This is a genomic window from Thermocrispum municipale DSM 44069, assembly GCF_000427825.1.
Classification (GTDB): Bacteria; Actinomycetota; Actinomycetes; order Mycobacteriales; family Pseudonocardiaceae; genus Thermocrispum; species Thermocrispum municipale.
Map to the genome: position 1 here is coordinate 57,672 of NZ_KE386593.1, position 735,036 is coordinate 792,707.

Genomic DNA, 735,036 nt, shown 5'->3' on the forward strand with positions numbered 1-735,036 from the left:
ACCGGGGAAGTGGGTGTACAGGCGGCCGATCGTGCCGCGGAGGTGCTCGTTGGCTTCCGCGGTCAGGGCCGGGTCCGACGGCTTGTCGACCTCGGCGTCGGCCAACGCCGTTCCGCAGGCGAGAACCAGTGCCGAAGCCGCGGTCGTCGTCGCGGCACCCAATCGGCCGAAAATCGTGGCAGTGTTTCTGTTCTTGTTGTGCATGTCCCCGACACGAAAATAGTTCCGCATTCAGTTCATGCGAAAATCAATTGATCGACCCGACCACGCTGAATATGTCCCACTTTCGTCGGGATACCGCGACGATCAACAGTTTTCCCGGATAGCGATTTTTTGTCCGGTTCCCGCACAAAGTAGCTACTCGTCCGTGGCGCGGCCCGCTATCGTGCCACACCTTTGGGTCAACCACGTACGGGAGGGCGACAACCGTGCATTCTGCACCGAAGGACAACAACCAGACACCTCCGCTCGGCAGGCGAGCGTTCCTCGGCGCGATCGGCGGTGTCGCCGCTGCTGGGGCCGCTACGCTGATGATCCCGCCCACGGTGAGCGCGGTCGCGCGGTCGGCCGGGACCGAACTCCCGGAGGGCATGCGGGCGCCGAAGTCGGCCGCGATGGTGTCGTTCAGCGACATCGACGGCACCCCGGTCTATTACTGGCGGTCGAACCCGGGAAATCAGGACCCGGTGACGTGGCAATGTACGCAGGAATTCCTCGACACACTCGTGGTGTGGATTCGCGAGCTGCGGTCGATCGCCCAGGAAGCCGGTTACGGAAATGTGCAATATCTCGTTTCCGCCGGGTTTTACGTGAACAAGGAGGGGCAGCACGGCGCGGGCACCGCGATGGATCTGGACGTCGTGCAATGGGACAGCGGTCAGGTCAGTTCACCGCTCGACGGCGACCACACGTCGAGCGATGACGCCGTGGCCCGCCGGTACCTGGGCGTCGAAGCGACGCTGCGGCGGCAGTTCTGCTACGTTCTGGACGGGTGGTACCCGAACCACCACGACCACTTCCACGCCGATTTCGCGAGCATGCCGCCGCTGTTGAGCACCAGCGGCGAGTCGGCGACGAACTTCGTCCAAGCCACCTGCAACCGATTCCAGGGTTCCGGCTTGGACATCGACGGCATCTGGGGTCCGAACACCCAGCGCGAGTACGAGCGCATGCTCGGCACGCTCGGCGTCACCGGCGATCCGACCGCGGACATCGAGGTCTATCGCGACCTGCTGCACAAGATCGCGGTCCACGGCTTCGCCAACACCCCGTTCTGACACCGTCAGAGCGCCACGCTGTGGTAGGCCGCCAGCCCGTGGGCGGTCTCCGGTTCGTCGTGCCACACCGGGGTCCGCTCGTGCCAGTCCTGCAGGTGGGGCGCGGCGGCCATGGCGACCAGCACCAGCAGGGCGACGGCGACGGCGATCAGCTGCAGAACGATCATGATGTGCTCCTCGTCCGGTGGGCCCCTCCGGCCCGATTGACTCAAGAATGCGGCAAAACACCAGGTCAGCGGATCGGTCGAGCGGTCATGACCACCTGGTCCCCTCGGCCGGTCGTGCCTCGGCCGAATGGCCGAGGCGGGCCGGGTGGCGGTCCGCCACGTGACCGGGAGGCGTGGGCGGTCACCGAGGGCACGGGCGGAGGGATGTGGCCGGGTCATCTCGGGCGGAGCCGGAAATGATCATGGGCGCGCGTCGTGCCCGGACAGCGAGCAGTCCCACGTCGCTCCGGCCGCGCACGCCCACGGACCGCCCCTCGGCGCCCGATTCCCCCGTCATCCCGACAGCACACGCGGGCCGCCCCTCGGCGCCCGACTCCCCCGTCATCCCGACAGCACACGCGGGCCGCCCCTCGGCGCCCGATTCCCCCGACGCCATCCCGACCATCACGCCGGCAATCCCTCAGGCCCCCGCGCCACCCGCGGCCGCCACGCAGGCAATCCCTCAGCGCCCGATCTCCGACGTCACCCCCAAGCGCACACGTGCGTGGGCCGGCCCTCCCCCGAGAAGGCCGGCCCACGCCGCACAAGAACCGCTACTCGTCGCTGAGCGGCTCCTGTCGCACCCGTCGCAGCGCAGGACCGCACACCGAGGCGGCGAGCACGGCGACGATCACCCCGACCACCACAGGGGCGAGCAACCACGGGCTCAACACGAGCTCCAACGGACTGTCGATCAACCCGAGCAGCATCACGCCGACGAACACCCCGGCGAGCCCGGCGCCGAACGTGGCGATCACCGCGGGCAGGGACGCCTCCACCCGCAGCGTGCGGGCGAGCACCGACATCTGCGTGCCTGCAGCGATCATGGCGCCGAAGGTGCGGCGTCGATCCATCACCGATCCCGCCGTCGCGATGGCCGCACTGCACCCGGCCAGCAACCCGGCGATGACGATCCCGATCGCGGTGACCCGGCGCAGCTCGTCGAGGTGGTTGCTGCCGTTGAGCACCAGGTCCTGGTCCGACGTCACCTGATTGCCCGCCGAACCGGCCACCATCGCGGTACGGATCGGGTCGCGGTTGGCATCCGTCGTCGCCACCGCGACGATCGACGACACCGGCTGCACGCTCTCCGGCACCAGCTCGGGGTCGATCAGCGCGACCGGTCGCGGCAGGTCCGCGGTCGGCACGTTCGTGGGGAGCGCCTTGATCTGGTCCCCGGATTCCGCCGCGATCCCCTTCGGGCGGGTCGGCATGCCGTAGACGGCAGGCTCGTTCCGGCACATCTGCGGCGAGAGGCCGAGCACCGGGGCCGCCTCCGCGCACCTACCGACGACCGCTCCGTACTCGGCTCCGTCGCTGTCGGTCAGCACGACCTCGTCCAGCCGCACGGCCCGCTCCTGCTGGCCGTAGCGCTTCAGCCGGTCGTCGATCTGCTTGACGATGTCGTCCGCGTGCTCGGCGCTGGTGAACGTCCGCAGCGTCGACGCGGCGAACATCGGATCCCGCGGCGCCAGCTCGGCGCCCTCGATCGTCGGCAGCAGGGTCAACGCCATGGTGCCGACGAACACCGCCAACACGACCCCCGAGGACGACCGGTAGGCGGCTTTCGGATCGGTGTGCAGCCGCCGCCCGGCGAGCAGCCCGGCGGGACCCCGCCACGACTTCACCAGTCCGCGCCCGACCACCGCGGTCACCCACGGACCGATGACGGTCGCCGAACCGATCAGCGCGGCCAGCGCGATCAGCACCACCGCGAGGCTTTCTCCGGAGCGCGCGGCGAACCAGAAGGCGGCGAGCGCCGCAGGCAGCGCGAGCACCCGCCACGCGCCGAGCGGCTTGTTCGGCGTGCTTCGGACCGCGCCGAGCGGGGTGATCACCACCCGTCGCAGGCCCAGCACGGCCGCACCGAGCACCAACAACGGCAGCACGACGACCGCGACGACGACGAGCCAGGTCGGCGTCGCCAAGTCGGCGGGATACCACTCACTGCCGTCCCACGGAACGCCCGACGCCCACCACCGGACCAGCGGGTTCACCACCACGCCGAGCACCACGCCGACGACCGTCGGAATAGCCAGCTCGGCGACCACCATGGCCACTACCTGCCGCGGCGTCGCGCCCGCTAACCGGAACGCGGCCAACCGCTGCTCCCTGCGGGTCGCGGTGAGGCGAGCGGCCGAAGCGACCAGCACCAGGCTGGGCACCAGCAACACCACCAGGCCGACCCCGGCGAGCAGTTCCAGTTCGTCGTCGGCGAATCCGAACGGGGTGGCGAACTCGTTGATCGGGTTGGCGTCGCCGATGCCGGTCGGCGACTGCCCCACCAGGGCGAACAGCTGATTGTCGTGCCTGAGTCCGTCGGATCCGATGACCCCGACGACCTTGCCGAAGCGCTCCCCGACCACCGAGGCCGGTTGGTCGTCGATGAGCTCCGCCAGCGCCGGCGACACCAGCGACTCACCGGGCCCCGGGAACTTGTCCACGCCGGGTGGCGGCGGCAGTTCGCCGTGCTGAGTCAGCGCGATGTCCATCCGCTCGATGATTTCCCCGGCCGCGCGGTCCCGACTGGTCTTGATCAGCGCTTTTGCCTCCTCGGGCGCGACCTCGGAAGTGACCGCGCCCTGCTGCCATGCGGTGCGCGCCTCGCGGGCGTCGACCGCGTACGGCAGCCCGAGCAGAAGCAGCACCAACGATGTCGCCACCGTGACACCGACCGCGGTCAGCAGCGCCGACGTCCGGGTGCGGCGATCGACCCGCAGCACCCGCAGTGCGATCCGGAACGCGTTCATGCGGTCAACACCGCCGACTCGATCTGGCCGTCCCGGATGGCGACGGAACGGGTGGCGCGGGCGGCCAGCTCCCGGTCGTGCGTGACGACCAGGATCGCCGCCTGGGTCTCCGCACAGATCTCCAGCAGCACGTTCATGATCTCCGCGCCGGTGCGGCTGTCCAGCTGGCCGGTCGGCTCGTCGGCGAACACCACCGACGGCTGGTGCGCGAGCGCCCGCGCGATCGCCACCCGCTGAGCCTGCCCGCCGGACAGCTCCCCCGGGAAGCTGCCGTAGCGGCCGGCCAGGCCCAGCCGGTCCAGCCAGTGGCGGGCGGCCTGCAGCGCCTGCCCGCGATCGGAGCCGCCCAGCAGCATCGGCAGCGCCACGTTCTCCTCGGCGGTGAGCTCGGCGACCAGCATTCCCTGCTGGAACACGAAGCCGAACTCGCTGCGGCGCAACAGACTGCGGCGCGCCTCGGACAGGTTGTCGATGCGCGATCCGCCCAGGTGAACCTCGCCGTGGTCGGCCGCGACGATGCCCGCCAGCACATGCAGCAACGTCGACTTGCCCGACCCGGACGGGCCGACGATCGCGACCGCCTCACCGCGCCGCACATCGATGTCGACACCGGCCAGCGCGCGATGCGGGCCGTAGTTCTTCACCAGGCGCCTGCCGGAGATGGCCGGCGGCGCGAGCACGTTCTGCACCGTGGATGGTTCCTGACCGAGCACATGAGCCTCCAAGTCGAGTGGGCTTGTCGACTCCAGAGCCTCGCGGTCAGCCGGGTGCGGACACATCGGGCGATAGGCCGCATGCGTGTGGTGTTGCCTCGGCCGAGTGACCGAGGCGGAATCGGCCGCAGAGCTGAGGGCATCCCCTCCGCGGGTGGCCTAATGTCTCGTTGTGCAATCCGATTCCTCGACGACGACAGCGCACCGTCCGCCGTCGGACGAGCAGCCGCGCTGGGCCACGGTGCAGGCGGCGTGGCGCCGGTTGGGCCTGTTCGGCGCGTTGCTGGCAGCGGCGGTCATGGCGGACGTCGTCGTCGCCGTCACCGACCTGCTCACCGCGGACCACCAGAACTTCTACCCGTTCCAGGGTCGCTGGCACGCGCTGATGATGGTGCCGGGCAGCGTCGTGCTGGCCGCGTGCGCGGTGGTGGGGCGGAAGAATCCGATGCTCGGGGCCGGGCTCGGTTCACTGGCGCTCGTTCTCGTCTCACCGCTGGCGGAGATGCGCTCGGGCGGTTACACGTCGCTGCTCACCGGGATTTCGCTGGCGGAGACGGTCGCAGGCCTCCAGCTGGTCGTGCTGGCACACCGGATGCTGCCGACGCCACGGGCGGTCGCGGCCACCGCGATGCTGGTCGTCGGGTGCCTGGCCGCGGTGTCGATCCGCGGCAGCGGGCATCCGCACTCGGACACGCTGTTCGTCGGTTTCGTGCTGCTTGTGGCCGCGGTGGTCTTCGGCAGGCGCAAGACGACCGGCAAGCCCGCGTTTCCCGACGAGTCCAGCCGCTACGCGGTGTACCTGACGCAGTGGCCGCTCATCGGCGTCCTCGCCCTGTTCCTCTTCCTGGAGTTCGTCAACTCGTCCGGCTCGCTGTTCGGCATGGCCGTCGTGCTGTTGTCGCTGGCCGCGGCCGGGCTCGCGGTGCTGTCCGTGCAGCATCCGATCACCGCCGGTTTCGGGTTGGCCGGGGTGTTCCTGGTCAGTGGGATCCTCGGCGGAGCGTGGGACGTCGACTTCCCCGGTGTCGGAAATGCGCCACTGCCTGCCGTGCACGTGTTGGCCGGAATCGTCGTGTCGGTGAACCTGGTGCGCTACCGCAAACCGGAAGCGGCCACCGGGGTGATCGCGGTGATGTCGGTCGCGGTCGCCATCACCACCGCGTTGCGGACCACCGGAAGCGAGCTGCAACGACTCGCCATCACCGCCCTGCTGTTCCTCGGCTTGGCGGTCGCTCTCGGTTTGTACCTGCGGTCGCGAGACGCGGCACGCGCGCAATTGATGAGCGCAGCCGTCGCCGAGGCCAAATCGGCCGAACGCATGGCGTTGGCGCGCGAACTGCACGACGTCGTCGCGCACCACGTCACCGGCATCGTGGTGCAGGCGCAGGCCGCCAAGATGGTCGCGAAGAACGACCCGAAGCTCACCCAGGAGGCGTTCGACCGGATCGAAGCGGCCGGGATCGAGGCGATGACCGCGATGCGCCGGCTGGTCGCCAGCATCCGCTCCGGAGAGCCGAGCGACACCCCGACCGAGGACGCCACCATGGATCTGGCCGCCGACCTGCGCAAATTGGTCGACAACTCGACGCACGGCGTCCCGACCGTGCTGCAGACGGAGATCAGCGCGGACCTTCCGCCGGAGGTCGCCCGGTCCGCACTGCGCATCGTGCAGGAAGCGTTGACCAACATCGGCAAGCACGCCACCGACGCCACCGAGGTGCGCGTCGTGGTCGGGGTGGTCGAGCAGCAACTCGGCATCCGGGTCAGCGACAACGGTCGCGGTGGCGGCGAACCCAAGAAGCCGGCGAAGTCGGCCAAGAAGCCGTCGTGGCGGGACAGCGGCTACGGCCTGGTGGGGATGCGTGAACGCGTCGCGTTGCTGCACGGCAGACTGTCGGTCGGCCCGGCCCCGGACGGTGGCTGGGTCGTGGAAGCGTGGCTACCGCTCACTGTGGAGGACAACCGGAAATGACCATCCGTGTACTGATCGCCGACGACCAGGAAATGGTCCGGATGGGTTTTCGGATGATCCTCGACGCGCAACCGGACATCGAGGTCGTGGCCGACGTCGCAGACGGCGTCGAGGCGGTACGGAAAGCCAGGGAGCTGCGGCCGGACGTGTGCCTGCTGGACATCCGCATGCCCGGGCTCGACGGTCTGGAAGTCACCCGCCAGCTGGCCGGACCGGAGGTCAGCGATCCGCTGCGGGTCGTCGTGGTGACCACGTTCGACCTGGACGAATACGTGCACACGGCGTTGCAGAACGGCGCCAGCGGATTCCTGCTGAAGGACGCAGGCGCGTCGTTGTTGATCGAGGCGGTGCGCGCGGCCGAACGGGGCGACGCGCTGGTGTCGCCGCAGATCACCGTGCGGCTGCTGCAGCACTTCAACAAACCGGCACGCAGCACCGCCGCGGAGGACCAGCCGAGCGAGCCGCTCACGCCACGGGAGACCGATGTGGTGCGGGCCGTCGCACGCGGGTTGACCAACACCGAGATCGGTTCGGAGCTGTTCCTGTCGCTGTCGACGGTGAAGACGCACCTGGCATCGGCGCAGGCCAAGATCGGCGCCCGCAACCGGGTCGAGGTGGCCGCCTGGGCCTGGCGCACCGGGCTGATGGCGGACTGACGGCGCGGTCTCCGGACGCTCGACGCCGAAGCCGCGCCGCTGCTGTCAGCCCCGAATCTCAGGTCGAGGCGCCCCGGCGTGACGCGCCTCGAGCCGTGCGCAGGCCGCCACCCTCAGGCCACCACCCCGAGCCGTGCGCCGGCTGCCGCCCTCAGGCCACCGGCTCGAGCAGCACGACCGGGATCTTCCGGTCGGTCTTCTCCTGGTACTCGTCGTACTGCGGCCACACCTTGGTCATGGTCTTCCAAAGCTGCTCACGCTGCTCGTCGTCCTCGACGGTGCGGGCCCGTGCGGTGAACTTGTCCGCCTTCACCTGCACCGTGACCTCGGGGTTGGCCATCAGGTTCTTGTACCAGCCGGGGTGGTCGGGGTGACCGCCCTTCGACGCGATGATCACGTAGCCGTCGTCGACCTTCTGGTAGATCAGCGCCGACTTGTACTCCTTGCCGGTCTTGCGGCCCTTGGTCGTCAGGATCAGGCACGGTGCGCCGTTCACCCAGATGTGGCCGACCTCGCCGTTGGTCTCCTCGTACCGCTTGACGTGCTCGTCGCCGTAGAGCGTCGGGCGTCCTTCTGCCATTCGCTGTCCCTTCTTCGCCCCAGTTCTTGCCATGTTGTTCGTCAGCAACATCACACGCAACCGGAGAATTCCCGGCCCCGGACGGGCCACGTCCGGGGCCGGGATCGTTGCCGGTCAGTCCCAGCTCAGCGTGGAGCCGGTCTGGTACTCGGTCACTCGGGTCTCGAAGAAGTTCTTCTCCTTGGTCAGATCGATCGCCTCGGACATCCACGGGAACGGGTTGGTCTGCTCGCCGAACACCGGCTCGAGACCGAGCTGCTGCGCCCTCCGGTCGGTGATGAAGTGCAGGTACTGCTCGCATTGCGCCGCGGTAAGCCCGAGGATGCCGCGCGGCATGGTGTCGCGGGCGTAGGCGACCTCCAGCTCGCACGCCTCGACGAGCATCTGCCGCACCTCGCGCTGGAACTGTTCACCCCACAGGTGCGGGTTCTCCAGCTTGATCTGGTTGATGCAGTCGATGCCGAAGTTCAAGTGGATCGACTCGTCACGCAGGATGTACTGGTACTGCTCGGCGATGCCGACCATCTTGTTGCGCCTGCCGAGCGAGAGGATCTGGGCGAACCCGGTGTAGAACCACATGCCCTCGAACACCACGTAGAACGCGATCAGGTCGCGCAGGAAGTCCTGATCGGCCTCGGCCGATCCGGTGCCGAAGTTCGGGTCCTCCAGGTGCCGGGTGTACTGCAACGCCCACGCGTCCTTGTCCGCGATGGACGGGACCTCCCGGTAGGCGTTGAACAGCTCGCCCTCGTCGAGCCCCAGGCTGGTGCAGATGTACTGGAAGGTGTGCGTGTGCACGGCCTCCTCGAACGCCTGCCGCAGCAGGTACTGGCGGCATTCCGGGTTGGTGATGTGCCGGTAGACCGCCAGCACCAGGTTGTTGGCCACCAGCGACTCGGCGGTGGCGAAGAAGCCGAGGTTGCGCTTGACCATCAGCCGCTCGTCCGGGGTGAGCCCGTCCGGCGACTTCCACAGCGCGATGTCGGCCTGCATGGACACCTCGGTCGGCATCCAGTGGTTGGCGCATCCGGCCAGGTACTTCTCCCACGCCCAGTGGTACTTCAACGGCAGCAGCTGGTTGACGTCGGCGCGGGCGTTGATCATCGCCTTGTCCTCGACGTTCACCCGCGCGGCGCCGCGCTGGATCTCGCCGAGGCCGGTGGCGTCGGTGATGTCTTCGATGTTGGTCATCAGGTTCCTCACTGGCAGGCTTCGCAGTCGGGGTCGTCGATACGGCATGCGGCCGGCTCGGGGCTCGCGGCGGGGATGGGCGCGACGGGGACGGCGTTGAGCTTGCCGTCGGTGCCACGCAGCGTGCTCTTCTCCACGCTCGTGGCCGCGCGGGCACGCAGGTAGTACGTGGTCTTCAGGCCGCTACGCCATGCCAGCCGGTACAGCTCGTCGAGCTTGCGACCGCTCGGCTGGTCGATGTAGAGGTTCAGCGACTGGGCCTGGTCGATCCACTTCTGCCTGCGTGAGGCGGCCAGGACCAGCCACTTCGGGTCGATCTCGAACGCGGTGGCGTACCGGCGCTTGAGCTCGTCGGGCACCCGGTCGATGTGCCGCACACTGCCGTCGAAGTACTTCAGGTCGGAGACCATCACCTCGTCCCACAGCCCGAGTTCCTTCAGCTCGCGCACCAGGTGCGGGTTGATCACGGTGAAGTCGCCGGACATGTTCGACTTGACGAACAGGTTCTGGAACAACGGCTCGATCGACTGGCCGACGCCACAGATGTTGGCGATGGTCGCCGTCGGCGCGATGGCCATGACGTTCGAGTTGCGCATCCCGACCGTGCGCACCCGTTCGCGCAGCGCGTCCCAGTCCAGCGTGGTGGAGTAGTCGACGTCGAGGTCACCGTCGCGATGCTCGGCGAGGATCCGCAGCGAGTCGATCGGCAGGATGCCCTTGCTCCACAGCGAGCCGTCGAACGACTCGTACCGGCCACGCTCGGCGGCCAGCTCGCTCGACGCCGCGATGGCGTAGTACGACAGGTGCTCCATGCTGCGGTCGGCGAACTCCACCGCGTCGGGGCTGTCCACCGGCAGCTTGAGCACGCTCAGCGCGTCGGAGTACCCCATCAACCCGAGCCCGACCGGCCGGTGCCGCAGGTTCGACCGCTTGGCCTGCGGAATTGTGTAGAAGTTGATGTCGATGACGTTGTCGAGCATGCGCACGGCCGTGGTGACGGTCTTGCGCAGGCGCTCGGTGTCCAGGCCGTCCGGCGTGACGTGCCGCGCCAGGTTGACCGACCCGAGGTTGCACACCGCCACCTCGTCCGGGCTGGTGTTCAAGGTGATCTCGGTGCACAGGTTGGACGAGTGCACCACCCCGGCGTGCTGCTGCGGCGAGCGCAGGTTGCACGGGTCCTTGAACGTGATCCACGGGTGGCCGGTCTCGAACAGCATGGTGAGCATGCGCCGCCACAACTGCACCGCGGACACCCGGCGGAAGACGCGGATCTCGCCCCGGTCGGCCGCCTGCTCGTACTCGCGGTAGCGCTCGGCGAACTCCTTGCCGTAGAGGTCGTGCAGGTCCGGAACCTCGTCCGGGGAGAACAGCGTCCACTCCGCGTCGGCCTCGACCCGGCGCAAGAACTCGTCCGGGATCCAGTTCGCGGTGTTCATGTCGTGCGTGCGCCGCCGGTCGTCACCGGTGTTGCGCCGCAGGTCGAGGAACTCCTCGACGTCGATGTGCCACGTCTCCAGGTAGGCGCACGCCGCACCCTTGCGCTTGCCGCCCTGGTTGACCGCGACCGCGGTGTCGTTGGCGATCTTGAGGAACGGCACGACACCCTGCGACTGGCCGTTGGTGCCCCTGATGTGCGCGCCCATGCCGCGCACCGGTGTCCAGTCGTTGCCCAGCCCGCCGGAGTACTTCGCCAGCAGCGCGTTGTTCCGGTACGACTGGAAGATCGCGTCCAGGTCGTCCTCGACGGTCGTGAGGAAGCACGACGACAGCTGCGGGCGGGTGGTGCCCGCGTTGAACAGCGTCGGCGTCGAGGCCATGAAGTCGAAGCTGGACAGCAGGTCGTAGAACTCGACGGCGCGGGCCTCGCGGTCCTGCTCGCGCAGCGCCAGACCCATGGCCACCCGCATGAAGAACGCCTGCGGCAGCTCGTAGCGGGTGCCGTCGTGGTGCAGGAAGTAGCGGTCGTAGAGCGTCTGCAGACCGAGGAAACCGAACTCGAGGTCGCGTTCCGGCTCGATCGCCGCGGTGATCGCGGTCAGGTCGAATTCGCCCAGCTCGGGGTCGACCTGACCGAGTTCGATCGCCCTGGTCAGGTAGGTGCGGAAGTAGCCGGGGTAGTCCAGCTCGGCCTGGGTGGCCGCGCGCGGCTCGCCTGCCAGGTACGACAGCGCTTCCGCACGCAGGTTGTTCAGCAGCAGGCGCGCGGTGACCTGGGAATAGTTCGGCTCCCGTTCGACGAGCGTGCGGGCCGACATCACCATGGCCACACCCAGCTCGTCCTGGCTGATGCCGTCGTAGACGTTGCGGTCCAGCTCGGTCAGCACGGCCTGCGGGTCGGTGTCCGGCACACCGTCGACCGACTCGGCGACGACGGCGGCGATCCGCTCGCGGTCCAGCGGCTCGAGCGCGCCGTCCGGGCCCTTCACCCGGATCACCTCGGCGGGTTCGGACCGCTCGGCTTGTTGCTCCCGGGCCTTCGCCCGCTCCTCCCGGTACAACACGTACGCCCGGGCCACCGCGTGATGGCCACCGCGCATCAGGGCGAGTTCGACCTGGTCCTGGATCTGCTCGATGTGCAACGACCGGGCGCCGTAGCGGAGCAGCGAGTCCCGCACCTGCGCGGTCAGCTCCTCCACCAGGTGATGTACCCGGGACGACGAGGCGGCGTCGGTGCCTTCGACGGCCAGGAAGGCCTTCGTCATCGCCACCGAGATCTTGGCTTCGTCGAACGTCGACGTGGACCCGTCCCGCCGGATCACCGTCACCGCGGAAGGCGCTGTCGGTGTGTCCGGGTCGGTGCGGGCAGGGGTCGGTTCGGCAAGGGTCACGGCTCTCTCCTCGCGAGCTCGGCAACTCGAAGCCCGCGACCGCAAGCGCGCGCACAAACCCACCTCGGAGCCTGCGCGACCACCCTCGCGGTCTGCGGACAGCGCGCACCGGCGGTGCGCGCGCCGACGGCAGGTCTTCGGACTTGCGGGCAGGCCGGGCAGGCGCCCGGGGTTCCTACTGGCCGTCGCTTCCCAGGCGCTCGTACCCAGTGCTTGGTTGACGGCGGTCGTTCCCGCTCACCGCTGCGGGGCAGTTCCGGACTCGCACCGGATTCCCTCTTGCCCCACCGCTGTTCGCAGCGGCGGACCATCGGCAGGGCCGAACACTACATGTTGTGGTTCGTCTTGAGTGGAACCCCAGAAAATGTGGCGTGTCCCTTGCGCGGCTGATCTGCTGTGAGCGGATCAGCTAGCAAAGTCGGCGCCTCGGCAGGCACGATTTGCGGCTTGATCGGCGGGCGCGAGCGCGCGGCACCGGCCGCCAAGGGACGCCGGTGCGGCGACGCGGATGTGGCCCGCCACCCGTGCGGTGATCCTGTCCGGTAGTTCGGTTCGGATCCTGGCCCACCCGGGCGCGCGGGCGGGACCTGGTGGATGCGTGATCTTGACGCGACGGCCGGCGATGGCCACTCGCCGTGCGGTCAGCCGTCCCGCGTGCGTGCCTACTCGACGCCGAGCAGATCCCGCGTGCGTGCCTACTCGACGCCGAGCAGATCGACCACGAAGACGAGCGTCTCGTTGGGCCTGATGACCCCGCCTGCACCGGCCGAGCCGTACCCGAGGTGCGGCGGGATGGTGAGCCTGCGGCGGCCGCCGACCTTCATGCCCTTGACGCCCAGCTCCCAGCCCTTGATGACCTGACCGCCACCGAGCGTGAACGAGAACGGCTCGCCGCGGTTCCAGGACGCGTCGAACTCCGCGCCGGTGGACTGCGCGACGCCGACGTAGTGCACGGTGACCTCGGATCCGAGGGTGGCCTCGGCGCCGTCACCCACCTGCACGTCGTCGATCTCGAGCATGCCGGAAGGCGCGCCGGGGGTGATGGTGACTTCGGGCTTGGTCGGCGTCATGGTTTCTCCTTGCGTTGGCGGGAGTTCCCATCCAACACCACGGCGCCGCGGCGCGCGCCGCCAGGCGAAGTCGGCCCGGGCGCTCCGGGCGTTCCGCGAAGTCAGCCCTGCGGTCCCCAGTTGCCCTGCGGCGGGCCGGACGGCGGACCCCAACCGGCTGCTGCGGGTGCTGCTGTTGTGGGCCGTAGCCGGGCGCGGGGCCGTTGTTGGGCGGTGGGCCGAACGACTGCTGCGGACCGAATCCTTGCGCCGGCTGCGCGAAATTCTGCTGCGGTTGGGCAAATTGCTGCTGCAGCTGCGCGAAACCCTGCTGCAAATCCCGACGACCGTGAGGACGATCGCCTTGGTCCGCTTCTTCAGGAAAATCCCCTCGCCCGTGGAGCGAGAGCGCTTTGACAGATCATCCTTTCAGCGCGCCTTTTCAGGCCCGCTTTCCACCGTGTCGAGATCCTCGGGCCGGTCGATGTCGACCGGGTCACCGAGGCCGGTGCAATCGACCTCGACCACGTCGTCGGCGTGCTGACGCAGATAGCCGCGGGCGCCCGCATCGCCGTGCGCCAGTTCGGCGACGCCCGCCCAATGGTGGCGCCCCAACAAAACCGGGTGAGCGCGTCGGCCGTGATACGACGCCATCGCCAAGCGCGCGCCTTCGTCGAATACCTGCAGCATCCGACGCACCACGGCGACTCCGACCAGCGGCTGGTCGACCAAGGTGATGATGGCGGCTTCGGTGTCTGCCGGCAGCGCGGCGAGCCCCGCCTTGAGAGAAGACGCCAGCCCGGTCGACCAATCAGGGTTGTCGACCAGACGCGCAGGCGAATCCGCCAACGTTCGGCGTACTTCGTCAGCAGCCGCGCCGATCACGACCAGCACCGGGTCGCAGCCCGCCGCGGCCAACATCGCCGCACCACGGTGAGCCAGCGGCTGACCGGCGAATTCCACCAGCGCCTTGGGGCGGCCGAATCGCGTGCCTGCCCCGGCGGCCAGCAGCACTCCCGCGACCCCGGTCACTGCCGCAGGATATCGCCGTTGTTCCGGGCTAGCCTGCCTTCATGTCCAAGCCCTCCCGCGGATTCGACGGCCTGGTCATCAAGGCCTGGCGTGGCCGCGACTACCAGCTGACCGTGCGCGGCAGCCGGTTCGTCACCGACCACTACCTCCGCGTCTCGTTCGACACCGGCACCCTGCTCGACGACCTGCCGGTACACCCGACGATGTGGATCAGGCTGTGGATACCGAACGGGACCAAGCTGCAGCAGCGCGGCTTCACGCTGGTCGACCCGAACCCGCGGGCCCGCACCACGGACATCGAGTTCGCCCTGCACGACGGCTGCCCGGCGACCGAGTGGGCGAAAGCGGCGCGCCCCGGCGACACCATCGACGCGACCGTCCTCGGCACCAAGTTCACCTGGCCGAAGCCCGACCCGTCCGGCTACCTCGTCATCGGCGACACCGCGTCGCTGCCCGCGATCAACAGCCTGTTGACCGGCCTCGACGGGACACCCGCGCGGGTGTGGCTGGAGTGGCAGCACGAGGACGACCAGAAGCTTCCGGTGGCCGCAACACCGCACACCGAGGTCACCTGGGTACGGCGGACCGACGCCGGCGCGGGCCTGGTGCAGGCCGTGGCAGAGGCCGCGTTCGACGCCACAGGCCAGCACGCCTGGGTCGCGTGCGACACCAAAACCACCCGACGTCTGGTCGGCGTCCTGCGTGACCATTACCGATTGGACCGCAAAGCCATCACGGCGATGGGGTACTGGCGACCCTGAATCACCGCCCTGGCTGCACCCCGACTTGCCCGGTTTGCGACCATGACCTGCATGGATGAGCAGGGCCAGCCAGAGGTGAACGTCAAGCCACGTAGCCACGAAGTCACCAGCGGATACGAGCGGGCGCCCGCGCGCGCCATGCTCCGGGCCGTCGGCATGACCGACGAGGACTGGGACAAGCCGCAGGTAGGCGTGGCCTCGTCGTGGAACGAGATCACCCCGTGCAACCTGTCCCTGCAACGACTCGCGCAAGGCGTCAAGGAAGGCGTGCGCGATGCCGGCGGCTTCCCGCTGGAGTTCGGCACCATCTCGGTGTCCGACGGCATCTCCATGGGCCACGAGGGCATGCGGTCCTCGCTGGTCAGCCGGGAGATCATCGCCGACTCGGTGGAATGCGTGATGCACGCAGAACGGCTGGACGGCTCGGTGCTGCTCGCCGGCTGCGACAAGTCGCTGCCCGGCATGCTGATGGCCGCCGGACGGCTGAACCTGGCCTCGGTGTTCCTGTACGCCGGGTCGATCCTGCCCGGCAACCTCAACGGCAACGACATCACGATCCAGGACGCGTTCGAAGGGGTCGGCGCGTGCGCGCTCGGCCGGATCACGCCGAAGGAGCTGGAGGACATCGAGCGGCACGCGTGCCCGGGCGAGGGCGCGTGCGGCGGCATGTTCACCGCGAACACCATGGCCTCCGCGGCCGAGGCACTCGGCATGTCGCTGCCCGGCAGCGCTTCGCCGCCCGCGGTGGACCGTCGTCGTGACGACTACGCCAAGCGCTCCGGCGAGGCGGTCGTGGAGATGCTGCGCAAGGGCATCACCGCGCGGCAGATCATGACCCGCGAGGCGTTCGAGAACGCCATCACCGTGGTGACCGCGCTCGGCGGCTCGACCAACGCGGTGCTGCACCTGCTGGCCATCGCGCGCGAGGCCGAGGTCGACCTGTCCATCGACGACTTCAACCGGATCGGTGAGCGCACCCCGCTGCTGGCCGACGTCAAGCCGTTCGGCCGCTACGTGATGAGCGACATCGACAAGATCGGCGGCCTGCCGGTGGTGATGAAGGCGCTGCTGGACGCGGGCCTGCTGCACGGCGACACGCTGACCGTGACCGGCAAGACGATGGCGGAGAACCTGGCCGACATCAACCCGCCGGACCCGGACGGCAAGATCATCTCGGCGCTGTCGAAGCCGCTGGCCGGCACGGGTGGCCTGACCATCCTGCGCGGCTCGCTGGCTCCGGACGGCGCCGTGGTGAAGAGCGCGTCGCTGCCCGCGCGGGTCATGGAAGGCACCGCGCGCGTGTTCGACGACGAAGCCGACGTGATGCCGGCGCTCGAGGCGGGCCAGATCAAACCGGGCGACGCGGTGGTCATCCGCTACGAAGGCCCTGCGGGCGGCCCGGGCATGCGCGAGATGCTGGCGGTCACGGCGGCGATCAAGGGTGCGGGCCTGGGCTCGGACGTTCTGCTGATCACCGACGGCCGGTTCTCCGGTGCCACGCACGGCCCGTGCATCGGCCACGTGGCTCCGGAGGCGGCGCACGGCGGCCCGATCGCCCTGGTGCAGAACGGCGACCGGATCCGCCTCGACCTCGACAACCGCACGCTGGACGTGCTGGTCGACGAGGACGAGCTGGCCCGCCGCAAGCAGCAGTGGCAGCCGCGCAAGCCGCGCTACACCTCCGGCGTGCTGGCCAAGTACGCCAAGCTGGTGGGCTCCGCCGCCGACGGCGCGATCTGCGGCTGAGTTGCCGGGGTGAGCCGGGCGCCGGCTCGCATGCCGCGTCCGGCTTCCGGCTTCCGGCTTCCGGCTTCCGGCTTCCGGCTTCCGGCTTCCGGCTTCCGGCTTCCGGCTTCCGGCTTCCGGCTTCCGGCTTCCGGCTTCCGGCTTCCGGCTTCCGGCGCAGGTTTGCACGCCGGGTCCGGCTCGTCGCAACCGAGCACGAATTCGTCTGGCGCCCGTCGCGGGCCGGCCGGCTCCCATTGCGGCCGAGCGCGAGTACGTCCAGCGGTTTCGGCCCCGGCTGCCTACCTTCGTTGAGTGTCGTACCCCCGCCGGGGGCGCATTGCGGTACAAACCCGACGAAAGTAGGCAGCCGGAAGGACGCATCTGACGTCGACAGCCGTCGAACGTTCTTCCATCGTTCATCCTTCTGGGGGACGATCACGCCGTCATACCGCGCAGGACGAACAGGGGATCACCGTGACTCTCACCGGACGCAGGCGCGCACACCTTGTCGCGTTGTCCGCCGCCTCGCTGACCGCACTGACCGGGCTGGCCGTCCCGGCCACGGCGGCACCCGAGGCCCAGCAGGCCACGATCGCTCAGATCCAAGGCACCACCCGGCTCTCACCGTTCGACGGTCAGCAGGTCAGCGACGTCAAAGGCGTCGTGACCGCCATCCGGGCGTTCGGCTCGGCGCGCGGATTCTGGTTCCAGGACCCCCAGGGCGACGGTGACCCCCGCACCTCGGAGGGCCTGTTCGTGTACACCGGCAACACGACGCCCGACGTCAAGGTCGGCGACGCCGTGACGGTGTCCGGCACGGTCGACGAGTTCTATCCCACGAACCCGAGCGATTCGCCGTTCCAGTCGACCACCGAGCTGACCGACGCCACGTGGACCGTGACCTCGTCCGGCAACGACGTGCCCGAGGCGGAGAAGATCACGCCGGACACCGTGCCCGCGCAGCTCACCGCCAAGCCGGGCGGCAACATCGAGCCACTCCCACTGGAGCCCGAGGCCTACGCGCTGGACTTCTGGGAGAGCCGGGAAGGCATGCGGGTCCAGGTGACGGATGCACCGGTCGTCGGCCCGACCACCTCGTACAACGAACTGTTCGTCACCAGCAAGCCCGACGAGTACCCGAGTGCTCGGGGCGGCACCCTCTACACCGGCTACGACAACGACCCGACCGGTGTGCTGAAGATCGAGTCGCTCATCCCGTTCGCCGAGCGTCCGTTCCCCAAGGCCGACACCGGCGACACGCTCGCCGGGGTCACCGCCGGTGTGGTGGAGTACGACCAGTTCGGCGGGTACACCCTGATGGCCACCGAGCTCGGCGACGTCGTCCCCGGCGACCTGCAGCGGGAGACCACGCGTAAGCAGCGGCCGTACGAGCTGGCCGTGGCCACGTACAACGTGGAGAACCTCTCCCCGTCCGACGACCAGGCGAAGTTCGACGCGTTGGCGAAGGGCGTCGTGGAGAATCTCGCCTCGCCGGACATCGTGACGCTGGAAGAGGTACAGGACAACAACGGCGCACAGGAACCCGACGACGGTGTCGTCGCCGCCGACGAGACGTTGAACAAGTTCGTCGACGCGATCGTGGCGGCGGGTGGTCCGCGCTACGAGTGGCGGCAGATCGACCCGGAGGACCTGGCCGACGGCGGCGAGCCGGGCGGCAACATCCGGGTGGCGTTCCTGTTCAACCCGAAGCGGGTGTCGTTCGTCGATCGGCCCGGCGGGGACGCGACCACGCCGGTGAAGGTCCTCGGGTCGAAGAAGCCGCACCTGTCGATCTCGCCCGGCCGGATCGACCCGACCAACCAGGCGTTCACCGACAGCCGCAAGCCGCTGGCCGGGGAGTTCGTCTTCCGCGGCAAGACCGTGTTCGTGGTGGCCAACCACTTCGCGTCGAAAGGTGGCGACCAGCCGGTGCACGGGCGTTTCCAGCCGCCCGCCCGGGTATCCGAGGAACAGCGCGTCGAGCAGGCGAAGGCCGTGCGCGCGTTCGTCGACGAGATCCAGCGGCGGGACCGGTTCGCCAACATCGTCGTCGCGGGCGATCTGAACGATTTCTCGTTCTCGCCCACCCTGCGGGTGCTGACCGAGGACGGCGCGCTCACCGACCTGGTGGAGATCCTGCCGCCGAAGGAACAGTACGGCTACGTGTTCGACGGCAAGTCGCAGGTGCTCGACCACATCCTGACCTCGCGCGGGTTCAAGTCGGTCGCGTTCGACATCGTGCACATCAACGCCGAGTTCCACGACCAGAACAGCGACCATGACCCAGCCGTGGTGCGCGTCAAGCCCGGCGCCAAATAGCCGAGCTATTAGGGTGGCCGGGGTCGAGACGAAACTGGAGGGGATCTGATGAGCGACCAGCCGACCGGTCGCGAGCACATCGACTTGACTCGCGACCCGACGCCCGGCGTCCCGGACCACGCGCTGCCCGAAGGCGCCGAACCCAGCCCGTTGATCGACCTCAGCCGGGACCCGAACCCCGGCGTGGCCGACCACGCGCTGCCGGACGACGAGGAGTAACGAACTCCGCCAACGCCGGGGCCGCTGCTGCGGCCCCGGCGTTTTCGTGTCGGTGTGGGTGCTTGCTCCCGCTCTGCGTTCGGGCTGAACGACGAAAGAACGTGGTCGCGGGTGCCGAACGGGTGTTACCCCGGAAAGGTCCCGGTCCTCGTCCCACAAGGAGAGACCATGCTCGCTCGCACCGCTGTCCGCACCGCCATCGCCGGCATCACGCTGCTGCTGCCGCTGGTCGCGGTCGCGCCATCGGCCTCGGCCGCGACCGTCGCTCCGGCGCAAGTCACGATCACCTACGACGCCAGTCAGGCCTCCGAGTACGCCGACGCCATCGCGCAAGGCATCGCGATCTGGAACGAGCAGCTGGAGAACGTGCAGATCGACGAGGTCGAGCCGGGCGGAGATCCGGATGTCTCGTTCGTCGCCGACCCGGGGTGGCCGCGCGCCGAGATCGGGCCCGCGATGCCCGGCGACGACCTCACCGTGTGGTTCGGCAAGGAAGGCGTCGACGAGGGCTACGACCTGGTGCGGATCGCCGCGCACGAGTTCGGCCACAGCCTCGGGCTGTACGACAACAAGCCGGGGCCGTGCGAGAGCCTGATGTCCGGCAGCTCGGCCGGTGTCGAGTGCACCAACCCGGTCCCGAACGCCGAGGAGGTCGCCGCGGTCGAGGACATGTACGCCGGCGGCCTGGTTCGGCAGCACGCCGGTACCGGCAAGATCGTCGTCGAACAGGTCACCGGCAGCCCTGCCCCCAAGCGTTGGTCCGTGCCGCTTGACGAGGCGACAGCCTCGCCCTCGTGAGCGCCTGGCGCACGTGGCGCCGGTACGACGGAGTCAGCCTGCCTGCCCCCGGTTCAGCTGGTGGACCCGGTTCTTCCGACCACCTGCGACCTTCGAACCTGTGTGGCGTCACACCTCTCGCCTCGGGGGCGTGCTGGCGAGAGCCAAGACCGCTGCCAGCACCGCGAGTCCGGCGAGCACCAGGAACCCGGCGGAATAGCCGCCGAACAGGTCCGCGACGACCGCGCCGGCGAATGGGGCGAGCGCCATCGTTGCGGTGAGTGGGGCCGACAGCAACCCGGTCAAACGGCCGTAGTGGGTGGCGCCCCAGCGGTCGGTGACGGCTGTCGCCTGCAGCAAGGTGAACACGCCGCGAGCCATACCCGCCGCGACCGCCACCGCTGTCAACGCAGCAACCGAGCGGAGCACGCCGAGCAGCCCGGTCGTGACCCCGATGGCCAGCAAGATCAGCGACGTGCGCATGCGAGTGCTCGTGTTGCGCGACAGCCAGCCGTATCCGAGTCGCCCGAGCACCTGTCCGGCGCCACCGAGACCGAGGGCGACAGCCGCTGTTCCGGTGTCGATGCCGCGCTCGGCCAACAGCGGAACAAGGTTGACGACAGCCGCGAACGCTGCGAAGACGGTGAGCGACAACGCAACGCCCAGCGCGAGGAACGGACGGCTTCGCGCGATGGCTGCCGGATCGGCCGCGTGCCGAGCGGGATCGGGCGCCTCAGCGTCGGGCCACGGTCCCCGGAGACCCCAGAGGTGGCCGGGAACGGTGATCACGGCCAACACGCCCGCGAGCACGACATACGTGGTCCGCCAGTCACCGTCCCTGGCCAGGAACGCCGTCAACGGCGCGAACACCGTGCTGGCGAGACCTGCGACCAGCGTCAGGACCGTCAGTGCTCGAACCCGACGTGGTCCGTACCAGCGCGTGAGGGCGGCGAAAGCCGGCGGGTAGAGAACAGCTCCCATCGCCATGCCTGCGACGCTCCAACCGACGAAGAACCAAACGAGGTTCTGCGCGGACGCGATCAGCAGAACCGCAGGTACCGCCACGACTGATCCGGCGGTCATGATCCCGCGCGGACCTCTGCGATCGAGCAGGCGCCCGACGACGATGCCCACCAGCGCCGAGACCACTTGACTCACCGAGAACGCGGCCGTGATCTCCATGAGCGACCAGCCAGTCGAAGCGCTGATCGACGGGGCGAGTACAGGAAACGCGTAGTACAACACGCCCCAACTGGTGATCTCGGTGACGCACAGAACGACCAACACGCGGCGCAGGCCGGCACCGGTGAGCGCCTCAGCATGCGCCGTCGTGGTGGTCATCAGCGAACGGTCGGGCCGGGCAGCGAGACGGACTGCGGTTCGGCCGGTGCGCCGCAACATCCGCCGTCGGGCTGCGACTCGGCTCGGTCGAACAAGCCCGCGCCGCCGCACACACCCGTTTCGGGCAGCACCAGCTCGACCCGCTCGGCCGCCTCACGGTCGCCGGCCAGCTCGGCGACGATGCTGCGCACCTGCTCGTAGCCGGTCATGGCGAGGAAGGTCGGCGCCCGGCCATAACTTTTCATTCCGGCGAGGAACACGCCCGGTTCCGGATGGGAGAGTTCCTTGACGCCGTGCGGCGGCACGGTTCCGCAGGAGTGCACGTTCGGGTCGATCAGTGGTGCGAGCGCGACCGGGGCCTGCAACGTGGTGTCGAGCTCGAGACGGAGCTCCGACAGCCACGACAGGTCAGGGCGAAAGCCGGTGACCACGACGACCTCGTCGACGTCCTCGACACGCTGACCGTCGCCCGACAGGAGAGTGAGCCGACCGTTCGACGCGGCCTCCACGGCCGCCGTGCGGAAGCCGGTGACCACGCGCACCGCGCCGGCGTCGACGGCTTGCTGTGCGCGCACGCCAAGGGCGCCGCGCGCGGGAAGCTGATCGGCAGCGCCGCCGCCGAAGACGCCTCCGACCGTGCCCCGGCGCAGCACCCAGCTGATCCGGGTGGCGGGCGCAGCCTTCGCGAGCGCCACGAGGCTGACCAGCGCGGTGAGCGCGGAGTGTCCGCTACCGGCTACTACCACGTGCTTGCCCGCATAGCGAGCCCGCTCAGCGGGCTGCGACAGATCCGGTATGCGATAAGTGATGTGCTCGGCCGCAGCACGCTCGCCGAGCGCGGGCAGCCCGTCACCACCAAGCGGACTCGGCGAGCTCCAGGTGCCGGAGGAGTCGATCAGTGACCGCGCCGTGATGCGCTCCTCGCGACCATCAGCGGTGCGCACATGGACGATCAGCGGTTCGGTCTCCCGTCCCGCGTCCACGACGCGGTCGCGCCCGCGGCGGGCAACTCCTGTCACTTCGGCGCCGAAACGGACACGATCGCCGAGCGCCTCGGCCAGCGGCCGCAGATACCGCTCGACCCAGTCGCCGCCCGTCGGATAGGCCGCATCATCCGGCTTCTGCCACGTCGTCGACTCCAGCAGCCGGCCGGCCGCCGGCGCGATCAGCTCCGACCACGGCGAGAACATCCGCACGTGGGCCCACTCCGTGACACTCGCCCCCGCGGACTCCCCACGCTCCAACACCAGCGGGTTCAGTCCGCGCTCCAGCGCTTCCGCGGCAGCCGCCAACCCCACTGGACCCGCGCCGACCACGACAACCGGCACCTCGTCCATCATCGACCCCTTCATCGGTGTTCATCGATTGAATGTCGCTCAATGTATCGATGGAGATCGATTGACGCAACCATCGAGAGCCATCGATAATGTCGTTATGACGATCAGCGCTCCCGCCCCGCGGGTGTTGCCGGATGACGACGCGGCGAAGTATGCGGAGTGGTTCTCCTGCCTGGCCGACCCGACTCGTGTCCGGCTGTTGCACGTAGTGGCTACGACGCCCGGCGGGATGACGGTCGGAGCGCTGACGCAGCAGTTGGGCATCAGTCAGTCCACGTGCTCGCACCACATCCGCAAGCTCGCCGAGGTCGGCTTTCTTCGGCTGCACAAGGAAGGCACTGCGACCAGGGTGATGGTCAACGAGGCCTGCTGCACCGGCCTGCCGCACGCCGCCGACGTCGTCATGGGCACGCTCGCGCCGCGCCCGTGCTGTCCCGCCGACGCACCCGCGGACGTCCACGTTCGTGCTCTACGGCCCGAGGACTGGCCTGCCGTGCGCCGCATCTACGGCGAGGGCATAGCGACGGGGATCGCGACGTTCGAGACGACGGTGCCCAGTCGTGCCTCGCTCGACGCCCGGTGGCTGCCCGGGCACCGGTGGGTGGCCGAGATCGACGGCGTGGTCGTCGGCTGGACGGCCTTGAGCCCGGTGTCGGACCGCGAGTGCTATGCGGGCGTCGCCGAGAGCGCCATCTACGTCGACGAGGCTTACCGCGGCCGCGGTGTCGGCAAGGCGTTGATCCGGCAGCAGGTGGTCGAGGCGGACAGCGCCGGGCTGTGGACATTGCAAACGTCCATCTTTACGGAGAACCGGGCAAGCATCGGGCTCCATCACGCAGCCGGCTACCGCACTGTCGGCGTCCGAGAGCGCATCGCCCAGGTCAACGGCGTGTGGCACGACACCGTGTTGCTGGAACGTCGCTCCGACGCGGCCTACGACGTCTGCTGACGACGCCGGACGAGCTGGCCGACTACTTCGAGCTCGGTCGGCGAGCGGGCTCCCCTACTCAAAGCGAACGCCGGACCGCTCTGCTGAGCGATCCGGCGTTTGCGCTGGTCGTTGGCGGAGGATACGGGATTCGAACCCGTGAGGGCTTTCACACCCAACACGATTTCCAATCGTGCGCCTTAGGCCGCTCGGCCAATCCTCCGTGGAAGAGGGTACCGGACGCCGATTCGCGCTGGGGCCGGCGGGTCCGAGCAGCGCCGACGGTGCTCGGCCACCCGCTGTCCTGGCCGCCGACGGTGGGGACAACCCCTGCCTGCCGGGGGCGAGCCCGTGCGCATCGAGCGGGATGGCACGCGCAGCCGAAGGGCCAGCACGCCAGATTTCCCGAGCCGAATCCGGAACCGTTCTTGATGCGGAAACCATGCCGACAACGGCAACTTGTCCGGAGCGCACGATGCCACTACACGAGATCAGCAAACCAGTCAGCGGCCACGTCATCATCGACGGGACCCCACCGAATGCCGTCGAGGTTCAGCTCCGTTATTCGCGGAACGACCCGCACGCGGTGTGGATGATCTTCCCAGCGCAGGAATGGTGCTTCGACCGCGGCCTGCTGCTGGAGGCCCTCGCCGGGGTGCCGTCCGGCGAGGGCGACGCCCACATCCACTGCGACGACACCAACGTCTGCGTCCACCTCGGCTCCCCCGCCGACCGAGCACACGTCGTTCTGCCGCGCGAGGAGGTCGACGCCTTCGCCGAGGCCAGCACGAACCTGATCGCGCGCGGTGCCGAGTCCACCCATCTCGACCTGGACGGCCTGATTTCCCGCATCCTCGCCTCCACCGACGTCAGCTGACGTCGCCGGGTCGATCGCCGGGCGGACAGCCCGCACCGTGCCAGTGGACGGATGGGTTCCGACACGGAAAGCTGAGCGGATACGCCGCAGGCAACCCGAGGGGAACTCATGGATCAGAAGGCGATCGACGACGTACTCGCCCGCCCGTACAGCCAGGAGTTGCTGGCCCGTGACCTGGCCAGGCTGGCGTTCGTCGCCTTGGACGGAACACCCCGTGCCATCCCGATCGGCATCCATTGGAACGGCACGGAAATCGTCATGTGCACCTCGACGAACGCGCGCAAACTCGCCGCGTTGCGTCGCAATCCCGCGTCGCCTTGACGATCGACACCGAATCGCACCCGCCGAAGGTTCTGCTGCTGCGGGGCAATGCCGAGCTCGACGAGGTCGAAGGCATCCCGGACGAGTACATGCAGATGAACGGCACGTATGAGATGACGCCGGAACAGCGAGTGGAATGGGAGAAGAACGTCAAAGCGCTCTACGACCGCATGGTGCGGATCGTGGTGAAGCCGACCTGGGCGAAGTTGATCGACTTCGAGACCACGCTGCCGACCTCGATCGCCGAACTCATGCAGCAGAAGGCGGCGGAGGCGGCTCGATGACCGGCGACGGCGCCGCTGCGCGCCTGGACAACATCGCCATCGTCGTCGACGACCTGGAGAAGGCGAAGGCGTTCTTCGGCGCGCTGGGCATGGAACTGGAGGGAGAGGCGACGGTGGGAGGCGGCGAGGTCGACCGCCTCCTCGGGCTGGACGGCGTGCGAACCGCCCTCGCGATGATGCGCACCGCTGACGGGCACGGCCGGATCGAGCTGACCGAGTACCTCTCCCCACCCGCAGCCGACGACGGTTCCACGCCGGTGCACGCGTTGGGTGGCCACCGGGTCATGTTCGCCGTCGACGACGTCGACGCCGCCCTCGACCGGCTGCGGCCGCACGGCGCCGAACTCATCGGCGACATCGTGCGGTACGAGACCCACCAGCTCGCCTACGTCAGAGGCCCGGCGGGGATCACGGTCGCACTGGCCGCGGTCGTCGAGTAGGACTGTGCGGGGTGCCGGCAGCGACACGGCCGGCGTGGGGTGCTCCAGGCCGGCCGGCTGGGCACGTGTCGGTCGGCCCGTCACGACGGCCCGGCGATGTGAGCTCGATCCGTCACGACGGCCCGGCGATGTGAGCTCGACCAGCCCGGAGGACCCGGCCACTGAACTCGACCAGTCCCGACGGCCCGGCTGAGTTCGGCCGACGGTCCGCGGGCGCGACGATTCCCGACCGCCCAGCCCGTCGAACCCGACGATTCCGCGCGACGAGGCGGCGCACCGCCGTAGTTCCCGAGGCGTCGGCGCTAAGCCGCGGTCCACCCGCCATCGACCGTCAGCGTGCTTCCCGTGGTGTAGCTCGCCGCGTCCGACGCCAGGTACACCGCGGCGGCGCCGAGCTCGGGCGGAGCGGCCACCCGCTTCTGCGGGGTCCTGGCCACGATCCGTTCGCCCCACTTGCTGCTGACCAGGCCCTCGGACAGATCCGTGTGGAAGTAGCCCGGCGCGAGCACGTTGACCCGCACGCCGCGATCGGCCCACTCCACCGCCATCACCCGGCTGAGCGCCTCGACCCCGCCCTTGCTCGCCGCGTACGCCGCGATGCGTTCCATCCCGGCGGTGGCGTGCACGGACGACACGGTGATGATGCTGCCGCCGCCCTGCTGGAGCATCTGCCGCCCGGCGGCGCGGGCACAGTAATACGTGCCGGTCAGGTTCGTGTCGATGACCGCCGTCCAGTCCTCGTCGCGCGATTTCTCCGTCCGGTGGAACGTCGGGCTGATCCCAGCCGCCGTCACCGCCACGTCCAGCCTGCCGAACTGCTCGACGATCGCGGCGACCGCCTGATCGGCGAACCCGGGCTCCGCCACCGAGCCCGGCACGGCCAGCCCGCCACCGACCTCGGCCACGAAGTCCTCCAGGTCGGTCTTGGTGCGCGAGCTGACCGCCACGGTGGCGCCCGCCTCGGCGAGCGCCACCGCGATGGCGCGGCCCAACCCCTTGCCCGCACCGGTCACCCAGGCAACCTTGCCCTGGAGAGTTCCGCTCATGCCTTCGCCTCACGCAGCTGACGCTTGAGTACCTTGCCCGACGGGGTCCGCGGCAGCTCCTCCACGAACGTCACCGCCGCGGGCACCTTGAACTTGGCCAACCGCTCTCGGCAGAACGCCTGCAAGTCCTCGGCCGACGCGGTCGAGGACGGCTTCAGCACCACGAACGCCTGCGGCACCTCACCCCAGCGCGGATGCGCCATCCCGACGACCGCCGCCTCGACGACCTCCGGGTGCTCGTACAGCACCCGCTCCACCTCGGGCGTGGCGATGTTCTCCCCACCCGAGACGATCATGTCCTTCTTCCGGTCCTCGACATACAGGTAGCCGTCCTCGTCGAGGCGGCCGACGTCGCCGGTGAAGAACCAGCCGTCACGGAACGCGGCGGAGGTCGCCGTCGGGTCGCGCCAGTAGCCCGCGCTGACCTTCGGCCCACGCAGGGCGATCTCGCCCAGCTGACCGGTCGGCGCGTCGTTGCCGTCCGGATCGACGATGCGCACTTCGGTGTGCACCACCGGGCGGCCCACCGAGCCGGCCTTGGACAACGTGTGGTCGCGGTCGTTGAACGTGTCGCCGGAAACCGTCTCGGTCAGTCCGTACGCGTCGGAGAACCAGGCATTCGGGAACGCCTTCAAGATCCGTTCGATCAGCGGCTCCGGCATCTTCTCGCCACCACCGATGATGAACCGGATCGACGAGGTGTCCCGGTCGTGCAGGTCCGGCAGCTGCAGGATCGCGTTCATCAACGACGGCGCCAGCCACACGTTGGTCGGCCGCTCCCGCTCGATGATGTCGACGGCCTTGGCCGCTTCGAACTTCCGCATCACGGTCAGCGAGCCGCCGGCGTGCAGCGTTCCGACACCCGGCAGGTCGAAGCCACCGACGTGATACAGCGGACCGCACACCAGCGTGGTGTCGTCGGCGGTCAGGCCGAACTCCACGATGTGCCCGAGGTTCTTCCACGTCAGGTTGCCGTGCGTGATGCAGACACCCTTCGGCCGAGACGTCGTGCCCGAGGTGTACATCAGGCGCTGCAGGTCGTCCGGGCCGACCGGCTCGCACGGCACCTGGCGGCCGCGGTTCGCCTCGACCAGCGCGGTGTAGTCGAGCCAACCGTCCGGCGCCTGGTCCGCACCCAGCAACAGCCGGTGCCGCACCCCGTCCGGCAGCACCGGGTCGATCGAGCCCTGGAACTCCGGCTCGGTCAGCAAGGCCACCGCCCCGGCGTGCTCGAGGATGTAGCGCCACTCGTCCGGAGCCAGCCGGTAGTTCATCGGCAGGAAGGCCGCGCCCAGCCGGTTGACGGCGAACGTGGCCTCCAAGAATTCCAGGTGGTTGTACAGCAACAACCCGACGATGTCCCCGCGCCCGACGCCGAGGTCGCGCAACCCGGCGGCCAACGCGTTCACCCGCTCCAGCAGGTGGGCGTTGGTGAGCGTGCGATCGCCCTGCCGCAGCACGACCTTCTCGGGCGCGCGGGACGCGTGGTAGTCGAGGATCGCTGCGAAGTTGCTCATCGCTGCTCCTGGGAGTGGTAGCTGTGCAAACGCTCCCCCGCATCCCCCCAGTTGACCTGGCTGATCATTCCGCCGTCGGCGACCAGGTCCGCCCCGGTCACGTACCCGGCGTTCTCGCTGGCCAGGAAGGCCACCACGGATGCGATGTCCTCCGGCTGACCGATACGACCCAGCGGCGTGGCGCTCACCGTCGCGTCGTGGATGACCTGCGTGCTCAACGTGTCCCGGTTGATCCCGGTGTGCACCACGCCGGGGCTGACCGAGTTGATCCGGATATTGTCCGCGGCCAGCTCGCCGGCCAGCTGCTTGGTCATGGCCAGCACGCCGCCTTTGGCCGCGGTGTACGAGGTGAAGCCGTAGCCGATGTGCCCGGCGATCGAGGCGATCTGCACGATCGACCCGCCACCGGCTGCCGCCATCGCCGGGATGACGTTCTTCAACATCACGAAGTAGCCGGTGAGATTGACGTCGAGAACCCGCCGCCACTCGTCCAGCGTGGACTCCAGCAGTTTCTTGCGGACGATGATCCCGGCGGCGTTGACCAGCACGCGGGGTGCGCCGAGCTCCGCCGCCTGCGGCACCATCGCCGCGACCGCGTCCTCGTCGGTGACGTCCACCCCGAAGGCGGCTGCCCGGTGGCCGTCCTTGGTCAGTTCGTCGACGGTGGCTTTGGCCGCCTCCTCGTTGGCATCCACCGCAGCGATGGCCAACCCGTCGGCCGCCAGCCGCCGCGCACAGGCTCGGCCGATACCCGACCCGGCGCCCGTGACGATCGCGCACGCTCCGTCATACGACATTGCGACTCCTTCTCACCGCAGTTGTTGGGGGTTCGGCTGAACTCGCCGATGCGTCACGTCATGGCCAGGCCGCCATTGGCGTCGACCACCTCGCCGCTGACGTAGCTGGCAGCGGGCGAAGCGAGGAAGGCGGCGACCCGTGCGATTTCCTCGGGCGCGGCGAACCGGCCGAGCGGGTGGCCGTCCGGCCGGTAGCCCTTGCCGGTGATCATCGGGGTGTCCACCACGCCAGGGGCGACGCCGTTGGCCACGATCCCGTTGGCGGCTTCGGTCTTGGCGATCCACCGGACGAGGGCGTGCACCGCGCCTTTGCTGGCCACGTAGTGCGGGCCGGCCAGCACCCCGCCGATCTTTCCCGCCACCGAGCCGATGCAGACGATGCGTCCGCCCTGGTCCCGCATGTGCGGCAGGGCGCCGCCGACCGACCACATCGTGCCCTTGACGTTGACGTCCAGCACCGAGTCGAGGTCGGGTTCGGCCAACTCCTCGAGCGAGACGGCGTCGCCGTAGATCGCCGCACAGGTCACCAGGGCGTCGATGCGCCCGGCCGGGGCGGCCGCCGCGGACATCGCCGCGGCGACCGCACCCCGATCGGTGACGTCGACGATCTGCCCGACGGCCGAGCCGCCCGCCTCGGTGATCGCGGTGACCACCTCGTCGCACGGCCGGGCGTCGAGCACGGTCACCGCGGCGCCCGCCGCCGCGAGCTCCTTGGCGACCTCGGCACCGATCCCGCGCGCGGCACCGGTGACGACGGCGACCTGGCCGGTCATTCCCGCCGGGCCGTCCGGGTGCAGCATGCCCGCGGTCATGCCGACTTCTCGTGCGCCTCGAGTTCCTCCATCAGCACCGGCACGCCCATCGTGCAGGTGTGGATCCCGAGCACGCTGGTCAGCTCCAGCACCTCCATGATCTCTTCCTTGGTCGCGCCGTAGGAGAGCGCGTTGCGGATGTGCTGGCGCAGACCCGGTTCGTACAGGTGGGTGGTGGAGGCGTCGATCGCGACGTAGATCAGCTCCTTGATCTTCGGCTCCAGCACACCCGTGCGCCACGGCACCGCGGAGAAATTCAGGTACGCCTCGAAAAAGCTCGGGTCCAGGCTCAGCAGCCCCTCCCAGAAGGCGTTCCAGTAACCGCGTTCGGCGATGAACTTCTCGCGCAGCTCGTTCTGCCTGCGCACGGTCTCCTCGTCGGGCGCTGCGGGGTTGTCAGTCACGGTGATGCCTCCCTAGTTCGCGGCCGGCTGCTGGGCGCGCAGCTCCGCGCGCCTACGTTCGGTCGCCTCGTAATCGATCTGCAGGTTCTCCGGGTCGTTGTGCGGATCCCCCTTGATGACGACCCCGTAGTGCTCGTACGCGCCTTCGATGGAGACGTACTCGTCGCGCACGTCGCGGCAGACCCGCTCGGGCTCGCGGTCCAGCGGCGAACCCCAGCCGCCGCCCCCGTTGGTCAGGTAGCGGAACACCGCGTGCGGCTTGGTGTGCCACACCGGGTTACGGGCGAAGTAGAAGTACTCGCCGTTCGGGTCGACCGCTTTCGTCTTCGGGTCGAGCATCCCGGCGACCGGCGTCGAACCCTCGTAGACCTCGTCCGAGGTCGGGATGAGCTCCTTCTTCTGCGGCACGTTGTAGTAGTCCGGGTCGAACACCCAGGTGGCGCCCAGTGCGCCGGACTTGCCGCCGTAGACACCGATACCGCTGGCCTTCTTCACGTGCAGCGGGCTCGACCAGTGCTCGGCCTCGGTGAGGTAGAGCGTGTCCTTGAGCACCGCGGCACCACCGCGGTTGGTGCCCGCACCCGCGCTGTCGATGGCGTACTCCTTGCGCAGCACCACCGCGGGCACCTCGGACTCGATGGCCTCGGTCGCCGGGTCCAGGTTGTTCGCCTGGTACATGACCGAGTAGCTGTCCGCGTCGCCCGCCTCGGTCGCGCCCCACGGCCCGTGCTCGCCACCGCACTGCGCGGTGGTCACCCACGGGGTCCCGTCCGGCAGCACGCCGTTGGCGTTGTGGATGTTCAGCGAGCCGTAGTCACCGCCGACCGCGCGGCGACCCAGCGCCTTCTCCAGCGCACGGAACACCGCGAGCAGCACCGGCCCGGTGCTCTCCCAGTACAGGAAGACCGCGCCGTCCGGCGGGGTCGCGCTGATGAACGTGCCCGCCGGGATGACGATGTCGATCGGCCGGTAGGTCCCCGAGGTGAACGGCGACTCCGAGTCGATCAGGAACTTCAACGCCACGCCGACCGCGGTCTTGGTGTCCAGGATGCCCGCGTTGATCGACGTGCGCGCCTGCGGCGACGTTCCGCTGAAGTCCAGCTCCATGCGGTCGCCGACCTTGGTGATCTTCAGTTTGATGCGGTACTCGATGCTGTCGTCTATGCCGTCGCAGTCGATACCTTCCTCCGCCTCGTAGACCCCGTCCGGGATCTCGGCGATGGCGCGGCTCATCGACTCGGCCGACGTGTCGGTGGCGTAGCGCAATGCGCCCAGGTAGGCGTCCACGCCGTACCGGTCGATGCTCTCCAGGATCAGCTGCTCACCGAGCAGCAGGTTCTGGTAGATCGTCTTGATGTCCGGCAACAGCAGCTCGCAGAACCGCGCGTTGTCGAAGATCAAGTTGAACGACGACTTCACCGGCTTGTTGTCCCGGTACAGCAGCATCGGCGCGATGACCAGGCCGTTCTCGTAGACGTTGCGCTTGGTACCGCTGAAGCCGGCGGGCACCACACCGCCCATGTCCAGCTGGTGCGCGCGCAGGTTGACGAACGACACCAGCCGGTCGTTGTGGAACACCGGGCGGATGAAGCAGATGTCGTTGACGTGGTTGCCCGCGCGGTACGGGTCGTTGCAGATGATCACGTCGCCGGGACGCAGGTTCTCCGGCCCGTACTCCTCGATGGTGTTGCGCACCGCCTCGGACATCGTGCCGAGGAACATCGCCAGGCTGTTGCTCACCGAGGCCATCGGGTAGTTCTGCTCCGGCGGCCCGGAGATGGTGGCGGCGAAGTCGTACCAGTCACGCAGGATCAACGAGAACGCGTTGTTCAGCAGGCCGGTACACATGTGCTGGACGATGTACCGCATCCGGTTGGACAGCACCGACGCGGTGAACCGGTCCGATGCGTAGCGCGCCTCGAACGCGGCGTCGTCGAGGTCCTTCAGGGCTGTTGCTTCGGTCATGACTCAGGCCTTCCGGATACGCAGCTCGCCGTGGCGGCCGACGGTGGCAACCTGGCCGGGGACGAGGAAGGTGGTGGACAAGGGCTCGCGGATGACGGCGGGGCCGGGGACCTCGTCGCCCGCACGCAGGGCGTCCCGCTGGTACTCGCCCGCCTCGATCGGCTCGGACTCCAGGTACTTGATGGTCAGCATCCGGTCCGGGGTGAGCTCGTCACCTGCCGGACGCTCGGGCAGTTCCGGATAGCTGACCTTCTTGGACTTGATGACCGCCTGGACCCGGTAGGTCACGCCCTGCACCGGCAGCGCCTCGAAGCGGTTGCCGGAGCGCTCTTCGTAGGCGTCGTGGAAGTTGCGCACCATCTCGGCGATCTCGTCCGCCCCGATCTCGCCGCTGGGCACCGCGATGAACGGCGTCTCCCAGGTCTGCCCGGCGAGCCTGCCGTCGAAGCTGCGCACGAACTCGACCTGGTCCCGGTACTCCTCCGGCAGCCGTTCGGCCACCCGCCGCTCCATCGAGCGGTAGACCTTGTCCACCTGCTCGGCGGCTTCCGCGGTGAGCAGCGTGTAGGAGCTGCGGCTGTCCGCGTACACCAGGTCGGAGCTGACCAGGCCGAGCGCGGAGAACAGACCCGGGTGCGGGGGCACGATGACCTCGGCCGCGTGCACCAGGTCCAGCACCGCGGGCAGCAGCATCGGGCCCGCCGCGCCGTAGGCGACCAGGCTGTAGTCGCGCGGGTCGACACCGTGCTGGATGGCGATGTTGGTGACGCCTTCGGCGATGTTGTTGATGCCGATGTTGAACGCGTAGCTGACGCGCTGGTCGAACGACAGCGGGCTGTCCAGGTCCTCGAACGCCTGCTTGGCCAGGTCCGGGTTCAGCCGCATCCGGCCACCGGCGAAGCCGTCCGGGTCGATGATGCCCATCAGCAGGCAGGTGTCGGTGGTGGTCGGCTGCTTGCCGCCGAGGCCGTAGCACGCCGGGCCGGGGTCGGCGCCCGCGCTGCCCGGGCCGACCTTCAGCTCACCGGAGGCGTCGACGGTGACCAGGCTGCCGCCACCGGCGCCGATGCTGGAGATCTCGTTGGACAGCGCGTTGACGATCAGGTCGTGCTCGAGCTCGAACGTGGTGTTCACGAACGGCTCGCCGTCGGTGACCATGCTGATGTCGCACGACGTGCCGCCGACGTCCGCGCACAGCAGGTTCTTCACGCCGATGAGCTCGCCGAAGTGGGCGCTGGACACCGTGCCCGCGGCCGGGCCGGCGAACACGATCCGGAACGGGTGCTCCATCGCCTCGTCGGCGCGCACCAGCTGGGCGGCACAGTCGGCGAAGTTCAAATCCCCTGTGAAGCCGAGGTCCCGCAGGCCGGCGTCCAGCCGCTTGCAGTACTCGTCGTAGATCAGCCGCATGAAGACGTCGACCACGGTGGTCGACGCGCGGGCGAACTCCTTGGCCAGCGGGGAGACCTCGCTGGAGATGGAGACCGGCACGTCGTCGCCGAGCACCTCGTGCGCGAGCTGGCGCAGCCGCTCCTCGTGGTGGTTGTTCACGTACGCGTTGATCAGGCAGATCGCCACGCCCTGCACACCGCAGTTGCGCAGGATCTCCAGCTCTTGACGAGCCTGGTCCTCGTCCAGCGGGATGAGCACGCCGCCGTCGGCGGTCAACCGCTCCCGGATGCCCCTGCGCAGGTAGCGCGGGACCAGCGGGCGGTTGGCGTCCCCGTACGAGCGGCGCCACCGCGGGTTCATCAAGCCTTCGATGGGGCGCCAGGTCCGGCCGACGTCCAGGATGTCGCGGTGGCCGAACGTGGTCAGGAAGGCGATTTTGGGCAACCGCCGGGTGATCACCGCGTTCAGGCCGTGGGTGCTGGCGTGGTTGAACACCGCGGAGTCGGCGACGCCCACTTCCTCGGCGCCGCGCAGCACACCCTTCTCGGTGTCCTTCACATCGGTGGCCACTTTGACCGTCTTGATCTGCCCATCGGCAATGGCCACCACGTCCGTGAAGGTGCCGCCGACGTCTACGCCGATCATGAGATCCCTGCCTTTCCTGAGTTCGTTATTCGACGTCGAGGCCGTCGGAGGTCAGCTCGATGGGGCCGAGCAGCCGCCAGGGCTCCCGGCTGACGCAGCGCAGCGTCTTCTGGTGCTTGACGACGAGGTACCAACCGCCCTCCGACAGCACCGGGTAGCGGCGGAAGTCAGCGGCGGTCGAGCCGGGGAAGTCGCGGTCCAGATCGACGCCGAGTTCGGCCAGTTCTTCTTCGGTTACCGCCTCTCTCGGCACCGTGATCCCTTCGGGAACGGTCGAGCCAACTGCGCTCATGTGCCATCACACTCCGCTGTGTCGCGCCATCGATGAGTTTCGTGTACCAGTCGGTCTACTAAACTGTGATGGCAAGCACTGTAGGACCCAGTTGGCGCCCTGACAAGACCGAGCCGGGTGAGCGAAGGAGAAGTGGATGACCGAGTTGGTGCACACCAAGATCGCGGACGGCGTGGCCACGCTACGGCTGGACAACCCGCCGCTGAACGCATTCGACACCGCGATGCGTCATGCCCTCGCCCATGCCGCTGACCAGCTGGAACGGGACGCCGACGAGGGTCGGGTGCGCGCCGTCGTGCTGTGTGGCGAAGGCCGGTGTTTCGCCGCGGGAGCGGACCTGAAGCAGCTGTCGACGTTCGGTTTCGAAGAGGTCGTCGGGTGGAACAGGGCGCTGCAGAAGACCTTCACCCGGATCGCCGAACTCCCCCTTCCGGTTGTCGCCGCCCTGCACGGTTTCGCGCTCGGCGGCGGCCTCGAACTGGCCCTGGCGGCCGACTACCGGGTCGCCGCTCCGGACACCCAGGTCGGCCAGCCGGAGGTGCTGCTCGGCATCACGCCCGGCTCGGGAGGTACCCAGCGACTCGCGCGACAGGTCGGCCCGTCGCGGGCGAAGGAGCTGATGATGACGGGCAGAAAAGTCACCGCGGAGGAGGCGTTGCGCATCGGTCTGGTAGACCAGATAGCCGACGATCCACTGGCCGCGGCCACCACATACGCCCGGCAGCTGGCCGAAGGACCACGGTTGGCGCTGCAAGCGATCAAGGAGGCGGTCGACCACGGTCTGGACGCCTCGCTGGCCGCCGGGCTGAGCCTGGAACGCAGCCTGATCGCCGGGCTGTTCGCCACCGAGGACAAGGAGCGCGGGATGACCTCGTTCCTGCGCAACGGACCGGGCAAGGCGCGGTTCACCGGCGCGCCCGGTGACGGGTAGCGGCACGAGGGGGATGGCGCGGCCTAAGGTGAGCCTCGCCAGGCGACGGAGGACATATGCCGAGACCACCGGGACACGGGCCGGGATACGAGATCAAGCGACAGCAAATCATCGATCAGGCCGCCGATTTGTTCGCCAAGCAGGGATATGCCGCCACCGGAATTGCCGAGATCGGCAAGGTGGCGGGCTTGGCGAAAGGAGCGTTGTACTACTACATCGGCTCGAAGGAGAATCTGCTCGTCGAGATCCAGAACCGGGTGCTCGGGCCGCTGTTGGACGCGGCGCGCAATATCGCCGCACTGGACGAGGACCCCGTGCTGCGTCTGCGGCTGTTGTCGGAGACGCTGCTGGAGATCATCTTCGCCCGGCTCGACCACATCTGGGTCTACGAGCACGACTACCGGCACCTGACCGGGGAGAACCGGTCGCGGTTGATCGCCCAGCGGCACGAGTTCGAGCAGATCGTCACGGACCTGCTGACCGCGGCGATGGAGTCGGGCGCATTCCGGAAGATGGATCCCCGGCTGGCGATGCTGCAATTTCTGAACATGCACAACCACACGTATCAGTGGGTGCGGCCGGGTGGACCATGGAATGCCGCGTTCTTGTCGCAGCAGTACTGCGCGACGCTGATCTCCGGATTCCGTAGCCCGGATTACGACGCGAGCGATCTGGAAAAGCGCGTCGAGGAATTCCGGGCACGGCAGTCCGAGGAGAAGTAGCTGGGGACGCCACGGCGCCCCCAGCCGACCCTCAGGCCCGCACGGACTCCCGCACGGCCGCGGCAATCCGCTCCGGCGTCGGCATCCACGCCTGCTCCAACGACGGCGCGTACGGCGCAGGCGTCGACTGCGCACCGACCCGGATCACCGGCGCATCCAAGCTCCAGAAACCTTCCCGGGACGCGATGGCGGCCAGCTCGGCACCCACGCCGAACTCACCGACCGCCTGATGGGCGATGACCAGCCGGTTCGTCTTCTCCAGCGAGCGCAGCACCGTGTCGACGTCCAGCGGCGCGATCGTGCGCAGGTCGATCAGTTCCACGCTGATCCCCTCCGCGGCCAGTTCCTCGGCCACGGTCGCGCAGTCGTGCATCAGCCGCGAGTACGACACCAGCGTGACGTCCGTGCCCTCGCGTCGGACGGCCGCACGGCCGAGCGGCACCAGGTGGTCCTCCGGTGGCTTCGGGCCCTTCCGCCCGTACATCAGCCGGTTCTCCACGAACACCACCGGGTTGGGGTCGCGGATCGCGGCACGCAGCAGCCCGTAGGTGTCCGCCGGGGTCGACGGCATGACGACCGTGAGCCCGGGAATGTGCGCCAGCAGCGCCTCCAGACTCTGCGAGTGCTGACTGCCCGACGACTTGCCCGCGCCGAACTGGGTCCGCACCACCAGCGGCAGCTCGACCGCTCCGCCGGTCATGAACCGCAGCTTCGCCGCCTGGTTCATCAGCTGGTCCAGGCACACCCCGATGAAGTCGAAGTACATCAGCTCGACCACCGGCCGCATGCCTGCCATCGCCGCCCCGACCGCGGTGCCGATGATCGCGCTCTCCGAGATCGGGGTGTCCCGAACCCGCCCCGGATACGCCTCCGCCAGCCCGCGGGTCAGCCCGAACACGTTGCCGCCTTCGCCGACGTCGATCCCGGCCAGGAACACGCTGTCGTCGTGCCGGAGTTCGTAGTCGAGCGCCGTCCGCACCGCGTCCATGGTCCGGAAGATCTCGCCGTCGGCCTCCGGCGGCTCGGGCACCGGCTCGCGCGGCACGCCCACGAAGTGGTGCAGCGTCTCCGGCGCAGGCGGGCTGGCCGCGCGCGCCGCCTCCACCGCGGCGTCGATCCGGTTCTCGACCTCCTGGTCGATCGTCGCCACGTCCACCTTCAGGTCGCCGAGCCGCGCGGCGAGCCGGACCAGCGGGTCGCGCGCCTTCCATTCGGCGAGCTCCTGCTTGTCCCGGTAACGCTCCGGGTCGCCCTCGTAGTGCCCGTGCCAGCGGTAGGTGTCCGCCTCGATGAGCACCGGGCCGGCGCCGGCGCGCAGCTTGTTCGCCACGTCGTTGACCAGCGACGCCACCGCGACCACGTCGTTGCCGTCGACGTGGTGGAAGTCCACCGCGTAGCCGGGCGCGCGGTCGGCCAGCGAGGCGCGGGTCTGCGTGGCGATCGGCGAGAACTCCGCGTACTTGTTGTTCTCGCAGAAGAAGATCACCGGGAGGTTCCACACCGACGCCAGGTTGACCGCCTCGTGGAACATGCCCTGGGCGACCGCGCCGTCACCGAAGAACGCCAGCACCACGGCGCCCTCGCCACGCAACTGGGCCGCGGTCGCGGCGCCGGCGGCGATCGGCAGCCCGGCCGCGACGATGCCGTTGGCGCCGAACACCCCGTGCCGCGGGTCGGCGATGTGCATCGAACCGCCGCGGCCCCGGCAGGTCCCGGTCTCCTTGCCCATCAGCTCCGCGAACATGCCCTCGACGTCCATACCCTTGGCGATGCAGTGCCCGTGGCCGCGATGGGTGGACGTCACGACGTCCCGATCGCCGAGCGGCCAGCACGCGCCGACCGCCGACGCCTCCTGTCCGATCGACAGGTGCAGGAACCCGGGGATCTCGTTGTTCCGGTACAGCCGGGCGGCCCGGTCCTCGAACTGCCTGATCAACCGCATGCGCCGGTACATCTCGGTCAGCACATCGGTGTTCGTGTCGAGCGCCGTCGACAGCTCGGGTGCCCGAGTGGAAGTCATGTCGCCCCTCATCCTTTTCGTCACGCGTTCGGCTCGGCCCCTTGACAAGCGGCCGCGAACGACGATTCTTGTACCGACTGTTCGAAAAAACAACTGACCCGGCGCGAGAGGTGGTCGACGTGCGCGCACTGCGCTGGCACGGTCCGCAGGACCTGCGGCTCGACGAAGTGCCCCAGCCTGATCAACCAGGCCCCGGACAAGCCCTGGTCGAAGTGGCTTTTTGCGGTGTGTGCGGCACCGATCTGCACGAGGTGGCGCACGGCCCGAACCTGATCCGCACCCAGCCGCATCCGCTCACCGGCAAGCAGCCTCCGCTCACCATGGGGCACGAGTTCAGCGGCACCGTGGTCGCGCTCGGCAGCCCGGTCGCGGGCATCGAACCCGGCGCCCGGGTGGCGGTCGACCCGTGTCTGCGGTGCGGCGTGTGCCGATGGTGCCGCCACGGCGAGTACCACATCTGCGCCAAAGGCGGCTCGGTCGGACTGGCCACCGACGGGGCGTTCGCGTCGCATGTCCTCGTCCCGGTCGAAGGCCTCGTCCCGGTACCGGACGCGGTGTCCGACGAGCACGCCGCGTTGGCCGAGCCACTCGCGGTCGGATTGCATGCCATCCACCGTGCCGGAGTTCAAGCCGGGGACAACGTGCTGGTGCTCGGCGCCGGCCCGATCGGGTTGGCCGCCGTGCTCGCCGCGAAGCTGGCCGGTGCCGCCGGACTGTACGTGAGCGAACCCCAGGCCGGCCGCGCTCGTCGTGCCGTGGACGCGGGCGCGACCGAGGTCTACGACCCGACGCAAAGCGACGTGCGCCGCGAGGTTTTCCTGCGCACCGGCCGCGTCGGGCCGGACGTCGTGGTGGAGGCCACCGGACGCCCTGACCAGGTCGAACTCGCCATTCGTACCGCCCGCCGGGGTGGCCGCGTGGTGATGGCCGGGATCAGCGGGGAATCGGCCGCGCTGCCGATCACGCAGGTCGTACCGTTCGAGCGCACGATCACCGGAGCGCTCGGCTACAACTTCGACATTCCCCGGGTGCTGGACCTGATCGCCACCGGCCGGCTGGACCCGAGTCCGATGTTGACCGACGTCCGCCCCCTGACCGAGGCCGTCCGCACGTTCGACGAGCTCAACGGCGGCGGTGACCACATGAAGATTCTGCTGACCCCGAAGGAGCGGTGATGGACTTCGACCTGCCCGAGGAGACCAAGGCACTGCAGCGCCTCTGCCGGGACTTCGCCGCCAAGGAGATCGAACCGTACGCCGCCGAGTGGTCGGCGAACTCGTACTTCCCCGCCGAAGTGTTCACCAAGCTGGGCGAGCTGGGCCTGATGGGCATGCTCATCAGCGAGGAGTACGGCGGCTCGAACGCCGGATACGTCGCCTACGTCGCGGCCATGGAGGAGCTCGGCAGGGCCGACCAGTCGGTGGCGTCGGCGTGGAACGCGCACTCGACCATCGGCAGCCTGCCGATCGCCGTGTTCGGCACCCACGAGCAGAAGGAACGCTGGTTGCGTCCGCTGGCCACGGGTGAGGCCATCGGCGCGTTCGGGCTGACCGAGCCGACGGCCGGTTCGGACGCGGCAGGCATCCGCACCCGGGCCCGCAAGGTCGACGGCGGCTGGGTCATCGACGGCACCAAGATGTTCATCAGCAACGCCGGCACGTCGATCAGCGCCGGTGTCACCATCCTGGCCCTGACCGGCGAGGACGCCGACGGAACCAAGCGCTACGGCACGTTCTTCGTACCGGAGGGCACCCCCGGGTACAGCAAGGGTCAGCGGCTGCACAAGCTCGGCTGGCACGCGCTGGACACCCGCGAGCTGATCTTCACCGAGTGCTTCGTGCCGGACGAGAACCTCATCGGCGAGGAGGGCGCCGGGTTGCGGCAGTTCCTCGCGGTGCTCGACGCCGGCCGGATCAGCGTCGCGGCACTGTCGTTGTCACTGGCGAGCAAGGCGTTGACGCTGGCCGTGCGGCATGCCGGCGAACGCGAGCAGTTCGGCAGAAAGCTGCACAAGTTCCAGGCGATCAGTCACAAGATCGCCGACATCGCGACCGAGGTGGAGGCGGCCCGCGCGCTGGTGTACCGCGCCGCCTGGCTGGCCGACCACGGCCGCCCGTTCAGCACCGCGGCCGCGATGGCCAAGCTGTACGCCTCCGAGGTCGCCAACCGCGCGGCCGACCAGAGCCTGCAGATCCACGGCGGCTACGGCTACATCCTCGAGTCGGAGATCTCCCGCTTCTACGCCGACGCCAAGATCCTGGAGATCGGCGAGGGCACCAACGAGATCCAGCGCAACGTGATCGCCCGCGCGGTCATGGCGGAAGCGGCCCGGTAGACGGCGGCGCGGGGCAGACCCCTCGGCAGAAGCGGCGCGGCAAGCGACGGCGGCCCGCGGCAGGCTCCTCGGCAGAAGCGGCGCGGTAAGTGACGGCGGCTTGTGGCGGGCTCCTCGGCGAGCGGCGCGCGGCGGGCCCCTCGGCGAGAGCGGCCCGGCAGGCTCCTCGGCGAGCGGCGCGCCCACGTGCCCGGCCGAGACACCTGGATATTGCAGGGCTGATCCGCCGGCCCGATGCGGACCACAGAGCGTGTCCGCGGCGCTCAGCTGAGCCGGGCGGACAGCCGCTGTGTCACGTTGAGCAGCATCGGCGCGATTCGCTCGGCGTGCGCCGGGGTGAACCGCGACCGTGGCCCGCACACACTCACCGCCGCGATCGCCACCCCGCGCACGAACACCGGCGCGGCGACGGCACCGGCGTCCGGATTGCGCTCGCCACTCGAGGTGACGTAACCCCGTTCCCGCGCGTGCTCGAGGTCGCGCTTGAGCGCGGCGATCGCCTCTTCGCCGAGGTCGTACACCTCGGCTTCCTGGGCGATCGCCCGCTCCCGGAACTCCGGCTCGGCGAACGCCAGCAAGATCTTCCCGCTCGCACCGGCGTGCCACGGCCGGAACGCTCCCAGCTCCACCGTCATGCGCACGTGGTGCGGGCTCTCGAACTGCGCCACGTGCACTCGGCCACCGGCGACCGGACGCGTCAGCAAGGTCGTCTCCTGCGTCCGGTCGCGCAACTCCCGCAGCAGCGGCGCGGCGGCGTTCTCCAACTTCGACCGGCTCATCGCCTTCGCCCCCAGCGCGACCGCGGCCGGGCCGAGCAGATACCCCGACGAGCCGGGCGCCTGCTCGGCCAAATTGCGCGACACCAGCGACCGCAGGACGCGGTGCGCGACCGATTTCGCGATGCCCAACTCCGCGGCCACACCGGACACCCGGACCGGGCCGGGCGAGTCCATCAGCAGCAGGAGTACATCCGCCACCCGATCGGCCGCATCCGTCCCGCCCTGCGTTCCTCTGAGCGGAACCTTTTCCTGTATCGACACCGCTATTCCTTCGAATTTCTGCCGCAGGTATTGACCTAGTCAACGCCCAAGCCTACTGTACGCCCAGGTCAGACCTCCGCAAGCCTACTCCCCACGTTGTTCCTTTCACCGGAACGACGGCTCTATCTGAGGAGATTCGCAATGCTGCAATCGGTCAGGGTGCTCGATCTGACCTGGGTGCTCGGTGGCCCGTTCGGCGGCCAGCTCCTTGCTCAGCTCGGCGCCGAAGTGATCAAGGTCGAACCCCCCGAGGGTGACCCAGCCCGCGAAATCCCCCCGTACTACGTCGACGATCTCTCGTCCTTTTTCCTGTCGGTCAACCGCGGCAAGAAGTCGATCGTGCTCGACCTCAAATCCGACGACGGATTGGCCGCGTTCTACGACCTGGTGCGCGAGTCGCACGCGGTGATCTACGGCTTCGCTCCGGACGTCCCGGAGCGACTCGGCATCGACTACGAGAAGCTGCGCGAGATCAATCCGGCGATCGTGGTCGGCGAAATCATCGGTATTCACGACCAAGGGCCGTTCAAACGCGCTCCCGCCTACGACTTGGTGGTGCAAGCCATGGGCGGCGTCATGAGCATCACCGGCTCGGAGAACGGGGAACCGTCCCGGGTCGGCTACCAGATCGCCGACCTCGCCGGCGGCATGTATCTGGCGCTGGGCGTGGCAGGCGCGCTGTACTCCGCGGGCAAGACCGGCCAGGGCGAAAAAGTGCAGGTCTCGTTGCTGGACGCCCAGCTCGGCCTGCTGACCTGGCAGGCGCAGAACTACTTCATCTCCGGCATCACGCCCCGCGCGCACGGCTCGCGCAGCCCCAACATCGCGCCGAGCGAGGCTTTCCGCTGCGCCGACGGCCGCTACATCGCCGTCTCCCCGACCGGCGCGAGCTACTGGCGGGCGTTCTGCAAAGCCGTCGGCAAGCCGGAGCTGGCCGACGACCCACGCTTCGCCGACCGCTACAGCAGGCTCACCAACGTCGAGGAACTCGCCGAGATCCTGCGCCCGATCTTCGCCGGCCGCGACGCGGAAAGCTGGCGCCAACACTTCTTCGACCTGCGCATTCCCGCCTCCCCGGTACTGACCGTGCCGGAAGCGCTTGCGCAGGAAAGCGCGCTGGCTCGCGCCATGGTCGAGGACGTGCAGGACCCGGTGTCCGGGGAACGGGTCAAGGTCCTCGGCAACCCGATCAAGTACGCCGCCGCGCACGAACTGCGCTATCCGCCGCGGCACGGCGAGGACACCGCCGCCGTGCTCACCGAGCTGTGCGGCTACGCCCCCGAGCGCGTCGCCGGCTTCGTCGAACAGTTTTCCCCCCACACGAAAGAGGAGCAGTATGACCAGGCCAACTGAAGTCAAGCCGCGCGAAGACGAACAGCCGGGCACGAAATGGGAGGAATTCGAGGTCGGCGCGGAGCTGCCGCAGTTCTCCTTCACGATCAGCCCGGACATCGTCGCGGAGTACTCCCGCGCGATCGACGCCGACCCGCAGGGAATGGTCCTCGACGGCAAGCGTGTGGCCGTTCCGTCAATTCTGTCCGTCTACCTGATGGCCGTGCTGTACCGGAAATACCCTCCGGCACAGGGCGGAATCATGGCCAGCAACAAGTTCCGTTACTACGGCCCGATCAGCGCCGATTCCGACACCACCGTGGTCGCTTCCGGAAAAGTCCTGGAGAAGTACGAAAAGCGCGGCCGCCGGTACGTCCGCTATATGGCCCGGTTCACCAACGACAACGGTGACCCGATCGCCGAGGCGGAGAACATCAGCACGTTCCCCAACTGATCCGACGAGCGGAAAAGAGACCCGATGAAACGCGACTACTTCATCACCCAGGAAAAGATCGACCGATACGGCGAGATCAACGGCGACAACGACATCATTCACTACGACGTCGACTACGCGCGGGAACGCGGCTTCAAGGCGCCGCTGGCGCACGGCCTGATGGTCCAGGGGTACGCCAGCGCGATGGCCGCCGAGAAGTACGGCGCCGACTGGTTCACCCGGGGCGAGATCCACGTGAAGTTCGTCGGCCCGCTGTATCCGGACGAGACCATCACCGTCGAGATCGACGACGACGGCAAGTTGCACGTGGCGGCGGGCGATCGCACCTGCATCGTCGGCACCGCCAAGCTGCGCGACGCCGCCTGACCGGCCCGCGAGACCGCTCGCCTCGACCGCGTCCGTCGTGGTTAGCTCCGCGAGCGGTCTCGCCGAGCCGGCCGCCCCATCCCCCGTTCCACGCCCCGTCAGCCCGACCCATTCCCCATCCCATACGCCTGCGTGAGGCGATCAGGAGGCAACGACGCCATGGCACTCAACAGAAGGGCGTTTCTATCCGTTTCGGCATTGGCTTTGGCCACCACGGCGTGCAGCGCGATGGGGGGTGGTGCGAACACCGCGCAACCGGCGAAACGGGAAGGCCCGCTCTCGGACGCGGACTTCGACAAGCTGGTCGCGGACGCCAAGAAGGAAGGCAAGCTGACCTTCTACTGCGTGCCCGGTGAAGAGACCATGCGGGCCTGGGTGAAGCCGTTCGAGTCGCAGTACGGCATCACCGTCGAGATCTACCGCACGACGGTGAGCGACGTGTACCGCCGCTTCACCGAGGAGACGACCGCCGGTAAGCATCTGGCCGACGTGGTGTCGATGAGCGTGCCGTCCTACATCGAGGAGTGTGTCGACAACGGCTGGGCGGTGCAGTACCGCACCCGCTCCTACGACGACCTCGACCCGAAACTGATCACCGCGGAAGCCGGGCTGCCGATGTACTCGGTGATCACCTCGATCGCCTGGAACGAGAAGGAAGTCAGCCCCCAGCTGCAGAAACGCCTGCAAACCGGGGACTACCAAGCGTTGTTGGACGACGAGCTGAAAGGCCGGGTGGGCATCGTCTCGCCGACCGCGGGTGGCACCCAGCTCGGCACCCACATGGCGATCGTCAACGACGACAAGCTCGGTTGGCCGTTCTTGGAGAAGCTGGCCGCCAACGGTGCCGCGACGTTCGAGAGCGCGGTGCCGTTCGTCGCCAACGACCTGTCCGCGGGCGAGTACGCCGTCGGCATCGGTGTCCCGGACGCGGTGGCCATCCCGCGGATCTACGACGGCGCCCCGGTGCGCATCGCTTACCCCGAGCCGGCCCCGGCGTCGATGCACCAGTTCTTCGTCAGCGCGAACGCGCCGCATCGGGCCGCGGCCCGGCTGTTCCTGGAGTGGGGCACCTCGCTGAAGGCGCAGGACGCGCTCGCCGGTGAGTCCGGCGGCCTGGTCGGCCACACCGAGTGGGAAGACCGCAGGCCGATCAACAAGAAGTCCTGGTACCAGCCTCCTGCCAAGGGCATCGACGTCGCGTGGCAGGACGGCCTGAGCCAGGACGAGAGTGACAAGTTCATCGAGGAGTGGCTGAAGCGCCTCGGCTAGCGCCACCCGACGCGCGAAAGGAACACATCGTGGACAAGACAATGGAGTCTGACGTCACGACCGCGGCACCGGCGACGTCGGACGACGCGATCGCGCTGCAGGCCGAGGACGTCACCATCAATTACGGCGAGGTCACGGCGGTGGACCGACTGTCGCTCACCGTCAAGCGCGGCGAGTTCGTCGCGCTGCTCGGCCCGTCCGGGTGCGGCAAGACGACCATGCTGCGGGCCATCGCCGGACTCAACCAGCTCACCTCGGGCAGGCTGACCATCGCGGGCCGCACGATGGCCGACGAGCGCGTGCACGTCCCGCCGGAGAAGCGGCCGCTGAACATGGTCTTCCAGTCGTATGCGATCTGGCCGCACATGTCCGTGCGGGACAACGTCGGCTACGGCGTGCGTGGCCAGGGCGTTCGCGGCAAGAAGCTGAGAGAGCGGGTCGACGAGACGCTCGCCGCGGTCGGCCTGCTGCACTACGCCGACCGGTACGGCACCGAGCTCAGCGGTGGCCAGCAGCAACGGGTCGCGGTCGCCCGGGCGCTGGCCACCCGGCCGTACCTGATGCTGTACGACGAGCCGCTGAGCAATCTCGACGCGGGCCTGCGGGAGAAGATCCGGGAACAGATCGTCGACCTGCACCACCGGTTCGACACCACCACCATCTACGTCACGCACGACCAGGCCGAAGCGCTGTCCATGGCCGACCGCGTGGTGTTGATGAACGGTGGCCGCATCGAGCAGCAGTCCGACCCCCGGTCGCTGTATCACGAGCCGGAGTCGGAGTTCGCCGCACGCTTCGTCGGCTCGATCAACGCGTTCCCAGCGAACGTCGTCGCCGCCGGTCCGGGGTTCGCCGAGGTCGAGCTGCTCGGCCAGCCGGGCCGAACGCTCCGGCTCGCCGGGGCGTCCCAGATTCCGCAGCGCCGTGGTGTGACCGGGCAGGCGGTCATCCGGCCCGAGTACTTCGAGGTGTCGCTCGGTCCGTCCGCCGACGAGCAGAACGTGTTCGTCGGCGAGGTGACCCGGGCGGCCTTCCTCGGCTCGCGGATCCAGTGCGTGGTCGCGGCCGGCGCGGTCGACCTCGAGGTGGAGGTCAGCGGGCTGCGGGAGATCCGGGAGGGCGACATCGTGTCGCTGCGGGTCGATCCGGCGAAGGTGATCTGGTTGGACGAGGAGCCGTGACATGGCCGCCCCCACGCTGATTCACCGCACGGCCACCGCCGCGCGGACCGGCCGGTCGCCGTGGCGGCTGCGGTCGGTGCTGCTCGCCGTCGCGCTCGGGCTGTTCGTCGGCTCGCCGATCCTGGCCATGTTCTACGGCGCGATGCGTCCGGACTCGCTCGCGCCACCACTCGAGCTGTCGTTGGACACGATCGCCGAGGTCTACCTCTCCGGCGAGGTGTGGCTGTCGCTGGTCGGCACCGTGGGCATCTCGCTCACGGTCGCCCTCCTGGCGACGTTCACCGGCGGCGTGCTGGCGTGGCTCACCGCGCGCACGGACGTGCCCGGCAAGAAGGTCATCGAGATCCTGGTGCTCGCGCCGCTGTTCACGTCACCGTTCGTGGCGGCCATCGCCTGGTACGCGTTGGCGGCTCCGCGATCCGGGCTGATCAACCTGGTCTTCGCGGAGATCTTCGGGCCCGGGTTCGTCCTGAACGTCACGTCGACGGTCGGCATCGTCTGGGTTCTGACGCTGGTGTCCATGCCGTACGCGTACGTGTTCCTGTCGAGCTCGTTGCGCAACATGGACCCGTCGCTCGAAGAGGCGTCCTACGCCAACGGTGTCGGCACCCTGGCCACGATCAGGCGGGTGACGCTGCCGTTGACCACACCGGCGATCGGCTCGTCGATCATGTTCATCACGATCTTCGCGGCCGGGATCTTCTCGGTGCCCGGCGTGCTGGGCAGGCAGCTGGGCTTCGACCCGCTGCCGGTGCTGATCTACCGGGCGGTCTCTCAGTTCCGTGCGGACTTCGCCAAGGCGGCGGCGCTCGCGTCACTGTTGTTCCTGCTCAGCGCGGTTTTCCTGTATCTGTACCGGCGGTTGACGCGGCTGGAGAAGCGCTTCGTGACCGTCTCCGGCAAGGGGTTTCGGCCGCGGCTGCTTCCGTTGGGGCGGCTCAAGCCGTGGGTGGTCGTCGGTATGGTCACCTACGCCGTGGTGTGCGTCGGGTTGCCGCTGCTCGCGCTGGTGATTGCCGCGTTGTCGCCGTTCGCGTCGCGGGATTTCGACAGCTTGCAGTTGAGCCTGTCGAGCCTCACCGGGCTGCTGTCCGACTCGGCCGTGCACGCGGCCGCGATCAACACGCTCATCGCCGTGGTGGTGTCCGCGCTCGCGTGCGTGATCGTGTCGCTGATCTGTGTCTACGTGGCTCGGATCCGCGGCAAGAGCGCCACGTCGGCCGCGCTCGACTACATCAACAGCTTCCCGCTCGCGGTGCCCGGCATCGTGCTCGCCTCCGGCCTGGTGTGGGTCTACCTCGGCTCGCCGATCTACGCGACGCTCACGTTGATGATCATCGCGTACGTGATCTCGCACCTGCCGCACTCGTACCGGCTGATCAACAACGGCGCGATGCAGGTGTCCCGCGAGCTCGAGGAGGCTTCGGCGGTGAACGGGGTCGGCCGGGCGCTCACCGCGTGGCGGATCACCACGCCGCTGTTGATGCCGTCGATCTACGCGTCGGTCGTGCTGGTGACGATCTTCGTCATCCGCGAGGTGAACTCGGTGATCCTGCTCTACACCCCGGGCACGCGCGTGCTGTCGGTGCTGACGTGGGACTACATCACCGACGGAAACCTGGCGCGGGCGGCCAGCCTCGGGTTGCTGCAGACGCTGTTCATGGTGGTGATCCTGGTGCTGGCGCGGCTGGTGTTCCGGGTCAACCTGACCAGCGCGGTCAAGTGAGCTTGAGCCCGATCACGCAGCCGATGAGGCCGACCAGGAACACGATCCGCAGCCAGTTGATGCTCTCGGTGCCGGTGATCATGCCGAACGCCACGGTGAGCGCGGCGCCGATGGCGACCCAGACGGCGTAAGCGGTGCCGGTCGGGATCGAGCGCATCGCGTAGGCCAGCCCCGCCATGCTGGCCGCCAGCGCGACGAAGAAGACAACCGACGGAACCAGCCTGCTGAAGCCTTCGGACTTGCCGAGGGCGACCGCCCAGACCGACTCCAACGCGCCGGACAGCACGAGAACCAACCACGCCACGACTGCTCCCCATCGGCCGTCTTGTCGCTCTCCGGGTACGGCTCCCTCGTCCGGCGGCCACGGTGTGGCCGTGGTTCAACGGTAGCTTCTGCGCCACGCGGCACGACCAAGCACTGCTCGTCGCCGCTCCGCAGAGCTGCCGAGACCCGAGGACGAGGAGCTCCCGCGAACAAGCGCGGGCACGGCGGACCAGCGTGCCCCGGGGCAGGGCTGTGGACGTGGCAATCCCACCGCTGTGTGGGCACTCGAGCGTCGAGGCCCCGCGGCTAGCCGGTGAGCCGGCAGCGCAGGTGCAGGAAGAACGGCCTGCGCGTGGCGATCGCCAACTCCGGCGCGCGTTCCAGCGCGGCGGCGTCCGGGCATGGTTCGAGCAGCTGCTCGATGACGAAGCCCGCGTCGCACAGGGCTCCGGTGTAGGCCTCCAACGGCCGGTCGAGCCCGACGAAGGTCATACGCAAGCCACGCCGCTCCACTTCCTCGTCGACCCGATGCTCGGTGAAGTAGTCGTCGAGGTTCGCCGCCGGCCGATTGAGCGGGTGGACGATCGCGACAGCGAACGGTGACCCCGGCTGAAGCACCCGCGCCACCTCGCGAATCGCCTGCTGCATCCGCGGCATGTCGTGCAGCGTCATGAACGCCACTGCGGCGTCGAACTCGTTGTCAGGCCAAGGCAGCGCGGCCGCATCGCCGCACACCACTTCGTCGTAACCGCCCGCCTCGCGCGCACTCTCGGCGAGCGTCGGAGAGCTGTCGATCCCGGCAACGGTGTGTCCCTGCTCGGCCAGCCACCGTCCGACCCGTCCCTCGCCGCAGCCGAGGTCCAACGTGCGCTTGCCCGGTGGCGGCACGATCCGCGCGAACGCGGGCAGGTTGAAATGCCAGTAGAACCGGTCCTGGTCAGGGGTACGCGCCCACTCGAGCCAGTCGTGCGCGTTGTCCTCCCACGCCGCGGACACGCCTGCGATCTGCCGCGAGTCAGTCATCAGCCCGTCAGCTTCTTCAGCGCCGATTCGACCAGTTGCACCGCATCCGGGGAGGTCGACGCGTGCGCGGACAACCGAACCCGCGAATCGCGCAGCGTCACCGTCACGTCCTCCGCCGCCAGCGCCTCGACCACTGCGGACGCCGGCCGGTCGGGCAGCACGAACGCGAGGATCCCCGCGCGCCGGTCGCGCACCGACACGATCTCGGCGCCCGCGGAATCGAGCACCTGCTCGAACTCCTGCAGACGCTGTTCGATCCGGTCGGCGATGGCCCGGATGCCGGCCAGCTCGACCAGTTCCACGGCGGTGGCCAGCATGCCCGCGGATGCCGGGCTGAGGTGAGTCAACGACCACGCCTGCGCGGTCGGCAGCGGCGCGTGCACCCGGCCGTCGAACTCGTCGGCGTCGCGCGCACCCGTCCACCCCGACAACACCGGCTGCATCCGTTCCAGCGCCCGGTCGGACAACACCGCGAACCCGGTGCCGTGACCGGCGCGCAGCCACTTCTGCCCGCCGCTGACCAGGACGTCAGCCGCTTCCCACGGCTCGTCCACGACGCCGAAACCCTGGATGCCGTCGACCACCAGGAGCCGGTCGCCCGCCACTTCGCGCAGAGCGGCCAGATCGGCTCGGTAGCCGGTGCGGAAGTCCACCGCGCTGACCGACACCACCGACGTCTCCGGTGTCAGGGCGGCTGCCACCCGGTCCGGCGTCATCGGGCCGGGCGGCAGCCACCGGACGCTGACGAGTCCGAGCGCCTCCGCGCTGTGCCACGGGTAGATGTTCGACGGAAACTCACCGGTGGAAACTAGCACCTCACCCCGGGCGGTGTTGAAGGCCGCCTGGAACAGTGCGGTGCTCGTGTTGGGCTCGAGCACGACGTGGTCCGCATCGGTGCCGCAGACGCGCGCCACGGCGTCCTTGGCGCGGGCGAACTCACGCTGCTGGACCTGGGACACGGTCGTCGGCCCTGGGCAGGCCAGCTCGTGCAGCACGGTGGACGACGTCCGCAGAACCGCGTGCGACGGCGGCCCGACCCGCGCGAAGTCCAGGTAGCCGAGGGGTTCGGTGAACTGGTTCAGATACTCCGGTGAGATCGGCACTCCGCCACCTTATGCGGAGCGGCGCTACGCCAGCTTCGCCAATTCGTTCATGAAGAACTGCACCGCGGCCTGCCGGTCGACACCGAGCTCGGACAACACACCCGAGCCGTCCTCGTGCTCGAGCAGCGCCAGCAGGATGTGCTCGGTGCCGATGTAGTTGTGCCCGAGCCGCAGCGCTTCCCGGAACGTCAGTTCCAGCACCTTCTTGGCCTCCGCGGAGAACGGGATCAGCTCCGGCGGATCCGATTCCTCGCGCGGCGGCAGCGCGTTCTCGGCGGCCTCGCGGACGGCGTCGAGCTGAATGCCCTGATCGACGATCGCGAGCGCGGCCAGGCCCTTCGGATCCTCCAGCAGCCCGAGCACCAGGTGGGCGACGCCGATCTGGTGGTTGCCCGCCTGGCGAGCGGTGCTCTGACTGGCCAGGACCACGTTGCGGGCCCGCGGGGTGAACCGGGCGAAGCCGGCTTGCGGATCCATCAGCGCCTCGTCGATGGCGGACTGCTTCGACACGAAGCGCTTCTGCGCGGCCTGCTTGGACACGCCCATGCTCTTGCCGATCTCGGTCCAGGAGGCTCCGGCGCGCCGCGCCTGATCGACGAAGTGGCCGATCAGGTGATCGGCGACCTCGCCGAGATGATCTGCCGCGATGACGGCATCGGACAGCTGCTCGAGCGGGTCGTCGTGCGCCTTCTTGATCGCGGTGATGAGGTCATCGAGCTTGACCGGGACGTCCTGCTGACGGGGACGAACTTCATCTGTCATGCGTCAACCATAAGTTGACGCGCGCCCACCGTCAACCTTTGGTTGACGTCATTGTCACCCACACGGGTACAACTGCCGCTCCAGATATTCCACTCTTCGAATATCTAGATCTAGAGTATCGCGATCAATGTGGCGACAGCCACATGACGACCCACAGAGAGGACCCCGATGTGAGCTCGAGGACGAGGTTGAGGCAGCGGATTCTGGCCAAGCCACGTCGGAGCGTGCTCGCGCTGGCCGCAGTCGGCGCCATCACCGTGGCGGTCATGCCCGCCGCCGGGGCAGCGCCCGAGGCCGACGAGAACCCGATCGTGGAATACGGGCCGGTGCCCTCCAGCCTGCCGATCGGTGGTGTGTGCGAGGTGGAGTACCACGACGGCAAGTTGTGGATCGAGCAGTATCTCAGCAGCGAGATCACCTCCTACGACCTCAAGACCGGCGAGTACGAGTCCTTCCCGACACCGCAGCCGCTGTCGGTTCCGGGCGGAATGGACATCGACGACAAGGGCAACTACTGGATGCCCGGTGTCACCAACAACAGCTTGATCAGGTTCAGCACCGACACCGGCAAGTACAAGCAGTTCCCGTTGCCGTGGAACAACGTGTTCAGCACGACGCTGGGCAAGACGCCGCTGAACGTCGGCCATGTGCTGTCCAACGACGTGGCCATCGGCCCGGACGGCGCCGTGTGGTTCACCGCGGGCGGGCTGAACTCCATCGGCCGCTTCGACCCGGAGAGCGAGACGTTCTCCCGGTACAAGGTCCCCGGCGAGATCGGTGGCCAGGTGCACTCGCTGTTCGGCATCATCAAGCCCGGCCCGGGCCGCACCGTGGTGTTCAACATGCCGCAGATGAACAAGGTCGGCACCATCGACGTGGACACCAAGGAGATCAAGCAGTACACGATGCCGACCCCGATGTCCTGGCCGACCGGCATCCGGACCGCTCGGGACGGCACGATCTGGGTCGGCGAAGGCCTCGGCATGAAGCTGGCCCAGGTGTTCCCGGAGACCGGCAAGGTCAAGGAGTACCCGCTGCTCGGCGTGGACGGGCTGCTCACCAGCGTGCTCGACAGCCTGGAAATCGGCAGCATCGGCAATCCGCTGCCGCAGCTCGGCCCGGTCGTCGAGGGCCGCGACGGCAACATCTACGCGATGCTGGCCTTCGCCAGTCCGGCGCTGCTGGGCAACCAGGTGTTGAAGTTCAACCCGAAGACCAAGGAAGCCACCATGTGGCCGACACCGAGCCCGGCTTCGTATCCGTGCGACATCAACCCGGACGAGAACGGCACGTTGTGGTTCGGCGAACTCGTCGCGCAGAAGTTCGGACGGATCGACGTGCCCGCTCCGTCCGGCACCGAATAGCCTGCCCGCCCCCGGAAACCGACTGGGCCCACGCACCACAAGTGCGTCGGCCCAGCGCTGTCCGGGGCTTCGCCGCGCCCGTCGGGTCTACTTCGCCTGCGGCAACCTGACCTTCCGCCGAGCGGGCCGCGACGGCGGCGGCACGACCGGACCGATGTCGCCGTCCGGCGCCTCGTCGAGATCCACCATCACCAGCGCGTGGTCGCTCGGGCCGGTGCCTTTCCGCGCCTGTCTGTCCACCCATGCCGCCCGCACGCGCTCGGCCACCGGGGTCCCTGCCAGCACCAGGTCGATCCGCATGCCGCAGTCCTGGTGGAACATGCCGGCGCGGTAGTCCCAGTAGGTGAAGATGCGCTCGTTCGGCCAGCGCTCCCGGACCACGTCGTGCAGGCCGAGCTCGTGCAGCGCGGCCAGCGCCGCCCGCTCCGGCTCGGTCACGTGGGTGTGTCCGACGTAGGCATCCGGGTCGAACACGTCGTCGTCCGTCGGCGCGATGTTCATGTCGCCGCACACGACGACCGACTCCGGCCCCTTGGCGACCACCTCACGCAACGCGGCCAGCCACTCCAGCTTGTAGCGGTAGTGGTCCGAGTCGGGCTGTCTGCCGTTCGGCACGTACAAGTTGTGAATGCGCACGCCGTCACAGGTCGCGGCGATGGCCCGCGCCTCGGGATCCGGAAAGCCCGGCGCACCGTCGATGCCGAGCACGACGTCCTCCAGCCCGACGCGGGACAGGATCGCCACGCCGTTCCAGCGGCCCTGGCCGTAGTGCGCGAACTCGTAGCCGCGCTCGGCCAGCGGCCCGCTGAGCAACTCGACGAACGCCTCGTCGGTGAGCTTCGTCTCCTGCAGGCAGACCACGTCCGGACTGCGCTGGTCCAGCCACGGGAGCAGGCGCGGCATCCGCTGCTTGACCGAGTTCACGTTCCACGTCGCGACACGCACTCATCCACGGTAGCCGTGGGCGCCGACAGCCCGGCAGAGCGGCCGCGCGGGAAGGTAACCGGCGGGGTCGCAGGCCGGTGGCTAGCCGGGCGCGGGCCGGCGGCTAGCCGGGCCGAGACAGGCGGCCGACCGGGTCGCGGGCCAGTGGCCGACAGGGCGTGGGCCAGTGGCTGGCCGGACGCGGGCCAGTGGCCGGCCGCGCCGAGACAGGCGGCCGGCCGGGCCGAGACAGGCGGCCGGCCGGGCCGAGGCAGGCGGCCGGCCGAAAACCCGTCCGGCGCCGACGCACGCGCGCCCTTCGCCCGCCGGCCTGTCCACCTCGCATCCCCGCAGGTGGTCACCCACCTGTCCGGTGGACATCCGTTTCCCCGGCAACGATGATGATCGGCGCCGGGCGCAACAGCCGGTGGCCCTGGCGTGACCACCAAGCCCGAAGGGAGCTGTGCATGTTCGACTGGCTCCCCTTGGTGCAACTCGAGCCGGGCTCGACCACCCGCTTCTGGGTCCACCTGATCTCGATTCCGCTGTTCACCGGCATCATCGGCTACATCACCAACTGGACCGGCGTGGTGATGTTGTTCCACCCGCTGAAGTTCTACGGCATCCGCATCCCCGGGCTGCGCGTGCTGTTCCCGCTCATGCCGCGCCGGGTGCAGGTGCTCCCGCTGCTGCAGTACGACGGCCGGGTCGGCTGGCAAGGCATCGTGCCGTCCCGCGCCGACAAGATGGCCAGCATCGCCGTCGACAAGGGCCTGGCCAAACTCGGCGGGATCAGCGACTTCTATCGCGAACTCGAGCCGGACCGGATCGCCGAACACCTCACCGCCATCGCGCAGGCGCAGATCCGTGACGTGGTCGAGGAGATCATGCTGCGCGAGGACCCGCAGCTGTGGAACGACCTGCCGCCGCAGGTGAAGGAGATCGTCTTCGCCAGGGTCGAGCAGCAGCTGCCGTCGGTGGTCAAGAGCCTGACCGACAAGATCGGCGACAACATCGACCAGCTGATCGACGCCAAGCTGATGGTCATCCGCTATCTGACCGAGAACCCGACCAAGCTGAACAGCATCTTCCAGGACATCGGCCGCAAAGAGCTGCGGTTCATGCAGAACTTCGGCTTCTACTTCGGCCTGCCGATGGGCCTGGTGCTGTTCGGTGTGCTGCACTTCTGGCCGGACTGGTTCGGCGTCGAGGCGCCGTGGTACGTGCTGCCGGTCGGCGGCGCGGTGATCGGCTGGGTGGTGAACTGGCTCGGCATCGAGATGATCTTCGAGCCGGTGCAGCCCAAGTGGTGGATCCCGTGGCGGCAGGGCCTGTTCATCAAACGCAAGGACGAAGTCACCGAGGGATACGCGCGGCTGATCGCCGAGCACATCATCACGCTGCAGAACGTCGGCGACGAGCTGCTGCACGGTCCACGCTCGGATCGCACCCACCGCATGCTGTTGGACAGCCTCAAACCCGCGGTGGACCGCGCCGTCGGGTTCGCCCGTACGGCCGTCCGGGTAGCCATCGGCACACGGGAGTACGAGAACATCAGATCGTCGGTGGCGCGCAAGGCCAGTTCGTTCGCGCCGGCGGCCTTCGCCGACGCGGAGTTCAACAAGCGGCAGGGAGCCAAGATCGAGAACTTCATCGCCAGTCAGATGCGTCGGATGAGCGAAGCGGATTTCGTGCAGATGCTGCGTTCGGCGATCAAGCAGGACGAGTGGCTGCTGTTCGTGCACGGCGGCGCGCTCGGCATCTTCGCCGGCCTGGTTCACCTGGCGATCTTCGGGGTGTGAGATGAGCGAACTGCAAAAGCGACCGGCCAAGCGCGTGGTCCCCGTAGTGGGGAACACGGACCTGGTGCAGGGCATCAGCGGACTGCTGCGGGTCGCCGCGACCACGTCGTGGCGCACGGTGAATCGCACCCTGGGAGCAACCGTGCGCGCGGGCCGCACCGCGGTGGAACGCACGCTGGACGGCGAACGCCCGGTGGAGGTGCTCCAGGAAACGACCGCCGAGCTGCGCGAGTTCGCGTGGCGCACGCTCGGGCTCGACGAGCTGAACACCTCGTCGAGCAAGCAACCGCGCGGCGGCACGATGACCGGGCTGCTCGGCTCGTTCGGGGCGTTCGGGCCACCTGCCCAGACCAACGGCGACGAGGTGCCGACAGCGGCGACCCTGCGTGCTCGAGGGCAGGAGTTGTTGAACCGGTCCGCCGACGTCGACGTGGACGAAGAAGGGCACCCCGCATACGCCAGGATCCTCTCCGAGATCACCCCGGACGAGGCCCGCATCCTGCGTTTCCTCTACCGGGAGGGCCCGCAACCGGCCATCGACGTGCGCACCAATCGCCCGTTCGGCATCGGCTCGGAACTCGTCGCCAGCGGGCTGAACATGATCGGTGAGCACGCCGGCCTGCGGCACCTGGACCGGATCCAGCCGTACCTGATCAACCTGTCCCGGCTCGGGCTGATCGAGTTCTCCAAGGAGACCGTGCGCAATCCGAACCGCTACCAGGTGGTGGAGGCCCAGCCGCGCGTGCTCGAGGCGATGAAGCAGGCCGGGCGGGCGCCGAAGATCGTGCGCCGCAGCGTCTTGCTGAACGCGTTCGGCCGGGAGTTCTGCAAGGTGTGTCTGTTCGGCGACGAGCAGCCGACGACCATCGGCTGAGAGTCACGTCTCCCGATCCCCGCACAGCGCCCACCGAAACCACGCGGTCCTAGTAGGCTCGCCACCATGGCAACTCACTTCGACGTGGTCGTGCTCGGGGCCGGGCCCGGTGGGTACGTCGCCGCGATCAGGGCAGCACAGCTGGGTCTTTCCACCGCGATCGTCGAGGAAAAGTATTGGGGTGGGGTCTGTCTCAACGTGGGCTGCATCCCCTCCAAGGCGTTGCTGCGCAACGCCGAGTTGGTGCACCTGTTCACCAACGAGAAGGACACCTTCGGCATCAGCGGTGACGTGACCTTCGACTTCGGTGCGGCCTTCAAACGCAGCAGGGACGTCGCGGAAGGCCGCGTCAAGGGCGTGCACTACCTGATGAAGAAGAACAAGATCACCCAGTTCCCCGGGTGGGGCACGTTCACCGACCCGAACACGCTGCGCGTCCAGCTGGTCGACGGTGGCGAGGAAACCATCACGTTCGACAACGCCATCATCGCCGCGGGCGCCACCACCAAGCTGCTGCCGGGCACGTCGCTGTCCGAGCGCGTGGTGACCTACGAGCAGCAGATCCTCAGCGAGCAGCTGCCGGAGTCGATCGTCATCGCGGGCGCGGGCGCGATCGGCGTCGAGTTCGCCTACGTGCTGCACAACTACGGCGTCAAGGTCACCATCGTCGAGTTCCTGGACCGGATGGTCCCGACCGAGGACGCCGACGTGTCCAAGGAGCTGCTCAAGCGCTACAAGCGGCTCGGTATCGAGGTGCGCACCGGCACCCGGGTGGACGCCATCGACGACAGCGGCGACAAGGTCAAGGTCACCGTCACCAAGGGCGACCAGCAGGAGGTGCTGGAGACCGACAAGGTGCTGCAGGCCATCGGCTTCCAGCCGCGCGTGGAGGGCTACGGCCTGGAGAACACCGGCGTCGCGCTGACCGAGCGCGGGGCGATCGACGTGGACGGCTTCTGCCGCACCAACGTCGACCACATCTTCGCCATCGGTGACGTCACCGCGAAGCTGATGCTCGCGCACACCGCGGAGGCGATGGGTGTCATCGCGGCGGAGACCATCGCGGGCGCGGAGACCATGGAGCTCGACTACGCGATGATCCCGCGGGCGACCTACTGCCAGCCGCAGATCGCGTCGTTCGGCTACACCGAGGAGCAGGCGCGCGACCTGGGCTACGACGTGAAGGTGGCCAAGTTCCCGTTCACCGCCAACGGCAAGGCGCACGGACTGGGCGACGCCCAGGGCTTCGTGAAGCTGATCTCCGACGCCACCTACGGCGAGCTGATCGGCGGGCACCTGATCGGCCCGGACGTCACCGAGCTGCTGCCGGAGCTGACGCTGGCGCAGCAGTGGGATCTCACGGTTTACGAGGTCGCCCGCAACGTGCACGCGCACCCGACGCTGAACGAGGCGGTCAAGGAGGCCATCCACGGACTGGCCGGCCACATGATCAACATGTAGCTCGACTCGCATGCGAACAGGGTCGCGGCCTTTCTCGGTCGCGGCCCTGTCTTACTTGGGCCACCCGATTGATCATGCGGGACAACCGCCGCGACCGCGGGCATGATGGCGACGTGACGAAAGCCCTGTTCGTCGGTCTGACGACCATCGACATCGCCTACCTGGTCGACAACTATCCGAAAGAAGACAGCAAGACCCAGGCGTCGGATCAGTTCCTCGCCGCGGGCGGTCCCGCGGCCAATGCGGCCGTGGCGTACTCGTTCCTGGCCGGGACCGAGACCACACTGGTGACCGCGTTGGGGTCGCACCCACTCACCGGGATCGCCCGGAACGATCTCACCAACGCCGAGGTGCGGATTGTCGACGTCCTCGACGGCGGGGAGCAACCACCACCGATCTCGTCGATCGTCGTCGCGCGTCACGGCCGCACACGCACACTGGTCTCGCTGGACGGCAGCCGGATCGCGGCGCCCGCCGTCGACCTGTCGACCGAGCTGAAGGACGCCTCGTTCTTGCTGGTCGACGGGCACTACCCGCAGCTCTGTCTGGAGGCCGCTCAGCAGGCCCGCGAGCTCGGTGTCATGGTCGTGGTGGACGCGGGCCGCTGGAAGGACGTGTACCACGAACTGTTGCCGCTGGCCGACATCGCGATCTGCTCATCGGCGTTCCAGCCACCGGACGTCAGCTACAAGCCCCGGGCGATCCTGCAGTACCTGGAGGACCGGGACGTCTCCGCGGCGATCACCGACGGAGGCGAACCCATCATCTACAACTCGACCGAAGGCAGCGGTGTCTTGCCGGTCGCGGCTGAACCCGTGATCGACACCCTCGGTGCGGGCGACATCCTGCACGGCGCGTTCTGCCACTTCTTCGGGCGGCTCCCGTTCCCGGAAGCGTTGGCTGCGGCCGCCGAGGTGGCGACGTTCTCCTGCCGTTACTTCGGCACCCGGGAGTGGATGCGTCACTGGCCGTCGTAGGGCTTGCGGAGGCGGTAGGTCCTGCCCTCGTCGACCAGCACCAGGTCCGCGCGGTCGATGCTGGACGCGACGATCTCCGCGTTCGCCAGGTCGCTGATTTCGACCTTCTGCCGAGCCACGTCCGGGGTCTTGCCACCGTCGACGTGCCGGGCGTACAGCCGTTGCGCCAGCAGGGCCCGATCGGCGTCCAGAAACCATGCCTCGTCCAGACACGACCGGATGTCGGACCAGCCGTACACGTCGAGCAGCAGGTAATTGCCTTCGGTGATCACGATGGTCGTGTTCGCGCTGAATCGCGCGCCGTCGAGCCTGGGTTCGTGCCGCGTTCGGTCGTAAACCGGCACGGCGACGTCCTCGCCGGACCGACGCAGCGCTCGCAGGATCTCGACGTAACCGTCGACGTCGAACGTGTGCGGTTCGCCCTTCTGGTGGGTCCAGCCGCGGAGTGCGAGTTCGGCATTGGGCAAGTGGAAGCCGTCCATCGGCGCTATCTCCACAGCGTCTTTGCCCGCGATCGCTCGAATGCCGTCCCGAAGGCGTTCGGCCAGCGTCGATTTCCCTGCACCCGGCGGCCCGGCTATTCCCAGCACGTACCGCGCCGACGAGCGCGCTTTCGCACGCTCCAGAACCTGTCGAGCCAGCTCATCGATGGCGATCGTCCGGCCGGCTTCCACACCGCCGATGCTACTGCCGCAACGAGGTCACTCCCGGTCGAAGTGGGCCAGCCGAACGCAGATGGCGCCCATCGCGTACCCGGTGACGATCCCGCCGAGGAACGGCACCCAGGTGTAGTAGGTCAAGTACTCGCCGATGATGCCGAAGGTCTGCACGAACCAGCTGCCGCCGAGCGACCGTGCGGAGGCCAGCATCTCGGCCATGGTGGTGTCGTCGATGCCGAGACCGGCCGCATACGTCACTCCCACGGCTCCGAGAACGCCGAAAGCGGCGATCTCGAACGCGTGCAGCCGTTGCGTCGACGCCAGCCACATCAGGCCTGCGACCAGCACGGACAGCGGGAAAGTCAGGATGAAAGCGCCGGGGAACGTCAACGATGAACCGAGCGCCGCGGAGATTTTCGCCACCACGGCCATTCCGGCGACGGCGGCCGACAACAGGGCGTTGCCGAGGATCAGCGTGGCCACGGCCAGCATGATTCGCCCGGCGATCGCGGAGCGCTCGGGGCGAGTCGTGGGCGGGCCCGCGGCGCCGTCCCGGCGCATCGCGCGCGGCAGCAACTCGCCCAGCTCGAGCTCGTTAGCCGCCTCGGCCGCATGGTGTTCCATGCCTTGGACTCGCAGAAGTACGCGAAATCGTTACCTCATGTAACCGTGCATCCCCCTGCCGGGCTAGCACGGTGAACCGTCCGCGACCGCGCGACGTCCGAACGGGTCCCTCTCACCACCGGAAACGTTCCCCCACATGGACCTGGACCGGTCCCCGGCAGGGATCACCGAGAGTAGGGATCGCCGTCGTCGATCGAGGGGCTCACATACGGCTCGGTGCCCATCGAGGTGTCGATCTGACCGGGCATCGGCGACACCGGCGGTTCGCCGATCTCGGCACCACCGACTTCGCGCCGCTGCTGCCGTGTCAGGCGCCGTGAGCGTGCGCTCTCCCGGTCCCGCATCGAGGACAGCGCCGTGGTCGCCGCCCAGTGTGCGACGGCGAGGAACAGCAACAGCAGGCCCAGCCGCGCCACCACGCCGGTCAGCGTGTTCCATTCCCCGATCGTCGAGGCCAGCGCGAGGACGCCGAACGAAACCAGGTGGAACAGCACCACGACCAGCTTCGTCTGGGATTCGGCCGAGCCCGCGTCGGAGGCGGACTGACGCAGCATCTTGCGGCCGCTGCGGTAGATGACCTGGCCGTCGATCACCACCAGCAGGGCACCGATCAGCAGGAACATGAGGTACGAGTTCGTGTCCACGGGGGCGGGGTACCCCGCGCAAGGGGTGTTGACACTACTCAGAGTCGGCCTGGCGCCACCATCCGTCGATCGGCCTAGCGGGGACGGTCGGATGAGGGGCACCGGCTCCCGCGGTGGTGCGGGCGCCGGTCGCGCAGTCCCGACGAGTGCAGGCCTCGCAGTCTGGGCGGGCGCCGCTCGCGCAGTCCCGATGAGCAAGCGCCGACCCCGCAGTCCCGACGAGAAAGCGCCGACCCCGCGGTGTCGCGGAGCCGGCGCCCTGGCTCGCCCGAAGCATCTCCCGCGGTGAGCGCCCCGGCTTCAGCGGAAGCGGCGCAACCGCAGGCTGTTGAGCACCACCGACACCGAGCTGAACGCCATCGCAGCCCCGGCGATCATCGGATTCAGCAGCCCGGCCGCCGCCAGCGGCAACGCCGCCAGGTTGTAGCCGAACGCCCATCCCAGGTTGCTCTTGATGACGCCCAGCGTGCGACGGCTCAGCCGGATGGCGTCGGCGGCCAGCCGGAGGTCACCGCGCACCAGTGTCAGATCGCTGGCCTCGATCGCGACGTCCGTGCCGGTCCCCATGGCCAGGCCGAGGTCCGCCTGCGCGAGCGCGGCCGCGTCGTTGACGCCGTCGCCGACCATCGCGACGACCTTGCCCTCGTCCTGCAGCCGCTTGACGACGTCGACCTTGTCGGCGGGCATCACTTCGGCGATCACCTGGTCGGCGTCGATCCCGACCTCCTCGGCAACGGCGGCCGCCACGCGCCCGTTGTCCCCGGTCAACAACACCGGGGTCAGCCCGAGCGCGCGCAACTGTCGCACCGCCTCGGCCGACGTCGGCTTCACGGTGTCGGCCACCGAGATCAGCCCGCGCGCCTTGCCGTCCCACCCGACCGCGACCACGGTGTGGCCGTCGGCCTCCGCCGAGCGCTGCCACCGGGCGAGGTCCTCGTCCAGCGGCATCGACCACTGCTCGAGCAACGCCGGGCGGCCCACCACGACGGCGTGACCGTCCACCACGCCCTGCACCCCGAGGCCTTCGACGCTGGCGAACTCGCTGACAGACGGCAGCTCGCCAAGTTTGTCCCGCGCCGCCGAAGCGATCGCCCGGGCGACGGGGTGCTCGGAAGCGTTCTCCAGCGCCCCGGCGATCCGCAGCACGTCCTCGTCGCCGTGCCAGTCGATCATCGACAGCTCACCGGTGGTCACCGTGCCCGTCTTGTCCAGCACGACGGTGTCCACCCGCCGGGTCGACTCCAACACCTCCGGGCCCTTCATGAGGATGCCCAGCTGGGCACCACGCCCGGAGCCGACCAGCAACGCCGTGGGTGTCGCCAGGCCGAGCGCGCACGGGCAGGCGATGATCAGCACCGCGACCGCGGCGGTGATCGCGGCGGTCGCCGGCGAGCCGGTGCCGAGCCAGAAGCCCAGCGTGCCGGCGGCCAGCAGGATGACGCCGGGCACGAACACGCCGGAGATCCGGTCGGCCAGGCGCTGCACTTCCGCCTTGCCCGCCTGGGCCTGCTCGACCAGCTTGGCCAGCTGAGCCAGCTGGGTGTCCGCCCCGACGCGGGTGGCGCGCACGACCAGCCTGCCGCCTGCGTTGACCGTCGCACCGACCACCCGCGAGCCCTCGGCGACCTCGACCGGCACGGACTCTCCGGTGAGCATGCTCTCGTCGACCGCGGAACTGCCCTCGATGACCACGCCGTCGGTGGCGACCTTCTCGCCCGGCCGCACGACGAACGTGTCACCGACCGCCAGTTGCTCGACGGGGACGCGGATTTCCTTGCCGTCCCGCAACACGGCGACGTCCTTCGCGCCGAGCTCCAGCAGCGCCCGCAGCGCCGAGCCCGCCCGGCGCTTGGCACGCAGCTCGAAATACCGCCCGATCAGGATGAACGCGGTGACGCCCGCGGCCACCTCCAGGTACATCGCCGGGCCCGCCCCGGCTTCCACAGTGAACCGGAACGGGTGCTTCATGCCCGGCATGCCCGCGCCACCCCAGAACAGCGCGTACAACGACCACCCGAAGGCGGCGGCCACCCCGAGGGAGATCAGCGTGTCCATGGTCGCCGTGCCGTGCCGGGCGTTGCGCGCGGCGGCCACGTGGAACGGCCAGGCACCCCAGATCGCCACCGGCGCCGCCAGCGCCAGTGACGCCCACTGCCAGTAGGTGAATTGCAGCGGGGTGATCATGGCCATCGCGATCACCGGGATGGCCAGCACGGTGCTGATCAGCGCCCGGTCGCGCAGCGACCGCAGCTGCGGATCCTCGTCGGTGGCTTCGTCGGACTCCTCCACCGCGGGCAACGCGGCCGAGTAGCCTGCCTGCTCCACGGTGGCGATCAGGTCCTCGGGTGCGATGTTCTCCGGGTGGCTGACCGTCGCCTTCTCGGTGGCGTAGTTGACCGTCGCCTCGACGCCGTCGAGCTTGTTCAGCTTGCGCTCGATGCGGTTGGCGCACGAGGCACAGGTCATGCCGCTGATGGCCAGCTCGACGGTCCGGCGGGTCGCTTGATCAGCCATGATGCCCCTCCGACGGCACCGTGAACTCCGCGGTGCGGACCTTGCCACGGTGCTGGAAATCCAAATACATCCGGTACGTGCCCGCGGACGGGACCTCCGCCTTGAAGCGGATCTCCGGCCCGCGCGCGTCGGGGTCGACCGGATGGACGTGCAGGTACGCCAGGTCACCTTGGCGGAGAGCGACCAGGTGTCCGGCCGCGCCCAGGTAGGGCTGCAGATCGGTCACCGGCTTGCCGCCGCGCGTGACCGTCAACGTCAGGTCCGACGTCTTGCCCGGCTCGAGCGTGCCGTCCAGTCGCACCTGATAGCCGTCGACCGTCGCCTGCTTGGACGGCTCGAAGGTCTCCGGGGCGAACGACCCCGGCACGGCGATGTCGACGCCCAGTGTCAACGCTTCGCCGCCGGTCGGTTTGAAGTCCGCGAACGCGCGGTAGCTGCCCGGTTTGGCGAGCCGCAGCGGCACGGACCACGTGCCGTCCGCCGCCATCGTCGGGTGCAGGTGCTGGAAACCTGCGGAATCACGCCGGACGACGATCAGGTGCAGCCGCTTGTCGTGCTCGACGTCGAACCGGGTGACGGCGTGTTCGTCCGGCCCCAGGATCCGGAACCGGAACTGCTCGGTGCGGTCCGCGCGCACCGTCGGGGTCAACGGCTGGAAGGTGTAGCCGTCCTGCGACGCGCTCAAACCACCAGGCAGGCCCGCCACGTGGGTGTTCTCCGCGTGCCCGCCGTCGCCGTGGCCCCCGGTCGTCGCCTTGTGCGCGCTGGGGGCAGGCTGGTCCTGCGGGCCTGCCGCGGCACCGATGGCCCAGCCGCCACCCACGGCCACGGCGACCGCGGCGGCGAACACGGCGAGTTTGGCGGTGGTGTTCATGCCAACGCGTACCCGGCTTCCTCGACCGCTGCCCGCACGTCCGCGACGTTCAGGTCCGACTCGCTCACCACAGTGACCTTCCCGGTGGCCAGGTCGACGGACACGTCGCGCACGCCGGAAATGGCGCCGATCTCCTCGGAGACCGAGCTGGCGCAGTGGCCGCAGGTCATGCCGGTAACGGTGTAGGTGTTCTCGGTCATGCGGTTCCTCCTCTGTGCTTCTGCCGCGACTATACCCCCTGAGGGTATGTGCCGCTATCGGGTACCCCGGTTTTCCGCGGGCGGTGATCGACGTCGGCGGCCGAGCCGGGCGAGTTGGACTATCGTCGCGGGTAGACGACGCCGGTCCGCTGCCGACGAGAGATGGGAGGCGTCCAGGATGCCTGAGCGCACACCGAAGCAGTCCCAGGAAACCGTCGACGACCTGGAGCGCAAGGTCTTCGGCCACACCCAGGATCAGCAGCGGGACTCCGACGAAGGCGCCGAGGCCAATCAGCCGATCGACCCGTCGGAGACGACCGCGGACGAGGGCGGCCACACCGGCGAGGAACCGCCCGCCTGACGCACGCCGAAAATGACGGTGCCGTTGGCCACAATGCCTTCGTGGCGGTCGACAGCAGCTTCTTCCATCGAATCATCGACGCGCTGCCCGAGGTGACCCGCGGGCACGGCAGCGACTACGACTCCTACAGCGTGCGCGGCAAGCGGTTCGGCTACTACTGGCCGCGCACCCAGACGGTGGGGCTCAAGCAGCTGCTGCACGAACAGCAGGCGCTGGTCGCCGAGCGGCCGGACGTGTTCGAGGTGCAGTTCACCGCGGGCAGCTTCGGCTGGGTGGTGGTCCACTTGGCCGGCATCGACGGCGACGAGCTGGGCGAACTGGTCTACGAGGCGTGGCGGCTGTCGGCGCCGGACGACTTGATCGCGGTGCAGCCCGAGCCGCCGACCCTCACCGGACGCGTGTGATCGGCGCGCCCGCCTGCACGAAAGACGAGCGGGCCGCGGCGGCTGAACGCGGGCGCCGGACGGGCAGCGGCCCGACTGCACACAGACCGCATGGGTCCGCGCCCGATGTCACCGCCACCTGGCGGCTCATCGGACAAGCCGCACACCGCACTCCGTTGACCAGTCGCGCCTGACGGATACGGTCGGGGAATGACCGAGCTGATCACGTCGATGCCCCTGCGAGTGCGCTATCACGAATGCGACGGCCAGGGCATCGTGTTCAACGCGCACTACCTCGCCTACGCGGACATGGCTTGCTTCGAGGTGGTGCGGGAGCTGTACGGCTCGTATGACGCGCTACGCGAACACGGCGTGGACTTCGTCCTTGCCGAGGCGAACGTGCGCTTCCGTGCGCCGTGCCGCTACGACGACGAGCTGCACGTCGACGCCTATGTGGAACGCCTCGGGAACACGTCGGTGGTCCTCCGGTTCGACATGATGCGCGGCGAGGACCACGTCACCGAAGTGACCAATCGCTACGTGTGGGTCGACACCGAGACGCTGCGACCCGCACAGCCGCCTGCCGAGGTGCGCAAGGCCCTCCAGCCGTACGCGCCTTAACCACGGAGTTCGCGGTACGCGTCGGCGGCGCCGGGATGGAGCGAGACGTTGCCGGTGGCGATCAACGAGCGGAGCTCGAGGTACTGCGTGCCGAGCGCGGAAGCCGGCACCAACCGAGGCGCCTGCTGGACCAGCACACGGGCAACGGCTGCGGCCGTTTCCGCTGGTAGATCACGGCTGGCCAGCAGCAGGTTCGGCACACCGATGGTCGGCACGGGCCGCGGGTTGCCGTACGTCCTCGCCGGGATGACGACGCGGTGGTAGGCCGCAGCGTGCGCGTCGAGCAGTGTCGGCAGAGCCTCGGTCAGGTCGATCAGCCGGATCTCGTGCGAGCCGCTGAGCGCCGTCAACGCGGGCGTCGGCACCGCACCTGACCACAACAAGGCTTCGATCTTCCCCGCGGCGAGTTGTCGCGTCGCGTCGGAGAGTTCGTGGTGACTGACGCGCGCTCGCACCCCGGCCGCCTTCAGCAGCCGGTCCCCGAAAATGGCTGCGCCGGAGCCTTCGGCGCCGAGGGAAATTCGTCGCCCGGCGAGGTCGTCCACGGAGCGGATGGGGCTGTCCGCCGCGACGACCAGCTGCATGTAGTTCTCGTAGACACGGCCGATGGCGCGCAGGTGGAGCGGCCGGTCGAACGGTGCGTCCCCGGCCACGGCCGCCTCCGCGACATCCGAAAGGCTCAGTCCGAGCGTTGCCCTGCCGGAGTTGACGGCGGTGATGTTCTGGTGCGAGCCGGTGGTGTTGAGGACCCTGGCGTCGAGCGTTCTGGCCAGCAGTCGCGCGAACTCGACGTAGAAGCCGCCCGGCTCGCCTGCGGCGATGCGCATACCCCGTGGGGGTTCCTCGGCGCTGCTGCACGCGGCCAGTCCCAGCGCCAGCGCCAGCACGGTTCGCCGCTTCATGTCGGCACCGCCGGGAGCCGCATCCGCACGCCGAGGCCGTGGGGTCGCACGCGGTAGAGCTCGAACGTGCCACCACGGGCGGTGACCAGGCGCTCGGCGATGGCGAGCCCGAGGCCGGAGCCCGGCGCGGCGCCCGCGCGCCAGAAGCGTTCGGTCAGCCGCGGCAGATCCTTCTCGGCGACGCCCGGCCCGTTGTCACGGATGTCCAGGGTCACGTGGTCTCCGGGCGAACTCGACCACGTCACCGTCGCACCTCGGCCTGCGTACTTGATGGCGTTGTCCAGCACGACGTCGAGTACCTGCGCCAGTTCACTGTCCGAGCAGCGCACCGGTAGCGGTGGCAGCGGCTGACCGGCGAGCTGCACGCCCGCCGCGGACGCCGCGTCGTGCCAGGACTCGACGCGTTCGGCCAGGACCGTGGCTGCGTCGCACTGCGCCTCGGTCTCGGCGGCGGCCAGATCGGTCGCGGTGCTGTCCGCCGACGCGAGCGCCATCATGCCGTCGAGCAGGTCCTCCAGGCGTTCCAGTTCGACCTGCATCTGCCGGACGTCGTGTTCGTCCTCCTGCCGGTCCGCCAGGCCGTCGAGACGCAGGCGCAGCGCTGCCATCGGATTGCGCAACTGATGTGAGACGTCGGCGACCAGCGCGCGCTGCCGCTCCGCCGACTCGGCCAATGCGTCGGACATCTCGTTGAACTCGTCGGCCAGGCCACGCAGCTCCGGTGGCCCGGACACCACTTCGACGTGGGTGTCTCCCCGCCCCTGGGTCATTCGGTGCATCCCGGCGGCCAGCTGGTCGATCGGCCGCAGCACCCACCGCGTGATGCGCAGAACCAGGACCGCGGCGGCGAGCAGCGCGACGATCGCGCCGAGCAGGATGCCCGCCCACGACACGCGGATGTCCGCCACCGCAGGCTCGACCGAGGTTCGCAGCACCACCGCGCCGTTCACCCGGACACCGGTGCCGACCGCCTGGCTGACCAGTACGTCTCCCGAAGACCACGGCCGCAGGTCGTCCGGCCGTGGCTCGATCTGATTGCGCAGAGCCGCTTCCGCCGCGGTGAGCGCGACCGGGTCGTCCGGCGACAAGCCCTCGGCCACGATGACGTTGCGGCGTGCGTCGACCACCAGGACGCCGTCGCCGAACAGCTTGCTGTGGGCCGCCACCTCGGCCCGGAGCTGATCGGTGCTGCCTTCGGCCAGTGCGGTCTGTGCCAGGGCAGCGAACCTCGCCGCATCGGTCGTGCGGGACAGGACGAACTCGTTGGTGCGGCTTTCCGCCGTGCTGAGCAACAGCGGCACCGCGAACCCGGCGACCGCCACGACCGCGAAGGCGAGCAGCACGAGGAGCAACCGGCGGCGCATCAGTCCGCCCGCCTCGTGCTGCTCGCCGTCACGATGAGCAGGCTAGGACAGCCTGCCGGCGATGTCGGTGATCAGCAGCGTCAGGAACAGCAAGGAACACAGCGTCAGCATCACATTGGACAACCAGCCCGACCGGCCCTCCTGGCTGACCCGGCGCGAGTTGAGCAGCAGCATCAGCGAGATGGCCAGGAACGGCATGAACGCCGAACCGAGCACGCCGTAGGCCAACGTCACGCCGAACGGTTTGTCCAGGAACAGCAGCAGCATCGGCGGGAAGGTCAGCCACAGCAGGTAGCCACGGAACGCCCACGACTTCTCGGCCGTCGCCGCCTTGTAGGCCACCGGTTCGGCACCCTCCTCTTGTTCGCCGACCGCGGCCTCGGCCATCGCGGCCTCGGCCTTCTTGCCGTGCGGCAGCCGGATGCTGCGGGTCCAGTCGGTGAACAGCAGGCTCACACCGTTCCACACCCCGAGCAGCGACGTGGACGAGACCGCGAAGAAGCCGATCAGGAACACGATGCGCGCCCACTGGCCGTACTGCTCGCCCAGCTCGTCGCCGAGGAAGAGCAGGCCGGTGTCGTCCTCGGTCAATTGCCGGCCGAGCAGCAGCGTCGAGCCGACGATGAGCATCGCGATCACGAAGATGCCGGTCATGATGTAGCCGACCGCGTTGTCCAGCCGCATCATCGACAGCCACTGCGGACCCTTCCAGCCCTTGGCGAACGCCCAGTAGCCGTAGGCGGCCATGGTGATCGTGCCGCCGACCCCGCCGATCAGCCCGAGGACGTAGACCACCGAACCGTCGGGCAGCCGGGGCACGATGCCGCTGAACACCTCACCGAGGTTGGGCGAGACCAGGATGGCGATCAGCACCACGGACACGAACGCGATCAGGACCAGAGCGGTCATGACCTTCTCGAACGCCCGGTAACGCTGCAGCCAGATCATGATGAGTCCGACGACACCGCAGATCATCGCCCAGTACCGCACGGAGAGCCCGTCGAACAGGGCGTTCAGCGGCAGCGCGGTCGCCGACATCGCGGTCGCGCCGTAGACGAAACCCCAGATGACGATGTAGACGCCGAAGAAGCCGGTGGCCCAATAGCCTAGGCGGCGCCAGCCGTCCAGCAGCGTGGTGCCGGAGGCCACGTGCCAGCGGCCGACTCCCTCGCCGAGCGCGAGTTTCAGCGCCGTTCCCACTACTGCCGCCCACAGCAGGACCGTGCCGTACTGCGCGCCTGCCACCATCGTGGCGACCAGGTCACCCGCGCCGACACCGGTCGCCGCGGCCACCAGTCCTGGTCCGAGCCAACGGATTTTGGCCTTTCCCGTCGGCACCTCGGTGGATGCCGCGTTCGTGCTGGAGGGATCGCTGCTCATGGCCTCCTGCCCTTCGTTGCGCCGGAGAATGTCGGCGAGCACGATACGACCTCGGCTGCCGGTGCACAGGCGCAACTTGACGGGTTCTTAAGAACAAACTTGATAACGACTCAGTCGCCGAGCCGGAAGCCGAAGCCGCGTACGGTGGCCAGCAGGCCAGGGCGGTTGATCTTGGCGCGCAGCGCTGCCAGGTGGACGTCGAGCGACCGGGAGACCGACTTGTCGGCGCGGCCCCACACCTGCAGCAGAAGCTCCTGTCGGCTCACCGCGACGCCCGGGCGGCGGGCCAGCGCCGCGAGGATGTCGTACTCCTTGCCGGTCAACTGCAGTTCTGCGGCACCGACCGTGACCCGCCGGGCGGCGAGGTCGACGCGCAGGTCGCCGATCTCCGCGACCTGGTCGGCGCTGTGGGCTCTGGCGCGGCGCACCACGGCGTCCACCCGAGCCATCAGTTCCTTGAGCCGTACCGGTTTGACCAGGTAGTCGTCGGCCCCGAGGTGCAGGGCGGTGACGACGTCACGTTCGGCGGACCGTGCGGTGATGACCAGGACCGGAACCTGGGAGGCCTTGCGGATGGTGCGCAGGACTTCGAAACCGTCGCCGTCCGGGAGGCCGAGGTCGAGCAACACCAGTTCGGCATCCGGCAGCAGCGCGGGGACCTCCGCCGCCGTCGCGGCGCGGAAAGCCCCGTGGCCCCGGCCGCGCAGCGCGTCCAGCACCGCGGCGGCGACGCCGTCGTCGTCCTCAACCACCAAGATGCGCATCGGCAGACATCATGCCGTGCGCGGATGTCGATAGCCGAACGCCGCAGCCACCAGCACGATGGCGGCGGTGAGCAAGTACGCGTTGCCGAGCAGCCATTGGCCGGTCGTCCAGTGGTACTCGTGCCCGTCGTTCGTGGGGACCAGCCAGTGCGGGGCCAGGAAGAAGACCGCGGCCACCGCGACTGCGGGGAGCAGCACCCGCCACGACATGAGCTCGAGCGCGGCGGCCAGCGCAGGCAACACCCAGACCCAGTGGTGGCTCCACGAGATCGGGGAAACCATCACGCCGATGACGCCACAGACGGCCACGGCGGTGAGGTCCGAGCCGCGGCGGAGCGCCCGGTGCATGACCACGGCACCGACGGCGGCCAGTGCGAGGCCGGCAAGCAACCAGAGCACGATCAACCCGCCCTCGTCGAACTCGGCCCTGGACAGCAGGCCGTAGATGGACTGGTTGCCTGCGTATTCGTTGCCGACTCGGTCGGCGGTGTCGAACAGCACGTCGGTCCAATAGGTCACCGACGCCTTCGGGGCGGCGAGGAAACCCAGCGCCATGCAGGCGGCGAAGGAGGCGACCGTGACCAGGGCCGCCCGCGTGTCTTTCCGCAGCAGGAAGTACAGCAGGAACACCAACGGCGTCAGCTTGATGGCGGCGGCGATGCCGACCAGTACCCCGCGCGGCAGCCACCGGGCGTCGACCAGGCAGTCGACGACGACCAACGCGAGCAGGATCAGGTTGATCTGGCCGAAGCCGAACGTGTGCTGCAACGGTTCGAGCTGGAGGCAGAGCGCGACCATCACCGCGGCGACCAACGGCCACGGTCCGAGCCGCTCGGGAAGCCTGCGGGCGAGCACGACGGCGGCCGCCACCAGGGCGAGGAAGGACACAACGGTGACCACGACACCCGCGGTTTGCGCGGTCAGTCCGGTCAACGAGCTGAACAGCACCGCGGCGAGTGGCGGGTAGAGGAAGGGCAGATCGATCCGCAGGCCGGTGGTGGCGTAGACGTCCTGACCGTCGAGCCACAGTTGCCCGCCTTGCCGGTAGACCTCGACGTCGAGAAGTTCGCCGCCCCACGACTGCACGGCGTCGTAGCCGATCGCTCCGATGAGCGCGATCGCGACCAGCGCCACCGCAGGTTCGACCCGCCAGGCACGGTGCGACGCCACAGCAGCAGGCTCCCCCGTGGCGATATTCATTGCTGCGGACCCCCAATCGTCAACCCCGGCGAGGGTAGCGATTCCCTCGGACGGATCACCAACCGCTTGTGCGCACCTCAACCGCGATACCGTGCATTCGACGCAGAAACGGGGAAATTCGGCATGGGCCTGACCGACCACAAACCACGCGGAATCCTTCGGCTGTTGTTGCGCGCGCCGATCTGGCTGTATCGGGCGGGTTTGGGGTGGCTGTTCGGCCGTCGGTTGTTGTATGTGGCGCATCGCGGCCGCCGCACCGGGGCCCGCCGGGAAGTCGTCGTGGAAGTTGTCGACTACCGCCCGGATGTCCCCGAGGTGGTCGTGGTGGCCGCGTGGGGGAAGAACCCTGACTGGTATCGGAATTTGCAGGCTTCTCCCGCATTGGAAATCCGTCTCGGCAGGCAGCGTTGGACATCGCCGGAGCATCGACGGCTCGAGCCCGCAGAGGTGCTGGAAGTCCTGCACAACTACCAGCGCAAGCATCCGCGCGCCTGGAAGCGGCTGGCCCCGCTGCTCGGCTTCCCCACCGACCCGGACGACCCTCGGTGGCCGGACGTGGCCGCCGGCGTGCGCTCATTGGCGTTCCGCCCGAATCAGCCGGGCAGCCGGTCGTAAACGAGCTTGGCGACCTTCTGCACGCCTTCACACGGCGGCTCCGGCGCGTTGAAAATCCCGATCCGCACGTGGAAGCCGGTGTCGTCCACGCCGGGCTTGAGCCGCACATCGAGCGCACAGTTCTCTCGTTGCCCGCCGTTGAACAACCGCGCATCCAGGTTCTCGAACGAAATACGCGTCGCCTCGGACGTGATACCCGGGCCTCGCATCACCGACACGTAGGCTTCCTGCCCCTTGTCCCGCAGCACGTAGTGACAGGTGTCGTCGTCGGGATAACTGGCGCGCGTCCACCGTTTCAGCTGCAGTGCACGCGCCACGTGTTCTTCCGTCACCTTGCGACAGAAGTTGGTTTTCGGCAGCGACTTCGACGACTCGACGGGCTCCAGTTCCTCGTCCGGCAAAGCCTCGTAGGCACGTTCGGCCAGCTTCTTCGCCTGTTCGCACAGTTTCGGGTTCTCACCGGCCGTGTCCGCCGCAGAAACACTGAGCACCGAGTCGTCGCCTGGTTTGAGCCAGATGTCGATGTCGCACGACGCATCGTCCGAACCGGGCCTTGGCCCAAGCCTGGCTTTCAGCCCGTGGAACTCCACATCCTCGCCGCCGTCCGCGGCTTGAGGGCTCCCGTACCTGATGGAGAACGTCAGCTCGTCCGACTTGCCGCTGCGAAAGTTGTATGTGCAGCCTGCCATTCCGCCGGGCCCAGGCTCCGACTCGGAAGCCTCGAGGTCGAACATCTCCGTGATCTCCTGCTCGGCGACGAGCAGGCACAGGTCGCCATCCGGAGGAACCTTGTCCGACACAGGCGCGTCCTCCGCTTCCCCCGACGCCGCCACAGACTTCGCCGACTCCGCCGTACCCGACGCGTCGGGGTCACAGGCCACCAGGCTCAAGCTCAGGACGGCCACGGACAGGATGGTGACAACCCGCATCACGAACGCCCACTCAGCCCGGCAGCTCGTCGTAGATCAGCTTGGCTACCTTCTGCACCTCGTCACACGGCGGCTGGCTGGAATCCCAGTACGAGATCGACGTGGTGAAGGCTGACTTGTCCTTGTCCGGCTCGAGCCGCACGGTGAGCTCGCAATTCTCCCGACTACCTCCGTTGAACAGGCGTGCGTCCAGGCCCTCGAATGGGATTCGCGTTGCCTCGTCGCTGACACCGGTGCCCCGCTTCGCGGTAATCTGCACTTTTCGGTCTTCAGAATCCGACAGAGTGTAGTAGCAGCTGTCTTCGCCGATATATTTCGCCGGATTCCGTACCTTCATGTTCAAAACTCGCGCTACGTCGTCACTGGTCACCGTTCGACAGAAGCTCGATTCCGGCAAGGACTTCGACGATGCGGCCGCCTCAGGCTGCTTCTCCGGCAGGGCTGCATAAGCCCGCTCGGTGAGCTGACGGGTATGATCGCACAATTTTGGATTCTTGCCGAAATCCGACCCACGCACACTCAGGACCGACTCGTCGTCCGACCTAATCCACACGTCGATCACACACGAGAACGCGTCGGTGACTTCGGGCTCGGCACCTCGTTGCGCCTTCAAACCATGAAAGTCAATCTTTTCCGGTCGCTCGGCGCGTGGCTTACCGAAGTGGATGGAAAACTCCAGAGAGTCGGAGTTCTCACTTCGAAAGTTGTACGAGCAGCCGGTCATCCCGCCGGGGCCTGGCTCCGACTCACCCGGCCGTACCCCGAACATCTCGACGATCTCCTGCTCCGGGACGAGCAGACACAGGTCGCCGTCCGGCGGCAATTTGGCGGGCTCAGGCTTCGAGTCGGCCGAACTGGAATCGCACCCCACGGAGACCAGGCCCACGAGCATGACGCCGAGCAGACAATGCATGCCGCGCTTCATCATCGCAAGAACTTCCCTGAGCTGAAGTACTCCACGTCGTCGTCGAACATGTCGCTCTCTGGTTGATATCTGTCGACCTCTGCCGTCCTGCTCTGCTCCGCGTCTGCCGCCTTCTCGAACGTAGCCTTCAAGGCAGCCATGACATCGTCATCCTGCCCCGCTTCCCCTGACATGACACTGCGCCACGTCAACTCGCCGCAGGCAACACGTTCGGCCACCCTTCGCCACTCGTCGGAGGCCGGCGAGGACAAGCAAGCGTCCCGAAACCTCGCGACATCTTCGTCGGTCAGCGCACTCGCGTCACCATCCAGACCTTCGAGCGTCTGATATGACCGCTCGATAGCGGCACTCATCGCGTACGCCGCCTCGTCCACCGCAGCCTCGGCACGTAAAAGTTCGTCCGTCATCCATTCCGGAATTTCTGGAAGCATCAGATATCCACCTCAAACAAAGGTCAGCCTCAACGCGGTCGACGCCCCCCTCGATGTCTATCTATCTTCGCAACGAGGTCCTTATATTCGTTCTTCAGCTTCTTCATCGCACGGGTGTGCTCACTGTCCGTAAAGACGACTCGGCCGTCGTCGTCACGCACCCAATTGCCATGCTTGTCCTTTGCAGGCTTTCCGGTGTACGCAATGACGCCATCTGCCGACTTCTTGGTGTTTTGCGCGATTGTTTTGAGGTCCGCATACGACGGCCCAACCGTCTCATCCACGTCTTGAATGCTGTCAACAATTTTCTTCAATGCATTGAAGGCGGCCTTGTATTTTTCGACGACGGCGGCGACACCCTTGAGCGCATCGATGATGCCCCGCGCTGACTCGATCGCTGACACGATGTGTTCAACGTGGCGATAGTACGGAAGTTCCCAGCTGAGCAATGCTTTGGCGATCTCGGAAACCTGCCCTACTCCTGGAATGGCTTTCAGGAGTGCATTCCTGATGAGGTTGATGACCTTTGGAATGGCAACCTCGGCGAGGTGCATGACCCCTTTCACTGCTGCGTCGGCAACCTTCGAGAATCCCTTGGCAATCACCTTCGCAACCCCGGCCCACGCCATCAAGCCGACGGCCAACCCATTGACCACTCCGGTCTTGAACGCATCGGCCGCGGCGCCACGCCAGTATTTCATCGTGAGCAGGCGGGCGTTGTATTCGAGGTTGCCGGCCAACGCCATCAACGACGAGGCGGTCTGTCGCCATGCCTGGGCGTTCGCCTTAAGCCGATAGAAGTCTCCAGCTACGGGTCGCAACAGCTCGTCGTAGAGACTGACCCCCCTGATCTCCTTATACAAATAATTGATCTTGTCGGTCAGCCAGTCCGGCGCACGATCCTTCATCAGTTCGTCGATCGAGAATTTCTGAACGTCGACGATCGGCGGCTTGATGTCTTGTTCATTCGCGTATGGCGCGTACGATTTTGCCATCACAGTCTCCCCCTCAGTACGGCGTTATCTCCCCTTGCCGATGACGCCCCAGCCGCGCATCCTCGTTCCCCTGTTCGATTCGCTGCTCCCTACGGAACTCCTCTTCGTTCTCCGTGTCGATGTCGCCGTATTTCTGACTGGCATTCTTGAGAGCGTTGGCTAAGTTCTCCAGGCGCCTGTGCAGCTCGTGACATACCTCCTCGAGCTGAACATTGAAGTCATCCATGATCTCGGCTACAGGTTCGAGAACGCCACTGAAACCTTCGGTATTCAGTCCCTCTTGCGCCGCCCCGACTTTGATCGTGTCAAGATCATCAAGGACCTGGTCGAGGATGTAGTTGGCGAACTTGTTGATCTCGTTCGCCTCGACGTCGAAACCCATGTCTGAACTGCCCCCCATCAGTCACTCACGAACCGCACAGTCCAGGCCACTCTAATGGAGATCATGCACCCATGGTGTTCATCCGCTCTCAAACGGTGACGATCCAGGGGTAGGCGCCGGACACCCCTCCTGCCACAACGCAGCGCCGCCGTCGCTGGTCCCGCGGTCGCGTGAGCACGCCAGGAGTGCGCTTGCCCTACCAGGTGCAGCGGAGGACAACTGCCGTTTCGTACCGGCTGCTTGTCGGATGGAACGGGTCGAGCCTTGGCCAGCTCGACCCATCCCGTCTGGCGGAGGCGGAGGGATTTGAACCCCCGGTCGGTTTCCCGACGGTCGCTTTCAAGGCGACTGCATTCGGCCGCTCTGCCACGCCTCCTCGCAGCCACAGGGTAGCGGGACCTCCCCCACACGGAGCGACCGGGAAAGGTGAACCGACTTGTCTCCCCCGACCAACAAGCGCATGCTGGATGCACGGATGGTTACGACCCATGTCGTACCGCATGAACTGCGGCGGGGCCGGCCTTCCCGGGAAGGGCAGGTGGTGCAGTGTCGAATGATTCCTCGCGGTTGGTCGCCGGCTGTATCCCTTCGCCTGGAGCGGGATGACCCGAGTCCGGTGAGGACGCGAGCAGTCGACCACGTGGGCTTCGCACGGTGCGCGCACTAGCGCACCATCGACGGTGTTCCAGCCTGCCTCGGCCTGGTGTCCGCACCGGCCAGCAGAGCTAGCCGCCGGCCCGCGGTGCGGCCAATCGCCGTCAACAACCTCTCATCCTGGGCGCGGCGCTCCGACGGACAGCACGGGCGGCCGCGCCCAGGCATGTCTGCCGCTGTTTTAGGCTGCTGACGCCGGCTCGGCGCATGGTGAGGAGTGCGACGTGGACTTCAACGAAGGTGCGAACCTCGACCCGGGTCAGATCCGCGACCTTCGCGGCGTCTCCGGAGGCATCGGCGGCCGTGTCGTGGCAGGTGGCGGCGGGCTCGGTGTCGTCGGCTTCATCATCTACTTCCTGCTCTCCCAACTCGGCGGCGTCGGCGGCCTCGGCGGCAGCGTTCCGCTGAACGGCGGCCTGTCCGGCTTGGGGGCCGGTCAGCAGGTCACCGCGAACGACCTGAGCTCCGAGTGCCGCACCGGCGCCGACGCCAACGCCAACCACGACTGCGCGATCGTGGCGATCGTCAACTCGATCCAGGACTACTGGAGCAACGCGTTCAGCCGTTCCGGCACCACGTACCGGGAAGCCACCACGACGTTCTTCAGCGACAGCGTCAACACCGGCTGCGGTGTGGCCGACGCCGGCATCGGGCCGTTCTACTGCCCCGCCGACGAGGGCGTCTACCTCAACCTGAACTTCTTCTCCGACGTGCTGCAACGACAGTTCGGCGCTCGAGGCGGGTTGTTCACCGAGGCGTACGTGCTCGCCCACGAGTACGGCCACCACGTGCAGAACCTGCTCGGTCGCTCGGACCGGGTGAACCACAACGACACCGGGCCGACCTCCGGCCTGGTCCGCCTCGAGCTACAGGCCGATTGCTACGCGGGCGTCTGGGCGCACAACGCGACCACGACGCCGACGGAGAGCGGCGAGCCGCTGATCAGCAACATCACCCAGGACGACATCGCAGCCGCACTGGACGCCGCGCAGCACATCGGCGACGACTACCTGCAGCGCGAGATCGGCGGCGGCCGCGTGGACGAGTCGCAGTTCAGCCACGGCACGTCGGCCCAGCGGGAGAAATGGCTGACCACCGGGCTGCAGACCGGCGACCCGGCCGCCTGCGACACGTTCAACACCAACGACCTCGGCTGACCACGAGGCTGCGCGCCGCGAACCACCGCCCGACCGCGAACTGCGCGGACAACGCGCCGGCCGGGCGCCGAAGCGCGCGACGGCCGTGGGCCGATCGGAAGAACCGGCCGATGAATGAGGCCGGGCCGCGCGCCGGGGCAGGCCGGCCGACGTGGCGAATCAGGAAGAAGTCGGCGGGGCACCGCAGCGAACGAGCAGCCACGGCTGCGCTGAGCGGAACCCCGCAAACGCCGACGCGGGCGGCCCCACCAAGGACCACACACGACAACGCGGGCGGCCCCACCAAGGACCACACACAGCAACGCGGGCGGCCCCACCAAGGACCACACACGACAACGCGGGCGGCCCCACCAAGGACCACACACGACAACGCGGACGGCCCCGCCAAGGGACCGCCCGCGTCTGCGAGCAAATGCCTGCTACGGCTTACTTGACCGCAGCGTGGTCGTGCGCGTTCTCGTTGGCCACCATCGGCAGGCTGCGCGCCGTGTTGGCCCGCTGCTTGGCGATCGCGGCCTTCGACTTCGCCGCGTTCGGCTTGACGCCGTTGACACTCTTGGTGCTCAACGCGTACTTGCCGATCACCCAGGCCATCGCGTCACTGTTGACGTTCAGCGCCTTGCGGTTGATGTTGCCCAGGTTGTCGCACTTGGCGTGGTAGCACGGGTCGTAGGCGACACCGGCCTCGCCACCCCAGTTCTCGGCCTGCTCCTCGGTCTTGATGCCCTCGGCACCGGTGAACAGACCACCGGACGGGATGCCGACCTCGATGAACGGACCGTAGTCGGACCGGCCGTCGAAGTCGGTGCCCTCGACCTGGATGCCGCGCTTGTTCTCGATGAAGTTGACGAACTTCTTCTCGATGTCCGCGGAACCGTACGGGCCCTCGGGAGCCCCCTCACCGTCCGAGTCGTCGCCGTCGTAGGCGAAGTAGGCGGCGTTCGGCGAGGCGATCATGTCGAAGTTCAGGTACAGCGCGATGTCGAACTGCTCGGCCTCGGACAGCTGCGACACGTAGTGCTCGGCACCGACCAGGCCCAGCTCCTCGGCGCTCCACCAGGCGAACCGCACCGCGTTGTTCACCTTCGGCGAGCCACCCAGTTCGAGCGCCGTGGTCAGCAGCGCGGCGGAGCCGGAGCCGTTGTCGTTGATGCCCGGGCCTGCGGCGACACCGTCCAGGTGCGCACCGGCCATCACCACGTTGTCGTGGCGACCGGTCTTGGTCTCCGCGATGACGTTGACGCTGGTGCGGTCCTCGGTGATGCCCTGCAGATCCAGGGTCGCTTCCTGACCGGCGGCCTCGACCAGCTTCGCGCCGTCCTCCTGCGTGACACCGGCGGTCGGCACCGCGGCGATCTCCGGGTCGCCCAGCGTCCCGTTCAGCGCGCCCTCGGTGTTGTTGTAGATGATCGCGGCGGCCGCTCCGGCCTCACCAGCGGCGGCCTGCTTCTCACCGAATGTGCACACACCGCGCTGGATCAGCACGATCTTGCCCTCGGCCTCCGCCGGGAAGTCGCTGGCCTCGCAGCCCGGGGTGTCGTCGACCGGGATCGCGAACAGCTCGGCGGTCACCCCACCCTCAGGAGTGTTCGGGCTGTAGGACATGCGGATGGCGTCAATCTCCTCGCCACCCAGCGTGAGCGATTCCGCGGTCGTCTCGTCGTAGACGAACGGGAATTCCTGCCTCGTGACATTGAAGCCTGCGGCTTCCAGTTTCGAGGCAACGTATTCGGCGGACTTGGCGTGTCCTTCCGTTCCGGCGGCCCGGTGCCCCTCGTTCTGGTCGGCGTAACGCTGGAATGCGATCAGATGCTTTTGCACCTTGTCCGGATTGACTGCCTGGACCAGCTTCTTCGGTAGATTGTTGTCCGCTTGTGGCGCCGCGACCGCGCCTGGTGTGCTCAGCACCAGCGCCGCGCCCGCAGCTACCGCGGTTGCGGCGGCGAGCTTCCTTCTAACCGATGGCATACCGATCTCCCGGTTTCGTGGAAAGGGTCCACCGTGGCGCAGGCCGCCCCGCCGGCCGTTAGCGCCGCGATTCATGCGCCAAGACCCTATGCGAAATGCCCGATACGTCAAGGTTCCTTCGGCGGAATGTGGCCAGTGGCGAGAAAGGGCACGGATGCTTCCGCGCCTTGCGTATGCAGTGTCCACTCAGGACGGACGAAATTCGCTTTCTCCAGCAGAAACCGTTCCTCCACGACGCGCTTGTCGCGCACGACGTGCAACTGCGTGCCGTCCGGGCGGTAGCCGAGCTTGAGGCTGACGCCCCGGGACGCGGCGTTGTCGGTGAACGCCGAGGATCGCGCGGTCAGCGCGCCCAGGTGGTCGAACGCGAACATCAGCACGGCGGCCCGCATCTCGGTGCCGTAGCCCTGCCTTTGATAGGCCATGCCGAGCCAGGACCCACTGGCCACCTCTCGGGTCACCGGGAAGTTCTCCGCGGTCAGTCCCTGGACTCCGATCACCTTGCCGTCCAGCCGGACCAGGAACTGCAACCCGAAGTTGCCGTCCGCGATCGCGGCGCGCTGCTGCCAGTGATGCCGCACCGTGTTCGGCCCGAGGTCTTCCGGGCTGGCATCGGTCCACGGGTGCGCGAACGGCATCGTCCGGTCCGGGTGCACACCCTGCCGGGCGAGTGCGACCAGTTCGAGCAGACCTTCGTCGTCATCCGGGCGCAGCTCCAGCCGTGGCGTGCGGAGCACCAGGTGACGAAGGGGCCACGGGTCATACATGGCCCACATCGTCCGCCATTCCGCTGCACCACCGCCACCGGTTATACGGTGGGCACATGCGTGCGGTAACGATCAGCGAACCAGGTGGACCGGAAAAGCTGCAGTGGACCGAGGTGCCTGATCCGCAGCCAGGACCGGGTGAAGTTCTGATCGACATCGCCGCTTCCGCGGTCAACCGGGCGGACGTGTTGCAGCGCCGGGGCTTCTACCCGCCACCACCCGGGGCGCCGGAGTACCCGGGTTTGGAGTGTTCCGGGCGCATCGCCGAGCTCGGCGAGGGTGTCGAGGGCTGGTCGGTCGGGGACGAGGTGTGCGCGCTGCTCGCCGGCGGTGGCTACGCCGAGCGCGTGGCTGTTCCCGCCGCGCAGCTGTTGCCGGTGCCTGCGGATGTCGACCTCGAGGAGGCCGCCGGGTTGCCCGAGGTCGCGTGCACGGTGTGGTCCAACGTGGTCATGGTCGGCCGGCTGCAAGCCGACGAGCTGCTCCTGGTGCACGGTGGCGCGGGCGGCATCGGCACGCATGCGATCCAGGTCGGCAAGGCGCTCGGCGCACGGGTCGCGGTCACCGCGGGCACCCAGGAGCGCGTGGACAAGTGCCGGGAGCTCGGCGCCGACATCGCCATCAACTACCGCGAGGAAGACTTCGTCGAGATCGTCAAGGCCGAAGGCGGCGCGGACGTCATCCTCGACGTGATGGGCGCGAAGTACCTCGACCGCAACATCGACGCGCTGGCGTTCGACGGGCGCCTGGTGATCATCGGCATGCAGGGCGGCACGAAGGGCGAGCTCAACATCGGCAAGTTGCTCAGCAAGCGCTGCTCGGTGGCCGCGACCAACCTGCGCGCCCGGCCGGTGGACAACAAGGCCACCATCATCGCCGCCGTGCGCGAGCACCTCTGGCCGTTGATCGAGCAGGGGGCCGTGCGGCCGATCATCGGCCGGAGGGTGCCCATGTCGAACGCGGCGGAAGCGCACCGCGCGCTGGAGGACAGCCAGGTGTTCGGCAAGCTCCTGCTCACCGTCGGCTGATTCACGCGGCGGCGATCATCACGGTCGCCGCCATCGCCGCGACCAATCCGACGCCCTGAACGCGGCTGAGCCGCTCGCGCAGCACGGTCACGCTCAGGATCACGGGCACCACTGGGTACAGCGACGCCACCACGACCGCGACGGTGACCAGCTCGGACCGGGTGGCGTAGAGGAAGCAGACCAGCGCCAGCCCAGCGAGCGCCCCGGCCAGCAGTCCGCCGTAGGTGGCGCGCCGCGACCCGTCCTCGGCGACCTCGGTGTGCTTGTCCGGCACGATGACCCGGAGCACGAGCACGGTGGCGATCGAGGTGACGCGCCCGGCGACGACGGCCCACACGCCGGAGTCCGGTCCGGCCTGCGCCAACGCCAGGTACTGCAGCGCGATGCCGACACTCGCGACAAGGCCGTCGAGCACGGCGGTTCTTGCGGCATGCCCGTCGCCACCGTTGCCGCGCGAGATCACCCAGAGCGCGGGGACGGTCAGCGCGATGCCCAACCACGCGAGCAGCTCGGGACGTTCGCCGAGCACCGCCACCCCGACCAGGATCGGCAGCGCCACACCACCGACAGCGCTGGTCGGCACCACGATGGACACCGCTCCGCGACCCATGCCGCGGAACAGGAACGTCATGCCGATGGCGGTACCGACACCGGACAGACCGCCCCACGCGAGGTCGGCCCACGGCGGCATCGTCGGCGAGACGAACGGCGCGGCCAGACCGACGACCACGAAGGCACCGATCTGGCCCAGCATGGCGATGCGTAAGAACGACGCGCGCCGCGACGCAACCCCGCCGACGTAATCCGACAAGCCGTAGTTGACCGCGGAGCCCAGCGCCAGAAGTACACCCACGCCCTCACCCGATTCCGACCGCCACTAGCGACCGATCATGCCCCAGCGGTCAAGGCGCGGCGGCCAGGGAGTTCGTCGCGAGGCGGGATCCGAGCGCGGTCAAGGCACGACGGGCCAAGCGCAGCTCATAGCGGGGCTGGATCGGGCGCCGTCAAGGCGAGCGCGCCGGCGCACGCTGACCAAGTGCCCTCGAGGCGCAGCGGCGAGCATGCGGGAGCGGGAGTCGAACACGGTCAAGTGCGGCTCAGAAGCCCGGACCGTCCGCCGTCGAGGCGCAGCTCAGGCAAGCTCGTAGAGCGCCCGCACGAGCTGGTTGACCTCGAACCTGTTGGTGTAGTGCGCCAACCCGATGCGCACGGCGCCGCCGACCTCACCGACACCGAGCGCGGCGAACAGCCCGGTCGTTCCCTCGTCGGCGAACGCGCAGATTCCGCGGGACGCCAGGTGCTCGACCACCTCCGATGCCTTGCGATCGACCACGGTGAACGCCAGCGCGGGAATGCGGCGCATGGCATCGCCGATCAGCATCACGTGGCGCATCGCCCGCAGCTCGGACGTCAGCGTCGCCAGCAGGTCGGACGTGTGGTGGCGGGCCGCAGCGATCGACGCCAGCAACCGTTCCCGGCGCGACCCGGACGCCGTGTCGTCCAGCCCGGCGAGGAAGTCGATCGACGCCACCATGCCCGCCAGCAACGGATACGGATGCGCGCCCAGCTCGAGCCGAGCCGGGCCACGGGCCGCCTGGTCCAACGCCACCGAGTGGATGCGGTTCAGCAACCCAGGGTCCTTGAACACCAGCGCGCCCACCGCCGGTCCACCCCACGACAACGCGGAGACCACCATGACGTCGGCGCCGGAAGCATGGACGTCCAGCGGAACGAACGGCGTGGCATACGAGGCGTCGACGACCATCAGCGCGCCGACCCGCTGGGCGAACTCCGCCACCGTGGCGACATCCGGACGCGTGCCCACCGTGCCGGACGCCGCGGTCAACGCGACGAGCTTCGTCCGCGGCGTCACCAGCGTCTCGTACTGCCACGCGGGCAGTTCACACGTCTCGATGTCCACCTCGCCCCAACGGACCACGCCGCCGACCCGCCGGGCGGCCTCCACCCACGGAATCTGGTTCGTGGGCTCGTCCAGCCGGGACACGACGACTTCGTCGCCGAGCGTCCACACATCGCCCAGCGCCAAGGCCAACCGCCGCAACAGCACTGCCCCGCTGGGCCCCAACACCACGCCCTCAGGGTCGGCCCCGGTCAGATCGGCCACCGCACGCCGCGCGGCGTTGACGATGCTGTCCGCGCGCTGCGAAGCCGGGAAGACGCCACCGGGACTGGACACCGGAGCGCGCATGGCCGTGGCCACCGCGGAGGCCACCTGCTCCGGAACGAGCATGCCCGCGGAACCCTCGAGGTGCACCCAGCCGTCGCCGAGGGCAGGCATCAGGCCACGGATGCGGGCGATGTCGAATGGCATCCTCACCTCCGCGAATCGGCCAGGCTACCCATGAGAACACCGTACGGATGCGGCAGAGGGTTCGGCGTCCGGGGTGCCCTCTGCAACGGCGATTTCCCTGGTTACGACTACGCTCGAGAGTGGGACACCGCGGCCGGCGCGGCCGCGTTCACAGTCGACCACACGGATGGAGCACATGTCCGAGCCGAACACGCCAGAATCCGGCACGACAGGTAACGCCGAGCAGGACTCGTCACACCACGTGGTGGTTGTCGGCCCCGACGGCTCACCGGTCGGCGCCGCCAAGATCCCCGCCGAGTCCGCCGAGGAGGAGTCGGGCAACGTCGGCGACCTGGTCGAAGAACCCGCGAAGGTGATGCGGATCGGCACCATGATCAAGCAGCTGCTGGAGGAAGTGCGGGCCGCTCCGCTCGACGACGCCAGCCGCAACCGGTTGCGGGAGATCCACGAGACCTCGATCAAGGAGCTGGAAGAGGCGCTGGCGCCGGAGCTGCGCGAGGAGATGGAGCGGCTGATGGCGCCGTTCACCGAGGCCACCACGCCGTCCGACGCCGAACTGCGAGTGGCGCAGGCTCAGCTCGTCGGCTGGCTCGAGGGCCTGTTCCACGGCATTCAGACGGCGCTGTTCGCCCAGCAGATGGCCGCGCGGGTGCAGCTGGAGCAGATGCGCCGGGGCCTGCCGACCGGAGGACACGGCCACGGTCACGGCGCTGGGCACAGCGACAGCTCAGGCATCACCGGCACCGGCCAGTACCTCTGACCGGTGCCATACCGACCGGGCGGCTAGTGCAGCTTGGGTCCGTATCCGCCGTGGTTGTAGGCGAGCCGCGCGATCGAATGCATCGCGTCGTCGTCGTTGTGGTCGATCAACCGCAGCTGGGACGCCACCCGCGCTGCCGCCCGGTCGCAGAACGACCGCGCGATGAAGTTCTCCTGCCCGGAAGCCTCGACGCCCTGGTCCTCGAACAGGGCGCTCGTCCTGGCCAGCGTCGCCACCTGGGCGTAGATGTCCGTGGCGGCGTCGGCCAGCCGTTTCTGGTGCCGCTGCCGCGAGCGCACGTCCTTGCCGTAGCGGCGCAACAGTGACTCCACCGACGCGCGCAATTTCTTGGCCTGACCGGACACCGCGTCCGCCTGTTCGGTCAATGCCGGGTGCACGGACTCCAGGGCGGCGGGGCGCAGCCGCCTGCTCAGCTGGCCGCGGACGAACTCGGCGATCGTGCCGATGGACTTGATCGGGTCGGACAGGTTGATGCCGCGGAGGTCGTCGAACTCCTCGGCAACCACCTTCAGCCCGTTGAGCGCGATGAACGCGCGCAGCACGTCGTTGGCGCCCTCGAAGATCGGGAAGATCCGGGTGTCCCGCAGCGACTTGGCGATCGGTGAGTCGGCCATGAACGCCTGCCCGCCCAGCAGCTGGAAGACCCGGTTGACCGCGTACCAGTTGAACTCGGTGGCGGCGACCTTCGACATCGCCGACTCCAGCGAGTAGTCCGCCACCCCGGCGTCCACCAGCCCGGTGGTCAGATACGCCAGCGATTCCAACCCGTACAGGTAGCTGACCATCCAGGCGATCTTGTCCTCGACCAGCTCGAAATCGGCCAGTGGGACGCCGAACTGCTCGCGCTCGCTCGTGTGCTCGATGGCCTGTCTGAGCAGCGCCTTCGTGCCGCCGACCACGCCGGTGCCCAGCGACATGCGGCCGTTGTTGAGCGTGGCCATGGCGATCCGGAAACCGTCGCCCGGCTCGCCGAGCACGTTCTCCTTCGGCACCCGCACGTCGTTGAACGTCAGCTTGCGCAGGTCGTTGCCGCGCAGACCGAGGGTGTCGAAGCGGTGCGGTGCCTCGAACCCGTCCATGCCCTTCTCCAGGATGAGCGCCACGTGCCCGTTGTCGCACCGGGCGAAGACGCACACGACGTCCTTGGCGCCGTTGCCGATCCACCGCTTCTCCCCGTTGAGCACGAACGAGCCGTCCGCCTGCTTCTCGGCGTAGGACTCCACGTGGTAGGCGTCCGACCCGGCGTTGGGTTCGGTCAATCCGAACCCGGCGAGCTTGCGTCCGGCCGCCAGATCGGGCAGGAAGCGGGCCTTCTGCTCGTCGGTGCCGAACATGTGGATGGGCTTCATCCCGATGGACTGGTGCACGCCCATCACCACCGACAGCGTGGCGTCGATCCCGCCGAACTCCTCCATCACCCGGCAGTAGCCGGTCTGGGACAGCCCCTGGCCGCCGTACTCCGGCGAGACGTACAGCCCGAGGAGGCCGCGCTCGCCGAGACCACGGATGATCTCGTCGCCGACCCAGCGCTCCTGCTCCACCCGCCACGGGTCGTAGTGCTCGCCGAGGAACTCCTGCGCGGTGCCGACCAGCTCGTGCACCTTCTTGGACTCGTCGCGGCTCAGCCGGGGATACGGGAACACCAGCTCATCGGGCAGTTCCCCGGCGAACATCGCCTTGGTGAACGACGACGCGCTCTCGTGAGTTGGCTTGGTGGGTTCGGTCATCAGCCCATTGAACCGCCGACCACCCCGTTTCGCTGGCTGAAGCATCCGGGTGAGCTACGTCCCCGGTCGGGTCAGTCGCCGATCGTCACCCAGGTACGCTCGTCCACCGTGCAGGCGACAATCCCAGCTCAACCGGACCCACCGGTGGCGCCACGGCGCAGCTGGGCCCGGGCGATCGCGGACATCCGCGACGGCCTGCGTGACCGCGAGCTGTGGAGCCACCTGGCCTGGCAGGACATCAAGCAGCGGTACCGCCGCTCGGTGCTCGGGCCGCTGTGGATCACGCTGTCCATGGGCGTGACCGCCATCGGCCTCGGGTTGTTGTACTCGCAGCTGTTCGGCGCGGAGATCGGCACGTTCCTGCCGTATCTGACCGTCGGCTTCATCGTCTGGAACTTCGTCATCGGCTGCATGACCGAAGGCGCGGAGACGTTCATCCACAACGAGGGTCTGATCAAGCATCTGCCCGCACCGCTGTCGGTGTACGCGCTGCGCACCGTGTACCGGCTGACGATCATGTTCGCGCACAACCTGATCGTCTACGCGTTCATCGTGGTCATCTTCTTCGGCGACCTGTCGCAGCCGTACCAGATCATCGAGGCCCAGCCGGGCGACTTCGAGTGGTGGCATCCGGGACTGAGCTGGTCGGCGTTGCTGGCCATCCCCGCGTTCGTGATGCTGGTGGTCAACGGCGCTTGGGTGACCCTGTTGTTCGGCATCGTCTCCACCCGTTTCCGGGACATCCCGCAACTGATCGCCGCGCTGTCCAGCTTGCTGTTCTTCATGACGCCGATCGTGTGGTCGGCCGACATCCTGTACCAGAAGTTCGGCAACGTGGCGGGCTGGCGAGCCCTGGTCACCGACCTCAACCCGCTCTACCACTTCGTCGAGCTGCTGCGCGCGCCGATGATCGGCAACCAGCAGTCGTGGACGCACTGGGTGGTGGTCGGGCTGATCACCGTCGTCGGCTGGTCCCTGACGCTGCTGGCGCTGCGCAACTACCGATCCCGCGTCTCGTACTGGGTGTGAGCGACAGATGGTGAGCATCGAACTCAACCGGGCCTACGTCGACTTCCCGATCTTCGACGCGAAGTCCCGCTCGCTGAAGAAGCGGGTGCTCGGCAAGGTCGGCGGGCGGATCGGCACGGAAGCCAAGGTGCCGGTCATCGAGGCGCTGCAGGACATCACGCTGTCGCTGTCCGAAGGCGACCGGGTGGGACTGGTCGGACACAACGGCGCGGGCAAGTCGACCCTGTTGCGGCTGCTGGCCGGGATCTACGAGCCGACCAGGGGAACCTCGCGCATCGAGGGCAAGGTGGCTCCGGTGTTCGACCTCGGCGTCGGCATGGACCCGGAGATCTCCGGGTACGAGAACATCATCATCCGCGGGCTGTTCCTGGGCATGTCCCGGCGGCAGATGGAGAAGCGGGTGGACGACATCGCCGAGTTCACCGAGCTCGGCGACTATCTGCAGATGCCGTTGCGCACGTACTCGACGGGTATGCGGGTGCGGTTGGCGCTGGGCGTGGTGACGTCGATCGACCCGGAGATCCTGCTGCTGGACGAGGGCATCGGCGCTGTGGACGCGGCGTTTCTGAACAAGGCGCGCGACCGGCTGGTCGACCTGGTCCGGCGGTCCGGTCTGCTGGTGTTCGCCTCCCACCAGGACGACCTGCTGCTCGAGCTGTGCACCTCGGCGGTGTGGATGGACGAGGGTCACTTGAAGATGCAGGGCCCGCTGCGTGAGGTCATCACCGCCTACAAGGGCAACGACCCGTTCGAGAACATTTCCGGCGAGACGGCCGAACGGCTCGGCGTGCGGTAGCACTCCGCGGGGTGAAACCAAACTCGGCGCATCACCGAAGGCAATAGTTGCCCGCTGAATTCACGGTGCGCAGGCCATCGGTGGTGATCAACACGAACGAGCGCGCGGACGACTCGCACGGCGTGGAACGCATCGTCGCCCTGTCCGACGGTGTCTTCGCCATCGCCCTCACACTGCTCGCGTTGCCGCTGGTGGATGCGGAGATCCAGCCCGACGACGTGGCGGGCAGCCTGCTCGAACTCGTCCCGCAGCTGGTGGCGTTCGCGCTGAGCTTCGTGGTCATCGGCCGCTACTGGCGCGTGCATCACCGCATGTTCGAGCGCATCGAGCGGGCCGACGGCACCGTGGTCGGGCTGAGCCTGTTGTTCCTGTTCTGGGTGGCGCTGCTGCCGTTCCCCACGGCGGTGCTGGGTGACCACGGCGACACCCCGGCTGGCGTGATCCTCTACGCCGCCACGATCATCCTGACCGGACTCAGCTCGACCGTGTTGTGGTGGTACGCGGCGGTGGGCAGGCCCCGGCTGCGCGACGGCGCCCGCCCGCTGATTCGCCAGGACCTCGACCCCGACATCATTCAGCGGAGCCTGGCCGGAGGCACCGCGGTCGTCACCGGGTTCATCCCGTCGATCCCGCTGGCGTTCGTCGATCCGGCCGCGGCGGAGTTGTCGTGGCTGCTGGTGATTCCGATGGGGCACCTGCTCGATCGGGCCGCCCAGCGGCGCGCGGCCCGCGCCGGCTGACGCTCGGACCCCACCCCGGGCTGACGCTCGGGTCCCGCCGGCCGAGGCGCTCGGGTCCCCCCGCCAACTCCCGCGGCGGCTTTCCCGTGGCCACATGGCCGGCCCGCGCTGCGCGAGAACGCGTCGGCTCGAGCCCGCGGACCTCGTGTCTCAGTCGTCGTCCCGGCCCCGCATGAGCGCCTCGAGCCCAGCGATGATCGTCTGCAGGCCGAACTCGAAATCCTCGTCCGTGGAGTCGGTGTCCTCGTCGTCGAAGACCCCTTCCTGCAAGGCCCGGTGCAGCGCCGGGTGGTCGTCGGCCGTGGTCAGCTCGCGCAGGAAGGCGCCGTAGTTGGCCAGCACCATGGCCCGGTCGGTGTTCGCTTCGGCCGCCCTGATGTCCGCGTTCAGCTGGACGTCGCTGCGCACGTGCGTGCTGACCAGCAGCACCGCTCCGACCTTCTCCCCCTCGGCGAGTGCCGTGCCCGCCAGGGCCTCGAGTCCGGCTTCGAACCATGCCACGTTGTTCGGCGTGATCGGCGGTCCACCGATCGGCACCCGCACCATCCACGGATAGCGCTGGAACACCTCGCGGTGCGCCCACGCCCACGCCCGCAGCCGCTCGCGCCAGTCGTCGCTGGTGAACCGCGGCGGACTCTCCAGCGGCAGGTCCGTCATGAGCATCAACAGCTCGTCCTTGGAGGACACATGCCGGTACAGCGCCATCGGTGACGATCCGAGCTCGGTGGCCACCCGGTTCATCGAGACCGCGTCCAGCCCCTCCTTGTTCGCCACTCGGACGGCGGCGTCCACGATCCGTTCGACGTTCAGCGTGGGACGCGGTCCCCGTCCGGATGACGCGCGTCTGCCCCAGGCGAGCTCGACGCTCGAGGGAAGTTCCGGCCGTTGCTCGTCCGCCATGTGTCTCCGACCCGTCGCAGTTGACTCCTCATCCTAAAACTGCGTATGGTTTACGCAAAAGCGTATGGTATACGCAGTTAGGAGCATCCCGTGACGAGAAGACCGGCCGTAGTGGCCCACGGACTGAAGAAGTCGTACGGCGACGTGCGCGTGCTGCGCGGCGTCGACCTCGAAGTCGAACAAGGCAGCGTCTTCGCCCTGCTCGGCCCGAACGGTGCGGGCAAGACCACGACGGTGAAGATCCTGTCGACGCTGCTGCCACCCGACGCCGGAAGAGCGTGGGTGGCGGGCTTCGACATCCTGCGCGAACGCACCCGGGTCCGCCGCAGCATCAGCCTCACCGGGCAGTACGCCGCGGTCGACGAGGAACAGACCGGCGCGGAGAATCTGCAGATGATGGCCCGGTTGCGGGGCTATGCACGGCGCGCGGCGCGGGCCCGTGCCACGACCCTGCTGCAGCAGTTCGACCTGACCGAGGCGGCCGAGCGGCGGGTGCGCACCTACTCAGGAGGCATGCGGCGTCGCCTGGACCTGGCCGCCAGCCTGGTCACCGAACCGTCCGTGCTGTTTCTGGACGAGCCGACCACCGGCCTCGACCCACGCAGCCGCCTCGCCCTGTGGCGCGTGATCAAGGACCTGGTGGCGCGCGGCGTGACCGTCGTGCTGACCACCCAGTACCTCGAGGAAGCCGACGAGCTGGCCGACCGCATCGCGGTGATCGACCACGGCACGATCGTCGCCTCGGGCACCGCCGACGAGCTCAAACGCCAGGTGGCCGAAACCCGCCTGGACGTCACGTTCGCCGATCCGGCGAGCTATGCGGCGGCCGTCGGGAAACTCGCCGGCCTTGTGGTCTCCACCGAACCGGACGAGCTGCGGCTGGTCACCGCCACCGACGGCAGCGCCGCGCACATTCGCTCGCTGCTGGACGAAGTCGACCCGAGCGGCACGGCCATCGCCCATTTCCGCACGCGCACCGCCACGCTCGACGACGTCTTCCTCGCGCTCACCGGTCGGCCCGCTCAACCGCACGACACGAAGGAACCCGCCCATGTCTGAACTCACCGCACCAGCCCCGTCCCGGATCGCCGACTGGTCCACCATGGCGGCCAGGAGCATGCGCCTGACCAGCAGAAACTCCGAGGCGATCCTGACATCGCTGATGTTGCCGGTCATGTTGATGCTGCTGTTCGTCTACCTGTTCGGCGGCGCCATCAACACCGGCACGGCCTACGTGACCTACGTGGTGCCCGGCGTGCTGCTGCTCTGCGCGGGCTTCGGCGCGTCGATGACGGCGCAGACCGTCAGCCACGACATGTCGTCGGGGGCCATCGACCGGTTCCGCTCGATGGACGTCTCGGGTGCCGCCGTGCTGGCCGGCCACGTGGTCGCCAGCGTGGCCCGCAACATCCTCTCCACGGCGCTGGTCCTGGCGGTGGCTTTCGTCATCGGTTTCCGACCGCACGCCGACGCCCAGGACTGGGTACTGGCGGCCGGCGTGCTGCTCATGTTCATCCTCGCCATGTCCGCGGTGGCGGCGATGGTCGGTCTGCTGACCCGTACCCCGGAAGGCGCCAGCGGATTCAGCTTCTTCATGACCTTCCTGCCCTACCCGAGCAGCGCGTTCGTGCCGGTCGACACCATGCCGGGCTGGGTGCAGGGCTTCGCCGAGAATCAGCCCGTCACGCCCATCATCGAGACGCTGCGAGCACTGCTGCTCGGCACGCCTGCCGGGTCGAACCCGCTGTTGGCGGCCGCCTGGTGCGGCGGGATCTTCGTGGTCTCGGTGCTACTTGCCCGGGTGCTGTTCCGGCGTCGCGTGAGCTGACCTCACGCGCTCTGGGGGACCTCCTGCTCGGCGAAGGCCACAAGCTGTTCGACGTAAAGATCCAGCACGGCGAGGGTCGCGCTGGTGTCCCGGTCGACGATCCACGCAAGCGTCACGCCGTCGACGGCGCTCTGCACCTTGCGGGCCAGGACGTCGAGCGGGACGGTCCAGCGGACACCGGCTGCCTGGGCCACGGCGGCCAAGAAAGCTCGCGCGTACTCCAGATGTAGCTCGTACTGTCGACGCGCAACGCCCGCCAACGCCGGATTTCGCAACGCGTACTGGGTCAGTTCGTAGGTCAGCTGATGCTCCGCGGGGAACTGCTCGACGCGGGCCCAGTACTCGCGCAGCGCGGCGCGCACCATCTCCTCGAACCCGAGCTGCGGATCCACCGAGTCCAACACCGCCCGCAGATGCCGCTCGTGCAGCGTCTCGATGACCCGCAGCAGCATGTCTTCCTTGGACTTGAAGCAGTAGTGGAACAGGCCGAGGTGGACGCCCGCTTCGGTGACGATGGCCCGGGTGGTCGCCTTGGCGATGCCGTCCCGGGCCATCACGGTGATGGCCGCGTCGACGAGCTCTCGACGCCGCACGTCGACCGGCACCCTGGACATGCGCACTACGCTACGCAGCCGCTCGACCGAGTCAAGCGTCCAAGACGCCGTCAGGCCAGCTGCCGTTGGAAGGCCAACTCGGCGTGCTGGGCCGACGGGTCGACGGTGTAGACGCGCAGGCCGACCGAGCTGCTGGTGATGTCCAGCAGCATGAAGCCGAGGGTGTCGAACCGCTGGAAGTACGCCTCGTTGGTGCCACCGCCGTGGCTCGAGGTCTTGCCCGCCGCGCCGCTGACGACCTGGATCGTGCCCTTGGTGGCGGGCGTCGGCTTGAGCACCTGCAGCGTGTGGTCGTGGCCGGCCAGCATGAACTGCGCGCGGCCGAGCACGACGTCGTCGAAGAACTTCTTCACATAGGCGCCGTTGGCGTGCGGCAGCAGTGCGGGCACACCGTCGTAGGCGCCGGCGTTGCCGTGCGAACCGTTGCTCAGATACGGGTAGTGGTTGCAGACGAACTTCCATTTGGCCCGCGAGTTGGCCAGGCCGTTCTCCAGCCACTCTCGCTGTTTACGCATGTAGGGGCCGTAGGGCGCCCAGTAGAGCAGTTTCGGCAGGTACGCGGTGAGCGGGTTGAGGTCGAGCACGAAGAACTCCGCGACCGGATCGTCCTCGGGCAGCGCCACCGAGTAGTACCGCGACGGCATCCACCAGCGCGGCGAGCGTTCGTGATAGCCGACCTCGTTGTTGCCGCGCAACAGCCAGCTGCCGTCGCCGGGGATCAGCAGGCTGTTGTCGTGGTTGCCCAGCGCCATGAGCCACGGCACGTCCAGCCCGGCGTTGGGTCGCTCGAACTTCTCGGCGAATTCGTCGTCGTCCGGGGTCTCCGGGCCGTTTTCGTAGATGTTGTCGCCCAGGCCCAGCGCCAGGGAGAGCCGTTCCTCGGCGAGCACTCGACGAGCAGCTTCGGTGACCGCGTACTGCGAAGCCGATCCGGTTCCGGCGTCCCCGGTGACCAGCACGGTCAGTTCCGATGTGGTCGGGAACGGGAATTTGGTGACCGTGTCGGCGCGCGCCACGCCGGGCACCAGCAGAGCCCCCGCGGCGGCGGCACCGACGAGCGCGCTGCGCCTGCTGAACTCAGTCATCACAGACCTCCGGTGGACGATGGCGGAATCTTGCTATGCGCAGCGGCCCCGGTCCAGTACCCGCCGCGTTGACTTGGTCAGTTGTCCGAGTCAAGATGGACCTCCCGTCACCAGGGAGGTCTCATGTCGCTCACGGCATCCCACGCCACCGAGGTACTGGAATCGTTCAACCCGGCCACGGGCGAGGTCGTCGGCACATATCCGGTGCACGACGAGCAGGCGGTGCAGGATGCCGTTGCGCGGGCGCGCGAGGCGGCGCGCTGGTGGTCCGGGCTCGGCTACGACGAGCGGAAGAACAGACTGCTGGCGTGGAAGCGCGTCATCGTGCGACGCATCGACGAGCTGGCCCGGCTGATGCACTCCGAGACGGGCAAGCCTGCCGATGACGCGCGCCTGGAGACCATCGGCGCGATCGAGCACATCGACTGGGCGGCCAAGAACGCGCGCAAGGTGCTGGGTCCGCGCAAGGTGCGGCCCGGGGCGTTGGCGATGAACCTCGCCGCCAGCGTGCAGTACCAGCCGCTGGGCGTGGTGGGCGTGATCGGCCCGTGGAACTACCCGATCCTCACCCCGGTCGGCTCGATCGCGTACGCCCTGGCTGCCGGGAACACCGTGGTGTTCAAGCCGAGCGAGCACTCGCCGGGTGTGGGCACGTGGATCGCCGACACGTTCGCCGAGGCGGTGCCGGAGCAGCCTGTGCTGCAAGTGATCACCGGGTTCGGGCCGACCGGTGCGGCGCTGTGCCGCAGCGGCGTGGACAAGCTGGCGTTCACCGGGTCGACGGCGACCGGCAAGAAGGTCATGGCCGCGTGTGCGGAGACGCTGACCCCGGTGATCGTCGAAGCAGGCGGCAAGGACGCGGTCATCGTGGCCGACGACGCCGACATCGAGGCGGCCGCGGAGGCTGTGGCGTTCGGCGCCATGGGCAACGCCGGGCAGACGTGTGTGGGCATCGAGCGTGCCTACGTCACCGAGCGGGTCTTTGACGCGTTCGTGGACCGGGTCGCCAAGATCGCCGCGGAGATCAAGGTGGGCGCGCAGGAGGACGCGCAGCTCGGCCCGATCACCATGCCGAGCCAGGTGGAGGTCATCCGCAAGCACATCACCGATGCGGTCGAACGCGGCGGCAAGGCCGTGGTCGGCGGGCCGGAGTCGGTGCGGCCGCCGTTCGTGCACCCGGTGGTGCTGACCGACGTGCCGGAGGACTCCGAGTCGATGACCGAGGAGACGTTCGGTCCGACCATCACCATCAACCGGGTCCGTGATCTCGACGAGGCGGTGGAGAAGGCCAACGCCACCCGCTACGGCCTGGGCTCGGCGGTCTACACCGGGTCGAAGGAGAAGGCCATGGACATCGCCGCGCGGCTGCGCAGCGGCATGACCTCGATCAACTCGGTGCAGACGTTCGCGATGGTCGGCGCGCTGCCGTTCGGCGGGCGCGGCGACTCCGGCTTCGGGCGGATTCACGGCCCCGACGGCCTGCGGGAGTTCGCCGCGGCCAAGTCGATCGCGCGGCAGAAGTACCGCATGCCGCTGCCGCTGCTGTCGTTCGCGCGCAGGCCGCGACACATGAAGCTGGTCATGCGCCTGGTGCGGCTGCTGCACGGCCGGTGAGTCAGCGGCCCTGCGCCCGTTCCCACATCTGCAGGTAGGCCTCGGCGCCGTTGACCATGTCGGCGACGAACTCCTCGGCGTCCTCGCCTGCTTCCAGCCGCACGGCCTCCAGCCAGTCCGGCGTGAGGCCTTCGTGGGCGAGACCGTCGGCGTTGAAGTCCCAGGTCTTGTCGCCCCAGACCTGCTTGTCCAGCTTGGCCTTGCCGTCGTAGGAGGTGAACGGGTACTCGATCTGCGGGCTTTCCCCCGCCTTGGGCAGGCTCAGGTGCAGGCCGTTCTGGTCGAGCCCGAAGCCGAAGCCGAACTGGTAGCGCTCGTCGGCGGCGGCCTTGACCTTGCGCCAGATGTCGACGGTGTGGCCGTGCGGCTCGACGATCGGCGTGATCATGCCGCCGAGCTTGGTCACGCGCTCGTAGTAGCCCTGGTCCGTCCAGTCGTGCGCGGAGATGACCGCGCTGTAGTTGTTCTCCTCGAGCACCTTCAGCGTCTCGTCGGCGGCCTTGACGCTCTGGTGGTCCAGCTCGACGATCATGCCGCGCTCCATCATCCCTTCCAGGGCGTGTTTGCCCAGGTCGGTCAGGCCGAGTTTGTTGCAGTGCGGCGCTTTCGGGTAGATCGGCAGCGTGACCGGGTCGACCACGCCGGCGAGTTTGCTCCACAGCAGTGCGAGCACGCCGGCGTCGGCGGGCGGGATGGTGTTGTCGTGGTGCGGGCCCGTGCAGGTCTCGGCTTGCCAGAACTGGCCGGTGGTCACGAAGTTGCCGAGGTTCACCACCAGGCCGTTGGTGCCGGAGTCGAACCGGACACCGCACAGCGCGTTGTCGTACTTGTGGCAGAGGAACATGCTGCGCACGCCGAGGTCGTAGACCTCGTCCAGCCCGCGGTCGATGTCTTCCTCGGTGCACTGGGGCTTGCCGAGGTAGCGCGAGCAACCGAACGGCTCGGAGGTCTCGATACCCAGGACGACGGCCATCTTGCCCTGCGCGATGACCTCGCGGGCGTGCTGCGGGCTGTCGACGATGCGGTACCAGCCCTTGCCGGGGCCGCCTGACTTCTCGTCGACGTAGGCCTCGAAGGCGCGGGCTTCCTCGGCTTGGGCGCGGATGGCATCCATCTCGTCGCACGAGGCGCGGCGCGGCGTGTAGATCAGGCAGAGGCCGCGGTTGGTGACCAGGTGGTCGACGTAAAGCCGAACGCCGGCACGCCAGGCGCGTTCGATGCCCTTGTAGTAGGTGGCGTTGTGGGTGGCCGAGTCGGGCCGCGGCCAGTCCTGGAACGTTGGCCAGCCGGTCGTGCTGTGCGGGGTCAACAGCGCTTGGCCGCTGGCCAGCTGCTCGAACCACGCCGGGATGCCCGCGGGCGAGTGCTCCGGGCAGTCGACCATCGCCTTGGTGATGCCCTCGACGTCGAACGTCTTGCCGCAGAACGGTCCTTGCCCGAAGCCCTTGTACGACCAGTGGTGGTTGTGCGACTGGAACAGCCCGCGTACCGGCTTGCCCGCCTCGTTGTCGTCGAACGCGAAGCCTTCGACGTTGACCTCGGCCTCGGGCTGATCGCTCGCGGTCGCCGTCGGCTGGGTCGCCGGGCTGAGGTTCAGGGCACCGACGACCGCAGCGGTGAAGGTGAGCGCGGCGGCGATACGAATGCGGGCGGTCAGACGTACGGACACGGGGCACCTCGCAGCTCCGGCAGCCGAACAGGGAAACGTGAGATTAGTTCACGATTTCTCCGGCCGCCAGGGCTGCGGAAGAAGAACCCACCTTTCGTCGTATTGCCGGAGTCAGGCCACCGCGGAGAAGTGCGCGGCATCGCCGATGCGCGGCGTACTGCGGACGCCGTCGACACTCACCGGGACGTCGCCGGCGATCGTGACCCGGTGCAGGCGGCGCGGCTCGTCGTAGTCCGCGACGCCGTAGTGCTGCGTCGAGCGGTTGTCCCAGACCGCGACGTCTCCCGGTTGCCAGGTCCAGCGCACGGTGTTTTCGAGCTGAGCCACGCGGGCCTGCAGCAGCTCGAAGATCGCCGAGGACTCGGCGGTGGTCAGGCCGACCAGGCGCTTGACGAAGCAGCCCAGCAGAAGGGCGCGCTCGCCCGTTTCGGGATGCACGCGGACCACGGGGTGTTCGGTTTCGTAGACGTCCTGGCGGAATTCCTCGGTGTAGGCCTGCTCCTTGACGTCGATGCCACCGATGCGGATCTGGTCGACGTGCGAGACGTAGTCGTAGCGGTTGGTGTGCACCGCCCAGAGCTTGTCGGCGAGCGCTTTCAGCGACGGCGGCAGGTTGTTGTAGGCGGTGACGGTGTTGGCCCACGTGGTGTTGCCGCCGTAGCTGGGCAGCGTGACCGGGCGCAGGACGCTGATCGCCGGGATGCGGTCGACGAACGTGACATCGGTATGCCAGGCGTTCGCTTTCCCGTGCTCGGCGTCGATCGCCAGCACGTGGCCTTGCCCCGCGCTGCGGACCGTCGGATGCGGTCGAGTCAGCGGCCCGAGCAGGCGGGCGAAGGCCTGCTGGCCGGCGTCGTCGAGGTGGTGCTGGTCGCGGAAGAAGATGACCTTGCGCTCGAGCAGCGTCTGGCGGATGAACGCGACGGTGTCCGGATCGAGGTCGCCGCCAAGACGCACGCCCTCGATCCGGGCACCGATGTTCGCGCCCAGCTTGTGCGCGGTGATTGCGGTCGCTGCTGTGGGCGCGGCCATCGAGACTCCTCCCAGCGGTCGGCACGTGCGCCCAACGCTAGACATCTCACCGCGCTATGGAAGTGGTATCCATATTGTGGAATGCTCTGGCGTCAGCCCAGGTGTCGTTTCGCCGCGCCGAAGATCTCGTTGAACGTGCGGGCGAAGGTCCCCTTGGTCAACTGGGCCACGAACTTCCCACCGGCGCTGGGTGGCAGGTCGAACGCGCACTCCCACCGCGCCCGCGATCCGTCCTCCGTCGGCGTCACCGTGATCAGGCCGCCCAGGTGCTGCATCGGCGGGAACGAACGGACGATCTGATACCCGTAGCGGTACGGCCGCTCGCACTCGACGATGTCCTCACGGAACCACGCACCGAGCGCCAGGACCTCGCGCCGCGCACCCTTGCCCCACACATAGTCCTCGCCGTCGCGGGTCCGCCGCACACGCAACACAGCTTTCGCGTACATGAGGTTGTTGCCGTCGGTGACCCAGTCGAAAACTGCCTCCGGCGAGGCCTTGAAGTCCCGCTCGACAGACAGCGCAACCATGGGATCTGCAGCGCTCATCGAATCCCCCTCTCGAATCGAGACCCCAGGCCGGGAGCGTACGCGCCCAGCATGAAGATCGCACCCCAACAGCCGGTACGCTCACAACACGCGCGGCCGGCACCGGTACGCTGAGCGGCGAGGGTCGTTAGCTCAATTGGTAGAGCTGCGGACTTTTAATCCGTAGGTTCCGGGTTCGAGCCCCGGGCGACCCACCAAAACCCCAGGTCAGAGACCTACGACTCCCCGTCGGTCTCGTCAACTGCACCTTTACTGCCCCTAAATTCGCCACACCATAGGTGCGGTGACAGCATCGGTACCCAGCCCTTCGGTTGCCGCCCCACCCGTTCTTCCTCGCGGCGTGCGCGAACGGCAGCCTTGGTTACGCTGAGCCGACTGGGAGCGCGCAGACGAAGGGTGGCCCGATGCAACCGCAACCCGGCTGGTACCCGGACCCGACGGGCAGGAACCAGCTCCGCTACTGGGACGGCGGGCAGTGGACGACGAGCATCGCCAACAACGGCGTAGTGGGCGACGAAACTCAGCCAAACCAAAGCCATCCGATGGCCGGCAACATGCCCGCGCAGCAGCAAGCACCGGCACAGGCCGGCTATACCTACCAGGCTCAGCAGCAAGCACCCACGCAACCCGGTAACCCATACGCCCAGCAACAACCGTCGCAGCAGGGGCCGGGCGGCCAACACACACCGCACCCCTCGGCGGGCGGCCAACACACACCGCATCCCTCGGCGAGTAGTCAGCACGCCCAACAACCTGCGCCCGGCGGTCAATACACGCCTCAGCCGCAGCCCACCTCGGGCGGCCAATACCCGCAGCAGCAACCACCCGGCCAGCACGCCCCACACCAACCAGCGCCGGGCCCGTACACACCCCAACCACAGCAGCCGTCGACCGGCAACCAACACACAACCCAGCCGCCGCAGCCGTCGACGGGGAACCAAACCGCACCACAGCAGCCAGAAGCGCCGGGCAACGCCTACGCCCCGCAACAGCAGCAGGGCAGCGCCTTCGCGCGGCAGTCTGACGCAGCGCCCCCACGGCAGGCCACCGTCGGTCCGCACGAGAATGCCCCGCACGGGCCGATCGTCCAGCTCTCGCAGCCCATCCAGAACATCACGCAGCAGCCGATCGACCAAAACGCTCTGCACGGAATCTTGGCCGAGGCAGGCGTTCAGCCCCGTTCGGGAGACGGCACGCGCACCGGCGAACCGGTCCTCGTGGTGGAGCAAACGTCCATGGACGCCACCTCCGGCTACCGGTACGACATCTACTCCTCCAGCGGCCAGCTGCTCGGCATCTGCGTCGAGGACGTCACCCCGATCTCGACCGACGCCTCATGGGGCGCGATGGTGCAGCACAACGCTGCCGATCGCATGGAAATCTGCGATCCACAGGGCAATGTCGCGGAGCAGTTCACTCACCGCAAAGAGAAGGGCAAGAGCGCCGTCAGTCTGAACGAACTGACCGGGACCGTCTTCGGCGAGGTCAAGCAGGAGAACGTCCTCGGCAAACTCCGCCTGTCGCTCACCGGGAGAACCGGCCCCGCTCCCGACCTCCACCCACTGGGCCAACTGCAGGCAACAGACATGAAGGCGTCCCGGTTCGCCATCAACGACGCCGCCGGCACCCAGATCGGCCAGATGATCAAGATCGGCAGATACGCCAAGTGGCGCCCGCTCATTCGCGATGCCAAAGCGCACGGCCTTTACGTCGTCGAGCTGACAGCACAGCAGCCCTACGTGCTGGCCAGCATGATCTCCGTCCTGCCGGTCGTCGTGGACCTCGTCCTCAACCCGAATCCAGCCGGCTACCGGTCGTTGGGGCGCTAGGTCTCTGTCTCACCGACCCGCTGCGCTGCCCAGCCAGCTCTCCAGCCCGCACCCGCACCAACTGCTGGACGATCAACGCCGCGCGCGACGGCTGACTGTCCGCACGCTGCGTCAAACACAGCCGCACCGGCTCCGCCGCCCGTAACGGAATCCAGCGCAAATCGGGAATGTCGGCCGACGTGTCGAAATGCGCGAGGACACCGACTCCCGCGCCATGCCCGACCATGACCTTCACCGTGCGCGCCGACATCGCCTGCACCACCACGTTCGGGCTCGCCACGTTGCGATGCAGCATCTCCCACAGCACCGTGCCCGCGCGCATCGTCACGACGGGTCGACCCTCCAGGTCGTCCCACGACACCGAATCCTTCTCCGCCAGCGGGTGGTCGACCCGCGCGCACACCCCGAGTGGGCTCGACACCAGCGGGATCCGCCGCAACCCCGGCGAGCTGCGTCAGGGCCTGGAGTGGATCCGTCAACTCCTGGCGGGCGACCCGAACACGGCGAGCCCACTGCTGGTCGCCGCACTGCCCGACACCGCGTCGGTGCGACGCAAGCTGGTGGCATTGCGCGACGAGGCCCGCAAGGAACTCTGATCGGACCCACCGAACGGGTGCACTATTTAGACACTTTGTCTGTTTTGGTAATAATCCGTTCGGCGGCCACGACTACGCGGCCGTGAGAAAGATCCGCGCACTGAGCGTCGTCACCTGCAGCCTGCTCGTCCTCGGCTCGGCGCCCGCGCAGCCGGCCATGGCCGACTACGCCACCGAGGCTCACGACAAGTTCGCCGGGCGGTCACGCACCTACCTGGCGTACAAGGACGACACCGGCTCGATCTTCGAAGTCCGGTTCACCGCATCGCAGCCCGGCGAGCAGCGACGGCTGCGCGGCCAGCTCGAACTCATCGCCCCGAAATCCATCTCCGACGACATGGTGGTCGCCCGGCACGCGATCAAGTGCGGGCCGGCGCAGGTCAACGTCGAGGAGTACGAGCAGGTCTACGGCGTCCGCAACATCCTGCGCGGACAGACCTACATCCAGAAACCGCGCTGGACGTACACGGCACCGGAGCCGGGCGAGTACCGCTGCTTCCTGTGGCTGGGCACCGGGCGTCCCCGCCCGTCGGGCAAGAAGACCTCGTCGAACATCCTCAAAGTCGGCTGGAAGTCCCACCTGGAAGCCACCGAGCCGCTGAACCCGGCGTCGGCCCAGTCCTTCGACCCGAACGTTCCCTCGCGCCGGCTGATCAAAGGCAAGGCCGCCGACGAGAACGTGCTCACTTGGACCGCACCCGCATCGGTCACCAGCTTCAGCGCCTCCGGTGACACTTACCTCACCACCTGCACGGCCGTCTCCGGCAGCACCGACCCGGTCACCGGCAAACGCTTGTGCGAGGGCTACGCGAAGCTGTACGGCAGCGACATCAACACCCGGCTCGTGGTCGGCCAGCTCCGCTCGGACGGCTCCGGCTACTGCGCGCTGCATTACTCCCCGAGCAAGAGCGGGCGAAAGACCCACATCAACCGGGACATCCACCATGTCGTGCTGAACCACTCGAAGGCGATCCCGGTGAAGACCGGGAGCGGCTGCGGACGAACATTCCGGATCAAGGTCCTGGTCAAGAACGTCGCCGGCGCCGCAATCGTCGTGCACCGGCAAGGCACGCTCACGTCGGCCATCCCACCGAAGTAGCAGGCTGGACCGACTCGCAAGCAGCGCTCCAGCAGGTCGACGTAGCCGCCGGCGGCATCGTGCGCACGAACCCCTCGGCTATTCCGCCGAACGAGCGGGCTCCTCGTGCTTCTCCCGGAACACCACCAGCTTGAGCATCACGAAGTTGATGGTGGTGGCCGCACCCTGGGAGATCACCCAGGCCAGCGTGCTCTGCCAGGCGGCCTCCGGCAGCACCAGCAGCATCAGCCGGTTCACGCCGACGGCGATGAAGAACGTGGTGCCGTACAGCAGGATGAAGCTGCTCACCTGCCGCAAGCCACCGGTCGCGTTGAACGTGAAGCGCTTGTTGAGCACGTACGCGGTGGTGGTGCCGATGACGAAGCTGATCGCCCGCGCCAAGTCGACCCACCCCGGACCGTCCATCCCGATGGCCCGCAGCAGCTGGTACGAGCCGTAGTCGAGCAGCGCGCAGAAGCCACCGACCAGCACGAACCGGAGCAACTGACCCCTCAGTCGCTCTTTGCCCGGAACCGCCAGTGCCACGTCGTGCAGTCTAGGCCGCGCCGCTTCACTACCCTTGGCGGGCGTGGAGTCCACACAACGCACGCCGCTGAAAGGCTGGGCGCGCACCGCACCGACGGTGGCCCAGGTCGTCCCCGCGGAGAACCCGGACGTGGTGATCGAAGCGGTCAAGCAAGCCGGCCCGCGCGGCGTCATCGCCCGTGGCCTCGGCCGCAGCTACGGCGACCCGGCGCAGAACGCGGGCGGCGTCGTGGTGGACATGAGCAGGCTCAACCGCATCCACTCCATCGACGCCGGCTCCGGTCACGTCGTGCTGGATGCCGGCGTCAGCCTGGACACGTTGATGCGCACCGCGCTGCCGTTCGGCCTGTGGGTCCCGGTGCTGCCCGGCACCCGGCAGGTGACCATCGGCGGCGCCATCGCGTCGGACATCCACGGCAAGAACCACCACTCGGCGGGCAGCTTCGGCAACCACGTGGTGTCGATGGAGCTGCTCACTGCGGACGGCACGGTCCGCACGCTCACCCCGGACGGCCCGGACGCCGACCTGTTCTGGGCGACCGTCGGCGGCATGGGCCTGACCGGGATCATCCTGCAGGCCACCGTAGCCATGACGCACACCGAGACCGCCTACTTCATCGCCGACACCGACCGCACCGAGAACCTGGACGAGACGATCGCGCTGTTCTCCGACGGTTCGGACGACACCTACGACTACTCGTCGGCGTGGTTCGACTCGATGTCGACCGACCACCGGCTCGGCCGTGCCGCGTTCGGCCGCGGATCCCTGGCCACGCTCGACCAGCTGCCCAAGAAGCTGCGCCGAGACCCGTTGAAGTTCGACGCGCCACAACTGTTCACATTGCCGGACATCTTCCCGCCCGGGCTGGCCAACAAGCTGACGTTCAGCGCGATCGGTGAGCTGTACTACCGCAAGACCCCGAAGCGCGGGCGCGGCCTGATCCAGAACTTGACGCAGTTCTACCACCCGCTGGATCTGTTCGGGGAGTGGAACCGCGCCTACGGCCCGCACGGCTTCCTGCAGTACCAGTTCATCGTGCCGTTCGGCCAGGAGGACGAGCTGCGCGCGATCGTGCGGACCATCGCCGAGTCCGGCCACGTGTCGTTCCTCAACGTGTTCAAACGCTTCGGCGAGGGCAACCGAGCGCCGCTGTCGTTCCCGATGCCGGGCTGGACGATCACCGTCGACTTCCCGATCAAGGACGGGCTGGACCGGCTGTGCGCCGAGCTGGACGAGCGGGTGCTGGGCATGGGTGGCAGGCTCTATTTGGCCAAGGACTCCCGCCTGTCGCCGGAGACGTTCGCCAAGATGTATCCGCGGCTCGAGCAGTGGCGCAAGGTCCGCAACGCCGTGGACCCGGACGGCGTGTTCATGTCCGACCAGGCCCGCAGGCTCGGCCTGTAAGACCCACCATTCGAACGGAAGGACCACCGTGATCGACGCCGTTGGCAACCCCCAGTCCCTGCTGCTGCTCGGCGGCACGTCGGACATCGCGCTGGCGATCGCGGAGCAGTACGCCTCGCGGCGGCCGTTGCGCATCGTGCTGGCCGCCCGCCCGACCGACCGGCGCACCGCCGCGGCCAAGCGCCTGTCCGAAGCGGGCAACGACGTCGTCGAGCTGGACTTCGACGCCAACGACACCGACTCGCATCCGGACGTCATTGCGCGCGCCTTCGCCGACGGCGACATCGACGTGACCGTGGTGGCCTTCGGCCTGCTCGGTGACGCGGAGAGGGCCTGGCAGGACCACGCCACCGCGGTGCAGCTCGCCCATGTCAACTACACCGCTGCGGTGTCCGTCGGTGTCGCGTTGGCCGAGAAGCTCACCAAGCAAGGGCACGGGCGGATCATCGCGTTGTCCTCGGTGGCCGGGGAGCGCGTGCGGCGGTCGAACTTCGTCTACGGCTCCACCAAGGCCGGCTTCGACGGCTTCTACCTCGGGCTCGGTGAAGCGCTGCGGCCGTACGGCGCCCGGGTCACCGTGGTCCGGCCCGGTTTCGTGCGCACCAAGATGACCGAGGGTATGGACGAGGCACCGCTGGCGGTCACCGCCGAGCAGGTCGCCGAGATCGCCGTCGCCGCCGCCCGCAAGGGCAAGGATCTGGTGTGGGCGCCGCCGCAGTTCCGGTTCGTGATGTCGGCGCTGCGGCACGTGCCGCGGCCGATCTTCCGCAAGCTGCCGATCTGAGCTACAGGTACACGGCGGCGAACAGCGAGCCTGCCCACGCCAGGCCGAGGATCTGCAGCGCCCGGTCGCGTAGCGCGATCTCCTCGGGTTCGCCCGCGTTGCCCTGGTCCACGTCGACCGCGTAGCGCAGCACGGCGACCACGAACGGCACGATGGACACCACGGTCCACACCGAGTTGTCCAGTCCCGGCCGGGTGTCCCACGCCCACAACGCGTAGGACATGATCATCACACCGGCCGAGGTGGCCCAGACGAACCGCAGGTAGCTGGCGGAGTACTTCTTCAGCGACGAGCGGATCTGCGCGCCGGTGCGCTCGAACAGCATGATCTCCGCGTACCGCTTGCCCGCCACCATGAACAGCGAGCCGAACCCGGTGACCAGCAAGAACCACTGGGACAGCGGGATGCCGGTACCGGCGCCACCGGCGATCGCCCGCAGCAGGAACCCCGAGGCGACGATGCACAGGTCGATCACCGGCTGGTGCTTCCAGCCGAGGCAGTAGCCGAGCTGCACGCACCAGTACACGCCGAGCACGACCAGCAGCTGCCAGCTCGCCGCCCAGCCGACGGCAACACCGCCGAGCAGAAACACCGCAGCGGCGACGTAGGCAACCGGAACGGGCACGATGCCCGCGGCGATCGGCCGGTTCCGCTTGGTCGGGTGGGCGCGGTCGGCCTCGACGTCGATCGCGTCGTTGATCAGATATACCGAGGACGCGACCAGCGAGAAGGCGATGAACGCGAGCGCGGCGTCGAGCAGGACCTGGGTGTCCGCCAGTTTGCTCGCGGTGAACGGCGCGGCCAGCACCAGGACGTTCTTCACCCACTGCTTGGGCCGCGCGGCGCGCACCACCCCGCCCAGCAGTCCGCCGCGCGGTTGGCGTTGCGGCTCGGTGCTCACGTCTTCAGCCTGCTCGGTCACTCCTGCTCCTTACCTTGCGGCGCACCAGAGCACCGATGACACCGCCCAGCGCGGCCCCGGCCAGCACGTCGCTGGGGTAGTGCACGCCGAGCACCAACCGGGACGCCAGCATCGGCGGCACCAGCACCGGCTCCAGCCTGCGGCCGGTCAACTCCGAGTACACCACCGCCGCGGCCGTCGTGGAGGCGGCGTGTGACGACGGGAAGCTCAGCTTGCTCGGCGTCCCGACCAGCACCTGCACGCTCGGGTCGTCCGGACGCGGCCGCCGGACGACCCGTTTGACCACGGTAGACGCCGCGTGCGCACCCACCACGCCGACAGCGGACGTCAGCCACTCCTTGCGGCGCTTGCGATCCACCGCCGCGCCGATGACACCGGCCGCGAACCAGCCTGCGCTGTGCTCGCCGAAATGCGACAGCCCACGCGCGGCCTTCACCACGCTCGGCTTGTTCAACGCGCGCTGGACACCGGCCAGCAGCTCCAGCTCACGCGGCCGACGGCCACGACGTCGTTCCAGCATGTCTGACACCTCTCAGGCGGGTCGCACCGCAGGTCGGAGCGGCTGGCCTCGCGGGCCGCGCTGGTGAGCTCGGCACTCGCGCTGACCTCGCACGCTGCGATCACTCGGGGCCGCCGAACTCGCCGTCAGTATCCTGTGGCAAGTTCGTCAGCGAGCTCACGGGCGCCCAGGGTACCGGGTGCGACGTGCTCAACCGGGCTCGGCCGCCAGACACACGGGGCCCGACGGCCGGGGCCGGAAAGAGCGACCACCTCGAGGAATTGACACAACCGATGCCCACTGACTCGATTTGGCTGTTCACAGCCTCCGTAGTCGCCTACTTCGTCGTCCTGCTGGTCCCCGGTCTGGCCGTCGGCCTGGCGGCCGGTCTGCGCGGCTGGACGCTGGCCGGGCTGGCACCGCTGTTCGGCTACACGGTGCACGGGCTCACCGGGCCGTGGCTGTCCGGGCTGGGCTTCGCGTACACGCTGTGGTCGGCGCTCATCGCCACGGCGCTGTTCGCCGCGGTGGTCTACGCAATCCGCCGCTACGTCGAGAACCGCTGGCCGGAGCGAGAACGTCCCCAACAGGGCCTGCTGCCGAACTGGGGGCGTAACGCGCACCTCGGCGTCATCCTGTGCATCGGGATCGCGTTCGTCGTCTCCTCCGTCGTGTTGATCGCCGCCGCCGAAGGCGAGCTGGACGCGATCCCGCAGCGGTGGGACCCGGTCTTCCACGCCAACGGCATCCGCTACATCGCCGAGACGGGCGACGGCGGCCTGTACGGCGTCAGCAGCGTCAACCGCTACGGGCCGGAGGGCTCGCAGTTCTACCCCAACGCCTATCACCTGGCGGGCTCACTGGTGTACATGATCACCGGCGCGACCGTACCGACGGTGATCAACGCGATGACGCTGCCGATCGCCGGACTGTTCGGGCTGAGCATGGCCGCGCTGGTGCGCGAGTGCGGCGGCCGCTCGGTGCTCGCCGGGGCGGCTGCGCTGACCGCTGCAGCGGTCAACAGCGGCGTCTACGAGTCGATCTCCAACGGGCTGGTGCCGTTCGCGTTGTCCACGGCGTTCACTCCGCTGGCGCCGATGATCATGCACCGATATCTGGTCCGGCCGAACGTCACCAACGGAATGGTGTTGGTGCTGGCCGCCGCCGGGTTGCTGGTGGTGCACTCGTCGGCGCTGTTCGCCGGCCTGCTGTTCGCGGTGCCGATGCTGATCCACCGGTGGTGGACGGAAAGCTCCACGATCGGCAAGGACATCAAGCACCTGCTGCCGATCGCCGTCGCCGGGGGCGCGCTGACGATCCTGCAGCTGCTCGGCGCGCTGGACCAGGCCGCGGGCGCCTACGGTTACCGCCCGTGGAACTCGGCCAAACCGATCCGCGAGGCGCTGTGGCATCTGTTCATGTTCCAGCACACCGCGCCGTACCCGCAGTACGTGCTGGTGGCGTTCCTGGTGATCGGTGTGCTGACCTACCGGCGGTTGAACGGTTTGCGGTGGATGACCGGCGCCGCCCTCATCTTCGGCACGTTCTGGATGCTGGTCGCCTGCTGGGGCGGGCTGAGCTGGGTGATCGTGTTGTCCCGGCCGTGGTGGAACGACCACTTCCGGATGATCGCGCTGGCGATGATCCCGTTCAGCCTGCTGGTCGCGCACGGCATGGCGGAGACCCAACGCTGGCTGGCCAAGGTGGCCACCGAGCGGCTCCCGGGCTTCACCAAGCGCCGCAGCGCGGTCCGGGTCGGGTCGGCGGCCGCCGTGGTGGTGGTCATCGGGGTGGCCAGCCTCGGTTTCTACGCGCCGCTGAACAAGGAGGTCGTGGCGCACGCCTATCACAAGAGCAAGCGTGACCGGGCGGGCGAGATGGGCCAGATCGCCGTCACGCCGCTGGAGGAGAAGGCCATGTACAAGATGGCCGAGATCGCCGAGCCCGGCGAGCGGGTGATGAACGACCGTAACGACGGCTCGGTGTGGCTGTACGCGCTCACCGGGGTGAAGTCGGTCGCCGCGCACTACGACGACAACGTGCCGCCGAAGGATGCCGCGCTGCTGGCCGATCACTTCCGCGAGTACCCGACGAATCCGGAGGTGCGCGCGGCGGTGAAGCGGCTGAACATCAAGCACGTGTTCGTCGGCGACGGGTCCCGGTATCCGCTGGTCAAGCCGGATCTCGGGCTTGTCGGGTTGGATAAGGCCGATTGGGTGCGGGTGGTCTACCGCAACCCGGACGCCACCATCTACGAGATCGACCCGAAGAAGTTGCCGTCGGACTGATGCCTGCAGAACCCGTCTGGCTCAGTGCCGCCGCGGTGGTGACCTACCTCGCCGTGTTGGCCGTGCCGGGCGCGGCGATCGGCCTGGTGTGCCGGCTGCGCGGCTGGATTCTGGTGGCCGTCTCACCGCTGCTCGGCTATGCCGTGCTCGGCGTGGCGGGGCCCTGGCTGCATTTGATCGGGCTGCCGTTCACCCTGCTCACCGCCCTCGCATCCGCCGTCGTGGCCGTGGGCCTGACCGCTGTCGTGGTCAGACTGTCCGGCCGCCCGGGCCCGGTTGAGGAACCACGGTGGAGCAGACGCGGCACTGTGGCGGTGGCCTGGTGCGTGGGCCTGGCGTTCGTGTTGTCGATCGTCGTGGTGGTGCTGGCCACGCGCGGCGAGCTGAACGCGGTGCTGCAGCGGTGGGATCCGGTCTTCCACGCCAACGGCATCCGCTACATCGCCGAGACCGGCGACGGCGGCCTCTACGGCGTCAGCAGCGTCAACCGCTACGGGCCGGAAGGCTCGCAGTTCTACCCCAACGCCTATCACCTGGCGGGCTCACTGGTGTACCTGATCACCGGCGGCTCGGTGCCGTTGGTCATGACCGCGATGGTCATGCCGCTGGGCGGGATCTTCGCATTGAGCATGGCCGCGCTGGTGCGCGAGTGCGGTGGTCGGGCGGTGCTGGCCGGGAGCACCGCCGTCGTGTCCGCGGTCGCCGCCAGCGGCGTCTACGAGTCGATCTCCAACGGCCTGCTGCCGTTCGCCCTGTCGGTCGCGCTGACACCGCTGGGGCCGCTCGCCGTGCTGCGTTTCGTCAACCGACCCGGTGCGGACACCGGTGTCGTCCTCGGCCTGGTGTGCGCGGGCATGCTGGCGGTGCACTCCAGTGCCCTGTTCGCCATCGTGCTGCTGTCTTTGCCGCTGTTGGTGCACCGTTGGTGGAAGCAGCGCGGCACCGCGTGGCCGGACATCAAGCGGCTGCTGATCGTGGCCGTCCCGACGATTCTGCTCACCGCCCCGCACCTGCTCGGCGCGCTCGACCAAGCATCCGGCTCGTACGGTTACCGGCCGTGGGCGTCGGCGCAGCCGGTGTGGGGCGCGCTGTACAACCTGCTGGCCTTCCAGCACGCGCGGCCCGAGCCGCAGCTGGCGCTCACCGTGCTGGTGGTTCTCGGGTTGATCGGCTACCGCCGGTTGGGGGCGCTGCGGTGGATCGGCGGCGCCGCGCTGCTGTTCGGGGTGTTCTGGCTGCTGGTGGCCAGCTTCGGCGGGGTCGACTGGGTCGCGGCCATCTCCCGCCCGTGGTGGAACGACCGGCCACGGATGATCGCGCTCGCCGTGCTGCCGCTGTGCATCATCGCCGGACACGGGCTCACGGTGGTCTACGACTGGTTCCGGCAACGGCTGTCTACGCGCCACTCGGTCGTCGTCGTGGCGGCCCTGTTCGCGGCGGCCAGCCTCGCGCTCGGCGTCCCCGGCAACGCGGCGACAGCCGGGCGCCTGTACAACAACGGCCCTGGCGACACTCGGGCCACGCTGGCGGTCAGCGACGGTGAGGTCGAGGCCATGCGGGTGCTGGCGAAACTGGCCCGGCCGGACGAACGCGTGATGAACGACCGCAACGACGGGTCGGTGTGGCTGTACGCGCTGACCGGCGTGAAATCGGTGGCGGCGCACTACGACGAGAACGTGCCGCCGAAGGACGCGGCCTACCTCGAGCAACACTTCCCGGAGTACCGCACCGACCCCGAAGTGCGCGCGGCCGTCAAGCGTCTGAACATCCGGCACGTCTTCGTCGGCGACGGCTCGCGGTTCCCGCGCGTGCTGCCCGATCCGGGCACGAAGGGCCTGGAGAACGCGGACTTCGTGCGCCCGGTCTACCGCAACCAGGACGCGGTCATTTACGAGCTGACGCCGTAACGCTCAGACGACGCGCAAGTGGCCGATGACGGCCGTGGCGAAGTCGTCCGGATGCGTCATGTGCGCGGCGTGGCCCGCGCCGGGAAGCCGGACCGTACGGAGGAACGGCAGCCGCTCGGCCAGCTCGTCGGCGACCATCTGGTGCAGTTGCTGGCTTTCCTCGCCGACCAGCTGGGTCAGCGGGAAACGCGCCCACGCCAGCGTGGTGATGTCCACGCCGTAGCTGCCCGGGTCGTGGTGCTGGTCCAGCCACACCGTGGCGTTGGAGATCATCGTGGCCCGGCGCTCCCGGTCGAACAGTTGGTGCCACGCGCCCTTGCCGTAGCCGATCTTCTCCGCGTACACCCGGGCGCCGCCCGCGAAGTCCCCGCCACGGATCAGGCCCGCGGCGTGCCCGAGCCATACCGAGTACTCCGCGAACAGCACCTTGGCGATCGGGTTGTCGTGCAACAGCTCGAACAACGGGGGCTCGTGCACCGCGAGGCTGCGTACCGCCTCCCGGCGCATGGTGGCGGCGAGCATGGCGACCGAGCCGCCGTAGCCGTGTCCGACCAGGTGCACCGGCCCGCCGGCCACCTTGTCGATCAGCGCGAGCAGGTCCTCGGCGTCGGCCTGCACCCCGACCCTGCCCCGCGGGCTGGTGCTCAGACTGTGGCCGCGGCGGTCGTAACTGATGACATCGGCATGCTGGGTGAGCATGGGCAGGACGGGTGTCCATCCGTTGTGGTCGTCGAACGAGCCGTGCACCAGCACCAGCGGCTCGCCGCGACCGCTGCGCCACCAGCGCAGCACGGCGCCGTCGGTCCGTTCCAGCGTGCCGGACACCTGGGCCCGCAGCCGGTTGTCGTGCATCCTGCTCTCCCGCGCCGTGCTCATGTTGTTCACAACTGCTTGACCTCCGCCAATGCCACATCCGCGACGCGCTCCAGCACGGCCTCAGAACCGGCGTAGGGCTCTTCGGCACGTGGCCAGTGCACGACGATGTCGGTGAACCCCAGCTTGCTTGCGCGGCGCGCCGCCTCGGTGAACGTCTCGACCGACGACAGCGCAGAGGTCGGGCCACTGTCCAGCATCAACAAGCGCGCGGCCGCGTCCGGTTCCCGGCCTGCCGCCGCGAGCGCCTCGGTGAACTGTTCGGACAGTGTGGCGACACCGCGCCACCACGACTCTTGGTCATCTCCCCCCTTGCCGGTGGTGATCCAGCCCTGGCCGAACCGGGCGGCCAGCGCCAGCGATCGCGGGCCGTTGGCCGCCAGCGCGAACGGCACCCGCGGGTGTTGCACGCTGCCCGGCCGGTTCCGGGCCGCGTTCACTGTGTAGTACTTCCCCCGGTAGTCGAACTTGTCCGTGGTGAGAAGCCCGTCCAAAACTTCGACGAACTCTGCGTATTGCGTGGCCATGTCGGCCTTGCTGCGTTCCGGTTCGCCGATGGTGTCCCGGTCACGCAGGCCCCCGCTGTCCACCCCGGCGCCGAGGCCGGCGATCAACCGGCCGTCGGAAATGTCGTCCAGGGTGATCAGCTCGCGCATGAACGGCACCGGATGCCGGTAGCTCGGCGCGGCGACCATCGTGCCCAACTTGATCGTGCTGGTGACCATGGCGGCCGCGGTCAACGTCGGGATCGCCGAGAACCACGGGCCGTCCGCCAGATTGCGCCACGCCAGGTGGTCGTAGGTCCACGCATGGTCGAATCCGAGCTCTTCCGCGTGCCGCCATTTGGGCTCGCCGGACCACCACCGGTCCTCGGTCAAGATCACGATGCCGACACGCACGCGAAGCACCGTATCGCCTTAACCCCGCAGGGTGATAGGCCCCATACTGATTGGTAACGAATTACTGCACCCGGCCTACAACCAACGTGCCCATGAAGGCGTAGCACACTGGGTGCGTGGACAAACCGCACTTGATTGCCTCCGATGTGGACGGCACGCTGCTCACCCCGATGGAACGCATGAGCGCGCGGACCGCCTCCGTGATCCGCCGCGCCGTGGACGACGACGTGCCGTTCGTACTGGTCACCGGACGCCCTCCGCGATGGATCCCGCCGGTGGCCAGGATGGCCGAGCTCACCGGGTACGCGGTGTGCGCCAACGGTGCGGTGATCTACGACGTGGGTACCGGCCAGGTGGTGTCGGCGCACGGCCTCGAGCCGGTGCAGCTGCACGACCTGGCGGACGCGATGTCGCAGGCGCTGCCGGGCGCGCGGCTGGCGTCCGAGCGCGTGGCGACCGGGGACGGCGACGGGCCGCCGCAGTACGTCTGTGAGTCGGAGTTCCGCAATCCGTGGGGTGACGGCGACGCGTTGCATGCCACCCGCGCCGAGGTACTGGGCAGGCCGGCGATCAAGCTGCTGGTGAGTGATCCGCGGATGACGTCGGACGAGATGGCCGCGGCGGCCAACGAACTGATCGGGGACCAGTTCGCGGTGACCTACTCGAGCAACTCCGGTCTGATCGAGATCGCGGCCAAGACGGTGACGAAGGCGACCGGACTGGCCGAGGTCGCCGAGCGCCTGGACGTGGCCCAGGAGAAGGTGATCGCGTTCGGGGACATGCCCAACGACGTGGAGATGCTGGACTGGGCGGGCACCGGGGTGGCCATGGCGAACGCACACCCCGAGGTGCTGAAGGTGGCCGACGAAGTGACGGCCAGCAACGCCGAGGACGGCGTTGCGCAGGTCCTCGAGCGCTGGTTCTGAAGGCGGGACGGAGTCACCGGATCCGTCCCTTGACCGCGGGCGGAGCGCCACCGGACTCGATGCCGGCGCGCAGGCCTGCCCTGGGCCGGAGAGCGGCCGGACCCGTGTCCGGCACGCAGACTGGCCGGTGTGGCGCTACCGAACTGTCGCCGGCGCGAACGCCTCTCGGGCGGCGCAGCGCTGCCCGCCCCCGGCGCGAAGCGCCCGCCGACCGGTCCTGACCGCCCGTTACTTCCGCTTCTTGTCCAACTCCGCCGCCTCCTCCGGCGTGGGCGCCGTGCCACCCAGGTGCGCGGGCAGCCACCACGGATCCTCACCGGGCGCGGGCTGGTCCGGGTAGTCGGCCTGCGCCTTGTCCAGCAGTGCCTGCATCCGAACCCGCAGATCCTGGGTCAGGCTCTGGTAGTCGTCATCCTCGCGCGGGTGCAGCGGTGCGCCGGCCAGGATGGTGATCGGCACCCGGCGCTGGAACAGCTTCTTCGGCCTGCCCTTGGTCCACAACCGCTGCGAACCCCACACCGCCATCGGAATCACCGGCACGCCCGCCTCGGCGGCCATCCGCACCGCACCGGTCTTGAGTTCCTTCACGGTGAACGACCGGCTGATCGTGGCCTCCGGGAACACCCCGACCAGTTCGCCGTCGTGCAGCGCCCGCACCGCTTCCCGATACGAGCCCGCGCCCGCGGCCCGGTCGACCGAGATGTGCCGCATGCCGCGCATCAACGGCCCGGAGATGCGATGGTCGAACACCTCACGCTTGGCCATGAATCGCACCAGGCGCTTGACCGGCTGCGCGCCGAACCCGCAGAAGATGAAGTCGAGATAGCTGACGTGCGTGCAGGCGATGACCGCGCCCCCGGTGGCCGGGATGTGCTCGGTTCCCCGGATGTCGAACTTGAGCCCGAGGGCTTTGAACGCTGCCTTGGCGGCCATGACCACCGGTGGGTAGACGAGTTCTGCCATGTACGCAGGTTACGGCACCGTAGGTTGTGCGTGGGGTATCCGCGACAAGGACCACCCCGACGCCCGAACATCGTGCCGCGAGTCCGCGGTCACGCGGCCGACGGCACCGCCACGAACTGCGACCGCACGGCGGGCGCGTAGCCGTCCCGGTGCCCGGCCACATTCGGGTGGTAGGACTCGAGAATCGGGTTCGACAGCCCGTTCACCCATTCCACGTCGTCGCACACCGCGTGACCGGTCCACGAACCGCGCACGTCGACGAACGTGAATCCGTGTGCCGATGCTCGGCCGCCGATCGTGCCCGCCAGCAAATCCGCGGTCTCGTTCAGCCGCTGCTGTTCCTCCGGGCTGATCCGTGCCAGCGCATTGCATTCCTCGCCGTTGAACAGCCGCGGATAACCGACCACGATCACCTTCGCATTCGGCGCCCGGTTCCGAATATCGGTGTACAAGCCGTCCAGCCGTCCCGGCAGCTCGTCGCGAATGATGCGGTTCGCCTCGTCGATGTCGCCCCAGCAGGTCCACGGCCACGGCCGCGCACAGGACGTGATCACGTCGGCGAAACCGGCGTCGTTGCCGCCGACCTGCACCGTCACCATCGTGGTCGACGAGCTGAGCCCGCCCAGCTGGCTTCCCCGCACGTCGGCGACCCGAGCTCCGGAGCACGAGGCGAACGTCAGCTGTGCGCCGGTCGACGCCGCGACGAGCACCGGATACGCCTTCGGCGACCGGTAACACTCGCCGCTGTCCGAGTAATACTCGCGCGTCCCGACGCCGGAACTGTAGGAATCGCCCAACGCCACATAAGCGCCTGCCGCGTGCGCAGAACCAACGCCGACAAAGGCAGCTGCCGCGGCGAACAGAACCACCACAACCGCACGGATCGATCTCCCGGCCATTCCCACCAGCTCCCTCGCCCGCGAGGAGCCGGTCAGCAGGAAACCGGGCTCCCCGTGCTGTTGTTCACTTGTCCGCGGACGAGAATCGCGCACCGCCCACCCGGCCGACAAGGTCCGAAATGGTGGTCATCCGGACCGGTGATTGCCAGATAGAAGGCATACGGCACACTGGTGATCATCTGGTCCCGGCGCCGCAAACCGCGCCGATCGTGCTCTGGGAAAACACGGCGCCATGCCCACACCTTTGGATTTCGTGACCGCGGCTGCCACGCTGCTCACCATGGCCGCGGCGATATTCCTGCCCGGCTTGGCCATCGGCGCGGCAGCCGGCTTGCGCGGCTGGATTCTCGCGGGGAGTGCCCCCGTTCTGAGCTACGCGGCGGTGGGCGTCGCCGGCCCGTGGTTCGCTCTTGCCGGAGTGCCGTTCACGCTGACCACGGTCGCCTTGTTCGTCGTCGCTCTTGCGGCTCTTGCGGCACTGCTCCGCCGCCGTTGGCCCTCGCGTCAGCCGGCGAGAAGGACGCCGTGGTCGCGGCACGCGCACCAGGGTGTGGTGGTTTTCCTGCTGCTGGGCGCGCTCATCGGTGGCTTCACCGTGCTGTGGGGCATGGGCGGTCTGCACGCCATCCCACAGGGCTTCGACACCCCGCTGCACGCCAACGGCATCCGCTACATCGCCGAAACCGGCGACGGCAGTTTGCACGGGATGAACAGCGTGCATCGCTGGGGCGACACCGAGAAGCTGTTCTACCCGAACGCCTACCACCTGCTCGGCGCACTCGTCTACCAGATCATCGGGGCGCCGATCCCGGCGATACTGAACGCGAATTCCGTGCTGACGCCGGGGCTGCTCGCGTTGTCCCTGGTGACCATGGTGCGGGTGTTCCGCGGGCGCGCGGTGTTCGCCGGCGCCGTCGCGGTGCTTGCCGTCGTCCCCGCGACCCTGCTCTACGCCATGCTGGCCGGGCCGCTGCTGCCGTTCATGCTGGCCATGGCGCTCCTGCCGGTGCTTCCCGCACTGTTGGCCCACTACCTCGAGCGGCCCGCGAGCGACACCGGATTCGTCCTGGTTGCAGGGGCCGTCGGAGCGCTCTCGGTGCACAGCTCGACGGCGTTCTCCTGCCTGCTGTTCGTGATCCCGCTGCTGGTCTACCGGTGGCGACGGAACCTGCCGCGGCTCCGCCGCGATGCCGTCGCGCTGCTCTGCGCGGGTGTGGCGGCTGCCGTCGTCGCGGCGCCGCACCTGGTGGGCGCGGTGGGGCGCGCCGCGAGCCCGTATCCGTACAGCGGCTGGCCGTCGCATCGCAGCATTCCCGAAGCACTGGCCCAGTTGTTCAGCTTCCGGTCCTCCGGCGGCATCAGCCACATCGCACTGCTCGTGGTCACCGTCGTCGGCATCCTGACCTGTCGCAGGCTGGGGCGATTGCGGTGGATGGGCGCGACCGCGGTCATCGCCGGGACGCTGTGGGTGTTGGTCGCCGCGTTCGACGACGAGTTCGTGGTGACCCTGGCCAGGCCGTGGTGGGACGACCCGATGCGCCTGATGGCCCTGGCCGCGATGCCGTTGACCGTGCTGGCCGCGCACGGCATCTCGGAGATCCAGCGCTGGTTGCGCAACGCCTTGGACGCCCGCGTCTTCCACCCGCGCGACCTGCATCCGTCCGCCAGGGCAGCGACCACGGCTGCCGTGGCGGTGGCTCTGTTCTGCCTGGCCAGCGGCGGCTTCTACGTCCGGTCCAACGCCGAACTCGTCGGCGCACACATCGGGCACGGCCGCGTGGTCACCCCCGGCGAAGCCCAGGCCATGATCGAGCTAGGCAAGATCGCCGCGCCCGGTGAGTGGGTGATGAACGACCGCTACGACGGCACGGTGTGGACCTACGCGCTCAGCGGTGTGCGGACGGTGGCCGGGCATTTCGGCGGCGCGCTGCTCCCGTCGGACGCCAAGCTGCTGGCCAGGAAGTTCAACGAGTACTCGGACAACACCGACGTGCGCGCAGCGGTGAAGCGGCGCAACGTGAAATGGGTGATCGTCGGTCGCAAGGGCTTCCTGCCGCATTTCCGGCGCCAGCCGGGGATGACCGGCCTGGAGAAGGCGCCCTTCCTGCGCGAGGTCTATCGCAACGACGACGCGGTGATCTACCGAATCCTCGGAACACCGAGTACGACCGAAGGCGCCATCAAACAGGTCGCCGACCGGTGACCTTACTTGGCCGGTGTCTCGTCGGCCCGCTTGTCCGCACCGGCCGCGTCGCCCCGCAACTTCATCTTGGCCGCCGCGATAGCCCCGCCCGCGGTGATCAGGTCGGCCATCAGGAACATCGCCCGGGACACCACGGCGAACGCCCCTGCCTGCACCGGGTCGATACCCGACGCGACCAGCAACGCGACGATGACCACCTCACGGGCACCCACGCCCGCGGGAAGGATGAACGCCACCGTGCCCGCGGTCATGGCCAACGCCATGGCGCCGATGCACAGCAGCAGCCCGGTCCAGCCCGGCGCGCCGACCGAGTTGGCCAGCAGCCACAGGTGCAGGCCGTGGAAGAGCTTGGCCACCGACGAGGCGCCCAGCACCTTGCCGATCATGCCCCAGCGCAGCTGGTGGTCCAGCGGCTGCCGACGCAGAATGCGCAGCGCCAGCGAGGTCAGCCAGGTGAGCACCTTCGGGTGCAGGGTGATCAGGCCGACCGGCAGCACCAGCAGCATCCAGCGGGCGTTCGGGCTGGTGGCGAAGATCTCCGGCAGCGCGATCAGGCCGAAGAACATGGCCGAGACCATGATGATGCCCAGGTGCACCAGCGTCGCGACGAACACCCGGGCGCGGGCCAGGCCCGCCTGCTTGCCGAGCTCCATCTGCAGCAGGTAGCCCCACACCGACCCGGGCACGTACTTGCCGAGCTGGCCGACCAGGTAGATCTGCGCGCCGGTGCGGTAGCCGATCGGCGGGCCCAGGTCGTCGACGATGACCTGCCAGCCGTACACCGTCGCCGCCATCGACGCGACCACCGCGGCCAGCGACAACACCGACGACTGCCACGGGATGTCCCGCAAGGTGTCCCAGAACTCGCCCCAATTGGCCCACAGCTGGTAGGCGGCGAAACCGACCACCACGACGACGGCCAGCCAGCGCAGCGCATTGATGATCTGGGTGCGCCGGGAGGACTTGGTCAGCACCGCGGGCGACGCTTCGGCGACGCCGTCAGCGCCTTTGTCGGCCGCAGGCTCCTCCTGCACGGCCGTGTCAATGTTCTCCACGGTGTCCTTCCCGAGCCCACTTCGTCAGCAGCTTCGCCAGTTCCGCCGGCAGCTCGGGCAGCTCACCGGCACCTTGCAACACGTAGGACTCGAGCTGCGCGATCGCCTCGGCAGAGACTCCCCGACGGCTCAACCCCACCACGTTCATGCCGGATACCCGGGCAGGAACGCCTCTACTGATGGTGAAGGGTGGCAATTCACGGGTGACAGCCGCCCCCATGCCAACCATTGCGCCGGGACCGATCCGGCCGCGCTGATGCACCACCACACCGAGCCCGAGGTTGGCCAGCGACCACACCTCGCTGTGTCCACCGATCACCACGTTCGATCCCAGTGTGACACCGTCGCCGATCTGGCAGTCGTGCGCGACATGCGCGCTGCGCAGGAAATACCCGTCGCTGCCGATGCTGGTAGGCCGTTTGGTCCCCTGATGGACGCTGCAGTATTCGCGGATGCGGTTGCCGTCGCCGACGCGCACGCCGAACCCGTCCCGCTCGGGATCACCCGACGGGGGGTCCTCCCACGCCGCCGGGTGGGGCGCACCACGGTCCGAGGCCGGAGTGCCGATGACGCAGTGCGGGCCGATCCAGTTGTTCGAGCCGATGACCGTCGGGCCGACGATCACTGCATAGGGTCCGATGTCGTTGCCGTCGCCCAGTTCGACGCCATCGCCGATGACCGCCGTCGGGTGGATCCGGTTCGCCACGTCTCGTCCGTTCGGTCTGCGCCGCACTCTCGCCGCCCGCGCCATCGGGGCGCGGCCCGGGTGCGGATCCGCACGCACCGTCCCGGTAGCCTGGCCGGGGCTCGCGCCGCCTGGTTACGGGCGGCAGCCACCCTACCCGACCCGGTCACCCGCACCGGCTAGCAGGCAACCAGCATGTTGGGGAGCGCAGTGTCATGATCCCGATCACCGTCGTCGACGTCGCCGACGCCGAGCCACTCGTGGCGGAGGTGTTGCGGTCCGGGGTCATCGCCCAAGGGCCGATGGTCAAACGGTTCGAAGGGCTCTTCGCCGAAGTGGCAGGCACCAAGCACGCGGTGGCGGTGAACAGCGGCACCACGGCGCTGGTGGCCAGCGTGCAGGCGCTGGGCCTGCGACCGGGCGACGAGGTCATCACGTCGCCGTTCACGTTCGTCGCGACGCTCAACGCCGTGCTGGAAGCGGGCGCCACGGTCCGGTTCGCCGACATCCGCGCGGACGACTTCAACCTCGACCCGGATGCCGTGGCGGACGCGATCACCGAGCGCACCAAGGCGATCATGCCGGTCCACCTGTACGGGCAGACCGCGGACATGGGTGCGCTGATGCCGCTGGCCGACGAGCGCGGGCTGCACGTGATCGAGGATGCCGCGCAGGCCGTCGGCGCGAAGTTCGACGGCAAGCCCGCGGGCTCGTTCGGCGTCGGGTGTTTCTCGCTGTACGCGACGAAGAACGTGACCACGGCCGAAGGCGGCGTGGTCACCACCAGCGACGACGACCTGGCGGACCGGCTGCGAGTGCTGCGTAACCAGGGCATGCGCGCCCGCTACCAGTACGAGATGGCCGGCCACAACTACCGGATGACCGACGTGCACGCGGCGATCGGCATCCCGCAGATGGAGCGGATCGCCGAGCTGACCGCCAAGCGTCAGCGCAACGCGCAGCGGCTGACCGAAGGGCTGACGGGCACACCAGGGTTGAAGCTGCCGCAGGTGCTGCCCGGCCGCGAACACGTCTGGCACCAGTACACCGTCCAGGTGCTGCCGGACGCCGCGATGTCCCGCGACGAGCTGGCGGCGGCGCTGACCGAGCGGGGCGTCGGCAACGGCATCTACTACCCGAAGCTGGTCTTCGACTACGACTGCTACCGCGGCCACCCACAGGTTCCCCAGGTCAAGGTGGCGGACTTCCCGACCGCGGCCGCGGCGGCCGAGCAGGTCCTGTCGCTGCCGGTGCACGCCGCGCTGACCGACGAGGAACTGACCACGATCATCACCACCGTGCGAGAGGTTCTCGGCGCATGAGCACACGCAAGCTGGCCCTGATCGGTACCGGAATGATGGGCAAGCTGCATGCCAGGGTCATCGGCCAGAGCATGCAGGCCGAGCTGGTGCGGGTCGTCGACCCGAACGAGGAAGCGGCCCGGCCGGTCGTCGAGCAACACGGAGCCGAGTGGACGCCGGAGATCGGCAGCCTGACCGGTGTGGACGGCGTCATCGTCGCCTCGGCCACCGAGACGCACCACAAGCTCGCGCTCGAGGTCATCGACCTGGGCAAGCCGGTGCTGGTGGAAAAGCCGCTGTGCGGCAGCCTGGCGGAGACCAAGGAGGTCCTGGCCACCGCCGAGCGCCAGGGTGTCCCGCTCATGTGCGGCCTGCTCGAGCGGTACAACCCCGCGGTGCTGACGGCCAAGGCGCTGCTCGAGGAGCCGATCCACGTCATCGCGCAGCGGCACAGCCCGTACGCGCCGCGGATCAAGACGGGCGTGGCCTGGGACCTGTTGGTGCACGACGTCGACCTGGCGATCCAGATGTTCGGCGGCGCCACCCCGGTGCACACGATCGCGGAAGCAGGCTACTTCCACCCGGGGTCGGTGGAGGGCGCCGAGGACACCGTGGACGCGGTGCTGAAGTTCGAGCGTGGGCTGGCCACGGTGTCGGCGTCACGGGTCGGTCAGCGCAAGGTCCGCTCGATGGTGATCTCCGAACTGGAGCGGCTGATCGAGCTCGACCTGCTGCGCCGCGACGTGACCATCTACAAGCACATCTCGCACGAAGGCCCGACCACCGGCGCGCCCGCGTACAAGCAGCAGACGGTCATCGAGATCCCGCAGCTGACCACGATCGCCGAGCCACTGGCCACGCAGCTGGACCGGTTCCTCGAGCTGATCGACGGCAAGATCGACATCGACGGCGAGCGGAAGTCGATCCTGCCGTCGCACGAGGTCGTCGCCGACGTGCTGGAGCAGACTCACTAAGAGCGCGGACAACAGCGACCGCGGGCCACGAAGAGCGCCCGCCCACCAGCCGCCGGCGGGTTACTACGAGGAACGCGCACAGCAGCGGCCGCCGGGCCACGAGCGCCGGCGGCCACCACCGTCAGCGGCGCTGCGCGGCCAGCTGCTGCAGCGTCTCCAGGTACTTCTCGGTCACCGCGGTCATGGAGAAGTGCTGGTCCACGATGGCCATGCCGTTGCGGGCCATCCGGCGCGCCTCCTCCGGGTTCTTCAGCACTTCGATCAACCGCTCGGCAACCGCCTTGGCGTCGCCGACCGGCACCAGGTGCATGTGCTCCCGGTCGATGATCTTGATGTCGCCGAAGTGATCCTCGGTGATGGCCGCGACCTGCGGCGTCCCGGCGGCCAGCGTCTCGAGACAAGCCGTGCCGAAGCCGATGCCTTGCAGGCTGTGGCACTCCACGTCGGCGGTGGCCAGGTAGTCCGGCACGTCCGCCTTCGGCGCCGCACCGGTGGTGATGATGGCGTCCCGAACGCCGAGCTCGTCGGCCCGCTTGAGGAACGCGTCGTAGTAGATCCCGCCGACCACGACCAGCTTGGCGTCCGGAATCTCCTTCAACACCGCAGGCATGGCCTCGGTCAGCGTGACCCGGTCCCGCAGTGGGATGACGTGGCCGAGTGACAAGATCATCGGGGCGTCGCCGATGCCCAGCTCGTCGCGCATCCGGTTCGGGTTGCCGCTGCGCGCCCACGTGGGGTCGAGGCCGACCGGGATGTCGACCGTGCCGGAGATCGCGCCCTTGTACTTCTTGTGGATGTAGTCGTTCATCAGCCGGTCCATCACCACGTGCATCGGCTTGTAGCGCCGCAGGATGGGGGCGACCAGCAGCTTGTCCAGCGTGGAGAACACCGCCTGATACATCGGCTTCGGGCTCTCCAGCCGGGTGTGCACCGACAGCAGCACCGGCACGTCGTTCTTGCGCGCCCACATGCCGGTTGCCCACGTCAGGTCGAAGAACTGGCCGTGCTGGTGGATCACGTCCGGCTGGAACTCGCCGAGCAGCCTGCGCAGGGCCTTCGGCAGCGACGGCCGGGTGGCGAACGTGATGTCGAAGTTCACCGCCAGCTTGGTCTTGGGCAGCCGGAAGGCGGGCAGGCGCACGATGCGCACGCCGTCCACCGTCTCCTCGGCAGGCGCGTTCGGGTACTCGGCGGTGATGACCAGGACTTCATGGCCGCGCGCCACATAGCCCTTGGCAAGCGACTCGGCCATGTGCGCGCTGCCGCCGACCCTGGGCGGGTAGAAGTTGTTCACGACGGCGATCCGCATTGGGCACTCCTCGTACTGCACGACAAGGGGGCACCTTATGCGTCGTGGCCGCACGGTGAACACTCGGGGTGACCACGACCGGTTGACCGCCACAGGAGGGACACGTGCGCACGGACGGCCGAAAGGTTCTCGTCATCGGGGGTGGCATCGTCGGACTGGCGGTGGCCCGCGCCCTGCAGGCGCGCGGGAAAGACGTCACTGTGTGCGAGAAGGAAGGACACTGGGCGGCCCATCAAAGCGGCCACAACTCCGGTGTCGCACACGCCGGCCTCTACTACCCGCCCGGCTCCCACAAGGCGCGGATGGCCGTTGCCGGATGCCGCTCTGTCGTCGACTACGCCAAGGCCCACGGTGTCCGAGCGGAAGTGTGCGGAAAGCTCGTCGTGGCGACGTCGTCGGAGGAAGTGCCGCGGTTGCACGCGCTGGCCGATCGCGCGAAGGCCAACGGCGTGCCCGCCCGGCTGATCGGCTCCGCCGAGGCACGGGAATTCGAACCACATGTGTCCTGCATCGAGGCGCTCAGGGTCGAGTCCACAGCCGTGGTGGACTTCCCCGGCGTCTGCGCGGCGCTCGCCCGCGAGCTCGCCGACGGCGGCGCACAGCTGCGGCTGAACACTCCCGTGCTGGCGATCCGTCCCCGCGGCAGCCGCGTGGCCGTCGAGACGCCACACGAGACGCTGTTTGCGGACCAGCTCGTCAACTGCGCCGGCCTGCACGCCGACCGCGTCGCGCGGCTGGCCGGCGTGACTCCACCAGTGCGGATCGTGCCGTTCCGCGGTGAGTACTACTCGCTGAAGCCCTCCGCCGAACACCTGGTCCGCGGCCTGATCTACCCGGTGCCGGACCCCTCGTTGCCGTTTCTCGGCGTGCACCTGACCCGGCTGATCGACGGCTCCGTGCACGCCGGCCCGAACGCGGTCATCGCATTCGATCGCGAGGGTTACCGGTGGCGAGACTTCTCCGTTGCCGAAGCCGTGCGACTGGCCGGCTTCCCCGGGCTCCGGCGGCTGGCCCGCCGGTACCCGCGGACCGCGGTCGGCGAGGTGCTGCGGTCACTGTCCCCGCGCCGGTTCGCGCGCGACCTGCAACGCCTCGTGCCCGAATTGACCAGTGCGGACATCGAACGGCACGGCGCGGGTGTGCGGGCCCAAGCCATGCGCGCCGACGGCACCCTGGTGGACGACTTTCTCATCGTTCGTGCAGCGCACGGCGTTCATGTGCTCAACGCGCCCTCTCCCGCGGCGACTTCGTCGTTGGAGATTGCCGAGCACGTCGCGCTCGAACTTGACCGGCGCTAAATATTTCCCTTAACGAATCTCCAGGTAAACGCCGGCTTTCAGGTATTAGCGGAAGCCGGTCGCGCCCCTATTCTCAATTCAAACACCTCCCGTTCGGGGCGGTGTCTTCACCGTCGGAGCCCCCGGCTCCACAAGCAGGATGAGGAGGGGCGATGCAGCCGCAAATCGGTGTCGGAGTGATCAATCCCGCGGACCTGGGGCTCGACCGCGAGCTGTGGCGCTGGGTCCCCGACTCGGTCACTCTGCATATGACGCGCCTGGTCCATCGTCCCGGCGACATCGACCTGACCCGGGCGAACGAGCTGTCCGACCCGCAGCCGGTCAAGGAGGCCACCCACCGGGTACTCCCGCCCGAGCCCGCGGTGGTCGCCTACGCGTGCAGCATGGCCAGCTTCATCGGTGGCGCGGCCGGGGAGCGCGCGCTGGTGAACGCCATGCTGGAGGCCGGTGCGCCCGCCGCGACCACCAGCTCCGGCGCCATGGTCAGCGAGTTCATCCACCATGGCTACCAGCGGGTCGCGCTGCTCACCCCGTACGGCCCGGAGATCACCGAGCGGTTGTGCAAGTTCCTCGACGAGTTCGAGATCGGCGTGACCAACAGCTTGTACATGGGCTTGCGCGGCAGGATCTGGACGCTCAACTACGAGCAGGTGGCCGACGCCGCACGCCAGATCGACACCCGCGGCGCGGACGCCCTGTACATCGCCTGCACCAATGTGTTGACGTACGACCTGATCAAGCCGTTGCAGAAGGAGCTCGGTCTGCCGGTGCTGAGTGCCAACCAGACCACGATCGCGGCTGCACTGCGGCTGGCCGGCGTCGAGCCGACCGAGCACACCCAGCTGCCGACCCCGCCCGCGGTGGTCCCGCTGCAGGAGGAGCGGGCGCCGGGCGGCACGCAGGACTGGGACTTCCCAGAGAAGCTGGCCCGGCCCGAGTCCGTCTGAGACCCACGAAAAAGTGCGGCCACCCCATGCCTGGGGCGGCCGCACTCGCGCGCTGATCAGACCGGCTTGAGGACTTCCTTGCCCACGAAGGGCTGCAGCGCCTTCGGAACGCGCACCGAGCCGTCGGCCTGCTGGTGGTTCTCCAGGATCGCCACCAGCCAGCGGGTGGTCGCCAGCGTGCCGTTGAGCGTCGCGGCGATCTGCGGCTTGCCGTTCTCGTCCCGGTAGCGCACGGACAACCGGCGCGCCTGATACGTGGTGCAGTTCGACGTCGAGGTCAGCTCCCGGTAGGTGCCCTGGGTGGGGATCCACGCCTCGCAGTCGTACTTGCGCGCGGCCGAGGCGCCCAGGTCACCGCCGGCGGTGTCGATCACCCGGTACGGCACCTCGATCTTGGCCAGCATCTGCTCTTCCCACTGCAGCAGCCGCTCGTGCTCCGCCTCGGCCTCCTCCGGCCTGCAGTAGCTGAACATCTCGACCTTGTCGAACTGGTGCACCCGGATGATGCCGCGGGTGTCCTTGCCGTAGGAGCCCGCTTCCCGGCGGAAGCACGACGACCAGCCCGCGTAACGCAGCGGCCCGCCGGACAAGTCCAGGATCTCGTCGGCGTGGTAGCCGGCCAGCGACACCTCGGACGTGCCGACCAGGTACAGGTCGTCGGCCTCCAGCCGGTACACCTCCGACGAGTGCGCCCCCAGGAAACCGGTGCCCTGCATGATCTCCGGCCGCACCAGCACCGGGGTGATCATCGGAGTGAAGCCGGTCTCCACCGCTTGGGCGATGGCCATGTTCAACAGCCCGAGCTGCAGCTGGGCACCGACGCCGGTGAGGAAGTAGAACCGGGCGCCGGACGTCTTCGCGCCACGCTCGGTGTCGATCGCGCCGAGCAGCTCGCCCAGTTCGAGGTGATCGCGCGGGGTGAAGTCGAACTCACGCGGCTGCCCCACGTGCTTGAGCACGACGTAGTCCTGCTCACCACCGGAGGGCGCCTCCGGGTGCACCAGGTTGGGGATCACCGCGTGCAGCGCGCTGAACTCCTCGGACGCCTCGGACTGCTCGGCCTCGGCAGCCTTCACCTCCGCCGCCAGCTCCTTGGCGTGGGCCAGCAGCGACTCACGCTCGTCGGCGGAGGCCTTGCCGATCTGCTTGCCGAGCGACTTCTGCTCGGCACGCAGGGCATCGGCGCGGGCGATGGCCGATCGGCGGCGCTGATCCAGCTCGATCAGCCGGTCCACCACACTCGGGTCCTCCCCGCGCTTGCGCAGCGACGCACGCACGGCGTCCGGGTCTTCACGCAGGATCCTGGGGTCGATCACGAATGACGAGGGTAGTCCCCGTCACCTGCTTGGATGCGCGCGGGCGAACTCCACGACGGCTTGCCCCAGCTGGTGCCCGGCGTCCTCCTGCAGGAAATGACCCGCGCCGGCGATCACCGGATGCTCGACACCGGCCGCGCCACGCATGGCCCGCTGCAGGATCGGGCCCATCGGGCCGGTGATGGGGTCGCTGTCGGAGAAGGCGCACAGCCACGGGATGTCCAGCGTGGTGAGCTTCTGCCAGGCCTGCCGGTTCGGCTCGGACTCCACGTTGTCCGGGGTCGCGGGCACCAGGCCGGGCATGGCACGCGGACCCGACTTGTAGCGCTCGTCGGGGAACGGCGCGTCGTAGGCGGCCCGTACCTCGTCGGAGAGCGTGGTGCGGCAGCCGGACTGCACAAACCGGGCAATGTCCAACCGCTCGGCCTTGGCCACCGCGTTCTTGAACGCCCACCACGCGTCGGGCATCCCGTGGTCGCCGGTCGGCAGGCCGGTGTTGGCCGCGACGACGCGAGCGAACCGATCCGGCTCGGCGGCCACCAGCCGCAGACCGATCAGGCCACCCCAGTCCTGGCCGACCAGCGTCATGCCGTGCAGATCGAGCGCGTCGAACAGCAGCTTGCCGGTCCAGTCGATGTGCCGGGCGTAGGAGTGATCGGTCACCTCTGCGGGCTTGTCCGACCGGCCGAACCCGATCAGGTCCGGCGCGATGGCCCGGTAGCCCGCCTCGACGAGTTCGGCGATGACGTGCCGGTACAGGAACGACCACGACGGCTCGCCGTGCAGCAGCACGATCGGCTCTCCGTCGGCGGGCCCGGCTTCGACATACGCCATCCGCAAACCGCCCTCGATCTCGGCGTAGCGCGCCGGATAGTCGAAGTCCGGCAGTCCGGCGAAACGGTCTTCGGGGGTGCGCAGAACGTCCATGCGCCTAGTAGATCGCGAAAGCCACCACCATGCCTAGCGCGACATGGGCCGCGGCCACCACGACCGACGCCGGGGCGAACGTCTCGGCCGTGATCGTCTCGCCGACGTTGATCCGGGCGACCCACTCCAGCATGCGCACGGCCAGCACCTGCACCACGATCCCCACGAAGCCGAACACCAGCGCCGTGATGACCCCGGCGAGCAGGTCGAATCCCGCGTTGGAGATCGCCACCACGACGATCAACGCCATCGAGACCAGCCCGGCTGCGGTGATGATGACCGCGTTCGGCCGCCCGGCCTGCACCAGCTGGGACAGCTTGCCCGGCGTGGTGAAGTCAATGGCGTAGAAGCCGACCAGCATCAGCAGCAGGCCGATCACCGCGTACAGCAGGATCGCGCCGATTCCTTGCAGCAGCGTGCCGCCGAAATCAGCGGGCAACGCCAGCGTGGACATCGTCGTCGCGGAAGCAGCAGTCACGGCGACTCCCCTGGTCGAAATGGTCAACTTCGCGTGCCAACACAGTAGAGCGGCCCACCGAGCGCCACGACACCGCCACGCTGGGTGCGTCCCGGCTGATCAGCGGGGCGAGGACGGGAGGGCACGCGGGGCGCGGCCACCCGATTGAGGCATCATGGTCGGTGATGTCGGGACTACTGCAGCGGCTGCGGATCAACACCTCAACCGCCGGCTCCCGCCCTTTCCTGGCGGGCGCCGTACTCGGCGCGCTCGTCACACTGCTCGTCACCATGCTGGCGGCAGCGCCCCAGAGCGGCGCGGGTGGTAGCGCCAGTGGCGCGAGCCCGCTCGGCGGCGGACCCGCCTCGCCGGACGCCAAGGACGGCCTGCAGTACGCGTTCGCTGCCAAGGTCGGCACCTGCCTGATGTGGCAGCGCGACGACGCCGCCGACATGAAGCCGGTGAACTGCGAGGAACCACACGTCTTCGAGGTCACGCAGGTCACCGACATTTCCTCCAAGTACCCCGCGGGCGCGCCGCTGCCGGACACCGAGACGTGGCGCCGGCTCGCCAAGCAGCGCTGCACCAAGGGTGCGGAGCGCTACCTGGACAACAAGCTCGACCCGGACGGCAAGCTGCAGGTGTCCGCGCTGCGCCCGAACGAGCGCGACTGGAAGCTGGGCAACCGGGATCTGCGCTGCGGACTGTGGCGCATCGGTCCTGGAGGTTCGCTGCAGGCGACCGTGGGCCCGGCCGTCGAGCAGGATCAGTCCGACGTGTGGGCCACCGGCACGTGCCTCGGCCTGGTCGACGGGACGGTCGGCGATCCGGTGAAGTGCTCCGAGAAGCACTCGTACGAGATGATCTCGATCGTCAACCTGGGCAAGAAGTTCGACAGCTACCCGTCGACCAACAAGCAGAACGCGTACCTGGACAAGGTGTGCAACAAGGACGCGCGCACCTACTCCGGCGGGAAGAACCTGGAGAAGCTCAAGCTGATCGTTGCGTGGGACACCAGGACCAAGGCCAGTTGGCGGGCCGGATCACGCCTGGTGAACTGCAAGGTCGGCGCGCTGCTGAAGGACAAGTCCGGCCTCGCCCCGGTGGAAGGCAGCATCGCCGCCACCGAGGAGGAACGCAAGAAGCTGGACGAGAAAAAGAAGAAGTCCAAGCCGAGCACGTCGTCGTCCCCCAAGTCCAGCACCAAGCCGTCGTCCGAACCGAAGCAGGAGTCCGACGGCGAGGCCGACAATCCGGTCGACGATGTGCCGCCGGAGGACGAACCCACGCAAGACCCGCCCGAGTAGGTCGCCGATGGCCGTGGAGATGTCTCCGCAACGCTTCGAGGAACTGGTCGCCGAAGCGTTGGACCAGGTGCCGCCGAAATTCGCCGCGGCGATGGACAACGTCGTGGTGCTGGTCGAGCCGCGCAACGAGGAAGAGCCGGACATCCTCGGCCTGTATCACGGCATCGCGTTGACCGAGCGCACCACGGCCTACGGCGGTGAACTGCCGGATCGGATCTCGATCTACCGCGAGCCCATCCTGGCGATGTGCAACACCGAGGACGAAGTGGTGGAGGAAGTGCTGATCACCGTGATGCACGAGATCGGACACCACTTCGGCATCGACGACGCCCGGCTGCACGAACTCGGCTGGGGCTGACTCACGCGGCCGCGTAGGACCGCACGCGTAGCAGCTGTGGGTGGTAGTAACCCTGCCACCCGGTGACCGGATCGGTGACCAGCTCGACCAGGCCGGTCGCGGGCAGCGGCGCGCCGGTGTCGGTCCGTCCGCGCATGGCATGGCTGAGCTCGCGTTCGATCTGCACCAGTCGCCGGTACCGGGCCAGCGGGCGATAGACGGACAACCAGGATGCCGCCACCAGGCAAAGGACCCAGTCCATGAACAGCAGCGTGACATCGAGTGTCTCGGTGCGCGGCCCGAACAGGACGGTCGTCGTGATCAAGGCCATCAGCAGGATGACCAGCGGGACGAACGCGGCCAGGCCGATCCAGCCGCCGACCGGTAGCCAGCCGAGCGGCCGCCTGCGGTCGTGCGCGATCTCGGCGCGAGCGGCCCACAGTTTGCGCAGGGCTTCGTCCGGCGGAACGCCGACGGCAGGCATCGGGCGCGGGCGGTTCCGCGGCCGGTTCGGCACCAGGTCGGGCAGTTCGCGCCACATCTGCTGGGACAACCACTGCGGGCCGGTCGGCATCCAGCCGATGCTGGGTGGCGTCGGGCGCCGGTTGGCACTACGCAGCAGCGCCCACGCGGCGAAGAACATGGCGGCCGGGACGAACCCGAGGACGACCATCATGATCGTGACGGCTTCGCGGATCGGGTCGTCCGGCCGGTAGTCCTGGACGACGTCGATCATCGCGACGACGACAACGCTGCCCATCCCGATCAGGACAGTCGCAAGCACCTTCCGCCACATGGGCGGATTATCGCAACGCCTGTTCGGTTGCCGTCACATCCCGGCGCCCGGCCGGATGGTCTGCACCTTCAGCTGGTAGCCGTTGATGTCGGCGTTGGCGCAGCCGGTGCCCTTCTGCTCCAAGAACATCGATGCGGTCTCCTGCGGCGGGTAGACGCGCAGCCCGCGCACCGCGGTCGGCTTGCACTCCGCCGCCGGGAAGTTGTGGATCTGGGTGAAGCCCACCGGCGCATGAGCCGTTTCGCCCGGCTGCAACGTGATCGCGGGCCCCTTCTTGCCGTCGCGGTAGGCAGCGGCACCGACCTGGTGTCCGTCATCGCCGGCGACGAAGGAAACTCCTGGGAAACCCTGGATCACACACGGCGAGTCCCCGGCGTTGGTGAAACGCAGGGGACGCCAGTGGGTCCCTGCGCCTGCGTCACCCCTGCCGAGGGACAGCCGCAGGTCCGCGGACTTGCACAACCGTTGCTTGTCCTTCGGCGGACGCGGCTTGGTGGCCTTCGCCTCGCTCGACTGCGCGGGCTCGGTCTTCTCCTCGGTGGTCGGCTCCGGCGAGGGCGAGGACTCCACGGTCGACTCCTGCGGAGCTTGGTCCTGCGCCGGGCCCGCCTGCTGTTCCGCGCCCCCGCAGCCGGTGAGCACGACCGCGGCGGCGATCCCGGCGGCCAGCCCTGCGGCACGAAAACCACTCTTCGACAAGCCGGTTCGGTTTTGCCGCACCATGTCGTCCCTCCCTGAAGTAGACGCCACGTTGTCTACTCCCCAGCAGACGTGTGAGGGGGTGACGAGGTTGCGTCGGCGGCGGTGAGGGGCTGTCAGGCGGACTCCCCGCGGCGAATGGACTCCACCCATTCCGCGGCGTGCACGAAGACGTCGTTCGACGCTGCTGCGGACGGGCTGGCGGCGCCGTCGTCCGCCCGCGGGTGGGAGCCCAGGAAGCGCACGTCGCACCTCCTGCGCAGGGCAGCGAGGGCGTCGCCGACCCGAGGTTCGGCGACGTGGCCTTCGAAGTCGAAGTAGAAGCGGTAGCGGCCGAACGATCCGCGGATGGGCCGAGCGTCCAGCCGGGTCAGGTTGATGCCCCGAATGGCCAGCTCGGTGAGCAATTCGGAGAGTGCTCCGGTCCGGTTCTCCGCCGCCGCGACGACCGACGTCCGATCGTGCCCGGTGGGCTCGGGCAGCGCGCCGGGGCGGCGCAGCAGCAGGAATCTGGTACGCGCGTCCGGCACGTCGGCGACGTCGGTGGCGATGACCTTGAGCGGGTAATGTTCAGCGGCCACCGGTGCCGTGACGGCGGCGTCGTACTGGCCTTGTGTGACACCCACCGCCGCGGCCGCCGTCGACGATGCGGCGATGTGTTCGGCATCCGGGAAATGGTGCTCCAGCCAGCGCTGCACCTGAGCCAGGGCATGTGGGTGACTGGCGACCGTCCGCAGCGCGCCTGGGTCGGTGTCGGGGTGAGCGAGCATGCTGAACCTGATGGGCAGCAACGCCTCGGCGACGGCGACCAGCGGGTCGTCCTCGGCCAGGCCGTCCAGTGTCGCGGAGACCGGGCCCTCCACGGAGTTCTCCACCGGCACGCAGGCCGCATCCGTATCGCCTTTACGCACTGCCGTCATCGCCGCGCGGATGGTCTCGCACGGCATCAACTCGGCGGTCGCGTGCAGCTGCCGCGCAGCCTGTTCGGTGAACGTGCCTTGCGGTCCGAAATAGGCGATCCGCCGCAGTGCCCTCGGTGCCGTGGGGTCCATTTCTGCAGATTACTGCGCGTTGCTGCGAAGGGCGTCACGACGTTCGTCGTAGCGCATACGGCCGGTGCGCCGTTCGGCGAAATCACTCAGTTGCCAGATCTGCAACATGCAGATGGTTGGCTACGGTCTGCCTGGGTTTGCCAGACTTGAGGTACCCACCGGCGTCCGTGAGGAGCTTCGTGACCATCGACTCGCACACCACAGAAAGCCGCCGGAAGGCACGATCCGCACGCAACGTCCCAGCCCTGGTCCTGTGCGCGATCGACGACGCGATGGCGCAGGCGTGGCGCACGTTGCTGAGCACCCGCCGGCCGCGCGTGCAGGTCCATCGCGGCTCGGTGCTGGACATCGAGGCGCAGGCCGTGGTCAGCCCGGCCAACTCCTACGGATGGATGCGCGGCGGCATCGACGCGGTGTACGCGCGGGCGTTCCCCGGGATCGAGGAACGGGTGCGCAAGGCCATCCTGAACACGCACGGCGGTGAACTGCCGGTCGGCGAAGCGCTCGCGGTGCCCACCGGGGAGACCATGCCTGCGTGGCTGATCAGCGCCCCGACGATGCGGGAGCCGGGCGAACTGCTGGCCGAGGACACCGTGCATCCGTACTTGGCCGCTCGCGCGGTGTTCGAGTTGTGGCGGGACCGCGAGGTGGACCCGGGCAGACCCGCCGCCGAGGCCATCGACGTGATCGCCATGCCGGGGCTGGGCACCGGCGTGGGGGGTGTGGACCCGCAGAACTGCGCTCGGCAGGTGGCCGTGGCGTGGGACGAGGTGTTCGGCGGCTGAGCCGCGCACCCAGCAGCGTCGTCCAGTGAACGATGCGTCGGCTTGCCGGCATGTCCGGCGGGCCGCCCCGGCGTGTGCCGCTCCAGCGCCCGGCATGCCCGGCCAGTGTCGCTTCAGCGTGTCCGGCAAGTCCGGCCGGTGCCGCCCCTGCGCGTCCGGCAAGCCCGGCCGGTGCCGCCCCAGCGCGCCCGGCAAGCCCGGCCGGCGCCACCCAGCAGCCCTGCATGTCCCCCACATAGCCGAACGGCCGCCGGGCTCACGTGCTCCGACGGCCGTCCGTTTCTCACGTGGTCTTACTTCGACTCGGGCTCCGTGGCCCCTTCGACCTCGCGGACTTCCTCACCCGAGGGGAGCTGTTCCGCCTCGGCGACGCCACGCACGGTGATCTTGCGCGGCTCCGGCTTCGGCTTGGCCACGTTGCGCACGCGCACCGTCAGCAAGCCGTCCCGGTACTCGGCGTCGACGTCGTCCGCGGTGATGTGCTTCGGCAGCGCGAATTCCCGACGGAACTCACCGGAACGGATCTCCCGCACCAGCACACCGTCGTCCTCCCTGGTCTCGTCGCTGCCGCGGCGGCCGCTGATGCGCAGCCGGTTCTCCACGACCTCGACGTCCAGGTTGTCGGCGCCCGGAACCTCGGCGGTCACCACGACGTCCGTGCCATCCCTACGCAGGTCGACGGCGGGCACGAAGCCGGTGGTCGGCGCGCGGTCGGGGCCGAACGCACGGCGCATCAACTCGTCGAAGTCGCTGTCGAACTGGCGGGCCAGGATGTTGAACGGGTCCCACGAAGAGCCTCGGCGAACAACCAGCGTCATCGTTGACATCCCTCCCTGTCGTGTCAAACGACCAGACTGAGGATTAGCACTCAGCCTTCGTGAGTGCTAACGCTGACAGGGTTCCGGATGTTCCCGCCGAACCGGTCGAAATTGTCGGTGGTTCGCGCGAACATATGGAGGAACGACGAAGAGGGGGTTGATATGCCAGACCTTGCCGAGCAGGCCGCCGTGAAGTACTTCGCCGGATGGCGGGCCAAGGACTTCGAGACCGTGCGCTCGGTGCTGGCCGACGAGGTCACGTTCCACGGGCCGCTGGCTCAGCTCGAAGGCGCCGATGCGTGCGTGGACGGGCTGCGCAAGATGTCGGAGATCGTCACCGACATCGAGATCCGCAAGCGGTTCGTGGACGGCGAGGACGTACTGACGTGGTTCAACTTGCACACGTCGGTGGCGCCGCCGATCCCGACCGCGAACTGGAGCACGGTTCGGGACGGGCGGATAGTCGCCATTCGGGTGGCGTTCGATCCGCGCCCGTTGTTCGGCCCGTCCGAGTGATCCTTATAGCACGATTCGCCCGGTCGACGTCACAGCCTCCCAGCTTGCCGGAACTGCGCAGGGCAACGGACACTGGTACCAGGTGCCATTTGTCACAGCACCTATCGATTCCGCCGCGCCAGCTGTTTTGATCGTGCCCAATGCAGTGACGGCAGGAGTCGGGGAGCCAAGGGAGGCTTCGATGGCGAGGGTTCGTGAGCTGACCCCGTACGTCGAACTGGATCGCGAGCAGTGGCGCGAGCTACGTCGGTCGACCCCGCTGCCGTTGACCGCCGAAGAGCTGGCCAAGCTGCGCGGCCTCGGCGAGCAGGTGGATCTGCAAGAGGTCGCCGACGTGTACCTCCCGTTGTCTCGGCTGATCAACCTGCAGGTCGCGGCGCGGCAGCGACTGTACGAGGCCACCACCACGTTCCTGGGTGAGGACACCCGCGGCACCAAGGTGCCGTTCGTCATCGGGATCGCGGGCAGCGTCGCGGTCGGCAAGTCCACCACGGCGCGCATCCTGCACGCGCTGCTGGCCCGCTGGCCGGATCACCCGCGGGTCGACCTGGTCACCACCGACGGCTTCCTGTACCCGCGGGCCGAGCTGATGCGCCGCGGCATCATGCACCGCAAGGGCTTCCCGGAGTCCTACGACCGCAGGGCGCTGCTGCGCTTCGTCACCGACGTCAAGTCGGGCGCGGAGGCGGTCAGCGCCCCGGTGTACTCGCACAAGGCGTACGACATCCTGCCCGGGGTCGAGCACGTCGTGCGACGGCCGGACATCCTCATCCTGGAGGGGCTGAACGTCCTGCAGCCCCACCCGCGGCTTGCGGTGTCCGACCTGTTCGACTTCTCGATCTACGTCGACGCGCACACCGAGGACATCAAGCGGTGGTACATCGAGCGGTTCCTCAAGCTGCGGGACACCGCGTTCGCCGACCCCGAGTCGCACTTCCACCACTTCGCCGGGCTGTCCGACGAGGACGCCAGGGCGGAGGGTGAGCACCTCTGGACGACGATCAACGAGCCGAACCTGCTGCAGAACATCTTGCCCACGCGGGCCCGCGCGACGCTGGTGCTGCGCAAGGACAGCGACCACTCGATCACACGGGTGCGCCTGCGCAAGCTGTGAACGAGCGGCCGCGCCGGTAGGCCGCGGACGACGTGCGTCGCGCTGTACCAGAGACGCGGAGGTTCAGGGCCCAGGTCCGCGCGCGTCGATCACCACCGCCCGAGCGCGCGTCGCAGCCTGCAAGCCCACGCCCGCCCACCCACCACCGAACCCACCCAGCGCAGCCGCAGCGCGCGCACTCTGCCTGGGTAAGAGCAGCCCGCGAGCCCACGCCACCCACCACTGGACCCGACGGCGGGCGTCGCTACACCGTCCGCGCCCGGCCCGCGGGCGTCGCTACACCGTCCGCGCCCAACCGCCGGGCCCGGCCCGCGAGCGCCGTGCGTTTCCGGCCGGCCCGTGACCTGCGCCGGCAGCCCTCGAGCCAGCACCAACCGCGCATCCGGCCGTCGTTGCCAGGTCGGCGGACCCTCACATGGGCGCATTTCCCGGCGCGAGCGGGCGAATTGCCCCGAACACCATCCCTTTGGCCTATATCCCAGGCACCGTTGTCGACCGACCCTGAAAACAAGCGAAATGTCACGCTGACCTGGAGGTCGTCGATGTTCGCCACCATCGCGACGTGGACCGTGGCCGCGCTCGGTATGGCGGTTCTGCTGGTGATGGCCTTCGGAGCGCTCGCGATCGATTTCGACACTCCGCCGATGCGTCGCCGCCGCAAGCCCGCCGAATGACGCGCGGTCCGTGCGCGCCGCCACGGCGAAAGTGGGTAACCCCATGCGCAGTGATAGGTCTAGGCCATGATCAACGGTCGACCCCCGTGGAAAACCTGAGGGCAACCTGTGAAGTATGCACAGTCGGGCATCTTTCCCGCTCGACGTACGTTCATCGGTTGAGAGCACCCCTCGAGAAAGAGGACGCAAGATGACCACCGCATTCGTTCAGAACCCGTCGCCGGGGAACATGCCGTCCCCGCCGCGCGGCTGGCCGATCGGGTCGTACGAGACGTACGAGGAAGCCCAGCGCGCCGTCGACTATCTGGCGGACAAGGATTTCCCGGTGGCCGACGTGACGATCGTCGGGGTGGAGCCGATGCTCGTCGAGCGGGTGGCCGCCCGCCTGACCTGGGGTGGCGTGCTCGGTCGTGGCGCCGCGTCCGGCGCGTGGTTCGGCCTGTTCGTGGGATTGTTGTTGGCAATCTTCTCGCCGGGTGCGGGATTCGGTCCGATCCTGATCGGTCTGCTGTCCGGTATCGCTTTCGGGATGGTGTTCGCCGCCGTCGGTTACGCGTCGACCCGCGGCCAGCGCGACTTCATCTCCACCAGCCAACTGGTCGCACAGCGTTACGACGTACTGAGCCTGCCGCGCAACGCCGAACGGGGTCGGGAGCTGCTCGCCGAGCTGGCCGCTAAACAGTTCTGATCGGCTCGCGACCCGCAACGGTTTCGCCCGGTGCTCGGCTCCGAAACCGATCGATCCGCGCCCTGCACCAACTCCGACCGCTCCGCGAACGCGGCACTGGCGTCGACTGACACGACGGTCCATGCTCTGACCGGTGCTCGGCCGCACGCCCATCCTGATCGGGCAAGCGCCGGGACGCGTTCCAGGCAAGCGCCTGGTGTCGTCGCGTTCACCCGCGGAATTCGGACCAGCCGAGCACGTCGTCAACCACTTCGTCGAGCGCACCGTCGACCCGCCTCACCAGCTTTTCGGTTTGCGGTCGGCGCTGCGTCGGGTGCGCTTCGTATCGCATGCCGTGCGCCCGGTCGTGCCCTTCGATCAGGATCACGTCGATCCACTCCCCAACCGCCCGCTCTGCCAGCACACTGTCGGGCTCCGCACTGTGCTGCGCAACCGTCGTCCTGAACGTCCAGCCGAGCGTCACCAGCTGTTCCAGCGCGGCGAGCGCGGCCTGCCACTCGGGGTCTTCCTGCGTCACCTGCTCAGCTTGACGTGGCCGAGACCGCGCTGCGTACGTCCGCATGCCGAAGCTACGTCGAACTAGCGCCGAAAACGTCGGCCGTCACCGCTACCGTGGGCACGTCTGAAGTCGCGTGCACTACGCGCACGCGCGCAAGGAAGCCCTGTAGGGCCCGTCGCCGGGCAGACCGAACTCCTGCCGACCTCTTGCCGAACTAGCGCCGAACTTGCCGGTGCGTCGTCTCGTTCACCGCCGATGACCGCCGCGACCTGGTGCTTTACTTCGGCTCAGCACGCAACGTCATCGAACGACTACTGGCTGGACAGGACTGGCGAGGGGGTTATGAGAACGGTTCGACACTGGACCGGACGGGAAGTCCGCGCATTGCGCGCGGCCAGGCGGATGAGCATTCGCGAGTTCGCCGCGCATCTGGGGGTCAGCGACCGGATGGTGTCCAAATGGGAGGCGGCCGGGGAGCAGATCAGCCCACGCCCGGTCAACCAGGCGGCGCTGGACACGTCGCTGCGGCGCTCGTCGCCCGAGGTGCGGGAGCGGTTCGCGGAGTTCCTGTCCACGCCACCGCTGCTGGACGGTGCCGCCGAAGCGGAGAGCCCGATCATCCGGCATCCCGTGGACGGCAAGCGCATGGCGCTGGTGCCAGGCGGCCCGTTCCGGGAAGGGCTCACCTCCGAGCCCGCGTGGCTGCCCGCGTTCTACATCGACATCCACCCGACCACCAACGCCGAGTACGGCCGCTTCGTGGCGGCCACCGGCCATCGACCACCCGCCCATTGGACCGACGAGGGCTGCCCGCCGGAGCGCGCCAGCCACCCGGTGGTGCTGGTGAGCTGGCACGACGCGCAGGCGTACGCGGAGTGGGCCGGCAAGTCGCTGCCGACCGGTGAGCAGTGGGAGAAGGCAGCACGCGGGCAGTTCGGTGATCAGTTCCCGTGGGGCGACCAACCGCTGCCGGACCGGTGCAACGTCTGGGAGACCGGCATCGGCGGCACGGCACCGGTCGGCCGGTACATCCGAGGTGCGTCGCCGTACGGGGTGTACGACATGTGCGGCAACGTGTGGGAGTGGTGCGCCACCGAGCGGGTGCCGGGCCGCTACGAGCGCCGGGGCGGATCGTTCGCGACGCCGCTGAGCCAGTGCCTGCCTGCGTTGAGTGCGGATGGTCCCGCCGGGCTGCGCGCCGATAACACCGGGTTCCGGTGCGTGATGGGTTAGGGGCGAAAACGGGTGGCAGCGCCCGTCCGATGCGGGCAGGTGCACCTGTCCGATACGGGCGGGAGCGCCGGTCCGATACGGACGGGAGCGCCCGGTCCGATGCGGCCGAGCGCCCTCGCCACCGGCGTGACTACCGGCGGCGCACCTTCTCGGTGGTCCCGACGTGATCGAGCGCCCACTCGTTGAGCCCACGCAGCTCCTGCCAAGCCGTACGCACACGGGTCAGCGTCGTCCGCTCGTGCAGGGCGTCGTCCGGCTCGAAGGTCTTGCCGACCCACAGCGTCTTGTGCCGCAGCAGGTCGATTCGCGGATGGTCCTCGTCGAACCCACGCGGCTTGGTCTTCAACTGCTCGCCGCGCAACTCCCAGCCGCTGGAGACCAGCTTGTCCAGAATCGCCACCAGGGCTGGCCCGTGGTTGTCGTCGGCGACCGACTGGCGGAAACGCGCCAACTGGTCGGATTCCAGGTGGTACATGCCACCGCCGACCCGCAGCCCACGTGGTGAGAGCTCGACGTAGTAGGCACCCGCGCCGCGACCGGGTTCGATCACCGCGCCGCAATGCGTCTTGTACGGCGTCTTGTCGCGCGAGAACCGCACGTCCCGGTAAGGCCGGAAGACTTTCGCGGAGCCGAAACCGGGGGCGAACTCGGGCTCGAGCTCGGCAAGCAGCGCTTCCATCGGCGCGCGCACGTCCCGCCGGTAGATCTCGACGTTGTCCTCCCAGTACGCCCTGGAATTGTCCGCGACCAGGCCGTCGTAGAAGTCGATAGCGTGTTCGCCAAATCCGGTGAAGGTCACAGCCCCAGCGTAGAAGCGAACCGACGCAAGCAGAACGGGGCGACCCACCCGGCTACTGCCGCGCCGTCGACCTCGGACGAACGCCGGCGAGCACCGGCGCGCCTATCCGCCCATGCGCTCGAGCAGTTCGTCGAGATCGGCCCGCTGGAAAGGACCGGCGATCGCCAGCGTTCTGCCGGTGACGGGTTGCTGCACGGCCGGAGCCACCAGCAGCTCCCGCTCACCGAACACGACGGCGACGCGGTTGCGCAGATCCTGCTCCTGCGCTGCGCGAGCAGTCAGCTGCCGGAACTCCGCCGCGTCGTCGGCCGTCAGCCTCAGCTGGAGCTGCCACTGCCCGTTCACCTGCACCGTACGAGCCCTGTCCACGGTGTCGACCACGAAAGCCGCGGGTTTCAGCACCAGACAGCTCCCGCCCTCCTTGTCCTCGACGGCCAGCTTGTCCGCGGGGTCGCACGCGCCGTGCTGCACCTCGCGCACCTCGTGGAACGACAGTGGTTCGGCCAGCGGGCCGCCGCCCCACTGGTCCCCGGTGCTCGGCGCCTTGCCCATGTCCGGGATCGGCAACTGCGGGATCTCCGGCACGTCTGCCTCATCGTCGGAGCAGGCAGTCAAAGCAAGCAACGCCGTCAACAACACCAGCAACCCGCGCATGACGCGAGCTTGGCACAACCCGATCCTCGTTGGATATTCGTTGTCCGATATCGACCGCGAACCGACCAACAAGCCCGGGACTGAGCAAACAGAGCCTTTCGACCCTTGCAGTCTCGTGAGAATCACGCAGCATCAGCAGCACGCGGTGACTCCGCTGATGTCCCCCACGGAGGTCTTGTGAATTTGGGCCCGCCACCGACGTTTCGTACCCAGCACACCCCCTTGGCCGACCCCCGGTGATCGACGACCGTACGGCTCGAATCTGGACTGCGATACGAGCACAAGCCGCGCACGACGCACGCCCGCCCTCGCTCGGTGACGTCTGCGCTGTCTGCGCCGCAGAGCTTGACGCCTCGGTCGGCCTGCTCATGACCGACGGCGAGGGCGGCCTGGTCCAACCGGTCGAAGCTTCCGACGACATCGCCGCCGACCTCGACGAGCGTCAAGTCACGTTGGGCGAGGGCCCGGCGAGCGATGTGATCGCGGGTCATCAGGCGGTGCGCATCCCGGATCTGGCCACCGCCGGGCCCGCGCAACGATGGCCGATGTTCGCCAGCTACGCGCAGGGTGGCAGCGTGCGCGCGTGCTTCGCCATCCCGCTACGAGCAGGCGTGGTCGAGCTAGGCGTGCTGACCGTTTATCGCACTCGCCCCGGCTACCTCAGCTCGGCTGAACTCCTTGACGCATTCGCCTATGCCGACGCCGCGCTCGCCCTCGCGTTGGAGCGCTACATCGAGCTACCGCTGCACCGGTTGAAGTCGCTGGACGAGCTGTTCGCACCACCCCGCTCGGTCATCCACCAAGCGAGCGGAATGGTCAGCGTCCAGCTCGGTGTCAGCTTGGCCGCCGCGCTCGCTCGGCTGCGCGCTTACGCCTACGCGAACGATCATTCGCTGGCGGACGTCGCCAAAGACGTCGTTGCGCGTCGCCTCCGCTTCGACAACGGCCGCTCGTGACGTCGCCGACCAGCGCCATCCGCGAGAGACTGATGACATGGACTTCGATGCGGTGGCCGACGAGCTGTACGCCGGGCCGCGCGACGACTTCATCCCCACCAGGAATCAGCGGGTCGCCGAGGCCAAGAAGGCCGGCGACAAGGAGTTGGCTCAACGCATCGGAGCCTTGCGCAAGCCGTCGCTGGCCGCCTCGCTGGTCAACCAGCTCGCTCACGACCATCCGGACGAGCTGCGCAAGCTGATCGAGCTGGGCGACGAGATGCGCGCGGCGCACGCCGACCTGGACGGCACGAAGCTGCGGGAGTTGTCCCACCGCAAGCGGACCGAGGTGGAGAAGGTGACCGAGCGGGTGTGCAGCCTCGGCTCGGATCCGACCCAGGCCGTTATGGATCAGGTCAGCGACACGCTGGAGGCGGCGATCGCCAATCCGGACGCCGCTGCCGAGGTCGTCGCCGGACGGCTCGAAGCCGCGCTGGCGCCGTCCGGCTTCGACCAATGGATGATCGCGTCGGTCGACACTCACCGGCGGTCCGAGCCGAAGAAGCCGGGCAACGACGACGAGAAGCCGGCGGACCCGAAACAGCGCGAGAAGCAGGAAAAGATCGCCGCGGCCCGCGACCGGCTCTCCACCGCGCAGGACGAGCAGTCCAAGGCCGAGGACGCCCTGGCCAAGGCCAACGATGCGGCCACGGAAGCCGAGCAGCAGGTGGAGGACCTCAAGGCCCAGCTCGCCGAAGCCGAGCGCGACCTACGCAAGACGCGCGACGCGGCCAGGGAGGCCCAGCGCGAGTACGACGCCGCGGTCCGCGCCGTCAAGGACGCCGAGAAGGCGCTCAACCGGCTCGAGCCGTCCTGACCGGCGCCGGATGGTGTGCCGACGACGTTCCGGCTGCCCGGGCCGCTTGCCCTTCCTCATGCCCACCGCGGCGCTCCGCTGCAGAGATGTCGAACTGCCACTCCCGCACTCGCCGCCGACGGTCAGCTCCGCACCGAGTCGCTCAAAGCGCCCAGTCCGCGCAGCGGTCAACTCCGCACCGAGTCGCTCAAAGCGCCCAGTCCGCGCAGCGATCAACCCCGCACCGAGCCGCTCAGGCGCCGAGTCCGCGCTCCACCGCGGCGATCAACTCCGGACGCAACCGGTCCGCCCGAATGATCCGGTCGACCGACCCCACTTCGACGGCCCGCTCGATGCTGTGGATGGCGTCGAACTCCGCGGCCACCTCGCTCAGCTTCTCCGCCCGCACCGAGGCCCGCAGATCCGCCAGCTCGCTGGACAGCGCGGCCCGCTCCGCACCGGTCGCCTCCGCCACCCGGGCTTCCAGATCCTTGACCCGGGCATCCGCCGCCGTCCGCTTGTTGACCTCGCCCGGGAACACCACGGCCGCCGCGGGCGCACCGCCGATCACCGACGCGAACGATCCTTCGACCGCCAGCACCTGCATGTTCGGGTTCAGCGCCTTCGAGAACACCACGAACGCGCCGCCGTGGTAACGGGAGATCACGCAGAACACGATCGGCCCGTCGAAGTTGACGATCGCCCGGCCGATCTCCGCGCCGTACTCCAGCTGCAGCTTGCGCATCGACTCCGGCGACCCGTCGAACCCACTGAGGTTGGCCAGCACCACCAGCGGCCGGTTCCCGCTCGCCGCGTTGATCGCACGCGCGACCTTCTTCGACGACTGCGGGAACAGCGTGCCCGCGGTGTAGGTGTCCGGGCCGTCGGTCGGCGGGAAACCGCGGCGCGGCACCGACCGCGACTCGATACCGATCAGGCACACCGGATACCCGCCGAGATGCGTGTCGGTCACGACCGCGGTCTCCGCGTCGGCCATGCCCGCCCAGCGTTCCAGCAGCGGGTGATCCTGGTCGGCCACCGCGCGCATCAGCGTGCGGATGTCGAACGGCTTCTTCCGGTCGGGGTTCGTCTCCGCCGAGAAGATGTCACCGACCGTGCGGAAGTCGCTGTCGGCCACCTCGTGCGGGTACGACGAGATATCCCGGTCCAGCGGGTCCGACGTCTCCGCCCGCCGCGGCCCGCGCTCACCGGGCACGACGTAGGTGTGGTCGTAGTGCTCCATCAGCACGTCCCGCGCGGCGGGCAGGCTCCGCGCCCAGTACTGCGCCTGACCGTTCGGGCCCATCACCCGGTCGTAGCCGCCGATGCCGAAGTTGTCCTCGGCGGAGACACCGCCGGAGAAGTCCAGCGACTGCTTGCCGGTCAGCACCATCGCCGAGTCCGGCGTCATCACCAGCACGCCCTTGGTGTGCATGAGCATGGTCGCCTCGGCATTCCAGTACGGCTGCGCACCGACGTTGATGCCTGCCACCACGACATTGATCTCGCCGCCCGCCTGGGTGAACCGGACGATGCGGTTCAACGCGCGGCCGACCCAGTCGAGATTCTCCGTGCCCGAGTCCATCGAGATCTTCGCGCCCGCCGACAGCGCGAACCACTCCAGCGGGACCTGCATCTTCTCCGCGAGGTCCAGCGCGGCGATGACCCGCGCACATTCCGGCTCGCTGAGCGCGCCGAGCGCCTTGGTCGGGTCACCGAGCAGCACGACCCGGGTCACGCCCTCGGGGTAGCGCTCGGTCGGGGTGCTGACCACACCGGCGACGATCGCGGCCTTGTTGCCGCCCGGCGCCCGGTCCACCGGAACCAGCTCGCCGCGGTCGTCGAGGTCGTACTCGACGAACGAACCGTGCGGGCCCGCCAGCATGCCGGTCAGCTCGTACGGATACGTGGTGCCACGTCGACGAGCCCGCAGCACCCGCTGCGCGTAGTCGTCCAGCGGGGTGATCGGCTCGGTCGGGGGGTCGATGATGTCGATGAGCAGACCCTCGCCCGGCTTGCTGGAGATCCGCAACGCCGCGTCGGTCAGCTCGCCGGTCTCCGGGTTGCGCTGCTGCCCGACGAACATCACCTCACGGATGCCCGCGCCCGAGGTCGACGGCGCCGCGCGGTGCACGATGCCGCGCAGCTCGTCGAGGCTCAGATCGCTCGGCGGCCAGCAGTAGATCAGCACGCGGTTGGTGTCCAGCCTGCTCTTCGCCGACCGCTCGGCCTGGTGGCTGCGGATGGCCGCCAGACACGCGGCCAGCGCGCCCTCGGCCGCCGGAAGCGTGATCAACCGGCCGTCGCTGTCCCGCAACGGTGTCAGGTCACGCACCTGGGCCATCGCGATCAACCGCTCGTCGGCCGGGTTCTGCTTGGCCACGCAGCGGAACAGGTAGACGTCCTCGTCCGCGGACGGCAGCCGGGTGAGGTCGAAATTCGCCAGCCGTTGTAGTTGCAGCCGGCGCGCCACCATCGGATGCATCCCGCGGATCAGCGTGTCCTCGACGAGCTCGCCGCCCTCGCCGGGCTGGAACGTGAACTGGTGGTGGTGCACGTCGCCCGCGCGGCCCGCGACCGACACGGTGATCCGCTCGACCCGGCGCAACCACTCCACCTGGGACAACTCCGCGCGCAGCGCGGACGCCACATCGTCCTGATCCTCGGGCTGCTCCGGCCACGCCAGGTAGATGTCGACGGCGAGATCCTGGTCGGCCTGCGCCGCCACCGCCGCCAGCGCACCAGGCAGTGCAGCATGGTCAGTCGCGGTGGCGACCATCCGCCGGGCCTGGCCGTCCAGCCGATACGAGCCGTGCACGACCGGGAACCCGTCGACGACCTCGACGCGCACGTCGTCCAGCTCGACCTCGCGGTAGTAGCGACGGGTCATCACCTCGAGCAGCGGCCGGACATCACTGCCGGGCCGGGCGATGCGCTGCCCCAGCAGCCGCACCAACGGCTCCGGACACGCCACCATGGCGGCGATCCGCTCGGCCCGGTCCTGCGCGTCCGGGTTCGCGTCGAGATACCGCAAGTGCGCGCGCACCCCTGCGTAGATCTCCGCCCGCTTGCGGCGCAACAGCGGCTGGGCGAACCACCGGAACACCACGCTCCTGGCCAGGTCCCCGACCACCGGGAAGCGTAGCTGGGTGGCCTCGACCAGGTGCTCGAGCGCTTCGCCCGCGGCGTACTTGAGGTCCTCGCCCGGCGGCGGTTCGACCAGCCAGCGTCGCAGGATCCTGGTCACGATCGCCACGTCGGACGCCGCGCGCTGCTGCGCGAGGAAGATGCGGAACACCGCCTCTTCCAGCGCCTCGGTGCGCTCGAAGCTGTGCACGCCGTAGTGCTCGAGCACCTTGGCCAGCCGGTCGGTGAACCACTCCGGCACCCCGGCCCGCTCGGTGTCCAAGCTCTGCAGATAGCGGTGGAAGAACTCGCGCGGGCTGTGCACGCGGGTCTCCGGCATGCTCGGATCCCGCACTTCCGGCATGTCGGTCGCGCCCGGCCGGTTGCGGCTCAGCTCCGACAGATCCGCGAACAGGTTGAGCAGCTCGATCTCCTCGGCCAACAGGTCGGCCGGGCCGAGCTCGGCGCGGTCGCGCGCGTAGACGTTGAGCAGATTGCCCGCATCCGCCGGGTCGACGTCGAAGCCCAGCAACGTGCTGCGCAGGTCGGTGAGCGCACGCTCGGCCCGCTCCCGCAGCTGCAGCTCGGGCGCGGGCGGGAACTCCAGCGCTGCCGACGGGCCCGAGTCGGCGTGCGCACCGCCGTCACCGATCGGCTCCAGGCGCAGCAGCGGCGCACCGGTCTCCACCTGCGCACCGACCGAGACCAGCGCCTCGGTGACCTTCGCGGCGAACGGCGCCCGCAGCACCGTCTCCATCTTCATCGACTCGAGCACGATCACCGGGGCGCCCGCCTCGACCTCGGCGCCCGCCGCCACCGGAGTGGCGACCACCAGCGCGGGCGCCGGGGAACGCACCACGCCGCCCTCGTCGCGGCTGATCCGGTGCGTGACTCCGTCGACCTCCACCAAGTGGATCGGCCCGTGCGTGCCGGTCACCACCCGGAAGCTGCGACCATTGACGGTCAGCCTGCCGGTGCTGTTGTCGTACCGCTCGACGGCGACGTCCACCGACTGCTCACCGCTACCGGACTCCACCACCACGCGATACCGCTGCGCGTTGACCTGGGCGACCCGCAACCGGTAGGAGTTGCCGCGCAGTTTCAGGTCGATGGCCTGGCCGACCTCGTGCCGCACCTGCGGACGGCCACCGTGCGCGGTCGACAGCAGCCGCTGCCGCTCGGTGCGCTCAGCCTCCTCGTACGCCTCGATCGCCGCGGCCGCGAGCGCCACCCCGGCATGCCGGTCGGCCACCAGGCCGCCCTCGGCGCGTACCCGGTCGATCCAGCCGGTGTCGCAGCTGGCGTGCACGACCGGCTCCTGGTCGAGCAGGTCGAGCAGGAAGCTCTTGTTGGTGACCCCGCCCTCGATGAGCACCGTGGTCTCCGCGAGCGCCCGGCGCAGCCGGGCCAGCGCGATCTCCCTGGTCGGTCCGTAGCCGATGATCTTGGCGATCATCGAGTCGAAGTCGGCCGGGATGACGTCCCCTTCGGAGAACCCGGTGTCGACCCGGATACCCGGGCCGGCAGGCAGGGCCAGGCGAAGCACCCGGCCCGGAGCGGGGGCGAACTCCCGGTCGGGGTCCTCGGCGTTGAGCCGGGCTTCGACGGCGTGACCGGACTCGTTCGGCGGCTCACCGGTCAGCGGTTCACCCGCTGCGATCCGCAACTGCGCCCGGACCAGGTCGAATCCGGTGGTGACCTCGGTGATCGGGTGCTCGACCTGCAACCGGGTGTTGACTTCGAGGAACGCGAACAGTCGCTCGGTGGGCTGGTAGAGGAACTCGACCGTGGCCGCGCCCCGGTAGCCGACCGCCACCGCCAGCCGCTCGGCGGAAGCCTTCAACTCCGCGATCTGCTCCGGCTCCAACAGCGGGCAGGCCGACTCCTCGATCACCTTCTGGTTGCGTCGCTGCACCGAGCAGTCCCGCACCCCGACCGCCCACGCCGTGCTGCCGTCCGAGATGACCTGCACCTCGACGTGCCGCGCGCCGGTCACCAGACGCTCCAGGAAGACCACGCCCGAACCGAAGGCTCGCTGCGCCTCCGCCGATGTGCGCTCGAACGCGTCAGCGAGCTCGGCGTCGTCGTGCACCACGCGGATGCCCCGGCCTCCGCCACCCGCGGTCGCCTTCAGCATCAACGGGTAGCCGATGCGACCGGCGGCTTGGGTGGCGGCTTCGAGGCTGTCCACCGGACCGCCGCTCCACGGGGCGACCGGGACGCCGACGCGCTCGGCGAGCTGTTTGGCGCCGATCTTGTCCCCCAGCGTGCGCATCGCCTCGGCGCTCGGGCCGATGAACGTCACGCCGAGCTTGTCGCACAGCTCCGCGAACGCCGGGTCCTCGGCCACAAAGCCCCAGCCGACCCACGCGGCGTCCGCCTGCGTCTCCACCAGCGCGCGTTCCAGCACGGCGAGATCCAGATACGGGCGGTTGGCCGCCGGACCGAGCGCATACGTGTGGTCGGCCTCGCGCACGAACGTGGCCGCGCTCTCCGCGTCGGTGTAGAGGGCAATCGTCTCGATGCCCGCCCCGGTCTCCGCGTTCAGTTCGCGGACCGCGTGGATCAGTCGCATCGCGGCTTCCCCCCGGTTGACGATTGCGACTCGACGGAACACCGGGGCAGCCTCCTGGATGGCACTCGATGCGGACGAATTTGGCGAACGGATACTACGACCGTTCTACTCCTACCGAAGCCAGCAGGCATCGCTGCTGGCCCACCGACTTGCCAGCATGCTGGTTACCGGCAGGTAGACCTATGGGGAGCATATGCACGCTCGGTAGCGAGATTTTGGAGGGTTCCTCCAAACAGCAACCCGACGTTCTCAACGCCGAAACTCGGCCTGCCAGCGGCGCGTCGGCGGCGCTTCCTCGCTGGGCCGATCCTGCACGCGAACCTCGGTGAGCCCGCTTGTGGTGAACGAGTCCAACTCTGCCCTGGTCAGCGGCCACGGCCCGAAGTCGCCGTCGGTGAACGGCTCCTCTTGTTTGTTGTTGATCACCAGCAGTCGGCCGTCCGGCGCGACGAAGCCACCGATGGCGTCGATGACCTGACGGCGCAACGAGCGCGGCAGCGCCTGCACCGTGACGATCTCCACAACCAGATCGAATGCCTGCGACCACTCGGCGGGCGGCTCGAGCACGTTCGCCACGGTGTAGTGCACCGGCGAATCCGGGTGCTGGCGCTTGGCCAGCTCGATGGCCGTCGGCGAGATGTCGAAGGCGGTCGTCTCGTAGCCGAGGCTCGCCACGAACTCGGCGTCGGCGCCGTAGCCGCAGCCGACCACCACGGCCTTCTTGCCGGTGCCGTCCAATTGCTGCTCGGCGGCCCACTCGCGCAGCCATTCGTGCCGCTCGGCCACCTCGGCCCACGGGACCTCGCCTTCGCCCCGTGCGACGGCCGCGTAGACCTTTTCGTACAGCTCGACGTAGGACCCCTCGTGCTGTGAGGCGATGTCCGCCATCCACTCCTTGGGGTCGCTCATCGTCCCACTCCTGGTTCCCAGCCGTTGAGCCGCACCTGCTGCGCCGACTGCTCGCGTTTGGCCAGCTCCGCGTGCAGCTCGCGCAGCAGCTCCCGGTCCCGCTCACTCAACCGCGGGTTGTCCAGGTCCTTCGGCGGAAACGCCACCGCGGGCTCGTTCACCCTGGTCGGAGCGTTCACCCCGTCCGGGGTGATCGTGGTCTGTTCGGAGTCCGAGGCCTGCTCCGCCGGCTTGTCCGCGGCGATGGCGGCGCGCAACGCTTCCTGCTCGGCGGCGGACATCTCGGTGGTCTGCTCGGCCGGGGTCTCCGGGGGCACCGTCTCGTCGGTCGATCCGGACGAGGGTTCCGCGGTCGCGGTCTGGCTCGCCGACTTCTTCGCGGACGCCTCGGCCTGCGGCCAGAACAGCTCGCCGGGCTCGAGATCGCTGTCGCCGGTGGACTCGACGACGTCGACCTGCGGCATTTGCGTGGTCCACGGGCGGTCGACGTACTGGCCGGTCGACTCGGACTGTTCCGACGAGCTCGCCGACGACTGCGGCCAACTCGTTTCCTCGGTGGGCTGGGCGGGCGGTTCGGGAGTCTGCGCGGCGGGTTCCTCACTCGGCTGCTCGGGCTCCGGCGGCGCGGGCCACTCCGCGGTCTCGGTTCGCGCTTCCGGCTCGGGCTCCGCCGGCACGCTCGACTCGTACGACGGCTCGGTGGCCGCTTCGTACGACGCCGGCTCGGCGGCCGACTCGCGCGACGCCGACTCGAATGACTCACGGGGCGACCGGTAATCGACCCCCTCGCGCTCCGCGCCGTAGGCCGACTCACCAGCCGGCTCGTAGCTGGGCCGCTCGAAGGAAGGGGTATCCGACTTCTCGTAGGAGGACGTCACCGCGGCCGGGTCCTCGGCAGTGCTCGATCCACCCGTCACGCGCACCGCCGACCGCAGCGCCAGCCGGTGGTAGGCCGGCCAGTCCGCCCCGGTCTCCAGCACCTCGACGGCCGCGCGGATCCCTGCCCGCCGCAACGCGGTGTCCATCCGATACGCGGTGGCCAGCGCGCTGCCTTCCGGTCCCACCTCGGCCAGCACCACCCGCTGCGGCATCGGACCGGGTGTCGTACCTGCCACGGTGTTCCGCCAGACCGCATGCACGCTGCGCACGTCGGGCAGCCGGTGCACCACGAGATCGAGCGCCTCCGCCACGCCGTCGCTCGCCGTCTCCGTGCCGCTGAACCGGTGCTCGCCCGCGTCGGTAGCGTCGTCGACCCGCAAGTTCGTGGCGAACCATTCCTCCGCGCCGGAGGCGGTGAGCACCGCGGCGAGTTCGGCCTGCTCGGCCGACCGGACCGGGATGTCGCCGGCGATCAACGCGCCCCCGACCAGCTCGGCGGCTTCACCCGTGCGCGCCCGCGCGGCGAGCCGCCGCGCCTGGCTCAACGCCGTGTCGTCGAGTCGGCCGGCGAGCGCGAGCAGTACGCGGTGCAGCCGCAGCGACAGCGCTGCCGGCTCGTTGCCCTCGACCATGCCTGTCCTCCCTCCGGCCAACGGGTGGCGCTCCCGTCGTTCCTGCCACCCGCCGACCTCCCCGAAGGCCGTTGCGCTCGGCACCGCACTATGCGGCACCGACCGGATGCTTGGTGTCCTCCGCGCCGATGCTCACCCGCTGCGAGCGTGCCAGCGCGGCCCGGTGATAGTCCGGCAGCTCCCAATCGGGCGGCAGCACTTCGATGCAGGGCACCTCTTCACCGAGGATGCGCACCACCCGCTGCAGCTCGCCGGTCAACCTTGGCCACCCCGCCAGTGCGGTGACCAGTACTACCCGCTTGGTGTCGTGATCGCCGGGCGTCGTGCGGTACCGCCAGGTCTGACGAACCTCGCCGACCTCCGGCCGCTTCCGCAGCGCCGCACCGATCACCGCCGACACCGAGTCCACGGCGTTCCACCGATCAGGTGCAGTTTCTGTGAATGTGTACCGCCCTTCGGGTGTGTCATCCACCCCAAGTGCCGAACTGACCAGATGCGGATCGGCACCGTGCGGCAGCAGGGCGGTACGCAGCAGCCGGTGATCGTCCGGCTCGAGATCGATGTCATGCCTGAGCAGCGCCTTCGGCAACGTTCGGGCCAGCACGCCCATGGCACCTTCGGCGAGCCAATCGCGGTAGCGCCACAGCTCCTCGTCCGGCAGCCTGCCGGCCAGGCGCAGCAGGAGTTCATGGCAGGCGAGCTGGTCTTCGTCCTCCACTGGCCCTCCAACCGTGTGACGCTTCACCCGTTCGGCAGCATGCCACAGTCCGGTGACGGCGATTACATCGGTGGGGGATTCCTGCCGCGAGGCCCGGTTACTCCACTACCGGGCGAACCGGAGTACCCAGCTCGACGGTGCGGCTGACGGTGCACCAGCGGTCGTGCGACTTGGTCACCATGGCGGGCAGCATCTCCCGTGCCGCGTCACCCTCCGGCCCCTCCGGGAAACGCACCCGGAAGACCACCTCGAGGTTCTCCATGCGGTTGCCGTCGTCGTCCTTGATCTTGTCTCCGCTGGCGACGAGCTCGAACTGCTCGGGCTCGGCCCGACGGGACGTCACGGTGTCGACGTCGATCGCCGTGCAGCCCGCGATCGCGGTGAGCAGGAGCTCGACGGGCGTGAACGCGTCCGACTCCTTGCCGGTGCCGAACTCCAGCTTGCCGCCCCGGCTGTTGGTCGCGACGTACTTGCCAAGCTCGGTTCGGGTGATCGACACCGATCGTTTGCTGCTCGCACTCATGCCCGCATCATGTCAGGGCAGTGGCTGTGGCGCGACGTCGACGTCGTAGGTCGCTTGATCGCCCTGCACATCCTTGATCACCACGGTGACCTCGTAGCGCTTGCCGTCCGCGGCCATCGTGCACTTGACCGACTCGGCGATCTGCGCGCGCACGCTGTCCGGACACTGCACGTCGTCGTGTTGCTTGCCTGCGCTGGTCAGCGCTTCGGACACCCCGCGTGAGAGCTCTCCCGGTTCGATGACCCGCTCGGACTCCGTGCCGCAGCCGACGAGCGCCAGCAGCACCGCGAGGACAGCTACGCGACCGATCACGGGGCCAAACTTACCGCCGTTCGCCACCTGCTGCCCTTCGGCCCGATCGCGCCCAGCCGCCGGCGGAACCGGCAGTACCGTACCGATCGGTCGGGTCCGAAATTGGCGAAAAAATGTTCTGCGTCACCCGTGACGCCGACCACGAACTGTTGGTCGACACACCTGCCACGACAGACAAGAGATCTGTTCATCGTGGGCAGCGCAGGCCGCTGACCAGCACAAACTAGCACGGTTGCGGGAAAATTGATTTTTCGGTTCACCGAACAAAATGGTGGTCGGCGCCGAATATTCGATCACCATACGCCGTAGCGAACAATTCGCGAGCGCGATCAGTGGCAATGCCCCGGAATTGTCGATAACGTCGTTTTCCGGAGAGGGGTGTACCACGAGTTGTCCGCTGAAATTCTTGCGTTCGCCACGGCGTTCGCCCTGGTCTTCGCCGTTGAGCTGCCGGACAAGACGCTCGTTGCGACGTTGGTGCTGACCACCCGCTATCCGGCGCGCGCGGTGTTGACCGGCGCGAGCGCGGCGTTCGCGATCCACGTCGTGGTCGCCGCCCTGTTCGGCCAAGCGTTGAGCTTGCTCCCGGAGAACATCGTGGCCGCGGTGGTCGCGGCAATCTTCGCCATCGGCTCGTACCTGCTGCTGCGGGAAAGCTTCGCCAAGCCGGAGGACGAGTCGATCGACGCCAGCCGCACCGGACCGGTGACGACCATGACCCGGGCCATCGCCACGTCGTTCGGTGTGCTGTTCGCCGCCGAGCTCGGCGACGCCTCCCAGCTGGCGACCGCGGGCCTGACCGCCCGCTTCGGCGAGCCGGTCGCCGTCGCTCTCGGCGCGTTCTGCGCCCTGGTCGCGGTCGCGGCGATCGCGGTCTTCCTCGGCCGCAAGATCCGGGCCCGTATCCGGCCGAAGCTGCTGCAGCGCATCGCCGGCTGCGCCTTCGCCGCGTTCGCCGTGCTGGCCACCGTGCAGGCCTTCAGCTGACCCAGGTCACCGGGCAGTCGTCCCCAGTGCCGGCCACCGTGCAGGCCTTCAGCTGACCCAGGTCACCGGGCAGTCGTCCCCAGTGCCGGCCACCGTGCAGGCCTCAGCTGACGCGGGTCACCGGGCAGTCGTCCCCAGTGCCGGCCGCCGTGCGGGCTCCGCTGACGGCGGCCACCGGGCAGTCGTTCGCCGTGCCGTCAGCTGACGTTCTGATCCCGGGCACCGCCGCCGAGAGCCGCGGCGAGCTCGGTGGCCGCCTGCATCACCCGTGGCCCGACCTCCTGGCCGTCCAATGCGTGCAGGGACACCACACCGACACTGGCCCGCAAACCCGGGACGCCGCGCACCGGAGCGGCGATGCCGTGTGCTCCCGCCTCCAGCTCACCGACGCTGGACACCCAGCCCTTACCGCCCGGGCGGAGCGCGGACAACGTGAGAGCCTTGCCTGCCGCACCGCGGCCGATCGGGTGCGTCGACCCGACCCGGTAGCCGACGTGATAGCTGGTCCACGTCGGCTCCACGACGGCCACCGCACGGACCGTGTCGTTGTCCGCCACGGACAGATGGGCGGTCGCGCCGAGATCCTCGGCCAACTGCCGCAACACCGGGATGGCCAGCTCGCGCATCTGCGGGACGACCCGACCCGCGAGCCGCAACAATCCGACACCCAGCCGCACGCGGGAGCCGTCCCGGTACAACAGGCCGCGATCGCACAGCGGGCCGAGTAGCCGGTACACCGCGGCCCTGCTGACCCCGATGTGCGCGGCGAGCTGGGCAACCGTGCAAGCCTCACCCTCGGCGTCCGCCACCGCCTCCAGCAGTGCCAGACCCCGGTCCAGCGTCAGCGACGCCGGAGGTTGGCTCACAGCAACCCCAGCTCCTCGAAGTCGGTGACCGTCTCGCCGAACGTGGCCGAGCCGTAGCAGGCGAACAGCTCACGCACGGCCTTGGCCGCTTGGTCCGACAGCCCCTTGGCTTCCGCGGTCAGCGCATCGGCGTCGGTCGAGGACAGTGCATCCCGGACGTCGCCACCGGCCAGGCACCGCGCCGAAGCCACCAGCAGGTTCAGCGAGCCGTGGTGGGTGATGCCGGTGTCGGGGTCGGTGTGCCGGACGGCCCGATGCAGGCTGTTGGTCGCCTTGAACGAGGCACCCGTGACACCCGCGACCACGGCAAGGAAGTCGGCCACCTCGTCCACGCTGGGGAAGTTCTCCGGCGACTGGCCACCGCAGCGGATCTTCGGCCAGCTGCCGTGCTCGATCACGTTGCGCACGCCGTCCAGCCAGCCTTTGCCGCGCCGCGGCTCGACCACCCGCACGACGTCCTCGGGCACGAACTCCGACACGCGCTCCAGCCAGACGTCGTCGACGTCCGACGGGGCGGGCATCTCGACCATGTGCAGGTTCAGCAACTCGGCGCGCGACTCCACGATGGAGATCGCCTTCGGCACCCCGCCGAGACCGGTGTCGATGACCAACGACAACGGCAACGGGGTGGACGGGCGGATCTTGATCAACTCGGTGATCAGCTCCGGCAACCGCGACGCCGGGCACAAGAACAACCCCAGGACACCCGAGTGCGGCCCGGTCCGCGCGTCCAGGTAACTGTGCAGCGCTTCCGCCATGCTCGCCGTGCCGGGTGGGAACAACGCGGAGTCGTCTACCAGCTTGCTGAACAGGGGCGGAGTGGGGCGAGGTCCTTGAGGCATGACTTCCGCTGGGCTCGACACGGTTGACACGCTAGTATCGTACTTTATTCGGACAACTTGCCCGATTATCGAACACCTTCGGCGCAACCGGTGCGCCGCTCCGCCCGGTCGAAGGCGAGGTGTCGCCTGCCCGGGAAGGTCCGGCGATCCTCCCCGGCACGATCACCGCCGCCCGACCGGCCGCAGCACCATCACCACCTCCGGCCGACGTGATCAGTCCAGCGCCAATCGCGCCACGCGCCCGTCCTGGCCGGACGCCCAGCAGGCCCCGTCGGACGCGCAGTCCACGGTGTCGAAGCTGCCGTCGTCGAACTGCCGCCAGGTCACCCCGCCGTTCAGGCTGACATCGCTGCCCGTCGGACCGACGGCCAGCGCCACGTTGCCGAACCACGGGTGGTAGGCCACCGCCGACCGGTACCCCCGCGGCGCATTGTGCGGCTCACGCCAGCTCTTGCCACCGTTCCGGGTCAACGCCAGGGCGTCGGCGCCGTTCGTCGGCTCCACGTAGTCGCCACCGATCGCGATCCCGATGCGCGGGTTCCGGAACGCCACCGCGAAGACACCCGCGCTCTCGCTGCTGGCCAGCGGCGTGGTGGACACCGTCCAGGTGTGCCCGCGATCGGCGGAGTGGAAGACCCGAGCCTCGTCACCACCGCCGCTGGCGATCCACGCGTCCCGCTTACCCGCAACGGCCAGGCACTGTCCGCTGGCGGAGAAGCCGTACTCGTTCGGCAGCGCGGGCGGCATACCGTCGGACGGCACGATGCTCCACGTCTTGCCGCCGTCGTGGGTCTCGATGAGCCGGAACTTGCCGTCGACCGGGTCGCTGACCGCGAGCCCGTTCTTGCGGTCGAAGAACGACACGCAGTTGTAGAAGGCCGTCGGCTCGGCGTTGGTGAAGACGTTGTCCCACGTCTTGCCGCCGTCGGTGGTGCGGTAGATGCGCGAGTCGCCACCCTCACCGATGCTCAGGATGACCGCGGTCCTGGCGTCGAAGGCTTCGATGTCCCGGAAGTCCAGGTCTTCGGCTCCCTCGGGCCCGACGGACTCGAACGTCTGCCCTCCGTCGGTCGTCCGCAGCACAGTGCCGCCCTGGCCGCTGGTCCACACCACGTCGTTGCTCACCACCGACAGCCCACGGAATTGCGCGGTCGTCCCGGTTTCCTTCAACTCCCAGCGCAGGTCCACGCTCGATGCCGCGGTTGCGGTCGGCGCGACGAGCACGGTGGTGGCGGCGACGCCGGCAAGTACGGCAGCACGCAGGGTCTTCATGGTCCTGACTCCCTCGTCCGATGGCCCGGATGTGACGGCCAGCGAGCAACCTAGCCGAACGCGTGCCCGACGCCCAGATCTGAAGGTTTGATCTACCGCCTGGCCGGGTAGAACTCACGCACTATGACCACAGGAGAAGATGATTTCGCCGATCGCGAAGAAGAGATCGTCGAGCAACCCGACGGCCGGATCCGTGTGGTGCGGACCCTCAACACGGTGATCCGGTTCGTCACCGGGCTGTTCGCGCTGGTGCTGGTGCTGCACATCGTGCTGGTGGCCGCCGGAGCGAACTTCGGCAACGCGTTCGCCTCGTTCGTGCGTTCGTTCGCCAACGCCGTCTCGCTGGGGCTGAACAACCTGTTCACCTTCGACAACGCCACGCTCGAACTGGCCGCCAACCAAGGGCTCGCCGCCGTCCTGTGGTTGATCATCGGTGCCGCCCTGACCGCGTTGATCGCGGGCATTTTCCTGCCCGGCGCCACACGGATCGTCCGGCGACGCCGACGCGGCTGACCTCGATCGCGCCGCTAGTGTGGGCGCGTGGCGTCCACCCTGCGTGCGTGGCTGAATCCGGCCCGGCCGGAGTTCCCCGCGATGCTGACCGAGGAGCGGGATCGGCGCGCGGTTCGCATCGAGCTACTGATCGTCTTCGCGATCACGCTCGGGCTGTCCGGCGCGAGCAGCCTGCTGTCCTACCTGGACGGCCTGCTGCAACAGGCAGCGCTCGCCGACCAGAAGGTGGCGCTCAACGTCACCACGACCGACATCCAGCTGATCGACTTCTTGCGCCAGTTGCTCGGTGTCGTGCGGCTGGTCGGGTGGGGCGCGCTGGGCGCGTACCTGCTGTGGCGTTCCGGCATCGAGCTGCGCCGCATCGGTTTCGGTCGCACGGACAAGAAGGACTGGCTCGGCGGTGTCGGCCTCGCCGCGTTGATCGGCATCCCCGGGCTGGCGCTCTATCTGATCGCCTGGCAGCTGGGTCTCAACCGCGCGGTGCTGCCGTCGGCCATGGACGAGACGTGGTGGCGGCCGATCGCCCTCACGCTGTCCGCCATCGGCAACGCGCTCGCCGAAGAACTGCTGGTCGTCTCCCTGCTGCTCACCCGGCTACGACAACTGGGCGTCAGCGAGAACCGCAGCCTGCTCATCTCGTCGGTGCTGCGCGGCAGCTACCACTTCTATCAGGGCCTCGGCGGGTTCGTCGGCAACGTGGTGATGGGCCTGATCTTCGGTCGCGTGTGGCAGAAGACCAACCGGCTGTGGCCGCTGATCATCGCCCATGCCCTGCTCGACATCGTCGCGTTCGTCGGCTACTCGCTGTTGCGCGGGGTTTCCTGGCTGCCGGGATAGCGCCGTGGATCCACACGCTTACGCTCGCCAGGTCGTCCGCACACTGCGGGAGCACTTGCTGCCCGGATCGCTGCTCGGCGCCTGGCTGATCGGTTCGATCGCGTGGGACGACTACCGACCCGGCAGCAGCGACGTCGACATCCTCGCCGTGGCCGAGACCCAACCGGAGCCCGTACGTCGCGCGTTGGCCGACGCCCTGATCGCCTTGCCTTGTCCGGCCAGACAACTGGAGTTCGTTCTGTACCCGCCGGGGCCGGATCAGCCGTCGCGCTGGCAGCTGAACGTGAACACCGACCCGGTGCGCGTGTCGACCGACCCGGCGACCGAACCGGCGCACTGGTTCGTGCTGGACATCGCGATGGCCAGGGAACGCGCCATTCCGCTGTACGGGCCGCCCGCCCACGAGTTGCTTGCTCCGGTGCCGCCGGAGGTCGTCCACCGGGCACTGAACGACTCGCTGGACTGGCACGACGCCAATGAGCGCACCCAGCCCAATGCGGTGCTCAACGCCTGTCGTGCCTGGCACTACGCGGAAACCGGGAGGTGGGCGTCGAAGACCGCGGCGGCGCTGTGGGCTCGAGAGCGGGTGGCGGACCCCAGCAAGATCGACGCCGCTTTGGCGCGACGAAGCGGCGTCGAGAACCCTAAACTCAGCGGGTGAGCCAGACACCCAAAGCCACCCCGCACGTCGACAGTGAAGTAGGCCCGCTGCGCTCGGTGCTGTTGCACCGCCCGGGAGACGAGCTCAAGAGGCTCACCCCGCGCAACAACGATTCGCTGCTGTTCGACTCGATCCCGTGGGTGACCCGCGCGCAGGAAGAACACGACCAGTTCGCCGAGCTGCTGCGCTCGCGCGGCGTGGAAGTGCTGCTCCTCAACGACCTGCTCACCACGGCATTGACCGACGAGCGGGCGCACGCCGCTGGGGTGGACATCGCGGTCGACCCGCGCCGCCTGGGCCCGAGCCTGACCGATGTGCTGCGCAGCTACCTGTCCTCCGTCGACGCGCAGACGCTTGCCCGGGTGCTGATCTGCGGGATGACGTTCGAGGAGCTGCCCGCCCACGAAGGCGCCTCGCTGGTGCGCAAGATGAACCATCCGCACACGTTCGCCATCGACCCGCTGCCGAACCTGCTGTTCACTCGCGACTCGTCGGTGTGGATCGCCGACCGGGTGGCGGTGGCGTCGTTGGCGATGCCCGCCCGCGCCAGGGAGACCGCACTGCTCGACGTCATCTACGCCTACCACCCACGCTTCTCCACCGCAGGCCGCGCGTACGGCTCGCACCACGCTCCCGTCGAAGGCGGCGACGTCCTGTTGCTCGCCCCCGGTGTGGTGGCGGTCGGTGTGGGTGAGCGGACCACGGCCGCCGGCGTCGAAGCGTTGGCGCGGTCGCTGTTCTCCGACCAGGCGGCGCACACCGTGCTGGCCGTGCCGATCACCCAGACCCGCGCGACCATGCACCTGGACACCGTCTGCACGATGGTTCACGCCGACGCTGTGGTCATGTACCCGCCGACGCGAGACTCCCTGGAAGCGTTCACGCTACGGTCGGCGGACTCCGACGGTGGACAGCTGCAGATCGAGGGGCCGGAGCCGTTCCTGGCCGCAGCCGCCGATGCGATGGGCATCGACAAACTGCGGGTCATCGACACCGGGCTCGACCCGGTGACCGCCGAGCGTGAGCAGTGGGACGACGGCAACAACACGCTGGCGGTGGCGCCCGGCGTGGTGATCGGTTACGAGCGCAACGTGGAAACCAATGCCCGGCTGGAACAGGCCGGGATCGAGGTGCTGGCGATCGCCGGATCCGAGCTGGGATCGGGGCGTGGTGGTCCGCGTTGTATGTCGTGCCCGATTATTCGGGAACAATTTTAGGCGAGGCTTACCAAAGTTAGATCCCCCTCGCCGATGTTAGGCTTGCCTGGGTGGAAAGGCGCAGGTCAGGGCACGTATGGTCGGAGTATGCCACTCACCAAGAAAAATCCTCGATCCAAATTTTTCGAGCTGCTCCAGGACCAAATTCAAAACGAGTTTCACGCGTCCCAGCAGTACATTGCGTTGGCGGTGTGGTTCGACAACGAAGATTTGCCGCAACTGGCCAAGCATTTTTACCGCCAGGCGGTGGAAGAACGTAACCACGCGCTCGCCATGGTGCAGTACATGCTGGACACCGACCATCACGTGGAGATCCCCGGTGTGCCGGAGGTGCGCAACGAGTTCACCGCGCCGATCGAGCTGATCCAGCTCGCGCTCGACCAGGAGAAGCAGGTCGCCAGGGACATCGAGTCGTTGGTGCGGGCGGCCAGGGACGCCGACGACTACACCAGCGAGCAGTTCATGCACTGGTTCCTCGCCGAGCAGGTGGAGGAGATCTCGCAGATGAGCACGCTGCTCACGGTCGCCAAACGCGCCGGGGACGACGTGTTCGAGATCGAGCGCTTCCTGCACCGGGAGACGGTCGGCGACGGCGGCGATGCCGCCGACATGCCGCCGGTGGCCGGAGGGGCGCTGTAAGGGCCGTCGTAACGGGTTTGGGCGACAGCGCGCGGGTGTCTCTGCGTGGGCCGGCGTACGGTCGGGAACGCCGGGAGCCCGCTCACCGCAAGCCGCGGGGTCGGGCGTGCCGGAGAGGCGGCTCCAGACCAGCATCCGGTCGATGCATGCCGGGTGTCCCGCGGGCCAGGGTCGTCGGGCGTCTCGCCAGGCCCGGCCGGCTGCGGCCCCTACCTCAACAGGTCCCGTCGGTCAGCGCGAACCCGCTGACCTCGTCCCCGTCGGGCACCGCGAACTCGTACGTCGTCCCCGCCCCGGTGTCCGCTCGATACACGCCGTCGGACTCCGTGCCGTCCGGGTAGGTGTTGCGCAGCTCTTCCTTCGAAGTGCCCGAACCAACCCCCTCCGGCGTGCGGCCGTTGTTCCCGGCCGAGATGCGTCCGACACCGGACTCGGAGATCGTGAGGGCGCTGACCTGATCGTCGCGGGTGGACAGCACATACGTCGTGCAGCCCTGCGGCGGCGCGGTGTTCTCACCGAGATAGCCGGCTTTCCGCACCTCCTCGTACGACATCCCCAGCTCGATCGGCCCCCACCCGCTCGGACCGATCGGCCCACTGGCGTACAGCGGCACATTCGGCACGTCCGGTGAGCTGTCCTGCGAGGTCTTCGACGGCGGTGGTGGCTCGCTGCGTGGCTCCGACTCCGGCGCTTCCTTCGTGTCGCTCTGCGTCGGCACCCGCTCCACCTGCGGTTCGCGTGACGGAGGCGCCACCGACGAGCTCTCCGCCGTCGACAGCGTCGGCCCTGTACCCGACGCGGCCACCGTGCCCTGCTGATCGCCATTGGGCGGCATCGCCATCACGGCGACGCCCACCGCGGCGACCGCGACCACCGCGAGGCCGCTGCCCACGACGGCCATCTCCCGGCGCCTGCGCACCCGACGGGCCCCGGAGACCACCGCGTCCCGCGCGCCCGGCGCGACGTGAACGGTCAGCCGCTCGTCGTCGAACAACCTGCGCAGGTCCGACACCACGTCGTGATCGGAACGCTCACTCACGGCTGACCTCCCTCCTTCGCTGCTCCGGCCAGCTTCTTGCGCAGTGAAGTGATGGCCTTGCTCGCCTGGCTCTTCACCGTTCCCGGGCTCACGCCCAGGCTGTGCGCTATCTCCGCTTCGGACAGTCCTTCGTAGTAACGCAGAACTATCACCGCACGTTGCCTCGGCGGCAGTTCGCGTAGCGCCTGCCACAGCGGTTCGTGCTCGAACGGGTCCGGATGCTGGTAGGTGTCGCGATTCTCCGGCAGCTCGGCGACCAGCTGCTCCCGCCGCCGCTTGCGCCACCGGGAGATGTGCGCGTTGGCCATGGAACGCCGCACGTAGGCGACCGGGTCGTCGGTCTTGCGCGAGATGCTGTTCCAGCGCGAACCGATCTTCTCCAGCACCGTCTGCACCAGGTCGGCGCCGTCGTGCGGGTTGCCGGTCAAGGCGTAGCCGTAGCGCAGCAGCCCAGGCAGCTGGGCATCGACGAACTCGCCGAAATCCCCCAGCTCGCGCGCCACGGCCCCGCCCCCCATCACCGCAAGGTCAGTTGCCGTCCGAGAATGCCGTCCCGAGCCCGCCGCTCCTCACCGGTCAACGGCTCGGCGGACAAGCTGGCCAGCGCCTGCTCCAGCCGCTCGCCGAACCGCTCGACCGGCTCGGCCCACTCGCGGGCATGCGCCTCACGGTCGACGTCCCACACCGGAACCAGCAGGCCGTGCGCGCGGAACGAGCCCGCATAGCGGGAATCCTCCCCGAGGTCCAGTTCGCCGCGTGCAGACAATCGCGCCAAGGCTTTGAGCACGTCGTTCTCCGGCTCCGGCCGGACCCACCGGATGTGCGCCTTCTCGCCGGTGTCCACCCAGTACACGGCCGGACCGATACGGTGCGTCGGCAGGATCGCCTCGTTGGCTCGCTCCAGCGACAGCTGCACCTCTTTGCTGGTCGAGTCCTGATCCTCGGGCAGCCACCAGGAGAAGTCGTCGTGCAGCTCCGGCACCAGCTCGGCGTCGGTCTTCACCAGATCCTGCAGTCGCTCGCCCTCCTCGGGCGGGCTCGTGGTGTCCGGCGCGGCGAGCACCTCGCCCTCCTCGGCCGCCAGCACCCAACGCAGGCTGCGCCCGATGTCCCGGCTGACATCACCCGAGCGGGTCTGCACCTGCATGGCCACGAACCGCTTGCCGTCCGCCCGCACCATCGCAGCGGCCGCCCCTGGCAGCACGGTCGCCAGCGTGACCTCGCCACCGTCGGCCAACGGCAGCTGCACGGTCGCCGACGGCACGAACTCACGCATCGCGATCAGCTCGGTCTCCGCGGCCAGGCCCTCGAACGGCTGAGCCACGAAGACGTCGCGGACCTTCTGCTTCTTCCTCTCCTCGGCCCGGCGTGCGGTACGCGCGCGGCGGGAACGCTTGGCCACGTGAAAACCTCCTCGCTGCGGGTTGTCGCCCCGGTTGGTTGAAACTACCCGGTGGCTAGCGGCGCGCCCCGGCCGGGCGGACCGCCCGCAGCGGGGGTGCCGCGGCGTCGGACCGCACGGCGACGACCTGCAGCCGCTTGCCGCCCAACGGCCGCTCCGGGGAGAGCAGCATCCCGATGCGTCGGATGACCAACACGGTGATGACGGCCAGCGCGGCCGCGGCCCAGTGGGTGATGCCGGTCAGCAGCACGGCGTCCGCCATGGCCTGCACGCCCTCGCCCATTCGCCGCCACAGCGTCACGGCCACCAGGACCGCGTTCAGCACGCACGCCGCCCACCACACCACGACCAGCCGCGACGGCCTCGGCCGGGAATCCGCAGGCTTGCCCATCGCCAAGTGCTCGAGCTCGGCGACCACCGGCCCGGCGAGCACCAGGGCGGCGAACGCCACCACGGCGACCAGCACCGGCGCGGCGATCACCACGACCAGCTGCGGCAACTCCACGCGGTACTCCACCGCCGCCACGACAGCGAGCAGGACCCACAGGCCGACCAGCCGGATTCCGGCAGCCACCGGACCGTAAGCGGGCTCGACGTCGGTAAGCCGGGACGCCTCGGCACGGGCCAGGTTCAGCCACCACAGCCCGAGCACCAGCGCGGCGAACAGCAGGATCGGGATCGGGTACCAGAACCCGGTCACCAGCCCGTCGGACAACCGCACGGACACCGTGCTGAGCGGTTCGTCCCGGCTGATCACCAGCAGCGCGTAGCGCCAGAACTCGGCGGCGCCCGCCAGCACCGCGAACACCGCGATCGCCACCAGCACGCCGACCGTCCACGTCCCCACCGGCCGAATCAGCTCGTCGGGCCGGGCGCGTGCGCTGCGGGTGCCCGGCACCGAGGTCGGCTGACGCCAGATCAGGTTCGGAAAGCCCCAGCGCGGTGGCGCCGGATACTTCGGCGGGCCGGTGTAGGGCGGCTCCGGCGACCGGCGACGCGGCGCAGCGCCGGGCGGCGGGCTCGCCGTCCAGCGGACCGAGAAGCCACGAGCCGGATCCAGCGTCATCGCAGCTACAGCACCGTCGGTTCGACGTTCGGGTCCTCGGCCACCACCGGCCTGCCCTCGGTCAGCCACGACTTCATGCCGCCCGCGACGTTGCACGCCTCGAACCCGTTGGCGTTGAGGAAAGCGGTGGCCTGCTCGGAGCGGCCGCCGGTGCGGCACACCACGTAGATCGGCTGATCGTCACCGAATTCGGCCAGCTCGGCCATCCTGGCGGGCAAGTCGCGCAACGGGATGTGCCGCGCGGTCGGCGCGTGACCGGCGCGCCACTCGTCGTCCTCGCGGACGTCGAGCAGTGGGAACTCGCCGTCGGGCAGGTCAGCCACCCGGGTGGTCGGTACGTCTTCGGCAAACATTGGCACGGTGCCGATGGTGCCACGATCGCCGTAGGGTTGGCGTCAATCGGGCCGGTTCCGGTGCTTACCCGGCGTGAGCCGGACGCGTTCCTCGGCCTGTCCGTACCGCGGAATGTCCTTGTCCCGCAGGAAGCCGNGCGGGNCGGGCGCGTGCATGCGCAGCATGAGGTCGTCGACGTCGGCGGACACGCGCTTGCGCGAAGCTTTGCTGACCACGATGGCCACCAGGAACGCCAGCGGCACGGACAGCAACGCCGGGTGGTCGACGAGCACCGGCGTCTCACCGCCGCGCAGGACGCCTGCCACCTTGAGGCCGACCGCGGCCAGGACCACCCCGCCGCCGAACACCATCGCGATCGCAGCGCCCTTGGCCTTGAGCCCGCGCCACCAGATGCCCAGCACCAGCACCGGGCAGAACGTCGAGGCAGCCAGCGCGAACGCGTACTCCACGGCGTGCGCCAACTCCAGGCGCGGCGCCACCAAGGCCACCCCCAGCGCGGCACCGGCGATGAGCACCGCACCGAGGCGGTAGTTGCGCAGCCGCTCGGGCAACAGGCCGGTGGAGATCACGCCCGCGACGCTGAACACCAGTCCGGACGAGGCCGCCAGGACCGCGGAGAACACGCCGGCGACCAGCACCGCGGTGAGGATCTCCCCGGGGAGGCCGTGAAGCACCGCCGAAGGCAGCAGGAGCACGGCCGTGTCGGTCTCCCCGGTCACCAGCAGACGCGGCACGTACAGCCGGGACAGCACCGCGAGCATGATCGGGAAGACCGCGAACAACCCGACGAACAGCAGCACGTGCAGCGTGGTCCGGCGCGCGGAGACGCCGTCCGGGTTGGTGTAGAAGCGCACCAGGATGTGCGGCAGGCCCATCGTGCCCAGCAGCAACGCCAGCAGGAGTGAGTACGTGCCGACCAGCTGCCAGGCGTCTCCGCCGCCCGGGTCCAGCCAGTCGGTGTTACCTGCGGGTTGGCCGGACACCACCGGCACCGGGGTTCCCGGCTGGAACGACAGCGTGGTGCCCGCGCCGACGTGCAGCGGGCCGCGCTGCGGCGACCACGTCGTGGTGCCGTCGGTCGGCTCGCCGTCGATCTCGCCCTTGGCCTCGAACTCGATCGGAGCGTCGACATTCAAGGTCACCGGCTGCTGCATGCGCACCGTGGTGGGCTCGTTGAACACCGGCGGCGAGGGCGACGTGATACCACGCGGCGACCCGTCCGGGCCGGCGCTGACGAACACCGCGAGCAGCACCAGGGTCGGCGCGATGATGGCGAACATCTTCAGCCAGTACTGGAACGCCAGGGTGACGGTGATGGCGCGCATGCCACCGCCGAGCACGGTGATCAGCACCAGCACGGTCAACGCCACCGGGCCCGCCCACTCCGGCCCACCGAACAGCGTGCGAGCGGCCAGCTCGGCGCCGTGCAGCTGCGGGATCAGGTAGAGCACTCCGATCAGTGCCGCGATCAGCGACGACAGCCCGCGCATGCCCCGGCCGGGAACTCTGGCGTCGATGAAGTCCGGCATCGTGTACGCGCCGGAACGCCGCAGCGGCGCGGCCACGAAGATCAGCAGCGCGACGAAGCCCGCGGCGAAACCGATCGGGTACCACAACCCGTCCGCGCCCTGGGAGAGCACGGCACCGGTGATGCCGATGAACAGCGCCGCACACAGGTACTCGCCGGACATCGCGGCGGCATTGCGCCGGGAACGCACGGTCCGCCTGGCGAAATCGAAACTCTGGCCGCTTCTGGTCGAGCGCCTGCCGAGTGCGTACGTCACCACCGCAACCACCGACAGGGCCACCACAGCGGCAATCTGCAGATCGGTCATCCGCGATGCTCGATCATGTCCACGAACGCCCGCTCATGGCGTTCGGTCACCCGGATGTACAGCAGCCCGATGCCACCGAGCACGGGGAACGGCGCCACCCCCAGCAACAGCCAGGCCAACGGCACGCCGACGACCTCGAGTCGCGCGAAGCCGGGCGCCAGCCACATGGCGAGCGGCAGGCCGACCACCAGCACCAGCACCGCCAGGGCGAACAGGATCCCGATCACCAGCAGGCCGCGGATCTGGTCGGCGATCAGCGTGGCGCCCCAGCTGGTCTTCTCGGCCAGCTCGGCCCGCGAGTGCAGATGCGGCCGGACCGGGGCGACCGGGCCGTCGTTGAGCACCACGCGCTGGCGCTTCGGTTTGGTCGGCGGGTCGATGTCCGCCTTCGCATGCGCGGGCGACCCCGGCACCCGCTCGACCGGGATCGGCTTCATCTCCGGACGAGAGCGTCCCAGCGTGGGGTCGGGCGTGCGTACCCGCGGCCACCGCGGCGACGAGGTCCGAGTGGCGTCGTCCATGGTCAACTTCTCAGATTGCCGGTGAGCCGATCCTTCAACTCACGTGTGTGCCTTCTGCTGACCGGTAGCAGTTTCTCCTCGTTGCCGATCACCACCTGGTAGCCGCCCTGCCCCATCCGCAGCTCGGTGATCAGCCGCAGCGCCACCAGGTACGACCGGTGGATCCGCACGAAGCCTGCCTTGCCCCAGCGCTCCTCCAGCTGCGCCAGCGGGATGCGTACCAGATGCGACGAGCCGTCGGTGGTGAACAGCCGGGCGTAGTCGCCCTGCGCCTCCACCCAGCGGACCTGCGAGCGCGGGATCAGCTTCGTGGTGCCCGCCAGCTCCACCGGGATGACCTCGTCGTCGTTCGGTGCCGCGCGGTCCTCCTGCGGCGCGCCGTAGCGCTCCCGCAGCTTGGCCCGCACCCGGTCGATCGCCTTGTCGATCCGCGGCTGCTCGTACGGCTTGAGCACGTAGTCCACCGCGCCGAGGTCGAACGCGTTCACCGCCTCGTCGCCGTGGCCGCTGACGAACACCAGCAGCGGTGCCGGGTTCAGCGCGGCGAACACGCGAGCCATCTCCATGCCGGTCAGGCCGGGCATGTTGATGTCCGCGAACACCACGTCCACCGCGGGCAGGCCCGCGTTGCGCCGCTTGGTCAGCAGCGGGTGCTCGGCCGAGATGATGCGCAGTGCCTCAGACGCGTCGACCGCCTCGAAGATGTGGCCGATGTACCGGTTGGACTCAAGCCGGTGCTTGAGCATCTCCATACCGGGCTTCTCGTCGTCCACGGCGATGGCGACCAGGCGCCGTGTGTCGTCATGAGTACTCACAGTGACAAGCATCCTGCCTAGTGCAGGTACAGATGTCTAGGTCGGAACGAGCGTTGTTGGTGTCTGCCTGCAGCGTTCACCAGACGCTAAGTTCCTGTCACGCAACGCTGTTGTCGCAGGGAGATCATAAACCGAAGCGCGACCACGCCGCTCGGTGCTCCACCGCGGTCAACAGCGCGTCGATGCCGGCGGCCGCCGGGCCGCCCAGCCCGAGCCGGGCCAGCAACGGCTTCTTCGGCTCGGCCACGGTGATCTCGGCCTCCGGGTAGCGCTGTTTGACGACCTCGCGCAGCGTGCCGATGCCGTCGATCAGGCCGAGCTCGTGCGAGCGCGGGCCGAGCCACACGTCACCGGTGAACAACTCCGGGTCGTCCTTGAGCCGCTCACCCCGACGCTGCTTGACCCAGTCGACGAACAGCTGATGCAGCTGGTCGTGCATGTTGCGCAGCCACTCGACGTCCTCCGGCTTCTCCGGCTCGAACGGGTCGAGCCTGCGCTTGTTCTCGCCCGCGGTGTACAGCCTGCGCTCGATGCCGAAGCGGTCGATGAGGCCGGTGAAGCCGAACCCGCCGGAGACCACGCCGATCGAACCGACCAGCGACGTGCGGTGCGCGTAAATCTCGTCGGCCGCGCAGGCCAGCCAGTACCCGCCGGACGCGGCGACGTCCTCGCAGAACGCGAGCACCGGGACTTTCTTCTCGTCGGCCAGCTCGCGGATGCGCTCGGCGATCAGCCCCGACTGGGTGGGGGCGCCGCCGGGCGAGTTGACCAGCAGCGCGACCGCCTTGAGCCGGTCGTGCTCGAACGCGCGGGTGAGCGCCGACTCGACGGTGTTGACGTTGAGCACGCCGCGACTGAACGGCGACGCCTGAGGAGTGATCACCCCGTGCAGCTTGACCACGGAGACGACGTCGGTCTTGTCCCCGCGGTCGGCGATCTTGGGCAACCGGGCGGTCAGCTTCTCGGCAACGCTCATGAGCCCCAGGGTAGCGAGAAAAGGCGACCCCCTGGGCTTCTCGCCGGCTGGACTACGGCCGGCGCCCAGGGGGTCGGGTAACTGCCTGGTATTCGCTGCTGACGGACAGCCACCTCACAAGTGATATCCGCTGCTAGCGGACAGCCACCTCACGAGTCCAGTAAGCCTTCACTGTTTGGACCACCTCCTCTCCCGTGTGCCGTCAACGGTAGGTAGCCCCTTGCTGTGGTGGCAACTGCATTTCCTGCGCGGTCCGCCTGCCCCGGCGACGTCGTGGCTGTTTCCACTCCTCGGTCGGCGGGTCCTGGCCGTGTCCGGTCCGCGTCGGCAGTCTGCGCGGCCGCGGACGCTGTACGGGCTTCTGTTGTTGCGGCGGCAGCAGCGGAGAACGGCCGGAGTCGCGTTCTTCCTTCGCCGCTTCGTATCCGGGGATGTCCGGCCGCACGCCCGGCGCGAACTTCGGCACCCGCAGCGTGATCTTCATGCCCGCACCCACCGCGGTCTCCACGATCACCGGGTACTCCGGGCCGAACAGCTGCCGCATCCGCTGGCTGATGTTGCCGAGGCCGACGTGTTCGCCGGTGCGGTGTGCCGAGGACAGCTCCTTGAGCTTGGCCGGGTCCATGCCGACGCCGTCGTCCTCCACGATGATGACCGCGTCGTTGCCCGCGTCCTCGGCGATCACGGTGACCGTGCCACCGCCAGGTTTGCCGGACAACCCGTGCTTGACCGCGTTCTCCACCAGCGGCTGCACGATGAGGAACGGCACCACCACGCCGAGCACCTCCGGCGCGATCTTCAGCCGGACGTTGAGCCGATCACCGAAGCGCGCGGACTCGATGGTCAAGTAGCGGTCGACGTTGCGTAGCTCCTCGGCCAGCGTGGTGAACATGCCGGAGCTGCGGAAGCTGTAGCGGGTGAAGTCGGCGAACTCCAGCAGCAGCTCGTTGGCTTCCTCCGGGTCGGTGCGGATCAGCGACGAGATGGTGTTCAGCGCGTTGTAGACGAAGTGCGGGGAGATCTGCGCCCGCAGCGCCTTGATCTCCGCCTGCTGCAGCGCCGACTTCGACTCCTCCAGCCGCGCCAGCTCGAACTGGGTGCGCACGAACTGCGCCACCGCGTCGGCCATCTCGATCAGTCTGCGGCTGCGGCTGCGGCCGACGACGATGAGGACCGCGTCGGTGCGGCCTTCGACGATCAGCGGCACGATCACCGCCGACCGCATCCGGCACGAGCTGCGGTGCGTGCAGGGCAGCTTCTCGTGCGGGACCAGTTCCCTGCGGTGTCCTTCCCGGGCGGACGCGATCGCCGGCTCGAGGTCGACGTAGTGGTCGGTGGCCTCGCCGTCCCAGCTGTGCAGCACTCCTGCGCCGTCGGTGATGCCGACCGCCACACAGTTCAGCAGTTGGCGTAGGTGGCGCGTGATGCGGTCGGCGGCTTCCTGGTTGAGGCCCTCACGAAGGTCCGGCGCGGCCAACGCCAGCCGGTGCACGGCGTGCAGTACGGCGTCCTCGGTCGCCTTGCCCGGTCGACGCGAGCGGAGCCACACCACCAGCGCGATGACGATCGCGACAGCGGCAACCGCCCACCCGAGCAGCTGCGATAGCGGAACGTTCGGCACCTGTCAATGTTCCGGTTTCGCCGCGCGTGAGACAAGTGCACTGCGTAATCTTGCCGTTCGCGTCGGTGAAATCACTTGAGTAGACGATCCATCCTGCGGTCCGACAGCGGCTTGCCCTTGGTCTGGCAGGTCGGGCAGTACTGGAACGACTTGTCGGCGAACGACACTTCGCGGATCTTGTCCCCGCACACCGGGCAGGGCAGCCCGGTCCGCCCGTGAACCCGCAGGCCGGAGCGCTTTTCTCCCTTCAAGCGGGCGGCCTCCTGGCCCACCGAGCGGTCCACCGCGTCTCGCAACACGGTGACCATCGCCTCGTGCAGCCTGTCGAGCGCGTCGTCGTCGAGGCGGCCCGCCGTGGCGTACGGGGAGAGCCGGGCCGTGTGCAGGATCTCGTCGGAGTACGCGTTGCCGATTCCGGCGATGAGGCGCTGGTCGGTGATCGCGTTCTTCAGCCGTTCGGTACGGCCGGCCAGCAGTTCGGCCAGGTCGTCACGACTCAACGTGGCGGCGTCCGAGCCGAGCGTGGCGACGCTGGCGACGTCGTTCGGGTCTCGCACCAACCAGACCGCCATGCCCTTCTTCGTGCCCGCTTCGGTGAGGTCGAAGCCAGGGCCGCCGAGGTGTACGCGCAGCGCGATCGGGCCTTTGCCCGGCCGCAGCGGCTTCGGCGACAGTTCGTCCGACCAGCGCAGCCAGCCCGCACGGGCCAGGTGCATCACCAGGTGCAGGTCGCCGAGGCTGACGTCGAGGTGCTTGCCGTGCCTGCCCACATCGGTGACCTCGCGCCCGTGCGCCGCGGTGATCGGCGGGTCGAACGTCTTCAGCACCGACAGCGAGGCCACGTCGATGCGGGCAACCACCCGGCCGACCGCGTGCTCGCGGAGGAAGTGGGCGAGCGCTTCGACCTCGGGCAGTTCGGGCATCGGGTTCGCCTACTCGACCGGCCGTAGCGGCCCGTTGATGTCCGGCAGCGAGTGCGACTCGATATCGTGCTGCACCCGCCGGAGCTCGGTGTTGACCTTGAACATGCCGCGGACGGTGCCGACCCAGCGTTCCGGCTGTGGGTCCTCACCGTCACCTTCGGCTTCCGCCACCACCCGCCACGGACGGCGCAGCACCCAGCGCACCGGGAAGAAGAGGATGACCAGCGCTATCAGCAGCGCCACCCACGTGGGCACGACAACCGAATCCGGCATCCACAGCAGCAGGGTGGCGGCGAACACCACGACGAGCACGACCATGACTGCGGCTGAAACCTGGCCACCCGTGACGTCGTGCTCGAAGTCGTCTGCGGTGGCTGGTGTACGCCACTCCAGTTGACTACGCAGAGTCCATTCCCGGCCGTCGGCTCCCGTGACCGACCGCTCGGCCATTCCGTCTCCTCTCGGATCGCCGTCTGTCGCACACCATTGTGGCGCAATCCGGCGACACCGAGAGACGGCAATCGGGCGGCATTCCGTCGGCGTGGTTACTCAGCGCAACAACTCGTCGGGAGCAGCTGGGTGCGGTCACGTGATCGCCCGGTCTGGCCCGCTCAGGGCGCCCGTCGACAGTGGCCGCTCGAGCAGCGCTGTGCCCGTCGAGCCGCGGTCAACACTCGTCGTGCCAGTAGTAGGTGTAGGAGGTCTCCTCACCGCTGTCGTAGCGGTAGATCGTCCGCTCGTAGCCCTCGCCGTCCCGGTAGGAGTACTCGTAGGTTTCAGTGCGGCCTTTCGACTGGTTGTAGACCTCGTAGTATTCGTAGTCGTCGACGCAGTCGTGCGCCACGTCGTCGTAGGAGGTGCGTGGCGGTTCTTCCGGCGCGAGTGCCGGCTTGTTGACCGGTTCCTCCGGCTGGTCGCCCGGGGTGGATTCGGGGATCTGGCTCGGCGGGCCGCCGGACGGCTTCTCGGCGCTCGGGTCGGGAAGGTCGCGGATGGCTTCGACGTCCTTGCGCTGCGTACCGGGCGTCAGCGGGACTTCGGCCTCGGCGGTACCGGAGAGCTTGCCCGTGGCTTCGGTGGCTTGGGTTTCCGGTGAGCCACCCGTGGAACGCTCCGCGCGGTAGGGGTCGTGCTGCGGCGTCCGGTTGGTTTGGTGCGGTGCCCGCTTCGTCGTCCTGCGGCTGATCGAGGACACGTCCTCGCCGGATCCGCGCTGCATCGTGGGCTCGAGGTGGTTGTAGCCCTGCTGCCCCTGCAGGCCCAGGACGTCGACGGCGGAGTCGTTGATCACCGGGCCCGCACTCAGACCCAGTACCCCGACCACCGCCGTCGACGCCACCGCCGCGCCTATTTTGATTTTGGCTCCGGTGAATGCGCTCTTCAGCGCGGCGACCTTGCCCGGGGCCGCAGCCGTGCCGGTGCCCGCGGCAAGGGCGCCCGCGCCGGTGATGGCGGGCAGGGCGACCGCGATGGCTCCGGCGTGCGAGCGCAGGGAATGACAGACGTCGCGAAGTTCGTCATGGGTGGAGCGGCAGCCCGAGCAGTTGCCGAGGTGGGCAGCGATGCGTGCCGCTTCTGCCGGGGTGACCGCGCCTGCGGTGTAGCTGCCGAGCTTGTCCAGGACCGAGCGGCAGCTCGTGTTGCTCTTGTGGGTGCTCAAGTGCGCCTGGAGATAGGCGGCGCGCAGGCCCTGCCGGGCGCGACGGGCCAGGGCTGCCGTGGCGTTGGGACTGAGGCCGAAGTGCGGCGCCACCACCGCAGGCTGGGCACCCTCGACCTCGGTCCGCCAGAGGACGGTGCGCCAGCGCTCGGGCAGGCTGGTGAACGCGCGGGTGATGAGCGTGTATTCGGCCGAGCGGGCGCCTGCTGGTTCGGTAGCGCCGGCGCGGCTGGTCAGCTCGTCGTCGGTGACGGGGACGTCTTGCGCGGCGCCCTTCCACTCCCATGCGACCCGGCGAGCCACCGTGAGGAGGTATCCGCGGACGTTGTCGTGCGGGCCGTTGCCGCGTTTGATCGCGCGCAGCACGCGGAAGAAGGTCTCGGCGGTGATGTCCTCGGCTTCGCTGGCGTCATTGGCCAGGCTTCTCGCCAACCGGCGCACCGCCGGCGCGTGCTGTTCGAACAGCTCGCCGAACGCCTCGTCCTGCCCCCCACGCAGACGAGTGAGCAGCTCCAGCTCATCCGTCCCCTGCGTCATCCGGCCAGGTCCCTCCTCGCCGATACGTGATCGGCAGCCCCGAAAGGGCTACGTCGTACGACTCCGGGTCGCGAATCAGTGTGACCGCATGGACGACAGAGAGTGACGCCTTTGCGCCACAGGCGCCGATGCGCCACGGCAACGAGGTACCGAAGGACCATGGCGGATGGCCCTCGAGTGCGACGGTTCTACCAGGTCAGCTACCTCAGGCGGGCGCGTCGACCGATCGCCGGCCACCTCGCCGACGGCTACTCATTTCCCGGCCGCTGGACGTGGTGCGAGTGTGCGCAGGGTGGTCGCAGGCGCTGGAGCAGGACGGTATAAACTTCGTGCAGTCGTTGCGGACGTAGCGCAGTTGGTAGCGCATCACCTTGCCAAGGTGAGGGTCGCGGGTTCGAGTCCCGTCGTCCGCTCCAGTTCTCCCGTAGCGCGTCGTCGACGCTACGGGATTTTTTGTGCGCGGATCACCCCTCCGGGGCGCCGCCCGGCGAGTCCGCACGGCCGGTCGATACCCCGCAGCCGTCGCGTTCGAGCTATTCGCCGATGACGGAGGGCACGACTGTCATCCCGGTGGTCTCGTCGACGATCTTTTCGCCGTGCTCGTCGTACTCGACCTGCAGCATCTCGTGCGGACTTCCCATGTTGTGGGTACTCGATATGCCCGAGATTTCGAAGCTCAACATTCCCACCAGCGCGTTAGCAGCTGCGACATGCCCCTCACGTTCATAAGCCCAACAGTATAGTCGAGCAATTCGGGGAAACCGCCCTTCTCATCCATCTACCGTTCCGCGCTAGCTAGGGTTCGGTTTCGGAGCCTTTGGTGCGACTATCGCCGACAGATCATCAGCCAGGCTGCATGCCGCCTTCGTGTTCTTCGCCGCAACGTTGATGTCAATACGCCCCTGAGCCGCAGCAAAGGTAACGACACATGAGTCCTCCCCGGCAACCTGCTTCGCAGTCCGCCCATCCACGTCTCCGTCGGCCACCTCATCCTCGGACAGCGGTACATAATTCTCAACCGTTTCATTCGGCCGAACAGCGAGAAGGAAGCTGAACACTTCACCCGAATCTGGAAGCTCGAACTCGCAGGTATCGCTGCTTCCACCAAAGGGCCCCTTTGGTGTAATCTTCAGATTTTTTGCCACCTGTTCTCTTTCGTCGGGCGAAAGCAGGTCGCAAGCAACAATTTGTTCTAGCGAACTTCCGGTCGAGTCCGCCGAAGGCGGAGGACTGCTAGCTTGCGAGGAAGCCGGACCAATATTGTCGCCAGCAATTGAGCGACCATCTTCCGAATCGCATGCCGCGCAAACCATTAGCCCAGCGAATACTATCACAAAGGAAGTCGCCCGCCGTGCAAGCAGATGCGTCACAGGTTCCCCCAAGAAGACTCGCTGCTGAACCGTCCAACATCCAGTAGTTCTTGATCGCCGCCTCGAACCCGCTGTCTAGTACCGAAAAGTCTCCGCGCTCGCTTCGCCTGAATCTGCTGCGGACACCACGGCGTACTTCTAAGACTTACAGCGACGCCTTTCCGCGAACGGACTTTCTCAAGAGAGGCTGGCAGCCTGAGTTCACGGACGTACGATTCCGCCTGACGCACGTGTCGCTGTGCCTCGTCGAGTTCCCCTATCGTGACTCCCACACAGTCTCGGTAGTTAGGAAGGCGCCGTTCTTCGTCACCCGATCGCCTCGGCAGGGCTCCGCTTCGGGGGACGTCATGGCTGGTGGGGGAGAGCTGCGCGGACAGCGGCCATCGGACTCTCCTCCACATTGCCCAGCGCTCGACTATCGGGTCATTCGCCGATGACGGAGGGCACGACGGTCCTCCCGGTGGTCTCGTCGACGATCTTTTCGCCGTGCTCGTCGTACTCGACCTGCAGGCCGGGGTCCATCTCCTGCTTGATGTAGTACTGGTCCTGGTGCTCCTTGTCCTCGGCACCCTGGCCGCGGCCCGCACCGGCACCGCCCATCATGCCGCCCATGCCGCGGCCCATACCGGCACCTGGACCGGCCTTCGCCGCAGCGGCTCCGCCGGCGCCCGACCCGCCGCCGAACGGAACAGCACCGGAGCCCTTCCCCGGACCGAAGCCGCCCGCACCAGCTGCTGCACCACCACCAACTGGACCGAAGCCCGTGGCAGCACCGCCCCCGGCGCCCGGGCCTCCAACACCGCCAGGCGAACCGTACGAAGTGCTTCCGCCGAGACCACCGCCGCTACCGGGCCCGAAGCCCGTGCTGCTCCCGGAATCCAAACCAGCGGCCCTCGTGTTGCCCGGTGGAATCACGCGACCGTCCGGCAGGATCCGCGTGCCATCGGGAAGGATCTTCGTGCCGTCCGGTAGCACCCTGGTGCCGTCCGGCTTGACGATCGTGCCGTCCGGGAGGCGAGTCGATCCATCGGGGAGTCGAGTCGAGCCGTCCGGCAGCCGCACGCCACCCGTATTGCTCGAGCCACCGTCGTTCGGCCTGTTCGCCCCGGTCTTCGGCGGGTCGATCCGCCCCGAAGGCGACCCGGAACGGTCACGCGAACTGCTGCTCGGGCCGGTACGCGGACTCCCGGTCCCGGTGTGCCCGTTCCCGATGTTGGACACCGACTTGCCAGAGTCTCCGCCGCCGCCCCTGTCGCTGCCACCGCCGTCACCGCTCGCGTCGAACTTCGGCGGCTCGGCAAACACCGGCGCCTTGGAGACCGTGGTGTAGGTCGACTTCTCGAAATTGGCGGCCACCTGCGCGGCCTGCTCGTGCGCCTGCCGGCTCTTCTCCTGCTTCTCTATCGCGTCGGACACGATCTTGATGGCTTCGAACGGGTTGCCCTCCGACCGCGCCCGCGCCATCTCGTTCTCCCAGGAGAACGGAATCGGCTCCGGCATCGCGTTCTTGAAGCTCTCCGAGGTGTCCGCCTGGGCCGCGACTACCTCCGCTGCCAGCTTCGCGTTATTTGCCGACGCCTCGCTGTATTTCGCCAGCTGGTCACCGTACGAAGCCGCAGCCTCGCCCGCGTCACCCTCCCACGAACCGCGCAGCACAGACACAGCACGCGAGATCGCTTCACTCGAATCGCTGTACGCCCTACTCACCTGGGTGTAATGGGCCGAGATCTGACCGACGGTCCCAGGGTCGTTGTTGTCAACCGACCACTTCTTAAGCTCTTCGTGCGGGATGCCCAGGTAGTTGGCATTCGGAATGCCGGAAACCTTGACGAACTCGACGTCCTCCGAACTTGCGTCCGCGATGGCTTGTTCCGAGAGTCGCTCAGCTCGCTCCCCCGCACGCCACCGCCCCAGAACGTCGTCGAGCAGCTCCGCGATGAAATTGTCTTCCTCGGCCGCAACCTCCTGGAGGTCGCGGATGAACTGTTCACGCTCATGCGGCGGAACATTCTCGATGAGGTACCTGTCCTGTTCCGCCTCCGGCATCGACGCCAAACGTTCCAGTTCAGCGCGTCGTCTGTCACTGACCATGTTGCATCCCCCTCAGCTACGTGGTCGGTTCCGGAACCCTCGACTCGACGATTTCCGTCAGGTGGTCGGCGATGTCACAGGAATCCTTGACCGACCGCGTCGCCACTGAGACATCCACCCGGCCACGCTCAGCAGCGAACGTCACAATGCATGTGCCTCCACTATTGGTGATCTGCTTGGCCGGTCTACCGGCGACTTCACTGTCAGTGATCTTGTCGGTCGATGCCGCCACATAGTCCTCGATGACCTGCTCCGGTCGGATACTGATACTTATGGTGACGCCGCCATCAGGCCCGTACTCAGACTGCTGGGTGCAGCTGTCGGCGCTCCCGCCGATCGGGCCCCGATTAATGACCTTGAAATTTGTGGCGATCTGATCGCGCTCTTCAGTCGTGATCAAATCACAAGCTACGACATCTCTCAGCGCGCCAACCGAGTCGCCGGGACCTTTTGAGGACACCGACGAAGATGGCGGCGAATTGTGGTCCCCACCAACAGCTTGCCCTGCTTCCGTGGAGCACGACGCTGCACTTGTCGCAAGTAGCCCCGCCGCAACCGTCGTCACGAGCACGTGCCGTGTCCGGACAGAATTCACCATCAAGCTTTACTCCCGAACGAGCTAGCCGCATCGTCGTCAAGCTGCCGGTAGTTCTTCATCGCGGCTTCGATACCTTCTCGGTAGTACCCGAGCACCTTTTTGGTCGCTTCGACAGCGTCAGCGGCGGATCGTCCTGCTTCCGCGTATGACGGGCCTGCGGTGACTGAAGCAAACGGGCTGCCCCCGACCGGCGGGGCTTGGCCTAGTTCGCGAGCGACCAGAAGGGCACTGTCCACGCATGCTTCAGCATTGTAAAGCTCCGTCAAAGCTTTCTCTGCCTGATCAGGATCGACGGCGAACTTGCCCCCCTTTGCCGCGTCACGGAAAGCCTTTGCCCCCTTGAGAGCCGCAGAGTTCTTCTCAGCGGAGCCGAACAGTTCGTTCCAGCTGATCGCCTCACGAGTCGGGCCGGTGGGCACGAGAGCCATGCGTACTATCCCCCTCACGCTGCGTGTGCGGCACTAGTTTAGCCGGATCCGGTGACCGAAAAGGGTGCTTTGGTTGGACCTCGCCCGTCGGTGGCCGGAACCTCGACGACCGATCCAGCCGCGCGTGCCCTGGCCAAGCGGTGCGGCGTTTGCCTTTGCCACTTGGATGTCCCGAATCCGGCGTTCGTTCCACCACTCACTCCAGATGGGGAGCGAGCGCACGTTGCACGAAGGAGGCGATCCGGCGGCTGTCGCCCGGGTGCAAGGTGACCTGCGGGGGATCGCCGTCGATGGTGGTGAACCATCGCCCGGGCCCGGCGCCGTACTCCTGGTCGAAATCCCACCACGTCAGCTGGCAGGCCCGCTCCCAGCGCGGCACCCCGCCCGGCACCGGTTTCCGCACGTGAGCGGTGATGGCGCCGAAGCCGAGACGGGGCCGGGAGAACAGGCGCATCACGCCGCTGCCTTCGCGGGCGCGGGTCGATACCGCGCGGGCGGCGGCCATCGGGTTGTACTCGTCCTCGTCCACCACGGGTTCGGCCGCCGGGGTCGGCATGGCCATGCGCTCCTCGGTCCCCTCACCAGCGGCGATGTTGGGCAGCAACGACAACAACTCCGGGACGACCGCGACCGGCCGCACCGACCGCACGATCAACGCGTTGCCTTCCTGATGAGCGACAACGGCGTCCTGGCCGTCCGAGCACGCCCGCGCCAGGAGGATCGCGCCCTCGACATCGCCACTCAACGACACCGTGACGGGTGCCTTCGCTAGCACCACCAGCAGGGCCTCGATCTGCGGGTTCACCCGCCCGCCGTCCATGACCCCGCTGCGTTCCAGCACTCGGTACGTGGCCTCGCGCAACCGCTGACGTTCATCCATCGTCTCGCCGACCGAGGGCACGTCGAACGGCTGCGGCGGCCGCCCCAGCTTCAGGTCCTCGAACAAAAAGTCGACGGCGGGCAATGACAGACGAGCCGAAACCACCCGGTCCTCCCCCAGAACTCCTCATTCCCGGCGAAAACCCTAACGCAGCCCGACCCGCTCCGAGCTGCGAACACCACACTTCACCCGATCAACCCGACGATCGGCCGTCGAGATCGGGCCGACCGGGGCGATGAGCGTCGGCTGACCAGGAGCCAAGTCGACCGGTTGACGAGACGGTGAGCGACAGGCTGACCAGGCGCCCCGAACTCACGACCGCGGCCTGCGCCGATACTCCTCCATCTCCGCCTCGTTCAGCGGCCGCCCCAGCCTCTTGACCTCGGGCTTCAAATGACACCCGGCGTCGACGCGCAACACCACCCTGTCCTGTGGATTCACCATGAGTCGCACGGTGGCGCCCCGCCCGTCGGACAACTGCACCACGGGATTCGCCTGGCGGTCGACCTCGAGTGAGACCTCGCGGAACCCGTACCGCTCAGCGACCTCGCGCAGCACGTCCTTGGCCACGCTCCACTGGTCCGGATCGAGCGGCCCCTTCGTCGACCACAACGGCAAGCCGAACGTCGCCGTGTTGAACGGATGCACGTCGGGGAAATCGCCGCACGGAGCCTCACTGGCCGTTGCCGGATCCGTCTCCCACTCCGGTAACGCGAGCCGCTCGGACAGGGCGCCGCGAATCTCGGCCTGCATGTCCTCGTACCGCTGCTTGGCCTGCTCCACGTCGGGCCGTTGCAGCAGCTCGGCGAACTGTTCTTCCGGGGTCATACCGCTCTCATCTGGGTCGTCGGCCGGACAAGCCGGATGTCATCTGCTGTCAGCGTGCTCGCGTTCGATCAACAGATCGTCCCGACCTGTGATGACCGCCGCCGTGTTGTACTCGCTGGTCGACTGACGCCGGTCCGCCTCGGTGTACCCGCTGTGGCCCTCCGAGCCGGCGAGCCGCTCGCCATCAGCCGTCACCGCGTCGTCGGTTTCGAGTTGTCGCACGCCGTCGTAATTCTCCGGACTGCCGCCGTACCAACCGGAGCCGGCGATCAAGTCGCCATCCGTGCGCAGGTTGTACAGCTCGCCGGCAGGCACCTTCAGGCCGTCGTCACCGTTCCAGCCCGGCGAACCCTGCGAGACGAACGCGTCCGCCGCGTCACTCTCCCGCAGCGCCAACGCGGTGGTCAGCGATCCGTACGAGTGCCCGATGGCCGTGATCCGCTCAGGTGGGTCGTCCATCCGGCTGGCCTCGAGGCCCTCCAGCTCGGCGGCGAGCCGCTTCGCCCCGTCCTCCGCACGATCGTCGAAGATGCCTTCCACGATCTCGTCCACGCTGGTCTTCGGCGGCTCGTAGTCCATCCACACCACCGTCGCGACCGTCTCACCGGTGCCCGCCAGCATGTCCTGCGCGTACTGGTTGACCTCACGCAGCTCGTCGACGTACCGGTTCATGTTGTCCTCGACCGCGGAATTCATCCCCGGGGTGTACACCGCCACGTAGTCGGCGTTGTCGACATCGCCGATCGCGACCGCGGCCCGGACCCGATCGCCCGAAGTGTCCAACGAGACGATCGAGTTGTCCTCGGCCTGCCGCTCCAGCACATCGAGCGCCTTGAGCTTCTCGTCGATGCCCCGCAGGTCGGAGATCGTCTTGCCGATACCGACCTCCTTGGCGCGCTCCAGCACGAACGTCCAGTCCTTGAGGTTCTCGCGGAGCTCGCGCAGCTTCTCCCGCTCGAGCGCGATCCGGTTGACGTTGGCTTCGTGCCTGGCCTGGTACGGGATGCCCTTCCGGTTCCCGATCAACTCCGGCCGCTGCGCGATCAGCCACTTCCGCTCGTCGTCCGACAGCGTGTCCCACCACGCCTTGTTCTGCGCAGGCGTGGCGTCCTTCGGTGGATCCAGCAACGTGGACTGGCCGGACTCGGCACCGGCGGCCGCCGCCTTGGTCATCGTCGACGCGTCGCTGTGGCCTTTGCCGTCGAGCACCGACCGCATCACCGTCGTCAGGTCCGCGTCGATGTCCAACCCGGTACGGACGATCTGCTGCACCTGCGCCTCCAGGTGTGCACGCACATCCGGATCCGGGTTCGCGGGAGCACCGGGTCGCGGCCGCACCACACCGCCGGCGATCTCGAAATCGTGCGCGCGGGCGAACTCGGCGGCGCCGTGCATCGCCCCGTGCAGCCGCTCGAGACGCTCCGCCGCGTCGTCCACCGCGGCCCGCAGCATCGCGAACTCCTCGACCCGATGCAGCAGGCCACGCTCGATCTCGGCCAACGAGCGCTTCGCCGCTTCGGCGGCTTCGCCCTCCCACTCGGCGGGCGTGGTCGCGTCCCGCAGCTCGGCCTCGGTTCCGCGTAAGCGCTTCAGCTCCGCGGCCAGGTCGTCACCGACCGCTTTCAGCTCCGCCGGACTCCAGCCGGCGATCGTGTCCCAGTCGCCCACGGCTCACGTCTCCGCCGGGGTCAAGCCGCTGAAGTCCGCCTCGCCCGCGCGCTCACCGCCGTCGTAGGTGTCGGCGGCCTCGGCCAGCTTCGTCGCGCGATCCTCCAACGACGACACGTTCTCGGAGAGCCGTGTCTGCCAGAAGTCACCGACCTGCGCGGCATGCTTCGCGGCGCCGGAGCCCGGCATCGCCCGCGCAATCGGGTCCGCCACCCGCGGGTCGACCGTCCGCAGCTCGTCGGCCAGCTCCCGCGTGCCTTTCGCCGCGGCTCGCAGCGACCGCGGCGCGACGCCGATGTCCGGCATATCCGCACCCCCTGCGTCAGTTCGCGCACAGGATGGCACAAGCCGGACCGCTACACGGCGACTTTGCGCAAAGCCGGTTTACTCGCCGGAGCTCGGCACACCGGTACCGATCTGGCAGGCCACCCCGGTGCCGCCGATGCCGCAGTAACCCATCGGGTTCTTGTGCAGGTACTGCTGGTGGTAGGTCTCGGCGTAGTAGAACGGGCCCGCCTGCGCGATCTCCGTCGTCACCGAACCCATGCCGGCATCACGCAGCGCGGCCTCGTAGTTCTTCGCCGACGTCTCGGCGGCTTCCCGCTGTTCCTCGTCGGCCCAGTAGATGGCCGAGCGGTACTGCGTGCCGACGTCGTTGCCCTGCCGCATGCCCTGCGTCGGGTCGTGGTTCTCCCAGAACACCTTCAGCAGCTGTTCGTAGGTGATCCGCTGCGGGTCGTAGACCACCAGCACGACCTCGGCGTGCCCGGTGCGCCCGGTGCAGACCTCCTCGTACGTCGGGTTCGGCGTGAACCCACCGGCGTAGCCCGCCGCGGTCGCCAACACGCCGTCCAGCTGCCAGAAAAGGCGTTCCGCGCCCCAGAAGCAGCCCATGCCGAACACCGCGGTCTTGCTGCCCTCCGGGAACGGGGGCGTGATCTTGGACCCCAGCACGGCGTGCTGCTCGTCGACCTGCAGCGGTTCGCTGCGGCCCGGCAGCGCCTCATCGGCGGTGATCATCGCGGTCTTGTCACGGGAAAGCCACATGACACCAGCATGCCACCGTATCGGATTGAACGGCTCCGACGACGTGGTACGTGTTCACTCGGACGGGTTTTTCCGGCATCGTATGCTGCGCACACGGCGGGGGAAGGACTGGGAGATGAGCTGGCAAGAGGAGCTGCGCAAACTCGACGCTGACCTCGCGGCTGGCAAGCTGACCAAGGCGCAGTACGTGTCCCGGCGGGAAGAACTGCTCGCGGAGGCCTCGTCCGCCCCGGCGCGGCCCCGGCAGTCCACGGACGCGCCGACCGAGAAGGAGCGGATCACGCCGGGCAAGCCACCGGTGTCCGCGCAGGACCTGCTGGCCACCGACCGGCCCACCACCGCACCGAGCCCGGCCGACGAACAGCCGACCGACTCGATCCCCTACCCGGCGAAGCCACCGGCACAGGAGACGAAGCCGTACGAGCGGCCCGCCGCGCCGCCCCCGCCGGTACCACCCCAGCAGACTCCGCCCCGCGCCATGCCGAACCGGATCGGCACGCAAGACCAGGCGCTGCCCGCGGCGCCGGAGGAGGCCTCGACGGGCAAGGGCAAGGTCCTCGTCGCGGTCGGCATCGTGGTCGCGGTGCTGATCGGCGGCACCGTGTGGTGGTTCAGCTCCACCGAGAACACCGACACCCCGCCGAGCGCCGCTCCGCCGCAGAAGACGACCACGCAGGCATCGCCCGCCCCGCGCGCCGGCTCCTCCGGTCCCGGGTCCGTCTCCGGCCTGGTCGACGAGCTCCCCCAGCTGCCCGGTGTGCTCAACCGCAACAGCGGCACCTACACGCCCGCCGAGGCCGCCCAACGCAAGCTGTTCGGTGTCGACGAGGCCGCGCTGCTGGACACCACCGACGTGGAGCGCGTGACCTGGAAGGGGTCCAGCCGCCGCGTCGGCAAGGCGGAGCTGGCTTACGTCGTGCTGGTCGCGGAGAACTCCTCGCGAGCCAAGACGGAAGCGACCGCGAAGGCGATGCGCAAACTCAGCGCCAGCCGTGTGCCCAAGTCCGACGGTCTGCCCGGGCATGCGAAACTGCCGACCTACCGCAAGTTGTCCGACGACGTCAGCGTGTACCGGGTCATCTACACCTCCGGCACCAAGACCATCCGGCTCGGCATCGTGGCCACACCGGGCGGCGACAACCAGCTGCTGAAGAAGGAAATGACCGTCCTGCTCGACGACATCACCAGGACGCTGCCGCCCAACGAGAGGTGAGCGTGGGAGTCGAACGCAACCGCGCGACGTGGGAACGCCTCGGCAACGACGACCCGCTGTGGGCGATCATGCCGTACCCGGCCGAGAAGAGCGCCGACTGGGACCTCGACGAGTTCATGGCCACCGGGGTGGCCGACATCGACCTGGTCGTCAAGCACCTGGCGGAGCACTCGCTGCGGTTGCGCGGCCGGGTGCTCGACTTCGGCTGCGGGGTGGGCAGGCTCAGCAACGCCATCGCCGCACTGCCGGACGTCACCTCGGTCGTCGGGGTGGACATCGCGTCGTCGATGGTCGAGCGCGCCCGCCAGTACAACCGGCACCCGGGAAGCCTCGAGTTCCAGGCCTACGACGGCACCCTGCTGCCGTTCGCCGACGGCGAGTTCGACTCCGTGGTGAGCCTGGTGGTCGTCCAGCACGCGCCGCCGCTGGCCCAGTTGCGCTACCTGGTCGAACTGAACCGGGTGCTCGCGCCCGGCGGCGTGCTGGTGCTGCAGATCGTCACCGAGCCACGACTACCACAACCGCTGCCGCCCGAAGCCCTGCGCGCACGGTTCGAACCGCTCGAGCCGCCGGCGACTCTCCGCCCGAGTGAGTCGGCACGGCTGACGGTGCGGCTGCGCAACGAGAGCACCCAGACCTGGCCTGCCGGCGTCCAGCTGCGTCTGGGCAACCATTGGCGCCGCGGTGACGAGATGGTCGTGCAGGACGACGGCCGGGCCGATCTGCCGCACGACGTGCCCGCGGGCGGCACGGTCGACCTGCCGCTGACCGTCACCGCCCCGCCCGAGCCCGGCGACTACCAGCTCGAATTCGACATGGTGCAGGAATTGATCACGTGGTGGTCGCAAGCGGGCAACCCCGTGCACCGGGTCGGCGTCAACGTCATGGGCGAGCCGATGCCAGCCCCGGCCGAACGACCCGACGACGCCACTCGGGGCGTCGAGATGCATGCGGTGCCGGACCACTTGTTGCGCGACATCGTGCAGCATTGCGGCAATCAGGTCATCTCACGCGTCGAGGACCATTACTCCGACGGGTATTGGGACAGCTACACGTACCTCATCCGGGCCGCTGATTAGGTCACGACTTGGTAGGTGCCTGCGTCAACGGTTCACCGGCCGGGGACAATGTGCCAGTCTCGCGCTGTCAGCGCCGTACGACTTGAGCCCGGAAGGGGGTGCCAGGGGTGTCCTGGCAGGAAGAGCTGCGCAAGCTCGACGAGGACTTCTCGGCAGGCAACATCACTGCCGACGAGTATCGGGTCCGTCGTGATCAGGTGCTGTCTTCGGCCGTCGCGCCACCGGGTGAGGAAGCCGGCACGAGTGCCGAGGCGACGCAGATCGTCAGCCCCGCGCAGCAGCCCCAGCAGCCCGGCGACGCCGACTCCACCCAGTTGGTGTCGAATGCCGGGCAGTCGGACAACCCCGATGCCACGCAGGTCGTCCGCACGCCGCCTGCCGACCCGACGCCGAAGTACTCTCCCGACGCCGACGCCACGCAGGCCGTCCCGCAGTGGGAGACCCAGCAGCCGCCGTACCCGCCGCCCTACCAGCAGCCGTCGTCGGGTGGCTTCCCGCAGCAGCCGATGTCGCCGCCCGGCGGTTTCCAGCAGCCGGGCTACCCGCCGCAGCAGCCCGGTTGGCAGGGCGCGCCGCAACAGGAGGAAGCCCCGGTGTGGGGTGGCGACGAGTTCCCGCCGATCGCCCCGCCGACCGAGCCGGACTGGGTGACGCAAGGCCCGGAGTTCGGTGAGGAGGACGAGGAGAAGGGCCGCGCGGGCAAGATCATCGGTGTGGTGCTCGCTGTGTTGTTGCTGGCGGGCATCGGTGTCGGCGCCTGGCTGCTGTGGGGCCAGGACTCCGGCCAGCCGACCGCGGGCCCCGGAGACAAGACGTCTCAGCAGGCTCCGCCGAGCGGACAGACCAGCGCGCCCCCGACCTCCCCGAGCGAGGAGCCGGACCCGCTGCCGCTCGCCGACCTGCCGGGTGACGCCGAGGCGCACCCCGAGGTCAGCACGTTCGACGACATGCCGGACAAGAACTACTTCAACAAGAAGGAGCTGGACGCCTACCGCAAGGCGGGTGCCGGCGACACCAAGTTCCACGTCCAGCACCTCGGCGAAGCAGGCAACGTCACGATCGTGCTCGCCGCGACCGACTCGGCGAAGACCGGTGCGACCGCGGTCAAGCAGCTGCGCAAGATCCAGATCGACAACAACGCCAAGCCGATGAAGGGCGCGCCGGACGCGGTGGAGGTCACCGAGATCAACACCGACAACGGCTCGGAGATCCGCGCGCACTACTTGAGCGGCAACGTGATCGTCCGGATCGAGCTGCGCAGCGACAAGAAGCTCGACGAAGCCCGGAGCGAGTTCGAGAACGTGCTGAACGCGCAGCTGGAGGAGCTGCCTGCCGATGGCAGCTGAGGACCACGACACGACCGTGCAGGTGACCGCCTGCACGGTCGTCGCACGAAACTACGTCCCCGCGGCCCGCGTGCTGGCCAGGTCCTACCGCCGCCAGCACCCGGACCACGAGTTCGTCATCGCGGTGATCGACGCCGACGTCGCCGGGGCCGGCCCGGACCTGACCGAGGTCACCGAGGCGAACATCATCGGCCCGTCCGAGTTCGGCATCGCCGAGCAGGACTACCTACGGATGGCGACGGCCTACGACGTTACCGAGCTGGCAACCGCGGTCAAGCCGTATGTGCTGCGCGAGCTGCGCCGCAAGGGCCGCGACGTGGTCATCTACCTGGACCCGGACATCACCGTCTACCGGCCGATGCCCGAGGTCGCCGAGCTGGCCCGCGAACACCAGCTGGTGCTGACGCCACACTTCACCGAACCGCTGCCGCGGGACGGGCTGGAGCCGGGCGAAGCGGTGATCATGGGCACGGGGGTGTTCAACCTCGGCTTCCTGGCCACCGGTCCCGGTTCGGAGGAGTTCCTGGACTTCTGGGCCGAGCGGCTGCGGCACGACGCGATCGTGGCGCCCGAGGAGCAGCTGTTCACCGACCAGCGCTGGGTGGACCAGGTGCCCGCGCTGTTCGAGCACACCGTGCTGCGCGACCCCGGCTTCAACGTCGCCTACTGGAACCTGCACGAGCGGCCGCTGACCAAGACGGCCGACGGCACGGTGACCGCGGGCGGCTCGCCGCTGCGGTTCTTCCACTTCAGCGGCTACCGGCCGGAGCGGCCGTGGCTGCTGACGTTGCACTGTGCCCGCAAGCCGCGCGTGCTGCTGTCGGAGCACCCGGTGTTGCGCGAGCTGTGCGATGCCTACGGCGCCGCGCTGCGCGAGGCGGGCTACGCCGAGACGCTGGAATCCATTCCGTACGGCTTCAACAAGTTCCCGGACGGCACGCCGTTGACCAAGAGCATGCGCCGCGTCTTCCGGGCCGGTTGGGTCGCGGCGGAAGGCCCGGACGTCAATCTCCCGTCGCCGCGGCTCCGGCCGGAGATCCCGCCGCACGCGTTCGGCCCGGACGGCGGCAGCGCACTGCGGGAATGGCTGACGTCGCCGGAAGACCAGGCGCAAGCGGCCGCTGGTCTGCATCGCTTGGCGATGGCCGCCTGGCACAGCCGGGTCGACCTGCAGCTGGCGTTCCCCAAGCCGACCGGGCAGGACGCCGAGGCGTTCCGGCATTGGTGCGCAGGCTCCGGCGTGTCCGAAGGCCTGTTGCCGGAGTGGGCCGTGCCGGGCGAGCCGGGGCCGAAGACCTCGCCCGAGGACACCTTCGGCGTGAACCTGGCCGGCTACCTCACGGCCGAGCTCGGCCTCGGCGAGATGGGCCGGATCGTGCACAAGGCGATCGCGCAGGCGGGCATCGACGTGGTGTCCGTGGTCGAGGAGCGGTCGCTGTCCAACCGCACCGGCGTGCAGCACGACGGCACCGTCGGCCGCCCCCGCTTCCCGGTGACCGTGCTGGCGGTCAACGCCGACCAGACCCCGGTGATCCTGGCCAATTACCCGGAGCTGGCGCACGAGCGCTACACCATCGGGCTGTGGGCGTGGGAGCTGGAGGACTTTCCCGCGTGGCAGCACAACGCGTTCGACCTGGTCGACGAGGTGTGGACGGTCAGCGACTTCTGCCGGGAAGCCATCGCGGCCGCCGCGACCGTTCCGGTGAAGACCATCCCGGTTCCGGTGCGCGACCCGGGCGAGCCCGCGCGCCGCGAGCGCCGAGCGGGCGATGTCGTCCGGTTCCTGTTCGCGTTCGACTTCAACTCCGTCGGGGAGCGGAAGAACCCGTGGGGCCTGGTGAAGGCGTTCCAGCGGGCGTTCCCCGGCCGGGACGACGTGCGGCTGACGATCAAAGCGATCAACGGCGACAAGAATCCGCACAACGCGGAGCGGTTGCGGGTGCTGGCCGCAGGCGACGAGCGGATCGAGCTGGTCGAGCGTTACCTGAGCGTGGCGGAGCTCGACGAGTTGTACCGCAGCGCCGACTGCTACGTGTCGCTGCACCGCTCGGAGGGTTTCGGGCTGACCGTGGCCGAGGCGATGGCCCGCGCGCTGCCGGTGATCAGCACCGATTACTCCTCCACCACGGAGTTCTTCGACGAGACCACCGGGTGGCCGATTCCGTACCGGCTCGTCCCGGTCGGCGAGGGGAATTTCCCGTACCACGCGGACGCGGTGTGGGCGGACCCCGACCTGGAGGCCGCCGCGGCGGCGATGCGCGAAGTGGCGGACAACCCCGAGGAAGCCGCGCGACGGGGACGAGCCGCCCGCGAACACATCCTGCGCACCCGCACGATGAAGGCCGCGTCGGAGTGGATGGCCACCCAACTGCGCCAGGCCTACGACAAGTGGCAGGCCCGGCGCGCGGCCGCTGCCGCGCAGGCCGCGCCGGTCGATCCGCTCGACCCGCTGCGGGCCGCCCGCGGCAAGGTGGACCAGGCTCCGAACCCGAACACGCCGTCCCGACTGCCGGGTGCGCCCGCCATGCGCAAGGCGGTGCTGCGGGCGCTCGACCACTACGACGTGCACCAGCGCGGTGTGCACGCGGCCCTGGCCGAGGGTGTCGAGCAGTCGAACGCACTGCTGCTGGCCCGGATCGAGAGCCTGGAAGCGCGGCTGGCGGCGCAGGACGCGATGCTGGCCGAGAAGGTCCGGATCGAGGTCGACCGAGTCGCGAGTCCGGCAGCGAAACGGGCGTCGCACGCCATTCGCGAGGTCAACGCCGTCGCCGACAAGCTGGCGGAGCTGCGCGCGGCTCTTGCCCACACTCCGACGTCTTCCGACCTGGACAAACTCAGCGACCGGATCCAGCGCTACGAGAGCTGGACACACGAGATGTTCGCCACGCGCGACGCACGGGCGGACAACGACGAGCACGAGATCCAGCGGCTGCGGCGTGAGGTCGACGCGGTCCAGGAAGCCGCACGGGTGCTGCACACGCCGGTCCCCGACGGCATGGACGTGGTGCTCTGCGACGCGGGCGCGCTGCTCATGCCGCAGGACGCCGTCGTGCGGGACTGGATCGTCTATCACCGCTCGTGGGAGCCGGCCGAAGCCGCCCTGCTGCACCGGTTGATGACCGAGCGGCCCGGCGCGTTCCTCGACGTCGGCGCGCACGTCGGCTACCACACGCTGCGCCTGCTGCGGTCCTGCCCGCAGGTCGAGAAGGCTATCGCGGTCGAGGTGCATCCGACCAATTTCGAGTGCCTCGAACGCAACGTCACGGTGAACCTGCCTGAGTCGGTGGCCTCCCGCGTGCACCTGTTGCCGGTGGCCGCGTGGGACAACGACGGCGTGGTCGAGCTGATCAACCCGGACGACGACAACAGCGGCGACCATCGCGTCCGCGCCAGCCGGTCCGCGGACGAGAAGTCGGAGATGCCCGCGGTGCGGCTGGATCACGTGCCCGAAGTCCGGTCCGCGACGGTCACCGTGGTGAAGGTGGACCTGCAGGGCAGGGACCACCGCGCGCTGGCCGGGTTGACCGAGGTGCTGAACCGGGACAAGCCCGACGTGGTGTGCGAGTTCTGCCCGGAGGCCATCGAGGAACTGGGCGACGATCCGCTCTCCGCACTGGACCTGTACCGGCAGCTGGGCTACGACGTGGTGATGGTGGGCACAGACCGCCCGAAGGAGGGTTCCGTCGACGACGCCGACCTCGTACGGTTGGCGCGCGCCGAGAAGACGGGATTCCTCACGTTGTGGCTGCATCCACGCTGATCCGGCGCTTCGGGGGTTGGCGATGAGGTCGAGCAGAGCGGGTCGGATCGTCACGACCGTCGTCGCCGCCATCGTGATCGTCACGCTGGGCGTCACCGGTTGGCTGGCGTGGGGTCAGCATCTGCCGCTCAAGCACGCCCGCGGTGCCCCGCCGATCGGCGAGTCGGGCCGCTCCCCGGTCGACCCGATGGCCGTCGCCGAGATCGGTGGCGCCAAGGAGAACTACGCGACGGTGGACTCGCTGGCCGCGGTGGCCGGCCAGCGGATGTTGACTCGCGAGGAACTGCTGGCCCTCCACGAGAACGGCGCGGACCGGGTGCGGCTGGCGGTCAGCAAGTTCGACAGTGGCCGGGCCATCGTGTTGCTGGTGCAGATGCCGAGCAGGCACCGGGCGCGCCTGGCCACCGAGGAACTCGCCGCCCTGCAACGGGACTACGGCTTCGAGCGGGCGGACAAGCCGACTCCGCCGGGTGTCCACGCGGGCGTGATCGGGATGGACAACCCGGCGGAACCAGGCGGGCGGGCGCACTACCAGCACGGCGACATCGTGGTGCGGGTGGAGTTTCGCGGACCGCGTCGCGCATCGGCCGAGGCGAAGTTCTTCCAGGTCCTCACCGCGCAGATCCAGGCGGTCGAGCCGGATGACTGACACGACACGGCTGCGACCGGAACCGGATCGGCCGCCGGTCCCACAGGCCTGGCAACCGGCAGGAGCCGACCCGTGGGCGGAAGCAGCGAACTGGACCACCCAGCCCATCCCGGTGGTCCAGGACGAACCCGAACCTCCGCGGCCCGCGGGCATGTACGTCACGGCGGCGGTGGGTGCGGTGCTGGTGCTGTACAGCTACCTGGTCGCGCTCTGGCCGGTGCGCCACGGCTTCACTCCCGACCTGGTGCTGGCCGTCCGGGAGTGGGTGACGTTCCCGCTCGGGATCGGCGCCGACTTCGGGCTGTTCGGTGTCGGGCTGCTGCTGGCCGCGGGCGGGTTCTGGGCGTGCAGCCGCCTCGCCGAGCCCGGTGGTCGCGGCCGGTTGCTCTGGCGGGTCGTGGCGCTCGGGTACCTGCCGTACCTGCTGGCCGGCCTGATCAGCTTCGTGCTGCTGTTCGGTGACGCCGAGCCGCTGACCGAGCCGCGGCGGGCCGATCCGGACGGCATGACGTTGCCGATGAATCTGCTGCTGGTCGACCGGGTGACCGGGCAGGACGCGCTGATCGGGCTGGGGTGGGGCGTCACCGCCGCCGCGTTCATCGCGGTGTTGATCGCAGTCACGGCGCCGATGCTGACCCGTGGCCGGTGGCTCGCGCTCGGCGGGCTTGCGCTCCAGTTGGTCGTGATCGGGCTGATCGCGTTGACCGGAACCGATGCGGGCGGCTGGTACCACGAGTTCGGGCAGCTGGTGACGTGGTGCTTGTTCGGGCTCGTCGGGCAGCTCGCGTGGATCGTCCGCAGGCACCCGGGATCGGGCTGGGCGGCCGCCCCGCTGGGCGTCGGCTGCCTGGTGGTCATCGTCGCGGCCGAGCGTGGGTATGCCGCACAGGCCGCGCAGTGGCTGCCGCTGACGTTCACATTCGTGGCGCTGGTGACGTTGCTGGCCGTGCGAGCTTGCGCCCACGGTGGTCGAGTGGACCGCGCTCGTCTCGTCCGTTGGCTGGGGTCGCGCGCGTACCCGGCGGCGCTGCTGGCTTGTGCCATCGGCTATCCGCTGCTTGGCGTGCTCTACCACGCCAAGCTGCCGTTCGGGCTCGCCGTCGTCATCGCACTGGCGGTGACGTTGGCACTGGCAGAGGCCGTCCATCGGCTGGGTGCGGTGATCGCGCGATGACGGCGCCGGCCGGCGGGAAGACCCGCTACTACGGTCTCGACCTGTTGCGGGTGCTGGCGTCGTTGCTGGTCGTCTACACCCACATCGCCGGCTGGTACTCGACGCGCGGACACGAGTGGTGGGCGTCGGCCTGGGTCGACCAGGACGTGATCGCCCCACTGCACCTGAACCCGAACCTGTCGTTCGTCGGCGTCTCCACGTTTCTGGTGGTCAGCGGCCTGGTCGTGACGCACGTGGCCAGCAGGGAGACGGCGCCGCAATTCCTCCGCCGACGGCTGGTGCGGATCTTCCCGCTGTTGCTGCTGGTGTCGCTGGCCGCGTGGATCTTGATCAACATCGGCGTCTACACGTCGGAAAGCAAGCAGAAGTCGATGGACGTGCTCGACTTGCTGACCGGCTCGACCCTGCTCGGGTTCTTCACCGACCCGGAAGTGATCATCATCGGCCCGGCGTGGACGCTGCTGGTGCAGATCTTCTTCTACGCCTACGTCGCCGCGACCATCCCGCTGCTGCGCCGCCAGGCGTGGATCCCGCCCGCGCTGGCCGCCGCGCTGGTGATCATCGTCCTCGGCGTCACCAGCCACGGGGAGGACGTGGCCACCCGGCGGTTCGGCATCATCGCCGCGTACTTCCCGGTGCTGATCATCGGCATGCTGGTTTCGCTGGTGCGTTCCGGCAAGGTTCCGATGGCCGCGGGTGTCGGTATCGGCTCGGTGCATTTCCTGCTGTTCGTGTGGGCCGACCGGATCGGTGGGCACTTCCACACCGGCACCGAGCACCCCCGCACGCTCGCGCTGGTCTTCTGCGTGGTCGTGCTGGCCATGGCGTCGTCGGACCGGGTCAGCCGAGCGAAGCTGACGAAAGCGTGGTCAGCCCGCACGTACGCGATCTACCTGCTGCACCCGCTGTGCCTGTACCCGATGCTCGACGGCCTTTCGCCCACGTTGGGCACGGACCTCACGCTCGTGCTGGCCTTGCTGCTGCTGGCAGCGGTCACCGAGATCGCCCATCGGTTCTTCGAAGCGCCGATCAACCGATGGGTGCGCGCCCGGGAGAAGCGGGCCGATGCGCGCCCTCGGGTTCCCGCGCGGTGACGCGGCGCTGAGCACGGATGAGGACCAGGGCGAGCAGCGCGCCACCCAGCAGCTGCGCCAGGGCGCCGACGACCTCCATCGTGTCCGCCCGGGCCACCACGGTGGCCCCACCCAGCACGGTGAGCACTCCCCACGCGCCCCACGCGACCAGTGAGGACGCTCCGAACCACCCGGCAAGCATGGGCGGGGCGAACCGGCGGCCGCCGTACGGATAGAAGCCCACCACGCCGACGACGGCCGCCAACGCGAACAGCGTCCGCACCACGGCCACGGCCGCGGCGGACGACTGAACCTCACTCGGCTGGAACGCATCGACGAGCAGCAACACCGCGGCGGTCAACGCCAACGGCGAACCCACCGCGGTCAGCGACCACTCCGTGCCGGACAGCTTCGGTGTGCGCGCGGTGAAGACCTGCGGCCAGCGCGAACGCGCATAGAACCAGAAGGCCGCCACGAGGAAGATCCCCAGCAGCATGAACCCGCCGTACACCAAGGGGTACACCCATCCGGCCAGTGGTAACGCGGCCTGCGGCGGTGGGGCGTCGACCAGCGCGGTCGCGACGACGGCCACCGGTATACCGACCACGATCGGCCCGAGCAGTCCACAACCGACGAAAACCGGCAGCAACACCAGCCACGCGGGCACCCGCTGACCCCACGGGTAGGTGAACGCGAGCACCAGAGCGATCGCGGCCGCGTCCATCGCGAGCGTGAGCACGTTGAGCACCAGCAGCGAGCCGTCGTCGCCGAATTGTGGGTCGGTGATGCCCACCCGCGACCCGGTCACCCAGAGCACCTTGAGCACCAGATACGGCACCGCGCTGACGATCGCCGCGTAGCAGAGAGCCCGCCGGGTGAGGCTCGGCCGCTCCGCCTCGGCCGTCCCGGGTTCGCTGATCACCTCGGCCAGAGTAGAGCGCGAGGCGGACGCTTACGTGGCATTTGTGCACGCGTCGCCGGATCGGCGGAGCCAGAGGCGGCTGTCCCCGGCATACCGGTGTGGCTGCCGTGTCGTGCTGCTGTCCCCTGGCATACCGGTGTGGCTGCCGTGCCGGGCGCCCGTCCCCGGTCAGACCGGTGTGGCCGCCAGGGCCCGCACGGTGACCCGCTGCCCGGACAGCGCCGCCGTCCCGGTCAGCTCGTCCACACAGGAGTCGTCGGTGACGTCGTTGATGCTGACGCCCGGGTTCTTGGTCGCCACGGACAGCCGCACCCCTCGCCTGCCGTGTCCCCAACCGTGCGGCAGGCTCACCACGCCCGGCATGACCTCGTCGCTGACCTCGACCGGCACCCGGACCTCGCCCACCGCCGAGGACAGCAACGCCTCTTCGCCGTCGGCCAGTCCGAGCCGCTGCGCGTCCGAAGGGTGAACGAGCAGCGTGCACCGCGGCTTGCCCTTGACCAGCCGCTGGGAGTTGTGCATCCACGAGTTGTTGCTGCGCAGCTGCCGCCGTCCGATGAGCACCAGCTCCCCCGGCTCCCAGGCTTCCATCCGCCGGCGGAGCCGAGGCAGGTCGTCCAGGTACTCCCGCGGCGCCAGATGGATCTTCTTGCCCTTGGTGGCCAGCCGCTCGGGGAACCGCCGCTCCAGCGGGCCGAGGTCCACGCCGTGCGGCCGTTTCCGCAGTTTGCGCAGCGACAGCCCACCGCGAAGAGTGCCGTGCGGGCCGGCCCGCAGGCCGAGGTCGACGATGCCTTCCGGCCCGAGCTTGCGCAGCATCGAGACGCTCAGCCGCCCTGCTTGGCGCAGCAGGAGGAAGTCCGGTCCGAGGATGCGCGCGGCCAGCTCGAGGCAGATCTCCCAGTCGTGCCGCTGGTGCTCGCCTCGTCCGAACATCGCCGGGCTGTACTTCGCCCAGTTCCGCGCCGACACCAGCGTGAGCAGCAGCTCGTAGTGGGACCGCTCCAACGGCCCGGTGGGCGGCAGGATGACGTCGGCGTGCCGCGTCGTCTCGTTGATGTAGGGGTCGATGCTGACCATGAACTCCAGGTCGTCCAGCGCCGCGTCCAGTTGCCGACCGTTCGGCGTGGACAGCACCGGATTCCCCGCTGCGGTGATCAACGCGCGCAGCTGCCCCTGGCCCGGTGTGGTGATCTCCTCCGCCAGCGTGGCCACCGGCAGCTCGCCACCGAACTCCGGCAACCCGCGGACCCGGCTGCGGTACCTGCCGAAGCTTCCGGCGTGACCGGTCATCGTCGCCAGTGGCACGGGGTCGATCGCCGGGGTGCTCAACATGTACCCGCCGGGCTCGTCCAGATGCCCGGTCAGGGCATTGACCACGACCACCAGCCACGTGGCGAGGCCGCCGAACTCCTGGGTGCAGACCCCGACCCGGCCGTAGAGCACCGCCCGCTGGGTGGTCGCCAGTGCGCGAGCCAGTTCCCGGACCCGCTCGGCGGAAACGCCCGTCACGGGAGCAGTTCGCTCCGGTGGGAACTCCTCGGCGGCGGCGCGCAGCTCACCCAGTCCGGTCATCCGGTCGGCGAGCCGTCCCGGCCGCACCAGATCTTCCGCGAAAAGCACGTTGACCACCGACAACAGCATCAGCGCGTCGGTGCCGGGCCGGATGAAGATGTGCTCGGCCGAGTTCGCGGACTCCGTCCGCCGCGGGTCGATGACGACGACCCGGCCGCGGTCACGGACGGCCCGCAGCCGCTTACGCATGTTCGGCGCGGTCATGACGCTGCCGTTGGAGACCAGCGGGTTGGCACCGAGACACACGAACAGGTCGGTGCGGTCGATGTCCGGCACCGGCAACAACGCCTGATGCCCGAACATCAGCAGCGCGGCCAGCATGTGCGGCAGCTGATCCACCGACGTGGCCGAGTAGACGTGCCGGCTCCCCAACGAGCGGAACAGGGGCAGCCCGAACAACAGCAGGCCGAGATTGTGCGCGGTCGGGTTGCCGTAGTAGACGCCGAGCGCTTCCTTGCCGTGGCGGCTGCGGACCGCCCGCAGCCGCTCGCCCACCAGATCGAACGCCTCGTCCCAGTCGACCTCGACGAACTCGCCGTCCCGCTTGACCACCGGACGCTTGAGCCGGTCCGGGTCGTGGTGCAGGTCCGCGAGCGCGGTCGCCTTCGGGCAGATGTAGCCCTGGGAGATCGGGTCGCGTTCGTCGCCACGGATGTCGACGACCCGGTCGCCGTCGGTGGTGACGGTGATGCCGCAGGTGGCCTCGCACAGCGTGCAGCTGGCGTGGTGGATCTCGACCATCGCACCGCTCCGTCCTCGGGATGAACCCAAGGCTACGGCCGGCGGCCGAAGCTGGACAAACGTCTGAAGTGAACGTCAGTTAATCTCCGCAGCATGGAACTTGCATCGACTTCGGCCATCGTGACGGGTGGCGCTTCCGGGCTCGGTGGCGCTACCGCCGCCGCACTCGCCGCCAAGGGCGCGACCGTCTTCGCGCTGGATCTCGCCCCGGCGATCGACAAGGCGCCCCACCCCGACGGCGTGACCTACGTCGAAGCCGACGTGACCAACCCCGAGCAAGTACAGGCCGCCGTGGACAAGGCCGCGAACGCGGGCGTGCCGCTGCGGGTGGCGGTCAACTGCGCCGGTGTCGGCTGGGCGGGTCGCGTGCTGTCCAAGAAGGGGCCGCACGATCTGGACCTGTTCCGCAAGGTGCTGGAGGTCAACCTGCTCGGCACCTTCAACGTCATGCGGCTGGCCGCCGAGGCGATGGCCAAGACCGAACCGTTGGCCGACGACCAGCGTGGCGTGGTGATCAACACCGCGTCGATCGCCGCGTTCGAGGGGCAGATCGGCCAGATCGCCTACGCCGCGTCCAAGGCGGGCGTGGCGGGCATGACGCTGCCCGCCGCCCGTGACCTGGCCTCGCAGGGCATCCGGGTGCTCACCATCGCGCCGGGCATCGTGGACACGCCGATGCTGGCCGGCGTGACCGACGAGTTCCGGGCAGGTCTGGCCGCCGGGGTGCCGTTCCCGAAGCGGCTCGGCAGGCCGGAGGAGTACGCGAAGCTGGCCGTCAACCTGATCGAGCACGACTACCTCAACGGCGAGGTCGTCCGGATGGACGGCGCGCTGCGGATGGCCCCGCGCTGATCGACGAATCCTGACCAGGACGAGCCGGCCCGATGACCTCGTCGGGCCGGCTCACAAGTCTCCGACGTAAGGAATCTCGGTGTTGGCCGTGCTGGTCATCCACTCGCGCAGCACGAACGTGGCCCGCACGTCGTCCTCGTTGTACCGCAGCAACCGAGCCCGCTGAGCCGGATCGGCTTCGCCTTCGCCGAGCCCGACCGCCTCCCGGTACCAACGCATGGACGCCTCGCCACCGGCATCCGGGTCGTGCCACTCGTAGCCGGCCACCCGGGCGATGACCTTCAGCCCCTTGCCGTGCGCGCACAGGAAGCTGTCGACCACGCAGACGAACATGTCGACCCACTCGTCGGAGTCGATGAACTCCTGAACCTCCGCCACGCTCGGGATGCCCGGCATGCCCGCGAACCGCTCGGCCGACCCCAGCAGCCAGCGGTTCTCCGCCCACGCGTTGTAGCAGTAGGCACGGAACGTCAGGCCACGCGCGGCCGCCCGCGACCGCACATCGGTGAACCATGCCCAGAACTCGGCGAACGAGCGGGCCTCGTCCTCGGTCGGCAGCGGCTCCCACGTGCCGAATGCTCGGTAGGTCTGCGGCAGGCCGATGTCGGCACCGCTGAGCAACGTGCCCCACAAATACGCGCCGTGGTCGACGTAGCTCTCCATGTCGACGTCCACCTCGACGTCGCCGCGCGGGACCTCGATCCGCGGCACCAGGCGCACGACGGACAGGCCCGCCTGCCACGCCCGCGCCAGCGCCACGGCGTTCTCGAACGTCGTGCCGGTGAACGCGATAGGTGGCTCGGCCTTGGGATCGGCGGCAGCCAGCGACGCCACGGTCTCGAAACCCGCCTCGCGCAGCGCGACCGCGTCATCGCCGCGGACGACCAGGCTCACGTCCTGCTTGTCGTGCAGCATCTTCTCGCACACCGGCCACCACGGGCAGTGCCTGCAGGCCAGGATGCGCGACGGCTGCGCCAGCGGCTCGGCACCGCTGGCAGCGGCGGCGGCCACGGCCAGCCGGTCGGCGAAGCGCTCGGCGTACTCCTGCATCGTCGACTTCTCACCGGGGAAGCTGGGGGCGAGCAGGTCGTGCCACAACACCACGTCGGCATCGAGCCCGATGACGCCGCCGACCACGCGATCCGGGTCGGCGTACCCGGCGGCACGCAGCAGCTCGACGACGTGCGCCAGGCGGAACTGGTCTCGTGGATGCGACCGGACCTTGCGCTCGGGGTCCTCCCGCGCGTTGTCCGGGTTCAGGTCGGTCAATGCCGTGGTCAGCGCGCCCTCGCCGGGGTCGGTGATGCGGTGCCGCACGACGATCACCGGGACGTAGCCGCCGGGCGTGCGGACCAGCAGCTCGGCACCGCCGCGCCGGCCCGCCTCGACATCGACCGGCAACAACCCGCCGGAGATGACCGAGACGCCCTGCTGCAGCGCGGCGACGGTGGCGGCGATGCGCTCCTCCGGCTCGGCGTCGGTCGGCACCTCCACCCAGCCCGAACCCCGGAACTCCTCGGCAAGCAGCTTGGCGATCGCGGCCCGGTGCGCCTGCGCGTCGGCCTTCCGCTGCTCGACCGCCGGGTTCTCGGGCAACGGGTCGAGCTGCGGCGCCGCCGGATCGTGCTCCCAGTGCACGCGCCGCCTGCACCGCGTGACCACTCCGGCGTCCAGCACCACGTTCGCCAAGCTCATCACCACGCGTTCACCATAGGCGGCACCACTGACGGTGTCGGTCGTGCCAACCGGCCCGGTGCGGGTTAGGTTGATGACATGGCGGCGAGCGAGTCGAACCTCGACGATCCGGGCATGCTGGCCGAAGTGGTTTCCTCGATCGAGCGCGCCGGGCACTCCAAGACGGCCCGGAAGGCCGCGAAGAAGGAGGCCAAGCGGCTCAAGCGCGCCGCCAAGAAGGAACGCAAGGCCACCAAGGCGGCCGCGAAGCAGGCGGCGAAGGCCACGCGCAAGGCGATAGAAGAGGGCACCGAGGCACCAGGAGTGACGGTCGTGGCGAAGGCGAAGGAGCCGAAGATCACCGCGGGCAAAGTGCGCAACGCGATCGCGCTCGGCAAGGCGGTGGCGCCGACGGTGCTGCCCGTCGTGGTGCCGTACCTGGTGCGGGCCGCCGGTGCGGGCCGAGAGGCCTACGAGCGCTACCGGGCGCGCAAGCTGGGCGTCAGTGTGGACGCGCTCGCCGAATACCGCGGGTACGGCGCCGCGCTGCACGCGCGCATCGCAGGCATCAGCGAAGGACTGCGGGAGCTGCGGGCCAGCGGCGACGAGGAGAAGGTGCAGTTCGCCGACCAGGCCGAGGACACCGTGCGCCAGCTGAGCGCGGCGGTGCGGGCCGCCGAGCGCATGCCTTCGTCGCGCCGCAAGCAGGCCCATCGCGCGGTCGCCGGCGAGCTGGACGGCCTGGAGACGCGGTTGCTGCGCCACCTCGGGGTCTGACGGGCAGGTACTCGGAGGGAACGCGCACGGGCCGGCGCCACCGACCGGCCGAGCGCGCGCCATGCACCGCCGCCCTAACTGGTTCTTCTGCGCACCGACCGAGCACCGCCACGGGCCGGCCGCCAGCAACCGACCGAGCGCCCGCCGCGCACCACCGCCCAGCTTGGCCGCTCGCGAACCGACCGAGCACCGATCGAGCGGCCCGCGCCCGGAACGACCGAGCGCACACCCACGCACCCGCGCCCGAAGTGGCACGCCCTCCGACCGCATGGCGAGACGAGGGCGAACCCCCGGATACCCTGATGGTGTGAGCAGCCGTTCCCGCGTACACCCGGACATCCGGATCGCGCGCGGCTGCCTGCTTGCCGCCACCTCAGCGGTGCTGTCCATCACTGCGCACGCCGTCGCGAACGGTGCGCTTCCACCGTTGTCGCTGGCCCTGGTGATCGCCGGACTCACCGGCTGGATCTCCACCGCGCTCGTCGGCCGGGCGCACGGAACCCGCAGCGGTGGGCTGGTCGGCATCCTGATCGCGTTGGCCGGCTCGCAGCTGCTCACCCACTTCACGTTGACGTGGCTCAGCCACCCGGCGGCGGCGACGTCCGAGGTGAGCACGTGGGGGATGGTGGCCACGCACGCGTGCGCCACCGTGGCGATGGCCGCGCTGATCACCAGCGCCGAACGCGGCCTGCTGGCCGTCATCGCCGGGCTGTGCCGCGTGTTGCCGGTCGTCCTCCTGGCCGGGCCGCCGCGAGCCGAGGTCGCCAGAACGCCGGTCGACCCGGTCGTCCCCGCGACCTACACCGAGGTCCTGCTGCGCCGAGTGCACACCAGGCGCGGACCACCGCATCGCTCCTGATCACACCACAGCCATGGGTGAACACCGCCCATGGTCATCCCGTTGCACGGCTAGATTCAGGAGCAATTCACGCATGTCCAAGACTCGTCAACTCACCCGCGCGGCCGCCGTCCTGGCCGCCACGGCGGCCCTCGGCCTCTCGTCGACCGCGGTCGCATCCGCCCACGTCACCGCCCAGGTCTACGGTGCCCAGCCGGAGCAGGGCGGGCACGCGGCCATCACACTGCGGGTGCCCAACGAAGAGGAGAAGGCGGGCACCGACAAGGTCACCGTGCACTTCGACGAGGAGTACGCGCTGGCCAACGCACGCACCAAGCCGGTGCCCGGGTGGACCGCCAAGATCACCAAGACCAAGCTGGACGAGCCCGTCACCACCGATGACGGCGCCGAGCTGACCGAAGTGGTCACGTCGATCACCTGGACCGCGGAGAAGGGCAGCGAGATCCCCGCGGGCGAGCAGTCCTACCAGGAGTTCTCGTTCTCCACCGGTCCGCTGCCCAAGGTCGACAGGCTGATCCTGCCCGCCGACCAGCACTACACCAACGGCACCACGGTCAGCTGGGCGGACGAGGACCCGGAGGCCGACAAGCCCGCGCCTGCGGTCGAGTTGGCGCCGCCGTCCGGAGACGGCCACCACGGCGGAGCAGCCGCCGCCTCGCACGACAACGGTGACGACAGTGCGAACGCCGCGGCCGACGAGGACGCCACCGACACCACGGCTCGTTGGCTCGGCGGCATCGGCCTGGCGCTGGGTGCGCTCGGCGCGGGTGCCGGGATCGGTGCGGTCCTGCGGAGCCGGAAGAAGGCCTCGTCATGAAACGCCTGATCGCTGTCGTCGTCACCGCGCTGTTGACCGCACTCGGCGTCGGCGCGGTGGCGCAGCCTGCGTGGGCGCACAACGTGCTGATCTCGTCCGACCCGGCCAAGGGCGCCAAGATCGCCGAGGCACCGAGCGAGATCACGCTGACGTTCAACGCCAACGTGCAGGCCGGGCCGGGCAACCAGATCGTGGTCAACGGCCCGGACGGCAAGCAGTACACCGACCCCGAGGGCGAGGTGACGGTCGACGGGCCCGAGGCGAGTGTCGCGCTGGAGGGGCTCGGTCCGGCCGGTGAGTACACCATTGGCTATCGGATCCTGTCCGCCGACGGTCACGTGGTGCAGAACAAGCTGACGTTCACGCTGACCAAGGACGACCCGGCCAACGCGGGACGCGAGCCCTCCGACGGTGGCTCGCAGTCCTCGGCCGACACCGCCGCGCAGGCCGAGGAGTCCGACGGCCTGCCGCTGTGGGTGTGGATCGGCGGCGCCGTCGTGCTGGTCGGCGTCGGTCTGGTGTTCGCGCTGCGCGTGGGCAAGGACCAGTCGTGACGGGGCGGCGAGGCTGACGATGGCGGAAGCGACCAGGACCCCGGCACCCGCGCGCTACCCGGCACTGATCACCGGCGTGACCGGTGCGGTGCTGGGCACGCTCATCGGCCTGTCGGTGGTCAGCCTGACTCCGATCCCCGGGCTGGCCGATCCGGGTCCGGTGGTCCTGGTCGCCATCCCGCTGGTGCGCACCCTGCTCAACATCGCCGCGGTGGCCACCATCGGGCTGTCCCTGTTGCCGGTGCTGCTCGGCTACGACCGTCCGGATCTCACCGAACCCGTGCTGCGCCCGGCGCGCCGGGCGGCGTTCGCGGCGGCACTCGTCTGGTCGGCCGGCGCGCTGGTGCTGCTCCTGCTGCAGACGGCCGAGTACCGCGGATCGGCCGAGACCATCGACATGGCCGACGTGTCGGACTACGTCACCACGGTCGGAGCGGGCAAAGCGCTGCTGATCGTCGCCGGGCTCGCGTTCCTGCACTGCGTCCTCGGCGTACTGGCCGTACGTCGCGGCGAACGCGTCCCGGCGGAGGCCCGCATCGGGCTTGCCTTGTTCGCGCTGCTGCCGCTGCCGATCACCGGTCATTCGTCGACGTGGGAGTACCACGACTACACGACCATTTCGATCGAGCTGCACGTCATGGCCGCGGCCGCGTGGGTGGGCGGACTCGCCACGCTCGCCGTGCTGTTGGCCGGCAACCGCGGGCTCTTGGCCACCGCCCTGCCGCGGTTCTCCAAGCTGGCGGGCGTCAGCCTGTTCGTGGTCGCGGGCACCGGGTTGTTCAACGCGATCGTCGAGCTGCTCGCCCAACCCGCGATGCCGTTCCTCGAGGCCGCGTTCGGCACGCCGTACGGCTGGCTGGTCATCGGCAAGATGGTGTGCCTTGCCGCGATCGCGGTGTTCGGCGCCCGCATGCGATGGCGGCTGCTGCCCGCGATCGCCGCCCACAAGAAGTCCGCTTTCGTCACCTGGGCGGCCGCCGAGGTCGCGGTGATGGGTGCGGCATTCGGTCTCGCGGTGGTTCTCGCCCGCTCCCCGGTGTCCTGAACGGGTGACTAGCCGGACCGAACTTTCACCTCGTCGAGCGACTTCGCGCGGCAAGCGGTGAACGGCGGAAATCCATCGGTGAATGAACCCGTTCGGAGTACTGCCCGGACAGCGGTCGTGCTACCGGTATCGCGTCCAGACCGTCTCCGATCTACCCGCGCGCAGGTCCGCCAGCCTTCTGCGCAGCTCGGGGCGCACCTGTGGGTTGCTCCGTAGCGTGGGCAGCACACTGGTGGTGAGCTTCAGTTCCCGAACCGCACGCAGCACTGGATAACCGGACCACTGCAAGACGTCGAAACCGTAGGCGTCCGCCAACGCCTGGTAGACCGAGGCCGGCTCGCCGAACCGTTGTCCGCCGACGGCCACCGGCACCAGATCCCAGATCCGCGGGCCGTACCCGGACGAATCGAAGTCGCACAGCACCGGCCCGTCCGGCCCGACGAGCACGTTGCCCAGGTGGGCATCTCCGTGCACGACGGCGGACCCGAGCGGGAACTCCAGCCGCTGCAACTCGTCCTGCACCCGACGGCATGCGGCCAGCAGGAACGCCCGGTCGTCCGGGTCCAGCTCCTCCGCGTCCTGCAGCCTGGCCTGCACGTCGGCCAGCGGCTCCCACGGCCCGATGTGCTCGGGCTTCGGCACCGCGTGCAGGCGTTTCAGCAGCTCGGCCAACTCTTCCGGGGTGGCGGTCCGGCCGGCAGGCTCCACCCAGCGCCACACGGTCGCGGTGAACACCGGGTTGTCGCCGTACACCGGCTGCGCAATCCCTGGATACAGCCGCACCGCGGGCACGTCGTGCTGCTCGAGGTGCCGGGCGAGCCGCACCACTTTGGCCGCCCGGTGCATCAACTTCCGCGACCCGACGATGCGCACGACGGCGGGGATCGACTTCAGGGCGTACACCGCGTTGTTGGTGAACCGCAGCAGCCGAGCACCCTCGTGGTCCACGCCGAGCCGCTTGCACACCACCTGCAGGGCGGCCTGCAGCTTGTCCGGTGTGAAACGCGGTTCCCGCAGCATCCCGCCCCTCTCGTTGGGGATGCCGAGCCCCTAAGCCGCGTAGAAGGCGTTGATGCGCTCGGCGAGTTCGCGTGCGTCCGGGTTGTTCACGCGCCGCTCCGCCTCGCGCTTCAGCGGCTTCATCCGGTCCTTGATCCGGGCGGACTTGATGCTCTCGGCACACTCCAGTGCGGACCGGCCGACCTTGGCGCCGTGGTCGATGTCGCCCTCCAACAGGTGGTTGGTGGCCAGCGCGCTCAAGTTGAACGCCTTGCTGCGCGCCATGTCATCGCCGTAGCCGTCGATCGCCCTGGTCAGCGCGGGAATCGCGTACTTGGTGTGCTCGGTCAGTCCCGGCTGCTGGGCGAGCACGGTGTGCACCGTGCCGATCATCGCGTGCACGTCGGTCTGGTTGAAGAACTGCGCCCACGCGGGGACCTCTTCACCTTCTGCCCTGGCGAAGGTGTCCCTGGTCATGCCGAGCAGCCGCAGCGCCTGCTCCTCGTTGCCCATCATCGCGTAGGCCCACGCCTCGTTCGCGGTGAGCACCGCCACCGACAGCTGCGAGCCGGATTCCTGCGCGGCGATCTGGCCGAGCTGGAACATCTTCAACGCGTCGTCGGGCGACTCGTAGTGCAGGTACACCCGGCCCATGCGGTAGAGGATGTTGGCCACCAGCGGGTGGCTTCCGCCCTCCTTGGCCAGCTCGAGCGCCTTGGCGAAGTGCCCGCGGGCGGAGTCCACCAGGCCGGTGTCGAACGACGTCCAGCCCGCCACGTTGTGCAGGTCCGCCAATGCCACGTACAGCCGCGATTTCACCTGCTCGGTGGCGCTCGAGTTGAGCATCTGCTGACCCCAGCCGAGCTGGGCGATCACCGCATCCCGGCAGAACCCGCCGCCGTACTGGTAGTCCAGCGCGCGAAGCGCTCTCGTCGCTGCTTCGACCTGCCGTACGTCGGCCATCCCGATACGGTTCGGGGCCGGAGTCACCGCCGGTCGGGGCGCAGTCCACGACCCGGAGTCCGCAGCGAACACCGTGGCACCCATGGTGACCTGTGCGGCGTGCGCGAGAAACCTCCGTCGTTTCACCGCCTCGTCCTCCTCAGCCTGCTGCTCGTCGGCCGCACCGACGACCGTGATCTGGGTGGCCTCGTCGTAGGCCAGCCCCATGTAGCCCCTGGGGATGCCCAGACCCTGGGCGATGCGCACGAGCACGTCGTAGGCCATGACCTGACGGCCCTTGAGGATTTCCGACACCTCGGACTGCGACTGACCGGTCGCTGCGGCGATCTGCCGTTGGGAAATGCCTTCCTTCCGCAGCAGCAGGTACACCTTGCTGATGTCGCGTGCCGCTAGCGCTTCCCGCATGTCCTTGGTCTCCCAGACCTTCTCGGAGACCAGGTGAGCGACCTTTTCCTCGCTGGCATCCATCGGCAGGCATCCTCATCCGTGGGACTGACAAGCAGCGTAAGCAGGTCCATTCGACCACGCGAACACCGCAATTTGAAGCCTGATCGGACGAGCTGAACTCGATCGACCGTTCATCGGCGCGGTGATACCGCCCAGCGCTGTCGCCCGCCCGGAACGCAATTTGCACCGCAGTCTTGAGTTCGGGCCCCAGTGAACGGCCGAACACCGTGAGCAACTGTCACGGGCCGGGACCGGGGCCGCAGAGCGAACCGAACCAGGCGGTAGCGACAGCGAGCGGAGTGACACCAGTGGAGTTGGTCGGCGGCACGACAACCCGGCGGATGAGCCCCGTTGGTCCCCGGCCCAGCCGGGTGCACCCCCTGCCCCGCACCACCAACCCGCGCCCCGCCGCGGCCCGCCGTCCGGTGCGCCCCGTCCCCAACGGCTCGCAGGTGGTCTCCAGCGACGTGGTGCGCGAAGTGGAGAACGGTCAGGTCGTGTGGCGCATCCGGTGCGGCGACATGATCGGCCGGGATCGCTGCGTGACGGTCTTCGTCGACGACGGCGAAGTCGTCGTCAGCGGGCCGCCGGGCGAGACGGCACGGATGACGGTCAGCCAGATCGGTCAGCTCACGGCGGTGCTGCACGAAGCTGCCAAACTCGCGGAAAGGTGACACAAGCAGTGGACGAGATCCTGGGGCAGGTTCTCCGCAACGCCGTCTGGGAGCGGCTGGACATGCTCTCCGATCTGGCCGAGCGCGCCGACGCCCCTTCCTTGCTGTCCGTCGCCCGCTCCGAACTGCCCCGGCTGGCCGAGGCGTGGCGGTCGATGCTGAAGCTGCACGAGCCGGACGACCGCGGCGACTGCCCGACCTGCTCGACGCGGTGGCACCGCAGCAAGGCGCCGTGCTCGGTGTGGCAAGCAGCCCACGAGCACCTGGTCGCGGGTGGGCTGGCCCCGCAGCAGCCGCCGCGCCAGCGGGGCCGTAAGGCGGAATCGCACTCCGCGGTGCACCCCCGCCGCCACGCATTGCGCAGCGGCGTCTCGACCGCAGGCCTGCGCTCCGGTTGACCAAGACCTCGCCGGCGGCGACACCCCCGCGGCGGACGAGCAGTGCGCACCTCCCGCGCGTGCTGCCCCGCTGATCGCCGCCGGCCTTCCCTCCCCTCCCCGCCCTCCCCGACTCCACGGGCCGGTGCCGTAATTCCTCTCCCCCGACCGGTACCGGCCCGTGGACCCGTGTTGTCCCCGATGGTGTGCCCGTCGACGGACCGACCGATACGTCGACGTCGCTGCTCTAGAGTTGTTCGCAGGCGGAAAACCCGAGATGGGGAGTGGAACCACGTGGTGGTAGGTGAGCAGCTCACATCGCTCCGACGGAAGCCGGTACAGCAGCGCAGCGCGCTCCGCGTGGCGCGCATGCTGGACGCGGCCGCCGAGCTGCTGGACGAAGTCGGCTACGAGCGCCTGACCACCACGGCCATCGCCAAACGCGCCGGCGTGGCGGTCGGCTCGCTGTACCAGTTCTTCCCGGACAAGCGGGCCGTGGTGCAGGCACTGACCCAGCGCAACCTGGAGCGGTTCATGTCGCTGGCCGCCGAGCGACTGGCCACGGTCGACCACCAGCACTGGTGGGCCGTGGTGGATGCGCTGCTGGACATCTACCTCCAGATGCACCACGAGACGCCGGGCTTCGCCCGTGTTCACTTCGGTGACGCCGTGGACCCACGCCTGCTGGACGGCAGCCGTACCAACAACGACGTGGTCGCCGAGGGCATGACCGAGCTGCTCATCGGCCGGGTCGACCTGCCGCCCGAGCAGCTGGTGACGCCGATCAAGGTGGCGGTCGAGATCGCCGACGCCCTGCTGAAGTTCGCCTTCCGCACGGACCCGAAGGGGGACCCGGTGGTCATCGACGAGACCAAGCACGTCATCAAGCTGTACCTGGAGAGCCGGTTCGGCCGCTGAGCGCCGGGATCCGGGGTTGACCCGAACCGGTCGGAGGCCACGGTGTTGCCCGGCGCGTTGACCTAGTTCGGCTCCGGGTCCGTCGCCAGCCGCGCGTGCCGCTCCACGTCGTAGCGGACGCCCTCGTACTCAAGCCGCGACCGCTCGATGCCTTCGGGTGCGTAGCCCGCCGCCACCGCGACTCGGCACGACGCGACGTTCTCCACTCGATGACCGAGCTCGAGCCGGAACAAGCCCAGCTCGTCGAACGCCCACCGGGACACCGCTCGCACGCTGCGCGCGGCCAATCCCTTCCCCCTTCCCCGCGGGAGCAGCCAGTACGCCACCCAGCCGGTGGAATGGCGCGGTTCGATGTGCGACACGGTCACCAGGCCGATCGCTTCGTCGTCCTCGTCGGTGATCGCCCACGCGTGCGCGGTGCCTTCGGCGCTGTCCGCGCCGCGGGCCTGGATCCACTCGCGGGCTTCGTCCAACGTGGCGACGGGTCGAACGAATTGCTCCTGCAGCGACGGTTCGTTCGCCGCGGCCAGCAGGGCCGGTGCGTCCTCGAGCCGCCATGCCCGGAGCCACTTCTCGGCAGGCTTACGCATACTGCCGACCCTTACCCACGAGAGACTGGACTTTCAACGCAAATTCCGCGCCACTGTCAGCCGAAGTTCACGCCCTCGCCGCGGTAGGTCGGCACGGTCTCCTCGAGCTTGTCGCCGACCACCACGTGGTAGCGGTCGAACCGCTCGGCGAGCTCACCGGCCTTGGCGTGCCGCAGCCACACCCGGTCCCCGATCGCCAGCTGCCGCGCTGCCCTCCCGACCACGGGTGTCTGCACCTCGCCTGCGCCTTCCAGCGCGGTGAGCTTGAGCCCCGAGGGCAGGTAAGGCGACGGTTGCCGCGACGGCCCGGTCGGTCCGGAGGCGATGTAGCCACCGGCGAACAGGGTGGCCGTGCTCGGTGCGGGCTTGCGTACCACGGGCAGCGCGAACAACACCGCGGGCCGGGGCCGGAAGCGGGAGTACGCGTCGAACAACGTCGGCCCGATGAGCCCGGACCCGGCGGTCACCTCGGTCACCGACGGGTCTTCGGTGGTGGTCTCCAAGCTGCCGGTGCCGCCGCCGTTGACGAACTCCAGGTCGGCGATCGCCCGGACCGCGCGGACCGCGGCCGTCCGGCGCTCGGTCAGCTCGGCCGCCGACCGGCGTTGAATCCACCGCATCACCGCGGATTTCACGGCGTTGCCGTCGTTGTCCCCGACGCCGGCGATCTGTCCCTCGTAACCCATCAGCCCGACCAGCCGGAAGCCGTCCCGTGCGACGACCGCGCGCGCCAGGGTCGCCGCTTCCCGCGGAGTGAACACCGGCGATCGCCGCGGTCCGATGTGCACGCGCGGCAGCGGGCGCCACGACACATCCAGCTCGATACACACGCGCAACGGCGGATGGCCCGGACCAAGAACCTTGTCGATGAGGTCGAGGTGATCCACCGAGTCGACCATCACCGTGATGACCGCGCACGCCTTGGCGTCGGCGGCCAGTTCACGCAGCGCGGCCGCGTCGACCGTCGGGTAAGCGACCAGGATGTCGTCGGAGACCTGGTTGCGGTACAGCCACAACGCCTCGGGCAGCGAGTAGGCCATCACGCCCGCCGTCGCGGGATGGGACAGCGCCCGGTCGAGCAGGTACCGGCAACGGATCGACTTGCTGGCGACCCGGATCGGCCGACCGTTCGCCCGAGCGGCCAGCATCTCCAGGTTGTCATCGAAGGCCTGCAGGTCGACGATGGCCAGCGGGGCTTCGAGGCCGGCCGTGGCGGTGTCGTAAGCCCTGCGCAGGGCACTCCGGTCGGATGCGTCGAATGCGGAGCGTCCTGGGCTGGTCGACGGGCTCACCATGGCGACGAGACTACCCGCAAAACCGGCGTACATGAAACTGTTTCGCGTATGATCCGGCTGTGCGCACCGACACCGAAGGCAGGCGGGCAAGCATGATGCAGTGGTCGAACTGGGCGGGGACCGCGGTGGCGGCACCCAAGGTCATCCATCGGCCGACCGACCTGGACGGCATCGTCGCCGCCGTCCGCGCGGCCGCCGATGCGGGACGCCGCATTCGCCCGCTGGGCAGCGGCCACTCGTTCACCCCGATCGCCGCGACCGACGAGCACGCGGTGGACCTCAGCGGCTACACCGGGGTCGTCGACGTGAACATGGCCGCTCGCCAGGTGACCGTCCGCGCGGGCACGACGTTGCGCGAGCTCAACCGCATCCTCGACGCGCTGGGCCTGGCCCTGGAGAACATGGGCGACATCGACAAGCAGACCATCTCCGGGGCCATCTCCACCGGCACCCACGGCACCGGCGCGACGTTCGGCGGCCTGGCCACCCAGGTCGCCGCGCTCGAACTCGTCACGGCCGACGGCTCGGTGGTGCGCTGCTCGCCGCACGAACGTCCGGACCTTTTCGCCGCCGCCCGCGTGGGACTCGGCGCGCTCGGCATCCTCAGCACGGTCACGATCAACTGCGTGCCGTCGTTCGTGCTGGCCGCGCAGGAGGCCCCGGACCGGCTGGACGCGGTGCTGGCGCGGTTCGACGACGAGGCCGAGGGCAACGACCACTTCGAGTTCTACTGGTTCCCGCACAGCGACAAGACGCTGATCAAGCGGAACAACCGGGTGCCTGCCGGAGAGCCGCCGCGGCCGTTGAGCAAGGCCAGGCAGTACGTGGAGTACGGGCTGATCGAGAACCAGCTGTTCGGCGCGGTGTGCCGCATGCTGCGCGCGGCACCGCGGCTGACCAAACCCACCCAACGGGTCATGACCAACGTGCTGTCCGAGCGCCGGTACAGCGACGTTTCCCATCGCGTCTTCGTGACCAGCCGCGACGTGCGGTTCGTCGAGTCGGAGTACGCCGTGCCGCGCGGCGAGGTGGTCAATGTCCTGCAGGAACTACGGGCAGCCGCGGCCAAGCTCTCGTACCCGGTGGCGTTCCCGATCGAGATCCGCGTCGCCGCGCCGGACGACATCTGGCTGTCCACCGGATACCAGCGCGCCAACGGCTACATCGCCGTGCACCAGTTCCAGGGCATGCGCTACGACGAGTACTTCGCCGCCTTCGAGTCGATCGTGAACAACGTCGGCGGCCGCCCGCATTGGGGCAAGATGCATACGCTGGGGGCCGAGACGCTGCGTGGCCGCTACCCGAAGTTCGACGAGTTCCTGGCGGTGCGCAAGACCGTCGACCCGGACGGCCTGTTCACCAACGACTATCTCGACCGCGTGCTCGGTCAGCCCTGAACCACGGCGGCGACGGCGTCGGCGATGGGCGTCTGGCCACCGACGGTCTCCAGCGTCCGCCCCGCGGTACGCGGCTCGTCCAGCAGCGCCAGCACCACCGCAGCGACGTCGGCACGCGGAATCTGCCCGTAGCTGACCGACTCGGCCAGCTGCACCACACCGGTCGGCTCGTCGTCGGTGAGCCTGCCCGGCCGCAGGATGGTCCAGTCCAGGTCACGCGCCCGCAGGTCGTCCTCGGCGGCTGCCTTGGCCTTCAGGTAGGCGGCGAACACCTCGCCGACCTTCTCCGGCTCGTTCTGCCGCTCCAGGCCCATGGCGCTGATCTGCACATGCCTGCGCACGCCCGCGCGTTCGCTCGCCTCGGCGAACAACACCGCCGCTGCGCGGTCCACGGTGTCCTTGCGCGCGGCTCCGCTTCCGGGCCCTGCGCCCGCGGCGAACACGGCGGCATCGGCACCGGTCAGCACCTCGGCGACGTCGTCCACCGAGGCCGACTCCAGGTCCAGGACCGCAGGCTCGGCGCCCGACAGATCGTCGGCGTGGTCGGGGTTGCGGATGATGCCCACCGCCTCGTCGCCGCGAGCGATGAGCAGGCCGGAGAGTTTGCGGGCGATCTTGCCGTGCCCGCCTGCAATGACTACGCGCACTACTCCACGCAAGCAGAGACGTCGGCCGTGGTCAACAACTGGTCGTAGGCGACCTCTTCGATCCACCGGCTGTTCGCGTCGTCGGCGGGGATGACCCGGCCCGCGTCGCCGGACAGGTCACGGCTCACGGCAGCTGCCTCGTCGACCGACAGCACCGCGATGCCGTACGCGCGGGCGCGCGGCAGGCAGTTGTTCACGTAGTCGTGCGTCATCATCGCGGCCGACGGCAGCACGACGGCGGCCGGGAAGTAGCGGGTGAAGGGCACCGCGTTGGCCAGCGCCGTCCGCCAGTGCCTGGCCACCGCCACCGCCCCGACGACGTCGACGGCGGCCGCGGGCGCGGTGTGCTCCAGCTCGGGCCAGGTCCAGGTCGCCACGGTGGCCTTGTCGGTGACCGGGCCCGCTCCGGTGGCGATCCGCTCGGCGTGCACGTCGGTACGCGGCCGGGCGACGAGATGCACGCGGCGGCCGAACAACGTGGTCTCCGGCAGCACCACACCGGTCCAGTCCAGCTGCCGGGCGGCGGCAGCGGCGAGCTCCACGCCCTCGGTCGGCAGCGGCCCAGGGGGAATGACCGGCGCCGGTCGGCGGCGCGTGCGCGCACCGACTGCTTGCGACGGGTCCGAACTGGTGCGTCCCTGGGGAACCTGCACGTGGCCACCTCTCTGTACGAACGTGCCCTCCCGGCGCGCCGACGCCGGCCCCGGGGTGCGTGTCACTCCCGGTGATGTTCGTGGGTGCCGCCGCGGAAAGCGGCCCATGACTTGGGTACCAAGCTCGCCCACGCTCGTCTCTAGCTAGCGCGCTCGGATGCGATTGGCGGCCGTTAAACGTCGGTGACCGGTCGATGGGCGGTCGAACGGCTTCGGTCCGACGGTGCGGCCGGATGGGTGAGCACCACGATGAACTGCCGGGATGCCGCCACGCTGCGTCACCGGCGTGCGGCACGATCCGGGACTTGCCCGTCAACTCCGGGGTGATTTCCCCGCCCGTCAATCCCGGTGTGATCTTGTCGACGCACTACGAGGCGTTTGTCACCCCTGGCCGCCGAACGCATTGTGCCCGGCCAGGTCGGATTTATGGTGGTCACGCCCGGCCCGGCCGGCGATGCCACAGACATGGAGGTCGTATGCGTTCGCCGAAAGACTTCTTCGCGCCCTTGGCGATCGGGGCGCCCGAACCGGTGCGGGAGATTCCGTTCCGGCCGTCTCGCATGATCCACTTCTTCGACCCGAGCAACGAGAAGATGCGGGCCAAGGTCCCGGACATCGCGCCCAAGGTGGACGTGTTGCTCGGCAACCTCGAGGACGCGGTGGCGGCGGACCGCAAGGAGGCCGCACGGGCCGGGCTGGTCGAGGTGGCCAAGTCGACCGACTTCGGGCAGACCCAGCTGTGGACGCGGGTCAACAGCCTCGACTCGCCGTGGGTGCTGGACGACCTGATCACGCTGGTCACCGAGATCGGCGACAAGCTCGACGTGATCATGGTCCCGAAGGTGGAGGGCGCGCAGGACATCCACTACGTGGACCGGCTGCTCGCCCAGCTGGAGGCCCGCGCCGGACTGACCAGGCCGCTGCTGGTGCACGCCATCCTGGAGACCGCCAGCGGGGTGGCCAACGTCGAGGAGATCGCCGGCGCCAGCCCGCGCATGCAGGGCATCTCGCTCGGCCCGGCCGACCTGGCGGCCAGTCGTCGGATGAAGACCACCCGGGTCGGCGGCGGCCACCCCGGCTATCTGGTGCGCACCGACCCGGTGTCGGACGACCTGCACGAGGGCCGCACCACCGCGCAGCAGGACCTGTGGCACTACACCGTGGCGCGGATGGTCGACGCGTGCGCGGCGCACGGGATCCTGCCCTACTACGGCCCGTACGGCGACATCAAGGACGTCGTGGGCTGCGAGGACCAGTTCCGCAACGCGTTCCTGCTCGGCTGCGTCGGTGCGTGGAGCCTGCACCCGGTGCAGATCGACATCGCCAAGAAGGTGTTCTCGCCCGCACCGGAGGACGTGGCGTGGGCCCGCCGGGTCATCGCGGCCATGGGCGACGGCACCGGCGCGGTGATGATCGACGGCAAGATGCAGGACGACGCCACGTTCAAGCAGTGCAAGGTGGTGGCGGACCTGGCCGACGAGCTGGCCGCCCGCGATCCGGAACTCAAGGCCGCTTATGACGCGGCCACCAAGGAGGCACTCGGGCAGTGACCACGCAGAACTCGACGCTCCGCCCGCGCCGCTCGGTGCTCTACATGCCGGGCGCCAACGAGCGCGCGCTGGAGAAGGCCAAGACCCTGCCCGCCGACGCGCTGATCCTCGACCTGGAGGACGCGGTCGCCCCGGATGCCAAGGAGGAGGCGCGGGAGCGGGTGTGCGCCGCCGCGGCCTCCGGCGAGTACGGCTCGCGTGAGGTGACCATCCGGGTCAACGGGCTGGACACCGAGTGGCACGAGGCGGACCTGCGGCAGGCGGCCAAGGCCGGGCCGCACGGCATCGTGGTGCCGAAGATCAACTCGGCCGCCGAGGTGCACAACATCGAGCGGGCGCTCGAGCTGCACGGTGCGCCGGAGCACACCGCGATCTGGGCGATGCTGGAGACCCCGGTCGCGATGATGCACGCCGAGGAGATCGCCGCGGCCTCGCGGCGGCTGACCGTCTTGGTGATGGGCACCAATGATCTGGCCAAGGAGCTGCACGCGGAGTTCGTGCCGGGCCGCACGCCGCTGCTCGGCGGGCTGTCGCTGGCTCTGCTGGCCGCGCGCGCCACGGGCAAGGTGATCCTGGACGGCGTCTACAACGACGTGAAGGACGCCGAAGGCTTCGCCGAGGAGTGCCGCCAGGGCAGGCAGATGGGCTTCGACGGCAAGACGCTCATCCACCCGTCGCAGATCGAGCCGTGCAACCAGGCGTTCGCGCCGTCGGCGGACGAGGTCGAGCACGCACGGAAGGTCATCGACGCGTTCGAGGCCGCGCAGGCCGAGGGCAAGGGCGTGGTGACCGTCGACGGGCGGATGATCGAGAACCTGCACGTGGACAACGCGCGCCGTATTCTTGCGCTGCACGAGGCCATCAGCGAGCGGGCCGACTGACCGAGTCGGTCGCTTCGCGGCGGGCGGCATCATCGCGTGGTGACCGGCGCCGGTGATGGTGCTGGGTGCGCAAGGGAGCTTCCATGACGAGGTACCTGCTGCTCAAGCACTACGCCGAGATCGAGGGCGTGCCGCCGTTGTTCACGTGGCCGAAGGCCGACTTCGACGCGCACGTGCAGTACATGAACGACGTGAGCAGGCAGCTGCAGGACAGCGGCGAGTGGGTCACCGAGCTGGCACTGATCGACGAGGCCGCCGTGGTCCGCAGTGACGGCGGCGGACAGCCGTCGGTCACCAGCGGCCCGTTCGCGTCATCGGGCCAGATGCTCGCGGGCTACATGGAAATCGACGTGGCGTCCGAGCAACGGGCCTTCGAGATCGCCGCGCTGTTGTCGGCCGCGCCCGGGCCGGGTGGCAAGCCGATCGCCGAACGCATCGAGGTTCGCCGCGTGATGGACGGCAACCCGGCCGTGGAGTGAGCTGCGGTCTCCTGGGCCCGGAGCGTCCCACAGCCGCGTGACGAGCCCTGTGAGATAACGCACTTCGGCCACAAAGAGAACGACCTCCCTCTCGCATCCGGAGAGGGAGGTCGTTTCTGGTGGGCGAGGAGGGAGTTGAACCCTCACGTCCTTTCGGACACACGGACCTGAACCGTGCGCGTCTGCCATTCCGCCACTCGCCCCTGGGCATCAGCGGCTCGCATAGCTTAACGCGTGCCGTTTCGGCGCCTCGCACTGGGGGATGGTTATCCGGTTCGACGGACTCGAGCACCGTTCGCTCACGGCGGACGCCGGAGGCCGTCAACTGCGCTTTCGTGCGGGGCGCCGGTCACTGGAGGCGTGAAGTTTTCCCACGTCGGGTGCCGTTGCTCCGGCAGACGGATACCATCGAGTAACGGAATACAGGGTGTGTAAGGAGGACCAGTCGGTGGGCCGCGTCGAGCGCTTTGACCGGCGTCTGGAGCGCCTCGTTGGCAACACCTTCGCTCGACTGTTCGGCGGAAGGGTCGTCACCGACGAGGTTGCCCACGCACTCGAGCGGGAAGCCGAGGACAACATCCGCCAACTCGCCGGCGGTCGACAACTCGCGCCGAATCATTACATTGTGTCCCTAGGCCCCTCCGATCACGACCAGATGGCAGGTGATGAGCAGCGTGCCACCACCGCGCTAGCCGATGCCGTGGCGGAGCATCTCGCGGAGCACGGTTGGGACACTTATGGTGAGGTCGTAGTCTCGCTAGAGCGCGACGACGCGCTGCACACCGGTCAGTTCCGGACGCGTTCCTCCGTGGACCCCGACGTGCAGAGGCAAAACGAGGGACAGTCAGCACAGTCAGCAACACCCGGCAACGCAGGAGACCGAGTAATGAGTCAGCCCCCCGGCTACGGCCAATACGACCCGGCCGACCCGTACGGCCAGCAAGGCCAGTACGGCTACGGACAGAGCCAGCCTGGCTATGACCAGGGCGGCTACGGGCAGCCCGGCTATGACCAGGGCGGCTACTCCCAGCCCGGGTACGACCAGGGGTACCAGCAGGGCGGCTACGGGCAGCCCGGCTACGACCAGGGCGGGTACGGCCAGCCCGGGTACGACCAGGGCGGGTACGGCCAGCCCGGCTATGACCAGGGTGGTGGTTACGACCAGGGCGGGTACGGCCAGCCCGGCTATGACCAGGGTGGTGGTTACGACCAGGGCGGGTACGGCCAGCCCGGCTATGACCAGGGCGGGTACGGGCAGCCCGGCTACGACCAAGGCGGTGGCTACGACCAGGGCGGGTACTCGCCGCCCGCGGTGCAGCCGAACCGCCAGTTGACCGCCATCCTGCAGCTGGAGGACGGCTCGAACCGTACGTACAGCCTCAAGCAGGGAGGCAACGTGATCGGCCGTGGCCAGGACGCCGACTTCCGGCTGCCGGACACCGGTGTCTCGCGCCGCCACCTGGAAATCACCTGGGACGGCCAGAGCGCGACGCTCGCCGACATCGGTTCCACGAACGGCACGACGGTCAACGGCACCCCGGTGCAGACGTGGCAGCTGGCGGACGGCGACGTCATCCGCGTCGGCCACTCGTCGCTGACCTTCCGCACGCAGGGCTGAGCCTGCCCCTGGTTGGACAAGCTGGCCGGCGCACCGCAGCGGCTGGTTCCCCACGCCGTGGTCGCTGTCCAGGCGGCCGTGGTGTGCCCGAACAGGCCCGTTTCGGACCGTCGGTGCACAACCGCCCGTGGGGCATGGGCATACTCGTGACTACACCCCTACCGGCCCGGAAGTGGAAGCGGACCAATTGCGATGCCAGAGCTCGTCGTGCAGCTGACCAGAGCGGGCTTCCTCGCCCTGCTCTGGTTGTTCGTTCTTGCTGCGTTGCGGGTGGTCCGGTCCGACCTGTACGCGGCGTCCGGCCTGCGGGTCGAGATGCCGCAGCGGCGGGACAAGAAGAGCAAGAAGCCCTCCGGTGGCGGCAAGACCGCGCGCAAGCTGATCGTCACCCACGGCGCGCTTGCCGGGACCCGCATCGCGCTGGACGGCCGTCCCATCCTGATCGGCCGTGCGGACGACTCCACATTGGTGCTGGATGACGACTACGCTTCCACCCGGCACGCCCGCTTGTCACTGCGAGGAAATGATTGGTACGTGGAAGATTTGGGTTCGACCAACGGCACGTACCTCGACCGGGCTAAGGTCACAGCACCACTCCGAGTGCCACTTGGGGTACCCATCCGGATCGGCAAGACGGTGATCGAGCTTCGCCCATGACCCTTGTTCTTCGCTACGCGGCCCGCAGTGACCGAGGCCTGGTCCGTTCGAACAACCAGGACTCGGTGTACGCCGGACCACGCCTGCTCGCCGTCGCGGACGGCATGGGCGGGCACGCGGCCGGTGAGGTGGCCAGCAAGGTGGTCATTGCCGCGCTGGCTCCGCTGGACGACGACGAGCCGGGAGACGACCTGCTCTCGCAGCTGCGGGAGTCCGTGGCCGGTGGCAACAGCGCCATCGCCGAGCTGGTGGAGAACGACGCCGAGCTCGAGGGCATGGGCACCACGCTGACCGCGATCCTGTTCTCCGGCAACCGGCTCGGCCTGCTGCACATCGGCGACTCCCGCGCCTACCTGTGGCGCGACAACAAGCTGACCCAGATCACCCACGACGACTCGTTCGTGCAGAAGCTGCAGGACGAGGGCCGCATCACCGAAGAGGAAGCGGAGTCCCACCCGCAGAAGTCGCTGCTGCTGAAGGCGTTGACCGGGCACGAGGTCGAGCCGAGCCTGACGATCAGGGAAGCGCGCGCCGGCGACCGCTATCTGCTCTGTTCGGACGGCCTGTCCGGCATGGTCTCGAAGGAGACGCTGGAAGAGGCCATCCAGATCGCCGACCCGCAGGAGTGCGCCGATCGCATGATCGAGCTGGCGCTCAAGGGCGGCGGCACGGACAACGTCACCGTCATCATCGCCGACGTGGTCGACGTCGACTACGGCGAGGACGCACCGATCGTCGGCGGCGCCGCGGGGGACGGGTCCGACGAAGCTCCACCGCTCGATTCACCCGCCGCGCGGGCCCGCGCGCTGACGTCCCCGCCACCACCTCCGCCACCGCAGCCCATGCAGCTGGAGGAGCAGCCGGATCCGCGCGCCAAGCGCAGGAAGCGGTTACGCATGCTGATCGGCTTCGCGGTCGTGCTCCTCGTGCTGGCCGCAGGTGCGATCACCACGCGGTACTTCGTCATGCAGCAGTACTACGTGGGCGTGCACGACGGTGAGGTGTCGATTTTTCGCGGCATCCAAGGCGACATCCTCGGCATCGAACTGAGCAGCCTGGAACAAGGTTCGTGCAGCGAGGCCGACGGGCAAGCGTGTGAGCCGCTGATGGCGGCCGACCTGGTGGAGAACGTCCAGGACCTGCTGCGCAACGGTGTGAAGCGGCAAAGCCTGGAGGACGCCCGCACCTACATCCACACGCTGCGGACCAAGTTCATGAAGGACTGCGCACAGTCGGGCAGTGGCAGCAGCCTGGTGCCGCCCGCACCGTCGCAGGCATGTCCCGATGACGGCGGCGGTGGCTGATGAGCCGGCCGGTCGGGTTGGCGGGTGGAAAGAGCGACGGGTCAGCCACCAACCCCGGTATCGGCCCGTTCGGTAAGCCCGCTACGCGTCGCGGCACCGAAGCATGGATGCTCGGGTTCGCCGCCGTCATCATGACCGCCGCCCTGGTGCTGGTGGAGGCCAATCAGGAGCAGGAACTCACGCTGGCCATCGTCTGGTACGGCCTGGCCTACTTCGGCGTCTTCCTCATCGCGCACCTGGCCGTGCGCCGCTGGGCGCCCTACGCAGACCCGTTGATCCTGCCGTGCGTCGCGGTACTCAACGGCATCGGGCTGGTGATGGTCTACCGCATCGACCTCGCCCTGGCCGCCAAGGCCGAGCAGGCAGGCCACACCTACACCGGCGACGCGCCGAAGCAGGTGATGTGGACGGCGATCGCGCTCGCGCTGTTCCTCGCCGTGCTGATCCTGATCAAGGACCACCGCACCCTCACCCGCTACGGCTACACGTGCGGCTTGATCGGGCTGGTCGCACTGGCCCTGCCCGCCGTGCTGCCGCGCTCGTTGTCCGAGGTCAACGGCGCGAAGGTGTGGATCAAGTTCGGCTTCTTCAGCATCCAGCCCGGTGAGTTCGCGAAGATCCTGCTGATGATCTTCTTCGCGGCGTTTTTGGTCTCCAAGCGGGACCTGTTCATGTCCGCGGGCAAGCGGGTGCTCGGCATGGAGCTGCCCAGGGCGCGTGACATGGGCCCGATCGTCATCGCCGCGGGTGTCTGCCTGGCCATCTTCGTGCTGCAGAAGGACCTCGGTCCGGCGCTGCTGTTCTTCGGCGTCGTGCTGGTGCTGCTGTACGTGGCCACCGAGCGGTTCATCTGGGTGCTGGTCGGGCTGACCATGTTCGGCGTCGGTTGCGTGGTGGCGTATTCGCTGTTCGCGCACGTGCAGCAGCGGGTGGCCAACTGGATCGACCCGCTGGCCACCTACGACGACCCCGGCGGCGGCTACCAGATCGCGCAGGGCCTGTTCGGCCTCGGCACGGGTGGTGTGTTCGGCACCGGGCTGGGTTCCGGTCGGCCGGAGACCGTCCCGTCGGCCAACACCGACTTCATCACCGCGGCGGTCGGCGAGGAGCTGGGTTTCGTCGGGCTCGCCGCGGTGCTGATGATCTACCTGCTGCTGTCCATGCGCGGCATGCGCGGGGCGCTCGCGGTGCGCGACACGTTCGGCAAACTGCTCGGCGGCGGCCTGGCCTTCGCCATCGCGCTGCAGGTGTTCATCATCGTCGGCGGCGTCACCAAGCTGATCCCGATGACGGGTATCACCACGCCGTTCTTGTCCTACGGCGGTTCGTCGCTGCTGGCGAACTACATCCTGGTGGCGTTGCTGCTGCGCATCTCCGACGCCGCCCGGCGGCCACGCAAGCCCACCCAGCCGCGTCAGCAGCAGCCGGCGATCGCCGAGCAGCACACCGTCATGGTGCAAGCGCCGGAAAGCCCGGGTGGTAAGTCATGAACACCCCGCTGCGCCGCGTCGGGCTCGCCATGCTGGCCATGATGGCCCTGCTGCTGGCCAACGCGACCTACATCCAGGTGGTCGACGCCGACGACTACCGGGACGACCCGCGCAACCAGCGGGTGCTGCTGGAGGAGTACTCGCGGGAGCGCGGCCAGATCATCTCGCAGGACGGCAAGATCCTGGCCCACTCGAAGAAGACCGGCGGCCGGTACGAGTTCCAGCGCCGCTACCCCAACGGCGAGATGTACGCCCCGGTGACCGGCTACTACTCGCTGCGCTACGGCTCCGGAGGCCTGGAGCACGCGGAGAACGAGGTGCTGGCGGGCAACGACCCCCGGCTGCTGGTGCGGCGGCTGTCGGACATGTTCACCGGCCGCGACCCGCGCGGCGGTCATGTCCGGCTGACCATCGACCCGAAGGTGCAGGAAGCCGCCTACGAGGCGATGAAGGAGCGCGGCCACCGCGGCGCCGTGGTGGCGTTGCGGCCGGACACCGGCGAGATCCTGGCCATGGTGTCCCTGCCGAGTTACGACCCGAACCAGCTCGCCTCGCACGACGGTCGCAAGCAGGAGCGGGCGTGGTTCCGGTGGAACTGCGACCCGGACGGCGACAAGGGCTGCAAAGAGCACAACAACCCGATGCGTAACCGGGCGATCCAGGAGTTCTACCCGCCCGGGTCGACGTTCAAGCTGGTGACCACCGCCGCCGCGCTGGAGAACGGCGCCACCAAGGACACCCGCGTCGAGTCGGCGGCCAGCGTGATCCTGCCCGGCACCCGCACGCCGCTGGCGAACTTCGGTGGTGCGCCGTGCCCGGGGTCGACGCTTCAGGACGCGCTCGCCCACTCGTGCAACACGGCGTTCGCCAAGCTCGCCGGCCAGCTGGGCGCGGACAAGCTGCGGGAGACGGCGAAGAACTTCGGCATCGGGATGGACGACCTGGAGATCCCGATGAGCGTGACGCCGTCCGGGCTCGGGGAGCTGGGCTCGGAGGCCGAGCTGTACCAGGCGGGCATCGGGCAGCGTGACGTTCGCCTGACGCCCTTGCAGGACGCGATGCTCTCGGCGACCATCGCCAACCATGGCATGGCGATGCGGCCGCACCTGGTCAAGGAACTGCTGGCACCCGCACTGTCCGTCCTGGAACCCGTCGAACCGGAGGAGCTGACCGGCGAGCCCGCGTTGAGCCGGCACAACGCCGAGGTACTGCGCGACATGATGATCAAGTCCGAGCAGAACACGCTGGGCGCCGGTCCGTACTCCCACCTGAAGATCGCCTCGAAGACCGGGACCGCCGAGCACGGCGCGAACCCGAAACAGACGCCGCCGCACGCGTGGTACACCGCGTTCGCGCCGTACGACGACCCGAAGGTGGCCGTCGCGGTGATCGTGGAGAGCGGTGGGAAGCACGGCGACCTGGCCGCCACCGGTGGTGCGCTGGCCTCCGAGATCGGTCGCCTCACGATGAAGGCGGCATTGGAGGAGGGCCAGTGACGCTCTCCGCAGGCCTGCTGCTCGCCGACCGATACCGCCTGGACACGCGCATCGCGGTCGGCGGTATGGGTGAGGTGTGGCAGGCCTCGGACACCCGGCTGGACCGGACGGTGGCGGTGAAGATCCTCAAGGCCGAGCTGTCCGGGGACGCCGAGTTCCTGCACCGGTTCCGCACCGAGGCACGCACCACGGCCTCGCTCAACCACCCGGGCATCGCCGCGGTGCACGACTACGGCGAGGCGTCCTCCGGCGTGCCGAACGCCGAGGGCGGCAACGATCTCGCCTACCTGGTGATGGAGATGGTCAGCGGGGAGCCGCTCGCCGGGATCCTCGCCCGGGAAGGCCGGATCAAGCCGGAACGGCTGCTGCCCATCCTGGAACAGGCGGGTCGCGCGCTGAACGCCGCGCACGAGCGCGGGCTGGTGCACCGCGACGTCAAGCCGGGCAACATCCTGGTGGTTCGGGAGGCCGACGGCAGCGAGTCGGTCAAGATCACCGACTTCGGGATCGCCAAGGCCGCCGACGCCGCGCCGGTGACCCGCAACGGCATGGTGATGGGCACGGCGCACTACATCGCGCCGGAGCAGGCCACCGGCCAAGAAGCGACCCCGGCCAGCGACGTGTACTCACTGGCGGTGTGTGGCTACGAATGCCTGGCCGGGCGCAGGCCGTTCGTGTCGGAGAACGCGGTGACCGTCGCGATGATGCACATCCGCGACACCCCGCCCGCGTTGCCGCCGGACGTGCCGCCGACGGTGCGCGCCCTCATCGAATCGACGTTGGTCAAGGACCCGGCGCAGCGCTACGCCAACGGCGGCGAGTTCGCCGACGCCGTCGCCATGGTCCGGGCCGGTCATCCACCACCCGCTCCGGTGGGTGTCACGCACACCCCGCCGAGCGGAATCCCGGTCGCGGCGGGCCCGGTCGGCCCCGGATCGCATCCCGCGATGATGCCGGTTCCCCCTCCCGGTCCGGCCACTCCGGCGCCCGGCGCCCCGCCGTATCCGCCGCAGCAGGCCAAACGCCCGGTGTGGCCTTGGGTGGTTCTGGCCGTGGTAGGGGTCACACTGGTGGTCATGGCAGCGGTGCTGCTTCCCATGGTGCTGTCGGACGACTCCGACGGCGAACCGGACCCCGGCGGGGGCGGCACCCCACCGTCGAGCGAACAACTGCCGCAGCAGCCGGCCCCGGAGATGCCGTCTGACCAGCAACAACAGCCGCCGCCGGGACAGCAACTACCGTCTGTTCCCGCCGGGCCGGATGCCGATGAACCGAATCAGGACGACAATGAGCTGCCGCAGGAGCAACCAAGCCGGCAACCCGCCGACAACGAGCAACCGCCCACGGCGACGTACCACGATCCGGATTCGCCCGGCTTCGGGGCCAACCTGGGCAGTGACCGAACGCGTCAACCCGTCGAGGGGTGGTAGGCGCCTGATGAAGAGGACGACACTGCAATGAGTGCCGCTAACCTGCTCTCCAACCGCTACGAGCTGGGCGAGACGCTTGGCTATGGCGGGATGTCCGAGGTGCACCACGGGCATGACGTGCGGCTTGGCCGCGAGGTGGCGGTCAAGATCCTGCGTGCCGACCTGGCCAGGGACGCGGTTTTCCAGGAGCGCTTCCGCCGCGAGGCGCAGAACTCGGCGGCGCTGAACCACCCCGCGATCGTGGCCGTCTACGACACCGGCGAGACGCAGTCCGAGTACGGCCCGCTGCCCTACATCGTCATGGAGTACGTCGAGGGCAGGACGCTGCGCGACATCATCAAGACCGAAGGTCCGATGGACCAGAAGCGGGCCATGGAGATCATGGCCGACGTCTGCGCGGCGCTGGACTTCTCGCACCGGCACGGCATCATCCACCGCGACGTCAAGCCGGCGAACGTGATGATCTCCCGCACCGGTGCGGTCAAGGTAATGGACTTCGGCATCGCCCGGGCCATCCACGACGGCCAGGCGGCGATGACGCAGACCGCCGCGGTGATCGGGACCGCCCAGTACCTGTCGCCGGAGCAGGCGCGTGGCGAGTCGGTGGATGCCCGTTCGGACGTCTACGCGGCGGGTTGTGTGCTGTTCGAGCTGCTCACCGGCGAGCCGCCGTTCACCGGTGACTCCCCGGTCTCGGTGGCCTACCAGCACGTCCGGGAGGACCCGGTCGCGCCGTCGACGATCAACCCTGCGGTGTCTCCCGAGCTGGACGCCGTGGTGCTCAAGGCGTTGACCAAGGGCCCGGCGAACCGGTACCAGTCGGCCGCCGAGATGCGGTCCGACCTGGTGCGGGTGCTGTCCAACCAGCGGCCCGCCGCGCCGATGGTGATGTCGGACGAGGAGCGCACCCAGGTCATGTCGTCCACCGGGCGGCATGCGGTGGACCGGTACGAGGACGACTACCCCGACGAAGAGGCCGACCGGAAGAGCAACCGCCGCAAGCTGATGGTGGCGCTGGCCGCGCTGGGCGTCATCGGTGTCTTCCTCGCCTTGTGGCTGGGCGGCTTGTTCGACAGCGGTGACGAGCGCGCCCCGGTGCCGAACATCATCGGTCAGCAGAAGCAGGCCGCGCAGATGGCCCTGCGCGAGGCGGGCTTCACCAACGTCAAGTGGCAGCCGGTGAAGTGCATCGCGACCGAGTGGGGCGCGGACCCCGCGTGCGACAAGGACCAGGACAACCTGAAGGTGCTGTCCACCGATCCGCGGCACGGCGTGCAGATCGCCAAGACCGACGAGTTGTCCGTGCGCTACGGCGTGCTGCCCGACCAGGTCACCATGCCCACGGTCACCGACCGCACGAAGGAAGACGCGATCAAGCGGCTGCAGGAGAAGAAGCTGCTGGTCAACCCGGAGATGGAGGAAGTGCCCAACGACGATCCGGACAAGGCGGGCCGGATCGCCGAGCAGAACCCCGCTGCGGGTTCCAAGGTGCTCGAGGGTGACGAGGTCACGCTGAAGGTCTACGCCAAGCCGGAGATGGTGACCGTCACCGACTTCACCGGTCAGATGTTCGAGGAGGCCAAGGCGGGCCTGGAGGGCGCGGGTCTGAAGGTGGAGCGCAAGGACGTCGACTCGTCCGATCCGGAAGGCACCGTGGTCAGCCAGGACCCGAACAGCGGCCAGGTGGTCAAGGGGTCGGTCGTCACGCTCGAGGTGTCCAACGGCGCGAACGCCGAGATCGAGATGCCGTACCTGGTCGGCCTGACGCTCGAGGAAGCCAAGGCCAAGCTGAAGGAAGCGGGCCACAAGGGCGAGGTCAAGGTGGTCGAGGAGCAGACCGACGACCAGAACCAGAACGGCCGCGTCGCGTCCACCGAGCCCGGGGAACGCCAGAAGTTGCAGGCCTCGGATGCCGTCGTGCTGCACGTCTACCGGTTCGAAGGTGACGGCAACGGCGGTGGCGGCGGAGGCGACGACGATCCGGGTGGCGGCGATCCGCCGTGTGGCGGCCCGCTCGAGCCGCCCTGCCCGCCCGGGCGGTAGCTGATCTCAGCTGAGCGGCAGTGACCGTGGAACCGAGGTTTCGTGGTTGCTGCCGCTCAGTGCTGTCCGGGCCTCGGCGCGATGCCTCGTAGCGCTGCGGCGCCGCAGGCCGCCGCAGTGGCCGCCGAGCCGCGTGGCCGAGTGCTGAGGTTTGGCCAAGGCCACGGGAACGGGCGGCCGAGCGCAGAATTGTCCGACGCGGCGTGGACTCGCGGCCAGCGCTGGGTTTGCCCGGACGGCGTCGACTCGCGGCGAGCGCCCGATTGACCAGGCCTCGGGAACGGACAGCCGAGCGCCGGATCGCCCGGACTGCGGGAACTCGTGGCCAGCGCTGGGTTGCCCGCCTTACCGGGCAGCCTGCTGCAGGGCCCGCGTCGCGCTCTCCAGCTCCTCGACTTTCTCGTCGGCGACCGGGTGCCCGGCGATCGCCAGCCAGTTGGCCAACATGCGGTGCCCGTACTCGGTCAGCACCGACTCCGGGTGGAACTGCACGCCCTCGAGCGGCAGCTCCCGATGCCGCAGGCCCATGATCACCCCGGATTCGGTGCGCGCGGTCACCTCGAAACCCTCCGGCACGGTGTCCGGCAGCACCGTCAGCGAGTGATACCGGGTCGCGGTGAACGGGCTCGGCAGCCCGGCGAGCACACCCGCTCCTTCGTGGTGCACCTGCGAGGTCTTGCCGTGCAGCAGCTCAGGCGCCCGGTCCACCGTGCCGCCGTAGGCCACGGCCATCGCCTGGTGGCCGAGGCACACGCCGAGCATCGGCTGCTGCGCTTGCGCACAACGCCGGATGACGTCGATGCTGCTGCCTGCCCGCTCCGGTGTACCAGGGCCCGGAGAGACGAGCACGCCGTCGAATCGCTCCAGCGCGTCCAGGTCGACCTCGTCGTTGCGCTGCACCGTGCAGTCGGCGCCGAGCTGCGCCAGGTACTGCACGAGGTTGTAGACGAAGCTGTCGTAGTTGTCGACGACCAGGACACGCATGGCACAAGGCTATCCGGCATCCCACGATGCACGCTTCCGGCGCCGGACAACCCGGGCCCACTCGGCGTCGACTCACCACATACCGGCGGTAGGCGAATGCGTCTACAGTGGGCCCCATGGCTGAGCGACGGTTCGACATCGTGCTGTTCGGGGCCACCGGATTCACCGGTGGCCTGACCGCGGAGTACCTGGCTCGCAACGTCCCTGCGCAGGCTCGCTGGGCGCTGGCCGGCCGGAACCGGGCGAAGCTCGAAGCCGTCCGGGAACGCCTGGCCGCGATCAATCCGTCGTGCGCCGACCTCGAGCTGCTCACCGCCGACGTGTCCCAACCCGAGACGCTGAAGTCCGTCGCGGAGTCGACCCGGGTGGTGATCACGACCGTCGGCCCGTACCTCGCCTACGGCGAGCCGCTGGTCGCCGCATGCGCCGCCGCGGGCACGGACTACGTCGATCTGACCGGCGAGCCCGAGTTCGTCGACAAGATGTACTTGCGCTACCACCAGAAGGCGAAGGAGTCCGGCGCCCGGCTGGTGCACGCGTGCGGGTTCGACTCCATCCCGTACGACCTCGGGGTGTACTTCACCGTCAAGCAGCTGCCCAGCGACCAGCCGATCCACGTCGACGGCTTCATCCGGGCGGGCGGACGACCCTCCGGCGGGACGCTGGCGTCCGCGCTCGGCGCGATGGGCAGGCTGCGGCAAGCGCAAGCGGTGGCCAAGGCCCGCCGCAGGGCCGAGGAGAAGCCGCGGGACCGCTCGGTTCGCCCGGTGGCCGGCAAGCCGCACCGGAGCTCCGTCGCACAGGCGTGGGTTCTGCCTATGCCGACGATCGACCCGCAGATCGTGACGCGCTCGGCCGCGGCACTCGACGAGTACGGCCCACGTTTCACCTACAGCCACTATGCGGCGATGAAGCGGCTTCCGACGGCGGTCGGCACGGTCGCCGGGGTGGCCGTGGTCGGCACGTTGGCCCAGGTCCCACAGATACGGAAGCTGCTCGGCAACCTGCAGAAGCCGGGCGAGGGACCGGATCCGCAGACGCGGGCGAAGGGGTGGTTCACCGCTCGCTTCCACGGCACGTCGGCGGGCCGCAGCGTGATCACCGAAGTGTCGTCGGACGGGGACCCCGGCTACGACGAGACGGCCAAGATGCTCAGCGAGTCGGCGATGTGTCTGGCGTTCGACGAACTGCCGTCCACGGCCGGCCAGGTCACCACGGCCGTCGCCATGGGCGACGCACTGATCGAGCGGCTGCGCAAGGCCGGAATCAGCTTCACCATGCTGGAGAAGCCGCCGACGTACCCGCCGTCCCGGCCGCGCCGCTGAGCACGGCGCCGACCGCCACGTCGTTGAACGGCAGCATCGGTTCCAGCCACGGGAAGACCACCAGCATCAGCAGGGCGACGACGGCGGCGATCAGCAGGACGGCCAGCAGGACCCGCACGGCGAGCGGGCCGGGCAGGTGGCGCCAGATCCAGCCGTACATTCACCGCCCTCCGATCTGCCGCAACAACGTCGGGTAGCCCGCCTTGCCGCGCTTGCCGACCTGGTCGGTCAGCACCGCGTGGATGATCATCCGCTGGCTGTTGCCGTACTCGGGGTGGCTGGTCGTCAAGGTCAACAACGCGTTCTGCTGGGCGATCGGCAGTGCCGATTTCGGCTGGTACGGCACCGCGGCCACAGCGTCGGCGCGGTCCGGCTCCACGATCTTGCGTCCGACGACCTGCCGGTACTCACCGCTCAGCACCGGGACACGGGCGCATCGTGGGTCCTTACGTTGATGAGCCTCCCAGGTGGCGCGTTCGTCGGCCATCGGCAGCACGCGGTAGACCAGGAAATCGCTGTTGGTCTCCACCACGATCGCGTCGCACGAGCGCAGTTCGTCCACCCTCCGGAACGGTGCGCCCTTGCCGACCCGGTGACCGGCCACCGCGAAGTTGCCCGGCTCCCCTGGCCGCGCCGAGTGCGGGTAGTGTCCCGGCCCGGTCGCGAGCTGCTCCCGGTCGACGCCTTCGACAACGGCGAACTGGTAGTCCTGGCCGAAAGCGGGGACATACAGCCGCGCGAACGGCTTCCCGACGGTCAGTTGCGGGCGCCGGCGTTCCATCGGAGAGGCGGAAAACGCCTGGTCAAGCTCGTTATTGGCGCTGCGCTGGCGGTTCGCTGCGGTCAGGTCGGTGACGTAGAGCGCGTACCCCACGAAGAGCAGTACGACGATGCCTGCGGTGACCAGCAGCTCGCCGACGGTGCGCAGGACGACGTAGGCCGTCCCGGCCGAAGGCTTGCCCACCTGGCACCCCCGGGATCCGGTTCATCATCAGCAGTCGTTACGTTAACGTGGGGATAGACGGCAAGTGACGGCTGCGGCCTGCACGGATGCCGATCCGAGACCAGCGACAGCGCATGTGGTGAGAGGGTCCCAACCATGCCGAAATCTAAGGTGCGCAAGAAGACCGCGTACACGCCGCCGAAGAACCGGACCACCCCGGTCAAGGTCAAGGCGCAGGGGCCGTCCCACCCGCTGTACAAGGCCGTCATGTTCGGCCTGATGCTGCTGGGCCTCGCCTGGCTGGTGGTGAACTACCTGGCGGGCGACAAGATCTCGTTCATGGCCGAGCTCGGCAACTGGAACTTCGCCATCGGCTTCGCCCTGCTGGTCGCCGGGCTGTTGATGACCATGCGCTGGCGGTGACCGGACGCCGGAATTACACCCTTGTAACCGATCCCCATTGGGGATAACTGTTGTGGATAACCTGTCAACGAATGGCCAGCCTGTGGACAACCTGGGGATGACCTGGGGTCCGCGACGGGCGGTCATCGCCGCGACAGGAGTGCTCGCGATCGCCGGCGCGGTCGGCGCGACACTCTACGGACGCGAGGGCGACAGGATCGGCGCGCTGCTGCTGTGGCTAGTTGCTCTGCTGTTCGTCGCGCTCACCGCCTACGCTTCGCTGCTCAACCCGCGGTTGTTCGCCAACCAGTACGGCGTAGCCGTCCGCACGCTCAAGGGCACGCGGGAAGTCGACTGGCAGTACGTGGAAGTCCGGGTCAAGACGACCCGGCGGCTCGGCAGGGACACCCGCACGCTCGAGCTCGAACTGGCATCGCAGGACGGCGGCGCGGCGGACAGCGAGCTGGTGGTGCTCGGTCAGTTCGAACTCGGCGCCGAGCCGGACGACGTGCTCGAGGACCTCAACCGGCTGCGGGGGTGAGCGCCCACCCGCGAATCAGACCGGAATGCCGAACTGCTCGATCAACTGCGCGTCACGCACCAGAAACATCGCGATGAGCGCCGCCACCACCAGCGCGATCGTGCCGACCTGCACCGGGGTGCGGATCCGCGCGGGGGCGTAGACCAGCGCGACCGTCACCAGCGTGCCGACGGCGAAGCCGCCGAGGTGGCCGAGCCATGAGATGCCCTCGACCCGGAAGCTGATCACCAGGTTGATCCCGATGATCACCACGATGAACGTCAGGTCCAGCCGCAACCGGATCGCGGCGACCAGGATCGCGCCGAGCAGGCCGTAGATCGCGCCGGACGCGCCCGCCGTCCAGCGCTGGACGTCCTCGAACAGGTACACCGCCACGCCGCCACCGAGCAGCGAGACCCCGTACAGCGCGAGGAAGCGGGCTTTGCCGAGCAGCTGCTCGAGATCCCTGCCGAGGAACCACAGCGCGAGCATGTTCATCAGCAGGTGGAACGGCCCGATGTGCAAGAACGCCGACGTGATCAGCCGCCACCACTCGCCGGCAGCGACCAGTGGCGACCACAGCGCGCCCTGCAGGAAAAGCGTGGACGACTGGTTGTCCATCACGCTGCCCGCTTCGGCCGCGGTGGCGACGAAGATCAGCCCGTTGAGCACGATGAGCAGCGGCGTGACGACGACCTGATCGGTGACCCGGGCCCCGGCCACCGTGCGCGCCCCGAAGCCTCGGCCGCGCGTCACCGCTGAGCGCGCCTTCTCCTCGCGCCGGGCCGCCGCCACGCAGTCGATGCACTGATAGCCGACGGCCGCTTCGCGGAGGCAGTCCGGGCACGCCCAGCGCTCACACCGGGTGCAACGCAAGCCCGTCTGCCGGTCCGGGTGCCACCAGCAGGTCGTGGGCGCCTGCTGCGGCTCGGGTTGCGCTTCGCTCACCACATTCCCTCTTGGCGGGCTCTCACTCCACCGTGACCCGCTCGATGACCACGTCTTCGATCGGCCGGTCGGCGGGCGGACGGGTCGGCACAGCACCGATCTTGTCCACGACTTCGCGGGACTCGGCGTCGGCGACCTCGCCGAAGATGGTGTGCCTGCGGTTCAGGTGAGGCTGCGGGCCGAGCGTGATGAAGAACTGCGAGCCGTTGGTGTTCGGGCCCGCGTTGGCCATACCGACCAGGTACGGCCGGTTGTAGTTGTTCTCCACGTGGATCTCGTCCGGGAACTCGTAGCCCGGGCCGCCGCGACCGGTGCCGGTGGGGTCCCCGCCCTGGATCATGAAGCCGTTGATGACCCGGTGGAACAGCGAGCCGTCGTAGAACGGTCCGGACACCGAGCCCTTGGCGTTCGGCCGGGTGTACTGCTTGGTTCCTTGGGCGAGTCCGACGAAGTTGGCCACCGTCTTCGGGGCCAGGTTCGGCCACAGCGTGATCCGAATGTCCCCGAAGTTGGTGTGCAAGGTCGCACTCGAGGGGGTACTTATGCTGTCAGTCACCCGATACATCGTGCCATCACGAGCGAAGTAGATAAGCAAGGGGCAGGATGGGTGATGAGAGCCCACGCAACGCGAGCTATCGAAATGACGAGGTGAAGGCCATGACGACGGCCACAGACAAACTGGCCGACACGCTCTCCAGCGGCGCAGAGGAAGTTGCCAAGCGCGGCAAGCGCGCCAGGAAGAAGGCCGAACGCAGTGCCAAGAAGGCACGCAAGGACATCGCCCGCGGTGCCAAGGCAGGCCGGAAGGCAGCCAAGAAGGAAGTGGCTCGTCGTCGGGAGGAATTCCGCAACACGGTGGCGCAGACCAGGGAACAGCTGAACACCATGGAAGCCGGGCGCAAAGAGCGCAAGGCGGCCAAGAAGGAAGCCAAGGACACCATCCGCCAGGCCGCCGAGGAGTTCAAGTCGGCCGCCAAGGCCTCCAAGAAGGCGAAGAGCGCCGCGAAGTCGGCGGGCAAGGAGACCAAGGCGGCGGCCCGCGCAGCGGCGCCGGACAAGAAGAAGAAGCGTCGTTGGCCGAAGCTGCTGGGCATCGGCATGATCGTCGGCGCGGTGGCTTACGCGATGCGGTCCAAGCAGGAGCAGTCCGCGTCGGCCACCACGCCACCGCCGCCGCCCGCGCCCAAGCCGACCACGCAGGCCAAGCCGGCGGAGAGCGCGAAGCCTGCGGAGAACGCGAAGCCTGCGGAGAACGCGAAGGCGGACACCGACAAGGCGGCGGACGCCGCACAGGACGCTCCGCCGACCGCGGAGCCGTCCGGGTCCACCGGTGGCAAGGACACCAGCGGGTCCTCCGGTGGCAAGGACACCAGCGGGTCCTCGAGCAGTAACTCCGCCAAGTCCAAGTCCGGCTCGGGCAAGGACGCAGGCAAGCAGGCCGGCTCCTCCGGCACGTGATGGGCACAGCGAAACGGCCCGTCGAGCACATCGCTCGGCGGGCCGTTTGCTATGCCGTCAAGGCCTGATCAGCCGGTGTACTTCTGGAGCACACCGCCCAGCGCGGGCAGCGCCTCCTCCACGTTCTTCTTCCCTTGCGGGCGCAGCTTGTTGTACACCTTCTTGATCGTCTCGCGCTGCGAGCGCTCGGCCCGCTCGTCGGTCACCGCGAGCATCGCGTCGGACACCTCGTCGGACCGGCCGGCCAGGTAGTCACCGAACGAGCCACCACCCGACTGCGCGAAGTCGGCGTAGAACGGCTCGAGCCGCTGCACGAAGTCGTCCAGCAGGGAGTCGATGGCGGCTTCGATGATGCCCGGCTTGATCTTCTTGACCAGCCCGTAACCGCTCTTGACGGCGATGCCCTTCTTGCTGACCTCGGCGTCGACCAGCTCGTTCAGGTCGGACACCACGGACGGGCGAGCGGAGGAGTCAAGCAGTGCGGACTTCAAAGACGTCACAGGTACTTGCCTTTCACGAAGAGTGCTTGGGGGTGATCAAGACGCGCAAAACGGTAATGCACGCTCGGTGAGCCTTGAGTTCGGGGTTGTAACCGTGCCACGCCCTCATCGCATGAAGCATCAGACCAGGCGGCGGCCGTCGACCAACTCGGTGTAGTCCGCCGCCATCGGCAGCTCACCCACGTGCTGCTGCGCGGCCAGCAGGTCCTCCAGCGGCAGGTTCCCGCTCAGCGAGCCGGTGTGCGGCAGGTTGGGCACACCCGCGCCCTGGAAGGCACCCACGACTTCCTCGACACCGGGCAGCATGCCGAACTCGGTGGTCGGCAGGTCCCGGTCCATCGGAGCGGTCACCGTGTCGAGCTGCGGCACCTGCAGGTTGTCCCGGAACGCCTCGGCGGCGTCGGTGACACCCGGGATGCGGTCGAACTCGGTGGTCGGCAGGTCGCGCTCCATCGGGACCGCGGACAGCTGTGCGGCCTCGACGGGAACCTCCGGCAGCTGCGCGTGGGCCTGGACCGCCTCGACCGCGTCACTCAGTCCCGGGATCCGGTGGAGTTCCGTGGTGGGCAGGTCGGCCTCCGGCAGACCGGCTTCGGGCAGCTCAGCTTCCGGCAAGGACGCGAGATCCAGCTGCCCGACGCTGGGCAGCATCACGGTGTCCTGCAGCAGGTCGAGCTCCGGCATGTCCGACCGCGGAGCCACCGTCGGGAAGGTGTTCGCGGTGGGCAGGGCGGGCACCGCGGTGGCGGGCAGCAAGTGCTCGGAGGCGTCCAGCGCCAGCGGCTCGATGTCCTCGGGTGCGACGGCGTTGCCCGCGGAGAGCAGCGCGTCCAGCGGCCCGACGAACGGGATGATGTGGTTGTCGGCGCTCCGCGGGGCGGCCTGGGCGAGGTGCTCGGTGGCCCGGGTGACCCGGCCGGCCGCTTGCTCCAGGTGCTCACGCGCGGGCAGCTGGTCGGCCACGGCCGACGGGTCCAGCTCCGGAAGGTCCGGCAGCCCGGCTTCCGCGAGATCCTTGGGTGGTTCGAGGCCGTCCGAAAGCTCGCGCGGAAGGGTGGCTTTCACGTCTGTGTCCTCGCTGTCGGTCAACGTCGGGAGTGTGGCTTCGTCCACGGCGGAGGACGCCAGGTCGTCGACGGCCGGCAGCGTCACGTCCGGCTCCTCGGCCGACGCAAGGCCGGTACCCAGCATCCACAGACCACCGGTGACGAGCGCGGCCTGCACGCCGCGCTGAGCCCACTGCTGCATGGTGATGTTGCTCCTTAGATCAAAAAGATACGAACTGACGGGAAGTGACATGCACAGGCCAACGGCCCACCGTCCGCGGCATGGGCATGCCGGGATGCGGACGCGTGGGCCGGAGACGTGCTAGTCGGGAGAAGTGCCGGGCTGATCGCCCGTGCTGACGGGACGGCCGACGAAGGCGACCGTCACCGCCGGTCCCCGGCCGCCGTCGGCAACGGCGGACTGCGGGAAGACGCCGACGAAGGCAGGCATCAGCGAGGATCCGGCCGAGCAGCCGCTCGCGGCGGCCGCCGGACAGGTGGGTGCGGGTGCGGACGCGGGGTCATGCGCGCCTGGCGCATCGTCCGCACTGCCGGCTGACCCGTCGGAACCGGATGTGGTTCGTAACGACCACGCGTCGGATTCCTCTTCCGAAGCGTCCTGCGTGGTCGTCGCGACCTCGGCACTGTCGTTGAGGTCGGCACGTGTGCGTGGGGCACGATCCGGCTGCCGATCACTCGCCTGCTGGCGATCATCGGCCTGCTGCCGGGGTTGGGGTGCCTGCGGCTCGACCGGTGAGACCTTGACGGGCTGCTGAGCCGCTCGCACCTCCTCCTCGACGGCCTGGTGCGCCTCGGTCAAGCCGCGGTTGGTGCGGCTGGCCGCAGCGGTCACGACGTCGCGTCCGGCCTCGACCACTTCGTTGACCGCATCGGACACCCGCAACGGAGTTCGATCCAGCTGCTCGTCGGCGGACGCGGAACCGGACGCGATCGCCCAGGCCACCGCCGAGGTGGCGATCGTGCCCCCGAGCACGGCGCAGGCGCGGGCCAGCGTGCGGCGCCAACCGCCGCTGCTGTCCGCAGAACGCCGAGCTTCGGGTCTCACAGCGCCGGATACTGCCGGTAGGGCCAGGGGCGTGGAAACGTCCGACACGAGGAGTTGACCTGGAAGTGTGACGCCGGCGCCCGCTCATCGACGGAGACCGACCGTTGATCGCAACGGCCCGCGGTGACCCGGTGAGGAGTCTGCATGGTGCATCGGCGCGCAGCGACACCATCTGGAGGTCGCATGGCGGCGCGTGGCGACATCAGCGGACCTTTGTTCGGTGAGCCGGCACCCCGGCATCACCATCGGACCTGCGCATGGTGCGCCGGCACGCGGCAACACGACCGGACCTGCGCATGGTGCGCCGGCGCGCAGCAACACGACCGGACCTGCGCATGGTGGGCGGCACCCGGCGACACCATCCGACGTCCGCGTGTGCCTCGCGTCCGGCGGGCGGGCCGTTCCCCGGCGCGCCGCGCGCCCGGCGGGCTCCCGCAGCGCTGCGCGGGCCCTCGCCCCAGCCCGGCTGTGCCGTCGCGGCGGCACTTAGAGTCGACAACGCTCGGAGATGACGAGGTGGACATCGAATGAGGGTTTTCTCACCGGCGGGACCGGAGCGATCGGCAGGCACTTGGTGCCGAAGCTGGTCGCCGAGGGACACAAGGTCACGGCGCTGGTTCGCAGCGCGGAGAAGGCGGCGCAGGTGGAGCGGCAAGGCGCCGTGCCGGCCGAGGTGTCGCTGTTCGACGCGGACGGGCTCGCTACCGCCTTCGAGGGTCATGACGCCGTGATCAACCTGGCCACGGCCATCCCGTCGACGTCACGCTACTTCTTGCCCGGCGCGTGGAAGTCGAACTTCCGAATCCGCACGGAAGGCTCCGCTGCGGTGGCGAAAGCCGCCCGGTCGGCGGGCGTGGGCCGGCTTCTTCAGGAGTCGGTCGTGTTTGTGTACCCGGACAGCGGTGACAAGTGGATCGACGAATCCGCGGAGCTCGACGTGGTTCCGAGCTCGGAGCCGAACGTGGCGGCGGAGGAGAACGCGCGCCGGTTCGCCGAGCAGGGCGGCGTGGGTGTCGTGCTGCGATTCGGCTACTTCTACGGGCCGGGGGGGGCGATCCACACCGAGGAGATCCTGAAGTTCGCGCGGCTGCGGTTCGCGATGCAGCTGGGCGGCCGGAACGCCTACCAGGCGGCGATACACCTCGAGGACGCCGCGTCCGCCGTCGTGGCTGCGTTGGAGATCCCGTCCGGCACGTACAACGTGTGCGACGACGAGCCGCTGACCGCACGGGAGTTCACCGACGCCATGATTGCCGCGGTCGGACGGCGTCCGCTGCTGCGCGGGCCCGGCAGATTGTTGGCCCTGGGCGGTAACAAGACTGCGGCTCTGACCAGATCGCAGCGGGTCTCCAACCAACGGTTCAAGGACGCCGCCAACTGGTCGCCGCACTACCCGAGCGCTCGTGAGGGGTGGGCCGCCACCGTGGCGGCTGGGTGAGCCCGGACGATCACTCGTCGGGCGACTGCCATACCGTGACGACATGTCGTCGATCCCGGGGCGTCTCCCACACGGCAGGCACGGCCTGACGCGCGAGGAGGTCGAGCGGTCACAGCGGGACCGGCTGCTGCTCGCCGCGGCGGCCGCGATGTCCGAGAAGGGCTACGCGCGCACCGTCGTCGAGGACATCGTCAAGCGCGCCGGTGTTTCCCGTGAAACCTTCTACCGGCTGTTCGGCTCGAAGCTGGACTGCTTCATGGCCGCGTTCCAGCGCGCCGGTGAGCTGCTGATCAGCCACATCACGGCAAGCGGGGACAGTGAACGGGCGAGCACCGACCCGGTGGAGCGGTTCGCGGTGTTCTTCCAGTCGTACTTGGAGGGCCTGGCCGCCAACCCCACGTTCGCGCGTCTGTTCCTGGTGGAAGTGCACGCCGCCGGGCCGGAAGCCATCGAAGCGCGGCTGACGCAGCAAACGTGGTTCGTCAACGCCGTCGCGGACCTGTTCGGCGTGCAGACCGAACAGGGCCGGTTCGCCTGCCAGATGGTGGTGGCAGCGACCAGCGCGATGTTGACCGGCCCCCTGGTGTCGGAGGACATGGAGGCGCTCCGGGCGCTCGGCCCGCGGATCACCAATCACGTCCGGGAGCTGTACCGGGCCGGGCTGCTCACCTGACCGCGCGGCACAACCGCGATGACGCGCGCTGCACCAGGCGCGAACCCTGGCCGGATTGCGTGGCACCCTCACTCACTCAGTGCCGCAGTCGCCTCGCGTCCTGCCTCGGACATCCGGCGGAGGAAGCCTGCGATCAATTCGAGCTCGTCGGCGGTGTAGTCGGCACACAGCTGGTCCATCGCTGCATTCAATCCGCCAAGCACGTCGACAAGCTCCCGGTTCCGTGTCGGCAGCGCGGTCACCACGACGCCACGACGGTCCTTGCCGTCCCGCTTCCGGGCCACCCACCCACCGCGTTCCAGGCGATCGAGAATGCCGGTCACCGTGGCCGGGTGCAGGCCGGCGCGGCGGGCGAGGCCACCGGGGCTGATCGGACCGGTCCTGCTGATGAGGTCGAGACAGTCCACGTCGAGGCTCTTGAGCCCGACTCTGCCCGCCATGCGATGGGTGAACAACGACAGTTGGTTGGCCAGCTCGCGCAGGGCACGTTTGACCGCTACCGTCTGCCTCCGGCGAGATATTTTGTGATTCATATGATATCTTCCCCGTAATATTGAGCGCATCCTACCCTGGGAGGGCCCATGCGCCCGACATCTCGCAGTCGCACCGGCACCCGCTGCACCCCGGGTACACGCGTCCCGGCACTGGAGCTGACCACCATCCGCGCCGACCGGCTGCGAGTTCCCGACCCGGACCGGCTCACCCACCTGGTCTTTCGCCGCTTCGCCGCCTGTCCGATCTGCAACGTCCATCTGCACTCGGTGGCGCGCAGACACAGCGAGATCGTGGCCGCTGGGGTACGGGAGATCGTCGTCTTTCACTCATCGGTGGACGCGATGGTGCCGCACCAGGGGTCGCTTCCCTTCGATGCGGTCGCCGACCCGGACCGACAGCTGTATCGCCAGTTCGGTGTGGAGTCCTCGATGAGGTCGGTGCTCGATCCGCGCGCATGGACCGCGTGGATCAAACCGGAGGCGTGGCGCGTCGGTCTGCGGGAACTGCGGAGTGGGGCCAGGCAGCGCCTTCGGGACACCAACGTCTTGGGCATGCCCGCCGAGCTACTCATCGCGCCGAGCGGCACGGTGCTGGCCGCCAAGTACGGTTCGCACGCCAACGACCAGTGGAGCGTCGACGAACTCTTGCGCCTTGCCGCGACATGCCGGCGATGAGGCGCGCGCTCTGCTGGCAGCACCCCCGTGGCAGCGCCGCTCAGGAGAAGCTGCCGTGCCTGCCGTGCCCGGCGGTGAACCTGGCAGCGCCCTCGGCCGCGTCGGTGTGCAGCGACTGGATCCCGATGCTGGTTTCGAACTGCAGCGCCTGCTGTTCCGACAACCCCTCCTGCTGGTAGACCGACCACCGGTCGTTACGCATGCAGGTTTGCGGGAAGGCACTGAGCTGGCGCGCCAGCTCCTCGGCCTCTACCCGGGCCGTCCCCGGGTCGACCACCCGGTTGGCCAGGCCGAACGACAGTGCTTCGGTCGCTCCCACCGGCCGCCCGGTGAGGATCATGTCCAGCGCCCGGCTCATCCCGATCAGCCTGGGCAACCGCACCGTCCCGCCGTCGATGAGCGGCACACCCCACCGCCGGCAGAACACGCCGAACGTCGCGTCGGACGCCGCCACCCGCAGGTCGCACCACAGGGCCAGCTCCAGGCCGCCGGCCACCGCATAACCCTCCACGGCCGCGATCACCGGTTTGCTCAGCATCAGGCGAGTCGGTCCCATCGGGCCGTCACCGCTCTGCGCCACCGTGTTGCCGCGCTCGGTCCCGATCGCCTTCAGATCGGCGCCCGCGCAGAACGTGCCGCCGTCGCCCCACAACACGGCGACGTCCGAACCGTCGTCGGCGTCGAACGCGCGGAAGGCCTCGGCCAGCTCGCGGGCCATCGGGCCGTCCACCGCGTTGCGTCGCTCCGGCCGGTCAAGGATGACGGTGGTCACGCGATCGCTCTTCTCCACCCGGATCGACTCGTACTGGTCTGCCATTCGTCCCTCTCTCCCCGGTCCACGCCCCGGTTCAACGATTGGCGCGAAACCAGGGTGACACAGCGGAGGACCGGGCCTGGCGGAATCATGACGCCAGGCCCGGTCCGAAATCGTGATAGTGAATCCCGCCTAACTGCCCACGTGCCGATCGGCGAAATCGATCATCCGGTCGTAGGCCTTCGGCGCCGTCTTTTCCAGGTTGATGTCGTGCCCACCGTCGGGAATCACCATGGCCTCGACCTTCGCCTTGGGTCCGTAGAACGGGCGCTCGAATTCGGCCAGTGCTTCGTCCGACGAGCAGTCCGCCGCCAACGTGCCGCAGAAGAACGTGTCCGCATCACCGTTGACCGTCAACACCGGGATATTCGTCGTCTTCGACACGTTGTTCAGCAGGTACACCGCCGCGGTCGGGATCTCCAACACGCCTGCCGTCTGCTTGAGCTTCTCGTCGACCTCGATGACCTTCGGGTCCGCGTTGTCGGTGTTGTAGAACAGGCCGCGCGCACCCTTCCGCGTCGTGACGTAGAGCGGGTCGTAGCCGGACTTGGCGAATTTCGGGTCGAGCACCGCAGGCGGCGACTGGGCGACCAGCCGGGCGGTGAGATCGGCCAGGTTCACCCGGTGTGCGATGCCGGTGACGATCATCGCGTCGACGTCGTGGTAGCGCCCGGCCACCAGGTAACTGGTCACCGATCCGTAGCTGTGCCCCACCAGGATGACCTTGTCGAACGACTGGCCGAGGCTGCCGTCGCGCAGCGCTGTCACGACTTGCTGCACCGTCCGCGCCGCCGTGTCCCAGGTCAGCGTGGCGCCCGGCGGGTGGGTCGACTCACCGTCGCCGATCCGGTCGATGGCCAGCGTGGCGTATCCGGCTTCGTTTGCGCGGCGCGCGTACGAATACGTTTCCGGTTCGTACGGGAAATCCCAGTAATAGCGCGCGTAACTGTAGCCGTGCACCAGCAGCTGCACCGTTTTGGCGCCGGGCGGGACACACAGCGTTCCGGCAATGTGGCCCGACCCACCGGTGAATTTCACCGGCGTGCGCACGTCCCGGCATTCCGTCTTGCCACCGGCTGGTTCTGCCGCACCCGCCGGTGCAGCCACGGACAGTCCCAGGGCAACCACAGCCAAGCCGGTGGCCACTCGGCGCACCAGTGACCGAGTCCGCTTCTTTGCGGAATGTGTCAATGAAATTGTCACCTTTCCCACAATGGATCGCGCAGTTTTCGCCGCAGAATCTTTCCGACCGGGGATTTCGGAATCGAATCCACCAGCACGACTTTTTTCGGCACCTTGTAACCGGCCAACCGGCCACGTACGAATTCCCGCAGTTCGTCGGTGTGCACGGTGGCGTCGGGACGGACGACGACGAAGGCCGTCACCGCTTCGACCCACTTCGGATCAGGGGCGCCGACCACCGCACACTCGGCCACCGACGGGTGCGCGAGCAGGGCATCCTCGACTTCTCGCGGATAGACGTTGTATCCGCCGGTGATGATCATGTCGCTGGCCCGGTCGACCAGGTACAGGTAACCGCGCTCGTCGGCACGCGCCATGTCCCTGGTGCGCACCCACCCGTCGGCGGTCATGGTCTTGGCGTTGAGCTCGTCCGCGTTGAAGTAGCCGGCCATGGTGAACGGCGCGCGCACCCGGATCTCGCCGATCTCGCCCTGCTCGACCGGGTTGCCGTCCTCGTCGGTGAGCGCGATCTCCGCGTCCACCGACGGGAAGCCGCACGAACCCAGCAGGTCACCGCCTTCGGCGTGGTCCTCCTTGGTGAGCACCGTCTGACACAGCGGAGCCTCGGTCTGTCCGTAGTACTGAACGAACTTGTTGCCGAACGTCGCCATGCCCTGTTCCAGCAGCGGACGTGGCATCGGGCTGGCGCCGTAGATGATCGTGTCCAAGCTGCTGGTGTCGGCGCGCTGCACCGCGTCGCCGGCCAGCAACATGCCGAGCATGGTCGGCACCAGGTTGATGGCGGTGGCGCGCTCCCGCTCGATGGTGGCCAGGAATTGCTCCGGGTCGAAACCGGGCAGGATGATCGAGCGGGCGCCGGCGAGCCAGTACGGCAACACGAACGTCCCACTGGCGTGAATGAGCGAGGCGGCGTGCACCATCGCGTCATCGCGCTTGGGCGAGATCAGGTTGGTGAGGATGTTGCGCGCGATCGCCGCCCAGCTGGCTTGCGTGTGCTGCGCGGCCTTGAGTGTGCCCGTGGTGCCCGACGTGTAGAGCACGAGCATGACGTCGTCCGGCTCGACCGGCACGAGTGGGTCCGTCGGACGCGCACGCTCCGCCTCGGTGAACAGATTGCGGTCTTGTGCGCGCTGCGGTTCCCCAAGGCCGAGCAGGGTCAACCCGTCGAGCTCATCGGCCAGCGCCAATGCGCGTTCGGTCAAGTCAGCGCCGTGAATGAGCAGCCGGACACCGGTCTCCGTCAGCATCTTGGCCTGTTCGGCCTGGGAGAGCCGGGAGTTCAACGGCACCCGCGCCACACCCGACTTCAAACACGCGAAGTCGATCGGCAACGACCAGATCTCGTTGTTGAGCAACAGCCCGATGCGGGAGCCACGGCTGTAGCCCATGCCCACCAGCACGTTGGCAATTCGATTGGCCATGACGTCGACCTCGCGGTACGTCATGGACTGCTCACCCGCTACGACAGCGATCCTGTCGCGGTGCCGCCGTGCACCGCGTCGCACCAAATCCACGCCACGCATGGCAGGCACATTTTCACAGACCGTCTGGACTGTCAATATGTGTGGCGGTGCTTCCCCACGGACCGATTAGGCTGGTCCCGTGCCACCCACGACCAGACAGCAGCAACGCGACCAGACGAGAAAGCATCTGCTCGACACCACCGTCGCCTGTCTCGTCGAGTACGGCTACGCAGGCACCACGACGCAGCGCATCCAAGATCACGCCGGGGTCTCCCGCGGGGCGTTACTGCACCATTTCGGGTCGAAAGAGCAGCTGTTCGTCGCCGCGATCGGGCACATCGCCGAGCTGCACCTGGAACAGATCAAGGCCGCGGCGAAGCAGATGACGCCGGGCAAGCACGCCGTGCCCGGGATGGTCGAGGCGCTGCGTAAGGCCATGTCGGGGTCGAATTTCCTGGCCGGGTTGGAACTGTGGATGGCGGCCAGGACGGATTCTGCGGTGCGGTCGGCGCTGGCGCCCTCCGAACGACAGCTCGGCAAGGAGTTGTGGACGGTTTTCAGTCAGACGCTGGGCACGGACAGCCCGCGGGTACGGATGGCGTACGAAGCGCTGCTGATCACGCTGCGCGGGCTCGCGCTGACCGGCCTGCTGCGGGAGAACGATCAGCGAGCCGACGAGATCATCCGGGCCCGCCTGCACGAGTTGCTCACCGCGGTGGACGACGCCGAATCGTCGTAAATGATCTACCTTGACGCGGACGGACAGGCTAATGTGCGTTCACATGAGCTTGCCGACCGACAACCTCGCCCAGCTGGTGGCGACCATGCCGTTCGCGACGAAGTTGGGCATCGCAATCACTGAAGCGTCACCGGCCGAGGTTCGCGCGAAGCTCGCGTGGGACGACCAGAACTGCACCCTGGGCGGCATCCTGCACGGCGGCGCGCTGATGGGTTTCGCGGACACCGTTGGCGCGGTTTGTGCGTTCTTGAACCTGCCCGAGGGTGCCTCGACCGCCACCCTGGAGTCGAAGACGAATCTGTTCCGCGCAGTGAAGAACTCGGCGGTGCTGGCGGTCAGCAAGCCGCTGCACGTGGGTAAGACGACCATCGTGACCCAGACCGACCTGTTCGACGAGCAGGAGCGGCGAGTGGCGCAGGTGACGCAGACGCAGGCCGTTCTACCTCCGCGCTGACTGGCGCGTTCCGATCACGACGGTCGAGTCTCCGTCGGTGACGGATCTGGCTCGCAGGCCGCCGGAGGCGAGGACCGAGACAGCTGTGGCGGCTTGATGTTCGGCGACTTCGGACAACATGCTGCCGCCGTCGGTCAGCCACGCCGACGCTTCCCCGGCCACCCGGCGGAGCCGGTCCAGGCCGTCGCTGCCGCCATCCAGTGCGAAGCGCGGTTCATGCCGACGCGCCTCGACCGGCATCAGGTCGAGTTCGTCCGAGGGCACATAGGGAACGTTGACCGTCAGCACGTGAACCCTGCCGCGCAGGTTTGCCGGCAGCGGCCGGAACAGGTCCCCCTGGTAGACCTGACCGCGGTCGCCGAGGTTGACACGCGCGCACCGAACCGCCGTCAAGTCGACGTCCGCCGCGTGCACCTCGGCATTCGGCAAGCGGTATGCCAGGACGGCGCCGATGGCACCGGACCCGCAGCACAGGTCGACGATGACCGCGGATTCCGGCGCCAGGACGAGCGCTTGTGCCACCAGGAACTCCGTGCGCCGCCGCGGCACGAAAACCCCGGGTGCCACGGTGATCCGCCGCTCGCAGAACTGCGCCCAGCCGACGACGTGCTCCAACGGTTCACCGGCCACCCGGCGGGCGACCATGGCCTCCAGCTCCTGGGGGCCGGCGGCCGACTCGTGCAGGATGTGCGCCTCTTCCTCGGCGAACACGCAGCCCGCGGCGCGCAGTCGCTCGGTGATGTCAGGCATCGCGGGCCGCTCGCTGGGTCACGTGGCGATGGTAGATCCAGGGCAGGCCGCCCGACAGGAGTTGGCCGGACGTGCACCAGTTGGCCGCCCACGGCGACTACCCGGCCGACGGTTACCCGGACCCACGGGGACTACCCGCGCCGGCGGCAGCTACCCGACCCCGCGGCACCTACCCGGCCGGGCAATCCTTCAACCGGTCGCCGGTGTACCCGATCCGCGCGCAGTACTCGGCCTTCGTTTCGCCGTTGACGTCGCGGGTGTCCGAGCTCGGAGGTTCCTGCGTCTGCGGCGAATCGGCGCACCGTTGCCGGTCGATGTCCCATGTTCTGCCGTTCGCCAGGCAGTTCACGTACTCCCGGTGAGAGCGCTCCTTGGCCGCGTTGATCTCCGGGCAGTCCTTGTTGGTGATGATGTGCGGGCTGTTCGGGTCGTCGAACTTCGCGGGAGCGTCGGGCTCACACGAGTACCGGGGCTGTTCGGGCGTTTGCTTCACCGGCTCCACCATCGACGCCTCGGCTGAGCCTGTCGCCGTCTTCGTCGGTTTCGCGGTGGTCGTCGTCGGCGCAGCGGGCGTGGTGGTGGGCGCGCTCGTAGCTTGCTTGGTCGGTTCTTGCGGTGGCGGCGACGTGGTGCACGCGGCCAACACGAGGACGACCAGCAACACCGGCACGAACAGGATCGTTCTCATCGCCGAGTAGTCGCCACCCAGCTCCGTGCGTTACGCGTTGTCGCGTCACGGCACCCAACGACTGATCGCGAACCGGCTCCCGTCGCGCCGGATCTCCACCGCCCCTGGGCCAGCGAAGTGCGCGGGAACGACCAGCTCCTTGTTGTCAGCGGCGCGTTCCAACAGGCGCTGACGTGTTTCCGCAGCCTGCTGCGGATGCTCGCAGAAGCAGCTGTTGTAGTGCGGTTCGAGGATTTGCACCGGGCTGTGCAGAACATCGCCGACGAAGACGGCGCGGTCCTGACCGGACTCGAGGCGAACGACCGACGAACCGGGTGTGTGGCCGGGCGCAGGCTCCAGGCTGAGGTTGCCGTCGATGCGGTAGCTGTCCTCCCACAGCACGGCACGCCCGAGTACCGGCGCGACGCTGTCGGCGTACATGAGGTTGCTGCCTTCCCGCCGCAGCTGCGGCACGGGACGACGATGCGCATTGCGCGGGTCGAAGTACACCTGGTCGGGGCGCGGGATCAGGTACGTGGCGTTCGGGAACGTCGGGATCCACTCGCCGTTGCCGGACCGAGTGTTCCAGCCGACGTGGTCGTTGTGGATGTGGGTGTTGACGACGATGTCCACGTCCTCCGGTCGGACGCCTGCCTGAGCGAGCCGGTCCAGGAAGTCCGTGTGCAGGTGATCGAACAACGGCATGTGCGGCCGCTCGCGGTCGTTACCGACGCCGGTGTCGATGAGGATGGTCTTGCCCTCGCTGCGCAGCACCCAGGTCTGGATGGCGGCGAGGCAGCCGTCGCTGTCCGGATGCCAGTGGTCCGGGACGAGCCACGAGGCGTTGTCGCGCCAGATCTCCGGTGTGCTGTCCGGGATGGCCACTCGCGCGGGCGCGAATTCGCCCTGCCACTCGACCACCTTCGTCACTTCGACGTCACCGAGTTTGAAACTGTCCACACGTCCACGCTATGGCGCATTCTTGAGCGTTCCAATACCTGAAGAGCTCATATTCATATGTGATCGTCTCGTACTATGAGCCTGTGGACGTGCTGAGTGACGCGATCGCCGCGATGCGCACCGGGCGGCCGTCGTCCAATCGGCTGCGCGTGAGGTCGCCGTGGTGCTACCGGTTCGACCCGTACGACGGCGCCGGCTTCCACGTGCTGGTGCGCGGCACGGGCTGGGTCATCCCGGAGCGCGGCGAGGCGATCCCTCTGGCGAGCGGTGATGTGGTGCTGCTGCCGCGGGGAAGCGCACACATCTTGTCCGATTCGCCGCGCGCGAACCACGCGGTTCCGTTCGACACCTCGATCAAGGACGATCCGGACGGCCAGGTCGACGTGCTGTGCGGCAAGTACCGGGTGGACCGTACGCGCATGCATCCCGTCCTCGCGGAGCTGCCCGACATCGTCCACCTGCCTGCCAGGGTCGGGCACCATCGCGAGCTGCGTTCGGCCATCGACTTGCTCGCCACCGAGGTGACCGGCGAGCGACCAGGGCGGGAAGCCGTGATCAGCGGTCTGCTCGACCTGCTGCTGACCTACTTCGTCCGTGCGTGGCTTGCGGAGAACGACCGGGCCGGGTGGCCCCGGGCGCTGCGCGATCGAGAAGTCGCCGCCGCACTGGAAGCACTGCACGCCGAACCGGCCGCGCCCTGGCGGGTCGAGGACCTGGCCGCTCAGGTCGGACTCTCCCGCGCCACGTTGGCCCGGCGATTCACCGCTCTCACCGGGCACCCACCGATGGCGTATTTGACCTGGTGGCGAATGACGATCGCGGCGCAATTGCTCCGGACGACGGATCAACCCCTGCCGGCCATCGCCCGACAAGTCGGGTACGGCTCACCGTTCGCGTTCTCACATGCCTTCAAGCGCCAGTTCGGTGTGACGCCTGGCCGTTATCGCGCACAAGAAGACGCTCACGCGTCAGCCGGATGATCCGAAGAGGCGGTCGACGTGGTATCGCAGTACGGCCTCCGCTTCCTCCGCGGTGCGCTGCCCGACCAGTACTGATGTACCGATGCCGTGGTTGATCGCGATCAACCGGGCCGCTTCACGTGAAACGTCCAGCTCGACAGGGAGGTCCCCTTCGGCCTGAGCCGCGCGCAGGGCGTCGGCCAACTGGGACTCGAGGTGGTTCAATCCTGCGACGAAAGGCTGCTCGGCGAGGTCCGGATCGGTCATGGCCAAGACGGCGTACGACGCCCCCAGCAGGTGGAATGCCCGGCTGACCTCGTCACTGGGCAAGGCCTCGGCCAGGAAGGCCTCCACCACAGCGCGGCCCGAGTATGGGCGCGGCAGCTCGGCCAAGCGAGCCGACCACCGTTCCCGGCTTTGCTGTTCCAGGTGACGCAGCGTCCCGTGCAGGAGCTCGGCTTTGCTCCGGAAGTAGTACTGCACCTGCCGCAGGGAGACGTCCGCTTCGGCCGCCACCGACCGCATCGTCACGGCATGCAGGCCGTCGCGGGCGGCAACCCGCACTACGGCATCGGCGAGCTGAGCGCGACGCACCTCGTGGTCCACCGTCTTCGGCACCGGCACCTCCCGTGCAGGCTCCTCGTTTATGATACAAGTGTATCTGATACAGGTGTATCACAATCGCCGCCCGCGACCGCCGGGCGACGGAGATCCGCCAGGAGCAAGCATGGGCCGTTCGACCCGCGAGCAGCCGGTTCACCCGGAGCGCTCCGGGGCACCGACGTTGATCTTGGCCTTGGCCTGTGCGGCCCAGCTGATGGTCGTGCTGGACGTGTCCGTCATCAATGTCGCCTTGCCTGCCATCCACACCGACCTGACCGTCACCCCGGAGAGCGTGCAGTGGGTCTCGGTCGCCTACCTGCTGTCGTTCGGCGGGTTTCTGCTGTTGGGCGGTCGCCTGGCCGACGTCTACGGACAACGGTCGGTCTTCCTGGCCGGCCTGGTGGTATTCGTCCTGGCCAGCCTCACCGGGGGTTCGGCGACGAATCTGGTTTGGCTGATCGCCGCACGCTTCGGCCAAGGATTCGGTGCCGCGATCCTCGCTCCGACCACGCTGACCCTCCTGACCACGACGTTCGACGAAGGACCGCGGCGCACCCGGGCACTAGCTGCGTGGACCGCGGTCAGCGTGGCAGGCGGCGCGGTCGGCAATCTGCTCGGTGGAGCGCTGACCGAGTACCTGTCCTGGCGTGCGACGCTGCTGATCAACGTGCCGATCGGTGGTGCCGCGATGTGGGTGGCTTGGCTCGCGCTGGCGCGAGACGATGCCGAGCGACGAGGTCGGCTCGACATCCCCGGCGGCGTGTTGGCCACACTCGGCCTGGCCGCGGTGACGTACGCGATCAGCCGCGTCGAGTTCGATGGTTGGAAGGGTTCGACCGTCGTCCCGCTTGCCGCCGGAGTGGTCCTTCTCGCGGCGTTCATCCTGGTAGAACGCCGGACATCTACTCGTGCACTTCTTCCGCTGGGGCTGTTCCGGATTCGCAACGTCGCCGTGGGCAACGCGGTCATGCTGCTGATTGGAGCCTGTTTCCAAGCGCCGATGTGGTACTTCCTGACCTTCTACATGCAGGACGTCCTGGAGTACGGCGCTGCGCAAACGGGTCTCGGATTCCTACCGCACACCCTGACCACGGTCGCGGTCGGATGGTGGATGACGCCCTGGCTCATGCGCCACGCGCCGGCCAGAGTTCTGGTCATCACGGGCGCGCTCGTAGCCGCGGGCGGATTCGTGTGGCAGAGCACCATCACACCGAACAGCAGCTATCTGATCGGCATCGTCGGCCCCGGTCTCGTCTTCTCGTTCGGCGTCGGAGTGCTCAACACCCCACTGACCACGATCGTCACGTCCGGGATCCCCGCACACGAGGCCGGTGCCGCTTCCGGGCTGATGAACACGACAAAGCAAGTCGGAGGAGCGCTCGGCCTCTCCGCGCTCGTCACGGTCGCGTCGGGTGGGCCGGAGGGCTTCGACTACCGCACCGCTTTTCTGGTCACCGCTGCGATACTGCTCGTCGCCGCGGCAGCCGCAACGCTGCTCCCGCGAGGCGCTCGGGAACGGTGAGGATTACGAGCCGACGAGAGTCGTTGGCACCGAGGACCTGCATACATGGCGGCGGTCAAAAGGCCGCCCGACGAAGTTGATGACCCGCGTTTCCGCTGGTCAGTGTGGTGGAGCCGAGGGGAATCGAACCCCTGACCTCTGCCTTGCAAATGCGCCGTAGTCGATCAGCTCGGCCGCATACCGCAGGTCAGCGTGTTCACTCCGCTGCCTGGACTGGCTGTCATGTATCCGGATTACTGCGTTTCGCACCCACCGTGGGTCCCATTTCAGCACCCAGGTATACGCCGCCCCGCACTACGACAAGCACATGCCAGCGGCCCGGTAAGCCTGAAAGGGCGTGACGCACGTGACCCCAATGGCCTGGCAAGCGTCGGGGATCTTAACCTTCTTCGTCGATCGGGGCGCTGCAACTTCACGAGGTGCAACCGCAGCACCAATAGCCTTTGCGAGTGCGATGAGTCGCAGGTCCGCCGACCGGAGGAACTCTTCAACGGCTGCGTCAGTGTACGGGCGGCCGTCCTCGCGTGCCCACATCACAAGATCAGTCATGTGCTGCACCGACTCCGCGCTATCGTCGAACCAGAAAGACCCTGGCAACCGTTTTGCCCAGTCAACAAGATCGCCCTCGCCAGCAAGAATCTCGTGGCAAGTCCGGCCGTATGAGTGCCTGGGCACGTGTCTACAGTGCAGCAGGGCGGGGCCAGCTAGCTCCTGGCCCCGCCCCAGCGTCGCTACATTCCGCACTTGCAGCACACCCACTTGCCGGTGGCCTTGTCGTAGTGCTTGTAGCAGCCCTCGGGGCACATGGCGTTCACCTCCCTTCGTCCGGTTGCTGGTGACTTCGGTCAGTCCTCGCCGCGCCGTACTCGGGGTCGTCGATCACCGCGTCGTCGTCGCCTCCGGTCCGCCGCTCCGCGCCCGGCCGGAACCAGGACGCGTACTGCAAGGCGGCCGCCTCGGCCTTGGCCAACTCGTGCAGCGCTCGCGCCAGACGAACCCGCACCGACTACTCGGCCTGCTCGGCCAACGCTTGCTCAGCCCACACGTTCATTCCCGTGCTCCTCACTGCTCGGCGGCCGGCCGACGGTCGGCCCGCAGGTCTTGCCGTGTCCACAGCTCGGCCTGGTCCTTGCAGCGCCAGGTCTTCAACTTCGCGTCGACGCCCGGCTCGCTGCGCTGCCCGCGCGTCAAGGCGTTCCGGGCCTGCTGCCGGTCTTTCGCGCTCACTTCGTTCTTCTCGGCCATTCCGGTCACCTCCGATGTGGACGGTGTGAGAGACCGGCGGTCCGGCCGGCCCCGTCTCCGTGGGTGGCGGGCTCCCCCGCCACCGCATGAGCGCCGCTGCACGGCTGTGGAGGCTCGCCGTCAAGGGGCCTTGAGGCCGAAAAGTTTTGGACCGAGCGCAGCGGTCCGAAGGACGGGCCAATAGTTTTCGGCCGTACCCTTGACGGTGAGTCGGCCGTGCCAAGCTCAGGGGCCGGCGGGACCGCGCCGCCGGAGGCGGCTCCACCTATTCCCTTGGCCCGCGCGGCCTTGAGCGCAGACCTGTCACCGCTGGAACCGGCAGTCGCGAGCGCAAGCTCTAGAAACTGTCGGTCCGGCGTGTCACCCTCGATTCCATGCAGGTCACCGCGGCGGCCGTCGCCCGGCTCCCGCGTCAGAACGTGCGGGTTCCGGCGGACGAGTTCGCCCACGTGTGGGCCGACGCCGAACGTCTCGCCGAGCGTGACTGGTACGCCGCAGGCGTCGCCATGACCTGCCGTTGGCTCGCCGCTGCTGTCGTCGACTGGCCCGACGGCCATCGTGAGACGGCGCGTGCGCCGGTCAGTCAACGAGCCGGCAAGGCGTATCCGGAGCTGATCCAGGCCGAGTACGCGGCCGCCGAGCGGCTGGACATGCAGCGTCCCCGGCCGTCCTGGCTGGACGCCCGGCCCGGCTGGAGCGAGGCGGTGTGCGCCACCTTCCGGTGGGCGTGGCGCCGCACCGGTCCCGCTCCCCTCTTGCGGCCGGACGTCCGGCCTTAGTCGCGCGGTCATCACGCACCTGCCGAGTCGAACTCGAGCGCGTCGGCGCGTTCTGCGGCTTCCTCGGCAGCCACATCCTCGGCGTGCCACCGGGCGAGTTGCGCGGCTCGGGCCTCCTCGGCCTCGCGGGCTGCGTCCGCCGCTGCGCGCTGGGCGATCTCGGCGAGTGCCCGCTGCGCGCACTGCACTGCCTCGGCGGTCTCGTCCGCCGTCGGCACGCGCACGCCTTCGGTGACCTCGGTCGACTCCTCTTCGGCCGTGACCTCGCGAATGTCGGGCACGTTCGTCTCGGGTGCCTCGTCGATGTCGGGCTCGCCGGTGACCGCCTCGACGTCGGCGGCGCGCTCGCGGGCCACGTCGTCGAGCTCGTGCTCGGCGGTGATCTCGCGGTGCGGGTCCTCGGCCGCGTCCGCCTCGCGGTGCGCGGCGAGCCACTCCTCGGCGGTGACCGTCTCCTCGGCTGCCGGGTCCTCGTCGGCGTGCCGGGCAGTGAGCTCGGCGAGCGCCCGGTCGGCCGCCGCACGGGTGGCCGCGGTGTGCGCGAGCCATTCGCCGCGCGCCTGGTCGACGGCGCGTAGCTCCTCGGCGCGGGCCTCGAGCGTCTCGGCCAATGCGACCGACTCGGCGGCTTCCTGCTCCAGCCGCTGCCGCGCCTCGACGTCACTCGCCGCCGCTGCCTCGGCCGCGCGCAGCGTCGCGGCGCGACGGTGCTTCTCGGCGGCCTGAATCGTGCCGGCCAACTCGTCAGCGACGTACGGCGGTGCCCATGCGGCCTCGCGTTCCGCCGCGCGGACGCGGACGCGAAGCTGACCGTCGCTCATCTCGAGCTCGTCGCGGTGCGCCTCAGGCCTACCGAGCGCACGCCACGCGGTCAGCCACGACGCGTACGCCTCGACCTGCCCCGGCTTCGGTGCCGGTCCGAGCGGCTCGGTCGCGTCGTCGTAGCCGATCAGTTCGCGGTGTGCCGCGACCGCACCGGCTCGGCGGCACCATTCGACGATCGCATCCGGCTCCGCCGGCACCGGGCCGAAAGCCTCGATCGCCCACGGCGGCGGCTCCTCGGCGAGCTGCTGACCGAGCTCGTGCCGACGGGTGTCGGCCGACTCGGCGAGGCCGTTCAGGTACCGCTGCCACTCGGGGTCCCCGACCTGCGGCACCCGATCGGCGTAGCTGTCGCCCGTCGGGTCAAGGCGGTAGCTATTGGTGATGCGGTGGTAGATGACGTTGGTCAGCTGGCGTGCGCCACTGAGCGGCCGCTCGGTGATCGCGTCGGCGAGCACCTGCCGCGGGTCGTGCCCGGCGAGCTCGGCTCGCCGGAGAATGCGGGACAGCGTGGCGCCGCCGTCCTCGGCGGCGATCCGGGCACGCTGGTCAGCGGTGAGATCACCGGCGTCGACCAGTTCGTCGAGCCACCTCGACGTGCGGCCGGCCGTGGCGAGCTCGACCGCGTCGGCGAGTAGCTCGGCAGGGGTGCGGATCGACTCCATCTCCTCGGCCGACTGGGTGGCCGTGGCGAGAGCGGAACGGGTGGGGTCCGCTCCCTCCAGGGCGTTCGCCAGGACGGCGGCCGGGTCACGGTGGACGGCCTCGGCGACTGTGCCGGTCGGCGCGTCCTCCGGGACCGCGAGCGTGGTGACGTGCGCGGTGTTGTTGTCGCGGCCGCGGGTCATGCCGACGTACAGCGCCTCGGCGCCGGTGTGCGGCGTGACGACGGTGTGGCTGGTGTCCACGGTCAGGCCCTGGGCGGCGTGCACGGTGGTCGCGTAGCCGAGCGTCACGTGTTTGGCCACGTAGGACGCTGGCAGGGTCATCCGGTCGCCGAGCTGCTCGCCGTTCGGCGTGCGGCCCACGATCGGCGCGACGACCAGGCTGCCGTCCTCGCCGGTGGCGAGGACTCGGTACTGCTCGCGGTTGATCGGTCCGCGCCGGTTGCCCTGGTAACCGGCGAGGTTCCAGCCGTTCAACCGCGCCTGCACGAGATCGCCGACGCCGGCGTAGGTGCCCTGCCTGCCGAGCGCGACGCCGTGCTCGGCGACCTTGCCGAGCCTGACCAGCTCGGCGCGTAGCTGCGCGGACAGGCGAGCGGCCTGCTCGTTGGTGTCCACCAGGAGCAGCGAACGCCGCCCGGCGAGCACGTCGCCGAGCCAGGCGCGCACGGCCGACTCCTCGGCCTGCTCGCGAGCGCCGCCGTCAAGAACGCGGCCGTTCTTGTGGTACTCGCCGAGCACGGTCTCGTCTCCGGCACGCAGGCGCAGCGACGCGGCGCGCTCCCACTCGTGGGTGAACCGCCGTGCCTCGGCGAGTTCGTAGCTGGCGCCGGTCTCGGCGAGCATCTCCATCGCGCCGCCCGCGCCGACGGCCGCCAACTGCCGGTGGTCACCGACCAGGAGCAACTTCGCACCGGCGTCCCGTACATGCTCGTGAATCGCGGCGAGGTCGGCGGTGTCGGTCATCGCGGACTCGTCGACGACCACCAAGTCGCCCGCGCGTAGCGACCACTCCCGGTCCTCGTCGACGGCTCGGCCGTCGGCAAGGCGCTGCTGGGTCGCCAACCAGCGGGCGACGTTGCGCGCGTTCAGCCCTTCCCCAGCGAGCACCTCGGTCGCGATCTGGCTGGTCGCCAGGCCGAATACCTTGCGGCGCTCGCCGTCCCACAGGTCCGGGTCCTGCCACGCCTTGGCGAGCGCGCCGACCACAAAGGACTTTCCGGTACCAGCGGGTCCAACGAGGGACTCGATCCGGGCGCCGGACGTGAGCACGCCGCGTACGGCGGCGGCCTGGTCGGCGCCGAGCTCGATCCCGCCCTCGGCGAGCTGCTCGAGGAACTCGGCCGCGCGTACCGACGGCATCGCCGCGGCGCCGCCCTGGACGGTGCTCGACGTAAGCGCGCGCTCGGTCCGCACGTGGTCCGGCGTCGCGTACAAGCGTCCGCCGGGTGCCTCGTACGCGGACCGTCCATTCGCGACACGCAAGTCGTCCGGAAGGTCGGCGTCGCCAGGCCGGTCGGCGTCGAGCGGCACGGCAAGCTCGAGCGCGGTGTCGGTGAGCGTGTCGAGCAGGCGCGCCATCTGTGCGCCGTCGGCAACGCCGACGTGATCCGGCAGTGCGTCGCTGATCGCGCGCGTGAGGTCCGGCCGCGTCCAGGCGGCCTTGCGCGACTGGACGTCCGCGAGCGCAGTCTCGATCACCGCACGCGGCGACCACTCCGCGGCGGCCGGCTCTTGGCCGGCCAACTCCAGCACGCAGCGAGCGACGCCCGCCAGGCCGTCAGCCACCTCGGCGCGTAGCTCGCGGTCCCACCGTTCGAGGCGCTGCTCGACGGTCTCGCCGTCGTGGCTCTTGGCGCGGCGGGTGGCGAACGTCGCCTGGCGCTGCAGCCGGTCCAGCTCCAGCGAGTTCGGCTCGCGGCCGAACTTCGTCTCGAACGCGGCGACCAGTTCCCGCGTCCGCTTGGTGATCGCGCGGCGTCGCGAGCTGAACAGCTCCATGACCTCGGGCGGCACGCCGACGACTTCGCGCGCCTTGCCGTCCGGCCTGGTCGCGAACCGCACGCCGAGCGCGCGGGTGAGATGCTCCTCCATCGTGCGCTCGCCGACCGCGGCGGCCGCGCCGCGGAACTTGTGGATCGCGCGTGAGTCCAGCGTGCGCCACTGCCCGTCCTCGCCCTGAACGCGATTCAAGATCGCGTTGTGGATGTGCAACTGCGGGTCGTGGTCGCGGTTGTCGTGCTGGAAGAAACTTGCGACGGTCCAGTCGTGCGCGTCGGTGTAGCGGCCGGCGGCGCCGCCGTGGTGACCGACGCGCGAGTACCCGGCGTGCTCGGCAAGGTAGTCGATAGCCGCACGGTTCCCTGCCCAGATGGCGTCCTCGACGGCCTGGCGGTGCGCCGCCCACGCGGCGGCCGCCTCCTCGTCGCCGGCGTTCCGGGCGCGGACCTCCTGTGCCTCGAACGCGGTGTGCAGGACGGTGACCGACTTCTGGACGCTGAACGTCGCGTCCAGGAATGCGACGTTGCGGCGGGCACGCTTCCCGGCGTCCAACCGGAGCTCGGCGCGACGCTCCGGTGAGGCGTCCGGCTCAGCCTTCAGCGCGGCCTCGTACAACTCCTGTTCAGTCAGGTAGCGCCGTCCGGTGTGGCCGAGAGTGGACGCCTCGGCCCACTTGGACGGGTCCCTAAACGCCGGGTCGCGCGGATCGACGTAGTGCTCGTAGAGCGCCGTCATGTCCTGCGCGTCGACCAGCCCGCTCAGCCCGAGCGCCTCGGCGCCCCGGCCATACCACCGGCCCGGCGGCTCGCCGGCCGCCACGGCGCCGGTGTAGTAGTTCTCCCGGCCCGTAGCGACGGCGTTGATCAGGTAGTCGGCGCCGTGTCCCGTGGAGATCGTCAGCATCCCGACCACCGGCCGGAGCTCAGCGACCGGCGGCCGGTGGTCGCGAACGCGGCCACCGGAACCGACCGCAAGATCGTGATGCCTAGGTGTGTCCTTCCTTCATTGATCTCAAGCTGTTGGGATCGGTAGCTGAGAGTGGTGCTGGTGATGCTGGATGCGGGGTAGCTGAGGCTGGTCATGGCTGCGCCTTGGGCTGGTCGTGATCAGAGACGAGGTGTAGCGGGGTGGGCTGGCTGCGCAGGGCCTTGAGCACTTCTCCTGCGGTGCCTCGGGACACGTCGGCAAGGGACATGAGCTGGCTGACGGTCGGCAGGCTGCTGTGCTGGGCGGCGTACTTCCTGGCGGCACGGTCGGCGCGGTCACGCGCCGGGGACTCCACCTGCCGAGCGGACGGCAACGCCGGTCGCTGCTGAACACGCGCCGCTGAACGCTGCCCGGCCTCCTCTGCCGGACGTGCCTCCGGCTGTACGGGCGCGGGCTGTTCAGCAGGACGCTGTACAGGCTCGCGCTGAACGGCGTCGGACGGCTGAACAGTCGCGGACGGCTGGACGTCCGGACGGCCGGTGCTCGGCTCCGCCGGTGGCTGGTCGGCCGCGATCAGGTAGAGCAGGTGCGCCACGATGGCGGCCGCCAGCGCGGGCCACGCCCCGATCCCGAACCGCAACCAGGGCGGCGCGGACGCCATACCCTCGGCGAGGTAACTCGCCTGCGCGAGCCCGGACAGACCGGCGGCGAGCACCACCACTGCCCAGGCGTAGCGCCGAGCACTGCCAGTGAGCCGGGCCGTGGCCGCGTAGGCCACCAGGGCGAGGCCGTCGGTGATCAGCGGGTAGAGCGCGGCGATCACGGACGGCACGGCGGCCGCGCGGGCGACCTCGTACAGGCCGTGCGCGGTGGCGACTGCCGCGCCGACGGCCACCAGCAGGCCGGGTAGCCAGAGTGCGCGGCGAGACGCCTGCGGCCGCTCGCCGGACGTGGGAGACGGACGGTGCATCATCACGCGACCTCCCCTCGCTGGTCACGCAAGCGACCGGCGGGCGTGGCGGCTGCGATGCGGCTGAGCCGGTGCCCGAACGTGTCGTTGACCTGCTTGAACCCGTCGAGGTCGAGCAGCAGCACACCGACGGAGGCACGCCAGCAGGCGCGGCGGGCTCGAGCCTCGAGCAGCTCACGACCCGGCAGGCCGGTGAGGCGGTCGTGCGATGCGCGCCACCACCAGTACCGAGCCGTGGCGCTGGCGGCGGGCCATGCGATGGCGAGGGTGATCGTGAGGACCGTGGTCATCGCCGGACACCACCCAGGCGACGGCGCGGCGTCGCGGCCGCGAACTGCTCATCGGTGGGCTCCGGGGCCGGGGCCTCACGGTCGCCCGCCCACCACGCGACGATGGGGTCAACGCTGTCCGCCAGTGGCACCGTGGTCGCCGCCCGCGGCGGGGTGTGGTTCTCCAGCGAGCAGTTACCCGCGCTGGCCTTGATCCGCCGGACCACGCCGGGCCGGTACCGGTCGTGCCAGTCACCGACCAGCGCGGCCGACGCGGCCTCGCCCTGGTAGGCGACGAGCCACGCCTCCATCAGCCAGAGCAGTTCCTCGATCACGTCGGGGTGCCATGCCCAGCAGTCCGGGAGGGCGGCGGCCGCGTCGGCGTACCGGAGAAAGATCGCGTCCATCCAGGCGACGAGCTCGTCCAGCACGCCCCGGACGTGCTCGGCGTCCTTCGGCGCCTGCAGCCAGGACGGCACGGCGGGCGTGTCCGGGTTCTTCCGCAGGTTGGCGAGTTCCTCGGCCAACGTGGCGACCTGACCGGCCAACTTGGCCAGTTGACCGGGCACCTTGTGCACCGGCTCGATCCGGCGGCGGAGCGCATCGACCTCGGCGGCGAGCCCGGCCACCGCTGCGACGGTCGCGTACGTCTCCTTCTCGTCGTGGCTCATCGGGTGGCCTCCTCAGCGGTGCGGGTGCGGCGCACGGCCGCGTGGGCCGCGCGGACCTGCGCGGGCAGGGATGCGAACCGCGGGTGTGCCTCGGCGAGACGGTCGGCGGCGCGCTCGACCAGGCGGTGCCGGGTGCGCTGCCAGCGCTCGAGGCGCTCGGCCCACCGGCGGGCGCGCGCCAGTGCGCGGACGTCCCGGCGCTTCCAGGCCATCTGCACGCGGCCGACGGCGGCAGGCATGTTGCGGCGGATGATCAGCACCCGGCGGGGTGGCAGCTGCGCGATCTGCGCGGGCGTCAGGACGGGCACGCGGTGCGTGCTGACCGAGTGCAGGTCGCCGTCCTCATCCCAGGTCGGCACCTCCTCGTACCGCTCGCCGGTCAGCGAGGAGTACGCGGCGAGGTCGTCCGGGTCGCGCGTGGCGCCGAAGATCATCAGCGTCGCGGCGTTGTTCAGGATCGTCCCGACGCCGGTGTCGCCCCAACGCTGCTTTAGCTGCGAGCGCGACTGCGCGGCGATGTGGATGGTCACGCCCCGGCCGCCCATGTCGGAGGTCCAGTTGTCCAGCGGGACCGGGCAGATCAGCGCGGCCTCGTCGAGCGCGAGGGTCAAGGGCGGGTCCAACCGGCCGCCGGGCATGTGCGCGGCGAGCCTGCGCGCCTCGCGGGCGATGTGGCCAGTTAGCGCGGTCACCAGCGGCGCGACCTGCGAGTCCTCGGCGCCGAGCATGTAGACGGTGCCGCGGCGCTCGATCAGCTCCTCGACGTCGAACGTGCCACCTGTCGCGGCCGCTGCGGCCGTCGAGTCGGTGAGCCAGCCGAGCGCGGGCATGATCGTCGCGCAGATCGACGAGCGGGTCCGCTCGTTGGTGTTCAGGAACTGCAAGGCGTCCTGCTCGTACGCCGGTTCGGCCGACCGGCGCAAGAACCGCTGCACCTCGGCGGCCGCACCGTCCGGGTCGGCAACCCACGCCAGCACGTCACGCATCGAGCCCTCGCCGAGCGCGGCGGCGTGCAGCAGCGACGCGAGCACGCGCCGGGCCTGCCCCGACCAGAACTCCATGTCGCCGCCCTTGCCGGGCGCGGATACCCCGGACAGCAGGTCGGCGGCACGCGCGGCGGCGGTCGCGGGCTCCGTGCAACCCGACAGCGGGTCGAACGTCACGGTCGAGTCGATCCCGCCGAGCCCGCTCGGGTTGAACACCCCGACCGGTCCCCGCTCGGCGCGGCACGGCCCGGTGAGCTCGAGCAGGTCGGTACGCGTGCTGGTGGCGATCACCGCACCGGGGGCGTCCAGGATGCGGCCCGCGAGTTCGCCGGTCTTGCCGGTGCGCGGTCCACCGATGCGCAGGGTCACGTCCTCGACCGGCGACCAGATGCGGAACAGGCCGACGCGGGCGAGTGGGGTCGCGAGCTCGCGGATCGGCACGCGCAGCCGCTGCCACCACGGCAGGTCACGCACGCTCGGCCGCAGCACGGCGGCCTTTCGGCGCACCGCCAGGCCGGATGCGACACGCAGGATCGTCCACTGTGACGCGACGCCGTCGTTCCGGCGAACGCGGCGCGACCAGCGGTTCACCGTGCCTGCCGAGCCGGTGCGGCGACGCGCGACGGCAAGCAGCGGACCGACGACCAGCAGGACGCCCACGATCATCAGCCAGGGCCAGTACACCCGGCCCGGCGTCTCCGCTGGCATCCGGTGCATCAACCAGCCGAGCCCGGCAACGCCGAGACCGACGAGCACGGTCTTGCGCACAACGCGCGACTTCTTGTTCCGGGAGGTGTTCATGCCGCACCCCCGGACAGCGCGGCCCGCTCGGTCCACTCGGCGAGGTCGAGGCTGTTCGCCGCGGCCGCGGCATCGTCGAGTAGCCGCTCGACCACCTTCGCGGGCACGACGTACCGGCCCTGCGCGCGACCGATCCGCATACGGACGGCCGGGAACGAGTCGGCCTGGATTAGCCGGTAGAGGTACTCCTGCGAGATGCTCAGCAGCGCGGCCGCCTCGGGCACCGTGTAGGTCGGCACTCCCTCGGCACGCTTCCGGATCGCGTTCCGCAGCGCGGCGTCACGCATGATCTCGCGGGTCTGCCGGCCTCCGACGCGAGCCGAGCGCTCGGCGTCCACTTCGGCCGGTTCGGTGATGTTGGTACGCATCTGGGACTCCACTCCGCAATCTGTTGCGCGCCAAGGGATGCAGCCCTTACCGCGCATCGGTCAGGTCAACCGTGGTGCGGACGTCGTGTCCTTTTCAGACAGTCAGTCCGTGGCTGACAACTCCAAGACTCCAGCCAGCGGAGGCACTGTCGGGGGACAATCCGTCACACCCACACAATACAAAGTGAGTTTGTATTGTGCCAGTCGCTGGCGAAGTGTCGAGGTGAGGAGTTGTCAGCGCCAGTAGCCGCTACCGGGCCTGCGCTCGTGCCACGCGATGATGGTCTGCGGCCGCCACAGCTGCGTTCGGCCGATCTTGTGGTCGGGTGCCGGCATCTGACCGCGGTTGCGGTACGCGCTGATCGTCGCGACACGAACTCCCAGGTAGGCCGCTACGTCGGACGTCGTCCACCACTCGGCGTCGGGGCTGGGCTTCGTCGCGGTCATGCTCGCTCCAGCGCCGACCAGGCGTCCGCGACTATCTGCTCTAGCGACGAGCGGGTCGGCTTCCAGCCGAGTTCCGCGATCGCGCGAGACGGGTCGGCAATCAGCGCGGGGGGTTCGGCCGCGGCCGGCCGGTGCTCGACCTCGATGTGACGTCCTGTCACACGCTCGGCGGCGGCCACGACGTCGAGCACGCTGGAGCCTCGGCCGCTGCCGACGTTGAACCGCCTCCACGTGCCCGGCGGTGGGGTGTGCGCGCAGGCGGCCGCGAACGCGGCGGCGGCATCGTCCACATGCAGGAGATCACGGACGGCGGACCCGTCGCCGTTGACCGGGAAGCGCGGCGCCTGTCCAGCCGCGGCGGCAAGTGCGCGCGGGACCATCCGGGTCTCGTCGGGGTCGTGGCCGCCTGCCACGTTGAACAGGCGGATGATGGCCGCGCCGATCTTCCCCGCGTCGGCGTGCGACTCGATGGCGAGCTCGGCCGCCCTCTTGCTCGCTGCGTACGGGTGCGGGATGTCGTCGGGCAGGTCCTCGTGCATCGGCTGCTCGGGCGGCGAGCCGTAGATCGCGCCCGTCGACGCGAACACGATGCGGCGGACGTCGGCGCGGAGCATGGCGGCGAGGAGGTTCAGCGTGCCGCAGACGTTGACCTGGAAGTACCGCTCCAGCTGCTCCCACGACTCGCGAGCGCGGGTCAGCCCGGCAAGGTGACACACGACGTCGATGCCGCGCAGCGGCTCGGCGAGTGTCGCGGGCTCGGTGAGGTCGCCGACGTACGTCGCGGTGTCCTCGAGCTCGGCTGCCTGGCTGTGCAGCAGGGCCACCGGCGTGTGCCCGGCGGCGCGCAGGGCGGCGACCGTCGCGCGGCCGAGATAGCCGCCGGCACCGGTGACGAGAACATTCACGACCGTCGCTCCTACTCACCCGAGAATGAGATCGCGGTACTTCCACGTGAGTGCGATACACGCGGCCGCCGCGCTGGCGAGCGGCTCCTCGGTCTGAGCCTTGCGCACGTTGCGTGCATTCCACGCGATGCCGACCGAACCGTCCTCGGACGGGTACAGGTCGCCCTCGGCGTTGCGGGCCACCATGCGGCCGAAAGCCGCGTCGAACACGTCGGCGTCGATCACGTTGACCGTAAGAATCTCACCGGCCGGAACGAGCGGGTCGATCCCGACCCCGAGACACCACGGGCGCACTTTGCCGTGGCGGCGGCCCTCGTTGAGGGTGCGGAACGGCTCCTCGGTGCCGTAGTCGATCGGCGCGCCGCTGCTGCCGTCGTGCTCCGGGTTCCCGAGCATCTCCTCGGAGTACTCGCGCAGGATGCTCCGCCAGAGGTCGAAGTCGCCGGCCATGTTCCACGGCGCGATGCCGGACGGCTGGAACACGCCGGCCGGGATGACGTGCGAGGTTCCGCCCGCGACGGCGACGTGGGCCTTGCCTCGCCGGTGCAGGAAGAACGAATCGCCTTCCGGGCCGCGGCGGATGGTCAGCGTGTTGATGCTGGGCAGCACGGTCCGGCGTGCGAGGTTGAACAGGTCGCCGACGTGCTGGCGGAACGGTAGGTCGTCGAGCGTCACCTTGTCGCCGTCGGCGTTCATCCACGCGTCGGCGAGCTCGTGCGCCATCACCTCGCACACGTCGATCATGTCGAAGTACGTGGTGTAGCCGAACCGCATTCGGCCGCCGGCCGAGTCCCACTGCAGGTCAAGTAGGCGGTAGGAGCCGCGGTTGTCGAACAGCGTCGGCCGCGCGAGCGCCCGGATCGCCTGGCTGTAGCGGTTGTACGGCCGCCCGTCGACGGCCTGGCCGCGGTAGGGCGCCGCCTCCGGGTCGGTCGCGGTGATCGGCGGCGGTGCGGTCTCGCCCGCCCAAGAGAGCTCGATCGCGCTCAGGTCGACCGGCTCGGCCGGCATCCACTCCGGCACGGTGATGCAGGTAGTGCCCTCGATACGGATGGGGTCCCAGTACAGGTCCGCGGCGACCTTCGACAGGGCGTGCCGATTCTTGTTCAGCGTCTGCCGGACGGCCTTCCAGCGCTCGTTCTTTTCGCTCGACGCGCCTTCGTCGGCCGCGGCCTCGTCGGGCTCGTCCATGAGGCCGAACCGCGAGGGCGGCACGTCCATCGCCGCGGCGAACCGCCGCAGCTGCGTGACGTCGTGGCACCGGCGAGCGCCAGAGATGTACTTCGACACGAGCGTCCGGTCGATACCCAGGATCGACGCCATCTCGGCGTGCGTGGACACACCGTGCGCGCGCATATAGGTCTGGATCACGCTGCCCAGGTTCGAACCGTCCCGCGGACGCTCAGTGGCCATGCGCTCCTCCCGTGTCGATCAGCTACGAGGGTACGGGGACGGCCACACTCAGGGCGACCAGTGCGCCCGGTCCGTCGGCGGCATACGCTGAGATCGCATCTGGGACTCCACCTGATGCACCCGCCCAGGACGGGGATGCAGCCCCGTCCTGGGCCACTTCACCCGAAGAGGAAAAACCTACGGTCATCCCTCGACGCTGGACAACGACGTCAGAGTCGTTCTTGCGGTCGGGGTTTTGTCACTAACCTGAGATGTTCCTCAATCAATGTGTCTTCCTGACATGCCCCAGCTGTGATCATCCGTCCGTGTTAGCACTCGTCGCTCACTGCCCTCGGAGGCCGCTGCATGCGGCTGCCGAGGATGTCGGCGGCGCGGCGGTCGGCTTCGCCGACCCAGGCGGCGTAGACGCGGAGAGTGGTGGCGCCTCCGCCGGCGTGGCCGAGACGGCCGGCCACCGTGCGGAGGTCGACGCCGGCGGTGAGCAGCTCGGTCGCGGCGTAGTGCCGTAAGGCGTGTAGGTGGGTGTCGATGCCCAGCTCGGCGCACATACGGGCGTAGCGGTGTGTGACACCACTTGGATCACACGGCCGGTCGTACGTCGGCTGGTAGGAGAACATAAACGCCTCGTCGCTCGGCTCAACGCCGAGCTGCTGCACCGCGTCCTCGTATCGCGCGCGGTGCTCCTGCAGAACCTCGACGGTCGCCGGGTCGAGCGACACTCGGCGCATACGGTGCGTCTTGGTGTCCTTCTCGAACGATCGACCGGCGGCGCGAACATAGTTGCGGCGCACGGTGATGTACCCGGCGGCGAGGTCCACGTCGCTCCAGCGCAGCGCGAGCACCTCGGCGCGCCTCATGCCGGTCACCATGACCAGCCAAACCAGCGTTCCCCACGCCTCGTCCTGACCCCACGCCGCGTCGATGATCCGGGCTGCCTGCTCGACTGTCGGCGGGGTCGGCTGCGGCGCTGGCTGCCGCGGCTTGCGCGCTACCTCGGCCGGGTTCGAATCGATCCACTCCCACCGGACCGCGGCCGCGAACGTGCCGCTGAGCATGAAGTGAATCTTCGAGATCGTCGCGTTGCCCAGTGGCCTGCACTCGTGCGGACGGCACTCCAAGACCTTGCAGCCGGCCTCGGCACAGTCGTGCGGCGGATAGCCACCAGCGGGCGGTCGGCCTGGCGGTCGGCGGTGCCGGACCTCGCGGCACTCGTGCTCGCCGTCGACGCGGTGCTCGATGAACGGCCTACCGTCGCACCGCGCCCGGCACCGGCGAAGCTCGGCGTAGAACTGCTCGAGCACGCGGGCTGAGACCTTGCCCACCCGCTCCTTGCCGAGCGCTGGCTTGATGTACCGGCGGGCGTACATCTCGTACGCCTCGCGGGTCGACTCCTCGACCTCCAGCGTCCTGAGCCACTCATCTACGGCGACGCTCAGCGTCGCGTTCGTCTTGGCGTGCCGCTCGGCGTCCACCTGCGCGAGCAGCCGCGTGAGGATGCGCTCGGCCTCCTTCTCGTCGGTCGTCGACTCGCGGAGGTACAGCCTCTTACCGGTCAGCGGATCGGTGCCGGCGTAGACCTTCACGCGCAGGGAGTTGCCACGGCGCTCGATCGTGCCGCGGTTACGGGACCGTCCCTGGGTGCGTCTTGCCACGGCTAACAGGATACCCGCACCCACCGTGGGTCCCATCACGTCGAGCCTGGGGACTCGTGCACCAGCATTTGCGCTGGTCAGAACTTGTGGAGCCGAGGGGAATCGAACCCCTGACCTCTGCCTTGCAAAAGCAGCGCTCTACCAATTGAGCTACGGCCCCGAAACGCGGGCTCGAGACCCGCGTGGAAGTCAGTTCTGGCTGGCCGAACCGTGCCGGGTCGTCGCGGCCGGCGTCGAGCCGTTGGAGCTGTTCGCCCCGGGGGTGGTGGACGGCGCGGTGGCCTCACGCCACAGGTCTGCGTCGGCCTTGGCGTCCTTGCTCCGCTTGATAGCGAACAACACGCCAACCACGGCGGCGATGGCCAAAAGCTTCTTCATCCCCGTTTGCCTCCTCAACGCCTCACCAACGTGACGATGCTACCTGTACCGCGAACGGCGTCGGGCAACAACCCCGTTTGCTGTGCGTGAACCGCGTCGGGCCATGCGACCGGCACTGCCGAGTCGCACGAAGAAACCCCCTGACACCACTCGTCAGGGGGTTCGTCGTCTCGGGGTGGGCCTACCTGGACTTGAACCAGGGACCTCTTCGTTATCAGCGAAGCGCTCTAACCGCCTGAGCTATAGGCCCTTGCGACATTTGTGAGAGTACCGCACCGGCTGAGGCCGCCCGCGCCCGGGGGCCCGCTCACGCCCGCCGCTCACTCACGCTCGGACAGGGTGATCTCCAAGCCGCCGGCCAGGTCGGCCGACACGTTGTAGATGAACGCCGACACCGTGGCCAACGCCGACAGCAACACGATGTTCACCATGCCGATGATGGCGGCGACACCGAACACCCGGCCCGCGCTGATCAGCGGCTCGGCCACCGCGTCCGCACTCTCGCCGGACACCAGTGAGGTGTAGGTGCCGTTCAGCTTGTCCCACACGCCCATGCCGTCCAGCACGATGTAGAGCAGGCCGACCGCGGCCATCCACACCAGGAACATGGCCACGCCGAGCACCAGGCTCAACTTCAACACCGACCACGGGTCGATGCGCTTGACCATCAGGCTGGCGCGCCGCGGCCCGCGCCCCGGCCTTCGCAGTGCCGACGGGGCCGAACGCCCCTTGGTGCCCAGGCTGACCGCCTCCACCTTGCGTGGCCCCTTCTCTGTGTTCGGCTGCTCCAAGTAGTCCGTGCGCTGGTCGGCGTTGGCAACCGTCGCGCCGTCGAACATGCCTTGGGCCGCCGGCCCGTTCACGGTCGGTATCTCCCCAGTGTGCGTCGTGACGTCGCCGGCGTCATATCCGGACGACCCACCATCCCGGGAAACCCGCTGCCACGGGGGAGCACCGGGCCCGTTGCCCGCGGCCCCGTCACCGCCGGCAGGTGTCTCCGATTGGTGGGTGGGAGCTCCTCCGCTGGGATTCTCCGGGCCTGTCATGCTTCTCCGTTAGTCGCGTCCGTCGCTTCCGCGGGTTCGCCCTGCCCATTGGGCTCGTCAGCGTTGCGAGCCACTGCCAGCAGTGTCGTTCCCTCGTCGAGGTTCATCAACCGCACGCCCTTGGTCTGCCTGCCCGCCTTGCGGACCTGCTTGGCGGCCGTGCGGATGACACCGCCGCTGGACGTGATGGCGAACAACTCGTCCTCGGCGTCCACGATAAGCGCTGCGACCAGCTTTCCGCGACGCTCGTCGTACTGCAACGTGAGCACGCCCTTGCCGCCGCGGCCCTGCACCGGGTAATCCTCGATCGCGGTCCGCTTCGCGTAGCCGCCTGCGGTGGCCACCAACAGATAGGTGCCAGGCCGCACCACGGTCATGGACAACAGCTCGTCGCCGTCGTTGAACCGCATGCCCAGCACACCGGACGTTGCCCGGCCCATCGGGCGCAACACCTCGTCGTTGGCGTGGAACCGGATCGACTGACCGTTGGCCGACACCAACAGCAGGTCGTCCTCCGCGGAGGCCAGCTGCGCGCCCACCAGTTCGTCGCCCTCGCGCAGGTTGATGGCGATCAGGCCACCGGAGCGGTTGGAGTCGAAGTCGCTCAGCCGGGACTTCTTCACCAGGCCGCCCTTGGTCGCCAGCACCAGATACGGCGCGACCTCGTAATTCGGGATCTGGATGACCTGGGCGATCTCCTCGTCCGGCTGGAACGCCAGCAGGTTCGCCACATGCTGGCCGCGTGCCGCGCGATTGGCTTCCGGCAGCTCGTAGGCCTTCGCCCGGTAGACCCGGCCCTTGTTGGTGAAGAACAGGATCCAGTCGTGCGTCGAGCAGACGAAGAAGTGCTGGACGATGTCGTCCTGCTTCAACGCCGCGCCCTGCACGCCCTTGCCGCCACGCTTCTGCGCCCGGTACAGGTCGGTCTTGGTGCGCTTGGCGTATCCGGTGCGGGTGATGGTGACGACCACGTCCTCGACGGCGATCAGGTCCTCGATCGACACGTCGCCGTCGAACGGGATGATCTGCGACCGGCGGTCGTCGCCGTGCTTGTCGACGATCTCCCGCAGCTCGTCACCGACGATGGAGCGCTGCCGCTCCGGCCGGGCCAGGATGTCCTCGAGGTCAGCGATGGTGCGCTCGATCTCGGCCAGCTCGTCGATGATCTTCTGCCGCTCCAACGCCGACAGCCTGCGCAGCTGCATGTCCAGGATCGCGGTCGCCTGGATCTCGTCGACATCCAGCAACGCCATCAGGCCGGACCGCGCCTCTTCGGTGTTCGGCGAGCGCCGGATCAGCGCGATGACCTCGTCCAGCATGTCCAGCGCCTTGACCAGACCACGCAGGATGTGCGCCCGCTCCTCGGCCTTGCGCAACCGGTAGCGGGTGCGCCGGACGATGACGTCGACCTGGTGCTTGACGTAATGCCGGATGATCTGGTCCAGCCGCAGGGTGCGGGGCACGCCGTCGACGATCGCCAGCATGTTGACGCCGAAGTTGTGCTGCAGCTGGGTGTGCTTGTACAGGTTGTTCAGCACGACCTTCGGCACCGCGTCGCGCTTGAGCGTGATCACGATGCGCATGCCGCTGCGCTTGTTCGACTCGTCGGCGATGTCGGCGATGCCGCTGATCTTGCCTTCGCGCACCAGCGTCGCGATGTTCTCGATGAGGTTGTCCGGGTTGACCTGGTACGGCAGCTCGGAGACCACCAGGGCGACGCGGCCCTTGGAGTCCTCCTCCACCTCGACGACCGCCCGCATCCGGATCGAGCCGCGGCCGGTGCGGTAGGCGTCCTCGATGCCCGACGTGCCGAGGATCAACGCCTTGGTCGGGAAGTCCGGCCCCTTGATGCGCTGCATCACCGCGGCCAGCGTCTCGTCCTCCGAGGCCTCCCAGTTGTCCAGCGCCCAGTAGACCGCCTCGGCGACCTCGCGCAGGTTGTGCGGCGGGATGTTGGTCGCCATCCCCACCGCGATGCCGGAACCGCCGTTGACCAGCAGGTTCGGGATCCGCGACGGGAGCACGGTGGGCTCGAGGGTCTTGCCGTCGTAGTTGTCGACGAAGTCGACGGTGTCTTCCTCGATGTCCCGCAGCATCTCCATGGCCAGCGGGGTGAGCTTGGCCTCGGTGTACCGCATGGCGGCCGCGGGGTCGTTGCCCGGCGAACCGAAGTTGCCCTGCCCGTCGACCAGCGGGTACCGCATCGACCACGGCTGCGCGAGCCGGACCAACGTGTCGTAGATCGCCGAGTCGCCGTGCGGGTGGTAGTTACCCATGACGTCGCCGACGATGCGTGAGCACTTGGTGTAGCTGCGCTCCGGCCGCAGGCCGCTGTCGTACATCGAGTACAGCACCCGGCGGTGGACCGGCTTGAGGCCGTCGCGGACATCCGGCAGAGCTCGCGACACGATGACACTCATCGCGTAGTTGATGTAGGAGCTCTGCATCTCCTGCTGGATGTCAACAGGTTCGATGCGGCTGCGTTCCGGCGTCTCAGTCACGAAAGCGTTCCTTTATATCCAGTGATGCGCACGTTCCAGGCGGCGGATCAGATGTCGAGCATTCCGGCTTCGCGGGCGTTGCGGGTGATGAAGTCACGACGGGACTCCACGTCATCACCCATCAGCACGCTGAACAGCTCGTCAGCGGTCGCTGCGTCGTCCAAGGTCACCTGCAGCAGCAGCCGGTTGTCCGGGTCCATCGTGGTCTCCCACAGCTCGTCGGCGTTCATCTCGCCGAGACCCTTGTACCGCTGGACGCCGTCGTCCTTGTTGATCTTCTTGCCGGCCGCCAGGCCCCGCTCCAGCAGACCGTCGCGCTCGCGGTCGGAGTAGGCGTACTCCGGCTCGGCCCGCTGCCACTTGATCTTGTACAGCGGCGGCTGCGCCAGGTAGACGTGCCCGTGCTCGATCAGCGGTGTCATGAACCGGAACAGCAGCGTGAGCAGCAGCGTGGTGATGTGCTTACCGTCCACGTCCGCGTCGGCCATCAGCACGATCTTGTGGTACCGCAGCTTGGTGATGTCGAACTCTTCGTGGATGCCGGTGCCCAACGCGGTGATCAGCGACTGCACCTCGTTGTTCTTCAGCACCTTGTCGATGCGGGCCTTCTCGACGTTGATGATCTTGCCGCGGATCGGCAGGATCGCCTGGTACATCGAGTCCCGGCCTTCTTTCGCCGAACCACCCGCGGAGTCACCCTCCACGATGTAGAGCTCGCACTCCTCCGGCTTGGTCGACCGGCAGTCCTTCAGCTTGCCCGGCAGGCCGCCGATGTCCAGCGCGCCCTTGCGGCGGACCAGCTCGCGCGCCTTCCGGGCGGCCAGCCGGGCCTGGGCGCTCGACACCGCCTTGGAGATGATCAGCTTCGCCTCGGACGGGTTGCGCTCGAACCAGTCGGACAGCCACTCGTTGGTGGTGGTCTGGACGAACGACTTGGCTTCCGAGTTGCCCAGCTTGGTCTTGGTCTGGCCCTCGAACTGCGGCTCGGCCAGCTTGATCGACACGATCGCCGCCAGGCCCTCCCGGACGTCGTCACCGGTGAGGTTGGCGTCCTTCTCCTTGAGCAGCTTCTTGTCCCGCGCGTAGGCGTTGACCACCCTGGTCAGCGCCGCACGGAAGCCTTCCTCGTGCGTGCCGCCCTCGTGCGTGTTGATCGTGTTGGCGAACGTGTACACCGACGGCGTGTAGCCGGTGTTCCACTGCATGGCCACCTCGACCTGCAGGCCGTCACCCTTGGCCTCGAACGAGATGACCTTGTCGTGCACGGTGTCCCGGCTGGCGTTGATGTGCTTGACGAAATCCTCCAGGCCGCCCGGGTAGTAGTAGGTGCGCTCCTTCAGCGCGGCCTGCTGCCCCTCGGCGTCCTCGGCCTCCTCGGGCTGGCGTTCGTCGCGCAGCACCATGGTCAGGCCCTTGTTGAGGAACGCCATCTCCTGCAGCCGGCGGGCCACCGTCTCGGTGTTGAAGTAGGTCGTCTCGAAAATGTTCTCGTCCGGCCAGAACGACAAGATCGTCCCGGTGCGGTCGGTGGTGCCTTCCTTCTGCAACGGCCCCGGCTCGGAGTTGACGTACTTCTGCGTCCAGATGACCCCGCCGCGGTGGATCTCCACCTCGAGGCGCTTCGACAGCGCGTTGACCACCGAGACACCGACACCGTGCAGACCACCGGAGACGGCGTACGACTTGCTGTCGAACTTTCCGCCGGCGTGCAGCACCGTGAGAGCGACCTCGACGCCCGGCTTCTTCATCGTCGGATGCTCGTCCACGGGGAAGCCACGGCCGTCGTCCTCGACCCGCACTCCGCCGTCGGCAAGCAACGTGACCTCGACGCGCGTGGCGTGCCCGGCCATCGCCTCGTCGACCGCGTTGTCGACGACTTCCCAGATCAAGTGGTGCAGGCCGCGTTCACCGGTAGAGCCGATGTACATGCCGGGCCGCTTGCGTACGGCCTCCAGGCCTTCCAAGACGGTGATGGACGATGCGCTGTACTCGTTCTTTTTGGCTGCCACCTGCTCCGGTGTCTCCCTGGGTCGTCGCCGCAGCGGTCACGCGGCGAGATGTTCACGGGCGCGGGTCATGTCCGGTCAGCGCCCGACGCACTACCTCAAGTCTACTTGCCCACCTTTGCGAACGGGCGGCAAGGACACCCCTAACAGCGCCACAGAGCGCCGAATTCGACCAAGCACGGTAGGGAACCCGCACCCCTGGCTCCACTCGCGGCACACGAGGCGCTGGCCGACGTTCGGTGATCGTCGCCCGAAGGACACTCCCCGGTAATACAACGAACGGCGCGGGACCATTCGTTCCTTTTATCCGTACGTGTCGCGCGGGCCACGCCCGGCGATGTGCCGGGGACCGTGCCGCCAGCTCGGCCGGGTGGGTCCGTTGATCTTGATGCGCTTCACCACGCCCGGTCCGATCCCGGCGGCGATCTTGTTGATGAGCTGGCCCTGGAGCAGCCGCAGCTGAGTGGCCCACGCCGTCGAGTCGGCCTGCACGGTGAGCTCGCCGTTCTTCAGTGCGACGGGCTGGGCGTGTTCGGCGACCTCGGCGCCGACCAACTGGGCCCATTCCCCGAAGACCGACCCGTTCGCCAGGTGTGCTCGCCATTTGCGCTCACGGGTGAGCCGCTCCAGCACGCGACCCACCGGCTGTGGATCGCGGTCGTCCGGGCCGGGACCGGACCACCGGCGTCGACGACTGCGCAATTCGCGGGGACTCACACCCTTGAATCCGCGATTGGTCCGCTGGTTGCGCCGCTGTGTGGATGCCTCCCGGGCGGCCTGCAGCGCGGCGAACGCGAGATCGCGCCCGGACCCGTCCTCCGAAGGGCGTTCTACCTTGGGTTTTCCTGCGGTGGCCGGTTCACCCTCGGTGGGGTGATGCGGTGGCCCTTCGTGTCCGTGATTCGCCGACGGTGACGACTCATACCCTGGGTTATCCACACTATCCACAGCTTTATCCCCAGCCGGGTGACCCGCGGGCTCGGAGGATGTCACCCGCGGTAGACCTGTCTGTCTCGGTGATCGGTCCCGCTCATGTTTCACGCGAAACATTCCCTTCGCTGACTCGGTAGCGGGTGCCGGTCAGTTCACTCGGCACATCCTCGTCGACCGCGGCGGTGACGAGCACCTGTTCCGCGTCGGCAGCGACCTCTGCGAGCCGGGCACGACGGTCGCGGTCGAGTTCAGCGAAGACGTCGTCGAGCATCAGCACGGGGTCGCCCGCATCGTCCCGCAGCAGCTCGTACGACCCGAGCCGCAGGGCCAGTGCGAACGACCACGACTCACCGTGGCTGGCGTACCCGCGCGCCGGCGATTCACCGAGCCGCAAGTCCAGCTCGTCGCGGTGGGGACCAACGGTACTGACTCCGCGTTCCAGGTCCGTGTCGCGCGCCCGCTGGAGCGCCGACAGGAGCACGTCTCGCAGTTCGGCCACTCCTTCCTCGGCCCGCTTGCCGTCCGGAACGCCGTATCCCTCAGGCAGCGCATCACCCAGGCTGGATCGGTAGGTCAACGACGCCTCGCGTCCCACCGCGGCCGACCCCGCTACACCGGAATACGCGGCCGCGGCATGCGGGGTGAGGTCGGCGACGAGGTCCAACCGGCCGGCGAGCAGCTGCGCCCCCGCCTCCGCGAGCTGGCCGTCCCACACGTCCAGGGTGCTCAGCGCGTACGGATCGTCCCGGCCGCTGCGCCCGCGCTTGCCCGCCGTCTTCAGCAGCGCATTTCGTTGCCGTAGCGCCTTGTCGTAGTCCGCTCGCACACCGGCGTACCTGGGCGCGCGCTGCACCAGGAGATCGTCGAGGAACCTGCGGCGCTCCGCCGGGTCGCCTTTGACCAGGGCCAGGTCCTCGGGTGCGAACAACACCGTGCGCAGAATGCCCAGCACCGATCGCGGCGGACCGGGCTGGCCGCGGTTGACTCGCGCGCGGTTGGCTCGTCCGGCGTTGATCTCCAGCTCGACGGTCAGCTCGCGATCGCCGTTGACGACCGCGGCGCGCACGATCGCGCGGTCGCAGCCGTGCCTGATCAGCGGAGCGTCCGTGGCCACCCGGTGCGAGCCCAACGTGGCCAGGTAGCCGACCGCTTCCAGCAGGTTGGTCTTGCCGCGACCGTTGAGTCCGACCAGCACCGTGGCGCCCGGCTCGAGGGCCAGGTCGGCGTGTTTCCAGGACCGGAAGTCCTCGACCTGCAGGTGTCTCAGATACATCGGCTCAGCAGGTTCCGTGCACCGCGGGTGGCGTCACTCTCCTGCTTTGCTGACGGCGTGTCCGCCGAACTGGTTACGCAGCGCGGCGACCGCCTTCATGGCCGGGGAGTCCTCCTGCCGCGAGGCGAACCGGGCGAACAGCGCGGCCGAGATGACCGGCGCCGGCACCGCGTGGTTGATCGCTTCCTCGACCGTCCAGCGGCCCTCGCCGGAGTCGTTGACGTAACCGCGGAGCTGGCTCAGTTCCGGGTCCTCCTCCAGCGCCCTGACCAGCAGGTCCAGCAGCCACGAGCGCACGACCGTGCCGCGCGTCCACGCCTTGAGCACCGCGGGCACGTCGGTGACCTGCTCGGACGCGGCCAACAACTCGTAGCCCTCGGCGTAAGCCTGCATCAGCCCGTACTCGATGCCGTTGTGCACCATCTTGGCGAAGTGCCCGGCGCCGACACCTCCCGCGTGCGCGAACCCTTCCTCGCGCGGGCCTTCCGGGCGGAGCGCGTCGAAGATCGGCATCGCGCGTTCCACGTCCTCGGGCAGGCCGCCGACCATGAGGCCGAAGCCGTTGTCCTTGCCCCAGACGCCACCGGAGACGCCTGCGTCGATGTACCCGACGCCCTTCGTGGCGAGCTTCTCGGCGTTGGCCGCGTCGTCGGTGAAGCGGGAGTTGCCGCCTTCGATGACCAGGTCGCCTTCGTCGAGCAAGTCGGCCAGCTCGGCGATCGTCTGCCGGGTCGCGTCACCGGCGGGCACCATGACCCAGACCATGCGTGGGCGGTCCAGCGACGCCACCAGGTCTGCCAGCGACGAGGTGTCGGAGACGTCCTGATTGCGGTCGAAGCCCACCACCTGGTGGCCGGCGGCTTCCAGCCGCGCGCGCATTCCCGAACCCATCTTGCCGAGGCCGATCAAGCCCAGCTGCACCATGTGAACCCTCCGTTCGTGGCCGGTCAGCCCCGACACTAATGCGGCCGCGGTGGGCGGCGATCAGCCCGGCAGGCGAACCGGCATCAACAGGTAGAGATACCCGGCCGCCACCTTGCCCTCGTCGTCGAGGGGCTTGATCAACGCGGGCCGGTTCGGCGTGGTGAAGGTCAGCTCGGCCCGGTCGCTCGGCAGCGCGGAGAGCCCGTCGAGCAGGTAGCCGGGGTTGAACGCGATGATCACCGGCTCACCTTCGTAAGCCACCGGCAGCTCTTCCTCGGCCGAGCCTTCGTCGTCCCCGCCCGCGGCCAGCTTCAGCGACCCTTCGGAGAACTCCAGCCTGACCTGCGTACCGCGCTCGGCGACCAGCGAGACGCGCTTGATCGCCTCGGTCAGCGCCGGCACCTCCAGTTCGGCGCGGGAGGTGTACTGGGAGGGAAGCAGCTTGCGGTACGGCGGGAACTCCGCGTCGAGCAACCGGGTCGTGGTGTGCCGGTCCGCCCTGGCAAGGCCGAGCATCCCTTCGCCGCTGGACAGCCCGAGGCGCACGGTCGTGCCGGCGGAGCCCAGCGAGCGGGCCGCCTCGGAGAGCGTTTTGGCAGGCACCAGCACGGCGGCGTCGGTGACACCGTCGGCCGGCTTCCAGGTGAACTCCTTCATGGCCAACCGGAACCGGTCGGTGGCCACCATGGTCAGCGTCTCGCCGGAGATCTCCAGCCGCATGCCGGTCAGCATCGGCAGGGTGTCGTCCTTGCCGGACGCGACGGCGACTTGCGAGACCGCTTCGCCGAATGCCTGGCCGTCCAGCTCGCCGACGAACTGGGGTTGGGCGGGCAGCTGTGGGTAGTCCTCGACCGGCATGGTCGGCAGGCTGAACCGCGCGCTGCCGCAGCTGATCCCGACACGGGATCCGTCCACCGCGATGTCCACCGGCTGGGCGGGTAACGCTTTGGTGATGTCGGCCAGTAATCGGCCGGAGACCAGCACTTTTCCTTCTTCGGCGATCGTGGCCGCGACGCTGACCGTCGCGGAGACTTCGTAGTCGAAACCGGAGACGGTCAGGGCGTCGTCCCCACCAGCGTCGAGCAACACTCCGCCAAGCACCGGCACGGATGGTCGAGCGGGCAGGCTCTTGGCGACCCAGGCAACGGCATCGGCGAGGTTGTCACGCTCGACGCGGATCTTCATGCGTCACCCTTTCCCGACAGCCGAGGCATCTCGGCGCAGCAGACGTCTTGCACGACAGGTGGCTCCCCAGCGATCGACCCACCTTCCGTGCGGACTTCCAACGGTAGAACGTCCGGTGCCGTGCCGTCATCTCGGCCCTGGCGGTCGGTGGGCGGGGTTGGCGGCGAGTTGTCCCCAGAAAAGCGCGAACGTTGCCGAATTTGGGATTTTTTGTGAATGAGAAAGAAATACCGCCGTAGTAGTAGGGGGTGTGAGTTCTGTGGAGAACTACCCCTTGGCGCACGTGAGAGCGTGTCGGCGGCTGTGCATAGGTAGCCGAACGGTTGGGTGGACAGCGCGCCGCGGCGGTGGAGAACTCGCCGGCGGTCGGAGATGTCCACCGTCGGTCCACCGGTTCTCCACAGTTATCCACAGAGTTGTCCCCAGTTGTGGGGTACTGGCCTGTTGACGGCGGCGGGTCAAGGGACGAGATGGAAATCCCCCTCTCAGGTGATGTTGGCGTTCTTTCGGCGTGTCGACTTGATCACGGGCCGCTGAGCGCTTCCAAAACGCCGTGTTTTCCCTGCTCCAGAGGCGTGTCGGCGCCTGCAGGCGTTGGGTATGCGGCGCGGTGTGGCTCGCGATGGGTTTCCCAACGGCGTCGGGCCGCGGCGTGATCGGGTTCGCGTGGCAGTCGCTGTGGATGAACCGACCCTGCGGGGTGTGCTGAGCCGTCCGGACGGGTTGATTCCGGCGGCCCTCAGGAGCGGAGCCGCGGTCTCCGCGTCCCGTGCGCACCGCCGAGCGAGCGCACTGCGGGTGGCTGTTGCTGAATCTCGTGCGGGTCGCATCCGCGTTGGCCAAGGTTCCGGTGACGATCCGTCGACCGAGCCCCGCCGGTCTGAAGCCGCGCTTGGCGAGTAGCCCGCGAGCCGGCTCGGGGTGACCACTGGGGCGGTGGCCGCGAATTCGTCGTTCCGGATCGTCCGGGCCGCGAGCTTGCGGAGCGGGAATTCCTCGACCTGCACCGCCCCGCTCGGAAGCACGCGAGTTGAACGTCCCCGGCTCGGCACCTCCCGGCGGGACACCGCTCCGGTCACCGTCGGCTTGGCACGGCCCAGCCGGCCGCCGCGTCCGAGGTGAACTTGCCGCCCGGCATCTCCCTGGCGGCCGCCGCGTCGGACGTGGATCTCCCGGCCGGTGTCTTGCTGCCGGATGTCGCAACAGGGGTGAATGTCCCGCCCGGCATCGCTTGCCCCGCCACCGCACCGGTCGGGACGTTCCCGTCCCGCTGCGCGGTCGCCTGTCCTCCCGTGTTCCCACTCCCCGTCCCGAGCCGTCCGTGGGCGGCGAACTCGCTCGCGACGGCTGACCGCACCTACACTCCTCGCGTAACTGGTTAAACCGGTGTCAGAAACCGAATATAGTGGTTACATGAATGCCGGCACAAGGATGGTCACCGGTGCGGATGGCCAGCGGTGGCTGTTCGATCCCGGCAGCTTGTGTTTGGAGCTGTTGTTGACCGGCGGCCCGGCTGAGTCCGGTCGGCCGGAGCTGCTGCGCACCCCCGCGGATCTCGTCGGATGGCTGACCGAGTCGCGGCTGGCGCGGACCGCGGAGGTTCACCGGCGCCAGGTCGATGTGCGGCCGTCGGAGCTACGGCGGATCAAGGAGCTGCGAGACATCGCGTGGCGCGTCATGACGACGCTCGCGCGTGGCGGCGACCCGGCGCCGGAGCAGCTGGAGGCGATCAACGACTACGCACAGGACTCGATTCACCCCGAACTCGAGCCGTCGACCCGAACGGTGCGATGGGCGCCGATGACCGGTGAGCAAGTGCTCGGCACCATCGCGCGCGATGCGATCGACGTGATCGGCGGAAGCGTGAGCCGGCTTCGGGAGTGTGCGGGTGAGGATTGTTCGCTGTTGTTCCTCGACACCTCGCGGCCGGGCAATCGGCGATGGTGCTCGATGCGGCGGTGTGGCAACAGAGAGAAGGTGCGAGCTTTCCGCTCGCGTACGCGGAATGACGATCCGCGTTGACAGTATCTATATAGGGGTTCCGTACGAGCCCTATATAGATACTGTCAGGCGTACGTCGGTGACAGTACTTATATAGGGGTGTCTGCGACGCGAACTCGACGTCTACTGGCGCGCGCGTTGCTTGATGCGACTGGTGAGTTCCTGGACCTGGTCGTAGATCCGGCGCCGCTCGGCCATCTCCTTACGGATCTTCTTGTCCGCGTACATGACCGTGGTGTGGTCGCGGCCGCCGAAAGCCTGACCGATCCGCGGCAGCGACATGTCGGTCAGCTCGCGGCACAGGTACATGGAGATCTGCCGGGCGGTGGCCAGTGCCTTGGTCTTGCCCGGGCCGCACAGGTCGTCGATGCTGACGTCGAAGTACTCCGCGGTGACGCCCATGATCGTCGACGCGGTGATCTCCGGCGCTTGCGAATCCGGGATCAGATCGCGCAGCACGATCTCCGCCAGGCCGACGTCGACCGGCTGCTGGTTCAGCGACGCGAACGCGGTCACCCTGATCAGCGCACCCTCGAGCTCACGAATATTGGCTTCGATGCGGGCGGCGATGAACTCCAGCACCTCGCCGGGCACGTCCAACCGATCCTGTGCGGCCTTCTTGCGCAGGATGGCGATCCGGGTCTCCAGCTCCGGCGGCTGAATGTCGGTGATCAGACCCCACTCGAACCGGGTGCGCAGCCGGTCCTCCAGGGTCTCCAACCGCTTCGGCGGCCGGTCGGAGGAGACCACGATCTGCTTGTTCGCGTTGTGCAGCGTGTTGAAGGTGTGGAAGAACTCCTCCTGGGTACCTTCCTTGCCCTCCAGGAATTGAATGTCGTCGACCAGCAGGATGTCGATGTCGCGGTAGCGGCGTTGGAACGCGACCTTGCGGTCGTCCCGCAGCGAGTTGATGAAGTCGTTGGTGAATTCCTCGGTCGACACGTACCGCACCCGCATTCCCGGGAACAGTCGCTGTGCGTAGTGCCCGACCGCGTGCAGCAGGTGCGTCTTGCCGAGACCGGACTCACCCCACACGAACAACGGGTTGTAGGCCCGCGACGGCGCTTCGGCCACCGCCACCGCCGCCGCGTGCGCGAACCGGTTCGACGCGCCGATGACGAAGGTGTCGAACGTGTACTTCTCGTTCAGCCGAGTCTTGGAGGTCTGTGGCTGCGCCGGAGCGGTGTAGGGCTGACCGGCCACCGGGCGACCGGAGAACGTCGGCCACATCTCGTGCACCGCGGCGAGTGCCTCGCCTTCTTCGTCGACCTCGGCTCCGTCGCCGTCGGCGTCCGACTCGGCAGGCACGGCACCGACCGCATCGGCCGCCGGGTCACGGTAGGCGCGCGCACCGTTCCCGGGCGCCTGCGCCTCGGACACCGTGGACATGGCGGGAAGCCCCTCCCCGGCTTCCACCGTGTCGACCTTCACCGCAAGAGAGACCGGCCTGCCCAGCCTGCGCGACAGTGCGTCGGTGATCGGTTCGCGCAAGGCGCGCTCGATGGCTTCCTTGGCGAATTCGCTCGGTGCGGCGAGCAACGCGGTCCCATCGAGGAGACCGATCGGCCGGGTCACCCGCATCCACGCGCGCTGCTGTGGGGACAGCGTCCCGGCGGACAGCTCCCGAACGACCTGCTCCCAGACGACGCCCAGGTTGACCTGGTGCTCCGACACCTGTTCCGCTCCCATCCCCCGCCACGGCCGCATCGCGTGACCACGCTGCGGTCGGCTACGCTCTCCGCCGTGCTTCCACCCGATGGGCGGGTATCCACACGGTTATCCACATCTGTGCACTAACGTACGACGGCCCGCAGCAGGCCGTGCCGCCGCCCCGACCTCAGCGTGTCCCGCGAAACGCTGCCCCGGGCGGTCCCCCGTTTCGAGCGCTAGGAGGGGCACGCTAACAAGGTCGAGCCGATGCCACAAGGCTCCCATAGGGGCAAGGATTTCATCCTATTCGGCGTGTCGCGATTTGACTTCGGAACGTTGCACCTGGAGCGGTTAAGTGGGGGCGGTTGGCTGCACCGACAAGGCACTGCCGTACCCTCGTAACGTCTCCCGTCGGCATCGGGCGGTGTTCGCGTGCCCGGTTTACCGCCACAGAAGCGGTTCGCGTCGCCGGTTGGAGACAACACAGACTGACGACGATGCGGGAGAGACTGTCGTGGCCAAGGGTAAGCGCACCTTCCAGCCGAACAACCGTCGGCGCGCACGTAAGCACGGGTTCCGCCTGCGGATGCGCACGCGCGCGGGTCGGGCCATTATTTCCGCCCGTCGCCGCAAGGGTCGCGAGCGGCTGACGGCCTGACGGCCGCCGGCATGCCGTGCTACCCCGGTCAGCGCGGGTCCGGCGCAGCGCGGACTTTCGGATGATCCTGCGCCGCGGCAGCAAGGCCGGACGGCGACGGCTTGTGGTGCACGCCGTGACGGACCTGCCGGACGAGCAGCCCAGGGCGGGTTTCGTGGTCAGCAAAGCGGTGGGCAACTCGGTGGTGCGACACCGGGTGGTCCGCCGCTTGCGGCATATCGTCGCGGCGCGCCTGGGAACGTTGCCGCCCGGTTGCGCGTTGGTCGTGCGAGCACTGCCCCCAGCTTCCTCGGCCACGAGTGCCGAACTGGCGTCGGATTTCGACGCCGCTTTGCGCAAGCTTCGCCTGGTTCAGGGCGAGCGGAGATGACGGCGACGATGCAGGAATCGGATGTGGCGACCACTGAGCGTTCGCCATTGCCACGTCCGGGTCCGCTGGCGTTCGTCCTGTTGTTACCGATCCACCTGTACCGCAAGACAATCGGTCCGCTTCTGCCGCCGAGCTGCCGCTTCTACCCAACATGCAGCACCTATGCGGTGGAGGCCATCACGCGTCATGGCGCGTTCGGCGGCTTGTACCTGACGGTGCGCAGGCTGCTTCGCTGCGGCCCATGGCATCCGGGCGGGATCGACGAAGTCCCGGAGCGGTTCCGGTGGCGGGCACCTCGACCTGACAGTGATAGGCCTGGAGAGTCAGCCGAGCCTGGCCGACCACTCCGCCGCGACCGTACGACCCAGGAGTAACCGCAGTGTTCGACTATCTCCTTTATTACCCGGTCACCTTCATCCTGTTCATCTGGCACAAGGTGTTCGGGATGATCTTCGGCGAGGCCCAGGCAATCTCCTGGGTGCTGGGCATCGTCTTCCTGACGTTCACCGTGCGGGCCATCCTGTACAAGCCCTTCGTCAGCCAGGTGCGGTCGATGAAGAAGATGCAGGAGTTCGCGCCGGAGATCAAGAAGATCCAGAAGCGCTACGCCAACGATCGCCAGCGTCAGGCCATGGCGATGCAGAAGCTGCAGCGCGAACACGGCGTCAACCCGCTCGGCGGCTGCCTGCCGATCCTGCTGCAGGTGCCGGTCTTCATCGGTCTGAACCACGTGCTGCGTGCGTTCGCGGTGCACGCGGAGAAGGGCTGGGGCAACTACACGTTCGGTCCCGAGGCCACGCAGCAGTACATGGATGCGAACCTGTTCGGTTCGAACCTTGGCCAGGCGATCTACAACACCGGCGTGATGGGGGTCAGTGGCGACGGGTTCCACTCGCCGGCCGTCCCGGTCGCGATCCCGTTGATGATCCTGGCGAGTGCGTTGACGCACTTGACGGCGCGGCACTCGGTCGCCCGGCAGAACCCGGCCAACTCCACGCAGCAGACGGCGATCATGAACAAGCTGTCGTTGTACGTGTTCCCGATCGGCCTGCTGGCCTTCGGTGCGTTCATTCCGATCGGCTTGCTCATCTACTTCCTGTCGAACAACGCGTGGACGCTGATGCAGCAGCGCGTGGTGTACCGCCGCATCGACCGTGAGGAAGAAGAGAAGAAGAAGGCGGCGGTGGAGAAGCGCAGCGCGCTCGCGCCGAAGCCGGGTCAGCGGCCTGCCCAGTCGAAGAAGAAGCCTGCGGGCCAGGCGAACCGCAAGAGCGGTCAGACCAGTGGCACGCAGAGCCCGGCGAACAAGACTCCGAAGCCGGGACAGAAGCCCGCGCAGAAACCCAAGTCGAGTGGGCAAGGCGGATCCGCGAACGGCAAGGCAACGCCGAACAAGACGCCTGCCGCCTCTGGTGGCGCGGCCGCGCCGGGCAAGAAGAAGTCCGGTCGCAAGAAGCGTTGATCCGCACCCCAGGCATCGGCGCGCGTTGAGCGCGCAGGCAACAGAAGGAGACTCACATGTCTGAGACGGCGCAGCACCCCGTGGGTTCGCAAGAGGCGTCACCGGCCGACACCGGGTACGACACGACGGAAGCGGTGGACGAGGAGTACGAGATCGACGCCGAGGACCCGTTGGTGCGCGAGGGCGACATCGCGGGTGACTACCTGGAGCGGCTCCTCGATCTGTTGGACTACGACGGCGACATCGACTTGGACGTGGAAGCCGGCCGGGCGGTCGTCAGCATCGACGGCGGAAAGGATCTCGGGAAGCTGGTGGGCTCCCGCGGTCAGGTGCTCGAGGCGTTGCAGGAACTGACCCGCTTGGCGGTCCAGCAGGAGACCGGGGTGCGCAGCCGGCTGATGCTGGACATCGCGGGATGGCGCGCGAACCGGCGCCGCGAATTGCGAGAGCTGGGGACGTCGGCGGCGGAGCGCGTGGCCAAGTCCGGCAAGCCGGTGCGGCTGCAACCGATGACGCCGTTCGAGCGCAAGGTGGTGCACGACGCGGTCGCGGCCATCGAAGGTGTGACGAGCGAGAGCGAGGGCGAGGAGCCACGTCGCCGGGTCGTGGTGATCCCCGAGGAGTGAACAACACCGAGGCATCGGAAGGGTGCGATCGCGATAGGCGCGGTCGCACCCTTCTTGTTTGTCGGTGTCGTTTCACGTGAAACGACACGCGGGTCGCTCGGCGAATCCGATGGGTTGGGCAGCCCACGTACAGGACGCGCGCAAGCACCGCGAGAGTGCGAACCTTGGCCGGGCCGTTCGATCAGAGCGACACCTGGCCGCTTCGGGCCCACTCGGTCCAAGGCTCAGCGATAGCCGGTCTCGAGAGAACAAGCTCGGTGTTGGCATGGAAGGTGAATTCGCCGTAGCCGATCCGACATCTCATTGCACCGCGTTGTGAGGAGGGAGCCGCGGGGCCGAGAGCTGGTAGGTCGTCGACCCACGGGACGCGAGCGCGCCGGAGGGGCCGCGACAACGACGGATCGGCGAACTGCCGCGGACTCAGACTCTGGTGCGCCACGCGGTCTCGTTGTGGCGACCGCTGGCGTCGGCGCGGTTGGCGTGGTGCGTCGCCGGCCGCCGGTGGCCGGTTGTCGGATCCTGGCGTCGACGGATGTCCTGACCCGCCTGCACTCCGGTGTGTTCCGGTAGTGGGTGCCCCCTCGCCGCGGGGTTGCCGGCCTCATCAACGTCAGTTCGTTCGTGCCGAGAAGACCTCGTGCGCCGATTGCCAAGGCTCCGGCAGCATGTCCGGCGCTGCATGAAACAGTGGTGACTGAGCTTGTGCCTTTCCAGGTTTCACGTGAAACGAGCGTGGACGCGCGGATCGCCGTCGGCGTCCTTGGCCACCGCCCAGGCGGGGCCGACCCTCGGCGGGGTTTCACGTGAAACCGAGGGGTGGTGCGGGCGAAAGGACGGATGCGTGATGCGAGGAGTCGTTCGTGACGGATGGAGCTACTGAGCCCGGTGTCGTGCCACCCGAGGCGCAGCAACTCTTCGGCGAGAACACCGAGTCGGCTGCTCGGTTCGTTGATCTGCTCGCGGAGCGCGGCGTCGAGCGGGGTGTGATCGGCCCGCGCGAGATCGACCGCCTGTGGGGCCGACACGTGCTCAACTCCGCAGTCCTTGCCGAGCTGATTCCGGCCGAGGCGATAGTCGTCGACGTTGGTTCGGGCGGTGGCTTTCCCGGTGTGCCGCTCGCATTGGCGCGACCCGACATCGAGGTGACCCTCCTGGAGCCCATGGCTCGGCGCATCCAGTGGCTGACGGAGGTAGTTGACGAGCTCGGCCTGACGAATGTCGTCGTTGTGCGCGGGCGTGCCGAGGAGAAGGCGATCCGGACCCGGCTCGGCGAGGCGGACATCGTGACTGCCCGAGCCGTTGCCCCGCTCGCTCGGCTTGCCGAGTGGTGCCTGCCTCTGGTGCGGGCCGGCGGACTGTTGTTGGCATTGAAGGGGGCCAGCGCAGCTGAAGAGGTTCAGCGCGATGCCTCCACGGTCAGGAAAGTCGGTGGAGAGAGCATCGACGTGGTGCAGTGCGGGGTTGACGTCGTCGAGACGCCAACCACGGTTGTAGTGATCGAAGCGGGGCCCAAGCCGAAGCGGACGCGGAGTCGTCGGCGCCGCCGCTAGAAGTCGCCAGGCACTCCCGTGTCGTGGTGAGCGCTGGGCGATGGTTGCTCGAGGACCGAACCGGTGGTAACCGGGCCGTCGAGGGCCGAATCCATTTGCGGCCTAAGCGTTGCTCGAGACCAATCGAAGCCGATTGGGCCTCCTGCAAGTCGTGGCCCGTCCGGCGACAACTCATATCCGGGGGTGACGAGTGGTGACGCGAGCGGCGCCGTTAGTGTCGTAATTCCCACCGTTCCCTGGGGATTCTCGTGCACACGAGGGTCAGACCGGAGCGCCGCTCAAAAATCGGCCACCTCCCATGCGACTATTGATTGCGATGGACGAGGAGCTGGGTCGAGGGAGCGATGGTGTGCCTACCCGTGACGAAGTGAGGGATGTTCCACGTGAAACCGTGCACGTACGCAGTGCGGCCGCGGTCCCGGTCCAGTCGGAGAGCCAAACCAATACAGCGAGCGCGGGAGCTATTGGTGCCGGGGAGGTGCTGCGCCCGGTGAATGGCACATTCGCCGACCACAGCGGAGACTCCCCCGCGTGGACTCCAATCGCCGAGGAAGCGTTCACCGCAGCGCGCGTGCTGCACCCTCAAGAAGCGCTCCCTCGGCCGAGCCGCCGTCGCATCATGACGGTTGCCAACCAGAAAGGTGGCGTCGGGAAGACCACCAGCACGGTCAACCTCGCCGCTGCGCTCGCCCTGCACGGGTTGAAGGTTCTGGTCATCGATCTGGACCCGCAGGGCAATGCGAGCACCGCGCTCGGTGTCGAGCACCGGTCCGGAACTCCGTCCGTCTACGAGGTCTTGATCGGTGAGATGTCCATCCTCGACGCCACGAAGACCTCCGACCAGTCCCCCAATCTGCTCTGTGTGCCGGCGACCATCGACCTGGCCGGTGCGGAAATCGAGCTTGTCAGCATGGTGGCGCGCGAGTCTCGGCTCAAGGAAGCCCTGACCGACGAGGTGCTGAACGAACTGGGCGTCGACTACGTCTTCATCGACTGCCCCCCTTCGCTGGGTCTGCTCACGGTCAACGCTCTCGTGGGCGCGCACGAGGTGTTGATCCCGATCCAGTGCGAGTACTACGCCCTCGAAGGGCTCGGGCAGCTGCTGAGCAACATCGAGCTCGTCCAGGCACACCTCAACCCGACCCTGTCGCTGACCACGATCTTGCTGACGATGTACGACGGCCGAACCAAACTGGCCGACCAGGTGGCCGAGGAGGTGCGGCAGCACTTTGGTGAGGTGGTTTTGCGTACGATCATCCCGCGCAGTGTCAAAGTGTCCGAAGCGCCTGGCTTCGGTCAGACGGTGCTGACGTATGACCCGGGCTCGCGTGGCTCGATGAGTTACCTCGATGCGGCTCGTGAACTGGCCGAGCGGGGTGCGAAGGAGAGTCGATGAGCGCGGAACGCAAGGGTGGTCTGGGACGCGGCCTAGCGGCCCTCATTCCCACCGGCCCGACAGACTCGGCGAAAGACGGAGCCGCCGCGGCCAAGATCAAGCGGGACGCGGACTGGTTCAGTGCCAACGGTGCGGTGCAAGCCAAGGCCGGTGTAGCGGGCGGTGAGGTCGCCGGCGCGGTCTACCGCGAGGTACCGGTCGAGTCGGTGACCCCGAACCCGCGCCAGCCGCGGCAGGTGTTCGACGAAACAGCGCTGGCGGAGCTGGAGCATTCCATTCGCGAGTTCGGCTTGATGCAGCCGATCGTGGTGCGCCAGCTTCCCGACGACAAGTTCGAGCTCGTCATGGGCGAACGCCGGCTGCGGGCCGCACAGCGTGCGGGCCTGGAGAAGATCCCGGCGATCGTGCGGCAGACGTCCGACGACGCGATGCTGCGGGATGCGTTGCTGGAGAACATTCACCGGGTGCAGCTGAATCCCCTCGAGGAAGCTGCCGCCTACCAGCAGCTGCTCGAAGAATTCAACGTCACGCACGACGAGCTCGCCAATCGGCTCGGTCGCAGCCGTCCGGTCATCACCAACACCATCCGGCTCCTGCGCCTTCCCTTGCCTGTGCAGCGCCGGGTCGCGGCCGGTGTGCTTTCCGCGGGCCACGCCCGTGCCCTACTGGCGCTGGATGACCCGGCGAAGCAGGAGGACTTGGCGGCGCGCATCGTGGCCGAGGGTCTCTCGGTGCGGGCGACCGAGGAAGCGGTGACGTTGGCCCGCAGCGAGAAGCCGGCGAAGCCGAAGGCCAAGCCGCGCAAGCCACTGCATGCGCCGGGGTTGCAGGAGCTCGCTGAACGCATGTCGGACAAGTTCGACACGCGCGTGAAAGTGGATCTCGGCAAGCGCAAGGGCCGCATCGTCGTCGAGTTCGGGTCGATCGACGACCTCGAACGCATCGTCGGACTGATGAATCTCAAGGACGAATGACACGCGTGTCATTTCGTCACGTGACGGTCGAAAATCATACCTCGTTCCGGCGCTTGACGGCTCGCTCGATCAGTTCTGCGTAGATCTGACCGAGCGAGCTTCCGGCCGCCTCCACTGCCATGGGAACGGTGGACGTCTCGGTGAGGCCGGGCGAGAGGTTCACTTCGAGGAACTGCACCGTGCCGTCCTCTTGCACGACGGCATCAGTACGCGAGACGTCTCGGAGCCCGAGCCGTTGGTGGGCCGCTACGGCGAGTTCGCCGACGGCCGCGGCCGTCTCCGGGCTGAGCCGCGCGGGCGTGAAGAAGTCGGTCAGGCCTGCCGTGTAGCGGGCGGTGTAGTCGTAGATGCTGTGCTCCGGAACGATCTCCACTGCGGGTAGGGCCTCAGGCTTTCCCTCGTGCTCCACGACGGTGACCGCCACTTCGGTGCCTTCGATGTAGCGTTCCGCCAGCACGGTCTCGCCGTAGGCGAAGCACCCGACCATCGCGGCGGGAAGCTCGGAGGCGTCGCGGACCACCTGGGCGCCGAGGGCGGAACCTCCCTGGTCCGGTTTGATGATCAAGGGCAGGCCGAGCCGGTCCACGATGGCGTCGAGTACGGCTTGCGCCCCGAGTTCGCGGAAGGTGCTGTGCGGCAGCACGACCCAGTCCGGTGTGTGATAGCCGGCCTGGCGCAGCTCTGCTTTGGCGATCGGCTTGTCCCAGGCACGTCGGCAGGCTTGTGCTGTGGTTCCTACGTAAGGCACATCGAGCAGTTCCAGAACGGCTTGTACTGACCCGTTCTCCCCTTCTCCGCCGTGCAGGGCGACGACGACAGCGTCCGGGCGTTGTTCACGCAGACGAGAGATGAGTTCCGCGTCGGTGTCCCACTCCTCGACGTGGATGCCTTCGGCCTTCAGCGCGGCCGACAGTCGCCTGCCCGACCTGAGCGAGACGTCTCGCTCGTGCGAGAGACCCCCGGCGAGCACGGCCACAGTACGGTCAGCCATCAGGCCAACTCCCCTCTCGTCGCAAAATGTCCACAGTGGACCAAAGATCGGTGAAGCAGCAGGTCAGGCGGTGTCCGGTCCGGGTGTTTGGGGTCCGGACACGGGCCGCCGCTGCACTGTGCCGAAGGTCCGGAGGAGGTCCATCTCGGACTCGAGCACTGCGGCAAGCCTACGCACGCCTTCCTTGATGCGTTCCGGGGTCGGGTAGCAGTACGACAAGCGCATCTGCCGCGACCCGAGGCCGTCGGAGTAGAAGCCGGTGCCGGAGGCGTAGGCGACGCGGGCGGTCACCGCGCGCGGCAGCATGGCTTTCGTGTCGATCCCTTCCGGCACGGTCACCCACACGTAGAAGCCGCCGTCCGGCATGGTCCACGTGCACCCCGGCGGCATGTGCTGCTTCAGCGCCGTCAGGATCGCGTCACGGCGTTCGCGATAGCTTTCCCGGAACTTCTTGATCTGGCCCTTCCAGTCGTGCGTGGCGAGGTAGCGGCTGACGATCAGCTGGTTCAGTGTCGGCGGGCACAGCGTGGCCGACTCGGCGGCCAGTACCAGCTTTTCGCGGATCGCGTGGGGAGCCAGGACCCAGCCGACGCGCAGTCCCGAGGCGAAAGTCTTGGAGAACGAGCCGAGATAGACCACGTTGTCCGGGTCGAGCGACCGCAGTGCCGGGTAGGTCTGGCCGTCGAAGCCGAGCAGGCCGTACGGGTTGTCCTCGACGATCAGGACGCCGTGTTTGCGGCAGATCTCGACGATCCGGGATCTGCGCTCGTTCGACAGGGTCACGCCGGCGGGGTTGTGGAAGTTCGGGATCGTGTACAGCAGCTTGGCCGGTCGTCCTTGCGAGGCCACGGACGTCAGGGCTTCTTCCAGCAGTTCGGGCACGAGGCCGTCGTCGTCCATCGCGACGTGTACGACTCGCGCCTGGTATGCGGAGAAGGAGCCGAGCGCGCCGACGTATGACGGTCCCTCGGCGATGACCGTGTCACCGGGGTCGCAGAACAGGCGCGTGATCATGTCCAGGCCCATCTGGGAGCCGACCGTCACGACGACGTCGTCCGGGTGAGCCTTGATGCCCTCGAGGGCCATGACTTCGCAGATCTGCTCGCGCAGTTGCGGCACGCCGTGCGCCGAGCCGTACTGCAGGGCGACCAGTCCGTCCTCGGCGATCAGTTCCTGTACCTGCTTGGCCAGCGAGTCCAGCGGAAGCGCCGCGAGGTTGGGCATGCCGCCGGCGAGCGAGACCACTTCGGGTCGGCTGGCTACCGCGAACAACGCTCGAATCTCCGAGGCGGTCATGCCTTCGGTGCGCGCGGCGTACCGCGTCAGGTGCGGGTCGAGGTTGTGGCGGGCTGGATCGCCGGCCCCGGGCGGTTGCAGTGCCATGGTCTGTCGAGTGTAAACGCCGACTTCGCAGAGCCATGACCGTTACGTCCCATGTCACATCACGGTGCGCGGGCTACCCCGGGGTGGTCAGGCTGCTCGTGGTGCGCCTATCCTCGATGTCGTTGGGCCATTCGAGCGATCTGCCCCGAGTCGGTCCGTTCTTTGCGTGGGGGTCGCACACCGTATTGGGAGGTCACGTGTCGCGGCAGGTCGTAGGCGTCACGCTCGACAACCTGGAAGACCTTCCCCGGCATTGTCGGAAGTGCGTGTACTGGGAGGTCGCTCCCCACCTCCGCGGCCAGGTCGAGGAGTTCGGCGAGACCGAGCTCGAGAAGGAAGCGTGGGTGTCCAGCGTCTTGCTCGAGTGGGGGTCGTGTGGCCGGTTGCTGTACAGCAACAAGCTGCCCGTCGGGTTTGTTCTGTATGCTCCGCCGACTGTCGTGCCACGAGCCGGCGCGTTTCCTACGTCGCCGGCAAGTCCTGACGCAGTGCTGCTGACCGCGTTTCACGTGCAACCAGAGTTCCGCGGTGGCGGTATCGGCCGGGCGTTGGTGCAAGAGGTGGCGAAGGATCTCACGCGGCGTGGGGTGCGGGCCATCGAGGCGTTCGGTGATGCGCAGCCTGAGTCGCGGGCGGAAGGTGAGCATCACTGTGTTGTTCCGGCGGGGTTCTTGACGCGGGTCGGGTTCAAGACGGTGCGGCCGCATCCGCGGTGGCCGCGGCTTCGATTGGAGCTGCGGGCGGGGATCCTGTGGAAAGAAGATGTGGAATCCGCGTTGGAGCAGTTGCTCGGTCAGGTGTCGGTTTCCACGGCCGGGTCCAGCGGTTTTGCTCGATCTTGAGATCTGCATCACAGCAGCTCAGCGGCTTGGACGGCGGTCCGATTCCTGAGTTATCCACAGCTTGGGGAGTTATCCACAGATTGGTGGACTGGCCGTTTGAGGGCCATTTTCCGCGTTAGGCTCGAGACGGGGTCGCCCCCCCAGGGAGGGTGGGGGCTGCGTTGGGGGCTGCGTTGGGGGATGCACGCTGAAGTGCGCGCGTTACTGCTTGGTGAGCTCGTGCGCGAGTACGTCCGCGAAGGTGAACGTGCCGGTGGGCTGGTCGTTCTCCCCGAGCAAGTACAGCCGCTTCACGGCCACGAGAATGCCCTCGGCGACGATGTCCCGGAACGCAGGGTCGGACAGGCGCAGCCGATCCCTCTCGTTCGTCAGGTAGCCGATTTCGACGCGCACCGCCGGGCAGCGCGTCAGCCGCAGAATCTCCCACGTCTTCGGGTGCGCTCGGCAATCCTTGAACCCCGTGCGGGCCACCAGTTCACGCTGGATGTAGCCCGCCAGCAGCTCGCCGACCGTGGACGTCGTGCCGTTGCCGGTCCCGAAGTGGAACGTCGCCACTCCCTGGGCCTCCGGTGAGCTGTTCTTGTCGCTGTGCAACGACAGGAACAGGTCCGCCCCAGCGTCGTTGGCGAAGCGGGCGCGCTCGGCCTCCGTCGGGCTGTGGTGCGGGCCGCGAGAGATCAATGCCTCCATGCCCGTCGCCTTCATCCGGCCCTCGAGCCGACGCGCCAGATCCCACGCGATGTCGGCCTCTCGGACGCCTGCTACCTCGACGCCGGGGTCGTCGCCGCCGTGGCCGGGGTCGATGACGATGCGCTTGCCCCGCAGCCGTGGGCCGGATTGGCGCACCTTCTCCTGCTCGCGTAGCAGAACGGGACGGCCACCCCGCGCCCGCGGAGACAGCTGACTCAACGCGCGCACCGTGGCCGCGCCGCAGATGCCGTCGGGCACCAGGCCGTAGTCGCGCTGGAAGTTCCGCAGCGCCCGCTCGGTCACCTGGCCGAAGATGCCGTCCGGGCGGCCTGCGTCGTAGCCGAGCTCGGTCAGCCGCTCCTGCAGGGTGAACACGTCGTCGCCGTGTACCGGGGCCGACATCAAGTACGCCAGCGGCCTGCTGCCGAGGTGATAGCTCGCGCCGCGGAGGGTTCGATACGTCGCCGGGCCCACCACGCCGTCGGTGATCAGCCCACGTTGCTGCTGGAACGTGCGCACCGCGTGCTCGACGGCATGATCGAAAACATCGTTCGCCGCGCCATCGTCGGCGAGCAGACCCTGCATCGACAGCAGCGATCTGACCTCAGCGACATCCGGCCCGCGATCACCGCGGCGGAGTACTCGCATGCACTCCTCGCACTTGTCTCGTACTTGACTCAACCGCCAGCATCACCCGGCGCAGGAATCCCCGGGTGTTGATGCCCCGGGGATTCCATTGTGCCTTGTGAACTGTCAGTAGGCGCGGAGGGTGGGTGGAGTCGGCTCGACCTGCCGTCCTCCGCTCGGGGACTCGCAACACGCAGTGACATGGGCGAGTCCCGGTGAATCAGCCGATGACGTCGGAGAGGTCCTGCAGCAGTGCCGGCTTCGGCTTCGCGCCCACGATCTGCTTCACCGGCTGCCCATCCTTGAACAGGATCAGCGTCGGGATCGACATGACCTGGTAGTCACGCGCCGTCGACGGGTTGGCGTCGGTGTCCAGCTTCGCGATCGTCAGCTTGTCGGAGTGCTCTGCGGCGATCTCCTCCAGCACGGGCGCGATCATCTTGCACGGACCGCACCAGTCGGCCCAGAAGTCCACCAGCACGGGCTTGTCGCTGCCCAGCACCTTGTCCTTGAACGTCGCGTCGGTCACCTCGACGGTCGATCCGGCCATCTCATCTCCTTGATTGTTTTACGTGAAACGTTGCGGCTTTGTCGGAGCGGTCAGGAAGTGGAGCCGTACCCACCACCGACCAGTTCCGCGGCCTGTTGTGCCGCGGCCTCCCCGTGCTCGGCCAGCCACCGCTCGGCGTCGATGGCTGCGGTGCAGCCCGACCCGGCGGCCGTGATCGCCTGCCGATACGTGTGGTCGACGAGGTCACCACACGCGAACACGCCATCGAGATTGGTGTAGCTGCTCCGACCCTTGGTCACCACGTAGCCCTGGTCGTCCAGGTCGACCTGACCGCGGACCAGCTCGCTGCGCGGGTCATGACCGATCGCGACGAAGAAGCCGGACACGTCCAGCTTCGACTCCTCGCCGGTGACCGTGTCCTTCAGCTTCAGCCCGGACACCTTGCCGTCACCCAACACCTCGGTGACCTGGGCGTTCGTCTTCCACTTGATCTTGTCGTTCGCGCGCGCCCGCTCGAGCATGATCTTCGAGGCGCGGAACTCGTCACGGCGGTGCACGACGGTCACGCTGCGGGCGAACTTGGTGAGGAACGTCGCCTCCTCCATCGCCGAGTCGCCACCGCCGACGACCGCGATGTCCTGGTCCCGGAAGAAGAAGCCGTCACAGGTGGCACACGACGAGACGCCGCGGCCGAGCAGCTCCTGCTCACCCGGCACGTACAGATACCGCGGAGCAGCACCCATCGCGAGAATGATCGCCTTGGCGGCGTAACGCTCGCCGTTCACCGTCGCGTACTTGATGTCGCCGGTGAGTTCGAGCTCCTCGACGTCCTCGGCCCGCAGCTCGGCACCGAACCGCTCGGCCTGCGCACGCATCTGCTGCATCAGGTCCGGACCCATGATGCCGTCGCTGAAGCCTGGGTAGTTCTCGACGTCGGTGGTGGTCATCAGGGCACCGCCGAACTGCGAACCCTCGAACACCAGGGGCTCGAGCTGCGCCCGCGCCGCGTACAAGGCGGCGGTGTACCCAGCGGGCCCCGAACCCACGATGATCAGGTTGCGAACCTGTTCCGATGCCACACGAACCTCCGCTCGACCGCTCGCCGTCACGCCAGCCGGCCTGTCGTTACCTATCCACCTCAACACGATCGTAGGCGGCGGTGTTCCCGCGCCGAGGGCGGCGCGCGCCACACCCACGCCAAAGCCTCCCGTTCGCGTGGCCGGCGCGGCCACTGGTGCAAGGCGGAGTGGGAAAGCATAGTGGGGCCGCGCAGCACGAGGGCAGGGCACACGGCACGGGGAACACCTGGCGCGCAGCTGGGCGACGCAGTCTGAAGACCAGGCCGGAAACGTGGCCGGGTCGGCGCCGCACGCGGAGATACCTGGTGCGGAGCCGGCGACTCCGGGAAGACCTGGTGTGGACCACGCGGACGTGGCGGCACGAACAGCGGAAGTGGCCGGGGAGGGATCGGGCACAACCGCACCGAAGGTGCAGACACCGACGGGGACGCAACGCACGCGGCGTCAGGGCCCGGACTGGCAGGAGCAGACCGCGATCAGCGGCCGAACTCCTTGTCCAGATAGACCGTCCCCGGGTTGTCCCCGCTGCAGTCGGGCGAGACAGCCACGATCCGGTACCGCGCGAGCTCCCCGGTGGTCAGCACGACGATGACCGCATCGTTGCCCTCGACCTTGCCCGGTTTGACCCCCACGGGTTGCCCCTGCACAGGGATGTCGTTCGCCTGCAGGCACGCTTCGAGACGCTCGCGGTCCCCGAGCGGGCCGTAATCCTGCACGCCCTGGATATCACCGAACGCGGCGGCCGGATTGCCCGGATCGACCACCACACCGGGGGGCGCGGCGTCGCCGGGGGCCTCCTGTGCGGGAGGCTGCGCACCCTGGTCGGCCAGCGGCGTGCCAGGTGTCGTGGTGCCAGGACTGAGCAACGCGACCGCCGCCACCGCTGCCGCCGCGGTCAGCAAGCCGGCACTCCAGCCCATGACCCTGTTGCGTCGCCGCCGCGCCGCCGCCAGGTCCAACACCGGCGCGACGTGTTCCTGCGAGGTCGCTTCACTGCTCTGCTGAGCCCCGCCCGCACGGGCCGCTTCGGCCGACAACGCCGCGTCGATGCGGGCGGCAACCTCGGCGGGCATCGGCGGCGCGGGAGCCTGCGCCAGGCCGGCCAAGTCCTCCTTCGTCCGGTCCAGCGCGGCCAACACGGCCATCGCCTCCGGGTCCTGGCGGACTTGTGGCCACAGCTGCTCGGCCTGCGCTTCGTCGACGGCGCCAGCGTGCAGGTCGGCTAGCAGATCGACAGACCACGGCGGACCCATCGGCCCCCCTGGCTTGCCCATCTCGGTCATCGTCCCTCCCTATCGCGTGGCGCGTCTGCTCGTCCGCCACGTGCAGTGCCGGACGTGGCACCGCGATTGCTATCGGAAATTGGGACGTTCGCATTTGCATCGGGGTTCCGCAGATGCCCGAGAACCTTTGCCAGTTTCGCGCGACCTCGAGCACACCTGCTCTTCACCGTGCCTTCGGCGATACCGAGCATCGAAGCCGTCTCCGACACCGAGTAGCCCTCCACGTCGACCAACACGATCGGCGCCCGCTGCTCGTCGGGGAGCTGGCGCAGGGCTTCGTCGATCAACATCCGGGTCTCGCGCTGACCCATCGAGTCACCTGGCGCGGCAGGCTCGCGATACTCGTCCGTCTCCGGCAACGGCACGGTAGGGCGGGCCTGACGCTTGCGGATGCGGTCCAGGCACGCGTTCACCACGATGCGGTGCAACCACGTGCTGACCTGCGACTCCGCTCGGAACTTGGCCGCCGCCCGGTAAGCCGAGATGAACGCATCCTGCAATGCGTCCGCGGCTTCTTCCTGATCGCGCATCGTGCGCAAGGCGACCGCCCACATCCGGTCCCGATGGCGCCGGACGATCTCGCTGAACGCGTGCGGATCCCCTGCCGCATGCGCGCGAATGAGGTCCTCATCCGTAGGTGCTGCTGCGGTCACCCGGGTGAGCCTACCGGGCCGCCTCTACTCCGTGTACGCATCGTCCGGCCGGGCAAGCCGCGCGAATTGTGGCTTCCACCAGGGCCGTGCGACGCATCGGCCGGCCACGGCGGCGCGGGAACACAAGGTCGAATGCACCAGCCACGGCCGGCAGGACCTCAAGGCCGACGGCGTCGGCCACGACGAGAAGGCACGTTCGGCCCCGAGGCCAGCTTGAACACCAGGCGGTGCGGAGCCAGCCGCCGGTCAGAGGCGAGTTCGCGGGCCTAAGGCTGCGCGGCCGGGTAGAACTTCAGCTCCCCGATGCTGGTGGCGAACTCGCCCTCCGTGCCGCCGAGCTGCGTGATCCACACGATCACGTGCTGCGCCTTCGTCGGCTTCGGCAGCGTCAACTCGACCTTGTCGCCGGTCAACTCGGTCTCCTTGACCACCACCCGGGCATCGTCGAGGAACGGATTCGGGCTGTCCGCCACCCGGACCTCGACCTTCGTGCCCTCGGTCGCGCCGTGCACCGTCACCTTCGCCAGGTCGATCGGCTTGTCGAACGACGCCGACAACCCCACACCGGACTTCAGTGCGGGCAGCTGCTGTTTGTAGACATCCGTCTTCCACAACGTCGACGGATCACCGTCGATCGCCTTCGGCGCCCGGTCGACCGAGTCCCCGGTGCCCTCCGGGTTGTACACCTGGATCTGCGCAGGTGTGACCGCGTCGTTGGTCGTGCTCGCCGGTTTCTTCTTCCCTGGTTGCTTCGCTCCCTCGGCCACGTTCACCTCGGGCCCGGTGGCGCCTTCGTCGGTCTCGAAGAAGCTGATCAGTGACAACCCGACCCACGCGAGGATCGCCACGGTGGCCACCACCAGCAGCGTGACGCCGAGCGCGACCTTCTTCCGCTGCGACGGGTCGTTGGTCGGACGCTGCGTGGTCCAGATCGCGCCGTCCGGGTCCTGGTTGGCGTCCGGGGGAAGCTGGCCGCTCTGGATCAACTCCTCCCGCTCGGCCGCCTCCGCCGCCTGCCGCAGCACCCGCAGGAACGCGGCACTGGTGCGAATGCCGCCCTCACCACCGTCGGCCAACGTGTGCGAGGCCAACGCGGACAACTCCTGCGGCACCCACGGGCTGATCGACCGCGGCGGCACGATGCGGCCGTTCGGCCCCTGCGGCGCGGGCTGCATCACGCCCGGCCCGCCCGGCAACGGCCACCGGCCGGTCAGCAACAGATACAGCAGCCCGCCGAGAGCCTTGACGTCGTCCCGCAGCGTGGCGTTCGGCAACGGTCCGGGGAACGCCAGCCGCAGCACCCCGTCCTGCGACACCCGGATGCGCTGCGGATGATCGATACCCAGCACCAGCCCGTGGTTGTGCGCCTGCTCGACCGCGTCCACCAGCGGCTCCAGCATGCGACACGCGGCCGCCGGGGTCACCGGGCCGTCGGCGATCACGTCGATCAGATCGGTGCCCTTGCTCCACTCCGACACCACGATGCCCAGCAGCCCCTCACCGGCGGAGATCCCGCTGCCGAGGCTGAGCACGTCCAGCACCCGGGCCACCGACGGGTGGTTGAACTGTGCGGCGTGCGCGGCTCGCTCGAGCGTGCGCCGCGCCGCGCGGGCGGCCTCCGGATCGGCCGCGTCACCGACCAGCAGGGTCAGCGCGACGTCGCGGCGGAGCTGACCATCGCGGGCCCGCCACAGGTGGGCACCCGAGCGCTGGTCGACGCCAAGCTGGGCAAGAAGGCGGTAACGGCCGTCACCGACGACACCCCCGGGCGCCAGCGAGCCGCCCCGGGTCCGAATGCTCGTCACCGGCGCTGCCTCCGCCTGCTCGGTCCGCCTGTTCACCCTCGCCGCCTACCTCCCACAAGCCTGCCAACATTCATTTTCCATCGACATTACCCAGAACGCGACGGTCTTCAGTCGGTAGACGCGTGACGGCGGTCCCGGGGTTGTCCGCCCGTGCTCGCGGCTACATCACTTCAGCAGCTTGTTGCGCAACGCGTTGAGCCGCGTCGTGATCGGCTTCAACTCGTCCACCTTCAACACGGCGAGCATGGCGATGGTCACGCCGAAGCCGACGATCGACTGCACGATCAGCTTCAGCCACGCGCCGAGCGCCGGAGGCAGTGAATCCGGGATCAGCCACCCGACCCCCACCGCGGCCAGCGCCCCGATGGCACTGGCGAACAGCGTGAACAGGATGACGCCCAGCACGCGCTTGCTGCGCAGATTGCCCAGCCGCACCCACAACCACACCTGGCCGAGCACGGCGCCGACCAGGAAGGTCAGCGAGTTGACCAGCATCGCGCCGAGCACGATCTGATGGCTGTCCAGCAACACCGGGCACAGGTACAGCAGCGGCACCTTCACCGCGGTCATCACCAGCATGATCAGCGTCGGGGTGCGCGCGTCCTTCATCGCGTAGAACACCCGCAGCTGCAGCATGACCAGCGCGTACGGCAGCAGGCCGAACGCGCCGATGCCCAGTGCCTCACCGAGCCGCTCGGCCCCGCTACCTGCGCCGCCCTTGCCGAGCGAGAACAGCGCGACACCGATCGAGCTGCCCACGACCGTCATCACCGCGGCGATCGGCAGCAGCGCCACCGTCGAGATCCGCGACGCGTACGACAGGTCGCTGATCAACTTCTTGGTGTTCCCGTCGGCGGCCGCGCGCGACATCCGCGGCATGATCGCCGTCAGTAGCGAGACACCGATGACGCCGTACGGCAGTTGGAACAGCAGCCACGCGTTGTAGTACGCGGTCATGCCACCCGCGTCACCGGCAGTCAGCACGCGCGTGGTGACCACATACCCGACCTGGCTCACCGCGACGTAGGCGACGATCCACATCGCCAGCCCACCGAACTCGCGCATCCGGTGGTCGATGCCCCAGTTCCACTTCGGCCGGAACCCGGTACGCAGCAGCGGCGGCACCAGCATCGCCGCCTGCGCCACGATGCCCAGCGTCACGCCGACGCCCAGCACCAGCAGCTTGATGTCGCCCATCCGGACCGGATCGAGCGAGATCTCCCCCGGCACGACGGCGAACACCAGGATCGTGGCCATCACCACGAGGTTGTTCACCACCGGGGCCCACGCCGGCGGCCCGAAGATCTGTTTGGCGTTCAGCACCGCCATGAGCAGCGCGAACACGCCGTAGAACAGGATCTGCGGCAGCAGCAGGTAGGCGAACGCGGTGGTCAGCTCCGGGTTGGCCTGATTGGTCGAGCTGTCCACGTACAACGACGTGAACAGCGGTGCGGCCAGTACCGCGACCACGGTGGCGCCACCGAGCAGAGTCAGCGCCACCGTCAGCAAGCGCTGGGTATAAGCTTCCCCGCCATCCGGGTCGTCCTGCGCGCGCACCAGCAACGGGACGACGATGCTGGCGAGCACGCCACCGAGCAACAGCTCGTAGACGATGTTCGGCAGCGTGTTGGCCACGTTGAACGAGTCGTTGACCACGCCGATGCCGACCACCCAGACCAGCATGATCTTCCACAGGAACCCGGTGATGCGGCTGATCAGCGACGCGATCGCGATCTTGCCGGTGGACCGGGCGAGCGACGGCTCCTTGTCGACCGCCGCGATCAGGCCGGTCTCCGGGCCCGCGTCGACCGAGCGGATGAAGCCGGTCTGGCTGGCCGCACTGATGCGCGGCAGCATCGTGGTCAGCTCTTCGAACGGCCGCAGCTGATCCGGATCGGCCGTCGGCCAGCTCGGGCCCGCGGCCATGCGTTGCGTCCGCTGGGCCTGCGGCTGCTGGCGGGGACGACCCCCCGGTGGCACGGGCGCGCCGCGCCGAACCGGACGTCGGGGCGGCGGCTGACCGGGCGGAGGCTGCCTGCGAGGTTCTGGCCGACCGCCACGCGGCGGAAGCTGCCCGGACATCGGCGGGTTGACCGGTGGTGGACCGCCCCTCGGCTCACGCCGCGGCGGTTGCTGTCCACCACGCACCCGGGGCGGTGGTTCGCCCTGGCCGGGACGTGGTGCGACCGGCCTGCCGTCCCGCCTGGTCACCGGTGGTGGCGGCGGTTCTGCGGAACGCCGGTAGCGCGGCTCACGCGGTTCGCGCGGCGGCTGCTGACGCGGCGGTTGACCACCTGGTGGCGGCCGCGAGTGCCGGGGCGGCGGTGGATTCACTCGATCGACTCGTCCTCGTTCGGGTATGTCGTCTACCCGCGGGCCGCGCCGTTGGAACGCAGCCGCCGGTAGATGCGGCGACCAGCCAACAACAGTAGCGCGCCGGCCGCCGTCGCGGTCACGATAACCGTGATGACACCGTATTCGGTGGACGTCAGTTCGTACCGTGCCGGTTCACCGAGCTGGGTGCCACCTGGCGTCGACAACGACACATCCACGGTAAAACGTCCGGCCCGCAGCACCTCGGCGGGGATCTTCAGATTGCGCGACCGGCCGGCGGGCACCTCCACCGGAGAAGGCTGTGACAAGCGCAAACCCGAGCTCGCGGTGAGCTGCACGCGCACTGTGACCTGGACCGGCAGCCGGTTGGTCACCGACACCGGGATCGGCGAGGCCCCCGAGGCCAGCGCGATCGTCCGCCCGGGATCGGAGATGCGCACCCCGTGCTGCACGCTCTGCAGCTGGAACTGGGCGGCCTTCAACGCCCTGGTGCGACCGCCCGCGATCCCGCGGAAGTCCACCGAAGCCGCGCGCAGCAACCCCTCACGCAGCGGCGCGAGGATCGCCTGCGGGTCGACCTGGCTGGTCGGGTCCTCCTCCATCGCGCGCGCCAGGTCGGTGATCTCGCCGTCCAGCCTGCCGATGCCACTGATGATGCGGGACGGGACGTGGCCCCCCACCGCCTCCAGGCGCAACCGGGCTTCGCCGCTCGGGTCGGCTTCGCCGAGCGTGGCCAGGCTGATCGGCTGAACGACCTCGCTGTCGGCGAGCTCGTTCAACGTCTGCAGCGTCCATTCGAACTCGTCCGGGGTGGCGTTCCAGTCCCGTGGTGGCGCGAGCAGCAGCGGTCCGCCCTGGCCCTGCGCGGCTTTGAACAACACGGTGGCCACCGCGTTCTGCGCAGCGATCGTGCGGTCGTCCGCGGCGACGGTGGCCGGGTAGCCGAGGCTCGTGCTGGCCGATTCCGGCGTGAGTGACAGGGCGGCGGTCGAGTCGTACGGCAACACCCGCAGCTCACTGTCGGGCACCCTGCGGGGCAGGGCGGGCGCCTCGCGGTCGTCCAGCCCGTTCGCGTTGCCGACGACCAGCTGCTGGTCCGCCTCGGTCAGCACCTCGGCGGCTTGATCGTCCAGGTCGCCGGTCGTCCACAGCGCTCCGGGCAGCGGGTCCACGTTCAGCACCTCGGACAACACCGAGCTGCGGTTCACCGCCGCGGTGGCCAGCCGCGGCGAGCGACCGGCCAACGCAGCCAGGTCCGCGCCGGCGAACGGCGTCGCCACCACGCACTCGTCGGCAACCAGTTCCCGCAGTGCGGACAACCACGCCTTGGCGTCCTCGGCGCCTTCCCCGCGTGCCGTGCCGTCCTCGGTGCGGACCCGGTAGCCCTCGGTCATGGCCTGCACGGTCGCGATCAGATCAGGGTCGATGCCGTAACACACCCCGTCGCCGATGCCTTGCGTCTTCGCCTGCTGCGCCGCGGCCACCAGGGAATGCAACCGGCCGCCCGGGCGCAGCTCGCCACGCAACGCGTCGTCGATCAACACCAGCGAGCGGTCGAACTGGTGAGAAGCAACGCGCGGACGGGCGGCGATCGGCCACACCACGCTTAGTTGCAGCGGTTGATCCGGCACCGACGACGACTGGCCGCCGGGTGCCGACCGCACCGGGAGCAGTATGTTCACCGCGGCCAACCGGGCCTCGGCGCCGCCGTCCGGCGTGCCGTTGATGTTCACCAGCAGCGGATAGACACCGGGCTCGAGGAACACCACACCGTTCGGCACACCCGGTTGCAGGGGCGCGACCAGCGTGAACTCTTTCGACTCCCCCGGCTGCAAGTCGTCGCTGATCGGCTGGAACGGGGTCGACTGAGCGTCCACCGGAGCGATGCCGCGCAACGCCTTGCGCAACTGCTGTTCGGTCTCCTGGCGGGTACCGAACTGCAGCCGCGCGGCCAAACCGCGCACCGGGACCTTGGCGATGTTGCGCACCCGCACGGTGATGGCCAACGTGGTGTCGGACTCGGTCACGATCCGCGGGCTCATCGCCTTCACGTCCACCCGCAGCATCGGCTGCTGCGCGGGCAGTTGCTGTTGCTGGGCCGCGGCCGGGAAGCCGCACAGCGTGCTCAGCAGGACGAACAACGCGGCGACGGCGGCGGCTGCTGCTCTCACGCGTTCAGTCACCGGCTTCATCGGACGAACCTGGGGACAAGCGGGCCCGGGCGGCATCGATCAGGTCCAACGCCTTGCCTGCGAGTTCGCGCTCGTCGGCGTAGGCGAGCTTGCGCTGCAGATCGCCGAACGGAACCCACGCGACCTCGGTCACCTCGACGTCGTCGTCGCACAGCTCACCGCCGACCGCGGCCAGCAGGAAGTGGTGCACCGTCTTGTGCACGCGCTTGCGCTCGGCGACGAACCAGTAGTCGATGGTGCCGAGTGGCATGAGCACCTCAGCGGAAATGCCGGTCTCCTCCTTCACCTCACGCACGGCCGTCTGCTCCGGCGTCTCGCCGTCCTCGATGTGGCCCTTGGGCAGTGACCACAGCAGTGTGCCGGACCGGTCCAGGCGGCCGATCAGGACCGCACATTCTCGCTCCGGATCGATCGCGAGACCGCCTGCCGAGGTCTCGTTGACCGTGGTGAGTTTGCTGCCGCGGCGCCGCCTGCGGGTACGACCGGCCGCGCGTCGACGCCGGCGTCCCTTCCGGCCTTGGGGACGGCCTTGTGGTGCGTCGCCATCAGGGTTGCTGCCGGCCGACGAAGGCATATCGCGATGCTAGCCGTAACGCGCGTCCCGGTAGGCTCGTCCTCTGTGTCCGATGCCGCCAAGCGCAACGCCGTCGCCGAGCTGATGCGCATCTCCCCGGTCGCCGACGAGCTGGCCGCGCGATTCGCCGCGGGCGGCCACCAGTTGTTCTTGGTCGGCGGCAGTGTGCGGGACGCCCTGCTCGGCAGGTTGTCGACCGACCTGGACTTCACCACCGACGCGCGGCCGCAGAAGGTGCTCGAGCTGGTCGCGGGCTGGGCCGACGCGGTGTGGGACACCGGCATCGACTTCGGCACGGTGGGGATCCGGCGCGGCGACAAGCAGTTGGAAATCACCACGTTCCGGTCCGACACCTACGACCGCGTCAGCCGCAACCCGCAGGTCGAGTTCGGCTCGACCATCGAGGGCGATCTGCTGCGCCGCGACTTCACCGTCAACGCGATGGCCATCGACCTGACCTCGAAGCGGTTCGTCGACCCGTTCGACGGGATGGCCGCGCTGCAGGCGAAGGTGCTGGACACCCCCGCGCCGCCGGAGGAGTCCTTCGCCGACGACCCGCTGCGCATGCTGCGTGCGGCCCGGTTCACCTCCCAGCTGGGCTTCCAGGCGTCGCCGCGCGTGGTGGAGGCGATGACCGCGATGGCCGGTGAGCTGGAGCGCATCACCGCCGAGCGAGTGCAGGCCGAGCTGAGCAAGCTGCTGCTGGGCCGTGACCCGCGCGCGGGCATCGAGCTGATGGTGGAGACCGGGCTGGCCGACGTAGTGCTGCCGGAGGTGCCCGGCATGCAGCTGGCCATCGACGAGCACCACCAGCACAAGGACGTCTACCGGCACTCGTTGACCGTGCTGGAGCAGGCCATCGAGCTGGAGACCAAGCACGAGCCGACGTTCGAGCCGGACCTGGTGCTGCGGCTGGCCGCGCTGTTGCACGACATCGGCAAGCCGGCCACCCGCCGGTTCGAGCCGGGCGGCGGGGTGTCGTTCCACCACCACGAGGTGGTCGGCGCGAAGATGACCCGCAAGCGGCTGCGCGCGCTGAAATACCCGAAGGACGTGGTGGAGGACGTCTCCCGGCTGGTGTACCTGCACCTGCGGTTCCACGGCTACGGCAAGGGCCAGTGGACGGACTCGGCCGTGCGGCGCTACGTCAACGACGCGGGCCACCTGCTGACTCGGCTGCACAAGCTGGTGCGGGCCGACTGTACGACGCGCAACAAGCGCAAGGCGGTCGCGCTGCAGCGCAGCTACGACGACCTGGAGCGGCGCATCGCGCGGATCGCCGCCGAGGAGGACCTGGCCCGCATCCGGCCCGACCTGGACGGCAACGAGATCATGCAGATCCTGGGCATCCCGCCCGGGCCGCTGGTGGGCAAGGCGTGGCGGTACCTGAAGGAGCTGCGCCTGGAGCGCGGGCCGCTGGAGCACGACGAGGCCGTGGCCGAGCTGCGCAAGTGGGCGCAGGAGCAGGGCATCGAGGCGTCGAACTAGCGGAGTGCGACGCGCAGACGTGACCGGCCTGCGCACCGAGGAGAGGCCGTTCCACGTGCTCAGCCCGCGCTCGGCTGGTCCAGCTTCTCCAGCGCCCCGGTCTGCACGTGGTAGCCGACCGCCCGCGGCAGCAGGTAGGCCAGTGCGCCGCCGGGCATGCCGCCGAACGGCAGCGCCACTCCGGTGAGCACCCGCAACGGCCGGGCCACGCGGTAGAAGGCCTGGAACTGCTCGCGATCCGGCAGCAGCGCGGCCTCCCGGAACGTCGACCCGGCCGCGTGCGTGAGATTGCCGTTCTCGCCGCCCCAGCGGACCAGCTCGGTGCCCACGGGCAGCACGACCATCCGCTTGCCGCGCAGCAGGTGCAACGGCGGCTCGCCCCGCAGCGGCTGGATCGGCCAGTCGGTGGGGTGCTCCGCCGGGTCCGGCTTGGCCAGCGCCCGCGTCGGGTGGAAGGCCAGCATGCCGAGTAAGTACGCCGCGGCGTTGCTGACGTCGTCGAACCGCTGATGCCGCAACACGCGGCCGCCGGTGTGCAGGCCGACCTCCCACCCGGGCGGCGTGCCTTCCTCCAGGTCGGCGTCCCGCCGGTACAGGCACCACGCGTCGTCGGCGATCTCCCCGATCCGGTAGACCTGCGGGGAAACACCCAGCTCACCGAGCCGCTTGTCCAACAGCAGCAGCACTTCGGACGCGCTGAGCACCGGGCGCGACGAGTCGTCCCGCTCGACTTCGGTCACCGCATCCGGCTCGTCCAGGTCCTCCGCCGACTGCGGCGGGTACGGCTCACCGAGCAGTGCCGCCCGCGCGGTCTCCCGCAGCTTGGCGCTGACGAACGGCGGCCGGTAGGAGTTCTTGCGGATCCGCTCCAGCAGCTCGGGCTCGGGCGACACACCGTGCATCCGCAGGTAGTGCGGCACGGCCGCGGGCCAGATCCACTCGCCGTCGGTGTGGTAGGCGTTCGGCACGCTCGGCGCGGTCTGCGGCGCGAAGATGTCCGGCTGGGGGCCCGGTGGGTTGTTGCCGACCAGCACGACCGGCGCGGAGTACAGGTAATGCAGCACGCCGCGGACTTCCTGCTGCGGCACCGGCGGCCGGTTGACCACGGGCCGCTGGCCGGGCGTGTGCGCGTCGACCACCTGCGCGTGCCGGAACTGCACGTCCAGCGGAAGCCCGGCGCGGGCGGACAACCACGGCGGAATGTTCTGCTGCTCGCGCGGGAAGCGGGCCAGCTCGTGGGCGAACGCCCTGGCCGTCGGCCTGCCGTCGGCGTCCGGCGGCCGCCGCCACTGCGGCTGGGACGAGGTGTCGTAGTCGAAGTCGAACTTGTCGTCCGGGGTCAGCGAGAACGTGCCGGTGAACCACGAGCCCTTGCCCGGCTCGTACATCGCCGCGCGCAGCTCGTTGAACAGCTGGCCCAGCTCGGGCGGGGCGGCGAGCGAGTAGGTCACCTCGTCGATCGCGGTGCGCACCTCGAGCTCGCTGTACCCGCCGACCTGCCGGAACTGGGCCGCGATCGCGCCTGCCCCCTCCGGCCGCAAGCGGCGCAGCGCGAAGCCGATGTTGCGCAACAGCTGGTTCGTCTCGAACTCGGTGGTGACCGGGCCGGTGCGTTCGGAGAAGTCCAGCCGCTCCTGCCAGGACGCCTCCACGTGCTCCGGTCGCGCGATGGTGCCGAACGCGGTCCCGGCGGGGGTCTGGTCCGACATCAAGCTCAGCCGGCGGGCGGTCCACTCGTCCGTTCCGGTCCACTGCAGCGTCAGTTCACCGGTCTCGGCCTGGGCGGCCAGCACGAAGATCTCGTCGCAGTACCGGAAGTGGCTGTGGATGACGAACGTGTCCGGCACTTCCTCGGCTGGCACGACCTTGGCGGGCGCGCCCTCGAACTCCCGGTCGAAGCCCTCCGGTGGATCCCCGTCCCGTGGCGCGATGAGCAGCACCGTGCCATCCGACGTCGATCGCTGGGCCCGGAACGGCCTGCCGTCCCAGATCGCGTAGTACGCGTCGGGGTGCGTCGCGGGATAGACCTGATGGTGCACGCGGGATCCCTCCAGTTCTCGCTTGCCCAACTTATCCTTGCGCTCCCACCGAGCGCGTGCAGGTACTTCGCCGAAATCGATCACGGTCGGGTCGCGAAGCGGCATCGGGCTCAGGCGTTGTCGGCCCGGCTGTCGGTGCCTGGTGGCATGATTCCTTCGTGCGAGATGTCGACGCCGTAGAACCGGGGTCCCTACTGATCGCCGACCCAAGCATGTCCGACCCGAATTTCCGGCGCACCGTGGTGCTCGTGTTGCATCACGGGCCGCAAGGAACGCTTGGCGTGGTGCTCAACCGGCCGAGTGAAATTCCGGTCGCCTCGGTGTTACCGGATTGGGCCGATCACGTCGCCGCTCCCGCGTCGGTGTTCGTCGGCGGGCCGGTCGAGCGGGACACCCCGTTGGGAGTGGCAACGCTGCGGACCGGCGAGGTGGCCGGGATGGTGCCGGGCACCATCGGGGTCCGCGGGCCGGTTGCGTTGGTGGTGCTGGACTCCGACCCGGAGCCGCTGGTGCCCAGGTTGCGCGGCATGCGGGTGTTCGCCGGTTACGCGGGGTGGGATGCCGGGCAGCTGGCGGGTGAGCTGGAGCGGGGTGACTGGATCGTCGCGCCCGCGTTGCCGAGCGACGTGGTGGCCGCGCCGAGCACCGACTTGTGGGGTGCGGTGCTGCGCAGGCAGGGGCTGCCGCTGGCGTTGCTGGCGACGCACCCGGGGGATCTGCAGCGCAACTAGCGGTCGGGGGCGACCGGGAGGCTGCGCAGCCGGAGCGTCGACGGCGGGGGTAGCGGGGTGATCGCCGCGTCGGCGCGGAACGACCGAAGCAGGTGGGCCACCAAACGCCGGGATGCCGCTTCGTCGTCGGGGAGCACACCGACCAGGGCACCGTGGGCGGTGATCGCCATGGCCAGGTCGGAGGGGTGGAAGTCGGCCCGCAGCGCGCCCGCATCCTTGGCGCGTCGCACCAGCAGCTCCAGCTCCGGATCGGCCTGCCCTGCCGTGTTCTCCGGCACGCTCACCAGCAGCGACGTCGGGAGGCCGTGCTCCTGCCGTTGCAGCGCGCAGATCGTTTCGACCAGGTGCCGGATGCCGTGCCACGGGTCGGGCGCCGCCAGGGCCTCCGCGATCGCCCGTGTGCACGCCTGCATCTGCGGTGCGAACGCGCTTCGGACGAGGGCGTCCCGGGTGGGGAAAAGCCGGTAGAGCGTGGCCAGCCCGACGCCTGCGCGTCGGGCTACGGTCGCCGTGGCGGCGTCCGGTCCGCGGTCGGCGAAGACGTCGCGGGCCGCGGCCAGGATGCGTTCCCGATTGCGCTGGGCATCCGCTCGGAGCTCGGCGATCGGAGAGGTCTCCGCTTTCACTGTCTCTCACTTCCGGCCTGGACAGCCCGATGCGCCGCAGACGGGGCGATCGACGGCCCGGACGCCTGCGGCCGGCGGTTCCCAAGCATCAGGTGGACTTCACCGATGAGTCGCCGTGGCGGGGCGAGGGGTTACCGGACGGCGCCGTGACCGTCGGCACATCCGCGCGTGCGTCGTCACGGCCGGCTGACGAGCTCCTTGAGTTCGTGCTTGCGGATCTTGCCGATCGAGGTGCGTGGCAACTGATCGACGAACCGGAACTCGCTCGGCACCTTGAACCGCGCGAGCCGGTCCGCGCACCACGCGGCCAGCTCCTCGCTGGTCGGCGGATCGTCCGCCTCGACCACGGCCACCAGGCGTTCGCCGAGGATGCGGTCGGGTAGGCCGATCACGGCGCAGTCCCGCACGCCGGGCGCTTTCTTCACCACCCGCTCGACCTCGCCCGCCGCGACGTTCTCACCCTTGACCTTGATGACGTCCTTCTTGCGGTCTTCGAAGAAGACATAGCCCTGCTCGTCCACCCGGACCAGGTCGCCGGTGTAGAACCAGCCGTCGACCAGGGCTTTCGCGGTGGCATCGGGGTCACGGAAGTAGCCGGACATCAGGCCGGGCCCGCGCACGGCCGCCTCGCCCACCTCGCCGAGCGGCAGCTCGTTCCGGTCGTCGTCGGTCACCTTCAGCTCCCAGCCGGAGTTGACCATCCCGATCGACTGCCAGGTGTGCCGCGGTTCGATGAGCGTCGGGGTCCGGGTGCCGCAGGCCAGCGTCTCGGTGAGGCCCCAGCCCATCGACATCTCGGCGCCGAACCGCTCGCGGAACGCGGCGATCTCCTGTTCTTCCAGCGGCAACGCGTAACACATCAGCCGCATCCGGTGTTCGCGATCGAGCGGATCCGGTTCGGCGTCCAGCAGCAGCCGGACCGGGCCGTTGGTCAGATTCCCCACGGTGACGCCGTGCTCGCGGATCACTCGCCAGTACGCCCGAACGCTGAACACCGGTGACAGGACCATGCTGCTACCCGACATCAGGCACGGAAGCAGCTGGAACGCCATCGCGTTGACGTGGAACAACGGGAGCACGCAGTAGAGCACGTCGTCCGGCCGGAGGCGGAGTGCTGCCGCGTTGTCGTAGCCCGCGGACAGGCAGGCCCGATGCGAGAGCATGACGCCCTTCGGGTCGGCTGTCGTCCCGGACGTGTACATCATCATCGCGGTGCGGTCGCCGGGCCGATGGCCGCTTGGCAGGTGCTCGCGCAGGTCGACGGGCTCTTCACCGTCCGCGACCTTGGCGCCGCCGTTGACCACCACGGGTCGTCGGTCCAGCTCCTGCAGCGCGCGCAGGACCACGTCCTGGTGCGGGTCGTCGGTGACGACCACCCGCGCTCCGCAGTGCCCGATGACGTAGGCCAATTCCGGCGGCGAGTACTGGATGATCGTCGGCACCGCGATCGCGTCCAGCTGCTGCACCGCCAACAGCGTCACGATCATCTCGACCGTGTTCCGCATGTGGATGACCACGCGATCGTCGGCCCGTACGCCGCACTCAGTCAGCAGTGCGGCCTGCGCGTCCACCAGGCCGGCCGTGTCGGCATAGGTCAGGGCCCGGTTCGTGTCCGGCTCGGCCGGGTCCACGAAGTCCAGGAACGGAGCGTCAGCCGACAGCCGGACGCGGTCCTGCCACAGTGCGCCGAGCGTGAGCTGTTCGAACATTGCTCACCGGGAGACGTCGTGCCGGAGCCACCGCGCGTACACCACGGCGTACAGCAAGCCGGAGAACACGGTGACGAACGGCCAGATCACGTAGTAGACGACCCCTACCCCGCTCTGCAGGCCGCCGAACCGCCCGGAGTCGAACAGGACGAGACCGGCCCAGACGAACAGGCTGGTCAGCACGACCCCGAAGATCAACACTGGCGGGAGGGACGCTCCCCAACGGCCGTAGCGGTCCAGACAGCCCAGCGCGATCATCACCACGCTGAGGATCGGGATCGGCAGCCACGCCAGCTGCCAGATGTCGAACGTCATCCCGATGGTCAACAGGGCGAACAAGCCGCCGATGGTCAGCACGAGTGCGTCGGTGCGGTCGTGTTTCATGGGTGCTCCTGCGTTCGACGTTCTGCGTTCGCTCACCGGTCCACCGCCGCGGTCGCGGGCTGCGCAACGGCCATGGACTGGTCGGGTTCGTACAGCTGTGCGAGCTTGTCCGCGTCGGCCGGCTTGGCGGTGACGTAGGACAGCGCGATGAACAGGACTGTGCTGAACGCGATGACGACACCGCCGAGGTAGAAGTAGTCCGGCAGGGTCAGCCAGCCCTGGCTGGTGGCGACCGTGATGACCAGGTTGCCGAGCAGCGAGACGACGATCGTCACCGTGGTCGCGACCGCGGTGGCCCGCCGCCAGAACAGGCCGAGCGCCAGCGGTCCGAGGATCGCCGCGCCGAACGCGGCCCAGCCGATCGCGCCGAGCAGGAAGATGACCTGCGACAGGTACAACGCGAACAGCAACGCGGCGAGCACGACGCCGACGCTGGCCACCCGGTTCCACAGCAGTTCCCGGCGCACCACGCGGCCGAGCGAGCCGGTCAGGTCACGCACCGCGGATGCGGCGCCGATGGTGATGAAGCTGCTGGCGCTGGACATGATCGCGGCGAGCAGGCCGACCAGCGCGATGCCGGCGACCACGGGATGGGTGAAGGCGTCCAGGAAGACCGTCGCGGTGTTGTCGATGTTGTCCAGCGGCTCCGCCCGACCCTGGATCGTCATGGCCCGCATGCTCAGGCCGACACCGAGGGAGAACAGCGTGGTCACCGCATAGGAAATCCCGGCGACGGCCGCGCCCCACTTGAGTTCCTTCTCGTCCTTGAGCATCAGGAACTTGGTCACCAGCTGGGGCTGACCGGCGGCGCCGAACAGGATCATCACCGCGAAGCCGACGATGAACACCGCGGGCATCGAGCCGTCCGCGCTGAGCAGCGTCGGGTCCTCCTGCCAGATGCTGTCCAGCATGTTGCGCCAGCCGCCTGCTTCGTTGACGGCGTAGAAGAACAGCCCGACCGAGATGACGATCATCAGCAGGCCCTGGATGAGGTCGGTCCACACCGCGGCGAGCATGCCGCCGGCCACCGTGTACGCGGCCACGATCGCCGAACCGATCCACGCGCCGGTGGCGGGAGACGTCCCGGTCAGCAGGCTGATGATCACGCCGGTGGCGGTGACCTGTGCGGTCATGTAGGAGATCGAGCCGATCAGCATCGCCACCGACATCGTCACGTGCGCGGATTTCGACTGGTAGCGCGCCTTGATCAGGTCGGGCACCGAGTAGATCTGGTGTTTGCGCGCCGCGCGGTGCAGTCGGGTGCCGAGCAGGAACCACGCGACCGCGAAACCGAGCGGGATGAACAGCGCCGAGCCGATCAGCGCCTGCGGGCCCCAGTCGTAGGTCGTGCCGGTGGAGCCGACCATGCCCCAGCCGGACTGGATCGAGGAGAACGACGCGATCGCCATGACCAGAAAGCCCAGCGTCTGGCCTGCGACCAGGAACTCCTTCGCGGACGAGGTTTTTCGCTTCGCCCACCAGCCGATCGCCACCATGAGGGCGAAGTAGCCGATGATGATCGCGATGACCAAAGGTTCCATCTCGATCTCCTCCTGGAGATGACGGGGTGACGGTGTGCGATCAGGACGTGCTGTCCTGGTCCCCCTCGTAGGCAGGCCCCGCACCGAGCGGGGCGTAGTTCATCTGGGCGGTGAAGCCGCCGTCCACGGGCAGCACGACACCAGTGACGTGTCGGGCCAGCGGGCCGGCGAGGTAGAGCACGGCGTCCGCCACGTCGGCGGCGGATCCGTCGAAACCGAGCGGCACCATGGCCTCGGCTTGGCGTAGGAAGGTCTGGTCGGCGTAGTAGCCCTCGGTCATCGGGGTGCGGATCGTTCCCGGCGCCACCGCGTTGACGCGGATCTTGTCCGGGCCGAGGTCGTGCGCCAGGTTCCTGGTCAACCCGACCAGGCCGTGCTTGGACGCCGTGTAGGCCGGGCGGTTGGCCATGCCGGTCAGTCCGGCGATGGACGCGATGTTCACCACCGCCGCGCCCTGGGCTGCACGCAGCAGCGGCAACGCGGCCTGGATGCACAGAAACGGTCCGGTCAGGTTCACCGCGAGTACCCGCTGCCAGGTCTCCGGTGCGAGCGTCGCCAGCGGTTCGATCTCCCGGATCCCCGCGGTGTTGACCAGGATGTCGAGCTTCGGCACCCGGCCGGCGAGCTCGTCGAACGCTGCGCGCACCGAGTCGGCGTCGGAGACGTCCACCGCGATGGTGTGCTCGCCCTCCCCGCGGAGGTCCATGCCGACCACCGAGGCGCCGGCAGCTTCCAGCGCCGCGGTGATCGCGGTACCGAACCCGCCGTCAGCGCCGACCACGACGGCATGACGGCCGTGCAGCGACAGCGCCTCCACAGGGGCCCTCATTGGCTTACCTCCGTACCGGTTCGCGCCGTTTGGTATGCCAAACAGCGGCAAGTGCCGGTAGAGATTAGGCGAAAGTTGCCGTTTTGTATACCGTCAAGGTTTATGAGATGTTGATACCTGCCGCGAGCGGGAGGGAGCACCGGGGATGACCGAGGTCCAGGCCTCGTCGGAGGTCTACCGGCAATTGCGGGACCGGATCGTGCGGTGGCAGTACCCGCCGGGCACTCCCCTGCGCGAAGCGCACCTCGCGGAGGACCTCGGTGTCAGTCGCACGCCGGTGCGCGAGGCCTTGCAGCGGTTACGCCTCGAGGGCTTGGTGGTGGCGCGCGGCGCACGCGGCGTGGAGGTGCCGCGCTGGACGCCCGAGGAGCTGGAGGAGACCTACCGGCTGCGGGCACACGTGGAGTCGTGGGCAGGCGCACTGGCCGCTCGCCGGGCAGACCGCCTGGACCTGCCGAAACTGCACGACCTCGCCGACAAGATGACCGAGCTCTGGGAGAGCGGGAACGCCGATCCGGACGAACTGGCGGCGCTCAACCTGGAGTTCCACAACACCGTGCTGGTGAACGTGGGCAGCGAGCGACTGCTGCGCATGATGTCCAACGTCGTCATCCTGCCGCTGCTGTACCGGGTCTTCCACGTCATGACCGAGACGGAGATCGACTCGACGCTGCGCGAACACCACACGCTGCTACTGGCGTTCGAGGAGCGCGACCCCGAGTGGGCGGCATCCGTGACCAGGTCGCATGTCCTTGGTGCGCTGGCCGCGCTGTCCGGCAGCGGGGTCGCCGACGAGACGCCGAAACGGAAACGGTCGTCCCGTGCACGGCCGGAGGCCGGCGGGCCGTTCCCGGTGCCGTACGACCCCGCCGCGCAAGGCTGACGGTTCAGTCCCAGGTCAACGCGATCTTCCCCGCCGTGCGGCCCCGTTCGGCCACCGCGTGCGCCTGTTGGACTCGGCTCATCGGGTAGACGTCGGCGAGCTCGACCCGCAGCCGGCCCGCGGTGTACAGCTCGGTGATGCTGCGCAGCGCGGCGTGATCCGGTTCGACCAGCATCGCCGCAGGTCGGACGCCTCGCTCGCGGGCTCGCGGCACGAAGTCCGGATGCACGTCGGAGACGACCAGAGTGACGATCGTGCCGCCCGGCCGCATGGTGGAGACGCTGCGCGGGCCGTGTTCACCTCCGATCGTGTCCAGCACGATGTCGATGTCGGTCGCCTTCTCGGTGAAGTCCTCCGAGGTGTAGTCGATCATCTCGTCGGCGCCCAGCGAGCGGACGAAGTCGTGCTTGGCGGCGCTGGCCGTGCCGATGACGTAGGCACCCTTGGCCTTGGCGATCTGGACGGCCATGTGCCCGACACCGCCGGCGGCGGCATGCACGAGTACTCGGTCGCCCTCCGACACGTTGCCGATGTCGACCAACGCCTGCCACGCGGTCAACGACACCAACGGCAGCGCACCCGCGTGCGGCACATCGATCTCCGCAGGACGCCGGACGAAACGCCGCGGCGCGCTGACGACGTATTCGGCGTAAGCGCCGGCTCGACCGGGGTACGGCAGCATCCCCAGCACCGGATCACCCGGCTGGAACAGCGCCACGCCGAGCCCGACCTCCTCGACCACTCCTGCGACGTCCCAGCCGAGGGTGAACGGGGGCCGGCCCAGGAAGCCGCCGTTGGCGCGGTGCTTGAAGTCCGTCGGGTTCACGCTGGTCGCTTCCACGCGGACCAGCATCTCGGCCGGCCCGGGGGACGGACGGGGAAGTTCGACCTGCTCGAGAACCTCGGGCCCGCCGAGCTTCTGCTGGCTGACCGCACGCATCGTCGGCTGTGTCATGCCGACCCACGCTAGTGCAGAATTCGCCGTCAATCGGCGTCGGCGCAGCGGGATTCGCGGTCAGTTGGCGTTGGCGGCCGCGCAACCCCCGCCGCCACAGGCACAGCCACCGCACCCGCGGGCGGGCTCGGGTTCGGGAACCGCAGCGGCCGCCCTGCTGCCCAGCACGCCACCGCCGTAGACCAGCCCGAGAACGGCCACCACGCCGATGACCGTCGCGATGACCGCGCCGGTCACGGTCGGCATCGCCAACGCAGCCAGCCCGGAAGCCACGCCGAGTGCGCCTGCGCCCATCGTGGGCAGCGCGGCGACGCGGTTGCCCACCGCGAAGGCTTCGTCGCTGCGCAGGGTGGCCGCCGTGCGCAAGCCCGCCCCGGTGTCCCGGGACAACTTGCCGCGCCAGCCGAGAAACCCGCCGATGCCGACGAGCACACCGGCGACGAGCGGGATCAATGCCAGTACCAGCTGCACAGGTCGAGGATACGCACACCAGGCCGAAGGCCGTGCGCTCGCGGGTGCGCGCGATGAGGCGCGTCACCTCCGCACACCGCGGCAACGGCGGCCCGCGCGATATTTCTGCTGACAGGACCGATACGATGGGGACATGAGCACGGCTCACCTGCTTCTTAGCCGGCCGCGCTGACCGCAGTAGTGGTCCAGCGCGGCGAACCCCTCATGCCTGAAGGCTGAGGGGTTGTCTCGTCTTTAGGCGCGTACGCAGGTGATCGCAGGCAGAAAGGCATGAGTCGATGAGTGAAGCGACCGGTGAGCAGACGCAGGACGTCCCGCCCTTCCGCTACACGGCCGAGCTGGCGAACGAGATCGAACGTCGCTGGCAGGACCGGTGGGAGCAGGAAGGCACGTACCACGCGCCCAACCCGGTCGGAGATCTTGCCGACGGCGAGGTGCCGAAGGACAAGCTGTTCGTGCAGGACATGTTCCCCTACCCGTCCGGCAAGGGCCTGCACGTCGGGCACCCGCTGGGCTATCTGGGCAGCGACACGTTCGCGCGCTTCCAGCGCATGCTGGGCCGCAACGTGCTGCACGCGCTGGGCTTCGACGCGTTCGGCCTGCCTGCCGAGCAGTACGCGGTACAGACCGGCACCCACCCGCGGGTGACCACCGAGCAGAACATCGCGATCATGAAGCGCCAGCTGCGGGCCCTGGGCCTGGGGCACGACCCGCGGCGGTCGTTCGCCACCACGGACCCGGAGTACTACCGCTGGACCCAGTGGATCTTCCTGCAGATCTACAACGCCTGGTACGACAAGTCCGTCGAGCGTGCCCGGCCGATCTCGGAGCTGATCGAACAGTTCCGCTCCGGTGAGCGCAGCACGCCGGACGGCCGCCCGTGGGACGAGCTGAGCCGTGCCGAGCAGCAGGAGATCCTGGCCGACTACCGGCTGGTGTACCAGAGCGAGGCGCCGGTGAACTGGTGCCCCGGCCTGGGCACCGTGGTGGCCAACGAGGAGGTCACCCCGGACGGCCGCAGCGACCGCGGCAACTTCCCGGTGTTCCGCAAGAACCTGAAGCAGTGGATGATGCGGATCACCGCGTACGCCGACCGCCTGATCGACGACCTGGACCGGCTGGACTGGCCGGAGAAGGTCAAGACGATGCAGCGCAACTGGATCGGCCGGTCGCACGGCGCGAACGTGCACTTCCGCGCGGGTGAGCACACCATCGAGGTGTTCACCACCCGGCCGGACACGCTGTTCGGTGCCACCTACATGGCGCTGGCCCCGGAGCACCCGCTGGTCGACGAGCTGACCGCGGACGAGTGGCCGGAAGGCACCGACGAGCGCTGGACCGGTGGCGCGGAGACCCCGGCCAAGGCCGTCGCCGAGTACCGGTTGCGCACGTCGCAGCGTTCCGAGCTGGACCGGCAGGAGGCCAAGGAGAAGACCGGTGTGTTCACCGGCGCCTACGCCACCAACCCGGTCAACGGCGAGCAGATCCCGGTCTTCATCGCCGACTACGTGCTGATGGGCTACGGCACCGGCGCGATCATGGCGGTGCCCGGTCAGGACACCCGTGACTGGGAGTTCGCGGAGAAGTTCGGCCTGCCCATCATCCGCACCGTGCAGCCGCCGAGCGACGACTTCGAGGGCCCGTTCCTGGACGACGGCCCGGCCATCAACTCGGCCAACGACAGCGGCCTGGACATCAACGGCCTGGGTGTGGAAGAGGCCAAGAAGGCGGTCATCGCGTGGCTGGAGAGCAACGGCCACGGCGAGGGCACGGTGCAGTACAAGCTGCGCGACTGGCTGTTCGCCCGGCAGCGGTACTGGGGTGAGCCGTTCCCGATCGTCTACGACGTGGAAGGCATCGCCTACCCGCTGCCGGAGAGCATGCTGCCGGTCGAGCTGCCCGAGGTGGACGAGTACTCGCCGACCACGTTCGACCCGGAGGACGCCGACTCCGAGCCGTCGCCGCCGCTGGCGAAGGCGACCGATTGGGTCGAGGTCGAGTTGGACCTGGGTGACGGCCCGCGGCCGTACCGGCGCGACACCAACGTCATGCCGCAGTGGGCGGGTTCATGCTGGTACCAGCTGCGCTACGTGGACCCGACCAACGACAAACAGCTGGTCGACCCGGAGAACGAGCGGTACTGGATGGGCCCGCGGCCGGAGATCCACGGCCCGCACGATCCGGGCGGTCTGGACCTGTACATCGGCGGTGTCGAGCATGCGGTGCTGCACCTGCTGTACGCCCGCTTCTGGCACAAGGTGCTGTACGACCTGGGCCACGTCAGCTCGGAGGAGCCGTACCGCAGGCTGTTCAACCAGGGCTACATCCAGGCCTACGCCTACCGTGACGCGCGCGGTTCGGTCGTCCCCGCCGACGAGGTCGAGGAGCGTGACGGGAAGTTCTTCTACAACGGCGAAGAGGTCTTCCAGGAATACGGGAAGATGGGCAAGAGCCTGAAGAACATCGTCACGCCGGACGAGATGTTCGAGCGGTTCGGCGCCGACACCTTCCGGTTCTACGAGATGTCCATGGGCCCGTTCGCCGACTCGCGGCCGTGGTCGACCAAGGACGTGGTCGGGGCGCACCGCTTCCTGCAGCGGCTGTGGCGGCTGATCGTCGACGAGTCGACCGGCGAGGTGCGGGTCACCGAGGACGAGCCGACCACGGAAGACCTGCGTGCACTGCACAAGGCGATCGCCGGTGTCCGGGAGGACTACGACGGGCTGCGGTTCAACACCGCGGGCGCGAAGCTGATCGAGCTGTGCAACTACCTGACCAAGCACTACGGCGCCAAGGGCACGCCGCGCGCGCTGGCCGAACCGTTGGTGCTGATGCTGGCGCCGCTGTGCCCGCACATCTGTGAGGAGCTGTGGAGCAAGCTGGGCCACGACACTTCGCTGGTGCACGGCCCGTTCCCGGAGGCCGACGAGCAGTACCTAGTCGATGACACGGTCGACTACCCGATCCAGGTCAACGGCAAGGTGCGCTCGCGGATGACCGTGCCGGCGGATGCGTCGGAGGATCAGCTGAAGGAAGCGGCGCTGGCCGACGAGAAGATCGCCGCGCTGCTGGAGGGCCAGGAGCCGCGCAAGGTGATCGTGGTTCCGGGCAGGTTGGTCAACGTCGTGAAGTAGGAGGCCGAGGCGCCACCGGCGCCGGTCGCTCGGGGGGCTGTGCGACCGACGCCGGCGACTCGGCCTGGGCCCGTGGGCCCAGTCAATGCGGACGTGTCCGGCACGCCCGCAAGCCTGCGATGGCTTCGACGGACCAGGATGGTAGACCGTTCCTCGCCCGATCGTGTGATCTCACGCAACCTGTCGGACTGCTGCTGTGCATTGTTGCACTTGTTGCGTGATTCGTGCCGAATGAACGTCGGCACGGGCCGGAGGTATTCCCGGTCGCGAACGCGCGAGCGGGACGGTCGTCGCGGTGCGGGCCGGCGCCGGCTCGTGCGTTTCGCGGGCACTCGCCGCGCTGGGGCGGCCTCGGCTCGTCCTGCTCCACGGGCGCTTACCCGTGCCGGCCTGCGCTCGACACGCCGGGCTCAGCGGGCGCTGTGCCAAGGTGTGAGGTATGCGCAATGGCCTGGTTGTGGTGGGTTCGGCGAACGTCGACCTGATCGTTCCGGTCGACCGTCATCCGCGTCCCGGAGAAACCGTCCTGGGTGGTGACACAGTCATCGCGCCGGGCGGAAAAGGCGCCAACACCGCGGTCGCTGCCGCCCGCGCGGGCGTCGCTGGTGTGCCGGTCGCGCTGCTCGGAGCGGTGGGGTCGGACGCCAATGGCGACCTGCTGCTCAGGTCGCTGACCGACGCAGGAGTGGACACGTCGTGGGTGGCGCGCACGGACGGCCCGAGCGGCGCCGCCTACATCGCGGTGAACCGGGAGGGCGAGAACTCGATCGTGGTGTCGCCGGGCGCCAATGCCCGGGTGGACATCGCGATGGTCGACCGCGCGGCTGACGCCATTCGCGCTGCCGCGGTTTTGTTCGCCGTGCTCGAGGTTCCGCTTTCGACGGTCGAGCACGCCGTGCGGCTCGCGGCCGATACGGGCGTCAGGGTCGTGGTCAATGCGTCGCCGGTCGCCGACTTGTCCGAGTCGACGCTACGGGCCCTCGACCCGCTCATCGTCAACCAGCACGAGGCGGCCGCACTGTTGTCCGATCAGCACACTCACCTGCAGGGTCCGGAACTCGCCAAGGCGCTCAGGGAGCTCGGGCCGCGGTCCGTGGTGGTGACGCTCGGCGCGGACGGTGCCGTGGTGGCCGACGCTGACGGTGTCACGACGATCCCCGCGCCCAAGGTCGAGGTTGTGGACACGACGGGTGCCGGCGACGCTTTCGCAGGGACGCTGTGCAGCCACCTGGCGGCCGGCTGGTCGCTACGGGGAGCCACCGGCGAGGCCGTAATCAGGGCGGCGGAGGTCGTCACCCGGCAAGGCGCTCAGCCCTAGCTCGGGCGCCCCTCGGATCCCGCACGGTACTCCGCAGACGCCGACCTGAAGTCGCGTGCCGTCCGCCGTTGACAACGCAGACCTGTCAGCAGCGCCGACCTTAAGACGCCCAGGCGGTCCTCAGCACCGCCACCCGCGCATGTGCCCGCGCGGTGAGTCGAACCAACCACGCTTGGGGAACCGGATCACCAGCTGTCCGCCGTGCACCCGCCCGGTCACGATGATGCGCGGGTTGCCCGGCCGTCCGGTGGTGTGCGTGCGGTCCTCGATCGAACCGAACTTCACCTCGGTGATCCCGTTGGTGTCCACCGCACCGCTCTCGGGAATGGTCAGCATGACGTTGCCCCACTTGCAGTCCAGCTCGAGGTGGACCACGTCCGACTCGAACTCCGCCTCGGAGAAGTCCAGCCGGGTGTTGCCGTACTTGTTGCGGGCCAGCACGTACTGCGGCACGAACCACGGGCCCACCCGCGTCAGGTTCGCGTAGCTGCCGACCAACTCCAGCCGCTCGGACGGCCGCACCTGCTGGCCGGGGTTCGCCACCCCGGGGCGCGCGCCGGGCATCGGGGCTGCAGGGTGAGTCAGGCCGGGCAGGTCGGACAGGACCACGTTGAGCTGCCCTCTGGTGGTCGCCGAGTACGCGATGTCGGTGCGCTCGGTGAACTCGTCCAGGTCGATCAACCCGCGGCCGATGGCCTTCTGCAGCAGCTGGACCACGTGCTCGCGTTCTTCGTCGGACACCCGGTAGTCGCGCGGGTGAACAGTCGTGCCGTCAGCGCTCATACTCCCGAGGCTAGGCCTCGGCGGGCTCCGGCGAATCCGGGGAATTCCCGGATTCTCGCTGGTCCTTGATCATCGACTTCGCCCCGGCGTTGAGCACCGCGAGCAACGGGACGGCCAGCAACGCGCCTGCGATCCCGGAGACGATCAGGCCACCGGTGATGGCCAGGATGACCGCGAGCGGGTGCAGCTTCACCGCGCGCCCGAGCAGGATCGGCTGCAGCACGTGGCCCTCCAGCTGCATCACCGCGGTGACGATGGCCAGCAGGACGAGCGCCTTGATCCAGCCGACCGACACCAGCGCGATGAGCACGGCCACACCGCCCGCCACCACGGCACCGATGATCGGGATGAACGCGCCGATGAAGACCAAGGTGGCCAGCGGGACGACCAGCGGCACGCCCAGGATCCACAGCCCGATACCGACCGCGACCCCGTCGACCACGGCAACGATCATGGTCGCCCGCACGTAGCTGATCAGCGATGCGAACCCTTCCTGGCCGGCGTTGTCCACCAGCTGGCGGGCCGGCTTGGGCACCGCGCGGAGCACGAACGCCCAGATGTGTTCGCCGTGCACCAGGAAGAAGATCAGGATGAACACCGTCAGCAGGAAGCCGGTGAGGAACTCGCCGACCGCGGTCGCCGTGGTCAGCGCGCTCGTGGTGATCGAGGCCTGGTTCTCCTCGATCAAGGTGAACATCTGGTCGATGAACTTGCTGATGTCGGTCGAGCGCAGGTGCAGCGGTCCCTCGACCAACCAGCGGCGAGCTTCGTCCAGGCTCCGGCTCAACTGCTGCTGCAGAGCGGGCAGGCCGTCGGAGAACTGGATGATCACGAACGTCATCAGTCCGCCGAGCACGGCGAGCCCGGCGACCACCGTGATGGCCGTGGCGACGCCGCGCGGCAGCCGGGCCTTGTGCGTGAGCAGGTTGACCGGCGGAATCATCAACGCGGACAACAGCAGGCCGATGGCCAACGTGGTCGCCAGCACGGAGAATTCGCCGATCAGCCAGATCACCACGCCGAGCGCGCCCGCGATGACCAACAGCCGCCACGAGTAGGCGGCAGCGATGCGCACGCCGACGGGCACGTACGGCGTCACGTCCTCCGGAGGCGGGGAAAGGTTCTCCGGAGGCACGACCTTGGTGCCGGGCTTGGTGCGCCCTTCTGGCTTCTCGCCGGGGCTGTCCGGATCTTGCTGCACGGACTCCTCGGAGTTGGTCACCGCCTCACCGTATCCGGTTCCACCGACGGTAGGAACGTTAGCCTCAACGCGTGCCCGGCCGGGTCGCCTTGAGTCCTCGCCGGAGTGAATGTGCCGAAAACCGACAGTCAATTTTTCGAAATAATCAGCACGAACGTGTGATCATGCTCGGTATCGTCGGCAAAATTGCCCCGAGAAATATCCGCGCCCCGCCCTCGGTATTAGCCAGGCGAGATGTCCCGAGTTGTCCGAAATGGACTCACGTTGATCGACTAACAGGCGCTCTTCCAGCGCAAACATCACTCGGACGGGCATTCCCCAACAGTGTGATCTCGGCTGGACCCGCGCGTCGTGCCGTGTTTAGGTTGCCGCTGTTCGAACAGAATCAGCGCGGAAACCGCGACTGCTTCGAACTGGTTTCCGAGCAATAAGCACCTGCGATTTCCGTCGTCCGGCGGGTAGGGAGTACGACCAATGCGCAAGAACCTGATTCGTCTCGGTGCCGCCTTCGGCATTGCGGCCGGCATGGCCGCCACCAGCTCCGCGATCGCGAGCGCGGCGGAGGCCGACGTGCCCCCGTTCCCGAGCGTGACCGAGCAGCAGGAGATCTTCATCGAGGGTGGCAAGAACCTGGGCACGGGCGCCGCTCAGCTGGTGTCCGGCGCCTACCTGGGCGTGCCGGCCTCGGTGATCGACGCTGTCGAGGAGGCAGGCAACTACCTGGGCGGCTGAGGCGGCCTGGCAATGAGTGCACGCACGGGCGGGATCGAGGCTTCGGTCCCGCCCTTGCGGTGTCTCGACGGTCTTGCGCGCTCGAGCTGGCGCGATCACACACGGTCATATCCCATTGCACAGAGTGTTTGTCACACGATCGGGGACAGTGCGCGTGGCTGGCGTGCCAACCAGCGGCCCACTTGAGAGGCTCGAGATAGCGCAACTTATAGTGTTCGAACAGACACGCAGGGCAACCAAATCGGCATCCCCGGTAGCGGGGCCCGAGCGCGCCCCGTCCCCGACCGAACCCCGACAAGCCCCGATCCGATCGAAGGTAGTGACGCTGCACCGTGGCTGATTCCGGCTCGCAGACTCCCCAGCGCAAGCGGCGCTGGTGGGTACGTGCTGCCGTCGTGGCCGGCGGTGTGCTTGCCGGAAGCCTCACGGCCTGGGCGTTGGCGGCGGGNGGCGCCCAAGCCGCTCCCGTCGACGACGAGCCGCTGAGCAAGGCCCAGCAGGCGGGCGAACACTTCCGTGCCGAGGTGCACAAGGCGGCGAAGAAGCTGTCCCAGCTGCCGCGCAAGGCCGCCGAGTCGGTGCACGAAGCGGTGCAGCGCACCGCCGAGGAGGCGGAGAAGGTGCTGCGCGGCGCTCACCGCGCCGACGAGAAGCAGGCCGAGCAGCAGCCCGAGCGCAGCGAGCAGCCTGCCGTCGAGCAGAAGGATTCCGAGCGGTCGGCGCACCCCAAGCTGCCGTCGTTCGGTGACCTGCCCGCGCTGAGTGACCTGCCGTCGCCGGACGACCTGCCCGGGTTGCTTGCGGGCGTGCTGCACGGCGGCCACCACGGCAAGCCGCAGCGGCCGGAGATGCCGTCGATGCCGGGGTGCGCGGAGCGCTTCCGGCTGTGGTGCGAGCACTTCCCGCAATGGTTCGGCCACTCCGAGCCGGATCAGCTCGTGCCGGTGCCCGAGCTGCCGGGTGAGCAGGAGCTCCCGCTGGTGCCGACCGGCCCCGCCGCGGTCGTGCCGTCGGTGACGACGGCGGCCGCGTCCGAGGACGAGGCCGTTCCCACCCTGACCTACGTGGCCGAGCAGGAGCAGCGCTCGACCACCCAGGCCGACAGCGCCGAGCGCGTCGGCGAAGGACTCGTCGCGCACGACGAGTCCGCTGACCAAGACTTCCCGGGCGACGACGAGGACCGCACCCCACTGGGGGCGCCCGGGCAGCCCGCCGCGACGGCACCGGGTAACGGTTCCGCGCAGGCGGGGCACGCGGACGGATCGCCGATGGCGATCACCGCACCTGTGGCGGCGGTTGCCGCCAGTGGCGTCACGCAGACGCTGCGTCGTTTCATCCCGGGTTCGAACCGCCCCGGCGGTCAGCCCGGTGTCACCCCTGACTGAGGTTTTCCCGCGGCCGTACGGCGCCGTGCGGACGATCGCTGTGCCCTGACAGCTCGCCCGCGCCGTGACGGCCTCTTCCCTGCTGCCCGTGTGGCGGCACCTCCCTGCGGCCCGGCAGCACCCCGATGTGCCGGCCGCATCCAGGACAACCTCACACCACCAAGGAGAAGGATCATCACCATGCAGAACTGGGCGAAGCGTGGCCTACAGACCGCGCTGGTCACCGGCGGGCTGCTGATGCTGGGTACCGGCATCGCGTCGGCCGAGGAGAACGTCAACCCGGACAAGCCGGCCAGCCCGCTGGACGTCTCGCTGACCGTGCCGGTCAAGGTCGGCAACAACGCGGTCGGCACGCCGTTCGGGCAGAAGAACCTCCCCGAGATCGACAAGACCATCAGCACCAAGCCGATCACCGACAAGCTCAAGGGCGCAGCGGCCAAGCTGAACGGTGCCAAGCTCCCCGGCGCCGAGCGCGTGCAGAAGGCGACCGAGAAGGCCACCAAGGCGGCCGAAGCGGTGCAGCAGAAGGCGTCCGACGCTGCGCCTGCCGAGGCGAAGAAGGCTGCCTCGGAAGCGAAGAAGGCCACCGGCAGCAAGGCGGCCGCCGAGGGTGAGGTGTTCCGCGGTAACCGCGGCAGCCTCGACATCGTCGTGCCGATCCAGATCGCCAACAACGCGATCGCGCTGCTCGGCGACGCCGAGGTGACCGGCGGCGACAGCCAGCAGTCCTACGAGGGCGGCGAGGGCGTCGTCACCAACGGTTCCGGCGGCGCGCTGGCGGGCAACGTGGTCGACGTCGACTACGTGCTGCCGATCCAGATCGCCAACAACGCCGGCGGCATCGGCGGCAACGCCACCTCCACCGGCAACAGCGCCACGCAGGACGTCAAGACCGGTGGCGACTCGGCCACCGACGGCTCCGGCGGTGCGCTGTCCGGCAACATCATCGCCCCGCAGGGCGCCACGCCGATCCAGATCAACAACAACGCGGCGGTGCTCGGCGGCATCGGCAAGACCAGCGACAACACCAGCGAGGTCAAGGCGCACAGCGGCGGTTCGCTGCTGTCCAACGGCGCCGACGGTGTGCTGGCGGGCAACGTGGCCGGTGTCCCGGTCGCGCTCCCGGTCGAGGTGAACAACTCGGCGCTGTCCGGCCTGGGCATCGCCGACAGCACGGGCAACGCCAACACCGCAGAGGCACAGGGCGGCGACACCCGGCACGGCAGCCGCACCATGAAGACCTACGCGGAGACCAACGGTGACGGTGGCGTGGCTTCCGGCACCCTGATTCAGCCGCAGGTGGCCAGCGACGCCAACGTGAACGGCCTGGCCGGTGCGCTGGGCGGCATCTCGGCCGCGGGCGTCGGCGAGGCGCGTAGCACCACGTCCAACAGCAGCACCACGTCGTCGCAGGCCGGTGGCTACTCGAACACCTCGGCCGTGGGTGGCGTGCTGAGCGGCACGGTCGCGGACGCTCCGGTGGCGTTCCCGGTCGAGGCCTACTGCGCTGCGGCGGGCGCGATCGGCAAGGCCGCGGCCGACTGCGAGAACGAGACCACGGCCAACGCGGGCCGCGAGACGTTCACCGACGGTACCGACTCGGTGCTGGGTGGCAACACCGCGACCGCTCCGCTCGGCGGCACGATCGAGGCGTTCGGCCTGTCCGCTTCGGCCGTCGGGACCGCGGACTCCACGGCCACCGAGGACAAGGAGATCAAGGCGGGCGGCTACAACGGCTCGCGCGGTGACGGCTCCACCGGTGGCGGCAACATCATCCAGACCCCGGTCGCCACGCCGATCGAGGTCTTCGGCGGCGCCGCTTCGCTGGCGGGCAACAGCACCGCCGAGGCGGAGGAGACCAAGACGGTCAGCTCCGGTGGCGACGGCAACACCGAGGACGACGACGCGGTCCTGGCTTCCAACGTGGTCGCGACCCCGATCGCCCAGCCGCTGCAGGCGTTCGGCATCGGTGCGGCAGGCATCGGCCAGGCGCACGGCCAGGCGACCGCGGAGACCGACACCACGGCCGGTGGCGACTACACCGGCTCGGGCAAGGGCGCGGTCGGCTCGGGCAACATCGTGCAGGTGGCCAGCTCGGCCCCGGCCCAGCTGTTCGGCCTGTCCGCCGCGGGCGGTGGCATCAGCACCGGTGCGGCCGACAACACCAGCTCGTCGGCTGCGGGTGGCACCAACACCACCAGCGGTGCCGAGGGTGTCGCGTCCGGCAACGTCGGCGCGGTGACCAACTCGCTGCCCGCGCAGGTGCACGGGCTGGCCGGTGCGCTGGTCGGTGACGCCGACGCGATGTCGATGAACGTGACCGACTCGATGGCTGGTGGCGACACCACCGCCGACGGCACGGGCAGCTCGCTCGGCGGCAACGTGGTCAACGCTCCGATCGGCGGCGCGGCCGGTGTGTTCGGCTCCGCGGCTTCGGTGATCGGGTTCGCCGACGGCGGCTCGGTCAACGACGTGGTGAGCGGCAGCGGCGGCAACGTCGACACCAGCGGTGCCGGTGGCTCGCTGGCGGGCAACGTGCTGTCGGCGCAGGCTCTGCCGGTGGCCGAGGTGTTCGGCACCGCGGCCACCGTGGGCGGCTTCGCCACCGGTGCGGGCGAGAACACCACGGATGTCGTCTCCGGTGGGGACATCGCCACCTCCGGCACCGAAGGTCACCTGAGCGGCAACATCTTCGACGTTCCCGCCGCGGCGATCGCCGAGGTGTTCGGCAGCGCGGTCGCGGTGGGCGGCGAGGCCGTCGGTGCGGGTGACAACGTCACCGTCGGCTCGGTCGGCGGCACGATCGACACCGACGCGATCGGCCACCAGCTGCCGGTCGGCGTGCTGGTCCAGGTGTACAACTTCGGCGCCGACCTGCTCGGCCAGGCGACCGGTGTGGCCACCAACGTGACCGACGTCGAGGTCGGTGACAACGGCACGCTGCACCAGCTGGTGCTGGACGGCTCCGAGCTGCCTGCCACCGAGCTGCCGAGCCTGAACGGCCTGCCGATCCCGGCTGCCGCGCAGCAGCGTTCGGACGTTCCGGACGTCACCCAGGTGCTGCCGAAGGTCACCGACATCACCGAGCTGCCCGAGGCCACCGAGCTGCCGGACGCCGACGCCCTGCCGGTGCAGGTCGGCCTGCCCGAGGTGGCGGCTCCGCTGCCTGCTCCCGCGGTTCCGGCCATGCCCAAGGCTGAGCCCGTGGCTGCCAAGCAGACCGGTCTGCGTGGCCTGTGGGCCAAGCTGTCCGGTGCGCTGTCCGGTCAGAACATGACCATCCAGGGCTGATCCAGCCCGATCCTTCTCACGGCCCCTCCTCGCGGCGAACGCGAGGAGGGGCCGCTGCGTGTATGGATCGATGGGTACTGATGACACGGATGCTTCTGCTGGGTGGTTCACGTGTGCGCCGGCCGCGCAGCGCTGTCCGTGCGGATATCGTGATCGCAGTCGCGATCCGGGGAGGGAAGCATGACGAACGTCGACGCCGAGAGCGCGGTCGAACGAACCCTCGGTCACCTGCGACAGGTGGATGCTCCCCCGGAGCCGCGCGGAGACGGGCCGCTGACGCTGGCCGATCTGTACCAAACGCATCGGATGCGGCTGGTCCGGCTGGCCATCCTGCTGGTGGACGAGCCGGCCACCGCGGAGGACGTGGTGCAGGAAGCGTTCGCCGGGCTGCATCGCAACTGGGGGAAGCTACGGGATGCCGCGGCGGCCGTCGGCTATCTGCGGACCGCTGTGGTCAACGGCTCCCGCAGCGTCCTGCGGCGGCGCAAGACGGCCCGGGAGTACGTGCCGCCGCATGCGGTCAATGCGCGTTCCGCCGAGTCGCTGGCGATGCTGTCGACCGAGCATCAAGCGGTGGTGGAGGCACTCGGCAAGCTGCCACCGCGGCAGCGGGAGGTGCTGGTGCTGCGGTACTACGGCGGGCTCAGCGAGCAGGAGATCGCCGAGGCGGCGGGGATCTCCAAGGGAACGGTGAAGTCCACCGCGAGCCGGGGCTTGGAAGCCTTGCAGCGCGCGATGCAGCAGCTGGAGCGGGCGAAACGGTGACTGCTGGGGTGCGGTACGTCGGCGCAACGAGTGGCCGCAGCGCTGCTCGACGGCGAAGCGCGATGACCGCACGGGTGCGGCACGTCGGCAATACGCCTGCGGACCGGCTTGGATGGGCGGGATGCGCTGACGACACGGCGACTGCTCGGCAGCCTGCGGAAGCGGGACGTGGCGACCGATCGGCACCGAGCGCGGATGGGACCCGATGACGGAACGTGACAGCGAGCGACTGATCGCGGACGCGCTGAAAGCAAAAGCTGGTCAAACCGGCGGTAACCGCTTTGCCTCCGCATCGTCGGACGACGCGACCGATCGACTACCCACCGTGACAGGCGGTGAATCACAGAGCGTGCATAACCCTTACGGGGTAGACGGCGGGGGAAACGTCGACGCAAGGTGGATCTTGCTGCTAGCGGCCGCGCTCGGGCTTGCGACCGGCGCTGTGGTGGGACTACTCACCGTGCTGTAGTATCTCCGTCGAGGATTGAGAAATCCCTCGAATGTACTAATCGTAACGAACGACTTCGTTCGCTAAGATGGCGGTGCATTCACTCTTGTGTGTTACACGACCCTAGTCCCCGGTCACTTTCAGTAACACTTTTCTGTCGTCCTGGACCCCGGCGACGCCCTGTTTGACTTAGTGCTCGTAAGGGGTTCAGATGTCCAGTTCCATCGCGGCGTCCCCGCTGTTCGGCATGCACCAGGGTCTGCTGGCGGGCCGGGGTGAACGGCAAGAGGTTGCCACCAAGACCGATCCGTACGCGGAGCTGGTCGAGGCGGCCAAGGCCGGTGACGAATGGGCGATCGAGCGATTGATCGCGCAGCTCAGGCCACTGATCGTGCGGTACTGCCGAGCGCGCATCGGCCGGGCGGTGAGCACGTTCGCCTCCGCCGACGACGTCGCGCAGGACGTGTGTATCGCCGTGTTGACCTCGCTCAACTCGTATCGGTCGACCGGTGCCAGCTTCCTGGGGTTCGTCTACGGCATCGCCACGCACAAGATCATGGACTTCCATCGCAAGTACGCCAGGGAGCGGTCGACTCCGGTCGCCGACATCCCGGACGTGGTGACCACGGCGGCGGAGCCGGAACGCAGGCTCCTGCACAACGAGCTGGGCGAGCAAGTGGGCGCGCTGCTGGCCGAACTGTCCGACACGCAACGAGACGTCCTGACCCTGCGCCTCGTTGTCGGCCTGTCGGTGGCGGAGACCGCGGAGGCCACGTCGATGTCGCTCGGTGCGGTTCGTGTCTGCCAGCATCGCGCGCTGGCCAAGCTGCGCAAGATGCTCGCCGAACGCCAGGTGTCCGTGCAGTTGTGAGCGCCTCGGCGCGGGTCGACCGTGCTGAATGACCTGCGGCCGTCTCGGGTAGCGTGAAGCCCCGTGGACCTCGCGTTGCCTGTCGTCAATGGTGCTGCCAAAGCGTCACTGCTGCCGGAGTGGCTGGACCCGGAGAAGCTGCTCCAGGGTTTGACGCCGACCGTCATCGCCGTGTTGTGCGCGATCCTGTTCGCCGAGAGCAGCATCTTCCCCGTCCTGCCCGGCGACTCGCTGCTGTTCACCGCGGGACTGTTCGTGGCGACCGGGGCGATCGACGCGCCGTTGTGGCTGGTCTGCACGCTGGCCACGGTCGCGGCGATCGTCGGCAACGTGGTCGGGTTCAGCATCGGCTGGAAGGTCGGCCCTGCGCTGTTCAAGCCCGACTCGCGGTTCTTCAAGCCGCAGTACGTGGACAAGACGCATGCGTTCCTGGACAAGCACGGCGCGAAGGCCGTCGTGCTGGCGCGCTTCGTGCCGTTCGTGCGGACGTTCATCACGTGGATCGCCGGCGTCGGCCGGATGAGCCCGCGCAAGTACTTCACCTACACCGTGCTGGGCGGCATCCTGTGGGCCGCCGGGTTGATCGTGCTCGGTTACCTGCTCGGTGACATCTCGTTCATCCGGGACAACATCGACGCGATGGCGATCCTGATCGTGCTGGTCTCGGTGCTGCCGATCGCCATCGAGTACCTGCGGTCCCGCCGCAAGAAGAAGCTTGCCGCCGGGCAGGAAGCCGACGAGCAGGCCGACGAGCCGGTCACACCGCAGGCCGACGGCTGACGAAGCCCTGCTTCGCCGCATCGAGCGAGTGCCCAGATGCCCGTGAATGGGGCGGATGAGCTCCCGGTGGCTGGGCGAGGGTGATCTACGCCGAACGGACCTCTGGCCGCCGGCGTTCGGGTGTGCCTGCTCACACATCAGTTAATTGACTTGCTCAACTAACTTCCGGGGTGGATAGTTGCATGCGGAAATTAGTTGGTTGATGCAAGCAAATCTGTGAGGCGCGCAACTATGACCGGCACAGCCACGCAAGCGGACCGGACGGCAACCACCGACTCGGCGGCGTCGGCCGAGCAGTCGACGCAGCCGCCTGCCCGAAATGCGAAGGCCGAACAGCTGGGTGATGTGTTCAGCCGGTTGATGCGCGTCCTCACCAAGGCCAAGTCGCGCATGTCGCAGTTGGCGCCTGGGGTCGAGCCGAGCGCCTATCCCACGCTCGCCCTGCTCACCCGCGAAGGACCGATCCGCGCCTCGGGGATCGCGGAGCGGCTGCACGCCGACATCTCGACGATCAGCAGGCAGACATCGGCGCTGGTACAGGCCGGCCTGATCGAGCGGCAGGCCGATCCGAACGACGGGCGGGCCTGCCTGCTGGCCCTCACCGACGCCGGCCACGAGGCGCACGAGCACGTACGCGCCGTGCGTAACGAGTGGCTGGCGAAGACCTTGGCGAACTGGTCCGACGAAGACATCGACCAGCTCGTCACATTGCTCGGCCGGCTCAGCGACGACGTCGTGCACCAGCTCGCCGTCGTCGACGCCGCCCACCCAACACAGTACGAACCCGAGGAAACTGCATGAGCACGAGTTCCACCGAAGCGCCGCCACCAGCGACGCAACCGTCAGCGGACGACCACCCGCTGTTGACCCACAAGCAGATCGTCACGATCTTGTCCGGCCTGATGATGGGCATGCTGCTGGCAGCGCTGGACCAGACGATCGTCAGCACCGCGATCCGCACCATCGCCGATGACTTGAACGGTCTGAGCCTGCAGGCGTGGGCGACCACGGCGTACCTGATCACCGCGACGATCACCACACCGATCTACGGCAAGCTTTCCGACATCTACGGGCGTAAGCCGCTGTATCTGACGGCCATCACGCTGTTCTTGATCGGATCCCTGGCCTGTACGTTCGCCACCTCCATGTACGAGCTGGCGATCTACCGGGCCGTGCAAGGGCTCGGTGCCGGTGGCCTGATGTCCCTGGCCATGACGATCGTCGGCGACATCATCCCGCCGCGGCGGCGCGCCAAGTATTCCGGCTACATGATGAGCGTCTGGGGCGTCTCCAGCATCCTCGGTCCGGTGCTCGGCGGCCTGTTCGCCGGCATGGACACCTTCGTCGGGCTGGACGGCTGGCGCTGGGTGTTCCTGGTGAACCTGCCGGTCGGCATCGTCGCCATGGTCGTGGTGACCAAGGTGCTCAACGTGCCGCACCAACCGCGCAAGCAGCGCATCGACTGGTGGGGTGCGGCGACCCTGACCGTGTTCCTGGTGCCGTTGCTGATCCTGGCGGAGCAGGGACGGGAGTGGGGCTGGACGTCGACCACGGCGCTGACCTGCATCGCCGTGGGGCTGGCCAGCTTGGTCGCGTTCATCCTGGTCCAACGGCGGATGGGCGATGCGGGCCTGATCCCGCTGCGGCTGTTCCGCAACAAGACGTTCACCGTCGCGCTGATCGCCGGGGCGATCCTCGGTGTGGCGATGTTCGGCTCGATCATGCTGATCCCGCAGTACCTGCAGATCGTGCAGGGCTACACGCCGACCGAGGCCGGTCTGCTGTCGCTGCCCATGATGCTCGGCATGATGACGTCGACGCTGGTGGTCGGGCGTCTCACCCAGAAGACCGGGCGGTACAAGATCTTCCCGATCCTGGGCACCGCGCTGGTCGGCCTTGCCGGCCTGCTGTTCGCCCAGATCGAGTGGAACAGCCCGCTCTGGCACGCGCTGGTGCTGATGGCGATGGTCGGCCTCGGCCTCGGTTCGTGCATGCAGACGCTGATGATCGCGGTGCAGAACGCGGGTCCGCGGTCCGACATGGGAGTGTCGACCGCGTCGGCGACCCTGTTCCGGCAGGTCGGCGGCACCCTCGGTGTCGCGGTGTTCCTGTCGATCCTGTTCAGCACGTTGACCGACAACATCCGGCAGGCGTTCGTCTCGCTCGGGGTCTCGCCGTCGGCGATGCCCAAGGGCGTCAACGTGATGGCGGACTCGTCGTTCTTGCAGGAGATCCCGTTGGAGCAGGCCAAACCGTTCCTGATCGGTTTCACCGAGTCGATCAACACGGTGTTCTACGTCGCCTCCGGTGTCGCGTTGCTGGCGACCGTGGTGCTGCTGTTCCTGAAGGAGATCCCACTGGCGGACGGCAAGCCGCAGGCGGACGACAAACAAGCCGAGCTGGCCGCGGCGGCCGCGGGGTGACGCTCGAGGTAACGCAGAGCCGTACGCCACTGACTCTTCGGATGAAGGCCAGTGGCGTACGGCACTGTGTGCCCCTGGCCTCTTCCACCCTCACCCGATCGACGTAGGCTGACCCATCGTGCAGGAATTGAGCTGGCTGGCGCAGGCAGGACCGACCCTGGTGTGGGTCGTCGTGCTGTCTTTCGTCTTCGTGGAATGCGCCTTGATCGTCGGACTGTTCCTGCCCGGGGACACTCTGCTGTTCGCCGCCGGGGTGATCCTTGCCGAGCACGACGCGGTGGAGAGCGCCTGGTGGTTGTCCCTGGTGGCGCTGGGCGTGGCCATCGTGGCCAACCATGTCGGGTATCTCATCGGGCACAAGGTGGGCACCAGGTTCGTCGCCCGGCGCGGCGGAAAGATCCTGAACCGGCAGAACCTGGACCGGGCGCGCGACTTCCTCAACCGGCGCGGATTGTTCGCCATCATCCTGGCCAGGTGGCTGCCGTGGGTGCGCACGCTGGCGCCGTTGATCGCCGGGGCGGCGTCCATGGACCGGCGACGTTTTCTGCTCGCCACCAGCATCGGCGCCGTGCTGTGGGTGCCGACGCTGGTGCTGGTCGGCTACTACGGCTCCGGCCTGTTGGACGACGTGCCGTGGCTGCAGGACCTGGTGCTGTGGGGCATGGTCGTCTGCGTGACGGCGGGCACCGTGTGGGGCCTGTGGAAGTACCGGCAGGAGATCTCCAAACCCGTGGAGGACGAGCGCACCGCGGCCTGAGGTGTCAGGCTGCGTCCAGTCGCGCCGCTGCCTCCACGGCCATCCAACCGCTCAGCTGTACCGACAGGTCACGGCAAGCGTCCGACGGCGGTGTGCTCACGGGCTTTGCCCAGTCCGGTCCGAACAGCGGGCCGCCGCGCATGTGAGCGGCGTTCTTCCAGCAGGCTTCCGCCGACGCTCGGACCAGCTCCGCGGCCTCGGCGTTCGGCAGGCGGAGGGCGGCGTCGGCCAGGTAGCGGACCAAAATGCCGGAGAACAGGCCGCCGTCGCCACCGCCGTGACCGCGCAGCACACCCCCTGGCGCCAGGTGCCTGGCCACGGCTTCGATGGTTCGCTGCGCGTTCTCGCGCCAACCCAGTTCGACGCAAGCGCCGAGGTAGACGCCCTGACAGTAGGTGTAGATCCGCCGGGAGAGCATCGGTTCGCGGCCGTCGCGGTAAACGGCGAGGCCGTCGAACACCAGGCCGGTCGCGGGATCGACGAGGTGTTCGGTCATCCACTCGGTGATCGCTTCGGCACGGTCTCGCTCCCCGAGCCTGGCGTGCAGGATGGCCGCCGGGCCGTTGGCCGGAGCGTTCTTGTACTCGCTGCCGCGGCGCCAGCGGATCCCTCCCCCGACGGTGTCGGACCAGGCGTCCCACAGTTGGGCGGAGAGCCGCTGCAGGGCACGGCGGGTGTTCATACCGGTGACCGTGCCTGCTCGGTGCAACGCCAGGGCGAGCCAGGCCATGTCGTCGTAGTAGTTGTTCACCCAGCGCAGGCGGTTGCGCAGCCACACACCGCGGGCCAGTTGCCGGACGGCTCGGGCTCGGTGGGGAGTCGGGTCGCGTAGCTGGGCGTCGACGAGGCAATCCAGCAGGTGTGCTTGCCACCAGTAGTTCCAACGGTGGTGCAACCGGTGCCGGAGCGTCGGCGGCCAGGCGTCGAGGCCCAAGCGGGTGCCGGGCAGCAGCCAGAGCGGCCGCACATGCCTGCGGAGGACCGCCGCTTCGGCTTCGGCTGCCTGCTCGACCACGTTTCGCAGGCTAATGCGGGTTGGTGAGTTCCGCGCTTCGCAGCGCTGGTGCGGGGTCGGCGAGTTCTGCCTACCCGGGCCGGCGCGGGTCGGTGAGTTTCTGCGCTCCGCGGGTTGGTGAGTTCCGCGCTCCGCGGGTTGGTTCAGGTCGATGGGGTCCGCGCTTCGCAGGCTGGTGAATTTCGCCTGGTCACCAGGCTTTGCTCAGGTCGGCGTGCTGGCGGATCCAGGTGTGCATGACGATGCCTGCCGCTACCCCGGCGTTGATCGAGCGCGTCGACCCGAACTGCGCGATGGAGATGTGCATCCCGGCCGCCTGCTGCGCTTCCCGCGACAGCCCGGGGCCCTCTTGCCCGAACAGCAGCAGCGCGTGGCGAGGAAGTTCGCACTCCTCCAGGCGCTCGGCGCCAGGGGTGTTGTCCACCGCGACCACGGTCAGTCCGTGTTCGTCGGCGAACGACCGCAGCGCGGCGATGTCCGGGTGGTGCTGCAGGTGCTGGTACCGGTCGGTCACCATCGCGCCGCGCCTGTTCCACCGGCGGCGGCCGACGATGTGCACCGCTTGCGCGGCGAAGGCGTTGGCGGTGCGGACCACCGTGCCGATGTTGTGGTCGTGCTGGAAGTTCTCGATGGCCACGTGGAACGGATGCCGACGGCGATCCAGGTCGGCCACGATGGCTTCGCGCTTCCAGTACCGGTACTTCTCGACCACGTTGCGCCGGTCACCGTGCTCGAGGAGCTCCGGGTCGTAGTGTTCCTCGGTCGGCCACGGACCCTCCCACGGCCCGACGCCGACCTCGCCGCGGGCCGTCCACTCGGTGGGTCCGGGCTCGTCGGTCACGCCAGTCCCAAGTCGCCGAGGCCGAGCAGCGAGCGATACTCCAATCCGCGGGCCTCGATGGCTTCGCGCGCCCCGGTGTCCCGGTCCACGATGGTCGCGACGCCGACCACGGTGGCGGAGGCTTCCTCCAGCGCGTCGACCGCGGTGAGGACGCTGCCGCCGGTGGTGGAGGTGTCTTCGACGGCGAGCACGCGCTGCCCGGCGACATCGATGCCTTCGATGCGGCGTTGCAGGCCGTGCTGCTTGCTCTCCTTACGCACCACGAACGCGTCGAGCACGACGCCGTCGGCCGCGGCGGAGTGCAGCATCGCGGTGGCCACCGGGTCCGCGCCCAGGGTCAGGCCGCCCGCGGCGACGTAATCCCAGTCGGCGGTCAGCTGGCGCATGAGCTTGCCGATCAGCGGGGCGGCGGCGTGGTGCAGCGTCGCGCGGCGCAGGTCGACGTAGTAGTCGGCTTCCTTGCCCGAGGCCAGCGTGACCTTGCCGTGGACGACGGCGAGTTCGGTGATCAGCCGGGCCAGCCGGGCGCGCTCGGTGCTGTCGACGGGAGGTGTGGTTGAGCGGGAAGACGTCACGGATCTGAGCCTACGAGCCCGCACGCCGAACGCGGTGTGGCGGGGCCGATGGGAGTGGCGAGGACCGCGTCCTCACACGGTGCATGCGCGCGGCCAGTAAAGGTGGGGCGGCCCTGTGTGCGGGCGGCCGGTGAACGTGGGGCGCGGCCGGTAGAGCCCTTCGTGCGGCGTCGTGGGCGGGCTGCACTCACGTACGGCCGCGCTGGGCCGCCACCTTCGCCCCCACCCAGCGCCGCGCGGGTGGCGGGAGCAGCCGGACCAGCCCCAGCAACGCCTTCCAGCGCTTGCCCGGCACCGACACCCCCTTGCCTCGGTCGAGGTCCGCCAGGCACTCTCGCACGACCCGTTCGGCGGTGAGCCACATCATGCGCGGGCCGCGGTCGGCGCTGTCGCCCGCGCGGTCGTGGAACTCGGTGTGCGTGAAGCCCGGGGCCAGCGCGAGCACCCGCACGCCGCGCCCTGCCACGGACGCCGCAAGGCCTTCCGAGAACGCCGTCACCCACGCCTTGGTCGCGCCGTAGGCCGCCCCGGAGGCCGGGAAGAACCCCGCGAAGCTCGACACGTTGATGATCGAACCGGAACCCCGCTCGAGCATCCCGGGCAGCGCGGCGCGCGTCAGCCGCAGCACGGCGGTGACGTTGACTTCGAGCTGCTCGGTGAGGCGCTCGGCGGAGACTTCGGTGAACGAGCCGTTGAGGCCGAACCCCGCGTTGTTCACCAGCAGGTCGACCGGGTTCTCCTGCAGCCACTGCTCGACTTCGCGGCGCTGGTCCGCATCCCCGAGGTCCGCGGGCAGGACGTGGGCCGCTACGCCATGTGCTCCGCGCAGCTGCGCGGCAACGGCCTCCAGACGCTCACGGGTACGGGCGACCAGAACGACGTCGTAGCCGCGGGCGGCGAGTTGCTTGGCGAACTCGGCGCCGAGTCCGGCGCTGGCACCGGTGATCAAGGCGGTCGGCATGGCGTCAGCTTAACCGGCAAGATCACCGCAGGCCGGGCTTCGCGGAGCACCGGCCGCGATCATGCATCCGGCCCCGCTCGATCATCGCCGGCAGCGCGGCCGGAGCCCGACCTCCCGCAGCGACCTGCGTACTCGGTCGGCGGCGGGAACGTCCCGACGCCCGGCTCGGCGTCACGGCCTCACAGCGGTCCGTGCGGCTTCTCGTGCAGCGGGTCCACGTGCCGGACACCTTCCGGCGGGTCCTGCCACACGTGCTTGCCCATCGCCGTGCCGTCCTCACCGGGGTCGACGATGTCGGCGATGTCGCCGAGGTCGCGCAACAATCGCTCCAACCGCGTCGGCCCGGCGTTCGGCGAGACCGCCGCCAGCACCCAGTCCTTCTCCAGCCACAGCACGCTCACGTCGCCACCGAGCTCGTCGGCGTGCGCGATGAGCTCCTGCGACAGGTGCTCCTTGGCCTGCTCCACGTTGTCGGTGAAGGCATACCGCTGGCCGGCGGGGCCGAGCAGCTCCGGCATCTCCACCCGCTGGAACGGCACCGACGCCAACCACAGCTCGAGCAGCACCGGGAACGGCTCGCCGCAGCGCACGGCAACCACCGTCGCCGGGATCTGCCGATCCGCCTCGATGTCGAACACGTACACCGTGCGGCGGCCTTCGCTGGTGAACGTCGAACCGGCCACCACGTTGACCGCCGCTTCGGCGCCGTAGTACCCCATCGCGCCCTCGGTCCAGTGGCTGACCATCCGGGCGTCCTCGTCGGCGAACTTCCAGCCGCGCAGGTCTGCCCAGCGCAGCCGCTCACGATGCCGGGAGCCTTCCCGCGACTTGTCGATCGCAAGCAGGCTCAGGCCGGCGACCAGGGCGATGAACGCGATCAGGAACCAAACCCAGGCAGGCACGTCAGCAGCCTATCGCCACTTCGAGGTCAACTCGCCCGAGTGACGACGAGCGTGTCGGCCGCCGGATCGTCCGAAACGTCGACTCGCACGGTGTCACCGTCGCGGATGTCCCCGGACAGCAGAGCCTTGGCCAACTGATCGCCGATCGCCGATTGCACCAAACGGCGCAACGGCCGTGCCCCGTAGATCGGGTCGTAGCCGCTGACCGCCAGCCACTCGCGCGCCGCGGGCGTGACGTCCAGCGTCAGCCGCCGCTGCGCCAGCCGCTCGCTCAGCCGCTCGACCTGGATGTCCACGATGGACCCGAGCTGCTCGGTGTCCAGCGAGTGGAACACCACGATGTCGTCCAGCCGGTTGAGGAACTCCGGCTTGAAGTGCTGCCGCACCACGGACATCACGGCGTCCTTGCGGCCCCGGTCGTCCAGCGTCGGGTCGGCGATGGCCTGCGAGCCCAGGTTCGACGTCAGCACCACGATGGTGTTGCGGAAGTCGACCGTGCGGCCTTGACCGTCGGTCAGCCTGCCGTCGTCGAGTACCTGCAGCAGGACGTCGAAGACATCCGGGTGTGCCTTCTCCACCTCGTCGAGCAGCACCACGGAGTACGGACGCCGCCGCACCGTCTCGGTGAGCTGACCGCCCTGGTCGTAGCCGACGTAGCCGGGCGGGGCACCGACCAGCCGCGCGACCGAGTGCTTCTCCGAGTACTCGCTCATGTCGATGCGGGTGAGCGCGCGCTCGTCGTCGAACAGGAACTCGGCGAGCGCCTTGGCCAGCTCGGTCTTGCCGACACCGGTCGGGCCGAGGAACAAGAACGAGCCGGTGGGCCGGTCCGGGTCGGACACCCCGGCACGCGAGCGCCGGACGGCGTCCGAGACCGCTTGCACGGCCTCGTGCTGGCCGATGACCCGCTTGCCGAGCTCGGCCTCCATCCGCAGCAGCTTGCCGGTCTCGCCCTCCAGCAGCCTGCCCGCCGGGATGCCGGTCCACGCCGACACCACGTCCGCCACGTCGTCCGGGCCGACCTCCTCCTTGAGCATCACCGGCTGCTTGTCCCCGCTCGCCTCGGAGGCCGCTGCCAGCTCCTTCTCCAGCGCCGGGATCTTGCCGTAGCGCAGCTCGGCGGCCCGGCCGAGATCGGCGTCGCGCTCCGCCCGGTCGGCTTCCCCGCGCAGCTGCTCCAGCTGCTCCTTCAAGTCGCGGATCCGGTCGATCGAGGCCTTCTCGTTCTGCCAGCGGGTGGTCAGCGCGGACAGCTCCTCACGCTTCTCCGCCAGCTCGGCACGCAACGCGGCCAGGCGCTCGCGGGAGGCCTCGTCCTCCTCCTTCTCCAGCGCCATCTCCTCGATCTCCAGCCGGCGCACGGCCCGCTCGACCTCGTCGACCTCCACCGGCCGGGAGTCGATCTCCATCCGCAGCCTGCTGGCCGCCTCGTCGACCAGGTCGATCGCCTTGTCCGGCAGGAAGCGGGCGGAGATGTACCGGTCGGACAGCGTCGCCGCGGCCACCAGCGCCCCGTCGGTGATGCGCACACCGTGGTGCACCTCGTAGCGCTCCTTGAGGCCGCGCAGGATGCCGACGGTGTCCTCCACCGACGGCTCGCCGACCAGCACCTGCTGGAAGCGGCGCTCCAACGCGGCGTCCTTCTCAATGTGGTCGCGGTACTCGTCCAGCGTGGTGGCGCCGACCATGCGCAGCTCGCCGCGCGCCAGCATCGGCTTGATCATGTTGCCCGCGTCCATCGAGCTCTCGCCCGTGGTGCCCGCACCGACGATGGTGTGCAGCTCGTCGATGAACGTGATGACCTGGCCCGCCGACTCGGTGATCTCCTTCAGTACCGCCTTGAGCCGCTCCTCGAACTCACCGCGGTACTTCGCGCCTGCGACCATCGAGCCGACGTCCAGTGCGACGACCCGCTTGCCGCGCAGCGACTCCGGCACGTCGCCGGCCACGATGCGCTGTGCGAGGCCTTCCACGATGGCCGTCTTGCCGACGCCCGGCTCACCGATCAGCACCGGGTTGTTCTTGGTGCGGCGGGACAGCACCTGCACCACGCGGCGGATCTCCGCGTCACGCCCGATCACCGGGTCGAGCTCGCCCTTGCGGGCCCGCTCGGTCAGATCGACGCCGTACTTCTCCAACGCCTGGTAAGTGCCCTCCGGGTCGGGCGAGGTGACCCGCGCCGACCCGCGCACCTTGGTGAAGGCGTCCCGCAGCGCTTCCGGCGTCGCGTTGTGTCGTTTGAGCAGGTCCGCCACCTGGCCGCCCTCGGAGGCCAGTCCGACCAGCAGGTGCTCGGTGGAGACGTACTCGTCGCCCAGCTCGGTGGCCAGCTGTTGAGCCTTGGTCAGCGACTTCACCGCGTAGCTGTCGAACGACGGGGCCGACACGGTCGCCCCGGTGGCCGTGGGCAGCGAGCGCGTGATCGGCTCCAGCTCGGCGTGCACCTGCTTCGGATCCGCGCCCACCGCGGTCAGCAGCGGGCCCGCCAGCCCGTCCCCCTGCGCCAGCAGCGCGCCGAGCAGGTGCGCGGGCGTGATGTCCGGATTGCCCGCGACCGTCGCCGCCTGGGCCGCCGACGAGATCGCCTGCTGCGTCTTCGTTGTCGGGTTGAACGCGTCCATCCCTGCCTTCTCTTGTGCGTTCTGGTCAAGTCCTTGTCGGCGCTGCTCCGAGCAGCGCTCTCAACTGCTCAACGTCGGCAAAGTTGAGTGAGTTCCACTCAACTTTCGTAGCGGTAGGCTCGGTGCATGGCAACAGCGATCATCACAGGTGCGGCCTCGGGCATCGGGGAGGCTCTGGCCGACAAGCTGGTTGCCCGCGGCGACACCGTCTACGTCGCCGACATCGACGCCGAGGGGGCCGCCGAGGTCGCCGACCGCCTCGGCTCCAGGGCGATCGCCCGCAAGCTCGACGTCACCGACGCGGCAGCCGTGCAGGCGCTGGTCGACGAGGTCGACGCCGAGCACGGGCTGGACCTGATGGTGAACAACGCGGGCATCGCGGTGGGCGGCGAATTCACCGAGTTCGGGCTCGAGCACTGGAATCGCACCATCGACGTGAACCTGCGCGGCGTCATCCACGGTGTGCACGCCGCCTACCCCAAGATGAAGGCCCGCGGTCGAGGTCAGATCCTCAACACCGCGTCGCTCGCCGGTCTGGTGTCCAGTCCGCTCAGTGGGCCGTACTCGGCGACGAAGCACGCTGTTGTCGCGCTGAGCCTGTCCTTGCGTCCTGAGGCCGCCCTGCACGGCGTGCGGGTGAGCGTGCTGTGTCCCGGGGTCATCGACACTCCGATCTTCGAGCGGGCCAACGACGGGCTGCCGCAAACCGCCGCGGGAGCCAACGCCCGGTCCTTGTTCCATCAGATGGCGACGTTGCTTCAGGGTGGGAAGTTCTACCCGCCGGAGCGGCTGGCGGCCGACGCGGTGCGCGGGCTGGAGACCAACGCGCCGGTGATCGTCGCCCCGCTCGGCGCTCGCCTGCTGTGGTGGCTGGATCGGACCTCCCCGTCGCGCGTGCGGGACATCATCAGCCGGTTGGGATTCCGGCGAATCAAGCAGCGGCTCGGGGTGTGAGTTCGGCAAGCCTTCCGGGGCGAAATACACCCGATCGAGTGCATGCTCCGGGGTGGCTCGGTCACGATGCACACTCAACTGATCACACGCCGGAACAGCGTGATCATCTGATTACTCTCGTGGATGCGCCAGTCGGGTCTTTCCGCTGCTAGATGGGAGTTTTTCGGTACGCCACCGGCTACTGTGCTTGCCAAGGTGGACGCACCTTCCCCGCCGTCTGCGACCGCCTCGCGCCGAGCGCGGTGAGACCCATCCCCGGAGATTGATGAGCACCGACGATGTGAGCCCTGTGCCGCGGACCGCCGCGCCGCGGGAAGCACCGCCGGCGGTCACCGCGATGGTGCGGCTCATTTCCGACACCTGGCGGCAAGCTGCGCCGTACCTGCCGGAGATGTCGAAGACGTTCTACGGCTTGTTGTTCACCTTGGCGCCGGACGTGCGCGAGATGTTCCCGGTCAACGTCGAGGTCCGGCGGGGCAAGCTGATGCGCGCCATCGCTCGGGTGGTGCAGATGGTCGACCGGCCGGGCGACCTCGTGCCGTTCCTCACCCAACTCGGCCGCGACTACCGCAAGTACGACGTGGAGAGCAGGCATTACGAGGCGATCGGCACGGCCATGCTGGCCGCGCTGCGGGAGCAGCTGGGCCCGGCGTGGACGCCCGAGGTGGAGCGTGCGTGGGCCGAGGGGTACACGATCGTCGCGCGCTCGATGCAGGAAGCCGCGGCGTCCGACCCGAGCCCGGCGCGGCTGTCCGCCACGGTGACCGATCACCGCAGGCTGAGCTGGGACCTCGCGATGGTGCGGGTGGAGCCGGAAGCGCGGCTGCCCTACCGCGCGGGGCAGTACGTCAGCATCGAGATTCCGCAGCGACCCCGGCTGTGGCGCTACTACTCCCCGGCCAACGCGCCACGCCCGGACGGGTCGCTGGAGTTCCACGTGCGGGCGGTCGACGGTGGCTGGGTGAGCAGGGCGATCGTCAGCCACACACAGCCGGGCGACGTGTGGCAGATCGGCCCCCCGTTGGGCCGGTTGAGCGTGGACCGCGAGTCGGGCCGAGACGTGCTGATGATCGCCGGCGGCACCGGGCTGGCTCCGCTACGCGCGTTGCTGGACGAGTTGGCGCGCTGGGGCAAGAACCCGAACGTCACGCTGTTCTTCGGCGGGCGGACGGTCGACGACTTGTATGTGCTGGACGACCTGCACCGGCTGGCGTCGTCGAATCCGTGGCTGCGCATCGTGCCGGTCGTCGAGCACGGCGAGGTGGCGGGCGCGGAGAAGGGCACGCTGGCCGAAGCGGTGACCCGCAGGGGTGCGTGGCCGAACCACGACATCCTGGTGTCCGGCTCGCCGCAGATGATCCGGACCACCGTGTCGCGGATGCTGGTTGCCGGGACGTCGTTGGATCAGATCGCCTACGACCCGTTCACCTTGGACTGACAAGCGGCCACGGGCGACGTGGTGTTGGCCTGCTTGCCCCGGCGCTCGGCCCGCACGCCGAAGTAGTCGCCACCCTTGCGCTTGACGTCGTCGGTTCCCCAGGCCTGGTCGGCGGCCACCGGTTGCATCGCGGGGATGTGCTTGCGGCAGTGGATGTAGGCCTCGTCGACCTCGACCAGCACCCAGCGCTCGGCCCGCCTGCCCCGGTTCTGCTCGACCGGAAGGTTCGGGAACTCGGCGCGCATGGCGTCGTCCTCGACGATCATGGCGCGGCCGTTGATGTGCAGGCCGATGCGATCCCGCACGAAGTCGATCAACAAGATCCCGACGTGCGGGTTCTCGCTGATGTTGCCCAGGCTGGCCAGCACGCCGTTGCCGCGGTACTCCGGGTAGGCCACGTGCTTGTCGTCCAGGACCTGGATGAAGCCGGGCGGGCCCGCGCGGAATGAGCAGTCCGCTTCGCCGCGGGAATCGGCGGTGGCGATGAACGCCATGTCCATCCGGCGGACGAACTCGATCATCGTCTCGTTCAGCCGGTCGGTCATCTGGTCGGAGTAGAACCGCTCGGCCCGGTCGCGGGTGTCGTAGGCGAGCTGCAGCAGGTGCTCGCCCGCCGAGCCGGGGAGGTCCTCGGGCTTGCCGCCGAGAGGGTCCTCCGGCGGCGGGACGTTGGCGAACGCGGGCGGCCGGACGACGGGGAGTTGCTCGGTGGGGACTTCGTCGGCCGGGGGTTGATGGCGCGGGGGTTGGTCGGGCGGGGAGGCGGCGTCGGGGGCGGGCCGTGGGGTGTCGGCCGAAGTCGGGGTTTCGGCCGAGTCGGCGTGCGGACCTGCGGTGGCCGGAGCGCTGGTCGGAGCGGAGCGGCGGACACCGTTGGCCGGGGTCGGGGTCCCGGTGGGGGTCGCGTGCGGGGTGCCGTTGGCGGGGGTCGGGGTGCTGGGCGAGCTCGTGTTGTGGGTGCCGTCGGCGGGGACCGACGTGCTGGGCGAGCTCGTGTTGTGGGTGCCGTCGGCGGGGACCGACGTGCTGGGCGAGCTCGCGTCGGGACTGCCGTTGCCGGGGGTCGGAGTGCTGGGCGGGCTTGCGTTGGGACTGCTGTTGGCCGGGGTCGGGGTCCCGTTGGCGGGGACCGGCGTGCCGTTGACCGCGGCCGGACCGGACTCGGCCTGCTCGGTCGGCGCCGTGGCCCCGGCTGCTTCATCGACCGGCGGACCTGTTCGGCCACCGGGCGACCCGGGCGGGGTAGGCGCAGACGACGCCTCGCCGGGTGGCTGAGTCTGCCGCTCGCGGGGATTCGGGGTCAGGTCCATCCGCGCCATACGGGCGAGCCGGAGCGAGTGTTTCACCGTCTGGTCCATGTGGGTCGGGGTCACAGGTCGGGGGCCCGGCTACTCTGACACGACCGGGCGACGGATCTCACGCGATCGTGAGGAAATTGCGCCATCTTCCGCAGTGTTGACACTCTCTGTCACGTCGCCTGCACGTGCGGCAGTTGCGCCAGTTGGCCCAAGAAACCCGCAGATATTTAGGCCAGAATCGATAATGCAACGACTTCAGCAGGCCCCCGCCCGCCACCCCGTGGAGTGATCCCGTCTTCCATGACTGCTAACGCTGTGCTCAACGAGTCCGCCTACCCGCCGGAGCAACATCTGGTCGACCCCGCGGGCGAACGCTTGGTCAAGATCATCAAATCCAGCTTCGCTCCGGTCGAACGCAAGGCCGACGAGATGGCGCAGCACTTCTACGCCGTGCTGTTCTCCGTCGCTCCGGATACCAGGGATCTGTTCCCGGTCAACATGCAGACCCAGCGCAGCAGGCTGTTCCGCGCGCTGGTGCACCTGGTGCAGATGGTCGACCGACCGCAAGAGCTGACACCGTTTCTGCGTCAGCTCGGCAAGGATCACCGCAAGTTCGGCGTACGTGACGAGCACTTCGACGCCCTCGGCGTGGCCCTGCGTGCCGCGGTGCGCAAGTTCACCACCGTCGAGTGGACCGACGAGGTCGACCAGGCCTGGGTGCAGGCCTACGAGATCATGGCCCGCACCATGCAGGAAGGCGCCGCGGACGACGACGCGCCCGCTTGGTGGGCCGGTCACGTGGTCGACCACGAGCGGATCGACTGGGACACCGCGATCATCCGGGTCCAGCCGGAGCCGCAGATGCAGTACGTCCCCGGCCAGTACGTCAGCATCGAGTCGCCGCACCGGCCGCGCTTGTGGCGGTACCTCTCCCCGGCGAACGCGCCGCGCGAGGACGGGCTGGTGGAGTTCCACGTGCGCGTCGTCCCGGACGGCTGGGTGAGCCGCGCGCTGGTCCGGCGGACCGCCCCCGGTGAGGTGTGGCGCCTCGGCGCGCCGATGGGCAACCTCTGGGTCAACCGCAACGCGCAGCGCGACATCGTCATGATCGCCGGCGGCACCGGGGTGGCCCCGATGTGCTCGGTGATCGACGACCTCGCGCAGCGTGACCGCCAACCGTCCGTGACGCTGTTCTTCGGCGGCCGCAACGCCGACTCGCTCTACTTCTTGCCGCGATTACGGCAATGGGAGGCCGACCACCCGTGGCTGACGGTCGTCCCGGTCACCGAGGACGGCAGTGTCGAGGGCGGCAAGACGGGCACGCTCGCCGAAATCGTCCCCGCCTACGGCGGTGCTTGGCACAACCACGACGTGCTGGTCGCGGGTTCGCCGGGAATGATCCGGGCGACGGTGTCGCGCATGCTGGTCGCCGGAACCGCCTACGACCAGATCTCCTACGACTCGTTCACCACCGAGTAGACATCAGGTGAGCTGAGAGCGGCGTAGGCGAACGTGGAGGAACGTTCAGCCTCCCACTGAGAAGCTGAACGTCGCTGGTCGTGTCGGGCTACTGCGGCCCGCGCACAGCGTCGCAGCGGGGCACCCGCCGCTCAAAGGATTCGAGCCACGGCGAATCCAGCCGGCCCACGACAGCGCAGAGGCGCCGGAACAGTACGTCCCGGCGCCTGTGTGCGCAGAATGTCAGCGCCTCCGATGCCGAGGCTTCCAGATGACCAGTGCGGTCTCCTGGCGCATCGGCACCAGCTCCCTGCGGTAGCTCGCGTGCACCGCGGCCGCAGCCTGCTCGGCCGCCGCGTACGCCTGGGACAGCTCCTCGGTCAACGCCTTGACCTGGGCCTTCAGCTCGTCGATCTGGCCTTCCAGCTCGATGATCCGCTTGATGCCTGCGAGGTTGACGCCTTCTTCCTGGGACAGCCGCTGCACCTCGCGCAGCAACTCGATGTCCCGCGCGGAATACCGCCTGCCGCCGCCCGGAGTGCGCATCGGCGACACCAAGCCCTGCCGGTCGTACGCCCGCAACGTCTGCGCGTGCAGGCCGGCCAGCTCGGCTGCCACCGAGATCACGTACGTCTTCTCCTCACGCCCGCTCATGCTCGCTCCCGCAGCAACCTGGTGATCTCCGGACGCGGATCGTGCTTCGCGACCGCTTCGGCGTACTCCTCGAGCGCCTTCTTCGCCTTGCCGTTCAACGACGATGGCACGGCGACCTGCAGCGTCACCAGCAAGTCACCCGTCTGGCCGGATCGCTTGGTGATGCCCTTGCCGCGCACCCGCAGCACGCGACCGCTGTTGGTGCCCGGCGGCACCTTCACCGACACCTTGCCGTCCAGGGTCGGCACCGTGATGGTGGTGCCGAGGGCGAGCTCGGCGAAGTCCACCGGGACCGTGATGGTGAGGTTGTTGCCCGACCGGCCGAAGACCGGGTGCGGGGTGACGTGCACCTTCACGTACAGATCGCCCGCGGGTGCGCCACCGCGGCCCGGCTCGCCCTGCCCGGCCAGCCGGATGCGTTGCTCGTTGTCCACCCCCGGTGGGATGCGCACGGTCAGCGTGCGCGTCCGGGTGCTGACGCCTTCGCCTGCGCATTCCGGGCACGGGGTGTCGATGATCGCGCCCCGGCCACGGCAGTCCCGGCACGGTTCGGAGAACGCGAACGCGCCCTGGCTGGTGTTGATCAGGCCGGCGCCGCCACACGTCGGGCACATGCGCGGGTGGGTGCCGGGCGCGGCGCCCGTGCCTGCGCACGTGCCACACTTCGCCGGGGCGGACAGCCGCAACGGCACCGTCGCGCCGCGGACCGCTTCGACGAAATCGATGCGGATCTCCGTCTCCACGTCCGCCCCCCGCTGCGAGGCGGTCGCCGTGGACGGACCGCGCCGGTTGAACAGGTTGCCGAGCATGTCCCCGAGCCCGCCGAGGCCACTGCTGCCTCCGGCCCTGGCGGCGCCGAACAGGTCGCCGAAGTCGAAGCCGCCCGCTCCGCCGCCGGGGAAGTTGAAGCTGCCTCCGCCGCCGGAGCCGAACAGCGCCCGAGCCTCGTCGTACTCCTTGCGCTTCTTCGGGTCCGACAGCACGCCGTAGGCCTCGGAGACGGCCTTGAACCGCTGCTCGGCCTTGGCGTCACCGGGGTTGGCGTCGGGGTGGTACTCCCGCGCCAACTTGCGGTACGCGCGTTTGATCTCTTCTTGCGATGCGTCGGAGGAGACGCCCAGTTCGCGGTAGAAGTCCTTACCGATCCACTCCCGTGCACTCACCGGACGTCCCCTCCTTCCGCTCGTGTTGTCAGTTCTCCGTCGATGGTGGTTGTTCCGTCTGCTCGCCGCCGGCCTCCGGCTGCGCGGCGGATGGTTCCTCCTGCGGCGCCGGTTCGTGGTCGGTCACCGCGACCATGGCGTGCCGGAGCACCCGGTCGCCGAACCGGTAGCCGCGCCGCAGCACCGTCGTCACCGTCGGCTCCGTGACGTCCGGCGACGTCGAGTGCTGCACCGCTTCGTGGACCATCGGGTCGAACGTGTCGCCCTCGCTGCCGAACGACTCCAGGCCGACGCTCTGCAGCGTGCCGTGCAGCTTGTCGGCGACCGCCTTGAACGGACCGGTGAGGTCGCCGTGCGCCTCGGCCCGCTCCAGGTCGTCCAACAGCGGCAGCAGCTCGTTCAACACCGAGGCCTTGGCCGCGGCGACCACCGCGGCCCGGTCCCGCTCGACCCGCTTGCGGTAATTGGCGAAGTCGGCCGTGACCCGCTGCAGGTCGGCGGTGCGCTCCTCCAGCTGCTTCTGCAGATCGGCAGCGCCGCCGCCCTCGTCCGCCGGAGCGGAGGCCGGTGCGGAGCCTTCCGGCCGGCCGGCCTGCTGGTTCTGTTCACCAGCGGGCCGGGCCTCTTCGGCGGCTTCCCGCCGGACCTCGCCGGTTTCCGGGTCGATCTTGCGACGATCACGCACTATTACCCGTGGCTCCTCACCGTTGCCGTCGTTGTGCAGTTCGGTCACTTCTTCTCGTCCTCGTCGACGATCTCGGCGTCCACCACGTTGTCGTCACCGGCGTTCGCGGAGCCGGACGCGCCGGCACCGTCACCGGCCGCACCGGCACCCGCGGCGCCCGCAGCGGCCTGGGCGGCGTCAGTGTTGGCGTACAACGCCGTGCCCATCGCCTGCGACTCCTGGGACAGCTTCTCCATGGCCGTGCGGATGGCCGAGACGTCGCTGCCCTTGAGCGCCTCGTTGACCTCCTTGATGGCGTCGTTGACCTTGGTCTTGACGTCGTCCGGGAGCTTGTCCTCGTTCTCCTTGACGAACTTCTCGGTCTGGTACACCAGCGACTCGGCCTGGTTGCGGGTCTCGGCCTCCTCGCGCCGCCTGCGGTCTTCCTCCGCGTGCGCCTCGGCGTCCTTGATCATCCGGTCGATGTCCTCCTTCGGCAGGGCGGACCCACCGGTGATGGTCATCGACTGCTCCTTGTTGGTGCCCAGGTCCTTCGCCGTGACGTGCACGATGCCGTTGGCGTCGATGTCGAACGTGACCTCGATCTGCGGCACGCCACGCGGAGCGGGCGGGATGCCGGTCAGCTCGAACATGCCGAGCTTCTTGTTGTGCGCGGCGATCTCACGCTCACCCTGGAACACCTGGATCTGCACCGACGGCTGGTTGTCCTCGGCCGTGGAGAAGATCTCCGAGCGCTTGGTCGGGATCGTGGTGTTGCGCTCGATGAGCTTGGTGAACACGCCGCCCTTGGTCTCGATGCCCAGCGACAGCGGGGTGACGTCCAGCAGCAGGACGTCCTTCACCTCGCCCTTGAGCACACCGGCCTGCAGCGCCGCACCGACCGCGACGACCTCGTCCGGGTTCACGCCCTTGTTCGGCTCCTTGCCGCCGGTCAGCTCCTTGACCAGGTCGGCGACCGCAGGCATACGGGTGGAACCACCGACCAGCACGACGTGGTCGATGTCGCCGACCGAGATGCCCGCGTCCCGCAGCACGTTGTTGAACGGCTGGCGGGTGCGCTCCAGCAGGTCCGCGGTGATCTTCTGGAACTCGGCGCGGGACAGCGTCTCGTCCAGGAACAGCGGGTTCTTGTCCGCGTCCACGGTGATGTAGGGCAGGTTGATGTTGGCCGTGGACGAGCTGGACAGCTCGATCTTGGCCTTCTCCGCGGCTTCCCTGATGCGCTGCAGGGCCATCCGGTCCTTGGTCAGGTCGATGCCGTGCGAGGCCTTGAACTTGTCCACCAGCCAGTCGACGATCCGCTGGTCCCAGTCGTCACCACCCAGGTGGTTGTCACCGGAGGTGGCGCGCACCTCGACCACGCCGTCGCCCAGCTCCAGCAGCGAGACGTCGAACGTACCGCCACCGAGGTCGAAGACCAGGATGGTCTGTTCCTTCTCGCCCTTGTCCAGGCCGTAGGCCAGCGCGGCCGACGTCGGCTCGTTGATGATGCGCAGGACGTTCAGCCCGGCGATCTGGCCCGCCTCCTTGGTGGCCTGCCGCTGGGCGTCGGAGAAGTACGCGGGCACAGTGATGACCGCGTCGGTGACGTCCTCGCCCAGGTAGGCCTCGGCGTCCCGCTTCAGCTTCATCAGCACGCGGGCGGAGATCTCCTGCGGCGTGTACGCCTTGCCGTCGATCTCCTTCTTCCAGTCCTCGCCCATGTGCCGCTTGACCGACCGGATCGTGCGGTCGACGTTGGTGACCGCCTGGTTCTTGGCCGGCTGACCGGTGAGCACTTCGCCGTTCTTGGCGAACGCGACGATGGACGGGGTGGTGCGGGAACCTTCGGAGTTGGCGATGACCGTCGGCTCGCCACCCTCCAGGACAGCGACGACCGAGTTGGTCGTGCCGAGGTCGATGCCGACCGCTCGCGCCATGGGGTGTTCCTCCTGTGTGTCGTTCGTGGGTCTGTGGGGGTGTGACTTTCACCCTGAGCCCGACCGGCTCAAGTTTTCCGCGCCGCCGGTTTGTCGGCTCGGCGCAGACTTGAGTCTGCCACACTCAACCTTGCCGCCCGGACAACGAGTGGGACGTGCCGTGTGTTCCCGGCCCGGGCAGGCGATGTGACTCAGCTCGCGGGACGAACGACCACGTCGCCGGAATCGGTGGTCAGCTCGAGGCGATGGTCGGCGCCGGAGTTGTTGCCGATGCGGATGTCGCGGTTGCCGGAGTCGGTGTCGGCCTCCACTTGGTACTCGCCCGGCGGCACGACCACGTCGATGTTGCCGCTGTCGACGTCGGCGGTGACGTTGGCGGGTGCGGTGAGCACCACCGTGATGTCGCCGGAATTCGCGGTCAGGGTCAGGTCGGCGCCGAGTCCCGCACCGGTGATGTCGCCGGAGTTCGAGTCCACCGACAGCGGGCCCGCGATGTCCCGCAGCTTGGTGTCGCCGTTGTTGAGCTGGACCTCGCCGCCTGCGACGCCGATCAGCTCCAGGTTGCCGGAGTCCAGTTCACCCATCACCTTGGTGTCGCGCGGCACGATCACTTCGTAGTCGACCTCGCACCACCAGCCGCAGCCGTCCAGCTTCAGGATGCTGCCGTCGACCGAGTACGCCTGCGTGTCCGGGGCGTCGAACCGGTAGCGGAACCGCTCCTTGATCTGCACTGTCGACACGTCGTCGGCACGCACCATCACGTCACCCGAGTCGTTGTCGATCTCGACGGTGTCGATGCGGGCGGTGACCCGCTCGGTCGCCTCCGTCTGCGAAGTCCAGAACCAACCGGTGGCAAGTCCGACCGCCACGGCGATCAGTGCGATCCCGACGGCGAACTTGACGGTGCGTGACATGAATTGATCCCCTCGTGTGTCCTTACCTGGATCACGGTATGCCGCTTTCGCCGGTGCGGCATCGGGGAGAACCCCCAGGTTCGACCCTGGTTCCACTAACCTCGCAGACGCATGTGATGCGAATCGGATGGAGGAGTCCGTGACTGAGCAAACCCCTGCGCCACCGAATCCCTACGACTTCCTGCCCCAGGTTCCCACGTTCACCGTGACCAGCAACGACATCGCCGACGGCGAGACGCTTCCGACGCCGCACCTGTCCGGCAAGATGGGCGCGGGCGGCGAGGACCGGTCCCCGCACCTGCGGTGGGAAGGCTTCCCCGCGGAGACCAAGAGCTTCGCGGTGACCTGCTTCGACCCGGACGCCCCGACCGCGTCCGGATTCTGGCACTGGGCGGTGTTCAACATCCCGGCGTCGGTGACCGAGCTGCCGTCGGGCGCCGGTGACGAGAACGGCTCGGATCTGCCCGAGGGGGCGATCCAGCTGGCCGGTGACAGCGGGCACGTCGGTTACGTCGGTGCCGCTCCGCCGCCGAAGCACCGTCCGCACCGCTACATGTTCGTGGTGCACGCGGTGGACGTGGACAAGCTCGACGTCCCGGCCGAGGCCAAGCCGGCGTTCCTCGGGTTCAACCTGTTCTTCCACACGCTGGCCCGCGCCTACATCACCCCGGTCTACGAGAACAAGGGCTGATGCCGCGCGCCGACGTGCTCAGCGTTCCTGCCGAGCACGTCGGCGGCGTTCGGTGGGGTTGAGCAGGTACTCCACCACCGGACGAAGTTCTTCCGCGCTGGGCGGCTCGTCGTCGATCAGGCCTTGGATCAGCAGGCCGTCGATCCCGGCGAGGAACACCCGAAAAGCGACTTCGTCGTCGTGCTTGACCATCGAGGTCAGCACGTCCAACCAGCGGCGGGCGGCGGGTCGCAGCGAGGGACGCCGAGCGGCCAGCAGATAGAGCTCGTACTCGGCCATGGTGCGGCCGCGCCGTGGGCCGAGCGCCTCGGCCAGCAGTGCCGAGACTTCGTCGGCCGCGCTCGGGCCGCTGTCCGGTGAGCCGCTCGAGCGCCGTAGGCCTTCGCGTGAGCGTGCGCGGTCGATCATCCAGTACACCTCGGTGGCCATGTCCCTGGCGCACGCGATCAGCGTCGCGATGAGCAGGTCGTCGAGCGTGGCGAAGTGATACGTGGTCGACGCCGTGGGGATGCCCGCCTCGCGTGCCACGCTGCGGTGCGTCACGCCTGCGACGCCGTCGCGTTCGATCACACGCAGGGTGGCCTCGATGATCTCCTGGCGCCGCTTCTCGCCGCGGACCTTGCGGCCGTCCCGTCGCATCGTCATGCCGTCGCCCTGCCGATCTCGACGAGCACCACGCCGGCGATCACCAGGGCAAGGCCCGCGAGCATGGTGGCGTTGAGCTGTTCGTGCAGGAAGACCACGCCGACGAGGGCGATCAGCGCGATGCCGAACGCCGCCCAGATCGCATACGCGACGCCGACCGGGACGCCTGCCTTGAGCACCAACGACAACAGGTAGAAGGCCAGGCCGTAGCCCGCCGCCACCACGAGCGACGGGCCCAGCTTGCTGAAACCCTCGGAGAACTTCAGCGCGACGGTGCCGCTCACCTCGGCGGCGATGGCCAGGGCCAGGAGCACGTAGGCGTACATCGCTCCAGACTACCTGAACAAATGTCCAGAAAGTCCGCCGCGCGCTCAGCGGCTGGTGTCGGTGCGGTGGAAGTTGAGGTAGGCGCGCGACGGTGTCGGGCCGCGCTGGCCCTGGTAGCGCGAACCGGCCTCCTTCGTCCCGTACGGGTACTCCGCGGAGCTCGACAGCCGGAACAGGCACAGCTGACCGATCTTCATCCCCGGCCACAGCGTGATCGGCAGGTTGGCCACGTTGGACAGCTCGAGCGTGATGTGCCCGGAGAAGCCGGGGTCGATGAAGCCTGCGGTGGAGTGCGTCAGCAACCCGAGCCTGCCCAGCGACGACTTGCCCTCCAGCCGTCCGGCCAGATCGTCGGGCAGCGTGACCATCTCGAACGTCGATCCCAGTACGAACTCGCCCGGGTGCAGCACGAACGGGTCGTCACCGGTCTGCTCGACCAACGAAGTCAGCTCGTCCTGCTGCTGGGACGGGTCGATGTGGGTGTACTTGGTGTTGTCGAACACCCGGAAGTACCGGTCCAGTCGCACGTCGATGCTCGACGGCTGGAGCATCTTCGGGTCGTACGGGTCCACGCCCAGCCGACCGGATTCCAGTTCCTTGCGCAGGTCGCGGTCACTCAGCAGCACGCGCTCACCCTAGCCCGCGCGGTCGGCGGGAGCACGGAACGTGCGCCGGTAGGCCAGCGGACTCACCCCGATGCTGGACCGCAGATGCTGCCGCAAGGACGCCGCCGTACCAAGCCCTGCCGCCGCCGCGACCTCGTCCACGCTCAGGTCCGTCGTCTCCAGCAGGTGTCTGGCGTGGTCGATGCGCTGCTGGGTGAGCCAAGCGCCGGGCGACATCCCCGTCTCGGCCCGGAACTTGCGGGAGAACGTGCGCACGCTCATGTGTGCGTGGGCGGCCATGCTTGCCAGGTCGAGTGGTTCGGCCAGGCGCTGGAGTGCCCAGGCACGGGTCGGCGCGGTGCTCGTGGCGTCGCCATCAGGCACGTGGCGCTCGATGAACTGTGACTGGCCGCCCTCGCGCCACGGTGGGACGACGCAGTAGCGGGCCGCGCGGTTGGCGACCTCGCTGCCGTGGTCGGAGCGGACGACGTGCAGGCAAAGGTCGACCCCGGCTGACAGGCCGGCGGACGTCGACACGTCTCCGTCGTCGACGAACAGCACGGTCTCGTCGAGCTTCACGCGCGGGTAGAGGGCGCGGAACGTCTCCACGTGTGCCCAATGAGTGGTCGCCGGCCGATCGTCGAGCATGCCCGTCGCGGCGAGCACGAACGCACCGGTGCAGATCGACATGAATCGCGCATGCGACGGCACGGTCTCCAGCGCGCGAGCCAGCTCGTCCGGCAGTACCCCGTCGTGACGGGGTCCCTCCAGCTGGGTGCCGGGGACGATCACGCTGTCCGCTTCCCGCAGTGCTTCCGGCCCGTCGTCGGGAAGGATCGAGTAGCCGGCGTTCGTCCGCAGCGGCCCCTCGTCGAGTCCGCAGATGCGCACGTCGTAAAGCCGGCTTCCGTCCGGGTCCCTGGCCGAGTTGAACACCATGGGTGGGATGGCCAGGTCATAGCCGATCACCGGGTTGAGGGCAAGGACCACGATGCGATGGGGCTGCATGGCCAGATCCTTGCACATATTGGCAATCAGGTCACTGTTGGTGATCTCCTCAGCCGTCAAGACTGATCATGTGATTCAGCGAGAAGGTGTGGCCCTGCGGATCCACTGGGCGTGGGTGATTGCCGCCGTCGCGTTCGTGACGTTGATCGGTGCCGCGGGTTTCCGCGCCGTGCCGAGCGTGCTGATCGATCCGTTGCACGAGGAGTTCGGCTGGTCCCACGGCACGATCGGTTCGGCCGTGTCGATCAACCTGGTGTTGTTCGGGGTGATTTCTCCGTTCGCCGCGGCGTTGATGGACCGGTTGGGGATCCGCCGGGTGGTGGCCTGCGCGCTCGTACTGGTCGCCGCGGGTGCCGGGCTGACGGTGTTCATGACCGAGCCGTGGCAGTTGTTGTTGTGCTGGGGGGTGCTCGTCGGTGTCGGCACCGGCTCGATGTCGATGCCGTTCGTCGCCACGATCACCGGCCGCTGGTTCGTCAAACGCCGAGGCTTGGTCAGCGGTGTGCTGACCGCGGCGGGCGCGGCCGGGCAGCTCGTCTTCCTGCCGTTGGTGGCGGCGCTGGTCACCGAATACGACTGGCGCGTCCCGTCGATCACGGTGGCCTGCGCGGCCCTGGCCGTCGTGCCGCTGGTCGTGCTGCTGATGCGCGACTACCCGAGCGACGTCGGCACCACCGCGTACGGCGCTACCGAGGACGACGAAGCCGCTCGTCCGGTGTCGGGAAGCAGCGTGCTGCGGAGCCTGCGCATGCTGCGAGAAGCGGCAAGGACCAGGACGTTCTGGCTGCTCGCGGGCGGGTTCGCCATCTGCGGCGCGACCACCAACGGCCTGGTGGGGACGCACTTCGTCACCGCTGCCCACGACCACGGGATGCCGTCCACGACCGCCGCCGGCTTGCTGGCACTGGTTGGGATCTTCGACGTCGCAGGCACGATTCTGTCCGGCTGGCTGGTCGACCGGTTCGACCCGCGCTACCTGCTGGTCGGTTACTACACGCTGCGCGGGATGTCGCTGCTGATCCTGCCGTCGTTGCTGCAGCCGCACGTCGAGCCGAGCCTGTGGGTGTTCGTGATCTTCTACGGGCTCGACTGGATCGCCACCGTTCCGCCGACCGTGGCGTTGTGCCGTGAGCGGTTCGGCATGAACGGGCCGATCGTGTTCGGCTGGGTGTTCGCCTCGCACCAGGTCGGCGCCGCGATCGCCGCCTACGGCGCGGGCGCAATCCGGGACGTCAACGGCAGCTACGACCTCGCGTGGTACGTCGCGGGCGGCCTGTGCGCGTTCGCCGCGCTCATGTCGGGCCGGATCCGGCGGCACGTAACGCGTCCGCCAGCCGGCTCGCCGCCACCGGAGCCAAGTCTGCAGCGAGTCCACCGAAGCTGAGCCGCAGGTATTGGCCGGTGGGTTCGGCGGCGAACCACGGGCGGCCGGGGTAGACCACGAGTTCGCGGGCCATGGCCTCGGCCGTGATCGTCGGCTCGTCCGAGCCGTCCGGGAGGCGGAGCCACAGGTGCAGGCCGCCGCTGGGGACCGTGACGTCGAGCCACGGGATATGGGTCCGCAGCGCTTCGACCAGGGCGTCGCGCCGTTGCCGGAGGCCGGTGCGTAGGGAGCGCAGGTGGCGGGGCCAGGCGGGCGAGGTGAGGAATTCGACCGCCGCGTGCTGGAGCGGGCCGGCCACGAAGAGGTCCTCCAGCAGCCGCGCGGTGCGCAGCCGGGCCGCCGCCACCCCGCGGGCGCCGATGGCCGACAGTCGCATCCCCGGTGCGACCACCTTGGTCAACGAGCGCACGTAGATGACGTGGCCGTCGTTGTCGTCGACCGACAGCGGAGGCGGGGCGCAACCGTCCAGGGTCAGACCGCGCGCGTAGTCGTCCTCGATGAGGAAGGCTTTCGCTTCCGCGACGACGTCCAGGACAGCGGCTCGCCGCTCGGCGGACAACACCGCCCCATGGGGGTTGGCGTGCAGCGGCTGACAGTAGAAGAGTCGCGCGCCGGTGGTGCGGAATGCCGCCGCCAGCAGATCCGGGCGGACGCCGTGTTCGTCGGTCGGCACGCCCACCACGCGAAGACCCGCGTCGCGTGCCGCCGCCATCGCGCCGAGGTAGGTGGGCGCCTCGACAAGCACCACCTCGCCCGGCCTGCCCAGACCACGAAAGGCGGCCGCAAGAGCCGGTTGCCCGCCGGAGCAGATGGTGAAGTCGGCCGCGCGGAGGCCGCCGCCGACCTCGTTGGCAAACCATTCCCGCAGGTCGGGGAGCCCTTCGGTGGGTTGCCTGCCCCACGCCGCCGGTTTGCGGGCGGCCCTGGCCATCGCCGCGCCCAGGGCGCCGAGAGGTTGGAGTTGCTGGTCGAAGTACCCGCAGCTGAGCGGTAGCGCTTCCGGGCGGTGGGTGGCCAGCAGCGCGGCCAGCTCGTCCTCACCCGGGCGTCCGTCGGCGAGCACCACGCTCTGCCAGGACAGATCGGGCGGTGTGGCCGCGGCTGGTTGCCGTTGAGCGGCGATGAAGGTGCCGCGACCCGGGCGCACTTCGACCAGCCCGCGGGCGGCGAGTTGTTGCACCGCGGTCTGCACCGTGACCGGCGAAGCGCGGTGCCGCGCCATGAGTTCGCGGACCGAGGGCAGCTTGTCGCCCGGGTTGCCCGCGTCGACGACCGCCAGCAGCTCTTCAGTAACACGAGCCGCAGCGTTATCATGGATCATGAGAGACAATGATAACGTTACCCGCCCGCCACGGATAACGGTCGGCTTGGGTCTCGCGGCCGTCGCCGTCGTGTGCTTCAGTCTCTCCCTTCCGGCGACCCGAGTCGCGGTCGGCGCGCTGGATCCGATCTTCGTCGGGCCGGGGCGCTGTGCGGCCGCGGGCCTGCTGGCGATCGTCTACTTGGTGGTGACCCGTACGCCGTGGCCCGGTTGGCGGCTGGTGCCCCGGTTGGTGGTCGTCGCCGCCGGGGTCGGGATCGGGTTTCCGTTGCTGTCGTCGATGGCGCTGGTCGACGAGAGTTCCGCGCACGGCGCCGTGGTCATCGCGTGCTTGCCGTTGGCCACCGCGACGTTCGCCGTGCTGCGCGCCAAGGAGCGCCCGCACACCGAGTTTTGGCTGGCCAGCGCGGTGGGAATGACCACGGTGCTGGTGTTCGTCGCGGTCAGCGGCGGTCTCGACGGGGGCTTCTCGCTGTCCGACGTGTATCTGCTCGGCGCGGTGGTACTCGGCGGCTGGGGTTACGCCGAGGGCGGCATGCTGGCCGGCGAGATCGGCGGGGCCCAGACGATTTCGTGGGCCGTGGTGCTGGTGCTGCCGGTGACGCTGCCCGTGGCGATCATGACCTCCGACGGTCTCGGTGAGGTGTCGTGGGCGCAGGGAATCTCGTTCGTCTACCTGGCGACGTGCACGATGTATCTCGGCTTCTTCGCGTGGTATGCCGCCATGGCGCGCGACGGCATCGCCCGGGTCGGCCAGGTGCAGTTGATGCAGCCGGTGTTGACGCTGGCGTGGTCGGCGGTGTTACTCCACGAGCGTGTGACGCTGCTGTCGGTGCTGGTCGCCGTCGCGGTGCTGGCCAGTGTGGTGTGGACGCAGCGGGCGCGGGTGTCGCGTCAGGCGGCGGGTGAGCCCGCGGCCTTGCCGGAGGCCGTGCGGACCGGGCGAGAGTAGGTGCGGTCCAGCTCGAGCGCGCGGGTGACCTGCTTGAGGTACCAGCGGCGGGAGCGGTATCCGAGCAGCCGTTGCAGCGTGGTGGCGCCCGGCAGCGCCTGGCGTGCCGTCTCCGCGAGGAGGTTGGCCGCCGCGAAGGTCAGCACGGCCGCTGACGACATGCGGGCGGCGGGGAGCCCGAGGTAGTCGGCGTTACCGTCGCCCAGCAGCATGCGGCTGACGGCGGCGTGCAGGTTGACCGCCGCCCGGCCGATGACGCCGTTGAGCGGGCCGAACCGCTGCCCGACCACGGCGTGCTGCTCGAGCAGGACGCGGGCAAGGCGCCGGGAGTCCTCGTCAGGGATGAATTCGGTGGCGGCTAGCAGCCACAGCAGACGCCACGAGTCGTCCTCGTCCGCGGGCAGGAGAGCGTCGTCGACGCCGAGAAGCCAGCCGACGTAGCGCCACAAGTGCAGCACGTCTTCCCGCTCGCGCTGCGTGTAGCGGACGCCGAGCATGCGCGTTCCGAGCAGGAAGACCTGGGAGAAGAGCAGCAGTGTCCCCGCCGTCTGGACCTGGTTGACCGGGTGGTCCCACTCGTCGTAGTTCCAGTCGTGGCGACGATTCATCGCGGCGCGTACGTGGGCGTGCAGCAGGCGTACGCGTAACGCGGCCGCATAGCCGTCGCCGCCGTGCTTGAGCGCTCCTGGCGTCGTGACGTCGATCCACCAGGCGGCTGTCTCGGCAAGTCTGCGGGCGGCTTCGTACTCGAGGTCACCGGTGCCGACGAGGGTTTTCACCGCGCGAGAGGCCAGGTAGCCGCCCATGAGCGACATGTCACCGAGCGGGATGAGGCCGATGACGCCGGTGCGGACGATCGAGCGTGCGCCGCGGTCGATGCGGTCGTGGTCGACCCAGTACGGGGTGCGCTCCACCTCGTGGAAGAACTCGAAGAGCTCCTCGGGGGCGGAGTCCAGGCTGTCGACACCGTGCTTGAGGGCATGCTCGAACAGGTCCCGAGCACGCGGGTCGCGTTGCAGCACGGCGGCGAGGCGGTCGGCGAGCGGGTCGGCTTCCTGCGCGAACGAGCGGAGGCGGTCGACCTGGGCCTGGTCGGCACGCAGGTTACCGGGGCCGAACAGGCGGGCGGCCAACTTGAGCGATCCTCGTGCGAACAGCTCGGGCTCCGGCAGCTCGGTGGTCGCCGTTCGAGCTGCTTTCGCTGTGGGCTCCTCGGGCATCGCGCTCTCCCTGTTGTGTCGCGCCGGTACCGCGGGGGCGTCCGGGCATCGCCAGCGACAACAAGTGTTGTCACTTTGTCGGCGGGCGTCAAGCGGTCGGCCTGCTCCGGGGGTGGGGAGCAGGCGGGCGCGTGGGTGTGGGTGGTCGTGCGCGCAGGGGAGCGGTCGTTGCGCAGGGCGAGGGTGGTCGTGCGCGCAGGGTGTGAGGCAGGGCGAAGGGGCCTTGATCGGCTCGCGATTCTGCGGTAAATCAAGAAGTGAGCGTGGGCGCCGACCCAGGGGCTCGGTGCATCGCGCGGACGGCCGCTGTGTATCCTGAGCGGCGATGCGGATGTAGTTCAATGGTAGAACATCAGCTTCCCAAGCTGAGAACGCGGGTTCGATTCCCGTCATCCGCTCCACACGCAAAGGCCCAGGTCAGAAGCCATCCACTTCGGACCTGGGCCTTCGTCGTGCGTGGGGGTTGACCGCTCACGTGCCCTCTACGTGCCCTCCGGCGTCGGCCGTGTCCGGTCATGCCCGCGTCCACGGTGCTCGTCGACGAGCTTCGACAGGCTGTCGGCGATCCGTGCATCGGCGTCACTCGTGGCGCGCTGATAAATCAGTGCCGCTCGCATGTCGTCGTGACCCATACGAGCCATGAGGTCCTTGGTCGACATGCCCGCTTTAGACGCCCAGATGTTTCCGGCGTGGCGGAGATCGTGAAAGCGCACCCCCGCCAGTCCTAGATCAGCCACGACCTTCCCCCAGCGTGAGCGCTGGTTGAAGTTCGGGCGCCGAACAGGGTTGCCGGACTTTTCGCCTGTGAACAGGAGCGCAGTTGGTTCGGGGTCGACGTACCGCTGGATGTGGTCGACAAGATCCGCTCGGATCGCGGCAGGGATGGTCACCGTTCGAACACCGCCCCTCGGGCGAGCGGTATGGGTCACCGGCCGATGAGGACCAGCCGCAGAACGCCGACGTTGCCTACGTCGCACGTCTTCGAACCGATGAGCGTGTGGTCGTCCACATTGCGGGAATCCATGCCATCGGGTCGCTCGGTGCGGTGCACTACCTGACGGCGAATCTCGCCAACCTGTACGGAGAGACCGACGACAAGTCGTTCTCCCTGGCCGTCCGGTCGACCTACGACGGTCTGGACATCACCGGCAGCGAACTCGCTGCCGGTCCATTCGTGTGGTGATCGCATGCGCATCGAGTACGCCGAGCTAGCAGGGCGAGGCGACAGCGACGACCGGACCTTCCTCACGCCCAACGCCGTGATCATGCTTGACGGAGCATCGGCGTTCGTACCGGTTCCGGTCCCGGCAGCACAGTACGCCGAGGTGCTCGGTCAACACATCCGCGATGCGCTTCTCAGCGATCCGGAAGGAGACCTCACGGAGATTGTTCGAGCTGCCATCGCGGCCACCCGCGCGCAGCTGGGCCTGACCCCAGGGGAGTCTCCGAGCAGTACTGTTGCCATCGCTCGAGCCGCACGGTCGAGCCTTGACCTCTTCGTTCTCGGTGACACCGAAATCATCATGCCGTCCGAGGTACTGCGCGATAACCGGATGGATGAACTCGACATACCGGCTCGGCGGAAGTATCGACAGCGTCTTGCCAACGGCAGTGGATACGACCAGGAGCACCGCGCGTTGCTACGCGAGCTCCAGACTGAGCAGGCCCGTCGGCGGAACCAACCCGACGGATACTGGATTGCCGAGGCAGATCCCAGCGCTGCTGACCACGCCGTGCAGGCTTCGCGTGCGCTTTCGGAGGTGCCGTGGGTCGTCCTCGCCACCGACGGTGCCTACGAGACCATGCGGCACCTCCAGCTCGACCGGTGGACCGAGATTGCGGCGTCCAGCGGCGACGACTTAGCAGCCCTGCTCGCTCGGTGTCAGGAATGGGAAGCGATGGAGGACCCTGACGGTCGGCAGCACCCACGTTCAAAACGCCACGACGACAAGAGTCTGGCCGTCATGCGATTCAGCGATGAAAGCGCGGCCTCCACGAAATAACCGGTGCATTGCCGAGTTGTCCTCTACAGGATCAAGGAGCGGCGCTGACGCGCCGCCCCCGCGCGGCTCCCGACCGGCACGGCTCTCGCTCCGCTGCCGCCGCGCCGGCGTCGCCGCGCGGGACGAACGCACAGGCGGCGCACTTGCCCTGTGAATCCGCCTGGCATATGCGCGCTACTCGGGAAGTCCCCTTCTCGCCTGGTGATCGTCTAACGCCGAGTCGCTGCCATCAAGGGCGCCTACGGCGTCGCGATGCGATGGGCTACGCCCACCCTTGACGCCAGCGCCACGACGCTAGGAACGGCAGGGGCGAAGGGGGCGGGGTCGCGAGGTCAGTGCCAAGACCAATGATCAACGAATAACTCATGACTTTCGTCCAGGCGCTCTCGCCAAGCCGGAACACGTGGCCCGGCGCGTCGGAACGCAACTGACTACACACTAAAGCTCGCAGTCGCGTGCCCTCTGCGTGCCCTGCATGGGGGTCAACGGGGGCCACAGTGGGCAACTCTCGCCGGAGCGTCACTGCAGCTCACCCCCGTCTTCCGGGTGGCACCGATTGATTCCCAAGCTGAGAACGCGGGTTCGATTCCCGTCATCCGCTCCACACGCAAAGGCCCAGGTCAGAAGCCATCCACTTCGGACCTGGGCCTTCGTCGTGCGTGGGGNCGGGGCCACCTGCGGGCCATGAGCGCGCGGGCCACACCACTCCCGAGCTGCCAGTCCTCATCCGTCGAGGGTGCCGCGCACGGCCCACACCGGCCCCGTCTCGTATTTCGGGTAGTTGGACAGCACCGGGTGGATCCGGTCGTTGACGATCATGTAGTCCTCCCCCACGACATGGGGCAGGCGCGTCTCGCGGTCGCCTTCCCACGTGATCCGCCCGGTGTTCCCGTCGGCGACGACCGCCTTGTCGGTGATGCCGGGAACCACGCCGACGACTTTGCCGTCGTCGCTGATGGTCAGCGCCCGGACGGCTTCCGCCAGTTGGTGCGCTTCCCCGGTCTCCACATTAACCGCCGCCGCGGCCGAGCTGGTGCCGACGAACAGCCACTTTTCGTTCGGTGACGGCAGTACGGTGGCGTCGAACGTGGCCCGGTCGTCGAAATCGGTTTGCGCGATGACGCCCCCCGTTTTGTCGTGGACGGAGACGACGGTCTTCGGGCCACCCTCCGGCGGCCGGACGACGGACAGCACCACTACGTAGTCGCGGTAGGAGCCGATCAGCAGCCGGTAGTCCACGCCGTGGCCCGGCGAGATGGATTCGTCACCGTCCGGGTCCCACAGTTCCGCGCCGCCGACGTCACGCACTACGAACGAAAAATCCGTTCCTTCGGCGAACCAGCCGTCGCCGACCGCCTCGATGCGCCGATACTCGGTGACCGGAAGGTCGATCGCCGCACCGCTCTCCGGATCGATCTGCCTGCCCTCCGACCTCATGCTGTCGTAGAAGACCACCGCGTCGTCCTTGGAGCTCTCGTAGAGGATTTCGTCCGCTTCCCAGACGACCGGCTCGGTGGTGCCGTTCGCATCCATGGGCATGAACGCGGCAGCCGACCCCTTCTCGGTGGTGTAGGTCAACGCGGCGTAGGGCTTGCCGTCGTGATGAATGACGCGCAACCACCTGGCTGCGTCTCCGGTCTGCGGGGTGTAGGGCGCTTCCACCAGTCCGGGCAGCGGACCGGTCGACCACAGCTGCTTGCCTGTCTTCCCGTCGACCGCTCGCATCTCGAAGTTCTCGCCGTCGTGTCCGACGAGGACGACTTTGTCCTGGTAGGCGACCATTTGCTCGGCCGTGGATTGCCACTGGCAGCTTTCCCGGGCGACGCCGGGCAGTACGTTCTCCGGCGGCGACGTCGCGCAGCCGGTCGCCGGAGCGGCTTCGCGCCCCGCCCCTGCGGCCGGACGTGCTTCCTCGCCGAGGGTGTTCACGACCACCACGCCGCCAGCGACCACCGCAGCGATGGCGAGCGCTGCGGCGATGAGCTTCGCCGCGGTGCCGGCCAGCAGGCCACCGGCAGCCGCGCCTCCGAGGCCCGCAGCACCAGCCAAGGCTGGTTTCCCGACCGGGCCGGTGGTGGCGGGGCTTGCGTGGGCGCCTGTGTCGATCGGGCCTGGGCTTGCGTGGGCTCCTGAATCGACCGGGCCGGGGCTCACGCCCGGTCCGGCTGGGTCTGCGGCGCCGAGATCCGTGGCTCCAGCGCTGACACCGGTGGAGTCCGGGACGGTACCGGGATTGGCAGCGCCTGCGGGATCGGTGCCAGTGGCTGGTCCGGCGCTCGTCGTTTCGCCGCTCGGTGTTCCGGGGTTGCCATGGGTCGTGCCGGGGCCCGGCCCGGTCGAGCCGGTACTGGTGCTGGTCGAGGTGGTGCCGCCGGGAGAGCTGGTACTTGCGCCGGTCGAGCCGGTACTGGAGCCCGTAGTGCTGGATCCCGTGGAGCCGGTTCCGGCGCCGGTGGTTCCCGCGCTCTCCGCCGAGCTCCCCGCGCCGGACCCGGTCGTGGCGCCGCTGGGTGCCCCTGATCCAGCGCCGCCCCCGCCCGCCGCGTTCGTGCCCGCCGAGCCGGCCCCGGATGTACTTCCTCCCGCACTCGCCGAACCGGTGCTTGCCGTGCTCGCTCCCGACGAGCTCGTACCGGCTGTGCCCCCTGCACCCGCCCCTGTACCGCTGGTGCCCGTGCCTGCCGAGGTAGCGCTGCCTGCCGATCCGCCGGCGGTCGCGCTGCTGGAACCGGCCGAGCCCGCGGAGACCGCTGAGCCCGACGTGCCGGTTCCGGCCGAGCTGACGCCGGCCCCTGTGGAGCCGCTGCCGGCCCCGGCGCTGCTCACGGTGCTGGAGGCGGAGCCGACGCTGGTGCCCCCGGCGCCTGCTGACTCCGCCACGGCCGCCGCAGAGCCGCTGACCGTGGTGGTTCCAGCCGTGTTGCCGGCGGCCCCTAAAGCGGAAAGCCCACTGGTGGCGGACCCGGCGACGGTCGTGGTGGTAGTGCCGGCCAGGGCAGCGAGCGGCGTAAGGGCGACCAACGTGCCGGCTGCGGTGGCCAGAGCTTGCCAGGCGCGGCGCTCCCAGTCAGGGCCGTGGGCCGCTGCCGCGACGCGCTCCAGCTCGGTGACGAACACCTCGGCGTTGGTGGGCCGGGCGTGCGGGCTCTTGGCCATCCCGGCCGCGACGAGCCCGCGGACGTGCTCAGGTACTCGGGACAGGTCCGGAGCCGCCGCTTCGTGCAGCCTTCTCAGCTCGTCGTTCGTTTCGGCGACGAAAGGCTTGTCGCCGGTGACGCACTGATAGAACACGCAGGTCGCGGCGTACACGTCGGTTGCGGGAGTGCCGGGTTGGCCGGCCCATTGCTCGGGCGCCATGTACGACGGTGACCCTGCGGTGAGACCCTGCCTGCCGTCCAACACCGCCAGGCCGAAGTCCACCAGCTTCGACACCCCTTGATCGGTGACCAGCACGTTGTCGGGCTTGTAGTCGCGGTGCACCACGCCGACCTGGTGAGCGGCGGCGAGCCCCAAGAGCGAGCCCTTCAGCACCGACAGCGCTGCCTCGACCATCAAGACGCGCTCGGCATTGAGCATCTCCCGCAGCGAGACCCCGGGAACGGCTTCCATCACCAACGCAGCGACATCCGCCGTGACCTGGAAGTCGAACAAGCGCACCACGTACGGCGACTGGACCGACGCCATCAGCGTCGCCTCGCGGCGAAAGCCCTCCAGTACCGCGTCGTCGGTGAGATAGCGCTGGTGGAGGTACTTGATCGCCACCACCGTGCCCGAAGCGTCATGCCGAGCGAGCACCACTCGGCCGAAGCCTCCGGTGCCGAGCGTCTGCAACTCGGTGTAGCCAGCCAGCCGTCCCACAACCGCACCTCTGACAACCCAAAATCCGTCGATCTCCCGTACGCGATCTTGGACGTGGCGTGATCACTGTCGGTGCCCAGTCAGTCACAAGTTGATCGGAATGTGAGGTTGTGGGCGTGCCCGCCGGGAAGGCCGGTGCCAACCGCCCGGGCTTCAGCGGCGTTCGAGTTCGGCACCACCGTTCGGCATGGTGTAGTTCAGCCCGTCGTCGGTGCGCTCGAGGGTGATGTCGACCGGCGTCAGGCAGGTGTCCTCGGGATCGTCGGTGATGTCTTCGGTGATCTCCACCCGCTCCGGCGTCGCGCTCTCCAGCCGCCAGGTTCCCGAGCAGTCCAGGCCCGGGTAGCTGACCGTGCCGACGATGTCGCCGACCTTGCCCGTGCGGATCTCGACCTCCAACCGGTACGTCGTGTCGACGTTCGGCTGATCGACATCGCCGACCGACTGCCACGTGCCGACGAAATAGTCGTCAAGCGTTGATTCCGGCGGTGCGGACGTCGCGGGCCCGTCCGGCTCGATCGTCCCGCGCAGCGCCCAGACGGTCCGGTTGGCAGGCGGTTCGGCGTCGGGCAGTGCCGGGTGGATCCAGTCGCCGAGCACCACGTAGTCGGCGGTCGCCACGACCGGGATCCGCGTCGCGCGGTCCCCCGACCACGTGATCTGCCCGGTTTTCCCGTCGGCGACGACGGCGAGGTCGCGAGCTCCGGTGACCACGCCCGCAACCTGGCCGACATCGGTGATCGCGAGCGGTTTGACCAGGTCATCGAGTTGCCGTGCTGCACCGGACGCGAGATGGATCGCCGCGGCCGCGCCGTCGGTGGTGACGGCGAGCCACTTCTGGTTCGGCGATGCCACCACCGTCAGGTCGTGGACGTCGAAAGAGGCGCCGAAGTCGGTATCGGCGACCACATTCCCCTCACGGTCGTGCACGGACAAGACCATGTCGGTTCCCGCGTCGGTCGGCACCAGCGGTGCCAGCATGACCAGGTACTCGCCGTGGGCCGCCAGTGCCTTGTAGTGCACCGGCCAGCGGATGCGGTCGGGGCGTTTGTCGTCGGGGTTCCACAGTTCGTCACCCTCGAAATTCCGGACGACGAAGGTGGTGTCATCGCCTTCGGCGTACCAGCCGTCACCGACGGCCAACACCCGTTTGGACGCATCCGCCGGGAGTTCCGCGGCTTGGCCCGTGGTCGGGTCGATCACCTGCGGGGTTTGATCGAGTTCGTCGTAGAAGACCATGGCGTCGTCCGCTTCGGCGTGAATGCGGACGGTCTCGTTCGACTCCCACGTGACGGGTTCGGCGTCGGCGTCGGCGTCCAACGGCATGAAGGCCGCGGCCGACCCGCTCTCGGTCGTGTAGTTGAACGCGGCGTACGGCTTGCCCTCGTGCCGGACGACCTGCAGCGAGCGAGGTGCGTCGCCGTCCGTTCGTCCGGCAAGCGGTCCGGTCGACCACAGCTGCTTGCCGGTCGCGCCGTCGACCGCACGCATCTCGAACTTCGAGTCCTTCTGCGAGATCAGCACGACTCGATCGCCGTAACCCACGATCTGTTCGGCCGAGGTTTGCCAGCGGCAGTCCGTGCGGTCCGAGCCAGGCACCAGGTTCTGCGGTGCCGCGTCCGTGCAGCCCTGTTGTGCGGATTGCGTCGGCTCGTCCCCACCGACGGCTTGTACGACCACCACGCCGCCGACGACGAGGGCCGCGGCGGTGATGCCGGCCGCGACGAACTTGGCTGTGGCGGTGGCCAGCAGTCCGGTGCTTGCGGCTGCTCCGGCTCCGGCCGAGGTGGCCACGGCGGTAGCGCCTGCACCGGCGGCGCCTGCTGTGGCGCCCGCACCCGCGCCTACTGACGTGGCCCCGGCGGCGACGCCGGCTGCTCCGCTGCCGACTCCCGCGCCGGTTCCCGTCGCTCCGGTGCCGACTCCCGCGCCTGTTCCCGCTGCAGCGGTGCCTGCTCCCGTCCCGACTCCTGCGCCGGCCCCGGCTGCGGTTCCACTGACACCGCTTCCGACGCCGGCGCCGGTGCCCGCGGTGGTGCCCACGGCTCCCGCGGATCCGGCCCCGGTGGCGACTCCCGCGATCGGTGTGCCGGTCGCCGTCGCGGCCAGCAACGCCAGCGGCGAAAGGGCTACCAGGGCGCCGGCTCCGGCGGCGAGAGCTTGCCAGCCGCGGCTCTCCCACTCCGGCCCGTGGACCGCGGTGGCCACCCGTTCCAACTCGGCGACGAACGCTTCCGCGGTGGGGGGCCGGTGTTGCGGGTGTTTGGCCATGCCTGCGGCGATGAGGCCGCGCAGGTGTTCGGGCACCAGCTCCAGGTTGGGCGCGGCGGTTTCGTGCATCACCTTCAGCTCGGCCGACGTCTCAGCGGCGAAGGGCTTCTGTCCGGTGATGCACTGGTAGAACACGCAGGTCGCCGAGTACACATCGGTGGCAGGCGTCCCCGGCTGGCCAGCCCACTGTTCGGGCGCCATGTACGAGGGAGAACCGGCTGTGAGGCCTTGGTGGCCGTCGAGCACCGCCAACCCGAAATCGACCAGCTTCGACACGCCGCGGTCGGAGACCAGCACGTTGTCCGGCTTGTAGTCGCGGTGCACGACACCCACCTGGTGCGCGGCGGCGAGCCCCAAGAGCGAGCCCTTCAGCACCGACAGCGCGGACTCCGGCGCCAGGGCGCGTTCGGCGGCAAGGATCGAGCGCAACGACACCCCGGGCACGGCTTCCATCACGATGGCCGCGGTGTCGCTGAGCACCTGGAAGTCGTACAGCCGCACCACATAGGGCGAGTTCACCGACGCCAGCAGCGCGGCTTCGCGGCGAAAACCCTCGAGTACCTGCTGATTGGTCAGATACCGCTCGTGCAGGTACTTGATCGCCACGAACGTTCCGGACGCTTCGTGCTTGGCCAACACGACCCGGCCGAAGCCACCACTGCCCAACGTCTCGATCTCGGCGTAGCCCGCCAGTTTTCCCACCGCGCACCCCTTGCACCAGGCGTCTCCACACCTTCAGACGCGAGACAAGGGTGACCGGTGCCCCGACTGTGGCGTGAAGTTCGCAAAATACTCACCACGTCACCGGATCGTGGCGTTTTCGGTCAGACTGGTGGCATGGATCCGGCACGAGTCGAGGACATGCGGCCGCAGTGGCGCGGCACAGGTGACGCGAAGTTCCCCGCGGCCGCACGGGTCGCCGACAGCTGGTGGGTGCTGCGGGGCAACCCGTTCCCGGATCACCCGGCCTGGACGTTGTTCATCGACGGCGAGGCCAGTTTCGACCTCGACGACTTGCCGGACGGCTGGGGTAAGCCACGGCAGGCACGACAACGCCTTTCCGACGCCGACGTGCGCGAGGCACTGGAGCCGGTGCGCGCCTTCGCGGTGTACGGCAGCGAGGTCGGGCGCCCGTGCGACGACCCGTTCTGCTGCGGACCCGAGACGAGCGGCCAGGTCTAGGGCCGCTGGGCGTCGCCGCGGTGGCGACGCAGCGGTCGACCTTCGGGACGGCTGCCGGCTGAGGTGCCAGGGTGATCTTGACCGACGCCGGTCGATCAGACGTCGAAGACGTGCCAGCAGATGTCGTTACGGAGCCTCTGGTCGTCCAGCACCAACTCGCGGATCTGTGGCGGGAGCTGGTCGCGCTGCCAGTGACACTCGCGTCGGCCGGCGGCTTCCGCTTCATCGGCCGGGACCGACGCGCGAACGGCTTTGATCGCGTAGGCCGCTGCACCCAGCTCGTGTGCTGCTACGTGCGCGACGACCGCGGCTTGCCCGGCTGCGTAAGCGGCGAAGCGGGCGGCGCCGGTGAGGTCGCGGGCGGCCCCCATGGCGTGGCCGCCCGCAGCGCGCGCCTGCATCATCCTGACTTCGCCACGGATCCAGGCCCGTGCGTGCTCGATCGCCGCGCGCGGACGCGGATCGTCCGGGCGGACTGCTTCGAACAAGGGAAGCACGTGTTCGGCGCATGTGGCCGCCCACTCGGCGAGCAAGCGGTGGTTCTCGTCGGTCAGCGTTCCACCGCGACGGATCGTCACGAATCGCATGTCGCGCACCTTGGGAAGAATCACCGGCACTCCTTCCTGGTGGCGGCGTTCGCAGCCTAGCCCGGCGGTTGTCCCGAACCGGCACAGCGTCGGCCGTCATGTCGTCGGCGCGCGGTGTCTGGGGCGGAAACAACTCACTGTCCGCACACGAACGGTTTGTGGGCGGTGATGGTCCCGGGAGGGGGGGCGACAAATGAGATGGACGATCGTCGTGGCGGCGGCCGGGCTGCTGCTGACAGCCTGCGGCGGATCCTCCAGCGACGAGCCAGGTCGGAACGAGAATCTGGCGGCGACGACGTCGCGATCGCCGTTGCGGGTCTCCGAGGAAGCGGCCTGTGACTTGTTCTTCGAAACGGACGATGCGCCAGGTCCGCGCGCCAACGCGATCATCATGACCGCTGCCGAGGACCCGACCTTGAGCGACATCGACTCCAGCCAGGTGCACGAGGTCATCGAGGATCTGGACTTGCTCCCCGGGATTGGGAACCGATCATCGCCGCGCTGCAGGGTCCGTTGCGAGAGATCGAGGACGCCCTGATCGAAGGCAGCGACGCGAGCATCGACCTGCAGGACTACCGCGCCGCCGGATTCGAGATCGCCGCCCGGTGCGAGGAATGACCGATCAGCGCCAGGGCAGGTGGATCCCCACCATTGCCGCCGCCTGTAGAACATCGCGCGACGGACGCCCGCGCAGAGGTTCGGTCTCGGCCACCACAACCGTGGTGTGGCTGCGGCGTGAGTCGTAGTTGCGGCCGGTGAACGTCACCCCGAACTGGCGCTGCCACATCCTCATCGCGACCGGCTTGATGTCGCCGGTGCCATGGATGTCGATCAGCCGTTTGAACTCACGCGCCGTTCGTTTGGTGGGCATGCGCACCCACGAGACGGCGAGAAGCATGCTGTTGCCGCGGCCGTCGCTGAGCGGCAGCACCAGGCGGCGGAGCGAGCGACACGGATGCTCGACGAAGTACGCCTGCACCTTGCCGTAGGAGTTCACCACGCACGATGCGTTCGGAATCCGGCGCATCGTGCCCTTGCGCAGCCCGAGTTGGCGCCACGCGCGCGTCGGCTTGGCACGGATCGTCTTCTTCGCCTTGACGACCTTGGCCCGCATGGCCGAACTCAAGCCGCTGGTCAACCCGGACCCGGCGCCACCGACGGTTCCGATACCGCCGAGGCTCGGGCCTGCCGCGATCAACGTCGCCGCCGCGCCTGTTGCGACCATCGTGCGCGCTTTGGACTTCTTGCCGGTGAGCGGATAGACCGTGCCGTCCGGTCGCGTTCTGAACTCGGTCATGCTTTCCCCCCAAGGCGCCACGAGGATGATGTCATCGCAGGTCAGCGCCCTGGAGGCAGTTGGCAACAAGTTCACGCGCACAGAGCAACGCCCGCCGCGGAAGGCGCGCGGCGGGCGTTGGGCTGCCCTCAGGCTCCGACGTACTCGGCGAGATGTCGGCCGGTCAGCGTGGACCGGTCGGCGATCAGCTTGGCCGGTGTCCCCTCGAACACGATCCGGCCGCCGTCGTGGCCCGCGCCCGGGCCGAGGTCGATGATCCAGTCGGCGTGCGCCATGACCGCTTGGTGATGTTCGATCACCAGCACCGACTTGCCCGAGTCCACCAGCTTGTCCAGCAACCCGAGCAGCTGCTCGACGTCGGCCAGGTGCAGACCGGTGGTGGGCTCGTCCAGGATGTAGATCCCACCCTTCTGCCCCATGTGCGTGGCCAGCTTCAGCCGCTGCCGCTCACCACCGGAGAGCGTGGTCAACGGCTGTCCGAGGCTCAGATAACCCAAGCCGACGTCGGACAGGTGCTCGAGAATCTTGTGCGCCGCCGGCAGCTTGGCCTCGCCGTCGGCGAAGAACTCCGTCGCGTCGGCTACCGACATCTCGAGGACTTCGCTGATGTTGCGGCCGCCGAAGGTGTACTCCAGCACCTCCGCCTGGAACCGCCTGCCCTCGCACACCTCGCACGGGTGGGACACCGTGGCCATCATCCCGAGGTCGGTGTACACCACACCCGCGCCGTTGCAGTTCTGGCACGCGCCTTCGGAGTTGGCACTGAACAGGGCGGGCTTGACCCCGTTGGCCTTGGCGAACGCCTTGCGGATCGGGTCGAGCAGACCGGTGTAGGTCGCCGGGTTGCTGCGCCGCGAACCGCTGATCGCCGTCTGGTCCACGGTGATGACGTCCTCGCTGGGTTTGATCGAGTGGTGAATCAGCGAGCTCTTACCGGACCCGGCCACACCGGTGATCACACACAGCACGCCCAGCGGGATGTCGACATCGACGTTCTGCAGGTTGTTCGCGTCGGCCCCGCGGATCTGAAGCTTGCCGGTCGGCTCCCGCACGGTGTCTTTCACCGACACGCGGTCGTCCAGGTGCCGCCCGGTGATGGTGTCGCTGGTGCGCAGGCCCTCGACCGGACCCTCGTAGCACACCTGGCCACCCGCGCTGCCCGCGCCGGGGCCGAGGTCGACGACGTGGTCGGCGATCGCGATGGTCTCCGGCTTGTGCTCGACGACCAGCACCGTGTTGCCCTTGTCCCGCAGCCGGGTCAGCAGGTTGTTCATCCGCTGGATGTCGTGCGGGTGCAGGCCGATGGTGGGCTCGTCGAACACGTAGGTGACGTCGGTGAGCGCCGAGCCGAGGTGGCGGACCATCTTCACCCGCTGCGCCTCGCCCCCGGAGAGCGTGCCCGACGGCCGGTTCAGCGACAGGTATCCCAGCCCGATCTCGATCATCGAGTCGACCAGGTGGCGCAAACCTGCCACCAGTGGCGCCACGCCCGGGTCGTCGATCTTGCCGAGCCATTCGGGCAGGTCGTCGATCTGCATGGCGCAGACGTCGGCGATGCTCAGCCCGTGGATCTTGGACTTCCTGGCGTGCTCGGCCAGCCGCGTACCGTCACAGTCCGGGCAGGTCTTGAACGTCACGACCCGGTCGACGAAGGCCCGGATGTGCGGCTGCATCGCCTCCCGGTCCTTGTTCAGATAGGACTTCTGGATCTGCGGGATCAGGCCCATGTAGGTCAGGTTGGTCCCGTCGATCTTGATCCGCGTCGCTTCCTTGTACAGCAGGTCGTGCAGCTGCTTCTTGGTGAACTTCTTGATCGGCTTGTCCGGGTCGAAGAACCCGCAGCCGCGGTAGATCCGCCCGTACCAGCCCGACATGCTGTAGCCGGGGACCTCGACGGCGCCTTCGTTGAGCGACTTGTTCTCGTCGTACAGCTCGGCGAGGTCGAAGTCGGTCGCCGACCCCTTGCCTTCACACGTCGGGCACATGCCACCGAGGCGGTTGAACGTCGCCTTCTCCGCGATCGTCTTGTTGCCGCGCTCGATCTTGATGGCGCCGCTGGCCGACACCGACGGGACGTTGAACGAGAACGCCGCGGGCGGGCCGACGTGCGGATCGCCGATCCTGCTGAACAGGATGCGCAGCATGGCGTTGGCGTCGGTGACCGTGCCGACGGTGGAGCGGGCGTCCGCGCCGAGTCGCTCCTGGTCGACGATGATCGCGGTGGTCAGCCCTTCCAACATGTCGACGTCGGGCCTGGCCAGCGACGGCATGAAGCCCTGCAGGAACGCGCTGTAGGTCTCGTTGATCATCCGCTGGGATTCGGCCGCGATCGTGCTGAACACCAGCGAGCTCTTCCCTGAACCGGACACGCCGGTGAACACCGTGAGCCTGCGCTTGGGAATCTCCACGCTGATGTCGCGCAGGTTGTTCTCTCGCGCTCCCTGCACCCGGATCACGTCGTGCGTGTCCGCGGGATGCTGGCCGACCGTGGTGGTTCCGTCCTGACTGGCGGTGCTCATCGCTCTCCTTCGTTGCGGCCGACGATCGGCAGGTATCCGCTCGTCGCCGGTTATCGGTTGCCGTGGCCGGTGGCGTTACCGCCGGTCAGACCAGCCACTGTCCGTCTTGCATCAGCAACCGGCCGGATATCTCGTTCGCTTCGCGCCACGCCTGGATGCGGCGCGGGGTCAGTACGAACCAGCTGTACGGTTCGGAGGTTCGTCGCGGGTCGAAGCCGGCGCGTCGCACGAAGCTGTCCGCGCGCTCGTCGGGGATGTGGTCGGGTACCTCGACCGTCGCGTCGATCATCACGACGTCCCGGAACTCGCCCAGCGCCACCCGAGCCTGCTTCGCGGCGGCCAGATTGCGCCCCGTGACGCTGTCGGTCGCGGTGGCCAGCAGCAGCGTCCGGCCGTCCCAGTCGAACGACAGCGGCACCAAATACGGCGCACCGTCCGGTGACGCACTGCTGACCCATGCGTCGATGTCGTTGTTCAGGCGATGCTCGGTGTCGCGGCGGCGCTGGTGGCGAGTTCGGGGTCGCGGCACTGTGGCGGTCATGCTTCCTGGTTGAGACGAATCATGGTGCCTGCCGGGTCGCGGAACGCGCAGTCGCGCACGCCCCACGGCTGGTCGGTGGGCTCCTGAACGACCTCCACGTTGTCCGCGGCCTGGATCTTCTCGAACGCGGCGTCGACGTCCTTGGTCGACAGCACCACCATCGTGTAGGTGCCCTTGGCCATCATCTCCTTGACCACCCGCTTCTCGTCCTCGGTGATGCCGGGGTCGGCGAACGGCGGGTGCAGCACGATGGAGGTGTCGGGCTGGCTGGGCGGGCCGACGGTGATCCACTGCATGTCACCGTGCCCGACGACGTTGCGGACCTCGAATCCGAGGGCGTCGCGGTAGAACTTCAGCGACTCTTCCGGATCGGTGTGGGGAATGAATGTGTGCGCAATTTTGATGTCCATGCCGATGACGCTAGACGCGGCGTGACGGCATTGCTTCTCGATTCCTGATCGGTCTGGCCACGTGCTTACTCACGCAGGTCGGCAGGCCCGCGAGCTCTTCGGCGCACTCCCGCTTGTAAACGCTCGGCGACATCCCGACCAGCTCGGTGAAACGGGTACTGAACGTGCCCAGCGAGGAAAAGCCCACCGTGAAGCACACTTCGGTGACACTGAGGTCTCCTCGGCGTAGCAGCGCTTTCGCCCGCTCGATCCGTCGCGTCATCAGGTAGCCGTACGGGGATTCGCCGTAGGCGGCGCGAAACCTGCGGCTGAGGTGGCCCGCCGACATGTTGACGCCGCGCGCCAGCGCCTCGACGTTCAGCGGCTTGTCGTACTCGCGGTCGATGCGATCCCGCACGCGCCGCATGAGTACCAGCTCGCGGAGGCGTTCCTCCTCGGCGGACCGTGCCATAAGGAGATCGTGCCACGGTCCACCGACCAGAACCCAGGTTTTCAGTCGAGCAGTTCGACCAGCCGGTCCATCAGCACGGATTGGGCTTTCACGACCTTGCTGCGGGCCGTGGCGATGTCGAACCACGCGACGCGGTCGAGTTCGGGGAATTCCTGCCGTCGACCGGAGCGAGGCGGCCACTCCATCTCGAACGTTCCCGGCTGAAATGTCGACAAATCGACGTCGCCGAGCAGTGCCCACGCGGTGACGACCTTGCCGCCGGACTGCCGGATCTCGCCCAACGGTCGAAGGTCCCCAGGCGGTAGCGCTATGCCGAGCTCCTCGACGAACTCGCGGCGGGCGGCTTCCTGCGGTGTCTCGTCGTCGGTGTACTCGCCCTTCGGGATGGTCCATGCGCCGTCGTCCTTGCGGCTGAAGAAAGGGCCACCCATGTGGCCGAGCAGGACTTCCGGCCGGTGCGGATTGCGGTACAGGAGGATCCCGGCGCTGCGCTTGGCTGTCACGCCGTCAATCCTGCCGCGGTCAGCGGCGATGCACCCGGATGCGGGTCCCGCGGGCCGGGGTCAGCGTGATGTGCCGTGCGCGGGTGCGTTCGCGTGCGGCACGTTCCGGTTCGAGGCGGTAGCGGGACAGGATTTCCTTCAAGATGATCGTGCCCTCGAGCTGGGCGAAGCCGGCGCCCAGGCAGCGCCGTACGCCACCGCCGAAGGGCAGCCAGGTCGCGGGCGTCGCGCTGCCGTCGAGGAACCGCTCGGGTCGGAACGCCTGCGGGTCGGGGTGATGCGCCGGGTCGCCGTGGATGACCCCGATGCCTGGCAGGACCGTGTGTCCCTTGGGGATGCGGTAGCCGTTGAGTTCGATGTCCTCGGTGAGTGTGCGGGCCACGTTGTAGATGACCGGGTGCAGCCGCATCGCCTCCTTGAGCACCGCTTCCAGGTACTTCTCGTCGTCCTCGTCGGCGGCTTGAATGGCGCGGTTCTGCAGTTGCGGGTCGCGGGCCAGGTCGTGCAGCGCCCAGGCCAGCGCGGTCGCGGTGGTCTCGTGGCCGGCCAGCAGCAACGTGACCATCTGGTCGCGCAGTTCGGCGTCGGAGAGTTCGTCGCCGTCGATGCGCACGCTGAGCAGCTGGGACAGCACGTCGGTGCGGTTGTCGAGGTCGGTGACCTTGCGGCGTTCGGCGATCTCGGCGTAGAGCAGGTCGTCGACGTGGTGGACCAGCTCGCGGAAGCGTCGCCACGGGCCGTACTTCCGCAACGACGGCACGAACTCGCCGATGTAGATCGGCATCGGCTGGGTGACGAGCTTGGTGATCGAGCGGCGCAGGTCGTCCAGCCGCGGGCCTTCCACCACGCCGAACACCACGCGCAGGATGATCTCCAGGGTCAGCTGGTTCATGCGCTGGTGTGCGGAGAAGACCGTGCCCGGGCGCCAGGATTCCGCTTCGGCGACGGCCAGCTCGGTCATGGTCTCGCGGTAGCCGCGCAGTGCCGCGCCGTGGAAGGGGGGCATGAGCAGCTTGCGCATCCTGCGGTGCTCGTCCTCGTCGAGGATGAGCACGGAGTGTTTGCCCATGATCTGGCGCAGCACCCGGTTGCCCTCGCCCGCGTGGAAGACCTCGGGAGAGCCGGAGAAGACGATCTTGTTGAGCTCGGGGGTGTACAGCAGGACGGACGGGCGGCCGAGCAGTTCGATGGCGACGACGTCGCCGTAGCGCTTGCGCAGGCGCGGCATCACCAGGTGTCGATAGGGAAACAGGAACGTCTGCAGGGCGCCGGGCAGCTTGGGGCCTGGGGGTGTCGGCAGGTGCTGGATGCGCGCCTCGGTGGTCGTCATCGCCCTCCCTTCGACATCCCTGATTTATACGCTTGTCTATGAGGGGTGTCCAGGTGGCCTTTTGCGGTCAGCGGGGCCGGTGGTGGGGCGGGACCACTGACGATGACGGTGTGAGACGGATTGCCGCGGTGTGTGCTGTCGCGCTGGTAGGCGGGATGGTGGTGACGCCGAGTGCCGTCGCCAAGCCGCCGGCCGGCGCGTGCAACAGCGCTGATCCCGGGATGCAGACCGTGTCCACGATGCCGTGGGCGCAGCGGACGTTCGATCCTCGTCGGGCCGTGTGGCCGCACAGCACCGGGAGGGGTGTCGTCGTGGCGGTCGTCGGGTCCGGCGTGGACGCGGATCATCCGCAGCTGCGGGGTGCGGTTCTTCGTGGGACGGATTTTCATTTCGAGGGCAGCTTGCCGGGGAACTTCGACTGCGACTCGCAGGGAACGGCTGTCGCGAGCCTGATCGCCGCTCGTCCACGGGCAGGCGTGGGGTTTGCCGGGCTCGCGCCCGGTGCCGAGGTCCTACCGGTGCGGGTGAGCGACCGGAGCGCGACGGCCTTCGGACCCGGCGAGCAGGTGACTTCGCGACATGTGGCGAGCGGCATTCGATATGCCGCTGAGCAAGGGGCGGACGTCATCGCGGTGACCCTGGCGTCCTCGCACAGCATTGCGCGCGTGCGGGACGCCGTGGAGTACGCGCGCAAAAGGGACGCCGTCGTCGTCGCGGCTGTAGGTGGTGCAGATGACGAGGGTGCCGGGGCAAGTTATCCGGCCGGTTACCCCGGGGTGTTGGGCGTCGCGGCGGTGAACTACCGGGGCACGCTGGACCAGTCGCGGGTGAGCCCGCACACCGATGTGGTGGCGCCAGGCGCGGATGTGCTGGCTGCGGCGCGCGAGCGCGGGCACAACTACTACAGCGGTTCGGAGTTCGCCGCGGGGTTCGTGGCGGCTACGGCTGCCTTGGTCCGGGCGCAGCATCCCACGATGAAGGCCGGCAAGGTGGTGCAGCGGATCCTGGCCACGGCCGATCCTTCGCGTGGGCTCGGCTACGGCAAGGGCATGGTGAACCCGCATCGGGCGCTGACCGACAAGCTGGTCGACGACGACCCCGTGCCGCTCGCGGCGATGAAGCCCCGCACCGTGGATCCGGCCTACGAGGCGGCGGTGTCGTGGTGGCGGCGGGCCGGCTCGATCGCCATGGCCGTCACCGGGCTGCTGGTGCTCGGCGCCGTGCTCGGGCTCGTGCTCGTTCCTTCTGTGCGGCGGGCGCGGCGTCGTCGCTGGTTGCCCAGCCGGGCTGCTCCCGTGTCGACCGAGCGCGTGGTGGAAGCGCCGCCTGACGAAGTGTTTCTGTTCCCGAAGCCGCCGGCTGAGCAGTAGACGCGCCACGACCCAGTCGCGTGAGGACGGAACACTGAGACGAGGTCCCGGGCGCCGTACGCAGGGCCGTCCGGACGCCGGGAGTCAGGCACCCCACGGGGCGCCGGGCCCGCCGCTGTCGCCCGTCGTGAGCAATCACATTCCCGCCCTCCCAGGAAGGGCGACTCCAAACCCCCGTGCTACGCGGGGCAGAGGCGTGATTGAACTGGGTGAACCAAACCTGTGGATAGGCATCCACAGGCTGTGGACAACTATCCACAGGAAGTTCCGCAGTGTAAGCGAGGTCCACTCGAAGGCACGGCTGCCGTGCGCCGGTTGTATGAAAGCTCGGTACACAACAGAGTCGCCGGGCGCGCACCGCACGCCCGGCGACCGGTCGGTTCGAAGGAAGTACGTGGGTCACATCCGAGGGGGTCGATTCCGGTGCAGGTTCTCCGCGAACTTCACCGTGGCAATCGAGTCGTCCACGGTCAGGGCGTCTTGCTGGGCGGCGGCGTCCAGCACGTCGACGTCAGCCATTTCGTAGTTGTGAAACTCCACGCCCTTGTCGAGCACCGCCGCGCCGGCGGAATCATTAGCGCCGTGCTCGACAAGAGCTTGTTTGATGTGCAGGCCACGGGTGGACAGATCAGCCCGTTCTTCGGCCATTGCGGCACGAATGGTCGACTCACCTAATAGGGCGTCAAAATCAACTCTTCGAATATTAGCCATAATTTTCCCCTGTGTCAGACTTGGGCGATCGCGCCGAAGATGTTCGAGTAGCGAACTTGGGCGTTGTCGTCGTTCTCGGCGTAGGCTGCGAGATGGGCACGGCCGTCGATGGCGGCTTGCCGAGCCGATTCCGCGGCCGGCAAGCAGCTCTTGGTGTTCATCAATTCGCTGCCGAGCAGCGATGCGTTGGCTGCATTACCCATGTACAGACCGCCGGAGCAAATCCCTTCCGTGGACCGCACCACGTCGTTGCCGATCTTCTCCAGCTCTGGTGCTGTCACGGTCTCTTCGTGCGTGATGTATGCCAGAAATTCGTCTTCGACGAGATCTAGCCGGTGTCCTGTCATGTTGTCAGTCCTCCTCGGGCCGGCCGCGCTTCATTCCGCGCGAACCACGTTCCTACTTCCAGGGCGAAAAATTGATGGGATTCGAATCACCTGCCTGACATGTTGCTGCCAGTCGTGAACGCTGACGAATACAAGGTCAGGACGTCGGCGCACGGCAGGAGAGTGTTCAGAATTCGACGACTACAGCCGCGCGATTGCGCGCTGAACGCACTGGGCGGAATTTTCGACGAGGGTACGGTGCGCGTTCGCCAGATCCTCCAAAACCTGAGAGTCGTGCAGCTCGGCCGTAGTCATCTTCTGCCCATAGCCGTTGGCGATGGCATCCCCGGCCGGGTCATGGGCGTACAGCTCGGCCAGTACTTCCCGCTTTCTCTGCGTCGTTACGGCACAATCGGCGCGCTCTTTGCTTCCCGCCGACATCGAGTCCGCGAGCCCGTTCACCGCTTCGAAGTCGACCCTAATTCGATCTCCGGTCATGATCCCTCCCCTTCCCTTCCGGGTGGATGACCTGGGACAACGGTAGGCCGGTAAAGCGGGCGCCTGAGAGGAATCGGCACCTTGCTGCCAGGTGGCAGCCGGGGGCTCGGTGGTGCGTGAATCTGACCGCTGTACGCCCAGCGAGGAGGAGTGCGGTGGCCACAGTCGTCGTGAAACGCCCGTCCCGGCGGCCGTCCCCTGAGCTGCCATCCGGGGAGCTGCTGCTGGACGCGCCGCCCGAGATCCCGGCACCGACCGGTCGTCAGATGACGCCGGTGATGTACATGGTGCCGATGTTTCTCATGCTCACGATGATGATGTTGATGTTTTCCCGGACCATGAGCGGGCCGCTGCGCTACGCCATTTTCGCGCTGTTCGGGGCCTTCTTCGTCGTCATGATCATCCTCATCGTGATCATGTCCGGCGCGGCGAACAAGAAAGAAATGGGCTACGCGCGCAGGCAATACCTGCGCAAGCTGGCCCAGAACCGAGTACGGCTGCAGCGCACCATCGTCAAACAGCGCGAGGCGATGGAGTACCTGCACCCGGCACCGCAGTCCCTCTGGGCTCTCATCCCCAGCTACCGGTTGTGGGAACGACGCGTGGAAGACCCCGACTTCCTCGTCACGCGAGTCGGCGTCGGGCGGCAAAGCCCCTCCACCCGGCCCATTCCCCCGGAAACCAAGCCGCTCGAGCAGTTGGAACCCCTGTCGGCACTTGCGCTGCGCCGCTTCCTCAAGACCTACACCGCGGTGCCGGACATGCCGCTGGCCCTGGCCCTCAACGGTTTTGCCCGCATCTACCTGCGCGGCGACCGCGACCGCACCCTCGGCCTGGCCCGCGCGATGATCGCCCAGCTGGCGTGCCTGCAGGCGCCGGACGATGTGCGAATCGCGGTGTGCAGCGACGAAGATGCCGCGCAGTCCGACTGGGAATGGGTGAAGTGGCTGCCGCACGCGCAGCACCCGGAGCGCACCGACGCAGCCGGCCCCGTCAGGCTGGTCGCCACTTCGGTGGCGGGCATCGAAGCGATGCTCGACGACATGCTGGCCAACCGGCCACGGTTCGACCCGAACGCGCGTCGCAGCGACGGGGCGCACGTTGTGGTCGTGATCGACGGCGGCACGGTTGCGGGCTCGGACCACCTCATGTCCGGACCCCGCCTGGAGGGCGTGACGATCATCGATCTGACGTCCGCCCCACCGCGAGCGCTGGACCGTTCGGCGCTCGTCCTCGACATCGGTCAGGACGGCAGGCTGACCGCCAACTCCTACGACGGTGAAACGGAGCTGGGCACAGCCGACCAGCTCGACGTCGTCACCGCAGAAGGCATCGCACGGCAGCTCGCCCCACTACGACTGACTGGCGTCGGCCGCGGCGAGGGCGCGCTGAGCGCCTCCCTCGACCTGGCGGAATTGCTCGACATCGGCGACCCCTACACGTTCGATCCGGCCAAGACCTGGGTGCAGCGGCCCAACCGGGAGAAGCTGCGCGTGATGTTCGGGGTGCAGTCCGACGGCACCCCGATCGAACTCGACCTCAAGGAGTCCGCCCAGGACGGCATGGGGCCGCACGGCGTGCTGATCGGCGCCACCGGCTCAGGTAAGTCCGAACTGCTGCGCACCCTGGTGCTCGCCCTGGCCGTCACCCATCCGCCCAACTCGCTCAACTTCGCCCTCATCGACTTCAAAGGTGGCGCGACCTTCACCCGGCTCGACCGGCTGCCGCACACCAGCGCGGTGATCACCAACCTCGAGGAAGAACTGCACTTGGTAGACCGGATGACCGACGCGATCAACGGCGAACTGGTTCGCCGCCAAGAGCTGCTGCGCGCGGCAGGCAAGTTCTCCTCGTTGCGTGACTACGAGAAGGCCCGCGCCGCAGGAGCGCCGCTGGAAGAAGTCCCGGTCCTGCTCGTCGTCATCGACGAGTTCTCCGAGCTGCTGTCCGCCAAGCCCGACTTCATCGACACGTTCGTGCAGATCGGCCGGGTAGGGCGCTCGTTGGGCGTGCACCTGTTGCTGGCGTCTCAGCGTCTGGATGAAGGCCGCCTGCGCGGACTTGAGGCACACCTGTCCTACCGCATCGGCCTGCGAACGTTCTCCGCCATGGACTCGCGGGCTGTGCTCGGCGTAACGGACGCTTACGAACTACCTCGCGCACCCGGCCACGGGTTCCTGCAGTTCGGCGTCGAACCGATGACCCGATTTCGTTCTGCCTACGTCTCGGGCGTCTACCGACGGACCGACCAAACCACCGGCAACGTCAGCGAAAAGCCGGAGCTGGATCTGCTGGATTACACAACGCACTACCAGCAACCCAGCGCCGAGGAGGACGACGAGCCTGCAGAGGACATCCCCGACGACGATGCGGTCGGCGAAAGTTTGCTGGACATCCTCACCCAGCGCCTGGAAGGCAAAGGCAAGCCAGCGCATCAGGTGTGGCTACCGCCGTTGGAGGAGTCGCCGACGCTGGATCAGCTACTGCAGCCGCTGGCCGAAACACCCGAGCGGGGCTTGTGCACCATCAACCCGCACTACGCGGGCCAGCTGCGCCCGGTGGTCGGCATCGTCGACCGGCCTTTCGAGCAGCGACGCGACCCACAGGTCCTCGATCTCACCGGCGCCGGCGGCCATGTGCTGGTGCTCGGTGGTCCGCACAGCGGGAAGAGCACCGCACTGCGAACCTTGATGGCCAGCCTCGCACTCAGTCACACACCTCGCGAAGTACAGATGTACGCCATCGACTTCGGCGGCGGCACGCTCAGCGTGATGCGGGGACTGCCGCACGTCGGCGGCGTCGCGGGTCGGCAGAACCCCGGCGCAGTGCGACGGACGATCGCCGAGGTCCTTGCTGTGCTCGACGAGCGCGAGAAGCTGTTCGCGGAACACGAGATCGACGGCATGGCCAGCTTCCGCGCGGCGCGCGCACGCGGCGAGTTCGCTGATCACGCCTTCGGTGACGTCTTCTTGATCATCGACGGCTGGGGCGCTTTCGCGAAAGAACACGACGCAGGCGTCGAGCAGGTGCAAGACCTGGTGGCGCGGGGACTGTCCTACGGCATCCATGTCGTGCTCTCAGTGGCTCGATCGTTCGAGCTCCGCATGCAGATGCGCGACATGTTCGGCAGCCTGATCGAGCTGAAGCTGGGCGACCCCATCGACAGTATGATCGACCGTGTGGCGGCACTTTCGGTGCCCGACGACAGCCCAGGCCGAGGCGTTTCGATGACGAAGCATCAGATGCTCGTCGGTTTGCCACGGGTCGACGGCGTGACCTCCGACCAGGATCTGCAGGCGGCCACCATGTCGATGACGCAGCTTGTCGCGAACTCGTGGCAGCACGATCCCGCGCCCTCCGTGCGCGTGCTGCCCGGTCAGGTCGACAACGCCACGCTGCCCGCTGACGAGCCGTCCGACGGGTCGCTGCCACTCACCGTCGGACTGGCTGAACGCGACCTCGGCCCCGTTCAATTGGACTTCCTCGATGTTCCGCACTGCCTGCTGCTCGGTGACACGAAAGCGGGCAAGACGAACTTCATCCGCACCGTCGCGCGCCGCATCGTGGACACCTACAGCCCGAAACAGGCGCGCATCGTGCTGCTCGACTATCGGCGCGGCCTGCTCGGCGAGGTCCCGGACAGTCATCTGGTCGGCTACGGCAGCGACTTCGCATCCGCACGCAGCATGGCGATGGAGATAGCCGAAGGACTGGCCACGCGGCGCCCTGGCCCGGACGTCACACCGGAGCAACTGCGCAACCGCAATTGGTGGTCCGGCCCGGAGTTGTTCCTGCTCATCGACGACTACGACCTCGTGGTGCCGAGCCTGAAGTCGGAAAACCCGCTGGCCCCGCTGCTCGACTATTTGCCGCAAGGTCGAGAGCTCGGCTTCCACGTGGTGCTGGCCAGACGCTCGGGTGGTGCGGGCCGTGCGATGTTCGAGATGTTCCTGGCTCGCCTGGTCGACATCGGATCAACGGGCTTCCTGATGTCCGCCCAGCGCACCGAAGGGCCGTTGCTAGGCGTGACCCGTCCCGAGACGCTGCCGCCCGGCCGGGCCAGGATCATCCGCCGCGGCGAGGACCCGGAGCTGATGCAGCTGTCGGTCACACCGAGCGTGCTCGAGGAAGGATGACGGTCGGCGCGTCCACGCGCGAGTCGACGATTTGCAGACCGGCGATGATGCCGGACAGCCCGCGGTGCCCACGCGGCCGGAACGCCGTGATCGCGCTGACCAGCAACAACAGTGACGACACGTCGTCGAAGTGCTTGTCGATCAGCAGGGACAACCCCTGCAGCAGGAAGTAGCCGCCCGAGCCGACCAGGAACCGCACGGTCATCCGCCACACCGCAGGCTTGCCGCCATCAGGGCCGACCGGGCGCAGCAGCACCACCCGCTGCCCGAACGTGGCGCCGTTGCCGAACAGCGGCACCACATACAGCAGCACGAGCGCAGGCACGTAGTTGCCGAGCAGCACCGACTCGACAGGTGACACGTTGTTCAGGCCGACGAGCAGCGCGTACGGGATGCCGATGAGGGAACCCAGCAGCATCACCGACAGCAGGTCGACGGCCATGCCCAACAGCCGACGGCGGGCAGTGACCGGGCGGGGTTCGCTCGGCGGCGCACTGATCCGCTGACCCGGGACCAGTCGCAGCACCGGAGCGGCCACGACGCCGAGCGCGGTACCGACCGTGTTGGTGATCAGGTCATCGACGTCGAACAGGCGATACGGGCACTCGAACAGGTACCAGACACCGGTCAGCTGCGTGCACTCGATGAACAGCGACACCGCGAACCCGACCACCACGGTCAGCAGCCACCCACGGCGGAACAGGTGCCGTAAGAACATGCCCAGCGGCACGAACAACGCCACGTTGAACACCGCTTGCTGAACCGCCGGATTGTGCAGCAGCGTCCCGGTCGACGTGGCCTGCTCGCGCCGGATGTCGCTGATGAACTGCAGCGGCCGCGTCTGCATCGCATTCGCAGCATGCTCGGCGCACCAGGCCGGCGTGGCGTCCGGGAACGGCAGCAGCGTGTAGGTCCACAGCGCCATGCAGTAGACGAGGAACGCCAGTGCCAGCAGCGCATGCCCCGCACCGAGCTCGCCACGCCTGCGGTAGCTGACCGCGATGTAGGGCACCGCCAGCAGCAAGGCCAGCGCCAAGCCCGCGACAAAAGCAGCAATGGCAGACGTGGTGGGGTCGTTCACGCGCGCATGCTAGCGACCTCGGTCCGCGCCACCGAGAGCAATTCCGCTGGTCACGCCACAGATACCGCACGACCACACGATCGGGTTGGCACGTTCAGGCAGCGCAGTGCCGCTCAGCTGCCCTTGTTCGTCGGCCGCTCGGCGGGCTGCAACGCGGCGGCTTGGCTCAGGCTCGGACCGAGCGGAATCCGGGCGACGATCTCACTGGACATCCGCAACGGCCGAACCGACCCATAGCCCAAGATCTTCAGCGTCTCGGCCTCATCCAGCGGATACGCCCGCCCGCGATCGGTCACCACCAGCACCGTCCCGGCCAACGAGCCTTCTTCGTCGGACATCATTCCGGCGGTGGGGACGACCTCCACGATCGACACCCAGCCCGGCGGCACATACACCTCGTCGGCCAGCGGCAACCCGAGCCGGGAGATCCCCGGCGACGGCGCCATCATGCGCGTGGGCGGGAGCTGTGGATTGACCTGCACACGGGGGCTCGCCTGCCCGGAGTCGTAGGTGGCGCACACCGATGGCCGTCCGCGGCCGGGGTCGACGAACTCCGGTCGCGTGCTCGGCGGCGCGGCTTCTGACGGTGGCTTCGTCTCGATGATGTCCGCGTCGTTCACGTCGAACGCACTCACCTCGGCCGGCTTCGGTTCCGTGTTCCGGTACGCCTTCCGCGTGGTTTGCTCGTCGGCCAGCTGGATCTCGGCCTGCAACGGGGTGATCGGCCGCAGCGCCTTCCGGTGCGCCAGGTAGTACTGGTAGCCGCCACTTCGCGTGCTGGCCCGCAGCACTTCACCGGTGCGCAGGTAGTCCCGGCTGGCCACCGCGGACGACTTCTTGCCGAGGCCCGGGACCTTCAACGGCGCGATGGTCTCTCCCGTCGGCAGCGTGTCCAGCAGTTCCTTGCTGACATATCGCGGCGGCTGCCCCAGCAGCGCCAGCGCGCCCAGCACCGCCGCCTGGTTCTTGATCAGGTGCTTGTTGCCCTGCCACACCAGGTACGTGGTCTTCGTACCGGACTCGGTGAGCACCATGGCCTTGTCGCCCAGCGCCAGACCGCCTACCGGCTCGTGGCCGACCAGCAGTGTGGACTTCTCCGCGTCGCCACCCGACTCGTCGGTGATCGGCACCGAGCAGAGCGTCCAGCCCTTCAGCAGCACGCGATCGGCCGACGGCAACGAGTTCGGCGCGTTCGGGATACCGATCTCCGGCCCGCGCGGCACCCCGGCCAACGAGGCCTGCGACACCGACGTGGTCTCGGCGTAGTCGCCGAGCGCCAGCACCGCCGACGCGTAGTTGAGCACCGGGACGAGCTTGCCGCCCACGTAGATGTACTGGGTGCCGGTCTCCTTCTCCACCACCACGGATTTGCCGTCCCGCCAGGTGTTGTTGCCGCCGGGCACCAGCAACCCGAAGATCCACACCGCACCCAGCGACACGAACGCCAACAGGATGCTGAAGATCGCCACCATCGTCGGGCGGCGGAACGGCGGCGTCTCCGGATCCGATTCGCGCGTGATGATCGCCGACAGCACGCGCTGCACCATGAACTGATACGCGTGGAGCTGATCCCGCTTGCTGGCCACGACTCAGCCTCCGAGTCCGCGAACCCAGCCGAACAGACCGAGCACGCTGCACGCCACCGGCACCGCGAACAGCACGATCATCACTTCCAGCAGCTCGGCGTACCGGCCGACGTAGGCGCCTGGCGGTTTGCGGCTGTAGGTCATCCCGAGCGTCATCGCCACCGCCGCGGCGAGCAGCATGAGCGGTACCGCGACAGTCAGCAGCCTGCTTTCGTCGGCCATCAGCGGAATGAGCGCCGCGCCGGCGGCACCGGCCAGCCCGGCAATCATGATCGGCACCCGCTGGCGGATCGCCGGATACAGCCGTGCCCGGATCAGGAACCCGATGGTCAGCAGGAACAGCAGGATGATCGCCGACGTGCTGGCGTCCACCGCCAGCCAGATCTGGCAGCCGGCCGCCACCAGGCAGCTTCCCCAGATCATGCCGGTGAGCAGGCCGTCCGACCGCAGCACCGCGGCGTAGACCGCCGAGCGGGGCGGCTGCGGGTCGTCCCGCACCAGATCGGCCGACGTCTTGGGCAACACCGGCATCGGCAGCCTGCCCATCCTGATCGCCAACGGCCCGATCAGCGGGGAGAAGATCAGAACCGCCGCGCCGAGCAGGGCCGCCGACTCGACCGTGCTCACCCAGCCGATCACTTCCAGCAGCGCCCACAGACCGCCGAGCGCACCGAACGTCGCGGCGCCGACGAACACCGCGGCACCGTCGGCCACGGCGACGTAGCCCAGGATCGCGGTCAACAACAAGGCGGCGCAGCCGGTCAACGCGTGCGGGGTGGAGAACTCGCTCAACTGCGCCGAACCGCCCAGGGCCAGTGCGCCGCCGCAGGCCGCGGGCACCATCGCCAGAGCAGCGAGGACGGCACCGGCAGCGGCGTCACCGAAAGCTCGCGCGAGCAGCGTGCCCGCGCCGAGCAACAACGCCGCCAAGGTCAACGCGGTCCAGGTCGCGTCTTCCCAACTCGGTCCGGCACGCAGGATCGCAACCACGGCCAGCAGCACGGCGAACGCGGCCACTGCGAGCCCGGCGCGGCGGGTCTGCTGCGGACTCCAGAGCCGACCGGTCTTGCCCGCTCCGGAGGCGATGGCGTCGACCAGATCGTCGTACTCCAGCTCCGGCCAGTCCTCGATCCGGGGCACCAGATACAACACTTCCCCGTCGTGGACCTGGTAGGCGCCCAGCGCCCGGGAACTTTCGATCACCGTCCCGTCCGCGCGGCGCAGCACCCAGCCGCCGGTGAGGACCCCGTCGTCGGCCAGGCTCTCCCCGGCGCGACGCAACAGCGTCGGCAGGAGCTCTGCCATCGGAGCTCGCTCCGGTAGTGCCATGTCCATCCGACGGTGCGGCGTGACGATGGTCACCCGGACAAGTCCTACGGTCGTCATCGCTGATCCATCCGTCCCCGTTCACCCCGCTCGCTGCAGCAAGCTGCAACGGCGATCGGCTCATCGCTTCCGCTGCTCATCATGTGGTCGAGGTCGTGCCGGAAGACCGGCGCGGCAGCTAGCGGACAGCAGCCAGTGGGACGGAGTGCGCAGCATGGTCCGGCGGAAGCGCGCGCAGGGAGGCACGAAACCGGTTTCGGTGTCGGACCTGCGGCCGGGTGACCTCGTGCCGCTGGCTGACGGGCCGGCCGCGAACGTGCTTGCCGGTGTCGATCCGGTGACCGGCGAGACGTACGCGTTGAAGGTTTACCCGACTACGCTCGAGCCGCGCGTGCGGGAGGATGTCACCGTCGAGCTGGACCGGTTGGCGCGGGCGCGGGCGATGGCGCCGGTGCTGGTGGCAGACCGCGTCGTTCAGCACGAGGGACGCGCGGCGCTGCGGATGGAGTTGTGCGAACAGTCGCTGCCGCAGCTCGTTGCCAGCCGTGGACCCCTGTCGGTGTCCGATGCGTTAGCTCTGGGGGAAGCGGTCGCTGCCGCGGTTGCTGCCGTGCACCACGTCGACGTTGTGCACTGCGGCGTCACGCCAAGCAACGTGCTTTTTCGTGCGTCCGGGGAAGCGGTGTTGTCCGACGGTGGGACGGCGCTGCGCACGGCGTCTCCGTACGGACCGCACCGGGACACGACGTGTCTGCCGCCGGAGACGCTGCGGGACGAGGTGACGAGCCGAGCGGCCGACATCTATGGCATAGGTGCGGTCGTCTACTTCGCGCTCGCCGGGCGGCCGCCGCATGCCGGGCGTGGCATGTCGCGGATCGTCGACGTGACTCCGCAGCCGTTGACTCGCACGGATGTGCCCAGGCAGTTGGCCGAGTTGCTCACCACCCTGCTGCACCACGATCCAGGCGCCCGGCCGCCGGACGCCGCCGAGATCGCCGGGTGGTTCGCTCGCGCGGTCGACACGGGAACGGCGCCGGCCGTCGCTCTTGCTCCAGTCGCGCCACCCGAACCGGCCGTGCCGACCGGGCCGACGGGATTCGATGTGACCGTGCCGGGCGGGCCGACAGAGTTCGACGATTTCGCTGCGGTACCTCCGCCGGTCAGGGGCCGACCCGAGGTTTTCGACGACTTCAGCCGGCCGCCCGGCAATCCGGGGCGGCCTCCGGGGCGGCAGCTGGTCGCCGTGGTCGGCGCGCAGGCTCCTCGGCGCACGACGCTCGCGACACCGATCGCCGCCGTTCTCGGCTTGTGTCTGCTGGTGGTGGCAGCGGTGGTCATGTTGGCGAACGATCCGTACACCCCAGGGGCCCCGGCCGCCCCTCCGATCGTCGCGTCGGAGACGCCTGCGGCCCCGGTCGGGCAGGACGATGTCGACGTGGTGCTGCATCCGCCTCGGGACGAGGGCGAGTTCGTGACCCTGCGCTGGACGAGCTCGGCGCCCCTGGATTTCGCCGTCGTGGTGACCGACTATCGCGGCATCAGCCGGGCCGAAGTCGCCTACCGGAACAATTCGGCGCGCGTGAAGGTCAACCCGCAGCGCCCGTATTGCTTCGTGGTGCGCGGCAGCAATGCCGAACACACCTACGAAAGCGAACCGCGGGGTATCCGCGGCGCTCTGTGTCGCTGAGGGTGGTGGGGGTTGTGGCGCAGCGTCGTAGGCGCCTCGTCATCGGGCACGATCCGGCCGCGATCCTCGCGCGCCACCAGGCTCCGGCACCTCGTCGGTGATGCGCAGGGCGTCAGGCCCGGACGCTTTCCTCGTTGCCGGTGAACATGTCACGAATCTTCATGGTCCACCGGTTCGGTGGTACCTCGTCGGCGATCGTGGTCAGGCCGGCCTGCTTCAGCAGCTTGACCAGGGATTCCGTGTCGACCGGTACACGCTGGCGGTCCACGGACTTGTATGCGCGCAGAACGTGGACGGAGGTGCCGGGTGTCGCTTGCGTGGGCGTCCGCTTGACGTGGTCCTCCAGGACGCGATGCGGCCTACGGCCGGTTCTGGCCGATTCGGCCCAAGCGGCGCGCACGTCGGTGCCGGAGTTCAGCGCCGTCATGAGCAGCTGCGCGCCCATGGCGCCGAGCATCATCAGCAAAGCCGCCGCCATCAGCAGATCGTCCGGCAGGTTGCCGTGGGGCGCGTTGCCGTTGGGGGACCCGTTGGCCGGCGGGCCGCTGGGCGTGCCGAGCTGCGCGGGCGGTTCGAACAGTTCCGTGCGGCCGTCGCCGAGCCCGACCTCGACGCCGACTCCGTTGGCCGCCATGAGTTCGGCGATCCGGCCCAGGAGCTGGGGGTCGAGGATGCGCAGCAGCTGGTGGAGCAGCCGCTTCAGCTTCTCGAGGATGTCGTCGAGGTCCGGAAGGTCGGGCGCCGGTGTTTCGTCCGCGGGCGGCTGCTGGTCCGGTGGGTTGTCCTCCCCAGGGGTTCCCTCCGGCGGACGCGGTTCTTCCGGAGCCTCTTCGGGTGGGCAAGGCTGCTCGGGCTGGTCGTCTTCGGGCGGGCAAGGCTGCTCGGGCCGCTCGTCGTCCTCGGGTGGGCCAGGCTGCTCGGGTGTCCGATCGTCCTCGGACGAGTCGCTGTCGGTTGGGCGGTCCTCGCTGTCGTCGGCCGGTGGGCAGTCGGCCTTCGGTTCTGGGCGTGGCACGTGCGGACGTCGCGACTGCGGCCGCTCGGGCCGTGTCTCGGGTCGCTCGTCGGAGTCCTTCGGCGGGACGGGCAACTCCAGGTCGGGTAGTTCGGTCGGTTCGGCCGGGGGCTCCTCCTCTTCCTCCGGGGGGTCGAAGTAGATAGGGAACGGCCACGGCCTGCGACGCGGCCGGAGGAAGTCCACGCGCCGTCCGCGGCGGCGGCCGGTGGGAGTGTCGGGCCGGGAGGTCCGGCTGGTGTCCGGTCGATCGGGTTGCGAGCCGTCCGGGCGGGGGTCCACGGCCGGGTCGGAGTCGTCGTCGGCGCGGGGGGCCGTGGTCGGGTCGGCGGTGTGGTCGGCCCGGGGGTCCGTGGTCGGGTCGGCGTGGTCGGCGCGGGTGTCCGGGGCGGTGTCGGGCTGCCTGGCGTCGGGGCGGGACTCTGTGTCCGGGTTGGGCTGGCGGGCATCCGGGCGGGAGTCCTCGGCCGGCTCGGAGGCGTCGTCGGTGCGAGTATCCGCCGCGTCGTCGGCGTGCGGCTGGGTGCCGACCTTGTCGTCCCGGCGACGCTGAGCGTCCGGGTCCGGTCCGGCATCGGCATGCGGGTTCGCGTGGTCGGCGCCTTCTTGCCGGCCGGGGCGGTGGGCCTGCGGCTCGTCCGGGTGCGGCTCGCGGCTGATGAGCACGGTCGGGTTTTCGTCCATCGGGCTGGGCGCGATGAACTGGCCGGGACGCGGGGCCGGGACCGGCCGGTCGGCCGCGTCGTCGCGGGTCTGCGACTGAGCGTCTTCGGCCGGTGCGGTGTCCACCTGCTCGGCGGTTTCCGAGGGTGACGTCTCCGGTTCCGCCTCAGGACCGGCGGCCTGGGCGCTGTCGGACTCCTGGCCGGGCCGGGTGGTGTCAGGCTTCTGGCCGGGCTGGGTGTCGTTGGGTGCTTGGTCAGGCCGGCTGTCGACGGAGTCCCGGTCGGGCTGGATGCTGTCGGACTCCTCGCCGGACGGACCGTCCTCCTGTCCCTCGTCCCGCCGGGTGTCGTCCTGCCGAGTCGGTTGCGTGTCCTCGGTCGCCCGGTCCTGCTGAGCACCGTCGCGCGCCTGGTCGGCCTGAGTGACCTCGGGCTCCTGTTCGGGTTGGGCGGCGTCGCCGGGTGCGGCGCGGTCGATGACTACAGTGGATCGGTCGTCCATCGGGCTCGGCGCGGTGAACTTCCCGACGACACTCTCCTCCTTGTGGTCGGGTGTCGTCTCCTGGGGTGCGGGCTTGGTGACAAACGCGTCCGAGGGCACCGTCACCCGGGGACTACTGAGCACCGGCATGTAGTGCGGGTTGTTCACCGGTCCGGTCCGCAGCAGCGTCACCGTGTGCTCGGCATCTGCCGGGCCGTGGTCCTCGACGGCGCCGTCCGGCGCCACCACGGTCACCCGCACACCGGATGTCGCCGCGATGAGGCGTGGCAGCTGCCGGGCGAGCCGCCGGTCGATCTGGTCGGACTCGAGCGACTTGATAGCGCGCGTGCGGGCGTCGTGGCTGTGAAACTCCGGCAGGCTGTTCCACAGCGGCGTGTTCTCCGGTGCGTTGTTCTCCGACAGTTCCGCGGTCAGCTGCGACGACAGCGACTGGAGGTGGTCCTCGCCGGTGACGGCCTGCGCGGCGGCGAAGATGCTGCGCGGTCCGGGCGCCACCCACGACACCCGGCTTCCCTGCTCGCCGAGCGCGCGATACTGCTCGGGGCTCGGCGTGTTCGGGTCGCCGGTCACCAGCAGGAAGTTGTCGTCCAGCGCGCCCCGGTAGCGAGCGCCCGGCAGCGCCGCCGCCGCGCGCGCCGCGTTCGGCGCCCCACCGTTGATCAAGGCTTCCGCCACTGTGGCGATGTCCGCGGGCGCAGGGGGTTTGCCCGCGCCATGCACCTCGCCGGGCGCCAGCCCGTGGTAGTAGCGGTTGATGATCCGCTGCAGGATGCGTCTGAACTCGTCGGACGTGACCGCTTGCGGCGCCCGATCGGATTCGGACGACACGATGTCGTCCAGCGGACTCGAGCCCGGCAGCATGCTGTCGGCCTGCCCGGCGAACCACGACGGCCCCGTCTCCAGCGCCACCCGACGTTGGGCAGGCGTCAGCCCGTAGCGGAAGGCGAGCTGCCCGGCCAGATTGACGATCGCCTCGGTCCGAGGAGCCCCGGCAGAGTCCAGCAGGCCGGCGCGCCGCAACCGGTCGGTGAACTGCTGCGATTCGGTCTGCGCATCGAACCCGAACAGCGACGCAAGAACCTCGGGCGAGGGCGCGGGCGCGTCGACGGCGAATGCCTGCTCACGCAGTTCCCGCAACGCAGACACCAGGTCTTCCGGCGTCCCGCTCTCGTCCATGGCCAGGGTGAAGATGTCGCTGATACCGAGGTCGTTGGGACCGCGGTTCAGCTCGTGCACCAGCACCCGGTAGGTCAACTCGGACGGCGAACCGGTGCCGAATCCCGCGTCCGTCATCGCCTGCCGCACCGCCTCGGCGGCCCGATCCTTCGCCGGTATCGCCGATTCCAACAACTCGGACAGGCGGTCTTGCAGGGTCGGGGGTACCCGCACCAGCTCGGGGTCCGGCGCCCGGTTCTCCATCGCCGCGGCGAGCTGCTCGGCGAGCACTTCCTCCGCGGCACGCTCGGCCTGCGCCATCACGTCTTGCACCGGCAAGCCGTAGCGGGCGGCCAGTGCGGAGACGTCGTCGTACAGCCGTTGCACGGCGTCCGCCAGCGACATCCCGGTGCGGTGGGCGACGAAGTAGGCGGCGGTCGGGTCGACCCCGCGGGTCCGCAGCTCCGTCATCAGATCCGCGCTGATGTACTCCATGAACGGCCGGGTGAACGTGCCGTCCGGGTTGGCGCGGATGACGTCCAGCGAGCCGTCCACACCGGTCTCGTGCAGCACGACCGGCCGTCCCGAGCGGATGGCCAGCTGACGGGCCTCCGCCCGCGGCGACCGGGCCAGGTTCTGCCACTCCGAGTCGAATTTCGTCAGGTCGCCGGGATGCTGGGCGTTGTGCTGCTCCACCGCACGGTTGGCCGCGTCGATCATGTCGTTCGCCGCCTGCACCATGGCGGTCTTCTGCGCTTCGGCGGCCCGCATCGCGGCCTTGCGCTGGGCAGCGTGGGCCTCGTCGAACGTCCGCGACAACGACCGGTCGCCGTTGGCGTCCCGCATTTCCTGCAGCGCCCTGGCCGATTCGACGACCTCGTTCGCGGCGCGCAGTGCTCGTGACGCGTGCGAGTCACCGAACGCGTCGATGTTGGGATTGGCGGCGCGAACGCGGTTCATCGCCTCCTGCACGACTGCCGCGCGCTCGGTCATCTCCGCGATGAGCCCGGCGTTCGGGTCGCTGACCGCTACCGGTGGCGTGGCGGAGCGCGCGAGCGACTGCTGCATCTCCGCTTGCGTGACCGGATCGGCGAGCGTGTAGCCGTCGAGGTCGAACGAGGGCGAGCTGGGGGTGGTCGGGATGCTGTGGTCCCCGGCGAGCGAGCCACCGTCCTCGGTGAGGTACAGCTCGGCGCGTGCCTGTGCCAGGTCTGCCAGGGACTCCAGCTGCTGCTGCAAGGCGGGCAGATCTGCCTCATAAACGATGAACGTCGCCTGACCGAGCTCGGGGAACCGGTAGCGGCCGTGCTGCCCCTCGAACTGGAGCAGCTGCCGCTCGGCATTGATCGGCCCATTGTTCAGCGTGATGTCGAAATCGGCGGTCACCTGAGCCTGTACCAGCACACGGGGGCCCTTCTCCTTGCCCGCGTGCTCGATCCGGTACCCCGCCGAGGTCTTGCCGTCCGCGCCCGAGCCGAAGGTGGCGCCGTGCTGCGGGATCCCGATCCTCGCCAGCATCTGGCGGATGACACCGAACGGGTTCTCGGCCTTCGGACTCCATTCGACGTCCCGGCCCGTGGTGTGCGAGAGCGACTCTTGCTTGCGGTTGATACTGCCGAGGCCGCCGTCGTCGGTCAGTCGGGTGACCTGCACGTTCGAGAAGCTCAGCTTGGTGGTGACCGTGACGGTGTCGCCCGGGTGGTTCGGCAGGTCGATCGTGGCGGTGTGCCCGTCGCGGCTGGCCATCGCCGGCAGGTTGACCTTGGTGGACTCGGCGGTCAGCAGTTGGCGGGTGATTCGGTCCGCCGCGGAGTAGTCCCGGTCCACGAAACCGCTGCCCCGCTCGCCCGGTCCGAAGTCGGACTCGGTGTCGGTCAAGCCTTGCAACAACACCTCGCGCAGGGCATTCTGCAGCGCCTCGACCGGGACGTGGTTGCCCGCTGCCCGGTTCGGCAGCTCCCGCACCTCGCCCACCGGCAACTCGGTCAGCGTCTCGGACATCGCGTCCGCCGGGTCGGTGGCCAGGTCGGCCGCCACGTTCAGCTCGATGGTGCCCGCGAAGTGCAGCGGAGGGTCCTGCTTCGCCTCGGTCGCCTCGGTCGGCTCGGACTTGATCGGTGTCCGCCGTACGTCGACCACCATCTGCATCGGGGATTCCACCTGGTAGGTGCCCGAGTGGTGGCTGATGTTGATGTTGATGTGCTCGGTGGTGATTCCGGAACTGGACGAACCCGGGTTGTTGCGGCCGGTCTCGCCGCTGGGCGACTCCTGCTCGTTCTCGGGACTGAGGTTGGCGCCGGCTTCGAACGCGCGACCGTGGGTGGTCGCCTCCTTCGTCGTGCGGAACGAGTAGGACTGGTCCTGGATGAAGCCGTTCCGGTCGTATCCGGTGATCCTCGGTTCGCCGACCGGTTCGAACCGGACGAACACCTCCAGCTGCTCGCGGTTGTTGATCGGCTGGGCCATCACTCGATGGTCGACACCGGTACCTTCCCGCACGAGCTTGCGCATTCGCGACGGCGTGAACTCCTGCGCCAGCGCTTTGCCGAGCATGCTCGCGCGGTGATCGTCGCCCAGCACCTTGTGGACGCGCTGTATCACCTCCTCGGCGGGCGAACCTTTCGCGAAACGGACCTCTTCCACAGCCGCCAGTGCGCCGATGCCCCACAAACTGGACAGGAACTCCGGCAGGGACCGGGTCTTGTCGACCGGCAGGAACGACCCGAGGCGATCCAGCTTCTGAAGGTGCTCGGCGTTGTCGTCCTTGCCCGCCAGGTCGTCACGCAGTCGCTGGGCGGCCCGTTCCGCCACGTCCGGGGGCGTGCGATTGTCGCCGTCCCGAGCGCGTTGCAACGCTTCCAGCACCGCCTCCGGCGGCAGGTTCAGCTTCCTGCCGGCGTAGAAGCGCAGTGCATCGGATTCGGCGAGGGTCCAGGTGATCTCGCCGGGGACCGTCTCGGACGCCTGCTGCTGGACAGCGCTCGGATCGGCCGTGGACGTGACGATCAACGACGGCCGCGTGCGGAAGATGAACCGCTGTTCGTTGCTGACGTTGATGTCCTCGGTCCCGGTCATCCTGCTGTAGTCGCGACCGCGGTTGACCGAGGTGCCGCGCGTCGCCGAACCGCCGACCGACATGTCGGCGGGGTCGATGTCGGCCTCGCCAGGGGCGATGCTGCGGTTCCCGCCCCTGCCGGTGACCAAGGAGGTGAGCCAGCCGAACATGTTGAGCGAGATGCGGCCGTGCACGGCCTTTTTCTCTTTGCCCAGGTACGTGGTGTCGCCCAGGACGTTGCCGTGTTCGTCGGTGGCGACCTTCACCTCGACGGATTGCCTGAAGCCGACCTTGTCGGGCAGCCCGTACTCGATGCCCGTCCGCCCCTCGACCATCGGCTTGAAGTAGTCGCGGATGGTTGTCGAGTCGGTGAGCGAGGCGAGGGCGGCGCGACCCACCGGACCGTCGAAACCGTCGTCCGACCGCGCCATTCGGAAAATGGGGTCGGCCGACTCGACGGCCTCCCCGGTCACCTTGGTGGCTGCGTCGTGCAGGCCTTTGACCGAGGCGTCGACGATCGCGGCGCCCGCGCTGGTCAGCACGTCGCTCGACGTGGTGCCCTCGCTGGCGACGAAGTCCTGCTCCGGCTGCACGAACGCGTCCGGCATGAGCAGTTCCGTGCTGACGCCGAAGTGATCGGTTCCGTTCTCGTCGGTGATGCGAGCCGTGTGTTTGCCTTCCCGCAGCTCGACGAACATCTTCTGCTTGACGCGCCACGCGTGGGACGGGCTGCCTGCTTGCTGCTCCAGCAGCGACACCAGGTTCGACCGCTGGGACGTGTCGTTGCGTGCCGAGATCGAACCGGACTTTCCGCGGCGATACCACCAGATCTTTCTGCCGACGTTGCCGTCGACGCTGCCTGAGACGCCGTCGGTGGACGTGCTCTGTCCGATGTCCAGGTGCACCTGGACCCGGTCGGTGGTGGAGCCGAGGTATTCGGAGTTGGTGACCTCGTCGAGGCGCAGGTGGATCTCCACGAACTTGTTCCGGCCGAACACGGCGGGCTTCTGCAGCCACAGCCGGATGCCGTCCTGGCTGAGCTGGTCGTAGCGGGTCTCCAGGCCCTCCGGGTCCAGCTGCTGGGTGAGCACGGCGAGATTGCGCTGCTGCACCTCGGCGGTGCGTTTGGAGACCCGCCTGCCCCCTTTCGGTAGGTAGCCGCGCTCCTTCAGCTCCTTGAACAGCCGATCGCGCATCGCGGCCACGTGGTGGTCGTTCTCCGGCGCGGGGGCGTCGGTCTGCCGCATCCCGCGGGCGATCCCGACGCCGATCCGCGGGCGCCCGTGGGCGTCCAGCGGCAGGTTCGGCGTCGGTTTGTCGGCCTTCTTCGTCGGGACGCCGCGGAGTTTGCCGTTTTTCGGATCCCCGTCGAACGCCTCCTTGCCGACCGGCAGGCCGTATTCGTACGCCTCGGGTGCGCGCATGCGAGCCAGCACGGTGTCGTCGACGGTGATCTTGTCGCTCGTCGTCCGGTCGTCGAATTCGACCTCGACGGTGTGGGTGGCCGGAATCTGGTACTGGTAGCTCGGGCCGGCCCAGCGGTCGACGAACACCCGGATGCCGAGGATGCTCGCTGCGGCGTTGTGTGCCCAGGAGCGGTTTACCGCTCCGGACAGTTCGAACACGCGCAGCGCCTCGGCGACGTTGTGCACCCATGGAGGAATCACGCCCTCCGGAAGCTCGATGCCGAGCATGTCCAGCAGGTCCAGTTTGGCCGAGGCGCTGCCTTCCCAGGTGACGGTCCGAGCGGCGTTGGTTCCGGCGAAAGTGAACGCGACCCGAACCTGTTCCAGGAACAGGTCCTTCTTCCACCCGCCGGTCATTTCGGCGTTCTCCGGCGCCAGCGCGGTGCGGACCTTGACGGTGGCGATGTGCTTGCCGTGCACCTGGATCGGCAAGGTCAGCCGGGAACGCAGGGCGTCGGGGAAGCGGGTCTGCAGGTCGGCGAGCCTGATGCGGACGTGATCACGGACCACCGGGTCGTCGGCGTACTCCGGTGCCTTCTTGGCGATCGCTTTCATGACGCGGTCGACGATCTTGTCGATGTGCGCCAACGCGTTGGCCGCCATGAAGTCCGGCGGCGGGGTGTTCTTCTCGACTTGCTTGGAGTACTGCTCGTTCTTGGGCGGGACGTTCCACGCCGCGTCACCGACGGAAACCCAGGTGGTCTTGCCGGAGAAGGTCACCGTGTTGGCGGTGTCGCGTCGGCCGGTTTCGTCGATCGGCGTGACGATCATTTCGGCCTTGACGTGGTAGTCGCGCGCGTCGCCGCGGTTGATCACCGCCGCGACGCTGGCTTCGGAGCGCGTGCTGGCTTCGAGGGACGCCTCGTGCGATGTGCTCCGCTTCCCACCGGCTACAACGACCCCCGCGGCGTGGTAGGTGCCGTGCTTGTGCGACTCGGCCACCTCCGGGCCGCCGCCCGGCTGCAGGGTGTTGAGGATGCCCTCCGTCGGCGTGCTGCCGAGGTAGGCCTGTTTCGGTTCGGTGAGCGCGAGTTTGACGTGGAATTTGCGGTTGCCGATCGTGATGATGGCCCCGTCGACGTCGGTGATCTTCTCGCCGGGGCCGGGTGGCGCGAGGAGGCGGTTCCAGTCGTTGAGCAGCTCTTGTTCGACCGTGGTGGTGTTGGCGTCGCCGCGCTCGGCCTCGGGCACCAGGTCGAGCAGCTCCTCGACGTAGGGCATCCGGCCCCTGGGGTGACCGCTGTGGATGGCCGCCGCCACGACGCGCTCGTTGTTGGTCGGTGGGTCCAGCGCCTTGTCCAGATCGCTCTGCGGTACGTCGTCGGGGGACGGTGTGGTGGTTTCGGACTGGTCGGCAGGCGGTGATGCGTTGTCGTCGGTCGTCTCGGACGTGCCGGGCTCGGTGTCCTGCCCGGATTCGGTCGCTTCGGGCGCGGAGTCGCGTCCGGGCGTATCGGTGGTGTCCTGCTCGCTCGTGCCGGGTGGGGAGTCTGGCGCCTTGTCGCTTGCCGGCTCGGGGGTCTCGGTCAGGAAGCGGCGGGCTATCTGCGCGATGTTGTTGTAGCTGTCGAAGTTGATGCGCACCCAGCGCAGCGACTTGCGGGCGGCGATGAGGTTGTTCAGCTGGTCGATCTGTTGCGGCGTGAACTGACCGACATTGATCGTGACGCTCAGCGGTCGTTGCCGGCGTTTGCCGCCTGCGGCCTTCTCCCGGGGACCGTTGACCAGCTCGTCGACCTGGTTGACCACGTCTTCCGGGGTTTGGCCCGGCCGCGGCACGACCAGCGCACTCATCGAACGGCCGGAACCGATCAGTTTGACGCCGTCCGGTCCGATCCGGCGGTTGATTTCGTCTTCGATGAGCTGTGCCGGGCCGTCCGGCGGCAGCTCGGGCTTCTTCGACGGTGGCGTGGTCAGGTCGGCCGGGGACAACTTGCCGCTCGCGTCGATGACGAGCACGCGGTCGCTGAGCCTGCCGAATTGCGCTCGCAGCTGGTTCACCGCATCCGCGCCCAGCCCGGTGACCACGAGCGGTACGAACGGCAGGTGCTGCTGGCCGAGGGTCTTGCGGACCAGGTCGGCCAGTTCGATGCGCCGTTGTATGGAGAAGAAGTCGTCCGGCGTCACCGGGATCGCGTCGAAGTACTTGCCGCTGTTGGCGTCCCGCCAGGAGCCGATGCGGCCGGGCACGTCTTCAAGCGCCAGCTGTGGAATCTCGCCGCGCTTGGCGCCGTTACGGACCTCTTGCTCGATGAGCTCTTTGATCGGCGCGAGCTTCTTCCTGGCCGCGGCCGCAGGGTCGGTGTCCTCGGCCTTGGCGTGCTCGGGGTTGGGCTCGGCGGCGTGGGACTCGACCCGGCTGGTGTCTTCGGGCTTGGCCTGATCGGTGTTGGTGTCGCGCCCGGTCTGTTCGGCTCCAGCTTGCTCCGTACCGGCGTCGCGCTCGGCTTGCTCGGCGTCGTGTTCGGTCTTTTCGGACTTCGCTTCGGGCGCAGTCTGGTCGTCCTCGGCTACGCGGTCCGGTGCTTTGTCCGCTACGCGGTTCTGCTCGTTGGCGCGCTGAGTCCTGGCGTCGTTGGCGGAGGTGGTGTGTGACGGGCCGCCGGTATCGACCGGCGCGATCACGACCGGACCGCTTGCGCCGTCCTCCGCCGTGGGGGTCGTGCCGTCCTGCGTGTTCGAGTCACCCGGGGTGGATTGGCCGGCGCTGTCCTGCGAGTCGGTCGGCCGGCCGTCGAGGTTGGTGTCCTGCGTGGCCGACTGGTTCTCGGCGACCTGACCGTCGGTGGGGCCGTTCTGCTCGGTCGTCCCCTGCGATGCGTCGTCGGTCGCAGTGGCGGCGTCTTGCTCGGTGCGGTTGTCCGAAGTCTGATCTTGCCCGGTCTGGTCGCTACCGGGCTGGGAGTCAGCAGCCTGATCGTTCTGCGCGGCCTGATCAACGACCGTGGTGTCCACCGCTGAGTCGGTCGTGTCGTTCTGACCTGCGTCGGCCTGCCCCGACGTGACATCGCCAGCGGCTTCGTCCTGCTGCTGCTCGACCGCCGTGTCGTCGGGCGAGCCGTCGTGGTGCGTGTCGGTCCCGTGCGTCGTCGCCGAGGTCGGTGCCGCGCCGGACCCGACACCGCTCCCGCCGCCACTGCCTAGGCCCGCCGTACCTGCGCCTGCGCCGCGGGGCGGGACACCGCTGCTGTTGTCGTGGTTCTGCGTCGCTCCGGAGTCGGGCGCCGACGGCTGCGCGTCGGTCTGCCCGGGGCCGCTTGCCGCTTGTTGTGCCGCCGGACCCTGACTGGTGGATGCTTCTTGAGAGGTGCCTGCTGGCGGCTGCGAGCTGGTGGCGTCGGTGCCGCCTTGACTGGCTGCTCCGGTGGTGCTGTCGACGGACGTCTCGGCCGCCGCGGGCGCTGCCCCGGTGGCCTGGTCGCCTGGGGTAGTGACACTCGGCGCCGCGCCGGTGGCTTGGTCGCCGGACGTGTTGGCGTTCGGCTGACCGACGGCCGCCTGATCTCCGGTGGGCGCGGTCCCTGCGGAGCCTGCGGTGTCGGGGGCGGTCGCGCCGTCGAGTCCGTGCTGGTAGCTCTCCCACGGTGAGGACGCCGGAGGGGCGTTCGTGGCTCCGTTTCCCAGATTGGCGCCGTCGACCGCGGTGGAGTTCGGCGGCGGTGGTCCGTCCGGTGGGAGGACCCGGTTAGCGACCTCGTGGATCGTGCCGTGTATCGCGCCGATCGATCCTGACCGGCCGCCGTCCTTGAGGATCGCTTCGCCGTACTGCTTCAGGTTCCACCACTGCTTCGGCTCCTGGCCCTCCGGCGTCTCCTCCGTGACGCTGGCGACGAAGTGCGACGAGGTCGGGGACGCGACTGCGTTGCCCGTTGTGCTGCCGATCACGTTCGCTGCCGTCTTGTTGGGCACGACCTTGTTGACCGCGGCGCGGGTGGCGTTCGACGGCACCACGCTGACGGTGCCCGCGAAACCGGACTGGGCAACCTGGTCGGTCTTGAACCCGCGCCCGGCCTTGTCCGCCCCGAACGTCATGGCCGCCAGCTGTCCGCCGGTGTCGACGGCGGCTTCCTGGGCGCCTTCCTTGATGCCTTCCTTGACGCCGTGCTTGAGCGCGTTGGTGACCAGATCTCCCCCCAGCGGAGCTAGACGTCCCGGTGGTCGTCTGAGCATCGCGGCAGCCGCACGGGCGCCGAACTGGGCGATCTTGTTGGCGATGAAGCTGGCCAGGTGCTTGGCGACCAATTTGCCGAAGAAACGGCCGAGGAACGTGCCCGCTCCACCAAGCCCGACGAAGCCGGCCGTGTTCGCCAGCACCTCGATGACGATCTGTGCCTTCGTCTCGAACAGCTCGCGCGCATAGTCATAGGCCAAGTTGGCCAGCTGGACCATGGCGGCGTGGACGCCCCACAGCGACTCGATGAAGGTACGGGTCCGCTGCACATACATTTGACCGGCGGCGTCGGGCCATGCCGTAGCGATGGCCGATGCGGCCGCACCGGCCTGCTGGATCAAGGCTTCCACCGCGTTGGCCGCGTCCATCCACGCGTCGCCGAGCGCGTTGGCATCGCTGTGGCTGTCCTGCGGCCAGGGGTTGATCCAGTTCAGGATGTATTCCCACAGCGGCCCTCCGGGCGGGCCCAGGTCGCCGAACAGCCCTTCGAAGTCACCGGTCGACACGTGTTCCGCGCCGACCCGCTCCCCACCTCCCGGTGGCGCCTTGCCGACCTCCGGCGGCTGGGCAGCTTCCGCAGGCGGGCCGCCACCGTCGGCCACCGGCGGCGGGGCGGGGGCACGCCCGGGCGGAGTGCTCCCAACTGGGCTGGTATCGCCCCCGTCGGGTGGGGCCGGGGCCGTCACGGATCTACTCCGCTTCCGCCAGACCGGACACGGCTTTGTCGATGTTGGCCGCGTCTTGCGCGTTGGTCGTCGTGTAATCGTCGACGCTGGCGACCCCCGCGTCGCGGGCAGCCATCAACCGCGGCCCGATTTGATCGGCGTCCTCGCGCGTCGGCACGGCCAGCGGCAGATAGTTGTCCATGAAGGCCGCGCCGAGGTGTGGCTTGCCGAGCTGGCCTTCCAACCGGATCGTGGCCTCCCGCGCCGCAGCCCATGCTTGCGTGAACGTCGTCGCCGCATCGGCGAGCTGCTGGAACGCTTGATGCGCCGCCGACGGCTGCATGTCCTGCATGCCATTCATCAGCGCCTCCCACCCAGCAAACGGTCGATGGCCTTGCCGGAAGCGACCTGTTCGATCTCGTGCAGAGCGGGATCCACGGTGACGTCGAGCGGACCTTCGAGCAGGTCCTCGCCGAGCACGTCGGTCAGCTGCCTGGCCGCTTCCTGATTCGCTTTGCCGGTAGCGGTCCGGATCGTGTCGAGAATCGTCTCGGCGAGACCATCCGAATCCGGCTGCCGGTAAATGCGCGGATCCAGCACGAGATCGGTCAATTCGCCCGCCGCGGTCACGGTCACCGTGACCAGACCGTCGTCGGATTCCTCGGTCACCCGGATGTCGAGAACGGTGTCCCGGGTTTTCCGGATGAGCTCGGCATGTTCCTGGGCGTGCAACATCACGTCGTTGAGTACGCGCGACGAGAGCTCCACAGCGCACCTCCATGACCCTGGCGCCTACAGCGTCGCCGCTGGAAGCGGTGCGTGCGGCCAGGTGACCGCTTGCGGCCAGCCACGCCGATGGCCGGTTGCTGTCGCCGCGGGGTCCGTTGGCAGGCGGTCGTGCTTTGCTGTGCTCGCCAAGCTTGCCTGAAGTGGAGGACCACCATGGCCGGGAACCAGCAGCATGGTGTCTTTGAAGGCATCGAACGGTTGGGCAGAACCATCCACGACTCGATCAACAATGCGTTCGACAACAACCTGATCGATCAGAGCGCGACGGCGTCGGAGGAAAAGTGCGGCAAACCCACGATCGGTGGTGGCTGCACGGCGGTGCTGTCGGTCATGAAGTCCATCGTGGCCGTGCAGAAGCAGTTCGCCACGAAAGCGCTGCAGGGCGCCGTGAAGTATCACAACGTCGCCAGCGAAACCGCGCGGGACTACGCGTCCACCAATGAGATGGATGCCGCGCGAATCAAAGCGATCGCGAACGAGATCGACGAAGCCGTGTCGGTGTGAGCTTTTCGCGAACGCTGCTGAGCCGAAGGACGTGCCGTGACCGAGCCGATGTCCACCGCGCAGGTGGTCGCTGGGCAGATCGAGCAGTTGCGCTCGCAGCTGACGGAGATCCAGACAGAGATCGTCGCGCAGCTGAGTCACCGTGGTCCGTTCAATTCTTTCGGCGCCAGTCAGGCCGGGCTGGCGAAGCAGGTGGCCACGAGCGCAAATCGCATACGGAATGTTCGCAACCAAGTACATGAAGTATGGGACGACGCCGCCGGCGAAACATACGGCACAGCTGTCGATCGCAGCAGCCGGTCGATGGAAGCGTTCGCGAGCGCCATCCAGGGGGCGAACCCCGCGCTGATCATGCAGAGCGCGGTGGAAAGAATCACCCAGGACGACACCAGCATCGCTGAGCTGGTGCGCAGCTTCGAACAGCAGGCGGCCCAGCTCTTGGCACAAGCCAAGCAGCCAGGAGCACAGATCAATCTCGCTCCGCTGGTGGAGATCGTGCGAGACGCGGAAAACATCCGCCAGGGCTTGGACACGTTCCTGCACCAGGTGGCCGGCGACCTGAACAAAATCGCTGCCGACATGCCGGAGTGGGCAGGCCCGGAGGGCGGCGGAAACCCGGCCACCTCCACCCGGGTGAACGGACCGTCGACAACCAGCGCCCCGAGCGGACCAACCAGCGCCAACCCCACGGACATCACTGGCATCAGTCAGACGCCGCAGCAAACCGACAGCCATCTCGTGCAGCAGCAAACGGTCCCCATCGACGGGCAAACGGCCAAAGTCGAGGGCACCACGGCCCCCATCGACGGGGGTGTTCCGAATGGTGTGACCGACGGGATGGGCGCGGTCGACACCTTCGGTGCGGGCATGGATCCGGCCCTTGCCACTGGAGCGGACGGCCTCGGCTCCGATGGGCTCGGCGGTGTGGACGGCGCCGAGAACGGTGCGCTCATGCCGGTCCGCCCGGTGCCGGGCGCCATCCCCGGGCTCGGCAACAACAGGAGCATCACCCCTGGTGTCGGGCGCAACCCGTTTCCCGGCACCTTGCCAGACATCGCACGGAGCCTCGGCGATCGCAACGACATCGGCGGCATGGGGGTGCCACCCGCACTCAGGGGTGCGGACGGCGGTGGCGGAGGTATCGGCGGGATCGGCGATGTCCCGGGCGTGCACGGGCCACCGACACTGCAAGCCGCGGACGTCCCAGCCGACCCGGAGCTGCCCGGCGTCGCGCAACTGGCCGGTGGCAGCGAGTCCCCGCATGACCCGTCCGGTGTCTTCGGTGCACCGGGCGATGCCGGCCCGCCGGACCAGCAGGCGATGCCGCCGATGATCCCGCCGATGGGCGGCATGGGCGGCGCGGGTGCGATGGGTTCCGCGCTTGCCGGCAACGGTGCGGGGCAACCGGGCGACGGTACCGGCGAGGGCAGCCCCCACCGCAGACGTCCGGTGAAGAACGTGCCGGGTGTACCGCAACGGCTCCGCGGTCGCGCCGGGATGCTGGACTCCACGCCGGCGTTTCTGGCGTCGTCGGCGCGCAAGGCCGGCGAAGAGCCCGCGACGTCTGCCGCCGAGTTGCTCGACGAGGAGCTCTGGCGGGTCGAGGACAAACCCGCCGCGCCCAAACGCAGGTTCGGCACCGGCTGAGGCTCACCCCGTGCGATGACCCGTCACTCGCTGTGGTCGCGTGTCATCGAATCCTCATGAACCTCCCGCGACAGTGAATCTCGGCAACCGAGCACGGCGCGAGGAGGTGAAGCGGATGAACAGCGAGCCCGCGAAGACCGCGGTGGCCGAAGCGGCCGGACGAAGCACGGCCACCGGCGCCGCACCGCAAGCCCGACGTCCGCTCGCCACGGTTTCGGCGGCCGCCACAGCGACCGCGTCGGTTTCGGCCGCACGCCCGGCAGCCGAGTCACAAGCCACGTCGATGCCTGCGCTGCGCAGGCCGCCGGTCGTGGTCGCCGCCGCGCAAGCGATCCCGGCCGCCGACGCCCAGCCGCCCGCGGAGACCACCCAGCCTGAGCGCGTCACGCCCGTGCCACTGCTGCGCATGGTGATGGGGGAGATCGCGCTGATGATCGGGCTGCTGGCCATCGGCCGTGAGTGGTGGCAGGTCGCCATCATCTGCGCCGGTGCGGCGCTGCTGCTGGCCATGGCGGCCGTGCGGATTCGCGGGCAGTGGTTGTCCACGCTGGCCGGCCGGTGGACCGCGCTCGCGCTGCGCCGCCGCAGGCACGACCTCAGTTCGGACCACGACGGCAGCGAACTACTCGACCTGCTGGCGCCCGGAGCCCGCGTGACCACCGCCGAGCTCGCCGGTGCCCCGAGCACCGTCATCACCAAGCCGGAAGAACTGCTGACCGTGCTGCGGCCGGTGGATGCCGGTGTCCGCGACCTTGCCGATGCGGTGCTGAGCGACGCGCTGCGGCCCGAATCCGACCCGGAGAGCCCGGAGTCCGGCCTGCACCTGGTGCTGCATCGTGGCCCCTGCCGGGGCGGCTTCACTCAACCGCGAGTCTGGCTGGCCGTTCGCGTTCGCCGCGACGTCGACGTCCTGGTCGATGACGACCTGCGTGTCGGACTGTCGAACTTGCTGCGCAAGACGCAGAAGAAGCTCAGCAAGGCCGGGGTGTCGGTGGCGCCGCTGAACGCCAAGGACATCACCGCGACGTTCGCCGCTCTGGCCCACGTCGGTCCGGGCCGGGAAACGCTGCGCGAGCAGTGGAAGCACTTCTGTGCCGGACCGGTCGTGCAGGTCGGGGTCCGGGTCACCGGGCTGTCCGAACTCCCGGCGAGCCAGCGCATGACGGCCGTCGAACGTTTGCTGGCAACCGTGCCCGGGGTCGCGGCCACGGTTGCCGTCGTCCTCGGCAGCGACCCAGCCGACGACGTCGCCGTCCTGCGGCTGGCCGCGCCCGCCCCCACTGCGGTGGAGGCCGCCATCGACCACTTGACCACCGTCGCCCCGCACTTGCGACTTCAGCTGAAACGCCTGGACGGCCTGCATTTGCGGGCCATCGCGGCGTCCTTGCCTATCGGAGGAGTGTCGCTATGACGATCGAGATGCCCGTTCGCCCCGTCCGCCGTCCGGCCAGCCCGGCAACGCGCGCCGCGGTCGACGCCAATGTCGCGGCCGCCAAGCGGGAGGTCCTCGTCGGGTGCTCCGCGGTCGTCCCCGGTGCGCCGCTGGCCATCCCGCGCCCGTACGACTTCGAGAACCTGCGCCGTGGCGTCCGCTACCGCATGCTCTACCCGGATCGCGTCCGCACGATGCCCGCGCTCGCCCGGCAGCTCGGCAAGCTCGTCGCGGCCGGGGCCGAAGTCCGCACTTCGTCGTCGGTGCCGGTCGACGCCCTGGTGGTGGACTCCGCGCTGGTCGTCCTGCCACGCGAAGCGCGCGTCCAGGGGCCGTGTGAGCTGGCGCTGTTCCAGCTGCCCAGCGTCATCACCACCACGGTCGAGCTGTTCGACCGCGTGTGGGCGACCGCCGTGCCGTGGGGGTCGACCGGAATGCCGTCCGAACGCGGGCTGACCGAGCGCGAGAAAGAGCTGCTCACACTGCTGTCGGCGGGCTGCACCGACCTCACCGTTGCCGCTCGCCTGGGTGTGTCCGTCCGCACCGTGCGGCGCATGATGTCCGACGTCATGCACCGGCTGGGCGCCCGCAGCCGGTTCCAGGCGGGCGTCAAGGCGGCCGATCGCGGCTGGCTCCAGCCGGAGGCAGTGTGATGACCGTGACCACCCACCATGACGTGTCGCGGCCACGAACCGTGCTGGTCGACCCGCAGCGCAACGGCGCCTGCCCCACGATCGGGGCGGCGGTCAGCGAAGCTCCGGACGGCGCGATCGTGACCATCGCGGCAGGCACCTACGCGGAAACCCTCGAACTGATCAACCGGCGGCTCACCCTGCGCGCGGCGGCGGACGCCGACGTGACGATCGACGCCACCGGGGGCGATGTGCCCGCGATCAAGACCAGCGGCGGCAAGCTCGCCATCCACGGCGTGACGATCAAGGCAGGCGCCGCCGCCGCGGTGCAGGCCGACGACGCCGAGCTGACCATCAAAGACTGCACGGTCAACGCCGGTCCCGGCCCGGGGATCGTGGTCCGGGGTCCCGGGCCGTCCTCGATCGTCGACGTCACTATCGCCGGGGCCGAGCACGGACTGGTCGTCGAAGGTGGCTCGGGCACCATCGACAACGTCACGATCGACGACGTCAGCGGTGACGGCGTGATCATCGGACGCGGCGCCGACCCACGCCTGCAGTCCTGCGCGATCTCCGGCTGCGCCCAGCGCGGGATCTACATCTACCAGCACTCCCGGCCGCTGCTGGAGGGCTGCCGGGTCAGCCACACCGGCCAGTCGGGCATCGTCGTCGCCCACCGCAGCGCGCCGACCATCCGCGACTGCGCGGTGCGCGACACCCGGGGCGTCGGCATCGAGGTCGGCGCGGGCTGCGGCGGGTCGTTGGAGTCGTGCACCACGGAGAACACTTCCGACCCGGGCATCGACATCGATCCGGCCGCGACCACCGAGATCGTCACGGCCGCCGTCACGGGTGGCGCACGCGGCGGCGGAAGGCTTGACGAACTGTTGTCCGAGCTGGACGCGATGGTCGGCCTGAACGGGGTCAAGGCCGACGTGCACGCGCTGGTCGACGAGATCCAGGTCAACCGGTGGCGCGCGGGCGCGGGCCTGTCGGTCGGTGCGATCAGCCAGCACCTGGTCTTCGCGGGCGCTCCCGGTACCGGTAAGACGACGGTCGCCCGCACCTACGGCAAGCTGCTCAAGGAGCTGGGCATCCTTCCGCGTGGCGAGTTCCGCGAGGTGTCCCGCCGCGACCTGGTCGGCCAGTACATCGGTCACACCGCGGAGAAGACGGCCAGCGTGTTCGAGGAAGCGCTCGGCGGGGTGCTGTTCATCGACGAGGCGTACACGCTCTCCCGGCTGGCCGGCGCCGGTGGTGGCGACTTCGGCCAGGAGGCGATCGACACGCTGGTGAAGATGATGGAGGACCACCGCGACGAGATCGCCGTCATCGTGGCCGGCTACACGCACGAGATGACCGAGTTCATGGCGGCCAACCCCGGTCTGGCGTCCCGGTTCTCCAAGACCATCGAGTTCGAGAACTACTCGTCGGTCGAGCTGGTGGAGATCGTGCACCGGATGGCCACGGCGAACGACTACCAGCTGGACGACGCGGTCGACGAGGTCATCGAGGAGTTCTTCGACAACGCCCGCAGCGACCCGAACTTCGGCAACGCCCGCGACGCGCGCAAGCTTTTCGAGAACATGCGCAAGGCGCAGGCGCAACGATTGCGGCTGCTCGGCCGGGTTCCGGACATCGCCGATCTGCAGCGGTTGGTGGTGGACGACGCGCTGGCCGCGCTGAAGTAGCGCGGTCGGCCAGTGCCCTGCTGGTCACCTGCGCATCCCGATCGCTCTGACTTCGTCGGCGCCCCGATAGCTCAGCCGATGCCGAGCTGCTTGCTCGCCACTACGGCGGACCGGCGGCGAGCCTTTGGGTGTCCTCGACGACGTCGCCGCACGTCGGGATCACCGTCGGCGATGTGCTGCGGCTGGCGGACGTGGTGGTCGCCGGCTCGCTGCTCAGTGGCGCTGTCGCCACTGAGGCCGGTGTGCGTCCTTGTCGCCTCACGTGATTCGGGTGAAACGTGGAGTCAGCGGGAGCACGTGGCTCCGCGAATGCCGCGCGGCTTGCTCTCGTAGACACGGTCGCCATCGGTGCCCTGGACGGCGAAACAGTACGCCCGCTTCGGGTGCACGTTGACCCGGACACTGGTGTTCTCGCCGGCGATGACGACATTGGTCTCTTCGCCTTCGCCCGCGACCACAACCGCGTAGCGCAGCGGAGTCGTGCTGTGCCAGCGCATCTGGACGTACTTGCCGCGATCGATCGGCGCCTCCAACGTCAGCTTCACAGCTTGCGGACGCTCACTGCTCGAAGGTGGTGCGGACGGTGAGGCGGTTTCCGAGAGCGGCGGTGTCCGGCTGCTGTGCAGGGACGCGGCCCGGACGGTGTCCTCGGGTGACTCGGCGACCAGCGCGACCACCGCGACGATCGCCAACACGAGCACCGCGGCCACGGCGGAGAGCACCCCGGCCACGGGCGAAACCGGTCGGCGGGCTTCCGGCGTGCGGAACACGAGGACGGGTTGACCGGTCGGGGCAGGTGGGGCGAACTGCCGGCGATCGGCGGCCTGCACGGTCGAGCGCGAGACGACCACGGTTGCGTCGGAGATGTCAGAGCGCGGGATCGACTGCGTGCGATCAGGGTCGGCCTGCGGTGGCCCGGGCAGCTGCGCCGGGGGCTCAAGCTGGTCGGCGGACGACGCCTTCGGCGCGTCGGACGCTTCAGGCTGACGAGCCGACGGCGACTCGGGCTTGTCCGCGGACGGTGACTCGGTCTCGGTCTGGTGGGTGGTCGATGACTCGGTCTGGTGGGTGGCTGAGGCCCCGGAACTGCTCGCGGACGGCGCCTCCACCTCGGACGTCCCCGTGGGCTCGGCCACCCCGGCGGTCGGCTCGGGTCTCGCCACGGTCGGCTGAGGTTCGGCCTGTGGGGACGCCACCGGCCCTGAGTCGCCCTCGCCCGTTACCCGTGTGAGTGACACGGGTGCTGCGGAGGGCTGCGCCTCAGGCGTCGGTGCGGGCGCGGCCTGGGTGGCAGGCGTTGGCTCGGGCTTGGGCGCGGGAGCGCCTTGAGCGGTGCGCTGTGCCTCGGGCCTGGGCGCCGGAGCGGCTTGGATGGCGGGTCTTCCGCCGAGTGTCGCGGTGGACGCGTGTTGAGCGGCGGGTGTCGGTGTGGACCCCGGCTGAGCGGCGGGCGTGGGTGCGGGCGCGGCTGGTGCCGCCTCGGCCCGCTGGGCACCGCCCGGCGGTAGACCGGGCGCCGCGACAGCGGGTCGACCGTCGGCCTGCGGGTGAGCCGGCCCCGTCGGCGCCGGAGCTCGCGGAGGCACGGCGGCGGGCCCGACCACGGGCACCGGCTCCTCCCAGTCCATCGGCATCCACGCGGGCACACGCGGTTGCAGATCCTGCGCGAAGTCGTCGAACGCAGGCGCCTTCGCCCGCGGCTTCTTCACAGCAGTCGCGGTGGCCGTCCCCGGGGGCGCTCCCTGCTCCGGGCACAGCTCCCGCATCTGCCTAAGTTGAGCCGCGATGTCCGTCAGATCCGTCGGGCGGTCGCCGGGATTCTTCGCCAGCAGCTCCCCGAGCAGCCGCGGGAACGTCGACGGAAGGTCGTGCCGGTTCAGCGGCGGCGGAGGCGAGTCCAGCACTCGCAGCATGTGCGCCCCGGCGTGCTCGCCGAGCTGCAGCACGTATGGCGGCCGACCCGCCAGCGCCAGATACAAGATCGCGCCGATGCCGTAGATGTCGGTCAGTTCGCTGGTGGTGCCGTCTCGCACCGTTTCCGGCGCCCGGAAACCCACTTCCGCGGAGTTGTTCGGGAACGCGCTCCGCAGCGCCCGCCCGAAGTCCGACAGCACGGCTTCCCCGGAAGGCCGGAACAGCACATTGCCCGGTGTCACGCCGCCGTGCACCACACCGACGGCGTGCGCGGCTGCGAGCGCAGTCGCCAGCGACTCACCGAGCGCCAGCGCGTCCACCGCCGACAGCGGCCCGAACGACTCGATCAGATCCGGCAGCGACTGCGCGGCAAGCTCCATCCGCACCGCACATCGGCCCTCGTGCGTCATCACCCGGTCCGCGACCAGCACCGGTGCGGCCGCCCGCAACGGGATGAGCTTGCCGAACTCCGCTTCCAGTTCGGTGCGCACCGAGCGCTCGATCTTGTCCGGATACACCTTCAGCGCGAAGGCTTCCCCGGTGACGTGGTCGACGCCGGCCAGCACGCTCGCGACCGGTCCGTCCGCGAGCGGCACCAGTTCCCCGTCGGAAAGGCCGGAGTCAGCCACGCTCACCGTGTCGCGGCGCTTCCGGCGTGCCATCCACGTACCCCCTGCTAGTCGATCTCCGCCTCATCGTAGGAACGGCAGCGCGCGATGGGCCGCGACGGCAGCTTGCTGCAGCGGAAACTCAACGCAGGGCGTAACCGACCCCGCGGACGGTCAACACGACCTGCGGTTGACCGAGCTTGCGGCGCAGCTGAGCGACCACCACATCCAGCACGTTCGACGCCGGGGGCACCAGCTCGTCCCACGCCGCGGCGATCAGATCCTGGCGCCGGACCGGCGCGCCACCAGCGGCGATCAACTGGTGCAGCACCGCGAACTCCTTCGCGGTCAGCGTCAACTGGCGCTGGCCCCGCCACGCCTCGTGCTTGGCCACGTCCATCACCAGGTCGCCGTGTCGGAGCACCGAGTTCGTCACCACACCCGCGTCGGACCGCCGGCACACGCTGCGCACCCGGGCCAGCAGCTCGTCCATCGCGAACGGCTTCAGCAAGTAGTCGTCCGCGATCGCCAGCCCCGCGATGCGATCCGCCACGGCGTCCCGCGCGGTCAGGAACAGCACGGGCACCGGCCACCCGGCGCGCCGCCGTTGATGCACGTACGCCAGCGCGTCACCGCTCGGCAGCATGCGGTCGAAGACGACGCAGTCGTAGGCGTTCACCGCCAGCGCCTCGTCCGCCTGCGGCAGATCGATCGCCACGTCCACCGCGAACCCCGCGCCGCGCAGCGCTGCTTCGACGGCCGTCCGCAAGTCTTCGTCGTCCTCGGTGACCAGCACGCGCACATACCGAAGGTAGCCGAAAAGATCACTGCACGGCGCGGTTCGGATCGACCAGCCGGTAGCCCAGCCCCCGGACCGTGTGGATCAGGTTCGGTTCGCGCAACTTGCGGCGCAGTCGCAGCACCACGACGTCCACCACGTTCGACATCGGGTCGGCGTCCGCACCCCAGCAGTGTTCGATCAGTTCCGCGCGCGGCACCGCCTGATCCGGCCGCGCCATCAAGTACTCGAGGATGGCGAATTCCTTGCTGGTCAACGACAGCAGCACGCCGGCCCGCCGCACTTCCCGCCGCGCGCTGTCCAGTTCGAGGTCCGCATGGCGCAGCACGGACGGTCGCGCGGCGCCTGCTCGACGACACAGCGCCATCACCCGCGCGGTCATCTCCCCGACCGCGAACGGCTTCACCAGGTAGTCGTCCCCGCCGTGCTCGAATCCGGCGAGCCGGTCGGCGAGCTGATCGCGCGCGGTCAGGAACAACACCGGGACCGCCCAGCCCTGCTGCCGCCTGCGATGCACATAGGTGATCGCGTCGCCGTCCGGCAGCATCCGGTCGAAGACCGCGCAGTGATACTCGGCGGACTCCAGCGCCCGGTGAGCCTGCGCGATGTCGCCCGCCTCGTCCACCTCCAGCCCGGCCGCGCTGAGGTCGGTGGCGACGGCATGCCGCAGATCCTCGTCGTCCTCGATCACCAGAACTCGCATGGCGCCTTGCGTCCTCGTCGTGGGGTTCGCCTCGACAGTAGCCAGACAGTTGATCACCCCGCCAACGTGCGGGTCGTTCGGTCGGTCGGGGGAAGCCCGTTGCCAATCAAGTGAACTCACGCTAGATTAAGTGAATTGCTGCTAGATAGGGAGGCGACATGGCGCGAGCGGTAGTCGCTGGGGTGGGCATGGTGCCCTTCGCGACGCCCAGCCGAAGTGACACCTACGACGTCCTCGCGGAGGGCGCGATCAAGTCGGCATTGGCGGACGCAGGGGTCGATCTGGAGCACGTGCAGCAGGCGTACGCCGGCTATGTGTACGGCGACTCCACCAGCGGGCAGAACGCCCTGTACCGGGTCGGCATGACCGGGATCCCGATCATCAACGTGAACAACAACTGCTCGACCGGGTCGTCGGCGCTGTACCTGGCCAGGCAGGCGGTGGTGTCCGGGATGGCCGACTGCGTGCTGGCACTGGGATTCGAGCAGATGCAGCGGGGCGCCCTCTCCGCGCACTTCGACGACCGGCCGAGCCCGTTCGACCGGTTCGACAAGGTGCTCGACGCGCCCGCGGACGACGGCGTGCCGATGGCCCCGCGCTACTTCGGCGCCGCCGGAGCCACATACGCCGAGCGCTACGGCATGAGCGAGGACGTCTTCGCCCAGGTTTCGGTGAAGGCCCGCAAGCATGCGGCCAACAACCCGTACGCGGTGTTCCGCGACCCGGTCACGGTCGACGAGGTGCTGTCGTCACCCCGCATCTACGGTCCGCTGACCCGCCTGCAGTGCTGTCCGCCGACCTGCGGTGCGGCCGCGGCGATCGTGGTTTCCGAGGAGTTCGCCCGCAAGCGCGGCCTGCGTGCGGACGTGGTGATCGAGGCGCAGGCCATGACCACCGACCGGCCGTCGAGCTTCGAGGGTGACGCGATGAAGCTGGTCGGCTACGACATGGCCAAGGAAGCGGCGCGCCAGGTCTACGAGCAGTCCGGCATCGGGCCGGAGGACATCCGGGTGGTCGAGCTGCACGACTGCTTCACCACCAACGAGGTGATCAGCTACGAGGCACTCGGCCTGACCCCGGAAGGCACCGCGGAGAAGTTCATCGCCGACGGCGACAACACCTACGGCGGCCGCGTGGTCACCAACCCGTCCGGCGGACTGTTGTCCAAGGGTCACCCGCTGGGCGCGACCGGTCTTGCCCAGTGCGCGGAGCTGGTGTGGCAGCTGCGTGGTGAAGCCGGCCCGCGCCAGGTCGACGACGTCCAGGTGGCGCTGCAGCACAACATCGGCCTGGGCGGAGCGGCCATCGTCGCGCTCTACCGGAAGGTGGGCTGAGGTGCCGATCGACGCAGCTCAGGCCATGGCGCAGGAGATTCCGCCGCTGACCGTCGCGGTGGAGCGCGGGCGGCTGGCGTTCTTCGCGAAAGCTACCGGGCAGGACGACCCGATCTACTCGGACGTGGCCGCGGCCAAGGCGGCCGGCCATCCGGACCTCCCGGTTCCGCCGACGTTCTTCTTCAGCCTGGAACTGGAGCAGTCCGACCCGTTCGCGTGGATCACGTCGCTCGGCGTCGACCTGCGCACCATCCTGCACGGCGAGCAGAGCTTCACCTATCACGCGATGGCCTACGCGGGCGACGAACTGGTGCTGCAGCCGCGCATCGTCGACGTGACCAGCAAGAAGGGCGGCGCGCTCGAGTTGGTCACGAAGAAGACCACCATCACGCGCGGGGACGACCTGATCGCCGAGGCCCGGACGGTGCTGATCGCCCAGAACAAGGGGGTGTCATGACCGCGCTGACCAACGTGGAAGTCGGCACCGAACTGCCGCCGCTGGTACTGGAGCCGATCACCCGCACCACGCTGGCCCTGTTCGCCGGTGCGTCCGGTGACCACAACCCGATCCACATCGACCTCGACGTGGCGCGGTCGGCCGGGCTGGACGACGTGTTCGCCCACGGCATGTTGTCGATGGCCTATCTGGCCCGGCTGGTCACCAACTGGGTCCCGCAGGAGCGGATCCGCTCGCTCAAGACCCGCTTCGTCGCGATCACGCCGGTCAACGCGAAGCCGACCTGCACGGGCAAGGTCGTCGCGGTCGACGGCGACGAAGCGACGGTCGAACTCGCGGTCACTCTCCAGGACGGCACCACCACGCTCACCGGCGAAGCCGTCGTAGCGCTCGTTTGAGGAGGAGGAATACATGGGGAAGTTGGACGGCAAGGTCGCCATCGTCAGCGGATCCGGGCGCGGCATCGGTGCCGAGATCGCCCGCAAGCTGGCCGGTGACGGCGCCGCGGTCGTGGTCAACGACCTGGACGAGGGACCGGCCAAGGAGACCGTTGCCGCCATCACCGAAGCCGGTGGCAAGGCCGTCGCGTGTGTCGGCAGTGTCACCGAGGACGGCTTCGCCGAGCGGTTCGTCAACACCGCGGTCGAGGAGTTCGGCGGACTGGACATCGTCGTCAACAACGCCGGCTACACGTGGGACTCGGTCGTGCAGAAGATGACCGACGAGCAGTGGGACGCCATCCTGGACGTGCACCTCAAGGCGCCGTTCCGGATCCTGCGGGCCGCGCAACCGGTGATCTCCGCGGCGGTGAAGCAGGCGAAGGCCGACGGGGAGCCGGTGCCCTGCCGCAAGGTCGTCAACATCTCGTCGATCGCCGGATTGGGTGGCAACCCCGGGCAGGCCAACTACGCCGCCGCGAAGGCGGGCGTGACCGGCCTGACCAAGACCCTGTCCAAGGAGTGGGGCCGCTACAACGTCACGGTCAACACGGTGGCGTTCGGCCTGATCAGGACCAGATTGACCGAAGCTCCCGCGGACGCCGACGCCAAGATCGACATCGAGGGCAAGGAGATCAAGGTCGGCGTCAACCCGGACTTGCTGGCCATGATGGAGCGCTCGGTGCCGCTCGGCCGCGCGGGCACGCCCGCGGAGGCCGCCGGTGCGGTCTATCTGCTGTGCATCCCGGAGTCGGACTACGTCAGCGGCCAGACGCTGATTTGCGGAGGAGGTTTTTCGATCTGATGCTGGGGGCCGGCCGGTTGCGCCCGGCCGGCCCGCTCTCTACGCGCGAGGAGGCCGGCAATGCCCACAATCGCAGGATCGTTACGGATGACGGCGCGTCGCGTCCCGACCGCCGAAGCGCTCGTTTTCGGGGAGCGGCGCTACACCTATGCGGAGCTGGATGCCGCAGTCGACAGAGTCGCCGGGGTCCTTGCCGGTCTCGGCTTGAGCAAGGGGGACCGGTTCGCGTTGATGGCCGGGAACTCCGACCGGTTCGTGCTGGCCTTCTACGCGGCTGCGCGGCTCGGCGCGATCATCGTGCCGGTCAACCCGGCATCGGCTGCTCCCGAGCTGCACTACCTGCTGGAGGACTCCGGCGCCCGGATCTTGGCTTTTGACCCGGCGACCGAGAAGGCCGTCCGCGCCGCGGTGGACGACGGCCTCCCGGCGACCACACAGCATGTGCTGTCGCTGGGCGGGGTGGACGGCTTCCCCGACCTGATCGCGCAGTCGGCCGATGTCGATGCGGAGCCGCTGCCGGAGGTCGTCACCGAGCAGGACGATTCGCTGATCCTCTACACCTCCGGCACCACGGGTAGACCGAAAGGCGCGCTGTTCGACCACCACCGCACCATGTGGGTGGCGTTCAACTGCGTCGCGACCTGCGGGATGAAGGTGGGTGACCGGTTCCTGCACGTCGCGCCGCTGTATCACGCGGCTGAACTGTGCATCATGCTGATCCCCGGCACGATGCTCGGCGTCAAGCACGTGGTGCTGCCGGCGTTCGACCCGGACAAGGTGCTGCAGACCATGGAGTCCGAGCGGATCACCATGTTCTTCGGCGTGCCGACCATGTTCCAGTTCCTGCTGCGCATGCCGGGCGCCGACAAGCGGGACCTGTCGGCGTGGCGCACCGGCCTGTTCGGTGCGGCCCCCATGCCCGCCAGCGCGGTCGACAAGCTGCTGGCCATGTGGCCGGAGGTCAACTTCATCCAGCTGTGCGGACAGACCGAGGCAGGTCCCGGCGGCATCTACGCCGACGTCGACCAGGTGAAGCAGCGGCCGGACGCCAGCGGCGCGCAAGCCATCCCGAACACCGAGTACCGCATCGTGGATGCCGACGGCAACGACGTCGGGCCGGGCGGGGTCGGCGAGCTGCTGCTGCGCGGCGAGACGATCATGAAGGGCTACTGGAACAAGCCCGAGGAAACCGCCGAGACGCTGCGCGACGGCTGGCTGCACACCGGCGACGTGGCCAAGATCGACGCCGACGGCTACGTCACGCTGGTCGACCGGCTCAAGGACGTGATCATCACCGGTGGGCGGAACGTCTACTCGGTCGAGGTGGAGCGGGTGCTCGCCGGCCATCCGGACATCGCCGACGTCGCCGTTGTGGCGCGTCCGCACGAGGTCTACGGCGAAAGCATCGTCGCGGTGATCAGCCCGCGCGAAGGCGCGCGGGTGACGCTGGAGGACGTGAAGAAGTTCTGCGACGGGAAGATCTCGGCGTACAAGGTGCCGCACGATGTGGTGCTCGGTGACATCCCGCGCAACGCGTCCGGCAAGATTCTCAAGCACCGGCTGCGCGACAAGGTAGGCGCGCAGAGCGGGTGATGGCGCTGCGATGTCGTTGCTGAGGTGAGGTTGATGAGCACCGAGTGGGCGCGCCCGGTTGCGCCGCCGCCACGGGGGACGCGTCCGCGTAATCGGCGCCAGCTCATCATCACCGCGGCGGCTGATCTGTTCGTCACGAAGGGCTACGCCCAGGTGTCGATGGCCGACGTCGCCGAAGCGGTGGCCGTCGGCCCATCGGCGCTGTACCGGCACTTCCGCAGCAAGGACGACTTGCTGTTCGAGGTCGTCCGGGCCGCCTTGCACGCCATCGCGGAGACGGTGCGTGAGCTGCGCGGTCCGGCCGACCTCGCCGCCGCCGCCCTGACGCACCGTCGGCTCGGTGTGCTGTGGCAGCGGGAGTCGCGCAGGTTGCCGTCCGAGCGGCGCGAAGTGTTGCGGGCCGAACTGGTGGAGATCTCCCGTTCGGTGTGCAAGTTCGTCGCCTCACGTCGGCCGGACCTGCCGGAGGACGACGTGGAAGTGATCGCCTGGGCGATCCTGGCCGCGGTCACCAGCCTGTCGTTCCAACGCATCGAGCTCGAGACGGACGAGTACCGCGAACTGCTGACCGCGATCGTCGAGGACGTCATCCGCGTGCGGCTGGACGAGCCGTTGCCCGCGCTGGCTCCGCCACCGATGGGCACTCCCGACGACCGGCGTGCGGAACTGATCGATGCGGCCGGGAAGCTGTTCGCCGAGCGCGGGTATCACACCGTCGGTGTCGACGACGTCGGCGCGGCGGTGGGGATCGCCGGTCCCAGCATCTACCACCACTTCGCCACCAAGCTCGACCTGATGATGGCGGTGATGCACAACGGGACCGAGACGCTCCTCGCCGCCACCGATGGCGCGGTGACCGACGCCGCCGACGATCGAGCCCGGCTGGAAGGCCTGGCGCGTTCGTACGCGGGATTCTGCTTCGCGCACAGCGAGATCGTGGACGTGCTCGTCACCGAAACAGCAGGCCTGCCTCAGGAAAGCCGGGACGAGATGCTGCGGGCCCAGCGCGCCTACCGGGACCGCTGGCTTCAGCCGCTGGCCAGGCTGTATCCGGACCGGCCGAAAGCCCACTCCCGGGTGCGGTTGCAGGCCGCGCTCAATCTGATCAACGACATCGCGCGGACACCGCACCTGCGTGCCCGGAGCCGCACGGCCGACCTCGTCGCCACCATCGGCCTGGCCGTCGTCGCCGGCTGAGCCGCACCAGCTCACCAACGCACCACTTTCGGGTGACATCCCTGCCGGACTAAGTGAAATCTCACTAGATTAAGTAAATCTTCATTAGGTTGACGGATCGAGCCGTCGCCTCCGCCCTGCTTCGTGATCGACTGCGAGGAACCCGACGATGTGTTCTTTCCGCCTTGTCCCCGGCCGTCGCACCCGTGCCTTCCTGGTTTCCGGGGTACTGGCCGCCGCCAGCGTCTTCTTCGGAGCCGATGCGCTCGCTGACTCCGCCGAGTCCCCGGCCACCACTTGTCGCAACGTGGCCGTTCCGGTGCGTGCCGGGACGCAGACGGGCCCGCTGTCCGGAACCTTGTGCGTGCCCCCGCGAGCCACCACCGTCCAGCTGCTCGTGCCGGGATGGACGTACAACCGCAACTACTGGCAGACGCCGTATCGGCCAGGAGCCGACAGTTACCAGCAGGCCGCGAACCGGGCGGGCTACGCGACCCTGGCCATCGACCGGCTCGGTACGGGTGCCTCGCTGCGGCCGCTGAGCGTCTTCGACACGATGCAGAACGACCTCGCGTCGCTGGATTCGGTGGTGCGGGCGCTGCGTGCGGGCGAGCTCGGCCCGCGCTTTTCCCGGGTGATCGGTGTCGGGCACAGCTACGGGTCGATCCTGGTCGACACCACTGCCCGCGAGTACGGCGGCTTCGACGCCTTGATCACCACGGGCTTCAGTCACGTGCTCAACTACGGCAATGCCGTCGCCGAGATCATCGGGCATGCGTATCTGGCGTCCGGGGACGAGAAGTTCGCCGGACTCGGTCTGGATCCGCTCTACGTGACCAGCCAGCCCGGCACGCGGGACATCTTCTACCACGCGCCGAACGTGCATCCGTCGGTGAAGAAGATCGACGAGAAGGACATGAAGGACACCGACTCGGTGATCAACGCGGCCACGCTGCTCAACTACAGCGTCCCCAATCGTGACCCGAGGCTGAACGTCCCGGTGCTGAACGTGACCGGTGACCACGATCAGTTCTTCTGCGGTGTGCTCAGCGCCGACTGTGTCAGCAGCGCCGCACTGCGTGAGTACGAACGGCAGTGGTATGCGCCGGGGACCGAGGTGGAAGCGTTCCTGGTGCCCGACACCGGACACAACGCCACGCTCGAGCTGACCGCGCCGCAGTCGTTCCGGCGCATGCTGGACTTCGCCGACCGGCACGTCGGCCGGGGCTCGGGCGTGACCGGCTCACCGGCGGGCACGCTGCCCGAGCAGCCCGCACCGCACCGCGGGAAGCCGGACGTGGCCGCGCGGTTGGCCAACGAAGCGCTGCTGCGCGCGGTGAAACCGGTCGTCGACACCTACCCGCAACTGGTGGCAGGCGTGCCTGGCCTGGGCACGACGCGGAATCCCTCGCCGGAGCTCGCCACGCTGCTCGCGCGGCTGTCCAACGCGCTGGGTTCGGTGACCTCGCGCTAGCCGCGGGTCGCTCAGAACTGGGCGCTAGCCGCGGGCCGCACAGACCAGGGCGCTGGCCGCGGGCCGCAAAGAACTGGGCGCTGGCCGCGGGCCGCACAGACCAGGGCGCTGGCCGCGGGCCGCACAGACCAGGGCGCTGGCCGCGGGCCGTTCAGAACAGCGCCTGCTGGGCGGAGGCGCGCAAGCTGGCCCGTTCCACACCGGACTCGGTGCCCGCGTCGACCGGCTCGATCGGCCACCCGGCGAGCAGCCGCGCGTCGATGACCACCGGCCCGTTCGCGTTGTCCAGCACGAGGTTGCTGCCGACCACCGAGCACAGCCTGCCCGCCGCGACCGCCCCTGGCTGCAGCGCCTCTGCCCGGTCGAGGCCGAGCGGGAGGTCGGCCAGTCCGTACAGGTGGGTGTGGTCGACCACCAGGCACGGCGCCAGGTCCACCCCCTCCGGCCAGTCCGGGATGGCCTGCGCCCGCTGGTGGGCGGCGCTCAGCTCGTTGTGCCGCCGCTCGGGCGTGGAATACGCCCACCACGCGCTGACCTTCTTGTCGTGGCGGTACCGCTCGACCGCGATCCCCGCCTCGGCGATCGCCCGCTCCATCCGCCGGATCGGGCCGTGCTCGCCACTGGCGAGCCACGTCGAGGCCAGCGCGCCCTGTTCGTGCAGCCTGCTCAGCCCGCGGTGCACCGCGCAGATCCCGACCTTCACCAAGCCGGGCCCGAACCAGGCGAGATACAGGTGGTAGCGGCGGTTGTCCAGCACGGTGTCCCGGGCGACGGCTTTGCCCGGGTCCGCCGCTGCGCACGGCCGGCACTGCGGACTGGTGGCTTCCGGATCGATCCGGTGACCGAACGGGCACGGCCGCCGTCCGTCGCGATGCCACGTGCCGATGCATCGGCGCTCGTCGCCCAGCTGGACGGCGAACGGAGTGCCGAGGTCGAGCGGAAGGTCTTCACCACCGGTGACGATCAACCGTGGTTTGCCCAGGCGCCAGCCAATGCCAACGCATCGCCGCGCGGCATCCACTGCATCTGCTGTCGAACCGTCCGAGCCCGCGGGGGCAATCCCGCTCTCCAAGCACTGCAACCGCACCGTCACGACCTCCCTGGTACCTCCACAGATACCCGGTCGGCCCGACAGTCCTGACACCAGGTCGCCACGTGCGGACGTCGATCACTTCGAGCAGCGTCGCAGGTAGGGGTGATCGCCACAGGTCGGGGGTGGAATCGCGGGCGCTGGGCGAGCGTGGGAAAGCCACCCGATCGGGTTAGTTCGGGGTGAGACGGGTCGGTCGACATGCCGCGGCCCGCCGCCGGTTGCGGGCTCGGTGATCGAGCGGACCGGTGCTGCCGGGGCGGGTTGTGAGCGGCCGGTGCTGCCGGGGACGGGTTGTCAGCGGCCGGCGCTGCCGGGGCGGGGAGTGAGCGAGATGCACGCACCCCGGGGCGAGGCCGCCGATTTGGGTCGGCCGCCCGCTGCTGCCGTGCCCAGGGTTGGAGTTCCCGCGCGCCGGTTTGCCAACGCCGCGGAAACGTCCCGCCGCCGGACGCCACCCCAGCCGGCGCACCTATTCCGCGCTGTTGTCCCCGCCGCCCAGCACGAGGTCCTTCATCTGCTTCTTGGTGGAGAAACCCCGCACCTCGGTCATCGCCTTCTTCCAGACCTCGAGGTCTTCCGGTGTGAGCTTCGTGGTGAACTCCGGCACCTTGACGAATTTCTCGAACTTCTTGTCCACCCCGGTCTTGGCCATCAACAGCGTGACCGCGTCCTGGGGATGCTCCTTCATCCAGGCCGACGCATCGTCCAGCGCGGCCTTGAACCGGCCGATGACCTCCCGGTTGTTCTCCGCCCATTCGCGGTGTGAGCCCCAGAACGACATCTGCACCCGGTCCCCGAGTGCCGTCACCGGCTCGGCGATCTTCACCCCTTGCGACGCCATCAGCCCGCCGTACGGGATCACGCCCTCGACGGCGTCCACCTGGCCGGTTTCCAGCAGGTCCGGCATGTTCGGTACCCCGGCGGCGACGACCTTCACGGAGTCGACGTCCACGCCTTCGGATGCCAGCCAGTACATCGTGGCGGTGTTGACGTTGCCGTTGATGCTCGGTGCGGCGATCCGTTTGCCGACCAGGTCCTTGGCCGACGTGATCCCCGGAGCCCTTCCGCGCCACCACCAGCACGCCGTCGTCGCCCCGCTGGTTGACGTAGCCCGCGGACACGGCGACGACGTCGATCCCACCGTCGGCCGCGGTGATCATGTCCGAGGGAGTCATCTGCGCGATGTCGTACTGCTTGCCCAGCAGTGACGGCACCTGCGCGGCCACGGTGGTGGAGATCTCCTTCGTCTCCACCGTCACCTTGTGCTTGTCGAAGTAGCCCTGCTCCTGGGCGACCCACACCCCCCAGCGCCGGGATCGACTTGGTCATCGCGACCCGTACCGGGCCGCCGTCGGACGACGGGGTGTCCGAACCGCCGAAGCACGCCGAGATCAGCGCTCCGACGGCCAGTAGGGAGATCGAAGTGCGGATCCTCCGCCGCCTGACTGTGCTCATCACGGGCACTCCTCTACCGAAAGGGCAGCATCGCCGGCGGGCAGTGTCTTACTTGAGTGAATTGAAAATGTATATTACTCAAGTAATGTATGCAAGTCGCACGTGTTGCCCTGCGGTCAAGGAGTTCGATTCCCCTCAGCGGGTGGAGTTGATGCGCTCCGCCTCCGAGCGAATGGCGTTGCCGATCGGTGATTCCTTCGCCACGCCGACGTAGAAGGCGAAGATCGACAAGGCCGCCAGCCGTTGCCGCTCGCTGATCTGCCGCTGGAAGTAGGCCACCTCGTGGTGCACCTCGTCGTCGATCTGCCGCAGCAGCTCGACTCCCTCGTCGGTCGCGAAGACGTGTGTGACGCGCCGGTCCTTGGTCGACGACTCCCGTCGAACGAGACCTTTCTGCTCCAGCTGGCCGACCAGGCGCGAGGCGAACGCGGCCGGGACGTCCAGGCGCTCGGCGAGCTTGCTGACCGTGAGTTGTTCGTTCTCGCCGACGCCGTAGATCTGCAACAGTGCCTGATGCAGCAGGGCGTCCAGGTCGTGCTTCTTCGCGCGCTCGTTGGCGATTCGGGTGACTCGACGCATCACGTAGCGGGCCTCGGCGATGTTGTACGCGTAGGCCTGGAAGTCACTGGCGCGTTGCTCTTCGCGGATGTCCACCCAGCGTTCGTACGCGAGTCTTGCCTCGTCCATCGGACACCTCCCGGCTCATTCTCTGCGTACGGTACTCGGGTTAGTTATTGCCAGTGATGTCACCCCAACGGTGAGTGATGTCCTCCATGACGTGCGCGGGCACGCCGACTCGCTGCCTGGCCTCGGCCGGCGCGTCGACCGGCAGTGTCGCGTCGATCCCGACCTTGGTGATGGTGCGATCGACCGACATCGGATCGACCGGGTTCGACTTCATCCCGGGCAGCACGACCAGGTCCTCGTGGCCGCGGGTCCGGGTGGCGACGGCCCACTCGACGTCGGTCGGGTTGTCCAGGTCGATGTCGTCGTCCACGACCACCACGTGCTTGATCAGGTCCTGATTGGCGAACGCCGTGACGATGGTCAGACGACCCTCGCCGGGGAACCGCTTCGCGATCGACACCACGGCATGGAAGCGGCACGTCCCGCCCTCGGTGAGCAGTACGCGACGCACGCCGGGAACCACCGAGCGGATGGCGTTGAACAGGCCTGCTTCGCGGGCGATCGCTCCGGTGGCCAAGTGCTCCGGGTGCCGGCCGCCGACGATCATCTGGAAGATCGGCCGCTCGCGGGTGGACACGGCGGTCAACCGGATCACCGGATTCTTGCGCTGCGGAGCGTACGTGCCGGGGAACTCGCCGAACGGACCCTCGGTCTCCTCCTCTGCGGGATCGATCACGCCTTCCAGCACGATCTCCGCGCCGGTGGGTACCTCGACGTCGACCGTGCGCGCGCGGGCGAGGGGGACGGGCTGTTGGAAGATCCCGCCTGCCACGTGGGTCTCGTCGAGCGGGGTCAGCAGCTGCGAAGCGACCAGTAGCCCGGGGTGCAGACCGATGGCCACGGCGACGTCCATCTTCGTGCCGCGAGCCCGGTGCGTCTGAAGGAAACCGCGCGAGTGGGTCGGCGCCAGGTAGACGCCGATCTGTCCTGGCCCCTGCACCTGCATGCGGCAGATCGCCATGTTGCGCCTACCGGTCTCCGGATCCTTGCAGATCAGCACGCCTGCGGAGATGTAGCGGCCGGCGTCCCGCTCGCTGATCACGGGAATCGGCAGGATGTCGGTCAGGTCGACGTCGCCGGGGTGCTGCACGTCGAGCCACGGTGCTTCGTCGACGACGGTCGGCTCGATCGGGTTGTTCAGCGCGTGTACGACCCGCGGTTGTACCTCGTCGGGGCCGATGTCCAGGGCGATGGCGAGCTTGTCGCGGGTGTTCAGCAGATTGCCGACGACGGGGGTGTCATAGCCGTCCACGTTCTCGAACAGCACCGTCGGACCGTGCTGGAGCTTCCAGAGCACGGCAGCCAGCTCGTACTGCCAGAAACCGTGTCTCGGCCACGTGTTTCTCCGTCCGCGATAGCGCACTAAAGTAAGTTAGTAGAGTACTGGATTTTCCTGGCGACGGCTACCACGGCCGGCCAGCACGCTGGAGACCAGCGCGCACACCACGAAGAAGCCGACGGAGATCATGCCGTTGCGGAACGCCAGCGAGTGCTGTGTCCGGCCATCGGTGGCGGCCCCGGCGGCCAGCGTCAGGTGGTAGATGCTCATGGCGATGGCGACCCCGGCGGTGGCACCCATGCGCTGCATCAGCTGGACCAGCGCGCCGGCGACTCCGCTCTGCGGTGCGGGCACGTGTCGCAGCACGAGCGTGAGGTTCGGTGCGATCACCAAACCGCTGAACACGCCCATGACCAGCAGCGGGATGACCAACCCGGGGATCCCGTAGCGGTCGGGCAGCGCGGTCGCCGCGGCGACGAGCCCGGTGCAGACCAGCACCCCGGTGAGTCCGATGGTCACCACGCGGGTTCCGTGGGTATGCACGAGCCGGCCGCTGCGCAGGGAGCTGAGCGCGCTGCCCAGTGTGAACGCCATGACGGTCAGACCGGCGGCCACCGGTGTGCGGTGCAGGCCCTGCTGGAGGTACAGCAGCAACATCAACAACGCGGCCTGGAACGCGCCGAAGTACGCGCCGCCGACGAAGATCCCGTGACGGAACGGCGGCGACCGCAACAGGGTCATGTTCAGCACCACCGGCAGTCCGCGTGCGGTGGCGCGCAGTTCCCACCGGACGAACGCGGCCCCGGCAGCTGCCGCCAGCGCGAGCCACAACCAGTGCCAGCCGCCTGGGCCGAACGTGGAGGTGAGGACGAACGGCAGCATCAGCCCGAGCGTGGCCAGGCCCAGCAACGCCAACCCGACCAGATCGAAGCCTCCCCGCGCTGTGGGTCGACGGCGTGCCGGGAGCAGCGCCGTGGCGGGGATTGCCAGGGCGTACGGCGGCACATTGATCCAGAAGATCCAGCGCCAAGCAGACTCCGGCGGCCCGAGTGTCATCAGTGCCCCGGTGGCCAGCGGGAGGATCGCGTTGGTGATGCCGATCCCCGCCGCGTAGATGCCCAGCGCATGACCGCGAGCCCGGCCGCGATACAGCAGCTGGATGAAGCTCATGGTCTGGGCGATGACCACCCCGGCGGCCGCACCCATCACCAGCCGCCCGATGTCCAGCACCAGCGGTGACCAGGCGAGAGCGCACAGCACGCTGCCTGCGGTCGACGCGGCGATACCGATGACGAACATCGCCTTGTGCGACCAGAGGTCACCCAGCCGTCCGGCCACGGCCAGGGACAACGCGAACGCCAGCAAGTAGCCGCTGAGCACGATCTGCACGTCGACCTGGTCGGCGCAGGTACTGCTCGATGCCCGGAACGGCCAGCCCGATCTTGGCGAAATCGGCCGTGATCAGAGTGGCGCTGGATGCCACCACCACGAACGGCAGGTGGCGGGTGATCCGGGCTCGGAGGGGCATGGCGACTTCGCTCGAACTAGGTTCGCTGGGTGACGCGGTAAGCCACGCTCAGTGGCTGTTGATGGGGCATCGCCAGCGTCATTTCCCACTCGTGCCCGGCGACGAACTGACCGTCGAGCAGCGGAAGCGTGCCGCAGAACAGCACGACGTCGCCGTCGGCCGGGAAACGCTCGAGAGTCTCCACCGGCGGGAGCAGCTCGGTCAGGCGTCCCTCCTGGTAACGGTGCCCGTCGCACCGCGATGCGAGCTCGATGGAGTCCCAGTCGACGTCCGGCGACAGCGGCACGACCACCCGCGACACCGGCTTCGCGCAGGCCGCCTTCGCCTCGAACAGGCTGGTGCGCTGCAGGTCGCGATCGGTGTGGTCGGACCCGACCGTCAGATACAGCCGTCCGTCGTGTCGGATGAGCACCGGCTCGGCCTCGCCGGAGGTTCGCGCGCCGGCCACGGTGATCTCGGCCGAGTGGGTGAGCAGACCCGCTGGGATCGGGCAGAAGCTCGGCACCGACTCGGGTTCCGGGATACCGATCGCGGCCAGTTCCTTGACGTGGGCGCGCAAGGCGTCCTGGTCGCGTGCGGTGTAGCCGGCGATGACCAGCTGAAAGTCGGACAGGGTGACGGCAGGGCCGCCGATCACGTCGAACACCACGCCGGTCATGGAGGAACGCCTTTCGCAGTCCGGACAGCGACGAGCAGGGCGGGCGGACCTTACTCCTGCCGGGACCACAGCGGCGCGAACTGGGTCGCCACGGCTTGCTCGTACGACGGTCGGTGATCGAGCAGGCCGATGTCCGAGGCGAAAGCGTGCAGCGCGGTGACTTCGTCGTTGCTGATCGCCGGGAGGTAGAAAGTCCGATCACGCGCGATGAGGTCCGCGATCAGCGAGTTCTCCATCTCGGGGAACAGATCCTTGCCGGCCTGCGTGGCCAGCGACGGGTCGCGCCGCAACGCTTCTTGTGCCGCGACCAGGCCGCGCACCACGGCTGCCACCGTTTCCGGTTCGGAGTCGATCAAGTGCTCGGTCGTCGACAGCGCGGGAAATGTCTGCTGGGCCCCTGGGCCGCCGTCTCGCCGAGCATCCACCACCACGGTTCCGGCACCGGTGCGCACCGCCACTTCGGCGCCCATGCCGTTCGCCCAGAACGCGTCGATCGTGCCTGCCCGCAGCGCTTCCGCGGCGGTCACGCCGAACGACACCCCGGCCCCGCTGGTGCCCGGTACCGGCGCGATGGTGATCCCGGCCGTGTCCGGGTCGATGCCGTTGAGCCGGAACAGCCGACCCAGCGCTTCGCCGACTCCCGGGGCGGCCCCGATGCGCAGTCCGGACAGGGCTGACAGGTCGCCGCGACCCACGCCGAGATCCGACCGCACCACCAGGAACCAGTACGTGTTGTGGGACAGGGCGGCGACCAGCTTCGCGCCGTCCCAGCCCGGGAAACCGTACAGCGGCGCGTGCGCCGCGCCGGCGAGAAAGTCGATCCGCCGCTCGCGCAGCGCCACCGCGGCGTCGGTGACCGGGAAGATCAGCTCGATCTCGGCGTCGATCCCTTCCTGTTCGAGGAAGCCGAGTTGCACGGCCGCGATCGCCGGGAAGTAGGAGTTGGACACCAGGTCTGGCAGGCCGATGCGCATCCGGGCTCCTCGCTACGCGTCGACGGTCTCGGCGGCTTCGACCTTCTCGACCTGGCCGTCGAGACGGCCGTCGGTCGGGCCGTTGCGGTCGTAGCCCGACATGAGGCTGTCCAGCAGGCCGCCCGCGCGTCGGAAGTCGTAGACCTGGGCCATCCGGGAGCGGACCAAGAACGGCGCGCCCGCGTAGAACATCTCGTACTGCTCGTGCCTGCCCGCGAACTCCGAACCGATCAGGTCCCACGCCAGCTTGAGGAGCTTGACGCGCTGCTCGCTCTCCCAGCCGGGCGACTGGACGTACCGGCGCAAGTCCGCTCCCGCCTCCGGGTGGTCGTAGTCCCGTGCCGACGACGGGAGCTGGATGAGCCCGCCACCGCACAGATCACGCAGCAGTTGCAGCAGTTTCGGGTAGAACTGCGACTGCAGCGTTTGCACCGCGAAGCACTCCGCGCGACCGGGCCAGGCGACGCCGAAGTCGTCGATCTCGCAGTTCTGTTCCTGCGCGGCGACCAGCCCGGACACCATCGCGGCGTGGGCGGCGATCTCGCCGAGCGTGCCGCGCACCGGGGGGAACTTCGCGGACCCGTTCATCTCCGCGATCCGCATGGCCAGCCCGGCAAGCAGGTCGAGCTTGACCGAGAACCGGACCTGCGCCTGGTTGTTACCGAGCAGGTGGGCCGGTGTCTTGTTCCATTGGTCGGCGGTGACCTGCCGGTTGCGGTAGATGAACACCCGCTCCCACGGCACGAAAACGTCGTCGAAGACGATCAGCGAATCGGTCTCGTCGAATCGGGTGGCCAGCGGGTAGTCGAACATGCTGGACGCGGCCGCCGCGTAACTCCGGCGTGAGTAGACCTTCAACCCCGGCGCGTTCAGCGGCACGGCGACAGAGATTGCGTAGTCGTCGTCGCCCTCCTGCAGCGGCACGATGCACGACAGCACCAGGTAGTCCGACACGGCCGCACCGGTGCCGAGCATCTGCGCGCCCTTGATGACGATGCCGTCCGCGCGCTCCTCTTTCACCCCGGCGTACAGATGCGGGTCTTCCTGCTGGTGCGCGGGCTTACTGCGGTCGATCTGCGGCGGAACGATGGTGTAGGTGCAATACAGATCGTTGTCCCGCACGTACTCGTAGAACCGGGTGATGCGTTCGCCGAACTCCTCTCCCGCGGCGGCGAAGACGTCAGGCCGGGCAGCCCATCCGCTGAGAAAGCCGGCCACGTGCTCGGGACCGCGGCCGATCAAGCCGCCGGTCACTTCGGCGAGTTTGCGCAGCGCGATCCGGCGGCGCCGCAAGTCGTCCTCGCTGCGGGGGATCAGGAACGACATGTTGACCGGCTCGCCGGTGGTGGGCGAAGGAAACGTCATCACGTCCCGGTTGGCCTCGTCATGCGCCATGTCGTAGACGCGTGCGATCGAACGCACCGCCCCGGCGAATGCCGGATGCGTGGTCACGTCCGACACGTATTCCCCGTCGACGAAGACACGTCGATCATTGCGAAGGCCGCGAATGTATTCCTTGCCTGACCGTGTCATCTCAATCCTCTGGCGTCCGACGAACGGCGGCCCGCTCGGCCGCCGTGGTGCCGCTTGTCCGCTCGCGCGGCTCCGCGTTCGCCGCTGGTCGCACCGAGACGCGGCGCCGGTCCCCGCTCCACGCCCGGGGCGACGGCCTCACTTACCTTACTCAGAAACCTACCTTAAGTTAATCATAAGGCACAAGCTTCTACCAGGGTCAGTGCTCGAAGGGGTGGACGGCGGGCACCGGCTCTCGGGCACGGCGAGGTCCGGTGACGCCCGCTGTCAGCGCCGTCGATGCCGGAACAGGCGCTCGTCGATCAGCCCGATCGCGATGTTCACCCCGAGCGCGACGACGGTGGTGATCACGATCAGGCCGTATGCGAGCGACGTCTGGTAGTACTGCTGCGCCAGCGAGAGCGAGCCGCCGAGGCCGGGGACCTGAGTGAGGATCTCCACGATCAACGTCACGATCAGCACTACCGGGGTCGCGATGCGCACGCCGGTGAGGATCGAGGAGAACAGCGAAGGCACGACGATCTTCCTGATCCGGTCGTAGCGACTCAGGTGCAACGTCCTGGCCACGTCGAGCAGCACCGGATTCATCTCGCGCATGCCGGAACGGGTGCTGAGCAGCACCGGGAACATCGCGGTGAGCACCACGACGGTGAGCTTCATCGACTCGGTGAAGCCCAGGATGAGCACGAAGATCGGCACCTGTGCCGACGACGGCATGGCTCGGACGAATTCCAGGAACGGGTTCAGCATGCGGTCGACGAACCTGACGCTGCCCACCACCACACCGAGGACGACACCGATGGCCGTGGCCAGCAGCAGGCCCACCGTGAACGTGACCGCGGTGCCGGCAAGAGCGGTGGCCAGTTCACCTGACTCGGCGAACTCGACGACCGCGGGGAGCCAGGTCGACGGTCGCGGGAAGAAGGTCGAGTCGTCCGTGCCGAACAACTGCCAGAGAACGAGCAGGGCGACGAACGGCAGCAGGCCGCGCAGGGGCGGTCGGGAGCCGATCTGCGGACCATCCGGTCCGACGGCCCGGTTTGCCCTGGTCGCGGGGCGGAACGCGGTCGTGGTCATGAGCCGGCCTCCGCGAAGCGCAGGTGGTGGCCGGGGGCGATCAGCCGGGCGAGGAAGACGAAGGCGGCGTTGAGCAGCACGCCGAGCAGCCCGATGGAGAGGAAGTAGAAGAACATCTGGTCGGCCTGCAACGCTTCCTGGGCCTCGACCAGCGCGTTGCCCATGCCCGCCGGGTTGCCGAGCATCTCCGCGGCGACGGTCAGGATCAGCGACAGTGCCAGCGAGAGCCGAAGGCCCACGAGGACCTTGGGCAGCGCGGCCGGGAGGATGATCTTGCGTGCGGTCTCCAGCCTGCCGAGCCGCAGTGTGGTGGCGGTGTCGCGGAGGCCTTGCGGGACCAGGCGGACCCCGTCGACGGCGCTGACCATGACCGGCCACTGCGCGGAGACGATGACCAGCACCAGCTCCATCTGCACGGAGAAGCCGAAGACCAGCACGGCGATCGGCAACAGCACGACGGATGGCAGTGCGCGGAAGAGCTCGATGGTGGACATGGAGTAGACCCACACCCGGCGCGACATGCCGAGTGCGAAGCCGATCATCAGGCCCGAGCAGCTGGCGATCGCCCAGCCGGTCAGGGTCACGCTGACCGTGTGCCCGACGGTGGGTAGGAATGCGTTCTGCGCGATGAGCGTGGCGCCCGCGGAGAGGATCTCCGATGGTCGCGGCAGGAACATCAGATCGATGAGGCCCGCCCGGTCGGCGGCCTCCCACACCGCGAACAGCACGATCAGGAACGTCACGCCAGGTAGGTTGATCTTGGCGAGCAGACGCGGGCCGAGCGGTCTGGCGCGCTGCGCTTGCGTGGTCATCGCCGGCTTCCTCAGGAGTTCACGTGGTCGCTGACCGCGTCGTAGATCTCGTGGCGTAGCCGCAGGTACTCGGGGTGTTCCTTGGTGGTGACCTGGTTGCGCGGCGAAGGCAGGTCGACGTCACGTTCCAGCAGGATCCGGCCCGGCGAGCCGCTGAGCACGATGACGCGGCTGCTCACATAAACCGCTTCCTCGATGTCGTGCGTGATGAACACGACCGTGGTACCGGTCCGGCGCTGAATCCGCAGCAGCTCGTCCTGCAGGTTCGCCTTGGTCATCGCGTCGAGGGCGCCGAACGGCTCGTCCATCAGCAGGACGCGCGGTCGCATGGCGAGGGCCCTGGCGAGTTGCAGGCGCTGCTGCATGCCGCCGGAGAGCTGAGCCGGGTAGTCGTCGATGCGATCGCCGAGGCCGACCATGTCCAGCACCTCGCGGGTGCGCTGAGCGACTTCGGCCTTGGACAGCGAGTTCTCGATGCCGAGGGCGACGTTGCGGCCGACGGTGCGCCAGGTGAGCAGCGACGAGGCGTAGTCCTGGAACACCATGATCACGCCCCGCGGTGGGCCGTCGATCGGTGCGCCGTCGAAGTGGATCTGGGTGCCTTCGCTCGGCGCGAGCAGCCCACCGAGGATGCGGAGCAAGGTGGTCTTGCCGACGCCGGATGTGCCGAGGAGGGCCAGGAACTCGCCCTGGTGGACGTCGAAGTTGACGTCCTGAAGGATGCGGCGCCGATGCGCGCCGTGGCCGAACTCGATCGCGAGGTTGCGGCAGGAGAAGATCGCGTCCGTCGCCGGGGTCACCGGGTCGACCGTGATTTCCGACAATCCGAAACCTCTTCCGTGTCGTCAGCCGCGGTGCGACAGCGGCCGCGCCTGGGTGCCTGTCGCGGTCTCCGGGCGGCCGGCGTCGGGCAATTGATTAACTTAACTACCTGACTTGACAATCTCTTGAATGTAGCCCGGGCCTGCAGCAAGGTCAATAACCTGGGTGAACCAGTCGGTCCGTCAGAAAGGTGCGGTTGACCATGACGCTTCCCGTCGAAGTGAACGCGGCGCTCCAGGGGTGGCCAGAGGCGGATACGCAGGAGCAGGCGTTCGTGTTCCTTACCGTCGACGAGCACGATTTCCCGCATGTTGCGCTGCTGTCACGAGCGGAGATCCATCCGGCGGATGACAAGGTTCTGGTCGCCGTTTCCGGCACGACGACGCGGGCGAACCTGCGGTGCGCGGGCCAGGCCACGCTGGTGGTCTTCGTGGCGGACACCGCGCACTACCTGAAGCTGCGCGCCGTCGACAGTCGAGAGGGCGAGGGGTTCACCGTGGTGGCGTTCCGGGTGGCGCACCACAAGGCCGATTCGGTCGGGATCCCGCTGCGGCCCGTGTCGTTCCGCACCTCGTCGGACCTAGCCCGCTTCGAACACTGGGAACGGCATCGGGAAGCCCTGCTGGAGTTCGCTCGGCGGCGCTGAACTGTTGCACGCCCATGACCTGGCGCGCACGGGGCGATGAACCTGGTCGGCCACAGTGTGCGGCATGAGAACTCGATCTGTCATCGTCGTCGTTGCCGCAGCGATGACGGCCGGCGCACTTTTCGCCCCGTCCGCGGCCGCGATTCAGGGCGGAGCGCCGGCTGAGGAGCCGTATTCGTTCATGGGCTCGCTCCAGCGGCCGACGTACCTTCCCGCGCCGCCCGGGCCGGACGGTCACGCGTGCGGCGCGATGGTGGTCGCACCGCAGTGGGTCCTGACCGCCTCGCACTGTGCGCGCAACCCGACCGGCGCGGCGGTCGGCACACCGCGCGAGATGTACGTCCGCATCGGTTCGCTGGACAACACCCGGGGCGGCCAGTTCGTCGAGGTCGACAAGTTCTACCGCCGTGGGGTGGAAGGCGACATGTGGGGCAAGGACATCGCCTTGCTGCACCTGAAGACGCCGGTCGACGGCGAGCCGGTGGAGCTGGCCGACAAGGCACCCGAGGTCGGCACCACGGCACGCGTGCTCGGTTGGGGCTCGACGTGCAGCGACGGCGAGAACACGCCGGACTGCTACCCGACGAAGCTGCGCGAGATCGACCTCGAAGTGCAGCCGATCGAGGCGTGCTCGCCTGCGGTCGACGGTGAGCTCTGCATCGGTGTCCGCGACGGCAGCATCGGCCCGCGCAACGCCGACTCGGGCGGCCCGGCGCTGATTCGCGACGACGGCAAGTGGAAGCTGGCCGGCGTCGTCAGTGGCTCGGGGAGCAACGAGCCCACCTTGTTCACCGACGTCACCCGGCATCGGGACTGGATCAACGGCATCGTCAGCGGCACCGACGTTCCGCCGGAGGAACCGATGCCGTCGGTAGCGGGCTCGGTGAACCTCGGCACCTGTGTCGGCTCCGTGGTGCGCACGTCCACCGCAAGGCCGGACGACCCTGCGTTGCTGCTCACCAACGGCCACTGCGTGGAGGGAAAGCCGCCTGCTCCTGGGTCCGCGCTGGTCGATCGACCCGCTGACCGAGACGTGCGGATCGCGGACGACGAGGGCTACCCGAAGGCCACGGCCACCGCTGTCCGCCTGGTGTACGCGACGATGACCGGCACGGACATCGCGCTCTACCGGCTGGACAAGACGTACGCGGAGCTCGAGCACGCAGGCGCGAGAATCTTCCGGCTCACCGACGAGCCGCCGAACGTCGGCGACCAGGTCGACGTACTGACCACCAGCACCCGCAAGAGCTGCGAGATCGAGGCGGTCGTGCCGCACGTTCGCGAAGACGGCTACCAGCTGGACCACTCGCTGCGCTACGCGGCAGCCGAAAGCTGCTTGCCCATGAAGGGGGATTCCGGCTCTCCGGTGCTGTCCGGCGAGACCGTGGTCGCCATCCACAGCTCCACGAACATCAGCGGGGAGAAGTGCACGACGGACAACCCGTGTGAGGTGGCCGAAGACGGCACGGTCACGGCGGAGAAGGGCAGGAGCTATGCGCAGCAGGTGGGTGGCATCCCGCCGTGCCTGACCAAGGACTCGCGGATCGACCTGCATCGGCCCGGTTGCGCTCTGACTCGGCCGTAAGACTTCGCCGTGTGTCGGACCGCCGTCCTAAAGTGGCGCAATGCAGGTCGTCGAGGAGTTGGCAGCGCTGCGCAAGCCGCTCACCGGTTACTGCTATCGCATGCTGGCCTCGGCCGCCGACACCGACGACGCCGTTCAGGAAACCCTGGTGCGCGCCGCGACCCGCATCGAGCAATTCGATCCGGCGCGCGGAAGCCTCACCGCGTGGGTGTATCGCATCGCCACCAACGTGTGCCTCGACATGCTGCGTACGGCGAAACGCCGCGAATTGCTGGTCAAGCCGGCCTCCGCGCTCGCAGACGGTGAACTGGGAGCGCCGCTGCCGCCGGAGACGTGGGTGGAGCCGATGCCCGATTCCCGCCTGCTCAGTTCGGCCCCCGAGGAGCGGGCGGAGGCGCGGGAGTCGGTGCGACTGGCCTTCGTCGCCGCGTTGCAGCGGCTGACTCCGCGGCAGCGTGCGGTCCTGGTGCTGCGCGATGTGTTGTCCTTCTCGGCACGGGAGACCGCGGAAATCCTCGAGACGTCGCCCGCTTCGGTCACCAGTGCGCTGCAGCGTGCGCGTGATGCGCTCCGGGCTGAGCACTACGACCCGACCAAGCTAGCCGAACCCCGAGCCGGCGACCAGCGAAGGCTGCTGGAGCGATACGTCGCCGCCTTCGAGGCGCACGACGTCGCAGCGTTGACCAAGTTGCTCAAGGACGACGCCATCGCCTCCATGCCGCCGTTCGCCTGGAGTCTGCAGGGTGGCGTCCGCATCGCGCAGCTTGTCGCGTCGAACGATGCGTGCGTCGATGACCGGCTCGTCCCGTGCGGGTTCAACGGCGGGTTCGGGTTCGGCCAGTACCGACCCGACGACTCCGGCAGATTGGCCCCGTTTGCGCTGGTAGCGGTCGAGGTCGAGGACGGCCTGATCTCGCGCATCGTGACGTTCCTCGGCACCGGTGACCGGTTCGCGGAGTTCGGATTGCCTGCCCTGGTCGCCGCGGCCGATTAATTCCGCCCTCCGGCGTCGTATCAACCCGCGTAAGCGTCGACGACGTCGAAAGGAGTCAGCTCATGACGACCGAGCTGATCACGCACACGCAAGCCGAGCGGCAGCGTCTCGCAGGCCTGCTCGACCACCTCACGCCGCAGCAGTGGCATCACCCGTCGCTGTGTGCAGGCTGGCGGGTGTGCGAGGTGGTGGCACACATGACGATGCCGTTCCGCACCAAGCCATGGCGGTTGCTGACCGGTCTGCTCTCGGCCGGATTTCGGTTCAACAAGTTCGCCGACCGCGACGCCCGCGCGACCGCCGCGGCCATGGATCAGCGTGAGCTGGTGCAGATGCTGAAGGACAACATCACGCATCCGTGGAGGCCGCCGGGCGGAGGTGCGGCGGGCGCGCTGAGCCACGATGTCATCCACGGACTGGACATCACCGAGCCGCTCGGCTTGCCCGCGCCGCCAACCGAACGGATCGCCATGGTCCTGGCATCGGGTGACGACCGTCAGCTCCGGTATTTCGGCGTCGATCTCGGTGGGCACACGCTGGTCGCCACGGACGCCGACATTCGCGTCGGGAAGGGCGCCAACCAGATCGAGGTGTCCGCGAAGGACCTGCTTCTGGTCGTCACCGGCCGTCTGCCGCTGGAGCGCGTCGCAGGGTGAGGTCAGGCGGTCGCGGTCGCAGGCGTCTGCGGCGAGGGCGTGGCCGGCGTGCGGCGTTGGGTGAGAGCCCGGTACGCCGGTCGTTCGACCAGCACGTGCAACAGGTATCCGGCGAGGCCGACGGCGGCCAGCACGGCGATGAGTCGCGGCCAAGCAGGCAGGCCGGCGTCGCTGAGGACACGCGCCAGCACGTAGCCGAGTTGCTGGTGCACCAGGTAGACGCAGTAGGTGAGCCCGGCCAGCCACGCAAGCGGGCGACGAACCGGCTGCAGGAACGCCCAATCCGTGCCGCGCGCGGCGGCCGCGATCGCCGCCAGCATGGCCGCGAACGCCAGGCCGGCCGCGATCTCCCAGTGCACCGACCCGAAGTGGATCATCGTGCCGACCGCGCACAACAGCGTCAGCTCGCCGGTCGCCACGTGCCCGCGTGACCACAGCCAGATCGCGACGCCGAGCCCGAACAGGTAGGCGTTCCACACCCCGAGGCCGGTCAGCAGGCTGTAGGCCGGGCCATCCATCACGCTGGGCATCAGCTTCAGCGGGCTGGCCGCGACGCTGAGCGCCACCAATCCCCTGGCCAGGTTTCGGATGTGCGTGATGTTCGGCCGTCGGCTGAAGACCAGCGCCGCGGCGATGAAGGCCAGCACCTGCAGTGGAAGCGTCCAGTACGAGTAGTCCAGGGGAACCCAGCCGCGGTGCCACGCCGGTACGAGCAGCACGTTGGCGACGAGGTCGGCGACGTCCGGTAGGTACCACGGCGCGGGCGCACCTGGGCCAGGGTCGGTCACCTGCGGCTCGCCGAACAGCCGGCCGAACAGCCCCGAGGCCTCCCAGCCGTTGAACGACAGCACCGCGATCCGGCTGACCACGTAGACGATCAGCACGGCGGCCAAGTAGGCAGGGAGAAGTCGGGCGAGACGGCGGGCCAACCACCGACCGGGCGTGCCTCGGCGGAGCGTGACACAGGCGAAATAGGCCGACAGCACCAGCAGCGTGCTCGCCCCCATGCGGACTTCCAGGCCAATGGGGTACTCGTCGACGCCGGGCATGATCCGCGGCCCGAGGAAGGTGACGTGCCCGATCACGACGCCCAGCACGGCGACGATCCGGATGAAGTCCCAGTTGGCCTGCCTGGCCGCCGCGCTCGCCATGCCTCTCCCGGTCGCGAAGATCGTCGGACGACCGTACTGAGTTGCCGGGGTGGTGAATGGTTCCCAGCGGGAGCGCTCTGTGCGTCAGGTCATACCTTCCGTCCCGAGGAGCTCGCGCCGCGGCGAAGCGATGAGTTTTTCGTGCGGGTCCGGTCGGACCTGGTGACCGCCACCAAGCCAGGAGGCCCGCAATGTCCGAGGTCACCAGCGACCCCACTCGCACCTTCCGCCGCGTACTGGCCAACACCCTGCTGGCCGGGGTGACGACCACGTTCCTGTGGTTCGCGCTGACCTTCTGGGTGTACCTGGAGACGAGGTCCGTGCTGGCCGCCTCGCTCATCTCCGGCCTGTACATGCTGGTCTCGGCCGCCGCCGGGTCGTTCTTCGGTGCGATCGTGGACGCACACCGCAAGAAGACCTCGATGGTGCTGTCCAGCACCAGCACCCTGCTGGTCTATCTCGTAGCCGGACTGATCTACCTGACCGTGCCGGTGGCGCGGCTGGTCGACTTCACCGACGCGTTCTTCTGGCTGTTCAACGGGCTGGTCCTGATCGGTGGCGTGATGGGGTCGCTGCGGTCGATCGCGCTGTCCACCACGGTGACCCTGCTGGTGCCCGCGGACCGGCGGGACAAGGCGAACGGCATGGTCGGCACCGTCAACGGACTGGCGCACATGGCCACCAGCGTCTTCAGTGGGCTGGCCATCGGCTTCTTGGGCATGGGCGGCACCATCGTCGTGTCGATCGTGCTCACCGCCGCCGCGCTGCTGCACCTGGCGACGATCCGCATCGACGAACCGCACGTCGAGCGGAGCGAACGTTCGCGCATGGATGTTCGCGGCACGTGGCGAACCATTCGTGCGGTGCCGGGGCTGTGGGCGCTGATCTTGTTCGCCGCGTTCAACAACCTGGTCATGGGCGTGTTCATGGCACTCACCGACCCGTACGGCCTGACGCTGTTCTCCGTCGAGACCTGGGGCATCGTGCTCGGCGTGGTCGGCATCGGCTTCATCGCCGGCGGGGCGTGTGTCGCCCGGTTCGGCCTCGGCCGATCACCGCTGCGGACGTTGCTGCTGGTGAACATGCTGCTCGCGGTCGTCGGGGTGGCGACGGCCATCCGGGGGGTGGCAGCTGTTGCTGGTGCTCGGGATGTTCGGATTCATGTTCCTCATCCCGGTCGCCGAGGCCGCCGAGCAGACGATCCTGCAGCGCGTGGTGCCGTTCGAGCGGCAGGGGCGGGTGTTCGGGCTGGCGCAAAGTGTGGAGAGCGCGGCCGCACCGGTGTCGTCGTTCGTGATCGGACCGCTTGCCCAGCTGGTCATCATCCCGTTCATGGCCACCGACGCCGGCCGCACCACGTTCGGCTGGCTGCTCGGCGACGGCCCGGCCCGCGGGATCGCGCTGGCGTTCGTGGCGGCAAGCCTGATCATGCTGGTCACCGTGCTGGCGGCGTTCTTCAGCGCCGCGTACCGCAGGCTGAACCGGGCGTGCGCCGAAACTGAGGCAACAATCGCGCCAGTCGTGACACCTTCTCCGGTGCCCGTGGCGGCCTGACTCCCAGGTGGACAGGGGTTTTCTGCGTCAAATTGGCCACTGGGCCGAACGGTTGATTGCAACTGTGCAACCGCGTTCGCCGTGAGTGGGGATATACCGTCGACTGTGTGCTCGCGCAGGTGCGAGCCCTTGGGGGAACTGGGGGCGATACATGTCTGTACGAAATCGTCGAATCGGTCGTGCTGCCCGGGTGCTCGGCCCCGCGTCACGGGTGATGGCTCGCTCGCTTCGCGGGCACGGTCACGGGTGACGGGCCGCTCGGCCCCGTGGCCGCAGGTGCCGCTCGGCCCCGTGGCCGCGGGTGCCGCTCGCCTCCGCGGTCACAGGTGAGGGGTCACTCGCCTCCGCGGCCACGCGTAACGGGCCGCTCGGTCCCGTGTCCGACCAGCAGGATACGCGCCGATCGACAGCCTCGCACCAGGCCCGCTGAGGCCGCCGCGCCGCCCGACAGCCTCGCGCCAGGCCCCTGAGGCCGCTGCGCACCAACTAGCCGATCACCGGTCGTTGGTGCGCAGCCGCAGGTACTCCAGGTGCCGTTCGTACTGGTCGAGCACGTCCCCGATGAGCTGCTCCTTGCCGTACCCGAGGACGTCGTAGCCCTGCCCGCCCTCGGTAAGGAACACCTCGAACCGGACGTAGGTGTCGGCCCCGCTGACGCGGTGCAGCGCGTACGTCGGTGTCGGCGCCACCCGCGGCCAGAGTCGGTAGACGAAGTCGTCCTCACCGTCGACCGGCACGGACAACTCGACGTAGTCGATCCCGGCGTCGTCCGCGGGCGCCTCGGTGACCGTCGCCGGTACGCCGCGATCGCAGAGCTCTTCGCACACGTCGTCCAGCGCCGGGCGAGCCACGTCGGCGACGAACCTCCGCGCGTCGTCCGGATCGGGATAGGAGACCACGCGAGCAAGCCGCTGCCGCCAACTTCGGTGCACTCCGCGCGGCTCGATACCCACGCGTTCGGACAGCGACGCCGGAAGGCTGCTGATCATGGCGTCCTCCCGGATGCCTTCGCGTTTGAGCGCCCGGTAGAGGCCCCACATGATCACGAACATCACGAACGAGAACGGCAGGCCCATCACGATGGTGGCGCTGGTGAGCGCGTCCACCCCGCCGGCGAGCAGCATGCCGAGCGTCAGCAGACCGGTCGCGGTGGCCCAGAAGATCCGCAGCCACGGGGCACCGTCGGTCAACGGCGTGCGCAGATGAGAGCTGAGGTTGGACATCACCAGGGCCGCCGAGTCCGCCGACGTGACGTAGAGGAACAGGCCGACGACCACGGTGAGGCCTGCGCTGAACGTCAATCCGGGGTACTCGGCGAGCAGGGCGAAGAACCCTTGCTCCGGCGCCGACGCGGCCAGCTCGCCGAACTCCTCGTTGCCGTCGCGGATGACACGCAGCGCGGCGTTGCCGAACACCGACAGGAACGCCAGCGTGAACAACAGCGGGATGATCAGCGTGGCGGCGATGAACTGCCGGATGGTGCGCCCGCGCGAGATGCGCGCGAGGAACACGCCCACGAACGGAGCCCAGGCGATCCACCACGCCCAGAAGAACAGCGTCCAGTCGTTCAGCCAGTCGACCGGAGGGTCGAAGGCGAACGTGTTCATGGTCATCGACGGGAACCGGCTCACGTAGTCGCCGATGTTCATGACCAAGCTGTTCAGCACCCGGACCGGGCTCTCGTAGATCGAGACGTAGACCATCAGCGCGATGGCCAGCACCACGTTCAGCATCGAGATGAGGCGGATGCCCTTGTCCACACCGGAGACGGCGGAGAACGTCGCGATGCCCACGGCGATGGCGATCAGCGCGATCTGCACGGCGACGTTCTCCGGCAGATCGAAGATCAGCCGCAGCCCGTAGTTCAGCTGCACGACGCCGATACCCAGCGACACCGCGACGCCGAAGATGGTGCCGAGCATGGCGGCGCCGTCCACCGCGTCGCCCGCGGCCCCGTGGATCCGCTTGCCGATCAGCGGGTACAACGCCGACCGGACGGCGAGCGGCAGGCGGTGCCGGAACGAGAAATACGCCAGCGCCATACCCATCAGCGCGTACATCGCCCAGCCCGTGATGCCGTAGTGGAACAGGGTCCACACCACCCCTTGCCGGGCTGCCTCGATCGTCTCCGGGGTGCCTTCCGGCGGTTTCAAGTAGTGCGTCACCGGCCCGGCCACGGAGAAGAAGATCAGGTCCACACCGATGCCCGCGGCGAAGAACATCGACGCCCAGGCGAACATGCCGTAGTCCGGTGTGGAGTGCTGCGGCCCGAGCTTGATCTTGCCGTAACGCGACAGGGCCACGTACACCACGAAGACCAAGAACAACGTCGCGGCCAGGAAGTAGTACCAGCCGAAGCCCTGGGAGATCCACCCGACCACGGTGCCGATGGCCGCGCCCGCGCCGCTCGGCGAGATGATCGCCCAGCCGGCGATCAGCAGGATGATGACCGCCGACCCGATGAACACCCGGGTCTTGACGGCACGGTCCTTGCCCTCGGGCAGCAGTGCCGAGACCTCGGCGTTCGGCGGAGCGGCAGCCTCGTGATCTTTCGGCGGGGACGACATCGCTCAGCCCTCCTGGTCTCGGTGGCGGTAGAACGGGACGTCGGCGGGCGGCAGCGGAGTGTTGCCGCGGATGAGGTCGGCGGCCTTCTCGGCGAGCATCATCACCGGCGCGTAGATGTTGCCGTTGGTGATGTACGGCATGGCCGACGCGTCGACCACGCGCAGCCCCTCGACGCCGTGCACCCGCATGGATTTCGGGTCCACCACGTCATTCGGCCCGATCCCCATGCGGGCGGTGCAGCTCGGGTGGTAGGCCGTCTCGGCGTCCTTGGCCACCCAGTCGAGGATCTCCTCGTCCGACTGCACCGACGGCCCGGGCGAGAGCTCACCCGCGTCGAACGGTTCGAACGCGGGCTGGCCGAGGATGTCCCGCGCCACGTGGATCGCCTCGATCCACTCCTTGCGGTCGTTGGGCGTGGACAGATAGTTGAACCGCAGCGCCGGATGTTCCTTCGGGTTGGCGGACTTGATCGTCACCGACCCGCGCACGTCGGAGTACATCGGGCCGATGTGCACCTGGTAGCCGTGCTTCGCGCCGACCGGTGTGCCGTCGTAGCGGACCGCGATCGGCAGGAAGTGGAACATCAGGTTCGGGTACTTGACCTCGTCGTTGCCGCGGACGAAGCCGCCTGCCTCGAAGTGGTTCGTCGCCGCCGGGCCCTTCTTGCCGAGCAGCCACTGCAGCCCGATCTTCGGGCGGTTGTACAGCTTGAGCGCGGGGTTGAAGCTGATCGGCTGCTTGCAGGCGTGCTGGATGTAGACCTCGAGGTGGTCCTGCAGGTTCTGCCCGACGCCGGGCAGCGCGTGCACCACCTTGATGCCGAGCGGTTCGAGCAACTCCGGGTCCCCGACGCCGGACAGCTGAAGCAGCTGCGGGGTGTTGATGGCGCCGCCGGACAGGATGACCTCGCCCGCGTCGACGCGCCGGACCCGGCGGCTGCCGAAACGCGTGTACTCGACGCCGACCGCGCGCGTGCCGTCGAAGACGACCCGGTGCACGTGGTGCAACGTCTTGACCGTCAGGTTCGGCCGGTCCATCACCGGGTGCAGGTAGGCGCGCGCGGCCGACCAACGCCGACCGTTCTTGATGTTGCGGTCGAAGCGCGCGAAGCCTTCCTGCCGGAAGCCGTTGACGTCGTCGGTGAGCGAGTACCCGGCCTGCGTCGCGGCTTCCAGGAATGCGTCGAACAGTGGGTTCTTCGCCTGGCCGCGCTCCAGCCACAGCGGGCCGTCGCCACCACGCCAGTCGTCGGCGCCCGCGGTGCACGTCTCCATCTTCTTGAAGTACGGCAGGCAGTGCGCGTAGTCCCACGTCTCCATGCCCGGGTCGGACGCCCAGCGCTCGAGGTCCATCGGGTTGCCGCGCTGAAAGATCATGCCGTTGATGGAGCTGGAGCCGCCGAGCAGTTTGCCGCGGCCGTGGCTGACCCGGCGGCCACCCATGTACGGCTCGGGCTCGGATTCGTAGCGCCAGTCGTACAACGGGTTGCCGATCACCATGGTCAACGCCGCGGGCATGTGCGTGAAGATGTCCCACGCCCAGTCGGAACGACCGGCTTCCAGGACCAGCACGCGCGTGCCCGGGTCCTCGGTGAGCCGGTTCGCCAGGCAGCACCCAGCAGAGCCACCCCCGACAATGACGTAGTCGTACCGTTCGGTCATGCGGTCCTCCGCGTTGCGCATGCTGTACCGGTCTGCGTCACTAGGCTGGAGTTGACAGTAGACAGTCCGGCGAGATCGGGAAACCGCAAGCCGTTGGCCGCGGAGGATTCGTGATGGCGATGTTGTTCATTGCGGGACAGTGGGTGGAGCCGGCCGAGGGCGGAACCCGCGACGTGATCAACCCGTTCGACGGCTCGGTGATCACCACTGTCGCGGAGGCTTCGCCTGCCGATGCCGAGGCCGCGGTGCAGGCCGCGCGCACGGCGTTCGACGAGGGCGAGTGGTCCTCGTGGAGTCCCGGCAAGCGCGGCGAACTGCTGTTGCGGATGGCGGACCTGCTGCAGCGTGACCGGGCCGAGATCGCTCGCCTGGAGACACTGGACACCGGGAAAACGCTGGTCGAGAGCGGGATCGACGTCGACGACGTGACCGCGGTGTTCCGGTACTACGGCGAGCTCGCGGACAAGGACCCGACGCGGGTGGTGGACGCCGGAAGCGAGTCGGTGCACAGCCGGGTGGTCTACGAGCCGGTGGGGGTGTGCGCCCTGATCACGCCGTGGAACTACCCGCTGCTGCAGGCTTCGTGGAAGGTCGCTCCGGCGCTGGCCGCGGGCAACACGATGGTGATCAAGCCGAGCGAGGTCACGCCGCTGACCACGGTGAAGATGGTCGAGCTTCTGGTCGAAGCGGGCGTGCCCGCCGGAGTGGTGAACCTGCTACTCGGTTCGGGCCCGGCCGCCGGGGCTCCGATGGTGGAAAGCCCGTTGGTCGATTTGGTGTCCTTCACCGGCGGGCTGCGCACCGGTCAGGCGATCATGAAGGCCGCCGCGGGCACGGTGAAGAAGGTCGCGCTGGAACTGGGCGGCAAGAACCCGAACATCGTCTTCGCCGACGCGGACTTCGAGGCCGCGGTCGACTACGCGCTGATGGCCGTCTTCCTGCACGCGGGACAGGTCTGCTCGGCGGGCACCCGGCTGATCGTGCAGGACGAGCTGCACGACGACTTCGTCGCGGCGGTCGTCGAACGCGCGAAGCGGATCAAGCTGGGCAACGGCTTGGACGAGGGCACCGAGAGTGGTCCGCTGGTGTCGGAGGAGCATCGCGCGAAGGTGGAGTCCTATGTGGAGCTGGGTCTGCAAGAGGGGGCACGGCTGCTGACCGGCGGCAATCGCCCGGACGACCCCGAGCTGCAGAACGGCTTCTTCTACCTGCCGACGGTGTTCGACGACTGCCGGCGCGACATGCGCCTGGTCCAGGAGGAGACGTTCGGCCCGATCATGACCGTGGAACGCTTCCGGACCGAGGACGAGGCCATCGCGCTGGGCAACGACACCGACTACGGATTGGCCGGGGCGGTGTGGACCGGTGACACCGAGCGAGGCGAGCGAGTGGCCGCGAAGCTGCGGCACGGCACCGTGTGGATCAACGACTTCGGGCCGTACCTGCCACAGGCGGAGTGGGGCGGATTCAAGCGGTCAGGCATCGGCCGCGAGCTCGGCCACGACGGTCTTGCCGAGTACCGGGAGGCGAAGCACATCTACCGGAACCTGGCGCCTGCCCCGCAGCGGTGGTTCGGCGGCTAGGAGCCCGCGCGGGGGTCGCTCCCCGCCGCCGGCCGAAACTGCGCTGATGCACCACGTCTTTCGCCGTCGTCGCTGGTGACGGTGATCGACCCGGCGTCGGAGCCCTCGGCGGCTTGCCGCCACGTCCTTCGTGCGTGAAGGCCAGCGGGGAGACGGAACCGGCGTCCTTGCGCATATCAGCCCTGCGGCCGCCTCGCGCGGTGCCGATCGTGCGGACGAGGGCGCGAAACCACCGGGTTAATCTTGCGCGGTGTCAGCGATCGCGTCCCGGGTTCTCCGCCCTGCGCAGCGCCGGTGGCGCCGTCTCGATGGGTTGAGCAAGGACTCCTTGCTGGCTGCGGTGCTGCTGGCGCTGGCATTCGTGCCGCAGTTCGCAGCGGTGGCGGCGATGATCGGTGACCTGCCGCGACGGCCGCTGGATGCGTTGGGCGTGATCCTGATACTCGCGCAATGCCTGCCTTTGGCGATACGGACGCGGTGGCCGGCTGCGTGCCTGGCGGTTGTCGGTTGTGGGTTCGCCCTTCACCAGGTGCTGGCTTATCCGGCGACGTTCGGCAGCATCGGCCTGTACGTGGCGCTGTACTCGGCCGGCGCGCATCAGCAGCGTCTGCGCACTGTGGTCGCGGTGGTCGCGGTGGTGGGATACGGCGTGCTGGCGCTGACCCTGAACGCTCTCGGCTCGCCCACTCGAGGACTTGATTTCGTTCTGTTCTTCGCGGCCCTGGCGGTGATCTGGTTCGCGGGTGCCGGGGTTCGCCGATGGCGGCGCGAAGAGGCCGAGCGGCGGCGCCTCAGCGCAGAGATGGCTACCGCCGCCGAGCGAGCGCGGATCGCCCGTGAACTGCACGACGTGGTCACCCACCACGTGACCGCCATGGTGGTGCAAGCCGACGCGGCGCAGCTCGTGCTCGACACCGCACCCGATCGCGCGGGCGAGAGCCTGTCCGCGATCAGTGTCACGGGCCGTCGGGCGTTGACGGAGCTTCGTAGTCTGCTCGGGGTCCTGGAGGCGAGCGGCGAGACACCGCCCGCCGAGCGAACCCCGAGTCTGGGCAAAGTCGCCGATCTGGTGGAGCAAGCACGCCATGCCGGTCAGCCCGTCGAATTCCTCGAAGAAGGAGAGCAGCGGCCCCGGACGGTCGACGTGGAGCTGACTGCCTACCGCGTGGTGCAGGAGAGCCTGACCAATGCGCTCAAGTACGCGGCGGGACGACCGACCACGGTGCGGCTCCGGCACGACCCGGAGGAGATCGAGATCGAGGTGATCACTAAAGGCCCGGCCACCTCACCGGGCGGTTCGTCAGGAGGTCGAGGGTTGACCGGATTGTCCGAGCGGGTGCGGCTGCTGGGCGGTGAACTACAGGCCGGACCGCGCGCCGACGGCGGCTTCGGTGTGCGTGCGCTCATCCCGTGCGGAAGGAACGAACCGTGACCGACGCCCCGATCCGGGTACTGATCTGCGAGGACCAGGCATTGGTTCGCGCCGGGTACGCCACCATCTTCTCCGCGCAACCGGACATGGAAGTCGTCGGCGAGGCGGCAGACGGCCGGGAGGCGGTGCAGGCGGCGCGGCAGCTGAGTCCGGACGTGGTCGTCATGGACATCCGCATGCCTGTGGTGGACGGTATCGAGGCGACCAAGCAACTTGCCGGTCCAGACGTGGCCACACCCGCGAAGGTGCTGGTCGTCACCACCTTCAACGTGGACGAGTACGTCTACGAAGCGCTCAAGGCAGGCGCGAGCGGTTTCCTGCTCAAGGACGCGCCCCCGGCCGAACTGGTCAATGGCGTGCGCACCGTCGCCCGAGGCGATGCGTTACTCGCTCCCGCGGTCACCCGCGAGCTCATCGGCCATTTCGCTGCTCGGCTCCGGCCCGCCGAAGGACCTCGTCCCGCGCGGGACGCGATCGTGCGTGCTCTGACGCGGCGGGAACTGGAAGTCCTGGAACACATCGCGGCCGGGCTGTCCAACGCGGAGATCGCCGAGGCGTTGTTCATCACCGCCGAGACCGTGAAGACCTACGTCTCACGGATCCTGACCAAGCTCGATCTGCGCGACCGAGTGCAAGCCGTCGTCCTTGCCTATCGGGCCGGGCTGGTGTCAGCCACCGACTGAGCCGGACCGGTCGCACCCGGCCATCCCCCGTGAGAGCTACCGCGATTGCTCATTCTCGTGGGATGTTTCGACGTGCTCGGCTTCCTAGCCTTCGTGGTGTCGCAAGCGTTGACCCCCAGAAAGGGAAGAGAGCAGACGTCATGGCACGCACGGAGACCTTGAACGGCTCAGCCCGGGCCGAGAAGATCGGGAACGGCTCAGCCCAAGCCGAACCATCCACCCGCCGACGTCGGCTGCGCGCGTTCCGGCTCCCCGTGCTCGTGCTGGTGCTGCTCGGTGCGACCGCGCTGTTCGCCGCCATCAACCAACTCGTCGCTCCGATCCCGATGCTGGCGCTGCCGGTCGGCATCGGTCTCGCTGTCGCCTGCGTGGCCGGTTACCGGCGACTGTCGCAGGTCGTTGAGCTCCGGGCCGACGTGCCGGAAGTCATGCCGGACGGCGCCAGGTCAGCGTTGTTCCGCGGAGCGGTGCTCGGAAGCTGCTTGTTCACCACGGTGATGGTGTTCATTGCGATCTTCGGTGGCTGGCAAAGCCTGACCTGGGGCTCGATCGGTGGACTGACCGCCAGCGCCGGTGCGATGGTCGCCGTCGCAACGATCGAAGAAGTGTTGTTCCGCGGCGTCGTGTTCCGCATCGTGGAGGAGCGTGCGGGCACCGTGCTCGCGCTGGTGATGTCCACGGTGCTGTTCGGCCTGCTCCACCTGGTCAACCCGCACGCCTCGTTGCTCGGCGCCCTCGCCATCAGCCTGACCGGCGGCCTCCTCACCGCGGCCGCCTATGTGGCGACCCGCTCGCTGTGGCTGCCGATCGGCGTGCACTTCGCGTGGAACACCGTCTCCGGCGGCGTCTTCGGCGTCGTGGTCTCCGGCGCGGAGACCACGCCAAGCAGCCTGCTTCACACGACACTCTCCGGCCCCTCGCTGATCACCGGGGGCACGTTCGGCCCCGAGGCCAGCTTGTTCACCCTGCTGGTCTGCCTCGCTCCCATCGTGGTGCTGCTCCGACGGGCGGCTCGCACCGGCCAGATCCGCCGTCGCCCCGGTCGGGCCGCGGCCTGACCTCCCCACCGTGATGTCCCGAGGCTTCTGTGGCCTCGGGACATCTTTCGTGAACCGCTACGACACGTGTCCGTTGCCGGCGCAGCGGCGGCCGAACGGCATGACTCACGCTTGGGTGCGCGGCAACGAGGCGTCTTGCAGGTCGCAGTACATCGCCGGCGTGACCCGAACGGAGGTCGCCAACCGCCTGAGCGGCTTCTGTGGTGGTCACAAGGCGTGCCCGCAGGGGGCCGATGGCAACCCGAACTGCAAACCTGGACCGCGAAAAACGGCCCCCGCCGAACTTGGCGAGGGCCGTTTTCGCTGGTCCTGCGTGGTGGCCAGGGCCGGGATCGAACCGGCGACCTTCCGCTTTTCAGGCGGACGCTCGTACCAACTGAGCTACCTGGCCGGGATGGGGAAGAGCATAGAGCATGCCGTGCGGGCCGACGTCGTCGGGCCCTGGTGGCGTGCGCAGTACGCCCGACACAAAACAATGGGCCCGCTGCGAGAGCGGACCCATTGTCCTGAGCGACCCTGACGGGACTTGAACCCGCGACCTTCGCCGTGACAGGGCGACGCGCTAACCAACTGCGCCACAGGGCCATGTTCGGTTGTGATCATACCGCGTGCTCCCAACGGGATTCGAACCCGCGTTGCCGCCTTGAAAGGGCGGAGTCCTAGGCCGCTAGACGATGGGAGCCAGCTGTTCCGTTGGGAGCCGCGACAAGCATACGACACCGCGAACCAGGGTTCGTAGGGAGGGTCGTTTTCCTGCCGTCGACCACCGAACTTCAGGGTACTGGATCCGCTCGTAGCCGGACCGGGGGTCTGGGCGCGAGCGGACATCCGCCGCTGCGCTCGCCGACACCGGATCGTCCGCGGGCGATCTCGTTCGGGTGCCGTCGCGGTCGCGGCCGGCTGGAAACGAGACCTCAGCGCTGTACCGGAGCCACTCCGTCCGCGCCGGGCAGCAGTCCCAGCATGTCGAGCAGCTCCGCGCAGTCCGCGGCGTCGAGCGCGCTGCTGGCTACCGCGAGCCGGGCGCGCCGGACCTGGTCGTCGGTGATCCGGTTGGGGTCGTTGGTGCCGCCTGCGCCGTTGCGCTGGGCGGGCAATGCACCCGGGGATGCCGTGCCGGACTCACCCTCATACCGCATGAGGAACTGTCGGACTTCGAGTGATCCACTCATGGTTCCTCCGCGTGCCTCCTCGGCGGCCCGAACAACGGCATGGCGCGAGGCTAGTCACATCTGCCGCCTCCGGGCAGCCCCCCGCTGGGTGAACTGACCCTCTTGCCCGGTCGCTTCGTTTCGCCACCCTCGGTAGTTACTCCAGGTCGCTCGGCCTACCGGATGCTGAGTCGATTCCGCCAAACGGTGGCCGGGGTACCACCGCCAAGTGAACGACAACGTGACGGCTTCAAGGCCAGCAGATGGCGGGTTTCGGGCAAAACCCAACATCGCACCTCGCTCGGTGCCCCCTTTTCGTGTCACAATCGACGTGCTGACACACCCCCGGTCAGCGCCTGTGGAGATCCCCTCCGGCCCCCGCGTTCCTCCCCCTGGCGCGGGGGCTCTCCCCTGTCTGGGCAACGTTGCACGGTGTCGATCCGATGCCACGCTGGCGACGCCGAGACCCTTTCGTTATGGTTGCCCGCGTGCCCTTCCCCCGATTCAGCACAAAAGGCAACACCAAAGCACGCAGTGCCAAGCCCGCGCCCGCGCAGGCAGGCAGGCATCGTGACTCGGTGAACCCGGAGCACGTGGCCGACGACGAGGAGCTGGAAAGCTACCTGGCCGCGTTGGCCCCGGAGACCGCGCCGGAGACGACCGACACCGGGCGCCGCTTCGGTGACGCGCAGGTGCTGCAGCTGCGGTTCAACCTGATCGCCCTCGACGAACTCAAGCAGCACGCGCTGGCGCGCGGCATCTCGCCGCAGGCGCTGGCCCAGGAGTGGATCCTGGAGCGGCTGTCCTGGGAGGCTCAGGCGGCCAGCCAGCGCAGGCAGCAGGCCCGGCGGTACTGACCGGCGTCGCGGAGCCGGCCGAGGGTGAACGTGCCGGTAACCGCCCGGACCGGCAAGGCTTGGCGCCTGCGGCGTGGCGACCGGCCGATGCCGCCATCTCGCAATGGTTTTTCGACGCGTGCGCAAGCAACCGGGCCGGTAGACCATCGCTGTGCGGCTGCACTGGCGCAGCCCGGCCACTTCCTCGCGAGGTTTCGAGCACCCGGTTCCTTCATGGTTGTCGCGGCTGCTGGGCCGCGGTTTGGTGGCCAGACGTGTACGTCGACAGCTCCGACATGCCGAAGCCCCCGGTGGATCGCTCCACCGGGGGCTTCGGTCGGTTAGCCGAGCTTGTCAGATGGCCCGGACCTGCTGGGCCTGCGGGCCCTTCTGGCCTTGACCGATCTCGAACTCCACTCGCTGGTTCTCCTCGAGGGTCCGGAATCCCTTGCCCACGATCTCCGAGTAGTGAACGAACACGTCACCCTCGCCGCCGTCCTGGGCGATGAAGCCGAAGCCCTTTTCGGCGTTGAACCACTTCACAGTGCCTTGCGCCACCGCTTTAACTCCTCGTTTCTCCGCTTCGAGCACCCATACGGGTCCTCGCGACCGTCCCGGGCGGTTCCAACGAGAAAGCAGGTGCGCGAACGCCACAGCTCACGTCAGAAGTTCCGCGAGTGTGAAGCCACGAACACGCAAAACGACGGCCTCCCGGTAGCGTACCCGGAACTCGGCGTTTCGAAAGACCGGTTTCCATCTCGCCCCGACCGGACTATGCACAACGCGTACCGTTACGTGCACACTCCGCGAACGGCAGTGTTTAATGGGCATGCTTCGCCCCATCGTGGTGAGGCGGACGAAGCCGCGTCACGCAGTGTGTGATGTTCGGCGCCCGGTGCACTCCAGCGCGGCGAGAGGGCTTAACAGTGCGGAACTCCTCCGTGGCAGTCACGGTGCTGGCTGCCGTCCTGGTGATCGGCGCGGCCACGGGCTGCGCGGGTGGGTCTTCGGCCACCGAGCGTGCCCGGCACCTGCCCGCCACGTCCGAGCGGCCGGAGTTTCGGGTGCTTCCCGACCCGGCGTTCGGCGCGAAGAACGTCGCGCCGCGCAGGCCGGCGAGCATTTCCGTCACGGCGGGGACCTTGCGCTCGGTGGAGCTCATCGACGACGCGGGCACCGCGGTCGAGGGCAAGCTCTCCGGCGACAAGACGGTGTGGGAGTCGACCGCCAAGCTCGACTTCGCGACGAAGTACAAGTGGCGCGGGGAAGCGGTCGACACCAGCGGAAAGCGCTACCCGATCTCCGGCTCGTTCCGCACCGTCGAACCCGAGCAGGAAGTCACCGCGACGACCAACGTGGTCGAAGGCGGCGTCTATCCGCAGGACCTGCGTATCGCCCTCACCTTCAACACGCCGGTGGAGAAGCGTGAGCTCGTCGAGCGTGAGCTGCGCATCGAGACGTCGCCGCGCATGTCCGGATCGTGGGAGTGGTCCGAGGACGGGACCGTCGTCACCTGGGAGCCACGAGGTCGATGGAAGCCGGGCACGAAGGTCGAGCTGACCGCCCAGCTGTACGGGGTGATGATCGCCCCAGGGCACTATGGCGCAGACGACAAGTACTTAGGCTTCCGTATTACCGGTGGGGTAGCGTGAGCGAGGTGAGTCAGAAAGTGCGTTCCTGGCCGCCGGTCGAGACCGAGCCGCCCACGATCCATGAGTACGCGCCCGCCGCCGGAGAGCAGCTTCCTCCGCACTTCGACGAGTGCTTCGCGTGCGGCCCCGAGCAGCCCGGCGGGCTGCGGATCAAGACGGAGGTCGCCGAGAACCACGTGGTGCGTGCCCGCTTCGAGGTCACCAAGAACCACCAGGGCGCGCCCGGCCTGGCCCATGGCGGGCTGCTCTCGTGTGCCTTCGACGAGGCGCTGGGCGCCGTCGTCGGCCAGATGCTGCGCAAGCCTTCGGTGACCGGGAAGCTGGAGACGGACTTCCGTCGGCCGGTGCCGGTCGGGTCGGTCCTGCACATCGCCGCCAAGGTCGACGGGGTCGCCGGGCGCAAGGTCTACGCCAGCGCGGAAGGACGGCTCGACGCCGAGGACGGGCCGCTCGCGGTGGAGGCACGGGCCTTGTTCATCACCGTGGGGCTCGAGCACTTCCTCCAGCACGGCGACGTCGAGGGCTGGCGCAAGATCGGCGAGAAGATGTCCAAGGAAGAGCGCGAGCGCTGGGACGTCAACCCGTAGCTGGAGCCACCGGGCGACGCGGAACCGGGCCGCCTGGGCAGCGGGCTGCCCAGTGGAGCACGGCTGCCGGCACACCAGTCTGTGGCTGGTGGCGGGGCGCCGCCGCCCGCAGATCGGTAGCGGCCGGCCCAGTGGAGCACGGCTGCCGTCCCGTTGCGGACGGCCACCCACATGGAGCACGGCGGCCGCGGGCCAGGCTGTAGCGGGCGGCGGGCAGCCGTCGCGGCACGCCCGTCCGTAGTGGCAGGAGCGTCCTGCCGTCCGTAGCCTGCGCGCGGGCGGAAGCCGCTCGGGCCTGGCGCCGGTGACCGAAGACTTGCGATGCTCGACCGGCGGGCCAGGCGGTGACCGTCAGGTCATCGTCCGCGGGCGAATGCTGTTGGCCTTGTCGACCAGCGCGATCCGTTTGTCCGACGTCTCGGCCAGCCGAGCCAGCGCGCGATAGCAACGCTCCAACCCGAAGCGGACCTCGCGGTCGTTCAGCTTGCAGCCGAGCACCGATGCGTTCGACGGCTGCCCGTTGCGCCGCTGCACCAGCGTGTGTGCCGCCTCCAACACCTCGGCCGACAGCCGCGCGTGCCGCTCGGCGTCCAGCGACAACCGCTCCAGCCGCTTGGCCGCATCGACCAGATCGCGCTCTTCGAGCGAGCCGGTGCCGTCCGCGCCGCCGCGCATCTTGATCTTGATGGCGGCGACCTGAGCGGCGGTGTGGTGCGTCGACGTCTGCGGGATCGACTCGAGTGCCTGGATGGCGCCCTCGCGCGCACCCTGGGCCAGGTAGACGCGCGCCAGCCCGAAGGCGGCGCTCACATACGACCGGTCGGTGCGCCACACCTGCTCGTACCCGCGCGCCGCGGTGAAGTAGTCACCGATCAGTTCCGCCGCCACCGCGCGGGCGAGCTTCGGCGCGATCTCGCCCGGCAACTCGTCGTACACGGCGTCGAAGGCCGCGTGCGCCAGCTTGGCTCGCCCGGCGACCAGTTCGATCAGCCCGCGGTACCACTCCAACCGCCAGTCGTGCGGGAATCCGGACTTGACCGCGATGTACTGGGCCGCCTGCAGCTGCCGGTGCGCCTCGGCCAGCTCGCCGAGCGCGACCCGAGCCCGCACCACGCGCAGCCGCACCTCGATCGAGTCGTGCGGGGCGTGCGCCAGCGCTTCGATGACCGCTCGTGGCTCGGCTGCGGTCGTCGTGGCCAGCAACGCGGCCGCCGGGTCGTCGGTGTCCACCATCGGCACCGGCAAGCCGGCCACCACGTCCTGCGGATCCGGCCTCGGCGGGGCGCCGCTGCCCTCCTCCGGCACCACCGCTTCGACGCCGAACGTGTGCGTCTCCGGGCTGAACACGGTCGACGTGCCGGGTCGCGGCTCGCCGGTGCCCAGCGCCATGACCTCGCGCAGCACGCCCTTGAGCTGATCGGCCATCTCCGCCGCGGAGACGAACCGCCGCTCGGGGTCGGCGTGCGTTGCCCGCTTGAGGAAGCGGTAGTAGCTGTCGAACAGCATGAACAGCGGGACTTCTTCCCGCGGCGGCAGAGTCGTCTTGTACTTCGACGAGTAGCCGGCGAACTCGAACGACAGCACGGCGAGGGTGCGGCCCACGGTGAACAGGTCGGACTGCACGCTGGCGCCGTGCGTGGCCAGCTCGGGCGCGCTGTATCCGGAGGTGAAGAACAGCGGGCTGGTGTAGTCGTCCATGCGCCGGACCGCACCCATGTCGATCAGCTTCAGCTGCTCGTTGGTCTGGATGACGTTGTCCGGCTTCAGGTCGCAGTAGAGCAGGCCCTGGCTGTGCAGGTAGCCGAGCGCCGGGAGGATCTCCAGGCCGTAGGCGATCACCTGGCCGATCGGCAGGCCCTCCGCGCGTCCGGTGCGCTTGTGGTGGGCCAGCGCCAGCTGCCGCAGCGACTGCCCGCCCACGTACTCCATGACGATGTAGCCGACCGTGGCGCCGGTCTGCGGGTCCGGGTGCTCGACGAAGTTGTAGATCTTGACGATGTTCGGGTGCTCGACCTCGGCCAGATAGCGGGTCTCGCTGCGAGCCGCCTGGATCGCGTTCTCGTCGCCGGTGTCGATCAGGCCTTTGAGCACCACCCAGCGGTCGGCCACGTTGTGGTCCTGCGCCAGGTAGATCCAGCCGAGGCCGCCGTAGGCCAGCGCGCCGAGCACCTCGTACTGGCCACCGACCAGCTCGCCGGGCTGCAGCTTCGGCTTGAAGTAGAACGCGGTGCCGCACTTCGGGCACTCGCCCTCGGTGGGGCCGGGCTGCCCTTTGCTGCCCCTGCCGACCTTCGCGCCGCAGTTGCTGCAGAAACGCTTGTGCTCCGCGACCACCGGATCCTGCATCACCGCGGACGACGGCTCGCGGTAGGGCACCGGCGGCACGTCGACCAGGCCGGCGCCCAAGCCGCCGCGACGGCTCGAAGTGCGCTGGGTGGACGTACGGCGGCGGGTCATCGGCCTGCTTCCGGTGCCCGTGCCGCGCGAGCCGGTCCAGCCCGTGCCGCGGGAACCGGTGCCTTGGGAGCCGGTCACCTGGGAACCGGTGCCTTGGGAGCCGGTGCTTTGCGAGCCGGTCCGTTGGGAACCGGTGCGCGGGCCCGTGCCCTGGGACCCGGACGGCTCGCCGTTGATCGGGCGGAGACTGCCCGTGCTCGGCACCGGCATCTCCGGTTGCGGCGCCGGCTGTGCGCGCGTCGGCGGGGGCGTGATCGCACGCGTCTCCGGGGTCTCCACCTGCAGCACGCTGGTGACCTCCGGCGCATTCTCCGGTGGTGGCTGCCACTGCTGGGTGGCATCGGGCTGGATCGACACGTGCTGGGTGGCGTCGCCGCCCTCGTCCGGCAAGGTCACCGGTTGCATCGTGGGCTTGGTCGGCCCCTCGGCCGGACGAGCGTGCCGGGCCTGCCGCGGCCCGCCCTGGGGTGGCCGGCCCGCCGCAGGACGGCCCGGCGAAGCCTGCTTCTGCGGCGGCAGTTGCGCGCCGGTGCCCGGCCACATCGGCTGGGACGAGGTCTGCCGCTGGTGCGACTGGGCAGCCGAGTACGGCCGGCGCGCGGCAGGCGGGGTCGCGGGACCGTTCTCCCCGGCCGACTGCGCGGGTTCGCCCTGCCCACGACCGGTGTTGATGGGATCCTCCGGTGACGTCATCGGCTGACTCCCCCTAGCGGTACTTCGGCTTCGGCGGCGAATCCGAGCCGAGCACGGGTTTGAGCCATTTGTTGTAGCTCTTCTGCCACTCCCCGCCACGAATCTCGTCCAGCACGGCGTTGACGTAGCGGACCATGTCCTTGTTTTCCTTCGGGATCCCGATGCCGTAGGGCTCCTCGGTGAACCGCTCACCGACGACCTTCAGCGTGGGATCCTGCTGGGCCATTCCGGCCAGGATCGTGTCGTCGGTCGAGATGGCTTCCACCTGTCCCTGCTGCATCATCACCAGACAATCCGACCAATTGTCCACCGCGACCGGGATCGGCTTGGCGGGCGACTGGGCGATGTTGCGCAGCGACGTCGATCCGCTGGTCGCGCACACCCGCTTGCCGCCCAGATCCTTCAGGCTGTCATAGTCCGAGGTCTTTTTCACCAGCACCCGCTGGCCGGCGACGTAGTACACGCTGGAGAACTCGATGTCCTTGCGGCGCTCGCAGTTGATGGTCATCGTGCGGACCACGATGTCCACCTTCCCGTTCTTGAGCGCGTCGATGCGCTGCTGCGACGTAATGGCCCGGAACTGGGCGGCCGACGGGTGCCCGAGCAGCTTCACCGCGATCGCCTTGGCGATGTCGATGTCGAAGCCCTCCAGCTGACCGGTGGTCGGGTTGCGGAAGCCGAACAGGAACGTGTTCTGGTCGACGCCGACGACGAGCTTCTTGCGCTTGCGGATCTTGTCCATCGTCGAGCCGGGCGGGATCGCCGTGCCCTGCGGCTTCAGGCTCACGGTCGGATCGCCGCAATCGTCCTCTCCACCGCCCGGCGCCTCGATCTTCGGGTTGATCGTCGCGTTGGCGGGCATCGGTGGCTCGGCCGTGACCATCGGCGAGAGATCACGCGGCTCGCCCGCGGCGCAGCCGGTGAGCACCGCCGACGCGACCAGCAGGGCGGCAACCTTGGCCGCGGTCAGCTTTCTCATCGGTACTCCCTCAGCCGCTCGTACATGCCGACCGCGACTCCTCCGGCGGCGATCAACCCCAATGCCACCCAGCCCCACGGCAACAGCGTGAGCGCGGCGCCGGCATCGGACGCGTTGTCGAAGAAACTCTGCCTGCCGTGCAGGATCGCGGTGCGCAGGTCGACGTCGAGCTGATTGAACGCCCGCGCGCTGCTGTCCTCACGGGTGTCGTCGATGGCCACACTGGCCGCTTCCAGGTACTCGCCTTCGCCGTCCAGCTTGCGGACCTTGTCGTGCGCCTTCAGCCACGCCGTTGCGCTGGCCTGGGCCTTGTCCAGCGTCTCCGCCAGCTCGTCCTGCTCGTCGGCCGCGGCACGGGCCTCGGCGAGCAGGCCGCCGTTGCCGTCCTTGCCCGCCATTTCCTGCGCTTCCTTGGCGAACTCCTTGGCGTACTGCTCGCCCTCGCCGCGCGAGACCAGCAGCAGCGTCTCGTCGACCCGCGCCTTGAGGCCGGCGATGCGGGCCCGCACCAGTCGGTCCACCTGCTCGGAGCCTTGGCTCTCGCTGCTGCCGATCAACACGCTCTGGGTGATCAAGGCGGCAGAACTCCACAGCAGGCCGACCACGATCGCCCCGGTCGCCACCACCAGTCCGATGTTGAACACACGATTGGTGCGCCGCTTCAGGTACAGCTGCGTGGCGATCAGGGCGGCCAGCAGCCCGATCACGAGCACCGCGGTCAGCCACGGGACCGAGCGGGCCTCGGCCTGCCGCTCGGCCAGCGCCTTGGTGTCGGCCTCGTACAGCGCCTCGGCCGCGGGCAGGATCGTCGACTGCATCAGCTCGGAGGCTTCCCGCAGGTAGGCCGCGCCCGCCGGGAATCCCTGCCGGTTGTTGGCGCGCGCGGTGCCGACCAGCTCGGCGTAGACCGGCACGTACTTGCCGATGATGTCGATCTGCCGGGAGACCTCCGGGCCCGCGTCGGGATCGGAGGCGGCGCGGGCCAGGAAGACCCCGGCCTGCGCAATGTCGTTCTCGAACCGGGCGCGGAGCGCGGGCGGCTCCTCGCCGGTGGACAGGAAGGAGCTGGACGCCGTCGCGTCCGCGTCCGACAGCGCGCGGTAGACCTGCTGCGCCGCGGCGGCCAGTGGCTCGCGCCGATCGGTCAGCTCGCTGACGGCGTCCGTCTTCTGTTGCGTCATCACCGCCGCGGTGAGCCCGGTGATCAGCGTCAGCAGCACCAGGCCGGTGGCGATGAGCGCGAGCCGCCCCGGCGTCGTGGTCCACGAGCGCAGCACCGTGCGCATGGCTTCACCGGCCAACCCCACGACACCGCGCAGACCGGACTTGCCACGGCTGTCGCCTTGCGGGTGCCCCGGCGGTGGCAATTGTCCGGGCGGGTGGGGTTGGGCCGCAGTGCTGATCGGCAAATCATCCTCCGCGCCAATGCCTACGTACCCCTGTGCGAGCGCGCGCGGCCCCCAGACCGGCGAGATGCGCCCCCGCCTGTGCAACGTAGTCCAAATAGCCGCGTCCGGCGGTATCAATCGGGATAACCATGGCGTGATTCGTCAACTTTGGTGTGTCGTTCGGCGCGAGTGGCGCGCAAGGTGCGGTGGTGATCGCGCTGGGTCACCAATCGGCCGGCGGCTAGGCCGGTCGAGTGGGTGCGAGTCGGGCGAGGGCCGGGTTCGCGGCTGGTGCCGGTCGGTGCGCAGCGCTCGTGGTGAGAGACGGCCGCGCAATCCGGGCGGACACAGTGGGGAGCGCCGGCGGGGTGGCCAAACGAGCCCGCTCGTTGGAACCGGAGGGCATGGCACCGTGTGCTGGCGAGCGGGTGCGCTGAGCGTGGCAGCCAGGGCTCGCGGGGCCGGCGTGGTGGACGACCTGGCGCGGATGGGCCGGTTGCGCGCGGGAGCTGGCGCGGTGAGCGAGCCTGGCGCAGACGTGGCCGGTTGCGCGCGCTGCCATGGCGACGGAACCGCGGCGTAACACCTCCGCCGCGCGCAGGCAGCGGACGCCGACAGCCGTTGCTACGACTTGACCAGCCGCGCGATCGCCGCGCTCGCCTCGGCCACTTTGGCGTCCGCGTCCGCGCCACCGCCGGCGATCGCGCCGGCCACGCAGTGCTTCAAGTGCTCGTCGAGCAAGCCGAGGGAGACCGCCTGCAACGCCTTGGTGACCGCGGAGACCTGGGTCAGCACGTCGATGCAGTACTCGTCGTTCTCCACCATGCGCGCGATGCCGCGGACCTGACCCTCGATGCGCCGCAGTCGCTTCAGGTAGCGGTCCTTGTCCTCGGTGTATCCATGCATAACCCCAGGATACCGGGTGGGGGTATAGCGTGCTGGGATTCGTTGTGCCTGGTCGTAGCCATAACGTTTCTTGACACCGTGATCTGGCCCATGCTTGACTCCCGGCGCGTCGAGAGGATTGACATGGCTCAGGGCACCGTGAAGTGGTTCAACTCGGAAAAGGGCTTCGGGTTCATCGCGCCCGATGACGGGGATCGCGACGTGTTCGTGCACTACTCCGAGATTCAGGGCACCGGATTCCGCACCCTCGAGGAGAACCAGCGGGTCGAGTTCGAGATCGGTCAGGGGGCGAAGGGTCCCCAGGCGACGAGCGTCCGCGTGGTCTGACGCTCGGCCGGACCGCAGGCACGACCGGTTCACCGACCCGCGTCAGCTGGGCCGGGTTTCTTCCGTGATCCACTCCAGGTAAGGTGCGCTGCCGTCCTGAATCGGGGTGGCGATGACTTCGGGCACGTCGTAGTCGTGCGCTGCCGTGATGTGGTCGATGAGCGCGGAGACGCGGTCGGCGGCGGTCTTGATCTCCACGCGCCATTCCGGCTCGGTCTGCACCGCCCCTTCCCAGCGGTAGACGCTGGTGATCGGGCCGACCACTTGCGCGCACGCGCCCAGGCGTGCGTCCACCGCGCTCGCGGCCAGTGCTCGGGCGGCTTCCTCGGAAGCGGTCGTCGTCGTCACGATCATCGCTCGCATGCCGGTCACGGTAGCGCGCTGCGTCCTGCGTGTCGGCGGTTGCGCGGCTCGAATCAACGGGTTTCGGTCGACCCGCCGAAGCCGGTACGGTGCCCCGCGTGTCTCACCCCCCCTTCCAACACCGCCGCCCGCCCGGACGCAGGTATCCGCCAGGCCGGGGTCCGGTGAACTCCGGCCCGCCGCCCGGTCGCTACCCCCAGCACGCTGCGCCTCCGGTGCGGGACCAGTACCCGCCCCAACCCGACCCGTATCCGGCCCAGCAGCCGTACGCGCCGCGCGATGGGTACGAGTCCCAGCAGCGGTACGCGCCGCGCGATGGGTACGAGTCCCAGGAGCCGTACGCGCCGCGCGATCGGTACGAGTCCCACCAGCGGTACGCGCCGCAGCGCGACCGGTACGAGCCGGAGCGTGAGCCATCCTCCGAGTCCTATTCCGGTGCTTCCTACGACGAGCCGTCGTTCCGGCTGCGCCTTCCCGGGCTCGGGCTGCTGTTCGCCATCGCGGGCCTGGCCGTCCAAGCCGTCAGCTTGTTCCTGCTGCCCTGGATCACCGCGGGCCAGCAGTCGCTGTCGGCCGGTGATCTCTGGGAGGCCGCGTCCAACGCAGGCGCCCACGGCGTCGGTGGCTGGTATCTGTTCCTGTTCAGCTACCCGCTGGCCGCGCTCAGCGTCGTGCTCACCCTGGCCGCGCTGTTCGAATCCGCCGCGATGAAGGTCGTCTGGTTGGGGCTGACCCTGCTCGGGTGCGGCTACCTGGCCATCCGACACGGGGTCGGGCCACTCGTGGACACCGTGGGCGAGGGCGGCGAGCTGAGCCGTCCGGACATCGTGATCGGGCTCGTCGCGGTGGCCGTCATCGTCTTCGTGGCGTTCCTGTTCAAGATCGCCGTGTCGACGTTCCGCCGGATCGCGGCACTGATCCTGCTGGTCCTGGCCGGCGTGCACCTGTACGCGGTGACGGACCTGACCGGGACGTCGGACGTCGCGGAGCTGAGCTTCGGCGCGTTCGGTCCGGCGCTCGGCTACGGCCTCTGTGCGCTCGCTGCGCTGCTGCCCAAGCGGCTACCGGGCATCTGAACGTTCGAACTCCGCCCGCACACCCAGCAACCGAATCGGACGATCCCGCTCGAACCCACGGAGGACGTCAAGTGCGGCCTTCTCCAGCTCGGCGGGATCGGACGTCGGCGTAAGCAGCTTCGCGCTGCGTGTGCGCGTGAAGAACGGAGCGAACCGTACTTTGACGGCGATCCGCACGGCCGGACGTCCCTCGGCGGCGACGTCCTCGCTGACCCGCCGCGCGAGCTCCGCCGTGGCCTGTTCGACGTCCGCCCACTCGGTCAGGTTCTGCTGGTACGTGGTTTCCCTGCTCCGCGAGCGGGCCACGTACGGGGTCGCGGCGACCTCGGTCTCGCCTCGCCCGTGCGCGAGGTGCCAGTACCACGGGCCCATCACCGGCCCGAAGCGCGCGGCGAGGGCGTTCCGGTCGGCCGAGGCGAGCTGGTTGACCGTGTGGATGCCGAGTGCGGCCAGCTTCGCACGAGTTTTGCTGCCGACGCCGTGCAAGGCATCCGTCGGCCGCTCACCCATCACCTCGAACCAGTTCGACGCGGTCAGCCGGAAGACCCCCGCGGGCTTGCCGAACTCCGTGGCGATCTTGGCGCGCAGCCGGTTGTCGCCGATGCCGACCGTACACTCCAGCTGGGTCTCCGCCCGCACGCGCTCCTGGACACGCCGCGCGAACGACTCCGGATCGTCGCTGGTCACCCCGAGGAAAGCTTCGTCCCACCCGAGCACTTCCACCGGCACCTCGAACGACCGCAGCACGTCCATGACGTGTGCCGACGCCTCGTTGTAGGTGTCCGGGTCGGTAGGCAGGAAGATCGCATCGGGACACTTCTTGGCGGCCGTGCGCATCGGCATGCCGGACCGGACACCGAACTCCCGCGCCGGGTAGGACGCCGTGGCCACCACCGCCCGCTCCGTCGGGTCCCCGCGTCCGCCGACGATGACCGGTTTCCCGCGCAGCTCGGGCCGGCGCAGCATCTCGACCGCGGCGAGGAATTGATCGAGATCGACGTGCAGAACCCAGCGCATAGGCCCAGTCTGCCCCGCTAGGTTGTCCATGTGGATCAGCTGAGCGAGGTCGAGCGGGTCGAGACGTGGTTTCGGCAGCGCGGTCTGCCCCTGGTCGTGCGGCGGCGCGTGCGCGGGGTCGACCTGTTGCCCAGGGCGACGCCGTCGATCGTGTTCTTCCTGCTGATCGAGCCGATCTTGCAGATCCTGGCCTACGTCGTCGCCAAGGTCACCGAGCTGTGGCCGGGCGAGGGCGACGAGTCGACCGGCTTCGCCCTGGTGGTGCTGGGCCTGACCGTCGGCGCTCTGGTCATCCCGCCGTTGGGTGGCTGGCTGGTGTCGCGCCTGATGCGGCGCGTAGGCGAGCGCGGCGAGTGGCCCATCGCCATCGCGGTGCTCGTGCTGGGCGTCGTCGTGCTGATCGTCGAGCAGTCGACCGGTTTGCACGAGCAGGCGTTCTGGGTGTCGGCGACGGTCACCGTGGCGGCCGTGCTTCTGTTGTTGTTGCTGACCTACCTGGGCGCGGGCTCGATCCTGGCGTGGGCGGCCAAGGTCGCGGTCAAGCAGGTCAACGCCGTGGGCACGCTGGCATCCAAGGCGCTGCCCCTGCTGATGATCGTGATCCTGTTGTCCTTCATCGCGGCCGAGGTGTGGCAGCTGGTCGATCCCCGCTACATGGACCGCGGACGCCTGTGGGGCTCGGTCGGGTTCCTCATCCTGCTCGGCGGCCTGTTCCTGCGCTCGGTGGTGTCCGACGAGATGCGCGAGCTCGAGGAGGAACAGTCGGACAGTACGGCCGAGCTGTTGCGCAGACGCCTGCGGGGCACACCGCTTGCCCCTTACGTGCGCGACGACTACGACGGCGGCGTCAAGCCGCTGTCGCGTCCCGAGCGGTTCAACATCGCGCTGGTCTTCTTCCTCGCCCAGGCGGTGCAGATCGTGTTCTTCGCGCTGCTGGTGTTCGCGTTCTTCGTGGTGTTCGGCACCATCGCGGTCACCGACGAGCTGATGGAGGCCTGGCTGATGCATCCGCCGGACCCGGAGGGCGGCCGGCTGTTCGGGGTGTCCATCCCGGTGCCCAACGAGCTCATCCAGGTGTCGATCTTCCTCGCGGCCTTCTCCGCGCTGTACTTCGCCGGCGCCGCGGCCACCGACCCGGTGTACCGGGACAAGTTCTTCGACCCACTGGTAGCGGACATCCGGGTCAGCCTGGCGGCCCGGGAGGCGTACCTCGACCGCTGGGGCGCTCAGCGCGCGTGACGCGTCAGATCCGCACGCTGCCGGACGCGACCTCGCCGGGGTACTCGGGATAGAACTCGACGTAGGAGTCGCGGTTCGGTAGCACGTACAGCGGATCGGAGACCTTGCCCGGGTCGAACCCTTCGGCGCGCAGATCCACCTTGCGACTCTTGAACGTCGACGTCTGCTCGACCTCGTCGATGATCCGGATGAACAGCGGCACCGCGTAGGACGGCAGCCGCTGCACCAGGTGTGCCGCCGTGCCTTGCGGGTCGAACTTCGCGCCGTCGGCCAGCTTCACCGCGGCCATGCCCGCCTTGCCGTCCGTGCCAGGGACCGACACCCCGAACACCACGGCCTGCTCGATGTCCGGGTGCGCGGACAGCACGGCCTCCACCTCGGTGGTGGCGACGTTCTCGCCCTTCCACCGGAACGTGTCGCCGAGCCGGTCGGCGAACGCCACGTGATTCCAGCCCTGCTTGCGAACCAGGTCGCCGGTGTTGAACCAGGCGTCGCCCTTCTTGAAGGCGTCCCGCACCACCTTCTGCTCGGTGGCGTCCGGGTCGGTGTAGCCGTCGAACGGGGAGCGCTTGGTGATCTTGGTCAGCAGCAGGCCGACCTCGCCGGTCTTGACCTTGCGCAGCCTGCCGGACGGCGTGCGCTCGGGCCGCTCGGTCACCGGGTCGTAGGCGACCACGGCGAACGGCAGCGGCGTGATGCCCGCGGTGCGCTCCAGGTTCAGCGCGTTGATGAAGGCCAGATTGCACTCGCTCGCGCCGTAGAACTCCGCGACCCGGCGGATGCCGAACCGCTTGGTGAACTCCGACCAGATCTCCGGTCGCAGACCGTTGCCGACCACCACACGGACCTGGTGCTCGCGCTCGGCCGGCTTCTCCGGCGCATTGAGCAAATAGCGGCACAGCTCGCCGATGTAGACGAACGCCGTCGCCTTGGTCCGCACCACCTCGGACCAGAAACGGCTCACCGAGAACGACCGGCCCAACGCCAGCGTCGCCCCGGCGGACAGCACCGACGACAGCGACACCGTCAACGCGTTGTTGTGATACAGCGGCAAACAGCAGTACAGCGTGTCCGACGGACGCAGCCGCACGCCGAGGCCACCGATCCCGGACATCGACTTCAGCCAGCGCAGGTGCGACATGGTGCTGGCCTTCGGCAACCCGGTGGTGCCGGAGGTGAAGATGTAGAACGCCTTCTCGCCCGCGCGCACCTGGGCGCATTGCGGCGGGTCGTCCGAGCCCGCGTACCTGGCCAGCTCGGCCAGGCTCGGGTAGTCGGTCAGCGCGGACGACTGCTTGCCTTCCTCGGGCAGCCGGAGAACCGAGCCGCGCAGATCCTCCACCGGCACACTGTCGAACGCCTCGGCACACTCGGTGCCGACGACCAGCACCCGGCTGTCCAGCAGCTTCTGGCTGTGGTTGAGCACGTCGCCGCGTTGGTGATGGTTGAGCATGCCCGCGATGCCGCCCAGCTTGACCGTGGCCAGCGCGACCAGCAGCGTCTCCGGACGGTTGGCGGCGAGGATGCCGACCACGTCGCCCTCGCCGACGCCGTGCGCCGACAGCACCGAGGCGTACTTGTTGACCAGCTCGTTGGCGTCGCCGTAGGTCAGCTCGCGGACCTCGCCGCCGGGGTCGGCACAGCGCAGGAACACCCGCTCCGGGTGCTTGCGCGCGGCTTTCTGGAAGACCAGGCCGACCGAGGCCACGGAGCTGGACTTCACCGTGAGCAGCCCGATGGCGCTGGTGGCCATGCGCACCGTGTCCGGGGCCATGGCGGGCATGGCCTTGAGCAGGTCGATGAACCGCACCCGTCGATCGCGTTGCTGCGTGGGGGTTGCCTTCTCCGCCACGTCGACCGAGTCGCTCATGCAGCTCACCGCCTCCCTCGCTGACCCAGCAGCGGCGACCCTACTTGTCAGTAGGGTGGGTTGCGCAACCCCAAGAGGCACCGAATGTGGCGCGACACGCACCGATTGTGGCGCGATGCACCGCGCGGCCGGGTCGGCTGGAGTGTGTAAGGGGTGTTCTCCTGCGCTGGTGGTGGAGGGCTCAGGGCTGACTCATCGGCGCCGCGCGCCGGCGGGTGGTGGAGGGCCTGCGCGCCGGCAAGCTGCGCAGCGAGTGGCGGAGGGCTCGGAGGTCGTCGTGCGACACGAGCTGCGCGATCGGCCGAGGCCGCGGTGTCACTCGTCGCGCAGCGCCGTAGTGAGCATGCGTCCGGCGACGGCACGCGGCTCCGGGTCGGCCTCGATCAACGCGTTCACCACCGCGCCGTCGACCAGCGCGATGTAGCGCTCCAGCTGCTCCTCGGTGACCGGCCTGCCCGACCGGGCGAACACCTCCGCCAGCAGTTCTCGCAGCTCGCGGCCGAGTTCGCGCATCAACGGCCGCAAGTACGGTCGCCGGCCGGTGGCGACCAGCCGCTCATAGCGCAGCAGCACGTACTCGGCGTCGGCCTCCGGCGTGGCCTGCCGCGGGCCGAGCAGGTTGTCCAGCATCAGCTCCACGATGGTGGCCGCGCCGCGCTGCCTGGTGGCCAACTCGGTCAGCTTGCGCCAGCCACGCTCCAGTTCCTTGCGCGAGTGGTGCTCGACCACCGCGGTGACCAGGTCGTCCAACGAGGAGAAGTAGTACGTCGTGGACGCCAGCGGCAGCCCGGCACGCTCGGCCACCGCGCGGTGCCGCACGGCGTCGAAGCCGCTCTCCACCAACAGCTCGGCGCCCGCTTCCACCAGCGCGGCTCGGCGGCGTTCCCCTTTCGGCGTGCTGGCTGTGGTCACGGCTGCGTATCCTGCCACTCCCCGTTCGCCCGCTTCACCACGCGGCTGCCACGCCCTCGGCGATCCGGAGCAAATCGGACGCATACGGCGCTGCGCCGCCGTCAGCGCGAGACGCTACCACGAAGACCGAACCGTCGCTGGCCGTCGCGCTGGCATCCGGCAGATCGTCCGGGTTGAGCGAGTCGGCCGTCCGGGCCATCCGGGCGGGCACCCGCGCTATCGAGATCACACCTCGGTTCGCGCCGTCCTGCACCTGGTAGGCCGCGGCCGTCACCCCGGAAGGGCAGGCCAGATCGGCGCCGACCGGCTCGGAGGACGGATCAACCGGAAGCTCGCCAGCGAGGGCAGTGGCGAGCTTCCGGTCGACCACGGTGCACCTTGCGGTGCGAGTGGCGCTCCGTTCGGGCACTGCTTGGGCATCGCCCCCCTGCTTGGACGATTCCCGGCCCGGTGGAGGGCCACCGTCTGATGGACGCTCGTCCCTGGCGGAAGGTTGCTTGTCGCCTTGCGAGCGCATGTGCGGTGCCTCGGCAGCTATGTCGCTGTCCGAGTTGCCGGAGTTACCTCCGCTGAAGTTTGTCCCAATTGTCGCAAAAATGCCACCCCCGGCGAGCACCAGGACAGCGGCCGCGGAGGCCATCGCGATCTGCACTCGCCGCCGAGCCGTGGCGCGGCGGGAAGCGGCCTGCACGTCCTCGAGCCCGAAGCTCGGCGGGGGCGCGTCACCGGGCGCCTGCTGGAACAGTTGCCGCAGGTCACGATCGTCCATGCGTGCTCACCTCCGCCCCCAACGCTGCACGCAGCGCGGCCAGGCCGCGGGCCGTCTGGCTCTTCACGTTGCCCTCGGAGCACTTGAGTGCTTCCGCCGTCGCGGCCACGTCCAACCCCTCGAAATAGCGCAGCACCAGCACCGCCCGCTGGCGCGGTGGCACCTGGCGTAGGCCTTCCAACAGGGTCTCGCGGGTCACGACGAGGTCATCGAGTCCTTTCTGCGGCTGCGCGGCCGCCGGCGGTTCCGGTATGTCGTCCACGGAGCGCTCGCGCCGCCACGGCCGACGCGACTCGTCGATCACCGCCCGCACCAACGTCCGGCGGACGTAGGCGTCGAGCGCCGCCCGGTCGCGAATCTTGCGCCACCGCCGATGCAGCGCGACGAACGCGATCTGGGCGAGATCGTCGGCCCGGTGCCAGTCGCCACACAGCAAGTACGCGGTACTTCGCACGGCATCCAGTCGCCGTGCGAAGTACTCCGCGAACTCCTGCTCATCGCGCTGATCCACGCGCCAGACACTCCGCTTCTGTCCAAGGACGGAACCAATGACGCACAGGGTTGCACGCCGGGTGTGCGGTCGGTGCGAAAAAGCGGTTCACCCACCCCGGTTTCCGCAGCCGGCGCGCGTGTGATGTGATCGAACCGTGACCTTCACGGCAGCTGATCCCGTCGACCTGCGGTCGGACACGGTGACCCGGCCGGACGACAGAATGCGCGCGGCGATGGCCTCGGCGAAGGTCGGCGACAACGTGCTCGAGCATGACCCGACCATGCGTGAGCTGGAGGAACGGGTAGCCGAGCTGTTGGGCAAGCCGGCCGCGTTGTGGACCCCGTCGGGGACCATGGCCAACGTCATCGCGCTGTCGCTGCATCTGCAACGCGGCGATCGCTACCTGGCCACGGACGGCGCGCACGTGCTGACCGACGAACAGGGCTCCGGGGCGTGGCTGGCAGGGGGCATGCCGCACGCGCTGCCGTGGGACGCCGGGCCGGGCAGGCCGTCGGTGGCGACGTTGACCCGTGCCGTCGAGGGCGCGGGGGACGTGCCGTACTACGGATTACGCACCCGCTTGCTGTGCCTGGAGAACACGCACACCAACGCGGGCGGCGCGGTCGTGCCCCCGCACGAACATGCTCAGTTGGTCGCGGTGGCGCAGGAAGCCGGGCTTGCCGTGCATCTCGACGGAGCCCGCGTGTGGAACGCCTCCGTGGCGCTCGGGGTTCCGCCCGCCGCGTTGACCGTGGGCACGGACACCGTGACGGCGTGCTTGTCGAAGGGGCTCGGCGCCCCGGTCGGTTCGGTCGTCGCCGGGTCCGAGGAGTTCGTCAAGCGAGCCCGCCGCATGCGGCAGATGCTCGGCGGTGGCGTGCGCCAAGGCGGGGTGCTGGCCGCGGCCGCACTGTGCGCGCTGGACAACATCGACGCGCTGGCGATGGATCACGCCAACGCCCGGCGGCTCGCCACCGGCCTGGCCGAACTGGGCTGGGAGGTCGACGAGCCGCAGACCAACATCGTGCTCGCCCGGGTGTCGGACGTGCCGAACACCATGAAGGTGCTCACCGAGCTGGGCATCCTGGCGCTCAGCGGTGGCGGCCGGATCCGCTTCGTGACCCACCGGGACGTGTCGGAGTCCGACATCGACACGGTGCTGGAGCGGCTGGCGGATGCCTCACACCGGCGAGTGCTTCACCCGCCGCACACCGCGCAAGCGGGCTGACGAGCGGGTAGGCGGCCCGGTCGCGCCGGTCGGCCCGGTCTGGTCGACCACCGTGACCGGCCGAGCGGTGCACCCTGCCCGAGTCACTCACACGCCCTCGAGGGGTCGAGGTGATCGGAAATTCCCAGTCTGACGCCCACGTGTGCCCGCGCCCGTCCCGCGTCAGGAACGAATGTGCCGGTTGGCCCCGCCCTTGATGGCGGCGTAAGCGGCGGTGCCCAGGAACAACACGACGCCGATCACAGCCAGCCAGAGCAGGCCCTTGACCAGGAACCCGATCACGCTGAACGCCAGCCAGATGATGAGCAACGCGCCGGCGACCTTGAGGATCATGTCCATATCTCCGTCCTTCACCAGTTCACCGAGGCCGCACCGGTGGTGCCGCAGCACCTCGATGACTCCAGCGTGCCAGCGCTCGGCTCGGCGTGCGACGTTGTGCGGCCGGAGATCAGGGAGTTCTCGGGGTTTCCCTGAGCCACCGTCCCATCCGGTCCAGGCACGCGTCGATGTCCGAGGCCGGACCCGCGAAGCTGAACCGCACGAAGCGGCCACCGTCCACCGGGTCGAAGTCGATCCCCGGCGTGATCGCCACCCCGGTGTCCGACAACAACCGCTGACACCAGCTCAAACTGTCGTCGGTGTACTCCGAGACGTCCGCGTAGACGTAGAACGCGCCGTCGATCGGAGCGATCTTGTCGATGCCGATGCTGGGCAGGCCCGCCAGTAGGGTGTCCCGGTTCTTCCGGTAGTGCCGGACGTGCCCGTCGAGCTCGGCGTAGGACTCCTCGGTGAATGCCGCGACCGCGGCGCGCTGCGACAGGGTCGGCGGGCAGATGGTGAAGTTGCCGGTGAGCACGTCGACGGCCCGGTGCAGCCGCTGCGGCACCAGCATCCAGCCCAGTCGCCACCCGGTCATCGCGAAGTACTTCGAGAACGACCCGAGCACGATCGACTCCGAGCTGGTCTGCCACGCGGTCGCGGCCTCGCCGGTGTAGCAGATGCCGTGGTAGATCTCGTCGCTGATCAGCTGGACCCCGTGCGACGAGCACCAACCCGCGATGGCCGCCAGTTCACCCGGCGGCAGCATCGTCCCGGTCGGGTTGCTCGGGCTGGCCACGATCACGCCGTCCAGGGGCTGTTCGCGGTGCAGCTCGTCCAGCATCGTCACGGTCGGCTGGAAGCGGGTGTCCGCACCGGTGGTGAACTCCACCACCTGGCAGCCCAGCGCGGACAACAGGTTCCGGTACGCCGGGTAGCCGGGACGGGCCATGGCCACCCGCGCGCCCGCCTCGAACGCGGACAGGAACGCCAGCAGGAAGCCGCCCGACGAGCCGGTGGTGACGATGACGTCGTCCGGACTGACCTGGACGCCGTAGCTGCGGTCGTAGTGGCCGGCGATCGCCTCCCGCAGCTCGGGTATCCCCAACTGCACGGTGTAGCCGATGTCGCCGGAGGCCAGCACCTCGGACGCTGCGGCAAGCACGGGTTTCGGTGCGCCCGCCGTCGGCTGGCCTGCGCACATCGAGACGACGTCGCCATGGGTTCGCTGCCGGGCGGCCGCGGCCGACAGCACTTCCATCACATGGAAGGGTGCGACGTCGGCGCGGGACGCCGGGCCGGGAAATGCTCCAGACACGCCGCCAGGCTAATCAGTAGCCCTGGTACGCCCCGCCACTGGCCATCGACTTCAAGCCCGGGTGCCCCTCGAAGCCGCCGTAGCGGTCGAAGATGTAGCGCACGCCCGCGATGATGTTGTCCACCGGGTTGTAGATGTCGTCGTGGCCCGGCAGTTTGTAGGCGTTGAACGTCGGGTCGATGCACTGCATCAACCCCTTCGACGGGGTGCCGCGCTCCCAGTTGGAGTCCCACTTGTTGATCGCGTGCGGATTCCCGCCGGACTCCTTCTCGATGATCGTCCAGATCTCGTCGATGTTGTCCTCGGTGACCGGGACGCCGTGCTCCCGGAGGATCTTGATCGCCTCCCGGATCCACTGCTCGACGTTGCCCGGTGGCGGACCGCTGCTCGGCGGAGGGCCGGAAGGCCCGAAGCCGCCGCCACCGCCGCCACCACCACCTCCGCCGTCACCGGTGGAAGTGCCGCTGTAGCCGCCGTAGCCGTTGCTGCCCACGTCCGGCCCGCTCTTCGACGGCTGCTTGACCGGGTCGTGCGAGCCGCTCGGGCCGGTGCCCGACTCGCCCGGCTTGCCGACGCTGCTGTACCCGCCGTCGACTTCGTCAAGCGCCTTCATCGCGTCGGAGATCGCCGAATCGGCCTCGTTGAGCTTGCGCTGGATGTCCTCGGCGGCATCCTTGGCCGTCTTCTCGTTCTCCTTGATCGCGTTGGCCTTGATCATCTCGTCGGTCTGGTACGGGCCCGCGACCTCGCCGCGTTCGAAGCGGTCGTTGGCCTGCATGGCCTTCTCCGCCTCGGCGTTGGTCTGCGCGATCTTCTTCTCCGCCGCCTTGCGGATCTCGGCGACGTCCTTCTTGGTGGTCTCCAGCACGTCGGCCAGCGAGCTGAGCGCCTTGGCCGCCTTCTCCAGCTGCCCGTTGACCTTGGCGCCCGCCGAGCTGAGCTTGTTCAGATGGCCGGTCAACGCGTCGGCGTCCGAACCCTTCGGCCACGCCTCGCGCAGCTCGCCGGCCAGCCGCTTGAAGTCGCTGCTCTGGTCGTCGGCGCTCTTCGCCGCCTTCGTCAACTGGGACTCGACCGCGCGCACCGCGCCCGGGTCCGCGTCGGCGATCTTGGCTTCCCGCTCGGTCACCTCGCCCCAGTTGGGCGGCATTCCGATGCCCATGTCCTGCTCGTCCCCCGCGTCAGTCCACCCGTTGTCCCGAGAAGGTGCGCACGCCCTCCTCCTCGTCGGCATCCATCTGTCCGGCGATCTTCCGCAACGACGAGCCGGTGCTGCTCGCCTGCTCGGCCCCCTTGGCGAACTCCGTGCGCATGCCGGAGGTGAACTTGGTCAGCGCCGCGGCCATCGAGCCGGAACTGGGCAGCTTGCCGAACACACCCTCGCCCTTCGCATCGGTCAGGCCGTCGCCCGCCTCGCTGATCTTCTTGCTCAGCTGGCTGACCTTGCTCGCGACGGTGCGAATCTCGTCCGGGTTGTATTCGCGACCCACGGATCGACCCCTCTCGTACCTGCCCCGTGCAGCGTTGAGACGCGCCCGCTGCGGCGGCGGTTCCGGGACAACTGTAGGAGGTGGATGCGGCGCGCGGCCGCGCTTCGGTGGATTTCACCCGGGCTTACACGCGCTCGAGTTGCTCCCACACGCGTTGGGCGAGCAGCGAGTTGTCCGCCGGCGTGACTGTGCACCACTCCTCGCCGTCCGGGTTGCGCTCCACCTGCATCAAGTAGCGGCCCGCGTCGGTGTCGTGGAAGGCCACGACGTGCTCGGCTCGCCTGGTCACGCCGTCCCGGCCGCGGCGTTGCACACCGAACTGGCCGCGCGCCATCTGCCCGAGCAGCATGCCGGCCAGCTCCTGCGCGGTGTACAGCGGGACGCCGCGGTCCTGCAGCGCGGTGACCAGGGCGTGCGCGTCACCGCGGGCGTGGGCGGCGGCGTCGATCAGCACGGGGTGTGGGATCGACACCGTTTGGCCGACGCCGGGCCCGAGTTCGCCGATGACCGACACCGCGGACTCCGCCAGCGTCGACGGCCGCGCGGGCACCAGCCACACCTCCTCGCCCTCGACCACGCCGAGCACCGCATAGTTGCCCGTGCTGACCGCCAGGCCGGAGATCTGCGGCTGTCCAGGCGCCCACACCCAGACGTCGATGCCGACTTCCGGGGAGGCGAGCATGCCCATCAGGTCCAGCAGCTCGTTGTCCGCGCGGTTGCCGCGCGCCAGCCCGCGCTCGGCCAAGGATGCCCACGCCTTGTCGACGATCTCGGCGCGTTCGGCATACGTCACACCAGGGCTGGGCGTCTCCAACGCGACGTGCCGGGTGCCGAGCCGTTCCGCCTCCCACAGCACGTCGAACTCGACGGTGGAGAGCACCACCGTCTGCTCGGTCACCGGTCTTCTCCTCGCTCCGCACGCTCGTCACCGATCACTTCGGGGGCGACCATGCGCTGGTCGGCGAACAAGTCCACGTCGTCGACGCCGTGGCTGCGCACTCGTGTCTCGTCGGTGACGCCCTCGGGCATCGCGGCCTGCTCCAGGTAGCGCGGCTGCTGCCCCGCCTGCTCCGGCTCCACCTTCTCCGCGGCCACGGCCTCCTGCTCGTTCGGCAGCTCGCCTGCGTCGAAGTCGTACAGCTGCTTGCCGTCGACCACGGTGTCCTTGCCGAGCTGCTGGGCCCGACGCTGCTTGTCCTCCTCCGCGCCCGCCGCGCCGACCGCACCACTGGCCGCCAGCGCTGCGGCACCTCCGGCCGCGTTGGCCGCTGCGGTGGGCGAAACCCCGGACGGAGTCCCACCGACGACCGAAGCCGACCCCGGAGCGCCCGGCGCTCCGGGCGGCGTCACACCGCTGATCCGGCCGTTGGCCAGTTTCTCCGGGGGGAGGTTGGAGCCGAAGCCGCGGCCGAGCGAGCCTTCGCCGAAGAACCCGCGCCCACCGGGAGCACCCGCGGACGCCTTGCCGCCCGGTCCGCCGGTGGCCGCGGCGAACCCGCCGCCGCCGCTCTGCTGGGCGCCGCCGCGCGGCTGCGGGCTCTGCGTGCCGGACGACTCGCCCTTGCTGGCGCCCGGACCGGTGTTGGGCGTGCCGGTGCTGGTCGAACTGCTCGACCCCGAACCGCCGGAGTCACCCGAGCCACCAGGGGCGGCCTGGCCGACCGGCGCGGCGGGCCGCCTGCCGTCGGACTGCCAGCCGACCGGCGGAACCATGCCCACGGCCCCGACCACGTTGGGCCCCGCGGGCGCGCTGCTCGCCGTCGTCGACGAACCCGGATGCGAGGCAGGCGCGTTCGACGACGGATTGGTCGTCGGCGGTGGCGCGCTGGGGCGCGGGCTCGGGCTGTCGTGGTAGGAAGCCTGGCTGTCCCGCGGCGGCCGGGGAGCGTTGTCCGGAACCGAGCCGGGCCCGACCGTTCCGCGGCCCTGGTTCGGGTATTCGCTCGGGTCCTTCGGCGGTGCGCCCGCCGCCGCGGTGCTGGCCGTGCCCGGGTCCTGCACGACCGGCGGCGTTCCCACGTTCCCCATGGCCACCGTCGCCGTCGTACCCACGTCGCCGACCAGCAGATCCTGACCGCTGCCGTCGTCCAGGTAGAGGTGCTGCGGCGAGTCGAGCGGCTTGATGCCCTTCAACTCGTTTGCCGCGGTGGTCTGGAACTCCTTGATCGCGTCGACCGCCTGATCCCTGGCCGCGCGGGCGGCGCGCACCTGCTCGGCGTGGTCGGTCTCGTGCCCGATCAGGCTGGCCAGCACGTCCCCGAGCTCCAGCCCGCCGTCGCCCGCGCGCAACGTCTCCGGGTTCGGCAGCTTGTTGACCATGCTGGTGAACGCCTCGCTGATGACGAAGGCGGACTGCGCGGCGTCGTCCATCTTCGTCTTCGCGTCGCCCGCGAACTCGGCGCTCCGGCTGATCAGCTCGGTGGCCCGCTCGGCCGCGGTGCTTTCCCACGAGACGCCGATCTTGCGCAGGCCGTCCCGCAGCGCGTCGTCGGCCTCGGAGAGCGCATTGCCGACCGACTTCAGCGCGTCGACCGCCTCCGCGATGGTGCCGGAGCCGGGGCCTGTGGTGAACAGCTCCACTTCGATGGCAAGCATCCCCGGGGTGTACCCCTCGAAGCGGTGGCCGGTGATCTTGGTGATCTTGTCCGCGTCCATCCCCTGTTACCCCTTTTCGCGTAGCGCAGCCAGCGCGGTGGCCGCTGCCTGCTCGGCGATCTCGCATGCTTTCGGCTGCTCGGCATCCGGCTGGAAGGCGCTGAACCGGACGTGCAGCGACTGCCCGTCCGCGACGCCGACCGCCACTTCGCACTCGCCCGCCGACCGGCCCTCGGTGGTGATCTGTACGGCGGGGAAACCCGAGATCTCGGCCGGGCGGGCCTGCGCCGCTCCTGGGCGGGCCATCCGCCCGGAGATCCAGGACTCGACCCCGGCGTCCGGGTAGGCCGTCACCAGCAGGTCGTACATCGGGTCTTTGTCCTGATGCAGCGCACAGTTGCGCAGACCGTCGGCCGTGCCGGGTTGCGGTTTGCGGGTGATCGACAGGCTGCGCAAGGCGTCCTCGGTGAACAGCAGGCACGGATCGAGCTCGTCGACCGGCAACTCGTCCGGCCGGTTCGGCAGCTGCGCGATCGCCGAGGCTTCCGCGCCGCCGCTGGGCTCCTCCGGCGGGGGCTCGGTGGCATCGGTCGACGTGCACGCCGCGGCGGCGCAGGCCAGCATGACCAGCGCGGGCACGGCGGTCGTGGTGCGCCTAGTCGGCCTGATCGGCACGTCGTTCACCAAACGTCTCGGCGATCTCGTCGTCGTCGAGCTGGTAGCGCTCGGCTGCCTGACGGAGCTGCTGCTGCAGCTGACGCAGCGTGTACAGGTACTCCTTGGCGCGGGCCAGGTGGGAATCCTCGCCGTCGACCACCGCGTCGTTCCACGCCTCGGCCACCGCTTTGCTGATGGCGTTCTGCGACGGGGCACCCACCCGCATCAACGGGCCGTGCCGCAGCAATGCCTCGCTCAACGCGTCCGCCTGCTCCACGACGACCTTCGCCGCCTGCAGGATCTGATCCGGCTCGATCCGGACGCGTACCCCGCCCGCGACGTCGACGGCGACGGAGAACGAGTCGTCACCGATGCTGGACACGCCACCCGCGGCATCGTTCTGTGAGCTCGCTGAGCTGGCCATCGCTGCTCGCACCCCCGCGCTTACGGTCCGTGTCACTGTTGCCTCAGCGCAGGCTACCAACTATCGGCAGGTCAGCGGTCCGGTTTGGCAAGGAGGACGGGAACTACCCCGATGTCATTGCCCGGGTCTGTTCGCTGCCCGGAACCGCCACCTCGCCCCTGGCCGCGGCGAGTGCGATGTCCCGCCGGTGGTGGCCGCCGGGCAGGTGCACCGAGCGAAGCACGTCGTACGCCTTGGACCGGGCGGCTTCCAGGTCGTCGCCGGTGCCGACCACCGACAACACCCGTCCACCGGAGGACCGCACGGAACCGTCCTCGGCCCGCCGGGTGCCTGCGTGCAGCACGCCTTCGCCGTCCGCTCCGGTGATCAGGTCGTCGACGCGGGGCCTGCCCGGGTAGCCCTCGGCGGCGAGCACGACGGTCACCGCGGCACCGGGCGCCCACTGCAACGGTGGGTGCTCGGCCAGCTTGCCGGTCGCGACCGCGTGCAACAGGGTCGCCAGCGGCGTCTCCAGCAGCCCGAGCACCGCCTGCGTCTCCGGGTCACCGAACCGGCAGTTGAACTCGATGACGTGCGGGCCGTCGGAGGTCAGCGCCAGGCCGGCGTACAGCAAGCCGCTGAACGAGGTGCCGCGCTCGGCCAGCTCGTCCACCGTGGGCTGCACGATCCGCGCGACGATGTCGTCGACCAGGCCTTCCGGCGCCCAGGGCAGCGGCGCGTAGGCACCCATGCCGCCGGTGTTCGGGCCGACGTCGCCGTCGCCGACCCGCTTGAAGTCCTGCGCAGGCAGCAGCGGGCGCACCGTGGTGCCGTCGACCAGGCAGAACAGTGACGCTTCCGGACCGTCCAGGTACGACTCCAGCAGCACCGGGTGGCCGCCGTCGAGCAGCGTCACCGCGTGCGCGCGGGCCTTGTCGTAGTCGTCGGTCACCACCACGCCTTTACCTGCGGCCAGACCGTCGTCCTTGACCACCCAGGTCGGGCCGAAGCGGTCCAGCGCGGCGTCCAGGCGAGCCGGGTTGTCCACCACCTCGCTGCGCGCGGTCGGCACGCCCGCGGCCTGCATGACCTCTTTGGCAAACGCCTTCGACCCCTCGATGCGGGCGGCCGCGGCGCTCGGGCCGAAACACGGGATGCCTGCCGCACGGACCGCGTCCGCGACACCGTTGACCAACGGGGCTTCCGGGCCGACCACCACGAGGTCGGCGCCCCACTCGCGCGCCAGTGCGGTGACCGCTTCCGGCTTGTTCGCCTCGACCGGGTGCTGCTCGGCGATCGATGCCGTGCCGGCATTGCCGGGGGCGCAGGCCAGCGCCGTGACGGCGGGGTCGTGCGAGGCGGCTAGCACCAACGCGTGTTCGCGGGCTCCGGAGCCGATAACCAAAACGCGCACGTCGTGCAGCGTAGCGGGACGGCACGCCGATTCCAGCGGCGGCGTCGTTACCGCCAGGTATGCCGCTCGTCACGAATCACCCCAAGTGGGACGAGGGGGCATGTTTCACTGGAGGGCGTGTCTGATTCAAGGCGAAGGACCGGACAGGCGGTAGGCCTCGCCCTCGTGGCGGGAGTCGCCGGCCTGCTCACCGCGTGCAGCGCGGCGGAGCAGCCGGAAGGTGCGCAGTCCGCGGCCGACCCAGCGGAGGCATCGGAGCCTGCCAAACCGGTCGACAAACCGGCCAAGCACACACAGCAACCCCGTGACGAGGACAAGGTCGTCACGGTCATCAACAGCTTCCACAAGGCGGTGGACCGCGGCGACGCCAAGCGTGCGTGCTCGCTGCTGACCAAGACGCTGCAAGGCGTCTACGCCATGAACCCCGGCGCCGCCAACTGCGTCGAGGGCGTCAAGTACACGCACGACCACCTGGACGGCGCCAAGATGTCGGCGCTGAAGGTGGCCCCGGAGGATGTGAAGGTGAAGGGGCGCGAGGCGATCGTCAGCCACAAACTGATCGCCAAGCGCAACGACACCAAGGCGCAAGCCACCGACTCCTACAACCTCGTCCGCAGCGGCAAGACCTGGAAGATCGACTACATCGGCTGACGCCGACCCACGACGTGACAAGGCCCCTCGGCGCTCGTGCACCGAGGGGCCTCGTCGGTGGTCAGCGGCCGCGCGGTTTGCCGATGCTGCCGTCGGGGTTGTAGACGAGCACCACGGCGGGCCGCGGCTGGGAGTCCCCGCCGTCCGGCCAGTGCGACGCGGGATTGTCCGCGCTGTGCCCGTCGACCTCGCCGGGGTGCTGCACGGAGACCAGCACGGTGTCCTTGGTGATGACCGGACCGCAGGTCTCCGCGCCCGGTGGCACGGTGAGGAACTGCTTGACGTGCCCGCGTTCGGCGCCTTCCAGCGGCACGGCGAACAGGCCGTCGTTGCTGCCCAGCGCGTTGCCGTCGGTGGTCACCCACAGGTTGCCGTAGTCGTCGAACGCCACGTTGTCCGGACACGAGATCGGGCTGACCTGCGACTTGTCGTAGCCGGCGAAGTACGTGTTCGGGTCGTTCGGGTCACCGCACACCAGCAGCAGCCGCCAGGTGAACGTCGTCGACGTGTTGTCGGAGTTGTCCTCCTCCAACTCGAGCACCTGGCCGTGCTTGTTGTTCACCCGCGGAGCGACCTCGGTGGCGCCTTCCTTGCCTTCCTCGCCGCGTTCGGTGTTGTTGGTCAGCGCGGCGTAGACACGGCCGGTCCGCAGGTTCGGTTGCACGTCTTCGGGACGGTCCATCTTGGTGGCCCCGACCGCGTCCGCGGCCATGCGGGTGAAGACGTAGACCTCTTCGGCGGTGAAGCCCGGCACGTACGACTTGTCGTTGTGGGCCAGCAGGATCCACTCGCCGGTGCCGTCGAACTCGCCGTCGGAGGGCAGCTTGCCGGAGCCGTCGATCTCCTCGGCCGGGCTGTCGCCGGTGAACTTGGCGACGTAGAGCTTGCCGGAGTTCAGCAGCTTCTTGTTGTGTTCGCGGGCCCGCTTGCTCATCCCGGGCTTCATCCGGCCGTCCGAGACGAACTTGTACATGTACTCGAACCGCTCGTCGTCGCCCATGTAGGCCACCACGCGGCCGTCCTTGGCCACGATGATGTTGGCGCCTTCGTGCTTGAACCGGCCGAGCGCGGTGTGCTTGACCGGCGTCGAATCCGGCTCGAGCGGGTCGATCTCGACGATGTAGCCGAACCGGTTGGGCTCGTTCGGCTCCTCGGTCAGGTCGAACCGCGGGTCGTAGCGCTCCCACTTGCGCTGGCTGGCGCCGCCGGTGATGCCGTAGCGGTCGTAGCGGGCCTTGGCCTCCGGGTCGGTGATCTGGTCGGCGTGCGCGAAGTACTGGTGGATGTTCTCCTCGCCGGACAGGATCGTGCCCCACGGCGTGTGGCCGCCCGAGCAGTTGTTGAGCGTGCCGAGCACCTCGAAGCCGCTCGGGTCGGCGTTGGTGCGCAGGTACTTCGACCCGCGCGCCGGACCTTGGACGGTGAACGGCGTGCGCATCGTGATGCGGCGGTTGTAGCGCTTGGCCTTGGGTGAGGAGACCGGGGCCTGCCGGAGGGTGCCCGAGCGCGTGTCGGTGTCCAGCAGCACGACGGACATGCCGTGCGCGGCCCAGCCGACCCGGACCTGCTCGAGCGTGGGGTTCTCCGGGTCGTAGCCGCGGAACATGAACTCTTCCGTCGTGTACTCGTGGTTGTTGACCATCAACCACGAGCCCTCGTCACCGGGCACCGGCACCAGCGTGCAGTAGTCGCAGTTGAAGCCGAACTGCTTGGCCTGCGCGGCGCCGGTCTGGTTGTCGAAGTCCCATTCGGGGGCGTCGGCCAGCACCGGGTCGCCCCAACGGATGATGATCTGCTGGCGGTAGCCCTTGGGCACCACGACCTCGTCGAGCGTGTTCGGCTCCACCGGCTCGAAGTCGGTGCCCGGAGCCGGCTTGTTCGGCTTGCCCGGCTTGTCCGGCCGGGCGGGGGCCGCGACGGCGGTGCCGGACAGCAGGGCCGCTCCGGTGCCCGCGGCCGCCACGACCGCTCCGGAGCGCAGCGCGCCGCGCCGGGACAGCACTTTGTTCAGCACTTCGCCGAAGTACTCGTTGTCGCTGGTGTTCGGCGCGGGGTGGGAACACTGGTCGCCGCACCGGTACTTGCAGGTCACCGCCTGCCGTCCGAGGGGGCGGGTGGTCAGCAGGGGCAGTAGGCGCCGCTGTGGTCGGGTGAACATCCGGGCCTCCTGGCTGGTCATTCGGGAACGACGTGACGCTACGCAATCGCCGTGGTCACCAGGCCACGACTGAGTGAATACCGGGCGAACAGTTAACCCTCCACCGACTGCCGCGGCAACCGGCGAACGTATGACGAAGTTCGTCCCTTTTGGTGACTGCGTCGGGAGTCCGGACACGGCCCGCTGCGTCCAACGACCTCCGCCGAAGACACCGGTGGGCGGGCCGTCACCGACCCGCCCACGGGAGTTCGTGCGCTCAGGTGCTCAGACACCGGTGGGCGGGCCGTCACCGACCCGCCCACGGGGAGTTCGTGCACTCAGGTGCTTGCCGGAGATCCGCTCGTCATACCCGACGGCGACCTTCCCACCGGCTCACCAATCGTCGTCGTCGTTGAAGAACCGGCCGCCGAATCCGCCGCCGGCGTCGGCAGGCTGCTCGGGCTCGGGCTCCGGCTCCTCCGGCTCGGCTTCCGCCTTCTCCGGTGCGAACCGGTCGAACCCGATCTCGTTGAGCTGTTCCGGGGTGGCGGGCGGCACGTCTCTCAGCGACGTCAGCGCCCGCGCGGTCTCCCGGTCCAGGTTGCCCGACGCGAAGTCCTCGACGATCTTGCGCCAGGTCAGCTCGCCGCGTTCCAGGCGCTCGAACACCGGCTGCCACGCATCGGTACGCGCGTGCCCGGTGATGTAGAGACGGAACCGCTCGACATCCTCGTCGGTGATCGGCTCGTCCTTCTCGTCCCGCTCGAGGTCCTCGAGCGCTCCACGCAGGTCGTGCGCGGACAACAGGGCATGATCGATCCGCGCTTCGAGCTCCCGCTGGGCCGCTTCCATGCCAGGGGTGAGGTCCACGTAGCTGTTGGAAAAACTGGTCATCGTCCCGCCTACCCGGTCGCTTCCTCGACCGTCTGGTCGATCTCCTCAAGGGTCTTGTCGGCCTCGGTCGCAGCTTTGTCGATCTCCTTGAGCTGCTTCTCCATCTCCGTGCCCTTGTCCTTGATCGTCTCGTAGGTGCTCACCGCGTCTTCCAGGCTGCCGATCTCCGGGATCTTCTTGACCGCGTCGGTGAGCTCCTGCGCGTTGTTGAAGTAGTCCTCCATCGTGGTGACGATCGTTTCGATGTTCTCGTACAGGTTGAACACCTTCTGGGCGAGATCGATGATCTGCATGATGTTCTCGTGCAGGGCGTCCACGTCGATGCCCAGCAACCATGCGCCGTACTCGATCGCCGTCCACGCCCAGCCGACGATCGGGATGAACTTCGACCCGATCTTGGCGGCCAGCTTGATGATCTTGTTGATGGCGTCCACGGCCAGCTGCGCCAGCTGCTTGGAGGCGTCGGCGATCTTCTCGAAGCCGAGTGCGATGAACTCGCCGACCTTCTGACCGGCCCACGCCGCCCCGCGCGTCCAGAACACGTCGATGAACTGCTTGAACGCCTCGGCCGCGTCGCCTTGCCACGAGTTGGCGGCCAGGGTGGTGGCATTGGTGCCCATGTTGCCGACCAGCTCGCCGAACTGTTCGCCGACCTTCTTCCACGCCTCACCGTTGGCGTTGATGCTGTTGTAGTTGCCCGCCAGGGGCGAGATGATCGAGTCGGTGAACCCCTTGCCGCCGTCGACGTTGAACTCCGACCAGATCCAGTCCAGCACGCTCAGCACCGGGCCGACGTCGATGTCGTCGGTGTACTTGGTGTCCGGTCGATCGATCGAGACGTCGGACAGTTCGGTGGTGCGGAACTGCGAATAGCTGCCCCGGCGCGGCTTGTCGAAGTCCTGGTCGGAGGCGTTCGGGTCGTAGCGGTATTCGTACCGGCCGAACGTGACCTCTTTGCCCGGATTGTCGTCCAGGCCGAAGCGTTCCAGCGTCGACTTGTTGGTCTCTTCGGTGTAGCCGTACGACTTGGCTGCGGCGATCACCCCGTCGGCCAGGTCGCACATCTTCGTCTGCATGAGACTGAAGCCCTCGCCGACCAGCTCCGACGCCGGCCCGTTCACCGCTTTGCCCAGCGGCTCCAGCAGGCCGAGGAAGCCGTGGTCGCTCATGCCCTCGTCGCGCGCCAGCCGCTCGATCTTCGGCAGCGTCTGGCTGGCTTCCGCCCCTAGGTATCCGCCGAAATCGGCGACTTGCTCCTCATCAACTTCGAACCCCATCGATCACTCCTGTAGAGACGTCCCCGGACATCTGTTCGGTCCCCCATTGGCCGCAAGCATGACAGCTGGGGCGGAAGCTGTGGTGCGGTTTGCTCAGATGGAGCGGAATGATCACGATCGCAAACAGCACGCCGCCCGGCGTGCGCGGCGGCACACCGGGCGGCGTCTGCGGTGTCGAGCTGCTTACCGCTCGAGCTCACCGGCGATGAACTTCTCCACGGCCGCACGGGCCTCGTCGTCGCTGTACTGGACCGGCGGCGACTTCATGAAGTAGGAGGAGGCGGACAGGATCGGGCCGCCGATACCGCGGTCCTTGGCGATCTTGGCCGACCGCACGGCGTCGATGATGATGCCCGCCGAGTTCGGCGAGTCCCACACCTCGAGCTTGTACTCCAGGTTCAACGGCACGTCACCGAACGCACGGCCCTCCAGCCGGACGTAGGCCCACTTGCGGTCGTCCAGCCACGGCACGTAGTCCGACGGGCCGATGTGCACGTCGGCCTTGGCCATCTCGTGCGGCACCTGCGAGGTGACCGACTGCGTCTTGGAGATCTTCTTCGACTGCAACCGGGACCGCTCCAGCATGTTCTGGAAGTCCATGTTGCCGCCGAAGTTCAGCTGGTAGGTGCGCTGCAGCTCGACGCCGCGGTCCTCGAACAGCTTGGCCAGCACGCGGTGCGTGATGGTCGCGCCGACCTGCGACTTGATGTCGTCGCCGACGATCGGCACCCCGGCGTCGGTGAACTTCTTGGCCCACTCCGGGTCGGAGGCGATGAACACCGGCAGCGCGTTGACGAACGCCACCCCGGCGTCGATGGCGCACTGCGCGTAGAAGCGGTCGGCGTCCTCCGAACCGACCGGCAGGTAGGAGACCAGCACGTCGGCCTCGGCCTCCTTGAGCGCCTTGACCACGTCGACCGGCCCCTCGTCGGACTCGGCGATGGTCTCCCGGTAGTACTCGCCGAGGCCGTCGAGGGTGTGACCGCGCTGCACCGAGACGCCGAGCGGCGGTACGTCGGTGATCTTGATGGTGTTGTTCTCGCTCGCGACGATCGCCTCGGACAGGTCGCGACCCACCTTCTTGGCGTCGACGTCGAACGCAGCGACGAACTCGATGTCGCCGACGTGGTAGCCACCAAAGTCCACGTGCATCAGGCCCGGGACTCGGGTCTCCGGGTCAGCATCGCGGTAGTAGTGCACGCCCTGGACCAGGGACGCAGCACAGTTGCCAACGCCCACGATCGCCACGCGCACGCTTCGGTTGTTGCCCATGCCGGTATCTCCTTATGACTTTCGGGTGAGCGATTGGGATTCGACAGTTGAGTCAGTCGCTGTCGCGCTGCTCGGCTTGTTCGTGCGCTATCAGCTCGTTCAGCCAGCGCACCTCTCGTTCACTGCTCTCCAGGCCGAGCCGGTGCAGCTCTCTGGTGTAGCGGTCTATTCGCTCCTCGGCTCGGCTGAGAGCGGCTCGCAATCCCTCACGCCGTTCCTCGACCCGGCGGCGCCGGCCTTCGAGGATCCGCATACGCACATCGGCGGGCGTACGCGAGAAGAACGCCAGGTGAACGCCGAACCCCTCGTCATCCCAGGTTTGTGGGCCGGCGTCGGCCAGCAGATCGGCGAAGCGTTCCTTGCCTTCCGCGGTGAGTTTGTACACCCGGCGTGCTCGGCGTCCCCACGTGCGGCTTTCCGTGTCCGCCGACTCCGCGTCCTCTTCGACGATCCAGCCGGCCCGTTGCAATCTGCGCAGCGTGGGGTAGAGCGAGCCATAGGAGAAGGTGCGAAACATGCCCAGGGTCTCGTGCAGGCGCTTGCGCAGCACGTACCCGTGCATCGGTGCCTCGTGCAACAGCCCGAGGATCGCGAACTCGAGCACGACGCACCTCCTCGCGGAACAAACACGACGCCGTATCAGTTCTTCGGACGTCTCGACCTTATGTACCGGCTCAGTATATCGGCGCGATACATCGTGCGCACCCATCGAAGTACGTGATCTCGGTCGGCGGGTGGGTCGGTGAACGCCGGCGAGGAGTCGGGGCTGTGACCGGAGCGAGACTTTCTTCTACGCTGGTTGCAATTGCCCGACGAAGGAGGACGGTGCTGAACCAGCGCCAGATAGTCGATTACGAGCTGCAGCGACGCTCCGTCCTGCGGCGGTACCGCGCTGGGTTCCTCTCTCGCGAGGAGGTGTGCGACGCCGGCCCGTATTTGCACCGGGCGGCTCGCTACCACGGCGAGCAGACCGAGCACATGTGTCCGGTGTGCTTCAAATCGCAGATCGTCCTGGTCGCCTGGGTGTATGGTGACGAGCTTGGAATGGCCTCTGGTTCGGCCCGAAAACCTGCCGAACTCGAGCGGATGGCCAACCTGTTCGCCGAGTTCACCGTCTACGTGGTGGAGGTGTGCCACGCGTGCGGGTGGAACCATTTGGCGATGTCCTACGTTTTGGGCACGGGCGAGCCCGGCACCCGGGCACCCCGGTCCCGTCCCCGATCACGAAAGTCCGCCACCCAGTGACACTGTCCGCCCGAATCGCGCAGGGTTGGCTCACCCGCGATGACGTCTGCGCCCGGGAGGTCGAGCTGTGAGCGACCATCGACGGCCCGAGTGGCCATCATCCGGACAACAGCCCCGATGGCCGGTCGCCGACCGCGATCCGCAGTGGCCGCAAGCCGACGAGCCGCGTCAGCGGCCGCAAGCTCGTCAGTCCGGAGCCTCCGGCGCCCGCCGGCAGCCGTCCGGTCAGCAACCGCGCACGCAGCAGCCAGGACAGCGGCGCCGTCCCGCCCAGCGGCAGGCACCGGCGGCCGGTGGTCGCGCCGGTCAGCAGGATGCTCGCCGTGCTCGTGACCCGCAGCGCGGAAGCACGCCGCGGGACCCGCAGGCAACGCGCCGGCCGGCCGCGAGCGGTGCCCCGCAGGCAACGCGCCGGTCCGCCGCGCCCGGTGATCCGAAGGCCGGGCGCGCCGCCGCCTCCCGAGACCCGCGCGCAGCGCGCCGCCGCCCCGCGGAGCCGAGCGGAGCCCGGGCGGAGCGGCCGCGTGACCCGAACGCCGCCCGGCGCCGTCCGCCGCGCCGACCGGAGGGCGCGCGTGGCCCGCAGGGTGCCAAGCCACGTCAGGCAGGTGCCGCGGCCGCCGGTGCAGGTGCGGCCGCCGCCGGTTTCGCCGCGACCGGACGGCACGCGAACCCCGCCGATCCGGACGGCCCGACCGAGACGCTGCCGCCCATCGACGCGGCGGACTACCAGATCGCGCCGCCGCGTGAGCCGGAGCTGCTCACGCACCGGTATCACGACAACGGTGGCGAAGAACACGATCCGGCCGCCGAGGATCGGATCAACGCGCTGATCGCCGAGTCGGACAGCGGTGAACCGGAGCCGGCGGGCAGGCGGAACGGCAAGCCGCCGCTGACCCGCAAGCAGCGCCGGTGGCGGCTGGTGCGCCGGTTGGCCTACGGCTTCGTCGGCGTGTTCGTCATCCTGCCGATCCTCGGGTTCACCATCGCCTACTTCCTGGTGGACTTCCCGAAGCCGGCGGAGATCGTCGCGGCGCAGTCCAAGACGGTCAACTACTACTTCTCCGACGGCTCGACCCTGCTCGGCCGCGACTCGCAGGACGGCAACCGCGTCATCCTCAAGCCGGAGCAGATCCCGGACGTGGTCAAGCACGCGGTGTACGCGGCGGAGGACGAGACGTTCGAGACCAACTCGGGCTTCGACATCATGGGCATCCTGCGCGCCGTGCGTAACCAGCTCACCGGCGGCGTCGGCGGCGGGTCGACCATCACCCAGCAGTACATCAAGCAGGCCACCGGTGACGACGAAATCTCCCTGGTGCGTAAGGGCCTGGAGATCGTCAAGGCCTTCAAGATGAGCAACGAGCTGGAGAAGTCCGAGATCATCACCGCGTACCTGAACACGATCTACTTCGGTCGGGGCGCGTACGGCATCCAGGCGGCTTCGCAGGCGTACTTCAACAAGGACGTCGACAAGCTCAACCCGTCCCAGGCGGCCTACCTGGCGGGCATCATCCAGGCGCCCAGCCGCGGCGACAACCGGGAGTACGCCGAGCGGCGGTGGAACTACGTCATCGGCCAGATGAAGGAGAACGGCTGGTTGACCCAGGAGGAAGCGGCCGAGGCCAAGTTCCCGCAGATCGAGTCCGGTGAGCGCAAGCTGCAAGGCTTCACCGGTCCGCGCTACTTCATCAAGGAGCGCATCCGGCAGGAGCTGAACTCGCTGGGCTTCACCGAGGACAAGGTGCGCCTGCAGGGTTACAAGATCTACACCACGATCAACAAGAAGGCGCAGAGCCTGGCGGAGAAGACCGTCCGCGAGGTGATGAAGGGCCAGCCGAAGAACCTGCGCGAGGCGTTGGTCGCGGTCGACCCGAACACCGGCGGCGTGAAGGCCTACTACGGCGGCGAGAACGACGAGTACGACCAGGTGGACTGGGCCAACACGCCACGGAACCCGGGTTCGTCGATCAAACCGTTCGATTTCGTCGCGCTGCTCAAGCAGGGCAAGGGGCCGTACGCCGCGTACGACGGCAGCTCGCCGCGGACGTTCCCCGGTGACGGTGTGCCCATCTCCAACTCCGAGAACGTGCAGTGCCCGATGCCGTGCACGGTCATGGAGGCGATGGAGAAGTCGATCAACACCGTCTTCTACGACATGGTCGTCAACGAGGTGAAGCCGTCCGGCGTCGTCGAGGCGCTGAAGGAAGCCGGGGTGAAGAACACCTCCCAGCTGAGCAGCGAGCTGAACAACATCGCCATCGGTGGTGGCGACAACAAGATCAGCCCGCGGGACATGGCGGCCGCGTACGCGACGTTCGCCGCGCAGGGCGTCCAGCGCGATGCACACTTCGTCTCCAAGATCACCACGCCGGACGGCGAAGTGGTCTACCAGGCGCACGACAAGACGCGTGGCAAGCCGGCGTTCGACCCGGACGAGGAGAAGAGCAAGCAGATCGCCGGCAACGTCACCAAGACGCTGGAGCCGGTGCTGCCCTACTCCGGCTTGGTGTGTGACAACGGCAGGGCGTGCGCGGGCAAGACCGGTACGCACGAGGCCAGGGAGCCGTATTCCGACCAGAACTCGCAGGCCTGGATGGTCGGCTACACCCGTCAGTTGTCCACCGCGGTCTGGGTTGGTGACTCGGCGTTGAACCCGATCAAGAACGCCGAGGGCGGCGTCGTCTACGGCAAGGGTCTGCCAGGGCAGATCTGGCTGAAGTTCATGAACGAGTACCACAAGGACATGGACAACCTGCCGTTCGACGAGGTCGAGCTGATCGGTGACGAGGCGCCGCCGCCACCTCCGCCGAAGAACACGCCGGAGAAGGAGGACGACGACGGCCGGGACGAGGACGAGGAGAAGCCGGAGAACAAGCCGGATCGGCCGTCCAAGCCGGACAACCCGCCGAAGCCTCCGGAGGATCCGACGACCGACCCGGACGACCCGAGCACGGACCCGACTCCGCCGTGCCAGCGGCCGCTGTGCCCTCCACCGAACGACGGCCAGGAGGGCCCCGGCAACACCGACCCGAGCGGAGCCTGACGCCGGCTCGGTCACGGCGCCTCCGACCGCGGCCCGGGTTCGCGGCGGTGCGGAACTGAGCGCTGATTGACCTCGACGCGCCCCACGCCGAGCGACCCCGCCCGACATGGGGTTGACGAGGGATTCATTCCGCAGGTTTTAGGGTGCGGGAGTGCACGAGGAGTCGGGGCTCGGCGATCGGTGGCGCAGGCGTGCCCGCAACAGGGCGGCCGGGTTGCCGTCGGATCGCCCGCGTCAGGTGTCGCTGGAAGGCACTCAGCGCGTCATCCCGACCTGGACCGATCCGCTGGCGGCCCGGGCGAGCAAGCCGATCGGCGGTCCGCTCGGCAGGCACGCCGCGGTCGGCACGCACTGGTTCTTCAGCCCGCTGAGGGTCGCGCTGCTGCTGGCCGTCATCGCGTTGATGTTCGGCTGGTTCGGCAAGGCCGCGTGTATCCAGCAGTGGGAGAACGAGGACGGCGCGCTGGGGCTGGACTGGCGGTCCGGCAGGCCGTACGTGGCCATGTGCTACTCGGACGTCGTGCCGCTGTACGGGGCGGAGCGGCTGGACCGGGACGACTTCTTCGTCTACCGCGACGGCTGGCTGGAGCTGACCACGCCGGGCGGCGGCGACACCAGCGTGACGCTGCTGGCCACCGGGGAGGATTTCCGTGTCGCGGGCATCAGTGATCCGATCACCGCGGAAGCCGCCGACGGCGAGCAGTTCCAGCTCGCGCCCGGTGATCGCGTTCGCCCGCTGGACGGTGGTCAGCTGCGCTTGCCGGACGGGCGGACGGTGAGCCTGGGCGCGAGCGACGAGCTGCGGTTCATGGAGTATCCGCCGCTGACCGGCCTGTTCCAGTGGGTCAACGCCAAGCTCACCGACCTGTGGTTGACGGGAGTCGATGCCGGGCTGCTGCCCGGCGCCATCCCGGTCGCGGTGTATTTCAACATCACCGCGTTGTTCCTCGCCTTCGCCTGGTTGACCACGGTGTGGGCGGTGGCGCAGACGGCCCGGCGCCGTCCGTGGGACGCCGTGCTGGTGGCGATCTCGCCGCTGGTGTTGGTGCACGCGTTCACCAACTTCGACACGTTGGCCACGGCTGCCTGCGCGGCGGCGATCCTGGCGTGGTCACGGCGCCGCCCGGTGCTCGCCGGGGTGCTGATCGGCGTCGGCGGGGCGCTCAAGCTGTACCCGCTGTTCCTGCTCGGTCCGTTGCTGGTGCTGTGCATCCGCGCGGGCAAGATGCGGTCGTGGCGGGCGACGGGGTTCGCGTCCCTGGTCACGCTGCTGGTGATCAACCTTCCGCTGGCCTTGCTGTTCCCGCACGGCTGGCGCGAGTTCCTGCGGCTGAACGCCGAGCGCGGCATGGATCCCGACTCGATCTACAACGTGATCAGCACCTTCACCGGATGGAGCGGGTTCGACGGGCAGCTGGCACACAACGAGACGCCGGTCGGCCTCAACCTCTTCACCGGCGTCGTGTTCCTGCTGTGCTGTGCGGCGATCGCGTACGTGGCGTTGTCCGCGCCGCGGCGGCCGCGACTGGCCCAGCTCGCCTTCCTGGTGGTGGCGGCGTTCCTGCTCACCAACAAGGTGTGGAGCCCCCAGTTCTCGCTGTGGCTGGTGCCGCTCGCCGTGCTGGCGTTGCCGCACTGGCGGCTGTTGCTCGGGTGGATGGCGATCGACGCGCTGGTCTGGGTGCCGCGCATGTTCTTCTATCTCGGCCCGGACCAGAAGGGCCTGCCCGAAGAATGGTTCCTCGGCACCGTGGTGGTCCGGGACCTGGCGGTGCTCGGGTTGTGTGCGTTGGTCATCCGGCAGATCTATCGCCCGAGCAAGGACCTCGTGCGCAGTACCGGCGAGGACGACCCGGCGGGCGGGGTGCTCGATCGCGCGCGGGACGCGCGGGTACTGCCCTCGCCGCGTCAGCGCAGGGATTCGCGCAAGAACGCGATGTCGTCGGCCTGACCCTCGGACGGGGTCTCGACCACGACCGGGGCGCCCGCCGCCTTGGCCACGCCCGCCAGCACCTCGGGGTCGATCGTGCCGTCGCCGCCGACCACATTGGCGTGCCGGTCGCGGCCGGAGCCGAACTCGTCGCGCGAGTTGTTCAAATGCACCAGGTCGATGCGCCCGGTGATGGACATGACCTTCTCCACCGCGGTGTCCAGGTCCCAGCCCGCGGCGTAGGCGTGGCAGGTGTCCAGGCAGAACCCGGCGCCGAACTCGCCGATGGCGTCCCACAGCCGGGCCAGCATGTCGAAGTCCTTGGCCAGTGCGCCGTCGCCACCCGCGGTGTTCTCCACCAGGATCGGCACCTCGAACGGGGAGTCGACCGCGCGCTCGAACAGCTTGCGCCAGTTGTCGATGCCGACCTGCGGGTCCTCGCCCCTGCGGACGTGGCCGCCATGCACGACCAGGCCGAACGCGCCGAGTTCCGCGGCCATCTTGGCGTCCTGCGCGACGAGCTTGCGGGACGGGATGCGGATGCGGTTGTTGGTCGAGGCGACGTTGACCAGGTAGCGCGAGTGGATGACCACGTCGGCGTCGCTGGCGCGCAGCTCGTCCGCCTGCGGGTGCGGCTTCGGGGCCGCCCAGCCCTGCGGGTCGGCGAGGAAGAACTGCACCACTTCGGCCCCGCGGTCGCGGATCGCGTTCAGCGGGTTGTCGTCCTTGGCGTGAGCACCGATGCGCATGGGTGCAGGCTAGCCCGCGGCCACCACCGGTCGGGAGCTGCCCGCGGCGGTCCGCGACGAACACGCTCGGGTGAATCCCGCTGGGGTCTGCCTGCCTTGGCGCGGAGTGGTCGTCCGGTCACCGTAGGTTGTCCAGCGCAACGTAGGCGTGCGGAGACCCACAGCGAGGAAGGGTATGCGGAGAAGGCTTCTCGGTCTGGTCGTCGTGCTGGTGGCCGCCGGTTTCGTGCTGAGCGGCACGGCGTCGGCGGATGCGCCGTGGCAGAACGTCGACGTGGTGCACGGCAGTTGTGCCGCCACGGTGCTCAACGGGCGCGGTGAGCCGCTGGTGGTCGATGCGGACGCGCTGCTGGTCGACGAGGGCCTGCCCGGTGTCCGCCTTGGGTCGTCCACGGACCGCAAGGCCGAGAAGGAGGCCGTGCATCTGCCGGTCGGGGACGCGGTCGAGCTGCTCCGCCTGAATGACGTTCCGGTCGTGGGTGACCTGGCGGGGAACGTGTGCGCGGTGGTCGACGACGCCGGTGGGGTGGTGAACGCGGTCGGCCGCGCCGTGCGGGTGAACCGCTGAGTCAGTGGTTGAGAACGTATTGCCGCAGAAACTGCCGGACCGTAGCGTCACATTCACCGAACTGGTTCGTTGTCACAGGTGAAGGCAGCACGGCGAGCAGGGGCGAGACGAATGCGGGTCTGGCGGAGGACGGCGGCGCTCGGCGCGGCGACGGCCATAGCGACGGCTACGGCCGCGTTCGGGATACCGGGGGTCGCCGCGGCGGAGACGGTCAGCACCAAGTGCGGTGGTTCGGTGACCGCCCAGGTCGGCGACACGGTCAAGGCGAGCACGTCGATTCTCGGCCTCGACCTCGGCGCGGTCGACCTCGGCGTGGTCAAGGAAGGCACCACGGTGCTGAGCAAGACGGTCGGGGTGGTGCAGCGGCTGCTGTGCAAGGTGACCGTCACCGTGACCGGGACCGCCGACGAGGTCGTCAAGAACGTCGACAAGGCCGCACCGGAACCGCTCAAGCGGGTCACCAAGCCGGTGGCGGGCGCCGTGACCGGCACGACGGAGACGTTGCGGAAGGCATCCGGTGCGACGCCGGAGCCTGCGGAAGCGCCCACGGTGCCGCAGCGTCCGCCGCAGCAGAACATCTCCGGCGGTGAATCCAGCGGCACGAAGCACACGCCGACCGTCACGGTGCAGACGGTGCGGCCGTCGGAGCACAGCAGCCCGGCGGTCGGGGGAAGCCTTCCGGGGGCTGCGCTTCCCTACACCAGCCCGATGGACTTCTTCGGCGGCGACTCGTCGTTGTTCGACGCCGCGCCAGGGCTGCGCTACGGCGATACGCCGGGCTACGCTCCGCAGTTCGGAGCCCTCGGTGAAGGCGGCATCGACGACGTGAGCGGTCAGGAGATCCGCAATGCCGGCAGCGCGCGGGCGCTGGAGCGGACGCAGAACGAGATCGGCGTGCCGACGCTGATCGCGGTGCTGGTCCTGGCCGGTGTGAGCGCGGGTCTGGTCCGGACCTGGGTCGTTCGGTCCGCGACCGCGGGAAACTGACGAACGATCGCGTACCCTTTCGGGTGGCGAGTCGTTACTACCGAGTAGCCTCGCTCTACTCAGGTGAAGGAGACGTTGGTGGGTAGGTGGACTGCGCGCAGGACGGTCGCGGTACTCGCGGTCGGCGGGGTGCTGGCCGCAGGCACGTTCCTGCTCGGTACGAGTGGCGCCACCGCGACCACAGCCGCCGACACGTGCGGCGGCACCGTGAGCGGCAAGATGGGCGAGACCATCACGTTGAAGTCCTCGGCGGTGCAGGACGCAGCGGTCAAGGCGGTTCGTGGTGGGTTCGACTTCCCGCTGCTGCCCATCACCAAGAGCAACAAGACCAAACTGCGCGAGCTGTTCGAAGCGGGCAAGTTCGATCCGATCAAGCTGACCAAGGTGCCGCACGCCGCGGCGGGCGTGTTCAACGACGAGAAGATCGCTCAGGCCGTGGTGCGCACGATCGAGGCGGACAAGTACGGCAAGCGCATCCTGGCCAAGCACGGCAACCGCGACGCGGTGCTGGAGGCGGTGGAGGGGCACTGCTCCGACTTGACCGTCAAGGCCTCGAACTACGTCGCGCCGAAACAGCAGACTCAACAGCAGTCCGAGGCCGCGGGTGGCTCGTCGGCGCGCGCGCCGCGCGATGCCTCGCGTACCCGCGGCACGGCGCCCGAGGTGGCCGGTGACGAGCGGGTCGACTCGGACGCCAAGCTGCCGGAGATGGGCACCGGGTCGGCGCGTGCTCCGCAGCGTGACTACGGCAGCGTTCCGTACCAGCTGCCCGGGATCGACGCCGATGACGTGCCTGACGCGACGCCGTACGGGTCCACACCGGGCGCTGAGGACATCGGCATTCTCGGTGCCGACGACGGGCAGCCACAGGTGAGCAACGCGGGCAACGCGGAGCAGATCCAGGCGGCCGAGGGGCACGACCGTGCGCTGCAGCTGCCGATGTTGCTGGCCGTGGTCTCGCTGGCGTGTGTGGCCGCGGCCCTGGTCCGCACCTGGGTGCTGCGTCGCGTGTGACTGATCGGTGGCGTTCCGGCCGCGCCGCGTCTGGCTGATCGGTGGCGCAGCGGCCTGCGCCGCGTCTGATTGGTCTGTGGTGCAGCGGTCCGTCGCGTCTGATTGATGATCCGTGGCGTACCGGGTTGCGCCGCGATCGACGGTCGGCGGCGCACCGGTCTGCACGGCGTCTGACTCATCGGCGGTGCAGTGGTCCACGCCGCGCTCGAGGGTCGGCGGACGCCGGGCCGGCGCCGCTCACCGGCCTAAGCCCATGGTTCGACTGCGCGTCGGCCAGTGTCGCGATCGATCGGAGCGCCGCGTGCCCGTTGACTGCATTTGACGAGGTTGCCGAGGGGTGGGCCCGAGTTCGTCGGGGTCGCCAGGTAGCCTTGGGAAGCTGACAAACCCTCCTGCCACGGATGGTCCGTGGCCGTTCGAGCCCATAGGAGGTGAGTGGTTGTGTCACGCCATTACGAGGTAATGATCATCCTCGACCCCCGGCTGGACGAGCGCACCGTCGCCCCGACGCTGGAGAACTTCCTCAAGGTCATCCGCGATTCCGGTGGCACGGTGGAGAACGTCGACATCTGGGGTCGGCGTCGGCTGGCCTACGAGATCGCCAAGCACAGCGAGGGGATCTACGCGGTGCTGGAGCTCTTCGCCGAGCCGGAGGCCGTCAAGGAGCTGGACCGCCAGCTGTCCCTGCAGGAGAGCGTGCTGCGCACCAAGGTGCTGCGGCGCGACCCGAAGGCCGTCGCATCCGCATCGGCAAAGGCGTGATGCCCGATGGCCGGTGACACCATCATCACCGTGGTCGGCAACCTGACCGCCGACCCGGAGCTGCGATTCACCCCGTCCGGTGCCGCAGTAGCCAACTTCACCGTCGCGTCCACGCCGCGCGTGTTCGACCGGCAGACCGGCGAGTGGAAGGACGGCGAGGCGCTGTTCCTGCGCTGCAACATCTGGCGCCAGGCGGCGGAGAACGTCGCAGAGTCGCTGACCCGTGGCACCCGCGTGGTCGTGCAGGGGCGGCTGAAGCAGCGCTCCTTCGAGACCAAGGAAGGCGAGAAGCGCACGGTCTTCGAGCTCGAGGTCGACGAGATCGGGCCGTCGTTGCGGTACGCCACCGCGAAGGTGAACAAGGTCAGCCGCGGCTCTGGCGGCGGCGGCTTCGGCGGTGCACCGGCAGGGCCTCCTGCGGACGACCCGTGGGGTTCCGCGCCGCCGGCCGGCGGCGGTGGGTACTCCGACGAGCCCCCGTTCTAAGACCCCATTCCCCTCGATACCGGTTGACTTTCTCGAGACACCAGGAGATTCATCGTGGCCAAGCCACCCGTTCGCAAACCGAAGAAGAAGGTCTGCGTGTTCTGCAAGGCGGAGAAGAAGGGCCGCCCGGAGCCGATCGACTACAAGGACACCGCCCTGCTGCGCAAGTTCATCTCCGACCGGGGCAAGATCCGCGCCCGCCGCGTCACCGGCAACTGCAGCCAGCACCAGCGTGACGTGGCCACCGCGGTGAAGAACTCCCGCGAGATGGCCCTGCTGCCCTACACCTCCACCGCCCGCTAAGGAGAGACGTCATGGCCAAGGTAATCCTGACCACCGACGTGGCGAACCTGGGCGGCCCCGGCGACATCGTCGAGGTCAAGGACGGCTACGCCCGCAACTACCTGCTGCCGCGCGGGTATGCCATCCGCTCCACCAAGGGCGCGGAGAAGAACATCGCCACGATCCGCCGCTCGCAGGAGCAGCGCCGCATCCGCGACCTCGACCACGCCAAGGAGGTCAAGCAGACGCTGGAGAACATCGGCACCGTCACGCTGACCGCCAAGGCGGCCGAGGGCTCGAAGAAGCTGTTCGGCTCGGTCAAGGCGGCTGACGTGGCCACCGCGATCAAGTCGGCGGGCGGCCCGATGCTGGACAAGCGCACCATCGACCTCGGCGGCCACATCAAGACGGTCGGCAAGCACCCGATCGCGATCCGGCTGCACCCCGAGGTCACCGCGAACATCAAGCTCGAGGTCACCGCGCAGCCGCAGTAACCACGAGTTCGACGGCGAGGCCCTCTCCTTCGGGAGGGGGCCTTTGTCGTTGGCCGCGCGGAAGGTGTCGTAGCGGGTATCGGCCACCCCAGGTCTTCGGGCGTGGAAGCTGGCCGCGGATACCGGGCATCGCGATCCAGGGCGCAAGCGTGGAAGCTGGCCGCGGATACCGGGCATCGCGATCCAGGGCGCAAGCGTGAAGCTGGCCGCGGATACCGGGCATCGCCCCCCAGGGCCCCGGGCGTGGAGGTTGGCCGCGCGGACCCGGTCCATGCCGCGGGCACGTGTCACCCAGGTCTGGGAGTATCGGAGCAGAGCGAAGAGGCGGGAGCCCGACGCGTGCGCGTGCTGGTCACGGGAGCGAGCGGTTTCGTAGGCCGGGCGGTCACGGCTGCCCTGTCCAGGGCGGGGCACGACGTCGTTCCGCTGTCACGGCGTCCGAAGCAAGCAGCAGGCCCGGTCGCCGACATCCGCGACCAGGCAGCGGTGCACACCGAGGTGGCGGATGTCGATGCCGTTTGCCATCTCGCTGCGGTGACCCGACCGCGCATGTCGGCGTCCAACCCGGCGGAATACTGGACGGTCAACACGGGCGGAACCTTCAACGTCGTATCCGCCCTGCTCGCCACCGCGAAGCGCACCCGGCCCAAGCGGTTGGTGCTCGCGTCGACGGCTGCCATGTACGCAGCCGATGCGCCGCAACCCCTGACCGAGGAGTCGCCGATCGTTCCGGCGAATCCGTACGGCGCGAGCAAGGTGGCCGCGGACCACCTCGCCGCCGCGTGCACCGCAGGCAGAACCATCGGCGCCATCTCGCTCCGGGCCTTCAACATCGCGGGTGCCGCGAACGGAACGCCCGACCTCGACACGACTCGCCTCGTGCCGAAGATCGCCGCGATGCAAGCGGGCAAGGAACCGCGGCTGACCATCAACGGCGACGGGTCCGTCGTCCGGGATTTCGTTCATGCCACGGACATGGCAGAAGCATTCGTGCTGGCGCTGGAAGCATGCACACCCGGTGAGTGGCGGCCGTACAACGTCGGCAGCGGTTGCGGGACCTCGCTCAGCGAGATGGTGCACATCGCGGAGCGGGTCAACGGGCGCCCGGTCGCTGTGACGCACGGCCCCGCGGCCGACGAGCCACCGGTCCTTCTCGCCGACAGCTCACGCATCCAGCGCGAGCTGGGCTGGCGACCGCAGCATTCCGATCCGGCCACCATCGTTGCGGACGCTTGGCAAGCACTGACGGCGCAGTAGATGTCGCGCAGCGGGCGAGGCCGGGCGCTCTGTCTGTGGGCCGCTGCACCGCGTCCCTACTGCACGAGCGCGACACGCCGAAGAAGCGATTTGCCGCGACACGCCGATCGGCTGATCACAATCTTATCCACAACTTGTCCACAGCCTCTGACCTGCGGAAATTCCCAGAAGGGGGATACTTGTCCCCAAGCTTTCCACAGGCTTGTGGCCGCCTGTGGGCGAGTCGGGCCAATTGCCCCCAGGTAGTCCACAGAACCGTCCCCAGGCCGACTTGGCAGTGGCGTGCGGGCGGGTTTAGCGTGCCAACGTCCGCGCCGTGGGCAGCTACGGCAGCAGACCCGTCAACCCGAAGGACAGCGAGCGTCGACCTGCGCACGACCGGTCGGCGTTCGCCACGCGGTGTGTCCCGGTTCGGGCGGACGGATCGCCGCGAGTTGCCCCGACACGGCTGCCGCCTGCCCGCGGTGGGGGTATCCATGCGGCATACTGGGTATCGAACTTTTGTTCGAGACGAGGGAGGTTCAGCGGCGGTGGCATTGACCGACGACCGCAGCCCGGCGCTGGCCGGGCAGGCACCCACTTCGAGCTCCACGGGTGGCGGGTTCGACCGGCAACCACCGCAGGACATCGCGGCCGAGCAGTCGGTGCTCGGCGGCATGCTGTTGTCCAAGGACGCGATCGCCGACGTGCTCGAGGTGCTGCGTCCGTCCGATTTCTACCGGCCGGCGCATCAGGCGATCTACGACGCGATCCTCGACCTGTACAGCCGTGGTGAGCCGGCCGACCCGATCACCATCTCGGCCGAGCTGGAGCGGCGGGGCGAGCTGGCCAGGGTCGGCGGTGCCCCGTATCTGCACACGCTCATCGCCACCGTGCCTACGGCGGCGAACGCGGCCTATTACGCGCAGATCGTGGCCGAGAAGGCGGTGTTGCGCAGGCTGGTGGAGGCGGGCACCCGCATCGTGCAGTACGGCTACGGCGCGGCCGATGCGCAAGGTGATGCGGTCGACGAGGTGGTCGACCGGGCGCAGGCGGCGATCTTCGAGGTCACCGAGCGGCGCACCAGCGAGGACTACGTGGCGCTGGAGGAACTGCTTCAGCCGACCATGGACGAGATCGACGCGATCGCCTCCGACGGTGGCATCTCGCGCGGCGTGCCGACCGGTTTCACCGACCTGGACGAGGTCACCAACGGCCTGCACCCCGGCCAGATGATCATCGTGGCGGCCCGTCCCGGTATCGGTAAGTCCACGCTCGGCCTGGACTTCTGCCGGTCCGCGTCGATCAAGCACGGCATGACCAGTGTGATCTTCTCGCTGGAGATGAGCCGCACCGAAATCGTCATGCGCATGCTGTCCGCCGAGGCGCGGATCCGCCTGCAGGACATGCGCAGCGGTCGGATGTCCGACGACGACTGGACCCGGCTGGCCCGCCGGATGTCGGAGATCTCCCAGGCGCCGTTGTTCATCGACGACTCGCCGAACATGACGATGATGGAGATCAGGGCCAAGGCCCGGCGCCTGAAGCAGCGGCACGACCTGAAGCTGATCGTGCTCGACTACATGCAGCTGATGACCTCGGGCAAGAAGGTCGAGTCCCGGCAGCAGGAAGTGTCGGAGTTCTCCCGCCAGCTCAAGCTGCTGGCCAAGGAGCTCGAGGTGCCGCTGGTGGCGATCAGCCAGCTGAACCGTGGTCCCGAGCAGCGCACCGACAAGCGGCCGATGCTGGCCGACCTGCGTGAGTCCGGGGCTCTGGAGCAGGACGCCGACATCGTGCTGTTGATCAACCGGCCGGACGCCACCGAGCGGGACGACCCACGAGCAGGCGAGGCCGACCTGATCCTGGCCAAGCACCGCGCGGGCCCGACTACCACGGTCACCGTCGCCCACCAGCTGCACTACTCACGCTTCGCCGACCTCGCCCGCGGCTAGTCGCCGACGCTTCGCCGACCCTTCGCCGACCTCGCCCGCGGCTGGTCGCCGACCCGGTGCAGCACCCACACGTTCGGCTCCACGTAGGTCGCGTAGCCGTGCTCCGGCTCGCACAGCACCGGCACCAGCGCGTCCGGTACCTCGATCGGCCCCCGGGTGTCGAACGGCAGCCCGGTCCACTCCCGCCACTGCTCGAGCGTGCCGGAGATGTGCATCGACAGCGGTGCGACGTTCACGATGGTGCCTCCGGCGCGCACATGGACCCGGAGCCACGGATCATCGGGCAGCCCGTCCGTGGTGCGCTTGAGATACGACTCCATGGATTCGTCCGGATACGCCGGCTTTCCGTTGGGGCGGACGGGCGCGACGAGTTCGGAGAATCCCAGCGCGGCCACATTGCTCCGCATGGCGTCGAGCATCAGCCGCGAGAGTCCCTTGCCGCGCTGGTCGACCTGCACCGTGATCTCCAGGGCGGAGACCAGCGTCGGCTCGTCGCCGGTGAGACGCGTCTGGACACCCTGCCGGATCGCCCAGTCCCAGCCCTCCGCGGGAAGCCCGCTCGCCGGGTCTCCGTCCCACGCCAACGGCACACAGAACGATCGCGCGACCGCTCGGTCACCGTCCAACGCGAGCATCACGAACTCGGGAAAGAGCCGGACGCAGGTGTCGTAGTACAGGTCCGAGGTCCGGTCCTGCAGCATGAACGTGCTCCACGTGCCCGGGAACTTCCACAGCTTGTCGACGAGCTCCGGGCGCTCGGCGAGGGTGACCGTCTCCATGCCGCGGACCTTAGCCAGGAATACTCCGAGGCCAAACCGGGTTTTCTGCGGTATGAGCGCAGCGATGCCGGTCATCTACCTCAGCCACGGGGCGCCACCGTTGGCGGATGACCCGGTCTGGCCGACCGAGCTCGCCGCGTGGGCGCGGCAACTGCCCAAGCCGCGCGCCGTCCTGGTCATCTCGGCGCACTGGGAAGCCGCTCCGATGACCATTGGGGCAACCACGACCCAGCCGTTGGTGTACGACTTCTGGGGTTTTCCGCAGCGGTATTACCAGGTTCGATACCCAGCGCCCGGCGCGCCGGAGCTTGCCGCCGAGGTGCGCGGACTGCTGTCCGGCGCGGGCTACGGTACGGCTGACGACCCTGGTCGGGGGCTCGATCACGGCGCCTACGTTCCGCTGATGGAGATGTACCCGGAGGCGGACGTGCCGGTGCTGCAAGTGTCGATGCCGACGCTTGATCCCCGCGAGCTGTACGCGATCGGCCGACGGCTCGCGCCGCTGAGGCAGGCCGGGGTGCTGATCGTGGGCAGCGGCTTCTTCACTCACAACCTGCGCGAGATGAATCCGATGTCCGGGCCCACCGACGCCCCACCGCCGTCCTGGTCGGTGGAGTTCGACCAGTGGGGCAACGAGGTGCTCTCCACCGGAGACATCGACGCCGTGCTGGACTTTCAGAGCAAAGCCCCAGCCCCCGGGCGTGCGCATCCGCGCATCGAACACTTCGCGCCGCTGTTCGTCAGCCTCGGTGCGGGTGAGGAGGCGGGCGTGCCGCGCACGACCGTCCAAGGCTTCTGGTACGGGCTGGCCAAGCGGTCGATCCAGCTCGGTTAGGGCGGCGGTCCGCCTCGGGCCAAGCGGTCGAGCCGGCTCGGTCAAGTCACCGGTCCGCCCTTGGCCAAGCGGTCGAGCCGGCTCGGTCAAGTCACCGGTCCGCCCTTGGCCAAGCGGTCGAGCCGGCTCGGTCAGGCCGGCCGCCGGTGTGCCCTGGTGAAAGCGGTCGAGCCGGCTCGGGCTAGTCCTGCTCGATGGCCGCGCGCCCGCCGTGGCCGACCACCGCGGACTCCCGCGCGCCGCGCGCCTCGATGTCGCGCAACGCTTCCGCGTCGGCCTGCGCCAACCCAAGCCGCTTGGCGCCCAGCTCGACGAACGGCGGCAGGAACGAGCGCAGCAGCTTCAGCCCACCCACCCAGCGCGGGACGTGGATGGTGCGGGCCCGGCGCAGCGTGCCGCGCTCGATGTCGTCGAGCGCGGTCTCCAGCGGGTAGGTCTTGCCGAGTATCCCGGGCATCGAGCCACGCAGCTTCCCGAACACCGGGTGCGCATCTGCGCTGGTCACAAGGTCGGTCCTGATCCAGGTCGGGTGCGCGACGCCGACCTGCACGCCGTGATGCCGCAGCTCGGCGCGCAGACTGTTGCAGAAGGCCTCGACGCCCGCCTTCGCGGCCGCGTAGTTGGCCATCCCCGGCGCGTGTGCGATCGCCGCCAGCGACGAGATGGCCAGTAAATAGCCCTTGCGCTCGATGACGTGCGGAATCGTGACCCGGAACGTGCGCCACACGCCCAGCAGGTCGACCTCGATGACCTTCTCGAACGCCTTCGGATCGACCGACCGGACAAATCCCGTGCTGGCGATGCCCGCGTTGGCCACCACGACGTCGATGCCGCCCCACTTCTCGACGACCTCGGCGACCGCGGTCTCCAGGTCCGGCCAGCTGGTCACGTCGGCCTTCCAGGACGCGGCGTTCGGCCCAATTCGCTCGGCCACCCGGGTTTGTTCCTCCGGTTCGAGGCCGAGCAGCGCGACCTTGGCGCCGCGCGCCGCGAAGCGCTCGGCCAGCCCGGCACCGATGCCCCGCGCGGCCCCCGTGACCAGCACAACCTTGCCCTTGAGCGACATCCTGCCGAGCACGGAACCTCCTCGAATCGGCCCACCGGCGAGTAAGTCGGACCGAGAGTAACAGGCAATTTCCGGGGGTGCACCCGGCGTTGGTGCTCTGCGGCGCTCCGTTCGTAGGATGGGCTTCGACCAGGCTGGATACCGCAAGCACAAGGAGCGCCGATGCCCATCGCAACCCCGGAGACCTACGCCGCGATGCTGGACCGCGCGAAGGAAGGGGGATTCGCCTACCCGGCGATCAACGTGACGTCCTCGGAGACCCTGAACGCGGCACTGCGTGGGTTCGCCGAGGCGGAGTCGGACGGCATCATCCAGATCTCCACCGGAGGCGCCGAATTCGCTTCGGGTCAGAAGGTCAAGGACATGGTGACCGGTGCCGTCGCGCTGGCCGAGTTCGCGCACGTGGTCGCGGAGAAGTACCCGATCACCGTCGCGCTGCACACCGACCACTGCCCGAAGGAGAAGCTCGACGGGTTCGTCCGGCCGCTGATCGACATCTCCCAGGAGCGAGTCAACCGCGGCGAGAACCCACTGTTCCAGTCGCACATGTGGGACGGTTCGGCGATCGATCTGGAGGAGAACCTGCAGATCGCCGCGGAGCTGCTGGACAAGGCGGCCGCGGCCAAGATCATCCTCGAGGTCGAGATCGGTGTGGTCGGCGGTGAGGAGGACGGTATCTCGGCGGCCATCGACGAGAAGCTGTACACCGCCGAGGGCGACTTCGTCCGGACGGTCGAGACGCTCGGCGCGGGCGAGAAGGGTCGCTACCTGCTGGCCGCCACGTTCGGCAACGTGCACGGCGTGTACAAGCCGGGCAACGTCAAGCTGCGTCCCGAGGTGCTCAAGCGGGGCCAGGCGGTCGCCGCGCAGAAGCTGGGCCTGCCGGAGGGGTCGAAGCCGTTCGAGCTGGTCTTCCACGGCGGCTCGGGCTCGTCGCTGGAGGAGATCCACGAGGCGGTCTCCTACGGCGTGGTGAAGATGAACATCGACACCGACACCCAGTACGCGTTCAGCAGGCAGATCGCCGACCACTTCTTCAAGAACTACGACGGCGTGCTGAAGGTCGACGGCGAGGTCGGCAACAAGAAGGTCTACGACCCGCGGTCCTACCTCAAGGCGGCCGAAGCCGGCATGGCCGCACGCATCGTGCAGGCGGCGGAGCACCTGATGTCCGCGGGCAAGAAGATGAGCTGACGCGCGAGATTCGCGTTGGCGGAGCCGGCCGGGCTCGTTCCGGCCGGCTCTTCGCATGCCTGGGTTCTCCGGCGGGTGGGGCTGCCGTGACGCGCTTCAGAGGCGCGGGCTGAATCCTCAAGGGTTGTCGTGTCGCATTTCTGCGGGCGCGGGCTGCGATCCGCAAGGGGTTGTCGGTCCGGATGTCGGGGAACGTGCAGGCTCGCCAGCGGCTGTGGCCCGCAAGGGCGCTCGCGACGGCTGGGCTCGCCGACGGGGCCCAGGAGTCCCAGGTGCGCCGGTCTGCCATCTCGCACATCGGCGCGCTGCGCACGATGGACGGTCCCCCTGTGCCGCTCGGCTGACCCGGTGCGGCCGTTCAGCGCCCTGTCGCGCCCGCTCACATCAGCCCGTTTGTTCCTCCCCCGAGCGGCCGACCATCATGGATGGTGATGATGTCGAAACGTGTCGTAGCCGTGGTCATGGTGTTCCTGCTGGTCGTCGCCGGTGGCAGCGCGATACTCAGCCTGGTTCTCTGACCTGGCACCATGACGCCATGAGCAACCTCCTCCAACCTGAGCCGACCGCACTGCCCGGCAATCCTGCCGCCGAAGCTGCGCTCGACGCGGGCACCCCGGCGGCCGAGGTCGCCGCCGAACATCCGCAGTTCAGCGAAGCATGGGCGAAGTTGGCCGACGACGCGCTCGCCGGCGGCGACACCGTGGCCGCCTATGCCTACGCCCGCACCGGCTACCACCGCGGCCTGGACCAGCTACGGCGCGCGGGCTGGAAAGGGCACGGCCCGATCCCGTGGGACCACCGCCCGAATCAGGGTTTCCTGCGCTCGCTGGCCGCATTGGCGAAAGCGGCGGAACGGATCGGGGAGACCGACGAGTACGAGCGCTGCAAGCAGTTCCTCGTCGACTCCGACCCTGCGGCGGCCGAAGCCACCGGGCTCGAATAACGCGGCTCAACGGAAAGCGCTCGCACCCCGGCAGCGGGTGCGAGCCCTTTCCGTTCCGTCCGAACCTCAGCACGTGGCGAGCATGTCGTTCAGCGCCGCTTTCTCGTCAGAGGACGTGGTGAGTCCGTATTCGTACTTCACCCCGATCCACATACGCGAGTAGGTGCACCAGTAGGCCTGTGACGGCGGCTTCCACTCCTCCGGGCCTTTGTCGCCCTTGGACTGGTTCACGTTGTCGGTGACGGCGATCAACTGCGGGCTGTTCAGGTCGTTGGCGAACGCCTCCCGCTGAGACTGGGTCCAGCTCGACGCGCCGGTGCGCCAGGCTTCCGCGAGCGGTACGACGTGATCGATGTCGACGTCGGCCGGGTCGCTCCAGGTGGCGCCGTCGTACGGGCTGTACCAACTGCCGGAGGTCGGGTAGCAGTCGTTGCCGACCTGCACACCGGAGCCGTCTCGCTTGAGGACTTCCTCGCGGGTGTTGCAGTTGTCCCCTTGGTTGCTCCAGTGCGGGAACTTGTCGCGGTCGTAGCCGTCTTGCGAGCCGTCCGGCTGCACCGTCAGCTGACTCAGCATCGAGGCGGCGGTGGACGGACTCGGGATGTTGGGTGGCTCCGCCATCGCCGTCCCGCTCGAGGCGGCCGAGACCCCGGTGGTGAGCAGGACGGTGGAGCCAAGAACGGTCAGTGCGCGGCGAAACGCGAAGGCCATGACGTTCCCCTTCTGCCGTGTGCCAGACAGGGGGACGGTGACGCTTCGCGGGTTACCGGCGCTACCGAAAAGAGTGGCGAATTCGCCAATTGGTGATGACTACACCCGCTTGGCCGCGTACAGAACGTACATATCGCCCGAAAAGCTACCGCTGAACGAGCAACAAATCCTCGGTGTGCCGGTAAACCGTCCACCGCCGCAGCGGCCGCTCGCGCCGAATCCCGTCGACGACCGGATGGATCGGCACGGTGCCGCCGTACTGAAAAGCCCGCCCACGAAAGGCCGCTGTCCTCCGCCGGAAACGCCCTCGCGTGACGCGCACTGCGACACCAACCGGATCCGGACGCACCTCCACCCGCCGCGCACTGCCGCGCAGAGCAAGTTCGTCGTCGCAGTAGGCCTCGCCGTCGACCGCCTCGAGCACCCCGAGCCCGAGCAGTACGCCACCGGTGTCATCGCGCACCAGCGTCATCGGACTCGGTTCCCCGGACGTGGCGACCCGCAACGCTTCGGCCGGGTCCCCGGGCAGCCCCCACACCGCGGCGGCCTCCGACGGTCCGCTCGGGACATAGCCCACGGCGACGGAGCCCAACACCTCACGGCGCATCATCCGCACGACCACGGCGGCGAGATCCGCGTCGTCGCCGACGACGATCACCCGCTTGTTGTCGAGCAGAACATCGTCGATGTCCTTCTTGCCCGGGCGGGCCGGGACCCGCACGACGTTCGCCGCGCCGGGTGGGTCGGCTAGATCACCGCAAACCAACGTTGTGCCGCACACCTGGCCATCCTCCGATACCCTCGCACCGGCGGTTCACGCGCACTACCTGCGCAGTCCGCAGGACATGTCACCGCGATACCAGGAGTGTCACATGCCGGCCATCGTGCTGATCGGTGCCCAGTGGGGCGACGAAGGCAAGGGCAAAGCCACCGATCTGCTTGGCGACCGCGTGCAGTGGGTGGTCCGCTACCAGGGCGGCAACAACGCGGGCCACACCGTGGTACTGCCGGACGGGCAGAACTTCGCACTGCACCTGATCCCGTCGGGCATCCTGACCCCGGGCGTGACCAACGTGATCGGCAACGGTGTGGTGGTCGACCCGCGGGTGCTGCTGGACGAGCTGGCCGGGCTCGAGGAACGCGGCGTGGACACCGGCAAGCTGTTGATCTCCGCCGACGCGCACCTGATCATGCCGTACCACGTGGCGATCGACAAAGTCACCGAGCGCTACCTCGGCTCGCGCAAGATCGGCACCACCGGCCGCGGCATCGGCCCGTGCTACCAGGACAAGGTCGCCAGGGTCGGGGTGCGCGTGCAGGACCTGCTGGACGAGAAGATCTTCCGGCAGAAGGTCGAGGCCGCGCTCGAGGTGAAGAACCAGATCCTGGTCAAGGTCTACAACCGCAAGGCGCTCGAGGTCGACGAGGTGGTCGAGGAGGTGCTGTCGATCGGTGAGCAGTTCGCGCACCGTATCGCGGACACCCGGCTGCAGCTGAACAAGGCGCTCGAGGCGGGCGAGAACGTGCTGCTGGAAGGCTCGCAGGGGACGTTGCTGGACGTTGACCACGGCACGTATCCGTTCGTCACGTCGTCCAACCCGACCGCGGGCGGCGCGTGCGCGGGTGCGGGCATCGGTCCCGGCAGGATCACCACCGTGCTGGGCATCCTCAAGGCCTACACCACGCGCGTCGGCTCCGGCCCGTTCCCCACCGAGCTCACCGACGAAATGGGCGACTTTTTGCGCAAAGCCGGTGGTGAGTTCGGGGTGACCACCGGGCGGGAGCGCCGCACCGGCTGGTTCGACGCGGTCATCGCGCGCTACGCCACCCGCGTCAACGGCATCACCGACTTCTTCCTGACCAAGCTCGACGTGCTGACCGGGCTGGAGCGGATCCCGGTCTGCGTGGCGTACGAGGTGGACGGATTCCGCACCGAGGACATGCCGATGACGCAGACCGACGTGCACCATGCGGTGCCGATCTACGAGGAGATGCCCGGCTGGCAGGAGGACATCTCGGGCTGCCGCACGTTCGAGGATCTGCCGGCCAACGCGCAGCGCTACGTGGAGCGGATCGAGGAGCTGTCCATGGCCAGGGTGTCGGCCATCGGGGTCGGTCCCGGTCGCGAGCAGACCATCGTGCGACACGAGTTCGTCTGAGGCCGCGGCGGTTCGCCGGGGGTTGCGACCGAGCCCGCCCGTGAAGGCCCGAGGCCGTGCGTGCGCTCGCCCTGCTCGGCACCGCGCGAGCATTCAGCTGTCCGCTGCAGGGCGCCGTAGACCCAGAAAAAGCGTTTCCCCGGCGCCGACCAGGCGCCGGGGAAACGCGGCGGAAGGAAGAAGCCGGGGACGTCAGATGTCGACGGCCACCCGGTACACCTTGGGTTCGTCGGTTTCCACGACCGCTTCGCCCTTGCCCTTGGCGTGCAGGGCCCGCACGGTCCACTTGCCGGACGCGGCGTAGAACCGGAACTCACCCTGTCCGGACGCCTGCACCTCGCCGACGAACTCGCCGTCGCGGTCGAGCAGCCGCACGTAGGCATTACTCACCGGTTCGCTGCCTGCGGTCACCGTGCCCGCGATGACGACCTGGCCCTTGGTGTCGAAGTCCTCCGGGGTCGCCTCCTGGGCCGGGGCGGCGCAGCCGCTGTCGACCTGCACGCTCACGCGTCGGCCCCCGTCTCGATCGGCACACCGACCAGCGAGCCGTACTCGGTCCAGGACCCGTCGTAGTTCTTCACGTCCTGCAGGCCGAGCAGCTCGTGCAGCGCGAACCAGGTGTGGCTGGAGCGCTCACCGATGCGGCAGTAGGCGATGGTCGGCTTGTCCAGGTCCAGGCCCGCCTCGGTGTAGATCTGCTTGAGCTCCTCGTTCGACTTGAACGTGCCGTCCTCGTTGGCCGCCTTGGCCCACGGCACGTTCACCGCCGACGGGACGTGGCCGGGCCGCTGCGCGGACTCCTGCGGCAGGTGCGCGGGGGCGAGCAGCTTGCCCGCGAACTCGTCCGGCGAGCGCACGTCGATGAGGTTCTTGGTGTTGATCGCCTCGACGACCTCGTCGCGGAACGCGCGCAGGGACAGGTCCTGCTCCTTGGCGACGTAGCTGGTCTGCTGCCGCTGCGGCACGTCCTTGACCAGCTCGCGGCCCTCCAGCTCCCACTTCTTGCGGCCGCCGTCGATCAGCTTGACGTTCTCGTGGCCGTACAGCTTGAAGTACCAGTACGCGTACGCGGCGAACCAGTTGTTGTTGCCGCCGTAGAGCACGACCGTGTCGTCGTTGGAGATGCCCTTCTCGCTCAGCAGCTTCTCGAACCCGGCCTTGTCCACGAAGTCACGCCGGACCGGGTCCTGCAGTTCGTTCTGCCAGTCGATCTTGACGGCGTTGCGGAGGTGTCCGTTGTCGTAGGCGGAGGTGTCCTCGTCGACCTCCACGAACACGATGCCGGGGGTGTCCAGGTTCTCCTCCGCCCACGCGGTGGACACCAGGACGTCTTCGCGGCTCATACCTAGCTCCCTTTCTGGGGTTGCGAATCAGGTGGTTTGACTGCTGGCCGACGGGCCGAGGCGCTTCAACAGCAAGTAGGCCTCGCAACCGAGGCAGAAGTTGAATGCCACGTTGAGAAAGGCCGCCAACAGTGCGGCTGCCGTGGCAACGATCCCCAGTGTGGTCGACCCGGAGGCGTATCCGAGCACCCCGACCACGGCGAAGACCAGGCCGACCGCTTGCGCGAACCGCGGCGGAGCCTCGTCCTCACGCTCGGCGGGCGGGCCGAGGCGTGGCTGCACCGCCACCCGGTACAGCGTGCCGTAGGGCGAGAACCGGAGCCCGAACAACGCGCCCGCGGCGAACACCACCGCTTGCGCGGCCAGCAACGGCCACCAGCTGGTGATCAGCACGACGGCGAGCACCACGGTGGTGATCCCGGCGGCGAACCGAGGTCCGCGGGGATCGATCTGCTGGCTGGTGGACATAACCCGAAGCTACGGCGTTTTCCCTGCTGGTGGGAGTGGCGTCCACCATGTGGACGTCCGGTCAGTGCTCCGACAGATGCGGTTGCAGGGCCGTCAGCAGGCGGTTCGTCTCCGGCAGGCCGGACACCCGGAGGATCTCGTCACCCGCGGAGGTGTAGGCGATGGTTGTCGGGGTGCGCAGGACGCCGAGCGTCTCGGCGATCTCCGGCTGATTCGTGACGTCGATGTCGACGTGGCTCAGGTCGGCACGCTTGTCGGCCAACGCGCTCAGCCGCGCGCGGGTATGCCGGCACGGCGCGCAGAACGTGGTGGAGATCTGCACCAAGGTCACCCCGGGCCCGAGCGCCTCGGCCACCCGGGCAGGCAGCTCGCCTCGCTGCTGACCGCTGCGCACCGCACCCTCCCGCCCGCGGAGGACGAATCCGATCACCGTGCCTGCGGCGAGCACACCGACGACCACCAGCAGGCCCGTCATCCGTCCTCCCGCTCAGCCGGTGAACTGCAGATCCTGGTCGAACCGCACGTCCTTGGCCTTCCCTTGCACCAGCAGCGCACCGCGCTCGACGGCCACGCCGCCCGGCTGGACACCGAACGGCAGGCTGCCCGGCTGGATGGTCCGGTCGAACCGGGGCAGGAACGCCTCCCGCACCTGGTCCGGGATCTCGATCACCTCGTCGTCCTGCCGGAACTCCAGCCGCTCCGGGCGGATCCGCACGGACGTGCTGCTCAGTTCGATGATGCCCAACACCACGATCTGCGTCTCACGTCCTGAGATGCGGGTGGTGGCCGACAGCTTGATCCCGGCCTTCGTCGGGAACTCGTCCATCGCTTCGCGCTGCTCGTCGAGGTCCTCGATGCTGACCTCGTCCTCTTCGTCGCCGGTCTCCACGTAGCGCAACGCGGCGGGCTCGATGCTCAGGTCCGGCAGCCTGGTCAACCTGCCGAGGTCGGCCTGCTTGATCTTGACGATGCCTTCCAGGTCGCCGACCACCATCGAGTCGGTGCGGCCGTCGATCAGGTCGGACAGCGGCGCGGTGACCTCGCGCAGCTCCGCCTTCAGCGTCAGGTCGCGCAGCGTGTTGCGTAGGTTGATGCCCTGCGCCTCGACCGTGATCTGCTCATACTTGCCCGACAGCGCCTGCGTGGTGAACGGGAAGCCGTGGATGTTCACCGACGGGTCGTCGCGCAGCCCGAACTTCTCCCGCGCCTTCTGCGACACCGTGTGCTCGGCGAAGGCCGCCAGCCCGAAGTCGGCGCCGATCAGCAGGCCGAGCAGCACCACCAGCGTGATGAGCACAATGCGCCCACGCCTGCGTGGTTTGCGCTTGCGCCCGGCAGGGCTGGTGCGCGCTGCGCGTCGGACTCCGTCGGTCACGCTCGCTCCATTCTCACCGTGTTAACGGCATGTGACAGACACGTTTTTCCGAGGTAAGCAACTGTGATGCCCACGTCAGGAGGCTGTTGAGCAGCCGTTCAGCCGTTATTCTCGGATATCACCAGCCGTAACCGGCCTGGCCCTGGTGTCCGGCCGGCACGAACTCGAGGCGGTGCGAGGCGATGAGCCTGAACCTGCTAGTCCTCACAACCGAATCGTCGGTCAACGCGGTGCTGCCCGCGCTCGGCCTGCTTCCACACACTGTTCGGGTTCGCACGCCCGAGGTTACCGCTTTGCTCGATGCCGGTCACCGAGACGTGATCCTGGTCGACGCGCGGCAGGACCTGGCCTCCGCGAAGAGCCTGTGCCGGCTGCTCGCCAGGGCGACGGAGGACGACGCGGTGCCGGTCATCGCCGTGGTCGGCGAGGGCGGCCTGGTCGCGGTGAACGGCCAGTGGCGGGTGGACGACGTCATCCTGCCGTCGGCGGGTCCGGCGGAGGTGGACGCCCGGCTGCGGCTGGCCACCACCAAGGAGGGCGTGTCGTCGCAGGCGGAGTCCGAGCTGCGCGTCGGTGACCTGGTGATCGACGAGGCCACCTACACCGCCCGGCTGCGCCGCCGCACCCTCGAGCTGACCTACAAGGAATTCGAGCTGCTGAAGTTCCTCGCCCAGCACGCCGGCCGCGTGTTCACCCGCGCCCAGTTGCTGCAGGAGGTCTGGGGTTACGACTTCTTCGGCGGCACCCGCACGGTGGACGTGCACGTCCGGCGGCTGCGCGCCAAGCTCGGTCCCGAGCACGAGCAGATGATCGGCACCGTGCGCAACGTCGGCTACAAGTTCGAGCGTCCGTCCAAGTCGGTGGACACGCAGCAGGACGTGGTCGCGGAAACCGAGGACGCGCTGGACGCCGAGCTGCGTTCGCTGACCAAGTAGTGCGACGCCGCCGACGTGGTGGCGATCTTCGGCTACCGTCGGCGGGGTGGACACTCGCTGGGTCGATGACCTCTCCGACAACGAGCAGGCCGTACGTGACCTGCTGGACGCCGCGGGCCGCGTCGACGGCTGGCCGCGGCTGGCACCGCAAGAGCCTCTTCCGTCCGAGTTGTCCGGCGGGCCGTACCTGCTGGCCTGGGACGACGGCCTGGTGGCGGTCGCGCGGCTGAACACCGAAGGTGACGCGTTCGGCCGCCAGGTCGCCGAGCTGATCGTGCATCCCGAGCGGCGTGGCCGCGGGTACGGAGGTGCGCTGCTGGAACAAATCCGCGCCCGGGCGACGAAAACACTACGGGTGTGGTCCCACGCGGACGATCCGGCGGCTGCGGCCTTGGCTCGCAAGCAGGGTTTTGCGCGTGTGCGGGAACTGCTGCGCATGGGCATGCCGCTCACCCAGGATCTGCCTGCCGTGGAACTGCCGGAGGGCGTCACCATGCGGACTTTCCGGCCCGGGCTCGACGAGCAGCCGTTGGTCGAGGTCAACGCCAGGGCGTTCTCCTGGCACCCGGAGCAAGGCGCGCTGACCGTCGCCGACGTCGAGGCGGCCGAGCGCGAGGAGTGGTTCGACCCCGCAGGGCTGTTCGTGGTGGAACGTGAGCAACGTCTCGTCGGATTCCACTGGACCAAGGTGCATCCGGCCGCCGATGGCGAGGACCCGGTCGGCGAGGTGTACGTGGTGGGCGTCGACCCGGATGCCCACGGTGGCGGTCTCGGCCGTGCCCTCACCGCTGCTGGCCTTGTCTACCTGCGGGAACGCGGCCTCAAGCGCGTGATTCTGTATGTGGAAGGGGACAATGCGCCCGCGCTGGCGGTGTACCGGAAGCTCGGATTCTCCGTCGAAGCGACCGCCGTGCAGTACGAACGCAGCGTGACCGAGTAGCGCCGGGACGTGACCAGCCCGCGGGCAATCCGGACACTCCCGGCGAATCGGCGCCAGCGGTGCTCGTCACACCTTCAGGTGGTGTCACCTTCCGTTCACCTTCGACTCCTACCGTCGGACCCGATCAGGCCACAGGGTTGCCTGAGGCGGAGAACCACAAGGAGTCGGAGTCGATGCGCAACTGGCGGGCGAAGGCCGTTGCCGCACTGGCCGTCCCGGTGCTCGGGGTGACCGCGTGTGGGCAGGCCGGCAGCGGGGGCGGCCTGGCGATCAAGGTGGACGGCTCCAGCACCGTCGGCCCGTTGACGCAAGCCGCCGCCGAGTTGTTCTCCGACGAGAACCCGGACATGCGGGTCGGCGTGGCCACGTCGGGTACCGGTGGCGGGTTCGAGAAGTTCTGCAACGGCGAGATCGACATCGTCGACGCCTCCCGCACGATCACCGACGAAGAGGCGAAGATGTGCCGCGCGAGCGGCGTGACCTACCGCGAGCTGCAGGTGGCCAACGACGCCATCACCGTCCTGGTGAACAAGGACAACCCGGTCGACTGCCTGACGGTCGACCAGCTCCGGCAGATCTGGGCGCCCGGTTCGACGGTGTCCAACTGGAACCAGGTCGACGGTGTGCGGTTCAGCGCCGAGCTGACGCTGTACGGCCCGGGCACCGATTCGGGCACGTTCGAGTTCTTCGCCGAGGAGATCAACGGCGACAAGGAGGAACAACGCGCCGACTACCAGGACATCGGCGAGGACGACAACACCGGCATCGCGGGCGTCATGGAGGACGAAGGCGCCATGTTCTACGTCGGCTACGAGTACTACGCGGCCAACAAGGACAAGGTGAAGGCGCTGAAGATCGACGGCGGTGACGGCTGCGTCGGCCCGACCCCGGAGGCGGTGCAGAGCGGCGAGTACCAGCCGCTGAGCCGTCCGCTCTACATCTATCCTTCGCGCGAGTCGATGAAAAAGCAGCACGTCGAAGACTTCGTCGACTACTTTGTCGACAACTCCGCCGAGATCGCCAGGCTGGCGGGGTACATCCCGATGACCGACGAGCAGACCGCGAAGACCAAGCAGGCGCTGCGCGGCTGACCCCCAGGACACGAGGACCGATCACAGTGGTAATCGCATGACCACACGTGTGAACGAAGCCGGCGACGTATCCCGGCCGTCGCTGAAGGCTTCCAGCCCCCGCTACGGCGAGAAGCTGATCAAGGCGTTTCTGTTCGTGTGTGCCGGGCTGTCGGTGCTGGTGACGACGGCGATCGTCATCTCGCTGCTGGTGCCGACCGTGGATTTCTTCACCGAGGTGTCGATCACCGAGTTCCTGTTCGGCACCGAGTGGCGCCCGGGCCGGGGCACCCAGACCAGCTACGGCGTGCTGCCGATCGTGGTCGGCACGCTGAACATCACGCTGATCGCGCTGGTGGTGGCCATTCCGGTCGGACTGCTGTCGGCGTTCTACCTGTCCGAGTACGCCAACCCGCGGCTGCGCAAGATCGTCAAGCCGGTGCTCGAGGTGCTGGCGGGCATCCCGACGGTCGCCATCGGTCTGTTCGCGCTGTACTTCCTCAAGCCGTTCTTCGCCGACCTGCTGCCGTGGGTCGACCTGGACGGACTGTTCTCGCAGGGCGTCGCGGGTATCGCCGTCGGCTTGATGATCGTGCCGCTGGTCGCCTCGGTTGCCGAGGACGCCATGCGGGCGGTCCCGCCCGGCCTGCGCGAAGGCGCCTACGCGCTGGGTGCGACCAAGTTGCGGGTGTCGCTGAAGGTGGTGTTCCCCGCGGCCATCTCGGGCATCGTCGCCGCGTGCGTGCTGGCCGCCTCCCGGGCGATCGGCGAGACGATGGTGGTGCTCATCGCCGCGGGCGCCAGCCCGAAACTGATCGGGCCGTGGGAGTTCGGCGAGTCGGTGCTGACCATGACCGCCTACATCGGCCGCACCGCGACCGGTGACATCGCCACCGGAACCATCACCTACAAGACGATCTTCGCGGTCGGTGCGCTGCTGTTCGTCATGACGCTGATCATGAACCTGATCTCGATCCGGTTGGTCCGCCGCTTCCGCGAGGTGTACGAGTGATGGTCGACCAGGACACCCCACCCCGGCGCGCCCGGCTGGCCAGCACGGGAGCTCGGGCTGCCGTCGAGACGGTGTTCGGCGAGCAGCCGCGCGGGGACAAGGTCAGTGGGCTGGTCTTCCGCTCGCTGATGATGCTGGCGCTGGCCATGGCGCTGGTCATGCTGGTCAGCCTGATCATCTACTCGGCGTGGCGCGGGTGGGGTCGGCTGGACCTGGACATGATCACCGAGAAGCCGTCCCGGATCCGGCCGGAGCGGGCCGGCTACGGTCCTGCGCTTCTCGGCAGCCTCTACATGATCCTCGGGGTGATCGTGCTGGTCGTCCCCATCGGGGTCGGCGCGGCCGTCTACCTGGAGGAATACGCCAAGCGGGACCGTTGGTACAACCGGCTGATCGAGCTGAACATCCAGAACCTGGCCGGTGTCCCGTCGATCGTGTTCGGCATCCTCGGCCTGGCGTTCATCGCGCGCGGGCCGATCGGGCTCGGGCTGGTGGTGGCCACCGGTTCGATCACGTTGACGCTGCTGGTGTTGCCGACAGTGATCATCGCGGCGCGGGAGGCGATCCGGGCGGTGCCGCCGTCGATCCGGGAAGGGTCGCTGGCCCTCGGTGCCACGCAGTGGCAGACCATCAGCAGGCAGGTGCTGCCTGCCGCGGCGCCGGGCATCCTGACCGGCGTGATCCTGGCGGTGGCCAGGGCGATGGGTGAGGCGGCTCCGCTGCTGTTGGTGGGCGCGGCAGGGTTCACGCCGTTCCTGCCGTTGCTGTTCGACGGGCAGTACTCGGCGCTGCCGGTGCAGATCTACCGGAACGCGGTCGAGCCGCGCGAGGAGTTCCAGACGCTGGCGTTCGCGGGCGTGATCCTGATGCTGGTGGTGCTGCTGGCGATGAACTCGTTCGCCGTCTGGCTGCGCAACCGCTACGAGCGACGGTGGTAGGAGCGGTGATGCGACCACAACAGGTGACCATGGAGCGGAAGGACGCCGAGCGCGAAGCGGTGTTCGAGCTGCGCAACGTCTCGGTGTTCTACGGCAGCCAGAAGGCCGTCAACGACGTCAGCATGGACATCTACCGCAACACGATCACGGCGCTGATCGGCCCGTCCGGCTGCGGGAAGTCCACCCTGCTGCGCAGCCTGAACCGGATGAACGACCTGATCCCCGACGCGCGGGTGGAAGGCGAGGTGCTCTACCAGGGCGCCGACATGTACAGCCCACGGGTCAACCCGGTGCAGGTCCGCAAGAAGATCGGCATGGTCTTCCAGCGACCCAACCCGTTCCCCAAGTCGATCTACGACAACGTCGCGTTCGGCCCGCGCACGCTGGGCATGACCGGCGACATGGACGAGATCGTCGAGCGGGCGCTGCGCGGCGCGGCGTTGTGGGACGACGTCAAGGACCGGCTCAAGGACAACGCCTACGGCATGTCCGGTGGCCAGCAGCAGCGGTTGTGCATCGCGCGGGCAATCGCCACCGAACCGGAAGTGATCCTGATGGACGAGCCGTGCTCGGCGCTGGACCCGGTCTCCACCGGCCGGATCGAGGACCTGATGCTGGAGCTGAAGGAGCGCTTCACCATTGTCGTGGTCACGCACAACATGCAGCAGGCCGCGCGGGTGTCGGACATGACGGCGTTCCTGATGGTGCAGATGGGCGCCGACGAGCACAGTCGGTGGGGCGAGCTGGTGGAGTACGACGAGACCAACAGGATCTTCACCAACCCGGCCGACGAGCGCACCGACAACTACGTCTCCGGCCGCATCGGCTGACTGATCGGAGGAGTCGCATGACAGCGGAGAGCCGCAACCCGGCTCGTGGGCTGGACCTGGCGTCCACCCCGGCAAGCGACCTCAAGCTGCCCGGGCCGGGGAGCCCGGTGCTCAGCTGCCGGGACGTCAGCGTCTACTACGGCAAGTTCCGGGCGGTCACCGACGTGAACCTGTCGTTCGGCGCCAACGAGATCACCGCGATGATCGGCCCGTCCGGCTGCGGCAAGTCGACGGTGTTGCGCAGCCTCAACCGGATGAACGATCTGGTGCCGGGCGCCCGCGTGGAGGGGCTGATCGGCTACCACGGGGTCGATCTGTACGGCAAGGACGTCGACGTCATCGAGGTGCGGCGGCGCATCGGCATGGTGTTCCAGAAGCCGAACCCGTTCCCGTCGTCGATCTACAACAACATCGCCTACGGTCCGCGGGTCACCGGCATGCACGTCGACGACATGGACGACCTGGTGGAGCAGGCGCTGACCCGCGCGGCACTGTGGGACGAGGTGAAGAACAAGCTGCACAAGTCGGCTTTCGCGCTCTCCGGCGGCCAGCAGCAGCGGTTGTGCATCGCGCGGGCGCTGGCGACCAATCCCGAGGTCATCCTGATGGACGAGCCGTGCTCGGCGCTCGACCCGATCGCCACGCAGAAGATCGAAGACCTGATGTTGGATCTGGCGCGCGAGTTCACCATCGTGATCGTCACGCACAACATGCAGCAGGCGGCGCGGGTGTCGCAGCGGACGGCGTTCTTCACCACGGTGGCCGACGAGCACGGCGAGCGCACCGGCAGGCTGGTGGAGTTCGACACCACGGAGAAGATCTTCAGCACCCCGTCGGACGAGCGGACCGAGGCCTACATCACCGGTCGCTTCGGCTGATCGTCAGTCCTCGTCGCGGGTGCGTGTCCCGGCGATGACGAACGGCACCGACGCGATGCCCCACAGCACGGCCCATGCCACCCTGCTCGGGCGCTCGATCAGGCACGATTGCTCGTCGGCGTCCCCTGCGCGGCCGCTGTCGGACGCCGCCACCCACAGCGGCGAACCGCATTCGGCCTTGTTGCCGGCCTGGTGCGGGCCGAGCAACAGCATCAGGCTGACCCCGAGGCACACCGTTGCAGCGACGTGTTGCCAAGGCACGGCATGTCCGCGGCTTTGTCTGACGCCCAGCCAGATCGGCAGGATCGCGATCACCGCGTAGGCCACTCCTCGTTCGGCGGCGGCGTCACGCAACTGAGCGCATTCCGCCCTTTCGGGCGCGTCACCCTGCCGTGTTTCGGTGTCCCCGACCACCGTGGCGTCCGCGGTATAGGTGTAGCCACAGTCCAGCGTGGTCGTGCCGGAGATCCAGTCGGTGGTGACCGGCATCAAGAACAATCGGGCGACCGCGAGGCCGAGCAGCAGAGCGGCCACCCACCAGAAATGCGACCAGACGAATCGTTTTCCGAACAGCTCCCAGCTGCGCCGGTCCTCGTCGCTCTTCGCGCCCCGCGTCATGCCCAGCTCCTTTGTCGTGGTGGGTGAACGGTAGCCGGGAGCGGGGCAGGTGGCGCGCTACAGCCGATGGTCCGACGCTCACCGCAGCCTGGTAAGGATCCGCGGCGGTCGCGAGCTAGCCGGCGCCACTGCGAAGGATCTTCGGCGCGGCCTCCGTGGCATCCGGTTGTGGCCGGCCGCACCGCCGGCGCGCAGGTCTGTCCGGCGCGGACTCCACGGCATCCTGCGCCTCTCAGCCGCACGCCGGCGCGCGTGCCTACGCCCACCGCAGACCGGCGCGCCGATCATTGCCGTGCCTTCTTGCCCGGCGCGCACGACGCGTCATCTGGTCCGGCTACCTGCGCATCTGCGGCACGCGCGGGCCGATCGCGGCGCCTGCAACGGACAACGCCGCACCTACGACCATCACCCACGGGCCGGGGCCGAGGTCGTCGAGGTGTTCCCCGCTGTCGGTCATCATCAGCAAGCTGATCACGTGGTAGAGCAGGGCCGCGGCGGCGATGCCGGTGAGCAGGGCCCTGGTCGGACCGGTGCGGCCTTCCAGGAGGCTGCGCTTCATGATGCCGCCGCCGCGCCGGATGCTCCGTTCGTCGCGAAAGACGCCGAAGGACCAGGGGATCGGCGCGACGGCGGCCAGCGTCGCCGCGATGATGACGCCCTTGCCGATGTAGAACTTGACCAGTACCTGCTCGCCGTTCAGGTCGTCGCCGGAGACGTTACGCATCGCATCGGCGAGCTCGAACCAGGTGACGTCACCGCTCCACTTCAGGGCGAACAGCCCGAGAACCCCGAGCACCGCTCCCAGCACCGCCGGGATGGCGCCCCAGCCCGGCCGGGTCAGTGGGATCGGCGCGCCCGGACCTTGCTGCCACTGCCGGCCGGGTGCCCAGCCCTGGTGGCCCGGCGCTTGCTGCCACTGCGGCCCGGCCGCAGGCTGCGCGTAGTGGCCGGGTGGCTGAGCTCCTGGCGCCCAGCCCTGGACCTGCTGGACCTGCTGGGCCTGCGGTTGCGGGCCTGGAGCCTGCGGTGGGTGCGTCTGCTGGGCACTGTGCATCGGGTGCGGGCCTGACGGCTGGGGTTGCGGGGCCACCGGATGCGTGCCCGGCGTCTGCTGCGAGACGGAAGGCTGAGCTCCCGACGGATTCGCAGGCGGCACTTGCTGCGAACCGGCAAGCTGCGCTCCCGCCGCTTGCTGAGGCTGCGGCCCGCCCGGCTGCGCTCCCGAAACCTGTTGGGGACCCGCGGGCGGTGCTCCGGCGGATTGTTGGGGACCCGCGGGCGGTGTTCCGGGGAATGGCTGAGGCTGGCCACCGGACGACTGTGCGCCCGGCGCCCAGCCCTGGGCCTGCTGCGCCGGTGGCTGCGGACCCGGCTGTGCCCCCTGCTGGGGCTGCCCCGGCGGCCCCGGCTGGTTCGGAAAATCCGTCATGATCGACAACCTAGCCCTGGAGCGACCGATCGGTCGAAAGCACTCCGGTGGAGACGAACCGATCGGCGATACGGCGGTGTGCCGCGGTGTCCGGATGCAACCCGTCCGGCAGGGGCAGCTCGTCGTAGTCCGCCGGCCCGTACAGGTGCAGACCGTCCACATAGGACAGATGTGGATCGGAGCGCTGTTCGACGATGCGGGCCAACTCGTCGCGGATGACCCGCAGCGTCAACTTCCCCGCGGCGACTTCGTCCGGGTCACCGGTGGCGATGAACTGCACGTCGCCGCGGGCCAGCGCCTCGGTGTCCATCGCGACCGGGCCTGGCGTGTCCTCCTGGATCGGGCAGTACAGCGGCGACACGAGCACCAGCGGCGTGTCCGGTCGCCCCTCGCGGAAGGTGTCCAGGAACCCGTGCACCGCGGGAGTGAAGGCGCGCAGGCGCATCAGGTCGCCGTTGGTCAGGTTGATGCCGATCTTCATGCTGATCACGTCTGCCGGGGTGTCCCGCAGCGTGCGCGCCACGAACGGATCCAACAGCGCGTTGCCGCTGAAGCCGAGGTTGATCAGGTCGACTCCGGCGGCGCGGGCCGCCACCGCAGGCCACGTCGTGGTCGGTCCGTCGGCGTTGGAGCCGTGGCTGATCGAACTGCCGTGGTGCAGCCACACCGGGCGTTCCGCCCGCACTGGTTCGACCGGCGCGTCGGTCCGCAGCGCGAGCAGCTCGGTCTGCTCGTTGTGCGGCAGCCAGATCTCGACGGTCTTGGCGCCGGCAGGCAGCTCGGGGAAGCGCGCAACGCCGGGCGAACCCGGACGCAGTTCGGTTTCGACCGTCACCGGGTCGACCAGCAGGGTGTTCCCACCGGGAACGCTCGTGTGCGCGAGTACCCGGCCGTCGACCACGAGGGTGAAGGTCCCCAGCGGCTGCTCCGGCGCACCCACATAGACCCGTTTCGTCTGCAGCGTGTCCAGCTCGAGCGTGGTGGCGTCGGTACGAAACACCAGCCGCATCCCGGCAGGCTGCGCCTCGGCAATGGTCAGTCGCACGTCAGGTATCTGCGCTCGGGCCCACGCGGGCAACCGGTGTGGCAGCAGGCCACGGCCGGTGTCCTCCAGCTCGATCGCTCCGCGCACCAGCTCTGCGGTGATCTTGGTCGTGATCCAGTCAGTCATCCCTACTCCGGTTCGCTGCGGCGGACGAGACGATCAGGCCGCTTTCGTACGCGGCCACGACGGCCTGCGCCCGGCTGGTCAGCCCTAGGTTCGCCATCAGCCTCGTCACATGTGTTTCACCGCTGCCTCGCTCAGCAGGCGTCGCCGAGCGATGTCGGTGTCCGGCAGGCCGTTGCCGGCCAGCCGCATTTCCGTTACTCGTGCCGTCAGGTCCGCAAGGCATCCCGCTCCCGCCGCACGGCGGCCTGCACGGTGGTGAGCCCGGTCAGTAGGTAGCCGCCGAACCCGTCGAGCCGTTCGCCGCGACATCGCTCATGCCCACGCTCAACGCCGTCAGTACGCCGGCCGGCGCTGTCCGAACCGGCAGGCTTGAGCCCCACCAGCACTCGTTCACGCTACCGATGGCCGCCAACAGATTTCGTCACTCGTGACGGGTACGTCGAATCACCCGGCAGTGCGACTGCCCGGCGGGCCGACAGCGCGTGGGTGAATGACCAGCGACGTGGGTCAATGCGGCAGGCGCGCGGCGCTGCGGCACGACCGCGCGGGGTGCGAGTTCCGTGCAGGCACGGCCGCCGAGGCCAACGCCTCAGACCCGGCGCGTGGTGGACCGGTCGGCGACGGCCTGCCCGATCTCCTGGACGGCCGACCGGATGGTGTCGCCATAGGGACCGTCCGGAAGCGCGGAGAGGTGCCGCTTGGCGTGATCGATGTGCTCGGCGGCGGCGCGGAATGCGCCCAGGCGGCGGAAGTTGTCGGCAAGATTCAGGTGCAGGCTCGGGTAGAAGCCGGCGACCTGCAGGTTCGCGTGGTGCCGCTGCGCGCGTTCGTCGGTGAGCGCATCGGCGGCGTCGAGGGCGCGGACGTCCCACACGAGCGACTCGGCGGGGTCGTCGTAGAGATCGGCCAAGTAGTGCGCCACTGTGCAGCGATGCAACGGATCGCCGAGCACTCCGATCCGCCGCCAGATGGCCAGCAGGTCGCGCCGAGCCGTTTCGACGTCGCCTTGGTGCCCGAGCGTCACGGCGGCACCGATCTCTTCCATCGTGGGGTCGGCTGCGGTGGTCATGATTTCGTCCTCTCGGGGGCGCGGCGGGGCATGACGAGGGTGGTGAGGTCGCCGTCGTCGGCCGACCTGACGGTGGCAGGCTGCTCGGGACCGCGCAGATCGAGCAGCACGTCGCTGCCGATCGCATGGCCGACGGCCGGATACAACGTGGTCAGGTCGAACCAGACGGTCACATCCGAGCCCGTTGCCGTGCCGTCGAGCGCCACGTCGTCGTCGCCGATCAGCAAGCTCGGTCGGTTCCCGGCCACCCGCACGCCGACCAGTTCCGGTGCCCGCTGCTCCAGCACCCGCACGACCTGGTGCTTTCCGACCGTCACGCGATGAGTCACCGATGGGAGCGCATCGAGCATCAGCCGATGGTCCGGGAAGGTCTCGGTCCGCAGGCGACAAGGCAGGACGGTGCCGTCGGTCAGCTGGAAGCCGACCGACCGTTCACCGGCTTCGATCGTCACGGTCGTGCTGCGGCGCATCCGGGCGCTCATGGCAAGCAGGTCGTCGCCGTCGAGGGTGCCCGCCCAGGAGTCCGACGGCCGGCTGACGGGCACCAGCGTCCGGGTGGCGAGCCGGTATCGATCGGTCGCGGTCAGCGCGACCGATTCGCCATCGGCTTCCAGGCGCACGCCGTTCAGGACGGGCATGTCGGGATGGTGGATCGTGGCCGCCATGACCTGGTCCACGGCTTCTGCCAGGACGGGACCGGCCAGCGCGCAGATCGGGTGACGACGATCCGGGTCCAGCGAGGCCTTGAGCCGCGCAGCGGCCCGCCGTACCTCGGCGGCCTGGGCGGTCACCTTCGCCACCTGTTCGTCGATCAGCCGCACGGCCTCGTCGGAGTCCGCGGCGAAGAACGTCCCGATGACCGACAGCGGCATCCCGATCTCACGCAGCCTGCGCAACCGGTCGGCGCGAGCCACCTGCGCTTCGCTGTAGCGCCGGTAGCCCGTCACCGGATCGACTCGGTCCGGCCGCAGCAGTCCGGCGTCGTCGTAGAACCGCAAAGCGCTTGCGGTCATGCCTGCGCGCTCGGCGAACGCGCCGATCGACATCAACTCGGGGTCGGTCACCCCGCCATCATCGGGCTTCGACCAACGTGAAGGTCAACCAGCGCGGCTCGCTGGCTACAGGTCGGCGTCCGCGTCGGTGTTGTAGCCGGGCATCTTGCCGGTGACGACGAAGATCACCCGGTTGGCCACCGACACCGCGTGGTCGGCGAACCGCTCGTAGAACCGGCCGAGCAGCGTGGTGTCCACCGCGGCGGCCACCCCGTACTCCCAGTCCTTGTCCATGATCACCGAGAACAAGTGCCGATGGATGTCGTCGACCTTGTCGTCGATGCGCTCCAACTCCTTGGCCTTGGAGATGTCCCGCTCGCGGATCACCTGCTCGGCCAGCCTGCCCAGGTTCACCGCCACCTCACCCATCTCGGCGAAGTAGTGCTCCACCGGCTTGGGCAGCACGTGCTCGGGGTGCCTGCGGCGCGCGGCGCGGGCCACGTGCAACGCCAGGTCGCCCATGCGCTCCAGGCTCTCCGCCGCGTGAATGGTGGCCAGCACGGTGCGCAGGTCGGTGGCGACCGGGGCTTGCAGCGCGATCAGCTGGTAGGCCTGTTCCTCACATGCCGAGCGTGCGTCGTCGATCTTCTGGTCGTCGCTGATCACCTGCTCCGCCAGGGCCAGGTCCGCTTCGAGCAGAGCCCGCGTCGCCTTCTCCATCGCGGTCGCGGCCATGCCGGACATGTCGGCAAGCTGCTCGGCGAGCCGGTCAAGCTCGACGTGGTATGCCTCGCGCATCACTCAACTCCTTCGAATGCCGGCGGCAAGTCGAACCGGCATAGCGCCACTCTACGTTCGCGCCCGGTGGCACGCCGTAGCGTGGAGGTGAACCTCGGGTGAATCGCGGACGAAGGATCGCCTACCGCGTCGGTCAGGGGGTACCTGCCGGTTCGACCTGCTGGCTCTGGGCGGATGTGTCGCCTTCGCCGTCGGACGCGCGCTCGTCGGGTTTGTCCTGCGACGCATCCTTGTCGTCGTCGAGCCCGGGGGATCGGCTTGTCGTGGATGATAGCCGAGAACAACTCCGCCGCTTCGTCCTCCAGCATGACCTCGTTGCCGCGCTCGTTGGCGTAGCCGGTGGTGGGCACGGTGAGGAACGAGACCGAGTCGGTGTCCATGCCCTTCAGCGACTGCGCGAGATCGAGCAGCTCGTCGACGCCGATGTTGTCGCCGAACGTGGCGGCGGCGAACGCGTTGACGAACGAGGTCAGCTTCTGCGGGTCGAGCAGCACGTCCCGGGACATGGTCTTGGTCAGCAACGCGGCGATGAACTGCTGCTGGCGTTTGATGCGGCCGTAGTCGGACGTGGGGTCGCCTTCGACGTGCCGGGCTCGGACGAAGCTCAGCGCCCGGTCACCGGTCAGCGTGGTCACCCCGGGCTTGTCCACCACGGTGCCGAGGATCGAGTCGACGATCGGGGTGTCGACCTTGATCTGCACCCCGCCGACCGCGTCGACCATTTCCTTGAACCCGGCGAAGTCGATGCCCACGAACCGGGTCATCTTCATGCCGGTGGTCTTCTGCACCCACTTGATCACGCACCGCGGGCCACCTTCCGCGTACGCGGTGTTCAGCTTGACCTGGGGTGTTTCCGGGATCTTCTCGTTGCTGTACTCGCCGGTCTTGTAGTTCCAGCGGTAGCACTCGGGCCGGGTGATCTCCAGGTCGCGCGGGAAGGACACCAAGATCGCGCGGCTGCGGTCCTTCGGCAGGTGGGCGATCATCAACGTGTCGGAACGGGCACCCTTGATCGTCTTCTCGGTGCCGATGCCCGCGCCCTTGGGCGCGCCGACGCGCGAGTCCGAGCCGAGGATGAGGAAGTTCTCGTCGCCGACCTGAGCGGCCTTGTGCTTGATGTCCTTCGATTCCTCGTCGAGCGCGGCGACCTCGGTGAACTTGGAGTCGTACCACTCCTTCATGCCCCACGCGCCGCCCGCCGCGAGGAAGATCAACGCGGCCAGTGTGGCCACCGCGGCCTTGCCCGCCACCAGTGCGCGCCGGTCCTTGCGCTCCCGCTTCTGTTGCAGTCGGGTGTTCGGCGCGGGCTCGCTCGGCTTGGGAGGCGGCTGATCCTTGTCGCTGATCGCGGGGATCAGGACGGTGGGCTCGTTGCGCCACAGGCGCTGCATCACCGTCGTCTGTGCGGCGGTCGGCTTGGCGGGCCGCTTGCGCGTGAGCGGTTTGGGCTCGGCGGGCTTCGCCTCACCGTCCGGCTCGGTGACCGGAGTCAGGAGGTACGTGGCCGCGCCGACGCCGTCGGCTCGGCGGTTCGGACCGTCGGACTCGGTGTCCTTGGGGACCTCGAGCGCCTTGACCGTAGGTGGATCTTGCGGCTTGTCCGTGCGCCGTGCGGGGTCGGATTCCCGGTCCTTGAGCGATGCGGGATCCGCTGGGGGCGCGGGCCGCCGTGGCTCGCGCCGGCCCGGCGGGCGCCCGGCCTCGTCATGGCGAGGCTCGCCTGGCTTGGGTGCGGCTTCGTGCCGGGGGCGCAGGCTGCCTGGCTTGGGGGCGTCCCCGTCGTGCCTGGAGCGGAGGCCGCGTGGTCTGGGGGCTTCCTCCTCGTCGCGGGGGCGGACGCTGCCCGGCTTGCGGGCGTCGTCGTCACGGGGGTGCAGGCTGCCTGGTTCGAGGACGTTATCTTCATGCCGAGGGCGAAGGCTTCCCGGTTTGCGCGCCCCGTTGCCACGGCGGATCGGGGGCCGGACCTTGGTGGGCTCGTCCGCGGCATTCCGTGCGGCTTCGCCGCGCCGGGGCGGGACCGGAGGCCGGATCTTGGTGGGTTCCTCGGCGCGTACCGCGTCGGGCTCGGCGGGTGGCGCCGTGAACGGCCTACGGCGCCGCTCGGGCGTCGGCTTGCTCAGTGCGGCACGCGAGCCGGGCGGCTCCCGACGCCCCGCATCCAGCGTGCTCTGATCGGGCCGCTTCGTGTCCGGCGTGCCCCGCTCGGGCCGCTTCGTGTCCGGCGTGCCCCGCTCGGCCCGTGACTCGGGCAGGCCGCCGCCGGCGCGTGGGTTTGCCCGCTCCACGCCTGACTCGGGAAGGCCGCGCCTGCCGGCGCCACCCCTCCGCTCAGCCCGCGGCTCCGGTCGGCCGCGCCGACGAGGGGCTCCGGTGTTTTCGTGCCGTGCGGGGTCCGGATCGGCGTGCGTGGCATCGGGCTCGCCCTGAGCGGCCGGTGGCTCGGCGACGGCACGTCGACGTCGTGGCGGCTCCGGCTCGTGCCGGACCATCCGGGTGCGTTCCCCGACCTGTCCCGGTCGCCGTCGGCGCGGCTCGGCATGCCGGGACGGCTCGGCCCCGGGCGCGGGACGCCGTGGAATCGGACGCTTGGCTTGCCGGTCGGATCGGGAACGCTGAGCGCCATGGTCGTTCTGCACCCAGTGCTCCCCTCTGTGGTCTCGTCATTGGATACACGGCGAAGCCTCACCGACGGTTGCCTGCGGGTTACACGCCGTCGGTGTTCGAGTTCGTTATCGTACGGATATACCGCACGCGGGGGAACACATTGGTGCCAATGGTCGCGGTGGGAAGAAACGCTCAGTGCTCGCTGTCGTCCGTACCGGCGAACCTGATCGTGTTGGCAACCCGGTAGCTCACCGCGTTGCGGCCGGCCCGTTTGGCGGCGTAGAGAGCCTCGTCGGCCAGCCCGAGGCACAGCTCGATGTCCGTGGGGCACTCGCCGCCCGCCACGTGCATCAGCCCGGCGCTGATCGTCACACGCAGGTTCGGTGCGAGCAGCGACCATGAGTGCGCGGCCACCCGCCTGCGCACCCGCTCCACGATGCCGACAGCGGCCGCGGCCGACATGTCCGGAAGCACGAGCACGAACTCCTCGCCGCCGTAGCGCGCGCAGAATCCGGTGCTCGGCAGCTCCGCTTGCATCAAGCGGACGACCTGCCGCAATACCTGATCGCCCACCAGGTGCCCGTGTGCGTCGTTGACCGACTTGAACAGATCCAGGTCCACCAGCGCGACCGCGATGCCCGGGCTGCGCGGGTCGGCGGTGTTCTCCGCGAGCAGTTCGGCCAGCCGCTGGTCCAGGTAGCGACGGTTGTAAGCGGCGGTCAACGAGTCGCGCAGGCTGGCGTGCACTGCCGCGGCGTGTGCGCGGTGCAGCTCGGCCACCTGCATGCGGAATTGCTCGGGGATGGCCGGCGCAGACCGCTCGGCCTCCCTGGCCAGCCGGAGCGCGGCGTGCAGGTGCGAGTAGGCCCGCTTCCAGTTGCCCTGGACCGCCAGCAGCCGGGCGATGGATTCGTGCAACGAGACCAGATCGTCCGGCGACGAGCCGACGGTGTTGACGCCCAGCTGTGTCTGCGCGGCTGCCGAGGACAGACCAGAAGCGGTGGCCATGCTGCCCGCTTCAGGTCCGTACATCCGCCGCGCCGCCTTCCTGACGTTCGTAATGTTTTTCGACGGATTCGCGGGCGTGCTTGAGTCGGCTTCCCCCGCGCCAGCGAAAACATCACTCGATCGGCGGCCAACCTGTGCGAGGTCGTGAAGATGATCGGCGAACATTCACGTTCACCGAAGTCGGGTCGCCACCAGGCGTTCCACCAGCCCGTGCCGGAAGCGCTCGGCCTGCACGATCGTGTACCCGCGAGCGCGCACCAACGGCAGCTGGCGGCGCAGGAAATGCTCCCCGGCCAGGGGCACCGTGATGCGTTCGACCAGCCACTGACCTGCGCGAATGAACCGGCTGGTGGACACGACGTGATCGACGAGGATCAGCAGTCCGTCTGGTCGCAGCACCCGCGTGATCTCGTCGAGAGCCGCCTCGTTGTCCGGGATGGCGCAAAGTCCGAACGTGCACACGACGGTGTCGAAGCTGTTGTCCGCCAGCGGGAGACGTTGCGCATCCGCGCGCAGCAGCCGGATCGCGCGGTTGAGTGATGCTGCTCGTTCGGCTGCGAGGTCCAGCATCTTCGTGCTGAAGTCGACCCCGGTGAGCTGCACGTCCGGCGGGTAGTGCGGCAGGTTCAGTCCGCTGCCGACGGCCACCTCCAACACCTCGCCCCGCGCCTTCGAGCACGCCCATGGCCGGGAGTCGCCGAACAGTCGCTGGTCCCACCGCATCATCTCGGCGTCGTAGCGGTCCGACTTGCGATCCCAGTACCGGGCCCAGCGTGCGCGGTTCATCGCCTGCTCACCCGTTCTGCCAGGTCGGGAAGGTTCTGCGCGGAGGTCAGCAGGAACTCGTGGCACAGGTCGATCAGCCCGTCCCGGTCGAGATCCAGCCCGCCGTCCAGCCAGACCAGGATCATTTCGGCCACCCCGCCGGTGAACAACAGCGCGAACGCCTGCCGCACCGTCTCGCTGTCCGGCGGCATGTCGAGCAGGGTGGCGGCCTGCTCGGCGACCACGTCGGAAATGGTGCGCATGGCCCGGAAGCGCAGCCGCATGAGCGTCTCGCTGGCGTGCGCCTCGGCGAACACGAAGCGGGCCCGGCGCGGGTCCTCGGTGAACGCCGTGATGATCGTGGCCACCCCCGCGCGCGATTTCGCGGCCAGGTCGTCCGGTGCCTCGGCGACCGCGCGCAGCGTCCGCTGCAGCGCCTCGTCGACCAGCTCGGCGTGCACGGCGGCAGCGAGTTCGTCCAGGTCGGCGAAGCTTTCGTAGAAGAATCGCGGGCCCACCCGTGCCTGTTCGCACACGCCGCGCAGGGTGGTGTTCGCCCAGCCCTGAGTGCCGATGATCTCCAGCGCCGCATCCATCAGGCGGCGTCTGCGTTGCGCCCGCCGTTCCTCGGCGGTTGCGCCGCGATACATCCCCGTCGCCGCTCTGGTCACTTCGCCGAGTCTGCCACACGGGCGATATTAGGAAACGCGTGTTTACGGAAACATCGTTTTCCGCTATGGTCCTGATCACGCCTGGTGTGGGAGGGCCGATGACATCCATGCTCACGTCCACGGTGAAGTCGACGGTGGTGCGGCGGTTCCAGACGACGGTCGCCGCGGCCGCTCAGCGGGTGCCCGCTCCGGTGCGGCCGCTGGCCACGCCGCCACCCGGCAGCGGGCTGGAGCCCGTGCTCGGTGACTACGGTCCGCCGATCCTGGGACATTCGCTGACGGTGACCACCGACTTACTGGGGTTCGCCCGCGAGCGGTACCGGCGGTACGGGCCGGTGCAGTGGGCAGGCGGGTTCGGCACCCGGATGGTGATCGTGCTGGGCCCCGAATCGATCGGTCGGGTGTTGGTCAACCGGGACAAGGCGTTCGCCAACGGCCCGGGGTGGGAGTACTTCATCGGACCGTTCTTCCACCGTGGCGTCATGCTGCTGGACTTCGAGGAGCACCACCAGCACCGGCGCATCCTGCAGGAGGCCTTCACGCGCGACCGGCTGCTCGGCTACCTGGCGGCGATGAACCCGGCGATCCGCCGTGGCCTGGCGCGCTGGCGGCCGCGTGGCCGGTTCGGCGTGTACGACGCGCTCAAGCAGCTCACCCTGGACATCGCCACCGAGGTCTTCGTGGGTGATCACCTCGGTCCGGAGGCGGACCGGCTGAACGAGGCGTTCGTGGACACCGTGCGGGCCGGGCAGGCATTGGTGCGCGCCGACGTCCCCGGCGGGATCTGGCGGCGCGGACTGCGTGGTCGGCGGGAGTTGGAGCGGTACTTCGCCGAGCGCATCCCGGCCAAGCGCGCGGGCGACGGGCAGGACCTGTTCAGCGTGCTGTGCCGGGCCGAGACGGACGACGGGCAGCGGTTCACCGACGTCGACGTGGTCAACCACATGATCTTCGTGTTGATGGCGGCACACGACACCAGCACGATCACCGCCGCGATGATGGCCTACTACCTGGGCAAGTACCCCGAATGGCAGGAGCGGGCCAGGGCCGAGTCGATGGCGCTGGGCACCGACGAGATCAGCTATGCCGATCTGGACCGGCTGCCCGCGCTGGACCTGGTGATGAAGGAATCGTTGCGGATGTCCGCGCCGGTCGGTGTGCTGATGCGCCGGGCGATCCGGGACACCGAGCTGGAGGGCCGCTACATCCCGGCAGGCGCCCGCGTGGTGCTGGGCGTGTACCCGACGCAGCGGATGGAGCCGTGGTGGTCCGACCCGGACGTGTTCGACCCGGAGCGGTTCGCCGAGCACCGGCGGGAGGACAAGTCGCACCGGTTCGCGTGGATGCCGTTCGGCGGCGGCGTGCACAAGTGCATCGGCATGCACTTCGGGATCATGGAGGTCAAGGCGATCATGCACCAGATGCTGCTGCGGTTCGCCTGGTCGGTTCCCGAGGGCTACGAGCCACCGTTGACCTACGGCACCGGACCGATCCCGGCGGACGGGCTGCCGCTGCGGGTGCGGCCGATCCGAGCCACCACGTAGTCAGCGCACGGCCGCGCATCGGCGAACAGCCGCTCCGGCCATCGCTCGTCGGCGTAACTGGTGGTGCGGTACAGCTCCACCGCGTGCCGCATGACGGGTCGGAGTTCCTTGGGCAGCTGCGAGAGCGCCCATTCGGCGGCCTCGTCCTTGGCCAGCAGGCGCCCGGTGGCGACGGTTGCCCAGATGCGGGCCAGGGTGAGCAGCACGTTGCGGGTGTCGGATTCCAGCTCGTCGAGCAGCTCGGGGATGCCGCCCACACTCGCGGCGATCAGGTCACGTTGCGGGACCGCGGGCAGCACGTCGGTGGGCGGCGGGCCGAAGACGGCTCGGCCCGCACGCGCCTGAGCGATCTGCACGGCGAGGTCCGGCCACGGGTGCGGAGGCAGTGGGCCTTGCTGCTCGAGTTGCTCGCGCAGCCACTCGCCGTAGACGAAGTCCACCGTCGGCGGGTAGTGCCAACCGGCCCGGACGACGACCGCGAGGTCGACCGGGCGCAGGCCGCTGTCGAGGCCGGAGATCCGCAGCAGGCCGTCGAGCAGCTGCTGGCGTTGTGGCCGGTGCAGGCTGTGTTCGGCCAGCAGGAGCAGGTCGATGTCGCTGGCGGGACGCAGGCTCGACGCCGTGGCCGAGCCGTGCAGGTAGAGGCCGACGGCGTCGTCGCCGACGGTCGTGGTGATCAGTCGTGTGAGCGCGTCGAGCTGGTCATCCACCGGAGTGCATCATATCCGCGCCCTCGGGCACGCTCGCATCGTCCGGGTCGTCCAGCCATCCGTGCGGGAGCGTGACCTTGCCCGGGGAACCCTGGCGACCGCGCGGACCGGTCGCCGCTTCCGGGAACGGCGCGTCGTGGTCCAGCTGGGCGAGGAGCTCTTCCAGCTCCGCCAGGCTGCTGATCATCGCGAACTTGCGGCGCAGCTCGGAGCCGACCGGGAAGCCCATGAAGTACCAGGCCATGTGTTTGCGCAGGTCCCGCATGGCCTTGTCGTGGCCGTCGTGCTCGACGAGCAGCTCGGCGTGCCTGCGCAGCACCTTGGCGACCTCGCCCAGATTCGGTCCCGGCGGGATCGGGCGGCCGGCGAACGCGGCCTCCAGCTCACCGAACAGCCACGGCCTGCCGAGGCAGCCCCGGCCGACCACCACACCGTCGCATCCGGTCTGCTCGACCATGCGCAGCGCGTCGTCCGCGGTGAAGATGTCGCCGTTGCCCAGCACCGGGATGGTGGTGACCGCTTCCTTCAGCTCCGCGATGCGCGACCAGTCGGCCTGGCCGGAGTAGCGCTGGGCCGCCGTGCGCGCGTGCAGGGCGACGGCAGCAGCGCCTTCCTGCTCGGCGATCCGGCCCGCGTCCAGGAACGTGTGGTGGTCATCGTCGATGCCGACGCGGAACTTGACGGTGAACGGGGCGCCGTACGGTTCGGCCGCGGCGACGGAAGCGGCCACGATCTGGCCGAACAGTTTGCGCTTGTACGGCAACGCCGCGCCGCCGCCCTTGCGGGTCACCTTCGCCACCGGGCAGCCGAAGTTCGCGTCGATGTGGTCGGCAAGACCCTCGCCCAGCACGATCTTGACCGCTTCCGCCATGGTGGCCGGGTCGACGCCGTAGAGCTGCATCGACCGCGGGTACTCCCCCGGAGCGAAGCTCATCATGTGCAGCGTGCCGGGGTGGCGTTCCACGACCGCGCGGGCAGTGATCATCTCGCAGACGTACAGGCCCGCACCGTACTCGCGGCACAGCTGCCGGAACGCCCGGTTGGTGATGCCCGCCATCGGGGCGAGCACGACCGGCGGATCGACGGTGAACTTGCCGATCCGCAGCGGCTGGGCTGATGCAGGCACATCCTCCAGGTTAACCGGGCTGATGTGCGGGCTCGTCGCCCACTGCGACGGCGGCCACGCGGGCGCGTGCCGGCAGCGGCAGCCATGCGGGCGCGTGTCGGCGACAGGGGCGGCCTGTCGGGCACTTGTCGGCAGGGACAGCCACACGGGCCCGTGTCGGCAGGGCGGCCACGCGGGCGCGTGCCGGAAGGCGCAAGCCGGGATTCCGCGTACGGCCGACATCCATGCCGCTCGGCTGTGCCGCCACGGACGGCCGCACGGCACCGGCGGCGGTGAGCCCGAGCCGGCAGCGGGTCGCCGCGCGGCTGCCCGGGGCCGGAGGTGTCCGACCGCGACCGCGCACCGCCGCTGCCTGCGCCGTCCGCGCCAGGTTTTGCACTAGCACGAACAGGTGAATCATGGAGGCATGACGGAGCAGCGGGAAACCGAGCAACAGCGGCTGACCCGCAACGTCAACGAACTGCTGGCCGAACTGCGGGTCGCCCAGGCGGGCGTGCAGATCCTGTTCGGCTTCCTGCTCGCCGTGGTGTTCACCCCGATGTTCGCCGAGGCAGAACTCCTGGTGAAAGTGCTGCACCTGGCCGCGGTCCTGCTCGCGGTGCTCGCCACCGCGCTGCTGTCCGCCCCGGCCGCGTGGCACCGCATGCTGTTCCGCGAAGGACTGCGCCGGCAGATCCTGGCCGACGGCAACCGCGTGGTGTTGGCCGGCCTGGTCTGCCTCGCGCTCGCGGTGACCGTCACCGTGGCGTTGATCGGCTTCGTGGTGTTCGGCGTAGTGGCACTGGGTGTGCTCGCCGCGCTCACCGCGGCCTGCTTCGGCTACCTGTGGTTCGTCGCGCCGCGCAGGCTGCGCCGGATCAAGCAGGATCCTCCAGCCGGAAGCCGACCTTGAGCCCGACCTGGTAGTGGCCGACCTCGCCGTCGACGATGTGTCCGCGGATCTCGGTGACCTCGAACCAGTCGAGCCCGCGCAGTGTCTGGGAGGCGCGGCGGACCGCACCGTTGATGGCGTCGCTGACGCTCTCGGTCGAGCTGCCGACGATCTCGGTGACGCGGTACGTGCGGTTGGTCATCACGACTCCTTCACTCGACGGGACTGCCCCGATTCTTCCCCGCCGTGGCGGGCGCCGCACTCGCACCCGGGGGCACGCGGCCGCCGCCGTAGGCTGTATGCGTGACTGACAAGCCGCAGATCCCGAACGTCCTCGCCAGCCGGTACGCGTCCGCTGAGCTGGCGGAACTGTGGTCGCCGGAGCACAAGGTCCGACTCGAGCGGGAGCTGTGGCTCGCCGTGCTGCGCGCCCAGGCCGAGCTCGGCGTGTCGGTCCCCGAGCAGGTGATCGCGGACTACCAGCGGGTCCTCGATCGGGTCGACCTGGAGTCCATCGCCGCCCGTGAGCGGGTGACCAGGCACGACGTCAAGGCGCGCATCGAGGAGTTCAACGCGCTCGCCGGGCACGAGCACGTGCACAAGGGCATGACCTCGCGCGACCTCACCGAGAACGTCGAGCAACTGCAACAGCGGCGGTCGCTCGAGCTACTGCGGGACCGCACGGTTGCCGTGCTGGCGCGGTTGGCGCAGCTGGCCGCCGAGCACGCCACGCTGGTGATGGCCGGGCGCTCGCACAACGTCGCGGCGCAGGCCACCACGCTGGGCAAGCGTTTCGCGTCGGCCGCTGACGAGCTGCTGGTCGCCTTCGAACGCCTGGAAGGCCTGCTGCAGCGCTACCCGCTGCGCGGCATCAAAGGCCCGGTCGGCACCGCACAGGACATGCTCGACCTGCTCGGCTCCCAGGAAGCGGTCGAGCGACTCGAGCAGGTCGTCGCCCAGCACCTCGGGTTCGAGCGCGTGCTGACCTCGGTCGGGCAGGTCTACCCCCGCTCACTGGACTACGACGTCGTCACGACCGTGGTGCAGCTGGCCGCCGGCCCGTCCAGCCTGGCCACCACGATCCGGCTGATGGCGGGCAACGAGCTGGTCACCGAAGGCTTCCAGCCCGGACAGGTGGGCTCGAGCGCGATGCCGCACAAGATGAACACCCGCTCGTGCGAGCGCATCAACGGGCTGGCCGTCGTGTTGCGCGGCTACGCCTCCATGGCCGGAGAGCTGGCCGGCCAGCAGTGGAACGAGGGCGACGTGTCCGACTCGGTCGTCCGCCGGGTCGCGTTGCCCGACACGTTCTTCGCCGCCGACGGCCTGCTGGAGACGTTCTTGACCGTGCTGGCGGAGTTCGGTGCCTTCCCCGCGGTCGTCGAGCGGGAGCTGAACCGGTACCTGCCGTTCCTGGCCACCACCAAGGTGCTGATGGCCGCCGTGCGGGCCGGGGTCGGCCGGGAGGCCGCGCACGAGGCGATCAAGAAGCATGCGGTGGCCGCCGCGCTGGCCATGCGCGAGCAGGGCGTCGCAGAGAACGATTTGCTCGACCGGCTCGCGGCCGACGAGACGCTGCCGCTGGACCGAGCCGACCTGGAGTCCTTGCTGGCAGAGCCACTGTCATTCACCGGACTGGCTTCCGCGCAGGTGGACGCGGTCGTGCAGCGCGTGGACGAGATCGTGAAGCGGTACCCGGAAGCAGCGGGGTACACGCCTGCGCCGATTCTGTAGTGGCTTTAGAGTCCCCGCATGCCCGTCCCGGTCGTCGCTTCGCTGCACTGCTACCCGGTCAAGTCGTGCCGCGGGATCACCCTGTCCGCCGCGGAGCTGCTGCCCGCCGGCGTGCGGCACGATCGCACGTTCGCGCTGGTGGACGAGCACGGCCGGGTCTTGACCCAGCGCGAGTACCCGGCGTTGGCCGCGGTCGCGGTGAGCTTGCCGGACGAGGTGCTGGAGGTGAGCACGCCGCAGCACGGGTCGTTGAAGATCGACATCCAGCTGGACGGCAAACGTCATCCCATCGCGGTGTTCCGGTACAGCGGCGAGGGTGTGGACCAAGGTGACGACGCCGCGACGTGGTTCAGCGACTACCTGAGCACCCCGTGTCGCCTGGTGCGCGTCACGCCGGAGCACGAGCGCGTGGCCACCGGGGAGACCCCGGGGACGGCAGGGTTCGCCGACGGACAGGCGTTGGCCGTGGCCTCCACGACGTCGTTGGGCGACCTCAACGCGCGCATCGTGGCACGCGGCGGAGAACCGGTGCCGATGGACCGCTTCCGGCCGAACATCGTGGTGGATTCGTGGCCGGAGCCGTTCTGCGAGGACCGCGTGCGGAGGATGACGGTCGGCGGTGCGGAGCTCGGTTACGCCAAGCGGGACACCCGGTGTGCGATCACGCTGGTCGATCAGGCGACCGGGATTCGGCGCGGGTCCGAGCCGATCCGGACGTTGTCCAGCTACCGGCGCGATCCGGAGAACGGCCGGGTGGCCTTCGCGGTGAAGTTCAACGTCGTGCAGCCCGGAAGCATCGCGGTCGGGGATCGCGTGGACGTGCTCACCTGGGGGCCGGGGCTCACTCCGAGCTGATCGTCACCTGCTCGTCACCGGTCAAGCCCAGGCGTTGGGCGGCCGACCCGCCGTTGACCGCGATGGCCGCCAGCCCTGCCGAGTCGCTCAGCACCACCAGCTCGTCCTCGTCGACATCGGCGAACGTCCGGCCGACCACTCCGGTGAACTGCCGCTGCACGACGACCGTCATGCCCTGCGTCAGCCCGGCTTCCCGCAGGCTCGAAGCGGGCGCGGTCAACTGCACGTTGCCGAAATGGTCGATGGTGGCCACGCTCGCGACGACCTCCCCGGGGCGCACGGACGGGGCGGGCGTCGGCAGTCGATGAAGCTGTTCGATCGGGATGGACGGGCCGAACTCGGTGGGGTCGACGCCTGCGGCCAGGTGGGCGGCGGCCGGGGCGAAGACGTCCCGCCCGTGGAACGTCGCGGACACCGGATGCAGCTGGAGCTCCGGTGAAGACAGCTCGACGGCGTGCTGGGCGCCGCCCAGTGCCTCGGCCGCGGGCAGCAGAAGCCCGTTGTCCGGCCCGATGAGAACCCCGGAGGCCGCGAAGAGTGCGATGCCGCGCCGGGCAGTGCCGACGCCGGGGTCGACCACCGCGAGATGCACCGCAGGCGGCAGGTATCCGACCGACTGGGCCAGGACGAAGGCTCCGTGCCGGATGTTGCCGGGCGGTACGCCGTGCGTGATGTCGATGACGCGGCAGCGCGGGGCGATGCGGGCGATCACCCCGTGGCACACCCCGACGAAGGGGTCACGCAAGCCGTAGTCGGAGGTGAACGAGATCCACTCGTACATGGCCGCTCCGTCGTTCGTTCAACATGTGGGAAGCGTTTCCAAATCGTGGCCCGCCGCTCACGATCGTAGGCGACTTGTCACGCAAGCGAGTGAACGCCGAGGAGTCGTCGTCATGCAGATGTTGTTGTTGTTCGGATTGGCGGGACTCCTCGCCCAACTCGTCGACGGGTCGCTCGGTATGGCCTTCGGCGTCACCGCGACCACGACGTTGTTGGCGATCGGTGTCGCGCCCGCGGTGGCTTCGGCGTCCATTCACCTCGCCGAAGTGGGCACGACGCTGGTGTCCGGGTTCTCGCACTGGCGCTTCAACAACGTCGACTGGCGCACGGTGGGTTTGCTGGCGCTGCCGGGCGCCATCGGTGCTGCGCTCGGAGCCTACGCGCTGTCGTCGATCTCCACCGACTTCGCCGGGGTGTGGATCGCCGCGCTGCTGACCGTGCTCGGCCTCTACGTGCTGGTGCGGTTCGCTTTCCTGAAGCTGGGCGCGCTGGTGGCAGGCAGGCGACCTGGGGCGAAGTTCTTGGCCCCGCTGGGCCTGGTCGCCGGGTTCGTCGACGCATCCGGAGGTGGTGGTTGGGGTCCGATCGCCACGTCCACGCTGTTGTCCAGCGGCCGGCTGCACCCGCGCAAGGTGATCGGATCGGTGAGCGCGTCGGAGTTCATCGTCGCGCTGTCGGCGAGCATCAGCTTCTTCTTCGCCCTGACCGGGTCCGGCGTGAACTTCACCATCGTGCTCGGCCTGCTGATCGGTGGTGTGATCGCGGCGCCGCTGGCCGCGTGGCTGGTGCGCTTCCTGCCGCCGCGCGTGCTCGGCGCCGCCGCGGGTGGGTTGATCGTGCTGACCAACGCCGGGTCGCTGTTGGAAGCCGCCAGCGTGCCGCGCAACCTGAACATCGCCATCCACGTCGCCCTGGTCGCGTTGTGGGCCGCCGGTGTGGTGGCCGCGGTGCGTGCGACCCGCGCCGAGCGGGCCGAGCGGGCCAAGGCCGAGGAGGAGGCCGAGCCCGCGCTCGCCGGCGAGTAGCGCTCGCAGGAATGTCACGTGCCAGTAGCGCCGGGGACATCTCGAACTGGCTGACTGAATACCGTGACTTCCCGACTACTGGTATCCGTATCCGGCGCAAGCGCGGCGACCTTGCCGGTGCTGACCGAAGTCACCACCGAGTTGGATCGTCGCGCGGTGCCGGTCTCGCTGTTCCTTCGTCCCCGGGCCGTGCCTGCGTCCCGTGCGTTGGCCCGCTGGGTCAGGTCGCGCCTGGCCGACGGTGACGATGTGCTGATCCACGGCTACGGCGACCCGCCGACGCGGAGCCTGCTGGGCCGGCGGCCGGAGTTCGCCGGTCTGCCCGCTCACGAAGCAGGCCTGCGGATCAGCGCTGCGATCGCCGCCTTGGAACGGGCCGGACTGAGGGTTCCGGACATCGCGGGTTTCGCTCCGCCGGGATGGATCGCCTCGGACGGCACACTCGACGCGCTGCGGACGTGCGGGTCTGCTGTTGTGTGCAGACGGCGCGCGGATTCACGACCTGCGCACGGGCACCGTGCACAAGGCGAAGGTCCACGCACTGGGTGGTGGCGGCTCGGACCGCGCCGAAACCGTGCGGTGCTTCGCCGTGCTGCTGGCCGTCGCGCGGGCGGCCAATCGCGGTGCGATCATCCGGCTGCACATCGACGCGACCCAGGCGGGCAGGTCCGGACCACGCCAGGCGCTGCTGGACGCGGTCGACGTGGCCTTGGAAGCCGGGGCTGTTCCGCAGACGTATCGGCAGCTGGACGTGGCACGGATCGGAAGGGCCCGAGGACTGGTTCAGCCCGGGCGCGCCGAGCCCGCGGCCTGAGTCCTGGGACCGCCGGGCCCGCGGTCTGAGTCTGGGCGCGCCCGGGTCGCGGCCTGAGGTCGGCGCGGCGGGAGAACCGGCACATCGCGGGCCGCCGAGTCCACCGGGCCGCGGCCTGAGGTCGGCGCGAGCCTGCACGAAATCCCGGCACGGGCGCTGGGCAGGACGCGGCACATCCCGCACCGCTGAACTCGCGGGCGAGGTCGGCCTGAGCCGCGCAGTGCGGCGCGCCCAGGTGAGCGGCGTCCGCGGCCCGATTTTCGGCCGGAGCCTCCACAACCCCAGGTCAGACCCGCTGCGCCTCCAGGGCCTCGCCCTTGCTGAGCACCCGCACCTCGGTGCCCTCCGGTGCGAGATTGGTGAACAACCCGTAGTGCATGGCCGGGTTGACCAGCACCGCCTCGTGGATCGGCACCGCGATGCGCGGCTTGACGGCGCGCAGGAAATCCACCGCCTCGGACGCCTTCAGCCACGGCGCGGCGGTCGGCAGACCGAGGACGTCGATCCGGTGCTGCGGCACGCTGAACGAATCCCCCGGGTGGTAGAAGGCGCCGTTGTCGAACACGTACCCCACGTTGGCCACCGTCGGGATGTCCTGGTGGATCACCGCGTGCTCGCCACCGACCACGTGCACCGGCGTCTCACCCAGCTGCAGCGACTGGCCGGGGTAAGCCGTCTCGCTCTCCAAGCCGAGCTTGCTGACCAGCTCCTGCGTGCCAGGGTCGGTGATCAGCCGCGCCGACGGATTGGCCTGCAGCAGGCCCGGCAGCTTCTCCGCGTCGATGTGGTCGAAGTGCTGGTGGGTGATCATGACCGCGTCCAGCTCACGCAACTGCTCGAACCCCGAGGAAAACGCCCCTGGGTCGATCAGCACGCGCGCCGTCTCGGTCTCCACCAGAACGCAGGAGTGTCCGTAGTGAACGATGCGCATCAGGCCGTCCTCGCTGGCCGGGGACAAAGCTGGCAGGCCTCCAGGCTAACGGCGCGCACCCGCAGTGGCGAGCCCGCCAAACGCGTGGCAATGAGCGTCACCCCGGGTGCGTGGCTCCGCCGGGGTCAGCCCACCGCTTCGGCGGCGTCCACCTGCCCTTCGCCGTAGAACGAGTTGACCGCGTCGCCTCCGGTGCACCGGTCGTCCTCCGGGCACGGCAGGTCCTGCGCCTGCTTGCGCAGCAGCGCCGTCAGCTTGGCCGGCGAGGCGTCCGGGTGAACGCTGGCCAGCAGCGCGGCCACCCCCGCGACGTGCGGCGAAGCCATCGACGTACCCGCCTTGTAGCCGAACTTGCCGCCCGGCACGGTGGAGTAGACGCCCTGGTCCTGGTTGCCCGGGTCGCCGCCGGGAGCGGCCACGTCGATCTTGCCCGCGCCGTAGTTCGAGTACGACGACTTCAGGTCGGAATCACCGGTGGCCGCGACCGTCACCACGCCGGGCAGTTCGGTCGGAATGTCCAGGCAGGCGTTGGTGATCGGCCGGTCGGTGATCGGCGTCGAGTCGTTCGGGCTGGAGCTGTCCGTGGTCTTGTGTGCCAGGTCGTAGTTCGAGTTGCCCGCCGCGGCCACGCTCAGCACGCCCTGATTGCGCGCGTACTGCACCGCACGCTTCACGCCTTCCAGGATGGCGGCCTGATCCTCGTCGTCCGGGCAGGTGAACTGCCACGGGTCGACGTAGTAGCTGTTGTTGGTGACGTCGAACTTCTTGTCACCGGCGAACATGAACGCGCAGACGGTGTTCTCCGGGAAGAACAGGCCGGTGGGTTCCTCGGCGATGCGCACCGACGCGATCTTCACCCCCGGCGCCACACCGACGACACCCTTGCCGTTCTTGGCCGCCGCGATCGTGCCCGCCACGTGCGTGCCGTGCGAGCCGGTGTCCCGCCACGAGCCCTCGCGGTCGTCCAGCTTGCCGTAGGCGCACGAGGCGGACTTGCTCGCGTCGAAGTTGTCCTTCAGCTCCGCGTGCTGGTCGTCCACGCCGGTGTCCAGCACGCCGACCGTGACGTCCGGCGAACCGGTGGTGACCTCCCACGCCTCGTCCGCGCGGATTTGTTCCATGTCCCACTGCACCGTCTCGTCCTCGCTGGGCTCCTGCTGCGTGGGAGCCTGCGGGATCTGCGGGTCGTAGGCCTCCTTGGGGACATCCGAGGTGCGCGTGGCGCCGACGGCCTGCACCCCGGCGGCCCCGCGTACGGCGTCGGCGAACTTCTCGCCCTTGGCGTGCGCGACGACCACGCCGATCTTGTCGTACGCGGCGAACACCGTGCCGCCGTTGTCGACCACCGCCTTCTTCGCCGCTTCGACATCGGCCGGGTCTGTCAGCACGAAGTACGACCGCAAGCCCTCTTCCCAATCCGCGGGTGTCACCTGCGCGACCGGCGTGTGGGACACCTGGTGGGCGGCCACCGGCGCGGTCGCTGCGGTGCTGGGCAGGCTGGCGGCTGCGCTCAACGCGGCGGTCACGGCGGCGACGACGGCAACTGACCCGACGCGACGCGCGCGGCTCGAAGCTGGCATGGGTAGTCCTCCAGAAATGGTCACGGTCGGCTCACGCCGGTGCGCGGACGGTGCTCACCCTATGTCGAGCGCGGTGCCCGGGGGACCCGACTTTCGTCAGAGATCCGCTATTTCCCCACGATCGAGATCACCGCGGTTTCGTCCTCGGGTGACAAGCCCGCGAGCCGCTCACGATCCACGCCGAGCGCCCGCTCGTGCTCCAGTGCCGCGCGCGCCGCGTCGGCGAGTGATCGGTGGCGCAGCCCTGCCGCGACGGCGGGCTCGGCATCGTGGGCGAGCATGCCGTACATGTCCGCGGGCGCCCACAGCGGAAGCGAGCGCGGGCCCGACCACGGCTTGACCTCGGCCTCGTGCAGTTTCTCGACCGGGGCGGGCACGAGCTCCCCGTCGAATCCGACGGCCTCGGCGATCTCGGCGAGCACGTCGGGCAGTGGCGCGGGCGGGGTGATCGCGTCGAACACCCCGCCGATCCGCTGCTCGGCGGCGTCGACGATCCAGGCTGCGAGGTCGCGCACATCGACGTACTGCGCGGGCTGTTCCGGAACGTCCGGCACCACGACCTGGCCGCCGCGGGCGAAGCGCATCGGCCAGTATCCGAACCGGTCGGTGTGATCTCCGGGACCGCTGATCAGACCGGGCCGCACCACGAACGCGTCGGGGAAGGCGGCCAGCACCGCGTTCTCGCCGGCGACCTTGATCGCCCCGTACAGCTGGGGGTCGACCCCGCCGTCGGTGACGGTGGCGTGCTCGGCGCGGGGGGCGAGGACCGGGGCACCAGGGCGCTGCCCGCGCTGCTGGTGATCCGCGTAGACGTTGACCGAGGAGACGAACATCCAGTGCCGCGCCGACCCGCCCAGCACGCGCAGCGCGTCGGCCGTCCACGTGTGCGACAACAAGGACGTGTCGAGCACCGAGTCGTACTGCTCGCCGGACAACTGCTCGAGCGTCGACGGGTCGTCACGATCGACGCGCACCAGGCGGGCGCCCTCGGGAACCGAGCCGGACTTGCCGCGCGCGGCGCACACCACGTCGTGCCCTCGCCGGACCGCTTCGGCCGCCACGGCACGGCTCAGCAGGACCGTGCCTCCGAAGATCAGCAGTCGCATACCTCGAAGCTTGCCGCGCCCGGGGCGCCGATGGCGAGCGAACTCGCTGGCAGCAGAACCGGCTGGACACGCTCCGCAGCGGTAACACTACACTGCGATGTCTCGATGATCCGGTCACGTTGATCACGGCCGTCGGCGGACAGGGAGGCCTGCGATGAGCCCGGTGAGAAGCCTCGTGCGCAAGGGGGCGGCGCTGCTGGCCGCGCTGCTGGTCAGCTTCGCGACGGTGCTCGTGCTGACGCCGGCGGCGTCCGCAGCGTCCGGCGGATACGGCAGCTGGCCGTGCAGCAAGACATGGGCGTCGCGGGCCTGTGTCGACCTCAGCGCCAAGCGCGCATGGCTGAAGTACAAGGGCTCGAGCACGATCTACGGCCCGGTGCGCATCGCGTCCGGCAAGCCGGGCTACCGCACGCCGACCGGCACGTTCACCGTGAAGTACAAGCGGAAGAACTACTGGAGCCAGCAGTACGACGGGCCGATGCCGTACTCGGTGTTCTTCACCTGGCAGGGCCACGCGTTCCACTACGGCAGCGTGCAGTCGGGCTCGCACGGGTGCGTTCGCCTGACCAAGACCCCGGCGCGCAAGTTCTTCTTCCACCTTCAGGTCGGCGACAAGATCCAGATCGTGCCCTGAGCGCAGCGGGCAGCGGCGCGCCTCACACCAGCGGGAACCGAGCTCGAGAACGACGGCCGAGGTCGGCTACGCTCGGCTTGTCCCCTTCCCCGCCATTTTCGGGAGTTCGTGTGGCTCGGGTCGTCGTCGACGTCATCCCCAAACCGGAGATCCTCGACCCTCAGGGTCAAGCCATCGTCAAAGCGCTGCCGCGCCTCGGGTTCACCGGGGTGAAAGACGTGCGGCAAGGCAAGCACTTCGAGTTGGAAGTGGATGACGAGGTGGATGACGCCACCCTGGCGAAGATCGCCGAGAGTTTTCTGTCCAATCCCGTCATCGAGGACTACGTGGTGCGGCGGGTGGAGTCGTGAAGATCGGCGTCATCACGTTCCCCGGCACGCTGGACGACGTCGACGCAGCCCGCGCGGCCCGTGCGGTCGGCGCGGAGGCCGTGTCGCTGTGGCACGCCGACGACGACCTGCGGGGTGTGGACGCCGTGGTCGTGCCTGGCGGCTTTTCCTACGGTGACTACCTGCGCGCCGGCGCGATCGCACGCTTCGCGCCAGTCATGCAGTCCGTGGTGGACGCGGCCCGTGGCGGGATGCCGGTGCTCGGTATCTGCAACGGCTTCCAGATCCTGTGCGAAGCGGGACTGCTGCCCGGCGTGATGTTGCGCAACGTCGGCCTGCACTTCGTGTGCAAGGACCAGTGGTTGCGGGTGGAGAACACCGAGACGGCCTGGACCACGCGGTTCGACACCGGCGCCGACATCCTCATCCCGGTGAAGAACATCGACGGCCGCTACACCGCCTCCGCCGAGACGGTCCGTGAGCTGGAGGCGGAGGGTCGTGTGGTGTTCCGCTACGTCGACGGCAACCCGAACGGCTCGATCAACGACATCGCGGGCATCTGCAGCGCGAACCGCCGGGTGGTCGGCCTGATGCCGCACCCGGAGCACGCCATCGACGCACTCACCGGCCCGTCCGACGACGGCCTCGGCGTCTTCTACTCGGTGCTGGACGCGACTCGCTCCCTGGTGACGGCATGACCGAGATCGACACCGTCGAGAAGGCGGCCACCGACCCGGAACGCCCGCAGCCGTACGCCGAACTCGGGCTGAAGGACGACGAGTACGCCCACATCCGCGAGATCCTCGGCCGCAGGCCGACCGAGGCCGAGCTGGCCATGTACTCGGTGATGTGGAGCGAGCACTGCAGTTACAAGTCGTCGAAGGTGCACTGGAAGCACTGGAAGGCGAACACCACCCCGGAGATGCAGGCCAAGATGCTGGCGGGCGTCGGGGAGAACGCGGGCGTGGTGGACATCGGCGACGGCTGGGCGGTCTCGTTCAAGGTCGAGTCGCACAACCACCCGTCGTACGTCGAGCCGTATCAGGGCGCGGCCACCGGCGTCGGTGGCATCGTGCGCGACATCATCGCCATGGGCGCGCGGCCGCTGGCGGTGATGGACCCGCTGCGGTTCGGCGCGGCCGACCACCCGGACACCAAGCGCGTGCTGCCCGGTGTGGTCGCGGGCATCGGTGGCTACGGCAACTGCCTCGGCCTGCCCAACATCGGCGGTGAGGTCGTCTTCGACCCGTCGTACCAGGGCAACCCGCTGGTCAACGCCATGTGCATCGGTGCGATGCGCACCGAGGACCTGCACGTGGCGAAGGCCTCCGGCGTGGGCAACAAGGTCATCCTGTTCGGCGCCCGCACCGGCCTGGACGGTATCGGCGGCGTGTCCGTGCTGGCGTCGGAGACCTTCTCCGACGACGAGGACGCGGCGAGCCGCAAGAAGTTGCCGTCGGTGCAGGTCGGCGACCCGTTCACGGAGAAGGTGCTGATCGAGTGCTGCATGGAGCTGTTCGCCCAGCGGCTGGTGGTCGGCATCCAGGACCTCGGCGGCGCCGGGCTGTCGTGCGCCACGTCGGAGCTGGCCTCCGCCGGTGACGGCGGCATGCACGTCGAGCTGGACAAGGTGCCGCTGCGCGCCGGCGGGATGACGCCTGCCGAGATCCTCTCGTCGGAGTCGCAGGAGCGCATGTGCGCGGTCGTCCGGCCTGAGGACGTCGAGGCCTTCATGGCGGTCTGCAAGAAGTGGGACGTGCTGGCCACCGAGATCGGCGAGGTCACCGACACCGGCAGGCTGGTCATCACCTGGCACGGCGAGACCGTCGTGGACGTCCCGCCGCGGACCGTGGCGCACGAGGGCCCGGAGTACCACCGGCCGATCGCGCGCCCCGCGGACCAGGACGAGCTGCAGGCGGACGACCCGGCGAACCTGCCACGGCCGTCGACGCCGGAAGAGCTGCGCGAGACGCTGCTGCAACTCATCTCGTCGCCGAACCTGGCGTCGAAGGAATGGGTGACGTCGCAGTACGACCGCTACGTGCGGGGCAACACCGTGCTGGCGCAGCCGTCGGACGGCGGCATGATCCGCATTGACGAGGAGACCGGGCGCGGCGTGGCGGCGTCCACCGACTGCAACGGCCGGTACGTGAAGCTCGACCCGTACGTCGGCACGCAGCTGGCGCTGGCCGAGGCCTATCGGAACGTGGCCACCACGGGCGCGACCCCGCTGGCGGTGACCAACTGCCTGAACTTCGGTTCGCCGGAGGACCCGGGCGTGATGTGGCAGTTCGAGCAGGCGGTCAAGGGCCTCGCCGAAGGCTGCCGGGAGCTGGGCATCCCGGTGACCGGAGGCAACGTCAGCTTCTACAACCAGACCGGCTCGACCGCGATCCTGCCGACCCCGGTCGTCGGCGTGCTCGGCGTGATCGACGACGTCCGCCGCCGTATCCCGACCGGTATCGGCGCGGAGGCGGGCGAGACCCTGATCCTGCTCGGTGAGACTCGTGACGAGTTCGGCGGCTCGGAGTGGGCGCACGTCGTGCACGGGCACCTCGGCGGCAGGCCGCCGCAGGTCGACCTGGCCAGGGAGAAGCTGCTGGCGGAGATCCTGGTCGCGGGTTCGCGCGACGGGTTGCTGTCCGCCGCCCACGACCTGTCCGAGGGCGGGCTGGCCCAGGCGCTGGTGGAGACCGTGCTGATCGGGCAGACCGGCGCGCGCATCATCCTGGACGAGGACCAGGACCCGTTCGTCCAGCTGTTCTCCGAGTCGGCTGGCCGGGTACTGGTCGCGGTGCCGCGCACCGAGGAGCTGCGGTTCACCGAGATGTGTACCGCGCGCGGGCTGCCGTGGCGGCGTACCGGTGTGGTGGACCCGGAGTCGGGCGAGCTGGAGATCCAGGACGTGGCGACCTTCCCGCTGGAAGAGCTGCGGCAAGCCTGGGAAGGCACGCTGCCCGCGCTGTTCGACTGACGCGAAGGCACAACGAAACTCGGCGGCCCGGCCGCGGGGCTCAGCCTCGTGGCCGGGTGTCGTGTGGCGGCTTGCAGGCGCTCCAGCTCCAGGGCCAGCATCGAGCGGTCATGTGTCGGAATCGTGTTCACCTCTGAGGCCCAGCCTCTCGTTACGCCCTCTGGCGTGACGTACCAGCGATGCCGTGTCCTCCAGCAGCACAGCCAGTTCTGCGGCGCGGTCGGCCGTCAGACTCCCCACGTCACGGGCCACGCTGTCCAACGCCCACTGCAGCTGACGGAGCACGACGGCCAGCACCACGTCTTCGTCGCTCACGGAGCATGCTCCTGGTGAACGCCAGTGCCCGGCCACAATCCGCATCTGGCACACACATACTGCGGATGCCAGTACTCGTACGCATGACGAGTCCGCATCCACTCTTCGCGGCTCGACGGCCAGTCCTCACGAACCTTCGACGTTTTCTCGGCTGAGCCGCGCAATCGTTCTGTCGTCATCCCGCGGAAGTCCTTCTTCAAGCATCTTGTCTAGCTTACCTAGATAACGCTACCTACCTAGCTTGGCTAGTCAAGCTGCATTAGTCAGCCGAGGGAAAGCAGGAAGTCGCCTAGACTTCGCCACGTGGACGCACTCGACCCGGATGACCCCCGACCGCCTTACCTGCAAGTAGCGAACGCACTACGCGCGGCGATCCTGACACGCAAACTAGAACCGGGTGAGAAGCTTCCTTCAGGCCCTCAGCTAGCCAAGCGCTACGGAGTCGCCCGCATGACGATCCAGCAAGCGATCCGAGTCCTCCGCGACGAAGGTTTGGTCATCTCGCGGCAGGGAAGCGGCGTGTTCGTACGAGCGCGAACGGAGCGGCCTGTCGGCCTGCGCCCTCATCTTGAACGAGCGTTCACGGAGCCACACGTCTCAATCGATTTCGTGGGCTTTTCCGGAGAGACACTACACGGAGCGATCGCCGAACCTCTGGACAAAATCCGCGCTGGGGCCCTCATGCCCGAATCGATAACTCTGCGCATCCTGGTCCCCGACCCGGCTCGCCCCTGGAGTCTGCCATCACGTGTCGAGGACATGGCCGATAGCCCTGCTTTCCGTACGCGCGCTCGAAGGATCATGGAGCGCCACACTGAAGCCGTTGTCGACGCGGTCGATGAGCTCGGCAAGCTTGGCCTCGTCAAAGAAGCGCACGCCGAGGTCCGGGTCTGTCCGACCGTGCCACTCTTCAAGCTTTACTTGATCAACGACACGGAGGTGTTCTTCGGCTTCTATCCCGTGCGCGAACATACGGTCGAACTGGCTGGTGAACCTACTCCCATGTGGGACTTGATGGGCAAAGACGCCCTGCTGTCGCACCTCGCCATCCACCCCGATGACGACGACGTCGGGTCACAGTTCGTCAAGCAGTCGCGCACCTGGTTCGACAGTATGTGGAACACCGTTGCACGGGGGCTGTCCGAATGACCGCCGCGGCTCGACTGATCAGGTCGGCCAACTGCGTTCTGCTCGACTTCGACGGTCCGGTGTGCTCGGTTTTCAGCAGCATACCGGCTCCCGATGTCGCACGCCGACTGCGTGCCGAGCTGACCGGCCCGCTGCCGCCCGCCGTGACGGAGGCGTCTGATCCGTTCGTCGTCCTTCGATACGCGGCCACCCAGGGGCGAGCCGACGACATCGACGCCTTGCTCACCTCGCTTGAGGTGCGATCGGTACAGGCGGCCAAACCGACCGACGGCATTGCTCATCTGCTTTCCGCACTCGCGACCGTGGGTGTCCCCGTCTGCCTCGTGACGAACAATTCCACGGCAGCGGCTCGGACCTTTCTGGACAAGCACGATCTCGGTCGTCATGTCGACACTGTGGTCGGGCGGGTGCCCGGCCGGCCCGATCTGCTGAAGCCGCATCCACACCTGGTGCGTACCGCGATGGCACGCCACGGAATGTGGCCCGGACAATGCGTGCTGGTGGGCGACTCCGTCAGCGACGTCCAGGCCGCTCGAAACGCCGGAACACGGGTGATCGCCTACATCAACAAACCACACAAACGCACTCGGCTACATGCCGCAGGCCCGGACGCGACCGTGGCGTCCATCGCCGATCTGACCCGAAGTCTGTCCACTCTGACCTAGGTTCCAGCGCGGCCCGCGCGCGGCAACGTCCTGCCCGGCGAAGCCGGCCGAGCATGCGGCGACTCAAATACCCAGCACCGCTCGGGCGATCAGGAAGTAGATGATCAGGCCGGTGGCGTCCACCAGCGTGGTCACCAGCGGCGCGGACACCACCGCGGGGTCGATCCCGACCCGCTTGGCCAGCAGCGGCATGGTCCCGCCGATCATCGCTGCCCACACGCAGATCACGATGAGGGACAGTGCCACCGCCGTGGCGATGGATGTGTTCGCGACCAGGGACGCGAAGATGAACGCGACGGTGGCGAGCGCGATGCCGACCAGCAGTCCGACGCGCGACTCCCGCAGCGCCACGCGGAGGACGTCTCTGCCGCGTAGTTCACCGACGGCCAGCGCGCGCACGGCCGCGGTCGCTGCTTGCGCACCGCTGTTGCCGCCGGTGCCGACCAGCAGCGGGATGAACGCCGCCAGCTGCACGACCTTGGACAACGTCGACTCGAACGCCTCGAGCACACCGACGGTCAGCGTCGCGGCCACGATCAGCAACAGCAGCCAGACCACGCGCGAGCGGGCGAGCGCGAGCACGCTGACCGCCATGTAGTGGCCGGCCCATGGCTCCGCACCCGACTGACGGGCGACGTCCTCGGTGTCCGCCGCTTCGATTACGTCGAACGCGTCGTCGATGGTCAGCACACCGACCACCCGGTCCTCGCTGTCCACCACGGTCAGCGCGAGGACGTTCAGGTCCTGCAGCAAGCGGGCGGCTTCCTCGGCGTCGTCGGTGGTGTGCGCGCCGGGCTGGTCTTCGTGGGCCAGCTCACGGACCGTCTGGTTCGGATCGGCCAGCACCAGCTCCCGCAGCGTCACGTAGCCCAGGTAGCGCCTGCTGTTGTTCACGACCGGCAGGGTGTAGATCGTTTCGGCGTCCGGCCCGCGGCGACGGACGAGTTCGAGGGCTTGCCGCACGGTGAGCTCCTCGCGCAGGACCAGCGCCTCGGGGCTCATGATCCGGCCGACCGTGCCGTCCTCGTAGCCCAGCAGCGCAGCGGTCATCTCCCGCTCGCGGGGCGACAGGCCGGCCAGCACGCGCCGGGTGAACTTGGCGGGCGCTTCACCGAGCAGGATCGCCCGGTCGTCCGGGTCCATCGCCTCGACGAGTTCGCGGAAGGCCTTGTCCCGCAGCCCTTCGAGGATCTTCTGCTGGTCGACCGGATCCAGCTCCTCGAACACCGCGAGCGCCTTGTTCTTGTCCAGCAAGCGGAACAGCAGCACCGCTTGGATCGCGTCCCGCCGCGCCAGCTCGTCGGCGACGACGTGCGGCGGATGCTCTTCCAGCCACCGCTGCATGCCCGCCACGTCGTTGTCGCCCACCAGCTGCTGCAGCTCGTCCACGCCCATGGAACCTCCGGTACCTCGCCGTGACGACCTTACGGCGGTGTTCCCCATCCTGCGCCGCAGCCGACCCGCACTCGACGAGGGAATGCCCGCACGACCGGTTGGCCGTGCGGGCATCACGTGCGCTGGTGTTCGTCAGTAGAAGTGGAACCCGTCCACGCACCACGTGCCCTTGCTGAGGTCCCACGAGTCTTCGGGCAGATCGAACGTCACCGAGACGAACCCCTTGGCGTTCGGCTCGTCGGACCTCGATCCGATGAGATCGGTCGACGCTTTCATGCCGGAATCGGCGGTCGTCTCCCCCATGACGATCTTGGGCTGCCATTTCATGATGGTCTCGACCAACCTGTTGTCCCCGTCGCAGAACAGCGCGCGGGTGCCCGCCGCGACCCCATTGTTGATCTTGTCGACGAGCTGCTTCGCCAGCTTCCTGCCCGCTTCGAGCGCGTCGGCCTCGGTGGGCATGCCGGATATCTCGGGGGTGGACGGACGCTCGGCTTTCACATCGGACTCCTGCGCCGGAACGATCGTCATCCCGCCCCAGCACCATTCCCCGTCCAGCTTGGCCAGCCTGGCGTAGGCGCTGAACGGGGCGCCGGACATGGTCAGGGTCATGTCGAACTTGGCCTCGTCCTCGTTGACCTGACGGATCTCGCCGACCAGGTCCACCGAGTCCGCATCGGTTTCGCCGACCACGCCCTTGAGCTTCTCCTTGGCGTCCGGGCACATCAGGTTTTCCAGCGCGCCGACGTCGCCTTCCTTCAAGGCCATGATGATGCGGTCGGCCACGATCTCCGGGCTGGAGGCGTCCTCGCTCGGTTCCTCCGGCGGGGCTGCCCTGGTACGGGTAGCCCTGCCCCTGGTGATACGGGTCGTACGGATTCGTCATCGTTCCAATCGGTTCAGGGCTTCGTCACGAGAAGTAGAAGATGCCGACACACCATCTCGAGTCGTCCTGCCGCGCCGCCACCAGGCCTGTCGCGGAAGAGTTGGTCGACGTCGAGCCGGTCACCCGCATCGTCACGTAGGTCGGGCTGCCCGTCGCCTCGCCGAGAATCATGCGCGGGTTCTTGGACAGCGTGCTGTCGACGAGGCTGCCGAGCGGCTCCGAACAGAGCAGCGCCTTGGCGCCACCGGCGTCCTTGCTGTTGATCTTGTTGACGAAGTCGTTGATGACTTGCTTGGCCGCTTCCGGCGGCACGTTCGACTGTCCCGGATCGGGGAGGGAGGAGATGTCGGGCGGGTTCGGCCCGTTCGGTGGCGGGACGTCGATGTCGCCGCCGCCACCACCGCCTGTGCCCATGCTGACCCCTTGCCAGCACCAGCCGTCGTCCTTCTTGAGCATCGTGCCGGTGGCGGTCATCGTGGTGCCGCGGGCGGTGATGGAAACCTGCGCGCTGGCTTGGTTGTCCATCTGCTGGACGTCGCCCGCCAGCTTGGCGGAGTCGACCTGCGGAACCATGTTGATCGCGCTGGTGACGGTGGGTTCGGCGGTCGCACACTTGAGTGCGTTGAGGCCTTCGGCGTTCTTGTTGTTCAGTTCCGCGACGATCTTGTCCGCCAACGCCTGCGGGCTCGACTTCGGGTCGTCGCCGCCACCGCCGCCGCTGTCGGACTTCTCGTCGTCGGAGAGGAAGAACCCGGGGGCGACGAATCCGGTGATGCCGAGCGTGCCCAGCACCAGGACGACGACCGCGACGATGGCGACGATCATTCCGGTGTTGGACTTCTTCGGCGGCTGAGGCGGATAACCGCCGCCGGTCGGATATCCACCCGTGGGCGGGTAATCACCACCGGCAGGAAAGCCGCCGGTGTTCGGATAGCCGCCACCAGCTGGGAAGCCGCCGGTGGACGGGTACTGCTGCTGGTCGTAATAGCCGCCCTGCTGCTGGTATCCCTGCCCTCCCGGGTAGGGATTCTGCTGATAACCCTGGTTGTAGGGGTCGTGCGGATTCGTCATGGCGTTCCGATCGGTTCGAGAAGTGGCGGAGTGACGTCTCCGTCGACGCCCTTTCCCGAAATCGTCGTGCCAGGGCAGGACGAATCGGAGCCGTGGGGCCGCCGGCCTCGGCCGGCTCTCGGCGAAAGGGAATCGGACATCGGGCCTCCCCGCGCTGCTTGCGAGCTCCGACGCCGCGAGTGACGTGACGGTTCCCCGTGCCGTCCGGTGCTCGACAGAATCTTGCCTGGTGACGCCCGGTGACGTGCAGTGGGTACGAAAAGGTACGACAAGCGTCGGCCCGCCGGACGTTTTTGCCGCCCGGCGGGCCGAGGGGGTGGTCGGAAAAGTCAGCCGTTGTTGGCCAGCACCCGCAGTCGTTCGATCGAACCGTTCCACCGGTTCTGGTCGATCGGGCTCGAGGTGTACTGCCAGAACGACCACACGCTCCAGCCGGACGGCAACGTGCCGACCGAGTCGTTGTACCGCGCGACCCACAGCGGCACCGTGTTCTGCAGGCCGTGGCCGCTACCCACGCACTGGTTCCACCAGCTGGTCGAGGTGTAGATCACCGGCCAGCGACCGGTCCGCGCGTGGTAGGTGTCGTGGAAATCTTTGATCCACGCCTGCATCTGCGACTTGGTCAAGCCGTAACAGGTCGGGCCGTACGGGTTGTATTCCATGTCCAACGCCGCCGGAAGCGTTTGATTGTCCGCCGACCATGCGCCACCATTGTCCGCCAGGAAGTTCGCCTGCGCCTTTCCGCTGGAACGGTCCGGCAATGCGAAGTGATAAGCGCCGCGGATGAATCCCTTGTTGAACGAGCCGACGTACTGCTGCGCGAAGTACGGGTTCTTGTAGCCGGTGCCCTCGGTGGCCTTGACGTACGCGAACCGCTTGCCCTGGTTCCACCAGTAGTTCCAGTCCACGTTTCCTTGGTGGCCGCTGACGTCGATGCCCGCGACGGTCGCGGCCGCGGAGACGTCGGACGGCGCCGCCTGCGCTGTGCTCTGCCCGCCCTCGTGCTTGCGGATCTGCGAGCCCATCGGGTGGTCGTATTCGGCCACGTAACGGTCGATGTCGGACGGCGTCGCCTCCGCTGCGGTCGCCGGGCCGCTGAATGTCAACGCGCTCGCCACGCATGCCGCGGCGACGGCGGCGGCACGCAGCCGCCGCGATGAGATTGTCCTCATGGGAGTGTCCTCCGTGCCCTCGTCTTGTGGCGGTTTGCAGGGTCCGCCGGGGAAGATTCTCGACGATAATCACGCGCTTGTCACGAGATCACGCAAATTTCTACAGTCCGATGTCCAAGTGGCAAAAAAATCATGAGGAAATCCGATTTCGTACACTCGGACGGAGTAGTTTTGCGTGCGCTGCGTGATGGCCGGAAGTGATTCACCCGCGAGCGAGTTTGCGCAGCTTGTCCATCGAGCCGTAGAAGTAGTTCTGATCGCCGGGCAGCGACCCGGAGTCGGAGAACTGCCAGATGGTGTGCCTGCTCCAGCCCTTGGGCAGCGCGCCGATGTAGGAGTTGTAGCGCGCTATCCACAATGGACTCTTGCGGAACGCGCCGGAGTTGCCGGTGCACAGCTTCCACCAGCTGGTCGAGGTGTAGATGACCGGCAGGCGGCCGGTGAGGTCGGCATACGTGCGCACGAATGCGTTGATCCAGGAGCGCATTTGCCGCTTGCTCAACCCGTAGCACTTGTCCTTGCCGTACGGGTTGTATTCCATGTCCAGCGCGCCGGGCAGGGTGCGGCCGTCATTGCGCCAATTGCCGCCGTGTCGCACGAAGTACTTGGCTTGGGTACCGCCGCCGCTCACGTCCGGGCGAGCGAAGTGGTAGGCGCCGCGGATCAGGCCCACCCTGGCGGCACCGTTGTATTGCTGCGCGAAATGCTTGTTGCGGTATCCGGTGCCCTCGGTGGCCTTGATGTAGCTGAATTTCGCCCGCTTCTTCTTCACCAGATACCAGTTGACCTCGCCCTGCCAGCGGCTGACGTCGTTGCCGAGTGGGCGGTGGCGTTTCGGCGGACTGCCGCGCAGCCTGCCTTCGTGCTTGGCGATCTGGGAACCCGCGTGGTGCTCGTCGGCGTGCGCGTACGGATCCGACGGCTGCGCGGCGGACAACGTATCGGTGGCGGTCGACGGGTGTGCGTGGGCGATCGGGGTGAGCACGGTGGCGGCCAGCGAGGCGCTCGCCGCCGCCGCAACCGCACGTCGGATGGAAAGCGGCACGGGCCCTCCCTGGTCGTAGCGATCGGTGGTGAACATTTCTCACGATGACCGGGGTGATCGATTTCAGCGACTCGAGTGGTCACCTGATGGGCTGACGGTCGGTGTCGCCAGGCATGCTTGAGCCATGGCAGTGACGTCGGATCCAGTGCGGTTGCGGCAGGCCATGCAGGCCGTGGTGGAGTGGCTGGACGGCGAGCCGGACGCCGCCGAGCCGTCCCGTGCTCAGCTGGCCGAAGCCGTGCGGTTGAGCTTGCACGCGTTGGCGGCGGACGCGCCGGGGCGGACGGTCGAGGTGCGGGTCCCGCCGTTCGCCGCGGTGCAGTGCATCGAGGGGCCCCGGCACACCAGGGGGACGCCGCCGAACGTGGTGGAGATGCAGCCGCGGACGTGGCTCGAGTTGGCGCTGGGCAGGCGCGACTGGCAGAGCGCAGTCGACAGTGGCGCGGTCAGCGCGTCGGGCACACGCGCCGATCTGAGTGGCTTGTTGCCGCTCGTGCGCCTGTGACAAGAAAGCGGCCGGTCGCACCATGCGGTGCCACCGGCCGCCGAGCGTCTGGTCGCAAGCTGACTACGGCTTACGGCCGACGGCCCCCGCGATGCAGTGCTGGGTGCCGATCAGCGGCTTGACCCGCGGCCCGTCCGGCCACCAGTCCACGCAGCGCACCCAGCCCGGCTCGACCAGCTCCAAGCCCTCGGTCAGCTGCTCGAGTTCGCGCATCGGACGGAACGCGCCGGCGCCCAGCGGGCTGTTCACCATGACCTGCTCGATCCGCCGCGCGGTCTCGGAGTGCTCGTTCTCCGGGTCGAGGAAGTGTGTGATGCCGACGTAGGAGCCCGACGGCAGTGCGTCGATGTACTCCTTCATGATCCCGGCAGGCACGTCGATGTCGGCGTTGATGTGGTGCATCGTGCCGAAGTGCAGCAGCGCCAGCGGCTTGGAGAAGTCGATGTGCTTGCGCACGACCTCGTTCTGCAGCACTTCCTGGGGCTTGAAGATGTCCGCGCCGACCAGGTGGGTGAGGTCGTTGTCTTCCAGCATGGCCCTGCCGTGCGCGAGCACCACCGGGTCGTTGTCGATGTAGACCACGGTGGCGTGCGGGTTGATCCGCTGCACCACCTCGTGCACGTTCTCCGCCGCGGGCAGGCCGGAGCCGCAGTCGAGGAACTGGTCGATGCCGGTCTGCTCGGCCAGGAAGCGGCAGGCCCGGATGAGGAACCCACGGTTCTCGAACGCCACGTGCGCCGCTTCCGGGGCGACCTGCAGGATCTTCTCCTTCAGCGCGCGGTCCACCGCGTAGTTGTCCTTGCCGTTCAAGAAGGCGTTGTAGACCCTGGCGATGCTGGGCTTGGTCGGGTCGACGCCCACGGGGACTTGGGCCGGTTGCAGGGAATCGGTCATCGCTTTACCTCACGAGCGGGATTCGAAGGTCGACCGACGGCAGCGGGCGGCCGCCGGCGGTGCGCTTTGTGCGGTCGCTACTGAGCCGCGGTCGCCCGCCTTGCTTGCCGTCATGCTCACGGTGGTGCTGCGGTCCGACCACTGGGTCGGACGGGTGACAGCGGACATCACGGCCTCACGGGATCAGTAGTGTGGGTCACACGAAGCGTATCGGTCATGCTCACCGGGTGATTAGCGGCTTTCCCTTGACCGATTTGCCCGCTGAGGTACGCTCGGTTATCGGTCAACCGCATGCTGCGACGGAAGGATGGCCATGCCACCGCAGCCCGCACGTGAGACCGAGTCGGCTCAAGGCGGGCCGACGGTCCGACGCATGGTGCTCGGTGCTCAGTTGCGCCGACTGCGCGAAGCCGCCGGGATCACCAGGGCGCAAGCGGGCTACGCCATCCGCGGTTCCGAGTCCAAGATGAGCAGGCTCGAGCTGGGCCGCGTCGGCTTCAAGAAGCGGGACGTCGCGGACCTGCTGACCATGTACGGCGTTCACGACGAGCGGGAACGCGCCCAGCTGCTGGCGATGGCCGAAGAGGCCAACAAGCCCGGCTGGTGGTACCGCTACAACGACCTGTTGCCGTCGTGGTTCACCGACTACGTCGGCCTGGAGGAATCCGCCTCCCGTATTCAGACGCTCGAGCTGCAGTTCGTGCCGGGCCTGTTGNAGACCGAGGAGTACGCGCGTGAGGTGGCCAGCCACGGCCGCAAGGAGTGGGTGACCGAGGAGGTCGAGCGCCGCATCGCGTTGCGCATGCAGCGGCAGCGCATTCTCACCAGGCCGAATCCGCCCAAGCTGTGGGCGTTCCTCGACGAGTCGGTGCTGCACCGGCCGATCGGCGGGCCTGCGGTGATGAAGAGGCAGCTGGAGGCGCTGCTCGAGTGGACGAGGATGCCGCACGTCACGCTGCAGGTGCTGCCGTACGAGCGTGGTGGTCACGCCGCCGAGGGTGCGTTTGCGCTGCTCCGGTTCGCCGAGGCGGAGTTGCCGGACGTCGTGTACATCGAGCACCTCAACGGCGCGCTGTATCTGGACAAGCCGGAGGAGCGCGAGCCGTACAGCCGGGCGATTGACCGGTTGGCGGTGGACTCCGAGACGCCTGCGCAGAGCCGCGCGATGATCGAGAAGGCGCTCGCCGCGCTGTAACCTGCGCGTTCTTCGCGATGTCCCGGGTGCGGGCCGCGCTGCAGTGGACGAATCCTTGACGCCCGCAGTCCGCGCTGTCTCTCCAACAACGGTGCTGCGTCGAGATCGCCGCCAGATCGCCCGCAGGCTGCCTTCGCAGCGTCGAACAGGGTTCTGCTGGCCGGTCTCGGGACTGCGCGCGATACAGGGGCGCTCAGCCGCTCCGCTCGTCCCGCGAGCCCGGTGAAGGATTGTCGACGGCAGCCGGCGCGCGAGCAACGCGGGATCGGTGCTGACCCGCCGCGGCGCACGCCGAGCGGCCGCGTTCCCGGGGGGTCACGCTCGCGCTCGTCGACCACGCTGAGCGCCGTGAGTGGGTCAGTGGTCCGGCGGGTGCGGAGAGCTGGTCAACGGTCCGGCGGGTGCGGAGAGTGGATCAGTGGTCCGGCGGCGGGTCCGCCGGGTTGGGGACCGCCGCCGCCATGCCGTACTTCGCGCGCCGGACGTGGTCGACTCGCTGGCGCTTCCACACCAAGTAGACGAGCCAGACGAGTACCGGGATCAGTGCGGCGCCGACCCACCACAGCGGTTCGTCGCTGTCGGAGAGCACCATGAGCGTCGGCACGACGAACGCCAGCATCATCACCCCGGACAAGGCCCTGACGGCGACGATGTTGGTCGCCGCGACCGCCGGGTCGTCGCTCAGCATGGCGTCGCGGAACAGGGCCGTCGGATTGCGCACCGCGTTGACCGGCCACACCACGAACACACTGATCACGAGGGCCGCGATCAGCGAGAACGCGAACCCGCCGAGCAAGGACATGAAGATCGTCTCGGCCAGCGATCCGTCGATGACGTTGATGGCGCCGCTCTCGCCGGAGAACCAGTAGTGCCGCAGGTAGGCGTCCGGGCGCTGGTGCGCCAGGACGCGATCGTGCAGCACCGGGATCCGAGTGAGGATGACGTGCACGATCGTCAACGGCGGGACGGTCACCGCGGGCACGAGTACCCCGCGAAGCAAGGTGGCGAGCATGTATCCGGCCCGCTCGTCCGGACGCCAGGTCGTCTGCAGCGCGGCCCACGCGGTGACCGGAACCCCGGGGAAGATGAACAGGAACCCGATCAGTCCCAACTCTCCGGCCGGGTCCGCGGCGAGGATCCGGAACGCCGGCACGGCGATCAGCACGCTGAGGGCGAAAACCACCCAGGTCGACGGTGACATCAGCCGACGCCAGAACCCGTCGGACACGCGCGTCACCGGTACCAGGCCGCGATCACGCTCCGGTTTGCCCGCGACCGCCTGTACGGCGGATGCCGCACTGCGACCGACGTCCTGCAGGCCTGCTCGTACGCGACGTCTGGCGAGGACCACGATCAGGCCGACGGCGGCCAGCACGACTCCGATCGCAGCCGTCGACGCAGCGAGATACGCGAAGTCGATGGCGAACGGGATCCCGTTGAGTACCCGGGGCAGTGCGCTCCCGGCGATGCCCGCGTCGTCAGCCATCAGGGACACCATGAGGAAGGAGGCCACGCCCCCGACGGCGGTGACGGCGGCCAGTACGTAGCCGCGGCGCCCGCCTCGATCTCCGGAGCGCAGCCAATGGCGCGCGCGCTTCACGACGGTGACGAGCAGCAGCACGAGCAGGATCAGCGTCAGCGCGAATGCCACCGGTGACCTGCGCGGGAATGCCGTACCGAACAGGGGTGCCAGCACAGCCGCGATCACCAGGCCGCACGTCAGCGCCGTGTAGTGACGCGATCCGGCCTGCTTGTTCGCCGACTGCGACCCGTCCGGGGTCGCCGTATCCATTGGTGCACCCCTTCGTGACGGCGACCGGCCCACGGACCGTCCGTGCACACCTTTACGCAGCCGCGCGGGGCGACGCTATCACCGACGCGCAGGGGTCACCGGTTGTGCGACCGGGGGAGCCTGTGTCCCGCATCGGTGGTCTGCGGGCTGAGGCGCTGGTGGAACCGGGGTGCGACGAAATGGGGTCAGGTTCGTCACCGGGCGCCGCGCCGACCGGTCGGAAAGCCCACGAAGCAGCCCGATTTGTCCTGTTCGCACACGGTCGTACTCGTTGGTCCGATCAGCCCAACGACCGCTCGAGGTCCTCTGGTCAACCGTTTATCGAAAAGTGGCCAAAGCCGGACGCATAACGTCTGTTGCGCTCCGCGGTGATCATGTTACTGTGCGCTCGCACGCTCAGATGCACGTGCATCTGCAGGCCGCGAATGAAAAGTCGGGAAGGTAGGGATCATGGCGAACATGGTCTACAACGGCATGCCGGCCACTGAGCTCGACGTGCAGTGGCGCAAGAGCAGCCGGAGTGGCGCGCTCGGCAACTGTGTCGAGGTGGCGCGTCTGGCCGACGGCGCGATCGCCGTCCGCAACTCTCGCTTTCCGGAGGGTCCCGCGCTGATCTACACCCCGGCTGAGATCGCTGCGTTCGTCGAAGGCGCCAAGGATGGCGAGTTCGATGACTTCGCGCGCTGACGAACCCATCTACTCCCGGCAGCTGCGCCTGCTGGTCGAGCGCGGCTTTCGGTTCGTGCATCCCACCGACGCCTCCGGTGAGCTGGCCGCGGTGGTGGGGGTCCGCATCCACCACGACGTGATCGACGTGGTGAAGCTGCGCAGCGAGACCGACGTGAGCGCGATGCGGATGCCCGCGGACGAACCCGATGTGATGGCGCCGCGCCGGGTGCTGTGGCAGTCCTCCGGCGCCGTGACCCGCGTGCTCGACGAGGTCCTCTCGCTCCCGGACAACACCGGTGAGCAGGCCGAAGCCGCTCGTGGATGCTGGCTTCCGGTCGACCACCGGACGTCCAAGTGGGTGCCGGCCAGCGCGTGATATGCACGACTGACGCCGCTCGAAGCGCTCCTGCGCGGACGGAACGCCCGTACACTGGCCTGGACCGGTTGCCTCCGTTCGCGCAGGAGCAGTGAGAGTGTCCACCACAGACGCCCAGCTTCCGGAGCAGGAGCCGCGTGAGGAATGCGGCGTGTTCGGGGTTTGGGCGCGAGGTGAAGAAGTCGCCAAGCTCGCCTACTACGGCCTCTACGCCTTGCAGCACCGCGGCCAGGAAGCCGCTGGTATCGCGGTGTCCGACGGCTCGCAGATCGTCGTCTTCAAAGACCTCGGGCTGGTGTCCCAGGTCTTCGACGAGCAGGTGCTCTCGTCGTTGGAGGGTCATATCGCCGTCGGCCATTGCCGCTACTCCACCACCGGGGGCGGCCGCTGGGAGAACGCCCAGCCGTCGTTCCAGACCACCGAGGCGGGCAGCAGCATCGCCCTCGGCCACAACGGCAACCTGGTCAACACCGCCGAGCTGGCCGACCGCGTCCGCCGGCTCGGCCTCGATTCCCGCACCGCAGCCACCACCGACTCCGACGTCCTGACCACGTTGCTGGCCGCCGAGGCCACCGACAAGGGGGTCGAAGCCGCTGCACTGGACCTGCTTCCGAAGGTGCGCGGCGCGTTCTGCCTGGTTTTCTCGGACGAATCGACGCTGTACGCCGCGCGTGACCCGTACGGCATCCGGCCGCTGGTGCTCGGCCGCCTCGAGCGCGGATGGGTCGTCGCGTCGGAGACCGCGGCGCTGGACATCGTGGGCGCCTCGTTCGTCCGCGAGGTCGAGCCCGGTGAGCTGCTGGCCATCGACTCCGACGGCCTGCGTTCCAGCCGGTTCGCCAACCCGAATCCCAAAGGCTGCCTGTTCGAGTACGTCTATCTGGCACGCCCGGACACCACCATCGCGGGCCGCGGCGTGCACGCCACCCGGGTGGAGATCGGCCGCAAGCTCGCGGTCGAAGCGCCCGCCGAGGCGGATCTGGTCATCCCGGTCCCGGAGTCCGGCACCCCGGCGGCCATCGGCTACGCGCAGGCCAGCGGCATTCCTTATGGCCAAGGCCTGGTGAAGAACGGCTACGTGGGCCGCACGTTCATCCAACCGTCGCAGACCATTCGCCAGCTGGGCATCAGGCTCAAGCTCAACCCGCTGCGGGACGTCATCCGAGGCAAACGGCTGGTCGTGGTGGACGACTCCATCGTGCGCGGCAACACCCAGCGCGCGCTGGTCCGGATGCTGCGCGAGGCGGGCGCCGTCGAGGTGCACGTCCGGATCGCCGCGCCGCCGGTGCGCTGGCCTTGTTTCTACGGCATCGACTTCGCCTCCCGGGCCGAGCTGATCGCCAACGGCACGGACCTGGAGGGCATTCGGCGTTCGATCGGCGCGGACACGCTGGGCTATGTGTCCCTGGAGGGCCTGGTGGCCGCCAGTGAGCAGCCACGCAGCAGGCTGTGCGCCGCATGCTTCGACGGTGAGTACCCGATCCCGCTGCCCGACGAGGCCAAGATCGGCAAGCACCTGCTGGAGGACATCCAGAAGGGCGTGGAAGGGGCGAACGGCATCTCGTCCCCGGTGGTTGCGAACGGATACGGTGCCGAGGACGCGTTGCAGCGTCCCTGACACCCAGATGATGTCCCGAGACGGAAGGCAATCGGTGAGTACACCGACCGACACCCCACGATCCAGCTACGCGGCCGCAGGCGTCGACATCGCCGCGGGGGAAGAAGCCGTTGAACGCATCAAGCCGTACGCGCAAGCGGCGCAGCGGCCCGAGGTACTCGGTGGTATCGGCGGCTTCGCCGGGTTGTTCCAGCTGAAACTGGACCGGTGGACCGAGCCGGTGCTGGCCTCCTCCACCGACGGCGTGGGCACCAAGATCGCGGTCGCGCAGGCGATGGACGTGCACGACACGGTCGGCATCGACCTGGTCGCGATGGTGGTCGACGACCTGGTCGTGTGTGGCGCCGAGCCGTTGTTCCTGCAGGACTACATCGCGATCGGCAAAGTCGTGCCGGAGAAGGTCGCGGCGCTGGTGAAAGGCATCGCGGAAGGCTGTCGGCAGTCCGGAGCCGCGCTGCTCGGTGGCGAGACGGCCGAGCATCCGGGCGTGATGGAGCCGCACGCCTATGACCTGTCCGCGACCGGTGTCGGCGTCGTGGAGGCGGCCGACGTGCTGGGGCCGGAGCGGGTGCGGCCGGGCGACGTGGTGATCGGCATGGGCTCCAGCGGCCTGCACTCCAACGGCTACTCGCTGGCCCGCAAAGTGCTGCTGGACGACGCCCGCATGCCGCTGAGCGGTCATGTCGAGGAGTTCGGCCGGACGCTGGGTGAAGAACTGCTCGAGCCGACCAGGATCTACGCCAAGGACTGCCTGGCGCTGGTCGCCGAGGCGCAGATCCGGACGTTCGCGCACGTCACCGGAGGCGGGCTGGTGGCCAACCTGGAGCGGGTCATGCCGCGCGGGCTCACCGCGGTGTTGGAGCGCGCCACCTGGACCCCGCAGCCGGTGTTCAAGATGATCGCGCAGCGCGGCAAGGTCGAGACCGCCGAGATGGAGAAGACGTTCAACATGGGCGTCGGCATGGTCGCGGTGGTGGACCCGGACGACGCGGAGCGGGCCCTTGCCGTACTGACTGCCCGCCATGTGCCCGCCTGGATCCTCGGGCAGGTGCACCCCGCGGAGGACCCGGACGGGCCCCGCGCGGAGCTGCGCGGAGCCCATCCGCGCTACTGATCGACGTTCTTCCGCAGCAGAGCAGACGTGGGACGGGCCGTCGCGCGCCGACCAGGCGCACGACGGCCCATCCACGGGCCCCGTTTCAACCCACGGTCGTCATCCGCGGTGATGCCTGCGCGCGCGCCCTTCGCGTGCGACGAAGGGCGCCATCTCGCGACCGGCTACCCGACACGCTCTGGTAGCCGGTCCACGAGTGGCGCACGCTGTTGCACCACTTCCCGTCAGCGGCGGTACTCGTCCTCGTAGTCGTAGTCGTAGTCGTAGTCGTACTCCGACTCACGACCGCTGTCGGTGTCCTTGGATGACGATTTCCCGGAAAGCTCCCGCTTAAGGGCCTCCAGGTCCGTGGGGGGAGTGCTGTACTTGAGCTTCCGGGCCACCTTTGTCTGCTTGGCCTTGGCACGGCCGCGCCCCATGGCTCGACCCCCTCACACAGGGGCGGGGCGGCCGGGGGAGTCGGCGGCCCCGCATCGTCTCAACATTTTCCTACCCCCACCGTACCGTGTCCCACCTGTCGGATGCGACGCGGCTCGGCGGGTAAATCGTCACATGTGACGAAATGACTGTCCGCGGCGCCAGGCATCGCCGCGTTCCGGTGGGTCCATGACACGATGAACACGTGCTCCGCCCTTATGCCGCGTACCTGCGAGTCTATGAGCCCCTGGAGGCCTTCGGCGACCCTACCGACCCCCAACTGCTCGCGGCGGTGCGGTCGTCCCGGCTGACCAGGTCCTCCGCCGGCGACCGCGAGCGCGCGCTGTGGTTCGCGTCACAGATGAGTGCGCCGCCGAAATTGCTGCCCGGCAGCGAGCGCGCCAAGAAGTTCTCGGACGTGCTGGTGCTGTCGCCGGACGACGTGCCTGCCGGTCGCGGAGTGCAGGTGGGCCCCGGTCCGTTGGTGTGTCCGCTGGAGCTGCGGGCCAGGTCCGCCGCCGCGCTGGTCACGTTCCTGTCCGAGGCGCACCCGGTGGTCCGCACGCATGTGCTGCAGGCGAGCGGATTCGACATGGAGACCGCTCGTGCCCGGGCCACCTCGGTGCTTCGGGAGGTCCGTCAGACCGCGCTGCACGTGCTGTCGGCGACCTGGAGCATTCCGCTGCCCTGGTTCACCATGGTCGACCCGACGCACCGCAAGCTGGTGCTCGGCGAAGGGCAGCACGACCCGAAGCGGGAGGTTTCCTGGCGGGTGGCCATGGCCGACGCGCGCAAGCGGGTCGCCGAGGCGCGGGAGCTCGCCGAATCGGTGATCGGTGACGACGGCCCCACCCGGGTGTTGATCGACACCGACCGGTGGCTGGCGAACTTCCACCCGAACTCGGCGGTGGAGCTGGACTACGGCGGGCTGGTGCAGCTGATCCCGGACGAGGAACTCGCCGCGGACACCACGGCGGAGAAGGTGCACGCCGTGCTGGCCGCGCTGCACGACGGCGACGTCGAGAAGCTGGCCGAGCTGTTCGCGGGGCTGCAGGACTACTGGGGTGAGCTGGCGGCGCGGGAGCGGTTCAACTAGTCGCGCTCGGGGGTGAGCCGGCCGAGGGGAACTGGTCGCGCACGCGAGTCGGGTGTGCCGCCCGCCCGAGGAGAACTGGTCGCACGAGGCTCGGGTGAACCGTCCGCGTCCGAGGTGTTCGGCCGGCCCGCACACCGGGGTGAGCCGTCCGCGCCGGAGGAGCTAGTCGCGCTCGCGCTGCTCGGCCAGCAGCTGGTCCACCGAGGCGGTGCCCTGCGCGTAGCGAGCCGCGATCTCGGCGTTGATCGAGTCGACCACCTTCTGCACCTCGCGGCGGAACTGCGAGACGGTGGCCTCCTGCTCGGTGTAGCGGCGCAGGTTCTCGTCGAGCTCTTCATCGCTCAACGCGCCGACGTCGGTCAGGCCCGCGTCGGAGACCAATGCGTCGATCTGCCGCCTGCTGCGCTCGGTCGTCCTGGACGGCTCGAGCGGCTGGCACCGGCCCCGCTGGCCGACCGAGTCGTCGGCCAAGATGTTCTTGAGCTGGTCGATGAGGCTGCTCTCGTCGCCGGTGCGGCGCCGCCGCTGCTCGGCCTTGACGATGTCGATCCGTGCGTGCAGCAAGCGCCGAAGGTAGGACAGATCGGTCTCCTCCTGCGCCGCTTCGTCCCTGCGCTGCCGCAGATCGGCCAGCGGCAGCCGGTCCAGGTCGGTGGCGAAGTCCGGGCCGAGCACCCGGTCGATCCGCCGCCTCCCTCCGATACGCACTTCGATCACGGCGCCATCTTGCTCCAGTGGTTGCCTCGGTGCCAAGGCGGATGGTCCGGTGTCACGCGGATGGCCGCAGGATCACCTACTTTTGAACCGTTCGAGTGTCTCCCGGCCCGCGCCGACGTGCTCGGGCGGCTCGGAATCCGGGTCGATGGCGGCCTGCACCACGCGGTCCTCGACGCCGGTGAGCAACTCGGCTTCGGTCGGCACCGACCGTTTGACCAGCGCCAACGCGATCGGACCGAGTTCGTGGTGCTGGATCACCGTGCCGACCCGGCCCACCGTGCGGCCACCGAGTTCGACCGGGTCGCCGGTCTCCGGCAGGACCTCAGGGGAGCCGTCCAGGTGCAGCAGCACCATCCGGCGCGGCGGCCTGCCGACGTTGAAGACCTTCGACACGGTCTCCTGGCCGCGATAGCAGCCCTTGGCCACGTGGGCCGCCGAACCGATCCAGTTGACCTCGTGCGGGATCGCCCGCTCGTCGGTGTCCACCCTCACCCGCGGGCGCAGCGACTCCACGCGGAGCGCGTCGAACGCCCAGCTGCCCGCGGGACGCGCGCCCGCGTCGGCCAGCCGCTGGAACCAGTCGGCGACCTCGGCGCGGGGCACCAGCAGGTCGTACGAGCCCTTCCCCGGCCACGGCATGCGCCGGACCACGACATCACCCGACAGCGTCGAGGCGTACGGATCGCTTCCGGCTGCCAGGCCGGCAGAAGCGAGGACCTCACCGGCGTCCGGGCCCAGAACGCTCAGCACGGCCCGTTCGGCGGTCTCGTCGGTGACCGTGACCGCTGACCAGAACCGCATCGCGTCGAGGTACTCCAGCAGCGATTGCGGGCCACCCTTGGGCAATGCGCTGGTCACCTGCACACCGGGGTCGGCGTCCAGCCACACCGTCGGCTCTTCGGCCTCCGGGTAGGCCAGCGTCATGTGCGCCTCGATGCGTCCGTGCGCGTCCAGGATCAACGCCTCGGTCCCGCTGCCCACCGGCAACTCGCTCACGTGCTGGGAAATCACCAGGTGCAGCCAGGACAGCCGGTCGGCGCCACGGACGGCCAGCACCTGCCGGTGCGAGCGGTCCACCACCGCCGCACCGCGGGCCGCCGCGCGCTGTTCGGCGAACGGATCGCCGAAGTGCCACGGCACGCCGGCTTCCGGGTGGTCGTCCGGGGGTGCCACGGCGCGCGGCCGGGCAAGGTTCGGGGAGTTCACAAGCCTCCTAGTGCCGGATACCTCTACCCTGACGATTATGCGCTCGCTGGTATTCCTCGATGGCCGCACCGCAGATCCGGACGCCCCGCAGATCAGGGTGGACGACCAAGTCGTGCAGCGCGGCGACGGCGTGTTCGAGACGATCCTGGTGCGTCACGGCAAGGCCAGGGAGCTCGGGCCGCACCTGAAGCGGCTGGCCCGCTCCGCCGAGATGCTGGACCTGCCGGAGCCGGACCTGGCGGCGTGGGAGCGAGTCAGCCAGGCGGTCATCGACAACTACCGCGGCGGTCCCGAGATGGCGCTCAAGCTCGTCTACACCCGCGGCGTGGACGGCGTGCCCACCGGCTTCGGGCTCGGCTCGCCGATCGAGGAGAAGGTCGTGCGGCAGCGCGCGGAAGGCGTTGCCGTGGCGACGCTGGAGCGCGGGCTGGATCCGTCGCTGACGGAGACCGCGCCGTGGTTGCTGATCGGCGCCAAGACGCTGTCATACGGCGTGAACATGGCCGCGGTGCGGGAAGCGCAGCGCAGGGGCGCGGACGACGCGGTGTTCGTCTTCGGCGAGCAGATTCTGGAGGGCCCCACGTCGTCGGTCGTCATCGCCAAGGACCGCACGCTGTACACGCCGCCGCCGTCCATGGGCATCCTGCCTGGGACGACGCAAGCCGCCGTGTTCCGCGCCGCGGAGCGCGCCGGCTGGGGCACGAAGGTCGAGCAGTTGCGGGTGGCCGACCTGCTGGCCGCCGATGCGGTGTTCCTGACCTCGTCGGTGCGGCTGATCACGCGGGTGCACACCCTCAACGGGCAGCAGCTGCCGGACGCGGCCGAGCTGCACCGCGAACTGAACGCGCTGTACGAGGCGGAGTACGCCTAGCCGACGACGCGCTCCAGACGTGCGGACGTGTGCGGCTGGAGCGACTGGCCCGCCATGGCGCGCTCCTCGACGTAGCCGAGGTCGCCGTCGCCGATGATCCCGTAGAGCCGCTTGGCAGCGGTGACTTCTTTCGCGGAGACCGTCCGGACCACCGCGTCCGTGCCCATCTCCCAGGACGTCTGGGTGCGCGGCTTGCCGTAGAACACCTCGAGGATCCCCGTGTTGTGCGCCAGCAGCAGCTCGAACGACCCGTCGGGCTGCGGCCGCCACCAGCCGGTCTCCCGCGCTGCCATGCGCAGCACGTTGCCCTCGGCGTCGAGCAGCCAGGAGCGCGCCTCGTGGTAGAGGAACGGCCGTCCGTCGTGGGCGATGGTGACCTGCTGGGCGAACGTGCGCGGGCCCTCCATGGTCGGGTAGTCGACCTGGCCCTCGCCACGCCAGACACCGATCAACGGCAGCAGCGGCAGGCACGCGTCGTGCAGGTTCGGGCCCTCCCGCAGGTTGGCCGTGTCGCCGTCGATCGGCAGGCCGTCCAGCTGCGGGATGTTGCGCCACCGGGTGAGCTTGGCTCGTTCGGCGGCAGCCTCGATCGCTTCGTTGCCGTCGGTCATCGGTTGCGGATCAGCCGTTGTAGAGCCGGTACACGACGTAGCCGGCGAACCACGTGACGGCCACGATGGCCAGGATCAGCAGTGAGGTGAACAGGATCTCCACGGACTCGATCCTAGGTGAGGGATCCACCCGGCGCGCCGACGGCCGTCCCGAGTTTGTCCGATCCCACATCCGACCGTGGGATCAGACGCGCACGCGGGCCGTCGCCGCCGCGACGTCGGCCTGGGCCCGCCTGCGGTCCACCTTGGTCGGTTCGCCGTCCGCGACGACCTGCTCACCGGCGACCCACACCTCCCGGACGGGCCGCGATCCTGCCGCCCACACCAGGTTGGCCACCAGCTGCTCGTCGGGCACGTCGATGCCCGCGGCGAACGCCGGGTCGTCCGGGTTGACGTGCACCAGGTCGGCCCAGCGGCCGGTCTCGACCACGCCGATGTCGTCCCGGCCGAGCGCGGCCGCGCCACCCCGGGTGGCCAGCAGAAGCGCGGCTTCGGCAGGCAGCGACGTGGAGTCCTCGGTGGCGAGCCGGGACAGGAACGCGGCCAACTGCATCTCGTGCCACAGGTCGAGGTCGTCGTTCGACGCCGGGCCGTCGGTGCCCAGGCTGACGCGAACGCCCGCCTTGCGCATGTCGGCCAGCCGGGCGATGCCGGAAGCGAGTTTGGCGTTGGAGCCGGGACAGTGCGCGACGCCGGTGCCTTTCGTGGCGAACAACGCGATGTCGTCATCGTCGAGGTGGACGCAGTGCGCGGCCAGCGTCCGGCCGTCGAGCAAGCCGATCTTGTCCAGCAGGCGGGGCACCGAACCGTGCTGGGCGCGCTGCTCGGTGTCCTCGTTGCGGGCTTCGGCCACGTGGATCTGCACCAGGGCGTCACGCTGTCGCGCCGAGTCGTTGACCTGGCGTAGTGCCTCTTCCGGCAGCAGGTAGGCCGAGTGCGCACCGTAGCTCAGCTCGATGCGGTCGCCAGGGCCGAAACGCAGGCCGTCGGTGTCGATCCACTTGTCGACCTTGTCCACCACCGGGCGCCAGTCCAGCCCGGGCAGGTCGATGATCGACACCCCGAGCACGGTGCGGCCGCCGGTGGCCAGCACGGCCTCGGCGATCTGCTCGGCGTGGAAGTACATCTCGGCGCTGGTCGTCACGCCGTGCCGGAGCATCTCCACCGAGCCGAGGACCATGCCCGCACGCACGTCGGCCGGGGACATCTTCGCCTCGGCCGGGAAGATCACCTCGTGCAGCCAGCGCAGCAGCGGCAGGTCGCCGCCCATGCCGCGCAGCACGGTCATCGGGCTGTGCGCGTGCGCGTTGATCAGGCCGGGCAGCAGGATGCCGGACAGCCGGGTGACCGGCACGTCGGAGTCGATCTGCGGCGCCGCGGAAGCCGGACCGGAGTAGCCGATGCGGCCTTCTGCGGTGATATCGACGACGGCGTCCCGCACCACCGAGCACTCTGGGTCGCAGGGCAGGAGCACGGGAGCGGTGAGACGACGAGCAACCATGCACGCGATCCTAGGCTGCCCGCGTAGCGGGGTGGTCGGCGCGCGGTGCTGTCCGGGTGTGCGGTGGGATGGCCAGCGCGGTGCTGTCCGGGTGCGCGGTGGGATGGCCAGCGCGGTGCTGTCCGGGTGCGCGGTGGAGTGGTCGGCGCGAGGCGTTGGCGAGGATGTCGGGGTGGTCGGCGCGACGTGCTGCCGGCGTGTCCGGCGATTCAGGTCGAAGCCGCGTGCTCGGTGCGCCGCCGGACCGTGTCCCCGGTCAGTCGCCGGCAGGCCCGTCGGCGACCTTCTCGAAGATGAGGTCGCGGCACTCCCGGCCTTCCCGTTGCGCCCGCGCCTCGAACTTGGTCACCGGCCGCCACTCCGGACGCGGCGCCCACCCGGTCTCCGGGTACCGGTTCCGCAGCAGCGGCTCGTCGGAGCAGACCTGCAGCATCTGTTCCGCGTAGTGCTCCCAGTCGGTGGCCATGTGCAGCGTGCCGCCGGGCTCCAGCCGCTCGGCCACCAGCCGGACGAACGGTGGCTGGATGAGCCGCCGCTTGTGGTGCCGCTTCTTCGGCCACGGGTCCGGGAAGAAGATCCGCACCCCGTGCAGCGAATTCGGCGCGACGTGATTGGTCAGCAGCACGACCGCGTCGCCGTGCAGCAGCCGCAAGTTCGTCAGCTCCAACCGGTCGGCGCGCAGCATGAGCTGGCCGAGGCCGGCCTCGTACACCTCGACGGCGACATAGTTCAGTTCCGGTGCGGCGTGCGCCAGCTGCGAGGTCGTCTCCCCCATGCCGGAGCCGATCTCGAGCATGACCGGGGCTTGCCTGCCGAACCAGTCGGCGAAGTCGATCGGGCCCTCGGGCAGCTCGGCGATCTTGCGGCCGTAGGCCGGCCACCGCTGTTGCCAGGCACGCTGCTGGCCGACCGTCATCCGGCCGCCGCGCTGCACATAGCTCACCACGCTGCGCATGCGGGGTTGCTGCTCACTACGCACGGATCGACCCTACTGAGCGTCCGAACACGCGCCCGAGGGGAGTGTGGTCAGCGCAGCGCTTCGATGTTGCCCAGCTGGGCTCGCAGGCCGGCCAGGCCGTCGACCGCGATCGGCTCCGGGGTCGGGCCGGTGTGCGCGGGCAAGATGTCGATCCAGCCGTTGTGCCGGTCGGTCAGCAACAGGGTCGTCGGCACGCGGTACCCGGACGGGCCGTGCTCGGACGGGACGAACTCCCAGTACCCGGACTCACCGTCGGCCGCCCACGGCACGAACTCCCAGCCGGTGCGCGGCTCGAGCAGCTGCGCCACCCGGTCCTCGATGCGGAAGGCGGTGACGCGGGAGTCGATCTCGCCGCGGTGCAGCGCGCGCAGCCACCACGGGGCGGGCACGCTCGACGCGTTGCCCGTGGCCAGGCACGCCTGCCGGTAGAGGGCAAGGACCTGGGACTGCGGTGCGCGGTGCAGGAACGCGCGACGGATACCGGCGGGGGTCGTCGCACTGGCCGCGCTACGGGGTACTTCGACTGCCTGTAGCCACTGCAGCGCCGCGGTGGGCTCCACGTGCAATCGGGGATCGGGGAAGGCTTTGCTGTCAGTGTCGGCAGCAGGCAAGTGGTACACCTCCAGCGGGCTCACAAACACGCCCGTAGGTCCATTTGACCTGGTCAGGGGCGTATTAGCCGCAGTTCGTGAGGGGTATCACAGGCGCTTTACGCAGTCTTAACACCGCGGTCGCTTCGCGTGCACCCCTACTGCTGTCGTGCTTACCCGTTAAGCCGTTACCGACACACATGGCATGCTGCTTCCTTGGCACCGCCAGCCATGGTCCGAACGGATGGGGGACACCACAGGTGATGGAGCAGGGCACCCTCGCAGGGCCGCTGTCGACGTCGGTGGCGAACCTGTGCCGGCGACTGCAACCTCAGGTCGGCCCGCGGATGGCCGCAGGTTTCGCCGAGGTGTTGCGCAGGCTGGGGGCTCCGCTGCAGGTCGCGGTCGCCGGACGCATCAAGTCCGGCAAGTCGACGCTGGTCAATGCGTTGATCGGGCGCCGGGTCGCGCCGACAGACGTCGGTGAGTGCACGCGCTTGGTGACACGATTCCAGTACGGCACGGTCGACCGCATCGAGGTCGTGATGCGCGACGGGAACAAGGAAGTGCTCCCGTTCGCCCCCGACGGCATGATCCCGTCGACCCTGGGCATCGACATCGGCAAGGTCTCGCACATCGAGGCCTACCTGACCAACGCGGTGCTGCAGGACATGACGGTCATCGACACCCCCGGCCTCGGCTCGCTCGACGCCGCGTCGGTGCGCAGGACCGAGAACTTGCTGGGCAACACCGGCAAGCACCGCAAGCCGGACGACGACGATGACGAGCTGGACGGCGCGGAGCTGGACGACGTGTCCAAGCACGCGGTCGCGGGCGCGGAAGCGGTGCTGTACGTGGTGACGCAGAGCGTGCGCGCCGACGATCAGCAGGCGTTGGCCGCGTTCACGGCGGCGACTGCCTCCCGGGACGCCGGACCGGTCAACGCCATCGCCGTGCTGAACAAGGCCGACACGATCCCCGCGGAGTCCGTCCAAGGCGCCGACGGGGACGTGTGGAAGGCGGCGTCGATCCTGGCCGAGCGGCAGGCCGCCACGCTCAAGCCCAAGGTGGCGGACGTCCTGCCGGTGATCGGGCTGCTCGCGGAGTCGGCGGAGACCGGTGCGTTCACCTCCGCGGACGCCGAGGGCCTGCGGCAGCTGTCCGAACTCGAGGACGACGTGCTGGAGACCATGCTGCTGTCCGCGGACGTCTTCACGTCGTGGGAGTGCGACGTTCCCGCGAGCACGCGCATGCGTCTGCTGGAACGGCTGGACCTGTTCGGGATCCGCGCCGGGGTGCAGGCGATCCGCTCGGATCCGTCGATCACCGCGGGTGGGTTGCGCCGCACGATCCTGGACGCGTCCGGCCTCGAAGCGGTCCGGGCCCGGCTGAACACGGTGTTCGCCGCGCGGGCCGACGGCATCAAGGCGGCCGCCGCGCTGGCGTCGATCGCCGCGCTGGCGCACGCCGCCGAAGATCCGGCCGAGCGGAACAGGGTGCGGGACGCGATCGAGGTGTTGCTGGCCAAGCCCGAGGCCCACCAGCTGCGCGTGCTCGAAGCATTGACGCTGATCACCAGCGGAGCCGTCGACCTGCCACCGGATCTGACCGAAGAAGTGCTGCGGGTCGGCAGCAACGCGGACGTCCGGGTGCAGCTCGACATGCCGGATGCCGACCGTGCCGCGCTCGCCGAGCGTGCGCTGGAGCGCGCCGGCTGGTGGCGGTCGTTCGCTTCGTTCGGGGCCACCCCGGCGCAGAGCCGGGTGGCCCATGTGGTGCATCGGGCGTATTTCCTGATCTGGCAGCAGCTGCGCGAGGGGAAGTGAGGACAAGCAGTGGCCTGGTTCGGTAGGAAGAGCGACTCCACCAAGCACGACGTCGACAGCAACGGTGAGGCCGAGGTGGACGAGCATGCCGCGCGGGTGGCCGAGCCCGGCGTGGCGCACGACGTCGCAGCGGATGACAGCCCGACCGGCCAGATCGCCGCGCAAGTGATCGCCGACAACGACATCAAGCCGGCCGACGACGAGCTCACCCGGCTGCGTGCGGAGCGGGCCACGCTCATCAAGCTCTGCCTGTACGCGCTGGACCGGGCGCGCAGCGGCGGCGTCGTCGAGCGCCTGGAAGAGGGGTTGGCCGGCGTCGGCGTGCAGGCCCTGCGGCCGGACGGCGAGAAGTTCGACCCGTCGCTGCACGAGGCGGGAGGCACGGTGGCGACCACCGATCCGGAGCTGGACGGCACGGTCGCCGAGACCGAGCTGGTGGGCTTCCGCGACGGCGACGAGCTGCTGCGTGCCCCGATCGTCACGGTGTACTCCTGCAAGTCGGGGGACGCTGGATGACGGTTCCGAATTTCTTCGCCGCCAAGGTCGCCGACGCGCTGCCGGATGTGCTGCGCAAGACCACCGACAGCCTGCTCGGCACGCTCAAGGAGGTCGACCCCGAAGCGGCGGGCTGGGTCACCGACGCGCGGCGCAGGCAGGAGACCAAGCCGTCGGTCGTGGTGGTCGGGGAGACCAAGCGCGGCAAGAGTTCGCTGATCAACGCGCTGCTCGCGTCGCCGGGGCTGTCTCCGGTGGATGCGGACGTGGCGACCGCGACGTACCTGGTGTTCGACCACGCCGAGCAGTGGCGGGCCCAGGCCTGCTACCCGGGGCGGCAGCCGGTGCCGTTCGAGGTTTCCGAGCTGCCGATGTGGACCTCGGCCGCGCACGAGCTGCCCGCGGGCCAGGTGCCGCCGCGGTACGTCGAGGTCGCCGGGCCGTGCCCGTTGCTGGAGCGCATCTGTGTGGTGGACACCCCGGGCGTCGGCGGGCTGGATTCGCAGCACGGGGAGTTGGCGTTGGAGGCGGCTGCCTCGGCCACCGCGTTGTTGTTCGTCGTGGACGCGTCTGCGCCGCTGACCTCCAGCGAGCTGCACTTCCTCGACAAGATGAGTGACAGCGTGGAGACCGTGTTGTTCGCGCTGTCGAAGGTGGACGTCTTCCGTGGGTGGGAGCAGATCCGGGACGCCAACCGGGAACTGCTGGCCGAACACGCGCCGCGTTTCGCCGACGCCGAATTCCACCCGGTGTCGGCCCGCTTGTTCGAGATGGCGAGCAAGGCGCCCAACGAGCAGGCCGCGGCGATGCTGCGGGAGAAGTCCGGGGTCATCGCACTGCAGACGGTGATCCAGCAGCAGCTGATCGGCAAGGCCGAGCTGCTCAGCGGTGCGAACACCATGCGCACCCTGATCACCGCGTTCGACGAGCAGGAAGCCAAGCTGCAGGCCGAGCGCCGGACGCTGAACTCGTCCGAGTCCGAGGCCGACGCGCTGCGCGCCCGCCGCGACGAGCTGAACGCCGAACGCAAGTCGTCCACCCGCGGGTGGGTGTTGAAGCTGCGCAGCGAGGTGCAGCACGCCCGGGTCGACCTCAACCACGAGGTCGCGCGGCAGATGCGGGACGTGCAGACGTGGTTCCGTCACCAGATCGACGCCGCCGACAAGGACCAGCTGGAACAGCTGCCCGCCGAGGTCGACTCGGCGCTGCAGGTGGTGTCGTCCCGGTTGACCGCGTTGCTGTCGCAGCGGCTGAACGAAGTGGCGGACAACGCGCTCGCCGAGTTGTTCAACCCGGAGGAGCTGCAGCAGTTCCGGGCGCAGCTCGCGCGCACCGGTCAGCCGCACGTCATCATCCGGCCGCCGGATCGCAAGCCGTCCACCGCCGAGGACAAGCTGATGATCGGCATGGGCGCTTACATGGGTATCGGCGCCAGCAGCATGGGGTTGACGTTGGCCACCGGCGGGGCGATGACGCTGGCCACCGCGGGCCTGGTCGCCGCGCCCGTGTTGGCCGTCGGGCTCGGCGCCGGGTGGTGGATCGGCCGCACGCGCAAGCACGCGGCGAACAAGCAACACGTCAAGACGTGGCTCACCGACGCCATCGCCGACGCTCGTTCCACGATGGATCAGCTGGTGCAGGAGCAGCTGATCGAGGCCGAGCACCAGCTGCACATGGCGTTGGAGGAGGCGCTGACCAAACGGGTCGAGGCCATCGAGACCGAGCTGCAGAAGGTCGACGAAACGTTGAAAATGACCGCGGTGGAGAAGTCCAAGAAGCTGGGCGCGGTCGGTAAGAAATTGGCCACGGTGGACCAGGCACGCGCGCAGGCCGAGGAGATGTTGACGAAGGTGCGGGCCCGCCTGGGTGGCGGAAGCCGGTTGTGACCGGGAACCGAACCGGCCTAACGTGAGTCACATCTGGCGTTGACACCGAGCGGGCGGACTGTGCCGGTACCAAAGGGGATGGAGAGCTATGTACGTCGATGAGACTGGCGGCAGCGAACCGACCGTGACCAGCAACGAGGAGCTTTCGGTCACCGTCGACGGCACGGAGTACTCCACCGAGATGAACGTCGACCTCGACCAGGACGGGGTCACCGACGCCTCGGTCGTCAACAACGCCGACGGCACCAAGAGCATCTACGCCGACACCGACGGGGACAAGGTCGCCGACGAGTACGCGGAGATCAGCGAGACCGGTGAGATCGTCGCCGAGGCGAGGTTCGACCAGGCGAGCGGCGAATGGGTGGCGGTCGACCCGTCCCTGCCGCCGGGTGACGAGCCGGGCGGCGGCGACCCGGCGCCGGCCCCGGAGCCCACGCCGACGGACACGTCCACGGCGGGCGGCGGCGTCATGAAGGCCGAGCTGCCCAGCGGCGAGGTCGAGGTGGGCGCGCCGACGCTGGACACGAACTCCGACGGGGTCAACGACACCGCGGTGAGCGAGGACCAGGACGGCAACACGTACTACTTCACCGACGTGAACAACGACGGCGAGGCGGACTACGTGGTGGTCGTCGGCCCGGACGGCAGCACGCAAGCGCTGGAGCACCAGGGCGACGGGCAGTGGAAGCAGGTCGAAGGTGTGGAGAGCGCACCGGGCGGGGCGCCCGCAGGCGCCGACTCGGGCAGCAGCTTCACCGAGGGTGTGGTGAAGATCGACGCCAGCACCGGCTTGTGGGTGAACATGAACTGACGCAACGAGCGTGCGCAGGCCCGGCACGGTCCGACCGTGCCGGGCTTTGTCGTGCGTGGGGGTGCGGCTGATCGCCCGCCGCCGATGGGGCGTGCGGCTGGCTGGATTCGTTGCTGGGGCGTGCGGCTGGTCGGATTCGTTGATGGGCCGCGCGGCCGGCCGGATTCGTTGATGGGCCGCGCGGCCGGCCGGATTCGTTGATGGCCGTGCGGCTGGCTGGATTCGTTGAGCGGCCGTGCGGCCGGTCGCACTCGTTGAGCGGCCACGCGGTGGCCGCAGTCGCTGATCGGCCGCGCGGCTCGCCGCACTCGCTGGGCCGCGCCGCCCCGGCAGCCCGTACCCGCTGCACCCCGCCGACGCCAACCCGCGAACCCGCATCGCCCGCCCGAACCCGCTCCGGCGCCCGCGCGAGCGCCGGTCTCCTTGCCCGGATTCGGGTACGACGGCACCGAAAATCCTCCACGAATGGAGGCCTTTCGACCTAACTGAATCGATTCCCTGATCGTTCTTGTGAGAGAACCGACAGGTCAGCCCTCTCGTCTGCGCGCGACGCGCGGTTACTCTCGAAGCAACCCCACTTCGAAGCCGCTGGCGGCAGCGTCGCCGTCAGCGGTTTGAGTTTTTCGGTCACCGGCAAACGCGAGCCCACGCCGAGGGGTCCGCGCTTCGTGCGCCGGTCGCCTCGGTCGGAGTCAGGAGTAACGAACAGATGACCGCTGTAGCCATCCCTGGACTGGACGCCGCACCGACGACGCACAGCAAGGTGCTTGCGTGGGTGCGGGAAGTCGCTGAGCTGACCACGCCGGACCGAGTGGTGTGGGTCGACGGTTCCGAAGAGGAGTCGGCGCGCATCAACCAGAAACTCGTCGACGCAGGCACGTTCGTGCCGTTGAAGTCCAAGCCCAACTCCTACTGGGCGGCCTCCGATCCCAACGACGTCGCTCGGGTCGAGGAACGCACGTTCATCTGCTCGCAGCGCGAAGAGGACGCCGGGCCCACCAACAACTGGATGCACCCGGACGAGATGAAGGCGACCCTGACCGAGCTGTTCCGGGGCTCGATGCGGGGCCGCACGATGTACGTCATCCCGTTCTGCATGGGTCCGCTCGGCTCGGACGACCCGAAGCTCGGCATCGAGATCACCGACTCCGAGTACGTGGTGGCCTCGATGCGCATCATGACCCGGATGGGCCAGGCCGCGCTGGACAAGTTCATCGCCCCTGACGGCACCGAGCGCGAGTTCGTGCCCGCGCTGCACTCCGTCGGCGCGCCGCTGGAGCCCGGCCAGAAGGACGTGCCGTGGCCGTGCAACGAGACCAAGTACATCGTGCACTTCCCCGAGGAGCGGGCGATCTGGAGCTACGGCTCCGGCTACGGCGGCAACGCGCTGCTCGGCAAGAAGTGCTACTCGCTGCGCATCGCCTCGGTGATCGCCCGCGACGAGGGTTGGCTGGCCGAGCACATGCTGATCCTCAAGCTGATCAGCCCGGAGGACAAGGTCTACTACATCGCCGCGGCGTTCCCGAGCGCGTGCGGCAAGACGAACCTGGCGATGCTGCGGCCCACCATCCCGGGATGGCGAGTGCAGACGCTGGGTGACGACATCGCGTGGATGCGCTTCGGTGAGGACGGCCGGCTGTACGCGGTCAACCCGGAGGCCGGCTTCTTCGGCGTGGCGCCGGGCACCAACCGCAAGACCAACCCGCACGCGATGGACACCATCGACAAGGGCAACTCGGTGTTCACCAACGTCGCGCTGACCGACGACGGCGACGTGTGGTGGGAAGGCATGGAGAACGAGCCCGCGCACGCCACGTCGTGGAAGGGCGAGGACTGGACGCCCGACTCGGACGAGCCCGCCGCGCACCCGAACTCGCGGTACTGCACCCCGATGTCGCAGTGCCCGATCCTGGCGCCGGAGTGGGACGACCCGAAGGGTGTGCCGATCTCGGCGATCTTCTTCGGCGGGCGGCGGAAGACCACCGTTCCGCTGGTCACCGAGGCGCGCGACTGGCAGCACGGCACCTTCCTGGGCGCCACGCTGTCGTCGGAGAAGACCGCCGCGGCGGCGGGCAAGGTCGGCGAGGTGCGGCGCGACCCGATGGCCATGCTGCCGTTCCTCGGCTACCACGTCGGTGACTACTTCCAGCACTGGTTGGACACCGGTAAGAAGGCGGACGCGAGCAAGCTGCCGCGGATCTTCTACGTGAACTGGTTCCGTCGCGGTGAGGACGGCCGCTTCCTGTGGCCGGGCTTCGGCGAGAACTCGCGCGTGCTGAAGTGGGCGATCGAGCGGATCGAGGGCAAGGCGGCCGCGAACGAGACCCCGATCGGTTGGGTGCCCAGCGCGGACGACCTGGACCTCGAGGGCCTGGACGAGCCGCGTGAGGACATCGAGGCGGCGTTGAAGGTCGACCCCGAGGAGTGGAAGGCCGAGATCCCGCTGATCGAGGAGTGGTTCGCCAAGATCGGCGACAAGCTGCCCTCGTCGCTGCGGGACGAGCTGGCGGCGCTCAAGCAGCGGCTCGGCTGACACCGGCAACGCAAAGGCCCGGGAGTGTAAGTCGCTCCCGGGCCTTTTGCTGTGTGAGGAAAGCACCCACGGTTGTGCGCAGGTCGCGGATAGTTACCCCCAGATGTGGATGGGCTTGTGGATAACCTGTGGAGTCAATGCTCCGTTCGGTGGATTACTGCCGCCAGTTACCAGATCATGCCGGATCGATTGCAACCGGTGCACCGTTTGCCTCGTCGAAATGTGTGACCGGCAACACTGCCGGGTGGATCCGCAGAAAGAAGGTGAGGCGAGATGCTTGCGCACATGGCGATGTTGGCGCTCGCCCTCCTTGTCCTCGTCGTCGTACTCCTCGTCGAGTTCGGGGATGGTGACACCGGGGGTTCGGGCCCGGACGGCTCCGCGGACGACGACCGGATCGACCAGACGTATGCGACGAGCGGCCCGCGAAGCGACGGCTGACTCGTCGTCGGCGCCGATGGTTGGGGGTAGGCGTCCGGACTGACGAAAAACCGGGGCCGCAGGCGTCCCGCCTGCGGCCCCGGGGCTTGAAAGAGGCATTGGAAAACCCCGTGGTGCTGCCAGGTCGGGGGTCCGCCAGCATCACGGGGTCACCTGGGCTATCGATGCCCACGTTCAGCGTGTTACACATTTGCCGGAGTGTGGTCTGAATCACTCAACCTAGCGTATTGGCGTGCCCGAATAATGCCATTTTGTCCAATTTTTCCTGTTAATGGCCCGTGCGGGGCTGAACGCAGGCGCAATCAGTCATCCGGCCGGTTCAGCAGGTACTGGCCGAAATGCGGCACGGTGAACGCGATTCGGCCGCGCTCGGCGGAGTAGACGAGTCCCTTTTTCATCAGGCTGTCCCTGGCGGGCGACAGCGAGGAGGGTTTGCGGCCGAGGAAGACCGCGACATCGGCGCTGCGCGCGGCCTCGTCGCGGCCGTTGGTCAGCTCCGCCATCGCCAGCAGGTACTCCCGCTCTGCCGGGGTTGCTCGCTCGTAGCGTGAACCGAAGAATCCGACGGCCAGCTCGGCCTCCGCCTCCGGGGCGGAGACCCGGACGTCCTCGGCCGCGATCGGGTCGGTCGGCGCGGCATCCCATGCCGCCTTCGCGTAGGCCTGGATGAAGTACGGGTAGCCACCCGAGGCCTCGAACAGTGCGTCCAGGGCCTCCGGCTTGATGCCCGCGTCCTCGCGCTCGATCGGTGCCAGCACCGCACGGTCGGCGTCGCCGCGTTCCAAGCGGTCGATGCGGGTGTAGCGGAACAGCCGCTCGGAGTACGACTTCGACGCGGACAACACGGTCGGCAGATGCGGCAGGCCGGCGCCCACGACGACGAGCGGCGCGCCGGACTGCGACAGCTCGTGGCAGGCTGCGCACAAGGCGGAGACGTCCTGTGGCTGCAGGTCCTGCATCTCGTCGATGAGCAGGGCGACGCCGGTCCCGACGTCCGCGGCAAGCTCGGCGACGTCGGTGAACAATTCCACCAGGTCGATCTCGATGTCCCCGGAATCCGCTCGGCCGCTCGCCGCGGGCACGTCGATGCCCGGCTGCCAGCGGTCACGGAGTTTGGCGTCGGGCTTGCTGGCGCGCAGCGCGAATGCCTTGAGCACGCCGAGCACTTCGTCGACGCGGTCCGGCGCGCGGTGTCGTACGGCGAGATCGCGGATCGCGCGGTGCAGGGCGGCCGACAGGGGTCTGCGCAATTCCGACTCCGGGCGGGCCTCGATCTTGCCGGTGCCCCAGCCGCGACGCATCGCCATCGAACGCAGTTCGCCGAGCAGCACGGTCTTGCCGACGCCGCGCAGGCCGGTGAGTACCAGGCTGCGTTCCGGGCGGCCGCGCGCCACGCGTTCCAGCACGACCTCGAAGGCCTGCAGCTCACGTTCCCGGCCGGCGAGCTCCGGGGGTCGTTGTCCGGCGCCGGGGGCGAACGGATTGCGTACCGGGTCCATGCCATAGAACGGTATCCGGATCTCTAGCCCAGGTTCGATATTGCGGCATACGACGCTAGGCGTGTCGGGTGAAATGAGGTGGGGGTGGTCGCGGTGTCGGCGCGGATCGCGGGTTGCTGCGCGACGGCGGGTGGATCGCGCGATCCGGATTGCGGTCTCTGGCCTCGTCTAACGAAATCTTGGGTTCGCCGAATGATCCGCAATAGAAGCGGAGACGCAGAGGTCGAGAGGCGGTGCGCGAACGTCCGTTGGAAGCGACGGGGTGAAGGTGTGCTGGGCGCGAACGTCCACTGGATTGTGACGAGGTGAAGGTGTGCTGGGCGCGAACGTCCGCCGGGTAGCGACGGAATAGCCACGCTGGGCGCGCAAACGTCCGCTGGAAACCGACGGGGCCAGGGCATGCTGTGCGTGCGGAGCGGCCGCCGAATGGCGATGGGAGAAGGCGTGCTGCGGGGACTTGTTGCGAATTATTGGGCTCTCTAGCGCGCGGACGATAGAGCGCTATGTGTCGGGAGAATCCGGGTTGTGTCGGCCCTTATGGGGCCGTCTAGCTCGCCGCCAATAGTCCGGAAGAGTCCGCTACGAACAGGCATAAGCCCGTGGCCGGGTCTGCAGCCCCGGCCCCGGACTCATGCCAGGTTCGCCTCGGCGTAGGCCTTCATCGCGTCCCGGATGAACGCGGCCGTGCCATCGCCGTGCTTGTCGTAGTTCTGCGTGAAGCGAGGGTCGTCGACGTACATCTGACCCAGGCCGGCGAACTGTTCCGCTGATGGCCTCTTGTCGCCCCACGCGGTCGTGATCCACTCGTAGTGCCGCTGCGTGATCGCCTGCGCCACCTCGCCCGCCGGGTCCTCCCCGGCCTGGTAGGCGCGAGCGTAGTCGACCGCGATGGATTCCTGGGTCCGCATGAACTCGCGCTTGCCCGCGTCGTCGAGCGAACGCCACCACCGGTCACTTCGTTCGTATGACTCCTTGCCCCATCGTTCGATGACTTCGTCCTTGTACTGCGTGTGGTCGAAGCCGTCGAACGCTTCGTTCGCCATGATGGGCTCCCCTTTCTCCAGTGCGTCGAGGGTTCGGCTGACCGACGCGATTTGCCTGGCCAGGCGGGCCTGCTCGGCTTTCAGCCAGTCCAGGTGTGCCCGCAACGCGGTACGCGAGTCCGCTTCGCCGTCCAGTACCTCGGCGATGGCGTCCAATCCGAGGCCGAGGTCGCGCAGCAGCAGGATGCGCTGCAATCGCACCAACGACTCCTGGTCGTAGTACCGGTAGCCGTTGCTGCCCACCCGGCTCGGCTTCAACAGTTCGCGCTCGTCGTAGTGGCGAAGCGCGCGGCTGGTGGTGCCCGCCGCCTTGGCGATCTGGTGGATCGACCATTCGGACTTGGCTCGCGCGACGGTCATCGATCCCTCCTTTCGTTACGACAACCACGGTAGAAGTTGACGTAACGTCAAGGTCAAGCCCAATGTTCGAGTGATCCGCCGTAGTCATCACGAAATCTGGCCCTCTCTAGCGAAATCACTAGAGAGGGCCAGATTGACCTACCGTCACCTACTTCGCGGCGACCTTGCGGTACTTGCTCACCGCCAGCGGCATGAACACCGCGATCAGCACCACACAGCTGATCAACGCGTACAGCGTCGGGTTCTGCTGTGGCCACGCGTCCGTCGGAGGCAACAGTTGGTGGTTGCCGAACAGCGACCGCACCGAGTCGGACAGCGCGCTGATCGGGTTCCACTCCGCGAACACCTGCAGCGGGCCGGGCAACCGGTCGGCCGCCACGAACACCGTCGAGATGAACGTCACCGGGAAGATCCAGATGAAGCCCGCGCTCTGTGCCACCTCGACGCTGCCGGAGATCAGCGCGATCAGCGAGCCGACCCAAGCCATGGCGAACGCGAACAGCAACAGCATCAGATACGCCAGTACTGCGTCAGTGACGCTGCCGCGGATGCGCCAGCCGATGAGCAAGCCGCACAACGACATCACCAGGAGGCCGAGCGTCGTCACCGCCAGGTCGGACAGCGTGCGACCGAGCAGCACGGCCGAATTGGACATGGGCAGCGAACGGAACCGGTCGATGATGCCCTTCTGCAGGTCGTTGGCCATCCCGATGACCGTGAACGCGGAGTTGAACGCCACGGTCTGGACGAAGATGCCGCCCATCAGGAAGTCCCGGTACGCCACCGGATCGTCGCCGATGCTGCCGCCGAAGACGTAGGCGAACAGCAGCACGAACATGATCGGCTGCACCGTGGCGCTCAGCAGCAGCTCGGGGTTCCGGCGGATGTTCATCAAGTTCCGCCACGTGATCGTGCCGCCGTCGCTGAGCGTACGAGCCAGCGCTCCGCCGAAGCCGCCTTGCGGAGCCGTTGCCAGCGTCGTCATGCCTTCACCTTCTTCTTGCTCTTCGAGCTCTCCTGGGCGGGCTCCTCGGCCGCGCGCCCGGTGAGCGCCAGGAACACGTCGTCGAGAGTCGGCCGGTGCAGCGCCACGTCGTTGACCACGACGCTGTGCTGGTCCAGCCTGCGCAGCGCCTCGATCAGCGCCTTCGTGCCGGTGTCCACCAGCACCTCGGCGCGGCGCGTGTGGGTGTCGATCTGCGGTTCGCCGGAGCCGACGTCGGCCAGCACCTGCTGTGCCAGCGGCAGGTCGGTCGGCTCGGCCAGCACCAACTCGAGTCGCTCGCCGCCGACCTGGGCCTTCAGCTGATCGGCGGTGCCACGGGCGATCACCTTGCCGTGGTCGATCACCATGATGGTGTCCGCCAGCTGGTCGGCCTCCTCCAGGTACTGCGTGGTCAACAGCACCGTCGTGCCGTCCTCGACCAGCTCGCCGATGACCTCCCACATGTCCATCCGGCTGCGCGGGTCGAGCCCGGTGGTGGGTTCGTCGAGCGCCACGACCGCGGGCTTGGCGACCAGTGCCCCGGCCAGGTCCAGCCTGCGGCGCATACCGCCCGAGTAACCCTTCGCCGGACGGTCGCTGTCGTCGGTCAGCCGGAACCGGGCCAGCAGCTCACGGGCGCGTGCCCGCGCGTCCGCCCGGCTCATGCCGTACAGCCTGCCGACCATGTAGAGGTTTTCCGCGCCGGTGAGGTGTTCGTCGACCGCCGCGTACTGACCGGAGAGGCTGATCGACCGGCGGACCTCCGCCGGCTGTCCGAGCACGTCGTGGCCCGCGACGTACGCCCGGCCGGCGTCGGGTCGCAGCAATGTCGTCAGGATGCGGACGGTCGTGGTCTTGCCTGCCCCGTTCGGACCGAGCAGGCCGAGCACTTGGCCCCTCGGGATCTCCAGGTCGACGCCGTCGAGCGCCTTCGTTGATCCGAAAGACTTGACCAGGCCTTCCGCCCGTACCGCAATTTCGGATTCGCCAGTAGCCATGCGAGAGAAAGTACGGACCGAGATGTCCCTTGTCGTCCGGTTTTCTCCCTGAACTACAGCCGTGCAACCCTGAGATTTCTCAGTGACGAGCATCGGCGGCGCGAACGGGCCTGTTCGCGCCGCCGATCACCCGGGGGATGGGGTCTGGGGAACTACCTTTCCAGGATGGCCGTCACTCCTTGGCCGCCCGCCGCGCAGATCGAGATCAGGCCGCGGCCGGAACCCCGCTCGGCGAGCGCCTTGGCCAGCGTGCCGACGATCCGGCCGCCGGTGGCCGCGAACGGGTGCCCCGCGGCCAGCGATCCGCCGTTGACGTTCAGCTTGCTGCGGTCGATGCTGCCCAGCGGCTCGTCCAGGCCGAGCTTCTCCTTGGCGAAGCCGGGGTCCTCCCACGCCTTGAGCGTGGCCAGTACCTGGGAGGCGAACGCCTCGTGGATCTCGTAGAAGTCGAAGTCCTGCAGGCTGAGCCCGGCCCGGGCCAGCATCCGCGGCACCGCGTACGCGGGCGCCATCAGCAGGCCCTCGTCCCCGTGCACGTAGTCGACCGCGGCCGTCTCGCAGAACGTCAGGTACGCCAGTACCGGCAGCCTGCGCTCCTTCGCCCACTCCGGCGTGGCCAGCAGGACCACCGACGCGCCGTCGCTCAGCGGCGTGGAGTTGCCCGCGGTCATCGTGCCGTCCTCGCCGCCGAAGACCGGCTTGAGCTTGGCCAGCTTCTCCACCGACGAGTCCGGACGCAGATTCTGGTCGCGGGTCAGCTTCAAGAACGGCGTGAGCAGATCGTCGTAGAAGCCGCGCTCGTAGGCGGCCGCCAGGTTGCGGTGCGAGGCCACCGTGAGCTCGTCCTGCTCTTCGCGTGTGATGCCCCACGCCTTCGCGGTCAGCGCGGCGTGCTCGCCCATGGACAGGCCGGTGCGCGGCTCGGCGTTACGCGGAATGTCCGGCACGATGTGCCCCGGCCGCAGCTTGGCCAGCAGCTTCAGCCGCTGCGCGGGCGTCTTGGCCGAGTTCAGCTGGATCAGCAGCCTGCGCAGGTCGTCGTTGACCGCCAGCGGGGCGTCCGACGTGGTGTCCACGCCGCCCGCGATGGCCGAGTCGATCTGGCCGAGCGCGATCTTGTTCGCCACGTTGATGATGGCCTGCAGCCCGGTGCCGCACGCCATCTGCACGTCCGATGCCGGCGTCTCCGGAGACAACGCGCTGCCCAGCACGGTCTCGCGGGCCAGGTTGAAGTCCCTGGAGTGCTTCAGCACCGCGCCGGCGGCGAACTCGCCGATCCGCTCGCCCGCCAGCCCGAACCGGCCGACCAAGCCGTTCAGCGCGGCGGTGAGCATGTCCTGGTTGGACGCCGTCGCGTACGGGCCGTTGGAGCGGGCGAACGGGATCCGGTTCGCGCCGACGACGGCGACCTTGCGGATCGTCCTGCGGCTGGCGCCGGAGCCGCCGGTCTTGCTTGACGCCTTGCTCGATGTGGCCATTGTCGCTCCCTGCGTCTCGTCCTCGTGGTAGCGATCGTAACCTACCCGCGAGTAGGTTAGGCTGTGCGATACGGCACGCCAGTCGGGAAACCACCCAGGAGGCAGCACGTCATGGCTGACAAATATCAGCGGTTCACCCAATCCCCGGTGGGCAAGTGGCTCGCCCCTCGGCTCGGGCTCCCCCAGCCTGCTCCGTTGCGGCGCTACCAGCCCGGGCAACCTCCCCTCACCGGTCCCGCAGTTGTCGGCAGCGCGCCGGGTGGCCGGCTGGCCAAGGTGGTCACCGAGCAGATCGCCGCGGCGGGCATCGACGTGCGCGACGAGGCGGACCGCGCCGAGGGCACCAAGTACGGCGCGCTGGTCTTCGACGCCTCCGGCATCACCGACCCGGCCCAGCTGCGCGAGGTGTACGCGTTCTTCAAGGCGCGCCTGCGTTCGCTGGGGGCATGCGGCCGCACCGTGGTTCTCGGCACCCCGCCCGAGCTGGTGTCGGGCCGCGAGCGCATCGCGCAACGCGCGTTGGAAGGCTTCACCCGCTCGCTGGGCAAGGAGCTGATCAAGGGCTCGACCTCGCAGCTGGTGTACGTCGCACCGGGCAGCGAGCACGCCACCGAGTCGACCATCCGCTTCCTGCTCAGCGCCAAGTCGGCGTTCGTCGACGGCCAGGTGATCCGGATCGGCGCGGCGGGCACGGAGAACGCGAAGGTGACCGCCCCGGCCGACTGGGACAAGCCGCTGGACGGCAAGGTCGCCCTGGTCACCGGCGCTTCGCGCGGCATCGGCGCGGCGATCGCCGAGACGCTGGCCAGGGACGGCGCCCAGGTGGTGGTGCTGGACATCCCGGCGCAGGGGGCCGACCTGTCCGCGGTGGCCAACAAGATCGGCGGTAGCGCGCTGCAGTTGGACGTCACCGCCGACGACGCGGGCAAGGTGCTGGTCGACCACTTCACCGAGCGCTTCGGCAAGCTCGACATCGTGGTGCACAACGCGGGCATCACGCGGGACAAGAAGCTGGTCAACATGGACGAGTCCCGATGGGACTCGGTGCTGTCGGTCAACCTGCTGTCCCAGCTGGCGATCAACGACGCGCTGCTGGCCTCCGACGTGCTCGGTGAGGGCGCGCGGTTCGTCGGTGTCTCCTCGGTGGCGGGCATCGCGGGCAACCTCGGCCAGACCAACTACGGCACATCCAAGGCGGGCGTCATCGGGATGGTCGACGACACCGCGCCGCAGCTGGCCGAGCGTGGGCACACGTTCAACGCGGTGGCGCCGGGCTTCATCGAGACGCAGATGACGGCCGCGATCCCGGTGATGATCCGCGAGCCTGCGCGCCGCCTGGCCAGCCTGGCCCAGGGCGGTCAGCCGATCGACGTCGCCGAGACCATCGCGTACTTCGCCAACCCCGCGTCCGCCGCCGTGAACGGCAACATCGTGCGGGTGTGCGGCCAAGCGCTGATTGGAGCCTGACCATGGTTGGCGACACCGTGCGAGTCGACACCCCGCCGAAGCTGTCGGCGATGCTCACCAAGTCGGTGGTCTCCAGCGTGCTGCCCGGCCAGGGCAAGCCGCGCGGCACGACGCTGCCGGGCACCGTGCTCGAGCGGCCGGAGGTGGTCGTCGACCCCGGCCACCTGGCGGCCTACAACGAGGTGTGCGGCTTCCGGCTGAGCAACGAGCTGCCCGCCACCTACCCGCACATCCTCGCGTTCCCGCTGCAGGTCCAGCTGATGACGGACCCGGCGTTCCCGTTCCCGTTGGTCGGGCTGGTGCACCTGCGCAACGTGATCACCCAGCGCAGGCCGGTGCGGGTCGACGAGGCGTTCGCGCTGCGGGTGTGGGTGGAGAACCTGCGCCCGCACGACAAGGGGCAGCAGTTCGACTTCATCTCCGAGGTCGTCGTGCACGGCGAGGACGAACCGGTGTGGCGGGACGTGTCGACGTACCTGCGGCGCAGCGGCAAGAAGTCGGACGGCAAGAAGGAGACCCAGCTGGCGCCGCCCGCGCCGAAGGCGATCTGGCGCATCCCGGCCGACATCGGCCGCCGCTACGCCGCGGTCTCCGGGGACCGGAACCCGATCCACCTGTACCCGGCCACGGCCAAGCTGCTCGGCTTCCCGAAGGCGATCGCGCACGGCATGTGGACCAAGGCGCACAGCCTGGCGGCGTTCGAAGGCAGGCTGCCCGACGCGTTCGAGCTCGACGTGCGGTTCAAGCTGCCGGTGCTGCTCCCGGCGAAGGCGGCGTTCACGTCGTGGCAGGTCGAGGACGGGTTCGCCTTCGAGCTGTGGGACGCCCGCAAGCCCAAGCCGTACCTGCAGGGCAGGATCACCGCGCGGTAGTCAGGCAGGACAGGATCACCGCGCGGTAGCCAGGCAGGATCACGGCGCTGTAGCCAGGCAGGACAGGATCACCGTGCGGTAGCCAGAGGGCAGGATCACCGCGCGGTGGTCAGGCGGGCGGGGTCAGGTCCTTCGGGGACCAGGCCTCGCCCTCCACCAGGTCGCCGAAGCCGAGCCAGACCAGGTTCATCAGCCAGGACGCCAGCACGTCGTCGCTGATGTCCGGGTGGTCCAGCCACCAGTCGGCCAGTGATTCGGCAGCGCCGACCAGGGCGGCGGCCAGGGCTTCACCGGACTTCTCCGCCTGGGCCCCGACGCCCTTGCGGGTGCCGGACGCCACCACCAGTGCGGCGACCAGCTCGATGGAGCGAGCACGCATCTGCGAGATCTCCTCGGCGAATTCGCCGCCGACGGACAACGCCTGCCGGTGCAACACCGTCCACGAGCTGCGGTTCTGGCCCACGAAGTGGAAGAACGAGCGCAGTCCGGTCCACAGCTGCATGTCCGGTTCGACGTCGCCGCGAACGCCTTCGGCGATCGCCTGCAGCAGCCGCTGCGCCTCGCGCTGGATGCACGCGGCGAACAGCTCCTCCTTCGAGCCGAGGTAGGCGTACACCATCGGCTTGGACACGCCTGCGACCTCGGCGACCTCGTCCATCGACGCGTTGTGGAAGCCGTGCCGAGAGAACACCTCCACCGCGGCGTCGGTGATCTGGCGCTCTCGCACCTCGCGGGGGAGGCGGCGCACGCGTCGCTTGCGCTCGTTCTCGGTCACTGGCACCTCCGTGCGGGCGCGGCTTGCCCGCCAATCTACTCGCGAGTAGGTTAGTCTGGCGAGTCGCATGTCGAGCAACGAGGAGGTGGCCGTGGACCACCACGACGGGCTGGAGTTGGCCGAGCGTGTCGCCGGTACCGACCTGACCGATGTCGACGCGAGCACGCTGGTCGGCATGGTCAACTCCGCGCCGCGTGAGCAGCTCGATGCGGCATTCGCCGACGAAACCCTACGTGAGCGACTGCTGGCGGAGATCTTCCGCCGCATGAGCTCACATGTGCGGGCGGACAAAGTTCGCGACCTGCACGCGGTGGTCCGCTGGCGGCTCACCGGCGGCCGCGGCGAAGGCGGATACGACCGGTACGAGTGCACGCTGGCGGACGGCAAGTGCACCGTGTCGCGACAGATGAGCGATCGCCCGCGGGTGACGATCACGGTGTCGCCCGCGGATTTCGTACGGCTGATCAGCAGGCAGACGACGCCCGCGGAGCTGTACGTCACTGGCAAGATCAAGGTCAAGGGTGACCTGGGGTTCGCCGCCGGGCTCATCGGCTACTTCGATCTGCCGAAGTGAACGTCCTGCGGCGGTGGTGGGCCGCGTTGCTGCGGCGTTGGCGTCGACGCCTGCGGGCTGACGTCGAGCGGGAGACCGGTGAGGTCGCGTCCGGCAGAGAACTCGACGCGTTGGCCACCGCGCTCGAGGTGTCCAGGCTCACCGACGAGCAGTTCGTACAGGTGCTGGACACGGTGCGCATGCTCGACGAGTCGGGCGCGGGCGTCAGCGTGTCCGGAATGAGCACGCAGTCGCTGGTCGACCTCATCGCCCGCGCGTCGCGCGAGCAGCTCCGCGCGCTGGCGGACCACGCCGAGCTGCGGGAGTTCCTGCTGTCCGAACTGTTCGACCGGATGGCGCAACACCTGGTGGTGGACAAGACGCGGCATGTCGACGCGGTGATCGATTGGACGTTGACCAGCGGCGACGGCGAGCCGTCGCGCTATCAGACGCACATCGTCGAAGGTTCCTGCGAGACGGCCCAGGACCTGGGGCTTTCGCCGGACGTGTCGATCACGACGACGGTCGACGACTTCCTGCGAATGGCGACATCCGGCAACTCGCGGGCGCTGTCGTTGCTGGTCACCGGGCGCGTGAAGGTGCGAGGTGACTACGCCGTCGCGGCGCGATTCCTGGGCTACTTCGACATTCCGAAGCCGGGCGTCAGCCCTCGATGATGCGGGGCTGGTCGTCCGGTTCGGTGCGTGGCCGCGGCTGCGACGGCTCGACGACCTCGCCGTCGATCACCACGGTTCGATGGCTGCGCACGTGCACTTTCCGCTCCAGTCGCCGCAGCCAGGCCTTGCGGATCACCGTGCGGGTCGGCGGCACCATCACCAGCAGGCCGAGGACGTCGGTGACGAAGCCGGGCAGGAAGATCAGCACTCCGCCGAGCGCGACCAGCATGCCGTCGGTGACTTCCTGATGCCCGGAGCGGCCGTCGCGCGCCGCCGCCATGACCGCGCGCATGGCCTTGCCGCCCTCGCGCCGGGCCAGCCACGAGCCCAGGAGGGCGCCGCCGACGAGCAGGACGATCGTCCACAGCGCGCCGACGAGTGAGGCGACCGCCCAGATGGCGGCCACTTCGACGACGAGGTACAGCAGGATTCCTACGGCCATATCCCGAACAACGTAGTCGAGTCGGCTTGCGTTCCCAAGGGGACAGTCGGGACCGGCTCGTGGCCTTCAAGTCGCCGAGTGGATCTGTCCGCAGCCGGGCGTCCGGTCGCCCCGTCGGGCGACAGCGGAAATGCCGGCCAGAGAGGCGATGGTGCCGCCGACGCAGCTCGGCCGGCCGACGCAACAACGGCCTCCCGCCGGTCGCGAAGACCGCACGGGAGGCCGCCGACTGAAAAACCGCTGATCAGAACGTCATGGCCATCGCCGGGTCACTGAGCAGCGCGCCGACGTCGGCCAGGAACTGCGAGCCCTGCTGGCCGTCGACGATGCGGTGGTCGAAGCTCAGCGCCAGCTGGCACACCTGGCGAACGGCGAGCTCGCCGTCCACCACCCACGGCATCTCGCGGATCGCGCCGAACGCGAGGATGGCCGACTCGCCGGGGTTGATGATCGGGGTGCCGGTGTCCACCCCGAACACGCCGACGTTGGTGATGGTGATGGTGCCGTTGACCATGTCCTCCGGCGGGGTCTTGCCGTCCCGCGCGGTGGTGGTCAGCTCTTCCAGCGCCTTCGCCAGCTCCACCAGCGACATCGAGTCCGCGTCGCGGATCTTCGGGACCACCAGCCCCCGCGGCGTCGCCGCGGCGACCCCGAGGTGCACGTAGTCCTTGTAGACGATCTCGCCCGCTTCCTCGTCCCACGTGGCGTTGACGTCCGGCGTGCGCTTGACCGCCATGCACATCGCCTTCGCGGCGAAAGCCAGCGGGGTCAGCTTCACGCCGGCGAACGACGGGTGCTTCTTCAGCCGCTCGCGCAGCTGCATCATCGGCGTGACGTCGACCGTGAGGAACTCGGTGACGTGCGGCGCGGTGAACGCCGACGACACCATGGCCTCCGCGGTCATCCGTCGCACGCCCTTGATCGGTACCCGCCGCTCGCGCGCACCGACCGACACCGGGGTGCCGTTCACGCCGGCCGGAGCCTCGGCCGTCTTCGCCCCGGCGGCCGCCCGCTGGACGTCGTCGCGGGTGATGACGTCACCGCTGCTCGGCACGATCGTGCGCAGATCGATGCCCAGGTCCTTGGCCAGCTTGCGAACCGGTGGCTTGGCCAGCGGCACGTACTGCGCCTGCGGAACCGGCAGGGTGCCGCTCGCGGAGGCCGCAGCCGGAGCCGCTGTCGTCGCCTCCTGGGGGCGCGAAGGAGCAGCGTCCGTCGCGGTAGCCGCAGCGTCCGTCGCGGTGGTTGCGCCGGCGCCTGCGGTCTTCTTGCGCCGCCTGCGCTTGCTGCTGGTTTCCTTGGCGCCGGAACCCACCAGCGGCTTCATCTCTTCTTCCGCCGCCTGCTGGCTCGACCCGTTGGCCGATGCCTCGGCGGCCGCGCCGGAGCCGGTGCCCGCCGGGTCGACGTCGATGGTGAGCAGGTTGGTGCCGACCTCGACCACCTGTCCCGGCTCGACGTGCAGCTCGGTGATCACACCCGACCACGGGATCGGCAGCTCGACGGCCGCTTTCGCGGTCTCGACCTCCACCACGATCTGGTTGACCTGGACCTCGTCACCCGGCTTGACCTTCCAGTCGAGGATCTCCGCCTCGGTCAGGCCTTCCGCGGTGTCGGCAAGCGGGAACTGCTTGTACTCAGGCATCGGCGCTCACCACTCCAGCGAACGGTCGACGGCGTCCAGCACCCGGTCCAGGTCCGGCAGGTAGTGCTCCTCCAGCTTGGACGGCGGGTACGGGGTGTCGAACGCGGTCACCCGCAGCACCGGCGCCTCCAGCGAGTAGAAGCACTCCTGCTGCACCCTGGCCGCGATCTCGGACGTCAGCGACGCCTCCGACGGCGCCTCGCTGACCGCGATCAGCCTGCCCGTCTTGCGCACCGACTCGAACACCGGGTCCAGGTCCATCGGGGACAACGCGCGCAGGTCGATGACCTCCAGCTCGTTGCCCTCCTCGGCGGCGGCCTCGGCCACCTCGAGGCACAGCTTCACCGTCGGGCCGTAGCCGACCAGCGTGGCCGCCGTGCCGGTGCGCAGCACCTTCGACGCGAACAACGGCATCGGCTCGGCCGCGGTGTCGACCGGGGCCTTGAGCGTGCCCATGTGGTAGAGCTTCTTCGGCTCGAACACCAGGATCGGGTCGTCCGAGAAGATCGCCTGCTGGATCATCCAGTACGCGTCGACCGGGTTCGACGGGGTCACCGCCTTCACGCCGGCCAGGTGCGCGAAGTAGGACTCCGGGGACTCGGAGTGGTGCTCCACCGCGCCGATCCCGCCGCCGTAGGGCACCCGGATGACCATCGGGACCTTGATCCGGCCCTGGGTCCGCGCGTGCAACTTGGCGACCTGGCTGTTGATCTGGTCGAAGCCGGGGAAGATGAACCCCTCGAACTGGATCTCGCACACCGGGCGGAAGCCGCGCACGGCCAGGCCGACCGCGGTGCCGATGATCCCGGACTCGGCCAGCGGAGTGTCCAGCACGCGCTGCTCACCGAAGTCCTTCTGCAACCCGTCGGTGATACGGAAGACGCCGCCGAGCTTGCCGACGTCCTCGCCCATCACGACGACCTTGCTGTCCTTCTCCATGGCGGCCCGCAGGCCGAGGTTGATGGCCTTGCCGATGGTGAGGTTCTGCACCGTCGACGAGGCGGGTACGTCCACGTTGGGCTGGGTGGTTGCCGACATCAGTGCACGCCTCCTTCGAAGCCGCCGAGGTAGGCGAGGAACTCCTCGCGCTGCTTGTCCAGCGCCGCCGATGGCTCGGCGTAGACGTTGTCGAAGATCCGCTCCGGCGGCGGGTCCTCCATGGTGAAGACGAATTCGCGCAGGTCGGCGGCGAACTCGTCGGCCTCTGCCTCGACTTGTTCGAAGAACGACGCGTCCGCTCCCCCGTTGCGGGTGAGGTAGACCCGGACCCGCTCGATCGGGTCCTTCAGCTTCCACGTCTCCACCTCGTCCGACAGCCGGTAGCGGGTCGGGTCGTCGGTGGTGGTGTGCGCGTCCATGCGGTAGGTGAAGGCCTCGATCAGCACCGGCCCGTTGCCGTGCCGGCACGCCTCCAGCGCCCAGCGGGTGACCGCCAGGCAGCCGAGCACGTCGTTGCCGTCCACCCGGATGCCGGGGAAGCCGTAGCCGCGCGCCCGCTGGTACAGCGGCAGACGCGACTGGCGCTCGGTCGGCTCGGAGATGGCCCACTGGTTGTTCTGGCAGAAGAAGACCACCGGGGCGTCGTAGACCGCCGCCCACACGAAGCCTTCGTGCACGTCACCCTGGCTGGTCGCGCCGTCGCCGAAGTACACGATGGTGGCTTCGCCGTCGTCGTCGCCCACCTTGCCGTCGAACTTCTGGCCCATCGCGTAACCGGTGGCGTTGAGCACCTGGTTGCCGATCACGATGGTGTACGGGTGGAAGCCGTGGGCCTGGTAGTCCCACTCACCCATCGACGTGCAGCGGAACAGCCCGAGCATTTCCTTGAAGCTGACGCCGCGGGCGTAGCCGACGCCGTGCTCGCGGTAGCTGGGGAAGGCCATGTCGTTGGGCCGCAGCGCGCGACCGGAACCGATCTGCGCCGCTTCCTGGCCGAGCAGCGGGACCCAGATGCCCAGCTGGCCCTGGCGCTGCATCGCGTTCGCTTCCCGGTCCGCGCGGCGCACGATGACCATGTCCTTGTACAGGCCACGCAGCGCTTCGAAATCGATGTCGGCCACGTACGGGTCGAAGATCTGGGACGGGACGCGCTCGCCTTCGGGCGTCAGCAGCTGCGTGAGGTCCGCGCCGCCTTCCGATGTTGCCCGCAACCCGGCGATCACTTGGTCCTTGGTCGGCTTCGCCGCCGTTGCGGGTGGCAGATCGCCCTCTTCGGGGTGTGTCCACTGTTCGGCGGACGACATGTCGGACATGTCGGCTTCTCCTTTTGCGCTTCCTCGCGCTCGCTTGTGACGGGCGCGACGACGTTGTTCAACGGCGAGCAGGCTTCCGGTTCGGAGTCTCAACTGCCGTCGGCGTTGACGGGTATGCCAGACATCCTGGCATGAACCGGGGCCGATGTGGCAGTCCTTATGTCGGGACGTGCTCGCCACGGGCGTCCGATGGCAGGATCATGGCCGTGGACATCAACGCTGTGCAATCGGCCGTTCGGCGGCAGTGGAACGACGACATCCTCGAAAACCTGTCCGGTTTGGTGGAGATACCCGCGTTGTCCCCCGCGTTCGACGAGAACTGGGAGAAGACGGGGTATCTCGACGCCGCGGTGAACCATGTGCGGCAGTGGCTGGACGCGCAGGGGCTCGGGAAGACCCAGGTGGTGCGGCTGCCCGGGCGCACGCCGGTGCTGTTGCTGGATGTCCCGGCCACCGCGGGTGCGGCCGATCGCGGCACGGTGCTGCTCTACGGCCACTTGGACAAGCAGCCGCCGGTCGGCGGGTGGTCCGAGGGCCTGGGGCCGTGGACCCCGGTGGTGCGGGACGGCAAGCTCTACGGCCGCGGCGCGGCGGACGACGGCTACTCCGGGTATGCGGCTGCTGCGGCGCTGCGGGCCGTTCGGGAGTCCGGCGGCGAGCACGCACGAGCGGTGTTGCTGCTGGAGACGGGCGAGGAGTCCGGCAGCCCGGACCTGCCCGCGTACCTGGAGCACCTGTCCGACTTCCTGGGCGATGTCAGCTTCGTGGTGTGCCTGGACTCCGGGGGCAACGACTACCAGCGGCTGTGGCTGACCACCAGCCTGCGCGGGTTGGCGCAGGTGCGGGTCACCGTGCGAGTGCTCGACGTGGCCCAGCACAGCGGGATGGCCAGCGGTGCGGTGCCGTCGTCGTTCCGCGTGCTGCGTCAGCTGCTCGACCGCATCGAGAACGCGCAGACCGGCGAGGTCCTGCTGCCGGAGTTCCACGTGGACATCCCGGCCAACCGGGAGCAGGAGGCGCGCCAGGCCGCGGCCGCAACGCCTGCCGGAGCGATCCGGTCGTCGTTCCCGTTCGCCGACGGTGTGCAACCGGTGACCGACGACGAGGCCGAGCTGCTGCTCAACGTGGCGTGGCGGCCGACGTTGTCGGTGATCGGGGCGTCCGGGTTCCCGGAGCCGGAGAACGCGGGCAACGTGCTGCGGGAGTCGAGCACGCTGGCGTTGAGTTTCCGGCTGCCGCCGACGGCGGACTCGAAGGCCGCGCTGGAGGCGGTGCAGCGGGCGCTGACCACCGACGTGCCGTACGGCGCGCAGGTCACGTTGTCCGGTGTCGAGCACGCCGACGGATGGAACGCGCCGGACCTGGCGCCGTGGCTGGACCGCGGGCTGCAGCGGGTCGGTGACGAGATCTTCGGTGCGCCCTACGGTGCGGTCGGCCTGGGCGGCTCGATCCCGTTCATGGGGCTGCTCGGCGAGAAGTACCCGCAGGCCCAGTTCCTGGTCACCGGCGCACTCGGACCGGACTCCAACGCACACGTGCCGGACGAGTGGCTGAACCTGGCGCAAGCCGAGCGGGTCACGGCCGCGGTCGCCGCGCTGCTGGACGCGCACGCCCGCGGCTGACCCGGGTGACTCGCACCGGCGGCGGCTTGGCCGCCGGGGCGGGGCCTGTTCCGGCTGGTCACTTGAGGCGTGGCTGCCGGCCGGGCCTGTTCGGGCGGGTCACCTGCGGCGCGGTCGCCGGGGCGAGGCCTGTTCCCTGGTCATCCGGGGTGTGGTTGCCGGCGCGGGCCTGTTCCGGCGGGTCACCTGCGGCGCGGTCGCCGATGTCCCCGGTGCGGGTGGTTCGCTCCGGTGACGACTCCAGGCAAGCCCACGGTCGGTCAAGGTTGGTCCATGACCGATGCCGACATCACCCCCGAGGCCGCGCTGGTGCGCTTCGTCGAGGGCCTCGGCCTGGTGATCACCGCGACCGGCACACGGGGCGAGTACGTCGTCGGGGAAACTCCCGACGAGTTGGCGTCTGCGGGAATGCGGGTCTGCCTGGACAACGAGCTGCTGGTGGAATATCTGCGTCGCCTGGATGAGACGCCGGATGCGACGGCGGGGTTGAGCCCGCTCGCGATGGTGGAGATCCATCTCGAAGAAGCGCTGTTGGTGGACTCGGTCGAGAACCCGACCGAGGCGGTCGGCGTGCGGCGGGCGGACAACGGTCGGGTCGAATGGTTCTGGCAGCGGCGGCGGTCGACGACTCCGCGGCGATCGCCGTATCCGGGAGTGGACCCGGCTCCCCTCGAGTGGCGGGCCGAGCCCCCGGAATGAAGATCCGGCCGGCTGTTGGTGCGCGGTATGCGCCGGTTCACGGAGGTTGTGTCATCGGCAGCCGGCGCTGCGGCCGCTCGCGTCGCCGGCCTACCGCTCGCGCAGAGTGACTCGCGAAGGGGCCGCCATTCCCGGAGCGGGTGGCTCGTCCGCCTGTCGAATCACGTCGTCGCGGCATGCCGACGGCGGCGAGGTGAAGGGTTCACAAGGCCGACACATGGCCGACAATCTCGGCCACTAGCTGGGCAAATTCGCCGAACATGCCACGAAAGGCATCTCGGAGAGGTCACGGTTGGGTGCGCCGTGCTGTTGCTTACCCCGGCTGGGTCTTCTCGCGGCGTACCTTCAAATGGCAGGATGCGATCACTCGATCGGACCACCTACAAGGAGTGACATCGTGGCGCGTCGAACCAAGCTCACCTGGCTTGCCGTGGTGCCCGCGCTGGCGTTGGTCGCGGCCATGAGCGCCTGCGGCTCGGACGAAGCCGGCTCCGGCGGAAACGGAGACGGGCAGAACATCGAGCTGGTCCACGAGGGTCAGCTGACCACGTGCACCGGTTTGCCCTACAAGCCGTTCCAGTACGAGGAGAACGGCAAGGTCGTCGGCTTCGATGTCGACCTGGTCGACCTGGTCGCCGAGAAGCTGAACGTCAAGCAGGTCATCGTGGACACCCCGTTCGACTCGATCCAGTCGGGCGCGGACCTGAACTCCGGCAAGTGCGACCTGGCCGCGGCCGGGATGACCATCACCGAGGTCCGGGAGAAGAACCTGGACTTCTCCGAGCCGTACTTCGATGCGACGCAGGCCCTGGTGGCCAAGAAGGGCTCGGGCATCGAGGACCTGTCCGATCTGCAGGGCAAGAAGCTGGGCGTGCAGAACGGCACGACCGGCTACGACTACGCGCAGAAGAACGCCAAGGGTGCCGAGCTGGTCAACTTCGAAGACCTCGGTCTGCTGCTCAACGCGGTGGAGACCAGCCGGGTCGACGCAGGCATCAACGACAACGGCGTGCTCTACGACTGGGTCAAGGAGAAGACCGACTTCGAGGTCGTCACCGAGTTCGACACCGGTGAGCAGTACGGCATCGGCGTCCGCACCGGCAACAAGGCGCTGCTGGACCTGATCAACGAGACGCTCGACGAAGCCAAGAAGAGCGGCGAGTACGACAAGATCTACGAGAAGTGGTTCGGCAAGAAGCCCGAGGAGGGTTCGGGTAACTCGAACTGATCCGGGTAGCCGTGGGGCCGGCGGGTCACTCCGCCGGCCCCCGCCCATGTCAACTGCTGGTGCGGTAAGGAATGGCTCATGGCTATGTCACCACGTAAACGTGCGCGGCTGATCCGCGCCATCCAGTACGCGGTCCTCGTTGCGGCGATCGCGCTACTGGTGGTGCTGGCGGACTGGGACAAGATCCAGCAGGCCTTCTTCCAGCTGGACGTGGCGCGCGCGATGTTCCCCGACGTCATCACCGTGGCGCTGGTCAACACGCTCATCTACACCGGACTGGGCTTCGTGTTCGGTCTGGCGCTGGCCGTTCCGCTGGCGTTGATGCGGTTGTCCAGCGTTGCGCCCTATCGGTGGATCGCCGGCGCGTACGTCGAGTTCTTCCGCGGGTTGCCCGCCCTGCTGGTCATCCTGTCCGTCGGTGTCGGCGTGCCGCTGGCCTTCGGCGTGATCCTGGACAAGTACGTCTCGCTGATGATCGCGCTGGGCATCGTGGCCTCGGCCTACATGGCGGAGACGCTGCGCGCGGGCATTCAGGCGGTGCCTAAGGGACAGGTGGAGGCGGCGCGGTCGCTGGGCATGTCGTCGGCCAAGACCACGGTGTCGGTGGTCATCCCGCAGGCCTTCAAGATCATCCTGCCGCCGTTGACCAACGAGCTGATCCTGCTGACAAAGGACTCGTCGCTCGCGCTGTTCCTCGGCGCCTCGATCGCCGAGTACGAGCTGACCCAGTTCGGCCGGGTCGCGCTGAACCAATACCAGAGCCTCACCCCCGTGCTGGTGGCAGGCCTGTGCTACCTGATCATCACCATCCCGCTGTCCTACCTGTCGCGGTACTTGGAACGCCGCACCGGCGGTAGGAAGATCAAGACACCCGAATCGACCGAATTGGGGGCGGCGGCATGACCACCACGGACGCGGCCACGAACACCAGCGACGCCGCACTGGCCGTGGAAGTGCGCGACTTGCACAAGTCGTTCGGCAGGCTCGAGGTGCTCAAGGGCATCGACATGCAGGTCGACCACGGCAAGGTGGTGTGCATCATCGGACCGTCCGGCTCGGGCAAGTCCACCCTGTTGCGCTGCGTGAACCTGCTGGAGCAGCCGAACTCGGGCTCGGTGAAGGTCAACGGCATCGAGCTGAACGACCCGGACTGCGACATCGACACGGTGCGGGCCTCGATCGGCATGGTCTTCCAGTCGTTCAACCTGTTCGCGCACAAGACCGTGCTGAACAACCTGACGCTGGCGCAGCGCAAGGTGCTCAAGCGCAGCCGCGCCGAGGCGGAGCGGATCGCGCAGGAGAACCTGGAGCGCGTCGGCCTGGCCGACAAGATCAACGCGATGCCGTCGCAGCTGTCCGGTGGGCAGCAGCAGCGGGTGGCGATCGCCCGCGCGCTGAGCATGAACCCCAAGGTGATGCTGTTCGACGAGCCGACATCGGCGCTCGACCCGGAGCTGGTCGGCGACGTGCTCGGCGTCATGCGTTCACTTGCCGACGAGGGTATGACGATGCTGGTTGTCACCCATGAGATGCAGTTCGCCCGGGAAGTCGCCGACGAGGTGCTGTTCATGGACGGCGGCGTGGTCGTCGAGCAGGGCCCGCCGAACCGGGTGATCGGTGATCCGCAGCAGACCAGGACGCGCGAGTTCCTGCACCGTGTGCTGAATCCGGTGCACGCCAACGAGTAGGCAATGGCGGACGAGGGCAGCACACCGCCTTATGACCCGCGCAGGGGCCCTGACCTGCGCTACGAGCGCAGAGCCGCCGACATCGTCCGGGATCTCACGTCGCCGGACAGCTGGTGGCGGAGGCGTTCGGCAGCGGACCGCTCGCCGACCTACGTGGTGGCCGACTGCTACGTCACCGGAGAGTTGAGCCTGCGCGGGGCCGAGCTGGACACGCTGCTGCATTTCGAGCGGTGCCGGTTCGAACGCCCGCCGGACGTGCGGGAGGCCCGGCTGCTCGGGTTGACGTTCGACGACTGTGTGCTGCCTGGCCTGCGTGCCCGCAACCTGCACTGCCGCAACGACCTGCGGCTGCACTCCACCGACGTCGAGTTGGCCGCCGCGGAACATCTCGCCGACTGGGAGCCGGGCGTACCGGACGCCGCGGTGGTGCTCACCGACGCGGTGGTGGACGGCTCGGTGGTGTTGACCAGGAGCAAGGTCCGGCATCCGCACGGCAAGGCGTTGCAAGCCGACCGGTTGCGGGTCGCGGGCGCGGTCACCGCGTATCACATGGCCGGCGACGGCGAAGTGCGGTTCGCCGGGATGCGCACCGGTGGCAACGTCAATTTCTCCGGCTCCCAGCTGAACAACCCGGAAGGCATCGCGCTCAACGTCACGGGCGTGCAGGTCCACGGAAACCTGCTGTGCGAGAGCGACCCCGGCGTGAACGGGTACGAGGAGCCGCGCCCGTTCACCGCCAACGGCATGGTCTTCGTGCCGGGCGCCAGCGTGGACGGCGACTTCCGGTTGGCCAACGCGCTGCTGTCCGGTCAGCGGCCCGGCACGGTCGACGACATCGCCATCCCGGCGTGGCGGGAAGCCGCCCGGTCCAACAACCCCTCCGTCGACCCCTGGCCCGCCGTGGTGGGCGACCGGCTGCGGGTGCAGGGCAACGTGGTGTTCGACTGGATGAGCGCCGAGGGCACCATCCGGTTGGTCAACGTCGCGGTCGGCGGATCGTTCCGGATGAACGACGCCTCGATCGACGCGCCCGGGCGGCACGAAGAGCCGCACTACGACCGAGCCCTGCATCTGGACGGCAGTGAGATCAGCGGCGACCTGCAGGTGGCGCGGTTGCAGGCGCAGGGACAACTTCGGCTCGCCGACGTGCGGATCGGCGGCAACCTGCGGGCCCGCGAAGTCGGCCTGCACCATCGGCAGCGCGACGTCTTCTCGGCGCGACGCGCCATGGTGTCCGGCAACGTCGAGATGAACAACGCCGAGATCATGGGCACCGTGCAGTTCCAGGGCGCCCAGGTCGGCGGGTCCGTCGACTTCTCCGGGGCGAGCCTGACCGACTACAACCCCGCCGCGTACTCGATGGGCATGCGGGCCGCCACCGTGGGCCGGGACCTGGTGCTGGCCAGCTCGGTGTCCGAGGAAGTCGACGTCGACGGCACAGTCGAACGTACGAGGAAACCGTTCGTCGCGCGGGGTGGACTGAACCTCGACGGCGTGCAGGTCGCCCGCACGCTCAATCTCGACGGTGCGTCACTCGGCGACCTGAAGGCCAACGTGGCGCTCGACGCCAGCGATGCGATGGCCGACGAGTTCCGGCTCACCGTGGGTGAGCAGCCGCAGGGCCGGGTGATCCTGCGCCGGGCGCAATGCGGCTCGCTGGCCGACAACGAGACGCTGTGGGCGGCCTCCGGCGAGGTCGACGTGGAGGACTTCCGCTACGACGCGCTGGACCCTCCCATCGACCCCACCGAGGACGACGCCAGGGAAGAGGTCCGCAAGCGGGTCAACTGGCTGCGCAAGGCCATGCGGGGCTATCGCCCCGGACCGTACGACCAGCTCGCCGAGGTGCTGCGGTCGAGCGGAAACGAGGAGCACGCGGCGACCGTGCTCATGCTCAAGCAGCGGGACCGCTACGAGGCGATGGCGGACGGGTCGAAACCGCTGGTCGCGTTCGGGCTCCGGCTGTGGAGCGGGGTGCAACGGGTGGTCGTCGGCTACGGCTACAAGCCGATGCGCGCGCTCGGCTGGCTGGTGTTGCTGCTGATCCTCGGCAGCCTGTGGTTCTGGCTGGTGCCGGACTCGTGCGTGCACAACCCGCGGTTCACCGTCAGCGGGCCGCGGTGCCTGGTCAATGCCGACGACACCGGCCTGGAGTGGAACCCGGTGCTGCACACCGCGGATCTGTTGATCCCCATCGTCGATCTGGGCAACAAGGGCCGCTGGCACATGAGCGGCGTGGACAAGTGGGTGGCGACCGGGTTCATCGCGGCGGGCTGGATCCTGGCCACGACGGTGGCCGCGGGCATCACGCGCATGCTGAATCGAAGCTGAGCCCACTAGCAGAACGCGCAGCGCGGCACAAGTACCATGCTTGAGTGCCATTGTCACCTGACGACGATCACAAACTGGAGATTCAGCTTCTGCACGACCGCCTGCTGGTGAAGCAGCCGGGCGAAGAAGGGGAGCGACGTTCCAGCGGCGGCATCGTTATACCAGCGACGGCCCAGGTCGGCCACCGTCTCGCGTGGGGCGACGTCCTGGGCGTGGGCAACAATGTCCGCAGTGTGAAGGTTGGTGACCGGGTGCTGTTCAATCCGGCCGACCAGCTCGAGGTGGAGATACAGGGACAGACGTATCTGGTCATGCGGGAACGTGACGTCCATGCGATCGCCAGCGAGCGCACGGAGCACGGGACCGGGCTGTACCTGTAGGGCATACGGAGGCAAACAACGTGGCCGACGACCAGCAGAACTGGCCGGCGTGGGATTCCGACGCCGGTAGCCCTCCGTCCGGCGACGACGATCGCGAGCGCATGTCCGGCAGCCTCGAGGATGCGTTGTCCGGGGAGCTGGATCTGTCCTCCGGAGCGCTCTCCGGCAGCATCGACGAACCCGCGGCAGGCGGGGCGTCCGCGGGGCGCGGCCAGGAGGACGACGCCACGCAGGTGTATCGCGCGGTGCCGTCGGCCTACTCGGACCAGGACTGGTCGAGCGAAGCCACGCAGGTGCATCCGGCGGTGTCCATGCCGCGCGGCGTGCCCGAGGACGCCACGCAAGCCTTCCCGCAGGTGGAGTCCGAGTCCGGCTTGGGGGTCTTCGAGGAGCCGACCGTGCGTCACGAGGCGGCCGCGCCGGGCGTCTACCGCGCCGACGACGAGCCGAGCGGGCCGCGCCGGAAGCTGCGCAGCGGCCTGGGCAGGGCGATGATGGTCACCGGCGCGGCGCTGGGTGTGCTGGTGCTCGCCTACGCGGTGGACATGGTGGTCAGCTGGGGTGACGTGCCGCGCGGCGTGACGGTCGCGGGCGTCGACGTCGGCGGCATGAGCCGCACCGAGGCCGAGCAGAAGCTTCGTCAGGAGCTGCAGCCGCGGTTCGACCAGCCGGTGAAGGTCACCGCGGGCGACGTGCAAGCCACCCTCGACCCCGCCGAATCCGGCCTCGGCGTCGACTGGCAGGCCACGCTGGAGCAGGCCGGGCAGCAGCCGTGGAACCCGATCACCCGGCTCACCTCGTTCTGGGAGGAGCGCGAGGTCGGCATCGTCGGCAAGTCCGACCGGCCGACGCTGCGCAAAGCCGTCGAGCGGCTGGCCGATGACGAGATCAACCATCGCAAGCGCGAAGGCGACATCAAGTTCAAAGAGGTCGACGGCACCGATGCGGTCGAGCCGGTCGCCGTGCAGCCGCGCCAAGGTCAGCAGCTGACCGCGATCGACAAGGCCGTCGACACGATCGAGGACAACTGGGTGCATCTCGGCGGCGTTCACCTGGACGTCGACGTGCAACCGGTGAAGGCGACGCCGGAAGGGGTGCGGGCCACGCTGGAGAAGCTGGCCAAGCCCGCGGTGGCCGCCCCGATCGAGGTGCAGGGCGACGGCGTGCAGGCGTCGTTGACCCCGAAGCAGATCGGTGCCGCGTTCGAGTTCAAGCCGGCCGGTGACGGGTCGCTGAAGGCCACCGTGGACCGGGAAGTGCTCAAGGACGCGCTGGCGCCTGCGTTGAAGCCGTCCGAGCAGGAAGGCCGGGACGCGCAGATCGAGTTCTCCGGTGGCAAGCCGAGCATCAAGCCGGCCAAGAACGGCCGCAAGGTCGACTGGAAGAAGACGTTCGAGCCGTACCTGGACGTGATCACCAAGACCGACGACCGGGTGCTCAAGGTCAGCTACACCAAGAAGAAGCCGGACATCACCACGGCAGAGGCGAAGAAGCTGGGCATCAAGGAGGTCATCGGCGAATTCACCACCGGTGGCTTCGCGCCGGACTCCGGCATCAACATCCGGACGGTCGCCGAGCAGGTCAACGGGGCGATCGTCAAGCCGGGCGAGACGTTCAGCCTGAACGAGTACACCGGCCCGCGGACCGCGGACAAGGGGTACGTCGAGGCGGGCATCATCGAGAACGGCGTCCCCGGCCGTGCGGTCGGCGGCGGCATCTCCCAGTTCGCCACGACGTTGTACAACGCGGCGTACTTCGCCGGCTTGAAGGACGCCGGGCACAAGGAGCACAGCTACTACATCAGCCGCTACCCGGTCGCGCGCGAGGCCACGGTGTTCCAGGCGCCCGGCGGTGGCGGCATCGACATGGCGTTCACCAACGACTCGAAGACCGGTGTCGCGATCCAGACGTCCTGGACCCCGAACAGCATCACGGTCAAGATCTGGGGCACCAAGCGCTACCGGGTCGAGTCGAAGACCGGTCCGAAGACCAACATTCAGAAGCCGGACACCAGGCGGCTGAACGACAGCAAGTGCGAGCCGTCGGAAGGAATCCCGGGCTTCACCGCGACGGACACCCGGATCCTGTACGACATCAACACGGGTCAGGAAGTGCGTCGGGAGACCAGGACGGTCAAGTACAACCCGAAGCCGAAGATCGTCTGCGGCAAGCGGGACGAGGACTAGCTTGCCGCCGCCTGCCCGGAACGACCCGGGCAGGCGGCGTGCTGATCAAGGACTGACTAAGCAGCCGCGCGTCCGCGCGACTTCGGGTAGACCGCCGCGGCGATCAGCACCACGACGATGGCGCCGGCCAGCTGCAGCCCGTGCCGCAGCCAGTCGAAGCCTGCGGTGTCCGAGCCGCCGAAGAGTGCGTAGACGATGTTGCCCAGGCCGCCGCCGAGGATGCCGCAGATGATGGTCAGCCACAGCGGGATGCCCTGGTCTCCGGGGATCAGCAGCTTGGCGAGCAGGCCAAGCACGATGCCGGTCACGATAAAGCCCAGGATGCCCCACCCGTCGAACGCTTTGCTGAGCGCCTCGCTGAAGCTGGCAGCGAGCGTAACGGTGTCTGCCATGAGTTCTCCTCGCCTGAGTGTGAACGAGCTGGTGTCAAGAACTGTCCCACTACCGGCGCCATCCCGCGATTTGAGAATGCTCCAGGCGGGCGCAAATGCGGGATGGCGGTCAACTCGTCAACTTGCATGGCCCCAATTCGTTGCTTTGCCGGCGCGTGCCGACGCAAGGCCCCGGCGCAGCGTGCGGCGAACTCGTCGGCCAGGCGCAACAACACGACGGCGGCGACCCCGGGTCGGGGCCGCCGCCGTCGTGTTCACGCCGCGGGAACGGCTTTGGATCAGAAGGCTGCTTCGTCCAGCTCCATCAGCGCGTTGTCCGCCGACTCGACGATCTTGCGGCGCGCGGACAACTCGGGCAGCACGGTGGTGGCGAAGAACGACGCCGCCGCGATCTTGCCCTGGTAGAACGGCTTGTCCTTCTCCGAGGCACCGTTGTCCAGCGCGTTGATGGCCACCTCGGCCTGGCGCTGCAGCTGCCAGCCGACCAGCAGGTCGGTGGCCGACAGCAGCAGCCGCACGGTGTGCTGGCCGACCTTGTACAGGTTCTTCGGGTCCTGCTGGGCCTCGGTCAGGTAGCCGAACATGGCGCCGAGCATGCCCTGCACGTCCTCCAGCGCCTGCTTGAGCGCGGCCCGCTCCTGCTTGAGCCTGCCGTTGCCCGACTCGGCCTCGATGAACTTGGTGATCTCACCGGCGATGTAGGTCAGCGCCTTGCCCTTGTCGCGGACGATCTTGCGGAAGAAGAAGTCCAGCGACTGGATCGCCGTCGTGCCCTCGTACAGGGTGTCGATCTTGGCGTCCCGGACGTACTGCTCGATCGGGTAGTCCTGCAGGAAGCCGGAGCCGCCCAGGGTCTGCAGCGCCTCGGTCCCCAGCAGCGTCCAGGCGCGCTCGGAACCGCCGCCCTTGACGATCGGCAGCAGCAGGTCGTTGACCCGCTCCTCCAGCGACACGTCCTCGCCGTTGGCTTCGCCGAGCTGGATCTTGTCCTGGAACGACGCGGTGTACAGGTACAGCGCGCGCAGGCCCTCGGAGTACGCCTTCAGTGTCATCAGCGCGCGACGGACGTCCGGGTGACGGGTGATCGGCACGCGCGGCGCCGTCTTGTCCGTCATCTGCGTCATGTCCGCGCCCTGCACGCGCTCCTTGGCGTACTCCAGCGCGTTCAGGTACGCGGTGGACAGCGTGGAGATGGCCTTGGTGCCGACCATCATGCGCGCGTGCTCGATGACCTTGAACATCTGCGCGATGCCGTCGACCTTGTCGCCGACCAGCCAGCCGACGGCGGGCTTGCCGTGCTGCCCGAAGGTCAGTTCGCACGTGGTGGAGCCCTTGATGCCCATCTTGTGCTCGACACCGGTGACGAACACGCCGTTGCGCTCGCCGGTCAGCTCACCCGTCTCCGGGTCGTGGTGCCACATCGGCACGTAGAACAGACCGAGTCCCTTGGTGCCCGGCTTGGGCTCGATACCCTCGCCTTCCGGCCGAGCCAGCACCAGGTGGTAGATGTTCTCGGTCATGTCGTCCTGGGCGGCACCGGTGATGAAGCGCTTGACGCCCTCGATGTGCCAGGTGCCGTCCGGCTGCTTGATGGCCTTCGCGCGCCCCGCGCCCACGTCGGAGCCGGCGTCCGGCTCGGTGAGCACCATGGTGGCGCCCCAGTTGCGCTCGATGGCGATCTCCGCCCAGCGCTTCTGCTGCTCGTTGCCGATCTGGTGCAGGATGTTGGCGAACGTCTTGCCCGCCATGTAGAAGAACAGCGCCGGGTTCGAGCCGGTGTACATCTCCGCGACCGACCAGCCGACGGTGGGCGGGATGCCGAAGCCGCCGAGTTCGGACGGCAGGCTGATCCGGTCCCAGCCCGCTTCGATGGTGGCCTGGTAGGCCTTCTTCATCGACTCGGGCATGGTCACGTCGAACTTGTCCGGGTGGTACACCGGCGGGTTGCGGTCGGAGTCGACCGCCGCCTGGGCGATGACGTCGGACGACACCAGCTTGTCGACCTCGGTCAGCACCGCGCGGGCGGTGTCGGAGTCAGCTTCGGCGAAGGGACCCTTGCCCAGGTACTCCTGAATCCTCAGCAGCTCGAACAGGTTGAACTCGAGGTCGCGGACGTTGCTCTTGTAGTGGCCCATGTCGTGACTCCGGATTCCCCTCGGGCGCGCTTGGCGCCGCGGTGGCGCGCTATTACTTGCCGGTAACTACAACGATATTACCTGTGGGTAACTACGGCAAGGGGTTCGGTGCGCAACAGTGCGCCCGAACAGGCGAATCGGCTGCAAGAAGGGTGCGGACGGGCATTGCTGCGGCCGGCGGCGGGCGGGCGAGTTTTGTCACCTTCTCCCCTGCCTGCCCTCGGTTACGCCATCATGAGCGGCGCTTTCATCAAAAATTCCACGCTCGAGCCCCAACCTGGGGCCGGGCTGACGGGTGTGGGTAGGTGGGACCGGAACGTGACAAGGCAGGTTCTTCTGCCTGACTCACCGAGTGATTGGACGGCCATGGAGAATCCTCCGAGCGACCCACACCAGCAGGGGCCGGGGCAGCCGCAGGAACAAGATCTTCAGCAGGAGCCCGTCTCGCACGACGAGCCACTTCCGCCGACGGACGCCTTTCCCGCAGCGGGCGGGTACCAGTTCGAACAGGCCAAGAAGTCGGACACCACGATGATCGTCAGCATCGTCGCGGTCGTCGCTGTCCTGCTCGGCGTCCTCGGTGTCACCGGGTTCGTCGCACCCGGGTTCTTCCTGTCGGGCGACGAGGGTGACGAGGCCGGCGACAGTGGCGGTGGCGGACCCGTTGCGGTGACGACGACGTCCACGCCCGAACAGAAGTCGCCTGCGGTGGTCCTGATCGAACGGATCGTCGCAGACCTCAACAGCCAGGACGGCCAGGCGCTCAAATACGCAATGTGCAGTCACCGTCCGCCGACGGTGGAACGCACGATCGCCGTCGTGCCGCAGGTCCGCTCGGCCGAACTGCGGGAGATCCGGGAGCACGGTAGGGCAGGGGCCGAGGCATCGGTGGAGCTTTCCACGCGGCAAGGCCAGACCGTGCTCGAGGTCGTCGTCGGGGAATTCCTGGGCGATCGCATGTGCTGGGTCTCGGCGGAGTTCGACGGCCCCCACCATCGAGCCGCCCGAGCCGAGTAGGACCAGGACCGCCAAGCCGGACAGAACGACCGCGAAGCCCCCTCCGCCGTCCCGCGGCACCCCGCACGCCGCCGACCGGGTCATGAAAGAGCTCGTCAAGAAGATCAACAGCGGCGACCGTGGCGCGAGCGAGCTGGGGTGCATCCCCGGCGCGCAGCGGAAGATCATCGCAGCCGTCGACGACGGTGCGACGCTCTCCCTCGGTGAGCGGGTCGACAGTGACCCGAACCACGCATCGCGTTTGCTGCAGGGGTCGCTCGGCGGCAAGGCGGCGAACGGCTGGGTGACGGTCAGCCGCTTGTCCGCAAGCGGCGAGACGTGGTGGTGCGTTTCCGAACTTGTCTTCAGCTAGTCACCGGCGGTCCCGCGTTACCCGCCCGCCGCCAGACGCGCCTGACGGCGGGCGGGTTCGTGCATGGCGAGCAGCGTGCCGCTCGACACGGAGCTGGGCAGGCGAGCCGATGCTGCAGCACACGTCGCCCGGACCCCCAGGATCCCGGGCGACTCGGCTTGTGGATCAGCGCTTCACCGGACGCGTCGGTGTCGTCGGCATCGCCAGGTCGTCGCTCCTGGCTTCCGGGTTGACCGACAGCATGCCGGTGCGGAAAGCGATCGACACCGCGTGCGTGCGATCGCGCGCCGACAGCTTGCGCAGGATGCTCTTCACGTGCGTGCGCACGGTCTCGACCGAGAGGAACAGCTCTTTGGCGATCGCCGCGTTCTCCTGGCCCTCGGCGATGAGCTGCATGACCTGGTACTCGCGCCGGGAGAGCGGAACACGAGGCCGCGGCGCGCTGTCCCCGTCATTGCCACTCCGCGGCGACGGCGGATGCGCCTCGGGATGCGTGACCAGCGACGCCAGTGCCGGGTCGAGGTAGCGGTGCGCGCACGCAGCCTGCCGGATCGCTTCCAGTACGCGCTGCGGTTCAGCGGTTCGAGGCACCGCGCCGTGCGCGCCCGCGCGCATGCAGGCGGCCAGGTAGCGCGGGTTGCGATCGGCGTCCCGCACCAGGACGACCACTCTGGCGTGGTGCTTGTTGGCGGTGAGCAGCTCGACCAGATGGCCGCTCGGCGCCAAGCCGGAATCGAGCAGGACGATGTCCGGCATCAGTTGCTCGGTCATCAGCAGAGCGCCCTGCTGACTGGCGGAGTGCGCTGCGATCTGCGCCCATGGTGTGCGCTCGAGCAGCGCTGCGATGCCGTCGCGATACAGCGGAACGGTTTCCACTACCCCCACAGCGACCGTCCGCTTGGCCGTCAGCGTGGCGTTGGCATGCCCGTTGGTGGCTCCGAGTGTGCGGCTCAACTGGCCGTTGGGCCTGGTGTCTTTGACCGTCATTGTCCCTCTTCCCGTCGCAGCCGCCGGCGCGGCTTCGCCGAGGCCGGCAGTCAAGCGACACCCCTCACAGTGGTCGTATGACGCCCTTTCTCAGCACGAATTTCTCGCGCTGTCGAACCGAGCGAACAATTCTGTCTACCTCGCCGAGCGGAGTTTTGCCAGTGGAACGGCGTGGAAAACCGCTGATCTCACGCGTTTGTGGCCTTGTCCGAGCACGCTCGGGGGTGGTAATCAACTCTGAGTTGATCTTGGGTGCGCTGCCCACCCGGCGCGCAGCTTCGCGGGCGCCTTGCACAGCCAGGCCTGCTCGACGAACTCCCACAACTCGTCTAGTTCGATGCGTTCGAGGTCGACCAAGATCGCGCCGTAGCCGTCGTAGTGCGGGGTGGTGGTCACCGCGGGATGGCCGCCCGCCAGCAAGGCTTCCTTCTCCTCCAGCGGGCACATCAACACCAGCAGGCCGTCGGACTCGGTGCGCAGCCGGGCGAAGCCCTTGTCGCGGACCTTGAGCGAAGGGGTGCGGAACCAGGTCGACACGGTCACCTCGGGCAGTCGTTTCCCGAGGCGCACCACGTCGTCCCATGTCGGCATGCCGCCTATTGTGCGCCCGCGCCGACCGGGTGTCTTGGACGAAACGGTGGTCAGCCGGTGCGGTTCAGCAGCCAGCCGCGGTCGGCGGCCTTGACCCCGGCTTGGAATCGGCTGCGGGCCCCCAGTCGATCCATGATGTCGGCGACCATGCGTCGGACCGTGCGGACGGAAACCCCCAGCTGGGCGGCCGCCGACTCGTCGGTGTTGCCCGCGGAGAGCAACGTGAGCAGTTCGCGCTCGCGGGTGGTCAGCTCGGGTGGCGGTTGCGCGGCGGCCAGCGGTGCGGCCGTCGGCCAGATTCGTTCGAACAGGTCGGTGATCGTGGTGACCAGCCCGCCGACCCGGAACGCGGCCAGCCCGGTCGGGCTCTGCTCGGCCGGGAGCAATGCCACCACGGCGTCGACCACCAGCGCATTGGTCGGTACTTCCGGGGCGGTGCGTACCGCGGCACGTGTTGTGCCGAGCTCGATGAGCCGCTCGGACACCTCGGGGCGCAGCCGTGTCCGGTCCGGCACGATGACGCGGCAGCGCACGCCCCGGCGCAGCGGTGTCGCTTCGATCGCGCGCAGGTCGGCGATCGGATCGGACGCGTAGGGGTCGGCGAGCACGAGGACCTCCCGGCGCGCCTCGGCCAGGATGGCGGTGAGCGCGTCCTGGGCGGACGGCGCCTCGGTGATCCGCTGAACCGGCAGCGACGGGCCCGCCGGGTTCACCGAACCATCCATCAAGCCACCTGCCAGGCCGACGGACCGTGCACGCGCCGCTGCAAGCAGGCCAACACGCGCTTCACCGAGGCCACGTCGACACCCGAGGCCGCGGCGAGCTCGTACGGGTCCGGTTCGGCCGAAACCTCACGCGCAGCAGCGAGTTCGGGCCCCGGCTCGACGCCGAGTTCGGCCAGCAACGTCGAGCGGGCGCGTCGGTAGGTGGCCTCGGCCTCCCCGCGGCGACCCGCGTGGTGCAACGACCGCACCAGCAGCGCCCAGGCGTGTTCGCGCAGCGGATCCCGTGCGGTCACCTCCCGTAGGAGCACGGCTGCCTGTGCAGGCCTGCCCGCCCGCACCAGGGCCTCGGCCTGGTCGGTCCGCACCGTCAGATAGAGCTCACGCAGCCGGTCGGCTTCCAGGCTCGCCTCCGGATCGGCGACCAACTCCTGGTACGGCGTCCCCCGCCACAGCCGGCCTGCTGCCTCGAGATGAGCCAGCTCGCCGTCGACATCGCCCGCGGAACGGGCCCGCTGCGCGGCCGCGGCGTGCTCCTCCAGCTGGTGTGCGTCGAGCTCGCCGGGCTCGATCCGCATGCGGTAGGCGCCTCGCCTGCCCTCGATCCGGTCGGTGCCGAGCAGTTTGCGCATTTGCCATACGTAGGTGCTGATGTTGCGGGCCGCCGATGCCGGAGCGGCCGTTTGCTGCCACGTCACCGCGATCAACTGTTCTAAGCTCACCCACGCGTTAGCGTTGAGGAGCAAGGCGGACAGCATGGTCACGGGTTTGCCCGCACCGAGATCGATCGCGTCACGGCCGTCGCGGACCTCGAGCGGGCCGAGCACACCGAACAGCACTGCACACCTCCGTCCAACGTCAACGGGGTAAGCATCCGCCGGGCGACATGAGGATCCGATGACAACGAAGCGGACGGTATGAGCAGCGCAGCCGATCGCCTGCGGCGTCTACGCTGGCTGCTCACCGCCTTGTTCACGGTGATGAACGCGGTTGCGGTCATCGTGCTTGCGGTGCTGCTGATCCAGGCAGACGCCGACGACGGCCGCCAGCGACTGGACGCCGAGCTGACCAGAGTGACCACTGCGGTGCTGCGCGCGCTGGGGTTCGTCGAGGACAACCTGATGAACGAGCGGGTGCTCAACGACCCGCTGAACACCAGGTGCCCGCAGTTCGCCGTGGTGCCTGCCGACGAGTCGACGTTCGAGCGCTACGACAGCTCGCGCACGTGCGTCGAGGTTCCGCCGGAGCTGTTGACCGACATCGCGCGGCAGGCGGTGAATTCCGACGGCATGCAGGTCGGCTACGCCACCACACCACAGGACCGGACGGTGCGGTTCGCCGCGGAGCGGTTCCGTGCCGAGGTGGACGGGCCGTACGTGGGTGCCGTGGTGTCGGTGGCCGACGCCGAGCCGGAAGCGGCCAGGCACGACCGGGTGGTGCTGTTGATCATCGGCGGCTGTGTGCTGTTGATCGGTGTGGTGGGCATCGCCGGATATCTGCTGGCAGGCAGGGCCATCCGGCCCGCGGCCGCGGCGTTGGAGCAGCAGGAAACCCTGCTCGCCGAGACCGCGCACGACCTGCGCACGCCGGTGGCGGCGCTGCGGGCGCTGGCGGAAACGGCCGAACGCAACCCGGAGAAGCGGGAAGAGCTGCTGTCCCGGACGGTTCGGCTGGCCGGGCGCATGGGCGGCATCATCGACGGACTGCTGGTGCGGGCCCGCCTGGCCGCGGGGGTCGAGCAGCTGGCGATTCAACCGGTGTGGCTCGACCAGCTGGTGACCAGCGTGGTGGAGGAGACGCCGGCCGACGGGGCCCAGCTGACGGTCACGGCGGCGCCGAGCATGGTCAACGGCGATCCGGTGCTGCTGCAGCGGGCGGTGGCGAATCTGCTGGACAACGCGTTGCGGTACGGGCGGTTGCCGGGTCAGCAGGCGATCGTGCACGTGGCGGTGGCGAACGGCCGGGTGACGATCGCCGACAGCGGCCCGGGCATCGACGCCGCGGTGGCGCAGTCGGCGTTCGATCGCTTCGCCACCAGTGGTGGGTCCGGGCTCGGGTTGTCCATCGTGCGGTGGGTGGCACTGGCCCACGGCGGCACGTTGAGCGTGTACAACGCCGAGGAAGGCGGCGCCATTTTCGAATTGGCGTTGCCGCCGGTGACTCGTTAACAGGTTGAATTCATTGCCCGTTCGCGGCTGGACCGTTTCTGTATCGAATGACTTACCCTGTGCGAGTGCATTCAGGGGAGGCTGTCGCACGTCCGCACGGCTGGCGCAGCAGGGTGCCGGTCGTGCTGCTCGTCCTGGCCTGCGTCGCGGCCGTGGTCGTCGCGGTCAGCGGCGCAGCGAAACCGCTGAGCGGTCTGCATTTCTTTTCTTCCGGCCATTGGGTTTACAACGACTCCGCGCAGACGGCGTATCACGTCGACGGGGCCAGCCGGTCGATCGACGCCGAGGTGCCGTTGCCCGGCAAGGCCGATCCCGGCAGCGTGGTCGTCCAGGGCGACCGCAGTGGCTACGTGGTCGGCAAGGAGCGGGTCGTCGAGTTCGGCAAGTCCGACCTGCAGGTCACCGGCAGGCACCCGTCCCCCTCGCGCGAAGAAGCGTTCACGCTGGAAACCAACGGCGGACCGTACGGGGTCTACCGGCAGGCAGGCACGATCGTGCGGTACTCCGACCCGAACCCCGACCCGATCAACGTCGGCGGTCCGCTGGGCGACCCGGTGGCGACCAGCAACGGCACGGTCTGGCTGCATCGCATCGAGGACGGACGCCTGTGTCGGCTGGCCAAGGACACCCGGTTCACCAGCTGCCCGATCACGTTGCCGGAAGGCACCAAGGGCATGCTGACCGTGGTCGCGGACCGCGCGGTCTTCGTCAACACCTCGACCGACAGCCTCCATTTGCTCGACCCGAACGGCCTGGGGGACGGCGTGCCGATGGGTGTCGACCTCCCGGAGGACGTGCGCGTCGCGCCGCGGGACGTCGAAGGCCGGGTCGCGGTGCTGGACAAGCGGGAGAAGCGGCTGCTGCTGATCGACGCCAAGCCGTTGACGCAGAGCCGAATGCCCGAGGAGCCGCGCTCGGTTCCGTTGACCGACGCCGACTACGACGGCCCGGCCTCCACCGGCAACGCCGTCGCCGTGGTGAACCGGCAGGACAACACGGTGGAGACCTACGGGCCCGACGGATCGCCGATCGCCAAGCGGAAGCTGAACGGCAAGCCCACCGAGCGCACGCTGCGGACCGGCGAGGACGGCCGCGTCTACGCCGACGACAAGCGCGGCGACAACGTGCTGGTCGTCGACCACAACGGCGAGGTCGAGGACGTCGACGTCATCGGGGACGACGGCGACGGCGATGCCGAGGAAGGCAAGGACACCAAGCGCAAGGTGGACAAGCCGCGCAAGCGCGAGCGGGATCGCGCGGACCGCCGGGACCGTCGGGATCGGGTGCCGCAGCAGCGTGAGCAGGAGCGGCGGCCTCCGCAGGCGACGGACGAGTCGGTCAACTCCACGCAACAGGAACCTCCGCCGGTGCAGCTGAACCGGCCGAAACCGGACCCGAAGCCCGATCCTAAGCCGGATCCGAAGCCCGCGACGCCGCCCGGTGCGCCGCGCTCGGTCTCGGCCGAAGCGGGCAACAAGTCGGCCGAGGTGTCGTGGTCGCCGCCGCGCTCGAACGGTGGCGCGGCCGTCACCGGCTACCGGATCACGTGGTCCGGCGGCTCCAAGAACGTCTCCGGCAGTACGACCAGCACGCGGATCACCGGGCTGACCAACGGCAGGCGGTACGTGTTCACCGTCGCCGCCCGTAACTCCTCGGGCCAAGGCACCGGGGCGAGCTCGAACGCGGTGACGCCCAAGACCGTCCCGACGGTGGACGTCACATCGGCCGAGCAGACCGGCGACGGCCAGGTGACGCTGACCGTGCGGGTCGACGGTGGCGGCGATCCGAATGTGACGTGCTCGGTCACCTGGGGCAGCAACAGCCGTGAGATGGCGTGCAACGGCAGCTCCAGCGGTACCGCGACCCGGCAGCTGGTCATCGACAACGTGCGTAACGGTACCTACACGTTCTACGCGCGGGGCAAGAACTCGGCGGGCCAGGGTCCGCGGGGCCAGGGCGCGACGGTCGAGGTCAGCACCCCGGAGATCGTCCTGTCCAAAGGCAGACCCGCCGACAAGTACTGCACCGAGTACCCGGATTGCGCGTGGATGCACCTCGAGCTGAGCGGCTTCGAGCCGGGCTCCATGGTCCACGTGGAGCCGCACTCGACCAACCCGGACTACAGCAACGTGGGAGCCGATCTCATCATCGGCGCGGACGGCACGTATTCGACCGACCGGTTCGCCTACGCGGGGACGGGCGAAACCGTGTACGTCACCGCGATCCTGCCGGACGGCTCCGAGGTCGAGTCCAACAGGATCGTGTGGTGATCATGCGCTCGAGCACCAGTAGGGTCGGGGCACGCTGGAAGGCTGGGGAGTGACGAGTGAGCGCAGGTGAGGTCTACCGGCTGGTCTCCGAGAACGTGCAGCGCGTGGTGCGCGGCAAGCCGGACGTGGTCCGGTTGGCGATCGCCACCCTGCTCGCCGAGGGGCACCTGCTGATCGAGGACGTGCCCGGTCTGGGCAAGACGACGCTGGCCCGCTGCCTGGCGCGCAGCATCGGCGGCACGTGGAACCGCATCCAGTTCACCCCGGACCTGCTGCCGGGCGACATCACCGGCGTGATGGTCTACCACCAGAACGCGGAGAAGTTCGAGTTCCATCCCGGCGGGATCTTCGCCAACGTGGTGCTCGCCGACGAGATCAACCGCGGCACGCCGAAGACACAGTCCGCGCTGCTCGAAGTGATGGCCGAGCGCCGGGCGACGGTGGACGCCACAGCGCACCCGATGCCCGAGCCGTTCATGGTCATCGCCACGCAGAACCCGATCGAGATGGAAGGCACCTATCGGCTGCCCGAGGCGCAGCTGGACCGGTTCCTGATGCGGGTGTCGGTCGGCTATCCGGATCACGAAGCCGAGGTGCGCGTGGTGATGGGTGATACCGCGCGGGTGGATCCGGACGAGCTGCCGTCCGTGGTGGACCTCAACACGCTGCGACAGGCGATCGTGCAGGTGCGGCAGGCGTATCTGGATCCCGCGATCGTGTCGTACGCGGTGCGGTTGGCGGCGGCCACGCGCGAGCACGCCGCGGTGCGCTACGGCGCCAGCCCGCGTGGCTCGATCGCGCTGGTGCGCGCCGCGCAGGCGATGGCGGCCACCGAGGGCCGGGCGTTCGTGACCCCGGACGACGTGAAGAACGTGGCGCAACCGGTGCTGGCGCATCGGCTGGTGCTCACCGCCGACGCGGAGCTGAACCAGCGCCTGCCGTCGGAAGTGGTGGACGAGGTGCTGGCGGCGACCCCGGCGCCCGCGGTCAACCAGGTCTAGCCCTATGTGGTTGCGGGCCTTGCGCCTCACCAGGCGTGGCGTCGCCGTGCTGATCGCCGCCGTCGTGCTCTACGTCGTCGGCGAGCTTGCTGGGTGGCCCGTCCTGCGCGGCATGGCGGGGGCCGCGGTCGGCGCCTTGCTCGCGGGCGCCGCGTCGACCGCCCGGCGGCCGCAGGTCGAGGTGCGGCGCGAGGTGTACCCGGACCGGGTGGAGAGCGGGCAGCCCGCGTTGGCGACGTTGCGGGTCACCAACCCGACACGTCGACGGCAGTCGGCGTTCATGGCGCGGGACGCCATCGAACACGGTGGAGAACACAGCGTTCTGGTGCAGTCGTTGCCCCCGGGTGGCACGGCGACGTTCCACTACGAGCTGCCTACCGAGCACCGGGGCCGGGTCACGGTCGGTCCGCTGAGCATGGCGCGCGTCGATCCGCTCGGCTTGGTGCGACGACCACTGTCGGCCGGTCAGACCGCGACCTTGCGGGTCTATCCGAAGATGCATCCGGCGCGGGAACTGGTCGGCGGCTATCTGCGCCACCACCACGAGGGCCGGGCGATCGACGAGCCGCTGCACGGGTCGTCGGACCTGCGGGACGTGCGCGAGTACGTGATCGGCGACGAAGTGCGGCACCTGCACTGGAAGGCGACGGCGCGTACCGGTCAGCTGATGGTCCGCGACTACATCGACCCCGATCAGCCGCGGTTCAGCGTGCTGCTGGACACCCGTAAGCGGGTGCTGCGGCCCGACGAGTTCGAGCAGGCGGTGCAGGTCGCCGCCTCGCTGGTCAAACCGGCCGCGCTGGCCGGCCACCGCTGTCGGCTGATCACATCGGGTGGCCTGGACCTGGCGACGCCCGGTGGGCCCGCCGCGCTGCGGCAGATCCTCGACGTGCTGTGCGATGTCGCCCAAGGTGACGGACCGGAGGACGGCGACGTGATCGTGCCGAAGGTCCTGGCCGGGTCGGGCGCGGGCGGCGGTGGATGCCTGGTCACGGTCACGGGCCGGATCGACCAACGCGACCTGCGCGGGCTGTCCACGGTGCGCGGCCGATACTCGCGCATGTTCCTCATCGGGGTCGCCAAGCACGGCCTCGGCTGGGACGGCATCGGTGTGCACGGCCTTTCCGGGTTGCCGTCCGCGCGAGCGATATCCGCCGTGGACGCCGAGCACGCCGTGCGTGAGTGGAACGCGGTGATCGCATGACCGCCCCACAGGCTCCGGTCGTGCTGCGTCGGCGTCTTGCGGTCGTCTGTGTCCTCGGAGCGGCCGCGCTGGGCGGCATGCTGTTCGCCCCCGTCTTCTCCGCGCAGTCGCTGCTGTTGCCGGTTTTCGCGGTCGTGGCGCTGGTTTTCCTGGCCGACGAGGCGTGCCGCCACTGGCGTTGGCTCACCGCGGTGCGGCCGTTGCTGCTGCTCGTGGCCGGCCTGCTCGGCGTGATCTGGACCGTGCTGGGCGCGACGACCGTGGTCGGGCTGCCGTCGGCCCGGACGCTGCAGTTGCTGGGCGCCGGACTGACCGAGTCGTGGCAGCTGACGTTGCAGTCCACGTGGCCCGCGCGTGCCGACCCGCAGCTGGTGACGTTCGTGCCGCTGGCGGTGGTGTTGGCGGCGGTGCTCGGCGTGGAGTTGCTGCACCGGGTTCGGCCGCCGCTGGTGTCGCTGCTGCCGAGCCTCGCGGTGGTCGCGCTGAGCCAGGCGTTCGCCGTGCTCACCGGCGGGCCGGCCGTGGTGGCCGGGCTCTGCTTCGCGGTGTTGGCCGCGGTGCTGTTGACGGTCACCCGGGAAACCGCCGGTCCGCGTCGGTGGGTGCTCGCCGGGCTCGCGGTACCGGTGTTGGTGCTGGCGGTCGTCGGGTCGTTGCTGTTGGCGACGACCACGCCGCTGGATCGGTCACCGGTGACGGTCCGGGACTCGATCACCGCTCCGGTGGCGCAGCGTTCCGTGGCGAAACCGCTGGACGACCTGGCGACGCGGCTACAGGAGTCGGAGGCCACGGCGTTCACCTACACCGCCGACGTGCCGGTCGACCGGTGGACGGTGGCGGTGCTGGACGGCTTCGACGGCGTGAACTGGACGTCGAACTGGAAGTTCCGGCGGCTCGGCAAGTCGCTGCGGCTGGATCCGTCGATCACCGCACCGACCACAACCCGGACTGCCCAGGTCACGCACATGGACCCGTCACTCATGCCGTGGTTGCCGAGTCAGCCGCTGGTGGCCTGGGTGGACGGCGCCGCGCCGCTGGTCGACGAGGCCAGCGGGACGCTGTTGAGCCGGGACGGCACATTCGACATCTATCGGATCACCTGGCGCGAGCCACGCACCGACGCGGAGAGCCTCGGCAACGCGGCGGTGGACGCCCGGGTACTGGACGACCTCGGTTCGCTCGGCTATGTCCCGCCCGAGCTGGACGAGCTCGCCGACGAGGCGACGAAGGGTCTGCGGGCGACGTTCCGCGCGGCACTGGTGCTGGCGAACTACATGCGGGACAACTACCGCGTGGCCGTCGGTGACCATCTGCCGACCGGGCACAGCCTGGTCCACCTGCGGCGATTCCTGCTCGAGGACAAACGCGGAACCAGTGAGCAGTTCGCCGCCGCGTACGTGCTGCTGGCCCGCATCCGAGGGATCCCCGCCCGGCTCGCGGTCGGATTCCGCGGGCCGCGCCAGGCCGCCGAGAACGGCCAGTTCGTGGTCCGCAACGAGCATGCGACGGCGTGGCCGGAGGTCGCGGTCGAGGGCCTGGGCTGGGTCCCGCTCGACCCGCTGGGCGCCGCTTCCGCCGGTGGCGGCCCGATGCCCACCGGACTGGCTGGGGTCACCGAGCAGGCGCGGGCCGAGCTGCCGAAGGACGACAAGGAGCTGAAGGACCCACCGGTCGCACCGCCGCCCGGCGACTCGGGGCAGCAGGCGGACGAGGGCTGGCCGTGGTACCTGGTGGTCGCCATGGCGCTCGGGATTTCGCTCGCGCTGGTGCTGTTGACGTGGCTGATCGTGCCGATCGCCCGCTGGGGCCGGGCGATCCGCCGGCGCCGGACGATCCCGCCTCGGTCGGTGGTCGGCGCGTGGGCCGAGGCGCGGGACAGGCTGCGCGCGCACGGCGTCCGGGTCAGCCCGGGCATGACGGTGCGGGATCTCATGCCGGACGCGGCGCGGATCGCCGGCCCCGCCACGCTCGAAGGTCTCCAGCGGTTGGCCCAGGCGGTCGACTTCGCGCTGTGGTCGGGGACGGCCGTGACGAAGCCGATGGCAGATCAGGCCTGGGCGTCGGTGCGGATGGTCCGACGAGGGCTGGCTGCGCGGCCGCTGGCGGCTCGGATCCGGGCGGCGCTGGACCCGCGGAGCTTGCTGCCGCCACGGTGATGCGGACTGGCGCTGGACCGGTGGAGCTTGCTGCCGCCACGGTGATGCGGCCCGGTGGCCTGCCTCCGCGCGGAGTCCGCGTCGGTGGCGCCGACGTGGTCTCGTCCCGGCCGTGCCGTCGCACCGGCGCCGCGGCTACTCGCAGGGCGACCCGCCCAGGGTCAGCTGCCTGCTGGAGTGCTTCCCGTCGACGTTGGAGCCGTCCACGCGGAAGCAGTAGTCCCTGCCTCGTTCGATCGGCAACCGCATGTTCTGCCGCTGGCCGGCGACCCGGTGCTCCCAGGTCGTCCGGCCCTCTTCCCGGAACCACACGACGTAGTCCAGACCCGGCGGACCGTGCCAGCTCAGCTCCACCACGGTGCCGGACACCTTCGGCTTGTCCAGCCGCACCACCGTCGGATTCGCCGACGTCGACGGCGTGGTGGGTTCACTGCTGGGCGACGGCGGCGTCTGCGCAGCGGGCGGGTCGTCGTCGCTGATCAGCAAGGCTGTGGCGACCGCGCCGACCGCGAGGACGACGCCCACGAAGGCAGCGATCTGACCGGCGGTGATGCGTCGGCGCCGCGGTCGCTCCGGCTTGAAGACCACCACCGGCGCACCCGCGGGGCGACGCGGATGGTCCGCTCGATACACCGGGCTGCCCGGCCTTCCGCCCGCCAGCAGCACGGTCAGCCTGTTCGCCACCGCGGAGGCCGAATCCGGCCGTTGCTGCGGGTCGGTCGTCAGCAACTCCGTCACCAGCTCCTGCACCGGCTCGGGCACGTCGTCGCGCTCGAGCGACGGCGGATCGGCACTGAGCATGCGCAGGATTCGCTGAGCCTCTGGCTCCCCGGCCACCGCGGGATAGGGCGCTTTGCCGGTCAACGCGAAGTACAGCACGACCCCGATCCCGTACACGTCGGAGCGCTGGTCACGGGTCCCGTCACGCACCGTCTCCGGTGCGGCGAATCCGAGGTGCTCCCCGCTGGGCGTGCCGTACGTCCGGCGCGCGGCAAGACCGAAGTCGGACAGCACCGCCTCCGGGGCGGCTTGCGTCGGTGCGGTGAGCAGCACGTTGTGCGGGTGCACACCGCCGTGCACCAGTCCGGCGCGGTGTGCGGCCGCCAGCGCCAGCGCCGTGATTTCCGCGATGGCCACCGCTTCGTCGACGGGGATCGGTCCACCCACGTGCACGCGCTGCGCCAACGACTGCGGGCAACGCGGCATGCGGATCGCCGTGCGCCCGTCGGGAAGGACCTCGCTCGTCGTCGGCAGGATCGAGCGGACGTGCCGTAGCCCGGCCAGGGTCGCCTGCTCCTGCTCGAGCTCGGCGCGGGTCTGCGGGTCGAACGGGCGGTGGAAGACCTTCACCATCAGCGGCGCCCCGGTACCCGGATCCACTTGCGGATACACCGCGGCGGCGGGACCGGGGAGCGGCGCGGTCATGCGACCGGCTTGGCCAGACCCGAGATCACCTCGGCGCCCGGCAGCGCGGCCAGCTGCGATCCGGTCACCAGCAGCTTCGACCCGCGGATCCCGCTGCCGACGATCAATTCCTCGGCCTCGGCGACCCGCTCGTCGATCAGGATCGGCCACTCGGGTGGCAGCCCGATCGGCGTGATGCCACCCGACTCCATGCCGGTCAACTCCACCGCGTCCGCCATCGGCGCGAACGAGGCCTTCCGCACGTCGAGGCGCTTGCGGATCACCGAGTTGACGTCGGCGCGGGTGGTGGCCAGCACGAGCGCGGCCGCGTAGCGCACCTCACCACCGCGCTTGCCCGCCACGACGACGCAGTTCGCCGATGCCTCCAGCGGCGAGGAGTACGCGGCGCAGAAGTCCGCGGTGTCCGCCAACGCGGGGTCGATGGCCGCGACCCCGATCCGCTGCGCGTCAGTGACTTCGGGCAGCGCTTTCGCCACGGGTGGCGCGAGCAGCTCGGTGTGGTCCACAGCAGGCAGGACGTCCAGCGTCCCGGCAATCGTCCACGTCATGATTGGAGGTTTACCATCGCCCGCCGCGCTGGACTTCGATGAGCTTCGGTCGCACGTCCACCATGTAGACCAGCACGGCGACCAAGCCTGCGATCCAGAACATCAAACCGGGGCCGGAGCCGCTGAGCGCGCCGAAGAGGATCATCGCCGCGGTGCCGCCGCCGGTGATCCCCATCCACGCCGATTTCGTCAGGCGGTCCGCCGCCGCGTAGGCATCCGGCCGTTGCAGCGCCGCGTGCACGAACGCGAAGACGCCGACCGGGATGCCGGCCAACTGGATGAAGTAGAGGATGTCCAACGAAAGCGGTGCCACGTGACCAGTGTCCTGTAATCGCAGAGCCATGGCTAGCTCGGTGAGCGCTGCCACCTCAACGAATAGCACCGAACCCCGGCGCATGCCAGTCGCGCCGGGGTTCGAATGCGTGGTGACTCAGTGCCTCACTCGGCGGTCTTGCGCGTCGTGGTGCGACGAGCCGTGCCGGTCGACTTCCGCGTGGTGGTCTTCCGGGTCGTGGTCGTCTTCGGCGCGTTGGCCTTCACCTTCTTCGCCGTGGCGGAGTTCTCCGCGGCGACGGCGTTGGCCGACTTGCCGGCCGAGGTGCGGCGGGTGGTGTCGGCGGTCTTCGCAGCGCTCGCGGCCTCCGCGGCGGCGGTGTTGACCGTCTTCTCCGCGGTCGCCGTGGCCTGCCGGGTGCGGCCGGTGGCCTTGTTGACCTTGGCCAGCACGTCCTCGACCCGCTCACGGGCCTCGGCGGTGAACTCCTCGAGCCGCTCCTGCGCCTTCTCCAGCGCGTCCTGCAGCTGCTCGAGCGCGTTCTTCACCTGTGGCTGGGCCACCAGCTGGTCCCACGCCTCCTCGCCGGACTCGGCGAGCTTGTCGTACAGCTTGCGGGCCGACTCGGTGTACTCGTCGACCAGCTTGCGCAGCTCGTCGGCGTTCAGCTTCTCGCGCAGCTCGGTCAACTCGGCCGCCGGACGCAGGTCCTCGGCTGCCTTCTTGGCCTCGTCGATCGTCTTGCGCAGGCCCTCGTTGGCCTCGTCGATGGTCTTGCGAACGCCCTCGCGGCCCTCGCCTGCCCGCTCGCGCGCCTTGTGCACGGCGTCCACGACGGCCTTGGTGGCAAGGTTGCCCGCGCCCAGCGCGGCCAGCAGCGGCGTGCGGACCTGCTCGAAGGCGGTGTTGACCTGCTCACGCACCTTGGTGACGTCTTCCTTGGTCGGACGGGTCATGCTGAGATCACTCCTCGTTGTCGACGGACTCAGCACGGTGCTGGTCCTGCTTCGCCGCGTTCTCCCGGCGAAATGACTCGTAGACGTCGAGCAGCACCTGCTTCTGCCGCTCGGACAGCTCGGTGTCGGCGCGAATCGCGTCCGGTACCGGGCCGCCGAGGGGTTTGTCCAGGATTCCGGCCTGCACATACAGCGCTTCCGCCGAGATGCGCAGCCCCTTGGCGATCTGCTGCAAGATCTCCGCGCTCGGTTTGCGCGCGCCACGCTCGATCTGGCTCAAGTACGGGTTGGAAACCCCGGCGAGCTTGGCCAGCTGGCGCAGCGAGATCTTCGCGTTCGTTCGCTGTTGCCGGATGTACTGCCCGATGTCCCGGCCGATGTCTCGGCCGATGTCGGCGACTTTGCCGATCGGTTTGCCGGAAGAGGGCTCGTGCGTGCCGGCATCGCCGGCCGCCGCGGTTCGGGTACCCGAATCCTCGTTGGTCGAATCAGGCATCCCGCCCACCTCCTTGCGACAACACCCACGTTACGCAGGGGTGCTAGCAATTGCAAGCACTTTGCTTGCAGCCGTGGGTGTTAGCTCCGCCACGATGCGAGCGCAGGGCGGCAGCGCCTCGCCGACGAGGAGCGGTCGACAGGTTCGAGGAGTTCGCGCGCGGCGGCAGGCCACTCGGCGGCAACGAGTGCTCGGTACGTTCGAGGAGGTCACCTACGGCGGGAGGTCACTCGGCGGTAAGGAGTACTTGGCACGTTCGAGGAGGTCACCTACGGCGGCGGGAGGTCACTCGGCGGTAAGGAGTACTTGGCGCGTTCGAGGAGGTCACCCGAGACGGCAGGCTCCTCGCCGACGAGGGGCGCTCGGCACGTTCGAGGAGGTCACGTGCGCCGACAGGCCGCGCCTGGGTCGCCGCCTGCCGGGCCGCTCGCCCCTCACCCGGCCTGTTCGCGCAGCGTCCAACCCCAGCACAAGCAGAACGGATGCCCAGCGGGGTCGGCGTAGACCCGGAACGTGTCCGGCTCGTCGTTCAACACCCGCGCTCCCAGCTTCAGCGCCCGCTCATGATGGTCGTCGATGTTGCGCACGTCGAAGTCCAGATGCAGCATCTGCGGGCGCTCGTCGGAGGGCCACGTGGGCGGCTGGTACTCCGGATCCTGCTGGAAGCAGATCTCGACGCCGCCGTCCGGTGGCTCCACCGTCACCCAGTCGGCCCCCGGCTCGTCCTCCTCGGCGATGGACCAGCCGAGCAGCTCGGAATAGAACTGCGCCAGCGCGTACGGATCGGGACAGTCGAGCACGACGCAACCGAACTTGATCTCGGGCACGGACATGGATTCCTCCCCGTGTGTCGGTTGCCACATAGTGCCCGCGGCCACCGACAATCCGCGCCCGAATTTCAGAACAGCAGCTGCCCGACGGTGTAGATCGCCAGGCCGGCGAGCGCGCCCACCACGGTGCCGTTGATCCTGATGAACTGCAGGTCCCGCCCGACCTGCAGTTCGACCTTGCGGGCGGTCTCCTCGGCGTCCCACCGCTCCACGGTGTCGGTGATCAACGTGGTGAGGTCGTCCGCGTAGTTGCTCACCACGTAGGCGGCGACGTCCTCGGCCCACTTGTCCACCTTGCCGCGCAGCGGATCGTCGCCGGACAGGCGCCCGCCGAGCCGGGTCAAACTCTGCTGCAGCCGCACGCGCAGCTCGCTGGAGGGATCCTCGGCGGCGGTCAGCAGCATCTCCTTCGCCGTGGCCCACGCCGAGCCGATCAGCTCCTGCACCTGCGGGTGCTCGACGATCTGCGTCTTGACCTGCTCGGCCCGGTCGATCGTCTCGGGGTCGGACTGCAGGTCACGGGCGAACTCGCCGAGGAACCGGTCCAGCGCCTGCCGCATCGGGTGGTTCACGTCCACCTTCACCGCCCAGGCGAACGACAGCACCTCGCCGTATACCTTGTCCGCCAGCAGCTCGTCGACGAACTTCGGCGACCAGGACGGCGCCCGGTCGGTCACCACCCGCAGCACCGTCTGGTGGTTGTCGCGCACCCACTCGTACGCCCGGTCGCACATCAGGTCGACCAGCTTGTGGTGAGAGCCGTCCTCGACCACCTTGCCCAGGATCTTGCCGAGCGGTGGACCCCACTGCTTGTCGATCACCCGGCGCGCGACGGCCTGCTCCATGACCGCTTGCACGTCCTCGTCCCGCAGCACGGTCACCGCCCCGCGCACCACGGTGGCGATCTCGGCGGTGACCCGCGCGGAGTTCTCCGGCTTCGCCAACCACTGCCCGAGCCGCTGCGCCAGGTCCGTGTTGCGGATCTTTTCCCGCACCACCTGCTCGGCCAGGAAGTTGTTGCTGACGAACTCACCGAGGCTCGAGCCGAGCTGATCCTTCTTGTTCGGGATGATCGCGGTGTGCGGGATCCGGATGCCCAGCGGGTACCGGAACAACGCGGTCACCGCGAACCAGTCGGCCAGCGCGCCGACCATGCCCGCTTCCGCGGCGGCTCGTACGTAGCCCAGCCACGCGCCTCCGCCCGCCGACAACGCCCAACTGCTCACCAGGAACACCGCGGCGGCGCCGAGCAGGAAACCCAGCGCCACCGTCTTCATCCGGCGCAGCCCCTGTCGCTTCTCCTCCTCGGCCAGCTGCGTTCGGCGCAATGCCATCGACACGGTGCCGGCCTGTTCCGCTTGCGTCACGGTGGCTCCCTCGTTGCTGCTGGCGTGAACGTCGAAATGGTCAACGTCCGGCGGCCGTCATTCTCGCCCGATGCCCCCAGCGGGCGCCCGCTGTGCCCGTGAGCGCCCGCGATCTGCGAGGATCAATCGTCATGCGCGACCCGGTATTGGTTCCCCGGCTTCGGCCGTTCGCAAGCACCGTGTTCGCCGAGATGACCGCGCTGGCCACCAGGACCGGCTCGGTCAACCTCGGCCAGGGCTTCCCGGACACCGACGGTCCGGCAGGCATGCTCGCCGCCGCTCAGCGGGCCATCGCCGACGGGGTGAACCAGTATCCGCCGGGCCCCGGCAGGCCCGAGCTGCGGGAAGCGATCGCCGAGCACCGCACGCGCTACGGCACGGAATTCGACCCGGAGTCCGAGGTGCTGGTCACCGCGGGCGCCACCGAGGCGATCACGGCCGCGCTGCTCGGGCTCACCGACGCCGAGGACGAAGTCATCGTCCTGGCGCCGTACTACGACTCGTACGCCGCGGCAGTGGCCATGGCCGGCGCGCGCCGGGTCGTCGTCCCGCTTGCCCGGACCAACGGCACCTTCCGGCTGGACCTGGATGCCATCCGGGCCGCCATCGGCCCGCGGACCAGGGCCATCGTGGTCAACTCCCCGCACAACCCGACCGGAACGGTGTTCGGCAGGGACGAGCTCGCCAGGCTGGCGGCGCTGTGCGTGGAACACGACCTGATCGCCATCACCGACGAGGTCTACGAACACCTGGTGTTCAGCGAGCCCGCCGGCCGGGAGCACATCCCGCTCGGCACGTTCCCCGGTATGGCCGAGCGCACCGTGACCATCTCCAGCGCGGGCAAGACGTTCAGCTGCACCGGCTGGAAGATCGGCTGGGCGTGCGGGACGCCGGACGTGGTCGCGGCCGTCCGGGCGGCCAAGCAGTTCCTCACGTTCGTCTCCGGCGGGCCGTTCCAGGTCGCCGTGGCGCACGCGCTGCGCAACGAGTTGCCGTGGGTGGAGCAGCAGCGACAAGCCCTGCAGAGCAAGCGCGACCGACTGTCCGAAGGCCTGGCCGACGCGGGATTCGGTGTGTTGGAGTCCGCGGGAACCTACTTCGTGTGCGCCGACGTTCGCCCGCTCGGCATCGAGAACGCGACCGAACTGGCGTGGCAGTTGCCGGAACGGATCGGGGTGGCCGCGGTCCCGGTGAGCTCGTTCAGCGAAGGGCCGGAGTACGACCATCTGCTGCGGTTCGCCTTCTGCAAACAGGACCACGTGCTCGACGAGGCCGTCAGACGCCTGCGCACGCTGTGACCTGATGCCGGATTAGCCTGCGCTGCGCAGCGCTTACGCCCGTTTGTCGTAACCCGGTTTGCCGGACCGGAAAATTCGTTCCGCGGCTGCGGAACGGGCGATCGGGAGCGGCCGTTCGGGGTGCTTGCGTGCGCGAGTGCAAACGATCCCCAGGTCACGGGCACCATGACCGGCCCGAAACCCCTTCGCATTAGCGTCGTAGCAGGTCACAGGCGTAGTCGGCGGTCCCAACGGGCTACGGACGAACCACCCAAATGGCACATCGGGGACTGGATCAAAGGGGTGCAGGATGCAACACTCGTGCACGTGCACGTGACTGCGGGGACCCCGGTGGCGCGCCGAGGTGGCGCGCGTGAAGTCGCCGTGCGCGCGCTTCGTTTGGTCGCGCGCGCCGCGGTCACCGTGGGTGTTGCCGCTGCCGGCTGGCTGCTGATGCTGACCATCAGCGCCACCGCGTCCGCCGCAGAGCAGCCGAGCTCCCCGCAGGGCACGCAGACCGCCGAAGCGGAGTCGACGGACACCTCGACCGAAGCCACCACCGAGTCCGCGCAAGATCAGCAGAAAGCGGGCGAGGGCAAGCGGTCCGGTCTGCTGGGTGGCGTCGTCGGAGGCCTTGCCGACACCACGTCGAACCTGACCAAGGCGGCCGTGGACACCGTGAAGACCACGACCGAAACCGTCACCAAGACCGTGCGGCACACCGTGAAGACGGTCTCCGACACGGTCAAGACGGTGACCGGGGGACTGCGCGACACGGTGGGCAATGTGACCAAGCCGGCGGACGGGATCGACGGCATCGACGACGTCGTCTCGACGAAGCCGACGGTGCAGCCGGTCGCGACGGTGCCGCAGCAGACGACCGCCGAGCAAGCGAAACCGTCCGCCACTCGCACCGCAGTGAAGGCGAAGGCGAAGACGGAGACGAAGCCGGCGCAGCCGACGAAGCGCGCGCCGCAACGCCACGAGCCGACCAGCACCGACAAGTCCGTGACGCGGACGGCCGAGCTGCCGGAGAGCAAGGCGGCGGCGAAGCACTCGGCAACGTCCAACGACGGCACGACCAGCCCGGTCGATCAGCAGCTGCCGTCCACCCCGTGCGGCGCCTCGTCGCCGAGTGCGGCGCATGCCGACGCCCCCAGCAAGAAGCTGGTCGCCGTCACCGCCGGTGTCGCAGGCGGCAGCCCGCTGCAGCGGACCGGCGTCGCCACCGCCGCGCCGGTGGCTCACGCGATCACCGCGGCGGCGCTGCCGTGCACCTCTCCTGATTGACCCAGCCCCTGCACGTGGGGACAGCTGCGTCTTCTGCGGGCCTACCCCACACGGCCTAGTCAGCTGATCCATCCGTTGGTTTCGGCGTACCGACGTTCGTTGGCGAAATCGCCCGCGTCGGTGGCCACCACGACAAGGGGCATTTCCCATGACCGACCGCATCGTTGCTCCTAGCAGCGCTGGGCGAGGGCCTGCGCGAGCAGCCGAGTGCGGTCCCCGGAAGCTTCCCGATGGGCCGACCGCGCCCGGCCTCTCGGGGTCCTGCTCCGGCGCCGCGATGCCCCCGCGGCGCCGGAGCCCACACCACGGCGCGACACCGACGTCGGGCCTGGCCCGCGTGCTCCACGTCTGCACGCGTGCCCCTGGCCGCCCCAGCTTCGGGGTCAAGCCAGGCCCGATGCGGCGTGTTGCTCACCGATGGGTTTCACCGCGCCGAAACCCCATCACCGCCCAGCGACGCGCCTGACCGCGGTGGCTTTCCGGCATGACGAGGGGCTGTGCCGGGAAGCCACCGCGGAAAATACCTCGAATTCGACCATGGCGAATCCGCCGAACTGTCAGAATGCGCGATGAACCCGTAGCGGAGGATCGCGTCGTGACCAGTGCTCTGCCCGTGCCCATCGAGTTCGAGCTGCCGGAGAGGTGGCGCCCCGCCGAGCCCGACGGCGTCGGCGCGCCGAGCGCGGCCTATGTGGCCCTGCGGCCCGAGCCTGCCGGTGACTTCGTCGCCAACATCACCGTGAGCGGTGAGCAGCTCGGCACGGGTCGCACGGTGACCGCCTACGCCGACGAGGCGCTGCAGCGGCTACGGGAGACCGCGCCGGACGCGGAGCTGACCAAGCGCACCGAGGCCGGTTCGCAGACCGCGCCCGGGCTGACCCAGGTCGTCTCCCTCACCACCGACGTCAACGGCCACCCGCGCCGAGTACTGCAGGTTCAGGTGTTCCTCGCGGTGCCGGATCCGCAGGACGCCGAACGGCAAGCGGTGATCGAGCTGGTGCTCAGCGCGGTGCCGGAGGAGATCGACCAGGTGGTCGGCGACTTCCGCACGTTCGTGGACAGCGTGTCGCCGCACGCCGAGCCGAGCGAGTAGCTCAGAAGACCACGGTCCGGCCGGCGTGCACGAGCACCCGGTTCTCCAGATGCCAGCGCAGCCCGCGGGCCAGGACGACCTTCTCGATGTCCCGGCCCTTGCGCACCAGGTCGCTGACCGCGTCCTCGTGGCCGACGCGGATGACGTCCTGCTCGATGATCGGCCCGGCGTCCAGCTCGGCCGTGACGTAGTGGCACGTCGCGCCGATCAGCTTCACGCCCCGCTGGTAGGCCTGGTGGTACGGGCGCGCGCCGACGAACGACGGCAGGAAGCTGTGGTGAATGTTCAGCGCCCGGCCCGCCCAGCGCTCGCACAAGTGCGCGGGCAGGATCTGCATGAAGCGCGCGAGCACGATCGCGTGCGGGTCGTGCTCCGACACCAGCGAGTCGATGCGCTCGAACGCGGCGGCCTTCGCCTGGTCGTCCGGCTTGGTCGGGAACGGCACGTGGTGGAACGGGATGCCGTGCGCGCGGGTGATGTCGCCGAGCACGTCGTGGTTGCCGATGACGGCCCGCACGTCCACGTCGAGCTCACCGGCCGCGACCCGGCCCAGCAGGTCGTACAGGCAATGGCCTTCCTTGGACACCAGGATGACGACGCGCCGCTTCTCCCCCGTGTCGTCGATGCGCCATTGCGCTTGTTCACCGCCGAGTTTCTGGGCCACCGGCTCGAACCGGGCGCGCAGTTCGTCGACGTCGTACGGAAGCGAGTCGGCCCGTACTTCCTGCCGGGTGAAGAACCAGTTGGTGTCCGGGTCGGTGTGGTACGCGGCCTCGACGATCCAACCGCCCGCCTCCGCCAGGAACGTGGCGATGCCCGCCACGATGCCGGTGCGGTCCGGGCAGCCGAAAGTGATCACGTAACGGCGTTCTGACACTCCGCAACTGTAGGCCGGGCGCCGAATCGGTCGGAACGCGGCGTTAGGTGGCCCACGTGTTTCGGTCACGCGGACTGTCAAGGCGTGCGGGCTGTTACGGGGCGCACGTGCCCTGCTGCGCGGCCGCCTCGGGCTCGAGCGGCTGGGTCTTCTCGGCGTCCGCACTCTTGCCGTGCGAGCGAGCCCAGATGCGGCGTCCGACCTCGATCAGGCCCACCGTGGTCAGCGCGATCGCGAACGCCAGCAGCAGCGCCTTGCCCGGGTTGTCGGCGAAGTACGAGCCACCCACGTACCCGATCAGCACGCTGTAGGACGCCCAGATCGTGGTGCCGATCAGGTCGAACGTCAGGAACTTGCGCCACGGGTACCGGATGCCACCGGTGGCGACGCCGGTCGCGAACCGCCCCCCGGGCAGGTAGCGGGCGACCAGCAGCAGGAGCACGGCATGCTGATGCACCTTGGCGCGCGCCCACTCGATACGCTCCCGGCCCTTCTCCCCGCGGGAGAACCGGGCGATCAGGCTCGGCCCGGCGAACCGGCCCATCGCGTGGCTGGCGCAGTCACCGACGAAGGCCCCGAGCGCGGACACCGCGATGGCCAGCAGCAGCAGCTCGAAATGCGGGCTGACCAGAACGGCCACCGTCACGACGGTCGTCTCGCTCGGCGAGAACGGGATGACGGCGTCGAGCATCGTGATCAGGAACAGCAGCACCCACAGCCACGGCGAGTCGACCGTGGTCCGCAGTAGCGTGACGAACTGATCAAGAAGCTCGAACATGCTTCGATGGTGTCGCGGATCGGCACCGCGTACCGCCGAAATGGAGCAATATCCGGGTGAACCCTGAGTGATCTCACCCGGTCTCGGCGCCGGCCAGCTGCTGCGCGACGAACTCGTCCTCGCGCCGCAACAGCTTCACCACCTGCTCGGCGATGGTCTGCTCGAGCTTGCCGCCGATGAGCGGAATCGACACCTCGACTTTGCCGTTGACCTGCAGTTTCGCCCCGTCGCCCCGTGGCGTGAGCGCGGTCGTGACGGTGATCGAACCGGGCACACCGGACACGGTCGCGCCGCCGGTGCCGGTGACCGTGCCGTCGCCGCCGATCACCCATTCCTGCTCGCGCTTAACAATCAGGTCACCTGAATGGATCTTGCGCACGATGGAGGGAAGCTTGTCGGCCGGAATGCCCTGCCGCAGGGTGTAGCGGTAGCCGTTCTGCCGCTTCTGGTGGCTGAGGAGCTCGGCCTCGTGCCCGCCGATCGCGTCCAGGCGGGCGCGGATCGCGGCGTCCTCCGCGATGGTGGCGAGGATCTTGTCGACCGGGTAGGAGAACTCGGTGCTGTGCTGCAGGGGGCGTGCCATGGGCGGCAGATTACCCTGCTGGTCATGCCCGCATCCCTGGCTGATCACACGACACTGCGGCTCGGCGGCCCGGCGAAATCCATGCTCGAGGCCAAGACCGACGACGAACTCGTCGCCGCGGTGGCCGAGCGGGACGCCGCCGGTGAGCCGGTGCTGCTGCTCGGTGGCGGCTCGAACCTGGTGATCTCCGACAGCGGGTTCGACGGCACCGCCATCCGGATCTGCACGGAGGGCCAGCGGATCGAGCGGACGCAGGTCGACGGTGTCGAGCGGGTGCGCGTCGAGGTTGCCGCGGGCGAGGACTGGGACGCGTTCGTGGCCCGGACCGTCGAGGCCGGCTTCGGTGGGCTCGAATGCATGTCGGGCATCCCCGGCCGCGTCGGGGCGACGCCGATCCAGAACGTCGGCGCGTACGGCTGGGAGGTCGCCGACTTCCTGCACTCGGTGCGGGTCTACCACCGCGGCAGCGGCGAGCGAGAGACGATGGTGCCGCAGCAGCTGGCGTTGGGGTATCGCACCAGCCGGTTCAAGGGTACCGACGAGGCGGTGGTGCTCGCCGTCACGTTCGATCTGCACGCCGACGGGCTCAGCCAACCGATCCGCTACGCCGAGCTGGCCCGTACCCTCGGAGTCGAGCCTGGCGAACGCGTGCCTGCGGCCGATGTCCGCGAAGCGGTCCTGCTGTTGCGGCGTGACAAGGGCATGGTTCTGGACCCGGACGACCACGACACCTGGAGTGCGGGATCGTTCTTCACCAACCCCGTCCTGCCTGCCGCCGAGGCCGCCGACGCGCGGCAGCGGATCGCCGACATCGTGGGCCCTGACGTGCGGATTCCCACCTACCCGGCGCCTGGTGACGCGGTCAAGTTCTCCGCCGCGTGGCTGATCGAGCGGGCCGGGTTCGGCAAGGGCCATCAGGGCCCCGGCGGCCGGGTGTCACTGTCGACCAAACACACGCTCGCGCTGACCAACCGCGGCTCGGCAACCACCGACGATCTGCTGGCGCTGGCTCGCGAGGTGCGTGACGGCGTGGCCGCCAAGTTCGGGATCACGCTCCACCCGGAGCCGTTGCTCATCGGTTGCGCGTTGTGAACCGATCGACGACCCTCTGCTGCCGACGAACAACACGGGCCGTGGCATTCTTGATGGGGTCTGGGGGTTTGTCCACTGCGGCGCACCGCCGCTGTGAGGAGGGGAGTACCCGTGATAACACGGCGCACTGTGGTCCACGCGGCCGTGGCGGGATCGACCATAGGGCTGCTGGCCGCCTGCACCAGAGGTGAGGACGGCCAGGCCACCGCGGATCCGGATCGGCCGCCGATCGCCACGATCACCGCGGATCCGGAGGACGGCGCCACCGACGTCGGTGTGACCGACGGCGTCGAGCTGACGGTCAGCAAGGGCAAGCTCACCGAGGTGACGCTGACCAACCCGGCAGGCAAGCAGGTCAAGGGCACCATCGCCGAGGACGGCAAGAGCTGGCGGGTGGACGAGCCGCTCGGCTACGGCAAGAAGTACACCTACACCGCCAAGGCGATGGGGGACGACGACAAGCCGGTCGAGCTGACCGGGAGCTTCACCACGGTCAAGCCCAAGTCCCTGGTGCGGGCGACGCTCAACCCGATCGACGACGCCGTGGTCGGTGTCGGCATGCCGATCAGCGTCCGGTTCGACTCCCCGGTGAAGAACCGCAAGGCGGCGGAGAAGGCGCTCAAGGTCTCCACCTCGCCCGAGGTGGAGGGCTCGTGGGGCTGGCTGCACGACCAGCAGGTCGACTGGCGGCCGAAGGAGTACTGGCCGGCCGACACCGAGGTGGAGGTCACCGCCAAGCTCTACGGCGTGCACTACGGCGGCGGCGCCTACGGCAAGGCGGACGTCACCACCAAGTTCCGGATCGGCCGCAACCAGGTGGTCAAGGTGCACACCCCGGACCACCAGATGAAGGTCTACCGGGACGGCAAGCTGTACAAGACCTACCCGTGCAGCAACGGCGAGGACGCCAACCCGGATCTGAACACCCCCAACGGCACGGTCATCGTGATGACCAAGGAGCCGACGTCGATCTTCGACAACGAGCGCTACGGCTACACCGACGTCAAGAAGAAGTGGTGTTGCCGGATCTCCAACCACGGCGAGTACATCCACGAGAACGAGGAGAACCGCGCCAACATCGGCAAGCGGAACACCTCGCACGGCTGCATCAACCTCTTCGAGGCCGACGCCAAGGACTACTTCGACTCGGCGATGATCGGTGACCCGGTGGAGATCACCGGCTCGAAGGCGGACTTCCCGAAGACCTCCGACGTGTGGGACTGGCTGCTGGACTGGGACTCCTGGCGGGGCCTTTCGGCGCTGTAGCGAACCCCCTCCGGACGTGGGCGCGGGGCGAGCCGGACGTGCGCAAGGCCACACTCGCGCGTGCAGATGTGAGGCCAACCACCCATTATCCGCCACAGTTGGTGGGAAGATCTTCGCCGTCCCAGGTGTTGGACGCCGAGAGAACCCGTGCCCGCGACGCGAGGGGGTTACCCGATGACGTCCCGCACCACCGTGTCCTCCGACGTCTTCTCCCGGACCGTCGGATGGATGCCGCGCCGGGTAGCCGTGCTGTCGGTGCACACATCGCCGCTGGAGCAGCCGGGCACCGGGGACGCGGGCGGGATGAACGTCTACATCACGCAAACCGCCAAGGAGATGGCGCGCCGGGGGATCGCCGTCGAGGTGTTCACCCGCGCCACGTCGTCCGACCAGCCCCCGATCGTGGAAATGACGCCGGGCGTCCAGGTGCGGCACGTGCCCGCGGGCCCGTTCGAGCCGCTGGACCGCTCCGAACTTCCCGGGCAGCTGTGCGCGTTCACCGCGGGCGTTCTGCGCACCGAGGCGTTCCACCCACCGGGCTATTACGACCTGATCCACTCGCACTACTGGCTGTCCGGGCAGGTGGGATGGTTGGCCGCCGAGCGGTGGCGGGTGCCGCTGGTGCACACCGCGCACACGCTGGCCCGGGTGAAGAACGCGGCGCTGGCCGAGGGCGACAAGCCCGAGCCACGCGGTCGGGAGATCGGTGAGCAGCAGGTGGTGGACGCCGCCGACCGGTTGGTGGCCAACACCGCCGTCGAGTCCGCGCAACTGGTGGAGCTCTACGGCGCGGACCCGGCCGCGGTGAGCACCGTGCTTCCCGGCGTGGATCTGGAACGCTTCACCCCCGGCTCGCAGGTCGTGGCGCGGGCCGAGCTGGGCTTGCCGTCGGATGCGATCGTGCTGGCGTTCGCCGGCCGGATTCAGCCGCTGAAAGCCCCGGACGTACTCCTGCGCGCGGCCGCCGTGCTGCTGGAGCGTCACCCGCAGGTGCGTGACCGGCTGGTGGTGCTCATCGTCGGCGGTCCGTCCGGCACGGGACTGGATCAGCCGACCGCGCTGCGCGAGCTGGCCCACCAGCTGGGGATCGAGGACGTCACGCGCTTCATCCCGCCGCAGCCCGCCGACCGTCTTGTGCAGGTCTACCGCGCGGCGGACGTCGTCGCCGTGCCCAGCCACAACGAATCGTTCGGCCTGGTGGCGCTGGAAGCCCAAGCGTGCGGGACGCCCGTAGTGGCCGCCGAGGTCGGTGGCTTGCCGGTCGCGGTCCGGCACGGTGTCTCGGGGCTGCTGGTGCCGACGCATCGCTCGGCCGACTGGGCGGATGCGTTGGGCGCCGTCGCGCTCCGTCCGGGCGAGCGCGCGCGGTTGTCCGCGGGCGCTTACGCTCATGCCGCAGACTTCTCGTGGCGTGCGACGACCGACAAGCTGTTGGCCGCGTACGCGGCGGGTGCGGCCGCCGGCCGGCCGCGAGCCGCGCAGGCCGCCGTCTAGGGACCACAACCCGGGAGGCGCGATGTCCGACCTCGAACTGGTCGTCCGGTCCACGCTGGACGCGATGGAGGTCAAGTATGTCGAGCACGGGCCGGGCAAGTTCTTCGTCACGCTGCCTGGCACCAAGAAGCTGCAGACCAACTGCTGGCTGATCATCGGGGACAACTCGTTCGGCGTCGAGGCGTTCGTGTGCCGCCGCCCGGACGAGAACCACGAGCAGGTCTACCGCTACCTGCTGCGCCGCAACACCCGGCTGTACGGCGTGCACTACGCCATCGACGACACCGGCGACATCTACCTGGTCGGCAGGCTCGCGCACGAGTCGGTCACCGAGGAAGAGCTGGACCGCCTGCTCGGGCAGGTTCTGCAGGCCGCCGACGGTGACTTCAACACGCTGCTGGAGCTCGGGTTCGCCGAGTCGATCCGGCGGGAATGGGATTGGCGGGTCTCGCGTGGCGAGTCGCTGGCCAACTTGCGCGCTTTCGAGCACTTGATCGAGCCTTCCGCCCAGCACGAACCGGGCAGCTTGTCCGATTCGTGACCTTTTCGGTGCAACGGCACCGAGCCTCCCCTCCGTCCCGGGTGCGCCACACAGAAGACGCAAAGGGGACACGCATGCGCAGGGGTTTACGAATGCTGGGGGTGCTCGCGCTGGCCGGATGGCTGGTCGTCGGGTGCACGTCGGAAGGTGCCAGGCAGGCCGGATCGCCGATGCGCGACTCGGCCGGAGGCTCGGCGGAAGCGCCGAACCGGTCCGTGCCGGACCCCCAGGAGTCCGCACCAGGTTCCGGCTCGGACAACAGCAGGCGTGAGAACGTCAGCGGTAAGGACCTCGTTCAGCACGACCGCAAGCTCGCGCGCACCGCGAGCGCCACACTGCGTGCGCGAGACGTCGAAGCAGCGGCAGGACAAGCTCGCGACATCGCCACCGACCTGGGCGGCTACGTCGGGTCGGAGCGCACGTCCGACGATTCGGCCAGGCTCACGCTGAACGTTCCCGGCGAGAAGCTGGACCAGGCGCTTGATCGGCTCGCCAAGATCGGCACGCTGACCTCTCGCGAAGTCAGCGTCGAGGACGTCACCGACTCCGTGGTGGACGTCGACAGCCGTATCACGTCGCAGCGCAAGAGCGTGGCCCGTGCCCGCGCGCTGCTGGACAAAGCGGAGAGCATCAGCGAGATCGTGACGGTCGAGGAGGAGCTGGCCTCCCGGGAAGCCGAACTGGAGTCGCTGCTGGCTCGACAGCAGTCGCTGGCAGGCCAGGCCGCCATGGCGCCGGTGCATGTCACGATCCTGCAGCGCAGCGCGCCGCCGGCCGACAGCGACGACGACACGGGCTTTCTGGCCGGGCTCACCGGCGGATGGGATGCCTTCACCAGCGTGCTGGCAGGCATCGCGACCGGTATCGGGGCCGCCGTGCCGTTCCTGCTCACGCTGGGCGTGCCCGCCCTCGTCGCGGTGCTCTGGCTGCTCCGGCGCCGCAAGCGCAAGCCAGCCACACAGAGTTGATTTCCACTGACGCTGGGTAACGACTGGCGGAACGGCTCGAGGGAGGGGGAGTCGCGAAGCTCGAGCCGTTCCGCCAGATCCGCCGAAGTCCGACCGTGACGGGAGCCAACGGGCGGCGGCGATTCCCGATCCACGCCGGGGAGTGCGTGGAGGCCGGCGCGGACGGGGTCGCATGCCAACTTGTCAGAAGTCCCCGGCACTTCTCAAGTACCGCCACTCATCCATCCGGGCGGATTCTGACAATCACATCCACTTGGGGCAGTGCCGGTGCGTCCGCTCGGGGGAAAAATTCACCGAACGTGGCCGGGTGGGACAACGAGGTTTCGCGTTCGTTCTACGTTCGGTAGCGCGTGCTTTACCCGTCACCCCACACCGCAGGCACACCGAATAGCCTGAACGCATGGCTGACAACGCGATGGGAACCTTGGTCCTGCTCCGCCACGGGCAGAGCACCTGGAACGCGGAGAACTTGTTCACCGGGTGGGTCGACGTCCCCCTCTCCGAGCAGGGTGAACAGGAGGCCAAGCGAGGGGGTGAGTTGCTGCGCGAGCGCGGCCTGCTGCCGGACGTGGTGCACACGTCGTTGCTGCGTCGCGCGATCGTGACGGCCAACATCGCGCTGGACGCCGCGGACCGGCTGTGGATCCCGGTGCGCAGGGACTGGCGGCTCAACGAGCGGCACTACGGGGCGCTGCAGGGCAAGAACAAGAAGCAGACGCTCGAGCAGTTCGGTGAGGAGCAGTTCATGCTGTGGCGTCGCTCGTACGACACGCCGCCGCCGCCGATCGAGCCGGGCAGCGAGTTCAGTCAGGACGGCGACCCGCGGTACGCGGGCGTCGACATGCCGCGCACCGAGTGCCTCAAGGACGTGCTGCAGCGCGTGCTGCCGTACTGGGAGTCGGCCGTGGTGCCGGATCTGCGGGCGGGCAAGACGGTGTTGCTCGCCGCGCACGGCAACTCACTGCGCGCGCTGGTCAAGCACCTGGACGACATCTCCGACTCCGACATCGTCGGCCTGAACATCCCGACCGGGATCCCGTTGCGGTACGACCTGGACGCCGATCTCAAGCCGATCAAGCGCGGCGGCGAGTACCTGGACCCGGACGCGGCGAAGGCCGCCGCCGAAGCGGTGGCCAAGCAGGGCCGCTGATCCGCCACGGGTCGCGAGCTGTCGCAGGGATCGTTCCCGTCGCAGGGTGCCGACGCGACTTCCGCCGATCCCCGCACGACCACGAATGCCCCGGCGAACGTCCTCGCCGGGGCATTTTCGTGCGGTGAAACGGCGACCACGATCGGGTGAACAACAGTTGTCCGGACGGGAAATATTCGACCGTCGGATGTCATCGCAGTCACGAATTCGCCGTCCGAGGCTAGGACAACCGGCTACCTGCATGTTTACGATTCGCCCGTGAGTGTGGTCGCGACCGTCGCTGTCGCCGTCGGCTCGTTGCTGGCCGGCGTGCTGCTGGGGTATTTCCTCCGGCGCTCGGCGCGGGGCCAGCGCAACGGCCGACCGGAAGGCCCGACGGTGGCCGAATTGCTGCTGCGGCTGCTCGATTCCTCCCGCAGCGCGGTCGCCGTGATCAACAAATTCGGCGACACCGTGCTGCACAATCCGCGCGCGGTCGAACTCGGCGTGGTGCGCGACAACCGCATCGATCCCCGCGCCAGGGTGGCCGCGGAAAAGGCGGAGAAGACCGGGGAGAAGGTGTCCATCGACCTCTCCCCGCTGCAGGCCCGCGGCAGGCAGCCGGAGGCGGTCGTCGGCGAAGCCACGGCACTGGGGGACGGGTTCACCGTCATCGAGGCGGTCGATCACTCCGAGGCGGTGCGGCTGGAAGCCACCCGGCGCGACTTCGTGGCCAACGTCAGCCACGAGCTGAAGACCCCGGTCGGTGCGATGGCGCTGCTGGCCGAGGCGGTGCTGGACGCGGCCGAGTACCCGATCGATCCACACGAGGTACGCCGGTTCGGCAAGAAGATCCTCAACGAGGCCAACCGCATGGGCACGCTGGTCTCCGAGCTGATCGCGCTGTCCCGGTTGCAAGGCGCGGAACGGCTACCGGATCTGGTCGAGGTGCGCATCGACGACGTGGTGGCCGAGGCGCTCGACCGCGTGCAGCTGCCCGAGGACGACGACGGCAGGCGGTTCACCACCGACGCGGACAGCGGGCTGGTGGTGGAAGGCGACCGCACGCTGCTGGTCACCGCGCTGACCAACCTGCTGAACAACGCGGTGGCCTACTCGCCGCCGGGCAGCCCGGTCTCGGTGTCCCGGAAGCTGGTCGACGGGATGGTGGAGATCTCGGTCACCGACCGCGGCATCGGCATCGCGCCCGAGGAACAGCAGCGCGTGTTCGAACGGTTCTACCGGGTGGACAAGGCACGGTCCAGGGAGACCGGCGGCACCGGCCTCGGACTGGCCATCGTCAAGCACGTCGCCGCCAATCACGGCGGCTCGGTGCGGTTGTGGAGCGTGCCGGGAACCGGCTCGACGTTCACCTTGTGCATCCCCGCACGACAGGACGTCAAGACCACTGCGACGAACGGCGAGCGCCGACCCAGGCTCGTCGGGACCGACCACGGAGGACAGCTGTGACCAGGGTGCTGATCGTCGAAGACGAGGAGTCGTTCGCCGACCCGCTGGCGTTCCTGTTGCGCAAGGAGGGCTTCACCACGGCGATCGCCACCGACGGCCCGCAGGCGCTGGAGGAGTTCGACCGCAACGGCGCCGACATCGTGCTGCTCGACCTGATGCTGCCGGGCATGAGCGGCACGGACGTGTGCAAGAAGCTGCGGCAACGCACGTCGGTTCCGGTGATCATGGTGACCGCGCGGGACAGCGAGATCGACAAGGTGGTCGGGCTGGAGCTGGGCGCGGACGACTACGTCACCAAGCCGTACTCGGCCCGCGAACTCGTCGCCCGGATCCGCGCAGTGCTGCGGCGCGGCGGGGAGTCGAAGGACAACGACTCGTCGTCCGTGCTCACCGCGGGGCCGGTGCGGATGGACGTCGAGCGGCACGTCGTCACGGTCGACGGCGAAGAGGTCTCGCTGCCGCTGAAGGAGTTCGACCTGTTGGAGTACCTGATGCGCAATGTCGGCCGGGTGCTCACGCGCGGGCAGTTGATCGACCGGGTGTGGGGCGCGGATTACGTCGGCGACACCAAGACGCTGGACGTCCACGTCAAACGCCTGCGCTCGAAGATCGAGCCGGACCCCGGGGCGCCGCGTTACCTGGTGACCGTGCGCGGTCTCGGCTACAAGCTCGAGGCGTGAGCGGCCATGCGGCTCGGGGTGCTTGACGTCGGTTCGAACACGACGCATCTGCTGGTGGTCGATGCCCACCGGGGCGGCCACCCGACCCCGACGCATTCGGAGAAGAACACGCTGCGGCTGGCCGAGCGGATCAACCCGGACGGCGAGCTGACCGAGGACGGCGCCGAGGCCCTGGTACGTGCCGTCACCGAAGCGCGCGACGCGGCGATCCGGCTGGAGTGTGGCGAGCTGATGGCGTTCGCGACGTCCGCGGTGCGCGAGGCGACCAACGCCACCGAGGTGCTGCGCGAAGTACACGAACGGACCGGCGTCGACCTCGAGGTGCTGTCCGGCCCGGACGAGGCGCGCCTGACATTCCTGGCGGTCCGCCGCTGGTTCGGCTGGTCCGCCGGCCGGCTGCTGGTGCTCGACATCGGTGGCGGGTCGCTCGAGGTGGCCATCGGTGTGGACGAGGACCCGGACGTCGCGATCTCGCTTCCGGTGGGTGCCGGGCGGTTGACCCGCACCAGGTTCAGCAGCGATCCGCCCACTCGTGCGGAGCTGGTGGACACCCGGGCGTGGCTGGACGACCAGTTGGCCGGCCTGCGCGAGCAGGTACTGGCCGACGGTGCGCCGGACCGCGTGGTGGCCACGTCCAAGACCTTCCGGTCGCTGGCCAGGCTCACCGGTGCCGCTCCGTCCGCCGCAGGGCCACGGGTTCGCCGCACGCTCACCGAGAACGCGCTGAACCAGTTGATCGCGTTCATCTCCCGGATCACCTCGTCGGATCTGGCCGAGGTGGACGGGGTCAGCCCGCGGCGCGCGCACCAGCTCGTCGGCGGTGCGCTGGTCGCCCAAGCAACGATGCGAGCACTCGGTGTGAGCGAACTGACGCTGTGCCCGTGGGCGCTGCGCGAAGGGGTCATTCTGCGCAGGCTGGACCACACGGACCTGGACGTACACGGCGAGGTGTGGTCGCAGCAAGTGGGTCCGGCCGGGGTCGGCCCTGCACACCGGCGCGCGTGATTCAGTACCGTGTAACGCTGTGTGCCAGGAAAGTCGAGGCCGGTTGTGTCTAGGCTGCTGGCAAAGTCGTTACGCGAAGTTGATGCACGGATCGGCGATCAGGCACGGTGAGAGGGATGAGTCGACAGAACGGTGAACAGCCCACGCGGCGGCTCACTGTCGCCGAGCTGTTAGCCCAGCACGGCAAGGCCGACCTCGGCAGCAGTGCCGGTCGTCGCCGCCGCAGGCGGGCAGCGGACGACCAGGAGGAATCGGCCGAGTCCGAGCTGACGACGACCGCGCCGCACGAGATCATCGCGCGCATCCGGTCCGAGCAGGATGTCGACTTCAAGCCCAGGGAGCGCAACGGGCACTCGCTCGGCGAGCTGGACACCGAGACCGAGGTCGCGCGCCCGGAAACGCCGAAGAAGACCCCCGCGCCCGAACCGGCGCAGGACGCGGTCGATTCGGCGACCACCCGGACGGACATCAAGCCCGCCGGACCGAAGGACGGCTCGTCCTCCGACGACGTGCCTTCGCTGCGGCAGCCAGGGCCGGGCAACCGGACCGGACGGGGTTTCGCCCCCGTGCCGCCGCCCGGGGACAAGACCGGCACGGGCTTCGCGCCTGCGCAACCTCCTGGTGAGCGCACCGGCAAGGGTTTCCCGCCCGCGCCTGGTAAGCGCCCGGGGCAAGGCTTCCCGCCCGCGCCGCCCGGTGAACGCACCGGCAAGGGCTTCGCGCCCGCGCCGCCTCCCGGTGAGCGCACCGGTGCTGCCTTCTCGCCTGCACCTGGCGAACGCATCCGCAAGGATTTCCCGCCCGCGCCCAAGTCCGGCACCGGCTTCGCCCCGGTTCCGCCGGGCGAGCGCACCGGCAAGGGCTTCGCGCCCGCGCCGCCTCCCGGTGAGCGCAACGGCTCGCCGGTCGGGGAGAAGTCCGCGTCCGGGTTTGCGCCCGTCACGCCGCCCGGTTCGATCGACGACCGGCTCAACGGCGCGGACGCTCCGGCGCCACCGCGGCCGGGCCAGCCGCCGCAGCAGGGGCCCGGCGGTCAGCCGCCGTTCCCGCCTCCGCCGCGCAGGCCGATGCAGCAAGCCGAGGCGACCGAGCAGTTCCAGGCCGTCGACGAGGACGAAGACGACGCGCTGGCCGACGACGACTACGCCTACGGCGACGAGCTCGACTACGTCGAGGACGAAGAACTCGACGACTACGTCGACGATGACTACGACGACTACGACGACTACGACGACTACGACGACGGCTACGCTGAGGACGACTACGCCGAGGACGATTACGTCGACGACGGGGCGTACGAGGACTATGACGACGCCGACGAGCAGGCGGACGACTTCGCAGCGGTCGAGGACGAAGAGCCCGAGCTGCTGAGCGGCCGCCAGGAGGACGTCGACGAGGTCGCCGACGAGGACGAGGAGTCCGAGGACTCGCCTGCCAAGCAGTGGCTGATCGTCGGAGTGCAGCTGGCCCTCGGCGTGGTCGGCGGTGCCGCCGTGTGGCTGCTGTTCAACTGGCTGTGGAATCAGCTGCCGGTCGTCGCGCTGGCCACCGCGCTGGTGGTCACCGCAGGCCTGGTGTGGATCGTGCGCAAGATCCGTAAGGCCGAGGACATGCAGACGACGCTGCTTGCGGTGCTGGTCGGCCTGGTGGTCACGGTGTCACCTGCGATGTTGCTGCTGTTGTCCAGATGAGTGGTCCGGCGTCGATCCCGGTTGGGCTGTCGACCGCGTCGGTATGGCCGCTGCGGGCCAACGCTGGGTTCGAACTGGCCGCCGAGCTGGGCTACGACGGCGTCGAGGTGATGGTCTGGGTCGACTCCATCAGCCAGGACGTCACCGCGCTGAAGTGGCTGTCCGACAGCACCGGAGTCCCCGTTCTGTCCGTGCACTCGCCGTCGCTGCTGATCACCCAGCGGGTGTGGTCGTCGGACCCGGAGGTGCGGCTGCGTCGAAGCGTGGATGCCGCGCTCGAGCTGGGCGCTCGGACCGTCGTGGTGCATCCGCCGTTCCGATGGCAGCGCCGCTATGCCGACGGCTTCGCCGACCTGGTCGCCGAGCTGGAGGAGGCCAGCGGGGTCGACATCGCGGTGGAGAACATGTTCAAGGTGCGGCCGCCGATCGGCGATCGCCGACGCCGGGTGTCGGCCTTCCACCCCTCCATCGACCCCACGGACGTCGGGTACCGGCACTACACGCTGGACCTGTCGCACACGGCTGCCGCCGAGATGGACGCGTTCGCGCTCGCCGACCGGATGGGTGACGGCTTGACGCACGTTCACCTGGCCGACGGGACCGGCAAGCCGGTCGACGAGCACCTGATGCCGGGCAAGGGCAACCAGCCGTGCGCCGAGTTCCTGGAGAAGCTGGCGACGAGCAACTTCTCCGGCCAGGTCATCCTGGAGATCAACACTCGCAGCATGCGCAAGCCCGCCGACCGGGTGCGGGCACTGAGCGAGGCGTTGCTGTTCACGCGGCTGCACCTCGGACAGTGATGCGAGCGGTCGCCCGGCACCGCGCCGAGGCGGTGCTGTTCACGCGGCTGCACCTCGGGCAGCGCCCCGCCTGCACCGCGCCGCCTGTCGGCTTCACCGAAAGCGCCCGATGCGGACCGTGCCCTCGCGCGCACGGCATGGTGTCCCCTCTGTCCCCGGTGCGCCGCGGCGAAGTACCCCCGTACAGCGACGACGGCAGCACACAGCGTGGCGCTCACCAGACGCGAACGGCGACGCGAACGCCGCGCACCCAGCGAAATACCGGATTCCGGTTAGTCTCGTGATGTGAACCCGTTGCGCTCGCTCATCCTGGCCGCGGCCGACAACGAGTCGATCCGCAAGGTGGTCAAGACCGCGCCGGTGACCCGCAGCGTGGTGGAGCGCTTCGTGGCCGGGGAGACCACCGAGGACGCGGTCGCCGTGGTGGCCCGGCTGGCCGAGGACGGCCTGCACGCCACGCTGGACTACCTGGGCGAGGACGTCACCGACAAGGCGCAGGCCGAAGTCACCGTGCAGGCCTACCTGCGGCTGCTGGACCAGTTGCACGCCGAGAAACTGACGCCGACCGCGGAGGTCAGCGTCAAACTCAGCGCACTCGGGCTCAAGCTTGACGAGCGGCTGGCGCTGGACAACGCGTTCCGCGTCTGCGCGGCCGCCGAGCAGTGCCGAACGAGCGTGACCATCGACATGGAGGACCACACCACCACGGACGCCACGCTGCGCATCGTCCGCTCCCTGCGCGAGACGTGGCCGGAAGTGGGCGCAGTGGTCCAGTCGTACTTGCGGCGGACCGAGGACGACCTGGCCGACCTCGCCGTGCCGGGGTCACGGGTCCGGCTGGTGAAGGGCGCCTACGCCGAGCCACCGGAGGTGGCGTTCGAGGAGCAACACGAAGTCGATCTCGCCTTCGTGCGGTGTGCCAACCAGCTGTTGGCCGGTGGCGGATACCCGATGTTCGCCACGCACGACCCCCGGCTGATCGACGTGCTCCAGGACCGCATCGAGGCGTACGGGCTCGCCCCTGGTGAGTACGAGTTCCAGTTCCTTTACGGCGTCCGGCCGGACGAGCAACGACGTTTGGCCACCGCAGGGGATACCGTTCGGATCTATGTTCCCTACGGCGATCAGTGGTATGGGTACCTCATGCGCAGGCTTGCCGAGAGACCCGCGAACACAGCGTTCTTCCTGCGCGCACTGGTGAGTAAGACATGAATCGACACACCGCCCATGCCCCGACCGTTGCCGAGATGACGCCATGACCGCCACCGCACCCGAACAGCCGGTGCCGTTCGCAGCGGCCAGCCAACCGCGTCCACTGGGCGACGGGACGTTCACCACGGCCTTGCGCTCAGAATGGTCCATCAACGGTCACCCCCACGGGGGGTTCGTGACGGCGTTGATCGCGCGGACCGCGATGCTGGTGGCCGCCGAGCACGAAGGTGTCAACGGCGACCCGATCGCGGTCAGCACGGAGTTCCTGCACGCCACCAGCCTCGGGCCGGTGCTGCTGCGCACGGATGTCCGCAAGGTCGGCAGGCAGACGTCGGTGATCGCGGTGACCCTCGAGCAGCGCGGCCGAAGCTGTGTGGAGTCGAGGGTGGTGATCGGCCGCCTGCCCGCGCAGCGACCGGGGTGGGTGGATCTGCCGGTGATGCCCGCAGAGCCGCCGGCGAACGCGCTCCCGCTGGGGGAGGAGATGCCCGGCGTCGGGCCATCGGTCTTCCGGCTCGCCCAGGGATGCGACGTGCGGATGGATTCCAGCGCGGCGGCCCTGCTCGCCCGCAGGCCGGTGCGGCCGGCACCCGGTGCACGGGATCGACAGCGGCCACCTCGGATGCGGCTGTGGGTGCGCCCGCGCAACGCGGAGGCCGACGTGTACTTCGCGCTGCTGGCCGGCGACATCAACCCGCCGATGCCGTTCCTGATCGGTCGGCCGGGGTGGGCGCCGACGGTGCAGTTGACCGCGTTCGTGCGGGCCCGGCCGTTGCCCGGCTGGCTGCGGGTTCACGTGGAGAGCCGCGCGGTCGGCGGGAGCTGGTTCGACTCCGACGCCACGGTGCTGGACACCAGCGGGCAGCTGGTGTGTCAGACCCGTCAGCTGGCGCTCACGCCTGGTCCGTGAACGCACGCCGTGCGGTGCGCCCGCCTGGGTCGTGAACGCACACCGTGCGGTGCTCACGCCCGGGCGGTGAACGCATCCTTGCGGTGCGCCCGCCTGGGTCGTGAAGATGGGCGTTGTGCTGCCCGGCCGGGCCGTGAACGCACACCGGTGGCGCTGATGCCGGGTCTGTGAACGCCCGCCGTACGGTGCTCCGTCTGGGGCAGTGAAAGCACGCTCTCCGATGCGCACGTTCGGTCCGCGAGCGCACCGGTCGCGGGGCGCTTCTACAGTGTGGGCATGAGCAATCCCGTCATCGCGGTCATCGGAGCGGGCAAGATCGGGGAGGCCCTGCTGTCCGGCTTGCTGGCAGGCGGTCACCAGCCGGACGAGCTGCTGTTCACCGAACGCCACCCCGAGCGGTCCGCTCAGCTCACCGAGCAGTACGGCATCCGCGGCGTCACCCTCGAGGACGCGGCCAAGACCGCCGACGTTCTGGTGGTGTCGGTCAAGCCGCAGGACATCGAACCGTTGTTGGCCGATCTTGCTCCGTTGGTCACCGCGCGGACGTTGATTGTCTCGCTGTGCGCAGGCCTGCCGACGACGCTGTTCGAGCAGCGGTTGGGCGAGGTCCCGGTCGTACGCGTCATGCCGAACACGCCGATGCTGGTCGGCGAGGCGATGAGCGTGGCTTCACCAGGCAAGTACGCCAACCCCGACCACGTGGCAATGGTCGAAAAGATGTTGTCGCACGTCGGCAAGGTCATCGAGCTGCCGGAGAGCCAGCAGGACGCGGTCACCGCGCTGTCCGGGTCCGGTCCCGCGTACTTCTACTACCTGGTGGAAGCCATGATCGACGCGGGCATCCTGCTGGGGCTGCCGCGCTCGGTGGCGGAGCAGTTGATCATCCAGTCCGCGGTGGGTGCGGCGAAGATGCTGGCGAGCTCCGACGAACACCCGGTGTTGCTGCGCGAGGCGGTGACGTCGCCCGCGGGCACCACGATCAACGCGATCCGGGAGCTGGAGAAGCACGGCGTGCGGGCCGCGCTGTTGGATGCCATCGAGGCGGCCAGGGATCGGTCGGTCGAGCTCGGCAAAGCGCACGAAGGCTGAGCGGGCGCTCGGGCCTTGGCCGGGGGTCCAGAACGCCCGCCGGGTATCACCGGCCCGCAGCGGGTCTCGTGACCGCCGACCCGCGCCGTTTCCTCGGGATCACCGGCCGGGCTGTCTCGTGGGGACCACCTGCCCGTAGCGGTCCTCGGGATCACCGGCCGGGCCGTCTCATCGGGACCACCTGCCCGTAGCGGTCGTCGGAGCGACCGGTCGCGCCGCCTCGTGGGGACCACCGGCTTGCGCCATTCTGTCGGGGCCACCAGCTGATGTCGCCCCGTCCGGACCACCGGCCGACCACCGCCCTTCACCCGTGTGGTGTACTTCTCCCCGGCTGCTCGTATGCCGCCGGGTCCGCCCGGGAGGAGCAGCAAATATCACACGGATGGCCCTTGGCGCGGCAACGACACGCCGAATCAGGTTGCGAGTTCGCGGCAAAACGGACGCTCATGTCGCAAGAGTCACAGCGGTCCCGCTAGGCTCACAGGTAGCACGCACGTGTCGACACCGCCGGTGGGGAAGCCGAGCGGCGCGAGGCGTGTCCCAGGAGTCTGACTATGCCGCAGAAGAAGGGCCCCGAGTCGGTTACGCCGGGCGAGGTGCAGTTTCTCACCGTCGCCGAGGTCGCCGCGATGATGCGGGTGTCCAAAATGACCGTGTACCGCCTGGTGCACTCGGGCGAGCTGCCCGCGGTGCGGGTGGGCAAGTCGTTCCGAGTGCCGGAGAAGGCCGTGCACTCCTATCTGGAGAGCGCGTATTACGACGTCGGGTGACGTCGCCGCGGACGGTGCGATGGCGAACGGGTACTGCCCAGCTCGCTGGAGCCGGCGTGGGTTGATGGAGCAGGACAAAGCCCGGCGGGCGGCGCTTGATAATCTCGCCAAGCTGGTTCTAGTCGTTCAAAGAGGAGTGCCCTGTGGGCTCGGTGATCAAGAAGCGTCGTAAGCGCATGTCCAAGAAGAAGCACCGCAAGCTGTTGCGGCGTACTCGAGTTCAGCGTCGTAAGCAGGGCAAGTAAGAGTTTCACTGCCGTTTCGGCAGAAGTCGTTCGCGCCTACTCGGCCGGCTGGCGCCGATGTCCGTCTGCGGTCGAGGTTGTTAACAGCGCGTTATCGCCCTAGGGATGGCCGCACACGCGGAGTAGCATCGCAAGTGCGCCGCGCCGGATTCGTGGCGGGCGCACCTGTTGTTCGTCGATGTCCTCGCGTTTCATCCCGGGAGCCGTATGCCGTCCAACATCGTGCTGGTCACTGGGGTCGGCGGCGAACTGGGCGGAAAACTGCTCGTCAGGCTGGGCAGCAACCCGGACTTCGAGCGGGTGATCGGCGTGGACACGGTCCCTCCGCCGCCGCGGGTTGCCGCCCGGCTCGGGCGCGCCGAGTTCGTGCGTGCGGACATCCGTAACCCGCTCATCGCCAAGATCATTTCCACGGCCCGGGTGGACACGGTGGTGCACGCATCGACCACCGCGCACCCGGCAGGCCCTGCCCGGCGGGGTGCGATCAAGGAAATGAACGTCATCGGCACGATGCGGCTGCTCGCGGCGTGCCAACGGTCGCTGTTGGTGCGCAAGCTGGTCGTCAAATCGACGGCCGCGGTGTACGGCACGGGTTCGCGTTCGCCCGCGGTGTTCGACGAGGAAGCGCCGCTGCGGCCGCCGTCGCCCACCGGTTACGTCGCCGACGCGGTCGAGGTCGAGGGTTACGTGCGTGGGCTGCAGCGCAGGCGGCCGGACATCGAGGTGACGGTCGCCCGCTTCACCAACCTGATCGGCCCGCAGGTGGACACGGTGACGACGCGGTACTTCGCGCTGCCGGTCGTGCCGACGATCTTGGGTTACGACGCCCGCATTCAGCTGGTGCATTCCGCGGACGCGCTCAGCGTGCTGGAGCTGGCCACCGTGGCCGACAAGCCCGGCGTGTTCAACGTCGGTGGCGACGGCGTGCTGACGTTGTCGCAGGCGATCCGGCGCGCGGGCCGCGTCGAGCTGCCGCTGCCGAAGGGCCTGCTGCCGTCGATCGGCAAGGTGCTGCGGGGCGCGAAAGTGGTCGATTTCTCCCACGACCGGCTGCAGATGCTGCAACACGGCCTGGTGGTGGACACGACGAGATTGAAGCGAGAGTTCGGTTACGTACCTCGCTGGTCGACGCTCGAAGCGTTCGACGACTACGTGCAGGGTCGGGGGCTGCGTCCGGTGGTCGACGGCGGCGCGGTGTCGGAGTCACTGAGCAGGGTGGCACTGGCCGCGGCGCGTCGCAGATGATCCGCACAACCTGGAGTAGTGATGGTGGATAGAGATCCCGCACCGGACTTCGTTCGAGCCGGCGGCACGGGGGCCGACGTCCTCGGTGCAGGGTCTGCCCAGGTGATCCCGCTGCCCGGGCGTGAGCGGCAGAGCAGGTCGGTCGCCGAACCGCATGACGCCGAGGTGCTCGCGATGCCTGCCGTGCGCAAGGCACGCATCGAGCCCGAGCCGGATCCGTTGACGCGGGCGCTCGAGTTCGTGCACAACAGGCTGACCGGGAACTACGACGTCGACGAGTTCGGCTTCGACGAGGAACTGACCGAGTCGCTCGTGCTGCCCGTGCTGCGCGTGCTGTACGACAAGTGGTTCCGGGTGACCACGTACGGCGACGAGAATCTGCCCGCCGACGGCGGTGCGCTGTTGGTCTTCAACCACTCGGGCACGATCCCGCTCGACGCGCTGATGGCGTCGGTGGCGGTGCACGAGGCGTCCGGCAGGCATGCCCGGCATCTGGCCGCCGACCTGGTCTTCAAGCTCCCGTTCGTCGGGCCGTTCGCGCGCAAGGTCGGGCACACGCTGGCATGCAACGCCGACGCCGAGCGTCTACTGAACGACGGCGAGCTGGTCGGCGTCTTTCCCGAGGGCTTCAAAGGGATCGGCAAACCGTTCTCGTCGCGGTACAAGCTGCAGCGGTTCGGCCGGGGCGGCTTCGTCGCGGCCGCGCTGCGCAGCGGCGTGCCGATCGTGCCGTGCGCCATCGTCGGCGCCGAGGAGATTTACCCGAAGATCGGCGACATCAAGCCGCTCGCGCGGTTGCTCGGCCTGCCGTACTTCCCGGTCACACCGTTGTTCCCACTGCTCGGTCCGCTCGGCGCGATCCCGCTGCCGACGAAGTGGCACATCGAGTTCGGCGACCCGGTGCGCACCGACGCGATGCAGGTGGACGTGGACGACCCGATGGCGGTGTTCACGGTCGCCGACCAGGTGCGCGAGACGATCCAGCGGATGCTGTACGCGCGGCTGGCCGAGCGGGGCGGCGTCTTCCGGTGAGGTGGACTGGTCGCGGTCGGCGCCGGCATCCAGCCGACTCGGTGCGGTAGCTCTCGCCTGGGACCCGGCAACGAGCGTGCCGCCTGACCGAAGCCGGCGGCGAGCCGGACCGGGTGCCGTTTCACCAGGCCCTGCGGCGAGCCGGATCGGGTGCTGGTTCACCAGGCCCTGCGGCAAGCCGGACCGGTTGCCATTTCACCAGGCCCTGCGGCGAGCCGTGCCGGTCGCGGGCGGGCTGCCTGGCCGGGCTCGCGGCGCCAACTCTGAGCCTGCCGCCTGACTAGCGCTTCCGGTAAGCCAAACCGGCGGCCAGCACACCCGCCAACGCCCCGGCGCCCAGCACCGACGGCACGCCGATCTTGGCCGCCTTACGGCCGGTCCGCCAATCGCGGATCTCCCACTGCCGTTCGCGCGCGACGTCCCGCAGCCCGGTGTCCGGGTTGATCGCCACGGCCGTGCCCACCACCGACAGCATCGGCACGTCGTTGAGCGAGTCCGAGTACGCCGTGCAGCGCTTGAGGTTCAAGCCCTCCTTCGCCGCCAACGCGCGGACGGCGTGCGCCTTCGCGCGGCCGTGCAGCAGGTCGCCGACCAGCCTGCCGGTGTAGACGCCGTCCTTCTGCTCGGCGACCGTGCCCAGCGCGCCGGTCAACCCGAGTTTGCGCGCGATCATGTTGGCGATCTCCACCGGCGTCGCGGTCACCAGCCACACCCGCTGGCCTGCGTCCAGGTGCAGCTGGGCCAGCGCCTGGGTGCCGGACCAGATCTTGTCCGCCATCAGCTCGTCGTAGATCTCCTCACCGACGGCGTTCAGCTCGGCGACGCTGCGCCCGGCCACGAACGACAGCGCCCGCTCGCGCGGCGAGTTCACGTCGCCCTCTTTGCCGCCGATGCGGAACTTCAGCTGCTGCCACGCGAACCCCGCGAGGTCGGCGGTGGTGAAGTACTTCCTGGCGGCCAACCCGCGGGCCAGGTGGAACAACGACGAGCCCATCATCATCGTGTTGTCCACGTCGAAGAACGCGGCCGCGGTCAGATCCGGCGTGACCGGTTTGGAGTCCTTCGCGGGCTCGGCTTGCTTGCTGTCCTTCTCCAGCGAGACGGCGGCCTCCGCGGAGGCTTCCCCGGCTTCTGCGGCCCGCTTCTCGACGTCGCGCGGCGATTCCCTGCTCCACCACAACGACACGCGCACCGCCTCCCAGCAAGCATCTCGTCCTGCTACTTACAGACTATCCAGCTGCGCCAACCACGTCTGGTTCGTCCCGTGATCATGCACCGGCCGTGTCGAGCTGCGGTGAACAGGCTCGGCGCGGGATGTGTGCTCCCGGTGAACGGTTCGGACACCTGACCGAAATCCCAGGTGAGCGGCCGGTCGGCTACTTGAGCCGCAAGCCGAGGTCGAGCTTGGTGAGGTCTTCCAGCAACGGGATGAGGGGAAGTTCCGGTGGCCGCTTGGTGGGCTGCTCCGGTGCGGGTTCGCTCGATTCGCGATCCGGCAGCGGCGGCAGCTCGATCGTCGGCGGATCGGTGTCATTGCCGGAGCCACCGTCGGAGCTGTCCGGCTCTTTCGACGACTTGTCGCCGGACTCACCACCGGACGGAGCGCCGGCGGTCTTCTCCGCCGACGGTGTGCGGCTTTCCTTGCCCTCCGCGGGTGCGCGGCTGGCACGCGGGCTCACGGCCGTCCGCGGCGAGTCCTCGGGCGGCTGGCACACCATGTCGGCGGGCAACGCTCCGAGTGCGTCCTCGTGCCCGGAGGTGATCTGGTCGCACGACCAGCGGTCCAGCAGGGCGCTCGCCCGCTGCTGCACTCGATCGAGCAGTTCGATGCTGCCGTCGAACTGGCCGACGGCGCCGGCAGGTACGGCCGATCGCATGTCGGCCAGCCGCGTGGAGTTCCTCGACGCCCAGTCGCGCAGCGTGCGGAGGTCTCCGCCGTTGGTTTGCGGCGCGTAGCTGGTGATGGCCCGGGAGGCCGAGGCGACGGTCCGGTTCAGGTCGGCGATCAATGTGCGATAGCCGGCCAGTTCCTCCGCGGTGGCGCCGCCGTCCGATCGGTCGCGCTCGCTCAGCGCGGCCAGCTCGGCGATCCGGATCTCAGCCAGCTCGAGCTGCTTGAGCGCCTTGCCGCTGGGCGAGAACGTCAGGTCCAGCGAGATCGACTCGGTGGTGCGCTTGACGTCGTAGAGCCATTCGCCGGGCAGCGCGCTCTGGGCCAACTCGATGCCGAAGGCGCCCAGCGCGACGATCCCGGCCGCGGTCGCCGCGGCCCACAGACCCGCCTTGCGGCGCTGCTTGTGCGTCGGCCGGATCGGGTGAACCTCCGGCTCCTCGTCGGCCTGCTGGATCGTGGCGGCTTCGGCCAGTACGGCCGCCTTCATCCGCTCCCGCGCCGAGGCCTCCAGGACGGGTTCCGAGCCCAGCTCACGCAGCATCTCCACGACCGCAAGCTCATCGTCGAACTCCTCGGCCGCTGTGTGCCCAGGACGATCGACGGCCTCGGCGAAGCGATCACTGGCTTCGCGCGGCCGTCGGAACCATACGGGCTCGTTCACGCTGCAATCCTGACTAGGAGGTCTCTCGTGATGACCCAACGACCAGCGGGATGCGCGGTTACGCCGGCCCACCCGGCAGAACCGTGCCGCCTCGCGGCCGTTGTCACGGTCATCTCGTCCCCCGTGGCAGAAGCTGCGCCAGGCGGCGCACCGCGCGGTGCTGCAATGCCTTCACCGCGCCCTCGTTGCGGCGCATGATCACCGCGGTCTCGGCGACCGACAGCCCCTGCAGGAACCGCAACACGATGCATTCTCGCTGGTCATCGCCCAGTTCGGCGATGCAGCGGAGCAGCTGCTCCTTCGTCGCCATGGCCATGACCTTCTGCTCCGGGCCGTCGTTGGCCCGGTGCTCGGCCAGGTAAGGCACCGGCCCGGCGTCGGCGATCTCACCCGTGGTGATCTCTCGCCGGTACTGGCTGGACTTGACGTGGTCGAGGACCAGGTTGCGGGCGATGGTGATGAACCACGCGCCAACATCCCTGCCTTGGTACGTGACCGAGCGGATCCGCCGCAGCGCGCGCAGGAACGTCTCGCTGGTGACGTCCTCGGCGACTTCCCGGTCCCCCAGCCGGAACAGCACGTAACGGAAGACGGTGTCGACGTAGCGGTCGTACAACGCGGCGAACGCCTGCTGATCGCCGGCTTGCGCGGCCCGTACCAGCCGCCAGCCCTCAGCGGTCTCGGCACCCGCGTCCGCGCCACCGGTCTCGGTGGCGGGGCGGGTCCCTGGCACGGGCTGCCGGCGAGTGGTCGTCATGGCCGTGGTCGCTCCGGGGCGCGCCGCGGACACATGCCGAAGACCAGCCATGGTGTTGGACACATGGTCTCCTCGCTCTGTGCGTCGTCGAACCTGGCAAGCGTCACGCTCGGTGACAGCAACCCCACGAGCGTGCGAAGCATACGTTGTCGGAACACTTGTTTGGTAGTGCTCGGAGTGACTGATTCAGCGACGATCGTCCGAATGTCGTATGACGTCACAACCCGATAGCGGTTCGGTTCCGAGTAGCTAGCCACCGGGCTCATCGGTCAAGATGGCTGCCAACCTCGACATCCCCGAGCGCGAAGGAGGGCCGTGCCGAACACGTCCGAACTGGCGAGCACGGCGGCCGCTCGCGACCCGCACGGCGTCGCGCTGGTCGATGCGGCCGCGGGACGGAGCCTGACCTGGGCGGAGTTCGACGCGGCGATCAACGCGGAGGCGACGCGCCTGCTCGCGGCCGGTCTCTCGCCTGGCGACCGGGTGGTCGTCCGGCTGCCTTCCACGATCGCGTTCGCGGTCACGCTGCTGGCGGTGATGCGGGCGGGCGGCATCGCGGTACCTGCCTCCCCACAGGCGCCCGACGACGACGTGCGGCAACTGCTGGAGCACAGCGGGGCTCGGCTCCTGGTCGGTGCCGCCGGGCCCGACGTAACGGTGGAGCGCTCCCTCGAGCCGCCGACGGAGAAACCGGAGTCGGCGCAGGAAGTGACGCCGATCGGGGCCGACGAGGACATCGCGCTGCTCTGCTACACGACAGCCGCGCGCGGTCAGGCCCGCGGCGTCATGCTGTCCCACCGCGCCCTGCTCGCCAACGTCGAGCAGCTGGCGTCCATCGAGCCCGCCCCGGTCACGGCCGCCGACCGGATGCTGGTGGCCGCGCCGCTGTTCCACATCTACGGGCTGGGGCCCGGCCTGCTGCAATGCCTCAACGCGACGGCCACCGCCGTGCTCGCCGACCGGGTCGACGCCCGCAGCGCGCTGGCCGCGTGCCAACAGCACCGCATCACCATCGTGCTGGGCGTTCCGTCGCTGTACGCCGAACTGGCGTCGCTGGACACCGACCAACTCGCCGGCGGCCTTGCCGACGCCCGGCTGCTGATCTCCGGCGCCGCGGCCCTCCGGCCGAGCGTGGCGACCGCGGTCGAGCGGGCCACCGGGCTCGGCGTCTACGAGGGCTACGGCTTGACGGAGGCCGCGCCCGTGCTGACCTCGACGATGGTCACCGGCCGTCCGAAGCCCGGGTCGGTCGGCAGGCCGATCCCCGGTGTCGAGCTGGAACTGGTCGAGGACGACAAGCCGGGCGAGGACGACGACGAGGTGCTGGCCGACCTCACCGACGAGGACGGTGACACCGGGCTGGTCGCGGTGCGCGGGCCGAACCTGTTCTCCGGTTACTGGCCTGACGGGGTCGGCGGCCCGGACGACGACGGCTGGTTCCGCACCGCCGACATCGGCTACCTGGACGCCGACGGCGACCTGCACCTGGTCGACCGGGTCAACGACACGATCGTGGTCAGCGGTTTCCCTGTCTATCCACACGAGGTCGAGGACGTCATCTCCCAGCTGCCGGAGGTCGACGAGGTCGCCGTCGTCGGGGTCCTGGACGACGACACCGGAGAGACGGTCAAGGCCGTGGTGGTCCCGGCCGCCGGGGTGACGCTCAGCGAGCAGCAGGTGATCAGCCACTGCGCGGAGAACCTTCCCAAGTACAAGGTGCCGACCACGGTGGAGTTCTCCGGCGCGCTCCCGCACACCGTCACCGGCAAGCTGTACCGCACCAAGCTGCGTTGACCGCGTCCGGCTCGGGCATGATGTGGCTATGCCCGAGGTCACCGTCGTCAGCCGCGCGAACTGTCACCTGTGCGAGGTCGCCGAGCAAGAGGTCGACCGCATCTGTGGCGAGCTCGAGGTGCCGTGGCGGACCGTCGACGTGGACAGCGACCCCGAGCTGCGGGCCGAGTACGGCGACCTGGTCCCGGTGATCCTCATCGACGGCGTGCAGCACGGCTATTGGCGGGTGGAGGAGGAAAGGTTCCGCGCCGCGTTGGCCGCCGCGAAGTAAGTCCACTGCGCGGGTGAGTCGGTGGGAAATTTTCGAGATGCCGGCACGGCCGTCGAGGCATGATTGACTTCATGACGACTGCCGCCAAGCCACGATCCCCGGTCGTCCGCGCCGCTCTGATCGGCATTCCCGCATTGGCCGCCGCGCTGGCCGCAGGGCACTTCACCGCCGCGTTCGTCGCGCCGGGCGCCTCGCCGTACCTCGCGGTGGCCAACAGCGTCATCGATCTGTCGCCCGCGTGGTTGGTCGAATTCGCCAAGAACACGTTCTGGACCGCCGACAAGGTCGTGCTGTTCGCCGGCATCGCGTTGGTGTTGATCGGGCTGGCGGTGTTCGCCGGATGGCTCGCGCGCAACCGGCTCGGCCCCGGCCAGATGGTGATCGGCGTTCTCGGTGTCGTCGGGCTCGCTGCCGCGCTGAGCAGGCCGGACGTCGGCCCGCTCGCCGTGCTCCCGCCCGTTGTCAGCGTGCTGGTCGGCGGAATCGTGTTCGCCTGGCTGCATTCCCGCGCCGCGGCAGCACAGGCTGCGCAGCCACCCCGCGAGGAGGCGCAGGAAGAGCCCGCCGAGCTCGAACCGGCGCCGGAATCGGGCGTCGGGCGGCGCAGCCTGCTGGTCGGCTCGGCGGGTGCGCTGGTCGGCGCGGGCCTGACGGGAGCGGCCGGGCAGTGGCTGGCCGGGCCGGACGCCGAGGCCTCCCGGCGCGCGGTCGCCATGTTCACCGGGGTCAAGCGCGCCCCGAAGCCGCCGAGCGGCGCGGACTTCGCCGACTGGGGAACGCCGACGATCATCACGCCGAACAAGGACTTCTACACCATCCACACGGCGTTCGTGCCGCCGCGGCTGAGGGCGGAGGACTGGCAGCTGCGAATCCACGGCATGGTCGATCGTCCGCTCACGTTGACCTACGACCAGCTGCGCAAACGGCCGCTGGTCGAGCGCACGATGACCATGGCGTGCGTGTCCAACCCGGTCGGCGGCGATCTGATCTCCACGGCGAACTTCATCGGTGTCGACCTCGCCGAGCTGCTTGCCGAGGTCGGCATCCACCAGGGCGCCGAGCAGCTGTTCAGCACCAGCCACGACGGCTTCACCGCGGGCACGCCGATCGAGGTCGTGCAGGAGCCGGAGCGGGCGATGCTGGCCATCGGCATGAACGGCGAGCCGCTGCCCATCGAGCACGGTTTCCCGGTGCGCATGGTGGTGGCCGGGCTGTACGGTTTCGTCTCCGCGACCAAGTGGCTGGTCGACCTGGAGGTCACCACGTGGCAGGCCCGCACGCCGTACTGGGTGCCGCGGGGCTGGTCGCGCAAGGGGCCGGTGAAGACGCATTCGCGTGTCGACAACGTGATGGTCGACGGGTCGAAGGCCCGGGTGGCGGGCACGGCGTGGGCGCCGTACACCGGCATCGACAAGGTCGAGGTGCAGATCGACGACGGGCCGTGGCAGCAGGCGGAGCTGGCGGGCGAGGTCAACAAGAACACGTGGCGGATGTGGCGCCTGGAGACCAAGGTGGGGCCGGGCCGGCACAAGGTCCGCTGCCGGGCCACCGATCGCAGCGGCTACACGCAGACCTCGGAGGTCGCGCCGGTGGCGCCGGACGGGGCGACCGGGTGGCACGAGGTGGAGTTCTCCGTCTAGCGAACGGGCCGCGTGCAGCAGGCCGGTACGCCCGTGGTGGAGTCCTCGCTCGCGACGGCGGGCCACCTGTGCCGGCCGGTGCGGGCCTGGCGCAGCTTGGTCGACGGCGAGCCGCGAGGTGCGGCCGGTACGCCCGCCGTGGAGTTCTCCGTCCAGCCGGCGGGCCGCGTGCGGCAGGCCGGTACGCCCGCCGTGGAGTTCTCTGTCCAGCCGACGGTGGGGCAGGCAGGCTCTCACGTGGTGGGCGGCGGGTGCCGCCGGACGGGTAGCGGCCGTCACGGGGCCACCGCCAGACCGATCAACGCGCCCGAATAAGCCCAGAACATGGCGCTGCTCACCCGAACAACCAGCCGATTTTGTGCACACGTTCACAAGCGTTACCGTTAAGGCATCCCACCTTCTTTCCCCCGGCGCTTTGTTGCCAACAGCGCCAGGGCACGCTTTTTGTGAGGGGCGCACGTGGCACGGTCAGGCAATGGAGTCGAACCTCCCCAGCCTCCCGGTGACGGTGCGCCGACCGCAGAACTGCCGAAGGTCACCGATCGCGCGGTCGGCAGGGCGCGGGCCATCCCGGAAGCCGCCGTCGCCCGCCTGGCGGTCTACCTGCGGGTGCTGTCCGCCATGGCCGACCAGGGGGCGGTCACCGTCTCCAGCGAGGAGCTCGCGTCCGCGGCGGGCGTGAACTCGGCGAAGCTGCGCAAGGATTTGTCCTACCTCGGCTCGTACGGCACCCGAGGGGTCGGCTACGAGGTCGAGGTGCTGGTCAGCGAGATCGAGCGCACCCTGGGGCTGACCCGCAAGCAAACCGTCGCCGTGGTGGGAATCGGTAACCTGGGCCACGCGCTGGCCAACTACGCCGGGTTCCCGGGCAGGGGCTTCCCGGTGGAAGCGCTGTTCGACGTGGACCCGGATCTGATCGGGGTGCCGGTCGGCGGGCTGCCGGTGCAGCACATCGACGACATCCCCAAGGTGTGTGCGCAGAAGCGCATCGCCATCGGCATCATCGCGACCCCGCCCGCGGCGGCTCAGGGCGTGTGCGACCGGCTGGTGGCAGGCGGCGTGCAGTGCATCCTGAACTTCGCCCCGGTGGTGTTGCAGGTGCCGTCGCACGTCGAGGTCCGCAAGGTGGACCTGGCCGTCGAGCTGCAGATCCTGTCCTTCCATGTCGCGCGCAAGGCCGAACAGCGGCACGCTGGGCGGTCGGCGGCGAAGCGCGCCGAACGCAACGGACGCGCGCCGGCCAACAGGGCCGGACAGCGCAACGGAGGGCGCGCCACCGCGCGCCGGACACCATCGAACGGTGAGGTGGTCTGAATGAGCGTGCTCGCCGTCGGCCTGTCGCACCGCACCGCCGAGCTGACCATGCTGGAGCGGGTTGCGGTCACCGCGACCGAGCTGCCGAAACTGCTGCACGAGCTGCAGCAGGCACCGGACATCACCGAGGTGATGGTGCTGTCCACGTGCAACCGGACCGAGGTGTACGCGGTCGTGGAGACCTTCCACGGCGGTCTCACCGCGGTGTCCGAGGCGCTGGCGCGCAAAGCCGACGTTCCGGTTCCGACGCTGTACGAGAGCTTGTACGTCCACTACTCCGGCGCCGCCGTGGAGCACGTGTTCTCCGTCGCGTCGGGCCTGGACTCGATGGTCGTCGGGGAGACGCAGATCCTCGGCCAGGTGCGCGCCGCCTACGCCACCGCGCGCGAGGCGGGCACGGTCGGCAGCACGCTGCACGGGCTGGTGCAGCACACGCTGCGGGTCGGCAAGCGCGTGCACAGCGAAACCGAACTCGGCTCGCTCGGCGCGTCGGTGGTATCCGAGGCGCTGGCCGCCGCCGGTGATCTGCGGGGCCGCACGGCGCTGGTCGTCGGCGCGGGGTCGATGGGAGCGCTCGCCGCGTCCCAGCTGGCCAAGGCAGGCGTGCGCCGCATCGTGGTGGCCAACCGCACGTTCGCGACCGCCGAGCGGCTGGTGCAGAACATCACCTCGACCGGTCTCGACGCCGCCGCGATCGAGCTGGCCGACGTGCCGCAGGCGCTGCTCGATGCCGACGTGGCCGTGTCGTGCACCGGCGCGAAGGGCGTGATGATCGCGCCGGAGCACGTGCACCCGCGCGAGAAGAACCTGGTGATCTGCGACCTCGGCATGCCGCGCGACGTCGACACGGCCGTCGAGCGGGTGCCGGGCGTACGCATCGTGGACCTGGAGACGGTCCGCGAACGCATGGACCGCGCCGGCGGCTCCAGTACCGCCAAGCACACCGCGCAGGCGTCCGGCATCGTGCTGGACGAGGTGCGCGACTATCTCGCCGAACAGCGCACCGCCGCGGTCACCCCGACGGTGACGGCGTTGCGTGCGCAAGCGGCCGAGGTGGTCGACGCCGAGCTGCTGCGGTTGGACCGCCGCCTGCCGGATCTGGATGCGAACACGCGCGAAGAAGTGGCGCGCACGGTGCGCCGGGTGGTGGACAAGCTGCTGCACACGCCGACGGTGCGGGTCAAGCAGCTGGCCGCCGGTGGCGTGCGCACCGATTACGCCGAGGCACTGCGTGAGCTGTTCGGGTTGAACCCGGAGGCTCCCGCGGTGGTGTCCCGGCCCGGCGACCGCGACCGGGCGCAGAAGTAGCCGAAGTAGCTGACCGTACGAACCGACAACCGGAAGTCATCCGTGACCAAGACCCTCAGGGTCGGCACCAGGGCGAGTGTCCTGGCTGTCGCCCAGACCGAAACCGTTGCCGACGCGCTGCGCGCCGCGGGCCACGACGTGGAACTGGTGCGCATCACCACGCCGGGCGATCAGTCGACCAAGCCGATCGCCCAGATCGGCGTCGGCGTGTTCACCTCCGCGCTGCGGGAGGCGCTGCGCAACGGCGAGATCGATCTGGCGGTGCACTCCTACAAGGACCTGCCGACCGCGCCGGAGCCCGGCTTGGTGATCGCGGCCGTGCCGCGGCGGGCCGACCCGAGGGACGCCCTGGTGGCCAGGGACGGATTGACGTTGGGCGAGCTGCCGCCGGGATCGGTGGTGGGCACCGGCTCCCCGCGCCGGGTCGCCCAGCTGCGCGCGCTCGGCCTCGGCCTCGAGGTGCGGGGCATCCGCGGCAACATCGACACCCGGATGGGCAAGATCGACTCCGGTGAGGTCGACGCGGTCGTGCTGGCCCGCGCCGGGCTGGACCGGGCGGGCCGCTCGCACAAGATCACCGAGACGCTGGACCCGATCCAGATGCTGCCCGCGCCCGCGCAGGGCGCGCTGGCGGTGGAGTGCCGGTCCGCCGACGTCGAGCTGGAGCAGCTGCTGCACGACGCGCTGGACGACGCGCACACGCGCGCGGCCGTCACCGCGGAGCGCAGCATGCTGTGCGCGCTGGAGGCCGGGTGCAGCGCCCCGGTCGGCGCGCTGGCCGACGTGGTGGAAGACCTGGCGGATGACGGTTCGGTGGTGACCCGGTTGTCCCTGCGCGGGGTCGCCGCGGTCGACGCCGAGTCGGACAACCCGCACCTGCTGCGTGCCTCGATCACCGGTGCGCTGGCCGAAGCGGAGTCGATGGGCAAGGCGCTGGCCGCCGAGCTGCTCGACCTCGGGGCCGCCCCGCACTGATCGGCAGCACCGGACGAACCAAGACCAGAACCTCCTCGAACACGACAAGGAGAAGTGCACGAGATGACCCCCGCACGCAAGTCCGCCGGGCGCGTCGCCTTCGTCGGCTCAGGCCCGGGCGATCCCGGCTTGATCACGGCGAACGCGCAGGAGCTGCTCGCCAAGGCGGACCTCATCGTCACCGACCCGGACGTGCCGTCCGGCGTGCTGGCGCTGGCGGCCGACGGCGCCGAGGTGCGGCCTGCGGTCGGCGAGTCCGCCGAGGTGGCCAAGGACCTGGCCGCCGAGGCCAAGGCCGGGCGCCTGGTGCTGCGGCTGGTGTCGGGTGACCCGTTCACCCGCTCGGCCGTGATCGCCGAGGTCAAGGAGGTGTCGCGGACCGACGCCGTGTTCGACGTGCTGCCAGGTGTCGCGCCCGCGCTCGCCGTGCCCGCATACGCGGGGATCGCGCTGGGCAGCGAGCAGACCACGGTGAACCTGATCGACGCGCGCGGCGAGGCGGACTGGGCCGCGCTGGCCGCGGCCCCGGGGGCCCTGGTGTTGATCGCCACGTCGGCGCACCTCGGGCAGGCCGCCGCCGAGCTGATCGAGCACGGTCGCAAGCCGGACACCCCGGTCGCGGTGACCACCAACGGCACGCTCAACCTGCAGCGCACGGTGGAGACCACGCTGGGTTCGATGGCCGACGCGGTCGGCGAGACGGTCGGCACGCTGACCGTGACCATCGGCGACGTGGTTTCCGAGCGGACCAAGCTGTCGTGGTGGGAGTCGAGGGCGCTGTACGGCTGGAAGGTGCTGGTCCCGCGCACCAAGGAGCAGGCGGGCGAGATGACCGAGCGGCTGCGCAGCCACGGCGCCACCTCGCACGAGGTGCCGACCATCTCGGTCGAGCCGCCGCGCAGCCCCGCGCAGATGGAGCGGGCGGTCAAGGGCCTGGTGGACGGCCGCTACCAGTGGGTCATCTTCACCTCGGCCAACGCGGTCAAGGCGGTGTGGGAGAAGTTCCAGGAGTTCGGCCTGGACGCCCGCGCCTTCTCCGGGGTCAAGATCGGCTGCATCGGTGAGGCCACCGCCGACCGGGTGCGGGCGTTCGGCATCACGCCGGAGATGATCCCGCAGGGCGAGCAGTCCAGCGAGGGCATGCTCAAGGAGTTCCCGCCGTACGACGACGTGCTCGACCCGGTCAACCGCATCCTGTTGCCGCGGGCCGACATCGCCACCGAGACGCTGTCCGCCGGGCTGACCGAGCGTGGCTGGGAGGTCGACGACGTGACCGCGTACCGCACGGTGCGCGCCGCTCCGCCGCCTGCCGAGACCCGCGAGATGATCAAGACCGGTGGGTTCGACGCGGTGTGCTTCACCTCGGCGTCGACCGTGCGGAACCTGGTCGGTATCGCGGGCAAGCCGCACGCGCGCACGCTGGTGGCCTGCATCGGGCCGAAGACCGCGGAGACCGCGCAGGAGTTCGGGCTGCGGGTCGACGTGCTGGCCAGCGAGCCGCGGGTGACCGTGCTGGTCGACGAGCTGGCCGCGCACGCCGCGAAACTGCGCGCCGAGGGTGCCCTGCCGCCACCGCGGAAGGCCAAGCGTCGGCGGTCGACGAAGACGTCCTCGTCGTAGTCGCCGAGTCGTCCAGTGCGCGAGCCCGCCTCAGGTGGGCTCGCGCACTGGTGTTTCGGGGGTGAGAAGCCTCCGCGGGCGCGCGGAGTACCGTTTGACGAATGTTTCCCGAGCATCGACCCCGTAGGTTGCGCGGCACCGCCGCGATGCGGCGGCTGGTCCGCGAGACGGAGGTGCGGCCGCGTCAGCTGATTCTGCCCATGTTCGTGGCCGAAGGGCTGAGCGAGCCGCGGCCGATCGCGAGCATGCCCGGCGTGCTGCATCACACCCGTGAGTCGCTGCGGAAAGCCGCGGTGGACGCGGTGTCCGCCGGGGTGGGTGGCCTGATGCTGTTCGGCGTGCCCGCCAACCACGATGCGATCGGCTCGGCGGCCAGCAGCCCGGACGGCATCCTGAACGTCGCGTTGCGCGATCTGCGCGACGAACTGGGCGACGACACCGTGCTGATGGCCGACACGTGTCTGGACGAGTTCACCGATCACGGCCACTGCGGTGTGCTGGACGAGCACGGCAACGTGGACAACGACGCGACGCTGCAGCGCTATGCCGAGATGGCGGTGTCGCAGGCGGAAGCGGGCGCACACGTGCTCGGCCCGAGCGGCATGATGGACGGCCAGGTCGGAGTCATCCGTTCCGCGCTGGACGAGGCCGGATTCACCGATGTGAGCATCCTGGCCTACTCGGCCAAGTACGCCAGCGCGTTCTACGGGCCGTTCCGCGAGGCGGTGAACTCGCAGCTGCGCGGCGATCGCAAGACCTACCAGCAGGACCCGGCCAACGCGCGCGAGGCGCTGCGGGAGATCGAGCTGGATCTCGCCGAGGGCGCCGACATGGTCATGGTCAAGCCGGCGCTGCCCTACCTGGACGTGGTCGGCATGGCCGCGGAGCTGTCGAACGTGCCGGTCGCGGCGTATCTGGTGTCCGGTGAGTACGCGATGATCGAGGCGGCCGCCGAGCGTGGCTGGATCGAGCGAGAGCGCGCCGTCATGGAGGTGCTGACCTCGATCACCAGGGCGGGCGCCGACATGGTGCTGACGTACTGGGCGGCGGAGGCCGCGACCTGGCTGTCCCGATGAGTGATCGGCCCGCTTCGCCGCACGGGGACGAGGTGCGCGACGGCGACGACTTGTCGGATCGGCCCGCTTCGCCGCACAGGGACGGCGTACGCGACGGCGACGGCGCGTCGGACGGTGACGCGCGGCCAGGCGGCATCCTGGACTGGGACGCTCCGGATCTCCCGGAGGAGCCCGCCGCCGGACCCGACTACTCGGACCCGGTCGACCACCTGGAGCGGGAAGCCGCCGGGCTCCCGCCGCTGGAGTCGCGCGAACGCCCCGCAGGCCCACCACCGCGCGAGGTCACCCTGTCCGTCGTGCTCTGGCTCGCCGCCGCGGCGGCCACCGCGTTGGCGTTCATCCTGATGATCGTCGACGTCGACGAGATCGCCGCGGCGAATGTGGCCGCCTACGAGCGCGCGATCCGCGCGGGCGACCCGATCATGCGCACCGACGTCACCGCGGAGGACGTCGAGGCCGGTGCTTCCGGATTGGCGTGGCTGCTGGGCAGTGGCGGCGTCATGCTGGCGATACTCGTGGTGACGTTCGCCTACCGGGTGCGCGAGGGGACCCGCTCAGCGCGGACGGTGTTGTCCGCGCTGACGCTGGTCATCGCGGCTTTCTGTGCCTTCTTGCCGGTCGAGTACGTCAACCTCGCGCACTGGATCGGACTTGCGCTGAGCGTGGTCGCGGCGGTTCTGCTTTTCCTGCCCGCGGCGAGCGCCTACCTTCCGAAGCTGCCGGTGGCGAAGCGTCGGTGGCGAGGTGGTCGGTGAGCGACAGCGAAGTGCTCTACGACGACCCAGGGGGCAGCTGGGCGGCGTTGGCCTTCCCCATCGTGCTGGTCGCGGTGGGCATCGGGGTGGAGGCGATGACCGGCCCGGTGTTCTGGACCTTGTGGGTGCTCGCCGGCGGAGTGCTGCTGCTGTTCACCGTGCTGTGGGTCTACGCGCGGCGCCGGTTCTGCCGCGTGCGGGTCACCGCCACCGAGTTGACCCAGGGGTCCGAGGTGCTTGCCATCGACAAGATCGCCAAGGTGTTCCCCGCGTCGCCGCGCGACGAGCAGGTGCGCGAGTTGCGGATCCTCGGTGGCGGGCACACCGTGCCGCGCAAGTACCAGCCGGTGCGCTTGCAGCTGACCGACGACACCAGGGTGCTGGCGTGGGCGCGGGACGCCGAAGCGCTGCGCACCGCGCTGCGATCGGCCATCGGCACATGAGAAGCTGACGACGTGAGCATGACCAGAACATCGGGCGACGGGAGCACGCGGGCCGAGGAAGCGGCCCCAGCGGCCGGGCCGCAGGCGAGCGAGGCCGCTGCCGATCGTCCGGGACGGCTGCACCAGCCGTGGCGGGCGATCGTCGCCCTGGTCGAGCTGATCGTGGCGGCCGTGGCGGTGTGGCTGGCGTTCCGGCTGTGGAGCAACGGCATCACGCAGGTGCCCACGCCCGACGGGTCGGTGCAGCTCACCCACTACCACGGCGACGCCATCAGCGGCGCGATCGGCGTGGGCCTGGTGGCCGTCCTGCTCGTGCTGGACGCCGTGCGCCAGGTGCTGCTCGCGGTGCGCGCGCGCCCGCGGCGCAAGAAGGGTGACGCCGAGCCGTGGCCGCCGTTCGACGAGGACGTCCGAGGAACCGGAGGACCATGACCTTCCAGGAGTCGCAAGCACTGTTCGACCGGGCCGCGACGCTCACCCCGGGTGGGGTGAACTCGCCGGTGCGTGCCTTCAAGGCGGTGGGCGGCACGCCGCGGTTCATGGTGTCGGGTTCCGGTGCCTACCTGCGGGACGCGGACGGCAACGAGTACGTCGACCTGGTGTCCTCCTGGGGGCCGATGATCCTCGGCCACGCGCACCCGGACGTCGTGCAGGCGGTGCAGGAGGCCGCGGCCTCCGGGCTGTCGTTCGGCACACCGACCAAGGGCGAGCTGGACCTGGCGGAGGAGATCATCAACCGGGTCGGCCCGGTGGAGCGGGTCCGGTTGGTCAACTCGGGCACGGAAGCCACCATGAGCGCGGTGCGCCTGGCGCGGGGCTTCACCGGCCGCAGCAAGATCATCAAGTTCGCCGGGTGCTACCACGGGCACGTCGACGCGCTGCTGGCACAAGCCGGGTCCGGTGTGGCCACGCTCGGCCTGCCGACGTCGCCCGGGGTGACGGGTGCGTCCGCGGCGGACACGCTCGTGCTGCCGTACAACGACCTCGACGCCGTCAAGCGGGCGTTCGCGGACAACGACGGTGAGATCGCGTGCGTGATCACCGAGGCCGCGGCGGGCAACATGGGCGCGGTCCCGCCCCGCGACGGCTTCAACGCCGGGCTGCGCGAGCTGTGCGACCAGCACGGTGCGTTGCTGATCATGGACGAGGTGATGACCGGCTTCCGGGTGTCGCAGGCCGGGTGGTACGGGCTGGAGCAGATCGCCGGGGACCTGTACACGTTCGGCAAGGTCATGTCCGGTGGGCTTCCCGCGGCGGCGTTCGGTGGCCGCGCGGACGTGATGGAGCACCTCGCGCCCAGCGGCCCGGTCTACCAGGCGGGCACGCTGTCCGGTAACCCGGTGGCGGTCGCCGCCGGCCTGGCGACGCTGCGTGCCGCGGACGCCGAGGTCTACCGCGCGCTGGACCGCAACTCGCAGCAGCTCGGCGCGCTGCTGACCAACGCGCTGACCGCGGCTGGGGTGCCGCACACCGTGCAATACGCGGGCAACCTGCTCTCCGTCTTCTTCACCGACCAGCCGGTGCACGACTATGCAGGCGCGCAAGCCTCGGAGACGTTCCGCTTCGCGCCGTTCTTCCACGCGCTGCTGGAAGGCGGTGTCTACGCGCCGCCGAGCGCGTTCGAGGCGTGGTTCGTCAACGCGGCGATGGACGACGAGACGTTCGAGCGGATCGAGGCGGCGCTGCCCGCGGCAGCGGAAGCCGCGGCACGCGCCCAGGCGTGACGCGACGGTCGTGGTGTGGCTCATGAAGGGCCGTGCCCACCAGCGAGTACGTTCACACCGATGTGGCAAGCTGGACTCGTGACGGCGCACGAGCGGAGGCGTTCATGACGGCGACGAAGGCCGTGGTGCATTTCGTACGGCACGGCGAGGTGCACAACCCCGAGGGTGTGCTGTACGGCAGGTTGCCCGGCTACAAGCTGTCGGCGACCGGTAACCAGCAGGCCCTCGCCGTCGCCGAATACCTCGCGAAGAACGACGTGACGTACGTGGTGGCCTCGCCCCTGCAGCGCGCGCAGGAGACCGCGGCACCGATCGCGGCCGCGCACCGCCTGGAGGTCGACACCGACGAGCAGCTGATCGAGTCGGAGAACTACTTCCAGGGCCTGCGGGTCTCGGTCGGTGACGGTGCGCTGCGGGAGCCGCGGCACTGGCACAAGCTGATCAACCCGTTGCGGCCGTCGTGGGGCGAGCCGTACCTGCAGATCGCCCGCCGCATGATCGGTGCCGCCTACGCGGCACGGGAGGCGGCGGAGGGCCACGAGGCGGTGTGCGTGTCGCACCAGCTGCCGATCTGGACGTTGCGGCGATTCGTGGAGGGCAAGCGGCTGTGGCACGACCCGCGCAAGCGGGAGTGCTCACTGGCGTCGCTGACCAGCTTCGAGTTCACCGGGCACACCATCACCGCGATCCGGTACGCCGAGCCTGCCGGGCACACCGACCCGCGGGTGACCGGGGCATGAGGCGAGCGCTGGCCCTGGTGGCCGGTCTGGTCCTGGCCCTCGCCGGATGCAGTACCGGCGACGACGCCGTGGTCAGCGGCTCGCAGTTCACGTTCGTCGCGCCGGGCGGCAAGACGCGCATCGAGTACTCGCCCGACGAGCGGCAACAGCTGACCGTCACCGGCGAAGACCTGATGAAGCCGGGCAAGCAGCTGTCCACCAAGGACTTCGCGGGCAAGGTCGTGGTGCTGAACGTGTGGGGCCAGTGGTGCCCACCGTGCCGGGTCGAAGCGCCCGAGCTGCAGCAGATCCACGACCCGGACGGCGGCGTGGTGGTGCTGGGCATCGACGTGCGGGACCCGGTGCGCGAGACGGCACAGGACTTCCTGCGGGACCGCAAGCTCACCTACCCGTCGCTGTACGACCCGTCGGGGCGGGTGATGTTGCAGCTGAGGGGCCTGCCGCGCAACGTCGTACCGCTGACCCTGGTGCTGGACGAACAGCACCGGGTGGCCAACGTCTTCCTCGAACCGGTGCTGGCGTCGGACCTGAAACCGATCCTGCAGCGACTCACCGCCGAGTGATGCCGGACACGGCCTAGGCTAGGTGCCCGATGGAACTCACCGAGCTGGCGATGTCAGGACCGCTGCTGTTGGCGGCCCTGCTGTCGCTGGCGGCCGGTGCGGTGTCGTTCGCGTCCCCGTGCGTCGTTCCGCTGGTCCCCGGATACCTGGCGTATCTGGCGGCCCTGGTCGGCGCTGACGCCCCGGCGGTCTCGACGGACGAGGGGCCCAAGCGCGGCCGGTACCGCGTGGTCGGCGCCGCCGCGTTGTTCGTGCTCGGGTTCACCGTGGTCTTCGCGGCGGGGGTCGGCAGCCTGGTGTGGCTGGCCGACGCGCTGCTGGCGAACCAGGACCTGCTGCAGCGCGTGGGCGGCGTGATCACCATCGTCATGGCGCTGGTGTTCCTCGGCCTGGTGCCGATGCTGCAGCATGACGTCCGGCCGCGGTTCGTGCCGCGGATGGGCCTGTGGGGAGCGCCCGTCCTCGGTGGTGTGTTCGCGCTGGGCTGGACCCCGTGCCTCGGGCCGACCCTCGCCGGCGTGCTCGCCATCGCCTCCGCGACCGGTGACAGCGCGATCCGCGGGTACTTCCTGGTGGTCGTCTACTGCATCGGGCTCGGTGTGCCGTTCCTGCTCATCGCGCTGGGTGCGGGTTGGGCCGTGCGTGCGGCGGGCTGGCTGCGCCGCCGGGTCCGCGCGGTCCAGATCACCGGCGGTGTGCTGCTGTTGGCCGTGGGACTGCTGCTGGTCAGCGGCCTGTGGGCGGACATCGTGGCGTGGCTGCGGGACGGCTTCATCTCCGACACGGAGCTGCCGCTGTGACCACTGGATACGTCAACACGCCCGCGCGCAGAGCGCTCGCCTTCGCGCGCAACACGTGGCGCGGCCTCACCTCGATGCGGACCGCGCTGATCCTGCTGTTCCTGCTCGCGCTGGCCGCGCTGCCCGGCGCGATGCTGCCGCAGTACTCGCTGAACACCCCGAAGGTCGAGCAGTACATCGCCGAGCACGGTTGGTGGGGCGAACTGCTGGATGCGCTCGGCTTCTTCGAGGTGTACTCCAGCGTCTGGTTCTCGGCGATCTACCTGCTGCTGATGGTGTCGATCATCGGCTGCTTGTTGCCCAGGTGCCTGGAGTACCTGCGAGCATTGCGGGCCGAGCCGGTGCTCACCCCGCGCAACCTGTCCCGGCTGCCGCATTTCCGCGAGGCCCACGTCGACGCCACACCGGACGAGGTGCTGGACCGGGCGAAGCAGCGCCTGCGTGGCTGGCGGATGACCGAGCGCACCGAGGGTGCCGGTGCCAGCATCAGCGCGGAGCGCGGTTATGTGCGCGAAGCAGGCAACCTGGTCTTCCACTTCGCCTTGCTCGGGCTGATCGTGTGCGTGGCGCTCGGCAAGCTGTTCGGCTACGAGGGCCAGGTCATCGTGCACGCCGGAGGTGGCCCGGACTCGGAGTTCTGCAACTCGGGCATCTACGCCTACGACTCGTTCGAGCCCGGGCTGCAGGTGGACGGCACGGAGTTGACGCCGTTCTGTATCCGGGTCACCGACTACCAGCCGGAGTTCCTGCCGAACGGCCAGCCCGCGTCGTTCCGTGCCGAGCTCGAGTACTCCGCGGGCGAGGATCTGGCAGCGGACCGCTGGAAGTCGCACCAGCTGGAGGTGAACAATCCGCTGCGGACCGAGGGGGACCGTGTCTACCTGCTCGGCCACGGTTTCGCTCCGGAGTTCACCGTCACCTTCCCGGACGGCACCAAGCGAGTGCAGGCCACGCAGTGGCGCCCGGCCGACCAGACCACGTTCCTGTCCGACGGCGCCACGAAGTTCGACCCGCCGGGCGTCACCGACCCCCGTGAGCGGCGCAAACAACAGCTGGCCGTCACCGGACTGTTCGCCCCGACCGCGGCATTTCACGGCAAGGTGCTGACGTCGGCGGGCCCGCAGCTGAAAGATCCCGCGGTGGCCGTCGACGTGCTGCGTGGTGACCTCGGTCTGGAGAGCGGTCGCAGCCAGTCGATCTTCTCGGTGGACCAGGAGATGATCGAGCAGAAGCGGCTCAAGCGGGTGGCCAGGGAGAACCTTCGGCCCGGCGAATCCGTGGTACTCGATGACGGTACGAAAGTCGAGTTCTCCGGGGTGAAACGCTGGGTGTCCCTGCAGGTGTCGCACGATCCCGCCCAAGAGGCGGTGCTCGGCTTCGCGGTCGCCATGATGGTCGGCCTGCTGCTGTCGTTGCTGATCAAGCGACGGCGAATCTGGATCCGCGTCACCCCACCGGGCGATTCGACGACCGAAAGACGTACTGTTGTGCAGGTCGGGGGCTTGGCTAGGACCGATCAAGCCGGGTACGGCGAGGAGTTCACCGCCATCGCCGACGAACTGCTGCGGGCAAAGGAGCAGGCGCGATGACCGCGTATTCGCAATTCAGCGATTGGTCGTACACCACCGCTGCGGCCATTTACGTGCTGGCCATGGTGTTCGTGCTGGTCGAGCAGGCGTTCGGCCGCGTGGCCAAACAGCGGGTCGCCCAGCGTGACCAGGCCAAACAGCGCGCCCTGGTGGGTGCGGGAGCATCCGTGCCCGAGTCGGGACCGCCTGCCGAGCCTCCGGTCAGCAGGCCCTCGGCGGGGCGGCCCGAGCGGTTCGGCCGGATGGGTGTGTCGCTCATCGTGCTCGGCGGGCTGCTGCACCTGGCGGCGTTGGTGCTGCGCGGGTTCGCGGCCGGGCGTGCGCCGTGGGGCAACATGTACGAGTACCTCATGGCGCTGTCGTTCGTCGCCGTGGTGACCTGGCTGGTGGTGCTGCGCAGGTATCCGCTGCGCCACCTGTCGGCGTTCGTGCTGCTGCCCGTGGCCGTGTTGATGTTCGTCGGCGGCACGCTCTACACCGAAGCCGGGCCGTTGGTGCCCGCCCTGCAGTCGTACTGGCTGGTCATCCACGTGGCGGCAGCGATCATCGCCTCCGGCATGTTCCTGGTTCCCGGGGTGGCCAGCGTGCTGTTCCTGATGCGGCTCGCCAACGAGGGCAACCCGAAGCGGTTCGCCCGCCTCTCCCAGCGGCTGCCCGCCAAGGAGGTGCTGGACCGGATCGCCTACCGCACCAGCGTGCTGGCGTTCCCGATCTACACGTTCGGCGTGTTCTGTGGCGCGATCTGGGCCGAGTCGGCCTGGGGCCGGTTCTGGGACTGGGACCCCAAGGAGACCGTGTCGTTCATCGCGTGGGTCGTCTACGCGGCCTACCTGCACGCCAGGGCGACGGCCGGATGGCGGGGCAAGCCCGCAGCGTGGATCAACACCGCGGGATTCGCCTGTATCGTGTTCAACTTCTTCTTCGTCAACTTGGTCACCACCGGCTTGCACTCGTACGCAGGCGTCTGAGCGGCCGGCCGCGGTTGCCGAAGTGTCGAAACTCCGCGTAGTGGGGACTACCGTTGCGCGTGATCGGTAAAGCACTGGTCGGGTGAGTGGAGGACGTCGAGTGAGTGAGCCACACCAGGAAGCGGGCCACCCAGCCTCCGGCAGTGCGCCCGAGGCAAGCGGTGTCGAGGAACAGTCGCAAACCCAGGTGGCGCAGGAGAACGAGGACACCACGACCAGGGCGGCCGGTACCGGGAAATCCGTAAGCACTGACGGTGCGACGGACGCGGAGGCGGACACCGACTCGCACGCGCACCCCGGCACGCCCCGGCACGCGGCGTCCAAGACGCAGACGGTCCGGCAGGAGGAAGTTCCGCCGGTCGTGCCGGACATGTACGCGCGGCCGTCCGAGCAGTCCGCCGATCACCACCCGGCTCCGGCCTACGGCCAGTATCCGGCGAACCAGCCGACGTCCGGTCCGATGCCCGTACAGCCGGTGTATCAGCACCTGGCGGCCGACCAGCAGCCGGGCTACCAGGCGATGCCGCAGGGCGCGCAGCCGGCTCAGCAGATGCCTCCGCAGCAGGCACCGATGGGCGCGCCGCCCCAGGCGCAACCGATGCCCGGCCAGCAGCCGCCGCCTCCGCAGGCGCAGCAGCGCAAACAGGGCAGGCACGCCCGCACGGGCGGGGACGACCTGGCGTCCGCGCAGCTCATCAAGCCGGTCAAGCGGCGTCCGCAGTCCGGCTGGCGCAAGGCCGTGTACGTCGCCACCGGTCACCTGATCAACCCCGGCGAGAGCCCGAAGGACAAGCTGAAGCGTGAGCTGATCGCGCGGATCAACCAGCCGCTGCGCGGGTGCTACAAGATCGCGATGCTCAGCCTCAAGGGCGGCGTCGGCAAGACCACGACGACCGCGACGCTGGGCGCGACGTTCGCGTCGCTGCGAGGCGACCGGGTCATCGCGGTGGACGCGAACCCGGACCGCGGGACGCTGTCGCAGAAGATCCCGATGGAGACGACGGCGACCGTGCGGCACCTGCTGCGGGACGCCGACAGAATCACCCGCTACAGCGACATCCGGGCGTACACGTCACAGGGTTCGAGCAGGCTGGAGATCTTGGCCAGCGAGCAGGACCCCGCGGTGTCCGAGGCGTTCTCCGAGCGCGACTACCGGCGCACGGTCGACCTGCTCGAGCACTTCTACAACATCGTGCTCACCGACTGCGGGACCGGGTTGATGCACAGCGCCATGAAGGGCGTGCTGGACCTGGCGGACTCGCTGGTGGTGGTGTCGTCGGGCTCGGTCGACGGGGCGCGGAGCGCGTCGGCCACGCTCGACTGGCTGGACGCGCACGGCTACGGCGATCTGGTCAAGCGGTCGGTCGCGGTGATCAACTCGGTGCGGCCGAAGATGAGCTCGGTGGATCTGGACAAGCTGGAGGCGCACTTCGGTGCGCGGACCAGGGTGGTCTGCCGGATCCCGTTCGACCCGCACCTGGAGGAAGGTGCGGAGATCGAGCTGGATCGGCTGCAGGAGGACACTCGGCTGGCCCTGCTGCGGTTGGCCGCCTCGGTGGCCGACGCCTTCCCCGCGCAGTAGAGCGCACGCAGGAGTGGCCGCCTCACGCAGCGGCAGCAGAGGGCTCGCCGGATTGGCCGCTTTCCCGGCGGCAGGAGAGCGCCGCAGGAGATGCTGGACCCTCCGAGCAATCCCGGAGCGGGCTCGCCGTGTGGCCGATCCAGGGGCCGTGGCCGGGCACTCTCCTAAGCCTTGATTCAGCACGCAGCAGAGCTCACGCCGGAATGACCGCTTCACGCAGCAGAACGTCCGCTGCCAGGCCATCCTGCGCGGTCGAAGCGACGTCGCCGTGCACAGTGCGCCCGCGCGAGATGCGCGCGAGGGAACCTCGGAGCGCAGCTTTAGTGCGGTGGAGGTCGTCCGCATGCCGCCGCCCACCGTTCGCGCGGGCTGCCGCGTGCGGCTCAGTGCCAGCCGTCAACAGCCCGGGACACGACGAAGCCGCGGACCCGTGCAGCCCGCGGCTTCGATCGGCGCTATACGTTCGGCGCTACTTGTCCTTGTCCTCTGGCAGGTTCTTGCGCGTCTGCTCGGCAAGCTTGCGCAAGAACTCCGGATCGTCGTCCGGCGCCACGGGCCGAGCTGGCCTGCGCTTGCGCTCGTCAGCCGGCGGCACGCCGACCCGTTCGGCGGTGTACATACGCCAGAGGAGCACGGCGACGGCCAGTGCTCCGATCGCCACCAGCAGGTACTGCATGCCGCTCCTTCCGCGCCGGGGATTCTCCTTCGAGGTTAACCCGCCGGGCGGGGGCAGTGCACACGAGTGGTGCCGCCGCCGTCGTGATTGGTCTACTCGACGTAGTCGGTTGCCTCGGTGGTCAGTTTCGCCAACAGCTCGTTGACCTCCGACTCCCGGAACCTGCGGTGTCCACCCGGGGTGCGGATCGAACCGATCCGTCCGGCCGCGGCCCACCGGGTCACGGTCTTGGGGTCAACGCGGAAAAGTGATGCCACTTCGCCCGGGGTGAGCAATCGTCCCCCCGACTGAGGCACTGACTGAGTCATCCGTTTCGCCTCCTTACGACTTTCGCTGCTGTCCCCGCGCGATGACCGAGCGGATCATGTCGATCACCACCGACGGGCGGTTTACGTCCCAATCGTGTCATCGTACGCATTGAGTACTCGAACGGTTGGGTGAGAGTAAAGGGGAGATAAAGGCAGGAATCGGGCGCGCTGTCTCATTCGATTGTCGTACTTCACCGGGGCATTCGGCGTAGCCGCTCGCAGAGCGTACCGCTTTGCTCGCGCAGCGCAGTCGCGCCTCTGCTGTCGTGATACCTGCTCTACGTCCGAATGTCCACCCGGTGAACGTCTTGTTCTTTACCTTCAGCTTGCCGGGTACGGGCGGTGCGCCATCCTGCCTTATCGCCGTCGCGGGCCCGTGACGGGGGTCGGTGAGTCGTGCGGGCGCGGGGATACGCTTGACCCGCAGACGCGGTGAAGGAGAAGACTTCCTGGTGAACGACGCACGGAAGAATCGGCTCGCGGTCGACTTGACGTTGTACATGCTCGCCCGCTTCGCGCTGGTCGCGGTCGTCGCGGTGGTTCTGGTCCTGGTGAACGTCCCCGCGCTGGTGGCTGTGATCATCGCCATGGTCGTCGGCTTCCCGCTCGGTCTGCTGTTGTTCCGGTCACTGGCCGCCCGGGTGACCGCGGGGCTGGCCGAACGCGGGGAACGCCGCCGCGCGGAGCGAGCGAAACTGCGCGCCCAACTGCGTGGCGACGTCGACGACGAAGCGGGCGGTGACTCGTCGGAGTCCGGGGCGGCCGGGGACGAGCCGGGCGAAGCGGGTCGGTCGTGAGTGCACCGGACCGCGACTGGGTCGCCGAGGCGATCCGGGTCATCGACGCGGACGCCAACCGCAGCGCGGACACTCATCTGCATGTCTTCCCGTTGCCCGAGGACTGGGGCATCGATCTCTACCTGAAGGACGAGTCGGTTCATCCGACCGGTTCACTCAAGCATCGGTTGGCCCGATCGCTTTTCCTCTACGGGCTGGTCAACGGGCAGATCGGGCCATCAACCGTGTTGGTGGAAGCCTCGAGCGGGTCGACGGCGGTGTCGGAGGCCTACTTCGCCCGCATGCTCGGGCTGGACTTCGTCACCGTGGTGCCGCGGACCACCAGCAAGCAGAAGGTCGAGCTGATCGAGTTCTACGGCGGGCGGTGTCACTTCGTCGACCGTCCCCCGGAGATGTACGCGGAGGCAGAGCGGCTGGCGGCGGAGTGCGGCGGCTACTACCTGGACCAGTTCACCTATGCCGAGCGGGCGACCGACTGGCGCGGCAACAACAACATCGCCGAGTCGATCTTCACGCAGATGAGCCTGGAGCGGCACCCGATCCCACGCTGGATCGTGGTCGGCGCGGGCACCGGCGGCACCAGCGCCACCATCGGCCGCTACGTCCGATACCGGCGCTACCGGACCCAGATCGCGGTGGTCGACCCGGAGAACTCCTCGTTCTACTGGGCGTGGAAGACCGGGGCGATGGACTACACCACCGGCATGCCGTCCCGTATCGAAGGGATCGGCAGGCCGCGCGTGGAGCCGTCGTTCGTGCCCACGGCGATCGACGAGATGATCCAGGTGCCGGATGCCGCGTCCCTGGCCGCGATCCGGCTGCTGCGCAGGCGCACCGGCCACTGGGCGGGCGGCTCCACCGGCACCAACCTCTACGGCGCGTTCCAGCTCATCGCCAGGATGCTGCAGGCGGGCGAGCAGGGCAGCGTCGTCACATTGCTCTGCGACGGCGGTGAGCGGTACGCGCAGACGTACTACGACGACAACTGGGTGGCGGAGAAGGGCCTGAACCTCGAGCCGTACACCGAGACCATGGAGAACTTTTTGCGTACCGGCCGCTGGGTGGAGTGATCAGCCGAACGCCAGCGCGGCGGCGGCCACCGCGGACCACAGCAGCATGGCCAGGCCGGTGTCCCGGAGCACCGGGATGAGGTCGCGCCCGGTCGCGCCGCTGAGCACCGTGCGCGCCGGACCGATCGCGAGGAGCACCGCGAGCACGGCGAACAGTACGGGCGGGAACCACCATCCGATGATCAGCGTGATCAGGAACGGCGACGCCAGCAGCGTCAGATACAGCCGCCGCGTGCCGCGGTCGCCGAGCTTCACCGCCAGCGTCCGCTTACCCGCTTCGGTGTCGGTGGGGATGTCGCGCAGGTTGTTCGCCAGCAGCACGGCGGAGGAGAACGCGCCGACCGCCACCGAGCAGCCGACGGCCGTCCAGCTGACCGTGTCGGCCTGCACGTAGACGGTGCCCAGCACGGCGACGGGCCCGAAGAACACGAACACCGCGAGCTCGCCGAAGCCGGCGTAGCCGTACGGCCGCTTTCCCCCGGTGTAGAACCACGCGCCCGCGATGCACACCGCGCCGACGGCCAGCAACCACCAGTGCTTGCTCAGCAGCACGACCGCGAGCCCGGCGAACGCGGCGAACAGCAGCGCGCTGATCGCGGCGGCCAGCACCTCGGGCGGTTTCGCCGCACCGGAGCCGACCAGTCGCAGCGGGCCGACCCGGTCGTCGTCGGTGCCCCGGACGCCGTCGGAGTAGTCGTTGGCGTAGTTCACGCCGATGATCAACCCGAGGCTGACCAACATCGCCAGCGTGGCCATGACCCAGTCGAAGCTGTCCAGCGCGGCCGCGGCGCCGATGCCTGCCAGCACCGGGGCGATCGCGTTGGGCAGGGTCCGGGGGCGGGCGCCTTCGATCCACTGTGCGACGGTGGCCATGCGGGCATTCTGGCGCACGCGCCCCCGGCCGGTTGACCGAGAACCCGATTGCGGTGATCAGCAGGCGGGTGGTGCCTCGCCGATCTGCACGTACGCCGCGGAGACGTACTTACCGGAATTCAGCCGCAGCCACTGGTCGTTGCCTTCCACCACTTCGCCGGTGACGGCGCACTCGATCCGCACCTGTGCGTGCCGGGCGGCCAGGCCCACCACGGGCGCGCCGGTGCTCGGTTCGGAACGCACATTGAGCACCGGTCCCGCGGTCACCGTCCCCCACGGGCCGCCGACGGTCCACTCGTAGGTGACGATCACCCAGCTGTTGTCCTGCAGGCCGAGGCCGTCCCAGAACGTGCCGTCGGCCAGGTCGATGCCCGCCGGGTTGGCCACGGCGCGGCCGAACTCGTCCTTGCCGCCGTTGTATCCGTCCTGGTAGGCCGCCTGGGCTTCCGGCGTGCCCTGCGGCAGGTCCTGCCACATCTCCCGGTCGGCGTTCCAGTAGTCGTCCTTGGTGTTCCACGGGCCGACGTCCCACACCGGCGCCCACTCGCAGCGCGCGCCGTCCTCGGTGCACACCTGGACGGTGTAGTTGCCGCTGTTGTTGTCGGCCAGCCCGCGGCGGGACGGCAGCGCGACGAAGTGGTCCCGCTCGACGATCACGTGCCCGTTCGCGGTGGTGCCGCCGACCAGTCCCTCGCGGGTGGCGAACACCCGGTAGCCGTCGGCCGGTCCGAGCTGGGCGGTCGGCTTGGCCGAGGCGTCGTAGCTTGCGCTGAGTTCGATGCTGTCGACTGTAGGGCTGCTGGCGCCGCGCGGCCCGCTGAGCACCAGGCGCGGCTGGATCGTCGTGGTCCGGTTCGGCAGCACGGCAGGGGCGTCGGGGCGGATCTCGGTCCACTCCGACCAGGTGCCGTCCGGACGCTTGCCGCGCACGTCGACCGCCACCTCGGATCCCTCCGGAATGGACGCCTCGACCTGCGCGGAGATCCGGTTGACCGCGGAGTCCAGCGTCTTGGCCGGGAAGGTCAGCGTGCCGGTCGTCCGCTCGGCGCTCTGCCTGCCGAGCCTGCCGGACAACGACCAGGAGTCGGCGGTTTCCACGATGGTGCGGTTGTCCGGGTCGCTGTTGGCAGGGGTCAGTGACCAGCTACCCGGTTGCGCGGCCTGGCTGGGTGCGGCGGCCAGCGCGATGGTCGTTCCAGTTGCCAGTGCGGCGGACAGCGCCGCAGTCAAGAGTTGTCGCCCTCGCATGTGATCCCTCACTCGGTTTGGTGACCGTGCGCTAAGCCAAAAGGGCTACCGGTGGGCTGTCAACTCGACGGCGGCTCAACTGGTGAAACCCTCACCCGGGTGCAGCAATTCGCTCACCGTTGCAGGGCCGTGCGCACCGCGTGGCGGTCGATCTTGCCCGGCCCACGCAGCGGCAGCTCGGTGGCGAACCGGACCACCTTGGGTGCGGCCGCCCGCCCTGCCTCGGCGCGAACGCGTTCCTGCAGGTCGGCCATGGCGGGCGGGTTGTCCGGATCGGCGGGGACCACCAGCGCGGAGACGATCTCGCCCCACTCGGGGTCCGGCAGGCCGATCACCGCACACGCGCGCACGTCCGGGTGCGCGCGCAATGCCTGTTCGACGGCCGGGGCGGAGATCTTCACCCCGCCGCTGTTGATCATGTCGTCGGCGCGGCCGAGGATCTCCAGCACACCATCGGTGATCCGGCCCAGGTCCTCGGTGCGAAACCAGCCGTCGTGCAACTGCCACGACGACGGGTCGCGGTAGCCCGAGGCCAACACGTCGCCGGACAGCTCGACCCTGCCGGTGGGCCCGATGCGTACGTGGACACCGTCCAGTGGCCGGCCGTCGTAGACACAACCGCCGCAGGTCTCCGTCATTCCGTAGGAGCTGATGGCGTGTACCCCGGCGTCGCGGGCGTGCGCGCGGACTTCCGGTGGCAACGCAGCGCCGCCGACCACGATGGCGTCGAAGGCCCCGGCGGCCGCCAGTCCGGGCCCGCCGGCCTCGAGCAGCCGGACGAGCTGGGTCGGGACGAGCGCCGTGTAGTGCGGTCCTGGCTCGCTCAGCACCGGCTCGGCGGCGGCCGCGAAATCGTCCGGACGGAAGCGCGCCGACAGATCGAGCACACCTGGTTCGTGCCCGCTGAGCAACGACCGGACCAGCACCTGCAGGCCGCCGATGTACTGCGCGGGGGTGGCGAGCAACCAGCGTCCCGGACCGCCCAGCCGGGTGTGCGTGGCCGTGGCCGATGCGGTGAGTGCTGCGGCGGACAGCAGCACACCCTTCGGGCGGCCCGTGGATCCCGAGGTGGCGATCAGCACAGCGGTCGACGGCGGCACCGGGTCGTCCGGACGCATGGCGGCGATGATGTCGGCCGTACTTGGCGAGTGGGCGTCGACCGGCAGCACCGGAGCTCCACTGTCCAGCGCATCCGACAACGCGTCGATCAACGCTCGGATGGACTGTTCGGTTCCGTCGACCTGCACCACGCGCACGCCGCCATTCTGCCTCCAGGCCCATAGCGGCCGAGATCTTGCCCGAATTCGGGCAGGAATTTGGCCAAAGTGGCCTCCGGGTGCCAGTGTGGAGGCGTGCGTGCTGTTGCTGAGCTTCCCGCCGAGCTCGTTCACCACGTCGCGGCCAGCACCGGGCTGCCCCCGGCGACCGCGGCCCGGCTCGTCGCCGATGTCATCGCCTACTTCGGCGAAACCGTCGAGCAGTACGTGCGCCGCCGCCATGCGGAGCTGCGCAGGCGGGGACACCGCAACGCGGAGATCTGGCGTCTGCTGGCCGCCGAACTGCCCACCCGGCGGTTCCGTGCGGACGAGCTGAGCGAACGCCAGCTGCGTCGGATCGTCTACGGCTGACCGCCGCCCCCATCGCGAGACCTGAGAGGCAAAACCTATGTGTGGAATCGTCGGCTACATCGGCGCGCGCCCGGCGTCGGACATCTTGATCGAGGGCCTGCATCGGTTGGAGTACCGCGGATACGACTCCGCCGGCGTGGCGTTGGTGCATCGCGGACGGCTCAAGGTCACCAAGGCGGCCGTGCGCGTGGCGGAGCTGCGTGAGCGGCTGGACGGTGGTGTTCCCGCGACCGTCGGCATCGGTCACACCCGCTGGGCGACCCACGGCGAGCCGACCGACGCCAACGCGCACCCCCAGGTCGATGCCGCCAACCGCATCGCGGTGGTGCACAACGGCATGCTGGAGAACGCCGACCAGCTGCGCGCGGAACTGACCGAGTCGGGGGTGCAGCTGCGATCGGACACCGACACCGAGGCGATCGCCCACCTGGTCGCCCGGGCGCTGGACGACGGTGCGAAGACGCTGCAGGAAGCCGTGCGAACCGCGCTGACCAAGGTCGACGGTGCCTACGGGCTGGTGGTGCTGGACGCCCGGAACCCCGGCGAGCTGGTCGTCGCGCGCAACGGCAGCCCGATCGTCGTCGGCATCGGGGACGGCGAGATGTTCGTCGCGTCGGATGTGGCCGCGCTCGTCCGGCACACGCAGCGTGTGGTCTACCTCGACGACGGCGAGCTGGCCACATTGACCGCGGACGGTTTCACCACCAGCGCGGGTGCCAAGACGCCGACGACGGTCGACCTGGACGACGTCGACTACCAGCTGGGCGGCTACCCCGACTTCATGCGTAAGGAGATCGACGAGCAGCCGGACGCCGTGCGGCGCGCGCTGCTCGGCCGGCTCGACGAGCGCTTCGCTACCGCGCGGTTGGGCGGCATCCGCATGGACCCGCGCGAACTGCGCGGGGTGAGCAGGGTGAAGTTCCTCGGCTGCGGCTCGGCCTACTACGCGGGCCAGATCGGCGCGAACCTCGTGGAGGAGCTGGCTCGGATCCCGGCGGACGCCGAGCCCGCGTCGGAGTTCCGCTACCGCAACCCGGTCATCGAGCAGGACACGCTGTACGTCGCGGTCAGCCAGAGCGGCGAGACCGCGGACACGCTGGCCGCCGTGCGCGAACTCAAGCGCAAGGGCGGCCAGGTCATCGGGGTCGTCAACGCGGTCGGCAGTGCGATCGCGCGCGAGTGCGGCAGCGGTGTCTTCCTGCACGCCGGCCCGGAGGTGTCGGTGGCCTCCACCAAGGCGGTCACCAATATGAGCGTGTGCTTCGCGATGCTGGGCTTGCTGCTCGGGCGCGTGCGCGACCTGTCGGTGGCGCACGGTCAGCGGTTGGTGCAAGGGTTGGCCGCCCTGCCGGACCAGATCGCGGAGATCGTCAAGCACGAGGAGACCATCGCCGAGACCGCGCTGCGCTTCGTCGACGCCAAGCGCATGTTCTTCATCGGCCGGGTGCGGTGCTGGCCCGCCGCGCGGGAAGGCGCGCAGAAATTGAAGGAGATCTCCTACCTGCACGCCGAGGCGTACCAGGCGGCCGAGCTCAAGCACGGGCCGTTGGCGCTGATCGACCAGGAGATGCCGTCGGTGGTGCTGGCGCCGGATGACGAGCTGCTGACCCGCAACATCGCGACCATGGAGCAGATCAAGGCGCGTGGGGGCCCGGTCATCGCGGTGACCAACGCCGACCTGCCGGAGGGACTGGCCGACGCGGTGCTGCGCATCCCGAGCAACGAGCCCGAGCTCGACCCGATCCTGGCGATGATCCCGCTGCAGTTGTTCGCCTACCACCTGGCGCGGGCGCTGGGCCGGGACATCGACAAGCCGCGCAACCTGGCCAAGAGCGTCACCGTGGAGTAGTACCCCGTGGTCTGAACGGGTTCACCCGCCAGGGGCCGGCCCGAGCTCGCCGCTAACCGGGAACGCCGAGGTCGCGAAGGTCCTCTCGGGGGGAATGAGGCGAGAGAGGACCACACGATGAGGCGCTCACGCACACTCGTCCTGCTCAGCGCGGCCGGTCTGGCCGCTGGACTGCTGGGTGCGGCGCCGGTCGCGGCCGGGCACCGAGGGGGTGGTGCGCCGCAAGTCGTGGCGAAGGGCTTGGACAACCCGCGGGGGCTGGCGTTCGGTCCGCACGGTGTGCTGTACGTGACCGAAGCCGGCTCCGGCGGGGACGGGCCCTGCTTCGCCGGGCCGGAGGGTGACGAGGTCTGCTGGGGTGCCAGCGGAGCGATCACCGCGGTCCGCGGTCACCACAAGAAGCGGGTGGTGACCAAGATCGGGTCGCTCGCGGCACCGGACGGCTCGCAGGCGATCGGGCCGTCGGACATCTCGTTCAGCCGCGGCAAGGCGTACTTCACGGTCGGGCTCGGTGCCGACCCGCGGATGCGCGCTCAGCTCCCCCGGCTCGGGCAGAAGACCAACGGTTGGCTGCTGAAGAAGAGCTGGCATCGGCCGAAGGGCGTGGCGGACGTCGCGCGCTTCGAGTTGGCCAAGGATCCGGACAAGGCCGGGCCGGACAGCAACCCGAACTCGGTGCTCGCCGGGCGGCACGGCCAGGTCGTGGTCGACTCGGGTGGCAACACGCTGTTGCAGGTGGCCCACGGCAAGATCCGCGTGCTGGCGAAGTTCCCGGCGCGCGAGGTCCCGGCACCGGACTTCCTCGGGCTGCCCCCGGGATCCAAGATCCCGATGCAGTCGGTGCCGACGTCCGTGGTCAAGGGGCCGGACGGCGCCTACTACGTGGGTGAGCTGACCGGATTCCCGTTCCCGCAGGGCAAGGCGCGGGTGTACAAGGTCAAGCCGGGGCACAAGCCGAAGGTGGTGGCCTCCGGGTTCACCAATGTCATCGACATCGGCTTCCATCACGGCAAGCTCTACGTCCTGGAGATCGCGCACGCCGGACTGCTCAACGTCGAGCAAGACCCACGCGGCGCGCTGTACCGGGTCGGCCACCACGGCAGCAAGAAGCTGATCAAGCACGACGGTCTCGTGGTGCCGGGCGGCCTGGCGCTGCGCGGCGGCAAGGCCTACATCTCCAACTGCAGCACCTGCCCGGCTGACGGCAGCTCGCCGTTGGGCACGGGACACCTGCTGCGCGTCCCGCTCAGGTAAGCGGTACTCCCCGACGGCCGAGGTTGCCGCCACGGCACCTCGGCCGTCGGCCTGCGTGGTGCGGGGGCGCCGCTCCCCGGCTGCTCGATGCGAGCTCGACTCGCTCGGGCAGGCGTGACGTGGCAGACGTCTCGCTGCTCGGACGGCGCAGCCGCGCCTACTCTGGGCCTCGGTAGGGCAGAACTCCCAGGCGCGACCGAACGTGCGCCTGCAGGTGGGACGCCCAGTGACCGTCGCGAAGGAGCGGGCGTACCGTGCGCTGACCCAGCGGCGGCCCTGCCCGGCGATCGCGGCCATCGGGTGCGCCGTGGTCCGGCCTGAAACAATGCAGGGACGTGATCGGAAAGGGAGCGGCCGGTGAACCCGTCAACCGCGCAGGCCCGGGTGATCGTCGACGAGCTGGTCCGCAACACGGTCAGCCACGTCGTCCTGTCCCCCGGCTCACGCAATGCGCCGTTGTCGCTCGCCCTGTACGACGCCGCCGCGGCCGGTCAGATCAACCTGCACGTGCGCATCGACGAACGGTCTGCCGCTTTCCTGGCTTTGGGTATCGCCGCCCGCACCGGCCGCCCGGCGGCCGTGGTGTGTACGTCCGGTACGGCCGCAGCGAATTTTCATCCCGCGGTTCTGGAAGCTGACCGGGCGGGCGTCCCCCTGATCGTGCTGACCGCCGACCGGCCGCCGGAGCTGCGGGCGGCGGGCGCCAATCAGGTCATCGAGCAGAACAGGCTGTACGGGGACGCCGTGCGCTACTTCGCCGAGCTCGCGGTGGCCGGTGAACACGCGGGCCAGAACGCGTACTGGCGTAGCCAGGTCTGCCGAGCCTGGAGTGCCGCGTACGGCGAGTGGCGCTCGGGCCCGGTGCACCTCAACATCCCGTTCCGCGAGCCGCTCGTGCCGGACGGCGACGACGAGTGGACCGAGCCGCTGGAGGGCCGCCCGAACGGCCAGCGCTGGACGGAACTGCCGGATCATGGCGCGGCGCCTGCGTTCGTGGTGCCGTCGACCCGGACCGGTCTGGTGATCACGTGCGAGTCGGGTACGTCGGCGATCAGCGAATGGGCGGCGGAACACTCGTGGCCGGTCATGGCCGAGACCGGGCCCGCCGGGCTGTCCGGCGACTGCGCGGTGACCAGCGGACCGTGGTTGCTCGGCGTGCCGGAGTTCGTCGCCGCGCATCGCCCCGAGCAGGTGTTGTGCATCGGTCGGCCGACGGTGTTCCGTCAGGTGCAGGCGTTGCTGGCCGATTCCGATGTGGAGGTCTTGTTGGTGCGGCCGGACACCGATTGGCCGACGCCCGCGCACAACGTCCGTCAGGTCGGTCAGTGGTTCGCCGAGCCGAGCAAACCCGCGGACGTGCAGTGGCTGCAGAAATGGCAGCGCGCCGACCAGCTGGCCAGGGAAGCCGTGGCGCGGACCTTGGCGGCCGAGCCGTGGCCGAGTGGTCCGGCCATTGCGGCGGACGTGCTCGCCACCGTGCCGGACGGCTCGCTGCTGGTCGTCGGGTCGTCGAACCCCACGCGGGACATCGCGCTGGCGGGCGGGCCTGCCCGCCCGGAGATTTTGGTGCACCGCAATCGTGGTGTCGCGGGCATCGACGGAACGATCTCGACAGCGGTCGGCGCCGCGTTGGCGCACAGCGCGCACGGTCGGCAGGCTTATGCGCTGGTCGGCGACTTGACGTTCCTGCACGACATCAACGGCCTGCTGCTCGGGCCGAGCGAGCAGCGCCCGGACCTGACCATCGTGGTGGTCAACGACGACGGCGGCGGGATCTTCTCGCTGCTCGAGCAGGCCGAGGATGCCGAGGCGCAGCGCTTCGAGCGCGTCTTCGGGACCCCGCACGGCGCGAATCTCGGGGAACTGTGTGCCGGGTACGGGGTGCCGCATCGACTGGTCGCCACGCGCGAGGAGTTCACCGAGGCGCTGCGCCCGGCGCCCGGCTTGCGGGTGGTCGAGGTGCGGATCGACCGGTCGGCGCGGCCCGGGTTGCACGAGCGGTTGCAGGCTGCGGTGGCCGACGCGGTCGCGACCCTCGACTAGCTGAGGCGTCACGGCCGGCGGTCGCGACATCGCCATCCGACGCCACGGAAATCACGGTTGACCGAGGCCCGCGGAACAGCACGGCTGACGCCTGCGGAAATCACGGCAGACGCCCGCGGACACTGTGACTAGCCGTCGTCGGTCATGCCGGCGAGGCACAGGTACATGTCCGCCACTTCACCTGCCAACGCCGCGAGCCGGGCGGGCTCGGCCGCGGCGAGCTCGGCGAAGCGGGCAACCAGCCCGGTGACCGCAGCGGAGATCGCTTCCGGCGGCACGACCGGCTTCGCCGCACCCTGCTCCGTCATGCGCTCGAGGAACCGGGTGTTGCGGCGCTCGACGCGGGCGAAAACCTCCCGCCTGACCTCGTAGAACTCGTCATCGCTGAGGGCCTGGTGCGCCAGCACCGTGAGCAGCTTCCGGTGCCGCACATACGCCGCGAGGTACTGCGCGACGATCTGCCGGACCATGGCTGCCGGCGGTTCGGTCAGCGGTGGCTGCTCCTGCAGGCGCAGAAACTCCTTGCGCACGCGGTCGGCGAGGGCACGGAACACCTCGTCCTTCGAGCTGAAATACGCATAGACCGTCGGACGCGTGACGCCGGCCGCCTTGGCCAGCTCCGCCATCGTGGTGCCTGCGTAGCCGAGCGTGCCGAAGACCTGCTCGGCCACGTCGAGCAGCAGCTCACGCTTGTCATCCGCAGTCACCGTGCGCCCGCCGAGACCACTGCTATTTGACACTCTTGTAAAGTAACAGACTTTACACCGTTGTAAAGCAACGTCCGTGTCCAGTACGCTCCCGCCTTGACACGCGTGTAAAGCAACTCCGAGGGCGTGAATGCGAGGTTCGATGAGGAACTTGCCGGAGGTGTCAAAGCGGACCCTGCGAGCCGCCTACGACCGCGCGTTGACAGGCGCGCCTGACAAGGTCGCGCAGATCGGCCGCGACGGCCAGTACACATTCGCGGAAAGTCACGACCGTTCGCTGCGCATCGCGACCGGCCTGGCCGGGCTCGGCGTCGGGCGGCAGCAGCCGGTGGCCTTGCTGCTGGACAACTCCCTCGACGCCATCCACGCGTGGTCGGGTGTCAGCCTCGGCGGCATGATCGAGGTCCCGGTCAACACCGCCTACAAAGGCACGTTCCTCACGCACATCCTCAACGACTCGGGCGCGCAGACTCTGATCGTCGAGGACGGCTACCTCGAGCGGATCGCGCGCGTGTCCGACGAACTCACGTCGCTGCGCACCCTGGTCGTGCGAGGTGACATCTCCGCCGCGGACGAGCTACGCCACCGCTTCCAAATCGTTCAGTTCGGCGAACTGACCGCGGCAGCGCCCGCCTCACCGCAGCCGTTGGACGCCGCCGACCTGATCGGCTACATGTACACGTCCGGCACCACCGGGCCGTCGAAGGGCGTACTGGTTTCGCACGCGCACGCCTACACCTACGCGTCACGGGAAGATCAGGGCCGTCCCAGCTCGGACGATCGCATCCTGGTCACGCTCCCGCTGTTCCACCTCGCCGGGCAGTGGTACGGCGTCTACCAGGCGCTGATCCATCAAGCCACGTGCGTGCTCGAACCGTCGTTCTCGGTGAGCAAGTTCTGGCCGACCGTCCGGGAACACGGCATCACGGTGACGCTGATGCTCGGGGCGATGGCGGAGTTGCTGCAGCAGGCCGACCCCACCCCGCAGGACGCCGACAATCCTCTCGAGCTGGCCATCATGGCCCCGCTGGCCAGCGACGTCGAAGGCTTCCGCGCCCGGTTCGGCGTCGACGTCGCCGCGGTTTACGGGATGAGCGAGATCGGCGCCGTCCTCTACGGCCCGCCGGACACGGTCGTCGGCGGTGAATGCGGCTTCCCACGCGCCGGCTACGAGTTGAAACTCGTCGACGACAACGGCAAGGAGGTGCCCACCGGAACCGTCGGCGAGCTGTGGGTTCGCCCCGAGCACCCGCTGATGGTCATGCGCGGCTACCACAACCTGCCGGAGAAGACGGCCGAGACGATCGTGGACGGCTGGATCCACACCGGCGACGCGTTCCGCACCGACACCGACGGCCGGTTCTACTTCACCGACCGGATGAAGGACGCCCTGCGCAGGCGCGGCGAGAACATCTCCAGCTTCGAGGTCGAGCGGGTGATCAACGAGTACCCCGACGTCTACGAAAGTGCCGTGGTGGCCGTCCCGTCGGAGTTCACCGAGGACGAGATCAAGGCCGTGGTGGTGCCCAAGGACGGCCGCGAGATCGACCCGGTCGAACTGACCCACTTCCTCGTCGACCGCCTGCCGTACTTCATGGTCCCGCGCTACTTGGAATTCGCCGACGAGCTGCCGAAGACGCCGACCCAGAAGGTGCACAAACACCTGCTGCGGGAGCGCGGTGCCGGGCCCGGCGTCTGGGATCGCGAAGCGGCCGGCATCGTCCTGCGGAGGAGCAGCCAGTGACGAGCAAGCTGCTGGTCGCCAACCGCGGCGAGATCGCCGTGCGCATCATGGCCACCGCTGCGGCGCTCGGTGTTCCGACCGTGGCCGTTCATCCCGAGGACGACGCAGCCTGCGCGCATCGTGTACGCGCCGACGAAGCCGTGCAATTGCCGGGCACCGGGGCGGCTGCCTACCTCGACGTCGCGCAGATCGTCGCGGCCGCTGTGCGCACCGGATGCGACGCGCTGCACCCCGGTTACGGCTTCCTTGCCGAGAACCCCGCGCTGGCCCGCGCCTGTGCCGAGCACGGCATCACGTTCGTCGGGCCCTCACCCGAGGCGCTCGAGCTGTACGGCGACAAGGTCGCCGCACGACGTCGCGCGCAGGAGCTAGGCATACCCGTCCTCGCCGCTACCGACGGGCCCACGACCCCGGACCGCGCGCACGAGTTCCTCGACGGGCTGGGCCCGGGCGGCGCCGTCATGGTCAAGGCACTGGCCGGCGGTGGTGGACGCGGCATGCGTCCGGTGACCCGGCGCGAAGACCTCGCCGACGCCCTCCAGCGCTGCGCATCCGAAGCTCGCGCCGCCTTCGGTGACGACTCCGTCTATGTCGAACAGTTCCTGCCACGCGCCCGTCATGTCGAGGTCCAGCTGGCCGGGGACGGCGAGACCACCGTCGTCGTGGGCGACCGGGACTGTTCCACGCAACGGCGACGGCAGAAGCTCGTGGAGATCGCCCCCGCACCTGCGCTGCCCGACACGGTGCGCAAGCGGCTGCACGACGCCGCGACCAAACTGGTCACCGACTACACCGGTCTCGCCACCGTGGAGTTCCTGGTTGCCGGCGACGAGATCGCGTTCCTCGAGGTCAACCCGCGTATCCAGGTCGAACACACGGTCACCGAGGAGACCACCGGCCTCGACCTGGTCGAGCTCGGCTTGCGCATCGCCAGCGGTGCCCGCCTCGCCGACCTGGGTCTCGAGCGGACACCCATCCCACGCGGTGCGGCCGTGCAGGTCCGGGTGAACACCGAGACCATCGCCGACGACGGCACCGTCCACCCCGGCGGCGGCACTCTCACCCGATTCCAGCCACCGGCCGGGCGCGGCATTCGAGTCGACACACACGGCTACGCCGGCTACCAGGTCAGCCCGCGATACGACTCCCTGCTGGCCAAAGTGATCACTACCGGTGCGGACACGGCCGGCGCCGCCGCCCTCGCGTACCGCGCGCTCGCGGAGTTCGACGTCGCCGGCCCGCCGACCAACATCGCGCTGTTGCAGGGCGTGCTCGCGCGCCCCGAACTCGCCGACGGCACCCTGCACACCACGTTCGTCGACGACCACATCGCCGACCTGGCGGCCACACCACGACATGCTTCGCTGCCGGTCGCTCCGGAATCGGCCGCCGAGCCCGAGTCCGTTGTGGACACCCCGGACGGGACCGACGCCGTGCGCAGCCCGCAACAGGGCGTGGTGGTCGCGGTGTCCGTGGACGAAGGCCAGACCGTGGCATCCGGCGCCGAGCTCGTCGTCCTCGAGTCGATGAAGATGGAACACGTCGTCCGAGCCGACGGGCCGGGCCAGGTACACAGCGTCGCGGTCAAGGTCGGTGACGTGGTCGAAGTCGGAGCGCCGCTGGTTTTCGTCACACCAGCAGACGTGGACGACGCAGCGCAGGCCGAGGTGGAGACGGTCGACCTCGACCACATCCGGCCCGACCTCGCCGAGACCGTCGAGCGACACCGCATCGGGTTGGACGAAGGCAGACCCGAGGTCACCGAGCGGAGGCACGCGGCGGGCAGACGCACGGCCCGCGAGAACATCGCCGACCTGCTCGATCCCGACAGCTTCGTCGAATACGGCGCGCTCACCATCGCCGCCCAACGCCGCAGGCGCAGCCTCGACGACCTCATCGCTCGCACCCCGGCCGACGGCCTGATCACCGGCACGGGAACGGTCGGCGGGCTGCCGGTCGCCGTGATGTCCTACGACTACACCGTCCTCGCGGGCACGCAGGGCGTGCACAACCACGCCAAGACCGACCGGCTGTTCCAGCTGGCGGCCAGGGAGAACCTGCCGGTGGTGATCTTCGCCGAGGGCGGTGGCGGGCGGCCCGGCGACACCGACACCTCCGCGATCGCCCAGCTCGACGTGCCCACGTTCCGCCTGCTGGCCCAGCTACGCGGCAAGGTGCCCACGCTCGCCGTGGTGTCCGGCTACTGCTTCGCGGGCAACGCCGCCTTGGCAGGCAGCTGCGACACGATCATCGCCACCGAGGGCAGCAGCCTCGGCATGGGCGGCCCGGCCATGATCGAAGGCGGCGGGCTCGGCGTCGTCGCGCCCGAGGAGGTCGGGCCGATGGACGTGCAGTGGGAGAACGGCGTCGTGGACATCCTGGTCGGCGACGACACCGCTGCCGTCGCCGCCGCGCGCCGGTACCTGTCCTACTTCGGCGCCGGCGACCGCACCGAGGTCGAGCACGTCGACCAGCGCCACCTGCGCCATCTGGTGCCGGAGAACCGGCTGCGTGTCTACCCGATCCGGCCCGTGATCGACGCACTGTTCGACACCGGCAGCGTGCTGGAGCTGCGCGGCGGGTTCGGCGCAGGCATCGTCACCGCACTGGCCAGGCTCGACGGACAACCCGTCGGTGTGCTCGCCAACAACCCCGAACACCTCGGCGGCGCCATCGACGGCGACGCGGCCGACAAGGCCACGGCGTTCCTGGAGTTGTGCCAGGCGCATCGTCTTCCCGTCGTGTCGCTGTGCGACACGCCAGGCTTCATGGTCGGCCCGGACGCGGAGCGAACTGCCACCGTCCGTCGGTTCAGTGCGATGTTCGTCGCCGGCGCCCGGCTCACCGTCCCGCTGTGCCTGGTCGTGCTCCGCAAGGGCTACGGCCTGGGTGCGATGGCGATGGCCGGAGGTGACCTGCACGCACCGGTGGTCACGCTGTCCTGGCCGACCGGTGAGTTCGGCGGCATGAACCTGGAAGGCGCCGTCCGGCTCGGCTACCGCAAAGAGCTGGCAGCCATCTCGGACCCCGACGCTCGCCAGGCCCGCTACCAGGAGCTGCTCGCCGACCTGTACGAACGCGGCAAGGCGTTGAGCGTGGCCACGGTGTTCGAGGTCGACGACGTCATCGACCCGGCGGACACTCGGAAACTGCTGGTCCGCGCGCTACGAAACAGTCGCCGGTGACGGCCGCCTCGGCTCGGGGTGGCGGACGTGGACGCGGTGGTTACCCTCAGCGAATGACCACCTCCCGGACAGAGGCCACGCAAGCGGACCGGCGACGGCGGCTGCTGCGGTTGATGGTGCTCGGCGTGGCGAGCCTGGTGACGGTGATGGCCGTCGTGCTGGTGGTGGCCGCCTACCGCAACGACGCAGCGATCATGGCCAACCGCATCGCGGCGAACGCCGAGGTGTTGTCGCAGGACTGGGCCCGCACCACGGTGCGATTCACCGGCCCGGACGGTCGCGTGCACATCTCCCAGGACGGCGTGCTCTATCCCGGCGGACTGGTCGAGGGACAGCGGTTGCTGGTGGAGTACGACGGCACCGATCCGAACCTGGTACGGGTGGCCGGGCGCACCGCGGACCTCACGCTGCTGCCCGCCGGAAGCACGATCGTGATCACGTGGCTGGTGGCCGGGCCGCTGCTGTGGTGGCTGCGGCCAGGGCGTGCCCGCGCACGCGAGGAAGCCGAGACCTCGGACACCGACGAAGCGACGCGAGAGCCGGAAGTCGCGACGGAGGACTGAGCGGTTCGTTCGGCTATTGGGGTCGGTGCGAGGCAAAGTTCTGGCCATCGGCCCGCAGGCTCGCTAGGTTCGCCCTCGCGACTATCAGGGAGGTATGTCGCAAATCGGAGGTCATCATGAGCCTGAGGAAACGGGCCGGATTCACCACCGCGGCGACAGGGCTGACCGTCCTGCTGTTGACGTCGACCGCGAGCGCAGCGCCAGGGCCGGGCAGTCCGGGAGTCGGCGATCCCTATTACCCGCTGGACGGCAACGGCGGCTACGACGTCTCGCACTACGACGTCAGAGTGAGCTACCAGCCGGAAAGCGACCGGCTCTCCGGCACGACGACCATTCTCGCCAAGGCGACGCAAGACCTGACCACGTTCAATCTCGACTTCTTGCTGAACGTCGACTCGGTGCGGGTGAACAACCGTCCGGCGAAGTTCAGCACCGACGGCGGGGAGTTGACCGTCGACCCGGCACAGGACCTGCACAAGGGCAGCCGCATGCTGGTCGTGGTCAAGTACTCCGACACCCCGAACAAGTACGAGCTGTACGGCTACAACGCGTGGAAGCAGACCGCGACCGGTGCGCTGGCGGTGGACCAGCCTCACATGGCGCCGTGGTGGTTCCCGTCCAACAACCACCCGACGGACAAGGCGACGTACGACATCTCGGTCGCCGCGCCGGAAGGGCTCGAGGTGATCTCCAACGGCACGTTGGTGGGCACCAGCCAGCAGATCGACGGCATGGTGCGCTGGCACTGGCGCAGCAAGCAGCCACAAGCCACGTACCTGGCGTTCATGGCGGTGGAGGACTACGACGTCAGTGAGGAACTGGCGCCCAACGGCTTGTATTACCTGAACGCCTACGCCAAGGACTTGCAGAATCCGGATGCCGCGCGGGCCAGCGTGGACCGCACGCCCGAGGTGACCGAGTTCCTCGAGACGAAGTTCGGCAAGTACCCGTTCGAGGCCCTCGGTGGCGTGGTGACGACCGGCCTCGGCTTCGCGCTGGAGACGCAGACCCGGCCGGTGTACGACGACGGCTTCTTCGCGCGCGGCGCCAACACCTACGTGGTCGCGCACGAGCAGGCGCACCAGTGGTACGGCGACTCGGTGTCGCTGGGCTCGTGGGACGAGATCTGGCTGAACGAGGGCTTCGCGGCCTACGCCGAGTGGCTGTGGTCGGAAGAGCAGGGCGAAGGCACCGCCGCGGAGATCGCGCAGTTCTACTACGACTCCTACGCCGCCGACGACCCGTTCTGGGACGTGCTGCCCGGCGACCCGGGTGCGGAGAACCAGTTCCACGACGCGGTGTACGACCGGGGCGCGATGACGGTGCACGCGCTGCGCACGGCCATGGGTGACAAGGCGTTCTTCAAGCTGCTCAAGCAGTGGCCGAAGAAGAAGCGCAACGACGTAGGGACCACGCCGGAGCTGATCAAGCTGGCCGAGAAGCTGTCCGGCAAGCAGCTGGACGAGGTGTTCCAGACCTGGCTGTACACCGCAGGCAAGCCGGCCACCAGCCCGAACGGCGACGCGGCCGTGCGGGCGGCGAAGGCGGAAGCGCCGAAGTCGGTGGCCAAGATCGACCGGACGCACAAGCTGCTGCACCAGCGCGAACTGGCGCACAAGTAGCGGCGAGGACGTCGTTGGCGGGCCGGCAGGGAACGGCTCGCCGACGACGTGCGTCTGATCGGACATGCGTGACAAAGCCCACATGGTGCAAGCCGCCGTGCTGCTGGTGCTGCTGATGGCGTTGGACGCCCTCAGCGCCCTGGCGGACGGTGGCTCGGAGGAGCCTGCCGCTCGACCGTGACCTGCCGACCGACGAGTCGGCGTCAGCCTGCGCGCCGACCGTCGGCCAAGCGGTCGCTCGCGACCTGCTCCGACGTGGAGATCCCGGTAACCCGGCTCGAAGCTGTTGCCGGTCCGAACGGTGCCCCCAGGGCACCGCGACTGGCATGGCAGGTCGCGTCGTCCATCTGATCGCACGGCGGCGGCATCGCGGCATTTCCGCAGCGCACGCCTCACCCGGCGCGGGTGACCGCCGGACCACACGGCCCGTCCGGCGGCCCGGACCGACTACTCTGGCGCCCATGTCGCGCGCGAGCCTGGACAAGAACCCGCGCGAGGTCGCCGAGATGTTCGACGGCGTCGCGAAGGGCTACGACCGAGCCAACTCGTTCATGACGTTCGGGTTCGATCGCCGGTGGCGCGTGATCACCAGCCGCACGCTGGACGCCAGGCCCGGCGAGAAGGTGCTCGACCTCGCCGCTGGCACCGGGGTGTCCACCGTCGAGTTCGGCCACGCGGGCGCGTGGTGTGTGGCCGCCGACTTCTCCCTCGGCATGCTGCGCAACGGCAAGCAGAAGCGGCCAGGGCTGCCGATGGTCGCCGCGGACGCGTTGCGCCTGCCGTTCGCCGACGAGGTCTTCGACGCCGCCACCATCTGCTTCGGGCTGCGCAACTTCGTCGACCCCGGCGCCGCGCTGCGGGAGATCGCCAGGGTCGTCAAACCGGGTGGTCGGCTGGTGATCTGCGAGGTGTCCACGCCACCGTTCGCCCCGATCCGGTTCCTGCACCGCAAAGTGCTGCTGCAGCTGCCCAAGTGGATCGGCAAGCGCGCGTCGTCCAACCCCGAGGCCTACTCCTACCTGTCCGAGTCGTCCGCCGCCTGGCCCGCGCAGCGGGAGCTCGGCGAGATCATCGCCGCCGCGGGCTGGGAGGACGTCGAGTGGCTCAACCTCACGTTCGGCGTCGTCGCGGTCCATCGCGCGGTCAAGCCCGCCAAGACCGGTGACGAGCCCGAGCAGAACGCCTAGGTCACAACGCGCGGAACCGTTGCGGGTGCGGCCTCTACAGTGACCTCATGACGCAGAGCAGCAGCAGGCGCGGTCCGACGGACGACGCCGAGGTCATCGTGGTTGGTGCGGGACCGGCGGGGTCGACCGCGGCGACATACCTCGCTCGGTCCGGCTTGGACGTCCTGCTGTTGGAGAAGACGACGTTCCCGCGGGAGAAGGTCTGCGGTGACGGGCTCACCCCGCGCGGTGTCAAACAGCTCATCGACCTCGGCATCGACACCCGGGAGGAAGCGGGCTGGGTGCACAGCACCGGGCTGCGCATCCTGGCGGGCGACATCACGCTGGAACTGCCGTGGCCGGAGCTGAGCAGCTATCCGCCCTACGGGGTCTCGCGCACCCGGCACGACTTCGACCACCTGCTGGCGCAAACCGCGCAGAAGGCCGGTGCGCGCCTGTTCGAGAAGACCAACGTCACCGAGGCCGTTGTCGAGCGCGGCCGCGTGGTCGGCGTCAAGGCGGTCGTCGGGCCGGAACGTCAACCGGTGACCTACCGCGCGCCGCTGGTGCTGGCCGCCGACGGCGTGAACGCCAAGCTGGCCCGCAGCGTGGGCATCGAGCGCAACGAGAAGCGACCGATGGGCGTGGCCGTGCGCCGCTACTACCGCAGCCCGCGGCATGCCGAGCCGTTCATCGAAGGTCACCTCGAGCTGTGGGACCGCAGCGATCCGAAGAACCCGCGGCTGCTGCCCGGCTACGGCTGGGTCTTCCCGCTGGGCGACGGCACGGTCAACGTCGGGCTCGGGATGCTGTCCACCTCCCCGGCCTTCCGCAACACCGACTACCGCGCGCTGCTGCGCACCTGGCTGGATGGCACTCCGGAGGAGTGGGGATTCCGCGAGGAGAACGCCGTGGGGAAGATCGGTGGCGCCGGTCTGCCGATGGGCTTCAACCGCACTCCCCACTACAAGGACGGTCTGCTGTTGCTCGGCGATGCGGGCGGCATGGTGAGCCCGTTCAACGGCGAGGGGATCGCCGCGGCGATGGAGTCCGCGCAGCTGGCCGCGGAGCACGTGGTGCAAGCGCTCGCCCGTCCGGCCGGCCCGTCCCGGGAGAAGGCGCTGTACGGCTACACCGTGGCACTACGGGAGCGCATGGGTGGCTACTACCGACTCGGCAACGCGTTCGCCAGGGCCATCGGCAAGCCCGCGGTCATGCGCGTCGCGACCCGCTACGGGCTGCGGATCAACAAGCTCATCCCGCTGATCTACAAGGGCCTGTCCGGCTGCTACGACGACCGGGCAGGAGACGCCGTGGACCGGTTGATCGCGACCGCGTCGCGGTTGACGCCCTCGCCGCGCTAGCCGACCCGGCAGGCGCTGAGATCGGTGGGTAGTGGCTCCGGCCGCGTGCGCCGGCATTCCTGATGCTCGTGGTTGGCTCCGCCGATGTCGCGGTACCGAACGGCCCGCGCTGCTCGCGGCCGGTGCCGCCGTGTCTGCCGCTCGCGCTGTCCGCGATCGGTGCTGCCGTGCCCGGCGCCGCCGTTACCTGAGGCCCGCGCGGACCCAGTGAGCTGCCCCCGACGCCCCGGGCGGGTGCCGTCTTCGCCGCCCGCAGCCGCCCTTGACGGCAGGGCCACTCGGGTGAATCCGCCGACCCGAGCTGTTGCGTCAGTCACCCGCCGCCCATCCCGTGTAGTGAGGGTCACCGGCAGCTGAGCCCCTGTAGCGAGACTCACTGCGGCCAACCATCCGCGCCCATGTGGCAGAAACCACTCCGTCGGCGATCCGCGTCAAGCACCCCGCAGGACCGCTCAGGCGACTCGTTTCACCTGTTCAGAGCCCTATTAATGATCAATGGGGCAGCCATGAGGGACTGATGGGATACCCCGGCGACAAGAGAGTTATGGTCGTCCTACACTGCCTCTACAGCCGTTTGTGAAGACCTTCACAACGCGAGCGAAGTAGCTCGTGAAGAATTTCACAAGCGTTGCGAGGGAAGGGACGGAGTCGTCATGCCGGACACGGCGACCGCGGCAAGCGGACTGGACGCCTACCTGCCGCTGGTGTTGCTGCTTCTGCTGTCCTTCGGTTTCGCGGTCTTCTCCGTGACGATCGCGCCGCTGGTGGGCCCGAAGCGGTACAACAAGCAGAAGCTGCAGCCGTACGAGTGCGGGATCGAACCGTCGCCGCAGCCCGTGGCCGGGGGCGGCCGCGTGCCGGTGAAGTTCTACCTGACCGGGATGCTGTTCATCCTGTTCGACATCGAGATGGTGTTCCTCTACCCGTACGCCGTGGCCGCGGACGCGGTCGGCATGTTCGGGTTCATCGCGGTGCTGATCTTCATCGTCGCGATCACCATCCCGTACGTCTACGAGTGGGCGAGGGGCGGTCTGGAATGGGACTAGAGGAAAAGCTGCCCAGCGGCGTCCTGCTGGCCAGTGTGGAGAAGCTGGCCAACTGGTCGCGCCACTCGTCGCTGTGGCCCGCCACGTTCGGCCTTGCCTGCTGCGCGATCGAGATGATGACCACCGGCGCGCCGCGGTACGACCTGAGCCGGTTCGGCATGGAGGTCTTCCGCGCGTCGCCGAGGCAGGCCGACCTGATGATCGTCGCGGGCCGGGTGAGCCAGAAGATGGCCCCGGTGCTGCGGCAGATCTACGACCAGATGGCCGAGCCGAAGTGGGTGCTCGCCATGGGCGTGTGCGCCTCGAGCGGCGGCATGTTCAACAACTACGCGATCGTCCAGGGCGTCGACCACATCGTTCCGGTCGACATGTACCTGCCCGGTTGCCCGCCGCGGCCGGAGATGCTGATCGACGCGATCCTGAAGATCCACGAAAAGATCAAGCACGAGCCGATCAGCCCGGCACGGGCCAGGCTCAAGGCCGAGCGCGGCGAAGAGCTGGCGCTGCCGCCGTCGTCGGTGCGCTACGCCCGCAAGAAGGACCGCGACAAGCGCGTGAGCGAGATTCCGCCGAACGAGGTGGAAGGCAAGCGCCGCAGCACGATTCCGCTGGAGTTGCTGGAGCAATGACGCCGTGACCGACAAGCCCGAATCTGACGCCACCCCACCACCACAGCAGCCCACCGACGCTGCCGCGACCACCGACCCGGAGCCGGGCGCCGCGGGTTCGTCCGCGGACCGGCCGGGTGCCGGCCTGGAGCCGCGTGGGGCCGAACCCGCCCGTGCGATCGTCGCGGGCCGTGAACGCCGTGGCATGTTCGGCGTGCAAGGCAGCGGTGACACGTCCGGTTACGGCGGACTGCGCCTGCCCGCGTACACGCCGCCGGCGTCCGAGCGCCCGTACGGCGGCTGGTTCGACGCGTTCGCCGACGAGTTCCTTGCCGCCCTCGCCGACGCGGGCATCGACCCGTCGGTGATCCTGCAGACCACCGTCGACCGCGGTGAGATCACCTTCTACGTGCAGCGCGAGGCGATCGTCGACGTCTGCCGCGTGCTGCGCGACGACGAAGGTTTGCGGTTCGAGCTGTGCAGCTCCGTCTCCGGGGTCGACTACGGCGTCGACGTGCCGCAGCGGCTGCACGTGGCCTACCACCTGACGTCCATGACGTACCGGCGGCGTATTCGTCTGGAGGTCGCGCTGGACGTCGACGACCCGCACGTGCCGTCGATCGTCGAGGTCTACCCGACCGCCGACTGGCAGGAGCGCGAGGCCTACGACATGTTCGGCATCGTCTTCGACGGCCACCCCGCGCTGACCCGGATCCTCATGCCGGACGACTGGGACGGCTTCCCGCAGCGCAAGGACTACCCGCTCGGTGGGATCCCGGTGGAGTACAAGGGCGCCGAGATCCCGCCGCCGGACCAGCGGAGGGCGTACTCATGACGGAGAACCAGGCCGAGCGGCTCAGCGACGCCACCACGGGGACCGACACCACCGAGCGCGGCAGCACCAGCGACCCGTACGCGCCGAGCCGGGAGACCACCGAGGGCCCGGTCTACACCGTCACCGGCGGCGACTGGGACGAGGTGATGTCCGAGGTCGCCGGCGACGAGAAGATCATCATGAACCTCGGCCCGCAACACCCGTCGACGCACGGCGTGCTGCGGCTGGTGGTCGAGCTCGAGGGTGAGACGGTCACCGACCTGCGTTCGGTCGTCGGCTACCTGCACACCGGCATCGAGAAGAACGTCGAGTTCCGCACGTGGACCCAGGGCGTCACGTTCGTGACGCGTATGGACTACCTGTCCCCGCTGTTCAACGAGGCCGCCTACTGCATGGGTGTCGAGCGCCTGCTCGGCATCGACATCCCGGAGCGGGCGCAGGTCATCCGGGTGCTGTTGATGGAGATCAACCGCATCGGCTCGCACCTGGTCGCGATCGCCACCGGCGGTATGGAGCTGGGCGCGCTGACCGGTATGACCGCCGGTTTCCGCGAGCGCGAGGAGGTCCTGCACCTGCTGGAGTACCTGACCGGCCTGCGGATGAACCACGCGTTCATCCGGCCCGGCGGGGTGGCCCAGGACGTGCCGGAGGACGCGATCGAGAAGATCCTCGACTTCTGCAAGGTGATGGACAAGCGGCTGCCGGAGTACGACCGGCTGCTCACCGGCCAGCCGATCTGGCAGAACCGCCTCAAGGGCATCGGCTACCTGCCGGTGGATGCCTGCTTGGCGCTCGGCGTGACCGGCCCGGTGCTGCGGTCCGCCGGCCTGCCGTGGGACCTGCGCAAGACCGACCCGTACCTCGGCTACGAGACCTACGACTTCGAGGTCCCCACCTACACCGACGCCGACTCCTACGCCCGCTACCTGATCCGCATCGAGGAGATGCACCAGTCGTTGCGGATCATCCGGCAGGCGGCCGACCGGCTGAAGAAGCCGGGCCCGGTGATGGTGGAGGACAAGAAGATCGCCTGGCCCGCGCAGCTGTCCATCGGCTCGGACGGCATGGGCAACTCGCTGGAGCACGTCCGCAAGATCATGGGTCAGTCGATGGAGTCGCTGATCCACCACTTCAAGCTGGTCACCGAGGGATTCCGGGTGCCGCCCGGGCAGGTGTACGCCACCGTGGAGTCCCCGCGCGGCGAGCTGGGCTACCACATGGTCTCCGACGGAGGCACCCGGCCGCTTCGCGTGCACGTGCGCGAACCAAGTTTCGTCAACCTGCAGGCCATGCCTGCGATGACCGAGGGCGGCATGGTCGCCGACGTCATCGCGGCCGTGGCCTCGCTGGACCCGGTGATGGGAGGCTGTGACCGGTGACTCAGGCACCCGAGACGGTTTTCGGTGACGACGTCGTCGCCAAGGCGCAGGAGCTGATCGGTCGCTACCCCGAGTCCCGCTCGGCGTTGCTGCCCATGCTGCACCTGGTGCAGTCGGTGCAGGGCTTCGTCAGCCGGGAGGGCATCGCGTTCTGCGCCGAGCAGCTCGGGCTGACCGAGGCGGAGGTTTCCGCGGTCGCGACCTTCTACACCATGTACAAGCGTCGCCCGTGCGGTGAGCACCTGGTCAGCGTCTGCACCAACACGCTGTGTGCGGCCATGGGCGGCGACGCCATCTACCAGAAGTTGAGCGAGCACCTCGGTGTCGGCCACAACGAGACCGCGGGCGAGCCGGGCGAGCCGGGCTCGATCACGCTCGAGCACGCCGAGTGCCTCGCCGCGTGCGACCTCGCGCCGGTGGTGCAGGTCAACTACGAGTACTTCGACAAGCAGACCGTCGAGTCCGCCGTCGAACTGGTCGACAAGCTGCGCAACGGGGAGCGGCCGAAGCCGACCCGCGGTGCCGAGCTGACCGACTTCAAGACCGCGGAACTGCAGTTGGCCGGGTTCTTCCCGGAGGACGAGGAGCGGTTCGCAGCGGATGTCGATGGGCCGTCGGCCGCCGAGGAGACCCTGCGGGGCGCGGCGTTGGCCCAGGAGCGCGGCTGGATCGCGCCCCCGATGCCGGAGGAGGGATCGCGTGGCTGACACAGCGTCCAAGACCGACCCGCTCACGCCGGTGCTGACCAAGCGCTGGCTGTCCCCGGACTCGTGGCGGCTGTCCACCTACGAGCAGCTCGAGGGCTACACCGCGATCCGCAAGGCGTTGCGCATGACGCCGGAGGCACTCGTCGAGCTGGTCAAGGAGGCCGGCCTGCGCGGCCGCGGCGGCGCGGGCTTCCCGGCGGGCGTGAAGTGGTCGTTCATGCCGCCCAACGAGGACAAGCCGCACTACCTGGTGATCAACGCCGACGAGGGTGAGCCGGGCACGTGCAAGGACGTCCCGCTGATGATGGCGGACCCGCACTCGCTGATCGAGGGCTGCATCATCGCCTCGTACGCGATGCGCGCGCACCACTGCTTCATCTACGTGCGCGGCGAGGTGCTGCACTGCATCCGCAGGCTGAACAACGCCGTGCGCGAGGCCTACGCCGCCGGGTACCTGGGCAGGAACATCCTGGACAGCGGCTTCGACCTGGACATCACCGTGCACGCGGGCGCGGGCGCCTACATCTGCGGTGAGGAGACCGCGCTGCTCGACTCGCTCGAGGGCCGGCGCGGGCAGCCGCGGCTCAAGCCGCCGTTCCCGGCCGCCGCCGGTCTGTACGCCAAGCCGACCACGGTGAACAACGTCGAGACCATCGCCACCGTGCCCTACATCGTCAACGGTGGTGCGGACTGGTTCCGGCAGATGGGCACCGAGAAGTCGCCCGGCCCGAAGATCTACTCGATCTCCGGGCACGTCGAGCGGCCCGGGCAGTACGAGGCGCCGCTGGGCACCACGCTGCGCCAGCTGCTGGAGATGGCCGGCGGTATGAAGGACGGCATCCCGTTGAAGTTCTGGACGCCGGGTGGATCGTCCACGCCGATGTTCACCGCCGAGCACCTCGACGTCCCGCTGGACTTCGAGGGTGCCGCCGAGGCCGGGTCGATGCTGGGCACCACCGCGGTGATGGTGTTCAACGAGACGGTGTCGGTGCCGTGGGCGGTGATGAAGTGGGCGAAGTTCTACGAGCACGAGTCCTGCGGTAAGTGCACGCCGTGCCGGGAGGGCACGTACTGGCTGTCCCAGGTGCTGGAGCGGCTGGTCGAGGGCAGGGGCACCGAAGAGGACATCGACACCATGCTCGACGTCTGCGACAACATCCTCGGCCGCTCGTTCTGCGCGCTCGGCGACGGTGCGGTCAGTCCGATCCAGAGCGGCATCAAGTACTTCCGGGACGAGTTCCTGGCGCTGTGTGAGTCCAACAAGCGTGAGCTGGTGGGAGCGTCGGCATGACACTTGCGCACGACAAGCCGACCGAGACTCAGCCCGAGGTGCCCGAGGGGCACGTGCGGTTGACCATCGACGGGCAAGAGGTGATCGCGCCCAAGGGTGAGCTGCTCATCCGGACCGCGGAGCGGCTGGGCACCATCATCCCGCGCTTCTGCGACCACCCGCTGCTCGACCCGGCGGGCGCCTGCCGCCAGTGCCTGGTCGAGGTGTCCATGGGCGGGCGGCCGATGCCCAAGCCGCAAGCGTCCTGCACCATGACCGTCGCCGACGGCATGGAGGTCAAGACCCAGCTGACCTCGCCGGTGGCGGACAAGGCGCAAAAGGGTGTGATGGAGCTGCTGCTCATCAACCACCCGCTGGACTGCCCGATCTGCGACAAGGGCGGCGAGTGCCCGCTGCAGAACCAGGCGATGGCACACGGCCGGGCCGACTCCCGGTTCGTCGACCGCAAGCGCACGTTCCCCAAGCCGCTGCGGATCTCCTCGCAGATCCTGCTCGACCGCGAACGCTGCGTGCTGTGCCAGCGCTGCACCCGGTTCTCCCAGCAGATCGCCGGTGACCCGTTCATCGACCTGCTGGAGCGCGGCGCACAGCAGCAGATCGGCACGTCGGAGACCGCGGACCTGGAGGCGGCCGCGTCGACCACGCCCTCTGGCGAGCCGTTCCAGTCGTACTTCTCCGGCAACACCATCCAGATCTGTCCGGTCGGTGCGCTGACCTCGGCGCAGTACCGCTTCCGGTCGCGCCCGTTCGACCTGGTGTCGACGCCGAGCGTGTGCGAGCACTGCTCGTCCGGCTGCGCCGAGCGGACCGACTTCCGCCGGGGCCGGATCATGCGGAAGCTGGCCGGCGACGACCCGGACGTCAACGAGGAGTGGATCTGCGACAAGGGCCGCTTCGCGTTCCGCTACGCCACCGCGCCGGACCGCATCCGCAAGCCGCTGGTGCGCGGCGAGGACGGTCAGCTGCGCGAGTCCTCGTGGACCGAAGCGATGCAGGTGGCGGCGGACGCGCTGGTCAAGGCGCGCGACGGCAAGGGCATCGGGGTGCTCACCGGTGGTCGGCTGACCGTCGAGGACGCCTACGCCTACCAGAAGTTCGCCAGGGTCGCGGCGCGGACCAACGACATCGACTTCCGGGCTCGCGCGCACTCCGCGGAGGAGCTGAGGTTCCTGGCCTCCTCGGTGGTCGGCACGACGCCGGAGCACGTCAGCTTCTCCACGTTGGAGAAGGCGCCGATCGTGCTGTGCGTGGCGTTCGAGCCCGAGGACGAGGCGCCGATCGTGTTCCTGCGGCTGCGCAAGGCGTCCCGCAAGGGCACCAGGGTCGCGTACGTCGGGCAGTGGACCACGTCGTCGGTGCGCAAGACCTCCGGCGAGCTGCTGGCCTGCGCGCCAGGAGCCGAGGCGGCCGCGCTCGACGGCATCCCGGAGCACGCCAAGGACCTGCACGAGGCACTGTCCGCCGAGGGCGCGGTCATCCTGGTCGGCGAGCGCGCCGCCGAGGTGCCCGGCCTGTTCTCCGCGGTGCAGCGGCTGGCCGACGGCACCGGCGCCCGGGTCGCGTGGATTCCGCGCCGGGCCGGTGAGCGTGGTGCGCTCGACGCCGGTGCGGTGCCGACGCTGCTGCCCGGTGGCGCGCCGGTCACCGACGCGCAGGCCCGCGCCGCGCTCGAGCAGCTGTGGCGCCTGCCGGAAGGCACGCTGCCTGCCGAGCCGGGCCGCGACACCGCGGGCATCCTGGCCGCTGCCGCCGCGGGCGAGCTGGACGCGCTGGTGGTCGGCGGTGTCGACCCGGACGACCTGCCCGACCCACAGGCGGCCCGCGCCGCGCTGGACACGGTGGGCTTCGTGGTCAGCTTGGAGATGCGGCCGTCGGCCGTCACCGAGCGGGCCGACGTGGTGCTGCCGATCGCCCCGACGGCGGAGAAGGCGGGCACGTTCCGCAACTGGGAGGGCCGCGACCGGCCGTTCGACGTCACGCTGCAGAACACCGGTGCGCTGCCGGACTGCCGGGTGCTGGACACCCTGGCGGTGGAGATGGACGTCGACCTGTTCACCCAGACGCCGAAGGCCGCGTGGGCCGACTTCGACCGGGCCGCGGGCGCGGTGCCCCGGACCGTCGAGGCCTTCCAGGCCGAACCGGCCGCGGCGCAGGAGGAGTCGACGAACGGGCACGTGAAGCTGTCCACCTGGCGGCAGCTGATCGACAACGGATCGCTGCAGGTCGAGGAACCGCACCTGGCGGGCACCGCACGGCCTGCCGTCATCCGGCTGAACGCGGCCACCGCCGAACGGCACGGCGTCGTCGCCGGAGAGCTGGCGACGGTCCGCACCGAGCGGGGTGCGTTGACGCTGCCCGCGGAGATTGCCGATCTGCCGGACGGTGTGGTGTGGGTGCCGTCCCGCTCGCCGGTCGGCGTGTACGAGGCGCTGGGCGTCGGGCACGGCGGGGCCGTGCAGCTCAGCGCGGGTTCCGGTGAAACGGGAGGTGCGGCGTGAGCACGCTGTTCCTGGCCCAGGCGCAGCAAGAGATGACGCGCGCCGAGGTGCTGGCCGACGACCCGTTCTGGCTGGTGCTGCTCAAGGCCGTGGTGCTGTTCGCGTTCGGCGTGGTCATGACCCTGTTCATGATCAACTGGGAGCGCAAGGTCGTGGCCCGCATGCAGCACCGGGTCGGGCCCAACCGGACCGGTCCCGGCGGCTGGCTGCAGTCGCTCGCCGACGGCATCAAGCTGGCGTTCGTCGAGGAGATCATCCCGGAGGGTGCCGACCGCAAGGTCTACTGGATGGCCCCGGTCATCTCGTCGACCGCCGCGTTCGTCGGCTTCAGCGTGCTGCCGTTCGGCCCGAAGGTGACGATCTTCGGCGAGGAGACCTACCTGCAGCTGATCGATCTTCCGGTCGGCGTGCTGGTGGTGCTGGCCTGCTCGGCGGTCGGGGTCTACGGCATCGTCCTCGGCGGGTGGGCGTCCGGCTCACCGTATCCGCTGCTCGGTGCGCTGCGGTCGGCCGCGCAGGTGATCAGCTACGAGATCGCGATGGGGCTGAGCCTGGTCGCGGTGCTGCTGTACGCGCAGTCGCTGTCCACCGGTGACATCGTCGACGCGCAGCAGAACGGCTGGTTCGCCATCCTGCTGCTGCCGAGCTTCGTGATCTTCGTGATCTCGATGGTCGGCGAGACCAACCGGGCGCCGTTCGACCTGCCGGAAGCCGAGTCCGAGCTGGTCGGTGGCTTCCACACCGAGTACAGCTCGCTGAAGTTCGCCCTGTTCTTCCTGGCCGAGTACGTCAACATGGTGGTGCTGTCCGGCTTCGTCACCACGTTGTTCCTCGGCGGGTACATGGCGCCGTGGCCGATCTCGGCGCTCTGGGACGGCTACTTCAACACCGGTTGGTGGCCGGTGCTGTGGTTCCTGATCAAGACGCTGGCGTTCCTCTTCCTCTACATCTGGCTGCGCGGCACGCTGCCCCGGTTCCGCTACGACCAGTTCATGCGGCTGGGCTGGAAGGTGCTGGTGCCCGCCAGCCTGGCGTGGGTCGTGCTGATCGCCGGCGTGCGCGCCCTGCGCAACGACGCCAACGTCGGCTCGACCGAGATCGTCATCTTCGGCGGCGTCGCGGTGCTGCTGATCGTGCTGCTCACGCTGCTGATCCCGGAGCGCAAGGTCGAGACGGACGACCGCATCCCGCTGGCCGGCAGCGGCTTCCCGGTGCCGCCCGCGGACCTGGAAGTGCCGGAGAAGACACCGCGTCAGCTGGCGCTGGAGAAGGCCGAGCGCAAGCGCAAGCGGCTGGCCAAGGCCGGCGCGTCCGCGACTGCCGACAAGGAGGGCAGCGACGATGGGGATGTTTGATCCGATCAAGGGATTCGGCGTCACCTTCTCGACGATGTTCAAGAAGGTGGTCACCGAGGAGTACCCGGAGGACTACTACCCGACTGCCCCGCGGTACCACGGTCGCCACCAGCTCAACCGGCACCCGGACGGGCTGGAGAAGTGCGTCGGCTGCGAGCTGTGCGCGTGGGCCTGCCCGGCCGACGCGATCTTCGTAGAAGGTGGCGACAACACCGAGGAGGAGCGCTACTCCCCGGGCGAGCGGTACGGCAAGGACTACCAGATCAACTACCTGCGCTGCATCGGCTGCGGGTTGTGCATCGAGGCGTGCCCGACCCGCTCGTTGACCATGCTCAACTTCTACGAGCTGGCCGACGACGACCGGCAGAAGCTGATCTACACCAAGGAAGACCTGCTCGCGCCGTTGCTGCCCGGCATGGAGGCGCCGCCGCACCCGATGCGGCTCGGTGACGACGAGCAGGACTACTACGTGCGCGGGCCCGAACTGGCCCGGCAGGCCGGCCAGGCCAAGCAGACCAGCGAGGTGAGCGCGCAATGAGCTCGATGGTGCTGGCGCAAGCCGCCGAGGTGACCACCGGCGAGGCGGTGACGTTCTGGATCCTCGGCCCGGCCGCGCTGGCGGGCGGCTTCGGCATGATCTTCGCCCGCAGCGCGGTGCACTCGGCGCTGTGGCTGGTGCTGAGCATGCTCAGCCTTGGCGTGCTGTACATGGTGCAGTCGGCGCCGTTCCTCGGCTTCACGCAGATCATCGTCTACACCGGCGCGGTGATGATGCTGTTCCTGTTCGTGCTGATGATGGCCGGACGGGACAGCGCCGACTCGGTGGTCGAAGTGCTGCGCGGGCAGCGACTGCTCGCCGCGATCTTCGGCATCGGATTCGCCGGACTGCTGGTCGCCGGGCTGACCAGGGCGCTGACCGACGTGACCGCGGCGCCTGCGAGCGACCCGAACAGCCCGACCGGCGGTGGTGCGGGCGGCCTGGGCAGGCTGATCTTCACCGACTACCTGTTCGGCTTCGAGTTGACCGCGGCGCTGCTGATCGTGGCCGCGCTGGCCGGCATCGTGCTGGCCACCCGCGACCGGCGCAACGAAGGCCGGAAGAAGTCGCAGAAGGAACTGGTCGAGGCGCGGTTCCGCGGTGAGTACAAGCGCAAGACACCGTTCCCCGGCCCCGGCGTGTTCGCCACCTCCAACTCGGTGGCCACGCCCGCGCTGCTGCCGGACGGCCGGGTGGCGCCCGAGTCGCTGTCCGACCTGATCGAGTCCACCACCACCGCGCAGCTGATCGCCAAGCACGAGCGGCTGGCCACCGAGGCGGAGGACGAGGCGGACAAGAGCGCACGGGCGCTGGTCGCGGGCAAGTCGGCGGAGGCACAGGACGAGGAGGAGTCGAAGTGACCCCGACCTACTACCTGCTGCTGTCCGCGCTGCTGTTCACCATCGGCGTGGTCGGCGTGCTGGTGCGGCGCAACGCGATCGTGGTCTTCATGTGCATCGAGCTGATGCTCAATGCGGTGAACCTGACGCTGGTGACCTTCGCCAGGATCAACGGCGAGCTCGACGGTCAGGTGATGGCGTTCTTCGTGATGGTCGTCGCGGCCGCCGAAGTGGTCGTCGGCCTGGCCATCATCATGTCCATCTTCAAGGCCCGGCGGTCGGCCTCGGTCGACGACACCAACCTGCTGAAGTACTGATCATGTGGGGAGATTTGCCGATGTGCTGGCGTAGGGCGCGCGTGACGACCCCCGGAGTGGCATCGTGATCGAATCATCGTGGTTGCTGATCGCCTTCCCCGCGTTCGGCGCGCTCGTGTTGCTGGCCGGTGGGCGACGTACCGACGCGTGGGGCCACTGGCTGGGCTGCGCGACCGTGATCGCGTCGTTCGTCTACGGCCTGATCCTGTTCCTCGACAGTGACGGCCGGCCGACGGACACCACCGTCTTCTCCTGGATCCCGGTGTCCGACCTGCAGGTCGACTTCGGGTTGCGCATCGACGCGTTGTCGCTGGTGTTCGTGCTGCTGATCACCGGTGTCGGGTCGTTGATCCACATCTACGCCACCGGTTACATGGCCGACGACGCCGGGCGCCGCCGCTTCTTCGGGTACTTCAACCTGTTCGTCGCGGCGATGCTGATCCTGGTGCTCGGCAACGGGTTCGTGACCCTGTACCTGGGCTGGGAAGGCGTCGGTCTCGCGTCCTACCTGCTGATCGGCTGGTACCAGAACAAGCCGTCGGCGGCCACCGCGGCCAAGAAGGCGTTCGTGATGAACCGGGTCGGTGACGTCGGCCTGGCCCTGGCGATCTTCCTGATGTGGGCGAACTTCGGCTCGACCCAGTACTCCGAGGTGTTCGCGGCCGTCGGGCAGGCGGATGAGAACGTGCTGCTGGCCATCGGGTTGCTGCTGCTGCTCGGTGCCTGCGGTAAGTCCGGCCAGTTCCCGCTGCAGGCGTGGTTGCCGGACGCGATGGAAGGCCCGACCCCGGTCTCCGCCCTGATCCACGCGGCGACCATGGTGACCGCGGGTGTGTACCTGATCGCCCGCTCGGCGCCGATCTACAACGCCAACCCGGACGCGCAGCTCGTGGTGGCGCTCATCGGTGCGTTCACGTTGCTGCTCGGGGCGATCATCGGCTGCGCCTACGACGACATCAAGAAGGTGCTCGCCTACTCCACGGTGAGCCAGATCGGCTACATGATGCTGGCCGTCGGCCTCGGCCCGTTCGGCTACGGGCTGGGCATCATGCACCTGCTCACCCACGGCTTCTTCAAGGCCGGGCTGTTCCTCGGCGCCGGGTCCGTCTCGCACGGTCTGCACGGCGAGCTGGACATCCGGCGCATGGGTGGTCTGTGGCGCAAGATGCCGATCACGTTCGTCACGTTCGGCCTCGGCTACCTGGCGCTGATCGGCTTCCCGTTCACCGCCGGCTACTTCTCCAAGGACGCCATCATCGCCGCGGCGTTCGGCCAGGAAGGCTGGCGCGGCTGGGTGTTCGGCGGCGCGGCCCTGCTCGGTGCGGGCATCACCGCCTTCTACATGACCCGCCTGGTGCTGATGACGTTCTTCGGCAAGGCCCGCTGGCAGGAGCTGAGGACGGCCGACGGCAAGGAGTACCACCCGCACGAGTCGCCGCCGGTGATGACCGTGCCGATGATGGTGATCGCGGTCGGTTCGGTCGCGGCCGGTGCGTTCCTGGCCCTCGGCGACAACCTGGTGGAATGGCTGACGCCGTCGGTCGGTCCGCTGATGGAGAGCGAAGCCGGCGTGATCGGGCACGGCGCGGTGCCGTTCCTGGTGGTCGGCATCTCGGCGCTCGGTGTGCTGCTCGCGTGGCTGTTCGTCGGCCGCAAGGAGGTCCCGGTCGAGCGGCCGCAGCGGGTCAGCGCGGTGGTGCGGGCGGCACGCGCCGACCTGTACGGCAACGCGCTGAACGAGACGTTGTTCGCCCGCCCGGGCATCTGGCTCTCGCGGGCACTGGTGTTCGTGGACAACCGTGGCGTGGACGGGTTGGTGAACGGTCTTGCCGCGCTGCTCGGTGGTAGCTCCGGGCGGCTGCGCAGGTTGCAGACCGGTTTCGTCCGGTCCTACGCCCTGACGATGCTGATCGGCGGGTTCCTGCTGGTCGGCGCCCTGTTGATGGTGAGGTTCGGATGACCTGGCTGCTCGCACTCATCCTGCTACCGCTGATCGGCTCGGCGGCGGTCGCCGTGTTGCGGAACAACCGCCGGGTCGCCAAGCTCACCGCGTTCGTGTTCTCGCTGGCCACGCTGGCGCTGGTGGTGCCGCTGTGGCTGAGCTACGACCCGGACGGCGAGCGGCTGCAGCAGACGTCGTCGATGGACTGGATCCCGGCGTGGGGCATCCACATCTCGTTCGGCATCGACGGCATCGCGCTGGTGATGATCGCGGTCATCGGGCTGTTGGTGCCGATGGTGGTGCTGCTGTTCGGGGTCACCGACAAGCTGCCGTCCGGCCGCACGCCGGGTGGCTTCCTGTCGCTGATCCTGCTGCAGCAGGGCTTGACCATCGCGGTGTTCGCCGCCACCGACGTCTTCCTGTTCTACGTGCTGTTCGAGGTCATGCTGATCCCGATGTACTTCCTCATCGGGAACTACGGTGGGGCCAACCGGCAGTACGCGGCGGTGAAGTTCTTCCTGTACTCGTTCCTCGGCGGTCTGATCATGCTGGCGTCGGCGATCGGCGCCTACTCGCTGGCCGCCGACGAGCTCGGCCAGGGCACGTTCGACTGGCAGACGCTCACCGAGGTGGTCTCGCAGGCCCCGCTGACCACGCAGATCTGGCTGTTCCTCGGCTTCTTCGTGGCGTTCGCGGTGAAGGCGCCGCTGGTGCCGTTCCACACCTGGCTGCCGGACGCCGCCGGGCAGGCGCCGATCGGTGTCGCCGTCATCCTGGTCGGCGTGCTGGACAAGGTCGGCACGTTCGGTTTCCTGCGCTACAGCCTGCCGATGTTCCCGGACGCCTCCGCGGAGCTGGCGCCGCTGGTGCTCGTGCTGGCCGTGGCGGGCATCCTGTACGCGTCGATCGTGGCCGCGGGTCAGCAGGACATGAAGCGGTTCATCGCGTACGTGTCGATCGCCCACTTCGGGTTCATCGCGCTGGGCATCTTCGCGTTCACCGAGCAGGCCCAGGTCGGCGCGGTGACGTACATGCTCAACCACAGCCTGGCCACCGGCATGCTGATCCTGGTGCTGGGCATGGTGATCGCCCGTGGCGGGTCGACGAAGATCTCCGACTACGGCGGCATGTCCAAGGTGACACCGCTGCTGGCCGGCTTCCTGCTGGTCGCGGGCCTGTCGACCATGTCGCTGCCCGGCACCAACGCTTTCATCTCCGAGTTCCTGGTGCTGCTGGGCTCGTTCGAGTCGCGGCCGGTGTACGCGATCCTGGCCACGATCGGCATGATCCTGGCGGCCATCTACGTGCTGTGGACCTACCAGCGGATCATGCAGGGGCCGGTGCGCGGTGACGCGCTGGTCGGCGCCGGTGGTGGTCCTGGCACGGCGCAGGCCCCGGCGAAGGCGGCGCGCAAAGCGATCAAGGACGTCGGCAGCCGCGAGCTGATCGTGCTGGTGCCGCTGGTCGCGCTGATCATCGGGCTCGGTGTCTACCCGAAGCCGGTGCTGGACACAGTGACTCCGTCGGTGCAACCCACCGTTTCCGTCGGTGAAGGGGAAGGTAACGAGTGATGGACCTCGCGCAAGGCGGTCCCGCCACTGCGTTGGGCGTGCCGAGTATCGATGTCGCGGCCGTGCTGCCGCTGCTGATCATCTTCACCGCCGGCGCGGTTGGCGTGCTGTTGGAGGCCGCGCTGCCGCGTCAACAGCGTTGGCCTGCCCAGGTCGCGCTGAGCCTGGCGTCGGTCGTGGGCGCGGGCGTGGCGTTGGCCTTCTACGCCACCGGTGACTTCGAGCGCCTGACCACGTTCCGCGCGGAGGAAGCGTCGTCCGGCGCGCTTGCGGTGGACGCCCCCGCGCTGTTCCTGTGGGGCACGCTGCTCGCGCTGGGTCTGCTCGCTCTGCTGCTGATCGCCGACCGGTCCGTCGAGCCGGGTGGTGCGTTCGTCAGCCGGGCGGCGTTGCGCGGCAATGCCGGTGGCACGGACACCCTGACCACCGAGAAGACCTTCACCGGCATGCAGACCGAGGTCTTCCCGCTGACGCTGTTCGCGCTCGGCGGCATGATGACCTTCTGCGCGGCGAACGACCTGCTGACCATGTTCATCGCGCTCGAGGTGCTGTCGCTGCCGCTGTACCTGATGTGCGGGCTGGCCCGGCGCAGGCGGCTGATCTCGCAGGAAGCCGCGGTCAAGTACTTCCTGCTCGGCGCGTTCGCCTCGGCGTTCTTCCTCTACGGCGTGGCCATGCTGTACGGCTACGCGGGTTCGGTGCACCTGGCCGACATCGCCAACGCCGCTTCCGGTACCGATCGGTCCGACACGCTGTTGTTCGCCGGGTTCGGGCTGCTGGCCATCGGGTTGCTGTTCAAGGGCTCGGTGGGCCCGTTCCACACCTGGACGCCGGACGTCTACCAAGGCGCGCCGACCCCGGTCACCGGGTTCATGGCTGCCTGCACCAAGGTGGCGGCCTTCGGTGGCCTGATCCGCGTGCTGACCGTCAGCTTCGAGTCGACGTCGTGGGAGTGGCGCGGCGTGCTGACCGCCGTGGCGATCGTGTCGATGGCGATCGGCGCCATCCTGGGTCTCACCCAGCGCGACGTGAAGCGGATGATCGCGTACTCGTCGGTCGCGCACGCCGGGTTCCTGCTGGTCGGCGCCATGGCGCTGACCGAGGACGGTCTGTCGGCCACGTTGTTCTACCTGCTGGCCTACGGCTTCACCACGCTGGCGGCGTTCGGCGTGATCTCGCTGGTGCGGGACTCCAGCGGGGAGGCCACCGACCTGTCCGCGTGGGCCGGTCTGGCCAAGCGGTCCCCGCTGGTCGCCGCGGTGTTCACCTTCCTGCTGCTCGCTCTCGCCGGTATCCCGCTGACCAGCGGTTTCGTCGGCAAGTTCGCGGTGTTCGAGGCCGCGTTGTCGGACGGAATGGCTCCGCTGGTCGTGGTCGCCCTGGTGGCCAGCGCGGTCGCGGCGTTCTTCTACCTGCGCGTGGTGGTGCTGATGTACTTCTCCGAGCCCGCGCCGGACGGGCCCGCGGTGACCGTCCCGGGTGCGTTCACCACGACGGCCATCGCGGTCGGCACCATCGCCACGCTGGTGCTCGGTGTGCTGCCCACGTTCGCCCTGGACTGGGCGTCGGCAGGCGGGTTCACGTTCTGACCGCCCCGGTTGGCCGCTGGAAGGCGATCGGGGCATGCCCGTTACGCTGACTGGCGTGTCTGACGCCAAGCGCATGGCCGAGTTGCAGGCCGCGGTGGGTTTGCGAATCGCCGACGAGGCTTTGCTTGACGAGTTGTCCGCCGGCCTGGCGAAGGTGGAAACGCTGCTGCGGGAGGCCGTGCGCAGCGACGTCGCCTTCGTCGACGCGGCGGCCCGCCACCTGACCGAAGCGGGCGGTAAGCGGTTCCGGCCGTTGTTCACGCTGCTGGCCGGCCAGTTCGGTGACGGCGGTACCGACGACGTCGTCACCGCGGCGGCTGCGGTCGAACTGGTCCACCTCGCCACGCTGTACCACGACGACGTGATGGACGAGGCCACCATGCGGCGTGGTGCGCAGAGCGCCAACGCCCGGTGGGACAACACCGTCGCGATCCTGACCGGCGACCTGTTGTTCGCGCACGCCTCGCGGCTGGTCGCCCAGCTGGGCACCGAGCCGACCAGGATCATCGCGGAGACGATGAACGAACTGGTCACCGGCCAGATCAGGGAAACCGTGGGGGCGCGCGACGGTGAGGACCCGATCGAGCACTACCTGACCGTCATCGCGCAGAAGACCGGCTCGCTGATCGCCACGTCCGGTCGGTTCGGCGCCATGCTCTCCGGCGCCGCGCCGGAGCACGTCGCCGCGCTGCGGCAGTTCGGCGAGATCATCGGTGTGGCGTTCCAGATCTCCGACGACATCATCGACATCGCGTCCGGGTCGGACGTGCTGGGCAAGGAGCAGGGCACCGATCTGCGCGAAGGTGTGCGTACCTTGCCGATGCTTTACGCGTTGAACGATGACGAAGAAAATTCCCGACTGATCGAGTTGCTGTCCACCCCGCTGACCGACGACGATGAGGTCGCTGAAGCGGTTGAGCTGCTGCGGTCGTCGGCCGGCTTGGAGCATGCGCGGGAAACGCTGCGCGAGTACACGCTGCGGGCCAGGGCCGAGTTGGCTCCGTTGCCAGATTCGGCCGCGCGTGACGCGTGCGAGTCCGTCGCCGACTACCTCGCCGCTCGCACGAACTAGAGCCACTCCAGCCACCGGCACCGCCGGCGGAGTGGAGGGAAGGAGACCGCGCAGACCATGTCCTCCCTGTTCGGAGAAGTCTGGTTCTGGAGCTTGCTGGCGTTCCTGCTCGGCGCCCTGCTCACCTGGGTGCTGTTGGTACGGCCGTTGCAGCAGCGGGCGAACCACCTCGAGCAGCAGCTGCGGGAGCAGGCCTCGGGCGGAGCCCGCCTGGCACGGCCCGAGCGGTCGGACTCGGAGCACCGGCAGCAGCAGACTTCGCAGTGGCAGGCGTCGAGCGCGGCGGTTGCCGAGCCGTCGACCACGTCCAGGCGTCCGGATTGGTTGGAGCGGGACAGCCTGTCCGGCGAGCCGCACCACGACGAGCAGGACGTGTTCGACCAGTTCGTCCAGGAGGAGGACGAGCGCGAGCTCGGCGAGTACGACGACTACGAGCACTACGACGAGCGCGACGAGTACTACCGAGACGAGCCGCGTGAGCAGGAGTGGCAGGGAGCGCCGGACGAGGACTTCGACGACACTCCGTCGACCGACCGGCGCGCGTATCCGACACAGGCTGCGGCCACCGAACAGGTGGAGCAGGCTCGGCCCGAGGGCGCTGAGGCGCGTCAGCCCGAGCCGGATGACGACCGCCCCGGAAGCTTGTTCGAACCGGAAGAGCCCGCGGGTGCCTCGATCGCCGATCGGCTCGGCGGCGGTCCGGAGCCGACGAAGTCGGGTTTCGCGGCCCTGGACGGCTCGGCGGCGGAGACCAACCGCCCGGACGAGGTGACCGGGCCGGACTCAGGGGCCACCCGAAGCGACGTCGAGGCCGCTCGCTCCGATGTTGTGCCCGCCGGGACGGACGCCGAGGCAACCCGCACCGAGATGCCACAGCCGTCGGGGCCGGACACGCCGACCCGGATCCAGCCTCGGGTGCCGGGACCGTCCGCTGGTGGCCCGCCCGTTGGTGGTCCGCCCGACGAGGAACTCGAGGAGTTCACGCGTCGGGTCCCGCGGCGTTCGGCGTCGACCCCGCCGCCGAAGCCCGTGACGCCGTCCGGGCCCGCCACCCAGCAGACTCCACCGGTGAGTCCACCGGAGACGACCGGTGGGGGTGCGGCCGCAACACATGCAGGGTTCCCGCCGGCGGCCGAGCCGGGCACGCCTTCCCAGCAGCAGCCGGTTGCCGGGCAGCAGCCCGCTGAAGCGCAGGCCGCACAGCCGGCAACTCAGCCCACGGATGCGTCTGCGCCTGAGGCACAGCGGACGGAAACCGCGCCGGCGCCCAGCGCTGGGCAGCAGCCCGCGGATACGCAGGCAGCAGGACCGGTCGGTACCGGCACCCACGCACCTGTCGAGCAGCCGACGCAGACACAGCCACCGGCTGGGCCGCGACCGGCGGAGGCGACGGCGTTCTCGCCGAGTGCCGGATCCGCTCCCACCGACCAGCGGCCAGCTCCTGCGGAGGCCCCGAGCCTCGGAGCTGCTCCGACCGACCAGCGTCCGACTCCGGCGGAGGCTTCGGGCCTGGGAACCGCCCCTACTGAGCAGCGGCAGGCTCCTGCGGAAGCCCCGAGCGTCGGAGCCGCCCCTACTGAGCAGCGGCAGGCTCCTGCGGAAGCCCCGAGCGTCGGAGCCGCCCCTACTGAGCAGCGGCAGGCACCTGCGGAGGCTTCGAGCGTCGGAGCCGCCCCTACTGAGCAGCGGCAGGCTCCTGCGGAAGCCCCGAGCGCCGCGGCGCAGCCGACGGACGCCCCGGCGTTCCAGCCTTCCGAAGCGCACGCTTTCCAGCCGCCGAGCACCCAGCAGCCGCCCCGGGCGCCGCAGCAGCCCGGCCAGGCGTCGCAGCAGGCCGCCGGCGCGGCGCAGGCAAGCGCGCCCGCCCAGGAGCAGGAGGACCAGCCGAGCCTGTTCGAGGAGCCGACCCCGAAGGTCGAGCCGGACGGGCGGCTGCCGGACATCGAGCCGCAGTTGGACCCGCAGACCGGTTTGCCGAAGCGGACCAGGCGAGGCACGAACCAGATCCGCGGCGGGTTCGAGCCGCCGCGGCCGATCAAGCCGTCGATGCGACCGGTCGCCCGGCGCACCCCGCAGGCCGAGGTTCCCTCCGGTGGTTCGTTGTTCGAGCCGTCGGCGAATGCCGGGCCGCAGCAGTCCGGTCAGGAGCAGCCGCCACCGGGACCGTTCGGGCCCGGCTCGGCGATGCCGCTGCCCGGCGGTGGACGGCCGGGGCCGGAGTACAAGGTGAAGGGCAGCGTGACCGCGCTGCGCTACTGCTCCGAGGAGTCGCCGCGGTTCAACGAGATGACCGCGGAAGTGTGGTTCACCAGCGTGGCGGACGCCGAGCGGGTCGGGTTCCGGCCGCTCGAGGGTTGAGGTTGCGGACGCCGAGCGGCCGGGTCTCGGCCACTTGAGGGCTGAGGTCGAGCAGGCCCGGCTGCTTGAGACCTGAAGCTGCGGGCACGAGCGGGCCCGGCCGCCTGAGGGCTTGTCCGCGGATGCGGGCGGGCTGGTCCCGGCCGCTTGGAACCTCAAGCCGCGGACGCTGAGCGAGCCGCTCGAGTGAGCCGCAGCCGCGAACGCCGAAGCCGCTCGCTGATGGCCTGAGCGCTACGTGACGTCCCAGCCGTCACGTGGTCCGGCGGGCCGCGAGGGGCAGGTGGTCAGACGCTGGTGCCTGGGCGCCTCAGGCGACCGTCCAGGTGTCGTTCCCGGTCAGCAGCGCCTGCAAGTCCGGCTCCTGCGTCTTACGCGCCGACTCGATCTGCGCCCGCGCCGCGTCGTCGTACGTCGTGCGGCTGACCTGCCGGAAGATGCCGACGGGCGTGTGCGACAGGTCCTGCCCACCGATCCGCGACAACGCGAACGCGTACGACGGGTCCTGGATCGTCGGGTCGTGCGTGACGATGCTGCTCGCGTCGATGTCGGCGACCTTGGCGATGTCGAAGCCGAACTCGCCGCGCACCACCGCGTACTCGTTCTCCGAGCCGAACGTGATCGGCTCGCCGGGCCGCAGTGGCACGATGCGCCGTGCCGACTCGTCCTTGTCCTTCAGCACGTCGAACGCGCCGTCGTTGAAGATCGGGCAGTTCTGGTAGATCTCCACGAACGCCGACCCGCGATGCTGAGTCGCCGCGGTGAGGACCTCGCTCAGGCCCTTCTTGTCCGAGTCCAGTGCCCGCGCCACGAACGTCGCTTCGGCACCCAGCGCCAGGCTGATCGGGTTGAACGGGTGGTCGAGCGAGCCCATCGGCGTCGACTTGGTGATCTTGCCTTCCTCGCTGGTCGGCGAGTACTGGCCCTTGGTCAATCCGTAGATCCGGTTGTTGAACAGCAGGATCTTGACATTGACGTTGCGCCGCAGCGCATGGATCAGGTGGTTGCCACCGATGGACAGCGCGTCCCCGTCACCGGTGATCACGAACACCGACAGGTCCGGCCGGGCGACCGCCAGCCCGGTGGCGATCGCCGGAGCGCGGCCGTGGATCGAGTGGAAGCCGTAGGTGTTCATGTAGTACGGGAACCGGCTCGAGCAGCCGATGCCCGACACGAACACGATGTTCTCCCGCTTGACGCCCAGGCTGGGCAGGAACGCCTGCATCGTGTTCAGCACGATGTAGTCGCCGCAGCCCGGGCACCAGCGCACTTCCTGGTCGGACTTGAAGTCCTTCGCCTTGTAGGTCTCGTCGGTGGTCGGCACGCCGTCCAGCCCGCCGATCTTCGGCAGTCCGAGGTCGATGGCGGTCATTCCACAGCCTCCGTGAGAACGTGGGCGTCGGATCCGTCGGCGGACGGTTCGCTGTCGTTGATGACGTCGGTGAACACTTCGGCCAGTTCGGCCGCCTTGAACGGCAGGCCGGCCACCTTGGTGTAGGAGCGGATGTCGACCAGGTACCTGGCGCGCAGCACGGTGGCGAGCTGCCCCAGGTTCATCTCCGGCACGATCACCACGTCGTAGCTCTCCAGCACCGTGCCCAGGTTGGCCGGCAGCGGGTTCAGATACTGCAGGTGCGCCTGGGCGATCTTCATGCCCGAGCTCCGCACCCGACGGCACGCCGCGCCGATCGGCCCGAACGACGAACCCCAGCCGAGCGCCAGCACCCGCGCGTCGCCCGTCGGGTCGTCGACCTCGACGTCCGGCACCTTGATGCCGTCGATCTTGGCTTGACGTAGCCGAACCATCCGGTCGTGGTTGTCCGGGTCGTAGGAGATGTTGCCGCGGTTGTCCGCCTTCTCCAGGCCACCGATGCGGTGCTCGAGACCCGCCGTGCCCGGGACGGCCCACTCGCGGGCGAGCGTCTCGGTGTCGCGGACGTACGGCCAGAACTCGTTGCTGCCGTCCATCGCGTTCGGCTCGGACGCGAACTGCACGCGCAGGTCGGGCAGCTTGTCCGCGTCCGGGATCAGCCACGGCTCGGACCCGTTGGCGATCGCGCCGTCGGAGAGCAGGATGACCGGGGTGCGGTAGGTCAGCGCGATGCGCGCGGCCTCCAACGCCATGTCGAAGCAGTCACCCGGGGAGCGCGGCGCCACCACCGGCACCGGCGACTCGCCGTTGCGGCCGTAGAGCGCCTGCAACAGGTCGGCCTGCTCGGTCTTGGTCGGCAGACCGGTCGACGGCCCACCGCGCTGCACGTCGATCACGATCAGCGGCAGCTCGGTCATCACGGCAAGCCCGATGGTCTCCGACTTCAGCGCGACACCGGGCCCGGACGTGCTGGTCACGCCGAGCGCGCCACCGTAGGAAGCACCCAGCGCGGCGCCGATGCCGGCGATCTCGTCCTCGGCCTGGATCGTGGTGACGTCGAACGCCTTGTGCTTGGACAGCTCGTGCAGGATGTCCGAGGCGGGCGTGATCGGGTACGAGCCCAGCACCACCGGCAGTCCGGAGCGCTGACCAGCGGCGACGATGCCGTACGCCAGTGCCGTGTTCCCGGTGATCTGCCGGTACTGGCCCGGCGGAAGCTTGGCGGGCGCCACGTCGTAGGTCACCGAGAACGCCTCGGTCGTCTCGCCGTAGTTCCAGCCCGCACGGAACGCCAGGATGTTGGCCTCGGCGATGTCGGGCTTGCGGGCGAACTTGGTGCGCAGGAACTTCTCGGTGCCCTCGGTCGGGCGGTGGTACATCCAGGACAGCAGGCCGAGCGCGAACATGTTCTTGGCCCGCTCGGCGTCCTTCTTGCCGAGGCCGACCTGCTCGACCGCGCCCCTGGTCAGCGTGGACATCGCCACCTTGTGCACCTGGTAGGGCTCGAGCGAACCGTCGTCCAACGGGTTCGTCTCGTAGCCGACCTTGGCCAGGTTGCGCTTGGTGAACTCGTCGGTGTTGGCGATGATCGTGCCGCCGTGCGGCAGGTCGCCGATGTTGGCTTTCAGCGCCGCGGGGTTCATCACCACCAGCACGTCCGGTCTGTCGCCCGGGGTGAGAATGTCGTAGTCGGCGAAATGGACCTGGAACGACGAGACACCGGGGATCGTGCCCTGCGGCGCACGGATCTCGGCCGGGAAGTTGGGCAGCGTCGCCAGGTCGTTGCCGAAGGCGGCGGTCTCCGAGGTGAACCGATCACCGGTCAGCTGCATGCCGTCGCCGGAGTCGCCGGCGAACCGGATGACGACCCTGTCGAGCTTCTCGACAGGGCGGGTACGGTCTCCGGCAGTCTGCTCCGGGGTGGTTTCGCTGGTGGACATGTGAATGAGGGGATCCCTCTCTGCGCTTCGGGTGCGAGTTCCCCGCGAAGTTAGGGTCTACTCACTTGAGGTTAGCTCGCCGGGGGCGGAACCGACGAACCGGACCACTGTGATTCCAGTCCCTGGACATCTGCTGGTAACAGTGTTAACTGGGTCACTCATCGGGCCGAGCTGCTGATCCTGGCGCGCATGGCGGCCAGGCGCTCGGCGAACGTCGGCGATGCGATGGACTCCAGCTGCGGCACGATCTCCGCGTTCACGGCGTCGGCGTGCTCGGTGATCGCGGCGGTCTTGCGCATCGTGCGCTTGGTCGAGATCACCAGTTCGCGGGGCGCCTGCTCGGCACCCTTCGCCAGCTCCACGGCGGCGTCGACCAGTTGCTCGTGCTCGCCGTCCACCACGCGGTGCACCAGTCCGGCGGCCAGTGCCTGCTCCGCGTCGAGGACTTCACCGAACAGTGTCATCGCCGCGGCCTGCTGCGGGCCGACGATGCGCTGTGCCATCCACGTCATGCCGCCGCCAGGGTGGATGCCCAGCTGGAGGAATCGGGTGTCGAAGCGAGCGCGTGGTCCGGCGAGGCGAACGTCGGCGGCCAGCGCGAGGTTGAGGCCGGCGCCGACAGCGGCTCCGCCGACCGCCGCCACCGTGGGCAGCGAGCACTGCGCGACCGCGAGAAAGCCGTTGTAGATGGAGCGCAGGCCCTCTTCCGTACCGGAAGCCAGCGCCTCCAGGTCAGCGCCGGCACAGAAGGCCGGCGGTGTACCCGTGACGACCACCGCGTGCACGTCCTCGTCCTGCTCGGCGGCGCGCACCGCGGCGGCGAGCTCCGCGGACAAGTCCACGCTGAGGGCGTTACGGCGCTGCGGGCTGTGCACGGTGAGAACGGCGATCTTGCCGCGGCGTTCCACCCGGATCTCGGCTGCTGCCGACTGCGACGTTGCTTCGGCCATGCGGCGAGGGTACCGATCAGTGCGGCACCGGTGGCCGCTCCAGCAGTGTGGAAAGCACCACGGTGGACACGGTGGTGTCGATGATCTCCAGCCCACGCAGCCGCTCGAGCGCGTTCTCCAGGTGGTGAATGTCGGCCGCGCGCAGGTGCACGATCGCGTCGGCGGCGCCGGACACCGTGTAGGCGGCGGCCACCTCGGGCAGTTCGACCAGGTGGGAGCGGATACGCGACGGCGGAACGTTGCCCCGGCAGTGCACCTCGACGAACGCCTCGGTCCCCCAGCCCAGCGCGCGCGGATCGACCACCGCGGTGAAGCCCCGCAGCACGCCGGAATCCAGCAGTTTGTCGACGCGCCGCTTGACCGCTGGAGCGGACAACCCGACCACCTTGCCGATCTCCGCATACGAAGAGCGGGCGTTAGCGACCAAACACGAAATGATTCGCTCATCGATCGAGTTCATACGCAATGTTTAGCACGTAGGTGCACAAAAATGAGCAATTGATCGCCGCGGCGCCGCCGTCGTAGATTGGCGGCATGACCGCCGTTGCTGTTCGTGAGACCTCGCCTGCCGCCCGGCGGGCCGAACCGCGCCATTACTTGATGTGCCCGCCGCGGTACTTCGCCGTGGACTACGCGATCAACCCGTGGATGGACCCGAGCAAGCCGGTCTCGGTGGACCTGGCGATGGCGCAGTGGACCGAGCTGCGCGACACCTACCGCGAACTCGGCCACACGGTGGAGGAGATCGAGCCCGTCGACGGCCTGCCCGACATGGTGTTCGCGGCCAACTCCGGCACGGTCATCGACGGGCACGTGCTGGGCGCGCGATTCCGCGCCGAGCAGCGTCAGGCGGAGGCCGAGTACTACCGCCGCTGGTTCGTCGAGCACGGCTTCCGCGACGTGGTGATGCCGAGCAAGGTCAACGAGGGGGAGGGCGATTTGACCTGGACCGGCTCGGTGCTGCTGGCGGGCACCGGGTTCCGCACCGACCCGGCGGCGCACGCGGAGGCGCAGGAGGTGCTCGGCGTGCCCGTGGTGACGCTGCAGCTGGTCGACCCGCGCTACTACCACCTGGACACCGCGCTGATGGTGCTGACCACCGCGACCGAGGACCGGCCCGCCGAAGTGGCCTACTACCCGAAGGCCTTCTCGCCGGGCTCGTTGCGGGTGCTGCAGCGGATGTTCCCGAACGCCGTGCTGGCCAGCGACGCCGACGCCGAGACGTTCGGGTTGAACGGCGTCTCCGACGGGCGCAACGTGGTGTTGTCCGCGCAGGCGGTCGGCCTGGCCGAGCAGCTCGCCGCGCGCGGGTACGAGCCGCACCTGATCGACATGTCGGAGTTGCGGAAGGCAGGCGGTGGTCCGAAGTGCTGCACGCTGGAGTTGCGCAGCTGACCCACCGCGCTCGCGGCACATAAGGTAGTGTGCCCGGCGGCTCGGCCCGCCAAGCCCGCGAATGTCTCCGACGATCGCGTCGGATGCAGGCGCGCCGGACCGCGTGGCCGAGAACGCACGGAAGGCTCCCGGCGGCTCATGCTCCGGCATGTGCCCGGGAGCCTTTCTCGTTCTCGAAGACCGCTGTGACCTCGGGTTTTGCCTGGTGTGGCCGGGGTCATCGGAACTAAGCAGGTGTAGTGGACGTTGTGCTGGAGGACGAGGGCGACGAACCGGTAATCGGGAGGCGCAAGCAAGTGCACAGGCATCAGAACGGCATCAAGACCGTGCTGCTGCTGGGCTTGATGAGCGCACTGATCATCGGCGTGAGCAGCTTGTTCGGGCGCGGTGCGCTCTTCATCGGTCTGCTGTTGGCGCTGGCCGTCAACGGGTTCGCCTACTTCAATTCGGACAAGCTGGCGCTGCGCGCGATGCGGGCCCGGCCGGTGTCCGAGGCCGAGCAGCCCGCGATGTACCGGATCGTGCGCGAGTTGGCCACGTCGGCTCGGCAGCCGATGCCCCGGCTGTACGTCAGCCCGACGTCGGCGCCGAACGCGTTCGCCACCGGTCGCAATCCTCGGAATTCCGCGGTCTGCTGCACGACCGGGATCCTGGAGCTGCTCGACGAGCGTGAGTTGCGCGCGGTGCTCGGGCACGAGCTGTCGCACGTGTACAACCGCGACATCCTGATCTCCAGCATCGCGGGCGCGTTGGCCAGTGTCGTGACGTTCCTGTCGTACATCGCGATGTTCGGCGGCAACCGGGAGAACGGGAACCCGCTGCTGGCCCTGCTGCTGGTGTTCATCGGGCCGATCGCGGCAAGCATCATCAAGCTGGCGGTGAGCCGTTCGCGCGAGTACCAGGCAGATCAGTCCGGCGCCGAGCTGACCGGCGACCCGCTGGCGCTGGCGTCCGCGCTGCGGAAGCTCGAGGGTGGCACGGCCGCGCGGCCGTTGGCGCCGGAGCCGCGGCTGGTGTCGCAGTCGCACCTGATGATCGCCAACCCGTTCCGGCCGGGCGAGAACCTGGCGCGGATGTTCTCCACGCACCCGCCGATGGCCGAGCGGATCCGCCGGCTCGAGGAGTTGGCGCGGCGTAGCTGACGCGCCTTGAGCGGCCGTCTCGGCGGCGGTCTGGGGCTACCGCGCGGCCGTCCCGGCGGTGGCCTGGGGCTCTTGAGCGGCCGCCCCGGAGGCGGTCCGGGGCTACCGAGCGGCTTCCCCGGCGGCGGCCTGGGGCTGTTGATGCGTGGCCGCCGGCCCGCGACCGCTCGGTGATCGTCGTTCGCCCGGCGGCATGCCGCTCGGTGCGGCCTGGCTCGGGGTTTGTCCCGCGTGGTGCGGCCCTCGGCTGAGCTCTGCCCGCTTGGCGCCGTCCCGCCATGGCACGCCCCCATCGGCGCGTCCGATCCCTTCCAGCTCTTGCCCGTTCGGGCGTTCGCGCGGCCCTCTGTGCGGCGCCGTTGCCCGTTCGGGCGGCTCGCTGTTCCTTTTCCGGGCAGCGGCCACCCCCTGTTGAACGGACGGCTGGTGCCATTTCGTTGCGCCCGATGGGCAGGTTGATCTTGCTGCTGGACAGCGTCGTCCGCACCGCCTGCCTGGTTCGCAACGGATCCATCCCTGCCAGGCCCGATGACAACGAGGGGGCGATGTTATGCACACCGACCGAGTACGAGCAGTGTTGGAAGAGCAGCGGGACCGGGTGATCGCGTTGTTCCGGATCGCCGTCGGCCTGATGTTTCTGGCCCACGGCGCGTCCATCGTCTTCGGAATCTTCGGCGGCGCACCGGGCAGCCCCGGTCAGGCCGCGGAGTTCGGCGCTTGGCCGCAATGGTGGGCGGGCCTGATCGAAACCGTCACCGGTGCGCTGGTCACCCTCGGGTTCGGAACCCGCAGCGCCGCGTTCATCGCTTCCGGCGCGATGGCCTACGCGTACTTCGTGGTGCACCAACCGCAAGGGCCGCTGCCCCACCAGAACGGTGGCATGGCCGCGGCGCTGTTCTGCTGGGCGATGCTGGTGCTGGTCTTCACGGGCCCGGGAGCATGGGCGCTGGAGTCGGTGACCGCGCGGGTTCGCCAGTCGCGAGGTGTCGCCGAGCCCGCCTAGGTGCGCCGGAGTTCGCTCAGCCGCTCGCGCCGAAGCTGCGCGCGACGGCCATGACGTATTCGCCGTAGCCGGTCTTGTCCAGCTTGCGCCCGAGCGCGAAGCACTGATCGGGGTCGATGAAGCCCATGCGCAGCGCGATCTCCTCCGGGCATGCGATGCGGACTCCGGTGCGGTGCTCCAGCACCTGAACGAACTGTGCGGCTTCCAGCAGCGAGTCGTGCGTGCCGGTGTCCAACCATGCGAAGCCGCGACCGAGGTCGACCAGGCGTGCCCGGCCCTGCCGCAGGTAGGTCTGGTTGACCTCGGTGATCTCCAGCTCGCCGCGCGCCGACGGGGTGAGCTCCTTGGCGATGTCGACGACCGTGTTGTCGTACAGGTAGAGCCCGGTGATCGCCTTGTCCGACTTCGGGTTCGTCGGCTTCTCCTCGATCGAGATCAGCTTGCCGTTCTCGTCGACCTCGCCGACGCCGTAGCGCTCGGGATCCTTGACCGGATAGGCGAACAACGTGCAGCCGTCCAGTTCACGGACTTCTTCACGCAGGCGGCTGGAAAAGCCCTGGCCGTAGAAGATGTTGTCACCCAGCACCAGGGCGACCGGGTCGTCGCCGATGAAGTCCGAGCCGATCAAGAACGCCTCGGCCAAACCGTTCGGGGTCGGCTGCTCGGCGTAGCTGATGTGCACACCCCACTGGCCGCCGTCGCCGAGCAGACGCTGGAAGCTGGGCAGGTCGCTCGGCGTGGAGATGAGCAGGATCTCGCGGATGCCTGCCAGCATGAGCACCGACAGCGGGTAGTAGACCATCGGTTTGTCGTAGACCGGCAGCAGCTGTTTGGACACCGCCTGCGTGATCGGGTGCAGGCGCGTGCCGCTGCCTCCTGCGAGCACGATCCCCTTCACGCGACCAACCCAGGAGCTTTCCGCGGCATGGTGCCGTACACCTTCTGACCTCTCGTCTTGCGCCACCGCGCGTCATGTGTCCCCAGTGTGCCGAGCGCACCGTGATCGCTACGGCGCACCACACATTAGGGTGACACGAAGGGTGATTGCAACCGGTCGGGGACTACACCCGGTGGGCCAGCGGTAGTTGGTGAACTGCGTCCGGCCTGGGGTGATGCCCTCGGGGTGGCTTCTGACCTGTGAGTTGGTGCTTGTCGGTTGCCGTTAGTAGTTGTCGTTGACGAGTGCCATTTGTACCCGTTCTGTACCGGCGTGGTGATCTCTTGTGTCGCACCACCGGCGTGTAGGTCCGCATCTTGCGAAGGCTGAGAGTACGGTGTCGGGGTGTTGGAATTGGTGGGTGGTGCGCTCATCGGGCTCATTTTGTCTCTTACATTGCAGGCGTATCTTCGCCCGTTTGCCTCTCTTATGGAGAGGATTGGTAGGAGGCACTTCTCGAAACCGATCTTGGTTCATGTTGAACATGATCCGTCGATCGTGTGGAACGGCGAGCCTGATTGGGTTCCGCTGTCTGTCTATATTGACGATCCGATGCGCATGGCTCGTATTAACCCTTTGAATAGAGATGAATGGGTTGAACAGGCGCGCTTGGCGAACGCTGTCGATGCCGGAATGACCTTCCTGAAGGCGACTATTCAAGCGAAGTCTGATGCCGCAGTCGTTATTGAGTCGGTGCGTGTCGTTGTTCATAGGAAAGTGCAACTTGATGGGGGCATGATTTTGACTCGGCCGACAGGTGGTGCTGACCTTGTACCCCGGAGGATCGAAATAGATTTCGACTTCAATCCGAATTCGCCGCTGGTTACTTGGTATAAAGCTGGTGGGGAACCGGGAAAGCCTATCTCGATAAATCTTTCAAGCGGCGAGATTGAGCAGTTCCATATCTGGGCGAAGGCCTATCAAGGGGTGGAGGCTGTGAGGTACGAGTGGTCATTTGAGCTGTTATTACTGGTTGAGGGAGCTCGGCGTGTGCATCGTATCGATGACAACGGAAAGCCGTTCGTCACAGTCTGCCCTGGGAACCTCCCCGCTCGTTTTAACCTTCCGGGTACGAACGAGTGGCGTGAAAGCTTAGGCTGAACTCGCAACAAGAGCGGAGGTGGTGTGCCATCCCGTCTGACCTGGCGTAGCCCGATCACGCTGTGTCAAGGGGGCAACCTTCGTGCTGTGGTGAGGGACGTTGCCAGGCTTGCCCCCTTGGCGCGGCGTGATAGCCCTCGGGGAGGTCAGACGGGATGGCACACCCACGGGACCACCGACGAACCGCAACGCCCACGTTTAATCTCGGCCATCCCGGAGACCTGCCCGCCCGGCGAGGGCATCTCTTCTCCTTCGCTGCGGTCCCGCCGTGGCCCCGGCGGGGCCGCCCTTGACCATGTAGAGAAAGTGCTCACCGGATGTGCGCCGGATGAGTTACGGGGCGGGGCTGACGTAGCAGTAGGCGGGCACGAGGCCATGGCCTGAGTCGTGGTCGGTCGTCCCGATCTTGCGCCATCCGAGGCGTTCGTAGAGGCGGATCGCGGCCTGGTCCTTCTCCATGACGTCCAGCACGAGGCGTAGCCCTTCACCGGCTGCGTGGTCCATCACGGCACGTGTGAGCAGTTCACCGGCTCGGTGGCCTCGGGCTTCGGGGTGGACGAACAGTCGGCCCAACACAGTGATGTCCGCGGCTGCGCCCTCGGTTGTCTCGCGGAACATGACGGCCGCTGCGTCGGCGTCCGTGGGCTCAGTGATGCAGACGTGCCCGATCACCTCCCCGGCCAGCTCGGCAACCCACGCCTTCACCAGTCCGGCGGGCTTGAGCCAGGCTTCCGGGTCGGCGACTCCTTCGACGGGGTAGCCGTCGGCCTCGTGTACGGCCACCAGCGCGGCAGCACACGCGGGGAGGTCGTCATCACGGCGGGGGCGAACCACGGGGGTCGGCTGTTGGTGCGGCTGGAACATCAGTCCTCCACGGGCATGGTGTAGTCCAGGCCGGTCAGGTCGGCGCGCATGACGAACCTCGTCACCTCGAACGGTCGGCCGAGGTGGTCGATGCCGGTGTGCAGCACATCGAGTACCGGAACACCGTCCGGGATGGACAGTCCTGTGGCTTCCTCGTGGGTGGGCATGCGGGCGGAGACTTCTTCACGGATGCGGGTGATCGGGTGTCCGAGTTCCTCGAACCGCGCGTACAGGCTGCCCTTACCCATCTTCGCCGACGTGGCCAGCACAGAGCCTTCCGCGATCTCCCACGGGATGTAGGTGACGCCGACCTGAACGGGGTCGTCGTCGGCGTAGTACCAGTTCTCCCGGCGCACCACGGACGGCTCGGCCGGGGCCGCGCCCAGGCGCTCGGCGACGTCCTCGGGCGGCTGGACACGCTCGATCGACGTGCAGTCCACGCGGGCCGTGCGGCCCTGCTTCGCTACCTCGGCGCGGTAGGGCGACAATCCCGTCTCGTTCCGGAGACTGTGCGAGTAACGCTCGCTGCCGAAGCGGAGTAGGCGCCGCTTCTCGCGGACGAACACACCCTTGCCGTGGTGCGCCGTGACCAGGCCCTCGTCGGTGAGCAGGCGAATGGCCTCGCGAGCGGTGTTGCGGGCCACGCCGTACTTGGCGGCCAACGCTCGTTCGGACGGCAGCTTGGCACCGGGAGGCAGGTCGCCCGAGGCGATCGCGCTGCGCAGCTCGCTCGCCACCTGGCGGCTCGGGAGCTGCGTCCCGTCGCTGGGACGGTCTGCGGAACTGTTCACGACGCCTCGATTGCTGTCAGCGGACCTGTCTTCATCGCGGTCAGTGTACTGGCTCAAGCCAGCTATTGACGGACGACGCGCGACGCGCTTTGCTGGCTTAAGCCAGCAACTGGCTCAAGCCACTTCACTGGGGGGACATGGTCATGGGTGCGCTCGCGTTGGTCATCGATGAGCCGACTGTGGTCGAGGTTTCCGAGCGGTTCCGGTTCTCGGATGAGAACCCGCTGACCTTGGAGCCGTATGCACGGGGCCGGTTCGGGGATCTGCCGCCGTACATCGAAGACGTGATCGTCGAGCAGTTGGGACTGGCTCCGACACGCTGGAACGCGCTGGTCGCTGCCGGAGAGGTCTACTCGGTAGTGGGGCCGTTCCAGGAGTTCTCACTGGCGGGCTTCCTGCGTTCGGTGCAGGAGCGCGATGTGTGGGACGGGTCTGAGGACGTGTGTGGTGACTGCTGGGGCACCCTGGCGGCCAAGGACTATGACGGTTCGGTGACTGGCCGTATCGACGGCGTCTACGTCTGCTTCTGTGCGGTGCACTGAGCATGGCCGAACACGCGAGGTCGGCCCGGCTGGTGGCGAAATTGCCGGGCGAAGACGAGCGGTTGGCGCTGCTGCTGCGAGGTTCGGGTTTCCGTTCGTGGCGGGCCAAGGTGCAAGCGGTCGGCGGGTGTGCGAAGCCGGTGCGCCTGGCCGGATCGGCTTCGTGGGAGACGGCTGACGGTCAGCGGGTGCGGGAGTTGGAAGGCACGCTGTTGGCCGCGTGCGGCAACCGGCGGGAGTCGGTGTGCCCGTCGTGCGCGGATCGGTATTCGGCAGACACCTTCCACTTGATCCGCTCGGGTTTGTCCGGCGGCAAGGGCGTGGCGGACACGGTGACGGGGCATCCCCGGCTGTTCGTCACGCTGACCGCGCCGTCGTTCGGGCCTGTGCACAACCAGCCGACCACCCGCACCGGGCAGCGTCGCTCGTGCGCCTGCGGGACGACTCACCACGACTACGACCCCGCGTTGGGCACGCCGCTTGATCCGGACGCCTACGACTACGTGGGTGCGGTGTTGTGGCAGGCGCATGCCTCGGAGCTGTGGCGACGGTTCACCATCACTTGCGCCCGACACCTCGCCCGCGCCCTCGGGGTACGGCCCACCGCGCTGAAACACCACCTGCGGCTGTCCTACACCAAGGTGGCCGAGTATCAGCGGCGGGGCCTGGTGCACTTCCACGCCGTGGTTCGCTTCGACGGCCCCGACGGTCCCGAGACCGCGCCTCCGGCGGCGGCCACGGTGGACCTGCTGGAACGGGTGGTGCGCTCGGCAGCTCGCGCGGTGGCGGTGGACTCGCCACCCTCTGAGGCGGTGGGGTCGCGGCGGCTTGTGTGGGGGCGTCAGATCGACTGCCGCGCCATCACCGACGCTGAGCCGGATGACCCGGCGGCGTTGGTGCGGGGCTCGTCGGTGGCGTCCTACATCGCCAAGTACGCCACCAAGGGCACTGGCCACGCTCCAGGCGCCGACACCCCGATCCGTTCCGAACAGCACATCGCCGACCTCGACGTCACCGACCACACCCGCACCATGATTCGCACCGCCTGGCGGCTTGGCGGGCTGCCCGAACTGGCGGAACTACGGCTGCGGAAGTGGGCGCACATGCTCGGCTTCCGCGGGCACTTCCTGACCAAGTCCCGCCGCTACTCCACCACCTTCACCGCCCTGCGCGGCGCTCGCCGGGAGCACCGTTTCGCCCAGGAGCTGGCCGACCTCGGCATCCACGACCCTGGCGAGGTCACCGTCATCAACGACTGGTCGCTGACCGGCGTCGGCTACCGCAGCGCCGCCGAACGTGAGTTCGCCGAAGCCATCGCCGACGCAGCCATCCAACGGCGGAAGAACCGCCGATCCGACAGCATGGCGGTGGCGTGATGGCGGTTGACGACCTTTGGTACCACCGCGCTCGTGACCCCGAGACGGGGGAGCGGCTGCCCACGAAGCGCCACGGTCGCGGCAAGCGGTGGCGGGTCCGCTGGACAGACCCAGAGACGGGCCAGACTCGCACGCAGTTCTTCGACCGGCGGGCCGACGCCGAGCGCCACGACGCCAACATGCGCGCGGACATCTCGCGGGGCCAGTACGTGGACCCTCGCGCGGGCAAGCTCACCGTCGCCGAGTACGCCAACCACTGGCGTCGGACCCAGCTCCACCGGCAGAGCACGGCCGAGCGGACCGAGCGGGTCATCCGGCGGCACATCGTGCCCGTGCTGGGTGCCCTGCCGCTGGCCCAGGTGCGCAACTCGCACATCCGGGGTTGGGGCAAGGATCGCGCGGAACGCCTCGCGCCGAGCACGCTGGCGACCGTCTACCACGGCACGCTCGTGCCGCTGTTCAACGCGGCTGTCGCCGACAAGCGCATCGGCAGCACGCCGTGTGTCGGCATCCGGCTGCCGGAGATCCCGGACGCCCGGTACTACATCGCCAGGCCGGAGCAGGTGCATGCGCTTGCGGAGGCCCTGCCCGAGCGGTACCGCGCGATCGTCTACCTCGCCGCTGGCTGCGGCTGGCGCGGCGGCGAGATCTTCGGCCTCGAACGCGACGCGATCGACTTCGAGCGGCGTGAGGTGCACGTTCGCCAACAACTCACCGTCGTGAGCGGGCGGAACCCGTTCCTCGCTCCGCCGAAAACCAAGACCAGCATCCGGACGAACGAGCTGCCCGTGGTCGCGGCGGAGGCGCTGCGCCACCACCTGGACACGTTCCGGCCGCTGCCCGAGGAGATCGACGACGAGACGGACCCGCGCCGACCGACCCGGCGTCCGGTCGATCTAGTGTTCACGCGCGGAGATGGCCGGCCGATCCACCGGTCGGACTGGTCGTACATCTGGCGGCCCGCGGTGGAGAAGGCGGGACTGCCGAAGGGGTTCGGCCTGCGTGACCTGCGGCACTACTTCGCCACGGTGCTGATCTTCGGCGGAGCCAACGTCAAGACCGTCCAGCTCGCGATGGGCCACACGACGCCGACGGTCACGCTGAACACCTACGTGGGCTACTGGCCGGACGCCGTGGACCAGACTCGTTCACTGGTTGATTCCGCCCTCGGTTGTACCGGGGATGTACCTGGCGGCACCGACTAGCGCATCACCGCAGGTCACGAAGCCAATATCACCGGTAGTTGGTGAACTGCAGCGCGACGCCGAAGTCCTCCTTCTTGAGCATCGCGATGACGTCCTGCAGGTGGTCCTTCTTCTTGCCGGACACCCGCAGCTGGTCGCCTTGAATCTGCGCCTGGACGCCCTTCGGGCCCTCGTCGCGGATGAACTTGGCGATCTTCTTGGCCTTGTCGGACGGGATGCCCTGCTGGATCGTGCCCGCCACCTTGTAGATCTTGCCGGACAGCGTGGGCTCGCCTGCCTCGAACGCCTTCAGTGAGATGCCGCGCTTGATCAGCTTGTCCTTGAAGACCTCGACGGCGGCCTTGGCGCGCTCCTCGGTTTCCGCCTCGATGGTCACCGCGTTCTCGCCCGCCCAGGACACGGTGGCTCCGGTTCCGCGGAAGTCGAACCGCGTGGCCAGCTCCTTGGCCGCCTGGTTGAGCGCGTTGTCCACCTCCTGGCGGTCGACCTTGCTCACCACGTCGAACGATGGATCCGCCACTGGAAACTCACACCCCGTGCGTCGTGTCGAACTGCTTGGCCGCACTCTATCGCGGTCGATGAGCCGGACGGTGGTCAACGCCGGGTGGCTTGCCTTTCCTTGCCGCGGCGGGCCTTGTCGACCACTTCGAGGACGGCGTCGTGGACCGGGCCGGGTTTCTCCTGCGGGACGGCGTGCCCGGCGCCGTGGACCACGACCACTTTGCCGTCCGGGACGGCGGCCATGAGCACGGCGGCTTTCTGGTTGAGCAGCGGGCGGAGCTTGCTCATGCCGCGATCGACCCGGCCGCCTTGCACGGAGATGGTCGGGACGGGTGGTGTGCCTTTCTCCTGCAGGCGGCGCATGGTCGGGTTGGCGGCACCGATGTGCTTGGCCTCGCGGGCGCCGGTGTGCATCGCCTGGTGGCACGCGTAGTCGCGCAGCATGATCCGCGCGCGTTCGTCGGTGATCTCGGGGCCGAACCCGTGCGGGAGGCTGGTGCGTTCGATCAGTCGCTGTGCACCGAACCGGGCCAGCAGGCCCATGAGCCGCATCGACCAGGCGGTGATCCTGGCGTTGTGTGGCGGCATCGCTTCGGCGAGGGTGGCGTCGACGAACACCAGTCCGGCGACACGGTCGGGGTGCCGGTCGGCGAAGAGCCGGACGATCGGACCGCCCCAGCTGTGTCCGACCAGGATCACGGGATCGACCTCGTCGATCGCTTCCAGCAGGGCGGTCAGGTCGTCGACGATGCGCTCCAGCGTGCGGTCGGCGGGGTCCTCGTCGCTGCCTCCGTAGCCTGCGCGGTCGTAGGAGAGTGTGCGGGTATGGGCGCTCATGGCGTGCTGGGTGTGGCTCCACGTGGCGGCCGGGGCGCTCATGCCTGCTTCGAACACGACGAGCGGTCCCGGGCCTTCGCCTGCGACGACGGTGCGGAGCTTGCGGCCGTCGGGAATCGTGACGAACCGTTCGGTGAGGCCTGCGCCGGGGTCGAGGTGCATGGGGCGGCCTTTCACTTGTTCCAGCACGGCGGGTGGATGTCGGACCACAGGCCGGCGCGCTCCAGCTGCGCGGCAAGGGCCAGAACCTGGGCATCGTGGCGTTGCCGGCCGACGAGCTGCACTGCCAACGGAAGTCCGTCGGCGTCTTGATGAGTCGGAACGGTGACGGCGGGCTGTCCGGTGTAGTTGGCCCACGGCGTGTAGGCCGACCACGCCAACATGCGGTCCGGTACACCCTCGACGTCGTCGTCCTCGTGGTAGTAGCCGATGGGGACGGCCGGGCCGTTCGTCGTAGGGGTTACGGCGATGTCGTACTCGTCGAGTGCGGTGAGGAAGGTGCCGGCGAAGTTGGCGATGACGGCTTGGGCCTGGACGGCCTCCGTTCCGGAGAGCTTCCTGCCGAGGGAGTCCAGGTAACGGTTGTACGGACGCAACAGGTGGCGCTGTTCCGGAGGAACGGACGTGTCCACGGCGGTGGCAACGGTGAAGCCGAACCAGTTCACGATGGCGTCCCGGACGGACTGGTCGTAGCGTGCGGGCAGCGCGACCTCGTACACCTTGTGGCCGAGGTCGCGCAACGCGCTTGTTGCTCGCCGAAGTGCGGCCTCGGCCTCCGGATGCGGCTCACCGACTCCAGGATCGGACCACACGGCAATCTTGAGCCTGCCGGTGGGCTCGCCGAGCGTCGACGTGAAGCTCCGCTTCGGCCGCCATCCGTACAGATCGCCGGGCGCGGGCTGCGCGAGGACGTCCAGCAGGAGCGCGGCGTCCTCGACGGTTCTGGCGATGGGGCCTTCCGTCGAGGCGGAGAAGTAGGGCACTGCCGGTGCGGAGCTCACCAGACCGCGGCTGGGTTTGACCCCGACGAGGTGACACGTCGCCGCGGGCGTCCTGATCGAGCCGGCTCCGTCGCTGGCATGCGCCAACGGCAAGAGCCCGCCCGCCACCGCCGCAGCCGCGCCGCCACTCGAACCGGAGGCGTAGCGCTCCGTGGCATACGGCGTGACGGACGGGTGTGGCGTCACGTCGTTTTCGGTGTAGCAGGTCGAGCCGAACTCCGGGGTGTTCGTCTTGCCGACGATGACCGCTCCGGCATCGCGGAGCAGTCCGACGGTCCAGGTGTCCGCGGGTGGCACGAAGTCCTTCAGGGCTGCTGAACCGAACGTGGTGCGCAGGCCCTCGGTGGCGAAGAGATCCTTGACGCCGATGGGAAGGCCGCACAGGGGTGGCGCGTCGCCGCGGGTGAGGAGTTCGTCGGCGTGGTCGGCTTGGCGGAGCGCTGCGTCGGGGTCGACGGTGACGAAAGCGCCCAGGGTTTGATCATGCCGCTTGATGCGGCTCAGGTAGTGCTCGGTGAGCCTGCGCGCGGTGAACTTCCTGCGGCGAAGTGCGCGCAGCTGCTGGGCAGCGGTGAAGTGGTGCAGCCCGGTCATGACCGCACCGCGGACGAGGTGAGCAGCAGGTGGGCCGACGCAGCGATCACGTCGAGGTCCTCCGGAGCGAACGGCTCGCCGGTGAACAGGCGCCGGTGCACCAGGGGGCCTTCCAGCAGGTTGCCGAGCAACGACGGTTCCGGCACCTGGCTGATCTCGCCACGGCGGACCGCCCTGGCCACCGCGTTTACCAGCGGCTGTGACCTGTTGACGCTCATCGCCCGCAGCTTCTCCTCGGCGTGCGGGTCCGAGCGCACATCGGCGAGAAACCCGGCGATGCCGTTCGCCCACGGCTGCGCCCATGCTGCTGCCAGGTCGTCGAGAAAGGCGCGCAAGTCCGATAGCAGCGAGCCGGTGTCGACGTCTCGTGCGGGCGGAATGTGTGTCGCCAGGACGTCTGCGACCAGCGCTGCCTTGCTCGACCAGCGCCGGTAGACGTCGGTGCGGTGGGCCTTTGCTTCTCCGGCGACGTCGCTGAGTGTCAGGCCGGTGTATCCGCGGCTCTGCAGGAGCGACCATGTGGCGTCGATCAGTCGGCGTTCCAGCTCCGCGTCCCGGGGGCGTCCGGCCATTGCTATCGCCTTTCCGCTACATCGTGTAGCGGAATGCTAGGCCGTGGCGGCCCCGCGGGCAAGCGCGAATGGTGGGGCTCCCCCCTTGCGCAACCCCGGGATGAGATTCGGTAATCTAATGCTCGGCCGGGCATCGACCCGAGCCACGGCAGGTTACCCAAGCGGCCAAAGGGATCTGACTGTAAATCAGACGGCTCAGCCTTCGGGGGTTCGAATCCCTCACCTGCCACTCGAGGCGAAACGCCCCGCTGACCAGCGAGAACACGGTCAGCGGGGCGTTTCGCTGTGTCCGGCTCCGTCCGGCTGTCTCTGCCCGATGCCTACCCAGACCCTCGCCACTCGACGGGTGACTGCCGGCCCAGGGAAGGAACCCGCTCATCAAGGCAACCGCAGGAGCTGGACGCAGATCTGCTCGACTGCTTCGGGCACGTGTGGGTTGCGCCGGAGGTGCGGAGTACGCGCCACATCGTTGGCGACCGACAGCGCCGCGTGCACTGTGATGCGCGCGGTCACCGGGTCCAGATCCGGTTGGACCGAACGCAGCAAATGCACCCACTCGTCGATGTAGGTGCTCTGAGCTTGCCTTGCCTGGCGCCGCCGATCCTCCGGCAAGTGCTCGATCTCGGTCGTCTGCAGGTCGATCAGGTGGGGGTGATCGACGATGAACTGGACGTAGGTGCGAGCAAGCTTACGCAAGATCGCATTTTCCGACGGCTCGATGTAGGCACCGGACAGGTGGAGGTACAGGGCTGCCGTCCCGCGGTCGAAAGCCGTCTCCAGGAGTTCGAGTTTGCTGCCGAAGTGGTTGTAGATGCTGGCTCCTGCGATGCCGACAGCGGCACCGATGTCGTCCAGGCTGACGCTGGTGAAACCCCGGACGGCGAACATGCGAATGGCCTCGGCGAGCAGTGCTTCCCGCCGGGAGCTGCGCCCTACGGAGGAGTGCGGGGCAGCGGCGGTGCTCGGGAAGTCGGGGGGACACGTCCGCGTACATGATCCGCTCGAGCAGGTCGGCGAGCAGAGGTGAGGCGCCCCGCTGGTCCCGTTTGCTCGGGCTCAGCGGGGCGCCGTCTTATCTCCGGTTCCCCCAGGGCGCCGCGGCAATGCCGCGGCGCCCACCCCCAGCGATCTGGTCAGCGCAGGTGTGACCAGAAGCTGCACTGGTGCGCTTCGGCGAAATCGATCTGCCGGATTTCGCCGTCCCCCGGGGCGAGCTGCTGGGTGCCTGCGGACTGCCCGGGACGCATGCGCGGCCACGGCACGCCACCCTTACCGTTCGGGTCGCCGGATGCAGCGAACGATGTCCAGTAGTCGATCATCTGCTCCGACAACTTCTCCTGGTCCGCGGTGAACGGTGGCGCGACCCCTCCAAGGTCGAAGAACGACCACAACTCCGAGGCATGCTGCGCGCCGGTGGGAATCTCCGGCTCGGGCCCGACCGGCGGCGGTGCCGGATCAGCGAACTCGTAGTGGTGAACCGGAACGTGCTGGGCCAGCTCCTGCGAGACCCGGTACTGAGTGCAGGACCACGAGTCGTCGGTGACGATGGCCGCCCATGCGTGGGCCGGGGTCGGGTAGTTCTGCAACGGGTACCGCTTGCTGACCTTGCCCGCCTCGTCGCCGAAGGTCTCCTTCAGCACGGTGCGGTAGGTCTCTTCGCTCATCGGCTTGCCCTGGTCGTAGACGGCGGTCCACGCCATGGCTTCTTCCTTGGTGCTGCCGGACAACACCGGAACCCGGTGGAACTGTCCTGACTTGACGGCCTTCTCCGGATGCAGCGGCAAGGTCGGGGTGTTGTACGCCGGCTGGATGAAGTACTGCTGCACCGGCATCAACTTGTCCACCGGGAGATCCCGCAAGCACCTCAAGACATCCTGTGTGTCGCCTTCGCAGCCCAGCTGCGCGGCAGTCTGCGCGCCCCGCTCTCGCATGACGGAAACCGGCTGGTAGATCGACGAAGCCTGCTCGTTGAGGTAGTGGTAGTGGTTCCGCCATGTGTACCCGCACGAGCCGCTCTGCATGACCGCCTTGTCGAACAGTCCCCGTGCCGACGGCGAGGTCAACTGGGCGCAGACGCTCATCGCGCCCGCGGACTGGCCGGCCACGGTGACGTTGCGTGGGTCGCCACCGAACGCGGCGATGTTGCGACGCACCCACTTCAGCGCCGCCTGCTGGTCCTGCAGGCCGAACGTTCCTGATCCGGCAAGGCCGGGATGCGCGAAGAAGCCGAAGATGCCGAGCCGATAGTTGACGGTGACCACGACCGCGTCGCCACGAGTGGCCATCCGCTGGGCGTCGTAACTGCTGCCGGTGCCCATGTAGAAGCCGCCGCCGTGCATCCACACGACGACCGGACGCGGCTTGCCCGAATCCTTCTTCGGCGCCGTGACGTTGAGGTACAGACAGTCCTCGCTCGTACTGCCTTCGGGCAGTTCGCCCGGAACCTGTGCGCAGGGCGGCGCAGGCTTGGTCGCGTCACGCACGCCGTCCCACGGCTGTGGCTCTGCCGGCTTCCGCCAACGCCGGTCCCCCGTCGGCGCGGCGGCATAGGGAATGCCCTGGAAGACCGTCGCGTTCTCGTGCGCGGTGCCGCGAACCTTGCCGTACTCGGTGGTGACGATCGGTTCACTCGTCTCGCCCGGCTGCGCGACCGCCAGCGGAGAAAGGCAGGCGAGCAGCCCCGCCGTCCCCGCCAAGGCGAGCAGCGCCCGCCGTCGTCGACTGGTCATTGTTCGTCCCCCTCGGTTGGCTCTCTCGTGGGCGCTCTCGAGTCCACCGCAGAGGAGGCCCCGCCGGATACCTGCATTGGAGGACAACCTGATCAACGAAAGTTGCACGGCACGGGCCTGACGTGCATCTTTGGTGGTCGATTACGGCGGCAACGGCCCACGACGCCGCCGACGCACATACGGTGATCGGCATGGCCATGGCGACGACATGCGAGCCGGCCGAGCCCGGGCGGTTCGGCCGCTGGCGTACGCGTGGCCAAGTGATCCTTGACAATGCGGTGCTGGCGGTGGTTACGGCACTGTCGGTGCTGGTCCCATTGCTGCTTCCGGCAGGGGAACCACGCGCCAATCCCGGAGCGGGGACGCTCGGTTTCCTGGTGGTCGCGGTCGTGTTTCTCGCGGTGAGATCTCCGCGCGCACGGGTACAGCTCGTGCTCGCGGGGTGCACCGTGGTGATCGTGACCGGCGCGGTGCTCGCCGTTCCCGGAGTCCTGGCGACGTCGAACGAGCTCACCAATCTGTGGATGCCACTGGCTCCGCTGGGGCCGACCTACGGTGCCTACTTGTATCAGCAGGACCGTTGTCGCGCGTGGTTGATGATCGGTGTGTTGACCGCTGTGGCGACCCGGCCGTGGGAGGCCTCGGTGCCGATAGCTGCCACCGGGCTGCTGTACCTGACGGTGCCGATGCTCTTCGGGTTCTACCTCTCCGCCCGGCGAGCCTTGGTGGCGTCGTTGACCGAGCGGGCGCAGCGTGCGGAGCGGGAACGGGAGCTGCGGGCCGAGCAGGCTCGTGCGGAGGAACGGGTACGGCTGGCGGCCGAGTTGCACGACATCGTCACCCATCGGCTCAGCCTGATGGTGTTGCATGCGGGGGCGCTCAAGGTGTCAGCGGCGGACGAGCCGACCCGGGCCGCTGCCGAAGAAGTGCGGGCGACGGGAGCCAAGGCGCTTGACGAGCTCCGAGACCTGCTTGGGGTGCTACGACACCCCGCTGCCCGACCGGATGGGTGACGTCGCGATGGGGGAAATGGGAGCCCGGTCGGGGGATCCTTTCGACATCGCTGCCGCCGTGATGGCGTTTGTGGTGACGGTCATGGCTATGAGCGCTTTCGCGGCGTACAACGTGGTCGGAGTAGGTGCAGCGATCGCCGCGGTGCTGGTACAAGCCCCTGCGGCATTGCTGGTCGGGCTCCGCAAGCGTCGGCCGCACCTGCTGGCGGCCGTGCTGCTCGTCGTCACCGTTGCGCTGCTCGGATTGGCGCTTGCGGGGGATACGGCGGATCGCCTGATGCGAAGCGTGCTGGTGCTCGTTCCGGTGATCACCCCTGTCGCTGCCTACGCCGCAGTGGCCTATTCGAGCCATCCGCGGCGGGTCGCGCCGGTGTTACTGGCGTTGTTCGTGGTGGCCGCGCGCCCATGGGATCCGGATCCAGCGGTGATCACGGTAGCCGGAGTGCTGATCGGCCTACCGGTGATGCTCGGCCTGTACGTGGCGGCCCGTCGCAGGCTGATCGCCGAGCTGACTGCGCGGGCGGAGCAGGCGGAGCGGGAGCAGGAGATGATGGCCGCGCGGGCGAGGGCGGACGAGCGGGCCAGGCTGGCAGAAGAGATGCACGAGGTCGTGACCGACCGGGTGCGTCAGATGCTCGCCAGCGCCGAGAGGCTGACCGGGGAGCCCGCGAGGCAACTGGCCGAAGCGGGCCGGCAGGTACTTGCCGAGCTGGAGGACTTGGTCGCCGCTCTGCGCGCAGACATCCCTGGCGATCAGGCAGCGGTCGCGGCGCCGTCGCTCGAGCAGTTGACGGAGGAATCCGCTTCCGTCGGGCTGCCGGTGGAGCTGGTGCGCGACGGTGACGTCGATGACCTGTCACCTGCGGTACTGCGTACGGTCCAACGCGTGGTGCAAGAGTCCTTGACGAACGTGCGCAAGCACGCGGCCGGCGCCAGTACACAGGTGCGAGTCAGCCGGTACGACGGTCGCGTGCGCGTCGTCGTACGCAACGCCCCGTCCGGCTCACGAGCAGTGGACGCTGAGCTCGCCGCCACTGGTTCGGGGCTTGGTCTGCAAGGGTTGCGACATCGCGTCGAGCTGGTCGGCGGCACGTTGCGTGCCGGCCGGGAGCCGGACGGAGGGTTCGCCGTCGATGCGGTCCTGCCCGACTACGTGCCTGCTCGTGCCGCCGAAGAAGGGCGCGAGCAATGATCCGGGTGCTCACCGTGGACGACGAGCCGATGGTGTGCGCGCACCTCGGCACGATCCTCGGGTCCGCGGACGACATCGACGTGGTGGCGTCCGCGCACGACGGGCAGGCCGCCGTGGAGGCGGTCCGTCAACACCGGCCGGATGTCGTCCTGATGGACCTGCGTATGCCGGTCATGGACGGGTTGGTCGCCACCGCGCGCATCCGTGACATGCCCGAACCGCCGGTGATCGTCGTGCTCACCACGTTCGACGCCGACGATTACGTGTTGCGCGCACTCCGGGCGGGGGCAGCAGGCTTTCTGGTCAAATCCACTCCGCCGGAGGACCTCATCGATCTGGTGCGGGTCGCGGCCAACGGGCAAACCGTGTTGTCTCCGCAAGCGGCCCGGCGCCTGCTGACCGCGTCGTCTGACGACGAACGTCACCGCCGGCGCGCACGTCAGCTGGTGAGCGGGCTGACCGAGCGGGAGGTCGAGGTATTGCGATGCCTCGGTGAGGGTTTGTCCAACGCCCAGATCGCTCGCAGCCTGCACTTGTCCGAAACGACCGTGAAGAGTTACGTCTCGCGCATGCTCGTGAAGCTGGAGTGTGCCAACCGGACCCAAGCCGGTCTGCTCGCCTACGACGCCGGGCTGGTGAAGCGCACGGAGTGACCGGTCAGGTGGCGGACTCGCCGGTGGCGATGTCTTCACCCGCGCGCCAGAACTGCGTGCAGCTCCACAAGGCCGTGACCAGGAGCACGGAGCCGCCGACGAACAGAACGTTCGTGAAAATCGTCGCCTCCGCGATGTCCTCGGCGTCGCCGAACTCCTCGGGCGGCAAGAGTTCCAGGTGCAGCCAGACGAACGCGGTCCAGGCCAGCGCCAGCGTCGCAGTTCCGCACAACCACAAATCCCACCGCCACCGGTAGAAATACCAGCGCCAGAACGCTTGCGGCTTCGGATTAGGGCGGCCACCGTGCTTGCGCAGCCAGCGCGCGTAGAACGTCTTCCGGACCAGTGAACCCAACACGACGCCGTCCACCGCGGCCAGGATCGTGCCCCACAACAGCCAGGTGAAGAAAATCTCCGAGTCCCAGTCCATCGTCACGGGCAACCCGAACAAGGCAACGGTGAGCGCTGCGAGTGCGACGGCCCACGCCACGTGCAGCGGTGTCGACAGCATCCGAATCCGTGACTCGAACGTGCCGCCCGGCTGATCCGGCGCCAGCTCGCGTGTGCTCACGCCGATGGAACCACGTCGGGTGTACTCCAGGCTCCACATCGCGCACAGCAGCACCATGCCGCCGATGGCCAGCCAGTACGGGTTGTTGATCACCTCGACGAAGCCGTTCGACAGGTCGGCGTAGGTTCCGTCGGAGTGCCAGGAGATCAGCATCAGGGCGCCGGGCACGAGCGTGGAGAAAAAGAACAGCACGCACAGCACGAACGTCAGCCACCACCACTTGGTGGGGCGGGACGACCCGCCGCCGAGCCTCCCGCGCTTTGCCATGATCCGGAAGCCGATTTCGTTGCCAGGACTGGGACGTCCCATCGCGTTCCTTTCGCCCGGCACACGATGTGCGAGAAAGATCAACGAGTGCAGCGTATGCGATCGCCGCCGTTCGCGCGTCGACACGGCCGAGGCGCCGCGTGAGCTGGCGTGGGTGCCGTAGTCACGAAATGTTCAGGAACAGACTGAGCACGGCGACCGTAGTGGCGATGATGGTCAGCGCGAACAGAGTGCGCTGAAGTCGCAAATTCGACACGGCTTCGCGAAGTTGTGACGATGCGCTGATGCTCGCCGTCGTCGATGACGTGTCTGGACAAAATCCGAATCTGCTGACGAATGGACTCCGCGACCGACGCCGGGGAATCGGTTCCCTCATTCCCTCCCGTGGCGCGACCACGGTTCACCGCAACGCTGGTCGATTCGAGCTGGGAGAACGATCTCGGGGGATCGATCGCGAGCCGCTCCAAATGACGACAGACACTGGTGACGTCCACTCCGTCGCGCATGATGTAGCGGTCGAGGGCTTTCGCGGTCGCGATCGGCCGCCGACTCCGCACGGCGCGTTCGCGAAAGCTGCCGACCTCCGCCGCGTAGCTTTCCAGCAGTCTAACGACCGTCAGCCAGGAGAACAGTGGGCCAAATCGGTCGACAACTTTGTCCGATATCGCCGACGACAAATTCTCGGACTTGGCTCCGGGAGGCGCGACGTCGTCAATGCTCGCGGCGAACAGAAGAACTTCTTTCTGGTCGGAAAATCTGCTCTGCTCGATGGAGAAGAACCAGGGCGAGTTGCCCTCCTCGTCCCTTCTGCGGCTGCGCCACGCTCCTCGACTCCGATAGATGTCCAGCACCCCGAGCGGCGGGTAGTCCTCGGCGAACGGCTTCCGCCCCTTCGTCACGTAACCCCGGCCGACTGGTCTCGGCACGGCGTCGCCGCTGGAGAACTTGCCCGGCAATCTGGCGGTGAACCACTCCTCGCAGGCGTGCTCGATCTGCTTCACGCGCTCCATGCAGCGCAGCCGCTTGTGTTCAAGCAGCGCCGGTTGCGCATCGCCGTCGTGCTTCCTCCGCTTCGCCCACGCCATGAGCTTCCGAACGCGGCCCGAGGGTCGCTCGGCGACTGGCTGGGGTTCTTCCTCGGTCGCCAAGGATTTCGACTGAAGAAGCTCGGTCAAATCCCCCGCCGACCCGTTGATGACGAAAGTGGCCGTCAATATCGTCAGGTCAGGGCAGGGAGTGTGCACATCGATTTCCACGTAGTCGACGGGCGACGGGAGCGTGTCAGTGGCTTGAAAGTCCAGCGTGTTCGGCACGTCATTCCGTGAACCCGTTCGGTGAACTTTCGCGAACGGTTTGCGCTCCCGGCCGAGCAAGCGCTGTCGATCGCGCGCGATTTGAGTGATCAGGTCCGCCTTGTCGTCGGTGTGTAGGAAAGGAAAGTCTTGAATCGCCCGGTAGAGTTGCTCGGCCGTCGCAGGGGTATATGCCTCGGACAGTATCAATGCTCCGAAATGGACCCGTTCGTCCGGTTTGAGCTGGAACTGCTCGTGTTGGCCGGTGTGTGAGGCGGCGCGGAGATTGCGAAAGAAGGAAGCTGCCTGCTCGTACCGCCACTTGTTGCTCACGGCCTCCCCTTCCCGGTCGAACGAACGTGACTATGAAGTTGCCACAACTCGACCGATTTCGGCTGGGAATGTCGACTTCGCGCCAGTTCGAGCCGACAGGTGGCACGGTTGTCCCTCATACAGCCGACCGGCGGGTGCTTCGCCGGGGTGACGGTCCGGCGGCGCGGGTCCAGGTGGGCTGACGGCCCGCTCCCTCACGGAGTTGTGAATCCCGGCGGGCCAGGGGTTTCCGCGACCTGAGCTGCGAACGTCCGAGCGTGGCGGCCTTCTCCTGCGTCGCCGTCGACGCCCAGTTCATGGCGGACTCCGCGCTCGTGGTGGAACTGTTCGCCTGAGTGTCGGTTCCGCCCGCTAGATTCCATGATCGACTTGTCGGTGGATGCGCGCCGGAAAGCCGCGGCCGGACAAGTCGGAGTGGGCGGCGGATGCGCGCCGGAAAGTCGGCCTGCGCGGACGCGCGTCGGCCATCAACGGGACAACACGGAGTGAGGCTGTGCGGATACCGAAGACCTCGAGGTTCGAGCTCGTCGCGGGGAGCCGCCGATGATGGGTCGCACCCACGCGCTGACCGGATGGTGCGCGGGTCTCGTGGTCGCTCCCATGGTCGGCGCGGAGGGCGCCCACCAAGCGGTCGCCTTCGCCACGGTCACGTCCGGGTTCGCGCTGCTGCCGGACCTCGACCACCCCGGTGCCAGTGCGTCCCGCCTGCTCGGGCCGATCACCAAAGCCGTCTCGTGGCTGCTGCGCAAAGCGTCCGCCGGTCTCTACGCGCTGACCAAAGGGCCGCGCGACGAGGACTGCAAGGGCACGCACCGCCACCTGTCGCACACCGTCGTGTTCGCGGTCCTGCTCGGTCTGCTCACCGCGGTGGGCACCGAGAAGGGCGGCCCGTGGGCTGTCGCCGGGGTTGCGATCTTCGCCCTGCTCCTGGCCGAGGATGCGCTGGGTGACTGGCTCCTACCGGTGGCGGCCGCGGCGGTGACCTGGTGGGCGACCTCGACCCCGGACGGTCTCGGCGAACTCGCGCCGCTCGCCGGCTGGCTGGGCTACGCGGTGGCGGTCGGGTGCATCGTGCACTGCCTCGGCGACGCGCTCACCAAGTCCGGCTGCCCGTTCCTGTGGCCGATCCCGATCCGGGGCGAGACCTGGTACGAGATCCGCCCGCCGAAGGCGCTGCGCTTCCGCACCAACGGTCCGGCCGAGAACTGGGTGATGGTGCCGGTGTTCTCGATCCTGGCTGTGGCCCTGCTCCCCGGCGCCACGGATTACGCGCTCGATGTGGCCGCACAGGTGGTGGGTCGCTAGTTCGACAGTCGCGGATAGGCCTTTTCGAGCGCTTCGGTCGCCGCCTGGCAGGACTCTTCGTCGTCGGACTTCCACGACTCGGCGATGGCCAGCAAGTAGTGCTGATCGTCCAGCGGGACCGCCACCGAGCAGCCGGTGCTCGGACGGGTCTGCAGTGCTTCCTTGCCCGCCACCGTGACCTTCTCCGCGTCCTCGTCGCCGCCCATCGCGCTGGACTGATGGATGGACAGCAGCAGGTACGCCTTGCCTTCGCCGGCGCCGTACCGGCACGCGGGCAGCGAGTTCTGCTGTTCCCCACTCGCGGTGAGTTCGTCCGTCGTGATCGGTTTCATCGCCTGCGACGCCTCGTCCACGGTCAGCAGCTTGCAGACCTCTTCGGGCTTCATCGACAGATAGTCCTTGTCGCCGCCTTCACCGGTCGCCCCGTCCGACCCCTGACCGCACGCGGCCAGGGCTGCCAGGAGTCCGCTCATGGTGAGCAATCGCAGTGTGCGCATGAGACCGCACTGTAGACATTCCCGCGCTGCCAACCCAGCCCCGCTGCCCTCGTGTCCGGGTGAACCACGGCATAGGTGACTCACGTGCCGTGCTCGAACCGCGGCACAGGTGACCCACGGCCCGCACGATCCCGCAAGTCCGCGGGTCGGCGACCGAGCCCGCCTAGGTGTCGTGACTCGTGAGGTTGTGGACGGCGTGTTGGGTTGATTGTGGGGAGGGCCTCCGGGCGGAGTGGGTGTTGCGACGCATCCACTACCAGTCCTGGAGGTCCTCGATGGGTCACGCTAACGCACGTACGACGGTGTATGCCCGGCAGTTGATGGTGCAGCGTTATCAGGCGGGGTGGCCGCCGGCGCGGATTGCTGAGCAGCTCGGGGTGGCGCGATCCACGGTCTACAAGTGGCTGGCGCGGCACCGGGAGGAGGGCGAGGCCGGGTTGGTCGATCGTTCCTCCCGCCCGCATCGCAGCCCCACCCGCCTGCCCGTGGAGACCGAAGCCGCGATCCTGGCGTTGCGGCAGCAGTGCCATCGGGGTGCGGTGTTCCTCGCTGGGCAGCTCGGGCTAGTGGCCTCCACCGTCGGTCGTGTCCTGCGTCGTCGGGACGTACCACCGTTGTCGGCGATCGACCCGATCACCGGGATGTCGGTGCGGCGGCGGCATTCGGGCATCCGCTACGAACGCCGCGCCCCGGGCGAGCTACTGCACATCGACGTCAAGAAACTCGGGCGAGTGCCTGACGGCGGCGGCTGGCGGGTGCACGGCCGCAGCGAGCAGGTCCGCGGCCGCGGTATCGGCTACGACTACCTGCACGTCGCCATCGACGACCACACCCGCCTGGCCTACGTCGAAGCCCTGCCCGACGAACGCGACACCACCGCCGCCGCGTTCCTGCACCGCGCCGTGGCCTGGTTCCGCCACCACGGCATCACCGTGCTGCGAATCCTGACCGACAACGCCCTGGTCTACCGCCGCGGCACCTGCTGGGCCGCGGTCTGCACCGCCCTCGGGCTGCGCCGCCGCTACATCAAACCCGGCCGCCCCTGGACCAACGGCAAAGCCGAACGCTTCCACCGCACCCTGCTCACCGAATTCGCCTACGCCCAGCCCTGGACCTCCAACACCCACCGCCTGACAGCCTTGCCCACCTGGGTCCAGCACTACAACACTGAACGCCCACACTCCGCCCTACAAGGCCACCCACCCATCAGCCGACTGCCCTGACCCTCCACAACGTCTCAGGTCACGACACCTAGGCGACCGTCTCGAACGCGCTCATCATGGCCATGTCCTCGTGCTCGAGGTTGTGGCAATGCAGCATGTACCGGCCGGTGTAGCCGGTGAACCGCACCGCGACGTCCACGTACTCGGCCGGCCGCACGTCGACGGTGTCCTTCCAGCCCCGGTCGAACTCGCCGGGCGGGTGACCGCCGCGGCTGACGATCTGGAACGGCGCCAGGTGGATGTGCACCGGATGGTGCAGGTCGCTGTAGAACCGCCACACCTCGAGCTCACCCAGCCGGGGGCGGGCGTCCATCCGGTCCGGGTCGAACGGCCGGTTGTTGATCGTCCACCCCTCGTGCCCTTTGAACCGGCCACGGGTGAAGTGCCACGTGCGGCGGCGCACCGCCTTGGTCGGGTCCAGCTTCTCGATCGGCACCAAGCGGTTGGGGATCCGGCTGTCGTCGGCCACCTTGCGGCCCACCACGAACGCCATCACCTGCGCGGTCGACCCGTTGCCGAAGTCGTTGCGCAACACGATCCGGGTTCCTGGGCGCACGCCGGAGAAGTCGACGACGACATCGCTGCGCTCGGCGGGCGACAGGTCGATGTAGTCGTGCTTCACCGGACGGTCGAGCAGTCCGAGGTCGGAGCCGATCTGCACGAACGACGCCCCGCCGTCCAGCCGCAACCGATAGCGGCGCGCGTTCGAGGCGTTCAACAGGCGGAAGCGGTACCGCGCGGCGTCGACCTCCAGCACCGGCCACGGCGCACCGTTGACCAGGACGACGTCGCCCACGACGCCTTCCATGTAGTCGGGGAGCACGCCGGGGGTGTGGCGCAGGCTCTGGTCGATGGCCGGATAGCGGAAGCGACCGTCCCCGTCGAACGCGCGGTCGCAGATCATCAGCGGGATGTCCCGCTCGTCGCGCGGCAGCGGCAACTCGTCCTCCACCTCGTCGTGCACCAGGTGGAAGCCCGCCAGTCCGTACCACACCTGCGGGCCGGTGAAGTCCATCCGGTGATCGTGGTACCAGAGCGTCGCCGCGGGCTGCTTGAGCGGATAGACGTAGTCACGCGACCCCTTGCTGACGTCGCCGAGGGGATGGCCGCCGTGGCCGGTGTAATCGGCGGTGCGCGCGCCTTCGGGCAGGATCAGATCGGTCGGGAAGCCGTCGTGCTCGGCAGGCGTGTGACCACCGTGCAGGTGCACGACCGTCGGCACGTCGAGCTTGTTGTGGTGCGTCACCACCGTGCGACGACCCGAGCGGGAGCGGATCGTCGGGCCGGGGAAGGTGCCGTCGTAGCCGAACACCGGCGTCGGCCTGCCCGGCAGGATCTCCACGTCGGCCACCCGCTGGGTGATCTCGTAGTAGTCGGTCGTCGCGTCGCTGCGCACCGGCTTCTTCACCTCGGGCACCGGCAGCGGAACGGTGAACGGCTTCGGCAGCGGCGCCTCGCTGGTCAGCAGCTCGGCGGTCTGCTCGATGCCCTCGCTGCGGCCACACGACGGCAACGTCACCGCGGCGATGCCCAGCGCGGACAGTGCCAGGAAATTCCGGCGCGACAGCGAGCTCATCGGAACACCCCCAAGCGCCGGGTCTTGCCGAGATCGGCGGGCAGCGACTCCAGGCGGGCAGCCCTGGGGCGGCCGACCTTGGCCGAGGGGTGGAACACCAGCCCGCACATGGCCAGGGCCAGCAGCACGATGCCGACGCCGAGCGGGATGTGCACGGCCAGGTTGCGCGAGTAGCCCATGCCGGTCTGCAAGCCCGCGGCAAGGAACGTGGCCACGCTGAGCGGAACCGGCCACGGCTTGCCGCGCCCGATCAACCAGAAGCACAGTGCGACGACGATCTGCACCATTACCAAGCTGTCCACCACGCTGGCGTTGATCGCGTGCCACTCGAGCTGGTCGAAGTCACCCGAGAGGTAGCCGCCTGCCAGCACCGGTTGCAGCAGCACGCAGACCGTCAGCAGTGCCGCCGTCAAGCGCAGCAACCACAGCGTCGCTCGTGGTCCGGAACGTTCGGATGTCGTCACGCGGCTGACGCTATACGTAGTCACGCTACATATGCATCCGGGATAACCCTGAGAACGACCCTGGTTGTCAGTCCTGCACGCCTCCGGGTGATGTGGAACAGCAGTAGCCTGTCTCACTATGGATGCCAACGACGTGCGCGGCCACCTGGACGGTCTGCTGCTCGCAGTACTGGAGAGCGGTCCGCTGCATGGCTACGGGATCATCGAGGCATTGCAGCGGCGCAGTGGTGGCGCTTTGCAGTTGCCGACGGGGACGGTGTACCCGGCGCTGCGTCGCTTGGAGCGGGCTCGGTGGATCGAAGGCACCTGGAGCGTGGTGGACGGGCGCAAGCGGCGCACGTACTCGCTGAGCCCGGCGGGCCGCAAGGAACTGGCCCGCAGGCGCTCGGAATGGGTGCGCTTCACCGGGGTGATCGGCACGGTGTTGGGAGGCGGAGCATGAGTTCGGCGGTGCTGGAGCGCCTGGAAGCGTCCCTGCGCGGGCCGCGCCGCGCACGCCAGGACATGTTGGCCGAGATCCGCGACGGTCTCCAGGACGCCACGGACGCTTACCGTGCCGCCGGATTGCCTGCCCGGACCGCCCGCGAGCGTGCCGAAGCCGAGTTCGGTGACGCGGAGCAAATCGCCGCTGAGCTGCAGGCGGAACTGACGGCACGGTACGGACTGCGCAGCGCGCTCATGATGGCGATCGTCCTCGGTGCGCTGACGACGCTGTGGGACGTCATCTGGCAGTTCGCGCCGACGCCCAACCCGGTGGAACCCAAGCCGGTCGTCGTCCTGCTGTCGTCGGTCATCGACACGGTGTCGTTGGCCGCCGCCGCGTGTGGTGCGCTGGCACTGGTTCTGCTGGCCACCGGTAACCGGGTCCCGACCAGCTGGGCGGTGCGACTGCTCGGGTGGTCCGCCCTGATCGCGTTCGGGGTGATCACCGTGGCTTCGGGGGGCATGCACCTCACCGGCGTCCCGGCGCATCCGGCTTACGTGCTGCCGGTCATCGCAGCCGGCTGCGTCTCGCTCGTGCTCGGTTCGTGGGTCGTGGTGCGGGCCGTGCGCTGCCTGCAGTTGACCAAACCGCAGCATTAGGTCCGACGGCCCTTTCGGTGCGCCGTGGCCGTTCCTACCATGGGCCTACGTCGACCCGAGGTGGTAGTTCGCCCATGAACGGTGCACGGCTCATCGCACGGCTCCGCGCTGAGCTGGGGGATTCGTCCGTACTGGTCGATCCGGACGTCACGGCGTCCTACTCGCACGACATGATGCCGCTGGCCGACCGGGCCAAGCCGCTCGCGGTGGTTCTGCCCGCCGATGTCGAGGGCGTGCAGGCGACGGTCCGGGCGTGTGCCGAAGCCGGTGTTCCGATCGTTCCGCGCGGTGCGGGCAGTGGGCTGAGCGGGGCGGCCAACGCCATCGAAGGCTGCGTCGTGCTGGTGCTCACCAAGCTGGATCGCATCCTGGAAGTCGACCCGGGCAACCGGCTCGCCGTGGTGCAGCCGGGCGTGGTGAACTTGGAGTTCCGGGAAGCGGTCGCCAAGCACGGGTTGTTCTACCCGCCCGATCCGTCCAGCTACGACTGGTGCACCATCGGCGGCAACCTGGCCACCAACGCAGGCGGCCTGTGCTGTGTGAAGTACGGCGTCACCACCGACGCGGTCCTCGGCCTGAAAGTGGTCCTGGCGGACGGCTCGCTGCTGGCGACCGGCAGGCGCACGGTCAAGGGTGTCGCGGGCTACGACCTGACCAAGCTGTTCATCGGCAGCGAAGGAACGCTCGGTGTCATCGTCGAAGCGACCGTCGCGCTCAAGCCGCTGCCGCAGGCCCCCGCCACGCTGGTCGCCGCGTTCGACGACACCGGCAAGGCAGGCGACGCGGTGGCACGGGTGGTCCGCGAGGGCCTGGTTCCGTCGCTGATGGAGATCATGGACGCCACCTCGATCAAGGCGTCCGAGAAGTACTTGAACACCGACATCGGAGCGGGGTCCGACTGTCAGGCGCTGCTGCTGTGCCAGTCCGACCTCGGTGGCGAGCCGGCCAAGCAAGAGCTGGCGGCGATCGAGCAACTGTGCAAGGACGCCGGGGCAGCGTTCGTCTACGCGACCGACGATCTGTCGGAAGGCGCCCTGCTGCTGCAGGCCCGCCGGGTCGTGCTCAAGGCGCTGGAGGTCTACGGGACCTGGCTGACCGACGACGTCTGTGTGCCGCGTACCCGGATCGCAGAATTGATCACGGGCTGTGAGCGGATCAGCGAGCGGGTGGGCCTGCGCATCGCCGTGGTCGGCCACGCAGGCGACGGCAACATGCATCCGACGATCGTCTACGACGCCGGCTCCGAGGACGAGTTCCGCCGGGCGCGGGAGGCCTTCAACGACATCCTCGACCTGGGGCTTTCGCTGGGTGGCACGGTGACCGGCGAGCACGGCATCGGCAAGATCAAGCAGGACTGGCTGGCGCGCGAGATCGGCCCGGTCGGCATGCGCGTGCACCGGCAGATCAAGGCGGCGCTGGACCCGGAGAACCTGTTCAACCCGGGTTCGATGTTCCCGATGGAGTGAGTCAGCCGACCGGGGTGGCGTGCACGACCTGGTTGCGGCCGGCGTGCTTGGCCCGGTACAGCGCGGCGTCGGCCGCGTCGAGCAGCTCTTGCACGCCCGAGCCCGCATCGGGGTAGATCGCGACGCCGATCGACGTCGACAGGCCGGTGACCACGCCGGCGTCGGTGTCCACCGGAACTCTGATACGGGTAACCGCCTGCCGGATTCGTTCGGCCACCAGGTCCGCCTCGGGCACACCCACGTCGGGCAGCAGGACGACGAACTCCTCGCCGCCGAAGCGGCCCACCGCATCGCGATCGCGCACTTCGGCCTTGATGGCCTCGGCCACCGCGCGCAGGACCGCGTCGCCGACCAGATGGCCGTAGGTGTCGTTGATCCGTTTGAAGTGGTCCAGGTCGATCATGAGCAGCGCGAACGAGCTCTCCCGCTCGCGGCTGCGGTTGAACTCTCGCTCGGCGGTGTGATGCCAGCCTGCGGTGTTGTAGACGCCGGTCTTGTCGTCGGTGGTGGCGGCCACCTCCAGCTGCTTGACCAGCACACTGCGGTGCAGCAGCAGCAGTGCGGGCAGCACCAGCAAGGCCAGGCCCGGCATGGTGACCAGCGCGAGCGCGTTCAGTGCGCCGAGACCAAGGGTGGCCAGCTCGAGCAGGTTGTCCGTCCAGTTGCCGAACAGGCCGGTCGGCGTCCAGACGATGTGCTCCCGGGCGCCGATGACGACGACCGCGCCGACCACGAAGTAGACCGCGATGCCGGTGGCGATCGCCGCGAATCCCTGCCAGTCGTGCGTCAAGGCCGCGCGCATGTCGTGGATGCCGGTGAACGCCATGGCCTGATGGGTGGCGAAGCAGGTCAGAATGACCGCGGTGGCGTTGCTCGTGGTGCGCCATGCGGGTACGCGCTGCAGTCGGTACCAGCTCCGCACGGCCAGATGCCAGTACAGCACGGCGACGAGGACGGCCGTCAGCGTTGGAGGAAGCAACAACACTCCGGCAAACGTCCACACCGACGTCATGTTGATGTGTGCTACACCGCTCACCCGTCGTCGGATGCGCTCTACCCGGCGTCCCAGTTCGGCTTGACCGACGCCCAATGCGACCAGCGCCAGTAGCAGCCAGAGATCACTCTGGGTAAGAGCTTCTGTCCCCAAAAGGGTGATAAACGCCACTGTGGCGGCCGTTTCAGTGATGAAGCAGTAAAGGCGCACGCGGAGCGGTTGACCCCAGATCTCCCACCGCGAAAGTAGGAGTCGGCTCCACCGAATGCGCAGGTCCGGGCTGGACATGGCGTCCGGTCGGTCCATACTCATGAGTGCTCCCCCGCACGGTGAAGACGGTCTGTGACCACTCAATCACACCTCACCCGTTCGGGAAAGATGCACAGGCAAGCCCGGCTCCGCGAAAGGAGGCCTGCCATGCACAACCGGGACAACTGAGGCGTGTTCTTGCTCCAGTCGAAGCAGCGGAGAGAACTGAAGGGGAGTGCCGCGATGAGCAACCGGGACAACTGACGTTTCGACGGTTTCGCGTAGATTGATCGGCTTTCCGTCAGGGAGGAGTGCGTGATGTCCAACCGGGACAACTGAGAGGGAAAGCGAATGGCGGTTCTCGTGGCGAGGAGGTGTGCGCAGATGGCGAACCGGGACAACTGAGACGGACGGGATGTGGCTGTGGCGAGTGAGAGGAGATTCCAGATGGCGAACCGGGACAACTGAGACGGACGGGATGCGGCCGTGGCGAGTGAGAGGAGGTCCGTGGTGTCGAACCGGGACAACTGACGTGATGGACAGCCGCAGGTCCGACGAGCGAGGAGGTGGTCGACGTGTCGAACCGGGACAACTGACGTGATGGACAGCCGCAGGTCCGACGAGCGAGGAGGTGGTCGACGTGTCGAACCGGGACAACTGACGTGGTGGACAGCCGCAG

At 68.8% G+C, this 735,036-nt stretch carries 672 protein-coding genes, 12 tRNA genes, 3 pseudogenes and 2 riboswitches (1 of these 689 cut by a window edge); of the genes and pseudogenes, 328 read left to right on the forward strand and 359 right to left on the reverse strand.

Annotated features, from left to right (window positions below; translation table 11 throughout):
• Positions 1-162, reverse strand: the beginning of a protein-coding gene (locus YWM_RS0115650) for a hypothetical protein (RefSeq protein ID WP_156914802.1). 645 nt of this gene lie to the left of the window's left edge; only the first 162 of its 807 coding nucleotides appear in the window; it begins with the start codon at positions 160-162; its stop codon lies off the left edge, out of view.
• Positions 163-428: 266 nt separating this feature from the next.
• On the opposite strand from YWM_RS0115650, the gene YWM_RS0115655 reads away from it, so the two are divergent.
• Positions 429-1,277 carry a hypothetical protein gene (locus YWM_RS0115655; protein WP_043661385.1) on the forward strand — a complete coding sequence of 283 codons (849 nt, stop codon included), beginning with the start codon at positions 429-431 and terminating at the stop codon, positions 1,275-1,277.
• A gap of 5 nt (positions 1,278-1,282) precedes the next feature.
• Here YWM_RS0115655 and YWM_RS26245 read toward each other — a convergent pair whose 3' ends face one another.
• The 3 genes from YWM_RS26245 to YWM_RS0115670 all read right to left on the reverse strand — a co-directional run bounded on the left by YWM_RS26245 (position 1,283) and on the right by YWM_RS0115670 (position 4,946).
• Positions 1,283-1,444 carry a hypothetical protein gene (locus YWM_RS26245; protein ID WP_156914803.1) on the reverse strand — a complete coding sequence of 54 codons (162 nt, stop codon included), beginning with the start codon at positions 1,442-1,444 and terminating at the stop codon, positions 1,283-1,285.
• Positions 1,445-2,037: 593 nt separating this feature from the next.
• A complete protein-coding gene (locus YWM_RS0115665) occupies positions 2,038-4,233 on the reverse strand; it encodes an FtsX-like permease family protein (RefSeq protein ID WP_028851493.1) in 2,196 nt (731 codons plus the stop codon).
• Positions 4,230-4,946 carry an ABC transporter ATP-binding protein gene (locus YWM_RS0115670; protein WP_245566067.1) on the reverse strand — a complete coding sequence of 239 codons (717 nt, stop codon included), beginning with the start codon at positions 4,944-4,946 and terminating at the stop codon, positions 4,230-4,232. The genes YWM_RS0115665 and YWM_RS0115670 overlap by 4 nt, the downstream gene beginning before the upstream one ends.
• 172 nt (positions 4,947-5,118) lie before the next feature.
• On the opposite strand from YWM_RS0115670, the gene YWM_RS24015 reads away from it, so the two are divergent.
• Both YWM_RS24015 and YWM_RS0115680 read left to right on the forward strand, forming a co-directional pair.
• Positions 5,119-6,918, forward strand: a complete 1,800-nt coding sequence (locus YWM_RS24015) for a sensor histidine kinase (protein ID WP_052344962.1) — start codon at positions 5,119-5,121, stop codon at positions 6,916-6,918.
• Positions 6,915-7,574, forward strand: a complete 660-nt coding sequence (locus tag YWM_RS0115680) for a response regulator (RefSeq protein ID WP_028851495.1) — start codon at positions 6,915-6,917, stop codon at positions 7,572-7,574. The genes YWM_RS24015 and YWM_RS0115680 overlap by 4 nt, the downstream gene beginning before the upstream one ends.
• Before the next feature lie 151 nt (positions 7,575-7,725).
• On the opposite strand, the gene YWM_RS0115685 is transcribed toward YWM_RS0115680, so the two are convergent.
• The 5 genes from YWM_RS0115685 to YWM_RS0115705 form a co-directional block, all read right to left on the reverse strand.
• Complete coding sequence (locus YWM_RS0115685; protein ID WP_028851496.1) at positions 7,726-8,154, reverse strand: nitroreductase family deazaflavin-dependent oxidoreductase; 429 nt, start codon at positions 8,152-8,154, stop codon at positions 7,726-7,728.
• A 114-nt stretch (positions 8,155-8,268) separates the two neighbouring features.
• Positions 8,269-9,345, reverse strand: a complete 1,077-nt coding sequence (locus YWM_RS0115690; RefSeq protein ID WP_043661666.1) for a ribonucleotide-diphosphate reductase subunit beta — start codon at positions 9,343-9,345, stop codon at positions 8,269-8,271.
• An 8-nt stretch (positions 9,346-9,353) separates the two neighbouring features.
• On the reverse strand, positions 9,354-12,173 hold the full coding sequence (locus YWM_RS0115695; protein ID WP_052344965.1) for a ribonucleoside-diphosphate reductase subunit alpha: 2,820 nt from the start codon (positions 12,171-12,173) through the stop codon (positions 9,354-9,356).
• 111 nt (positions 12,174-12,284) lie between these two features.
• A riboswitch (cobalamin riboswitch) is annotated at positions 12,285-12,500 on the reverse strand.
• A gap of 368 nt (positions 12,501-12,868) precedes the next feature.
• On the reverse strand, positions 12,869-13,243 hold the full coding sequence (locus YWM_RS0115700) for an FKBP-type peptidyl-prolyl cis-trans isomerase (protein WP_028851499.1): 375 nt from the start codon (positions 13,241-13,243) through the stop codon (positions 12,869-12,871).
• Positions 13,244-13,651: 408 nt separating this feature from the next.
• Positions 13,652-14,236, reverse strand: a complete 585-nt coding sequence (locus tag YWM_RS0115705) for a nucleotidyltransferase family protein (protein WP_342664952.1) — start codon at positions 14,234-14,236, stop codon at positions 13,652-13,654.
• Positions 14,237-14,295: 59 nt separating this feature from the next.
• Here YWM_RS0115705 and YWM_RS0115710 point away from each other — a divergent pair, with 59 nt between their 5' ends.
• The 5 genes from YWM_RS0115710 (at position 14,296) to YWM_RS24020 (ending at position 20,079) form a co-directional block, all read left to right on the forward strand.
• Positions 14,296-15,015: a siderophore-interacting protein gene (locus YWM_RS0115710; RefSeq protein ID WP_028851501.1), complete on the forward strand. Its 720-nt coding sequence runs from the start codon at positions 14,296-14,298 to the stop codon at positions 15,013-15,015.
• 51 nt (positions 15,016-15,066) lie between these two features.
• Positions 15,067-16,761 (forward strand): dihydroxy-acid dehydratase, encoded by a 1,695-nt coding sequence (gene ilvD, locus YWM_RS0115715; RefSeq protein ID WP_028851502.1) that lies wholly within the window; start codon positions 15,067-15,069, stop codon positions 16,759-16,761.
• Between the two features lie 456 nt (positions 16,762-17,217).
• The gene (locus YWM_RS0115720) at positions 17,218-19,062 is read left to right on the forward strand and encodes an endonuclease/exonuclease/phosphatase family protein (protein ID WP_043661388.1); all 1,845 of its coding nucleotides are present in this window, start codon (positions 17,218-17,220) and stop codon (positions 19,060-19,062) included.
• Positions 19,063-19,110: 48 nt separating this feature from the next.
• On the forward strand, positions 19,111-19,281 hold the full coding sequence (locus YWM_RS26250) for a hypothetical protein (RefSeq protein ID WP_156914804.1): 171 nt from the start codon (positions 19,111-19,113) through the stop codon (positions 19,279-19,281).
• 168 nt (positions 19,282-19,449) lie between these two features.
• Entirely contained in the window at positions 19,450-20,079 is a 630-nt protein-coding gene (locus YWM_RS24020) for a snapalysin family zinc-dependent metalloprotease (protein ID WP_052344969.1), read from the forward strand.
• A gap of 108 nt (positions 20,080-20,187) precedes the next feature.
• On the opposite strand, the gene YWM_RS0115735 is transcribed toward YWM_RS24020, so the two are convergent.
• The gene (locus YWM_RS0115735; protein ID WP_028851504.1) at positions 20,188-21,399 is read right to left on the reverse strand and encodes an MFS transporter; all 1,212 of its coding nucleotides are present in this window, start codon (positions 21,397-21,399) and stop codon (positions 20,188-20,190) included.
• Positions 21,399-22,736 carry an FAD-dependent oxidoreductase gene (locus tag YWM_RS0115740; protein WP_028851505.1) on the reverse strand — a complete coding sequence of 446 codons (1,338 nt, stop codon included), beginning with the start codon at positions 22,734-22,736 and terminating at the stop codon, positions 21,399-21,401. Before YWM_RS0115740 ends, YWM_RS0115735 begins: the two co-directional genes overlap by 1 nt.
• Positions 22,737-22,833: 97 nt before the next feature.
• Here YWM_RS0115740 and YWM_RS0115745 point away from each other — a divergent pair, with 97 nt between their 5' ends.
• Positions 22,834-23,685 (forward strand): helix-turn-helix domain-containing GNAT family N-acetyltransferase, encoded by an 852-nt coding sequence (locus YWM_RS0115745; RefSeq protein ID WP_028851506.1) that lies wholly within the window; start codon positions 22,834-22,836, stop codon positions 23,683-23,685.
• A gap of 112 nt (positions 23,686-23,797) precedes the next feature.
• On the opposite strand, the gene YWM_RS0115750 is transcribed toward YWM_RS0115745, so the two are convergent.
• Positions 23,798-23,887: transfer RNA gene (locus YWM_RS0115750), tRNA-Ser, on the reverse strand.
• 252 nt (positions 23,888-24,139) lie between these two features.
• On the opposite strand from YWM_RS0115750, the gene YWM_RS24030 reads away from it, so the two are divergent.
• The 3 genes and pseudogenes from YWM_RS24030 to YWM_RS0115765 all read left to right on the forward strand — a co-directional run bounded on the left by YWM_RS24030 (position 24,140) and on the right by YWM_RS0115765 (position 25,586).
• Complete coding sequence (locus tag YWM_RS24030) at positions 24,140-24,541, forward strand: SsgA family sporulation/cell division regulator (RefSeq protein WP_052344971.1); 402 nt, start codon at positions 24,140-24,142, stop codon at positions 24,539-24,541.
• A 108-nt stretch (positions 24,542-24,649) separates the two neighbouring features.
• A pseudogene (locus YWM_RS24035) lies at positions 24,650-25,146 on the forward strand (pyridoxamine 5'-phosphate oxidase family protein).
• Positions 25,143-25,586 carry a VOC family protein gene (locus YWM_RS0115765; RefSeq protein WP_028851507.1) on the forward strand — a complete coding sequence of 148 codons (444 nt, stop codon included), beginning with the start codon at positions 25,143-25,145 and terminating at the stop codon, positions 25,584-25,586. The pseudogene YWM_RS24035 and the gene YWM_RS0115765 overlap by 4 nt, the downstream one beginning before the upstream one ends.
• Positions 25,587-25,888: 302 nt before the next feature.
• On the opposite strand, the gene YWM_RS0115770 is transcribed toward YWM_RS0115765, so the two are convergent.
• Genes YWM_RS0115770 through YWM_RS0115805 form a run of 8 tightly spaced genes read right to left on the reverse strand, consistent with a single transcriptional unit; the run spans position 25,889 to position 34,456 of the window.
• Positions 25,889-26,632, reverse strand: coding sequence for an SDR family NAD(P)-dependent oxidoreductase (locus YWM_RS0115770; protein WP_028851508.1), 744 nt, complete (start codon positions 26,630-26,632; stop codon positions 25,889-25,891).
• Complete coding sequence (locus YWM_RS0115775; RefSeq protein ID WP_028851509.1) at positions 26,629-28,149, reverse strand: acyl-CoA synthetase; 1,521 nt, start codon at positions 28,147-28,149, stop codon at positions 26,629-26,631. Before YWM_RS0115775 ends, YWM_RS0115770 begins: the two co-directional genes overlap by 4 nt.
• On the reverse strand, positions 28,146-28,946 hold the full coding sequence (locus tag YWM_RS0115780) for an SDR family NAD(P)-dependent oxidoreductase (protein ID WP_028851510.1): 801 nt from the start codon (positions 28,944-28,946) through the stop codon (positions 28,146-28,148). Before YWM_RS0115780 ends, YWM_RS0115775 begins: the two co-directional genes overlap by 4 nt.
• A 53-nt stretch (positions 28,947-28,999) precedes the next feature.
• Positions 29,000-29,758: an SDR family NAD(P)-dependent oxidoreductase gene (locus tag YWM_RS0115785; RefSeq protein ID WP_245566068.1), complete on the reverse strand. Its 759-nt coding sequence runs from the start codon at positions 29,756-29,758 to the stop codon at positions 29,000-29,002.
• Positions 29,755-30,162, reverse strand: coding sequence for a carboxymuconolactone decarboxylase family protein (locus YWM_RS0115790; RefSeq protein WP_052344973.1), 408 nt, complete (start codon positions 30,160-30,162; stop codon positions 29,755-29,757). The genes YWM_RS0115785 and YWM_RS0115790 overlap by 4 nt, the downstream gene beginning before the upstream one ends.
• Positions 30,163-30,174: 12 nt before the next feature.
• Positions 30,175-32,127 carry a hydantoinase B/oxoprolinase family protein gene (locus YWM_RS0115795; protein WP_028851513.1) on the reverse strand — a complete coding sequence of 651 codons (1,953 nt, stop codon included), beginning with the start codon at positions 32,125-32,127 and terminating at the stop codon, positions 30,175-30,177.
• Between the two features lie 3 nt (positions 32,128-32,130).
• A complete protein-coding gene (locus tag YWM_RS0115800) occupies positions 32,131-34,164 on the reverse strand; it encodes a hydantoinase/oxoprolinase family protein (protein ID WP_028851514.1) in 2,034 nt (677 codons plus the stop codon).
• Between the two features lie 25 nt (positions 34,165-34,189).
• On the reverse strand, positions 34,190-34,456 hold the full coding sequence (locus YWM_RS0115805; protein ID WP_245566069.1) for a hypothetical protein: 267 nt from the start codon (positions 34,454-34,456) through the stop codon (positions 34,190-34,192).
• Positions 34,457-34,592: 136 nt separating this feature from the next.
• On the opposite strand from YWM_RS0115805, the gene YWM_RS0115810 reads away from it, so the two are divergent.
• Positions 34,593-35,387, forward strand: a complete 795-nt coding sequence (locus YWM_RS0115810; RefSeq protein WP_028851516.1) for an enoyl-CoA hydratase/isomerase family protein — start codon at positions 34,593-34,595, stop codon at positions 35,385-35,387.
• A 56-nt stretch (positions 35,388-35,443) separates the two neighbouring features.
• On the forward strand, positions 35,444-36,109 hold the full coding sequence (locus YWM_RS0115815; protein ID WP_028851517.1) for a TetR/AcrR family transcriptional regulator: 666 nt from the start codon (positions 35,444-35,446) through the stop codon (positions 36,107-36,109).
• 31 nt (positions 36,110-36,140) lie between these two features.
• On the opposite strand, the gene YWM_RS0115820 is transcribed toward YWM_RS0115815, so the two are convergent.
• Positions 36,141-38,129 carry an alpha-ketoacid dehydrogenase subunit alpha/beta gene (locus tag YWM_RS0115820; RefSeq protein WP_028851518.1) on the reverse strand — a complete coding sequence of 663 codons (1,989 nt, stop codon included), beginning with the start codon at positions 38,127-38,129 and terminating at the stop codon, positions 36,141-36,143.
• A 119-nt stretch (positions 38,130-38,248) separates the two neighbouring features.
• On the opposite strand from YWM_RS0115820, the gene YWM_RS0115825 reads away from it, so the two are divergent.
• Together YWM_RS0115825 and YWM_RS0115830 are read left to right on the forward strand one after the other, a co-directional pair.
• Complete coding sequence (locus tag YWM_RS0115825; RefSeq protein WP_028851519.1) at positions 38,249-39,304, forward strand: alcohol dehydrogenase catalytic domain-containing protein; 1,056 nt, start codon at positions 38,249-38,251, stop codon at positions 39,302-39,304.
• Positions 39,304-40,464, forward strand: a complete 1,161-nt coding sequence (locus YWM_RS0115830; RefSeq protein ID WP_028851520.1) for an acyl-CoA dehydrogenase family protein — start codon at positions 39,304-39,306, stop codon at positions 40,462-40,464. The genes YWM_RS0115825 and YWM_RS0115830 overlap by 1 nt, the downstream gene beginning before the upstream one ends.
• Positions 40,465-40,727: 263 nt before the next feature.
• Here YWM_RS0115830 and YWM_RS24040 read toward each other — a convergent pair whose 3' ends face one another.
• A complete protein-coding gene (locus tag YWM_RS24040) occupies positions 40,728-41,504 on the reverse strand; it encodes an IclR family transcriptional regulator (RefSeq protein WP_156914805.1) in 777 nt (258 codons plus the stop codon).
• 141 nt (positions 41,505-41,645) lie between these two features.
• On the opposite strand from YWM_RS24040, the gene YWM_RS24045 reads away from it, so the two are divergent.
• The 6 genes from YWM_RS24045 to YWM_RS0115865 all read left to right on the forward strand — a co-directional run bounded on the left by YWM_RS24045 (position 41,646) and on the right by YWM_RS0115865 (position 47,832).
• Positions 41,646-42,857, forward strand: a complete 1,212-nt coding sequence (locus tag YWM_RS24045; RefSeq protein ID WP_043661394.1) for a CaiB/BaiF CoA transferase family protein — start codon at positions 41,646-41,648, stop codon at positions 42,855-42,857.
• On the forward strand, positions 42,841-43,290 hold the full coding sequence (locus YWM_RS0115845; protein ID WP_028851521.1) for a MaoC family dehydratase: 450 nt from the start codon (positions 42,841-42,843) through the stop codon (positions 43,288-43,290). The genes YWM_RS24045 and YWM_RS0115845 overlap by 17 nt, the downstream gene beginning before the upstream one ends.
• A 24-nt stretch (positions 43,291-43,314) precedes the next feature.
• Complete coding sequence (locus tag YWM_RS0115850) at positions 43,315-43,656, forward strand: MaoC family dehydratase (RefSeq protein ID WP_028851522.1); 342 nt, start codon at positions 43,315-43,317, stop codon at positions 43,654-43,656.
• A gap of 159 nt (positions 43,657-43,815) precedes the next feature.
• Positions 43,816-44,925 carry an ABC transporter substrate-binding protein gene (locus YWM_RS0115855; RefSeq protein ID WP_084612459.1) on the forward strand — a complete coding sequence of 370 codons (1,110 nt, stop codon included), beginning with the start codon at positions 43,816-43,818 and terminating at the stop codon, positions 44,923-44,925.
• 29 nt (positions 44,926-44,954) lie between these two features.
• Positions 44,955-46,106 (forward strand): ABC transporter ATP-binding protein, encoded by a 1,152-nt coding sequence (locus YWM_RS24050; RefSeq protein WP_156914806.1) that lies wholly within the window; start codon positions 44,955-44,957, stop codon positions 46,104-46,106.
• Between the two features lies 1 nt (position 46,107).
• Complete coding sequence (locus YWM_RS0115865; protein WP_028851524.1) at positions 46,108-47,832, forward strand: ABC transporter permease; 1,725 nt, start codon at positions 46,108-46,110, stop codon at positions 47,830-47,832.
• On the opposite strand, the gene YWM_RS0115870 is transcribed toward YWM_RS0115865, so the two are convergent.
• The 4 genes and pseudogenes from YWM_RS0115870 to YWM_RS0115885 form a co-directional block, all read right to left on the reverse strand.
• Positions 47,825-48,136: a DMT family transporter gene (locus YWM_RS0115870; protein ID WP_028851525.1), complete on the reverse strand. Its 312-nt coding sequence runs from the start codon at positions 48,134-48,136 to the stop codon at positions 47,825-47,827. The two genes, YWM_RS0115865 and YWM_RS0115870, sit on opposite strands and share 8 nt — an antisense overlap.
• 11 nt (positions 48,137-48,147) lie before the next feature.
• A riboswitch (guanidine-III (ykkC-III) riboswitch) is annotated at positions 48,148-48,210 on the reverse strand.
• Positions 48,211-48,402: 192 nt separating this feature from the next.
• A complete protein-coding gene (locus YWM_RS0115875) occupies positions 48,403-49,119 on the reverse strand; it encodes a class I SAM-dependent methyltransferase (protein ID WP_052344977.1) in 717 nt (238 codons plus the stop codon).
• A gap of 5 nt (positions 49,120-49,124) precedes the next feature.
• Positions 49,125-50,222: pseudogene (locus tag YWM_RS24055) on the reverse strand (aminotransferase class V-fold PLP-dependent enzyme); the annotation flags it as partial.
• 24 nt (positions 50,223-50,246) lie between these two features.
• Positions 50,247-50,984, reverse strand: coding sequence for a Clp protease N-terminal domain-containing protein (locus tag YWM_RS0115885; protein WP_028851527.1), 738 nt, complete (start codon positions 50,982-50,984; stop codon positions 50,247-50,249).
• A 143-nt stretch (positions 50,985-51,127) separates the two neighbouring features.
• Between YWM_RS0115885 and YWM_RS0115890 the strand changes: the two genes are divergently transcribed.
• Positions 51,128-52,348, forward strand: a complete 1,221-nt coding sequence (locus tag YWM_RS0115890; RefSeq protein WP_156914807.1) for a Vgb family protein — start codon at positions 51,128-51,130, stop codon at positions 52,346-52,348.
• Between the two features lie 87 nt (positions 52,349-52,435).
• Here the strand turns inward: YWM_RS0115890 and YWM_RS0115895 are convergent, their stop codons facing one another.
• The gene (locus tag YWM_RS0115895) at positions 52,436-53,293 is read right to left on the reverse strand and encodes an exodeoxyribonuclease III (protein WP_028851529.1); all 858 of its coding nucleotides are present in this window, start codon (positions 53,291-53,293) and stop codon (positions 52,436-52,438) included.
• A 446-nt stretch (positions 53,294-53,739) separates the two neighbouring features.
• On the opposite strand from YWM_RS0115895, the gene YWM_RS0115900 reads away from it, so the two are divergent.
• The 4 genes from YWM_RS0115900 to YWM_RS0115915 all read left to right on the forward strand — a co-directional run bounded on the left by YWM_RS0115900 (position 53,740) and on the right by YWM_RS0115915 (position 58,386).
• Positions 53,740-55,074, forward strand: a complete 1,335-nt coding sequence (locus tag YWM_RS0115900; RefSeq protein ID WP_245566070.1) for a DUF445 domain-containing protein — start codon at positions 53,740-53,742, stop codon at positions 55,072-55,074.
• Position 55,075: 1 nt separating this feature from the next.
• On the forward strand, positions 55,076-55,948 hold the full coding sequence (locus tag YWM_RS25330) for a DUF4393 domain-containing protein (RefSeq protein WP_052344980.1): 873 nt from the start codon (positions 55,076-55,078) through the stop codon (positions 55,946-55,948).
• A 66-nt stretch (positions 55,949-56,014) separates the two neighbouring features.
• Positions 56,015-57,409, forward strand: a complete 1,395-nt coding sequence (gene lpdA / locus YWM_RS0115910; RefSeq protein ID WP_028851531.1) for a dihydrolipoyl dehydrogenase — start codon at positions 56,015-56,017, stop codon at positions 57,407-57,409.
• Positions 57,410-57,522: 113 nt separating this feature from the next.
• The gene (locus YWM_RS0115915) at positions 57,523-58,386 is read left to right on the forward strand and encodes a PfkB family carbohydrate kinase (protein WP_028851532.1); all 864 of its coding nucleotides are present in this window, start codon (positions 57,523-57,525) and stop codon (positions 58,384-58,386) included.
• Here YWM_RS0115915 and YWM_RS0115920 read toward each other — a convergent pair.
• From YWM_RS0115920 to YWM_RS0115945, 6 genes are all read right to left on the reverse strand, one after another.
• Complete coding sequence (locus tag YWM_RS0115920) at positions 58,371-59,060, reverse strand: nucleoside/nucleotide kinase family protein (RefSeq protein WP_043661397.1); 690 nt, start codon at positions 59,058-59,060, stop codon at positions 58,371-58,373. The genes YWM_RS0115915 and YWM_RS0115920 overlap by 16 nt on opposite strands.
• A 27-nt stretch (positions 59,061-59,087) precedes the next feature.
• Entirely contained in the window at positions 59,088-59,669 is a 582-nt protein-coding gene (locus YWM_RS0115925; RefSeq protein WP_028851534.1) for a hypothetical protein, read from the reverse strand.
• Between the two features lie 164 nt (positions 59,670-59,833).
• A complete protein-coding gene (locus YWM_RS0115930) occupies positions 59,834-60,313 on the reverse strand; it encodes a hypothetical protein (protein WP_028851535.1) in 480 nt (159 codons plus the stop codon).
• 300 nt (positions 60,314-60,613) lie between these two features.
• On the reverse strand, positions 60,614-62,827 hold the full coding sequence (locus YWM_RS0115935) for a heavy metal translocating P-type ATPase (protein ID WP_028851536.1): 2,214 nt from the start codon (positions 62,825-62,827) through the stop codon (positions 60,614-60,616).
• Entirely contained in the window at positions 62,820-63,701 is an 882-nt protein-coding gene (locus tag YWM_RS24065; RefSeq protein WP_043661400.1) for a hypothetical protein, read from the reverse strand. Before YWM_RS24065 ends, YWM_RS0115935 begins: the two co-directional genes overlap by 8 nt.
• On the reverse strand, positions 63,698-63,901 hold the full coding sequence (locus YWM_RS0115945) for a heavy-metal-associated domain-containing protein (RefSeq protein ID WP_028851537.1): 204 nt from the start codon (positions 63,899-63,901) through the stop codon (positions 63,698-63,700). The genes YWM_RS24065 and YWM_RS0115945 overlap by 4 nt, the downstream gene beginning before the upstream one ends.
• Before the next feature lie 178 nt (positions 63,902-64,079).
• Here YWM_RS0115945 and YWM_RS0115950 point away from each other — a divergent pair, with 178 nt between their 5' ends.
• The 3 genes from YWM_RS0115950 to YWM_RS0115960 all read left to right on the forward strand — a co-directional run bounded on the left by YWM_RS0115950 (position 64,080) and on the right by YWM_RS0115960 (position 65,266).
• Positions 64,080-64,262 carry a hypothetical protein gene (locus YWM_RS0115950; protein WP_028851538.1) on the forward strand — a complete coding sequence of 61 codons (183 nt, stop codon included), beginning with the start codon at positions 64,080-64,082 and terminating at the stop codon, positions 64,260-64,262.
• 41 nt (positions 64,263-64,303) lie between these two features.
• Positions 64,304-64,666, forward strand: coding sequence for an MmcQ/YjbR family DNA-binding protein (locus YWM_RS0115955; protein WP_028851539.1), 363 nt, complete (start codon positions 64,304-64,306; stop codon positions 64,664-64,666).
• Positions 64,667-64,855: 189 nt separating this feature from the next.
• Positions 64,856-65,266 carry an acyl-CoA thioesterase gene (locus YWM_RS0115960; RefSeq protein ID WP_028851540.1) on the forward strand — a complete coding sequence of 137 codons (411 nt, stop codon included), beginning with the start codon at positions 64,856-64,858 and terminating at the stop codon, positions 65,264-65,266.
• Here YWM_RS0115960 and YWM_RS0115965 read toward each other — a convergent pair.
• The 5 genes from YWM_RS0115965 to YWM_RS24070 form a co-directional block, all read right to left on the reverse strand.
• Positions 65,263-66,168, reverse strand: a complete 906-nt coding sequence (locus tag YWM_RS0115965) for a TAXI family TRAP transporter solute-binding subunit (RefSeq protein WP_043661402.1) — start codon at positions 66,166-66,168, stop codon at positions 65,263-65,265. The genes YWM_RS0115960 and YWM_RS0115965 overlap by 4 nt on opposite strands.
• A complete protein-coding gene (locus YWM_RS0115970; RefSeq protein WP_028851542.1) occupies positions 66,165-67,532 on the reverse strand; it encodes a sensor histidine kinase in 1,368 nt (455 codons plus the stop codon). The genes YWM_RS0115965 and YWM_RS0115970 overlap by 4 nt, the downstream gene beginning before the upstream one ends.
• Before the next feature lie 42 nt (positions 67,533-67,574).
• Positions 67,575-68,912, reverse strand: coding sequence for an Nramp family divalent metal transporter (locus YWM_RS0115975; protein WP_028851543.1), 1,338 nt, complete (start codon positions 68,910-68,912; stop codon positions 67,575-67,577).
• 110 nt (positions 68,913-69,022) lie between these two features.
• Complete coding sequence (locus YWM_RS0115980; RefSeq protein WP_028851544.1) at positions 69,023-69,676, reverse strand: response regulator transcription factor; 654 nt, start codon at positions 69,674-69,676, stop codon at positions 69,023-69,025.
• Between the two features lie 9 nt (positions 69,677-69,685).
• On the reverse strand, positions 69,686-70,846 hold the full coding sequence (locus YWM_RS24070; RefSeq protein ID WP_052344985.1) for a glycosyltransferase 87 family protein: 1,161 nt from the start codon (positions 70,844-70,846) through the stop codon (positions 69,686-69,688).
• Positions 70,847-70,999: 153 nt separating this feature from the next.
• Between YWM_RS24070 and YWM_RS24075 the strand changes: the two genes are divergently transcribed.
• Positions 71,000-71,491 (forward strand): nitroreductase family deazaflavin-dependent oxidoreductase, encoded by a 492-nt coding sequence (locus YWM_RS24075; protein ID WP_043661404.1) that lies wholly within the window; start codon positions 71,000-71,002, stop codon positions 71,489-71,491.
• Here YWM_RS24075 and YWM_RS0115995 read toward each other — a convergent pair.
• The 6 genes from YWM_RS0115995 to YWM_RS0116020 form a co-directional block, all read right to left on the reverse strand.
• The gene (locus tag YWM_RS0115995; protein ID WP_169721001.1) at positions 71,470-72,396 is read right to left on the reverse strand and encodes a DUF3558 family protein; all 927 of its coding nucleotides are present in this window, start codon (positions 72,394-72,396) and stop codon (positions 71,470-71,472) included. The genes YWM_RS24075 and YWM_RS0115995 overlap by 22 nt on opposite strands.
• Positions 72,397-72,433: 37 nt before the next feature.
• Complete coding sequence (locus YWM_RS0116000) at positions 72,434-73,348, reverse strand: DUF3558 domain-containing protein (RefSeq protein ID WP_028851546.1); 915 nt, start codon at positions 73,346-73,348, stop codon at positions 72,434-72,436.
• Positions 73,345-73,776, reverse strand: a complete 432-nt coding sequence (locus tag YWM_RS0116005) for a hypothetical protein (protein ID WP_156914808.1) — start codon at positions 73,774-73,776, stop codon at positions 73,345-73,347. The genes YWM_RS0116000 and YWM_RS0116005 overlap by 4 nt, the downstream gene beginning before the upstream one ends.
• A 29-nt stretch (positions 73,777-73,805) precedes the next feature.
• Positions 73,806-74,771 carry a hypothetical protein gene (locus YWM_RS0116010; RefSeq protein WP_156914809.1) on the reverse strand — a complete coding sequence of 322 codons (966 nt, stop codon included), beginning with the start codon at positions 74,769-74,771 and terminating at the stop codon, positions 73,806-73,808.
• A gap of 13 nt (positions 74,772-74,784) precedes the next feature.
• The gene (locus tag YWM_RS0116015) at positions 74,785-75,153 is read right to left on the reverse strand and encodes a hypothetical protein (protein WP_028851549.1); all 369 of its coding nucleotides are present in this window, start codon (positions 75,151-75,153) and stop codon (positions 74,785-74,787) included.
• Between the two features lie 288 nt (positions 75,154-75,441).
• A tRNA-Ser gene (locus YWM_RS0116020) sits at positions 75,442-75,529 on the reverse strand.
• 502 nt (positions 75,530-76,031) lie between these two features.
• Between YWM_RS0116020 and ypfJ the strand changes: the two genes are divergently transcribed.
• Positions 76,032-76,964 (forward strand): KPN_02809 family neutral zinc metallopeptidase, encoded by a 933-nt coding sequence (gene ypfJ / locus YWM_RS0116025; RefSeq protein WP_028851550.1) that lies wholly within the window; start codon positions 76,032-76,034, stop codon positions 76,962-76,964.
• Between the two features lie 426 nt (positions 76,965-77,390).
• Here the strand turns inward: ypfJ and YWM_RS0116030 are convergent, their stop codons facing one another.
• Positions 77,391-78,932, reverse strand: coding sequence for a M28 family metallopeptidase (locus tag YWM_RS0116030; protein WP_028851551.1), 1,542 nt, complete (start codon positions 78,930-78,932; stop codon positions 77,391-77,393).
• A gap of 107 nt (positions 78,933-79,039) precedes the next feature.
• The gene (locus YWM_RS0116035; RefSeq protein WP_028851552.1) at positions 79,040-79,699 is read right to left on the reverse strand and encodes a GNAT family N-acetyltransferase; all 660 of its coding nucleotides are present in this window, start codon (positions 79,697-79,699) and stop codon (positions 79,040-79,042) included.
• Between the two features lie 56 nt (positions 79,700-79,755).
• On the opposite strand from YWM_RS0116035, the gene YWM_RS0116040 reads away from it, so the two are divergent.
• Positions 79,756-80,727, forward strand: coding sequence for an NAD(P)H-quinone oxidoreductase (locus YWM_RS0116040; RefSeq protein WP_028851553.1), 972 nt, complete (start codon positions 79,756-79,758; stop codon positions 80,725-80,727).
• 1 nt (position 80,728) lies between these two features.
• On the opposite strand, the gene YWM_RS0116045 is transcribed toward YWM_RS0116040, so the two are convergent.
• Together YWM_RS0116045 and YWM_RS0116050 are read right to left on the reverse strand one after the other, a co-directional pair.
• Positions 80,729-81,580 carry a DMT family transporter gene (locus YWM_RS0116045; RefSeq protein WP_028851554.1) on the reverse strand — a complete coding sequence of 284 codons (852 nt, stop codon included), beginning with the start codon at positions 81,578-81,580 and terminating at the stop codon, positions 80,729-80,731.
• Positions 81,581-81,859: 279 nt separating this feature from the next.
• On the reverse strand, positions 81,860-83,059 hold the full coding sequence (locus YWM_RS0116050) for a cysteine desulfurase-like protein (RefSeq protein ID WP_028851555.1): 1,200 nt from the start codon (positions 83,057-83,059) through the stop codon (positions 81,860-81,862).
• A 166-nt stretch (positions 83,060-83,225) separates the two neighbouring features.
• Between YWM_RS0116050 and YWM_RS0116055 the strand changes: the two genes are divergently transcribed.
• Positions 83,226-83,819, forward strand: a complete 594-nt coding sequence (locus YWM_RS0116055; protein WP_028851556.1) for a bacterial proteasome activator family protein — start codon at positions 83,226-83,228, stop codon at positions 83,817-83,819.
• Between the two features lie 23 nt (positions 83,820-83,842).
• Here YWM_RS0116055 and YWM_RS24080 read toward each other — a convergent pair whose 3' ends face one another.
• Positions 83,843-85,567: an acyl-CoA dehydrogenase family protein gene (locus YWM_RS24080; RefSeq protein WP_052344988.1), complete on the reverse strand. Its 1,725-nt coding sequence runs from the start codon at positions 85,565-85,567 to the stop codon at positions 83,843-83,845.
• 108 nt (positions 85,568-85,675) lie between these two features.
• Here YWM_RS24080 and wzm point away from each other — a divergent pair, with 108 nt between their 5' ends.
• The 3 genes from wzm to YWM_RS0116075 all read left to right on the forward strand — a co-directional run bounded on the left by wzm (position 85,676) and on the right by YWM_RS0116075 (position 88,132).
• Entirely contained in the window at positions 85,676-86,596 is a 921-nt protein-coding gene (wzm, locus tag YWM_RS0116065) for a galactan export ABC transporter permease subunit Wzm/RfbD (protein ID WP_084612462.1), read from the forward strand.
• 7 nt (positions 86,597-86,603) lie between these two features.
• Positions 86,604-87,392 (forward strand): galactan export ABC transporter ATP-binding subunit Wzt/RfbE, encoded by a 789-nt coding sequence (gene wzt, locus YWM_RS0116070; RefSeq protein ID WP_028851558.1) that lies wholly within the window; start codon positions 86,604-86,606, stop codon positions 87,390-87,392.
• 80 nt (positions 87,393-87,472) lie between these two features.
• Positions 87,473-88,132, forward strand: a complete 660-nt coding sequence (locus YWM_RS0116075; protein ID WP_245566071.1) for a TMEM175 family protein — start codon at positions 87,473-87,475, stop codon at positions 88,130-88,132.
• Positions 88,133-88,282: 150 nt separating this feature from the next.
• Here the strand turns inward: YWM_RS0116075 and YWM_RS0116080 are convergent, their stop codons facing one another.
• A complete protein-coding gene (locus YWM_RS0116080; RefSeq protein WP_028851560.1) occupies positions 88,283-89,032 on the reverse strand; it encodes a TetR/AcrR family transcriptional regulator in 750 nt (249 codons plus the stop codon).
• A 90-nt stretch (positions 89,033-89,122) separates the two neighbouring features.
• Here YWM_RS0116080 and YWM_RS0116085 point away from each other — a divergent pair, with 90 nt between their 5' ends.
• Together YWM_RS0116085 and YWM_RS0116090 are read left to right on the forward strand one after the other, a co-directional pair.
• On the forward strand, positions 89,123-90,091 hold the full coding sequence (locus YWM_RS0116085; RefSeq protein ID WP_028851561.1) for a daunorubicin resistance protein DrrA family ABC transporter ATP-binding protein: 969 nt from the start codon (positions 89,123-89,125) through the stop codon (positions 90,089-90,091).
• Entirely contained in the window at positions 90,084-90,860 is a 777-nt protein-coding gene (locus YWM_RS0116090) for an ABC transporter permease (protein WP_245566072.1), read from the forward strand. The genes YWM_RS0116085 and YWM_RS0116090 overlap by 8 nt, the downstream gene beginning before the upstream one ends.
• Before the next feature lie 2 nt (positions 90,861-90,862).
• On the opposite strand, the gene YWM_RS0116095 is transcribed toward YWM_RS0116090, so the two are convergent.
• Together YWM_RS0116095 and YWM_RS0116100 are read right to left on the reverse strand one after the other, a co-directional pair.
• Entirely contained in the window at positions 90,863-91,474 is a 612-nt protein-coding gene (locus tag YWM_RS0116095; protein WP_028851563.1) for a TetR/AcrR family transcriptional regulator, read from the reverse strand.
• Between the two features lie 50 nt (positions 91,475-91,524).
• The gene (locus tag YWM_RS0116100) at positions 91,525-92,559 is read right to left on the reverse strand and encodes a metallophosphoesterase (protein WP_028851564.1); all 1,035 of its coding nucleotides are present in this window, start codon (positions 92,557-92,559) and stop codon (positions 91,525-91,527) included.
• A 123-nt stretch (positions 92,560-92,682) separates the two neighbouring features.
• On the opposite strand from YWM_RS0116100, the gene YWM_RS0116105 reads away from it, so the two are divergent.
• The gene (locus tag YWM_RS0116105; protein ID WP_028851565.1) at positions 92,683-94,173 is read left to right on the forward strand and encodes an aldehyde dehydrogenase family protein; all 1,491 of its coding nucleotides are present in this window, start codon (positions 92,683-92,685) and stop codon (positions 94,171-94,173) included.
• Position 94,174: 1 nt separating this feature from the next.
• Here the strand turns inward: YWM_RS0116105 and YWM_RS0116110 are convergent, their stop codons facing one another.
• The 3 genes from YWM_RS0116110 to YWM_RS24085 form a co-directional block, all read right to left on the reverse strand.
• Positions 94,175-95,842 carry an amidohydrolase family protein gene (locus YWM_RS0116110; protein WP_028851566.1) on the reverse strand — a complete coding sequence of 556 codons (1,668 nt, stop codon included), beginning with the start codon at positions 95,840-95,842 and terminating at the stop codon, positions 94,175-94,177.
• Between the two features lie 111 nt (positions 95,843-95,953).
• A complete protein-coding gene (locus YWM_RS0116115) occupies positions 95,954-96,874 on the reverse strand; it encodes a TauD/TfdA dioxygenase family protein (protein ID WP_028851567.1) in 921 nt (306 codons plus the stop codon).
• Between the two features lie 92 nt (positions 96,875-96,966).
• Positions 96,967-97,422: an SRPBCC family protein gene (locus tag YWM_RS24085; RefSeq protein WP_084612463.1), complete on the reverse strand. Its 456-nt coding sequence runs from the start codon at positions 97,420-97,422 to the stop codon at positions 96,967-96,969.
• Positions 97,423-97,543: 121 nt separating this feature from the next.
• Between YWM_RS24085 and YWM_RS0116125 the strand changes: the two genes are divergently transcribed.
• Together YWM_RS0116125 and YWM_RS27080 are read left to right on the forward strand one after the other, a co-directional pair.
• Positions 97,544-97,619, forward strand: a tRNA-Lys gene (locus tag YWM_RS0116125).
• Positions 97,620-97,826: 207 nt separating this feature from the next.
• Positions 97,827-99,251: a DUF2510 domain-containing protein gene (locus YWM_RS27080; RefSeq protein ID WP_084612464.1), complete on the forward strand. Its 1,425-nt coding sequence runs from the start codon at positions 97,827-97,829 to the stop codon at positions 99,249-99,251.
• Here YWM_RS27080 and YWM_RS27200 read toward each other — a convergent pair.
• Entirely contained in the window at positions 99,211-99,672 is a 462-nt protein-coding gene (locus tag YWM_RS27200; protein WP_169721002.1) for a LysR substrate-binding domain-containing protein, read from the reverse strand. The genes YWM_RS27080 and YWM_RS27200 overlap by 41 nt on opposite strands.
• A 257-nt stretch (positions 99,673-99,929) precedes the next feature.
• Here YWM_RS27200 and YWM_RS0116140 point away from each other — a divergent pair, with 257 nt between their 5' ends.
• On the forward strand, positions 99,930-100,946 hold the full coding sequence (locus YWM_RS0116140; RefSeq protein WP_028851570.1) for a hypothetical protein: 1,017 nt from the start codon (positions 99,930-99,932) through the stop codon (positions 100,944-100,946).
• 78 nt (positions 100,947-101,024) lie between these two features.
• On the opposite strand, the gene YWM_RS0116145 is transcribed toward YWM_RS0116140, so the two are convergent.
• A complete protein-coding gene (locus YWM_RS0116145; RefSeq protein ID WP_028851571.1) occupies positions 101,025-101,471 on the reverse strand; it encodes a GtrA family protein in 447 nt (148 codons plus the stop codon).
• A gap of 43 nt (positions 101,472-101,514) precedes the next feature.
• Here YWM_RS0116145 and dprE1 point away from each other — a divergent pair, with 43 nt between their 5' ends.
• Together dprE1 and dprE2 are read left to right on the forward strand one after the other, a co-directional pair.
• On the forward strand, positions 101,515-102,876 hold the full coding sequence (gene dprE1, locus YWM_RS0116150; protein WP_028851572.1) for a decaprenylphosphoryl-beta-D-ribose oxidase: 1,362 nt from the start codon (positions 101,515-101,517) through the stop codon (positions 102,874-102,876).
• Positions 102,877-102,904: 28 nt separating this feature from the next.
• On the forward strand, positions 102,905-103,660 hold the full coding sequence (gene dprE2 / locus YWM_RS0116155; RefSeq protein ID WP_028851573.1) for a decaprenylphospho-beta-D-erythro-pentofuranosid-2-ulose 2-reductase: 756 nt from the start codon (positions 102,905-102,907) through the stop codon (positions 103,658-103,660).
• 1 nt (position 103,661) lies between these two features.
• Here dprE2 and YWM_RS0116160 read toward each other — a convergent pair whose 3' ends face one another.
• Both YWM_RS0116160 and YWM_RS0116165 read right to left on the reverse strand, forming a co-directional pair.
• Positions 103,662-104,582 (reverse strand): decaprenyl-phosphate phosphoribosyltransferase, encoded by a 921-nt coding sequence (locus YWM_RS0116160; protein ID WP_052344991.1) that lies wholly within the window; start codon positions 104,580-104,582, stop codon positions 103,662-103,664.
• Positions 104,566-105,102, reverse strand: coding sequence for a phosphatase PAP2 family protein (locus YWM_RS0116165; protein WP_028851575.1), 537 nt, complete (start codon positions 105,100-105,102; stop codon positions 104,566-104,568). The genes YWM_RS0116160 and YWM_RS0116165 overlap by 17 nt, the downstream gene beginning before the upstream one ends.
• 272 nt (positions 105,103-105,374) lie before the next feature.
• Between YWM_RS0116165 and YWM_RS0116170 the strand changes: the two genes are divergently transcribed.
• Both YWM_RS0116170 and YWM_RS0116175 read left to right on the forward strand, forming a co-directional pair.
• Entirely contained in the window at positions 105,375-107,369 is a 1,995-nt protein-coding gene (locus YWM_RS0116170; protein ID WP_028851576.1) for a DUF6541 family protein, read from the forward strand.
• On the forward strand, positions 107,369-109,276 hold the full coding sequence (locus tag YWM_RS0116175) for a DUF6541 family protein (RefSeq protein ID WP_028851577.1): 1,908 nt from the start codon (positions 107,369-107,371) through the stop codon (positions 109,274-109,276). Before YWM_RS0116170 ends, YWM_RS0116175 begins: the two co-directional genes overlap by 1 nt.
• 3 nt (positions 109,277-109,279) lie before the next feature.
• On the opposite strand, the gene YWM_RS24090 is transcribed toward YWM_RS0116175, so the two are convergent.
• A complete protein-coding gene (locus YWM_RS24090; protein ID WP_156914810.1) occupies positions 109,280-110,152 on the reverse strand; it encodes an alpha/beta fold hydrolase in 873 nt (290 codons plus the stop codon).
• 5 nt (positions 110,153-110,157) lie between these two features.
• Positions 110,158-111,048 (reverse strand): LLM class flavin-dependent oxidoreductase, encoded by an 891-nt coding sequence (locus tag YWM_RS0116185; protein WP_028851578.1) that lies wholly within the window; start codon positions 111,046-111,048, stop codon positions 110,158-110,160.
• Positions 111,049-111,164: 116 nt separating this feature from the next.
• Between YWM_RS0116185 and YWM_RS0116190 the strand changes: the two genes are divergently transcribed.
• Entirely contained in the window at positions 111,165-111,974 is an 810-nt protein-coding gene (locus YWM_RS0116190; RefSeq protein WP_028851579.1) for an HAD family hydrolase, read from the forward strand.
• Positions 111,975-112,202: 228 nt separating this feature from the next.
• Here YWM_RS0116190 and YWM_RS0116195 read toward each other — a convergent pair whose 3' ends face one another.
• Together YWM_RS0116195 and YWM_RS24095 are read right to left on the reverse strand one after the other, a co-directional pair.
• On the reverse strand, positions 112,203-112,937 hold the full coding sequence (locus tag YWM_RS0116195; protein WP_028851580.1) for a lysophospholipid acyltransferase family protein: 735 nt from the start codon (positions 112,935-112,937) through the stop codon (positions 112,203-112,205).
• An 89-nt stretch (positions 112,938-113,026) separates the two neighbouring features.
• Entirely contained in the window at positions 113,027-113,836 is an 810-nt protein-coding gene (locus YWM_RS24095) for an SGNH/GDSL hydrolase family protein (protein ID WP_043661411.1), read from the reverse strand.
• A gap of 232 nt (positions 113,837-114,068) precedes the next feature.
• Here YWM_RS24095 and YWM_RS24100 point away from each other — a divergent pair, with 232 nt between their 5' ends.
• Positions 114,069-116,039 carry a DUF6541 family protein gene (locus YWM_RS24100; protein ID WP_084612466.1) on the forward strand — a complete coding sequence of 657 codons (1,971 nt, stop codon included), beginning with the start codon at positions 114,069-114,071 and terminating at the stop codon, positions 116,037-116,039.
• A gap of 2 nt (positions 116,040-116,041) precedes the next feature.
• Here the strand turns inward: YWM_RS24100 and YWM_RS24105 are convergent, their stop codons facing one another.
• Together YWM_RS24105 and YWM_RS0116215 are read right to left on the reverse strand one after the other, a co-directional pair.
• Complete coding sequence (locus YWM_RS24105; RefSeq protein ID WP_425426579.1) at positions 116,042-117,085, reverse strand: lysylphosphatidylglycerol synthase transmembrane domain-containing protein; 1,044 nt, start codon at positions 117,083-117,085, stop codon at positions 116,042-116,044.
• Positions 117,081-117,800, reverse strand: a complete 720-nt coding sequence (locus YWM_RS0116215) for an LbetaH domain-containing protein (RefSeq protein WP_028851581.1) — start codon at positions 117,798-117,800, stop codon at positions 117,081-117,083. The genes YWM_RS24105 and YWM_RS0116215 overlap by 5 nt, the downstream gene beginning before the upstream one ends.
• Before the next feature lie 194 nt (positions 117,801-117,994).
• On the opposite strand from YWM_RS0116215, the gene YWM_RS0116220 reads away from it, so the two are divergent.
• Positions 117,995-119,101: a DegT/DnrJ/EryC1/StrS family aminotransferase gene (locus YWM_RS0116220; RefSeq protein ID WP_028851582.1), complete on the forward strand. Its 1,107-nt coding sequence runs from the start codon at positions 117,995-117,997 to the stop codon at positions 119,099-119,101.
• Entirely contained in the window at positions 119,098-120,054 is a 957-nt protein-coding gene (locus YWM_RS0116225) for a Gfo/Idh/MocA family protein (protein WP_028851583.1), read from the forward strand. Before YWM_RS0116220 ends, YWM_RS0116225 begins: the two co-directional genes overlap by 4 nt.
• Before the next feature lie 121 nt (positions 120,055-120,175).
• Here the strand turns inward: YWM_RS0116225 and YWM_RS0116230 are convergent, their stop codons facing one another.
• Positions 120,176-121,363, reverse strand: a complete 1,188-nt coding sequence (locus YWM_RS0116230) for a glycosyltransferase family 4 protein (protein ID WP_028851584.1) — start codon at positions 121,361-121,363, stop codon at positions 120,176-120,178.
• 104 nt (positions 121,364-121,467) lie between these two features.
• Between YWM_RS0116230 and lhgO the strand changes: the two genes are divergently transcribed.
• Complete coding sequence (lhgO, locus tag YWM_RS0116235; RefSeq protein WP_028851585.1) at positions 121,468-122,661, forward strand: L-2-hydroxyglutarate oxidase; 1,194 nt, start codon at positions 121,468-121,470, stop codon at positions 122,659-122,661.
• 152 nt (positions 122,662-122,813) lie between these two features.
• Complete coding sequence (locus YWM_RS24110; protein WP_169721003.1) at positions 122,814-123,608, forward strand: maleate cis-trans isomerase family protein; 795 nt, start codon at positions 122,814-122,816, stop codon at positions 123,606-123,608.
• A gap of 56 nt (positions 123,609-123,664) precedes the next feature.
• Here the strand turns inward: YWM_RS24110 and serS are convergent, their stop codons facing one another.
• From serS to YWM_RS0116255, 3 genes are read right to left on the reverse strand one after another with little or no spacing between them, the layout of a single operon-like run.
• Entirely contained in the window at positions 123,665-124,924 is a 1,260-nt protein-coding gene (gene serS / locus YWM_RS0116245) for a serine--tRNA ligase (RefSeq protein WP_028851586.1), read from the reverse strand.
• Positions 124,925-124,945: 21 nt separating this feature from the next.
• The gene (locus tag YWM_RS0116250) at positions 124,946-125,851 is read right to left on the reverse strand and encodes a haloalkane dehalogenase (protein WP_028851587.1); all 906 of its coding nucleotides are present in this window, start codon (positions 125,849-125,851) and stop codon (positions 124,946-124,948) included.
• 4 nt (positions 125,852-125,855) lie between these two features.
• Positions 125,856-126,305 carry a DUF350 domain-containing protein gene (locus tag YWM_RS0116255; RefSeq protein ID WP_028851588.1) on the reverse strand — a complete coding sequence of 150 codons (450 nt, stop codon included), beginning with the start codon at positions 126,303-126,305 and terminating at the stop codon, positions 125,856-125,858.
• A gap of 188 nt (positions 126,306-126,493) precedes the next feature.
• Between YWM_RS0116255 and YWM_RS24115 the strand changes: the two genes are divergently transcribed.
• The gene (locus tag YWM_RS24115; RefSeq protein WP_052344996.1) at positions 126,494-127,615 is read left to right on the forward strand and encodes a septum formation family protein; all 1,122 of its coding nucleotides are present in this window, start codon (positions 126,494-126,496) and stop codon (positions 127,613-127,615) included.
• Positions 127,616-127,622: 7 nt separating this feature from the next.
• Complete coding sequence (locus YWM_RS0116265) at positions 127,623-127,973, forward strand: metallopeptidase family protein (RefSeq protein WP_028851589.1); 351 nt, start codon at positions 127,623-127,625, stop codon at positions 127,971-127,973.
• Position 127,974: 1 nt separating this feature from the next.
• On the opposite strand, the gene YWM_RS0116270 is transcribed toward YWM_RS0116265, so the two are convergent.
• From YWM_RS0116270 to pheA, 3 genes are all read right to left on the reverse strand, one after another.
• Positions 127,975-128,748, reverse strand: a complete 774-nt coding sequence (locus YWM_RS0116270; RefSeq protein ID WP_028851590.1) for a hypothetical protein — start codon at positions 128,746-128,748, stop codon at positions 127,975-127,977.
• Positions 128,749-128,781: 33 nt separating this feature from the next.
• Positions 128,782-129,471: a DUF4232 domain-containing protein gene (locus YWM_RS0116275; RefSeq protein WP_084612467.1), complete on the reverse strand. Its 690-nt coding sequence runs from the start codon at positions 129,469-129,471 to the stop codon at positions 128,782-128,784.
• 92 nt (positions 129,472-129,563) lie between these two features.
• The gene (gene pheA, locus YWM_RS0116280) at positions 129,564-130,475 is read right to left on the reverse strand and encodes a prephenate dehydratase (RefSeq protein WP_028851592.1); all 912 of its coding nucleotides are present in this window, start codon (positions 130,473-130,475) and stop codon (positions 129,564-129,566) included.
• A 203-nt stretch (positions 130,476-130,678) separates the two neighbouring features.
• Between pheA and YWM_RS0116290 the strand changes: the two genes are divergently transcribed.
• Entirely contained in the window at positions 130,679-131,284 is a 606-nt protein-coding gene (locus YWM_RS0116290) for a macro domain-containing protein (protein WP_028851593.1), read from the forward strand.
• 293 nt (positions 131,285-131,577) lie between these two features.
• Here the strand turns inward: YWM_RS0116290 and YWM_RS24120 are convergent, their stop codons facing one another.
• Positions 131,578-132,102 (reverse strand): Hsp20/alpha crystallin family protein, encoded by a 525-nt coding sequence (locus tag YWM_RS24120; RefSeq protein WP_084612468.1) that lies wholly within the window; start codon positions 132,100-132,102, stop codon positions 131,578-131,580.
• A 162-nt stretch (positions 132,103-132,264) separates the two neighbouring features.
• On the opposite strand from YWM_RS24120, the gene YWM_RS0116300 reads away from it, so the two are divergent.
• From YWM_RS0116300 to YWM_RS0116315, 4 genes are all read left to right on the forward strand, one after another.
• Complete coding sequence (locus YWM_RS0116300) at positions 132,265-132,618, forward strand: nuclear transport factor 2 family protein (RefSeq protein WP_028851594.1); 354 nt, start codon at positions 132,265-132,267, stop codon at positions 132,616-132,618.
• A 181-nt stretch (positions 132,619-132,799) separates the two neighbouring features.
• Positions 132,800-133,732 carry a type I pantothenate kinase gene (gene coaA / locus YWM_RS0116305; RefSeq protein ID WP_028851595.1) on the forward strand — a complete coding sequence of 311 codons (933 nt, stop codon included), beginning with the start codon at positions 132,800-132,802 and terminating at the stop codon, positions 133,730-133,732.
• Between the two features lie 488 nt (positions 133,733-134,220).
• Positions 134,221-134,406 carry a hypothetical protein gene (locus YWM_RS26660; protein ID WP_211232539.1) on the forward strand — a complete coding sequence of 62 codons (186 nt, stop codon included), beginning with the start codon at positions 134,221-134,223 and terminating at the stop codon, positions 134,404-134,406.
• A 190-nt stretch (positions 134,407-134,596) separates the two neighbouring features.
• Entirely contained in the window at positions 134,597-135,094 is a 498-nt protein-coding gene (locus tag YWM_RS0116315; protein ID WP_028851596.1) for a YflT domain-containing protein, read from the forward strand.
• Between the two features lie 208 nt (positions 135,095-135,302).
• Here YWM_RS0116315 and YWM_RS0116320 read toward each other — a convergent pair whose 3' ends face one another.
• Entirely contained in the window at positions 135,303-135,611 is a 309-nt protein-coding gene (locus YWM_RS0116320) for a hypothetical protein (protein WP_028851597.1), read from the reverse strand.
• A 324-nt stretch (positions 135,612-135,935) separates the two neighbouring features.
• Here YWM_RS0116320 and YWM_RS0116325 point away from each other — a divergent pair, with 324 nt between their 5' ends.
• Positions 135,936-136,826, forward strand: a complete 891-nt coding sequence (locus YWM_RS0116325; RefSeq protein ID WP_028851598.1) for an SUMF1/EgtB/PvdO family nonheme iron enzyme — start codon at positions 135,936-135,938, stop codon at positions 136,824-136,826.
• Between the two features lie 130 nt (positions 136,827-136,956).
• On the opposite strand, the gene YWM_RS0116330 is transcribed toward YWM_RS0116325, so the two are convergent.
• Together YWM_RS0116330 and YWM_RS0116335 are read right to left on the reverse strand one after the other, a co-directional pair.
• A complete protein-coding gene (locus YWM_RS0116330) occupies positions 136,957-137,625 on the reverse strand; it encodes a DUF2461 domain-containing protein (protein WP_028851599.1) in 669 nt (222 codons plus the stop codon).
• A 102-nt stretch (positions 137,626-137,727) separates the two neighbouring features.
• Positions 137,728-138,279, reverse strand: coding sequence for a SecDF P1 head subdomain-containing protein (locus YWM_RS0116335; protein WP_028851600.1), 552 nt, complete (start codon positions 138,277-138,279; stop codon positions 137,728-137,730).
• Positions 138,280-138,515: 236 nt separating this feature from the next.
• Between YWM_RS0116335 and YWM_RS0116340 the strand changes: the two genes are divergently transcribed.
• The gene (locus tag YWM_RS0116340) at positions 138,516-139,235 is read left to right on the forward strand and encodes a GAF domain-containing protein (protein WP_028851601.1); all 720 of its coding nucleotides are present in this window, start codon (positions 138,516-138,518) and stop codon (positions 139,233-139,235) included.
• 37 nt (positions 139,236-139,272) lie between these two features.
• Entirely contained in the window at positions 139,273-140,091 is an 819-nt protein-coding gene (locus tag YWM_RS0116345; protein ID WP_028851602.1) for a hypothetical protein, read from the forward strand.
• A 232-nt stretch (positions 140,092-140,323) separates the two neighbouring features.
• On the opposite strand, the gene YWM_RS0116350 is transcribed toward YWM_RS0116345, so the two are convergent.
• The 6 genes from YWM_RS0116350 to YWM_RS0116375 form a co-directional block, all read right to left on the reverse strand.
• A complete protein-coding gene (locus tag YWM_RS0116350; RefSeq protein WP_028851603.1) occupies positions 140,324-145,813 on the reverse strand; it encodes an ATP-binding protein in 5,490 nt (1,829 codons plus the stop codon).
• Positions 145,814-146,020: 207 nt separating this feature from the next.
• A complete protein-coding gene (locus YWM_RS0116355; RefSeq protein ID WP_028851604.1) occupies positions 146,021-146,680 on the reverse strand; it encodes a class I SAM-dependent methyltransferase in 660 nt (219 codons plus the stop codon).
• Complete coding sequence (locus YWM_RS0116360) at positions 146,677-148,191, reverse strand: hypothetical protein (RefSeq protein WP_028851605.1); 1,515 nt, start codon at positions 148,189-148,191, stop codon at positions 146,677-146,679. The genes YWM_RS0116355 and YWM_RS0116360 overlap by 4 nt, the downstream gene beginning before the upstream one ends.
• 88 nt (positions 148,192-148,279) lie before the next feature.
• Positions 148,280-148,909: a hypothetical protein gene (locus YWM_RS0116365; RefSeq protein WP_028851606.1), complete on the reverse strand. Its 630-nt coding sequence runs from the start codon at positions 148,907-148,909 to the stop codon at positions 148,280-148,282.
• A gap of 97 nt (positions 148,910-149,006) precedes the next feature.
• Positions 149,007-149,432, reverse strand: coding sequence for an OsmC family protein (locus YWM_RS0116370; RefSeq protein WP_028851607.1), 426 nt, complete (start codon positions 149,430-149,432; stop codon positions 149,007-149,009).
• Between the two features lie 12 nt (positions 149,433-149,444).
• The gene (locus tag YWM_RS0116375) at positions 149,445-149,744 is read right to left on the reverse strand and encodes a DUF4333 domain-containing protein (protein WP_169721004.1); all 300 of its coding nucleotides are present in this window, start codon (positions 149,742-149,744) and stop codon (positions 149,445-149,447) included.
• A 390-nt stretch (positions 149,745-150,134) separates the two neighbouring features.
• On the opposite strand from YWM_RS0116375, the gene YWM_RS0116380 reads away from it, so the two are divergent.
• Positions 150,135-150,731, forward strand: a complete 597-nt coding sequence (locus YWM_RS0116380) for a TMEM165/GDT1 family protein (RefSeq protein WP_028851609.1) — start codon at positions 150,135-150,137, stop codon at positions 150,729-150,731.
• Positions 150,732-150,928: 197 nt separating this feature from the next.
• Here YWM_RS0116380 and YWM_RS0116385 read toward each other — a convergent pair whose 3' ends face one another.
• The 3 genes from YWM_RS0116385 to YWM_RS0116395 form a co-directional block, all read right to left on the reverse strand.
• Positions 150,929-151,597, reverse strand: a complete 669-nt coding sequence (locus tag YWM_RS0116385) for an IclR family transcriptional regulator (protein WP_028851610.1) — start codon at positions 151,595-151,597, stop codon at positions 150,929-150,931.
• Positions 151,594-152,439, reverse strand: a complete 846-nt coding sequence (locus YWM_RS0116390; RefSeq protein WP_281168839.1) for a hypothetical protein — start codon at positions 152,437-152,439, stop codon at positions 151,594-151,596. The genes YWM_RS0116385 and YWM_RS0116390 overlap by 4 nt, the downstream gene beginning before the upstream one ends.
• A 213-nt stretch (positions 152,440-152,652) precedes the next feature.
• Positions 152,653-153,711 carry a WD40/YVTN/BNR-like repeat-containing protein gene (locus YWM_RS0116395; RefSeq protein WP_028851612.1) on the reverse strand — a complete coding sequence of 353 codons (1,059 nt, stop codon included), beginning with the start codon at positions 153,709-153,711 and terminating at the stop codon, positions 152,653-152,655.
• Between the two features lie 123 nt (positions 153,712-153,834).
• Here YWM_RS0116395 and YWM_RS0116400 point away from each other — a divergent pair, with 123 nt between their 5' ends.
• The 5 genes from YWM_RS0116400 (at position 153,835) to YWM_RS0116420 (ending at position 157,578) form a co-directional block, all read left to right on the forward strand.
• Positions 153,835-154,224 carry a hypothetical protein gene (locus YWM_RS0116400; protein ID WP_028851613.1) on the forward strand — a complete coding sequence of 130 codons (390 nt, stop codon included), beginning with the start codon at positions 153,835-153,837 and terminating at the stop codon, positions 154,222-154,224.
• A 27-nt stretch (positions 154,225-154,251) separates the two neighbouring features.
• Positions 154,252-155,061, forward strand: a complete 810-nt coding sequence (locus YWM_RS0116405) for a CPBP family intramembrane glutamic endopeptidase (protein WP_028851614.1) — start codon at positions 154,252-154,254, stop codon at positions 155,059-155,061.
• A gap of 4 nt (positions 155,062-155,065) precedes the next feature.
• A complete protein-coding gene (locus tag YWM_RS25335; RefSeq protein ID WP_052345001.1) occupies positions 155,066-155,722 on the forward strand; it encodes an aminoglycoside adenylyltransferase domain-containing protein in 657 nt (218 codons plus the stop codon).
• Entirely contained in the window at positions 155,719-156,939 is a 1,221-nt protein-coding gene (gene arcA, locus YWM_RS0116415) for an arginine deiminase (RefSeq protein WP_084612471.1), read from the forward strand. The genes YWM_RS25335 and arcA overlap by 4 nt, the downstream gene beginning before the upstream one ends.
• An 87-nt stretch (positions 156,940-157,026) precedes the next feature.
• Entirely contained in the window at positions 157,027-157,578 is a 552-nt protein-coding gene (locus YWM_RS0116420) for a ferritin (protein WP_028851616.1), read from the forward strand.
• Positions 157,579-157,792: 214 nt separating this feature from the next.
• Here the strand turns inward: YWM_RS0116420 and YWM_RS0116425 are convergent, their stop codons facing one another.
• The 13 genes from YWM_RS0116425 to YWM_RS24135 form a co-directional block, all read right to left on the reverse strand.
• Complete coding sequence (locus tag YWM_RS0116425; protein WP_028851617.1) at positions 157,793-158,617, reverse strand: hypothetical protein; 825 nt, start codon at positions 158,615-158,617, stop codon at positions 157,793-157,795.
• The gene (locus YWM_RS0116430) at positions 158,614-159,135 is read right to left on the reverse strand and encodes a SigE family RNA polymerase sigma factor (protein ID WP_052345003.1); all 522 of its coding nucleotides are present in this window, start codon (positions 159,133-159,135) and stop codon (positions 158,614-158,616) included. The genes YWM_RS0116425 and YWM_RS0116430 overlap by 4 nt, the downstream gene beginning before the upstream one ends.
• Positions 159,135-160,019: a DUF5926 family protein gene (locus YWM_RS0116435; RefSeq protein WP_028851619.1), complete on the reverse strand. Its 885-nt coding sequence runs from the start codon at positions 160,017-160,019 to the stop codon at positions 159,135-159,137. Before YWM_RS0116435 ends, YWM_RS0116430 begins: the two co-directional genes overlap by 1 nt.
• A 55-nt stretch (positions 160,020-160,074) precedes the next feature.
• A complete protein-coding gene (locus tag YWM_RS0116440; protein ID WP_028851620.1) occupies positions 160,075-161,085 on the reverse strand; it encodes a DUF4328 domain-containing protein in 1,011 nt (336 codons plus the stop codon).
• A 5-nt stretch (positions 161,086-161,090) separates the two neighbouring features.
• The gene (locus YWM_RS0116445) at positions 161,091-161,438 is read right to left on the reverse strand and encodes a rhodanese-like domain-containing protein (RefSeq protein WP_028851621.1); all 348 of its coding nucleotides are present in this window, start codon (positions 161,436-161,438) and stop codon (positions 161,091-161,093) included.
• A gap of 42 nt (positions 161,439-161,480) precedes the next feature.
• Complete coding sequence (locus YWM_RS0116450) at positions 161,481-163,274, reverse strand: sodium/solute symporter (RefSeq protein ID WP_043661415.1); 1,794 nt, start codon at positions 163,272-163,274, stop codon at positions 161,481-161,483.
• Entirely contained in the window at positions 163,271-163,795 is a 525-nt protein-coding gene (locus YWM_RS0116455) for a hypothetical protein (RefSeq protein ID WP_028851623.1), read from the reverse strand. The genes YWM_RS0116450 and YWM_RS0116455 overlap by 4 nt, the downstream gene beginning before the upstream one ends.
• Before the next feature lie 2 nt (positions 163,796-163,797).
• Positions 163,798-164,622 (reverse strand): LytR/AlgR family response regulator transcription factor, encoded by an 825-nt coding sequence (locus YWM_RS0116460; protein WP_043661418.1) that lies wholly within the window; start codon positions 164,620-164,622, stop codon positions 163,798-163,800.
• A 112-nt stretch (positions 164,623-164,734) separates the two neighbouring features.
• The gene (locus tag YWM_RS0116465; protein WP_028851625.1) at positions 164,735-165,586 is read right to left on the reverse strand and encodes a S49 family peptidase; all 852 of its coding nucleotides are present in this window, start codon (positions 165,584-165,586) and stop codon (positions 164,735-164,737) included.
• A gap of 202 nt (positions 165,587-165,788) precedes the next feature.
• Positions 165,789-167,207, reverse strand: coding sequence for a histidine kinase (locus YWM_RS24130; protein WP_084612472.1), 1,419 nt, complete (start codon positions 167,205-167,207; stop codon positions 165,789-165,791).
• A gap of 71 nt (positions 167,208-167,278) precedes the next feature.
• The gene (locus YWM_RS0116475; RefSeq protein WP_028851626.1) at positions 167,279-168,130 is read right to left on the reverse strand and encodes an Fpg/Nei family DNA glycosylase; all 852 of its coding nucleotides are present in this window, start codon (positions 168,128-168,130) and stop codon (positions 167,279-167,281) included.
• Positions 168,131-168,139: 9 nt separating this feature from the next.
• Positions 168,140-168,580 carry a hypothetical protein gene (locus YWM_RS0116480; protein WP_028851627.1) on the reverse strand — a complete coding sequence of 147 codons (441 nt, stop codon included), beginning with the start codon at positions 168,578-168,580 and terminating at the stop codon, positions 168,140-168,142.
• A 217-nt stretch (positions 168,581-168,797) separates the two neighbouring features.
• On the reverse strand, positions 168,798-170,327 hold the full coding sequence (locus YWM_RS24135; RefSeq protein ID WP_052345005.1) for a sigma-70 family RNA polymerase sigma factor: 1,530 nt from the start codon (positions 170,325-170,327) through the stop codon (positions 168,798-168,800).
• Positions 170,328-170,667: 340 nt separating this feature from the next.
• Between YWM_RS24135 and YWM_RS0116490 the strand changes: the two genes are divergently transcribed.
• Positions 170,668-170,743: transfer RNA gene (locus YWM_RS0116490), tRNA-Gly, on the forward strand.
• A gap of 375 nt (positions 170,744-171,118) precedes the next feature.
• On the opposite strand, the gene YWM_RS25855 is transcribed toward YWM_RS0116490, so the two are convergent.
• The 9 genes from YWM_RS25855 to msrA form a co-directional block, all read right to left on the reverse strand.
• Entirely contained in the window at positions 171,119-171,640 is a 522-nt protein-coding gene (locus YWM_RS25855) for a DUF3558 family protein (RefSeq protein WP_084612473.1), read from the reverse strand.
• Positions 171,641-172,120: 480 nt separating this feature from the next.
• The gene (locus YWM_RS27085; protein WP_028851628.1) at positions 172,121-173,743 is read right to left on the reverse strand and encodes a T-complex 10 C-terminal domain-containing protein; all 1,623 of its coding nucleotides are present in this window, start codon (positions 173,741-173,743) and stop codon (positions 172,121-172,123) included.
• Between the two features lie 61 nt (positions 173,744-173,804).
• Positions 173,805-174,386, reverse strand: coding sequence for a DUF3558 family protein (locus tag YWM_RS0116505; RefSeq protein ID WP_245566075.1), 582 nt, complete (start codon positions 174,384-174,386; stop codon positions 173,805-173,807).
• A complete protein-coding gene (locus YWM_RS26255) occupies positions 174,386-174,814 on the reverse strand; it encodes a hypothetical protein (protein ID WP_156914814.1) in 429 nt (142 codons plus the stop codon). The genes YWM_RS0116505 and YWM_RS26255 overlap by 1 nt, the downstream gene beginning before the upstream one ends.
• A 196-nt stretch (positions 174,815-175,010) precedes the next feature.
• Positions 175,011-175,799, reverse strand: coding sequence for an ESX secretion-associated protein EspG (locus tag YWM_RS25340; protein WP_169721006.1), 789 nt, complete (start codon positions 175,797-175,799; stop codon positions 175,011-175,013).
• 207 nt (positions 175,800-176,006) lie between these two features.
• Entirely contained in the window at positions 176,007-176,522 is a 516-nt protein-coding gene (locus YWM_RS0116515; protein WP_028851630.1) for an LppA family lipoprotein, read from the reverse strand.
• A gap of 39 nt (positions 176,523-176,561) precedes the next feature.
• On the reverse strand, positions 176,562-178,190 hold the full coding sequence (locus YWM_RS0116520; RefSeq protein WP_028851631.1) for an alpha/beta hydrolase: 1,629 nt from the start codon (positions 178,188-178,190) through the stop codon (positions 176,562-176,564).
• Between the two features lie 3 nt (positions 178,191-178,193).
• A complete protein-coding gene (locus tag YWM_RS24145; RefSeq protein ID WP_052345009.1) occupies positions 178,194-178,496 on the reverse strand; it encodes a hypothetical protein in 303 nt (100 codons plus the stop codon).
• Between the two features lie 78 nt (positions 178,497-178,574).
• Positions 178,575-179,237: a peptide-methionine (S)-S-oxide reductase MsrA gene (gene msrA / locus YWM_RS0116530; protein ID WP_028851632.1), complete on the reverse strand. Its 663-nt coding sequence runs from the start codon at positions 179,235-179,237 to the stop codon at positions 178,575-178,577.
• Between the two features lie 115 nt (positions 179,238-179,352).
• Here msrA and YWM_RS0116535 point away from each other — a divergent pair, with 115 nt between their 5' ends.
• The 7 genes from YWM_RS0116535 to YWM_RS0116565 all read left to right on the forward strand — a co-directional run bounded on the left by YWM_RS0116535 (position 179,353) and on the right by YWM_RS0116565 (position 189,552).
• Positions 179,353-180,450: a flagellar basal body-associated FliL family protein gene (locus tag YWM_RS0116535; protein ID WP_028851633.1), complete on the forward strand. Its 1,098-nt coding sequence runs from the start codon at positions 179,353-179,355 to the stop codon at positions 180,448-180,450.
• Between the two features lie 2 nt (positions 180,451-180,452).
• Positions 180,453-181,529, forward strand: coding sequence for a methyltransferase domain-containing protein (locus YWM_RS25345; RefSeq protein ID WP_052345011.1), 1,077 nt, complete (start codon positions 180,453-180,455; stop codon positions 181,527-181,529).
• Between the two features lie 107 nt (positions 181,530-181,636).
• The gene (locus YWM_RS0116545; protein WP_028851634.1) at positions 181,637-182,875 is read left to right on the forward strand and encodes a flagellar basal body-associated FliL family protein; all 1,239 of its coding nucleotides are present in this window, start codon (positions 181,637-181,639) and stop codon (positions 182,873-182,875) included.
• Positions 182,865-186,635, forward strand: coding sequence for an FkbM family methyltransferase (locus YWM_RS24155; protein ID WP_052345012.1), 3,771 nt, complete (start codon positions 182,865-182,867; stop codon positions 186,633-186,635). The genes YWM_RS0116545 and YWM_RS24155 overlap by 11 nt, the downstream gene beginning before the upstream one ends.
• A gap of 22 nt (positions 186,636-186,657) precedes the next feature.
• Positions 186,658-187,284, forward strand: a complete 627-nt coding sequence (locus YWM_RS0116555; protein ID WP_028851635.1) for a hypothetical protein — start codon at positions 186,658-186,660, stop codon at positions 187,282-187,284.
• A complete protein-coding gene (locus tag YWM_RS0116560) occupies positions 187,277-188,458 on the forward strand; it encodes an acyltransferase family protein (RefSeq protein ID WP_028851636.1) in 1,182 nt (393 codons plus the stop codon). Before YWM_RS0116555 ends, YWM_RS0116560 begins: the two co-directional genes overlap by 8 nt.
• Positions 188,455-189,552 carry an acyltransferase family protein gene (locus YWM_RS0116565; protein WP_028851637.1) on the forward strand — a complete coding sequence of 366 codons (1,098 nt, stop codon included), beginning with the start codon at positions 188,455-188,457 and terminating at the stop codon, positions 189,550-189,552. Before YWM_RS0116560 ends, YWM_RS0116565 begins: the two co-directional genes overlap by 4 nt.
• Here YWM_RS0116565 and YWM_RS24160 read toward each other — a convergent pair.
• Positions 189,488-190,453, reverse strand: a complete 966-nt coding sequence (locus YWM_RS24160) for a hypothetical protein (protein WP_052345014.1) — start codon at positions 190,451-190,453, stop codon at positions 189,488-189,490. The two genes, YWM_RS0116565 and YWM_RS24160, sit on opposite strands and share 65 nt — an antisense overlap.
• Before the next feature lie 168 nt (positions 190,454-190,621).
• Positions 190,622-192,769, reverse strand: coding sequence for a molybdopterin oxidoreductase family protein (locus YWM_RS0116575; protein WP_028851638.1), 2,148 nt, complete (start codon positions 192,767-192,769; stop codon positions 190,622-190,624).
• Positions 192,770-192,862: 93 nt separating this feature from the next.
• Between YWM_RS0116575 and YWM_RS0116580 the strand changes: the two genes are divergently transcribed.
• On the forward strand, positions 192,863-193,621 hold the full coding sequence (locus YWM_RS0116580; RefSeq protein WP_028851639.1) for an SDR family NAD(P)-dependent oxidoreductase: 759 nt from the start codon (positions 192,863-192,865) through the stop codon (positions 193,619-193,621).
• A gap of 51 nt (positions 193,622-193,672) precedes the next feature.
• Here YWM_RS0116580 and YWM_RS0116585 read toward each other — a convergent pair whose 3' ends face one another.
• Positions 193,673-195,316, reverse strand: coding sequence for a TM0106 family RecB-like putative nuclease (locus YWM_RS0116585; RefSeq protein ID WP_028851640.1), 1,644 nt, complete (start codon positions 195,314-195,316; stop codon positions 193,673-193,675).
• A 114-nt stretch (positions 195,317-195,430) separates the two neighbouring features.
• Between YWM_RS0116585 and YWM_RS24165 the strand changes: the two genes are divergently transcribed.
• From YWM_RS24165 to YWM_RS0116610, 5 genes are all read left to right on the forward strand, one after another.
• Positions 195,431-196,072, forward strand: a complete 642-nt coding sequence (locus tag YWM_RS24165; RefSeq protein ID WP_245566108.1) for a DUF6474 family protein — start codon at positions 195,431-195,433, stop codon at positions 196,070-196,072.
• Between the two features lie 307 nt (positions 196,073-196,379).
• A complete protein-coding gene (locus tag YWM_RS24170; protein WP_084612475.1) occupies positions 196,380-196,931 on the forward strand; it encodes a hypothetical protein in 552 nt (183 codons plus the stop codon).
• 73 nt (positions 196,932-197,004) lie between these two features.
• Positions 197,005-197,748, forward strand: coding sequence for a YcnI family protein (locus YWM_RS0116600; protein WP_028851642.1), 744 nt, complete (start codon positions 197,005-197,007; stop codon positions 197,746-197,748).
• Positions 197,745-198,302 (forward strand): copper resistance CopC family protein, encoded by a 558-nt coding sequence (locus YWM_RS0116605; protein WP_028851643.1) that lies wholly within the window; start codon positions 197,745-197,747, stop codon positions 198,300-198,302. The genes YWM_RS0116600 and YWM_RS0116605 overlap by 4 nt, the downstream gene beginning before the upstream one ends.
• Positions 198,303-198,315: 13 nt before the next feature.
• Positions 198,316-199,347: a copper resistance D family protein gene (locus YWM_RS0116610; RefSeq protein WP_028851644.1), complete on the forward strand. Its 1,032-nt coding sequence runs from the start codon at positions 198,316-198,318 to the stop codon at positions 199,345-199,347.
• Between the two features lie 120 nt (positions 199,348-199,467).
• Here the strand turns inward: YWM_RS0116610 and YWM_RS0116615 are convergent, their stop codons facing one another.
• The gene (locus tag YWM_RS0116615; protein ID WP_043661423.1) at positions 199,468-200,367 is read right to left on the reverse strand and encodes a phosphotransferase enzyme family protein; all 900 of its coding nucleotides are present in this window, start codon (positions 200,365-200,367) and stop codon (positions 199,468-199,470) included.
• Between the two features lie 30 nt (positions 200,368-200,397).
• Positions 200,398-201,777, reverse strand: a complete 1,380-nt coding sequence (locus tag YWM_RS0116620) for a helix-turn-helix transcriptional regulator (RefSeq protein ID WP_028851646.1) — start codon at positions 201,775-201,777, stop codon at positions 200,398-200,400.
• Positions 201,778-202,097: 320 nt separating this feature from the next.
• On the opposite strand from YWM_RS0116620, the gene YWM_RS0116625 reads away from it, so the two are divergent.
• The 3 genes from YWM_RS0116625 (at position 202,098) to YWM_RS0116635 (ending at position 203,725) form a co-directional block, all read left to right on the forward strand.
• A complete protein-coding gene (locus YWM_RS0116625; protein WP_084612476.1) occupies positions 202,098-202,430 on the forward strand; it encodes a hypothetical protein in 333 nt (110 codons plus the stop codon).
• An 8-nt stretch (positions 202,431-202,438) separates the two neighbouring features.
• Entirely contained in the window at positions 202,439-202,828 is a 390-nt protein-coding gene (locus tag YWM_RS24175) for a hypothetical protein (protein ID WP_043661426.1), read from the forward strand.
• 273 nt (positions 202,829-203,101) lie between these two features.
• Entirely contained in the window at positions 203,102-203,725 is a 624-nt protein-coding gene (locus YWM_RS0116635; protein WP_028851648.1) for a TetR/AcrR family transcriptional regulator, read from the forward strand.
• Between the two features lie 62 nt (positions 203,726-203,787).
• Here the strand turns inward: YWM_RS0116635 and YWM_RS0116640 are convergent, their stop codons facing one another.
• Positions 203,788-204,315 (reverse strand): GNAT family N-acetyltransferase, encoded by a 528-nt coding sequence (locus tag YWM_RS0116640; protein WP_028851649.1) that lies wholly within the window; start codon positions 204,313-204,315, stop codon positions 203,788-203,790.
• A 56-nt stretch (positions 204,316-204,371) separates the two neighbouring features.
• Entirely contained in the window at positions 204,372-205,610 is a 1,239-nt protein-coding gene (locus YWM_RS0116645; RefSeq protein ID WP_084612478.1) for an amino acid deaminase/aldolase, read from the reverse strand.
• A 92-nt stretch (positions 205,611-205,702) separates the two neighbouring features.
• Between YWM_RS0116645 and YWM_RS0116650 the strand changes: the two genes are divergently transcribed.
• Positions 205,703-207,007, forward strand: a complete 1,305-nt coding sequence (locus tag YWM_RS0116650; protein ID WP_028851651.1) for a D-arabinono-1,4-lactone oxidase — start codon at positions 205,703-205,705, stop codon at positions 207,005-207,007.
• On the opposite strand, the gene YWM_RS0116655 is transcribed toward YWM_RS0116650, so the two are convergent.
• Complete coding sequence (locus YWM_RS0116655) at positions 206,998-207,654, reverse strand: NAD(P)H-binding protein (protein WP_028851652.1); 657 nt, start codon at positions 207,652-207,654, stop codon at positions 206,998-207,000. The genes YWM_RS0116650 and YWM_RS0116655 overlap by 10 nt on opposite strands.
• Positions 207,654-208,307: a hypothetical protein gene (locus YWM_RS24180; RefSeq protein WP_052345018.1), complete on the reverse strand. Its 654-nt coding sequence runs from the start codon at positions 208,305-208,307 to the stop codon at positions 207,654-207,656. The genes YWM_RS0116655 and YWM_RS24180 overlap by 1 nt, the downstream gene beginning before the upstream one ends.
• Before the next feature lie 476 nt (positions 208,308-208,783).
• Here YWM_RS24180 and YWM_RS0116665 point away from each other — a divergent pair, with 476 nt between their 5' ends.
• The 3 genes from YWM_RS0116665 to YWM_RS0116675 all read left to right on the forward strand — a co-directional run bounded on the left by YWM_RS0116665 (position 208,784) and on the right by YWM_RS0116675 (position 211,217).
• A complete protein-coding gene (locus tag YWM_RS0116665; protein WP_028851653.1) occupies positions 208,784-209,857 on the forward strand; it encodes an HpcH/HpaI aldolase/citrate lyase family protein in 1,074 nt (357 codons plus the stop codon).
• On the forward strand, positions 209,854-210,738 hold the full coding sequence (locus YWM_RS0116670) for an HpcH/HpaI aldolase/citrate lyase family protein (protein ID WP_281168825.1): 885 nt from the start codon (positions 209,854-209,856) through the stop codon (positions 210,736-210,738). Before YWM_RS0116665 ends, YWM_RS0116670 begins: the two co-directional genes overlap by 4 nt.
• An 83-nt stretch (positions 210,739-210,821) precedes the next feature.
• On the forward strand, positions 210,822-211,217 hold the full coding sequence (locus tag YWM_RS0116675; RefSeq protein ID WP_028851655.1) for a YciI family protein: 396 nt from the start codon (positions 210,822-210,824) through the stop codon (positions 211,215-211,217).
• 117 nt (positions 211,218-211,334) lie between these two features.
• Here the strand turns inward: YWM_RS0116675 and YWM_RS0116680 are convergent.
• Positions 211,335-211,420, reverse strand: a tRNA-Leu gene (locus YWM_RS0116680).
• A 245-nt stretch (positions 211,421-211,665) separates the two neighbouring features.
• Between YWM_RS0116680 and YWM_RS0116685 the strand changes: the two genes are divergently transcribed.
• From YWM_RS0116685 to pknB, 7 genes are all read left to right on the forward strand, one after another.
• Complete coding sequence (locus YWM_RS0116685) at positions 211,666-212,835, forward strand: FHA domain-containing protein (protein ID WP_028851656.1); 1,170 nt, start codon at positions 211,666-211,668, stop codon at positions 212,833-212,835.
• Between the two features lie 192 nt (positions 212,836-213,027).
• Positions 213,028-213,492 carry an FHA domain-containing protein FhaB/FipA gene (locus tag YWM_RS0116690; RefSeq protein WP_028851657.1) on the forward strand — a complete coding sequence of 155 codons (465 nt, stop codon included), beginning with the start codon at positions 213,028-213,030 and terminating at the stop codon, positions 213,490-213,492.
• Entirely contained in the window at positions 213,489-214,796 is a 1,308-nt protein-coding gene (locus YWM_RS24185) for a PP2C family protein-serine/threonine phosphatase (RefSeq protein WP_043661428.1), read from the forward strand. Before YWM_RS0116690 ends, YWM_RS24185 begins: the two co-directional genes overlap by 4 nt.
• A complete protein-coding gene (locus YWM_RS0116700) occupies positions 214,796-216,286 on the forward strand; it encodes an FtsW/RodA/SpoVE family cell cycle protein (RefSeq protein WP_028851658.1) in 1,491 nt (496 codons plus the stop codon). Before YWM_RS24185 ends, YWM_RS0116700 begins: the two co-directional genes overlap by 1 nt.
• On the forward strand, positions 216,283-217,782 hold the full coding sequence (locus YWM_RS0116705) for a peptidoglycan D,D-transpeptidase FtsI family protein (protein ID WP_028851659.1): 1,500 nt from the start codon (positions 216,283-216,285) through the stop codon (positions 217,780-217,782). Before YWM_RS0116700 ends, YWM_RS0116705 begins: the two co-directional genes overlap by 4 nt.
• Entirely contained in the window at positions 217,779-219,212 is a 1,434-nt protein-coding gene (locus tag YWM_RS27090) for a serine/threonine-protein kinase (RefSeq protein WP_084612479.1), read from the forward strand. Before YWM_RS0116705 ends, YWM_RS27090 begins: the two co-directional genes overlap by 4 nt.
• A gap of 27 nt (positions 219,213-219,239) precedes the next feature.
• On the forward strand, positions 219,240-221,255 hold the full coding sequence (gene pknB, locus YWM_RS24195) for a Stk1 family PASTA domain-containing Ser/Thr kinase (RefSeq protein WP_052345020.1): 2,016 nt from the start codon (positions 219,240-219,242) through the stop codon (positions 221,253-221,255).
• Between the two features lie 345 nt (positions 221,256-221,600).
• On the opposite strand, the gene YWM_RS0116720 is transcribed toward pknB, so the two are convergent.
• A complete protein-coding gene (locus YWM_RS0116720; protein WP_028851660.1) occupies positions 221,601-222,239 on the reverse strand; it encodes an aminodeoxychorismate/anthranilate synthase component II in 639 nt (212 codons plus the stop codon).
• Between the two features lie 116 nt (positions 222,240-222,355).
• On the opposite strand from YWM_RS0116720, the gene YWM_RS24200 reads away from it, so the two are divergent.
• Complete coding sequence (locus tag YWM_RS24200; RefSeq protein WP_052345022.1) at positions 222,356-223,564, forward strand: saccharopine dehydrogenase family protein; 1,209 nt, start codon at positions 222,356-222,358, stop codon at positions 223,562-223,564.
• On the opposite strand, the gene YWM_RS0116730 is transcribed toward YWM_RS24200, so the two are convergent.
• Positions 223,512-223,724 (reverse strand): hypothetical protein, encoded by a 213-nt coding sequence (locus YWM_RS0116730; RefSeq protein WP_028851661.1) that lies wholly within the window; start codon positions 223,722-223,724, stop codon positions 223,512-223,514. The genes YWM_RS24200 and YWM_RS0116730 overlap by 53 nt on opposite strands.
• On the reverse strand, positions 223,725-224,528 hold the full coding sequence (locus tag YWM_RS24205) for a class E sortase (protein WP_043661430.1): 804 nt from the start codon (positions 224,526-224,528) through the stop codon (positions 223,725-223,727).
• A 135-nt stretch (positions 224,529-224,663) separates the two neighbouring features.
• Here YWM_RS24205 and crgA point away from each other — a divergent pair, with 135 nt between their 5' ends.
• Both crgA and YWM_RS0116745 read left to right on the forward strand, forming a co-directional pair.
• Positions 224,664-224,930: a cell division protein CrgA gene (gene crgA, locus YWM_RS0116740; RefSeq protein ID WP_028851662.1), complete on the forward strand. Its 267-nt coding sequence runs from the start codon at positions 224,664-224,666 to the stop codon at positions 224,928-224,930.
• Between the two features lie 97 nt (positions 224,931-225,027).
• Positions 225,028-225,450: a PH domain-containing protein gene (locus tag YWM_RS0116745; protein WP_043661777.1), complete on the forward strand. Its 423-nt coding sequence runs from the start codon at positions 225,028-225,030 to the stop codon at positions 225,448-225,450.
• A 15-nt stretch (positions 225,451-225,465) separates the two neighbouring features.
• Here YWM_RS0116745 and YWM_RS0116750 read toward each other — a convergent pair whose 3' ends face one another.
• Positions 225,466-226,377, reverse strand: a complete 912-nt coding sequence (locus YWM_RS0116750; protein ID WP_245566076.1) for a rhomboid family intramembrane serine protease — start codon at positions 226,375-226,377, stop codon at positions 225,466-225,468.
• A 22-nt stretch (positions 226,378-226,399) separates the two neighbouring features.
• Positions 226,400-226,942, reverse strand: a complete 543-nt coding sequence (locus YWM_RS0116755; protein WP_028851665.1) for a peptidylprolyl isomerase — start codon at positions 226,940-226,942, stop codon at positions 226,400-226,402.
• A gap of 92 nt (positions 226,943-227,034) precedes the next feature.
• On the opposite strand from YWM_RS0116755, the gene YWM_RS25350 reads away from it, so the two are divergent.
• Complete coding sequence (locus tag YWM_RS25350; protein ID WP_156914816.1) at positions 227,035-227,835, forward strand: hypothetical protein; 801 nt, start codon at positions 227,035-227,037, stop codon at positions 227,833-227,835.
• Between the two features lie 68 nt (positions 227,836-227,903).
• On the opposite strand, the gene YWM_RS0116765 is transcribed toward YWM_RS25350, so the two are convergent.
• The 3 genes from YWM_RS0116765 to YWM_RS0116775 form a co-directional block, all read right to left on the reverse strand.
• Positions 227,904-228,335, reverse strand: coding sequence for a DUF6918 family protein (locus YWM_RS0116765; protein ID WP_028851666.1), 432 nt, complete (start codon positions 228,333-228,335; stop codon positions 227,904-227,906).
• 120 nt (positions 228,336-228,455) lie between these two features.
• A complete protein-coding gene (locus YWM_RS0116770) occupies positions 228,456-229,583 on the reverse strand; it encodes a hypothetical protein (protein ID WP_028851667.1) in 1,128 nt (375 codons plus the stop codon).
• Positions 229,584-229,703: 120 nt separating this feature from the next.
• Entirely contained in the window at positions 229,704-230,447 is a 744-nt protein-coding gene (locus YWM_RS0116775) for a hypothetical protein (RefSeq protein WP_156914817.1), read from the reverse strand.
• 508 nt (positions 230,448-230,955) lie between these two features.
• On the opposite strand from YWM_RS0116775, the gene YWM_RS0116780 reads away from it, so the two are divergent.
• On the forward strand, positions 230,956-231,885 hold the full coding sequence (locus tag YWM_RS0116780) for an NAD-dependent epimerase/dehydratase family protein (RefSeq protein WP_028851669.1): 930 nt from the start codon (positions 230,956-230,958) through the stop codon (positions 231,883-231,885).
• A 43-nt stretch (positions 231,886-231,928) separates the two neighbouring features.
• Complete coding sequence (locus YWM_RS0116785) at positions 231,929-232,558, forward strand: TetR/AcrR family transcriptional regulator (protein WP_028851670.1); 630 nt, start codon at positions 231,929-231,931, stop codon at positions 232,556-232,558.
• A 68-nt stretch (positions 232,559-232,626) separates the two neighbouring features.
• Here the strand turns inward: YWM_RS0116785 and YWM_RS0116790 are convergent, their stop codons facing one another.
• Complete coding sequence (locus YWM_RS0116790) at positions 232,627-233,091, reverse strand: MarR family winged helix-turn-helix transcriptional regulator (RefSeq protein ID WP_028851671.1); 465 nt, start codon at positions 233,089-233,091, stop codon at positions 232,627-232,629.
• A 48-nt stretch (positions 233,092-233,139) separates the two neighbouring features.
• Here YWM_RS0116790 and YWM_RS0116795 point away from each other — a divergent pair, with 48 nt between their 5' ends.
• Entirely contained in the window at positions 233,140-233,727 is a 588-nt protein-coding gene (locus YWM_RS0116795; RefSeq protein WP_084612480.1) for a peroxiredoxin-like family protein, read from the forward strand.
• 40 nt (positions 233,728-233,767) lie between these two features.
• Here YWM_RS0116795 and YWM_RS0116800 read toward each other — a convergent pair whose 3' ends face one another.
• From YWM_RS0116800 to YWM_RS0116810, 3 genes are all read right to left on the reverse strand, one after another.
• Complete coding sequence (locus tag YWM_RS0116800; protein ID WP_028851673.1) at positions 233,768-234,544, reverse strand: crotonase/enoyl-CoA hydratase family protein; 777 nt, start codon at positions 234,542-234,544, stop codon at positions 233,768-233,770.
• Positions 234,545-234,673: 129 nt separating this feature from the next.
• Entirely contained in the window at positions 234,674-235,648 is a 975-nt protein-coding gene (locus YWM_RS0116805; RefSeq protein ID WP_169721007.1) for an alpha/beta hydrolase, read from the reverse strand.
• 92 nt (positions 235,649-235,740) lie between these two features.
• Positions 235,741-237,267 (reverse strand): AMP-binding protein, encoded by a 1,527-nt coding sequence (locus YWM_RS0116810; protein ID WP_028851675.1) that lies wholly within the window; start codon positions 237,265-237,267, stop codon positions 235,741-235,743.
• 79 nt (positions 237,268-237,346) lie between these two features.
• Here YWM_RS0116810 and YWM_RS0116815 point away from each other — a divergent pair, with 79 nt between their 5' ends.
• Together YWM_RS0116815 and YWM_RS0116820 are read left to right on the forward strand one after the other, a co-directional pair.
• Positions 237,347-237,946, forward strand: a complete 600-nt coding sequence (locus YWM_RS0116815; RefSeq protein ID WP_028851676.1) for a TetR/AcrR family transcriptional regulator — start codon at positions 237,347-237,349, stop codon at positions 237,944-237,946.
• A gap of 43 nt (positions 237,947-237,989) precedes the next feature.
• The gene (locus YWM_RS0116820; protein WP_028851677.1) at positions 237,990-238,400 is read left to right on the forward strand and encodes a PaaI family thioesterase; all 411 of its coding nucleotides are present in this window, start codon (positions 237,990-237,992) and stop codon (positions 238,398-238,400) included.
• Here the strand turns inward: YWM_RS0116820 and YWM_RS0116825 are convergent.
• From YWM_RS0116825 to YWM_RS0116835, 3 genes are all read right to left on the reverse strand, one after another.
• Complete coding sequence (locus YWM_RS0116825; RefSeq protein ID WP_028851678.1) at positions 238,386-239,150, reverse strand: putative protein N(5)-glutamine methyltransferase; 765 nt, start codon at positions 239,148-239,150, stop codon at positions 238,386-238,388. The genes YWM_RS0116820 and YWM_RS0116825 overlap by 15 nt on opposite strands.
• 169 nt (positions 239,151-239,319) lie before the next feature.
• Positions 239,320-239,838, reverse strand: a complete 519-nt coding sequence (locus YWM_RS0116830) for a hypothetical protein (RefSeq protein WP_028851679.1) — start codon at positions 239,836-239,838, stop codon at positions 239,320-239,322.
• Between the two features lie 45 nt (positions 239,839-239,883).
• Positions 239,884-240,777: an MBL fold metallo-hydrolase gene (locus YWM_RS0116835; protein WP_028851680.1), complete on the reverse strand. Its 894-nt coding sequence runs from the start codon at positions 240,775-240,777 to the stop codon at positions 239,884-239,886.
• 83 nt (positions 240,778-240,860) lie between these two features.
• Between YWM_RS0116835 and YWM_RS0116840 the strand changes: the two genes are divergently transcribed.
• On the forward strand, positions 240,861-241,757 hold the full coding sequence (locus YWM_RS0116840; RefSeq protein ID WP_043661792.1) for an AraC family transcriptional regulator: 897 nt from the start codon (positions 240,861-240,863) through the stop codon (positions 241,755-241,757).
• Here the strand turns inward: YWM_RS0116840 and YWM_RS0116845 are convergent.
• Positions 241,746-242,354 carry a TetR/AcrR family transcriptional regulator gene (locus YWM_RS0116845; RefSeq protein ID WP_028851682.1) on the reverse strand — a complete coding sequence of 203 codons (609 nt, stop codon included), beginning with the start codon at positions 242,352-242,354 and terminating at the stop codon, positions 241,746-241,748. The two genes, YWM_RS0116840 and YWM_RS0116845, sit on opposite strands and share 12 nt — an antisense overlap.
• A gap of 109 nt (positions 242,355-242,463) precedes the next feature.
• Here YWM_RS0116845 and YWM_RS0116850 point away from each other — a divergent pair, with 109 nt between their 5' ends.
• Complete coding sequence (locus YWM_RS0116850) at positions 242,464-243,861, forward strand: MFS transporter (RefSeq protein WP_052345032.1); 1,398 nt, start codon at positions 242,464-242,466, stop codon at positions 243,859-243,861.
• A 294-nt stretch (positions 243,862-244,155) separates the two neighbouring features.
• Here YWM_RS0116850 and YWM_RS27205 read toward each other — a convergent pair whose 3' ends face one another.
• From YWM_RS27205 to YWM_RS0116865, 3 genes are read right to left on the reverse strand one after another with little or no spacing between them, the layout of a single operon-like run.
• Positions 244,156-244,665: a DUF4411 family protein gene (locus tag YWM_RS27205; RefSeq protein WP_425426572.1), complete on the reverse strand. Its 510-nt coding sequence runs from the start codon at positions 244,663-244,665 to the stop codon at positions 244,156-244,158.
• A gap of 7 nt (positions 244,666-244,672) precedes the next feature.
• Complete coding sequence (locus YWM_RS0116860) at positions 244,673-244,864, reverse strand: hypothetical protein (RefSeq protein WP_028851684.1); 192 nt, start codon at positions 244,862-244,864, stop codon at positions 244,673-244,675.
• A 59-nt stretch (positions 244,865-244,923) separates the two neighbouring features.
• Positions 244,924-245,106 carry a hypothetical protein gene (locus tag YWM_RS0116865; protein ID WP_028851685.1) on the reverse strand — a complete coding sequence of 61 codons (183 nt, stop codon included), beginning with the start codon at positions 245,104-245,106 and terminating at the stop codon, positions 244,924-244,926.
• Positions 245,107-245,480: 374 nt separating this feature from the next.
• Here YWM_RS0116865 and YWM_RS0116870 point away from each other — a divergent pair, with 374 nt between their 5' ends.
• Complete coding sequence (locus tag YWM_RS0116870; RefSeq protein ID WP_028851686.1) at positions 245,481-245,885, forward strand: hypothetical protein; 405 nt, start codon at positions 245,481-245,483, stop codon at positions 245,883-245,885.
• 11 nt (positions 245,886-245,896) lie between these two features.
• On the opposite strand, the gene mobF is transcribed toward YWM_RS0116870, so the two are convergent.
• From mobF to dnaN, 20 genes are all read right to left on the reverse strand, one after another.
• Complete coding sequence (mobF, locus tag YWM_RS0116875; RefSeq protein ID WP_028851687.1) at positions 245,897-250,276, reverse strand: MobF family relaxase; 4,380 nt, start codon at positions 250,274-250,276, stop codon at positions 245,897-245,899.
• Between the two features lie 175 nt (positions 250,277-250,451).
• Entirely contained in the window at positions 250,452-251,276 is an 825-nt protein-coding gene (locus YWM_RS0116885; protein ID WP_156914818.1) for a hypothetical protein, read from the reverse strand.
• Entirely contained in the window at positions 251,273-251,560 is a 288-nt protein-coding gene (locus YWM_RS0116890; RefSeq protein ID WP_028851690.1) for a diguanylate cyclase domain-containing protein, read from the reverse strand. The genes YWM_RS0116885 and YWM_RS0116890 overlap by 4 nt, the downstream gene beginning before the upstream one ends.
• Positions 251,557-252,210: a hypothetical protein gene (locus YWM_RS24215; RefSeq protein ID WP_052345034.1), complete on the reverse strand. Its 654-nt coding sequence runs from the start codon at positions 252,208-252,210 to the stop codon at positions 251,557-251,559. The genes YWM_RS0116890 and YWM_RS24215 overlap by 4 nt, the downstream gene beginning before the upstream one ends.
• Positions 252,207-253,997 (reverse strand): type IV secretory system conjugative DNA transfer family protein, encoded by a 1,791-nt coding sequence (locus YWM_RS25355; protein ID WP_052345036.1) that lies wholly within the window; start codon positions 253,995-253,997, stop codon positions 252,207-252,209. The genes YWM_RS24215 and YWM_RS25355 overlap by 4 nt, the downstream gene beginning before the upstream one ends.
• Positions 253,994-254,365: a helix-turn-helix domain-containing protein gene (locus YWM_RS0116905; protein WP_052345038.1), complete on the reverse strand. Its 372-nt coding sequence runs from the start codon at positions 254,363-254,365 to the stop codon at positions 253,994-253,996. Before YWM_RS0116905 ends, YWM_RS25355 begins: the two co-directional genes overlap by 4 nt.
• Positions 254,366-254,599: 234 nt before the next feature.
• Positions 254,600-254,812 (reverse strand): helix-turn-helix domain-containing protein, encoded by a 213-nt coding sequence (locus YWM_RS0116910; RefSeq protein WP_028851692.1) that lies wholly within the window; start codon positions 254,810-254,812, stop codon positions 254,600-254,602.
• Complete coding sequence (locus tag YWM_RS0116915) at positions 254,809-255,717, reverse strand: NAD-dependent epimerase/dehydratase family protein (RefSeq protein ID WP_028851693.1); 909 nt, start codon at positions 255,715-255,717, stop codon at positions 254,809-254,811. Before YWM_RS0116915 ends, YWM_RS0116910 begins: the two co-directional genes overlap by 4 nt.
• 15 nt (positions 255,718-255,732) lie before the next feature.
• On the reverse strand, positions 255,733-257,130 hold the full coding sequence (locus tag YWM_RS0116920; protein ID WP_028851694.1) for a helix-turn-helix domain-containing protein: 1,398 nt from the start codon (positions 257,128-257,130) through the stop codon (positions 255,733-255,735).
• A 308-nt stretch (positions 257,131-257,438) separates the two neighbouring features.
• Entirely contained in the window at positions 257,439-258,782 is a 1,344-nt protein-coding gene (locus tag YWM_RS0116925) for a tyrosine-type recombinase/integrase (protein WP_028851695.1), read from the reverse strand.
• Positions 258,783-258,869: 87 nt separating this feature from the next.
• A tRNA-Ala gene (locus YWM_RS0116930) sits at positions 258,870-258,942 on the reverse strand.
• 29 nt (positions 258,943-258,971) lie between these two features.
• Positions 258,972-259,160, reverse strand: coding sequence for a DLW-39 family protein (locus tag YWM_RS0116935; protein WP_028851696.1), 189 nt, complete (start codon positions 259,158-259,160; stop codon positions 258,972-258,974).
• A 176-nt stretch (positions 259,161-259,336) separates the two neighbouring features.
• Positions 259,337-259,410 (reverse strand) — tRNA-Ile (locus YWM_RS0116940).
• Between the two features lie 70 nt (positions 259,411-259,480).
• A complete protein-coding gene (locus YWM_RS26940; RefSeq protein ID WP_028851697.1) occupies positions 259,481-260,206 on the reverse strand; it encodes a DUF3566 domain-containing protein in 726 nt (241 codons plus the stop codon).
• Complete coding sequence (gene gyrA, locus YWM_RS24225; protein ID WP_043661437.1) at positions 260,203-262,707, reverse strand: DNA gyrase subunit A; 2,505 nt, start codon at positions 262,705-262,707, stop codon at positions 260,203-260,205. The genes YWM_RS26940 and gyrA overlap by 4 nt, the downstream gene beginning before the upstream one ends.
• A gap of 47 nt (positions 262,708-262,754) precedes the next feature.
• Positions 262,755-264,716, reverse strand: a complete 1,962-nt coding sequence (gene gyrB, locus YWM_RS0116955; RefSeq protein WP_028851698.1) for a DNA topoisomerase (ATP-hydrolyzing) subunit B — start codon at positions 264,714-264,716, stop codon at positions 262,755-262,757.
• Between the two features lie 300 nt (positions 264,717-265,016).
• Positions 265,017-265,430 (reverse strand): DciA family protein, encoded by a 414-nt coding sequence (locus YWM_RS26945; RefSeq protein ID WP_425426573.1) that lies wholly within the window; start codon positions 265,428-265,430, stop codon positions 265,017-265,019.
• 313 nt (positions 265,431-265,743) lie between these two features.
• A complete protein-coding gene (gene recF, locus YWM_RS0116965; RefSeq protein WP_028851700.1) occupies positions 265,744-266,919 on the reverse strand; it encodes a DNA replication/repair protein RecF in 1,176 nt (391 codons plus the stop codon).
• 33 nt (positions 266,920-266,952) lie between these two features.
• Positions 266,953-267,843, reverse strand: a complete 891-nt coding sequence (gene gnd / locus YWM_RS0116970) for a phosphogluconate dehydrogenase (NAD(+)-dependent, decarboxylating) (RefSeq protein WP_028851701.1) — start codon at positions 267,841-267,843, stop codon at positions 266,953-266,955.
• A gap of 60 nt (positions 267,844-267,903) precedes the next feature.
• Positions 267,904-269,028 (reverse strand): DNA polymerase III subunit beta, encoded by a 1,125-nt coding sequence (dnaN, locus tag YWM_RS0116975; RefSeq protein WP_028851702.1) that lies wholly within the window; start codon positions 269,026-269,028, stop codon positions 267,904-267,906.
• A 1,413-nt stretch (positions 269,029-270,441) separates the two neighbouring features.
• Here dnaN and YWM_RS0116980 point away from each other — a divergent pair.
• Complete coding sequence (locus YWM_RS0116980) at positions 270,442-271,050, forward strand: CGNR zinc finger domain-containing protein (RefSeq protein WP_028851703.1); 609 nt, start codon at positions 270,442-270,444, stop codon at positions 271,048-271,050.
• Between the two features lie 102 nt (positions 271,051-271,152).
• On the opposite strand, the gene dnaA is transcribed toward YWM_RS0116980, so the two are convergent.
• Positions 271,153-272,703, reverse strand: a complete 1,551-nt coding sequence (dnaA, locus tag YWM_RS0116985; RefSeq protein ID WP_028851704.1) for a chromosomal replication initiator protein DnaA — start codon at positions 272,701-272,703, stop codon at positions 271,153-271,155.
• Positions 272,704-273,193: 490 nt separating this feature from the next.
• On the opposite strand from dnaA, the gene rpmH reads away from it, so the two are divergent.
• From rpmH to YWM_RS0117015, 8 genes are all read left to right on the forward strand, one after another.
• A complete protein-coding gene (gene rpmH, locus YWM_RS25870; protein ID WP_084609144.1) occupies positions 273,194-273,337 on the forward strand; it encodes a 50S ribosomal protein L34 in 144 nt (47 codons plus the stop codon).
• 16 nt (positions 273,338-273,353) lie between these two features.
• Positions 273,354-273,707 (forward strand): ribonuclease P protein component, encoded by a 354-nt coding sequence (gene rnpA, locus YWM_RS0116990; protein ID WP_028851705.1) that lies wholly within the window; start codon positions 273,354-273,356, stop codon positions 273,705-273,707.
• Positions 273,708-273,715: 8 nt separating this feature from the next.
• Entirely contained in the window at positions 273,716-274,081 is a 366-nt protein-coding gene (gene yidD, locus YWM_RS25875; RefSeq protein WP_084612539.1) for a membrane protein insertion efficiency factor YidD, read from the forward strand.
• A 5-nt stretch (positions 274,082-274,086) separates the two neighbouring features.
• The gene (yidC, locus tag YWM_RS0116995) at positions 274,087-275,169 is read left to right on the forward strand and encodes a membrane protein insertase YidC (RefSeq protein WP_028851706.1); all 1,083 of its coding nucleotides are present in this window, start codon (positions 274,087-274,089) and stop codon (positions 275,167-275,169) included.
• Between the two features lie 56 nt (positions 275,170-275,225).
• Positions 275,226-275,795: a Jag family protein gene (locus YWM_RS0117000; protein ID WP_028851707.1), complete on the forward strand. Its 570-nt coding sequence runs from the start codon at positions 275,226-275,228 to the stop codon at positions 275,793-275,795.
• An 890-nt stretch (positions 275,796-276,685) separates the two neighbouring features.
• Complete coding sequence (gene rsmG, locus YWM_RS0117005) at positions 276,686-277,345, forward strand: 16S rRNA (guanine(527)-N(7))-methyltransferase RsmG (protein WP_028851708.1); 660 nt, start codon at positions 276,686-276,688, stop codon at positions 277,343-277,345.
• Between the two features lie 490 nt (positions 277,346-277,835).
• Positions 277,836-278,741 (forward strand): ParA family protein, encoded by a 906-nt coding sequence (locus YWM_RS24230; protein ID WP_052345250.1) that lies wholly within the window; start codon positions 277,836-277,838, stop codon positions 278,739-278,741.
• Positions 278,738-279,715 carry a ParB/RepB/Spo0J family partition protein gene (locus YWM_RS0117015; protein WP_028851710.1) on the forward strand — a complete coding sequence of 326 codons (978 nt, stop codon included), beginning with the start codon at positions 278,738-278,740 and terminating at the stop codon, positions 279,713-279,715. The genes YWM_RS24230 and YWM_RS0117015 overlap by 4 nt, the downstream gene beginning before the upstream one ends.
• Positions 279,716-279,749: 34 nt before the next feature.
• Here the strand turns inward: YWM_RS0117015 and YWM_RS0117020 are convergent, their stop codons facing one another.
• A complete protein-coding gene (locus tag YWM_RS0117020; protein WP_028851711.1) occupies positions 279,750-280,706 on the reverse strand; it encodes a D-alanine--D-alanine ligase family protein in 957 nt (318 codons plus the stop codon).
• 63 nt (positions 280,707-280,769) lie between these two features.
• Entirely contained in the window at positions 280,770-282,089 is a 1,320-nt protein-coding gene (locus YWM_RS0117025) for an aminotransferase-like domain-containing protein (protein WP_043661441.1), read from the reverse strand.
• A gap of 197 nt (positions 282,090-282,286) precedes the next feature.
• Between YWM_RS0117025 and YWM_RS0117030 the strand changes: the two genes are divergently transcribed.
• Positions 282,287-282,931, forward strand: a complete 645-nt coding sequence (locus YWM_RS0117030; RefSeq protein ID WP_028851713.1) for a GNAT family N-acetyltransferase — start codon at positions 282,287-282,289, stop codon at positions 282,929-282,931.
• 201 nt (positions 282,932-283,132) lie between these two features.
• Here the strand turns inward: YWM_RS0117030 and YWM_RS0117035 are convergent, their stop codons facing one another.
• The 9 genes from YWM_RS0117035 to YWM_RS24245 form a co-directional block, all read right to left on the reverse strand.
• Positions 283,133-284,269: an N-acetylmuramoyl-L-alanine amidase gene (locus YWM_RS0117035; RefSeq protein ID WP_028851714.1), complete on the reverse strand. Its 1,137-nt coding sequence runs from the start codon at positions 284,267-284,269 to the stop codon at positions 283,133-283,135.
• Between the two features lie 199 nt (positions 284,270-284,468).
• On the reverse strand, positions 284,469-284,798 hold the full coding sequence (gene trxA, locus YWM_RS0117040) for a thioredoxin (RefSeq protein WP_028851715.1): 330 nt from the start codon (positions 284,796-284,798) through the stop codon (positions 284,469-284,471).
• Positions 284,799-284,848: 50 nt separating this feature from the next.
• Entirely contained in the window at positions 284,849-285,838 is a 990-nt protein-coding gene (gene trxB, locus YWM_RS0117045; RefSeq protein WP_028851716.1) for a thioredoxin-disulfide reductase, read from the reverse strand.
• A 476-nt stretch (positions 285,839-286,314) separates the two neighbouring features.
• Entirely contained in the window at positions 286,315-287,121 is an 807-nt protein-coding gene (locus tag YWM_RS0117050) for a hypothetical protein (protein ID WP_028851717.1), read from the reverse strand.
• Positions 287,118-287,774, reverse strand: a complete 657-nt coding sequence (sigM, locus tag YWM_RS0117055; RefSeq protein WP_028851718.1) for an RNA polymerase sigma factor SigM — start codon at positions 287,772-287,774, stop codon at positions 287,118-287,120. Before sigM ends, YWM_RS0117050 begins: the two co-directional genes overlap by 4 nt.
• A gap of 266 nt (positions 287,775-288,040) precedes the next feature.
• On the reverse strand, positions 288,041-289,579 hold the full coding sequence (locus tag YWM_RS0117060; protein WP_028851719.1) for a protein kinase family protein: 1,539 nt from the start codon (positions 289,577-289,579) through the stop codon (positions 288,041-288,043).
• Positions 289,580-289,744: 165 nt separating this feature from the next.
• Entirely contained in the window at positions 289,745-291,505 is a 1,761-nt protein-coding gene (gene murJ / locus YWM_RS24235) for a murein biosynthesis integral membrane protein MurJ (RefSeq protein WP_043661447.1), read from the reverse strand.
• Between the two features lie 440 nt (positions 291,506-291,945).
• Positions 291,946-294,096 carry a DUF6049 family protein gene (locus tag YWM_RS0117070; RefSeq protein WP_156914819.1) on the reverse strand — a complete coding sequence of 717 codons (2,151 nt, stop codon included), beginning with the start codon at positions 294,094-294,096 and terminating at the stop codon, positions 291,946-291,948.
• Positions 294,089-294,679 carry an NUDIX hydrolase gene (locus tag YWM_RS24245; RefSeq protein WP_084612486.1) on the reverse strand — a complete coding sequence of 197 codons (591 nt, stop codon included), beginning with the start codon at positions 294,677-294,679 and terminating at the stop codon, positions 294,089-294,091. The genes YWM_RS0117070 and YWM_RS24245 overlap by 8 nt, the downstream gene beginning before the upstream one ends.
• A 6-nt stretch (positions 294,680-294,685) precedes the next feature.
• Between YWM_RS24245 and YWM_RS0117080 the strand changes: the two genes are divergently transcribed.
• A complete protein-coding gene (locus tag YWM_RS0117080) occupies positions 294,686-296,167 on the forward strand; it encodes a CCA tRNA nucleotidyltransferase (protein ID WP_028851721.1) in 1,482 nt (493 codons plus the stop codon).
• A 59-nt stretch (positions 296,168-296,226) separates the two neighbouring features.
• Here YWM_RS0117080 and YWM_RS0117085 read toward each other — a convergent pair whose 3' ends face one another.
• A complete protein-coding gene (locus YWM_RS0117085; RefSeq protein WP_342664954.1) occupies positions 296,227-298,236 on the reverse strand; it encodes a TNT domain-containing protein in 2,010 nt (669 codons plus the stop codon).
• Positions 298,237-298,364: 128 nt separating this feature from the next.
• Between YWM_RS0117085 and YWM_RS0117090 the strand changes: the two genes are divergently transcribed.
• Entirely contained in the window at positions 298,365-298,937 is a 573-nt protein-coding gene (locus YWM_RS0117090; RefSeq protein ID WP_028851723.1) for a YqgE/AlgH family protein, read from the forward strand.
• Here YWM_RS0117090 and YWM_RS0117095 read toward each other — a convergent pair.
• The 5 genes from YWM_RS0117095 to YWM_RS24260 all read right to left on the reverse strand — a co-directional run bounded on the left by YWM_RS0117095 (position 298,934) and on the right by YWM_RS24260 (position 304,026).
• Complete coding sequence (locus tag YWM_RS0117095; RefSeq protein ID WP_028851724.1) at positions 298,934-299,563, reverse strand: TetR/AcrR family transcriptional regulator; 630 nt, start codon at positions 299,561-299,563, stop codon at positions 298,934-298,936. The two genes, YWM_RS0117090 and YWM_RS0117095, sit on opposite strands and share 4 nt — an antisense overlap.
• A gap of 176 nt (positions 299,564-299,739) precedes the next feature.
• Positions 299,740-301,272 (reverse strand): class I adenylate-forming enzyme family protein, encoded by a 1,533-nt coding sequence (locus YWM_RS24250; protein WP_052345041.1) that lies wholly within the window; start codon positions 301,270-301,272, stop codon positions 299,740-299,742.
• A 3-nt stretch (positions 301,273-301,275) separates the two neighbouring features.
• Positions 301,276-301,656, reverse strand: coding sequence for a hypothetical protein (locus tag YWM_RS0117105; protein WP_028851725.1), 381 nt, complete (start codon positions 301,654-301,656; stop codon positions 301,276-301,278).
• A 32-nt stretch (positions 301,657-301,688) separates the two neighbouring features.
• The gene (locus YWM_RS24255) at positions 301,689-303,197 is read right to left on the reverse strand and encodes a sodium:solute symporter family protein (RefSeq protein WP_052345043.1); all 1,509 of its coding nucleotides are present in this window, start codon (positions 303,195-303,197) and stop codon (positions 301,689-301,691) included.
• A 40-nt stretch (positions 303,198-303,237) separates the two neighbouring features.
• The gene (locus YWM_RS24260) at positions 303,238-304,026 is read right to left on the reverse strand and encodes an SDR family NAD(P)-dependent oxidoreductase (RefSeq protein ID WP_084612487.1); all 789 of its coding nucleotides are present in this window, start codon (positions 304,024-304,026) and stop codon (positions 303,238-303,240) included.
• A gap of 145 nt (positions 304,027-304,171) precedes the next feature.
• Between YWM_RS24260 and YWM_RS24265 the strand changes: the two genes are divergently transcribed.
• Positions 304,172-304,909 carry a GntR family transcriptional regulator gene (locus tag YWM_RS24265; protein WP_052345047.1) on the forward strand — a complete coding sequence of 246 codons (738 nt, stop codon included), beginning with the start codon at positions 304,172-304,174 and terminating at the stop codon, positions 304,907-304,909.
• A gap of 4 nt (positions 304,910-304,913) precedes the next feature.
• Here the strand turns inward: YWM_RS24265 and YWM_RS0117125 are convergent, their stop codons facing one another.
• On the reverse strand, positions 304,914-305,864 hold the full coding sequence (locus YWM_RS0117125; RefSeq protein WP_028851726.1) for an NADP-dependent oxidoreductase: 951 nt from the start codon (positions 305,862-305,864) through the stop codon (positions 304,914-304,916).
• A 60-nt stretch (positions 305,865-305,924) separates the two neighbouring features.
• Entirely contained in the window at positions 305,925-306,335 is a 411-nt protein-coding gene (locus tag YWM_RS0117130) for an SdpI family protein (protein ID WP_028851727.1), read from the reverse strand.
• 278 nt (positions 306,336-306,613) lie between these two features.
• On the opposite strand from YWM_RS0117130, the gene leuS reads away from it, so the two are divergent.
• Positions 306,614-309,469 carry a leucine--tRNA ligase gene (leuS, locus tag YWM_RS0117135; protein ID WP_028851728.1) on the forward strand — a complete coding sequence of 952 codons (2,856 nt, stop codon included), beginning with the start codon at positions 306,614-306,616 and terminating at the stop codon, positions 309,467-309,469.
• Positions 309,470-309,908: 439 nt separating this feature from the next.
• A complete protein-coding gene (locus tag YWM_RS0117140; protein ID WP_028851729.1) occupies positions 309,909-310,787 on the forward strand; it encodes a ribokinase in 879 nt (292 codons plus the stop codon).
• Between the two features lie 120 nt (positions 310,788-310,907).
• Here the strand turns inward: YWM_RS0117140 and YWM_RS24270 are convergent, their stop codons facing one another.
• The gene (locus YWM_RS24270; RefSeq protein WP_052345049.1) at positions 310,908-311,570 is read right to left on the reverse strand and encodes a DUF1707 SHOCT-like domain-containing protein; all 663 of its coding nucleotides are present in this window, start codon (positions 311,568-311,570) and stop codon (positions 310,908-310,910) included.
• A gap of 10 nt (positions 311,571-311,580) precedes the next feature.
• Positions 311,581-312,705, reverse strand: coding sequence for an AI-2E family transporter (locus YWM_RS24275; RefSeq protein WP_156914855.1), 1,125 nt, complete (start codon positions 312,703-312,705; stop codon positions 311,581-311,583).
• A 540-nt stretch (positions 312,706-313,245) separates the two neighbouring features.
• On the opposite strand from YWM_RS24275, the gene YWM_RS0117155 reads away from it, so the two are divergent.
• The 9 genes from YWM_RS0117155 (at position 313,246) to YWM_RS0117195 (ending at position 324,223) form a co-directional block, all read left to right on the forward strand.
• The gene (locus YWM_RS0117155) at positions 313,246-313,503 is read left to right on the forward strand and encodes a hypothetical protein (protein WP_043661452.1); all 258 of its coding nucleotides are present in this window, start codon (positions 313,246-313,248) and stop codon (positions 313,501-313,503) included.
• Positions 313,504-315,068: 1,565 nt separating this feature from the next.
• Positions 315,069-318,179, forward strand: a complete 3,111-nt coding sequence (locus YWM_RS0117165) for a beta strand repeat-containing protein (protein WP_028851732.1) — start codon at positions 315,069-315,071, stop codon at positions 318,177-318,179.
• Between the two features lie 180 nt (positions 318,180-318,359).
• The gene (locus tag YWM_RS0117170) at positions 318,360-318,944 is read left to right on the forward strand and encodes a SigE family RNA polymerase sigma factor (protein WP_028851733.1); all 585 of its coding nucleotides are present in this window, start codon (positions 318,360-318,362) and stop codon (positions 318,942-318,944) included.
• Between the two features lie 205 nt (positions 318,945-319,149).
• On the forward strand, positions 319,150-319,413 hold the full coding sequence (locus YWM_RS26260; protein WP_156914820.1) for a hypothetical protein: 264 nt from the start codon (positions 319,150-319,152) through the stop codon (positions 319,411-319,413).
• A 226-nt stretch (positions 319,414-319,639) separates the two neighbouring features.
• Positions 319,640-320,263, forward strand: a complete 624-nt coding sequence (gene shbA, locus YWM_RS0117175; protein WP_084612542.1) for an RNA polymerase sigma factor ShbA — start codon at positions 319,640-319,642, stop codon at positions 320,261-320,263.
• 63 nt (positions 320,264-320,326) lie between these two features.
• The gene (locus YWM_RS0117180; RefSeq protein WP_245566079.1) at positions 320,327-321,043 is read left to right on the forward strand and encodes a DedA family protein; all 717 of its coding nucleotides are present in this window, start codon (positions 320,327-320,329) and stop codon (positions 321,041-321,043) included.
• Positions 321,044-321,274: 231 nt separating this feature from the next.
• Entirely contained in the window at positions 321,275-321,844 is a 570-nt protein-coding gene (locus tag YWM_RS24280) for a MarR family winged helix-turn-helix transcriptional regulator (protein WP_084612488.1), read from the forward strand.
• On the forward strand, positions 321,841-323,466 hold the full coding sequence (locus tag YWM_RS0117190) for a DHA2 family efflux MFS transporter permease subunit (RefSeq protein ID WP_028851736.1): 1,626 nt from the start codon (positions 321,841-321,843) through the stop codon (positions 323,464-323,466). Before YWM_RS24280 ends, YWM_RS0117190 begins: the two co-directional genes overlap by 4 nt.
• Positions 323,467-323,593: 127 nt before the next feature.
• A complete protein-coding gene (locus tag YWM_RS0117195; RefSeq protein WP_084612543.1) occupies positions 323,594-324,223 on the forward strand; it encodes a DedA family protein in 630 nt (209 codons plus the stop codon).
• Between the two features lie 4 nt (positions 324,224-324,227).
• Here YWM_RS0117195 and YWM_RS0117200 read toward each other — a convergent pair whose 3' ends face one another.
• From YWM_RS0117200 to clpB, 6 genes are all read right to left on the reverse strand, one after another.
• Complete coding sequence (locus YWM_RS0117200; RefSeq protein ID WP_028851738.1) at positions 324,228-325,247, reverse strand: glycoside hydrolase family 76 protein; 1,020 nt, start codon at positions 325,245-325,247, stop codon at positions 324,228-324,230.
• Between the two features lie 181 nt (positions 325,248-325,428).
• Complete coding sequence (locus YWM_RS0117205; protein ID WP_028851739.1) at positions 325,429-326,079, reverse strand: TrmH family RNA methyltransferase; 651 nt, start codon at positions 326,077-326,079, stop codon at positions 325,429-325,431.
• Positions 326,076-326,654, reverse strand: a complete 579-nt coding sequence (gene pyrE, locus YWM_RS0117210; RefSeq protein WP_028851740.1) for an orotate phosphoribosyltransferase — start codon at positions 326,652-326,654, stop codon at positions 326,076-326,078. The genes YWM_RS0117205 and pyrE overlap by 4 nt, the downstream gene beginning before the upstream one ends.
• Before the next feature lie 187 nt (positions 326,655-326,841).
• Positions 326,842-327,615: an SDR family NAD(P)-dependent oxidoreductase gene (locus YWM_RS0117215; RefSeq protein ID WP_028851741.1), complete on the reverse strand. Its 774-nt coding sequence runs from the start codon at positions 327,613-327,615 to the stop codon at positions 326,842-326,844.
• A gap of 179 nt (positions 327,616-327,794) precedes the next feature.
• On the reverse strand, positions 327,795-328,517 hold the full coding sequence (locus YWM_RS24285) for a type III secretion system chaperone family protein (protein ID WP_052345053.1): 723 nt from the start codon (positions 328,515-328,517) through the stop codon (positions 327,795-327,797).
• Between the two features lie 26 nt (positions 328,518-328,543).
• A complete protein-coding gene (gene clpB, locus YWM_RS0117225) occupies positions 328,544-331,138 on the reverse strand; it encodes an ATP-dependent chaperone ClpB (RefSeq protein ID WP_028851742.1) in 2,595 nt (864 codons plus the stop codon).
• A gap of 126 nt (positions 331,139-331,264) precedes the next feature.
• Between clpB and YWM_RS0117230 the strand changes: the two genes are divergently transcribed.
• Entirely contained in the window at positions 331,265-332,092 is an 828-nt protein-coding gene (locus YWM_RS0117230) for an SDR family NAD(P)-dependent oxidoreductase (protein ID WP_028851743.1), read from the forward strand.
• Between the two features lie 265 nt (positions 332,093-332,357).
• The gene (locus YWM_RS0117235) at positions 332,358-333,530 is read left to right on the forward strand and encodes an FAD-binding oxidoreductase (protein WP_028851744.1); all 1,173 of its coding nucleotides are present in this window, start codon (positions 332,358-332,360) and stop codon (positions 333,528-333,530) included.
• On the opposite strand, the gene YWM_RS26950 is transcribed toward YWM_RS0117235, so the two are convergent.
• Positions 333,506-334,888, reverse strand: coding sequence for a pyridoxamine 5'-phosphate oxidase family protein (locus YWM_RS26950; protein WP_245566080.1), 1,383 nt, complete (start codon positions 334,886-334,888; stop codon positions 333,506-333,508). The genes YWM_RS0117235 and YWM_RS26950 overlap by 25 nt on opposite strands.
• 240 nt (positions 334,889-335,128) lie before the next feature.
• Here YWM_RS26950 and YWM_RS0117245 point away from each other — a divergent pair, with 240 nt between their 5' ends.
• On the forward strand, positions 335,129-336,307 hold the full coding sequence (locus tag YWM_RS0117245; RefSeq protein ID WP_156914821.1) for an FAD-binding oxidoreductase: 1,179 nt from the start codon (positions 335,129-335,131) through the stop codon (positions 336,305-336,307).
• A 222-nt stretch (positions 336,308-336,529) separates the two neighbouring features.
• Here YWM_RS0117245 and YWM_RS0117250 read toward each other — a convergent pair whose 3' ends face one another.
• The 5 genes from YWM_RS0117250 to YWM_RS0117270 form a co-directional block, all read right to left on the reverse strand.
• Positions 336,530-336,940, reverse strand: a complete 411-nt coding sequence (locus tag YWM_RS0117250; protein WP_028851746.1) for a heat shock protein transcriptional repressor HspR — start codon at positions 336,938-336,940, stop codon at positions 336,530-336,532.
• A complete protein-coding gene (gene dnaJ / locus YWM_RS0117255; RefSeq protein WP_028851747.1) occupies positions 336,937-338,103 on the reverse strand; it encodes a molecular chaperone DnaJ in 1,167 nt (388 codons plus the stop codon). The genes YWM_RS0117250 and dnaJ overlap by 4 nt, the downstream gene beginning before the upstream one ends.
• A gap of 28 nt (positions 338,104-338,131) precedes the next feature.
• On the reverse strand, positions 338,132-338,836 hold the full coding sequence (grpE, locus tag YWM_RS0117260) for a nucleotide exchange factor GrpE (RefSeq protein ID WP_028851748.1): 705 nt from the start codon (positions 338,834-338,836) through the stop codon (positions 338,132-338,134).
• Positions 338,833-340,707 (reverse strand): molecular chaperone DnaK, encoded by a 1,875-nt coding sequence (dnaK, locus tag YWM_RS0117265; protein ID WP_028851749.1) that lies wholly within the window; start codon positions 340,705-340,707, stop codon positions 338,833-338,835. The genes grpE and dnaK overlap by 4 nt, the downstream gene beginning before the upstream one ends.
• Positions 340,708-340,898: 191 nt before the next feature.
• Positions 340,899-341,621, reverse strand: a complete 723-nt coding sequence (locus tag YWM_RS0117270; RefSeq protein ID WP_028851750.1) for a DUF4097 family beta strand repeat-containing protein — start codon at positions 341,619-341,621, stop codon at positions 340,899-340,901.
• Positions 341,622-341,760: 139 nt separating this feature from the next.
• On the opposite strand from YWM_RS0117270, the gene YWM_RS0117275 reads away from it, so the two are divergent.
• Positions 341,761-342,312, forward strand: a complete 552-nt coding sequence (locus YWM_RS0117275) for a YbhB/YbcL family Raf kinase inhibitor-like protein (RefSeq protein WP_028851751.1) — start codon at positions 341,761-341,763, stop codon at positions 342,310-342,312.
• A gap of 18 nt (positions 342,313-342,330) precedes the next feature.
• On the opposite strand, the gene YWM_RS24295 is transcribed toward YWM_RS0117275, so the two are convergent.
• The 4 genes from YWM_RS24295 to YWM_RS0117295 are packed head-to-tail and all read right to left on the reverse strand — an operon-like array spanning position 342,331 to position 344,915.
• Complete coding sequence (locus YWM_RS24295) at positions 342,331-342,957, reverse strand: TetR/AcrR family transcriptional regulator (RefSeq protein WP_052345055.1); 627 nt, start codon at positions 342,955-342,957, stop codon at positions 342,331-342,333.
• Positions 342,954-343,283: a DMT family transporter gene (locus YWM_RS0117285; RefSeq protein ID WP_028851752.1), complete on the reverse strand. Its 330-nt coding sequence runs from the start codon at positions 343,281-343,283 to the stop codon at positions 342,954-342,956. Before YWM_RS0117285 ends, YWM_RS24295 begins: the two co-directional genes overlap by 4 nt.
• A 45-nt stretch (positions 343,284-343,328) precedes the next feature.
• Positions 343,329-343,910, reverse strand: a complete 582-nt coding sequence (gene dcd, locus YWM_RS0117290; RefSeq protein WP_028851753.1) for a dCTP deaminase — start codon at positions 343,908-343,910, stop codon at positions 343,329-343,331.
• Positions 343,911-343,919: 9 nt separating this feature from the next.
• A complete protein-coding gene (locus tag YWM_RS0117295; RefSeq protein WP_028851754.1) occupies positions 343,920-344,915 on the reverse strand; it encodes a GlxA family transcriptional regulator in 996 nt (331 codons plus the stop codon).
• 52 nt (positions 344,916-344,967) lie between these two features.
• Between YWM_RS0117295 and YWM_RS24300 the strand changes: the two genes are divergently transcribed.
• The gene (locus YWM_RS24300) at positions 344,968-346,281 is read left to right on the forward strand and encodes an MFS transporter (RefSeq protein WP_245566081.1); all 1,314 of its coding nucleotides are present in this window, start codon (positions 344,968-344,970) and stop codon (positions 346,279-346,281) included.
• Here the strand turns inward: YWM_RS24300 and YWM_RS24305 are convergent.
• Entirely contained in the window at positions 346,190-347,602 is a 1,413-nt protein-coding gene (locus tag YWM_RS24305; protein WP_052345057.1) for an aminotransferase-like domain-containing protein, read from the reverse strand. The two genes, YWM_RS24300 and YWM_RS24305, sit on opposite strands and share 92 nt — an antisense overlap.
• Positions 347,603-347,648: 46 nt before the next feature.
• Here YWM_RS24305 and YWM_RS24310 point away from each other — a divergent pair, with 46 nt between their 5' ends.
• Complete coding sequence (locus tag YWM_RS24310; RefSeq protein WP_052345060.1) at positions 347,649-348,554, forward strand: DMT family transporter; 906 nt, start codon at positions 347,649-347,651, stop codon at positions 348,552-348,554.
• On the opposite strand, the gene YWM_RS0117320 is transcribed toward YWM_RS24310, so the two are convergent.
• The gene (locus tag YWM_RS0117320; protein WP_052345061.1) at positions 348,497-349,774 is read right to left on the reverse strand and encodes an oxygenase MpaB family protein; all 1,278 of its coding nucleotides are present in this window, start codon (positions 349,772-349,774) and stop codon (positions 348,497-348,499) included. The genes YWM_RS24310 and YWM_RS0117320 overlap by 58 nt on opposite strands.
• A gap of 327 nt (positions 349,775-350,101) precedes the next feature.
• Between YWM_RS0117320 and YWM_RS0117325 the strand changes: the two genes are divergently transcribed.
• Positions 350,102-350,175: transfer RNA gene (locus YWM_RS0117325), tRNA-Gly, on the forward strand.
• Positions 350,176-350,256: 81 nt separating this feature from the next.
• Here YWM_RS0117325 and YWM_RS24315 read toward each other — a convergent pair.
• Positions 350,257-350,664 carry a tyrosine-type recombinase/integrase gene (locus YWM_RS24315; protein WP_211232517.1) on the reverse strand — a complete coding sequence of 136 codons (408 nt, stop codon included), beginning with the start codon at positions 350,662-350,664 and terminating at the stop codon, positions 350,257-350,259.
• A 107-nt stretch (positions 350,665-350,771) separates the two neighbouring features.
• On the opposite strand from YWM_RS24315, the gene YWM_RS26265 reads away from it, so the two are divergent.
• Complete coding sequence (locus tag YWM_RS26265) at positions 350,772-350,957, forward strand: hypothetical protein (RefSeq protein ID WP_156914823.1); 186 nt, start codon at positions 350,772-350,774, stop codon at positions 350,955-350,957.
• A gap of 4 nt (positions 350,958-350,961) precedes the next feature.
• On the forward strand, positions 350,962-351,777 hold the full coding sequence (locus tag YWM_RS0117345; protein WP_028851757.1) for a protein phosphatase 2C domain-containing protein: 816 nt from the start codon (positions 350,962-350,964) through the stop codon (positions 351,775-351,777).
• Positions 351,778-352,500: 723 nt separating this feature from the next.
• Here YWM_RS0117345 and YWM_RS26670 read toward each other — a convergent pair.
• Complete coding sequence (locus tag YWM_RS26670; RefSeq protein WP_052345063.1) at positions 352,501-355,635, reverse strand: serine/threonine-protein kinase; 3,135 nt, start codon at positions 355,633-355,635, stop codon at positions 352,501-352,503.
• A gap of 153 nt (positions 355,636-355,788) precedes the next feature.
• Entirely contained in the window at positions 355,789-358,608 is a 2,820-nt protein-coding gene (locus tag YWM_RS25365) for a serine/threonine-protein kinase (protein ID WP_052345064.1), read from the reverse strand.
• 135 nt (positions 358,609-358,743) lie between these two features.
• Between YWM_RS25365 and YWM_RS0117360 the strand changes: the two genes are divergently transcribed.
• Positions 358,744-359,088, forward strand: coding sequence for a hypothetical protein (locus tag YWM_RS0117360; RefSeq protein ID WP_211232518.1), 345 nt, complete (start codon positions 358,744-358,746; stop codon positions 359,086-359,088).
• A 95-nt stretch (positions 359,089-359,183) separates the two neighbouring features.
• On the opposite strand, the gene YWM_RS0117365 is transcribed toward YWM_RS0117360, so the two are convergent.
• The 8 genes from YWM_RS0117365 to YWM_RS0117410 all read right to left on the reverse strand — a co-directional run bounded on the left by YWM_RS0117365 (position 359,184) and on the right by YWM_RS0117410 (position 366,726).
• Positions 359,184-359,699, reverse strand: a complete 516-nt coding sequence (locus YWM_RS0117365) for a putative immunity protein (protein WP_028851759.1) — start codon at positions 359,697-359,699, stop codon at positions 359,184-359,186.
• A gap of 598 nt (positions 359,700-360,297) precedes the next feature.
• Positions 360,298-360,972, reverse strand: coding sequence for a hypothetical protein (locus YWM_RS0117380; protein ID WP_028851761.1), 675 nt, complete (start codon positions 360,970-360,972; stop codon positions 360,298-360,300).
• A gap of 128 nt (positions 360,973-361,100) precedes the next feature.
• A complete protein-coding gene (locus tag YWM_RS0117385) occupies positions 361,101-363,491 on the reverse strand; it encodes an ATP-binding cassette domain-containing protein (protein ID WP_028851762.1) in 2,391 nt (796 codons plus the stop codon).
• 85 nt (positions 363,492-363,576) lie between these two features.
• On the reverse strand, positions 363,577-364,032 hold the full coding sequence (locus tag YWM_RS0117390) for a pyridoxamine 5'-phosphate oxidase family protein (RefSeq protein WP_028851763.1): 456 nt from the start codon (positions 364,030-364,032) through the stop codon (positions 363,577-363,579).
• Complete coding sequence (locus YWM_RS0117395; protein ID WP_028851764.1) at positions 364,029-364,442, reverse strand: VOC family protein; 414 nt, start codon at positions 364,440-364,442, stop codon at positions 364,029-364,031. The genes YWM_RS0117390 and YWM_RS0117395 overlap by 4 nt, the downstream gene beginning before the upstream one ends.
• A gap of 10 nt (positions 364,443-364,452) precedes the next feature.
• On the reverse strand, positions 364,453-364,893 hold the full coding sequence (locus tag YWM_RS0117400; protein ID WP_028851765.1) for a helix-turn-helix transcriptional regulator: 441 nt from the start codon (positions 364,891-364,893) through the stop codon (positions 364,453-364,455).
• A gap of 41 nt (positions 364,894-364,934) precedes the next feature.
• Positions 364,935-365,396: an NUDIX hydrolase gene (locus tag YWM_RS0117405; RefSeq protein ID WP_028851766.1), complete on the reverse strand. Its 462-nt coding sequence runs from the start codon at positions 365,394-365,396 to the stop codon at positions 364,935-364,937.
• A 19-nt stretch (positions 365,397-365,415) separates the two neighbouring features.
• Entirely contained in the window at positions 365,416-366,726 is a 1,311-nt protein-coding gene (locus YWM_RS0117410) for a cytochrome P450 (protein ID WP_028851767.1), read from the reverse strand.
• Between the two features lie 110 nt (positions 366,727-366,836).
• Between YWM_RS0117410 and YWM_RS0117415 the strand changes: the two genes are divergently transcribed.
• Complete coding sequence (locus YWM_RS0117415) at positions 366,837-368,096, forward strand: S8 family serine peptidase (protein ID WP_028851768.1); 1,260 nt, start codon at positions 366,837-366,839, stop codon at positions 368,094-368,096.
• 399 nt (positions 368,097-368,495) lie between these two features.
• Here the strand turns inward: YWM_RS0117415 and YWM_RS0117420 are convergent, their stop codons facing one another.
• The 3 genes from YWM_RS0117420 to YWM_RS0117430 all read right to left on the reverse strand — a co-directional run bounded on the left by YWM_RS0117420 (position 368,496) and on the right by YWM_RS0117430 (position 369,631).
• Entirely contained in the window at positions 368,496-368,744 is a 249-nt protein-coding gene (locus YWM_RS0117420; RefSeq protein ID WP_028851769.1) for a hypothetical protein, read from the reverse strand.
• 77 nt (positions 368,745-368,821) lie between these two features.
• Positions 368,822-369,154 carry a hypothetical protein gene (locus YWM_RS0117425; RefSeq protein ID WP_028851770.1) on the reverse strand — a complete coding sequence of 111 codons (333 nt, stop codon included), beginning with the start codon at positions 369,152-369,154 and terminating at the stop codon, positions 368,822-368,824.
• A gap of 180 nt (positions 369,155-369,334) precedes the next feature.
• Complete coding sequence (locus tag YWM_RS0117430) at positions 369,335-369,631, reverse strand: hypothetical protein (protein ID WP_028851771.1); 297 nt, start codon at positions 369,629-369,631, stop codon at positions 369,335-369,337.
• 155 nt (positions 369,632-369,786) lie between these two features.
• On the opposite strand from YWM_RS0117430, the gene YWM_RS0117435 reads away from it, so the two are divergent.
• On the forward strand, positions 369,787-373,767 hold the full coding sequence (locus tag YWM_RS0117435; RefSeq protein ID WP_043661473.1) for a type VII secretion protein EccC: 3,981 nt from the start codon (positions 369,787-369,789) through the stop codon (positions 373,765-373,767).
• Here YWM_RS0117435 and YWM_RS0117440 read toward each other — a convergent pair.
• The 3 genes from YWM_RS0117440 to eccD all read right to left on the reverse strand — a co-directional run bounded on the left by YWM_RS0117440 (position 373,739) and on the right by eccD (position 377,820).
• The gene (locus YWM_RS0117440) at positions 373,739-374,848 is read right to left on the reverse strand and encodes a VanZ family protein (protein WP_043661476.1); all 1,110 of its coding nucleotides are present in this window, start codon (positions 374,846-374,848) and stop codon (positions 373,739-373,741) included. The two genes, YWM_RS0117435 and YWM_RS0117440, sit on opposite strands and share 29 nt — an antisense overlap.
• Positions 374,849-374,961: 113 nt before the next feature.
• Positions 374,962-376,434, reverse strand: coding sequence for a type VII secretion protein EccB (gene eccB / locus YWM_RS0117445; RefSeq protein WP_028851774.1), 1,473 nt, complete (start codon positions 376,432-376,434; stop codon positions 374,962-374,964).
• 3 nt (positions 376,435-376,437) lie between these two features.
• Positions 376,438-377,820, reverse strand: coding sequence for a type VII secretion integral membrane protein EccD (eccD, locus tag YWM_RS0117450; protein WP_028851775.1), 1,383 nt, complete (start codon positions 377,818-377,820; stop codon positions 376,438-376,440).
• A 154-nt stretch (positions 377,821-377,974) separates the two neighbouring features.
• On the opposite strand from eccD, the gene YWM_RS0117455 reads away from it, so the two are divergent.
• Entirely contained in the window at positions 377,975-379,447 is a 1,473-nt protein-coding gene (locus YWM_RS0117455; RefSeq protein WP_169721009.1) for a protein kinase domain-containing protein, read from the forward strand.
• Positions 379,448-379,559: 112 nt separating this feature from the next.
• Here YWM_RS0117455 and YWM_RS0117460 read toward each other — a convergent pair whose 3' ends face one another.
• The 3 genes from YWM_RS0117460 to YWM_RS0117470 form a co-directional block, all read right to left on the reverse strand.
• Positions 379,560-392,078, reverse strand: coding sequence for a WXG100-like domain-containing protein (locus YWM_RS0117460; RefSeq protein WP_028851777.1), 12,519 nt, complete (start codon positions 392,076-392,078; stop codon positions 379,560-379,562).
• Between the two features lie 88 nt (positions 392,079-392,166).
• Entirely contained in the window at positions 392,167-392,502 is a 336-nt protein-coding gene (locus tag YWM_RS0117465; protein WP_028851778.1) for a hypothetical protein, read from the reverse strand.
• A complete protein-coding gene (locus YWM_RS0117470; protein ID WP_052345070.1) occupies positions 392,502-392,909 on the reverse strand; it encodes a YbaB/EbfC family nucleoid-associated protein in 408 nt (135 codons plus the stop codon). The genes YWM_RS0117465 and YWM_RS0117470 overlap by 1 nt, the downstream gene beginning before the upstream one ends.
• A 174-nt stretch (positions 392,910-393,083) precedes the next feature.
• On the opposite strand from YWM_RS0117470, the gene YWM_RS0117475 reads away from it, so the two are divergent.
• From YWM_RS0117475 to YWM_RS26275, 6 genes are all read left to right on the forward strand, one after another.
• Entirely contained in the window at positions 393,084-393,434 is a 351-nt protein-coding gene (locus tag YWM_RS0117475; RefSeq protein WP_028851780.1) for a hypothetical protein, read from the forward strand.
• 36 nt (positions 393,435-393,470) lie between these two features.
• Positions 393,471-395,081 (forward strand): hypothetical protein, encoded by a 1,611-nt coding sequence (locus tag YWM_RS0117480; protein WP_028851781.1) that lies wholly within the window; start codon positions 393,471-393,473, stop codon positions 395,079-395,081.
• Between the two features lie 115 nt (positions 395,082-395,196).
• Positions 395,197-396,492: a hypothetical protein gene (locus YWM_RS24330; RefSeq protein ID WP_156914824.1), complete on the forward strand. Its 1,296-nt coding sequence runs from the start codon at positions 395,197-395,199 to the stop codon at positions 396,490-396,492.
• Entirely contained in the window at positions 396,489-397,166 is a 678-nt protein-coding gene (locus YWM_RS0117490; RefSeq protein WP_028851782.1) for a helix-turn-helix transcriptional regulator, read from the forward strand. The genes YWM_RS24330 and YWM_RS0117490 overlap by 4 nt, the downstream gene beginning before the upstream one ends.
• Positions 397,167-397,171: 5 nt before the next feature.
• Complete coding sequence (locus YWM_RS0117495; protein WP_245566082.1) at positions 397,172-398,836, forward strand: right-handed parallel beta-helix repeat-containing protein; 1,665 nt, start codon at positions 397,172-397,174, stop codon at positions 398,834-398,836.
• 128 nt (positions 398,837-398,964) lie between these two features.
• A complete protein-coding gene (locus YWM_RS26275; protein ID WP_156914825.1) occupies positions 398,965-399,102 on the forward strand; it encodes a hypothetical protein in 138 nt (45 codons plus the stop codon).
• An 18-nt stretch (positions 399,103-399,120) separates the two neighbouring features.
• Here YWM_RS26275 and YWM_RS25370 read toward each other — a convergent pair whose 3' ends face one another.
• From YWM_RS25370 to YWM_RS0117515, 3 genes are all read right to left on the reverse strand, one after another.
• Positions 399,121-401,412 (reverse strand): protein kinase domain-containing protein, encoded by a 2,292-nt coding sequence (locus YWM_RS25370; RefSeq protein ID WP_052345076.1) that lies wholly within the window; start codon positions 401,410-401,412, stop codon positions 399,121-399,123.
• An 88-nt stretch (positions 401,413-401,500) separates the two neighbouring features.
• Positions 401,501-402,160, reverse strand: a complete 660-nt coding sequence (locus tag YWM_RS0117510) for a winged helix-turn-helix domain-containing protein (RefSeq protein WP_028851784.1) — start codon at positions 402,158-402,160, stop codon at positions 401,501-401,503.
• A gap of 22 nt (positions 402,161-402,182) precedes the next feature.
• Positions 402,183-402,860, reverse strand: a complete 678-nt coding sequence (locus YWM_RS0117515) for a response regulator transcription factor (RefSeq protein ID WP_211232520.1) — start codon at positions 402,858-402,860, stop codon at positions 402,183-402,185.
• Positions 402,861-403,018: 158 nt separating this feature from the next.
• Here YWM_RS0117515 and YWM_RS0117520 point away from each other — a divergent pair, with 158 nt between their 5' ends.
• From YWM_RS0117520 to YWM_RS24345, 7 genes are all read left to right on the forward strand, one after another.
• Positions 403,019-404,194 (forward strand): lipid-transfer protein, encoded by a 1,176-nt coding sequence (locus YWM_RS0117520; RefSeq protein WP_028847520.1) that lies wholly within the window; start codon positions 403,019-403,021, stop codon positions 404,192-404,194.
• Position 404,195: 1 nt separating this feature from the next.
• Positions 404,196-404,651, forward strand: coding sequence for a MaoC family dehydratase N-terminal domain-containing protein (locus YWM_RS0117525; RefSeq protein WP_028847519.1), 456 nt, complete (start codon positions 404,196-404,198; stop codon positions 404,649-404,651).
• On the forward strand, positions 404,648-405,049 hold the full coding sequence (locus tag YWM_RS0117530; protein ID WP_028851786.1) for a MaoC/PaaZ C-terminal domain-containing protein: 402 nt from the start codon (positions 404,648-404,650) through the stop codon (positions 405,047-405,049). Before YWM_RS0117525 ends, YWM_RS0117530 begins: the two co-directional genes overlap by 4 nt.
• Positions 405,050-405,062: 13 nt before the next feature.
• Entirely contained in the window at positions 405,063-405,893 is an 831-nt protein-coding gene (locus YWM_RS0117535) for an SDR family NAD(P)-dependent oxidoreductase (protein WP_028847517.1), read from the forward strand.
• Positions 405,894-405,953: 60 nt separating this feature from the next.
• Positions 405,954-407,486 carry a class I adenylate-forming enzyme family protein gene (locus YWM_RS0117540; RefSeq protein WP_028851787.1) on the forward strand — a complete coding sequence of 511 codons (1,533 nt, stop codon included), beginning with the start codon at positions 405,954-405,956 and terminating at the stop codon, positions 407,484-407,486.
• Positions 407,487-407,519: 33 nt separating this feature from the next.
• Complete coding sequence (locus YWM_RS0117545; protein WP_028851788.1) at positions 407,520-408,683, forward strand: TetR/AcrR family transcriptional regulator; 1,164 nt, start codon at positions 407,520-407,522, stop codon at positions 408,681-408,683.
• A 148-nt stretch (positions 408,684-408,831) separates the two neighbouring features.
• Positions 408,832-410,136, forward strand: a complete 1,305-nt coding sequence (locus YWM_RS24345; RefSeq protein WP_084612492.1) for an alpha/beta hydrolase — start codon at positions 408,832-408,834, stop codon at positions 410,134-410,136.
• Positions 410,137-410,287: 151 nt separating this feature from the next.
• Here YWM_RS24345 and YWM_RS24350 read toward each other — a convergent pair whose 3' ends face one another.
• The 11 genes from YWM_RS24350 to YWM_RS24375 all read right to left on the reverse strand — a co-directional run bounded on the left by YWM_RS24350 (position 410,288) and on the right by YWM_RS24375 (position 422,056).
• Complete coding sequence (locus YWM_RS24350) at positions 410,288-411,103, reverse strand: DUF2797 domain-containing protein (protein ID WP_051310128.1); 816 nt, start codon at positions 411,101-411,103, stop codon at positions 410,288-410,290.
• Between the two features lie 595 nt (positions 411,104-411,698).
• Complete coding sequence (locus YWM_RS0117560; protein ID WP_028851789.1) at positions 411,699-412,370, reverse strand: ABC transporter substrate-binding protein; 672 nt, start codon at positions 412,368-412,370, stop codon at positions 411,699-411,701.
• A 449-nt stretch (positions 412,371-412,819) separates the two neighbouring features.
• A complete protein-coding gene (locus YWM_RS25375) occupies positions 412,820-413,371 on the reverse strand; it encodes a MarR family winged helix-turn-helix transcriptional regulator (protein WP_051310127.1) in 552 nt (183 codons plus the stop codon).
• Between the two features lie 40 nt (positions 413,372-413,411).
• Entirely contained in the window at positions 413,412-414,734 is a 1,323-nt protein-coding gene (locus tag YWM_RS24360; protein ID WP_084612493.1) for a UbiD family decarboxylase, read from the reverse strand.
• A gap of 9 nt (positions 414,735-414,743) precedes the next feature.
• Positions 414,744-416,039 (reverse strand): MFS transporter, encoded by a 1,296-nt coding sequence (locus YWM_RS24365; RefSeq protein ID WP_052345081.1) that lies wholly within the window; start codon positions 416,037-416,039, stop codon positions 414,744-414,746.
• A 155-nt stretch (positions 416,040-416,194) separates the two neighbouring features.
• Positions 416,195-416,836: a DUF2848 family protein gene (locus YWM_RS0117585; protein ID WP_028851790.1), complete on the reverse strand. Its 642-nt coding sequence runs from the start codon at positions 416,834-416,836 to the stop codon at positions 416,195-416,197.
• Between the two features lie 50 nt (positions 416,837-416,886).
• A complete protein-coding gene (locus tag YWM_RS0117590) occupies positions 416,887-417,810 on the reverse strand; it encodes an ABC transporter substrate-binding protein (protein WP_028851791.1) in 924 nt (307 codons plus the stop codon).
• A 12-nt stretch (positions 417,811-417,822) separates the two neighbouring features.
• The gene (locus tag YWM_RS24370) at positions 417,823-419,343 is read right to left on the reverse strand and encodes a 4-hydroxyphenylacetate 3-hydroxylase family protein (protein ID WP_084609170.1); all 1,521 of its coding nucleotides are present in this window, start codon (positions 419,341-419,343) and stop codon (positions 417,823-417,825) included.
• Positions 419,344-419,610: 267 nt separating this feature from the next.
• Positions 419,611-420,420, reverse strand: coding sequence for an ABC transporter permease (locus YWM_RS0117600; protein ID WP_028847510.1), 810 nt, complete (start codon positions 420,418-420,420; stop codon positions 419,611-419,613).
• A complete protein-coding gene (locus tag YWM_RS0117605; RefSeq protein ID WP_028851792.1) occupies positions 420,417-421,232 on the reverse strand; it encodes an ABC transporter permease in 816 nt (271 codons plus the stop codon). Before YWM_RS0117605 ends, YWM_RS0117600 begins: the two co-directional genes overlap by 4 nt.
• A gap of 11 nt (positions 421,233-421,243) precedes the next feature.
• A complete protein-coding gene (locus tag YWM_RS24375; protein ID WP_038044974.1) occupies positions 421,244-422,056 on the reverse strand; it encodes an ABC transporter ATP-binding protein in 813 nt (270 codons plus the stop codon).
• Between the two features lie 200 nt (positions 422,057-422,256).
• Between YWM_RS24375 and YWM_RS0117615 the strand changes: the two genes are divergently transcribed.
• From YWM_RS0117615 to YWM_RS0117630, 4 genes are all read left to right on the forward strand, one after another.
• A complete protein-coding gene (locus YWM_RS0117615) occupies positions 422,257-422,700 on the forward strand; it encodes a hypothetical protein (RefSeq protein WP_052345083.1) in 444 nt (147 codons plus the stop codon).
• A gap of 64 nt (positions 422,701-422,764) precedes the next feature.
• Positions 422,765-424,285 carry a S1 family serine peptidase gene (locus YWM_RS0117620; protein ID WP_028851794.1) on the forward strand — a complete coding sequence of 507 codons (1,521 nt, stop codon included), beginning with the start codon at positions 422,765-422,767 and terminating at the stop codon, positions 424,283-424,285.
• Positions 424,286-424,325: 40 nt separating this feature from the next.
• Positions 424,326-425,279, forward strand: a complete 954-nt coding sequence (locus tag YWM_RS0117625; protein WP_028851795.1) for an RNA polymerase subunit sigma-70 — start codon at positions 424,326-424,328, stop codon at positions 425,277-425,279.
• A 62-nt stretch (positions 425,280-425,341) separates the two neighbouring features.
• On the forward strand, positions 425,342-425,935 hold the full coding sequence (locus YWM_RS0117630; RefSeq protein WP_028851796.1) for a maleylpyruvate isomerase family mycothiol-dependent enzyme: 594 nt from the start codon (positions 425,342-425,344) through the stop codon (positions 425,933-425,935).
• 2 nt (positions 425,936-425,937) lie between these two features.
• Here the strand turns inward: YWM_RS0117630 and YWM_RS24380 are convergent, their stop codons facing one another.
• Positions 425,938-427,086, reverse strand: a complete 1,149-nt coding sequence (locus YWM_RS24380; protein WP_084609169.1) for an acyltransferase family protein — start codon at positions 427,084-427,086, stop codon at positions 425,938-425,940.
• A gap of 191 nt (positions 427,087-427,277) precedes the next feature.
• Between YWM_RS24380 and YWM_RS24385 the strand changes: the two genes are divergently transcribed.
• Positions 427,278-428,588 (forward strand): MFS transporter, encoded by a 1,311-nt coding sequence (locus YWM_RS24385; RefSeq protein WP_245566083.1) that lies wholly within the window; start codon positions 427,278-427,280, stop codon positions 428,586-428,588.
• A 546-nt stretch (positions 428,589-429,134) separates the two neighbouring features.
• Here YWM_RS24385 and betT read toward each other — a convergent pair.
• Positions 429,135-431,207 carry a choline BCCT transporter BetT gene (betT, locus tag YWM_RS24390; protein WP_084612495.1) on the reverse strand — a complete coding sequence of 691 codons (2,073 nt, stop codon included), beginning with the start codon at positions 431,205-431,207 and terminating at the stop codon, positions 429,135-429,137.
• Positions 431,208-431,210: 3 nt separating this feature from the next.
• A complete protein-coding gene (gene betA, locus YWM_RS0117650; protein WP_028851797.1) occupies positions 431,211-432,869 on the reverse strand; it encodes a choline dehydrogenase in 1,659 nt (552 codons plus the stop codon).
• Between the two features lie 113 nt (positions 432,870-432,982).
• Here betA and YWM_RS0117655 point away from each other — a divergent pair, with 113 nt between their 5' ends.
• The 4 genes from YWM_RS0117655 (at position 432,983) to YWM_RS0117670 (ending at position 437,625) form a co-directional block, all read left to right on the forward strand.
• Positions 432,983-434,452: an aldehyde dehydrogenase family protein gene (locus tag YWM_RS0117655; protein WP_028851798.1), complete on the forward strand. Its 1,470-nt coding sequence runs from the start codon at positions 432,983-432,985 to the stop codon at positions 434,450-434,452.
• A 250-nt stretch (positions 434,453-434,702) separates the two neighbouring features.
• Positions 434,703-435,884 carry a sensor histidine kinase gene (locus tag YWM_RS0117660; RefSeq protein WP_051310121.1) on the forward strand — a complete coding sequence of 394 codons (1,182 nt, stop codon included), beginning with the start codon at positions 434,703-434,705 and terminating at the stop codon, positions 435,882-435,884.
• A complete protein-coding gene (locus YWM_RS0117665; protein WP_028847501.1) occupies positions 435,881-436,567 on the forward strand; it encodes a response regulator in 687 nt (228 codons plus the stop codon). The genes YWM_RS0117660 and YWM_RS0117665 overlap by 4 nt, the downstream gene beginning before the upstream one ends.
• A gap of 140 nt (positions 436,568-436,707) precedes the next feature.
• Positions 436,708-437,625, forward strand: a complete 918-nt coding sequence (locus YWM_RS0117670) for a CPBP family intramembrane glutamic endopeptidase (RefSeq protein WP_084612496.1) — start codon at positions 436,708-436,710, stop codon at positions 437,623-437,625.
• 314 nt (positions 437,626-437,939) lie between these two features.
• Here the strand turns inward: YWM_RS0117670 and YWM_RS0117675 are convergent.
• The 4 genes from YWM_RS0117675 to YWM_RS0117690 all read right to left on the reverse strand — a co-directional run bounded on the left by YWM_RS0117675 (position 437,940) and on the right by YWM_RS0117690 (position 438,797).
• A tRNA-Phe gene (locus YWM_RS0117675) sits at positions 437,940-438,016 on the reverse strand.
• A gap of 120 nt (positions 438,017-438,136) precedes the next feature.
• Positions 438,137-438,210 (reverse strand) — tRNA-Asp (locus tag YWM_RS0117680).
• A gap of 24 nt (positions 438,211-438,234) precedes the next feature.
• Positions 438,235-438,307 (reverse strand) — tRNA-Glu (locus YWM_RS0117685).
• Between the two features lie 232 nt (positions 438,308-438,539).
• Entirely contained in the window at positions 438,540-438,797 is a 258-nt protein-coding gene (locus tag YWM_RS0117690; RefSeq protein WP_028851801.1) for a hypothetical protein, read from the reverse strand.
• A gap of 467 nt (positions 438,798-439,264) precedes the next feature.
• Between YWM_RS0117690 and YWM_RS24395 the strand changes: the two genes are divergently transcribed.
• Positions 439,265-439,633 carry a hypothetical protein gene (locus tag YWM_RS24395; protein ID WP_043661897.1) on the forward strand — a complete coding sequence of 123 codons (369 nt, stop codon included), beginning with the start codon at positions 439,265-439,267 and terminating at the stop codon, positions 439,631-439,633.
• Positions 439,634-439,966: 333 nt separating this feature from the next.
• Here YWM_RS24395 and YWM_RS0117700 read toward each other — a convergent pair whose 3' ends face one another.
• Positions 439,967-440,170, reverse strand: coding sequence for a cold-shock protein (locus YWM_RS0117700; protein WP_028847088.1), 204 nt, complete (start codon positions 440,168-440,170; stop codon positions 439,967-439,969).
• Positions 440,171-440,553: 383 nt separating this feature from the next.
• On the opposite strand from YWM_RS0117700, the gene YWM_RS24400 reads away from it, so the two are divergent.
• Positions 440,554-441,264: an Ig-like domain-containing protein gene (locus YWM_RS24400; RefSeq protein ID WP_052345087.1), complete on the forward strand. Its 711-nt coding sequence runs from the start codon at positions 440,554-440,556 to the stop codon at positions 441,262-441,264.
• A gap of 5 nt (positions 441,265-441,269) precedes the next feature.
• Positions 441,270-441,851, forward strand: coding sequence for a PaaI family thioesterase (locus YWM_RS0117710; RefSeq protein ID WP_425426575.1), 582 nt, complete (start codon positions 441,270-441,272; stop codon positions 441,849-441,851).
• A gap of 351 nt (positions 441,852-442,202) precedes the next feature.
• Here YWM_RS0117710 and YWM_RS0117715 read toward each other — a convergent pair whose 3' ends face one another.
• The 4 genes from YWM_RS0117715 to YWM_RS0117730 all read right to left on the reverse strand — a co-directional run bounded on the left by YWM_RS0117715 (position 442,203) and on the right by YWM_RS0117730 (position 448,274).
• The gene (locus YWM_RS0117715; protein WP_156914856.1) at positions 442,203-444,713 is read right to left on the reverse strand and encodes a serine/threonine-protein kinase; all 2,511 of its coding nucleotides are present in this window, start codon (positions 444,711-444,713) and stop codon (positions 442,203-442,205) included.
• Between the two features lie 301 nt (positions 444,714-445,014).
• Positions 445,015-445,980, reverse strand: coding sequence for a glutamate ABC transporter substrate-binding protein (locus YWM_RS0117720; protein ID WP_028851804.1), 966 nt, complete (start codon positions 445,978-445,980; stop codon positions 445,015-445,017).
• Positions 445,977-447,389, reverse strand: a complete 1,413-nt coding sequence (locus tag YWM_RS0117725; protein ID WP_028851805.1) for a hypothetical protein — start codon at positions 447,387-447,389, stop codon at positions 445,977-445,979. The genes YWM_RS0117720 and YWM_RS0117725 overlap by 4 nt, the downstream gene beginning before the upstream one ends.
• A gap of 603 nt (positions 447,390-447,992) precedes the next feature.
• Positions 447,993-448,274 carry a metal-sensitive transcriptional regulator gene (locus tag YWM_RS0117730; protein WP_028851806.1) on the reverse strand — a complete coding sequence of 94 codons (282 nt, stop codon included), beginning with the start codon at positions 448,272-448,274 and terminating at the stop codon, positions 447,993-447,995.
• Positions 448,275-448,397: 123 nt separating this feature from the next.
• Here YWM_RS0117730 and YWM_RS0117735 point away from each other — a divergent pair, with 123 nt between their 5' ends.
• Positions 448,398-448,601, forward strand: coding sequence for a cold-shock protein (locus YWM_RS0117735; RefSeq protein ID WP_028851807.1), 204 nt, complete (start codon positions 448,398-448,400; stop codon positions 448,599-448,601).
• 42 nt (positions 448,602-448,643) lie between these two features.
• Here the strand turns inward: YWM_RS0117735 and cutA are convergent, their stop codons facing one another.
• Positions 448,644-448,964: a divalent-cation tolerance protein CutA gene (gene cutA / locus YWM_RS26955; protein WP_043661908.1), complete on the reverse strand. Its 321-nt coding sequence runs from the start codon at positions 448,962-448,964 to the stop codon at positions 448,644-448,646.
• A 215-nt stretch (positions 448,965-449,179) separates the two neighbouring features.
• On the opposite strand from cutA, the gene YWM_RS26960 reads away from it, so the two are divergent.
• A complete protein-coding gene (locus tag YWM_RS26960; RefSeq protein ID WP_156914826.1) occupies positions 449,180-450,040 on the forward strand; it encodes a hypothetical protein in 861 nt (286 codons plus the stop codon).
• Here YWM_RS26960 and YWM_RS0117750 read toward each other — a convergent pair.
• A complete protein-coding gene (locus YWM_RS0117750) occupies positions 450,026-451,057 on the reverse strand; it encodes a DNA polymerase IV (RefSeq protein WP_028851810.1) in 1,032 nt (343 codons plus the stop codon). The two genes, YWM_RS26960 and YWM_RS0117750, sit on opposite strands and share 15 nt — an antisense overlap.
• A 30-nt stretch (positions 451,058-451,087) precedes the next feature.
• On the opposite strand from YWM_RS0117750, the gene YWM_RS24410 reads away from it, so the two are divergent.
• Positions 451,088-452,296 carry a hypothetical protein gene (locus YWM_RS24410; protein ID WP_052345089.1) on the forward strand — a complete coding sequence of 403 codons (1,209 nt, stop codon included), beginning with the start codon at positions 451,088-451,090 and terminating at the stop codon, positions 452,294-452,296.
• Between the two features lie 4 nt (positions 452,297-452,300).
• Here YWM_RS24410 and YWM_RS0117760 read toward each other — a convergent pair whose 3' ends face one another.
• The 4 genes from YWM_RS0117760 to YWM_RS0117775 all read right to left on the reverse strand — a co-directional run bounded on the left by YWM_RS0117760 (position 452,301) and on the right by YWM_RS0117775 (position 456,358).
• Entirely contained in the window at positions 452,301-454,166 is a 1,866-nt protein-coding gene (locus tag YWM_RS0117760; protein ID WP_084612500.1) for a long-chain-acyl-CoA synthetase, read from the reverse strand.
• Between the two features lie 315 nt (positions 454,167-454,481).
• A complete protein-coding gene (locus YWM_RS0117765; RefSeq protein ID WP_028851812.1) occupies positions 454,482-455,078 on the reverse strand; it encodes a TetR/AcrR family transcriptional regulator in 597 nt (198 codons plus the stop codon).
• A 34-nt stretch (positions 455,079-455,112) separates the two neighbouring features.
• A complete protein-coding gene (locus YWM_RS25900; protein ID WP_084612502.1) occupies positions 455,113-455,847 on the reverse strand; it encodes a hypothetical protein in 735 nt (244 codons plus the stop codon).
• On the reverse strand, positions 455,834-456,358 hold the full coding sequence (locus YWM_RS0117775; protein ID WP_028851813.1) for a SigE family RNA polymerase sigma factor: 525 nt from the start codon (positions 456,356-456,358) through the stop codon (positions 455,834-455,836). The genes YWM_RS25900 and YWM_RS0117775 overlap by 14 nt, the downstream gene beginning before the upstream one ends.
• 136 nt (positions 456,359-456,494) lie before the next feature.
• Between YWM_RS0117775 and YWM_RS24420 the strand changes: the two genes are divergently transcribed.
• The gene (locus YWM_RS24420) at positions 456,495-457,568 is read left to right on the forward strand and encodes a threonine aldolase family protein (protein WP_052345092.1); all 1,074 of its coding nucleotides are present in this window, start codon (positions 456,495-456,497) and stop codon (positions 457,566-457,568) included.
• 162 nt (positions 457,569-457,730) lie between these two features.
• On the opposite strand, the gene YWM_RS26290 is transcribed toward YWM_RS24420, so the two are convergent.
• The 9 genes from YWM_RS26290 to purD form a co-directional block, all read right to left on the reverse strand.
• A complete protein-coding gene (locus YWM_RS26290; protein ID WP_156914827.1) occupies positions 457,731-457,922 on the reverse strand; it encodes a hypothetical protein in 192 nt (63 codons plus the stop codon).
• Between the two features lie 94 nt (positions 457,923-458,016).
• Positions 458,017-459,147, reverse strand: coding sequence for a pyridoxal phosphate-dependent aminotransferase (locus YWM_RS0117790; protein WP_084612503.1), 1,131 nt, complete (start codon positions 459,145-459,147; stop codon positions 458,017-458,019).
• 70 nt (positions 459,148-459,217) lie between these two features.
• A complete protein-coding gene (locus tag YWM_RS0117795; RefSeq protein WP_028851816.1) occupies positions 459,218-460,366 on the reverse strand; it encodes a transglycosylase SLT domain-containing protein in 1,149 nt (382 codons plus the stop codon).
• Between the two features lie 19 nt (positions 460,367-460,385).
• Entirely contained in the window at positions 460,386-460,694 is a 309-nt protein-coding gene (locus tag YWM_RS0117800; protein ID WP_028851817.1) for a hypothetical protein, read from the reverse strand.
• Positions 460,695-460,818: 124 nt separating this feature from the next.
• Positions 460,819-461,592 carry an ESX secretion-associated protein EspG gene (locus tag YWM_RS0117805; RefSeq protein WP_043661492.1) on the reverse strand — a complete coding sequence of 258 codons (774 nt, stop codon included), beginning with the start codon at positions 461,590-461,592 and terminating at the stop codon, positions 460,819-460,821.
• On the reverse strand, positions 461,589-463,349 hold the full coding sequence (locus YWM_RS0117810; protein WP_028851819.1) for a PPE domain-containing protein: 1,761 nt from the start codon (positions 463,347-463,349) through the stop codon (positions 461,589-461,591). Before YWM_RS0117810 ends, YWM_RS0117805 begins: the two co-directional genes overlap by 4 nt.
• A 6-nt stretch (positions 463,350-463,355) precedes the next feature.
• Positions 463,356-463,964, reverse strand: coding sequence for a DUF3558 domain-containing protein (locus YWM_RS0117815; RefSeq protein WP_156914828.1), 609 nt, complete (start codon positions 463,962-463,964; stop codon positions 463,356-463,358).
• Complete coding sequence (locus YWM_RS24425; protein WP_043661495.1) at positions 463,945-464,370, reverse strand: hypothetical protein; 426 nt, start codon at positions 464,368-464,370, stop codon at positions 463,945-463,947. Before YWM_RS24425 ends, YWM_RS0117815 begins: the two co-directional genes overlap by 20 nt.
• A 103-nt stretch (positions 464,371-464,473) precedes the next feature.
• Complete coding sequence (gene purD / locus YWM_RS0117825) at positions 464,474-465,763, reverse strand: phosphoribosylamine--glycine ligase (protein ID WP_028851821.1); 1,290 nt, start codon at positions 465,761-465,763, stop codon at positions 464,474-464,476.
• A 165-nt stretch (positions 465,764-465,928) separates the two neighbouring features.
• On the opposite strand from purD, the gene YWM_RS0117830 reads away from it, so the two are divergent.
• The gene (locus YWM_RS0117830) at positions 465,929-466,414 is read left to right on the forward strand and encodes a hypothetical protein (protein WP_028851822.1); all 486 of its coding nucleotides are present in this window, start codon (positions 465,929-465,931) and stop codon (positions 466,412-466,414) included.
• A gap of 61 nt (positions 466,415-466,475) precedes the next feature.
• On the opposite strand, the gene YWM_RS0117835 is transcribed toward YWM_RS0117830, so the two are convergent.
• The 5 genes from YWM_RS0117835 to YWM_RS0117855 form a co-directional block, all read right to left on the reverse strand.
• Positions 466,476-468,572, reverse strand: coding sequence for a PhoX family protein (locus YWM_RS0117835; protein WP_028851823.1), 2,097 nt, complete (start codon positions 468,570-468,572; stop codon positions 466,476-466,478).
• Between the two features lie 372 nt (positions 468,573-468,944).
• Positions 468,945-469,445, reverse strand: a complete 501-nt coding sequence (locus tag YWM_RS0117840; RefSeq protein ID WP_028851824.1) for a hypothetical protein — start codon at positions 469,443-469,445, stop codon at positions 468,945-468,947.
• Between the two features lie 8 nt (positions 469,446-469,453).
• Positions 469,454-470,722: a hypothetical protein gene (locus YWM_RS0117845; RefSeq protein ID WP_028851825.1), complete on the reverse strand. Its 1,269-nt coding sequence runs from the start codon at positions 470,720-470,722 to the stop codon at positions 469,454-469,456.
• Between the two features lie 183 nt (positions 470,723-470,905).
• Positions 470,906-471,994, reverse strand: a complete 1,089-nt coding sequence (locus YWM_RS0117850; protein ID WP_028851826.1) for an inositol-3-phosphate synthase — start codon at positions 471,992-471,994, stop codon at positions 470,906-470,908.
• Positions 471,995-472,046: 52 nt separating this feature from the next.
• A complete protein-coding gene (locus YWM_RS0117855; RefSeq protein ID WP_028851827.1) occupies positions 472,047-472,598 on the reverse strand; it encodes a PadR family transcriptional regulator in 552 nt (183 codons plus the stop codon).
• A 221-nt stretch (positions 472,599-472,819) separates the two neighbouring features.
• Between YWM_RS0117855 and YWM_RS0117860 the strand changes: the two genes are divergently transcribed.
• The 3 genes from YWM_RS0117860 to YWM_RS24435 all read left to right on the forward strand — a co-directional run bounded on the left by YWM_RS0117860 (position 472,820) and on the right by YWM_RS24435 (position 478,236).
• Positions 472,820-473,239: a DUF5318 family protein gene (locus YWM_RS0117860; protein ID WP_028851828.1), complete on the forward strand. Its 420-nt coding sequence runs from the start codon at positions 472,820-472,822 to the stop codon at positions 473,237-473,239.
• A gap of 67 nt (positions 473,240-473,306) precedes the next feature.
• Entirely contained in the window at positions 473,307-476,285 is a 2,979-nt protein-coding gene (locus tag YWM_RS24430) for a transglycosylase domain-containing protein (protein ID WP_052345095.1), read from the forward strand.
• 244 nt (positions 476,286-476,529) lie between these two features.
• Positions 476,530-478,236 (forward strand): glycosyltransferase family 87 protein, encoded by a 1,707-nt coding sequence (locus tag YWM_RS24435; RefSeq protein ID WP_425426581.1) that lies wholly within the window; start codon positions 476,530-476,532, stop codon positions 478,234-478,236.
• Here the strand turns inward: YWM_RS24435 and YWM_RS0117875 are convergent.
• Positions 478,194-478,964: a deoxyribonuclease IV gene (locus YWM_RS0117875; RefSeq protein ID WP_028851829.1), complete on the reverse strand. Its 771-nt coding sequence runs from the start codon at positions 478,962-478,964 to the stop codon at positions 478,194-478,196. The two genes, YWM_RS24435 and YWM_RS0117875, sit on opposite strands and share 43 nt — an antisense overlap.
• 175 nt (positions 478,965-479,139) lie before the next feature.
• Here YWM_RS0117875 and YWM_RS24440 point away from each other — a divergent pair, with 175 nt between their 5' ends.
• The 9 genes from YWM_RS24440 to dnaB all read left to right on the forward strand — a co-directional run bounded on the left by YWM_RS24440 (position 479,140) and on the right by dnaB (position 486,745).
• Positions 479,140-479,532, forward strand: a complete 393-nt coding sequence (locus tag YWM_RS24440) for a hypothetical protein (RefSeq protein WP_028851830.1) — start codon at positions 479,140-479,142, stop codon at positions 479,530-479,532.
• 111 nt (positions 479,533-479,643) lie between these two features.
• Positions 479,644-480,519, forward strand: coding sequence for a hypothetical protein (locus YWM_RS0117885; RefSeq protein ID WP_028851831.1), 876 nt, complete (start codon positions 479,644-479,646; stop codon positions 480,517-480,519).
• Positions 480,520-480,597: 78 nt separating this feature from the next.
• Complete coding sequence (locus YWM_RS0117890) at positions 480,598-481,533, forward strand: hypothetical protein (protein ID WP_156914829.1); 936 nt, start codon at positions 480,598-480,600, stop codon at positions 481,531-481,533.
• A gap of 441 nt (positions 481,534-481,974) precedes the next feature.
• Entirely contained in the window at positions 481,975-482,295 is a 321-nt protein-coding gene (gene rpsF, locus YWM_RS0117895; protein ID WP_028851833.1) for a 30S ribosomal protein S6, read from the forward strand.
• A 6-nt stretch (positions 482,296-482,301) separates the two neighbouring features.
• On the forward strand, positions 482,302-482,781 hold the full coding sequence (locus YWM_RS0117900) for a single-stranded DNA-binding protein (protein ID WP_028851834.1): 480 nt from the start codon (positions 482,302-482,304) through the stop codon (positions 482,779-482,781).
• Between the two features lie 54 nt (positions 482,782-482,835).
• A complete protein-coding gene (gene rpsR, locus YWM_RS0117905; RefSeq protein WP_028851835.1) occupies positions 482,836-483,084 on the forward strand; it encodes a 30S ribosomal protein S18 in 249 nt (82 codons plus the stop codon).
• An 11-nt stretch (positions 483,085-483,095) separates the two neighbouring features.
• Positions 483,096-483,557, forward strand: coding sequence for a 50S ribosomal protein L9 (rplI, locus tag YWM_RS0117910; RefSeq protein ID WP_028851836.1), 462 nt, complete (start codon positions 483,096-483,098; stop codon positions 483,555-483,557).
• 339 nt (positions 483,558-483,896) lie between these two features.
• The gene (locus YWM_RS24445; RefSeq protein ID WP_043661499.1) at positions 483,897-484,814 is read left to right on the forward strand and encodes an NAD-dependent epimerase/dehydratase family protein; all 918 of its coding nucleotides are present in this window, start codon (positions 483,897-483,899) and stop codon (positions 484,812-484,814) included.
• Between the two features lie 530 nt (positions 484,815-485,344).
• Positions 485,345-486,745, forward strand: a complete 1,401-nt coding sequence (dnaB, locus tag YWM_RS0117920) for a replicative DNA helicase (protein WP_028851837.1) — start codon at positions 485,345-485,347, stop codon at positions 486,743-486,745.
• Here dnaB and YWM_RS24450 read toward each other — a convergent pair.
• On the reverse strand, positions 486,742-487,524 hold the full coding sequence (locus YWM_RS24450) for a hypothetical protein (RefSeq protein WP_052345096.1): 783 nt from the start codon (positions 487,522-487,524) through the stop codon (positions 486,742-486,744). The genes dnaB and YWM_RS24450 overlap by 4 nt on opposite strands.
• A 52-nt stretch (positions 487,525-487,576) precedes the next feature.
• Between YWM_RS24450 and YWM_RS0117930 the strand changes: the two genes are divergently transcribed.
• Entirely contained in the window at positions 487,577-488,359 is a 783-nt protein-coding gene (locus tag YWM_RS0117930) for a dioxygenase family protein (protein ID WP_028852254.1), read from the forward strand.
• 181 nt (positions 488,360-488,540) lie between these two features.
• On the opposite strand, the gene YWM_RS0117935 is transcribed toward YWM_RS0117930, so the two are convergent.
• Entirely contained in the window at positions 488,541-489,425 is an 885-nt protein-coding gene (locus YWM_RS0117935; protein ID WP_043661929.1) for an SDR family oxidoreductase, read from the reverse strand.
• 162 nt (positions 489,426-489,587) lie between these two features.
• Between YWM_RS0117935 and fbaA the strand changes: the two genes are divergently transcribed.
• Together fbaA and YWM_RS0117955 are read left to right on the forward strand one after the other, a co-directional pair.
• Complete coding sequence (gene fbaA, locus YWM_RS0117940; RefSeq protein ID WP_028851839.1) at positions 489,588-490,619, forward strand: class II fructose-bisphosphate aldolase; 1,032 nt, start codon at positions 489,588-489,590, stop codon at positions 490,617-490,619.
• Positions 490,620-491,154: 535 nt separating this feature from the next.
• Complete coding sequence (locus YWM_RS0117955) at positions 491,155-491,562, forward strand: DUF3151 domain-containing protein (protein WP_028851840.1); 408 nt, start codon at positions 491,155-491,157, stop codon at positions 491,560-491,562.
• A gap of 66 nt (positions 491,563-491,628) precedes the next feature.
• On the opposite strand, the gene YWM_RS0117960 is transcribed toward YWM_RS0117955, so the two are convergent.
• Together YWM_RS0117960 and YWM_RS0117965 are read right to left on the reverse strand one after the other, a co-directional pair.
• Positions 491,629-492,273: an HNH endonuclease family protein gene (locus YWM_RS0117960; protein WP_052345098.1), complete on the reverse strand. Its 645-nt coding sequence runs from the start codon at positions 492,271-492,273 to the stop codon at positions 491,629-491,631.
• 145 nt (positions 492,274-492,418) lie between these two features.
• Complete coding sequence (locus tag YWM_RS0117965) at positions 492,419-493,054, reverse strand: hypothetical protein (protein ID WP_028851842.1); 636 nt, start codon at positions 493,052-493,054, stop codon at positions 492,419-492,421.
• Between the two features lie 91 nt (positions 493,055-493,145).
• On the opposite strand from YWM_RS0117965, the gene YWM_RS0117970 reads away from it, so the two are divergent.
• Entirely contained in the window at positions 493,146-494,432 is a 1,287-nt protein-coding gene (locus tag YWM_RS0117970) for an adenylosuccinate synthase (protein WP_028851843.1), read from the forward strand.
• Between the two features lie 192 nt (positions 494,433-494,624).
• Here the strand turns inward: YWM_RS0117970 and YWM_RS0117975 are convergent, their stop codons facing one another.
• From YWM_RS0117975 to YWM_RS0117995, 5 genes are all read right to left on the reverse strand, one after another.
• The gene (locus YWM_RS0117975; RefSeq protein ID WP_028851844.1) at positions 494,625-494,933 is read right to left on the reverse strand and encodes a DUF1416 domain-containing protein; all 309 of its coding nucleotides are present in this window, start codon (positions 494,931-494,933) and stop codon (positions 494,625-494,627) included.
• Positions 494,934-494,935: 2 nt separating this feature from the next.
• Complete coding sequence (locus tag YWM_RS0117980; RefSeq protein ID WP_028851845.1) at positions 494,936-495,775, reverse strand: sulfurtransferase; 840 nt, start codon at positions 495,773-495,775, stop codon at positions 494,936-494,938.
• 27 nt (positions 495,776-495,802) lie between these two features.
• Positions 495,803-496,243: a DUF4395 domain-containing protein gene (locus YWM_RS0117985; RefSeq protein ID WP_028851846.1), complete on the reverse strand. Its 441-nt coding sequence runs from the start codon at positions 496,241-496,243 to the stop codon at positions 495,803-495,805.
• 61 nt (positions 496,244-496,304) lie between these two features.
• Positions 496,305-496,718, reverse strand: coding sequence for a thioredoxin family protein (locus YWM_RS0117990; RefSeq protein WP_028851847.1), 414 nt, complete (start codon positions 496,716-496,718; stop codon positions 496,305-496,307).
• A gap of 12 nt (positions 496,719-496,730) precedes the next feature.
• Positions 496,731-497,618 (reverse strand): LmeA family phospholipid-binding protein, encoded by an 888-nt coding sequence (locus YWM_RS0117995; RefSeq protein WP_084612505.1) that lies wholly within the window; start codon positions 497,616-497,618, stop codon positions 496,731-496,733.
• 182 nt (positions 497,619-497,800) lie between these two features.
• Between YWM_RS0117995 and YWM_RS0118000 the strand changes: the two genes are divergently transcribed.
• The 7 genes from YWM_RS0118000 (at position 497,801) to pstB (YWM_RS0118030) (ending at position 504,221) form a co-directional block, all read left to right on the forward strand.
• On the forward strand, positions 497,801-498,553 hold the full coding sequence (locus tag YWM_RS0118000; RefSeq protein ID WP_028851849.1) for a winged helix-turn-helix transcriptional regulator: 753 nt from the start codon (positions 497,801-497,803) through the stop codon (positions 498,551-498,553).
• Between the two features lie 46 nt (positions 498,554-498,599).
• Entirely contained in the window at positions 498,600-499,493 is an 894-nt protein-coding gene (gene mshD / locus YWM_RS0118005; protein WP_028851850.1) for a mycothiol synthase, read from the forward strand.
• Positions 499,494-499,666: 173 nt separating this feature from the next.
• Complete coding sequence (locus tag YWM_RS0118010) at positions 499,667-500,584, forward strand: PstS family phosphate ABC transporter substrate-binding protein (RefSeq protein WP_028851851.1); 918 nt, start codon at positions 499,667-499,669, stop codon at positions 500,582-500,584.
• Between the two features lie 37 nt (positions 500,585-500,621).
• A complete protein-coding gene (pstC, locus tag YWM_RS0118015; protein ID WP_028851852.1) occupies positions 500,622-501,575 on the forward strand; it encodes a phosphate ABC transporter permease subunit PstC in 954 nt (317 codons plus the stop codon).
• On the forward strand, positions 501,575-502,513 hold the full coding sequence (gene pstA / locus YWM_RS0118020; protein WP_245566112.1) for a phosphate ABC transporter permease PstA: 939 nt from the start codon (positions 501,575-501,577) through the stop codon (positions 502,511-502,513). The genes pstC and pstA overlap by 1 nt, the downstream gene beginning before the upstream one ends.
• 8 nt (positions 502,514-502,521) lie before the next feature.
• Positions 502,522-503,343 carry a phosphate ABC transporter ATP-binding protein PstB gene (gene pstB, locus YWM_RS24455; RefSeq protein WP_084612506.1) on the forward strand — a complete coding sequence of 274 codons (822 nt, stop codon included), beginning with the start codon at positions 502,522-502,524 and terminating at the stop codon, positions 503,341-503,343.
• A gap of 17 nt (positions 503,344-503,360) precedes the next feature.
• Positions 503,361-504,221 carry a phosphate ABC transporter ATP-binding protein PstB gene (gene pstB, locus YWM_RS0118030; protein ID WP_052345100.1) on the forward strand — a complete coding sequence of 287 codons (861 nt, stop codon included), beginning with the start codon at positions 503,361-503,363 and terminating at the stop codon, positions 504,219-504,221.
• 3 nt (positions 504,222-504,224) lie between these two features.
• Here pstB (YWM_RS0118030) and YWM_RS0118035 read toward each other — a convergent pair whose 3' ends face one another.
• The 11 genes from YWM_RS0118035 to YWM_RS0118100 form a co-directional block, all read right to left on the reverse strand.
• A complete protein-coding gene (locus YWM_RS0118035; protein ID WP_028851855.1) occupies positions 504,225-504,839 on the reverse strand; it encodes a hypothetical protein in 615 nt (204 codons plus the stop codon).
• A 334-nt stretch (positions 504,840-505,173) separates the two neighbouring features.
• Positions 505,174-505,893, reverse strand: a complete 720-nt coding sequence (locus YWM_RS0118040; RefSeq protein WP_156914830.1) for a hypothetical protein — start codon at positions 505,891-505,893, stop codon at positions 505,174-505,176.
• A gap of 385 nt (positions 505,894-506,278) precedes the next feature.
• Positions 506,279-507,439: an SGNH/GDSL hydrolase family protein gene (locus tag YWM_RS0118050; RefSeq protein WP_028851857.1), complete on the reverse strand. Its 1,161-nt coding sequence runs from the start codon at positions 507,437-507,439 to the stop codon at positions 506,279-506,281.
• Between the two features lie 206 nt (positions 507,440-507,645).
• Entirely contained in the window at positions 507,646-507,825 is a 180-nt protein-coding gene (locus tag YWM_RS0118065) for a hypothetical protein (RefSeq protein WP_028851858.1), read from the reverse strand.
• Positions 507,826-508,028: 203 nt separating this feature from the next.
• Complete coding sequence (locus YWM_RS0118070) at positions 508,029-508,508, reverse strand: hypothetical protein (protein ID WP_028851859.1); 480 nt, start codon at positions 508,506-508,508, stop codon at positions 508,029-508,031.
• On the reverse strand, positions 508,505-509,572 hold the full coding sequence (locus YWM_RS0118075) for a DNA polymerase III subunit beta family protein (RefSeq protein ID WP_028851860.1): 1,068 nt from the start codon (positions 509,570-509,572) through the stop codon (positions 508,505-508,507). The genes YWM_RS0118070 and YWM_RS0118075 overlap by 4 nt, the downstream gene beginning before the upstream one ends.
• 54 nt (positions 509,573-509,626) lie before the next feature.
• Positions 509,627-510,298, reverse strand: coding sequence for a phosphate signaling complex protein PhoU (gene phoU / locus YWM_RS0118080; RefSeq protein WP_028851861.1), 672 nt, complete (start codon positions 510,296-510,298; stop codon positions 509,627-509,629).
• On the reverse strand, positions 510,298-512,586 hold the full coding sequence (locus YWM_RS25390; protein ID WP_052345102.1) for an LCP family protein: 2,289 nt from the start codon (positions 512,584-512,586) through the stop codon (positions 510,298-510,300). The genes phoU and YWM_RS25390 overlap by 1 nt, the downstream gene beginning before the upstream one ends.
• Before the next feature lie 511 nt (positions 512,587-513,097).
• Positions 513,098-513,937 (reverse strand): GGDEF domain-containing protein, encoded by an 840-nt coding sequence (locus YWM_RS24465; protein ID WP_245566085.1) that lies wholly within the window; start codon positions 513,935-513,937, stop codon positions 513,098-513,100.
• Positions 513,938-514,084: 147 nt separating this feature from the next.
• Entirely contained in the window at positions 514,085-514,699 is a 615-nt protein-coding gene (locus YWM_RS0118095) for a class I SAM-dependent methyltransferase (protein ID WP_028851862.1), read from the reverse strand.
• Positions 514,696-515,349, reverse strand: coding sequence for a TetR/AcrR family transcriptional regulator (locus YWM_RS0118100; RefSeq protein WP_028851863.1), 654 nt, complete (start codon positions 515,347-515,349; stop codon positions 514,696-514,698). Before YWM_RS0118100 ends, YWM_RS0118095 begins: the two co-directional genes overlap by 4 nt.
• A 98-nt stretch (positions 515,350-515,447) precedes the next feature.
• On the opposite strand from YWM_RS0118100, the gene YWM_RS0118105 reads away from it, so the two are divergent.
• Positions 515,448-516,893 (forward strand): cytochrome P450, encoded by a 1,446-nt coding sequence (locus YWM_RS0118105; RefSeq protein WP_028851864.1) that lies wholly within the window; start codon positions 515,448-515,450, stop codon positions 516,891-516,893.
• Here the strand turns inward: YWM_RS0118105 and YWM_RS0118110 are convergent.
• Together YWM_RS0118110 and dusB are read right to left on the reverse strand one after the other, a co-directional pair.
• Positions 516,824-517,603 (reverse strand): aminoglycoside adenylyltransferase domain-containing protein, encoded by a 780-nt coding sequence (locus YWM_RS0118110; protein WP_028851865.1) that lies wholly within the window; start codon positions 517,601-517,603, stop codon positions 516,824-516,826. The genes YWM_RS0118105 and YWM_RS0118110 overlap by 70 nt on opposite strands.
• Positions 517,596-518,738, reverse strand: a complete 1,143-nt coding sequence (gene dusB / locus YWM_RS0118115) for a tRNA dihydrouridine synthase DusB (protein WP_028851866.1) — start codon at positions 518,736-518,738, stop codon at positions 517,596-517,598. The genes YWM_RS0118110 and dusB overlap by 8 nt, the downstream gene beginning before the upstream one ends.
• A 397-nt stretch (positions 518,739-519,135) precedes the next feature.
• Here dusB and YWM_RS0118120 point away from each other — a divergent pair, with 397 nt between their 5' ends.
• The gene (locus YWM_RS0118120; RefSeq protein WP_028851867.1) at positions 519,136-519,621 is read left to right on the forward strand and encodes a DUF6328 family protein; all 486 of its coding nucleotides are present in this window, start codon (positions 519,136-519,138) and stop codon (positions 519,619-519,621) included.
• Here the strand turns inward: YWM_RS0118120 and YWM_RS0118125 are convergent.
• Positions 519,587-519,802, reverse strand: a complete 216-nt coding sequence (locus YWM_RS0118125; RefSeq protein WP_028851868.1) for a dodecin — start codon at positions 519,800-519,802, stop codon at positions 519,587-519,589. The genes YWM_RS0118120 and YWM_RS0118125 overlap by 35 nt on opposite strands.
• A 101-nt stretch (positions 519,803-519,903) precedes the next feature.
• On the opposite strand from YWM_RS0118125, the gene purB reads away from it, so the two are divergent.
• Both purB and YWM_RS0118135 read left to right on the forward strand, forming a co-directional pair.
• On the forward strand, positions 519,904-521,334 hold the full coding sequence (gene purB / locus YWM_RS0118130) for an adenylosuccinate lyase (RefSeq protein WP_028851869.1): 1,431 nt from the start codon (positions 519,904-519,906) through the stop codon (positions 521,332-521,334).
• Positions 521,335-521,352: 18 nt separating this feature from the next.
• Positions 521,353-522,189, forward strand: coding sequence for an MOSC domain-containing protein (locus YWM_RS0118135; RefSeq protein WP_028851870.1), 837 nt, complete (start codon positions 521,353-521,355; stop codon positions 522,187-522,189).
• Here the strand turns inward: YWM_RS0118135 and YWM_RS0118140 are convergent.
• Positions 522,176-522,970, reverse strand: a complete 795-nt coding sequence (locus tag YWM_RS0118140; RefSeq protein WP_028851871.1) for an SAM hydrolase/SAM-dependent halogenase family protein — start codon at positions 522,968-522,970, stop codon at positions 522,176-522,178. The genes YWM_RS0118135 and YWM_RS0118140 overlap by 14 nt on opposite strands.
• 112 nt (positions 522,971-523,082) lie before the next feature.
• Between YWM_RS0118140 and YWM_RS0118145 the strand changes: the two genes are divergently transcribed.
• The 3 genes and pseudogenes from YWM_RS0118145 (at position 523,083) to YWM_RS26970 (ending at position 524,808) form a co-directional block, all read left to right on the forward strand.
• Positions 523,083-523,994, forward strand: a complete 912-nt coding sequence (locus YWM_RS0118145; protein ID WP_028851872.1) for a sulfite exporter TauE/SafE family protein — start codon at positions 523,083-523,085, stop codon at positions 523,992-523,994.
• Positions 523,995-524,150: 156 nt separating this feature from the next.
• Positions 524,151-524,411 (forward strand): annotated as a pseudogene (locus YWM_RS26965) (DUF2334 domain-containing protein); the annotation flags it as partial.
• Positions 524,412-524,466: 55 nt separating this feature from the next.
• Positions 524,467-524,808 carry a hypothetical protein gene (locus YWM_RS26970; protein ID WP_245566120.1) on the forward strand — a complete coding sequence of 114 codons (342 nt, stop codon included), beginning with the start codon at positions 524,467-524,469 and terminating at the stop codon, positions 524,806-524,808.
• 286 nt (positions 524,809-525,094) lie between these two features.
• Here YWM_RS26970 and YWM_RS0118155 read toward each other — a convergent pair whose 3' ends face one another.
• From YWM_RS0118155 to YWM_RS0118165, 3 genes are all read right to left on the reverse strand, one after another.
• A complete protein-coding gene (locus YWM_RS0118155; RefSeq protein WP_028851873.1) occupies positions 525,095-525,739 on the reverse strand; it encodes an MBL fold metallo-hydrolase in 645 nt (214 codons plus the stop codon).
• A 125-nt stretch (positions 525,740-525,864) separates the two neighbouring features.
• Positions 525,865-527,319, reverse strand: coding sequence for a S8 family peptidase (locus YWM_RS24475; protein ID WP_084612508.1), 1,455 nt, complete (start codon positions 527,317-527,319; stop codon positions 525,865-525,867).
• A 107-nt stretch (positions 527,320-527,426) separates the two neighbouring features.
• The gene (locus YWM_RS0118165) at positions 527,427-528,425 is read right to left on the reverse strand and encodes an NAD-dependent epimerase/dehydratase family protein (protein ID WP_028851874.1); all 999 of its coding nucleotides are present in this window, start codon (positions 528,423-528,425) and stop codon (positions 527,427-527,429) included.
• 154 nt (positions 528,426-528,579) lie between these two features.
• Between YWM_RS0118165 and YWM_RS0118170 the strand changes: the two genes are divergently transcribed.
• The 4 genes from YWM_RS0118170 (at position 528,580) to purL (ending at position 532,362) form a co-directional block, all read left to right on the forward strand.
• Positions 528,580-529,059: a L,D-transpeptidase gene (locus tag YWM_RS0118170; protein WP_245566086.1), complete on the forward strand. Its 480-nt coding sequence runs from the start codon at positions 528,580-528,582 to the stop codon at positions 529,057-529,059.
• A 110-nt stretch (positions 529,060-529,169) separates the two neighbouring features.
• A complete protein-coding gene (purS, locus tag YWM_RS0118175) occupies positions 529,170-529,409 on the forward strand; it encodes a phosphoribosylformylglycinamidine synthase subunit PurS (protein ID WP_028851876.1) in 240 nt (79 codons plus the stop codon).
• Positions 529,406-530,086: a phosphoribosylformylglycinamidine synthase subunit PurQ gene (purQ, locus tag YWM_RS0118180; protein ID WP_028851877.1), complete on the forward strand. Its 681-nt coding sequence runs from the start codon at positions 529,406-529,408 to the stop codon at positions 530,084-530,086. Before purS ends, purQ begins: the two co-directional genes overlap by 4 nt.
• Positions 530,083-532,362 carry a phosphoribosylformylglycinamidine synthase subunit PurL gene (gene purL, locus YWM_RS0118185; RefSeq protein ID WP_028851878.1) on the forward strand — a complete coding sequence of 760 codons (2,280 nt, stop codon included), beginning with the start codon at positions 530,083-530,085 and terminating at the stop codon, positions 532,360-532,362. The genes purQ and purL overlap by 4 nt, the downstream gene beginning before the upstream one ends.
• A 108-nt stretch (positions 532,363-532,470) precedes the next feature.
• Here the strand turns inward: purL and YWM_RS0118190 are convergent, their stop codons facing one another.
• Positions 532,471-532,677 (reverse strand): hypothetical protein, encoded by a 207-nt coding sequence (locus tag YWM_RS0118190; protein ID WP_028851879.1) that lies wholly within the window; start codon positions 532,675-532,677, stop codon positions 532,471-532,473.
• Positions 532,678-532,980: 303 nt separating this feature from the next.
• On the opposite strand from YWM_RS0118190, the gene YWM_RS0118195 reads away from it, so the two are divergent.
• A complete protein-coding gene (locus tag YWM_RS0118195) occupies positions 532,981-533,826 on the forward strand; it encodes a GntR family transcriptional regulator (protein WP_028851880.1) in 846 nt (281 codons plus the stop codon).
• Positions 533,823-534,491, forward strand: a complete 669-nt coding sequence (locus YWM_RS0118200; protein ID WP_028851881.1) for an HAD family hydrolase — start codon at positions 533,823-533,825, stop codon at positions 534,489-534,491. The genes YWM_RS0118195 and YWM_RS0118200 overlap by 4 nt, the downstream gene beginning before the upstream one ends.
• A 63-nt stretch (positions 534,492-534,554) precedes the next feature.
• On the opposite strand, the gene mgtE is transcribed toward YWM_RS0118200, so the two are convergent.
• From mgtE to YWM_RS0118225, 5 genes are all read right to left on the reverse strand, one after another.
• Positions 534,555-535,886, reverse strand: coding sequence for a magnesium transporter (gene mgtE / locus YWM_RS0118205; protein WP_028851882.1), 1,332 nt, complete (start codon positions 535,884-535,886; stop codon positions 534,555-534,557).
• 132 nt (positions 535,887-536,018) lie between these two features.
• Entirely contained in the window at positions 536,019-536,672 is a 654-nt protein-coding gene (locus YWM_RS0118210; protein ID WP_028851883.1) for a hypothetical protein, read from the reverse strand.
• A gap of 124 nt (positions 536,673-536,796) precedes the next feature.
• Positions 536,797-537,843, reverse strand: coding sequence for a hypothetical protein (locus tag YWM_RS0118215; protein WP_028851884.1), 1,047 nt, complete (start codon positions 537,841-537,843; stop codon positions 536,797-536,799).
• Positions 537,844-538,172: 329 nt separating this feature from the next.
• Complete coding sequence (locus tag YWM_RS0118220) at positions 538,173-539,015, reverse strand: lysozyme (RefSeq protein ID WP_084612509.1); 843 nt, start codon at positions 539,013-539,015, stop codon at positions 538,173-538,175.
• Positions 539,016-539,217: 202 nt separating this feature from the next.
• Entirely contained in the window at positions 539,218-540,000 is a 783-nt protein-coding gene (locus tag YWM_RS0118225) for a lysozyme (protein WP_425426582.1), read from the reverse strand.
• 184 nt (positions 540,001-540,184) lie between these two features.
• Between YWM_RS0118225 and YWM_RS0118230 the strand changes: the two genes are divergently transcribed.
• Positions 540,185-540,565 carry a sterol carrier family protein gene (locus YWM_RS0118230; RefSeq protein WP_043661504.1) on the forward strand — a complete coding sequence of 127 codons (381 nt, stop codon included), beginning with the start codon at positions 540,185-540,187 and terminating at the stop codon, positions 540,563-540,565.
• 63 nt (positions 540,566-540,628) lie between these two features.
• On the opposite strand, the gene YWM_RS0118235 is transcribed toward YWM_RS0118230, so the two are convergent.
• Positions 540,629-541,459: an SAM-dependent methyltransferase gene (locus YWM_RS0118235; RefSeq protein ID WP_156914831.1), complete on the reverse strand. Its 831-nt coding sequence runs from the start codon at positions 541,457-541,459 to the stop codon at positions 540,629-540,631.
• 307 nt (positions 541,460-541,766) lie between these two features.
• Here YWM_RS0118235 and YWM_RS0118240 point away from each other — a divergent pair, with 307 nt between their 5' ends.
• Positions 541,767-542,654 (forward strand): helix-turn-helix domain-containing protein, encoded by an 888-nt coding sequence (locus YWM_RS0118240; protein WP_028851889.1) that lies wholly within the window; start codon positions 541,767-541,769, stop codon positions 542,652-542,654.
• 415 nt (positions 542,655-543,069) lie between these two features.
• Here YWM_RS0118240 and YWM_RS0118245 read toward each other — a convergent pair whose 3' ends face one another.
• Positions 543,070-544,446 carry a hypothetical protein gene (locus tag YWM_RS0118245; RefSeq protein WP_028851890.1) on the reverse strand — a complete coding sequence of 459 codons (1,377 nt, stop codon included), beginning with the start codon at positions 544,444-544,446 and terminating at the stop codon, positions 543,070-543,072.
• Between the two features lie 450 nt (positions 544,447-544,896).
• Here YWM_RS0118245 and YWM_RS0118250 point away from each other — a divergent pair, with 450 nt between their 5' ends.
• From YWM_RS0118250 to purM, 4 genes are all read left to right on the forward strand, one after another.
• Positions 544,897-545,133, forward strand: a complete 237-nt coding sequence (locus YWM_RS0118250) for a DUF397 domain-containing protein (RefSeq protein ID WP_028851891.1) — start codon at positions 544,897-544,899, stop codon at positions 545,131-545,133.
• On the forward strand, positions 545,117-545,491 hold the full coding sequence (locus tag YWM_RS0118255; RefSeq protein ID WP_245566088.1) for a hypothetical protein: 375 nt from the start codon (positions 545,117-545,119) through the stop codon (positions 545,489-545,491). Before YWM_RS0118250 ends, YWM_RS0118255 begins: the two co-directional genes overlap by 17 nt.
• 97 nt (positions 545,492-545,588) lie before the next feature.
• Positions 545,589-547,109 carry an amidophosphoribosyltransferase gene (gene purF / locus YWM_RS0118260; RefSeq protein WP_211232521.1) on the forward strand — a complete coding sequence of 507 codons (1,521 nt, stop codon included), beginning with the start codon at positions 545,589-545,591 and terminating at the stop codon, positions 547,107-547,109.
• Positions 547,110-547,143: 34 nt separating this feature from the next.
• Positions 547,144-548,223 carry a phosphoribosylformylglycinamidine cyclo-ligase gene (purM, locus tag YWM_RS0118265; RefSeq protein ID WP_028851894.1) on the forward strand — a complete coding sequence of 360 codons (1,080 nt, stop codon included), beginning with the start codon at positions 547,144-547,146 and terminating at the stop codon, positions 548,221-548,223.
• Positions 548,224-548,447: 224 nt separating this feature from the next.
• On the opposite strand, the gene YWM_RS0118270 is transcribed toward purM, so the two are convergent.
• Entirely contained in the window at positions 548,448-548,642 is a 195-nt protein-coding gene (locus YWM_RS0118270; RefSeq protein WP_028851895.1) for a DUF3073 domain-containing protein, read from the reverse strand.
• Between the two features lie 203 nt (positions 548,643-548,845).
• On the opposite strand from YWM_RS0118270, the gene YWM_RS0118275 reads away from it, so the two are divergent.
• Positions 548,846-549,736 carry a DUF8083 family protein gene (locus YWM_RS0118275; RefSeq protein ID WP_028851896.1) on the forward strand — a complete coding sequence of 297 codons (891 nt, stop codon included), beginning with the start codon at positions 548,846-548,848 and terminating at the stop codon, positions 549,734-549,736.
• 162 nt (positions 549,737-549,898) lie between these two features.
• Here YWM_RS0118275 and YWM_RS0118280 read toward each other — a convergent pair whose 3' ends face one another.
• Positions 549,899-550,453 (reverse strand): RsiG family protein, encoded by a 555-nt coding sequence (locus YWM_RS0118280; RefSeq protein WP_028851897.1) that lies wholly within the window; start codon positions 550,451-550,453, stop codon positions 549,899-549,901.
• A 72-nt stretch (positions 550,454-550,525) separates the two neighbouring features.
• The gene (gene ygfZ / locus YWM_RS0118285; RefSeq protein ID WP_028851898.1) at positions 550,526-551,659 is read right to left on the reverse strand and encodes a CAF17-like 4Fe-4S cluster assembly/insertion protein YgfZ; all 1,134 of its coding nucleotides are present in this window, start codon (positions 551,657-551,659) and stop codon (positions 550,526-550,528) included.
• Positions 551,660-551,696: 37 nt separating this feature from the next.
• Here ygfZ and YWM_RS0118290 point away from each other — a divergent pair, with 37 nt between their 5' ends.
• Positions 551,697-552,530 (forward strand): aminodeoxychorismate lyase, encoded by an 834-nt coding sequence (locus YWM_RS0118290; RefSeq protein ID WP_028851899.1) that lies wholly within the window; start codon positions 551,697-551,699, stop codon positions 552,528-552,530.
• On the opposite strand, the gene YWM_RS0118295 is transcribed toward YWM_RS0118290, so the two are convergent.
• From YWM_RS0118295 to YWM_RS0118315, 4 genes are all read right to left on the reverse strand, one after another.
• Positions 552,527-553,141: a heme-binding beta-barrel domain-containing protein gene (locus YWM_RS0118295; protein ID WP_028851900.1), complete on the reverse strand. Its 615-nt coding sequence runs from the start codon at positions 553,139-553,141 to the stop codon at positions 552,527-552,529. The genes YWM_RS0118290 and YWM_RS0118295 overlap by 4 nt on opposite strands.
• Before the next feature lie 184 nt (positions 553,142-553,325).
• Positions 553,326-554,642 carry an amidohydrolase family protein gene (locus tag YWM_RS0118305; protein WP_043661510.1) on the reverse strand — a complete coding sequence of 439 codons (1,317 nt, stop codon included), beginning with the start codon at positions 554,640-554,642 and terminating at the stop codon, positions 553,326-553,328.
• A gap of 256 nt (positions 554,643-554,898) precedes the next feature.
• Positions 554,899-555,597: a tRNA (guanosine(46)-N7)-methyltransferase TrmB gene (gene trmB, locus YWM_RS0118310; protein ID WP_043661513.1), complete on the reverse strand. Its 699-nt coding sequence runs from the start codon at positions 555,595-555,597 to the stop codon at positions 554,899-554,901.
• A 71-nt stretch (positions 555,598-555,668) separates the two neighbouring features.
• Complete coding sequence (locus YWM_RS0118315; RefSeq protein ID WP_043661952.1) at positions 555,669-556,247, reverse strand: hypothetical protein; 579 nt, start codon at positions 556,245-556,247, stop codon at positions 555,669-555,671.
• 227 nt (positions 556,248-556,474) lie between these two features.
• On the opposite strand from YWM_RS0118315, the gene YWM_RS0118320 reads away from it, so the two are divergent.
• The 6 genes from YWM_RS0118320 (at position 556,475) to YWM_RS26295 (ending at position 564,203) form a co-directional block, all read left to right on the forward strand.
• On the forward strand, positions 556,475-558,037 hold the full coding sequence (locus YWM_RS0118320; RefSeq protein ID WP_043661516.1) for a dynamin family protein: 1,563 nt from the start codon (positions 556,475-556,477) through the stop codon (positions 558,035-558,037).
• Between the two features lie 96 nt (positions 558,038-558,133).
• Entirely contained in the window at positions 558,134-558,553 is a 420-nt protein-coding gene (locus YWM_RS0118325) for a nucleotide exchange factor GrpE (RefSeq protein WP_169721015.1), read from the forward strand.
• The gene (locus YWM_RS0118330; RefSeq protein ID WP_028851906.1) at positions 558,550-560,418 is read left to right on the forward strand and encodes a dynamin family protein; all 1,869 of its coding nucleotides are present in this window, start codon (positions 558,550-558,552) and stop codon (positions 560,416-560,418) included. The genes YWM_RS0118325 and YWM_RS0118330 overlap by 4 nt, the downstream gene beginning before the upstream one ends.
• An 88-nt stretch (positions 560,419-560,506) precedes the next feature.
• Positions 560,507-561,229, forward strand: coding sequence for a DUF6802 family protein (locus tag YWM_RS0118335; protein WP_028851907.1), 723 nt, complete (start codon positions 560,507-560,509; stop codon positions 561,227-561,229).
• Positions 561,230-561,938: 709 nt separating this feature from the next.
• Positions 561,939-563,762 (forward strand): phosphoenolpyruvate carboxykinase (GTP), encoded by a 1,824-nt coding sequence (locus YWM_RS0118340; protein WP_028851908.1) that lies wholly within the window; start codon positions 561,939-561,941, stop codon positions 563,760-563,762.
• 273 nt (positions 563,763-564,035) lie between these two features.
• A complete protein-coding gene (locus YWM_RS26295) occupies positions 564,036-564,203 on the forward strand; it encodes a hypothetical protein (RefSeq protein WP_156914832.1) in 168 nt (55 codons plus the stop codon).
• Between the two features lie 302 nt (positions 564,204-564,505).
• On the opposite strand, the gene YWM_RS0118350 is transcribed toward YWM_RS26295, so the two are convergent.
• The 5 genes from YWM_RS0118350 to YWM_RS0118370 form a co-directional block, all read right to left on the reverse strand.
• A complete protein-coding gene (locus YWM_RS0118350; protein ID WP_028851909.1) occupies positions 564,506-565,702 on the reverse strand; it encodes an ATP-binding protein in 1,197 nt (398 codons plus the stop codon).
• A 629-nt stretch (positions 565,703-566,331) separates the two neighbouring features.
• Positions 566,332-567,105 (reverse strand): MerR family transcriptional regulator, encoded by a 774-nt coding sequence (locus tag YWM_RS0118355; RefSeq protein ID WP_028851910.1) that lies wholly within the window; start codon positions 567,103-567,105, stop codon positions 566,332-566,334.
• A 148-nt stretch (positions 567,106-567,253) separates the two neighbouring features.
• On the reverse strand, positions 567,254-568,090 hold the full coding sequence (locus YWM_RS0118360; protein ID WP_052345104.1) for an ABC transporter permease: 837 nt from the start codon (positions 568,088-568,090) through the stop codon (positions 567,254-567,256).
• Positions 568,087-569,088, reverse strand: coding sequence for a daunorubicin resistance protein DrrA family ABC transporter ATP-binding protein (locus tag YWM_RS0118365; protein ID WP_028851912.1), 1,002 nt, complete (start codon positions 569,086-569,088; stop codon positions 568,087-568,089). The genes YWM_RS0118360 and YWM_RS0118365 overlap by 4 nt, the downstream gene beginning before the upstream one ends.
• Before the next feature lie 152 nt (positions 569,089-569,240).
• Complete coding sequence (locus YWM_RS0118370) at positions 569,241-570,566, reverse strand: acetyl-CoA C-acetyltransferase (protein ID WP_052345105.1); 1,326 nt, start codon at positions 570,564-570,566, stop codon at positions 569,241-569,243.
• A 111-nt stretch (positions 570,567-570,677) separates the two neighbouring features.
• Here YWM_RS0118370 and YWM_RS0118375 point away from each other — a divergent pair, with 111 nt between their 5' ends.
• Both YWM_RS0118375 and YWM_RS0118380 read left to right on the forward strand, forming a co-directional pair.
• Positions 570,678-572,033 (forward strand): 3-oxoacyl-ACP reductase, encoded by a 1,356-nt coding sequence (locus tag YWM_RS0118375; RefSeq protein WP_028851914.1) that lies wholly within the window; start codon positions 570,678-570,680, stop codon positions 572,031-572,033.
• Positions 572,034-572,035: 2 nt separating this feature from the next.
• Positions 572,036-572,905 carry a MaoC/PaaZ C-terminal domain-containing protein gene (locus tag YWM_RS0118380; RefSeq protein ID WP_028851915.1) on the forward strand — a complete coding sequence of 290 codons (870 nt, stop codon included), beginning with the start codon at positions 572,036-572,038 and terminating at the stop codon, positions 572,903-572,905.
• 109 nt (positions 572,906-573,014) lie between these two features.
• On the opposite strand, the gene YWM_RS0118385 is transcribed toward YWM_RS0118380, so the two are convergent.
• The gene (locus YWM_RS0118385; RefSeq protein WP_028851916.1) at positions 573,015-573,680 is read right to left on the reverse strand and encodes a TetR/AcrR family transcriptional regulator; all 666 of its coding nucleotides are present in this window, start codon (positions 573,678-573,680) and stop codon (positions 573,015-573,017) included.
• Positions 573,681-573,747: 67 nt separating this feature from the next.
• Between YWM_RS0118385 and YWM_RS0118390 the strand changes: the two genes are divergently transcribed.
• Both YWM_RS0118390 and YWM_RS0118395 read left to right on the forward strand, forming a co-directional pair.
• The gene (locus YWM_RS0118390; protein ID WP_084612511.1) at positions 573,748-574,254 is read left to right on the forward strand and encodes an SCP2 sterol-binding domain-containing protein; all 507 of its coding nucleotides are present in this window, start codon (positions 573,748-573,750) and stop codon (positions 574,252-574,254) included.
• Positions 574,251-574,910, forward strand: a complete 660-nt coding sequence (locus YWM_RS0118395; protein WP_245566089.1) for an SCP2 sterol-binding domain-containing protein — start codon at positions 574,251-574,253, stop codon at positions 574,908-574,910. Before YWM_RS0118390 ends, YWM_RS0118395 begins: the two co-directional genes overlap by 4 nt.
• On the opposite strand, the gene YWM_RS0118400 is transcribed toward YWM_RS0118395, so the two are convergent.
• The 4 genes from YWM_RS0118400 to pdhA all read right to left on the reverse strand — a co-directional run bounded on the left by YWM_RS0118400 (position 574,897) and on the right by pdhA (position 579,240).
• Positions 574,897-575,352: an FxsA family protein gene (locus YWM_RS0118400; RefSeq protein WP_028851919.1), complete on the reverse strand. Its 456-nt coding sequence runs from the start codon at positions 575,350-575,352 to the stop codon at positions 574,897-574,899. The genes YWM_RS0118395 and YWM_RS0118400 overlap by 14 nt on opposite strands.
• A 244-nt stretch (positions 575,353-575,596) precedes the next feature.
• Positions 575,597-576,997 (reverse strand): dihydrolipoamide acetyltransferase family protein, encoded by a 1,401-nt coding sequence (locus tag YWM_RS0118405; protein WP_028851920.1) that lies wholly within the window; start codon positions 576,995-576,997, stop codon positions 575,597-575,599.
• Positions 576,998-577,003: 6 nt separating this feature from the next.
• Entirely contained in the window at positions 577,004-578,035 is a 1,032-nt protein-coding gene (locus tag YWM_RS0118410) for an alpha-ketoacid dehydrogenase subunit beta (RefSeq protein ID WP_028851921.1), read from the reverse strand.
• Complete coding sequence (gene pdhA / locus YWM_RS0118415) at positions 578,035-579,240, reverse strand: pyruvate dehydrogenase (acetyl-transferring) E1 component subunit alpha (protein WP_028851922.1); 1,206 nt, start codon at positions 579,238-579,240, stop codon at positions 578,035-578,037. The genes YWM_RS0118410 and pdhA overlap by 1 nt, the downstream gene beginning before the upstream one ends.
• Before the next feature lie 209 nt (positions 579,241-579,449).
• On the opposite strand from pdhA, the gene YWM_RS0118420 reads away from it, so the two are divergent.
• The 8 genes from YWM_RS0118420 (at position 579,450) to YWM_RS0118455 (ending at position 589,383) form a co-directional block, all read left to right on the forward strand.
• Positions 579,450-580,871 (forward strand): M20/M25/M40 family metallo-hydrolase, encoded by a 1,422-nt coding sequence (locus tag YWM_RS0118420; protein WP_043661520.1) that lies wholly within the window; start codon positions 579,450-579,452, stop codon positions 580,869-580,871.
• 273 nt (positions 580,872-581,144) lie between these two features.
• A complete protein-coding gene (locus tag YWM_RS0118425) occupies positions 581,145-581,570 on the forward strand; it encodes a hypothetical protein (RefSeq protein ID WP_028851924.1) in 426 nt (141 codons plus the stop codon).
• 397 nt (positions 581,571-581,967) lie between these two features.
• Positions 581,968-582,798 (forward strand): ABC transporter substrate-binding protein, encoded by an 831-nt coding sequence (locus YWM_RS0118430; RefSeq protein WP_028851925.1) that lies wholly within the window; start codon positions 581,968-581,970, stop codon positions 582,796-582,798.
• Positions 582,799-582,876: 78 nt separating this feature from the next.
• Entirely contained in the window at positions 582,877-583,701 is an 825-nt protein-coding gene (locus tag YWM_RS0118435) for an amino acid ABC transporter permease (RefSeq protein ID WP_028851926.1), read from the forward strand.
• Positions 583,698-584,486: an amino acid ABC transporter ATP-binding protein gene (locus tag YWM_RS0118440; protein ID WP_028851927.1), complete on the forward strand. Its 789-nt coding sequence runs from the start codon at positions 583,698-583,700 to the stop codon at positions 584,484-584,486. Before YWM_RS0118435 ends, YWM_RS0118440 begins: the two co-directional genes overlap by 4 nt.
• Positions 584,487-584,489: 3 nt before the next feature.
• Positions 584,490-586,817 carry a translocation/assembly module TamB domain-containing protein gene (locus YWM_RS0118445; protein ID WP_028851928.1) on the forward strand — a complete coding sequence of 776 codons (2,328 nt, stop codon included), beginning with the start codon at positions 584,490-584,492 and terminating at the stop codon, positions 586,815-586,817.
• A 44-nt stretch (positions 586,818-586,861) separates the two neighbouring features.
• Positions 586,862-587,197, forward strand: a complete 336-nt coding sequence (locus YWM_RS0118450) for a GroES family chaperonin (RefSeq protein WP_028851929.1) — start codon at positions 586,862-586,864, stop codon at positions 587,195-587,197.
• A 20-nt stretch (positions 587,198-587,217) separates the two neighbouring features.
• The gene (locus YWM_RS0118455; RefSeq protein WP_245566090.1) at positions 587,218-589,383 is read left to right on the forward strand and encodes a VanW family protein; all 2,166 of its coding nucleotides are present in this window, start codon (positions 587,218-587,220) and stop codon (positions 589,381-589,383) included.
• Between the two features lie 56 nt (positions 589,384-589,439).
• On the opposite strand, the gene YWM_RS0118460 is transcribed toward YWM_RS0118455, so the two are convergent.
• A complete protein-coding gene (locus YWM_RS0118460) occupies positions 589,440-589,775 on the reverse strand; it encodes a GlsB/YeaQ/YmgE family stress response membrane protein (RefSeq protein ID WP_211232522.1) in 336 nt (111 codons plus the stop codon).
• A gap of 278 nt (positions 589,776-590,053) precedes the next feature.
• Entirely contained in the window at positions 590,054-591,910 is a 1,857-nt protein-coding gene (locus YWM_RS0118465) for an acyl-CoA dehydrogenase (protein WP_028851932.1), read from the reverse strand.
• Between the two features lie 366 nt (positions 591,911-592,276).
• Here YWM_RS0118465 and YWM_RS0118470 point away from each other — a divergent pair, with 366 nt between their 5' ends.
• Positions 592,277-592,927, forward strand: a complete 651-nt coding sequence (locus tag YWM_RS0118470) for a hypothetical protein (protein WP_028851933.1) — start codon at positions 592,277-592,279, stop codon at positions 592,925-592,927.
• Positions 592,928-593,009: 82 nt separating this feature from the next.
• Positions 593,010-593,279, forward strand: a complete 270-nt coding sequence (locus YWM_RS0118475) for a hypothetical protein (RefSeq protein WP_028851934.1) — start codon at positions 593,010-593,012, stop codon at positions 593,277-593,279.
• A 165-nt stretch (positions 593,280-593,444) separates the two neighbouring features.
• On the opposite strand, the gene YWM_RS24480 is transcribed toward YWM_RS0118475, so the two are convergent.
• The 4 genes from YWM_RS24480 to YWM_RS24490 all read right to left on the reverse strand — a co-directional run bounded on the left by YWM_RS24480 (position 593,445) and on the right by YWM_RS24490 (position 596,418).
• Positions 593,445-594,266: a LuxR C-terminal-related transcriptional regulator gene (locus YWM_RS24480; protein WP_084612512.1), complete on the reverse strand. Its 822-nt coding sequence runs from the start codon at positions 594,264-594,266 to the stop codon at positions 593,445-593,447.
• 231 nt (positions 594,267-594,497) lie between these two features.
• Positions 594,498-594,857, reverse strand: coding sequence for an MmcQ/YjbR family DNA-binding protein (locus YWM_RS0118485; protein ID WP_043661522.1), 360 nt, complete (start codon positions 594,855-594,857; stop codon positions 594,498-594,500).
• A gap of 50 nt (positions 594,858-594,907) precedes the next feature.
• Positions 594,908-595,582 carry a helix-turn-helix transcriptional regulator gene (locus YWM_RS24485; RefSeq protein ID WP_052345107.1) on the reverse strand — a complete coding sequence of 225 codons (675 nt, stop codon included), beginning with the start codon at positions 595,580-595,582 and terminating at the stop codon, positions 594,908-594,910.
• The gene (locus tag YWM_RS24490; protein WP_052345109.1) at positions 595,582-596,418 is read right to left on the reverse strand and encodes an AfsR/SARP family transcriptional regulator; all 837 of its coding nucleotides are present in this window, start codon (positions 596,416-596,418) and stop codon (positions 595,582-595,584) included. The genes YWM_RS24485 and YWM_RS24490 overlap by 1 nt, the downstream gene beginning before the upstream one ends.
• A gap of 78 nt (positions 596,419-596,496) precedes the next feature.
• Between YWM_RS24490 and YWM_RS0118500 the strand changes: the two genes are divergently transcribed.
• The 5 genes from YWM_RS0118500 (at position 596,497) to YWM_RS0118520 (ending at position 604,378) form a co-directional block, all read left to right on the forward strand.
• Complete coding sequence (locus YWM_RS0118500; RefSeq protein WP_028851936.1) at positions 596,497-597,747, forward strand: sensor histidine kinase; 1,251 nt, start codon at positions 596,497-596,499, stop codon at positions 597,745-597,747.
• 65 nt (positions 597,748-597,812) lie between these two features.
• Complete coding sequence (locus YWM_RS24495; RefSeq protein WP_156914833.1) at positions 597,813-600,017, forward strand: fibronectin type III domain-containing protein; 2,205 nt, start codon at positions 597,813-597,815, stop codon at positions 600,015-600,017.
• A gap of 56 nt (positions 600,018-600,073) precedes the next feature.
• Positions 600,074-601,018, forward strand: a complete 945-nt coding sequence (locus tag YWM_RS0118510) for an AAA family ATPase (protein WP_028851937.1) — start codon at positions 600,074-600,076, stop codon at positions 601,016-601,018.
• A 4-nt stretch (positions 601,019-601,022) separates the two neighbouring features.
• Positions 601,023-602,222, forward strand: a complete 1,200-nt coding sequence (locus tag YWM_RS0118515; RefSeq protein WP_245566091.1) for a DUF58 domain-containing protein — start codon at positions 601,023-601,025, stop codon at positions 602,220-602,222.
• Positions 602,219-604,378 carry a transglutaminase TgpA family protein gene (locus YWM_RS0118520; protein WP_052345112.1) on the forward strand — a complete coding sequence of 720 codons (2,160 nt, stop codon included), beginning with the start codon at positions 602,219-602,221 and terminating at the stop codon, positions 604,376-604,378. The genes YWM_RS0118515 and YWM_RS0118520 overlap by 4 nt, the downstream gene beginning before the upstream one ends.
• A gap of 135 nt (positions 604,379-604,513) precedes the next feature.
• On the opposite strand, the gene YWM_RS25395 is transcribed toward YWM_RS0118520, so the two are convergent.
• The 7 genes from YWM_RS25395 to YWM_RS0118555 form a co-directional block, all read right to left on the reverse strand.
• Positions 604,514-605,803, reverse strand: a complete 1,290-nt coding sequence (locus tag YWM_RS25395) for a protein kinase domain-containing protein (RefSeq protein WP_052345114.1) — start codon at positions 605,801-605,803, stop codon at positions 604,514-604,516.
• Positions 605,800-606,354, reverse strand: a complete 555-nt coding sequence (locus YWM_RS0118530; RefSeq protein WP_028851940.1) for a YbaK/EbsC family protein — start codon at positions 606,352-606,354, stop codon at positions 605,800-605,802. The genes YWM_RS25395 and YWM_RS0118530 overlap by 4 nt, the downstream gene beginning before the upstream one ends.
• A 7-nt stretch (positions 606,355-606,361) precedes the next feature.
• Positions 606,362-606,664, reverse strand: coding sequence for a DUF2516 family protein (locus YWM_RS0118535; protein WP_028851941.1), 303 nt, complete (start codon positions 606,662-606,664; stop codon positions 606,362-606,364).
• A gap of 125 nt (positions 606,665-606,789) precedes the next feature.
• On the reverse strand, positions 606,790-607,581 hold the full coding sequence (locus YWM_RS0118540) for a hypothetical protein (protein WP_043661527.1): 792 nt from the start codon (positions 607,579-607,581) through the stop codon (positions 606,790-606,792).
• A gap of 7 nt (positions 607,582-607,588) precedes the next feature.
• The gene (locus YWM_RS0118545; protein ID WP_084612514.1) at positions 607,589-608,077 is read right to left on the reverse strand and encodes a helix-turn-helix domain-containing protein; all 489 of its coding nucleotides are present in this window, start codon (positions 608,075-608,077) and stop codon (positions 607,589-607,591) included.
• Between the two features lie 434 nt (positions 608,078-608,511).
• The gene (locus YWM_RS0118550; RefSeq protein WP_028851944.1) at positions 608,512-608,910 is read right to left on the reverse strand and encodes a VOC family protein; all 399 of its coding nucleotides are present in this window, start codon (positions 608,908-608,910) and stop codon (positions 608,512-608,514) included.
• A 65-nt stretch (positions 608,911-608,975) separates the two neighbouring features.
• Positions 608,976-610,241 (reverse strand): DUF445 domain-containing protein, encoded by a 1,266-nt coding sequence (locus tag YWM_RS0118555; protein WP_043661967.1) that lies wholly within the window; start codon positions 610,239-610,241, stop codon positions 608,976-608,978.
• 164 nt (positions 610,242-610,405) lie between these two features.
• On the opposite strand from YWM_RS0118555, the gene YWM_RS0118560 reads away from it, so the two are divergent.
• The 3 genes from YWM_RS0118560 to YWM_RS0118575 all read left to right on the forward strand — a co-directional run bounded on the left by YWM_RS0118560 (position 610,406) and on the right by YWM_RS0118575 (position 613,934).
• Positions 610,406-611,572: a pyridoxal phosphate-dependent aminotransferase gene (locus YWM_RS0118560; protein ID WP_028851946.1), complete on the forward strand. Its 1,167-nt coding sequence runs from the start codon at positions 610,406-610,408 to the stop codon at positions 611,570-611,572.
• Between the two features lie 306 nt (positions 611,573-611,878).
• On the forward strand, positions 611,879-612,841 hold the full coding sequence (locus YWM_RS0118565; RefSeq protein WP_156914834.1) for a hypothetical protein: 963 nt from the start codon (positions 611,879-611,881) through the stop codon (positions 612,839-612,841).
• A gap of 595 nt (positions 612,842-613,436) precedes the next feature.
• Positions 613,437-613,934 carry a hypothetical protein gene (locus YWM_RS0118575; protein WP_028851948.1) on the forward strand — a complete coding sequence of 166 codons (498 nt, stop codon included), beginning with the start codon at positions 613,437-613,439 and terminating at the stop codon, positions 613,932-613,934.
• 1 nt (position 613,935) lies between these two features.
• On the opposite strand, the gene purU is transcribed toward YWM_RS0118575, so the two are convergent.
• The 3 genes from purU to YWM_RS0118590 form a co-directional block, all read right to left on the reverse strand.
• A complete protein-coding gene (gene purU / locus YWM_RS0118580) occupies positions 613,936-614,811 on the reverse strand; it encodes a formyltetrahydrofolate deformylase (protein ID WP_028851949.1) in 876 nt (291 codons plus the stop codon).
• Between the two features lie 94 nt (positions 614,812-614,905).
• Positions 614,906-615,589: a DedA family protein gene (locus tag YWM_RS24505; RefSeq protein WP_084612515.1), complete on the reverse strand. Its 684-nt coding sequence runs from the start codon at positions 615,587-615,589 to the stop codon at positions 614,906-614,908.
• A 73-nt stretch (positions 615,590-615,662) separates the two neighbouring features.
• Positions 615,663-616,172 (reverse strand): DUF2505 domain-containing protein, encoded by a 510-nt coding sequence (locus YWM_RS0118590; RefSeq protein WP_028851950.1) that lies wholly within the window; start codon positions 616,170-616,172, stop codon positions 615,663-615,665.
• A 24-nt stretch (positions 616,173-616,196) separates the two neighbouring features.
• Between YWM_RS0118590 and YWM_RS0118595 the strand changes: the two genes are divergently transcribed.
• The 18 genes from YWM_RS0118595 (at position 616,197) to YWM_RS0118680 (ending at position 634,811) form a co-directional block, all read left to right on the forward strand.
• Positions 616,197-617,264, forward strand: a complete 1,068-nt coding sequence (locus YWM_RS0118595; protein WP_043661530.1) for a UDP-N-acetylmuramate dehydrogenase — start codon at positions 616,197-616,199, stop codon at positions 617,262-617,264.
• A 111-nt stretch (positions 617,265-617,375) separates the two neighbouring features.
• A complete protein-coding gene (locus YWM_RS0118600) occupies positions 617,376-618,530 on the forward strand; it encodes a L,D-transpeptidase (protein ID WP_028851952.1) in 1,155 nt (384 codons plus the stop codon).
• Between the two features lie 228 nt (positions 618,531-618,758).
• Positions 618,759-620,024 (forward strand): D-inositol-3-phosphate glycosyltransferase, encoded by a 1,266-nt coding sequence (gene mshA / locus YWM_RS0118605; RefSeq protein WP_211232535.1) that lies wholly within the window; start codon positions 618,759-618,761, stop codon positions 620,022-620,024.
• 22 nt (positions 620,025-620,046) lie between these two features.
• Positions 620,047-620,565, forward strand: coding sequence for a type III secretion system chaperone family protein (locus tag YWM_RS0118610; protein ID WP_028851954.1), 519 nt, complete (start codon positions 620,047-620,049; stop codon positions 620,563-620,565).
• 74 nt (positions 620,566-620,639) lie between these two features.
• A complete protein-coding gene (locus YWM_RS0118615; protein WP_028851955.1) occupies positions 620,640-621,533 on the forward strand; it encodes a DUF4349 domain-containing protein in 894 nt (297 codons plus the stop codon).
• Between the two features lie 400 nt (positions 621,534-621,933).
• Entirely contained in the window at positions 621,934-622,683 is a 750-nt protein-coding gene (locus tag YWM_RS0118620) for a phosphoglyceromutase (RefSeq protein ID WP_028851956.1), read from the forward strand.
• A 258-nt stretch (positions 622,684-622,941) separates the two neighbouring features.
• The gene (locus tag YWM_RS0118625) at positions 622,942-624,132 is read left to right on the forward strand and encodes a sensor histidine kinase (RefSeq protein ID WP_028851957.1); all 1,191 of its coding nucleotides are present in this window, start codon (positions 622,942-622,944) and stop codon (positions 624,130-624,132) included.
• On the forward strand, positions 624,129-624,812 hold the full coding sequence (locus YWM_RS0118630) for a response regulator transcription factor (protein ID WP_028851958.1): 684 nt from the start codon (positions 624,129-624,131) through the stop codon (positions 624,810-624,812). Before YWM_RS0118625 ends, YWM_RS0118630 begins: the two co-directional genes overlap by 4 nt.
• 6 nt (positions 624,813-624,818) lie before the next feature.
• The gene (locus tag YWM_RS24510) at positions 624,819-625,817 is read left to right on the forward strand and encodes a Ppx/GppA family phosphatase (RefSeq protein WP_043661536.1); all 999 of its coding nucleotides are present in this window, start codon (positions 624,819-624,821) and stop codon (positions 625,815-625,817) included.
• A gap of 116 nt (positions 625,818-625,933) precedes the next feature.
• Positions 625,934-627,508 (forward strand): hypothetical protein, encoded by a 1,575-nt coding sequence (locus YWM_RS26300; RefSeq protein ID WP_052345116.1) that lies wholly within the window; start codon positions 625,934-625,936, stop codon positions 627,506-627,508.
• On the forward strand, positions 627,505-628,308 hold the full coding sequence (locus tag YWM_RS0118645) for a sugar phosphate isomerase/epimerase family protein (protein ID WP_028851959.1): 804 nt from the start codon (positions 627,505-627,507) through the stop codon (positions 628,306-628,308). The genes YWM_RS26300 and YWM_RS0118645 overlap by 4 nt, the downstream gene beginning before the upstream one ends.
• Before the next feature lie 285 nt (positions 628,309-628,593).
• A complete protein-coding gene (locus YWM_RS0118650; protein ID WP_028851960.1) occupies positions 628,594-629,520 on the forward strand; it encodes a proline dehydrogenase family protein in 927 nt (308 codons plus the stop codon).
• A 43-nt stretch (positions 629,521-629,563) separates the two neighbouring features.
• Positions 629,564-630,430 carry a thioesterase family protein gene (locus YWM_RS0118655; RefSeq protein WP_028851961.1) on the forward strand — a complete coding sequence of 289 codons (867 nt, stop codon included), beginning with the start codon at positions 629,564-629,566 and terminating at the stop codon, positions 630,428-630,430.
• 276 nt (positions 630,431-630,706) lie between these two features.
• Complete coding sequence (proC, locus tag YWM_RS0118660) at positions 630,707-631,519, forward strand: pyrroline-5-carboxylate reductase (RefSeq protein WP_043661538.1); 813 nt, start codon at positions 630,707-630,709, stop codon at positions 631,517-631,519.
• 554 nt (positions 631,520-632,073) lie between these two features.
• Positions 632,074-632,289 (forward strand): helix-turn-helix domain-containing protein, encoded by a 216-nt coding sequence (locus tag YWM_RS0118665; RefSeq protein WP_028851963.1) that lies wholly within the window; start codon positions 632,074-632,076, stop codon positions 632,287-632,289.
• Positions 632,290-632,432: 143 nt separating this feature from the next.
• The gene (locus YWM_RS25910) at positions 632,433-632,534 is read left to right on the forward strand and encodes a 30S ribosomal protein bS22 (protein WP_005453035.1); all 102 of its coding nucleotides are present in this window, start codon (positions 632,433-632,435) and stop codon (positions 632,532-632,534) included.
• A gap of 207 nt (positions 632,535-632,741) precedes the next feature.
• The gene (locus YWM_RS0118675) at positions 632,742-633,779 is read left to right on the forward strand and encodes an NAD-dependent epimerase/dehydratase family protein (RefSeq protein ID WP_028851964.1); all 1,038 of its coding nucleotides are present in this window, start codon (positions 632,742-632,744) and stop codon (positions 633,777-633,779) included.
• Positions 633,780-633,800: 21 nt separating this feature from the next.
• Positions 633,801-634,811, forward strand: coding sequence for a lysophospholipid acyltransferase family protein (locus YWM_RS0118680; RefSeq protein WP_052345117.1), 1,011 nt, complete (start codon positions 633,801-633,803; stop codon positions 634,809-634,811).
• A gap of 280 nt (positions 634,812-635,091) precedes the next feature.
• Here the strand turns inward: YWM_RS0118680 and YWM_RS0118685 are convergent, their stop codons facing one another.
• From YWM_RS0118685 to YWM_RS24520, 3 genes are all read right to left on the reverse strand, one after another.
• Positions 635,092-635,997 (reverse strand): HAD family hydrolase, encoded by a 906-nt coding sequence (locus YWM_RS0118685; protein ID WP_028851966.1) that lies wholly within the window; start codon positions 635,995-635,997, stop codon positions 635,092-635,094.
• 190 nt (positions 635,998-636,187) lie between these two features.
• On the reverse strand, positions 636,188-637,366 hold the full coding sequence (locus tag YWM_RS0118690; RefSeq protein WP_028851967.1) for a DUF5667 domain-containing protein: 1,179 nt from the start codon (positions 637,364-637,366) through the stop codon (positions 636,188-636,190).
• A 109-nt stretch (positions 637,367-637,475) separates the two neighbouring features.
• A complete protein-coding gene (locus tag YWM_RS24520; RefSeq protein WP_211232523.1) occupies positions 637,476-638,123 on the reverse strand; it encodes a sigma-70 family RNA polymerase sigma factor in 648 nt (215 codons plus the stop codon).
• A 315-nt stretch (positions 638,124-638,438) separates the two neighbouring features.
• On the opposite strand from YWM_RS24520, the gene YWM_RS0118700 reads away from it, so the two are divergent.
• The 18 genes from YWM_RS0118700 (at position 638,439) to YWM_RS0118790 (ending at position 657,285) form a co-directional block, all read left to right on the forward strand.
• Positions 638,439-639,917, forward strand: a complete 1,479-nt coding sequence (locus YWM_RS0118700; RefSeq protein WP_028851968.1) for an AMP-binding protein — start codon at positions 638,439-638,441, stop codon at positions 639,915-639,917.
• Positions 639,918-639,945: 28 nt separating this feature from the next.
• The gene (locus YWM_RS0118705) at positions 639,946-640,188 is read left to right on the forward strand and encodes a glutaredoxin family protein (RefSeq protein WP_028851969.1); all 243 of its coding nucleotides are present in this window, start codon (positions 639,946-639,948) and stop codon (positions 640,186-640,188) included.
• Between the two features lie 71 nt (positions 640,189-640,259).
• On the forward strand, positions 640,260-641,828 hold the full coding sequence (locus YWM_RS0118710; RefSeq protein ID WP_028851970.1) for a molybdopterin-dependent oxidoreductase: 1,569 nt from the start codon (positions 640,260-640,262) through the stop codon (positions 641,826-641,828).
• A gap of 459 nt (positions 641,829-642,287) precedes the next feature.
• Positions 642,288-643,142, forward strand: coding sequence for a redox-sensing transcriptional repressor Rex (locus YWM_RS24525; RefSeq protein WP_084612516.1), 855 nt, complete (start codon positions 642,288-642,290; stop codon positions 643,140-643,142).
• On the forward strand, positions 643,143-644,450 hold the full coding sequence (locus YWM_RS0118725) for a glutamyl-tRNA reductase (protein WP_028851972.1): 1,308 nt from the start codon (positions 643,143-643,145) through the stop codon (positions 644,448-644,450). It begins immediately after the preceding gene.
• Between the two features lie 42 nt (positions 644,451-644,492).
• Positions 644,493-645,425, forward strand: a complete 933-nt coding sequence (hemC, locus tag YWM_RS0118730; RefSeq protein ID WP_028851973.1) for a hydroxymethylbilane synthase — start codon at positions 644,493-644,495, stop codon at positions 645,423-645,425.
• Positions 645,426-645,488: 63 nt separating this feature from the next.
• Complete coding sequence (locus tag YWM_RS0118735) at positions 645,489-647,045, forward strand: bifunctional uroporphyrinogen-III C-methyltransferase/uroporphyrinogen-III synthase (RefSeq protein WP_028851974.1); 1,557 nt, start codon at positions 645,489-645,491, stop codon at positions 647,043-647,045.
• Positions 647,046-647,146: 101 nt separating this feature from the next.
• Complete coding sequence (gene hemB, locus YWM_RS0118740) at positions 647,147-648,121, forward strand: porphobilinogen synthase (RefSeq protein ID WP_028851975.1); 975 nt, start codon at positions 647,147-647,149, stop codon at positions 648,119-648,121.
• Positions 648,118-648,876, forward strand: a complete 759-nt coding sequence (locus tag YWM_RS25405) for a DMT family transporter (protein ID WP_052345120.1) — start codon at positions 648,118-648,120, stop codon at positions 648,874-648,876. Before hemB ends, YWM_RS25405 begins: the two co-directional genes overlap by 4 nt.
• A complete protein-coding gene (locus tag YWM_RS0118750) occupies positions 648,873-649,319 on the forward strand; it encodes a hypothetical protein (protein WP_028851976.1) in 447 nt (148 codons plus the stop codon). The genes YWM_RS25405 and YWM_RS0118750 overlap by 4 nt, the downstream gene beginning before the upstream one ends.
• A gap of 18 nt (positions 649,320-649,337) precedes the next feature.
• Entirely contained in the window at positions 649,338-649,751 is a 414-nt protein-coding gene (locus YWM_RS0118755) for a hypothetical protein (protein WP_245566092.1), read from the forward strand.
• Positions 649,748-651,043 carry a glutamate-1-semialdehyde 2,1-aminomutase gene (hemL, locus tag YWM_RS0118760; RefSeq protein ID WP_028851978.1) on the forward strand — a complete coding sequence of 432 codons (1,296 nt, stop codon included), beginning with the start codon at positions 649,748-649,750 and terminating at the stop codon, positions 651,041-651,043. Before YWM_RS0118755 ends, hemL begins: the two co-directional genes overlap by 4 nt.
• Positions 651,044-651,147: 104 nt before the next feature.
• Positions 651,148-651,783: a histidine phosphatase family protein gene (locus tag YWM_RS0118765; protein ID WP_028851979.1), complete on the forward strand. Its 636-nt coding sequence runs from the start codon at positions 651,148-651,150 to the stop codon at positions 651,781-651,783.
• Positions 651,780-652,346, forward strand: coding sequence for a TlpA family protein disulfide reductase (locus YWM_RS0118770; RefSeq protein ID WP_028851980.1), 567 nt, complete (start codon positions 651,780-651,782; stop codon positions 652,344-652,346). The genes YWM_RS0118765 and YWM_RS0118770 overlap by 4 nt, the downstream gene beginning before the upstream one ends.
• Before the next feature lie 29 nt (positions 652,347-652,375).
• Positions 652,376-653,146 carry a cytochrome c biogenesis CcdA family protein gene (locus tag YWM_RS0118775; protein WP_028851981.1) on the forward strand — a complete coding sequence of 257 codons (771 nt, stop codon included), beginning with the start codon at positions 652,376-652,378 and terminating at the stop codon, positions 653,144-653,146.
• A complete protein-coding gene (gene resB, locus YWM_RS0118780) occupies positions 653,143-654,735 on the forward strand; it encodes a cytochrome c biogenesis protein ResB (protein ID WP_028851982.1) in 1,593 nt (530 codons plus the stop codon). Before YWM_RS0118775 ends, resB begins: the two co-directional genes overlap by 4 nt.
• Positions 654,732-655,703: a c-type cytochrome biogenesis protein CcsB gene (ccsB, locus tag YWM_RS0118785; protein WP_028851983.1), complete on the forward strand. Its 972-nt coding sequence runs from the start codon at positions 654,732-654,734 to the stop codon at positions 655,701-655,703. Before resB ends, ccsB begins: the two co-directional genes overlap by 4 nt.
• Positions 655,704-656,073: 370 nt before the next feature.
• Positions 656,074-657,285, forward strand: a complete 1,212-nt coding sequence (locus YWM_RS0118790; protein WP_084612554.1) for a MinD/ParA family ATP-binding protein — start codon at positions 656,074-656,076, stop codon at positions 657,283-657,285.
• A gap of 469 nt (positions 657,286-657,754) precedes the next feature.
• On the opposite strand, the gene YWM_RS0118800 is transcribed toward YWM_RS0118790, so the two are convergent.
• Both YWM_RS0118800 and YWM_RS0118805 read right to left on the reverse strand, forming a co-directional pair.
• Complete coding sequence (locus YWM_RS0118800; RefSeq protein ID WP_028851985.1) at positions 657,755-657,961, reverse strand: hypothetical protein; 207 nt, start codon at positions 657,959-657,961, stop codon at positions 657,755-657,757.
• Positions 657,962-658,053: 92 nt separating this feature from the next.
• A complete protein-coding gene (locus YWM_RS0118805; protein ID WP_028851986.1) occupies positions 658,054-658,269 on the reverse strand; it encodes a BldC family transcriptional regulator in 216 nt (71 codons plus the stop codon).
• Between the two features lie 452 nt (positions 658,270-658,721).
• On the opposite strand from YWM_RS0118805, the gene YWM_RS24535 reads away from it, so the two are divergent.
• Together YWM_RS24535 and cds1 are read left to right on the forward strand one after the other, a co-directional pair.
• Positions 658,722-659,066 carry a DUF4229 domain-containing protein gene (locus tag YWM_RS24535; RefSeq protein ID WP_043661548.1) on the forward strand — a complete coding sequence of 115 codons (345 nt, stop codon included), beginning with the start codon at positions 658,722-658,724 and terminating at the stop codon, positions 659,064-659,066.
• Positions 659,063-660,136 (forward strand): L-cysteine desulfhydrase Cds1, encoded by a 1,074-nt coding sequence (gene cds1 / locus YWM_RS0118815; RefSeq protein WP_028851987.1) that lies wholly within the window; start codon positions 659,063-659,065, stop codon positions 660,134-660,136. The genes YWM_RS24535 and cds1 overlap by 4 nt, the downstream gene beginning before the upstream one ends.
• Here the strand turns inward: cds1 and YWM_RS0118820 are convergent, their stop codons facing one another.
• The 3 genes from YWM_RS0118820 to menE form a co-directional block, all read right to left on the reverse strand.
• A complete protein-coding gene (locus YWM_RS0118820) occupies positions 660,137-661,009 on the reverse strand; it encodes a 1,4-dihydroxy-2-naphthoate polyprenyltransferase (RefSeq protein WP_028851988.1) in 873 nt (290 codons plus the stop codon).
• 57 nt (positions 661,010-661,066) lie between these two features.
• The gene (locus YWM_RS0118825) at positions 661,067-662,239 is read right to left on the reverse strand and encodes an SH3 domain-containing protein (RefSeq protein ID WP_245566093.1); all 1,173 of its coding nucleotides are present in this window, start codon (positions 662,237-662,239) and stop codon (positions 661,067-661,069) included.
• A gap of 131 nt (positions 662,240-662,370) precedes the next feature.
• Positions 662,371-663,513: an o-succinylbenzoate--CoA ligase gene (gene menE / locus YWM_RS0118830; RefSeq protein ID WP_028851990.1), complete on the reverse strand. Its 1,143-nt coding sequence runs from the start codon at positions 663,511-663,513 to the stop codon at positions 662,371-662,373.
• Positions 663,514-663,609: 96 nt separating this feature from the next.
• Here menE and YWM_RS0118835 point away from each other — a divergent pair, with 96 nt between their 5' ends.
• The 4 genes from YWM_RS0118835 (at position 663,610) to menD (ending at position 669,031) form a co-directional block, all read left to right on the forward strand.
• Complete coding sequence (locus YWM_RS0118835) at positions 663,610-663,885, forward strand: hypothetical protein (protein WP_028851991.1); 276 nt, start codon at positions 663,610-663,612, stop codon at positions 663,883-663,885.
• 37 nt (positions 663,886-663,922) lie between these two features.
• Positions 663,923-665,734, forward strand: a complete 1,812-nt coding sequence (gene glmS / locus YWM_RS0118840) for a glutamine--fructose-6-phosphate transaminase (isomerizing) (protein WP_028851992.1) — start codon at positions 663,923-663,925, stop codon at positions 665,732-665,734.
• A gap of 117 nt (positions 665,735-665,851) precedes the next feature.
• Entirely contained in the window at positions 665,852-666,988 is a 1,137-nt protein-coding gene (locus tag YWM_RS0118845) for a ScyD/ScyE family protein (protein ID WP_028851993.1), read from the forward strand.
• Positions 666,989-667,345: 357 nt separating this feature from the next.
• Positions 667,346-669,031 carry a 2-succinyl-5-enolpyruvyl-6-hydroxy-3-cyclohexene-1-carboxylic-acid synthase gene (gene menD, locus YWM_RS0118855; RefSeq protein ID WP_028851994.1) on the forward strand — a complete coding sequence of 562 codons (1,686 nt, stop codon included), beginning with the start codon at positions 667,346-667,348 and terminating at the stop codon, positions 669,029-669,031.
• 128 nt (positions 669,032-669,159) lie between these two features.
• Here the strand turns inward: menD and YWM_RS24545 are convergent, their stop codons facing one another.
• The gene (locus tag YWM_RS24545; protein WP_043661552.1) at positions 669,160-669,771 is read right to left on the reverse strand and encodes a TetR/AcrR family transcriptional regulator; all 612 of its coding nucleotides are present in this window, start codon (positions 669,769-669,771) and stop codon (positions 669,160-669,162) included.
• A gap of 127 nt (positions 669,772-669,898) precedes the next feature.
• Here YWM_RS24545 and YWM_RS0118865 point away from each other — a divergent pair, with 127 nt between their 5' ends.
• The 22 genes from YWM_RS0118865 to YWM_RS24570 all read left to right on the forward strand — a co-directional run bounded on the left by YWM_RS0118865 (position 669,899) and on the right by YWM_RS24570 (position 699,327).
• On the forward strand, positions 669,899-671,482 hold the full coding sequence (locus YWM_RS0118865; RefSeq protein WP_245566094.1) for an AMP-binding protein: 1,584 nt from the start codon (positions 669,899-669,901) through the stop codon (positions 671,480-671,482).
• 47 nt (positions 671,483-671,529) lie between these two features.
• The gene (locus YWM_RS0118870; RefSeq protein WP_052345297.1) at positions 671,530-674,667 is read left to right on the forward strand and encodes an acetyl-CoA carboxylase family protein; all 3,138 of its coding nucleotides are present in this window, start codon (positions 671,530-671,532) and stop codon (positions 674,665-674,667) included.
• Between the two features lie 53 nt (positions 674,668-674,720).
• On the forward strand, positions 674,721-675,230 hold the full coding sequence (locus YWM_RS0118875; RefSeq protein ID WP_169721013.1) for a DUF3592 domain-containing protein: 510 nt from the start codon (positions 674,721-674,723) through the stop codon (positions 675,228-675,230).
• A 116-nt stretch (positions 675,231-675,346) separates the two neighbouring features.
• Positions 675,347-676,852, forward strand: coding sequence for a M1 family metallopeptidase (locus YWM_RS0118880; RefSeq protein WP_028851998.1), 1,506 nt, complete (start codon positions 675,347-675,349; stop codon positions 676,850-676,852).
• A 461-nt stretch (positions 676,853-677,313) separates the two neighbouring features.
• Entirely contained in the window at positions 677,314-678,039 is a 726-nt protein-coding gene (locus tag YWM_RS0118890; protein WP_028851999.1) for a class I SAM-dependent methyltransferase, read from the forward strand.
• A 47-nt stretch (positions 678,040-678,086) separates the two neighbouring features.
• Complete coding sequence (locus tag YWM_RS0118895; protein WP_028852000.1) at positions 678,087-679,382, forward strand: geranylgeranyl reductase family protein; 1,296 nt, start codon at positions 678,087-678,089, stop codon at positions 679,380-679,382.
• 653 nt (positions 679,383-680,035) lie between these two features.
• Positions 680,036-680,428: an NADH-quinone oxidoreductase subunit A gene (locus YWM_RS0118900; protein WP_028852001.1), complete on the forward strand. Its 393-nt coding sequence runs from the start codon at positions 680,036-680,038 to the stop codon at positions 680,426-680,428.
• Entirely contained in the window at positions 680,419-681,057 is a 639-nt protein-coding gene (locus YWM_RS24550) for a NuoB/complex I 20 kDa subunit family protein (RefSeq protein ID WP_084612518.1), read from the forward strand. The genes YWM_RS0118900 and YWM_RS24550 overlap by 10 nt, the downstream gene beginning before the upstream one ends.
• 4 nt (positions 681,058-681,061) lie before the next feature.
• Positions 681,062-681,871 carry an NADH-quinone oxidoreductase subunit C gene (locus YWM_RS24555; RefSeq protein WP_052345123.1) on the forward strand — a complete coding sequence of 270 codons (810 nt, stop codon included), beginning with the start codon at positions 681,062-681,064 and terminating at the stop codon, positions 681,869-681,871.
• Positions 681,868-683,250, forward strand: a complete 1,383-nt coding sequence (locus tag YWM_RS0118915) for an NADH-quinone oxidoreductase subunit D (RefSeq protein ID WP_028852002.1) — start codon at positions 681,868-681,870, stop codon at positions 683,248-683,250. Before YWM_RS24555 ends, YWM_RS0118915 begins: the two co-directional genes overlap by 4 nt.
• Entirely contained in the window at positions 683,247-683,957 is a 711-nt protein-coding gene (gene nuoE / locus YWM_RS24560; protein ID WP_043661554.1) for an NADH-quinone oxidoreductase subunit NuoE, read from the forward strand. Before YWM_RS0118915 ends, nuoE begins: the two co-directional genes overlap by 4 nt.
• Positions 683,950-685,248, forward strand: a complete 1,299-nt coding sequence (gene nuoF, locus YWM_RS0118925) for an NADH-quinone oxidoreductase subunit NuoF (RefSeq protein ID WP_028852003.1) — start codon at positions 683,950-683,952, stop codon at positions 685,246-685,248. Before nuoE ends, nuoF begins: the two co-directional genes overlap by 8 nt.
• A complete protein-coding gene (locus tag YWM_RS0118930) occupies positions 685,245-687,746 on the forward strand; it encodes an NADH-quinone oxidoreductase subunit G (protein WP_028852004.1) in 2,502 nt (833 codons plus the stop codon). The genes nuoF and YWM_RS0118930 overlap by 4 nt, the downstream gene beginning before the upstream one ends.
• A gap of 32 nt (positions 687,747-687,778) precedes the next feature.
• Positions 687,779-689,101: an NADH-quinone oxidoreductase subunit NuoH gene (nuoH, locus tag YWM_RS0118935; RefSeq protein WP_052345301.1), complete on the forward strand. Its 1,323-nt coding sequence runs from the start codon at positions 687,779-687,781 to the stop codon at positions 689,099-689,101.
• The gene (gene nuoI, locus YWM_RS0118940; protein WP_028852006.1) at positions 689,088-689,639 is read left to right on the forward strand and encodes an NADH-quinone oxidoreductase subunit NuoI; all 552 of its coding nucleotides are present in this window, start codon (positions 689,088-689,090) and stop codon (positions 689,637-689,639) included. Before nuoH ends, nuoI begins: the two co-directional genes overlap by 14 nt.
• Positions 689,636-690,499, forward strand: coding sequence for an NADH-quinone oxidoreductase subunit J (locus tag YWM_RS24565; protein WP_043661557.1), 864 nt, complete (start codon positions 689,636-689,638; stop codon positions 690,497-690,499). The genes nuoI and YWM_RS24565 overlap by 4 nt, the downstream gene beginning before the upstream one ends.
• Positions 690,496-690,795 (forward strand): NADH-quinone oxidoreductase subunit NuoK, encoded by a 300-nt coding sequence (gene nuoK / locus YWM_RS0118950; RefSeq protein ID WP_028852007.1) that lies wholly within the window; start codon positions 690,496-690,498, stop codon positions 690,793-690,795. The genes YWM_RS24565 and nuoK overlap by 4 nt, the downstream gene beginning before the upstream one ends.
• 64 nt (positions 690,796-690,859) lie before the next feature.
• Positions 690,860-692,755: an NADH-quinone oxidoreductase subunit L gene (gene nuoL, locus YWM_RS0118955; RefSeq protein WP_028852008.1), complete on the forward strand. Its 1,896-nt coding sequence runs from the start codon at positions 690,860-690,862 to the stop codon at positions 692,753-692,755.
• Positions 692,752-694,308, forward strand: coding sequence for an NADH-quinone oxidoreductase subunit M (locus YWM_RS0118960; protein WP_028852009.1), 1,557 nt, complete (start codon positions 692,752-692,754; stop codon positions 694,306-694,308). Before nuoL ends, YWM_RS0118960 begins: the two co-directional genes overlap by 4 nt.
• A complete protein-coding gene (gene nuoN / locus YWM_RS0118965; RefSeq protein WP_043661559.1) occupies positions 694,308-695,897 on the forward strand; it encodes an NADH-quinone oxidoreductase subunit NuoN in 1,590 nt (529 codons plus the stop codon). The genes YWM_RS0118960 and nuoN overlap by 1 nt, the downstream gene beginning before the upstream one ends.
• 73 nt (positions 695,898-695,970) lie before the next feature.
• The gene (locus tag YWM_RS0118970; RefSeq protein WP_043661986.1) at positions 695,971-696,969 is read left to right on the forward strand and encodes a polyprenyl synthetase family protein; all 999 of its coding nucleotides are present in this window, start codon (positions 695,971-695,973) and stop codon (positions 696,967-696,969) included.
• A gap of 57 nt (positions 696,970-697,026) precedes the next feature.
• Positions 697,027-699,327: a sunset domain-containing protein gene (locus YWM_RS24570; protein WP_043661561.1), complete on the forward strand. Its 2,301-nt coding sequence runs from the start codon at positions 697,027-697,029 to the stop codon at positions 699,325-699,327.
• 310 nt (positions 699,328-699,637) lie between these two features.
• Here the strand turns inward: YWM_RS24570 and YWM_RS0118980 are convergent, their stop codons facing one another.
• The 4 genes from YWM_RS0118980 to YWM_RS0118995 all read right to left on the reverse strand — a co-directional run bounded on the left by YWM_RS0118980 (position 699,638) and on the right by YWM_RS0118995 (position 704,049).
• Entirely contained in the window at positions 699,638-700,699 is a 1,062-nt protein-coding gene (locus tag YWM_RS0118980) for a 2-oxoacid:ferredoxin oxidoreductase subunit beta (protein WP_028852012.1), read from the reverse strand.
• Positions 700,696-702,639 carry a 2-oxoacid:acceptor oxidoreductase subunit alpha gene (locus YWM_RS24575; RefSeq protein ID WP_052345125.1) on the reverse strand — a complete coding sequence of 648 codons (1,944 nt, stop codon included), beginning with the start codon at positions 702,637-702,639 and terminating at the stop codon, positions 700,696-700,698. Before YWM_RS24575 ends, YWM_RS0118980 begins: the two co-directional genes overlap by 4 nt.
• Positions 702,640-702,797: 158 nt before the next feature.
• The gene (locus YWM_RS0118990) at positions 702,798-703,589 is read right to left on the reverse strand and encodes an enoyl-CoA hydratase (protein ID WP_052345127.1); all 792 of its coding nucleotides are present in this window, start codon (positions 703,587-703,589) and stop codon (positions 702,798-702,800) included.
• A 16-nt stretch (positions 703,590-703,605) separates the two neighbouring features.
• Positions 703,606-704,049 carry an Lrp/AsnC family transcriptional regulator gene (locus tag YWM_RS0118995; protein ID WP_028852014.1) on the reverse strand — a complete coding sequence of 148 codons (444 nt, stop codon included), beginning with the start codon at positions 704,047-704,049 and terminating at the stop codon, positions 703,606-703,608.
• 74 nt (positions 704,050-704,123) lie between these two features.
• On the opposite strand from YWM_RS0118995, the gene ddaH reads away from it, so the two are divergent.
• The 3 genes from ddaH (at position 704,124) to YWM_RS0119015 (ending at position 707,129) form a co-directional block, all read left to right on the forward strand.
• Positions 704,124-704,984, forward strand: a complete 861-nt coding sequence (gene ddaH / locus YWM_RS0119000; RefSeq protein WP_342664955.1) for a dimethylargininase — start codon at positions 704,124-704,126, stop codon at positions 704,982-704,984.
• A gap of 296 nt (positions 704,985-705,280) precedes the next feature.
• Complete coding sequence (htpX, locus tag YWM_RS0119005) at positions 705,281-706,126, forward strand: zinc metalloprotease HtpX (RefSeq protein WP_028852016.1); 846 nt, start codon at positions 705,281-705,283, stop codon at positions 706,124-706,126.
• A 550-nt stretch (positions 706,127-706,676) separates the two neighbouring features.
• Positions 706,677-707,129, forward strand: a complete 453-nt coding sequence (locus tag YWM_RS0119015) for a DoxX family protein (protein ID WP_052345129.1) — start codon at positions 706,677-706,679, stop codon at positions 707,127-707,129.
• 16 nt (positions 707,130-707,145) lie between these two features.
• Here the strand turns inward: YWM_RS0119015 and rfbA are convergent, their stop codons facing one another.
• Entirely contained in the window at positions 707,146-708,027 is an 882-nt protein-coding gene (rfbA, locus tag YWM_RS0119020; protein WP_028852018.1) for a glucose-1-phosphate thymidylyltransferase RfbA, read from the reverse strand.
• 384 nt (positions 708,028-708,411) lie between these two features.
• Between rfbA and YWM_RS26305 the strand changes: the two genes are divergently transcribed.
• Positions 708,412-709,167 (forward strand): hypothetical protein, encoded by a 756-nt coding sequence (locus YWM_RS26305; RefSeq protein WP_156914836.1) that lies wholly within the window; start codon positions 708,412-708,414, stop codon positions 709,165-709,167.
• Positions 709,168-709,500: 333 nt separating this feature from the next.
• Here YWM_RS26305 and YWM_RS0119025 read toward each other — a convergent pair whose 3' ends face one another.
• Together YWM_RS0119025 and YWM_RS0119030 are read right to left on the reverse strand one after the other, a co-directional pair.
• Positions 709,501-710,031, reverse strand: a complete 531-nt coding sequence (locus tag YWM_RS0119025) for a GNAT family N-acetyltransferase (protein WP_028852019.1) — start codon at positions 710,029-710,031, stop codon at positions 709,501-709,503.
• Positions 710,031-710,822: a GntR family transcriptional regulator gene (locus YWM_RS0119030; RefSeq protein WP_028852020.1), complete on the reverse strand. Its 792-nt coding sequence runs from the start codon at positions 710,820-710,822 to the stop codon at positions 710,031-710,033. Before YWM_RS0119030 ends, YWM_RS0119025 begins: the two co-directional genes overlap by 1 nt.
• A gap of 143 nt (positions 710,823-710,965) precedes the next feature.
• Between YWM_RS0119030 and YWM_RS0119035 the strand changes: the two genes are divergently transcribed.
• The 3 genes from YWM_RS0119035 to YWM_RS0119045 are packed head-to-tail and all read left to right on the forward strand — an operon-like array spanning position 710,966 to position 713,945.
• On the forward strand, positions 710,966-711,364 hold the full coding sequence (locus tag YWM_RS0119035; RefSeq protein WP_028852021.1) for a hypothetical protein: 399 nt from the start codon (positions 710,966-710,968) through the stop codon (positions 711,362-711,364).
• Between the two features lie 2 nt (positions 711,365-711,366).
• The gene (locus YWM_RS0119040; RefSeq protein WP_028852022.1) at positions 711,367-712,740 is read left to right on the forward strand and encodes a replication initiator; all 1,374 of its coding nucleotides are present in this window, start codon (positions 711,367-711,369) and stop codon (positions 712,738-712,740) included.
• Positions 712,740-713,945 (forward strand): tyrosine-type recombinase/integrase, encoded by a 1,206-nt coding sequence (locus tag YWM_RS0119045; protein ID WP_028852023.1) that lies wholly within the window; start codon positions 712,740-712,742, stop codon positions 713,943-713,945. Before YWM_RS0119040 ends, YWM_RS0119045 begins: the two co-directional genes overlap by 1 nt.
• Before the next feature lie 28 nt (positions 713,946-713,973).
• Here the strand turns inward: YWM_RS0119045 and YWM_RS0119050 are convergent, their stop codons facing one another.
• The 4 genes from YWM_RS0119050 to YWM_RS24585 all read right to left on the reverse strand — a co-directional run bounded on the left by YWM_RS0119050 (position 713,974) and on the right by YWM_RS24585 (position 717,450).
• Entirely contained in the window at positions 713,974-714,465 is a 492-nt protein-coding gene (locus YWM_RS0119050; protein WP_028852024.1) for a YajQ family cyclic di-GMP-binding protein, read from the reverse strand.
• A gap of 74 nt (positions 714,466-714,539) precedes the next feature.
• Positions 714,540-715,472, reverse strand: coding sequence for an alpha/beta fold hydrolase (locus YWM_RS25410; protein WP_156914837.1), 933 nt, complete (start codon positions 715,470-715,472; stop codon positions 714,540-714,542).
• Entirely contained in the window at positions 715,457-716,878 is a 1,422-nt protein-coding gene (locus tag YWM_RS0119060; RefSeq protein ID WP_028852025.1) for an amidase, read from the reverse strand. Before YWM_RS0119060 ends, YWM_RS25410 begins: the two co-directional genes overlap by 16 nt.
• Complete coding sequence (locus YWM_RS24585; protein ID WP_052345132.1) at positions 716,875-717,450, reverse strand: TetR/AcrR family transcriptional regulator; 576 nt, start codon at positions 717,448-717,450, stop codon at positions 716,875-716,877. The genes YWM_RS0119060 and YWM_RS24585 overlap by 4 nt, the downstream gene beginning before the upstream one ends.
• A 147-nt stretch (positions 717,451-717,597) precedes the next feature.
• On the opposite strand from YWM_RS24585, the gene YWM_RS0119070 reads away from it, so the two are divergent.
• Positions 717,598-717,679, forward strand: a tRNA-Tyr gene (locus tag YWM_RS0119070).
• Between the two features lie 149 nt (positions 717,680-717,828).
• On the opposite strand, the gene YWM_RS24590 is transcribed toward YWM_RS0119070, so the two are convergent.
• Positions 717,829-718,359, reverse strand: coding sequence for a TetR/AcrR family transcriptional regulator (locus YWM_RS24590; protein WP_281168841.1), 531 nt, complete (start codon positions 718,357-718,359; stop codon positions 717,829-717,831).
• Between the two features lie 224 nt (positions 718,360-718,583).
• Positions 718,584-720,179 carry a carboxylesterase/lipase family protein gene (locus YWM_RS24595; RefSeq protein WP_043661563.1) on the reverse strand — a complete coding sequence of 532 codons (1,596 nt, stop codon included), beginning with the start codon at positions 720,177-720,179 and terminating at the stop codon, positions 718,584-718,586.
• 287 nt (positions 720,180-720,466) lie between these two features.
• Here YWM_RS24595 and YWM_RS26685 point away from each other — a divergent pair, with 287 nt between their 5' ends.
• From YWM_RS26685 to YWM_RS0119095, 3 genes are all read left to right on the forward strand, one after another.
• Positions 720,467-721,192 (forward strand): sensor histidine kinase, encoded by a 726-nt coding sequence (locus tag YWM_RS26685; RefSeq protein WP_245566095.1) that lies wholly within the window; start codon positions 720,467-720,469, stop codon positions 721,190-721,192.
• A gap of 88 nt (positions 721,193-721,280) precedes the next feature.
• Positions 721,281-722,384: a sensor histidine kinase gene (locus YWM_RS24605; RefSeq protein ID WP_156914838.1), complete on the forward strand. Its 1,104-nt coding sequence runs from the start codon at positions 721,281-721,283 to the stop codon at positions 722,382-722,384.
• Positions 722,381-723,037 carry a response regulator gene (locus tag YWM_RS0119095; RefSeq protein WP_028852026.1) on the forward strand — a complete coding sequence of 219 codons (657 nt, stop codon included), beginning with the start codon at positions 722,381-722,383 and terminating at the stop codon, positions 723,035-723,037. Before YWM_RS24605 ends, YWM_RS0119095 begins: the two co-directional genes overlap by 4 nt.
• A 4-nt stretch (positions 723,038-723,041) precedes the next feature.
• On the opposite strand, the gene YWM_RS0119100 is transcribed toward YWM_RS0119095, so the two are convergent.
• Together YWM_RS0119100 and YWM_RS0119105 are read right to left on the reverse strand one after the other, a co-directional pair.
• Entirely contained in the window at positions 723,042-723,875 is an 834-nt protein-coding gene (locus YWM_RS0119100; protein ID WP_028852027.1) for a hypothetical protein, read from the reverse strand.
• 80 nt (positions 723,876-723,955) lie between these two features.
• Positions 723,956-725,500 (reverse strand): hypothetical protein, encoded by a 1,545-nt coding sequence (locus YWM_RS0119105; RefSeq protein WP_028852028.1) that lies wholly within the window; start codon positions 725,498-725,500, stop codon positions 723,956-723,958.
• A gap of 546 nt (positions 725,501-726,046) precedes the next feature.
• On the opposite strand from YWM_RS0119105, the gene YWM_RS0119110 reads away from it, so the two are divergent.
• Positions 726,047-726,805 (forward strand): metal-dependent hydrolase, encoded by a 759-nt coding sequence (locus YWM_RS0119110; protein WP_028852029.1) that lies wholly within the window; start codon positions 726,047-726,049, stop codon positions 726,803-726,805.
• Here the strand turns inward: YWM_RS0119110 and YWM_RS0119115 are convergent.
• Positions 726,802-727,302 carry a DUF3558 family protein gene (locus YWM_RS0119115; protein ID WP_028852030.1) on the reverse strand — a complete coding sequence of 167 codons (501 nt, stop codon included), beginning with the start codon at positions 727,300-727,302 and terminating at the stop codon, positions 726,802-726,804. The two genes, YWM_RS0119110 and YWM_RS0119115, sit on opposite strands and share 4 nt — an antisense overlap.
• 275 nt (positions 727,303-727,577) lie before the next feature.
• Here YWM_RS0119115 and YWM_RS0119120 point away from each other — a divergent pair, with 275 nt between their 5' ends.
• Positions 727,578-728,525: an IS481 family transposase gene (locus YWM_RS0119120; protein ID WP_028852031.1), complete on the forward strand. Its 948-nt coding sequence runs from the start codon at positions 727,578-727,580 to the stop codon at positions 728,523-728,525.
• 28 nt (positions 728,526-728,553) lie between these two features.
• Here the strand turns inward: YWM_RS0119120 and YWM_RS0119125 are convergent, their stop codons facing one another.
• Positions 728,554-730,101 (reverse strand): multicopper oxidase domain-containing protein, encoded by a 1,548-nt coding sequence (locus YWM_RS0119125; protein ID WP_028852032.1) that lies wholly within the window; start codon positions 730,099-730,101, stop codon positions 728,554-728,556.
• A complete protein-coding gene (locus YWM_RS24610) occupies positions 730,098-730,565 on the reverse strand; it encodes a hypothetical protein (RefSeq protein WP_052345138.1) in 468 nt (155 codons plus the stop codon). Before YWM_RS24610 ends, YWM_RS0119125 begins: the two co-directional genes overlap by 4 nt.
• 118 nt (positions 730,566-730,683) lie before the next feature.
• On the opposite strand from YWM_RS24610, the gene YWM_RS0119135 reads away from it, so the two are divergent.
• The 3 genes from YWM_RS0119135 (at position 730,684) to YWM_RS0119145 (ending at position 733,114) form a co-directional block, all read left to right on the forward strand.
• Entirely contained in the window at positions 730,684-731,007 is a 324-nt protein-coding gene (locus YWM_RS0119135) for a helix-turn-helix transcriptional regulator (RefSeq protein WP_028852033.1), read from the forward strand.
• Positions 731,004-731,648 carry a permease prefix domain 1-containing protein gene (locus YWM_RS25415; RefSeq protein ID WP_052345140.1) on the forward strand — a complete coding sequence of 215 codons (645 nt, stop codon included), beginning with the start codon at positions 731,004-731,006 and terminating at the stop codon, positions 731,646-731,648. Before YWM_RS0119135 ends, YWM_RS25415 begins: the two co-directional genes overlap by 4 nt.
• 74 nt (positions 731,649-731,722) lie before the next feature.
• A complete protein-coding gene (locus YWM_RS0119145; RefSeq protein ID WP_028852034.1) occupies positions 731,723-733,114 on the forward strand; it encodes an FAD-binding oxidoreductase in 1,392 nt (463 codons plus the stop codon).
• 1 nt (position 733,115) lies between these two features.
• Here the strand turns inward: YWM_RS0119145 and YWM_RS0119150 are convergent, their stop codons facing one another.
• Positions 733,116-734,150 (reverse strand): GGDEF domain-containing protein, encoded by a 1,035-nt coding sequence (locus tag YWM_RS0119150; RefSeq protein ID WP_245566096.1) that lies wholly within the window; start codon positions 734,148-734,150, stop codon positions 733,116-733,118.
• Positions 734,151-735,036 lie beyond the last annotated feature (886 nt).

What these genes read in the sequence shown, in the direction of transcription:
- YWM_RS26245 (WP_156914803.1), bottom strand. Translation starts at nt 1,444, where the DNA reads ATGATCGTTCTGCAGCTGATCGCCGTCGCCGTCGCCCTGCTGGTGCTG.
- YWM_RS0115665 (WP_028851493.1), bottom strand. Translation starts at nt 4,233, where the DNA reads ATGAACGCGTTCCGGATCGCACTGCGGGTGCTGCGGGTCGATCGCCGC.
- YWM_RS0115680 (WP_028851495.1), top strand. Translation starts at nt 6,915, where the DNA reads ATGACCATCCGTGTACTGATCGCCGACGACCAGGAAATGGTCCGGATG.
- YWM_RS0115685 (WP_028851496.1), bottom strand. Translation starts at nt 8,154, where the DNA reads ATGGCAGAAGGACGCCCGACGCTCTACGGCGACGAGCACGTCAAGCGG.
- YWM_RS0115690 (WP_043661666.1), bottom strand. Translation starts at nt 9,345, where the DNA reads ATGACCAACATCGAAGACATCACCGACGCCACCGGCCTCGGCGAGATC.
- YWM_RS0115700 (WP_028851499.1), bottom strand. Translation starts at nt 13,243, where the DNA reads ATGACGCCGACCAAGCCCGAAGTCACCATCACCCCCGGCGCGCCTTCC.
- YWM_RS0115710 (WP_028851501.1), top strand. Translation starts at nt 14,296, where the DNA reads ATGTCCAAGCCCTCCCGCGGATTCGACGGCCTGGTCATCAAGGCCTGG.
- ilvD (WP_028851502.1), top strand. Translation starts at nt 15,067, where the DNA reads ATGGATGAGCAGGGCCAGCCAGAGGTGAACGTCAAGCCACGTAGCCAC.
- YWM_RS26250 (WP_156914804.1), top strand. Translation starts at nt 19,111, where the DNA reads ATGAGCGACCAGCCGACCGGTCGCGAGCACATCGACTTGACTCGCGAC.
- YWM_RS24020 (WP_052344969.1), top strand. Translation starts at nt 19,450, where the DNA reads ATGCTCGCTCGCACCGCTGTCCGCACCGCCATCGCCGGCATCACGCTG.
- YWM_RS0115735 (WP_028851504.1), bottom strand. Translation starts at nt 21,399, where the DNA reads ATGACCACCACGACGGCGCATGCTGAGGCGCTCACCGGTGCCGGCCTG.
- YWM_RS0115740 (WP_028851505.1), bottom strand. Translation starts at nt 22,736, where the DNA reads ATGGACGAGGTGCCGGTTGTCGTGGTCGGCGCGGGTCCAGTGGGGTTG.
- YWM_RS0115745 (WP_028851506.1), top strand. Translation starts at nt 22,834, where the DNA reads ATGACGATCAGCGCTCCCGCCCCGCGGGTGTTGCCGGATGACGACGCG.
- YWM_RS24030 (WP_052344971.1), top strand. Translation starts at nt 24,140, where the DNA reads ATGCCACTACACGAGATCAGCAAACCAGTCAGCGGCCACGTCATCATC.
- YWM_RS0115765 (WP_028851507.1), top strand. Translation starts at nt 25,143, where the DNA reads ATGACCGGCGACGGCGCCGCTGCGCGCCTGGACAACATCGCCATCGTC.
- YWM_RS0115770 (WP_028851508.1), bottom strand. Translation starts at nt 26,632, where the DNA reads ATGAGCGGAACTCTCCAGGGCAAGGTTGCCTGGGTGACCGGTGCGGGC.
- YWM_RS0115775 (WP_028851509.1), bottom strand. Translation starts at nt 28,149, where the DNA reads ATGAGCAACTTCGCAGCGATCCTCGACTACCACGCGTCCCGCGCGCCC.
- YWM_RS0115780 (WP_028851510.1), bottom strand. Translation starts at nt 28,946, where the DNA reads ATGTCGTATGACGGAGCGTGCGCGATCGTCACGGGCGCCGGGTCGGGT.
- YWM_RS0115785 (WP_245566068.1), bottom strand. Translation starts at nt 29,758, where the DNA reads ATGACCGCGGGCATGCTGCACCCGGACGGCCCGGCGGGAATGACCGGC.
- YWM_RS0115795 (WP_028851513.1), bottom strand. Translation starts at nt 32,127, where the DNA reads ATGACCGAAGCAACAGCCCTGAAGGACCTCGACGACGCCGCGTTCGAG.
- YWM_RS0115800 (WP_028851514.1), bottom strand. Translation starts at nt 34,164, where the DNA reads ATGATCGGCGTAGACGTCGGCGGCACCTTCACGGACGTGGTGGCCATT.
- YWM_RS0115805 (WP_245566069.1), bottom strand. Translation starts at nt 34,456, where the DNA reads ATGAGCGCAGTTGGCTCGACCGTTCCCGAAGGGATCACGGTGCCGAGA.
- YWM_RS0115810 (WP_028851516.1), top strand. Translation starts at nt 34,593, where the DNA reads ATGACCGAGTTGGTGCACACCAAGATCGCGGACGGCGTGGCCACGCTA.
- YWM_RS0115815 (WP_028851517.1), top strand. Translation starts at nt 35,444, where the DNA reads ATGCCGAGACCACCGGGACACGGGCCGGGATACGAGATCAAGCGACAG.
- YWM_RS0115820 (WP_028851518.1), bottom strand. Translation starts at nt 38,129, where the DNA reads ATGACTTCCACTCGGGCACCCGAGCTGTCGACGGCGCTCGACACGAAC.
- YWM_RS0115830 (WP_028851520.1), top strand. Translation starts at nt 39,304, where the DNA reads ATGGACTTCGACCTGCCCGAGGAGACCAAGGCACTGCAGCGCCTCTGC.
- YWM_RS24045 (WP_043661394.1), top strand. Translation starts at nt 41,646, where the DNA reads ATGCTGCAATCGGTCAGGGTGCTCGATCTGACCTGGGTGCTCGGTGGC.
- YWM_RS0115845 (WP_028851521.1), top strand. Translation starts at nt 42,841, where the DNA reads ATGACCAGGCCAACTGAAGTCAAGCCGCGCGAAGACGAACAGCCGGGC.
- YWM_RS0115850 (WP_028851522.1), top strand. Translation starts at nt 43,315, where the DNA reads ATGAAACGCGACTACTTCATCACCCAGGAAAAGATCGACCGATACGGC.
- YWM_RS0115855 (WP_084612459.1), top strand. Translation starts at nt 43,816, where the DNA reads ATGGCACTCAACAGAAGGGCGTTTCTATCCGTTTCGGCATTGGCTTTG.
- YWM_RS0115865 (WP_028851524.1), top strand. Translation starts at nt 46,108, where the DNA reads ATGGCCGCCCCCACGCTGATTCACCGCACGGCCACCGCCGCGCGGACC.
- YWM_RS0115875 (WP_052344977.1), bottom strand. Translation starts at nt 49,119, where the DNA reads ATGACTGACTCGCGGCAGATCGCAGGCGTGTCCGCGGCGTGGGAGGAC.
- YWM_RS0115885 (WP_028851527.1), bottom strand. Translation starts at nt 50,984, where the DNA reads ATGACAGATGAAGTTCGTCCCCGTCAGCAGGACGTCCCGGTCAAGCTC.
- YWM_RS0115890 (WP_156914807.1), top strand. Translation starts at nt 51,128, where the DNA reads ATGACGACCCACAGAGAGGACCCCGATGTGAGCTCGAGGACGAGGTTG.
- YWM_RS0115900 (WP_245566070.1), top strand. Translation starts at nt 53,740, where the DNA reads ATGTTCGACTGGCTCCCCTTGGTGCAACTCGAGCCGGGCTCGACCACC.
- YWM_RS25330 (WP_052344980.1), top strand. Translation starts at nt 55,076, where the DNA reads ATGAGCGAACTGCAAAAGCGACCGGCCAAGCGCGTGGTCCCCGTAGTG.
- lpdA (WP_028851531.1), top strand. Translation starts at nt 56,015, where the DNA reads ATGGCAACTCACTTCGACGTGGTCGTGCTCGGGGCCGGGCCCGGTGGG.
- YWM_RS0115925 (WP_028851534.1), bottom strand. Translation starts at nt 59,669, where the DNA reads ATGGAACACCATGCGGCCGAGGCGGCTAACGAGCTCGAGCTGGGCGAG.
- YWM_RS0115935 (WP_028851536.1), bottom strand. Translation starts at nt 62,827, where the DNA reads ATGGCTGATCAAGCGACCCGCCGGACCGTCGAGCTGGCCATCAGCGGC.
- YWM_RS24065 (WP_043661400.1), bottom strand. Translation starts at nt 63,701, where the DNA reads ATGAACACCACCGCCAAACTCGCCGTGTTCGCCGCCGCGGTCGCCGTG.
- YWM_RS0115945 (WP_028851537.1), bottom strand. Translation starts at nt 63,901, where the DNA reads ATGACCGAGAACACCTACACCGTTACCGGCATGACCTGCGGCCACTGC.
- YWM_RS0115950 (WP_028851538.1), top strand. Translation starts at nt 64,080, where the DNA reads ATGCCTGAGCGCACACCGAAGCAGTCCCAGGAAACCGTCGACGACCTG.
- YWM_RS0115960 (WP_028851540.1), top strand. Translation starts at nt 64,856, where the DNA reads ATGACCGAGCTGATCACGTCGATGCCCCTGCGAGTGCGCTATCACGAA.
- YWM_RS0115965 (WP_043661402.1), bottom strand. Translation starts at nt 66,168, where the DNA reads ATGAAGCGGCGAACCGTGCTGGCGCTGGCGCTGGGACTGGCCGCGTGC.
- YWM_RS0115970 (WP_028851542.1), bottom strand. Translation starts at nt 67,532, where the DNA reads ATGCGCCGCCGGTTGCTCCTCGTGCTGCTCGCCTTCGCGGTCGTGGCG.
- YWM_RS0115975 (WP_028851543.1), bottom strand. Translation starts at nt 68,912, where the DNA reads ATGAGCAGCGATCCCTCCAGCACGAACGCGGCATCCACCGAGGTGCCG.
- YWM_RS0115980 (WP_028851544.1), bottom strand. Translation starts at nt 69,676, where the DNA reads ATGCGCATCTTGGTGGTTGAGGACGACGACGGCGTCGCCGCCGCGGTG.
- YWM_RS24075 (WP_043661404.1), top strand. Translation starts at nt 71,000, where the DNA reads ATGGGCCTGACCGACCACAAACCACGCGGAATCCTTCGGCTGTTGTTG.
- YWM_RS0116000 (WP_028851546.1), bottom strand. Translation starts at nt 73,348, where the DNA reads ATGATGAAGCGCGGCATGCATTGTCTGCTCGGCGTCATGCTCGTGGGC.
- YWM_RS0116005 (WP_156914808.1), bottom strand. Translation starts at nt 73,776, where the DNA reads ATGCTTCCAGAAATTCCGGAATGGATGACGGACGAACTTTTACGTGCC.
- YWM_RS0116010 (WP_156914809.1), bottom strand. Translation starts at nt 74,771, where the DNA reads ATGGCAAAATCGTACGCGCCATACGCGAATGAACAAGACATCAAGCCG.
- YWM_RS0116015 (WP_028851549.1), bottom strand. Translation starts at nt 75,153, where the DNA reads ATGGGTTTCGACGTCGAGGCGAACGAGATCAACAAGTTCGCCAACTAC.
- YWM_RS0116030 (WP_028851551.1), bottom strand. Translation starts at nt 78,932, where the DNA reads ATGCCATCGGTTAGAAGGAAGCTCGCCGCCGCAACCGCGGTAGCTGCG.
- YWM_RS0116035 (WP_028851552.1), bottom strand. Translation starts at nt 79,699, where the DNA reads ATGTATGACCCGTGGCCCCTTCGTCACCTGGTGCTCCGCACGCCACGG.
- YWM_RS0116040 (WP_028851553.1), top strand. Translation starts at nt 79,756, where the DNA reads ATGCGTGCGGTAACGATCAGCGAACCAGGTGGACCGGAAAAGCTGCAG.
- YWM_RS0116050 (WP_028851555.1), bottom strand. Translation starts at nt 83,059, where the DNA reads ATGCCATTCGACATCGCCCGCATCCGTGGCCTGATGCCTGCCCTCGGC.
- YWM_RS0116055 (WP_028851556.1), top strand. Translation starts at nt 83,226, where the DNA reads ATGGAGCACATGTCCGAGCCGAACACGCCAGAATCCGGCACGACAGGT.
- YWM_RS24080 (WP_052344988.1), bottom strand. Translation starts at nt 85,567, where the DNA reads ATGACCGAACCCACCAAGCCAACTCACGAGAGCGCGTCGTCGTTCACC.
- wzt (WP_028851558.1), top strand. Translation starts at nt 86,604, where the DNA reads ATGGTGAGCATCGAACTCAACCGGGCCTACGTCGACTTCCCGATCTTC.
- YWM_RS0116080 (WP_028851560.1), bottom strand. Translation starts at nt 89,032, where the DNA reads ATGGCGGACGAGCAACGGCCGGAACTTCCCTCGAGCGTCGAGCTCGCC.
- YWM_RS0116090 (WP_245566072.1), top strand. Translation starts at nt 90,084, where the DNA reads ATGTCTGAACTCACCGCACCAGCCCCGTCCCGGATCGCCGACTGGTCC.
- YWM_RS0116095 (WP_028851563.1), bottom strand. Translation starts at nt 91,474, where the DNA reads ATGTCCAGGGTGCCGGTCGACGTGCGGCGTCGAGAGCTCGTCGACGCG.
- YWM_RS0116100 (WP_028851564.1), bottom strand. Translation starts at nt 92,559, where the DNA reads ATGACTGAGTTCAGCAGGCGCAGCGCGCTCGTCGGTGCCGCCGCCGCG.
- YWM_RS0116105 (WP_028851565.1), top strand. Translation starts at nt 92,683, where the DNA reads ATGTCGCTCACGGCATCCCACGCCACCGAGGTACTGGAATCGTTCAAC.
- YWM_RS0116115 (WP_028851567.1), bottom strand. Translation starts at nt 96,874, where the DNA reads ATGGCCGCGCCCACAGCAGCGACCGCAATCACCGCGCACAAGCTGGGC.
- YWM_RS24085 (WP_084612463.1), bottom strand. Translation starts at nt 97,422, where the DNA reads ATGAGCGCTGCAGATCCCATGGTTGCGCTGTCTGTCGAGCGGGACTTC.
- YWM_RS27080 (WP_084612464.1), top strand. Translation starts at nt 97,827, where the DNA reads ATGCAACCGCAACCCGGCTGGTACCCGGACCCGACGGGCAGGAACCAG.
- YWM_RS0116165 (WP_028851575.1), bottom strand. Translation starts at nt 105,102, where the DNA reads ATGCTGGAACGACGTCGTGGCCGTCGGCCGCGTGAGCTGGAGCTGCTG.
- YWM_RS0116170 (WP_028851576.1), top strand. Translation starts at nt 105,375, where the DNA reads ATGCCCACTGACTCGATTTGGCTGTTCACAGCCTCCGTAGTCGCCTAC.
- YWM_RS0116175 (WP_028851577.1), top strand. Translation starts at nt 107,369, where the DNA reads ATGCCTGCAGAACCCGTCTGGCTCAGTGCCGCCGCGGTGGTGACCTAC.
- YWM_RS24090 (WP_156914810.1), bottom strand. Translation starts at nt 110,152, where the DNA reads ATGAGCACGGCGCGGGAGAGCAGGATGCACGACAACCGGCTGCGGGCC.
- YWM_RS0116195 (WP_028851580.1), bottom strand. Translation starts at nt 112,937, where the DNA reads ATGGCAGAACTCGTCTACCCACCGGTGGTCATGGCCGCCAAGGCAGCG.
- YWM_RS24095 (WP_043661411.1), bottom strand. Translation starts at nt 113,836, where the DNA reads ATGGCCGGGAGATCGATCCGTGCGGTTGTGGTGGTTCTGTTCGCCGCG.
- YWM_RS24100 (WP_084612466.1), top strand. Translation starts at nt 114,069, where the DNA reads ATGCCCACACCTTTGGATTTCGTGACCGCGGCTGCCACGCTGCTCACC.
- YWM_RS0116220 (WP_028851582.1), top strand. Translation starts at nt 117,995, where the DNA reads ATGATCCCGATCACCGTCGTCGACGTCGCCGACGCCGAGCCACTCGTG.
- YWM_RS0116225 (WP_028851583.1), top strand. Translation starts at nt 119,098, where the DNA reads ATGAGCACACGCAAGCTGGCCCTGATCGGTACCGGAATGATGGGCAAG.
- YWM_RS0116230 (WP_028851584.1), bottom strand. Translation starts at nt 121,363, where the DNA reads ATGCGGATCGCCGTCGTGAACAACTTCTACCCGCCCAGGGTCGGCGGC.
- YWM_RS24110 (WP_169721003.1), top strand. Translation starts at nt 122,814, where the DNA reads ATGCAGCCGCAAATCGGTGTCGGAGTGATCAATCCCGCGGACCTGGGG.
- YWM_RS0116250 (WP_028851587.1), bottom strand. Translation starts at nt 125,851, where the DNA reads ATGGACGTTCTGCGCACCCCCGAAGACCGTTTCGCCGGACTGCCGGAC.
- YWM_RS0116255 (WP_028851588.1), bottom strand. Translation starts at nt 126,305, where the DNA reads ATGTCCACGCTGGCGTTGCCCGCTGATTTCGGCGGCACGCTGCTGCAA.
- YWM_RS24115 (WP_052344996.1), top strand. Translation starts at nt 126,494, where the DNA reads ATGTCGGGACTACTGCAGCGGCTGCGGATCAACACCTCAACCGCCGGC.
- YWM_RS0116265 (WP_028851589.1), top strand. Translation starts at nt 127,623, where the DNA reads ATGGCCGTGGAGATGTCTCCGCAACGCTTCGAGGAACTGGTCGCCGAA.
- YWM_RS0116270 (WP_028851590.1), bottom strand. Translation starts at nt 128,748, where the DNA reads ATGTGGCGGAAGGTGCTTGCGACTGTCCTGATCGGGATGGGCAGCGTT.
- YWM_RS0116275 (WP_084612467.1), bottom strand. Translation starts at nt 129,471, where the DNA reads ATGGTGCGGCAAAACCGAACCGGCTTGTCGAAGAGTGGTTTTCGTGCC.
- YWM_RS24120 (WP_084612468.1), bottom strand. Translation starts at nt 132,102, where the DNA reads ATGACGCTGGTTGTTCGCCGAGGCTCTTCGTGGGACCCGTTCAACATC.
- YWM_RS0116300 (WP_028851594.1), top strand. Translation starts at nt 132,265, where the DNA reads ATGCCAGACCTTGCCGAGCAGGCCGCCGTGAAGTACTTCGCCGGATGG.
- coaA (WP_028851595.1), top strand. Translation starts at nt 132,800, where the DNA reads ATGGCGAGGGTTCGTGAGCTGACCCCGTACGTCGAACTGGATCGCGAG.
- YWM_RS0116315 (WP_028851596.1), top strand. Translation starts at nt 134,597, where the DNA reads ATGACCACCGCATTCGTTCAGAACCCGTCGCCGGGGAACATGCCGTCC.
- YWM_RS0116325 (WP_028851598.1), top strand. Translation starts at nt 135,936, where the DNA reads ATGAGAACGGTTCGACACTGGACCGGACGGGAAGTCCGCGCATTGCGC.
- YWM_RS0116335 (WP_028851600.1), bottom strand. Translation starts at nt 138,279, where the DNA reads ATGCGCGGGTTGCTGGTGTTGTTGACGGCGTTGCTTGCTTTGACTGCC.
- YWM_RS0116345 (WP_028851602.1), top strand. Translation starts at nt 139,273, where the DNA reads ATGGACTTCGATGCGGTGGCCGACGAGCTGTACGCCGGGCCGCGCGAC.
- YWM_RS0116355 (WP_028851604.1), bottom strand. Translation starts at nt 146,680, where the DNA reads ATGAGCGACCCCAAGGAGTGGATGGCGGACATCGCCTCACAGCACGAG.
- YWM_RS0116360 (WP_028851605.1), bottom strand. Translation starts at nt 148,191, where the DNA reads ATGGTCGAGGGCAACGAGCCGGCAGCGCTGTCGCTGCGGCTGCACCGC.
- YWM_RS0116370 (WP_028851607.1), bottom strand. Translation starts at nt 149,432, where the DNA reads ATGAGTGCGAGCAGCAAACGATCGGTGTCGATCACCCGAACCGAGCTT.
- YWM_RS0116390 (WP_281168839.1), bottom strand. Translation starts at nt 152,439, where the DNA reads ATGCCTCAAGGACCTCGCCCCACTCCGCCCCTGTTCAGCAAGCTGGTA.
- YWM_RS0116395 (WP_028851612.1), bottom strand. Translation starts at nt 153,711, where the DNA reads ATGAAGACCCTGCGTGCTGCCGTACTTGCCGGCGTCGCCGCCACCACC.
- YWM_RS0116400 (WP_028851613.1), top strand. Translation starts at nt 153,835, where the DNA reads ATGACCACAGGAGAAGATGATTTCGCCGATCGCGAAGAAGAGATCGTC.
- YWM_RS0116420 (WP_028851616.1), top strand. Translation starts at nt 157,027, where the DNA reads ATGCCACTCACCAAGAAAAATCCTCGATCCAAATTTTTCGAGCTGCTC.
- YWM_RS0116430 (WP_052345003.1), bottom strand. Translation starts at nt 159,135, where the DNA reads ATGGGGGGCGGGGCCGTGGCGCGCGAGCTGGGGGATTTCGGCGAGTTC.
- YWM_RS0116440 (WP_028851620.1), bottom strand. Translation starts at nt 161,085, where the DNA reads ATGACGCTGGATCCGGCTCGTGGCTTCTCGGTCCGCTGGACGGCGAGC.
- YWM_RS0116445 (WP_028851621.1), bottom strand. Translation starts at nt 161,438, where the DNA reads ATGTTTGCCGAAGACGTACCGACCACCCGGGTGGCTGACCTGCCCGAC.
- YWM_RS0116455 (WP_028851623.1), bottom strand. Translation starts at nt 163,795, where the DNA reads ATGGACGACGCCACTCGGACCTCGTCGCCGCGGTGGCCGCGGGTACGC.
- YWM_RS0116460 (WP_043661418.1), bottom strand. Translation starts at nt 164,622, where the DNA reads ATGCTTGTCACTGTGAGTACTCATGACGACACACGGCGCCTGGTCGCC.
- YWM_RS0116465 (WP_028851625.1), bottom strand. Translation starts at nt 165,586, where the DNA reads ATGAGCGTTGCCGAGAAGCTGACCGCCCGGTTGCCCAAGATCGCCGAC.
- YWM_RS0116475 (WP_028851626.1), bottom strand. Translation starts at nt 168,130, where the DNA reads ATGCCCGAACTGCCCGAGGTCGAAGCGCTCGCCCACTTCCTCCGCGAG.
- YWM_RS0116480 (WP_028851627.1), bottom strand. Translation starts at nt 168,580, where the DNA reads ATGGCCGAGCGGTCGGTCACGGGAGCCGACGGCCGGGAATGGACTCTG.
- YWM_RS24135 (WP_052345005.1), bottom strand. Translation starts at nt 170,327, where the DNA reads ATGACGCAGGGGACGGATGAGCTGGAGCTGCTCACTCGTCTGCGTGGG.
- YWM_RS25855 (WP_084612473.1), bottom strand. Translation starts at nt 171,640, where the DNA reads ATGGTTTGCGCGGCATGCGATTCGGAAGATGGTCGCTCAATTGCTGGC.
- YWM_RS27085 (WP_028851628.1), bottom strand. Translation starts at nt 173,743, where the DNA reads ATGCCGGAGGCGGAACAGGACAGGTACCTCATCGAGAATGTTCCGCCG.
- YWM_RS0116505 (WP_245566075.1), bottom strand. Translation starts at nt 174,386, where the DNA reads ATGGTGAATTCTGTCCGGACACGGCACGTGCTCGTGACGACGGTTGCG.
- YWM_RS26255 (WP_156914814.1), bottom strand. Translation starts at nt 174,814, where the DNA reads ATGGCTCTCGTGCCCACCGGCCCGACTCGTGAGGCGATCAGCTGGAAC.
- YWM_RS0116515 (WP_028851630.1), bottom strand. Translation starts at nt 176,522, where the DNA reads ATGACCCCGGAAGAACAGTTCGCCGAGCTGCTGCAACGGCCCGACGTG.
- YWM_RS24145 (WP_052345009.1), bottom strand. Translation starts at nt 178,496, where the DNA reads ATGCCGGACATCGGCGTCGCGCCGCGGTCGCTGCGAGCCGCGGCGAAA.
- msrA (WP_028851632.1), bottom strand. Translation starts at nt 179,237, where the DNA reads ATGTGGCTTTCCCGTGACAAGACCGCGATGATCACCGCCGATGAGGCG.
- YWM_RS0116535 (WP_028851633.1), top strand. Translation starts at nt 179,353, where the DNA reads ATGAGCTGGCAAGAGGAGCTGCGCAAACTCGACGCTGACCTCGCGGCT.
- YWM_RS24155 (WP_052345012.1), top strand. Translation starts at nt 182,865, where the DNA reads ATGGCAGCTGAGGACCACGACACGACCGTGCAGGTGACCGCCTGCACG.
- YWM_RS0116555 (WP_028851635.1), top strand. Translation starts at nt 186,658, where the DNA reads ATGAGGTCGAGCAGAGCGGGTCGGATCGTCACGACCGTCGTCGCCGCC.
- YWM_RS0116560 (WP_028851636.1), top strand. Translation starts at nt 187,277, where the DNA reads ATGACTGACACGACACGGCTGCGACCGGAACCGGATCGGCCGCCGGTC.
- YWM_RS0116565 (WP_028851637.1), top strand. Translation starts at nt 188,455, where the DNA reads ATGACGGCGCCGGCCGGCGGGAAGACCCGCTACTACGGTCTCGACCTG.
- YWM_RS0116575 (WP_028851638.1), bottom strand. Translation starts at nt 192,769, where the DNA reads ATGGTCGAGATCCACCACGCCAGCTGCACGCTGTGCGAGGCCACCTGC.
- YWM_RS0116580 (WP_028851639.1), top strand. Translation starts at nt 192,863, where the DNA reads ATGGAACTTGCATCGACTTCGGCCATCGTGACGGGTGGCGCTTCCGGG.
- YWM_RS0116585 (WP_028851640.1), bottom strand. Translation starts at nt 195,316, where the DNA reads ATGAGCTTGGCGAACGTGGTGCTGGACGCCGGAGTGGTCACGCGGTGC.
- YWM_RS24165 (WP_245566108.1), top strand. Translation starts at nt 195,431, where the DNA reads ATGCTGGCCGAAGTGGTTTCCTCGATCGAGCGCGCCGGGCACTCCAAG.
- YWM_RS0116600 (WP_028851642.1), top strand. Translation starts at nt 197,005, where the DNA reads ATGTCCAAGACTCGTCAACTCACCCGCGCGGCCGCCGTCCTGGCCGCC.
- YWM_RS0116605 (WP_028851643.1), top strand. Translation starts at nt 197,745, where the DNA reads ATGAAACGCCTGATCGCTGTCGTCGTCACCGCGCTGTTGACCGCACTC.
- YWM_RS0116615 (WP_043661423.1), bottom strand. Translation starts at nt 200,367, where the DNA reads ATGCTGCGGGAACCGCGTTTCACACCGGACAAGCTGCAGGCCGCCCTG.
- YWM_RS0116620 (WP_028851646.1), bottom strand. Translation starts at nt 201,777, where the DNA reads ATGGATGCCAGCGAGGAAAAGGTCGCTCACCTGGTCTCCGAGAAGGTC.
- YWM_RS0116625 (WP_084612476.1), top strand. Translation starts at nt 202,098, where the DNA reads ATGAGCCCCGTTGGTCCCCGGCCCAGCCGGGTGCACCCCCTGCCCCGC.
- YWM_RS0116640 (WP_028851649.1), bottom strand. Translation starts at nt 204,315, where the DNA reads ATGCGTAAGCCTGCCGAGAAGTGGCTCCGGGCATGGCGGCTCGAGGAC.
- YWM_RS0116645 (WP_084612478.1), bottom strand. Translation starts at nt 205,610, where the DNA reads ATGGTGAGCCCGTCGACCAGCCCAGGACGCTCCGCATTCGACGCATCC.
- YWM_RS0116650 (WP_028851651.1), top strand. Translation starts at nt 205,703, where the DNA reads ATGATGCAGTGGTCGAACTGGGCGGGGACCGCGGTGGCGGCACCCAAG.
- YWM_RS0116665 (WP_028851653.1), top strand. Translation starts at nt 208,784, where the DNA reads ATGCGTTCGCCGAAAGACTTCTTCGCGCCCTTGGCGATCGGGGCGCCC.
- YWM_RS0116675 (WP_028851655.1), top strand. Translation starts at nt 210,822, where the DNA reads ATGACGAGGTACCTGCTGCTCAAGCACTACGCCGAGATCGAGGGCGTG.
- YWM_RS0116690 (WP_028851657.1), top strand. Translation starts at nt 213,028, where the DNA reads ATGCCAGAGCTCGTCGTGCAGCTGACCAGAGCGGGCTTCCTCGCCCTG.
- YWM_RS24185 (WP_043661428.1), top strand. Translation starts at nt 213,489, where the DNA reads ATGACCCTTGTTCTTCGCTACGCGGCCCGCAGTGACCGAGGCCTGGTC.
- YWM_RS0116700 (WP_028851658.1), top strand. Translation starts at nt 214,796, where the DNA reads ATGAGCCGGCCGGTCGGGTTGGCGGGTGGAAAGAGCGACGGGTCAGCC.
- YWM_RS0116705 (WP_028851659.1), top strand. Translation starts at nt 216,283, where the DNA reads ATGAACACCCCGCTGCGCCGCGTCGGGCTCGCCATGCTGGCCATGATG.
- pknB (WP_052345020.1), top strand. Translation starts at nt 219,240, where the DNA reads ATGAGTGCCGCTAACCTGCTCTCCAACCGCTACGAGCTGGGCGAGACG.
- YWM_RS0116720 (WP_028851660.1), bottom strand. Translation starts at nt 222,239, where the DNA reads ATGCGTGTCCTGGTCGTCGACAACTACGACAGCTTCGTCTACAACCTC.
- YWM_RS24200 (WP_052345022.1), top strand. Translation starts at nt 222,356, where the DNA reads ATGGCTGAGCGACGGTTCGACATCGTGCTGTTCGGGGCCACCGGATTC.
- YWM_RS0116730 (WP_028851661.1), bottom strand. Translation starts at nt 223,724, where the DNA reads ATGTACGGCTGGATCTGGCGCCACCTGCCCGGCCCGCTCGCCGTGCGG.
- crgA (WP_028851662.1), top strand. Translation starts at nt 224,664, where the DNA reads ATGCCGAAATCTAAGGTGCGCAAGAAGACCGCGTACACGCCGCCGAAG.
- YWM_RS0116745 (WP_043661777.1), top strand. Translation starts at nt 225,028, where the DNA reads ATGACCTGGGGTCCGCGACGGGCGGTCATCGCCGCGACAGGAGTGCTC.
- YWM_RS0116755 (WP_028851665.1), bottom strand. Translation starts at nt 226,942, where the DNA reads ATGTATCGGGTGACTGACAGCATAAGTACCCCCTCGAGTGCGACCTTG.
- YWM_RS25350 (WP_156914816.1), top strand. Translation starts at nt 227,035, where the DNA reads ATGACGACGGCCACAGACAAACTGGCCGACACGCTCTCCAGCGGCGCA.
- YWM_RS0116770 (WP_028851667.1), bottom strand. Translation starts at nt 229,583, where the DNA reads ATGCAGCAGTGGGCTCAGCGCGGCGTGCAGGCCGCGCTCGTCACCGGT.
- YWM_RS0116780 (WP_028851669.1), top strand. Translation starts at nt 230,956, where the DNA reads ATGACGAGGTGGACATCGAATGAGGGTTTTCTCACCGGCGGGACCGGA.
- YWM_RS0116785 (WP_028851670.1), top strand. Translation starts at nt 231,929, where the DNA reads ATGTCGTCGATCCCGGGGCGTCTCCCACACGGCAGGCACGGCCTGACG.
- YWM_RS0116790 (WP_028851671.1), bottom strand. Translation starts at nt 233,091, where the DNA reads ATGAATCACAAAATATCTCGCCGGAGGCAGACGGTAGCGGTCAAACGT.
- YWM_RS0116795 (WP_084612480.1), top strand. Translation starts at nt 233,140, where the DNA reads ATGCGCCCGACATCTCGCAGTCGCACCGGCACCCGCTGCACCCCGGGT.
- YWM_RS0116800 (WP_028851673.1), bottom strand. Translation starts at nt 234,544, where the DNA reads ATGGCAGACCAGTACGAGTCGATCCGGGTGGAGAAGAGCGATCGCGTG.
- YWM_RS0116810 (WP_028851675.1), bottom strand. Translation starts at nt 237,267, where the DNA reads ATGCGTGGCGTGGATTTGGTGCGACGCGGTGCACGGCGGCACCGCGAC.
- YWM_RS0116820 (WP_028851677.1), top strand. Translation starts at nt 237,990, where the DNA reads ATGAGCTTGCCGACCGACAACCTCGCCCAGCTGGTGGCGACCATGCCG.
- YWM_RS0116825 (WP_028851678.1), bottom strand. Translation starts at nt 239,150, where the DNA reads ATGCCTGACATCACCGAGCGACTGCGCGCCGCGGGCTGCGTGTTCGCC.
- YWM_RS0116830 (WP_028851679.1), bottom strand. Translation starts at nt 239,838, where the DNA reads ATGAGAACGATCCTGTTCGTGCCGGTGTTGCTGGTCGTCCTCGTGTTG.
- YWM_RS0116850 (WP_052345032.1), top strand. Translation starts at nt 242,464, where the DNA reads ATGGGCCGTTCGACCCGCGAGCAGCCGGTTCACCCGGAGCGCTCCGGG.
- YWM_RS0116865 (WP_028851685.1), bottom strand. Translation starts at nt 245,106, where the DNA reads ATGGCCGAGAAGAACGAAGTGAGCGCGAAAGACCGGCAGCAGGCCCGG.
- YWM_RS0116870 (WP_028851686.1), top strand. Translation starts at nt 245,481, where the DNA reads ATGCAGGTCACCGCGGCGGCCGTCGCCCGGCTCCCGCGTCAGAACGTG.
- mobF (WP_028851687.1), bottom strand. Translation starts at nt 250,276, where the DNA reads ATGCTGACGATCTCCACGGGACACGGCGCCGACTACCTGATCAACGCC.
- YWM_RS0116890 (WP_028851690.1), bottom strand. Translation starts at nt 251,560, where the DNA reads ATGACCACGGTCCTCACGATCACCCTCGCCATCGCATGGCCCGCCGCC.
- YWM_RS24215 (WP_052345034.1), bottom strand. Translation starts at nt 252,210, where the DNA reads ATGAGCCACGACGAGAAGGAGACGTACGCGACCGTCGCAGCGGTGGCC.
- YWM_RS25355 (WP_052345036.1), bottom strand. Translation starts at nt 253,997, where the DNA reads ATGAACACCTCCCGGAACAAGAAGTCGCGCGTTGTGCGCAAGACCGTG.
- YWM_RS0116905 (WP_052345038.1), bottom strand. Translation starts at nt 254,365, where the DNA reads ATGCGTACCAACATCACCGAACCGGCCGAAGTGGACGCCGAGCGCTCG.
- YWM_RS0116910 (WP_028851692.1), bottom strand. Translation starts at nt 254,812, where the DNA reads ATGACCGCGACGAAGCCCAGCCCCGACGCCGAGTGGTGGACGACGTCC.
- YWM_RS0116920 (WP_028851694.1), bottom strand. Translation starts at nt 257,130, where the DNA reads ATGGCCACTGAGCGTCCGCGGGACGGTTCGAACCTGGGCAGCGTGATC.
- YWM_RS0116935 (WP_028851696.1), bottom strand. Translation starts at nt 259,160, where the DNA reads ATGAAGAAGCTTTTGGCCATCGCCGCCGTGGTTGGCGTGTTGTTCGCT.
- YWM_RS26940 (WP_028851697.1), bottom strand. Translation starts at nt 260,206, where the DNA reads ATGACAGGCCCGGAGAATCCCAGCGGAGGAGCTCCCACCCACCAATCG.
- recF (WP_028851700.1), bottom strand. Translation starts at nt 266,919, where the DNA reads ATGTATCTGAGACACCTGCAGGTCGAGGACTTCCGGTCCTGGAAACAC.
- gnd (WP_028851701.1), bottom strand. Translation starts at nt 267,843, where the DNA reads ATGGTGCAGCTGGGCTTGATCGGCCTCGGCAAGATGGGTTCGGGAATG.
- dnaN (WP_028851702.1), bottom strand. Translation starts at nt 269,028, where the DNA reads ATGAAGATCCGCGTCGAGCGTGACAACCTCGCCGATGCCGTTGCCTGG.
- YWM_RS0116980 (WP_028851703.1), top strand. Translation starts at nt 270,442, where the DNA reads ATGAATGCCGGCACAAGGATGGTCACCGGTGCGGATGGCCAGCGGTGG.
- yidD (WP_084612539.1), top strand. Translation starts at nt 273,716, where the DNA reads ATGCAGGAATCGGATGTGGCGACCACTGAGCGTTCGCCATTGCCACGT.
- YWM_RS0117000 (WP_028851707.1), top strand. Translation starts at nt 275,226, where the DNA reads ATGTCTGAGACGGCGCAGCACCCCGTGGGTTCGCAAGAGGCGTCACCG.
- YWM_RS0117015 (WP_028851710.1), top strand. Translation starts at nt 278,738, where the DNA reads ATGAGCGCGGAACGCAAGGGTGGTCTGGGACGCGGCCTAGCGGCCCTC.
- YWM_RS0117020 (WP_028851711.1), bottom strand. Translation starts at nt 280,706, where the DNA reads ATGGCTGACCGTACTGTGGCCGTGCTCGCCGGGGGTCTCTCGCACGAG.
- YWM_RS0117025 (WP_043661441.1), bottom strand. Translation starts at nt 282,089, where the DNA reads ATGGCACTGCAACCGCCCGGGGCCGGCGATCCAGCCCGCCACAACCTC.
- YWM_RS0117035 (WP_028851714.1), bottom strand. Translation starts at nt 284,269, where the DNA reads ATGCGAGTACTCCGCCGCGGTGATCGCGGGCCGGATGTCGCTGAGGTC.
- trxA (WP_028851715.1), bottom strand. Translation starts at nt 284,798, where the DNA reads ATGGCCGGATCGACCGTCGAGGTGACCGACGCGACGTTCAAGGACAAG.
- YWM_RS0117050 (WP_028851717.1), bottom strand. Translation starts at nt 287,121, where the DNA reads ATGACCGAGATGGGCAAGCCAGGGGGGCCGATGGGTCCGCCGTGGTCT.
- murJ (WP_043661447.1), bottom strand. Translation starts at nt 291,505, where the DNA reads ATGGCCGCGGGCCCGAGCTGGCCGACGGCCGATCCGGATCAGCTGCGG.
- YWM_RS24245 (WP_084612486.1), bottom strand. Translation starts at nt 294,679, where the DNA reads ATGCCTTCGTCGGCCGGCAGCAACCCTGATGGCGACGCACCACAAGGC.
- YWM_RS0117080 (WP_028851721.1), top strand. Translation starts at nt 294,686, where the DNA reads ATGCTAGCCGTAACGCGCGTCCCGGTAGGCTCGTCCTCTGTGTCCGAT.
- YWM_RS24250 (WP_052345041.1), bottom strand. Translation starts at nt 301,272, where the DNA reads ATGTTCGAACAGCTCACGCTCGGCGCACTGTGGCAGGACCGCGTCCGG.
- YWM_RS0117105 (WP_028851725.1), bottom strand. Translation starts at nt 301,656, where the DNA reads ATGAAACACGACCGCACCGACGCACTCGTGCTGACCATCGGCGGCTTG.
- YWM_RS24255 (WP_052345043.1), bottom strand. Translation starts at nt 303,197, where the DNA reads ATGGAACCTTTGGTCATCGCGATCATCATCGGCTACTTCGCCCTCATG.
- YWM_RS24260 (WP_084612487.1), bottom strand. Translation starts at nt 304,026, where the DNA reads ATGAGGGCCCCTGTGGAGGCGCTGTCGCTGCACGGCCGTCATGCCGTC.
- YWM_RS24265 (WP_052345047.1), top strand. Translation starts at nt 304,172, where the DNA reads ATGACCGAGGTCCAGGCCTCGTCGGAGGTCTACCGGCAATTGCGGGAC.
- YWM_RS0117125 (WP_028851726.1), bottom strand. Translation starts at nt 305,864, where the DNA reads ATGACACAGCCGACGATGCGTGCGGTCAGCCAGCAGAAGCTCGGCGGG.
- leuS (WP_028851728.1), top strand. Translation starts at nt 306,614, where the DNA reads ATGAGTGAAGCGACCGGTGAGCAGACGCAGGACGTCCCGCCCTTCCGC.
- YWM_RS0117140 (WP_028851729.1), top strand. Translation starts at nt 309,909, where the DNA reads ATGCGCAATGGCCTGGTTGTGGTGGGTTCGGCGAACGTCGACCTGATC.
- YWM_RS24270 (WP_052345049.1), bottom strand. Translation starts at nt 311,570, where the DNA reads ATGAGCGCTGACGGCACGACTGTTCACCCGCGCGACTACCGGGTGTCC.
- YWM_RS0117155 (WP_043661452.1), top strand. Translation starts at nt 313,246, where the DNA reads ATGCGCAAGAACCTGATTCGTCTCGGTGCCGCCTTCGGCATTGCGGCC.
- YWM_RS0117165 (WP_028851732.1), top strand. Translation starts at nt 315,069, where the DNA reads ATGCAGAACTGGGCGAAGCGTGGCCTACAGACCGCGCTGGTCACCGGC.
- YWM_RS0117170 (WP_028851733.1), top strand. Translation starts at nt 318,360, where the DNA reads ATGACGAACGTCGACGCCGAGAGCGCGGTCGAACGAACCCTCGGTCAC.
- YWM_RS26260 (WP_156914820.1), top strand. Translation starts at nt 319,150, where the DNA reads ATGACGGAACGTGACAGCGAGCGACTGATCGCGGACGCGCTGAAAGCA.
- shbA (WP_084612542.1), top strand. Translation starts at nt 319,640, where the DNA reads ATGCACCAGGGTCTGCTGGCGGGCCGGGGTGAACGGCAAGAGGTTGCC.
- YWM_RS24280 (WP_084612488.1), top strand. Translation starts at nt 321,275, where the DNA reads ATGACCGGCACAGCCACGCAAGCGGACCGGACGGCAACCACCGACTCG.
- YWM_RS0117190 (WP_028851736.1), top strand. Translation starts at nt 321,841, where the DNA reads ATGAGCACGAGTTCCACCGAAGCGCCGCCACCAGCGACGCAACCGTCA.
- YWM_RS0117215 (WP_028851741.1), bottom strand. Translation starts at nt 327,615, where the DNA reads ATGCCGACCGCCTTGATCACCGGTGCCAGCGCCGGACTCGGCGCCGAG.
- clpB (WP_028851742.1), bottom strand. Translation starts at nt 331,138, where the DNA reads ATGGACGCGTTCAACCCGACAACGAAGACGCAGCAGGCGATCTCGTCG.
- YWM_RS0117230 (WP_028851743.1), top strand. Translation starts at nt 331,265, where the DNA reads ATGGCAACAGCGATCATCACAGGTGCGGCCTCGGGCATCGGGGAGGCT.
- YWM_RS0117235 (WP_028851744.1), top strand. Translation starts at nt 332,358, where the DNA reads ATGAGCACCGACGATGTGAGCCCTGTGCCGCGGACCGCCGCGCCGCGG.
- YWM_RS26950 (WP_245566080.1), bottom strand. Translation starts at nt 334,888, where the DNA reads ATGGACCAGACGGTGAAACACTCGCTCCGGCTCGCCCGTATGGCGCGG.
- YWM_RS0117245 (WP_156914821.1), top strand. Translation starts at nt 335,129, where the DNA reads ATGACTGCTAACGCTGTGCTCAACGAGTCCGCCTACCCGCCGGAGCAA.
- YWM_RS0117250 (WP_028851746.1), bottom strand. Translation starts at nt 336,940, where the DNA reads ATGAGCGGGCGTGAGGAGAAGACGTACGTGATCTCGGTGGCAGCCGAG.
- dnaK (WP_028851749.1), bottom strand. Translation starts at nt 340,707, where the DNA reads ATGGCGCGAGCGGTCGGCATCGACCTCGGCACGACCAACTCGGTCGTC.
- YWM_RS0117270 (WP_028851750.1), bottom strand. Translation starts at nt 341,621, where the DNA reads ATGTCACGCACCGTCAAGTTCGCCGTCGGGATCGCACTGATCGCCGTG.
- YWM_RS24295 (WP_052345055.1), bottom strand. Translation starts at nt 342,957, where the DNA reads ATGACGATGCGACGGGACGGCCGCAAGGTCCGCGGCGAGAAGCGGCGC.
- YWM_RS0117285 (WP_028851752.1), bottom strand. Translation starts at nt 343,283, where the DNA reads ATGTACGCCTACGTGCTCCTGGCCCTGGCCATCGCCGCCGAGGTGAGC.
- YWM_RS0117295 (WP_028851754.1), bottom strand. Translation starts at nt 344,915, where the DNA reads ATGTGCAAGGATCTGGCCATGCAGCCCCATCGCATCGTGGTCCTTGCC.
- YWM_RS24305 (WP_052345057.1), bottom strand. Translation starts at nt 347,602, where the DNA reads ATGATCCATGATAACGCTGCGGCTCGTGTTACTGAAGAGCTGCTGGCG.
- YWM_RS0117320 (WP_052345061.1), bottom strand. Translation starts at nt 349,774, where the DNA reads ATGCCCGAGGAGCCCACAGCGAAAGCAGCTCGAACGGCGACCACCGAG.
- YWM_RS0117345 (WP_028851757.1), top strand. Translation starts at nt 350,962, where the DNA reads ATGCGCATCGAGTACGCCGAGCTAGCAGGGCGAGGCGACAGCGACGAC.
- YWM_RS0117360 (WP_211232518.1), top strand. Translation starts at nt 358,744, where the DNA reads ATGGATCCGGCACGAGTCGAGGACATGCGGCCGCAGTGGCGCGGCACA.
- YWM_RS0117380 (WP_028851761.1), bottom strand. Translation starts at nt 360,972, where the DNA reads ATGACCGAGTTCAGAACGCGACCGGACGGCACGGTCTATCCGCTCACC.
- YWM_RS0117385 (WP_028851762.1), bottom strand. Translation starts at nt 363,491, where the DNA reads ATGAGCACCGCCAGTCAGGACGGAACCACCACGGTCGGCCAGCATCCC.
- YWM_RS0117390 (WP_028851763.1), bottom strand. Translation starts at nt 364,032, where the DNA reads ATGACCGCCACAGTGCCGCGACCCCGAACTCGCCACCAGCGCCGCCGC.
- YWM_RS0117395 (WP_028851764.1), bottom strand. Translation starts at nt 364,442, where the DNA reads ATGGACATCAAAATTGCGCACACATTCATTCCCCACACCGATCCGGAA.
- YWM_RS0117400 (WP_028851765.1), bottom strand. Translation starts at nt 364,893, where the DNA reads ATGGCACGGTCCGCCGAGGAGGAACGCCTCCGCGAGCTGGTACTCATG.
- YWM_RS0117410 (WP_028851767.1), bottom strand. Translation starts at nt 366,726, where the DNA reads ATGACGACCACCGAGGCGCGCATCCAGCACCTGCCGACACCCCCAGGC.
- YWM_RS0117420 (WP_028851769.1), bottom strand. Translation starts at nt 368,744, where the DNA reads ATGGCCGAAGAACGGGCTGATCTGTCCACCCGTGGCCTGCACATCAAA.
- YWM_RS0117425 (WP_028851770.1), bottom strand. Translation starts at nt 369,154, where the DNA reads ATGACAGGACACCGGCTAGATCTCGTCGAAGACGAATTTCTGGCATAC.
- YWM_RS0117430 (WP_028851771.1), bottom strand. Translation starts at nt 369,631, where the DNA reads ATGACCGGAGATCGAATTAGGGTCGACTTCGAAGCGGTGAACGGGCTC.
- eccD (WP_028851775.1), bottom strand. Translation starts at nt 377,820, where the DNA reads ATGACGACCGTAGGACTTGTCCGGGTGACCATCGTCACGCCGCACCGT.
- YWM_RS0117455 (WP_169721009.1), top strand. Translation starts at nt 377,975, where the DNA reads ATGGTCCGGCGGAAGCGCGCGCAGGGAGGCACGAAACCGGTTTCGGTG.
- YWM_RS0117465 (WP_028851778.1), bottom strand. Translation starts at nt 392,502, where the DNA reads ATGAATGGCATGCAGGACATGCAGCCGTCGGCGGCGCATCAAGCGTTC.
- YWM_RS0117475 (WP_028851780.1), top strand. Translation starts at nt 393,084, where the DNA reads ATGGCCGGGAACCAGCAGCATGGTGTCTTTGAAGGCATCGAACGGTTG.
- YWM_RS24330 (WP_156914824.1), top strand. Translation starts at nt 395,197, where the DNA reads ATGAACAGCGAGCCCGCGAAGACCGCGGTGGCCGAAGCGGCCGGACGA.
- YWM_RS0117490 (WP_028851782.1), top strand. Translation starts at nt 396,489, where the DNA reads ATGACGATCGAGATGCCCGTTCGCCCCGTCCGCCGTCCGGCCAGCCCG.
- YWM_RS25370 (WP_052345076.1), bottom strand. Translation starts at nt 401,412, where the DNA reads ATGGCACGCCGGAAGCGCCGCGACACGGTGAGCGTGGCTGACTCCGGC.
- YWM_RS0117515 (WP_211232520.1), bottom strand. Translation starts at nt 402,860, where the DNA reads ATGCGAGTTCTGGTGATCGAGGACGACGAGGATCTGCGGCATGCCGTC.
- YWM_RS0117520 (WP_028847520.1), top strand. Translation starts at nt 403,019, where the DNA reads ATGGCGCGAGCGGTAGTCGCTGGGGTGGGCATGGTGCCCTTCGCGACG.
- YWM_RS0117530 (WP_028851786.1), top strand. Translation starts at nt 404,648, where the DNA reads ATGACCGCGCTGACCAACGTGGAAGTCGGCACCGAACTGCCGCCGCTG.
- YWM_RS0117535 (WP_028847517.1), top strand. Translation starts at nt 405,063, where the DNA reads ATGGGGAAGTTGGACGGCAAGGTCGCCATCGTCAGCGGATCCGGGCGC.
- YWM_RS0117540 (WP_028851787.1), top strand. Translation starts at nt 405,954, where the DNA reads ATGCCCACAATCGCAGGATCGTTACGGATGACGGCGCGTCGCGTCCCG.
- YWM_RS0117545 (WP_028851788.1), top strand. Translation starts at nt 407,520, where the DNA reads ATGAGCACCGAGTGGGCGCGCCCGGTTGCGCCGCCGCCACGGGGGACG.
- YWM_RS24345 (WP_084612492.1), top strand. Translation starts at nt 408,832, where the DNA reads ATGTGTTCTTTCCGCCTTGTCCCCGGCCGTCGCACCCGTGCCTTCCTG.
- YWM_RS25375 (WP_051310127.1), bottom strand. Translation starts at nt 413,371, where the DNA reads ATGGACGAGGCAAGACTCGCGTACGAACGCTGGGTGGACATCCGCGAA.
- YWM_RS0117585 (WP_028851790.1), bottom strand. Translation starts at nt 416,836, where the DNA reads ATGACCGGCGTGGTGTTCGACGTGATCGGCGGCCCTGCCGTCACCCTG.
- YWM_RS0117590 (WP_028851791.1), bottom strand. Translation starts at nt 417,810, where the DNA reads ATGCGCATCGGCCTGCCAGACCTGGTGTCCAACTCCTACTTCCCGGCG.
- YWM_RS24370 (WP_084609170.1), bottom strand. Translation starts at nt 419,343, where the DNA reads ATGACACGGTCAGGCAAGGAATACATTCGCGGCCTTCGCAATGATCGA.
- YWM_RS0117600 (WP_028847510.1), bottom strand. Translation starts at nt 420,420, where the DNA reads ATGACCACGACCGCGTTCCGCCCCGCGACCAGGGCAAACCGGGCCGTC.
- YWM_RS0117605 (WP_028851792.1), bottom strand. Translation starts at nt 421,232, where the DNA reads ATGACCACGCAAGCGCAGCGCGCCAGACCGCTCGGCCCGCGTCTGCTC.
- YWM_RS0117615 (WP_052345083.1), top strand. Translation starts at nt 422,257, where the DNA reads ATGACGCTTCCCGTCGAAGTGAACGCGGCGCTCCAGGGGTGGCCAGAG.
- YWM_RS0117620 (WP_028851794.1), top strand. Translation starts at nt 422,765, where the DNA reads ATGAGAACTCGATCTGTCATCGTCGTCGTTGCCGCAGCGATGACGGCC.
- YWM_RS0117625 (WP_028851795.1), top strand. Translation starts at nt 424,326, where the DNA reads ATGCAGGTCGTCGAGGAGTTGGCAGCGCTGCGCAAGCCGCTCACCGGT.
- YWM_RS0117630 (WP_028851796.1), top strand. Translation starts at nt 425,342, where the DNA reads ATGACGACCGAGCTGATCACGCACACGCAAGCCGAGCGGCAGCGTCTC.
- YWM_RS24380 (WP_084609169.1), bottom strand. Translation starts at nt 427,086, where the DNA reads ATGGCGAGCGCGGCGGCCAGGCAGGCCAACTGGGACTTCATCCGGATC.
- YWM_RS24385 (WP_245566083.1), top strand. Translation starts at nt 427,278, where the DNA reads ATGTCCGAGGTCACCAGCGACCCCACTCGCACCTTCCGCCGCGTACTG.
- betT (WP_084612495.1), bottom strand. Translation starts at nt 431,207, where the DNA reads ATGTCGTCCCCGCCGAAAGATCACGAGGCTGCCGCTCCGCCGAACGCC.
- betA (WP_028851797.1), bottom strand. Translation starts at nt 432,869, where the DNA reads ATGACCGAACGGTACGACTACGTCATTGTCGGGGGTGGCTCTGCTGGG.
- YWM_RS0117655 (WP_028851798.1), top strand. Translation starts at nt 432,983, where the DNA reads ATGGCGATGTTGTTCATTGCGGGACAGTGGGTGGAGCCGGCCGAGGGC.
- YWM_RS0117670 (WP_084612496.1), top strand. Translation starts at nt 436,708, where the DNA reads ATGGCACGCACGGAGACCTTGAACGGCTCAGCCCGGGCCGAGAAGATC.
- YWM_RS0117690 (WP_028851801.1), bottom strand. Translation starts at nt 438,797, where the DNA reads ATGAGTGGATCACTCGAAGTCCGACAGTTCCTCATGCGGTATGAGGGT.
- YWM_RS0117715 (WP_156914856.1), bottom strand. Translation starts at nt 444,713, where the DNA reads ATGCAACCGGTGACCTTGCCGGACGAGGGCGGCGACGCCACCCAGCAC.
- YWM_RS0117720 (WP_028851804.1), bottom strand. Translation starts at nt 445,980, where the DNA reads ATGAGAAAGCTGACCGCGGCCAAGGTTGCCGCCCTGCTGGTCGCGTCG.
- YWM_RS0117730 (WP_028851806.1), bottom strand. Translation starts at nt 448,274, where the DNA reads ATGCATGGATACACCGAGGACAAGGACCGCTACCTGAAGCGACTGCGG.
- YWM_RS0117735 (WP_028851807.1), top strand. Translation starts at nt 448,398, where the DNA reads ATGGCTCAGGGCACCGTGAAGTGGTTCAACTCGGAAAAGGGCTTCGGG.
- cutA (WP_043661908.1), bottom strand. Translation starts at nt 448,964, where the DNA reads ATGCGAGCGATGATCGTGACGACGACGACCGCTTCCGAGGAAGCCGCC.
- YWM_RS0117750 (WP_028851810.1), bottom strand. Translation starts at nt 451,057, where the DNA reads ATGCGCTGGGTTCTGCACGTCGATCTCGATCAATTCCTCGCCGCGGTC.
- YWM_RS0117760 (WP_084612500.1), bottom strand. Translation starts at nt 454,166, where the DNA reads ATGAGCGACTCGGTCGACGTGGCGGAGAAGGCAACCCCCACGCAGCAA.
- YWM_RS25900 (WP_084612502.1), bottom strand. Translation starts at nt 455,847, where the DNA reads ATGGACGATCGTGACCTGCGGCAACTGTTCCAGCAGGCGCCCGGTGAC.
- YWM_RS0117790 (WP_084612503.1), bottom strand. Translation starts at nt 459,147, where the DNA reads ATGGAAGTGCTGTCGGCCGCGGCCGCCCGGCAGCGAACCCATGGCGAC.
- YWM_RS0117795 (WP_028851816.1), bottom strand. Translation starts at nt 460,366, where the DNA reads ATGGGCATCGGAATGCCGCCCAACTGGGGCGAGGTGACCGAGCGGGAA.
- YWM_RS0117810 (WP_028851819.1), bottom strand. Translation starts at nt 463,349, where the DNA reads ATGGACGCGGACAAGATCACCAAGATCACCGGCCACCGCTTCGAGGGG.
- YWM_RS24425 (WP_043661495.1), bottom strand. Translation starts at nt 464,370, where the DNA reads ATGGCCAGCTCAGCGAGCTCACAGAACGATGCCGCGGGTGGCGTGTCC.
- YWM_RS0117835 (WP_028851823.1), bottom strand. Translation starts at nt 468,572, where the DNA reads ATGTTCACCCGACCACAGCGGCGCCTACTGCCCCTGCTGACCACCCGC.
- YWM_RS0117840 (WP_028851824.1), bottom strand. Translation starts at nt 469,445, where the DNA reads ATGACCAGTTTTTCCAACAGCTACGTGGACCTCACCCCTGGCATGGAA.
- YWM_RS0117845 (WP_028851825.1), bottom strand. Translation starts at nt 470,722, where the DNA reads ATGGGGTTCGAAGTTGATGAGGAGCAAGTCGCCGATTTCGGCGGATAC.
- YWM_RS0117850 (WP_028851826.1), bottom strand. Translation starts at nt 471,994, where the DNA reads ATGGGCAACAACCGAAGCGTGCGCGTGGCGATCGTGGGCGTTGGCAAC.
- YWM_RS0117875 (WP_028851829.1), bottom strand. Translation starts at nt 478,964, where the DNA reads ATGCGCATCGGTGCTCACGCCAAGGACGACAACCCGCTGAACGCGATC.
- YWM_RS24440 (WP_028851830.1), top strand. Translation starts at nt 479,140, where the DNA reads ATGCGGAGAAGGCTTCTCGGTCTGGTCGTCGTGCTGGTGGCCGCCGGT.
- YWM_RS0117885 (WP_028851831.1), top strand. Translation starts at nt 479,644, where the DNA reads ATGCGGGTCTGGCGGAGGACGGCGGCGCTCGGCGCGGCGACGGCCATA.
- YWM_RS0117900 (WP_028851834.1), top strand. Translation starts at nt 482,302, where the DNA reads ATGGCCGGTGACACCATCATCACCGTGGTCGGCAACCTGACCGCCGAC.
- rplI (WP_028851836.1), top strand. Translation starts at nt 483,096, where the DNA reads ATGGCCAAGGTAATCCTGACCACCGACGTGGCGAACCTGGGCGGCCCC.
- YWM_RS24450 (WP_052345096.1), bottom strand. Translation starts at nt 487,524, where the DNA reads ATGGAGACGGTCACCCTCGCCGAGCGCCCGGAGCTCGTCGACAAGCTG.
- YWM_RS0117930 (WP_028852254.1), top strand. Translation starts at nt 487,577, where the DNA reads ATGAGCGCAGCGATGCCGGTCATCTACCTCAGCCACGGGGCGCCACCG.
- YWM_RS0117935 (WP_043661929.1), bottom strand. Translation starts at nt 489,425, where the DNA reads ATGTCGCTCAAGGGCAAGGTTGTGCTGGTCACGGGGGCCGCGCGGGGC.
- fbaA (WP_028851839.1), top strand. Translation starts at nt 489,588, where the DNA reads ATGCCCATCGCAACCCCGGAGACCTACGCCGCGATGCTGGACCGCGCG.
- YWM_RS0117955 (WP_028851840.1), top strand. Translation starts at nt 491,155, where the DNA reads ATGAGCAACCTCCTCCAACCTGAGCCGACCGCACTGCCCGGCAATCCT.
- YWM_RS0117960 (WP_052345098.1), bottom strand. Translation starts at nt 492,273, where the DNA reads ATGGCCTTCGCGTTTCGCCGCGCACTGACCGTTCTTGGCTCCACCGTC.
- YWM_RS0117970 (WP_028851843.1), top strand. Translation starts at nt 493,146, where the DNA reads ATGCCGGCCATCGTGCTGATCGGTGCCCAGTGGGGCGACGAAGGCAAG.
- YWM_RS0117980 (WP_028851845.1), bottom strand. Translation starts at nt 495,775, where the DNA reads ATGAGCCGCGAAGACGTCCTGGTGTCCACCGCGTGGGCGGAGGAGAAC.
- YWM_RS0117985 (WP_028851846.1), bottom strand. Translation starts at nt 496,243, where the DNA reads ATGTCCACCAGCCAGCAGATCGATCCCCGCGGACCTCGGTTCGCCGCC.
- YWM_RS0117990 (WP_028851847.1), bottom strand. Translation starts at nt 496,718, where the DNA reads ATGACGGGCCTGCTGGTGGTCGTCGGTGTGCTCGCCGCAGGCACGGTG.
- YWM_RS0118000 (WP_028851849.1), top strand. Translation starts at nt 497,801, where the DNA reads ATGAGCCTGAACCTGCTAGTCCTCACAACCGAATCGTCGGTCAACGCG.
- YWM_RS0118010 (WP_028851851.1), top strand. Translation starts at nt 499,667, where the DNA reads ATGCGCAACTGGCGGGCGAAGGCCGTTGCCGCACTGGCCGTCCCGGTG.
- pstC (WP_028851852.1), top strand. Translation starts at nt 500,622, where the DNA reads ATGACCACACGTGTGAACGAAGCCGGCGACGTATCCCGGCCGTCGCTG.
- pstA (WP_245566112.1), top strand. Translation starts at nt 501,575, where the DNA reads ATGGTCGACCAGGACACCCCACCCCGGCGCGCCCGGCTGGCCAGCACG.
- pstB (WP_084612506.1), top strand. Translation starts at nt 502,522, where the DNA reads ATGCGACCACAACAGGTGACCATGGAGCGGAAGGACGCCGAGCGCGAA.
- pstB (WP_052345100.1), top strand. Translation starts at nt 503,361, where the DNA reads ATGACAGCGGAGAGCCGCAACCCGGCTCGTGGGCTGGACCTGGCGTCC.
- YWM_RS0118035 (WP_028851855.1), bottom strand. Translation starts at nt 504,839, where the DNA reads ATGACGCGGGGCGCGAAGAGCGACGAGGACCGGCGCAGCTGGGAGCTG.
- YWM_RS0118040 (WP_156914830.1), bottom strand. Translation starts at nt 505,893, where the DNA reads ATGCACAGTGCCCAGCAGACGCACCCACCGCAGGCTCCAGGCCCGCAA.
- YWM_RS0118050 (WP_028851857.1), bottom strand. Translation starts at nt 507,439, where the DNA reads ATGACTGACTGGATCACGACCAAGATCACCGCAGAGCTGGTGCGCGGA.
- YWM_RS0118070 (WP_028851859.1), bottom strand. Translation starts at nt 508,508, where the DNA reads ATGACCACCGCAGCCGACCCCACGATGGAAGAGATCGGTGCCGCCGTG.
- phoU (WP_028851861.1), bottom strand. Translation starts at nt 510,298, where the DNA reads ATGCGCGAGGCATACCACGTCGAGCTTGACCGGCTCGCCGAGCAGCTT.
- YWM_RS24465 (WP_245566085.1), bottom strand. Translation starts at nt 513,937, where the DNA reads ATGTACGGACCTGAAGCGGGCAGCATGGCCACCGCTTCTGGTCTGTCC.
- YWM_RS0118095 (WP_028851862.1), bottom strand. Translation starts at nt 514,699, where the DNA reads ATGAACCGCGCACGCTGGGCCCGGTACTGGGATCGCAAGTCGGACCGC.
- YWM_RS0118105 (WP_028851864.1), top strand. Translation starts at nt 515,448, where the DNA reads ATGACATCCATGCTCACGTCCACGGTGAAGTCGACGGTGGTGCGGCGG.
- YWM_RS0118120 (WP_028851867.1), top strand. Translation starts at nt 519,136, where the DNA reads ATGACGGAGCAGCGGGAAACCGAGCAACAGCGGCTGACCCGCAACGTC.
- YWM_RS0118125 (WP_028851868.1), bottom strand. Translation starts at nt 519,802, where the DNA reads ATGACCAACCGCACGTACCGCGTCACCGAGATCGTCGGCAGCTCGACC.
- YWM_RS0118135 (WP_028851870.1), top strand. Translation starts at nt 521,353, where the DNA reads ATGCCCGTCCCGGTCGTCGCTTCGCTGCACTGCTACCCGGTCAAGTCG.
- YWM_RS0118140 (WP_028851871.1), bottom strand. Translation starts at nt 522,970, where the DNA reads ATGTACGAGTGGATCTCGTTCACCTCCGACTACGGCTTGCGTGACCCC.
- YWM_RS0118145 (WP_028851872.1), top strand. Translation starts at nt 523,083, where the DNA reads ATGCAGATGTTGTTGTTGTTCGGATTGGCGGGACTCCTCGCCCAACTC.
- YWM_RS0118155 (WP_028851873.1), bottom strand. Translation starts at nt 525,739, where the DNA reads ATGCGCATCGTTCACTACGGACACTCCTGCGTTCTGGTGGAGACCGAG.
- YWM_RS24475 (WP_084612508.1), bottom strand. Translation starts at nt 527,319, where the DNA reads ATGCCAGCTTCGAGCCGCGCGCGTCGCGTCGGGTCAGTTGCCGTCGTC.
- YWM_RS0118165 (WP_028851874.1), bottom strand. Translation starts at nt 528,425, where the DNA reads ATGCGACTGCTGATCTTCGGAGGCACGGTCCTGCTGAGCCGTGCCGTG.
- YWM_RS0118170 (WP_245566086.1), top strand. Translation starts at nt 528,580, where the DNA reads ATGAGCCCGGTGAGAAGCCTCGTGCGCAAGGGGGCGGCGCTGCTGGCC.
- purL (WP_028851878.1), top strand. Translation starts at nt 530,083, where the DNA reads ATGACCGAGATCGACACCGTCGAGAAGGCGGCCACCGACCCGGAACGC.
- YWM_RS0118200 (WP_028851881.1), top strand. Translation starts at nt 533,823, where the DNA reads ATGACCGCCGCGGCTCGACTGATCAGGTCGGCCAACTGCGTTCTGCTC.
- mgtE (WP_028851882.1), bottom strand. Translation starts at nt 535,886, where the DNA reads ATGGGCGTGGACGAGCTGCAGCAGCTGGTGGGCGACAACGACGTGGCG.
- YWM_RS0118215 (WP_028851884.1), bottom strand. Translation starts at nt 537,843, where the DNA reads ATGACGAATCCGCACGACCCCTACAACCAGGGTTATCAGCAGAATCCC.
- YWM_RS0118220 (WP_084612509.1), bottom strand. Translation starts at nt 539,015, where the DNA reads ATGAGGACAATCTCATCGCGGCGGCTGCGTGCCGCCGCCGTCGCCGCG.
- YWM_RS0118230 (WP_043661504.1), top strand. Translation starts at nt 540,185, where the DNA reads ATGGCAGTGACGTCGGATCCAGTGCGGTTGCGGCAGGCCATGCAGGCC.
- YWM_RS0118235 (WP_156914831.1), bottom strand. Translation starts at nt 541,459, where the DNA reads ATGACCGATTCCCTGCAACCGGCCCAAGTCCCCGTGGGCGTCGACCCG.
- YWM_RS0118245 (WP_028851890.1), bottom strand. Translation starts at nt 544,446, where the DNA reads ATGGATACGGCGACCCCGGACGGGTCGCAGTCGGCGAACAAGCAGGCC.
- YWM_RS0118250 (WP_028851891.1), top strand. Translation starts at nt 544,897, where the DNA reads ATGGCGAACATGGTCTACAACGGCATGCCGGCCACTGAGCTCGACGTG.
- YWM_RS0118255 (WP_245566088.1), top strand. Translation starts at nt 545,117, where the DNA reads ATGACTTCGCGCGCTGACGAACCCATCTACTCCCGGCAGCTGCGCCTG.
- YWM_RS0118270 (WP_028851895.1), bottom strand. Translation starts at nt 548,642, where the DNA reads ATGGGGCGCGGCCGTGCCAAGGCCAAGCAGACAAAGGTGGCCCGGAAG.
- YWM_RS0118290 (WP_028851899.1), top strand. Translation starts at nt 551,697, where the DNA reads ATGCGCTCGCTGGTATTCCTCGATGGCCGCACCGCAGATCCGGACGCC.
- YWM_RS0118295 (WP_028851900.1), bottom strand. Translation starts at nt 553,141, where the DNA reads ATGACCGACGGCAACGAAGCGATCGAGGCTGCCGCCGAACGAGCCAAG.
- YWM_RS0118305 (WP_043661510.1), bottom strand. Translation starts at nt 554,642, where the DNA reads ATGGTTGCTCGTCGTCTCACCGCTCCCGTGCTCCTGCCCTGCGACCCA.
- trmB (WP_043661513.1), bottom strand. Translation starts at nt 555,597, where the DNA reads ATGCGCAGCGTGGTGAGCTATGTGCAGCGCGGCGGCCGGATGACGGTC.
- YWM_RS0118320 (WP_043661516.1), top strand. Translation starts at nt 556,475, where the DNA reads ATGGAGCAGGGCACCCTCGCAGGGCCGCTGTCGACGTCGGTGGCGAAC.
- YWM_RS0118330 (WP_028851906.1), top strand. Translation starts at nt 558,550, where the DNA reads ATGACGGTTCCGAATTTCTTCGCCGCCAAGGTCGCCGACGCGCTGCCG.
- YWM_RS0118335 (WP_028851907.1), top strand. Translation starts at nt 560,507, where the DNA reads ATGTACGTCGATGAGACTGGCGGCAGCGAACCGACCGTGACCAGCAAC.
- YWM_RS0118340 (WP_028851908.1), top strand. Translation starts at nt 561,939, where the DNA reads ATGACCGCTGTAGCCATCCCTGGACTGGACGCCGCACCGACGACGCAC.
- YWM_RS26295 (WP_156914832.1), top strand. Translation starts at nt 564,036, where the DNA reads ATGCTTGCGCACATGGCGATGTTGGCGCTCGCCCTCCTTGTCCTCGTC.
- YWM_RS0118350 (WP_028851909.1), bottom strand. Translation starts at nt 565,702, where the DNA reads ATGGACCCGGTACGCAATCCGTTCGCCCCCGGCGCCGGACAACGACCC.
- YWM_RS0118355 (WP_028851910.1), bottom strand. Translation starts at nt 567,105, where the DNA reads ATGACCGTCGCGCGAGCCAAGTCCGAATGGTCGATCCACCAGATCGCC.
- YWM_RS0118360 (WP_052345104.1), bottom strand. Translation starts at nt 568,090, where the DNA reads ATGACGACGCTGGCAACGGCTCCGCAAGGCGGCTTCGGCGGAGCGCTG.
- YWM_RS0118365 (WP_028851912.1), bottom strand. Translation starts at nt 569,088, where the DNA reads ATGGCTACTGGCGAATCCGAAATTGCGGTACGGGCGGAAGGCCTGGTC.
- YWM_RS0118370 (WP_052345105.1), bottom strand. Translation starts at nt 570,566, where the DNA reads ATGGCCACATCGAGCAAGGCGTCAAGCAAGACCGGCGGCTCCGGCGCC.
- YWM_RS0118375 (WP_028851914.1), top strand. Translation starts at nt 570,678, where the DNA reads ATGGCTGACAAATATCAGCGGTTCACCCAATCCCCGGTGGGCAAGTGG.
- YWM_RS0118380 (WP_028851915.1), top strand. Translation starts at nt 572,036, where the DNA reads ATGGTTGGCGACACCGTGCGAGTCGACACCCCGCCGAAGCTGTCGGCG.
- YWM_RS0118390 (WP_084612511.1), top strand. Translation starts at nt 573,748, where the DNA reads ATGTCGAGCAACGAGGAGGTGGCCGTGGACCACCACGACGGGCTGGAG.
- YWM_RS0118400 (WP_028851919.1), bottom strand. Translation starts at nt 575,352, where the DNA reads ATGGCCGTAGGAATCCTGCTGTACCTCGTCGTCGAAGTGGCCGCCATC.
- YWM_RS0118405 (WP_028851920.1), bottom strand. Translation starts at nt 576,997, where the DNA reads ATGCCTGAGTACAAGCAGTTCCCGCTTGCCGACACCGCGGAAGGCCTG.
- YWM_RS0118410 (WP_028851921.1), bottom strand. Translation starts at nt 578,035, where the DNA reads ATGTCGGCAACCACCCAGCCCAACGTGGACGTACCCGCCTCGTCGACG.
- pdhA (WP_028851922.1), bottom strand. Translation starts at nt 579,240, where the DNA reads ATGTCGTCCGCCGAACAGTGGACACACCCCGAAGAGGGCGATCTGCCA.
- YWM_RS0118420 (WP_043661520.1), top strand. Translation starts at nt 579,450, where the DNA reads ATGGCCGTGGACATCAACGCTGTGCAATCGGCCGTTCGGCGGCAGTGG.
- YWM_RS0118425 (WP_028851924.1), top strand. Translation starts at nt 581,145, where the DNA reads ATGACCGATGCCGACATCACCCCCGAGGCCGCGCTGGTGCGCTTCGTC.
- YWM_RS0118435 (WP_028851926.1), top strand. Translation starts at nt 582,877, where the DNA reads ATGGCTATGTCACCACGTAAACGTGCGCGGCTGATCCGCGCCATCCAG.
- YWM_RS0118440 (WP_028851927.1), top strand. Translation starts at nt 583,698, where the DNA reads ATGACCACCACGGACGCGGCCACGAACACCAGCGACGCCGCACTGGCC.
- YWM_RS0118445 (WP_028851928.1), top strand. Translation starts at nt 584,490, where the DNA reads ATGGCGGACGAGGGCAGCACACCGCCTTATGACCCGCGCAGGGGCCCT.
- YWM_RS0118460 (WP_211232522.1), bottom strand. Translation starts at nt 589,775, where the DNA reads ATGGCAGACACCGTTACGCTCGCTGCCAGCTTCAGCGAGGCGCTCAGC.
- YWM_RS0118465 (WP_028851932.1), bottom strand. Translation starts at nt 591,910, where the DNA reads ATGGGCCACTACAAGAGCAACGTCCGCGACCTCGAGTTCAACCTGTTC.
- YWM_RS0118470 (WP_028851933.1), top strand. Translation starts at nt 592,277, where the DNA reads ATGGAGAATCCTCCGAGCGACCCACACCAGCAGGGGCCGGGGCAGCCG.
- YWM_RS0118475 (WP_028851934.1), top strand. Translation starts at nt 593,010, where the DNA reads ATGAAAGAGCTCGTCAAGAAGATCAACAGCGGCGACCGTGGCGCGAGC.
- YWM_RS24480 (WP_084612512.1), bottom strand. Translation starts at nt 594,266, where the DNA reads ATGACGGTCAAAGACACCAGGCCCAACGGCCAGTTGAGCCGCACACTC.
- YWM_RS0118485 (WP_043661522.1), bottom strand. Translation starts at nt 594,857, where the DNA reads ATGCCGACATGGGACGACGTGGTGCGCCTCGGGAAACGACTGCCCGAG.
- YWM_RS24485 (WP_052345107.1), bottom strand. Translation starts at nt 595,582, where the DNA reads ATGGATGGTTCGGTGAACCCGGCGGGCCCGTCGCTGCCGGTTCAGCGG.
- YWM_RS0118500 (WP_028851936.1), top strand. Translation starts at nt 596,497, where the DNA reads ATGAGCAGCGCAGCCGATCGCCTGCGGCGTCTACGCTGGCTGCTCACC.
- YWM_RS0118515 (WP_245566091.1), top strand. Translation starts at nt 601,023, where the DNA reads ATGTGGTTGCGGGCCTTGCGCCTCACCAGGCGTGGCGTCGCCGTGCTG.
- YWM_RS0118520 (WP_052345112.1), top strand. Translation starts at nt 602,219, where the DNA reads ATGACCGCCCCACAGGCTCCGGTCGTGCTGCGTCGGCGTCTTGCGGTC.
- YWM_RS25395 (WP_052345114.1), bottom strand. Translation starts at nt 605,803, where the DNA reads ATGACCGCGCCGCTCCCCGGTCCCGCCGCCGCGGTGTATCCGCAAGTG.
- YWM_RS0118540 (WP_043661527.1), bottom strand. Translation starts at nt 607,581, where the DNA reads ATGACCCGTCCGACCAAGGAAGACGTCACCAAGGTGCGTGAGCAGGTC.
- YWM_RS0118545 (WP_084612514.1), bottom strand. Translation starts at nt 608,077, where the DNA reads ATGCCTGATTCGACCAACGAGGATTCGGGTACCCGAACCGCGGCGGCC.
- YWM_RS0118550 (WP_028851944.1), bottom strand. Translation starts at nt 608,910, where the DNA reads ATGTCCGTGCCCGAGATCAAGTTCGGTTGCGTCGTGCTCGACTGTCCC.
- YWM_RS0118555 (WP_043661967.1), bottom strand. Translation starts at nt 610,241, where the DNA reads ATGGCATTGCGCCGAACGCAGCTGGCCGAGGAGGAGAAGCGACAGGGG.
- YWM_RS0118560 (WP_028851946.1), top strand. Translation starts at nt 610,406, where the DNA reads ATGCGCGACCCGGTATTGGTTCCCCGGCTTCGGCCGTTCGCAAGCACC.
- YWM_RS24505 (WP_084612515.1), bottom strand. Translation starts at nt 615,589, where the DNA reads ATGTTCGAGCTTCTTGATCAGTTCGTCACGCTACTGCGGACCACGGTC.
- YWM_RS0118590 (WP_028851950.1), bottom strand. Translation starts at nt 616,172, where the DNA reads ATGGCACGCCCCCTGCAGCACAGCACCGAGTTCTCCTACCCGGTCGAC.
- YWM_RS0118595 (WP_043661530.1), top strand. Translation starts at nt 616,197, where the DNA reads ATGCCCGCATCCCTGGCTGATCACACGACACTGCGGCTCGGCGGCCCG.
- mshA (WP_211232535.1), top strand. Translation starts at nt 618,759, where the DNA reads ATGCCGCGCCGGGTAGCCGTGCTGTCGGTGCACACATCGCCGCTGGAG.
- YWM_RS0118610 (WP_028851954.1), top strand. Translation starts at nt 620,047, where the DNA reads ATGTCCGACCTCGAACTGGTCGTCCGGTCCACGCTGGACGCGATGGAG.
- YWM_RS0118615 (WP_028851955.1), top strand. Translation starts at nt 620,640, where the DNA reads ATGCGCAGGGGTTTACGAATGCTGGGGGTGCTCGCGCTGGCCGGATGG.
- YWM_RS0118620 (WP_028851956.1), top strand. Translation starts at nt 621,934, where the DNA reads ATGGCTGACAACGCGATGGGAACCTTGGTCCTGCTCCGCCACGGGCAG.
- YWM_RS24510 (WP_043661536.1), top strand. Translation starts at nt 624,819, where the DNA reads ATGCGGCTCGGGGTGCTTGACGTCGGTTCGAACACGACGCATCTGCTG.
- YWM_RS26300 (WP_052345116.1), top strand. Translation starts at nt 625,934, where the DNA reads ATGAGTCGACAGAACGGTGAACAGCCCACGCGGCGGCTCACTGTCGCC.
- YWM_RS0118645 (WP_028851959.1), top strand. Translation starts at nt 627,505, where the DNA reads ATGAGTGGTCCGGCGTCGATCCCGGTTGGGCTGTCGACCGCGTCGGTA.
- YWM_RS0118655 (WP_028851961.1), top strand. Translation starts at nt 629,564, where the DNA reads ATGACCGCCACCGCACCCGAACAGCCGGTGCCGTTCGCAGCGGCCAGC.
- proC (WP_043661538.1), top strand. Translation starts at nt 630,707, where the DNA reads ATGAGCAATCCCGTCATCGCGGTCATCGGAGCGGGCAAGATCGGGGAG.
- YWM_RS0118665 (WP_028851963.1), top strand. Translation starts at nt 632,074, where the DNA reads ATGCCGCAGAAGAAGGGCCCCGAGTCGGTTACGCCGGGCGAGGTGCAG.
- YWM_RS0118675 (WP_028851964.1), top strand. Translation starts at nt 632,742, where the DNA reads ATGCCGTCCAACATCGTGCTGGTCACTGGGGTCGGCGGCGAACTGGGC.
- YWM_RS0118680 (WP_052345117.1), top strand. Translation starts at nt 633,801, where the DNA reads ATGGTGGATAGAGATCCCGCACCGGACTTCGTTCGAGCCGGCGGCACG.
- YWM_RS24520 (WP_211232523.1), bottom strand. Translation starts at nt 638,123, where the DNA reads ATGACGACCACTCGCCGGCAGCCCGTGCCAGGGACCCGCCCCGCCACC.
- YWM_RS0118705 (WP_028851969.1), top strand. Translation starts at nt 639,946, where the DNA reads ATGCCCGAGGTCACCGTCGTCAGCCGCGCGAACTGTCACCTGTGCGAG.
- YWM_RS0118710 (WP_028851970.1), top strand. Translation starts at nt 640,260, where the DNA reads ATGACGACTGCCGCCAAGCCACGATCCCCGGTCGTCCGCGCCGCTCTG.
- YWM_RS0118725 (WP_028851972.1), top strand. Translation starts at nt 643,143, where the DNA reads ATGAGCGTGCTCGCCGTCGGCCTGTCGCACCGCACCGCCGAGCTGACC.
- YWM_RS0118735 (WP_028851974.1), top strand. Translation starts at nt 645,489, where the DNA reads ATGACCCCCGCACGCAAGTCCGCCGGGCGCGTCGCCTTCGTCGGCTCA.
- hemB (WP_028851975.1), top strand. Translation starts at nt 647,147, where the DNA reads ATGTTTCCCGAGCATCGACCCCGTAGGTTGCGCGGCACCGCCGCGATG.
- YWM_RS25405 (WP_052345120.1), top strand. Translation starts at nt 648,118, where the DNA reads ATGAGTGATCGGCCCGCTTCGCCGCACGGGGACGAGGTGCGCGACGGC.
- YWM_RS0118755 (WP_245566092.1), top strand. Translation starts at nt 649,338, where the DNA reads ATGACCAGAACATCGGGCGACGGGAGCACGCGGGCCGAGGAAGCGGCC.
- hemL (WP_028851978.1), top strand. Translation starts at nt 649,748, where the DNA reads ATGACCTTCCAGGAGTCGCAAGCACTGTTCGACCGGGCCGCGACGCTC.
- YWM_RS0118765 (WP_028851979.1), top strand. Translation starts at nt 651,148, where the DNA reads ATGACGGCGACGAAGGCCGTGGTGCATTTCGTACGGCACGGCGAGGTG.
- YWM_RS0118770 (WP_028851980.1), top strand. Translation starts at nt 651,780, where the DNA reads ATGAGGCGAGCGCTGGCCCTGGTGGCCGGTCTGGTCCTGGCCCTCGCC.
- YWM_RS0118775 (WP_028851981.1), top strand. Translation starts at nt 652,376, where the DNA reads ATGGAACTCACCGAGCTGGCGATGTCAGGACCGCTGCTGTTGGCGGCC.
- ccsB (WP_028851983.1), top strand. Translation starts at nt 654,732, where the DNA reads ATGACCGCGTATTCGCAATTCAGCGATTGGTCGTACACCACCGCTGCG.
- YWM_RS0118790 (WP_084612554.1), top strand. Translation starts at nt 656,074, where the DNA reads ATGTACGCGCGGCCGTCCGAGCAGTCCGCCGATCACCACCCGGCTCCG.
- YWM_RS0118800 (WP_028851985.1), bottom strand. Translation starts at nt 657,961, where the DNA reads ATGCAGTACCTGCTGGTGGCGATCGGAGCACTGGCCGTCGCCGTGCTC.
- YWM_RS0118805 (WP_028851986.1), bottom strand. Translation starts at nt 658,269, where the DNA reads ATGACTCAGTCAGTGCCTCAGTCGGGGGGACGATTGCTCACCCCGGGC.
- YWM_RS0118820 (WP_028851988.1), bottom strand. Translation starts at nt 661,009, where the DNA reads ATGGCCACCGTCGCACAGTGGATCGAAGGCGCCCGCCCCCGGACCCTG.
- glmS (WP_028851992.1), top strand. Translation starts at nt 663,923, where the DNA reads ATGTGTGGAATCGTCGGCTACATCGGCGCGCGCCCGGCGTCGGACATC.
- YWM_RS0118845 (WP_028851993.1), top strand. Translation starts at nt 665,852, where the DNA reads ATGAGGCGCTCACGCACACTCGTCCTGCTCAGCGCGGCCGGTCTGGCC.
- YWM_RS0118870 (WP_052345297.1), top strand. Translation starts at nt 671,530, where the DNA reads ATGGCCACCGCTGCGGCGCTCGGTGTTCCGACCGTGGCCGTTCATCCC.
- YWM_RS0118875 (WP_169721013.1), top strand. Translation starts at nt 674,721, where the DNA reads ATGACCACCTCCCGGACAGAGGCCACGCAAGCGGACCGGCGACGGCGG.
- YWM_RS0118880 (WP_028851998.1), top strand. Translation starts at nt 675,347, where the DNA reads ATGAGCCTGAGGAAACGGGCCGGATTCACCACCGCGGCGACAGGGCTG.
- YWM_RS0118890 (WP_028851999.1), top strand. Translation starts at nt 677,314, where the DNA reads ATGTCGCGCGCGAGCCTGGACAAGAACCCGCGCGAGGTCGCCGAGATG.
- YWM_RS0118895 (WP_028852000.1), top strand. Translation starts at nt 678,087, where the DNA reads ATGACGCAGAGCAGCAGCAGGCGCGGTCCGACGGACGACGCCGAGGTC.
- YWM_RS0118900 (WP_028852001.1), top strand. Translation starts at nt 680,036, where the DNA reads ATGCCGGACACGGCGACCGCGGCAAGCGGACTGGACGCCTACCTGCCG.
- YWM_RS24550 (WP_084612518.1), top strand. Translation starts at nt 680,419, where the DNA reads ATGGGACTAGAGGAAAAGCTGCCCAGCGGCGTCCTGCTGGCCAGTGTG.
- YWM_RS0118915 (WP_028852002.1), top strand. Translation starts at nt 681,868, where the DNA reads ATGACGGAGAACCAGGCCGAGCGGCTCAGCGACGCCACCACGGGGACC.
- YWM_RS0118930 (WP_028852004.1), top strand. Translation starts at nt 685,245, where the DNA reads ATGACACTTGCGCACGACAAGCCGACCGAGACTCAGCCCGAGGTGCCC.
- nuoH (WP_052345301.1), top strand. Translation starts at nt 687,779, where the DNA reads ATGACGCGCGCCGAGGTGCTGGCCGACGACCCGTTCTGGCTGGTGCTG.
- nuoI (WP_028852006.1), top strand. Translation starts at nt 689,088, where the DNA reads ATGGGGATGTTTGATCCGATCAAGGGATTCGGCGTCACCTTCTCGACG.
- YWM_RS24565 (WP_043661557.1), top strand. Translation starts at nt 689,636, where the DNA reads ATGAGCTCGATGGTGCTGGCGCAAGCCGCCGAGGTGACCACCGGCGAG.
- YWM_RS0118960 (WP_028852009.1), top strand. Translation starts at nt 692,752, where the DNA reads ATGACCTGGCTGCTCGCACTCATCCTGCTACCGCTGATCGGCTCGGCG.
- nuoN (WP_043661559.1), top strand. Translation starts at nt 694,308, where the DNA reads ATGGACCTCGCGCAAGGCGGTCCCGCCACTGCGTTGGGCGTGCCGAGT.
- YWM_RS0118970 (WP_043661986.1), top strand. Translation starts at nt 695,971, where the DNA reads ATGGCCGAGTTGCAGGCCGCGGTGGGTTTGCGAATCGCCGACGAGGCT.
- YWM_RS24570 (WP_043661561.1), top strand. Translation starts at nt 697,027, where the DNA reads ATGTCCTCCCTGTTCGGAGAAGTCTGGTTCTGGAGCTTGCTGGCGTTC.
- YWM_RS0118980 (WP_028852012.1), bottom strand. Translation starts at nt 700,699, where the DNA reads ATGACCGCCATCGACCTCGGACTGCCGAAGATCGGCGGGCTGGACGGC.
- YWM_RS24575 (WP_052345125.1), bottom strand. Translation starts at nt 702,639, where the DNA reads ATGTCCACCAGCGAAACCACCCCGGAGCAGACTGCCGGAGACCGTACC.
- YWM_RS0118990 (WP_052345127.1), bottom strand. Translation starts at nt 703,589, where the DNA reads ATGGCCGAAGCAACGTCGCAGTCGGCAGCAGCCGAGATCCGGGTGGAA.
- YWM_RS0118995 (WP_028852014.1), bottom strand. Translation starts at nt 704,049, where the DNA reads ATGAACTCGATCGATGAGCGAATCATTTCGTGTTTGGTCGCTAACGCC.
- ddaH (WP_342664955.1), top strand. Translation starts at nt 704,124, where the DNA reads ATGACCGCCGTTGCTGTTCGTGAGACCTCGCCTGCCGCCCGGCGGGCC.
- YWM_RS0119015 (WP_052345129.1), top strand. Translation starts at nt 706,677, where the DNA reads ATGCACACCGACCGAGTACGAGCAGTGTTGGAAGAGCAGCGGGACCGG.
- YWM_RS0119025 (WP_028852019.1), bottom strand. Translation starts at nt 710,031, where the DNA reads ATGTTCCAGCCGCACCAACAGCCGACCCCCGTGGTTCGCCCCCGCCGT.
- YWM_RS0119035 (WP_028852021.1), top strand. Translation starts at nt 710,966, where the DNA reads ATGGGTGCGCTCGCGTTGGTCATCGATGAGCCGACTGTGGTCGAGGTT.
- YWM_RS0119040 (WP_028852022.1), top strand. Translation starts at nt 711,367, where the DNA reads ATGGCCGAACACGCGAGGTCGGCCCGGCTGGTGGCGAAATTGCCGGGC.
- YWM_RS0119045 (WP_028852023.1), top strand. Translation starts at nt 712,740, where the DNA reads ATGGCGGTTGACGACCTTTGGTACCACCGCGCTCGTGACCCCGAGACG.
- YWM_RS0119060 (WP_028852025.1), bottom strand. Translation starts at nt 716,878, where the DNA reads ATGACCGGGCTGCACCACTTCACCGCTGCCCAGCAGCTGCGCGCACTT.
- YWM_RS24585 (WP_052345132.1), bottom strand. Translation starts at nt 717,450, where the DNA reads ATGGCCGGACGCCCCCGGGACGCGGAGCTGGAACGCCGACTGATCGAC.
- YWM_RS24595 (WP_043661563.1), bottom strand. Translation starts at nt 720,179, where the DNA reads ATGACCAGTCGACGACGGCGGGCGCTGCTCGCCTTGGCGGGGACGGCG.
- YWM_RS24605 (WP_156914838.1), top strand. Translation starts at nt 721,281, where the DNA reads ATGAGCGCTTTCGCGGCGTACAACGTGGTCGGAGTAGGTGCAGCGATC.
- YWM_RS0119095 (WP_028852026.1), top strand. Translation starts at nt 722,381, where the DNA reads ATGATCCGGGTGCTCACCGTGGACGACGAGCCGATGGTGTGCGCGCAC.
- YWM_RS0119100 (WP_028852027.1), bottom strand. Translation starts at nt 723,875, where the DNA reads ATGGCAAAGCGCGGGAGGCTCGGCGGCGGGTCGTCCCGCCCCACCAAG.
- YWM_RS0119110 (WP_028852029.1), top strand. Translation starts at nt 726,047, where the DNA reads ATGGGTCGCACCCACGCGCTGACCGGATGGTGCGCGGGTCTCGTGGTC.
- YWM_RS0119115 (WP_028852030.1), bottom strand. Translation starts at nt 727,302, where the DNA reads ATGCGCACACTGCGATTGCTCACCATGAGCGGACTCCTGGCAGCCCTG.
- YWM_RS0119120 (WP_028852031.1), top strand. Translation starts at nt 727,578, where the DNA reads ATGGGTCACGCTAACGCACGTACGACGGTGTATGCCCGGCAGTTGATG.
- YWM_RS0119125 (WP_028852032.1), bottom strand. Translation starts at nt 730,101, where the DNA reads ATGAGCTCGCTGTCGCGCCGGAATTTCCTGGCACTGTCCGCGCTGGGC.
- YWM_RS0119135 (WP_028852033.1), top strand. Translation starts at nt 730,684, where the DNA reads ATGGATGCCAACGACGTGCGCGGCCACCTGGACGGTCTGCTGCTCGCA.
- YWM_RS25415 (WP_052345140.1), top strand. Translation starts at nt 731,004, where the DNA reads ATGAGTTCGGCGGTGCTGGAGCGCCTGGAAGCGTCCCTGCGCGGGCCG.
- YWM_RS0119145 (WP_028852034.1), top strand. Translation starts at nt 731,723, where the DNA reads ATGAACGGTGCACGGCTCATCGCACGGCTCCGCGCTGAGCTGGGGGAT.